Raw genomic sequence first — 922,746 nt, forward strand, 5'->3', positions numbered from 1 at the left:
GGGCATATCACTGTCACCTGCTTTTCCATATGGAAATGGGCATGTTCCGTGAAGTACGGGTTGATGAGTAAAGGAGACGATCTGTGAGCACATACCGAAATCGTAATTCCCTCGTGGGTTGCCTCTTTGCCGCTGTCCTGCTGGGTGGACTCTCGTCCACGGTGCTGGCAGAGGAAAATGGCAGCGACCATTCAACCACTGTTCCTGTTACAGCAACGGACAAGCCAGCAACGGCAAACGATTCGAAGCTAGATCACGGGGCGATGGACCATAGCCAGATGAGCCATGAGTCGATGGATCATGACCAAAAAACCAAAAAGGCAGATTGAGATCATGACCAGTAAGTTTTTACGCCCAACGCTGATGGCACTTGCAGTCTCTACCGGTCCAGCATTCTTTTTCATGGCTCAAGCCGCTGAAGAGATGGATCCGTCGATGGCGATGCCATCAAGTGCGGACGCAAAGTCTTCAACTGCACAAAAATCCAAACCCGCCAAACCGAAAGATGCCGCGATGGATCACTCCAAGATGGACCACGGCTCAATGGGAGCCATGGACCATAGCAAGATGGGGGCTATGGATCACAGCGATAACGGGCAAATGGACGGTATGGAAAGCATGGATGGAGGGGCGACTACCACAAGCCGAACCCCAATCCCCGTACTTACCGACGCTGACCGGGCCGCCGCTTTTCCAGACTTACCAGGCCATGGTGTGCACGATAAAAAAATTAACTCGTTCATCCTCCTGGATAAATTTGAGTACCAAGACGCTGACAACGGTAGTGCGCTGGCTTGGGATGCAAAAGGGTGGATCGGCGGTGACGTCGATCGCCTATGGTTGCGTTCGGAAGGCGAACGTACCAATGGCGTAACCGAGAACGCTGAACTTCAGGCTCTGTGGGGACACGCCATCGGTCCTTGGTGGGATGTCGTCACCGGCATTCGACAAGACTTCAAACCTGGGTCACCTCAAACATGGGGAGCGCTCGGTATTCAGGGCATGGCCCTCTATAACTTTGAAGCTGAAGCGACTGCTTATATTGGTGAGAACGGTCAAACCGCAGCTCGGTTTGAAGGCGATTACGACATCCTGTTGACCAATCGCCTGATCTTGCAGCCGACCGCCGAAGTAAACTTGTACGGGAAAAATGATCCTCAGCGCGGCATAGGATCTGGATTGGCCAACACCGAACTAGGCCTGCGGTTGCGCTACGAAATTACTCGTCAATTCGCACCCTACATTGGTGTTAGCTGGAATCGCTCATATGGTAAGACGGCTGACCTAGCCAGCGATGAAGGGGAAAAGACAAACGAGGCCCGGTTTGTAGCTGGTATTCGGATGTGGTTCTGAGCGATTTGAGCACTAGCCCTACGAATTCAAATGATCGGGGAGTTGGCTCCCCGACTCTAAAGTAGATCCTTCAATGTAACCTTTGCAGCGGCATGAACGCTTGAGTGGGGTTCTATTGCTTCGTAGAACATCTCGCCGTCTCCAAGGGAAAAGGAAATATTCATGACAGGTAGCTTCCGACTTTCAAGTCGATTTCTGCGTATTGCAACATTCGCTGCGCTGTTCATCGGCTCAACGGCTCAAGCGGCGCAGGCCCTGACCATCGATGTGCATCGAGATGCAAACTGCGGATGCTGCAAAAAATGGATTCAGCATCTTGAGGCCAATGGCTTCACCGTCATTGATCATGTAGAAACCAACATGAGTGCTGTCAAACAAGATCTAGGTGTCGCTCCACGACTCTCGTCTTGTCACACTGCGATGATCAACGGGAAGTTTGTTGAAGGTCATGTGCCAGTTGAGCAAATAATTGCGATGAGTAAGCGTGACGACCTTCTCGGGATCGCTGCTCCTGGAATGCCAGCAGGTTCTCCAGGAATGGAAGTCGACGGAGTACATGAGACCTACCAAATAATCGGCCTGACCAAAGCCGGCGTAGATCAGGTCATTGCTGAATACCCCGCAAACTAATCCCACCTCATCCATTCGGCCACAGCATGGTCCCAGCTCATGGCCATGCAGCGGGACATGCTATGTTGATTTCATTCTCAAGCAATACGCAAAGGACGATCAGCAACAAGCTGTAAAGGCGCGCCTGCGCCGAATCGGATAACCCCGTACCGCTGTCCTCAATAACAATTTGAGATGACGCCATGCTCCGTCTGCTGACAAGCACTGCGCATCTGACCACGATAGTGCTAAGTTCGGGTGGCGTTGCCACTCAGCTTGCCTTTCCGAATCTGGACATCTGTCTCGGCTGAAAGCGTAGAAAAGTTAAATTACAGTGGTTTGAGAGTTCTTTTTTTGCAGGCTTTTCAGACGCAGGGTCGCGCGTTGTACAGCGGCCATTTTTTCTGGACGCTTCATTCGTTTCCATTTTCTGATGTCTTCCTTGGTGCGACCGCAGCTGACGCACAGTTCGCTGTTCAACTGGCAGACAGAAGTACACGGATTCTCGATGTCCTTGGCCATTGGTCAATTCCTCGGCGAACTTATGCGAACTACGGGCTCATTGCTAAGCCTGAACGGCGACCTGATCGGGTGAAACAGCGCCCGGCTTCGTGCGGTACTCAACTGTCAGATGAGTGATCTCATGAACTGTCGCAAGCCGTTCTCGTATGTTTTGTGCATTCACTGCTGGGCTGCCTAGAACACTCACAATAGCGGCGCGGGCTTGCGGCCCTACCTGCCAGACATGAAGATCTATGATCGAAGCATCTCCCTGTCGCTCAACCAGTTCACGAATCTCTTCAGCGACATGATCATCTGTCTGGTCTAGCAATACACTCGCAGTCACCCGCATCAACGACCAAGCCCAGCGTGCGATGACAACTGCACCCACAATCCCCATTGCAGGGTCGAGCCAGACCCAACCAAGGTAACGACCAGCAAGCAGTGCTGCGATGGCCAGAACCGAAGTCAGTGCATCTGCAATGACGTGAATATAAGCAGAGCGCAGATTATTGTCATGATGTGCATGGTGAGATTCATCTTGGCCGTGGTCATGCCCATGGTGATGATTATGACCGCCAGACAGCAAAAGCGCGCTCACCACATTCACTGCTAATCCGACAATTGCGATAAGAGTCGCTGTCCCGAATTGCACTTGAGTCGGTTGAAAGAGACGAAATAGCGACTCTCCGGCAATTCCCAAAGAGACCAGTCCCAAAATCAGAGCAGATGCGAAGCCACCCAAGTCTCCAACCTTGCCAGTTCCAAAACTGTAGCGAGCATTTGAGGCATGTCTTTTTGCGTAACCGTAAGCAGCTGCGGCTATGCCAAGTGCTCCAGCGTGTGTTGCCATGTGAAATCCATCAGCAAGCAACGCCATTGAGCCAGTGAGATAACCTGCGGTGATTTCAGCAACCATCATTACGACGGTCAGAGCCACTACCCACAAGGTTCGCTTGGCGTTTTCTTCATGTGATTTCCCCAGGAACATATGGTCGTGGGAATAGTCGGTGTACGAATTACTCATCTGGGCAAATCCTATTTGGAATAGCGGCGAATGGCTTCGAGAAGCTCATCGACGCCTTTCGCTCTTTCTTCGTTGCTGAGTGTCGGATTCGCAACGTGTTCACGAGCGTGGTCTTCGATAATTTCATCCATCAGCCCATTGATAGCGCCACGGGCAGAAGCGACCAAAAGCAGGGTTTTCGAGCAGTCATCATCAGAGTCGAGTGCTCGCTCAATCGCCTGGACTTGCCCAGCGATTCGCTTTACACGCTTAAGAAGATTGTCTTTGCTTGATCTCATATGACCCATACCATACCCCCCCTACCTATATTGAGAGTATGTTCACACGTTCCAATCAGCCATACAACCCCAGGGACGCTCGCCGCCGGGATGGATATACCAACAGTTTCTTCAATCGTAACCGTCCGGCCAGCACCCTCTCCTGACAGCCCTCCAAATTGGCCAAGATAGTGGACACCATTTTTTAGTGGACACTATCTTGGATACAGTTGCCCCAGCCCGTCGAGCCGGTCGCCGCCCCAACTTTCCGCTGGACTTTAAACGCCAAGTCGTCGAGGCCACCTTCCAGCCTGGCGCCTCCGTGTCATTGATCGCTCGCGAACATGACGTCAATGCCAATCTGGTCTTTCGCTGGCGGCAGCAATACCAAGAAGGGCTATTCGGCCCGGTCAGCCAGAGTGCTTCGTTTTTGCCAGTCCAGGTGATCGAGGCGCCAATGGATCTGCCGCCAGTCTTCCAGCCACAGGCAGAGTGTCATTCCGAGATCGCAGTTGAGGTAGGAAAAGCCAAGTTGCGTATCACCGGAGCACCAGACCCGCAGACGCTGCAACTCGTCTTGCAGCAGTTAGTGCGATGATTGCCCCTCCCGCTGGAACCCGTATCTGGATCGCCGCTGGCGTCACGGACATGCGTCGTGGCTTCGACGGTTTGGCGGCCATGGTGCAGACTCAACTGGAAGCCGATCCCTTCTCCGGTCAGATCTTCGCCTTTCGCGGACGGCGTGGTGACCGGATCAAACTGTTGTGGTGGGATGGCGACGGCTTGTGCCTGTTTTGCAAACGGTTGGAGCAAGGACGCTTTGTCTGGCCGCAAGCAACCAGCGGCAGCGTGTCGCTGACGACCGCGCAGTTGTCGATGCTGTTGGAGGGCATTGATTGGCGCCGGCCAATTCGTACAGCACCCGTCCTCGCGGTCTGACTTGCCGCGCTGAAAAAATCCCCAGTAATATTCGGGCATGACCCTCGTGACCGACTCCCTGCCGAATGATCTTCAAGCCTTGAAGGCGCTGATCGCTGCCCAGCACGCAGAGATTGAGCGCTTGAAGATGATGATCGCCAAGCTGCGTCGTACGCAGTTCGGTCGCAGCTCCGAGCAACTGGAAGCGATGATCGACCAGCTCCAGTTGAGCCTTGATGAGCTGCAAATCAGCCAAGCCGAAATGACACCTCCAGTCGAGCCGGCACCTCGCGCAGTTTCGCGCCGTAAACCATTGCCTGAACACCTACCTCGCGAAACCCACGTTCATCAGCCCGAGTCGCAATGCACTGGCTGCGGTGGGACGCTTCGCCATTTAGGTGAGGATGTGTCCGAAGTGCTGGAGTACGTTCCGGCACGTTTCAAAGTCATTCGCCATGTCCGTCCGAAGTGGGTTTGCCGCTGCTGCGAGCACTTCGCCCAGGTGCCGGCACCGAGTCGCCCGATCGCCCGAGGTCTTGCCGGCCCAGGGTTGTTGGCCCATGTGCTGGTCTCGAAGTTTGTCGATCATTTGCCGTTGTATCGGCAGTCCGAGATCTACGCCCGTGAGGGCGTGGAGCTGGAGCGCTCAACCCTGGCCGACTGGGTTGGCCAGAGCAGTCAGTTGCTGCGACCACTGATCAACGCCCTTGAGCACCACGTCATGAGCGGACACAAAGTCCATGCCGACGACACGCCGATTGGCGTGCTCGCGCCGGGCAACGGCAAGACCAAATCGGCGCGCCTGTGGACGTACGTGCGGGACGACCGACCTACGGGGGACGCGACACCGGCGGCGGTCTGGTTTGCCTACTCGCCGGATCGCAAGGGGCAACATCCCCGCGCGCATCTCAAGCGCTTCAGCGGGATCTTGCAGGCGGACGGCTATGCCGGTTTTGCTCAACTATATGCCACGGGCACCATTGAGGAAGCGGCGTGTTGGGCTCACGCCCGGCGCAAGTTTTACGAGGTCTACAAAGACCTGGCTTCACCACTTGCCGCCGAGGCGCTGCAACGGATTGCGGCCCTGTATGCCATCGAAAGCGAGATTCGAGGGCAACCGCCCAACCTGCGAAAAGTGGTTCGGCAAAGCCGAGCCAGTCCGCTGCTGGAACAACTCCACGCGTGGCTCAACCAGACGCTGACTCAACTGTCGAAAAAATCGGCATTGGGCGGTGCGATTCTCTATGCCCTCAATCGGTGGCAGGCCTTGGTGCGCTATTGCGATGACGGGCGAATTGAGATCGACAACAACGCTGCCGAACGCGCGCTACGTGCTGTCGCGCTAGGCAGAAAAAATTATCTGTTCGTCGGTTCCAACGCCGGCGGCGAACGAGCGGCTGCGATTTACAGCCTGGTGGGTTCAGCCAAACTCAACGACCTGAACCCGCAAGCCTATTTGACACACGTGCTGGAGCGCATCGCCGACCACCCGATCAATCGGGTCGACGAACTGCTGCCCTGGAACGTTTCTCTCGCCTCCACGGAACTCTGCGAGGCCGCCTGATCCATGGTCAAAACTGTTCGCTTGCCAAAACCCGAACCTGATTTGTTGCTACTGCACATTGAATTGAAGTGGATCGAACCTGCCATCTGGCGCCGTGTGGCGGTGCCCGAGAACATCACCTTAGGCAAATTGCACGCGGTGATCCAGATCGCAATGGGCTGGCACGATGACCATCTGCATGAGTTTGAAATAGCTGGTGAGAGTTACGGTATTCCCGACTCCGATGGATGGGGGCCTCCCGTGAACTCGGAGACCCGCAAGACTCTGATCAAAGCGTTGAACGGGAAAAGGACATTCCGCTAGGTCTATGACTTTGGCGATGGCTGGGATCACCGGATCAAAGTCGGAAAGAGAAATCCGATGCCCACTCCGTAGGACATTGAGTCGAAATCCAATCACGATGTTCTCATTGGAAGGGTCTGCAACAGATGTCGATTAAGCTCCTGGCCCACGCCGAACGCCTCTTGGACGCTTACGATAGTCAATCCTTGATGCTTGGAGGCCCAATCTTCTGCCGCTGGGATAGATGCGAAGAAATGCACATGGCAACAGAAGGACTGACGAACGTCGGCCGCCTCCTGCGGCAATACCAGTGACACTGCCACGTCGGCAGGTTCAACAGCCTGTATCTCGCTGGGTGAAACCGTAAGCGAAACGGGTGCTCCAGTTGCAGCGCAATGCGACGAGACGCGAGCTGTACGGCCGATTAACGCCGGGAGCATCAGGGTGTCCAGCGCGCACCAGGCATACAGCCGGCGGTTGTCAATTTCCAAGACATGCGACGTCTCGCGCAAGGTGAGGACATAGCCGATGATGTTCCCATCGTTGTCGTATTCGGTACTGGTGGCTTGTTCGAGCACAGCCGCCACTTGCTCAGCGGGCCAGCCAAGAGTCCTGGCAAGCGTAGTTCGCGAAATCGGGCGTCCCTTGGCAAGTTCACCCAGTAGCGCGACCAAGAACTCCGCAAAACCTTTGGGCCGGTTGGTCGGGGTGAGACGTTCGGCGATCTCGGTAATGTAGCGGGCAAATTTCATGGTGCTCTCCATTCATCCAGCGCAGCAGGACAATTGCTTTACGTCCTTGGTGAAAGTCTGCGCCGCGAGCTTCAGGCCCTCGACCATGGTTAGGTAGGGGAACAACTGGTCGGCCAGCTCCTGCACGGTCATGCGGTTGCGAATAGCCAGCACCGCCGTCTGAATCAGCTCGCCCGCTTCCGGGGCCACCGCCTGCACGCCGAGCAACCGACCAGAACCCGCTTCGGCGACCAGCTTGATGAACCCTCGCGTGTCGAAGTTGGCCAGCGCACGCGGCACGTTGTCCAGGCTCAGCGTGCGACTGTCGGTTTCGAGGCCTGCGCGCTGTGCTTCCGCTTCGCTGTAACCGACGGTGGCCACCTGCGGATCGGTGAACACCACCGCCGGCATGGCATCGAGATTAAGCGTAGCTTCGCCGCCGGTCATGTTGATCGCCGCACGGGTGCCAGCCGCCGCCGCGACGTAGACGAACTGCGGCTGGTTGGTGCAGTCGCCGGCTGCATAGATATCCACTGCGCTACTGCGCATGCCCTGATCGATCTGAATGGCGCCGCGTTCATCCAACAGTACACCCGCCGCTTCCAGGTTCAGGCTTTGGGTGTTGGGCGTGCGGCCGGTGGCGACGAACAGTTGGTCGGCGCGCAGTTCACCGTGGTTGGTGGTCAGTACGAATTCGCCGTTGGCGTGGGTCACCTGACTGGCTTGTGTCTGCTCAAGCACGTCGATGCCCTCCATGCGGAAGGCTGCGGTCAGCGCCTCGCCGATGGCCGGATCTTCGCGGAAGAACAGCGAGTTGCGCGCCAGGATGGTGACGCGGCTACCCAGCCGGGCAAAGGCTTGCGCCAGCTCCAAGGCCACCACGGATGAGCCGATCACGGCGAGCCGTTGCGGAATACTGGCGCTGGCCAGTGCCTCCTCCGAGGTCCAATAGGGGGTGTCTTGCAGCCCGCGAATCGGCGGCACGGCCGCACCGGCGCCGGTAGCGATCAGGCAGCGGTCGAACGCGACTTCGCGCCCGCCCCCCTCGACCAGTTCGACGCTGAGCGTGTGGCCGTCCTGGAAGCGAGCGGTGCCACGCAGCACGGTGATGGCTGGTGTGCTCTCCAGAATGCCTTCGTACTTGGCGTGACGCAGTTCGTCGACAAGGCCTTGCTGTTGCGCGAGCAGCCGCTCGCGCAGGACGGTCGGCGGCGTGGCGGGCATTCCGTCATCGAACGGACTCTCGCGGCGCAAATGAGCCACATGCGCGGCGCGAATCATGATTTTCGACGGCACGCAGCCGACGTTGACGCAAGTGCCGCCGATGGTGCCGCGCTCGATCAGAGTGACGCGGGCGCCGGCTTCCACCGCCTTCAAGGCGGCCGCCATTGCCGCACCGCCGCTGCCTATGACTGCAATGTGTAGCGCGTCGCCGTTTTTGCCGACCTCGGTGTCGCTGCGCAACCAGCCCAGCGCCTTATCGAGCTGGCCGGGGCGCGGTTGTAGCGAGGCGACTTCGAACGACGCTTGATACCCAAGGGCCTCGACGGCGGCTTGCATTTGTTCACGGCTGACAGCCGCGTCGGCCGTCATTTCGGCCTTCCCACCGGCGTAGGAGACGTCCGCCCGGTGCACGCCGGAGATTCCCTCCAGAGCATCTCTGACGCGGTCGGCACAGGAGGCGCAGGTCATACCGTGGATTCGCAGTGTGGTCATAGCGTTTACTTCCTCAAATGGGTCTCTTTGCGGCATTACTGTTTTGGCTGTGGTGGGCAGGCACCCGGGGCGCAACGGGGGTGGGCGGGCGACACGAGATCCCAGATCGAGCCCCCAAGCATGAGGGCCAGACCGATATAGAGCAGCCAACCGCTCCGCCAGCCATAAGCCCGCATCAAAAACACCGCAGCCAAGACCAGGACAGGGCCTATCAGGCCGAGTGCAGTTCGCTGCCACTGCCGATGTTTGAGCCAGCCAAGGGAATTGACGAGCAGCGCCAGGGCCGCAAACAAGGGCAGTAGCGTGGTGATGAACAGGCCTTCCCACTGGCTCAAAAAGCCCAGACCGATTGCAGCGCCTAAGCTAGCCAGAGCAGGAAAACACGCGGCGCAGCCTAGGGCTGAAACCAGCACACCGACGGAACTGGCTTTGTCACCGATCCGCGTGAACAGATTGAGAGGATTTCTCATTGGTATTTCCTCCTATTGCTTGATGGTAGATGGATAGCCGGCATCCTCGGTCGCCTTGGTCAGGGCCTCGGAGTTGGTCTTGGCATCGTCGAAGGTCACGATGGCTTCGCGTTTCTCGAAACTCACCTCGGTCTTGGTCACGCCCTCGACCTGGGTCAGCGCTTTCTTGACCGTGATCGGACAGGCGGCGCAGGTCATGCCCGGTACCGACAGGGTGACGGTTTGGATGGCGGCCCACACCGGGGAAACCACGGCAATGAGCGCGAGAGCGGCAAACAGCTTTTTCATGGGAGACTCCTGCCTGATCAGTAAAACAACGGGAGGATGTAGGGGAAACCGAGCGCGACCAGCACGAGTGCCATCACGAGCCAGAAAATGAACTTGTAGGTAGTTCGTACCTGCGGAATTGCGCAGGTCTCACCGGGTTTGCAGGCTTGAGCCGGGCGGAAAATGCGCCGGTAAGCGAAGAACAGCGCCAACAATGCCGCGCCGATGAAAAACGGGCGGTAGGGCTCCAGAACGGTGAGATTACCGATCCAGGCGCCGCTGAAGCCCAGGGCAATTAGCACCAGCGGGCCCAGGCAGCAGGTGGACGCAAGGATCGCCGCCAGACCTCCAGCGAGGAGTGCACCACGGCCCTTTTGTGATTCAGACATGGGTTCAACCTTTCGAATGTTTGATCGATGGGTTAAGGTTATTTCCGTAGTCAGGTACGGAGTCAAGCGGTATGAAAAACACTGCGGAAAGCCTGACCATTGGCGTCTTTGCCAAGGCAGCCGGGGTTAACGTGGAAACCATTCGGTTCTATCAACGCAAAGGGCTGTTGCCCGAACCGGACAAGCCCTACGGCAGCATTCGTCGCTACGGCGAGGCGGATATTGCACGGGTGAAATTCGTGAAGTCCGCACAACGGCTGGGCTTCAGCCTCGATGAAGTGGCCGGACTGTTGCGGCTCGATGACGGTACGCACTGCAATGATGCGCGTGTGCACGCCGAGCAGAAGCTCGAAGACGTGCGGGGGAAACTTGCGGATCTGCGGCGGATCGAGTTGGTCCTGGCGCAGTTGGTTGATGACTGTTGCGCGAGCCACGGGACGGTTAGCTGCCCGCTGATCGATTCGCTGCATGGAATAGATAGCCACGAAAACTTCGCGCCTTAGCCTACGATTTCCCGTTTCATTGCCCCCCTGTTTGTCGGCTTGAACAGGAAAAGAGCGGCGCTCAATGAGCCCCGTTGACTGGCCAAACCTACGGTCTGCTTTTAGCCACGCTCTTACCCTACAGAGCCGAGAGTCCTGATCACTTCGAATGCAAATGATTGGTCAGTTGCAACGCAAATGGGTGGTCAAGTGGGGTGCAATTTCGCAGTTTTTGAGTGTGAGCGCGTCAATCAGCGGTTAAAGGGGATTAAGGTCTGAGATGCAAGGCGGTGTAGTTCGGACGCTTACCTTCAATCCACAAAAAAAGGCGCCACTAGGGCGCCTAAGCCGTCTCCAAACCAAAGGAGAAACAAGGAGACGGGGTGTATCGGGGATACCGGACAGTTGATGCCGATGGCTAATGCCCGTTAAAGGAGTTGCAGTGGATATTCAACAATCAGTCTGACCTCGTCCAAATCAGATTCGAAATCGGTAGCTCGTGTCGTTGCTTGGCGGACACGTAAAGACATGTCCTTCAGTGAGCCTGACTGGATGACATACTTAGCCTCGATGTCTCGCTCCCAACGCTTTTGGTCCTGCAATGGGGCACCGTCCGCTCCGCGACGCATGTACACGCTGTTTGCGTTGGAATAGTCCGCATCCCAACCCTTAGCGTAGCGGGTCATGAAGCTCAGACCGGGGATGCCGAAAGCCTGCATATCTAGATCGTAGCGCAGCTGCAAGGATTGCTCTTTCGGTGAGTTGAAATCGCTGTACTGAATGGAGTTATCCAAAAAAATTGAGTCGGACTGGCGAAGGTAGTCAAAGTCGTCGTTACCATTATTGCGCTGGTAACCAACGGTCACGGCGTGCGCTCCGAATTTGACCCCGGTCTTGCCGCTCCAGATCTTGTTATCGAAGCTTCCCAGAAGTTTTTCACCCTCATCAACCGCTCGGTAGTAATTAAAGCCGCCAATTAGCGATACGCTTTCTGAGAGTGGATAGCTCAATGTGGTGCCCGCGTAGTATTGGTTCCACACATCCTTGAATTGGCTGGTGTAAAGACTCACACCTACGTGTTCATTGACCGTGTAATCGCCCCCTAGATAAGCGATCCATGGAGCATCTACTACACCGGCGTAAAAAGTTGAAAAGCCGTCACGCATGCTACTGGAATTGGGTTGGCTCATCGCATGCAGCCGGCCCCCCTGAAGGGTCAGGCCTTTGATGCTGGTATTAGTGAACGTTGCACCCCGGAAACTCTCCGGGAGAAGTCGGGAATCCCCATAGGCAACGACAGGCGTCGATGGAAATACGTCGCCTACCTTGACGACTGTATCCAGGAAACGCACTTTTGCGGCCCCGCCTACTTTTGAGTAGGAGTCTTCAGGTTGGCCTTTGCTATTGTGCGGCAAGACATCGACTGAGCTACGGGCTCCCGAGCGACCATCACCTGAATCGAGCTTGAGGCCTTCCATTGCAAACGCATCAATGCCGAAGCCTACGGTACCTTGAGTAAAGCCTGATTCGAATCGGCCAATGATGCCATGAGCCCATTCGGCTGAGTAACCATTGCCCGTGGGGCTTGATTGACCCTTTCGATAATCACGATTGAGATAGAGATTCCGATTGAGAATACTAAAGGTGCTCCCCTCAATGAACCCTTCAGGCTTTTGCTCCACAGCTACTGCAACTTGCCCCATGCTCATGCCAAGGGAAATGAGAGAAAGACCATAAATGCTTTTATTGTTCATTTAACACTCCAGGCTTTAGCTTGGCAGAGTTTCTTTATGAAATATTTTTTATAATTATAAAAGCCACCAGCACGTGAGGATTTCTCCTACGTGCCGGCAGACATAATTTCATACAATAGATAACTCCAGCGTGACCTGAAAATTACTTCTGTGTCAGCGAACAGCAAGCAGGCTCAAAACATACCGAACAACCTTGCGCAGTCAGGGCTAACGCTAATTAACTTCCGTGAGGGCAGTTAGTACCCATAACCTTGTATTCCAAGGTGTTGAGCTTGCCCGCCGAATCTTCATAGGTCATGCGCGAAGGGGCTACGCCACAGGTTTTATTGGCTTGAGTGGTACTGATTACCTTCTGGACATCGAGGTTCATTCCGTATTCATAATGAACAACTTCAGGTGTCGCCTTTCCGTTTTCTAAGGCGTACTGCTCCATCGCCTTCTGGTTCTCTTGCATCATTCGACCATAAACACGGTCACCACCTCCTTCAGCCATGGCCAAAGAAGACATGGTCAAGATGGAAGCGGCAAAAACAACTTTTAATAATTTCATGATTTTCTCCTAGTGCTCACTTACTTCTGACTAGAGGATAACCAGTGATGCCTTTCAGGAAGCTGCCGCGAATATTACATATCTGTAAGGCCTCTCGTAGAGCTCGTGAGTTCAACTATTTAAAGTTTAGCTTTATTGGCAGAGCACGCTGAATGCATCATACGACCATCAGAAATCAACTCGTATCCCACCTGGAGCATCTAGAGATTTTTTATAAAAATGCATATCTTCCTATTATGAAAAGCGGCTTTGACCGCTACAGGCGGATGAATCGTTTGGGCGTAGCTAAATGAGACTACGAACGTGTCACAAAAGCCTCATGGGCTGCGGAAATTAGGCACTACGTAGAGCACCGAAAACGCAATCGGCAGGATGGTCTTTAACAGCAATACGGTCTCGGAGGATAGGTTTTTATCTTATCCTTAACGTCATCGAAGATGACATTGAAGCTGTGCAGCAGGCGCTCCGTTTGCAACATTTGATCGTGAAGGATCTCAAGCAGGACAGCACAAACTACTGCCTGCCCAAGGATAAAGATAAAGCCTTCGAATCTTGAGGTTGTTTTCTCCAGCACGACCAAACCCGCTGACGATATCGGCAGGGCGAGCATTTTGCCGTTGATGTCGCCCGAAGCTTCAATAGAAGTGATTTTTCGTTATGTCGTGGGGCGGTGGCGAGACTCGTCCGACTGGCGTACTGTGGACCATCGGCGGCGATGGGGCCAAGAAGGGTCGCCTCATAAACTTGGCTTGAACTCTTGCTGTGTGGATAGCCAGTTAACTGCGTACTCACTGCGTCGTCAATTTGAGCCGACCAAGTGCCATCTCTAATCCAACCCACACGAATTCGTCGCTCTCAAATACCCAAAGCTTCCAAATTCCTATTTCTTACTGCGCTCAAGACAGCCATCCGGTCTTCTGTACCTGAATCCATATCAGGTACGGTGCCATGCTCCAGATCCTTACCCACATTAGCGAAACGCGGCGCTGGCTGTTTTCACTGCTACTGTTCTTGTCAACTGCGTCCCACGCGGAGACGTGGGTCATTACAAACCGAGCACATCCAGTATCCGCACCTTCTGGCGCTCGCGTCATCTTCCTGGATGATCAGCAGCGCCTTGAAGAACAACTTTCCAACCAACTACCCGCCGATCCACGCCAGGCAGAAGCGGCCATTCAACGCTACCTTGTCAGCCCTGCAGGGAAGCATCTGCAAAACGAGTTGGCCCAAGCCCAGCAGGGCGTCATAGACGCCTGGAGCCTGCGAGTCGAAAAACTCCCAGCCGTGGTCGTAGATCGTCGCTACGTCGTGTACGGCGAGCCTGACGCAGCTAAAGCCGTCGCGTTGATTGAACGAGCACGGAGCCTGTCACGATGAGACGCTCACGTTTTGCGATCCGGCCTTTGTCGCTGGCTATCACTTTCAGCCTGTCATTCAGTGCATCGGCTGCGATCAACTCGGCAGCGATTATTGCCTCGACCCTGTCACCAACCTGCCTGGAGTACAAAGTGGTCGGCATCTGCTATTGGCTGCTCTGCACGCCATTCGGATGCAAAGTCAAAACCTCGACCAAGGTTCGTCACTACGTACCGGACGCTGTGGTGTCTGCATATGCGAATACCGGGATGAACCCTTGGATAGAGATGTCACCTCTTGGCACCCCGAATCCGATGGCCCAAGCGGGCAACGACGGCACTACCAATCACGTTGCAGAGAACAACATCATCAAATTTAAGGAAGCCGATGTCATCGGCCATCCAGGTGGTGCGGCGTTGAGTCAGTTTGCCAGCGCCTCGGGCTATGTATGCAAAGGCGCAACCTTACCGCTTGTGCCTTACTTTCTGAGCACCCTTGACCCCATTGCTTGGCGATACGGCGTCCCGGAATCCGTATACCCCGAAGCACTCATTCCGGGCATGCGCGAAGTCGGTAGCCTGCTCTCAGCAAGCAGCTGGGGGAACGTCTACCCGCGTAGCGGCTTCCTTAACCAGACTGACGACTACAAAACGGGCGCAGTTATTGCGCAGCGTGCCGGCGACGTGGTTACCCGCCCAGGCCAGGTCCATGTCTACTTGCCGATGCTCGCCCTTCCCTACCCCGGTTACTGGCCCGCAGGGCCGCTACGCGAAGGTGACGCCTCCACTGGTAAGTGGCAAGAGCTCACCCCAGTCCTCAACCCGACTTGCGCAACCTTTCCCACCATCGATCCGAACATCGATGCGCAGGATGGCGGCTACGCCTGGGCACTCTGGCGCCCTTATTCGTGTTGCCAGCGTCGAGGACAGACCTTCCTCGGCAGTACGGACTTCCAATGAAACAGCGATCGGAGCAAAGCATGAAACTCACTACCTTGGCGATAGGGCTCGCCTGCAGCCTCAGCAGTGCAATAGCGCTCTCTGCTGATCCAATCAACGTCTCCTCCTCCGGAAGCGTCATTGGGGACAACGTGCTGTATAGCATTGGCGGCGGCAACGCAGTCACCATGGGGAGCGCAGGCAACATGGATAGTATTTCTGTGGGAGGCGGTTGGAATACCAATCTAATCTGCGGAAACATGAGCCTGAGCACAACCCTTGAAAACCAATTGAATGGTGCCACTTCCGGCTTCAAAAACATCATGAGCTCGGTGGTACAGAGCGCCACCAGCGCCGTGGCTTCGCTGCCGGCACTGATTCTTCAACGTGCGAACCCGGCGCTATACAACCTCATCACCAACGGCATTTTGCAGGCCCGCCTGGACTTCGACCGCTCCAAAGGCACCTGCCGCGCCATTGGCGAAAAGATGGCGGATATCGCCGGTAACCAAATGGGCTGGGGCAAGCTTGCTGAAGGTCAGGCTATGAGTCAGGCGCTAACATCCAACACAGACGCAGTGTCGGCGGTGGAACAAGTCGAAAAGAAAGGTGGAAACGATGGCGTCACTTGGGTTGGTGGTGATAGAGCAGGTGGTTCCGGTCAGAAGCCAATTCGTATCGTAGGCGACGTCACCAAGGCGGGCTACAACCTTCTGAACAAGCGCGCGGCCGGCGACACCGCATCCATCAGTAAAGCGAACTGCAACAACGGCATGGTGTGCAATGTCTGGTCATCGCCCCAGGAAGCCACCACCTTTGCCAATCGTGTCCTGGGTGAACAACAACAGCAGACCTGTGACAGTTGCCCTAAAACGGTGACAGCCGCAGGCGTCGGCCTCACGCCGCTGATCCAGGAAACGTACGACACCAAGCTGAAGGCCCTGCAGGAACTGCTGAGCGGAAGCAAAACGCTGTCGCTAGAAAACCTGGAAGCAGCGAGCAGCAACTCGTTACCCATCACCCGAGGCGTTGTAGCAGCACTCAAGGATGAGCGCGACCAGGACGTACTCGCTCGCCGGCTTGCCTCCGAAGTCGCGTTGTCCGATGTGTTGGAGAAAGCTCTGACCCTACAGCGCACCTTGATGGCAGGCAGTCGGGAACCGAACGTCGCGGCTAATGACCTCGCCGTCCAGGCAGTCGGCCAGCAGAGCTCCTCGCTGCAACAGGAGATCGGCAACCTCAAAATGGAACTGGACATGCGTCAGCAGCTCGCGAAGAACTCGCCTCTGACCATCATTGAACGCAGCAAAGCACGGGCAGAAGACTCTCGTGGCGTGTCCCCGGGAGCCCCAGAAACGAATCGATTGGACCAGTTGCAGTCACCCGCCCAGAACAAACAGTGAGAAAGGCCATGACCGAAATACAGGAGCCTGTCGCCGCTCCCAACCGTTCGCTGGTTCGACGAACCGGGAGGAGCATTCTGCTTGTTCTGGGTGTTTTGCTCGCGACTGCCGCCCTCGTAGTCCTACTCAGCGCTGTCCTGATGAACATGTTCGACAGCGCCGAGCAATGGCAAGCCTGGCGCACCGACCACTATTGGCCGCTCTTTACCTGGCGCCTAATGCTTTATATCGCACTGACCGTTGCCTGGTTCAAATTCAAGGTACGGTTATCGAACTCAGAACGCTCGAAACGGCGCAAAGGCCTGTTGAAGATCGAGATAATGGTGATCTTATTATTTCTGATGGTTGAACTGAGCAAGGTGCTGTATCAGGCAGGGGGTGTTCTGTGACGCTCTACACCAATGACTATTTAGAGTACTACCTGACGTTGGTCGGTTGGATCATCAACAATGGTATCTGGGCGATGATTTCAGATACCGGTCTATTCGCCCTCCCCTTCTGCATCATCGTTATTCGAGAGTGGCTGAAAGTCCGTGGTGAGGGGGCCGATGAGGGCAACAAAGGCGTTCTCTCACTGGCACGTATCGAAACCAATATCTACGTTGGCTACATCGTAGTCGCATTCTTCGCTGTACCAGCCGTCAATGTGAGTTTTGATACCTTGGCATTTGACCAGAGTAGAGCTCAGCAATGTCAATACAACTTACCTAAACCCACAGACACAGGCTGGAACACAACATTCAGCTCACTGGCAGGAAAGAGTGCCCAGATGCCCATGTGGTGGGCATTAATGCATGCATTATCAAAGGGATTAACCAATGGCGCTGTAGCAGCAATTCCCTGCGGGACTGATTTACGGCAAGTACGCATGGAAGTTAGCAACACCAAGATCAACAACCCGCTATTGGCTCAGGAAATTGGCGACTTTACGCACGATTGCTATGGACCCTCCCGTGCCAGATTATTCATGCGCCAACCCGAATTGGGAGCGCAAGGGAATGACCCTCGTTTTGCGCAGGAACTCAGCTGGATTGGTTCGCACTATTTATTGAACACCTCGGGTTATTACGACACGGACTACTCCAAAACTCCAAGGGCATCATGGCCCTATAACGCATCTCGTGATGTGGGTTTACCACAAGTGGGTGGAGGTGGGGGCTATCCAACTTGCAAACAATGGTGGTCAGATAGCGGAGTGGGACTGCGGGACCGTATCAAGGCTCAAGTGTCGCCGGACCTCATGACCAAAATGCTCGGCTGGGCAAAGTGGTTGTCCCCGGACGAAGTCACTGACTCGCTTGTCCGGCAACTGGTCTCGCCGTCGAACCAGGTGAAAGGGGATGTTTATACGGACTACGGGGGACAAATCGACGGAACTGTGTGGAATGGTGCAGCCCGGGCAGCGGGGACTCTCGGGGTTGCATTAGGATCTATGGCCTATTTTCCAGCGATGGACATGGTTCGCCAGGCGCTACCGATGGTCATGGCGTTCTTGAAAATGGCGATGGTGATTTGCATTCCCTTGGTGCTAATCGTCGGGGCTTACCAACTAAAAGTGGCCATGACTATGTCCGTTGTTTTTTTCGCTCTGATATTCGTGGACTTTTGGTTTCAACTGGCTAGATGGGTCGATACCACGATATTGGACGCTTTATATGGAGCCGGTTCTCCGCATTTATCATTTGATCCTGTGATGGGTTTGAACACTGCCACCCAGGACGCAATCTTAAACTTCGTGATGGGCTCGATGTTCATCATCCTGCCAGTGTTTTGGATGGGCGCGCTGGGATGGGCAGGGGTGAGCGCAGGAAAAGCATTGGAAGGCCTTACCAGCGGAACAAAAGATGTTCAAAAGGCAGGTCAGGAAGGGGTGAATACTGTCAAACGTAGCGTTATGTAACGTAAGGGTCTCATATCATTGATATGAGACCCTTAATCATCGTCGTCTACACGTTGACCAGCAACATAGTACCCATAGCCATCGGGGCCATAGCATTGACCATACTCTATCTGGTTTCTGCGAGGCGTAGGTCTGTGATTCAACGCCCAGAGCCCTCCACCCAAAACCAAGGTAAATACTGCAACGCTGATAATCCCGCTGAAAATGTCTGCAGAAAAATATAGGAGTACGGCAGCCACAACCAGACGCTTGACCCAACGCAGGGTACGGTTCTGACTGCACCAAACGAGGCGCGCAGCCTGACCCAGGCCATAGCCTAAGCGACTTGCTACTCCCTGAGAGGTCTGTGCGGTCATGGTGCGTCTCCTTCTTACCCGGTCTAGGGGCGATTTGACATTACTTATAATACCGATTTTTCTATGCTGCAAGATCATGAGACAAACGGCCTTTGCCTTCAGCACCAGATGCCCCCCTTTCACAACAAAAATGGCCCAAAAGGTAAAAGGTTTTGTAGAAGCGAATGGAATGGTTCACAAGGGTAAAAGCCTTACCCGAAAGGGCCGCTTTCAGCGGGAAAAAGGTCCAATCTCATCAACGCATCTCGCGAGTCGAATAAACTTCAACTAACTCGTCTTCTGTAAAATTACTAAGCAAAGAAAAGTATTCAGCTCTGGACTCAACCGTCAACGGTTGGATAGAACCTAAATTAATAAGAGTTGAAACAGCCTCGTCAGGAGTCATTTCGCTAGTAAGTGGGGCTCTCTGCCCAGAGTAATAAACCTTGTCAGACGCAATAGCTACATCCAGCAGTTCACGTACTTCACCATAACGAGCGGAACGCGCAGCGGTTAGAAACACTCCATCAAAAATGACCAAGACGCTATCAACGTGAGGAATAATATATTTAGCTAAGGCCACAACCAGAGGAAGGTTGTTGTCCCACCTTGCTTCCTCATCATCAAGATCATTCCCTACACTAGCAAAAAGAATGATCTCATCACACTTATTGTCACGTATCAAATCACAAAGTGCCCAAACATTATCTGAGGTTGATTTCGTAGCGTAGCGAAGTGAAACCATCATTTTTTCCTCACATAGTCGATCTGCGGCCCCGTGCCCTTAGACCGAAACGACGATAATTCTGCATTCCTTTCTCCGTCACCACCATAGAAAGATGGCTCTTCGCCAAAAGAAATACCCGAGGCAACCAGTGATCCTTTCCCCTTGCTCGCCCCCCCTTTGATAGGAGAAAAGCCTGCCCCATGAATCATTTACGGAGCAGGCGATGTTCTCTATTTTCCGCCGCAATAAAGCGCTACCCGCCCAAAGCCCCTCCCCTAACGGTTTTATACAGCCGGCCTCTAGCCAAGCACTACTGGCATCGCCGCGCCGTCAGAAACTACTGGAGAACATTTGGCAGCGCGCATCGTTATCTCGCTCACAGTTTGTCGAGCTCTATAGGCGTCCACTTGAGCGCTACGCGGAGTTGGTCCAGCAGCTCCCTGCTTCGCAAAACCACCATCATGCACACCCTGGCGGCATGCTGGATCACGGGCTTGAAATCGTCGCCTATGCCTTGAAAATTCGACAGAGCTACCTGCTTCCTATAGGCGCACCGCCGGAGTCTCAATCAGCACAGGCTGAGGCCTGGACTGCCGCCGCGGCTTACGGCGCTCTGATACACGACCTCGGCAAGATCGCCGTCGACGTGCACGTCGAGCTGGCAGGAGGTAAAACCTGGCACCCGTGGCACGGCCCAATCGATCGTCCCTATCGATTCCGTTACGTGAAAGGACGCAACTACCAACTTCACGGAGCCGCTGCCGCACTGATCTACGCGCAGATCCTCTCCTCAGAAATCTTAGATTGGCTCAGTAATTTCCCCGAAGTGTGGTCGCAGTTAATCTTCATTTTGGCTGGTCAGTACGAACATGCCGGCATTTTGGGAGAGATCGTGGTCAAGGCCGATCAGGCGTCCGTCGCACAGGAGCTCGGTGGAAATCCAGCCCGCGCGCTGTCCGCGCCCAAACAGTCTTTGCAGCGTCAATTAGCAGATGGGTTGCGTCACCTGGTCCGAGATACATTCAAACTGAATCAACCCGATGGACCGTCAGATGGATGGCTGACACAGGATGCTCTTTGGCTGGTTAGCAAGCCTATTGCTGATCAATTGCGAGCCTATTTGCTGACCAAAGGCGTTGAAGGTGTACCCAGTACGAATGCGCCTTTCTTCAACATGCTGCAAGATCAGGGGGTAATCCAAACCAATGCCCAAGACAAGGCAATCTGGAAAGCCACGATAGACAATGGTCGTGGCTGGCGAAACACCTTCACCCTGCTGAAGCTCTCACCGGCACTGATCTGGAATGATCCAAGTGATCGGCCCACAGCTTACGCTGGGACTCTTGAGGTAGAAGCTGGCAACCCGGTAGAAGACTCTGCAGCTGAAAATACCGTCGCCACACCGGCCAAAAAGTTGCCTTCGGAAATTCAATCCAGCCCTGTGCCGGCGCCTTTAGCACCGGCACAGCCATCACCGTTCGAACTACCTCAGCATTCCTCGAGCAGTACAGATGAATTTGACGAGCTACTGGCGCTCCTTGGTAACATCAATGAGCCATCAGAAGACACCAAAAACAAAGCGGTCTCAGCGGCACATACCGCGCCTCCGAAACTGGATGAAATCCAGCCTTCCCAAACCTCCAATCAAGGAGGTGCGCCTTTAGCAATAATCGAAGAAGTCACTCCGATGCCTAGCAATAACACCGAGATCGGTCAGGGATTTGTTGAATGGCTTAAGAAAGGCATCGCATCCCGGACCATCATTATCAACGATACCAAAGCGCTGGTTCATACCGTAGCAGGGACCGCTATGCTGGTAACGCCTGGAATTTTCAAACGCTACGTCCTTGAATTCCCCCATATCGAACAGCAAGCCAAAGTACAGCAAGTCAGCGCCTGGCAGCTGGTTCAACGTAGTTTCGAGAAACAGAAACTTCATCGAAAAACGCATAAGAGTTTGAATATTTGGACCTGTGACGTTGTTGGACCTCGAAAATCCAAGCAGCTCAAGGGGTACTTACTACTAGACCCGCGAACAATCTTCTCTGAGGTCCCTTTCGACAATATCAGCCTGTCCTTGAAGTCAGAAGCAACGGAGCCGCCACAATGACGACGCCCTCGAATCTGACGGAGGAATACATCTTTGCCCATGATCTGCGGCCTGCCAGTGCAAAGATCTATCGCGCCTCGACCAAAGCACTACTCAAGCATTTCCGAACGGCCTCAGTTGAGGAGATCGATCATCGTGCGGTTCTGACATGGCGAAAAAAAGTCCTTGAGAACGGATTATCCAAACGCAGCTGGAACACCTATTCAAATCACCTTCGAACTGTTTGGGGCTACGCCATAGAACACGGCCTGATGACCCATACCACGATCAACCCATTCAAGAAAACCAGCGTTATCCCACCAAAGCGAGCCAGCAAGACAATCAATGGAGACGCCATCCAACGAGCACGCAACTGGCTCATATCCCTTGTAGGCCAAGAACGTTGTACGCATGAACGTAGCCAGATCACACCTGCCTGGTTCTGGCTCAGCGTCTTCGAGATGTTTTATTACACAGGCATACGTCTGAATGCCCTGCTGTGCCTGCGTTACAAAGATATCGACTGGGACAGCCAGATGATCTTGGTCCGCGGTGAAACAGAGAAGACCCATCGGGAGTTTTTCCTCCCCATTATGGAAGGACTCGCTCCACACTTATCCAGGATCTTGGGGGAGGCCGAGAAAATCGGTTTTTCACCAGACGATCAGCTGTTCAACGTCAACAGATTCTCTCGTCACTTCCATGGCAAGGAAATGAACATCGACCAGGTGGAGTCAATGTACGGCAAGCTCACCGATAAGATCGGCGTGCGCATGACCCCTCACCGCTTCAGGCACACATTAGCAACAGACTTGATGAAGCAGCCTGAGCGAAACATTCATCTCACGAAAAGCCTGCTGAATCATTCGAATCTAGCGACAACGATGAATTACATAGAGGCGGACTACGACCATATGCGTGCTGTTCTACATGAGCGGAGTCGGGCTCAGGGCGCTCTGAGCCGAGTGACACGGGTTGATCCAAGTGGCAAACCCTCTGCCCCCTTACCCGCCAAAATAGGTGTGCATTCACAGGAAACCGCTCAACCAGAGCCCAAGAAGCTGCCAGCTCCACAACAATCTAGCAGCACAGAGGTCAGTATTGATCGGCGGACCAAGTCGACTGGCCGAAGCGCGCTACAGAAGGCTCTCGAGCTCGCATCTGCGCAACTGCATCGCGAGTCAATGACATGCTCTATGGACCCACCAGTAGATCAAGTAGAGCAGAGTCTACTATTGACGCTAATGGCGAGCGGGCTTGGTGTCGGCACATTCAGGAAACGCACCTCAACTGAGCATTCAATGCGAAGCTCATCATTTTCCAGAGCATCGCCCTAGTACGCTCATAATCAAAGCGCACTGGCTATAGGGAATTCTGGTTGGCCAGAGGCTTTCGCATGCCCGGAATAAAGAACCAGGTCGAAATCCGGATTTTTTCCAGACGAACGGTACGACTTTGCTCAAGGCACAAAAAAAGGCGTCATAAAGACGCCTTTTTCATTAAATATGGTCGGGGTAGGGGGATTCGAACTCCCGACATCCTGCTCCCAAAGCAGGCGCGCTACCGGACTGCGCTATACCCCGGAATGCGCATCGCAAAGCCTATGCACATTGACATCATGACGAACCGAAACTACTGTTCGCCTCAGACGGCTGCATGTCTACGGCGATATCTAAGTGCTGTAACACTTTCCAAAACCGTAAAACCGCCTCTATCAGAGCTAGAACCTCTGATTTTAAGATTTGATTCCAGCGTCAACTGGTCTCAAAAATGGTGGGTCGTGTGGGATTCGAACCTACGACCAATTGGTTAAAAGCCAACTGCTCTACCAACTGAGCTAACGACCCAAATATGGTCGGGGTAGGGGGATTCGAACTCCCGACATCCTGCTCCCAAAGCAGGCGCGCTACCGGACTGCGCTATACCCCGGTTTGAAATTGGCTCCGTGACCAGGACTCGAACCTGGGACCCAATGATTAACAGTCATTTGCTCTACCGACTGAGCTATCACGGAACTACATATTTCAAAGTTACTGCTGTGTTGCTTCCTCTTCGACCCTGTCCGTATCGCTACGTTAGCGTCTCTGAGGCGCGCTATTCTACAATCTTAAAAACCCCTGTCAACCCTTTAAATTGCTTTTAAGACAATGATTTGCGCTTCTTTCTGATTTCTTCTTGGGGAGAAGAAACCCGTGGGCTGACGTTGCTGCGGGGCGCACTTTACAAGCCTTTGCCTTACAGTTCAACGCCCTATCGAAAAAAAAGGCCCCGCAATGCGGGGCCTTCTATGGTTGCGCCAAGCGCAGGGCTTAATGGAAGACGATTTCGTCGTCTTTCACCGTCGCCGTGACGCGGGTGCCAGGCATAAAGCTGCCCGACAGAATCAGCTGCGCCAGTGGGTTCTCGATCCAGCGCTGGATTGCACGTTTGAGTGGCCGTGCGCCATACACCGGGTCGTAACCGACCGCGATCAGCTTGTCCAACGCTTCGCCGCTCAGCTCAAGGTCCAGTTCGCGCTCAGCCAGACGGCTACGCAGGCGGCCCAACTGGATCTCGGTGATGCCCGCGATCTGATCCCGCGCCAGAGGCTCGAAGATCACCACTTCATCGACCCGGTTGATGAATTCCGGACGGAAGTGCGTGGTCAACGCGTCCATCACCGCCGCACGCTGAGCTTCACGATCACCCACCAATTCCTGGATCTGTGCCGACCCCAGGTTGGAAGTCATCACGATCACCGTATTGCGGAAGTCCACCGTACGCCCGTGGCTGTCCGTCAAGCGACCATCCTCCAGCACCTGCAGCAAGATGTTGAACACATCCGGGTGCGCCTTCTCGACCTCATCCAGCAGGATCACCGAGTAAGGCTTGCGCCGCACGGCTTCGGTCAGATAACCGCCCTCTTCATAGCCTACATAGCCTGGCGGTGCGCCGATAAGGCGAGCCACCGAGTGTTTCTCCATGAATTCGGACATATCGATCCGCACCATGGCCTCTTCAGTATCAAAGAGGAACTCGGCCAGGGCCTTGCACAACTCGGTCTTACCCACACCGGTCGGGCCGAGGAACATGAACGAGCCGCTTGGACGGTTCGGGTCGGACAAACCTGCCCGGGAACGCCGTACCGCGTTGGACACCGCCACCACGGCCTCTTCCTGGCCGATGACGCGCTGATGCAACAGGCTTTCCATCTTCAGCAACTTGTCGCGCTCGCCTTCGAGCATCTTAGACACAGGAATACCGGTCCACTTGGAGACTACTTCGGCAATTTCTTCCTCCGTCACCTTGCTGCGCAGCAACTGGTTTTCAGGCTTGCCGTGCTGGTCGACCATCTGCAGGCTGCGTTCCAGGTCCGGGATCACCCCATACTGCAACTCGGCCATGCGGTTCAGGTCGCCTTTGCGGCGCGCCGCTTCAAGTTCCTGGCGGGACTGCTCGATCTTTTGCTGGATCTGCGCCGAACCCTGTACTTCGGCTTTTTCCGAGGTCCAGATTTCTTCGAGGTCCGAATACTCACGTTCCAGGCGGACAATTTCTTCCTGGAGTTTTTCCAGGCGCTTCTTGGCCGCTTCGTCTTCTTCTTTCTTCAACGCCTGGGATTCGACTTTCAGTTGAATCAGGCGCCGATCCAGGCGATCCAGCACTTCCGGCTTGGAATCGATCTCCATACGGATGCGGCTTGCCGCTTCGTCGATCAGGTCGATAGCCTTGTCCGGCAACTGGCGATCGGTGATATAGCGGTGGCTCAATTTGGCCGCCGCAATGATCGCACCGTCGGTGATCGCCACCTTATGGTGGACCTCATAGCGCTCTTTCAGGCCACGCAGGATCGCGATGGTGTCTTCTTCGCTCGGTTCTTCCACCAGCACTTTCTGGAAGCGACGCTCAAGGGCTGCGTCCTTTTCGATGTACTGACGGTATTCGTTGAGCGTAGTAGCGCCGACGCAGTGCAACTCACCGCGCGCCAAGGCGGGCTTGAGCATGTTGCCGGCGTCCATGGAGCCTTCGCCTTTACCGGCACCGACCATGGTGTGCAATTCGTCGATAAACAGAATGATCTGCCCTTCCTGCTTCGACAATTCGTTAAGCAAGGATTTGAGGCGCTCTTCGAACTCACCCCGGAACTTGGCACCGGCAATCAGCGAGCCCATATCCAGAGACAGCAGGCGCTTGCCTTTGAGGCCGTCTGGCACTTCACCATTAATGATGCGCTGGGCCAGGCCCTCGGCAATCGCGGTTTTACCCACGCCAGGTTCACCGATCAACACCGGGTTGTTCTTGGTGCGACGTTGCAACACCTGGATGGTGCGACGAATCTCGTCGTCACGGCCGATCACCGGGTCCAGCTTGCCTTCTTCGGCACGCTTGGTCAGGTCGACGGTGTATTTGTCCAAGGCCTGGCGCGACTCCTCATGGTTAGGGTCGTTCACCGCCTCGCCGCCACGCAGGTTGTTGATGGCGTTTTCCAGGGCTTTCTTGCTCACGCCCTGGCCCAGCAACAATTTGCCGAGCTTGCTGTTGTCGTCCATGGCGGCGAGCAGCACCAGTTCGCTGGAGATGAACTGGTCACCTTTCTGCTGGGCCAGGCGGTCGGCCTGGTTGAGCAGGCGCGCCAGATCCTGGGACATATTCACGTCACCGGTGGGATTCTGGATTTTCGGCAGTTGGTCGAGCTCTTTGCTCAACTCCTTGCGCAGGCTGTTAACGTCAAAGCCCACCTGCATCAGCAAGGGTTTGATAGAACCACCTTGCTGTTCCAGGAGTGCCTGCATCAAGTGCGCAGGTTCAATGGCCGGGTGGTCGAGGCCCACCGCCAAGGATTGAGAGTCGGACAAGGCCAACTGTAATTTGCTGGTTAAACGATCAATACGCATTAGTCACCTTCCTTTTGAGCAGGCCGGAGCTATGAACAAACACATCCTGAATGAAGAAACCTGCCAGATACCCTTATAGATGGGGTGGATTCTGGGCGTTTCAAGCGGCGGACGGTTGATACAGGTCAGGACAGTCTAGCGTTCAAGCCAGATAAGGGAGGCGAATCGGCCTGTACGCGGGCTGCGGCGATAAGAAAAGAAACGCGGGTCGGTCACAGTGCACAAACCGCCACCATACACAGCGGAAACACCGCGCACTCCCAGACGCAGACGCGCCAGCTGGTAGATGTCGGCCATGAACTTGCCAGCGTTGTGGCTGGGAACAAAGGCTTCAGCGGTGGCCGGCAGTTGCTGCATGAACACTTCACGCACCTCCGGGCCAACTTCGAAGGCTTGCGGGCCAATGGCAGGGCCGAGCCAGACCAGAACGTCTGCGGGAGCGCTATCCAGGCTTTCGAACGCGGCCTCCAGCACCCCAGCGGCCAAGCCACGCCAACCGGCATGGGCTGCAGCAACGCGGGTGCCCGCTCGATTACAGAACAGCGCAGGCAGGCAATCGGCGGTCATGGATGTGCAGGCGATGCCAGCGGTGCTGGTCCAACTGCCGTCTGCCTCGACAGTACGGCCCGGATCGGCCTCAACCACCTGAGTGCCATGGACTTGACGCAACCAGGCAGGCTGGATATCGAAGGCGTCACTCAGGCGACGACGATTTTCAAGGACGGCCTCAAGGCTGTCCTCGACATGATCGCCCAGGTTGAGGCTGTCGAACGGCGCCAAGCTGACGCCGCCCGCACGGGTGGTGACGCAGGCTTTTACCCGAGCCGGCGCGGGCCAGTCAGGTATCAGCCAGTCATTCATCCGACAAACGCCTCGCGATCCTGCTTGAGCAGCGAAAGCAGCCAGACCAGATCGTCTGGAAGTGGCGATTCCCAGCTCATGCGCTTACCGCTCGTCGGATGATCCAGTTCCAGGAAGCGTGCATGCAGTGCCTGGCGCGGGAACGTCTTGAGCGACTCAACCATGGTCTGGCTGGCCGCCGGCGGAATACGGAAGCGGCCACCGTAGGCTGGGTCGCCGACCAACGGAAAGTTGATGTGCGCCATGTGCACGCGAATCTGGTGGGTACGCCCGGTTTCCAGCTTGACCCGCACATGAGTGTGGGAGCGGAAACGCTCCAGCACACGGTAGTGGCTGACGGCCTGCTTGCCGCCCTCCATCACCGCCATACGCTGGCGCTGCTGGCCGTGACGGCCAATGGGTGCGTTGATCTTGCCACCGGCCACAACGACGCCGATCACAATGCACTCATAGATGCGGCTGACGCTACGGCTCTGCAATTGCGTAACCAGTTGCGTCTGCGCCTGAATGGTCTTGGCTACCACCATAAGGCCGGTGGTGTCCTTGTCCAGACGGTGCACGATGCCGCAGCGCGGCACATTGATGATGTCCGGCACGTGGTGCAACAGGGCATTGAGCAAGGTGCCATCAGCGTGCCCGGCGGCCGGGTGAACCACCAGGCCCGCGGGTTTGTTGATGACCAGGATGTCATCGTCTTCATAGACGATATCCAGCTCGATGTCCTGGGCAACCCATTCTCCCTGGGCTTCCTGCTCGGCAGTCAGCTCAAGAATCGCACCGCCATGGACTATGTCTCGCGGGCGGATAACCGCTCCATCCACAGTCAGGCGGCCGTCTTTGATCCAGGCGGAAAGGCGCGAGCGCGAGTGCTCAGCGAATAATTGTGCGGCGACTTGATCGAGGCGTTGGCCGCCCAATTCGGACGGCACCTCTGCGCGAAGTTCAATTTTATCGGACATGCTCAGACTAGGCGTGGCGTAGCCTTTGGTTTCGGCTGCGCGCTTGTGGTTAAATACGGCGTCTTTTGCCCCGAGGCTTTCAACGGGGCGCTCATCATAACAGGACGGCCCCGCCCAAGACAGCGGCCGTCATAGGGACGCAAGCCGCCATGCAAGTGAAACACCTGCTGCTGATCGCCATCCTCGCCATGACTGCTGCTTGCTCGTCAACAAAGGACGTCGTCGACGAAAACCTGAGCGAAGTCGAGCTGTACCAGCAAGCTCAGACAGACTTGGACAATAATAGCTTCACCAGCGCCACAGCGAAGCTGAAGGCATTGGAGTCGCGTTACCCGTTCGGCCGCTATGCCGACCAGGCCCAGCTTGAGCTGATCTACGCCAACTACAAGAACGCCGAGCCGGAAGCTGCCAAGTCCGCTGCCGAGCGTTTCATCCGCCTGCACCCGCAGCACCCGAACGTGGACTACGCCTACTACATGAAGGGCCTGACCTCGTTCGACCAGGATGTTGGCCTGCTGGCGCGCTTCCTGCCGCTGGACATGACCAAGCGCGACCCGGGTGCTGCCCGCGACTCCTATAACGAGTTCGCCCAGCTGACCAGCCGCTACCCCAACAGCCGCTATGCGCCGGACGCCAAGCAGCGCATGATCTACCTGCGCAACCTGCTGGCTTCGTACGAGATCCACGTGGCCCACTACTACCTGACCCGTCAGGCTTATGTGGCCGCAGCCAACCGTGGCCGCTACGTGGTGGAAAACTTCCAGGAAACCCCGTCCGTGGGTGACGGCCTGGCCGTGATGACCGAGGCTTACCAGCGTCTGCACCTGGACACCCTCGCGACTACCAGCCTGGAAACCCTGAAGCTCAACTACCCTGACCACCCTAGCCTGAAAGACGGCCAGTTCGTGCCTCAGGTTGACGAAGCGGACAACCGTTCGTGGCTGAGCAAGTACACCCTAGGCCTGATCGAGTCCCGTCCACCGCTGCCGCCGGGTGAAACCCGCGCCAACCAGGACGTGATCAAGCAGTACCAGGACGCCAAGGACGCCATTCCTTCGGAGCTCAAGCCGCACGACGAGAACGGCGATGTGATCGAAGAAGAAGAGCCGCAAGCCCTGGGCGACAACCAGGACCGTTCGTGGTTCAGCTACATGACCTTCGGTGTGTTCGACTGATTGTTCGACGCAACGCAAAAGGGAGCTCTGAAGGAGCTCCCTTTTTTATGAGCGAGTATTTATTGCCCTGTGCGCCCGTGACCACCTTGGCTAAACTGGCGCATTCCTTGTCGAGAAACTGCCCATCATGCTTCGTCTACTGTTCTGGATTGCCGTCATTGCTGCCGCGGTATGGTTCTGGCGCAAATTCAAAAACCCTGCCTCCCGTCAGCAACGGCCTGCCGAGCCGGATGCAGCCCTGATGGTGCGTTGCGCTCACTGTGGCGTGCACCTGCCGCAGGACCGCGCACTGAGCTCACGTCAGGAATGGTACTGCACCCAGGCGCACCTGGAACAAGGGCCAAAGTCTATCCAGCGTTGAGGCGACCTGCGGGGGCGTAAGGCGCTGGATCGATGATCGGAGCCCGCGCCAGCAGCAAATCGGTGAACAACTGGCAAGATGCCGGTGCGAGTACCAGACCATTGCGGTAATGCCCACAATTGAGCCACAGCCCCCTGAAGCCAGGGACCTCACCGATAAACGGTATACCTTCGGGTGAGCCAGGCCGCAAACCGGCCCAATGCCCGACCACTTCGGCGTCCGTCAAGGCGGGAATCAGTTCCTGCGCAGATGCCTTGAGGCTTTCAAGCGCGGTGTCGGTCGGCGTCTTGTCGAATCCCTCATACTCCAACGTGCTGCCGATCAGGATGTGCCCATCCCGCCGCGGGATCGCATAACGCCCCTTGGCCAGGACCATGCTGGATAAAAAATCGGACGCGCATTTGTACAGGATCATCTGGCCTTTAACCGGCTCCACGGGTAGCCCCAAGCCCAGCGTATCCAGCAGTTGCCCGCTCCAGGCGCCGGCCGCGAGCACCACGTGACCCCCCAAAACGTGGCCCGTAGCGGTATTCACACCCACCACCCTGCCGCCGCCGAGTACAAAGCCCGACACATCGCATTGCTCGCGAATCGTCACGTTCGGCAACGCCAGCAGCGCCGCCTTCAATGACTTGACCAGGCGCGGGTTGCGAACATTGGCTACGTTGGCCATGTAGATCGCCTGGGAGTAGCCGCCCCCCAGCACCGGCACCGCGTCATGGGCCGCAGATACGTCCACTTTGCTCAACGGTCGCCCTTCACGGGCAGCCCAGGCCAGCGCTTGCGCTTCGTCATCCAGGTCGAGCCAATACAACCCCGTAATATGCACCTCTGGATCGACGCCGGTAGCAGCAAACAGCCGTTGCGCCAGTTGGGGGTAAAAATCCTGGGACCAATGGGCCAAGGCAGTGACCGCCTGGCTATAGCGCCACGGGTACAACGGCGAGACAATCCCACCGCCCGCCCAGGAAGACTCTTGCCCAAGCCCACCGCGCTCCAGCAGCGTGACCGCCTGGCCCTCACTGGCGAGGTTGTACGCCGTCAACAGCCCGATTACTCCGCCGCCGACAATCACCACTTGCTGTTGCTTAGCCATCATTTGATCCAGCCGATAAACAGGGAAAGGCGCGCCCGGCGCCCACGCTTCAAGTACGCTCATCCTTGCCCCCAGCAGACCTTGGACGACATTTCAGGCCCTGCTCCCGGGTTGCCGCGCATACCGGTGCTGGTCAAGCTGAATGCTGCGCACGCGTCGTTCGCCATGACCGAGTCCGCAGCGGGTGTGGCGAGCAGGTCAAAATCCTGAGGGTTGAGGACGGCACTGATTCTATAATGATCATTGCCCGCGCTGACGTCGCCTGCATCAATAAAAGTGCCATTCCTCGTATAAGAACGCTCCAGTTGCTGGGCCTGTTCGCTCAACAACGCGACGATCTGCGCCCGATACGCCTTCTTCACCTGGCTGAGGTACCCGGGATACGCAATCCCGGCCAGCAACGCGATGATCGCCACGACGATCAGTAACTCAATCAGGGTAAAACCCTGGCTCTCCTTGCCCATCCGATTGCTCCTTATTGAAGTTGCCGCCATAAGACCCGTCGAAACCTGACGCGGCCGCCCTCCTCTACACGGGCATAGACCGTCTCCAGCACCGTGCGCGATTGCCCCGCGAGACCGACCGAAGTGACTCGAAAAAGCGTGGCCAGGGAATGGGACGGCAAATGAGCCAGCCCTTTACCCTCGCCGAGGGATTGAATGCCATAAAACCCATTCTTCAAGGCAAGCCAGGTGATCGCCGAGACAGGGTTCGTCCCGGCCGCCGTCAAGGAAAACGCTTCAGCAGGCGGCGCACAACGGGTGATCGAGTGGCAGACAGGCATCGCCTGGCCAACCTTTTGCACGGCCGATTCCCCCAACCTCAGGCCGCTTTCGGCAGATTGAAACGATTGATTGCGATGCCAGAGGCTGCTCGCGACTTTTTGCTGGGAGACCGCAGCCTGTATCGAGGACAGCCCCACCTGCGACAGCACCAACAGGAACACCAGACTGATCAGCAGCACCGTCCCGGCCTGCCGCATTTGGATACCGCCCTGCATGGTCATTGCCCCTACCCCAGCCGATTTCGCAGTGCCGCCACGACACTGTAGGTCTGGTCCTTCACCCGCCCAGCGGGATCTTGAAGGGTCATGAGAATGCGCACGCTGCGTATCAGCGACTCATCGGCCGGATGGCTGTCATAGCGCACCACAACTGTCGATACCGAGGTGGCCGCCATGCCGAAGCTGACGTCGAATGCCCGCACGTTATCCATCAATACTGCCTTGGCCGGTGCTGCCGGGGTACTGATCTTCAACTGACCCGATTCGTAGGTGTAGGTAAGTTGGCGTATGCCAAAGCGAAGTTGGCCGGATTCGGCTCCGGGTGGTGTGCCTGCATAAGCCCTGGCCGCCTCCTTGCAGTCGGACAACACTGTCCAGTCAGTCTTGCCGACGCCATCGGCGACATTCGCGGTCACCAGCGTCAGTGACTTCGCACTCCCCGCCGCTTCCCAGCTTATCGGCCGATCAAAGGCAGCCGGAGCATTGTCGATAGCGGCCACGGCCAAACACCCCAGCATGCCTGCCTGGCGAATATCCTGGGTGATCTTGCTCAGCACAAACCGCGCATCATCCTGCAGCAGCATGGCGGCCTGCTGGCTGGCATGGGTCAACCGCGAACTGATCAGTATCTGGCTCGCCCCCAGTATCAAGACCAACCCGATGGCAAGCGCCAGCAACACTTCCACCAGACTAAAACCTCGCCCAAGACGCCTCATTGCGACACTCCCTGTTCATTACTGATTCGACTGGTCAGGGTGAAGGTTTCCCGCGCCCCTGGGCGGTTTGCTGCTCGGGCATCCGCCCAACTGATGCTGATGGTGACCTCTTGCCCGTTCACCACCACTGAACCTTTGGCATCCTCGCCGGCAAAACCCGTGATATTGGCCTCGAAATCGTGCAGGTCGAGGTCACGCACGCTGGCGGTGGCAGTGTTGGGCGGCGCCAGCTCCGCCCTGCCCCATGTGTAATCGGCGCCAGCATTGGTGCGAATGCGGTCGAGCATGTCATAGGCAATAAAACTGGCTTGGCTGGTCATCCTGGCGCTGTTGGTGTACTTGAGCGCGTTGAGTTGCAGCACCGCAGCGCCCATCAGGCCGATCGCCAAAATCAACAGCGCTACCAGCACCTCGACCAGCGTCATGCCGGATTGGCGCGAGTGCGCAACGCGCAGGAATCGGTTCTGGCAGGCTGGCATTTGCGTCGTCATCCATGTCGAAGGCCGGTGAAAAAAAGCAGGCAAGACCTGCTGTGCGACCCAAGACTAGCGTCGGTTTTCGAGCGGCGCTGCTCCCGGAACAAAGGGAAATACTTTGGACATAAAGGCCATCATCCAGCGCCAACGACCAAGCGCTATACCTAAAAAACCTACTCGTGCCCAAGGAGGGAACGCACATGAAACAAGAAGGTTTCACCCTGATTGAGATGTTGCTGGGGCTGATCGTCACCAGTTTCCTCGCGCAACTGGCCGTACCCGGTTTCAAGGGTTTACATGAATCGCAGCAACGACAAAACGTGGCCCAAGCACTTGCCTCCGGGCTGCGCTACGCACGCACCGAGGCCATCGCGCGTAACCGGGCGGTGGTCATTCATGCAAAGGACGAGGACTGGAGCCTGGGATGGCGCGTGATACTGGATGTGAGTGGGCGCGGCCACCTGGATGACGACAATCCGGTATTGCTGGAGCGCGAGAGCAATGGGCGCGTGCCGGTCGCCGGTAATGGCCCGGTTACGAGCCAGGTGCGCTTCAGCGGCCTGGGGGAGCCAGTGTTCGCCGGCGGGGGATTTCGTGCCGGCACCGTGCATGTGTGTGGCAAGGACCATGCACAGAGCGTGTATCAGATCGTGCTGGCCCCCAGCGGGCGCGTCAGCCTGCGCAATGACAAGACCGAACAGGCATTATGCCGAGGCTATTCCAGCACCCTGGCCGTCAGAGCAACGAGCGGACCCGCAGTTCCTTGGGCATCGAGAACGTGATGTTTTCTTCACGACCCGCCAGCTCATCGGCGCCGGTAGCACCCCAGGCTTGCAACTGTTGGATCACACCGCGCACCAGCACTTCCGGAGCGGAGGCACCCGCCGTGATGCCGATACGCTCAACGCCATCGAACCAGCTGCGCTGCATGTCTTCGGCACCGTCGATCAAGTACGCCGGCGTGGCCATGCGTTCGGCCAGCTCACGCAAGCGGTTGGAGTTGGAACTGTTAGGGCTGCCGACCACCAGCACAACATCACACTCATTCGCCAGTTGCTTGACCGCATCCTGACGGTTTTGCGTGGCGTAGCAGATGTCATCCTTGCGTGGGCCGCCAATGGCCGGGAAACGCGTGCGCAGGGCATCGATGACGCGGCTGGTATCGTCCATGGACAAGGTGGTCTGGGTAACGAAAGCCAGGCGGTCGGGATTGTGCACCTGCAAGTTGGCGACGTCTTTTTCGTCTTCAACCAGGTAGATGGCGCCGCCGTTGCTGGCGTCGTACTGGCCCATGGTGCCTTCGACTTCCGGGTGACCGGCATGGCCGATCAGGATGCATTCGCGACCGTCGCGGCTATAACGCGCCACTTCGATGTGCACCTTGGTTACCAGCGGGCAAGTGGCATCGAACACTTTTAGGCCACGGCCGGCCGCTTCGGTACGTACGGCCTGGGACACGCCATGGGCACTGAAGATGACGATAACGTCGTCGGGTACCTGGTCGAGTTCTTCGACAAAGATCGCACCGCGTGCGCGCAGGTCTTCGACCACGAACTTGTTATGCACGACTTCGTGGCGCACATAAATCGGCGGCCCGAAGACTTCCAGGGCGCGGTTGACGATTTCGATCGCCCGGTCCACGCCAGCGCAGAAGCCACGGGGGTTGGCGAGTTTGATTTGCATGCTGTGCCTCGTGCCTTGCAGGCCAAGAAATTGGATCAACTCAGCTCTATAGAATAAGCGTCTGTATGAGCGGGCTTGCCCGCGATGCAAACGTCTCGATGTATCAGGTACACCGAGGTGATGCTATCGCAGGCAAGCCAGCTCCCACACAAGCCAGCCCCACAGGAACCGGTTTCGTCAGTTAGAGCGCTTTAACGTCGATGATTTCAACATCAAACGTCAAGGTTTTACCGGCCAACGGATGGTTGAAGTCGATGGTCACTTGCGTGTCATCGAAAGCTTTTACCACGCCGGGCAGTTCAGTATTCGCCGCATCATTGAAGATCACCAGCAAACCTTCCGACAGGTCCATACCCTCGAACTGCGAACGCGGGATGATCTGCACGTTTTGCGGGTTGGGTTGGCCGAAGGCGTTTTCCGGCAGGATCTGCAGGTTGCGCTTGTCGCCCGCCTTGAACCCGAACAATGCCGCTTCAAAACCAGGCAGCAGGTTACCGTCACCAACCTTGAAGGTCGCCGGGGCTTTGTCGAAGGTGCTGTCTACCGTGTCGCCATTCTCCAGGCGCAATGCGAAATGCAAAGTGACTTCCGTGTTCTGGCCGATGCGTTGCTCAGCCAATACCTGATCAGTCATTGACGGTTTCTCCGGTTTTCTTGCTCTTGAACATATCCAGCGCCAGCATGATTGCACCAACGGTGATGGCGCTGTCGGCAAAGTTGAACGCCGGGAAGTAGTGGCGGTTCTGCCAGTGCACCAGGATGAAGTCGATCACATGGCCCAGGGCGATGCGGTCATACAGGTTACCCAGCGCGCCGCCCAACACCAGGGCCAGCGCGATAGCCAGCCAGGTGTCGTCGCGACCCAGGCGCTTTAGCCACACCACCAGCACGGCACTGACCACCACGGCGATCACCGCGAACAGCCAGCGCTGCCAGCCGCCGCCGTCAGCGAGGAAGCTGAAGGCGGCGCCAGTGTTGTAGGCCAGGGTCCAGCTGAAGTAATCCGGAATCACCACGATTTGCTGGAACATTTCCAGGGAGCCCTCGAAGTGAGCCTTGCTGACCTGGTCAATAACCAGCACCAGCAGGCTCAGTACGAGCCAGCCCAGACGTCCGAAACGACTGGCTGCATTAGGCATAGTGGCGAACCTCGCCTTCACCGCTGATGTTATCGACACAACGACCGCAGATTTCCGGGTGCTCAGGGTTCACACCGACATCTTCACGGCAGTGCCAGCAACGGGCGCATTTAGGGAAGGCCGATTTCACCACCTTGAGCTTCAGGCCCGGTACCTCGGTGACCACGGCATCTGCCGGGGCCTGGGCGAAAGGTGCCAGGCTCGCGGTGGAGGTGATCAGTACGAAGCGCAGTTCGTTGCTCAGCTTGGCCAGGTCGGCAGTCAGGCCATCCTCGGCAAACAGGGTGACTTCGGCTTGCAGGTTGCCACCCACGGCCTTGGCCGCACGCTGGACTTCCAGTTCCTTGTTCACCGCAACCTTGACGGCCATGACGCCCGCCCAGTACTCGCGGCCCAGTTCGAAGTCGGCCGGCAGTTCGGTCAAGCCTTCGTACCAGGTGTTGAGCATGACGGACTCGTTACGCTCGCCCGGCAGGTATTCCCACAGCTCGTCGGCGGTGAACGCCAGGATCGGTGCGATCCAGCGCACCAGCGCTTCGCTGATGTGGTACAGCGCGGTCTGCGCCGAACGGCGAGCTTTGCTGTTGGCGCCGGTGGTGTACTGGCGGTCCTTGATGATGTCGAGGTAGAAACCGCCCAGCTCCTGCACGCAGAAGTTGTGGATCTTGGAGTAGACATTCCAGAAGCGATATTCGCCGTAGTGCTCTTGCAACTCACGCTGCAGCAACAGGGTACGGTCCACGGCCCAACGGTCCAGCGCGAGCATGTCTTCGGCCGGCAGCAGGTCGGTGGCCGGGTTGAAACCGGTCAGGTTCGACAGCATGAAGCGCGCGGTATTGCGGATACGACGATAGGCGTCGGCGCTGCGTTGCAGGATCTGCTCCGAAACAGCCATCTCACCCGAATAGTCAGTCGAGGCCACCCACAGACGCATGATGTCGGCGCCCAGGGTGTCATTGACCTTTTGCGGCGCAATCACGTTGCCCAGGGATTTGGACATCTTGCGGCCGTTCTCGTCGACGGTGAAACCGTGGGTCAGCAGTTCGCGGTACGGTGCGTGGTCGTCGATGGCGCAACCGGTCAGCAGCGACGAGTGGAACCAGCCACGGTGTTGGTCCGAACCTTCCAGGTACAGGTCGGCGCGCGGGCCGGTCTCGTGACCCATCGGATGCGAGCCACGCAGCACGTGCCAGTGAGTGGTGCCCGAATCGAACCACACGTCGAGGGTGTCGCTGATCTTGTCGTACAGCGGCGCTTCATCGCCCAACAGCTCGGCGGCGTCCAGCTTGAACCAGGCTTCGATACCTTCCTGCTCAACGCGCTGGGCCACAAACTCCATCAGTTCGACGGTGCGAGGATGCAGCTCGCCGCTTTCCTTGTTCAGGAAGAACGGAATCGGCACGCCCCAGTTACGTTGGCGGGAGATGCACCAGTCCGGACGATTGGCGATCATCGAATGCAGGCGCGCCTGGCCCCAGGCCGGAACGAACGTGGTGTCTTCGATGGCCTTGATCGCGCGGTTACGCAGGGTATCGCCGCTGGTCGGCTCTTTGTCCATACCGATAAACCACTGCGCAGTGGCGCGGTAGATCAGCGGGGTCTTGTGGCGCCAGCAGTGCATGTAGCTGTGCTTGATGGTTTCGGTGTGCAACAGCGCGCCGACTTCCGAGAGCTTGTCGATGATCGGCTGGTTGGCCTTGAAGATGAACTGGCCGCCGAAGAACTCCAGGGACGGCGCGTACACGCCATTGCTTTGCACTGGATTCAGAATGTCGTCGTTGACCATGCCATAGGCTTTGCAGGTCACGAAGTCGTCTACGCCATAGGCGGGCGCAGAGTGAACAATGCCAGTGCCGGCGCCCAGCTCCACGTAGTCCGCCAGGTACACCGGCGACAGACGGTCATAGAACGGGTGACGGAAGTTGATCAGTTCCAGCGCAGACCCTGTGGTGGTGGCGATCACAGAACCTTGCAGCTCGTAACGCGCCAGGCACGACTCGACCATTTCTTCGGCCAGCACCAACAGGCGATCACCAACGTCCACCAGGGCGTAGGTGAATTCCGGGTGCACGTTCAGCGCCTGGTTGGCCGGGATGGTCCACGGGGTGGTGGTCCAGATCACGATGGCCGCTGGCTTGCTCAGGCTTGCCAGGCCGAAAGCCTCGGCCAGCTTGGCGTCGTCGGCGATCGGGAAGGCTACGTCGATGGTCGAGGACTTCTTGTCTTCGTACTCCACTTCCGCTTCGGCCAGGGCCGAACCGCAGTCGAAGCACCAGTTCACGGGCTTGAGGCCCTTGAACACGAAACCGCCTTTGACGATTTCGGCCAAGGCGCGGATTTCACCGGCCTCGTTCTTGAAGTTCATGGTCTTGTAGGGGTTGTCCCACTCGCCGAGCACACCCAGGCGGATGAATTCAGACTTCTGCCCTTCGATCTGCTCGGCGGCGTAGGCACGGCACAGTTCGCGGGTCTTGTCCGCGCCCAGGTTCTTGCCGTAAGTCACTTCGACTTTGTGCTCGATCGGCAGGCCGTGGCAGTCCCAACCCGGGACATACGGCGCGTCGAAGCCCGACAGGGTCTTGGAGCGCAGGATCATGTCCTTGAGAATCTTGTTCAGCGCGTGACCGATGTGAATCGTGCCGTTGGCATAAGGAGGGCCGTCGTGCAGGACGAACTTCGGACGATCCTTGCCAATTTCGCGCAACTTTCCGTACAGGCCAATACTGTCCCAGCGCTGCAGGATCTGCGGTTCGCGCTGTGGCAGGCCGGCCTTCATTGGGAAGGCGGTGTCCGGAAGGTTTAGCGTGGCTTTATAGTCGGTCATTTAAGGCTCTTCGGTTAGCGATGGGCGCTAGGTGCGGCTAGTGCACGGGCGGCGGCGACATCCGCATTGATCGCCGTTTTCAACGCCTCCAGGGAGGCGAAACGCTGCTCTTCACGCAGCTTCTGGTGGAAAACCACCGTCAAACGCCGGTCGTATAAATCACCGGCAAAATCCAAAAGGTGAACTTCCAGGTGGGCCTTGCCATCACCTGCAACCGTGGGTCTGACGCCTATATTGGCGACTCCCGGCCACGATTGGCCATCGATGTCGACACTTACCAGGTAAACCCCGGTCAGCGGCACACGACGGCGCTTGAGTTGCACGTTTGCGGTTGGCGTGCCCAATTGGCGCGCCAGCTTCTGGCCGTGCAATACCCGTCCGGCAATGCGGAACGGGCGGCCGAGCAAACGCTCGGCCAGGTCGAAGTCGGCGGCGGCCAGGGCGTTACGCACCTGGGTGCTGCTCACGCGCAGGCCGTCCAGTTCGACGGTTTGCGCGGCCTCGACAGTGAAACCCTGATTCACACCGGCATGTTGCAGGAAATCGAAATCCCCGACCCGGTCACAACCGAAATGGAAGTCGTCGCCGACCTCCAGGTGCTGCACACCCAAGCCGTCCACCAGGATGCGGTCGACGAACTCGGCGGCGCTGAGGCTGCGCAAACGCTGGTTGAATGCCAGGCAGAGGACACGGTCCACGCCCTCCTCCGCCAACAGCTGCAACTTGTCCCGCAAGCGCGCCAAGCGTGCCGGCGCCGTTTCCGGGGTAAAGAACTCCCGCGGTTGTGGCTCAAAAATCACCACGCAGCTGGGCACGCCCAACTCGACCGCACGCTCGCGCAGCCGAGCCAGGATAGCCTGGTGGCCACGGTGAACACCGTCAAAGTTGCCAATAGTGGCGACGCAGCCCCGATGCTCGGGGCGCAGGTTGTGGAGACCTCGAACCAGCTGCATAACGCGCTTCTTGCTCATAAAGTGGTCGATTATAACCACACCCAGCCCCGGACGACAGGCAACAGCGCAGGCCAAATGGGTCGAATCGATAAAACAACTGTTTTATCGCGGCAAACTCGCTATCCCAGCGACTTGCGATTGAAATCGCGCAGGCGGAAGCCCTGCAACAGCAACATCCCGAAGTACACCACCACGCCCGCCACTACCAACGCGCCCAGGCGCATGAAGCGCTCCAGCATATCGCCATCACCCCAGGCCGGCATCACCTGCATCAGCCCCACCAGCACCGCGGACATTGCGGCCACCGCCACAAGCAACTTGAGCGTGAACATTCCCCAACCCGGCTGCGGCTGGTACATCTGCTGCTTGCGCAGCTGATAAAACAACAGGCCGGCATTGATACAGGCACCGGCACTGATCGCCAGCGCCAGCCCGGCATGGGCCAACGGACCGATAAACAGCAGGTTGAGCAACTGTGTGACGATCAGCGTGAAAATCGCGATCTTCACCGGCGTGCGGATGTTTTGCTGTGCGTAGAAGCCCGGCGCCAGCACCTTGATCACGATAATACCGAGCAGGCCGACAGAGTAGGCAACCAGCGCGTGCTGAGTCATCAAGGCGTCATGTGCATCGAATTGCCCGTATTGAAACAGCGAGACCGTCAGCGGTTCGGCGAGGATTCCCAAGGCCAGCGCGCATGGCAACACCAATAGAAAGCACAGACGCAGGCCCCAATCGAGAATGCGCGAATACTCCTGACGATCCTTGCTGGCATAGGTGCGCGCCAGGGTCGGCAGCAGGATCGTGCCCAATGCCACGCCAAGCACACCGGATGGCAACTCCATCAGACGGTCGGCGTAATACATCCACGATACCGACCCGGACACCAGCAACGAGGCAAACGCGGTGTTGATGATCAGCGAAATCTGACTGACCGACACCCCGAGGATCGCCGGCAGCATATTGCGCATCACGCGCCAGACGCCGGTGTCCTTGAGGTTCAGGCGCGGCAGTACGAGCATGCCGATTTTTTTCAGGTGCGGCAGTTGGTACAACAACTGCGCCAGGCCGCCGGCCAGCACCGCCCAACCCAGGGCCATGACCGGAGGGTCGAAATACGGCGTGAGGAACAGCGCAAAAATAATCATGCTGACGTTCAGCAAGGTCGGCACAAAGGCCGGTACCGAGAAACGATTCCAGGTATTGAGGATCGCCCCGGCGAGCGAAGACAGGGAAATCAGCAATATATAAGGAAAGGTCACCCGCAGCAGATCAGTGGTCAGCGCGAACTTTTCCGGCGTGTTGGCAAAACCGGGCGCCGTGGCCCAGATCACCCAGGGAGCGGCGAGCATCCCGACGATGGTTACCAGCATCAGCACCAGCGTCAGCAAACCCGAGACGTAGGCGATGAACGTACGAGTCGCCTCCTCGCCATGCTGGGTCTTGTATTCGGCCAGAATCGGCACGAACGCCTGGGAAAACGCGCCTTCGGCAAAGATCCGCCGCAACAGGTTGGGCAGTTTAAAGGCAATAAAGAACGCATCCGTGGCCATGCTGGCGCCAAAGATGCGGGCCAGCAGGGTGTCGCGCACGAACCCCAATACCCGGGAAATCATCGTGATAGAGCTGACGGCAGCCAACGATTTGAGCAGATTCATTGAAAGAGTTTGCGCCTATAGATAAAGAGCAGGCGAACTACGCGCCCACTTATGCGATACTGCGCGCCTGCAACAGCACAGAGCCAAAGCTCGCGAGTTTACAGGTCAAGCGCCGGAAATAAATCACCCGCCTCTTCAGATCGACCACTCAGCAGTTCGCATCAGCCGCCCTTGACAACCCGTCAAGTCATCGGCATGATTCGCGGCCTATTTTGTTTGCTATTTCCTAAAAAGTCTTTCGAGGAGCTCGACGGTGGCCAACACACCTTCCGCCAAAAAACGTGCAAAACAGGCTGAGAAGCGTCGCAGCCACAACGCCAGCCTGCGTTCCATGGTTCGCACCTACATCAAGAATGTAGTCAAAGCCATCGACACCAAAGACGCTGAAAAAGCTCAAGCAGCTTACGTTCTGGCTGTGCCTGTTATCGACCGTATGGCCGATAAAGGCATCATCCACAAGAACAAGGCCGCTCGCCATAAGAGCCGCCTGAATGGCCACATCAAGGCTCTGAGCGTTCCTGCTGCAGCCTAAGTGGTAACAACTGCAACGCAGCCCAGGCTGTGTAACAGTTAAGAAATGCCCCGTACCGAAAGGTCCGGGGCATTTTTGTTTGCCCCTGAAAACTGTAGGAGCGAGCTTGCTCGCGAAGATCGTTAACGATGACGCGGGAAGCCTGGCGCCCGGCGGGGCTCTCAGGTTTTTCGCGAGCAAGCTCGCTCCTACAGAAAGTTGACCGGGAATATTCTCAAGGCAAAAAAAACGCCCCGAACCAGTCGGGGCGTTTTTGCTACCACCTGATCAAAACATCAATCAATGGTGATGACCGCCTTCACCGTGGACGTGGCCGTGAGCCACTTCTTCCTGGGAAGCGTCGCGGATGGCCACGATCTTCACTTGGAAGTTCAGGCGCTGGCCAGCCAGAGGGTGGTTGCCGTCAACGGTAACGTCGTCGCCGTCCAGGTCGCGGATGGTGACGATCTGCATTTGGCCGTCCGGCGCGGAAGCGTGGAACTGCATGCCCACTTCCAGCTCATCGACACCTTCGAACATGCTGCGGCTCAAGGTGCTGACCAGTTCGGCGGAGTATTCGCCGTAGGCATCTTCAGGTTCTACGGCGACAGTCAGTTCGTCACCGACGTTCTTGCCTTCCAGAGCCTTTTCCAGGCCTGGGATGATGTTACCTGCGCCTTGCAGGTAAACCAGCGGCGCGCCGCCGGCGGAGCTGTCGATGACCTCACCAGCGTCGTTGGTCAGGGTATAGTCGATGGAGACAGCCTTGTTAGCGGCGATCGTCATGGGGCGAGACCTTTTGCATAAGAATGAAGAACGGACAAGTCTAAACAAGGATTTGCCCGAAAGCGAACGGAACCCGGACGGACGGGGCCGATCAACGGTCACGATCACAGGTTTTCATCAGGACGACGATGGGCACTGGGTGGCCGAGCTGTCTTGCGGCCACACCCAGCACCTGCGCCACCAGCCGCCCTGGCAGTCACGCGCCTGGGTGCTCGACCCCGCGCAACGCCTTGAAAAAATAGGCCAGGCCTTTGCGTGCGGCTGGTGTGCGCAAGGGCACGAATAACGATAACCTTGGCGTCTGATTCGCGGTAGGCACTCACCCATAGAGCGCCACCCAAGCCATGCACCTCCAGAGAATTCGCATGCAGACTTTTTTTATCGCGCCCACCGATTTTGGTGTGGGTCTGACCTCCATCAGCCTTGGGCTGGTGCGCACACTGGAAAGGGCCGGCCTGAAAGTCGGCTTTTTCAAACCCATTGCCCAGCCACACCCTGGCGATACCGGGCCGGAACGCTCTACCGAGCTGGTGGCGCGCACCCACGGCCTGAAACCGCCGCAGCCCCTGGGCCTGGCTCACGTAGAGCGCATGCTCGGCGACGGCCAGCTCGATGAGTTGCTCGAAGAGATCATCACCCTTTACCAACAGGCAGCCGTAGGCAAAGACGTGCTGATCGTCGAAGGGATGGTGCCGACCCGCAGCGCCAGCTACGCGGCACGGGTCAACCTGCACCTGGCCAAGAGCCTGGACGCGGAAGTGATCCTGGTCTCGGCGCCGGAAAATGAAGTGCTCACCGAGCTTTCCGGCCGTGTGGAATTGCAGGCCCAACTGTTTGGCGGCCCCAAAGACCCGAAAGTGCTGGGCGTAATTCTCAACAAGGTACGCACCGACGAAAGCATGGAAGCCTTCTCGGCGCGCCTCAAAGAGCATTCGCCGCTGTTGCGCAGCGGTGATTTCCGGCTGCTCGGCTGCATCCCCTACCAACCCGAGCTGAATGCCCCGCGCACCCGCGACGTGGCCGACCTGATGGGCGCGCAGATCCTCAACGCCGGCGACTACGAAAGCCGGCGCATGACCAAGATCATCATTTGCGCGCGCACCATGCGTAACACCGTCGAGCTGCTCAAGCCCGGTGTGTTGGTGGTAACCCCGGGAGATCGCGATGACATCATCCTCGCCGTCAGCCTGGCCGCCATCAATGGCGTGCCGCTGGCCGGGCTGCTGCTGACCAGCGACACCCTGCCCGACCCACGCATCATGGATCTGTGCCGAGGCGCCTTCCAGGCCGGGTTGCCGGTGTTGTCGGTGAGCACCGGCTCCTATGACACCGCCAACCAGCTCAATAGCCTCAACAAGGAAATCCCTATCGATGACCGCGAGCGTGCGGAAATCATCACCGACTTCGTCGCCAGCCACCTCGATGCGCGCTGGCTGCACCAGCGCTGCGGCACGCCAAGGGAGATGCGCCTGTCGCCGGCAGTGTTCCGTTACCAGTTGATCCAACGCGCCCAGGCCGCCAACAAACGCATCGTGTTGCCCGAAGGTAGCGAGCCGCTGACCGTACAGGCCGCCGCGATCTGCCAGGCCCGCGGCATTGCCCGTTGCGTGCTGTTGGCCAAGCCTGCGGATGTGGAGGCAGTCGCCCGCGCCCAAGGTATCGACCTGCCCGAAGGCCTGGAGATTCTCGACCCCGACCTGATTCGCCAACGCTACGTGGAGCCAATGGTCGCCTTGCGCAAGAGCAAAAGCCTCAACGCGCCCATGGCCGAGCAGCAACTGGAAGACACCGTGGTGATCGCCACCATGATGCTCGCCCTCGACGAAGTGGATGGCCTGGTCTCCGGCGTGATTCACTCCACCGCCAACACCATTCGCCCGGCGCTGCAGCTGATCAAGACCGCGCCGGGCTGCACCCTGGTGTCGTCGGTGTTCTTCATGCTGTTCCCCGAGCAGGTACTGGTGTACGGCGACTGCGTGATGAACCCGCACCCAAGCGCTGCGGAACTGGCGGAAATCGCCCTGCAAAGCGCCGACTCGGCGGCGGCGTTCGGCATCACGCCACGGGTGGCGATGATCAGCTACTCCAGCGGTGACTCGGCCAGCGGCGAGGAGGTGGAAAAAGTCCGCGAAGCCACCCTGCTCGCCCACGAACAACAAAGTTCGTTGCTGATCGACGGCCCGTTGCAATACGACGCCGCCGCCAACGAAAACGTCGCCCGACAACTGGCGCCCAACAGCCAGGTGGCGGGCAAGGCCACCGTCTTTGTATTCCCGGACCTGAACACCGGCAACACCACCCACAAAGCCGTACAACGCAGCGCCGATTGCGTGAGCCTGGGGCCGATGCTTCAGGGCCTGCGCAAACCGGTCAATGACCTGCCACGTGGCGCCCAGGTGGACGACATCGTGTACACCATCGCCCTGACGGCGATCCAAGCCGCCAACCGACCCATGGATATCTAAATGCTGGATTTTCTACCTGCCGCCGTGCGCGGGGTGATCGCTTCGCTGTTGCTGGCGCTGAACACGATCCTGCTGTGTTCGTTCCTGTTTATCGTGGCGCTGTTCAAGGCGCTGCCGTTCGCCAAGCGCCTGAGCGAATGGCTGATGAACCACACCCACGAAGCCTGGGTTACCAACAACAAGGGCTGGATGAACCTGGTGCGCCGTACGCGCTGGCACCTGACTGGCCTTGAGGGCCTGGACTACCAACACTCGTACCTGGTGACCAGCAACCATCAGAGCTGGGTCGACATCATGGTGTTGCAGTACGTGCTCAATCGGCGCATTCGCCCCCTGAAGTTCTTCCTCAAGCAAGAGCTGATATGGGTACCGGTGATTGGCCTGGCGTGGTGGGCGCTGGGTTTTCCCTTCATGAAGCGCTACAGCAAGGCTTATTTGGAGAAGCACCCGGAGAAGAAAGGCAAAGACCTGGAAACCACGCGCAAGACCTGTGCGAAGTTTCGCGACAATCCCGTGGGGATTTTCAACTTTGCCGAAGGCACACGCTTTACGCCGGGCAAGCATGCGCAGCAGCAGTCACCGTTTCGCTACCTGCTTAAACCCAAGGCGGGCGGAATTGCGTTTGTGTTGGATGCCATGGGCGAGCAGCTCAAGTCACTGATCAATGTGACCATCCACTACCCCGCCGGGCGCCCAGGTTATTGGGATTTGCTGTGCGGTAACGTGAAGGACGTGGTGGTGCACTTTGAAGAGGTGCAGATACCGGCCGAATTCATCGGCAAGAATTATGAGCAGGATGGGGAATATCGACTGGCGTTCCAGGGCTGGATCAACCAGTTGTGGCAAGACAAGGATGCATTGTTGGAACAGCTGCACAAAGACTTTCCGGCCAGCCGCTGATCACATGTGGAAGCAAGCCAGCTCCCACATTGACCGAGTCCACATTTGAGAATATGTAAAAAGCCCGCCACCGATCACTCGGTGGCGGGCTTTTTTGTGCGGTTATAAAGCTTAGATCGCGCCGCGCTGACGCAACAGCTCCAGCACTTGCTTGACGCTGTCTTCCAGCGACAACGCCTGGGTGTCGATCACAAGGTCGGCATTCAACGGCACGTCATAGGGGAAGGATTCGCCAGGGATGTTATCCCCACCGGCCGCGTACAAACCTTGCGGGTCACGCTCGGCGCACACCAACGGCGATGCCTGCACGTAGACGGTCAGCAGTCGGTCCGCACCAATCAGCGCCTTGGCCTGTTCACGGCCTTCGGCATCCGGCGCAACGAAAGCCGCCAGGGTCAGCAGGCCGGCTTCGTTGAACTGACGCGCCACATGAGCCGCACGACGCCAGTTCTCGGTACGCCCGGCACGGTCTTGCGGCAACCCTTTGTTCAGATCGTGACGCAGGTTCTGGCCGTCCAGCACGAACACCGCCCGGCCCATGTCGAACAGCTTGCGCTCGACCGCATAGGCCAGAGTGCTCTTGCCAGCGCCCGACAAGCCGCTGAACAACACCGTGGCCGGCTGCTGGCCGAAACGCAGGGCGCGCTCTTCGGTGGCCACATGCGCCAGGCTGCCGTGCTGCGCAGCGCCGCCATGACCCACCGGTGGCGCGATGATCATGCCCGCGGCCACCGTGCCGTTGGTCAAGCGGTCGATCACGATGAACGCGCCAGTGGTGCGGTTGCTGTCGTAACCGTCCAGGGCGATGGCGGCGTCCAGGCTGACCTTGACCCGGCCAATCTCGTTGAGCTGCAGCGAACTCGCCGGGCCTTCGGCCAGGGTGTTTACGTCCACGCGGTGCACGATGCTGGTGATGGAACCCGGCACGTAGCTGGTGGCGCGCTTGATGTCGTATTTCTTGCCCGGCAGCATCGGTTCTTCGCCCATCCACACCAGCATGGCGTCGAAGGCGTCGGTCACTTGCGGCACGTTGTCAGCATGCACCAACAGGTCGCCACGGGAGATGTCGATCTCGTCTTCCATGGTCAAGGTCACGGCCTGGCCTGGGCCTGCGTGTTCCAGCTCACCTTCAAAGGTGACGATGGATTTGACGCGGCTGCTCTTGCCCGACGGCAATACCACCACTTCGTCGCCCTTGTGCACGATGCCACTCGCCAGGGTGCCGGCAAACCCACGGAAGTTCAGGTTCGGGCGGTTGACGTACTGCACCGGGAAACGCAGGTCGGTGTAGTTGCGATCATTGGCGATCTCGACAGTCTCTAAGATCTCCATCAGCGACTGCCCGGTGTACCAGGGCGAACGCTCGCTCTTGTTCACCACGTTGTCGCCCTTGAGCGCCGACATCGGCACAAAGGCCAGGGTGCTTGGCTTGAATGCGATACCTTCGGCGAACTTCAGGTAATCGGCTTTGATCGACTCGAATACGCTTTGGTCAAAGCCGTTGATGTCCATCTTGTTGATGGCCACCACGATGTGTTTGATACCCAGCAACGAAGCGATATAGCTGTGGCGACGGGTCTGGGTCTGCACGCCGTAGCGAGCGTCAATCAAGATGATCGCCAGATCACAGGTGGACGCACCAGTGGCCATGTTGCGGGTGTACTGCTCATGCCCGGGGGTGTCGGCGATGATGAATTTGCGCTTGGCGGTGGAGAAATAGCGATAGGCAACATCAATAGTGATGCCCTGCTCACGCTCGGCCTGCAGGCCATCGACCAGCAATGCCAGGTCGATATCATCACCGGTGGTGCCGGACTTTTTCGAGTCGCGGGTAATGGCTTCCAGGTGATCCTCGTAGATCATCTTGGAGTCGTGCAGCAGGCGCCCGATCAGGGTGCTCTTGCCGTCGTCGACATTGCCACAGGTCAGGAAGCGCAACATTTCTTTGCGCTCGTGCTGGCCCAGGTAGGCGAGGATGTCCTCGCTGATCAAATCAGATTGATGCGACATGACAGCCCCTTAGAAATAGCCTTGACGTTTTTTATCTTCCATCGAGCCTGCACCATCGTGGTCGATGACACGGCCCTGGCGTTCGGAAGTTCGCGTCAGGAGCATTTCCTGAATGATGTCCGTCAGCGTCTCGGCTTCGGACTCCACCGCGCCCGTCAACGGGTAGCAGCCAAGGGTGCGGAAACGTACTTTCTTTTTGACGATGCGGGCTTTGTCTTCGTCGGACAGGTGCTCAAGGATGCGGTCGTCGTCGATCATGATCAACGTGCCGTTCTTCTCGATCACGTCGCGCTCGGCGGCGAAGTACAGCGGCACGATCGGGATGCCTTCCAGGTAGATGTACTGCCAGATGTCCAGCTCGGTCCAGTTGGACAGCGGGAACACGCGGATCGACTCGCCCTTGTTGACGTTGCCGTTGTAGACGTTCCACAGCTCCGGGCGTTGGTTCTTCGGGTCCCAACGGTGCTTGCTGTCGCGGAACGAGTACACGCGCTCTTTGGCACGGGATTTCTCTTCATCGCGACGGGCGCCGCCGAATGCTGCGTCGAAACCATGCTTGTCCAGCGCCTGCTTGAGGCCCTCGGTCTTCATGATATCGGTGTGCTTGGCACTGCCGTGGGTGAACGGGTTGATGTTCTGCGCCACGCCATCGGGGTTGATGTGGGTAATCAGGTCCAGGCCCAGCTCCTCGACCATCTTGTCGCGGAACTTGTACATCTCCTGGAATTTCCAGCGAGTGTCGACGTGCATCACCGGAAATGGCAGTTTGCCCGGGAAGAAGGCCTTGCGTGCCAGGTGCAGCATCACGGCGGAGTCTTTACCGATCGAGTAGAGCATCACCGGGTTATCGAACTCGGCGGCGACCTCGCGGATGATGTGGATGCTTTCCGCCTCCAGCTGTTTCAGATGCGTCAGTTTGTCGACCATGGTTACTCACGGAAAAACGATCTTATGGACGGCCAGCGGGCCGTGTTCGAGCGAGGCATGCTAGCACAGCAACTTCTTCTATTTAGGGCGCCAGCTAGACCGAAACGATATATGAATATGCCGCCCAGTTTGGGCTTCAACACTGTAAGTGTGGGAGCTGGCTTGCCTGCGATGGCCTCACCTCGGTGAGCCTGAATGGCTGCGGTGCCTGTATCGCAGGCAAGCCAGCTCCCACAGTGTTCAATGCTGTGCTTTAGATCGGATTGGGGCAGTCGATGAACAGATGCTCCAGGGCAAAGCGCCGCGCCAGGTAGTCGCCCAAGGCCTGCACGCCGTAGCGTTCGGTGGCGTGATGGCCGGCGGCGATGAAGCTGATGTCGTTTTCCCGGGCGCTGTGGAAGGTCTGTTCGGACGCTTCACCGCTCAGGTACAAATCGACACCCGCGGCAATCGCCTGGTCGATGTAGCCCTGGCCGCCACCGGTACACCAGCCGACGCGGCGAATCATTTCGCTGCCTTCGATCAGCAGCGGTTCGCGGCCCATCACGTCCTGCACGCGACGGGCGAAGTCACGAGGTGACAAGGGCTCGGCCAGGGAGCCGACCAGGCCGACGATTTTTGGGTTGCCCGGGTCCAGCGGGCCTTCGACGGTGATGTCCAGGTGGCGAGCCAGTTGCACGTTGTTGCCGACATCGGCGTGCAGGTCCAAGGGCAAGTGGTAGGCCAGCAGGCTGATGTCATGCTTGAGCAGGGTTTTGAGACGGCGCTGCTTCATGCCGGTGATGCACGGGTTTTCGCCCTTCCAGAAGTAACCGTGGTGCACCAGCACCAGGTCGGCCTTGGCTTCGACGGCGGCGTCCAGCAGGGCTTGGCTGGCGGTCACGCCGCTGACGATGCGCATCACTTGGGGCCGGCCCTCGACCTGCAGGCCATTGGGGCAGTAATCGGCAATTTTGGCGCTGCCGAGGTAGCGGTCGGCTTCCTCGACGAGGGTAGTAAGGGGCACGGCCATAAAAGACTCCTAAATATCCCGTTCGCAGGCGTCACAGCCTCGTATAATGCGCGACATTATGGGCGCTCTCCCGCCCCCTGCAACCTGTCAGGACTTACTTGATGCTCAAGGCACTGCGTTTTTTTGGATGGCCATTGTTGGCTGGCGTGCTGATCGCGATGCTGATTATCCAGCGTTATCCCCAGTGGGTGGGCCTGCCCACACTGGATGTGAACCTGCAACAGGCGCCGCAGACCAACACAGTGGTCCAGGGCCCGGTCACCTATGCCGACGCGGTCACCATCGCGGCCCCTGCGGTGGTCAACCTGTACACCACCAAGGTCATCAACAAGCCCGCGCATCCGTTGTTTGAAGACCCGCAATTTCGCCGCTACTTCGGTGACAACGGCCCCAAGCAGCGCCGCATGGAATCCAGCCTCGGCTCCGGCGTGATCATGAGCCCCGAGGGCTACATCCTCACCAACAACCATGTGACCACGGGCGCCGACCAGATCGTGGTGGCCCTGCGTGACGGCCGCGAAACCCTGGCCCGCGTGGTGGGCAGCGACCCGGAAACTGATCTTGCGGTACTCAAAATTGATCTGAAGAACCTGCCGGCCATCACCCTCGGCCGCTCCGACGGTTTGCGCGTGGGCGATGTAGCGCTGGCCATCGGCAACCCGTTCGGGGTGGGGCAAACGGTGACCATGGGCATCATCAGCGCCACCGGGCGTAACCAGTTGGGCCTTAACAGCTACGAAGATTTCATCCAGACCGACGCCGCGATCAACCCCGGCAACTCGGGCGGTGCGCTGGTGGACGCCAATGGCAACCTGACGGGCATCAACACCGCGATTTTTTCCAAGTCCGGCGGCTCACAGGGCATTGGGTTTGCGATCCCGGTGAAGCTGGCGATGGAAGTGATGAAGTCGATCATCGAGCACGGCCAGGTGATTCGCGGCTGGCTGGGCATTGAGGTACAGCCCTTGACCAAGGAACTGGCCGAGTCATTTGGCCTGACCGGGCGTCCAGGCATCGTGGTAGCGGGGATCTTCCGCGACGGCCCGGCGCAGAAAGCCGGCCTGCAACTGGGCGATGTGATCCTCAGCATCGACGGCGCCCCGGCGGGTGATGGCCGCAAGTCGATGAACCAAGTGGCGCGGATCAAGCCGACCGACAAGGTGGCGATCCTGGTGATGCGCAACGGCAAGGAGATCAAACTGTCGGCGGAAATCGGACTGCGCCCACCACCGGCGACCGCGCCAGTGAAAGAAGAGCAATAACCGTCGCGATCCTAGCGCCCGTTCGCGGGCGCTGGTAAGGCTACATTTCTTAGCGATTCATTCTCATTAGGCATGTTATATTGTTTCAATATCGCTATTGGAACGCTCTATCATGCCGTCTCGAAAGTTTGTGCCCTTGGCCGGCCTGGCCCTGAGTTTGCTGCTCGACCCTGCCTACGCCGAAGAAAACACCCTGGAACTGGACACCATCAGCGTCACTTCCGACGCCTATGAATCCGCCACCGGCCCGGTCGACGGCTACCGCGCCACCCGCTCTGCCAGTGCGACCAAGACCGACACGGCCTTGCGCGACATCCCGCAATCGATCAGCGTGATTCCTGCCACGGTACTCAAAGACCTGGGCAGTACCAGCGTGGAGCGCGCCCTGGAATTCGCTGGCGGCGTATCCAAGCAAAACAACTTCGGCGGCCTGACCCTCTACGAATACAGCGTGCGCGGCTTCACCACGTCCGAGTTCTACCAGGATGGTTTCAGCGCCAACCGTGGTTACCCCAGTACCCCGGACGCGGCGAATATCGAGCGCATTGAAGTGCTCAAGGGCCCCGCCGCCAGCCTGTATGGGCGTGGCGATCCCGGCGGCACGGTAAATATCGTCACCAAGAAACCCCAGCCCGAGGCCTTCACCACGCTGCAGACCAGCGCAGGCAGTTGGGACCGCTACCGCACGGCGCTGGATGTGAATACGCCGCTGGACAGCGAGGGGCGCGTGCTGACGCGAGTGAACCTGGCCGTTGAAGACAACCACAGCTTTCGCGATCACGTGGACGCCAAGCGTGTGTTTGTCGCGCCCTCCTTCAGTTGGCAACTGGACCCGGACACCACCCTGCTGGTGGAAAGTGAGTTCGTGCGCCACAGCTCCACCTTCGACCGAGGCATCGTCGCCAATACCGGCATGTCCCATTCCACCTTCCTCGGCGAGCCCAACGACGGCAATATCCGCAACCACAACAACCGCATTCAGGCGGCGTTGGAACACCACCTCAACGACGCCTGGAAACTGCGCCTGGCCAGCCATTACAAGCAAGGCAGCCTGTGGGGCGATGCTTCGGAAAGCCGAGCGTTGAACGCAGACGGCCACAGCGTCAATCGCCGCTACCGTGAACGCTCCACCGGTTGGCATGACAGCATCACCCAGCTGGAACTGCGTGGGGTGTTCGATATGGGCAGTTGGCAACATGAACTGTTGATCGGTACCGAGTACGAGGATTACCGTAAGAAAGAGCGTGTGACGGCGATCGCTGGCGACTATCCCATCGACATCTACAAGCCGGTGTACGGCCAGCCCAAACCCAACGGCAAACGCTCCGGTACCGACTTCTTCGAACAGACCAAAAGCCACGCACTCAACCTGCAAGACCAGATCATCTTCACCGACCGCCTGCGCGGTATGATCGGTGCGCGCTTCGAACACTTCGAACAAAGCACCGACGACTTCACCCGCAACCACGCCAAGGGCCGCCAAACCCACGACGCCTTCACTCAGCGCGCCGGCCTGCTCTACCAGCTCACGCCAGAAGTCGGCGTGTTTGCCAACGCCTCCACGTCGTTCAAGCCCAATAGCGGCCTGGATGCCGCTGGCAAGTCCTTCAAGCCCGAAGAAGGCGTGGGTTATGAGGTGGGGGTCAAGAGCGAGCTGTTTGACGACCGCCTCAGCGCTACCCTGGCGGCCTTTCATATCGAAAAGGAAAACGTGCTGACCCTGGACCCGGCGACCAACCTCAACCGCGCCATGGGCAAGGCCCGCAGCCAGGGGTTCGACCTGCAAGTAACCGGGCAAGTGACCGACGCAGTCCGCGTAATCGGCGCCTTGGCCTACATCGACGCTGAAGTGACCAAGGGCGACAAAACCATTCCTACGGGCAGCCGCATTCTGGGCGTGGCCAAGCGCAGTGGCAGTGTGTTGGGCGTGTATGAGTTCCAGGAAGGCGCGTTGCGTGGCTCAGACCTGGGCGCAGCGTTCACCTATGTAGGTGACCGCTCAGGCGAAGCCGGCACGGGTTTCGAACTGCCCGCCTACCACACCGTGGATTTGCTGGCACATTACAAGGCTACGCAGAATGTGACGGTGGGGCTGAACCTTAACAACCTGTTCAATGAAAAGTACTACGAGCGGTCCTACAGCAACTATTGGGTCAACCCGGGTGAGCCGCGCAACTTCACAGTTAGCCTGACCCTCAACCTCTGACAAACATAGGACTAAATGTGGGAGGGGGCTTGCCCCCTCCCACATTTTGATCTTAATCCGGCCCGGGTTACAGCGTCGTCGGCGCTCGTTCGCACAGGGTATTAAGCGCTGCCGCCCACTGCGGCTCGTCATTCAGGCAAGGCACCAACACCAGCTCCTCGCCCCCCGCTTCACGAAATTGCTCGCGACCGCGATCGCCAATTTCCTCCAACGTTTCAATACAGTCGGCGACGAACGCCGGGCACATCACCAGCAGCTTCTTCACGCCTTGCTGGGCCAATGCCTCAAGGCGTGCCTCGGTGTAGGGTTCGATCCACTTGGCCCGGCCCAGGCGGGACTGGAACGCCACCGACCATTTGCCCTCCGGTAAACCCAGCCGCTCGGCCACATCCCGCGCCACGCTGAAGCACTGCGCGCGGTAACAGGTGGCAAGCACTTCAGGGGATGCGTTCTTGCAGCAGTCGGCATCCTTGAAGCAGTGCTGGCCCGTGGGGTCGAGCTTGGTCAGATGACGCTCAGGCAAGCCATGGAAACTGAGCAGCAAGTGATCGTAATCCTGCTCCACATAAGAGCGCACACTCGCCGCCAGCGCATCGAGGTACTCAGGCTGATCGTAGAACGGTTGCAGGATCGAAAACTGCACATTCAGTTGCTTGTCGCGCACCACTCGCTTGGCTTCCTCTATCACCGTGGTGACGGTGCTGTCGGCAAACTGCGGGTACAACGGCGCCAGTGTGATTTTTTGAATACCCTGGGCGGCCAGGCGTGTCAGGACCGTTTCCAGGGACGGCTCGCCGTAACGCATCGCCAATTCCACCGGGCCCTGGGTCCACTGCGCGGTCATCTGCTGCTGCAGGCGGCGGCTCAGCACCACCAACGGAGAACCCTCGTCCCACCAGATCGACGCATAGGCATGGGCCGATTGCTCGGGGCGCTTGATCAGGATCAGCGATACCAGCAAGCGCCGCACCGGCCACGGCAAGTCGATCACATAAGGGTCCATCAGGAACTGATTGAGGTAGCTGCGCACATCGGCCACTGAAGTGGACTTTGGCGAACCCAGGTTGACCAGTAACAACGCGTGATCGGTCATGCAACATCCTATCTTTAGAGGCGGCTGGACAAGTCGTCCAGAGCCGCACGCAACTCAGTGAACTGGAAAGTGAAACCTGCGGCCTGCAGCCGTTCAGGCAAAGCCTTTTGCCCGCCCAGCAACAAGCCGGACAACTCACCCAGGCCAACCTTCAACGCAAATGCCGGCATCGGCATGAACGCCGGGCGGTGCAGCACCTGGCCCAGGGTCTTGGCAAATTCGCGGTTGCGCACCGGGTGCGGCGCGCAGGCATTATAAGGACCGTTGGCGTCTTGCTTGTGCAGAAGAAAATCAATCAGGGCGATTTGATCCTTGATATGCACCCAGGGCATCCACTGCCGTCCATTGCCAATCGGCCCGCCCAGCGCCAGTTTGAACGGCAGCAGCAGGCGCGACAAAAAGCCGCCCTCGGCAGACAGCACCAACCCCGTACGCACCAGCACCACGCGAATGCCCAAGGCTTCGGCACGCTGGGCGGTTTCCTCCCAGGCGATACACAACTGGCTGGGGAAGTCATCCAGCACCGGGCCGCTGGCTTCGGTCAGTTCGCGCTCGCCGCCGTCGCCGTACCAACCCACCGCAGAGCCGGAGATCAGCACCGCCGGTTTTTGTTCCAGGCTTTCCATCCAGGCCAGCAAGGTTTCGGTGAGGTGAATGCGACTGTTCCACAGCAATGCCTTGCGCTTATGGGTCCAAGGCCGGTCCGCGATAGGCGCGCCTGCCAGGTTGACCACCGCGTCCACCGTGCCAATCACCTCTTGTAGGCGAGCCACTCCGAGCACCTGCGCACCGCACACCCGGGCGACCGTTTCCGGTTGCCGGCTCCACACCGTCAGGCGGTGGCCTTGCGCGAGCCAGTGCTTGCAGAGTTGACGGCCGATCAAGCCGGTACCGCCGGTCAGCAAAATATGCATGGGACTCTCCTCATGTAACGTTCGCCGCCGCTCACTGGTCTATTTTATAAGCAGGGATCAATTTGATAATTGAGCGTGACGGGGGTTCAAGCCTTAGCTTAACCATAGGTCACGCCACACAATCAGGCACGCCAAAACTTATACCAAAAAACAATATTGTACAGCTATTGGTGTCGGCGTAGTCTGTACCCAACGGTAAAACGAGGCCTCCCATGACTGTTCCCATCGCGATCATTGGTACCGGCATCGCCGGTCTCTCCGCCGCCCGAGCGTTACAAGACGCTGGGCATGCAGTGCATCTCTTCGATAAAAGCCGCGGCAGCGGTGGCCGCATGTCCAGCAAGCGCAGCGACGCCGGCGCGCTGGATATGGGCGCGCAATACTTCACCGCTCGCGACCGGCGCTTCGTCAACGAAGTGCAGCGCTGGCAAAGCAACGGCTGGGCCGAGCAGTGGAAGCCCCAGTTGTATAACTTCAAGTCCGGGCAATTGACGCCCTCCCCCGATGAGCAGATCCGCTGGGTGGGCACGCCGCGCATGAGCGCCATCACTCGCGCCCTGCTCGACGACTTGCCGGTGGAGTTCGGTTGCCGCATCACCGAAGTCTTCCAGGGCACGCAGCACTGGAACCTGCTCGACGCGGACGGCGGCAATCACGGCCCTTTCAGTCACGTGATCATTGCCACGCCGGCGCCCCAAGCCACCGCCCTGCTGGCCGCCGCGCCCAAGCTGGCGAGCGCCGCCGCCGGGGTAAAAATGGACCCGACCTGGGCCATCGCCCTGGCGTTCGACAAGCCCCTGGATACGCCGATGGAGGGCTGCTTCGTGCAAGACAGCCCCCTCGACTGGCTGGCGCGCAACCGCAGCAAGCCCGGGCGCGATACCACCCTCGACACCTGGGTGCTGCACGCCACCAGCGCCTGGAGCAAGGCCCACCTGGACCTGCCCAAGGAAGCGGTGATCGAACACCTGCACGGCGCCTTTGCCGAATTGCTGCACAGCGCCATGCCTGCGCCGTCGTTCAGCCTGGCGCACCGTTGGCTCTACGCGCGCCCATCGAGCAGCCATGAATTCGGCGTGCTGGCCGACGCCGACCTGGGCCTGTTCGTCTGTGGTGACTGGTGCCTCTCCGGCCGGGTGGAAGGTGCCTGGTTGAGTGGCCAGGAAGCGGCGCGACGCTTGATCGAGCACTTGCAATGAACCGCATCAACCCCGCCAAACTGCTGCTGTCAAAATGGACGGCAGCTCATCCCCGCCACAAGGAAAAACACTTCCTGGTCACCGAATTGTTCCGTGACGACGAGGGCACGGTGCTGGACATCGAACTGCAGGCCATCCTTACTCGGCGCGCCGAACGCCTGCCCTGGCAGACCCTGAAAAACGCTGAGGACTGGACAATCGGCTGGAAATAAAGCGGCGGCACAACCCTGTACAAAATATTTGACTTGTACAACATCGAGCCTATGATGAGATTTAGTTGTACAAGATTTGTAGCTTGTACAGGATTCTTGCAGAGGTTTGCTTATGTCCAGCCGTGTGAAACCGAAGATCGCCATCAGCGCCTGCCTTCTGGGTGAGAACGTGCGCTTCAATGGCGGTCATAAACAGTCCCTGCTATGCAGTCAGACCCTCAGTGACTATTTCGATTTCGTCCCGTTGTGCCCTGAAGTTGCCATCGGCCTGGGCATTCCTCGGCAAGCGATCCGCCTGGTCGGGGACCCCAACCACCCGCAGGCCGTGGGCAGCGTAAACCCTGCGCTCAATGTCACTCAGCCACTGGATGATTACGGCCAGCAAATGGCCCGGGAACATACCGACCTGTGCGGCTACATCTTCATGCAAAAGTCACCGTCCTGCGGCCTGGAGCGGGTCAAGGTGTACCGCGACAACGGCACGCCCGTCGACGGTGGCGGGCGCGGCATTTACGCCCAGGCGTTTTGTGCTCGACACCCCAACCTGCCGGTGGAGGAAGACGGTCGCCTGAACGACCCGGTGCTGCGGGAAAACTTCCTCACCCGCGTATTCGTGTACGCCAGTTGGCAGCAACTGTTGGCCGACGGCCTTACCCGTCACCGCTTGCTGACGTTTCACTCGCGCTACAAGTACCTGCTGATGGCCCACAGCCCGGCGCATTACAAAAGCCTGGGCCACTTGCTCGGCAGCATGGGCAAGGGCATTGACCTGCAAGCTTTGGCCGACGGCTATTTCAGCGAACTGATGGCGGGCCTGAAAAAATGCGCGACTCGCGGTACCCATACCAATGTGCTGCAACACATCAGTGGCTATCTCAAGCAAGCCATCAGTGCCGATGACAAACAGGAAATGCAGACCGTCATCGGCCAATACCGCCACGGCATCGTGCCACTGGTGGTGCCGCTGACCCTGCTCAAACACCACTTTCGCCAACATCCGGACCGCTACATCGCGCAGCAGGCCTACCTGCAACCGCACCCGGAAAACCTCAGCCTGCGTAATGCGATCTAACCCATGAAACCTGCCCTGCTCGACGAACCCGGCGAAGACCTCGCCCTGGCCCTGGAAAACGGCTGGCTGCCGATCCGCGAGGTGGCGCGCCAGACCGGCGTGAATGCGGTGACGCTGCGCGCGTGGGAGCGCCGCTACGGCCTCATCGTGCCCCAGCGCACGCCCAAAGGGCATCGGTTGTTCAGCGCCGAACATGTGCAACGCATCCAGGCCATCCTCACCTGGCTCAATCGCGGCGTGCCGGTCAGCCAGGTCAAAGGGCTGATCGACTCCGCCCAAGGTAGCCCGGAGCCGATGGAAAACGAGTGGCAGAGCCTGCGCCAGCATTTGGTGAGTGCCATCAGTGAACTGGCCGAGCGCCGGGTCGATGACGCCTTCAACCAGGCCATGGCGCTTTACCCGCCACGCACCTTGTGCGAGCAATTGATGCTACCGCTGCTCAACGAGCTGGAACAACGCTGGCAGGGCCAGTTCGGCGCGCAGATGGAGCGGGTGTTCTTCCTGTCCTGGCTGCGCAGCAAGTTTGGCGCACGGATCTATCACAACAATCGTCAACTCCACGGCGCGCCCCTGTTGCTGGTCAATCATTCCGACCTGCCCCTGGAACCGCACCTGTGGCTCAGCGCCTGGCTGGCCAGCAGTGCCGATTGCCCGGTGGAAGTATTCGATTGGCCACTGCCTGTCGGCGAACTGGCCCTGGCGGTGGAACACCTGCAACCCCGTGCGGTGCTGCTGTACTCAAGCAAGGCGTTGCAAGTGTCGGCACTCAGCAAACTGCTGGGCGGCATCCATTGCCCAACGGTGATTGCCGGACCAACGGTGTGCATCCACCACGCCGAGTTGGGCGTATTAACCCAGGACATCCCTGAGTTGTTCGTGGCCGAGGACCTGTTGGCGGCCCATCAATTATTGATCCAGCGTGGAATTGTCTAAATGCATCTGATCTGGCTGCGCACCGACTTGCGCCTGCACGACAACACTGCCCTGGCGGCCGCGTGCCAGCGCGGCCCCGTCGCGGCTGTTTACCTGATCACGCCCGAGCAATGGCAGGCGCATGATGACGCGCCGTGCAAAGTCGATTTCTGGCTGCGCAACTTGCAGCACCTGAGCCAGGCACTGGGCAACCTCAACATTCCGCTGTTAATCCGCCACGCCGCGACCTGGGACCAGGCGCCGACGGTACTGAGCCAACTGTGCCGCGAGCTGTCGGTGGAGTCGGTACACGTCAACGAGGAATATGGCGTTCACGAGAGCCGCCGCGACCGCGCCGTGGCCCAGGCCCTGGAAGCTGACGGCGTGACCTTCCACAGCTACCTGGACCAACTGTTTTTCCAGCCGGGTAGTGTGCTGACCAAGACCGGCACCTACTTCCAGGTGTTCAGCCAGTTCCGCAAGGTCTGCTACAGCCGCCTGCACAGCGCCCTGCCCCGCGTGGTGCCGACGCCAAAGGCCCAGGCCGAGCCTGGCGTGAAAAGCGACCCTGTGCCAACGGCAGTCGAAGGGTTCCCGACACCCAGCGAAACCTTGCGTGCCCTCTGGCCCGCTGGCGAAGACGAGGCGCGCCGTCGCCTCGATGCCTTCGCTGATCAGCAGATCAGCTATTACAAGGACGAACGCGACTTCCCGGCCAAGCCCGGCACCAGTCAGCTTTCTGCCTACCTGGCCGCCGGAGTGGTTTCGCCGCGCCAGTGCTTGCACGCCGCGCTGCAAACCAACCAGGGCGAGTTCGAAAGCGGCGACATCGGCGCCATCACCTGGATCAACGAGCTGCTGTGGCGCGAGTTCTACAAGCACATCCTGGTCGGCTACCCACGGGTTTCCCGCCACCGCGCGTTTCGCCCGGAAACCGAAGCGCTGGCCTGGCGCAAGGCGCCCGAAGACCTGGCCGCCTGGCAACAGGCGCGCACCGGCTTGCCGATCATCGACGCGGCCATGCGCCAACTGCTGGAAACCGGCTGGATGCACAACCGCCTGCGCATGGTGGTGGCGATGTTCCTGACCAAAAACCTGCTGATCGACTGGCGCGAGGGCGAGCGCTTCTTTATGCGCCACCTGATCGACGGTGATCTGGCGGCCAACAACGGCGGCTGGCAATGGAGTTCGTCCACGGGCACCGACTCGGCGCCGTATTTCCGGATATTCAGCCCGCTGAGCCAATCGGAAAAATTCGACGGTGACGGCGTGTTCATCAAACGCTGGCTCCCGGAACTGGCCGCGCTGAATAAAAAACAAGTGCACAACCCCGAAGCGGCTGGGGGCCTGTTCGGCGTGGCGGATTACCCGCGTGCCATCGTCGATTTGAAACAGTCTCGCGAGCGCGCCTTGGCCGCATTTCGCCGGCTGCCTTCGCGTCAGGAGATGGCCGAACATGAGTGACTTCCTGCACCAGTTTGCCCACACCTTCGCCACGCTGGACAAGCACAACCTGCACCTGCTCGGCCGCCTGTACAGCGAGGACACCGCCTTTGCCGACCCCCTGCATGAAGTCCAGGGCCTGCCAGCGTTGCGGCGTTACTTTGCCGACTTGTACAGCAACGTCAGCGAGCTGCATTTTGACTTCCACGGCTTCGATACCGTGGCCGAAGGCGAGGGCTACCTGCGCTGGACTATGCGTTTTCGTCACCCACGCCTGGCCGGTGGGCAGGTGATCGAGGTGCCAGGCTGTTCCCATTTGTTGTGGCACGACAAGGTTTACCGCCATCGCGACTATTTCGATGCCGGCGCCCTGCTCTATGAACATGTCCCCCTACTGGGTCGCGTTATTCGTTGGCTGAAAAGGAGAATGGGATGAGCCTTACACCGCCCCGTCGTTATTGGCTGACCGGCGCCAGCAGTGGTATCGGTGCGGCGCTGGCCGTGGAGTTGCTCGAGAGCGGCGCCCAAGTGGCCCTGAGTTCCCGCACCCAAGGCCCGCTGGATGCCCTCGCCCTTCGATATCCAGGCCAGGTTCTGGTGGTGGCCGGCGACCTGACCAACAGCCAGACCGTGCGCGAGATCGGCGAGCGTATCAGCGAGGTCTGGGGTTCGCTGGACACGGTGATCCTCAACGCCGGCACTTGTGAATACGTCGACGCCCGGCAATTTGACGCCTCGATCATCGAGCACGTGGTGCGTACCAATCTGCTGGCCAGCAGTTATTGCATCGAGGCCGCGCTGCCACTGTTGCGCGCAGGGCGCACCCCGCACCTGGTGGGCGTGGCCAGTGCCGTGACCTACCTGCCCATGCCCCGCGCCGAAGCCTACGGCGCGTCCAAGGCCGGCCTGCGTTACTTGTTCGAATCCCTGCGTATCGGCCTATCGCCGGAAAACATCGATGTCACGGTGATCAGCCCAGGCTTCGTCGACACGCCGCTGACCGAGCGCAATGATTTCCCGATGCCCCTGAGCTGGCCGGCCGACAAAGCCGCGAAACACATTTTCGCCAAGCTGGAAAAACGCCCGCTGGAAATCGCCTTTCCGGCCCTGTTCATTGCCACCTTGTGGCCGCTGTCGAAGCTGCCCAACCGCGCGCAACTGATCATCGGCAAACGCATGCTGCGCAGCCCGCCACCGAAGAAGGACGACCTGTGAAGATCGCCATTATCGGCAGCGGCATCGCCGGGCTGACCAGCGCCTACCTGCTTAGCCGTCGCCACGACATTACGCTGTTCGAGGCCAATGACTGCATTGGCGGGCATACACACACGGCCAACGTGACGGTCGACGGCAAAAACTATGCGGTGGACACGGGCTTCATTGTGTTCAACGACTGGACCTACCCGAACTTCATCCGTCTGCTGGAGCAGATCGGGGTCAGGTTCAAACCCACCGAGATGAGTTTTTCGGTGTGCGACCAAAGCACAGGCTTCGAGTACAACGGCAACAACCTCAACAGCCTGTTTGCCCAGCGCCGCAATATTCTGTCGCCGGGGTTCTGGGGCATGTTGCGCGATATCCTGCGCTTCAATCGCCAGGCGCCCCTGGACTTGCAAGAGCAGCGCATCAGCGCCGACATGACCCTGGGCGATTACCTCACCGCTGGCGGCTATGGCCCCAGGTTTATCCGGCATTACATCGTGCCGATGGGCGCTGCCATCTGGTCGATGTCCCTGGCCGATATGCTCAAGTTTCCGCTGCAGTTTTTTGTGCGCTTCTTCAAGAACCACGGCTTGCTCTCGGTGAGCAACCGCCCGCAATGGTGCGTGATCGAAGGCGGTTCCAGCTGTTATATCGAGCCGCTGACCCGCAGCTTTCGCGAACAGATACGGCTCAACTGCCCTGTGCATAAGGTGCAACGCAGCGACGAAGGTGTAGTTATCCACAGCCCGGCCGGCAGCGAAACCTTCGACCGCGTGGTATTCGCCTGCCACAGCGATCAGGCCCTGGCCTTGCTCGATGACCCCAGCCAGGCCGAACAGCAGATCCTCGGCGCCCTGCCCTACGCCGAAAACGACGTGGTGCTGCACACCGACACACGCCTGCTGCCCGACCGCAAACTGGCCTGGGCCAGCTGGAACTATCGGCTGACGGGCAACGTGCAACAACAGGCCGCCGTCACCTATGACATGAACATCCTGCAAGGCATCGACAGCGCCACTACCTTTTGCGTCAGCCTCAATCAGACGCCGATGATCAACCCGCTGAAGATCCTGGCGCGCTACACCTACGCCCATCCGCAATACAGCCTGGCCGCAGTCGCCGCACAGGCACGCTGGGAAGAATTGAACGGCGTGCGCAATACCTTTTACTGCGGGGCCTACTGGGCCAACGGCTTTCACGAAGACGGCGTGGTCAGCGCTCTGCGCGTAGCCCAGGCGTTTGGGGAAACCCTGTGAACAGCGCCTTGTACAGCGGCTGGATCGCCCATCGCCGGTTTACGCCCAAAGCCCACGCCTTTCGCTACCGCATCGGCCTGTTGTACCTGGACCTCAGTGAAGAGGATGAAGTACTGGGGCTCTCGCCGCTGGCCGGCACGGGTCGCCTGGCGCCTTTCGGTTTCCGCCAGCAGGATTACCTGCGTGAATTCACGCGCCACGGCATGAGCCTGAGCGATGCCGTGCGCCAGGAAGTCGGCAAGGCCCTGGGGCAAACACCCCAGGGCGCTATCTGCCTGCTGACCCAGGCCCGCAGTTGGGGCCTGGCTTTTAACCCGGTGAGTTTCTTCTACTGCTTCGAGGCTGACGGGCAACTGGCCGCGATCCTGTGTGAAGTGACCAACACCCCATGGCGCGAGCGCTATCACTACGTGCTGCCCGCCCAGGCACTGGGCGCCGATGAGCACCAGCATTTCGCCGTGGCCAAGGCCTTCCATGTGTCGCCGTTTTTGCCTCGCGAGCTGGAATACCGCATGAGTTTCAGCCCGCCCGCCGCCAGGCTCGGCGTGCACATGGCCGATTGGCAGGGCACGCAAAAAGTCTTCGACGCCACCTTGAGCCTGGAAAAACAGGCACTGAGCCGCGCCAGCCTGCATCGCTATTTGCGGCGCTTTCCCTGGATGACCGCCAAGACCGGCCTTGCGATCTACTGGCAAGCCTTGCGCCTGCTGCTCAAACGCACTCCGATTTTTTCCCACCAGGCCGCCGATGGCGCCTCTCGCACCGCAGTCGGGTATACCAAGGATCGCCACCATGAAATCCCCTAGCTTATCGGTCAAGGCTAACCGCCTGAACGTCAACGGCATGACCGCTGCGCTATTGCGCAAAGGCGTGTTGCGCCAGCTCAGCCAATTGCGCCATGGCCAGTTGGTCATCATCGAGGATGGCGAGCGGCAAGTCTTCGGCGCACGGGAAGCGCACCTGCTGGGCGAGATCCAGATTCTCGACGCGGCAGTATGGGGGCTGGTGGCGGCCAATGGCTCGATCGGCGCCGGCGAAGCGTTTATCCATGGTTACTGGACCAGCCCCGACCTCACCGCCGTCGTGCGGGTGATGGTCAGCAACCTGGAGGTGCTCGACGCCATGGAAGGTGGCCTGGCACGCCTGGCGCGGCCGTTCACTCAGGGCCTGCACTGGCTCAACCGCAACACACGCAAAGGCTCGCAAAAAAACATCGCCGCCCATTACGACTTGGGCAACGACCTGTTCGAAGAATTTCTCGACCCCACCATGATGTACTCGGCCGCGCAATTCCTGACCCCCGATGACACCCTGGAACAGGCACAACTGAACAAATTAGCGCGCATCTGCCAGAAACTGGCGCTCAAGCCCAGCGACCATCTGCTGGAAATCGGTACCGGCTGGGGCAGCATGGCGTTGTATGCGGCGCAGCATTACGGCTGCCGGGTCACCACCACGACCCTGTCCAAGGAACAGTTCGCCTACACCGCGCAGCGTATCCAGGCGGCGGGCCTGCAAGATCGTGTGACCGTGCTGCTGAGCGATTACCGCGACCTCACCGGTGAGTACGACAAGCTGGTGTCGATCGAAATGATTGAAGCGGTGGGCCATCGTTTCCTGCCCACCTATTTCAAACAATGTGCCCAGCTGCTCAAGCCCGACGGCCTGATGCTGCTGCAAGCCATCACTATTCGTGAACAACGCTTTGAGCAGGCCAAACGCAGCGTCGACTTTATCCAGCGCTACATCTTCCCTGGTGGCGCGCTGCCCTGTGTACAAAACATGCTGCAGATCGTCAGCCGTGACACCGACATGAACCTGCTGCACATGGAAGACTTCGGCCTGCACTACGCCCGCACCCTGCGCCTGTGGCATGAAAACTTTCGCCGCGCCCATGGCCGTCTTGCCGAACTCGGTTATGACGAATACTTCCTGCGCCTGTGGGAGTTTTACCTGTGCTACTGCGAAGGTGGCTTTATGGAGCGCACCATCGGCACCGCGCAGTTGCTGCTGGCCAAACCGGCGGCCATCAATCCGCCGCTGCTTGGGCGTTTCAGTGCTTAAATCCCTGGCCAACACCGTGCTGTTTCAGTGCGGCTGGTTTGCCTGCGTGCTCGGCGGCGATAGCCGTTGGCTGCTGATCGGCATCGCGGTACTGGGCGCACACTTGCTGTGGATAAGCTCTTGGGCAAGAGAGGGGCAAGTGATTCTGGCCGTGACGGTGCTGGGAACACTGGTCGATACGGCACTGCGTGGGCTCGGCGTGTTTGAGTTCAATACGCCGGGGCCACTGATTCCGCTGTGGCTGATACTGTTATGGGCCTTGCTGGCCACCACCTTGCGCCATTGCCTGGCCTGGAGCGCACGGCCCTGGTGGCTCGCCAGCCTGCTAGGCGCGGTGGGCGGGCCGTTGTCTTATTACGCCGGCAGTCAATTGGCAGGCGTGAGTTTTGCGTACGGCACCGCCCCAACACTGATCGGCCTGGCGCTGTTATGGGCCATGCTCTTTCCGCTGTTACACGGGGTTGCGCAGAGGCTGGAACACTGACGCCCGTCCGAGCATTCATACGCATCTGACGCACTTGCCTTACACTGCGCGCCTATGACCAACATCCCTCACATTCAAATCACCGAACCCGTCACGTGCTCGACGTGCGCGGCTTGTTGCTGCCAGCTGGAAGTCATGCTGATCACCGACACCGGCGTACCACAACGCTTTATCGATACCGACGATTGGGGGGGCGAGGTGATGCTGCGCCTGGACGACGGCTGGTGCGCAGCGCTGGACCGCGACACGATGATGTGCACGATCTATGAGCTTCGGCCGTTGATTTGCCGGGAGTTCGAGATGGGGGCGCCGGAATGCCTTGAAGAGCGTGAAGGCATTACCACGGCCTACCGCTGATTCTGTAGGAGCGAGCTTGCTCGCGAAAACCTGAGAACGCCGCGTTAAACCTGATTCGCTGCGTTATCGTTGAGGTTCTTCGCGAGCAAGCTCGCTCCTACAGTGCATTACAGCGGCATGGTGTAGTGCAGCGAGTAACTCTCTACACCATCGTTATTGCTGCTAATGCCGGCGTTGGAATAATGCGTGGCACGAATGCCCACTTCATGCCCGCCGTTGAACCGCAGGCCGAAACCCAGGCGGTCTTCGAACTGGAAGGACTGGCCGATGTTGTTGTCTTCCAGCCGAGTGCGAGAGAACAACGCCACGCCGATACCGGCTTCGATGTAGGGTTTGACCGACTCGCCGGCAAACTCATACACAAACACCGGCGAGAACGACAGGCTGCTGGCGCCCGCACGATCATCCCCTTCCCAATAGGTATAGGCGCCGCTCCAGTAGCCGGTCAGTCGGCCGACATTGCTCTGCATCCAGCTCTTGTCCCAATCGGAGGTCAGGCCCAGGCGGTAGGTCAGCGTCGAATCGCTGGTGCTCCCCAAGCCGAACTCCAGGCCGGCGGCCTGGGCTGAAACAGAGTGTCCCAACATAGCGGCCGCAATCGCAGCCAAACAGAACAAGCGCTTCATGTGAAACATCCTTTGCAAACGGAATAATTGGGTTGTGTACAGGCTAACGGGCTATAGAAGCCGACGCATAGCCAGAAGTTCAGCTTTTTTCAGGCTGATTTCACGAAATTTTCACGAGCCAAAGCTTCGCACAACTCCAGGATGTTTCCAAAGTGTCGGTAGGATGTTTCTTAGGTGACACAGATCGCCGCTGGTCCAGAACTGTGCAGGTTCAGGTTCGCCAATGGCCAGCAGGTCGCGCTCACCCAGCAAGCGCTTGAGCTGGCGCGCCACGGCGGCGCCGGTATCAATGAGGATGATGCTGGGGGGCAGCATCTGCGCCAGGAGTGGCTTGAGGAAGGGATAATGAGTGCAACCCAGGATGATGGTGTCGCAACCGGCGCTAAGCAGCGGCTCAATATAGCCTTGCAGCAGGGAGTGCAAGGCGGGGCTGTTGAGGTCGCCGGCTTCAATCAGCTCCACCAGGCCCGGGCACGGCTGGGTAATCACCCGCACATCGGTGGCAAAACGGTCGAGCAAGGCGGCGAACTTGGCGCTTTGCAGTGTGCCCGTAGTGGCGAGCACACCCACCACACCACTGCGCGTGGCCGCGGCAGCAGGTTTGACCGCAGGCTCCATGCCTACCAGCGGCCAGTCGGGGTAGTCCTGGCGCAAATCGGCCACCGCGGCGACCGTCGCCGTGTTGCAGGCAATCACAAAGGCCTTGGCGCCCCGCTCGCGGAAAAACTCAGCGACCGAGCGAGAACGTTCAAGAATGAACGCCGGCGTTTTCTCACCATAGGGAATGTGCCCGCAGTCCGCCACGTACAGCAGTGACTCGTGGGGCAACAACTGCTGGATTTCTTCCAGCACCGTCAAGCCGCCGATACCGGAATCGAACACACCAACAGGCGCGCCCTTAACCATGCTTTGCCCCGCAGACGCTGCAGCCTGGGTCACGCTTGACGCGCAACTCGCGAAAACGCGTGGTCAGCGCATCGATCAACAACAGGCGCCCTACCAACGACTCACCAAAACCGGCCAGCAGCTTCAAGGCTTCCAGCGCTTGCAGGCTGCCAACCACACCGACCAACGGCCCGACAACGCCGGCTTCGCTGCAGGTCAGTTCAGTGTCGCTGCCGTGCCCATACAAACAGTGGTAGCAGGGACTGTCAGCGCGGCGGGGGTCGAATACCGACAATTGCCCCTCAAGGCGAATGGCCGCGCCACTGACCAACGGTTTGCCGGCGGCAACGCAGGCTACGTTGACCGCCTCGCGGGTAGAGAAGTTATCGCTGCAATCGAGCACCAGATCCACTGCGTTGACCGCAGCAGCCAGCGAGTCGGCATCCAGCGCAGCACGATGGGCGACCAGGGCGACTTCAGGGTTGATCGCTCTCAGGCGCCCCATGGCCGAATCGACCTTGGTCTGCCCCACGCTGTTAGTGTCATGGATGATCTGGCGTTGCAGGTTGGTCAAATCGACCGTATCGAAATCCGCCAGGTGCAATTCGCCCACCCCAGCAGCGGCCAGGTAAAGCGCCACCGGAGCGCCCAGGCCACCCAGGCCGACGATCAACGCGCGGCTCTGTTTCAGGCGTAATTGACCATCAATGTCGACATGCTGCAACAGAATCTGCCGGCTATAGCGCAACAGCTCCTGATCGGTCAGCACGGGCGGCGCCCCAAGGTGATGCGTTCGTGACCGCCAAGGTCGATGCGACTGTGTACGCCGTCAAAGCCTTGGTTGAGTAACAAATCGCGCACGACCTGGGCCTGGTCGTAACCGTGTTCGAGCAACAGCCAGCCTCCGTCGTTCAGGTGGCCGGGAGACTCTTGGATGATCAGGCGCAAGTCGTCCAGGCCATCGTGCCCCGCCACCAGCGCACTGGCCGGTTCGAAGCGCACATCGCCGGCCACCAGGTGCGGGTCATTGTCGGCAATGTAGGGCGGGTTGCTGATGATCAGGTCGAAGCGCTGGCCTTGCAGGGCGCTGAACCAGTGGCTGTTGAGCACCGTGGCGTTAGTGAGGTGCAGGCGTTGACGATTGCGCTCGGCCAGGGCCACGGCCTCCAGCACACGGTCGACCGCCGTGACCTGCCAGGCCGGACGTTCGCTGGCCAAGGCCAAGGCGATGGCGCCGCTACCGGTGCCCAGGTCCAGGACCTGGGCGGGCGTGGCGGGCAGCAATTCCAGGGCAGCTTCCACCAGCAACTCAGTTTCCGGGCGGGGGATCAAAGTGTGCGGTGCCACTTCCAGGTCGAGTTTCCAGAAGCCTTGCTGGCCGAGGATATAGGCCACCGGCTCGCCGCTGCGGCGGCGCTGCAGGTAGCCGGAAAAGGTCAGCGCGTCTTCGCTGCTGACGATCTTTTCCGGCCAGGTATGCAGATAGCTGCGTGATTTGCCCAGGGCAGCGGCCAGCAGCAACTCCACGTCCAGGCGCGCCGTCGGCGAGTCGGGCAGGTCAGCGGCGCGCAGCAGGCTGGCGATGATGGTCATTTAGTCACCTATCGCCGCCAGTTGGTCGGCCTGGTATTCGGCGAGCAACGGCTCGATCACCGCATCCACGCCCCCGGCGAGAATTTCGTCGAGGGAATACAGGGTGAGGTTGACCCGATGGTCCGTGACCCGGCCCTGGGCAAAGTTGTAGGTACGGATACGCTCGGAGCGGTCGCCGGAGCCCACCAGCAGCTTGCGTTCGCTGGCAATTGCGTTGGCCGCGGCGCTGGTCTGCTGGTCGTTCAACTTGGCCGACAACCAGGACATGGCCCGCGCACGGTTCTTGTGCTGGGAACGTTCTTCCTGGCACTCCACCACAATGCCCGACGGCAAGTGTGTGATACGGATCGCCGAGTCGGTCTTGTTAACGTGCTGGCCACCCGCGCCGGATGAGCGGTAAGTGTCGACACGCAAATCCGCCGGGTTGATCTCGATGGCTTCCTGTTCGTCCGGCTCAGGCAACACCGCGACGGTGCACGCCGAGGTGTGGATACGGCCTTGGGATTCGGTCGCAGGCACCCGTTGCACGCGGTGCGCCCCGGATTCGAACTTCAGCTTGCCGTAGACGTTGTCGCCTTCAACCCGGGCGATGACTTCTTTATAGCCACCGTGCTCGCCCTCGTTCTCGGAGAGGATCTCCACGCGCCAGCCGCGACGCTCGGCATAGCGCGAATACATGCGGAACAGGTCACCGGAAAAAATCGCCGCCTCGTCGCCACCGGTACCAGCGCGGATTTCGAGGAAAACGTTGCGTCCGTCGTTAGGGTCCTTGGGCAGCAGCATGCGTTGCAGGTCACCCTCAAGCTCAGCGAGTTTTTCCTTGGCTTCGCGGACTTCTTCCACGGCCATTTCGCGCATGTCCGGGTCGCTGTCCTTGAGCAGGGCCTGGGCGCCTTCGAGGTCGGCCTGGACTTTCAGCAGGTGTTTATAAGTGGCCACAATGGGCTCAACTTCGGCGTATTCCTTGGAATAAGCACGGAATTTGGTTTGATCGGAAATGACCTCGCCATCGCCGAGCAAGGCGGTCAGTTCTTCGAAACGGTCCTGGAGCACATCCAGTTTATTGAGCAGTGACGCTTTCATTGCGGTTTTTTATCCGAAGAGCTGTCTGACGCGCCCTCACCGAGGGCAAAGAGTTCCTGGGCCATGGCCAGCGCATCGAGGCGGCCTTCGGCGGTAAGCTTTTTCAACTGGACACTAGGAGCGTGGAGCAGTTTGTTGGTCAGGCCACGGGCCAATTGCATCAGCACTTCTTCGGCGCCGCTGCCGTTGGCCAGCATGCGCTGGGCCTTGAGCAACTCTTCATCACGCAGGCGTTCGCCCTGCTGACGATACGCCTTGAGCACATCCACTGCCGCCAGTTCACGCAGGCGCACCATGAAATCTTCAGCGCCGGTGCTGACCATTTCCTCGGCGGCCTGGGCGGCACCCTGACGACTCTTGAGGTTTTCAGCGACCACTTCATGCAGATCATCGACGCTATAAAGGTAAACGTCGTCCAACTCGCCGACTTCGGGCTCGATATCCCGTGGAACGGCGATATCTACCATGAAGATCGGCTTGTGCTTGCGCAGCTTCAACGCGCTCTCGACCGCGCCCTTGCCCAGAATCGGCAATTGGCTGGCGGTGGAACTGATGACGATATCACTGCGCACCAGTTCAGCGGGAATGTCCGACAGCAGCACCGCATGGGCACCGAACTGCTCGGCCAGAATGCTGGCGCGCTCCAAGGTGCGGTTGGCGACCACGATGCGCTTCACGCCAAGATCGTGCAGGTGACGGGCCACCAGGGTGATGGTTTCACCAGCGCCGATCAGCAGGGCCTGGCTGCGCTGCAAGTCGCTGAAAATCTGCTTGGCCAGGCTCACAGCGGCAAAGGCCACGGACACCGGGTTTTCGCCGATGGCCGTATCGGTACGCACTTGCTTGGCGGAATTAAAGGTGGCCTGGAACAGGCGGCCCAGCAATGGGCCGACGGTGCCAGCCTCACGCGCCACGGCGTAGGCAGACTTCATCTGGCCGAGAATCTGCGGTTCACCCAACACCAGCGAGTCGAGACCGGCCGCCACGCGCATCATGTGACGAACTGCCGCATCCTCTTCATGCACATAAGCGCTGGCACGCAGGTCATCGAGGCTCAAATGGTGATAATCGGCCAGCCAGCGCAGCACCACATCCGCCGAGAGATGTTCCTGCTCTATATAGAGCTCGCTGCGATTGCAGGTCGAAAGGATCGCAGCTTCGCGGCTGTCGGTAAGCCGGCAGAGCTGCTGCAAGGCCTCAACCAACTGCTCTGGCGTAAACGCCACGCGCTCGCGCACGTCTACGGAGGCAGTCTTGTGGTTAATACCGAGTGCGAGGAAGGCCATTCAATATCGCTGATGATGTCGGGAAGCCGACAATTGTCCTACTTCGAAAGATTCAGAACAACCACCGTCGTCTATTGTCCCTATACCTTATGCCTATCAATGCACTTTTGCAGGAGCGAGCTTGCTCGCGAAAATCGTCAACGATAACGCGGCAAGCCGGGCGCCCAGCGGCGCTCTCAGGTTTTTCGCCAGCAAGCTCGCTCCTACAAAGGAAAGGCAAAAGGCAGCAATAGTCGTATTCCGAGTGCCCCGGTTATGTTTGGCCGAAGGCTTGTGTCATGATGATCCGACCGCAGGTTAGTCGTCCTCTTCCTATATGAATAGATCTTCCGCGTTGCTCCTCGCTTTTGTCTTCCTCAGCGGCTGCCAGGCCATGGCACCCGTGTCGCCGGACGCTACGTCGCCGGTGGAAGACAGCACTCCCGCCCCTGAAAAACCCAAGGTTTATTCCTCGTTCAGTGAAGAAACGATCTACAGCCTGCTGACAGCTGAGCTGGCCGGCCAACGCAATCGCTTTGATATTGCGCTGGATAATTACGTGACCCAGGCCATCAACACCCAGGACCCGGGGATTTCCGAGCGAGCGTTTCGCATCGCCGAATACCTGGGCGCCGACCAGGCAGCGCTGGACACCTCGCTGATCTGGGCCAAAAATGCCCCGGATGATCTGGAAGCCCAGCGCGCCGCAGCCGTGCAACTGGCGCGTGCCGGGCGCTATGACGACTCCATGGTTTATATGGAGAAGGTCCTGCAGGGCAAAGGCGACACACATTTTGACTTTCTTGCGCTGTCGGCCGCCGACACCGACCAGGACACGCGCAACGGCCTGATGAAGAGTTTCGATCGCCTGCTGCAAAAGCACCCGAAGAACAGCCAGTTGATTTTCGGCAAGGCCCTGCTGCTGCAACAGGACGATGAAGCCGACGCCGCGCTCAAGCTGCTGGAGCAGAACCCGCCGGAAGAAGGTGAAATCGCGCCCATCCTGTTGCGTGCACGCCTGCTGCAAAGCCTTAACCGCGGCAAGGAAGCGATTCCGCTGCTGGAAAAAAGCATCAAGAAATACCCCGGCGACAAGCGCCTGCTCCTGACCTATGCACGTATGCTGGTTGAGCAGGACCGTATGGAAGACGCCAAAGTGCAGTTCGCCAACCTGGTCCAGCAATACCCGGACGACGACGAACTGCGTTATTCCCTGGCATTGGTGTGCCTGGAAGCCAAAGCCTGGGACGAGGCCAAGGGCTACCTGCAAGAGCTGATCGAACGTGACAGCCACGTGGACTCGGCGCACCTGAACCTGGGCCGCATCGCTGAAGAGCGCAACGACCCTCAAGCGGCCCTGCTTGAATACGCCCAGGTCGGCCCCGGCAATGATTATCTGCCAGCGCAGTTGCGCCAGGCCGATATCCTGATGAGCAACGGCCGCACCGACGAAGCGGAAAAACGCCTGGCCGCGGCCCGCGATGCCGAACCGGACTACGCCATCCAGCTGTACCTGATCCAGGCCGAGACCTTATCGGCCAACAAACAGGGCGAACGCGCCTGGAAACTGTTGCAACAGGCGTTGCTGCAATACCCCGACGATTTGAACCTGCTGTACACCCGCGCCATGCAGGCAGAAAAACGCAATGACCTGGCGCAGTTGGAAAAAGACCTGCGGCTGATCATCAAGCGCGACCCGGACAACGCCATGGCACTTAACGCCCTGGGCTACACCTTGTCCGACCGCACCACGCGCTACGCCGAAGCCAAGGCGCTGATTGAACAAGCCCATGCGCTCAACCCGGAAGACCCTGCCGTGCTCGACAGTCTGGGCTGGGTGAATTACCGCCTGGGCAACCTCGACGAGGCCGAGCGCTTGCTGCGCCAGGCCCTGGAGCGTTTCCCGGACCAGGAAGTTGCCGCACACTTGGGCGAAGTGCTCTGGGCCAATGGCAAGCAGCGCGAAGCCCGACAAATCTGGGAAAAATTCCTCAAGGAACAACCCGACAGCCCCATCCTGCGCAGCACCATCAAGCGCCTGACCGGATCCGAGACCCTTTAAGCTTATGTTCTTGCGCCACGTTATCGTTTTCAGCTTCATCGCCCTGCTCGCCGGTTGCGCGGGCATCGGCAGCCGTGAATCCGTTGAAGGCCAGGGCAACCCGGCACAATGGAAACAACACAAGGACCAACTCAGCAGCATTGATGGCTGGCAGATCGAGGGCAAGGTCGGGGTGCGTGCGCCGAAAGACTCTGGCAGCGGCACGCTGTTCTGGCTGCAGCGCCAGGACTATTACGACATTCGCCTCTCGGGGCCCCTGGGCCGTGGCGCGGCCCGCCTGACTGGCAGGCCAGGGCAAGTGAGCCTGGAAGTGGCCAATCAGGGCCGCTACGAGGCAACCTCCCCGGAAGAACTGCTGGAGCAGCAGATTGGCTGGAAGTTGCCCGTCTCGCATCTGGTCTGGTGGGTGCGCGGCTTGCCGGCACCTGACAGCAAGAGCCGTCTGAGCCTCAATGGCGACAGCCGCCTCGCCACCTTGGAGCAGGATGGCTGGCAGGTCGAATATTTGAGCTACGTGGAGCAAAGCGGGTATTGGCTGCCCGAACGTATCAAGCTGCATGGCACCGACCTTGATGTCACGCTGGTGATCAAGGACTGGCAACCGCGCAAGCTGGGGCAATAACGTGTCCGTACAAAAATTGACCCTGCCCTCCCCGGCCAAGCTCAACCTGATGCTGCACATCCTTGGCCGCCGTGAAGATGGCTACCACGAGTTGCAGACGCTGTTTCAGTTTCTCGACTACGGCGATGAGCTCAGCTTTGCCGTGCGTGACGATGGCGTAGTGCAGTTGCACACCGAATTCGACGGTGTGCCCCACGACAGCAATCTGATTGTGCGGGCGGCCAAAAAACTTCAGGAACAATCCGGCTGCCCACTTGGCATTGATATCTGGATCGACAAAATCCTGCCCATGGGCGGTGGTATCGGTGGCGGCAGCTCAAATGCCGCGACCACTTTGTTGGGCCTCAATCACTTATGGCAACTGGGCTGGGACCACGATCGCCTTGCTGCGCTGGGCCTCACGCTGGGCGCCGACGTCCCGGTTTTCGTGCGGGGGCACGCCGCATTTGCTGAAGGCGTCGGGGAAAAACTCACCCCTGTAGAGCCCGAAGAACCTTGGTATGTCGTGCTGGTGCCGCAAGTATCTGTAAGTACAGCAGAAATTTTTTCAGATCCGTTGTTGACACGTAACTCTTCTCCCATTAAAGTGCGCCCCGTTCCCAAGGGAAACAGTCGAAATGACTGCTTACCGGTTGTAGCAAGGCGTTATCCAGAGGTACGTAACGCTTTGAATTTGTTAGGTAAATTTACCGAAGCAAAATTAACCGGAACTGGAAGTTGTGTGTTTGGGGGCTTCCCAAGCAAAGCTGAAGCTGATAAAGTCTCGGCCCTTCTTACAGAGACCCTTACAGGGTTTGTAGCAAAAGGAAGCAACGTTTCGATGTTGCATCGCAAGCTGCAAAGTCTGCTCTAAAAGGAACCGAGTGTTAGGCACTCGTTGCAACAGATACAGGGGCGTCGCCAAGCGGTAAGGCAGCAGGTTTTGATCCTGCCATGCGTTGGTTCGAATCCAGCCGCCCCTGCCATTTTCTAATACTCATCCAGGTTACCCTCAGCCTCTAGGTACTGCGCGTGTCCAAGATGATGGTCTTTACGGGGAATGCCAACCCCGATCTGGCTCGACGTGTCGTACGTCAGCTGCATATCCCTCTCGGTGACATCTCTGTCGGTAAATTCTCCGACGGCGAAATTACAGCCGAGATCAATGAAAATGTCCGCGGTAAAGACGTCTTCATTATTCAGCCGACCTGCGCTCCGACCAACGATAACCTGATGGAACTCGTCGTGATGGCTGATGCCTTCCGCCGCTCCTCAGCGACTCGAATCACAGCTGTAATCCCTTACTTTGGTTATGCCCGTCAGGATCGCCGTCCGCGCTCCGCACGTGTAGCTATCAGCGCGAAAGTCGTTGCTGACATGCTGACCGTGGTAGGTATCGACCGTGTGCTCACGGTTGACCTGCACGCTGACCAAATCCAGGGGTTCTTCGATATTCCAGTAGATAACATCTACGGCTCCCCCGTCCTGGTGGATGACATCGAAGACCAGCGCTTTGAAAACCTGATGATCGTGTCCCCGGACATTGGTGGCGTCGTGCGTGCACGGGCTGTTGCCAAATCCCTGGGCGTGGACCTCGGGATCATCGACAAACGCCGTGAGAAAGCCAATCACTCTGAAGTGATGCATATCATCGGTGATGTCGAAGGGCGCACCTGTATTCTGGTTGATGACATGGTCGACACCGCCGGCACCCTGTGCCACGCGGCGAAAGCCTTGAAAGAGCACGGTGCAGCAAAAGTCTTCGCCTACTGCACACACCCTGTGCTGTCGGGCCGAGCGATCGAGAACATCGAGAACTCCGTGCTGGACGAACTGGTGGTGACCAACACCATCCCGTTGTCCGCCGCAGCTCAAGCCTGTGCACGTATCCGCCAACTGGATATTGCACCGGTCGTTGCCGAAGCGGTTCGCCGCATCAGCAATGAAGAATCGATCAGCGCGATGTTCCGTTAAGGGTCAAACCAACGGATCACCTCACTGACGAAAAGCGCCCCGCCCCAGCATTCCGCTGGGGCGGGGCTTTTTTGCCCATATCGAGTTCGGCGCTGGTCGCAAACGCCCCTCGATGATGGCTATTTTGGAGATACAACATGAACGAATTTACTCTGAACGCCCAAGCGCGTACTGACCTGGGGAAAGGTGCGAGCCGCCGCCTGCGTCACGCCGCCAACATCCCAGCCGTTGTCTACGGTGGTAACAAGCCTGCTGAATCCGTGACCATCCTGGCCAAGGAAATCGCCAAGCTGTTCGAAAACGAAGCTGCCTACAGCCACGTTATCGAGCTGAACGTCGACGGCGCCAAGCAGAACGTCATCGTTAAAGCAATGCAGCGTCACCCTTCCAAGCAGTTCATCATGCACGCTGACTTCGTTCGCGTTGTAGCTGGCCAGAAACTGACCGCCATCGTGCCTGTGCACTTTGTGGGTGAAGAAGCTCCGGTCAAGAAAGGCGGCGAGATCTCTCACGTCCTGAACGAAATCGAAGTGACCTGCCTGCCGAAAGACCTGCCTGAGTTCATCGAAGTCGACCTGTCGGCTCTGGAAATCGGCGCCATCGTTCACCTGTCCGACCTCAAGGCCCCTAAAGGCGTTGAGTTTGTTGCACTGGCTCACGGTGATGACAAAGCTGTTGCCAACGTTCACGCTCCACGCGTTGCTCCAGAAGAAGCTGAAGAAGGCGCTGCAGAGTAATTCACTCTGTATTGCCGGAGCTTGAGGAAACATCGCGGACCGAAACGTAGCGAGAAAGCGGGCGATAACGCGGCGTTTACTCTTGAGTAAATGATGTAGTGTCGTCCACTTTCGCCGCACCTGGGTACGGCGATGTTATCCACAACTCCAAAGGAAGGGCCCCCGTCGTGACTGCCATTAAACTGATCGTTGGCCTGGGAAATCCAGGCGCCGAATACGAACAGACCCGGCATAACGCGGGGGCCCTTTTTGTTGAGCGTATCGCCCACGCCCAAGGCATCAATCTGGTGGCCGATCGCAAATATTTTGGCCTGACAGGGCGCTTCTCGCATCAGGGTCAGGATGTTCGTCTGTTGATTCCCACCACCTACATGAACCGCAGCGGCCAGGCTGTCGCGGCGCTTGCGGGCTTCTTCCGGATCAAACCCGAAGAAATCCTGGTGGCCCATGACGAACTGGACCTGCCACCCGGCGTAGCCAAGCTCAAGCTCGGCGGCGGGCATGGTGGGCACAATGGCCTGCGTGACATCATCGCGCAGTTGGGCAATCAGAATAATTTTTACCGTCTGCGGCTCGGCATTGGCCACCCAGGCGTTGCCAGTATGGTTTCAAATTTCGTCCTGGGTCGTGCGCCACGCGCCGAACAGGAAAAACTCGATGCCAGCATCGATTTTGCCCTCGGCGTGCTGCCGGATATCTTCGCCGGTGAATGGAACCGTGCGATGAAAAACCTGCACAGCCAGAAGGCTTGACTCTTATCCGAGGGGAAACACCATGGGATTCAATTGCGGCATCGTCGGCCTGCCCAACGTCGGCAAGTCCACCCTGTTCAACGCCCTGACCAAGTCCGGTATTGCGGCGGAGAACTTCCCCTTCTGCACCATCGAACCCAACAGCGGCATCGTACCAATGCCGGACCCGCGTCTTGACGCACTGGCGGCCATCGTCAATCCCAAGCGCATCCTGCCGACCACCATGGAGTTCGTCGACATCGCGGGCCTCGTCGCCGGCGCCTCGAAAGGTGAAGGCCTGGGCAACAAGTTCCTGGCCAACATCCGCGAAACCGATGCTATCGCCCACGTGGTCCGCTGCTTTGAAGACGAGAATGTGATTCACGTCTCCAACAGCGTAGACCCCAAGCGCGACATCGAGATCATCGACCTGGAACTGATCTTCGCCGACCTCGACAGCTGCGAAAAGCAACTGCAGAAAGTCGCGCGTAACGCCAAGGGCGGCGACAAGGATGCAGTGGTCCAGAAGGGCCTGCTGGAGCAGTTGATCGCGCACTTTACCGAAGGCAAACCGGCGCGCAGCCTGATGAAGAATATGGGGGCCGATGAGAAGGCCGTGATCAAGGGCTTCCACCTGCTGACCACCAAGCCTGTGATGTACATCGCCAACGTTGCCGAAGACGGCTTCGAGAACAACCCGCTGCTCGACGTGGTCAAGGCCATTGCCGACGAAGAAGGCGCCATCGTTGTTCCGGTATGCAACAAGATCGAAGCGGAAATCGCCGAGCTCGATGACGGCGAAGAAAAGGACATGTTCCTCGAGGCCCTGGGCCTGGAAGAGCCTGGCCTGAACCGCGTAATCCGCGCCGGCTACGAAATGCTCAACCTGCAGACCTACTTCACCGCCGGTGTCGAAGAAGTCCGCGCCTGGACCGTCAAGGTCGGTGCTACCGCGCCACAGGCGGCAGGCGTGATCCACACCGACTTTGAGAAAGGCTTTATCCGCGCTGAGGTGATCGCTTACAACGACTTCATCCAGTTCAAGGGTGAAGCCGGTGCCAAGGAAGCCGGTAAGTGGCGCCTGGAAGGTAAGGATTACATTGTCAAAGATGGCGATGTGATGCACTTCCGTTTCAACGTGTAAGCGTTAGCTGAACCTCTGCCCGATACAAAAAAACCGACGCATTGCGTCGGTTTTTTATTGCCTCCTGTTTCTACCTGCCACCCAACTAAAAGCCCCACACATAGAAAACTTAATCACTCATAACCCTTGATCGATTTAAACGATGAATCCTTCAAGCCTTAAGTCTTCTCCTACACTAAAGATTCAACAACCATCAAGAATGCACTTGAACAATACAGCGCCCTGACATAGTTAATATTTGACACGCTCTCGCGCAGTATTTTCATACTAATAAGCACGATGACATTTTTGATTATTTGCGCTCTACTGACCGCACGCCAACAGCGTTCTATCAACAGTGAAGTGATAGCGATAGTGGAGCACCCTGACTATGTCAGCCTCTTACAAGACAACAAATGAGACATACTTCCCTTCTGTTGAAACCTTGGATATCGAACGTACGCTCAAGAGTACCGCAGCGCTCGATATCGATATTTTGTTGTTGGGGGAGACGGGTACTGGCAAGGATACCCTGGCCCAACGAATCCATCGTTTGTCGAGGCGACGAGGTCATTTTGTCGCAGTGAACTGCGCCGCCATCCCGGAAAGCCTCGCAGAGAGCCAACTGTTCGGCGTCAACAGCGGCGCCTATACAGGAGCAGTGCAATCACGTGCGGGTTTTATCGAAACCGCACACCTGGGCACCTTGTATCTGGATGAAATCGACAGCATGCCGCTTTCCATGCAGGCCAAACTGCTACGTGTGCTGGAGTCACGTGGCGTCGAGCGCCTGGGCTCAACCCGGTTTATCCCGGTGGACATGCGAGTCATCGCCTCTGCGCAACAATCCCTGCATGAGATGGTCGAGCAGGGAAAGTTCAGGCGCGACCTGTATTTCCGCCTGAACGTCGTAAATATCAATCTGCCTGCGCTGCGCAATCGCCGTGACCGAATCGTCCCGTTGTTCCTGAGTATGATTCAAGAGGAAGCCGAGCACTATAAGTGTCTCGCCCCAAACCCTTGCAGTGAGCTAGTCCAACAGTTGCTGTGCCATCCATGGCTGGGGAATGTGCGTGAACTGCGCTCGACTGCCAAACGTTTCGTGCTGGGTCTGGCGCCATTATCAAGCTCGCCCTCGAACGCTACAAACCAACCCACCAACCTGAAAGAACGCCTGCAACAAATCGAGAAAGCTCTGATTGAAGAGTCGCTGCGGCGTCATACCTACTGTGTGGACGAGGTGGCTGTAGAGTTGGGCATGGCAAAGAGAACGCTTTACTACCGAATGAAACAACTAGATATACAGTAGCCCGCTGCTCAGCCCACACCGAAGACACCTTCAGACACACCCTTTAAGTAAAAGCGGGAACCATATTCGAGCCTGAACCACACAAGGATGAGCCTGATATATTTAGTGCCTATCGGCAGCAACACTATTGCAACTACGCATCAAGGCTCAAATGTCATTTCTTAGATAGCGGAGCATCACTATGAGTATTTCTGGCATCAACCCGCAAAGCTACCACCCCCCGGTCACCGGTGGCGAAAACGCAGACCTTAAGGCAGAAAGGAAGCAACTGCTTCGCGAATCCATGAAAGAAAGCAATGAGGCGTTCAGGATCAGTGAGCAGAAAAAGAACAACGACGCGCTGCGTTAAATAGCTTCACCGCCCTTGGTCATCAAAGGGCGGGTTTCCCCTTAGAGGTCCATATGCAAATAGAAGAAGTCGACGTATTACGCGAATATCAAAACGGCCTTACAGCCCACAGGTCCCCTACCCAACCTACGCACCACAGCGAAGATGCGAGCTTTTTCAGCGCGTTATTGGCCCCCTCGATGCAACGGGTTACCGCCACGCCATCCGCGAACGCACTGACCGACGCTTTGCAGTATTTGGACAAGGCTAAAAGTGGTATGAGTCGAGGTCTCAAGGACTTCAACAATGAGTTCAAAGAAAAAAATCGGCTCAACTACACCCCCAATCTTTCAGACTCCATTCTACTGACCCAAACCCTGGTGAAGTGCGTCGGCAAGGGCGCGCAATGCCTAGAAAAAATCAGCAACCTGCAGTAGGAAAAAATGACTCGTTTTCTATCCGTCGGATTAGTTTTCTCGCTGGCGCTGATGCTGGGCGGCTGCGGCGAAAGTGTCGAACTGCATCGCCAACTCTCCGAGCAGGATGCCAATGAGGTCATCGCGGAACTGGCTGACAAACACATACGCGCACAAAAAGTGCCTGCCAAGGACGGCGTCGTGGTGCGTGTCAATGCAGCCGATATCAGCCGCGCCGTTCGCACACTGGAAGCGGTCGGATTGCCCAAGGTCGCCCGTGCCACGATGGGGGACACCTTCCGCAAGGAGGGCGTCATCTCTACGCCACTGGAAGAGCGTGCCCGGTATATCTATGCCCTGTCCCAGGAGTTGGAGGCGACCCTGTCAAACATCGATGGGGTCATCGTCGCTCGTGTGCACGTGGTGCTGCCCGAACGCGTGGCTCCCGGTGAGCCCGTCCAACCCGCCTCCGCCTCAGTGTTCATCAAACATGACCCACGACTGGAGCCCGACAGCATCCGCGCGCGCGTACGCAGGATGGTATCCAGTAGTATTCCTGGCATGACCACTGCACTGGATAACGCGCAGAAGCTCACGGTGGTTTTTGTACCGGCAACGGCTTACCAGGAACAACAACGCCTGAGCTACTTCGGTCCGTTCCTGATCCCTGAGGAAGACGTCGGTTTTTGGCGTACCGCTATGAGCGCTCTGGTTATCGGCGCGATACTGACACTCGCCTTGGCGCTGTTCTGGCGCATACGAAGCCAACGATCCAGGCAGGAACCTGTAGCCTCAGCGCCTCTAGCGAATGAGTGATCATCTGGCCTGGGCCCAATGGTGGGCCAGTCCGTGGCAGTTTTCGCACCCGGACGCGACCAGCGCTCACGCCTACCACGCAGTACCCGCCTTGTGCCGCAGCCAACCCGCGCTGGCGTGCGCAGCGTTGGGCATCGAGCCATGCCTGCCTCCCCCTCCCTGTGCAACGGTGCTTGGTTTGGCCCTGGCTTCACGGGAGCAGTTCGATCTGGCGATGGCACTGCTGGAGCTTACGTGCCATCCCAACCTCGACAGCCCCTTGTGCGATGAACACCGCAAGTGGTGTGAGCGCCTTGCCAAGGCGCTACACCCTGACGCCCTGTTGCAGCCGGAGGATGATCCAATGCAATTGCTGAGGGCCTGGGTCGAGCCTGCTGTCTGGCAACGCCTTCGTCTGCGCTTGCCGCCTGACCGGGTGCAGGCACTTGAAACCACACACCTGCCATTTGACGATGCGCATGGCCGGCTCAATACGCTGTGGCAGGCGATTGTCTGGCGTATCGACGCAACGGGTAGTGAAACAACTCGTCGTTAACGGCAACACACCAGAGCATTGTCTATGTTGACCCAACGCAAAATCGAATTGCACGACGGCGCTTCCGGGCAGCCAAAAGTACTGATTACCCGGGAGATGCTCGCCGATTGCTTTCAGTCCGCGCAGTTGCTAGATAGCGCACGGGCCCAAGCTGAAGAGCTGCTGCGCCAGGCGGTTGAGCATCGTGAAGAAATGCTTGAGCAGGCCCGCCTCGACTTCTGGTCACGCGCCCACGCGCAACTCAGTGCGTGGGAGCGCCAACGCAAGGCGATGTGTGACAACCTCGAACACTACGCAACATCCATCGCCAACCGAGCCTTCCACTGCCTGTTGGAGGAAGTGCCTCCCCCAAAGCGCCTTTCGGCATTGGTCAAACAGTTGGTAACGACGCAAATTCCACCTATGAAGGCCACCTTGGTTTGCAACCCGCTCGAGCATGAGCAGATAGCCCAAGCCTTGGTCCAGCTGGGCTCTACACCTTGGAAGCTTCGCCCCGATGACCAGGTCAAACCTCAATCGCTGCTACTGGAAACAGATGAGGGCGATTTTCGGATCGACTGGGCCTCGATGCGAGAAATATTGTTTACAAACGTGTAGGGACATAGCGGTAGAGGCAGGCGATATCTTTAAAAAAATTTCTTCCGATGGAACTGGTGGCAAACAACCCGCCACACAGTTCAGACACATCTGGAGTAAAAATCATGGACTTTCACGGAAACCTGAAAAACCATTTATTGAGGCAAGTTCAGGCTGATATCAAGCGGGTGAATACGGCCTATAAAGATCCGGAAGCGCTCGATGCAGATATCGATTACTTCAGCAACCTCATGAAACAACAGAAGCTCTCAGTCATCGCGTTCAACGAACACACGCGCTCCAGACATACACTGCTCAAAACAGCGCTGGATGGCGTGCAATAAGTTGCAAGCACTCCTTGCCGGTTGGCTGAATGGCCACGAAGAGCAGCTCACCTTGTTTGAGAGCGACGACGAAATCATCTTTCAACGCGTTTCGAACAGACTGCTGGTAAAGGTCCAGTTGACCCAGGCGGGCGATCACAAAGCCCAGTTGCGCACCTGGATGCGCCTGGGAGGCCCTAGCCTGAGCTATTTTCACGGTGCAGTTGCATTGGCGCCGACCACCGGTGCGCTTTGGCTTATTCAATGCGTGGAGAGGGGGCACGGCGAAGCGCTGGCGAAGTGTCTCGAGTCCCTCCTCAACCAACGCGACACCTGGCGCGCCGTCGTCGCGCGCCAGGCGCGGCCTGTACGCACATTCATATCCACGTCGCTGCGCTCGACACCGTACTAACCAGAGACTTTCCCATGCCTGATAAAAACGACAAGCACAAACGCTTGCGCCCTCACGTACCTGCTTTTACTCCCCGCGCCGCCTGGTGTTGGCTCATTATGCTGCCTGGGTGGCTACTACCACTGGATAGCGCGCTGGCCGCAATACCTCCTGAGTGGAAGAACACGGCCTACGCTTATGAAGCCCAGCACAAGCCAGTGCGCGAAGTGCTGGAGGATTTTGCCCAGACATTTGGTACTCAGCTCCAGGTCGAGGGCCTGCTCGAAGGTAACGTCAACGGCAAGATACGCGCAAATACGCCGCAATCATTGCTCGACCGGTTGGGGGTCGAACACCGTTTCCAATGGTATATGTATAACAACACCCTCTATATCAGCACCCTGGACCAGCAAGAATCCGCGCGCCTGGAAGTCTCCTCCGAGACCATCGCGGACCTCAAACAAGCGCTGACCGATATAGGCTTGCTCGACAGTCGTTTCGGCTGGGGCGAGTTGCCGGAAGACGGTGTTGTGCTGGTCTCCGGCCCGAAGGTTTATATCGAACAGATCAAGCGCTTCAGCAGCCAGCGCCGTTCTACGGATGAAAAACAGAGCGTGCTGAGCTATCCACTGAAATTCGCCAGCGCGGCGGATCGCCAAATGGAATATCGCAACGAAAAAATCATCATCCCCGGTGTAGCCACCATGCTAAGAGGGCTCCTGGAACCGCGCTCACCCTCATCGTCTTCGGCGCAGTCTCAACGCTCCATCACCCAGCCCCCGTTCATCACACCGGTGGTGCCACGCTTGAGCAACCCGTTGCTGGGGCAAATGCTCGGCTCCACGCCGACAACCGGGTTGAACGACTCGACCGATACGGGCATGTCAATCACCCGGCGGGTCCCCCTCAGCCCTGCCCGTATCCGCGTCGAAGCCGACTTGCGCAATAACGCCATCCTGATTTATGACGTGCCGGAACGGCAGGCAATGTATCGCGAACTGATCACCCAGCTCGACGTGGCACGCAAACTGGTGGAAATCGATGCCATCATCCTCGACATCGAGCGCACGCAACTGCGCGAATTCGGGGTGAGATGGGGCTTTCAGAACAGTCGCTTCAGTGGCGCAGCCAACATGATTTCCGGCAACGCTCAGCTGACAATTGAAAACCGCGGTCGTTTCGACGCGGAGATACGCGCGCTGGAAGCCAAGGGCCTGGCAACCATGGTGTCCAATCCGTCAGTCCTGACACTGGAAAACCAGCCAGCGGTAATTGATTTCAACCGGACCCAATACCTGACTCGCGGTCGGCAGAACGCTACGATTTTACCGATCACCGTGGGTACCAGCTTCCAGGTCGTGCCCCGCGTCATCACGAGCCGTGGTGGCCATCAGATTCAGCTGTTGGTAGATATCGAGGACGGTAACTTCGAAGAGGCCAACCCTACTCCCGGTAGCTTCGATGTACGCCGAGGCAAAGTCAGCACCCAAGCCATCATGGCCGAAAAACGTTCGCTCGTGGTCGGTGGTTTCCACGTCACCGAAAGCACCGACAAGCACAGCAAAGTACCCCTGCTGGGGGATATTCCGCTGTTGGGCAAGGCGTTGTTTTCCTCCACTGAACGACAGAACAATCGGCGCGAACGTCTATTTATCCTCACGCCACGCGTTATCGGCGACCAGACCGACCCGTCACGCTACCTGCCCCAGGCAGACCAGGTCGAATTGCAAGCCGCTCTCACCCCCCTGGCCAGGCGCTACGACCCTCACCAGCCAGTGATCAAGCGCAGCGACATTATCAGTACCCTGGCGCACCTGGTCACCGGGCAAGTGCCCAAAGCCTTCAAGGTAGCGCCGATGCCCCTGGGGCTGAACACCTTGTGCAGTACCCGCAACTTGCTGGCGCTGAACACCGAGCGCAGCCAGTGGTACGCCGGCCCGCAGTACAACGTAGCCGTGGTGGTGCTGCGCAACCAGTTCAATCGCAATGTGCGCATCGACGAAAAGGAATGCAGTACTTCGCAAACCCTGGCCGTGAGTGTCTGGCCCCGCGCCTGGCTCAAGCCGGGCGAGGAAGCAGAAGTGTTTATCGCCATGCGCCCGGTGGTCAAGGATGAACACATCAGCGTGCCCCGTCCCTCCCTGATCACTCCAACTCAAAAGGCCAAGCCATGAAACATCGCTCGCTGTACGTCACCCTGATCGGCGCGGCGCTGCTCGTCGCCGGTTGTACGCCCACCTGCAAGGGCGACTCCTGCTCACGTCCGCAATCGTCCAAGGACAAGCTGGTGATTTGGTGGCCTTCACAAACGCGCGTCGAACCCGGCCCTGCCGGAGAGCGTCCGGACTATCAGACGGTGTCGCTGGAACGATGAGCGCCCAGGGAACCCCGGCCGATGAACGCCAGGTCTTCCTCGACAGCCTGGTGGGCGGCTCTGCCGCCCACCTGACGCTTGGCCCGGGGGTAACAGCCAGCAACATGCAAGCCGGAACCCGTCAGGGTCTGGCCCTGCACGTGGCTCGCGAGGCGCTGCAAGCCTCACAATTGCAGAACGCGCTGGAGCGGCGTTTCGAGCAGGCCGTGGCATTCGATGGCTGCTTTATCTACATTGACGCCCAGGACGCGCTGGTGATCTGGCATGCACTGCCCCCACAGCCCAACCTGCTCGACAGGCTCCTCAGCCGAATGTTGTCGTTGGCCAACCTTGAAACCCTGGATGCGCGTACCCGGCGCTGATCAACGCAGATCAAGCTCCGGCAATTCCAGGGTTTCACGCTTGGCCTCATCATCAAGCTCGCGCAGGGTGCGGTAGATCAATGCCACGGCCTGCAGGGTTTCACGAGGAATTGTCGCCCCCAGCTTGTTCGTATACAGCGTACGGGCCAGCCACACGCACTGGATCACCGGTACATCAGCCGCTTTGGCGCGAGCGATCAACGCACGGGCGTCATCATCAGTCCCTTTGCTCACCAGCAGGGGCAGCGGCGTTTTGCCGGGGCGGTAATACAAGGCCACGGCAAAGTGCGTCGGGTTGACCACCAGCATATCGGACTCCTCCAGCTTGGGCAGCTTGACCTTCGGCTCCTCCTGGGCCAATTGCTGCGCCAGGGCGCGGCGCTGCCCCTTCACGTGGGGATCGCCCTCCATGTCCTTGTACTCTTTCATGACCTCGACCTGGGTCATGCGCATGCGCTTGGCAAAAAAGTATTTCTGCATTGCGAGGTCGATAAGCGCCAGCACCAGCAATAACCCGAGACAGGCATGCAGCAGATAGCGGAACAGGGCGATCAATCCCAGGAGGTAGCTTTGCAGATCGCTGGTGGCCATATTGATCAACGCCCCCAGGGAAGGCCAGATCACCACGTACAGGATCAGGCCCAGCAGTGTTGCCTTGACGATGCTCATCAACAGGTTCATTACCGACTGGGCAGAAAACATTTGCTTGAGTTGGCTGAGCGGGTTGAGACGATTGAAGTCGAGCTTCAAGGCGTCCGGCGCGAACAGAATCCCGAACTGCATCCAACTGCTGACCAGCTTCGTGATAATCGCCACCGCGGCCATCAACAGGGCGAAGGAGAAAAACAACATCAAACCTTCGACCATCACTTCTTCCAGCGCCTGCGGGAAAGGCAAGGACAGACGCGTGATCGGCAGCAGCATCAACTGCTGGAAACGTTGCAGGCTGCTCTCGGCGGTGAACAAGGCGATTTCGCTGATAGCTGTCAGCACCAGTAGCTTACCCACATCCTGGCTTTGGGCGACTTGGCCTTTCTTACGCTGATCACGCAGCTTCTTGGCTGATGCGGGGTGCTTCTTTTCCCCCGAATCACTCATGACAGCGAGACCTTGAAGAACACGCCCAGGGAGTGCTTGAGGTCTTTAAGCAAGCCCATGCGCCCGACGATCAGGTCCTGCAGCAACGCAAAATACAACAACAGCACACCGATACCCGCCAGGCTCTTGAGGGGCGGCGCCAGCGTACTCACTTGCAATTGCTGACTGTAGACCCCCAGCAGCGCGATGCCGAACTCCAGCAACAGCAGCACCGCAATAAAGGGGGCAGCGTAGAGCATCATGTGCGTGAAGGTATCGCCAAGCAGGCCGACAAATACATCGAACCCATCGGCAGCGGGCAGTGGAAACCACACCGTCGGTGGCCAGAGCAGATAGCTGTCCCAGATCACCTGCGTCAACGCCCCGAGGCCCATACTGGCCATCAGCAAAAAAATCGCCAATTGTTTGAACAGATGCCCGGCCGGCGTCGCGTCTGGCCCAAGCGAGGGGTTGAGCTGACCACCGGCCAAAGCGCCCCGCTGGTTATCCAGCAACGCCCCGACCGACTCGAACAGCCAGAACGGCATCGACAGCAACACGCCCAGCAATAACCCCAGGGCCAACTCTTTGAGGACCAGCCCTCCGAGCATCAGCGCCGAGTGTTCCTGGCCCTCCAGCAAGACATGAATGGCAGGTGCAGGCAGCAGTGCCATGACCACCACAATGGTGTGCCGCAGCATGCCGCGTATATGTTGAAAACAGAATGCCGCCACGAGGAAAGCGCAGGGGTATATACGCGCCATGGCGACCAGCAGGGAGGGCAAATATTCAAGATATAACAGCACAGGCAGACCTCAGTGCAGGGCCGATCGACCGATCATGTCAAAGGTCAAGTTCATCAACTGGATCAACTCCACACCGATCCAGCGACCGGTCATGATCAGGGTGATCCCCACTGCCACCAGCTTGATACCGAAGGGCAACGTCTGGTCCTGGACCTGCATCAGTGCCTGCACCAGGGAGGTCATGACCCCCACCACCACCGCCACGATCAGCGGCGGCGCCGTTAGCATGACTACCAGCAACATGCCCTGCTTGAACAGTACGATGGGTTCCATAGGTCACTCAGAGATAGGAAAAGAACAGGCTGTCGAGCAACCGCGACCACCCGGAGACCATCACGAACAAGAGCAATTTGAGCGGCAGGGAAATGGTCATGGGCGAGACCATTTGCATACCCAAAGCCAAGAGGAGATTGGAAACGATCAGGTCAATCACGATGAAAGGGATATAGATCAGAAAGCCGATTTCGAACCCCGCCTGCAACTGTGACAGCACAAAGGCCGGCGCCAGCAGGATCAGGTCCTCACGTTGGACCTCCTGCGCCATCTGCGCCGGCCACATGCGCATGGCATTTTCCAACAGGTGGGTAAGAATATCCGGGTCACTGTTGCGCAGCATGAAGGTGCGCAATGGTTTGATCGCCTCCATTCCCGTCTGTTGGAGTGCGCCTACGCTGGTCAGGTCCAGGGGCGACACCTTGACGATCTCGGCCATCTCATAGCCTACAGGCGCCATGATGAACAGGGTTGCCGCCAGGGCAATACCATTGATGGCCATGCCCGGAGGCACCTGCTGCACACCGATGGCATTGCGGGTGATCATCAGCACAATCACGATCTTCAGGAACGCCGTGCAGACGACCAACAGCATGGGCATCAACGACAGTGCCCCAAGAAATATTGCCAGGACGACCGGATCTATTCCCTGGAAACTATTCATCGAGAAAAGATCACGCGAGACATCTGCAGCCCCAGCCGCCCGTCCACTTCAACCAACTGGCCCAGGCCGAGGGGGCGGTCGCCGTAATAGAGACCGGCAGTGCCGGGGGCATAGCCGGCAACCCCCAACACCGCGCCGGGCGCAAGGTTGCGTAATTCGCCGAGGGTCAGGTTCAGCGTACCGCACCGTACATTGAGCGCCATGCTCAGCTCGTCGAATGGTTCATGCCCGAACACATCCATCACCGCTGTTTCATCCTCATGCTCTGAGTAGGGCTGTGTTGCAAAATCCTCATCCACAAACATATCCTCGATAGAAGTAAGGGTCAGGCGCATCGGCCCGGACTCAGCGTCGATCCAGCCCACCAGGCGCTGTTTGCCAACCTGCACGTGGCCGGCTCCCGACGCACTGAAAAAGGCTCGCTCAAGCACCAGCACGTCACCAGCCCGCAAGCCGCGCAGTTGGTGCATGGACAACCGCAGGTGCCCAAGCGTTACGTCAACCGCCAGCCGAAACTGCGCCGGCATCGGCTCAGCCCTGGATCGCCACGGCCCCGCCTTGCATAGCGCCAGAAAGCTCTCGACAGACAGCCACAGATAGCCCGCCACGCGAGAGGCCCCAAGCGTCACGCAGAGTCGACAACCAAAGTTCATGGGGCGAGCGCCTGGCAGCAAACGCAGGTACCCAAACAACGCCTGCACCTGAGGGCTCAGATGATGCTGGAACAACTCCCAGAACCAGGCGTCCGGATCATTCCCGGCCTGCTCGAGCGTCACGGGGCATTCACCCATCAAGCTGAACTGTGGTCCTGGCTCACTGAAGGCCAAGACGCCACAGGCGGTTTCGAAGCAGAGCGGCTGGATGCCCACAGGAGCAGTACCAGGCTCCATTCTCAACTCGCCACTCGACCCAGCGACCTCGAACGGCATACACAACCCTTGCCCCAAGCGCTGCCGGGCAACCGCAATATCGGTTTTGAATCTGGGAAGTATCAAAGGTGGCAGCATCATGCCTACGTCGATTTTGCCAGATACAAACTGACAGGCTGGCGCAGGCTCTGCGCCAACCGTTGCTCACATTGTTGGCGTACACCACTGAGCCAGTGCACCGTATTGTCTTGCTCTGCATGCAGCTCGACGTTCCAGCCCCCCTGCTCCCGGCGGATACTGGCGTTGATCCGCCCCAGGCGGCCCAGGTGAAAAACAGCCATCAACGGCCATTGCGAACCAACGAGCATTCGCGGCGCCAACTGCTCGGTCAGTGCCCCGATCATGGCGACATCGCCCGAGGCTTTGATTCCGTTCAGAGACGCTCCATACCCCCCGCTGTCCTGGCCCCCATCGTCAAACAACCGGGCGAACAATCGCCCTTGCTCCCAAGGCACCAGGGTACCGAATTCAGGTGCACGATCATCGCGAGACTCGCGCGGACGCTGACGTTCAGGCGGACTAACTGAAACCTGTTTCATATCGGCTCCTGCCTCAGTAACTCAGATAACTCTTGTATTTTTTCTACCTGGCGCAAGCACAAGGTGACGTGTTTCTGCGCCTGGCCGACCCGTGCAGCCCGCTCTTGCTGCTGCTCTTGGAGTTGCAACAATTGGCCTTCTTCACGCCGGGTACCCGCCGATAATTGCCGCTCCTTGGCACTCCAGTTTTTCAGCGCCTTGAACGTCACCACCTGCCCCTGGTGCTGACTCAACAGCTGCGCGCATTGCCGGGCCTCTTCCAGGCGGGTTTGCTCGAGGATTTCCTGCGCCTCCCGGATATGCGCGACCAGCGCTTGCTGCGCCCTTTTTGCCTCACGCAGCGCACGCTCGGCGCGGTCTGCACGGTGTCGGCGCAAACGTCGCAGGGTATCGATTTCAGCCGGTAACACTTCAGAATGGGACATGGGCGGTCAGCTCAGCCAATTGGTCCATGGTGGCGGCAAGCGGCGAAGGTTCGCGCAAGTCCTGGCGCAGAAAGCCATCTACCGCCTGCCGACTGTCAACAGCCAGGTCGGTGAGTGCATCGTTGCCGGGCTGATACTCCCCCAACTTGAGCATCAGCTCGATCTGCTGGTAAGCCGACAGCAAGCGTCGTAGCGCCGTGCCGGCACGGATATGCACGGGCTCGGCAACATTGCTTAGAATCCGCGAAAGGCTGGCCAGGACATCGACCGCCGGGTAATGGCCGCGCTCGGCCAGCTTGCGCGACAGGACGATATGACCGTCGAGCAGAGAGCGCACCTCATCCGCTACCGGATCGTTCATGGAGTCCTGTTCGATCAACACTGTATAGATGGCCGTGATCACGCCTTCACGGGTCAAGCCGGCACGCTCCACCAGACGTGGCAGCAAACTGTAGACCGACGGCGGCAGACCACCGCGCCCCAAGGGTTCACCGGCAGCCAGGCCGATTTCACGTTGGGCCCTGGCAAAACGGGTCAGAGAGTCGATCAGCAACAGCACCCGCTGGCCCTTGCGCCGGAAACCTTCGGCCAGCGCAGTTGCCGTGAACGCGGCACGCGCGCGCTCCATGCTTGAGCGGTCGGAGGTTGCACACACCAACACGGCCTTGGCACGCAACTGCTCATCCAGTTCATGATCGAGAAACTCGCGCAGTTCCCGGCCCCGCTCCCCGATGAGACCGAATACGATCACATCGCACTCCACGTTACGGGCGATTTCGGCCAACAAGGTGGTCTTGCCACAACCGGCTCCGGCAAACAGCCCGACACGCTGGCCCTCCCCCAGGGTCATCAGGCCATCAATCGAGCGCACCCCCGTAGCCAGTGCGCGGTTGATCCGCGGCCGTTCGGTAGGAAGAGGCGCCTCGCATAACACTGTGGTCGCCCCAGGGGTGTCCGCTTCCACGAACGCGCTCACACCATCGCCCGCAATCGGGCGGCCAAAACCATCCAGCACCTGCCCCAACAACTCATCACCGACCCGGACCTGATGCGGAACCCCCAACCGCTCGACGCTGGCGCCTACACGCACGCCTTCAAGGTTGCCCAGGGCACTGAGCACCGCATCGCGCTGATCGAACCCGATGATCTCGGCGAGCATGTAGTCGCCCGGCCCTTTTTCGACTTTGCATAGGTCACCAATACGTGCCTGCGGCAACCGGCACTGCAGCAGCATGCCGTTCACGCGCTGGATACGACCGAGCATTGTCACCGGCGCGAAACTGCTCAACGCCTGTGACTGGTTCAGTTGCCAGGCCTCCAGACGCTCCTGCAGCGCCCCCTTCACCAGCCCACCTCATAGCGTTGCTCGCCGTCAAAAACCACTTTGCTGTTATCGATCAAAACCAGGCGCAGGCCATCCACTTCATCACCCACGAATAAGCGGCTTCCTTCCTCCAGCACCACGTGGCCATTCGGGCCACCCACTATCTGCGAGATCTTGAACGGTAGCCTGCCTTCGCGTACCCGTACGCGACTGAGCACCGGCACCACAGTGTCGAATTGCTCGGCAAAACGGTCGAGCATGCGCGCAATCAGTTCCACTTCATCCTGGGAAACAACACCATTGAGGGCAATCTGACCATTGACGATCTGCAAGCTGACGCGCTGGAGCAATTCACGTTCGTTGAGCATCTTCATGAGTTGCTGACGCACCTCAGCGGGTGAGTCCAACCCGGGTTTCTGAATGACCGCCGGCATCAGCGATGCCTGGGCCTCACGCTCACCGCTGAAGATAATGCCGACCGCAGCGATGATCACGGCGCATAGCAGAACCAGGCTGACCAAGCGTTTTTGCTGCAACAAGGGAATGGAAGACAGCGTCAGCGGCAATGGCGCCTGGGGCAAGGGCTCCGTTGCCGGCCGGGGCGGCTTGAGCACCGATGCCTGCCGCCAAGGATGATCGGCAGGGCAGACACACAAGCTGACGGGGCCAATCATAAACGGCGTGTTGAGTGCCAGATCGCCGATCTGCGCCAACATTTGCCCATCGCCGTTTTTCAGCAGCCCCGCTTCAGCCTGCACCGACCAGCGCCCTTCGAGCAATAGCAGGCGCGCGTGGTGCTCGGCGATACCGGGATCATCCAGCAAGAGATCAGCGTCCGCGTTGGCGCCAAGGCTCCACTGCTCACCAAACAGAGGCAGCGCGGCCCCTTGATGCAAACCATCCAACACTCGGAGTTCGAACATCAGTACGTCCCCCCGTACTCTGCAAGTAGCGCTGTGTTCATGCCAATGTCCCGTGCATCAACTCATCCTGGCCAAGGTCAAAACGCCCCAGCACCTTGACCTTGGAAGTGCTTCCCAGCTCGGCGAAAGACAACACCGGCACATGGTTGAACTCCTCAAGCAACAAGGTGCGCAAGGGGCTGCGCAAGTCTTGCGCCACCAACAACACACTTTTTATTTTTGCCCGTGCACTGAAGGCCTGGTTGAGCAGGTTGACCAGCGCAGCGCTATTATCGCCGTCGAGTGCAAAGAACACCCCGGTCTGGGTCTGGCGCAGCGCCTCGCGCAGGATGTTTTCGGTATGCGGTGACAACAGCCAGGCATGCAGCCCATCGGCCTCGCTGTACTGGTGGTAGATCTGCGACTTGAGGGCAATGCGCGCATAGTCAGCCAGTGCTTCCGGCTCGCGTTCGTGCTGGCCATATTCGATCAGCGATTCGACAATCAACCTCACGGCGCGCAGCGGAACCCCTTCGCTGGCCAGGCGTTGCAGCACCGCCGAAAAGCGCGAGATCGGCATGATGCGTTGCAGTTCCTGCACCAGCTCGGGTTGGTTGTTCTCAAGCCAACTGAGGATCGACTTGCTCTCTTGAATCCCCAGGAACTGCGGCCCACTGAGCATCATCGCCTTCTTCATGCGGTCGACGATCAGGCTCGTCGCCGTGAAGCGCTCCAACTGCGCGTCATTGAGCAGTGGGTCGTCGGGTGGCAGCCAGAGCCAATCCTGCTCATTGCGCTCGGCCAATCCCGGTACGCCATGCTCAGGCTCAACCGTCAGGGCGCTGCGCTCCACGGCAACGTGCTGGACCACCGACGCCTTGACCATGGGTACCTCATGGACGCAGAAGCGCATTTCATCATCGTCCAGCGAGTCATCGATCTCGACTTCAAACGGCGGCAACGTCAGGCCAATATTGGCAACCAGGGAATTTCGAACCTGACGGATTCCGTGAATAAGATCGGTCACCTCAGGCGTGCCGCGCAAAGCCGAGGGAAACTGCAGCAGATAGGGCCGGGACGGATCAAACCCGCGCAGATCCTCTTTGCCATTTTCTTCAGGCCGCACGGCTTCGACGGCTTCGGCTTCTGGCTGCGCTTCACGTCGGCGCCGACGGTCGAGGTAATAACCCAAGGCGCCGGTCATCATCGCCAGCAGAATAAACACCAGGGTCGGCATGCCAGGCACGATCGCAAACACAAGCATGGCCACCGAGGCGATCATCCAGCTCTTGGGCTCACTGGTCATCTGGCGTGCGATCTCGGCGCCCATGTTCGTGATGCCCTTGCGCCCTTCCGGTGCCACGCGGGTAATGATCATGCCGGCGGTGAGAGAGATCAACAGCGCCGGTATCTGCGCAATCAGACCATCGCCAATCGTCAGCACCGAATACAGCGCCATTGAGTCGGCGGCGCTCAAGCCATGTTGGAACATACCTGTGGAGAAGCCGCCCAACAGGTTGACCACAACGATGATCAACCCCGCGATGGCATCCCCCTTGACGAATTTCATGGCACCATCCATGGCCCCGAACAGCTGACTCTCGCGGGACAACTGCTCACGCTTGTCCCGCGCTTGCACGCCGTCAATCAAGCCGGCACGCAAGTCACTGTCGATGGACATCTGCTTGCCCGGCATTGCGTCCAGGCTGAAGCGCGCCGCCACTTCGGCAACCCGCTCAGAGCCCTTGGTGATCACCAGAAAGTTGACCAGGGTCAGGATTAGAAAGATCACCATCCCAACAGCCAGGTTGCCGCCCACTACGAAATTGCCGAAGGCCTCAACGATATCGCCGGCGTCCTGTTCGAGCAGGATCAAGCGCGTCGTTGCGATCGACAACGCCAGGCGGAACATGGTGGTCAGCAACAAAATCGACGGGAAGGAAGAGAACGCCAAAGGCCCGGGCAAGTAAAGCGCGAGCATGATCAACAGGCAGGCAATACAGATATTCAGCGCAATCAGAATGTCCACCAGCCAGGTAGGCAGCGGCACGATGAAAATGAACACAATGGCCATGATCACCACCGCGCCCAAGACCTCGGCACGCTGCGCCACCTTGAGCAGTACACCGTTGAGGGTGGACAGCACGCTCACGCCAGGATAGTCGAATTAGGAAAACCAGGGCGTATGCGTTCGAGGCGAGCAAGCTCGTCCATCACCAGCAGAAAATTGTGCAGCGCCTCTTGGCGTGATTTGCTATCCGGCCACAAGGCCTCGGGCAACTTTTGAAACAGCTTATAAAGCGCATTGAGAGACACGAGTTTTGATGTGCTGGCCCCCATATCTTCAGCCAGGCGCATGACTTCATTTGTCACGATGCCGGTGTCTGCATAACCCAGCATGCGTCGCAGCAGGCTTACCGCATGCATTTCGATTGCAAGGTTCTGAATCAGCTCACGACAGCTGCATAACACCCCGCTCAATGCGCCACATTTGCCCAGTCCTGTCAGCAAGGTGCGCAACATTGCCGTAGGGACGGAGGACACATGGGCGGCAATGTCGGCCGTCAGGGCGCTGGACATCATTTTCAACCCATGTGCAAAACGGTCGTCACTGTAGATGCCGAGCAGCGCGTGCATCATGGTCGCCAGGGATTGCCGTGTCACCACACTGGCGTAATAGAGCGCGCGCAGCGCCTGGAGCTCTTCTGGATCGCCACTCTTCTTATGCAAGGCCATGGCAATATTCAGGCCCGCCTGGATCTCCCCTTTGAAGCGGATCTCCAGCTTGGCAATTGCATCCCGCGCCAGGTCGGCTTCGGAGTTGCGCACGTCGGCCTCGGCCTGCCCGCACACCGCCTTGAGTACCACGAAGGTGCGCGCCGGATCACCGCCAGTGAGCTCCAGCAATGTATCGATGCTGGGTTGCGTGAGTAATTTCTGCCTGATTCGACGTACTACCGCGGCAAAGCTTTCCTGGGCCGGATGCCCCAACTGCTCATAGAGCTGCGCGAGCACCTGGACAGGAGGCACACGCACGTCAATTACACGCTTATCCAACGTACGACTGCTGGATTCCACCTCCTGACTGAAGTGCAGAGAAAGATCATCGACACCTTGGCCTGGCTCAGGTTTGGCGGCCGGGCTAGCGGTGGGGAGTTCCACCCGCGGGATCATTGGCACTTCGTTGGTAGATTCGACTTTCATGGGCAGGCCAGTACAGGAAGAGAGTGTCCATATGTGGTCAGGCCCGCCCAGATGGTTCCACTGAAACTCACTCATCCAACAAGATGAAAAAACCCGCACAGGTCCCTGGTGCCTTTTGCAAATTACTGCACAAAACCACCACGACCATAACGTATTTATTTATATAAATCATATGGTTACACAATGATTCTCCTTTGGCACAGGCAGTGCAAAAGAGGTAACCGCCGAAACTATTTCGACTGCGTCTACCTTAAGGAAAAATCATGAATATCCCTATTGAAGCCCTCGTTCACCTTGGTGGCAGTTCGCCTCAATTCATGCTCCATCTGACAGACGATCAACAGAAAAAACTTCGCCGTTTCATTCACAAACGGGTCCTGAACCCGGAAGACGCGGATGATCTTTTGCAATTGACTTACCTGGAGGCCTGGCGCAATCGCGAACGTTTCAGTGGTACCGCGACACTCAGTACCTGGATGTGCGGCATCGCGCAGAACCTGATCCGCAATCACTTCCGGCGCCTGTATGCCAAGCCTGCACATTGCGAATTCGACGAGTCGCTGTGGCATGGCCATGAAGAAAACCACAGCCTGGACTGGGAGTTCGAAGTCAACCGGCGCTTGGAAAATACCCTGAGTGCGATTGACCACTTGCCGACCGAGATGCGCAGAACACTGTACGCCTCGCTGGAAACCGACGGCAGTTACCAGGACACCGCCGATGTACTGGACATTCCTATCGGCACCGTGCGCTCGCGCTTGTCACGGGCCCGCGAACAGCTCAAGCGCGTCACCCACCCCCCACTGCATCGGTAAGTTGAGTTAGCCAGTCACGTGTTGGGCGACAGGGATATCTGCCCAACATTGTCGGACATGGCCTGCGAGTAAACCTTCGAAGACGCCAAGCGCTTCCACTCCCCTCATCCACAACGCATTCGTCACCGCCCGTCGCCAAAACCAGCGCTTTGGCTTAAACAGTTGAAAGCGTAGAAAAAAATTCTACAAAAACGCTTGACGCATTGCCGTTCCAAGCGAATAATGCGCGCCACTTGGCTACATAGCTCAGTTGGTTAGAGCATAGCATTCATAATGCTGGGGTCCGGGGTTCAAGTCCCTGTGTAGCCACCAAGTACTAAAAACGGCTTACCGAAAGGTAGGCCGTTTTTTTATGCGCGCAAAAAACTCCCTAACTGTATTTTGACGCCCCCCTACCCCACTGTTAGTGTCCAGCCTCCCCTGAACACGGAGTGCCCCCGATGCAACTGGACATCTACCAAGTCGACGCTTTCAGCCACCATCCCTTCGGCGGCAACCCGGCAGCAGTGTGTCCGCTCACCGAGTGGCTGCCCGACGAGCAACTGCAGCAGATTGCGGCCGAGAATAATCTTTCGGAAACCGCGTTCTTTGTACCCCGTGGCGAGTTCTATGAGTTGCGCTGGCTCACGCCGGAAGTTGAGGTGGACCTGTGCGGCCATGCCACGTTGGCAGCCGCGTGGGTATTGATTCACAAGTTGGCGGACGCCCCGCAGGTTCTGCGCTTTGCCACCCGTAGCGGCGAGTTGCGGGTAACGCGCAACGGCGATGAGCTGGCGATGGATTTTCCGGCAAAGAAACCCGAACGCTGCGAGCCGCCCCACGGCATGTTGAGTGCCCTGGGGCTTGAAACCGCCGAGGTGTTTGGCACCGACGACTATATTGTGCTGGTGGAAGATGAAGCGCAGGTAGCGACCCTCGCACCGGACTTTGCGCGACTCAAAGGCCTGCCTAAACGCGGTATTGCGGTGACCGCCAAGAGCACGCGGTTTGATTTTGTCTCGCGCTGGTTCGGCCCGAATGTGGGCGTCAATGAAGACCCGGTTACCGGCTCGGCGCACACCTCGCTGGCACCGTTCTGGGCCGAGCGCCTGGGCAAGTCACAATTGAGCGCCGAACAAGGCGGCCAGCGTAAGGGCCAGTTGCGCTGTGAACTCCAGGGTGACCGGGTGATTATTTCCGGCAAGGCCGTGCTGTACATGCAAGGCACGATTTACCTGTAAAAAACGCAGTAGCCCAAGGACCACAGCACCTTCTCAACATGAACGGAGTTCAGCGCGTGTTTTTGATTTCCCGCCGCAGCCTGACAGTCATCGCCGCAACCCTGGCCCTCGCAGCCTGCCACACGCCCGTCAACGAACAGCCTCCGGCGCCAGAGCTGGGTTCGGGCTATCGCACCGACCTGAGCACCCGCCACGCCGAGCGCCATATGGCCGCCGCCGCCAACCCACTGGCCGCTGAAGCCGGGCGTGAAATGCTGCGTCAAGGCGGCTCAGCCATTGATGCGGCGATTGCCATGCAAGCGGTATTGACTCTGGTGGAACCGCAGTCGTCCGGCATCGGCGGCGGTGCATTCATCATGCTGTGGGATGGACAACAGGTGCAGGCTTATGACGGCCGCGAAACAGCACCGGCCGGGGCGACAGAGCGTCTGTTCCTGAAGGCCGACGGTACGCCGATGGCGTTCACAGACGCGCAGATTGGCGGGCGCTCGGTGGGCACGCCTGGGGTATTGCGCGCCCTGGAGATGGCGCACAAAAAGAGCGGCCACCTGCAATGGGCCAAGCTGTTCGAGCCGGCAATTCGTCTGTCGGAGCAAGGCTTTGCCATTTCCCCACGCTTGCATAGCTTGATCGCCGCTGACCGCTTTATCGCGCAATCACCCGACATGGCGGCGTACTTCCTGAATGCCGACGGCTCGCCAAAAGCCACCGGTACACGATTGAAAAACCCGGCACTGGCCGCGGTGTTCAAGCGCATCGCCAAGGAAGGGCCGGATGCGCTATACCAAGGCCCGATTGCCGATGAAATCGCACGCAAGGTACAGGGCCATCGCAATGCCGGCAGCCTGTCCCAGGCCGACCTCAAGGGCTACACCGCCAAGCAGCGCGCACCGCTGTGCACCGACTACAAACAATGGAAGGTCTGCGGCATGCCACCGCCGTCCTCGGGCGGGATTGCCGTGGCGCAGATCCTGGGGACATTGCAGGCGCTGGAAACCCGCGACCCACGCCTGGCCATCGCCCCCATGACACCGGTCAAGAGTGTTTCGCCGGCCGGGCTTGAGCCGACACCCGAGGCCGTGCACCTGCTCGCCGAAGCCGGGCGCCTGGCCTTTGCCGACCGCGCGCTGTACGTGGCCGATGCAGACTTCACCCCCGTCCCGGTCGCCGGCCTCGTCGCGCCAGGTTACCTGGCACAACGCGCCACGCTGATCGGCGAGCGCAGCATGGGCATCGCCAAGCCCGGCCAACCCGCCGGTATTCAGGTGGCGTACGCACCAGACCGCTCGCCGCTGCGCATCTCCACCTCACAGGTAGTGGCGGTGGACGACCAGGGCGGCGCCGTGTCGATGACCACCACGGTTGAAGCGGCATTCGGCTCTCACGTGATGGTCCAGGGCTTTTTGCTCAACAACCAGATGACCGACTTCTCGTTCATCCCCGCAGAAAACGGCCAGCCTGTGGCCAACCGCGTACAACCGGGTAAACGCCCACGCTCGGCCATGGCGCCGACCCTGGTGTTCGACCGCAAGACAGGCGAACTGCTGGCTACCGTCGGCTCCCCCGGCGGCTCGCAGATCATCGAGTACGTGAGTAAATCCCTGGTGGCCATGCTCGACTGGAAGCTCGACCCGCAGGCGGCCATCAGCCTGCCTAACTTCGGCAGTCGCAATGGTGCTACCGAGTTGGAAGCTGGGCTGTTCAGCCCGGCGCTGAAACAGGTGCTCAAGGACAAGGGCCACGCCCTAAGCGAGATCGAGATGACCAGCGGCGTGCAGGCCATCGTGCGCACACGGGATGCCCAGGGCAAGGTGACGCTCAGTGGTGGCGCTGATCCTCGGCGTGAAGGTGAGGCGTTGGGTGATTAAGGTGTTGATCTATTCGTACAGGCTTTTAAAAAAAGAGCTGCAACCTTACGCCTTAAATCCTACGCAGAGCGCCAGAACTCATAGTGCCATGTCATCTTTTGCGAAAGAAACCTTCTTGAGCAGCCCCTTCTCACCTGCGATTTTCTGGCCCGCCCTTTCTTGCCAGAGGCTACGTCAAAGACGTAGAATTACGCGTGTTCACTCTCATAGAATCCCCTCTCTTCAGCAGGCAATGGCCTGATTATTGGACTGAAGATGAAAAAGGTATCTTCATGGCGTTTCTCGCCAGCCATCCTGATGCTGGAAATGTCATCCCGCGCTCGGGAGGTTGCCGAAAGATACGCTGGAGCCTGGAGGGCCGGGGTAAAAGTGGATCAGTGCGGGTTATCTACACCACACAATTGGAGTGCGGAGCAGTGGTTGCGCTACTGATTTATGGCAAGAGCGCCACGGAGAATATTCCGGCACATGTCCTGTACAAAATCGCAAAGGAAATGAACCATGCCACTCACTGATAAAGAACTGAAGGAACGTGACGCCAAACGCAATATAGGCGAAGAACTACTGACAGCCATTCAGGATGTCAAAGCGGGACGTTACGGTGCAGTGCAGCACGTTGAGGTCACTCAGGCTGCCGAAGCAAGAAGCAAGACAGGGCTCTCACAACCCAAATTTGCCGAGCTTCTGGGCGTGTCAGTAAGAACCCTTCAAGAATGGGAGCAAGGGCGTCGCGCACCTTCCGGAGCAGCACGTTCGCTACTGCATATTGCGGCCATAAGGCCGGACGTTTTTCGCGAAGTACTCAGTAACGCCTGATCGCGTTACTGCTTCGGGCCAATCACTGGCGGTTGATCTTCAAGCCCTTGCGCCCCGCATGCCGCTCCAGCGCCAGCTCGATCAACCGGCTCACCAGCTCGCTGTAGCTCATGCCTGCCGCCTGCCACAGCTTGGGGTACATGCTGATGCGGGTAAAACCGGGCAGTGAGTTGATCTCGTTGATCAGCACTTCGCCGTCCTGCGTCAGGAACACATCCACCCGCGCCAACCCGGCGCAGCCCAACACTTCAAACGCCTCAATGGCCAGGCTGCGGATCCGCTCGCTGGCGTCATGACTGATCGCCGCCGGCACCACCACCTGGGCGGCCTGGCCATCGATGTATTTGCTGTCGTAGGAATAGAAACCACTGCTCACCACGATCTCGCCACAACCACTGGCGATGGGCTCGTCATTGCCCAGCACGGCGCATTCGATCTCACGGCCCTGGACGGCGGACTCCACCAGCAACTTCTCATCAAACCCCAACGCCAGTTCAACGGCAGCGCGGTACTCGGCTTCGCTGCCGACTTTGCTTACCCCCACCGACGAACCCTGGTTGGCGGGCTTGACGAACATCGGCACACCGAGCTTGCCAGCGGCCGTTTCAAATGAGGTGCGCGCCGCATTAGCTCGCGTAAGGGTGATGAACGGCGTGACCGCAATACCCGCGTCGCGCAGCAAGCGCTTGCTGATGTCTTTGTCCATGCACACAGCCGAGCCGAGCACGTCGGAACCGACGAAGGGCAAGTCCGCCATGCGCAGCAAGCCTTGCAGGCAACCGTCTTCACCGAGGGTGCCGTGAACAATCGGGAAGATCACGTCGATGTGTTCCAGCATGCCCTGCCCGGAGGTTTCCACCACTTGCTGGTTGGCCTTGCCGGGCACCACGGCCAATTCACGGTTGGACTGGTTGAGGGCGATGAGCACAGGGTTTTCCTGGTTGAGCAGGAAATTGGAGGTGTCATTGAGGTGCCAGTGACCGGCCTTGTCGATACCGATCAAAACCGGCTCGAAGCGTGAGCGATCAAGGGCATCGACAATGTTGCGCGCCGATTGCAGCGAGACCTCATGCTCAGCCGAACGGCCACCAAAAATAATCCCTACCCGCACCTTGCTCATGACCCGGCCTCACTGTTGAAAGTAAGGCTTCTTACCATGGGTGGTTAGCGATTCGCTACCCGATGTGCATTGCCCCACACCTGCACAATCGTACAAGACCCCAGCAGACAACCGGTGCAGACTCAGTTAACGTGTTTCCACTTCCTTTTGTGACAAGTCACCATGGGCAACCCCATCCACTCCCTCGACTGGCTGCACCGCGCGCCCCACGCCAGTGGCCTTGACCGTATCGAGGCGTACTTTGCCGGCTTCGCCTTCGACCCTCATCGCCATGACACGTACGCCATAGGGCGCACGTTGTTCGGCGTACAGAGTTTTCATTATCGCGGCGGCACAACCCACAGCCTGCCCGGCACCACCATGGTGATCCACCCCGATGAAACCCATGACGGCCGTGCCGGCAGCGATGAAGGCTTCAAGTACCGGATGATCTATGTGGAGCCGGCGCTGATCCAGCAGATCCTCGGTGGGCAGCCGTTGCCGTTTATCCCCGGCGGCTTGTCCACCGACCCACGGCTGCACCGCGCCAGCGAAGTGTTGCTGCAAAGCCTGGATTGCCCGATAGACCCGATGCAAGAGCAAGATGCCCTGTTCGACCTGGCCCACGCGCTGAGCGCTGCGTCCGGGGCCATCATCCGCCGTAAATCCTTTGACTACTTTGCGGCCGAACGCGCCCGTGAATTCATCCACAGCGCCCTGGGCCGCAGCATCACCCTGGATGAAATTGCCGACCACGCCGGCCGCGACCGGTGGGCGTTATCGCGGGATTTTCGTTTGTTATTCGGCACCAGCCCCTACCGCTACCTGACCATGCGCCGACTGGACCTGGTGCGCCACTTGTTGGCCCAGGGCCAATCGTTGGTGGATGCGGCGATGACCGCAGGCTTCACCGACCAAAGCCACATGACCCGCCAATTTCGCAGCACCTACGGCATGCCGCCATCGCGTTGGGTGAAAATGCTCGGACGCTGAGTACTGGGTTGGAATACGTTCAAACTGTGGGAGCTGGCTTGCCTGCGATGCAGACACCTCGGTACATCAGATACACCGAGGTGATGCCATCGCAGGCAAGCCAGCTCCCACAGTTGATCTTCGTGGCTTTGCGCCTCTGTCAGAGCTGGCGCCCGACAATCGGTTGGCCAATGGCCAGGAAATTCCCGCCCGCCACATGGTGCAACGTGCGCAGTTCATCATGCCCGTCAAAATGCCAGCGGCCCTCGCTGAATACCCGCTCATCAGCATAGGCCGCGACCACTTCGCCCAGGAACAGGTCATAGGTCTGCTGATTATGCGGCTCGGGCAGCAGGCGGCATTCCAGCCAAGCCACGCAGCCTTCCAGCATCGGCGCCTCGGTGTGCTCACCGCTGAAAGTGTGCAGGCCGTAGGCTGCGAATTTGTCGGTTTCAACGCCGCGGGTATTGCCCACCGTCTGCACCAGATCAGCCTGCACAACACAAGGCACCTGCAGCACAAAAGTGCCGGCGCCTTCAAGTAGCTGGCGGGTCCAGGTGGCCTTGTCGAGCACCACCGCGACTTTCGGTGGTTCGAAATCCAACGGCATGGCCCAGGCAGCGGCCATGATATTGCGCTGGCCGTTGTGGGCTGCACTCACCAACACGGTCGGCCCGTGGTTGAGCAAACGGTAAGCCTTGGACAATGGGACGGGGCGACGGAACGTAGGGCTCATGGTCGATCAGCTCTGCAAGCGAGAAAAGACCTACGATACCTCAAGCACAAGCCCGACAGGTCAGCTCGACAGCTGATTGGCAAACTGCCCGACCGCACTCACTACTTTTTGCGCACCGTCCTGAATCTCGACGATCACGGTACCCGCCTCCGCCGCCAGGGCCAGGCCCTGCTCGGCTTGCGCACGACCGTCGGCCATCAAGGCCACCGCGTCGCGGGCCATGTCCTGGTTCTGGCGCACCACACCAACAATTTCCTCGGTGGCTTTGCTGGTACGTGACGCCAATTGCCGTACTTCATCGGCCACCACCGCAAAGCCACGCCCCTGCTCACCGGCACGCGCCGCTTCGATGGCGGCGTTGAGCGCCAGCAGGTTGGTTTGCTCGGCAATGCCGCTGATGGTCTTGACGATGCTGCCGATCACTTGGGACTGGGCATTCAACGCCTCGATGCCTTCACCGGCCTGTTGCATGTGCTGGGCCAGGTCGCGCATAACGTCCACGGCCTGGGTGACCACGGTGGTGCCGCGCTGGGCGCTGTCGTCGGTTTGCAAAGAGGTGCTGTAGGCAATATTGGCGGCCTCGGCCACTGCCTGCTCGCGGTTGACCTGGTCGGTAATGACCGTGGCGAACTTGACCACTTTGTACAGCCGCTCATTGGCGTCCAGCACCGGGTTGTAGGTGGCCTCCAACCACACCAGGCGGCCGTGGCTGTCCACACGTTTGAAGCGCGCGGCGACGAACTCACCGGCGTTCAGGCGCTTCCAGAACTGTTGGTATTCGGCACTGTTGTATTCCTGTGGCTCACAGAACATACGGTGATGCTTGCCTTCGATCTGCGCCAGGCTGTATCCCATGGCGCCGAGGAAGCGGTCATTGGCGGTGAGTACATGCCCCTCCAGGTCGAACTCGATCAACGCGGTGGAACGCATCAGTGCAGTGATCAGGTTTTCATGTTCACGCGAGCTCTCGATGGTGCGGGTAAGGTCGCTGGAAAAAATCGAAAACTGCTTGATGCGCCCCTCTGAACTGCGCACCGGCTGCACGATTGAGCGCAACCAGGCTTCCTTGCCATTGCCGCGCATCAGGCGTACGGCGCCGGCAAAGTGTTCGCCGCGGGCCAGCGCGTGCTTGAAGCGCAGTTGGAACTCGTCCTGGCGCACATGTGCCGGCACCAGGTCTTCGATAGCACGCCCGACAATCTCGCCCAGCGAATAAGCCAGTTCCTGCAGGAAGTTGGCATTGGCCCACTCCACACGGCCTTCAGGGTCCAGTGTCAGGCAGAGCATTTCGCTTTCCAGGCTCTCTTTCACCTGGAGCAAGCTCGACAATTCTTCGCGCAGAGCGGTCAGCTCCTGCTTCAGGCGGGTATTGAACATGGGGCACCGTTAGGCAAGTGAGGTAGGTGTACTCACTTGCATCGGCGCTGCCGGGGTTTTCTGAAGAGCGCTTGAGCCCTGGGCCGAACTATATTTTCAACCGCCATTGTTACGGCATACGCCCATGACCTGATATTCCAGGGTATTGAGCTTGCCGCTGGAGTCTTCGTAGGTCATGCGCGACGGTACGGCGTTGCACGAGCGGATCGGCGGCGTCACGTTGACGACCTTGGCAATGTCCAGGTCCATGCCATAGCGGTACGCCTGGACCTCAGGCACCGGCTTGCCTTTTTTGATGGCGTACGCGGCCATGGCTTTCTCATTGCGCTCCATCATCAGGGCAAAGGTGCGGTCCCCACCCCCTTCGGCCAGTGCGCCAAATGACAACACAGCCGTTAATACAGCCAAACCTGCTTTATAAAAGTTCATCGCGGTTTCCTCGACTGAAAAGTTCAGTGTCGAGATTAACCAACCCACCCTGACGGCAGGTTCACCAGAACATTACTTATTTGTTAGATGGTCGTTAGTTTCCAGAATTGTAATGTGCAAGCCATGCAGTTGTTATCCGCCATTTGCAACTATCAGCCAGGGCCAGATCAATAAAAACGCCCGCCTCTATAAGAAGCCGATAACTGCCATCACCGAGGAGCGCATCATGAGCATTCGTCATTACACCCTTCCCTTTTCACTGATGGCTGCACTGCCCATGGCCGCCATGGCAGTGGAGGACAAGCCCGAGGGTTTTATAGAGGGCAGCCGCATCAACGTGCTGGCACGCAACTTCTACTTCAACCGCGATGACCGCAAAGGCCAGTCCAGCCCCACTGGCAATGGTTACTCCGAAGCCTGGGCCCAGGGCTTTATTGGCAAATTCGAATCCGGTTTTACCCAGGGCACCGTGGGTTTTGGCCTGGACGCATTCGCCATGTACGGCCTCACACTTGACTCGGGCAGCGGCCGCAGCGGCGGCAAAGGCTCGTTCGGCGTGCTGCCGGTGAACAGCGACAACCAGCCGGAAAACAGCTACAGCAAAATCGGCGGCGCGGCGAAACTGCGCGTGCTGGACACCGTGATCAAGGCCGGCGACGTGTTCCCACTCACGCCGGTGGTGGCCTACGGCGACTCTCGCCTGTTGCCCGAGAGCTTTCGCGGCGTCACCCTGCAAAACACCAGCCTGGAAGGCTTGAGCCTGCAAGGCGGGCGCCTGAGCGGCATGAGCCAGCCCAGTGAAAGCGGCATGAACAAAGGCTTCGCCACCTTCTATGCGGGAAAGGTCGACTCGCCCTGGATCGCCTATTTCGGCGGTGACTACCAGCTCAACAGCCATCTGGGCTTTAGCCTGTACAGCAGCCGCTTGAAGGACGCCTGGGACCAGTACTACTTCGGCAGCAATGCCAATTACGCATTGACCGACGACGTGTCATTGTTCGGCGACTTTAACTACTACAAGGCCGTGGACGAAGGCCAGAAACGGCTCGGCGAGTTCGACAACAACATCTGGAGCGCCAGGCTCGGGGTCAAGGTCGGTGCCCACAGCGTGGCCGTGTCGCACCAGCGTAACAACGGCGACGATGACTTCGACTACCTGCGCCAATCAGACTCGATCTTCCTCAATAACTCCATCCAGTACAGCGACTTCAACGCGCCCAAGGAGCGCTCATGGATGGTGCGCTACGACCTGGACATGCAAGCGTTCGGCATTCCCGGCCTGTCGTTCATGACCCGCTACGGCAAAGGCACCGGCGCCGACTATAGCAACGCCAATGCCGTGTATATGCGCCGCGATGCAGCGGGTAACCCCTTGACCGATCAACGCCGCTGGGAACGGGATATCGAGGCCAAATACGTGGTGCAAAGTGGGCGTTTGAAGGATTTGTCCCTGCGCTTGCGCCAGGCCACCGTGCGCTCCAGTGCGTTTGAATCAGACCTGGAAGAAGTTCGTCTGATTGCCGAATACCCATTGGTCGTGCTGTAGCCCTTACATTCGCTCGCGATTAACTAACATCTGTTCACAAATAGCCAGTTATCAAAATTGTAATATTGGCCTCAGCTTCTCGTTAAGTGGAACTTTCTATACTCGCTTCAACTTATTCACCCGAGCACATTCATCTCTGAAGCTTTTGTGTAGCTCCTTTGGAAAGAGATGAATTTTTAACGCCCCGCTTGGGGCGTTTTTTTTGCCTGCGACACATGCGACCGACGGTCGCAGTTGACCCTAAAGCTACTTTAGCCTTCAGACTTTTCCCACTTCCGAACCCGCCGCCATAGGGACATGGGCGCCTTCTCTCCCCTAATTCAAGAGGTAACCCCCATGCGTATTCTTGTGGTTGAAGACGAGCAGAAAACCGCCGACTACCTGCAACAGGGCCTGAACGAAAGTGGCTACGTGGTCGACTGCGCCGCCAATGGCGTCGACGGCCTGCACCTGGCCGGGCAACACGCCTATGAACTGGTGATTCTGGACGTGAACCTGCCGGGCAAGGATGGCTGGCAAGTACTGGAAGAATTGCGCCGCAACGGCACCCAGCGCGTGATGATGCTCACCGCCCGTGGCCGGCTGGCTGACAAGATCAAGGGCCTGGACATGGGCGCCGACGATTATCTGGTCAAGCCGTTCGAGTTTCCCGAACTGCTGGCCCGCGTGCGCACCCTGATGCGTCGCAGCGAGCACATTCCACAGCCGGAAGTGTTCCGCGTCTCGGACCTGGAACTGGACCCGCGCCGCCACCGCGCTTATCGCGGCACCCGGCGCATCGACCTGACCACCAAGGAGTTCGCACTGTTGCAAGTGCTCATGCGCCAGGCCGGCGAAGTGCTGACCCGCACACAGATTATTTCCCTGGTGTGGGACATGAATTTCGACTGCGACACCAACGTGGTCGAAGTCTCCATCAGCCGCCTGCGCGCCAAGGTGGATGACCAGAGCGAGGTCAAGCTGATCCACACTATTCGCGGCGTAGGCTACGTGCTGGAAGCGCGCCCATGAAGACCGGCAGCCTGTCGATGCGCCTGGGCCTGACGGTCAGCCTGATGGGCGCGGGTCTGGTGTTGCTGCTGGCGACCCTGGCCTACCTGGCCCTCACCCATGAGCTGGAAAAACTCGCGCGAAAAAACCTGGAAAGCAAGATGGAACAGATCCAGCACAGCCTGGCCCTGGGCCTGGACGCCCATGGTATTCGCGCCCGCCCGCACTCGCTGATGGACCTGGTGATCGGCCACGACAATTTCCACCTGACCATCGTCGGCACCGCGCCCGATAACAGCGTGCTGCTGAACGTCGGCAGCAAGCCCCAGGAACCACTGCTCACCGACTTCAAGCCACGGGAAACCCTGGGCTACCTCAATTGGGTCGACAGCTACGGCAACCAGGTACTCAGTGCCTCCAGCTTGATGCGCCTGGCCAACGGTGAACGTGTGCGGGTGCTGCTGTCCCTGGACCGCATGGACGACCAGGCATTGCTCAGTGCCTACCTGCGCGCCACGCTGATTGCGCTGCCGCTACTGCTGATACTGATTGGCATGGGCGCCTGGTGGCTGGTGCAACGGGGCCTGGCACCGTTGAAGCAGTTCAGCCAGGTGGCGGCGAAAGTCACCACCCAAGACCTCACCCATCGCTTGTCCGTGGACAACCTGCCCCACGAACTGGGTGAACTCGCCCACGGCATCAACGTGATGCTCGACCGCCTGGATGCCGGTGTGCAGCAACTCTCGCAATTCTCCGATGACCTGGCCCACGAACTGCGCGCACCCTTGACCAACCTCATGGGCAAGGCCCAGTTGACCCTGTCGCGCCAGCGCCCGCCGCAGGAATACAAGGCGGTGCTGGAATCCAACACCGAAGAACTCGAACGCCTGGCGCGGATTGTCAGCGACATGCTGTTTCTGGCGCAGGTCAGCCACCCGGCGGCGCGGGCCTCATTCACCGAGGTGTCCCTAGCGCAGGAAGCCCAGCGCGTGATGGAGTTGTTTGCCCTGAGTGCCGAAGATAAAGGCGTCACCCTGAGCCTGCGCGGCGATGCCTGGGTGACCGGCGACCGCCTGATGATCCAGCGGGCGATTTCCAATTTGCTCTCCAATGCCATTCGCCACACACCCGAGGCCTCTACCGTGTTGCTGTTGGTGGAGACCTACGAGCAGAGCGTATCGCTGTCGGTGGGCAACCCGGGGCGAGGCATTGAAGCGCACCACCTGCCGCACCTGTTCGAACGTTTCTACCGCGCCGATAGCAGTCGTACCCGCGCCGAGGGCGGCACCGGGTTGGGGTTGGCCATTGTGAAGTCGATCATGCATTTGCATCAGGGCCATGCGCATGTCACCAGCCAGCTTGGGCGTTTTACGCGGTTCAGCCTGGTGTTTCCTTCAAAGCCAGCCTAGGCCCAATGTAGGAGCGAGCTTGCTCGCGAAAAACGTCAACGATAACGCGTGTTTCCTGAATAGACGCGGCGCCTGTGGGTTTTTCGCGAGCAAGCTCGCTCCGACAGAGGGTAAGCCCGCACATTGCGGCGTTTTCACGGTTGTCAGGCGGTCTCTTCATCGCGGCGATGAGCCCATTGGTACAACGCCGGCAGCACCAGCAAGGTCAGCAAAGTCGAAGAAATAATCCCGCCAATCACCACCGTCGCCAATGGACGCTGCACTTCGGCGCCGGTGCCGGTGGCGAGTGCCATGGGGATAAACCCGAGGGACGCCACCAGCGCGGTCATCAGTACCGGGCGCAAGCGGGTCAACGCGCCTTCGTGGATCGCCACCGATAACGAGCGGCCTTCCTCGCGCAGGTTTCGGATGAACGCGATCATCACCAGGCCATTAAGCACCGCCACGCCCGACAAGGCGATAAAGCCCACACCCGCTGAAATCGACAGCGGAATATCGCGCAGCCACAAGGCCATGATCCCGCCGGTAAGCGCGAAGGGGATGCCGGTAAACACCAGCAGGCCGTCCTTGAGGTTGTTGAACATCATGAACAGCAACCCGAACACCAACAGCAACGCTACCGGCACCACGATGCGCAAGCGTTCGGACGCCTCCTTCAACTGTTCGAACTGGCCGCCCCAGGTGGTCCAGTAACCGGCAGGGACTTTCACCTGGGTAGTGATGGCGGCTTCGGCCTCCTCGACAAACGAGCCGATATCGCGCCCGCGCACGTTGGCGCTGACGATCACCAGGCGCTTGCCGTTCTCGCGGCTGATCTGGTTGGGGCCCAGCACCAGGTCGAGGCTGGCAACCTGGGACAAGGCGATAAAGCCCAACTGCCCCGAGGTACTACTCGCCAGCGCCGGCACCGGGATCAACAGCCGTGACAAGCCGTCGATATCGGTGCGCAACGTGTCGGACAAGCGCACCACCATGTCAAAACGCCGATCACCCTCGTACAGCGTACCGGCCTGGCGCCCACCGACAGCGACGGCGATGGTGTCCTGCACATCACCCACATTCAGGCCGAAGCGAGCGGCCTTGTCGCGGTCGATATTGATGGTCAGCACCGGCAGGCCGGAGGTCTGTTCCACCTTCACTTCCGAGGCGCCGTGGAGCTTCTGCAAGGTCTCGGCGATTTCCCCGGCAGTCTGGTTGAGCACCGCCATATCATCGCCGAACACCTTCACCGCCACATCGCTGCGCACTCCGGAAATCAGCTCGTTGAAGCGCAACTGGATCGGCTGCGAGAGCTCATACACGCTGCCCGGCACAATCGCGCTGGCCCGTTGGATATCGGCGATGATTGCCTCGCGGGACTTCTTCGGGTTCGGCCATTGGTCCTTGGGTTTGAGCATCACGTAGCTGTCGGAAATATTCGGCGGCATCGGGTCGGAGGCGATTTCCGCCGTACCGGTGCGCGCAAACACCCGCTCGATTTCCGGCACTTGGGCCAGTAAGGTTTTTTCCAGTTGCTGCTGCATCTGCACTGATTGGGTCAGGCTGGTGCCAGGCACACGCAGCGCCTGTTGGGCAAAGTCGCCTTCGCTGAGGCTGGGGATAAATTCACTGCCCATGCGGCTGGCGACCAACCCCGACACGACGATGGTCAGTGCGGCCAGGCCGAACACCAGGGGCCGACGCACCATCACCCAGTTGAGCACCGGGTCATACACCCGACGCGCACTGCGCATGACGAAGTTTTCTTCTTCCTTGACCTTGCCGGTGACGAACAACGCAATCGCCGCCGGTACGAAGGTCACCGACAGAATCATCGCGCCGAGCAAGGCAATCACCACGGTGAATGCCATGGGGTGGAACATCTTCCCGGCCACGCCCGTGAGAGCGAAGATCGGCAGGTACACCACCATGATGATCAACTGCCCGAAGATCAGCGCGCGTCGTGCCTCCTTGGCCGCGGCGAACACTTCGTGCAGGCGTTCACTGCGGGTCAGCAACCGGCCGTGGCGCTGCTGTGCGTGGGCCAGACGGCGGATGGCGTTCTCGACGATCACCACCGCACCGTCAACGATAATGCCGAAGTCCAGCGCGCCCAGGCTCATCAGGTTGGCGCTGACTTTGTTGGTGAACATGCCGGTGAAGGTGAACAGCATCGCCAGCGGAATCACCATTGCCGTGATCAGCGCCGCACGGATGTTGCCCAGAAACAGAAACAACACCGCCACCACCAGCAACGCACCTTCGAAGAGGTTTTTCTTCACCGTGGCGATGGCTTTTTCCACCAGGTTGGTGCGGTCGTAAACAGTGACCGCCACCACGCCTTCGGGCAGCGAGCGGTTGATCTCCTCAAGCTTTTTCGCCACCGCCTGGGACACGCTGCGGCTGTTCTCGCCGATCAACATGAACACCGTGCCCAGCACCACCTCACGGCCATTTTCGGTGGCGGCGCCGGTACGCAGCTCACGACCAATGTCGACCTGGGCCACATTGCGCACGCGGATCGGTGTGCCGTCCGAGGTGGTGATGACAATGTTGGCGATGTCGTCGATAGACGCCACCTGGCCAGGCGCGCGGATCAACAACTGTTCGCCGCTGCGCTCGATATAGCCGGCGCCGACGTTGGCGTTGTTGCGCTCCAGCGCCGTGACCAAATCGTTGAGGGTCAGGTTGTAAGCGGCCAGGCGCTTGGGGTCTGGCGCAATCTGATATTCCTTGGCGAAGCCGCCGATGGTATTGATCTCGGCCACGCCTGGCACGTTGCGCAGTTGCGGTTTGATGATCCAGTCCTGGATCACCCGCAGGTCGGTGGGGGTGTAAGGCGTACCGTCCTCTTTGCGCACACCGTCCTCGGCTTCGACGGTCCACAGGAAAATTTCCCCAAGGCCAGTGGAAATCGGCCCCATGGCGGTTTCGATGCCGTCAGGCAATTGCTCACGGGCCACTTGCAGGCGTTCGTTGACCAATTGGCGGGCGAAGAACAGGTCGGTGCCGTCCTTGAAAATCACCGTGACCTGGGACAAACCGGAACGCGACAGCGATCGTGTCTGCTGCAGGCCCGGTAGGCCGGCCATGGCGGTTTCGATGGGAAAGGTGACGCGCTGCTCGGTTTCCAGCGGCGAAAAACCGGCCGCCGCCGAGTTGATCTGCACCTGTACGTTGGTGATGTCAGGCACTGCGTCGATGGGCAGTTTCTGATAGCTGGCGATGCCGACACCGGCCATCAACAGCACCGCCAGCAACACGATGATGCGCTGCTCGATGGCGAATTGGATAAGGCGCTCAAACATGGGGAATCACTCGCAGGATCAATGGGCGTGTTCGGCCGAGCCTTTGCCCAGTTCGGACTTGAGGATGAAGCTGCCAGCCGTCGCCACCTGCGCGCCGGCCTCCAGGCCTTTGCGCACTTCGACGTAACCGTTTTCACTGACGCCCAGTTCAAGATGGCGGGTGATAAAGCCGTCCGCGGTACGCACAAACACCGAGGGTTTGTCCTCGACGGTCTGGACAGCGGTTTGCGGCACGGTGACCTTGGCCTGGTAGGTATCGGTGGCCACTTGCACGGCCACAAACAAGCCCGGGCGCCAGGCGTCGTCAGGGTTGGGGACCGTCACGCGCACGGTGGCGGTGCGCGTCTGCTCACCGAGCAAGTTGCCCACATAGGCCACGGTGCCCAGCACTTCGGTGCCCATTTCCGTCGAGCTGACTTTCACCGGTTTGCCCACGCGAACCTTGTTCAAGTCCTTGGGAAATACGCCGAAGGTGACCCACACCTGGGACAGATCCGAGAGGGTAAAGGCATTGCTGGTTTCACTGACCACCTCGCCCACCCCCAGGTGTTTTTCCACCACCACACCGGCGAAGGGCGCACGCAGTTCATAACGATTGCCGCCGGCCAGTACCGCGCTGCCGCTGAGCGCAGTCATTTTTTGCCGCGCATTGTTCAGGGCGATTTCGGCTTCTTGCAGAGTTTGCCGCGCCAGCAGGTAATCCTGTTCGGCAGAAATTTTGTCCTGCCACAACTGACGCTCGCGCTGGAAGGTGGTGCGCGCCAGTTCGACTCGGCGCTCGCTGGCGGCCAATTCGCTGCGCTGGTCGGAAATCTGCTGGCTGGCGATCACCGCCAACAGCTCACCCTTCTTCACCGACTGGCCCAGGTTGACCTTCACCGCCTCCACCACGCCTGCCGCACGGGGCACGATATGGGAGGTACGGTCTTCATCAAAACGCACTTCGCCCGGCAGCGTCAGCACGGTGCTGATGGCACGCGGTTGCGCCTGGGCCAACTGGATGCCGGCGGCTTGAATCTGCTGCTCGGTGAGTTCGAGCTTGCCTTCTTCTTCCTCGGCGTGGGCGAAGCCGGAAAGCATCAGGCCCAGGGCGACGGCGAGCGCCATGCCATGTTTTTTGTTCATCAGGAGACTCCAGGAAAAATCAAAAGCGGGCGAGGTCGCCGTAAATGCGTTCGATGCGTACCCAGGCCTCGGTGGCCTGGGCGGTGGCCGCAAGGTATTGGGTGCGGGCCGCGATCAAGGTGCGCTGGGCGTCGAGCACGTCGAGGAAGTTGAACTTGCCCATCTCGAAGCCACGGGTGGCGCTGTCTACCGCACTTTGTGCGGCGGGCAGGATCTGCTGGTTGAACGCGCGCACTTCGGTATTTGCCGTTTGCCATAGGTCCAGGGCCTGGCGGGTTTCGGTGCGCAGGCGCAGCTCGGCGGCGTTGCGCAGGTCGCGGGCCTGGTCGGCGCGTCGGGTGGCCGCGAGAATGTTGCCCTGGTTGCGGTTGAACAGCGGGATCGGCATCGACACGCCCACCAGGTTCACCCGTTCGCGCACACTGGCGTCGTATTGGCTGCCGATCGACACGTCCAGGTCAGGAATGCGCTGGGCTTTTTCCAGGCCCACGCTGGCTTCGTTCTGCACAATGCTGAGTTCGGCCAGGCGCAATTCGGCAGTTTGCTCAAGGCGTGCCAGCAATGGCGCGGCGGCGGGTAACGCCGGTACCGAGGTGCTTGGCGTGGCGACGGCCTGGAAGTCGGTGGCGGCGCTGCCGGTACTGGTGGCGAGGCGACGGTAGGCGTCAGTGAGGCCAATCTGTGCGCGGTTCAATTCCAGACGGATTTGCGACACCTGCACCTGGGCGCGAGTGGCTTCCACCGGCGACGACTTGCCAGCGGTGACGCGCCCATTGGCGACCACCAGGCCGCGCTCGGCAAGCGTCATGGAGCGTTGCGCCAGGTCAAGGCGTTCCTGGGCGCGCAGGGCGCCGTAGTAGCTGTCGATGACCTCGGCACGCAACTGGTTGCGACGCTGCTCCAGGGTCAGCGCGGCGGCATCCTGGGCGCGGGTGGCCACCTCGATGCGTGCACCGCGCTTGCCGCCCAGTTCAAGGGTCTGGCTGAGTTTGATGCTGGTGGTGCGGCTGTTGCGGCGGGTGTCTTCGGCGTCCCAGGAGGCCACCGGGTTGGGGATCAGGCCGGCCTGTTGCCGGCCGCCTTGGGCGATGTCGATTTCCCATTGTGCGGCCGCCAGGTCCGGGTTGTTGGCGAAGGCGGTTTGCAAGGCTGCATCGAGGGTGAGGGGTTGTGCCTGGGCGGCGTTTGCGGATATCCACACTACCAGTGCCGCCGCCCCCAACAGTGTTCTAACGAAAATTGCCATAACGAGAGTTCCACGCCCATGAAGTCGCTGAGGTTTCCCAGCGGGGGCAATGTAGCTTTCGGTACTTATCAGGGCCGTGGGCGAAAGATTACAAATCCGTTAGCCAGGCTCAGGCATGCACTTCGTCGTGATCGTCATGTTGAAAACCCTCGCCCTCGACCTGGATCGTGGCGTGGGAAATATCGAACTGTTCGTGCAGTAACTCCGTCACTCGGCTGAGGATCTGTTGCTCAGTGCCCTGGGACGCATCCGCGACCAGATGCGTACTCAGCACGTTCTTGCCACTGGTGAGGGCCCAGATATGCAGGTCGTGCACGTCCCTGACCCCCGGCACGCTGCGGATGGCCTGCTCCACCTGCTCGATGTCCACACCCTCCGGCACACCTTGCAGCAGGATGTTCATGCTCGCCTTAAGCAACGTCCAGGTGCGCGGCAATACCCAAAAGCCGATGGCGGCCGCGACCACGGAGTCAACCCAACCCCAGCCAGTGAACATGATCACCAGCGCGGCAATGATCACGCCGACGGAGCCCAGCATGTCGCTCCAGACTTCCAGGTAGGCGCCCTTGACGTTAAGGCTCTCGCCACTGGCAGCGCTGAGCAGGCGCATGGAGATCAGGTTGACCACCAGCCCCAGCAGCGCAATCACCAGCATGCCGGTGGACTGGATTTCGGCGGGCGCCTGCAGCCGCTGGTAAGCCTCGTACAAGATGTAGAACGCCACGGCGAACAGCAGTAATGCATTGAAGGCGGCCGCCAGGATCTCGAACCGCGCATAACCGAAGGTGCGCTTGCGATCTGCCGGGCGCTTGGCGACTTGGATCGCCACCAGGGAAATCGCCAGGGCCAGGGCGTCGGTCATCATGTGCGCCGCGTCCGACAACAGCGCGAGGCTGCCGGTGATAAAAGCGCCGATGACTTCGGCCAGCATGAAGCTGCCGGTCAGCCCCAGGGCGATCCATAACTTGCGTTCGTGGCCGGCGCGTACTTGGGCGTGGCTGTGTCCTGCGCTCATGAAATGTCCTCGTGGGTTGGGATGGGGCGGATCATAGAGCTATAGGCCAGATCCACTGGCATGGTTTGCAAAATTGTCATCTGAGCGCCAGAGGGTCGTTAGCTTCGGGCGCACCAAAATCGTTCATGCACGCGTTGGGGAAGATGTATCAGGTATGCTTTTCGGGCCGAAACAAAAAGAAACATATTAGCCAACCTGCTCGATAAGGAGTCCCGTCTTGGAGTTATCGACTGCCGCGTGGATGGTTCACGACACCCGCCTCATGCTCTGCGTGCTGTTGGCGATCGCCAGCATCATTGTGCTAATCAGCGCGACCAAACTGCCGCCCTTCCTGTCGATTTTGATCGGCACCTTTATCGCCGGGGTCGGCGCTGGCCTGCCGCCGGAAGAAGTGGCAAAGGCGTTCAGTAAAGGCGCCGGGGCGATTCTCGGCGAAGCCGGGATCATCATTGCCCTGGGTGCGATGCTCGGCGCGCTGATGGCCGAATCCGGCGCGGCCGACCGTATTGCCACCACGTTGCTCGGGCTGGGCAAAGGCAAGTCATTGCCCTGGGTGATGGCGTTGGTCGCCATGGTGATCGGCCTGCCGCTGTTCTTCGAAGTGGGCCTGGTGATGATGGTGCCGATCATCTTTGTGATGGCCAAGCGTTCGAACCAGCCGTTGCTGAAGATCGCCATCCCTGCACTGGCGGGCATGACCACCTTGCATGCCTTGATGCCACCTCACCCTGGGCCGCTGATTGCCGTAGGCGCATTGCACGCCGACCTGGGCCTGACCATGTTGCTGGGCTTTTGCCTGGCGGTGCCGGCAGTGATCCTGGCCGGGCCGCTGTATGGCAACTGGCTGTCCAAGCGCCTGCACGTGGATGAGCCGGCCGATATCGGCGCCTTGTTCAGCGCACCGCCCAAGGCCCCGCGCCAGCCGAGCTTCGGTGTGTCGCTGCTGATCATTCTGTTGCCGGTAATCCTGATGCTCGGCAGCACCTTGGCTAAAGTCGCGTTGGCGCCGGAAAGCACCCTCGCCCTGACCTTGAAATTCCTCGGTGAACCGCTGGTCGCCCTCGGCCTGGCCGTAATCGCCGCGGTCGTCTGCCTGGGTTGGGCGGCGGGCATGCCACGCGCCGACGTCGGCAACACCCTGCGCAAAGCCCTGGCGCCCATCGCCGTACTACTGCTGACTATCGGCGCCGGCGGCGGCCTCAAGCAAACCCTGCTGGACGCCGGCGTCAGCCAGACCATCAGCAAAGTCGCCGAAGGCGCGCACATGCCCTACCTGCTGCTGGCCTGGCTGATCGCCGTGGCCCTGCGCCAGGCCACCGGCTCGGCCACCGTCGCCACCACCACAACCGCCGGCATCCTCGCGCCGATGATGGCCGGGTTGGCGGCAACGCAAAGCTCATTGGTCGCCCTGGCCATCGGCGCCGGCTCGGTGTTCTTCTGCCACGTCAATGACGCCGGGTTCTGGATGGTGCGTGAGTACTTTGGCTTGCAGTTGAAACAGACGATCTGGGTGTGGTCGGTGTTGCAGACGATTGTTTCGGTGGTCGGGTTGGTGGGCACTTTGTTGCTCTGGCACTTCCTGACCTGATCCTCAGGCGGCCAGGCTGTGGCGTTTGCCAAACAACGCCACACTCGCCACCCCCACCGCCCCCATCACCACGCAATACCCCACGCAGATCCACGGGCTGGTCGGCATCAGCGCGATCAATAACAACGGTGTAGTACTTGCCCAGAGTGCATAGGCAATGTTGTAGGTGAAGGAAATGCCCGACACCCGCACCTGCGCCGGAAACAGCCCGACCATCACCGACGGCACCGCGCCCACCACGCCGCAACTCAGGCCCGCCACGGCATACGCCGCGCCGAGCCACACACCGCCGGCGATCAGGCTGGCGTACAGCAGCGCAATGCCCACCGGCAGCAACAGGCTGTAGACCAATACCGCGCGCCATGCGCCGATGCGGTCCACCAGCAGGCCGGCGAGCACGCAGCCAATATTCAGGAAGACGATGCCCAGGGCGCTGAGGGCGAAGGTGTGGCTGGGGCTCATGCCGAAGGTTTTCTGCATCATGGTCGGGGTAATGACCACCAGCACTACCACGGCAGACGTCAGCACGCAGGTAAGGATCATCGCCGGCAGCAGCACGGCGCGATGGTCGCGCAGCACGGTGCGCAAGGGCATTTCGGCGGCGGCCTGGCGACGCGCCTGCATCTCCAGGAATACCGGGGTTTCACTGAGCCAGCGGCGCAGCCATACGCCGATCACGCCGAATACGCCGCCGAGCAGGAAGGGGAAGCGCCAGGCGTAGTCGAGGATTTCGGCGGGGCTGAAGACTTGCGCCAGCAAGGTGGCGGTCAGCGCCCCCAGCAGGTAACCGAAGGTCAGGCCGGCCTGCAAAAAACCCAAGGCATAGCCACGATGGTGACGCGGCGCGTGCTCGGCGACGAAGGTCCAGGCGCTGGGCACTTCGCCGCCCACCGCTGCGCCTTGCAGCACGCGCAGCGCCAGCAGGATCAGCGGGGCGAAATAGCCGATTTGCGCATAGGTCGGCATGACGCCGATCAGCAGGCAGGGCAAGGCCATCATGAGAATGCTCAGGCTGAAGACGCGCTTGCGTCCCAGGTGGTCGGCAAAGTGCGCCATCAGGATGCCGCCCAATGGACGGGCGAGGTAGCCGGTGACGAAAATGCCGAAACTTTGCAACAGGCGCAGCCACTCGGGCATTTCCGGCGGGAAGAACAGTTGGCTGAGGGTCAGCGCAAAGAACACGAAGATAATGAAGTCGTAGATTTCCAGGGCGCCGCCGAGGGCGGCCAGGCCCAGGGTTTTGTAGTCGGAGCGGGAAAAACGCTGCGCCCGTGGGGAAAAGGTGGCAGTCATGTGCAGGCTCGGCAGACAAACAAAATGGCGTGCAGGTTATGAGCTGAGCCCATTGATGGCAATCGTGACGGATATATTTGTTTTACTCATTGATCGTTGAAGATAACAACATTCCCAAATCAATGGCCGTAGAGGAACATGCCGTAAAACTGCCAAACCCCATAATAACTACAAGAGGAAAGACTCGTGGCCGATGCTATCGAAGACAGCCGCTATGCCCGATTTGCCCTGCGTTGCTCCAACTTCGCCGAGCGCTGGTTTCCTGACTCCTGGGTGTTTGCCGCCCTCGCCGTGATTATCGTCGCCGTCGCGACCCTGGGCATGGGCGCCGCACCGGCCGAAGCGGCCAAGGCATTTGGCGATGGGTTTTGGAGCCTGATCCCGTTCACCATGCAGATGGCCTTTGTGGTGATCGGCGGTTACGTGGTCGCCAGTTCACCGCCGGCAGTGAAGTTGATCGACCGCCTGGCGCGCATTCCCAAGAATGGCCGTTCGGCTGTGGCCTGGGTGGCGTTGATTTCCATGGTGGCGTCGTTGCTTAACTGGGGCCTGTCCCTGGTGTTCGGCGGTTTGCTGGTGCGGGCATTGGCCCGGCGCACGGATTTGCGCATGGACTACCGTGCCGCTGGCGCTGCAGCGTACCTGGGCCTGGGGGCCGTATGGGCGCTGGGGCTGTCGTCGTCGGCCGCGCAGTTGCAGGCCAACCCGGCCAGCTTGCCGCCGTCGATTCTGTCGATCACCGGCATGATCCCGTTCACCGAGACTATTTTTTTGTGGCAATCCGGCGTGCTGTTGCTGGCGCTGATCGTAGTGTCGCTGATCATCGCCTACGCCACCGCGCCTGGCCCCAACAGCGCCCGGGATGCCAAGGCCTGCGGCATTGACCCGGCCTTCAACCTGCCCAAGCCGCAGGCGCCGACGCGCCCCGGTGAATGGCTGGAACACAGCCCGTTGCTGACGATTCTGCTGGCGTTGCTGGCGGCCGGCTGGCTGTTCCATGAGTTCTCGACCAAGCCGGCGATCAGCGCCATCTCGGGGCTCAATACCTATAACTTCCTGTTCATCATGGTGGGCGCGCTGCTGCACTGGCGCCCGCGCAGCTTCCTCGATGCCGTGGCCCGTGCGGTGCCGACCACCACCGGCGTGCTGATCCAGTTCCCGCTGTACGGCTCGATTGCCGCACTGATGACGGTGGTCAAGGGCGGCGACGGCCAGACTCTGGCGCACCATATCTCGACGTTCTTCACCTCCATCGCCTCCCACGACACCTACGCCCTGCTGATGGGCGTTTACTCAGCAGTGCTGGGCTTCTTCATCCCCTCAGGTGGCGGCAAGTGGATCATCGAAGCGCCGTATGTGATGCAAGTGGCCAATGATCTGCAATACCACCTGGGCTGGGCGGTGCAGATCTACAACGCCGCCGAGGCGCTGCCGAACTTGATCAACCCGTTTTATATGTTGCCGTTGCTGGGTGTGCTGGGGCTGAAGGCGCGGGATTTGATCGGGTTTTCGTTTGTGCAGTTGCTGGTGCACACGCCGCTGGTGTTGTTTTTGCTGTGGGCGTTGGGGACGACGCTGAAGTATCTGCCGCCTGTGATGCCCTGAATAACGAGTGACCGCAACTGTTGGTAGAACAGTTGCGGTCAAGGATTTACAGGAAGGCGTGCCAATAGATCAGGTAATGCACTCTGTATCGTGTCCCAAACAACATCCAAGTTGATATCGAAGTAACCATGAGCGATTCGGTTGCGCATCGCTCGCATATTGCGCCAAGGAATATGTGAATGGCGTGCCGCGAAGTCCGGATGCTGATCCATGATTTTCGTCGACGCTTCACCAATGATGATCAGGCTCATGACCACAGCTTGTTGTGTTCGCCGGTCTTCCAAAAACTCTTCTTTGCTCAAGCCCTCTACAAAAGTGATCGCGTCAGTGGCAGCTTGCCTTATGTGCTCCAGATAATCCCCTAGCCGACTTTCCGTCATACTGGCCGGGCCTCCGCTAGCACTTTATCGCGAAACTTCAAAGGCAAGTCGCCAGGCGTAAGCAGGTCGACATTAACGCCGAGCAAGTCCTCAAGCTCGACCTGCAACCCACCGAGATCAAAGAGCGTTGTGCCCGGCGGCGCGTCTACCAGCAAATCAAGATCACTGCCTTCTTGGTCAGTCCCCATCAGTACCGACCCAAATACTCTGGGATTGGAAATACGGAAACGTCCGACCACTTCTCGTACAGCCGTTCGTTGCAGATCAAGTGCAGTTGAAGGTCTCACGACTCACCTCAGTGATGTGCATTAGAAGGGCAGTCTAGCAGCGCTTGAGCCGTGTAGACACGCCCCGCCCATCACACGCCTGTCTTTGTTCCGTCACATTCCATTGCTACCGTCCTGCGAAATATCTTGCAACATCTCGCCAAGGATTCCTCGCAATGAGTGACGAGCACAACGACCACCCTGCCCACGACTGCGCCCCCAAAACGCCGGTAGACACCAGCCGTCGGCGCTTCCTCGGCGGTGCGGCGGTGTTGGGGGTGGGGGCGACCTTGAGTGCCTGCGGCAATACCAGCGAAGCACCGAACCCACCCGTGGCGCGGCCGCTCACGCCCCAGGAACTGGACAAGGCGCTGCGCGAGCAGGTGAAAACCGTGGTGGTGATTTATGCCGAGAACCGCAGCTTCAACAACCTGTTCGCAGATTTCCCCGGGGTGGAGAAACCGCTGTCGGCGTTAACCGCCAAGGACTTCCAGCAGCGCGACCGCGATGGCAGCGTATTGCCTGCCCTGCCACCGAGCTGGGGCGGTGTGTTGCAGGTCGGCCCACAAACGGTGGACGGGGTGACTTACCCCAGCGAAGTGCAATTCCAGCAAAACCTGCCCAACGCGCCGTTCGCCCTCAAAGGCCCGCAGGGCGAAGACCTGCCATTGAGCCTGGTGACCCGCGACCTATGGCACGTGTTCTACCAGAACCAGATGCAGATCAACGGCGGCAAGAATGATGGTTTTGTCGCCTGGGGCGATTCCGGTGGGCTGGTGATGGGCCATTACGCCCAAAGCCGTTATGCCCTGCGCCTGTGGGACGTGGCCAAGGAGTTTGTGCTGTGCGATAACTTCTTCCAGGGCGCGTTTGGTGGCTCGTTCCTTAACCACCAGTACCTGATCAGCGCCACCGCGCCGTTTTATCCCAATGCCGCGCAGTCGGTGGCCAAGGCGCAGATCGCCACGCTGCAAAGCGATGACCCCAGCGGCACGCGCCTAAAGCCCTTGGACACGTCACCGGCCAGCGCCATGACCGGCCCACCACAATTCGGCCCCAGCGCATTGACACCCGATGGTTACGGCGTAAACACCCTGGCCCCACCCTACTGGCCCACCTGGATCCGCGACCCGCAAAACCCGGATTATTCCAAGCCAGACCTGCCCAATGTGCTGGTGCCGCAAACCCACGAGCATATTGGCGACAAGCTGTCGAAGAAGAACATCGACTGGGCCTGGTACGCCGGTGCGTGGCAAGCCACCCTGGAGCAGTTCAAGGACTCCGGCGGCATCCCCAAGATTCCGAATTTCCAGTACCACCACCAGCCGTTCAATTACTTCAAGCAGCAAGGGCCGCAGAACCCGGCAGAACGTGCCAGGCGCCTGCGCGACGGCGGTTTGGGCGATGAGTCAAGCACCAACCGGTTCTTCGCCGACGCCCAGGCCGGCAAGCTGCCCGCCGTGAGTTTCTACAAGCCCCAGGGCAACCTGAACATGCACGCCGGTTATGCCGATGTGGCCTCGGGCGATCGCCATATCGCCCGCGCCTTGAAGGTGCTGCAAGAAAGCCCGCAGTGGAAAAACATGGTGGTGGTGGTGACCGTGGATGAAAACGGCGGCTGGTGGGACCACGTGGCGCCGCCCCAGGGTGACCGCTGGGGCCCGGGCTCGCGGGTTCCGGCGCTGGTGGTGTCGCCGTTTGCCCGCAAAGGCACGGTGGACCATACGGTGTACGACACGGCATCGATCCTGCGTTTGATCACCCGGGTGTTCCAGTTGGAAACCCTGGACGGCCTCAAGCAGCGCGATGACGCGATGATCGCGCGCGGCCAGAAACCCATGGGCGATCTGAGCAATGCCTTGCAGTTCAGCCTGTAGGGGCTTATCCAATAACGACATGCCGGGCGATTTAACACGCGATTTTCCCGGTCAGCCGCTACTGTGTGCAGGTGGGCTTCCATCCCGCGCAGACGGGCTTCGCTGACAAGGAATCGACTATGTTTAAACCGACCAGGCTGTCCTTCACCCTCGCCGCACTACTGGCGAGTGCGGTCGTACAGGCCGACATCGAGGTGCCACTGGGCAGCACGCAGCGCGTCACCCAGTTGTTCGCGTACCCCAACAACTGCAATGTGATCTGCTTCCGGCCATGGTCACTGGAGCAGACCGCCGAACACTATTTGAACCAGAGCCTGCAACGTGACGGTTACAGCCGGGCCAAGGTCAGTGTGAAGACCCACGACGGTCAGGTCACGGCGACCTTCAGCGGCGTGCCCGACAGTTACGGCCAGCCACTGACCACGCTGCTCAATACCGCCGACCTGGCTTACCAAGGCGCCAGCCAGCTCAACAGCGATGGCAAATGGGCCTACAACTGGTACCTGTTCCTGCCGTTGGGCATGGCCCTGGAAAACCGCAAAAGCATCGAGCTGTTGCACTTCCCTCCGGATTACTCGCTGACCCAGGCCCAGGATTACCTGGAATCGGCCACCACCGACCGCTGGGCCACCTTGTTAAGCGAAAATGGCGTACCGGCCACGGAAACGCCGGCGTACCAGACCATCATCGATATCGCGCCCATCGCTGCGCCGTCCAATGCCGGCAAAGACCTGGAAACCGTCTACGGGTATTTCACCGACTACCAGACCCGCATGGTCAAGGAACTGAGCCTGCGCCCTGGCGGCGCATTACCCATGGTGGCCTTCGGCGCGCCAGTGCGTAGCTGGATCAAGCAACAATACGGGCAAACCGTGGGCGTGCTGAGCCTGGCGCAGATCAGCCCGGAGCCTGGCAAAACCGTCGCGGTATTGGGCGCCAACCACCCAAGTTACATTTGGTATGCGGCCAGCCCCGACAGCTATGACGGTGATGAACAAAAGGCTGATGACGCCGGTTTGAAAGTGATGGGCCAGGACTTGAGCGCCGCCTGCTGGCAAGCAGGCATGGGCCAGAAACCCGCCAGCGATGCGAACGTATTGCTCAAGGCCTGCCTGAACACTTGGCAAGTCACGCGCAAGGAGCAGACGTGTGAATTGTTCTACACCTCGGTGCGCCACCTGACGCCCGAGCAGGCCAACGCCAAGTGCGCCACAGCGCCTATCAAAGCGCAGTTGAAACTGTTGAGAAATGCCGCTCCCACGCCCACCGTCATAGCCCCCGCGCTTTAAGGCGAAGAAACCGTTTCTACTGTCAACTTTGACAGTAGAAACCGGATCCCACTTCGGCGAATCTAGGGCCGCGCCCATTTGCTGCAAGACTGGCCGTCAGACCCGCAGGTCCATGCAGCCCCGCTCAGGAGAGTGATGAAAACTCGAGCCATGGATAAGGCTGAAACGGCTGTGAATGACTGCCTCTATCCCTTCAAGACGCTGCTCGTGGAACAGGGTTACCCCTCGACCGAGCACTTTGAGGTCAAGCAAGAGGCTGAAGGGGTTGCGGCCAGGGTCACGGCGCGCGTGGCCTTTGAGAGTCGCACGCGCATTGCTAAGGTTTCCGGTTATGCCGTGAGCGAACGGCGCCCGTACACGCTGCAACTGTCACCCCGCATCCACTTGTACGATTGTTGGCTCTGCGGCCTGTTACAGCACTCCTGCAACCCGAACGTGTTTCTAGACACGACGTACCTGGAGCTATGGACGGTGCAACCCATCGGCGCCGGCAGCTTGCTGACGCTGGATTACGCCACCACCGAAGACACACTGGCCCGGCAGTTCGCTTGCCATTGCGGCGAGCTGAACTGCCGGGGCTGGATCACCGGCAGCAAGGAGCCGCTGAACGCCGAAGGCCAGGCCTTCATGGCCTGGTGGCGTGAGCACAAACGACCTTAGGCTTCGCCCAACGGACGCAGGCGGTATTGCGGCGGCAGTTGCTCGAAGCCACTGATGGTGGTGTTCAAACTCTTCCAGCGACCGTCCTTGATGCCATAGATGCAGCCATGGATCGACAGGCTCTGCCCACGATGCCAGGCATTTTGCACAATGCTGGTGTGGCCGACGTTGGCCACCTGCTGGATCACGTTGAGCTCGCACATGCGGTCCACACGCTCTTCTTCGGTCGGCAACTGGGCCAGCACATCGCGGTTTTCGTAGTAAAGGTCGCGAATGGTGCGTAGCCAGCCGTCGATCAGGCCGAACTGACGGTCCTGCATCGACGCACGCACGCCGCCACAGCCGTAGTGACCGGTGACGAGGATGTGTTTGACCTTGAGCACGTCCACCGCGTACTGGATCACCGACAGGCAGTTGAGGTCAGTGTGCAGCACCACGTTGGCCACGTTGCGATGCACAAACAGATCACCGGGCAACATGCCGACGATCTCGTTGGCCGGTACACGGGCATCGGAGCAGCCGATCCACAGGTATTCCGGGGTCTGCTGGCGGGCGAGCTTGGCGAAGAATTCGGGATCTTCCTGTTTGATCGCGTCCGCCCAGCGTTCGTTGTTATCAAGCAGGTCTTGTAGTTCGTTCATCAGGGAAGCCTCAGGAATGATGCGCAGGTTTGTGACTGACAAGCCCTCGTCCGGGTCACGCCAGGCGCTAATTAGCTTGAATTTTTTGGCTGCCATGCCTGTCCACACACTATAAGCCCCACAGTATGAGGATTGGCCATGACTGAATCACGACGTCCCTACGGCGCAACGCAGCCGGAACCGATCGATGACAACGAAGACCGCATGGGTGAGATGCGCGAGCTGGATTTTGACGAGCAGGACCAGACTGCGGAAATCGGCGACGAGCTGCCCCGCCGTGAGCGCGACCATCTGATGCCCGACGAACGGGTGCGCGAAGCCGGGCTGACCGGCGCATCGACGGATGATCATGAAGCCACCGATGACGATATGAGCCCGGAGACGCTGATCCGTGAGGACGGCGCGCGGGATGCGCAGGAGGAAGGCGAAGACAATGCCGCCGACTATGACTTGAGCGTCGTGGGAGAGAATGACATTGGTGGCGGGAATGGGTTGGATGAGGCGGAACTGGCTGATCTGGACCCGCTGAACCGCAAGCGCTGATCGATCATCACCCTATGTAAGTGTAGGAGCGAGCTTGCTCGCGAAAAACCCACCGGCGCCGCGGTCATCCAGGAAGCATGCGTTATCGTTGACGTTTTTCGCGAGCAAGCTCGCTCCTACAGCTCACGGTTGTTCAGTCGACTAGGGTGCAGGCCATCACGACTGCATCTTCGCGGCCACCCACCGCCGGGTAGTAATCCCGGCGACGGCCGATCTCGTTGAAGCCATAACGCTCATACAGGCGAAACGCGCCGGTATTGCTGTCGCGCACTTCCAGGAAGCACTCCCGGGCATTGGCCGCATAGGCACGGGACATCAGGTGTTCCAGCAAAGCAAGGCCCAAACCACGGCCCTGGTTTTCCGGCTTCACAGTAATGTTCAGCAAGTGCGCTTCATCGAGAATGATCTGCACCACCCCGTGCCCCACTTGCTGCTCGCCTTCGAACATCAGCCAGATCTGGTACTTGCCCAGCCCGTCGAGAAAAATCCCGCGGGTCCAGGGGTGGCTGAACGCCGCGTATTCGATTTTCAGCACGGCGTCGAGGTCGGCCTCGGTCATCGGGCGAAAGGATAAAGCCTCACTCATCAGTTGTTTTCCAGCGCGCCATCAGCCGGCGCATGGCTTGCCAGACATCAGCCTTACGCTGTGGCTCTTCCATTAATAATTCCAGGCCCGGCAGGGCCCATACCGAACCCAGGCCTTCAACCTGCAGCTCGCGGTACCAGGCCTCGGCGTTGGCTTCACCGGCAAACCGCACAGCGGGCAGGCCGATCAGCCACAGGCACACGCAAGGCTCGTCTTCCAGGCGTGCCGAGACAAACCCCTGGACGAAATCTCGTGCGGCCTCGGGGCCCTGGTCCATGGTGCCGCGCACCAGCAGCGGCCAGCGCACCGGCTCACCGACGATTTGCGGGCTGTCGGGCAGGCCGGCGGCGCGCAGCATGTCCTTGAGCAAAAGGTAGGCCGGGTCGCGGGACTGGAAACGTTCGCCGGTCGGCAGTTCCACCAGCAACAGGCAACGCCCGGCCCGCAGCAATTGCAGGGCAAAGCGTGGCGGCGGCACGACCGGCGCCTTGGCCACCGGCGCAGCCTCCTCCACCACCTTGGCAGCTTTGGTCACCGGCGCAGGGCGCGGCACTTCGATCTTGGCCCGTTCGACCACCGGGCGCGTCTCAGGGGTGGGCTTGACCACCGCCACGGGCGCGGCCGCTTCTTCCCCCGACGACTCGAACGCCTCATAAGGCTCAAGCGCCTGCAACAACTCGGGCCGCGACGGCGCGGCAAACGGCAGTTCGGTGCGGGGCAGCCAGTTGACCACCTGCATGGCGGTCAAGTAAGCGCGACGTCGGGACTCGATAAGCACAGTTCGGCCACTTGTGGATAAGTAAAGAGCGGGGATTCTACCGCTGTTCGGCAACAATCGCCCACTGCGCACTGACCGGCTGTGGATAAATCCCGCGCCTGATGCAGTACAATCGCGACTTTTAATCGCCAACCAGCCGGCCATTCCCATGATCGAACCCAAGCGCGTCCTGCGCGCCCTCGCCGAACACTGGGCCTTACTTGAGCCTCTGTGCGAACACTTCGACCAAGGCACCCTGAGCCTGGCCGAGCTGCGCGCACAGTTGGCCGCCCAACAACTGGACAGCACGCCCCAGGACATCACCAGCCTACTGGACGTGTGGATTCGCCTGGATATCCTGGTACCTGTCGCCAAGAGCCCGAACCGTTTCGAGCTCAACGCGCAGATCCACGACTTCCTCGCCTATCTTCGCAAGGAGCACCGGCTTGGCCTGTGCCTGGAAATCGAAGCCTACCTGCGCCACCTGGAGCGTCTGGCCGGTTACATCCAGGACGCCTTCGACATCCGTGACGGCCACGACCTGGCCCGGCAACTGCGCCTGCTGGATATGCGCGTGCGCGATGTGCTCAAAAAACTCGCCAACGACGAACAGGCCCTCGCCGCCGTGGCCGACCGCGCCAAGACCAGCGACCGCCAGATCCCGTTGCGCCAGCGTTACGCCGAGGTATTGGCGACCTGGGACGAATACGTCGAGCCGATGATCCAACTGGTGAACGCCGACGGCGCCTTCGAGCAAGGCGTACGCAAGGTGGAAAACGTGCTGCTGCGCATGCTCACCGAGCAACAGCGTCTTGGCCACCTGGTAGATGACGACATGCTGCTGCGCACCCATGCGCGCATCCTCGAGATGCAAACCAGCGCCCAGCTGACCTTGCGCCATGCGCGGGAGTTGCTGCTGCCGCTGCGTGAAGAAGCACGCCGGCATAACGCCGTGACTCGCGGTGCGGCGCTGGCCCTGTCGGCGATTCGCCGCAAAGGCCTGGACGCGGTGCCGCAAGCGGCGATGCCGATGTTCACCCGGCCGCAAAGTACCTTTTTGGGCAGTGCGAGCCAGGTCGAGGCCTATGTGTATGCCCTGGCCAATTTCGAGCCCAAGCCGGCGCGTTTCCCCAAGGCGCACAAGTCCCACAAAGGCGAAGCCCCGCGCGCACCGCGTACGGTCAAGGAAATGCTCGAACGCTGCGAAGACGCGCTGCCGATGCCCGACCTGATGACCTGGCTGCTGGAGCAGGAACCGGACGGCGCCACCGATGAATTGCTGTACTGGTTCTCGCGCCTGTCCCGGGAAAAACGCTTCAAGCGCGAGCGCCTGGAACGTCGCGATTACCACACCCACGAGCACCAGGTCAGCCTGCGCTCCTTCGCCCTGCTCCCGGCCGGCGTCGATGCCACCGAGAATTCTGCGAGCACGCCTTATGCATCTTGATCTATCCGAACTGTCCCAGCTGGCGCCGATCTTTCGCGAGCTGTTCAAGGGTTACCACGTCAGCCGTCGCGACCCGGAGCTGTACGCGCAATTGTCGAACTTCCAGGACCAGTACCGCACGCTGTTCAAGGCCCTGGGCTTTGAGCTGGTGTGCGATACCCGCGGCTTCTATTACTTCGTGCCGGACACTGCCGTGGCTGCCGCGCAGGTGAACAAAACCGCCCAGCGCCTGGCCCTGTTCACCTTCATCATCGTCGAACACCTGGCCGACCAGGGTCGCGACCCGATTGCGGTGCTCGACGGCGGCAGCCTGGGCCGCGATGAATTGCCTTCGTTGCTGGAGAAATACCGTGACCTGTTTATCCAGGCCGAGGTACAGACCCAGGAAGAGCTCGAAGAAAAAATCATGCGCCGCATGACCCAACTGGGTTTTGCCAGCGAAGACAACGGTATCTACCGCTTCCTGCCGCCGATGCACCGCTTCCTGGATGTGTGCCTGTCGGTGCAGCAGGACCGCGACCTTGCCGCCAGCGTACACAGCGTACTGCCGCTGCCGGCACCGGTGATATTCGACGAAGACAGCGACGAGAAACTGCTGAAGACCGATGACCCGCTGGATCTGAGCGCCTTCACCGAAGAAAGCGAAGAAGATGCCCTGGCCCGTGCCATTGCCGAAGAACAGGAGACCGACGCATGAGTAAGGAACGCTACGGCATCCGCCGCTTCGCCCTATTGAACACCGCCGGTTACAGCCTGGGCTTGTTCCCGCTGGAAGAACCGCTGTCGGTGTACGGCGCCAACAACCTGGGTAAATCCGCCTCGATCAACGCCTTGCAATTCCCGATCCTGGCACGCATGTCGGACATGAGCTTCGGCAAGTACACCCTGGAACAATCGCGGCGTTTCTACTTTGCCACCGACACCAGCTACATCCTGGTAGAAGTCTCTCTGCCCCACGGCCCGCACGTTATCGGCGTGGTCGGCCGCGGCCCGGGCGGCGGCTTTGGTCACCAGTTCTTTGCCTACGCCGGCAAGCTGGACCTGGCCCACTACCAGAAAAACGACACCTGCCTGCGTCAGAAAGAGCTGTTCACCAACCTTGAGCGCGAGGGCCTGAAAGCCTACGAGCTCAAGCCCGATGAACTGCGGCGCTTGCTGGTGGGCGGGCATACGTCGGTCCCGCTGGACCTGACGCTGATTCCGCTGCGCTCCACCAGCGAGCAGAGCCTGAAGACGTTCCGCGCGCTGTTTATCAACCTGCTGCACATGCGCGAAATCACCGCGGCCAAGCTCAAGCAACTGTTCCTTGATGCCTTCGAACACAGCCTGCGTTCGGGCAGTGTCGACTACATCGCGGCCTGTGAAGAAGCCTTCCGTGATGTGCGACGCATGGAGCAGGACTACAACTCGCTGGTGGCTGCCGGCCCCTTGGTTGAAGCCCTGGCCAATGGCGTGAAACAGCGCGACGCCCTGCGCGGCAAACTGCATCGCCTGTCACCGCTGCTGGATTCGTTGCTGGGCACCTGGTCGGACTACGCCAGTGCGCGCAAGGAAGAGCTGACCATCCAGGCCGAACACTACCGCAACGAGCAGGACGCGCTGCAAAACGACCAGCGCGGCGGCACACAGGAGCTGATGCGCCTGGAGCGGGAAATCAGTGGCATCCAGCGTTGGTTGGGCGAGTTGTCGGTGCTCAAGCACCGCTTTGCCCTGGTGGATGACGTCAAGATGCTGGAGCAGCAATTGCTCGCCGCCAAGGATGCCCACGATGAACTGGCGGGCGCCTTGGCGCAGTCGCGACAGTTCAGCGCCGAGGACTTGGAAGAACGCCTGCGCGACCTGGAAAAGCGCTTGAAGTCGGTCAAGCAGCAGCTCGATCACGCGGACAACAACAGCTACGCCAAGCTGCGCGAAGAATTTTCGCAGCAGGATGTCGAGCGCCTGATGCGCCTGTTCAACAGCTCGCTGTTCAGCTTGCCGCTGGGCGAACATGGCATCACGCTGGACGAGGACGGCCAGTGGGTCAAATCCCTGGAGCAGATTCTCGATGGCTTCAAGGGCGAGCGCTTTGAGGTGCCGGGGCTGTCCATCGACATCTCGCACATCGAGCCGCCGGCACTGCAAGCCCTGGCGGATCGCGCCGCGTTGCGTGACCAGAAAGAGCGCCTGGAAAAAGAGCTCAAGCAACTGAAAACCCAGCAGGCCGTGGCGTCCGACCGCGCCGCAAGCAAGACCCAGACCGAAGCGCTGTACCAGCAGGTACTGGATGCCCAAAAGGCCCTGGAAGACTTCCGCCGCACCCAGACCCTGAGCGCCGAAGAAGGCGAGAAGCTGGAAAACCTGGCGCAGATGGAAGCGGCCCAGGACGAGTTGAAGCGTTCCAGCGATGCCTTTACCGAGCGCGTCCAGCAACTGTCGGCCAAGCTGCAACTGGTCGGCCGTCAGATCGGCGATATGGAAGCCAAGCAACGCACGCTGGATGACGCGTTGCGCCGTCGTCAGCTGTTGCCGGCGGATCTGCCGTTCGGTACGCCGTTCATGGACCCGGTCGACGACTCCATGGACAACCTGCTGCCGCTGCTCAATGACTATCAGGACAGCTGGCAGGGTTTGCTGCGCGCCGATGGCCAGATCGAAGCGCTGTACGCCCAGGTGCGTCTCAAGGGCGTGGCCAAGTTCGACAGTGAGGATGATGTCGAGCGTCGTCTGCAACTGCTGATCAACGCCTATGCGCACCGTACCGACGAGGCGCTGACCCTCGGCAAGGCGCGCCGTGCAGCGGTCACCGACATCGCCCGTACCCTGCGCAACATCCGTAGTGACTACGACAGCCTGGAACACCAGTTGGCGTTGTTCAACCGCGAGATCAACAAGCGCCAGGTCTCCAACCTGCAAAGCTTCCGCATCGTACTGGCGCCGAACAAGGAAGCGCTCAAGCATATCGACCAGATCATCCACAGTGCCGGTCAGTATGAAGAAGGCGAGACCCTCTCGGTGTTCGACCTCAGCCAGAGCGCCGAACAGGACAACAAGAACGAAGAAGCCAAGGAATACCTGGCTCGCCTGGTAGCCGCCAACCATAACCAGTTGGGCCTCAAGGACTTGTTCGAATTGGCGTTCGAGATCACCAAGGTCAACGGCCAGCCGGTGATCCATACCGACATCGACGGCGCTGCGTCCAATGGCACCACCATGACCATCAAGGCGCTGACCAACATGTACCTGTTGCTGCACTTGATGGACCGCGACCAGGCCGGCCGTGTGCGCTTGCCGTACTACCTCGATGAGGCGGCGGACATCGATGAGAAGAACCAGGCCGCCTTGCTGGAAACCAGCTTGCAGCTGGGCTTCGTGCCGATCCTGGCGAGTGTAAAGCCGCAGGTCTCTGCCCAGGTGGCTATCGACCTGGAAGGCGGCAGCGGGCCGAACGGGATCTACATCGATGAGGCGGACTGGAAGTACATCCGTCGCCATGATGTGGTGAAGGCGACGATGAATGTACAGGCGGACGAGCCGGAGCTGGATGAAGTCTGACGGGTTGTACTGAAAGGCAAAAAGGCCGCGATCCTTTGGATCGCGGCCTTTTTTTCGGTTTGGGATTTGCGGTGTGTTTGTGGGCCTCATCGCGGGCAAGCTCGGCTCCCGCAGGGATATGCATTTTCAGCAAGTATGCATTCCAACTGTGGGAGCCGGGCTTGCCCGCGATAGCCGCGCCTCGGTTTATTTACCGAGTGGAATCTTAGGCGCCCAGGTCAGCCATTCATCCTCAAACTTGTCGAACAACGGGAACGTCTGCTGCGGCCGTGCCGGGTTACCCATGCGCTCGCCATCCGGGGTGGCAAAGGCGATGCCGCCGGCCACCAGCGTTTCAAGGGACTCGGTACGCACGGTCGCGCCCTTGAACAAGCCGAAGTCGAGGCCAAAGCCGCTGGTGTTCCAGAAGCGGCTGCCACTGCGTACCAGAGGTGCGTACTTGGGCTCGATCAGGATGTGCACCAACACACGGTCGGCGGTCTGGCCCAGCTCATAGCCGGTGACTTTGCCGACCGTCACTTCACGGTAGGTCACCGGTACCCCTTCCTTCAACGAACCACGGCGGGCGGCGCTGAGTGTGAGGCTCAGGCCAGCTTCCTGATGCACGGTTTCAGGCGGCTGGGTCAGGGCGACAAAGCTCTTCTGCGGGCCGGCGTTTTTCGCGGCCGGTTGCACTTCGATGTATTGGCCGGTGACCAGGGTCTCCAGGTTAGCCGTCTTCATCAGCCCCAGTTCCGGCTTGACCACCCAGAACTGGCTGCCCGTACGCGCAATACGGTCCGCAACCTGAGTGATACGCGCCTTGAGCAGCACCGATTGCATGTCGGCACTGAGGTCGACACTCTCGATCTTGCCCACATCCAGCCCCTTGAAGCGCACCGGTGTGCCGGCGCTCAGGCCGTCGGCTCGGTCGACTTTGATGGTCACCAGAGTGCCGTGCTGGTTGGCGGCATCACGGTCGGCATACAGGCGAAAGCGCGGGATGCGATGTTTCAATGGCACGTTCGGTTCCGGCGTTTCGAAGGCGATACCGCCCGCCATCAGGCTGGCCAGGGATTCGCTTTTGACCTGGATACCGCCGGTGAGCCCGCCCGTAAGGGTGACGCCGCTGGCATTCCAGAAGCGCGTCGAGCCGTTGACCAGGCTTTCGTATTCCTTCTCGATATGAACGCCGATCACCAGTTGTTTTTTCTTGCGTGAAAACTGGTAACTCTGCACCGAACCGACTTTGACCTGTTTGTACAGAATCGGGCTGCCGACATCCAACGAGCCCAGGCTGTCGGTGAGCAACACCATGTGCAGGCCCGGGGAACGCAGGTCCAAAGGTGGCGCCTTGGCGCGGGCTACGTATTCGCGTTGTGGCGGGGTGCCTTTGTCGCCTGGGCGAATCGCGATGTAGTTGCCCTTGACCAAGGCCTCCAGGCCGGTGATGCCCGCCAGGGAGATGGACGGTTTGACCACCCAGAATTGCGTGTCTTCGACCAGGTAGTCTTCAGCCAATGGATCGAGGGTCAGCTCGGCACTGGCGCTGGACAGGTCCGGGTCGATCTTCAGGGTTTTCAGGCTACCGACCTGGATGCCTTTGTACATGACCGGCGTACGCCCGGCCTGCAGGCCTTCAAAGTCGGTGAGCTTGACCTTGACCTTGATCCCCGCTGCGGCGGCATCGAAATCTTCGTATAGGCGGAAAGGCAGGCTCGGGTCGGTGGGCGGGCTGTCTTTGCGGTTTTCAGGAGTGGCGAAGGCGATACCTCCGGCGACAATGCTGGAGAGGGATTCGCTGCGCACTTTCAAGCCGGAAAGGTTGGCGTCGATACTGATGCCGCTGGCATTCCAGAAACGCGTGTGTTTGCGCACCAGGTTGGCATAGGTCGGCTCGATATAGACCTTGACCTCGACGGTGCTCTGGTCTTCAGACAGCAGATAGCTTTTGACCTGACCGACCTGAATCTGCTTGTAGAACACCGGACTGCCACGGTTCAACGAGCCCAGGCGATCGGCCTTGAGGGTCAGGTGCAAGCCGGGCTTGGCGTCGGATAACGGCGGCTCTTCGGAGAGCGCCTTGAACTTGCGCGTGGGCTCGCCATCACCGGGGCTGGCGGCGATGTAGTTACCTGAAACCAGGGTTTCCAGGCCGGTGATACCGGCAAGGCTGACGCTGGGCTTGACCAACCAGAAGCGGGTGTTGGTCTTGAGGTACTGCTCCACGTCCTTGTTCATCTCGATGGTGGCGATCACCCCGCGATTGCTGCCTTCGTCATCCAGGGCCAGGGTTTTGACCTTGCCCACGGTCATGCCTTTGTAGACCACTTCGGTCTTGTTGACCTGAATACCTTCGCCGCTTTCAAAGCGAACTTGAATCTCGATACCTTGCTGGGAATAGGCACGCCACCCCAGCCAGCCACCGATGATCAGGGCAATCAGGGGCAGCACCCAAATGGCCGACCAGTTAGAGGCTGGGCGGGTTTTAGCTTTAGGCAAATCACTCATGGTCGTCGTCCGACTCCGTGTTATCCCAAATCAGTCGGGGATCGAAAGTTACTGCGGCAAACATCGTCAAGATCACCACACTGGCGAACGCCGCAGCGCCGAGGTTGGCCTCGATACTGGCTAGCCGCCCAAAGTTAACGAGCGCCACCAGGATGGCGATCACGAAGATATCCAGCATGGACCAACGCCCAATGAACTCGATAAAGCGATACATCACAATGCGTTGTTGCGCGGACAGCGGTTGGTGACGCTGCACCGAGAACAGCAGCAGGCCAATGCCGACCAACTTGAAGGTCGGTACCAGGATACTGGCGATGAACACCACGGCAGCGATAGGAAACATCCCGTGCTGCACCAGCTGGATGACACCCGACATGATGGTGCTGGGGTCGCCTTGGCCGAGGGAGCTGACCGTCATGATGGGTAACAGGTTAGCGGGGATATACAGGATCGCCGCGGTGATCAACAGCGCCCAGGTACGTGTAAGGCTATTGGGGCGACGGGCATGGATCAACGCGCCACAACGGGTGCAGAGTTGCTCCTCGCTATCCGCTTCCTGCTTGTTCAACTCATGGCATTCTGTACAAATCAGAATACCTGCATCAATCGCCCGCATGGTCATCCTCTCCTGACAGCGCTTGCCAGATCTGATGGGGCGACATCACCACCTCAAGCAGAACTTGAACCATTAATAGACTCACGAAGCAGACCAGACCCAGGCCAATTGTGATGGAGGCCATGTCGGCGAGCTTTACGATCGCCACCAGCACACCCATCAAGTAGACCTCCAACATCCCCCAGTCCTTCATGTGGTGGTAGATGCGATATAGCAGCAGCCCGTAATTGCGCCCGATGTTCCAGCGAATACTGAGCAGCACTGCCAACTGGCACAGAAGCTTGAGCAAGGGGATGCCCATGCTGCACAGGAACACCACGGCGGCAACGCCTTGCATGCCCGTATCGAACAGGCCAACGACGCCGCTCCACACGGTGTCCTCCGAAGACTGCCCGAGTAGATTGAGCTGCATGATGGGCAAAAAGTTCGCGGGGACGTACAGCAGCAGGGCTGCCAGTACCAAGGCGAGACTGCGCTCGACCACATTGTGACGGTGAGCGTATAGCTCGTAGCCGCAGCGTGGGCATTGGGCTTTTTCGCCGAGGGCGAGCGTTGGTTTGCGCATCAGCAAGTCGCACTCATGGCATGCCACCAGATCGTCTAGCGGTAAATCCGATACCTCGTGGGCATCAACCGGATCGGGCATAGATAGGGCTCTGACTCTAAAAATGATTAGGTGGCTATTCTAGTGGTGTCGCTCAGAAATAACTGTGCAAATTTGTCGGGGCAGTCAGGTCGGAGGTTGGGGCGCACAGGTGTACGGGGACAAGGTGGACACTTTTCGAGCGCCCAAAACAAAACCCCAACTGCTTTCGCAATTGGGGTTTCGGAATTTAATCTTGACGATGACCTACTCTCACATGGGGAAACCCCACACTACCATCGGCGATGCATCGTTTCACTGCTGAGTTCGGGATGGGATCAGGTGGTTCCAATGCTCTATGGTCGTCAAGAAATTCGGGTACTGAGTCGTGACCAAGTGGCCTCGCTTCAGCAAATTGGGTATGTGATAGATCGTGGTGTTTTGTGAGCGTCGAACTTTCGGTTCATTGCGTCTTCACACACCGCAATCTGGCCTTTCGACTCAAATTGCTTGGGTGTTATATGGTCAAGCCTCACGGGCAATTAGTATTGGTTAGCTCAACGCCTCACAGCGCTTACACACCCAACCTATCAACGTCGTAGTCTTCGACGGCCCTTCAGGGAACTCAAGGTTCCAGTGAGATCTCATCTTGAGGCTAGTTTCCCGCTTAGATGCTTTCAGCGGTTATCTATTCCGAACATAGCTACCCGGCAATGCCACTGGCGTGACAACCGGAACACCAGAGGTTCGTCCACTCCGGTCCTCTCGTACTAGGAGCAGCCCCTCTCAAATCTCAAACGTCCACGGCAGATAGGGACCGAACTGTCTCACGACGTTCTAAACCCAGCTCGCGTACCACTTTAAATGGCGAACAGCCATACCCTTGGGACCGGCTTCAGCCCCAGGATGTGATGAGCCGACATCGAGGTGCCAAACACCGCCGTCGATATGAACTCTTGGGCGGTATCAGCCTGTTATCCCCGGAGTACCTTTTATCCGTTGAGCGATGGCCCTTCCATACAGAACCACCGGATCACTAAGACCTACTTTCGTACCTGCTCGACGTGTCTGTCTCGCAGTCAAGCGCGCTTTTGCCTTTATACTCTACGACCGATTTCCGACCGGTCTGAGCGCACCTTCGTACTCCTCCGTTACTCTTTAGGAGGAGACCGCCCCAGTCAAACTACCCACCATACACTGTCCTCGATCCGGATAACGGACCTGAGTTAGAACCTCAAAGTTGCCAGGGTGGTATTTCAAGGATGGCTCCACGCAGACTGGCGTCCACGCTTCAAAGCCTCCCACCTATCCTACACAAGCAAATTCAAAGTCCAGTGCAAAGCTATAGTAAAGGTTCACGGGGTCTTTCCGTCTAGCCGCGGATACACTGCATCTTCACAGCGATTTCAATTTCACTGAGTCTCGGGTGGAGACAGCGCCGCCATCGTTACGCCATTCGTGCAGGTCGGAACTTACCCGACAAGGAATTTCGCTACCTTAGGACCGTTATAGTTACGGCCGCCGTTTACCGGGGCTTCGATCAAGAGCTTCGCGTTAGCTAACCCCATCAATTAACCTTCCGGCACCGGGCAGGCGTCACACCCTATACGTCCACTTTCGTGTTTGCAGAGTGCTGTGTTTTTAATAAACAGTCGCAGCGGCCTGGTATCTTCGACCGGCATGAGCTTACGGAGCAAGTCCTTCACCCTCACCGGCGCACCTTCTCCCGAAGTTACGGTGCCATTTTGCCTAGTTCCTTCACCCGAGTTCTCTCAAGCGCCTTGGTATTCTCTACCCAACCACCTGTGTCGGTTTGGGGTACGGTTCCTGGTTACCTGAAGCTTAGAAGCTTTTCTTGGAAGCATGGCATCAACCACTTCGTTAACTAAAAGTTAACTCGTCATCAGCTCTCGGCCTTGAAATCCCGGATTTACCTAAGATTCCAGCCTACCACCTTAAACTTGGACAACCAACGCCAAGCTGGCCTAGCCTTCTCCGTCCCTCCATCGCAATAACCAGAAGTACAGGAATATTAACCTGTTTTCCATCGACTACGCTTTTCAGCCTCGCCTTAGGGACCGACTAACCCTGCGTCGATTAACGTTGCGCAGGAAACCTTGGTCTTTCGGCGTGGGTGTTTTTCACACCCATTATCGTTACTCATGTCAGCATTCGCACTTCTGATACCTCCAGCAAGCTTCTCAACTCACCTTCACAGGCTTACAGAACGCTCCTCTACCGCATCACTTACGTGATACCCGTAGCTTCGGTGTATGGTTTGAGCCCCGTTACATCTTCCGCGCAGGCCGACTCGACTAGTGAGCTATTACGCTTTCTTTAAAGGGTGGCTGCTTCTAAGCCAACCTCCTAGCTGTCTAAGCCTTCCCACATCGTTTCCCACTTAACCATAACTTTGGGACCTTAGCTGACGGTCTGGGTTGTTTCCCTTTTCACGACGGACGTTAGCACCCGCCGTGTGTCTCCCATGCTCGGCACTTGTAGGTATTCGGAGTTTGCATCGGTTTGGTAAGTCGGGATGACCCCCTAGCCGAAACAGTGCTCTACCCCCTACAGTGATACATGAGGCGCTACCTAAATAGCTTTCGAGGAGAACCAGCTATCTCCGAGCTTGATTAGCCTTTCACTCCGATCCACAGGTCATCCGCTAACTTTTCAACGGTAGTCGGTTCGGTCCTCCAGTTAGTGTTACCCAACCTTCAACCTGCCCATGGATAGATCGCCCGGTTTCGGGTCTATTCCCAGCGACTAGACGCCCTATTAAGACTCGCTTTCGCTACGCCTCCCCTATTCGGTTAAGCTCGCCACTGAAAATAAGTCGCTGACCCATTATACAAAAGGTACGCAGTCACCCAACAAAGTGGGCTCCCACTGCTTGTACGCATACGGTTTCAGGATCTATTTCACTCCCCTCTCCGGGGTTCTTTTCGCCTTTCCCTCACGGTACTAGTTCACTATCGGTCAGTCAGTAGTATTTAGCCTTGGAGGATGGTCCCCCCATATTCAGACAAAGTTTCTCGTGCTCCGTCCTACTCAATTTCATGACTAAGAGATTTTCGCGTACAGGGCTATCACCCACTATGGCCGCACTTTCCAGAGCGTTCCGCTAATCTCAAAGCCACTTAAGGGCTAGTCCCCGTTCGCTCGCCACTACTAAGGGAATCTCGGTTGATTTCTTTTCCTCAGGGTACTTAGATGTTTCAGTTCCCCTGGTTCGCTTCTTGCACCTATGTATTCAGTACAAGATAACCATCTTATGATGGCTGGGTTCCCCCATTCAGACATCTCCGGATCAAAGTCTGTTTGCCGACTCCCCGAAGCTTTTCGCAGGCTACCACGTCTTTCATCGCCTCTGACTGCCAAGGCATCCACCGTATGCGCTTCTTCACTTGACCATATAACCCCAAGCAATCTGGTTATACTGTGAAGACGACATTCGCCGAAAATTCGAATTTCTCAGTTAAGAGAACTCACAAATTTTACCTTAGCCTGATCCGTTACCAGTGAAAGTAACGTTCAGTCTATCTTTCTATCACATACCCAAATTTTTAAAGAACGAACTAGTCAAAGACTAGAAATCAACATTCACCATCACAACGATGGAATGCTCATTTCTAAGCTTTATACAAACAGAAGCAGTAGTGGTGGAGCCAAACGGGATCGAACCGTTGACCTCCTGCGTGCAAGGCAGGCGCTCTCCCAGCTGAGCTATGGCCCCGTATTTCTACAGGCGTTTCCCACACAAAATTGGTGGGTCTGGGCAGATTCGAACTGCCGACCTCACCCTTATCAGGGGTGCGCTCTAACCAACTGAGCTACAGACCCAATTTCGGGCTGCTTCTTTCGTCTTCTTCAATGAATCAAGCAATTCGTGTGGGAACTTATGGAGCAGCTGATGTCGTCGATTAAGGAGGTGATCCAGCCGCAGGTTCCCCTACGGCTACCTTGTTACGACTTCACCCCAGTCATGAATCACACCGTGGTAACCGTCCTCCCGAAGGTTAGACTAGCTACTTCTGGTGCAACCCACTCCCATGGTGTGACGGGCGGTGTGTACAAGGCCCGGGAACGTATTCACCGCGACATTCTGATTCGCGATTACTAGCGATTCCGACTTCACGCAGTCGAGTTGCAGACTGCGATCCGGACTACGATCGGTTTTATGGGATTAGCTCCACCTCGCGGCTTGGCAACCCTCTGTACCGACCATTGTAGCACGTGTGTAGCCCAGGCCGTAAGGGCCATGATGACTTGACGTCATCCCCACCTTCCTCCGGTTTGTCACCGGCAGTCTCCTTAGAGTGCCCACCATTACGTGCTGGTAACTAAGGACAAGGGTTGCGCTCGTTACGGGACTTAACCCAACATCTCACGACACGAGCTGACGACAGCCATGCAGCACCTGTCTCAATGTTCCCGAAGGCACCAATCCATCTCTGGAAAGTTCATTGGATGTCAAGGCCTGGTAAGGTTCTTCGCGTTGCTTCGAATTAAACCACATGCTCCACCGCTTGTGCGGGCCCCCGTCAATTCATTTGAGTTTTAACCTTGCGGCCGTACTCCCCAGGCGGTCAACTTAATGCGTTAGCTGCGCCACTAAAAGCTCAAGGCTTCCAACGGCTAGTTGACATCGTTTACGGCGTGGACTACCAGGGTATCTAATCCTGTTTGCTCCCCACGCTTTCGCACCTCAGTGTCAGTATTAGTCCAGGTGGTCGCCTTCGCCACTGGTGTTCCTTCCTATATCTACGCATTTCACCGCTACACAGGAAATTCCACCACCCTCTACCATACTCTAGTCAGTCAGTTTTGAATGCAGTTCCCAGGTTGAGCCCGGGGATTTCACATCCAACTTAACAAACCACCTACGCGCGCTTTACGCCCAGTAATTCCGATTAACGCTTGCACCCTCTGTATTACCGCGGCTGCTGGCACAGAGTTAGCCGGTGCTTATTCTGTCGGTAACGTCAAAATTGCAGAGTATTAATCTACAACCCTTCCTCCCAACTTAAAGTGCTTTACAATCCGAAGACCTTCTTCACACACGCGGCATGGCTGGATCAGGCTTTCGCCCATTGTCCAATATTCCCCACTGCTGCCTCCCGTAGGAGTCTGGACCGTGTCTCAGTTCCAGTGTGACTGATCATCCTCTCAGACCAGTTACGGATCGTCGCCTTGGTGAGCCATTACCCCACCAACTAGCTAATCCGACCTAGGCTCATCTGATAGCGCAAGGCCCGAAGGTCCCCTGCTTTCTCCCGTAGGACGTATGCGGTATTAGCGTCCGTTTCCGAACGTTATCCCCCACTACCAGGCAGATTCCTAGGCATTACTCACCCGTCCGCCGCTCTCAAGAGAAGCAAGCTTCTCTCTACCGCTCGACTTGCATGTGTTAGGCCTGCCGCCAGCGTTCAATCTGAGCCATGATCAAACTCTTCAGTTCAAACATCTTTGGGTTTTTAAGAAACCCTAAACTTGGCTCAGCAATCGTTGGTTACATCTTTGATTTCTCGCGGAGTAACTTGTGATGCTGATAATCTTGTTGACTATCAGTCTGACTCCACAAGCACCCACACGAATTGCTTGATTCAGTTGTTAAAGAGCGGTTGGTTAAGATCTTTCATCTCAACCGAGGCGCGCATTCTACAGCAGCCTCATTTGCTGTCAAGTGGTTATTTTCAGAAGTTTTCGAAGATTTCTTCAACAACTTCAACCACTTGCGCTTGCGATCTCTCGTAAGCGGGAGGCGAATTCTACAGCGTTACACGCTGCTGTCAACACCTCTTTTTCAACTTCCTTTTGGCTTCGATGAACTGAAGCAACTTGCTGCCGAAAACTGCGTAACTCATTGTTTACCAAGGAGTTTTCCGTTTCGACTGCGCCGGAAGTGGGGCGAATTATAGGCTTCCAGAATCTGCCGTCAACCTTCTTTTTCACATTTCTGTCATATAAGTCAAAAAAGCCCCAATAATGCAAAGGCCGGCCCCAAGGGGCCGGCCTTTTACCTACCGAGCCTTACAGGCTAGGGAAGGCGAATTGCGACGCTTCATGGCTGGCCCGTTGCGGCCAACGCTGGGTGATTGCCTTGCGACGGGTATAGAAACGCACCCCGTCCGGCCCATAGGCATGCAAGTCGCCAAACAGCGAACGCTTCCAGCCACCAAAGCTGTGATACGCAACCGGCACCGGCAGCGGCACGTTCACCCCCACCATGCCGACTTCAATCTCATCACAGAACAGGCGCGCCGCTTCACCGTCACGGGTGAAGATACAAGTACCGTTGCCGTATTCATGATCGTTGATCAGCTGCATCGCCGCTTCCAGGCTATCCACCCGCACTACGCACAGCACCGGCCCAAAGATCTCTTCTTTATAGATACGCATCTCAGGGGTGACGCGGTCAAACAAGCTGCCACCGAGGAAAAAACCTTGCTCATGCCCTGCAACACTCAAGCCACGGCCGTCAACGACCAGCTCAGCCCCCGCCGACACACCGTCCTCTATATAGCCACTGACTTTATCTCGCGCCTGCCCCGTCACCAACGGGCCCATATCCAGCCCGCAAGAAGTGCCCGCACCAATCTTCAACGCCTTGACCTGAGGCGCCAGCTTGGCGATCAACGCATCCGCTACCTGGTCGCCCACGCACACAGCCACCGAGATCGCCATGCAACGCTCACCGCAGGAACCATAAGCCGCGCCCATCAGGGCACTCACAGCGTTATCCAGGTCTGCATCCGGCATCAGCACCGCGTGATTCTTCGCCCCACCCAGCGCCTGCACGCGCTTGCCGCGTTTGGTCGCTTCGGAATAGATGTACTCGGCAATCGGCGTCGAACCTACAAAGCTCAAGGCTTTGACTTCCGGCGCTTCGATCAATGCGTCCACCGCGCCCTTGTCGCCATGCACCACGCTGAGCACGCCTTTGGGCAATCCGGCTTCCTGCAACAGCTGCGCGATCAACAGCGTCGAACTCGGGTCGCGCTCTGAAGGTTTAAGGATGAAACAGTTACCGCAGACAATCGCCAGCGGGTACATCCACAACGGCACCATCGCCGGGAAGTTGAACGGGGTGATACCCGCCACTACGCCCAACGGCTGGAAGTCCGACCACGCATCAATGTTCGGCCCTACGTTGCGGCTGTATTCACCCTTGAGAATCTCCGGCGCCGAGCACGCGTACTCCACGTTCTCGATCCCACGCTTGAGTTCACCCGCGGCGTCTTCCAGGGTCTTGCCATGTTCTTCGCTGATCAACTGCGAGATCCGTGCTTCGTTCTGCTCCAGCAGTTGCTTGAAACGAAACATCACTTGGGCACGCTTGGCCGGCGGCGTATTGCGCCAAGCCGGAAACGCCGCCTTGGCTGAGTCAATCGCCTGTTGAATGGTTTCACGACTGGCCAAAGGCACCTGGTGAATCACCTGCCCGGTAGACGGGTTATAGACGTCGGCACTACGACCGCTGTCGTTGACCAGTTCACCGTTGATCAAATGCTGGATAAGGCTCATGCAGGGCTCCTGAAAAATTGTTCTATATAGAAGGAGAAATCAGTCGATCTTGTTCAGCACTTCGCCGACCGCGTCAAACAGACGGTCCAGGTCCTGCGGCTTGCTGTTGAAGGTTGGCCCGAACTGCAGGGTGTCGCCGCCAAAACGCACATAGAAACCGGCCTTCCACAACGCCATGCCGGCCTCGAATGGACGCACGATGGCATCTCCATCACGTGGGGAAATCTGAATCGCACCGGCCAGGCCGTAGTTGCGAATGTCGATCACATTCTTGCTGCCCTTCAAACCGTGCAGCGCATTCTCAAAGTGCGGCGCGACTTCGGCTACGCTCTGCACCAGGTTTTCTTTCTGCAACAGGTCCAATGCCGCCAAGCCCGCCGCGCAAGCTACCGGGTGCGCCGAGTAGGTGTAGCCGTGGGGGAATTCCACTGCGTATTCCGGCGTCGCCTGGTTCATGAAGGTCTGGTAGATCTCGCTGCTGGCAATCACCGCGCCCATCGGAATCGCGCCGTTGGTGACTTGCTTGGCAATGCACATCAGGTCCGGGGTCACGCCGAAGCTGTCGGCACCGAACATCGAGCCGGTGCGGCCAAAGCCCGTGATCACTTCGTCGAACACCAACAGGATATTGTGCTGGTCGCAAATTTCGCGCAGACGCTTGAGATACCCCTGCGGTGGCACCAATACCCCAGCGGAACCGGCCATAGGCTCGACAAATACGGCCGCAATGTTCGACGCGTCATGCAGCTCGATCAGCTTGAGCAACTCATCGGCCAAGGCAATACCGCCCTGCTCCGGCATGCCCCGGGAGAAAGCGTTGCTGGCCAGCAAGGTGTGAGGCAGATGGTCAACATCCATCATCGCCTGGCCAAACAGCTTACGGTTACCGTTCACACCGCCCAGGCTGGTACCGGCAATGTTCACGCCGTGGTAACCACGGGCGCGACCAATCATCTTGGTCTTCGTGGCCTGACCTTTCAGGCGCCAGTAGGCCCGCACCATCTTCACCGCCGTATCGGCACATTCAGAGCCCGAATCGGTGAAGAACACATGATTCAGGTTGCCTGGGGTCAGCTCGGTGATTTTTTCCGCCAACTGGAAGGACAACGGATGACCGTACTGGAAGCCTGGAGAGTAGTCCAAGGTGCCCAATTGCTTGGCGACCGCTTCCTGGATTTCCTTGCGCGTATGCCCGGCGCCACAGGTCCAAAGGCCCGACAACGAATCATAGACCTTGCGCCCCTTGTCATCGGTCAACCAGCTACCTTCGGCGGCCACGATCAGGCGTGGATCGCGCTGGAAGTTGCGGTTGGCGGTGTAAGGCATCCAGTGCGCATCCAGCTTCAATTGGCTGGCCAGGGACGATGGGGCGTTTTCGGGCATGTTCATCAGCAAAACCTCGCAGGGCAAAAGGCAGCGTCGGGATTGAAAAAGCGTTGTTGCAGCTAAATTGCCACGGGGATAAAGTCGGTGAAATCCAACTCTTCTAACCTTCAGTCAGGACTTCACTAAACTATGAGCAGCCGTCGTCCCGACCCTTTGGCCCAAGTCAGTGACTTCGATATTCGCCTGCTGCGCATCTTTCGCAGCGTAGTGGAGTGCGGCGGCTTCTCGGCAGCGGAAACCGTTCTCGGCATCGGGCGCTCGGCCATCAGCCAGCAGATGAGCGACCTTGAGCAACGACTCGGGCTACGACTCTGCCAACGCGGCCGCGCCGGTTTTTCCCTGACGGAAGAAGGCCGCGAGGTCTATCAATCTGCCCTGCAACTGCTGAGTGCCCTGGAAAGTTTTCGCACCGAGGTCAACGGCCTGCACCAACATTTGCGCGGCGAGTTGATCATTGGCCTCACCGATAACCTTGTCACTCTGCCCCATATGCGCATCACCCACGCATTGGCGCAGTTGAAAGAACGCGGCCCGGACGTGCAGATCCAGATCCGCATGATCGCCCCCAATGAAGTGGAGCAAGGCGTACTCGACGGTCGCCTGCACGTCGGTGTGGTGCCCCAGGCCAGCGCACTGTCGGGCCTGGAATACCAGCCGTTGTACAGCGAACGTTCCTTGCTCTATTGCGCGGTCGGCCACCCGCTGTTTTACGCCGACAACAAGCAACTCGACGACGAGCGCGTCGACAGCCAGGACGCCATCGCCCCCACCTTCCGCTTACCCGCGGAAATCCAGGCCCATTACCAGGCGCTCAACTGCACCGCCAGTGCCTCAGACCGTGAAGGCATGGCGTTCCTGATTCTCACCGGGCGTTATATCGGCTACTTGCCCGATCACTACGCCAGCCTATGGGTACAACAAGGCCGACTGCGTGCGCTGAAACCGGCTACACGTTTTTACGATTTGAGCCTGGCATCGGTCACGCGCAAGGGCCGTCGCCCTCATTTGGTGCTGGAAAGTTTCCTGGAAAGCCTGGCCGCCACCCGCTGATTCGGGCGTCGCACAAAAAGCTGAGCACTTGGACAGCTTTTTGCAAGGACTCAAGGACCTTGAACCGTCCGCCTTGAGTTGACCCGCCATGCCCCCAGAATCCTCCAGCCCCAGCGACCTCATCTACGGCCTCAACGACCGGCCGAAACCACTGCCGGCTCTGCTCGCGGCGCTGCAACATGTGCTGGCGGCGTTCGTCGGCATTATCACGCCGCCTCTGATTATTGGCTCCACCCTCGGCCTCACCGCCCACTTGCCCTACCTGATCAGTATGGCGTTGATGGTTTCCGGCGTAGGCACCTTCATCCAGGCACGCAGGCCGTTTGGTATCGGTGCCGGCATGATCTGCCTGCAAGGCACCAGCTTTGCGTTTCTCGGCGCGGTGTTGTCTGCAGGCTTTCTGGTGAAACAACGCGGCGGCAGCCCGGAAGACATTCTGGCGATGATTTTCGGCGTGTGCTTCTTCGGCGCGGCGGTACAGATTGTATTGAGCCGCTTTATCGGCCAGCTGCGCCGCGTGATCACACCGCTGGTGACCGGCATTGTGATTACGCTGATCGGCATCAGCCTGATCAAAGTGGGTATCACCGACCTCGGCGGCGGTTTCAATGCACCGGACTTCGGCGCCCCCGCCAACTTGGCGCTGGGCCTGTTCGTGGTTTTGACGATCATCCTGCTCAACCGCTCGAACACTCCCTGGGTGCGCCTGTCGGCCATCATCATCGGCCTGGCCCTGGGCAGCCTCGCGGCGTGGTTCAGCGGTAAACTTGTTCCCCAGGCTTTGCCTGACCTGCCATTGGTCAGCCTGCCTACACCATTCCGCTTTGGTTTCAACTTCGACTGGAGCGCCTTCCTGCCGATTGCGCTGATTTATCTGATCAGCAGCATCGAAACCGTCGGCGATCTCACCGCCAATTGCATGATTGCCCGCCAGCCCATCAGCGGCCCTTCTTATATCAGCCGGCTCAAGGGCGGCGTCCTCGGCGATGGGGTGAGTTGCATGATCGCCGCAACCTTCAGCGCCTTCCCCAACACCACGTTTGCGCAGAACAATGGCGTGATCCAACTCACCGGCGTGGCCAGTCGCTACGTCGGTTTGTACATCGGTGTGTTGTTGTTCTGTCTGGGCCTGTTTCCGCTGATCGGCGCCGTGCTGCAGCAAATCCCCAAGCCAGTGCTGGGCGGCGCGACCCTGGTGATGTTCGGCAGTGTGGCCGCAGCCGGCGTGCGCATTCTCGCCCAGGCACCGCTGGATCGACGCAGCATGCTGATTATCGCCACCTCGTTCGGTGTTGGCCTGGGTATCGCCGCGCAACCTAACCTGCTGCACCTGATGCCGACACTGGTGCAGAACCTGTTCGACTCCGCCATCACCAGCGGCGGTATCACCGCCATCCTCCTGTGCCTGTTACTGCCGGAGGCCAAGGCAAGTACCACCGCCGCAAACCACACCCCGGAACGCGACAGCCTGGAACCGCTTTGACGGTTTTATTGCATCAGGACTTGTCTGAGGCTTGAGGGTGGGTTATCTGTGCACACGTCGTCTCTATCGATCAGCACGGAAACCTCCATGAGCCTCGAAGTTCCTGCCCACAGCAACCACGGCGGTAAACCCGCCAGCCGCATTCGGCAAAAGAATGAACAAGCGATTCTCCAGGCTGCTGAAGATGAATTCGCGCGCCATGGCTACAAAGGCACCAGCATGAACACCATCGCTGCCAGCGCCGGGCTGCCCAAGGCCAACTTGCACTATTACTTCACCAACAAGCTGGGCCTGTACATCGCAGTGCTGAGCAACATCCTCGAACTCTGGGACAGCACCTTCAACGCGCTGACCGCCGAGGATGACCCAGCCGTGGCGCTCGCTCGTTACATCCGCACCAAGATGGAATTCTCGCGCCGCCAACCCCAAGCCTCGCGGATCTTCGCCATGGAGATCATCAGCGGTGGCGAATGCCTCACGGAATATTTCGGCCAGGACTATCGGGCCTGGTTCAGTGGCCGTGCCGCAGTGTTCCAGGCGTGGATCGACGCCGGCAAAATGGACCCCGTCGACCCCGTGCATCTGATCTTCCTGCTGTGGGGCAGCACCCAGCACTACGCTGACTTCGCCACCCAGATCTGCCGCGTCACCGGTCGCACCAAGCTGACCAAGCAGGACATGCAAGATGCCGGCACCAACCTGATCCATATCATTCTCAAAGGCTGCGGCATCAAGCCAGCCCTATAAACGAAGCGATTTATGTCTTTTACGCTCACCGGTTTTTGCGAGTTTCGTGAAGAAATACGCAAGAGCCGCTTTATCACCTTGGCGGCGCCGATTACCAGCCCGCAGGACGCCCAAGCGTTTTTCGAGCAACACAGCGACCTGAACGCCACGCACAACTGCTGGGCCTGGAAGCTGGGCGATCAATACCGCAGCAGCGATGACGGCGAACCCGGTGGCACCGCCGGGCGCCCGATCCTTGCGGCCATCGAGGCCCAGGGCTTTGATCAGGTGGCCGTATTGGTGATCCGCTGGTACGGCGGCATTCAACTGGGCACTGGTGGCTTGGCCCGTGCCTATGGCGGCGGGGCCAATAAATGCCTGCAAAATGCCGAGCGCATCGAGCTGATCAGCCGCATACCTCTGAGCTGCGCCTGTGGCTTCTCCGAGCTGAACCTGGTGAAGCTGCGCGTCGCTGAACTCGGCGGGATTGTGGTGGAAGAAACCTTCACCGCCAACGGTGTAGAGCTGCAACTCGCCCTGGGGGAGGCGCACATCGACACCCTGCAAACCCAGCTCGCCGACCTGAGCCGTGGGCGCATCCTGCTCGAACGCTGAAACTGCTACTGTTATGCGCTGAACTCCCTGAACCGCGATTTCAAAGGAAGCCTTTCATGTCTACGCCAAAAACCGCACTGATCATCGGCGCCTCGCGCGGGCTGGGCCTTGGCCTGGTCAAGCAACTGCTCCAGGACGGCTGGGACGTGACCGCCACCGTGCGCGATCCGAACAAGGCTGATGCCCTGAAAGCCGTGGGGCCGGTGCAGATCGAGAAGTTGGATATGGACGACCAGCAAGCCGTGATCGCCCTGGCCCAACGCCTGAAAGACCGCACCTTCGACCTGCTGTTCGTCAACGCCGGCGTCAAGGGCCCGGCCAACCAGGAGCCCGGCCACGCGACCCTGGCGGAAGTCGGCCAGTTGTTCTTCACCAACGCCGTGGCGCCAATCAACCTGGCCCAGCGCTTTGTCGGGCAGATCCGCAAAGACACCGGCGTGCTGGCCTTCATGAGTTCGGTACTGGGCAGCGTGACCATTCCCGACGGCTCGGACCTGGCGCTGTACAAGGCCAGCAAGGCCGCCCTCAATTCGATGACCAATAGCTTTATCACGCAACTGGGCGAGCCCAAGCCGACGGTGCTGTCGCTGCATCCAGGTTGGGTGAAGACCGACATGGGCGGCGAAAATGCCCACATCGACGTCGAGACCAGCGTGCGCGGCCTGGTGGACCAGGTAAATGCCTACACCGGCAAAGGCGGCCATCACTTCGTCGACTACAAGGGCGACACCATCACCTGGTAACCACCCTCAACTGTAGGAGCGAGCTTGCTCGCGAAGAACGCCCAAGCACTGCGTTAAACCAGACTGCCCGCGTCATCATTGATGATTTTCGCGAGCAAGCTCGCTCCCACAGAGGTAAACTGCCCACCTCGCCCTCCCCGGCGACCCTGGATCAGCAGACAGGGCAACACTGAGCTGGCAAACCTGAACCCATCATTCAGAGGAGCCGGCCAATGCCTGCGACCCGTATCTGGTTAAAAAACCCCCTCGCGATTTTCACTGCCAATGGCCTCGATGCCCGTGGCGGCCTGGTGCTGCAAGACGGTGTCATCACCGAAGTGCTGGCCCAAGGGCAAGCGCCTGCACAACCCTGCGCACAAGTGTTCGATGCCCGCGAGCATGTGGTGCTGCCTGGACTGATCAATACCCACCACCACTTCTATCAAACCCTGACCCGCGCCTGGGGCCCAGTGGTCAACCAGCCGCTGTTTCCCTGGCTGAAAACCCTGTACCCGGTATGGGCGCGGCTCACCCCGGAAAAACTCGCCCTGGCCAGCAAAGTCGCCCTGGCCGAATTGCTGCTCTCGGGCTGCACCACGGCGGCCGATCACCACTACCTGTTCCCCGATGGTTTGGAAAACGCCATTGATGTGCAGGTAGGCAGCGTGCGTGAACTGGGGATGCGCGCCATGCTCACCCGCGGTTCCATGAGCCTGGGCGAAGCCGATGGCGGCCTGCCGCCGCAGCAAACGGTGCAGCAAGGCCAGGTGATTCTCGAAGACAGCCAGCGCCTGATCCGCGAATATCACCAGCGCGGTGACGGTGCGCAGATCCAGATCGCCCTGGCGCCGTGCTCGCCGTTTTCCGTCACCCCCGAAATCATGCAAGCCAGCGCCGAGCTGGCCAACCAGCTGGACGTGCGCCTGCACACCCATTTGGCGGAAACTCTGGATGAGGAAGATTTCTGCCTGCAACGCTTCGGGCTGCGTACCGTTGATTACCTCGACAGCGTCGGCTGGCTCGGCCCGCGCACCTGGCTGGCCCACGGCATTCACTTCAACCCGGACGAAATCGAGCGCCTGGGCGCAGCCGGCACCGGCATCTGCCATTGCCCAAGCTCGAATATGCGCCTGGCCTCCGGCATCTGCCCCACCCTGGACCTGCTTGCCGCCGGCGCCCCGATCGGCTTGGGCGTGGACGGCTCGGCCTCCAACGACGCTTCGAACATGATCCTTGAAGCCCGCCAGGCCCTGTACATCCAGCGCCTGCGCTACGGCGCGGAAAAGATCACCCCCGAAAGCGTATTGGGCTGGGCCACCAAGGGCTCGGCGCAGTTGCTGGGGCGCACAGACATTGGCGAGTTGGCCGTCGGCAAGCAGGCGGACCTGGCACTGTTCAAGCTCGATGAGCTGCGCTTCTCCGGCAGCCATGACCCCATTTCCGCACTGCTGCTGTGCGGTGCGGACCGTGCAGACCGGGTGATGATCGCGGGTCAATGGCGGGTGATCGATGGTCAAGTCGAAGGCCTGGACCTCAAGGGCTTGATCGCCGATCACAGCCAGGCCGCGCGGCAGTTGATCGCGGGCACCTAAGCCAGGCACCAATCAAAATGTGGGAGCGGGCTTCTGTGGCGAGGGAGCTTGCTCCCGCTGGGGTGCGTAGCGCCCCCAAAAACCGGCTCCCACATTGGGTCTGCGGCGCCTTTCAAATCGGGTTACAGCCCCAACAGCGACAGCATGATAAAGGTCGCAAACAACACAAAATGCGTCATCCCTTCTATCGCATTGGTTTCACCATCGTTGAGGTTGATCGCGCTGACGATCAGCGTGATAAACACCATCACCGTTTGCACCGGCGTCATCGCCATCTGGAACGGCTGCCCGGTGTAGAGCGCCATGGCTTCCATCACCGGCACCGTCAGGATCACCGTGGACAACGAAGCCCCCAGCGCGATGTTGACCACCGATTGCATGCGGTTGGCCAACGCGGCGCGCAATGCCGTGAGGATTTCCGGAGCGGCCGAGATAGCCGCCACCACAATCGCGGTAATCACTGGTGGTGCGCCTGTGCCTTCCAGGCCCAGGTCGAGGGTCTTGGACATCACCTCGGCCAGCGCGCCAATCACGATCACCCCAAACACCAGGGTCGCAATGGAAAACGTCAGGCTGACAGACGGCGCGTGCTCGTCTTCCGGCTGTTTCTTACGGCGTTTCTCCGGGTAGCTGTAGCTGAAGAAATAACTGTGCGGCCCCACCTGCATGCGCAGGAACAAGGTGTAAAGCACCACCATCGCGCCAATGGTGAAAGCCGAGTAAATTTTCCAGTCCGCTTCGGGGATAAATTCCGGTACCACCATCGACACCCCCATGGCGGTAAGAATCATCACACTGTAGGTGCGCGCCGAGTCATCGTTGTAGGACTGTTCGCCATGCTTGATGCCGCCCATCAGCGCGGCCAGGCCGAGGATACCGTTGATATCGAGCATCACCGCTGAGTAGATGGTGTCGCGCACCAGGGTGGGCGATGGCTCGTTACTCATCATGATCGCCAGGATCACCACTTCCACCAATACCGCGGCGAGGGTCAGGATCATGGTGCCGTAGGGGTCGCCGACTTTTTCCGCCAACTGTTCGGCGTGATGGGCCACGCGCATCGACGCCATCACGATAAACGCGATCAGCGCAAAGCCGGCCAGCAACGCAACCAGTTGGCCGCTGTGGAGCATCCAGTGCTCCAGCGGGTAGGCGGCGATGGCGGCAATCAGCGCCAGCAGCATGAATTTTTCTTGCTTGAGGGATGTGAGCATTCCGGGCCTTTTCGTACAGCGAATCAGTCATTGATGGGGTACAGACTGCGCCGAGCCGCTAACGTTTCGTTACACCTTAGTTCAGGCCGCCCTTGCGTGAGTGACGGAAATACTCTCCTGCTGGTCAGGTTTTGCCGATTATTTCAGCCATGGCCTGTAGAATGCCGCCATTGCACCTGATGAGATTTTAAAAATGTACGATTGGCTCAACGCCCTGCCCAAGGCTGAATTGCACCTGCACCTGGAAGGCTCGCTGGAGCCTGAGTTGCTGTTCGCCCTGGCCGCGCGCAACAAGATTGCGCTGCCATGGAACGACGTCGAAACCCTGCGCAAAGCCTACGCCTTCAACAACCTGCAAGAGTTTCTCGACCTGTATTACAAGGGCGCCGATGTGCTGCGCACGTCCCAGGACTTCTACGACCTGACCTGGGCTTACCTGCTGCGCTGCAAAGCCCAGAACGTGATCCACACCGAACCCTTCTTCGACCCGCAAACCCACACCGACCGTGGCGTGCCGTTCGAAGTGGTGCTCAACGGCATCGCCGCTGCGCTTAAAGACGGCGAGCAGCAACTGGGCATCACCAGCGGTTTGATCCTCAGCTTCCTGCGCCACCTGAGCGAAGACGAAGCGCAGAAAACCCTCGACCAGGCGCTGCCGTTCCGTGACGCGTTCGTGGCCGTCGGCCTGGACAGCTCGGAAATGGGCCACCCACCGAGCAAGTTTCAGCGCGTGTTCGACCGTGCCCGTCACGAAGGCTTCCTGACCGTGGCCCACGCCGGTGAAGAAGGCCCGCCCGAGTACATCTGGGAAGCCATCGACCTGCTGAAAATCCAGCGCATCGACCACGGCGTGCGAGCCATTGAAGATGAACGCCTGATGCAGCGCATCATCGACGAACAGATCCCGCTGACGGTATGCCCGCTGTCCAACACCAAGCTCTGCGTGTTCGACGACATGGCCCAGCACAACATCCTCGACATGCTCGAGCGTGGTGTAAAAGTCACCGTGAACTCGGACGACCCTGCCTACTTCGGCGGTTATGTCACCGAGAACTTCCACGCGCTGCACACCTCCCTGGGCATGACCCAGGACCAGGCCAAACGCCTGGCGCAGAACAGCCTGGATGCGCGGCTCGTGAAACCGTAACTGAATAGACTTGGACTCAACCTGTGGGAGCTGGCTTGCCTGCGATAGCGGTGTATCAGCCAGCCTCTTATTGCCTGACCTACCGCTATCGCGGGCAAGCCCGGCTCCCACATGGCCCCATCAGCTTCAAGCCTGGGTGAGTTCTTCCAGGGTCTTGCCCTTGGTCTCCATCCCGAACAGCCACACCACCAGCGCCGCCACCGCAAAGCACAGCGCGCCCAAGGCAAATACACCGCCCTGCCCGGTTATCGGGAACACCAACCCGGTCACCAACGGCCCCAGCAACGAACCAACCCGCCCAATCGCCGACGCAAACCCCGAGCCGGTTGCACGTGCCGAGGTGGGATACAACTCCGGCGTGTAGGTGTACAGCACCGCCCACATGCCAAACAGGAAGAACTGCATCAACAACCCCGAGGTGATCAGCAGGCCCACGTTGCCGCCAAACACTGCGCTCTGCCCATACAGAAACGCCATCACCCCGCCGCCCAGCAGGGTCACCACGCACACAGGCTTGCGTCCCCAGCGCTCCACCAACCACGCGGCCATCAAAAAACCTGGGATTCCGCCCAGGGAAATGATCACCGTGTAATACACCGACTGAGTCACGGCAAAACCCGATTGCTGCAACAACGCACTCAACCACGACGTCAGCCCGTAGAACCCAAGCAGGGCGAAGAACCACACACTCCAGATCATCATCGTGCGTTGGCGGTACTGCGCCGACCACAGCTGCTGGAACGCGGAGAAAAACGTCCCCGGCGCACTCTCGATCCGTGGCAGGGCAATCGGCTCCGGCAAGTCGGCGCCGCCCAGGGAATCGCGCACCTTCTGCTCGATGCCAAGCAAGACCTTGTCCGCCGCCTCATGGCGCCCAGCCTGTTCCAGCCAACGCGGCGACTCCGGGATAAAGAAACGGATGGCCAGCACGAACACCGCCGGTACCGCCAGCACCAGGAAGATGTCGCGCCAGCCAATCACCGGCAACAAGAAGTAAGACAATACGCCCGCAGCCACAAAGCCCAACGGCCAGAAACCATCCATCAAGGCGATATAGCGCCCGCGTCTTTTGGCGGGGATCAGCTCCGACAGCATCGACTGGGCAATGGGAAACTCCATGCCCATGCCAATGCCCAGCAGGATCCGAAACAACGTCAGCGTCTCCACCGTCTGGGCCGTGGAACACAAGTAGCTCGCCAACCCCCAGAGGACGATGCTCCACTGAAACACCGGTTTGCGACCGAATCGATCAGCAAGCATCCCGGACAGCGAAGCGCCCACCACCATGCCGAAAAAACTCGAACTGGCCAGCAACCCGGCCTGGGCCGTGCTCAGGCCAAACTCGGTTTTGATCGAGCCCAACAGGAAGGTCATCATCGCCAGGTCCATGGAGTCAAAGAAAAACGCCAGGGCGATGATGATGAAAATGATTCGGTGGTAACCGCTGATGGGCAACCGTTCCAGGCGTTCCGCCGCGCTATAACCCTGCCTACCCATGCCACACCCCTCGTATGAAAAATCCCCCTTGCGAGTGTGCGGCATCGTTTGCGCCGGCTATTGCTGGATGCGACCTGACGACAGCTGAGAACGACGCCAGCGCCTGTAGGAGCGAGCTCGCTCGCGAAGATCGTCAACGATAACGCGGGGTTTCTGGATAAAACGCGGCGCACTCGAGTTTTTCGCGAGCAAGCTCGCTCCTACAGTTTGGCGATGCGGGCTATGTGCTCAAGTCCCACATCAGTAACAGACAAGGCCCGTGACTCGTTGATCACGCTGATCCAGTTCGCCTGCAGAAACAGTTGCATCAAGCCCGCCCCCAACGCACCGCCCAGGTGGGGTTGTTGCTGGCTCCAGTCGAAACAGTCGCAGGCCAGCGGCGATGCCAATGCCTGGGTAAAAATGCCCAACTGCGCCAACGCCTGCACGCCATTGGGCGTCACCTCTGTACGCGGCTCATGGCGCTCGATCCACCCGGCCTCAAGCATCCGTTGATACAACTGCGCCGCCAGCTCGCCGCCGAGGTGGCCATGGCACCAGCGGGCACGGCGCAGCAATGGCGGTGCGCGCAGCGCCGCTGGCAAAACATCAGGTGTGCTGCGGGCCGCGCTGGCCATAGTGGTGCTGGCCAGCGCTTCAATGGCGGCACTGACATCGGCCGCCGCTACACGAAACAGGCGCTGGCCCCGCCGCGCCTCGATCCGCAACAGGCCGCTGCCGGACAGCCGCGCCAAATGTGCATTGGCTGACGCCGGCGACAGCCCGGCCAGCGTCGCCAGCTCTTCGGAAGTCTTCGCCGAACCGTCCATCAAGGCCCAGAGCATGGCCGTGCGTTTAGGCTCGGCGAGCAAGCTGGCGATCTGACTGATGCAAGGTGCTGCTCCCATGTATTCACTCCCTGTTAAACCATTTTTCTGCTGCGGTTGACGCCCAAGTATAGGTGCGCAGGCAGTAGGTTCCCCGGTGTCTGACGGTGCAAATCAGGACAAGATATGAGTGAAACTTCCGAGCGTGGCGCAGGCTATTGACGAGAAGCCATTCGTCCCGGTCGCTGGGCCGTCAATGTCGCACAACGGGACACGAGCATGTCCCGCAGCAGATTGATGGGTTTACTCAATTGCGCACGGTGGGCGCACAGCAGGTTGAGCGGGGTGCGCTCACCCTGCAGTTCCGGCAGGATCAGACGCAAGCGCCCGGCCAGCACATCGGTGCTCACATCCAGCCAGGACTTGTAGGCGATGCCCATGCCCGCCACCGCCCAGCGGCGCACCACATCGGCGTCATCGCTGAAGCGATCGCCGCTGACCGTCAGGCCCACATGGCGCTTGCCATCGTAAAAACCCCAGTGGTCGTGGACGCGGCTGCCGAGCATGTACAGCAGGCAATTGTGCTGGGCCAATTGCTCCAGATGGCGCGGCTCGCCATGCCGGGCGAGGTAACTGGGGGCGGCGCAGAGTACGCGAATATTGTCCGGAGCAATGGGCAGCGCAATCAGGCTGGAGTCTTCGGGTTCGCCGTAACGCAGGGCAATGTCCACGGGCTGGCGGAACAGGTCGGCGATGCGATCACCGAGCAACAGGCGCACGTTCAGTTGCGGATGCTCCTGCTGGAACGCATCCAGCCACGGCAACAGTTGGTTGCGGCCGAAATCCGAGGGTGCCGACAATTGCAGCACACCACTGACATGATCCTGGCCACTGGCCAATAGGCGCCGCCCTTCATCCAGCGCGCTCAGTGACGCCCGCGCGTACGCAAGGAAGCCCTCGCCTTCGGCTGTCAGGCGCAGGCTGCGGGTGGAGCGCGCCAGCAAGCGCGTACCCAGTTGCTGTTCGATACGCTTGAGCGCGGCACTGGCCACCGCCGGTGACAGGTCCATGACCCGCGCCGCAGCCGACAGGCTACCCAAGTCGGCGGCCCGCACAAACAACTGCAAATCATCAAAACGCAGCATGCATTTCCGTTCATTATCAATATTTGGTTGAAACAGCCTGCTGTTTTAGCCGCTTTTATCGGCGTGGGAAATAGCCAATCATCTGCCCATCCCGTTAGCCCGTGCCCGGAGTCGACTATGTCCACCGCTTTTAATGTCATCGCCACGCTGATCGCCAAACCCGGCCAGCACGCCACCCTGGAAACCCTGCTGCGCGGCCTGCTGGAACCGACCCGCCTGGAAGCCGGTTGCGAGCAGTACGACCTGCACCAGGACCTGCAGCACCCCGAGACTTTCTACATGCTCGAGCGCTGGAGCGACGACGCTGCACTGGCCGACCACGACCAGAGCGCGCATATCCAGAGCTTTCGCGCCAAGGCCGCCGATGTGATCGAACACTTCGAACTCAAGCGCCTGAAATTTCTCGCCTGATCCCGCCTTTTTGTAGGAGCGAGCTTGTTCGCGAAAACCCAAGGACGGCGCGCGAAACCAGAAACACCGCGTCATCGTTAACGATCTTCGCGAGCAAGCTCGCTCCTACCTTGACCGTATTCACTTGGAGTCATCATGAAAGCCATTGCCTACTACGCCTCACTGCCGATCAACGATCCAGAATCCCTGCAAGACATCGAACTACCAGCCCCCGTGGCCGGCCCCCGTGACCTGTTGGTGGAAGTCAAAGCCATCTCGGTCAACCCGGTGGACACCAAGGTGCGCCAGAACGTCGCCCCGGAAAATGGCGCCGCCAAGGTGCTGGGTTGGGACGTGGCGGGTGTGGTCAAGGCGGTCGGCAGTGACGTGACGTTGTTCAAGGCCGGCGACAAGGTGTACTACGCCGGTTCCCTGGTACGCCCAGGCGGCAACAGCGAATTGCACACAGTTGATGAGCGCATCGTCGGCCATATGCCCCAAAGCCTGGGGTTTGCCGAAGCGGCCGCATTGCCATTGACCGCTATCACTGCGTGGGAGCTGTTGTTCGAACGTTTGCAGGTCGCTGAAGGCAAAGACGATCAAGGCCAGAGTCTGCTGATCGTCGGCGCTGCCGGTGGTGTGGGGTCGATCCTGACTCAGTTGGCCAACCAGCTCACCGCGTTGAAGGTCATCGGCACCGCCTCGCGCCCCGAGACTCACGCATGGGCCAAGGCCCTGGGAGCACACGTGGTGATCGACCACAGCCAGCCGCTGAGCGAAGTGTTGAAACAGGCCGGGCACGGGCAAGTGACCCACGTCGCCAGCCTGACCCAGACCGAGCAACACTTGGACCAACTGGTCGAAGCACTGCAACCCCAAGGCAAGCTGGCGTTGATCGACGATCCCAAGGCCCTCGATGTGAGCAAGCTCAAGCGCAAGAGCCTGTCGCTGCACTGGGAGTTCATGTACACCCGTTCGATGTTCGAAACGCCAGACATGATCGAGCAGCACAACCTGCTCAATCGCGTAGCCGAACTGATCGACGCCGGCACCCTGAAAACCACGGTGGGCGAGCACTTCGGCGTGATCAATGCGGCGAACCTGCGCCGCGCCCACGCTCTACTGGAAAGCGGCAAGGCCAAGGGCAAGATCGTGCTGGAAGGGTTCTGAAAAAACGGCTGTCAGTGTCGTCTGTTATCCACGTAGGTAACGGACGACACCATTAGTCCGAGAGTTGATCCTTGTCATATTTATGCGCCCGTTCAGGTTTATATTGGCCGCCTTTGCCACGATTCTTTTACGTGAGGAAGTCAGCAATGAAAATCCTGATAAAAGCGTTAGCAAAATCCCCAGGCAGCCAATGGCAAGTTCGTCTCGACGGCGAGGCCATCACCTTTCGCAGTGAAGCCGAGGCCCGCGCCTTCGCCGACACGCTGCAGGCCCGGATCCAGGCGCCCCATCGCTTCCCTCTCAACCAGCAACGTTCCGCTGGCTAAACCGAACTTCAGACCTGCGCCTGTACGGCCCTTGCCCGTTGCAGGCGCTGGGTCGCCATGGCAATGGTCACCGCCAGCACCCCGCAGAGGCTGATGACCATGGCCATCGGCATCGCCGTGCCGTCGTGCAACACACCGACCAACGACGCCGCCCCTGCAGCCACACCGAACTGAATGCAACCGAGCAACGCCGATGCGCTGCCGGCCCGAGCCCCCTGCCCGCTCATGGCACAGGCCGAGGTATTCGGCAAAATGCAGCCCAGACTGGCGATACAGATAAACAGCGGCACCAATAACGGCCATAGTGCCTCAGTGCGCAACGCGGCAATTCCCAACAGCGTCAACGCCGCCGCCACGTACACCCACACGGTACGCGACAACAAAAACGCCGGGCCGCGCTTGGCGAGCAATCTTGCGTTCAGTTGCGCCACCAGGATAAAGCCCGCGGCGTTGGAGCCAAACAACCAGCCGTAATGCTCGGCCGGTACGCCATAGAGCTTGATAAACACGAAGGGGGAACCGGCGATGTAGGCAAACATCCCGGCAATCGAGATGCCGCCGGTCAAGGCATAGCCAAGGTACACCCGGTCTGACAGTAGCGAGCCGTAGCGGCGCAACGAGCCCGACAACGGCTGGCGCGGCTGATTGGCCGGGAAGGTTTCCGGCAACCCGACCGCCACGGCGATGGCCGCCATCACGCTGAACAACGACAACGCCAGGAAAATCGACTGCCAGCCCCACACGCCGACCATCAGGCCACCGGCCAACGGCGCCAGGATCGGGGCCAGGCCGGTCACCAGCATCAGTTGCGAATACACCTTGGCCGAACCCACGGCATCGCATTTGTCACTGACCACCGCCCGGGAAATCACCATGCCCGCACACCCGCCAAGGGCCTGCACGAAGCGTGCACCGATCAGCCATTCCAGGGACGGCGCATACGCACAAGCGAAAGACGCGAGGGTAAACAGGGTGACGCCGCTGAGCAGCGGCACGCGCCGGCCAAAGCGGTCGGCCAGCGGCCCGTAGATCAATTGGCCAATAGCCAGGCCCGCGAAATACACCGCCAGGGTCAGCTGGATATGTTTTTCGTCAGTGGCGAAGGCTGAGGCCATTGCCGGAAAGCCCGGCAGGTAAAAGTCGATCGCCAACGGCGCGAAGGCGCTCAAGGCGCCCAGAATCAGGATTATGCGAAGGTTCATCAGACACCCAAGTGAGTCGGCAGCTCAACAGTCTAGCCGCGCTTGGGTGCCATGAACATTACGTTAGGTGGCTAACGATCAGAAAATCACGCCAACTTGACGCTGTAGCCTTCCTCGGCAATCAGGTCGATCACTTGGTCAGAGGACAGACTGCTTGCCACCCGCACTTCTTTAGCCTTCAAGTCGACCTCCACACTTGCTGCCGAATCCTTGCTCTGTACCGCCTGGGTCACCGCTTTAACGCAATGGCCGCAGGTCATTCCTTCAACGCTGAATATTTGCATGACATGACTCCTTTGATGAGGTTGAGCCCAGTGTCGAGCTTGCCATGATGGCAAGGTCAAGTTCTCAGTATTTCTGCCGGGCTGGTATTCGGCGGCGGCGTCGTCCAAGCTTCAACCTCCCTAGCTGTGAACCATGGAGCATTCGCCATGCGCTGGTCGTTTTTTGCCCTTGCCGGCCTGATGAGCTTGCCTGCCGCTGCGCCCCAGGCCCTGGCAGCTGAAGATTATGCGGTGCTGATTATTTCCCGCGAACGCCTGGAAGTGCCGACCCACTGCGAGATCGGCCTGTATATCCAGGACCAACTGGCCGGGCGTCTGTTCCAGGAACAGGCCACCTCCTTCAACCTTCCGCCCGGCGATGTGTCGCTGCGCCTGAAAGTGTTGCCGAGTCAGGCCCCCGGCTGTCTGCCAGGCATGCTCGCGCCTCCCGCGCAGAACATCACCTTGAAAGCCGGGGATGTACGCAAATTACGCATTGCACTGGGCCCGGACGGCATGTACCTCAAAGCGGCGAAACTGGAATACTGAGTAACCCCACGATCGTTCCCACGCTCTGCGTGAGAACGCCTCATCGGACGCGCTGCGTCCAGGGTACAAGGCACTGCTTCAACGCCAGGGTGACGCGGAGCGTCACGGGCTGCATTCCCACGCAGAGCGTGGGAACGATCGGCGCAGAGCGTGGGAACGATCGGGCTTGACCTTCCCTACAGGTTAAGGTTGATCCTAGTGGCAACTTCTTCTGGAGGACTGCCCCATGAATGGATCCACCACCTTTGACCTGCCCATCGGCGGCATGACCTGTGCCAGCTGTGCCGGGCGGGTCGAACGCGCGCTGGGCAAAGTGCCTGGCGTGCAACGTGTCAGCGTCAACCTGGCCAATGAGCGCGCGCACATCGAAGTACAGGGCCAGATGGACCCCAGCGTGTTGATCGCCGCCGTCGACAAAGCCGGCTACACCGCCAGCCTGCCCCAAAGCGAAACCGCTACCGACGCCGATCAGGCCCGGCGCCTGCGCCGCGAGCGCTGGTCGCTGGTGGCGGGCATTCTGCTGGCGCTGCCCTTGGTGCTGCCGATGCTGGTAGAACCCTTCGGCCTGCACTGGATGCTCCCCGCCTGGATACAGTTTGCCCTGGCCACGCCGGTGCAATTCATCCTGGGTGCGCGCTTCTATGTCGCCGCGTGGAAAGCCGTGCGCGCCGGCGCCGGCAATATGGACCTGCTGGTGGCGATCGGTACCAGTGCCGGCTACGGCTTGAGTATCTATGAATGGCTCACCGCCGCCCCAGGCGTGACGCCGCACCTGTACTTCGAAGCCTCGGCGGTGGTGATCGCCCTGGTGCTGCTGGGCAAATACTTGGAAAGCCGCGCCAAGCGCCAGACCGCCAGCGCCATCCGCGCCCTTGAAGCCTTGCGTCCGGAACGTGCGATTCGCGTGCAGGACGGCCGTGAAGAAGACGTCGCCATCAGTGCGTTGAAGCACGGCGACCTGGTGCTGGTCAAACCCGGCGAACGCTTCCCGGTGGACGGTGAGGTGGTGGAAGGCCAGAGCCATGCCGATGAAGCCCTGATCAGCGGCGAAAGCCTGCCGGTGCCCAAACAACCCGGCGACGCGGTCACCGGTGGCGCCATCAACGGTGAAGGCCGCCTGCTGGTGCGCACCCTGGCCCTGGGCGCGGAAAGCGTGCTGGCGCGCATCATCCGCCTGGTCGAAGACGCCCAGGCCGCCAAGGCACCGATTCAGAAACTGGTGGATAAAGTCAGCCAGGTGTTCGTGCCGGCCGTGCTGGTATTGGCGCTGATTACCGTAGTGGGCTGGTGGCTGTATGGCGCATCCCTGGAAACCGCCATCATCAATGCGGTGGCCGTATTGGTGATCGCCTGCCCTTGTGCCCTGGGCCTGGCCACACCGACCGCGATCATGGCCGGCACTGGCGTCGCCGCACGCCACGGCATCCTGATCAAGGACGCCGAAGCCCTGGAGCGCGCCCATGCCGTGAGCGCCGTAGTGTTCGACAAGACCGGCACCCTCACCTCCGGCGCGCCCAACATTGCGCATTTGGCGGCCGTGGATGGCGATGAAGCCCTGTTATTGCAACAGGCCGGCGCCCTGCAGCGCGGCAGTGAGCACCCACTGGCCAAGGCCGTGCTGGATGCTTGTCGCGACAGAGGCTTGGACGTGGCCGATGTGAGCGCCAGCCAATCCCTGACCGGGCGCGGCATTGCCGGTACGCTCGACGGTCGGCCATTGGCGCTGGGTAATCGCCGCTTGCTGGAAGAGACCGGCCTGGACGCAGGCGATTTAGGCCCGCGAGCCAAGAAATGGGAAGCCGAAGGCCGCACCTTGTCCTGGCTGATCGAACAAGGCGCGCAACCCCGTGTGCTGGGGCTGTTTGCCTTTGGCGACACGCTCAAGCCCGGCGCGTTGCAAGCCGTGCAACAACTCAAGGCGCAGCACATCAGCAGCCACCTGATCACCGGCGATAACCACGGCAGTGCACGGGTGGTGGCCGAGGCCTTGGGCATCGACGATGTGCATGCCGAAGTACTGCCCGCCTATAAAGCCGCTGCCGTGGCCGAGCTGAAAAAAACCGGCGTGGTGGCCATGGTCGGCGACGGTATCAACGATGCACCAGCCCTGGCCGCTGCCGATATCGGCATCGCCATGGGCGGCGGCACCGACGTGGCCATGCACGCCGCCGGTATCACCTTGATGCGTGGCGACCCGCGCCTAGTGCCGGCCGCCCTGGAGATCAGCCGCAAGACCTACGCGAAAATTCGACAGAATCTGTTCTGGGCCTTTGTGTATAACTTGATCGGCATTCCCCTGGCCGCCTTCGGCCTGCTCAACCCGGTACTGGCTGGCGCCGCCATGGCCTTGTCCAGCGTCAGCGTGGTGAGTAATGCCCTGTTGTTGAAAACCTGGAAACCCAAGGAATTGGAGGATCAACGCCCATGAACATCGGCCAAGCCGCCCGCACCAGCGGGCTAAGCGCGAAGATGATTCGCTACTACGAATCCATTGGCCTGCTGAAAACCGCCCACCGCACCGACAGCGGCTACCGGGTGTACGGCCACGACGACCTGCACACCCTGACGTTCATCAAGCGCTCGCGAGACCTGGGGTTTTCACTGGAAGAAGTCGGCAAGTTGCTGACCCTGTGGGAGGACCGGCAGCGGGCCAGCGCCGACGTAAAAGCCCTGGCGCGCCAGCACATCGACGAGCTGAACCACAAGATTCGCGAGCTGGGGCAACTGCGCGATACCTTGCAGGACCTGATGGAGCACTGCCAGGGCGATCACCGGCCCGATTGCCCGATCCTCAAGGAGTTGGCAGCGGGCAACTGCTGCGCCTGACAGACAGCACAATGATCGTTCCCACGCTCCGCGTGGGAATGCCGCTTTCGACGCTCCGCGTCACGCTTTAGGACGCAGAGCGTCCAGGGATGCATTCCCACGCAGAGCGTGGGAACGATCAGCGTCGCTGTAAGTTACTGCATCCAAGGCGGCGGCGGTGGCTCGTCCGGCACTTTGCTTGGTGGCGCATCATCCGCCGCGCGAATCGCCTGGCGACGCTCTTCATCCAGCCGCGCCGCTTCGATTTCGCGGATCACACCGCCCACATCCGCCAGTTCTTCCGGTTCGTCGAACTCACCGGTCAATACACTGGCCGGGTGCAAGGTGCCGGCTTCATACAGCGCCCACATTTCCTTGGCGTACTTGGTTTTCTTCAACTCCGGGGCAAAACGCCCGAAGTAGGAAGCCATGTTGCCAACGTCGCGCTCCAGCATGCTGAACGCGTGGTTGTTACCCGCCGCATCCACCGCCTGGGGCAGGTCGATGATCACCGGGCCCGTAGGCGTGAGCAGTACGTTGAACTCGGAAAGGTCACCGTGCACCAGGCCGGTGCACAGCATCAGCACGATCTGGGAGATCAGGAAAGCGTGGTATTCGCGCGCCTGGTCCGGCTCCAGCACTACGTCATTCAGACGCGGCGCCGCATCGCCGTATTCGTCGGCCACCAGTTCCATCAACAGTACGCCTTCGAGAAAGTCGAACGGCTGGGGCACACGAACGCCCGCACCGGCCAGGCGAAACAGCGCCGCCACTTCCGCGTTCTGCCAGGCATCTTCGGTTTCTTTCTTGCCGAACTTGGAGCCCTTGGCCATGGCTCGTGCCTGGCGGCTGTTACGGACCTTACGGCCTTCCTGGTATTCGGATGCCTGACGAAAACTTCGTTTATTCGCCTCCTTGTAAACCTTGGCGCAACGCAATTCATTGCCGCAGCGCACCACATAAACAGCTGCTTCTTTACCACTCATCAGAGGGCGCAGCACTTCGTCGACCAGACCGTCTTCGATCAGGGGTTCAATGCGTTTAGGAGTCTTCATCAGCTTTTATTGTGGGTCCTGTATTACCAAACACGCGTGTGGCACTCGTTATACGGCAATCGGCTCGCCGGGGGGAGAGGCTACTGACCTCTGACCCCTTGAGAATGCATTCAATGGGCCAATTTTGTCGGCAATCAGCGTTCGATAATCGCCGTCACGCCTTGGCCACCGGCGGCACAAATGGAAATCAGCCCACGGCCCTTGCCCGCCGCATCCAACAATTTAGCCAAGTTGGCGACGATCCGCCCACCGGTGGCGGCAAACGGATGGCCCGCCGCCAGGGAACTGCCCTTGACGTTGAGCCGGCTGCGGTCGATCGACCCCAGCGGTGCGTCCTGGCCCAGGCGGGTCTTGCAATAGTCGGCGTCTTCCCAGGCCTTGAGCGTGCACAGCACTTGGGCGGCGAAGGCCTCGTGGATCTCGTAGTAATCAAAGTCCTGCAAGGTCAGGCCGTTGCGCGCCAGCAAGCGTGGCACCGCATACACCGGCGCCATCAACAGGCCCTCGGCGCCGTGGACGAAATCCACCGCCGCTGCTTCGCCATCGCGCAGGTAAGCCAGGATCGGCAGGCCGCGCTCCTTGGCCCACGCCTCGCTGCCCAGCAGCACCAGAGAGGCACCATCGGTCAGCGGCGTGGAGTTACCGGCGGTGAGCGTGCCCTTTTCGCTGCGCTCGAAGGCCGGCTTGAGGCTGGCGAGTTTTTCCAGGGTCAGGTCGGGGCGCAGGTTGTTGTCGCGGGTGAGGCCGAGAAAGGGCGTGAGCAAATCGTTGTGCCAGCCTTCGGCGTAGGCCGCCGCCATCTTCTGGTGGCTCTCCAGCGCAAGCTGGTCCTGCTCGGCACGAGGGATCTGCCAAGTCTGGGCCATCAGTTCGCAGTGCTGGCCCATGGACAGACCGGTACGCGGTTCGCCGTTGCGCGGCAGTTCCGGCTTGAGGTGATGAGGACGAAGTTGTAACAGGAGTTTTAATTTATCTGCCAGGGATTTGCTGCGGTTGGCTTGCAGCAGGATCTTGCGCAGCCCTTCATTCACACCAATCGGTGCATCCGAGGTGGTGTCCACCCCGCCGGCAATGCCGCATTCGATCTGGCCCAGGGCAATTTTATTGGCCACCAGCAGCGCCGCCTCAAGCCCCGTGCCGCAAGCTTGCTGAATGTCGTACGCAGGGGTTTGCGGTGACAGGCGCGAACCGAGCACGCATTCACGCGTCAGGTTGAAATCACGGGAATGCTTGAGCACCGCGCCGGCGGCCACTTCGCCCATGCGCAGGCCGTGCAGGTTGTAGCGCTCGATCAGGCCCTCCAGCGCGGCAGTCAGCATCGCCTGGTTGCTCGCCGTGGCGTAGGGGCCATTGGATCGGGCGAAAGGAATGCGATTACCGCCAATGATCGCTACACGGCGCAATTGAGTCATGGAAAGCTCCCTTGTGGTGGTGGGTGGAATCATCAAGCCTAGCCTAGGCTCAATCGAACGACTGCCACCCCAGGGTGGTCAACCTTTGAACCCCAGCCTTCGGAGAGCGTTCCATGTCTGACCGTTATATCGACTTCGCCAACTCAAGCCTCGGCCATCGCCTGGTCGCCGCCATTGGCCTGCCGTCACCGGTACGCCTGGAACGCTGGCAAGCCGGGCGCCTGCGCCCGGTCGAAGGTGCGCTGCTGCTGGGCGGTGGCGCATTGGCTACCCAGGTGCTGGCATTTGCCAACCGACTCACCGACGCCGTCTACAGCTACGGCGCCGAAGCCTCGACAGCACCCGCGTGGATTCCAGGACACGGCCCCAAGCTCAAGGCGGTGGTGTTCGATGCCAGCGGTTTGCAGCACACCGACCAGCTCAAGCAGCTGCGCGAATTCTTCCAACCACTGCTTAAAAACCTCGACCACAGTGCCCACTTGGTGATCCTTGGCCGGGCGCCGGAAAGCCTCAGCGATCCGTTCGCCGCCAGCGCCCAGCGCGCCCTGGAAGGGTTCAGCCGCTCTTTGGCCAAGGAGTTGCGCAGCGGTGGCGTGCTGCAGTTGCTGTACGTGGGCGACGGTGCCGAAGGCCAGTTGGAGGGCGCGCTGCGGTTTTTTCTCTCGCCCAAAAGCGCTTATATATCGGGCCAGGTGATTCGCCTGTCAGCTTGCGACACACCGGTGCAAGACTGGACGCGCCCCTTGGCCGGGCGCAAGGCGTTGGTGACCGGCGCCGCTCGAGGCATCGGTGCCTCCATCGCCGAAACCCTGGCCCGCGACGGCGCCGAGGTCATTCTGCTCGATGTGCCCCAGGCCAAGGCCGACCTTGAAGCCCTGGCCGCACGCCTGAATGCACGCACGGTGGCCCTGGATATCTGCGCCGAAGATGCCGCACGCCAACTGATCGAGCACCTGCCAGACGGGCTCGACATCCTGGTGCACAACGCCGGCATCACCCGCGACAAAACCCTGGCCAACATGACCCCGGAATACTGGGACGCAGTGCTGGCGGTCAACCTCAAGGCTGCGCAAGTGCTGACCAAGGCCCTGCTCGACAGCGGCACCCTGCAGGACAATGCACGGGTGGTGTTGCTGGCTTCCATCAGTGGCATCGCCGGCAATCGTGGGCAAACCAACTATGCCGCAAGCAAGGCCGGGTTGATCGGCCTGGCTCAAGCCTGGGCGCCGCTGTTGAAGGAGCGTGGGATCAGCATCAACGCCGTCGCGCCAGGGTTTATCGAAACCCAGATGACCGCGCATATTCCCTTCGCCCTGCGCGAGGCCGGGCGCCGCATGAGTTCCCTGGGCCAAGGTGGCTTGCCCCAGGACGTGGCCGAAGCCGTCGCCTGGCTGAGCCAGCCGGGTTCCGGTGCGGTCAGCGGCCAAGCGCTGCGGGTGTGTGGGCAAAGTCTTCTGGGAGCGTAAGCATGCAATGGCAAACGTTGGACAGCACCCCGCCCCTACTGCCGCTGTATTGGCGTGCGGCGCTCAAGCGCAAGATCACCGGCAGCTCACTGCCCGAATGTGGGTTGCGCTGCCGGATGAGTATCAACCCCAGCGCCGTTGCCGCGTACCGCAAGGTGTGCGGTTTTGCTGACAGCCCGATGCTGCCGGCGACTTATCCGCATATCCTCGCGTTCGGCCTGCAACTGCAACTGCTGACGGACAAGAGCTTTCCGTTTCCGTTGCTGGGGTTGATCCACCTGCGCAATCGCATCCGTATTCATCGCCCGTTGGGTGGCGTGGGTGACGTGAGTGTCGGTGTCTACGCACGCAATCTCAGCACCCATCCCAAGGGGGCCACCTTTGACATCGTGACGGTTGTCGAGGATGCCCTTGGGCTCTTGTGGGAGGGCGAAAGCCAAATGCTATGTCGGGGCGTAAAGGTTGAAGGCGAAGCTGCGGACAGCGGATCGCAGACTCCAGGAACGCTTACCGAACTGACGCGCTGGAAAGCCCCCCCTGATATTGGCCGACGCTACGCCCGAGTGTCTGGCGACTACAACCCCATCCACCTCAGTACCCCGACCGCGAAGTTGTTCGGTTTTCCCCAGGCCATCGCCCACGGGTTATGGAACAAGGCGCGCACTCTCGCGGCGCTGGCAGAACACTTACCGGCCGCCAATATTGAAATCGACGTCGCGTTCATGAAGCCGGTGCGCCTGCCCAGTGAAGTGATATTGATGAGCAGCGCGGCCGGTTCCAGCGGGACGTTGGAACTCAAAGGCGCTGGGGATATACAACATATGTTGGGGCAGTGGCAGCCGACTGCCTGAAAACCCTGATTAATTGTATATATACACCCTAAGTTATAGCGGACCTTACGAGGTCCGTCTTTATTTACAACACTTTGATTTTACTAATATAAAAATCCTGAAACACCCTTCCATTACACCTTTGGTATTAGTCATTAAGCCGACGATGGCCGGATGTATATAAATCGTTAATACCAAGTTGAGCGTTGCGTGAAAGAGTGCCCTCGCCTGAGATAGCCACACGGACAAACCTATCGTTATCCGAAGAAGTAACGAAGGTTTGAAACAACCAAGGTTGTACCAGGTGCAAGGAACTCAATCATGAAAACTCAAGTCGTGTTTTGGAAAGCAAGTACCGCGCTGGCCCTGATTCTGGCAATGAGCCTGGGCGGCTGCAGCAGCGGTGGTGGCGGGCATAAATCCAGCGTGGCGGCGTCATCGCCGGATGCAGGTGCAGGTGCCGGAGGCGGTACTGGTGGCGGTGATGGCGGTACAGGCGGTGGTACCGGTGGTGGCACAGGCGGCGGTGACGGCGGTACTGGCGGCGGAACCGGTGGTGGCACAGGCGGCGGTGACGGCGGTACTGGCGGTGGAACCGGTGGTGGCACAGACGGCGGTGACGGCGGTACTGGTGGCGGTACTGGTGGCGGAACCGGCGGTGGCACGGGCGGTGGTGACGGCGGAACTGGCGGTGGTACTGGCGGCGGCACCGGCGGCGGCACCGGCGGCGGCACCGGCGGCGGCACCGGCGGCGGCACCGGCGGCGGCACTGGCGGCGGCACCGGCGGCGGCACTGGCGGCGGAACAGGTGGCGGAACAGGTTCGACAACCACCCCACTGGTCACCGGCCAGATTGCCGGCACCCTTGGCACCACTGTGGGCAATGTCGGTACAGCGGTCGGTAACCTGGGTTCGACGTTGAATGGCGTACCCATCGTCGGCGCAACCGCTGGCGGCCTGGTCACCTCGGCAGGCACCGCCGTTAACAGCATCGGCACTGGCGTAACCGCCGGCTTGGGCTCACTGGGCACCAACACCAACTCCTTGGGCACCACGGTGGCAGGCGTAGGTAACGGCGTGGCCGACCTGGGCGGCGGCCTCTCGACCACCGGCCAAACACTGTCAACCACTCTCGGCGGAATACCTGTGGTCGGCGGCGCGACAGGCGGAGTGGGCACTGCGGTAGGTGGCGTCGTGGATAAAGTCGGCACCACCGTCACCATGCTTGGCGATACCCTCAGTACGGCCAGCACCACCGGCCCGCTGGGTTCGTTGACCAACACCTTGGGCAGCAAAGTCGTGGTGCCTGTGGTGTCGCTGGTGGAAAACACCACCGGCAACCTGGGTAACGCAACCGGCCTGGGCACTCCACTCAATGGCGTACTGGATAAGGTCGGCTCGACCGTCACCAGCTTGGGTACTCAAGTCGCCAGCACGGGCGGCACGGGCAACCCGGTCACCGGCGTTGTCGGCACCGTACTCACTGGCGTCGGTGGCACACTGGATAAATCAGGTGGTTATGTCGCCCCAACCGGTGGCACCTCGGCTCCCGGCATTCCGGAACTGGTGGGTGGCCTGGTGGCTAACGTGGGTACCGGCCTGAACGTGGGCAATACCAACGGCACAGTCAGTGCAACGGGTGTGACCGGTGGTGCAGTCGGCGGCACCGTTGCGTCGCTGGGCACTGCGCTGGGTGGCACAGGTGTAGCAAACACCGCAGCTACCGCACCGGTCGCCACCGTAGCGGCCAATGTCGGCGCAGCGCTCAACCCTGTGACCAGCGGCGTCACCAACCTGACCCAAACCATCGGCACCACTACCGGTGTGGGTGCTCCGGTCAATGGTCTGGTGACTCAAGTCGGCGGCGCTGTGAGCAGCGTGGGCACTAACTTGACGGCAGCCAATGCCAACCCGATCACCAACGCGGTAGGCACCACCGTCACAGCGGTCGGCGGCACCGTCGCCTCGGTGGGTGGCCTGGTAACCGGCGGCGCGACTGGCGGCACCAGCGGTGGTTTGCTCGGCGGCCTGAATATCGGCACCACCGCCACAGCAACCGGCACTGCCACCACCACGGGCGGCACTACGGCCACAGGCGGTCTGGGCGGTTTGTTGAATGGCCTGACCGGCAAATAGAAATGCACCTGGCCGATTAGACGGCCTCCCCTACAGCGCCTACGCTTGGTTGAGACGAGAGACCTTTAATAAGTCTCTCGTCTTTTTTATGGGCAGCGACACCTGTGAACAGTCGCCGCCCTCCCGAACCGCGTCCCAGAACCCGGCGGGCCCGAAGCGCTGCTGCAGTTGACCATGGAGTGTCCTATGCGCGTGTTGACCCCGTTGTTATTGCTCACCCTCAGTGCTTACGCCCAGGCCGAGACCCTTCCCAGCTTTCTCAACAGCAACGACACTGTCCGCACCCTGCCGGTACCCAACCTGCCCGCGGACGCCTACCGACCACCCACGTCGAAAACCCAAGTACCCGAGGCGCCGCCGACTGCAGGCCAGCCGCTGTTGATGGACACCAAGGTCACTATTCGAAAGTTGCAGATCGAAGGCGGAACGGTCTACCCGCTCGCCGAGACGGCGCAGGTGTATGCGCCGTTGATTGGACGTGAAACCAACCTTGCGCAACTGATTGAAGCGACCCGTGGCATCACCCGCCGTTATCAGGAGGATGGCTACCTGCTGTCCTACGCCTTCCTGCCGCAACAGAACTTCGAAAATGGCCTGGTCCGCGTGGTACTGGTGGAAGGCTACATCAAGGACTATCAACAAACCGGCGACATTGGTTCGGTGTCGGCCTACGTCGATAAACTCGCGCAAAAGCTCCTGGCCGAACGCCCACTGACTCGCAAGACCTTCGAGCGCTATACCACGCTGATGAGCCGCATCCCCGGCCTCAGCGTACAAGCGCAAGTACCGCCGCCAGGCACCACCGATGGCGCCACGCACATGCAGATCCAGGCCAGCCGCAAACCTTTCACCACCAGCATGAGCCTGGTGCAGAAAAGCCGTGGCGGCACGCAAGCGTTGCTGAGCGCCACCAGCAATTCCCAGACGTCCATGGGCGAGCAGCTCAGCGTCAGCGGCCTGTTCCCACCCGGCGAGGACAAAGAGCATTACTACCGCGTGGACTACAACCAATTCATCAATGCCGAAGGCACCCAACTGGCGCTCGCCGCCGAGCGCTATCGCGCCGACCCCAGCAGCAGCGTGCAACTGGACGGCGGTTTCGAACTCAAGCCGCACCAGTCCATCGACCGCTACTCCATCGGCCTGAGCCACCCGTTCATTGCCTCCCCGACCGAGTCCTTCACCCTGGGCACACGCCTGTACGCGGTCGACCAGACCACGCGCTATAAACTGGTGGGTTACCCGTTGCGTTTCGACATCGAATCCAACCTGCGCGCCCTGGCCTTCGAAGGTGATTGGCGCAAAGCCGACGCGCGACGCCTACGCATCATCAGCGGTGGCCTGTACCAGGGCATCGATGGCCTGGGCGCCAAGGCCCGCAGTGACCTGGACGTGGCTAAACCCGACCTCGACTTCTTCCGCCTGCGCCTCTCCGGCGTGCAAAGCGACAAGTTCTTCGACAACTGGCAAGGCGTACTTTCCGGCGCGCTGTACTGGAGCAACAACACCCTGCCCGACAGCGAACGCGCCACCTTCGGTGGGCAAAATTTCGGCCGTGGCTACCCGGACGACCAAGGCTCGGGCGACAAGGGCTGGGGGGTGGCGTACGAGGTCAACTACAGCTTCAACCGCGCCGGCAACTGGGTGAAAATCCTGCAACCCTACGTCGTAGTCGATCGCGCCAAATCCTGGTTCAACGACCTGCCGGTCAAGGCCAACGACATGTCGTCGGCGGCGGTAGGTTTACGCTTTGGCGACAACAAGTATTACAACATCGCGCTGGAAGCGGCCAAGCCAATGTCGGATATCGCCCTCGACAGCTTTAACCGCAGGCCGCGGTATACGCTGAGCTTCAGTTATCAACTGTGACGAGGGCACCTGTAATCAATGTGGGAGCGGGCTTGCCTGCGATGGCACTCTTCGGGTCGACCCTACAATTGGGTTGGAATGAGTACATATCTCGGTTACCTGCCATACCGCCTTCGCGAGCAACCCCGCTCCCACAGTTGGGTTTCGGAGTGTCAGGCAGTTAGTCGTTGACTGTTCGGCCATCATCGCAGGCAAGCCAGCTCCCACATTTTTTAATGGCGCGCGAACATTACCGGTCAGGTTTGGTGAGGGGAAACAGGCTGTTGAGGGTATCGAGCAAGCGCACCAGGTAGATCGGCTTGCGAAACAAGTCCAGCACCTGCAAGCGCAGCATATCGCTGACATCGTCCATTTCTGCATGGCCAGACATCACGATCACAGGCAAATGCGAGCGTGAGGTATGTTCGCGCAGGTGCTTGATCAAGGAGATACCACTTTCCTCGGGCATGCGCAGATCGGTGATGACCAGGGCGATATCAGGGTGAAGTGTCAATTCTTGCAAGGCAAAGGTGACGGAGGTCGCGGTGAAACAGACGAACCCCTCGTTTTCGAGGGATTCGGCCAACTCCACCAGCGCATCCTCCTCGTCGTCCACCAATAGGATTTGTTGGCGGGATGACGAAGGGTGGGTCATGGGCGGTACCTGATAAAAAGAATCACCGGAACGAAAGAATACCGCAATGACGGCTAAGTCGCCGCTGGCAGCGCATCGGACACTTGCTCGAAGATGCCTTTTATCTTATCGCCAAGCCCAGTACCAATACCGACGATCACCAACGCAACTATCGCGACGATAATCACATATTCAATAGCCGACGCCCCATCTCTGCGGCGCAGGAATAACTGAGCGTGAACATAAAATTTCAAGAACAGGTCAAGGATCATGTTGAGATCTCCTTCATGCGCCACAAAGCGCCGATACAGCTGGCCCGCACAATGATTGCCGTGTGCCACTAGAGCATTGTCAACAAATTTAACACTCACAACTGTAAGAATGAATTAATCATAAAGTATTAGTGGCTCCATGCGCCCTGCAAGTCCGTTGTTTAAAGGCCCGATTCTAAAAACATCGATAAATTTTTCGTTCGGTAATGGCATTTCGTCCTAGCTGAGCTACCTTCAAATAGCCAAATCGTTAGTTGTTCATCACAGCCCAGTTGCGAATTTAACTCGTTTGGATTAACGGGAATAAAAGTAGTGCAACAGGATAGGGAGCGCCGTCATGAACAGTCGCATCAGCATGGTCCTGGCTGGCTTGCTGCTTATCGGAGCCCTGGTGGCAGGGTATTGGGGCCTGGTGCTCAGCCGTCCACCGGCACCTGCCGTAGCACCCTCGCCACAACCTGTCATTTCCGTGGAAAAAACCGTTGCAGTCGTGGAAGACCAGACCCGCCAGCCCGTCGTGGTACTGGTGCACGCGGTTGCGCCTTTTGTGCCCCTCACCGCTGCCGATGTAGCCGTGGAAAAACTGCGCACCGTGCCGGCAGGCAGCCTGACCAGCGTTGACCAGGCCATCGGTCGTACGCCTTTGCGGGCCCTGGGTGCCGGCACCTGGCTCAATGATGAAAGCTTCACCGCCGGCGGCCCCCTGGCCCGCATGATTCGTGCGGATGAACGCGCGCTCGCCGTCGCCGTCGACGAGGTTATCGGTGCCGGTGGCCAGTTGAGCCCCGGCGACTACGTGGATGTCTTGTTGTTCTTGCGCCAGGACAATGCCAATGCCGAGCAATCGGCGCAGGTGGTCATCCCGGCGATTCGCCTGCTCAGCGTCGGCGACCAACTGGGTTTGGCCAACGACGGCAGCCCGGCAGTACCGCCACCCGCCACCGCCGAAGAACGCGCCCAGGCGGCTCAACGTCGCACCGCCGCGCGCAGTGTGGTGCTGGCGGTGCCCGAACAATTGCTGAGTCGGTTGATGCTCGCTTCCCAAGCCGGCACGCTGCGCCTGGCCGTGCGCAGTGCCGACGAACAATTGCTCAGCCGCTACTGGGCCGGTGAAAGCGACACCCCGGACAAGGTGCAAAGCGCCAACCGCGACCTCTACCAATTCACCCAATTGGCCCTCAGCGGCCCGCCGAAAAAAATCACCCCTGCGGTGGCCGTCACCGGCCAGCGTCGGGGTATCGAAGTGATTCGCGGCGCGGCGGCAGCACAACCTACCCCCTGATTGAACAAGGATGCCTTGAATGAGCCAACGCTACGCTCAATTGGCCTTGGCCTTGATGCTGCCGTGCCTGCCCCTGGGCATGGCGATGGGCGCATCGGGCAGCTGCAACGCCCTGGGCCAATTGCCCGCCGTGATCGAGGTAGGCGAAGGCTTGCAGACCGAGCTGCAGTCGCCGGTAGCGATTACGCGCCTGGCTATCGGCGACCCGAAAATTGCCGATGTGCGGGTCAACGGCGACCGCCATTTCCTGCTCACTGGCGTCGGCAGCGGCGCTACCAGCCTGATGGTGTGGACCGGCTGCTCGACCACGCCGCGCCAGAGCATGGTGTTCGTCAAGGGCAAGGCTACTTCGGCGCTGACCAGCCAATCGCTGTCGCCCTCCGAAGACCCGACGCTACCCAGCCAGGTGCAGACCGATATTCGCTTCGTCGAGGTCAGCCGCACCAAGCTCAAGGAAGCCAGCACCAAGATCCTGGGCATGGGTAAAAACTTCTTCCTCGGCAGCCCCGACTTGCTGTCCCCGTCAGAGGGCATTTTCAAATTGCCGGTGAGTGCCGACAACTTCAACATCGGGTTTGGCGGTGGCCGGGTCAAGGCACTGATCAACGCCCTGGAAAGCAGCGGCTTCGCCTATACCCTGGCGCGCCCGAGCCTGGTGGCCATGAGCGGCCAGAGCGCGACCTTCCTGGCCGGCGGCGAAGTGCCGATTCCGGTGCCCAGTGCCGGCAGCGACACCATCACCATCGAATACAAGGAGTTCGGTATTCGCCTGACCCTCACGCCCACGGTCATCGACCACAACCGCATCGCCCTGAAAGTCGCCCCGGAAGTCAGCGAGCTGGATTACAGCAACGCGATCCGAATCCAGAATATCCAGGTGCCGGCCCTGACCGTCCGGCGCACCGACACCAGTGTGTCACTGGCCGACGGTGAAAGCTTTGTGATCAGCGGCCTGATCAGCAGCACCAACCGCTCCACCATCGCCAAGCTCCCGGGCCTGGGCGATATCCCGATCCTTGGTGCGTTTTTCCGCGACTCCAATATCCAGAGCGAAGAAAAAGAACTGCTGATGATTGTCACGCCGCATCTGGTCCAGCCACTGGCTGCCAATGCGCAGTTGCCGTCGCTGCCCGGCGAAAAACTGCGCACCTATGACCCGAACTGGTTCCGCCTGTTCTTCCTGGAAAACGGCAACTTCGACCGTCGCAGTGGACTTTCCCAATGAGCGATAGCCTGAGCCAGACCTTCCTGGCAATCACCCGTAACAGCACCGACCTGGAATGGCTCCAGGGTGCCCTCGCCCCTCTTGGCCAAGTGATCAACGTGGGCGGCGGCAGCCTGGATGAATTGCTGGCACTGGTGGACGTGACCTTCGCCAACCTGGTGTTCGTGGGCCTGGACCGCGAGCACCTGGTAGCCCAGAGCGCCTTGATCGAAGGCGCCCTGGAAGCCAAGCCGATGTTGGCGGTGGTGGCCTTGGGCGACGGCATGGACAACCAGTTGGTACTCAACGCCATGCGTGCCGGTGCGCGGGATTTTGTCGCCTATGGTTCACGCTCCAGCGAAGTGGCCGGGCTGGTGCGGCGCCTGAGCAAGCGCTTGCCGCCCAGCGCGCCGAACGCCCATCTGGGCGGCCTCACCGTGCTCTACGGTGCCCAGGGCAATACCGATGGCGCCCTGCTGGCGAGCCACCTGGCGATGGTGGTGCAAAAGAGCGGCCAGCAGACGCTGATGCTCGACCTCGGCCTGCCCAGGGGCGACAGCCTGGCGCTGCTGGGCCTGGACAGCACCTTCAATTTCGGTGACGCCTTGCGCCACCTGCGACGCCTGGACGCCACCCTGATCAACAGCGCGTTCACCAGCACCGACGACGGCCTGCGGATCCTCGCCTACGCCGCCAGCGATGACCCGTTGGAAATGACCAGCGCCGCCGAGCTGTACATGCTGCTCAGCGCCTTGCGTCAGCACTTCCAGCACATCGTAGTCAACCTCACCGGGCAAGCGGACAGCGAAGCCCTGCGCACCTTTGTCAGCCACTGCGACAAGCTGTTGTGGTGCACCGACCAGTGCGTACTCGACTGTCGGCGTAACCTGGCGATGCTGAACCTGTGGCGCGAAAAAGGCATGAAGCTCGACCATGCCAAGCTGCTCGTCGATCGCTACGTCAAAGGCTGCGCCCCCGGCACCGAAGCCCTGGAAAAAAGCTTCGGCCTGGAGTGCATCGCCGTGCTGCCCCTGAGCCCCGAAGTGCGCCTGAACGCCAAGAACCAGGGGCAAAGCCTGTTCACCCTGGCCCCCCGCGAAGCGTTGACCCAAGCCCTGCGCCACCTGGGCGAGCGCCTGGCCAAACGCACCGAAGGACTGGATAAACCTTCGACGCGCTGGTTCGAACGCCTGCTGGGAGCGAGTCGATGAACGGCGAAAAACTCTTCGGCGCACCGGCCCGTGGAAGTGCCGCGCACAACGACCACGACGGCCTGAAACTGGTGCTGCATCGCTACATCATCGATGCCATCGAAGAGTCGGGCCAGAACCTGCTGGAAGGCTCGCGCCAATCCCTGGCGCAATTTGTCATCGACAAAGTGGCCGAATACATCACGCGCATGCACCTGGCGATTTCGCGCTATGAGATGGAGCGCCTGGCCGAGGAAATCGTCGATGAGCTGACCGGCTTCGGCCCGCTGGAAGTACTGCTGCGCGATGTGTCGATCACCGAGATCCTGGTCAACGGCCCGCACAGGGTGTTTATCGAGCGTGACGGAGTACTCCACCAGAGCGACCTGCGCTTTATCGACGCGCACCATGTAGAACGCGTGATGCAGCGCATTCTCGCGCCCCTTGGAAGGCGCCTGGATGAGTCGTCGCCGATGGTCGATGCGCGCTTGCCGGATGGCAGCCGGGTCAATGCGATCATCCCGCCGATTGCCCTGGACGGCCCGTGCCTGTCGATCCGTAAATTTCGCAAGGACATGCTCAAGAGCAGCGACCTGGTGGCGATGCAAACCATCGACCACAACATCTTCGAGTTCTTCCAGGAGGCGGTGGGCAAGCGCTGCAATATCCTGATCAGTGGCGGCACCGGCACCGGCAAGACCACGCTGCTCAATATCCTCAGCCAATTGATCAACCCCCACGAACGCCTGGTCACCATCGAAGACGTCGCCGAGCTGCAACTGGGCCACCCCCACGTGGTGCGCCTGGAAACCCGTCCGCCCAATGCCGAGGGGCATGGCGAGGTCAAGGCCAGCGACCTGATTCGCAACGCCCTGCGGATGCGCCCGGACCGCATCATCCTTGGCGAGATCCGTGGCGTCGAAGTGCTCGACGTGATGACGGCCATGAACACCGGCCATGACGGTTCCATGAGCACCGTGCACGCCAACAATGCCCAGGACGCGTTGCTGCGCCTGGAAACCCTGGTGGGCCTGACCGGCCGGGTGGTGGCGGAGAAAACCCTGCGGCAGATGATCTGTGCCGCACTGGATGTGGTGGTGCAACTGACGCGCCTGCCCGATGGGCGCCGTTGCGTCAGCGAGGTGGTGGAAGTGGTGGGGGTGCGCGACGACGTGTATGTCACCAACACCCTGTTCCGCCTCGACCGCCGTACCGGTTTCGGCTTTCTGCGCGAAGCGCTCAACCCGGCCGGCGACAAGTTGCGGCGCGAATCGGCATTGCCGTTGTAGAGAGGGCTCATGACCGGACTTGTCTTGCTGCTCATTTGCATCCTGCTGATCAGCCTGTCCGTCTGGCTGTTCCAGCGAGGGTTGCGCCAGGCCGGCACCGACCGGGTGCTGGAGCGGCTCAGCGACGGCCAGCCGGTGCCCCAGGAGCCGAACGGCAGCTGGGTCGCGCTGGAGCGCATGTTCCAGCGCGCCGGCCTGGGCAAGCCCACCGACCGCCTGGGTTTGTGGCTGAGCGGCTGGGCGCTGGGCATGTTGCTGGGCTATCTGCTGGCCGGCGGGCTGGGACTGTTGGCCATGCTGATCCTGCCGCCGCTGCTGCTGCGGGTGTATATCGCCTGGCGCTACCAACGGCGAGTGCAGCGCATGGTCGAACAATTACCGCAGCTGCTGGACCACAGCGTGCGCAGCCTCAAGTCTGGGCGCACCCTGGCGGACGCTGTGCTGGGCGCGATCGACAGCACCGAAGCGCCGCTCAAGCAGGCCATGAGCCGCATCCAGCGCAACGTGCAAATGGGCGTGAGCCTGCCGGAGTCGGTCAGCGACTTTGCCGAGTTTTACGAGCGCGATGAATTCCGCCTGTTTGCTCTTGGCCTGAAGGTCAACCACCGCTACGGCGGCAACGCCAGCGAGCTGCTGGAAAACCTGATCAAGATGATCCGCGAGCGCGAACAGGGTGCGCGCCAACTCAAGGCCATGACTGGCGAAACGCGCATGACCGCCTATGTGCTGGCGGGTTTGCCTATCGTCATGGTCGGCTACTTCCTGATGGTCAACCCGGGCTACCTGATGAGCATGTGGAATGACGGAACCGGGCGCCACCTGCTGCTGGCCGCGGTGGCGCTCGACATCACGGGCACCTTCGTCATGTGGCGCATGTTGCGGAGTATTTGAGATGGCCATCCTGATTTGCATCCTGTTGTCGCTCGCCGCCGTCGCCTTGATCGTCGGCAACCTGCTAGAGCAAAGGCGCCGACAACGCCTGGTCAGCCAACGCCTGCAAGGCCAACTGACCCGCGAGGACAAACTCGGCAGCCTGATGCGCCAGTTGGGCGCCAGCACCGTGGCCCAGCGCTCGGTCAGCCTGGACAACGAAACCCAGACCCTGCTCAACCGAGTCGGTTGGCGTAAAGCCAACCAGCGCTCCATGTTTGCCGCTTTCCAGATCGGCGTGCCCATCGTGTTGCTGGGCTTGACCCTGCTCGGCCAACAGCTGCTGTTTCCCCATGCCGGCTCACCCTGGATTGCCCCGGCGATTGCCCTAGGCATCGGTTACTTGCTGCCCAAACGCATCCTCGCCCTCAGTGCGAAATACCGCCAGGAGCGTATCGCTCGGGAAATCTCCACCTTCATTCCGTTACTGCGCATCCTGTTCGAATCCGGCATGGCAGTTGAGCAATCGCTGCGGGTGTTGAGCACCGAAGCCCAGCGCTTGCTGCCAGACCTGACCCATGAACTGCGCCTGATCCTGGCAAGGGTCGACTCGGGCCTGGAACTGTCCGAAGAGCTGGGCAAGACCGCACGCCTGTTGGCCGTGGATGAGTTCACCGACACCTGCATCATCCTTCAGCAGTTGATCCACCAGGGCGGCGGCGCGATGAAATCCTTGCTGGCCCTCAAGCAGTTGCTTGACGACCGCCGCCTGACCCGCCTGCAGGAATACATCTCGAAGATGTCAGCGAAGATGTCCGTGGTGATGATGGTGTTCCTGTTTCCCGCCTTGCTGATCGTGCTGGGGGGGCCGGCCATGATCGCCATCTCCCGAGCCTTGAATAACTTTTGAGGAGCCTGCCATGAAACCACTGATCGTCGCCTTGAGCCTGCTGATGCTGGGCGGCTGTGCCAGCAACGGCCAGGTTCCGTGGGCCGGGTTGCTGGCGCCGGGCAGTTGCCCCAAGCCCAGCTCGGACCAGGAGCTGTCGCTGAACCTGGCCGATGACATGGCCAACGAAGGCAAGCTGCACGCCAGCCTTGCCAACCTGCAGAACCTGCCCAGCGCCCTGCCCCAGGTTCGTCAGCGCCAGGCCCGTGCCTATCGCTTGCTAGGCCGTCCCGACGCCGAGCCGTTGTACCGCAGCCTGCTGGGCACCTGCCTGGCCGCCGACGGTGAGCACGGCCTGGGGCAACTGGCGTCGGCCAAGGGCGACAACGGCCAGGCCATGGCTCACCTGCAACGCGCAGCACGGCTGGCGCCCACCGACGAAAAAATCCGCAACGACCTCGGCGTGGTGTACCTCGATCAACGGCGCCTTGAAGACGCGCGCTTTGAATTCATGACCGCCATCGAACTCAAGCAGAGCGATCAATTAGCGGCGGTCAACCTGGTGACCTTGCTGATCTATCAGGACAACTGGGAGCAAGCCGCGAAAGTGGTCGGCCAACTCGGGTTGAGCCCTGATCAGGTGACCCGAGCCCAGGCACGGGCGCAACACCTCAAGGACGCTGGCACGGCACCGCAGCGTCCAGTCAAAGATCAGGTAGCGGCGGTCAGCGATACGCTGCCGGCCTCTGTGAAATAAGGAGTCGATGATGAAATTCCAATACCTCGCCGGCCTTGCATGCCTGGCCCTGCCCCTCCTCGCTTCGGCCATCGAAGCGGGGCCGTCTTCACCCCGGCAGGCCGAAACGGAAAACTGGATGGCACTGCAACTGAGCGGGCGCGCAGCCTCGGCCAACCCCCAGAAAACCACGCCGGCAGAACGCGAACAGGCGCTCAAGCGCTGGCTGGACAGCAACAAGCACCCGATTCCGGAGTTCTTTGATCAGAAAATAGGCGGCACTGCGCAAAGTGGAAGCAAGTAAAGCTACTGTGGCGAGCAAGCTTGCTTGCGCTGGGGAGCGAAGCGCCCCCAAGAAAAGCCGACTCCAGCTGCGCTGTCGAGCGGGAGCAAGCTCCCTCGCCACAGAAAGATGGCTCCTGCAAGGTTTGCTTGGGCCTTTAGTGCGCAGTCACCCGCTGGCGCATCGCCGAGTTGCTCGGTGACAACGCCAGCGCCAACTGCGTGCGGTTGTGCATATGGGTCAGGCGCAGCACCTGGGACACGTACAGCTTCACCGTGTTCTCGGTAATCCCCAATTCACAGGCAATCTGATAGTTGGTCTGGCCCTTGCCCACCAGGCGAGCCACATCCAGCTGGCGCGGTGACAGCTGATTGAAAATCGCCGGGATCTCCAACGGCCCGGCTTCATCGGCCGATGGGTCCCCATCATGGTCCTGGAGCGTCGGGTTGCGACGCACTTTGTCCAAGTCCATATACAAGTCATTGATCGATTCGGACAGGTACTGCAACTTCTGGTTGAGCGTGCCCAGCTGCAGGTCTTTTTGCCGTTCCTCCAACGCCGCTTCCTGGCGCTTGAGGCCTTCGAGCAATTCATCGAGGTTGATCGGCTTCTGGTAGTAATCGGCGATGCCCGCACGCAGGGCTTTGATCACATCCTGTTTGTCGGCACGACCGGTGAGCATGATCGCTTCGAACGCACGATGTTTGCCGGCGATCCGTTGCAGCGCCTGGACCAGTTCGATGCCGTCCATGTCCGGCATGTGCAGGTCACACAGCACTAAACCAATCTGAAGGTCTTCGCCAAAACGCTGGACCGCTTGCTGGCTGGACTCGCACGGGACACAACGGTACCCGCTGCTTTCAAGAAATTCACAGAGTTCCTCCACTATCAATGGTTGATCGTCGACAACGAGCACTTTTACTGCAGACGTAAGCTTGTTCACGCGCTACTCCATGCCTGGCAAGCCAAATGATGACCTATCCTTTCTGACGAAAACTCCTACACAACTACTCATTAAACGTAGACGTACTTTCCGACTATGTACATAGCATTAATCAACTCGTGCGACTGATGGATCCAAAACCAGCTGCCGGCAAAACCTGTCAAAACGAAGGGCGCAAAGGGCTGTTTTGTTGACGCTTGCCCTGCCCGCTCAACGCGATTTGAGCTAAGCCATTGATGCATAAGTGTCCAGGCCACCATGACGATGCCGGCACCGATCAACGCCCCCAACAGGTAGTCGATATTGGAGGCCAGCCCCAAGGCGGCTAGCAACTTCACATCCCCCGCGCCAAAGCGGCCCAACGCATAGCCCGGCAAGGTCAGTACCAGTGCCAAAGCCAAGGCCAGGCCGCCCTCGCTGCGGGGTGCGCCCAGCCAGGTCGACCCCGCCCACAGCAGGTAGATCAACGCCAGCAGGCCTACGCCCAGGGTCAGCGTATTGGAAATTTGGCGCTGGCGAATATCCTGCACAGCACATACGCCCAACCACAGCACAATCACTAGCGTCTGGATCACGTAAAAAACATCCCTTTTGGCTGAATGATTCTATGCTGATATCAAGTACTCGACTCAGGGTAGACGCAGTCATGAAATCGAGCCTCCCGAGAAAGCAAAAAGGCGCTGCGGCGATCGAGTTTGCCTTGGTCTTCGTGATTTTCTTTGCAGTGTTCTACGGCATGCTCAGCTACAGCTTGCCGCTGCTGTTGATGCAGTCATTTCACCAAGCGGCAGCCGAAGGGGTACGCCGCAGTGTGTCCCTGGACCCCAGCACCGCAGGCTATTCGGCCCTGGTGGTGCAACGCGCCAAGGATGCCGCCCAGGCCCAATTGAACTGGATCCCCGGCTCATTGAAATTCTTGCCCGGCTATATCACCGCCACCTACACCAATAATTTGCTGACAGTGAAGATCACCTACCCCTCGGCCAATATCAAAGCGGTCTTGCCGGCCCTGGTATTGCCCGGGGTGGGCACCGTACCCAACCTGCCCACCAACCTCACTGCTACCTCGAGCCTTCAGTTTTGACGACGGGGGATAAATTGTTCGCACGCCTGCGCGGGCGCACCAGCGCCCTGGCCTTGGACGCGCCAGCAGCACCCGCGTCGGGCCTGCAAGTGCAACTGGACAACCTGGGTGGGGTGCTGAACATCTCGGGCACCTTGAAGCCTTTACTTGCCCAGCATCTTGCCAACGCGCCCAACCCCCCCTTGCAGACCTTGCTGTGTGCCGACAGCGCGCGGAGTGTCGAGGGCACGCCGCAGGAGTGGCAACGACACGGCCTGGACCTCGACTTCCAGGGCGCTGCTGGCCAGGTCCTGCATACCCGCGGCTGGATCGAGCCGGAGGGCGACGGCTGGGCCCTGCACCTGCTGGACATCACTGACCTGCTGGCCGACCGAGTACGGGTGCAGCAACGCGAACAGAACCACCAACTCGCCGCCCTGATGAGCGAACAGCTGCGCGTGTGCAGCCCCAACCGCCTGCCCGAGGTGTTCAGCGAACACCTGCGCAGCGTGGCCCAGCGTTGGCGCATCCCCTGCGTCGCCATGGCACTGCTCGACGAAGATGATCAAGGCTGGCGCATCTACAGTCACTACGCCGCTCACGACGCCCCGGCCTTGTGGCAGACCGGGCAACACCTGGGCACCAGCCTGGACAGCATCAACGGCAACACACCACTTAGCCTGGACATTGCCCAGGGGCGCAGCGACAACCCGCGCCTGCACAGTGTATTTGGCAATGCCGACGGCTTCCTGGTGCCGTACCGCGACAGCCATGGCGCCGCCGCGTGGCTGCTGTGTGGCTTCTATAACGGCCAGGCACACCACACCGGCGAGCGTGACTGGCTGAACCTGTGCGCAGCACTCGCCGCGCCGCTGCTGGGCCGTCTGCGCGCACAGCGTCACCACCAGCAACTGGAACGGGTAGAAGCCCTGCAAGGCCTGCTCGGCACTGGCTGGTGGGAACTGTTGCCCGCTACCCAGGAAATCCAACTGGCGCCACAATTGCTGCGCAACCTGAGCCTGGACGACGGCCCCACCCGCCAACCCCTCGGTACCTGGCTCGAGCTCATCCACCCCGCCGACCGTCAGGCCCTCGACAGCCGCCTGCAAGACCTGCAAGCCCTGGGCAAGCCACTGCTGACCAACGTGCGCCTGCAACGCACCGAGTCCGAGCAGTCGCCCCTGTGGTACCGCATACAAGGCCAAGTGCTGGGAGCCGGCAATGAACGGCGCTGGGTCGGCTTCATGCTCGACATCAGCGACATTCAGAACCAGCAACTGCAAGCCGCCGCCGCCCATGCGCGCCTGGACAACCTGATCGCCAGCTCACCGGCCGTCATCTATGTGCAGCGCTACGTCAACGGCGCGCTGCACCCAGCGTTTTTCAGCGCCAGCCTGTTGCCGCTGCTGGGCTGGACCTTGGCCGATTGCAACCACGACACCCTGGCGGCGCTGATCCACCCCGACGACCGAGAACACTACTTCGAACGCACCCGCCAGCTGCTGCGCGAAGGCAACGTGCGCAGCCGCTACCGCCTGCGCGACAAGCAAGGCAACTACCACTGGCTGCTCGACGAAGCCAAGCTTTTGCGCGACGACCTCGGCTTGCCGGTGGAAGCCGTGGGCCTTTGGCTGGACGTCACAGAGGCGACCCTGGCCGCCGAGCAGGTGCGCCAAAGTGAAGAGCGCTACCGCATCCTGGTGGAAGACTCGCCAGCGATGATCTGTCGCTACCGTCCCGACCTGATCCTCACCTTCGGCAACACGCCGCTGGCCAATTACCTGGAATCCCGGCCCGACCAATTGCCAGGCATCGACTTGGGCCAGTGGCTGTCGGATGAACAGCGCGCCGCCTTTATGCAACGCATTCAGCAACTGACCCCGGAATTCCCGGTGAGCACCGCGGAAATCAGCCTGCAACTGCCGGGGCGCGAACATGCCTGGTGGGTGTGGTCGGACCGTGGCGTCTTCGATGAACAAGGCGCTCTGATCGAAGTGCAGGCCGTGGGCCGCGACAACACCGAAGTACGCCGCTCCCAGCAGCAACTGACCCAAAGCGCGAAAATGGCCACCCTCGGCGAAATGGCCACCGGCCTGGCCCATGAGATCAACCAGCCGCTGAACGTGATGCACATGGCCATCACCAATGTGCTCAAGCGCCTGGGCAATGGCGATGTGCAAATCGACTACCTCACGGAAAAACTGCAGCGTATCGACGCCCAGGTGCAACGCGCGGCACGGGTGGTCGACCATATGCGCGTGTTCGGCCGCCGCTCGGAAATCGAGCAGCAACCGTTCGACCCCGCGCAGGCGCTGGAGGGCACCCTGTCCCTGCTCAGCGAAGGCCTGCGCGGCAAAGGTGTAGACGTGCGCATCAGCCCTGCGGACTTCTCGGTGCAGGTCAAAGGCTATGTCGACCAGCTGGAACAGGTGCTGATCAACCTGATGGTCAATGCCCGCGACGCATTACTCAGCCGGCGAGAAAAAGACCCCGCCCTGCGCCCCTGGATTGCCCTGCACAGCGAGCACGACAGCCGCCATGTGCGTATCTGGGTCGAAGACAACGCCGGCGGGATCGACCCGCGCCTGTTGGAGCGGATTTTCGAACCGTTCTTTACCACCAAGCCGATAGGCGTCGGCACCGGATTGGGGCTCTCGGTGAGCTATGGGATTGTGGAAAACATGGGTGGGCGCCTGAGCGTCACCAACGGCGAGGCCGGCGCGAAATTCTGCGTCGAGTTACCCATCGCGCAAAACTCAATCAGCTAACCACGATGCGAAGCGAGCCGCTCTTGCTCTTGCTCTTGCTCTTGCTCTTGCTCTTGCTCTTGCTCTTGCTCTTGCTCTGCTTTTGATCTTAGGCGCCCCGTCAAACCACGCTGGCCGGAATTCGACAGGGATTTGGGGGGTAAACCGGCAGGGATGCCGGTTTAGCCGCCCCGCGCCATGGATGGCGCGTGGCGGCGGCCCCCCAAATCACTGGCGGATTGCGGGCACACCGAGCCTAGGCGAGGTGCCGAGTGGTGGGGCAAGAGCCTTTTGCTTACTTTTGGGCTCTTTTCAAAAGTGAGCCGCTGTAAAAGCGGAACCCTAAGTGGCCGTTACCGCAGGAATGGATATGTACACGTTCCAACTGTGTTGACTGCCAGGCCGCCTTCGCGAGCAAGCCCGCTCCCACAGTTGGATCGCGGGGGGTCAGGTAGATAGGCGTCGGCTGGCAGGCCGCCATCGCAGGCACGCCAGCTCCCACATTTGGAACTCGGGGAGTCAGCTAAATCACCAGATAAGCCCGGCCCATATGGCAAGAGAGATTGGCACCGACTTCGGCATTGCCCAGGTTGATGCCCAAGGCGCTGAGCAAGGTGTTGACGACAGGGTCGAGAATCGGTGACAGCACATTCTGGATCAGCCCCACCACCGCCGTGGTAATGGTCGCCAACAGCCCGGCAACCCCAGCCAACGCGCCACTGGAGACACTGCCGCTGGGCGGTGCGTAAGTCACCTGCAAGCCATTAAGGGTCGCCGCCAGGCTGCCGACGATATTGGCGGTGCCCGGCGCGAACTTGTAGGTGGGCGGCGCATTCATCTCGGCCACCGGCGCAAACACCATCGTGCTGGTTTGCGCGGCAATGGTGGAGTTGGCTTTCAACAGCAAACCACCCCCCACATTGGGTGTACGGTTGGGGCTGCACAGCAGCGTCAGGACCACACAGTAGCGCTGGCCAAAATCGATCAGCCTGACCGGCTGCACATCGACTGCTGCGGAGGAAGAAAAAGCCGCCACCGGATCCACTGTACCGACCGCCAGGGTCGCCAGGGACGTAGTGGCTTTCACCGTCAAGGATTTGGAGGCCGGCGAGTCGCAATTGAAATCCGTGACATTGGTTTGCGCACTGCCGGCTTCGATGTAAATGGCCAGCGATGTGGTGACATCGACGTCAGCCACATTACAGGCCACCAGGCACAACACACCGCCAACCACCGCCGGCAGGTTGAGGTTCAACAAGCCCTTGACCACCTGGGACACCGGCGTGCCCAGGCCCGTCAATATGGACGCCACGCCAGAGACCGCCTTGATGATCGGCGCCTGCACGGTCACCAACGTGCGCACTTGCGCGGTGCGTACAAAAATCTGATCGGTCGGCGGGGTATTCTGCAAGCCCTTCTTGGCCAGCATAGGATTGCCAATGGCCGACAGCTGCGGCGGTTCGATGACCTTGGTCTGGATCGACACATTGCCCACCAGCGGAATCGCGACCTGCGCCGCCGCACTCACCGCATTCTTGCTGCTGGACAACTGCGCCACCGCTTCCAACAGTTGAAACAATTGCACGTTGCTATTCAGCGCCGCCGTCGGCGTGCCGGTGGCGATGTCAATCAGGTCACCCACGGTCAACAGCTTGCTGTTGGGCGCAATGGCTTGAATCGAAATCACGTCATTGACGACCGCTGTGACCGCCGCACCGTTTTTCTGCAAAACCTTCACAGCAGCGTCGATCAGTTGAGTAGCCGAGACTGCGGTACTGAGCAAGGCATCGTAGTCACCGGCCTTCACGTTCAGGTTAATCGCCAGTTGGTCCAAATAACTGAGCAGGTTGACGTTGGTCTGCAGCAAGCCGTTCCAACCCGCCGCCGTGAGCGAAAGGTTGCCGCCGAGCAGGTTGCCGATGACCAGGTTGAGCAGCGGGGATTTGCCTGAATCGACGCTGGCCAGGCTGCTGCGGATCGACAGCTGCGCCACGGGCGGTGGTGTCGCCGCGACGGCGGTGGCGCTCAAGTTGATTTGCGGGGTAATCGGCGCACCACTGAACAGGTTCCACAGCCCATTGGCAACGCTGGTCATCACAGTGCGGGAAGCCACCACGCGGATAGCGTCGCTCTTGGTGGCATCAGCGGTAAACACACGGGTGTTCAGAGCATTGGTCGCCAGGGTGCCGCATGTCACCGCCAGGGTGCTGCCATTACCGACCACAAAACCGTTGCGCGCCGCATTTTGCGTGGCATAGGCGTTTGCGGTGGTGTTGGTACCGCATTGGCCACCGAGACTGGCTGCCTCCAACGCCGAGGTATCGGCGACGGATTGCAGCTTGCGCTTTTCCAAATACAAGCGCCCGCTGTCGACCGCCAGCAACGTAAACACCAAGGCCAAGGCCAAAGTGCCTGCCGCCATCAAGCCAATTGCACCACGCTGTCTGGAGCCGAATCGGGGAGACATCGAAGCACTCCTGCGCTAACTCTCCGTTGCACTGGAGTGTAGACAAGGCTTCGGCAGGTTGCTGGCAACTCGCCACATTGGCGACTGGCGGAGATGCCCTGATACGCCCTGATACTGTAGGAGCGAGCTTGCTCGCGAAAAACCTACAGACGCCGCGTTGATTCAGGAAGTACGCGTTATCGTTGACGTTTTTCGCGAGCAAGCTCGCTCCTACAGTGAGCGATCAGCGCGGGGGGTAGTTGGAAAGGATCTTGGTCACGGTGCTGCGGATGGCTTTGTTGCGTTCCTCGGGGTTCGGCGTGCTGGCCATCATCTGTTCGTCGCTGCCGCGCCACACCAGCTTGCCGTCCTTGCCGTCGAGCAGGTCGATCTGGATGGTCGCGACCTTGTAGGTGATATTGCGGGTTTCGTTGTACATCGGCGCGCCCCAGTAACCATTCCACGGGCCGCCCCAGGCACCGCCATAGTTGGTGGTGACTTGCTGCTGGCGGTCTTCGACGATCAGGTAGGCCTGTACATTCAGGTCAGCCTTGGTGCCCGCCGCCGCAGGACGCAAACCGCGCTGATCCAGCTGTTCGCCCACGGCCTGGCGGATGCGTTGCTCGGTGAGGTCGCTCTTGATCCTCGGGTCATCGGGACGGTACTGCAACGCTGGGTCTTTCCAGGCCCAATTGCGGTAGGCGCCGAAGTCTCGGCTGGCGTCGAAATCGTGGTTGACCTGGTTGCTCTGGCAACCGCCCAGCAACATGACAACAGCAAGCGCAGCGATGCGACGAAGCATGGTGTTCTCCAAAAACAACGTGGGCATGTAATGAGAATAGCTGCTAACTGGGCGGATAGGCAGCCATTGCCTTCTGCATCGCCTTGCGCAAGCTATCGGCGCGTTCGCTCAGGCTGCCCTGGCTAGTGGTTTCGGCACTGGTGCTCCACACCGGCTGGCGGGTGCGCGCATCGAACAGGCTGATACGCGCCACGGCCACTGTCACTTCATAGGTGCGCACCACGGGCACGCTGTTGTACATGCCGTAACCGTTGCCATAGCGGTTATAGCCGCCGTAGCCGTAACCATAATCGTCCTGGACCTGGCGCAGGCGTTTTTCCAGGCGTACATCGGCGCTCACAAGCAGGTCGGGCGCACGCTTGTCATGCAAGGGGCGCAAGCCGCGCTGATCGAGGGCGCCGCTGACCGCCTCGGCAATCTGTGCCGAATCGGCCCAGGCCGTGCCCGCCGGCAACTGACCGTTGAGCCAACCCCAGCTGCGGTAGGCGCCATAGTCGCGCACCGGCGCGGGGTAGGCGCTGGCATCAAAGGTAGTGGCCGCCTGGGCGGGCGCCGGCGGCATCGGTGCCGAACTGGCCACGTAAGGATTGGGGCTCGAGCAGGCCCCAAGGCCTAGAGACAACAGGATTAAACCGAGACGACGCATGTCGACCTCCCACGCTGGGCCGCTTAAACCGGGCGGCAGATCCAGTGCAAATATCGCCCAAGCCCGGCAAAGCTTGGGTGACGACGGTGAGCGAGCTCCATCTCCAACAAGTCCTGCAGGTTGGCGCGAGCCTGGAATTCCACCGGCATATAGTCGTGGAACACCCGCACGCCACTTTGGCTTTCGACCTGCCACAGCCCTTCGAGTTGCGCCGCCAACTCCCGTGGGTCCAGGGGTTGTTGCGGCGTCAGGCTCTGCTTTTCGCCGGCCATGTCGTTCTTGCGCATTTTGCGGAAGTGGCCTTTGAGCAGATTGCGGTAGATCAACGCATCACGGTTGTAGAACGCCAGGGACAACCAGCCACCCGGCAGCGTCAGTTGGTGCAGTACCGGCAGGATGGCGTGGGGCTCGGCCAACCACTCCAGCACGGCATGACACAGCACCAGATCGTAAGGCTCGGTGAGTTGGCCGAGCAAGTCCTGCCACGGTGCATGAATAAAGGTCGCGGTCTGGCCGGCGTCAACAAAGCGCTGACGCGCCCCTTCAAGCATCGGCGCCGCGGGTTCGGCCAGGGTTACCTCGTGGCCCTGCTCGGCCAGCCACAGCGACATGTGCCCAAGGCCTGCACCGATATCCAGCACGCGCAATGGGCGTTGCGGCAAGGTTTCTAACAGGTCGGCCTGGAGCACCGCCAAGCGAATCGCGCCCTTGGCACCGCCGTAGATTTTTTCGGCAAAGCGCGTGGCCAACTGGTCGAAATGACGATCACTCATGGGCAAACCGCCGTTCGCTATCGGCCAGCTTGGCGCGCACCACTTCGTTCATATCCAGCCCCAGCTCACTGCACAGCAACAGCAGGTACAGGACAATATCGCCGACCTCCTGGCCCGCATGGGCGAGTTTATCGGCGGGCAGTTGGCGGGATTGGTCTTCGGTGAGCCATTGGAAGATTTCCACCAGCTCGGCCATTTCCACGCTGGCAGCCATGGCCAGGTTTTTCGGGCTGTGGAACTGCTTCCAGTCGTTGGTATCGCGGATGCGGTGCAGGCGTTCGGTGAGGTGTTCGAGGTTCATGCGGGGGCTCCTGAATGGGTATAGCTTACCCCATGACGGGACGCGGAGCGTCCCAGGCGGCGTTCCCACGCAGAGCGTGGGAACGATCAGCGATCAGTCGACAACGCTGAACTCGAGCCTGGCGGTTTGGCCGGCTTCATCCAATACGCTGAGCTGATAGCGCCCCAGCCGTTCAAAACTGGCGTTGATGCTGTCCTGATTGGCGCTGTCCCCCAACGGCGCGCCATTGAGGAACCACCAACGCCGGCCACTGCCGCCCAGGGCGGAGATGTTCAGGCGCAAGGCTTGCTGACTGGCGGCGGGCAAACGTAATTGATCGCCCTCGCGCACGCCCACGATGGACAACGGCGACGCCGCAGCCAGCGCCGGTGGAGGGCAATCCGGGTCAGGCGCAGGAATGCGCGCTTCCCGGCGTTCAATCCTTGGCAACCAGGGCTCCAGCGGCGCCGGCCACAGCGCGATGTTTTTGGGGGTTGCGCCAGGGCAATGGGCATCGACCCTCAAACCCTTGGGGTTAACCCAGATGCTTTCCATCAAGCCCACGCTCAAGGGTTGATCCAATGCCTGCAAGGTCGGCGGCGTGGTGTTGTCCAGGGTCCAGGCAAAACGCTGGCGGCGGCAATTGGGGTCGCTGCGGCTCATGGGCTGGCCCAGCGGCCAACAAATCGCTGCCACGCCGATATTGGCAGGCACCGATTTGACTGGCGCACTGATGCCGCGCTGGCTGTCGCGGTTGGTCAGCACGTCATGCACCTGCAACATCAATGGTGCTGCCGACGCCAGGCCGAACTGCCCCGGTACCGGCGTGCCATCGGGCCGGCCGATCCATACGCCAATCAGGTAACGCGGGCCCACGCCAATCGCCCAGGCATCGCGAAAGCCATAACTGGTGCCGGTTTTCCATGCCAGCACCGGCCGTTGGACCAGCTCGGCACGCGGGTCGCGGTCGGGCCGCGCTTGGCCGCTGAGGATGCGCCGCACAATCCATGCGGCGCCGGGCGACAGCAACGGCCGCTCCCTGAGCGTATCGTCCGGCTGTAACCGCAGGCTGGCGCTCTTGCCATCGCGGGCCAGGGCGCTGTAACCACTCACCAGATCTTCCAGACGACTGCCCGCACCGCCGAGGATCAGCGCCAGGTTCGGCTCGGCCAATGCCGGCAACGCCAACGGCATGCCACCGATGCGCATCTGTGCGGCAAAGCGCTTGGGCCCGTAGGCTTCCAGCAGTTGCACCGCAGGCAGGTTCAACGAACTGGACAACGCGGTGCTCGCCGGCACCGCGCCAGTAAAACCCATGGAAAAGTTGCCTGGACGGTAATCGCCATAGCGCCGAGGCACGTCCTGCAACAGCGATTCGGAGTGAATCAGGCCGTCATCCAACGCCATCCCGTAGAGAAAAGGCTTCAAGGTGGAACCGGGCGAACGCAGCGCGCTGATCATGTCCACATGGCCAAAGCGCTTGGTGTCATTGATATCCACCGACCCCAGGTAGGCGCGCACCGCCATGCTTTCTTCTTCCACCACCAGGATGGCCGCGGAGGTGTGCTCCGGCAGGCGTGCGCGCCAGCCCAACAGCAGGTCTTCGAGACGGCGTTGCAAGGTGGCATCCAGCGTGGTGCGAATCAGTGGCGGGCTGTCGGGGCGATTCAGGCGACGTGCGAGCAAGGGCGCCAGGCTCGGTTCCAGGCGTGGGGCGAGCAACAGGGGTTCTTCCAAGGCTTCATCCACCGCCGATTGCGGCCATACCTGAAACTCGGCCAGGCGGCGCAGCACTTTGTCCCGGGCCTGCTGCGCGCGCTGCGGATGACGGTCCGGGCGCAAACGGCTCGGCGCCTGGGGCAATACCGCGAGCAACGCGGCTTCGGCGTGAGTCAGTTGTGAAGGCGACTTGCCCAGGTACGCCCAACTCGCCGCCGCCACGCCCTGCAGCGTGCCGCCGAAAGGCGCACGGTTCAGGTATAGGTTGAGGATTTCGTCCTTGGACAGGTGCCACTCCAACTGCGCGGTACGCCACAGCTGGCGTAACTTGCCGTGCAGGGTGCGTGAGTGCGGGTCGAGCAGGCGCGCCACTTGCATCGACAAGGTACTGCCGCCGGAGACCACCCGCGCGCCGCTCAGGTTTTGCCAGGTCGCACGCACCAGCGCCAACGGGTTTACGCCGGGGTGGTGGTAGAACCAGCGGTCTTCATAGGTGAGCAGCGCGTCGAGGTAATAGGGTGAGACTTCGCGGGTTTGTACCGGGTAGCGCCATACGCCATTGGCATCGGCAAATCGCCACAGCGGCGTGCCATCTTCGGCCAGCACTACCCGGGCCAGGTCGTCCTGGGGCAGGGGCAAAGGCCAGATGCGATCGGCCAGCCATAGCAGGGCAACCACCAACACCACACAACCCAAAGCCCAGCGCAATAACTGTGGGAGCGGGCTTGCTCGCAAAAGCGGTGGGTCAGTTGGCAGAGATGTCACAGGCACGCCGCCTTCGCGAGCAAGCCCGCTCCCACATTGGGCGGAGTACATCCAGGTGTGATTAAACTAAAACTCAAACGGGCAAACCTCTATGCTTGCAGGGAACTCGCCTGCGTTATCGACAACCAAAGGCACAGTTACGCCCACCTTCTCATCAGGACACGCACATGCAGGTAGAAAGCTTTTTCGAATGGTTGGGCCAGGCGCTCGGTTCCGTCATCCGTTTTATCGTCGACGGGCTCAGCGGTTTGTTCGGGGCCTTGACCCACGCCGGCGGCAACTTTATCGACGGCCTGTCACGCACCTTGGGCATGGACACCTCGATCATCAGCATCATCACTCTGATCGTCGGGTTGCTCTTCCTGTACTCGGCGGTACGCGCCTTTATGCGGGCCTCGATTATCGTGGGAATCATCTGGCTGATGCTGGGGCTTTGGTTGCTGAGCTGGGTCGTACACTGATATTTCGATCCTCTCCTGTAGGAGCGAGCTTGCTCGCGAAAAACTCACAGACGCCGCGTTGATTCAGGAAGCACGCGTTATCGTTGACGTTTTTCGCGAGCAAGCTCGCTCCTACAGTGTCTTTCAGCGGCCCTTGATCACCATATCCACCGGCGTCTCGCCCACCGCCTGCCAGTTCGGCCGATACATCGACTCTACCTGCGGCGGCGGCACGCGGTAGGTTCCCGGTGTCACCGCACGCGCCAGGTACAACAAGTGCGTGGTGCCATAGCCATCCAGATTCATCGCCGCCACATAGCGATCATCCCTGAACTCCTGGTGCTTGAGCGAGGCATTCTGCATCGACTCGCGCCACTCCTTGACCTGGCTACTGGCGTTCTCCAGGCTCGCTGCGCTTTGTGCCAGGTTCTGGTTTTCCAGTTCCAGGCCGGCGGGCAGCAAGTCCACCACCAGGGCATCCGGCACCCGTTGCTTGGCACTGACGGCCAGGTGCACCAGCACCAGGTCACCGCTGTTGAGGCTGCGCAGATTCAACGGCTGGCCATTCATGCCCAGGTATTCGCGGCGAATACTCAGGTTCTCGCCACCCGGGGCAGGCGGCACTTGTGGGTAACCCGAGATTGTCAGTTGCTGGTAGACCGGCACACCGCTTTGATTGGTCAGGCTCAAATTGCCGGAAAGCAGCTTGCCTTCCAGGTTGAGCGTCGACTGTTGGTTGTTCAGCTCATGCTCCCCGTCGCTGCCATCCAAGAGCACCTTCCACGCCGATTCTGGCTGGGCGAAACCCAGCCGCCCGGCCAGGAACAGCGAGTTGCGCTCCTGGGTCGACAGATAGGGGCTGGCCGCCAACTGGTCCGACAAGGTAAACAGGCGCTCTTCACGCGTGCCCTTGGCCAAGTCATTTTCCTCCAGCAACGCCAGAATCATCGCCTGATCGCGCAACGGGCTGCCGTAGTCGGCCAGCCACTCCTTGGCACTGCGCTGCGCCGCCAACCCGGCCAACAACGCCTGATCCGCACGCGGCTGGTCACCCATTTTCTGCAGGGCAATGGCCAACTGCACCAGCGGCAAGCCGGAGCGTGCGTCGCTGCGCCGTTCGAACAGACTGCGCAACGCACCCAACGGCGCCTGCTGACTGCGCGCCAGCACCATACCGGCGTAGGCCTGTACGGCAAACCGGGTGTGTTCGGCGTTGTCGCTGTAGTCCACCTCGATCAGGTTACGTTCCTGCACATACCGCAACAGGCGCTCGCTGGCCTTCTTCAAGGCTTCAGGCGGTACTGCAAAACCCTGGTCGCGGGCGCGCAGCAGGAAGTCGGTGACATACGCAGTCAGCCAATATTCTTCCTCGCCATCAGCGCCCCACAAACCGAAGCTGCCGTTGTAGCGCTGCATGCCCAGCAGGCGCTCGATGCCCAACTCGATCTTGCGCTTGCGCTCGGCATCCGGCTCGCCCTTGATGCTCAGGCGCTTGAGCAGCGCGTCGTCGGCGTACAGCGACGGGTACAAGCCACTGGCGGTTTGTTCCAGGCAGCCATAGGGGTACGCCTTGAGCGCACTGATCTGCGCGCCCAGGTTCAACGGCGGCCGGCTCGACAGGCTCAACAGCGCCTCACGCCCCGAGGCATCGAACTGATCCAGCGCACCCGCCGGCAAGCTCCACGGCTGATCCTTGATCACGGCGCGGTAATGCTTGAGCAAGGCCGGGTACGCCGGGCGTACGCCCAGGGTCCACTCACGGCTGAACGGCGGCAGGTTTTCCCCCGGCAGGTCCAGGCCATTGACCGTAACCTTGACCCTGCCCTGACCGAAACCGCCCCAGGCTTTTACCGGAATGCGCAGGGTGGTGCGCTGGCCTTGCTTGAGTTCAACCGATTGCGTGTCGCTGTTGACCAGTTCCAACGGCCCTTGCGTCGTTAATTGCACATCGAGTTTCTGCGCCTTGCCCGACAGGTTTGAGAGGTCCAGGGCCAGGGTGGTCTGGTCGCCCCCGGCCAGGAAGCGCGGCGCCGACAACTCGGCAATCAGCGGGGCGGCGATCACCGTCTTGCCTTCGGCCATGCCGTAGCGATCATCGCTCCAGGCTTGGGCCATCAGGCGCAGTTCGCCGTTGAAGTCGGGGATATTGACGCTGACTTCGCCCTCGCCTTTGTCGTTCAGCGTCACCGGGGCGCTTTGCAGGGCGACGATGGTTACGCTGGTGTCCGGGCGTTTGCCGCCTTTGGCCAACGCCGCGTCGCCACCAAATGCCAGGCTGGCCAGGCGCCCTTGGCCGGCTTCAATCAACTGGCCGTAGATGTCGAATTGGTCGACGCCATAGGCTTTGCGGCCAAACAGGCTGGCGTACGGATCGGGCGTTGGGAATTCGGTGATATTGAGGATGCCCACGTCCACCGCCGCGAGCAGTACGTGCACCTGTTGGGGCACGCTGCCATCGGCGTTCCTGGCGGCGATCTTCACCGTCAGCGGTTGTTTGGGGCGCATTTTTTCAGGTGCAGTGAGGGTCAGGCCGAGTTTGCGCTGGGTGCGATCCAGCGGCAGGTGCAGCAAGCCCACGGCGCGTTTAGGCGTGATATTGGCTTTGCGCTCGCCGGGACGAATCACCAGGGCGCTCACATACAGATCGTGGCGCGACCATTTCGGGTCGAGCTTCACCGCAAAGCTTTTGCCTTCGGCCGGCACGTCGATTTCCTGCCACCACAGCGGGCCTTCGGCAGACTCCACCAACAGGTAGCCTTTACCGGCAGCCGGTGGCGTGACGGTGACATTGGCGGTGTCGCCATCGCCATAGGCGGGTTTGTCCAACGCCAGCTTGACCTGGTCGGGGCGCACGGCGCCGCCTTCGGTGTTGTCCTGGGCCTGGTAGCCGGCCCAGAAACGCAGGCTGCTGACCAACCCGGTGTGCGGGTCTTCAACCTCCACACGGTAAGGGCCCCACTCCACCTGGAAACTGACCTTGGCGGTGTCACCCGCCTTGATGTTCAGGCTCTGCTCATCGAGGTTGAGGAATTTCTCGTTGAAGTGGTAGCTCCAGCCGTCATTCTCCGAGTAGTTCCAGTAGTAGTCGCGGCGCTCACGCACCAGGCGCACCTTGAGGTCTTGCGCGGCCAGTTTCTGACCGTCCTGGTTGGCCACCAGCACTTCGAATTCCACCGGGCCATCGCCGTTGGTTTCCTTGCCGTCAAACAGGCCACGCAGGCCCGGCAATTGCTCGGCCGGCCAGATAGGCTGCACCAGGCGCCGGGTGATCGGCCGACCGCCGGACTCCTGCAGGCTGGCTTGCACAATCAGTTGCAACGGCGACTTGGCCTCGGCCCACTTGCTTTCCAGGGTCAGCGCTTGCTCGCCATTGGCGTCGAGTACGCTTTCGTCCAGTTCGAAATCCTGGCTCAGCTCTTCTTCAGTGACGGAACCGAACTGGTAGCCCGGCAGGGATTTGACCGCCTCACGCAGTGGCCGCACGTACACCTGGCCACTGACGCGGTTACCGGAGGCGGGCGCGCCGTAGAGGTAACGACCGTTGACCTGGATGACCGGGTTATCCGCCGGGCTCAACGCCGTGTCACTGCCCTTGAGTTCCAGCGCCAGGCGTTCGGGCAGGAAGTCTTCGACGAGAAATTCATAGAGTTGCGGCTTGCCGTCACCGAGGTCGAACACCAACTGCCAGCGCCCGGTCGGCGCCTCGCCAGCCAGCTGCAACGGGTATTGATACAGGCCCGACGCGTCGGCCTCCCACACGAACTTGCGGCTCACCTGTTCATCCGGGCGCCGCACTTCGACGCTCACCGGCTGAGGCTTCACCGCCTTGCCATCCTTGTCACGCAACAGCGCGTTGAGCAGCACGGTTTCGCCGGGGCGATACAAATCACGCGGGCCGAACACAAAGAACTGCAACGGGTGGGACGGTTGCCCGCCGATATCGAACTCCGCCAAATCCAGCGCGGCGCTGTCCAGGCGCAGCAGGCTGGTTTGCTCGCCCTGCTTGGCCAGTAACACCTGGGCTTTTTTCGGCAGCGGCAACTCGGCGTGGCCAACGTCTTCGGTCTTGCCCTGGCCGAGCACGCGGCCTTCGGCATCGAGGATTTCCAGTTCGACGCCGTTGAGTGCCTTGCCGCCTTCCAGGGCCTGGGTAAACACATCCAGGCGATTGGCGTAGCGGTGCACCGACAGGCCGATATCACTCAAGGTGAACAGGGTGGCCGGTTGCGAATAGTTGTAGGTGCCCGAAGCGCGCATCACCGCGAGGTACACGCCCGGCTGCTGCAACTGCTTGAGGCCGGCAATCGGTAGCAACAGGGTTTCGCGGGTATTGCGCGCCGGGTTCAGGTCGAAACGCCCGCCGTACACCAGTTCGGCCATTGGCAGCAGTTCACGGGACTCATAGCTTTGCAGGCTGGTATTACGCCCCCACTGCGCCAGGAACGACGGCAGGGATTCGGGTTTGATCCGAAAGAATTCCACGTCGATCTTGTCGACATTCAACGCGATCACCGGCAGGCCCTCGGCCAGGCGCGTCGGCAACAGGGTGCCACGGCTGGCGAAGCCGACGGTGGCTTGCAGGTCGCGGGTTTCCAGGCGGGCGCTGTATTCGGCGGCGAGGGTGTTGCCGTTGACCGCCTTCACCCCTGCGTCCACGGTCAGCACCAGTTTGCGCTGCGGTTCAAGGTGGCGCAGGCGCAATTCCATCAGGTTATCGGACAGTTCCCAGGCGCCATCGACCTTGCCGGACTTGCTGTCTACCAGGTGCAGCTTGTCGGCGAATTTCTGATCGGGGTCCAGCGGAATGGAAAAACTCACCGACAGCGTGCTGGCCCCATCCAACTGCACCTCGGACACATCCACCACGCTCAGCTCACGCCCGGCATAGCGTTGCTTCAACACTGCCACGTCCACCGCCGCTTTCACCGGCTTCGGCGCTGCCGCCACGGTGGGCGCAGGCGGTGCAGCGGGTTTATCGGAAGAATCGCAAGCGCTCAGCAGGGCCAGCGCGCAGGCCAGGAACAGTCCTTTGTTAAGCATGGGGCACTCATAGTCAGAGGGAACCGAGGGGTGAACTATATATCAGCGCCGACCAAGCTGCTGCGGCGCCGGTCACATTGACCGACGGAGGGGCGGTTGGTTCTAGGTGGGCATGAAGCCAAGCCAAATCCCACAGCCACTGGAGATCAAACGGTGGGAGCTGGCTTGCCTGCGATAGCGGTCTTTCAGCCGATATCTTCACTGGCTGACCCACTGCTATCGCAGGCAAGCCAGCTCCCACATTGGTTCTGCTGTGTGGCGGGTTGACGGTTACAATGCCGCTCTACCAAGGAGCCTTCATGACCGCCCTGCTGACCGACTGGCGCCACCGCCCCACCCATCGCCGCGTCTGGGCCCTGGCCGCGCCGATGATCCTGTCGAATATCTCGGTGCCCTTGGTGGCTCTGGTGGACAGCATGGTCATCGGCCACCTGCCCCACGCCCACCAACTGGGTGCCGTGGCTGTCGGCGCCAGCCTGTATACCTTCCTCGCCTGGGCCATGGGTTTCCTGCGCATGGGCTCCACCGGGTTCGCCGCCCAGGCCGCCGGGCGTAACGATGGTGCAGCGTTGCGGCAAATCCTGTTGCAAGGCTTGCTGTTGGCGCTGGGGCTGGCGATTTTACTGGGTACCGTGGGCATTCCCCTGAGCCATCTGGCCCTGGAATGGATGCAGCCCTCGCCCGAACTGAACCAACTTACCCGCGAGTTTTTCCACACCCGCCTGTTCGGCCTGCCCGCCGCTCTCGCCAGTTATGCACTGGTCGGCTGGTTCCTCGGCACCCAGAATGCACGAGCGCCATTGGCGATTTTGCTGACCACCAACCTGGTCAACATCGCGCTTAACCTATGGTTCGTCCTCGGGCTGGACTGGGGCGTGGTCGGCTCCGCCCGAGCCTCGGTGATCGCAGAGTGGACCGGCGCCCTGCTCGGCCTGGCGCTTACGCAAAAAGCCCTGCGCGCCTATCCTGGGCATATCGCTTGGGCCGCCTTGAAATTGTGGCAAAGCTGGCGCCCGTTGCTGGCGGTCAACCGCGACATTTTTATCCGCAGCCTGGCGTTGCAGTCGGTGTTTTTCATGATCACGGTGCAAGGCGCAAGGCTGGGAGATGCCACAGTTGCAGCCAATGCCTTGCTGCTCAATGGGCTGTTACTGACGGCACATGCCCTGGATGGCCTGGCTCACGCGGTCGAGGCTCTGTGCGGCCACGCCATCGGCGCACGTGACCGGCAAGCGTTACGGCAGTCATTGGTGGTTGCCTGTGGTTGGTCGCTGATCGCCAGCGTGGGTTTCGCCCTGCTGTTCACCTTCGGCGGCCATCTGTTCATCGCCATGCAAACCGATATCCCCAGCGTGCGCGAAACCGCCGCTATCTACCTGCCCTACCTCGCGGTATTGCCGTTGATTGCGGTGTGGAGTTATTTGCTCGATGGGCTGTTTATCGGTGCAACGCGGGCGCGGGAAATGCGCGATGGGATGTTGCTGACGGTGATGCTGGTACTGCCGATTGCCTGGGCCTTGCAGGGCTTGGGCAACCACGGACTGTGGATAACTTTTTTGCTATTCATGGCGGTACGCAGCTTGATCCTGGGGGCGATTGCCTGGTGGCTGAGCACGCAGAATCGCTGGCTGAGCGATACCCGCTGACACGAGCCCCTACCTGTTACTTCTGACAGGTTACAAGCCGATTTTTCAAGCGTTGAATAGCGGTGGGCAACCTCCCCTGCTTACGCCAAGGAAAATCGCTATGAATATCAAACGACAAACAGGCATCGTCACCCTTTGGGTAATCGCCACGCTGACTACCGCAGGCTGCACGGCGCCATCGAACTCAACAGCGCAGCCGGCCGGGACACTGCGGGTGGAGAACCAAATGGCCGGTGAGTACACACTCGTGGTGATACATGGGACTGAACAGCACAGAATCACCAAAGGCGAATCAAAGGACCTGACAATCGATGGAAAAGAGGTGCTCCTGTCGCGCCTCAACAGTCAGGGCACAATAACGCAGATAGCCCTCAACGTTCACTCAGAGAGCAAATGCCCAGTGACGCAATGCTTGCTCGTAAGGTGACTTGATCAACGTCGTGCCAATGCGGCCGGCCTCACAGGAACTAAACGAACACTCGCTCAGTTCCGGTGAGGCCGCACGACTCAAGAAGACAAGTAAGAAGAACGAGTCAACCCAAGACGCAACGCATCCAGGAACTGGGTACGCTCGGACGCCGAGATCTTCGCGCTCGCGCACTTGTCGCGGTAGTGCGTCATCAACTCTTCCGGCGACAAGTGCACATAGCGCAGCATGTCTTCGATGGTGTCGTGAGTCTCGATCCCGGCGCTGTACACCGAACCGTCTTCACGCTGGTAGATGTTCACCGAGTCGGTGTCACCGAACAGGTTGTGCATGTCGCCCAGGATTTCCTGATAGGCGCCGACCAGGAAGATACCCAGCAGGTAGTCCTCGCCTTCGTTCAAGCCGTGAACCGGCAGGCTGGTTTCGATGCTCTGCTCGTCGACGTATTGCTTGATCTTGCCGTCGGAGTCGCAGGTCAGGTCTTGCAGCACGGCGCGGCGCAGCGGCTCTTCGTCGAGGCGGTGCAGCGGCAGGATCGGCAAGACCTGGCCGATGGCCCACGTATCCGGCAAGCTCTGGAATACCGAGAAGTTGCAGATGTATTTGTCGGCCAGCTTGTCGTTGAGTTCGTCCAACACCTGGCGGTGCGAGCGCTGGCGGGCTTTCAACGAGTTGTGCAGGCGACGGCACACCGCGAAGTAGCACTGTTCGGCCAGGGCTTTTTCGGCCAGGGTCAGCTTGCCATCGGCGTACTGGGTGGCCACGTCGCTCATGTAGTGGGTGGCGCGCCAGTAGGTTTCGGTGACCATCTCGATGTCGGTCGGGCCCAGCAGGTCCACCAGCCATTGCACGGTTTCCGGCAGGCTTTCCTTGTTTTCGATGGTCGGGATTTCGTCGTTGTGCTTCTCGACGTCCGTCACCTGCACCACCAGCATGGCGTGGTGAGCGGTCAGGGAGCGGCCGCTTTCGGAGAAGATGTTCGGGTGCGGCAGGCTCTGCGCGTCGCAGAATTCCTTGAGCATGCCCACTACCACGCCGGCGTAGTCGTCCATGTCGTAGTTGATCGAACTGGCGTTGCGCGAGTGCGTGCCGTCGTAGTCCACGCCCAGGCCACCGCCGACGTCGATGTGGTCCACCGGCAGGCCGAGGTTGCGCAGTTCGCCGTAGTAACGAATGGCTTCCTTGAACCCGTGCTGGTAGTCGGCCAGGTTGGCAATCTGCGAGCCCATATGGAAGTGCAGCAGGCGGATGCCCTGGTCCAGGCCGGCTGCGCGGAAGCGCTCGACCACTGACAGCAACTGGGCTGCCGACAGACCGAATTTGGATTTCTCGCCACCGGTGTCCGCCCACTTGCTCGATGCCAGGGACGACAGGCGCACACGCAGGCCCACCTGCGGCTTGACCTTGAGGCTCGCCGCCTCTTCGATCACCAGCCCCACCTCGGACTCTTTCTCGATCACGATGAACACGTTGTGGCCGAGCTTCTGGCCCATCAGCGCCAGGCGGATGAACTCACGGTCTTTATAACCGTTGCAGACGATGGTGCCGCCCTTCGGCGCCAGGGCCAGCACGGCCAGCAGCTCAGGCTTGGAGCCGGCTTCCAGGCCGATGGAAACGTTCTGGGTGGCAATGATGTTCTCGATCACCGCTTCCTGCTGGTTCACCTTGATCGGGTACAGCGCGGTGTACTTGCTCTGGTATTCCAGGCGCTCGATGTTGGCATCGAAGGCACCGGTCAATTGGCGCACGCGGTCTTGCAGGATATCGGGGAAGCGCACCAGCAGCGGCAACGACAGGCCGCTTTTGCGCAACTCATCGACTTGCTCGTACAGGTCGACGGGCGTGCTGTTCGGGCCGTTCGGACGGACTTCTACGCGACCGGCTTCATTGATCGCGAAATACCCGGCCCCCCAATGGCGAATCCCGTAAACACTGCGGCTGTCCGCAACTGTCCATTGGCTGCCATCGTCTTTGCGTGTGCGTCGTACGGACATCGAAGTCCCCTATTAATGAAGGCGAAGGCGCCACCTCTCGCGGAGGCTGGCGCAGTCTAAAGAATGAAAATGACGATTTGCCTGCAAGGGAAGTAGACCCCACTGGCAGGACAGAGTTTAGCCACAGGTTGGGAAGAGGCTTTCAGCCGCCGGACTTCTTGGCCTTGTACCCGAGCTTGATCAGCTCGGCCAACAGCAACTCGACGTGATCGCCCTGAATCTCGATAACCCCGTCTTTCAACGCGCCACCGGTGCCACAGCGCTTTTTCAGCGAGGTGGCCAATTCCTTCAGGGCTTCTTCAGCCAGGGGCACGCCGGTGATAGTGGTCACCGTCTTGCCGCCACGGCCTTTGCTCTCGCGACGCACGCGGGCAATACCGTCGCCTTCGGGGATCAGGGTCTGTTTGCAGGTGCACGAATCCACGGGCTGACGACAGTCCGGGCAGTGTCGACCTGCGTCGGTGGAAAATACCAGGCCACCAAGGGCGGCGAAGGATGCGGCTTTTTTGGCCACCGGCAATCCTCTTGGGAGGATGAAGACTGATCGGCGCCGCACAAGGCGGTGACCGACCGCGAAGCCCCACTCAGGCAGGGGCAGCGCTACCGAACCGTCAAGGCCACCACCATTGTAGGAGCGAGCTTGCTCGCGAAGATCGTCAACGATAACGCGGGCATTCAGCCAGCACGCGGTGTCTTGGCGTTTTTCGCGAGCAAGCTCGCTCCTACAGGGTGAAACAATAGCGGTTCGGGTGAAAAGGCGCGCAGTGTAACGGCAAAAGGCCAAGTTGCTAAGAGCCAAATGGCGCCAATTTATACAACTTTAGCGACGTGAGGCGAGATACCGCCGCAAGCCCTCTTGGGCGTCCGGGCAATAAGACTTTTGCTCGGCCTCTGCAAGCACCGTTTCAATGGATAGAAAACGCGCTTCCATGACCTCTTCAGGCTGCAAACACAGTGGGCCGTCCCATACAGCAGAGTAGGACGTACACCACAGGCGGCTGTCGCCATCTTCAAAGTAAAAATGATCGTGCTCGACCAACTCCACGCCACTCACGCCCAGCTCTTCCGCCAATTCCCGCTGTGCCGACAGGGCATAGCTTTCTCCCGCCGCCACCATCCCGCCCGCCGCCGTATCCCAGAACCCCGGGTACAGGGCTTTGCTCAGCGTGCGCCGGTGCACACACAGCTCGCCTTTGGAATTGAACAGGAAGATAAACGTGCAACGGCCGATCAAGCCGCGCTGGCGCAGGTCGGACCTGACCAGGTGACCGAGCAGGTGGTCCTGCTCGTCGACCCAGCAGATCAGTTCAGCGTCGGAGGCTGCTCGGTGTGCGGCCTCCTTTTGAGTAGCGTCCATCATCAACCCTGGTTGAGGAGCTGACGCAAGTCGATCACTGCAGCGTTTGCCCGGGAAATATAGTTGGCCATCACCAGCGAATGGTTCGCCAGTACGCCGAAGCCACTGCCGTTAAGAATCATAGGACTCCATACCGGTTCTTGCGAGGCCTCTAGCTCCCGAATGATCTGGCGCACGCTGACGGTGGCATTTTTCTTGGCCAGTACGTCGGCAAAATCGACTTCGATGGCACGCAGCAGATGGGACAGCGCCCATGCCTGGCCGCGCGCTTCGTAGAACACGTTGTCGATCTGCATCCATGGGGTTTCCACCACTTCTTCATCGACCTGCGGCACTTCACCCGGCGCCAGCGCCTCGGTTTTCAGCGCAGTGTTCAACTTGACCCGGCCCACGCTGGCGGACAGACGCTGGGACAGCGAGCCCAAACGTGTGGCCACATCGCCCAGCCAGTTGTTGAGGTTGTCGGCACGCGCATAAAACAGCGCGCCGCGCTGGTTCGGGTCAGACAGGCGCGCTTCGTAGCGGCTCAGGGAATTGATGCCTTCCTGGTATTCCGACTCACTGGATGGCAGCACCCAACTCTTGTTGTCGAAGTTGAAGCGCGGCTCGGCCTTGGCCAAGTCAGCGTCTTCAGCCGACTGCGACTGGGAGCGGGCGAAGTCTTTACGCAGGGCACGGGTGAGGTCACGCACCTGCACCAGCACGCCGTATTCCCAGCTCGGCATGTTGTCCATCCACAAGCCTGGCGGGAAACGGTCGTTGGAGATGTAGCCGCCTGGCTTGTTCAGCAAGGTGCCAACCACGGTCTTGAGGGTTTCGACGGTGGTGTAACCCACCACCATCTGCTTGCCTTCCTTCTCGGCGGCAAGCTGGGCATTTTGCTGCACCGGAAACAGCGCCGGCTCTTGGCTCCAGTACCAACCCAGGCCACCGGTGACCAGCAGGTACAAGCCGATGATGCTGAGCAACGCCCGGCTCATCAGCAGGTTGCGAAAATAGCTGCGGTTGGCCGACTTGGGCTCAGGGGCGGGGCCTTTGGCACTGCCTTCGCGGTTTTTCCAGTCCAGCATGGCGATATCCTTTCAATCACTTGAGTTCATGCACGTCAATTGTCCGGGTGCGTTCAGACATTCCGACCACAACCCTACCCCATCGTGCCCATCGGTGCGGGGCTTTTACACGAAAGTGGCGCACCAGCGCGCTTGGACTATAAAGGATGCACGCGATTTACGCTGCGCGACCCACTGGTCAATAACTGAATGGCAGGCACGCAGACTTAATTGACGTATGACACTCATCTATCAGAAAAGAGGTGCTAGCATAGAGCCATCAGTCGACCTCAGCATGCACCCTCACAGTAGTCAGGATATGACCGAGTCAGAAGACCCCAGCCGCGAGCGTCTCAAGCAGCACTTTGCCCAGCGGGTAATTCATCAGGCACGTCAAATTCTTGAGATCTGGCAGCGCCTGCAACGCAGCGAGTGGTCGAACGCCGACTTTTCCGAACTCAGCGAAGCCAACCTGCGCCTGCAACGCTTCGCCGAACGCTTCGAACAGCCCGAACACACACAACTGGCACGGCATATCAGTCAATCCTTGCAGGCTGTGGACGAGAACCGTGGCCGTCTGAGCAGCCAACTGATCACCGAGCTCAACCGCTTGATGCAACGCCTGTCCCGCACCGGCCTGCGCCAGGGCGATCAGCTGGAGCAAACCTTCCTGCCGCCGATGCGCAAGCCGATCTATGTGATGCTGGCCGACCATGACCGCGCCGAACGCCTGGCCAAGCAGTTGGAGTTCTTCGGCATGGGCGCCCACGCCCTGGACAGCGTCGCCGCCTTTCGCGCGTCCATGGCCGAGCGTTTGCCGTCAGCGATCGTGATGGACGTGGACTTCTGCGGCACGGGCCTGGGCCTGAAGCTCGCGGCAGAGGCCCAGGAGGGCCTGGAGCAAAAGCTGCCGCTGTTGTTTTTCAGCCTGCACGAAACCGACACCCCGACACGCCTGGCCGCCGTACGCGCCGGCGGCGAAGAGTTCCTGACCGGCACCCTGGAGGCCTCAAGCCTGCTGGAAAAGATCGAAGTGCTAACCTGCGCGGCCCAGTACGAACCGTACAAAGTGCTGATCATCGACGACTCGCGGGCCCAGGCGCTGCACACCGAACGCCTGCTCAACAGTGCCGGCATTGTCACTCGCACATTGACCGAACCGATCCAGGCCATGGCCGAGCTGGCGGATTTCCAGCCCGACCTGATCATCCTCGACATGTACATGCCTGCCTGTACCGGCACCGAACTGGCCAAGGTGATTCGCCACAACGACCGCTACGTCAGTGTGCCGATCATTTACCTGTCGGCTGAGGACGACCTGGATAAACAGCTGGATGCGATGAGCGAGGGCGGTGACGATTTCCTCACCAAACCGATCAAGCCGCGTCACCTGATCACCACCGTGCGCAACCGTGCGTCGCGTGCACGCAACCTGAAGGCACGGATGGTGCGCGACAGCCTGACCGGGCTGTACAACCACACGCATATCCTGCAACTGCTCGAAGATTGCAGCTTCCGCGCACGCCGTGAGAACAAGCCGTTGAGCTTTGCCATGCTCGATATCGACCACTTCAAGCGCGTCAATGACAGCCACGGCCACCCCATGGGCGACCGGGTGATCAAGAGCCTGGCACTGTTTCTCAAGCAGCGTTTGCGCAAGACCGATTACATCGGCCGCTACGGCGGTGAAGAGTTCGCCATCGTGATGCCCGACACCGACCTGGAATCGGCCTGCAAGGTGCTGGACGACATTCGTCGGCGCTTTGCAGAAATCCACTACCCCGCCCAACCGCAGGATTTGTGGTGCACCTTCAGCGCCGGCCTGGTGGAGCTGTGCGACGGTTCCGACAGCTTGATGATGGCCGCCCAGGCTGACGAAGCGCTGTACCGCGCCAAAGACGCCGGACGTAATCGCGTGCAAGCCGCTCGTACATCAAAGCAAAGTGCCATCTTTTCACCAGAATCCACCGATTCGGTCATAACGCTGTAATACAAACGCAATAAATTCAGGCGCTTATCTCTTGCCGTCGGTTGAAACCCCGCATGCGCCTGAAGCTGCTGACCAATCTCAATACCCTTCTGCTGGTGGCTGTGTGCCTGGCCCTCGGGGCGACACTGTGGTGGTCGCAACGGGCGCTGGAGCGTCCGTACTTGTTGATGGAGCGCTACCTCGGGTTGTCCCAGGTCTTTCAAAACCAGGCTGCCCGTAACATCGAGGACTACTTGGCCAGCGGCGATGCCCTGCGGCTGAGCAGTGCCACCCAGAGCCTGGAAAGCCTGCAGCTTCAGCTGGGCGAACTGCCGCCCGACTTGGCGCAAAACCTGCGCCCCAGCCTCATGGACCTGGAGACTTTCAGCAAGACCGACCTGTTGGCCGCCGGTAAATTGGCTGGCGACCCGCAAGCCCTGTTGCTGCAAGCCGAGCGTGAACTGGGCGCGAACCTGGAACAATTGAGCCAGTACGCCAGCGGTGTCAATTCCGCGGAGGCTGCGCATTATATGTCGCCATTGCTCGCAGCCTCACAGCACCTGGGCAAACTGTCCCTGGCCCGCGACAAGCTAGTCAGCAGCGGGCGCGCCGAGTTGGCCGCGGATGTCGAGCGGGAAGTGACCAACCTGCGCACTCAGGCCGACCTGCTTGCGCAGTTGCCCTTATTGGGAATAAAGGCCAGCGCTGAATCAAACACCGATGATTTTTCCGCGTTGATGGGCCTGGAAAATACCGAAAAAACCGAAGCCCAGGACACCGGCGTCGACCTCAAGCGCGAACTCAACAGCCTGTTGACCCGCTACCCCGCCGAACTCCAACGCACCCGTGAACAGATCCAGCAACGCGCCGATCTCGCCGCCAGCACCCACCTTAAAATCACCAACGTACAACAGGCCATCGCCGGCCTGGAACCCGTGGTGCGCGCGCAACACGCGAAGATTCAGGGTGAAGTGCGTGTGATGCAGGGGGTGATGATTGGTCTGATCCTGCTGATCGCATTGCTGATCGATACCCTGCAACGCCGCCTGGCGCGCGTGCTGACCAACCTGGCACCCGCCTTGTCGACCTGGGCCGAAGGCGACTTCAGCCAACCGATTGCCCTGGGCAAGACCAACCGTGAACTGCACGATATCGAGGCCTCCCTTAACCGCCTGCGCGCCTACCTGGTGGATCTGGTCGGCACCATCCGTGGCAATGCCGAAGAAGTGGCAGGCAGCAGCCGCGCCCTGGCCGAACTGAGCAGCGGCCTGCACGACGGAGCCGAGCGCCAGGCCGGCGACACCGCGCAAATCCGTGATTCCCTGGGCGAGCTGGAAGCCACCATCCAGCAAGTCGCCGGGGATGCCAGCCAGGCCGCCGGGGCCAGTCGCAGTGCAGGCCAAGCCGTGGAGCAAGGCCAGCGCGTTATCGGCCTGAGCCTCACCGGGCTGCATGCGCTGGTAGGCGAAGTGCAGCAAAACGCGCAGATGATCGAGAAACTTGCCGAAGAGTCCGCCACCATCGGCGGCGTGCTCACGGTGATTCGCTCGATTGCCGACCAGACCAACCTGCTGGCGCTCAACGCCGCTATCGAAGCCGCCCGCGCCGGTGAAGCCGGACGTGGTTTCGCCGTGGTAGCCGACGAAGTGCGCTCCCTGGCCCAGCGTACTGCCGGCGCCACCGCCGAAATCCAGGGCCTGATCGCCGGCCTGCAAAGCGCCGCGCACCAGTCGGTAGAAGGCATGCGCGCCCAGGTCGAACACGCCGAAGCCACCGCCCAGCAGGCCCAGGCGGCGGATGGCGCGCTGGATGAAATCGTCGGGGCGATCCAGACCATCTCGGATACCGCCGTACGCATTGCCGATGTGACCGCGCAGCAGAGTGGCGCCGTGAGCGAGATACGCGACAACAGTGAGCGGATTCATCAATTGGGTGAGGATAATTTGCTGCGTATTGGCCAGGGCCGTAGCCAGGGCGAGCACCTGCTGGTACTGGGTGGGCAACTGACTACCGCCGTGCAAGCCTTCCGCGTCTAACCCGATCCGGCCCTCTATGAAGACCGCAATGTGGCTGATCGTTCCCACGCTCCGCGTGGGAATGTCGCCCCAGACGCTCCGCGTCCCGCTTTAAAGCCGTGACGCAGAGCGTCACTGGATGCGTGCCCACGCGGAGCGTGGGTGCGATCAGCTCCCACACTGACCAAATGCCGTCTCCCAGTCACAAATTTTGCGCAATCCTCGCTAATCGTGCCGGCTACTGCATAGAACTGGACAGTCACAAAGGCTTTGCGGCATAGTCGCCGGGTTCTGACGCACCCACACCAATAACAAGGAACAGCCAATGGCGACCTTACTGGTTCTTCACGGACCCAACCTGAACCTGCTTGGCACCCGCGAACCGGGCGTCTACGGGGCAGTGACCCTGGACCAGATCAACCTCGACCTGGAAAAGCGGGCCCGTGAAGCCGGCCACCATTTGCTCTACCTGCAAAGCAATGCCGAGTATGAATTGATTGATCGCATCCATGCCGCGCGCGGCGAAGGCGTGGACTTTATTCTGATCAATCCCGCCGCTTTTACGCACACAAGCGTTGCATTACGTGACGCGCTGCTGGCGGTGAGCATCCCATTCATCGAAGTGCATTTATCGAACGTGCACAAACGCGAAGCTTTCCGCCATCACTCTTACTTCTCCGACGTAGCGGTAGGAGTGATCTGCGGCCTTGGCGCCAGCGGTTACCGACTGGCCCTGGAGGCCGCCCTGGAACACATTGAAGAACAGGCTAAACGCCCCTGACCGACCCTTGGGAGTTGATGATTCATGGATATCCGTAAAGTTAAGAAACTGATCGAACTGCTGGAAGAATCCGGTATCGACGAGCTGGAAATCAAGGAAGGCGAAGAGTCCGTACGGATCAGCCGTCACAGCAAGACCCCGGCCCAACAGTTCTACGCGCCACAGATGCAAGCACCGGCTCCAGCCGCTGCAGCTCCGGCTGCCGCACCTGCCGCCGCCGCTGCACCTGCCGCCCCAGCCGCTCCTGCGCTGAACGGCTTCGTGGTCAAGTCGCCAATGGTCGGTACTTTCTACCGCACCCCGGCACCGACCTCGCCAGCCTTCGTTGAAGTGGGCAAGACCGTGAAAGTGGGCGACACCATCTGCATCGTTGAAGCGATGAAAATGATGAACCACATCACCGCGGAAAAAGCCGGCGTCATTGAATCCATCCTGGTAGAAAACGGTCAGCCGGTTGAGTACGACCAGCCGCTGTTCACCATCGTTTGAACCGCGGAGCGCCTTCGATGTTGAAACCTGCGAAGAAACTGCAAAAAGTCCTGATCGCCAACCGCGGCGAGATCGCGCTGCGTATCCTGCGCGCCTGTAAGGAAGAGGGCATCAAGACCGTCGCTGTTTACTCGACGGCCGATACCGAATTGATGCACGTGAAACTGGCGGACGAAAGCATCTGCATCGGCCCGCCACTGGCCACGAACTCGTACCTGAAAGTCTCGAATATCATCGCCGCGGCAGAAGTGACCGGCGCCGATGGCATCCACCCGGGCTACGGCTTCCTCGCGGAAAACGCCGACTTCGCCGAACAAGTGGAAAAATCCGGGTTTGCCTTCATCGGCCCGAAAGCCGAAACCATTCGCCTGATGGGCGACAAGGTCTCGGCCAAGGACGCCATGATCGCGGCCGGTGTGCCCACCGTTCCAGGCTCCGACGGCCCACTGCCTGAAGACGAGGAAACCGCTCTGCGCATTGGTCGCGAAGTCGGCTACCCGGTGATCATCAAGGCCGCCGGTGGCGGTGGTGGTCGCGGCATGCGCGTGGTGCACAAGGAAGAAGACCTGATCGAAGCCGCCAAGCAGACCCGCTCCGAAGCGGGCGCCTGGTTCGGCAACCCGATGGTCTACCTGGAGAAGTACCTGACCAACCCACGTCACGTGGAGGTCCAGGTACTGTCCGACGGCCAGGGCCACGCCATCCACCTGGGTGATCGCGATTGCTCGCTGCAACGTCGCCACCAGAAGGTATTGGAAGAAGCCCCGGCACCGGGCCTGGACGAGAAAGCCCGCCAGGAAGTACTGGCGCGTTGCGTCAAGGCGTGCATCGACATCAACTACCGTGGCGCCGGTACCTTCGAGTTCCTCTACGAAAACGGCCGCTTCTACTTCATCGAGATGAACACTCGTGTGCAGGTAGAGCACCCGGTATCGGAGATGGTCACCGGTATCGACATCGTCAAGGAGATGCTGAGCATCGCAGCCGGTAACGTGCTGTCCTTCACCCAGGACGACGTGAAGATGCACGGCCACTCCCTGGAGTGCCGCATCAACGCCGAAGACCCGAAAACCTTTATCCCAAGCCCTGGCCTGGTCAAGCATTTCCACGCGCCCGGCGGCAACGGCGTACGTGTGGATTCGCACCTGTACAGCGGCTACAAGGTTCCGTCCAACTACGACTCGCTGATCGGCAAGCTGATCACCTGGGGCGCCACTCGCGACGAGGCCATGGCCCGTATGCGCAACGCCCTGGACGAAATCGTGGTCGACGGCATCAAGACCAACATCCCGCTGCATCGGGATCTGGTTCGTGATGAAGGCTTCTGCGAAGGTGGTGTGAACATTCACTACCTGGAACACAAGCTGGCCAACCAGTAAGTGCTCCACCCAACAAAACCGCCTTCGGGCGGTTTTGTTGTTTATGGGCCACCGCCCCCTGATCGTTCCCACGCGTGGGAACGCCTCTTGTGGCGCTCCGCACCACGCCTTAACAACGGGACGCGGAGCGTCCGAGGCGGCATTCCCACGCCGAGCGCGGGAACGATCGTCGGCGCAGTCGTCTTCTGGCTTGCTCTCGCGTAAACTTGCGCGCTTTCGCGGCCTGCCCGCCGCACATTCATTTTTTTCAAAGGTGCCCGCCATGCCTTGGCTGCAAGTCCGTCTCGCCATCAGCCCAGAACAAGCCGAAACCTACGAAGACGCGTTCCTCGAAGTGGGCGCCGTGTCGGTGACCTTCATGGACGCCGAAGACCAGCCGATTTTCGAGCCGGAACTCAACACCACGCCGCTGTGGTCCCACACCCACTTGCTGGCCCTGTTCGAGGACGGCACCGACGCCGCCGCCGTGCTGGCCCATATGGAACTGCTCACCGGCGGCCCGCTGCCCGAGCATCACAGCGAAGTCATCGAAGACCAGGACTGGGAACGCAGCTGGATGGACAACTTCCAGCCCATGCGTTTCGGCCAGCGCCTGTGGATCGTGCCAAGCTGGCACGCCGCGCCCGAGCCAGACGCCGTCAACCTGCTGCTGGACCCGGGCCTTGCGTTCGGTACCGGCACGCACCCGACCACCGCCCTGTGCCTGGAATGGCTGGACGGCCAGGACCTGACCGATAGCAACGTACTGGACTTCGGTTGCGGCTCGGGGATCCTGGCCATCGCCGCCCTGCTGTTGGGCGCCAAGGAGGCCGTGGGCACCGATATCGACGTGCAGGCCCTGGAAGCCTCCCGCGATAACGCCGGGCGCAACAACATTGCCGAAGGCAAATTCCCACTCTACCTGCCTGAGGACCTGCCCCAGGTTCAAGCCGATGTGCTGGTGGCCAATATCCTCGCCGGGCCACTGGTGTCGCTGGCGCCGCAACTGTCGAGCCTGGTCAAGCCGGGCGGGCGCCTGGCGCTGTCGGGCATCCTCGCCGAGCAAGGTGAAGACGTGGCTGCGGCCTACGCCAAAGACTTCGAGCTGGACCCGATCGCCAACCGTGATGGCTGGGTACGCATCAGCGGTCGTCGGCGCTAGAATGAGCGCTTGCCTGAATCGGATGGCCGCATGACCGACAGTTTCGTCACCCAGTGCCCACATTGCCAATCGCGCTTTCGCGTCAACCACGCTCAATTGAGCGTGGCCCGCGGCGTGGTGCGTTGCGGCTCGTGCCTGCAAGTGTTCAACGCCGCTCGCCAGTTGCTGGAGCAACGTGCCCAGGCGTCTGCGCCGGAACCTGAAGCGCCGACAACCCCCGAACCGATTGGCGAAGCACCTCCCGAGCCACCACGGGCCATCAGCCAGAAACAGTGGACGGCCGAAGAGCTGGACCTGGATAACCTGGACAAGGAACTGGCCAAGCTGGAACGTCGCGAGATCCAACATACCCAGGCCTTGGGTGCGGAACGTCGCCAGCCAGGTGCCGACCGCCGGCAAAAGGAAGAGTCCTTCAGCGCCAGCCGCGATACGGTCAAGGCCGAGGAAGAAAAGTGGGCGGCCAGCCTGTTCAGTGAGCCACCCGAAGAGCGCGCCCAGGCACCAGAAGAAGAGCCCGAGCCGGTTAAGGCACCTGCGTCCAAACAGCGCACCGAACCGTCCATGTCGGCCCACGTCGACGAACTCGATGACGAACCAGCTCTGCACGCCACTACCGTGGATGACGACCTCGACCCGCCGCTGATACCCACCCGCGACGAGCACGATGAACCTGAACCCGAAGACCGCGCACAGCCGCGCCCCAAGCGCGCGCGAACGGAGGCTGGTGTACACGACGAGTTACTCCAGGACCTGGAAGACGACCCCCTGCACCTGTATGCGCAGAAGCGTCCGTCAAGCTGGGGTCGCCGTCTGGTCTGGATATTGTTGGTGGTACTCGCCGCTGCCGGTCTGGCCGGCCAGTACATCGCCTACCAATTCGACGACCTGGCCCGCCAGGACGCCTACCGTCCCTGGTTCCAGGCGTTATGCCCGAAACTGGGGTGCACCGTGCCATCGCGGGTCGACATTACTCACATAAAGAGCAGCAATCTGGTGGTGCGCAGCCACCCCGAATTCGCCGGGGCGCTGGTGGTCGATGCCATCATCTATAACCGTGCGACCTTCTCCCAGCCCTTCCCGCTGCTGGAGTTGCGCTTTGCGGACTTGAACGGCAGCCTGATTGCCAGTCGTCGCTTCAAGCCCGCCGAATACCTCAGCGGCGAGTTGGCTGGCGTCAGCGAAATGCCCTCGCAGACGCCTATCCACATCTCCCTGGACATTCTTGATCCGGGCAATAGAGCCGTGAACTACAGCCTGAGCTTCCACTCGCCCGAGTAAAACGGCGTGCCCACCGAGGTTTGACGGCGGATTATTGACTTGACCGCCGTCAACCAAACCGATGGCGATAAAAAAGTAACTGTTCAGATTTTATCCAATTCAGCCTTTAACCAGTCATCGAGAGCGGGTATCATGCCAACCCTTTTTCGAACTCTAATGATCCGGCCCCACAACAGGGAAGTCCTATGTCGGCGGTACGCATCGGCCCATACACATTGCAAAACGGCTTGATCCTCGCCCCGATGGCGGGTGTCACCGACCAGCCCTTTCGTCAGCTGTGCAAGCGTCTGGGCGCGGGTCTAGTAGTCTCTGAAATGGTTACCAGCGACATGAGTCTGTGGAACACCCGCAAGTCGCGGATGCGCATGATCCACGAAGGTGATCCCGAGCCACGCTCGGTGCAGATCGCCGGGGGCGATGCGCAGATGCTGGCGGATGCCGCACGGGCCAATGTGGAGCTGGGTGCACAGATCATCGATATCAACATGGGCTGCCCGGCCAAGAAGGTCTGCAACAAGGCCGCCGGTTCCGCACTGTTGAAAGATGAGCAGTTGGTCGCCGAGATCCTGCAGGCCGTTGTCGGCGCAGTGGATGTACCGGTGACCCTGAAGATTCGTACCGGTTGGGACCGGGACAACAAGAATGGCCTGACGGTGGCGAAGATCGCTGAACAGGCAGGCATTACAGCGCTGGCGGTGCATGGCCGTACCCGCGCCGACCTTTATACCGGTGAAGCCGAGTACGACACCATTGCCGCGATCAAGCAGGCCGTGTCGATGCCCGTCTTTGCCAATGGCGACATCGACAGTGCCGAGAAAGCCCGGCGCGTGCTGCACGCGACCGGTGCCGATGGCTTGTTGATTGGCCGGGCCGCCCAGGGGCGGCCGTGGATTTTTCGTGAAATCGAGCATTTCCTGCGTACCGGTGAAGTCTTGCCGGCACCAGAGTTGGTCGAGGTGGAACGTATTCTGCTAGAGCATCTGGCCGCCCTGCACGCCTTTTATGGGGACGTGATGGGAGTACGCATTGCTCGCAAGCATGTCGGCTGGTATCTCGCCACCTTGCCGGGCGCCAAGGAATTCCGCGCTCAGTTCAATCGTTTGGATGAAACGCAGGCACAGGTCGCCACCGTTCGTGAGTTCTTCGCCGGACGCGACAAGAGCCTGGGAACAGGGGATGGAGAAGGGGTGGCCGCATGACGATGATGACCGAGACTTTAGTGAGTGGAACAACACCCGTGAGCGACAATGTCAATTTGAAACAGCACCTCAACACGCCCAGCGAAGAAGGCCAGACCCTTCGCGGGAGTGTCGAGAAGGCGCTGCACAATTATTTCGCCCACCTTGAGGGCGCTTCCGTCACGGATGTGTACAACCTGGTGCTCTCCGAAGTCGAGGCGCCCTTGCTCGAAAGCGTGATGAACTACGTCAAGGGCAACCAGACCAAAGCCAGTGAGCTGCTGGGCCTCAACCGTGGCACGTTGCGCAAAAAGCTCAAGCAGTACGATTTGCTGTAAGCATTCAATCAAACCAGAAAGGCGCCCGCGTAAAACCGGTCGCCTTTTTTGCTGACTTCCTTTGCTTTTGATGGAAATTGAGATGACCGACCAGACCACCCGCCTGCCGATCCGCCGTGCCTTGATCAGTGTTTCCGACAAGACCGGGATCCTTGAATTTGCCCGGGAGCTGGAAGCCCTGGGTGTGGAAATCCTCTCCACGGGCGGGACCTTCAAACTGCTGCAGGACAACGGCGTGGCCGCAGTGGAAGTCGCGGACTACACCGGTTTCGCAGAGATGATGGACGGTCGCGTCAAGACCCTGCACCCGAAAATTCACGGCGGCATCCTTGGCCGTCGCGGCATCGACGACGCCATCATGACCGAGCACGGCATCAAGCCGATCGACCTGGTGGCCGTTAACCTCTACCCGTTCGAAGCCACCATCAACAAGCCAGGTTGCGACCTGCCGACCGCCATCGAAAACATCGATATCGGCGGCCCGACCATGGTGCGCTCGGCGGCCAAGAACCATAAGGACGTGGCCATCGTGGTCAATGCCGGCGACTACGCCAACGTCCTGGAAAACCTCAAGGCCGGTGGCCTGACCTACGCCCAGCGCTTCGACCTGATGCTCAAGGCGTTCGAACACACCGCCGCCTATGACGGCATGATCGCCAACTACATGGGCACCGTGAACCAAGCGGCTGACACCCTGAGCACAGAAGGTCGCAGCCAGTTCCCGCGCACCTTCAACAGCCAGTTCATCAAGGCCCAGGAAATGCGCTACGGCGAGAACCCGCACCAGAGTGCGGCGTTCTACGTGGAAGCCAAGCCGGCCGAAGTGGGCATCGCCACCGCCACTCAACTGCAAGGCAAAGAACTCTCCTACAACAACGTGGCCGACACTGACGCCGCGCTGGAATGCGTAAAGAGCTTCGTCAAGCCGGCCTGCGTGATCGTCAAGCACGCCAACCCGTGCGGCGTGGCAGTCAGCCCGGACGCTGAAGGCGGTATCCGCCAGGCGTACGAACTGGCCTACGCCACCGACACCGAATCCGCATTCGGCGGCATCATTGCCTTCAACCGCGAACTGGATGCCGAGACCGCCAAGGCCATCGTCGAGCGTCAGTTCGTCGAAGTGATCATCGCCCCAAGCGTCAGCGAAGAAGCCCGCGCCATCGTCGCCGCCAAAACCAACGTGCGCCTGCTGGCCTGTGGCGAGTGGTCGGCAGACCGCGCCGCGGCCTGGGACTACAAGCGCGTCAATGGCGGCCTGCTGGTACAGAGCCGCGACATCGGCATGATCGGCAGCGATGACCTGAAAGTCGTGACCAAGCGCGCGCCGACCGAGCAAGAGATCAACGACCTGATCTTCGCCTGGAAAGTGGCCAAATACGTCAAGTCCAACGCCATCGTCTACGCCAAGAACCGCCAGACCATCGGTGTCGGCGCCGGCCAGATGAGCCGCGTGAACTCGGCACGTATCGCCGCGATCAAGGCTGAACATGCCGGTTTGCAGGTGGTGGGTTCGGTGATGGCTTCCGATGCGTTCTTCCCGTTCCGTGACGGCCTGGACAACGCCGCGAAAGCTGGCGTGACCGCCGTGATCCAACCGGGCGGTTCGATGCGTGATGCAGAAGTCATCGCCGCTGCTGATGAAGCTGGCATTGCGATGGTCTTCACCGGCATGCGCCACTTCCGCCACTGATTGATCGTTCCCACGCTCCGCGTGGGAACGCAGCCAGGGACGCTCCGCGTCCCTCGGACGCAGAGCGTCCGTAGAGGCATTCCCACGCAGAGCGTGGGAACGATCATCCTAACGAGGTTTTTGAAATGAATGTTTTGATCATTGGCAGCGGTGGCCGTGAACACGCCCTGGCCTGGAAAGTAGCCCAGGACCCACGCGTGCAGAAAGTCTTCGTTGCTCCCGGCAACGCCGGCACCGCCATCGAAGCCAAGTGTGAAAACGTCGCCATCGACGTGCTGGCCCTGGAGCAGTTGGCGGATTTTGCCGAGAAGAATGTTTCCCTGACCATCGTCGGCCCGGAAGTGCCACTGGTAGCAGGCGTCGTCGATCTGTTCCGCAGCCGTGGCCTGGATTGCTTTGGCCCTACCGCTGGCGCCGCCCAGCTGGAAGGCTCGAAAGCCTTTACCAAGGACTTCCTGGCTCGCCACAAGATCCCGACGGCCGACTACCAGAACTTCACCGAGATCGAACCGGCCCTGGCTTACCTGCGTGAGAAAGGCGCACCGATCGTGATCAAGGCCGATGGCCTGGCTGCCGGCAAAGGCGTGATCGTCGCCATGACCCTGCAGGAAGCCGAAGACGCCGTGCGCGACATGCTCGCCGGCAATGCCTTTGGTGACGCCGGTTCACGCGTAGTCATCGAGGAGTTCCTCGACGGCGAGGAAGCCAGTTTTATCGTGATGGTCGACGGCAAGAACGTATTGCCGATGGCCACCAGCCAGGACCACAAGCGCGTCGGCAACGGCGACAGTGGCCCGAACACCGGCGGCATGGGTGCCTACTCCCCGGCGCCCGTTGTCACCGCCGACGTCCACCAGCGCGTCATGGACCTGGTGATCTGGCCAACCGTGCGCGGCATGGCGGATGAAGGCAACGTGTACACCGGTTTCCTCTATGCCGGCCTGATGATCGACAAAGCCGGTAACCCCAAAGTCATCGAGTTCAACTGCCGCTTCGGCGATCCGGAAACCCAACCGGTGATGCTGCGCCTGCAATCGAGCCTGGTGCTGCTGGTGGAAGCCGCCCTCGCCCAGGCCCTGGACAAGGTCGAAGCGCAGTGGGACCCACGACCTAGCGTTGGGATTGTGCTGGCGGCCGGTGGCTACCCCGCCGACTACGCCAAGGGCGATGTGATCGAAGGCCTCGACGCCGCCGCTGCGCTGGAAGGCAAGGTGTTCCATGCAGGCACCGCGCTCAAGGACGGCAAAGTTGTAACCGCCGGTGGCCGCGTGTTGTGCGCCACCGCGATGGGTGCCAGTGTCGATGCCGCGCAACAACAGGCATACAAACTGGCGGCGAAAATCGACTGGAAGGGCTGCTTCTACCGCACCGACATTGGCTACCGTGCCATTGCCCGCGAACGCGGTGAGAACAACTGAGCAGCTACACTTGCAGTAGCTATCCGTTCGGTTAGGTAAGGGCCTTTGGCCCTTGCCGTACCCTGTTGCCCCGCGCATAGTTAACCCGTGCATCCACCTACCGAAGGGATTTCGCCGTGCGCTGGCTCAGGATCGCCATAGGTTTCACAATCAGTCTGCTGACCCTGCTCTGCTTGCTACCGGCCCAGGCCGCTGCGCAAGGCAGTGGCTGGGCAGTATTGCTTGATGAACAGGCCGACCTGCAACTGAGCGATATCCGTTCCGCCCGCTATACCAATCAATTCAGCCCCATCGAACTGGACCGGATCACCGCCGCGCAGCCGGACGGTGCGTTGTGGGTGCGTTTCAGGTTGCAGCCCGGCAAGCACGAACAAGTGCTGCGGGTGTTCGCCCCGGACCTCTCCAGCCTGAGCCTGTATGTGCTGGACGGCGACACCCTGGTGGAGCAACAAACCACCGGCACACGCCAACCCCAGGCTGAGCGCTCGTTGCCCAGCAGTGACTTCATGCTGCCGATGCCTCAGAGCCAACGGCCACTGGAGGTATACCTGCGCCTGGTCTCGGAACACGAGCTGCGCCCTTACATCACCCTGGAACCAGCGGTGCTGGCCGCCGCCAACCAGAACCAGACGCTGATCTACGGCCTGCTGTTCGGCGTGCTGTCGATGCTGATCCTGCACAACCTCACGCGCTTCGCCTACCACCGCTCGCGCAGCAGCCTGTGGCTGGCCGCGTGCGAGTTCCTGTTGATGCTCAGCCTGGCGCTGTTGCTCAACCTGGTGGGGCCATGGCTGCCGAACTGGCACGCAATCCAGACCCCCGGTGCCTACCTGGCCCTGCTGCTGACCGCACCCTGTGGGCTGATGTTCGCCTACCGCTTCTTCATGCCCCTGGGCCCGCACCCGCTGAACAAAGTGTTGATGGCCGACATCCTGCTGATCATCCTGTGCGGCCTGCTCCTGTTGTTCGTCAACACCTTGCCGCTGAACATCATCACCTATGCCCTGGTCGCGCTGGCGGGCCTGAGCATGCTGTTTGTCTCGGCCTATCACTGGCAAAAAGGCTACCGCCCGGCGCGCTTGTTCGTGGCGGCCATGGTGGTATTCAACATCGGCACGTTGATCATTCTGCCCGCACTGCTCGGCCTTACCCTGGTGGCGCCACAGGGGCTGATCGTCACCCTGTTGAGCTTTATCTGCCTCAGTGGCCTGCTGATGAGCCTGGCCCTCGGCGAGCGCCAGCGCGCCATTGTCGAAACCCGTTTCAGCCTGAGCCGCGACCTGGCGGCCAGCAATGCCGAAATCGCCGCCAAAGCCGAGTTCCTGGCGAAGATCAGCCACGAAATCCGCACGCCCATGAACGGTGTGCTGGGCATGACCGAGTTGCTGCTGGGCACGCCGTTGTCGGTGAAGCAACGCGACTATGTGCAGACCATCCACAGCGCCGGTAATGAGTTGCTCACCCTGATCAACGAGATTCTCGACATTTCCAAGCTCGAATCCGGGCAGATCGAACTCGATGATGTGCAGTTCGATCTCAATGCATTGATCGACGACTGCCTGAGCATCTTCCGCGCCAAGGCCGAGCAACAGAATGTCGAGCTGATCAGCTTCATCCAACCCCAGGTACCACGAGTGATCAGCGGTGACCCGACGCGACTGCGCCAGGCTTTACTGAGCCTTCTGGAAAACGCCCTGCACAAAACCGATGAAGGCGAAGTGCTGATCGTTGTCGCCCTGGATGAGCGCAGCACCAAGCCACGCCTGCGCATTGCCGTGCAAGACAGCGGCGTGCCCATGGAAGCTGCCGAACGCGACGCCCTGTTGCACAGCGAACTGCACAGCAAGAACTTCCTTTCGGCGACGCGCTTGAGCGGCCACTTGGGCTTGGTCATCGCACGCCAGCTGATCTTGTTGATGAACGGCGAGTTCGGCGTCAAGAGTGGGAGCCACCAGGGCAGTACCCTGTGGCTGACCCTGCCGCTGGACCCGGAACGCCTGGAACACCCGACCAGCGACCTCGACGGCCCGCTCAAGGACGCCCGCGTGCTGGTGGTGGACGACAACGACACCTGCCGCAAAGTCCTGGTGCAACAATGCACGGCCTGGGGCCTGAACGTCAGCGCCGTGCCTTCGGGCAAGGAGGCCCTGGCGCTGCTGCGCACCAAGGCGCACCTGCGTGATTATTTCGACGTGGTACTGCTGGACCAGAACATGCCCGGCATGACCGGCATGCAACTGGCGGCGAAAATCAAGGAAGACCCGAGCCTGAACCACGACATCCTGCTGATCATGCTCACCGGAATCAGTAACGCACCGAGCAAGATCATTGCGCGCAACTGCGGGATCAAGCGCATCCTCGCCAAACCGGTGGCTGGCTACACCCTCAAGACCACCCTGGCCGATGAACTGGCCCAGCGCAGCAAAGGCGCCCCCGTGGCACGCCCGGCCCCCAGCGCACCGGCAGCCATGACCGTGCCCAGCGATTTCCGCATCCTGGTAGCCGAAGACAACAGCATCTCCACCAAAGTGATTCGTGGCATGCTCGGCAAGCTCAATCTCGACCCGGACACCGCCAGCAACGGCGAAGAAGCGCTGCAAGCGATGAAAGCCCAGCGCTATGACCTGGTATTGATGGACTGCGAAATGCCGATTCTCGATGGCTTCTCCGCCACACAGCAACTGCGGGCATGGGAAGTCAGCCACCAACGCGTGCGCACGCCAGTGGTGGCGCTCACCGCGCATATCCTGTCGGAACACAAAGAACGCGCACGCCAGGCAGGCATGGACGGGCATATGGCCAAGCCGGTGGAACTGTCGCAGCTGCGCGAGCTGGTGGACTACTGGGTCGCGCAGCGCCAACAGCGCCCTGAGCACAGCACCCTTTCCTGATGATCGTTCCCACGCGTGGGAATGCCGCCCGGGACGCTCCGCGTCCTGCTTGAACGCGACGCAGAGCGTCACTGGATGCATTCCCACGCAGAGCGTGGGAACGATCACACCCACCACTATCGCAGGCAAGCCAGCTCTCACATTTGATCTGTGTCGGATAGACTCCTCCACACTTTCCCCGCCCGCGAGCCGCCCCCATGCTCCATGTGTTATTCAGCGTTTACCTGAAGATACTGGTGCTCTACAGCCCGTGATGATCGTTCCCACGCTCCGCGTGGGAATGCCGCCCGGGACGCTCCGCGTCCTGCTTGAACGCGACGCAGGGCGTCACTGGATGTATTCCCACGCAGAGCGTGGGAACGATCACACCCACCGCTATCGCAGGCAAGCCAGCTCCCACATTTGATCTGTGTCGGATAGACTCCTCCACACTTTCCCCGCCCGCGAGCCGCCCCCATGCTCCATGTGTTATTCAGCGTTTACCTGAAGATGCTGGTGCTCTACAGCCCGTTCTTTGTGCTGTCCTGCTTTATCAGCCTGACCCGTGGCTACTCCAGCAAGGAGCGTCGGCGCCTGGCGTGGAAAGTTGCACTGGCCACCCTGGTATCGAGCGTGCTGCTCTACCTGTTTGGCCGGGTGATTTTCAGTGTGTTCGGCATTACCGTCGACGCGTTCCGTATCGGCGCCGGCAGTGTGTTGTTTATCTCCGCCCTGGGCATGGCCCAGGGCAAGTCGGCGGTGCAGACCGACAACGTGCAGCAGGACGTGACCATCGTGCCGCTGACCATCCCTCTCACCGTCGGCCCCGGCACCATCGGCGCCTTGCTGGTGATGGGCGTCAGCCAACCACACTGGGACGACAAGCTTACCGCCATCCTCAGTATTGCCCTGGCCAGCCTGACGGTGGGCGTGGTGCTGTACCTGTCCAACCGTATCGAACGCATTCTCGGCGACCAGGGCTTGCAGATTGTCAGCCGGTTGATGGGCCTGTTCGTCTGCGCCCTGGCCGCGCAAATCATTTTTACCGGGGTACGCGGCTACCTGGTGCCCTAGATCCGGTATTTGGCGATAGCCATTTCCACTTTGTCACCGGCGCTTTCGCGCATCAGTTGGATGGTTTTCTCGTTGACCATAGAGGTATTGAGCACCAGGCAAGTCTGCCCGCTGAAGGCCTCGAACGAGGAGCTATCCCACTCCAGGAAGGGCAGGCCCACCTGTTTATCCACACCATGGGTGCTGTAGGTCACCAGCACCATGATCAACTCGCCGTCTGTTTCAGCGCAGGAGGCCAGGCCGAAATCGCCGCCCTCATGCACCGCGCAATTGCGCTTGAACAGCTCGAAAGACGCTGGCTGACGCTTCAATGCATCCAGCGCATCGGCGGCCAGCTTGGGCAAGGCGCTAAGCAGTGGCCCGAACAGCGCCGTCGACGTCAGCATCGAGGCGATGATATTCAGCGCCGCCAGTTGCACCGTCAGGCCATTGCCCGCACGCGAGACCCGTTCAAAGCGACTGCGCAGCGGCAGCCACCCCAGGCTGACCATCACCTTGATAAATTCCTCGTACCACGCCTCGCTGCCCCGCTGGACCTTCAGCACATCGCTCACATAACTGCTGGCCAGCAGATAGCTTTTGCGTACGTATTCGCGATTCAACGCCGACAAGCCTTCGGCAAATGAAATCACCCCGTTGTTGACCACGGCCGCATTGCAATCATCGTCGCTATCCAGCGCGCAAGCGGCCTGCCTGGCAGGTGCGCCCGGCAATTTGTAGGCGGCAATCAACTTGCGCCTTTTTTTACTGTTGATCCTTCTGTGACGTCGCTCCATTTTCTGTTCTCCACAAGCACCCCACGTGGGGCTTGCTTCCACCCTAGTCCAGAGAGCAGCGGGGTTTCCATGCGATAAACATCCCTTGGACTGCCCCGCCCAAAACCAGCGTCCAGCAATGACAAGGCGCGGCGGGCAGGCGTGCGGTTTTCATCGCATAAAAAAGAAAAAGCCCCGAACAACGCCAGGGGAATCCCTGGGTTATTCGGAGCTTTCCGGCAGCCAACCGGGCTGTTTTCAGGAGTTGGGTTTGTCGCCATACCAACGTGGTGTGTACACCCACTCGCCGCCACCCGCGCGCGGGAACACACAGGTGGTGGATGAACCGATCAGCACCATGGTGCGCATGTCCACCTGCTCGGGCGTCAGTTGCCCCAAGGTAGTGACGCGTAGCGTCTGGCCTGGACGACCGATGTCACGGCCCAGCACCACCGGCGTCTGCGGCGTGCGATGCAGCGCGACGATCTCCAGGGCGCGTCCCAGTTGCCAAGGCCGCGACCTGGAGATCGGGTTGTAGAACGCCAAGGCCAGGTCGGCCTGGGAAGCCAAGTCCAGGCGTTTTTCGATGATCGCCCAGGGCTTGAGATTATCCGACAGCGACATCACACAGAAATCATGCCCCAGCGGCGCGCCCGCCTGGGCAGCGGTGGCCAGCGAAGCGGAAACCCCCGGCAGGATTTCCAGGTCGACCTGATGCCAGGCCGGCTCGCTGGACTCGTGCAGCGCCTCGATCACCGCTGCGGCCATGGCGAATACACCCGGATCACCAGAGGACACCACCACCACCGAGCGGCCTTGCGCGGCTAGCTCGAAGGCGTGGCGGGCGCGCTGCATTTCTTCGCGGTTGTCAGTGCAGTGTTGCACTTGGTCGTCCCGGAACGGCCCGGCCATGCGCACGTAGGTTTCATACCCCAGCACATCGGTGCAACGCGCCAGTTCCGCCTTCACCGCCGGCACCATCAATTCAGCAGCGCCGGGGCCCAGGCCAATCACCGCCAGACGCCCGCGGGGGCGCCCAACCTGTGACAGATCCAAGGGCTGCTCGGCCACGGTGATACTGATGTCCGCAACGGGTTCCAGTACGGCAAAACGCAGCGGTACACCCAAGGCCGACGCGGCTTCATGCAAGGACGCGTCAGCCATCTGCAGGTCGCTGGCCAGCAGGCAGGCCAGGGATTGCACGGCCACGCCCGCCTCCTGCAACGCCGAGCGCACACGCTCGGCCAACTGCACACCCGGCCGACAGGTGACGTAGACATTCTGCGGGTAAATCAGCAACTCGTTGGCTGCCGGTGTGCGCTCGGCACTGCCCACATGAATCGCCAGGCGCGCCTGTTGATCCTGAGGCAGGTTAGCGTCCTCCAGCCATGGCGCCGCGCCTTCAATGCGCACGCTTTCGCCGGCCAGAAGGTCGCAGACAAAGCGTTTGCCCAGCTCGATGTCGGCCAGTTGATAGCCCGCCGGCGGGTTGAGCAGGCAGGTGCCAAAACGCAACTCGCCGCTGGTGGTGATGGCGGCGGACACGCCGAGCGCTGCCGCAATATCGCGCGCCATGAGGTTTACGCCCCCCAGGCCACCGAGCAACGGCACCACAGCGCTGCCGTCTTCAGCCACGGCCAGCACGGCGGGTTCTTCGCCCTTTTCCAGCAGCAACGGTGCCAGGGTGCGAATCACAATGCCCGCGGCGCACAGGGCAATCAGTGGCGTGCCCTGCTGATAGAGCTGACGCAAGGTCGCGCCGAATTCGCTGTAGGTACGGTCTGCCCCCTCAACCCGTGTGGCCAAACCGTGGATCAACGCGCCGGGGTAAACCTGTTGGAGCTTGCGCGCAGTCGCCAGGCTGCCTTGGCCCAGAATCACAATCGCCGGGGTCATCAACCTTGCCACCTTTCACCGGGCACGATGATCAGCGAGAAATACGGCGACGACATCGGCTCCACCTGATCCAGCGGCACGATCTTCTGGTTGGCCATGGTCGCGCGTTCCACGTACAACGCCCGCTCGGCCAGACCCAGTTCTTCCAACACCTGGCGCACTTTCGGAAAGTTGCGCCCCAGCTTCATGATCACTGCGGCATCGGCATCCGCCAGGCGGCGCTTGAGATCCTCATGGGGCAATACGCCCGAGAGCACCGACAAGCTCTGGTTGCGATACACCAACGGCGCGCCGAGTACCGAGGCACCACCGAGCATCGAGCACACACCTGGAATCACTTGGGCCTCGTAGCGCTCGGCCAGGCGGTCATGCAGGTACATGTAGGAGCCGTAGAAAAACGGGTCACCTTCGCAGATCACCGCCACGTCGCGGCCCGCGTCCAGGTGCGCGGCCACGTCGAGGCTGGCATTGTCGTAGAAGTCGCTGATCACCTGCTCGTAGGACAGCGGCGCCGGCAGCACTTCGGTGGTCACCGGGTACACCAGCGGCATCAGGGTCTGTTGCGGCACCAGGTGGTCCTCGATGATGCCGAAGGCGTTGCCCTTCTTGCCTTTGGCCACGAAGTACGCCACCACCGGCGATTCACGCAGCAGGCGCAGGGCTTTGAGGGTAATCAGTTCCGGATCACCGGGGCCGACGCCCAGGCCGATCAAACGTCCGCGCACCTGCATTATTCGACCTCCGTGGCCAGGGCATTGACGGCGGCGGCAGCCATGGCGCTGCCGCCCAGGCGACCTTGCATGATCACGAACGGCACCCCACGACTATCAGCCGCGAGCATGGCCTTGGATTCGGCGGCGCCGACAAAGCCCACCGGAAAACCCAGGATCAACGCCGGTTTCGGCGCGCCGGCGTCGAGCATTTCCAACAGGTAGAACAACGCGGTCGGCGCGTTGCCGATCACCACCACACTGCCTTCCAGATGCGGGCGCCACAGTTCAAGGGCGGCGGCGGAACGGGTATTGCCCAGTTCCCGCGCCAGCTCCGGCACGCTGTCGTCGCGCAGGGTGCAGATCACCTGGTTATTGGCTGGCAGGCGTGCGCGGGTCACGCCTTCGGACACCATCCGCGCATCGCACAGAATCGGCGCACCAGCGGCCAGCGCATCGCGCCCGGCCTTGCCCGCACCTTCGGAAAACTGCAGACCGTCGATGGCCTCGACCATGCCGCACGCATGGATCACCCGCACCGCGAGTTTTTCCAAATCGGCCGGGATGCGGTCCAACTTGGCTTCCGCGCGAATAATGGCGAAGGAGTTGCGATAGATCTCCTGACCGTCGCGGATGTAATCAATCATCGGTGTTGCTCCGTGGACGAGCGCGCAACAGGGCGCCCGCCGCTTCAATGGAAAGAGTGCGCGCGTGAAGCCGGCCAAAACCAGGCTGGGCTGCATCGCGAAAATAGAGGTCGTAGTGGCCGGGGCTCACCGCCAGCAAGGTGACTGGCGCGGTGTGCGCGGCAGCGCAGGAGCGCGGGCAGCCGGACAGATGCACCTCAACGCCCGATTGCAGAGCGGCCAGTTGCACGGCGTCGGCCTTGGTGTCGGCCAGGCCTTTTGCGCAGCCGCTGGAACCGGTGCAGGCAATCATGCGCGCCAGCGGGTGGCCGAGCGAGCAGATAAAGCCCAGTTGCGCCAGGCGCTCGGTCAAGGCGTGAGGCTTTTCGACGTTGGGCACCAGCACGCCTTGCCAGGGGGTAAAGCGCAAGGTGCCGTCCCCATAGTCACTGGCCAGTTGGGCGGCGCCCTTGAGCATCGCCGGGTTCAGGCGGCCCAATGGCGCGAGGGCGGCGACGTAGAACTGATTCTTTTGCACTTGTGGATAAGTGCCCACCTGGAGCGACGCGTCGCTGGGCGGGCGTATGAAGCCGTCGGCTGGCAGCAACGGCAAGCGCAAATGGTTCAGCACGTTATCCACAGGCAAATGGCGCATGCGCGTTTGTTCTGGGGTGGCGAGGTCCAGAAACGCTTCCAGCACGGCCACGACCAACCCATGCCCCTGGTTCAAAGGCACGGCGGCCAGGGGCGCATCCAGGCCCGGACAGCCGGCCAGGCCGAACGCGAGCAGGGTTTCGCCATGGCGTACGAAGGCCGACAACCACAGGTCGTGGTGATGCTCGAGCATCGCCAGGTCTTCGCCGCCATCGAGTTGCACCGCGAACTTGGCCGACAGTTCATGGAAACGCGGATGGTTCTCCAGGGTGGCGAGGATCTGCGCGGCCAGTGGGCGGGTGTCGAACAGCATCTGCGGGTCAATGCCGGCGCTGGGGCTGAGCATCAGGTTGCGCACGTCGTCACCGCCCGCGTTGCTGGGGCCCAGGCCCGCCGCCAGTAGTCGGGCGATCAACGCCTCCTGCTCGGCGCCGATGCCGCGGATCTGCAGGTTGGCGCGGTTGGTCGCCTCAATCACCCCGCCCGCATACGCCTGGGCCGCGTCCGCCACGGCGTGGGCCTGGGCGGCAGTGATCGCGCCGCCCGCTAATTTGACTCGGCAAATGCCACCGTCCAACGCCTGGACAATACGCAGCAACCCCGGACAAGCCGAGGGGCGCAAGGTATTCACAGCGGGCGTTGGGTTCACGGGGCTACCGGTTGACGGGTAAAGGCGCGGTATTATGCCTGCTTTGTCCGGCGGCATGAAAAGCCTGCCCGTCGGATGTCGTTCAAGGAATTGATATGTCGCCCTGGCTGACGGTTGTAGGCATCGGTGAAGACGGCTTCAAAGGCCTGGGCAGAAATGCCCGGCATGCCCTGTTGCGCGCCACGCGGATTATAGGCGGCCAACGCCAGTTGGACCTGTTGCCGGTGTGTATTCGTGGCGAACGCCAGGTGTGGCCGAGCCCGTTTTCCCTGGAGCCAGTGTTGTCGCGGCGCGGGGAGCCTGTGTGCGTTCTGGCCAGTGGCGATCCGATGTTCTATGGCGTCGGCGCCAGCCTGGCGCGGCAAGTGCCAGCTGAAGAGTTGTTGATTTTGCCCGCGCCATCGTCGGTATCCCTGGCGGCGGCGCGCCTGGGCTGGCCGTTGCAGGAGGTGGTGACGTTATCCGTGGTGGCCCGTCCGGTGGCGGCACTTAATGCGCATCTGGCCAGTGGCGTGCGCTTGTTGGTGTTGAGCAATGACGGCAACAGCCCCGCGTTGATTGCGGCGTTGTTGGCCGAGCGCGGCTTTGGCCCCAGTCGGATAACTGTGTTTGAACACTTGGGCGGCCCGGCTGAGCGGCGTATCGACGGGCATGCGCAAGCGTGGGAGCACATGGCGGTTGCCGATTTGAACCTGATCGCCATCGACTGCCTGGCGGATGCGAACGCACCGCGTCTGTCGCGTCTTGCAGGCTTGCCCGACGCAGCTTTCAAGCACGACGGCCAGCTGACCAAACGCGATGTGCGCGCCATGACCCTCGCCCGCCTCGCGCCCATGCCGGGCGAACTGTTATGGGACGTGGGCGCGGGCAGTGGCTCCATCGGTATTGAATGGATGCGCACCCATCCCAGCTGTCGCGCCTTCGCGATCGAAGCCGACGCAGGCCGACAAAGCCTGATCGAACACAACCGCGACGCCCTCGGCGTGCCCGGCCTGCAATTGATTCGCGGCAAGGCGCCGGAGGCGTTAAGCGGCCTGGAAACGCCGGACGCCATCTTTATCGGCGGCGGCGTCACCCGCGACGGCGTGCTCGACACCTGCTGGCAACACCTGCGCCCCGGTGGCCGCCTGGTTGCCAATGCCGTGACCCTGCAAAGCGAAATGACCTTGATGAACTGGCGCGCCGAGCATGGCGGTGAACTGACCCGCATCCACGTGGCCCAGGCGCAGCCCCTGGGCGAGTTCGATACCTGGCGCCAGGCGCTGCCGATCACGTTGCTGGAAGTGATCAAGCCGCTATGAAAAGGATTCTATTACTGGGCGGCGTCACGGAAGCGCTGGCCATCGCCCGTACCTTGGGGCCGGAACACGTCTACAGCCTGGCCGGTGTGGGCCGCGTACCAACCGACCTGAACTGCAAGGTTCGTGTCGGGGGTTACGGAGGCGCTGAAGGATTAGCGCAGTTTATTCGTGACGAACGTATCAGCCTGATCCTTGACGCCACCCATCCGTATGCAGCGCAGATCAGCCAAAACGCGGCCCAAGCGGCGCGATTGAGCGATGTGCCTTGCTGGGCATTGCGACGCCCGGCGTGGCAGCCGCAGCCGGGGGATGATTGGCGCGAGGTCGCTGACTGGGCCGAGTTGGTCGAAGCGCTCAAACCCTTCAAGCGCCCGCTGTTCACCTTGGGTCGCGAACCCTTGCAGCACCTCGACGAAATCCCCGCCGAGCAGTTCTGGACCTTGCGCGCGCTGGATGTGTATCCCGGCAACGAGCGCTGTGAGGTGATCGGCGCACGCGGACCGTTCATCATCAAGGACGAACGGGCGTTGTTCGAAGAACGGCGAATTGATGTGCTGATCAGCAAGAACAGCGGCAGCACCGCCACAGAGCCGAAGCTGGAAGTGGCGCGTGAGCGTGGGGTGCCGGTGCTGGTGTTGAAGCGGCCGGTGTTGGCTGCCGTAGATCGAGAGTTCACAGCAGTGCCGGCGTTGCTACAAGCAATCACTCTTTTCTAAACACCACCTATCCAATGTGGGAGCGTGCTTGCTCGCGAAGGCAGTGTGTCGGCCAAAACATCCAGCGACTGACACACCGCTTTCGCGAGCAAGCCCGCTCCCACACTTTGGAATTGCGTTATCAAATGACGGTAGTAGATCAGCCAGCCAAGGCGCTAGCTCAATCAACTGCGCAACCATTGGCTGGAAAAAGCCCTATACCTGACTTGATCGTTCCCACGCTCCGCGTGGGAACGCATCCTGTGACGCTCCGCGTCACGGCTTTAAAAGCGGACGCAGAGCGTCCAACGCGGCATTCCCACGCAGAGCGTGGGAACGATCAGCCCGCCTGGTGCGCCGCGTCCTTTCTGCAAAATTGGCAAGCGGCCGTTCTCGTCTATCCTCAAACCCAACACTGCGACACCAAACCACACCCGCCCTTTTTACTTATCCCCCCCGATCAGGCTAAATACCCGCCTGATCGTTTAACCCTACGGATTATCCGCCATGGCCCGTCAACGCTTTGCAATTGCCTGGATCGCCTGCCTTGCAGTGCTGTTCAATGCGTTTGCCATGCCGTTGGCCAGTGCAATGCAGCAGACCGATGACCCGGTCAAGCGTCTGATGTGGGGCGGGTTCTGTTCGTCCAATGGCGCGAGCCTCAAGGCGATTGCCCTGGGCAAGCTGGAAATTCCCGCACCGCCGGACGATCACTCTGCCATGCAGCATTGCTGGTGTTGCTCGGGCTCTGCGCCGTTGGTGGCGTTGCCGGGGCATGTGCCGCAGTTGTATGTGACGCGCTTCGAGGCGGTGCAGAACTTGCCGCCGCGCTTATTGCGCAATCCAACCCCGCGCCAGCAATGGCCGAGCCTTAACCCCCGCGCCTCTCCAACGGTCTGAGCTTCTTCGCAAGTGAACTGCGTTTAGAACTGTTCTGGAGAACTGCCATGCTTAAATCTTCCCTGCTTCTGGCCGCGTTCCTGCTGCCGGTGTTCAGTGCTGCCAATGCCGAGGACTACCAGGCCGGTGACCTGTTGGTGAGCGATCCCTGGTCTCAGGAACTGCCACCGAATGCGCCTACCGTCGCCGCCTACTTCGTAATTCATAACACCGGGGCGGCCCCGGATCGCCTGCTCAGCGTTGAAACCAGCGTTGCCGAAAAAGCCGAGCTGCATGAGCACGTGATGCAAGGCGATTTGATGAAGATGCAACAAGTGCTCAGCGTTGCCGTACCGGCCAAGGGTGAACTGACCTTCGCGCCGATGGCCTATCACGTCATGCTGCTTGGCCTCAAAGACCGCAGCCTGCTGGCCGACGGCAAGCAATTCCCGCTGACCCTGACCTTCGAAAACGCCGGCAAGGTCCAGGTGCAAGTGTCGGTGCACAAAGCGCCGCCAATGGCCGGCCACGAGCATCTGCACGCCCAGTAAGCCAAACCCGATGGGCGCCCCTCGCGCCAGGTTGTCTCTCCACCGCCGCCTGATGCGCGGCAGTTGGATCAGCCTGTTCGCCATGCTGATGATTTTTATCGGTCCGCTGATTTCCCAAGCGATGCCGATGGATCATCACGCCAGCATGTCCATGACCATGGACATGCCCAACTGCCATGGTGAACCTGCGCAGCACAGCAAAGCCCCCGACGAGCATCATGTTCTCTGGGAAAAATGCGGCTATTGCAGCTTGCTGTTCAGTTGCCCGGCCCTGCCCGGCAGCGTCTCCTACGTAACCCTCGGCACCCCGCCGCCCGCCAACGCCCTCACCCCCGCCACGCGCCTGGGCCATGCCCGGCAGAGCATCTTCCCCGGAGCCCGCAGCCGCGCGCCGCCCATCGTTTCGTAAGCCCTTCACCGCGTTACTTCACCCCGGCCGACTTTAGACAGACAGCCGCAGGCTGCTGGCCGTGTTGTTTACGATTGATTGATGGAATTTGTCATGTCCAGGTTTTCTGCTGACACCCGTTTGGGAAGTACTGCCCTGCTCACCGCCTTATGCGGCGCACTATTGGCTGCCCACGCTCACGCCGACGAGCATGAGCTGAGCCCCACCGTCATCACCGCGATCGCCCCCAGCTCACCGCTGACCGTGGTCACCAACCCCAAAGACCCTCGCCAACCGGTGCCCGCCAGCGATGGCGGCGACTACCTCAAGACCATCCCCGGCTTCGCCCTGGTGCGCAACGGCGGCACCAACGGCGACCCGGTGCTGCGCGGCATGTTCGGCTCGCGCCTGAATATCCTCACCAACGGCGGCATGATGCTCGGCGCCTGCCCGGGGCGCATGGATGCGCCAACTTCGTATATTTCGCCGGAAACCTACGACAAGCTCACCGTGATCAAAGGCCCGCAAACCGTGCTCTGGGGCCCGGGAGCGTCGGCGGGCACCATCCTGTTCGAGCGTGAGCCGGAGCAATTCGGCGAGCTGGGCACGCGGGTCAACGCCAGCGTATTGGCCGGTTCCAACGGGCGTTTCGACAAGGTCATCGATGCCGCTGCAGGCGGCCCATTGGGCTATGTGCGCGTGATCGGCAACCAGGCCCATGCCGACGACTACAAGGACGGCAACAACGACACCGTCGCCTCGCGCTATGACAAGTGGAACGGTGACGTGGCTGTGGGCTTCACGCCCGACGCCGACACCCTGCTGGAACTCACCGCCGGGCGTGGCGATGGTGAAGCGCGCTACGCCGGTCGCGGCATGGACGGCTCGCAGTTCCTGCGCGAAAGCCTGGGGCTGCGTTTCGAGAAATCCAATATCGGCGAGGTGCTGGATAAGGTCGAGGCCCAGGTCTACTACAACTACGCCGACCATGTGATGGACAACTACAGCCTGCGTGTCCCTTCGGGCACCGGCATGATGGCGGGACCCATGGCGTCCAACGTCGACCGCCGCACCCTTGGCGCACGCATCAAGGCCACCTGGCGCTGGGCGGATGTGCAATTGATCAGCGGCCTGGATGCACAGACCAATGAACACCGTGCGCGCAGCAGCATGGGCATCGACACGTATAAGGATCTGCCGCGCAACAAGGACGCCAATTTCCACAACTACGGTGTGTTCGGCGAACTGACCTGGTACGCCGCCGACAACGATCGCCTGATCACCGGCGCACGCCTGGACCGCGCCTCGGCCAAGGACTTCCGTCAACGCACCGGCTCGGGAATGATGTCACGCCCGAACCCGACCGCCGGCGACACCCGCGCCGATACATTGCCCTCGGGCTTTGTGCGTTATGAACACGACCTGGCGGACAGCCCCACCACGCTGTATGCCGGCCTGGGCCACGCGGAACGTTTCCCGGATTACTGGGAGCTGTTTTCCCCCAACACCGGCGCGGCCGGTTCGGTGAATGCCTTCGACGGCGTGAAGCCCGAGAAAACCACCCAGCTCGACTTCGGTGCCCAGTACAAGAGCGCCGACCTGGAAGCCTGGGTGTCGGGCTATGTCGGCCAGGTGCGCGACTTCATCCTGTTTGACTACAGGCCCGGCATGATGGGCACCACCTCCCAGGCGCGCAATGTGGACGCACGTATCATGGGCGGCGAAGTGGGCGCAGCGTACAAGCTGAGCCAACACTGGAAAGCCGACGCCAGCCTCGCCTATGCCTGGGGCAAGAACAGCAGCGACGGCAAGGCCCTGCCACAAATGCCACCGCTGGACACGCGCCTGGGCCTGACCTACAGCGAAGACGATTGGAGCGCTGGTGCGTTGTGGAGGGTGGTTGCAGCGCAACACCGTATCGACCCGAACAAAGGCAACGTGGTCGGCAAGGACTACGACAAGAGTGGCGGCTTCGGCGTGTTCTCGCTGAACGCGGCATACCGCGTCAACAAGCACTTCAAGGTCAGCACCGGGGTCGACAACCTGTTCGGCAAGGCTTATGCCGAGCATCTGAATCTGGCCGGTAACGCAGGCTTCGGTTACCCAGCCAACGACCCGCAGGCCATCAAGGAGCCGGGGCGTACGCTCTGGACCAAGGTGGACATGAGCTTCTAAAAGCGTCGCAGGCAAGCCTGCGCCCACAGGTGGATTACAGTCCCCTGTGGGAGCTGGCTTGCCTGCGATGGCGGTGTAACAGACCAAGAAAAATCAAAAGCCTTATGCGGAGCACCCGATGACCACACAAAAAATTTCCTTCTATAACCTGGCCTGGCGCTGGCACTTTTACGCCGGCCTCTTCGTCGCCCCCTTCATGGTGCTGCTGGCCCTCACCGGCATCATCTACCTGTTCAAACCCCAGCTCGACCCGCTGATGTACGGCCACCTGCTCACCGTGCCCGCCGCCGAACACGCGCTGAGCGCCGACGAGCAACTGCAGCGCGCCCAAGCCGCCTACCCCCACGCCGCGATCAGCAAATACCTGCCCCCTGCCGATGCCACTCGCAGCGCGCAGTTCGTGATGCGCAACGACGCCCACGAAGTGACGGTGTTCATCGACCCCTATCGCGGCACCGTCCTCGGTGAGCAGGACGCAAACAACAACCTGCAAGCCATCGTCCGCGCCCTGCACGGCGAACTGATGATCGGCACCGTCGGCGATCGCCTGATCGAACTCGCCGCCGGCTGGGGCGTGATGCTGGTGGTGTCCGGCCTGTACCTGTGGTGGCCGCGGGGCAAGTCATCTGCAGGCATTCTGTGGCCTCGCTTCAATACCCGTGGTCGGGTGTTCTGGCGTGACCTGCACGCAGTCGCCGGGTTCTGGGGCGCAGCGTTCCTGCTGGTGATGCTGCTCAGCGGCATGACCTGGACCGGCTTCTGGGGCAAGCAATACGCCGACCTGTGGAACACCTTCCCAGCCGCGATGTGGAACAGCGTGCCGCAGTCCGACCAGCAGGCCCGTGTGCTCAACACCGCCACCCAGCAGACCGTGCCCTGGGCCCTGGAAAACACGCCGATGCCAATGTCCGGCGACCACGCCGAGCATATGAATCACGGCGCAATGCACGCAGGCCCGGCCGCACCCACGGTGCGTCTTCAACAGGTGGTCGACCTGGCCAACGCACGCAAGGTCGAGCCCGGCTACAGCATTACCTTCCCCACCACCGCCACTGGTGTATTCACCGTCGCGGTGTTCGCCGACGACCCGCGCAACGACGCCACCCTGCACGTGGACCAGTACACCGGCAAGGTCCTGGCCGATGTACGTTGGGATCATTACAACCTGGTCGCACGCGCCACCGAAACCGGCGTGATGCTGCACGAGGGCAAGATGTTCGGCTGGGTCAACCAACTGATCGTGCTGGTGATCTGCCTGATGATTCTGCTCAGCGCGGTCAGCGGCGTGGTGATCTGGTGGAAGCGCCGGCCACAAGGCGGGCTGGGTGTGCCGCCGCTGCGCCATGACCTGCCCAAGTGGAAAACCGCGATGGCGATCATGCTCGGGCTGGCGATCATTTTCCCGTTGGTAGGGGCTTCGTTGGTCCTGGTGTGGGCGCTGGATCGCTTGTTGCTGTCACGCATCAGCGCAACCGCCTGAAGCATTGTCGCGCAACGCCCTCTTTTGAAGCCTGCCGTGCACTCAACGGCCTCCGTGGCGCCAACCTGGTGCGCCACGGAGCGGCTTTACCTCCCGAACCCGCCGGTAAACCGTGTCTGGCGTAGCAGGCACAGCCTTTGCAAAGCCCTGTGTATCTGCCCCACAACAATTATCGGTACACGGAGATCGCACCATGAAGCGTCGCAGCTTGATCAAGGCTTTCACTTTGTCGGCATCTATTGCCGCCATGGGTTTGACCTGGACCGTCCAGGCCGCCGAGACCATCAAGGTCGGCATCCTGCACTCGCTGTCCGGGACCATGGCGATCTCCGAAACCTCGCTCAAAGACATGGCGCTGATGACCATCGACGAGATCAACGCCAAGGGCGGGGTGAACGGCAAGATGCTCGAACCGGTGGTGGTGGACCCGGCGTCCAACTGGCCGCTGTTCGCCGAGAAAGGTCGGCAACTGTTGACCCAGGACAAGGTGGCCGTGGTGTTCGGCTGCTGGACCTCGGTGTCGCGTAAATCCGTACTGCCGGTGTTCGAAGAACTCAACGGCTTGCTGTTCTATCCGGTGCAGTACGAAGGCGAAGAGATGTCGCCCAACGTGTTCTATACCGGTGCGGCCCCGAACCAGCAGGCGATCCCGGCGGTGGAATACCTGATGAGCGAAGAAGGCGGCAGCGCCAAGCGTTTCTTCCTGCTCGGCACCGACTACGTGTACCCGCGCACCACCAACAAGATCCTGCGCTCGTTCCTGCATTCCAAAGGCGTGGCGGATAAAGACATCGAGGAGGTCTACACCCCGTTCGGCCACGCCGATTACCAGACCATCGTCGCCAACATCAAGAAGTTCTCCGCCGGTGGCAAGACCGCGGTGGTCTCCACCGTGAACGGCGACTCCAACGTGCCCTTCTACAAAGAACTGGCCAACCAGGGCTTGAAAGCCACCGAGGTACCGGTGGTGGCGTTCTCGGTGGGTGAAGAAGAACTGCGCGGCATCGACACCAAGCCGCTGGTGGGCAACCTCGCGGCCTGGAACTACTTCCAGTCGGTGGAAAACCCGGTGAACCAGAAGTTCGTGGCCGACTGGAAAGCCTACGCCAAGAAACACAACCTGCCGGGCGCCGACAAAGCCGTGACCAACGACCCGATGGAAGCCACCTATGTGGGCATCCATATGTGGGCGCAGGCGGCGGAAAAAGCCAAGTCCACCGACGTCGACAAGGTGCGTGAAGCCCTGGGCGGCCAGACCTTCGCTGCGCCGTCGGGCTTCACCCTGACCATGGACAAGACCAACCACCACCTGCACAAGCCGGTGATGATCGGTGAGATCCAGGCCGACGGGCAGTTCTCGGTGGTGTGGCAGACCGAAGCGCCGATTCGTGCACAGCCGTGGAGCCCTTACATTCCGGGCAATGACAAAAAACCGGACTATGCCGTGAAGAGCAACTAACGCCCCCACAGCTCGAATGTGGGACATGGTCACTGTGGGAGCTGGCTTGCCTGCGATGCAAACAACTCGGTGTGCCTGACACACCGCAGCGATGCCATCGCAGGCAAGCCAGCTCTTACACACAGCCTGCTCCCACACTGTCCCCGCATGACCAGGACATTTTTATATGCCCACTGCCCTCCACCGCCTCATCCTCGCCCTGCTGTTGTTGCTGCCCTTTGGCGCACACGCCAGCGACGCCGAAGACTTCCTTGCCGCCAACCCGGTGCAGCAAGCCAAACTCCTGCAGGACTGGGCCGCCCAACCCGACCCAACGCGTATCGAGTTGGTGGATGCCCTTGAGCAAGGCCAACTCACACTCAACGGTGAAACCAAGACCGTGCGCCTGAACAACCGCCTGCGCGGTTTGATCAATAACGTGCAAGCCAGCCAGCAACTGCTCGCCGCCGACCCCAAGGTGCGCCTGGACGCAGCGCGCACCCTGCAAAAAAGCGCGGTGCCTGCACAACTTAAATTCCTCGACCAGCAGGTCGCCGCCGAGACGGATGAGCAGGTGCACAGCGCCCTCAGCCTGGCCCTGGCCAACCTGCAACTGGTCGACCCCGACCCGGTGGTGCGCCTGGCGGCCGTGCGCTTGCTCGGCAGCACCGGCGACCCGCTGGCCCGCACGCGCCTAGAGGCGCTGCTGGCGCCAGGCGTGGAAGCCGACGCCGCCGTACACACCGCCGCTGAGACCAGCCTGGCCCAGGTCAAACGCAAACTGATGATGGGTGAGATCCTCGGCCAGGCGTTCAGCGGCATGTCCCTGGGCTCGATCCTGCTGCTGGCGGCCCTGGGCCTGGCGATCACCTTCGGCCTGCTCGGCGTGATCAACATGGCCCACGGCGAGATGCTGATGCTCGGCGCCTACTCCACCTATGTGGTGCAATTGATGATGCAGCGCTATGTGCCCCAGGCCATCGAGTTCTACCCGTTGATCGCGTTGCCGGTGGCGTTTTTTGTCACCGCGGCCATCGGCATGGCGCTGGAACGTACGGTGATTCGCCACCTGTATGGCCGCCCCCTGGAAACTCTGCTCGCCACCTGGGGCATCAGCCTGATGCTGATCCAGCTGGTGCGTCTGGTATTCGGCGCGCAGAACGTCGAAGTGTCTAACCCGGCCTGGCTGTCTGGCGGCATTCAGGTACTGCCCAACCTGGTGCTGCCTTACAACCGCATCGTGATCATTGCCTTTGCGCTGTTCGTGGTGGTGCTCACTTGGCTGCTACTGAACAAGACGCGCCTGGGTCTGAACGTGCGCGCCGTCACCCAGAACCGCAACATGGCCGCCTGCTGCGGCGTGCCCACCGGGCGCGTGGACATGCTCGCCTTTGGCCTCGGCTCCGGTATCGCGGGTTTGGGCGGCGTGGCGCTGAGCCAGATCGGCAACGTCGGCCCGGACCTGGGCCAGAGCTACATCATCGACTCGTTCCTGGTGGTGGTGCTTGGCGGCGTCGGCCAGTTGGCCGGCAGTGTCATGGCCGCCTTTGGCTTAGGGATCGCCAACAAAATCCTCGAACCCCAGATCGGCGCCGTGCTCGGCAAGATCCTGATCCTCGCGCTGATCATTCTGTTTATCCAGAAACGCCCGCAAGGACTCTTCGCACTGAAAGGACGGGTGATCGACTGATGAACCAGCCATTGATGCTTACGGTCACGCAAAAAGCCGGCCCCAAAGTCACGATTGCAGTCGGTGCAGTCATCCTGCTCCTGCTGCTGGCGTTGCCCCTGTGTTCGTTATTGTCTGCGGACAACCCGCTGCATGTGTCGGCCTACACCTTGACCCTGGTGGGCAAGATTCTCTGTTACGCCATCGTCGCCCTGGCGCTGGACCTGGTGTGGGGTTACGCGGGGATGTTGTCCCTGGGCCACGGTTTGTTCTTCGCCCTGGGCGGCTACGCCATGGGCATGTACTTGATGCGCCAGGCGGCAGGCAGCGAGTTGCCGGCGTTCATGACCTTTTTGTCCTGGACCGAATTGCCCTGGTACTGGGCCGGCACCGACCACTTCCTGTGGGCGTTGTGCCTGGTGGTACTGGCCCCCGGTGTGCTGGCCTTGGTGTTCGGTTTCTTCGCGTTCCGCTCGCGGATCAAGGGCGTGTATTTCTCGATCATGACCCAGGCCCTGACGTTCGCGGGGATGCTGTTGTTCTTTCGCAACGAGACCGGGTTCGGCGGCAACAACGGCTTTACCAACTTCCGCAGCATCTTAGGTTTTGGCATCACTGAACCTGGCACCCGGGCGGTGTTGTTTTTCGCCACGGTGCTGTTGCTGGTGGCCAGCCTCTACATCGGCTGGCGCCTGGCGAAAAGCAAGTTCGGCCGAGTGCTCACCGCCCTGCGGGATGCCGAGAACCGCCTGATGTTCTGCGGCTACGACCCACGCGGTTTCAAACTGTTCGTGTGGGTGTTGAGCGCAGTGTTGTGCGGCCTTGCCGGTGCGCTGTATGTGCCGCAGGTGGGCATCATCAACCCCAGCGAAATGTCACCGACCAACTCCATCGAAGCCGCTGTGTGGGTAGCGCTGGGCGGGCGTGGCACGTTGATCGGGCCGTTGCTCGGCGCTGGTGTGGTCAATGGCATGAAGAGCTGGTTTACCGTGGCCTTCCCCGAGTACTGGCTGTTCTTCCTGGGCGCGCTGTTCATCATCGTCACCCTGTACCTGCCCAAGGGCGTTATCGGCCTGCTGAAGAAATGAGGAACGTCATGCTTGAACCAATTTTCGACGCAGGCAGCGGCCGCGATGCGATTGGCATCGGCCAGGTCGCGGGCAAAGGGCTCAACACCCGGCACGGCACCATTCTGACCCTGGAAGATATCAGCGTCAGCTTCGACGGTTTCAAGGCCCTCAACGACCTGAACCTGTACATCGGCGTGGGCGAGTTGCGCTGCATTATCGGGCCCAACGGCGCGGGCAAGACCACGCTGATGGACGTGATCACCGGCAAGACCCGGCCCAGCCACGGCAAGGCCTGGTTTGGCGAAACCCTGGACCTGACCCGCATGAGCGAAGTGCAGATCGCCCAGGCCGGCATCGGGCGCAAGTTCCAGAAGCCCACGGTGTTCGAAGCCCTCAGCGTGTTCGAAAACCTCGAGCTGGCGCAGAAGACCGACAAGTCGGTGTGGGCCAGCCTGCGTGCGCGCCTGAACGGGGAACAGAAGCACCGCATCGAGGAAGTGCTCGACACCATCCGCCTCACCGCCTCCGTGCATCGCCCCGCCGGTTTGCTGTCCCACGGCCAGAAGCAGTTTCTGGAAATCGGCATGTTGCTGATGCAAGACCCGCAACTGTTGCTGCTGGATGAACCGGTAGCAGGCATGACCGATGCCGAAACCGAATTCACCGCCGAGCTGTTCAAGCGCCTGGCCGGCAAGCACTCGTTGATGGTGGTGGAACATGACATGGGGTTTGTCGGCTCGATTGCCGACCACGTGACGGTGTTGCACCAGGGCAGCGTGCTGGCCGAAGGGTCGCTGGAACAGGTGCAGGAAAACGAGCGGGTGATCGAGGTTTACCTCGGCCGCTAACGCTGACACGAACGGCTGATCGTTCCCACGCTCCGCGTGGGAATGCCAAGTTGGACGCTCCGCGTCCCGCTGAGCAACGGTGACGCAGAGCGTCACGGGAAGCATTCCCACGCAGAGCGTGGGAACGATCATTGAGGAGAATCGAACATGCTGCAAGTCGACAAGCTGCACCAGTACTACGGCGGTAGCCACATCCTGCGTGGGCTGTCTTTTGACGTGAAGATCGGTGAAGTCACCTGCCTGCTGGGCCGCAACGGCGTGGGCAAGACCACCCTGCTCAAGTGCCTGATGGGCCTGCTGCCGGCCAAGGAGGGCGCAGTGAACTGGGAAGGCAAGGCCATCACCGGCTTCAAGCCGCACCAGCGCGTACATGCCGGCATCGCCTACGTGCCCCAGGGCCGGGAGATATTCGGGCGGCTGACCGTAGAAGAAAACCTGCTGATGGGACTGTCACGTTTTCCCGGCTCCGAAGCCAAAGAGGTGCCGGCCTTCATCTACGAGCTTTTCCCGGTGTTGCTGCAAATGAAGCATCGACGTGGCGGTGACTTGTCCGGCGGGCAGCAGCAACAGTTGGCGATTGGCCGTGCCCTGGCGAGCCGCCCGCGCCTGTTGATTCTCGATGAGCCCACCGAAGGCATCCAGCCGTCGGTGATCAAGGAAATCGGCGCGGTGATCAAGAAGCTCGCGGAGCGCGGCGATATGGCGATCCTGTTGGTGGAGCAGTTCTATGACTTTGCCGCTGAACTGGCTGACCAGTACCTGGTGATGTCCCGTGGCGAAATCATGCAGCAGGGCCGTGGTGAAAATATGGAACGCGAAGGTGTGCGCGGGCTGGTAACCATCTAATCTGTAGCCTCCTAACGATAAGCACACGCCATGAACCTGCCCGTTACCCCTGCCCTGTTCACGCCCAGCTGGCACGCCGAGCTGGAACTCGGCTACGCGCGTGTCAATGACACCACGCGCCCGGTGCTGCGCCGCCACCTTGGCCCGCTGCGGGTGCAAAAACACCTGTACGCCGAAGGCCCCGAGGTATGCCAGCACATCATCGTGCATCCGCCCGGCGGGATTGCCGGTGGCGATCGCCTGGACATCAGCGCCCATGTGGGCACGGGTGCCTGGGCACAACTGACCAGCCCCGGCGCCGCCAAGTGGTACCGCGCCAGCGGCCCGGCGTTTCAACACGTCAAGTTGACCGTCGAGGCCGGCGCGACGCTGGAATGGCTGCCCCAGGAAACCATCGTATTCAGCGCCGCCCAGGCCGAACTGACCACGCGAGTGGAGCTGTCGGGCGATGCGCGGTTGTTCTACTGGGATGTGGTCGCTCTGGGCCGCCCGGCCAGTGGCGAACGGTTCGACCTTGGCCACTTTCAATCGCACCTGGACATTCGCCGCGACGGCCAGTTGCTCTGGCATGAGCGCCAGCGCATTGTGGGCGCCGATGGATTGCTGGATTCGCCTATCGGGCTGGATGGGCAACCGGTGTTTGCCACGTTGCTGGTGACAGGCGAGATCGACCCTGAACTGCTTGAGCAATGCCGCTCACTGCCCCATGCGGTGCGCGGGGATTTGACCCAATTGCCTGGCTTACTGGTGGCGCGTTGTTTGGCCAGTGAAGCGCTGCTGGCGCGGGGGTGGTTGATTGATTTATGGCGGCTTTTGCGACCGGCCGTACTCGGCAGGGAAGCGATATCACCAAGAATCTGGAGCACATGAAGATCAAACTGTGGAGCCAGCTCCCACATAAATCAGCTTCACATGGGATCTTCTATGTATTTAAGAATGAATTTTATGAAGGACCCTGAACCATGGACCTGACCCCTCGGGAAAAAGACAAACTGCTGATCTTCACCGCAGGCCTGGTCGCCGAACGGCGCCTGGCACGCGGAGTGAAGCTCAACTACCCGGAGACCATCGCCTATATCTCCGCCGCCCTGATGGAAGGCGCCCGCGATGGCCGCACGGTGGCCGACCTGATGCACTACGGCACCACCCTGCTCAGCCGCGAACAGGTTATGGAAGGCATCCCGGAAATGATCCCGGATATCCAGGTGGAAGCCACGTTCCCCGACGGCACCAAGCTGGTCACCGTCCACCAGCCCATTGCCTGAGGCGCAGCCATGATTCGTGATGCAACCGAACACGACCTGCCGGCAATCCGCGCCATTTACAACGACGCGGTGTTGAACACCACGGCGATCTGGAACGAGCAACCGGTGGACCTGGCCAACCGCCAGGCCTGGTTCAGTGCGCGCCAGGCGCAGCAATACCCGATCCTGGTGGCGGTGGACAACGACGAAGTCACCGGCTACGCCTCATTCGGCGACTGGCGCCCCTTCGAAGGCTTCCGCTACAGCGTCGAACACTCGGTATACGTGCGCAGTGACCAGCGTGGCAAAGGCCTCGGCCCACACCTGATGCAGGCCCTGATCGAGCGCGCCCGCAGCTGCGGCAAGCACGTCATGGTCGCCGCCATCGAAAGCGGCAACCTGGCCTCGATCCGCCTGCATGAGCGCCTGGGCTTCGTGACTACCGGGCAAATGCCGCAAGTGGGCATCAAGTTCGGCCGCTGGCTGGACCTGACCTTTATGCAACTGACGTTGAATCCGGGCGCCGAACCGCCCCAGGAGTGAGATCGATGAGCGCTGCACAACTGCGTCGAGTCAATGCTGAAAGCTTTGCCCATTACCGCCGGGGCTTGATCGAGCTGTTGCTGGACGCGGTGCAGCACGGCGCTTCGGTGGGCTTCATGGCCGACTTCGATGAGGCCCAGGCCCGGGACTACCTGACCGGCGTGCAAGCCGGCGTCGAGGACACCAGCCTGCTGCTGTGGGTAGTGGTGCGCGACGAGCAGGTGATCGCCAGCGTGCAATTGGCGTTGTGCCAGAAAGCCAACGGCCTGAACCGCGCCGAGGTGCAAAAGTTGCTGGTGCACAGCAGCGCCCGTCGCCATGGCCTGGGCCAGCAATTGATGAATACCCTGGAACTCGCCGCGCGCCAGCACAAGCGTGGCCTGCTGTACCTGGACACCGAGGCCGGCTCCGGCGCCGAAGCCTTTTATCAGTCGCTGCGCTACACCAAGCTCGGTGAGCTGCCCGACTACTGCCAAAGCCCGGACGGGCGCTACAGCCCGACCGCCATCTACTACAAGACCCTGGGGCAACCTGCATGATTCCTGGTGAATATCAGATCCAGCCTGGCGAGATCGAACTGAATGTCGGCCGCCGCACCCTCATCCTCGGCGTAGCCAACAGCGGCGACCGGCCGATCCAGGTGGGCTCGCATTACCACTTTTTCGAGACCAATGACGCGCTGGAATTCGACCGCGCGGCCAGCCGTGGCATGCGCCTTAATATTCCGGCGGGCACGGCGGTGCGGTTTGAGCCGGGGCAACGTCGGGAGGTGGAGTTGGTGGAGTTGAGTGGTGCAAGGCGGGTATTTGGGTTTGCAGGGCGAGTCATGGGCGACCTTTAGGGCCTCATCGCAGGCGAGCCAGCTCCCACCGTTGGAATGCAATTAGATCGTTTAGATCGTTCCCACGCTCCGCGTGGGAACGCCGCCAGGGACGCTCTGCGTCCGCTCTTTACGTCGTGACGCAAAGCGTCACAGGATGCATTCCCACGCAGAACGTGGGAACGATCGAGGACACACCCATGAAGATATCCAGACAAGCCTACGCCGACATGTACGGCCCCACCGTCGGTGACAAGGTGCGCCTGGCCGACACCGAACTGTTCGTCGAAGTCGAGCAGGACTTCACCGTCTACGGCGAAGAGGTCAAATTCGGCGGCGGCAAGGTTATCCGTGACGGCCAGGGCCAGAGCCAATTGCTCGCCCATGAAGTAGTCGACACGCTGATCACCAACGCATTGATCATCGACCACTGGGGCATCGTCAAGGCCGACGTCGGCTTGAAGAATGGCCGCATCCACGCGATTGGCAAAGCCGGCAACCCGGACATCCAGCCCGGCGTGACCATGGCCATCGGCGCCAGCACCGAAGTGATCGCCGGGGAAGGCATGATCCTCACCGCCGGCGGCATCGACTCCCACGTGCATTTCATTTGCCCACAGCAGATCGAAGAGGCCCTGACCAGCGGCGTCACCACCATGATCGGCGGCGGCACGGGGCCGGCTACCGGCACCAACGCCACCACCTGCACCTCCGGCCCGTGGCACCTTGCGCGGATGCTGCAGGCCAGCGATTCGTTCCCGATGAACATTGGCTTTACCGGCAAGGGCAACGCCAGTTTGCCCGAGCCGCTGATCGAGCAGGTCAAGGCCGGTGCTATCGGTTTGAAGCTACATGAAGACTGGGGCACCACGCCCGCCAGCATCGACAACTGCCTGAGCGTCGCCGATGCCTACGACGTGCAGGTGGCGATCCACAGTGACACCCTCAATGAGTCGGGCTTTGTCGAAACCACCCTCGCCGCGCTCAAGGGCCGCACCATCCACACGTACCACACCGAAGGTGCCGGTGGCGGCCATGCACCGGACATCATCAAGGCCTGCGGCTTCCCCAATGTGCTGCCCAGCTCCACCAACCCGACGCGGCCGTTCACGCGTAATACCATCGACGAACACCTGGACATGTTGATGGTGTGTCACCACCTGGACCCAAGCATTGCCGAAGACGTGGCCTTCGCCGAAAGCCGCATCCGCCGCGAAACCATCGCCGCCGAAGACATCCTGCACGACCTCGGCGCGTTCTCGATGATCAGCTCCGACAGCCAGGCCATGGGCCGTGTCGGCGAAGTGATCACACGCACCTGGCAGACCGCCGACAAGATGAAAAAACAGCGTGGCCCCCTGCCGGGCGACGGCGTGGGCAACGATAACTTCCGCGCCAAGCGCTACATTGCCAAGTACACCATCAACCCGGCGATCACCCACGGTATCAGCCATATCGTCGGTTCCATCGAAGTCGGAAAATGGGCCGACCTGGTGCTGTGGCGCCCGGCGTTTTTCGGCATCAAGCCCACGCTGATCCTCAAGGGCGGCGCCATTGCTTCGAGCCTGATGGGCGACGCCAACGCCTCGATCCCGACGCCGCAGCCGGTGCATTACCGCCCCATGTTCGCCAGCTTCGGCAGCTCCCTGCACGCCACCAGCCTGACGTTTATCAGCCAGGCCGCGCAGGCGGCCGGACTGCCCGAGGCCCTGGGCCTGAAGAAGCAGATCGCGGTGGTCAAGGGTTGCCGCGACGTGCAGAAAACCGACCTGATCCACAACGATTACCTGCCGGATATCGAGGTGGACCCACAGACCTATCAGGTCAAGGCTGACGGTCAGTTGCTGTGGTGCGAACCGGCCGAGGTGTTGCCGATGGCCCAGCGGTACTTCCTGTTCTAGAGGATGGCGCGGATCGCTTGATCGGTCAGTGTCTGGTTCAAGGTGATCAGTTCGCCATTGATGCGACCAAAGGTGTCGTCGTAGTCTTGCTGGGACATCAGTTGCCCCGGCTCACTTTCCGAAGCCGGTCGGCCCAGGCGCTGAGCCGACCGGCTGATGGTTTGGCGCAGGGCCTGCCTCGCGCTCTCAGGGAGGTTGGCTGCGGCGGCCCATTGTTCCTGCGCGGCCTGATAGTCAATCAGTGCATCGAATTTTGCGGCAATCGACGCGTAGTCAGCTGGATGAGCCCGCTGCAGAAAGTCGGTCCACATCGGTTGCTCCAGCAGGTTGCCACGCAGCAGCTCGCCTTGGTCCAGTAGCTGTACGCGGTTGAATGCCTCCTCGACCATGGGCGCCGTCACATAATCCTCGCGGAACATCATGCTCCGCGATTGCCAGGGCAGGTCCAGACGGGTTGCCAATGGCGTTGTGTACGCCAGGTAGATCTCGACTTCGTCGATATCAGCGATCAAATTGCCGCGGGCATCGTAATGATCGATGCGTGCGCCTTTGGCGTCGTACTCCGGAAACTTGACGCCGTCATCCTGCAGTTGGGACACGCGCTCATGGGCGATACGGCCCAACTCATCGAGCCGCCACTTGCCCCTGGCCAGGTTGAAGACAGTTTTGCGCACGGAGGCCACGTCCTCGCTGAAGTACGCCGACCAATGCAGCACGGCAACGCCCATCGCATTGAACATCTGGGCTCCGGCGTCCACGCAGGCTGCAGGGTCCCGGGCCATCAGGAACAACTGCTCGCGCAATTCGGCGTCTTCGCCCATCGCCTCGAGTATGCGCCAGACCTTGGCGGTCAGTTCCGGCAACCATACGCCGCCCCTGAGTGTCGAGTCCCCGGAGTTTCTGACGGCACGAAGAACATTGAAAAAGCCCTCAGAGCCAAACGAACCTTCAAGCATGTCCCATAACACTTGCCTGGAGGGCCATTCCTGCGCCGAATAACCGGTTTTCCACTGCTCGCTGTCGCGCGCGCCCCTTTTCGGCAATTGGCGATCCGGATCCCGGCCGGCAGCCTCGATGTACCGCTTGAATTGAGCAAGCAGTTCAGGCGTCAGCGTTTCACGGGTGAGGAAGGTTTTCGCCACAATCAATGCCTTATCCGAGCCCGGCGCGAACTCGGGAATCCGCGCTATCGGGTTCTGCCGCATATCCAGAATGAAGTCTTCCGGCCTGGGCACACGGAACACACTGCTAGGCCACTCCACCAGGCTTGTTTCATTGAGCAGCAAGGTATGTAAGCGCGGCATGCGCCCGACATCGGGTGGCAAGCCGAGTGGGTTCATTTCCAAAAATAACTCTTTGAGATGCACCCGATCTTTCAAGCGCAAGACGTCTTCAGGCGTAAGGACAATACTGTTACCGCCCAAATGCAACCGCTGCAAATGCGGCATCTGTTCGATGGCTGACGGCAGGCGTGTCAGTTGAGCGGCCTCGATCCCTAATTGACGCAGACCGCGAAAGTTAGCGAGCAGTGGCCGCACATCCGCATCCGTCAGCTGCGAGCCTTCGGTTCCCACAATGCCCAAGTAGCTGACATGGTCGAAGTTTGCAGTCAGTGCGGGCAAGGTTCGGAGCTGCTGCGCCAGGTCCTCTTCCAACCATTCGATTTTCTGCCCCAAGAGGCGCCCATTTCGATCGTAGTGCCGTGGGCCAACCTTTCTCCAGGCGTCATCCAGCGCCGTATAAATCTTGCGCCTGGCCCTCAGCACCTGACGTTGCTGGTCACCGAACGGTTCCATGCCCTGGGGCGGTGTGCTCAGCCAGTTGTGCAAGGTGGCCTGCAGGGTCTTGTACTCTTGCTCCAACGCACGCAGCCAGCTCAGATCCAGCGCGCCGCGCTCGTTGATCAGGGCGAGCATTTCGTCCCGGGTGATTTCCGGGTACAGGCTGCGGACCCGCTCGCGTGTGATTTTTTCCCACTCAGTGCCACCGCGCCCGCTCAATGGATAGCCGCGACGCTCGCCCGGCAACACGCTCGGCGGTCGAAAAAACGGCAGCTTTTCCGGCGACATGCCCAAGGCTTTGCGCAACGGTGCTCGGCCTAATGCATGTTGCTGGATCAACCCCTTCAATTGCTCACCCTGGCCGACATGGGGCAGGCCAATCGCGTTGCGATGGGCGTCGGTCAACGCGTGCTGCAAGGCGCCATAGAAACCATTGAGGCCATGCAGATCCTGACCGCGCTCATCAAAGGCTTGATAACGTCCATCCTCCGTACGTGCCAGGACCTTGCGATTGCTCGCCTCCTGAGGGCCAAAACTGGCACGCAATGGGCCTTCAAACCGACCCTCGCGCACTTCCAGGCGCAGATTGTCCGACCAGCCGGGCAGCGCCGGCAGTGTGTGGAGGGCCAGGGTTTCGGTGTCTGGGCCGGCCAACGCATCGAGGTACAAGCCTTCATACGCGAGGGTCAGGCGCATTTGCTGCTGCGCCCGGCGCGCCTTTTCAGCGAGGCGCAGGGGAATGCGCTTGGCGCGGCTCATCGTGTCGCGCTCGGTCGGCGTCGCGTCCGCCAGCACTTCGCGCGCCAAAATCGTCGGCACACCGCTGAAGTCACGCTGGATCAGCATAATCGAGGTGTCTGAAGGTGGCTGCTGCTCGACGTAAATACTCTTCATCAACCGCTCGCGCACCTCGATGGCCCTTTGTTCGAGTTTCAATTGCAGGGCCTCGGTTCTCGCCTCGGGTGTGCGGGCGGTGTAACTGCCCACCAGAGCATCGCGCTGAGGTTCGCTGAACGCTTCGATAATGCGTATGGGCAACTGGCCGCTCATCAATTCGGCGCGGTGGACCTGCACGGTGTCCGCCGCCGCAGCCTGCTGATTACCGTATTTGATCGACGGCCCGCTCAACTCGGTGCCGGAAAATGCCTCGATCGCCTTGCTCGCTGGCCATCCCGGCAACTCCACCGCCAGGGATGCGGCATAGCTGCACAGTGCGCTGCTGAGCGAGCCCTGGCGAATACCCTCGGCGACGCTCACCGCATCGCGATACGCCCTGAACTGGCGCAGGGTGTCGAGCAGGATCGCCGGTACCGGCTCGCCTTCCACATGCACGCGGCGCAGCACGTCCTCACTCACCGCCGCAACGCTGCGCACCTGCTCCAACTCGGCATCACTGAAGCCCTCCGTCACCGGGCCCAATCGCCGCATCAACGTGGCGCCTTCCCAGGTGTGCGGGCGTTCCACTTCATGGTTCCAGAGGCCAGCGCCGTTGCTCTTCAATATCGGTTGATAGGCCTCGGCGCGCGTGGGATGGAGGATGCGGTATTGCTCGGTCAGCGGGTCTTGTTGCACGGCATAGCGTTTACCCTCCAATGGCAGCACGGTCTGGCCGTTGTGCCGGTGCAGGCCTTGCTCATCCGCCGCCACTGAAGGTAGGGACGCGGTGTGCTCATAGGTCGACAAGTCGGGTTTCCACAGCCGAGTCTTGCCACTGGGGAGAGTGACGGCCTTGAGCTGCTCGATAAACGGCGACACGGTGAAGTGCACCACGGCTGCCTGCACCGCCAGCGTCGCCAGGTTTTCCACCACGTCGGTGATGTGCGCCCAGCCCTCTTCGCGATCGCCTTCGCTCAGCTCGATGACACCTTCGATGACTTCGTAGAGCATTTGCCCGGCCATCGCCACGGCCATCAGCACGCCAAGCGGTGGCACCGCCATGGCCACCAGGTTGAGACCGAACAGGCCAATGCTCATGTAATGCGCGGCGCGCAGTGAGCGCGAGGCCTCATCGACATCGGCGGTGCTCACCGCACGATGCCGCGCATTCTCGAACAGGCGGGCACGCAGGCTGCCCAGGCGATAGGTCCACAGGTCCGGAACTTGCCAAAGGTCAACGAGGGTATGAGCGCGAATGTTGAATTCAGGGGCAGTGGCATGCACGCGCACGTAGGGATGTGGTTCGCCCAGTGTCGAAGGCGTGGCAAAGGACGGAGAAGTGAGCAGGCGCCCCCATTCGGATCGCAAGGCCTGTGCGCCAAACGGCTGGGGAGGTGCGTCCAGCACCAGTTCGGTCAGCCGTTTGTAGTAGTAGGCGCGGTCTTTGTCGGCAACGAACCGGGCAAAAAAATGCTGGTTCGGCGTAGCCCTCCAGCCTTGAGAGCGGTCAGCTTGCTGGGTGGTTTTCGCGCTCAGGCGCTCGGTCAATGCAGTGCTGAAGTCATTGAAGGTGTCATAACGCTTGATGGGATGGTCGGGGTCATCGGGAATATAAACGATGACCCAGCAGGTGTAGCCAGGCTTGGCGCAAGCGTCGATGACCAGGCAATCATGCAGGTGCAGGTTCATCAGGCTCAGGCTGCGATACACGATGGGCTTGCCGTCGCTGAGAATGTGTTTTTCCCCGGCCGCCACACGCATCAGCAAGGCGTGGTCGCTGTCACCAATGTCGCCCTTGAGCAACGCCAGGTACGCTGCCGCCTTGAAGGCGGCTTTCTGGTGCCGGACATAACGCTCGCGCAGTTCGGCCTGGGACTCGGCGTGGTCAGGTTTCAACTGCGCCTTGAGGTGAGCCTGGTACTGCTTGCCCAGGTCCAGGTCTCGGCACAGCTGGGTGAACGCATGAATCTTCAGGGTCGTGGTGTGGCGCTCGAAATGATCGCGCACGTCCGGTTGGGTGATGAAACCTGAGGCACTGTCGAAATAGCCCTCTCGAGTCTCGCGTTGCTCAAAGTTGCCAAGGGCAGCGTGCAGCAGGGAGAACGTTTTGACCCTGAAGCCACTGGTCTTTACGCCAAAGGCATCTTCCACCGGTACATACAGGCGCAACCAGGTTTGATTGACGTCCAGCTCGTGGCCGATAGCCTTTAGCTTGGCTTCCAACAAGGGTTGGGCAAACGCTTGCTCCGAGTGTATGTGACTGAAGGTTTTCTCCAGTTCGTTGAGCGAATCGCAACGGGCGTCCAGCAACACGTTGAGCTGATCTTTGTGTGCCTGGGAAGCAGCGTCATACCAGCGGGGAATGGCTGGCGGCGTGTCTTTTAGGGCCTTGCGACGGGAGGGCGAACTGTTGACCAGGCAAGTGGGGATCGCCTGTTTGATCAGCTCGTAATGTTGGCCCTGCTCACCGGGAAGCGGCGTGGCGGGGTCGGTGACCTGAAAGTCCGGCATGGGATGACAACCTTTTTCTTGGAAGAGGTTGTCATCCTAGGCACGCCGTTTTTGCGGCTGGCGCTAACTAAATCAATGACCCGTTCAAAACTGCTCGCGCGGGTTGAACGCAGCCTTTTGCGCCAGGGCCTCCCACAATGCCTTGACCTCATCATCCGCCGCCTTGGGCATGACGGCCTTGAGCTGGATGAACAGATAGCCGCGTTGCCCGGCCTTGTTCAGCAAACCATGGCCCTTGGCACGCATGCGCTGGCCGTTCTGGCTACCGGCAGGCACCTTGAGGTTGATCTTGCCGGTGAGGGTCGGCACGGCCACTTCCGTGCCCAGCGCCAACTCCCAGGGTGCCAGCGGCAGGTTGATGATCAGGTTTTCGCCGTCCACCTCGAACCTGGGATGGGGCGCAAACTTGATGATCAGGTACAAATCACCATTGGCCCCGCCGCCAATGCCAGGCGCGCCCTGGGCCTTGAGGCGAATGCGCTCGCCATCGGCCACACCGGCCGGGATCTTCACGTTCAGGCTTTTGGTGGTGTTGCTCACATGCCGACCGGAGGCATCGTATTGCGGCACCTGGAAGCTGATCTGCTTGGACTCAGTGGACAGGGTTTCCTCCAGGGAGACCGTGAGCTGCATCTCCACATCCTGGCCCTTGCGCCCGGTAGGACGGCGCTGGCCGCCACCGAAAGCATCACCACGCGAGCCGAAGATCGAACTGAAAAAATCCGAAAAGTCGCCCGCGTCCTGGCCACCACCAAAGCCGCCACGGCTCTGCCAGCCCGGTGGACCCTGGAACGGCTGGCCATGCTGGCCGTACTTGCGCAGTTCGTCGTATTCGGCGCGCTTGTCGGCGCTTTTAAGCGCTTCATAGGCCTCGGACGCATCCTTGAACTTGGCTTCGGCGTCCTTTTCCTTGCTGACGTCCGGGTGATATTTGCGCGCCAGCTTGCGATAAGCCGACTTGATCTCTTTGTCATCAGCCGTGGGCTCGACACCGAGAATCTTGTAGTAGTCTTTGAAATCCATGGGGGCATCACCATCCGTTATCGATATCGCGCAGCCCGCCACACGGCACGCCATGGCTGGCAGCCTGGGAATTGATGTCAGGGCGCGTCATAAGTTAATCGGCGGCACACAGGGTCAGTGCAATCACTGTGTACCGCCTGGATATGCCCACAAGATTGGGGCAAAACCCGCCCTTTCAAGATGGGATATGGCTATTTACGACGACAGACCCGTTACTTACTCGGGTAGGATCAAGCGAACAGGTTTTTTATTGCCCCCTCAGTGTACTGATAATCCATGCGCAGCTCGGCGCCCGCTGAAATGTCTTCAGTGGCAAATACCGCCGTCAGTATCAAATTCTCGCGTTTGGTTCGCGCACCCTCCCCTACCCCCATCCACCTGTCTGCCTCGACATTGAAGCCCACCGCTTCAACGTTGTAGCCACTGGGGGCCTGGCGCAACGGTTTGCCCTGGGCGTCATACTCGAAGAGGGTATTGATTCTGGAAATAATATTATCCCCCGACAGGTGGATCGGCTCCTCTACCAGGGTATTGCCCCGCGCGACCTCCTTGCTTCCTACCCTCATGGTGTACGTCTGCCCGCTGGGTCCGAAGATCCCCATGGGCAATACCGTTCCGCCGTACACGCCGACGATCTCGCCCTTGGCGATACGCCGGTTGGCAACCACCGTGGCCTGGCCTATCAACGCGCTTTCACCGGGCGCTTTCATGTCCTGGGCCGTAAACGAACGTAGCTGGAGTTTCTCTTCATAGCGTGCGCCCACCTGCTCATAGCCCTGAAATTGAATGTAGGGCTTGATCTGCTCCGAGGTGTAGCGCACACCGGGATCTATCGTGACCGCTTGCTCCAATTCGCGAATGCGGATCGCCCGGCCTTGATAGTCCCTGAGCGGGTATTTGCCGTTATTGGCACGGTTATAACTGCCGATGCGATTGGGGCTGGCCGTAAAGTGGATATCGCGACGCATATGGCGCAGTTCCTCCGCCGTGTAGGGCGTTACCGGCATGGACTCCGACGCGTCGAAAAACTCATCGTCGGAGCCCTGCGGCTTCATCCCACCCGCCAACCCCCTGCGCTTCCAGACCCCATGGATATCGGGCTTGGCTACCACCCCACTGCTGACCAGCGCCAACGGGTTCTGGGGTGCCTGCACCCGCAAGATGTAATGCTCGCCATCGCCCGCATCCGGCATGCTCGCGACAAAATACTGTTTGCCGTTGAAATCGATGGCTTTAGCCTCAGACAGTTGCAGCTCCTGACCCACAGGCTCCACCAACACTTCAAGGCTCGCAGTGGGCATCAACGCTTGCGCCACTTCATCGCGGGACAGGGTTTGAATCAGCTGTGCTTCTTCGATTGCAAACTGCCCCTGCAGTGCTTCGGCCTCACCGTCGAACACCGCCTTGGAGATTGCACCGGACTCGAAATCGCGCAACAACGCATTCATTTGTTCGTGATGGGGTTGGTTCTGCGCCTCGAACCGCGAGCGGTATTTGTTCGCGATGTAGTCTTGCCAGAATTCCCTGGCGAGCATGGCTTGAAACTCATGCACCGAATTATCCAGGCCGATCACCTTATCGTACGCAGCATCCAGCATCGCCTGGCTGACGTTGCCGAAACGAATGAATCTGGTCTGCTGCGCCTGGCCAGGCAAGTCAAGCCGCTCTTTGAGGCCGTAACGATAGGCCAGCCTGATTTCCACTTCTTCCAGAGCCCTTAGAGCGTCAGCCTTCTGCGTCGCCGTCAGGTCTTCGCGGCTATTGATCGCAGTCCGGCGCTGGTCGATATCCGTAAGGGCGATCTTTTCCACTTCCTCCAGACGGAACAAGCCCCTGGATAGCTTCACCAGCGCGGCGCCCTGAGTCGAATCCAACGCCTGGGCCTTGGCATTGCTGGTCATCAGCAGGATTTCCAGATTACCGAAGGTCAACGCGGCACGGTCGCAACACGTCGCCTGGCCCGCCCATTCGAACATCTCCTTGCGCAGCTGCTCCGACTCGGCGCTGTGGCTGGCAATCGCGTCGATCACCTCCCACACCCGCTGCTGCACATCCTCATATTCAGCGGGCGCCACGTTCAGGTCTCTGAGCATGTCGAAAAAACCGTCCGAGCCTGGCAGTGCACGCAGGGTGGACCATTGGCTTTGGCGCTGGGCAAGCTGCTGCGTTGACAACCCTCTGGCCCAGCGCTGAAACGGCGCTGAGTCGCCAGTAACGGCCTGCGGCACAGCCACCTCCAGAGTGCTGCGCACCAACCTGTTGGCCGCTCGCTCCGGGTCGGTAAGCCGACGGTTGTAATCGGCGATTCGCGCCTGAGTTTCGGCGGACAAGGGGTTCAGGCCCAGATCAGTGACGCTGGTTACCCGCAGGGATTGCGCCAACGCCTCGTCCGAGGGGGCAATCAGCGCATCGGGCAGCGTTGAAATCCGACTGCCCCTCAGGTACACCGCATCCAGGCTAGGCTGCGCCCCCAGCCCGGTGGGAAAGGTTTCAATATGGGTGTTGCCCATCCCCAGCGAACGCAAATCCGTCATCTGGCTGAAATCCGGCGCGATATCAAGGGGGTTTGAATTGAGGATCAAGGCTCTGAGGGTGCTGCGCGACGCCAGCATCGCAGCCGACTCCGGGTTCAGGCGTATCTGGTTATTTTGCAACGACAGCCGGGTCAGGCCATGCATCTGCCCCAGCGCCGGCGGCAACTCGCGCAACTGGTTGCGCGACATGTCCAGCCAGCGTACGCCCTGATGGCGAGCGAGGAACCCCTCAGGCGAAGTACTGAGGTTCATGTTGCTCAGCTTGAGTGAGCCTACGTGGCTGAAGTCCGCATCCAGGTCGGGCAGGCTTGGCAGCGTCAGGCCGCTGAGGTCCAGCTCCAGGCCGAAGGGCTCGCCGTCGTTGGTGAGCTGTTGCGGGGTTTCACGGCGCCAGCAGCGCATGATGCGGTTGTGCGCCAGGTTGCGATCACGCAGTGACGCAGCATCGGTGGCGCGCTCCCCCACGCGCACATAGCGCTGGCGCTCGCCGCCGCCTGAAAATGCCCACGCGTTCAACTGCCTGAGCAGCACAGAAAACTCCTGCCAGCGCCGGTCCAGCTCGGTATCGGCGCCTTCGCCCCAGCTCCAGACAAGCTCCCGGGCCTTTTGCAGGGAATACTCGGGGTACATGTGCTGCACCATTTCCAGGCGTGGGTTTCTGCTGTCAAAGGCGCCATCGAGAGCGCCTGACACAAGGTCGGGGCGTGACTGGTTCACGTCCTGCCAATACTTATCGAATGTTTCCCAGTAATCGTGTGGGAAGCGATTGCCATCAAGCAAGGTGACGTTATTGATCCGCACGATCGTTTCCAGTTGATCTGCCGGCGGAACAAGATTGTCCTGCGGTACCTGCAGCAGTCGATTGTGACGTAAGTCGACGCGCTCCAGCCCAGTCTGCGTCCTCAACCCCGAAGGCCAACGCTCGATTCGGGTGAAAGATAGATTCAGCGCTCTCAAATGCGGCATACCGCCGAAATCAGGCAATGTACCCAGCGGATTTTCCGAAAGATCCAGCACTTGCAAGGCATCCAGAGCGCTCAAGCTTGCCGCGCTACGCTCGCTCAGTTTCAGTTCATTGGAGGGCAGTTTCAACGACGTGAGCTGCTTCATATCGCCGATCACCGCCGGCAACTCGACCAACTCGGCGCCAGTCATGCTCAGGCTCTTGATATGCGTGAAATTTTCGAGGAACAACGAGCTGGAGTGCCCCTTCCATGTGAGCCCCGATAACGCCACTTCCTGGACATGACTGAAGTCGGCCTTCAGCGGCGGCAAATCCACCCAACGAATCTCGTCTTTTGAACGACGGATATTCAACTGGCTTCCGGTCTCGCGACGCCAGCAGCGTTTGATTGCATCACTCACACGCCATTCGGCGCTGTAGTACGCCAGGGCATGTGGCCCTCTGGAGCGAGCCCACGCTTTCAAGGATTTTTTCAGGTGGTGGTATTCCAGCTCACGACTGGCCAACCCGCCTGGGACATCTTCGCCCAGCGACTGAATAAACGCTGTGACTTGCTCCTCAGTGAATGATGGATACAACCGGCGTACCCGCTCTGCTGGAGAGCGCAGCACATTAGCCGCCACCCTTGCCATATGCCGAAAGCCCGGAGCGCCGCCCATCAAGCGGACCATCGGATCGTACTCGGGCTTGCGCAGCGGTTGGTCCTCCAGCACCGTGCGCAACGCCTGGCGCGAAAGAGGGCTGCGTTGAATCGCCTGCTTCAATTCGACCGCGCTGCCCAACCCGAGACGCTGACGCTCATCGGGCGCGAGTTGCTCCCAGATGGCGCTGTAGAAATCGCCGGGCATGGTTGCCTGGAACTCACCGCTGTCCAGCAGTATCAGGCTGCGCTTGTGCGGGAAGTCGGGGGAGCCGATGGCGTCCATCAGCGTGCCCTCCGCCGAGTACTGACGCAACTCCACCCGCGAGCCACGGTGCCAGCCCGGCAGGGTTTCCAGGGTGCGCAAGGCCAGGCGCTGACTGTCGAGGTGGGTCTGAGTGTCTAGGTGCAGCCCTTCGTAGGCGCGCGCCACGCGGGTTTCCTGCGCGCACCATTTAGCCTGCGTGGCCAACCGGTCAGGCAGGCGCCCGCTGCTGCGAAAAGCGGTCAGCTCATCCACAGCAGCGCCTTGCAGCAAGCGTTCGGCGGCCAGCGTCGGCAAGGCCGGGTAGGTATCCAGCACGCGTTGCACATCGGCGTCAGGCGTTGGGTTCAACGTACGATAACGCTCCTCCAGCAGCGGTCCTTTGAGGCTATCAACGGCATCGCCAAGGTACTGGCGCAGCTTGGCGGCGCGAACGTCCAGTGACTCTTCGGGGCTGCCGGGGAATTCCTTGAGCTGCGGGTCGACGCCTTGCAAGGTGTACAGCAACTCCCTGAGTAAACGGCCCTGGGCCATGGCGGTCTCGGTCAACACCATCACGCGCTTGGGCAATAAGGGCGACGCATCGGCGCTTTCCCACACGACCTCGCCCGTTGGGCCGATGACTTTCAGCGCTACGCCATCAGGCAGCAGGCCACGGCGTTGAAGCAGGTCAAATTGCAGTGCCGGCTCGGCCTTCTGGTAGACCAGCGGGTCGCTGCTTTTGATTTGCTCGACAAAGGTGGTCAATTGCTGATGCAGCTCGAAGCGCTTGATGGTGTCGTCAAGCAACAGCGGCAAGGGTTCATGATCGACCGCAACCTGGCGCAGAGTGTCAGTTTCGACGCCGCTGATACGCAACGGATCCGCCTGCTCGACCAGCCCGAGGCGCTTGATCAAGGTGGGCTCGTCCCAGGTCAGCGGTTCTTCCAGCTCATGGGTCCACACCCCGTTATGGTTGTGTTCCAATTCCGGCGCGTAGGCGTCGGGGCGAGTCGGGTGCTGAATACGGTACTGGCCGCTCGGGTCTTGCTTGACCTGGTAATGCGTATCCTCGAACGACACCCATTGCTGACCGGCATGATCGTACAGGCCCAACGTATTGGGCTTGACCTCTGGCGCCGGTTTGGTGGTAGAGGCATAGGGCCTGAGGTCGGGGTTCCACAGTACCTGCTTGCCCGTGGGCAGCGTCACCGGTTTGAGGTGATCCACTGCGCTTTGCCATTTGACGGCGGGCAGCACCTTGGACCCGGTGGCGATGAACGCTACATTCAGGGCTACCGATGCAAAATGCGCCCACATCTGGCGGGGCTCGCCTTGATCGTAGGCCTCGATGCCTTCAAATACTTCGTAGCACATCTGCGATGCGCCCACGGCCAACATGATCGGGCCGAGCCCCGGCACCACGAACGCGGCGAGATTGAATACGCTGACGGCCGCCTCGAAAAAGCCTTCCAGGCGTTCAAGCCGGGCCTTGCGGTCCTCGTCTTCGGTGGGCACGGCCACTGCGCGTGCATCGCTCAGGATCTTGCTGATATGCGCCTGGCGACTGCGCTGCCACAGCTCACCGGCAAGGGCGAACTCTTGCATAGGCAAGCGCGCCAACGGCGTGCGCAACGGGTAGTCCGCGCCGCCATTGCCGTTACTGGCAGGCTGGTACAGACGGTTGAACCGGGTGAAGAACCCGCCTTGTTCGCGCACCGGCACAAAGCGGCTGAAGAAGCGCCGGTACGATGCGCTGTGCAGACGGGTACGCAAGTCGGCCATGAATTCGCCACTGGACGCATACTCCTTGAGGGGCTGTTGCGGGTCGCCGGGGATGTACACCACCAGAGGCTCGGGGCGGTTGGTGTTTTGCCGATCAGGGCCGATCAGCAGCGGCCCCACCAATACGCTGTCGAACACGTTGAGCGCGGTGTATGTCACTGGCTTCCCGGCCAGTTTCGGCGTGGCGGAGCCCGTGACCACATTCTGGAGCATCTGGCAGGCGTCGGCACTGAGCGGTCCGGTGCTTTGCAACCGGGCAATATCGATGCACAGTGCCAACTGCTCGCGTTGATGCTCTTCCAACAGCTGTTCAAGCGCCTGGCGTTCATCCGCGTCCTGGGGCTCTACAATGGCCTTGATATGCGCCTGATAAAGCGCGCCAAGGTCCAATGTGCGGCAAAGCCTGGCGAAAGCATGGGGCGTGATCGCCACCGCCTGTGCATGGACGGCCGCGAAGGTCGCAATGATGTGGGGGTTTTCTAGGTTGAAGGTGGTGATCAGTTGGCAATCGGTGCACGACGACGGCTGCTCTTCATCGGCCTCGAAATTGGCCAGGGCCGCTTCCAACAGGGAAATGCCGCGATACCTGTAGCTCAGTGACGGGTCGTTTTGCTGCTCGAAAACAAAGGCACCGTAGAAGTCATCGCGAGCACCTTTTGAGCCGTATTTGCGCACGAAAAATACATTGCGCACATCCAGTTCCAGGTTGAACTCTTTCTTGATCGCCTCTTTGAGCGGCTGTTCGGCGAAGGCCAGGACGTCTTCGATCTGGCCCAGGTGCTCTTCAATCGCATTGAGCGTTTCGCGAAAGCGCGTGTGCCGGGCAGCCAGAGTGGTTTTGTCTTGGTGAGTGGCGGCCAGGTACCAGGCAGGAATATCCATCTCGTGCGTGCCTAGCTCTTGCTGGCGTTGCGGCGTGCCTTCCATGAACCAGTTCGGCACGCGTTGTTTGAGAAAGTCGTAATGCACGCCGCGCAGGTCGGCGTTGAAGGTTGCATCAGGCATAGCGATTCGTCCGTGAGGGCAGTAAAACCCGAGCCTAACCAAGCCCCTGCCGGTTCAAGACGTAGCTATATAGCGCGATTACGCGCCAATTTACGGATCACCGGTCTACGCATCCGCTCGCGAGTGACATACACTGCGCGGCCGTTTTTTGACCGGAACCTGTAAGACATGAAAAACGAATCTCCAGCCCGTGCCTGCGGCATTGACTTCGGCACGTCCAACTCCACCGTCGGCTGGATTCGCCCCGGCGAGGAGACGCTGATCGCGCTGGAGGACGACAAGATCACCCTGCCGTCAGTGGTGTTCTTCAACTTCGAGGAGCGCCGCCCGGTATATGGTCGCCTGGCGCTGCACGAATACCTGGAGAACTACGAAGGCCGCCTGATGCGCTCGCTCAAGAGCCTGCTGGGTTCCAAGCTGATCAAGCACGACACCAGCGTGCTCGGCACTGCCATGCCCTTCACCGACCTGCTGGCACTGTTTATCGGCCAACTCAAGAGCCGCGCCGAAGCCAACGCCGGTCGTGAATTCGAAGAAGTGGTACTGGGCCGCCCGGTATTCTTCGTCGATGACGACCCGATGGCCGACCAGGAAGCGGAAAACACCCTGGTGGATGTGGCGCGCAAAATCGGCTTCAAGGACATCTCGTTCCAGTACGAACCGATTGCAGCGGCGTTCGACTATGAGTCGACCATCGAGAAAGAAGAGCTGGTGTTGATCGTCGATATCGGCGGTGGTACCTCCGACTTCTCCCTGGTGCGCCTGTCGCCGGATCGTCGTCACAACGACAATCGCCAGAGCGACATCCTCGCCACCGGCGGCGTGCACATCGGCGGTACCGACTTCGACAAACAGCTCAGCCTGCAAGGCATGATGCCGCTGTTCGGCTACGGCAGCCGCATGAAGAGCGGCGCCTACATGCCCACCAGCCACCACATGAACCTGGCCACCTGGCACACCATCAACTCGGTGTACTCGCAAAAATCCCAGCTGGCCCTGGGCAGCATGCGCTACGACATCGAAGACACCGGCGGCATCGACCGTCTGTTCAAACTGATCGAACAGCGCGCCGGGCACTGGCTTGCCATGGAAGTGGAAGAAACCAAGATCCAGCTCACCCATCAAGACAGCCGCCACGTGCCGCTGGACCGCATCGAAGCGGGCCTGAGCGTAGACCTGAGCCGCGCACTGTTCGAGTCGTCCATCGACAGCTTGCTGGAACGTGTACGCGGCAGCGTCACGCAGTTGCTCAACGACGCCTCGGTGAGCGTGGCGCAGGTGGACACGGTGTTCTTTACCGGCGGTTCCAGCGGCATCCCGGCGCTGCGCCACAGCATCTCTGCAATGCTGCCGAATGCGCGGCATGTGGAAGGCAATATCTTCGGCAGTATTGGCAGTGGTTTGGCGATTGAGGCGAGCAAGCGTTACGGTTGCTGAGTTGTAGCTGACACCGTGGCGCGCCCACTTGACGGTAACCACGATGCGAAGCGAGCCGCTTTTGATCTTGATCTGCTTTTGATCTTAGGCGCCCCGTTAAACCACGCTGGCCGGAATTCGACAGGGATTTGGGGGGTAAACCGGCAGGGATGCCGGTTTAGCCGCCCCGCGCCATGGATGGCGCGTGGCGGCGGCCCCCCAAATCACTGGCGAATTACGGGCACACCGAGCCCAAGCGAGGTGCCGAGTGGTGGGGCAAGAGCGTTTTGCTTACTTTTGCGCTTCTCAAAAGTGAGACGCCGTCAGGGCGTAACCCTAAGCGGCCGTTACCTAAATAACGGATATGTACGCGGTCAAATCCAACATCCCGGTCGGCTGTCAGGCCGCCTTCGCGAGCAAGCCCGCTCCCACAGTTTGATCGCGGGGCGTCAGATAGATAGGGGCCGGCTGTGAGGCCGTCATCGCAGGCAAGCCAGCTCCCACAGATGATCGCATTTCAATGTAGGAGCGGGCTTGCCCGCGATGGCGTCAGCCCAGGCGACACAAGGCTTAAACCATCCCACCCAGCTTCAGCTCGCTCTTCAGATAGGCATAGTAAATCGGCCCCGCCACCACCCCCGGCAGGCCGAACGCTGCCTCAAACACCAGCATCGCCAACAACAACTCCCATGACTTGGCACTGATCTGCCCGCCGACGATTCGCGCGTTGAGGAAGTACTCGACCTTGTGGATCACGATCAAATACCCCAGTGCCGCCACCGCCACCCAGATCGACAGCGACAGCGCCACGATGGTGATCAGGGTGTTGGAGATCAGGTTGCCAATCACTGGCAGCAGACCGAGCAGGAAGGTCAGCACGATCAGGGTCTTGGTCAACGGCAGGTGAATGCCGCATAACGGCAGCACCACTGCCAGGAACACCGCGGTGAAGGCGGTGTTGAGCGCGGCGATCTTGATCTGGGCGAACACGATATTGCGAAACGCCTGGACCAGCAGGTGCAGGCGGTCGAACAGCGCGGCGGCCAAGGGTTTGCGCTTGGTCAGGTCGGGCACGCGCTGCAAGGCGATGATCGCACCCAGCACCATGCCGATCAGCAAGGTGACGAACATGTGGGCGGCGTCTTTGCCGACCAGTTGCAGTTCGCTCAAGTGCTTGCTTAGCCAATCGCCAATGGCCACGCGAAACTCCGCGGCGCTGGCGGGCAAATAGGCGTCGATGGACGGCGGTAATTGACCGCGCGCGCGGTCGACCACGCCCATGAATTTGTCCAGGGAAGCCCCCGGGTTTTCCGCTTCGTGGAGCAGGAAGCTGATGGCGCCAGCGAAGATCAAGGCCAACACGCTGACGATCAAGGTGCCCAGCAAGGCCACCGCCAGCCAACGCGCGCGCCGGCCTTCGATCAGGCGTTGCAGTTGAGGGGTGAGCATGTTGACCAGTTCATAGACCAACAGGCCGGCCAGCAGGCTGGGCAGCAATTTCAGCGGCAGTACCAGCAGCAACCCGCCGAAAATGATGATGTAGCTGGACAGCAACAACACATGACGCTGAGAAAACGTTGGCATACAGCCTCAAAACAAACGGCGTTGAAGGATGTTGTAGGAGCGAGCTTACTGTGGCGAGGGAGCTTGCTCCCGCTGGGCTGCGAAGCAGCCCCAAACCATTGAGCCGGTGTGCACCAGGCATACTCGTCTGTTCGGTTTGGGAGCGCTTCGCGCTCCAGCGGGAGCAAGCTCCCTCGCCACACTTGCTCGCTCCTACAAAGGGGCTGTGTGCGAGTGTCGCAGCCTTCTATGGCCCGGGGCTATTATTTCTTCAGGCAAGTGCTCATGAAGGTTTTGCGCGCATCACCGGCCAAGGCTTGGGTTTTCGCCGACGCATTGCAGTCTTTCATCTTCTGCTGCTGCGGGGTCAGGGTCTTGGCGTCGTTGGCGGCAGGTGCCGACAGGCAGGTCTTCATGAAGGCCTTACGGTCATCGCCCTTGAGCGTCTTGGTGGTGGCCTCGGCATTGCAGGTGGTCATTTTGTTCTGCTGGGCAGTGGCGGCAAAACCCTGAGCACACATCAGCAGGCCCATCATCAACAACGGAATACGCAGCATCTTCATGGAGTTTTCTCCCTGTTACCGTGCCGACGGGCACGACCTACAGCGCAGTGTAGTCAAAACCTGTTACAACTTCACCGGCCACGAATATTCGCCCGCCGGTATTGCTCCGGCGTGCAGCCGGCGTGGCGTTGGAACATGGCGATAAACGCCGAGGCGGTGCTGTAGCCCAGATCAAACGCCACGTGTTGCACACTGCGGTCGCTGTCCAGTGCCTCGATGGCCGCCAGGTAGCGCAGGCGCTGGCGCCATTCGCCAAAGCTCATGCCCAGCTCGCGCACAAACTGGCGCGCCAGGGTGCGCTCGCTCACATGCACCTGCTCGGCCCATTGCGCCAGAGGGCGGTTGTCTCCCGGCTCTGCCTGCATGCCCTCCAAGACCCCAAGCAATCCCGGGTGGCGGGCGTAGGGCAGGAAGCAGTCGTGGACCGGCGCCTGCCTGAGCTGGTCCACCAGCACCTGGGCCAGGCGGATGTCGGCGTCGGTGCGCGGTGCATTGACATCGCGCAGGGCGAAATCCTTGAGGATCGCCTTGAGAATGTCGCTGATCGCCAGCGTGCAAGGCTGCTGCGGCAACTGCTCGCACAGCTGCGGCGCCAGCCCTACGGAGTGGTAGACAATCGCCTCGGCATTGTAGGAGCTGTGCTCAGTATGCGGCGGCACCCACACCGCGTATTGCGGTGGCGACATGAAGCGATTGCCCGCCACTTCCATGCGCATCACACCGCTGGCCGAGTAATCCAGCGAGCCCCAGGTGTGCTGGTGCGGGGTGCATTCGGTGTCCGGGGCAAAATCGGAATACCGAAAGTACACCGGGCTTGGCAGGCGGGCAAAATCGGGCAGGCGCACGGTATGTCGGGACATATTGTCTGGATTCAGCGCTCAGTTGTCTGGATCGCAGTATAGGCTTCGATCCAGACAGAGGATAATCCTGCCTCGTCAACACACTGGATTTCTTTTCAATGCAATACGCGTATCCGCTGCTGGCTATCTTTATCTGGGCCGGCAACACCGTGGTCAACAAATTGGCCGTGGGCTCGATCTTCCCGGCTGAAATCGGCTTTTACCGCTGGCTGTTCGCTGCGTTGCTGTTCACGCCGTTCATGCTCAAGCCGGTGATCGCCCACTGGCCGCAGATCCGCCCCAACCTGGGCAAGATCTTTATCCTCGGCGTACTCGGCATGGCGGTGTATCAAAGCCTGGCCTACTACGCCGCAACGCTGACCAGTGCCACCAACATGGGCATCATCCTCTCGCTGATGCCACTGATGGCGTTGACCGCCGCGATTATCAGCCTCGGCCAACGCCTGACCTTTGGCGCGCTGACCGGCGCGGTGCTGTCGTTCGCAGGCGTGGTAGTGGTGGTGTCGGCCGGCAGCCTGGGCGCCTTGCTGCAACATGGGGTCAACCTGGGCGACGGCATGATGCTGGTGGCGACCCTGGCTTATGCGGTCTACAGCACCCTGCTGAAAAAATGGCAACTGCGCCTGCCGCCCTTGGTGCTGCTGTATTTGCAGGTGCTGGTCGCGGTGGTGGTGCTGCTGCCGCTGTATCTGTTCTCGGCCAAGGCCGGTTTGGGCTGGGCGAATATTCCGCTGGTGCTATATGCCTGCCTGCTGGCTTCGATGCTGGCACCGCTGGCGTGGATGCACTCGGTCAAGACCCTGGGGCCAAGCCGTACCACACTGTTTTTCAACCTGCTGCCGTTGATTACCGCGCTGATTGCAGCCGTGGTGCTGAAGGAGGAGTTGGCGCTGTATCACCTGGTGGGGGGCTTGCTGACCCTGGGTGGAGTAATTCTGTCAGAGCGTTGGACCACACCGGTCAGACGCCCTCAGGACACATCCTGTTAAATCCGATAAAACTTTTCGCCTGGCCCGGGACTCACAACCAATAGCGATCACGCCGGCAGAGCGTGGCGTACAACCGGATTAGCCCCAGGAGATTGAAATGACTGAAGCACGATTGACTGACGTTGCAACCCTGCGCAGCCGCGCCCGCCAGAACGTCGAAAACGGCGCCGTGACCGAAGGCTATGACGCCGACCGCGAAGAAATCATCCGCCTGCTCAACGAGTCGCTGGCCACCGAACTGGTCTGCGTGTTGCGCTACAAGCGTCACTACTTCATGGCCAACGGCCTCAAGGCCAGCGTGGCTGCTGATGAGTTCCTGGAACATGCGACCCAGGAAGCCGAGCACGCTGACAAACTGGCCGAGCGTATCGTGCAACTGGGCGGCGAGCCGGAGTTCAACCCCGACCTGCTGTCGAAAAACTCCCATGCGCAATACGTGGCGGGCAACACCTTGAAGGAAATGGTCTACGAAGACCTGGTGGCCGAGCGGATCGCGGTAGACAGCTACCGCGAGATCATCCAGTACATCGGTGACAAAGACCCGACTACCCGTCGCATCTTCGAAGACATCCTGGCTCAGGAAGAAGAACACGCCGACGATATGGCGGATATTCTGCAGGATCTGTAATAACTAACACCGCAACATCCCCCTGTGGGAGCGGGCTTGCTCGCGATAGCGTTGGATCAGTTGATAAATCATTGACTGATACTCCGCTATCGCGAGCAAGCCCGCTCCCACAGTTACTTCACGGTCTTGGGCGCCTTGCCTTCCTTCATCTGTTGCAGCAACGGTGCGCACTCATTGGGCTCGCCACCGCTTGGGGCAACCAAGGCGAGCAAGCCAGCAGCAGGCCCGGCGATCACGCCGAGGGCGACCATGCCCGCACCGCGTAGCGCCAACGGAATGGCTTTCACGCCAGCATTGGGCTTGATGAAAGGTCCATTGACGTAGAGCGGTGAACGCAGGGAGAACAGGCGAAAGCCCTTGGATTCCGGCGTGATGGTCAGGTCCAACTGCTCGGTGGCCATATTCGCGGTGCCGTCGATGTAGATGATCGCGTTCTCGGTATCGAACACAAACAGCCGCGTGGTCGCCAGGCCAGTCTTGATGCCGAAGTCCGCCGCTGCGCAGTTGATCTTCACTTCCTCGTCGCCGAACAGGCGGCCGACCACGTAGTTGCCCACGTTGAGCCCGGCGATTTCCATCAGGCTTCGGCTGATGGCGCCATCGTTGATGAGCATCTTCAGGTCACCGTTGGACGTGCCCAACAGTGCCGCCACCGAGTTGCCGCGCCCGGAAATATCGGCATCGCCGTTGAGTTCACCGAAGCTGGTTTTCATCGGTTCGAAAGTCGGGAACAGCTGCTTGAGCTTGAAGTTGCGCGCCGTCAGCTTGGCGCGGCCCTCCATCGGCGTAGTGCGGCCGTTCAAGCGAATCTGCGCATCAAGCTTCCCACCGGCCACGCCAAAGCGCAGGGGTTCAAGGCTCAGTTGGCCGTCGTTGAGCACCAGGTGGGTGTAGAGGTCGGTAAAGGGCAAGTCGGCACTGTGCACGATACGCTTGCCGGTGAACTCCACATCGGCATCCATCTCGCGCCAGCGTTCGGTGCGGAACTCTTCAACCGGCAGCACTTTGGTCGCCGGTTGCTTGCTTTCACCGCCACGGGCTTTTTGCTCGGCATTGGAATCTGCGCCAATCAGCGGCGCCAGGTCATCCATCAGCAGTTGGTTGGACACCAGCGCGCCGCTGAGCTTGGGCCGTGGCTGGCTGGCAACATAGGCCAGGTCGCCGTGGATGTCGCTGTTGCCAATCTTGCCGTTGAAATTCTCGTAGCGAAAGGAGGCGCCGCTGGCCTCATGCAGTTTGGCGATCAGGTGGCCGTCGGTGGAATAGGCCGGCGAATCCGGCAGGGTCACGCCGGTCAGCGGATACAGGTTGCCCAGGCTGCTGCCCGACAGTTTCAGGCGCAGGTCCAGGGCACCGAGGTTCAGCGGGTCGGTCAGGGTGCCGGCCAGGGCGATGCTGGTGTCCGCGATCTTGACTTGGGCTTGCAGCGGGAACGGCTTGGCCGCGTCCTGCAAGGCCAGCAAGCCACCGATCTTGCCAGTGCCCGCGAGTTTCTGGCCGTGGTACTGGCCTTTGACCTTGAGGCCGAACGCGTAGTCCTGGGGCGCCGAGCCTTTTTCCAGGGCTTTTTTGGCATCGGCATCGCCGACGATTTCACCGAAGGGAATCGGCTTGCCCAGCGGGTCGATGATCACATCCAACTGGGTCTTGAGGCTTTGATCGTCAAGGGTCACATGGCCTTTGTCAAAGCCGATGGCGCCAATATCCACCACCCAATTGGACGGTTCGGCGTTGGGGTCCTTGGGGTCGAACTTGAACGTCCAGTTGGCGCGGCCATCAGCCAGGCGCTGCAACTGGGCACTGGGTTCGGTGAGGTCGATGCGCGGGATCACCACACGCTGCACCAGCAAGGCCAGGGGCGAAATGCGCAGCTCAACCTTCTTGAGCGTGACCATCTGCGGTTGTTTCGACCAATCGGGGTTCCCCAGAGTCAGGTCTTCGGCAATCACATGGGGCCACGGCACCCAGCCGCGCCAGCCGCCTTCATCGGGCTCACGCTGCCACACCACGGCGAGGTTGCCGTTGATGGCGAACGGACGATGCAGTTCTTCGGAGACCTTGGCATTGAGGGGCGGCTTGATGCGGTTCCAGTCGAAGAACACCAACACCAGTACCACGATGGCAATCAACAGAACGAAGCTGGCGCAGCTCCAAGCGAGAATTTTACGAGTGCGCGTCATTGCACAGGTCTCCTGAATACGACTGGCTGGGCAACAGCCTTTTAAACAGCTTATAGGACTACGACTGGCAAAGTGCCTGGGGGTTTAACGCAACCGCGGATTTAACCGAAAAAAGCGATTTTCCTGATCAACCAGACAATTTTCCCCATCGACGACGCACCATTGTTACCCAGGTTCGTGTCGAAAATACCCACATCGGTGCAAAGCCGCGGGCTTGAGAGGCTCGATCTAGAGCCTCCGGCGAGAACAATCAATTCTGTTGATTATTACCATTGTGTTTATGAACTTTTATATCGACTTATCAAGGGTAACATTAGCCCTGTACCCACTTTATCGCCCTCCCTAGGAGCAACCATCATGAAACGCCAATTACTCGCTACCGTTCTGTTATCTGTCCTGGCTTCCAGCGCTTTTGCCCTGCCAGCTGCCGAACAGGCCACCCCGCAGAACAAAGCTCAAGCCGTGCAAACCAGCCAAACCGTGGCTCGCAGCGGTTCGCAAGAAGACGAAAACCGTGATTACGCCAAAGGCGCCGTAGCTGAAAATGGCTACAACCGCTTGCAAGAGAAAGGTCTGGTCGAAGGCGGTGCTGAACAAGCCAACAAACGCGCCTACACCGAAGGCGTTGCTGAAGGCGGTGCCGACCGTCTGCAAGAACTGCATCAAGCACAGAGCTAAGCCTGTGGTGGCCCAGAAAAAAGCCCGATCTGCCGATCGGGCTTTTGCTTTTATATAGAACGCGTCACGCCCCGCCCCTGCCAAGTTCGACGCCGGCAAAGCGCTTTTGCTAGAGTGCGTCGCTGTACTTGCCGACAAAGCTCATCCGCTCATGCTGCCCCGCGCCGAACAGAAGCAACAGACCCGCCTCGCCCTGATGGACGCAGCCCGCCATCTGATGGAGTGTGGCCGCGGGTTTGGCAGCCTGAGTTTGCGCGAAGTCGCCAAGACTGCGGGTATCGTGCCCACCGGTTTCTATCGCCATTTCGCCGACATGGACCAACTTGGGCTGGTACTGGTAAGCGAGGTCGGCCAGACCTTTCGCGCCACGATCCGCCTGGTGCGCCACAATGAATTCGTGATGGGCGGCATCATTGATGCCTCGGTGCGCATCTTTCTCGATGTGGTTTCGGCTAACCGCTCTCAGTTCCTGTTCCTGGCTCGCGAACAGTACGGCGGCTGCCTGGCCGTGCGCCAAGCCATCGCCGCCCTGCGCGAAGACATCACTCGCGACCTGGCCGCCGACCTGACACTGATGCCCAAACTTCAGCACTTGGATGCCGAAGGTTTGCACGTGATGGCCGACCTGATCGTCAAGAGTGTGTTCGCCACCCTGCCCGATATCATCGACCCACCGGCCCACGCCTTGCCGGCCCACCTTACGCCCCAGGCGAAAATCACCCAGCAACTGCGCTTTATCTTTATCGGCCTTAAACATTGGCAAGGGCTGGGCAGTACCGAGTAAGTCAATCAACCCGCCGTGTGGAACCGTTTGGCGGTGGTGTAGTGCTTGTTCCAGTAGCTATTGCTCAATGAATCGATACGGATGGTTTTGCCGGTACGCGGCGAATGGATGAATTTGCCCTGGCCGATATAAAGGCCGACATGGCTGACCTGGCCCCGCCCGTTGCCTTTGAAAAACACTGCATCCCCTGGCTTTAAAGCACTGCGTTTGATGGTTGTCGCCGATGAACGGTGCATGGCGGCAGTGGTGCGGGGTAGCTGGATATTGGCTTGGGTCTTGAACAAGTACACCAGGAAGCTACTGCAATCGAAGCCCTGCTCTGCCGATGTGCCGCCCCACTTATAGGGCGTACCCAGCAACTCATGGGCGCGGTCAATGACATCGTCGATAGAGGCCGGCTTGATGCTTTGCAGCGAAGAGCTGAAGGTGGCGCGGGGTTGGAAATTGGCCTTTGCCGATGAAATAAAGCAGGTCAGGCTGACAAGGCATACACAAAAAATTGATCGAAGCATGATGAACGTCGCGGTGGAATTAAACAGGCCGCATAGCCTAAAGAACCCGCAGGTAATCTCATGAGCTCCAAATCCTGATGACCCGTAGGAAAAATCCTAAAAAACACCTACAAAGAAAAAGATGAAAGAAACTTCATCAAACTGAGCGGCGCCATCAACGCAGAATGCCCTTCCCCGGTGCTATAAACCTCGGCACGCACCAAATTGATACACGCGCGGAAATCATCCGACGCCCTATTGAGCAGCATGCCTGCCTGACTACAGGGAATTCCTACTCGATTCCGTGATTGGCAAGCACCTTGCTCTAGGTCTTTCATCGCTCACAGTTGGAAGCTCTCTGATGCTGGTGATACACCGTCGAATCGCCCCCCAAGCCCTCTGGGCCGCCGAGTTGCTGCTCAACTTCGAAGCCCGCAGCAAAAGCCGCCTGCGCTGTTTCAGTGCCGACGGTGAAGACGTCGGCCTGTTTTTGGAGCGGGGCCAGCCGCCCTTGCACGATGGTGAATTCCTGCAGGCAGAAGACGGACGCGTCGTACGGGTATGCGCCCGCCCTGAACAACTGCTGCACGTCACCTGCCGCAACGCCTTCGAGCTCACCCGTGCCGCGTATCATCTGGGCAACCGCCATGTGGCCCTGCAAGTCGGTGACGGCTGGCTGCGCCTGCTCGATGACTACGTGCTCAAGGCCATGCTCGAGCAACTGGGTGCCGATGCGCAGACCCTCGAGGCGCCGTTTCAACCCGAGCACGGCGCCTATGGCGGCGGCCATCATCATTCACGGCATGGTGATGAAGACTTCAACTACGCGCCCAAGCTGCATCAGTTCGGCGTGCGTCTATGAACCCAGCCTGGGCGCTGCTGCGCCTGGCCAGTCCGCAACTGCCGATTGGCGGCTACAGCTATTCCCAAGGCCTGGAAATGGCGGTGGACAACGGCCGCGTGCAGGATGCCGCGAGCGCCCGGCGCTGGATCAGTGACCAGTTGCTGCTCAACCTGGCGCGTTTCGAAGCCCCGCTGCTGCTCGCCCACTGCCGCGCAGCCGGCGAACAGGACTGGGCCCAATTGGCGCAGTGGTGCGACGAGCATCGCGCCAGCCGTGAGACCCGGGAGCTGTATCAGGAGAGTCGTCAGATGGGCTATTCCCTGCAACAACTGCTCAACGGCTTGCCGGAACTGGACGACAGCGCCCGTGATTTTCTTGCACAACGCGACGAACCGCATCTGGCCCTGGGCTGGGCCTTGGCCGCGCGCGCCTGGCACATCAACCCCGGCGATGCTCTTGCCGCCTGGCTATGGAGCTGGCTGGAAAACCAACTGGCGGTACTGATGAAAACCCTGCCATTGGGCCAGCAAGCGGCCCAGCGGTTGACCAGCGAACTGCTGCCGCTGCTGCAACAAGCACAGCAGGATGCCGAACGCATTAACCCTAACCATTTGGGCAGCGCCGCTTTTGGCCTGTCCCTGGCGTGCATGGCCCACGAGCGCCAGTACAGCCGCCTGTTCCGTTCCTGATTCTGGAGAAGCACATGAACACACACCCCCTGCGCGTCGGTATCGGCGGCCCGGTAGGCTCGGGCAAGACCGCCCTGACCCTGGCCCTGTGCCTGGCGCTGCGCGATCGCTACAACCTGGCGGTGGTCACCAACGACATCTACACCCGTGAAGACGCCGACTTCCTGGTGCGTAACCAGGCCCTGGCGCCGGAGCGCATCATCGGCGTGGAAACCGGTGGCTGCCCACACACGGCGATTCGCGAAGATGCCTCGATCAACCTGGAGGCCGTGGACCAACTCAACCGCCGCTTTCCCGGCCTGGACCTGATTCTGGTGGAGTCCGGGGGCGACAACCTGTCGGCCACCTTCAGCCCGGAACTGTCGGACCTGACCATCTATGTGATTGATGTCTCTGCGGGCGACAAACTGCCGCGCAAGGGCGGGCCCGGTATTTGCAAATCCGACCTGCTGGTGATCAACAAGATTGACCTGGCCCCGCTGGTGGGTGCCTCGCTGGAACTGATGAACAGCGACACCCAGCGCATGCGCAACGGCAAACCCTTTGTGTTCAGCAACCAGAAGACCGGGGTCGGCCTGGACGACATCGTCGCCTTCATCGAGCGCCAGGGCCTGCTGACCGCCGCCTGATCAACCCATAAGGAACCTGTCCATGAGACTCAACAGACTTTTCGCCGCCGCCGCGCTGCTGCTCGCCCCTGCCTTGGCCTTCGCCCATCCGGGCCATGGCGACAATGGCCTGGTGGCCGGTATCAGCCACCCCTTGGGCGGCCTCGATCACTTGCTGGCCATGCTTGCGGTGGGCCTCTGGGCGGCCCAGCAAAAAGGCGCCGCGCGCTGGGCGCTGCCGTGCACCTTTGTCGGCACCATGCTGATCGGCGGGGTGTTGGGTTTCGAAGGGCTGCAATTGCCGGCGCTGGAAAGCGGGATTGCTGCATCGGTGCTGGCCTTGGGCCTGGCGGTAGCGTTGGCGGTCCGGCCGCCGCTGTTCGTGGCCGTGGGCGCCACGGCGTTGTTTGCGCTGTTTCACGGCGTGGCCCATGGCCTGGAACTGCCGGATATGACCAGCCCTTGGGCGTATGCGGCTGGGTTCGTGGGGGCAACAGCCGTGTTGCACGCTGCGGGTTATGCAGTGGTGCGCTTTTTGCCGGCAGCTGCGGCACCCTTGGTGCGAGTGGCCGGGGCTGCTTCGGCGGCGACTGGGATGTGGTTGCTGGCGGGCTGAGGAAAAGATCGTTCCCACGCAGAGCGTGGGAACGATCAGCCTGCTACCATGCGCGCCTACACCCCTGCCGTGACGACGCCAGCCAATGCCCATCGCTTCCCCCTCTTCCCTGACGCCTGTGCTCACGCACTTCCATGACCTGATCGTGCCCCTCTGGCAAGGCCCGGGCTGGAATGCCGACCTGGCACTGCCCTTTGAGGCACTGGATGCCGATCACCAGCCACTGCCCCCACAGCGCTATCGCGCCATGGCTTGCGCCCGGCAGTTGTACCTGTTCGCCAGCCTGATTGGCGAACCCGGCGCGGCTTTCGCCGAAGAACGTGCGGCTGCGCTGTTTCGCTCCCTGCAACGGCACTTTCATGATGCCGAACACGGTGGCTGGTTCTACAGCATCGACCCCGCCGGCCAGCCGCTGGACGAGCGCAAAGACCTCTACACCCACGCCTTCATTATCTTTGCCTGCGCCCATTACTGGGCCAAGGTGCGTGAGCCGTTGGTCGAGTCGGTGCTCAACGCTGCCCTGGAAGTCGTCGCCCAACGCTTTGCCACCGGTGACGGCTTGTACGAGGCCGTACTGGAGCGCAACTGGGCCTCGCTCGACTCCGGCCCGTTGCAAAACCCGTTGATGCACCTGGCTGAAGGATTCCTCGCCACCCTCGCGGTGCGTGAGGACGCCCAGGTACAAGCGGCACTGCTGGCACTGGCGACGGCCATGCAGCAACGCTTCATCGACCGCGAGCACGGCGTGATGATGGAGAAACCTTTGGGCGCTGTGGATAACTGGTTTGAGCCGGGGCACCAGTTCGAATGGTTCTTTTTGCTGGAATCTTCAGCTGTGCTGCGCGGCACTGCACTGCATGAGTCGCTGACACGGGCATTTGCCTATGCCGAGCAAAAGGGTGTGGATAAGTTAAGCGGTGCGGTCAGCGGCATGCTGGCGCTGGATGGCACGGTGCGCGACGGTACCCAACGGATCTGGGCTCAGGCGGAGTACCTGCGGGCACTGACTTTGCGGCCAGGCAGCGAGGCGATGCTGCAGCGTCAGTTGCAGGCGCTGCAACAGCGCTTTTTGCATGCCAAGGGTTGGCATGAATGCCTGGATGCCGAGGGTAAGGTGAGCCGGCGGGATATGCCTTCGACTACGCCCTATCATTTGGCGACTTGCTATCAGGGTTTGGTCCAGCATCTGGGCTGACCTGCAGGGCTCCATCGCAGGCAAGCCAGCTCCCACAGTTGATTGTGTTCGCACATTTAAATGTGGGAGCTGGCTTGCCTGCGATAGCCTCACCTCGCTCTAACAGACTTTAGGCAATCCACTTGCGGTCGCCCGTAAAACTGATCGTCAACCACCGCGCCGCATCCGCCGCCCCCAGCCCTGTGGATATCTCTTCACGCAGCCCATCGAGGGTGGCGACGTTATCCACCGGGTAATCCGCTGGCAGCACCACATGAATCTCGATAAACCGCGCCCGCCCGTGCTTCTGCACATAGGACACGTAGTCGTCGAAACCATGCTTGGCCTGCGCCGCGTCCATCACCTCGCGGACCTTGTCGTCCAAGTGATCCGGCGCGATCCCCAACACTTCGCGCAGCGCCGGGCGCAGGATCTTGAACGCCGGCGCCAGCATGCTCAGGGCCAGCAGGATCAGGATCAACGGGTCCACGTAGACCGCCCACTCGCCATAGCCCTGGGACTTGAGCAACAGCGCCGCCAGGAAGCTGATCAGCAAGCCCACCGACAGCATCGCGTCCACCAGCCAGCTGATGTTGTCGAACTGGATCAATGACGATTTGAGTGTGCGATTGCGGTAGCGCACATAGAAGAAGTACGCGAACTCCACGACGGTAAATACCGCCGCATAAATGATCACCAGCCCCAACTCGATTTCGCGCCCGCCATTGATAATGCCGAACACGCCATTGAGGAACGCATAAATGGCGATCAACAGCAGGAAACTGCCTTCTATCAGCAGCACCATCGGCTCCAGGTGCCAATAGCCGAACTGGAAACGCTCGTTGCTTTTCTTGGCGATCAGCTTGGCCGTGATCAGCATCAGCACCTTGATGGCGGTGGCGATCAGCGAGAAAAAGCCGTCGAACAGAATGGATTGGGCGCCGGATATCACACCCGTGACAATCCCTGCGATCGCGACTGCGAACATCAGGATAGTCGATTGTTTGAGCAGTGCCTGCTCACCTCGGTTACTCACATTGCCTCCTGTCAAAACCTTTAAACCGCTGGGTGCGGTGGGGTTTTCAGGCGGGCAGTGTACCTTATGCCGCATTTTGACCGATTTGCCGCCACTGATCGTTCCCACGCTCCGCGTGGGAATGCATCGCGTGACGCTCTGCGTCACCAGCAGAAAGCGGGGCGCAGAGCGCCCCCGGCGGCATTACCACGCGGAGCGTGGGAACGATCAGCGTGTGTCGCGCAGGCGCTTAGCCCTTGGCCCCACGCTCAATCGCAAACCCCGCCCAAGTCTGGCTCACCGGCATCAACTCCAGGCGGTTGATGTTCACGTGCGCCGGAGTGTTCATCACCCAGAAAATCGTATCGGCAATGTCCTGCGGCTGGATCGGCTCCGCACCTGCGTAGGTGGCGTCATAACGCGCCTGGTCACCGCCGAAGCGCACCAGGGAGAACTCGCTTTCACACAAGCCCGGCTCGATATTGGTCACGCGCACGCCGGTGCCTTGCAAGTCGCAGCGCAGGTTCAGCGAAAACTGCTTCACGAACGCCTTGGAACCGCCGTATACGTGGCTGCCCGGGTACGGGTAGTTACCGGCGATGGAACCCAGGTTGATGATCCCGGCACCGCGGCCATGGGCAATCAGGCGCGGCAACAGCAGGTTAGTGGTGGTCAGCAGGCCCTTGATGTTGGTATCGACCATGGTTTCCCAATCGTCGAGGTCGCACTTGGGCGCAGGGTCGGTGCCCACGGCCAGGCCGGCGTTGTTGATCAGGCCGCGCAGCGTGGCGAACGACGCCGGCAGGTTGGCGATGGCCTCCTCCATGCCTTTGCGGTCGCGCACATCCACCACCAGGCCATGCACTTCGGTCTGCTTGGAAAGCTCTTCGACCAAGGCGTTCAAGCGCTCGGCACGACGACCAGTGAGCACCAGTTTCCAACCGGCCTCGGCAAAGCGACGGGCACAGGCTTCGCCGAAACCTGAAGTAGCGCCAGTGATAAACAGCGTGTCGGACATGGTGTTCTCCTTGCGGGCATCGGGGAAAAAAACAGCCAGCAGAATGCCCTTACGCCGCGTTTGCGGCAACCGCTGTGCACACACACGCATGCCTGGCTGATCATTTTTTAACCAATCCTCGCAAAGCCGTATAAACCTTAGCTTGCAGCCATATACACGCAGGTTATCCACAACTGCGCCCACAGTCTTTGGGGGCAAGTGCAAACGGCTCAAAGCCGCTGTGTACAAGGGTTGCAGGCGGTTTTATAAAGTTTTTTGCTTGACCTGGGCGAGCGCCTATGTAGCCGCTGACAAATGCAGAAAAACACAACGATGGCTCCAGGCCAGTCATTCCGGCCCCTGCGCAAGTCTTTCCAGAGTTTAGTCACAGACTTATCCACAGGCTGGAAGGACTTATTTCGTTCATATACCTGTGTCTTTAAACAGGTTGACAAACCCTTGAGACGGTCGCGAAAAATACCCTGATCGAAAAACAACCAACACGCTACAAGCCACGTGGTTAAAGGCTTTCAGCCAGCTACTCCCACGTTACCCACAGCCGGTTCCACAGTGGATGGGGACAAGTCAAAACTGTGACAAAACAGGGATTTGCGGCGGCTATATGTCGCGCTTTTGAGGTGGGCTGGATTTGTTTTCCACAATTTGGTGGAGGGCTTGTTGACACCGCAAAAACAAATGTGGGAACCGGCTTTGGGTGGGCGCTGGCTTGCCTGCGATGCGGCCACCTCGGTATGTCAGCTAAACCGAGGTGATGCTATCGCGGGCAAGCCCGGCTCCCACATAAGGCCCGGTTCCCACAGGGTTGATGCGCCTGGATCTTGGGTCAGTGACCGCCCAGGTAGGCGTTGCGCACTTCCTCGTTCACCAGCAACTCCTTGCCGGTGCCTGTCAGGCGAATCTCACCATTGACCATCACATACGCCCGGTCCGACAGGCGCAGCGCATGGTTGGCGTTCTGTTCCACCAGGAAAATGGTCATCCCGGTGGACGCCAGCTCGCGCAGGGTGGAAAAGATCTGCTTCACCACAATCGGCGCCAACCCCAGGCTTGGCTCATCGAGCAGCAACAGCTTGGGCCGGCTCATCAGCGCACGGGCGATGGCGAGCATTTGTTGCTCACCACCGGACATGGTCATCGCCCGCTGGTTGCGTCGCTCCTTGAGCCTGGGGAACAGCTCGAACATGCGTTGCATGTCCTCGCTGGCGAACTTGTCGCCAATGGGGATGGTGCCCATCAGCAGGTTTTCCTCGACGGTCATGTCGGGGAACACCCGCCGCCCTTCCGGCGACTGCGCAATGCCGTTGGAAGCGATGTAGTGGGACGACTTGTGAGTAATGTCGACGCCGTTGTAGAGGATCTGCCCCGACTCGGCCCGAGGCTGACCGAAGATCGACATCAGCAACGTGGACTTACCCGCGCCATTGGAGCCGATCAGGCTGACGGTTTCGCCTTCGTTGATGTGCAGCGAGACTTTTTTCAGGGCCTGGATCGGGCCGTAGAACACGTCCAGGTCCTTCATTTCGAGGATAGGTGCGCTCATACCAGCTCCTCTTCGTCCGCGCCCAGGTAGGCGGCGATCACTTTCGGGTCGTTGCGGATCGCATCCGGGCCGCCTTCGGCGATCACGTTGCCGTGGTCCAGCACCACAATGTGGTCGGAAATACTCATCACCATGCCCATGTCGTGTTCGATCAGCACCACCGTAAGGTCGTGTTCGTCGCGCAGCAGGCGAATCATCGCGCTGAGGGCTTCGGTTTCCTGCGGGTTGAGGCCCGCTGCCGGTTCGTCCAGGCAGATGATCTGCGGCCGCGTGCACATGGCGCGGGCGATCTCCAGGCGGCGCTGCTGGCCGTAGGAGAGCTCGCCGGCCAGACGGTTGGCGCAGTCCACCAGGTCGACCACTTCCAGCCAGTAGAACGCGCAGTCCAGCGCATCGCTTTCGGCCTTGCGGTAGCCCTTGGTGTTGAGGATGCCGGCAAGCATGTTGCGGTTGACCCACATGTGCTGGGCCACCAGCAGGTTTTCCAGCACCGACATTTCCTTGAACAGGCGAATGTTCTGGAAGGTGCGCGCCAGGCCGGCACGGTTCACCAGGTGGGTGCCGCCGAACATCTTGTAGTAAACGCGGCTGAGGAAGCTTTTGGGCGACACGAAGTCGGTGGCCTCAAAGCGCTCGCCGAGCAGTTGGATCACGTTGGTTTGCTTGCCGCGCACGTTGAGCTCGATCTTGCCGCCACTGGCTTTGTAGAAGCCGGTGAGGCAGTTGAACACCGTGGTCTTGCCGGCGCCGTTGGGGCCGATCAGGGCGAAGATCGAGTTGCGTTCAACCTTGAGGCTTACATCGCTCAAGGCTTTGATACCACCGAAGTGCATCATCAGGTGTTCGACAGACAGCACGACTTCCTTGCTCATGGCGCTACCCCTTTGCGTGGCGTCACACCGGTACGGCTAATCCGAATCAAGCCACGCGGTCGCCAGATCATCATCACCACCATCAACACCCCAAACAGCAGCACGCGGTACTCGGAAAAACTACGCAGCAGTTCCGGCGCCACGGTCAACACGAACGCTGCGATCACCACGCCAACCGTCGAGCCCATGCCGCCCAACACCACAATGGCGAGGATCAACGCCGACTCGAAGAAGGTAAACGACGACGGGTTGACGAAGCCCTGGTAGCTGGCAAAGAACACCCCGGCCAAACCGGCGGTGGACGCGCCGATGGTGAAGGCTGAGAGTTTGACCAGCACATGGTTCAGGCCCATGGAACGGCAGGCGATTTCATCTTCGCGCAGGGCTTCCCAGGCGCGGCCGACCGGCATGCGCGTCAGGCGATGCTTGATGTACAGCACGGCCAGCACCACCAGAAACAGCACGATGTAGATGAACATGAACTTGATGTTGGGGTTGTAATCGATGCCGAAAAACTCGTGAAACGGAATGCCGCCATCCTTCGCACGCTTGCCGAACTCCAGGCCCAGAAAGGTCGGTGACGGCACGGGCATACCGTTGGGGCCACCGGTGAACGACAGCCAGTTGTTGAGCACCAGGCGAATGATTTCACCAAAACCCAGGGTCACGATGGCCAGGTAGTCACCGTGCATTCGCAGCACCGGGAAGCCGAGTATGCAACCCGCCAACGCCGCCGCGATGGCCGCCAGTGGCAGCACCGTCCAGAAGCCCAGGCCCAGGTATTGATAACCCAGCGCCAGGCCGTAGGCACCGATGGCGTAGAAGGCCACGTAACCCAGGTCGAGCAGGCCCGCCAGGCCCACCACGATGTTCAGGCCCAGGCCGAGCAACACGTAGATAAGCCCGAGGATCACCACGGTGAGCAGGTATTTGTTGGCGAAGATCGGAAACACGATGGCGATCACGATCAGCGCCGGGATGATCCAGCGCAGCCGCGACTTGTAATCCGGTGGCAGCACGTGCACGCCGGAGCCGCTGCTCTCGAACCCCTGCAGGATCTTCACGCCCTTGGGGGTTTGCAGGAACAGGCTGAGGGCAAAGCGCCCGGCCATCACGATGGCGACCAGCACGGCAACCCGCGCAGGTTCCAGGTTGAAGCTGTAGCCGTCGAGCACCACGCCGACAATCGGGCCGAACACGATCAGCGAAATCAGCCCCGCGAGTACCGTATCGACCACACTTTTCTTGATATCAATGGATTTGGCAGCAGACATGTTTACACCTTCGCCACGAGTGGGCGACCAAGCAGGCCCTGGGGACGGAAAATCAGAATCACCACCAGCAGGGAGAAACTGAACACGTCTTTGTAGTCAGAGTTGATCAACCCCGAGAACAGCGACTCGGAGATACCGAGGATGATCCCGCCCAGCATCGCCCCAGGCAGGGAGCCGATGCCGCCGAGTACCGCCGCGGTAAACGCCTTGATGCCGATGATGAAGCCGGCATAGAAGTCGAAGGTGCCGTAATTGAGGGTGATGAGCACGCCGGCCAGGGCGGCCATGGCGGCACCGATGACAAACACGTAGGAGATCACGCGGTCGGTGTTGATGCCCAGGATCGAGGCCATCTTGCGGTCTTGCTGGGTAGCGCGGCACATGCGGCCGAGCTTGGTGTATTTGATGATGTAGGTGAGCAAGGCCATGCCGGCAAAAGCGGCGACCAGGATGAACACTTTGGTGTAGGTCAGTTGCACGAACCCGGTGCCGATATCGACGCGCCAGGCGCCGGCCAGCAGGGTGGGAATGCCTTGTTGCTTGGCGCCCTGGGCGATCTGCGCGTAGTTCTGCAGGATCAGGGAGATACCGATGGCGCTGATCAGCGGTGCCAGGCGGGTGGAGTTACGCAGGGGTTTGTAGGCGACACGCTCAATCACCCAACCGTACACGCCGGTGACGACCACTGTGAAGATCAAGGTACCGAGAATGAGCAGCGGGAAGGATTCGATGCCGAAGTAAGCCAGCAGTGCCAGACTGATCGCCGCGAGGTAAGCGGAAATCATATAAACCTCGCCGTGGGCGAAGTTGATCATGCCAATGATGCCATAGACCATTGTGTAGCCGATGGCGATCAGGCCATAGACCGACCCAAGGGTCAGGCCGTTGACCAGTTGCTGCAGGAAAATACCATCCATAACGCAATCTCACGCGGTGAGCACCTGCACACCGAGGGGTGTGCGGCGCTTCTGGAGGAAAAGACAGGTTTGTTGCAATGGAGCAGGCAACCACGCCCTCTGTGGGAGCTGGCTTATGTGGCGAGGGAGCTTGCTCCCGCTGGGCTGCGAAGCAGCCCCAAACTGGGCAATCGAGATACATCAGATGTATTTCGGTAAGCGGTTGGGAGTGCTACGCACTCCAGCGGGAGCAAGCTCCCTCGCCACAGCAAGCCCCCCTAACCTTAGGCCCGTGGTGCTTGTACTTACTTCTGCTTTTCCAACTGATGGTATTTGCCGTCTTTGTCCCACTGGTAAACCACGTAGTCAGAGACTTTCAGGTCGCCCTTGGTATCCCAGGCTTTTTCGCCCATGACGGTTTTAACCGGGTTGGCCTTGAGCCACTTGGCAGCGTCTTCGCCCTTGTTGGACTTGGCACCGTTGAAGCCGGCGGCCAGGGCCTGGATCGAAGCGTAGGCGTACAGGGTGTAGCCTTCAGGCTCGGTGCCGTTCTTGCGGAACTCTTCCACCACGGTCTTGCTGTCTGGCAGCAGGCGCGGGTCGGCGCCGAAGGTCATGTACACGCCATCGACGTACTGCGCACCACCTGCGGTGGACACCAGCTCGTCGGTGACCACGCCGTCATCGGACATGAACTTGACGTCTTTCAAGCCCGCTTCGCGGATCTGGCGCACCAGTGGGCCGGCTTCCGGATGCAGGCCGCCGAAGTACACGACGTCGGCGCCCAGGGAGCGGATCTTGGTGACCAGGGCGCTGAAGTCTTTCTCACCTCGGGTCAGGCCCTCTTCCAGCACCGGCTTGACGCCGCGCTTGGTCAACTGGGCGGCGGTGGCGTCGGCCAGGCCTTTGCCGTAGGTGTCCTTGTCGTTGATCACCGCGACTTTCTTGCCCTTGAGCACATCGACGATGTAGTCGCCGGCGACGATGCCTTGCTGGTCGTCACGCCCGCACATGCGGAACATGGCGCCCAGGCCGCGTTCGGTCACTTGTGGGTTGGTGGAGCCTGGGGTGATGGCGATGATGCCTGCTTCGTCGTAAACCTCAGACGCCGGGATGGTATTGGATGAGCAGAAGTGCCCGACCACACCGATCACTTTGTCCTGGTCGGCCAGGCGGTTGGCCACGGCCACGGCCTGCTTGGGCTCGCAGGCGTCATCGCCCGCCACCAGCTTGATCTGCTCACCGTTGATGCCGCCGGCCTTGTTGATAACGTCGGCTGCCGCCTGGGCACCCTTCATGTACTGCTCACCGAAAGCGGCGTTGGCACCCGTCATCGGGCCCGCCACACCAATTTTCACATCAGCTTGAACAAACGTAGAAACACCCAGCGCCGCAGCAACGGCGAGGGCCAGAAAACCTTTCTTGTAAAACGTCTGGGACATGAGTGGTGCTCCGATATTTTTGATTTGGCACGACAACTTGCATTCAAACCTTTCACCGAAAGCTCAGAGCAAGCCGCGTGCCATTACTTTTTTATTCTTCAAAAAGACACGGTGTCATTGTTATTACAGGCGTTTCGACGCCTTTTGCCAGGACGTGCAACCGTCTAGCGTCTATAGGTGCAACCAACACTTCAAAAAAGTACAACCCTGGCAGGTCGCACCTGCAACCACAGGCATAAACGACAGTTCCTGCAGCTGTAACAATGTGCGTAACGGAACTGCACATTTACAGTGCGTGATTGCTACGACTTGCACCAATACAGATGGGTAGCCTGCTAAGAAAACGCAGGCTTTTGAAGGGTATTTCGCTGATCAGATCACGATCCTCAGGCATTGCCCGGCGTGATAGAGCGAGAAGCCGGCTTCATACAGGCAGCTGCGCAAGCCCACCGCGGCCAAGGGTTGCATGGGCGTAAAAGGGATCGGCAAGGCTTGGGTGTCCTGGTGACACAGGTAGTCGGCAAACGCCTTGCCCACCACGCTGCCGGTGGTCACCCCGCGTCCGTTATAACCGGTAACCGCCACCAGGCCGGGGGCCGGTTCGAACAGGCGCATCAAGTGGTCGGGAGTGAATGCGATGCAGCCGGTCCAGGTGTATTCCCACTGCACCGGTTTGAGGTACGGGAAGTAGTGTTGCTGCACCCGATCGGCCCACGCCTTGAGGAACCACGCCGGTTTCTGGTTGCCGTTACCCAGGCTGCCCAGCAACAGGCGGCCATCGGCATCGCGGCGAATGCTGCTCAGGACCTGGCGCGTGTCCCACGAACCCTGGCCGCCGGGGAGGATCTGCTTGGCCGCGTCATCGGTCAGCGGCGCCGAGGCCACCTGATAGTAATAGCCGGGGAAGAAGTTACGCCGCAGTTCGGTCCATTCGCCTTCGGTGTAGGCGTTGGAGGCGATCACCACCTGCGCGGCCTGCACCGCGCCCTCAGCGGTCTGCACCGACCAATCGGCGCCTTGGCGTTCAAGCTGGGTGACCGGGGAATGATCGAACAACTGCCCGCCCAACGCTGCGGCGGCATTCGCCAACCCAGTGGTGTAGGCCATGGGGTTCAAGGTGCCGGCGCGCCGATCCAGCAACGCGGCGGCGATTTTCCGGGTACCGGTGGCTTGCTCGCAGGCCTGGCCGGTGAGTAACTCAACCGGTGCGCCCCGGCGTTTCCATTGCTCCTCACGGCTGCGCAAATCCGCCTCGCCACGGGCGTTGTGCGCCATGTGCAAGGTGCCTTCACGGCGCAATTGGCAGTCGATGTTGTACTTGTCGATCAGGCTGAACACCAGGGACGGCGCCGCACCCAACATGCGGTTGAGCTGGCTGCCCACCGCCGTGCCGAAACCGGCCTCGATCTCGTCCGGTGGAATCCACAGGCCGGCGTTGACCAGCCCGACGTTGCGCCCCGAACCACCGTGGCCGGTGCGATGGGCCTCGAGTACGGCGACGCTTTTACCCTGTTCCAGCAAATGAATGGCCGCCGACAAACCGGTGATGCCAGCGCCGATCACGCACACATCCACCTTGACCGCGCCCTTGAGCGCGGCTCGGTCGGGGCGGCCTGGAGTGAGGTGTTCCCATAAACATGTTTCGCGCAGTGCCATTGCCAGACTCCGGGATGAATTCACCACCGCTCGTTCCCGCGCTCTGCGTGGGAATGTAGCCTTGGACGCTCCGCGTCCGCATTGTCGTGACGCAGAGCGTCACAGGATGCGTTCCCACGCAGAGCGTGGGAACGATCAGTATCACCTGTGGGGGCTGGCTTGCCTGCTCCCACATTGATCTCACTCCGACCTGAGGCTCAGTCGAACGTGATGCCTTGTGCCAGAGGCAGCTCCAGCGAGTAGTTCACGGTATTGGTCTGCCTGCGCATATACCCGCGCCACGCATCCGAGCCCGATTCACGCCCGCCGCCGGTTTCTTTTTCACCCCCGAACGCGCCACCGATCTCTGCGCCGCTCGGGCCGATGTTGACGTTGGCAATGCCACAGTCGCTGCCCACCGCCGACATGAACTGCTCGGCTTCACGCACGTCAGTGGTGAAGATGCAGGATGACAAGCCTTGTGGCACGGCGTTGTTCAGGCGCAGGGCTTCGGCGAAGTCGGTGTAGCCGACCACGTAAAGAATCGGCGCGAAGGTTTCGCTGCACACTACGTCGCTTTGCTCGGGCATTTCCACGATGGCCGGCGATACGTAGTAGGCGTTGGGGAATTTGTCTTGCAGTTGGCGCTTGCCGCCGAACACCTTGCCGCCTTCGCTCAAGGCTTGCTCAAGGGCGTCCTGCATGTTGTCGAAACTGTGCTTGTCGATCAGCGGGCCGATCAGGTTGCCTTCCAGTGGGTGGCCGATGCGCACTTTGGAATAGGCGGCCTTGAGGCGGGTGACGATTTCTTCCTTGACCGACTCATGGGCGATCAGCCGGCGCAGGGTGGTGCAGCGTTGGCCGGCTGTGCCCACTGCGCTGAACAGGATAGCGCGCACGGCCATGTCCAGGTCGGCGCTTGGGCCGAGGATCATCGCGTTGTTGCCGCCCAGCTCAAGGATGCTGCGGGCGAAACGCGCGGCGACTTTGGGTGCCACTTCACGGCCCATACGCGTGCTGCCGGTGGCGCTGATCAGGGCAACGCGCGGGTCATCCACCAGCGCAGCGCCGGCGTCGCGGCCGCCGATGATCACTTGGCTGAGGTACTCGGGGGCACCGTCGAATTTTTTCAGTACGCGCTCGAACAAGGCCTGGCAGGCCAGTGCAGTGAGCGGGGTCTTTTCCGACGGTTTCCAGATCACCGCGTTGCCGCACACCAAGGCCAGCGCGGTGTTCCACGCCCACACGGCCACGGGGAAGTTGAAGGCGCTGATCACGCCGACCACGCCCAGCGGGTGCCAGGTTTCACGCATATGGTGGCCGGGGCGCTCGGAGGCGATGGTCAAGCCGTACAACTGGCGCGACAGGCCGACGGCGAAGTCGCAGATGTCGATCATTTCCTGCACTTCACCCAAACCTTCCTGGGTGATCTTGCCGGCCTCCCAGGAAACGAGTTCGCCCAGGTCGGCCTTGTACTCGCGCAATACGTCGCCGAACTGGCGCACCAGCTCGCCACGTCGCGGCGCCGGCACTTTGCGCCAGGCTTCGAATGCATGCTCGGCGCGACTGACCTGTTGCTCCACCTCGGCGGCACCTTCCCAATGGACACTGCCGATACGGCTGCCATCAATCGGTGAATGCACAGGTTGTTTCCCAGCCTGGTACAGCGCCGGGTTTACCCCGAGACGATCAAGCAATGCGGCAACCATGGGTCACTCCTTCAAATCTGCGTAGAAAAATCGCGCCGCTGCTTGCACGGCGATCCTGAGCCTATTTGTAGCTGGCCCAAGACTTGCCAACAAACGACGATTAGGCGAGATATCATTCCCTTTATTCATGCAAAGAATAAAAAGAGGCATGCCGTGCTGAACAAAAGATATTTGCCCTCGATCACCGCCCTGCAGTGTTTCGAAGCGGCCACCCGCCACCTGAGCTTCACCCGCGCCGCCGAGGAACTGAACCTCACCCAAAGCGCGGTGAGCAAACAAGTAGCGCAGTTGGAAGAGCTGTTACAACACTTGCTGTTTCGCCGCGTGCGCCGCCGCTTGCAGATGACCCCGGCGGGCGACCTGTACCTGGTGGAAGTGCGCAAGATCCTCACCCAAGTGGAAATGTCCACCCACTACCTGCGCTCCTACGGCGGTGAAACCGAAGTGCTGCGCGTGTCCACGCCCTACACTTTTGGCGCACGCTGGCTGGTACCGCGCCTCAAGGGTTGGCGTTTGCGCCACCCGCAGATCCACCTGGACCTGTGCAACGAACAGGACCCGGACGAGTTACTGCAAGGCAAGGCCGACATGGCGTTCTATTTCGGCCAGGGCGCACGCCCCGGCACCGAGAGCCTGAAATTGTTCAGTGAAGAGCTGGTACCGGTGTGTTCGCCCGACAGCCTGCCCGCCCAGCCCTTCACCGACCCCACACAACTGAGCGAGCTGGTGCTGCTGCAAAACGCGTCACGGCCCCAAGGCTGGCATGACTGGTTCGCCAGCCAGGGTTTCCATACCGAGCACAGCTACCATGGGCCGCGGTTCGACACGTTTTATATGTGTATTCGTGCGGCGCAGGTGGGATGCGGCGTGGCGCTGTTGCCGCGTTTTCTGGTGGAGGAGGAATTGGCCGAGGGCAAGTTGGTGATCCCCTGGCAACATGCGATGCCAAGCCAGGATGCTTACTACCTGGCGTATCCTGAGCATTCGGCGGAGGTGCCCAAGGTACGCGAGTTTGTGAAGTGGATGATGGAGCAGGTGCTTTAGCGCCTGGAGAATCGCCATCGCAGGCAAGCCAGCTCCCACCGTTTGGAATGCACTCCAAATGTGGGAGCTGGCTTGCCTGCGATGGCGCCAGTGGCCTTACTGAAAAAATCACTGGCAAAACCCCACAAGTCTATGCGCCACTAACCCCCTTCCTCAATTGTGCGTAAAGGCCGGCCTCCATCGCCGACCCGTCTGGAGATTCCCGTTATGAGCGAGAGTGTGTTTGCCGATCGCATCGTGCAGAACCTGCTCGACACCGACTTCTACAAGCTGACCATGATGCAGGCGGTGCTGCACAACTACCCGAACGTGGAAGTTGAATGGGAGTTTCGTTGCCGTAACAGTGAAGACCTGCGCCCTTACCTGGCGGAGATTCGTTACCAGATCGAGCGCCTCGCCGAGCTGAGCCTGAGCCCCGATCAATTGGGTTTCCTGGAACGCATCAGTTTTATGAAACCGGATTTTCTGCGCTTCCTCGGGCTGTTTCGCTTCAACCTGCGGTATGTGCAAACCGGCATCGAGAACGGCGAGTTGTTTATCCGCCTGCGCGGACCGTGGCTGCATGTGATCCTGTTTGAAGTGCCAATGCTGGCCATCGTCAGCGAGGTGCGTAACCGCTACCGCTACCAGACCGTGATCCTTGAACAGGCCCGCGAGCAGCTGTATCGCAAGTTCGACTGGTTGACCGCCAACGCCAGCAGCGATGAGCTGTCGGAGCTGCAAGTGGCAGACTTCGGCACGCGCCGGCGTTTTTCCTACCGGGTACAGGAGGAAGTGGTCAGCGTGCTCAAGCACGATTTCCCTGGGCGCTTTGTCGGCACCAGCAACGTGCACCTGGCGCGCGAATTCGATATGAAGCCGCTGGGCACCATGGCCCACGAGTGGATCATGGCCCACCAGCAACTCGGCCCGCGCCTGATCGACAGCCAGATCGCCGCCCTTGATTGCTGGGTGCGCGAGTACCGGGGCCTGTTGGGTATCGCCCTCACCGATTGCATCACTACCGACGCGTTCCTCGGCGACTTCGACTTGTACTTCGCCAAGCTGTTCGACGGCCTGCGCCATGACTCCGGTGATCCGATCCAGTGGGCAGAAAAAGCCATCGCTCACTACCACAAGCTGGGCATCGAACCGATGAGCAAGACCCTGGTGTTCTCCGACAGTCTGACATTGCCCAAAGCCTTGGAAATATTCCGGGCGTTGCGCGGTCGCATTAATGTGAGCTTTGGCATCGGCACCAACCTGACCTGTGATATTCCAGGGGTGGAACCGATGAGCATCGTGCTTAAAATGACCGCCTGCAATGGCCAGCCCGTCGCGAAGATCTCCGATGAAGCGGGCAAGACCCATTGCACCGACCCGAATTTTGTCGCCTATTTGCGTCACGTTTTCAAAGTACCTGCCCTATCCAGCAAGGAGTGAATCATGCAAGCCGTACAGCGTGAGATTGCACAACAGCTCAAGGTGCAAGCCCCGTTCAAGGACCAGGCCGCACTCGAAGCCGAGGTTGCCCGGCGCGTGGCCTTTATCCAGGACTGCCTGCGCAATTCCGGGCTCAAGACCCTGGTGCTCGGCATCAGTGGTGGTGTCGACTCCCTGACCGCAGGCCTCTTGGCCCAACGTGCGGTGCAGGAACTGCGCGCCAGCACCGGCGATGAGGCGTACCGCTTTATCGCCGTGCGCCTGCCCTACGAAACCCAGTTCGACGAGCACGACGCCCAGGCCTCTGTGGACTTTATCGAGCCGGATGAACGTCACACCGTGAACATCGGCCCGGCGGTTAAAGCCCTGGCCAATGAAGTGGCCGCCTTTGAAGGCAAGGCCGCGGCGTCCCGTGACTTCGTGCTGGGCAACACCAAGGCGCGCATGCGTATGGTGGCGCAGTACACCATCGCTGGCGCGGCCGGTGGGCTGGTGATCGGCACCGACCATGCGGCGGAGGCGGTGATGGGCTTCTACACCAAGTTCGGTGATGGCGCGTGCGATCTGGCACCGTTGAGCGGGCTGGTGAAACATCAGGTGCGGGCCATTGCCCGCCACTTTGGTGCGCCGGAATCGCTGGTGGAGAAGGTGCCGACCGCCGACCTCGAAGACCTGTCGCCGGGCAAGCCGGACGAGGCGTCACATGGCGTGACCTATGCCGAGATCGATGCGTTCCTGCAGGGGGAGCCGGTGCGTGAGGAGGCGTTCAGGATTATCTGCGAGACCTATCGCAAGACCGAGCACAAGCGGGTGATGCCGTTTGCGCCTTGAGGTGAACCCGATCGTTTTGCATTGATTGTCAGATCGCCATCGCAGGCAAGCCAGCTCCCACACTTGACCGGATTCCAACATGGGAATGCGGTCGAATGTGGGAGCTGGCTTGCCTGCGATGAACGGTAACGCGGTCTTACTTCAGGACCACAGCACCTTTCATCATCGAGATGTGGCCTGGGAACGAGCAGAAGAAGCTGTATTTCTCATCGGCCTTCAGCTTGGAGACGTCGAAGGTCACCGAGTCTTTCTCGCCGGCACCGATGATCTTGGTGTGGGCGATGATGCGCTCATCACCGGCTTTCAGGTAATCCTTGTCGATCCCCGCAGCCATGCCGTCGGTTGCCACCGGTTGCATATTGGCTTCGGTAGTCAGCACCCAGTTATGGCCCATCACGTTCTTGGGCAGGTTACCCGAGTGAGTCAGCTCAACGGTGAACTGCTTGCAGCTCTTGTCGATGGTGATTTCTTTAGTGTTGAACGACATTTGGTCGGTGGAGTCGACAGTGACCTTGCACTCTGCAGCAAGCAACTGGCCGCTCGCCAGAGTCAGCAGGGAAACAGCAACGAGTTTGGCAAACATGTGAATCTCCAAGGCAGGGTTTTAAAAACGCGGATTGCGGTAAGGGTGCCTCAATCAGGCTTGAGTTCTTATGATCTGAATCAACAGATTGTATACAACTTTAGGCTATCAGCTTCATCAACACAATCAACCAGCCAAACTGCCGCACCCTGATTATGATCGGCCCATCACTCACGGGAGTTCATGCCATGCACCTCAATCACCTGTTCAACGGCCTCCTGGCTGCCTACGCCTGCGGTAAGTGAAAGCAAACGCCCCCCCGAAGCTGCTACCATGACGACCCGAGGCAGCTGCGCGCCGCCCACCCTCACCTTCGACCCTAGAGGATCGCCCATGGCCAAACCTAATTACTCCTTCGCCAAACGTCAGAGAGACTTGGCCAAGGAACAGAAGAAAGAGGAAAAGCTGCAACGCAAGAAAGCCGCTGCAGAGGAAGAAGCCGGCGCGCTGAACCCGGATGCCGAAGGTGAAGCGGCAACTGACGAGACCGAAACCCCGAAAGACCCAGCTGAATGATCGTTCCCACGCTCCGCGTGGGAATGCAGCCCCGGACGCTCCGCGTCCCGCACCAGGCTTGAAGCCAGCGCAAGGGTGACGCAGAGCGTCACAGCAGGCATTCCCACGCAGAGCGTGGGAATGATCGTTTTTCATTCCAGCGGCATCACCGTCACCCGCACCTCCGGGTCATGGCTGCCTCCCCCCAGAATCACCCCCCGCAATGGCGACACATCAGAAAAGTCCCGGCCCCAGGCCAGGGTGATGTGCTCCAGCGCCGGCTGCACATTGTTGGTCGGGTCAAAATCCACCCAGCCTGATACCGGGCAAAACACCGAAACCCACGCATGGGAAGCATCCGCGCCAATCAGCCGTGGCTGGCCGGGCGGTGGCTGGGTGAGCAGGTAGCCGCTGATATAGCGCGCCGCCAGGCCACGGGAACGCAGGCAGGCAAGCATCAGGTGAGCGAAGTCCTGGCACACGCCGCGACGGCGCTCCAGCACTTCAACCAGCGGCGTGGCGACCTGGGTGGCTTCGGCATCGAAGGTAAATTCGCTGAAGATCTTCTCCATCAATGCCTGCGTGCCCAGCAGTAAAGGCTCGCCGGGCGGGAAGCAGCTTTCGGAGAACTCGACGAAGGTTTTCTTCAGATGGACATAGGGCGACTCGAAGCGATAGCGGCAGGCTTCGATCAGCTCGGCGCTCAAAGCCTGGCTGCTGTAGGTCAGGCTGTCGCGGGTGTGGTCCCAGGGCGGCGACCGCTGGAAGTCCAGAGCGGGTCGCGCCAGCACTTCCACGGTGAGCCCGGCGTTCACCAGCAATTCATCATGGGGCCGTTCGAACGCCAGGCGAGTGATCGGGTTGCCGAATACGTCCAGTTCGTCGCGGCGCGAGGTGGGTTCCGGGCTGATATCCAACTGCTGCCAGGTGCACTTCTGCCAGGCGCACGGCCTTGGCCACAGGTGCGCCAGTTGCTGGGCCAGGGACACCGGGCTGTCATAGTGGTAATGGGTATCGTGGAAAATCTGGTAGCGCGCGCTCATTACACCGACACCGTTTGCTGGCTGACATCATCCACGTGGGCAAAATGGCGCAGCGCCAGGCGATCCGACACCTGCCCGCTTTCATCGGCCACCGCTTGCAGCAAGTCGGCCAGGCCGTCCAGCGCGGCACGCACGCTGGTTTCGCCAAACAGGCCGTCCTCCAGGCAGCCCAGGTCAAAACGCGCCAGGCGCTCGACCAACGGCGCCAGCCCGGTTTCACGGGGCACGCCAAAATCATCATTGAGACGGCGCAGGGTTCGGCTCACCAACTTGAGCTGGAACAGCACCGCATGGGGGTTCTGCTCGTCGAGCAGCAGCAAGTCGAGCACCGGGATCAACTGCGGCACCGCCAGGTAGCGCGAGCGGTAGGTGATGCTGCTGTTGCCCAGCTCCAGCAACCATTCCAGCCCGGCCTGATCGAACACCGCCACGCCACGCAGGAACGCCGCAAGGCTGCTGCTCAGAAACTGCAGACGCTCGATACGCCGGCCCATCATCAAGAAGCGCCAGCCCTCATCGCGGGTCATGTCGTCCAGGGCAAACCCGGACAGTGCCGCCAGGGACATCACCAGGCGGTTGAGAAAGTCGAGCAGCTCGCCAAAGTCTGCAGTGTCGCTTTCCAGTTCCATGGCTTCGCGTTGCAGCTCCACCAGGGCCTGCCAGTTTTCCCTGGACAACTTGCCGCGCACCTGGGACGCCGCCCACTGCAAGCGCTGCAAATTGGCGCGCAGGCTTGAAGGCCAGTCATCACCCAGCAAGGCGGCGAGCAGGCGCTCAGGCAGCTCGCCCTCCTCCGGCAACAGGCGCAGGCTTTCGCCGAGTTCGACGGCGGCCTGCAACGCCAGCGGATCGTCGCCATCGACATACCGCGCCAGCACAATGCGCAGCCAGCGCGCACTGTCGTCGCAGCGCTCGCAGTAACGACCGAACCAGAACAGGTTTTCCACCACGCGCGAGGGCAGATAGGGATCGCGGCGCACTAGGTCATAGGCGCCAATGGTGCGTTGGGCGCGCCACTGCTCGCCACCCGGCACACGTTCGCCGAGTACCCAGGTGTCCTTGCTCGCCCCGCCGCGCTGCATCGACACCACCTCGGCATCGGCGTCGGCCGCCACGCGAGTCAGGCCACCGGGCAGTACCCGATAACCGTCTTCACTGGCCACGGCGTAGACACGCATACCAATGGCACGGTGTTGCAGGTGGTCATCCACGGTGTGCCATACCGGCGCCTGAGACAGTTGCGCCAGCTCTTGGGCGACATAGGCATAGGGCCGCGCACGCATGCGTTCAGCCAGGGCCTGGCGCTGTTCGTCGTCAAGGTCGCGACCAAACACCGGGGCGAAACTTTGTGAGGGAAATGCCGGCTTGATCAGCAGCTCCGGGAGTTTTTCCAGGGCTTCGGCAAGCACCGGCGCTTCGCCGCACCACCAGGTGGCAATCGACGGCAGGATCAAGGCTTCACCGAACAAAAACTCGTTGATCTTGGGCAAAAAGCCCAGCAACCCCGGGGACTCCAGCACGCCGCTGCCCAAGGCATTGGCCACCAGCACATTGCCTTGGCGTACGGCGTCGAGCAGGCCCGGCACGCCGAGCGCGGAGTCGGTGCGCAGCTCCAGCGGGTCGCAGAAATCATCATCAAGGCGACGCATGATCGCGTGCACCCGGCGCAGGCCGCTAAGGGTTTTCAGGAACACGGTGCTGTCGCGCACGGTGAGGTCGCCGCCCTCTACCAAGGGGTAGCCGAGCTGGCGCGCCAGGTACAGGTGTTCGAAATAGCTTTCGTTGAAACGCCCCGGCGTGAGCAGCACGATCAGTGGCGGCTGGTCATCGCCAGGGGCCTGGCGCGCCAGGGTTTCCTGCAGCGTGCGAAAGAAACCGGTGAGGTGCTGCACCTGCATATCCCGGTACAGGTCCGGGAAGGCGCGGGACACGATGGTGCGGTTTTCCAGGGCGTAGCCGGCGCCCGATGGGGCTTGGGTACGGTCGGCGGTGACCCACCAGCGGCCGTCCGGCGTGCGCGCCAGGTCGACCGCGTACAGATGCAGGAACGCACCGTCGGGCGGCTGGATGCCCTGGCACGGCCACAGAAAATTGTTATGCCCGAACACCAGTTCGGCCGGCAGCAAGCCTTCCTTGATCAGTCGCTGAGGGCCATACAGGTCGGCCAGCACCGCATTGAGCAGGCGCGCACGCTGGGCGATACCGGCCGACAGTTGCTGCCACTCCTCGGCCGCCAGCACATGAGGCAGCAGGTCCAGTTCCCAGGGACGGTCGGCGCCCTTGGGGTCGGCGTAGACGTTATAGGTGACGCCGTTTTCCTGGATCTGGCGCGTCAACAACGCCTGGCGCTGGGCCAGTTGTGCGGGCGTGCTGCGTTGCAGGTGATCGAACAAGCGTCGCCAATGGGCACGCACCGCGCCGCTGGCGTCCAGCAGTTCGTGATAGGTGCCCGCGGTGAGCGGGTAACGGTCGAGCAAGTCGGACATGGAACGCTCGGCAGAGGCAAGGGAAGTCAGGTTAACTCAAATTCACTACGATCCAATGTGGGAGCTGGCTTGTTGTGGCGAGGGAGCTTGCTCCCGCTCGACTGCGCAGCAGTCGCCTGCTATTGGGGGCGCTTCGCACCCCAGCGGGAGCAAGCTCCCTCGCCACAAAAGCCCTCCCACACTTGGATCATGTTCATTCCTTATTTTTTGTGAAACGCCGCAAATCCAGGGTCATTGGCAACTCATCGTTTACCGTTACAGTCGGCACTGGCAGCTTGCCCGGGCTATGCCCCAAGCGGAAAAACCGCGCCATGCGCCGGCTCTCCGCCTCATTGGCATTCACCGGCAGGCTGTCGTAATTGCGCCCGCCCGGGTGCGCTACATGGTATTGGCAGCCACCCAACGAACGCTGCATCCAGGTGTCGAGCAGGTCAAATACCAGCGGCGCATGCACGGGGATGGTCGGTTGCAGGCAGTTGGCCGGTTGCCAGGCGCGGTAACGCACGCCCGCCACGAACTCGCCGACGCGGCCGGTTGGTTGCAGCGGCACCGGCACGCCATTGCAGGTCAGCAGGTAGCGTTGCGGTGGCAACCCGCTCAACTTCACTTGCAGGCGCTCCAGGGACGAATCCACATACCGCACCGTGCCACCCACTGCGCCCTCCTCGCCCAGCACGTGCCAGGGTTCCAAGGCCTGGCGCAGTTCCAGTTCGATACCGCTGACGGCGTAGTCGCCCACCTTGGGGAAACGAAACTCCAGATGCGCCGCGAACCATTCGGCACGCAGCGGGTAGCCGGCCGCGTTCAGCTCGACGATCACGTCGGCAAAGTCCTGCTCGATAAAGTGCGGCAACAGGAAACGGTCATGCAGTTCAGTGCCCCAGCGCGCCAGCTTCGGCGGCGCATAGGGCTCGCGCCAGAACCGCGCGACCAGCGCCCGCAGCAACAACTGCTGGGTCAGGCTCATGCGCGCATGGGGGGGCATTTCAAAGGCGCGCAGTTCCAGCAGCCCCAGGCGGCCAGTGGCGCCGTCGGGTGAGTAAAGTTTGTCGATACAGAATTCGGCGCGATGGGTATTACCCGTCACGTCGATCAGCAGGTTGCGCAACAGGCGATCCACCAACCATGGCGGGCAGTCCTCGCCCTGTGCCGGCATCTGCGCGAAGGCGATTTCCAGTTCATACAGCGCATCGTTGCGCGCCTCATCCACCCGGGGTGCCTGGGAGGTGGGGCCGATAAACAGGCCGGAGAACAAATAGGACAACGACGGGTGGTTATGCCAGTAGCTGATCAGGCTGCGCAGCAGGTCCGGTCGGCGCAGGAAGGGCGAATCCTTGGGCGTCGCACCGCCCAGTACGAAGTGGTTACCGCCACCGGTGCCGGTATGGCGCCCATCGATCATGAACTTCTCGGTGGTCAGGCGGGTTTGCCGGGCCTCTTCGTAGAGGAATTCGGTGCGTTCTACCAACTCGTCCCAGGTGGCGGACGGCTGTACGTTGACCTCGATGACACCGGGATCTGGCGTGACCCGGAAATTGCTCAGGCGCGTATCCGCTGGCGGCTCGTAGCCCTCCAGCAGTACCGGGCAATGCAGCTCTTCGGCGGTGGCCTCAATGGCAGTCACCAGCTCCAGGTAATCCTCGATGCGCTCCAGCGGCGGCATAAACAGGTACAGGCGGCCTTCCCGTGCTTCGGCGCACAGCGCGGTACGGGTCAGCCAGTCGGCGGACTCGTCGACCTTGGGCACACGCTCGTCGTCCGGGGCCGGCTCGCCATGGCTGCGCAATTGCGCCGCAGTGGGAAGCTCGGGCTGGTCCTGGTTCGGGTCGGTGGGGTGTATGAACGGATACTCAGCCGCCGTCACCCAGGGCTGGGAAGCCAAGGGCAGCCGGTAACCCAGCGGCGAATCACCCGGCACCAACCGGCAATGGTTGTCGCGCAGGTACCAACGCCCACTCTGCCAGCGGTCATTGGCCGCAGTACGTGCCAGCGGCAGCACCTGGCCGATGACTTTATCCAGGCCCTGGCTGAACACTTTGCGCAGGCGCTCACGCTCCAGGTCGTCGCTCAGGCGCGGGTCCTGGGCGGTGACGTTCTGGGGCAGCGCCCCTTCGCGCCACAGGTAGTAGAAATTGTCCTCGAACGCCGGGAACACAAAGCGCGCCGGCAGTTTCAGGCGCTCGGCGACGCTGGCCAGGAAACGCCCGGCCATCACCCCATCGGCGCCGTAGTCTTCTTGCTCATCGGCGATCAGTGCGCTGTTGTGCCAGATCGGCACGCCGTCGCGGCGCCAGTAGCAATTGAGCGACCAGCGCGGCAGTTGCTCGCCGGGGTACCACTTGCCTTGGCCGAAATGCACCAGGCCCTTGGGCGCATAGTGCTGGCGCAGGCGCTGGAACAGCTCGGCCGACAGGCGACGCTTGTCCGGGCCCAGGGCTGCGGTGTTCCATTCGGCGCCGTCTGGGTCGTCGATAGAGACGAAGGTCGGCTCGCCGCCCATGGTCAGGCGTACGTCGTCCTTGAGCAGGTCGCCGTCGATCTGCCGGCCCAGGGCCTGGATCGCCAACCATTGTTCTTCGGTGTAGGGCTTGGTCACCCGTGGCGCTTCCCAGATGCGCTCCACCGACATCTCATGGGTGAACTCGCATTCGCACGGCTCAACCAACCCACTGATGGGCGCGGCAGACGATGGATCGGGGCTGCAGGCCAAGGGGATATGCCCTTCACCGGCGAACAACCCGGACGTGGCATCCAGGCCAATCCAGCCAGCGCCGGGCAGATACACTTCGCACCAGGCGTGCAGGTCGGTGAAGTCCACCTCGGTACCGGACGGGCCGTCGAGGGCTTTGACGTCGGCGGTCAGTTGAATCAGATAACCAGAGACAAATCGCGCCGCCAACCCGAGGTTGCGCAGCAATTGCACCAACAACCAGGCCGAGTCGCGGCAGGAGCCGGACGCGTTTTCCAGGGTAAATTCCGGGGTTTGCACACCCGGCTCCATGCGAATCAGGTAACCGATATCGGCGGCCAGGCGCTGGTTGAGGCCGACCAGGAAATCCACAGCAGGCAGCGGCGTGCGATCGATACCGGCCAGGTAAGCGGCAAACCTTGGCGTCAGCGGCAGGGTTTCCAAGTACGGCGCCAGCTCGCGCTGCTCATCGGCGGCGTAGCTGAACGGGATTTTTTCGGCGTACGGCTCGAGGAAAAAATCGAACGGATTGAACACCGCCATCTCGGCGACCAGGTCGACCTCAATGCGCAACTCGTCAGTCTTTTCCGGGAACACCAGGCGCGCCAGATAATTGCCCTGGGGGTCTTGCTGCCAGTTGATGAAATGCTGCTCGGGCAACACCTTCAGCGCGTAGGACAGTATTCGCGTACGGCTATGGGCTGCCGGGCGTAGCCGAACGATCTGTGGGCCGAGTTCGACAGCACGGTCGTAGCGGTAATGCGTAACGTGGTGCAACGCGACATGAATCGACACGGCGGCCTCCTGCGAGCCAGGGCATAAGCACAACGCGCGCAAGACTTATGCCACAGCAGCAGTCATTGCACTAAAACGTCAGGCCCGGTGCAGTACAGCACCAAAACGGCGCCAACGTTGTGGCTATGGTGCAGGCGCTGCACACATTTGTAGCGCCGGGCTGAGGGCAGGTGGTGAATCTACCCAATCAATGGTGTTTGTGTTGGGCAATCATGGCCTGGCGCAGGCAGCGGACTTCAACCAGTTTCTGGCGCATTTCACGGTGGCGTTTGCTGTTGAACAGCAATAGCCCAATTAATGGAAACATCAGGCTCAAGGCATATACCACCCCGTTCGGTTGATCATTGAGTGTTGGCAATACACCCAGAAAGCATACCCCCAGCAGCAACACTAGCGGCCAAATCCATTGGGGACGCCCGCGTGCGATCATGAAATTGCAGTGCACAATGACTAGCGTGAGTGCGATACCCGCCAGGAAGGAGTATTTGGCATTATCTGCCATGGACAGGCTTGGCATATAGCTATCGAAGAACACCGGAACCGCAAACACGAGGGTGAAAATGCAGACGAATATCGCCCCCATAAAGACGGGGAAATACGTCGACAGAAAACTGCGAATGCTAGGCAGCTCGTTCATTGTTCGGCCTCCTCATACAGACCTATGGCAATTGTGCGTACGTTCCCTGACACCGCACTACCGGTAAAACCGATGGCTGCGCCCAACGCGTCCTTGATCTGCGTGACCGTTGCATGCTTGACCTCGGTGGGCGTGAACCGCTTAGGCAACTCGCCCGACAACTGCTTTAACTTGATCATCTTGGACGTCAAGCGTGGGTCGTTGATGCTCAGCAGCTCTTTGGTCAACTTGGCGCGCTCCTGTCGATTCAGGCCCCTGAGCACCTCTCTCACACTTTTCCCGGTAGAGGCCTTATTCAGCCGCACCAGCTTGACCGTTGCCAATGCCGATGAACCCACCCCAACCAACGACGCCGCATCCAGGGCAATCATGGTGTATTGGTACCACTCCTCACTGTCGAGCTGATCATTGCGCGCGGGGTTGCGGATCTCATTGACGGTGCGATAGCCGCTGGCAAAGCACTGCACAGAACTGGCTGCCGCGGCCGTATAGCCGAGCGCCACGACCACCGAACTGGCCCCCGCCGAAAACGGAACTGCGACGGAACCACTGAGCACCACGATCCAACCGATAACCGCGCCGGCACACGATAGCGTGGTATTGACCGCTTCGCCCACCAAGCGGGACTCACGCGGATTGTCTTGCACCTGCTGAGCGAATTGCGTTGGCGCGATGTACTTCTGCGCCTCACGCAGGATCAAACGCTTGGGTGCGATGCTGCAGATGGGCTGAAATTCGCGCAGGGTGACAACGTTGAAATCGGCATCGATATACACAACACCTGCACCGACAATGGCGGGGTCTGCATCGATGGCGGCGAACAGCCGTGGCAGGTTGATCAGGCTCTCGATACGCTGGCGCGCCATAAATTGAGAGCGGTTGGAATCCATGCCGATGTTGAACAAGGAGCTGCCCATAAGTGTTCTTCCTTGAAATTGAAAGTGCCCAGACCGGCCTCATCGCAGGCAAGCCAGCGCCCACACTTGAAATGCATTCCCCTGTGGGAGCTGGCTTGCCTGCGATAGCAATCTGATGAGCGCCCCCCTAACAAACAGGCCACCTACCGCCAATAAACCTATCTAATCAACGGGTCTTGCGTTGCGCAATCGCCGCCCGACGCAGGTGACGTATTTCGAGTAATCGCTGACGCATTTCACGATGGCGCTTGCTGTTGAGCAGCAACAAACCCAGCAGCGGAAACAGCACCGCCGAACCGTACACCAGGGTATTGAGGCCGTATTGAATCATCGGCAAAACGAACAGCAGGCAACACACCAGATAGCCCGCCACCAGCCGGGTCGCCCAGGGGTACCCGCGTGCAATCATCACATTACCAAACACCAGTACCGCTACCAGCACCAGTATTGCAGCCCCGGAGTAGTTGGCCTTGAGCGCCGGTTCAACCCCGCGCAAATAGGTTACGCCCGCCGTGGAGACAGCCACCGAACCAGAGAAAATCGCCATGAAGATGGTGCCCATGAACACCGGAAAATAACGCGCAAGGAAACTGCGCCTATCGGGAAACCCCTTCATTCCGTCAGTTCCTCATACAGGCCAATGGCAAGCGTCGACGCCGAGCCAACGTGACCGGTTCGATAGCTGCCCCAGATACCCAACATGCCGCCCAAGGCGTCCTTGAGCTGGGTGAGCGTGGCATGACGAATTTCCGTGGAGCTGTAGCGCTTGGGCAACGTGCCGGCGCGCTGCTGCAACTTGAGCAACTTGGGGGTCAGGCTTGGGTCTTTGAGACTGAGCAATTCCTGGGTCAACTTCTTGCGCTCCTGGCGATTCAAGCCCTTGAGCAATTCATACCAGCTCTTGCCCAACGCAGCGGCTTTTTTGGCCTTGAGCAGCCTTAATGTGGTGAAAGCTCCCGTTCCGATCCCGACCAACGACGCGGCATCGAGAATCGGTGACACCGCGCCATACCACTGGGCGTCGTCCATGCGGTCGTTGGCATCTGGGTCAAGGATCTCGTTATAGGTCCGGGCCACGCCAAACCCGCACTGAGCGCTGCTGGCCAGCGCCGCCGTGACACCGATACCCACCACAAAAGCACTGGCACCGGCGGTGAACGGTACGGCGACGCTGCCACTGAACACCACGATCCAGCCGATCACCGCCGCCCCACAGGAAAGCCCCATGTCAAAGGCCTCCTTCTGGAGGCGCCCTTCACGGGGGTCGGTCTTCACCTGCTCGACAAACTGCGCCGGCGAGATGTACTTCTGCGCCTCGCGCAAAATGACGCGCTTGGGTTTGATGCTGCAGATGGGTTTGAATTCGCGCAGGGTGATCACGTTGAAGTCGGCGTCGATGTACACCACGCCAGCGCCGACGATGCTGGGGTCGGCGTCAATGACGGCGAACAGCCGCGGCAGGTTGATCTGGCTCTCAATGCGCTGGCGCGCCATGAATTGGGAGCGGTTGGAGTCCATGCCGATGTTGAGCAAGGGGTTGCCCATAAGTGTTCTTCCTTGAAATCGAGAGTGCCCAGACCGGCCTCATCGCAGGCAAGCCAGCTCCCACGCTTGAAATACATTCTCCTGTGGGAGCTGGCTTGCCTGCGATAGAAATCTAATGGGCGCCACCTTACCAAACAGACTCACCACCGACCAGAAAGCAAAACGCCAGCACGAGGCTGGCGTTTTGCATTTCAGGCGTCGATCACCGCGGTACAACCGGCTTGCGCGTAGGCTTGCCGCCCTTGCCCTTGGCCGCATCGCTGCGCTCTTTGGCCGCCTGCTTATTGCGCGCCTGGGCCGCAGCCTTGGCTTGCTCGCGCTTGTCCCACGGGTTGCTGCCGTCGCTGCCACGGGGTGGCAGGCCGGTGTGCTGGGTGAGAATCCTGGTGGTGGTTTCCTTGGCGACCTTATGGCTGCCGGCCGGCGTCGAGTTCTTGCGCCGGGCGCTCTGGTAGCTGTCGGTGGACGGCTGGTGCAGCGGGATCAACTGGTCCTTGCCCGACCCGATCAGGTCGGCACGGCCCATGCGGGTCAATGCTTCACGCAGCATCGGCCAGCCCTTCGGGTCGTGGTAACGCAGGAACGCCTTGTGCAGGCGGCGCTGCTCCTCGCTCTTGACGATGGTCACCGCGTCGCTCTTGTAGGTGACCTTGCGCAACGGGTTTTTGCCCGAGTGGTACATCGCGGTGGCGGTGGCCATCGGCGACGGGTAGAACGCCTGCACCTGGTCGGCACGGAAGCCGTTGCCCTTGAGCCACAGGGCCAGGTTCATCATGTCTTCATCGGTGGTACCCGGGTGGGCGGCGATGAAGTACGGGATCAGGTACTGCTCCTTGCCCGCTTCCTTGGTGTACTTCTCGAACATGCGCTTGAACTTGTCATAGCTGCCAATGCCCGGCTTCATCATCTGGTTGAGCGGACCTTCCTCGGTGTGTTCCGGGGCGATCTTGAGGTAACCACCGACGTGGTGGGTGACCAGCTCTTTGACGTATTCCGGCGACTCGACGGCCAGGTCGTAGCGCAGGCCGGAAGCGATCAGGATCTTCTTCACACCCGGCAACGCACGGGCGCTGCGGTACAGCTGGATCAACGACGAGTGGTCGGTGTTCAGGTTAGGGCAGATGCCAGGGAACACGCACGACGGCTTGCGGCACGCGGATTCGATTTCCGGGCTCTTGCAGGCGATGCGGTACATGTTCGCCGTCGGGCCGCCGAGGTCGGAGATCACGCCGGTGAAGCCCGGCACTTTGTCGCGGATCTCTTCGATCTCGCGAATGATCGACTCTTCGGAACGGTTCTGGATGATGCGGCCTTCGTGCTCGGTGATCGAGCAGAAGGTGCAGCCGCCGAAGCAGCCACGCATGATATTCACCGAGAAACGGATCATGTCGTAGGCCGGGATCTTCTCCTTGCCATACGCCGGGTGCGGTACGCGGGCATAAGGCATGCCGAACACGTAGTCCATTTCTTCGGTAGTCATCGGAATGGGCGGCGGGTTGAACCACACGTCAACTTCACCGTGCTTCTGCACCAGGGCGCGGGCGTTGCCTGGGTTGGTTTCCAGGTGCAACACGCGGTTGGCGTGGGCATAGAGCACCGCGTCGCCGCGGACTTTTTCCACCGATGGCAGGCGGATCACGGTCTTGTCACGGGTCATGCGCGGGCTGGCCAGGATCTGCACAACCTTGGCTTCTTCCGGATCATCCACCGGCCCCTTTTCCTGCTCGATGGCGCAGGCCTGGGTGTCCTGGGTGTTGACGTACGGGTTGATGATCTTGTCGATCTTGCCCGGACGGTCGATGCGCGTGGAATCCACTTCGTACCAACCGGCCGGCGTATCACGGCGGATGAACGCGGTACCGCGCACATCGGTGATGTCTTCGATCTTGTGGCCCCACGACAAACGCTGGGCAACTTCGACGATGGCCCGCTCGGCGTTGCCGTACAGCAGGATATCGGCGGTGGCGTCGATCAGGATCGAGTTGCGCACGCGGTCCTGCCAGTAGTCGTAGTGGGCGATACGACGCAGGGAAGCTTCGATGCCGCCAAGCACGATCGGCACGTTCTTGTAGGCTTCCTTGCAACGCTGGCTGTACACCAGGCTCGCACGGTCGGGGCGTTTGCCAGCCATGCCGCCAGGGGTATAGGCGTCGTCGGAGCGGATTTTCTTGTCGGCGGTGTAGCGGTTGATCATCGAGTCCATGTTGCCGGCCGCGACGCCGAAGAACAGGTTCGGCTCGCCGAGCTTCATGAAGTCGTCTTTGGACTGCCAGTTCGGTTGCGCGATGATCCCGACGCGAAAGCCCTGGGACTCCAGCAGCCGGCCGATGATCGCCATGCCGAACGATGGGTGGTCAACATAGGCATCACCGGTGACGATGATGATGTCGCACGAATCCCAGCCAAGCTGATCCATCTCCTCCCTGCTCATCGGCAGGAATGGCGCAGGACCGAAACATTCGGCCCAGTACTTGGGATAGTCAAATAACGGCTTGGCTGTTTGCATGACGGTGACCGGTGTGAAGATGAAAAATCGCGGGCGCGGAATATAGCACAAATTTTGACCAATTCCGACGGTAGTAGTCGGAATTGTGGCTTGCCTGCGATGAGGCCCTTACAGGCGCTTGAAACTACTCGTCGTCGTCGAAGTTGTAGCTACCCGGCGCCAGGTTCTCGAAACGCGTGTACTTGCCGATGAACGCCAACCGGATAAACCCGATCGGGCCGTTCCGCTGCTTGCCGATGATGATTTCGGCAATGCCCTTGTGTTCCGTCTCGGGGTGGTACACCTCGTCGCGGTACACGAACATGATCACGTCGGCGTCCTGCTCGATCGCTCCGGATTCCCGCAAGTCGGAGTTCACCGGACGCTTGTTGGGACGTTGTTCCAGGGAACGGTTGAGCTGGGACAACGCCACCACCGGGCAGTTGAATTCCTTGGCCAGGGCCTTCAAGGAACGAGAGATTTCAGAAATCTCGTTGGTACGGTTGTCGCCACTGGAACCGGGGATCTGCATCAACTGCAGGTAGTCGATCATGATCAGGGCGATGTCGCCATGCTCACGCACCAGGCGCCGGGTACGCGCGCGCATTTCGGACGGGCTGATACCCGCAGTGTCATCAATGAATAGCTTGCGGTCGTTGAGCAGGTTGACCGCTGAGGTCAGGCGCGGCCAGTCGTCGTCTTCAAGCTGGCCGGAACGCACCTTGGTCTGGTCGATACGGCCAAGCGACGAGAGCATACGCATGATCAACGATTCGCCTGGCATCTCGAGGGAGTACACCAGCACCGCCTTGTCGCTGCGTAACACGGCGTTTTCCACCAGGTTCATCGCGAAGGTGGTCTTACCCATGGACGGACGACCGGCGACGATGATCAAGTCGGACGGCTGCAGGCCGCTGGTCTTTTCGTCGAGGTCGGTGTAACCGGTGGAAATACCGGTAATCGCGGCATCGGTGTTGAACAGGGTGTCGATGCGGTCGATGGCTTTGGTCAGCAGGTCGTTGACGCTGACCGGGCCGCCGGTTTTCGGGCGGGCCTCGGCGATCTGGAAGATCTGGCGCTCGGCTTCGTCAAGGATCTCGGCAGCGGTGCGGCCTTCGGGGTTGAAGGCGCTGTCGGCGATTTCGGTGCTGATGCCGATCAACTGGCGCAACGTGGCGCGCTCGCGGACGATCTGGGCATAGGCCTTGATGTTGGCGACGGACGGCGTGTTTTTTGCCAGCTCACCGAGGTAGCCCAGACCACCCACTTGGGAGGTCTGGCCTTCCTTGTCCAACTGCTCGGCCAGGGTTACCACGTCGATCGGTGAGTTCTGGTCGGCCAGCTTGGCGATGGCGCGGAAGATCAGGCGGTGGTCATGACGATAGAAGTCACCGTCCGAGACTTGATCCAGCACGCGTTCCCAGGCGTTGTTGTCCAGCATCAAGCCACCGAGCACGGCCTGTTCGGCCTCGATGGAATGCGGCGGCACCTTCAGGGCAGCGGTTTGCAGATCGTATTGCTCAGGAGCAGAGATTTCGTTCATGGCCACTTGGAATTTGGGGTGTGTAGAAAAACAAAAGGCACGACCTGTAAACAGGATCGTGCCCGATGTTAACCGGCTGGCACGCGAGGTGCCAGTCAGTTAGGTGCGACTTAAGCTGCTACCACGACAACGCGTACGGTGGCTTCAACTTCGGCGTGCAGGTGCACGGCTACGTCGAATTCGCCTACGTTGCGGATGGTGCCGTTCGGCAGACGAACTTCGCTCTTCTGCACTTCAACGCCGGAGGCGGTCAGTGCATCAGCGATGTCGTGGGTACCGATCGAACCGAACAGCTTGCCTTCGTCACCAGCGGTGGCAGTGATAGTCACTTCCAGCTCAGCCAGTTGGGCAGCGCGAGTTTCGGCCGACGCTTTTTTGTCTGCTGCGGCTTTTTCCAGCTCAGCACGACGCTCTTCAAACGCAGCCAGGTTGGCAGCGGTTGCAGCGGTGGCTTTGCCGTATGGCAGCAGGTAGTTACGACCGTAGCCGGCCTTAACGTTCACTTTGTCGCCCAGGTTGCCCAGGTTGGCGACTTTTTCCAGAAGGATCAGTTGCATGTGAAAATCCTCTAACTTTTAACCTTCACCGTTCGCGTTATCGGCGTCTTTCGACGCCAGACGACCGCGAAAATCAATCAGGCTGTCAACAATGGCCAAGACCACGAGTAACGGATAGATCAGCTGCATGAACAGCAACAGCGTGACGTACAACCCCACCAGCCAAAACCTGGCCAGTCGCTTTTGCGCGGCAAGCCCATGAATCAGGGCCAGCCCGGCAAACACCAGCGGTACGCTGCAAATCGGCGCCAGCAAGGCCATCTGTGGGCCGAAGTTCGGCCCGACAACCATGCACGCCAGCAGCAACATCGCCGGCCCCGCTGGGATTCTGATACTGCGAAACTCGCGACCAAAACCACCCGGGTTGTACAACAACGCCTGCCAATAACGCCCAAGAATCAGGCTCAGCACGCTGACGACCTGCAACAAAGCCGCAATCAGGCCGGTCAGGACCGGGGCAATCAGTGACGCAAACCGCGCTCGCTCATCTACCGACAAATGCTGGTAGAGATCCCCGAGGGCCAACGGCAGGATCTTGACGATCTCCTGCGCCAGCGCCTCGATCTGCGGGCGGAAAGCCGCGCCAAGCATCACTGAGTACACCAACCCCAATGCCACGCTGACCAGCAGCGTGCGGACCCAGGACTCACTTGCGCGCAAAACCAACGCAAGGCTCGATGACCCCAGCAGTACCAGAAGTACCCGTGGATCACCCATTTGCAGCCACCAGATCAAGGCCGGCAACAAACCCAGGGCAAGAACGCCAAGGGCGTCCTTCAAACCGCGCCGCAGTAGCACAAGGCAACCTGCGGCAGCACCCAACCAATAAAGCAACGGCAATGCCGCACATCCAGCCACTACCAGAGTGGCCTGCACGCGACCGCGCATGATGAACTCAGCTAAGGCGCGCATGCATTCAATCCCTTACTACTTGTCGACTGCCCGGTCTCAGCGGCCGTGGCTGTCGGTGTAGGCCAGCAGGGCCAGGAAGCGGGCGCGCTTGATAGCGGTGGCCAGCTGACGCTGATAACGTGCTTTGGTACCGGTGATACGGCTTGGAACGATTTTGCCGGTCTCGGATACGTAGGCTTTCAGAGTGTTGAGATCTTTGTAATCGATCTCTTTCACGTCTTCAGCGGTGAAGCGGCAGAATTTACGACGACGGAAGAAACGTGCCATTTGATAGGCTCCTTAAAAGGTCCGTGGATTACTCGTCAGCGTTATCGCTGTTGTCGCTGTCATCACTATCAGCGCTATCAGCGCCTTCGTGCTCAGGACGGTCGCGACGCTCACGGCGCTCACTGCGGTTTTCTTCAGCCTTGAGCATCTCGGATTGGCCAGTAACGGCTTCTTCGCGACGGATGACCAGGTTACGGATCACAGCATCGTTGTAGCGGAAGTTGTCTTCCAGCTCGGCCAGGGCCTTGCCAGTGCACTCAACGTTCAGCATCACGTAGTGAGCCTTGTGAACATTGTTGATTGCGTAGGCCAGTTGACGACGGCCCCAATCTTCCAGACGGTGGATTTTGCCGCCGTCTTCTTCGATCAGCTTGGTGTAACGCTCAACCATGCCGCCGACTTGCTCGCTTTGATCCGGGTGGACCAAAAAGATGATTTCGTAATGACGCATGAATGCTCCTTACGGGTTGTAGCCTGCCGCTCAAAAACGGTCAGACAAGGAGTGAATGACACTTATGGATCTTGCCGCAGGGGAGGCACATCGGTGCCTGCCAGGAAGGCAAGGGGCGCAATTGTAGAGAAGGGGGAGAAGCGGCGCAAGGCAATTGGTGATTATTTGAACAACCCCAAGCACCACAAACACAAATGTAGGAGCGAGCTTGCTCGCGAAAAACTCACAGACACCGCGCTCATTCAGGAAGCCCGCGTTATCGTTGACGTTTTTCGCGAGCAAGCTCGCTCCTACATCAGGATTGGGGCAAGCCCCACATGGTGATTACTTCTTGGGCTTGGCCTTAGCCTTGGCACCACGCTGACGCTGGGCTTCAAACAGGCACACGCCCGTCGCCACCGAAACATTGAGGCTGCTGACACTACCGGCCATCGGCAGGTGCACCAGATAATCGCAATGCTCACGGGTCAGGCGGCGCATGCCTTTGCCTTCGGCGCCCATGATCAGGATGGTAGGGCCGGTAAGGTCCTGGTCATAAATGCTGACCTCAGCCTCCCCCGCCGTGCCCACGACCCACAGGCCGCGCTGCTGGAGCTTCTCCAGGGTACGCGCCAGGTTGGTCACGGCCACCAGCGGAATCACTTCCGCCGCACCGCAGGCGACCTTGCGCACCACCGGCGTCAGGGTCGCGGACTTGTCCTTGGGCACGATCACTGCCAGCGCACCGGCAGCATCCGCCGAACGCAGGCAGGCGCCGAGGTTGTGCGGGTCGGTCACGCCGTCCAGCACCAAGAGCAACGGTGCACCTTCGGTACGGTCTAGCAGCTCGTCGAGCATCGCCTCGCCCCACACCTGGCTCGGACTGACGTCAGCCACCACACCTTGGTGAACGCCTTCGACCCACACGTCCATTTCACGACGCTCGGCCTGGCCGATGGCAACCTTATTCTGCGTAGCCAACTCGACCAGCGCCTGTACGCGCGGCTCGCTGCGACCTTCGGCCAACCACACCTGCTTGACGCGCTTGGGATGGTGACGCAGCAGTGCTTCTACGGCGTGCACGCCGTAGATTTTTTCCAGACTCATGACTTGGCCTTAGGTTTGCGCGACCCGCCGCTTTTTGCGGGAGCCGAACCCGCTTTTGGCGGGCCTTTACGGTGTTTACTTGGCTTGCTAGACGGCTTTTCCGCCCCGTGGGACTTTCCCCCAGACGCCGCTTTACCACCGCTTTTGGCTTCGTTGAGCAACTGCTGCTTCAACTCGCGGCTCTTGCGCAGCTCGGCGTTTTTCGCCGCCGCGTCGCTTGGGCGGTAGGCTTCAGGGGCCTTGTCCTTGGCGGAAGAACGACGACCAGCCTTGGCAGGTGCAGGCTCGGCCGTGGTTTTTGGGGTGGCCGCTTTGCCTTTGGACGCAGGCGCCGTGGTTTCACCACGTTTTTTACGACCCGCAGGCTCTGCCGGCTTGTCAGGCATGCCGAAGTCGATCTTGCGCTCGTCGAGATCGACACGCATGACCTGCACTTCAACGGTATCGCCCAAGCGGAAGCTGCGACCGGTGCGCTCGCCCGCCAGGCGGTGATGCACAGGATCGAAGTGGTAGTAATCACCCGGCAAGGCGGTGACGTGCACCAGGCCCTCGACGTAGATGTCGGTCAGCTCGACGAACAGGCCAAAGCCGGTCACGGCGGTGATGACACCCGGGAACGACTCGCCCACGCGATCCTTCATGAACTCGCACTTGAGCCAGTTCACCACGTCGCGGGTGGCTTCGTCAGCGCGGCGCTCGCTCATGGAGCACTGCTCGCCAAGTTGTTCCAGGGCCGCTTCGTCGTACGGGTAGATCCGTGCTTTCGGAATGGTCATGGCACCGGCGCGCTTGACGTGCGGGGTGTTCTGCTTGGAATGTATCACGCTGCGGATCGCCCGGTGCGTGAGCAAGTCCGGGTAACGCCGAATTGGCGAAGTGAAGTGGGTGTACGCCTCGTAATTCAGGCCGAAGTGGCCCTGGTTATCGGCGCTGTACACCGCCTGGCTCAGCGAGCGCAGCATCACGGTCTGGATTACGTGGTAATCCGGACGGTCCTTGATGCTGGCCAGCAGGGCCTGGTAATCCTTCGGCGTCGGGCCGTCCTTGCCTTTGTGCAGGGACAGCCCGAGTTCGCCGAGGAAGGCGCGAAGTTTTTCCAGGCGCTCCGGCGGCGGGCCGTCGTGCACACGGTACAACGCAGGAATTTCGTGCTTCTTGAGGAACTCGGCAGTGGCCACGTTGGCCGCCAGCATGCACTCCTCGATCAGCTTGTGCGCGTCGTTACGGGTGGTCGGGGTGATCGCCGCAATCTTGCGCTCGGAGCCGAAGACAATGCGGGTTTCCTGGGTTTCGAAATCGATCGCGCCACGGGTATGACGGGCACCCAGCAACACCTTGTACAGCGAGTACAGCTGCTTGAGGTGCGGCACCACGCCAGCGTACTCGGTACGCAGGGCCTTGGCTTCGCTGGTCTTCGGCGTTTCCAGGATGGTGCTGACCTTGTTGTAGGTCAGGCGTGCCTGGGAGTGGATCACCGCTTCGTAGAACTGGTAGTCGGTCATTTCGCCGGTTTTGGAGATGGTCATCTCGCACACCATGGCCAAACGGTCGACTTTCGGGTTCAGGGAGCACAGGCCGTTGGACAGTTGCTCGGGCAGCATCGGGATCACGCGCTCTGGGAAGTACACGGAGTTGCCGCGCACCTGGGCTTCGTTATCCAGGGCCGAACCGATCTTCACGTAGCTGGACACGTCGGCAATCGCGACGTACAACTTCCAGCCGCCGGAGAACAGGCGCAGCTTGCCAGGCTTGGCTTCGCAGTAGACCGCATCGTCGAAGTCGCGGGCATCTTCACCGTCAATCGTGACAAACGGCAGATGACGCAGGTCGATGCGTTTTTCTTTGTCTTTCTCTTCGACTTCCGGCTTGAGCTTGGCGGCTTCCTTGAGCACGGCCTCAGGCCAGACGTGAGGGATATCGTAGGTGCGCAAGGCAACGTCGATTTCCATGCCCGGCGCCATGTAGTTGCCGACCACTTCAACGATATCGCCCTGGGGCTGGAAGCGCGCAGTAGGCCAGTGGGTGATTTTCACCTCGACGAACTGGCCGACCTTCGCGGCGCCATTGCGGCCCGGGGTGATCAGCACTTCCTGCTGGACCTTCGGGTTATCCGGCACAACGAAGCCGATGCCGCCTTCTTCGAAGTAACGGCCGACGATGGATTCGTGGGCGCGGGACACCACTTCGACGATCACGCCTTCACGACGACCACGGCGGTCGAGGCCAGAAACCCGCGCCAGGGCACGGTCGCCATCGAACACCAGACGCATTTGCGCCGGGCTCATGAACAAGTCGTCGCTGCCATCGTCCGGGATCAGGAAGCCGAAGCCGTCACGGTGGCCGGCAATGCGACCCAGGATCAGGTCCAGCTTGTCGACCGGCGCGTAAGTGCCACGACGGGTGTAGATCAATTGAGCATCGCGCTCCATCGCACGCAGACGGCGGCGCAGGGCTTCGAGCTGGTCTTCGGTGGTCAGACCGAATTCTTCAACCAGTTGCTCACGGCTAGCAGGCGAACCACGATCGGCGAGGTGCGCCAGGATCAGTTCGCGGCTAGGAATAGGGTTTTCATATTTTTCCGCTTCACGAGCGGCCTCGGGATCGAGGGACTGCCAATCGGCCATTAGAGAGTTTTCACCTTGTCTATATGCGGGTTAGTTTGGCATACGCGTATTGAAACGGGAAATTTCAGGTATCAACAAGCGTTTAAAAGCCCTTTGCGACCCCCGGCGCGCACCTTGCACGACCACTGGCGAAATTTTCCAGGCTTTTTTCATGGCAGGGGTTTACAGCTCAAATATCGCTCCGTATAGTGCGCGCCATCGACGACGGCAACGTTGTTGATGCTGCCCAGGTGGTGAAATTGGTAGACACGCCAGCTTCAGGTGCTGGTGATCGCAAGGTCGTGGAAGTTCGAGTCTTCTCCTGGGCACCAAATTCAGATCAAACCCGCGAAAGCGGGTTTTTTCGTTTCAGGCCTCTGATTTTTAACGGAAAAATTGATTTATATTTTTCGAATCAGGGGTTTACAGATCAAAAGCCCCGCCGTATAGTTCGCCCCATCAACAGCGGCAACGTTGTTAGATAATGCCCAGGTGGTGAAATTGGTAGACACGCCAGCTTCAGGTGCTGGTGATCGCAAGGTCGTGGAAGTTCGAGTCTTCTCCTGGGCACCAAATTCAGATCAAACCCGCGAAAGCGGGTTTTTTCGTTTCCGAGGTTTGAAAACTTCCCCCATGATTTCCCCCTCATCCGCACTTGAGAAGATTTATCGTTTATCCTTGCAATGATTTGTTGCATATAAGCGAGGAACACTTCGGATGATGATCCGTGACAACCGACTCAAGACATCCCTTCTGCGCGGCCTGACCCTCACTCTACTCAGCCTGACCCTGCTCTCGCCCGCCGCCCACTCTGCCGACAAGGTCTCCCTGACCTTATACAACGGCCAACACAAAGAAGTCGGCGATGAACTCGCCAAGGCCTTCGAAGCCAAGACCGGCATCCACGTCAACGTGCGCAAAGGTAGCAGCAACCAGCTGGCCAGCCAGGTCGTCGAAGAAGGTGAGCGCTCCCCTGCCGACGTCATCTACACCGAAGAATCACCGCCCCTCAACAAACTCGGCGAGCAAGGCCTGTTGGCAAAAATCGATGCCAGCACCCTCGATGTCCTGCCCAAGGATTACGTGGGCAAAAACGGCGACTGGATGGGCGTGACCGCACGCACCCGCGTCGTAGCCTTCAACCCCAAACTGATTGCCGAAAAAGACCTGCCCAAGTCGGTACTGGATTTTGCCGGCCCCGAGTGGCAAGGCAAAGTCGGCTTCGTCCCCACCAGCGGCGCGTTTCAGGAGCAAGCCGTGGCGATCATCAAGCTGCACGGTCGCGAAGCCGCAGAAGAATGGCTGACCGGCCTGCGCGCCTTCGGCAAGGTGTACAGCAACAATATGGTCGCCCTCAAGGCCGTGGAAAAAGGCGAAGTGGCCACCGTGCTGGTGAATAACTACTACTGGTTTGCCCTGAAAAAGGAAAAAACCAATCTGGATTCCCAACTGCACTACTTCACCGATGGTGATGCTGGCGGCCTGATCACCGTATCCTCCGCTGCCGCACTCAAATCCAGCAAGCATCCCAAAGAAGCTCAGCAATTGCTGGCATTCATGGCCAGCGAAGAAGGCCAGCGCGTGATCACCAACACGTCGGCCGAGTACCCGCTGCGCAAGGGCATGGAATCGAACCGCGGCCTCAAGCCATTCAGCGAGTTGCAGCCGCCGAAAGTCACCCCCGCAGACCTGGGCAACGCCGAAGAAGCCCTGGAACTGGAACGTGACGTTGGCTTGAACTGATGAACCCATCGCTTTCCGTCGCGGGGTTCACCCCCCGTCGCAAACGCCCGTCGATCTGGCTGCTGCTACCTGTGATGTTGCTGGTTGGCCTGAGCCTGTTGCCGCTCGCCTACGTCGGGCTCAAAGCCTGGCAGGCGGGCTGGACGGAGGCGGTGCATCTACTGTGGCGGCCTTATGTGTTCGGACTGCTGCGCAACACCCTGGCGCTGATGGTCGGCGTGACCCTGACCTGCGGCGTGATCGGCCTGTCCCTGGCCTGGCTGCTGGAACGCAGCAACCTGCCAGGGCGGCGCATCTGGGGTGTGATCCTGTGCCTGCCGTTTGCGGTGCCGGCGTTCGTCAGCAGTTTTACCTGGGTGTCGCTGAGCGCCCAGTTCGAGGGGCTTGGCGGCGCGATCCTGGTGATGAGCCTGTCCAAATACCCGCTGGTATTTCTGCCGGTGGCGGCAACGCTACGCAATCTTGACCCCTCCCTGGAAGAATCGGCCCGCACGCTGGGGCTCAACCGCTGGGGCGTGTTCTTTCGCATCACCTTGCCGCTGCTGTGGCCATCGCTGCTGGCCGGCTCACTATTGATCGCACTGCACATGCTGGTGGAATTCGGCGCGCTGTCGATCATTGGCCTGCAGACCTTCACCACCGCGATCTACCAGCAGTTCGAACTGGAATTCAGCAATGCCAATGCGGCAATGCTCTCGGCAGTGCTGCTGGCGATGTGCCTGACCCTGCTATGGCTGGAACTGCGCGTACGCGGAAAAGGCCGGCACGTGCGCATCGGCCAGGGCGCGGCGCGGCACGCCGAGCAGGTTCGACTGGGCAAGTGGACGCCATTGGGCCAGGTGTATTGCCTGGCGCTAGCGATCATCGGCAGCGGCATCCCACTGGGAATGCTCGGGTATTGGTTGGCAGTCGGTTCGTCGGCAGCGTTTCCGATGGCCGAGATCGGTGAGGCGCTGCTGTCTTCCCTGGCGCTCTCGCTGGGCGGCGCCGCACTGTGCCTGGTACTGGCAGTACCGGTTGGTTTGCTAGTGGTGCGCTACAAAGGGCAACTGGCAATATGGGCCGAACGCTTGCCGTACTTGCTGCATGCCCTGCCCGGTCTGGTCATTGCGTTGACCCTGGTGTATTTCGCCCTGCATTACGTGCCGGCGCTGTACCAGACCTCGGCATTGCTGCTGATTGCTTATGCGCTGCTGTTTTTGCCATTGGCGCAGGCGCCGATTCGTACAGCGCTGAACAAGGCGGCGCCACAGTTGGAAGAGGCTGCGCGCACGTTAGGCGCATCGTCCTTCAGTGCGTTTTGCCGGGTGACGTTGCCAATTATCTTTCCGGCGCTGGGGGCGGCGTTTGCCTTGGTGTTCCTGGATGCGATGAAGGAATTGACGGCGACATTGCTGCTGAGCCCGACCGGGCTGAATACCTTGGCGACGGCCGTCTGGGCGCATACCTCGAATGTGGAATTTGCGGCGGCGGCACCGTATGCGGCGTTGTTGATATTGGTGTCGGGGTTGCCGGTGTATCTGCTCACGACTCGGATGTATCTGAGTCGCTGAAACAGTTATCGCAGGCAAGCCAGCTCCCACAGTGACCGAGTTCCAACTTTGGAATGCAGTTGAACGTGGGAGCTGGCTTGCCTGCGATGAGGCCCGTCCAGACAACCTCAAGCCCTGAACTGCCCCAAGCTCGCCTTCAACTGCGCCGCCAACCCATCCAGCACCTTGCCACTGGCCGTCGTCTCCACCACCGCTTGCGCCGCACGCTCGGCCTGGGCATGGATCACCTCCACGCGCCCACGCACCGCATGCGCGCCCTGGGCTTGATGCTCGGCCGCACGCGTCGCCAGGCCAATCGCCGCATGCACCTGCTCCACAGAAGCCTGCACCGTCTGCTGCAAGCGCACGCTGTCGCGCAGCACCAGCAAGCCCTCACTGGCCTGGCGCCCCGCCTTGCCGATGGTTTCTACGGCCTCACGCGCGCCCTGCTGCAACGCAACAATATGCGCCTGGATATCGCCAGTGGAGCTTTGAGTCTTGCTGGCCAGCGCACGCACTTCATCGGCCACCACCGCAAAGCCGCGCCCAGTCTCGCCAGCCCGTGCCGCTTCGATGGCCGCGTTGAGAGCGAGCAGGTTGGTTTGCTCGGCGATACCGTGAATCACGGTCAACACCACTTCAATTTGTTCGCTTTGCTGCGCCAGCCGTTCGATCACCTGGGAACCGGCCTGTACCTGCCCCGCCAACGCCTCGATCAAGCTGCCAACTTCGGCCGAGGTCCGTGAGTTCTCATCCGTGGCCTGGCGAATATCCACCACCTGCTGCAGGGCCGCCTGCATGGCGTGGCTTTCGGCCTGGGCCTCATCGGCCATTTGCGACAAAGCGCGCAAACTCTCGGCCACTTCATCACGCTGCAAGCCCGCCGCCGCATCGGCGCCAGCATTGCGCAACGTCATGGCGCCGATTTCCACGCCAGTACGCCGGGCCACGTCGCCTGCCTCCCGCACGATGGGCTGCAACTTATCCACAAAGCGATTGACCGCCGAGGCCATATCGCCGATTTCATCCTTGCTGTTGATCTGCACGCGCTTGGTGAGGTCGCCCTCGCCGGCCGCCAGATCATCCATCGCGGCAATCAGCAACTTCAGGCGATTGACCACGCGTCGCCCCAGCACAATGGCGATCAGCAGCAATACCCCAAGCCCCACCAGTGCCAGCCCCATGCCGATGCGCCAGCGCAGGGTGCCCGCCGCGTCTTGCACGGCGCTGGCGGTATTGGCCGTCATTTGCGTGGCAGTGGCTTGCGCCGATTGCAGCCGGGCGCCCATGGCGTTGGCGCTGTCAGCGGCGGCTCCCTTGAGGCTGTCACCCACCAGTTGATCACCGCTGGCGATCAGCGCGGCAAAGCGCTTATCCAAGGCTTGCAGGTCGGCTTCAACCGTCGCGGTCGACACGCCCATGCGCACCTTGCCGATTTCCACACCGTTGGGGCTGATGGAGGCTTCGACGTAATACACGGAGGGGTCTGTCTTGGCCGCGTCCAGCACCTTGTCCAGGGCACGTTCCCCTGCGCCCTTTGCCAGCAGGGCCTGGTTGATCGGGTTTTCGCGGTTCAGGTATCGGGTCAGGTGCTCGCCTGCGGCGTCGTCATACACCACAAACAGCACATTGGGGTTGCGCTGGGCCCGGCGGGCAAACTCAGAAAGGGTCGGCACGTCACTGTCCCACATGGCACGGGGCGCGACCGAGGCCAGCAGTTGCGCCATGTCATTGGCGGAGTCCTGCAGGTCTTTTTCCAGCGTCGCACGCAACTGCTTTTGCTCTTCCTGCAAGCGCGTGGAAAGCCCAGTTGTCAGTCGCTGGCGCGTGCTGGCGGACAGGCTGTCCAGGCTGGACGTGACTTCCTTGCCAGCTTGGGCCAGTTCGCCAGACAACTTCTGGCTATCAATGCCCAGGCGATTGCCCAAATCGGCTTCCAGCGCCGTCACCGTGCTCCGCGTCAGCGCGACGGCCACCAGCACTTGCACCAAAAGAGCGATACCAAGGGTAACGAACACAGGCCGCAACAGACGGCTTTGTAACAACGAGAGAACGGCAGACACTGGAAATCCCTCCACCACGGGTGCCACTAATTTGATAGCACCTCGAAAGAGGGAAACACAGCAAGGGTCGTGCCGCTTGCCAGGCAGAAACGACAAAGGGCTCCCGAAGGAGCCCTTTGCTTTTCACATCAACAGCTTATTACGCGAACGGGTGACGCAGAACGATGGTCTCGTTGCGGTCCGGGCCCGTCGAAATAATGTCGATCGGCGCACCGATCAGCTCTTCCACACGCTTGATGTAGGCGCGGGCGTTGGCTGGCAGCTCTTCCAGGGTCTTGGCCCCCACGGTCGATTCGGTCCAGCCTGGCACTTCTTCGTACACAGGCTGCAGGCCCACGTAGCTGTCAGCGTCAGTCGGGGCAACATCGTTGCCTTGGGCGTCTTTGTAGCCGACGCAGATGTTGATGGCTTCCAGACCGTCGAGTACGTCCAGCTTGGTCAGGCAGATGCCCGAGATGCTGTTCACATCGATAGCGCGACGCAGGATAACGGCATCGAACCAGCCGCAACGACGAGCACGGCCAGTGGTGGCGCCGAATTCGTGGCCTTGCTTGGCCAGGTGCGCGCCGACGTCGTCGAACAGCTCAGTCGGGAACGGGCCCGAACCTACACGGGTGGTGTAAGCCTTGGTGATGCCCAGGATGTAGTCCAGGAACATCGGGCCAACGCCCGAGCCGGTGGCAACGCCGCCAGCAGTAGTGTTGGAGCTGGTCACGTACGGGTAGGTACCGTGGTCGATGTCCAGCAACGAACCCTGGGCACCTTCGAACATGATGTCCTTGCCAGCGCGACGCAGGTCGTGCAGCTCGGCCGTCACGTCCAGCATCAGCGGCTTGAGCAGCTCAGCGTATTCCTTGCACTCGGCCAGGGTCTTTTCAAACTCGATGGCTGGCTCTTTGTAGTAACCGACCAGCATGAAGTTGTGGTAATCCACAAGTTCACGCAGCTTGTCTTCAAAGCGCGGCATGTTGAGCAGGTCGCCCACACGCAGGCCACGACGTGCAACCTTGTCTTCGTAGGCCGGGCCGATGCCGCGACCGGTGGTGCCGATCTTCAGCTCGCCACGCGCCTTTTCACGGGCCTGGTCCAGCGCAACGTGGAAGGACAGGATCAGCGGGCAGGACGGGCTGATACGCAGGCGCTCGCGCACCGGTACGCCTTTCTCCTCCAGCTTGGTGATCTCGCGCAGCAGAGCGTCAGGTGCAACCACCACGCCGTTGCCGATCAGGCACTGCACGCCTTCGCGCAGGACACCCGACGGGATCAGGTGCAAGACAGTTTTTTCGCCATCGATGACCAGGGTGTGGCCAGCGTTGTGGCCACCTTGGTAGCGCACTACGGCGGCAGCATGTTCGGTCAGCAGATCAACGATCTTGCCTTTGCCCTCATCACCCCATTGGGTGCCCAGGACTACGACATTCTTACCCATAACACTTGTCCTCATTCGCGCAAACTTGGTGCCGGCGATGGCCGGCAGGAAAACTCAAGAAGCCAGTGGCGATACTTGCCAAAGCCCGTTCTGCTGAATCAATTGCCGGTCGCAGTCCGCTTCACGGGCGGCGGCCAATGGCTGCCCAGGCAAGGCCTGGACTACACGCTGACCCTCACGGCGTAACTGGCAAACCTGCTGCCAGAGCGCTGCGTCCGTACTGTCGGGCATCCAGATGCCACCAGACGGCAGCTCGACCTCAGCACGCCCCAGGGTCACCAGGGTTTTCAAATCGGTGGAAAAACCAGTGGCCGGACGCGCACGACCGAAGTCGGCGCCGATATCGTCATAGCGACCACCTTGGGCGATGGCCTGGCCAACACCCGGGACGAATACCGCGAACACCACACCGGTGTGGTAGTGGTAGCCGCGCAATTCACCCAGATCAAAATACAGCGGCAGCTCCGGGAACCGCGCCGACAGGCGCTCGGCAATTGCCAGCACATCGTCCAGTGCTGCCAATACCGGTGCCGGCGCATTGGCCAGGCGCTCACGCGCAGCCACCAGCACTTCACGGCCGCCGCACAGGTCTACCAGCGCCCGCAGCATGCCAGCCAGTTCAGCAGGCACACCCTCGGTGAGAGCGATCACTTCATCGATCGCCTTGCGCTGCAGGGCATCGAACAACTGTTGCTCCACTTCACCGGACAACCCGGCAGCACGCGCCAGGCCACGGTAGATACCGACGTGGCCCAGGTCCATGTGCACGTCCGGCACATCCGCCAGTTGCAGCATGGCCAGCATCAGGCTGATCACTTCCACATCGCTGCTCGGGCTGGCGTCGCCGTACAACTCGGCGCCCAACTGGATCGGGCTACGGGAAGACGACAAGGCGCGCGGCTGGGCATGCAGTACGCTGCCGGCGTAGCACAGGCGGCTCGGGCCTTCGCGACGCAGGGTGTGCGCATCGATGCGCGCCACTTGCGGCGTGATGTCGGCACGGAACCCCATTTGCCGGCCCGATTGCGGGTCGATGACCTTGAAGGTGCGCAGATCCAGGTCCTGGCCCGCGCCGGTCAGCAGGGATTCCAGGTACTCGATATGGGGAGTCACGACAAACTCGTAACCCCAGCTCTGGAACAGATCCAACACCTGGCGACGCGCTACTTCAATGCGCGCAGCTTCTGGTGGCAGTACTTCTTCGATGCCATCTGGCAGCAGCCAGCGGTCTACCGTTGCCATTACGCCATTCCCCTTTGATCCGGGCGGCCAGCCCTCGGCCGAGCCTTGAGTGAAGCAGAAAATACCCGCCCCTTGCATAAACCACGCGCAAGAGCGACGTGACGAACGGCCTGCAAACGGCCTCGTCGGGCACTTTCCTCGAAAAACCTGTCACGCCTGCCGAATCAAACATGCAGACGCAAAAAAGCCGGGAATTTCCCGGCTGCCGCATCATACACCCGTTTTCTGAAAGGATCACCCCGCCAGGCATTTTAGCCGCCCGACGGAGTGCGCCTTACAGAATCACGGGCTGGTTACTTGGACTTTTCCAGGTAGCGGAAGAAGTCGCTGCTTGGGTCCAACACCAGTACGTCGGTTTTGTTCGCGAAGCTTTCACGGTAAGCGCGCAGGCTACGGTAGAACGCGTAGAACTCCTGGTCCTGGCCGTAGGCCTTGGCGTAGATCGCCGCGGCTTGAGCATCGCCGTCACCACGAGCCTCTTCAGACTCACGATAGGCTTCTGCCAGCAGTACACGACGCTGACGGTCGGCATCGGCACGGATACCTTCAGCCAACTCGTTACCCTTGGCGCGGTGCTCACGCGCTTCACGCTCACGCTCGGTGCTCATACGCTCGAACACGCTGCGGTTCACTTCCTTGGGCAGGTCAATGGCCTTGACGCGAACGTCGACCACTTCAATACCCAGCTCTTTTTCCGCCATGGTGTTCAGCGAACGGGTGATGTCAGCCATCAGCGCATCACGTTCACCGGATACCACCTCGTGCAGGGTGCGCTTACCAAACTGGTCACGCAGGCCCGATTCCAGACGACGGGACAAACGCTCGTCGGCAATCTGCTTGAGGCCGGAAGTCGCAGTGTAGAAGCGCTCGGCATCCTTGACGCGCCACTTGGCGTAGGCGTCAACCATCACGGCTTTCTTTTCCAGGGTCAGGAAGCGCTGTGTCGGTGCATCCAGGGTCATCAGGCGGGCGTCGAACTTGCGCACCTGGTTGACGTAGGGGACTTTCACATGCAGGCCCGGCTGGACATCCGCCTGGACCACGCGACCGAATTGCAGCAGCACCGCACGCTCGGTCTGAGCGACGATGTAGAAGCAGTTCCAGGCAGCGATGACCACGACGACGCCCACAATCAGGGCGGTCAGCGATTTATTGCTCATCAACGGCTCTCCCTGGTACGTGTTTGCTGTTGCAGCAAGTCAGCGGCCGCACGGGCGCTCGCTTCGTTGGCAGCGGCATTCGAACCGGTGGACGGTGCACTGGCGCCGCTACGACCACCTTCGATCATCTTGTCCAGCGGCAGGTACAGCAGGTTGTTCTGCCCACCTTTGCTGCCGGTCACGAGAACCTTGCTGGTGTTGCTGAAGACTTCCTGCATGGTGTCCAGATACAGACGCTCGCGGGTCACTTCAGGAGCCTTGCGGTACTCGGCGACCAGCTTGGTGAAACGATCTGCCTCACCCTTGGCGCGGGAGACCACTTCATCGCGGTAACCGTTGGCATCTTCAAGGATGCGCTGGGCCTGACCACGGGCTTCCGGCACAACGCCGTTGGCATAGGTTTCAGCCTGGTTGCGCGAACGCTGCTCGTCTTCACGTGCACGGATCACGTCGTCAAAGGCTTCCTGCACTTCACGCGGTGCCGCTGCGCTCTGTACGTTCACCTGGGTAACGGTGATACCGGTGCGGTAAGTGTCGAGGAAGCGTTGCAGACGCTCCTTGATTTCGCTGGCCATCAACTCACGACCTTCGGTGAGCACCTGGTCCATGGCGGTGGAACCCACCACGTGGCGCAGGGCACTTTCGGTTGCGTGTTGCAGGCTGATTTCCGGCTGATCAACGTTCAGCACGAAGTCTTGCAGGTTGCTGATCTTGTACTGCACGGTCAGCGGCACTTCGACGATGTTCTCGTCTTCGGTCAGCATCTGGCCCTGCTTGGTGTACGCACGCTCACGCGTCACGTTCTCCATGTACTTCTTGTCGATCGGCGGGAAATAGATGTTCAGGCCTGGCCCGACAGTCTCGTAGTACTTGCCGAAGCGCAGCACCACGGCTTGCTCCTGCTCGTCCACCACGTAGACCGCGCTGTACAGCCATACGGCCGCGAGCACGACAAGACCCAGGCCCAGCAGGCCATAGCCACCGCCCTTGCTTGTGCGACCGCCGTCGTCACCACCACGTTTTTTTCCACCACCGAACAACCCATTCAGGCTTTCCTGCAGCTTTCGGAAGGCCTCGTCGAGATCCGGTGGCCCCTTGCGGTCGCCATTATTGCGGCGCTTACCACCCCAAGGATCCTGATTATTCGAGTTGCCACCCGGCTCATTCCAAGCCATAGCGCTCTCCATCTGATAAAGCAAAGACGCACCCACGGCGCGCCGACCAATGCTACAGAATGCCTGCTACTGCGGCACAACCGCTTTCTCAGGCTTTTATTGCAAAGTGTGTTGTTCGATGAACTCTGCCGGTACAACACCCTCTCGGCTGACCAGCCGATTGAGTTCCGAGCGTGGCAATCGAACGGCCAGCAAGCTGACACCTTCTTCGTCGTGTTCTTCTTTCTGTACCGCGCCCAACTCGAAAAACTGTGCACGCAGTCGAGCAAAACGCTGCGGCAAGCGCAAGGTGCCGACGAACAAATCGCTGCCGAGCAATTCGGCAATGGCTTGTTCCAGCAACTCCAAGCCACTGCCATCTCGCGCCGACAACCAGACCCGCTGGGGCTTGCCGTTCTCGTCGCGCTGGATCTGTGGCTCAACGCCTTCAAGCAAATCGAGTTTGTTATAGACCTCGAGGATCGGCAAGTCCTGGGCACCAATCTCGCCCAGCACCACCATGACCTGTTCAATCTGCAACATACGATCCGGTTCGGCCGCATCGATCACGTGCAACAGCAGGTCGGAATTGCTCGACTCTTCGAGCGTAGACCGAAATGCCTCGACGAGCTTGTGGGGCAGGTGACGAATGAAACCCACAGTATCGGCCAGCACAATCGGCCCCAGGTCGTCGATGTCCAGACGCCGCAGGGTCGGGTCGAGGGTGGCGAACAGTTGGTCGGCCGCGTACACATCCGACTTGGTCACGTTATTGAACAACGTGGACTTGCCGGCGTTGGTGTACCCCACCAGGGACACGGTCGGGATATCCGCACGGGAACGGCCACGTCGCGACTGTTCACGCTGGCTGCGCACTTTTTCCAGGCGGCCCTTGATCTGACGCAGGCGAACCCGTAGCAGACGCCGGTCGGTTTCCAACTGGGTTTCACCCGGGCCACGCATGCCGATACCGCCACCCTGACGCTCAAGGTGAGTCCAGCCGCGAACCAGGCGGGTGCTCATGTGGTCAAGCTGGGCCAGTTCAACCTGGAGCTTGCCTTCATGGGTGCGGGCGCGCTGGGCGAAAATATCGAGAATCAGACCGGTACGGTCGATCACGCGACACTCGAAAACACGTTCGAGGTTACGTTCCTGACTGGGCGTGAGGGTGTGATTGAAGATCACCAGATCGGCTTCTTCGGCATGAACCAGGTCGCGCAGTTCCTCGACCTTGCCGCTGCCAATCAGGTATTTGGCGGTTGGCCGATGACGCGGTACGTTAAAAAACGCAACGGTCTCGGCGCCGGCCGAATTTGCCAACTCCTGAAACTCCTGCGGATCTTCGCGCGCCTCAGGGTCCTGTCCATCCAAGTGAACGAGGATTACTCGCTCACCACCACCGTGGCGCTCAAAGAACAAAGGAGACTCCTATCAGGCGTTACCTGGCTCAGCGTCACCCTGTTCGTCACCTGCTGCGCTAGGCAGACGGATTGGACGAACTGGAACGACTGTCGAGATAGCGTGCTTGTAAACCATCTGGCTGACGGTGTTTTTCAGCAGGATAACGAATTGGTCGAACGACTCGATCGTACCTTGCAGCTTGATGCCGTTGACCAGATAGATGGAAACCCCAACTTTCTCTTTACGTAAAGTATTCAAGTAAGGGTCTTGTAGCGAATGCCCTTTTGACATGTGCCGCACTCCTTTAAGGATCAATAATAAAAAATCGGAAAATAGATAGCTTATGGCCGTCACACCCCCAAGGATAGACGGCAATTGCAAGGACTCAGCTCAATATGGAGACCGTTCCCAAGTATTTCAAGGCGCGTGACAGATTGTCGCTGTCCAGGCTGTCCAACCAGTGCAAATCGCTCCAGCTGCGCAGCCAGGTGAACTGGCGCTTCGCCAATTGGCGCGTGGCAATGATGCCGCGCTCCTGCATTTCGGCGGACGTCAGCTTGCCATCCAGATGATCCCAGACTTGGCGGTAGCCTACAGCACGTATCGAAGGCAGCCCTGCATGCAGGTCGCCTCTTGAACGCAATGCTACGACCTCGTCCACAAACCCCTGTTCCAACATTATTGTGAATCTTTGTGCAATTCGTTCATGCAACACCTGGCGGCTTGCCGGAGCGATGGCCAGATTCGCCACAGTATAGGGCAATTGTGACTGTCCAGATGCGCCTGCATCAGTACTTTGCGCAGTTTGTTTCAGGCGATGTTCAGTCATGGTCTGACCACTGACACGCCATACTTCCAGGGCGCGTGTGAGCCGCTGGGGGTCATTGGGGTGAATACGTGCCGCAGAAACCGGGTCTACCGCCGCCAACTGGTCGTGAAGGGCCTGCCAGCCAAGGCGCGCAGCCTCATCTTCAAGTTCGGCGCGCACCTGGGCATCGGCAGGCGGCATATCGGCCAAGCCTTCCTGCAACGCCTTGTAATAGAGCATGGTGCCGCCCACCAGCAGCGGGATATTGCCGCGCGCGGTGATCTCGGCCATGGCCGCCAGGGCGTCGGTGCGAAAGTCCGCCGCCGAATAGCTCTGCGCGGGGTCGATGATGTCGATCAACTTGTGCGGATATTGGGCCAACAGCGCCTTCGACGGCTTGGCCGTACCGATATCCATGTCCCGGTAAACCAGGGCAGAGTCGACGCTGATCAACTCACAGGGCAGCACCTTGGTCAGCTCGATGGCCAGGTCGGTCTTGCCGGCGGCCGTGGGGCCCATCAGGAAAATGGCGGGGGGCAAGGCACTCATCAGCGGCCGCGCAAGAACAGTTTGTCCAGATCATCCAGGCCCATCTGGGTCCAGGTCGGTCGGCCATGGTTGCATTGGCCGCTGCGCTCGGTGTTTTCCATGTCGCGCAGCAGGCCGTTCATTTCCGGCAGGGCCAGGCGGCGGTTGGCGCGGATGGCGCCGTGGCAGGCCATGGTGCCGAGCAATTCGTTGATATGCGCCTGGATACGGTCGCTGGTGCCGTACTCCATCAGGTCTGCCAACACGTCGGCCACCAGGCGGTTGGCCTCGGCCTGCTTGAGCAGCGCGGGAATCTGGCGGATCGCCAGGGTTTCCGGGCCCAGGCGTTGCAGCTCGAAGCCCAGCCTCTGGAACACACCGTGATGTTCTTCTGCGCAGTCGGCTTCACGCTGGCTCACCGCCAGGGATTCGGGCACCAGCAGCGGCTGGCCGCTGAGGCCTTCGCTGGCCATGGCGATCTTCAGGCGCTCGTACATGATCCGCTCATGGGCAGCGTGCATGTCCACCAGCACCAGGCCATGGGCGTTTTCGGCGAGGATATAAATGCCTTTGAGCTGCGCCAGGGCATAACCCAGCGGCGGAATATCACCGCCGCCTTCGGGCAACGCCACAGCAGCACCCGACTCGGCACCCGGCAGCGGCGCGAAAAACTCACGGTACGCCGCCTGGGCCTCGGCCACCGGCACCGTCGATTGCGGGCGCGGTGTGTATTGATACTGATAACCCGCACCGGCACCCGAATTCGGCGCCGTGTAGGCTGGCTGCGCCTGCGGCGATTGCAGCAGGTTGGCCGCCAGGCTCATTTCACCTTGCGGCCCGAACTCACCGGCCTCGGGACCGCTCGGGCGCACCACCGCGGTGACGATCGGCGCCGACAATTGATCATCCGGGCGCACATCACCCAGGGCACGGTGCAGCGTGCCATACAGGAAGTCATGCACCATGCGCCCGTCACGGAAGCGCACCTCATGCTTGGTCGGGTGCACATTGACGTCGACCACCGAAGGGTCAACCTCAAAGAACAGCACAAAGGTCGGGTGTCGCCCGTTGAACAGCACATCGCGATAAGCCTGGCGCACCGCGTGGGCCACCAGCTTGTCGCGGACCGCCCGGCCGTTCACAAAGAAATACTGCAAGTCGGCCTGGCTGCGGGAGAACGTCGGCAACCCGACCCAGCCCCACAACCTCAAGCCATTGCGCTCGATCTCAATCGGCAGCGCCTGTTCCAGGAACCCGCTGCCACACACCGCTGCCACCCGCCGAGCACGCGCGGCGTCGTCGTTGGCTTCGTGCAGGCTGAGGATGGTCTTGCCATTGTGGCGCAGGTGAAACGCCACATCGAAACGCGCCAAGGCCAGGCGCTTGATGACTTCTTGCAGGTGATCGAATTCGGTTTTCTCGGCCTTGAGGAACTTGCGCCGCGCCGGGGTATTGAAGAACAGGTCGCGCACTTCCACCGAGGTGCCCACCGGATGCGCCGCCGGCTGGACCCGAGGCGCCATGTCGCGGCCTTCGGTTTCCACCTGCCAGGCCTGCTCGGCGCTGCGGGTGCGGGAGGTCAGGGTCAGACGGGCCACGGAGCTGATGGAGGCCAGGGCCTCGCCTCGAAAGCCCAGGCTCATGACCCGCTCCAGGTCTTCCAGGTCGCGGATCTTGCTGGTGGCGTGACGGGCCAGGGCCAGGGGCAGGTCATCCGAAGAGATGCCGCTGCCATCGTCACGTACCCGCAGCAGCTTGACGCCGCCCTGCTCCACATCGACATCAATGCGTTTGGCACCGGAGTCGATGCTGTTTTCCAGCAACTCCTTGATGACCGACGCCGGGCGTTCAACCACCTCACCCGCGGCGATCTGGTTGGCAAGGCGCGGGCTGAGCAATTCAATGCGCGAGCCGCTGTTCAAGGTGGATTCGCTCATCACTGCGCCGCCAATGAAGTGCCGGGGATGGTCAACACCTGGCCGATCTTCAACTCGTCGGTTTTCAGGTTATTGGCGCTGCGCAAGGCTGCAGGCGTGACCTGGAAACGGACCGCCAGCATGGCCACGGTATCACCGGGTTGCACACGATGGTCACGCGGGCCCTGGGCGATTTTGCCGGAGTCGCGCAACCAGGCGATATAGGTGCCCGGCGGCGGGTTTTGCTGGAAGAACTGCCGCACACCGGCGCTGATCGAGCGCGCCAGCGCTTGCTGGTGGCTGGCGCTGGCCAGTTTCGACGCTTCGTTGGCGTTGGAGATAAACCCGGTTTCCACCAGGATCGACGGGATGTCCGGCGACTTCAACACCATGAACCCGGCTTGTTCCACACGCTGTTTATGCAGCGACGTCACGCGACCGATATTGCTCAGCACTTTCTGCCCGACGTTAAGACTGGAAGTCAGCGAGGCCGTCATCGACAGGTCGAGCAGCACCCCGGCAAGCATCTTGTCCTTGTCATCAAGGGAAACGTTGCCGGCCCCGCCGATCAAGTCTGAACGGTTTTCACTGTCGGCCAGCCAGCGCGCAGTCTCGGAGGTGGCGCCGCGATCCGACAGGGCAAATACCGAGGCGCCAAAGGCAGCGGTTGAAGGCGCGGCGTCGGCGTGAATGGACACAAACAGATCCGCGCCCTTCTTACGGGCAATTTCAGTACGGCCACGCAGCGGAATGAAGTAGTCACCGGTACGGGTCAGCTCGGCGCGGTAGCCTTTCATGCCATTGACCTGGCGTTGCAGCTCACGAGCGATGGCCAGTACCACGTCCTTCTCGTGCTGGCCGCGTGAGCCGGAAGCCCCCGGGTCTTCGCCACCGTGGCCGGCGTCGATCACCACGATAATGTCGCGCTTGCCTGCCGGTGCAGGCGGCGGCGGTGGCAGCTTGACTTGGGGTTGCGAAGGGTTGACCGGCACCGCAGGCACCGTCGCCACGCTTGGCGTTGGCGCAGGCGGCGGTGCGGCGTCGGCGGGGTTGTCGAACAGGTCGACCACCAGGCGGTTGCCGTACTGGGCGTTGGGGGCCAGGGAGAAGCTTTTGGGGGTCACGGCCTTTTTCAGGTCAATGACCACACGCAGGTCGGTCGGCGTACGCTGGGCAGAGCGCATGGCGGTGATGGGCGTGTTGGCGGTGGAGACTTTCAGCGGCGCGGCCAGGCTGGCACCGTTGATATCGATCACCAGGCGATCAGGCGCCGTCAAGGTAAAGACGCTGTGCTGGACCGGGCCAGACAGGTCGAACACCAGTCGCGTGTTATCCGGCGCTCGCCACAGGCGAACACTTTTCACCTGTGAAGCAGCCAGAGCATTGACAGTCATTGCCGCAAGCAACACCCCCACGACAGCAACCAACGCGCGAAAGCGCATACCTAACCCCACCAATTATTTGAATTCCAATGCCAGAGCAGCACACCACGACTCAGCGCGTGGGCTCTGGGGCAACAACTTCAGCTGACGTCCGTGCTCATGCGGCGTAATGGTAATGGTCAGGTCCGGCTTTGGCAAAAAGCCTGTGCCTTTATTTGGCCACTCGATCAGGCACAGCGCATCATCGTCGAAGTAATCACGGATGCCCATGAACTCCAACTCTTCCGGATCGACCAGGCGATAGAGGTCGAAGTGGAAAGCACGCACGTCGCCGATCTCGTAGGGCTCGACCAACGTGAAGGTCGGGCTTTTTACCGCGCCGGTATGGCCAAGGCCGCGAATAATCCCTCGGGACAGTGTGGTTTTGCCTGCGCCCAGGTCACCCTCGAGAAAGATCAACCCGGCCCCTTGCGTGACCTGTGAAATACGCTGGCCCAACGCGACCATGGCCTCTTCATCTGCCAGGAAAAGAATTACTTCAGGCACGGCGACTGCTCCTCCAGCAATTGACGAATGGCGGGGATCAGGTCGCTGGCAGCCAAGCCGCGACCAAAACTACCCTGGCGGTCTCCGGCGGTCGCGTGCAACCACACGGCCAGGCAGCTCGCTTCGTACGCGGGCATCCCCTGAGCCAATAGTGCCCCGACCAGACCGGCCAAGACATCACCGAGCCCCGCCGTCGCCATCGCCGGATGGCCTTGATCACAACGGGCAAGCCGTCCATCCGGACTTGCAATCAAACTGCCAGCACCCTTGAGGATAGCCACTGCATTGAATTTCTGACTCAACGCGCGCGCCACCTTAAGGCGATCTGCCTGAACCTCGGCTGTCGATAGCCCCAACAAACGCGCAGCTTCGCCCGGATGAGGGGTAATCACACAGTTGGCCGGCAGCTCGACGCTGCCAGTGGCCAGTTGATTGAGCGCGTCGGCATCCCACACCTGCGGCACGCTGGCATTGGCCGCGACCGACAACAGGCTCTTGCCCCAGGCGTCATCGCCCAGGCCTGGGCCAATGACGATCACCGAGATTTTTTCCAGCAGGCCCATCAACTGGTTGGCCGAGCTCACGCCGACGGCCATGACCTCCGGCAGCCGAGCCAGAGCGGCCGGCACGTGTTCCGGCCGCGTCGCCAGCGAGACCATGCCGGCGCCGCTGCGCAGGGCACTTTCGCTGCTCAGCAACGCTGCGCCGCCAAAGCCACGGTCACCACCGATGACCAACAGGTGGCCGAACTGGCCCTTATGGGCGTCCGGGGAACGCGCAGCCAGTTGCGGCAAATGGCCGGGCAACAACAGCTGAACGTCGGTAATTGGGTGTTTTGTCTGAGGCATGCGTCTTCAAGCTCCGATGTCTGGCAGAATTATACGCATCTAACCTGTGGTTTCCCCTGTCTCATGCCTGCTATTACCTCCGATCTGCCCGCCCTCGCCCAATCGATCAAAGACTGGGGTCGCGAGCTGGGCTTTCAACAAGTGGGCATCAGCGGCCTCGACCTGGCTGAGCATGAACAGCACCTGCAACGCTGGCTCGACGCGGGTTACCACGGCGAGATGGAATACATGGGCGCCCACGGCAGCAAACGCTCCCACCCCGAAGAGCTGGTGCCCGGCACCCTGCGCGTGGTTTCACTGCGCATGGACTACCTACCTGGCGACACCCAGATGGCGCAATTGCTGGCCCAACCAGAAAAAGCCTACATCTCGCGCTACGCCCTGGGCCGCGATTACCACAAGCTGATCCGCAAGCGCGTGCAGCAACTGGCCGACCGCATCCAGGCGCAGATCGGGCCGTTCGGCTTTCGCGCCTTCGTCGACAGCGCGCCCGTCCTGGAAAAAGCCATTGCCGAGCAAGCGGGCCTGGGCTGGATCGGTAAAAACACCCTGGTTCTCAACCGCAAGGCCGGCAGTTATTTCTTCCTGAGCGAACTGTTTGTCGATCTACCGTTGCCGGTAGACCCACCCCACACCACCGAGCACTGCGGCCGCTGCACGGCGTGTCTGGACATCTGCCCCACCAACGCCTTCGTCGGCCCTTACGTGCTGGACGCGCGACGCTGCATTTCGTACCTGACCATCGAACTCAAGAGCGCTATCCCCGAAGACCTGCGCCCACTGATTGGTAACCGGGTATTTGGCTGCGATGACTGTCAGATCGTTTGCCCGTGGAATCGTTTCGCTCGACCTACCGCCGAAAGCGATTTCAAGCCACGGCACAATCTGGATAACGCAGAACTGGCCGAATTGTTTATGTGGGACGAGGATAAATTCCTCAGCAGCACCGAGGGCTCGCCCCTGCGTCGCGCCGGTTACGAGCGCTGGTTACGCAACCTGGCGGTGGGCCTGGGTAATGCGCCCTCCAGCATTCCAGTGCTGGAAGCCTTGAAGGCGCGGCGGGACTACCCGTCGGAGTTGGTACGCGAACACGTGGAATGGGCGCTGGAGCAACACGCTGCGCGCTAGTGCACATCGTCGTTGTAGACGAACTTGGGCATTTCCCAGTGAAAACGGATCGCCAGCAGGCGCAACAGGAAACCACTGAACAGCGTCAGCAGAATCGCTTGCTCGCTGGGCAGCTCCAGGTACAGGCACAGCAGGTAGAACCACGCTGCCAGGAAAGACACGCTGGCATACAACTCGCGGCGGAAGATCAGCGGGATGTCGTTACAGAAGATATCCCGCAGGATGCCGCCGAATACCCCGGTGATGACCCCGCTGACCGACGCCACCAACATACCGTGGCCCATTTCCAGGGCGGTCATGCAGCCGATCAGGGTGAACGCCACCAACCCCACTGCATCCAGCGCCAGGAACAGCGAGCGCAGGTGGCGCATCAAGGGCGCGATAAAGATCGTCACCAATGCTGCAACAGAGGTCAGCACCAAGTATTCCGGGTGTTTGACCCAGGTCAGCGGGTAGTGGCCGAGCAACACATCGCGCACCGAACCGCCGCCCAGGGCTGTCACGCAAGCGATCAGCACCACGCCAAACCAGTCCATGCCACGCCGACCCGCGGACAGGGCGCCAGTCATGGCTTCGGCGGTGATGGCGACGAGGTAGAGCATCAGCAACATGATTGCGATCCTGACAGAGAGGCCGGCAGTCTAATCATTTGCCGAGGGCACCAAAAGGGGGCGCTTGGCGATAAACCGCGTCGCCTGTATCGCAGGCAAGCCAGCTCCCACACTTTGAATTTGCGAATGCAGTCAAATGTGGGAGCTGGCTTGCCTGCGATAGCGCACTCACTGGCGCCGCAGAATCAAGCCTTGATGAAATGCTTGCGATAATGCTGCAACTCGGCAATCGACTCACGAATATCGTCCAGCGCCAGGTGCGTGCTGCCTTTATGGAAGCTGTCTTTGACTTCCGGCGCCCAACGCGCAGCCAGTTCCTTCAAGGTCGACACGTCCAGGTTGCGGTAGTGGAAGTAACTTTCCAGCCCCTTCATGTGCGTATAAAGGAAGCGACGATCCTGGCAGATGCTATTGCCGCAGATTGGCGACTTGCCCTTGGGCACCCATTTTTCCAGGAAGGCGATAGTTTCGGCCTCGGCTTCGGCCATGCTGATGCGGCTGTCGCGCACGCGCTGGGTCAGCCCGGAGTTACCGTGGGTGCGGGTGTTCCACTCGTCCATGGTGGCGAGTACGGCGTCGCTGTGGTGGATGGCGATCACCGGGCCTTCGGCCAAGGTGTTGAGGTTGCTGTCGGTGACAATGGTCGCCATCTCGATGATGACGTCGGTGTCGGGGTTCAGACCGGTCATTTCCAGATCGATCCAAATCAGGTTCTGTGGGTTTTGCATGGCTTGATTCTCTTGGCACCTTGGCGTAGCCGGGCAGTTTAGCAGGCGGGGGCGTGCTAGACTCGCGACCGTTTTACCCAACTTTTGCATTATCGACACGGAACACCAATGGCCAAACGCCAGCTCAACCGTCGCCAAAACTGGCGCATCGAAAAGATTCAAGGTGAACGCGCCGCCCGCGCCGCCAAACGTGAATCCTCCGCCGTGGAAGCGCTCGAGGGCGGCGACCTGGGCCCCGAACAAACGGGCCTGGTGATCGCGCACTTTGGTGTGCAGGTCGAAGTCGAGGCGCTCGAAGGCGAACTCGCAGGCCAGGTGTTCCGTTGCCACTTGCGCGCCAACCTGCCCGCGCTGGTCACCGGCGACAAGGTGGTGTGGCGTGCCGGCAACCAAGGCATCGGCGTCATCGTCGCCCAGTTGCCACGCAGCACCGAACTGCGCCGCCCCGACAGCCGTGGGCAGCTCAAGCCGGTGGCGGCCAACGTCGACATGATCGTGATCGTGTTCGCGCCACTGCCCGAGCCCCATGCCAACCTGATCGACCGTTACCTGGTCGCGGCTGAGCATGCTGGCATCCGCCCGTTGCTGCTGCTGAACAAATTCGACCTGATCGACGAGCAGAACGCCCCGGCGCTCAACGCATTGCTGGCGGTCTACCGCACCCTGGGCTACCCGGTGCTGGAAGTGTCGGCTCACCACGGCAACGGCATGGAACAGCTGCAACAGCAGTTGGACGGGCGGATCAGCGTGTTCGTCGGCCAGTCTGGCGTGGGCAAGTCGTCGCTGGTCAACAGCCTGTTGCCGGAAGTCGAAACCCGCGTGGGCCCGCTGTCGGAGCTGTCCGGCCAAGGCACCCACACCACCACCACCGCACGGCTGTTCCACTTCCCGGGCGGCGGCGAGTTGATCGACTCGCCGGGTATCCGTGAATTTGGCTTGGGCCACGTCAGCCGTAGCGATGTGGAAGCCGGCTTTATTGAGTTCAACGACCTGATCGGCACCTGCCGCTTCCGCGACTGCAAACACGACCGCGAGCCGGGCTGTGCGCTGCTCAAGGCACTGGAAGATGGGCGCGTGCAGCAGCAGCGGATGAACAGCTATCGGTCGATTATTGCGAGCTTGCCCGAGAGCAGCTACTAAGCAGCCCCCACCTCTGTAGGAGCGAGCTTGCTCGCGAAGACCTCAAGCGCAACGCGGGCATCCTGGATACACGCGTTATCGTTGACGTTTTTCGCGAGCAAGCTCGCTCCTACAATGCAGCATCGGTATCGGTGGCCGTTACCGCAGGAATGGATATGTACATCGGCAAATCGCCATCGCAGGCAAGCCAGCTCCCACATTTGGATTGAGGGCGTCAGGTAGATAGGCGCCGGCTGTCAGGCCGTCACGGGAGCAAGCTCCCTCGCCACAGGCCCAGCGTCGCCCCAAAATTGTGTAGATATCTATGACAGCGCAGATACAACAAGGCCGCGATTATCGCGGCCTCGTTGTATCTGGAACTTACGGCTTCGGCGCAGGCGTCGTAGGATCCTTGACGCCCCCATCATCAAACAGGTTCAGCTTCTGGCGCAGCTCATGGGCTGGCAGCGGTTCCTGCTCCGGCGGTAGCGCGTTGGGGTCGGCCGGCACTTCGCCTGGCGCACCGTCGCCCTGGGTCGGTGCCGGTGGCGGGGGTTGATCGCCTTCAATCGCACGCTGGGCTTTTTTGGTCAGCACCACGATGTCGATACGGCGGTTGACCGGGTTGAACGGGTCTTTGGGATCAAACAGTTGCGAGGAGGCAAAACCCACTACCCGCGCCACTTGCGGGTCCGGGTAGCTGCCGGCCACCAGCGCACGCCGGGCAGCATTGGCGCGGTTGGCCGAGAGTTCCCAGTTGCCGAAATCACCCTGGCCCGCGTAGGGCTTGGCGTCGGTATGCCCGCTGATGCTGATCTTGTTCGGCACCGCCTTGATGGTGTCAGCCATGGCCAGCAGGATGTCTTCAAAGTACGGCTTCAACCGCGCACTGCCAGAGTCGAACATCGGCCGGTTGGCCGCATCGGTAATCTGGATGCGCAGCCCCTCGGGGGTGATCTCGAAGGAAATCTGGTCCTTGAACTTCAGCAACTGTGGGTTTTCTTCAACCTTGTTCTGCAATTCCTGCAGCAACAGTTCCAGTCGCTCCTGTTCGACCTGCTCGGCCATGGATTCGACAGTGTCGCGCTCAATCGGGATTTTTTCCTGAGGCGATTCAGTTTGCACTTCCGGGTTGATGGTGCGCTCGGGCGCCAGTTCCGGCGAGCCGCCCAGGTCAATGACAAACGGCGTACCGCTTTCCGAAAAGCCAATCGGGTCCTTGAAGTAGCCGGCGATGGCGATTTTCTGTTCTGGCGTAGCGGTGGACATCAGCCACAACACCAGGAAGAACGCCATCATCGCCGTGGCAAAGTCGGCGAAGGCGATTTTCCAGGCGCCGCCATGGTGCCCCGCAGCGAAGCGCTTGACGCGCTTGATGATGATCGGCTGGTTGTTTTCCATGGCTTAGCGACCGCGAACCGCTTGTTCCAGCTCGGAGAAACTTGGGCGGTGTTTGGGGTACAACACCTTGCGCCCGAACTCCACGGCCAGCGACGGCGGCATGCCCGACGCCGATGCCACCAGGCACGCCTTGATCGCTTCGTAGAGGTTGATCTCTTCCTTGGCATCGTGGGCCAGGGAGGTGGCGAGCGGGCCGAAGAAACCATAGGCGGCGAGAATACCGAAGAAGGTGCCCACCAGCGCCGCACCTACGTGCATGCCGATGGCCGCCTGATCGCCCTCGCCCAGGGACGCCATGGTCACCACGATCCCCAGTACCGCCGCGACAATACCAAAACCGGGCATGCCGTCGGCAATGCCGGTCACGGCGTGGGAAGGATGCTCCAGCTCTTCCTTGAGGCTGAACAACTCCATGTCGAACAGGCCTTCCAGCTCGTGAGGCGCCATGTTGCCGGAGGACATGATGCGCAGGTAATCACAGATATACGCGGTCATGCGCTCGTCTTTGAGCACGGCCGGGTACTTGGCAAAAATCGGGCTGGCCGCGGCGTCTTCGATATCGCCTTCGATCGCCATCATGCCTTCGCGGCGGCTTTTGTTGAGGATCTCGTAGATCAGCCCCAGCACTTCCAGATAAAACGTGTGGGAGAAGCGCGAACTGAACATGCCCAGGGACTTCTTGACCACGTGCATGGTCATATAGCCTGGGTTGGCCTGCAAAAATGCGCCGAACGCGGCACCGCCGATAATCAGCACTTCGAAAGGCTGGATCAGTGCTGCGATTTTACCGTGGGAGAGGACGTACCCTCCGAGCACACTTGCGATGACGACAATGATGCCGATAATTTTAGCCATAGGAGAGGGGTACTTGCGCCGTCGGGTTCATGGACATATGGGGTGCAGCAGAAAACTCTTGTTCTACTTATCGGCAAAACTGCGCCAGACTATAGCCCGTTAAGGCGAAAAGCCAATTCGGCCCGTTCCGGGCGTGTTGAACGCAAGTGATGATCGCGCCCCAATCATGGCAATTGAAACGACAGTCCCAACAAACCGCCCCACTACCCTCGCCGCTTGGATCAAGTGCCTGGACGACGTGCTGCTGCCCGTGCCCCAGGCCAGCCATGAACGCGTGTGCAAAGCTATTCGCGATAGCCGCAGTTCATTGCGAGATATTGCTGAGTTGATGCAAAACAGTCCGGCCCTGGTGCTGAGTGTGATGCGCGAAGCCAACAGCCAAGCCCACGGCAGCCTGGCCGAACCTGCGGAAAACCTTGAAGTCGCACTTAACCGTCTTGGCCTCAAACGTGCCGAAGAGCTGTTGGCGCGCCTGCCTTCGGTACCCGCCCAGGAAATCCCCGTGGCCTTGCGTCAGCTGTTGCTGATCAGCCAGCACGCATCCCAGCAAGCTAACGGTTTGTTCGGCAGTCGCCTGGCGCGGTTGTGGCAGGACATCCACTGGGGCAGCCTGCTGTTTTTGTCGCCACTGTGGCCGATGGCCGTCGCCTACCCCAAGCTTTTGGAAGAGTGGGAGTTGCGGGTGATCCATAAAGGCCAATCGGCACGCCAGGTCGAGCAACAGCTATTCGGCGTGCGCTTGCTCGACCTGTGCCTGGGCCTGACCGAAGCCTGGCACCTGCCGATCTGGGTTTCACAGGGCTACAAGTTGCTGTTGGCCGAGCAACGCCTGCTGGTCAAGGCGCTGCACATTGCCCGTCAAGACGATGCCCTGCGTCACCAGCAATTGCTCGATGCCGAGCCCAACCTGCGACGCTGGCTGAACCAGCCGGCCAATACCGTGTTGCTGGCCAACGGCCTGGCGATGTCGGCCCAGGAATCCTGGACCTGCCCGCACACAGAGCGCTGGCAATACCTGACGGCGCTGTACCTGCAAACGCCATTGAGCGATGTGCAACAGCAAGCCCACCAGCAAGCGGTGACCAGCGCTCGCACCACCTTGATGCCCGACCTCTGGCACCCGGCGCTGTCGCTGATCTGGCCGTGGCATGTGCACAAAGTCCATCGCGGCTTGCTGCCTGCACCACCGCCCACGGCCGAAGCCTTGGCCGCGTGGCGCACGCGCTGCACCGAGTTGCTGGTGGAGCCGAGCCGCTTTGCCAACGCCATGCACCTGACCACTTGCGCCAAGGAAGCCCTGGTCGCCAGTGGCATGCAGCGGGTACTGATATTCATGGCAGATCGCGCCTTGAGCACCTTGCGTGTACACCAGGCCGACGGCCTGCCCAAGGACGCGGCTCACCTGAGCCTGGATGTGGTGAACAGCACACTGCTGCAACGCCTGCTGGAAAAGTCCGCCCAGGTACGCCTGAACCCCGACAACCATGCGCAGTTTTCCGCATTGCTGCCACCGATCCTGCGTCGTCTGTTTATTGGCGAGCATCTGCTACTGCGCTCACTGAGCTGCAACGGCCGTGTGGTCATGCTGATCGTGGCGGACCAGGGCGGCGGGCCGCTCTCGGAAACCACCGTGCAAGCGTTCGGCAAAACCGCCCAATGCATCGAGAAAGCCCTGCACAGCTTTACCAACCGCAGCGCCTGATGCTTGCGCTACAATCACCGGCCTTTATCGCCAACATTTGTGCCCAGGAGACCTCACATGCCTGACTTCTCTGGCTTGCCGCTGGTGATCGAATCCGCCGACCTGTTGGGTCGCCTCGATTCCAAGCACTTGATACTGGTAGACCTCACCAGTGTCGCCCGCTACGCCGAAGGGCATATCCCCGGCGCGCATTTCGTTGACCCCAAGCGCACCCAACTGGGACAGCCACCGGCACCCGGCCTGCTACCAAGCAAGGCCGACCTGGAAAAACTGTTCGGCGAACTGGGCCACACCCCGGACGCCACCTATGTGGTCTACGACGACGAAGGCGGCGGTTGGGCCGGGCGTTTTATCTGGATGCTCGACGTGATCGGCCACCAGAAATATCACTACCTCGACGGTGGCCTGCTGGCTTGGCTGGAGGAAGGGCACCCGCTTTCCACCGATGTGCCCCCAGCAGCCGGCGGCCCGGTCAGCCTTACGCTGCACGACGGCCCTACCGCCACCCGTGAATACCTGCAAAGCCGTCTCGGCGCGGCCGACCTGGGGATCTGGGACGCTCGTGGCCCGCTGGAGTATTCCGGCGAGAAAGTGCTCGCAGCCAAGGGCGGCCACATTCCCGGCGCGGTGAACTTCGAATGGACCGCCGGCATGGACAAGGCGCGCAACCTGCGTATCCGCCGTGACATGCCGCAAATCCTCGAAGACCTCGGGCTGACCAAAGACAAAGAAATCATCACCCACTGCCAGACTCACCACCGCTCTGGCTTCACCTACCTGGTGGCCAAGGCGCTCGGTTATCCGCGAGTCAAAGGTTATGCCGGTTCCTGGGGCGAATGGGGCAACCACCCCGACACCCCCGTTGAGATTTAAGGTTTAAGGACAGTTATGAAAAAGCAGTTGTTTATCCTCAGCCAGTACTTGCTGCCGCACCACTTGCTGTCGCGCCTGGCCGGCTGTATCGCCGAGTGCCGCGTGCGCTGGTTCAAGAACGCCTTCACTGCCTGGTTCGCCAAGCGCTACCAGGTGGACATGTCCCAGGCCCTGGTGGAAGACCTGACCGCCTACGAGCACTTCAACGCCTTCTTCACCCGCGCGCTGAAAGACGGCGCCCGTCCGTTGGATCCAACCCCAGGCGCAGTGCTGAGCCCTGCCGATGGCGCGGTCAGCCAGCTAGGCCCGATCGAACATGGTCGTATCTTCCAGGCCAAGGGCCACAGCTTCAGCGTGCTGGAACTGCTCGGTGGCGATGCGGCAATGGCTGCGCCGTTCATGGGCGGGGACTTCGCGACTATTTACCTGTCGCCCAAGGACTACCACCGGGTGCACATGCCACTGGCCGGTACCCTGCGCGAGATGGTGTATGTGCCAGGGCGGATTTTCTCGGTCAACCAGACCACCGCCGAAAACGTGCCGGAGCTGTTCGCCCGTAACGAGCGCGTTGTCTGCTTGTTCGACACCGAACGCGGCCCGATGGCCGTGGTGTTGGTAGGTGCGATGATCGTTGCGTCGATTGAAACCGTGTGGGCCGGTTTGGTAACGCCGCCGAAACGCGAGCTGAAAACCTTCCGCTACGACGAAGCGGCCCGCGCGCCGATTTATCTGGAGAAAGGTGCGGAGCTGGGTCGCTTCAAACTGGGATCGACCGCCATCGTGTTGTTCGGCCCGGACCAGGTGAAGTGGGCTGAAGAACTGGCAGCGGGTACGCCGGTGCAGATGGGCCAGGGCATCGCCGCTGCTAAAGCCTGATATTGCAGTTGATCGCTCCCACGCTCCGCGTGGGAATGCAGCCCGAGGCGCTCTGCGCCCAAAGCGTGACGCAGAGCGTCACTGGAGGCGCTCCCACGCGGAGCGTGGGAACGATCAGTGACAGTGAGATCGGCTTATAGCTGACCGTCTCGGTCACGCAGGCCCAGCAGATACAACACGCCATCCAACCCCAAGGTCGAAATCGCCTGCTTGGCTGACTGCTTGACCAACGGTTTGGCGCGAAAGGCCACGCCCAACCCGGCAATCGCCAGCATCGGCAAGTCATTGGCGCCGTCGCCGACCGCAATGGTCTGCTCCAGGCGCAAGCCTTCCTTATGGGCCAATTCCTTGAGCAGGTCGGCCTTGCGCTGGGCGTCGACAATCGGCTCCACCGCGACGCCAGTCACTTTGCCATCCACCACTTCCAGCTCGTTGGCGAATACATAGTCAATGCCCAGCTTGGCCTGCAACTGCTTGGCAAAGTAAGTGAAGCCGCCGGACAGGATGGCGGTCTTGTAGCCCAGGCGCTTGAGTTCGGCGAACAGGGTTTCGGCGCCTTCAGTCAGGCGCAGCGACGCGCCGATCGAATCCAGCACGCCAACGTCCAAGCCTTTGAGCAGCGCCAGACGCTCCTTGAAGCTGGCACGAAAATCCAGCTCGCCGGCCATCGCGCGCTCGGTAATCTCCGAGACTTGCTCGCCCACACCGGCCGCCTTGGCCAGCTCGTCGATGACTTCGGCTTCGATCAAGGTGGAGTCCATGTCGAACACCGCCAAGCGGCGATTGCGACGGAACAGGGAGTCTTCCTGGAAGGCGATATCGACATTCAGTTCCTGGGCCACGCTCAGGAAATCGGCGCGTAGCGCTTGCGCGTCAGCCGGTTCACCGCGCACGGAGAACTCGATGCAGCCCTTGCCTTTGTCAGCCGGAGTGTCCAAGGGCATGCGACCCGACAGACGGTCGATATGGTCGATATTCAATCCGTATTGCGCGGTGATCGAACTGACGCGCTGCAACTGCTCAGCCGTTACCTTGCGGGTCAACAGGGTGACGATATGGCGCTTTTTACCCTGGCCTTCGACCCAGTGCTGGTAGTCAGCTTCGGACACCGGGGTGAAACGTACCTGTTGATCGAGCTTATACGCCGTAAACAGGATGTCCTTGAGTACCGAGGAGGCCTGTTCGGTGCTGGGGATCTCCACCAGGATGCCGAACGACAAGGTGTCGTGGATCACTGCCTGGCCGATGTCGAGAATGTTCACACCACCCTGGGCCAGGACGCCGGTAATGGCTGCGGTGAGACCCGGTCGGTCTTCACCCGTGATGTTGATCAGGACAATTTCGCGCAAAGCGCACCCCCAGGCTGGAAAAAAACCGCATTCTACCCACTTTCAGTGACCATCGGGCACAGCCAGCGCTTTGCCGGCCAGGGGCCTGTCGCTATACTGCGCGTCAACTTCACGGACCAAGAGCCGAGCGCAAGTGAACCGGCCCACGCCAGTAAAAACCGATAACTTCTTCCTGCTGATCTTCCGGGCACTGCGCCATCGCCGTGTACCGATTGCATTGCGCATCGCCAGCCATAACGTGATCCTGGTCGCTCTGGCCCTGGTGATCTACGCCTGCGTGATGGGTTTGCAGTTCAAGCAGGCCATGCACGAGCAAGCTGACGCCCTGGGCGCGAGCCTGACAACCCAGACTGCCACTTCGGCGACTGAGTTGCTGGTGTCCAACGACATCCTCAGCCTCAACGTATTGCTCAACAACCTGACCAAGAACCCGCTGGTGGCCCACGCCGCCATCTATAGCGTGGACAACCGGATCATGGCCGAGGCCGGGCAGCGCCCGAAAAACGGCCTGCTCGGTGAGGCCGAAGGCCTGTATCAGAGCAATATCACGTTCCAGGACGTGAAGGCCGGCCAACTGCGTATCAGCCTTGATATGCAACAGTTCCAGCAGCCGATGACCATCAGCCTGCAAAGCATGGGCATTCTGAGCGCGATCCTACTGGCCTTGGCCCTGGCCTTGAGCCTGCGCCTGGGCCGGCATATCTCCACGCCGTTGATGCAACTGCGCATCTGGCTGCGGGATATCGACGAACACACCCCGGCCACCGATCGCCAGGACGAAATCGGCGACCTCGCGCGTCAGCTCCACGCCAGCTTTGCCCCGGAGCCAAAAGCGCCTGAAGTCGAGCCCGAGCCTGAGTACGACGACACCGAGGACTACAATGACGAGCCTGAGTTTGAAGTGCGCGACCTGCGCGACCCAGGCTTCGACGAAAGCGCCCCGGTGGCCGGCCTCAAGCCTGCGCCGCGCCATGTGATCAAGGCCGAGGAAGACGAGCTGGACGACGAAGACCCGTTCGCCGACCTGCGCGACACCTCGGCAGCCGCCCCAGTCGCTGCGCCCAAACCCGTTGCGGTCAAGAACGCCGAGCCACAGCACAGTGCCGTACTCGCCGTGCAACTGGGCGCCCAGGAGCAACTGCGCCGCCTGCCCCGTGCCCGCCTGACCGAACTGCTCGAACGCTACCGCGACTGCCTCGACCAGGCCGCTTCGCTCTACCAGAGCGAACTGCACACCCTGAACGATGGCAGCACGCTGATGCTGTTCCACAGCGAAGACAGCGGCGAGGACTACCTGACCAATGCCATCTGCTGCGGCGAGCTGTTGCGCGCCCTGGGCCATGCCCTGCAGATCGAAGTGGCCGACAGCGGCATTACGCTGCAACTGCAGCTGGGTCTAACCGTGGGTGACGACCTGTTTGGCATCAGCCAGATCGACCTGCTGCTGACCGAAATCGCCCAGGATGCCCTGGCCTTGTCCCAGCACAGCCGTAACCTGCTGTTGGTGGAGCGCAAGATCAGTGAGGACACGTTGATCCGCCAACGCGCACGTATCCGCCCGATTGCCAGCCCTGAAGGGGCCAGCTGTGTGGAGCGCTTGATGGAGCCGTATCCGTCGATGCTGGAGCGGCAATTGGCGCGGATGCATGAGACCCGCAACAAGGGTCGACTCCAAGACTAATGCATTGATGATCACAAGCCCGCAGAGAACGAACACCTGCGGGCTTTTTAGTACTATTTGATTTTCTTGCTATCCACGACATTAATGGTTCGGCGTGGAATCCAGCCTGACCTGACCTGGTCCAAAAGCTGATACCCACTCATTTTAAAGTTGGACCCGACGGGTAGCGGCCTTTCTATCTGGACAGACCATTGTCCAAAACCATCGACAACCGCGTACCCAAGTGGAATTCCGGGCCTGTTCTCCTGATTCAACTCAACCACGGCCCCCACAACGCCACTGCCTTTTACAAGAGGCTGGCGGCCAACGGTCTGGTTTTCGGCAGGGGTTTCGATAACCGGAGCATCGGGAACCTGCACTACCTGGAAGGTCCTATTCGCCAACCAGCGGGCGATTTTACCGTCAAGCTGCTGATAGCCCGTCATGACAAAGGAGTTTGTGACCGGCAGAGGCTGATCAACCTGCACCGACCAGCGTCCATAGCCATCGACAGTGGTGGTCGCCAAGGCGTTATACGGGTCACCCGATTTGAGCAACACGACGGTCGCGCCCGCAATACCACTACCTGACACAACTGGCCGACGTCCTGTTTTCACACCTTGTGCAGGGGTTTCGATAATCGCCAGATCGGGAGCATCGACAACCTGGATAGTTCTATTGGCCAACCAACCGGATCTTTTCCCCTCAATCGACTGATATCCAGTCATGGTAAAGGCTGGTGGGCTTATCGGCAGCGGATTATCAACCTGCGTGGCCCATCGCCCATAACCATCGACGGTAGTAGTGGCTAAAATATTTTCAGGTTTGTACGACTGCATCAACACAACAGTAGCACCTGCTACACCCGTACCTGTCACAAAAGGCCGGCGGCCCGTTCTGACGCTTTGGGCCGGCGTTTGGATAATCGCCGGATCAGGTACATTAACAACCTTGAGTGTCCTGTTCGCCAGCCAACCCGAACGTTTTCCATCAAGGGTTTGATAGCCGGTCATGGTAAAGGCGGGTGGACTTATCGGTAGAGGGCGCTCTATGCGCACTGACCAGCGGCCATAGCCATCGACCCTAGTAGTGGCCAGCGGATTGTAAGGGTCGTAGGATTTAAGCAACACCACAGTAGCACCAGGGACACCGGTACCTGACACTTGCGGCAGGCGGCCAACTTCGACATTTTGGGCGGGGGTCTCGATTATTGCCGCAGGCACGCTCAGTTCAGCCACCTTGAAGCTGCGATTGCCAGATAACACCGAGGTTCTTCCCCCAAAAGTTTGTCGAGCGGTATAGGAATAACTGCCAACATCATGCACTGACAGCGAGTACACCGACCAGTTGCCGTTGCCATCGGCAATGGCAGTGCCCTCGACTTCCGCGGGCTTGGAAGCATTTACTATTTCAATACGTGCGCCAGGCCAGGCAGTGCCGGCAAACACTGGCTGTTTACCGGTGCTGGCCCCCTCGAGGGGGACCGCAATGACGGGAGCGGGGACCGTGGTTGTACAGTAAGGAAAACCCGCCCCATCAAGCGCGACCGCGACTATCGCCTCGTCCGGCCCGGCGCTGCACACAAGCACTTTAACCTTGCCGGAAGAGTCCTCAAATGTCTGCCCCGTAAGTAAGGTAGGATCGTTGGTTCTTGGCGTCTCTGGCGTGGCATCAATCTGCACATTCTGCACGCCTTGCTCCCTCGCATAACGCATCCACACGCCATTGACCCGGTTGTCATTCTCCGGAAAGTTATCAAAGACCGTAGGTTTCCTGTATTCGAGCGACAACAACGGGTAGTAGGCCCCACCGGGCGAATGGGTTTCAGGGATCTTGATCAGGTACAGCTGCGGGCCTTCGCGTCCCAACACCTTCAAACTGTAAAGGCCGGTGCGCGTGATAGTCGTCGCCTGGCCATCATCCAGCCAGCCGGCATAGCGGCGGCTGACCGCAGGATAAAGCGTGCCACCACCTGACACTGAGTCACCAGTGTCTCCATACTCAACGTAAGTGCAATCAACAGGCGCACTCACAGACGCGCCATTGCGGGGGCAGCCTATGAGGCTTCCCCCATGACGAAAGCCTAAATTATGACCAAGCTCGTGCTTGTAAACATGCGGTGAGCCTGCCTTGCCAAACACTCCAACATGCCTACCGGGGGTAAAGGCCAAGGCGCCACCGCCACAGTTAACGATGTTAATTTCATAGTCGAAATCATCGGGATTAAGGCCATTCTTTTCGGCAGTCTTGCGACCCTCCGCGATAGACGTGGACATAGAGCATCCCTCAGGCTTCGGTCCAGACGTCGCCTCCACTACCCGCCCCTCCAACTTCAGCTTTCCACCGGACGCAGCCAGAATATAAGAGCGTAATGAATTAGGATCAGTAGACAGCGTATGCAACTCCACCTGATCCCTGTCCAACACTCGCTCTCCCTGCCAATGGGTTACCGTGACCAGCATCCTCTTGGTGCCCGTCACAGGGCGGATTATCTGACTCAAGCTTGACAGTTCACCTTCGGCGGGCGGAAGTTCATCATTTTCAAGGCCGCCAAATTCACGATTAACTTCATGGCTACAGCCCATGAGAGCAACACTTAATGCACTACAAAAAAACCAAGCGAGGAAGATCGATATTTTTTTCATGAGTTCAGTACCTTAAGAGATAGGACTGAAATCACACTAGAGACCTTATGCGCAGCTGGATACTGTCAGAATTAACAGGTACGCAGAATTAGGCGCTGGCGTTTTACAGCAGGCATGAAAAAGCCCGCGGGCTTGGCGGGCTTTTTCAAAAATAAATTTCAGATCAGAACCTGAACACTTCCAGATCCGTACGAATCGGCGTGGCCATCGGCATCTTCGGCTTTTCCGGGGCCGCAGGCTTGGCCTGGGCGGGGGCCTGTTTACGCGGCTGCGCTTCGGCAATCGGCGGCTGGTTGGCCAGTGGTTTGAGCGCCACCGACAACTGCTGTGCCAAGTGCTGCAACAGCACACCCTGGGCCTGGACCTGGGACGCAGTGGTGCCGGCGTGTTCTTCCTGCAGGTGCACAATGCGGTTGTCCCGCACCTGCCCGCGACGGTCGATCAGGCGCCACTGTGCATCCAGGATCGCCGGTTGCGACTTGCCGGAATCCAGCCGCGTAATGGTCAGCAACACCTGTACATCCGGGGTGAACCCGGAGGGTCCCGGCGCCAGGACTACTCGCTGGCTGTCTAACTGGCCGGCGACCTGACGCAACATCAACTGGTTGATATCCGACGACAGGCTACCGGCCCAACGACCATCTGTGGAACCTTGCAGGCTGCCGTCGTTCTGACGTTGAAGCAGGGTTTCGCGTTGCAGGTAATCGGCAACGACTACCGGCCCCAGCAATACTGCCATGCCAGCGGTTTGGGCTGGCTGAGCCGGACTTCCGCTGTCCAGCTGGTACAGCGACACCGGTTGATGTGTGCTGCAACCCGCCAACCCCAAAAGGCCAGCGAGCATCAAAAATAGAGGAAGGCGTGGAGCAGTCATCATCCCATCCAAGTGGCTGCCACAAGGCGAACCACAATGTAATACTAAAAATAACCTGAACACGCTCGGCCACGCCGGCGCTGGAAAGGCCATATCATCCGTGAATATGCGCCATGACTCCAGCGCGAAAGCATCGATCTACGCGTTAAATCGTAGATCGAGGCCTCTAGTACCGCTTAAACCGGCGTTTCGACCAGCAAGGCATCCACTCGCTGGAAGCCTCGTGGCAGTTTGTTACCTCGCCGGCCACGCTCACCCTTGTAGTGTTCAAGGTCGTCAGGGCGCAATGACAACGTGCGCTTGCCGGCCTGGAGCACCAGGGTAGAGCCTTCCGGGACCACGGCGATGTCAGTCACATACTCCTCGCGACTGGCCACCCGGTCACCGGGAATCCCGATGATCTTGTTGCCTTTACCCTTGCCCAACTGCGGCAAGTCGCTGATCTTGAACACCAGCAAGCGCCCTTCGGTGGTCACCGACGCCAGCCAGTTGCTTTCACGATCCTCCACCGGCCTTGGCAGGATCACCTTGGCATTGTTCGGCAGGCTCAACAGCGCCTTGCCCGCCTTGTTCTTGGCCTGCAGGTCTTCACCCTTGACCACGAAACCGTAACCGGCGTCGGAGGCGATGACATACAGCGAATCATCGTCCGGCAACAGCACGCACTCGAAATTCGCCCCCGGCGGCGGCGTGAGGCGCCCGGTCAACGGCTCGCCCTGCCCCCGTGCAGACGGCAGGGTATGGGCCGGCACCGAATAACTGCGCCCGGTCGAGTCGATAAACACCGCAAACTGATTGGAACGCCCGGCGGCAGCGGTCTTGAAGCCATCACCGGCTTTGTACGAAAGGCCGGTGGCGTCAATATCATGCCCTTTGGCGGAGCGAACCCAACCCTTTTCCGACAGAACGACGGTAATTTTCTCGTTGGGCAACAGTTCGGTTTCGGTCAGGGCCTTGGCTTCAGCGCGCTCGACGATAGGCGAGCGACGGTCATCGCCATAGGTTTCGGCGTCTTTGATCAGTTCGCTACGCACCAGCTTCTTGAGCTTGGCTTCGCTGCCCAGCAGGGCTTGCAGCTTGGCTTGCTCCTTGAGCAGTGCATCCTGCTCGTCGCGCAGCTTCATTTCTTCCAGGCGTGCCAACTGGCGCAAGCGGGTGTCGAGGATGTAGTCCGCCTGGATTTCGCTCAGCTCGAAACGCGCGATCAGCTCGGCCTTCGGATGCTCGGCGGTACGGATGATATGGATCACTTCATCCAGGTTGAGGTAGGCGATCAGCAAACCGTCCAACAGATGCAAGCGGCGCTCAACCTTGTCGAGGCGGAATTGCAGGCGGCGGCGCACGGTTTGTACACGGAACTCCAGCCATTCCACCAGCAGATTGCGCAGGTTCTTCAACTGCGGCTTGCCGTCCAGGCCGATGATATTGACGTTGACCCGATAGCTGGACTCCAGGTCGGTGCTGGCAAACAAATGCTGCATCAACACTTCATGATCCACCCGGCTGTTGGTCGGGATGATCACGATACGGCACGGGTTCTCATGGTCGGACTCGTCACGCAGGTCGGCCACTTGCGGTAATTTCGACGGCTTGGCCTGCATCAACGCGGCGATCTGCTCCAGCACCTTGGCACCCGATACCTGGTGCGGAAGCGCCGTCACAATAATGTCGCCGTCCTCAATGTGGTACACGGCACGCATACGCACCGAGCCCTTGCCCGTTTCGTACATCTTCAGCAGGTCGGCGCGCGGCGTGATGATCTCTGCTTCGGTCGGGTAATCCGGGCCCTGGATATGCTCGCAGAGCTGCTCGACCGTAGCCTTGGGCTCATCGAGCAAGCGCACGCAGGCGGTGGCGACTTCGCGCAGGTTGTGCGGCGGCACGTCGGTGGCCATGCCGACCGCGATACCGGTGGTGCCATTGAGCAGGATATTCGGCAAACGCGCCGGCAACACCAGGGGTTCGTCAAGGGTGCCGTCAAAGTTCGGCCCCCAGTCGGCAGTGCCCTGGCCCAGCTCGCTGAGCAGCACTTCGGAATAACGCGACAACCGCGCCTCGGTGTAACGCATGGCGGCGAAGGATTTGGGGTCATCCGGTGCCCCCCAGTTACCCTGGCCGTCCACCAGGGTATAGCGGTAGCTGAACGGCTGGGCCATCAGCACCATCGCTTCATAGCACGCCGAATCGCCGTGGGGGTGGAACTTACCGAGCACGTCACCGACGGTACGCGCCGACTTCTTGTGCTTGGAATCGGCGTCCAGGCCCAACTCACTCATGGCGTAGATGATGCGCCGTTGCACGGGCTTCAGGCCGTCGCCGATATGCGGCAAGGCACGGTCCATGATCACGTACATGGAGTAATTGAGGTAGGCATTTTCGGTGAATTCAGCCAGCGACCGGCGTTCTACGCCATCTAAGCTGTCTGCGAGGATGTCACTCATGCGGGCCTCATCATGGGGTAAGGCGCAGCGGAACTGCCGCTGCGCTGATTCAATTCAAAAAAATCTCGACTCATGGCTGGGCACTCCAGCCGCCATCCGGAGCGGCAAAACGATAGACCATCGGACGTTTTTCACCATCGGCACGCGGGCCGAAATTGTTATCAATCCCGACCCAGGCACCGTCGGCATCCACCAACAGGGCTTCAGCCAGGCCATACGACTGTGGGTAACGTCGCTGCGGCGTCAGGGTTTCGTCGGCAAACGACCAGCACAGCTCAACCTTGGCCGTGAGCGGGTCGCGCCGGCAGATCTGGAACGCATTGCGCTCCAGGGTAAACAGCTTGCCGTTGAACAGCGACAAGTCGGCAAAGTCCTTGGACACGGCCTTGGCGTTGGGGAACTGCGCCGGCTGCACTTCCTGGCCGGCCTCGCTCAACAATACACAACGGCCATCACAATCCCATACGCTCTGCCCACGCTTGATCGAGACCAGGCCACGGCGTTCACGCTCGGCAGCCAGCCAGATCTGATTGCCTTCAGGGTTTACCGCCAAGCCTTCGAACAAGGCATTAAAGTGCAACAACATGCCACTGGCCCTGGCTTCACGCACCATGCCCGGCGCGATTTTCAACCACTCCGGCGCGCCCATCGCGGGCACCTGCAACACCGCGGCATGGGCTTCGCTGACAATGTAACGGTTGCCTGCGGCATCACAGCTGATGCCTTCAAAGTCCAGGTCACCACCACGTATGAACGAAGCGGCCTTGGTGCGCGAACGCAAGCCCCAAGGCAGGCCGGACTCGGGCACGGGAGGCACGTCGATCTTCAGCGCTTGCGCGCTCCACGTCGGCGCACGGGTATCCAGGCGGTAAATCTGGTCGTCATCGCGGTCCGAAACCGTCCACAGCTCGTTGCCACACAACGCCAGGCCCGACAGGTTCCCACCGCGCATGCCGTCAACCGGGTGTTCCGAGACCAGCTTGAGCTCTGCCACGCTGGCTGCGGCCACCTGGGTGACCGCCAGCCCGCTCAACATCAGGATCGCCAGGGCGAAGCCTGTGCGCATCAGCCCAGAACCTCGGCCAGGTTGCCTTTGGATTCAAGCCAGGTCTTGCGGTCGCCAGCGCGTTTCTTAGCCAGCAGCATGTCCATCATTTCCGAGGTAGCGGCGAAGTCTTCCAGGGTCAACTGCACCAGGCGCCGGGTGTTCGGGTCCATGGTGGTTTCGCGCAGTTGCGGCGGGTTCATCTCACCCAGGCCCTTGAATCGCGTGACCTGTGGCTTGCCGCGTTTCTTCTCGGCCACCAGGCGGTCGAGGATGCCATCGCGCTCGGCTTCGTCCAGAGCGTAGAAAATCTCCTTGCCCAGGTCGATGCGGTACAGCGGCGGCATGGCGACGTAGACGTGACCGGCATCCACCAACGGGCGGAAATGCTGAACGAACAACGCGCACAGCAAGGTAGCAATGTGCAGGCCGTCAGAGTCGGCGTCGGCGAGGATACAGATCTTGCCATAGCGCAGCTGGCTCATGTCCGCTGCACCCGGGTCGACCCCGATGGCCACGGCGATGTTGTGCACTTCCTGGCTGGCCAGCACTTCGCTGCCGTCGACTTCCCAGGTGTTGAGGATCTTGCCGCGCAACGGCAGGATCGCCTGGAACTCCTTGTCCCGCGCTTGCTTGGCGGAACCGCCGGCGGAGTCACCTTCCACCAGGAACAGCTCGGAACGCATCGGGTCTTGCCCGGCGCAATCGGCCAGTTTGCCCGGCAGTGCCGGGCCCTGGGTGATGCGCTTGCGCTCGACCTTTTTGCTCGCCTTCAAGCGCCGGCCGGCGTTGTTGATCGCCAGCTCCGCCAGGGCCAGGCCCAGCTCGGGATGCTCGTTGAGCCACAGGCTGAAGGCGTCCTTGACCACGCCAGAGACAAACGCCGCTGCCTCGCGGGACGACAGGCGCTCCTTGGTCTGCCCGGAGAATTGCGGTTCCTGCATCTTCATCGACAGCACGAACGCGATGCGCTCCCACACGTCTTCCGGCGCCAGTTTGACGCCGCGCGGCAACAGGCTGCGGTATTCGCAGAACTCACGCATGGCATCCAGCAAGCCTTGGCGCAAACCGTTGACGTGGGTGCCGCCCTGGGCCGTGGGGATCAGGTTGACGTAGCTTTCCTGCACGCTGTCGCCACCTTCGGGCAACCACAGCAGCGCCCAGTCCACCGCTTCTTTATTACCCGACAGGCTGCCGCAGAACGGCTCGTTGGGCAGGCGTTCGAAGTCGCTGACCGAGTCTTCCAGGTAGGAACGCAGGCCGTCTTCGTAGTGCCACTCGACCTTCTCGCCGGTGCCTTTGTCTTCAAAGCTGACCAGCAGGCCCGGGCACAACACAGCCTTGGCCTTGAGCACGTGCTTGAGGCGGCTGATGGAGAATTTGGGCGAATCGAAATACTTGGGGTCCGGCGCAAAGTACACGCTGGTGCCGGTGTTGCGCTTGCCAACGGTACCGATCACTTCCAGGTCGGTGGCTTTGTAGCCATCGGCGAAGGTCATCTGGTACTCGTTGCCGTCGCGCTTGACCTTGACCCGCACCAGGGTCGACAGCGCGTTGACCACGGAAATACCCACACCGTGCAAACCGCCGGAGAACTGGTAGTTCTTGTTGGAGAACTTGCCGCCGGCATGGAGCTTGGTAAGGATCAGCTCGACGCCCGGCACACCCTCTTCGGGGTGAATGTCCACCGGCATGCCACGACCATCGTCGGACACTTCCAGGGAATGGTCGGCGTGAAGGATGACTTGCACCGACTTGGCGTGCCCGGCCAAGGCTTCGTCGACGCTGTTGTCGATGACTTCCTGGGCAAGGTGGTTCGGCCGACTGGTGTCGGTATACATGCCGGGGCGTTTGCGCACCGGGTCGAGGCCCGAGAGGACTTCGATGGCGTCGGCGTTATAAGAGCTAGCGCTGGGAGTGGCCATGGGGTCTCGTCGTGAGTCGTTCGATTAAAAAGTGACCTGCGATTTTTTACAGTGACGAAAAATCGAAGGATTGAAACTGATCTGCGCCAATGCCGGCAAAACACAACAGTGCCGGCAATTGCTGGGCGAACCCCTGGTAGCCATGGTCGCCACCGGCCTGGATGCGCAAGGCGCAGGCCCGGTAATACTGTTGGGCCAGGCGATAATCCAGGGTTTCGTCCCCGGTCTGCAACCACACCTGATAACGCGCCGCATCCTGGGGCGCCGGTACTTCCAGCTCGGCCAGGGCCGTGACGTGGTCCTGTGTCAATTCCCAGGTCTCATCGGTGTAGAGGTTCTTCTGGGTGCCCAGGTAACCGTCGAACATCCGATGGGGACTGACCGCCGGGTTGACCAGCAACGCCTTGAGACCATGGCGTTCTGCAAGATGGGTTGCATAGTAGCCGCCGAGTGAGCTGCCGACCAGCAGTGGCCGGCCCAGTTGCGCAATCGCTTGCTCCAATTGAAGAATCGCCTGACGAGGGTGGTGATGCAACGCCGGTACACGTAGCTGGTCGGACAGGCCGAGGGTGCCCATCACAGTGGTCAACTGGCTGGCCTTGTTGGAAGCCGGCGCACTGTTGAAACCGTGGATATACAGGATCGAAGCGGACATGCCGGGCTCTCCGTGCTGGGGCCAAAGAGGCGCAGTTTACAGGGAATGCAGGCAGAAGCGGACCCAATGTGGGAGCTGGCTTGCCTGCGATGGCGGCGATTCAGTCAACGAGTCAGCGCCAGGTACACCGCCATCGCAGGCAAGCCAGCTCCCACCCTTTGATCAGTGTTTGCAGGTCTTAATAGCCGTTGCTGCCGTAATCGACGGTGAATGCGAAGCCCACCAAACGCTCCACCCCCGTCTCCAACCGTCCGTCGCCATGCAAGCGCAACCAGCGATAACCCGGCGCCTGCTCGCTGACCTGGAAATCCTCACTTCCCGGCGAGAACTGGATACAGGTGGACGGCGAAGCCAGCAACCGCAAACCATTGCGGTCGCCGTCGATCTCCTGATGCACGTGGCCCCAAAGCAATGCCTTGGTCTGCGGGAAGCGCTCAAGCACGGCAAACAGCGCCTCGGGGTTGCGCAGGCCGATAGGCTCCATCCACGCACAACCGATGGGCACCGGATGATGGTGGAAACACACCAGGTGATGGCGGTCCGGCGCTTCGCTCAAGGCCTGCGCCAGCCGTTGCAGTTGCTCGTCTTGCAAGTAGCCCGGCACCGAACCGGGTACCGCCGAATCCAGCAGGGTGATACGCCAGTTGCCGATATCCACCACCGGTTCGAGCAAATCACTGTGCATGGCAGCCTGGGCCATGACCTGCGGTTCGTCGTGGTTGCCGGGAATCCAGCGCGCCGGGGCGCCAAGGGGAGCGGTCAAATCGCGAAACTGCTGATAGGACGCCAGCGTGCCGTCCTGAGACAAGTCGCCGGTCGCCAGTATCAGGTCGATGGCCGGCTGTTGCGCACGCACCAGCTCGACCACCCGCTGCAGGCTTTCACGGGTATTCATGCCCAGCAACGTGGCGTCAGCGTCGGCGAACAGGTGGCTGTCGGACAACTGCACCAGCAACACGGCATCAGGATTCACGGCGGATACGCTCGGCAAGGCGCTCTCCCTGGCAACTACAGGAATGGACATTTGGCGCGATTATGCTGGGGCAGGACACAAAGAGGAAACCCAAGGAAGCAGGCACAGTTCACATCTACCGCACCACTTCAAACTCATGGCCCAAGGCCAGGCAGTGGCTGAGCCATTCGCCGAGGAACACATTGAGCTGTGCTTTCTCATCGGGCTGGTGCATGAACACATTCGGGTAAGGATAGATGCTGCGAAAGCGTCGTGCGTGCTCGGCACTGATCACTTCGGCCATACGCGCGTCGTGGTACACCTGTACTTCCAGTTGCGGCACCGGCAACCACGGCAGGCTGTGTTCCTGGCGTACCCGCAGGGTGGTGGTGTAGGGGCAGGTGAGAATGACTTCCAGGGTCAGCACACCGAGCATCTGGTCGCCATGGGTGACAGCAATGCGCCGCGCCTGGGGGGCGTGGCGCATGTCGGGGAGCAGGCGCATCAGCCGCGCATAGTTGGCCTCGCAGGCCGCTTGCAGCCCGATCAGGTCAACTCGATAACGTTCCCGTGCCTTTACTGCCATAACCCCCTCACTTCCGCGCGATTAAGCGCAAGCCATTGCAGGGCGATAATGCTGGCTGCGTTGGAAATCTTGCCATCGCGCACCGCCTGCAAGGCATCTTCGAATGCCCAGACGGTGACGCGGATGTCTTCTGCTTCTTCTTCCAATCCATGGACACCACCCGCGCCCGAGCTGTCGCATCGGCCCAGGTACAGGTGGACAAATTCAGTACTGCCGCCCGGCGACGGGAAATACTTGGTGATCGGCCACAGCGCGGAGAATGTCAGCCCAGCTTCCTCCTCGGCCTCGCGGTGTGCAACCTCCTCGGGTTGCTCATCCTTGTCAATCAGGCCAGCGACCATCTCCACCAGCCAGGGGTTGTCGGCGCGGCCCATGGCGCCGACGCGGAACTGTTCGATCAACACCACCTCATCGCGCAGCGGGTCGTAGGGCAGCACGCACACGGCGTCGTGACGCACGAACACCTCGCGGTTGATCACCCGGCTCATGCCGCCGTCAAATTTTTCGTGGCGCAGTTGCACGCGATCGAGCTTGTAGAAGCCTTTATAGGCATTGTCACGCTGAACAATCTCGATCTTGTTCGGCGTCGACTTCGCGATGTCCGTCATGGTGTCCCTCGTTAAGCTCGTGCAATGGGCGCCATCCTAACGCGCCGACGCCCGTTGATGCAGCCCCTTTGCGGTTGCCGGGAGAGGCGGCGAGCGTCAAACTCGCTGCAATCAGTTTAGTGGCGAACTGGCGGCCACGTTGGCAGTCCAAGCGCTACTCTTTTCGCTTTCCATCGATTTACGAAGGACACACATGTCGCTTTTAAAAATCGCCTCCGTGGCCTGTATTGCCTTGACCCTGGGTGCTTGCCAGAGCCTGTTCCAACCGGCCTATCTCAAGCCGCTGGACGTTACCACCGACAAATCGGAGCAGATCAAGCCCGGCTGTGACAGCCCGGCCTGCCCGCTGGTGAACATCGACACCGTGCATTTCCCCACCGAGCCACAACTCGACAGCCTGGTGGAACAGCGTTTGCTGCAAATGACCCGCACCACGCCTGGCGCCAGCGTCCCGGCGAGCCTGAACGCCTACCGGAACACCTTCCTGCGTGAGTCGCCGGACCGCCATGGCATGTACTTGCAAGCCAAGGTACGTGACCAGCATGACGGACTGGTGATCGTTGAAGTGTCCAGTTACCTGGACACCGGCGTCGCCCACGGCGAGCCAGGCCGCGGGTTTATCAACTATTCACGGATTCTGCATAAGGAACTGACCCTGGCCGACATGCTGTTGCCCGGCCAGGAGCAGGCCTTCTGGAATACCGCTAAAGTTGCCCACAACAGCTGGTTGATCAGCACCAAGATGGATCGCGATCCGGAGTTCGTGAAGAGCTGGCCGTTCCAGAAAACCCCGAACGTGGCCCTGACCAGCGGCGGCGTGGTGCTCAAGTACAACGTCAGCACCATCGCCCCTTACGCACAGGGGCTGATCGAAATCACCCTGCCCTATACGCGCCTAACCGGCGTGATCAAGCCTGAGCTGGTGCCGGCACGCCGCTGATCGGTTGTTATTGCAGGGAGAGATTGGGTGTTTGTCAGATCGCTATCGCGGGCAAGCCCGACTCCCACAGGGGACCGGCTGTGAACACAAAATCTGTGTCCACTTAGGCCAACTGTGGGAGCCGGGCTTGCCCGCGATGACGGCGGTGCAGACACCGCCGCCTAGGGATCAGACCTTCTTGTAGAGCTGGCTACCTTCCTGCTTGAACCGCTCAGCCTGCTCGGCCAAGCCCTTGGCTACATCCACATCCACCGCATCGATGCGCTGGTTGGCCGCGTACTCACGCACCTCATGGGTGACCTTCATCGAGCAGAATTTAGGCCCACACATGGAGCAGAAATGCGCGACCTTGGCAGATTCCTTGGGCAACGTCTCGTCGTGGAATGCCCGTGCGGTATCCGGGTCCAGGCCGAGGTTGAACTGGTCTTCCCAGCGGAATTCGAAGCGCGCCTTGCTCAGGGCGTTATCGCGAATCTGCGCGCCAGGGTGGCCTTTGGCAAGGTCGGCCGCGTGGGCCGCGATCTTGTAGGTGATGATCCCGGTCTTCACGTCATCCTTGTTCGGCAGGCCCAAGTGCTCCTTGGGGGTGACGTAGCAGAGCATGGCGCAACCGAACCAGCCGATCATCGCCGCGCCAATGCCTGAGGTGATGTGGTCGTAGCCCGGCGCAATATCAGTGGTCAGCGGGCCGAGGGTGTAGAACGGCGCCTCGTCGCAGCACTCCAACTGCTTGTCCATGTTCTCTTTGATCAGTTGCATCGGCACATGGCCGGGGCCTTCGATCATGGTTTGTACGTCGTGCTTCCAGGCGATCTTGGTCAGCTCGCCCAGAGTCTCCAGTTCACCGAATTGCGCAGCGTCGTTGGCATCGGCCACCGACCCCGGACGCAGACCATCCCCCAGGGAGAAGCTGACGTCATAGGCCTTCATGATTTCGCAGATCTCTTCGAAGTGCGTGTAGGCGAAGTTTTCCTTGTGATGGGCCAAGCACCACTTGGCCATGATCGCGCCGCCACGGCTGACAATGCCGGTGACGCGATTGGCGGTCAGCGGCACGTAGCGCAGCAATACGCCGGCGTGAATGGTGAAGTAGTCCACGCCTTGCTCGGCCTGTTCGATCAGGGTGTCGCGGAACAGCTCCCAGGTCAGGTCTTCGGCAACGCCGTCGACTTTTTCCAGGGCCTGGTAGATAGGCACGGTGCCGATCGGCACGGGCGAATTACGGATAATCCACTCGCGGGTTTCATGAATATGCTTGCCAGTGGACAGGTCCATGATGTTGTCCGAGCCCCAGCGAATGCCCCAGGTCATCTTCGCCACTTCTTCTTCAATGGACGAACCCAGGGCGCTGTTGCCGATGTTGCCGTTGATCTTCACCAGGAAGTTACGGCCGATAATCATCGGTTCCAGCTCGGTGTGGTTGATGTTGGCCGGGATGATTGCGCGGCCGCGAGCGATTTCTTCGCGCACGAACTCGGGCGTGATGATTTTCGGAATACTGGCGCCGAAGCTGTGCCCGGCATGTTGTTGCTTGAGCAGGCCGCTGGCGCGAGCTTCCTCAAGCTTCATGTTTTCGCGGATGGCCACGTATTCCATTTCTGGCGTGATGATGCCTTTGCGCGCGTAGTACATCTGGCTGACGTTGGCGCCGGCCTTGGCCCGACGCGGGTTTTGCAGGTGGGCAAAGCGCAGGTAGGCCAGGTCGGGGTTATCCAGACGTTCCTGGCCGTAGCGTGAACTCAAGCAGGCCAGCCGCTCGGTGTCGCCACGCTCTTCGATCCACGGCGAGCGCACATCGGCCAAGCCTTTGCGCACGTCGATGATGACATTGGGGTCGGTATAGGGGCCGGAGGTATCGTAGACCACTACAGGGGCGTTGATTTCGCCACCAAACTCAGTGGGGGTCACGTCCAGGCTGATTTCACGCATCGGCACGCGAATATCCGGGCGGGAGCCCTGCACGTAGATTTTTTGCGAGCGGGTAAATGGCTGCACGGAGCCGGAGTCGACCTTGGCCGATTCACTCAGGTGCACGGTATTTTTTAGTTTTGTACTCATCACAGGCTCTCCAACTTATCCAGGCGGTGGATTTTTGTCGGAGCGAACCTGTGACGGACGGACGCACTGGAACCAGTGCTGTGCTTGGCGCACGAGGGCTGTTCGATTGTCGAACAACATCCCGGACGAAGCACAAGAGGACTCGCCGGGTGACGAGAAATCTTGTTCCCTACGCAGGCGCTAACCTGATCAGGTTCAACGGGATCCGGTATTTACCGATCTCAGCCTTCCAACAAGGCACCCCGACAAGAACGCTGCCAGTCTAGACCATGGCGTGGGCAAATTGCCAATAGCGGTGCATTCAGCGTGATGAATGGCGTGATCGTGGGATTGTTGTGTGACGGTACGGCCACTACACTCGGGCACGGCCTCAAGGCTTGACGCCAGGCATGGCCAGCCTTAGCCTTGGGCGCTGAATTATCACCGTAATATTCTTACTAGGGATCGCCTCATGCTGCGCAAACTCTCACTGGCTGTTGCCGTGTCTTGTGCGACCAACGGACTGGTCTGGGCAGCTGAAGCGCCCTTGTCCGCCAATACCGACCTGGTCAGCGTCTATCAGGAAGCGGCGAACAACAACGCCGACCTGGCCGCTGCCCGTGCGCAGTACGGCGCGCAAAAAGAAGTAGTGCCCCAGGCCCGCGCAGGTTTGCTGCCGAATCTGTCGGCCGGCGCCGACAGCAATAACGTACGTACCCAGATCGACCAACCGGCCGCCACGGCCAACCGTGACGCCCACTCCTGGCGGGCCACCCTGAGCCAGCCGCTGTTCCGTGCCGACCGCTGGTTCCAGCTGCAAGCCGCCCAAGCCGTTAACGAGCAAGCCTCGCTGCAACTGTCGGCCTCCGAGCAGAACCTGATTTTGCAAAGTGCCGAGAGCTACTTCGCCGTGCTGCGCGCCCAGGACAACCTGGCGTCGACCAAGGCCGAAGAAAATGCCTTCAAGCGCCAGCTCGACCAGTCCAACGAACGCTTCGATGTGGGCCTGTCGGACAAGACCGATGTGCTGCAATCCCAGGCCAGCTACGACACTGCCCGGGCCAACCGCATCCTGGCCCAGCGTCAGGTGGACGACGCTTTCGAAGCGCTGATCACCCTGACCAACCGCCAATACAACTCGATTCAGGGTATCGTCCACACGCTGCCGGTGCTGCCGCCGGCACCGAACGACGCCAAGGCCTGGGTCGAAACTGCCGGGCGTCAGAACCTTAACCTGCTCGCCAGCAATTACGCGGTAACCGCCGCTGAAGAAACCCTTCGGCAGCGCAAAGCCGGCCACTTGCCGACGCTCGATGCGGTTGCGCAATACGAAAAAGGCGACAACGACGCCCTGGGTTTCAGCAACCCGAATCAGTTGCCTATCCCGTACGGCGGCGATGTGTCGCAACGCACCGTCGGCCTGCGCTTGAACATCCCCATCTACAGCGGCGGCCTCACCAGTTCGCAAGTGCGCGAATCTTATTCGCGCCTCGACCAGACCGAACAACAGCGCGAAGGCCTGCGCCGCCAGGTAGTGGAAAACACCCGCAACCTGCACCGTGCAGTCAACACCGATGTGGAGCAGGTACAGGCACGCCGTCAGTCGATCATCTCCAACCAGAGCGCGGTGGAAGCCACGGAAATCGGCTATCAGGTGGGTACGCGCAACATCGTCGACGTGCTGGACTCACAGCGCCAGCTGTACGCGTCAGTGCGCAACTACAACAACAGCCGCTACGACTACATCCTCGATAACCTGCGCTTGAAGCAGGCGGCAGGCACGCTCAACCCGGGGGATTTGCAGGATCTGGCGCGCTATCTCAAGGCCGACTACAACCCGGACAAAGACTTCCTGCCGCCGGACCTGGCCAAAGCCGCTGCCGAACAGCTCAAGGCCCGCCCCGGCTATTAAGCGCACCGCCGAACCCATGTGGGAGCTGGCTTGCCTGCGATGCAGACACCTCGGTATATCTGGTACACCGAGGTGATGCTATCGCAGGCAAGCCAGCTCCCACATTGGGTTGGTGTTGTCAGTGTTTGATCAGTTTGTCCAAACCGTCCAGTAAACGCTTGAGCGCGCCCTGATTGGCCTGCATCACCTTGAGCCCCGCCTGCGCCATTTTGCGTGCGTCCTGGGGCAATTCGAACAACTGTCGCACCGCCTCGGCCAGCCCATCGGCATCGTCCACCTCTCGCAACGCCCCGGCGTCGCGCATCATCGCGGTGATGTCGAGGAAATTGAAGACATGCGGGCCCATGATCACTGGCTTACCCAGCGCCGCCGGTTCCAGCGGGTTGTGCCCGCCGGTCGGCACCAGGCTGCCACCGACAAATGCGCTGTCGGCCAGGGCGTAAAGAAACAGCAATTCGCCCATGGTGTCGCCAAGCAGCACCGCGGTTTGCTCGGTGACCGGCTCACCGCTGGAGCGACGCACGGTGGCAAACCCTTGCTGCACGCAGCGCTCAAACGTCGGGCCAAAGCGCTCCTGATGACGGGGCACCAGAATCAGCAGTGCATTGGGATAGTTCGCCAGCAACTGGCGATGAGCTGCCAGCACCACGTCGTCTTCACCTTCGTGGGTACTGGCGGCGATCCAGACCGGACGCTCGCTGGCGCCCCATTGTTCACGCAGGGCGGCGGCGCGGGCCGTCAACTGAGAGTCGATGCTCAGGTCGAACTTGATCGAGCCGGTCACTTCCACGGTTTCAGGCCGTGCGCCCAGGCCGCGAAAACGTTCGGCCTCTGTCTCGGTCTGTACCGCGAACAAGCTCATTTCTGCCAGCATCGGCGCCGTCAGCTTGGCAAATCGCGCATACCCCTTGGCCGAACGCGCCGACAGCCGCGCATTGGCCAGCGCCACCGGGATACCGCGCTGGGCGCAGGCATGGATATGGTTGGGCCACAGCTCGGTTTCCATGATCACCGCCAGCGTAGGCTGCACGCGGTCGAGAAAACGCTTGGCGGCGCAGGGCAAGTCGTACGGCAAATAGCAGTGCTGGATGCGCGGTTCGTTGGCAAATAGCGCCTGGATACGCTCGGAACCTGTGGGTGTCATGCAGGTGACAGTCATCGGCAGCTGTGGATAACGCTCCAATAAGCCGCGAATCATCGGGGCGGCGGCAATGCTTTCGCCGACCGACACCGCGTGCACCCAGATCCCGCCGGGCCGCATCACCGGCAAGCCATAGGAAAACCGCTCGCCCACCCGCTTGGCATAGGCCGGCGCTTTGCGCGCACGCAACCACAAGCGTAAAGCCACCAACGGCAGCGCCAGGTAAAACAGACAGCTGTAGAGAGTTCTATTCATGGCGGCGGAGTTTATCGGCTTTTTCAGTCGATCGCCTGCAAGCACTCGGCAAAACGTTTGGCCAAGAAGCGAGCGGCGGGCCCCAGGTGCTCGTCGCGGCGCCACACCAGTTCCACCACCAGGGCGGGCGGGGTCCATTCGCTGGCCAATTCGACCATCTGTTGCTGATAGGTCGGGTATTGCACGATATGCCGAGGCAGCCAGGCCCAGCCCAGGCCACTCATCAGCCATTCGGCCAATACGTAGAAGCTGTCGGCACGCCATACCAAGGGGCTGGCCGCCTCGCTGCCGGGGTAGACGCTGGTCTGGGTCGACATCAGCAACTGCCGAAACTGGGCCAGGTGTTGGCACGTCACGTACTGCTCCTTGGCCAACGGGTGATTGACTCCGCACACCGTGACCATTTCCACACTGCCCACCACCCTTCGCTCCAGGGCTTCGGGAATCTGGTCGTGATAGAACAACAGCCCCAGGTCCGCCTTGCGCTCCACCAGCTTGCGCGCCACATCGCCCTGAGCCGCGCTGGACAACTGCACCTCCAAAAGCGGGTAGTGCACCGCCAGCGCCTCCAGGCTGTCGAGCACAGGCTGGAACAACATCGCCTCATCCTGAGCCAGGCGCAGGCAGGCTTCCTCGCCGCGGGTCAACGACAACGCCCGGCCCGTGAGGCGCTCACACTGGCGCAGCACCTCACGCGCTTCCTCCAGCAACACACTGCCGGCCTCGGTCAGGCGCGGTTGCCGGCCGCTGCTACGTTCGAACAGGACAACGCCCAAGTCCGCCTCCAGCAGGGCAATGCCACTGCTGACCGCCGATTGCGCCTTGCGCTGCCCACGGGCCACGGCAGAAAACGAACGCTGCTCGGCGACGCTGACAAACAGCCGCATCTGCTCCAGATCCCATTGCACGCTCATGGCTCAACCCATCTCAATTCCAGATAGGTAATGACTTTACCCCATCTGGCGAACCTCTAGAATGCCGACCTTATCAAATGCGCATCACGTCGAGGATTGCCCCATGAATGCCGCCTACTACTACTTGGCCATCGCCATCTGCTCGGAAGTGATCGCCACCGTTTCCATGAAAGCCATCAAAGGCTGGAGCACCCCTATCCCGTTGCTGCTGGTGATCGTCGGTTACGGCGTGGCGTTCTGGATGCTGACCCTAGTGGTACGCACCGTGCCGGTCGGCGTGGCATACGCGGTATGGGCCGGGATGGGCATCGTGATGGTCAGCATCGCGGCGTTGTTCATCTATGGGCAGAAGCTGGATGTACCGGCGATGCTGGGGATGGGCCTGATTGTGCTGGGCGTGGTGGTGATTCAGCTGTTCTCGAAAACCGCCGGGCACTGACCGCCACTCAACAGCCTGTATACTGCGCCTCTTGTCTTGAACACTGAGGTCGCCGATGCCATCCGTTATTTCCACCGACGTTCTGATTGTCGGCGCCGGGGTTGCCGGCCTCTGGCTCAATGCGCGCCTGCGCGGCCAGGGGTTTTCCACGGTACTGGTGGAAAGCGCCACCCTGGGCGGCGGGCAAAGCCTGAAGTCCCAGGGGATCATTCACGGCGGTGCGAAATACGCCCTGCATGGCGCCCTCACCGGCGCCTCCGAAGCCATTGCCGATATGCCGCGCCGCTGGCGTGAAGCCCTGGCCGGCAGCGGCGAGCTGGACCTGTCCGGTGTGCGCGTGCTGTCCCAGGCGCATTACTTGTGGTCGCCCGGCACGATTGCCGGCAACCTCACCAGCTTTTTTGCCAGCAAGGCCGTGCGTGGCCGCGTCGATCAGGTCAAGGGCGACGAACTGCCCTTGGCGCTGCAGGACCGTCGCTTCAAAGGCAAGGTCTATCGCCTGGCCGAGCTGGTGGTGGACGTGCCCAGCCTGATCAACCGCCTGGCGCAATTGGCCGGTGACGGTCTGCTTGCTGGTCAGCACATCGAACCGTTGCTGGAGGGTGGCACCCTGGTGGGCTTGAAGGTCGATGGCCGTGAAATCCGCGCCCAACGCATAGTCCTGAGCGCTGGCGGCGGCACGGCAGACTTGCTCGCCGCCCTGGGCCATAGCCAGCCGGCCATGCAAAAACGCCCGCTGCACATGATCATCGCCAAAGGCCCCGGCCTCAAGCCGCTGTACGCCCACTGCCTGGGCGGCGGCACCAAGCCGCGGATCACCGTAACCACCCACCCGGCCGCCGACGGCAACTGGGTGTGGTACATGGGCGGCGATATCGCCGAGGCTGACGGTGTGGCGCGTACGCCGCAAGAACAGATCGCCACCGCGCAAAAAGAGCTGGCGCAACTGCTGCCCTGGATCGACATGAGCCAGACTCAGTGGGCCACCCTGCGGGTGGATCGCGCCGAGCCGCTGCAATCGGGGCTGAGCCGTCCCGATAACGCGTTCCTTGCCGAAGACGGCCGTCTGCTGGTGGGCTGGCCCACCAAACTGGCCCTGGCGCCGGACTTCGCCGACCGCGTACTCCACGCCCTGGAGCGCGACGGCATACGCCCCAGCGCCAGCGCCCCTCTGCCCGAACTGCCAACCCCGGCAATCGGCCAACCCGCCTGGGAGCAACTGTTGCCATGAGCCTGCCAACCCTGCACGACCTGCATCGCCCCCTGGGCAGCACCGGCCTGCTGGTGTCGCCCCTCGGCCTGGGCACCGTCAAGTTGGGCCGCGACCAAGGGGTGAAATATCCCAACGGCTTTCAGATCCCTGGCGACGACGACGCCCGCATGTTGTTGCGCCAGGCCCGCGAGCTGGGCATCAACCTGATCGACACCGCGCCGGCCTACGGCATGAGCGAAGAGCGCCTGGGGCCGCTGCTGCGTGACCAGCGCAAGGACTGGGTAATCGTCAGCAAGGTTGGCGAAGAGTTTGCCAATGGCGTGTCCCACCACGATTTCAGCGCGGCCCATACGCGAATGTCGATTGAACGCAGCCTGAAACGACTTGAAACGGATTTTATCGACCTGGTGCTGGTGCACTCCGACGGCAACGACTTGCATATCCTCAATGATTGCGAGGTTTACCAGACCCTGGCGCAGCTGAAGAAAGACGGCAAGATCCGCGGTTTCGGCTTCTCCGGCAAAACCGTCGAAGGCGGGGTGAAAGCGCTGGAGCAGGGCGACTGTGCGATGGTCACCTACAACCTCAACGAACAGGCTGAGAAGGCCGTGATCGACTATGCGGCCGCCCACGGCAAGGGCATCCTGGTGAAAAAGGCGCTGGCCAGCGGCCACGTATGCCTGGAACCGGGAATGGATCCAATTCAGGCCAGTTTCACCTCGTTGTTCGCGCAAACGGGCGTCGCCAGTGCTATTGTCGGGACCATTAATCCGCTGCACCTGGCCCATAACGTAGCAACTGCTGCCCGGGTCATTCGTCAACTCTGATGCCGCCCACGCGGCCGACCCCGTCGCAAGAAGGAGCCGACATGCCGCGTACGCTCATAAGAAAGAACCCCAGCAACTTCAAGACACTGCCGCTGCACGTCGAAGCCACCCCCGAAGGCCTGAGCTACCAGAGCGTCGGCATGCCGCTCAACTTCGCCCAGACCCTGCAACGGCGCAAGCCGGTCGAGGTACCAGATGCCGAACGCTTCGCCCTGGAACTGGCGAACCTCGGCGTCTCGGTACGCCTGACCCTGCACTGGCAAAACAAGGACTACTGGGTGCTGGTGCGCCAACGCCGCCAGGACCGTGGCGATGTGGTGCTCAAGCTGATCTCCGGCTACGTCCCGGCCCATGAACTGAACCTGCCGCTGCACACCGCCATCCAGGAAATTGCCGAAGAGTGTCTGCTCGAAACCCCAGAAGGCTGGCTCGGCGGGCGCTTCAACGACACCTGGCTGCCGGCGCCCTACTCCGCCGCCCTGCATTACCGCGAGGCCCTACCGTTTCGGCTCAGCCCCTTGTCCGGCGCCGCACGCCCGGTACGCTGCGCCACCATGCAACTGATCGAGCGCCCACGGGCCTATGTGCACCTGCCGACCGCCTCGCTGCAATTGATTTATGACCTGCGCCTGGAAGTGCCGAAGGAAGCCAAGTCCCTCAGCTTGTTTCATGTGGATGAGCGTTTGGAGGGTGACCAACTGGTGGCGCGCCTGGACCGTCAGCGCCCGGACTTGTACTTGATGCCGCTCAAAGATGGCGAGCCACTGGCAGAGTTGTACACGGTCAAGAAAGACCAACTGTACCCGGCCAGCACGCGCGGCCTCTATCTGGCGGAAAGTTTTGCCCAGCAAGAAGGCTGGCTGGTGCGCGATGAGCGGATTCGCTGGAAGGATTGGCTCAGGCAGCAGGGCCTGGCAGAACCGGAAAAAGACTCCAAGCTCAAGCGCTTGACCGGCAAGGCACGGCAGATGCTGCGCAAGATCGTGCCGAAGAAAAAAGTCAGAAGCTGATGCGTTAACCCTTTCATTGAGGCGCGAGGCGGACGGTTTTGTCCACCTCGACTCATGCAGGTCCAGCAGTCAGCCGTTCAACAGCTGCTCCAGCCCCACTTTCAACGGGGTAGGCTCGGGCGGCGTGAAACTGGCCAATAACCTTTGGTTGTTCGCCCTGGAGTGCCGAATATCGCCAGAGCGCGCCAGTTCATACGTCACAGCAGGAAGCGAGCCGAGTGCCTCTTCCAACGCCCGCAGAACCTGCCTCAGGGTGGTGGTACGGTTCCAACCGACATTAATAGCACCCAAGGGTGCATCTGGCACCTCAACGGCCTGTACCAGCAGATCAACCAAATCTCCCACATACATGAAATCGCGGGTCTGCTCACCATCGCCGAACACGGCGATAGGCAAGCCGCGCTGAGCACGCTCGCTAAAGATGCTGATCACGCCAGAGTATGGCGATGACGGATCCTGACGGGGTCCGAAAATATTGAAGAAGCGGAAAATCACCGGTTCCAGGCCATGCTGGCGACGGTAGAAATCAAAATAATATTCGCCAGCCAACTTGTCTGACGCATAGGGCGTCAATGGAGCTTTAGCCGTCTCCTCGTCAATCGAAGCACCTTCACCATTGTTGCCATATACAGCTGCACTGGAGGCATATACCACACGCTTCACGCCAGCCTTGCGCATAGCCTCGCAGAGATTCAAGGTGCCGACGAAATTGCTCTGATGAGTGCCGACGGGATCATCCACCGATGCTTGAACAGAGGCTACTGCCGCCAAGTGCACCACCGCCGTCATACCAACAACGGCTCGCGCCACCTCTTCAGCATTGGCGACGTCACCTTCAAGTAATTCGAATCGCTCGTTATCAAGCGGCAAATTGCTTCGCTTACCGGTGGAGAGGTTATCCAGCACACGGACCCAATAGCCTCCAGCAAGTAGCGCATCGACCAAATGCGAGCCGATGAACCCAGCCCCGCCAGTGATCAGAATCCATTTTTTAGTATCAATCATTATTACGGATCTTCTCCACGATTGCGGTGGTTGAACTGTTTTCCACTAGACCCAACACTTTGACCGTGCCGCCATACGCACTGACGATGTCCGCACCGACTACCTGATCGACAGTGTAGTCACCACCCTTGACCAGCACGTCGGGCTTGACCTGGGCCAACAGGTTTTCCGGGGTGCCTTCGGAGAAGCTGATCACCCAGTCCACCGCGCCCAGGCCCGCGAGTACCGCCATGCGCCGGTCAACACTGTTGATCGGGCGGCCAGGACCTTTCAAGCGGCTGACCGAAGCGTCATCGTTGACCGCAACGATCAAGCGATCGCCTTGGGCGCTTGCCTGCTCCAGGTACGTCACATGCCCGGCGTGCAGGATGTCAAAGCAGCCGTTGGTGAACACAATGCTTTCGTTGTGAGCTCGAGCATCGTCAATTGCCAGCAGCAACTGCTCCAGGCCCAGCACACCGCGCTCCGAGCCTTCGGAACGCTGGATCGCACGGCGCAACTCAGGTGCGCTGATGGCTGCAGTACCCAGCTTGCCCACCACAATGCCCGCGGCCAGGTTAGCCAAGGCCACGGCGTGGGGCAGTTCCTCGCCAGCCGCGATAGACGCAGCCAGAGTAGAGATTACCGTGTCACCGGCGCCCGTAACGTCAAACACTTCACGGGCACGCGCCGGCAGGTGCATCGCCGGGTGACCCGGACGCAACAGGGTCATACCGTGCTCGCCACGGGTCACCAGCAAGGCGCCCAGGTCGAGATCGGCCATCAGCGCCGCGCCCTTGCTCACCAGTTCGTGCTCATCAGCGCAACCGCCGACGATGGTTTCGAACTCACTGAGGTTGGGCGTGAGCAGGCTGGCGCCTCGGTAAACCGAGAAGTCCTTGCCCTTGGGATCGGCCAACACCGGAATGTTGCGAGCCTTGGCGGCCTGGATCAACACCTGGTGATTCTGCAAGGCGCCTTTGCCGTAGTCGGACAACACCAGCACCTTGATACCGTCGAGCAGCGCGTCGACCTGGTCGCCGAGGGCCAGGGCGTCGGTGGCGAAGGGTTCTTCGAAATCGATACGCAGCAACTGCTGGTGACGGCTCATGACCCGCAGCTTGACGATCGTCGGCTGATGGGCGATGCGCTGGAACAACGCATGCACGCCGGCACCCTGCAGGCTGTTGGCCAGACTTTCGGCCGCTTCGTCGTCGCCGGTCACCCCCACCAGGCAGGCCGGGGCGCCGAGGGCGGCAATATTGAGCGCGACGTTGGCAGCGCCACCTGGGCGGTCTTCGATTTGCTCGACCTTGACGACCGGTACCGGAGCCTCAGGGGAAATCCGTGAGGTACCACCATGCCAGTAACGGTCGAGCATGACATCGCCGACCACCAAGACAGCGGCTTGATTGAATCGCGGCATGGACAACTTCATGGAGCAACCCACATACAAAATGAACAGGGGCGCGATATTAGCACAGGGTTTGCGATGGCTTGCGACCACCGCAGGGCAAATGTGGGAGGGGATTTGCTCTCTGTAGGAGCGAGCTTGCTCGCGAAAAACTCACAGACGCCGCGTTTATTCAGGAAGCGCGGTTTATCGTTGAGGTTTTTCGCGAGCGAGCTCGCTCCTACATTTCCTTTACACCGTGATGCCGGTTGGATCAGGTGATATCAGCCTGCACCGGTGCATCCAGACCCATGGCATGCAGGCGGGCGTAGTAACCGTTCTGCGCCAACAACTCGCCATGGGTACCACGCTCGACAATCCGCCCGTCGTCCATCACCAGGATCAGGTCAGCCTTCTCGATGGTGGACAAACGGTGCGCGATCACCAGGGTCGTGCGGCCTTGCATGACCTTATCGAGTGCCGCCTGGATATGCCGCTCGGACTCGGTATCGAGGGCCGAGGTGGCCTCGTCGAGGATCAGCAACGGCGCGTTCTTGAGCAATGCACGGGCAATCGCCAAGCGCTGGCGCTGGCCGCCGGACAACAGCACACCGTTCTCACCCACCTGGGTATCGAAGCCCTTGGGCAACTGATCGATGAAGTCCTTCGCATTGGCATCCGCTGCCGCCGCTTCCACATCGGCACGAGGTGCACCGGCCAGGTCGCCGTAGGCGATGTTGTTGGTCACAGTGTCGCTGAACAGGGTCACATGCTGGGTGACCTGGGCAATGTGTTTGCGCAGGTTGAGCAACTTGTAGTCTTCAATCTCGATGCCATCGAGCAGGATTTCACCGCTTTCATGATGGTAAAAGCGCGGGATCAGGCTGGCCAGGGTCGACTTGCCACTGCCCGAGCGCCCCACCAGCGCAATCATCTGCCCAGGCTCGGCGGTGAAGCTGATGTCCTTGAGCACATGGCGATCGGTGCCAGGGTAGGTGAAGTTCAGGTGACGAACTTCCAGGCGACCGCTGACCTTGTCGCGTTCGAGAGTGCCGTGGTCGACCTCCACGTCTTCGTCCAGCTGTTCGAAGATACTTTCGGCGCCCGCCACACCTTTCTGAATAGTCGAGCTGACCTCCGAGAGCTGGCGGATCGGCTTGGGCAACAAGCCCGCCAGAGTGATGTAGGCCACCATGTCACCCGCCGAGGCGTCGCCACGCAGGTACAGCACCAGGAACATCAGCACGGCCATGGCGGAGTAGATCACCAATTGCAGCGCCGGGGTGTAGATCGCCCCGGTGCGGGTCATGCGCAGTTGCTTGTTGGTGTTGCTCTGGCTGGCCTTGAAAAAGCGCTTCTGTTCGTAGATTTCACCGCCGAAGCTGCGCACCACGCGGTAGCCCTGGATGGTCTCCGAGGCCACGTGGGTCACGTCGCCCATGGCCACCTGGATCTTCTTGCTCTGCTTACGGAATTTCTTGCTGGCGGTACTGACCATCACGGCAATCAACGGCAGGATCGCGATCATTACCAATGTGAGGCGCCAGTTCATGTACAGCAAGGAGGCGAACAGGAAGATCACCGTCATGCCTTCGCGGATCACCACCTTGATGGCATCGGTCGCGGCCCCCGTGACCATGGTCACATTGAAGGTGATGCGGGAAATCAGATGCCCGGAGTTGTGATTATCGAAGTAGCGGTTGGGCAGCGTCAGCAGGTTGTTGAACAGTTGCACCCGCAAGTCGTGGACCAGACCCAGGGAGACCTTGGCCAACAGGTAGTTGCCCAGGAACGAACCAAGGCCCTGCCAGGCCGCGATCAGGATGATCAGCAGCGGCACTGCCTGCAGCAATTGCAGGTCGCGCAAAAAGGGCACGGTCGGGAACAGCACAGCTTCCGGATTGGAGAGACCGTCGACAAAGTACTTGAGGATGTAACCCAGCATCGGTTGGGTCGACGCGAAAATCAGAAATCCAAGGATACTCAACGCGAACAAGCCCATATAGGGCTTAACGTAACTGAGCAGGCGGAAGTATATTTTCAAGCTCGAAGGGCTTGCGCTCGGACTGGAGTCGGTCATATCACGCGGCGTTTTGAAAAAGGAGGCTGACTTTAGCACAGCTTCTCTGTTGTACTTGCACCCGGCGTAAGCCGCGGCCCGGTTGGATCCTACCGGCGACATTACTTAGCCACTAGCTTAAGATGGTTGGCTTTCTATTTCTGGAATGGCTCTACTGTATGCACTCCAAGCGCCTTATCTATGGCTCAAATCGCGTTTTCGACTTCCTGGTCCTGTGGATTTTACCTGTTGGCTTGTTGCTGCTCCTGAGTGCACTGTTCTTCGTCGGCAATCGTAATGTACTGCATCGGATCGTATACATCCTGTTCAGCGTACCGACCTTGTTTCTGCTGCTCATGCGTCCCCGGGAACTCAAGGATCTGTTAAGAGAGCCCCTGGCTATTGCGTTTCTATCCTTCTCCGTTTGGGCTCTGACCAGCCTGCTCTGGAGCCCTGAGCCCAGTTCCGATACCGACCTGTTCAAGCGGCCGCTGAACACCTTCATGCTGTTTGGTGGCTGTGGCCTCCTGCTGCATTATCGCAATGAGCTGTTCAAGCCTATCTTCTTTAGCGCTGCTATCATTGCGCTGGTGGTGAGTCTGGGTAACGTTGTGGCGTTTGCAAAAGTCTTTCAGCCCGGCATGCGCATGATCGGTGGCCTTGGCGCCCTAGATAACCCGCTGCTCAGCTCGCACCTTTTTGGCTTTTTCACTGTGTATTGGCTGTACGTCTGCATGACCACCCAGCGCCTGAAGGTGTTGTGGTTCAGCGTACCAGCGCTGGCAATCATGACTGCGGCCGTGCTGGCAACCGGCTCACGTACGCCTTTGGTGGCGTTGACGCTGTCCATCCTGTGGATGAGTTTTGTCAGCCGCAACCGTCGCTCGGCTTTACTTCTCAGCGGCATGGTCCTGGGTGCTGCCGCGCTCCTGTTGCTATACCCCGAATCGATTACTGAACGAGGCAGCTCATTCCGCCTGGAACTGTGGAGCATGTCGTTGCGGCTTATCTCCGAACATCCGTGGATCGGTCATAGTTACGACTCCGAGCTGTTTCTGACTCTGCCAGATGGAGACCAACTGCGCGAACCTCACAGCTTTGCCCTCGGGGTGCTCTACTACGTCGGTATCATTGGTTTTATCCCGTGGATATTCATGCTCGGTTGGGGCCTGTACAAAGGCCTGCAGCAACGCGCCCAGCCGCTGTTCATCCTGGCTTCGTCACTGCTGGCCTACGGCATCGGTGCGGGCCTGACCGAAGGCGGCGGCATTCTGTCGCGCCCTAAGGAGCACTGGTTCCTGCTGTGGATTCCGTTGGCAATTATCACCGGCCTGAGCATCGCCCAGCGCCATCGCAGCCTGCTGCGCATGCCGGTGCAGAACCTCAAGCCCGCAGCGTTTGAACAACTTTGCAGCAACGCCCACGTGATTGAGGCCGATGGCCTGGGTCCCAAAGTCCTGCGCCTGGAGGACGGCAGTTTCCTCAAGCTGTTCCGCCCACGCCGCTGGTACACCTCCGGCAGCTTCAACCCGTACTCCGAGCGCTTTGCCAGCAACAGCGAGCAACTGCGCACCCTGGGCATTCCTACCCCGCACATCCTCGGGCTCTACCGCCTGAGCGACGCCAGCAGCGCGGTGCGCTACACGCCGTTGCCCGGCCTGACGTTGCGCCAAGCGCTGCAAAGCCTGGACAGCAGCCTGCGTGAATCACTGGTTGAGCGCTTTGGACGGTTCATGGCGCAACTGCACGAGCGCGGCGTGTACTTCCGTTCGCTGCACTTGGGTAACGTGTTGTTGATGGACGACGGTGAGTTCGCCCTGATCGACGTGGCTGACCTGCGCATCTACCCGTCTTCACTGCGTTACGCCTTGCGCCAACGCAACCTGCGCCACATGCAACGTTATCCTCAGGATCGCAACTGGCTGTTCGAAACGCACTTCGAACAATTGGTCAAAGGTTACGCCTCGGAGGCGAGCCCAGCGGCCACTGCGAAAATCCGCGAGCAGGTCCAGAGCCTGTAAACACCTGTAGGAGCGAGCTTGCTCGCTCCTACAGGTGGCGGCGTCGGTTCAGTTCTTGAGCGGCGCCAGATACAACCGCACTAGCCCGCGCAAGGTCTTGCGCCCCCAGAACTTCAAAGGGATCTGCTTGAGCACCTCCCGCGCCAACGGGCGGTCGCGGTCGGCGGTCTTGAGAAACATCGAGTTCAGGAAGTTGTAGCGAACCGCGTCATAGGCCGGGTGCTCGCTGAACTTGGCGTAGGTCTTGAGGATGTTCTGGATCATGTAGCGGTGGTTCTTGTACGTGTTGCTGGCGTGCTGGCGATACTTGGCCATCACCACGTCAAGGGCGTCGATGGTGTAGCCCGCCGCCGTGATCTTCAGTTGGATCAGCAAGTCTTCCAGGGGAATCTGCGGGTCGAAACCACCGACCTCCTCCAGCACTTCGCGACGAATCAGCATGGTCGGCGCCGGTGGAAACGGCTTGCGGTCCAGGAACAGGTCATCGAAGTCCAGACGTCGAAACGGCACGTCGCGACGCTGTTTCTTCTCCGGGTGCAGGTTGCCATCCCCGTCGATCAGCTCGATATTGCCAGCACACATGCCCACCTTCGGCTTGCCGTCCATATACGCCACCTGGGTGGCAATACGGTCCGGCAACATGATGTCATCCGAGCCGAACGGTGCGATGAGGCTACCCTTGGCGCGAGCAATCGCACCGTTCAAGGTCGCGCTGAGCCCTTGGTTCTGCTGCACCTGGAAATCAAAGCCGTGCTCGGCCTGCAAGCGCTGGATGCGTTCGACGCTGTCATCCTTGGAGCCGTCGTCGACTACCAACAGCTCGATATTGGGGTAGGTCTGCCCCAGCACGCTAAGAATGCTTTGCTCGATGTACTGGCCATGGTTGTAGGAAGCGATGATCACCGAGACCAGAGGTTGTGGCTGATTCATGCTCTACCTACTTCACGCAAACCGGTTTCAATCAGGGTCAGGTACTTGTGCTTGAACTCATCGAGGGTGTGGTTGGCCTCCAGATAGCGGAACACCTCCTCACCCTTGGCGCGCAATTGTTCATCGCTCATGGCCAGGTAAGTGTCCAGGGCCGCAGCCAATTGTTCGACGTTGCCCGGATCATGGGACAAGCCGCCCGCGCCCTGCACCAGTGGCAGCATCGCCGGGCCGTTGGAGGCAATCACCGGCAGATGGCCGCTCATGCCTTCCAGCAAGGCCAGGCCCAGACCTTCGAACAGCGACGGCATGGTCCAGATATCGAAGCCACGCACGTACTTCATGCCGTCTTCGCGAAAGCCCAGCAAGTGCGCACGGCCGGTCAGGCCCAGGCGCTCGATGTCGGCACGCAGGTCGGCTTCGGCACGGCCGGAACCAATAATCCCCACCTGCGCCTCAGGGTATTTGTCCTTGAGCGTGGCGAAGGCTTGCAGCAGGTGGGTATGGCCCTTGATCGGCACGAGGCGGCCCAGGGCGCCGATCATCCGTGCATCCGTTGGCAGGCCCAGGGCCTTGCGCGCGTCCTCACGAGACAGCTGCAAAGCCTCGGCCTGGGGAATGTCGATAGCGTTGGTGACGTAGGTGGTGTTCTCACGGGTGAAGCCGCAGTTGAGGTCTACCAGGTAGTCCTTGACCGCTTCGGACACCCCGACAAAGCGCCACGCCGGGCTGACCCAGCGCTGGGTCTGACGCCGACGGTAACCACGGGCGTACTCGCCAAAGCCGTGGGAGATGCCGATGCACAGCGGGATCTTCAACCAGCGGTTGAGCGACAGCATCATGTTCACCGACTTGAAGCGGTTACAGATGACCACGTCGAACTTCTGCTCGCGGCAGTACTTGTAGATCTGCCACATGGCGCCAAAGCGAATGCCCTTGAGGGACTTTTCCGGCAGCTCGAAATAATGGGAGTGCTCGGCCACGCTCAGGGGCTGGCCGGGCAGCGGGCGCCCACTGAGAAATCCGGAGGTCACCTCGAAGCGCTCAGCCGGCAGGGATTTGACGATTTGCTCACCCAAGTCCGCGAAGTCATGGGTCTTGACGTTGTAGTCCGGCTGTAACTGCAAAACCTTGAAACGAGGCTTCATAACTCTCCATGCAGCGATCTGGCTACGGGCACGCAGCCCGGTAAAAAGGGCGACAGGCGCATAACGGCCTGCCTTCAATCGGCTCTCAGTCCTGCTTCAGGACCCACAACAGCTCGTGACGGCGCACGGCCTTGCGGAAGAATTCGTTCTCGCCATAGGGCGATGGACTACGGCCCGCCAGCAGTTGCTGCAACCACCTACGCACCCGACGCTTGAACGGCGCTGGCGGCTGCAGGTCGTGCATCATGCCCAGGGCCATGGCCTTGTCCTGCTGCTGGCTCAAGGCGAGGGCGAAACTGCACGGCACCAGTTCCACAGCACCATCGAAACGTGGCGGAAGCGCCACGCCAGCGCCGGAATCGCCCATGGGCCAGCGGTCGTTATCATGCAGGTGATTGGCGTAGCCGAGCAATGTGTCGGGCTGCCACTCCAGGCCCTGCAAGGCTTCCAGCACTGCCGCGTGGGCGCAGATATGGTCGGCGTGAGGGTCCAGCAACGGCGTGGGCAAGACGATGACCTGGGGTTGCGCCTTGAGCAGCAGCGCCCGCAGGTCGGCGATCAGGTTATGCCAGGTCGGCGCGCCATCAGCATCGCCAGGCAGGGCAAAACCATTGAACTGGCGAAACAGCCGCGTATCGGCCAAATCGGCTTCGCGGGAGGCTTGAGGCTGATCTGGCGCGGCCTGCATGGCTTGCAACTGCATGCAGAAGTACCCCAACTGCACGCACTGCGCCTCGGGCACGCCCGCCCAGCGGGGCACGGCGACGCTGTCCCACGCTCGCAAACGGCCCTTGAGGCGCGCAGCTTCAGCCTTGGGCAGGCCCATGTGCTGATAATGCTCGGCTTCGATTTCACCGGCCGTCAGCGTGACGATCCAGCTTTCAGTCGCCTGGCTGTAAAGGCTGAATGCAGCCAGCTCGGCATCGTCGGCATGGGGCGCGATCACCATCACACGTTGCTGGCGATAGTCCGGCTGGCGAAAGCGCCACAGCGTCGGCTGCCCCTTGATCCGGCAAAAACGCCCGCGCAATTCGAGCTTGCCCGCGGCCAAGGCTTCGGCGGCGCCGGTCAGGTTCAGATAACGCCGCCCAGCGACGCCGCGTTCGAAGGCTTGCCGGTCCGGGCTTTGCAGGCCCAACAGGTCCACCGCAGGATCGAAGAAACGCCCCAGCCAGGTACTTTTCAACTCAACGCCGACGATCAGGGTTTCATCCGCCGCCAACGGCGTATCCAGCAGCAGCCGGCCCGCCTCCAGGCGCAAGCCGGGCTGTTCGCTGCCAGCCGGGAAGGCATACTCATAGCTGTCTTTGGGCGAGTAAAACAGGTGATCGGCAAACCAGGCTTCATGGGCGGCCCACAGCAGCCCTGCAAGGATCAGCGGCAACCACCAGGCGACCAGTACGCCGGTGGCGACCAACACCAGCACGCCGATCAATAGCGCAATACGTTTGTTACGCCGATGGCGCTTGAGCAGTTGCTGTTTACGGCTCATATGCTGAACACCGGCACCGGGTTGCACCAGCGCTCCTTGTATTCACGGTCGGAACGCCCGAAGGAGAAGCGCAGCGACTTGTTCGCCGCCCGCGCCTGCTCCCAGGCACTTTGGGTATTGAGAAAACTCAGCACGCTGCCGGGGCTGAATGCACGGGTTTCAGGGTCGACGCCGCCATTGACATACTCGGCACTGAACCACTCGTTGGACTGCACCTGATACACCAATTGCACTGCAATCGGCGCGTCGTTCAGAAACAGCACCGAGCCGAACAGGAATTCCTTGAGCAACTCCAGCACCTCGGCCAGACGCGCCGCGCCCGCCGCCGGGAAGCCCCAACGACGCTGGAACAGGTCGCAATAGATCGCCGCCAGTTCTACGCTGGAAAACTCACTGACCGCCCTTACCAAGCCGCCCGCCTCTTCCAACAGGCGCAGTTCACGCCGCTGGTTGTAGCGAAACTTCTTCGACAGGTCTTCGGGAGTACGCGCCATGGCCAATTGCTCGGCCTGGGGCTTGAGGGTGCTCACGCGCCCTTGATTGAGCGTCGACAGGTAGCGCGCACGATGACGCAACGGCAGCTGCGCATCGGCAGCAATCGGCAGGATGATCTCGGCGTTGCCCAGGTCAAACAGGCCTTTCTTGCCGCTGCGCTTGAGCACATCCTTGGACAGCGCCAGGTCGCGTCCCCAGGTGGCGATTGCCCCCTTGAGTTCACCACCGTGCTCCCAGCCCAGGTAGCGCACAGGTATCTGCGCCAGCCCGGCCAACCGCTCAATCACCTGGGGATGGGTCGCCACACTGCCGCCGTAACGCTGCCAGGCCTGGGCGTAAACCTCGGCCTCGACAGGCGCCCAGCCACGTTCACGCCAGCCCTGGAAGCGGTTCAGCATTTAAACCACGGCGTCATAAGGGTCCACGCCGTCCTTGACCACCAGGATGTCTTCCATGATCAGGTACTGCAGGTCCGAGCCGAAGAACATGTTCAGCGCGTCGGTCGGCGAGCAGATCATCGCTTCGCCACGACGGTTGAGCGAGGTGTTCAGGGACACGCCGTTACCGGTCAGCACTTCCAGCTCTTTCATCATGTCGTAGTAGCGCGGGTTGTACTCGCGCTTGAGCACCTGGGCGCGGGAAGTACCGTCTTCGTGCACCACTTCCGGTACACGGGTCTTCCACTCTTCGGCGACTTCGAAGGTGAAGGTCATGAACGGCGCCGGATGATCGACCTTGATCATCTGTGGGGCCACGGTGTCGAGCATCGACGGGCAGAAAGGCCTCCAACGCTCGCGGAACTTGATCTGGTGGTTGATGCGATCCGCCACGCCGGTCGCACTCGGGCAACCGATGATCGAACGACCGCCCAAGGCACGCGGGCCAAACTCCATGCGGCCCTGGAACCAGGCTACCGGATTGCCGTCGACCATGATCTTGGCAATGCGCTTGGGCATGTTCTCGATCTTGCGCCAGTTCGGCTTGCTCTCGTGCTTGGCGCACGCGGCGATCACGTCTTCGTTGCTGTAGGACGGGCCGAGGTAGACGTGTTCCATCTTCTCGACCGGTACGCCACGAGCATGGGACACGTAGGCCGCCGCACCGACGGCGGTGCCGGCATCGCCGGAAGCCGGCTGTACGAACAGCTCTTTGACGTCGTCACGGGCAATGATTTTCTGGTTCAGCTTGACGTTCAGCGCACAGCCGCCGGCGAAGGCCAGCTTGCCGGTGTCCTTGAGGATGTCGCCCAGGTAGTGGTCGATCATCTGCAAGGCCAGTTTTTCGAACAGCGCCTGCATGCTGGCTGCATAGTGGATGTACGGTTCGTCGGCGATGTCGCCTTCGCGTTTCGGCCCCAGCCACTCGATCAGTTTTGGCGAGAAGTAGAAACCCTTGCCCTTCTCTTTGTAGCGGCGCAGGCCGATGACGTTGGCGTAGTCGGTGTTGATCACCAGTTCGCCGTTTTCAAAGGAGGCCAGGCGCGAGAAGTCGTATTTGCTGGCATCGCCGTACGGCGCCATGCCCATGACCTTGAACTCACCGTCGAGCATTTCGAAACCGAGGAACTCGGTGATTGCGCCGTACAGGCCGCCGAGGGAGTCCGGATCGTAGAATTCCTTGATCTTGTGGATCTTGCCGTTTTCGCCGTAACCAAAGAAGGTAGTGGCGTACTCGCCCTTGCCGTCAATCCCCAGGATCGCGGTTTTTTCCTGGAAGCCCGAGCAGTGGTAGGCGCTGGATGCGTGAGCCAGGTGGTGTTCTACCGGTTCAATCTTGATTTTCTTCGGATCGAAGCCCAGTTGCTCCAGGCACCAGACGATCTTGTTGCGATAGCGCTTGTAGCGACGGTTGCCCATCAGGATCGCGTCAAGGGCGCGGTCCGGGGCGTACCAGTAACGCTTGGCGTAGTGCCAGCGCGCCTCGCCGAACAGGCTGATCGGGGCGAACGGGATCGCCACCACGTCAACGTCCGAAGGCTTGATGCCAGCCTGCTCCAGGCAGAACTTCGCCGACTCGTAGGGCATGCGGTTCTTTGCATGTTTGTCGCGTACGAAGCGCTCTTCTTCGGCGGCCGCAATCAGCTTGCCGTCGATATACAGGGCTGCGGAAGGATCATGGCTAAGGGCGCCGGACAGGCCAAGAATCGTCAATGCCACTGGGGTCTAGCCTCTTTTAGTCTGCATGCAGGCGCATCGCGCCTGAAAAAAGTGTGTTTCCCGCCGGGGCGGGAAACAGCTAAAGGGCGGGATTATAGCTTAAAAGCAGTAGGAAGCTGTTAGCGCAGCTCGATGCTGCCGTCCGCGCTTTGGCGGTAGATCGTGTAGGGCAGGACGAGCGTGTCCAGGACAGCAGAAACGGGCACATCAAGAATGCCCCAGGGAATACCATTCAGCGAGAGATCACTTGCGGAGTTCGGCGGTCCATGCAAGACACACAAGTCATAAACCACGCCGCTATAAACACGCGGAACAGAGTTGCAGTACGTTTTCTTCCTCTTGAGGTTCAGAACAGTGACGTCATCGCCACGCAGTACCGTGGTCGTAGTGCCGCAGCCGCCCATGAGCAACGATATTCCCAGCAATACCAGCAACCTCAGAATAGGAGTCCGCATAGTTGATTCTTCTTGTTTGTTAATAAAGACCGAAAACCTAACACCACAGAACCAAGGCTTCAGGCTTACGCAGTCGACGCTAAGCGTAGGATGCATCCCATTGCGCCCAGCGGTAAGGATTTCGGCAAATCAGAGGGCGAGTCGTTAAACTTGTAACATTTTCGCCTACGCCCCTCACTTGCGCGCTACCAACCGGCCTTTTCATGACTCCTTCTGCCCCAACCTGCCTTGCCTTACTGCTGGGCCTGTGTAACACCGCCCAGGCCGACAATACGCCCCTGATCCTGGACCCCAGCGTGGTCACCGGCTCGCGCAGCGCCAGCCCGACGTTCGATTTGCCCTATTCCGTGGACGGCATCAACCGCGAGCAGATCAGTGACGGCCAGCTCGGCATCAACGCCTCCGAAGCCCTGTCCCGCGTGCCCGGCCTGGTGGTGCAGAACCGTCAGAATTACGCGCAAGACCTGCAGATCTCGTCCCGAGGCTTCGGCGCCCGTTCAGCATTCGGCGTGCGCGGCATCAAGCTGATCGCCGACGGCATCCCCGCCAGTACCCCGGATGGCCAGGGCCAGGCCGCGACGTTCAACCTCGACACGGCCGAGCGCATCGAAGTGCTGCGCGGCCCGGCGGCGACGCTGTATGGCAGCAACGCCGGGGGCGTGATCCAGATGTTCTCCCGCGACGGTGAAGGCCCGCCGCGTATCGGCGCCGAAACCCTGGTGGGCAGCGACGGCCTGAACAAGAACCACCTCAGCGCCGAGGGCGCGGCGAATGGCGCCGGGTTTGTGCTCGACGCCTCGCGCATGGACACCAACGGCTACCGCGATCACAGCAGCGCGCGCCGCGACCAGACCTTCGCCAAGCTCAATGTCGAGCCCGATGACGACAGCAAGCTGGCATTGATCTACAGCAGCCTGGAGCAGAACGGTACGCAAGATCCACTGGGGCAAACCTGGGCAGCGTACAAGGCAGACCCGCGCTCGGTAAGCGCCAATGCGCTGAACTACAACACGCGTAAAAGTATCGATCACCAGCAATTGGGGATGAATTACGAGCGGTATTTCGGTGGCGCGACCTTGCAGGTCAATACCTACACCGGGAGGCGCAGTGTGATTCAGTACCTGTCGATCCCCAAGGGCACGCCCGCCAACGAACGCGGCGGTGGCGTAGTGCAATTTGATCGAAAGTTCTACGGCGGCAGCGTGCGCTGGCTGCAGCCCATCGAAAGCGCGCCTGGCGAGCTGACGATCATTACCGGCCTGGACTTCGACCAAAGCGAAGACAGCCGCCATGGCTATCAGAACTACAGCGGCAACACCCTCGGCGTGAAAGGCCAACTACGCCGCGACGAAATCGACACGGCTCGCAGCCTCGACCCGTATATCCAAGCCAACTGGGCCCTCGACCGCTGGACCCTGCAAGCCGGCGTGCGCCACAGCACGATGCAAATGGACGTTGACGATCAGTTCCTGAGCAATGGCGACGCCAGCGGCAACAAGACCTACCAGAAAAACACCCCTTCGATGAGCGTGATGTACGCGTTCACCCCCGACTTGCACGCCTACATCAGCGCAGGCAAAGGCTTTGAAACCCCGACTCAGGCCGAGCTGGCCTATGCACCGGGCAACGCCGAGGGCTTCAACTTCGGCTTGAAGCCGTCTGAAAGCACGCAATATGAAATGGGCGTGAAAGCGCAACTGAACAACACGCGGATCAACGCCGCCATTTTCCAGATCACCACCGAGGACGAACTGGTGGTGCAGCAATCCATCGGTGGCCGTACCAGCTACCAGAACGCCGGTCGCACGTTGCGCCGCGGCTTCGAACTGGGTGTTGAAAGCCAGCTGAGCGACCACTGGAGCACCAGCCTCGCCTACACCCGCCTGCACGCAACCTACGACAGCGACTTTACCAGCGGCGCCAACACCATCGACAAAGGCAACTACCTCCCCGGCGTGCCACAAACCACCCTGTTCGCCGAACTGAACTGGAAACCACGGGACTGGGTCAGCACCGCCATCGAAGGCATGTACCGCAGCAAGGTCTACGTAGAAGACACCAACCAACAACACGCCGCGCCGGCCTACAGCGTCTTCAACTGGCGCGCACGGTTTGAGCAGAAGGTAGAGCACTGGACCTTTCACCAGACCCTGCGCCTGGATAATCTGCTGGATCGTCAGTACGTGGGGTCGGTGATTGTGGGGGATGGCAATAACCGCTACTACGAAGCGGCGCCGGGGCGCTCGTGGTATGCGGGGGCTGGGGCGCAGTACCAGTTCTGAATGCAGCGCCTGGACGGGCGCCATCGCGGGCAAGCCCGCTCCCACATTTTGACCGCGTTCACAGATCAAGTGTGGGAGCGGGCTTGCCCGCGATAGGTTTAACTGCCGACACCCGCCTCTTTGGGCAAGCGCTGGTCAATCACCTGGTACAGCGCACTGCCCTGCGGCCAGTTACGCATAAACCTTGCACGGTCTTTGGCATAGGCCGGCGCAAAGCTGGCAGCGGAAGAGTGCTGGCACATCGCATCCAGGTCAATCATCGCCCAGCGCCCGTCATTCCAGAACAGGTTATGGCCCTTGAAATCCCCATGGCTGATGCGCTCGCGGATCAAGTCGGCAAACAGCTGGTCCAGCGCCTGCAACTCGCTCTCGGGCGCCTCGCCGCTCTCCACATACGGCGCAAAGCGCTCGATGATGTCCGGCCCAGGCAGGTATTCGGTGACCAGATAGGCGCGGCTGCGCAACCACAGGAACCGTTTCTCCAGCACCGCCAGCGGCTTGGGTGTGGCGAAGCCCAGGAAGGCCAGGCGGTTGCCTTCGCGCCAGGAGTGCCAGGCGCGGCTCGGGCGCCAGAAGCGCTTGAGCCAATGGGCAAAACCCTTGATGTTGTAGCGCTTGATCACCAGCGGCCGGCCGGCCACGTCGACCTTGGCCACGCTCGCCGCGCCACCGGTCTTGTACAGGTGACCCTGGTCGAGCAACGCATCGGCTTGCTCAAGCACCGGCACCATCGCAGCTTCCTCTTCGCGGCGGATCGCACGCAAGCCAAAAGCGCCGCGCACCACACTGAACAGCGTGCATTCGCGGCCGGTCTTGTCCAGGTAGTCTCTCAAGCGCCAGGCGCTGACTTTACGCACCTGTTTTTCCAGGGCTTGCATTGGCAAGGCGTGTTCGCCGTTGGCCAGCAAGTAATACACCAGCAACTCTTCGGTAAAAGGTTCGAGGTTTTTCGGCAGTTGGGCGAAGAACACACCGAGGTTCTCCAGCACTCGATTGCGCGACAGCGCCTTGCCCGCCTCTTCGACACGAATGCCGGCGCCATCGATCAGATACAGCTTGCCATCCTTGCGCAACAAGTTGTCCAGGTGCAGGTCTTCTTGCCACAGGCCCTTGGCATGCATCTGGGCGATCGCGCCCAGCGCTTCGGCGAGCACAGCGGTTTGTTCGTCCGCCAACGGCGGCAGGTTTTCGACGGCGAGCCAAGCGTCGGACAGGCTTTGGGCCCCCTCGATAAATTCAAACAGCAGCCAACCACCCTCGCCGTCCTGCAAGCCATCGGCCAGCAGCAACGGCGTGGTCAGGCCTTGCTCAGCCAACAGACGCACACCCGTGAGCTCACGCTGAAAATGCCGCGCCGCCTTGCTGCCCACCAACAACTTGGCCAACACCGGGCGACCGCGCCACACGGCGGCACCCACGTAGCGCTGCCCCGGCAACACCCGCAGCAGGCTCAGCAATTGCAATTGCCCAGGGCCGGCGGCATCCGCCAGGTCAAGGGTCAGTGGCAGGCTGGGGGTACGCCCAGCCGATTTCAGCTCGGATAAACGCATCAGCGGTTCTCCTTGTGGCTGCGGCGCGCGGTCAGGCGCTGGTGCCAAGTGGACACCAGGGCACCGTCCTCGGGCTGCTCAAGGTACGCCGCCAGCAGTTGGCGCACCTGCGCATCCGACCATTGCGGCGCGCGGCGCAGCAAAGGTTCCAGGTCCTTGACCCGGTCACGCCAGCCAAACAACAGCGGGCGGGTTTTCTCCAGGTCGATCAACTGTGCGGCATACCCCTCACCGGCAGGCTGCAGGAAAATATGCTTGGGGTAAAAACAGCCATGCACCTGCCCGACGCTGTGCAGATGACGCGCCAGCTTGCCGCAGGCCAACAGGATCGCACTGTGCTGTGCTGCGCTCAATTGCGCCCACTGCTCCAGCAACGAATCCAGGTCATTCCAGCCATCCAGCGCACGGGTGAGCAGCATCGCCCGGCGCTCGCCCTTGACCTTGCGCTCACCGAAGAACGCCGCTTGCAGGGCCGGGATGCCGAGCTTTCGATACAGGCTGATGTTGCGAAACTCGCGGGCAAAACTCGGCTCGCCAAACGGCCGGTGCAAGGTGCGTGTGAGGTAGTTGCTCTGGCGTTTGAGGTAGTAGCCCTGCCCCTCAAGCTCCAGGCGATACACACTGCTCCAACCGTCGCCGCTGGTGTTCGGCTCGTCCACCGCATCCAGTTGCTTGGCCCACAGGGCGTCGAAGGTCGCCAGGCCGTTGCGCTCAAGCAGAGCGCGGTCTTCAGCCGCCAGGAAGTCACTCATTCGCGTCCCTCGAAAAACTTCACCACATGGCGAATTCGCTGTTTGTCCGACGCGGTCAGGTGCGCGCGCTGGCGATATTGCAGGTAGAAACGCAGGCGCTGGGTGGCCGACAAGTGATACTTGGCGACTTTGTCCAGGCAGGCCAAGTCCTTGGTGATGCGGTACTTGAGCCAGAAGCCGCGCCAGAAATCACCGTTGGGGCAGTCGATCAGGTACAGGGTGCGCTGGTCGTCCACCAGCAGGTTGCGCCACTTCAAGTCGTTATGGGTGAAGCGGTGATCGTGCATGGTGCGCGTGTATTCGGCGAGCTGGCGGCTGATGCCATCGACCCACCGGGGGTCTTTGAGGCGCTCATCGTGACGCTCGGCCAGCACCGACAGATCTTCGGTCTTGGGCAGTTCACGGGTGATCATGGCGCCACGGTTATAGGCCAGGCCCTTGCGGTCCAGGCCCCAGGCCACCACGTCGGCGGTGGGGATGCCCCACTTGGCGAAACGCTTGAGGTTCTGCCATTCGGACTTCACCCGCGGCCGACCCAGGTAACGACGCAGGCCCTTGCCGGCACCTACGTAGCGCTTGACGTAATAATTGACCCCGCCACGCTCCACCCGAATCACTTCCGACAACGGGTCGCGGGTCAGCCGCTCGCCTTGCAAGGCGAACACCGCGTCCAGGCTTCCAAAGTCATCCGCCAGGGCGGCGTAGGCAGGTTCCAGATTCCAACCCGCCATCAGATCGCATCCCCGTATCGTTGTTTACGCGCATACAGCTTTGCTGCCATGCGTTCCAGCGCAGACAACAGCGCGGTTTGCTCCGCCAGGATCTGGCGCAGCGGCTGCTGGAAATAGGCCTTGATAAAACGCAGCTTGTCGCGCTGGGTCAAGCCGATCTCCAACGCGGAGTAATACAGGCCGGCCAAGTCTTTGTTGCGCCAGCGCACGGGGATCGTCACACGCACCTGGGCACGGTGCAGGTCGATCACCGACAGCTTGAGGTTGTCGACACTGATGGGCCGGTCGGTGTGCAGCAGGAAATGGCAGAGGTAGCAGTCACGGTGGTTGACGCCACCGCGGTGCATCGCGCCCACGGTACGCGCCAGTTCAAGGGTCAAGGCATGCTTGATCTCCGGCACGGGCGGTTGCTTGACCCAGTCGAGGGTCAGGTCTTCCAGGCTGATGATGGGGGTCAGTTCCTGGGTGATGATGAACGAGTGCTGGTCGGCCGGGTTGCTGCCTTTTTCACCGAACGCCACGGCGGTCATGGTCGGTACACCAAGCGCCTGCAAGCGCTGGATCGCCACCCACTCCTGGCCCGCGCCCAACACCGGTAATTTGGCAGTAACCAGGTTCTTGAGGATTTCGCCCCAGCCGATCCCACGGTGGATCTTCACAAAATAAGGCTGGCCCTCGACCACCGTACGCAACGTACGGCGAGCGGCCAGCTCGCGGAACACCTGGCCTTCCAGCTTCTCGACCTCGGCGAACGCATCGCGTCCGGCCCACAGGGTCTTGAAGGGTTCGGCTAGAATCAACTTCATCGGTTTGGCTCCGCCAGAATCAGGTCCGCAGCGTACTGCGGCATGCTAAAGAGGTCGGCCGTCTCGGCGAAGGCCAGACCATTGCGACTCCAGGTCGCACGCGCTTGTGGGTCGTCGAGCATATCGACCAGATACTGGTTGAGCTGGGTTTGCTCGAACGGCTCGTCCAACACCCGGCCGCTCTGGGCCTTGTCGATGTAGAACGCATAGCCGCACACCTGGCTCACCAGTACCGGGAGGCCGGCGACCACCGCTTCGACCAGCACCATGCCGGCCGCCTCGTTGTACGCAGGGTGAATCAACAGGTCCGCCCCCAGCAGGAAACGCGGAATATCATTGCGGCCCTTGAAGAACTGCACCTGGTCGCCCAGGCCCAGCGCCGCGCTCTGCAATTGGAATACTTTGGGGTCGTCCTGGCCAATTACAAATAGCCGGGTGCGTTTCTTCAGGCGCGAAGGCAGAGCGGCCAGCGCCTTGAGGCTGCGGTCGACGCCCTTGGTCTTGAACCCCGAACCGATCTGCACCAACAGCAGATCATCCTCGGCCAAGCCGAATTCAGCGCGGAACTCGGCGCGGATCTCGGCAGCGTTCGGCGGCGCGCGGCGGTCGCGGGCAATACCCGGTGGCAACAGGTGAAAACGCTCGGCCTGGGTGCCGTAATACTGGGTAAACAGCTGTTGCTGATGCTCGGACAACACCATGATCTGCGTCTTGGCGTTTTTATCGAACACGGCGCGCTCGTATTCGGCAAAGTGCTTGTAGCGCCCGAACCAGCGATACATCGGGTTGCGCAGGGTCTGGGCCTTGTCCTCGAACACACCGTCGGCGGCAAAATACAGGTCCAACCCCGGCATCTTGTTGAAGCCCACCACGCGGTCCACTGGGCGCTTGGCCAGGTCGGCCTGGATCCAGGCGTAGAGCTTTTCGTTGCGGCGGTGGTTGACCAAGGCCTTGACCGGCGCCACCAGCACCTCAAAGCCTGGCGGGATATCGCCTTCCCAGATCAGGGTGTACACCCGAATGCTGTGGCCGCGCTGCTGGCATTCCAGGGCGATGCGCATGAAGTCGCGCTGCAGGCCACCGAAAGGAAAGTACTTGTACAGAACAAAAGCCAGTTGCATCAGTGCTGCTCCTCGGCCAGTAACAACGTGCTCAGCCGGCTTGCGACACGCTCAGGGTTCAAGCGCGTGAAGCACAGGGGCGACTCGCGGGCGATGTCGAACCGCCGCAGGTCGTCGGCAGTGGGTTGATAAGTGCACTGTTTTTGCAGGCAAGGCGCACACGGCCAGTCGCTGGCCAAGTGAATCTGGCCCTTGCCGTAGGCACCGGTGAGGCCTGGGTTGGTGGGGCCGAACAGGGAAATGGTCGGCACGTCCAATGCCGCCGCCAAGTGGCCAAGGCCGGTGTCGACGGCCACGCAGGCACGGGCGCTCGCCAAGACACGGGCAACGCCCGCCAGGTTGAGCTTGGGCAACACTTCGGCGTTGGGCAGGCCGAGGGCCAGGCGTTCGGCCCGCGCCTTTTCGGCGGCGTTGCCCCACGGCAGCTTTACATCGACGCCCAAACGGCCCATGCGTTCGGCCAGCTCGCGCCAATAGGCTTCGGGCCAGTGCTTGGTGTCCCAGGTAGTACCGTGCAGCAGCAATACGAACGGTTTTTTCGGCGGCAGGCCAAGCAGCTTTTCAACGCTCAGGCCGTAGTCGCCCAGGCGTTGGGGCAGGTCGTAGCCCAGCGCCACGGCGAACAGCTGGCGCAAGCGCTCCACCGCATGCTGCCCACGGGCCACGGCCAGGCGCCGCGAATAAAAGCGCGCAGCCAGGGGTTCACGCGCAGAATCTTTGTCGAAGCCGGCGATGGGCGCCCGCACATAGCGGGTCAGCCAGGCGCTTTTGAGCAAGCCCTGGGCATCGATCACCAGGTCATATTTGGTCGACTGCACCGCCTGCTTGAACCGCCGCCATTCACCGCTCTTGATGGTTTGCCAGAGGTTCTTGCGCCAGCGGCGAATCGCTACCGGGATGACCTTGTCGACCGCCGGGTGCCAGGTTGGGATTTCGGCAAAGCCTTCTTCCACCACCCAGTCGAACCGAATGCCGGGAATCGCCCGTGCTGCATCAGTGAGGGCCGGCAAGGCATGGATCACGTCGCCCAGGGATGAGGTCTTGATTACCAGAACCCGCAACTCAGTGAACCTCGACCACGTCGCCCTGCAAACGCTGCAAGGCATCGGTTACCGGCTGGGGCAGCAACTGGCGCAGGCAGTTGTAGTGGCCGAAGCGGCAGGTGCGGTCAAAACACGGACTGCAATCCAGACCCAGGCGCACCACTTCGACCTTGTCGGCCAACGGCGGAGTGAAGCCTGGGGATGTGGAGCCGTACACGGCCACCAGCGGACGGTTCAGCGCCGCCGCCACATGCATCAGGCCGGAATCGTTGGACACCACCGAGTCGGCGCACGACAACAGGTCGATGGCCTCAGCCAGGGACGTGTCGCCACTGAGGTTCACCGCTTCTTCACGCAGGCCGGGTATAAGGCGCTGGCGAATGTCTTCGCCCACCGAATGATCGTTCTTGGAACCGAACAACCACACCTGCCAGCCTTCGCGGATCTTGGTATCAGCGACTTTGGCGTAATGCTCCGACGGCCAGCGCTTGGACTCGCCAAACTCGGCGCCAGGGCACAAGGCCAATACGGGCCGATCCAGGGTGAGGCCGAACTTGGCCAGCGCCGCGTCGCGGGTCACCGGGTCGATCTGCAAGCTGGGGCGTGGGTACGGCTTGGGCAGTTCAGCACCCGGCTCGTAGGCCAAAGCCATAAAGCGTTCGATCATCAACGGGTAACGGGCTTTATCCAGGGTGCGCACGTCGTTGAGCAGCACATAGCGAAACTCGCCGCGCCAGCCGGTGCGCTTGGGGATACCGGCAAAGTACGGCACCAGCGCCGACTTCAGCGAGTTAGGCAGCAGGATCGCCTGGTCGTACTGGCCGGCCATGGACTTGCCGATGCGTCGGCGGGTCGCCAACTCAAGGGCGCCGTGGCCGAGCGGGAAGCTCAAGGCCTTGCGCACCTCGGGCATGCGCTCAAGGATCGGCCGGCTCCACTCAGGGGCGAGCACGTCGATCTGGCAGTCTGGATAGCGCAGGCGCAGGCACTGAAACAGTGTCTGTGCCATCACCATGTCACCGACCCAACTGGGCCCAACGATCAGAATATTCATGTAGTTTCCACAAACGATGCGGGGAGGCCTATGCCTCCCCGCCTCGATAATGACTGTAGATCGCGGTGCGCCAGGGAGCATCTTTATGTGGGAGCTGGCTTGCCTGCGATCGCATCACCTCGCTATCCCTGATAAACCGAGGCGCCTGCATCGCGGGCAAGCCCGGCTCCCACATCAATCCGCATCCCATATAAAAATTGGCGACGCCAATCAGTCGAGTTTCAATTTAAGCCCAGCGCCTGCCAGATTCGCATCACCTGTCGCCGCTCGTCGGCGAACTGGTCCCCGGCTACCGTACCGGCCTCGTTCTGCAAAGCCTGGCGGTGCGCGGCTGAGCGGTAAGCCTTGTACACTTCACGCAGCAAATGGGCATCGGCGGCGGGCATGAGCCCGACCTGCTCCAGGCCCTCCAGAATGCGGATATTGTCGGTGTAGCGCAGCAACGATGGATGTTGCGCAGACCACGCCAAAGCCGCGTATTGCACCATAAATTCAATATCGACGATACCTCCGGCGTCCTGCTTGAGGTCGAACAGCGCCGTGGCCTCGAAGGCATTGGCGCCCCTGCCGGCCGTCGTGGCCTTGGTGCCCAGGTTGTCACGCATCTTGGCACGCATCTCGCTGACCTCCTGGCGCAGCTTCTCCAAGTCCCGCTCACGCCCCAACACGTTAGCCCGTACCTGCTCGAACGCCTGGCCCACATCCTGGCTGCCCACCAGTACCCGCGCGCGGATCAGGGCCTGATGCTCCCAGGTCCAGGCTTCATTTTGTTGATACCGATCAAACGCCCCCAGGGAACTCACCAACAAGCCGGATGCGCCGGAAGGTCGCAGGCGCATGTCCACTTCATACAGCTGGCCGGAGTTGGTCTGGGTGGTCAGCAGGTGAATGATGCGCTGGCCCAGGCGTGTGAAGAATTGCGCGCCATCGATCGGCTTGGCACCGTCCGTCTCGGCCTGGGGGTCGCCGTCATGGATAAACACCAGGTCCAGGTCCGAACCATGCCCCAGTTCGATGCCGCCCACTTTTCCATAACCGACAATGATGAACCCAGGATCGCACAGGGTGCCGTCCAGTCGCTGCGGCGAGCCGTGACGGGCGACCGTCTGGCGCCAGGCCAGGGCCAGCACTTGTTCAAGAATCGCTTCGGCCAGCCAGGTGAGGTAGTCGCTGACCTTCATCAACGGCAGGCTGCCGGCGATTTCGGAAGCGGCCACCCGCAGGCGGTGCGCCAGTTTGAAATGGCGCAAGGCTTCCATTTGCTGCTCAAGGTCATCTTCGGGAATGCGCGTGAGGCGCTCGCGCAACTCAGCGGCCAGCTCCGGCGCCAGCGGCGGCTTGAACAAGCGGCCTTCGTTGAGCAATTCGTCCAGCAACAGCGGAAAACGGGTGATCTGCTCGGCGATCCACGGGCTGGCCGCGCACAATGTCAGCAGGCGACGCAGGGCGTCGGGGTTCTCAGTCAGCAACACCAGGTAGGCCGAACGCCGGGCAACGGCTTCCACCAGCGGCAACACGCGCTCCAGGACCAGGTCCGGGTTGGCATGTTCAACGGCCTGGGCCAGCAGGCGCGGGATGAACGCATCCAGGCGCTCGCGCCCCAGGCGCTGCATGGCGCGCAACTGCGGGCTGGCGCGCAGGCTGGCCAAGGCCTTGAGGGCCTTGGGGGCATCGGTGAAACCGCCTTCACTCAGTTGGCGACACGCGGCGTCGTCATCCTGGGACTCCTCCCACAGCGGCAGCCATTCACCACCGACCACCAATTCGCTTTCTTCGCCCTCTTCTTCATCAGGGTCGGCAATCACCTGGCGAAAGTGCCAATCCACACGGCCACGCCAGTACATCAGTCGCTCATGGAACGCGCCCCAGTCACTGAAGCCCAACATAAAGGCAATGCGTGCCTGGTCTTCGGGGCTGTCCGGCAGCATTTGCGTCTGGCGGTCGGCAATCGCCTGGATCGCATGCTCGGTGTAGCGCAGGAACTCGTAACCGCTGCGCAGCTCGCTGATCACCGCCGCGGGCAAATACCCCTGGCCTTCCAGCGTGCCCAGCACGTTCAACAGCGGGCGTTGCTGCAGGCTGAGGTCGCGGCCGCCATGGATCAGTTGGAATGCCTGCGCGATAAATTCCACCTCACGAATGCCGCCCGCGCCCAGCTTGATATTGTCGGCCATGCCCTTTCGCCGCACTTCCTGCTGGATCAGTTGCTTCATGGTGCGCAGCGCTTCGATGGCCGAGAAGTCCAGATAACGGCGAAAGACAAACGGGCGCAGCATGTCGAGCAGTTGCGCGCCAGCCACCTGGTCGCCGGCCACCACCCGCGCCTTGATCATGGCGTAGCGCTCCCAGTCCCGACCCTGGTCCTGGTAGTACTGCTCCAGCGCGTTGAAGCTCAGCACCAGGGCGCCGGCCGAACCGTAGGGGCGCAGGCGCATGTCGACGCGGAAGACAAAACCATCGACGGTCATCGGGTCCAGGGCCTTGATCAGTTTTTGACCCAGGCGAATAAAGAACTCCTGATTATCCAGGGCGCGCTTCACGCCCACCGTTTCACCACCTTCGGGATAAGCGAAGATCAAGTCGATATCCGACGACAGGTTCAGCTCCACTGCACCGAGCTTGCCCATGCCGAGGATGACCATGTGCTGTGCCTCGCCGCTGCGTGCGCCGGTCGGCGTGCCGAACTGGGCGCAGTGGCGCTGGTACAGCCATTGATAGGCCTGGTCGATGCAGGCGTCGGCCATGTCGGACAGATCGCGACAGGTTTGCACCAGGTCGGCCTGGCGTGTGAGGTCGCGCCAGATGATGCGCACCTGCTGGCGCGTGCGTTGGCGGCGCAGCACGCGGCCCAGTTCATCTTCTGTTTCGGCCTGTTGCACGGCACCGGCTATCTGGCTGCATAGCTCGCCGGGCGCGAAACCGCGGTCCAGCTCGCCCCAGGCCACCAGCTCCAGCAACATCAAAGGGTCACGAACACTCTGTTCAATGACGAAATCACTGGCGGCGCACACGCGGGCGAAGTCGGCCCACCGTTGCGGCGCCCACGCAGAAAGGCCATGATCGTCATCCAGCGCGGCCACCGCGTCACGAAATGACTGTTCGGCCCGGTTGGCGTAAGGCAACAGAATGGCCGGCAGTTCGGCCAGCGTTGGAAGGCTCATGGTCTATCCTTGATCGGCGTGTAAATGGCGTGTAGTTGTGAAGGCAAGAGCCATGCTCGGTGAAGGACTGTCGAACAAAGGTTAGAAATAGCTGAAATTAAATTAATCTTGGCAGGCAATATCAAAGTTTCACCTTTTCTTGTTCGCAATAGACCAACAATAACGATTATGCTCACCAGCAAGACCGAGCCATACGCTCAGTCTTGTGTAGTTTTACTACTCGTATATACATTCGAAAGGCTGAAATGGCCGACGATTTGTAGTAAAACTACAGGACGCCGAAGCAACCTTCGGCCATCCAAGAATTTATGTCGTCTGCCCACAAGGCCAGTCGCAAACTTCAGGCAACCGATTCTGGTAGCCTTTCCGCCCTGGAGCAAGCCATGCAAGACCTCGATCCCGTCGAAACCCAGGAATGGCTGGACGCCCTGGAATCGGTTCTCGACAAAGAAGGCGAAGACCGTGCTCACTACCTGATGACCCGTATGGGCGAACTCGCGACCCGCAGCGGCTCGCAACTGCCTTACGCCATCACTACGCCATACCGCAACACCATCCCCGTTACCCACGAAGCACGCATGCCTGGCGACCTGTTCATGGAACGCCGCATTCGCTCGCTGGTACGTTGGAACGCCATGGCGATGGTAATGCGCACGAACTTGAAAGATTCGGACCTGGGCGGTCACATCTCCAGCTTCGCTTCCAGCGCAACCCTGTATGACATCGGCTTCAACTACTTCTTCCAGGCCCCGACCGACGAACACGGCGGCGACCTGATCTACTTCCAGGGCCACACCTCGCCAGGCGTCTACGCCCGTGCGTTCATGGAAGGTCGCATCAGCGAAGAACAAATGAACAACTTCCGCCAGGAAGTCGACGGTCAGGGCCTGTCGTCCTACCCTCACCCTTGGCTGATGCCTGACTTCTGGCAGTTCCCGACCGTTTCCATGGGCCTTGGCCCGATCCAGGCGATCTACCAGGCACGCTTCATGAAGTACCTGGAAGCCCGTGGGTTCATCCCGGAAGGCAAGCAGAAAGTCTGGTGCTTCCTGGGCGACGGCGAGTGCGACGAACCGGAATCCCTGGGCGCCATCTCCCTGGCCGGCCGCGAGAAGCTCGACAACCTGATCTTCGTCATCAACTGCAACCTGCAGCGCCTCGACGGCCCGGTTCGCGGCAATGGCAAGATCATCCAGGAACTCGAAGGCGTGTTCCGCGGTGCTCAGTGGAACGTGACCAAAGTCATCTGGGGCCGTTTCTGGGACCCACTGCTGGCCAAGGACGTCGACGGTATCCTGCAACGTCGCATGGACGAAGTCATCGACGGCGAGTACCAGAACTACAAGGCCAAAGACGGCGCGTTCGTTCGCGAGCACTTTTTCAACACGCCTGAACTCAAGGCCATGGTTGCCGACCTGTCCGACGACGAAATCTGGAAGCTCAACCGTGGCGGCCACGACCCGTACAAGGTCTACGCGGCGTACCACGAAGCGGTCAACCACAAAGAACAACCCACCGTCATCCTGGCCAAGACCATCAAGGGTTATGGCACCGGTGCCGGCGAAGCGAAGAACACCGCGCACAACACCAAGAAAGTCGATGTCGACAGCCTGAAGTTGTTCCGCGACCGCTTCGACATCCCGGTCAAGGACGAAGAGCTGGAGAACCTGCCGTTCTTCAAGCCAGAGCCAAACAGCGCCGAAGCCCGCTACCTGAGCGAGCGTCGCAGCGCACTGGGCGGTTTCGTACCACAGCGCCGCGCCAACAGCTTCAGCGTACCGACGCCAGACCTGAGCACCCTCAAGGCTATCCTTGACGGCTCGGGCGACCGTGAAATCTCCACCACCATGGCCTTCGTGCGCATCCTGGCGCAGCTGGTCAAGGACAAGGACATCGGCCCGCGCATCGTCCCGATCATCCCGGACGAAGCCCGTACCTTCGGTATGGAAGGCATGTTCCGTCAGTTGGGCATCTACTCCTCCGTCGGCCAGCTCTACGAGCCAGTCGATAAAGACCAGGTGATGTTCTACAAGGAAGACAAGAAGGGCCAGATCCTCGAAGAAGGCATCAACGAAGCGGGCGCCATGAGCTCCTTCATCGCTGCCGGTACTTCGTACTCCAGCCACAACCAGCCAATGCTGCCGTTCTACATCTTCTACTCGATGTTCGGCTTCCAGCGTATCGGCGACCTGGCTTGGGCCGCTGGCGACAGCCGCACCCGTGGCTTCCTGATCGGCGGCACCGCCGGCCGCACCACGCTGAACGGCGAAGGCCTGCAACACGAAGACGGTCACAGCCACATCCTGGCTGCCACCATCCCGAACTGCCGCACCTTTGATCCAACCTACGGCTATGAGCTGGCGGTGATCATCCAGGACGGCATGAAGAAGATGACCGAAGAGCAGCAGGACGTTTTCTACTACATCACCGTGATGAACGAGTCCTACCAGCAGCCAGCCATGCCGGCCGGTGTGGAAGAAGGCATCATCAAGGGCATGTACCTGCTCGAAGAAGACACCAAGGAAGCGGCGCACCACGTACAGCTGATGGGCTCCGGCACCATCCTGCGTGAAGTGCGTGAAGCGGCGAAGATCCTGCGCGACGAGTTCAACGTCGGTGCCGACGTGTGGAGCGTTACCAGCTTCAACGAACTGCGCCGCGACGGCCTGGCCGTGGAGCGCAGCAACCGCCTGCACCCTGGCCAGAAGCCAGCCAAGAGCTACGTCGAAGAGTGCCTGGCCGGCCGTAAGGGTCCAGTCATTGCCTCTACCGACTACATGAAACTGTTTGCTGAACAAATTCGCCAGTGGGTCCCGTCCAAGGAATTCAAAGTCTTGGGCACCGATGGTTTCGGCCGCAGTGACAGCCGCAAGAAGCTGCGTCACTTCTTCGAAGTCGACCGTCACTTCGTGGTGTTGGCAGCCCTGGAAGCCTTGGCTGACCGTGGTGAGATCGAACCCAAGGTGGTGGCTGACGCTATCGTCAAGTTCGGGATCAACCCGGAAAAACGCAACCCACTGGACTGCTGAGGAGATTTTTTGTGAGCGAACTCATTCGCGTACCTGACATCGGCAGCGGTGAAGGTGAAGTAATCGAGCTGTTTGTGAAGGTCGGCGACACCGTCGAAGCCGACCAGAGCATCCTGACCCTCGAGTCGGACAAGGCGAGCATGGAAATCCCTGCTCCCAAGGCCGGCGTGGTCAAAAGCCTGAAAGTGAAGCTGGGCGACCGTCTGAAGGAAGGCGACGAACTGCTGGAGCTGGAAATCGAAGGCGCTGCTGATGCAGCCCCTGCGGCCGCTGCTCCGGCCGCCGCTGCACCTGCACCTGCTGCTGAAAAGCCTGCCGCTGCCGAGGCTGCTCCAGCCCCGGCCGCTGCACCGGCCGCCGCGACCGTCCAGGACATTCACGTCCCGGACATCGGTTCGTCGGGCAAGGCCAAGATCATCGAGCTGCTGGTCAAGGTCGGCGACACCGTCGAAGCCGACCAGTCGCTGATCACCCTGGAGTCCGACAAGGCTTCCATGGAAATCCCGTCGCCGGCTGCCGGCGTGGTGGAAAGCATCGCGGTCAAGCTGGAAGACGAAGTCGGCACCGGTGACTTCATCCTCAAGCTTAAAGTACAAGGTGCTGCGCCAGCCGCCGCACCAGCACCGGCTGCTGCTCCGGCTGCCAAGGCTGAAGCGGCACCTGCCGCTGCTGCCCCTGCTCCGGCCGCAAAAGCCGAAGCTGCACCAGCCCCTGCGGCTGCTGCGCCTGCGCCAAGCGGTGCCAAGGTTCACGCCGGCCCAGCCGTGCGTCAGCTGGCCCGTGAATTTGGCGTCGAGCTGAGCGCTGTTGCAGCCAGCGGCCCTCACGGCCGTGTGCTGAAGGAAGACGTGCAGGTTTACGTCAAAGCCATGATGCAAAAAGCCAAGGAAGCTCCGGCTGCCGGCGGCGCTACCGGTGGTTCGGGCATTCCGCCGATCCGTACCGTGGATTTCAGCCGCTTCGGCGAAATCGAAGAAGTGCCGATGACCCGCCTGATGCAAATCGGCGCGGCAGGCCTGCATGCCAGCTGGTTGAACATCCCGCACGTGACCCAATTCGACCAGGCCGATATCACCGACCTGGAAGCGTTCCGCGTTGCGCAGAAAGCCGTGGCCGAGAAGGCCGGCGTGAAGCTGACCGTGCTGCCACTGCTGCTCAAGGCCTGTGCACACCTGCTCAAGGAACTGCCGGACTTCAACAGCTCGCTGGCGCCAAGCGGCAAGGCGATCATTCGCAAGAAGTACGTGCACATCGGCTTTGCGGTCGACACCCCGGATGGCCTGCTGGTACCGGTCATCAAGAATGTCGACCAGAAGAGCCTGCTGCAACTCGCTGGCGAAGCGGCTGCGCTGGCTGCCAAGGCCCGCGACAAGAAGCTCACCCCGGACGACATGCAGGGCGCTTGCTTCACCATCTCCAGCCTCGGCCACATTGGCGGCACTGGCTTCACGCCAATCGTCAACGCGCCGGAAGTGGCGATCCTGGGTGTGTCCAAGGCCACCATCCAGCCTGTGTGGGACGGTAAAGCGTTCCAACCCAAGCTGATGCTGCCACTGTCGCTGTCCTACGATCACCGTGTGATCAACGGTGCTGCGGCTGCGCGCTTCACCCAGCGCCTGAGCCAGCTGCTGAACGATATCCGCACCATCCTGCTGTAAGCCGCAGGGCCTTCCCTTAACGGGGAAGGCCCTTGCCGCACCGATTTCCGAGCGCCACGCTCGTACCTCAACCCCGCCACTTGGCGGGGCTTTTTTTGCCTGTATTTTGTAGGAGCGAGCTTGCTGTGGCGAGGGAGCTTGCTCCCGCTGGAGTGCGAAGCGCTCCCAAGATTTTGGGGCCGCTGCGCAGCCCAGCGCAAGCAAGCTTGCTCGCCACACGCAAGCACCCTACCTGCGTCAACGCACCACCGATCACCCCAATTACAGAAATCCCTCGCGCGGCCGATAACAGGCTTATAGCACTTAGCCTTCATCCTCTCTTGTCACTGCGTCCTGCATGATGCAACCTTGCCGCAGTCGACAGTCAAGAGGGCGTGAGCCCAGCGCAGTGCGCATTTTCCCAAGCGAGTTTCCCCATGAAAAGCCAACCCGATGTCGCCCGTATGGCGGCCGAGGTAGTGACGCAATTACCGGTGCCTTCGCGCCTCGGTATGCTGCGTTTCGAGCGGCTTAATGAGGCAAGCTGGGCCTTGCTCTACCTCGATCCCAACTGCGAACGCCAGTTCGGCCTGCCGGCGGTTGAACTCTGCGCCTTGATCGGCACGCCCTACGCCAGCCTGATGGAACCCCAGGCGCGCTACCAGTTGCACGATGCGATCCAGCAGCAACTGGCCCACAGCCCCCATTATCTGGTGCGCTACAACCTGCACACCCATGACGGCCCGCTGAGCGTGCTGGAGATGGGCGAGGCCTACAAACAACATAACCGCCACCTGGTGCGCGGCTACCTGATGGTGGTCGAGGGGCTGTTCAGCGAGACCAGCGCACCCGCCCCGACGGTCGACCTGGAAAACCAGAACAGCCGCCTGCAAATCGCCCTGGAGCTCAACCAGCGAGCGCAGCAGGAGCAGTTGCAACACCTGGAGCGAGTGCGCGCCCAGCAAGAACTGATCCTGCTGCTGGCGCGCCAACGCTACACAACGCCAAATTCCCTGCAAGAAGCCGCTGAACTCATCACGCGCAGCGCCTGCGACATTTACCAGATCGACTGCGCCAGCATCTGGAACCTCGAAGGCCATCATCTGGTACCGATCTCCGCCTATCACCGCGCCGATCAACAACACCATCTGCCTGAAGCCATCGATGCCAGCGGCTTCCCGGATTACCTGGAAGCCCTGCACTCCAGCCGCGCGATCGACGCCACCCACGCCCTGCGCGACCCACGCACCCGGGAAATGGCTGAAAGCCTGCGCGCCAAGGACATCCACGCGATGCTCGACGCCAGCATCCGCGTCGACGGCCAGGTCGTCGGCGTGCTGTGCCTGGAGCAAGGTGGCAGCCCACGCGCCTGGCAGTCCGATGAAATCGCGTTCGCCGGCGAGCTGGCAGACCAGTTCGCCCAAGTCATCAACAACCACAACCGCCGCACTGCCACCAGCGCCCTGCACCTGTTCCAGCGCGCCGTGGAGCAAAGCGCCAACGCGTTTTTGCTGGTCAATTGCGACGGCGTGGTGGAGTACGTCAACCCCAGCTTCACCGCGATTACCCAATACAGCGCCGAAGAAGTCCACGGCCATCGCCTGGCCCAACTGCCCGCCCTGGAAAACCTCAGCGAATTGCTGTTCGACGCGCCTTCGGCCCTGGCCAAAAGCAACAGCTGGCAAGGCGAGTTCAAGAGCCGCCGCAAGAACCTGGAACCGTACTGGGGCCAGCTGTCGATTTCCAAGGTGTATGGCGACAACCGCGAGCTGACCCACTACATCGGCATCTACGAAGACATCACCCAGACCAAGCTGGCGCAACAGCGCATCGAACGCCTGGCCTACACCGACAACCTGACCAACCTGGGCAATCGCCCCGCGTTCATTCGCAACCTCGACGAGCGCTTTGCCCGCGACAGCGACAGCCCGATCAGCCTGCTGTTGGTGGACATCGACAACTTCAAGCGCATCAACGACAGCCTCGGCCACCAGACTGGCGACAAGTTGCTGATCAGCCTGGCGCGCCGCCTGCGCAACAGCTTGAGCAGCGGCGGCAGCCTGGCGCGTTTTGCCAGTAACGAATTCGCGGTGCTGTTGGACGATGCCGACCTTGAGACCGGCCAGCAGGTGGCCAGCCAGTTGCTGACCACCCTCGACAAGCCGATGTTCGTCGACAACCAGTTGATCAGCGTAACCGGTTCCGTGGGCCTGGCCTGCGCGCCGCTGCATGGCCGCGACCCGCAGACCCTGATGCGCAACGCCGGCCTGGCCCTGCACAAGGCCAAAGCCAACGGTAAGCACCAGGTGCAAGTGTTTACCGAAGCGCTGAATGCCGAGGCCAGCTACAAGCTGTTCGTGGAAAACAACCTGCGTCGTGCCCTGACCCAGAACGAGCTGGACGTGTTCTACCAGCCCAAGCTATGCCTGCGCAGCGGTCGCCTGCTGGGCATGGAAGCACTGTTGCGCTGGAACCACCCGGAAAAAGGCATGATCCGCCCCGACCAGTTCATCAGCGTGGCTGAAGAAACCGGGCTGATTATCCCCATCGGCAAATGGATCGCGCGCCAGGCCTGCCGCATGAGCCGGCAATTGACGGCCGCAGGCCTGGGCAACTTGCAGGTGGCCATCAACCTGTCGCCCAAGCAATTTTCCGACCCGGACCTGGTGGCCTCGATTGCCACCATCCTCAAGGAGGAACAGCTGCCGGCCAACCTGCTGGAGCTGGAGCTGACCGAAGGCTTGCTGCTGGAAGCCACTGAAGATACGCGCCTGCAACTGGACCAGCTCAAGAGCTTCGGCCTGACCCTGGCGATGGACGACTTCGGTACCGGTTACTCGTCGCTGAGCTACTTGAAAAAATTCCCCATCGACATCATTAAGATTGATCGCAGCTTTATCCATGAAATCCCGGACAACCAGGACGACATGGAAATCACCTCGGCGGTGATCGCCATGGCCCACAACCTCAAACTCAAGGTCGTGGCCGAAGGCATCGAAACCGCTGAGCAGTTGGCGTTCCTGCGCCGGCACCGTTGCGACGTGGGCCAGGGCTACCTGTTCGACCGCCCGATCCCGGGTGCCGAGCTGATGCAGAGGCTTAAACGCTACCCGCGCGGGCCAATCGCCTGACAGCGCTGTAACACTCGGGCACACTGGCTGTCTGACAATTTACTGTTACTCAACCTGACGAGAGGACTGATCATGGTCTTGCGCTCGGAAATTCTGGTGAACAAAAACGTGCTGCCTACTCAAGAACAAGCGTTGCCTGGTCGTGAAACCCCGATGAAGTTACCGGAAACGCACTTCGTCAACGGCAACCCACTGCTGGGCCCGTTCCTGGATGACGTCGGCTTTGCGATCTTCGGCCTGGGCTGCTTCTGGGGCGCAGAACGCAAGTTCTGGCAGCGCGACGGCGTGGTCAGCACCGTGGTCGGCTACGCCGGCGGCTTCACGCCTAACCCGACTTACGAAGAAGTCTGCTCGGGCCTGACCGGCCACAGCGAAGTGGTGCTGGTGGTGTATGACCAGGCCAAGGTGAAATACGAAGACCTGCTGAAGATGTTCTGGGAACTGCACAACCCGACCCAGGGCATGCGCCAGGGCAACGACATCGGCAGCCAGTACCGCTCGGTGATCTACGCCACCACGCCGGAGCAATTGGCGGCGGCCAAAGCCAGTGCTGATGCTTATCAGCAAGAGCTGAGCAAGGCCGGCCTGGGTGAGATCACCACGGAAATCGAAGAGGCCCCGACGGTGTACTTCGCCGAGGCGTATCACCAGCAGTACCTGGCGAAGAACCCCCAGGGTTACTGCGGGATCGGCGGCACAGGCGTGACCTGCCCGATCTGACCCTTGTGCCATGATCATTCCCACGCTCCGCGTGGGAATGCCGTACTGGACGCTCCGCGTCCGCTTTTAACATCGTGACGCGGAGCGTCACAGGCTGCGTTACCACGCGGAGCGCGGGAACGATCGGTTACTCGGCGATCAGCCAATCCATCTGCCAGCCACCCTGGGTCTGGCCCAGTTGCCTGGACAACCATGGCAGCAACTCACGCAATTCCTCTTCCAGGCCCCACGGCGGGTTGGCAATCGCCAGGCCCGAGCCGGTGAGGGTATTGGGCGTGTCCAGCGGATGCACCAGCAACTCCACACGCAGCAGCTTCGGTGCACCGGTACCGGCCAGGTCCTGGTAGAAACGGCGCAACATGCGCTGGTCTTTCACCGGGTACCAGATCGCCGCCACCGTCTGGCGCATACGGCTAACAGCCTCCTTGAGGGACGCGGCGCAACGCTGCATTTCGTCGAGTTTTTCAAACGGCGGGTCGATCAGCATCAGCGCGCGCTTTTCCGGCACTGGCAGCAAGGCCCGTGGCACGTGCCAGCCTTCGCCCAGGTGCACTTTGACGCGGCGATCACCCTTCATGTTGTCCTTGAGCAGCACGCCATCTTCAGGGTGCTTCTCGTTGAGCAACACACGGTCCTGGGGCCGCGTGAGGCGGCGCGCCAGTTCCGGCGAGCCCGGGTAGTAGCGTAACTGGCCATCCGGGTTCATCTCGTGCAACACGCGCATGTAGTCGGCGGTCAGCGGCGGCAGGTCGCTTGCGCCCCACAGGCGGGCGATGCCTTCCAGGTACTCACCGGTGCGGTTGGCCTGGTCGCCCTGCAAGTCATACAAGCCAATGCCTGCGTGAGTGTCGAGGTAGGCGAACGGCTGTTCCTTGCGCGACATCAGGGCGATGAGGCGGGTCAAGGTCAGGTGTTTGAAGACATCGGCATGGTTGCCGGCGTGAAAGGCGTGACGATAATTCATGGTTGCTCCTGCGCAGGGGGCGAAGTTTACCTTCTACCGGTGCAAAGGTGCAGGGCCGCATGGCGGGCGGCACGGAAGTGACGCTATCGCCAGGGGCTCAACTGAGCTGCGAGGCAAGGTAATCAGCCAGTGCACCATGGCTGATTTGCGGCCTGCGTGCGAAGTAGGCGACTTTATGCTGCAAGGTTGCTGGCGTAAACGCGGTATAGAGGTCAGGACGCTGCTCTTGGAGCCATTGCAGCAGGTTGTCGACCAGCACCTGCGGTGACTGCTGCGCCATATGCTTGAGCAACGATTCCGGCACCTGCCACCAGGGGCTGGCTGGGGCCGCAGTGACTGGTTTGGCCGCCACCGACAGCGGCTGGCCGTTGATCAAGTAGCGCTGGAACACTGGCAACACGCGCCCGGCCTCGTCGCCTAATGACTGCAACATCGGCAAAAGGTGCGCGCCATCCCAGAAACGCAAAAACACCGGCTGGTTTTCAGAGAGGTACACCTGGGTCAAACCCTTAAAATGCGCGATCACCACCTCCAGCGGGCTGGACGAGACCGCCAGCCAGCCCCAATCCGACGCTTGGGTGGTGGCTATCCAATCGAGAAAGGCACTGCTCGGCTCAACGACGCCAACGTAGGGCATGACCTCATCCCAGTCAGCGTAGGCCGTGCCCGCCCAGATCGGTCGCGGCATCTTTGCAGCGGCCGTGGCTTGCCAGGCGGCGAGCGGCTTGGCGTCGCTGGCATTGCCCAGCACGGCGTACAGCTGTTCATCAGGCTGCAACGGGTATTGCGCCAGCCAGGCATTGGGCGTCAAGAGCGCGGGCATCAGGACGCACTCCGTGTATGGGCGTCGATGTCGCATTGGCCGTTCTTGCAGCGCTCGCATTCTTCGCAGAACGGCGCGCTGCGTTTGAGGCTGAACACTTGTGCACGGCTTAACGGCGCGGGAACCGCTGCCAATACAGCCTCTTTCAACCCAGGCATTAACGGCGCCGGCGTCGGGGCAGGCGCGCTGCCGAGCTGGATCGGCACACTGCTGAAAATCCCGCCCGCTGACAATGTGATCGACTGCCCGCCCGCCTGGATCGTCACGCTGGCACCCGCATCAATGATGATGCTTTGCCCGGCCCCCAGCGCAATGATTTGCCCGGCACGCATGTGCTGCGAACCGCCAACCACCAGATGGTCATCCTGCTTGAGCTCGGTCAAACGGTTGCCGTGGGTGATGCGCTGCTCCTGGCCCTGCAACTCATGGCGCGACTCGCCGCCCACCTGCACGCGACGCTGGTTATCGACCTGTACCTGTTGGTCGTGCAACACATGCTGGGTCCAGTCCCGCTGGGCGCGCAGGTAGATTTCCTCGGCACCCTTGCGGTCCTCGATACGCAGTTCGTTGTAGCCACCACCGCCAGGGCTGCTCTGGCTACGCCAGAGACTACGGGTCTTGTCCGCGGGCAGGTCGAGGGGCACAGGCGTGGCGGCGTTGGGCAGGCACCCCACCACCAGCGGCATATCCATGTCGCCATTGACGAACCCCACCAGCACTTCCATGCCAACCCGGGGTATCAGCACCACGCCATAACGGTCATGGGCCCAGCCACTGGCGACCCGCAGCCAGCAACTGGAATGGTCGTTGTGCTCGCCGACACGATCCCAGGCCAGTTGCACCTTGACCCGGCCGTATTCGTCACAGTGAACCTCACTGTCAACCGGGCCGGTGACCACTGCACTTTGATATCCCGATACCGTCGGGCGCGGCTGCTCCGGCAAGGGCGGACGAAACACCGCATCCCATGGCGCGGCGACAAATGCGTTGCGATACCCTTGGCGCAGTTCCCCTCCGTCCTCCTCGGTGACCGCTTCCTCCAGCACCTGAGGCTGCTTGCCTTCATGGCGCACCTGCGTCACCAGCCACAGGTCGTTCCAGTCCTCACGGGGGTGCTCACGCAACTGCAGAAACCGGCCACTGGCCAACGCCGGCTCATCGCCCTGGCCATGGGCACTACGATAGTCGCTGCGGTACCGCTCCAGGCCACGCTGGGCGAGGCATCTGCCTTGGGCTCGGTCGGAAAACTTGCCGGGGTAGTGCTGCGCTTCAAGCTTGGGCAATGACTTGTCGACGGCTGCGCTTTCCAGCTCGACATGGGGTTTGCGAAAGTCGTAATCGCGAAGATTCAACGCCGTGGTGCAGGTCGCCAATTGCAAGGTGAAGCGCTTGATCGCAGGGTTAGCGGCGACCATTCCCGAACCAGGCCGGTACGGCGTGGGCTGATCTGCCTGGGCAAATACGGTCTGGTCATCGCCAAACACCAGCAGATGCCCTGCGGGGGAATGCTGGAAGTGATAGTGAATACCCAGCTCGGCACACAGGCGCTGGATGAACGCCAGGTCGCTCTCGCCGAACTGCACGCAATATTCACGCTCCGGGTAATCACCGCTCAACCGGAACTCAAAGCGATCACTGTGAATCCCCTGCCCTGCCAGCACCTGAGCAACAATCTGCGGCACCGTCTTATGCTGAAAAATGCGCTGGTGGCTGCTGTGTGCCAGGTACGCCAGATGCGGCGCAAGGCTGAGCTGGTAACGCGTCAGGCGCCGGCCCGAGTCGCCCTGGGCAACCCGATACACCAGGCCGTGAACGCCATGCCCCTGATCGTCGAAGCCCAAGTACACCTGGCGATGCAGCAAGCCCTCCAGGTCGATATCCGGCTGCTCGCTGACCAGCTCAAGTTCAAAACGATAGGGCTGGCTGATGGCCTCGGTGCCGTCGAACGCGAACACCTCGAAATCACTCGGCGCCCCATCCAGGGCCAGGGTAAATGCAGGTTGGTTGGCAGGAGCGAACATCCGGTGTTTCTCTGCGAAGGGTGGGCGGTCGATTCTGCACCAGCCGTTCGCCTTGCCGAGCGCTGCCTCGGCAAATAAGTAAGGTCCTACGTGAGCACCGCTGGAACCCACGAGCATCGACGGCAATTGCACCAATCAGCCCACACAAAAAAAGGCCCAGTGTCCTTCGGACGTGGGCCTTTCTTGTTCGTTCAGCAGGCGTTAAACGCCCAGCGAATTACTTGTTCAAGTTGTAATCTTTTTCCGCAGCATCAAAACGCTCGACCATGCCCACCGTCGGTGCGCCCATCTTGCTCACGAAGTAGATCGCCAGGCTGGCGAAGATGAAGCCTGGGATGATTTCGTACAGGCCCAGCAATTCGAAGTGCTTCCACACGATCACGGTGATCGCGCCGACCAGGATGCCGGCCAGGGCGCCGTTGCGGGTCATGTGTTTCCAGATGACCGAGATCAGTACCACGGGGCCGAAGGCTGCACCGAAACCGGCCCAGGCGTAGCTGACCAGGCCCAGTACGCGGTTTTCCGGGTTGGCGGCCATGGCGATGGCGATCAAGGCCACTACCAGCACCATGATGCGACCGACCCATACCAGCTCAAGCTGGGAAGCGCCTTTGCGCAGGAACGCCTTGTAGAAGTCTTCCGTCAGGGCGCTGGAGCACACCAGCAGTTGGCAGCTCAGGGTGCTCATCACAGCCGCCAGAATGGCCGACAGCAACACACCGGCAACCCATGGGTTGAACAGGATTTTGGCCAGCTCGATAAACACACGCTCTGGGTTTTCAGTCACCGGGCCCGCCACTTCCGGGTGCGCCGAGAAGTAAGCGATACCGAAGAAGCCCACCGCCACGGTGCCGCCCAAGCACAGGATCATCCAGGTCATGGAGATGCGACGCGCCTTGGCGATCGACTTAACCGAGTCCGCCGCCATGAAACGCGCGAGGATGTGCGGCTGGCCGAAGTAGCCCAGGCCCCAGCCCATCAACGAGATAACGCCGATGAAGGTGGTGTTTTTCAGCATGTCGAAGCTGGTCGGGTCCTTGGCCTCAATGGCCAGGAAGGTGGTGTCTACGCCGCCGGTGGCCAGCAGCACGATAATCGGCGTGAGGATCAGCGCGAAGATCATCAGCGTGGCTTGTACGGTGTCGGTCCAGCTGACTGCCAGGAAACCACCGATGAAGGTGTAGGCAATAGTCGCTGCAGCACCGGCCCACAGCGCGGTCTCGTAGGACATGCCGAAGGTGCTTTCGAACAGGCGGGCGCCGGCGACGATGCCGGAGGCGCAGTAGATGGTGAAGAACACCAGGATCACCACGGCGGAGATGATCCGCAGCAGGCCGCTTTTATCTTCGAAGCGGCTGGAGAAGTAATCCGGCAGGGTCAGGGCGTCGCCGTTGTGTTCGGTCTGCACGCGCAGGCGGCCGGCCACGAACAACCAGTTGAGGTAGGCACCGACGATCAGGCCGATGGCAATCCAGCTTTCCGACAGACCGGACATGTAGATCGCGCCCGGCAAGCCCATCAACAGCCAGCCGCTCATGTCGGAAGCACCGGCGGACAAGGCTGTCACCACGCTACCGAGGCTGCGACCGCCCAGGATGTAATCGGAAAGGTTGTTGGTGGAGCGATAGGCCATCAGGCCGATCAGCACCATTGCTGCGATGTAGATCACGAACGTGATCAGGGTTGGATTACTAACGCTCATAGGAGTGACGCCCTGGCTTTGTTTTTATGTAGCGACGGTCATGGGGACGGCCACCCGTGGATAACCGGATAGACGAACCTGCATGCCGCGCATTTATGACTGGCGTTTCCCCAGGAAAGCCGCCAGCCGATGAACCCACCCAGAGGGTTGGTTGCACCTTGGTGCGCGAATGCTATTCAACAAAGCAAATAAGGTGCAACCAGTTTCTGCCGTTTAAGTTGCACCCAAGTATGTTTTAGGACAAACGCGCTTTTTTTGCTCCTTTTCGGAGCAAGAACAGCTGATCTCAGAAGCAAATGCACCAGCGCGAAGCGGATTCGGTCGCGTGTTTATTTTTTTCCGATCAAGCGTCGAATATTTAACCAACAAAAGGGTTGCACCCGGTTGCACCTCAGGATGGGCAAAGCTAATCTTGCCGCCAGCAGATGCCACTCGGTAGTGGCACCCATGAGGATAAAAAAATGGCAACGACCACCCTTGGGGTCAAACTCGACGACCCGACCCGCGAACGCCTGAAGGCCGCCGCGACCTCCATTGATCGCACGCCGCACTGGCTGATCAAGCAGGCGATTTTCAATTACCTGGAGAAACTCGAGGGTGGTGCAACCCTGTCCGAGCTCAATGGCTTGAGCACCAAGGAGGCCGATGATGCCGGCGAGGTCCAGGCCGACCACGCCCACCAGTGCTTCCTTGAGTTCGCCGAGAGCATCCTGCCGCAATCGGTATTGCGTGCCGCAATCACCGCCGCTTACCGCCGCCCCGAGCCGGAAGTGGTACCGATGCTGATCGAACAGGCGCGCCTGCCGGCACCGATGGCCGAAGCCACCAACAAGCTGGCCGCGAGCATTGCCGAAAAACTGCGCAATCAGAAGAGTGCCGGCGGCCGTGCCGGTATTGTTCAGGGCCTGCTGCAAGAATTCTCCTTGTCGTCCCAGGAAGGCGTGGCGCTGATGTGCCTGGCCGAAGCGCTGCTGCGTATCCCGGACAAAGGCACCCGCGATGCGCTGATCCGCGACAAGATCAGCACCGGCAACTGGCAGCCCCACCTGGGCAACAGCCCATCGCTATTCGTCAACGCCGCTACCTGGGGCCTGCTGCTGACTGGCAAGCTGGTGTCCACCCACAACGAAGCAGGCCTGACCTCGTCCCTGAGCCGCATCATCGGCAAGAGCGGCGAGCCGATGATCCGCAAGGGCGTCGACATGGCCATGCGCCTGATGGGTGAGCAGTTCGTCACCGGCGAAACCATCGCCGAAGCCTTGGCCAATGCGAGCAAATTCGAAGCCAAGGGCTTCCGCTATTCCTACGACATGCTCGGTGAAGCCGCACTCACCGAACACGACGCCCAGAAGTACCTGGCCTCGTACGAACAAGCCATTCATTCCATCGGCAAAGCCTCCCATGGCCGTGGGATCTATGAAGGCCCGGGCATCTCCATCAAACTCTCCGCCCTGCACCCGCGCTACAGCCGTGCGCAGTACGAGCGTGTGATGGATGAGCTGTACCCGCGCCTGCTGTCGCTGACTTTGCTGGCCAAGCAGTACGACATCGGCCTGAACATCGACGCCGAAGAAGCCGACCGCCTGGAGCTGTCCCTGGACCTGCTCGAACGCCTGTGCTTCGAGCCGCAATTGACCGGCTGGAACGGCATCGGCTTTGTGATCCAGGCGTACCAGAAGCGTTGCCCATATGTGATCGACTACGTCATCGACCTGGCCCGCCGCAGCCGCCATCGCCTGATGATCCGCCTGGTAAAAGGCGCGTACTGGGACAGCGAAATCAAGCGCGCCCAGGTCGAAGGCCTGGAAGGCTACCCGGTGTACACCCGTAAGGTGTACACCGACGTTTCCTACATTGCCTGCGCGCGCAAACTGCTGTCGGTGCCGGAAGTCATCTACCCGCAGTTCGCCACGCACAACGCCCACACCCTGTCGGCTATCTACCACATCGCCGGTCAGAACTATTACCCCGGCCAGTACGAGTTCCAGTGTTTGCACGGCATGGGTGAACCGCTGTACGAACAGGTTGTAGGCAAGGTTTCCGAAGGCAAGCTGAACCGTCCGTGCCGTGTATACGCGCCGGTTGGTACCCACGAAACACTGCTGGCCTATCTGGTACGCCGCCTACTGGAAAACGGCGCCAACACCTCGTTCGTCAACCGTATCGCTGACCAGTCCATCTCGATCCAGGAACTGGTAGCCGACCCGGTGGCCAGCATCGAGCAAATGGCAACCCAGGAAGGCGGTTTCGGCCTGCCACACCCGCGCATCCCTTTGCCGCGTGACCTGTACGGCAGCGACCGCGCCAACTCGGCCGGTATCGACCTGGCCAACGAACATCGTCTGGCCTCGCTGTCCTGCGCCCTGCTGGCCACCGCTCACAACAACTGGAAGGCCGCGCCGATGCTCGGTTGCGCCGCCAGCAATGAAGCGGCTCAACCGGTGCTGAACCCGTCCGACCTGCGTGATGTGGTCGGCCAGGTACAGGAAGCCACCGTCGAAGACGTCGACAACGCCATCCAGTGCGCCATCAGCGCCGCGCCGATCTGGCAGGCCACCCCGCCCGCCGAACGCGCTGCCATCCTGGAACGCGCCGCCGACCTGATGGAAGGCGAGATCCAGCCGCTGATGGGCCTGCTGGCCCGCGAAGCAGGCAAGACCTTCGCCAACGCCATCGCCGAAGTGCGTGAAGCCGTGGACTTCCTGCGTTACTACGCAGTGCAGGCGCGCAACGACTTTACCAATGACGCCCACCGCCCATTGGGCCCAGTGGTGTGCATCAGCCCGTGGAACTTCCCGCTCGCCATCTTCAGCGGCCAAGTAGCTGCAGCGCTGGCTGCCGGTAACCCGGTGCTGGCCAAGCCTGCCGAGCAGACGCCCTTGGTGGCAGCCCAGGCCGTACGCATCCTGCTTGAAGCTGGCATTCCGGAAGGTGTGCTGCAATTGCTGCCAGGCCAGGGCGAAAGCGTCGGTGCCCGTCTGGTGGGTGATGATCGCGTCAAAGGCGTGATGTTCACCGGTTCCACCGAAGTGGCGCGCCTGCTGCAACGCAATGTCGCCGGTCGCCTGGATGCCCAGGGTCGCCCGATTCCACTGATCGCCGAGACTGGTGGCCAGAACGCGATGATCGTCGATTCCTCGGCACTGACCGAACAAGTGGTGATCGACGTCGTATCGTCGGCCTTCGACAGCGCCGGTCAACGTTGCTCGGCCCTGCGCGTACTGTGCCTGCAGGAAGATTCGGCAGACCGTGTGGTCGAAATGCTCAAGGGTGCCATGGCTGAATGCCGCCTGGGTAACCCGGAACGCCTGTCGGTCGACATTGGCCCGGTGATCGACGCCGAAGCCAAGGCCGGTATCGAGAAACACATCCAGGCCATGCGTGACAAAGGCCGCAACGTTTACCAGGTGGCGATTGCCGACGGTGAAGAGATCAAGCGCGGCACCTTCGTGATGCCGACCCTGATCGAGCTGGAAAGCTTCGACGAACTGCAACGCGAGATCTTCGGCCCGGTGCTGCACGTAGTGCGCTACAAGCGCAAAGAGATCGACCAGCTCATCGGCCAGATCAACGCTTCCGGCTACGGCCTGACCCTGGGCGTGCACACGCGCATTGACGAGACCATCGCCAAGGTGATCGACAACGTCAATGCCGGTAACGTCTACGTCAACCGCAACATTGTTGGCGCCGTGGTCGGCGTGCAGCCGTTCGGCGGTGAAGGCCTGTCCGGCACAGGCCCGAAAGCCGGTGGCCCGCTGTACCTGTACCGCTTGCTGTCGACTCGTCCTACCGATGCGATCGAGCAATCCTTCGTACGGGGCGACAAGCTGGCCGCGCCGGATGTGCGCCTGCGTGATGCCATGAGCCAATCGCTGACCGCCCTGAAAACCTGGGCCGACGGCAATAAGTTCAGTGAACTGAGCGCCCTGTGCACGCAGTTCGCAGCGCAATCGCAAAGCGGTATCACCCGCCAACTGGCCGGCCCGACCGGCGAGCGCAACAGCTACGCCATCCTGCCGCGCGAACACGTACTGTGCCTGGCCGAAGTGGAAGGCGACCTGCTGACCCAACTGGCGGCGGTATTGGCCGTCGGCGGTTCGGCGGTATGGCCGGAAACCGAGCTGACCAAGGCCTTGTTCCCACGCCTGCCTAAAGAGATTCAGGCGAAGATCAAGCGCGTGGCCGACTGGTCCAAGGACGACGTGGTGTTTGACGCTGTGCTGCATCACGGTGATTCCGACCAACTGCGTGCGGTGTGCCAGCAAGTGGCGCAGCGCGGTGGGGCGATTGTTGGGGTGCATGGCATGTCGCAAGGCGAAACGGCGATTGCGCTGGAGCGTCTGGTGATCGAGCGTGCGTTGAGCGTCAACACTGCTGCAGCGGGTGGTAACGCCAGCCTGATGACCATCGGCTAACTGACACAACGCGGCTGATCGCGGCTGATCGTTCCCACGCTCCGCGTGGGAATGCAGCTCAAGGACGCTCTGCGTCCAGAAGCGTGACGCGGAGCGTCAAAAGAGGCGTTCCCACGCAGAGCGTGGGAACGATCTCGATGCCTCGCCAGCGTTCTGCCCTTCTATCACTTAAATCAATCTTGCTATCCACCCTCCATTCGCGGACTTAGACTCAGGCCAATTCCTTCAAAGGTACGCCGCCATGTCCGAGACGCTGCTCAGTTCCCGCAATCTGGCTTTCGAGCTGTACGAAGTCCTCGATGCCGAGGGCCTGACCCAGCGCGAGCGGTTTGCCGAACACAACCGCGAAACCTTCAATGCCGCGATCAGCACGGCGCGCAACATCGCAGAAAAGTACTTCGCCCCTCACAACCGCAAGAACGACGAAAACGAACCGCGCTATGAAAACGGCCAGGCGATCCTGATCCCGGAGGTCAAACCCGCCGTGGACGCCTTCCTTGAAGCCGGCTTCCTCAACGCAGCACGTAGCTTTGAAGCAGGCGGCATGCAACTGCCGACCCTGTTGTCCCAGGCTTGTTTCGCGCACTTCCAATCGGCCAACGCCGCCTCGACGTCCTACCCGTTCCTGACCATGGGCGCCGCCAACCTCATTGAGAGCTTCGGCACCGAGGAGCAGAAACAACGCTTCCTGCAGCCAATGATCGACGGGCGCTTCTTCGGCACCATGGCCCTGACCGAGCCCCATGCCGGTTCCTCCCTGTCGGACATTCGGACCCGTGCAGAACCCGCGGCTGACGGCAGTTATCGGCTCAAGGGCAACAAGATCTTTATCTCCGGTGGCGACCATTCGCTGTCGGAAAACATCGTGCACATGGTGCTGGCCAAATTGCCGGACGCTCCCGCAGGCGTGAAGGGCATTTCGCTGTTTATCGTGCCCAAGTTCCTGGTCAACGATGACGGCAGCCTGGGCGCTCGCAACGATGTGCTGCTGGCGGGGCTGTTCCACAAGATGGGCTGGCGCGGCACCACGTCCACGGCGCTTAACTTTGGCGATAACGGCAACTGTGTCGGCTACCTGGTGGGCAAGCCGCACCAGGGGCTGAGCTGCATGTTCCAGATGATGAACGAGGCACGCATCGGCGTGGGCATGGGCGCGGTGATGCTCGGTTACGCCGGCTACCTCTACTCCCTGGACTACGCCCGCGAACGGCCCCAGGGGCGCCTGCCTGATAGCAAAGACCCGAGCACCGCACCGGTGGCGATCATCCAGCACGCCGACATCAAGCGCATGCTACTGACCCAGAAAGCCTATGTGGAAGGCGCCTTTGACCTCGGCCTGTACGCGGCGCGGGTATTCGACGACACCACCACCCTGGCAACCGACACTGAGCGCAAACAAGCCCACGAACTGCTGGACCTGCTTACGCCCATCGTCAAATCCTGGCCGTCGGAGTTCTGCCTCAAGGCCAACGAGCTGGCGATCCAGATTCTCGGCGGCCACGGCTACACCCGCGAATACCCGGTGGAGCAGTACTACCGCGACAACCGTCTGAACCCCATCCATGAAGGCACCCACGGCATCCAGTCCCTGGACCTGCTCGGGCGCAAATTGGCGCAGAACGGCGGCGCCGGCTTAAAGCAATTGATCCGCCTGATCGCCGAAACTGGAGCCCGGGCGCAAAAGCACCCTTCACTCACGGCACTGCGAGAGCCTCTGGAGCAACTGGTAAACCGGCTGCAAAGCGTCACGATTGGCCTGCTGACCGATCTCGCCCAAGGCAAGGTCAACAGCAGCCTGGCGAACTCGGCGCTGTACTTGAAAGTGTTCGGGCACACGGTGATTGGCTGGCGCTGGCTGGAACAGGCGATCCGCGCCGAAGAAGGGCTGGCCAAGGGTGACGCGGCTGACGCGGCCTTTTATAAGGGCAAGCTCCAGGCCGCCCGGTACTTCCTGACCTGGGAAGTACCGAGCTGCCATCATGAACTGGCGATTCTGGAAGCACGCGACGATACGTGCCTGGGCATGCAAGACGAGTGGTTCTAAGGCTGACCGATCACCTTGGAGATCACATCGACCGTGGCGCTGACTTGCTCTTGGTAACGGTCGAGTTCCTGCTGGTGAGCCTGTTGCATTTCAATCTGCTCGGCGCACAAGTTCAGCGCGGCCAGTACCAATAGTTTGTCACCGATCAGGGTCGGGTACTTTTTCTTGGTAACCGCCAGGGAGGCCTTGAGCATGGTCACGGCATGCATCAGGGTCTGATCTTCGCCGGCCGGTGCCTTGATCGAGTAATCCTCTCCGAGAATCGAAACGACCTTTATGCCCTCACTCATGCGCTGACAGGCCCTGCACTTACACGCTCAACCAGCGCCTGAATGCGGGCGGCGGTGGCGCCGTGCTTTTCTTCCTGTTCCATCAGGTTCAGTTGCAGGCTGTCGTTTTCGTCCTTGGCGCGGGCCAGCTCGGCCTTGAGGGATTCGTTGCTGCCCAGCAATTCTTGATTCTGCTGTACGAGGTCGCTGACCAGTTGTTCCAATTGGCTGAGGGATGCTTCTAACATTTTGATTTCTCGGGCTTTTAAAAAGGGCGGTGACGATAAAGAAAATTCACCTCGGATGCCAGGGTTATCCCTGGCCGCGCAGCCCGATGATGCAAGGCCGGGCCGCACTTTCGAGCCTTAGTGACTGCATTTACCCGATCTGGTTCCTGAACTCACCCAACCCCTGGTCCGATGCGACAAAAGCGCGCGCCCCCTTAAGACTTTAGTCGCATGGCCGATAAGGCGGGCACACCTCGTCTCATGGCCGCATGGATAGCGCCTCCCCCAGGACTCCAGCATGTCTCTTCGTAATATGAATATCGCCCCGAGGGCCTTCCTCGGCTTCGCGTTTATTGGCGCCTTGATGTTGTTGCTCGGTGTGTTCGCCCTGAACCAGATGAGCAAAATTCGTGCAGCCACCGAAGACATCACCTCGGCCAGCGTGCCCAGCATTCGCGCCCTGGATGAATTCACCCAACTGACCCTGCGCCTGCGCGTGCTGTCGTACCGCTTGCTGACCAACCGCGAGCCGGATGTACAGCAAAAGACCCTGGAAGCCTTCGAACTGCGCAATCAACAGATTCGCACAGCCCAGGACATCTACGAAAAACTGATCACCAGCACCGAAGAGCGCAACGCTTACAACGAGTACGTGCGCCTGCTGGGCCAGTACCGCCAGATTGAAGAGCGCATGAAGAGCCTGTCTCGCGCCAATCAGGTCAACGAGCTGCGCAGCCTGCTCAACACCGAGTTGCTGGACAACTCCGAGCAGGTCAATGCGGTCTTGACCCGCTTGCTGGATATCAATAACGACGACGCCAACGCCACCAACCAGCGCGCCAAAGACCAATACGACATGGCCTTTGACCTGGTGGTAGGCCTGCTGGTGATTGCCACGGCGCTGACCTTGCTGTTTGCCTGGTTGCTGACCCGCAGCATCACCCTGCCCATCGCCCAGGCGCTAGAAGCCGCCGAAGAAGTGGCCGAAGGCAACCTGACGCGCCCGATCAGTGTGGACGGCAACGACGAAGCCGGGCGCCTGCTCGCGGCCATGGCCAAGATGCAACACAAACTGCGCGACACCCTGCAACGTATCGCCGGCTCCGCTACCCAGCTGGCGTCTGCCGCTGAAGAGCTGAATGCGGTCACCGACGAAAGCGCCCGTGGCCTGACCCAGCAGAACAACGAAATCGAACAGGCCGCCACTGCCGTCAACGAGATGACCAGTGCGGTGGAAGAAGTCGCACGCAACGCGGTGAGCACCTCCGAAGCCTCGCGCAATGCCACCACCTCTGCCGGTGACGGTCGCGACCTGGTGCAGGAAACCGTTAGCGCTATCGAACGCATGAGTACCGACGTGCAGGCCACCGCCTCCCTGATTGGCGACCTGGCCAATGAATCGAGGGATATCGGTAAAGTGCTGGACGTGATCCGTGGCCTGGCTGACCAGACCAACCTGCTGGCCCTGAACGCCGCGATCGAAGCAGCTCGAGCCGGGGAAGCCGGGCGTGGTTTCGCCGTGGTGGCCGATGAAGTGCGGGCGCTGGCCCATCGCACCCAGCAGTCCACCAGCGAAATCGAGCGCATGATCGGCAGCATCCAGACAGGCACTGAACACGCGGTGGATTCGATGCGCAACAGCACCGAGCGCGCCGAATCGACACTCAACATCGCCCGAGGCGCGGGCCTGTCGCTGGACACTATCAACACGGCGATTGTGGAGATCAACGAGCGCAACCTGGTGATCGCCAGTGCGGCGGAAGAACAGGCCCAGGTGGCGCGGGAAGTGGACCGCAACCTGGTGAATATCCGTGACCTGTCGGTGCAATCGGCAACCGGCGCCAGCCAGACCAGCGCGGCGAGCGGTGAGTTGTCGCGCTTGGCGGTGGATCTGAATGGGATGGTCGGAAGGTTCCGCCTCTGAAATAAGCCTTTGCTCACACCGCATACCTTGTGGGAGCTGGCTTGCCTGCGATAGCAATCTGTCAGCTGACGCCCATGGCGCCTGGCACACCGCAATCGCAGGCAAGCCAGCTCCCACATTTGAGCGATGTGCAGCCACAAAAGCTTTTTGACAGCGCAGCAATTCAACAGGTTAGAATCCCTGGCACGCAGACTGCATGGTCAGTTTGCGCCCTGTCTTCCCCCTGCCCTGGAGTACTGCCTTTGAATGCGACGACCATCAACAGCCTGTTCTTGATCGGCGCGTTGCTGGTGACTGCGAGCATTCTGGTGAGTTCGCTTTCGTCACGCCTGGGTATCCCTATCCTGGTGATTATCCTGGCCGTGGGCATGACCGCCGGGGTCGATGGCGGTGGCATCATTTTCGATAACTACCCCACCGCCTATCTGGTGGGCAACCTCGCCCTCGCCGTGATCCTGCTCGACGGCGGTTTGCGCACCCGGGTGGCGAGTTTCCGCGTGGCGCTGTGGCCGGCCTTGTCCCTGGCCACGGTGGGGGTGTTGATTACCACCGGCCTCACGGGCATGGCGGCGGCCTGGCTGTTCGACCTCAACATCATCCAAGGCTTGCTGATCGGCGCCATCGTCGGCTCCACGGACGCCGCGGCGGTATTCTCGCTGCTGGGCGGCAAGGGCCTCAACGAGCGGGTCAGCGCCAGCCTGGAAATCGAATCCGGCAGCAACGACCCGATGGCGGTGTTCCTCACCGTCACCCTGATCGACATGCTCGCCAGCGGCCAGACCGGCCTGCACTGGAGCCTGCTCACGCACCTGATCCGCGAATTCGGCATCGGTGGCCTGGTAGGCCTGGGCGGCGGCTGGCTGATGTTGCAACTGGTCAACCGCATCAACCTGGCCAACGGCCTGTACCCGATCCTTGTGATCGCGGGCGGCCTATTCGTATTCGCCCTGACCAACGCCCTGCACGGCAGCGGCTTCCTCGCCGTGTACCTGTGCGGCTTGGTCATCGGCAACCGCCCGGTGCGCAGCCGGCATGGCATTTTGCATATGCTCGACGGCATGGCCTGGCTGGCGCAGATCGGGATGTTCTTGGTGCTGGGCCTGCTGGTCACGCCTCACGATTTGCTGCCCATCGCCCTGCCCGCCCTGGGCCTGGCGCTGTGGATGATCCTGTTTGCCCGGCCGCTGTCGGTGATGGTTGGCCTGCTGCCATTCAAGGCGTTCCACGGGCGCGAAAAAGCCTTTATAGCCTGGGTGGGCCTGCGCGGCGCGGTACCGATCATCCTCGCGGTGTTCCCGCTGATGGCCGGCCTGCCCCATGCGCAGCTGTACTTCAACCTGGCATTCTTTATCGTGCTGGTCTCGCTGTTGGTGCAGGGCACCAGCCTGCCGTGGGTGGCCAAGTTGCTCAAAGTCACCGTACCGCCAGACCCGGCGCCGATCTCCCGCGCGGCCCTGGAAGTGCACGTTACCAGCGAGTGGGAGCTGTTCGTCTACCGCCTGGGCGCCGAAAAATGGTGCATCGGCGCGGCCCTGCGCGAGCTGAAAATGCCCGAAGGCACGCGCATCGCCGCGCTGTTTCGTGGCCAGCAACTGCTCCATCCGTCGGGTAGTACGGTGCTGGAAGTCGGCGATTTGCTCTGTGTGATCGGCCACGAACACAACCTGCCGGCCCTGGGCAAATTGTTCAGCCAGGCGCCGCAACGGGGCCTCGATTTGCGCTTCTTCGGTGACTTCGTACTCGAAGGCGACGCCCAGCTGGGCGCGGTTTCCGCCTTGTACGGGCTCAAGCTTGAAGGTATCGACCCGGACATGCCATTGAGCCGCTTCATTACCCAGAAGGTTGGCGGTGCACCGGTAGTCGGCGACCAGGTGGAGTGGAACAACACCATCTGGACCGTCGCCGTCATGGACGGGAACAAGATTGGCAAAGTCGGCGTCAGATTCCCCGAAGGAAGTCGCCCGGGCCCCGGACTCTTCCTCTAAACTGCGGGACAACGACGCCCCGATTCTTCACTTTGCAAGACCGGTCTCTATGCCAACCCTGCGTACTTTTCTCGCCACTGCCCTGCTGGGCCTGACCCTTTGTGTTGGCAGCGTATACGCCGCCGACCCGCCCAGCGCCGAAGCCGTCCAGCAAAGCCTGGATAAACTGCCCGACCGCAAGCTGCCTGACGCCGACATGAAGGCGCTGCAGGCGACCCTGCAACAGACCCTGACCTACCTGGGCAATCAGCAGGACTACGAGCAGCGCCTGGCCGACCTCAAGCGCCAGCTGGAAGAGGCCCCGCGCCAGACCAATGAGAACCAGCGTGAGCTGGCGCGCCTCAAGGCCACCAAAATCATTCCGGTGGCCCAACGCTACGCCAGCCTGCCGGTGCCGCAGCTTGAGCAGTTATTGGTGCAACGCAGCACCCAGCAAGGCGACCTGCAAAAAGAACTGGCCGACGCCAACAGCCTGACCATCGCCGCCCAGACCCGCCCTGAGCGCGCCCAGACCGAGATCAGCAGCAGTCAGACGCGCATCCAGCAAATCAACGCGACGCTCAAGCTTGGCAAAGACAATGGCAAACCTCTCAGCGGCGACCAGCGCAACCAGCTCAACGCCGAACTGGCGGCCCTGAATGCCTTGATTCCCCTGCGCCGCCAGGAATTGGCCGGCAACAGCCAGCTGCAAGACCTGGGCAACAGCCAGCACGACCTGATTCAGGAAAAAACCGCACGCCTGGAGCAAGAAATCCAGGACCTGCAAACCCTGATCAACCAGAAACGCCTGGCCCAGTCCCAGCAGACGGTGACCCAACAGTCCATCGAAGCGCAGAAAGCCGGCGGCAGTAGCATCCTTGCCAAGGAAAGCGCAGACAACCTGAAGCTGTCCGACTACCTGCTCAAAAGCACCGACCGCCTCAACGACCTGACCCAGAAAAACCTGCAGACCAAGCAGCAACTGGACACCGTGACCCAAAGCGATTCGGCCCTGGACGAGCAGATCAACGTGCTCAAGGGCAGCCTGCTGCTGTCCAAGATTCTCTATAAACAAAAGCAGGCCCTGCCGCGTCTCACCGTGGACAAAGACCTGGCCGACGACATCGCCAACATTCGCCTGTATCAGTTCGAGGTCAACCAACAGCGTGAGCTGATCAGTTCCCCAAGCGCCTATGTGGACAACCTGCTGGCGAACCAGCCACCGGATGAGGTCACCCCGCAACTGCGCCGCACCTTGCTGGAAGTGGCGATCACCCGCAGCGACCTGTTGGAGCGTCTGAGCCGCGAGCTGAGTGCACTGCTCAACGAATCCATCACCCTGCAACTGAACCAGAAACAACTGCTCAGCACCGCCAGCACCCTGCGGGCCACGCTCGACGAGCAAATGTTCTGGATCCCCAGCAACAAGCCGCTGGACACTGAATGGCTGGAAACCGTACCGGCGCATCTGAGCAAACAGGTCACCACCCTGCCTTGGGCGTCCAGCGTCAGTGAGCTGTATGACGGCCTGACCCAACGCCCACTGCTGTTCCTGCCGTTGCTGTTGCTGATCGGCGCGCTGTTGTGGCGACGCAATGCGCTGTATGTGCGCCTGAAAAAGGTTCACCAGGACATCGGCCACTTCAAGCGCGACAGCCAGTGGCATACGCCGCAGGCCATCCTGATCAACATCCTGCTGGCGATGCCCGTGGCCCTGGGCCTGGCGCTGTGCGGCTACGCGTTGCAGATCGACGCCCGCGGGCAAAACGCCAACCTGGGCGCGGCCTTGCTGCAGATCGCCCAAGCCTGGCTGGTGTTCTACACCGCCTACCGCATCCTCGCGCCGGGCGGCGTGGCGGAGCTGCACTTTCGCTGGGAAAGGCCGCAGGTCGAATTCCTGCAAGGCTGGATACGCAAGCTCGGGCTGGTGGTACTGGCGCTGGTGGCCGTGGTCGCAATTGCCGAACATCAACCGGCGGCGCTGGCTGACGACGTGTTGGGTATCGCCGTGGTACTGACCTGCTACGGGCTGATGGCCTGGCTGCTGGGCCGCCTGCTGCTGAACAGCCCAACCCACGAAAAGGCCTCGTTGTTTCGCAAAGCTATCGGGGTGGTGTTCACCGCGCTGCCCATCGCTCTGTTTATTGCCGTGTGCTTTGGCTATTACTACACCGCGCTGAAACTCAGCGACCGGCTGATCAATACCCTGTACCTGCTGATGTTCTGGCTGGTGATCGAGGCCACCTTCGTGCGCGGCCTGGGTGTTGCCGCAAGGCGCCTGGCCTACGCCCGGGCCCTGGCCAAACGCCAGGCAGCCAAGGAGGCCGGTGACGGCGAAGCGGTGATCGAAGAGCCGACCCTGGACATCGAGCAGGTCAACGAACAGTCCATGCGCCTGATCCGCCTGGCCCTGCTCGGCGGCTTTATCGCGGCGCTGTACTGGGTGTGGTCGGACCTGATCTCGGTATTTTCCTACCTGGACAACGTCACCCTGTACGAATACACCAGCGGCACAGGTGCAAATATCAGCATGGTGCCCATCAGCATCGGCGACCTGCTGGGCGCGTCGATCATCATCGGTATCACCTTCGCCCTGGCGCGCAACCTGCCCGGCCTGCTCGAAGTCCTGGTGCTGTCCAAGCTCGACCTGGCCCAAGGCAGCGCCTACGCCACCACCACCTTGCTGTCCTACATCATTGCCGGCGTGGGCTTTGTCACCACCCTTTCCACCCTCGGTGTGAGCTGGGACAAGCTGCAATGGCTGGTGGCCGCGCTGTCGGTGGGCCTGGGTTTCGGCATGCAGGAGATCTTCGCCAACTTCATCTCCGGCATCATGATTTTGTTCGAACGCCCGGTGCGCATCGGCGACACCATTACCATCGGCAACCTGTCGGGTACGGTAAGCAAGATCCGCATTCGTGCCACCACCATCACCGACTTCGACAACAAGGACATCATCGTCCCCAACAAGACCTTCATCACCGGGCAACTGATCAACTGGTCGCTGACCGACACCATCACCCGTGTCACCCTGAAACTGGGCGTGGACTATGGCTCCGACCTGGACCTGGTGAAGGAATTGCTACTCAAGGCGGCGCGAGAAAACCCACGGGTACTCAAAGAGCCGGAACCCCACGTGTATTTCCTCAACTTCGGCGAAAGCACCCTCGACCACGAACTGCGCATGCATGTTCGCGACCTGGGCGATCGCAACCCGGTGTTGGACGAGGTCAACCGCTACATCAATCGTGAGTTCAAGAAACAGCACATCAACATCTCGTTCCGGCAGATGGAAATCTACCTGAAGAATCTTCACGGCCAGGAATACAAATTGGTGCCGGCCGAAGACGAGCGCAAGACCATTGCCGAGCCGCTCGACAAGCCCGACGCCCCCGAGCCTCCTGCAGGCAAAGTCGTGGATGCGCCGGAGCCGCCACCCAGCAAACTCGACTAAACGCCCTATCCCCAGCAGAATGCTCGGAAATTCTGCTGGAGATGGCCGGTGAAAGCCCTCGACGAACTGACCTTCGACAACCGCTTCGCACGCCTGGGCGACGCATTTTCGACCCACGTACTGCCAGAGCCCCTCGATGAGCCGCGCCTGGTCGTCGCGAGCAAGGCCGCCATGGCCCTGCTTGACCTCGACCCGGCCGTGGCCGAAACCCCGGTATTTGCCGAGCTGTTCGGCGGCCACAAGCTGTGGGCCGAGGCAGAACCACGGGCGATGGTGTATTCCGGGCATCAATTCGGCGGCTACACCCCGCAGTTGGGCGATGGCCGCGGGTTATTGCTGGGCGAGGTCTATAACGAGGCCGGCGAGCATTGGGATTTACACCTCAAGGGCGCCGGGATGACGCCTTACTCGCGCATGGGCGACGGGCGTGCCGTGTTGCGCTCTTCGATTCGTGAATTCCTCGCCTCCGAGGCCCTGCATGCGCTAGGCATCCCCACCAGCCGCGCCCTGTGCGTGATCGGTTCCAGCACGCCGGTATGGCGGGAGAAACAGGAACGCGGGGCGATGGTTTTACGCCTGGCCCACAGCCATATTCGCTTCGGACACTTCGAATATTTCTACTACACCAAGAAGCCTGAGCAGCAGGCCGAACTCGCCGAGCACGTGCTGAACCTGCACTACCCCGAATGCCGCGAGCAACCCGAGCCTTACCTGGCGATGTTCCGCGAGATCGTCGAGCGCAACGCCGAAATGATCGCCAAATGGCAGGCTTATGGTTTTTGCCACGGCGTGATGAACACCGACAACATGTCGATCCTGGGCATTACCTTCGACTTCGGGCCCTTCGCGTTTCTCGATGATTTTGACGCGCACTTCATCTGCAATCATTCCGACCATGAAGGGCGCTACTCCTTCAGCAACCAGGTGCCGATCGGGCAGTGGAACCTCAGCGCCTTGGCCCAGGCGCTTACACCGTTCATCAGCGTTGACGCACTGAAAGAAGCCCTCGGCCTGTACCTGCCGCTGTATCAAGCGCACTACCTGGACCTGATGCGCCGCCGGCTGGGGCTGACCACCGCCGAAGAGGACGACCAGACGCTGGTGGAGGGTTTGCTCAAGCTGATGCAGAACAGCGGTGTGGACTACACGCTGTTCTTCCGCCGCCTGGGCGACGAATCGGCGACGTTAGCCGTGGCGCGGTTGCGTGATGACTTTGTCGACATGGCCGGGTTTGATGCCTGGGCCGAGCGGTACAAGGCCCGTGTTGCACGGGATGGGGATTACACCCAGGAACAGCGCCGTGAGCGCATGCACGCGGTCAACCCGCTGTACATCCTGCGCAACTACCTGGCCCAAAACGCCATCACCGCCGCCGAATCAGGCGACTACAGCGAAGTGCGGCGGCTGCATGACGTGCTGACCAGGCCGTTTGAGGAACAAGCTGGCATGGAGCAGTACGCGCAACGGCCGCCGGATTGGGGCAAGCATTTGGAGATTAGTTGTTCGTCGTGACCCCTTAGATAAAGGTCTCCACCGACACCCCGAAACGCTCGGCCAGCCAACGAATCTGGCGCACGTTGAGCTGGCGTTTTCCGCTCAGTATCTCCGAGACAACCGATTGCGCCCCAACGCCAGGAAGGTCACTCTGGGTAAGATTGTGCTCGCGCATCATGTAGCGCAGCACATCGACCCCGATGGCGACGGGCATTGGGCGATGCTCACGATCATAAGCTTCGATCCAGTCGCTCAGAATGTCGACCAGGCTCATCAGCGGGCTGTCCTCGTCTTCACCCACCAGACTCAATAGCTCATCCAAACCGCATACCAATGCGTCGTAGTCTGCCTCGTTTTCCGGCTTGCGCAGCACAGGCGAAACGAACTGCCAGTGCTCTGCCGCCACTCGCATAAGTGCGCTCATCTGATTTTTTCCTTCCATTTGTTTTTCTCATAATCACGGTGGTCAAGCAGGCGTTTGATGTAAACGCGCTGCATTCGATACTGCACCGACGCAATCAACCTCAGCTTGTTACCGCCAATATCAAATACATGAAATTCACCTACCTTGTCGGTGGCGGGAAACATGGCTTTCATTGCGGCAAAGTCCTTGGGGGCGTTGCGCTTGATCACGCGATACCACTGATCCAGAGCTGTTGCAGAGCGCGGCCATTTTCCTTTTGCTTCCCAGATCCTGCTTTCACTGATGACTCGCATGCAACGTCCTTATCGCATCTTGCTATGAAGGTTAAACCTGAATTCGAACTATCGCAATTTGCTATAGCCGCAAACAGACCGGTGGTGCACAACAAAAAGCCTAGCCACACCGTTCACGCTGGCGAGGACGAAAATGTGAGCGAATAAGTATCTATATCCTTGATAAACCTCTGTCTCGACACCAAATACCCAACTGGCCAAACCCCAGGAGCCTCCGATGTCCGAACCTCTTGTCATCCCCTGCCCTCATTGCAACGGCCTCAACCGTATACCCGGCGAACGCCTGGGTGACGCGCCCAAGTGCGGGCGTTGCAAGCAGCCGGTGTTGCTGAACAAACCCTTTGATTTGAAACAGGGCGACTATGCCAGCCAGATCAAGGGCGACCTGCCGCTTTTGGTCGATGTGTGGGCCGACTGGTGTGGGCCGTGCAAGTCGTTTGCGCCGGTATTCGAACAGGCAGCCGGGCAGTTGGAAGGCAAGTGCCGGCTGGCGAAGCTGGACAGCGAAGCTAACCAGCAGTTGTCGGCGCAGTTGGGGATTCGCTCGATTCCCAGTTTGATTCTGTTCAAGAACGGCCGCGAAGTGGCGCGCCAGAGCGGGGCATTCCCGTTGCCGCAGTTGATGAGTTGGTTGAGCAGCCAGGGGGTGTAAACATCCCCCTCAATCAACTCGGTCAATGTGGGAGCTGGCTTGCCTGCGATGCAGTCAACTCGGTGATTCAGGCACACCGAGTCGATATCTTCGCAGGCAAGCCAGCTCCCACATTTGGATCGCGGTGCCTCATCTCGATCAGCGTGGGCTGTCAGGCCGTAACCGGCAAGCCCGGCTCCCACCGTGTTCGGTGTTGCCTGTTGGGTCAGGCGTTTTCCAGCAGGTTGTGCAGGTCTACGAACTGCTGCGTCAGCTTATGCCGTGGGTCCAGGTGGATCAGCGGCTTGCTCTCCTGGTGCGACTCGCGCATACGCACGGAGCTGGCCAGGTACACCGGCAGTACCGGCAGCCCTTCGGCAATCAACTCATCGAGAATCTGTTGCGGCAGGCTCGCCCGTGCCTGGAATTGGTTGACCACGATGCCTTCCACTTCCAGGCCTTCGTTATGGTCGTCCTTCAATTCTTCGATCTCAGCCAGCAGGCCATACAGGGCCTGGCGGGAAAAGCTGTCGCAATCGAAAGGGATCAGTACGCGATCGGCGGCAATCAGCGCTGAAACCGCGTAAAAATTCAGCGCTGGAGGCGTATCCAGGTAGATTCGGTCGTAATCTTCGCTCAGTTCATCCAGCAGCTTTCGCAACTTGTTGATCTTGTGCTTGGCCTCAAGCTTGGGCTGCAGGTCGGCCAGTTCCGGGGTGGCGGTGATCACATGCAGGTTATCGAACGGGGTTTCGTAGATATCTACCCTGTTTTTCTTCGAAAACGGCCCCGTCGACAGGGTTTGCTTGAAAAAATCCGCGATTCCCATGGGGATGTCGTCGCCCGTCAGCCCGGTGAGGTACTGGGTTGAGTTGGCCTGTGCATCGAGGTCCACCAACAGGGTTCGATAACCTTCGCTGGCGCTGACCGCCGCCAGGTTGCAGGCGATGCTGGACTTGCCCACACCGCCTTTTTGATTGAACACCACGCGCCGCATGGAAAAACCTCCGTGTATCAATGAATCCCCCGAGTGTAGAGCGCAAAAGCGCCGGTTAGCTACCTCGTTCATCCTTACGCGCTGTCTGGCTCACAAATGAATGGAAACCGCGCACCGATCGAGTCCGGCCTTCGCTCGCCGATAATCTGTAAATTCTTCCAACTTATTTGTGATCAATAGTGAACAAACTTTCACCACTATTTGCTAGAACCCCACGGCACCGGGATAATGCGCGCCATACGGCCATTGCTCCCTGTCCCGGAATCCGGGGCCATTGGCCGCACATGGAAGCCCGCAGGGGCGGGATAACTTCTCAGTGATCAACTTCAACATCGCCCAATGGCGCGCCTGGGCTCCTGGCCTTGCGAGTGCGGACGACTGGTACGCCTGGTGCCGGGACCCGGTGTTGCCGCCTGTCAGCGAAGCGTCCCCCGATGTGTCATTTTTGCCAGCCATGCAGCGCCGTCGTCTGAGCCGGCTGGCGCGCATGGCATTCAGCGTCGGCTGGCCGCTGGCCGAGGGCCTTGAAGACCTGCCACTGGTGTTTATTTCCCGCCACGGCGAAACCCCGCGTACGCTGGACATCCTCAGCGACCTGGCCAACGAGCAGCCGCTGTCGCCGACTCAGTTCAGCCTGTCGGTGCATAACGCGGTAATTGGCCTGTGGTCGATCCTGCGCAATGAAACCAGCGAGATGACCGCCCTCGCCGCCGCCGGCGATGGCCTCGAACATGGCCTGCTCGAAGCCGCCGCTCTGCTCAACGAAGACGCCGCTGCCGTATTGCTGGTGATCACTGAAGAACAACCGCCCCACGCCTACGCCAGCTGGATTACGGATGTGCCGTTCCCCTATGCCCTCGGCCTGTTGCTCACGCCGGGCGACGAGTGGCAACTGGAACTCACCACCGGCACTGTCCAACTCACTCAAACCCAGTGGCCCCACGCCCTGAACCTGCTGCGCACCCTGCTGACCGAACAGGGCGCCTGCCAACATGCCTGGAAGAACCGAGTATGGAACTGGCAACGCAAGCCCTGACCCACAAGCCACGGCAGGCCTATTACTGGCGCCTGTTCGCCACGGCCCTCAGCTTTTGCCTGTTTGGCATCGGCGGGCTGTGCCTGCGTTTGCTGGTGTTTCCGCTGCTCAGTTGCCTGCCGGGCGATGCCAGCCAGCATCAACGGCGCGCACGCCACACCATCAGTTGCCTGTTCTGGTTTTTCATTCGCTTGATGAAGGGCCTGGGCATTCTCACCTACAGCGTCGAGGGAGCCGAAAAGCTTGGCCGCCCTGGCCAGATGATCGTCGCCAACCACCCGTCGCTGATCGACGTGGTGTTCCTGATCGGCCTGATGCGCCAGACCAACTGCGTGGTCAAGCAGAGCCTGTTCCAGAACCCGTTCACCCGCAGCCCGGTACGCGATGCCGGCTATATCAGCAACGACGGCAGTGCCGATATGCTCGATGCCGCAGCCGATGCCCTGCGCGCCGGCCAGACGCTGATCATCTTTCCCGAAGGCACCCGCACCACGCCGGGCGCGGCGCCGGCCTTTCATCGCGGCGGTGCGGCCATTGCGCTGCGCGGTGCGACAATCATCACGCCAGTGGTGATCACGGTCAGCCCCACCACCCTGACCAAGGCCGAACCCTGGTATCGCATCCCCCACCGTCGATTTCACTTCAGTTTGCGCGTGGGCGCCGATATAGAGCCACAAGCGTTTGCCGCAGTCGGGCCCGCGCCCCAGGCTTCACGCAAGCTCAACGATCACCTGCATCACTATTTCATTAAGGAGCTCGCCGAAGATGAGCGACCAACACCGCCTTGAGCACGACATAAAGACGCTGATCATCGAGGCCCTGGGCCTGGAAGACATCAGCCCCGACGATATTGGCAGCGACCAGACCCTGTTTGGCGAAGGCCTGGGCCTGGATTCGGTCGATGCGCTGGAATTGGGCCTGGCGATCCAGAAAAAATACGGCATCAAAATCGATGCCGACGCCAAGGACACCCGCAATCACTTCACCAACGTGGCCAGCCTTGCGGCGTTCGTCACGGCCCGACAGGCAGCTTGAGACCGTACCATGCAAACTCGTGACGATATCTTCAACACCCTGCGCGACGCCTTGGTGGAACTGTTTGAACTGCCCCCGGAACGCGTCACCCTCGACGCCAACCTGTACCAGGACCTGGAAATCGACAGCATCGACGCCGTGGACCTGATCGACCACATCAAGCGCCAGACCGGCAAGAAAATCGCCGCCGAAGAGTTCAAGGCGGTACGCACGGTGAACGACGTGGTAGAGGCGGTGTACCGTCTGGTCCAGCCCGCCGCATGAGCCGGTTGATCGGCCTTGGCCTGTTATTGGCGGGGCTGCTGTACCCCTTCGCGGTGTATTACGGCACCGAGCATTTTGCACCTTGGCAGTTCGGCTTGCTGCTGGGCAGCCTGTGGCTGTTGCGCGCGTTCACCGCTGCGCGGCGCCCGGGCAGCCGTTGGATGGCGGTGGTGGTGATCGTGTTTTGCCTGGCACTGGCATGGTTCGATAACCCCCAGTGGCTGCGCTGGTACCCGAGCCTGGTCAGCGGATTCATGCTGGCGCTGTTCGGCCTGAGCCTGAAGTACGGCCCGCCGATAGTCGAGCGCCTGGCACGCATGACCGACCCGCACCTGCCGCCCCACGCGGTGGTGTATACCCGCCGGGTCACCCTGGTGTGGAGTGTGTTTTTTCTCTGTAATGGCCTGCTCGCCGCCGCGCTCACCCTGTGGGCGCCGCTGAGCTGGTGGACGTTGTACAACGGCCTGATCGCCTACGGGTTGATGGGCTTGTTGTTTGCCGTGGAATGGCTGGTACGACAAAGGGTTCGAGGCCGCGTATGAAAGGGTTGAAACTTGAGCACTTGCTGCTTGAGCCACTGCAAGATCGCGGGGTGACCGCCGAGCCCCTCATGAATCACGCGCAACTGTGCGAGCACTCCCTGAGCCTCGCCGCAGGCCTCAAGGCCCGGGGTATCCGGCGCCTGGCCGTGCACCTGGAAGACGCCGGCCTGCTGGCGATTGCGCTGCTGGGCGCCTGGCGGGCCGGTGCGAGCGTACTGCTGCCCGCCGACCTGCAACCCCAGACGCGCCAGCGCTGGGCCGACGCCGTGGATGCCTGGCTGGTCGAAGCCAGCGACCTGGACGCGCTGTATCAAGCGCCCTTGAGTGCCGCCGCCCTCGATCTGGACAACTGCCAACTGAGCCTGTGCACCTCCGGCTCCAGCGGCGAGCCCAAGCGCATCGACAAGTCCCTGCGCCAGTTGGCCAATGAAGTAGAGGCGCTGGAAGCCCTGTGGGGCAAAGATCTCAAGGACGCCTGCATCATCGGCAGCGTCGCTACCCAGCATATCTACGGCTTGCTGTTTCGCGTGTTGTGGCCGCTGTGTGCCGGCCGCACCTTTGTACGCAAGCAACTGGCGTTCCCCGAAGACATGCAGCGCGCCAGCCGTGAGCACCCGCAATTTGCCTGGGTGGCCAGCCCGGCGCTGCTCAAGCGCATGGGCGACAACCTCGACTGGCCGGCACTGAGCCAGGTTGCACGGGTATTTTCCTCCGGTGGCGCGTTGCCGGTTGATGCGGCCGGCAGCCTCTACAACCGTTTACAGCAATGGCCCACAGAAATCCTCGGCAGCTCGGAAACCGGCGGCATCGCCTGGCGCCAGGGTGCGCAACCCTGGCAGCCGTTTGCCGACGTGCAACTGAGCCAGGATGCCGACGGCGCTTTACGCATCGCCTCAAAGTACTTGCCCGAAGGGCATGTCGAACAGACAGCCGACGCCGTTCGCCTGCATGCCGATGGGCGCTTCGAACTGCTGGGCCGCCTGGACCGTATCGTCAAGCTGGAAGAAAAACGCATCTCCCTGCCGATGTTGGAACAAGCGCTGATCGCCCATGAATGGGTGGCCGACACCCGCCTGGGCGTGGTGCAGGAAAACCGTGCGTCCCTGGGTGCCGTGGTGGTGCTCACCGACGCGGGGCTGCATGCCCTGCGCAACCAGGGACGCCGCACGCTCACCCAGACCCTGCGCCAGCACCTGAGCCAACATTGCGAAGCCCTGGCCTTGCCACGCCGCTGGCGCTTGTTGCGCCAACTGCCGCTGAACAGCCAGGGCAAATTGCCCCAGGCCGATATCGAAGCCTTGTTGCTGGCGCCTCGCCCCAAGGGGCCTGAGGTGTTGGCACAAATCGAAACCGAAGGTGAATGGACCTTGCAACTGAGCATCCCACCGGACCTGGCCTATTTCAGCGGGCACTTCCCGGTCACCCCGGTATTGCCGGGGGTGGTGCAGGTGGAATGGGCGTTCAACCTGGGCCAACAATTGCTCGACCTGCCAACCCGGTTCGCCGGCATGGAAGTGCTCAAGTTCCAGCAACTGGTGCGCCCGGGCGATCACATCGAATTGCATCTGCGCTTTGATCGGGAGCGTAGCAAACTGTACTTCGCCTATCGCAATGGGGTTGCAGCGTGCTCAAGCGGGCGGATCGTGCTGGAGGCCGCGTATGCATAACCTGTTCTTGTGGCGAGGGAGCTTGCTCCCGCTGGAGTGCGAAGCGCTCCCAACCCAGGCATCACCCACTCCCAGGATGATCTCGGTCGCCTCCATTGGGGCTGCTTCGCAGCCCAGCGGGAGCAAGCTCCCTCGCCACGGGGTTTGCGCAGGCTTTGAATATGCATAACCCCTGCGCTTTGATCCCGGTATACAACCACGAAGCCGCCGTGCCGGCCGTGGTCCACAGTGTGCTGAAGAGCGGCCTGCCCTGCCTCTTGGTGGACGATGGCAGCAGCGCCGCGTGCGCAGCCGTGCTGGCGCAGTTGGCGACGCTGGATAACGTCACCCTGCTGACCCTGCCCAGCAACCAGGGCAAGGGCGCCGCCGTGATGGCCGGTTTTCGCGAAGCCGCGCGCCTGGGCTATACCCACGCTCTGCAAGTGGACGCCGATGGCCAGCACGACCTGCGCGAAGTCCAGACCTTTATCCACACCTCACGCCAGCACCCCGACGCCGTCATCTGCGGCTACCCTGAATACGACGACAGCGTGCCCAAGGGTCGCCTGTACGCACGTTACCTGACCCACGTGTGGGTGTGGATCAATACCCTGTCGCTTGAGATTCGCGACTCGATGTGCGGCTTTCGCGTGTACCCACTGGCGCCGACCCTGGCGCTGATGGACTCGGCCTACATTGGCACGCACATGGATTTCGACTCGGACATCCTGGTACGCCTGGCCTGGCGCAACCAGCCGATGCGCTGGCTGCCCACCCAGGTGCACTACCCCACCGACGGCCTGTCGCACTTTCGCTTGTTGCGTGACAACCTGCGCATCAGCGCCATGCACACGCGGTTGTTCTTCGGCATGCTCGTGCGCGCGCCGATGATCCTGTGGCGACGGTGGCAAGCATGAACGACAGCACCAAGCATTGGGCCGACCGCGAGGAGCGCGGCAGCTTCTGGCTGATGAAATTCACCGCGGTCGCGGTCAAAGTCCTCGGCCGTCGCCTATTGAGCCCGTTGCTCTACAGCATCGTCTTTTACTTCTTCCTGTTCGGCCGCACCGCACGCCACAGCGCCTGGCAATACCAGCAGCGGCTGGCGCAATGGAGCGGGCGCGATGACTTGCTGCCGAGCCACCGCACAGTCTTTGCCCAGTTCATGGCCTTCGCCGATTCGCTGCTCGACAAGCTGGACGTGTGGAACGGCAAGCTGCGCCTGGAGCAAATCGAAATCAACGACCCGGCACAGTTACGCAGCCAACTGCGTGGCGAGCGCGGGCAAATGCTGGTGGGCGCGCACCTGGGTAACCTGGAAGTGTGCCGCGCCCTCGCGGAGATTGGTGAGCAGGTCACCATGAATGTGCTGGTGCACACCAAGCACGCCGAGCGTTTCAACCGTCTGCTGGGCGAGGCCGGCGCGACCCATTTGCGCCTGATCCAGGTCAGCGAACTGGACCCGGCCACCATGCTGCTGCTCAGCCAGCGCCTGGACGATGGCGAGTGGCTGGCGATTGCCGGCGACCGCATCCCGCTGCACGGCGGGCGTACGGTGCGCGTGGACTTCCTCGGCCATACGGCGGCATTTCCCCAAGGCCCATGGCTGCTGGCGGGCTTGCTCAAATGCCCGGTCAATCTGCTGATGTGTCTCAAGCACCAGGGCCGCTATCGCCTGACTATCGAGCCCTTTGCCGATTTGATCGAGTGGAAGCGCAGTACCCGCGAGCAGGTCATCGCCCTGTGGACCGCCCGCTACGCCGCACGCCTGGGCCAGTTCTGCCTGCAAGCGCCCCAACAATGGTTCAACTTTTACCCTTTCTGGAAGACCGATGACGACGCCTCTTGAGCCCATCACCTTTGGTGAACGCCCCCTGCGCATCGAAGACGTGCTGGCCCTGGCCAACCGCCAGGTACCCACTCGCCTGCAGGACGATGCCGCGTACCGCCAACGCATCGCCAAGGGCGCGCAGTTCCTCGACTCGCTGCTGGACAAGGAAGGTGTGATCTACGGCGTGACCACCGGCTACGGCGACTCCTGCGTGGTAGCGGTGCCGCTGGAACATGTCGAAGCCTTGCCGCGTCATCTGTACACCTTTCACGGTTGCGGCCTGGGCAAGTTGCTCGACGCCCAAGCCACCCGCGCCGTGCTGGCGGCGCGTTTGCAGTCGCTGTGCCATGGCGTGTCCGGGGTGCGTGTGGAACTGCTGGAACGCCTGCATGCCTTCCTCGAAAACGATGTGCTGCCACTGATCCCGGAAGAAGGCTCGGTGGGCGCCAGTGGTGATCTGACGCCGCTGTCCTACGTGGCCGCGACCTTGTCCGGCGAGCGCGAGGTGCTATTCCGTGGCGAACGCCGTCCGTCGGCCGACGTGCACCGCGAGCTGGGCTGGCAGCCGCTGGTACTGCGGCCCAAGGAAGCCCTGGCACTGATGAACGGCACCGCGGTGATGACCGGCCTGGCCTGCCTGGCCTTTGCCCGCGCCGACTATCTGTTGCAACTGGCCACGCGCATCACCGCGCTCAACGTGGTGGCGCTGCAAGGCAACCCGGAACACTTCGACGAGCGCCTGTTCGCCGCCAAACCACACCCTGGGCAGATGCAAGTCGCCGCGTGGCTGCGCAAGGATCTGGCCATCGACGCGCCCACCGCCCCCCTGCATCGCCTGCAAGACCGTTATTCGCTGCGCTGCGCGCCCCACGTGCTCGGCGTATTGGCTGACAGCCTGAACTGGCTGCGCTCGTTCATCGAGATCGAACTGAACAGCGCCAACGACAACCCGATCATCGACGCCGAAGAAGAACGTGTGCTGCATGGCGGGCACTTCTACGGCGGGCATATCGCCTTCGCCATGGACAGCCTCAAAACCCTGGTGGCCAACGTTGCCGACCTGCTCGACCGCCAGCTCGCACTGTTGGTGGACGTACGCTACAACCATGGCCTGCCGAGCAACCTCTCAGGCGCCCCGGCTGACCGCGCCATGATCAACCACGGCTTCAAGGCCGTGCAGATCGGCACCAGCGCCTGGACCGCCGAAGCGCTGAAAAACACCATGCCGGCCAGCGTGTTCTCGCGCTCCACCGAGTGCCATAACCAGGACAAGGTGAGCATGGGCACCATCGCTGCCCGCGATGCGATCCGCGTGCTGGAGTTGACCGAACAGGTCGCCGCCGCGACCTTGCTCGCCGCCAACCAAGGCGTGTGGCTGCGCGCCCAGGCCGAGGCCCGCCCACTGCCACCGGCACTGGCCGCGATGCACGCCGAACTGGCCCAGGACTTTGCGCCGGTCATCGAAGACCGCGCCCTGGAAGGCGAACTGCGCCTGTGCCTGCAACGTATCGCCGCGCAACACTGGAGGCTGCATGCGTAGCCCTGGCGTGTTGCACAGCGACACTGAAATCCTTGTGCCTTTTTTCGACATCGACACCATGAACGTGGTGTGGCACGGGCATTACGTGAAGTACCTGGAAGTGGCGCGCTGTGCGTTGCTGGACAAGATCGGCCATAACTATACGGCGATGCTCGAAGCCGGCTACGCCTGGCCAGTGATCGACATGCAGCTACGCTATGTACGCGGCGCGACCTTCGGCCAGACCATCAACGTGCGCGCCAGCCTGGTGGAATGGGAGAACCGTTTGAAGGTGAACTATCTGATTACCGACCTGGCCAGCGGCGAGCGCTTGACCCGCGCCAGCACCGTGCAAGTAGCGGTGGAAATCGCCAGCCGCGAAATGCAGCTGGCCTCGCCCAAAGTCTTCACCGACGCCGTCGAAAGGGCCCTGCAATGCTGACCCCTGTGGAAGCGGGCTTGCCCGCGAAGATCCTGAGAGCCCTGCTGAGTGTCAGGCAACGCGCGTTATCGTTAACGTCCTTCGCGGGCAAGCCCGCTCCCACAGGATTCCTGCTCATCCTGTTGTTATGCATTCCCAACCTGGCGAATGCCTTCGACCTGCAACAGCTCAGCGATCAGCTTGCCAAACCCTCCGTGATCCACGGCAACTTCACCCAGGAAAAACACCTGCGCGCCCTGCCCCAGCCATTGGTGAGCAAAGGCACCTTCGTGCTCGCCAAGGATCACGGCCTGCTGTGGCTGTTGAAAACTCCGCTGCAACAGGACTACCGCATCACCTCCCAAGGCATTGCCCGCCGTGACGCCAATGGCTGGCAACTACTACCAAACAAGAGTGCCGGCGCCGAACAGAATCGTTTGTTCCTGGCGGTACTGCAGGGCGACAGCAGTGGCCTGCAGCGCGACTTCGACCTGCAACTGCAAGGCGAGGCCCAACAATGGAAGCTCACGCTGACCCCGCGTTCGCTGCTGCTCAAGCAAGTGTTCACCCAGATCAATATCGACGGTGGCGCACTGGTGCGCACCATTGAACTGCTGGAAACCCAAGGCGACAGCACGCTGTTGCGCATGCAGGACAGTACCGCCGACCAGCCGTTGAGCAATGCGGAGCAACACGACTTTGCCCAGTGAGCGCCTGCTGCCGCGCCTGTTCCTGACCTTGCTGGTGGCCGTGCTGGCCCTGGCAGGCTGGCAGTGGCGTGACGGCGCGCCGTTGTCGGCCAACCTGATGGAACTGGTGCCCGGCAGCACGCCGGACGCCTTGGAACTGCAAGCCGAACAGCGCATGCAAGAGCCGCTCAACCGCGAAATGCTGGTACTGGTGGGGCATGCCGACCGCCAGCAAGCGGTGGCCGTGGCGCAGCAACTGGGTGAGCGTTGGCAGGCCAGCGGCCTGTTTGAAAAGGTGCAGTGGAACCTGCAAGCCGACTTGCCAGCGTTGCGCGAACAACTGCTGCGTGGGCGTTTGTCGATGCTCTCGTCCAAGGACCGCGAACAACTGATCCAGCAGCCTGAGGCGTTCATCCAGCAACGCGTGCAATCGCTGTTCGACCCCTTCACCGGTTTCAGCCTGGTGCCAAGCCAGGACGATTGGCTCGGCCTCACCGGGCGTATCCAGAACAGCAAACCGCAACACGGTGCGGTGCAAATGGACATCGGCAGCGGCGCCTTGATCGCCGATGCCGACGGCAAAAGCTGGGTGCTGCTGCGGGCCCGCACTACCGGCAACGCCTTCGACATGAAGTTGCCGCTGCAAGTGGCGGACTTGCTGAAGGCCAGCCGCGAGCAAGCCAGCGCACACGGCGCGCAACTGCTCGCCGCCAGCGGTTTGCTCTATGCGGCCAACGGGCAACAGCAGGCCACTCGGGAAATGACCTGGGTCGGCGGCGGCGCCACCCTGGGCATCCTGTTATTGCTGCTGCTGGCGTTCCGACGCTGGCGAGTGTTGCTGGCATTCGTGCCGGTACTGGTGGGCATGCTGTTTGGCGCGGTGGCATGTGTGGCGCTGTTTGGGCATATGCATGTGATGACCCTGGTGCTGGGTTCCAGCCTGATCGGCGTGGCAGTGGATTACCCGCTGCATTACCTGTCCAAAAGCTGGAGCCTGCAGCCGTGGCGCAGTTGGCCGGCGTTGCGCCTGACCCTGCCAGGGCTGAGCCTGAGCCTGGCCACCAGCGCTATCGGCTACCTGGCTCTGGCCTGGACGCCGTTCCCGGCGCTGACCCAGATTGCGGTGTTTTCGGCTGCCGGTTTGGTCGGTGCCTATTTGTGTGCCGTGTGCCTGTTGCCCGCGCTGCTCAAGGGCGTGGAACTGCGCCCGGCGCAATGGCCGCTGCGTGTCGCCCAAAGCCTATGGCAGCTGCGCACGGCCTTGCTCAAACGCGTGCCCAGTTCGGTACTGCTGGTGGGGGTGCTGCTGTTCTGCGCGGCGGGCCTGTGGCAACTGAACACTAAAAACGATATCCGCCAATGGATCGGTGCGCCGCCGCAGTTGCTGCACGAAGCCCAGGCCGTGGCGCGCATCACCGGGTTCCAGCCCACCAGCCAGTTTTTCCTGGTGCGAGCGGACAATCAGCAGCAGTTGCTGGAGCGCCAGGCCGCCCTGGGCAAACGCTTGGACCAGTTGGTGCAGATGGACAAGCTCCAGGGCTACCTGGCGCTCAATCAACTGGTCAACCTCCCCGCCGAACAACAACAGTTGCGCGAGGCGCTGAACAACCTGGCGCCGCACTGGCAACCGCTACTGGACCTCGGCGTGCCCCTCAGCGCCCTGCAAGCCGAAGTGGCGCAGTTGCAGGCGCTGCCCACCGCAGACATCGGCGCCGCATTGCAAGGCCCGCTGGCCGAGCCTTGGCGCACGCTGTGGCTCGGCCCGGTGGACGGTGGCGTGGCGGCCATGGTCAGCCTGCAAGGCTTGAACAACCCGGCGCTGCTGCGGGTGCAGGCACTGGACTTGCCAGGCGTGCAGTTGGTGGACCGCTTGGGTGACTTGAACCGGGTGTTTGCCGACACGCAGATCAGCGCTGCCGAATTGAAGTTGCTGTCTTGCGTGCTGATCGTGCTATTGCTGATTGCGCCCTTCGGCTTTGGCGGCGCCTTGCGTATCGTTGCCTTGCCGCTGCTGGCTGCGTTGTGCAGCCTGGCCAGCCTCGGTTGGCTGGGCCAGCCGCTGACTTTGTTCAGCCTGTTTGGCCTGCTGCTGGTCACGGCCATCAGCGTCGACTATGCGATTTTAATGCGCGAGCAGATCGGCGGCCCTGCCGTCAGCCTGTTGGGAACGCTGCTGGCGGCGCTGACGACCTGGTTGTCGTTCGGCCTGCTGGCCGTCTCCAGTACACCGGCCGTGAGCAATTTCGGCTTGTCGGTCAGCCTGGGCCTGGCGTTCAGCTTTATGCTGGCACCCTGGGCCAGCCGCCAGAAACACGCCTTATGAATGTGATTAGCGCCCATGCGGCAAGGAGCCCTCGTGCCCACAGTTGAAATGGAACGTCGCCAGGTGGTGGTGATCGGTGCCGGGCCTTCCGGTGCCATCGCGGCCGCGCTGTTAAAGCGCAAAGGGCATGATGTATTGATCATCGAGCGCGAGCATTTCCCGCGTTTCTCGATTGGCGAAAGCCTGCTGTCGCACTGCATCGACTTCATCGAAGAAGCCGGCATGCTCGACGCTGTGCAAGCTGCAGGCTTCCAGGTAAAAACCGGCGCCGCATTCGCTTGGGGCGAGCGCTACAGTGCCTTTGATTTCAGCGACACCTTCAGCAACGGCAAGCCCACCACCTTCCAGGTGCAGCGCGGCGAGTTCGACAAATTGCTGGCCGACCAGGCGGCGTTGCAAGGCGTGGAAATCCGCTACGGCCAAACCATTGTCGGCGTGGATTTTTCTGCCGAGAGCCGGTATTTGCATGTGCGCCGCCAGAATGGCAGCGAGTACCACCTCAAGGCCAGGTTCGTGCTCGATGCCAGCGGCTACGGCCGTGTGTTGCCACGCCTGCTGGACCTGGAAGCACCGTCGAATTTCCCGCAGCGCCAGGCCGTATTCACCCACGTCGAAGACCGTATCGAACACCCAGGCTTTGACCGCAGCAAAATCCTGGTGACCACTCACCCGACCAAGCGCGATATCTGGTTCTGGACCATCCCGTTCAGTAACGGCCGTTGCTCGGTAGGCGTGGTCGCAGCCAAAGAGCATTTCGAGGGTGCCGACAGCGACCTCGACGCCTGCCTGCGCGGCTTTATCGAGCAAACCCCAAGCCTGTCCGGCGTGCTGCAAAATGCCGTCTGGGATACCCCGGCGCGCACCATCGGCGGCTACTCGGCCAACGTCAAAACCCTGCACGGCCCAGGCTTTGCGCTACTGGGCAATGCGGCGGAATTCCTCGACCCGGTGTTCTCTTCCGGCGTGACCATTGCCATGCGTTCGGCCAGCATGGCCGCAGGAGTGCTGCACCGCCAATTGAGCGGAGAAACGGTGGACTGGCAAACCGAGTTCGCCGAACCGCTCAAGCGCGGTGTCGATACCTTCCGTTGCTACGTCGAGGGCTGGTACGCGGGCACGTTCCAGGACGTGATTTTCCATCCTGGCAGTTCACCGGAGATTCGCCGCATGATCAGCTCTATCCTGGCCGGTTACGCCTGGGATGAACACAACCCGTTTGTCAGCGAGCCGAAGCGGCGCTTGCGGATGTTGTCGGATATTTGTGCGAGTGAAGCGGTATGAGCAGCCCTGGCGTCGAAAAAAACTACCTGAGTCAAAACTACGTCGAAGAAACCCGCTTCGGCTTCTGGTTCCTGCGCAGCCATACCTGGCAGCATCACGTATTGCGCGTGGCGATCAATGACCTGCGCAGCCTGTTCAGCGAACCGCTGCCGGTGGCGCCGGTGTTGCTGGATGCCGGTTGCGGCCAGGGCAAATCCTTCCAGTTGCTGCATCAGGTGTTCGCGCCTTCGCGCCTGATCGGCCTGGATGCCGACCCTCACAGCCTGGCACTGAGCCGCGAAGAAGCCGCGCGCCTGGGCCTGGACGTCGAGCTGATCGGCAGCGACTGCGCGACCCTCAACCTAGCGGATGCCAGCGTCGATATCCTGTTCTGCCACCAGACCTTCCATCATCTGGTGGAACAACATCGCGCACTCAAGGAGTTCTATCGGGTGCTCAAGCCGGGCGGCTATCTGCTGTTTGCCGAATCCACCGAAGCCTACATCGACACCTGGGTGATTCGCTGGCTGTTCCGCCACCCGATGCATGTGCAGAAAAGCGCCGAAGAGTACCTGGAGATGCTGCGCGAGCAGGGCTTTGAGTTCGCTGCTCAGAACATTTCGTACCCTTACTTGTGGTGGAGCCGTTCCAGTGACTTCGGCCTGCTGGAACGTTGGGGCCTGCGCAAGGCACCGCCGGTGGGTCAGCGCGAGGAAACCCTGGTCAACTGCGTGGCCCGTAAACCTGTGGAGAATGCGGCCCCATGATGCGCCTGCTGTTGATAAGTTGCCTGTTGCTGCTCAGCGCCTGTGCCAGCCAGGCGCCGCTGCCGGAAAAAATGCCGGCCCTGGCCTTGCCGATGCAATTGCATGTGCAGCGCCTGGCAGACGGCCAGAGCCAGGACTGGCTGCTGGTGATCCAGCGCGAAGGCCGCGCGATTCGCTGGTCGATGATGGACCCGCTGGGCATTCCGCTGGCCCGGCAAAAACTGCTTGATGGGCAGTGGCAGGCAGACGGCTTGCTGCCGCCCAACCCCCAGGCGCGCACGCTATTTGCCGCGCTGCTGTTTGCCCTGACCGCGCCTGGTGACGTACCAGCGTTGTATCCCACTGCCCAGGCCATGGACCTGACGCGCACGCTGCCGGGCCACTGGCAGATCGTCTACCAGTCTTCGGAGGTGTTCAGCGTGAACATGGCCGACCCGCCGCTGAGTTACCGCATCAGCCCGCTGAGTGTGAGCCGATGACCGCCTACCTCAATGCCCTTGGCGTGATCTGCGCCCTTGGCCGTGGCCAGGCGCAAGTCAGCCGCAAGCTGTTTGCCGGCGACTGTTCGGGCATGCGTGCCGAAAGCGGCTGGGTGCCGGAACGCGTAGTGCCGGTGGCCGCCGTACACGGCGAACTGGCGAGCCTGCCCCCGGAACTGGCCCAGCAAAGCAGTCGCAATAACCAGTTGCTGCTGGAAGCGGCGCTGCAAATTGAAGATCAGATTCGTCTGGCCATCCAAACCTATGGCCCTGACCGGGTCGGGGTTGTGCTGGGCACCAGCACCTCGGGCATTGACGAAGCCAGCCGTGGCATTGCCCATTACCTGCAGAACACGCAGTTCCCCGCTGACTACGATTACCAGCAACAGGAACTCAGCGCCCCGGCCAACTTCCTCGCCGACTGGTTGAAAGTAAGCGGCCCGGCCTATGTGATTTCCACCGCCTGCACCTCCAGCGCCCGAGCATTGATGAGCGCCCAGCGCCTGTTGGACCTGGGGGTGTGCGATGCGGTGATCTGCGGCGGCGTGGACAGCCTGTGCAAGCTGACGCTGAACGGGTTTACCGCGCTGGAAGCAGTGTCTGCCGAGCGCTGTAATCCGTTCTCGGTGAACCGCAACGGCATCAATATCGGTGAAGCGGCGGTGCTGTTCCTGATGAGCCGCGAGCCGGCCCCCATCGCCTTGCTGGGCAGCGGCGCCAGTTGCGACGCGCACCATATCTCTGCGCCCGAGCCCAGTGGCAAGGGCGCGTTGCTGGCCATGCGCAAGGCCTTAGCCTGCGCGAAGCTTTCGCCCGAGCAGATCGGCTACCTGAACCTGCACGGCACCGCGACCCAACACAACGACGCCATGGAAAGCCTGGCGGTCGCCAGCCTGTTTCCCGGCGGCGTCGCCTGCTCATCGACCAAGCCCATGACCGGCCACACCCTCGGCGCTGCCGGGGCACTGGAAGCCGCGTTCTGCTGGCTGAGCCTGACCCATCGCCTGCTGCCACCCCACGTATGGGACGGCCATCCCGACCCGGCGCTGCCCGCGTTGCAATGGGTGCGCAGCGGCGACAGCTTGAAAAAAACCTGCCTGATGAGCAACTCGTTTGCCTTCGGCGGTAACAATGTCAGCCTGATAATCGCAGAGGCCCCATGATCGATTGGCCACTTGCTGAACTGCTGCCCCATGCGGGCGACATGATCCTGATCGACCAGGTGCTGTCGTTCGATGAAGAGCAGATCCACACCCGCGTCACCGTCAAGCCCGGCGGCCTGTTCAACCGTGCTGACGGTAGCCTGCCAGCCTGGGTCGGCATCGAGCTGATGGCGCAAAGCGTCGCCGCGTATGCCGGTTGCCATGCACGCCAGCAAGGCAAGGCCGTGGAACTCGGTTTCCTGTTGGGCACACGTAAGTTCGAGTGCAACGTGGAGCACTTCCCGGCCGGTGCCGAGCTGAATATCCACGGCCTGCGCTCCCTGGAAGACGACAACGGCATGGGTGTGTTCGAATGCCACCTCACCGGCGACGGTATCCAGGCCAGCGCGCGCCTAAACGTATTTCGACCGCCCCAGGCGGCCAACTATTTAGATGAATCGAAGGACGATACGCCATGACTGAATCCGTACTGGTCACCGGCTCCAGCCGTGGTATCGGCCGCGCCATTGCCCTGCGCCTGGCCCAGGCCGGCCATGACATTGTGCTGCATTGCCGCAGCGGTCGTGCCGAAGCCGACGCGGTACAGCTCGAGGTCCAAGCCCTGGGGCGCGAGGCACGCGTGCTGCAGTTCGACGTGGCGGATCGCGCTGCGTGCAAAGAGATCCTTGAGGCCGATGTGGAGCGGCATGGCGCCTATTACGGCGTGGTGCTCAATGCCGGCCTGACCCGCGACGGCGCCTTTCCTGCTCTGTCGGAAGACGATTGGGATGTGGTGATGCGCACCAACCTGGATGGTTTCTACAACGTGCTGCACCCGGTGATGATGCCGATGATTCGGCGCCGCGCCGCCGGGCGTATCGTGTGCATCACCTCGGTGTCCGGGCTGATCGGCAACCGCGGCCAGGTCAACTACAGCGCCTCCAAAGCCGGCTTGATCGGCGCGGCCAAGGCGCTGGCCATCGAGCTGGGCAAGCGCAAGATCACCGTCAACTGCGTGGCGCCGGGCCTGATCGACACCGCGATGCTGGATGAAAACGTGCCGGTAGAAGAACTGATGAAAATGATCCCGGCCCAACGCATGGGCACGCCGGAAGAAGTCGCCGGCGCCGTGAACTTCCTGATGTCGGCCGAAGCCGGCTACATCACGCGCCAGGTGCTGGCCGTGAACGGGGGCCTGTGCTGATGAAGCGCGTTGTCGTCACCGGCATGGCCGGCGTGACCTCCCTGGGCAGCGACTGGGACACCATCGCCGCGAACTTTCGCGCCAACCGCAGCGGCATTCGGCGCATGGATGAGTGGGACCGTTTCACCGAACTGAACACCCGCCTGGCCGGCCCTATCGACGATTTCGTCGTGCCCGCTCACTGGACGCGCAAACAACTGCGCAGCATGGGCCGCGTCTCGCGCCTGGCGGTGTGGGCGGCGGAGCAGGCGTTGCGGGACGCCGGCTTGCTGGGTGACGAGTCGATCAAGGACGGGCGCATGGGCGTGGCCTGTGGCTCGTCCACCGGCAGCACCGATGAGATCAAGGCGTTCGGCAATATGCTGCTCAACTCGGTGGCCGAGGGGCTCAATGCCAACTCCTATGTGCGCATGATGCCGCACACCACGGCGGCAAATATCAGCATCTTCTTTGGCCTCACGGGCCGGCTGATTCCTACCTCCAGCGCCTGCACCAGCGGCAGCCAGGGCATCGGCTACGCCTATGAGGCAATCAAGTTCGGGCGCCTGCCGTTGATGCTTGCGGGCGGCGCAGAAGAACTGTGCCCCACCGAAGCCATGGTGTTTGATGCGCTGTACGCCACCAGCTTGAAAAACGATGCGCCGCAAACCAGCCCTCGTCCCTACGACAGCGGCCGCGACGGCCTGGTGATCGGTGAAGGTGGCGGCATGTTGGTGCTCGAAGAGTTGGAACACGCACTCGCGCGAGGCGCGCATATTCATGCGGAGCTGGTCGGCTTCGGCAGCAACGCCGACGGCCAGCACACCACCCGCCCGGAACAGAAAACCATGCGCCGCGCCATGGAGCTGGCCCTGGAAGACGCAGGTCTTGAACCGTCCGCCATCGGCTACGTGAACGGCCATGGCACGGCTACCGATCAGGGCGACATCGCCGAAACCCTGGCCACCAGCAGCCTGTTTGGCAGCCGTATGCCGATCAGTTCGCAGAAAAGTTTCCTGGGGCACACCCTGGGCGCGTGCGGGGCGTTGGAATCGTGGTTCAGCATCGAGATGATGAACCGCGACCAGTACGTGCACACCTTCAACCTGGACGCGGTCGACCCGCAATGCGGCGAGCTGGACTACCTGCAAGGTGGCTTTCGCCAGATGCACAACGACTACGTGATGAACAACAACTTTGCCTTCGGCGGGGTCAACACCTCGTTGATCTTCCGCCGCTGGGCCTGACTTTTTAATCGATTGGAGAAAACGGAATGTCTTCCCTGCTACGCGCTGCCCTGATCACCCTGGCCCTGCTGACCACGGCTGGCTGCACCAGCAAACCCGTGCTCAACACCCAGCATGAGTTACCGGCCACAAGCCAGGTCAGCGAAGAAAAAATGAAGCAAGTGATCGTCGCCGCCCTGCAAAAACGCGAGTGGACGGTACAACGCCTGAGCCCGCAACTGGTGCAGGCCGAGATCACCGTGCGCGGCCAGTTCTACGCCGCCATCGACATCCGCTACACCCGCAACAGCTACGCCATCACCTACCGCGACAGCCGCGACCTGGGCTACAAGGACGGGAAGATCCATCGCAACTACAACCGTTGGGTGAGCATGCTGGATCGGGATATTCTGGCGGGGTTGCGTACTTACAGCGTGAATGAAGCAAATACTTCGCCCCAAAACTGACCCCCTTGTGGCGAGGGAGCTTGCTCCCGCTGGACTGCGCAGCAGGCCCATTTTTTAGGGCCGCTACGCGACCCAGCGGGAGCAAGCTCCCTCGCCACAGGTTATTGAGCGGCCTTACGCGTCAACAACTCCACAAACCCTTTCGCCATTGGCGTTTGCGCGCCCTTGCGCTGCACCAGCCACACCGCCGTCACTGCCTGCGGGTCGAGCAAGGTGCGATAGACCACGCCATCAATGCGGATGCGCTGGTAAGACGCCGGCAGCACCGACACCCCCAACCCCGCCGCCACCAGGCCGATGATGGTCATTGCTTCCCCTGCTTCCTGAGCAAAGTGCGGGCTGAACCCGGCGTCACGAGCGAGGTTGAGCAACTGCGCGTACAAGCCGCTGCCGTAACTGCGCGGGAAGAACACGAAAGGCTCCTCGGCCAATTGCTCCAGATGCAAGCCGCGCTCGCTGCCTTGCGCCAACGGGTGGCCGGCGCTCAATACCGCGACCAAGGGTTCGCGCATCAACTCGATCACGTTCAGTGAGTCGGGCAAGGGCAAAGGCCGCATCAACCCAACCTGAATCGACTCGTCCACCAGCGACTCGGCCACTTGGGTGCTGCTCATTTCTTGCAGGTTCAGATGCACCGCCGGGAATGCCTGGCGGAAGGCAAAGATCGCCTGGGGAATGCTGGCGTTGAACGGCGCAGACGAGGTGAAGCCGATCTTCAATTCACCCAGTTCCCCCAACTGCGCACGCCGCGCCACATCTGCCGCCTTGTCGACCTGGGCCAGCACCAGCCGTGCCTCTTGCAAGAACAAGCGCCCGGCCTCGCTCAGCTCGACCCGACGATTGGTACGCTCGAACAAGCGTGCGCCCAGCTCGTGTTCCAGCGCCTGGATCTGCTGGCTCAGGGGCGGCTGCGAGATGCCCAGCACCTGCGCGGCGCGGCCGAAGTGCAGTTCTTCGGCAACGGCGATGAAGTAGCGCAAATGGCGAAATTCCATGCAAGCCTCATTAGGTTGTAAAAGCTATCAAACAGGTCGAACAATATATTGGAAAGAATCATTAGCCAGCTATATGCTTTTTCGTATTGTCAGTCCTGGCAGACTTTCCTCCCCGAGGTCCCTCGTGAATCCTGCTGTTGCTCCACTTGCCCAACACACCCCGCCCTCAGCCCTTGATGACGTGGTGGCGCAGCTCAACGACGCGTACATCGAAAAAGGCACGCCGATGTTCATGCGCACCGTGCTGGCGCTGTTCTCCGGCGGCTTCGCCACCTTTGCGCTGTTGTATTGCGTGCAGCCGATGATGCCGGCGCTGTCCCACGAGTTTTCCATCAATGCGGCGCAAAGCAGCCTGATTTTGTCCGTCGCGACCGCCATGCTCGCCTGCGGCCTGCTGATCACCGGGCCGATATCCGACAGGCTGGGGCGCAAGCCGGTGATGGTCGCTGCGTTGTTCTGTGCGGCGCTGGCCACCATCGCCAGCGGCTTGATGCCGAGCTGGGAGGGCATCCTGTTGATGCGTGCACTGGTGGGCTTGTCCTTGAGCGGCCTGGCCGCCGTGGCCATGACCTACCTCAGCGAAGAGATCCACCCGCAGCACATCGGCCTGGCCATGGGCCTGTACATCGGCGGCAACGCGATTGGGGGCATGAGCGGGCGCCTGATCATCGGCGTGTTGATCGACTTCGTCAGCTGGCACACCGCAATGCTGATCATCGGCGCCCTGGCGTTGATCGCTGCCACGGTGTTCTGGAAGATCCTCCCCGAATCGCGCAACTTCCGCGCCAGCAGCCTCAAGCCACGCAGCCTGGTGGACGGCTTTGTCATGCACTTCAAGGACGCCGGCCTGCCGTGGCTGTTCCTTGAAGCCTTCCTGCTGATGGGCGCGTTCGTGACGATGTTCAACTACATCGGCTATCGCCTGCTGGCCTCCCCCTACGAGTTGAGCCAGGCGGTGGTCGGTTTGCTGTCAGTGGTGTACCTCTCGGGCATCTACAGCTCGGCGAAAATCGGCTCCCTGGCCGACCGCCTCGGCCGCCGCCGCGTACTATGGGGCACCATCGTGCTGATGCTCGCCGGCATGGCCCTGACGCTGTTCACGCCTTTGTGGCTGGTGGTACCGGGCATGCTGGTGTTCACCTTCGGCTTCTTCGGCGCCCACTCGGTCGCCAGCAGCTGGATCGGCCGCCGCGCAGTGAAAGCCAAGGGGCAGGCGTCGTCGCTGTACCTGTTCTGCTATTACGTCGGGTCGAGCATTGCCGGGACGGCGGGTGGGTTTTTCTGGCACTTTGCCGGGTGGAACGGGATTGGCGCGTTCATCGTCGCTCTGTTGGTTGGCGCGTTGCTGGTAGCGTTGAAGCTGGCGAAGTTGCCGCCACTGGGACAGCTCCAAAGCTAGTAACACCTACGCCCCTGGCGGTTCTGACGGGCCAAGGTACACTGTTGGCATTCGTCAGTCTTGGTAAAGGAAAGCCAGAATGCGCCTGGACCAGCTTCATATTCAGAATTTTCGTTGTTACGAGGATGCCACTTTTGACTTTCAGCCGGGATTTAACCTGGTGGTGGGAGTTAATGGGAGTGGAAAAACTTCATTATTGCAGGCAGTTGCGTCTAGCCTCTATAACTTTTCCACAGCAATGGGAAATAGAGACGCTCAAATTACTGATCAAGATGTTCGATTTACCATCCAGCAGTACGATGATCGCTACAGATTCGAGCATTTATACCCTTTAAAACTTAATGCCAAAGGCTCAGCTTTCGGCCTTGACAATTGGGAAATATTTAAAGAGCGAAAAGACCAAGGGCAATCTTACAATCACGTAGTCCATACAACTGTATCTACGCAGCTCGACAATTTAGACTCCAAAGGTCAAATGGACCTTCCCATAATAGCTTTTTATCGTGCCAACCGCCGTTGGGCTTCTCCGAATGTGACCGCTGAGTTCGCGGCCACACAAAAGTCATCACGTCTGGATGCCTACGCAAACTGGTCCGATGCCGCAATAAATCTTACAAATTTTGAAAGTTGGTTTATTGGAAAAACGCTGGAGCGCCTACAACGGATGTCGCGATCAGAAGCTAAAAACTCTTTCGACGATGAGTTGCTCTGGGTCAATCTGGCACTTAAATCCGTATTACCCGATTCAAAAGGTATCGAATACGACCTCGGACTGCGCACTCTGCTAGTTCAACTAAATCAAAACAAAACCCTGCCATTTTCAAGTTTGAGTGATGGGCAGCGTGGTTTATTTTCTTTGATCGCCGACATTGCACGCCGAATGTGTCTTATTAACCCCCACATGGGTAGCAAAGTCTTAGAGAAGACTAACGGCATCATCGTAATTGACGAATTGGACATTCATTTACACCCAGGTTGGCAGCGCAGTATCGTTTCGACGTTAAAAAAAGCTTTTCCAAAGATACAGTTCATAGCTGCAAGTCACTCTCCACAGATAATCGGTGGTTTGATGCCAAATGAAATCATGCTTCTGAACGACGGAGATGCTTCACACCCACGCGTATCCTACGGACTAGATTCCAGCCGAGTGCTCGAGGAGATCATGGGCGTATCCGAGCGCGAGCCAGAAGTGGAAACGCTCCTCAGCGAACTATTCAGCACCATTGAAGACAACAACCTGGTAGAAGCCAAAGCCCAGCTCAAAGCGCTCAGGAAAGTTGCGCCCGATCTTCCTGAGTTCGCAGGAGCACAAGCGTTGATCCGTCGCAAGGAGATCCTCGGAAAATGAAACAAATATTCAAAGGATCCGAGCCAGCGTCATTTACCCAATGGAAGGCGTCAACCAACGAAGAGTGGGAGCCTACCTATTCCACTCTTCAGAACCCTCAGAAACGCGACCTGCACAATAGCCTACTACTGGAGCAAGGTTATTTCTGTTGCTACTGTGGCCGAGACATTGATGCGACATCCAGTCATATCGAGCACTTTCGACCACAAGAAACTTTTGACGACCTCGCTCTGGCATACCAAAACCTTCATGCTTCTTGTATCAGGGAAACCAAACCCGGCGCCCCATTACACTGTGGGCACGCGAAAGAAAACTGGTTCGACGAAGCCGAACATATTTCTCCCTTAGAGGAAAATTGTGAACAGCGCTTTCGATATCTTCTGACAGGACAAATACAGGCGGCGAGCACCTCTGATTCAGCAGCGACTAAAATGATCGAAGTTCTCGCCCTAGATATCGCCTATTTAAACAACAGACGCCAAGATGCAATTGAACGCGTCTTTGACCCCTCATTCATTGAGGCAGCCAATGTAGAAGACTTCAAGACTCTCATGGCGGTTTTGCGTTATACACCCTTAGGTGAACAACAAGCATTCGACCATGTAATAGCTCGGTTTGCAGAACAATTAATAGACACATGATCCAAATGTAAAAACGCCCGGCATAAACCGGGCGTTTTTTATTTGGTGGCGTTCATTCGTGGTACTGCGCCGACAGTTCGTGCACTGCGCGCAAGAACGCACCCGCGTGCTCCGGGTTCACTTCCGGTGTGATGCCGTGGCCAAGGTTGAACACGTGGCCACTGCCCTTGCCATAGCTGGCCAGGATGCGTCCGACTTCGGCGCGGATCGCTTCTGGCTTGGCGTACAGCACGGTCGGGTCCATGTTGCCTTGCAGGGCAACCTGGTTGCCGACGCGACGGCGCGCTTCGCCGAGGTCGCAGGTCCAGTCCAGGCCCAATGCATCGGCGCCCGCGTCAGCGATGCTTTCCAGCCACAGGCCGCCGCCTTTGGTGAACATGATCACCGGAACCTTGCGGCCTTCGTGCTCACGGATCAGGCCGCTGACGATCTTGCGCATGTAGGCCAGGGAGAACTCCTGGTACGCCGCCGCCGACAGGTTGCCACCCCAGGTGTCGAAAATCTGTACCGCTTGGGCACCCGCCATGATCTGGCCGTTGAGGTAGGACGTGACCGACTGCGCCAGCTTGTCCAGCAACAGGTGCATGGCTTGCGGGTTGTCGTAGAGCATGGCTTTGGTCTTGCGGAAGTCTTTCGACGAGCCGCCTTCAACCATGTAGGTGGCCAGGGTCCAGGGGCTGCCGGAGAAACCGATCAGCGGCACGCGGCCGTTGAGCTCGCGGCGGATGGTGCTCACAGCATCCATCACGTAGCCCAGGTCTTTGTGTGGGTCAGGGATCGGCAGGGCTTCGATATCGGCCAGGGTGCTGACGACTTTCTTGAAGCGCGGGCCTTCGCCGGTTTCGAAGTACAGGCCTTGGCCCATGGCGTCCGGGATGGTGAGGATATCGGAGAAGAGGATGGCCGCATCCAGTTGTGGGTAGCGGTCCAGCGGCTGCATCGTGACTTCGCAGGCGAACTCCGGGTTCATGCACAGGCTCATGAAATCACCGGCGTTGGCGCGACTGGCGCGGTATTCCGGCAGATAGCGACCGGCTTGACGCATCATCCACACCGGGGTGACGTCTACGGGTTGCTTGAGCAGGGCACGAAGGAAACGGTCGTTCTTGAGGGCAGTCATGTCGGCATCCGCAAAAAAAGTGCGGGCATTTTCTCAGAGCGCGACGCAAAAGGCACGGAATGCACCGTGCCTTTTGTCTATCGGGTCAATTTGTCGCGGCAATGCCGCCGCAGGATCGCTCCCACGCTCCGCGTCATGCTGTTCGGGACGCGGAGCGTCCTGGCGGCATTCCCACGCAGAGCGTGGGAACGATCATCAGACTTGCAGGTAGTCCAGGATGCCTTCGGCGGCGTTACGGCCTTCGAAGATCGCGGTGACCACAAGGTCCGACCCACGCACCATGTCGCCACCGGCGAAGATCTTCGGGTTGCTGGTCTGGTGCTTGTACTGGCCTTGTTCCGGGGCCACGACGCGGCCCTGGCTGTCGGTCTGGATTTCGAACTGCTCGAACCACGACGCCGGGCTTGGGCGGAAACCGAAGGCGATGACCACGGCGTCGGCCGGGATGATTTCTTCGGAACCCGGGATCGGCTCGGGGCTGCGACGGCCACGGGCGTCCGGTTCGCCGAGACGGGTCTCGACCACCTTCACACCTTCCACACGGTCTTCACCGACGATGGCGATCGGCTGGCGGTTGTAGAGGAATTTCACGCCTTCTTCCTTGGCGTTCTTCACCTCTTTGCGCGAGCCGGGCATGTTGGCTTCGTCACGGCGATAAGCGCAGGTCACCGACTTGGCGCCCTGGCGGATCGAGGTGCGGTTGCAGTCCATCGCGGTGTCACCACCGCCCAGCACCACGACCTTCTTGCCCTTCATGTCGACGAAATCTTCCGGCGACTTTTCAAAGCCCAGGTTGCGGTTGACGTTGGCGATCAGGAAGTCGAGCGCGTCATACACGCCGGGCAAGTCCTCACCGGCAAAGCCGCCCTTCATGTAGGTGTAGGTGCCCATGCCCATGAACACCGCATCGTATTCGGCGAGCAGTTGCTCCATGGTGATGTCTTTGCCGATTTCGGTATTGAGGCGGAACTCGATACCCATGCCATTGAACACTTCACGACGGTGGCTGAGTACGGTTTTTTCCAGCTTGAATTCAGGGATACCGAAGGTCAGCAGGCCACCGATTTCTGGGTTCTTGTCGAACACCACCGGAGTCACGCCGCCACGCACCAGCACGTCGGCACACCCCAGGCCAGCAGGGCCCGCGCCGATGATCGCGACGCGCTTGCCGGTCGGCTTGACTTTGGACATGTCCGGACGCCAGCCCATGGCGAACGCGGTGTCGGTGATGTACTTCTCCACCGAACCGATGGTCACCGCGCCGAAGCCGTCGTTGAGGGTGCAGGCACCTTCACACAGACGGTCTTGCGGACACACCCGGCCGCAGACTTCCGGCAGGGTGTTGGTCTGGTGCGACAGCTCGGCGGCGGCGAGGATATTGCCCTCAGCCACCAGTTTGAGCCAGTTGGGAATGAAATTGTGCACCGGGCACTTCCATTCGCAATACGGGTTACCGCACCCCAGGCAACGGTGGGCCTGGTCGGCCGAGTGCTGGGGTTTGAAGGGTTCGTAGATTTCCACGAACTCTTTCTTGCGTTGACGCAACAGTTTCTTCTTCGGATCTTTGCGCCCGACATCGATGAACTGGAAGTCGTTATTCAGACGTTCAGCCATGTTAAAACCTCATCAAACTGTTCAGGCGCATATCACTGCGGGTTGGCACGGATGCTGGAAAGCAACGATTTCAGGTTGGCAGCCTTGGGCTTGACCAGCCAGAAACGACGCAGGTAATCATCGAGGTTTTCGGCGAGGTTACGACCCCATTCGCTGCCGGTTTCCTCGACGTACTCGTCCAGCACGTGCTGCAAGTGGTTCCGGTAGGATTCCATGGCTTCGCCGCTGATGCGCTGGATCTCGACCAACTCGTGGTTGACCTTGTCGACGAAGGTGTTGTCCTGGTCGAGCACGTAGGCGAAACCGCCGGTCATGCCCGAACCGAAGTTGTAACCGGTCTTGCCCAGTACCGCGACAAAGCCTCCGGTCATGTACTCGCAGCAGTGATCGCCAGTGCCTTCCACCACGGTGTGAGCACCGGAGTTACGCACGGCGAAACGCTCACCGGCAGTACCTGCGGCAAACAGCTTGCCACCGGTGGCGCCGTACAGGCAGGTGTTGCCGATGATGGCACTGTCCTGGGTCTTGTACACACTGCCAGCCGGCGGAACGATGACCAGTTTGCCGCCAGTCATGCCCTTGCCCACGTAGTCGTTGGCGTCGCCTTCCAGGTACATGTGCAGGCCGCCGGCGTTCCACACGCCGAAGCTCTGGCCCGCAGTGCCCTTGAAGCGGAAGGTGATCGGCGCTTTCGCCATGCCCTGGTTGCCGTGCTTGCGTGCGATTTCGCCGGAGATGCGTGCGCCGATGGAACGGTCGCAGTTGCAAATATCCAGGGCGAATTCGCCACCGCTGGCGTCGTTGATCGAGGAGCCGGCCATTTCGACCATTTTCTCGGCCAGCAGGCCTTTGTCGAACGGTGGGTTGCGGTCCACCTGGCAGAATTGTGGCTTGTCTGCCGGGATGTGATCGCTGCCCAACAGCGGCGTGAGGTCCAGATGTTGTTGCTTGGCGGTCTGGCCTTCGAGGATGTCCAACAGGTCGGTGCGACCGATCAGCTCTTCCAGCGAACGCACGCCCAATTTGGCCAGCCACTCACGGGTTTCTTCGGCGACGTAGGTGAAGAAATTCACCACCATGTCGACGGTGCCGATGTAGTGATCCTTGCGCAGTTTCTCGTTCTGAGTCGCCACGCCGGTGGCGCAGTTGTTCAGGTGGCAGATGCGCAGGTATTTGCAGCCCAGGGCGATCATGGGCGCAGTACCGAAGCCGAAACTTTCGGCGCCGAGGATCGCGGCCTTGATCACATCGAGGCCGGTTTTCAGGCCGCCGTCGGTCTGTACTCGCACCTTGCCGCGCAGGTCGTTGCCGCGCAGGGTCTGGTGGGTTTCGGCCAGGCCGAGTTCCCACGGTGCACCGGCGTACTTGATCGAGGTCAGCGGCGAAGCGCCGGTGCCGCCGTCGTAGCCGGAGATGGTGATCAGGTCGGCATAGGCCTTGGCCACACCGGCGGCGATGGTGCCGACGCCGGCTTCTGCCACCAGTTTCACCGAGACCAGGGCCTGGGGGTTGACTTGTTTCAAGTCGAAAATCAGCTGCGACAAGTCTTCAATCGAGTAAATGTCGTGGTGCGGCGGTGGCGAGATCAACGTCACGCCCGGCACCGCATAGCGCAGCTTGGCGATCAAACCGTTGACCTTACCGCCTGGCAATTGACCACCCTCACCCGGCTTGGCGCCTTGGGCCACCTTGATCTGCAGCACCTCGGCATTCACCAGGTACTCCGGGGTCACCCCGAAACGGCCGGTGGCCACCTGCTTGATCTTCGAGCTTTTGAGCGTGCCGTAGCGCGCCGGGTCTTCACCGCCTTCGCCGGAGTTGGAACGCGCACCCAGGCGGTTCATGGCTTCGGCCAGGGCTTCGTGAGCCTCGGGCGACAGGGCGCCCAGGGAAATACCGGCGGAGTCGAAGCGCTTGAGGATCGACTCCAGCGGCTCGACTTCGGCGATGTCCATCGGCGTGTCCAGAGTTTTCACCTTGAACAGATCGCGGATCATCGACACCGGGCGGTTGTCCACCAGGCTCGTGTATTCCTTGAACTTGGCGTAGTCGCCCTGCTGCACAGCGGCTTGCAGGGTGTTGACCACGTCCGGGTTGTAGGCATGGTATTCGCCACCGTGCACGAACTTGAGCAGGCCACCTTGCTGGATCGGCTTGCGCGCGCTCCAGGCTTCGCCGGCCAGGGCTTTTTGCTCGGCTTCGATGTCGACGAAACGCGCACCCTTGATGCGGCTCGGTACGCCACGGAAACTCAGCTCGCAGACTTCTTCGGACAGACCGATGGCTTCGAACAACTGAGCACCACGGTACGAGGTGACCGTGGAGATACCCATCTTCGACAGAATCTTCAGCAAGCCCTTGGTGATGCCCTTGCGGTAGTTCTTGAACACCTCATAGAGGTCGCCCAGCACTTCACCGGTACGGATCAGGTCACCCAGCACTTCGTACGCGAGGAACGGGTAAACCGCCGAAGCGCCGAAACCGATCAGCACCGCAAAGTGATGCGGGTCGCGGGCAGTGGCGGTTTCCACGAGGATGTTGGAGTCGCAGCGCAGGCCTTTTTCGGTCAGGCGGTGGTGCACCGCACCGGTCGCCAGGGACGCGTGGATCGGCAACTTGCCAGGCGCAATGTGACGGTCGGTCAGTACGATCTGGGTACGACCGGCACGCACGGCTTCTTCAGCCTGGTCAGCAACGTTACGCACTGCGGCTTCAAGGCCCAGGCTCTCGTCGTAGTTCAGGTCGATGATCTGACGATCGAAGCCCGGACGCTCCAGGGTCATCAGCGAGCGCCATTTGGCCGGGGAAATGACCGGCGAGCTGAGGATCACGCGGGAGGCATGCTCAGGCGATTCCTGGAAGATGTTGCGCTCGGCGCCGAGGCACACTTCCAAGGACATCACGATGGCTTCACGCAGCGGGTCGATCGGCGGGTTGGTCACCTGGGCGAACTGCTGGCGGAAGTAGTCGTACGGCGTGCGTACGCGCTGGGACAGCACGGCCATTGGCGTGTCATCGCCCATGGAGCCGACGGCCTCGTAGCCTTGCTCACCGAGCGGACGCAGCACCTGGTCGCGCTCTTCGAACGTGACCTGGTACATCTTCATGTACTGCTTGAGCTGGTCCACGTCATAGAAAGCCGAACCGTGGTCGTTGTCTTCCATGGTCGCCTGGATGCGCAGGGCGTTCTTGCGCAGCCATTGCTTGTACGGGTGACGGGACTTCAAGCGGTTGTCGATGGCGTCGGTGTCGAGGATCTGCCCGGTCTCGGTGTCCACGGCCAGGATCTGGCCAGGGCCCACACGGCCTTTGGCGATCACGTCTTCAGGCTTGTAGTCCCACACGCCGATTTCCGAGGCGAGGGTGATGAAACCGTTGGTGGTGGTCACCCAACGCGCCGGGCGCAGGCCGTTACGGTCGAGCAGGCACACCGCATAGCGGCCGTCGGTCATGACCACGCCGGCCGGGCCGTCCCACGGTTCCATGTGCATCGAGTTGTACTCGTAGAACGCACGCAGGTCCGGGTCCATCGTCTCGACGTTCTGCCACGCTGGCGGAATGATCATGCGCACGCCACGGAACAGGTCGATGCCGCCGGTGACCATCAGTTCGAGCATGTTGTCCATGCTGGAGGAGTCGGAACCCACGCGATTGACCAGCGGGCCGAGCTCTTCGAGGTCCATCAAATCGTTGGCGAACTTGGTGCGACGGGCCTGGGCCCAGTTGCGGTTGCCAGTGATGGTATTGATCTCGCCGTTGTGGGCGAGGAAGCGGAATGGCTGGGCCAGCGGCCATTTCGGCAGGGTATTGGTGGAAAAGCGCTGGTGGAACACGCAGATTGCGGTTTGCAGGCGCTCATCGCTAAGGTCTGGATAGAAGGCGGTGAGGTCCGCCGGCATCATCAGGCCTTTATAAATGATGGTCTTGTGGGAAAAGCTGCAGATGTAATGGTCGGTGTCGGCGGCGTTGAGCACCGACGAACGACGACGGGACGTGAACAGCTTGATCGCCATGTCCTGGTCGCTCAGGCCATCGCCTGCGATGAATACTTGTTCGATCTGCGGCAGGCGCTCCAGGGCCAGGCGGCCGAGTACGCTGGTGTCGATGGGCACTTTGCGCCATCCGACAATTTGCAGGCCGGCGGCGGCGATCTCGCGGTTCATGTTCTCGCGAGCGGCTTCGGCTTTTACCGGGTCCTGGTTGAAAAACACCATGCCCACGGCGTACTGCTTGGGCAGTTCGACCGCGAATTGCTCTTTGGCGACAGCGCGCAGGAACTGGTCGGGCTTTTGAATCAGCAAGCCACAGCCGTCACCGGTCTTGCCGTCGGCGTTGATCCCACCGCGGTGGGTCATGCAGGTCAGGGCCTCGATGGCCGTTTGCAAAAGGGTATGACTGGGTTCGCCCTGCATGTGGGCTATCAGGCCGAAACCGCAGTTATCCTTGAATTCATCGGGTTGGTACAGACCTGCTTTCATAGACACTTTCTCACCAGGCTGCCTCTTTTACCGAGGCAAATTTCTTTTCAATTCAACCGGTTACCTTCCACGCCGAACGTACGCCGGCTTAGCGGGGGCAAAAGGGAGGTCATTGTACACACCGACACAGACGCTCACAAATTTAGCGACGAAATGTCGCAAATCTATGTCGCATTTATGAAAGGTTTAAAGCGATATGCTGTGCTAGTCAAAACTTTTTTAATTCTGACCGCTACGACTCAAAAGCCACTGTGACGCAGACACCACAAAGCGCGCGGTCTCGGGAGACTGCACGCACTTGCGGATTTTTTTGAGGTGCCGGGAGGGCGGCCTGGGTAAGGCCGCCGGATCTTCAGCGAGTTGCTGCCAGTTCTTGTTGAACGCTGGCAACAGTGCGAGGCCAAGGTTTACCAGCCTGAACCTTCGCTGGCAAGGCCTTGATGGCAGAATCGGCTGCGGCGCGGCTTGGGAAGCTGCCGTAGGTGATCACGTAGAGAGGCTTGCCGTTGAGCACTTTCTTGAAATAACGGTACTGGCCGCCCTGCTCTTTGACGAACGCCTGGGCGTTGGCTTCGGAGCTGGTGCCGAGGATTTGCACCACAAAGTTACCGGTAGGCTGGCTGCTGTACCAGCTGCTGCCAGCAGCGCCGGCCTTGGCAACGGTGGCGGCTGGTTTTTCCGCAGGCTTGGCGGCCGGGGCTGGTTTGGCGGCTGGCGCTGGTGCGACAGGCTTGGTCACCGGAGCAGGCTTGGCGGTAGCAACGGTGGGCGCCGGCGTCGGAGTCGGCTTGGCGACCGGAGCAACCGGTGTCGCTGGCACACCGGCCGGTACGCCTGCAGGTGGCGCGGTGGTGGTCACGGTCGGCGGCGTGGCGCTGGAGCCTTCCACCGGCACACCGTCGTCACCTTCGGAGATGCCACCGGCTTCTTCGGCCAGAGGGCCGCGCATCACAGGTTGGCCGACCATCGGCAGGTTGGTCGGTTGGCCGGAGTTGGCAAATTCGACGTTTGGCGTGGGCTTGCCCAGTGGCAACTGCGCCTGTTCGGTTGGCGCGCCAGTGGTTGTCGGTGCTTTGTTGCGGCCCGGGATCAACCAGGCGGCGGCAACAGCGACCACGACAACGGCGGAAATAGCCAATACGTGCTTCTTAGGCATAGTGAACCCCATCTTTGGACGCTTGACCGCAGAGCGGCTGGCAATCATGGCTTCGATCATGGCATCGCGGGCAACCTGGTTGATATTTCCAGGCCAGCCATCGGAGCTTTCGTGAATATCAGAGATCTGCGCAGCGGTGAAAAGTTCGATACCCGCCCCTGCGCCTTCAAGACGTTGTGCAAGGTATTCGCGGGTTTCTTCCTCTTCGTACGGCTGCAACTCGATGACGTGAAACAGCTCCTGCTCACCGCTGATCTGCTCCAGATCGGCGATCAACGACGACTCACCGAACAGGAACACATGCGGGCGACCTTCCGGCGTACCCGCTGCCAGCGCCAGCAAGGCTTCCAGGGCCGATTCGTCGAGCTGCTCGGCGTCGTCTACCAACAGGTAGACTTCCTGGCCGGTCAGGCCCAATTGCACCACCTGCTTGAGAATCGCGTTCGGCTCGGCGTTGGAGACGTTCAACGCTTGCGCCACCTCGCGCAGTACGCCAGCCGCATCACCGGCACCGCGGGCAGATACCACCACGCTCTGCACCGATTGTTTGTTGGTGCTGGCCACCAGCGCCTGGCGCAGCAAGGTCTTGCCGCTGCCCAGAGGGCCGGTCACCACCAGCAGCAACTGGCTGTAGCGCGCAAGGTGATGCAACTGCCCAAGTACCGGCTTGCGCTGGGCGGGGAAGAACTTGAAACCCGGCACCCGTGGTGCGAAGGGGTCGTGGCTCAAGTGATAATGGCCGAGGAACGCCTCGTCGGCATGCAAACTAGTCATCGGGTCTTATTAACCTTTGAGCTGGGCCAGGGCGCGGTAATCCGCTCCCAGCGTGGCCTGTAGAATCTCTTTTGGATAATCGTCGGTCACCACGGCATCGCCGATGTGGCGCAGCAGTACCAGTCGAAGTCGACCGTCGATCACTTTCTTGTCTATCGCCATATGTTCAAGGAAATCCGCCTCGGTCATCTCCGTGGGCGGAACAACCGGCAAACCGGCACGCTGGAACAGGCGGATACCGCGATCGCGCTCTTGGGCGCTGATCCAGCCCAGGCGCTGCGACATATCCAATGCCATCACGGTGCCAGCCGCTACGGCTTCCCCATGCAACCACACACCATAGCCCATGTGAGTTTCGATCGCATGGCCGAAGGTGTGGCCCAGGTTCAGCGTGGCCCGCACGCCGGACTCACGCTCGTCGGCGTTGACCACCAGCGCCTTGGCCGCGCAGGAGCGGGAAATCGCTTCGGTCAGGGCTACCTGATCGAGGGCGCGCAAGGCGTCCATGTGTTCTTCCAGCCAGGTCAGGAACGGCTCATCGCAAATCAGGCCGTACTTGATGACTTCCGCCAGACCCGCCGACAGCTCGCGCGGCGGCAAGGTGTTGAGGGTAGCGGTGTCGATCAGCACAGCCTGAGGCTGGTAGAACGCGCCGACCATGTTCTTGCCCAGCGGGTGGTTGATGCCGGTCTTGCCGCCCACCGACGAATCGACCTGGGACAGCAAGGTGGTCGGCACCTGGATGAAATCCACGCCGCGCTGGTAGCAGGCCGCGGCAAACCCGGCCATGTCGCCAATCACACCGCCGCCCAGGGCGACCACAGTGGTTCGACGGTCATGGCGCGCAGTCAGCAGGCCATCAAAGATCAGTTGCAGGGTTTCCCAGTTTTTGTGGGCTTCGCCGTCAGGCAACACCACGGAGATCACCGAGTACGCCGCCAGGCTGCGGCTCAGACGCTCAAGGTACAGCGGCGCGACCGTTTCGTTGGAGATGATTGCCACCTGTCGGCCGGCAATATGCGGCGCAAGCAGTTCGGGCTGGTCCAACAGACCTGCGCCAATGTGGATCGGGTAGCTGCGCTCGCCTAGATCGACCTTAAGTGTCTGCATGTGTCCCCGCGTTGAAGATGTATTAACGACCGGCACTGTCGACATCTCGACACCGCCTGGTGGCTCTACGCCATACCTTACAAGGTCATGGCGCGCCGCCGAGAATAGCGCATTTCGGGCCAGGCTTTAACGGGGTGGCAACCGTTGCAGGCGCTCAAGGATGTCAAGTACGACCATCCGAGGTGGCCGTTCATCGGTTTCCACCACCAGATCGGCGATTTCCCGATACAGCGGATCGCGCAGCGCCAGCAGGTCCCGCAGGGTTTTCGCCGGGTCGGCGGTGCGCAGCAACGGGCGATTGCGATCACGGGCGGTACGGCCCACCTGCTGTTCGACCGACGCGTGCAGATACACCACCCGACCACCGGCATGCAGCGCCCGACGGTTTTCATCGCGCATGACGGCGCCACCGCCGGTCGCCAATACCACGCCATCGCAGCCGCACAGCTCGGCAATCATCGCCTGCTCGCGGTCACGAAAGCCCAGCTCGCCTTCTTTATCGAAGATCCATGGGATATTGGCACCCGTGCGCAATTCAATTTCCTTGTCGGAATCTTTGAACGGCAGGCGCAGCTCTTTGGCCAGCAAACGGCCGATGGTGCTTTTTCCAGCCCCCATCGGCCCTACAAGAATCAAATTTCGCACAGAATCAACGACTCACAGCAATCGCCTGGTTATTCATGATACGCGGAGTCAGGAATACCAGCAGCTCGGATTTTTTCTCCGCCAGCACATCGCGCCGGAAAAGGCGGCCAAGATACGGCACATCGCCCAAAAATGGCACTTTATCTACCACTTTGCTTTGGGTGTTGGAGAAAACCCCGCCAATGACGATGGTCTCGCCATCCCTGACCAGAACCTTGGCGTTGACCTCGTTTTTCTTGATCGGCGGCACGTCATTGAGTCGGTTCAGGTAGTCGGGCTCATCCTTGGTGACCTTGACCGCCATGATCACATGGTCGTCGGGAGTGATTTGCGGCGTGACTTCAAGCGACAGCGAGGCCTCTTTGAACGACACCGAGGTGGCACCCTGGGAGGTGGATTCCTGATAAGGAATCTCGGTGCCTTTGAGGATGCGTGCAGTCTCTTTGTCGGAGGTGACGACCTTGGGCTGCGAGACGATCTCACCGTTGCCGGTTTTTTCCATGGCGGTCAGCTCAAGGTCCAGCAACAGGTTGTCGGTGATATAGGCGATCCCCAGGCCCGAGGTTCCGGCCAGCGACCCCAAGTCGACAAAGGGTGAACTGGGTGGGTTTTGCGGCGGCTCGGCACCCTCCGCCAGCGGCTTGCCAATACCGCCAACGCCGCTGTTGCCGCGGGTGAGCCGCCCACCCCAGCGCACACCCAGGCTTTTGTCGTAGTCGACATTGGCCTCCACAATCCGCGCCTCGATCATGACCTGGCGTACCGGGATATCCAGTTGCGCCACGATGCGCCGCAGCTCTTCGAGCCGCTCGCCAGTCTGGTAGGCGATGATGTTGTTGGTGCGGTCATCCACCGCCACCGAACCGCGCTCATCGGTGGAGCCCTCAAAGCCGGTCACCGACTGAAACAGCTTGGCCAGGTCGGCGGCCTTGGCGTAATTGACCTGCAGCAGCTCCCGACGCAAGGGAGCCAGCTCGGCCATCTGCTTGCGCGACTCCAGCATCAACAGCTCGCGAGCAGCCAATTCATCGGCGGGCGCCACCAGCAACACGCCCGCCTTGACTCGCTTGTCCAAGCCCTTGGTTTGCAGTACCAGGTCCAGAGCCTGGTCCCAGGGCACATCCTTGAGCCGCAGGGTGATCGAGCCCTGCACATCATCGCTGGTCACCAGGTTGAGCCCGGCGACATCGGCAATTTGCTGCAAGACCGCGCGCAGGTCGATGTCCTGGAAATTCAGGGTCAGCTTGGCGCCTGTATAGCTGAACGGCTGGGCACTGTCGGGCGGCGGCAGTTGGATAAGGTCCAGGCGATTGGGCACAGCAGCAGCCATCGGTGCCGTCAACGCTATCCATAGCGCCACACCGAAGGACGAGAAGGTCCTTTTCATTGTTTGATTCCGTTATGAGTTGACGTTCAGCACAAGGGTTCGCGGGCGTTCCAGCCAGGCGCCCTGTCCATCGGGAAACAGCTCCACCAGCTCGACAGCAGCGTCTTGAATGGCCGTGACCTGGCCATGGTCCGGCCCCAGGTAATCACCCACCGCCAGCCGATACACCCTGGCCCCAGCCCGCAACAAGGCAAAGGCCTGCGCACCACGGGACAACGTACCGACCATTTCGAACTGATCGAGGCGCATACCCTCCAACAGTCCCCGTGGCCGGGTGAAATCCGGGGCAAGGGCCGGGCGGCCCGGAACGTGCGGTGCCTGCAAGGCGGGCGGCGTGAACGGGTCGCGCAAGGACGAGGGCTCGTAGACAAATTGCGGCCCTGGGTCGAGCACCTGACGGGCCTTGCCGGTTTGCAGGATGCTGCGATAGGTCTTGGCGAGCATGTTCAGACGTAACAAGGCGCCCTGATGCCCGAGCGCAATATCCTGCACGGTAACGACCCGCGGCAACCCACCCAAGGCACTGACAAACGTCGCCAGGTCGTGGTAAACCCCGGACGCGCTTATCTGCATGGGTTGTTCGATATAAAGCTGCCGAGGCGCTTCATCCAGCACGGTGATGCCTTCGACCCACACCCCATGAACAGCCGCCAGCCGGGCGATGTCTTCCAGCACGGCAGGCAGCTCGGACTCGCCGGGCAATTGCCCTAGAAGGCCGGCAAGGTTGTCTTCCATGCTCCGGACTTGCCGGGTGCGCAGCTCAAGGCTCGCGGCCAGGCCGGTCTTTTCTGTGAGTTGCTGCTGCAGCGCCTGCTCCCGCGCCTCAAGCCCGTGCAATCGCTCCCGCTGCGGCCCCCCATGCGAAACCTCGCCTAGCACCAGCACTAGGCCGGCCAGCGCACAGCCAAGCAGCACCTTGCCCGGCAGGGACCATTTGGCAGCGCTGTAAGAGAGCGTGGAAAAATCGAGCCTGGGCAGGCTCATGGTTGCGCCTCGCTGGACTCTCCCTGGCGCACCATCAGCTGGAATTCACTTTCGCCGCGTGCACCTTCGGATTGCACGCGCTGCAGACGGGTCGAACTGGAGCCGTGGATTGGCTTGAGCTGCTGCATCAAACGGGCGATATCCTGGTTGCTTTCTGCCGTGCCGCGAATGCTGATGGTGTCGCCGTTCGCAACCACCTCATGCAGATGGACACCTTCAGGCACCGAGCGAGCCAATTGCTCGAACAATCGAGCACCGGAAGAGCGGGCATCGTGCAGGTCCTGAACCACCTTCATGCGTTCGGCCAGTTGCTGGCTTCGCTCCTGCAAGTCGTCGATGGTCCTGATCCGCGAGTCCTGGGTAGCGATGTGCTCTTCCAGGCGGCTGTTGCGGCTTACCTGCCGGTCTATCGCCTGGTCGATCACTTGATCAGCCAACCACAGTGCCGCGAGCGCCACGCAGGCAAACGCCAGCAATAGCACCAACAGGTATTTGCGCCTGCGCTCCGCGAGGGCCTGGCGCCAAGGCAAAAGATTGATTCGTGTCATCCAGCGAAACTCCTCAGGGCCAGCCCGCAAGCCACTCCCATCCCTTGGGCATCCAAGGCCCATTGTGCACCATCGACTCTATGACCCGGCGTGAAGCTGGCAAAATCCTGAAGGCAAGCGCGCTCCAATGCAAACCCTTCTACATCGACCACCCGCGGCACCAGCCCCGCCAGGGCCAAAACCGCCTCGCGCGCTTCGACCTGCTCACGCAGGCAAGCCGCCAACATCACCTCTACCCACTGCGGGCCTTGAGCCGATGGCCCTTGAACCTGAAAGTCGATGGCCACCTCGTCCAATGGATAGGGGATGAACTGGTCGGCCTCCATCTGGATCTTCCAGGCCATTTCCTCATCACTGAGGCCGGCGTCCATGTCAATCAGCCGGGTAATTACCGACGGGCCCGCGACCGCCGCGGCAGCGTACCGGGCCGAGGTACCCAGCCTCGACAGTGCCTGTTGCAGCACACGGCCCACACCCTCAAGGTCCAGCAAGGTGCCGTCCACCACCGCCTGGGGCGGCAGCATTTGCATAACGTAGCCCTGGACGCTGAAACCGGCTGATGAGCGGCCCAGTTCGATCAGCTTGATGCCGCTGTCATTGATATCGACCCCCAACACCGTGTCGACTTTTCGCCTGAAAAATCCCTTTCCCATAAAACTCCCCAAAACTTTCCCTGTCATACCGGCTGTCATCTCGCCTGATTGCTGCCAGGCACCTTGCATTCGGTCGGCTTGTTCAAGGCTCGCGAATGACGCCCCAAGCCGAAAAATGCTTTAATGCCCAGCGTTTTTTCCCGCTTTTTATCTGCTGCCCGGGTCGATCCATCGTTTGCCATGCATGCCCCGACGCGTAACTCTTTCTTTTCTCTGGAAATCCAAAAGCCTTGATTCGTCTGCTGAAGTTTTTCGGGTACTCCATTGTCGCCATCGTCTGCGGGCTGCTGCTCGTATTCAGCGGGGCCTACCTCTACCTTAGTCCGGGTTTGCCCTCCGTAGAGGCCCTCAAAAGTATCCAGTTGCAGATTCCTTTGCGGGTCTACAGCAGCGATGACAAGTTGATCGCGGAGTTCGGCGAAATGCGCCGCACACCGATCCGTTTCGCCGATATTCCACCCAATTTCATCAGCGCATTGCTGTCCGCCGAAGACGATAATTTCGCCAACCACTACGGCGTAGACCCCAGCAGCCTGGTGCGTGCAGCCACACAACTGGTAAAAAGCGGACATATTCAATCGGGCGGCAGCACCATCACCATGCAGGTGGCGAAGAACTTCTTCCTCACCAGCGAGCGCAGCTTTTCCCGCAAGGCCACCGAAATCCTGCTGGCGCTGCAGATCGAACGCCAGTTGACCAAGGATGAAATCCTCGAGCTGTACGTCAACAAGATCTACTTGGGCAACCGCGCCTACGGCATCGAGGCCGCGTCCCAGGTCTACTATGGCAAGTCGATTCGTGACGCCAGCCTGGCGCAAATGGCGATGATCGCCGGCCTGCCCAAGGCACCGTCGCGCTTCAACCCGCTGGCCAACCCGGCGCGCAGCAAAGAACGCCGTGACTGGATCCTGGGCCGCATGTACAAGCTGGGCAAGATCGACCAGGCCGCTTATGAAAGCGCCGTGGCCGAGCCGCTGAATGCCAGCTATCACGTGCCGACGCCCGAAGTGAATGCACCCTATATCGCTGAAATGGCCCGCGCCGAGATGGTTGGCCGTTATGGCAGCGAGGCCTACACCGAAGGTTTCCGCGTCACCACGACGGTGCCGAGCAACTTGCAGGAAATCGCCAACCATTCGGTACATGAAGGCCTGATCACTTATGACCAGCGTCACGGCTACCGCGGTCCCGAGTCGCGCCTGCCGGGCAAGACCCTGAGTGCCTGGACCACCGAATTGGGCAAACAGCGTTCGATCAGCGGCCTGGACCCGGCCATCGTCACCCAGGTAACCAAGGACGGCATACAAGTGCTGACCCGCTCTGGCGAAGCCCATGTAGCCTGGGACAGCATGAAGTGGGCACGCCCGTTCCTGAACACCAACAGCATGGGCCCGATGCCCAAGCAGCCATCCGACGTGGCCCAAGTGGGTGATCTGATCCGCGTGCAACGCCAGAAGGATGACAGCCTCAAATTCAGCCAGGTGCCACTCGCCCAGGGCGCCCTGGTGTCCCTGGACCCGCAGAACGGTGCGATCCGCGCACTGGTCGGCGGCTTTGCCTTCGAGCAGAGCAACTACAACCGCGCTACCCAGGCCAAGCGCCAGCCGGGCTCCAGTTTCAAGCCGTTTGTCTACAGTGCCGCGCTGGACAACGGCTACACCGCCGCCAGCCTGGTCAACGACGCGCCAATCGTGTTCGTCGATGAATATCTGGACAAGGTCTGGCGCCCGAAGAATGACACCAACACGTTCCTCGGCCCGATCCGTATCCGCGAGGCGCTGTACAAGTCACGCAACCTGGTGTCGATCCGCCTGTTGCAGGCGATGGGCGTAGGCAAGACCATCGACTACATGACGCGCTTTGGCTTCGCCAAGTCGGACCTGCCGCCAAACCTGTCCCTGGCCCTGGGTACCGCGACCCTCACGCCGATGGAAATCGCCACCGGCTGGAGCACCTTTGCCAACGGCGGCTACAAGATCGCGCCTTACCTGATCGACAAGATCGAAAGCCGCAATGGCGACACCCTGTTCACCGCCAACCCTCCACGGGTACCAGGCGACGTGGTCAATGGTGTGGCCGCGACCGACGGGCTTGCGGTCCCGAGCAACGGCGGTATCACCATCGAGCCGACGCCAGGCACACCGTCGGCCGCAAATGCCGGCGCACCGGCCGAACCGCAAGCGCCAGCGGTTGCCGAGCGCATCGTGGATGGCCGCACTACCTACATCCTCAACAGCATCCTGCAAGACGTGATCAAGAAGGGCACCGGCCGCCGCGCACTGGCCCTGGGCCGCGCGGATATCGCTGGCAAGACCGGTACCACCAACGAGTCCAAGGACGCGTGGTTCTCCGGCTACAACGGCGACTACGTGACCACCGTGTGGACCGGCTATGACCAACCTGAAAGCCTGGGCCGCCGCGAGTTTGGTGGCACCGTCGCCCTGCCGATCTGGATGAGCTACATGGGCGCAGCGCTCAAGGACAAGCCGCTGCACACCCAGCCAGAGCCAGAAGGCATCCTCAGCCTGCGCATTGACCCGATCAGTGGCCGCGCAGCTTCACCGAGCACGCCGAATGCGTACTTCGAGCTGTTCAAGAGCGAAGACACACCGCCATCGGTCAACGAACTGGGCAACGGCGTAGTGCCGGGCAGCCCGCTGCCGGCGGATGAAGGCGCGCCGATCGATTTGTTCTGACCTGATCACGCTGATCGGCCGATCGTTCCCACGCTCCGCGTGGGAATGCATCCTGTGACGCTCTGCGTCACGACCTTAAAAGCAGACGCGGAGCGTCCAGGTGGGCGCTCCCACGCAGAGCGTGGGAACGATCAGCCACGGGACAATCAGCCACAAAAAAGCCCCGACTGATCACTCAGTCGGGGCTTTTTTTGCGGGTGTGTCTACAACGGCTTAGCCGTTGAACACATCATCCACGCTTTGCAGCGGGTAGTTCTTTGGATACGGCAGGGTAGCCACACCAGTCTCGATAGCGGCCTTGGCCACGGCATCGGAGATCAGGGTGATCAGGCGCTTGTCCATTGGTTTCGGAATGATGTACTCACGACCGAATTCCAGCTTGGCACCACCGTAGGCGTCGCACACGTCCTGAGGTACCGGCAGTTTGGCCAGTTCACGCAGGGCGTTGGCAGCGGCCACTTTCATTTCTTCGTTGATGCGCTTGGCGCGAACGTCCAGGGCACCACGGAAGATGAACGGGAAGCCCAATACGTTGTTGACCTGGTTCGGGTAGTCCGAACGGCCGGTGGCCATGATCACGTCGCTGCGAGTGGCGTGGGCCAGCTCAGGAGAGATTTCCGGATCCGGGTTGGAGCAGGCGAACACGATAGGGTTCGGCGCCATGGATTTGAGGCCTTCAGCGCTCAGCAGGTTCGGGCCGGACAGGCCAACGAACACGTCAGCACCGTCGAGAGCGTCAGCCAGGGTGCGCTTGGAGGACGGATGGGCAAACATCGCCTTGTACTGGTTCAGGTCGGTACGCTCGGACTGAATCACGCCCTTGCTGTCGACCATGTAGATGTTTTCCAGCTTGGCGCCCATGCTGATGATCAGCTTCATGCAGGAAATGGCCGCGGCACCGGCGCCCAGGCAGACGATTTTCGCCTCGCCCAGGGTTTTGCCAGCAATTTCCAGAGCGTTGATCATGCCGGCTGCGGTAACGATCGCGGTACCGTGCTGGTCATCGTGGAATACCGGAATGTCGCACTGCTCGATCAGGGCCTTTTCGATCTCGAAGCACTCAGGTGCCTTGATGTCTTCCAGGTTGATGCCACCGAACGTGATGGAAATGCGCTTGACGGTGTCGATGAACGCCTGCGGGCTTTCGGAATCGACTTCGATGTCGAAAACGTCGATGCCGGCAAAGCGCTTGAACAGCACGCCCTTGCCTTCCATGACTGGCTTGGAAGCCAATGGGCCGAGGTTACCCAGGCCCAGAATCGCGGTGCCATCGGAAATCACTGCAACCAGGTTGCCTTTGCCGGTGTACTTGTACGCCAGCTCTGGGTCACGGGCGATTTCACGTACGGGTTCGGCAACACCAGGGCTGTAGGCCAGCGACAGGTCGCGGGCAGTGGCAGTGGCTTTGGTGAGCTCTACACTCAGCTTTCCTGGACGAGGATTGGCATGGTATTCGAGAGCGGCAGTTTTCAAATCAGACATATCGGCATTCCGCTTTTACTGTTGGTCGACGGACCGCCGAGGATACGCGTGTCGTAAAGTCCCTACAAGACTGGGCAGTCACAGGTGTCAAGGGCCCTGCGCTACGACTTTTGGCCAAGAGCCACGGGATACAAGGGCTCAACTGTTCACAATCGAAATAAAAAATGTCTACAATTTTTTATTCAAAGCGCCGATTTCAGCATGCCGGGGTCGGTTATTGGCAACAGCCAGCGCGCTTGGCCTTTTTTCAGGCCGCCACGGCGGGCTCGATCCTGCACCCAACCGCGCGCCTCAATGGTGCGGCCTTGCAGACCATCGAGCATGGCCGTATCGAACTGGCTGATCAGCTCGGGCGCAATACGCAATACCAGTGAGCCCTGCAGCTCAATCCAGATTCCACCGCGATTACGCTCGATCTTGCTGACCCGACCGGCCACCAGCGCAAACCCGGAGCGCTTGAGATTCGCCACGCTGTGCACCGGCGATTGGCGCCACAGGCCAAGCCGTGCCTGGCGGGCGCTGTTTTCGGCCGCCTGCTGGCAGGCAACCAGGTCCACATTCGGCGCCACGCCCACTTGGTACCCCAGGCCCTCGGCCAGCAGTTGCGCCTCCAGATTCTCGCCATTGGCGCCGTAGAGGTGAGCTAGGGTGCGCCCGTAATGGTCTTTGGGTTCGCGCCCCGGCACCAGGCCGACACGCCCATCGCTGGCCTTGACCAACGCCTGCAGGCGCTGGCGGGCGGCGACAGCGAATGGCTCGTCAGGGCGGCCCTTCTTGCCGGTTTCCGGCGCGTTGAGGCCGATCATGCGCACGCTGCGACCGTCCTTGAGGCGTACCGTGTCGCCATCCACCACACGCTGTACCTCCACACGCACGATGGCCGCCGGGGCGGGGCAGAAGGGGTTGGCCTGAGCGGTCGCCAGCCAAATCCCAGGCACAAAAAAGGCGCCCACAAGGGACGCCTTTTTCAACAGCGGGTAAAAGCCCATAAGGCTCTTGAACCTTACTCTGCTGGAGTAGCAGCAGGCTTCTTGCCGAAAGCACCAAAGCGATCTGCGAAGCGCTGTACGCGGCCGCCGGTGTCCAGAGTTTTCTGCTTACCGGTGTAGAACGGGTGGCACTCGTTGCATACGTCAGTACCCAGTGGCTTGCACAGGTTCGAACGAGTTTCGAACTTGTTGCCGCAGCTGCAGGTGACTTCGATGGTTTCGTACGCTGGATGGATATCGGCTTTCATGGCACTTCCTCGGGCTAGCGTGCCGCCACTCGACACTATTGTCGAATACCGCACGTAATTAGGCCGCGGATTCTACCAGACCTTTTTAATCACGCAAGCGGCGGGAATGGTCGAAAACTTCCTTTCATCAGATATTCCTCACACACCGCCGTCAATGTGGGAGCCGGGCTTGCCCGCGAAGGCGGTGTGTCAGTCACTGCATCTGTTACTGCACTAGCGCTTTCGCAGGCAAGCCAGCTCCCACAAGATCCGATTCCAGTACTGGAGACGGGACACCCCCGGTCTGCTAGGCTCGCGCCCCTGCGCCACCGCTTGCCTTTATTGATGAGAATCCTCGCGTGCCCGACGCCATTTTGCGCCTAGCCCTGCCCTCGCCCCTGCGCCGCCTGTTCGATTACCGGGCCCCGCCCGGCGTGTCGCGTGCGCAGTTGCAACCGGGCATGCGCGTGCGCGTGCCGTTCGGGCGCCGGGAAATGATCGGCATTCTGGTGGAAGTCACCGACCACAGCGAAGTGCCTGCCGAAAAGCTCAAGCCGGCAATTGCCCTGCTCGACGCCACACCACCGCTGCCGCCCGCGCTGTTCAAGCTGTGCCTGTGGACCGCGCAGTATTACCAACACAGCCTGGGCGATACCTTGAGCTGGGCGCTGCCGGTGCTGCTGCGCCAGGGCGAACTGGCCGAAGCGCGCCAGGAGCGTTTCTGGTCGATGGTGCCCGGCGCACGCCTCGACGACCCGCGCATCGCCCGCGCTCCGCGCCAGCGTGAGGCCCTGGCCACCTTGGCACAACACCCACACGGCGTGGCCCATCAGCTATTAAGCAAGCTGATGCTGAGCAAAGACAGCCTCGACCTGCTGCTGGCCAAGGGCCTGGTGCAGGTGGAAATCCGCAAACACGCCCCGGACCCGCGCCACGAACACTGGCTGGCCCAGCCGGAGTTGCCGCTGAACCCCGAGCAACGCGCCGCGTATGAGGCGATTCGCGCCGGTTTCGACAGTTTCCATGCATTCCTGCTGGCCGGCGTCACCGGCAGCGGCAAGACCGAAGTCTATTTGCAACTGATCCGCGAAACCCTGCAGGCGGGCAAGCAGGCACTGGTGCTGATCCCCGAGATCAACCTGGGCCCGCAGACCGTGGCGCGTTTCGAGCAACGCTTCAATGCCCGGATCGCCCTGGTGCACTCAGCGGTCAATGACCGTGAACGCCTGGAGTCGTGGCTAGCGGCGCGGGACGGCGAGGCCGACATTATTATCGGCACGCGCTCAGCACTGTTCACGCCGATGAAAAACCCCGGGCTGATCATCGTCGACGAGGAGCACGATGGCTCCTATAAACAGCAGGAAGGTTTGCGCTACCACGCCCGCGACCTCGCGCTGGTACGCGCCCGCCAGGAAGACATCCCGATTGTGCTGGGCTCGGCCACGCCGTCCCTGGAAAGCCTGCACAACGCCTACACCGGCCGTTACGGGCTGCTGCGCCTGAACGAGCGTGCTGGCGGCGCCAAACAACCGCGCTTCCTGCGCCTGGACGTGAAAAGCCGTCCGCTGGACAGCGGTATTTCCGGCCCGATGCAACAGGCCATTGGCCAGACCCTGGCCGCCGGCCAGCAAGTATTGGTATTTCTCAACCGCCGCGGCTTCGCCCCGACGCTGCTGTGCCATGACTGCGGCTGGATGTCCGGGTGCGAGCGCTGCGATGCGCGCATGACGGTGCACCAGCGCCACGGCGAGTTACGCTGCCATCACTGCGGCCATGTGGAACGGGTACCGCGCCATTGCCCGCAGTGCGGCAAGGTGGACCTGCGGCCCGTGGGCGCCGGCACCGAGCGCGCCGAAGAACGCCTCGGCATTCTGTTCCCGGACTACCCGGTGCTAAGGGTGGACCGCGACAGCACATCGCGCAAAGACGCCATGAACCAACTGTTCACCACCATCCACAAAGGCCAACCGTGCATCCTGGTGGGCACGCAGATGCTTGCCAAAGGGCATCACTTCCCACGGGTGACCCTGGTGTCGATCCTGGATGCCGATGGAGGGCTGTTCTCCGGGGATTTTCGCGCCAGCGAGCGCATGGCGCAGTTGATCGTGCAGGTGGCAGGACGCGCCGGGCGGGCCGAAGAGCCAGGCAGGGTGATTATCCAGACGCACCTGGCCGACCACCCGCTGCTGATTCAACTGACGGAACAAGGCTACTTTGCCTTCGCCGAACAGGCCTTGAGCGAACGCCGCGCCGCCGGCCTCCCGCCCTTTGCGCACCTGGCGCTGCTGCGTGCCGAAGCTCACAAACCCGGGCAGGCCGAAGGCTTTCTTGATGAGGCCTGCAGCGCCGCTGAGCGTTTATTGGGCGAACTGGCCCTCAGTGGCATCGAACTACTCGGCCCGGTGCCAGCGCCCATGGAGCGGCGCGCCGGACGTTATCGCGCTCAGCTACTCTTGCAGGCAACCTCCCGCGCCCCGCTGCATCGGCTATTAAGTCGCTGGATGCTTGAGCTGGAGCAACTGCCCAGCGGTCGGCAGGTGCGATGGTCGTTGGATGTAGACCCGGTAGATTTGTATTGAGGGTAATTACGTCACCGCAGGCAAGCCAGCTCCCACATTATGAAATATAAACCCCCTTAAATGTGGGAGCGGGCTTGCCCGCGAAGAGGCCCGCAGGTCCGCCATATAGTCTGAACGGTTGGCAAGCCCGCCCTCGCCACGGATAATGCCCAGTTTTTCCACCTGCGCATCGCGCGCCGCCGCTTGCGGTCGAAAGAGAACACCATGAAAGACACCATTCGCCAGCTGATCCAACAAGCCCTCACCCAACTCGTCCACGAAGGTGTGTTGCCTGAAGGCCTGTCGCCGGCGATCCAGGTGGAGAACACCCGCGACAAGACCCATGGCGACTTCGCCAGCAACATCGCGATGATGCTGTCCAAGCCGGCCGGCATGAAGCCGCGTGACCTGGCAGAAAAAATCATCGCAGCCCTGCCGGCTGACGCCAGTGTCACCAAGGCCGAAATCGCCGGCCCTGGCTTTATCAACTTCTTTCAGAACACCCAGGCCCTGGCGTCACGCCTGGATGCCGCCCTGGCCGATGCCCGCATCGGTGCGCGCAAGGCCGGCGACAGCCAGCGCGTGGTCATTGACCTGTCGGCACCGAACCTGGCCAAGGAAATGCACGTGGGCCACCTGCGCTCCACCATCATTGGCGACGGCGTGGCACGGGTGCTGGAATTCCTCGGCGACACCGTGATCCGCCAGAATCACGTGGGCGACTGGGGTACCCAGTTCGGCATGCTGATGGCCTACCTGCAGGAAAACCCGATCACCAGCAACGAGCTGGCCGACCTGGAAAACTTCTACCGCGCCGCCAAAAAGCGGTTTGACGAGTCTGAAGAGTTCGCCGACCGCGCACGGGGCCTGGTGGTCAAGCTGCAAGCCGGCGACGAAGAGTGCCTGGCGCTGTGGAACCGCTTCCGTGAAATATCCCTGTCCCATTGCCAGGAAATCTACGAGCTGCTCAACGTGAAACTGACCATGGCCGACGTGATGGGCGAAAGCGCCTATAACGACGACCTGATCAACGTGGTCAACGACCTCAAGGCCAAAGGCCTGCTGGTCGAAAGCAACGGCGCCCAGTGCGTGTTCCTCGAAGAATTCAAGACCGCCGACGGCGAGCCGCTGCCGGTGATCATCGTCAAGGCCGATGGCGGCTACCTCTACGCCACCACTGACCTGGCCGCCGTGCGTTACCGCAGTGGCGTGCTCAAGGCTGACCGTGCGCTGTACTTCGTCGACCAGCGCCAGGCCCTGCACTTCCAGCAGGTGTTCGAAGTGGCGCGTCGCGCCGGTTTCGTCACCCACCCGATGCACATGGAGCACATGGGCTTTGGCACCATGAACGGCGCCGATGGCCGCCCCTTCAAGACCCGCGACGGCGGCACCGTGAAGCTGATCGACCTGCTGACCGAAGCCCAGGAACGTGCCTACAACCTGGTGAAGGAAAAGAACCCGGAGCTGGCCGAGGCCGACCTGCGCAACATCGCCCGCGTGGTGGGCATTGGCGCGGTGAAATACGCCGATCTGTCCAAGCACCGCACCAGCGACTACAGCTTCAACTTCGACCTGATGCTCAACTTCGAAGGCAACACCGCACCGTACCTGCTGTACGCCTACACCCGCGTGGCCGGGGTGTTCCGCAAGCTGGGCAAGGACTTCAGCGAAGTCGAAGGCCAGATCGCGCTGGACGCCGTCCATGAACAGGAACTGGCGGCCAAGCTCGCGCAATTTGGCGAGGTGCTCAACAGCGTTGGCGAAAAAGGCACGCCGCACATCCTGTGCACCTATTTGTACGAAGTGGCCGGCCTGTTCTCCAGTTTCTACGAGAACTGCCCGATCCTGACCGCCGACGACGAAGCCCAGAAACAAAGTCGCCTGCGCCTTGCCGCATTGGCTGGACGCACCCTCAAGCAAGGCCTGGAACTCTTGGGCCTGGAAACTCTGGAGCGTATGTAAGTTGGCTGCCAAGAAAAAACCTGCACCCAAGCGCGGCGCCAGCCGCTACCAGGCCCCGGCGAAGCAACCGATTCCGGGTTGGCTGTGGATGGCCATCGGCCTTACGGTCGGCGCATTTATCGTGTTTCTGATGAAGCTGGAGCCCGGCCAGGGCGATGACGTCAAGCGCGTCAAACAGGAGCAGCAAAAGGCCACGAAAATCGCCGAAGCCAACAAGACCGCGCCAAGCCCGACCGCACCGGTAAAGCCCAAGTACGACTTCTACACGCTGCTGCCGGAATCGGAAGTGATCGTGCCGCCTGACGCCGTGCCGGAAAAAACCCTGCCGACGCCACAAGTGCCGACCACGCCGGTAACCCCAGCGGAAGCGGCAAAAATCGACACGGCGCGCGCCCAGGCCGCGCTGGCCGGTATCACGCCGCCGCCAGCACCGCCAGTGGCAGCCACCAAGGCTGCGCCGGTGACCAAGTTCTTCCTGCAAGCGGGCTCGTTCCCGAAACAGGCGGATGCGGACCGTGTACGCGCACAGATCATTCTGTTGGGCCAATCGGTATCGGTTGAGTCCGGCACGGTGAAGGACGCGACCTGGTATCGCGTATTGGTGGGGCCGTTCAGCAACCGCGAACAGCTGACCGTGGCGCAAAAGCAATTGGCCGGCGCCGGGTTTAGCAACCTGTTGTTACAACAACGCCAGAGCCGCTGACTCATACTCACTGATCGTTCCCACGCTCCGCGTGGGAACGTGTCCCTTGACGCTCTGCGTCACAGAGCAGGCGCAGAGCGTCAAGGCGGCATTACCACGCGGAGCGTGGGAACGATCACCACTCGTCTGCCCTGCCTTCCTACGGTTGAAATCCCCCTCGCCACCCCCATATGAGTTTCCATCAGGGCATTTTCGCCCCGCTGCGTGGAGACTCTCCCCTTGACCACCATCGTTTCAGTACGTCGCCACGGCAAAGTTGTCATGGGCGGCGACGGCCAGGTTTCCCTGGGCAACACCGTGATGAAAGGCAACGCCAAGAAAGTGCGCCGCCTGTACCACGGCCAGGTACTTGCCGGCTTCGCAGGCGCAACCGCCGACGCCTTTACCCTGTTCGAGCGTTTCGAAGGCCAGCTTGAGAAACACCAGGGCCACCTGGTGCGCGCCGCTGTGGAACTTGCCAAAGAATGGCGCACCGACCGCTCCCTCAGCCGCCTGGAGGCCATGCTCGCGGTTGCGAACAAAGACGCTTCCCTGATCATCACCGGCAACGGCGATGTGGTTGAACCCGAGCATGGCCTGATCGCCATGGGTTCAGGTGGCGGCTACGCCCAGGCTGCGGCCAGCGCGCTGCTGAAGAAAACCGACCTGTCGGCCCGTGAAATCGTCGAGACCGCCCTGGGTATCGCTGGCGATATCTGCGTGTTCACCAACCACAATCAGACCATTGAGGAGCAGGACCTCGCCGAATAAGCCCTGGGCTTATTCAGGCTTGAGGCCGCCAAACACTATGTCCATGACTCCCCGCGAAATCGTCCATGAACTCAACCGCCATATCATCGGCCAGGACGATGCCAAGCGCGCCGTTGCCATTGCGCTGCGTAACCGCTGGCGCCGGATGCAACTGCCGGAAGAACTGCGCGTTGAAGTAACGCCCAAGAACATCCTGATGATCGGCCCTACCGGCGTCGGCAAAACCGAGATCGCCCGACGCCTGGCCAAATTGGCCAATGCACCGTTCATCAAGGTCGAAGCGACCAAATTCACCGAAGTCGGTTATGTGGGCCGCGATGTCGAGTCGATCATTCGCGACCTGGCTGACGCCGCCCTGAAGATGCTGCGCGAACAGGAAGTGACCAAGGTCAGCCATCGCGCGGAAGACGCCGCTGAAGAGCGCATCCTCGACGCCCTGCTGCCACCGGCACGCATGGGTTTCAACGAAGACGCCGCACCTTCGTCGGATTCCAACACCCGTCAGCTGTTCCGCAAGCGCCTGCGTGAAGGCCAGTTGGATGACAAGGAAATCGAGATCGAAGTGGCCGAAGTGTCCGGCGTGGATATCTCTGCCCCGCCTGGCATGGAAGAAATGACCAGCCAGTTGCAAAACCTGTTCGCCAACATGGGCAAGGGCAAGAAGAAAAGCCGCAAGCTCAAGGTCAAGGATGCGCTCAAGCTGGTGCGCGACGAAGAAGCCGGGCGCCTGGTCAATGAGGAAGAACTCAAGGCCAAGGCCCTGGAAGCGGTCGAGCAACATGGCATTGTGTTTATCGATGAGATCGACAAGGTGGCCAAGCGTGGCAACTCCGGCGGCGTGGATGTCTCCCGCGAAGGCGTGCAGCGCGATCTGCTGCCGCTGATCGAAGGGTGCACGGTCAACACCAAGCTGGGCATGGTCAAGACTGACCACATCCTGTTTATCGCCTCCGGTGCCTTCCACCTGAGCAAGCCCAGCGACCTGGTGCCCGAGCTGCAAGGCCGCCTGCCGATTCGGGTGGAGCTCAAGGCACTGACGCCGGGCGACTTCGAGCGCATCCTCAGCGAACCGCATGCCTCGCTCACCGAGCAGTACCGCGAGCTGCTGAAAACCGAAGGGCTGGGTATCGAATTCCAGGCTGACGGTATCAAGCGCCTGGCGGAGATCGCCTGGCAGGTCAACGAGAAGACCGAGAACATCGGTGCCCGTCGCCTGCATACCTTGCTTGAGCGCCTGCTTGAGGAAGTGTCTTTCAGCGCCGGCGACATGGCCGGTGCGCAGAATGGCGAAGCGATCAAGATCGATGCCGAGTATGTGAACGGTCACCTGGGCGAATTGGCGCAGAACGAAGACTTGTCTCGTTATATCCTGTAAGCCTCACTCAATGTGGGAGTGGCTTGTGTGGGAGCTGGCTTGCCTGCGATAGCATCACTTCAGTGTTCCTGAAACACCGAGGTGCCTGCATCGCGGGCAAGCCCGGCTCCCACGTTGGTCCCTTCCACATTTTGGGCCGGTTCCTTCAGGGTTATCTCCAATGTCGAAATTTCCTACCGCAGTAAACCTGCACAAAACCTCCAACACCCTCGGCCTGACCTACGGGCCGGACGAAACCTACCAGTTGCCCGCCGAATTCCTGCGGGTGCACTCCCCTTCTGCCGAGGTCCAGGGCCACGGCAAACCCATCCTGCAATTCGGCAAGCTCAACGTCCGGTTGATCAAGCTGGAACCCGCCGGCCAGTACGCACTGAAATTGACCTTCGACGACGGTCATGACAGCGGACTGTTCACCTGGGACTATCTCTATCAGCTGGCCGTACGTCAGGACGCTCTATGGGCCAACTACCTGGACGAGCTCAAAGCCGCTGGAAAAACCCGCGATCCGAGTGAGTCGGTCGTGCGGCTGATGCTCTAGCACAGGGGTCTTGCTGTTTAGAGCGCATTTTCTAATTTCATCTGCTTGAATGCCCTGTCGCGTGGCCAACGATTGGCCTGCTTGCGAAAAAAAATAAACTCGGGTAACCAATGGAGCTGGCAAGTTCCCTGCATTTGACGATGCGGTATCAACGGTCACCCGAGTCGCAGTACCAGGCTGGTGTCGTGTATCGAAATTGGGTGCGCAGCAATCGCCGGTACTCGTCTTTCGGACAATGGAGCGTCGTAGATGAGTAACAAGAATAACGATGACTTGAAACGCCAGGCCTCGGAAAACACCCTGGGGTTGAACCCGATCATCGCGTTACGCAAAAAGGATTTATTGGCCTCGGCCAAGATGGTGCTGACCCAAGCCATCAAGCAACCGTTGCACAGCGTCAAGCACGTCGCCCACTTTGGCGTTGAATTGAAGAATGTGATGTTCGGCAAATCCGCGCTGGTGCCCGAGGGCGACGACCGTCGCTTCAACGACCCAGCCTGGAGCCAGAACCCGCTCTACAAACGTTATTTGCAGACTTACCTGGCGTGGCGCAAGGAGCTTCACGACTGGATCGACGACAGCAACCTGTCGGCACAAGACATCAGCCGCGGCCACTTCGTGATCAACCTGATGACCGAAGCCATGGCCCCCACCAACAGCGCGGCCAACCCGGCGGCGGTCAAACGCTTCTTTGAAACCGGCGGCAAAAGCCTGCTCGACGGCCTTTCCCACCTGGCCAAGGACATGGTGCACAACGGCGGTATGCCCAGCCAGGTCAACATGGGCGCCTTTGAAGTCGGCAAGACCCTGGGCACCAGCGAAGGCGCGGTGGTGTTTCGCAACGATGTGCTGGAGCTGATCCAGTACAAGCCCATTACCGAGCAGGTGCATGAGCGCCCGCTGCTGGTGGTGCCGCCGCAGATCAACAAATTCTACGTCTTCGACCTGTGCCCGGATAAAAGCCTGGCGCGCTTCTGCCTGCGCAATGGCCAGCAGACCTTTATCGTCAGTTGGCGCAACCCCACCAAGGCCCAACGCGAATGGGGCCTGTCGACTTATATCGAGGCGCTCAAGGAAGCAGTGGATGTGGTCACGGCGATTACGGGCAGCAAGGATGTGAATATGCTCGGTGCCTGCTCCGGCGGCATCACCTGCACCGCACTGTTGGGCCACTACGCGGCGCTGGGCGAGAAGAAAGTCAACGCCCTGACGCTGCTGGTGAGCGTGCTGGATACCACCCTGGACACCCAGGTGGCGCTGTTTGTCGACGAGCAGACTCTGGAAGCGGCCAAGCGTCACTCCTATCAGGCCGGCGTGCTGGAAGGCCGCGACATGGCCAAGGTCTTTGCCTGGATGCGCCCCAACGATCTGATCTGGAACTATTGGGTCAACAACTACCTGCTGGGCAACGAGCCGCCGGTGTTCGACATCCTGTTCTGGAACAACGACACCACACGCTTGCCGGCCGCGTTCCATGGCGACCTGATCGAACTGTTCAAGAACAACCCACTGGTACGCGCCAACGCCCTGGAAGTGTGCGGCACGCCCATCGACCTCAAGCAGGTCACCGCCGATATCTATTCCCTGGCCGGCACCAACGACCACATCACGCCGTGGCAGTCCTGCTACAAATCAGCGCAGTTGTTCGGCGGCAAGGTCGAGTTTGTGCTGTCCAGCAGTGGGCATATCCAGAGCATCCTCAACCCGCCGGGCAACCCCAAGGCACGCTACCAGACCAGTGAGGGCCTGGCCGGCAGTGCGTTGGAGTGGCAGGAGAATGCGACCAAGCACACCGATTCGTGGTGGCTGCACTGGCAGGTGTGGCAGGCGGAGCGGGCGGGAAAACTGAAAAAAGCCCCGACGACATTAGGCAATAAAACCTATGCAGCCGCTGAAGCGGCGCCGGGTACCTATGTACATGAACGCTAGGCATTCTTGTGATTGAAATGAGATCAGATGTGGGAGCTGGCTTGCCTGCGATAGCGATGGGCCTGCTCACTAATCGCGGCCTGAAAGAATGCCATCGCAGGCAAGCCAGCTCCCACACTGACCGAGTTCCTACAGACCAATAGCACCACTTCACAGGGCTTGAGCATGGCGCAACCGTTCATCTTCCGCACCATCGACCTGGATGGCCAGACCATCCGCACGGCGGTACGCCCGGGCAAGCCGCACTTGACCCCGCTGCTGATCTTCAACGGCATCGGCGCCAACCTTGAGCTGGTGTTTCCGTTCGTCCAGGCCCTGGACCCGGACCTGGAAGTGATCGCCTTCGACGTGCCCGGCGTGGGCGGCTCCTCGACGCCGAACCGACCCTATCGCTTCCCCGGTCTGGCCAAACTCACCGCGCGTATGCTCGATTACCTCGACTATGGCCAAGTGAACGCCGTGGGCGTGTCCTGGGGCGGAGCGCTGGCCCAGCAATTTGCGTATGACTACCCCGAGCGCTGCAAGAAATTGATCCTCGCGGCCACCGCGGCCGGGGCCTTCATGGTGCCGGGCAAACCGAAGGTCTTGTGGCTGATGGCAAGCCCCAGGCGTTATATCCAGCCGTCCCACGTGGTGCGCATTGCACCGATGATTTATGGCGGTTCGTTCCGCCGTGATTCCAAACTGGCCGCCGAGCACGCCAGCAAAGTGCGCTCGGCCGGCAAGCTGGGCTACTACTGGCAACTGTTTGCCGGGCTGGGCTGGACCAGCATTCATTGGCTGCACAAGATCCGCCAGCCCACCCTGGTGCTGGCCGGGGACGATGACCCGCTGATCCCGCTGGTCAACATGCGCATGCTCGCCTGGCGCATCCCCAATGCACAGTTGCACATCATCGATGACGGCCACCTGTTCCTGATCACCCGGGCCGAAGCCGTGGCGCCGATCATCATGAAGTTTCTGGAGGAGGAGCGCCTGCGCGCCGTGATACATCCGCGACCGGCGGTGTGAAGGAACACACCACCGCGCAACTTGCCAGGAACCTACTATGGTTCTGGATTGGCGTGCCTGCTTGATGACTTGACGAAGGAGTGTTGGCTCATGCGAGAAAGACCCGTGACGAACCCGGCGCCCACCCCCGCTGCGTTCATCAACGCGCAAAATGCGATCACCGGCCTGCGCGGCCGGGACTTGCTGTCGACCCTGCGTACCGTCGCCGCGCACGGCCTGCGCAACCCGGTGCACACCGCCCGCCACGCCCTGGCCCTGGGCGGCCAGCTGGGCCGCGTGCTGCTGGGTGAGACCGTGCACGAACCCAACCCCAGGGACCATCGCTTCAGCGACCCCACCTGGAAGCTCAACCCACTGTACCGGCGCAGCTTGCAAGCCTATCTGAGCTGGCAAAAACAGACACGGCAGTGGATCGACGACAGCACCCTCAGTGACGATGATCGCGCCCGCGCGCAGTTCGCCTTCGCCCTACTCAACGATGCTGTCTCCCCTTCCAACACCCTGCTCAACCCGCTGGCGATCAAGGAGCTGCTCAACTCTGGCGGCAACAGCGTGGTGCGCGGCGTGAGCAACTTGTTCGAAGACCTGCTGCACAACAACGGTTTGCCGCGCCAGGTCAGCAATCACGCCTTTGAAGTGGGCAAGACCGTGGCGACCACGCCCGGTTCGGTGGTGTTTCGCAACGAACTGCTGGAGCTGATCCAGTACAAGCCCATGAGCGAAAAACAATACGCCAAGCCGCTGCTGGTAGTGCCGCCGCAAATCAACAAGTACTACATCTTCGACCTGAGCCCGGCCAACAGCTTTGTGCAATACGCACTGAAAAACGGCCTGCAGACCTTTATGGTCAGCTGGCGCAACCCGGACGTGCGGCATCGCGAATGGGGCCTGTCCACCTACGTCGCGGCGCTGGAAGAAGCGCTCAACGTATGCCGGGCCATCACTGGCGCCCGCGAGGTCAACCTGATGGGCGCCTGCGCCGGCGGCCTGACCATCGCCGCGCTGCAAGGCCACCTGCAAGCCAAGCGCCAGTTGCGGCGCATCTCCAGCGCCAGTTACCTGGTAAGCCTGCTGGACAGCCAGATCGACAGCCCCGCAACATTGTTCGCTGATGAACAAACCCTGGAAGCCGCCAAGCGCCGCTCCTACCAGCAAGGCGTGCTGGATGGCCGCGACATGGCCAAGATATTTGCCTGGATGCGCCCCAACGACCTGATCTGGAATTACTGGATCAATAATTACCTGCTGGGCAAGGAACCGCCGGCGTTCGACATCCTGTACTGGAACAACGACAACACGCGTCTGCCCGCCGCCCTGCACGGCGACCTGCTGGACTTCTTCAAGCACAACCCCCTGAGCCATCCCGGTGGCCTGGAGGTATGCGGCACGCCCATCGACTTGCGCAAGGTCTCGGTGGACAGCTTCAGCGTGGCCGGCATCAATGACCACATCACGCCGTGGGACGCGGTGTACCGCTCCACGCAACTGCTGGGTGGCGAGCGGCGCTTTGTGCTCTCCAACAGCGGGCATATCCAGAGCATCCTCAACCCACCGGGCAACCCCAAGGCCAACTACGTCGAGAACCTCAAGCTGAGCAGCGACCCGCGCGCCTGGTATTACGACGCCCAGCACGTCGAAGGCAGTTGGTGGCCACAATGGCTGGAGTGGGTACAAAAACGCTCCGGCGTACAACGCGAAACCATCACCGCCCTGGGCAACCAGAATTACCCACCGATGGAAGCGGCGCCGGGTACTTACGTGCGCGTGCGCTGAGCTCAGCAATCAACTTTAAGAAGACTGGATGAAGACCCGCGACCGTATCCTTGAATGCGCCCTGCAGTTGTTCAACCACAAGGGCGAACCGAACGTATCGACCATGGAGGTGGCCAATGAGATGGGGATCAGCCCCGGCAACCTCTACTACCACTTCCATGGCAAGGAGCCGTTGGTGCTGGGGCTGTTCGAGCGCTTTCAGTGTGAGCTGGCGCCACTGCTGGACCCTCCTGCGGATGCGCAACTGGAAGCTGAGGACTACTGGCTGTTTTTGCACCTGATTGTCGAGCGCATGGCCCACTATCGGTTCCTGTTCCAGGACTTGTCGAACCTGGCGGGGCGCTTGCCCAAGCTGGCCAAGGGGATCCGTCACCTGCTCACGGCGCTCAAGCGCACCTTGGCGTCATTGCTTGCGCGGCTGAAGGCGGCAGGGCAACTGGTTAGCGATACCCAGGCGTTGGGGCAACTGGTGGAGCAGATCACCCTGACATTGCTGTTTTCGTTGGATTACCAACGGATTCTGGACCGTGAAGGTGAGGTACGGGTGGTGGTGTACCAGATCATGATGCTGGTGGCGCCGCATCTGCTGCCAACGGCGCGGCAGGCGACCGAGCGGTTCGCCTTGAAGTACCTGGATGACACCGATTAAACATGTAGGAGCGAGCTTGCTCGCGAAAAACGTCAACGATAACGAGTGCCTCCTGAATAAACGCGGCGTCTTTGAGTTTTTCGCGAGCAAGCTCGCTCCTACAAAATGGGGAATGCGGCGTTTTTGAGGCTTGCATAAAAAACGCCCAATCTTCGCAGACCGGGCGTTTTATGTGTCCCGTAAAAATCAGGACTGACTGGATGGCGTCGGGGTAACCGGCGTTGCAGTCGGGGTAGCAGCCGCATGCGTCGGCGCGGACACCGAATTGGCGGTAGAAGCAGCCGGTGCTGGTGCCGTGGCTGGCTTGGCCGCCGCGGCAGGCTTTGCGGCTGCCGGTTTTTTCGCTACCGCAGGCTTTTTGGCCGCTGCAGGCTTGGCAGCTTGTTTCGCAGCGGCGGGCTTGGCAGCAGGTTTAGCGGCAGCGGTTTTAGCCGCAGGTTTGGCAGCCGGTTTAGCCGCAGGTTTCGCGGCGGCTTTAGCGGCCACTGGCTTAGCGGCAGGCTTGGTAGCCGGTTTGGCGGCAGCAGTTTTAGCCGCTGGCTTGGCCGCAGGTTTCGCCGCGGCTTTGGCCGGCGCTTTGGCAGCGGGTTTGGCAGCTGGCTTGGCGGCGGCTTTAACCAGAGGCTTGGCGGCAGTTTTGGCGGCGGGTTTTGCAGCGGCGGTTTTAGCTGCTGGTTTGGCCGCCGGTTTTGCTGCAGGCTTGGCGGCGGCGGTCTTGGCGGGAGCCGCTTTGGCGCCGGTGAGTTTTTCGATTTGCTTGGTCAAGGTATCAACCTTGCTATGCAGCGCCTTCAACTCAGCCTTGCTCGGTACGCCCAGTCGCGAAATAGCACTGTTGAGGCGCTTGTCGAACGTTTCTTCCAACTTGCCCCAGGTATCCGAAATACTCGATTTGGCGGAACCCGCACTCGCCTTGGCAGCGTCGACTTTTTTACCGACCGTGCTCTTGGTCAACTTCTCGGCCTTCTCGCCGTCTTTGACCAAGGTCTCGAAGAGTTTGCTGCCGTCACTGTCGATCTTCGAGTACACGCCTAAACCAGCGAGCCAGATTTTGCGGGAATATTCTTCAACTTTCCCGACCCACGAGCTGCCTTCTTTCTGAGTAGTCTTTTTAACAGCCATCCCGATGTCTCCTTAGTGTTTACGCGCGACACGTTCGAGCAATGCCGTCAGCTCTTCGAGCTTAGCAGAGAGTGTCTCCACGTCATGTTTAGACGCAATGCCGATCCGATTCAAGGCACTGCCGACACGAGTATCAAAAGCTTTTTCAACTTTATCCAGTTGAACTTCGACCAGGCCTTTGACGCCGGAGACGTTACTCTTTACTTGGTCAATCTGACTGTTGGCGGCATCAAGTTGTTCAACTACAACTTTTTTACCTTTACTTTCAACACGTTGACCGCTTCTAACGAGTTCCTTGAAGTACTCGCCGCCTTCGCTGCCGACCTTGGCATAGGCGCCAAGACCCGCCAGCCAGATCTTGCGGGCGTAGCTTTTAACCTCACTCAGGGGGGTGGTCTGAACGTCGATTTTTTTCTTCAAAATAACTTTGGCCATGGTGCACCTCACACAGAATTGGGTGGCGGACGGCCCGCAAGAGTTGAGGGCTTGGGCACAAAGTAAGGTTTAAAATTAGAATCGGCACCCTAAGCACAGCCGTATCAAGCCAGGGCCTTATCCAGGGCTTTTTCGATTTCGGACTTGATCGTGCCACTCATGGCCGACATCAGCAGGCCAAGTTCCACATCAATGCGCAGCGAATCATCGGCCACCAATACCGTGCCTTTAACCCCGGAGCGCTTGAGCTTCAGGGTGTCGCCAGCCCACGAAGACTCCACCCCATATTTATCCTCGAGTTTGCGCGCCAATTGCTCCGCCTTGGCCCGCGCCTGTTCTTTTCCCAGGGTATGTTCACGCTCAACGGTAATACGGGCCATTGCAATGACTCCTCTTTATAACGACTCAGAACACCCGCCATGCGGCAAAAGGTCTCGATGAGCGTCTATCTTACCTGCAGCCTTGCCAAGACAAAGCAGGCCTTGGGGATTATCATGTCCCGCATTCTCTTTTGGTGACAGCGATATGACTGATCAGCGCAAAGGCAGCGATGCCGAACCCACCACTCACTTCGGCTTCAAGAACGTCCCGGAAAGCCAAAAGGCGGAAAAAGTCGCTGAGGTGTTCCACTCCGTGGCAGCCAAGTACGACCTGATGAACGACGTGCTCTCCGGCGGCATGCACCGCCTGTGGAAGCGCTTCACCATCGAGTTGTCGGGCGTACGCACCGGCAACCGGGTGCTGGACATCGCCGGTGGCACAGGCGACCTGGCGGCCAAGTTCTCCAAGCTGGTTGGCCCCACCGGCCAGGTGGTATTGGCCGATATCAACGGCTCGATGCTCAAGGTTGGCCGCGACCGACTGCTCGACAAAGGCGTGGCCGGCAATATCGAGTTCGTCCAGGCCGATGCCGAGAAGCTGCCGTTCCCCGACAACCATTTCGACTGCGTGACCATCGCGTTCGGCCTGCGTAACGTGACTCACAAGGAAGACGCGATCCGCTCGATGCTGCGCGTACTCAAGCCGGGTGGCCGCCTGCTGGTGCTGGAATTCTCCAAGCCGACCAACGCGCTGATGTCCAAGGTCTACGACACCTATTCGTTCGCCTTCATGCCACTGATGGGCAAGCTGATCACCAACGACGCCGAGAGCTACCGCTACCTGGCCGAGTCGATCCGCATGCACCCGGATCAGGAAACCCTGAAGTCGATGATGGTGGAGGCTGGTTTCGACCGCGTGACCTACCACAACATGACGTCCGGCATCGTCGCCCTACACCGCGGCATCAAGCCCTGATGCTGCTGCAAGGTCTTCTCGCCAGCGTTGAGCACGGTCTCAACCGTGTACTGCGCCTGGACAGCACCGCCCTGGCGCGGCTCGCGCACCTGACCGGCAAAGTCATTGCCGTTGATTGCCGCAGCCCCGCCGTGCAGCTGTTTATCCTGCCCAGCGATGAAGGCCTGCTGCTCGCCACCCAATGGGCCGCTGAAGCCGACTGCACCTTGCGTGCGCCGGCCTCCAGCCTGTTGCACCTGGCGCTGAGCCGCAACAAGACCGCCATCCTCCACAGCCCCGAGGTGGAGCTGGAAGGCGACAGTGCGGTGCTGATGGACTTGGCCGCCGTGCTGCAAGACCTGGAGCTGGACTGGGAATATGAACTGTCGCGCTGGATCGGCCCCGTCGCCACCCAGTTGATCAGCGGGCACCTGCGCAGCCGCTCGCGCTGGTACCAGCAAGGGTTCGCCAGCCTCAACCAGAACCTTGCCGAATACCTGAGCGAAGAATCGCGCACCCTGGTCGGGCAACGGGAAGCGCAAGCGCGTTTTCGCGAGCTCGACAAGGCCAAAATCGACCTGGAACGCCTCGAGGCCCGCTTCGAGCGCTTGAGCCGTTCCCTTGATCCAAGCGATAACGCATGAAGCTGCTCGCCGTCCGCCGTTTGTTTCGTATCCAGCGCGTCGTAATCCGCTACCGTCTCGATGACCTGCTGTTTGCCCTGCCCTTGCCGTGGTTCCTGCTAGCGGTGCGTTATGTGCTGCCGTGGCGCTGGTTGCCCCGCAAGCCGTCGCCGTTGAGCCGTGGCGCCAGCCTGCGCTTGGCGTTGCAGGATTTGGGGCCTATCTTCATCAAGTTCGGGCAGATCCTCTCCACCCGCCGCGACCTGTTGCCCGAAGACATCGCCGACGAGCTGATGCTGCTGCAGGACCGCGTGCCGCCGTTCGATTCGCAGCAGTCGATGGCGCTGATCGAAGAACAGCTGGGCCAGAAGATCAGCGAGGTGTTCAGCCGCTTCGACGTCGAGCCCCTGGCCTCGGCCTCGGTCGCGCAGGTTCACGCCGCGCAGCTCAAGACCGGCGAAGAAGTGGTGGTGAAAGTCATTCGCCCAGGCCTCAAGCCGATCATCGGCCAGGACCTGGCATGGCTGTTTATCCTCGCCCGCGCCGCCGAACGCTTCTCCGCCGATGCGCGCCTGCTGCACCCGGTGGACGTGGTCGCCGACTACGAAAAAACCATCTACGACGAACTCGACCTGCTGCGCGAAGCGGCCAATGCCAGCCAATTGCGACGCAACTTCGAAGGCTCGCAACTGCTGTATGTGCCGCAGGTGTATTGGGACTGGTGCCGGCCAAAAGTGCTGGTGATGGAGCGCATCTACGGCGTGCAGGTTACCGACCTCGCGACCCTGGCCGACCAGCGCACCGACATGAAGATGTTGGCAGAACGCGGTGTGGAGATTTTCTTCACCCAAGTGTTCCGCGACAGTTTCTTCCACGCCGACATGCACCCGGGCAACATCTTCGTCAGCACCGTCAACCCGTGGAGCCCGCAGTACATCGCCATCGACTGCGGTATCGTCGGCAGCCTCACCCCGGAAGACCAGGATTACCTGGCGCGCAACCTGTTTGCCTTCTTCAAGCGCGACTATCGCCGTGTGGCGCAGTTGCACATTGATTCGGGTTGGGTGCCAGCGGAAACCAAACTCAACGAATTCGAAGCGGCGATCCGCACCGTGTGCGAGCCGATCTTCGAAAAACCGTTAAAGGATATTTCGTTCGGCCAAGTGCTGATGCGCCTGTTCCAGACCGCGCGGCGCTTCAATATGGAAGTGCAGCCGCAACTGGTGCTGTTGCAGAAGACCCTGCTGAACATCGAAGGCCTGGGCCGCCAGCTCTACCCGGACCTCGACTTGTGGAACACTGCGCAACCCTTCCTGGAACGCTGGATGCGCGAGCGCATGAGCCCGAAAACCATGCTGGGCAACCTGCACAGCCAGTTCGAGCAACTGCCGCACCTGGCCAACATGACCCGCGACCTGCTGGAGCGCATGTCCCAGCCCCATGCCAAGGACCCTGAGCCACCGTGGCGCAAGCGCAAGGACGACTGGTTCCTGCGCCTGCTCGGCGCCGCGCACCTGGTGGGCGGCGTGATGCTGGCGATTGGTGGGCCATTGAACCAACTAGGCCACTGGCCAGCGGGCATCATGGTCGCCGTGGGCGTTTATCTGATCGTGCGTCGATAGCCCATCCGGTTATACACTGTCGCAAATTGCCGGAGCCGAACATGAAAGACTGGCTGGATGAGATCAAATGGGACAGTGACGGCCTGGTGCCGGCCATTGCCCAGGACTACAAGACCGGGCGCGTGCTGATGATGGCCTGGATGAACCGCGAGGCCCTGAGCCTCACCGCCGCCGAGCAGCGCGCCATCTACTGGTCACGTTCGCGTGGCAAACTGTGGCGCAAGGGCGAAGAATCCGGGCACGTGCAGACCCTGCACGAGCTGCGCCTGGACTGCGATGCCGACGTGGTAATCCTCAAGGTCGAGCAGATCGGCGGCATTGCCTGCCACACTGGCCGCCACAGTTGCTTCTATCGCGTGTTCGAGAATGGCGAATGGAAGGTTGTGGAGCCGGTGCTCAAAGACCCGCACGCCATCTACCCAGCAGGACACTGAACATGAGCGATACCCTGAACCGTGTGGCCCAGGTGCTGGAAGACCGCAAAGGCGCGGATGCCGACAGCTCCTACGTCGCCAGCCTGTACCACAAGGGCCTGAACAAGATTCTGGAAAAACTCGGCGAAGAATCCGTCGAGACCATCATTGCGGCCAAGGACGCGCAAATCAGCGGTGATTACAGCGATGTAATCTATGAGACCGCAGACTTGTGGTTCCATAGCCTGGTGATGCTCGCCCAACTGGGGCAGCACCCACAGGCCGTGCTGGATGAACTGGACCGTCGCTTCGGCTTGTCCGGGCACGCCGAGAAGGCCTCGCGCCCGTCCGCCTGAATAACTGAGACTTGAGGATTTGAAGCATGGGCATTTTTGACTGGAAACACTGGATCGTCATTCTGGTGGTGGTGGTATTGGTGTTCGGCACCAAGAAGCTCAAGAACCTGGGCACCGATGTGGGCGAGTCGATCAAGGGCTTTCGCAAAGCCATGAACGATGATGAAAAGCCGGCCGAGCCAAGCGCCAACCCGGTGCCACCGGCCCAGCCTGTTCACCCGCAGGCCACCCAGCCGATCACCGAGCGCCGTACCTTCGACGTGCAGGCTGAAAAGGTCCAAGAGCCGACCCGCAAAGACTCGTGAGCACTGACTAATGTTTGGTATCAGCTTCTCTGAACTGCTGCTCGTCGGCCTGGTGGCCCTGCTGGTACTGGGGCCGGAACGCCTGCCCGGTGCCGCACGCACCGCCGGCTTGTGGATCGGGCGCCTCAAGCGCAGTTTCAACGCGATCAAACAGGAAGTTGAACGGGAAATCGGTGCCGACGAAATCCGTCGGCAATTGCACAACGAGCACATCCTCTCGTTGGAGCAGGAAGCCCGCAAGATTCTTTCCCCGGTGCAAGAGCCGGCCAAGCCGGTAACGCCGGTGGCCGAGCACAGCATCGCGCCAGCCCCTGTGGCCGACGCCACACCGGCAGCGCCCGCCCCACCGACGCCTGCGCCGACGCCCGTCGCGTCGCCCGCGCCCCATGACCCTACATTGCCGCCGCGAGCCCCATGAGCGCTGATAAACCGGAAAACGACCAGCACATGCCGCTGGTCTCGCACCTCACCGAGTTGCGAACCCGCCTGCTGCGTTGCGTGGCGGCGATCTTCATCATCTTTGCCGGGCTGTTCGCCTTTACCCAGCAGATCTACACCTTCGTCTCGACGCCCCTGCGCCAGTACCTGCCGGCCGGCGCGACGATGATCGCCACCGATGTGTCGTCGCCGTTCCTGACCCCCTTGAAGCTGACCATGATGGTCTCACTGTTCCTGGCGATCCCGGTGATCCTGCATCAGATCTGGGGCTTTATCGCGCCGGGCCTGTACAAGCACGAGAAGCGCATCGCTGTGCCATTGCTGGTGTCGAGCATCTTGCTCTTCTACACCGGCATGGCCTTCGCCTACTTCCTGGTGTTCCCGCTGATCTTCAAGTTCTTCGCTGCCGCCACCCCGGCCGGCGTGGAGATGATGACCGATATCACCAGCTACCTCGATTTCGTGATGACGCTGTTCTTCGCCTTTGGCGTGGCATTCGAAATTCCGGTAGCGGTAGTGTTGCTGGTGTGGATCGGCGTGGTCGACGTCAAGTACCTGAAAAAGATCCGCCCGTACGTGATCATCGGCTGCTTCGTGGTCGGCATGATCCTCACGCCACCGGACATCTTCTCCCAGACCTTGCTGGCCGTGCCGATGTGGATGCTGTTCGAAGTGGGCATCCTGTTCAGCGGCCTGATCAGCAAGCGTGGCGAACACCCGGATGACGCGCCTGCCGACGACGACCAACCGCCAGCGACCCAGCCGTGAACCTGCTGCTGCTCGAAGAGGCCGACTTTATCGCGGCCGACCGCGTAGTGCTGCGTGATCGTCGCCTGGTGCATATGCAGGAGGTTCACCGCGCCGCCGTCGGTGACACCCTGCGTGTGGGCCGCATTGGCGGGCTGATGGGCAATGCCCAACTGCTGCGCCTGGAAGCCACTGAAGCCGAACTGCAAGTGAGCTTCGACCAACCGCCACCGAGCAAACTACCCCTGACCTTGCTGCTGGCCCTGCCCCGCCCGAAGATGCTGCGCCGGGTGCTGCAAACCGTGGCGGCCATGGGCGTGCCCAAGGTGGTACTGGTCAACAGCTACCGCGTGGAAAAAAGCTTCTGGCAAACCCCGTTCCTGGAGCCGGAAGCGGTGCGCGAGCAACTGATTCTCGGCCTGGAACAAGCGCGGGACACGGTGCTGCCCGAGATCATTATCGAGAAACGCTTCAAGCCGTTTGTGGAAGATCGTCTGCCGGCCATGGCGGCTGGCACCTTGGGCCTGATCGGCCATCCGGGCGATTACCCGGCCTGCCCCCGAGCCCTCGAGGAACCGGTGACCCTCGCGATCGGCCCGGAAGGCGGCTGGATTCCCTATGAAGTGGACCTGCTGGCCAAGGCTGGTTTACAGCCGGTGCAACTGGGTGCACGTATTTTACGCGTCGAAACCGCCGTAACGGCCCTGCTCGCCCGTCTGTTCTAACCCCCGACTGATCGTTCCCATGCTCTGCGTGGGAATGCCGCTCAGGACGCTCTGCGTCCGCCCTTGTGACGCAGAGCGTCACGCCATTCATTCCCACGCAGAGCGTGGGAACGATCAAGTATCCCCGTGCGTTGCCGATAGCCTTTGAATAAGTCCAAGCCTTGTTCCAGGGGAGTTCGCAGCATGTATCGTTGGTTAGCCGAGAAGTTGGGGAATGTAAGCGTCAACCGCAAGCTGAGCGTGGGCTTTGGCCTGGTGTTGCTCCTGACGCTGTTGATCACCTTTACCGGCTGGACCGGCCTGGGGGATGTGATCAGTCGCGGCGACAAGCTGGGCTTCATTTCCAGCCTCAATGGCCTGACCAAAGACCTGCGCCTGGCACGCCTGGACTTCGATATGCGCCGTGGCGAGCAAGGCACGGACAAGGTCGACGGCCTGCTCGCCCACCTCGACAGCGGCCTGAAGACCGCCGCCGAGCTGATCGAGCAACCTGACGACAAAGCCCTGGTCGAGCAACAGCAGGAAGCCTTGAACCAATACAAAAAGGCCTTCGCCGCCATGGTCCAGGCGGGCCTCAAACGTGAGGGCGCCCGCAGCAAGCTCGGAGACACCGCCGACAATGCCGTCGCCAAGATCAACGAAATCGAAAAAGCCCTGCTGCAAGGTGACAGCCTCGCCCAGTTCAACAGCGTGGTCGAGCAGAGCAAGCTGATCCAGCAATCGCGCTTCCAGGTACGCGGCTACACCTACAGCGGCAAGGTCGAAGCCGAGCAACCGGCCCTGGATGCCATCGACAACGCCCTGAAAAAAATCACCGAACTGCAAGGCCAGTTGCCTGCGCAATACCAGGCCAACCTGCAAGAAGCCGGGGCTTCACTGCAAGCCTACCGCGCTGCCGTCAGCCAGTATCGCGATTCCCAGGTCGCCAGCGCAGCAGCGCTGAAAACCATGATCGCCCAAGGCGACATCCTGCTGGGCCACAGTGAAAAACTCACCGTCTCCCAGACCGCCGTGCGTGACGCAGATGCCGCGCAGGCCAAATACCTGTTGCTGCTTGCCACCGTACTGGCGCTGATCGTCGGCGTCTTCGCGGCCTGGGCCATCACCCGCCAGATCGTCATCCCGCTGAACCAGACCCTCGAAGTCGCCGAGCGTGTGGCCTCCGGCGATCTGAGCCACAACCTGGAATCGGGCCGCCAGGACGAACTGGGTCAATTACAGCGTGCCATGCAAAGCATGACCGTGGGCCTGCGCGAGTTGATCGGCGGGATCAGCGACGGGGTCACCCAGATCGCCAGCGCCGCTGAGCAGTTGTCAGCCGTGACCGAACAAACCAGCGCCGGGGTCAACAGCCAGAAGGTCGAGACCGATCAGGTGGCCACCGCCATGAACGAAATGGCGGCCACCGTGCAGGAAGTGGCGCGCAATGCCGAAGAGGCCTCGGAAGCCGCCGTGGCTGCCGACCAGCAAGCCCGTGAAGGCGACCAGGTGGTGGGTGAAGCCATCGCCCAGATCGAGCGCTTGGCCACCGAAGTGGGTAATTCCACGGTGGCCATGGGTGAACTCAAGCGCGAAAGCGACAAGATCGGCAGTGTGCTCGACGTGATCAAATCCGTGGCCCAGCAAACCAACCTGCTGGCCCTTAACGCCGCCATTGAGGCGGCGCGTGCCGGTGAGGCCGGGCGCGGCTTTGCCGTGGTGGCCGACGAGGTGCGCAGCCTGGCCCAGCGCACGCAGAAGTCCACTGAAGAGATCGAAGAGCTGATCGTCGGCCTGCAAAGTGGTACCCAGCAGGTGGCAACCATCATGGACAACAGCCGCGGGCTGACCGAGAGCAGTGTTGAGCTGACGCGCCGGGCCGGCCACGCGCTGGGCAATATCACCCGTACCGTCTCGACCATCCAGGCCATGAACTCACAGATCGCCACCGCCGCCGAGCAGCAAAGCGCCGTGGCTGAAGAGATCAACCGCAGCGTGCTGAATGTGCGCGACATCTCCGAGCAAACCTCGTCGGCCAGCGAAGAAACTGCGTCCTCCAGTGCCGAACTGGCGCGCCTGGGGATCTACCTGCAGACCCTCGTCGGGCGCTTCCGAGTCTGAATTACCCTACACGGCGGCTTACCAAAGCCGCCGCAACTTGTGAAATCTCCTACACAGTTATCAGCCCTCCACGGTCCCGAATCGAATTAGCGTTTCATGTGTCGCGAAACGCTTTCTCTGATTCGGAGGTTCACCATGTTTCTTCGGCTGACCCGCATGCTGGTCAATGCCAGCGTCCGCCTCAAGCTAGCCCTGGGTTTTGGCCAAGTGCTGATCCTCAGTTTCCTGATCGCAGCCACCGGCTGGCAAGCCTTGAGCGCCGTGCTTTACCGATCCGACAGCCTGACGGTCCTGGGCCATCTGGCTGTCGAAGCCGAGGCCATGCGCGCCGACCGCATCGTGTACCGCACGCTGATGGACAGCAACAGCCTGGACAAGATGAACCAAAGGATTGAACAGATCGACCAGTATCTGACCGGCCTTTCGAGCCGCTTGCGAGCCGCCACCGACCGACAATGGCTGGAAGAAGCGGCTCTGTTGGTGTCGGGCTCGAAAGCCGCGCTCGTACAGTTGCCACCGTTGCTGGCCGCGCGCGAGCAGATCCGTCCAGCGCTCAAGAAGTCCGCCCTGCAGGCCAGTGACACCCTCGCTCAACTGGCCAGTGACTTGCCCGATCAAAATGACGAGAAGGCCCTCGACGCCATCGAGAACCTGCGCCAGGCCATGGAGCAAGCCGAAGATCGAGCGCAGAGCCCCGCCTGGGCGGCCGTTACCTTAAAGGCCTACGCCAATGCGTTCGACCAGTCGCTTGATGAACTGCAGGCCGCGCTGGCTTCCATCACCGCGCTCCCGGTGGACTCGACGCTGCTCAAGACCGATTTGGCCAACTACCGTGAACAACTGCTAAAGCTCGAGCAAGCCCAGCTCGATACCGAAACCGTGCAAAACAGCCTCGAACAGCAACTCAACGAGCTGCGGGACAAGAGCAATCTGCTGAGCCAGAGCCAGAACGCCAGGCGCAACAACGAGGCGGACCAAACCCGTACGTTGCTGATCAGCGTGACAGTGGCCGCCCTGGCACTGGGCACGCTGGCCGCCTGGTGGATCGCCCGGCAGATTGCGGCGCCACTGCGAGAAATTCTCGGCGCCGCCCACCGTGTTGCCAAGGGCGACCTCAGCCATGACATGGCGGTCGACCGTCGCGACGAACTCGGCCAGTTGCAGCAAAGCATCGGGCAAATGACCGGCAGCCTGCGTAGCCTGATCAGTAGTATCGGTGACAGCGCCCGGCAGATCGCCGGAGCGGCCACGCAGTTATCCACCGTCACCGAGCAGACCCGCAGCGGGCTCAACGAGCAGAAAGATGAAACCGACCAGGTGGCGACGGCAATGAATGAAATGCTCGCCACTGCCCAGGAAGTGGCGCGCCACGCCGAACGCGCCTCGGTGGCGGCCCAAGAAGCCGACCATCAGGCCGGCGCCGGTGAGCAGGTGGTCACCCAGGCCGTGGAGCAGATTGGCAACCTGGCCAGTGAAATGGCGCTGTCAGGCCGTGCGATGCTCGCGCTGCAACAGGAGAGCCAGAAGATCGCCAGTGTGCTGGACGTGATCAAGTCTGTTTCTCAGCAGACCAACCTGCTGGCCCTGAACGCCGCCATTGAAGCGGCACGTGCGGGCACTGCCGGCCAAGGCTTTGCGGTGGTCGCCGACGAAGTGCGCAGCCTGGCCCAACGCACTCAGGAATCGGCCGAGGAGATCGAAGGGCTGATCCTCGGCCTGCACAATGGCACTCAGCAGGTGGCAGACATCATGGACAGCAGCCGCAACCTGACCGACAACAGCGTCGCCCTGACCCGCGACGCCGGCGACGCTCTGAGCGCCATTGCCCGCACGGTGTCGATCATCCAGGAAATGAACCCGCAGATCGCCGCCGCAGCGGAACAGCAAAGCGCTGTGGCCGAGGAGATCAACCGCAGTGTGTTGAAGGTGCGGGACGTGTCGGAACAAACCGCCGCCGCCAGCGAGGAAACGGCGGCCGCGAGTGTTCAGTTGACAAGGTTGAGCCTGGACTTGCAGACGCTGGTCGACAAATTCAAGCTTTGACCTGTGGCGAGGGAGCTTGCTCCCGCTGGGCTGCGCAGCGGCCCCAAAATCTTGGGAGCGCTTCGCACTCCAGCGCGAGCAAGCTCGCTCGCCACAGAGGCAAATATTTCTACAGGACTTGGCGCAGGAAGGCCTGGGCACGCGGGTCTTTTGGCGCATTGAAGAACTCGGCCGGGGCGGCGTCTTCCAGCAGTTTGCCGTGATCGAAAAACAACACCCGGTCTGCCACTTCCCGGGCAAAGCCCATCTCGTGGGTGACGCACACCATGGTCATGCCTTCCAGGGCCAGGGTCTTCATCACGTCGAGCACTTCACCGACCATTTCCGGGTCGAGGGCCGAGGTGGGCTCGTCAAACAGCATCACCTTGGGCTCCATGGCCAGGGCTCGGGCAATGGCGACTCGCTGCTGCTGGCCGCCTGACAGGCGCGATGGAAACTCGTGGGCCTTCTGCGCAATACCGACCTTTTCCAACAGCGCCAGGGCCTTGGCCTCGCGCTCTTGCTTGCCGCGCTTGCGCACGACCTTTTGCGCCAGGCACAGGTTTTCCAGCACGGTCATGTGGGGGAACAGGTTGAAGTGCTGGAACACCATGCCGACTTCACGGCGGTAGGCATTCACGTCGGTCTTAGGGTCGGCCAGTTGCAGGCCGTCGATGCTCACCGAACCCGAATCGAACGCCTCCAACCCATTCAGGCAGCGCAAGAAGGTGGACTTGCCGGAACCCGAAGGTCCGATCACCACCAGCACCTCGCCCTTGGCCACTTGGGTGGTGACGTGATCCACCGCGCGCACCAGTTGCCCACGGGTATCGAAGACTTTTACCAGATCGCGTACTTCAATCACTTTGGGCAAGCCTCCGCTCAAGCCGGCTGGCCATCTTCGACAGCGGCAGGTTGATCAGCAGGTACAAGCCCGCCACACAAAACAGGATTTCAAACGGCGAGAAGGAGGTGGTGATCACTTCGCGGCCGCTCTTGAGCAACTCGGTAATCGCGATCACCGACACCAGGGACGTGTCCTTGACCAGGCTGATAAATTGCCCGGCCAGGGGCGGCAGCACACGCTTGAAGGCCTGCGGCAGTACCACGTGGCGCATCGACTGGCTGGCGCTCAAGCCCAGGGAACGCGCCGCTTCATCCTGGCCACGGGTGATGGACTGCACGCCGGCGCGCACGATTTCGGCCACGTAGGCACCCGTGAACAACGACAGCGCGGCAATCCCGGCAAACTCCCGGGACAGGTTGAGCACCGTGCCGATAAAGAAATAGAAAATGAAGATCTGCACCAGCAGCGGCGTGCCCCGCACCAGCTCGACATAGATTGTCGACAGATCGCGCAAGGTGGGATTTTTCGACAGCCTGCACAGCCCGGTCGCCAAGCCAATCGCCAAACCCAGGATGCCGGACACCACCGACAGCCACAGCGTGGTCCACAAGCCCCACATCAATGGTCCCAATGCCCATTGCCGGGTCACGCCGACCACATCGCCTTCAGCCACATCGTCGCCGCGCGCCACTTGCAGACTGTTATCGGCGACTGTGAGCTTTTGCTCGACTCCGACGTCGTTGCGCAGGGTGACTTCGGCCGTATCGCCTTTGCGCACCAACTCGACCACGGTGGAAATATCCGCGGCGCGCTGGGAGGTCTCGGCTTGATAGGCGAAGTATTGGGGGACGCGATTCCAGCGCCATTCGTAAGACATCAACGACGTGGCGTAGTACAAGGCACCCGCCAGGCCGACCAGCACGACCACCGTCAGCAGGTGCCAGGGCCATTGGGCTTTTTTCTGTTTCATTTCACTTTCCGCATAGGTGTCGCCTGATAGGCCGCCATCGCGGGCAAGCCCGCTCCCACAGGTTGATGTGTGAATAAGTCAAATGTGGGAGCTGGCTTGCCTGCGATACAGGCAACTCGGTGTCAGGCCTTATTCCATGTCCTTGAGCCACTCGGAGCTCTTGAACCACTTGTCATGGATGCGATCGTAGGTGCCGTCGTTACGGATCTGGTGCAGGAAGTTGTTGATGAAGTTGATGCTGTCGTAATCGCCTTTCTTCAAACCGAACGCTAGGGGCTCAAAGGTGAAGGGTTCTTCCAGGAACACCAGTTTGCCGTTACCGACTTTCTTCTCGGCCACCACGTTGTACGGTGCGTCGTAGACGAACGCGTCAGCCTTGCCGTTGACCACGTCGAGCACGCCTTCCTGCTCGTTGTCGTAGCCGTGGTACTTGGCTTTGGAGATCAGCTTCTTGGCGACCATCTCACCGGTGGTGCCGAGCTTGGAGGTCAGGCGGTATTTCTCATCGTTCAGGTCTTTGTAGGATTTGATGGTGCCTTCCAGTTCCTTGCGGATCAGCAACGTCTGGCCGACCACGATGAAGGGTTCGCTGAAATTCAGGCGCAGGTTGCGTTCCTGGGTCAGGGTCATGCCGCTGCCGATCATATCGAACTTGCCGGTCAGGAAGGCCGGGATGATGCCGTCGTAACCGGTGGACACCAGCTCCAGCTTGACGCCCATGGACTTGGCCATAGCCTTGAGGATGTCGACTTCGAAACCGATGATTTCACCGCGCTTGTCGGTCATTTCGAACGGCATGTAGGTGGGGTCCATGCCAACTTTCAACGTGCCGCGCTTGACAGCCTCATCAATGGCGCCGGCCTGGGCCGCAGTGGCAGCGACCAGCGCAGTGACGCCGAGCATCAGCATCGAAAGATACTTTTTCATCATCAAGACCCCTGAACGATTCTTATAAGGTTGGCGCACAAGAGGGCTGCGCCATTTCGGGGTGCGATCCTAACCCACTCGTTGTCCGCCACAAAGGTTTCACCGGTAAATGTTATCGGCGTGTGTCGGAAAACCCTGACAGCGACCCGGCCAAACACAGGCGCAGACGCTTCAGCGCGGCCTCTCGATCAGGGATTGATGTGTAAGCAGTTATGACGATCAGTCGATCTCGGCTATCCAGGCCGTATCCCTGAACCACTTGTCATGCAGGCGATCGTAGGTGCCGTCCTGGGCGATCTGGTTGAGAAAATGGTTGATCCAATTGAGGCTGTCGTAATCGCCTTTTTTCAGGCCGAACGCCAAGGGCTCAAAGGTGAAGGGTTGCTCAAGTGCCAACAATGCACTGTTCTGTGGCCGACTCATCGCGATCAGGTTGTAGGGCGCATCATGGATAAAAGCATCGGCCTTGCCTTCAACGACCTGCCGCACGCCTTCTTCCGGGTTGGGCACACTGCTGAGCCGCGCTGATATGAGAAAGCGTTGTGCTGCGGCTTCACCGGTGGTGCCTTGGGTGGTAACCACGTGGTAACTGGCGTCGTCCAGTTCTTCAATACTGGAGACCTTCCCCGCCATGCGTGGGTGCAGCAGCACCGTCTGGCCCACCACGACAAACGAGTCACTGAAGTTGAGTTTGAGGTTGCGCTCTTGAGTGACCGTCATGCCGCTGCCAATCAGATCAAACTTGTTCGTCGTCAGCCCCGGCAACAGATCCGTGTAAGGCACTGCCACCAATTCAAGCTCTACGCCAAGTGCGCGGCTCATGGTATGGAGCAAGTCAATTTCAAAGCCGACGATGCGCCCCTGCTTATCTAGCATTTCGAAAGGGACGTTATTGGGGGTTGTACCGACCTTAAGCACGCCACGGCGCACAGCGTTGTCCAGCGCGCCCGCGTAAAGCAAGCCTGCGTGCCCCCCCAGGAAAAAGCCCATCAGCAATGCCAAACAATACCTTTTGATCATGAATGCCCCCGTGGCGAGTCCAATTTTGGGGGCGATCCTAACCCAGCCGCGGGCACGGCAATACGCCTCGATCAAAGGTCTTTTGTTTCGAAATAACAAGGAGTTAGCGATAAAAAGGAAGAAGCGAAAAACGCTGTAGGACCAACGTTTGAAACACCCCCGAAGTGAGCCTTCGGGGGTGCCTGAATCAGGCCGGTTGGGCCTGGGACGACTGTGGTTGCAGGGGCAGCAACGGCGCGTGCGGATCGGCCTTGATCGAGGCACGCCAAGCGCCTAGCCACTCGGCGTGGCCTTCGCTCCACACCTGCTCATGCAGGCGAGCCAGGGCCACCGGGTCGCTGAGCAAGGCCAGGCGTTCGCTGTTGTTGAGGCCGGCCGGGCCGACTTTCAACGCGTGGCGAACCCGTTCCATGCGCAGGTATTCGATGGGCTCGGCCTCACGGTGCCGCGAGGTCGCCAAGGCGCAGGCCAGGGCGTTCTGCTGCGGGTCTACCACCGAACGCACAAAGCCGTCGTTGAGGGCGTGCCAACGGTTTTCGTGGGTGTACTTCTCGGTCGAGAGCAAGGCTTGCGGCGGGTTGTATTCCTCAGGGATCAGGAACAGGCTCTCGTCGCGGGACTTGAGGCCCAGCTTGACCCGGCTGGAAATCACCGACACCGGGATCGACAGCATCAGCGAACCGACGATCGGCACCAACCACCACAGGAAGCTCGGGTTCAGCCACACCACCAGCAGGGCCCACAGGAAGCCCAGCAGGGTTTGCGGACCATGACGCTTGACCGCTTCGCTCCAGGGCGTGGAGTCATCGTCACGTTGCGGCGAGTTCCAGGTTGCGGCCCAACCGAGGAACGCGGCGAGGACGAAACGGGTGTGGAAGATCATCCGCACCGGCGCCAGCAGCATGGAGAACAACATCTCCAGCAGCATCGACAGGGTCACCTTGAACTTGCCACCGAACTCTTTGGCGCCCTTGGCCCAGATCAAGATGATGCTGAGCAGTTTAGGCAGGAACAACAGCACGATGGTGGTGGAGAACAGCGCCACCGCCTTGTCCGGGTGCCATTGTGGCCACAGCGGGTACAACTGGCGCGGCGCCATGAAGTATTGCGGTTCCATCAGGGTGTTCACCGCCAGCAAGGCCGTGGACAACACCAGGAAGAAGAACCACAACGGCGCCGACAGGTAGGACATCACGCCGGTGAGGAACACCGCACGGTGCACCGGGTGCATGCCTTTGACCAGGAACAGGCGGAAGTTCATCAGGTTACCGTGGCACCAGCGACGGTCACGCTTGAGTTCGTCCAGCAGGTTCGGCGGCAGTTCTTCGTAGCTGCCCGGCAGGTCGTAGGCAATCCACACGCCCCAGCCGGCACGGCGCATCAGCGCGGCTTCAACGAAGTCGTGGGAGAGGATCGCACCGGCAAACGCGCCTTTACCGGGCAGCGGCGCCAGGGCGCAGTGCTCGATAAACGGCTTCATACGGATAATGGCGTTGTGGCCCCAGTAGTGGGATTCACCCAACTGCCAGAAGTGCAGGCCGGCGGTAAACAACGGGCCATAGACGCGAGTGGCGAACTGCTGCATACGCGCATACAGGGTGTCCATGCCCGACGCACGCGGCGCGGTCTGGATAATCCCGGCATCCGGCGTGGCTTCCATCAGGCGCACCAGGCTGGTCAGGCACTCGCCGCTCATCACAGAGTCAGCGTCAAGAACGACCATGTACTTGTAGTCACCGCCCCAACGACGGCAGAAGTCGTCGAGGTTGCCGCTCTTGCGCTTTACGCGACGGCGACGACGGCGATAGAAGATCTTGCCGAAACCACCCGCTTCGCGGCATACGTCGAGCCAGGCTTGCTGTTCGGCGATGCAGATGTCGGCGTCGTTACTGTCGCTGAGCACGAAGAAATCGAAGCGGTCCAGGTCACCGGTTGCGGCCACCGATTCGAACGTCGCACGCAAACCGGCGAATACACGCGGCACGTCTTCGTTACAGATCGGCATCACCAGGGCGGTGCGCGCATCCTTTGGAATCGGCTCGTCACCGGCGCTTTTACCGGAGATACGGTATTTATCGTGACCGGTCAGCAGCTCCAGGAAGCCCATGAGCGCAGTCCAGAAACCGGCCGACACCCAGCAGAACAGAATCCCGAACATGATCAGGATGCTGGTTTGCAGCGCGTAAGGCAGTACTTGGGTAGCGGTTTGCAGCAGGGTCTGGTTGCGGATCTCGTCGAAGTCGACCAGCGACCAGCCTTGGTACGGCATGATGCCTTTCATGTACCAGCCGGCCACGATGGTCTGGCCCAGCATCAGCACCAACAGGATGTAACGACGGATCGAGCCCACGGTACGCCAGCGCGCAGCCGGCAGTACCCGCTCGTCTTTCGGTGGCTTGGGCGGGTTGGTGCGCCCGGTCATCCGGCGCCAACCGCGCACCAGGATGTTGGTGCGCCAAGGCTCGGGCACCACTTTGGTCCGACGGATCGGCGGCGTGGCCTTTAGGCACACACGACCGCTGGCATCGAGCGCCAGCATCTCGGCGTCTTGCAGCTCTTCGGCGCTGTTGAGGGTCAAGCGGCGGCCAACCGACGCTTGGGCAGCGTCGGTCGGTGCGTCGAAGGTCTTGGACGACAGACGTTCGTGCAGCTCGCTGAAGGACTTGCAGCCCGCCAGCTCGGCGCGCTGCTCAGCCGTCATGGGTAGATGCGCCAGATACTCGGACAGAGTCTCTGGCTTGACTTGAGAATTACTCATCGGCAGGCAACTGATAGCTCCAGGTTTCGGTCAGGACTTGCTCGGTCTTGATCGGCTCCGGCGTGGCTGGGGCAGCCTCAGGCTGTTTGGCTTCCTTGTCCTTGGCGTCTTTCTTGGCCTGTTTCTCATGCTGCTTGGCCAAGACTTTATCGGCCTTGAGCACATGGTTGGAAACCGACTCAGCCTCAGGCTGCACGATATCCTGCACCAGTGCCGCGCGCATTTCGGTCGGCTTGCTTGAGTCCTTGATCTTCATACGCAGGGTCAGGCGCCAGCCTTTGGTGTGTTCGTTGTAGCGCACGCTGTTTTCAACCAGTTCAGCGTTATCACCCACACTCACCTGGCTACGCACCGGGGCGTCCGGCAGCAGTTTCTTCAGGGACGGGCCCTCGAAGTCCACCAGGTAGGCCACGCTGCCATCCGGCTGACGGATCAGGTTCGATTGCTTCACATCACCCGTGGAGCGCAGGGTCTGCTTGACCCAGGCACTGTCCGGCGAATGGAAGGCCGCGTCGTCCAGTGTCCAGTGCAGGCGGTAGGCCACGTCCAGCGGCTTGCCGACTTCCGGCAGTTCGGCCGGGCTCCAGAACGCCACGATGTTGTCGTTGGTTTCATCGGCGGTCGGGATCTCGACCAGGTCGACAGAGCCTTTGCCCCAGTCACCTTCAGGCTCGATCCAGGCGCTTGGGCGCTTGTCGTAGTTGTCGTCCAGGTCTTCGTAGTGGCTGAAGTTGCGGCCACGTTGCAGCAGGCCGAACCCACGCGGGTTCTCGACGCTGAAGTTGCTGACCGACAGGTGTTTAGGGTTGTTCAGCGGACGCCAGATCCACTCGCCATTGCCGGCGTGAATCGACAGGCCGCTGGAATCGTGGAGCTCGCGGCGGTAGTTGAGGACCTTGGACGGCTGGTTGGCGCCGAACAGGAACATCGAGGTCAACGGCGCAACGCCCAGCTTGCTGACCTTGTCACGCAGGAACATCTGGGATTTGACGTCCACTACGGTGTCGGTGCCAGGACGCAGGATCAGGCGATAAGCGCCAGTGGCGCGTGGCGAATCCAGCAGCGCGAAAATCACCAGGTGCTTGTCACCCGGCTTTGGACGCTCGATCCAGAACTCGGTGAAACGCGGGAATTCTTCGCCAGACGGCAACGCGGTGTCGATCGCCATGCCACGGGCAGACAAGCCGTACACCTGATCCTTGCCCACGACGCGGAAATAGCTGGCGCCGAGCATGGTCATGATTTCGTCTTGCTTGTCGGCCTTGTTGATCGGGAAAAGCACACGGAAACCGGCGTAACCCAGCTGTTCGGTGGCTTTAGGATCAAATTTCACGTCGCCGAAATCGAAACGCGTCGGGTCGTACTTGATTTCATGCACGCTGTCGGCGGTGACTTCGTTGATTTTCACCGGGGTGTCGAAATGCATCCCCTGGTGATAGAAGGACAGCTTGAACGGGGTGTTCTGATCGGCCCACTCGGCTTTTTCATTGCGGAAACGAATCTTCTGGTAGTCAGCGAATTTCATTTCGCGGAATTCGTTCGGCAAATTGCTGCGCGGAGCTTCGTATTTCTGCCCAGCCAGCTCTTTTGCCTTGGCCGACACATCATCCAGACTGAACGCCCACAGTTGACCCGCGCCGAACAGGCAAAACAGGGCAGAGCCCGTCACCAGTGCGTTTCGTAACCGTTTGGCAGACAATTTTGGTGCATTACAGGGACTAACAATCACGAGCAACCCTCGCCGAAAACAGATCAAAAAACCAACGGCCAGCTATCTATATGCCAGGTTGGCGAGCAATGTTCCGACTCCTCTGGGGCGAAATGATTCCCCATGCGGTTGTCGGACAAGGCTCTACCTAAGTCAAAAATGGACCAAACAACGCTGATCCCCGTAGCGCGCGATTATCTAGTAGCCCGCGAGACAACGCATCAGGGACAGTGAAGTATTTGTAGCGAAACCCTGCGTTTTTAGGCATTAACGTCGTTTTTCATACATTCATGTCTGTAAGAGGAAGGTCACAGGGCCATCATTGACCAAGTGCACCTGCATATCCGCGCCAAAACGCCCCGACGCCACCTTGCCATGCAATTGTTGCGCTTGTAACAACAAGTGCTCAAAAAGCGCCGCTCCCAGGGCCGGAGGAGCCGCTGTGGAGAAGCTGGGCCGTAGCCCGCTTTTGGTATCCGCCGCCAGGGTGAACTGCGACACCAGCAGCAAACCGCCGCCGATGTCCTTGAGGGACAGGTTCATCTTGCCCTCCTCGTCACTGAACACCCGATAGTTAAGCAGCTTGTGCAGCAGTTTGTCGGCGCTTTCGGGCGTATCTGAAGGCTCGACGGCCACCAGCACCAGCAAACCCTGGTCAATCGAGCCTATCACCTCCCCTGCGACCTCAACCCGGGCGCCACGCACCCGCTGCAACAAGCCCTTCATGCTTCTTCAGGCGGCAGGTCGAGCAGGCGCCGGGCCATTTCGCCGGTCGCACGCACCAGTGCGTCGGTGATGCCCGGCTCGGACGCCGCGTGCCCTGCTTCGCGAATCACCTGCAACTCGCTGTTGGGCCAGGCCTGATGCAGCTCCCAAGCGTTATCCAGCGTGCAGATCATATCGTAGCGGCCATGGATGATGACGCCAGGCAGATGGGCGATCTTGTGCATATCGCGAATCAGCTGGTTGGGTTCCAGGAAGGAGTTGTTGGTGAAGTAATGGCATTCGATACGTGCGATGGACAAGGCGCGCTGCGGCTCGGAAAACCGTTCCACATGCTGCGGGCTCGGGCACAGGCCCAACATACGGCCTTCCCAGCCCGACCAGGCTTTGGCCGCATGCATCTGGGCGATCTGGTCGTTGCCGGTCAGGCGCTTGTGGTAAGCGGCAATCATATCGTGGCGCTCTTCCACCGGGATGGGTGCCACATAGTCCTGCCAGTAGTCCGGGAACAGGCGGCTCGCGCCCTCCTGGTAGAACCAGCGAATATCCTGCGGGCGGGCGAGGAAGATGCCGCGCACGATCAGGCCATGCACGCGCTCGGGGTGGGTTTGCGCGTAGGCCAGGGCCAGGGTCGAACCCCAGGAACCGCCGAACAGCACCCATTTGTCGATGCCCAGGTGCTCGCGGATGCGCTCAAGGTCGGCGACCAGATCCCAGGTGGTGTTGTTCTCGAGACTGGCCCTTGGCGTAGAGCGGCCGCAGCCACGCTGGTCGAAGGTGACAATATGGTAGAGGTTCGGGTCGAAATAGCAGCGGCTCTGGGCGTCGCAACCGGAGCCGGGGCCTCCATGGATGAACACGACAGGCAAGCCTTCGGGGGAGCCACTTTCATCGACGTACAGGGTGTGGGTGTCATCGACAGCCAGATCGTGCCGGGCGTAGGGTTTGATCTGCGGGTACCAAGTCTGCATTGCGTGCTCCGTAGGGTGTCGGGTTCATCCCTGGGGGGACGTCTATTATTTTGCCGTCTGGCATCATAAACCCGAATTGTGCAATGAGCATGTCCTTGAGCACTTAGACCTGTGTCAGCAGTTCGCGCCTCAGGTAACCAAGCAGATAGTCATACAGCCGATCCACCTCCGGCACCTGGCCGCGTGCCCGCAAACAACCGTGGGCCAGCCCTTTGCCGGAATGGCGGTGTGTCAGTTGATAAAAGTGTTGCTGAACCCCCGTTGTCGCAGGCAAGCCAGCTCCCACATTTCGAGCGCATTCTCATGATAGAGCGCGGTCAAGCGGGCTTGCTCGCGAAAGCTATTGCAGCAGCACCAACAATTACCGGTAGTGCTTCTGCCCCCAAGCCAACAGCCCTTCCAGCAACTGCCTCAACACCACCTGCGTCGGCTCGGCCAAATCATGGCGATAACGGAACGGCTCGAACTCTTCCATATAGGTGCTCTGGCATAACTCCAGCTGCACCGCATGAATATCCTGCGCCGGGTTGCCGTAGTGACGGGTGATATGGCCGCCCTTGAAGCGCCCGTTCAGCACATGGGTATATTGCGGATGCTGAGCGCAGATGGCTTCCAACTGGCTTGCCAGCTGCGGGTCGCATGCAGCGCCGTTGAAGGTGCCCAGATTGAAGTCCGGCAATTTGCCGTCGAACAGGTGCGGGATCAACGAGCGGATCGAGTGCGCATCGAACAGCAACGCATAACCGAACTCGGCCTTGAGGCGTGCCAGTTCTTCTTGCAGTTGGCGGTGGTACGGCCCCCAGATTTTTTGCAGGTAGCTGGCCCGCTCTTCGTCGGAGGGCGTTTGCCCTTCACGGAACAACGGCACGCCATCGAACAGCGTCTCTGGGTACAGGCCGGTAGTAGCACCGGCATACAGCGGCGCGTTGTCGGAGGGCCGGTTGAGGTCGATGACAAACCGCGAGTACTCCGCCGCCAGGGTGCTGGCGCCCAGCTCTTCGGCAAAGTCATACAACAGCGGGATATGCCAATCGGTATCCGGCAGGCTTTGCGCCTCGGGGATCAACCCGGCCTCGACCGCAGGGGTGAGCCGCAGGCCGGCGTGGGGCATGCTGATCAGCAGCGGCACGCGGCCTTGTTTGAATGTCAGAACCTTATCCACAACTGCATCCTCTCAAACAGTGACGTCGACGCCGTGGCGCACGACGCGTTTATCCAGTTCGCCACCCAGCCAGTAGGCCAGGTCGGCGGGGCGATCGATCTGCCAGGCGACAAAATCCGCGACCTTGCCCACTTCCAGGGAACCATGGGTATCGCCCAGGCCCAACGCGGTGGCCGCGTGTTGCGTGGCGCCGGCCAGGGCTTCTTCCGGGGTCATGCGGAACAGGGTGCAGGCCATGTTCAGCATCAGCCGCACCGACAGCGCCGGTGATGTGCCGGGGTTGAGGTCGCTGGCGATGGCGATCTTCACGCCGTGTTTGCGCAGGGCGTCCATGGGCGGCAACTGGGTTTCACGCAGGAAGTAGAACGCGCCCGGCAATAGCACGGCGACGGTACCGGCCGCAGCCATGGCGATGGCGTCTTCTTCAGTCATGAATTCCAGGTGGTCGGCCGACAACGCGTGGTAGCGCGCCGCCAAGCTTGAGCCATGCAACGACGAGAGTTGCTCGGCGTGCAGCTTCACCGGCAAGCCAAGTTGCTGGGCGACCTTGAATACCCGCTCAACCTGCTCGGGGGAAAATGCCAGGTATTCACAGAAGGCATCGACCGCATCCACCAACCCCTCGGCGGCCAGGGCCGGCAGCATCTGGCTGCAGATGTGCTCGATGTAATCGTCGGCGCGGTCCTTGTACTCCGGCGGCAACGCGTGGGCGGCCAGGCACGTGGCGCGCACGCTGACCGGCAGCGCTTCACCCAGGCGCCGAGCCACGCGCAACATCTTGCGTTCGTTGGCCAGGTCCAGGCCGTAGCCGGACTTGATCTCCACCGTGGTCACGCCGTCACGCAGCAAACTGCGCAGGCGCTTTTCAGCGCTCAAGAACAGCTCATCTTCGCTCGCCGCACGGGTTGCGCGCACAGTGCTGGCAATGCCGCCGCCCTTGGCCGCGATCTCGGCGTAGCTGACACCTTCGAGGCGCTGCTCGAATTCGCCGCTGCGATTGCCACCGAACACCGTATGGGTGTGGCAATCGATCAGCCCGGGGGTGACCCACGCGCCTTGCAGGTCATGCACCTGGGCGTAATCCGCGGTTGGCGCCTGGCTGCGGGGGCCGACCCACTCGATGAGCGAGCCGGCAGTCACCATGGCGGCATCCTCGATGATCGAGTATTTGCCGTTGGCCATGGTTGCGACGTGGCAGTGTTGCCAAAGCGTTTTCATCAACGCCTCCCTAAGTTATCGATGAGACAAAACCGGGTCGTAATCGACCTTGGCCGTTTGCCCGGCGGCAGGCTTGACCCACAGCCAGTAGGCGATGATCAGCAGCACGATCCACACGGCGCCTACCATCAACGCCGCCTGGGTATCCGGGAAGTAACCGAGTACACCAAACACAAACAGCATGAACACAATGGCCGCCGCCGGCGCATAAGGCCAGAACGGCACCGGGAATTTCAGTTCGGCGATCTGCGCCTTGGTCATCGAGCGGCGCATGGCGACCTGGGTAAACAGGATCATCAGCCATACCCACACGGTGGCGAAGGTGGCAATCGAGGCGATCAGCAAGAACACGTTTTCCGGGATCAGGTAGTTGAGCACCACACCGCCGAGCAAGGCGGCGCCCATGACCACCACGGTCATCCATGGCACGCCTTGTTTGGACAATTGCGCGAAGCCCTTGGGCGCCTGCCCTTGTTGAGCCAGGCCGTACATCATGCGCCCGGCGCCGAAAATGTCGCTGTTGATCGCCGACACCGCCGCCGAGATCACCACGATGTTGAGGATGGTCGCCGCCGAGCCAATCCCCAGGTTGCTGAAGATCTGCACGAACGGGCTGCCCTGGCTGCCGATCTGCGGCCACGGGTAGATGGCCATCAACACGAACAGGGTGAGCACGTAGAACAGCAGGATACGCAGCGGCACAGCGTTGATCGCCTTGGGGATCACCCGCTGTGGGTCCTTGGCTTCACCGGCGGTGATGCCGATGATTTCGATGCCACCAAAGGCAAACATCACCACCGCAAACGAGGCGATCAGCCCACCGATGCCGTTGGGCATGAAGCCGCCGTGGGCCCACAGATTGCTCAAGCCACTGGCCTGGGTTTCGCCTGCCGAGTGAATACCAAACAGCATGATGCCAAAACCGCCGAGGATCATCGCCACAATGGCACCGACCTTGAGCAACGACAGCCAGAACTCCATCTCGCCAAAGACTTTGACGTTGCACAGGTTCAGGCCGCCGATCAGGAATACGATGCCCAGCACCCAGACCCAACGGGCCACTTCGGGAAACCAGAAGCCCATGTAGATGCCGAACGCGGTGACGTCGGCGAGGCAGACGATGATCATTTCAAAGGCGTAGGTCCAGCCGAGGATAAACCCGGCCATGGGCCCCAGGTAGGTGCTGGCGTAGTGGCCGAATGAGCCAGACACCGGGTTGTGCACGGCCATCTCACCGAGGGCGCGCATCACCATGAATACAGCAGCGCCGCCGATCAGGTAGGCCAGCAGCACGGCAGGACCGGCCATTTGGATGGCGGAGGCAGAGCCATAGAACAGCCCGGTGCCGATCGCGGAACCGAGGGCCATGAAGCGAATATGTCGGGCGTTGAGCCCGCGTTTCAAACCTTTTTCTGGCTGGTGCATTTCTCGTCCCTAATTATTCTTATGAGGAGAAGATCGTTCCCACGCTCGGCGTGGGAACTCCGACCTGGACGCTCCGCGTCTGCTTTTAGAGCGGTGACGCAGAGCGTCACAGGATGCATTCCCACGCGGAGCGTGGGAATGATCAGGCACAGACCGAGTCGCGGTCAGAGGCTTGGCAGCAACTTGGCCGGCACCAGCTCATTCAGGCAGCGGCTGGCGAGCAGTTCGCTGGCGGCGTTGATGTCCGGGGCGAAGAAGCGGTCCTTGTCATAGAACGCCACCTTGTCGCGCAGGATGCCACGGGCTTTTTCCAGCTTGGGCGAGGTCTTCAGGCCGTCGCGCAGGTCCAGGCCCTGGCACGCCGCGAGCCATTCCACCGCGAGGATGCCCCGGGTGTTTTCGGCCATTTCCCACAAACGCTTGCCCGCAGCCGGTGCCATGGACACGTGGTCTTCCTGGTTGGCCGAAGTCGGCAAGCTGTCGACGCTATGGGGATGGGCCAGCGCCTTGTTCTCGCTGGCGAGCGCGGCAGCGGTCACCTGGGCGATCATGAAGCCGGAGTTCACCCCGCCATTGCCCACCAGAAACGGCGGCAGTTGCGACATGTGCTTGTCCATCATCAACGAGATCCGACGCTCGCTCAGGGAGCCGATTTCGGCAATGGCCAGCGCCATGTTATCGGCGGCCATGGCCACGGGTTCGGCGTGGAAGTTGCCACCGGAAATCACATCGCCTTCGGCGGCAAAGACCAACGGGTTATCCGACACTGCGTTGGCTTCTACCACCAGCACCTCGGCGGCCTGGCGCAATTGAGTCAGGCATGCACCCATGACCTGCGGCTGGCAACGCAGGGAATACGGGTCTTGCACCTTGTCGCAGTTCTGGTGCGATTGGGACACCTGGCTGCTCTCACCGAGCAGGTCACGATAGGCCGCTGCCGAGTCGATCTGGCCACGCTGGCCACGCGCCGCATGAATACGCGCATCGAACGGCGAACGCGAACCCAGTACCGCTTCCACAGTGAGGCCGCCGCAAGCGAGGGCAGCGGCGAACAGGTCTTCGCCTTCGAACAGGCCACGCAGGGCATAGGCCGTGGACACCTGGGTGCCGTTGAGCAGCGCCAGGCCTTCTTTGGCGGCCAGGGTCAGCGGCGTGAGGCCGGCGATTTTCAGTGCCTCGGTGGCTTCCAGCCATTCGCCCTTGTAACGCGCCTTGCCTTCGCCAAGCAGTACCAGGGACATGTGCGCCAGCGGCGCCAGGTCACCGGAAGCACCCACTGACCCCTTGAGCGGAATGTGCGGGTACACCTCGGCGTTGATCAGCGCGATCAGCGCGTCGATCACCTGGCGACGAATCCCGGAGAAGCCACGGCTCAGGCTGTTGACCTTGAGCACCATGACCAGTCGCACCAGTGCATCGCTGATCGGCTCACCGACGCCGGCGGCGTGGGACAGCACCAGGGAACGCTGGAGGTTTTCCAGGTCTTCGCTGGCGATGCGGGTCGATGCCAACAGGCCAAAACCGGTGTTGATGCCGTAGGCGGTGCGGTTCTCGGCGAGAATCTGCTCCACGCAGGCAACGCTGGCTTCGATCTGGGCCGAGGCGCTGTCATCCAGGCTGAGGGTTACTGGCTGCTGGTAGATGGCACGCAGTTGGGCGAGGCTCAGTTGGCCTGGAATCAGGTTTAGCGCAGTCACATTCATACTCCTTGTGAATTGTTCTTAGGTGTTCAGTGCAAATTCGGTAAAGCAGTGTCTTTAAGCAATTGGGCAGCGGCGGCAATATCCGGCACCAGCCAGCGGTCCTGTTCATAAGCAGGGACCACTTCGCGCAGCAAACGCCAGGCGCGGTCGGTACCGGCGCCGAAGCGCTGGTCCTTGAGAAACTCGAAAGCCTGGGCCGCCAGCAGGTACTCGATAGCGAGAATCTGGGTGACGTTGGCCAGCACCTGGTGCAACTTGAGCGCGGCGTTGGTGCCCATGCTCAAGTGGTCTTCCTGCAGGCCTGAGGTGACGAAATTGTCGAGCACCGCCGGTTGCGCCAACTGGCGGTTCTGCCCGCACAAGGACGCGGCGACGTACTGCACGATCATCATTCCGGAGTTGACGCCCGGGTTGCTCACCAGGAAGGCTGGCAGGCCGCTGACATGCGGGTTGACCAGGCGATCCAGGCGACGCTCGGCCACCGAACCGATCTCGGCCATGGCGATGGCGAGCATGTCGGCCGCCAACGCGACGGACTGCCCGTGAGGGTTGGCCTGGGACACCACGCGGTAATTATCCGGCGTGCCCAGCACCAGCGGGTTGTCGGTGGCGCTGTTGAGTTCGGTCTCGATCTGGCGCGTGGCGTGTTCTACCTGGTCGCGGGCCGCGCCGTGAATCTGCGGAATCGAGCGAATGCTCAAGGCGTCCTGGGTGCGAATACCTTTGCTGCTGGCAATCACCTCACTGCCGTCGAGCAGGGCACGCAGGTTGATACCTACGTGCTGCATGCCCGGGTGCGGCTTGAGGGCGATGATGGCTTCGTCAAAGGCGTCAATCTGGCCGCGCTGGGCTTCGAAGCTCATGGCACCGATCACGTCGGCCCACTGCAGCAAGTGATGCGCGTCGGCCAGGGCCAGGCAGCTCAGGCCGGTCATGCACGGCGTGCCATTGACCAGGCACAGGCCGTCTTTGGCGCCGAGCACCACCGGCTGCAAGCCTTCAGCCTGCAACGCGTGTTGCGCCGTGACGATCTGGCCGCGATAACTCACATTACCAACGCCCAGCAGGGCCACGCCGATATGGGCCATGTGGGTCAGATACCCCACCGAGCCTTGGGACGGTACTTGCGGGGTGATGCCGTGGTTGAGCAGCGCCAGCAGCGCGTGCACCACCTGCGGATGCAGGCCGGATTTGCCGTGGCTGTAGTTGATGATCGCCGCGCAGATGATCGCACGGGTTTGCTCATCGCTGAGCACCGGGCCGACGCCGCAGGCGTGGCTCAACAGCGTATTGCGCGACAGTTGGCTCAGTTGCTCGGTCTTGAGCGAGACGTTGCACAACGCGCCCAGGCCGGTGTTGACACCATAGGCACGCTCGCCGCTGGTGACGATGCGCTGCACGATGGCCTGGGCATTGTCGATACGCGCCCAGGCGTGGCCCGACAGTTCGAGCATGGCGCCGTGGCGGGCGACGGCGGTGACGTCCTGCCAGCGCATGGGGGTGTCGGCGATGATGATTTTGGTTGCCTGGGACATCTTCATACCTTCTTCAATTCTTAGGCAGCATTGATCGTTCCCACGCTCTGCGTGGGTACGCCGCCTGGGACGCTCTGCGTCCCCCCAAGTGACGCGGAGCGTCACGAAATGCGTTCCCACGCGGAGCGTGAGAACGTTCAAGCCCGGATCAGACCACCGCCGCCCGCCGCTGAACAAAGCGGTCCACATACTCATCCGCCGGCGAGTGCAGAATCTCTCGCGGCGTGCCGACCTGGATCAGCTTGCCGTCCTTGAGGATCGCAATGCGGTTGCCGATGCGCACGGCCTCGTCGAGATCGTGGGTGATGAACACGATGGTCTTGTGCAGGGTCTTTTGCAGCTCGAGCAATTGGTCCTGCATCTCGGCGCGGATCAACGGGTCGAGGGCGCTGAAGGCTTCGTCCATCAGGATGATGTCGGTGTCGGCCGCCAGGGCGCGGGCCAGGCCCACGCGCTGGCGCATGCCACCGGAAAGCTGGTGGGGGTATTTGTTTTCATAGCCTTTGAGGCCCACGGTTTCGATCCAGTGCAACGCACGTTCGGCGCAGACTTGCCTGGTCTCGCCACGCACTTTCAGGCCGTAGGCAACGTTGTCGAGCACGCTCTTGTGCGGCAGCAGGCCGAAGCTCTGGAACACCATGCTGATCTTGTGCCGACGGAATTGGCGCAGGGCTTCCATGTCCAGTTGCAGGATGTCTTCGCCGTCCACCAGGATCGCGCCGCTGGTGGGGTCGATCAGGCGGTTGAAGTGGCGCACCAGGGTGGATTTGCCCGAACCCGACAAGCCCATGATCACAAAGATCTCACCGGTGCCGATGCTCAGGGACAGGTCATTGACGCCGACCACGCAACCGGTCTCGGCCAGTACCTGGTCCTTGGTCTTGCCCTGGCCGACCATGGCCAGCGCATCCTTGGCGCGTGCGCCGAAAATTTTGAAGACGTTTTTGACTTCGATTTTGCTGACAGTCGTCATTTGCTCGCCTCATGCCGTGGGCGGCCATAAGCCTGGGTAATGCGGTCGATGACCACTGCGAGAATCACGATCGCCAGCCCGGCTTCAAGGCCGCGGCCGACGTTGAGGGTCTGGATGCCGACGAGCACGTCTTCACCCAAGCCACGGGCACCGATCATCGAGGCGATCACCACCATCGACAGCGCCATCATGGTGGTCTGGTTAATCCCGGCCATAATGCTCGGCAACGCCAGCGGCAATTGCACGCCGAACAGTTGCTGCCAGCGGTTGGCGCCGAAGGCGTTGATGGCTTCCATGACTTCGCCATCGACCTGGCGAATACCCAGGTCTGTCAGGCGAATCAGCGGCGGCGCGGCGTAGATCACCGTAGCGAAAATCGCCGGGACCTTGCCCAGGCCGAATAGCATCAGCACCGGGATCAGGTACACGAAGCTGGGCATGGTTTGCATGATGTCCAGCAGCGGCATCAGCACCGAACGCAGGCGATTACTGCGCGCCGACAAGATACCCAGGGGGATGCCGATCAACACCGAAATCACCGTGGCCACCATCATCAATGCCAGGGTTTGCATCAGCTTGTCCCACAGGCCAACGGCGCCCACCAGGAACAGCAAACCGACGATCACCGCCGTGGTCACCACCTTGCGTGTGGCGTGCCAGGCGATGCCCCCGACGATGGCCAGCATCAGCCACCAGGGCGCTGCGCGCAGCAGGCCTTCCAGGTTGACGATGGCCCACAGCAGCGTATCGGAGATGTGCCGGAACACATCGCCGTAGTTGGTGACCAGTGCGTCCACCCAACCGTTGACCCAGTCGGCGATGGAAAAGGTAAAGCTCTCAGGAAACATATCGTGCTCTCGATCCAGTGGGTTGTGGCCAGCCGCCCGGCCACCCTTGAGGGTAGCCGTGCACACTTGACCTACAAGGCCGCGTCGATTTTCTTGGCTGCGTCTTCGCTCACCCAGGCGTGCCAGACTTCAGGATGTTCCTTGAGGAATATTTTCGCCAGTTTCGGCGACTCGATCCGCTCCTTGGCCATGCGGCCCAGGTTCTGGTTCAGCAGGTCGATGGGCAGGTTGACCTTTTCCAGCACGGCCACCAGCTCCGGGGCTTGTTCGTGGAAAGTCTTGGAGAGGCCGACCTTGATGCTCACGGTTTTGTCCACGCCGGGCTTCTCTTCCAACTTGACCAGGTCGACCTGGCCCATCAGCGGTGTGGGTGACCAGTAGTAGAACAGGATCGGCTCGCCGCGCTTGTAGCTCGACAGCACCGCCGCATCCAGCGCCGGGCCGGTGCCCGGGCGGAAGTTGGTGTAGGTGCTTTCCAGGCCGTAGCTCTTGAGCATTTCGCTGTTGTCCAGCTCGCAGGTCCAGCCGGCCGGGCAGTTGTAGAAGCGGCCTTTGGACGGCTCTTCCTGGTCCTTGAACACCGAGGCGTATTTGGCCAGGTCGGCGATGCTTTTCAGGTCCGGGGCCTTGGCTTCCAGCTTGCGCTTGGCGTCGCCTTCGATCACATAGCGCGGCACGTACCAACCTTCGACCGCGCCCACCACCGGAGCCCCGACGCCCACGACTTTGCCGGCCTTCTCGGCTTTGTTCCAGACCTCGCTGCGACCTACCCACTCCTCGGCGAACACTTGGATGTCGTTACTGCCCAGGGCGTTTTCCATGGTGATGGAATTGCCCGGCAAGCTGTCGGTTTTGCAGTCGTAGCCTTTTTCCAGCACGGTTTGCAGGATGTCGGTGAGCAACATGCCGCTTTCCCAATTCAGGCCGGCGAATTTCACCGGTTTACCCGACTCGCACCAACCGGCCGCCTGGGCGCCGGCACTTGCCAGCACGCCAGCCGCGAACAAAGTAGCCAGCAAGGTCTTATTCATAGTCATTGTTGTGACGCTCCCAATCATGAAATGGATTACGGCAGTCAGTAGGCGTCCTGCCCTGTCCACGTCCCATCAGGCTTGTGCAGCCAGCTCGTTTGTTATGGGTGAAGCGCCCTGCTCTTTTGGCAGGATCAGGTGATCGGGTACCGTGCCGTGCCATTTTTTTGCACACACGTAATACAGGGCCGCCGGCAGTACCAGGCCGATGATCCAGGAGATATCCACATCCCCCAGCGCGGCCACCAGGGGGCCGGTGTAGAACTTGGTGGAGATGAACGGCAACTGCACCAGCACGCCGAACACATAGACGCTGATGCCCAGCAGGTTCCAGCGGCCGTAACGACCGTTCGGGTCGGCCAGCGCCGGCACGTCATAACGCTCGCGGGTGATGCAGTAGTAATCCACCAGGTTGATCGCGCTCCAGGGCGTAAAGAACGCCAACAGGAACAGGATGAACGACTTGAATGCACCGAGGAACGAATGCTGGCCGAGCAACGCGATCAGCGTGGCCGTGCCGACGATCATCAACACGAATACCAGACGCTGCAGACGCGTGACCTCCAGACGCCCACGAAAGCCGCTGATGATAGTGGCGATGCACATGAAGCTGCCGTAGGAATTGAGCGTCGAGATGGTGACCTTGCCGAACGCGATGCTGAAATACAGCAACGCAGCGGTGGCCCCCGTGCCGCTCAAGCCAACGATGTACGCCACCTCGTGACCGGCAAACTGCCCGTTGGACATGGCCGCGGCAAACACGCCGAGGACCATCGCCACTTGGGCCCCGATGACTGAGCCTGCGCCAGCAGCGAGAAAGGTTTTAACCGATGACGTGTGGCTCGGCAGGTAACGCGAGTAATCCGCCACGTAAGGGCCGAACGCAATCTGCCAAGAGGCCGCCAGCGACACGGCCAGCAGGAAACTGCTCCAGCTGAAGTGGCGGATCTGCAGGAGCGCGCCAACGTCGGTCTGGCTCATCAGGCGGCTGAACAGGTACACAAAGGCAACCACGCCAATCAGGCTGGCAACCCGGCCGATGAAGTGGATCACTCGGTAACCCAGCACCGTGACCAGCACGATGACACTGGCGAAGATCAGGATGCCGACGCTGTCGCTGACCCCGAACAACTGGCCCAGCGCCTGGCCCGACAACACGGTACCGGTGGCGGTGAAACCCAAGTACATCAAGCACACCAGCACAATCGGAATGGCCGCGCCATACACGCCGAACTGCACCCGGCTGGAAATCATCTGCGGCAGGCCAAGCTTGGGCCCTTGCGCCGCATGCAGCGCCATGACGCCACCGCCGATCAATTGACCGATGAGCAAGCCGATCAACGACCAGAACACATCACCGCCCAGCACCACGGCCAACGCCCCGGTGACAATCGCAGTGATCTGCAGGTTGGCACCCATCCACAGGGTGAATTGACTGAATAGACGACCATGTCTTTCCGCTTCCGGGATGTAGTCGATCGAACGTTTCTCGATCAACGGGGTGGTGTCGTTTGCAGCCATGTTGTTCAACCTCTGATGGATTGTTTTGTATGCATCTTGCTCTTGTGGGAGCTGGCTTGCTGTGGCGAGGGAGCTTGCTCCCGTTCGACAGCGAAGCTGGAGCCGGCTTTTTGGGGCTGCTTCGCACCCCAGCGCAAGCGAGCTTGCTCGCCACACAAGCCCACCCCACATTGAGTTACTTGATCATCGGCAGGTTCAGGCCTTGTTCCTTGGCGCAGTCGACAGCGATCTGGTAACCCGCATCCGCATGACGCATCACCCCGGTCGCCGGGTCGTTGTGCAGCACGCGGGCAATCCGCTCGGCCGCTTCGTCAGTACCGTCGCAGACAATCACCATCCCCGAGTGCTGGGAGAAGCCCATGCCCACGCCGCCACCGTGGTGCAGCGAGACCCAGGTGGCGCCGCTCGCGGTGTTGAGCAAGGCGTTGAGCAGTGGCCAGTCGGACACAGCGTCGGAGCCGTCCTGCATGGCTTCGGTTTCGCGGTTCGGGCTGGCGACCGAGCCGGAGTCCAGGTGATCACGGCCGATCACGACCGGCGCGGACAGCTCGCCGCTGCGCACCATTTCGTTGAACGCCAGGCCCAACTTGGCACGCTGGCCCAGGCCGACCCAGCAGATACGTGCCGGCAGGCCCTGGAAGCTGATGCGCTCGCGGGCCATGTCCAGCCAGTTGTGCAGGTGGGCATCGTCCGGGATCAGTTCTTTGACTTTGGCGTCGGTCTTGTAGATGTCTTGCGGGTCGCCGGACAGCGCCGCCCAACGGAACGGGCCGATGCCACGGCAGAACAGTGGGCGGATGTAAGCCGGTACGAAACCTGGGAAGTCGAACGCGTTTTCCACGCCCTCTTCCTGGGCCATCTGGCGGATGTTGTTGCCGTAGTCGAAGGTCGGGATGCCTTGCTTCTGGAATTCGAGCATGGCTTTGACGTGGACGGCCATCGACTGCTTGGCGGCCTTGATCACGGCGGCCGGCTCGGTCTTGGCGCGAGCGCGGTATTCGTCCCAGGTCCAGCCGGCCGGCAGGTAGCCGTTGAGTGGGTCGTGGGCACTGGTCTGGTCGGTGACCATGTCCGGGCGCACGCCGCGCTTGACCAGTTCCGGCAGGATCTCGGCGGCGTTGCCCAGCAGGGCGATGGAGATGGCCTTGCCTTCCTTGGTGTACTTGGCGATACGCGCCAGGGCGTCGTCGAGGTCGGTGGCCTGCTCGTCGACGTAGCGGCTGTTCAGGCGGAAGTCGATGCTGACTTGCTGGCACTCGATGTTCAGCGAGCAGGCGCCGGCCAGGGTCGCGGCCAGTGGCTGCGCGCCGCCCATGCCGCCGAGGCCGGCGGTGAGTACCCAACGGCCGGTGAGGTCACTGTTGTAATGCTGGCGACCGGCTTCGACGAAGGTTTCGTAGGTGCCTTGGACAATGCCTTGGCTGCCGATGTAGATCCAGCTGCCGGCGGTCATCTGGCCGTACATGGCCAGGCCCTTGGCATCCAGTTCGTTGAAATGCTCCCAACTGGCCCAGTGCGGTACCAGGTTGGAGTTGGCAATCAGCACGCGCGGGGCGTTGCTGTGGGTCTTGAACACGCCGACCGGCTTACCGGATTGCACCAGCAGGGTTTCGTCGTCGTTCAGATTGGTGAGGCTCTCGACGATCTGGTCGTAGCACTCCCAGTTGCGCGCCGCACGGCCGATACCGCCGTACACCACCAGTTCTTTGGGGTTCTCGGCCACTTGTGGGTCGAGGTTGTTCATCAGCATGCGCAGCGGCGCTTCGGTCAGCCAGCTTTTGGCGGTGAGCTTGTTACCGCGGGCGGCGCGGATTTCGACGTCACGGTATTTTGTAGGCTTGGTCACAGCTAGGACTCCTCGGCGATCGATGCGCGAACATGGATGGTGCGAAGTCTTACGCACACATCTTTACTTGTATGTACAAGCATATGCAATCGAGCGGCCAACTTTTGAAATGAGCCTCGCAGATTTTTTCCAAAGGCGCGCGCAAGCCTTGATAATCAAGGCTTGGAGGTTTGATGAAATTTCTTACGGAGGCGTTTTACAGCAAAGAGGATTTGTCACGACAGCGTGGCTTTGCGTCACGCTGGGGCGTTCGGTAACAAATTGGTGCGCGGTCTTGGGAACAGCGCACAAACAAATATGGGAGCTGACTTGCCTGCGATAGCGGTGTGTCAGTCAGCACATCCTAGCCTGATACACCGCTATCGCAGGCAAGCCAGCTCCCACAGTTTTTAACCGCGTGCGGTCAGTTCGATGATGCAGCAGCGGCCTGTGACCGATATTTCCAGCAGTTCAGTGTTACCGTCCACTTGCAGGCAATCGTGGTGGCCGAGCTTCTCGCCCAGCACCTTCACTTCGTCCGCCACGCTGAACACCAGCACCGTCTGCGCAGTACTGAAAAACTGCTGCACGCCATCCATCCACTGCAAGCGTGCATGGTAACGCTCGGGCGAATAGATAAGATTGAAGTCGCGGATCGGCCCGGTGATCAAACGGCATGACACCTGGCTTTCGCCCTTGAACGCGAACGGCTGCAACGGTAACAACCCGCGCTGCTCCTCACCGTCTACGGTCAGCACCATGCCGGCGCCTTTGATCACCGTAATCACGCGCTGGTAACCGGCGAAGGTGGAGAACCCACCCGACTCGGCGATATCGGCAATCGACAAACGCCAGCCAAATCCATCCAGGCCGGTGCCGGCGTCGCGACTGACTTCTTCGGTACTGCCGCCGCCGTTCTTCCACGGCATGCGTACGTAGTCGGCGGCGCGCCAGACGTTGATCTCACTCATTTACTGAAGCGTCCTTCGAGGCTGTGACGGGAACCGGGGTGGATCAACCGCGCCGCAGTCACCGGCTGGCGACCCGACCAGGTGCGTCGGCGAATCAACAGGCACGGCTCGCTCGGCTCGATCTGCAACAACTTGCACTCGGCGGCATCGGCGAGAATCGCCTCAACCACATGCTCACCCTCAGTCAACGGCGCGACCTGGTTCAAATAGGCATACGGGGTTTGCTGGGTGAAGTCCTGCTGCAGGTATTCCGGCGCGACCAGAGCGTTGACGAAACGGTCTTCGATTTGCACAGGAATGTCGTTCTCGTAATGCACGATCAACGAGTGGAACACCCGCCCGCCTTCGCGCATTTCCAAGGCGACGGCGCGCTCGGAACCAGCAGCTTCTTCGCCCAGGGTGATGACCTGGCAAGTGTGCCGATGCCCGCGGGAGGCGATTTCATCGGCGATGTTGTGCACTTCAAACAGGGCCGACTGGCTTTTCGGCTCGGCAACAAACGTACCCACACCCTGCATACGCACCAACAAGCCTTCGGCGGTCAGCTCGCGCAGGGCACGGTTGATGGTCATGCGGCTGAAGCCCAACTCGCTGACCAGCTCGCTTTCCGACGGCACGCGGTAATGGGGCGGCCAGTTGCCGTTGAGGATCTGCTGGCTGATCATCTGTTTGACGCGGGCATACAAGGGCGCCGGACTTTCGTCCATGTGGGCAGCCAGCGAAGAGTTGGCGGGCGGAGTCGGCACAGGGAATCCTTGCAGGGGAAAAAGATGCATAGATTGCCGGAGTTTACCGAGCAGGCAAACGTCTGTATATGTATATACAAATAAACACACGACCGGGGTGCCTTGATCATGTCCGCTTTCTTTGCCGAACGCGCACTGCTGCCTAATGGATGGGCCAATGATGTACGTCTTGAAGTCGGCGCCGATGGCCTGCTGACAAAGGTTGAGCCCAATGCCAGTGCAGAAGGCGCGGAACGGCTCAGGGGCCCGGTGTTGGCGGGCATGCCGAACCTGCACTCCCATGCCTTCCAACGCGCCATGGCGGGCTTGGCCGAAGTGGCCGGCAACCCCAACGACAGTTTCTGGACCTGGCGCGACTTGATGTACCGCATGGTCGGCAAGATCAACCCCGAGCAGTTACAGGTCATCGCCCGTCAGCTGTATATCGAAATGCTCAAGGCCGGCTACACCTCGGTAGCCGAGTTTCATTACGTGCACCACGATCTCAGCGGCCAGCCCTATGCCGACCGTACGGAGCTGTCCCGCCAGATCAGCCAGGCGGCCGCCAGCAGCGGGATCGGCCTGACCTTGCTGCCGGTGCTCTACACCCATGCGGGTTTTGGTGGCCAAGCGCCGAATGAAGGCCAGCGACGGTTTATCAACAGCACGGAACACTACCTGGACCTGCAAGCACGCCTGCAGCCCATTCTGGCGGCACAACCGGCGCAGCAACTGGGCCTGTGCTTCCACTCCCTGCGCGCCGTAACCCCCGAACAAATCCATACCGTGCTGGGCGCCAGTGACAAAAACTGCCCCGTGCATATCCACATCGCCGAACAGCAAAAAGAAGTCGACGACTGCCTGGCCTGGAGCGGCAAGCGCCCGTTGCAGTGGCTGTATGACAATGTCGAGGTGGATGATCGCTGGTGCCTGGTGCATGCCACCCATGCCGATGCCGACGAAGTCACGCGCATGGCCAACAGCCGAGCGATTGCCGGTTTGTGCCTGACCACCGAAGCCAACCTGGGCGATGGGATTTTTCCGGCGGTGGACTTCCTCGCTCAGGGCGGCCGCATGGGCATCGGTTCCGACAGCCATGTGTCACTGAGCGTGGTGGAAGAACTGCGTTGGCTGGAATACGGCCAGCGCCTGCGCGATCAACGGCGCAACCGCCTGTATCGCAGCGATCAGCCGATGGTGGGTCGCACGCTGTTCGATGCTGCGCTGGACGGTGGCGCACAAGCGCTGGGCCAGCCGATTGGTCGACTGCAAGTGGGCAAGCGTGCGGACTGGATAGTGCTGGACGGTAGCGACCCGTACTTGGCGACGGCCAGTGAGGATGGAATTCTCAACCGCTGGCTATTTGCCGGTGGTGATCGGCAAGTGCGCGATGTACTGGTCAATGGCAAATGGGTGGTGCGAGATGGGCATCATGCTGGCGAAGAAGACAGCAGTCGGGCATTCACCCAGGTCCTGAAGGACTTGCTGAACTGACGACCAACCCATAACAACTGTGGGAGCTGGCTTGCCTGCGATACAGACACCTCGGCGCTTCAGTTACACCGGGTTGATGCTATCGCAGGCAAGCCAGCTCCCACATTTGATTGAGGGGCCGCAAATTACTGAGACGTCTTCGCCATCTGCTTATCCGACGTGCGCCAGATCAACCGCGTGGTGTCATAGCCTTGCTGTCGCGCCCTGCTCAGCAGGTCTTCGCGGGTATCGGCACTCACCGTCGGCGTGCGCGACAGGATCCACATATAGCGACGGCTCGGGCTGCCGACGATGGCGGTCTTGTAGTCATCGCTGACATACAGCACCCAGTAGTCGCCCTTGGCAACGCCCGGCAACAGCGATGTAAACCAGTTATTGAATTCCACCCACAGTTTGTCGGTCTTGCCTGGCACCTGCGGCGTTGCCGTGCCTTTGGCCTCTTGCCACTTCCACTCAGGCGTCAGGCAGCGGTTGAAAACCGACATGTCACCATCAGGCAGCAAGGTGTAGCGGGCTTCGGATTGCGCACAGTTGCGCTGGAAGTACATCGGCAACCGGGCCAACTCATACCAGGTGCCCTGGTAACGCTTGAGGTTGACGTTGCTCGCAGTCTTGGGTTGCAGATCATCGCCAGAATGGCTGGCGCAGCCCGCCAAAAACAGGCTGGCGCAAAGGAACAAAACAAAACGCATCATTCTTCTTCTCCCGCAGGCTCGCGCCCCGGTTTACTTCAGGCCTTGCCCGGAAAACATCAGAACTTTGTCACCGGCGTACTGCACGCTGATAAAGCTGTTTTTATCGCCCCAGGTGCAGCTGGACATGCCCAGTGCGCCGGAACAATCGGTTGGCTTACCCAGCAACGACTCCACCTCGGCCTTGGCCATGCCGGCCGAGAGCTTTTGGTAGTTTTCTTGGGTGACCTTGCTGCAAGCGGCTAAGAGCACGCAAAAAGCCAGCAGGGCGAGACGGCGTATAGACATGGAAAAGCTCCTGGAGAGACAAAGCAGCTGGGGTATCTGCCAGAAGCTTAGAAGGGAAAAGGGGTGTCTGGTTCCCGACGAGCGAAAACAAAAAAGCCCCGAAAACGCTGAAACGTTTCGGGGCTTCTTTAACGGTGATCCATCTCACAATACAGCGGCTCACCGCTCGTTACGGCTTACTTCTTGTGATAGGCCGTCACGCGCTCAACTTCTTCCTTCGAACCCAGGAATACCGCCACACGCTGGTGCAGGCCTTCAGGCTGAATGTCGAGGATGCGCTGGTGGCCGTCGGTGGACGCACCGCCTGCCTGTTCAACCAAAAACGACATCGGGTTGGCTTCGTACATCAGGCGCAGCTTGCCTGGCTTGGACGGCTCGCGGCTGTCGCGTGGGTACATGAACAGCCCACCACGGGTCAGGATGCGGTGTACGTCGGCAACCATCGCGGCCACCCAGCGCATGTTGAAATTCTTCTTCAGCGGGCCTTCTTCGCCTTCCATCAGCTCGTTGACGTAGCGCTTCACCGGTTCTTCCCAGTGGCGCTGGTTGGACATGTTGATGGCAAATTCCTGGGTAGAAGCAGGAATCGAAATGTCTTCGTGGGTGAGTACGAAGCTGCCCATTTCACGGTCCAGGGTGAAGCCTTTGACGCCATCGCCCAGGGTCAGCACCAGCATGGTCTGTGGGCCGTAGATCGCGTAGCCGGCAGCAACCTGCTCGGTGCCTGGTTGCAGGAAGGCCTTTTCGTTCAGGGCTTCGTTCTGGCTCAGGTATTCGTTGGGGCAACGCAGTACCGAGAAGATGGTGCCGACCGGTGCGTTGATGTCGATGTTGGACGAACCGTCCAGTGGGTCGAACACCAGCAGGTATGCGCCCTTCGGGTATTTGCCTGGGATCTGGTAGGCATTGTCCATTTCTTCGGACGCCATGCCGGCCAGGTGGCCGCCCCATTCGTTGGCTTCGAGCAGGATTTCGTTGGACAGAACGTCCAGTTTCTTCTGCACTTCGCCCTGCACGTTTTCAGTGCCCATGCTGCCCAGGACACCGCCCAGTGCGCCTTTGGAAACGGCGTGGCTGATTTCCTTGCAAGCACGCGCCACCACTTCGATAAGGAAGCGCAGATCGGCAGGCGTGTTGTTGCTGCGGGTCTGCTCGATCAAATAGCGACTCAAGGTAACGCGGGACATGGACGGCTCCGGAGAATGGGGGGCTAAAAACCCGCGCAGTTTAGCGCGAGTCGGGGCTGATTTCCTCTAATCAGAGGATTTAACGCCAATAGAGTTCACGACCCAACGCAATAGCCCTCTGTAGGAGCGAGCTTGCTCGCGAAAAACTCACACGCGCCGCGTTCATTCAGCAAGCACGCGTTATCGTTGGAGCTCTTCGCGAGCAAGCTCGCTCCTACAGGGGTATCAGTTAGTCGAGGGCTTTCCAGATCTCGGTGGCGTACTCGCGGATGGTGCGGTCAGAGCTGAACCACCCCATGCGCGCCGTGTTGAGCACCGCCGAGCGCCACCAGGCCTTGGAGTCGTGCCAATGCGCCTCGACCCGCGCCTGCGCGTCCCAGTAGGCGTCAAAGTCGGCACACACCAGGAAGCGATCGTAGTCGATCAGCCCATCGATCAGGCCCACATAGCGGCCCGGGTCATCCGGCGAAAATACCCCACCACGGATCGCTTGCAGCACGTCGTTCAAGCGATGGGACGCGGCGATGTCCGGCCCGGCGCTGAACTCGCCGGCGTGCTTGCGGGCTTCTACCTGCTGGGCGCTGAGGCCAAAGATAAACATGTGCTCGGCGCCGACCCGCTCGTGCATCTCCACGTTGGCGCCGTCCATGGTGCCAATGGTCAGCGCGCCGTTGAGGCCGAACTTCATGTTGCTGGTACCCGACGCCTCAAAGCCGGCCGTGGAAATCTGCTCCGACAAATCCGCTGCCGGAATGATGCTTTCCGCCAGGCTGACGTTGTAGTTGGGCAGGAACACCACCTTGAGCAGGCCGCGTACGGTCGGGTCGTTGTTGACGGTGCGGGCGATGTCGTTGGTCAGCTTGATGATCAGCTTGGCCTGGTGATAACTGGCCGCTGCCTTACCCGCGAAGATCTTCACCCGCGGCACCCAATCGATGCCCGGCTCGGCACGGATCGCCTGGTACAGCGCCACAGTGTGCAGCAGGTTGAGCAGTTGGCGCTTGTATTCATGGATGCGCTTGACCTGCACGTCGAACATCGCCGCCGGGTTGATCGCAATGCCCAGGCGCTCATGGATGATCTGCGCCAGTGCGCGCTTGCTGTGCAGGCGCTGTTCAGCGAACGCTTTGCGGAAGGCCGGTTTCTCGGCAAAGGGTTCCAACTCGATAAGACGCTGCTCGGGCTGGTCCAGAATATCCGGGCCCAGGGCTTCCACCAGCATATCGGTCAACTTGGGGTTGGCCTGGTACAACCAGCGACGGAAGGTAATGCCGTTGGTTTTGTTGTTGATGCGCTCGGGGTAGAGCTTGTGCAGTTCGGAGAACACCGTGCTGCGCATTAGCTGGGTATGCAAACCGGACACGCCGTTGACGCTATGGGAGCCCAGGAATGCCAGGTTGCCCATGCGCACGCGGCGGCCGTTGTCTTCTTCGATCAGCGACACAGCGCGCAAGACATCAAAGTCGTGGATGCCTTTGGCACGCAGCGAGTCGATGTGCTGGGCGTTGATCAGGTAGATGATCTGCATGTGCCGCGGCAGCATGCGCTCCATCAAACCGACAGGCCAGGTTTCCAGGGCCTCGGGCAGCAAGGTGTGGTTGGTGTACGAAAGGGTCTCGACGGTGACATCCCACGCGGCTTCCCACGGTACATCGTGCAGGTCGACCAGTTGGCGCATCAACTCGGCCACGGCGATGGACGGGTGGGTGTCGTTGAGCTGGATGGCGGCGTGCTCGCCCAGGCTGAGCACCGAACCGTGCATGTTCTTGTGGCGGCGCAGCAAATCCTGCAGGGACGCGGAGACGAAGAAATATTCCTGGCGCAGGCGCAGTTCCTGCCCTGCTTCGGTGCTGTCGGCCGGGTAAAGCACTCGGGAGATGCTTTCGGCACGGGCCACCTCGGCGACGGCGCCCAAGTGGTCACCGGCGTTGAAGCGCTCCAGATGCAGGTCTTCTACAGCCCGCGCACGCCATAGGCGCAGGGTGTTGACGCTGGCGCCGCGCCAACCGACGACCGGCGTGTCATAGGCAACAGCACGTACGGTTTCGTTGGGCGACCATACCTGGATCATCTTGCCGGAGGCGTCCGCAACGGTTTCGACGCTGCCGCCAAAGCCAATCGGGTAAATCACTTCGGCGCGCTCGAATTCCCAAGGGTTACCGAAATCCAGCCAGCGTTCGGTCTGTTCCTGCTGCCAACCGTCGACAATGGCCTGGCGGAACAGGCCGTGTTCATAACGAATGCCATAGCCGTGGCCAGCAATGCCGAGGGTCGACATGCTTTCCATAAAGCACGCCGCCAGCCGGCCCAGGCCACCGTTGCCGAGCGCCGCGTCGGGCTCCAGCAGGCGGATGCGTTCCAGATCCACGCCCAGCTCCGACAGCGCTTCGCGAGCGATCTCCAGCACACCCAGGTTGCTCAGGCTGTCGTAGAGCAACCGGCCAATGAGAAATTCCAGGGACAGGTAATAAACGCGCTTCTGGCCTTTGCGATAAATACGTCGCGTGTGGTCCATCCAGTGATCGACCATCTGGTCGCGGGCGGCCAGCGCAATGGCTTCGAACCAATCATGGTCGAAGGCGTGATCCGGGTCCTTGCCCACCGCGTAGGTGAGTTTGGTCAAGACAGCATCGCGGAATGCGGCTACCTCTGCTTCTCGTGCAAGCGGTTCCTGAGACATCGGTGCGACCTCGGGCGAGATTGAAGGAGTTGCTAGAGCCTAGTCGGTCTGACAGACGGTAGACGTGCTGGTTCGGCAGTTTTTTAACTCATTCGCCATGGGCTGAATTTGATGCAGGGGTCGTGCCCGATCAGACCGTGGCTAAACCTTTGAGCTGAAACCTGCAAAATATTGTTCAAAAAACCACCAATCCCGGTATGATCGCGCGCCCGGATAACGCCCCACCTTGGAACCTTGATGAAGCCTCAACTGATCGCCGCCGCGGAACTCGACCGTCTAGAGACCTGGCAGAAATATTCCGCCCATATGTGCGGCGGCTGCGTGTCCAGCTGCTGCACGCTGCCGGTGGAGGTGAAGATCAAGGACCTGATCCGCATTGGCATCGTCGATGAGTTCGAGCGCGGCGATCCGCCGAAGAACATCGCCAAGCGTTTGCAGAAAGAAGGCATCGTCGAGCGGTACAACAACAAGTCCGAAATTTTTACCCTGCAGCGCATGAGCAACAACGACTGCCTGTACCTGGATCGTAAGACGCGCTTTTGCACTATTTATGACAAGCGCCCGGATACGTGCCGCAACCACCCGAAAATCGGGCCGCGGCCGGGGTATTGCGCGTATAAGCCCAAGGAAGTGGTGCGCGAGACCAACTTCAAGACCCTCGACAAGTTCTAAGTTTTTGATCGTTCCCACGCTCCGCGTGGGAATGCAGCTGTGGACGCTCTGCGTCCGCTCTTGAAAGCAGGACGCGGAGCGTCCCAAGCGGCGTTCCCACGCGGAGCGTGGGAACGATCACACGATCACAACACACAAACTGCAGGCATAAAAAAACGCCCCCGGCCTTTCGACCGGGGGCGTTTTTCATTCAGCCTGAGTTAACTCAGTTCTTGGCTTTCTTGGCAGCGCGGGTACGCTCGCCTTCGTCCAGGATCTTCTTACGCAGGCGGATCGACTTAGGCGTGACTTCGCACAGCTCGTCGTCCTGGATGAATTCCAGGGCCTGTTCCAGGGTGAAGCGAACAGGTGGAACCAGAGCGATGGTTTCGTCTTTGCCCGAAGCACGCATGTTGTCGAGCTTCTTGCCTTTGGTTGGGTTCACGCCCATGTCGTTGTCGCGGCTGTTCAGACCAACGATCTGGCCGTTGTAGATCTCTTGACCGTGTTCAACGAACAGCTTGCCACGCGCCTGGAGGGTTTCCAGGGAGTAGGTCAGCGCCTTGCCGGTTTCTACCGATACCAGAACACCGTTCTGACGGCCGGACATGTCGCCGGACTTCATGGTGTCGTAGCGATCGAAGATCGAGGTCAGGATGCCAGCACCGTTGGTCAGGGTCAGGAACTGGTTACGGAAACCGATCAGACCACGAGCAGGGATGTTGTATTCCAGACGTACACGGCCTTTGCCATCCGGCACCATGTTGGTCAGGTCGCCCTTACGCAGGCCCATCTCTTCCATGACCTTGCCCTGGGATTCTTCAGGGGTGTCGATGGTGACGTTTTCGAACGGTTCCTGCTTCACGCCGTCAACTTGACGGATGATCACTTCCGGACGACCAACACCCATTTCGAAGCCTTCGCGACGCATGGTTTCGATCAGTACCGAGAGGTGCAGCTCACCACGGCCGGAGACCTTGAACTTGTCAGCCGAGTCGCCTTCTTCAACGCGCAGAGCAACGTTGTACAGCAGCTCCTTGTCCAGACGCTCCTTGATGTTACGGGAGGTCACGAACTTGCCTTCTTTACCGCAGAAAGGCGAGTCGTTTACCTGGAAGGTCATGGAAACGGTTGGCTCGTCAACGGTCAGAGGCTTCATCGCCTCGACGTTGTCCGGCTGGCACAGGGTGTCGGAGATGAACAGCGAGTCCATACCGCTCACGCATACGATGTCGCCAGCGAAAGCTTCTTCAACGTCGATGCGGTGCAGGCCGTGGTGACCCATCAGCTTCAGGATACGACCGTTACGCTTCTTGCCGTCAGCGCCGATAGCGACAACCGGGGTGTTCGGCTTGACGCTACCACGAGCGATACGGCCAACGCCGATAACACCCAGGAAGCTGTTGTAGTCCAGTGCCGAGATTTGCATCTGGAACGGGCCTTCACGGTCGACTTTCGGTGCTGGTACGTTGTCGACGATCGACTGGTACAGCGGAGTCATGTCTTCAGCCATGTCGGTGTGGTCAAGACCAGCAATACCGTTCAGGGCCGAAGCGTAGATGACTTGGAAGTCCAGCTGTTCTTCGGTGGCACCCAGGTTGTCGAACAGGTCGAAGATCTGGTCCAGAACCCAGTCCGGACGTGCGCCTGGACGGTCAACCTTGTTGATGCACACGATCGGACGCAGGCCGGCTTCGAAAGCCTTCTTGGTCACGAAACGGGTTTGCGGCATAGGGCCGTCTTGAGCGTCAACCAGCAGCAGAACGGAGTCAACCATCGACATTACGCGCTCTACTTCGCCGCCGAAGTCGGCGTGGCCCGGGGTATCCACGATGTTGATGTGGTAGCCGTTCCAGTTGATAGCGGTGTTTTTTGCCAGGATGGTAATACCGCGCTCTTTTTCCTGGTCGTTGGAGTCCATCACGCGCTCGTCGTTGAGCTCGTTGCGCTCCAGGGTGCCGGATTGACGCAGGAGTTTGTCTACCAGGGTGGTTTTACCATGGTCAACGTGAGCAATGATGGCGATGTTACGTAGATTTTCGATCACTTGTGTATCTCGATCAGAGGATTCGGTGTGCTGACAGGTCGTGGCAGCGATTAACAGTAGAGTCAGGCCTTGCCGTTACAGCTTGACGGCAGAGTCGGGGGGCCGGTGACGCAGGCCACAGGCAAACAGCCCCGGGCTCTTAGCTCGGTCGATAAACGCGCACATTGGCATGCCCCTCACTGAGCAAATGGTGGGCATGCAGGCGACTCATCACGCCTTTGTCGCAATACAACAGGTACTGACGGCTGTTATCCAGTTCCTTGAAACGCGCGTTCAGTGCGTAGAACGGCAGCGTTTGCACGTCGATGCCAGCGATTTCCAGCGGCTCGTCTTCGGCGGCATCCGGATGACGGATGTCGACGACGATCTGGCCCGCCAGGGCTTCGCTGACTTCTTCGATCTGCACATCCTGGCCCAATTCGTCGATCACTCGATCGATTGGCACCAGCTTGGCGTTCTCGAGCGCACGCTCCAGAATCGCCATGTCGAATTCTTTTTCTTCATGCTCCACGCGGTGACGCTTGGCGTGGGTCTTGGGGTTCACCGAAATGACCCCGCAGTATTCAGGCATATGCTTGGCAAAGTCGGCGGTGCCGATTTGCTCTGCCAGGTCGATGATGTCCTGCTTGTGGCTGGCGATCAGCGGGCGTAGCACCAGCTTCTCGGTCACGCAGTCAATGATCGACAGGTTAGGCAGCGTCTGGCTGGAAACCTGGGAAATCGCTTCGCCGGTCACCAGGGCGTCGATCTGCAATTGATCGGCGATTCGGGACGCAGCGCGCAACATCATACGCTTCAATACTACGCCCATATGACTGTTATCGACTTTGCCGAGAATTTCGCCCAGCACTTCCTCGAACGGTACGCTTACAAATAGCACGCGTTGGGAGCTGCCGTATTTCTTCCAGATAAAGTGCGCAACTTCCATCACGCCCAATTCATGTGCACGCCCGCCCAGGTTGAAGAAGCAGAAGTGGCTCATCAGGCCGCGACGCATGATCTGGTAGGCCGCAACCGTGGAATCGAAACCGCCGGACATCAATACCAGGGTCTGTTCCAGGGCACCCAGCGGGTAGCCGCCGATGCTGTTGTGCTGGCTGTGGATCACGAACAACCGTTGGTCGCGAATTTCCATGCGCACTTCAATTTGTGGCGCTTTGAGGGAAATTCCAGCGGCGCCGCACTCACGACGCAGCTTGCTGCCGACGTATTTCTCGACGTCCATGGAGCTGAACGGATGCTTGCCGGCACGCTTGCAGCGCACCGAAAAAATCTTGCCTTCAAGCGCACTACCGTAGTGCTGCTTGCACTTTTCGGTGATGTCGTCGAAGTCGCCCAGCGGGTACTCATCCACCTGCAGGAAATGCGCGATGCCCGGCATGCAGCTCAGGCGCTCGGTCATGTCCTTCAAGGCTTTGGCGTCGGTAATGCGGGTTTCCAGCTCGAGGTTGTCCCACACGCCGTTCACCACCACAGCCGGGTCCAGGTCACGGAGCACGGCACGGATGTTCTTGGCCAACTGACGGATGAAACGCGTCCGTACCGGTCGGCTTTTGATGGTGATCTCGGGGAAGACTTTAACGATTAATTTCATGGAAACAGCGCGCGCCGGGCCTGCTGAAAAAGGGGGGCGCGGATTATAGCGGAAATCGCTCAAGGTTTAACCAGTTAATATGCATTGCATACGCAATGCACCAAAACGGGTCATTTACACAAATAAACGCTACATTGCAGTGCGCGATTTATGCCGTTTTTGCCGATTGCACCGTTATAGGGGCCATTTTGAGGCAAAACGGCCATGTTGGCGCACTGGCATGCAATTTGCTCTCTTGTGAGGCAGGTTGCCTTGGCGGAGTATCCGCGCCGGCATCACCCAAATTTCAAGGGCTAACTCCACTACCCAAGCCCGAAGCCACCCGGAGGACACCATGTCGAAGTCGGTTCAACTCATCAAAGATCATGACGTTAAATGGATTGATCTGCGCTTCACGGACACAAAAGGCACTCAGCACCACGTGACCATGCCGGCTCGCGATGCGCTGGAAGATGACTTCTTCGAAGTCGGCAAGATGTTCGACGGTTCCTCCATCGCCGGCTGGAAAGGCATCGAAGCCTCCGACATGATCCTGCTGCCAGACGACAGCACCGCCGTACTCGACCCATTCACCGAAGAGCCGACCCTGATCCTGGTGTGCGACATCATCGAACCTTCGACCATGCAAGGCTATGACCGCGACCCACGCGCCATCGCCCACCGTGCCGAGGAATACCTGAAGTCCACCGGTATCGGCGACACCGCATTCTTCGGCCCTGAGCCAGAGTTCTTCATCTTCGACTCGGTGAAGTTCAAGTCCGACATCTCCGGCTCCATGTTCAAGATTTTCTCCGAGCAAGGCTCGTGGATGTCCGACCAGGACGTGGAAGGCGGCAACAAAGGCCACCGTCCAGGCGTGAAAGGCGGTTACTTCCCAGTACCACCGTTCGACTTCGACCATGAAATCCGTACTTCCATGTGCAACGCACTGGAAGAAATGGGCCAGACCGTTGAAGTTCACCACCACGAAGTGGCGACTGCCGGCCAGAACGAAATCGGCGTGAAATTCAACACGCTGGTGAAGAAGGCTGACGAAGTTCAAACCCTGAAATACTGCGTGCACAACGTTGCCGATGCCTATGGCCGCACCGCTACCTTCATGCCTAAGCCGCTGTACGGCGATAACGGCTCGGGCATGCACGTTCACGTATCGATTTCCAAAGACGGCAAGAACACCTTCGCCGGCGAAGGCTATGCCGGCCTGTCCGACACCGCTCTGTACTTCATCGGCGGCATCATCAAGCACGGCAAGGCCCTGAACGGCTTCACCAACCCGTCGACCAACTCCTACAAGCGTCTGGTCCCAGGTTTTGAAGCGCCGGTGATGCTGGCCTACTCGGCACGCAACCGCTCCGCTTCGATCCGTATTCCTTACGTCAACAGCCCTAAAGGCCGTCGTATCGAAGCGCGCTTCCCAGACCCGGCTGCCAACCCTTACCTGGCCTTCGCCGCCCTGATGATGGCCGGCCTGGACGGTATCCAGAACAAGATCCACCCTGGCGACGCCGCCGACAAAAACTTGTACGACCTGCCGCCTGAAGAGGCCAAAGAGATCCCACAAGTATGCGGCAGCCTGAAAGAAGCCCTGGAAGAGCTGGACAAGGGCCGTGCGTTCCTGACCAAAGGCGGCGTTTTCAGCGACGACTTCATCGATGCTTACATCGCCCTGAAAAGCGAAGAAGAAATCAAAGTACGCACCTTCGTACACCCACTGGAATACGAGCTGTACTACAGCTGCTGATCCGGTAGCGCTGCTTGAGGTAGCGTGATGAGAAAGACCTCCTTCGGGAGGTCTTTTTTTTTGCCTGAGATTATTTACGTCCCCCTCCTGTAGGAGCGAGCTTGCTCGCGAAAAACGCAAAGACACCGCATTTTTTCAACATTGGCGCGTTATCGTTAGCGACCTTCGCGAGCAAGCTCGCTCCTACAGAGGATCGCCCTTGAAACATCGACTTGTATTTGCCCTGCTGTTCATCAGTGCCAGTGCGAGCGCAGCGCCGCCTACGCTGGAACCCCTGCTCAACAGCATCGCCGAACGCCTGGAGATTGCCGACCAGGTAGCACTGAGCAAATGGGACAGCCACAAACCCGTGGAGGACAAGAAGCGCGAGCAAGAGGTGATCGCCAGCGTCACTGCCCAGGCGCCGCGCTACAAGCTGGACCCGGCCGCTGCCGAGCAGTTCTTCGCCGCCCAGATCGAAGCCAACAAACTGGTGCAATACACCCATCTGTCCGATTGGCAGTTCCAGGGCAAAGCGCCCGACGACCCGCGCCCGGACCTGGTCCAGCAGATCCGCCCGCAACTGGACGATCTGCAAAAAAGGCTGCTGCAGCAGTTGGCCGACTTCACCCCCCTGCGCACAGACCCCAAATGCCCCCAATGGCTGGCCGAGGCCGTGCACGAACCGCTGAATGATCCGCTGCGCCAACTGGCGATGATCCGCGCCACCGCCGAGCTGTGCATCTACAAAGGCGAGTGACTGCAACCCCATTCAAACATGTGGGAGCTGGCTTGCCTGCGATAGCGTTGTTGAATGCACCACCGCTATCGCAGGCAAGCCAGCTCCCACACTGACTGCGATTCGCCTTAAATCTTCAGTTGCTGAACAACCTTCACAAAACCGCACTATATTGGTGCGATAGCCTGCACCCTTCTCAATTGCCCAGCCCATTTTGGTTCGAAACTTCCCGTTGAGGCTGGCAGAACGCCACAGTTTCGCGCCTGAAACCCTTATTTCAGGGCATTAGCGCTTCTTTTCGGAGCCTTGGTTTGGTTTTTGCATTTTCCTTGTATCAGCGTGTGCCTCAAGCCCACGCCTTGCTCCAAAAGAGGTCCCGATGACCATCAGCGATGCACTGCACCGTTTGTTACTCGACAACCTGACCACCGCGACCATCCTGCTCAATGCCGACCTGCGCCTTGAGTACATGAACCCGGCGGCGGAGATGCTCCTGGCCATCAGCGGCCAGCGCAGCCATGGGCAGTTCATCAGCGAATTGTTCACCGAGTCGGCCGAAGCCTTGAGTTCGTTGCGCCAGGCCGTGGAGCAGGCACACCCGTTCACCAAGCGCGAAGCGATGCTCACCGCGCTCACCGGGCAAACGTTGACCGTCGACTACGCCGTGACCCCGATCCTGAGCAATGGCGCGACCCTGCTGCTGCTCGAAGTCCACCCCCGCGACCGCCTGCTGCGCATCACCAAGGAGGAAGCACAGCTGTCCAAGCAGGAAACCAGCAAGATGCTGGTGCGCGGTCTCGCCCATGAGATCAAGAACCCGTTGGGCGGTATTCGCGGCGCGGCACAGTTGTTGTCCCGCGAGCTGCCGGACGAGCACCTCAAGGACTACACCAACGTCATCATCGAAGAAGCCGACCGCCTGCGTAACCTGGTGGACCGCATGCTGGGCTCCAACAAGCTGCCGTCCCTGGCAATGACCAACGTGCATGAGGTGCTGGAGCGCGTCTGCCAATTGGTCGAGGCCGAAAGCCAAGGCTGCATCACCTTGGTGCGCGACTACGACCCAAGTATTCCCGACGTGTTGATCGACCGCGAACAGATGATCCAGGCGGTGCTCAACATCGTGCGCAACGCCATGCAGGCCATCAGCAGCCAGAATGAGCTACGCCTGGGCCGCATCAGCCTGCGCACCCGCGCCCTGCGCCAGTTCACCATCGGCCATGTGCGCCACCGCCTGGTGACCAAGGTGGAGATCATCGACAACGGCCCCGGCATTCCTGCGGAGCTGCAGGAAACCATCTTCTTTCCCATGGTCAGCGGCCGCCCGGACGGTACCGGGCTGGGCCTGGCCATCACCCAGAACATCATCAGCCAGCACCAGGGCCTGATCGAATGTGAGAGCCACCCTGGCCACACCACGTTCTCGATCTTCCTGCCATTGGAACAAGGAGCCCCCACGACATGAGCCGTAGTGAAACTGTCTGGATCGTCGACGACGACCGTTCTATCCGCTGGGTCCTCGAGAAAGCCTTGCAACAAGAAGGCATGACCACCCAGAGCTTCGACAGCGCCGATGGGGTGATGAGCCGCCTGGCACGTCAGCAGCCGGACGTGATCATTTCCGATATCCGCATGCCTGGCGCCAGTGGCCTGGACTTGCTGGCGCGCATTCGCGAGCAGCACCCGCGCCTGCCGGTGATCATCATGACCGCCCACTCGGACCTGGACAGCGCTGTCGCGTCCTACCAGGGCGGCGCCTTTGAATACCTGCCCAAGCCATTCGATGTGGATGAGGCGGTGGCGCTGGTCAAGCGCGCCAACCAGCACGCCCAGGAACAACAGAACCAGGAAGCGCCGCCGACCCTGACCCGCACCCCGGAAATCATCGGGGAAGCGCCGGCGATGCAGGAAGTGTTTCGCGCCATCGGGCGCTTGAGCCATTCCAACATCACCGTGCTGATCAATGGCGAATCGGGGACCGGTAAAGAACTGGTGGCCCACGCCCTGCACCGCCACAGCCCACGGGCGGCTTCGCCGTTTATCGCGCTGAATATGGCGGCGATTCCCAAGGATTTGATGGAGTCCGAGCTGTTCGGCCATGAAAAAGGCGCGTTCACCGGGGCAGCCAACCTGCGTCGCGGACGCTTTGAACAGGCGGACGGCGGCACACTGTTCCTCGATGAGATCGGCGACATGCCGGCCGATACTCAGACTCGCTTGCTGCGGGTGCTGGCTGACGGCGAGTTCTACCGTGTGGGCGGGCATACGCCGGTGAAGGTGGATGTGCGCATCATCGCGGCCACCCACCAGAACCTGGAAACACTGGTGCATGCGGGTAAGTTCCGTGAGGACTTGTTCCACCGCCTCAACGTGATCCGCATCCACATCCCGCGCATGTCGGACCGCCGCGAAGATATCCCTACCCTCGCCCGCCATTTCCTCAGCCGCGCTGCCCTGGAGCTGGCCGTCGAGCCCAAGCTGCTCAAAAGCGAGACCGAGGAATACCTCAAGAATCTGCCGTGGCCCGGCAACGTGCGCCAGCTGGAGAACACCTGCCGCTGGATCACCGTAATGGCCTCCGGGCGCGAAGTGCACATCAGCGACCTGCCGCCGGAGCTGCTGAGCCTGCCTCAGGACTCGGCTCCCGTGACCAACTGGGAACAGGCGCTGCGCCAATGGGCCGACCAGGCCTTGGCACGCGGCCAGTCGAACCTGCTGGACAGCGCCGTGCCAGCGTTCGAGCGGATCATGATCGAGACCGCGCTCAAACACACCGCCGGCCGCCGCCGTGATGCCGCCGTGCTGCTGGGTTGGGGGCGCAATACCCTGACGCGCAAGATCAAGGAATTGGGGATGAAGGTGGATGGAGGGGATGATGATGAGGGTGATGAGGCCTGAACCCCAAGACCGCTGAAGGCCCCGTGTGGGAGCCGGGCTTGCCCGCGATGACGGTGTGTCAGTCACCCGGTATAGGGCTGACACGCCGTCATCGCAGGCAAGCCAGCTCCCACATTGGTTTTGTGCCTGCAGACTGTGCACCGCTTCAATGCACGATGAACCGGCATTGAGCACAGACCAAAAAACTCGCATATCGCTTTCGCTACAAATTTCTTGGCAGTAGAAACAAACAAAGCCCCGTATTCCGGGGCTTTGCGCTTTTTGGCATTTTTTTCCAGCAGCAATTGCAAGTTTTGGCACGCCCCCTGCAATAACCCCAGTACTACCCAGTTTCGGGGACCTTGGTACAGGCAGGCCGAGAATCCCCTCTTTAACACCGAAGCCTTAGGCTTCACCCCGTTTTGGGAGCCCTGGTACAGGCAGGCCGGGAACTCCCTCTTTTATTGCTCTTGGAGATGGATCTCCAGCCGCCAGCGGCCATCGACCTCTGCACCGCTCCACTCCCCACGCAATGGCCGAGCCGCCACCAGATTCAGCAGCAGGCCAGCGTCGGTCTTGCGGATGCGCCAATTCACGTCCTTGTCATTGACCTTGAGCTGCCCGCTGGCAGCCTTGCCCTGGGCGTCAAACAGCAACGCCACGGTGCCGTCGATATGCTCGCCGTGCAGCTTGGGTTCGTCGTTGAACCACACCACCAAACCATCCGCCGCAGGTTCTACCTGTTGCAGCTCAAGCGGCTCGGGGGTGGTCAAGCGACCGATCATCAAGCCAATCATCAAGCCGACAATCGCCAATGAGCCCAACACCCTCGGCAATAGCTTCGGTCTCGGGTCGTCTTCGGGGGTAGAATGCAGCGCATCTTTGCCTTCGGAGCCGTGCATGTTTCACGTCATCCTTTTTCAACCAGAAATTCCGCCGAATACCGGCAACGTTATCAGGCTGTGCGCCAACAGTGGCTGCCACCTGCATTTGATCGAGCCGTTGGGCTTTGACATGGACGACAAGCGCCTGCGCCGTGCCGGGCTGGACTACCACGAGTACGCCACCCTCAAGCGCCATGCCGACCTCGCCAGTTGCCTGGAGAGCCTGGGCCACCCTCGGCTGTTCGCGTTCACCACCAAGGGCTCGCGGCCGTTTCATGATGCCAGCTTTGCCGAGGGCGACGCGTTCCTGTTCGGCCCGGAGAGCCGAGGCCTGCCGGCCGAGGTGCTTGACGCATTGCCCGATGGCCATCGCCTGCGCTTGCCGATGCGTGAAGGCTGCCGCAGCCTGAACCTGTCGAACACCGTAGCCGTTGCCGTCTATGAAGGCTGGCGCCAACTGGGCTTTAAATAACACCGCATAACAAATGTGGGAGCGGGCTTGTGTGGGAGCCGGGCTTGCCCGCGATGCAGGCACCTCGGTGTGTCAGTCACACCGCAGTGATGCTATCGCAGGCAAGCCAGCTCCCACACAAGCCCGCTCCCACATTTTAGAACGGCATCGCTCAGCAAATTACTGAACGGTTGGCGCGCCTTCCTGTTGCATGCGCTGCAGCTCTTGGGCGTACAGGGCATCGAAGTTCACCGGGGCCAGCATCAGGGCCGGGAACGAACCACGGGTGACCAGGCTGTCCAAGGTCTCACGGGCATACGGGAACAGGATGTTCGGGCAGAACGCGCCCAGGGTGTGGCTCATGGACGCCTCGTCCAGGCCCTGGATCAGGAAGATACCGGCCTGTTGCACTTCAGCGATGAAAGCGACTTCTTCACCATTCTTGACGGTGACCGACAGGGTCAGCACGACTTCGTGGAAGTCACCTTCCAGGGATTTCTGACGGGTGTTCAGGTCCAGCGCAACGCTTGGGGTCCACTCCTGACGGAAGATGGCCGGGCTTTTTGGCGCTTCGAACGACAGGTCGCGCACGTAGATCCGCTGCAGCGAGAACTGTGGGCCTTGAGCTTCTGCTGCTTCGGTGTTCTGTTGATCAGTCATCGCAGATCCTTCTTTATCTTGGGTTCTTGAGGGTTTAGGCGTCAGGCGGACAGCAGCGCATCAAGTTTACCGGCGCGCTCCAGAGCGAACAGGTCGTCGCAACCACCGATATGCCGGGTGCCGATCCAGATCTGCGGGACCGACGTGCGGCCAGCCTTCTGGGCCATTTCGGCGCGCACCTGGGGCTTGCCATCGACCTTGATCTCTTCAAAGGCAACACCCTTTTTCTCAAGCAAGGCCTTGGCCCGCATGCAATAAGGGCAATAATCGCTGGAATACACGACAACCTGGCTCATATCACTTCACCAACGGCAGGTTATCGCCACGCCAGCTGCTGATACCACCCGACAGCTTGGCGGCGGTGAAGCCGGACTTGAGCATCTCACGGGCGTGGGTGCCGGAGTGCTGGCCCTGGGCATCGACCAGGATGATGGTCTTGGCCTTGTGCTTTTCCAGTTCGCCCAGACGCGCAATCAGCTTGTCCTGGGGAATGTTCAGGGCGCCAACGATATGGCCGGCGGCATAATCCTTGGCCGGGCGAATATCGACGACGACGGCCTCATCCTTGTTGACCAGCGCGGTCAGCTCCGACGTGCTCAGGCTGCGACCACCGCGGCTCAGTTCGTGAGCGATCAGCAGCGCCAGCAGGATGACGAAGGCGCCCACAAGCAGGTAGTGGGCAGTGGCAAATGCAATCAGGTGATCAACCATCAAGGAGGTTCCAGGGCGTTAAAATGGCGGTAAGTATACACAGCCGCCAGGGGGGGCCAACCCCCGTAAAGCGGTGACGTGGTTGGAACTTCGCTTTAAACTGCCACTCCCTTTTCAATTGTCTTCCTTTATTAGCGCCGCGAGAGGATCTATGACTACCACGCCTAAACCTTTGGTCCTGATAATTCTCGATGGCTTCGGACACAGTGAAAGCCACCACGACAACGCGGTGTACTCGGCCAACAAGCCGGTACTGGACCGCCTGACCGCCACCGTGCCCAACGGCCTGATCTCAGGTTCCGGCATGGACGTGGGCCTGCCGGACGGCCAGATGGGCAACTCGGAAGTCGGCCACATGAACCTCGGTGCCGGACGAGTGGTGTACCAGGACTTCACTCGTGTCACCAAGGCGATCCGCGATGGCGAGTTCTTCGAGAACCCGACCATCTGCGCCGCGGTCGATAAAGCCGTTGCCGCGGGCAAGGCCGTGCACTTCATGGGCCTGTTGTCGGACGGCGGCGTACACAGCCATCAGGATCACTTGGTCGCCATGGCCGAACTGGCGTTCAAGCGCGGCGCTGACAAAATCTATCTGCACGCCTTCCTCGACGGCCGCGACACGCCGCCTAAAAGCGCGCAATCCTCCATCGAACTGCTGGATACCACCTTCGCCGCTCTGGGCAAGGGCCGTATTGCCAGCCTGGTGGGCCGTTACTTCGCCATGGACCGCGACAACCGCTGGGACCGTGTCGCCCAGGCCTACAACCTGATCGTCGACGGCCAGGCCGAATTCAACGCGGCCACCGCCCAGGAAGGTCTGGAAGCGGCCTACGCCCGTGGTGAAAGCGATGAATTCGTCAAAGCCACCACCATCGGCGAGCCGGTGAAAGTCGAAGACGGCGACGCCGTGGTGTTCATGAACTTCCGCGCCGACCGCGCCCGTGAACTGAGCCATGTGTTCGTCGATGAAGGCTTCAAGGACTTCGAACGCGCGCGCCAGCCGAAGGTCGAGTTCGTCATGCTCACCCAATACGCCGCCAACATCCCGGCCCCGTCGGCATTCGCCCCGGGCAGCCTGGAGAACGTGCTGGGCGACTACCTGGCCAAGAACGGCAAGACCCAACTGCGCATCGCCGAAACCGAGAAATACGCCCACGTGACGTTCTTCTTCTCCGGTGGCCGCGAAGAGCCGTTCCCCGGCGAAGAGCGCATCCTGATCCCGTCGCCAAAAGTCGCTACCTACGACTTGCAGCCGGAAATGAGCGCACCGGAAGTCACCGACAAGATCGTCGACGCCATTGATCACCAGCGTTATGACGTGATCGTCGTCAACTACGCCAACGGCGACATGGTTGGCCACAGCGGCAACCTGGAAGCGGCGGTCAAGGCCGTGGAATGCCTGGATAAATGTGTTGGCCGCATCGTCGACGCGCTGGAAAAAGTCGGCGGCGAAGCGCTGATCACCGCCGACCACGGCAACTGCGAACAGATGTCCGACGAATCCACCGGCCAGGCGCACACCGCGCACACCACCGAACCGGTACCGTTCATCTATGTCGGCAAACGTGACCTGAAAGTGCGTGAAGGTGGCGTGCTGGCGGATGTGGCGCCGACCATGCTCAAGCTGATGGGGCTGGAGCAGCCGAAGGAGATGACCGGGACCTCGATCCTGGTCTGATCCAAAGTACGCCACAAAACAGTGTGGGAGCGGGCTTGCCCGCGATAGCGGCTAATCAGTCGACATCTATGTCGCTGACCCACCGCAATCGCGGGCAAGCCCGCTCCCACATTGGTTTGCGGCGCTTTGAGAGATATCTTTTTGCCATACCAGCACCACTCGGCACCTATCTTGCCCACCAGCCCCAATTGGGCGTTTTTTTTGCAGCGCTTGGCGGGCATACTAGGCCGTCCTTTTCCCCTGGTGTCGCCCGCCTCTATGCTTCGCGCCTTGATAACCCTTGCTCTTGTCTGCCTGCTCCAACCGGCGTTTGCCGATGAGCGCGCACAAACCCAACAACAGTTGGACGCTACGCGTCAGGACATTACCGAGCTGAAAAAGCTGCTCGGCAAGCTCCAGGAAGAAAAATCCGGGGTGCAGAAAGACCTGCGCGGCACGGAAACCGAAATGGGCAAGCTGGAGAAGCAGGTCCAGGAGCTACAAAAAGAACTAAAGAAGAGCGAGTCGGAACTGGAGCGACTCGACGCTGAGAAAAAAAAACTCCAGAGCGCACGCGTTGAACAGCAACGCCTGATCGCGATCCAGGCCCGTGCCGCGTACCAGAGCGGCCGCCAGGAGTACCTCAAGCTGCTGCTCAACCAGCAGAACCCGGAAAAATTCGCCCGTACCCTCACCTATTACGACTACCTGAGCCAGGCGCGCCTGGCGCAATTGAAGGGGTTTAACGAAACCCTGCGCCAATTGGCCAATGTCGAACAGGAAATCGCCGACCAGCAATCGCAGCTGCTCGACCAGAAAACTGCCCTCGACACCCAGCGCGACCAGCTCGATAAAGTACGCAAGGAACGCCAGCAGGCCCTGGCCAAGCTCAACAGCGACGTAAAAGCCCGCGACGCCAAGTTGCAGGCCCGCGAGCAAGACCAGGCCGACCTGGCCAAAGTCCTCAAGACCATTGAAGAAACCCTGGCCCGCCAGGCACGCGAGGCCGAAGAAGCGCGGCAAAAAGCGCTGATCGCCCAGCAGGAAGCCGAAAAAAAGCGTCAGCGTGAGGCCGAACTGGCTGCCACCACCGACGCTCCGGCCCCGCGCAAACCGGCGCGTGCAGCGCCTGGCCCGTTGGTTTCCAGCAGCGGCGAGTCGTTCGGCGGCCCTTTTGCTTCAGCACGAGGCAAACTTCCATGGCCGGTTGATGGTCGATTACTGGCACGCTTTGGGGAAACCCGTGGCGATGACACCCGCGCCAAGTGGGATGGCGTGATGATCAGCGCCTCTGCCGGCAGCCAGGTCCACGCGGTGCACGGTGGGCGCGTGGTGTTCGCCGATTGGTTGCGGGGCGCCGGCTTGCTGGTGATTCTTGACCACGGTAATGGCTATTTGAGCCTTTACGGCCACAATCAGACACTACTCAAGTCGGCAGGTGATGTTGTAAAAGCCGGTGAATCCATCTCCACTGTCGGTAACAGTGGCGGCCAGGACACCCCGGCGCTGTACTTCGCTATTCGTCAGCAGGGCCGCCCGAGCGACCCTGCACAATGGTGCCGGTCCCAAGGATAGGGTCGCATCTACATTAGGAGTTCGTTCGACATGCTGCATTTGTCCCGCCTCACTTCGCTGGCCCTGACGATCGCCCTGGTGATCGGCGCGCCTCTGGCTTTTGCCGACCAGGCCGCACCGGCTGCACCTGCCATGGCTGCGACGACCAAGGCGCCATTGCCGCTGGACGAGCTGCGCACCTTTGCCGAGGTCATGGACCGGATCAAGGCAGCGTATGTCGAACCCGTAGACGACAAGGCCCTGCTGGAAAATGCCATCAAGGGCATGCTCAGCAACCTCGACCCGCACTCCGCTTACCTGGGCCCGGAAGATTTCGCCGAGCTGCAGGAAAGCACCAGCGGTGAGTTCGGCGGCCTGGGCATCGAAGTGGGCTCCGAAGACGGCCAGATAAAAGTGGTCTCGCCTATCGACGACACCCCGGCGTCCAAGGCCGGCATCCAGGCCGGCGACCTGATCGTGAAGATCAACGGCCAGCCGACCCGTGGCCAGACCATGACCGAAGCCGTCGACAAGATGCGCGGCAAGCTCGGCCAGAAGATCACCCTGACCCTGGTACGCGACGGCGGCAACCCGTTTGACGTGACCCTGGCCCGTGCGACCATCACGGTCAAGAGCGTGAAAAGCCAGCTGCTGGAGTCGGGCTACGGCTATATCCGTATCACCCAGTTCCAGGTCAAGACCGGCGACGAAGTGGCCAAGGCCCTGGCCAAGCTGCGCAAGGACAACGGCAAGAAGCTCAACGGCATCGTGCTTGACCTGCGCAACAACCCAGGCGGCGTGTTGCAGTCGGCGGTCGAGGTGGTCGACCACTTCGTCACCAAGGGCCTGATCGTCTACACCAAGGGCCGTATCGCCAACTCCGAGTTGCGCTTCTCGGCCACCGGCAACGACCTCAGCGAGAACGTGCCACTGGCGGTATTGATCAACGGCGGCAGCGCCTCGGCCTCGGAAATCGTCGCCGGCGCCCTGCAAGACCTCAAGCGCGGTGTGCTGATGGGCACCACCAGCTTCGGCAAAGGCTCGGTGCAGACCGTATTGCCGCTGAACAACGACCGTGCACTGAAGATCACCACGGCGCTGTATTACACGCCGAACGGCCGCTCGATCCAGGCCCAGGGCATTGTGCCGGACATCGAAGTACGCCGCGCCAAGATCACCAACGAGATCGATGGCGAATACTACAAAGAGGCCGACCTGCAAGGCCACCTGGGCAATGGCAACGGCGGTGCCGACCAGCCAACCGGCAGCCGCGCCAAGGCCAAGCCGATGCCGCAGGACGATGACTACCAACTGGCCCAGGCGCTCAGCCTGCTCAAGGGCTTGAGCATCACCCGCAGCCGTTGATCATGCGTCTTGCCCTGATCTTCGCTGTGCTGTGCAGCCTGGCGGGGGTCGCTCAAGCGGCCACTGCCAGCGAACCGCACAAAGCCTACCTGACGCTTATCATCGACGACCTGGGGCAAAACCTGCCTCGGGATCGTCGCGTGCTTGCGCTACCCGGCCCGGTGACCGCCGCCATCATGCCGGACACGCCCCACGCCGCCGAATTTGCCCGTGAGGCCCACAAGGCTGGCAAGATCGTGATCCTGCACATGCCCATGGACCCGGCCACCGGCCCATTCGCCTGGCACCCGGAGCTGTCCATCGAAGAACTGGGCAAGCGCCTGGACGCGGCATTTGAAGCCGTGCCCTGCACCGCCGGCATCAACAACCACATGGGCAGCCGCATGACCGCACAACCGGCAGCGATGGCCTGGCTGATGGGTGAGTTGCAACGGCGTCACAAGTTCTTCGTCGACAGCCGCACCAGTGCGCAAACCGTCGCCGCCGCCGAGGCGCAGAAGATCGGTTTGGCCCATGTGTCGCGGGATGTATTTCTCGATGACGAACGCACCGAGGCGGCGATTACCACGCAACTGCAGACCGCGATCAAACTGGCGCACAAGCAGGGTTCGGCAGTCATGATCGGGCATCCTTACCCACAGACGCTGGCGGTGCTGGAGCGCGAGTTGCCCAAGCTCAAGGCGCAGGGCGTGGAGTGGATCGATATCAAGTTGATGATCAGCGTGCGCAGTAATCGGGCGATGGCCGGGCATGGCAAGAACGGCATCTATCGCTGACAGTCACTGTGGCGAGGGAGCTTGCTCCCGCTGGAGTGCGAAGCGCTCCCACGATTTTAGGGCCGCTACGCAGCCCAGCGGGAGCAAGCTCCCTCGCCACAACAGCTCACTTACAGATATTGCGCCATGATTTCGTCTATACGGCCGCTGTTGCGTAACTCATCCAGCGCGGCCTGGAGCCTGGCCACCAGCTCATCCGGCACGTCCTTGTTCAACGCCAGGTAAAGCTGCGCGCTGTTGAAGCGCAATACCGTCTTGAGCCCGTTCACCCCCACCTGCCGCGCCAGGTAACGCCCAGCAGGGTCGCCTGTGGCCCAGAGGTCGATCTGGCCTTCCATAAGCTTTTGCGCATTATCCTGGTCACGCAGGGCGACTATCGGCTTGAGCCCCTGCTTGTCCAGGCTTTCGGCAATGGCATCGCCTTTGTAGGCGCCAATCTTGTAGCGGCGCGCTTGCTCCAGATTTTCCAACTCAATCTTGCTGTCTGCCTTGGCCAGCAACACCCAATCGTCCGGGCCGATAGGGCCGACCCATTTGAACAAGACTTCACGATCTGGCAACCGCGCCATCACAAACACGCCGTAACCTGGCTGTTCCAGGGCGAGCTTGTAGATTCGCTCCCAAGGAAAACGCAGAGTGAGGTTGTAGGAAATGCCAGCGCGCGTGAAGGTTTCGCGCACGATGTCCACGGCAATGCCTTCGATGTTCTCGTCCTTGGCGAAGTTCTTGCCGTTTTTCGCCATGTTGTAGGGCGGGAAATTTTCCGTCAGCAACACCAGGGAGGCGTCAGACGGTTGTTCGGCGTGTGCCGTAGCCACCATGAACATGGAGGAACTGGCGAGGGCGAGCAGCAGGTGTTTGAACATGAAGGCTACCGGAATCCATGGCAAGCGCAGAGAGTGCCGCGAGCCTGCCATGGTGTCCAGCAGCGTTTAGCGCACGACGATACCGCGCGCTGCCATGTAGGCCTTGGCCTCGGGCACGGTGTATTCGCCAAAGTGGAAAATACTCGCCGCCAGCACCGCGCTGGCGTGGCCTTCAAGCACGCCATCGGCCAGGTGTTGCAGGTTGCCGACGCCGCCCGACGCGATCACCGGGATGCCCAGTGCATCGCTGATGGCGCGGGTGACGCCCAGGTCGAAACCGTTTTTCATGCCGTCCTGGTCCATGCTGGTCAGCAGGATCTCACCGGCGCCCAGGCCTTCCATCTTCATCGCCCACTCCACCGCGTCCAGCCCGGTAGGCTTGCGCCCGCCGTGGGTGAAGATCTCCCAGCGCGGGGTTTCGCCCGGGCCGGAGACCTTCTTGGCGTCGATAGCCACCACGATGCATTGCGAACCGAAGTGCTGCGCGGCTTCGCCGACAAACTCGGGGTTGAACACCGCGGCGGTGTTGATCGAGACCTTGTCCGCACCGGCATTGAGCAGGTTGCGGATGTCTTGCACTGTGCGCACGCCGCCGCCCACGGTCAGCGGGATAAACACCTGGCTGGCCATGCGCTCGACGGTATGCAGCGTGGTATCGCGGCCATCGACGCTGGCGGTGATGTCGAGAAAGGTAATCTCGTCGGCACCTTGCTCATCGTAGCGACGGGCAATTTCCACCGGGTCGCCGGCGTCACGGATGTTCTCGAACTTGACGCCCTTGACCACGCGACCGTTGTCGACGTCCAGGCAAGGGATGATGCGTTTGGCCAGCGCCATGGTCAGTCCTCAGCCGTTGTAGGCGTCGCAGTAAGCCTGGGCTTCGGCGACGTCCAGAGTGCCTTCATAGATCGCACGGCCGGTGATGGCGCCGATGATCCCAGGCGCCTTGGCGTCCAGCAGCGACTTGATGTCGCCCAGGTTGTGGATGCCGCCGGAAGCGATCACCGGAATCTTGGTGGCCGCTGCCAGGGCTGCGGTGAAGGGTACGTTGCAGCCCTGCATCATGCCGTCTTTGGCGATGTCGGTATAAACGATGGCGGACACGCCGTCGGCTTCGAACTGCTTGGCCAGGTCGATCACTTGCACGGTGCTGATTTCAGCCCAGCCGTCGGTGGCGACGAAGCCGTCCTTGGCATCCAGGCCGACGATCACCTTGCCCGGGAAAGCGCGGCAGGCTTCGGCGACGAAGGCTGGGTCTTTCACGGCCTTGGTGCCGATGATCACGTAGCTCACGCCCGCTTTCACGTAGTGCTCGATGGTCTCCAGGGAGCGGATACCGCCGCCGATCTGGATCGGCAGGGTCGGGTAGCGCTTGGCGATGGCGGTGACCACCTCGCCATTGACCGGCTGGCCTTCGAAGGCGCCGTTCAGGTCCACCAGATGCAGACGACGGCAGCCCCCTTCTACCCATTTGGCAGCCATGCTCACCGGGTCATCGGAGAACACGGTGGAATCTTCCATGCGGCCTTGGCGCAGGCGGACACAAGCGCCGTCCTTGAGATCGATAGCGGGGATAATCAGCATCTGGCAAACCTTATTCGATATTCAGCAATGCTTGGGAAATCAGGGTTTCTCAAGCGACCACAAGTCGCTTTCGATGCTTTCGAACCTTTCTTTAAGGAGCGTCTGCGTGTCGAAAATCGCCCTGTTGTAATAATGCGGCGCCACTTCGGTGGTGAACAGCTCAAGAATTTCGGCGACCTCGAACGAGCCCAGCTTGAGCTCGAAGCGGTCTTCCATGAACTGCTTGATCTTGTCGGTAGCCTCACGCTCCTGCTCGGGCGCGAGGTTCAAGATCGGCGGCTTCGGCTTCCTGGCCATTTACCAGCGACCATCCCACGCGGCGAAGTTCTGCAGCAATTGCAGGCCATGGGTATGGCTTTTCTCCGGGTGAAACTGCACGGCAAAGCGCGAACCATCGGCCAGTGCGGCGGCAAAATCGACGCCGTAATGCCCGCCACCCACCACCTGGCGCGGGTTACCGGCGGCGATGTAGTAGCTGTGCACGAAGTAGAAACGCGCCATGTCCGGGATGTCATGCCACAGCGGATGGTCGACGGTGCGGCGCACTTCGTTCCAGCCCATGTGCGGGACTTTGAGGTGCTCGCCATCTTCATGCAGGTCTTTGCCGAAGAACTTCACCTGCCCTGGAAACAGGCCAATGCAGTCGACACCGCCGTTCTCTTCACTGCTGTCGAGCAAGGCTTGCATGCCCACGCAGATACCGAGGAAGGGGCGGTCCTGGCTGACTTCGCGCACCAGGCTATCAAAGCCCAGGCGACGGATCTCGGCCATGCAATCGCGAATCGCGCCGACGCCGGGGAACACCACACGGTCGGCTTCGCGAATCACGTTGGCATCGCTGGTGATCAGCACCTTGCCAGCGCCTACATGCTCAAGGGCCTTGGCCACCGAGTGCAGGTTACCCATGCCGTAATCGATAACCGCGACCGTCTGCATTACAGGACGCCCTTGGTCGACGGCATTTGCCCGCCCATGCGCTCATCGACTTCCACGGCCATGCGCAGTGCGCGGCCGAAAGCCTTGAACACGGTTTCGATCTGGTGGTGAGTGTTGGTGCCGCGCAGGTTGTCGATGTGCAGGCTGACCAGTGCGTGGTTGACAAAGCCCTGGAAGAATTCCTGGAACAGGTCGACGTCAAAGCCACGGCCCACGTTAGCGCGGGTGTACGGCACGTGCATCTGCAAACCCGGGCGACCGGAGAAGTCGATGACCACACGGGACAGCGCTTCATCCAACGGGACATAGGCATGGCCGTAGCGACGGATGCCTTTTTTGTCGCCGATAGCCTTGGCAAACGCCTGGCCGAGAGTGATGCCCACGTCTTCCACCATGTGGTGGTCGTCGATATGCAGGTCGCCTTTGCCGACGATATCCAGGTCGATCAGCCCGTGACGGGCGATCTGGTCCAGCATGTGCTCAAGAAAAGGTACACCGATATCAAATCGGGCCTTTCCGGTGCCATCCAGGTTGATCGAGGCTTTGATCTGGGTTTCCAGAGTGTCGCGCTCGACAGATGCCTTACGTTCGGCCATCACCAGCTCCGCAAAATCATTGGGCGAAAAAGGCAGCCATTATAGGGGCGCAGGCGCTAAACAGAAACAACGAAGGGGATAAGACTGACGAGTTGGAGCGAGGAATGTCGGGGATAGACATGTGCATACATGTGAGCATGGGCTTATGTGGGAGCTCCCACACAAGCCCGGCCCCACAGGAGCCGGGCCCACCCTTATTGCGGTGTCAGTGGAACAGTACCGCCGTCTTCTGCAGGGTCACCCACACACCCCACGCCAACGGAATACCCACTACCAGCCACGCAGCAATCGCCAGCGGCTTGCTGGCGGCGGAGGCCTTCCATTCCAGCACAGTGCTCGCATCAGCACCTTTGTCATGGCCCAGCGCCTGTTCGGCGGCAAGTTCTGCGTCGGTCATGAAGTACTTGTCGGCCACCGGGCGCACCAGCAGGTTGCAGATGAAGCCCAGCACCAGCAGGCCGGCGAGGATGTACAAGGTGATGTCGTAGGCCGCGGCGCGTTCAACGCCGATGCTCAACTGGTATTCACGCAGGTAGTTCACCAGCACCGGGCCCAATACGCCCGCAGCGGCCCAGGCGGTCAACAGGCGACCGTGGATCGCGCCAACCATCTGAGTGCCGAACAAGTCCGCCAGGTAGGCCGGAACCGTGGCAAAACCACCGCCGTACATCGACAGAATGATGCAGAACGCGGCCACGAACAGCGCCACGTTACCCAGGTGCCCCAGGTTCGGGATCAGCGCGTACAGGGCAAAGCCCAGGGCGAAGAACACAAAATAGGTGTTTTTACGCCCCAGGTAGTCGGAGAACGACGCCCAGAAGAACCGGCCACCGATGTTGAACAGGCTCAACAGGCCGGTAAAACCAGCGGCAATGGCTGCAATGGAGGCCAACTGGCCCGCATCCAATTGACCAAATGGCACATCAACACCCAGCAACTTGCCGCCGAACACTTCCTGCAGCAGTGGCGAAGCCATGCCCAGGATGCCGATACCGGCCGACACGTTCAGGCACAGCACCAGCCATACCAGGCGGAACTGCGGGGTTTTCCACGCGACATTCACATGCACATGGCGGTGAGTGATCATCGCATTGCTGGCTTTTTTCGCCGGAGCAGTCCAACCCTCAGGCTTCCAGCCGGTTGGCGGCACGCGATACAGCAGTGCGCCACCGATCATGAACACGAAGTAAATCGCCGCCATGACCACAAAGCTCTGCCATACACCGACGCTGGTCGGTGAAGAGAAATGGCCCATCAGCGCCGCGGCCAAAGGTGCACCCACCATCGCGCCGCCGCCAAAGCCCATGATCGCCATGCCGGTCGCCATGCCGCGTTTGTCCGGGAACCACTTGATCAAGGTCGAAACGGGCGAGATATAGCCCAGGCCCAGGCCAATACCGCCAATGACCCCGGAGCCGATCCACATCAGCCAGATCTGGTGGGTATAGATACCCAAGGCGGAGATCAGCAGGCCACCACACCAGCACAGCGCCGAGACAACACCAGCCTTACGCGGCCCGGCGTGTTCCAGCCAGCCGCCCCAGATTGCTGCGGAGCAGCCCAGGAAGATGAAGAACAGGGTATAGATCCAGCCCAGCATGGAGATGGGCCAGTCGCATTGGGACGAAAAGACTTGGGCGATAAAGCTCATGTCCGGCGCGCAGGCCACAGGTGCGGTGATGCCCAGCGCCTTGGACAAGGGCAGCCAGAACACCGAGAAGCCGTAGGCCATGCCGATGCACAAGTGGATGGCCAGTGCGGCCGGTGGAACCAGCCAGCGGTTGAAGCCCGGCTTGGCGATGATGCGCTCCTTGGACAGGAACGCAGGCTGTGCGGCGGCATTGCCGGCCACAGTGCTAGTGCTCATTGGTGTTTCCCCCAGTTATTGGTATGCGTCCGTCAGGCGCTCTCTCCCTCGGCCTTGCACGCAAAGCGTGGCCGTTTTGTTGAGTGAAGCTCCCTTTTAGGCGCGACGTTAAGTCGCAGAAGGCGGACGAACGTGCAGAGATTAGCACCAGTGGATGACGGAAAAATCAAACTGCCACTACCTTTTTTCGATTATCTGTATTTTCTTGACGTCAAAATCCCATTTCCGCACCGGTGGATACAATGTAACGATCCGTGAACTGACGCCGGCCTTCGGGCGTTATACTCTGCGGCTAAATTTTGAAATCGACATACAAGGACTCGCCCATGAAAGCGTTCGGCAAAATCCTGGGTCTGGTACTTCTCGGGCTGTTGCTGATCATTGTGGCGCTCGGCTTTGCCCTGACCCACCTTTTCGATCCCAACGACTACAAAGAAGAAATTCGCCAGATAGCCCGCGACAAGGCCCACATCGAGCTGACGCTCAATGGCGATATCGGCTGGAGCCTGTTCCCCTGGCTGGGCCTGGAGCTTCATGAAGCCAGCGTCGCAACCCTGACCGCACCGACTCAACCGTTTGCCGACTTGCAGATGCTCGGCCTCTCGGTGCGCGTACTGCCACTGCTGCGCCGCGAAGTACAAATGAGCGATGTGCGTGTCGAGGGCTTGAACCTGCGCCTGAACCGCGATAAGCAAGGCCACGGCAACTGGGAAGACATCGGCAAGAACCTGCCCGACGAAACCGCCGGTGCCCCCGCTCCCGCGCCGGTCGAACCGGTGGCTGAAACCAAGCCGGAAAAACCGCCGCAGCCGATCCGCCTGGACATCGACAGCCTGACCATCAACAACGCCCGCGTCGAATACACCGATGAACAGACCGGCAAGCAATTGAGTGCCGAAAGTATCCAGTTGAGTGCCGGTGCCATCCACGAAGGCGCCAGCATCCCGCTGAAACTCACGGCGTTCCTGGGTAGCAACCAGCCGCTGATGCGGGTCAAGACTGAGCTGAACGGCAACTTGCGCATCCAGCGCGCGCTCAAGCGTTATCAGTTCGAAGACATGCGCTTGAGTGGCGAAGCCACCGGTGAGCCGTTGCAAGGCAAGACCGTGAGCTTCTCCACCCAGGGCCAACTGCTGGTGGACTTGGCGGCCAACGTCGCCGAATGGACCAACCTGAAACTGGCGGCCAACCAACTGCGCGCCCTGGGGGAACTGAAGGCCAATGACCTGGACAAAACCCCGCAGATCAGCGGCGCCCTGTCGGTTGCCCAGTTTGACCTGGCCAAGTTTCTTGAGAGCGTCGGCCACCCACTGCCTGCCATGGCCCCAGGCAGCCTGAGCAAGGTCGAACTGGTGAGCCGCCTCAAGGGCACGCCCACCAGCGTCGCCCTGGAAGACTTGAACCTGAAGCTCGATGCCAGCACCTTCACCGGCCGCGTCGCCGTGGATGACTTCGCCAAGCAGTCACTGCGTGTGCAGCTCAAGGGCGATACCTTCAATGCCGACAATTACCTGCCGGCCAAATCCGAAGCCGCCAAAGGCGCAACCGCCGCACGCCAGGCCGAAGTACAGAGCAGCGAAGCCGGCGCCATGGCGGCAGGCGGCAGTACACCATTGCCGGAGGCGCCAACCAAAGGTGCCTGGAGCAACGACAAACTGCTGCCGCTGACGCGCCTGCGCAGCCTGGACGTGAATGCAGACCTGGCCTTTGGCGAACTGACCCTGAGCCAGTTGCCCATTCAGAACGCGGTGCTCAAAGCCTCCGGCATTGACGGGCAACTCAAGCTCGACACCCTTAGCGGCGGTCTCTACAACGGCACGTTCCAGGCCAACGGCACACTCGACGTACGCCAGGACACGCCAGTGCTGGCCCTGCAAAGCCACATCAAGCAGGTGCCCGTTGAGCGCATCCTGCAGGCCCAAGGGAAAAACCCGCCGGTCAAAGGCCAGCTCACCCTCGACAGTAACCTCACCGGCCGCGGCAACAGCCAGAAGGCCTTGATCGACAGCCTCAACGGCACCACCAGCATCGTGATCAACAACGGTGTGCTGCTCAATGCCAACATCGAGCAGCAACTGTGTACCGGCATCGCCCTGCTCAACCGCAAGACCCTGAGCGCCACACCAGGCGGCAAGGACACGCCCTTCCAGGAACTGCGCGGCAACCTCACGTTCCGTAACGGCGTGGCCAGCAACCCCGACCTGAAAGTACGCATTCCTGGCCTGACGCTCAACGGCAACGGTGATGTGGATTTACGCGTGCTGGGCATGGACTACCGCGTCGGCATCATCGTCGAAGGCGACAAGCGCGACGTGCCGGACCCGGCCTGCCAGGTCGGCGCCAACTTCCAGGGCATTGAGGTGCCACTGCGCTGCCGAGGCCCGCTTGAGCTTGGCGCCAAGGCCTGCCGCCTGGACAAGGACGGCCTGGGCCAGGTCGCCCTCAAGGCTGCCGGCAACCGCCTCAACGAGAAGCTGGAAGAGAAACTCGACAAGGTTAACCCCAAGCTCAAAGACGCATTGAAAGGCTTGTTCAACCGATGAGAACCGAGCAGTTTTCACAAGCGGTGCTGGACTGGTACGACCGCCATGGCCGCCACGACCTGCCTTGGCAACAGGGCATCACCCCTTACCGGGTGTGGGTGTCGGAGATCATGCTGCAACAGACACAGGTCAGCACCGTGCTCAACTACTTCGACCGCTTCATGGCCTCCCTGCCAACCGTCGAAGCCCTGGCCGCTGCGCCGGAAGATGAAGTGCTGCACCTGTGGACGGGCCTGGGCTACTACACCCGGGCGCGCAACCTGCAGAAGACCGCCAGGATCGTGGTGGCCGAACACGGCGGCGAATTCCCCCGCGACGTGGAAAAGCTCACCGAGCTGCCGGGCATCGGCCTGTCCACCGCTGGCGCGATTGCCAGCCTGAGCATGGGCCTGCGCGCGCCGATCCTCGACGGCAACGTCAAACGCGTGCTGGCGCGCTTTACCGCGCAAGAGGGTTACCCGGGCGAGCCCAAGGTCGCCAAACAGCTGTGGGCCACCGCAGAGCGCTTCACACCCTTTGAGCGCGTCAACGCCTACACCCAGGCCATGATGGACATGGGCGCCACCCTGTGCACCCGCAGCAAACCCAGTTGCCTGCTGTGCCCGCTGGAAAAAGGCTGCGAAGCTCACATGCTGGGCCTGGAAACACGCTACCCGATCCCGAAGCCGCGCAAGACCATCCCGCAAAAGCGCACGCTGATGCCCATGCTGGCCAACGCCGAGGGCGCGATCCTGCTTTACCGTCGCCCGTCTACGGGCTTGTGGGGCGGCTTGTGGAGCTTGCCGGAGCTGGACGACCTGCAAGACCTGGATCACCTCGCCAACCAGCACGCGCTGGCGCTGGGCAAGCATCAGGAACTGCCCGGGCTGGTCCACACCTTCAGCCACTTCCAGCTGGCCATCGAACCCTGGCTGGTCCAGGTCGAGGAAACCGCCCATCACGTGGCCGAGGCCGACTGGCTCTGGTATAACCTCGCCACCCCGCCGCGCCTGGGCCTTGCCGCCCCGGTGAAAAAACTGCTGAAGCGCGCGGCCGACGTATTGAACGCAGGAGTTTCGTCATGACCCGCACCATCATGTGCCGCAAGTACAAAGAAGAACTGCCAGCCCTGGAGCGCCCTCCGTACCCAGGTGCCAAGGGCCAGGACATCTACGAGCACGTCTCCGCCAAAGCCTGGGGCGACTGGTTGAAACACCAGACCCTGCTGATCAACGAAAAACGCCTGAACATGATGAACGCCGAAGACCGTAAATACCTGGCCGGCGAAATGGACAAGTTCTTTTCCGGCGAGGAATACGCCAAGGCCGACGGCTACGTGCCGCCTGCTCAATAATTGATCAAAAACCAGGGTCTGCACGTAAGCGACGGTAATAATTAAATATTTTTTGAAAACTTGCTTGACGACCCCCTGAAAAACCCGTTTAATGCGCCCCGTTGCCCAGATAGCTCAGTCGGTAGAGCAGGGGATTGAAAATCCCCGTGTCGGCGGTTCGATTCCGTCTCTGGGCACCAAAATACCGAGAAACCCCAAGGAACAATGCGTTCCTTGGGGTTTTTTATTGCCTGCGATTTAATGCGACTCACGCATTTACGGACACGATGTCGCAGCAGGACGATTGAGGGTTATTTTTGGCTGGACTCAATCGTTCAGCCTTTACCCAAATCTCAGTTGTAAGGTTTTTTCATGACCCGCTTCTTGCTTTGCACCCTGTTACTACTGACCGCCCTGCTCAGTGGGTGTGCCACGCAGCTGGACGTAGCGATCAACGCGACGCCTGATCCCGACTATCACTTCGACCGGCAGGCAACCGTGCTGGTGACCTCCACTGGCGGAAGTGATGAAAACTCACTCAATGCTCGCTACTACCTGCGTGACATGGTCCGCGCCATGCAGGACCAGGGCTTTCGCAATGTCTTCACCGACACCACCCTGCCCAAGAACCACGCGCCGATCAAAATGACCGTCACCCTGGACGTCGACAGCAAGCAGGTGACGTATCGCTATACCGCCACCGAATACGGGCAGGTGGCAAAAAGCACCACCACTCAATGCAAGAAGAACAAGAAAAAGACCGACCAACTGACCTGCACCAGCACTCCAAACACCTCCTACGGCCCGGTAGGGACCTCGGAGCGCACCGGCTACACCACGCTCACCACCTTCCGGGTCACCGCTCGTGATGAAGTGAGCAGGCGCGCTGTCTACCTGCTAAGGGCGTCGTCCTATAACGACGACTGCCAAGCCGCCAAGGTCGAAGCCTTCCTGGTACAGCAGGGTTTGCAGAATCTGAATTTCCAGGACCGCGTGCAGCGCAATTACACGGTCACGATGCCTGAAAGCTTCCGCTGCAAATAATCATCTGCTCGACAGGCCCTTGGCTCAAGGGCCTCCTTACTTGAGCAAGAACACCATCAACGGGTTGTCATTCAAGCGCCCTTGATAGCTCGGCGCCAAGTTCTCCACCGGCGACCCCTTCAACAGCGCGGTCTCCTTGCGCGACACGATCACCCAGGAGGGCCGGGGCAGCGCCGCCAACTTCTCAAGCTCGTGACGCCCGACAAACAGCGGCTGTTCATCGTGATCCAGGTTCATCATGTAGCGCACCGCCCAGGTATCCCGGGCCAGATCGACAAACACCAAGGGACCTGGCTGCGCCTGGCGCAACGCCTCCACCTGGCTGACAAACCGCCGGGTGTCGAATTGCAGGTCCTTGGCCGGCTCTATCACTGTCACAAGCAACAGCCATTGCGCCACCAGCGCGATCAGACTGAGCCACACCAACCGCCATGCTCGCCGCCAGGCAATCAACGCTGCGGCTTGCAGCACCACCAGCACGCCGATCATCAACGGCAAGGAAATCTCCGGCCAGTAGCCCTGTTTCTGCCAGGCGTGTCGACACACAAACAACACAACCACGCACAACGCCGGCAGCGCCGCGACCAGCCATTCATAGCAACGGCGCACACCCACCAGCCAGCCTTGCGCGTGAAGCAGCCCATAGGCAGCGACAGCCGCAAACATCGGCACCATCGGCAGAATGTAATAAGCGCGCTTGAAATGCGGTACCGACAGGCCGAGCAGAATCATCAAGCCGCAGCCCCCGAACCGCACCAGCAATTGCAGGTGCTCATTGGCCCAACGCTCGGGCCAGCGATGGCGCAACGCAAACAGGGTCGCAAACGCCAGCGGCACCACCGGGAAGTAGCGGTACAAGCTCAGTTGGAAATAAAAGTAAAACGGCTCACCCGACTCATCCAGACGCCCGCCGACTTGCATCTTGAAGACTTCATCGGCAAACGCATCGCCACCACTGAACCGCGCAAGCTTCATCAGCAGCCACCAGCACGCGGCGAGCAACACCAGGCCGACAATGCCGTGGATCAACACCTGCCGGACACGCTCCCCCGGCTTGCTCAGTGCCCAATACACACACACCACCGCGCAGACTTCAATCAACCCCAGCGGCCCACGTATGGCGAAACCCAGGATGAACAGCGGGAACACCGCCAGTTGCCTCAGCCGCGACCCAAGGCGTTCGCCGGTGTGCAGCAGGTAGAAACTGCCCACGCATAACAATGCAACCATCTGGTCCAGGCACACCGAGCGCGACTTCTCGAGCAACTGGGCGGTGAGCAGCGTGAGCAGCACCGTCAGCAGCGACCAGGCACGGCTGTAGGGCGCCAGCAGGCGATACATCAGCGCGATCACCCCCGCCGACGCGAGCGCTGTGGGCAGCACATTCGCCAAGTGGTTCGGCGCGTCAAACAAGCGCGCGAATAGATAACTGAAGAAGGTCGCGGTGCCGGGGTAATCCGCATAGGGCTGGCCGTAGGTGGTGGGGAAAAGACTCGCGCCATGGCGATACATTTCCTGCAGGAACAGCGCCCAACGCCCGTCAAAACCCTGGGGCTGCTGATCCCAGATACCTACTGTGAACAACAAGAGAGCGACCAGGAAAATACCCAGTGACTCCAGGCGAAAACGGTTGCGGTGATCCATCGGGTGACCTGTCAGGTGGGAAGCGCTGGCGTATGGTGCCGAACGCGCCCCTGAATGGCGCCTGAACAGACCTGAACATTCACGCGGTTACCGACTGGTGGGCCACACCACTGCCGGGATCAGGCGAACGTAGAGCAGTTCGGCAACCAGCTCGATCAGGGTCTGCAGGATCACCACCGTTGCGGCCAAACCGCGCACATCCTCCGGCAGGGCCAGCGCCAATGGCAAAACCACCAGCGAATTACGCGTCGACGCACTGAACGTCACCGCCCGCGCCGTCACCGCTGGCAGTGCGAACAGCCGCGCAGCCCCAATGCCCATCAACGGTGCCAACAGTACAAATGCCACGTAGATTGGAATGACCGGCAACAACAAGTTGATATCTCGCACCACCGCAGTGATGTGCGAAGCGAGCACGACAAACAACACCAGCGCCATCGCCGGCACCGGCAACCACGCCCAGGCGCTGCTCCAAAGACCGATAGCGCTCGAACGCCGCGCAAGCGCGCTGGTGAGGACAGCCAGAAGCATCGGCACCACAATCAACCCCACGAACGCCTCTACAAATGGCCCCGCCGCTACCACCACGCTGGATTGCTCGCCCAACATCAGCCCCAGGTATACCGGCAACAGCAGCAGTTGCAGCAAAAGCAACAGCGGGGTTGCCGCCAGCATCGAACGCGAATCGCCCTTGCCGATATGGGTAAACACCACCACGTAGTCGATACAGGGCGTCAGCAACACCAGCAGAGCGCCCACCAGCAACGCCGGACGCTCCACCAGGCCGCGGGTCAACCCCCACACCAGCAAAGGCACCAGAATGAAATTGGCCAGCAGCAAGGCCGCCATGAATCGCTTGTTGCCCAAGCCTTGGCGCAGCTCAAGAAAGGGTATCTGCAAAAACATCGCATACATCAGCACGGCGATGGCAGGTGTCACCCAAAGGCTGAAGCCCTGCGCCGACAAGGGCCAGAACAGGCCAAACGTGACGGCCACAAAGACGGCAACAAAGTAGATCGGGACCTGATGGTGTTCCAGGGTGTCACGGGTCATGGGCGGGCTCTGGTGGGTCAATAGACTGTCAGCCTAAGTACCCGCGCAGATAAGGTCGAGCACTACAGCAATCATTGCCGCCCGAGAAACCCTTGGGATTTACCCCAACCTGCGCTTCAATACACCCTCCAGACCAGACCCCCAAGGACGTTGAGCCCATGGCCTCGCCAAACAAGCAGCAAAAACGCGCCCACCGGGCAAAAGCCAAGGCCAAGCAAAACCGCACCCAGCGCGCCGTGGCGCACAAGCCGGATGCTTTTGCTGGCGACGACAGCCGCATCGACCTTGAGTCGGTGGATTTGACTGAACTGTTCGTCGAAATGCGTGCCGCTGGCGAGATCAGCCAGCAGGCGCTGTGTGCGGTGTTCCTGGCGCACCCGTTGCTGGCGCTGGTGCTGGAGCAGGAAGGCGAAGAAGAAGCGACCGACTTTATCCTGGCGGCGCTGATCGAGTATCGGCAGTGGGCGACGGACAGCGATGACGAAGCCGCGGCGTTAGCGTGGATTGAGTCGCCGCAGTTCCAGGCCGATTATGTGGCGGCGTCCCAGGCGCTGGCCAACGCCCCCGACTGACACAAAATAAAAAGTGTGGGAGCGGGCTTGCCCTAATGCCAGTCAGTTAAGAGCTCAAGCAGACAACCAGTGACTTGTGGCGAGGGAGCTTGCTCCCGCTGGACTGCGTAGCAGTCCCATTTTTGGGGCCGCTTCGCGCCCCAGCGGGAGCAAGCTCCCTCGCCACAGTTACCGATTCTGTCTTAACTGACTGGCAAGCCCGGCTCCCACATTGTTGCGCGGTGCACTACCACCGTCTCTCGTCAGCTAAGCGCCGCAGCCCCCACTCTTTGGGCCTTGCGACGGCTCGCCACCACCAACCCCGCCAATACCACCAGCAAGCTCAGAACCCCGGTGGCGATGATCTCGACCCGGTGCGCTTCCTGGAACAGCATGATGGTCAACGTACCGACGATAAACACCATTACCGCGTACGTCAGGCCTGGGAACAGCCACATCTTGAAGACGATCTTCTCGCCCGCTGCCGCACGCTTCTGGCGCATGCGCAGTTGCGACACGGCAATCACCAGGTACACCAGCAACGCAATGGCGCCGGAGCTGGCCAGCAGGAATTCGAACACCGCCGCCGGAGCGACGTAGTTGGCGAATACCGCCAGGAACGCGGCGCCGGTAGACAGCAACACCGCCCAGTAAGGTGTGCCGCTCTTGTTGGTGCGCTTGGCCAAGGCCGGTGCGTCACCGCGACGGCCCAGGGAGAACAGCATGCGCGACGCGGTGTACAGCGCCGAGTTGAGGCAGCTGGTCACGGCAACCAGCACCACCAGGTCGACAATCAGCTTGGCGTTCGGAATGCCCATGCGCTCCAGCACGGTCTGGTAGGAGCCTACGGCAGCCAGGGTCGGATCGTTCCAAGGCACCAGGGACACCACGATGAAGATCGACAACAGGTAGAACAAACCAATCCGCCAGATCACCGAGTTGGTGGCCTTGGTGATTTGCTGGCCCGGGTTCTTCGATTCGGCTGCGGCGATGGTGACAATCTCGGTGCCCATGAACGAGAACATGGTGGTCAGGATCGCCGCCAATACGGCACCCATGCCGTTGGGCATGAACCCTTGGGTATCGAACAGGTGCGAAACACCGCTGACCTGGCTGGTGGGCAAGAAGCCGAAGATCGCGGCCAGGCCGAGGATCACAAAGCCCACGATCGCTACGACCTTGATCAGCGCAAACCAGAACTCGAACTCGCCGTAGTTCTTCACGCTGAACAAGTTGGTTGCGGTGAGCAGCAAGGTAATGACCAGGGTGAACACCCAGATCGCCACGTCGGGGAACCAGGCGTGCAGGATGGTCGCCGCCGCGTTGGCTTCCAGCGGAATCACCAGCACCCAGAACCACCAGTAGAGCCAGCCAATGGTGAAACCGGCCCAGTGGCCGATTGCCCGGTCGGCATAGGTAGAGAACGAACCGGTATCCGGTGACGCAACGGCCATCTCGGCCAGCATGCGCATCACCAGGACTACCAGCGTACCGGCGGCTGCATAGGCCAACAGCACAGCCGGGCCGGCAGCAGCGATCGCATGGCCGGAGCCGACAAACAAACCGGCGCCGATGACACCGGCAATCGACAGCATGGTGACGTGACGCGGTTTGAGCCCCTGTTCGAGGTCATTGGAGCTTTGCGTACTACTCATTGACACACCTTTGCGAGGAATTGCGAAAACGGTTCGCCCGGCTTGCAGCCTTTCTCGTGAAAAGAATCCAACAGAGCGTTCTTTATTTTTTACGCAAGATTTGCGCCAAAATATTTCAGAACCACAGTTGGCGGGGGCTGTAGGACAATTCACTACTCATCGCAAGTCATTGAGAACAATGGCATTCCGCTATAGCGTTACCGTGCGACTCACATTCGTGGCATTGCGACGCACCAAAAACACACACAAAAAGTACGTGACGCCCCATAACCGGGCTGATATGGACCGTTTGCCCGGTTAACCCTTCCAACACCCGGCCAAAGCTGGCACCATCGCGCCCTTTTTTACGCGAAGCCTGTGGATCTTTCCGGGTCAAACGTCTGTAGGTTGTTGATGGCGCGACACACTGCTGCGCCGATGCGACACCCTGCCGCAGACCACCGGTTAACCGTCCGCAGCGCTGTTGGCTGTCATCCAAACGCTATGCTAGCTTGGCGCCTCGCCAGGAAGGCGGCCCAACAGCGAAGATCGCAACGAACACAATGAGGACCGCACATGGCCGAGGCCACGCCCGCGCTTGAAATCCGCAACTTGCATAAACGCTATGGTGAGCTTGAGGTACTCAAAGGTATCTCGCTGACCGCTCGCGACGGCGATGTGATCTCGATCCTGGGTTCCTCCGGTTCCGGCAAGTCCACCTTCCTGCGCTGCATCAACCTGCTGGAAAACCCGCACCAGGGCCAGATCCTGGTGGCCGGCGAAGAACTCAAGCTAAAGGCCGCGAAAAACGGCGAACTGATGGCCGCCGACGGCAAGCAGATCAACCGCCTGCGCAGCGAAATCGGGTTTGTGTTTCAAAACTTTAACCTGTGGCCGCACATGAGCATCCTCGACAACATCATCGAGGCTCCTCGGCGCGTGCTCGGCCAGAGCAAGGCCGAAGCGATAGAAGTGGCCGAGGCCCTGTTGGCCAAGGTTGGTATCGCCGACAAGCGCCACGCCTACCCTGCGCAACTCTCTGGCGGCCAACAACAACGCGCAGCGATTGCGCGTACCCTGGCGATGCAGCCTAAAGTCATCCTGTTCGACGAACCGACGTCGGCGCTTGACCCGGAAATGGTCCAGGAAGTACTTAATGTGATCCGCGCGCTGGCCGAAGAAGGCCGCACCATGCTGCTGGTCACCCACGAAATGGGCTTCGCCCGCCAGGTATCCAGCGAAGTGGTGTTTTTGCACCAGGGCCTGGTCGAAGAGCAAGGATCGCCACAGCAGGTATTTGAAAACCCGCTTTCGGCGCGCTGCAAACAATTCATGTCCAGCAACCGCTAACGGAGCAACATGCATGCAGACCTATAAGAAATTCCTTCTGGCCGCGGCCGTCTCGATGGCATTCAGCGCCACGGCCATGGCAGAAACCTTGAAGATGGGGATCGAAGCGGCCTACCCGCCGTTCAACAATAAAGACGCCAGCGGCAACGTTGTCGGCTTCGACAAGGACATCGGCGACGCCCTGTGCGCCAAGATGAAAGTCGAGAAGTGCGAAGTGTATGTGTCCGACTGGGACGGCATCATCCCTGCCCTGAACGCCAAGAAGTTCGACTTCCTGGTGTCCTCGCTGTCGATCACCGACGAGCGCAAGCAGGCGGTTGACTTCACCGACCCGTACTACTCCAACAAGCTGCAGTTCATTGCGCCCAAAGCCACTGCGGACTTCAAGACCGACGCCACTTACCTCAAAGGCAAGGTGATCGGTGCACAGCGCGCAACGCTGGCCGGTACCTACCTGGAAGACAAGCTGCCGGACACCGAAGCCAAGCTCTACGACACGCAGGAAAACGCCTACCTCGACCTGACCTCCGGTCGCCTCGACGGCATCCTGGCTGACAAGTACGTGCAGTACGAATGGCTCAAGAGCAAAGACGGTTCGGCCTATGAATTCAAAGGCGACCCGGTGGTAGAAAGCGACAAGATTGGTATCGCCGTACGCAAAGGCGACCCGCTGCGCGAGCGCCTGAACAAAGCCCTGGCAGAGATCAAGGCAGACGGCACCTACAAGAAGATCAACGACAAGTACTTCCCGTTCAGCATCGAATGATCTGAACGGCCTGCCCGGCGCGCTCCTGCGAGCGCGCTGGCTTTTAGCAATGCCTGCCGCGATATGAAAACACCATGAATTTCGATCTCTACGGATTCGGCCCGGCCCTTGCCGCCGGCGCGCTGATGACCGTCAAACTGGCGCTCACGGCCCTGTGCCTGGGGCTGGTGCTCGGCCTTGCCGGCGCCTTGGCCAAGACCTCCCCGTACAAGCCACTGCAATGGCTGGGCGGTGCGTATTCGACCATCGTTCGCGGTATTCCCGAATTACTGTGGGTGCTGCTGATTTACTTTGGCACCGTCAACCTGATGCGTGCGCTCGGTGAGTTCTTCGGCAACCCCGACCTGTCGCTGAGTGCCTTCGCCGCCGGCGTCATCGCCCTGGGCCTGTGCTTCGGCGCCTATGCAACGGAAGTGTTCCGCGGCGCGATCCTCGCCATTCCCAAGGGCCACCGCGAAGCCGGTGTGGCGTTGGGGCTGTCGAAGTTTCGGATTTTCACCCGGCTGATCATGCCGCAGATGTGGCGCATCGCCCTGCCGGGCCTGGGTAACCTGTTCATGATCCTGATGAAAGACACCGCGCTGGTGTCGGTGATCGGCCTGGAAGAAATCATGCGCCACGCGCAGATCGGCGTGACCGTGACCAAGCAACCCTTCACCTTCTTCATGGTCGCCGCCTTCATGTACCTGGGCCTGACCGTACTGGCGATGACCAGCATGCACTTCCTGGAAAAACGCGCCGCCCGCGGCTTTGCAAGGAGCACCCAATGAGCGGCGACTACAGCTGGCTATCGCACTTTGACCTGGGCCTGAACTGGGCAGTGATCATCAAGTGGCTGCCGAAGTTGGCCCAGGGCGCAACCCTGACCCTGGAGCTGGTGGCAATCGCCGTGATCGCCGGCCTGCTGCTGGCGATCCCTCTGGGCATCGCCCGCTCTTCGCGCCGCTGGTACGTGAGCGCCCTGCCCTACGGCTATATTTTCTTCTTCCGTGGCACGCCGCTGCTGGTGCAGTTGTTCCTGGTGTATTACGGCCTGGCGCAGTTCGACGCCGTGCGCAACAGCTTCATGTGGCCGTACCTGCGAGACCCGTTCTGGTGCGCCACCGCCACCATGACCCTGCACACCGCCGCCTACATTGCCGAGATCCTGCGCGGTGCGATCCAGGCCATTCCGCCGGGCGAAATCGAAGCAGCGCGGGCCCTGGGCATGTCCAAGCCCAAGACGCTGTTCTACATTATCCTGCCACGCGCCTCGCGCATCGGCCTGCCGGCCTACAGCAACGAAGTGATCCTGATGCTCAAGGCCAGCGCCCTGGCCAGTACCGTGACCCTGCTGGAACTGACCGGCATGGCGCGCACCATCATTGCTCGCACTTACCTGCCGGTGGAGATTTTCTTCGCTGCAGGGTTGTTCTACCTGCTGATGGCCTACGTGCTGGTGCGCGGCTTCAAACTGCTGGAAAAATGGCTGCGCGTCGATGCATGCCAAGGACGTTGAGGCACGCTTCCAGGCACTGGATGCGTTCCTGACCGAACACCAAGGGCTGTGGCGACCACGGCCCTTTACTCAGTTGCAGTTGCCCTGGGAAACCGAGCATCCCGAGTTATCCCAGTGGCTGCGCAAGCGTTCGCTGGCCGAAGCTGAAGCCAGTCACAACCAACCCCACGACCTGCCCGCGCCCACACCTTTTCCACAGCTGGCCGCTCACGCGCTGCGCCTCGCTACTGTGGATAAGTTCCCCACGCACACCCTTGAGCCCGCTCGCCATCGTTTGAATGTCGACGTGCCAGGGCGCAAATGGCAACAGATCGAAGCCTTCGGCGCCGCACTGACTTTTACCCAAACGCCTGCCCACTGGCTGGACTGGTGCGCCGGCAAAGGCCACCTAGGCCGCCGCCTGCTGCAACCCGGCCAACGGTTGACTTGCCTGGAATATGACCCCGCCCTGATCGCCTCCGGCCAAGCCTTGAGTGATCGCCACGACCTGCCCGCAATCCATCATCTGCAAGACGTGATGGCGGATGTCGCGATCCAGCCCGAACACACGCCGGTCGCCCTGCATGCCTGCGGCGACCTGCATGTGCGCCTGCTGCAACTGGCCAGCGCCGCCGGCTGCAAACAACTGGCCCTGGCGCCCTGCTGCTACAACCGCATCACCGCCGACCGTTATCAAGCCCTCTCCGCCGCCGGGCGTGCCTCCTTGCTGCAACTGTCGATTGAGGACCTGGGCCTGCCACTGAGCGAAACCGTCACCGCCGGCAACCGTGTACGCCAACAACGGGACACATCCATGGCCCGCCGCCTGGGCTTTGACCAACTGCAACGGCAACTGCGTGGCTGCGACGACTACCTGCCAACACCTTCCCTGCCTGCCAGTTGGCTGGATAAACCCTTTGCCGACTATTGCCAGGAACTGGCAAGCCTCAAGGGCTTATCCACAGGCGAGCAGAACTGGCCAGCCCTGGAAGCCCACGGCTGGCAACGCCTGGCAGAGGTGCGCAACCTTGAGTTAGTGAGAGGCTTGTTTCGACGCCCATTGGAACTGTGGTTGGTATTGGACCGGGCACTGTTCATGGTGGAACAGGGCTACAACGTCGAGGTCGGCAGCTTCTGCGAACCATCGTTGACCCCTCGCAACCTGATGGTGCTGGCCGAGCGCGAATAAAGGGCAAAAAATCCTACAAACGCCCTGTGGATAACTCTGTTGATGAATACTTTGCAGAGGCCCTAGATATCGGCACTTCACACCCAAAGCTGGCCTGGTTATTTTTTGTTCACAAAATAAAGTGCACACAAAACAGGCAGTTGCCGCGTGCTGAGAACTGCTGCACAAAATGGCTGTTTCGTGACACCCGTTACCAACCGATTGTGCATAAGCATCTGGCGCCACGCGAATAACGGGCGCTTTATGCGGTCTGTTTTGGCGCCTTCAGCCACAGGCAAACCTCGTTGATATCATCACTGGCCAGCCGTTTCGCCACGTTATCCAGTGGGTCGGATGAGTAGGCCAACGCCTCATTGATGGCCATATCGCGATGAACTTCCAACGGCTCTTTGCCCAAGCGATGCTTGAACGCCTCGACCATGTCCAGGCTGAAGGGGTTGCTCTCATCCACCTGGTTAATCACCACCTGCACAACCGGCGGGCGCTCGCCCTCAAGGTGCGGAGCGAGCAGCAGGTCCAGATGATCCAGGGTCCCAAGGCAAGCAGCGTCCGCCTGCACGATGACCAGCACCACATCGGCAACGCTCAACGCTTGATGGAAATAGACGTTATTACCCGCGGGCGTATCGATGATCACCGTGTGCCGCTCGCTGAGCCCCAGGCACCCAAGACGCTGCGCCAGCCAACCGGGCTCCTGCTTGAGCCAGCGCTCGAGGCTTTCCTGCTGCTGGATATCGATATCGCCGAACGTCATCACCTGGCAACCGGCAAAGCCCAACTGCTGCAAGGGCGCCCATTGCCCATGCTCCAGACTGGTGCGGCCGATTCCGGGCAAGGTGGAACTGACCCCAAAGTGATGATGCAAGGCATTCTGCGGGTCCAGGTCCAGCGCCACCACCGACTCGCCCAGGCGCTGCAACCCACTGCTCAAGGCCGTGACCAGCGTGCTGCGGCCCACACCGCCATTGATAGACACCAACGCCACTATTTTAGGGCGCAGCTCCGGGGCATTGAGGGGCTGTTGGTAAATACTTTCGTCAGGAACACTGCCGAAAAAGTGCATTCTTGCATTGATGCCGTCGGCATCATGGGTAACGTCTTTGCCAAACAACGCCAGAATTTCTTTGCTTAGGCTCATAGCCTGCTCCTCACGACGCAGCTTAAAGACGTGAAGGTCAGCAAGTGCGGGCACTTGCCGCAGGTCTTTTTATAGGCGCCCTTGTTGGGGGCATTCTGTGACAAAGGATTGAAAGTGTCATTATTTTGCTGTTTTTATGCTCGATTTTTTAGATGGACGGTAGATAGTCAATTTAATGGCTTTTCAGCGTGTGTTTTTCCACAGGCTTGCAACCTGTGAAAACGAGCCCAAGACAGCCTAATCGCAAGAAACCTCCGACTTTGCAAAAATAGTCAGAATTCAGGGGTTTACAGAACCTTTCCAATCGCTATAATCGTCGCCCTAACACGCCGGTATAGCTCAGTTGGTAGAGCAACTGACTTGTAATCAGTAGGTCCCGGGTTCGACTCCTGGTGCCGGCACCATACAAGGTTCCAAAGAAAGCTTTCAAAATCTCTGGAACCCCCGAAAAACCCGCCTTCTGGCGGGTTTTTTCGTTTTGACATTCCGTCGGATTCCGCCAAAATCTTATGGATACCAGCCGAAAACCACCTCGATTTTCACGGGCAATCGTCCGCCCTGCCCGCCCATCCTTCATCAGCAGGCCTGCACACAAATCAGCGACGAACTGGGGCATGGTCGTCTCGACGTGGTATCGGCTTATAACGATGATCGAGCACGAGCAAAACATTCGACATGGCGCTGTTCCTGGCGGATCTTCTCACCGGCTAGCATGCCATTCGCGAACGTCACCTACGCCAAGCAAAGACCATTCAAGCGGAGATCTCTAATCGCTTGCACAAAGATAATCCATGGACCTGGCAGCGAAAGCATCTCGCATGGTTTCTAAACCGTCACGTGAACCAGCACGCTGAATCGACGCGCTATTACTGGCTACTGACCGCGCATTTGCTCACTCTTCGCTTAGGAAAATTCAACCTATAGATGAAGGTCAAAAACCGGTCAGAAGCAGGCTGATGGTGTAAATGGCTCAATTGACGTGTGAGGTTGTTTGGCTACTCGCTCGAAGTCATTGAACGAGTAGGGCTGTGTAAAAAATCAGACATCCACTGGCCACGTTCCGCGCCGCACCATTTCCCGCACCCGATCAGCACCATTGGCGCGTACCAGCAATTCCATACGGGCTTTTTCGATGTCCTCGGCACTCCATTGCTCGGTGGCCATGGTGGCTTTTTCGTGAGACCAGCCATTGTCGTAGTGACGGACCACATACTGCTGTTGGTATGCCCACATCTCGGTGCCCGGAATCGGGGTCACGATAAACGGGTTGGCGTAGGCCATGCCTGCGCCCATAAGGCTGACGGCATAATCAATGGTATTACCGATTTGCCCCAGGCTTTCGATGAACGGCTGTTCGGCAGCCGAGGCCGGCGGGTTGACGAAGCCGAGCATGAAGCCGCCCGTCACCTGAATTCCGCACTCGGTAAACATCTGGATGATCTCAAAGGTTGCCTGCTGAATCGCGTTGAAACGCGACTTGTTGGAGTTCACCAGGCTCTCTTCGTTGGCGCTCTCCACCGCAAGGTAAATGTTGTAGCAACCGTTGTCGGCGATTGAACGGATAAACGTCTTCGCCGTGAGACCGCCGCGAATGGCAGCGATGACGTTGCGGTAGTGCGGGCTTTTGAGTTCCTGCTCATCAAGTTCCGCCAGAAATCGCTCGCCCTTGTGCAGCAGCACCAGATTGAACAGGCTCAGCCCACCTTCCTCGACCCACGGCAAATGGTGTTTCTTCAACAGCTTGCCGACCTCCATAGCGTACAGCGGGTCATGCATCAAGTGATCGTCTTCGATCAACACTTCGGTCACGCCTTGTTTGACCAAATCCGCCAGATGCAGGTCGAACCAGTCCAGCCCCAATGCCCGCCAGGGGCCGTTGATTTTGGGGATATAGCAGAAGTTGCAATTGACGTTGCAGCCTATGGTGGAAAAGATCTGCGCCCAGGCGCCGGTCTTGCGCACCCGCGCACCGGAGGAATGATAGGGCTGCAAGTAGTTGTTCATGTTCAGGAAACTGAAATCCGGCAACGGCATGACGCCCAGCCGCTCATCCAGATCCTGCCGGGCCGGGACAATGCTCAAGTAGCTGGATTTGCGCGTCGGTCGAACTAGTTGGCCACTGTAGCTGCGATAGGCGATGCCCGGCACCGCGTCGACATTGCCGCCTTCATGGGTGACCGCGTCGAGCAGCAGCGTGAAGGCGCGATCCGCTTCGTTGATCAGGGTGAAATCGAAAGGCGAGTCCAGCAAGGCATTCTGCCAGTCACCGCTGGAATGGGCACCGCCCGTCACCAGCAGCAAATTTGGATCGATGGATTTCACCAGGTCGGCCAGCGCCCGGGCATTGCCCCATTGCACGGTGTAGTTGCACTGGATGCCGACGATGTCCGGTTGTGCATCTTCGATGATCTTGCGCATTTGCACATCGGTGAGGCCATAGCGGACCAAATGGCCCTGATCGACGTTCACCAGAGTGTTTTCCTGGGACCAGCCGGCGAATGGCGCGTCGACGATCTGCACCTCGTAGCCGGCGCGCTTGGCCACCGTGGCGATGCGCAACAGGCCAATGGGCGTGCCGGCGCGTTTCATTACTTCGAACGTGTCGATGCCGATGTCGGCAAATGCGCTGCCCAGCGGTACCGGCTCAATCAGCCGCGTGTAAGGCGGCACGAACAGCAACACACGTGGCGCTTCGCCATTTGCGCGGCGGCGAATGCCGCTGCGGCTGGACTTCAATGACGGTAGTCCCAGATGCTGGAGCGCAGGACGAGTGGGCGCCACGCTGAACCGTGGCAGGTCGCGTTCAATTCTTGTGGCGCCTTCAGAGGCAATCAGGTCCATCTCAAAGCTCCTTTACAACAGTGATGTCGGCGTTGGGCTGGCCTGTTTTCGAGGTGGCGATAACAGCGCCAACGATAATCAGCAGTGTGGGAATAATCAGGATCGGGCTGGCATGGCTTTGCCCTATGGCCACCAGCAGCAGGGTCGAGATCAGGGGGGCCAGATAGGAGAGAGCGCCGAGCATCGCCAGGCTGCCGTGCTTGGTGGCGTGGTCCCAGGCGAAAAACGCCAGGCCCACCGGCCCCAGGCCAAGGCCGACGATGGCCGCCCATTGCCCGGCGCTTGGAATGACCGCGGTTTCAAACGCCAGATGGCAGACCAGGCCGGCCACTGCGACGAGGCCACAGATGCCACCAATGATGCTGCTTGGCACGTCACTGAAACGGCGGTTGATCACCGAATAGGACGACCAGACCAGCGCGCAGGCGAAGGCGGCCAGGTAGCCGGCTACCGGCATGGCGGCGGCTTCATCCGAGGCGCGCTGTTGCATGATGAACGCCGTACCGGCCAACCCCAGCAGCGCGCCGAGTAACTGGCGTTTGCGCAGCCGTTCCCCCGCGCTGAAGGCCGAGAGCAGCACAATCAACAGTGGCCACAGGTAGGCAATCAGGCTCGCCTCGGCAACCGGGGCAGCCTTGAGGGCGAAAAAATACAGCGCGTGGTAGGCGAATATCCCTAGAAAACCGACCGCCCATACCGACCAGGGCTGACGCCAGCTGCGAAACCCCGCCATGCCGTTGCGGCCAAGGATGCACAGGCTCGCTACAAACGCGACGGCAAAACTCAGGGTCAGCAGTTGGAAGGGTGGAATGCCTTCGGTGAGGCTGGTCAGCAACGCCAGGCATGACCACAGGAACACCGCGATCACGCCGATGGCGGTGGCCGAGGCTGCGGCTCTGACAGACACCTGTGTTTTGGCAATGCGCGTCACTTCGGTCATCTACGCCCCGTCTGATTTATCCTTGTCGGTGGGGCAATCATAGAAAGGTCCGGCCGGGCGGGTATTGATGAGCACTGCTGAAGATTTGTTCAGGCCTGCCGGATTCACCTTACCCGCGAACTTCGTCGCACCGTGGCCGGCGTCAGGTCGCGGTTCTTTTTCAGGGCGTGGGTGAGTGCACTTTGATCGGCATAACCGACGCGGTGGGCGATCTCGGTGATCGACAGCGCGGTTTCGCACAGCAAGTCGATGGCACGGTTGAGACGCAAGGTGGCGATATGCGCAAAAGGCGTGCTATTCAAATGGCGAGCGAACAGCACGTAGAGTTGCCGCTCGCTGGTGCCTGCCACCCGTGCAATCTCGGTGGCGCTAAGCCGGCTGTCCAGATGGCTTTCGATGTAAGCGAGTGCCCGTGCCAGGGTGAACTGACCATGCTCAGGGATGATTCCGGGCGGCAGCGTCAGCGAAGACAGCAGCAAAGTACTCCAGGACTCCGCCACCTGAGGTGAACTGGTCAGCAAGGGCGCGCTGCGGCTGGCGTATTCAAGTAAATGGCGGATTTCCGGGCCTACTGGGAAAAAGCGTTTGTCGGCCTGGAGTCTGGTCGACAGGTCGAGATTCTTGGGCCCGCCGAACGTCGTGGCCGGCACGTCGAGTACCAGAAAGATATTGGCTTTTTGCGCCAGAAACGCATGGCGAGCACCGGCAGGAATTACCACGCCCTGACTCCAGTCGACCTTGCCGGCCCGACCGTCGACTTCGATGTCCATGGAGCCGGACTGCGGCAGCACGAGCTGATGAAAGTCGTGATCGTGCAATTCGACTTGGCCCGAATACGAACGAAGGGCCAGTGAAACCGCTGGGTTATCGTGACTGCCCATAGCGCCTCTCCGTTGGCTCAGGTTCACATCATGCCTGAGTCAGAGAACCCGGTGCCACTCCCGCGAGCGCTCAGGGGAGATGCGACGAGTCATCGACAAGAACTCGTGCGGGACGCGGGCTGATTTCATCGCGGGCAAGCCCGGCGCCCACAGCGCAAAGCCCTGGCCTGGATAGGCCAGGGCTTTTTACGAATGACAACCCATGCGCCCATAGCGACATGGCACATAGCCACTTTTCCAATTGACACCCCCTCCCCACTCCGTTAAAAACCCCGCCTTGCTTGCGTTTTTATCGAGACATGGATGTTGTCCAAACCCCCGCTGTTCAAATACCGCCGCTATTGGCTGGCGGTCATCATCGTGTTGCTGGCGATTCTTGATCCTTTCGGCCTGGCCAGTTCCAGCGACAAGGCGTCGGCGCAGTGGCTCAATCGTATGTTCGCCAGTCACTACCCGAGCCTTGGGCAGCAGCGGGTGGCGGTGGTGTTGATCGATGATGCCTACCTGATGCGCAATAACAGTTCGTGGCCCATGCCCTATGGCGAGCAGAGCAAGTTGTTCAAGCGCTTGCTGGCGTACAAGCCCCAGGCGGTGTTTGTGGATTTGCTTTATAGCCACGACCACTCGTTTGGCGACCCGACGCGGGGCAGCCAGTTGCTGGCGAATGTGTTTGAGCGTTATCAACGCCAACGCATCCCGTTGTGGCTGGCCAATACTGGGTTGACTCGGGCAGAGGCGGGCCAGGCGAATACGCTGGCGCCGTTCATGCAGGTGAGCCAGCCGGCGCTGGTTGTATGGGAAGGGGTGGATGACAAGTATCCACTGGCGATGCGCACACATGCAGGGCTGATGGAAACTCCCGCCCTGTCGCTGTATCGAGTGTTCTGTGCCACGCAGCACTGCAAGCAGCCGCCGGTGGATGTGCAAGCCGCTGCGCAGCGCCAGCCCATCGCGGTGCAGTGGGGGCTGAAGCTGGCGCCCGAACAGGCACGTATTGCCGATATCCGCCACTGCGCGCCGGCACGGCATTTTTTGCTGGACGGGGTGGCGCAGTTATTTCAGGCGGTGTTCTGGAAGCTCGACGACTCGGCCCAGGCGCGCTGCCCTTATACGCTGACGTTGTCGGCCAGTGACCTGGAGGTCAGCGACCCCGATGACCAGGCACTGGTCGCCGACTTACTGCGCGACCGCCTGGTGTTGGTGGGCGCCAATATCGCGTCTACAGGGGACCTGGTGGAGTCGCCGGTACACGGCCAACTCCCTGGCGTTTACCTGCACGCCATGGCGCTGGACAACCTGATCAATGCGGGCATGGACTACGACCATGAACCTGCCAATTTCCCCCACTTGCCGTTCAATTGGCTGGACCTGCTGGAGCTCGGGCTGCTGGCGTTGATCGCCGTGCTCAAGGCGCTGCACGCACGTCGCCTGGCGGGCCATCGCACCTGGAGCCGGTGGCGGCGCCAGGAAATCTGGTTCTTTACCTCGCCGTGCCCGTCGTGGCTGTTGGTGATGTCGATGTTGGCGGGGGTCAGTGTGTTGCTGAGCCTCAATGACATCACCCCGGTCAACGTACTGGGCATTGTGTTGCTGTCGTTGGTGCTGTTCAGCGAGCGGATCGAAGCCTTCTTCGACCGCGATCGCTGAGTGCACCGCTCTGCTATCTGACTCAAGGAAACCAAGGATGAACAGAAGCCTCATCGTCTTGCTCGCCGCCCTCTTCACCCAGGGCGCCTGGGCAGAAACCCACAGTATCAAGGCGTTCCTCGCCGACCCGGTGACAGTGCTGGACGAGCAGGGCAAGCAACAACGTGAGCTGGCGAAAAAGGACGCGCCCACCCAGCCCCTGCCGGTATTGCAGTACAACCAGGCACTGGACCTGGTGCAGGTAGAACTGGCAGGCCAGAAGGTGTGGCTGGACACCATGGATTTGCGCATCGAGCCCCCGCTGAACGTCGTCGACCTGCCCTGCCAGGGCCTGACCAAAAGCCAGGCCAAGGACAGCCGCAACAACTCCACCATCGGTTTTGGTGCCGGCTGCAATCAATAAAAGGAGCGTTGCGGTGAAGGGATATCTAGTAGCAGCCAGCCTGTTGGCCAGTTCGGTGCTCAGTGGTTGCGCCACCATGAAAGGCGCAGACCAGGCGTTTATGAACCTGGTGGGGCCCTCGACCCAGTCCCGGGTTCAGGGCCATTACGTGGATAACAGCGACGTACGCCAGTATTACAAGCTCGACCCACAGCGCCAGAGCCAGCAGCGTTTGAGCTACGACGGGCGTGCGGTACCGGCCGCTGAAGCGCGCCAGCAGAACCTGGTGGATATCCCGATGCTGCAAGGCTACTTGCAGGGCATCGTCACGCGCTTGTCCAAGGGCTGGCCGGGGGAGTTGCCGCCGCTGCAGGTGAAGATCACCGACAGCTATGGCTTCGGGCCGTCGGCAGACCCCTACGGCAACCTGTTCGTGCCGCTGGGCATGCTGGACAACGTCGCCAGCGAAGACGAAATCGCCGCGATGCTGGGCCATGAAATGAGCCACGTATTGCTGCATCACCATGACCGCATGGCCGCTTTCCAGCAACAGAAAGACATGTTCACCACCGTCGCCTCCACGGTCGCCTTGGCCACCATGGCTGCCGATACGGGCGTGGACCGCAGCTCCGGTACGATGAAACTGTTCAGTAAAGACCCAGCCGGCACCCAGAAGACCATCGGCAACACCGTGCTGTACACCGCTCTGGCCAATACCTTTTCCGATCAGGTATGGAGCACCGCCTGGGGCCGCAGCCAGGAAGACCAGGCCGACTTGCTGGGCACCGACTTGATGATCCGTGCCGGTTACGCGCCGCGAGCCGCCACCCATAGTCTGGAGCGCCTCAACGACTTCCAGGGCAAGCAGAAGCCCTTGCTCACGGGGTTCCTCACGGCGCGCAAGAATGCCATGCAGGATTCGCTGCAGCAGTTCAATCTCAACCAATTCACCAAAGAGCTGGACGTGCTGGTCAAGGATGGCTTGACCACCGGCATCACCGCGACCAGCCAATACTTCAACCGCTCACATATGTCGGCGATGGACCGCGACACCGAGCTGCGCCAGTACTTGCAACGCGAGTATCGCCAGGAACGCCGCGCCCGGGTCAACCCGCAAAGCTGGTCGAAAATGAAGAATACGCCCCAGGTGGCGAAGGCTTTGCAGGGCTATAAAGACGCGTACTTCGCAATTGATGCCCTGGAGAAAAACAAGGTGCCGCAGGCTGACGCTTTCATCCGCAAGGCTCTGGCCTCGCCGGTAAAAGACCAGCCGAGCATTCGGCGCACCGCCTATACCGTGCGCCTGGCCCAAGGCAAAAACAGCGAAGCGGTGAAAGAGTTGCAGGCGATCAAGGACTGGTCCCTGGCAGGGCCTTCCACCTATGACTTGATGATCAGCTACCACCTCAAGCGCGGTGACGGGCAATCGGCCCTGGCGATGATCGACAAGGCGGAACGCAACCTGGGCTCGGAAGAACTGTTTATTACCGAGAAGCTGTTGGCCAACCAGCAACTGCAGAATGCGCAGCAGGTGCAAAGCGTACTGCGCAAATGCGAGCAGTACCCGACGCGCAAAGAGAACTGCAAAAAGCTCGCACCGGTCAAAGCCTGACGCCCCCGCGAGCGGACAATAAAAAACCCCGAACCAGTCGGGGTTTTTTATCGCCTGGCATCAGGCACGACATTCGATCAATTAGAAAACGTTGATCGGGTAGTCGGCGAACAGACGGATTTCGTTACCGCCTACGTTGTAGTTGCTGGCGTTGTTGGAAACGCGCAACCACGAGGCACGGGCACGCAGGCTCAGGTCTTTGGCTGGGCCGCTCTGTACCACGTACTTGAACTGGTTCCAGATTTCACGCTCGGTGCCATCGCCACGGCCAGTGCCGTCGTCGATGTTGGTGCCGCGCACGTAGGCAATGTTGTAGGTCAGGCCCGGTACGCCGAAGGTGGCGAAGTCGATGCCATAACCTGCTTGCCAGGAGCGCTCGTCCTTGCCGTTGAAGTCGGACCAGTAGGAGTTGGCCAGCAGGATGGTATTGCCGCCGTCGCCAATGCCGCCAGCGTTGCGGTAGCCACCGTACAGGTAGCCGGTGTCACCGGTGCTGCGCTGGTGAGCGAGGGTGAAGCTGTGCGCGCCAACGGCCCAGGTAGCGCCCAGGCTCCAGATCTTGTTGTCGCGAGCGTCCGCATCACCTTGGTTTTCCAGGGCGAAGCTGCGGTCCAGCTTGGTTTTGTAGCCGTTGAAGTCAAATGTCAGCGACTGTTGTTCTGGCAGGGCCAGCACGTAGTTGACGTTGACGTATTGCTTCTTCAGCACGTCCTGCATGTCGGAGGCGTACAAAGCAGCCGACAGGCTTTCGGTGAATTTGTAGCTACCACCGATGTAGTTGATGCTCTTCAAGCGGCCGCTGTCGCTGCCCTCGGCGCTCTTGCGAGCTTCCTTGGTGAAGTGACCAGCATCCAGTTGCAGGCCGGCGATCTCTTTGGAAACGATCGAGGTGCCCTCGTAGGTTTCCGATAGCAGACGCGAGTTGTCGTATTGCAGGACCGGCACGGCTGGCATCTGCTGACCGTATTTGATCACGGTGTTGGAGATACGCGCCTTGACGGCTGCGCCGCCTTTGGCCAGGTCGTTGGCGGCTTCTCCGCTGTCACCTTGCTTGAAGAAGTCGATACCGCCAGCGCCACTGCGACCTTTACCACCATCCAGGCGGATAGCGTATTGGCCAATCACATCCACACCCACACCGACGGTGCCTTGGGTGAAGCCGGACTCGAACTTGCCGATGAAGCCTTGGCCCCATTCAGCTTTGTCCTGCTTGCCGTTTTTGTAGTCACGGCTGATGTAGGCGTTACGTGCTGCGATGTTCAGGTGGCTGTCTTCAACGAAACCCTTGGATTGCTCCTGGTCGTTTGCCATTGCTGTCGATGCGCTCAAAATCCCCAGAGCGATCAGACTCATCCGTTGCTTCAACATTTTCTTATATTCCTTATTACGGGTTGAGTACGCGCTGTGACACCAGGCTCCTGTTGCTTTTCTGGTGTCGACCTTGCCAGCAAAAAGAAGGCCCGCGGACGACTGAACTGCCGCGGGCCTTTTTTTATTGGATTTAGTCATGGTGGTTAGCCACAGGCGTTGGGCGCAATCCTATGCGGGCGTTGAACTATGTGTCAATTTCGTGAATCGTCTGTATTTAGGCGATATTCGTCTAAGCAGCGGGCTAAAGCGGCGGGATGAAAGCCTTGAAAACACCTTGATCAGCCCTTGTAAACACATTAAGTAACAAATCCGCATGCAATGCGTTAGGGAATAGATAACGCGCGCAAATGCAAAGCATTACCATTCGCGCACAATTTTCCTGCCACATCATTTGGATACACTCCCATGCCTGCCCCTCGCCTGACGCCCCTCTCCCTTGGGCTCTCTGTCCTGCTGTCTGCTGGTTTTGCCGGTGCGGCCACGGTCCTGCCCGAAACCTCGATCAGCGTGGAAGCAGACGAAGACGACCCACGGGTCAAAGAGACCAGCACGGCCACACGCACCGCGACGGCTGTTCGCTATGTGCCCCAGGCGATCGACTCAGTCAAAACCGAAAGCCTGCGCTCCTATGGCACCAACGACCTGGGCCAGGCATTGAGCGGTATCCCCAACGTCAGCAGCGGCGCCGATACACGCTTCGACAGCCTGCGCATACGCGGCTTCGACGCCAGCAATGACTTCTATCTGGATGGCATTCGCGACGACAGCCAGTACGTACGTGACCTGCATAACATCGAGCGTATCGAAGTGCTCAAGGGACCGGCCGCCGTGCTTTACGGGCGAGGCGGCCAGGGCGGGATCGTCAACCGGGTGAGCAAACTGCCAAGCCCAGGGCAAAAGTCCAGCATCGAAGCCCAAGGCGGCAGCAACGATCTGCGCAGCCTGTATGCCGACCTGAGTACCGACCCCACCGATAACATCAGCCTGCGCCTGAACATGGGCAACCAGGACAACAACAGCTTTCGCGATGGCGTCAGCGGCAACCGCCAGTTGTTCGCGCCGTCAATGAGCTGGCAGCTCACTCCAGAGCTGAACTGGCTGGTGCAATACGAATACAGCCGTTACAACCGCACCCCAGACCGTGGCATTCCGGGCGTCAACGGGCGCCCGGCGGATGTGAGCCGCAGCACCACTTACTTTGATCACGGCGATTACATCGACGATAAATCCCAGTCCCTGCGTTCCAAACTCGCCTACGAGCTCAACGCCGACTGGCAACTGCGCCACACCCTCGGCGTGTTCAAGCTCGACAGTGATTTCGACAATACCTACCAGACCGGCTATGAGCCGAAAACCAACAGCGTCACCCGCCAACACTGGCAGCAGGACCTGACCACCCGCAACGTGTTCAACAACCTGGAGCTGGAAGGCGGTTTCGACACCTTCGGCCTGGAACACCGCCTGCTCACCGGTATTGAGCTGGGCAGCCAGCGCCGCGATCCGAAGCTGTACTCCGCTCGGGATGGCAGAACAGTGCCGAGCCTGGACCTCAACCAACCCAATCGTCGCCTGAGCCACACCGGGAGCATGCGACTGTCGAGTAACAACCACACCGAAGTCGAAAGCCGCGCCCTGTATGTGCAGGACCAACTGCGCCTGAACGACCAGTGGCAACTGCTGGGCGGGCTGCGTTACGACCGTTTCGAAGTGGACACCACCAACAAGCTGCTCGACATCCAACAGAACGTGAAAAGCCACAGCACCAGCCCGCGCGTCGGCCTGGTGTGGACGCCCCTGGAACACCACTCGTTCTATGCTTCGTGGAGCAAGACCTTCACACCAGCCGGCGGCGGCCTGATCGGCATCACGCCGAACGCCACCGGCAACGTCAACGACCTGAGCCCGGAGTTGACCAAGCAAAAAGAAGTCGGCGTGAAGAGCGACTGGTTCGATGAGCGCCTGAGCACCACCCTGGCTGTGTACGAGCTGGAACTCTACAACCGCCGCACCAGCGACCCGCTGGACCGTACCATTACCCTGCTCACCGGCGAACAACGCTCACGCGGCGTGGAGCTGACCGCCACCGGCAAGATCTTCGACAACTGGTATGTGCGCGGCGGCGTAGGCCTGCAGGATGCCAAGGTCGAGAAGGACAACAACGGCTTTGAGGGCAAACGGATCAGCGACGTGGCCAAGCGCAACGCCAGCCTGTTCATCACCTGGAAGCCGGAGATGGGCTGGTACGCGGAAACCGGTTTGACCCTGGTGGGCGATCGTTACGCCGACAACCTCAACACCGTGGTGTTGCCTGGTTATGGTCGCTGGGACGCGCTGGCCGGGTTCCGTCAGAAAGAATGGGACGTGCGGGCAGCACTGAACAATATCGCTGATAAAAACTACTACGCCTCGGCGACCAGTGCGGCGCAGATTCAACCAGGCGAGCCGCGAAGCCTGGTGGTCACCGGTACCTACAGCTTCTGACACACCTCATGGGAACCAAAGCCTGTTCCCACACTGGTTAGGCATTGCCCACAACATCAGCGCCTGGCGCAGATCCCTGTGGGAGCGGGCTTGCTCGCGATAGCGGTGTGCCAGTCAGCCAATCTTCAACTGAACCACCGCCATCGCAGGCAAGCCAGCTCCCACACTGGTTAGGTATTGCCCACAACATCAGCGCCTGGCGCAGATCCCTGTGGGAGCGGGCTTGCCCGCGAAAGCGGTGTGCCAGTCCCCCAATCTTCAACTGAACCACCGCCATCGCAGGCAAGCCAGCTCCCACAGTCGGTTTCAGGTGTGTTCTTTAGTTGCTCATCAACTCGCACAACGCCTGCACTTCGTCCTCCGTGAACAACCCAACCGGGTAGCGCTCACTCATCACGCTGCGCAAATCAGGCAATTGCCTGACCTGTGGCGAGCCGTTCGCCTTCAACCAAAGGGCCAACGCATGGATGGCGTCTGCGTCGACACGCAAAGGGTGGAACGTACGCGTGTTCATCAGGTGGACATCGGCATTCATTTCAGCGCTCTCTCCTGCTGCGTGAGCGGCTAACTTACTCAAGGTTTGTGACAGAACTGCACGGTCATCCCCCTTGGGCCACTGTAACCACAGCGATACAAGAGCTATGCCAATGTGCCCTGTTCACCGGCATGCAGGCATGAAAAAGCCCGCGACCGGGCTGGGTCGCGGGCTTGCGGGGAACACTGCAAACGCGCGGTGCTCGTGCGCCATCAAGGCGCTGTTACAACTGCACTCACTTTCGCTGCGGGGCTGGCTGCTGTTGGGTCAGGCAATGGATATTGCCCCCACCCAGTAACAATTCGCGGCCCGGCACCATCACCACTTCATGTTGTGGGAACAGGTTCTGCAGGATTTGCTTGGCCTGATCGTCCAACGGGTCATCGAAACTCGGCGCGATGATGCCGCCATTGACGATCAGGAAGTTGACGTAGGAACCGGCCAACCGCACGGTCGGATTACGCTCCTGGCTACCGTCAACCAGGTCTACCCCGGCGCATTCCTCCTCAGTGGCATACAGCGGACCCGGGATCGGCATTTTATGCACGATGAACGAGCGGCCCTGGGCATCGGTGCTGCTTTGCAGCACGTCCATGGCTGCGTGGCAGCGTGGGTAGTTCGGGTCTTGCGGGTCATTGGTCCAGGCCAACAGCACTTCGCCCGGGCGCACGTAGCAGCAGAAGTTATCCACATGGCCGTCGGTTTCGTCGTTGAACAACCCATCCGGCAACCAGATGATCTTGTCTACCGCCAGGTTATCGCTGAGTACCGCCTCAATGGCCGCACGATCAAAGTGCGGGTTGCGGTTGCGGTTCAACAGGCATTCTTCGGTGGTGATCAGGGTGCCTTCGCCGTCGACATGAATCGAACCGCCTTCAAGCACAAAGCCTTCAGTGCGGTAACGCGGTGCGCGCTCCATCTCGAGGATCTTGCCTCCCACCTGGGAATCGCGGTTCCACGGTGCATACAGGCCGCCGTCAAAACCACCCCAGGCGTTGAAGTCCCAGTTCACACCCCGTACTTCTCCACTGCCGTTGATAACGAAAGTGGGGCCAGTGTCGCGAACCCACGCGTCGTCATTGGACATTTCCACCAGGCGGATATTGGGTACGTCCAGGCGGGCACGGGCGTTTTCGTACTGGCTGGCGGAGACCGCGACGGTCACCGGCTCAAAACGTGCGATAGCCTTGGCCACCGCCACATGGGCCGCCTGAGCAGGCTTACCGCCCAGGCGCCAGTTGTCTGGGCGCTCGGGCCAGATCATCCAGGTCTGGGTCTGGGGCGCCCATTCGGCAGGCATGTGAAAGCCATCGGCGCGAGGTGTGCTGTGCAAGGTGGTCATGGCGATCAGGGCTCCGAATGGGGTCAAGGGCAACTTTATAATGGATAAAAATCGGCTTTAACAGACTAAAAACATGATAGATGCTCGGGTCTGCAAAAAATAGCCGATAACAATCGATAAATCACAGTTGCTCATCCAGCACTTTCGACAGCATGTCCACAAAGAAGTCCACACTGCGTCTGGACGTCACCATCGGCGGCTTGATTTTGAGGATATTCAGATAATCACCGGTAGGCTGCATGAAAATCCCCAGTTCCCGCAGCCGGTCACACAACAAGGCGGTTTCTGCAGTCGCAGGTTCGAGGGTCTGGCGATCGCGCACCAGTTCAAGGCCCAGATAGAAGCCCGAACCGTGCACGGCACCGACGAGCGGATGGCGATCGATCAATTCCTCCAACCGTGCCTTGAAATGCCCACCTACCAGTTGGGCGTTTTCCCACAGCTTTTCCTCTTCCATCACATCCAGCACCGCCATGCCGATCCGGCAACTGACCGGACTGCCTCCTGATGAGGAGAAGAAGTAACCCTCGGCTTCCAGCGCCTCGGCAATTTCTCGGCGGGTGATCACTGCACCCAACGGCTGGCCGTTGCCCATGCCTTTGGCCATGGTGATGATGTCAGGCACCACACCTTGCTGTTCAAACCCCCAGAAGAAATGCCCCATGCGGCCGTAACCCACCTGCACTTCATCGGCGATGCACACGCCTCCCTGGGCACGGACCAGGCCATACACCTGTTGCAGGTAACCCGGTGGCAGGGAGATGCCGCCGGCATTGCCGTACACCGGCTCACAGATGAACCCGGCTAATTGACGCTGGCTCGCGGCGATTTTCGCCAGGTTATGCTCCACGCTTCGTACATAGTCCGGCGCGCTGTCCGGCCCGCGGAATTCACCGCGGTAGGTATTGGGCGCGGTCACCGGGTGTACCCAATCCGGGCGGCTGCTCAAGGCCTGGGGGTTATCGGCAATCGACGTGGACACGGCATCCGCCGCCACCGACCAGCCGTGATAGGCCTCCAGCACACTGAGCATGTCGCGCCCGCCGCTGTAGGCCCAGGCCAAACGAATCGCCAGGTCATTGGCCTCGGTGCCGCTGTTGACCAGGAACACCCGGTCCATGCCCTCCGGCGCCAACGCCAGCAGGCGCTCGGAGAACTCGGCAACCGCCGCGTAGTGAAACCGCGAGTTGGTGTTGAGCAACGACCACTGCCGAGCCGCCACTTCAGCCATGCGCGGGTGGCCATGGCCCAGCACGGCCACGTTGTTGAGCATGTCGAGGTACGATCGGCCCTGCATATCGATCAGGTGGTTACGCCAGCCGCGCTCGATACGCGGTGGGTCGGCGTAGTAGTGCTTCTGGGAGCGGGCAAAGCTGGCATCACGCCGGGCCAGCAGGGCTTCTGGGTCCAGTTCCGGCTCCGCATCACAGGCCAGGCCCAATAGAGCTGCGGGTGACGGGCACAACGCCTGCCACGCCAACGCCCGGGAAGGTGTGCAGAACAGCGGTGGCTCAAGGTCGGCGCGGCACAACTGCACAGTCAACGGCGCATGAACCTCGCCCAGCACCTGCCCTTTGACCAAGGTTGCGCCCGGCTTGAGTGATGTGCGCACGCCCCACAAGCGCAGGCTCAGGCCGCTGTCGTGCAAACACAGCAAGCCGTCGGTACCTTCACGCAGCATTCCCGCAAAGGGTGCTTCCAACACTGTGCCGTGGGGCAGATGCAGTTCGACATGCAGGGGGAACGTCTCGGGCTCTAGCGCACTGTCGGGGCGGGTGCGCGACAAGCGGTATTGCCCATAACGACTGGCCGCCAGCCCATGCACCGTCGCCGCTTGATCCAGCAAGCGCCGATCGATGCCGGGAGTCTCCCAATTGCCAGCCTCGAAATGCGGGCTGAGTACGCCCAGGTCGATCAGCGCAAACTCGCGGCCCACCAAGCCTGGCAATAAAGGCGCGAAGTCTTGGTTGGCGACGGGCGGTAATGTTTTGCCGACGCTGCGCAGAATAGCCGCTTGCATGAGTTCGAAGGGCACCGACGTGGCGATATGGAAGATTTCCCACTCGTGTTCGGCGTTTTTCTTTAGATAAACGTTGTCCGGGTCCAGGCGTTGCTGCTGCTCACTGCTGAGCACCAACACCGCCGCGCGAGCGACGATCAACGGCCACAACACCTCCAGCTCTTCGCGCTGCAACGGCGTGACCGCGTGGCAGGCCTGGATCGCCGGCAAGAGAGCAAATGGATCACCGTCGGCATGGTGCAACAGCGCCGCGCAGGTCACCGACAGATCGGCAATTCGCCAGGTGTGCACCAGATCGCCGAAATCGATCACGCCTTGTATACGCCAGTGCCGCTGGGCATCACGCTGCCACATCACGTTGTCGTCGGTGATGTCCATGTGCACCGCTTGCCAAGGCAGGTGTGCCGCCAACGGCTGGACATGCGCCTCGACCTGCCTGGCTGCCTGCTCCAAAGCAGCACGCTGCGGCAGGTCTGGCAAGGTTGCCAGCAGGTGGGTGATCAATGCTTGCGCGTGGCGCGGGTCCCATTGCAGGGTGCGCGCAAGGCCAGGGTGCTCGAAACCTGCCAGCGCGAGGCTCATCTGCCCGCACAGCTCACCAAAGCCTTCGATCACGGTGCGGCTCAGGTGGGGTAAATGCGTCAGGGGCTGGCCGTCGATGTAGTCCAGTAGCCGCAGGTGCAGGGTTTGGTCATCGACGTTGACCGTCAGCAACTCCTCACCCGCCAAGGTCTGGATGACCTTGGGAACACGCAGGCCGGCATGCGCGCCCAGGCTGTTGAGCGCTGCGTGTTGGGCTTGAAGTTCAACCGCGGCGTAGTCACCCCGGCAGATTTTCAAAACGAAGCGGCCCCGTGTGCTGTCAATTCGATAGTTGAGGTCTTGCTGACTGCCCAACGAGTGTAATTTGCCCGCCATACCATAGTGCCGCTCGAGCAGGCATGCTGCTTGCTCGGGGGTTACTTGTGGGCAAGGCAAGCTGGCACGGTGGGTCAACGTGGCTAACGACATTGTGACGACCTTTGTTTTTTCAGGCGTCTATATCGCCATTGTTCAGGGGCACAAGGCAACCCCCCAGTAATACAGCGCTTGCACCACCCGGCTCGCACCACTCAAGCTATGCTTCATCCGCATAATGTCTATCAAAGGAAAGGGCCCTCCGATATGCGCATTCTCGTTACTGGCGGCGCTGGCTTTATCGGCTCAGCCCTGATCCGCCACCTGATCCAGCACACCGAGCACGAGGTGCTCAACCTGGACAAGCTGACTTACGCCGGCAACCTCGAGTCGCTGACCAGCATCGCGTCCAACAGCCGCTATGAGTTTGTCCAGGCCGATATCATCGACCAGGTCACCGTCAGCGCCTTGCTCGCACGCTTCGAACCCGATGCGATCATGCACTTGGCGGCCGAGTCCCATGTCGACCGCTCCATTGACGGCCCGTCGGATTTTATCCAGACCAACATCGTTGGCACCTACAGCCTGCTGGAAGCCACGCGAGCCTATTGGCAGAAGCTGGCAGAGCCGGCAAAAAGCGCATTCCGTTTCCACCACATCTCCACTGATGAGGTGTATGGCGACCTGCACGGCGTGGACGACCTCTTCACCGAGACCACGCCTTACGCACCGAGCTCGCCGTATTCCGCGAGCAAGGCAGCGTCCGACCACCTGGTACGCGCCTGGCAGCGCACCTATGGCCTGCCGGTGCTATTGACCAACTGCTCGAACAATTACGGGCCGTTCCATTTCCCCGAAAAATTGATCCCGCTGGTGATTCTAAACGCCCTGGCGGGCAAGCCACTGCCGGTGTATGGCGATGGTCTGCAGGTGCGTGACTGGCTGTTCGTCGAGGATCATGCCCGTGCGCTGCTCACAGTGGTCACCACTGGGGTTGTGGGCGAAACCTACAATATCGGCGGCCACAACGAACAGAAGAACATCGACGTGGTACGTGGCATCTGCGCCCTGCTGGAAGAACTGGCGCCGCAACGCCCAGCCGGTGTGGAGAAATTCACTGACCTGATCACCTTCGTCAAGGATCGCCCAGGCCACGACCAACGCTACGCCATCGACGCCAGCAAGATCGAACGCGAACTGGGCTGGGTCCCGGAAGAAACCTTCGAGACCGGCCTGCGCAAAACCGTACAGTGGTACCTCGATAATCTGGAATGGTGCAGCAGGGTCCAGGACGGCAGTTATCAGGGAGAACGATTGGGCAACACCGACTTGAAGGATCTAATCGCATGATGAAGGGAATTGTATTGGCTGGCGGCTCCGGCACTCGCCTACACCCCATTACGTTGGGAGTGTCCAAACAGCTGTTGCCGGTGTATGACAAGCCGATGATCTACTACCCGATATCCGTGCTGATGCTCGCAGGCATCAAGGACATTCTGGTGATCTCCACTCCGGTAGACCTACCGCAGTACCGAAACCTGCTGGGAGACGGCAGCCAGTTTGGCGTGCGTTTCACGTATGCCGAACAGCCTTCCCCGGACGGGCTGGCTCAAGCATTTATCATTGGCGAAGAGTTCATCGGTGATGACGCGGTGTGCCTGATTCTGGGGGACAACATCTTCCACGGCCAGCATTTTGGCGATCAGTTACGCACCGCAGCCGAGCGCTCCTCGGGCGCTACTGTTTTCGGCTATTGGGTGAAAGACCCGGAGCGCTTCGGTGTGATTGATTTCGATAAAGAGGGCCGCGCCCTTTCCATCGAAGAAAAACCGGCAAAGCCCAAGTCACCGTATGCCGTGACCGGCCTGTACTTCTACGACAACGACGTGATCAAGATCGCCAAGGCGGTCAAGCCTTCGCCACGCGGCGAGCTGGAGATCACCGACGTCAACAATGCCTACCTTCAGCGTGGCGATCTTCACGTTGAACGCTTCGGCCGTGGGTTCGCCTGGCTCGACACCGGCACCCATGACAGCCTGCTGGAAGCCTCGACCTACGTTCAGACCATCGAGCACCGCCAGGGCTTGAAAGTGGCCTGCCTGGAAGAGATCGCCTATGAAAATGGCTGGATCGATCGTGATTATCTGCTGGAGCGCGCCAAGTACTTTGGCAAGACCGGCTACGGCCAATACCTCTACTCGCTTGCCGGAGAGACCCAGTGAATGTAGTTGAAACCACACTACCCGGCGTACTGATCCTCGAGCCAAAGGTATTCGGCGACGAACGCGGTTTCTTCTACGAAAGCTTCAATGCGCGCGCCTTTGAAGCAGCCACCGGGCTCAAGCGTAATTTCGTGCAGGACAATCACTCACGCTCGCAAAAAGGCGTGCTGCGAGGTTTGCACTATCAGCTTGAACACACTCAGGGCAAGCTGGTACGTGTTACCTACGGTGAAGTGTTGGACGTAGCGGTCGACATCCGTCGCAGCTCACCCAACTTTGGCCAGTGGGTGGGTGTCCGCCTGTCGGCACAGAACCATCGCCAACTCTGGGTGCCGGAAGGCTTCGCCCATGGTTTCGTGGTGTTGAGTGAGTACGCAGAGTTCCTGTACAAAACCACCGACTACTACCAGCCAAGCGCCGAGCGCAGCATTCTCTGGAATGATCCGACGCTGGCCATCGACTGGGAGCTGGCCGAACCGCCGCAACTCTCCGCCAAGGATCAGGTCGGCAAACTGCTGATGGAAGCTGACTTGTTCCCATGAAAATCCTCATCACCGGCCAACACGGCCAAGTCTCCCAGGAGCTGCAACAGCGGCTCAAGGGCCTGGGCGAACTCCTCGTCATGGGCCGCGACCAGCTTGACCTGACAGACGCAGACCTTATCCGCCGGCAAGTGCGCGCCCATCGCCCTGGACTGATCATCAACGCTGCGGCCCACACCGCCGTCGATCTGGCCGAGAGCGAGCCGGACGCTGCGTTCGCCATCAATGCCATCGCCCCCGGAATCCTCGCCGAAGAGGCCAAGGCGTTGGGTATCCCGCTGATTCACTACTCGACCGACTACGTGTTCGACGGCACCAAACCTGCCCCGTACACCGAAAGCGACACGCCGAACCCATTGGGTGTCTACGGCCAGAGCAAGCTGGCGGGTGAGCAGGCGATTGCGGCTGCAGGCGGCGAGTACCTGATCTTGCGCACCAGTTGGGTCTATTCCAGCCACGGCAAGAACTTCCTGCTGACCATGCAGCGCCTCCTGCAGGAAAAACCGCAGATGCGCATCGTGGCCGACCAGATCGGTGCACCGACCTGGGCCGGGACTATCGCCAACAGCACCCGCGTGCTGATCGAGCAGTGGCAGGCCGGTAAGGCAGGGGATTGGGGTGTTTACCACCTCACTGCCCAGGGTGAGACTTCATGGTTCGGCTTTGCCCAAACCATTGGCGAGCAACTGCGCGCCGAGGGCAAGGCCTGCGCCGAGCTGGAGCCGATCCCTTCCAGCGCCTACCCGACCCCCGCCAAGCGCCCGCTGAACTCGCGCCTGGACTGCACTCGCCTGCAACAGCAATGGCACGTCAGCCAGCCACAGTGGCAAGACGCATTGCACGAGTGTCTTGCACAGCAGCACTAGGCATAATGCGCCTGTACCCACAGGCGCGACTTCCATGACCCCACCCCTTCCGCGAAGACCCCGCTGGCGCAGCCTCGCCCTGCTGGCTCTGTGCCTGGCACCGCTGTTGTGGCCGCTGGAGCATTTGGCCGAGCGCTATTACCGCAGCGAGCTGGCCGGGCAAAACCGCCAGACCCTCGACCTCTACGTCGCCAACTTGCTGGGCACCCTGCACCGCTACGAAATACTGCCGCAGATCCTCGGGGACTTACCGGCCCTGCGCACTGCATTGGGCGCGCCCCACGTCAGCACCCACCTGGTCAATGCCAACCAGTTGCTCAAGGACGTCGCCGCCCAGGCCGGGGTAGAGGTGATGTATTTGATGGACACCACCGGCAAGACCCTCGCCGCTTCCAACTGGGACAAGCAAGACAGCTTTGTGGGGCGCAACTTTTCCTTCCGTCCGTATTTCAGCGAAGCCATGGCCGGGCGCCTCGGACGGTTCTTCGGCCTGGGCACCACCTCGGCCAAGCGCGGCTACTTCTTCGCCGCCGCGGTGCGTGACGGCGATACCATCATCGGCGTGCTGGTGGTGAAGGTCGACCTGGACCACACCGAAAGCCTGTGGGGCAATACCCCGGAACAATTGCTGGTCACCGACCACAACGGCGTGGTGATCCTCACTTCGCGACCGCAATGGCGATTCCGCGCCACGCGGCCACTGACCGCCGAAGAACGCCAGGCCATCATTGCTATCCAGCCCTACCCCACCCGCGACCCGCAGCCGTTGAGCCTCAGCAGCAGCGCTTGGCTGCGCCAGTCCACGGCTATCGCCGAGACCGGCTGGAACGTGGAAATCCTCGCGCCGCGCTCGCTGATCAACCGCCCGGTGCGCACGGTCGTCGCCGTGGGCGGTGCCACGTTGTTGGTGCTGATGCTGTTGCTGGGGTTGCTGATGCAGCGCCGCCGGCACTATCTGGAACGCATCGCCTTCGAAGCCAAGGCCCGCCGCGAGTTGGAAATGCGCGTGGCCGAGCGTACCAGCGACCTGGAGGGCCTTAACCGGCGCCTTAAACAGGAAGTGCTGGAGCGCGAGCATGCCCAGCAAGAACTGGTGCGCGCCCAGGATGATCTGGTTCAGGCCGGTAAACTCTCGGCGCTGGGCACCATGTCGGCGAGTATCAGCCATGAACTGAATCAGCCACTGGCGGCGATTCGCAGCTATGCCGAAAACGCCGAGATCCTGCTCGACCATGAGCGCACCAACGATGCCCGCGGCAACCTCAAGCTGATCAGTGAATTGACCGGGCGCATGGCCTCGATCATCGCCCACTTGCGTGCCTTCGCCCGCCGTGACCGTCACGCGCCGGAGAGCGTGGCCCTGCAACCGGCACTGGATGACGCCCTGGCATTACTGGCCAAGCGTCGGCGTTCGATGGAGGTGGAGTTGATTCGCGACTTGCCAGAGGCGACCTTGTGGGTGCAGGCCGGTGAAACCCGTCTGCGCCAGGTGCTGGGTAACTTGCTGGCCAATGCTCTGGACGCCCTCACCGAAAAAGGCCCGCCACGCAGACTCTGGCTGAGTGCCGAAACCACGCCCCTGGGCGTCAACCTGTACATTCGCGACAATGGCCCGGGCTTTTGCATGGAAGCCCTGGGCCGCGCCAGCGAGCCGTTCTACACCACCAAGACGCGCACCCAGGGCCTGGGCCTGGGCCTGGCGATCTGCGACACCCTGATGCGCGCCTTCGGCGGTGAACTGTTGTTCGCCAACCACAAGGAGGGCGGCGCGCTGTTAACCTTGAAATTGCGCGCCGGCTCGCCGGGCGTCAGTCTGCAACCGTCCGAGGACCGCAGTGTATGAGTATCGACAACTCGATTCAGGTGGTATTGATCGACGACGATCCACACCTGCGTCAGGCCCTGTGCCAGACCCTGGACCTGGCCGGCCTGAAAGTCCTGCCCCTGGGAGAAGCCAACGGGCTCACCGCACGCCTGTCCCGCGACTGGCCGGGCGTGGTAGTCAGCGACATTCGCATGCCCGGCATGGACGGCCTGGAACTGCTGGCTGAACTGCACGGCCAGGACCCCGACCTGCCGGTGCTGCTGATCACCGGCCACGGCGACGTACCGCTGGCGGTACAAGCCATGCGTGCCGGCGCCTATGACTTCCTGGAAAAACCCTTCGCCAGCGACGCGCTGCTCGACAGCGTGCGCCGTGCCCTGGCCCTGCGCCGGCTGGTGCTGGACAACCGCAGCCTGCGCCTGGCTCTCAGCGACCGCCAGCAACTCAGTACGCGCCTGGTAGGGCACTCGCCACAGATGTTGCGCCTGCGCGAGCAAATCGGTGCACTGGCCGCGACCAAGGCCGATGTGCTGATCCTCGGCGAAACCGGGGCAGGCAAGGAGGTCGTCGCCCGCGCCCTGCACGACCTCTCAAGCCGACGCAGCGGCCCGTTTGTGGCGATCAATGCCGGAGCACTGGCGGAATCGGTGGTGGAAAGCGAACTGTTCGGTCATGAACCCGGCGCGTTTACCGGCGCGCAAAAGCGCCGCATCGGCAAGTTCGAGTTTGCCAATGGCGGCACGCTGTTTCTGGATGAAATTGAAAGCATGAGCCTGGATGTACAGGTCAAGTTGCTGCGCCTTTTACAGGAGCGCGTCGTGGAACGCCTGGGTGGCAATCAGTTGATCCCGCTGGATATCCGCATTATCGCCGCCACCAAGGAAGACCTGCGCCAGGCCGCCGACCAGGGCCGTTTCCGTGCCGACTTGTATTACCGCCTCAATGTGGCGCCGCTGCGCATTCCCCCGCTACGGGAACGGGGTGAAGATGCGCTGATGCTGTTCCAGCACTTCGCCGACGAGGCCAGCAGCCGCCACGGCCTGCCCTTGCACGAACTGCAACCGGGCCAGCGCGCGCTGTTGCTGCGCCACAGCTGGCCGGGCAATGTGCGGGAACTGCAAAACGCCGCGGAGCGTTTCGCCCTCGGCCTGGAATTGGCCCTGGATAACACCCAGGACCACCCCGCCGCCGGTGTGCTGACCTCCACGCCCGGAGGCCTGAGCGAGCAAGTCGAACAGTTCGAAAAAAGCCTGATCGCCGCCGAACTGACCCGCCCCCACAGCTCTGTGCGCAGCCTCGCCGAAGCCCTGGGCGTACCGCGCAAAACCTTGCACGACAAACTGCGCAAACACGGCCTGAACTTCGCCGACAGTGCCGGCCAGAGCGCCGATGACGAATGACATCGTCCACCTACAAAGAGGCCGCCATGAGCCGTGATAGCCGTTACCTGGAATCCATCCTTCACCACGACATCCCACTCACCCGGGAAATGGGCCTCAGGGTGCTCGACTGGCAACACGACCAACTGCAACTGCACCTGCCCTTGCAAGCCAATATCAACCACAAGAGCACCATGTTTGGCGGCAGCCTCTACTGCGGCGCCGTGCTGGCGGGTTGGGGTTGGCTGCACCTGAAGCTGCGTGAAGCCGGGATTGAAGACGGGCACATCGTGATTCAGGAAGGGCAGATCAGCTACCCGCTGCCGGTGACCCAGGACGCGACAGCCATTTGCGCGGCGCCGGATGAAAAGATTTGGAAGCGCTTTGTGGCGACCTATCAGCGCTATGGGCGGGCGCGGTTGGCGCTGGAGACGTGGATTGTGAATGAAGGCAGTGCGGAGCGTGCCGTCGTCTTTACCGGCCAATACGTCCTGCATCGCTAGCAGCCATGACAAAAAACAACTGTGGGAGCGGGCTTGCCTGCGATAGCGGTGGATCAGCCAATAGCTGTATGACTGACACTCCGCCATCGCGGGAAAGCCCGCTCCCACATTTTGCTCTGCAGTGGCCTTAAGATCTGGCCAGGGTCAACAGCCGCTCACGCCACGCCGCCTTGGCCGGCAACGCCAGAAAGAACGGGTTCAGCAACGACTCCCGCGCCGGGTAACTGAACGGTTTGCCATTCAACTCCAATACTTCACCCCCAGCTCCTTCCAATACACCCTGGGCCGCTGCGGTATCCCACTGCGAGGTCGGCGCCAGGCGCGGATAACAATCGGCACTGCCCTCGGCTAATAAGCAAAACTTCAAGGAGCTGCCGATATTCGCCAGTTTCAACTCGCCCAAGCCTTCACTGAGGCCATTGAGCAGGCGCTCCTGCTCAGGGCTGGTATGACGACGGCTGGCCACCACCGTAAAGGCCTCACCCGAGGCCGGGGCCTGGCGTACTTGAATCTGCTTGGGCGCTGCATTGACGTCCGACCGCCAAGCCCCCAGGCCCGCGCCGCCGAAGTAGCAACGGCCAGTGGTCGGTATCGACACCACGCCGAACACCACGCGGCCCTGTTCGATCAATGCAATATTGACGGTGAACTCTTCACTGCCAGAAATGAATTCCTTGGTGCCATCCAGAGGGTCCACCAACCACCAACGCTGCCAGCCGGCACGCACGCTCTGATCGATATCGGCGTCCTCTTCAGACAGCACTGGAATGCTTGGGTCCAGCGCGGTGAGGCCTGCGAGAATGAGATGATGGGCAGCCAGGTCGGCAGCCGTCACGGGAGAATCATCCGCCTTGGACGTCACGGCTACCTCGGCACGCCAGTACGGCAGGATGGCTTCACCCGCCTGCCGAGCCAGTTCAATGACCGGTGCGATAAACGGGTGGCCTAAAAACAGTTCGCTCATGCGGTGAACGCTCCACGCTGGGTCAACAGGTCTCTCACCAGATACAGCGCAGCCAGGGCGCGACCTTCGCTGAACTGCTCGTTTTGCGCCAGCGCCGACAGCTCACGCAGGTTGACCCGGTCTACCCGCATTGGTTCAGGCTCATCACCTTCAAGACGCTCTTCGTAGAGATCGGTAGCCAACACCACCTGGATCTTCTGGCTCATATAGCCGGGCGACAATGACAGCTCGGTGATGTGCTCCAACTGCCGTGCACCGTAGCCGGCCTCTTCCTTGAGTTCGCGGTCTGCCGCTGCAAGCACGTCTTCGCCGGGCTCGATCAGGCCTTTGGGCAACGACAATTCATATTCGTCAGTGCCGCCGCAGTATTCCTCCACCAGCACTGCATGATCTTCATCGATCATCGCCACAATCATCACGGCGCCATAGCCCGTGCCACGCCCGACAAGACGCTCATAGGTCCGCTCAACGCCATTGGAAAAGCGCAATTGCACTTCCTCCACGCGGAACAAACGGCTACTGGCGACTATTTCGCGGGCGAGGACAGTGGGTTTCTGGCGCATAAACGGCTCCTTGGCGTGATCGGGTTACTATACCGTGGCTTTTCCGATTGTCTGTGTCGGATATTTTTACTTACATGAGACCCCACCATGCCCTCTCTGCCCTGGCACGCCATCGACACCGTCCTGCTGGACATGGACGGCACCCTGCTCGACCTGCATTACGACAACCACTTCTGGATGGAACACCTGCCGCAACGCTATGCCGAACTGCACGGCGTAAGCCGAGCCATGGCCGAGATGGAGTTGCAGCCACTGTTCGAGCGTAACGCCGGACAGTTGCAATGGTATTGCCTGGATTTCTGGAGCGCCGAGCTCAAGATCCCGGTGCGCGAACTCAAGTTGGAAACCGCCCACCTGATTGCCCTGCGTCCGGATGCCGATACCTTCCTGGCGGCGATCAAACAGGCCGGCAAGCGCGTGATCATGATCACCAACGCTCATCGTGATTCGCTGTCATTGAAGTTGGAGCGCATTGAACTGGCGCCGTATTTCGAGCGATTGATCAGCTCTCACGACTACGGTTTCCCCAAGGAAAACCCGCAATTCTGGGAGGCCTTACAAGCGGATATCCACTTTGACCCGGCCCGTAGCCTGTTTATAGATGACACTTTGCCGATCCTGCGCAGTGCCCGGGATTTCGGCGTGGGACATTTACTGGCAGTGAAAGAACCTGATAGCAAAAAAGGCTCAAAGGACACCGCGGAATTTGCGGCCGTCGGGGATTATCGAGAACTCATTACCGGGCTTATGTAGGAGCGAGCTTGCTCGCGAAAAACGTCAACGATAACGCGTGCTTCCTGGATAAACGCGGTGCCCGTGAGTTTTTCGCGAGCAAGCTCGCTCCTACAAAAGGGCGAGCTTGCTCATTTTATCCTGCGTATTACTCAGGGATGCGCAGTGTCTGGCCCGGGTAGATCTTGTCCGGGTGCGACAACAGTGGCTTGTTAGCCTCGAAAATCTTGTTGTACTTATTCGCGTCGCCATAGACCGTTTTAGAGATTGCGCTGAGAGTGTCACCGCTTTTCACAACAACAAAGCGTGAAGCCACCACGACTGGACCACTGACAGTAATCTGGTCATCCACACTTGCCACGCCGGCAATGTTGCCCAGCGCCAACAGGATCTTTTCTTTCTCTTCCTGCGTGGCCACTTCACCGGTCACCGTGACCTTGTCGCCATCCACCGTGGTCTGCACGTTTGGATTACCCAGGCCCACCTTGCTAACATGCTCCTTCAACTGCTCACTGGCGTTCGCATTACCCGGCGTCAACAGGTCGACAATCTTTTCGCCGGCTTCTTTGATAAAGCTAAAAATACTCATGGTGCGCTCTCCTTGGGATTTAATTTCCAGATGCCCAAGACTAGACCAGTCCTGCCGACTTGGGTTCCAGACTGGCTAAAGACTCAAAAGTATCGCAATCACCCCTGCCTGGAATAAGCCCGACGAAAACGCGGGTGAACCTTGATCGACGCCCTCTATCAATAGATCAATACAGGCGATTAGACGCGACCCTTTGTCGCGCCTAGTCTAATCACTGATCAATCCGCCGGTGGTACTGCCCCATGAACGCCAAGCGCCCTCACTGCGCGGCGCCCGCTCTCGAATCGACCGCGCCCGTCGCCAGCCAGAGCTATCACTATTGCAATCTTGAACACACTGAAGTCGCCAGCACTGCGCTGGCCGAAGAGGTGGCGTTGGCGATTGCCTACAACGATATCAGCCAGGCGGTGATGCTGGTGACGCCTACGGACCTGGAAGACTTCATTGTAGGTTTCAGCCTCGGCAGCGGCATTATCACCGACGTTAACGATATTTATGACCTGAAAATCAGCGGTTCGGGCGCAGCCCAGTACGCCCAGGTTCAGGTGTCCAGCCGTGCGTTCTGGAACCTCAAGCAGCAACGCCGCCAATTGGCGGGCACCAGCGGCTGCGGCCTGTGTGGCGTGGAAGCGGTAGAGCAAGCATTGCCCGACCTCCAGGTACTGCCCGGCGCGCCCTTGCCGCCGGCGCAGTGGCTCGACGGCCTGCGCCAGCGTATCAGCGCGTTCCAACCCCTGGGCCAGCACAGCGGCGCCGTGCACGCGGCGGTTTTTATGAACAGCCAGGGGGAATTGCTGATGGGTCGCGAAGACATCGGCCGGCATAACGCCCTGGATAAATTGATTGGCGCGTTGATCCGCCAAAAGATTCCGACCGACGGCGGCCTGGCGATTGTTACCAGCCGCTGCAGCCTCGAATTGATTCAGAAAGTCTTGCGCGCGGGTATCCAGACCCTGGTCAGCCTGTCGTCGCCCACCGGCCTGGCCCTGCAATGGGCACGCCGGCACAACCTCAACCTCATCCACCTGCCGCAAAAAAGCGCGCCACGGGTCTATAGCCCTGCGATGGAGCACCAGCCATGAGCCTTCACCACCAAGCCGACCAGACCCCCACCCCACGCTACAAGCCCTATAAAGGCCCAGCCGGTGGCTGGGGCGCCCTGATCAGTGTGGCGCAAGCCTGGCTGACCAGTGACAACGCCCTCAAAAACCTGCGCATGATGCTCAAGACAAATCAGAACGGCGGCTTCGACTGCCCGGGCTGCGCCTGGGGCGACTCGCCGGAAAGCGGCATGGTCAAGTTCTGCGAAAACGGCGCCAAGGCGGTCAACTGGGAAGCCACCAAGCGCCGCGTCGATGCGGCCTTCTTCGCCAAGCACAGCGTCACGGCGTTGCTGGAGCAAAGCGACTACTGGCTGGAGTACCAGGGCCGCCTGACGGAGCCAATGCGCTATGACGCCGAGACCGATCGCTACCTGCCCATCAGTTGGGATGCGGCGTTCGACCTGATCGGCAAGCACCTCAACGCGCTGCCCAGCCCGAACATGGCCGAGTTCTACACCTCGGGCCGCGCCAGCAACGAAGCCGCCTACCTGTACCAGTTGTTCGTACGCGCCTTTGGCACCAACAACTTCCCGGACTGCTCGAACATGTGCCACGAAGCCAGCGGCGTAGCCCTGGCGCAGAGTGTCGGGGTGGGCAAAGGTACCGTAACCTTTGATGACTTCGAACATGCCGATGCCATTTTCGTCTGGGGCCAGAACCCCGGCACCAACCACCCACGCATGCTCGAGCCGCTGCGCGAAGCGGTGAAACGCGGCGCTCAGGTGGTGTGTATCAACCCCCTGAAAGAGCGCGGCCTGGAGCGCTTCCAGCACCCGCAACATCCGCTGGAAATGCTCACCAACGGCGACAAGCCGACCAACACCGCCTACTTCCGCCCGGCGCTGGGTGGCGATATGGCTATCTTGCGTGGCATGGCCAAGTTCCTGCTGCTGTGGGAACGCCAAGCCCTGGCCGAAGGCAAGGAAGCGGTGTTCGACCACGACTTCCTCAATGAGCACACTGCCAACGTCCTGGAATACCTGGGTCAGATCGACGATACCTCGTGGGAGGAGATCGTCGAGCAGTCCGGCCTGACCCTGGTGGAGATCGAGCAAGCGGCACGCATGTACGCCAAAGGCAAGAGTGTAATCATGTGCTGGGCGATGGGGATTACCCAGCACCGCCACTCGGTGCCGACCATCCAGGAAATCGCCAACCTGATGCTGCTGCGCGGCAATATCGGCCGCCCAGGTGCCGGGCTGTGCCCGGTGCGTGGCCACAGTAACGTACAGGGCGACCGCACCATGGGCATCAACGAACGCCCACCGGTGGCGTTTCTGGACGGGCTGGAGCGTCGTTTCCAGTTCCAGGTGCCTCGCGACAATGGCCATAACGTGGTGGAAGCGATTCACGCCATGCTTGAAGGCCGCTCCAAAGTCTTTATCGGCCTGGGCGGCAACTTTGCCCAAGCCACGCCAGACAGCACGCGTACCTTTGAAGCGCTGCGAAATTGCGACCTGACCGTGCAGATCAGCACCAAGCTCAACCGCAGCCACCTGATGCACGGTAAAGATGCGTTGATCCTGCCGTGCCTGGGCCGCACCGACATCGACATCCAGGCCGACGGCCCGCAAGCGGTGACGGTGGAAGACTCGTTCAGCATGGTCCACGGCTCCAACGGCCAACTGCAACCGCTGTCGAAACTGATGAAGTCCGAGCCGGCGATCCTGGCGGGCATTGCTGCCGCCACTCTGGGCAGCAAGCCCGTGGATTGGAACTGGCTGGTGGCCGACTATGGGCGCATCCGCGACCTGATCGCCGACACCATCCCAGGCTTCAAGGACTTCAACGAGAAGATCAAGCATCCAGGCGGTTTCTATCTGGGCAACTCCGCCGGCGCACGGCGCTGGAACACTCCGTCAGGTCGCGCCAACTTCCGCCCGAACATCTTGCCCAAAGACCTGATCCACGAGCGCACCCACGCCACGGGCCGGGTGCCGGACCTGATCATGCAGTCAATGCGCTCCCATGATCAGTACAACACCACCATCTACGGCCTGGACGACCGTTATCGCGGGGTCAAAGGCCAGCGTGACGTGCTGTTCGTCAACGAAGCCGACATCATCCGCCTGGGCTTCAAGCCGGGGCAGAAGGCAGACATCGTGTCGCTGTGGGAAGACGGTCGTGAGCGCCGCGTGAAGGGCTTTACGCTGCTGGCATTTGATATTCCGGCGGGGCAGGCGGCGGCTTACTACCCCGAAGTGAACCCGTTGGTGCCGTTGGAAAGCACTGGCGACGGTAGCCATACGCCAACGTCCAAGTTTGTTGCGATTCGCTTGGAAGCGGCGAGTGACAGTGGGTTGATCATGGCGCGCTCGGCCTGACTCGATCCGAGATATGTGTTGCTTGAACTAACGCTTTCGCGGGCAAGCCCGCTCCCACACTGGGATGGGTTCACCATTGAGACTGTGTGGACCGATCTGATGTGGGAGCGGGCTTGCCCGCGAAGAGGCCAGCACAAGCACCGCACATTCTGCAGGCACAAAAAAAGGCCGCTTTTGCATAAAAACGGCCGTTCCGAAGTAGCTAAAGACCCGTAAAAACGACTTAAGTTCCCCATACAAAACAGCAACTTAGCAAATTGTATACAACCTCTGCCGCCGGTCGGATTTCGATTGTCAGCGCCTCGATACAACCTCAGGATCGCGCCGTCATCCCTTGAGGTTTCCCTGAATGAAGTTCTCCTCGATTCTCTTGTTGTCCCTTGGCCTGGTCAGTGGCGCAGCCATGGCAGGCGGCACCACCGAAGCCGGTGTAGGCGGCGCATTGGGTGGGGTACTAGGTTCTGTTGTCGGCCAGCAGTTGGGCGGCAACACCGGTTCGACCATTGGCGCGGCCCTGGGCGGCGCAGGCGGTAGTGCAGTCGGCGCCGACAAACGTAGCCGTGGCGAAGCCGCCATTGGTGGCGCACTGGGCGCAGCCGGCGGTAACGTCGTAGGGCGCAGCGTTGGCGGCAGCACCGGTGCACTGATCGGCTCCGCAGCCGGCGGTGGCGCGGGCGGCGCGCTAGGCAACTACATGGGTAACGAAAGTGATCGCGACAGCCGCCATTACCGCGATCGCGACCGTGATGATCGTCGCTACTACCGCGATGGCCACCCAGGTCGCGGCCATGCCTATGGGCATCGCAAGAACAAGCATCGTTATCGCGACTGATAAACCCGCGCTCTGACGAACACATCCGATGTGGGAGCCGGGCTTGCCCGCGATAGCAGTGAATCAGGTTTAGACGTACTGCCTGATACTGCGCCATCGCGGGCAAGCCCGGCTCCCACATTTGGTCTGTATTGCTTGTAGGTGCGTCAAACCAGCAGCCGCTGCATCGCTTCGCGCAACATTCCCGGAATCGGCACTGGCTGGTTCGAGGCTCGGTCCACAAACACATGGACAAAGCGCCCCGCCGCACGCGCCTCCTCCTCACCCGCCTTGAATACCGCCAGCTCATACTGCACCGAGCTATTGCCCAGCTTGCCCACCCGCAGACCGACCTCAATGCACTCGGGAAAAGCGATCGAGGCGAAGTAATCGCAGGCCGAACTCACCACAAACCCCACCACTTCACCGTCATGAATATCCAACCCGCCCTGTTCGATCAGGTAGGTATTAACGGCTGTATCGAAGAAGCTGTAGTAAGTGACGTTATTCACATGGCCGTAGGCATCGTTGTCGTGCCAACGCGTGGTGATCGGTTGGAAGTGGCGGTAATCGTCGCGCACAGGCGTTGAGTCAGGCATCGGCAAGTCTCATCAAAGTTGATCCAATTGAGCATGGGCCCAGTCGCGCACCTCGGCGTAGGGGTAGTCTTCCAGCGCAGCAAAACCGGGAATGCCTCGCGCCTTCAACTTGGTAAACAACGGTACGCTGATACCGCCAAGGAAACGCGTCAAACGCTCCGCATTCGGCAAGTGCCCCGTGTGCTCATGATGCCTGTGGATAAAATCACCGCACAGCCCCATGAAGTTTTTATCCACAAGCGGCGGCAAGCTCGGCGGCGCCGGCAGATGGGCGACCTGGCCGTGGCATACCGAACAATGCCCGCAACGCCGGGGCGCATTATCATCACCAAAGTAGTGCGCCAGACGTTGCCCCAGGCAGTGGTCGGTGGCTAACAGGTCGAGCATGGCGTGAATCCGCGCGACCTCCGTCACCTCATGCTGCTTGAAGCCTGTGTATAACTCGGCGCTTAACGCGTGGGGGTCGAAATGGGTGTCGAGCAAACTGTAGACCTCAGTCATCTGCTTGCTTTCGAGCTCGATCAGGCCCTGCTCCTGAAAATAATCCAGTGCCTTCACCACCCGACTACGCTCGGCATTGTGCTGTTGATAAAGCGCATCGAAATCGACCGTCGCCCAGGTTTTAGCGCGCTTGCACACCTGGATGATCGCCGCGACAAACTGCTGCCGCTCGCCGGAAAAACGCGCCAGCAAGGCTTCGGGTTCGATCAGGTATTTGAAACGGTATTCCGCATAAAACGCATAGCGCGGCGCGATCACGCCCTTGAGCTCCAACTGCACCAGGAGCGTCTTGAGCGGCAACTCGCGAATATTGCTGTGGTCCGACAGCGACCTGAGCAGGAACTCCCACTGCCCTTCACTACGCGCGGCCTGCAATTCCTCCAGTACGCGCAAAATGCCGTCCTGCTCCGGCGTATCACCGTACACGAAGTTTTCCAGCACATTGAGGCTGTCGCGGTTGGCCAACACCAGGCAATCCGACGGCTGCCCGTCACGCCCTGCGCGGCCGATTTCCTGGCTGTAGTTCTCGATTGACTTGGGCAGGTCGAAGTGCACGACATTGCGGATGTCACTCTTGTCGATGCCCATGCCAAACGCGATAGTTGCGACAATGCAATTGGAACGCCCGCCCATGAAACGCTGCTGGATACCTTCGCGTTTTTCATGGGGCAGCCCCGCGTGATAAGTCTCGGCCTGAATACCGTGGCGGTTCAGATGCTCGGAAATCTGTTCGGCGGTTTTCTGCAAGGTGACGTAGACAATACTCGGCTGGTTGGCCCGCGCTTTCATCCATTCCAGCAGCCTGCGGCGTTTGTCGTGGCCGCTGACCGGTTCCACCAGCAGGTTGAGGTTGGGGCGATAGAAGCCCGTGGTCACTACATCTTCGGCAGCAATGGCGAACTTGGCCTGCATGTCGGCGATCACCTGGGGCGTGGCCGTGGCCGTCAGCAACAGCGCCTGAGGGATGTTGAACTGGCGCTGGTAGTCCGGCAGCTTCAAATAATCCGGGCGGAAGTTGTGGCCCCATTCGGAGATACAGTGCGCCTCGTCTACCACCAGCAACGAGATCTGCACGCTGTTCAGGAAATTACGGAAACGCTCGTTCTTCAAACGCTCCACGGAAATCATCAGAATCTTGAGCTCGCCCGATCGCGCACGGGCCATTACATCATTGGCCTCATCACGGCTCTGGGCCGAGTCGATACTGCCCGCCGAAATGCCGTGGCGCTGCAGGAAACCCAACTGGTCCTGCATCAACGCCAGCAACGGCGACACCACCAGCGTCAGGTGCGGCAGCAACACGGCCGACAGCTGGTAACACAAGGATTTGCCCGACCCCGTAGGGAAAATGGCGGCGGCAGATCGCCCAGCCAGCACGGCGCTGACCGTCTCTTCCTGGCCCAAGCGAAAGTGTGGGTAACCAAAGACCTGCTGGAGGGTGTCGTGCATAAGGCTGTCACTCCATTGACCGCTGAGTTGGCTCAAAAACATAGCCCGGGATTCTCAGCGAATCGAGAAAGGTCGCGAGGAAAAAAGAGACAGGATGATACACAGAGGGAAGGATGGCTCAGGGCCGAAGTGGGACTTTTCCGAGAAAGTAACAAGACGCAGCAGATACAAATGTGGGAGCTGGCTAGCCCTCTCCCACATTTTAAAACCGTGCTACTGCTGAATCAGCGGTTTTGCACCCGCTCGATCGCCGTGTCATACACCGGGTTGGCCTTTTGCTCCTTGGCCAACTGGTAATGACGCAGCGCATCCGGGAACTGCCCGGCCGCTTCGTAGATGCGTGCAATGTTGTAGTAGGCACCGGCGCGCACAGTCGCGGCATTGGTACCGGTGGCCAGGGCGATAGCCTTGCGGTTGGCCCAGATCGACTCCGCGGTATTGCCGGCTTTCTGATACGCCAGGCCCAGGTTGCCGTAAGCCTTGCCGAAGCTGTTATCCAGCTCGATGGCTTGACGGAAGAAGTCGATGGCCTGGTCCAGGTTACCGGCCTGGTAGGCCGCTTCGCCCTTGAGGTTCAGCCTCTTCGCATCGGCCTGTACCGACGAGCTCACCGTCACGGCGGTGGCGGCAACGCTGTCGTCCAGCAACGGCTTGACCTCGTTGAGTACATCTTCGGCGCCGACTCTCACGCCGGTGAAGGTGTTGATGTCCTGGAAGTCGCCACTGCCGGTCATGCGGAACACGGTCCACAGGTTGCCCGTGCGGTTCTGCGGCACATAGTAAGTGCGTACCAGGGATTGCCCCATGTACACGAACACCTTGGCCTCACTGTTGGACAACTCGCTGGAAGTGGGAGAGCCGCTGTTGGAATAGTCGTGCACGGCATAGACGTAGCTTTCGCCGTAATGCTTTTTCTGCAGGGTGATGGTCTCCGGGCCATAGCTATCGGTGTCATCCACGTCCAGTTCGGCGTCGGTGCCCTTTTTATTGTTGAAGAAGATGTTATTGCCGGGGAAGATCATATGGGAGTCGAGGTCGCGCGGAGCCTTGCCCCAGGTCAACACTACACGCAGGCCGTCGAGATTTTCCATCACCGGGCTGATGGCATAGGTCATGCCTTTGCACGGGCACTTCACCACCAGGTTGGAATAGCCAGGCTTCTTGATGATCAGCAGGTTGCTGGCATCGTCAGCCGCTTCACTGGTCAGCGTTACCTGGCCTTGCGCGTTGGTACGGCCCACCACGTTCTGCGCGCCATTACGTTGCAGCAGCACCTCGGCATCGGCGATTTTCTGGTCCTTGACCACCGCGCTCAGCACTTCAATCGGCAACTGCTCGGCCTGGGCAGAAAACGCCACCGCACACAAAGACATCGCCGAGGCGACACGAAGCAAACCCATGCTTAACTCCCTTTAAGTAGTGGGCGGAATCGCCCTACAAGATTTTGCGGTGAAACATACGCTGAAATGAGCTCGCTGGCAGATTTTTTATACAAGTTGTGACGGGCGTTTTATCCCGCCTACCGAGCTACGCATTGCGCTACATTCAAGCCTTGCTTTCCAAGAGGACGCAGCAATGAGCGAACTGACGTTTGAGCAAAAACAGGATCACTATCACAAGATCCGGCGTTCCAATTACTTGGCCAGCCTGCGCCTGGAAGGGTTCGATACCCAACCGACCGACGTCGACAAACCCCTGCCGACACGCGAAGCCGTCCTTGCCAAGTACCGCAACACCTCTAGCTGATGCTCGACAAATACGGGGTGGGCCAGGCCCCATACTGCTACCCCGGTAGCAGCACTCTGCGCAACCGCCTCCATTTGCTCGATGAGGCACGCCTGCACCAGGCCGAGCGGGAATTATCCGAAATCGCCGTAGGCAACCTTCCACTCTTTCCGCCGCCCTACGACCTTGATCGCCTGTCACCCGCTTCTCATCGACACTCAAGCATCAGCCAAAGACATCCAATCCGCCGCCCACCAGCGTATCCGCGCCGCCAGCGACTGATTGGAAACTTTCTCTTGCCTGACCTTCGAACACGCTGACCTCAAAGACATTTCCCACATCATTAATGCGCTGTACCTGCTCGTTCAGGACGGCTGTGATTTGTTGGAAGCCGCGCAACACGTTCAGCTGCAACCTGAACAAGCGCAAGTCTAAGCAACACCTGTGTAGGAGCGAGCTTGCTCGTGAAAATCGCCAACGATGACGCGGTAAATCAGAAAAAACGCGGCGCCCTTGAGTTTTTCGCGAGCAAGCTCGCTCCTACAACTGATCAGCTTTACCCATCACATCGTTGCAAGCCATAAATGCCGGAGGCTTTTGTAAGATACTGCCAAACGTCACGCCATCCGTTTCCCAAACTGCTTCAAATACCCGTTCAACCCTCTATACCAGTTACGCGTAGCCGACTGAACATAACCTCCTATCAACTGTCTCGGAAAAAACCGTGAACATCGAAAGGACTCAATATATCGGCCACTATGGCATCACTTTCACGGTAATTCGACTCACCGTGATGCCAAGCAATCGACAAGAGCTAGCCACACTTTGCTTGCTGGAAGCAAAAGCTTCAGCGATAGAGGTCCGCTTGCGGCTTCAGAAGTTGTACGAAAGGATGCTCGCCCGAGATCTACCCTGCGTCATGACAGTGGCCGTCTCAAAGCCACTGACCAGGAAGCACGCAGATAGCTTGAACAATCGGAACAACCTCATAAAAGAAATCATTTCTGGCGCAGTTGCAGCCCCTGTCGGGATCATATCCAGCAAAGCAGAATCGATAGTCGAGAACGCTATCAGCGATTTGATTTCTCGCAGGATCCGCAACTTTCACAGCGCAGACATCGTCATCGGCCTGGATGCTCAGGTCAGCGGTGGCATAGGCCCGCAGCGCTCAAGTGTCACAATGCATGTGCACTCCAGATGAACTTTAGTCAATGGCTTTACCTACAAACAGCGCTATTGTTCGCTCTCCATCTGCTGCTGTATTACAAAATCACTGACGGCACGTTAAGAACGCGTTTCGCCGTTACCTTCATCGTAACGGGACTGCTTCTGTTGTTCTGGCTACCCTACATCGCCATTGTCCTGAACATTCAACTTCTTCCCCTGGCCTTGTTCTTGATAGGCTTGGTTCTCTTCATCACGCGAAACAAATACCGCCTGCAACGTGACAGGCCCCCTCACCCACTCCTGCGTGCCCCCACCATGAACCTGGCCCCCAACTTCCCAGAAGACCCTGCCATGCAGCAACTTGTGCAATTGCTGCATGAAGAAATCGGCTTGCCAACACACAAGACCATTGGCTTGCACACCTCACTGAACTTCGACCTCGGGTGCGATGGTGCTGAGGCCAAGCAATTCATGGAGGCGCTGGAGCAGGATTTTGGTGTCGACCTGAGCGACTACGACGCTTATCGTTACTTCCAGCCGCCGGTGTTCGACGTGTTCCTGAAGCGTCGCGCCAAAGGCCGTGGTGACAAGATTCCGCTGACCATCGGCATGCTCTACCTGGCGATCAAGACCCACCGCTGGGACACGCAGACGCTGGAAAACCTGAGCTGAATCCAATGAAGGATTTTTTGTAGGAGCGAGCTTGCTCGCGAAAAACTCACAGGCGCCGCGTTCATTCAGCAAGCACGCGTTATCGTTGACGTTTTTCGCGAGCAAGCTCGCTCCTACAGTATTAGGGCAAGCCTGCTCCCACACTGGATCTGCGCTAATCTGGCGAGCCGTATAAATAACAAGGACCTTACATGGACGTAACAATGGGCCTGCTGGCCGCCCTGCTCTGGGGCGGCACGGACTTTCTGGTGGGCCTCAACGCCCGAGCCGTTGGCGTAAAACGCGCGGTGTATTTCGGCCAAGCCCTCGGTTTTTTGATCATGACCCTCCTGCTGGTCATTTTCCCAGCCTTCCTTTTCAAATCCCTTGATGCACCGTTAAGCGTTTGGCTCCTGGGCGTCGCCGCCGCTCTGCTGACGGTGTCCGGCGCCCTTGCGCTGTCCAAAGCCTTTGCCTTGGGCAAAGCGGCCATCGTCGCGCCATTGGTGACGTCCTATGGGGTCGTGACCACCTTGCTGTCCTGGGCCAGCGGTGAACACATCAGCCTGATACAACTGGGCTGCATCGCCCTGTGCGTGATCGGCGTTGTGCTGTCCAGCATTCACAAGGACAACGGTACGCCTCACAACAACCCGCGCCTGTCCATTGCCTACGCCATGTCCGCCGCAACCCTGTACGGCACCAGTTTCTGGCTGCAAGGTCGCTACACACTGCCAGCGCTGGGGCCAATCACCATGTTGTGGCTGGGTTACCTGGTGGGCTTGTGCGTGCTGGTGGTGATGGTGCTGAAGATCAAGGATGGCTTGAAGATCCCGCCGCTGAAAAATTGCGCGACGTTGACCGGTGCGAGCTTGATGAACCTCGGCGGGTTCTCGGCATTTTCGTGGGGCGCGATGGCCGGCTCGGTGTCGGTGGTGACGGTGATCAGTACGCTCTCTGGAGGGATCGCGGCGATCCTGGGGTTTGTATTTTTCAAGGAGCGTTTGTCAGCGGTGCAGGTCGCAGGCGTTGTACTGGTGCTGGTCGGTGCAGTGGTACTGCACATCGCCGACTAATCGCCCATAAAAAAGCCGCCTAAGAGGCGGCTTTTTTACAACGGCGAATCTTACAACTTAGGACCCGCCGCCTTGATCGCATCGCTGACTTCAAACTTCTTGAAGTTTTCGATGAACAGGCCAGCCAGAGCTTTCGCTGCTTCGTCGTAGGCAGCCTTGTCAGCCCAGGTGTTGCGTGGGTTCAACAGGCCGGTTTCAACGCCCGGTACGGCCAATGGCACGTCGAGGTTGATGGTGTCCAGGTGTTCGGTTTGCGCACCGATCAACGCACCGCTCTGGATCGCTGCAATCACGCCGCGAGTGGTCGGGATGTTGAAGCGTTTGCCGACGCCGTAGCCGCCGCCGGTCCAGCCGGTGTTGACCAGGTAGACCTTTGAGCCGAAACCACGGATACGCTTGATCAGAAGCTCTGCGTATTCGCCAGCCGGGCGTGGGAAGAACGGCGCGCCGAAGCAGGTGGAGAAGGTCGACTTGATGCCGCTGCCCGAACCCATTTCGGTCGAGCCCACCAGAGCGGTGTAGCCGGACAGGAAGTGGTAGGCCGCTTGTTCTTCGCTGAGGATCGACACAGGCGGCAGTACGCCGGTCAGGTCGCAGGTCAGGAAGATCACCGCGTTTGGCTCGCCGCCCAGGTTCTTCTCGGAACGCTTGGCAACGTGCTCCAGCGGGTAGGCGGCACGGCTGTTCTGGGTCAGGCTGACGTCGGCGTAGTCGGCGTGCTTGGCCTCGTCGATCACGACGTTTTCCAGCACAGCGCCGTGCTTGATAGCTTTCCAGATAACCGGCTCGTTCTTCTCGGACAGGTCGATGCACTTGGCATAGCAACCGCCTTCGATATTGAACACCACGCCTTCGCCCCAGCCGTGCTCGTCGTCACCGATCAGGTAACGGCTTTCGTCGGCGGACAGGGTGGTCTTGCCAGTGCCGGACAGGCCGAAGAACAGGGTCACATCGCCTGCTTCGCCAATGTTGGCGGCGCAGTGCATCGGCAGCACGTCGGCAGCCGGCAGCAGGAAGTTCTGCACCGAGAACATGGCTTTTTTCATTTCACCGGCGTAACGCATGCCGGCAATCAGTACTTTTTTCTGAGCGAAGTTGAGGATCACGCAACCGTCGGAGTTGGTACCGTCACGCTCTGGTACGCACTCGAAGTTGGCCACGTTGAGCACTTGCCACTCTTCACGACCGGCCGGGTTGTACTGGGCCGGGTTGATGAACAGGCAACGACCGAACAGGTTCTGCCAGGCAGTCTGGGTGGTCATTTTCACGGCCAGGTAGTGGTCTTCTGCAGCCCCTACGTGAACATGGGAAACGAAATGCTCTTGCGCGTTATTGAACGCCTCGACGCGAGCCCACAGGGCATCGAACTTGTCGGCCGGGAACTTGCGGTTGATCGGGCCCCAGGCGATGGCGTCCTGGGTGGAAGGCTCTTCAACGATGAAACGGTCAACCGGCGAACGACCGGTGCGGTGACCGGTTTCTACGACCAGCGCGCCAGTATCGGCAAGCACGCCTTCACCGCGCTGCAGGGCTTCTTTGACCAGATCGTCAACACTCAGATCGGTGTATACGGCGTTATTGGCTTGCGTCATGAGGTTCCCCGTCGGCCTATGGCCGAGTGCTCCAAACGTTTTGTAGTAGAAAGTTGCGCACTACTACCGCGAAAAAAGTGGGCCGGATTATGCCAGAAAAGCCCAAAAAGAGTAGGGCCCTCCCGTCAGAACACCTCTAATCCGGCGTTTGTCAGGTGATTTACCTGTGCTTAAACGTTTTAGTGGCGGGTGTCGGAAGGGGTGTCGCTGCCTGCGCCGGCGAACAATTGCGCTACATCAGCCGCGTCGAACAGGTAGCGCTGGTTGCAGAACTGGCAGTCGATCTCGATATGGCCGCCATGTTCCACCACCAGATTTTGCGCATCTTCCAGGCCCAGGCTGACCAGCGCGTTACCGGAACGCTCGCGCGAGCAACTGCAGTGAAAATGCAGGCCCTGTGCGTCGAACAGGCGCACGGCCTCTTCGTGGTAGAGGCGGTGCAGGATGGTTTCGTTGTCCAGGCCCAGCAGTTCTTCGGCCTTCAAGGTGTCGGCCAAGGCGATGATATGCCGCCAGCTTTCGGCACGATCATCCTCATCCTTGATGCGATCGGCCGGCAGTTGTTGCACCAGCAAACCACGGGCGCGCTTGCCGTCGGCGTTAAGCCAGAACTTGGTGCCCACTTGCTGGGACATAACGAAGTAGTTGGTGAAGCATTCCGACAGGGTCTGGCCGTCGAGGTCGACAATACCCTGGTACCGCTGGCCTTCAGTCGGGTCGACAGTCAGTGCCAGGACGCCGTTGGGCATCAGGTCGGCCAAGGTGGCATCTGCGGCAATCTGGTCAGCCTCGTAACGGGCCAGGCCACGGATCTCGCGCTCGCTCGAGCACTCGATCATCAACATGGGCACTGGCCCTTCGGAACGAGCCTGCAAGATCAGCAAACCGTCGAACTTCATGGTGCCCACCAGCAGCGCCGCGGCGGCCATCAACTCGCCGAGCAATTGCGCGACCGGCTCCGGATAGGCATGTTTGGCAAGGACTTCGGCATAGCTGAGCTCCAACGAAACCATCTCGCCGCGGGCATCGCTCTCATCGAAGATGAAGCGTTGGGTGAAGTCGGTATCCGGTAGATCAGTCATAGGTCTGGGTATCTGAAGTGATGACAAAATGATTACAAGGTTTATAAAATTAAACGCTTTAGCACCATCTTGGTGCGACTTCTCCTGAATTCAAGGAGCTGAATAGAGCGATGAGGGACAGTTTATGAACAATCCGGGTTTGTTCCAAGCCAACTGGAACCTCCGGCGATGGGCTCTTTGCAATCTACTCGCTATCGGACTGCTGTGTTTTTGGCTGTGGCCCACGGGCCAGATGCTCTGTGTGATTTTCGACGAGTGGCTGTTTCATCTGCTCAATGGCCCATTGGCCACGAACTCGACCTGGCTACATGTGTGGGCCGTGGCCAGCCTGCGGCCGTTTGATGCAGTGGTCGGCGTGATTTTGCTGGCGCTGTTGATCCGCGGCGACTGGGTGTTCAAGGCCGTACAGGTGCGCCAGGCGTTTTTTGGCTTCCTCGGCATTCTGCTGCTATTGCTTTTTATCCGCATGCTGTTCTCCAAACTCGCGGCGCACATGGGCTGGCAGCACAGTAGCCCGTCGATGGTCATCAGCGGCGCGATTCAAATGAGCGACTTTTTCCCAGGGCTGGAGAAAACCTGGGAATTGAAGGACCGCTCGAGCCAGAGCTTCCCCGGCGACCATGCTTCGGTGCTATTGATCTGGGCGATGTTCATGAGCGTGTTCGCCCGGCGCATCGGCCAGGTGCTGGTGATCTGGGGCCTGGCGCTGCTGTTCATGATGCCGCGGCTGGTAGCCGGCGCGCACTGGGGCCAGGACGATTATATCGGTGGCGTACTGCTGGCGCTGTTGGCGCTGGGGTGGGGGTATTACACGCCGTTTGCGGCGAAGGTGTCGGGCGCTTTGTTGCGAATGACGGCGCCGCTTTTCGGGCTACTGAGCAAGTTGCCCGTTATTGGGCGGTTGAGTGTCATGCGCACAACTCCGTAACCCCCCAGGGCTAAAAGTGGGAGCGGGCTTGCTCGCGAACGCGGGGTGTCAATCAATGCATCTGTGCCTGACCCACCGTATTCGCGGGCAAGCCCGCTTCCACATTTGATCGAGTTTGCATGGGCGACTCGTGCAATCAATCGTCATTGCCGCTGCCGCGAAACTTGAACAGATCGCGGCGCTGCTTCTTGCTCGGCTTGCCGTCAGTGGTCAGGCCTGAAGCCCCTGCCTTGCGCATGGCCGCAGCGTTTTCGCGCTTGGCGATGCTGGCTTCGGTCTCGGCATACAGTGCCTGCGCTTCAGGCGCGCCCCGGCGGACGATGGAAAGCGCCTGTACTACGATGGTTTTTTCATCAAAGCCTGTACGAATCTGAAACTCGTCGCCGACGCGCGGCTCCTTTCCCGGCTTGCAGCGCTCGCCGCGATGATGCACCTTGCCGCTCTCGATAGCGGCCTTGGCCAGAGCGCGGGTCTTGTAGAACCGCGCTGCCCACAACCACTTGTCCAGCCGGACCTTCTCTTCCTCTTCCTGCTTTTGAGCCACTTGAATTCCTCGCTCTGAAAAATGTCGCAACTTTACCGTTGAAACCCTTCGACGCATAAACCCCAAGGCTCACCTAAGATACGCCAGGTAGCACCCTGTTTTCGCGAGGATACGCCGTGACCGACTTTCCCCTCTCACTCACCTCGCCCAACCAGCGGTGCGTGGGTTGCCAGCAAAGCGAGCCTCTGGGGTTCGATTTCGCGTTCGCCTACCAGCCTATCGTAGACCTGCGTGACCATTCGATCTTCGCCAACGAAGCCTTGGTGCGCGGTCCCCAGGGAGAAGGCGCGCTGTCGGTGCTGGCTCAGGTCAACGAAACCAATCGCTACCGCTTCGACCAGCGCTGCCGGACCAAGGCCATCGCCGGTGCCGCAGCCCTGGGCATGCAGACTCACCTTTCCATCAACTTCATGCCCAATGCTGTATATCGTCCGGAACTGTGTATCCGCAGCACTCTGGAGGCCGCCCGGGCGCACAATTTCCCGCTGGACCGGCTGATTTTCGAGACCCTGGAAAGCGAGCACGTAGATAACTATCGCCATTTGACGAATATTCTGCGTGAATACCGCGAATTCGGCTTCAAGACCGCCATCGACGATTTCGGCGCGGGCTATTCGGGGCTGAACCTGCTGGCCGATTTCCAACCTGACTTGATCAAGCTCGACATGGCGCTGATTCGCGATGTCGACCAGGATCGTGTCCGTCAGGTGATCGTCCGGGGGATTGTCACAATCTGTGAGCAGTTGGGGGTTACTGTCATCGCCGAGGGCATCGAAAGTGCCGGCGAGCGCGACTTCCTGTCCGACTGCGGAATATTTCTGATGCAGGGCTTCTGGTTCGCCAAGCCTGCATTCAAAGCGTTGGCTGAGGTATCTCCTCAAGCCTGGGCGAATTGACCGGTTAACCATATTGAAGACATTTGACCATTTGACCGTTGTGGGTCTGCGTGAGTGGGTGGCACTTCCCGACTTGGGAGTGGCGGGCCTGCGGGCGAAGATCGACACCGGTGCCAGTACCTCAAGCCTGCACGCCACCGATATCGAGCCCTTTGAGCGCGACGGTGAAAAGTGGGTGCGTTTTACCGCGCACCTGGGCAGCGTGGTGCAACTACGTCACCGCCGCTGTGAAGCGCCCCTGGTGACGATGAAAACCATCAAGAGCTCCAACGGCCATGCACAGGTGCGCTACGTGATCAGCACTACCCTGGCCCTGGGTGATCGGGTATGGCGGGTGGAGTTCACCCTCGCCTGTCGCAAAGCCATGCGTTACCGCCTGCTGCTGGGCTCCAAGGCGCTGATTGACGGCCAGTTGGTGGTCAATCCAGGCCTCAAGTACGTTCAAGACAAGCCGGTGTTCCCGGTCTCCACTATTTCTGCCCCAGGTGCTGCATGAAGATTGCTGTGCTGTCGCGAAACCCGCGTCTGTATTCCACCCGTCGCCTGGTCGAGGCCGGCACTGAACGTGGCCATGAAATGGTGGTGATCGACACGTTGCGTGCCTACATGAACATTGCCAGCCACAAGCCGCAGATCCACTACCGGGGCAAACCCCTGGAAGGCTTTGATGCGGTAATCCCGCGTATCGGCGCTTCGGTGACGTTCTATGGCTGCGCGGTATTGCGCCAGTTTGAAATGATGGGGGTGTTTCCGCTGAATGAATCCGTGGCCATTGCGCGCTCGCGGGACAAGCTGCGCTCCCTGCAACTGCTGTCGCGCCGGGGTATCGGTTTGCCGGTCACCGGTTTTGCCCACTCTCCGGACGACATTCCCGACCTGATCGAGATGGTCAATGGCGCACCGCTGGTGATCAAGGTACTGGAAGGCACCCAGGGCATCGGGGTGGTGCTGTGTGAAACAGCAACGGCGGCGGAGTCGGTGATTGAGGCGTTCATGGGCCTCAAGCAGAACATCATGGTGCAGGAGTACATCAAGGAAGCGGGCGGCGCGGACATTCGCTGCTTCGTGGTGGGCGACAAGGTGATCGCAGCCATGAAGCGCCAGGCCAAGCCCGGTGAGTTCCGCTCCAACCTGCACCGTGGCGGCAGCGCCAGCCTGATCAAGATCACCCCGGAAGAGCGCATGACCGCGCTACGGGCGGCCAAGGTGATGGGGCTGAGCGTGGCGGGTGTGGACATCCTGCGCTCCAACCATGGCCCCCTGGTGATGGAAGTAAACTCATCGCCTGGCCTGGAAGGGATCGAAACCACCACCGGTAAGGATGTGGCGGGGATCATCATTCAGCATCTGGAAAAGAATGGCGGGCCGAATATGACTCGGACCAAGGGAAAGGGCTGAATACCCACACCTGCCACACGCCGCAAACCACTGTGGGAGCTGGCTTGCCTACGATGACGCCGGTACATTCAACATCGTCGTTGAATGAACTACCGCTATCGCAGGCAAGCCAGCTCCCACATTTGCATTCATATTGCTTGTTAGACAGCGTCTCGAGGCAGCATCAACCCCAGCGGCAGCCGCACCCGCGCTTCCAACCCACCGCCTTCCCGGTTGCGCAGCTCGACATTGCCGCCATGCATCGACGCGATCCGCCGCACAATCGCCAGCCCCAACCCGGTACCCTTGCCTCCTCGGGCGCGGTCGCCACGGGTGAAGGGGTTGAAGATACCCTCCAGCTCAGCCGGGTCGATTCCTGTGCCACGGTCCATCACGCTCAGCACCACGTAAGGCGCGGCACTGTCGCCAGAAACGTACGCCGCCACTTCCACATCGGAACCGGCATGGTGCAAGGCGTTGCCAATCAAGTTGTTCAGCAGGCGCTTCATCGACACCCGGCGTAATGCGAACGGCTGGATCGGCTCCAGGCGCGTGCGCACCTGCTCACCATTCTGGTTATAGGGCGCAACCACCTCACGCACGAGGTCGGTGAGGTCGACCTCCTCGACCACTTCATCCCGCCCGTCACGGATGAACGCCAGGAACTGGTCCAGAATAGCGTCCATGTCCTCGATGTCGCGCACCATGTCATCGGTGAGGTCGGTATGGTCCCCCATCAACTCCAGGGACAACCGTAATCGCGTCAGCGGCGTGCGCAAGTCATGGGACACCCCCGCCAGCATCAACTCGCGTTCGCGCCCAGCCTGTTCGACATCTTCTGCCATCTGGTTGAAGGCGCCGTACACCTCGGTCATCTCACTGGGCGTGTCGCTGACCGGCAAGCGCACACTGCGCCCCTGGCCCAGTTGGCGAGCGGCAAACACCAGGCGCTTGAGGGGTTGGTTGAGCTGGCGGACGAAAATCCACGCGGACGCCGTTGAAAGCAAGCCAATGGCCAGGAACCAGCCCAACACGTTCCAGATTTTTTGCCCCCGCAGCGGGTGCGGATAAAGCGGAACCTTGATCCAGGCATCCCCCAGGCTTGGCGCTCGCACCCACAGCGCAGGCGAAACATGCATACGCAGCCGCACCTCGGTGTCGGCACCCAACTCGGCCTGCATCTGGCGCTGGTAGATCTCGCTGTAAGGCCAATGCTGCTCGCCTTCAGGCACACCAGCGCCGTCAACCCGCGTCAGCGTCGACGCCTTGGCTACTTTTTCGCGGTTCTCAGGGTCTACCGCCCAATAGCCACGCAACGTCAGGGCGACACCATGGCTGTACTGCCGGTCCACCAGCACGTCTTCGTTCATCAACAGATAAACCAGCGTGAGCGCCTTGGAAAACAGAACGACAATAAGCACCAGCCAGAGGGTGCGGGAGAAGAAACTTTGTGGGAACCACAGCGGGGTTTTCATAGATGAAAGCTGCACACCTTGCAGGAACGAGCGGCGCTCGCAGAATTGCAGACGCCGGGCATCCCGTCGACCCTCATGGAGTCAAACGCCAGGATACCCGCCCCTGCAAATCATCGGTCACTTGGTTGCGGTGCCATCCGGCACAAACACATAACCCACACCCCACACCGTCTGGATATACCGCGGCTTGGACGGGTCTGGCTCGATCATCCGGCGCAATCGGGAAATCTGCACGTCGATGGAGCGCTCGAGGGCGTCCCATTCCCGGCCACGGGCCAGGTTCATCAGCTTGTCACGGGTCAGCGGCTGGCGAGCGTTCATCACCAGGGCCTTGAGCACTGCGAATTCGCCGGTGGTGAGCATGTGCACTTCTTCACCGCGCTTGAGCTCACGGGTGGCCAGCGAAAGTTCGTAATCGCCAAAGGTGACGCTTTCGTCTTCGCTGCCCGGTGCACCCGGTACCGCCGGTGCCTGGCGACGCAACACGGCCTTGACCCGCGCCATCAGCTCATCGGGATTGAACGGCTTGGCCAGGTAGTCATCAGCGCCCAGCTCCAGCCCCTTGATGCGGCTCAGTTCATCGCCCTTGGCGGTGAGCATGATGATCGGGATCTGATTGTTCGCACCGCGCAGGCGCTTGCAGGCGGTGAGGCCGTCTTCACCGGGCAACATCAGGTCGAGTACGACCAGGTTGAAAACTTCACGCCCTAACAGACGATCCATCTGTTCGGTGTTCGGCACCGCGCGGGCACGATAGCCCTTGGAGTTGAAAAAACGCTCCAGCAGGCTGCTCAGCCCCGGATCGTCATCAACGATGAGAATTTTTTCGCCTTCAGCAGTTTGTGCGGTGCTGCTCATTGGATGCTCCTCTTATCTCGGCGCGCATTATGGCGTAGCTGCCGTTATACGCACCGTGTGCATTGTTAGCAGATTTTTCATCTACTGCCAGCGAACCCGCGCCCTACAAGCTGCGGCGCAGTAGCCCCCAAGGGCGGAACGCTGGTTATAATGCGGCGCCTCCGTGCAGGGCAACGTCAGATCGTTACCGTTTGCTGCCGGGCTTTTTTTACCCGCTTGTCGTGACTTTTTCGATTTCGAGGGTCAATAGCCAGCCTCTTGACCCAGGCAGCGGCGCCAGTCGGGCCGCTCAACCAGCCTCGCCGAGCCTTGTTTTTACGGGCCGGCGCGCTGATTTTAAGAATTTCAGGTGGTTTTATGGACAGCATCAACAGCCGCATCGCCGAGGAACTCGGCGTACGCCCACAACAGGTCGAAGCGGCCGTCGCTCTACTGGATGAAGGCTCCACGGTGCCCTTCATCGCCCGTTACCGAAAAGAAGTGACCGGCAGCCTCGACGACACCCAACTGCGGCACCTGGAAGAGCGCCTGCGCTACCTGCGAGAACTCGACGAACGGCGTATCAGCATCCTCGCCAGCATCGAGGAACAGGGCAAGTTGACCCCGCAACTGGAACGCGACATCAAGCTCGCCGACACCAAAACCCGCCTCGAAGACCTTTACCTGCCGTACAAACAGAAACGTCGTACAAAGGGCCAGATCGCCCTGGAAGCCGGCCTGGGTGACTTGGCCGATGGCCTGTTCAACGACCCCTCGCTGACGCCAGAAGCCGAAGCCGCCCGTTTTATCGACGCGGAAAAAGGCGTCGCCGACGTCAAGGCCGCCCTCGAAGGCGCCAAGTACATCCTGATGGAGCGCTTCGCCGAAAACGCCAGCCTCCTGGAAAAACTGCGTACCTACCTCAAGCAGGAAGCCATCCTCAGCGCCCGCGTCATCGCCGGCAAAGAGGAAGAAGGCGCCAAGTTCCGCGACTACTTCGAACACGACGAGCCGCTCAAAAGCATGCCGTCCCACCGCGCCCTGGCGATTTTCCGCGGCCGTAACGAAGGCATTCTCAGCTCCGCGCTGAAAGTCGGTGACGAGCTGCCGGGCACCATGCACCCCTGCGAAGGCATGATCGGTCAACAATTCGGCATCCAGAACCAGAACCGCCCGGCAGACAAGTGGCTCGGCGAAGTGGTGCGCTGGACCTGGAAGGTCAAGCTCTACACTCACCTGGAAACCGACCTGCTGGGCGAGTTGCGCGACGGCGCCGAAACCGAAGCGATCAACGTGTTCGCCCATAACCTGCACGACCTGCTGTTGGCCGCACCGGCTGGCCCGCGTGCCACCCTGGGCCTCGACCCGGGCCTGCGCACTGGTTGCAAGGTCGCGGTGGTCGACGCCACCGGCAAGCTGCTGGACCACGCCACCGTGTACCCACACGTACCGCACAATAAGTGGGACCAGACCCTCGCGATCCTGGCCGCCCTGTGCGCCAAGCACGCGGTGGACCTGATCGCCATCGGCAACGGCACCGCCAGCCGCGAAACCGACAAGCTGGCCGCCGAGCTGATCAAAAAATACCCAGCCATGAAGATGACCAAGGTCATGGTCTCCGAAGCAGGCGCTTCGGTGTACTCGGCTTCGGAGCTGGCCTCCAAGGAATTCCCGGACCTCGACGTGTCGATCCGTGGCGCAGTGTCCATCGCTCGTCGCCTGCAAGACCCGCTGGCCGAACTGGTGAAGATCGACCCTAAATCCATCGGCGTCGGCCAGTACCAGCACGACGTGTCGCAACTGAAGCTGGCACGCGGCCTGGATGCGGTGGTGGAAGACTGCGTAAACGCCGTGGGCGTGGATGTGAACACCGCATCCGTGGCCCTGCTGGCGCGAATCTCCGGCCTCAACGCCACCCTGGCGCAGAACATCGTCAGCCATCGCGACGAAAACGGCGCGTTCAAAACCCGCGCCGCACTGAAGAAGGTCGCACGCCTGGGTGAAAAAACCTTTGAACAGGCTGCTGGTTTCCTACGCGTAATGAACGGCGACAACCCGCTGGACGCCTCTGCGGTTCACCCGGAAGCCTACCCGCTGGTGCAACGCATTGCCGCCGAAACCGACCGCGATATTCGTTCGTTGATTGGTGATGCCGCGTTCCTCAAGCGCCTGGACCCGAAGAAGTACACCGACGAAACCTTCGGTGTGCCGACCATCACCGATATCCTGCAAGAACTGGAGAAACCGGGTCGCGACCCGCGCCCGGAGTTCAAGACCGCCGAGTTCCAGGACGGTGTCGAAGACCTCAAGGACCTGCAACCGGGCATGATCCTCGAAGGCGTGGTGACCAACGTGACCAACTTCGGCGCGTTCGTGGACATCGGCGTGCATCAGGACGGTTTGGTGCATATCTCCGCGCTTTCGGAGAAGTTCATCAAGGACCCACGTGAAGCGGTGAAAGCCGGTGACGTGGTCAAGGTCAAGGTCATGGAAGTCGACATCCCACGCAAACGCGTCGGCCTGTCGATGCGCATGAGCGATACCCCCGGCGAGAAAATCGACGGTGCCCGTGGCGCTCGCCCCGGTTCGGCGCCGCGCCAGTCGCAGAGCAACGCCCCGCGCAAGGAAACCACCACCGCCGCGCCAAGCAACAACGCCATGGCGTCGCTGTTTGCCAACGCTAAACAGTTGAAGAAGCGCTGATGGAAATTCCGGCCGGTTTGACCCAGAGCGCATTCAGCGAACTGATCGGCTGCCGCCTGCAACGCCTGGAAGAGGGCGTTGCCGAGGTGGCCCTGACCCTGGAGCCGCACCTGCGCAACCGCGCGGGCAAGCTCCATGGCGGGGCGATTTTCAGCCTGGTGGATATAACCATGGGCCTGGCCTGTTCCAGCGCCCATGGTTTCGACCAGCAGAGCGCCACCATCGAATGCAAGATCAACTATATCCGCGCCGTGGAAGACGGTGAGGTGTTGTGCACCAGCCGGGTGATCCACGCCGGTCGCCGCACCCTGGTGGTCGAGGCCGACGTGTATCAGAGCGAAAGACTTGTCGCAAAAGCACAGGGCACGTTCGCTGTCCTATAGCTCCCCACCCCCGATTTGAGTTAATTTCGGCGCTGCGATAACAGCGTCGGAATTTTCTCGCTGCGCTGTAGCCCAATTCATGGAGTGAAGTCGGCAAATTCAGAGCGGGTCAAATCGACTCAAAACCAGGCGATCACGCCAGTTTCAACTTCACCCTTGTAGACCGTCCTGCCCACCCCCATATTGGGGCGACTGACGCGTGAAGGAATCCAACTTGAGCGAACTTCTCAACCGCCGCCTGGCCCTGCTCGGCAAGCGCGAACACCTCTCCCTGCTAGAGCAATGCTTGCACGGCATCGAGCGCGAATGTCTGCGCGTCACCAACGAAGGTCGACTGGCGCAAACGCCGCACCCCGAAGCCCTGGGCGCCGCGCTGACCAATGAACAGATCACCACCGACTACTCGGAATCGCTGCTGGAGTTCATCACCCCTGCCCTGCCGAACCCGGCCGATACTCTGAGCAGCCTGGACAAGATCCATCGCTTTGCCTACACCAAGCTGGGCAGCGAATACCTGTGGAGCCCCTCGATGCCGTGCCCGTTGCCGGCCGAGGAAGATATTCCGATTGCCTACTACGGCACCTCCAACATCGGCCAGCTCAAGTACGTGTACCGCAAGGGCCTGGCCCTGCGTTACGGCAAGACCATGCAGTGCATCGCCGGCATCCACTACAACTTTTCCCTGCCGGAAGCGTTATGGCCGTTGCTCAAGGAAACAGAAGGGTTTGTCGGCACCGACCGTGACTATCAATCCACGGCCTACATCGCGCTGATCCGTAATTTCCGTCGCTACAGCTGGCTGTTGATGTACCTGTTCGGTGCCTCGCCAGCCCTGGATGCCGGCTTCCTGCGCGGACGCTCGCATCAGCTTGAAGTCCTCGACGCCGACACGCTGTACCTGCCCTACGCCACCAGCCTGCGCATGAGCGACCTGGGGTACCAGAGCAACGCCCAGGCCGGCCTGACGCCGTGCTACAACGATTTGGCCAGCTACACCGACAGCCTGCGCGAAGCGGTGGCAACACCCTACGCGCCCTATGTCGAAGTCGGCACGCACAAGGATGGCGAGTGGGTGCAGCTCAATACCAACATCCTGCAGATCGAAAACGAGTACTACTCCAACATCCGTCCCAAGCGCGTGACCTACACCGGCGAGCGGCCGATCCAGGCGTTGATGGCGCGCGGCATCCAGTACATCGAAGTACGCTGCCTGGACATCAACCCGTTCCTGCCGATGGGTATCGACCTGCCAGAGTCGCGGTTCCTCGACGCATTCCTGCTGTACTGCGCGCTGAACGACAGCCCACTGTTTGCCAACAACGAGTGCGGCAACGCCACCTCCAACTTCCTCAGCGTGGTCAAGGAAGGCCGCCGTCCGGGCCTGCAATTGCAGCGTGACGGCCAGCCGGTGGACATGAAGGAGTGGGCGGCCGAGTTGCTGGAGAAGATTGCCCCGCTGGCCGCCCTGCTCGATCAGAGCCATGGCATCACCGAGCACAGCGAGGCATTGGACGCCCAGTTGGCCAAGGTCAAGGACCCGTCCCTGACGCCGTCGGCGCAGGTGTTGGCAGCCATGGCTGAGCGCAAGGAAAGCTTTGCGCAGTTCTCCCTGCATCAAAGCGAAGTCCATGCCGAATACTTCCGCAAAGAACCTTTGGCGCCTGAGGAACAAGCGCATTTTGAAGAACTGGCCCGTGCGTCGCTGGCGCAACAGGCAGAGCTGGAGCAGAACGAAGTAGGCGATTTCGATGTGTTTGTCGGTTCGTACCAGGCAAGCATCCTCGCCATCAGCAACTAACCTCAGGCTCGCTCCCCTGTGGGAGCTGGCTTGTGTGGGAGCTGGCTTGCCTGCGATAGCGGTGGGTCAGCAACCCACCTGTTGACTGATACACCGCTATCGCAGGCAAGCCAGCTCCCACATTATTCTGCCAGCCTGAAAACAGGCTTCGCCATTTACCCTCATAAGCTAATTCGAAAAAGTTATTTATTTTCGAATTCTTAGATCATTTAGTCTCCTCTCACGCCGACCCTCGGCCGCCTGATTGAGGAGCTTCCCTTTGAAACTGCTGACCCCTCTGCGCCTGTTGGCCGCATTGTCCCTGGCCGGTGCGAGCCTGTTTGCCCAGGCGGCGGACGTGACCATTGCGTATCAGACCACCGTGGACCCGGCCAAAGTCGCCCAAGCCGACGGCGCCTATGAAAAAGCCACTAACGCCAAGATCGACTGGCGCAAATTCGACAATGGCGCCGACATCATCGCCGCCATCGCGTCCGGCGACGTGCAGATCGGCTACCTCGGTTCCAGCCCGCTCACCGCCGCGATAACCCGTAAAGTCCCGGTGCAAACCTTCCTCGTCGCCACCCAGATCGGCGGCGCCGAAGCCCTGGTGGCGCGTAACGGTTCGGGGATCAACAGCCCTCAGGACCTGGTCGGCAAAAAAATCGCCGTGCCCTTCGTTTCCACCGGCCACTACAGCCTGCTCGCCGCGCTGAAGCACTGGAACATCGACCCGGCCAAAGTCACCATTCTCAACCTCGCCCCACCGGCCATCATTGCCGCCTGGAAGCGCGGTGATATCGACGCCACCTATGTCTGGGACCCAGCCCTGGGCGTGGCCAAGGAAACCGGCAAGGTGCTGATCACCTCCGGGGAGCTGGCCAAGTTCGGCGCGCCGACGTTCGATGCCTGGATCGTGCGCAAGGACTTCGCCGAGAAGCACCCAGAGATCGTCACCGCCTTCGCCAAGGTCACTCTGGATGCCTACGCCGCCTACCGCAAAGACCCACAAGCCTGGCTCGCCGATTCCGGCAACGTCGACAAACTGGTGAAACTCTCCGGCGCCAAGGCCAGCGATATCCCGTTGCTGCTGCAAGGCAACGTCTACCCGTTGGCCGCCGACCAGGTAACGCTGCTGGGCGCACCGACCACCAAGGCCGTCACCGACACCGCTGCGTTCCTCAAGGAGCAAGGCAAGGTCGAGGCCGTGCTGCCCGACTACGCCCCTTATGTCAGCGCCAAGTTCATTACCAACTGACCCAGGAGTTCACTGCGATGGCCTTGCTACAACTGGAGCGCATCAGCGCACAGTACCCAGGCGCCCCGGAACCGGTACTGTCCGATATTTCACTGGAGCTTGGGCCCCAGCAATTGCTGGTCGCCCTGGGCCCGTCCGGCAGCGGCAAGACCTCGTTGTTGAACCTGATTGCCGGCTTCGTCGAACCGTCTGCCGGGCGTATCACCCTCGATGGCGTGCCGGTCAAAGGCCCCAGCGCCGAGCGCGGCGTGGTGTTCCAGGACGATGCCCTGCTGCCCTGGCAGGACGTGCTGGCCAATGTGGCTTTCGGCCTGGAACTGGCCGGCGTGCCCAAGGCGCAGCGCGACGTGCGGGCGCGTGAAATGCTCGCGCTGGTGGACCTGGCCGGTTTCGACAACCGCCGCATCTGGCAACTCTCCGGTGGCCAGAAGCAACGCGTCGGCCTGGCGCGTGCGCTGGCGGCCGACCCGCGCGTACTGCTGATGGACGAACCCTTCGGCGCCCTGGATGCCTTCACCCGTGAACAGATGCAGGAGTTGCTGCTGCAAGTGTGGCGGCGCACGGCCAAGCCGGTATTTCTGATTACCCACGACATCGAAGAAGCGGTGTTTCTGGCCACGGACCTGATCCTGCTCGCGCCCAACCCCGGCCAGATCGTCGAACGCTTGCAGCTGGATTTCGGCCAACGTTACGCCGCCGGCGAATCAGCCCGCGCAATCAAGTCCGACCCGCGCTTTATCGAAACCCGTGAACATGTGCTGGGCAAAGTGTTCTCCCAACGGCAGGTGTACGCATGAGCAGTTACGAACTTCCCGCCACGGCCACCGAGCCTGCGACACATCCCGTGATCCCGCTGCGCCGTCGCCTGAGCACGCGCTGGATCAGCCTGCTGACCCTGGCGGCCTTGCTGGCCCTGTGGTGGGCGGTGACCGCCACCGGTTTGATCGAACCTTTGTTCCTGCCACCACCGTCCGCCGTGTTGCAAAAAGGCTGGCTGCTGGCAACCACCGGCTACATGGATTCCACTTTGTGGCAGCACCTGGGCGCGAGCCTCAGTCGCATCGGCCTGGGCCTGGGCTTTGCAGTACTGACCGCCGTGCCGGTGGGGATCGCCATCGGTGCCAACCGTATTGCCCGTGGCATTCTCGATCCGCTGATCGAGTTCTACCGGCCGATTCCGCCCCTGGCCTACCTGCCGTTGATCGTGATCTGGTGCGGCATTGGCGAGCTGTCCAAGGTGCTGCTGATCTACCTCGCTATCTTCGCCCCGATTGCCATCGCCACCGCCACTGGGGTGCGCACCGTCGACCCGGCAAAATTACGCGCTGCGCAGTCGTTGGGCGCTAGCCGCGCGCAACTGATTCGCCATGTGATCCTGCCCAGCGCCCTGCCCGATATCCTCACCGGTGTGCGCATCGGCCTGGGCGTGGGCTGGTCGACCTTGGTGGCGGCCGAGTTGATTGCCGCCACCAGCGGCCTGGGCTTTATGGTGCAGTCGGCGGCGCAGTTTCTGGTCACTGATGTGGTGGTGCTGGGCATCCTGGTCATCGCCCTGATCGCCTTCGCCATGGAAATGGGCCTGCGCGCCCTGCAGCGTAAATTAGTGCCCTGGCATGGCCAGGCACACTGAGTGAAGAACCCACAATGAGCAGCCTGACCATTACCCCATTAAGCTCCGCCCTGGGCGCCCAGATCGGCGGCGTCGATATCACCCAGCCGCTGAATCCCGAACAGCGCGACGCCATTGAACAGGCGTTGCTCGACTATTCGGTGCTGTTCTTCCGTGACCAGCCGATCACCCCTGCGCAACAGGCACGGTTCGCGGCAAACTTTGGCGACCTGCACATCCACCCGATCTACCCCAACGTGCCGGAACAGCCCGAAGTGCTGATCCTCGACACCGCCGTCACGGATGTGCGTGATAACGCGGTGTGGCATACCGACGTGACGTTCCTGCCCACGCCTGCTCTGGGCGCAGTGCTCAGCGCCAAGCTGTTGCCCGCATTCGGCGGCGATACCTTGTGGGCCAGTGGGATTGCGGCGTATGAAGCACTGTCTGAACCGCTAAAGCGCTTGCTCGATGGCCTCACCGCCACACACGACTTCACCAAGTCGTTCCCGCTGGAGCGCTTTGGCAACACCGCCGAGGACCTTGTGCGCTGGGAAGCAACCCGCAAGAAAAACCCGCCGCTATCGCACCCAGTCGTGCGCACGCATCCGGTGAGTGGACGTAAATCGCTGTTCGTCAGCGACGGCTTCACCACCCGAATAAATGAACTGGAACCGGCCGAAAGCGAGGCCATTCTCAAGCTGCTGTTCGCCCACGCCACCCGCCCGGAATTCACCATCCGCTGGCGCTGGCAGGAAAATGACGTCGCGTTCTGGGATAACCGCGTCACCCAGCATTACGCTGTGGATGACTACCGGCCGCAGCGGCGGGTGATGCATCGGGCGACGATTCTTGGGGATGTGCCGTTCTGACGCTTGGCGACAGATCGTTCCCACGCTCTGCGTGGGAATGCCTCCTGTGATGCTCTGCGTCACGACTTTAGAGCGGACGCCGAGCCTCCGGGCTGCATTCCCACGCAGAGCGTGGGAACGATCACCCAGTGGTGTAAGGTTATTCAGCGGTGGATGGCTTTTCCCACAGGTTGATCCCACCTTCCTGCGCAAACCTATCAATCTCCGCCAGTTCTTCTGCACTGAAGCTCAAGTTCTTCAACGCCCCGACGTTCTCGATAATCTGCTCCGGCCGGCTTGCGCCGATCAGCGCACTGGTTACCCGTGGATCACGTAACGTCCACGCCAGCGCCAACTGGGCCAGGCTCTGGCCACGGCGTTTGGCGATTTCGTTCAGGCCGCGTACATGGGCGATGTTGGCTTCGGACAGGTGCTGGGCCTGCAACGAGCCACCACCCGGACGATTGACCCGCGCATCGGCCGGTACCCCGTTGAGGTATTTATCGGTCAACAAACCCTGGGCCAGCGGCGTGAAGGCGATCACCCCGGCGCCGAGTTCTTCAGTGGTGTCCAGTAGGTCTTTTTCCACCCAACGGTTGAGCAGGTTGTAGGCCGGCTGGTGGATCAACAACGGCACTTTCCACTCGTTGAGCAACGCTGCGATTTCGCGGGTTTTAACCCCGGAGTAAGACGAGATACCGATGTACAACGCCTTGCCCTGCTGCACGGCGGTGGCCAGGGCGCTGGCGGTCTCTTCCAGGGGCGTGTCGGGGTCGAAGCGGTGCGAGTAGAAAATATCCACATAATCGACGCCCAGGCGTTGCAGGCTCTGGTCCAGGCTCGCCAATACGTATTTACGCGAGCCGCCACCCTGGCCGTAAGGGCCGGGCCACATGTCCCACCCGGCTTTGCTGGAGATGATCAACTCGTCGCGATAGTGCTTGAAGTCTTCGCGCAGCAACCGACCGAAGTTGATCTCGGCGCTGCCGTAGGGCGGGCCGTAGTTGTTGGCCAGGTCGAAGTGGTTGATACCCAGGTCGAACGCCGTGCGCAGCAATGCGCGCTGGGTGTCGATCGGGGTGCTGTCACCAAAGTTGTGCCACAACCCCAGGGACAGTGCCGGCAGCACCAATCCACTACGGCCTACGCGGCGATAAGGAATAGATTCATAGCGGTTTTCGGCAGCAATGTACGTCATCGAATCCTCTCTTGATCTAGGGCAAATAAGGCCCGGGAATAGGCATATTCCCGGGCCTTTTAAGCAGCTGAATCGCTTAAGTCTGCCTCTTCCTTTTACAGCAAAGACCTACTTGAGAGGAACGCTATCAGCGCACCATGTGCAAGAACTGCAGATGGCGCTCGTACTGGTCGAGGATGTCATTGATGATCTGCTCCTTGGTGTAGCCCACCAGGTCATAGTCCTGGCTGCCCTCACTCAAGTGCACTTCGGCCCGATAGTAGCGGCGGTTGTTGATCTCTTTCTTGCCAATGCCGCCCAAGGCGAACGACGGTGTGAAATAGCCACGCATCTGCACCTGGTAGATGAACGGACGTTCTTCACCATGGCCGATTTCGAGGCTGACGCTGTCGTTGGACGGGTCGGGCTGGGTCACCACCGTAAGGCCCTTCTCGACAAACACTGCGGTCACTTCTTCAATCGCCGGGCGCACCGTGGTGTCGAGGAAACGGTATACCTCATCGCGGGATGGGAAATGCACCGCCTGGCTCAAACGCTGGCGCCAGCCACCTCGGCCTTTGCGCGAAGCGGAGATCGGTGCCAGGGAATGCAACTGCGCGATCTGCTTTTGCGACTCCAGGTAGAACGCCTTGTGCAGCCCCCACATCATCAGCAGCAGGATCAGCGAGAACGGCAGCGAGGTCAGTACCACCGCAGACTTGAGCGAGTCGATACTGCCGGCGAACAGCAAGGCACTGGTGACCAGGGCGGTCATCGCGCCCCAGAACACACGCAGCCACTTCGGCCCGTCTTCATCCGCGTTGCCGCCTTTGGACGAGAGAGTGGACAGCACCACAGTGCCGGAGTCAGCCGAGGTCACGAAGAACACAAAGCTGATGAACACCGTGACCGCGATCACCGTCTTGCTCCACGGGTAGGTTTCCAGCAGCAGGTAGAGGCTCATCGATGGGTCATCGATCGCCGACTGGCCCAGTGCAGCCATGCCATGGTTGAGCACCTGGTCGATGGCGCTGTTACCGAAGATCGACATCCACGCCAGGGTGAAGCCCAGTGGAATCAGCAGCACGCCAAACACGAACTCGCGGATGGTACGACCACGGGAAATACGCGCGATAAACAGGCCCACGAACGGCGACCATGCGATCCACCAGGCCCAGTAGAACACCGTCCAGCCGCCCAGCCAGTCGCTCGGCTCGTTGTAGGCGTACACATCAAAACTCTTGGTGGGCAGCGCCCCCAGATAGTCACCGATGTTCTGGATCAAGGTGTTGAGCAGGTGCTGGGTAGGCCCGGCGAACAACACGAACAGCAGCAGCGCACAGGCCAGCAGCATGTTGATGTCGGACATCACCCGCACGCCCTTGTCGACGCCGGCCACGGCCACGATGATCGCCGCGCCCATCATCAGGGTGATCAGGCCCACCTGGATCCACTGGGTATGGGCAATGCCAAACAGGTAGTCCAGGCCAGAGTTGAGGTGCAGTACGCCAAAGCCCATGTCGGCGCCCAGGCCGAACACCGTGGCAATGATGCCAAAGCCATCCACCGCGTAACCGATAGGGCCATTGATGCGCTTGCCGATCAGCGGGTACAGCGCCGAGCGCAACGCCAGCGGCAGGTTATGCCGGTAGGCGAAATACGCCAGGGCCATGCCGACAAACGCGAACACGCCCCAGCCATGCAGGCCCCAGTGCAGGAACAACACCTGCATGGCCTGGCGCGCCGCATCGGCGTTCATTGCTTCGCCCTGGGGCGGCTGCACCAGGTGCGTCAGCGGCTCCGAGACGCAAAAGAAAAACAGCGTGATGCTGATCCCGGCGGCGAACAACATGCCAGCCCAGGACAGGTAACTGAATTCGGGCTCGTCGTGGTCGGCACCGAGTTTTATCTTGCCGTAGCCCGATAGCGCGGTGACCACCACGAAGACCAGATACAGCGTCATCGCCAGCATGTAGTACCAGCCGACCGTATTGGCCGCCCAGTTTTGCGCCGCCAGCAGCCAGGCACCGGCCTGTTGCGGGATAGCGATGACCGTGATGCCGAACAGCAGGATGACGGTCGCGGCAAAATAGAAAACGGGCGCATTCATGCGCACCATGCCGCTGGAAGGGGTGGACGATGCACTCATGAACGATGCACCTCAAGGTTGCGGGATATGGCTGTAAAAAACGGACTCAGCAAAGGTAAGCCTCCTGTTGTGAGCGGGCAGCGAACCACCGGTTTAACTTGAACGAACGTTCAAGTTAAACATGAATAGGCGGTCTGGGACTAATCGCAGGGCTGAGTGGTAGGTGTTTCCTACACTAGCTCAGGGATTGGTATGACGCGTGAAGGAGACGAATCGTTCAGCAACCCGACGGTGAAATACATACGAAATGTGGGAGCTGGCTTGCGTGCGATAGCGCTGGGTCAGCCACCCATCTGTTGACTGATACACCGCTATCGCAGGCAAGCCAGCTCCCACACTGACCGGCGTTTGACTCAGGTATTACTTCTGCGCCCCATCATCATGCTGCAAATTCGCCTGGGTGATATTCGCCCCGGCCGGCACGCTGCGGGTCAGCCACACATTGCCGCCGATGGTCGAACCCTGGCCAATGGTGATCCGCCCCAGGATCGTCGCCCCGGCGTAAATCACCACATCATCTTCAACAATAGGGTGACGCGGGTGGCCTTTCTGCAATTGCCCATCTTCATCCGCCGGAAAGCGTTTGGCGCCCAGTGTCACGGCCTGGTAGATGCGCACCCGCTCGCCGATGATCGCGGTCTCGCCAATCACCACGCCTGTGCCGTGGTCGATAAAGAAACTCGGGCCGATCTGTGCGCCGGGGTGGATATCAATGCCGGTGGCCGAGTGGGCGATTTCCGCACTGATCCGCGCCAGCAACGGCAGGCCGGCGCGGTACAGGTGGTGGGCCAGGCGGTGGTGGATCACCGCCAGGATGCCCGGGTAGCACAACAGCACCTCATCCACACTGCGTGCGGCCGGGTCGCCGTGGTAGGCGGCCAGTACGTCGGTGTCCAGCAGGCTGCGCAAGGATGGCAACGCCAGGGCGAAATCCTGGATCAGGCGAATGGCGTGGGCGTTGACTTCGCTGTCGTCCTCACCGCTCTGGCGCGCGGCATAGCGCAACTCCAGGCGCGCCTGGGCGAGCAAGGCGTTGAGCGCGACGTCGAGGGTATGGCCCACGTAGAAGTCTTCGCTTTCTTCGCGCAGGTCCGCCGGGCCCAGGCGCATCGGAAACAGGGCGCCGCACAAGGCCTCAAGAATCTGTGCCACCGCCTCGCGGGACGGCAACTCGCGGCCACCATGCTCGCCACTCAAGCGCCCATTGCGCGTTCGCCACTGGTCGCGGGCGCCGCGCAGCTGGCTGACGATGGTCTGCAATTGCCAATGACTGGAACGCTCACTCACGGTATTCACTCCTGACGAAATGGCCATCACTTTACGGTATGCACCCAGGCAGCTCTTAAGAACCAATGGTGTGGAGCTAAGAACCTTTAGTCATAAGCGATTGGCGGTTGCCCGATGAAAAGTGCCTGCCTATAGTCCCCCAATCACTCAGCCACCGTGCGTAACCATGATCAAACAACAGCTCGACCGTTTTAACCGTCTGGAACTACTGGGCAGTGCCACGGCCCTGGAAAAACTCGAGCGGCTGTCGGCTTGGCTGGGCAGGGACATCTACGTCAAACGCGATGACACCACGCCGCTGGCCATGGGCGGCAACAAGCTGCGCAAACTCGAATACCTGGCCGCCGACGCCATCGCCCAGGGCGCCGACACCCTGGTCACCGCCGGCGCGATCCAGTCCAACCATGTGCGCCAGACCGCCGCGCTCGCCGCCAGGCTTGGCCTGGGCTGTGTTGCCCTGCTGGAAAACCCTACCGGCACCGACGACCCCAACTACCTGGGCAACGGCAATCGCCTGCTGCTGGAGCTGTTCGACGCCAAAGTGGAGCTGGTGGAAAACCTCGACAACGCCGACGACCAACTCAACGCCCTCGCCGACCGCCTGCGCAGTAACGGCAAGAAGCCGTACCTGGTGCCTATTGGCGGTTCCAATGCACTCGGCGCGCTGGGCTACGTGCGCGCCGGGCTGGAGTTGGCCGCGCAAATTGAAGACAGCGGCATTCAATTCGCCGCCGTGGTGCTCGCCTCTGGCAGTGCGGGTACCCACAGCGGCCTGGCCCTGGCCTTGAGCGAAGCACTGCCGCAGCTGCCAGTGATCGGCATCACCGTGTCGCGCTCCGAGCAAGCGCAATGCCCGAAAGTGCAGGGCCTGGCCGAACGCACTGCCGAGTTGCTCGGTGTGGCTATCCCCGACGCCTTCAAGGTCACCCTGTGGGACGAGTATTTCGGGCCGCGGTATGGCGAGCCAAACGCTGGCACCCTCTCGGCGATCAAACTTTTGGCCAGCCAGGAAGGTCTGTTGCTGGACCCGGTGTATACCGGCAAGGCCATGGCCGGTTTGCTCGACGGCATCGGGCGCCAGCGCTTTGAAGAGGGGCCGATCATTTTCCTGCATACCGGTGGCGCGCCGGCATTGTTTGCCTATGACTCAGTATTCAACTGATTGAATACTGTCGATGTGGGAGCTGTACATATTTCTAAAAAGAATATGAAATGGTATTTTTATTATTTTCAAGACTTAAAACCCACCTTATCATCGCGCCGAAGGCGAAGACGCGCTTCGCGCTTTAGGGCAGGATACGACTACCGCGTCACCTGCTTCGCTCACCATAAAAAACACAGGGGCTCTCCATGACTATTTCTGCATTTCGTCGCACGCTGTTGGTTGGCACTTTGGGCCTCGCGCTTGGCGCTGGCTGGTTGGGCCAGGCGGTTGCCGGCGAGCAATTGAACACCATCAAGAAGGCCGGCGAGATCAAGATCGGCCTGGAAGGCACCTACCCGCCGTTCAGCTTTGTCGATGAAAGCGGCAAGCTCAGCGGTTTCGAAGTGGAACTGTCCGAGGCGCTGGCCAAGGAGCTGGGTGTCAAGGTCAAGCTGCAAGCCACCCCTTGGGACGGCATCCTCGCCGCGCTGGAATCCAAGCGCCTGGACGCCGTGGTCAACCAGGTGACCATCTCCGAAGAGCGCAAGAAAAAGTATGACTTCTCCAAGCCTTACACCGTGTCCGGCATCCAGGCGCTGGTGCTGAAAAAGAACGTCGACTCGATCAAGAAAGCCGACGACCTGGCCGGCAAGAAAGTCGGTGTGGGCCTGGGCACCAACTACGAACAATGGCTCAAGGACAACCAACCAAAAGCCATTATCAAGACCTACAACGACGACCCGACCAAGTTCCAGGACCTGCGCATCGGCCGTATCGACGCCATCCTGATCGACCGCCTGGCCGCCCTGGAATACGCCAAGAAAGCCCCCGACACCGCCGCTGCCGGCGACGCCTTCTCCCGTCAGGAATCCGGTATCGCCCTGCGCAAAGGTGAGCCCGAGCTGCTCGATGCGGTGAACAAGGCTCTGGACAAACTGCGCGCCGACGGCACGTTGAAGACGCTGTCCGAGAAGTACTTCAACGCTGACGTCACGCAATAATGGAAGCAGGTTTCCAACTCGCGCTGGACTCCGCGCCCTTTCTGCTCAAGGGCGCGTACTACACGGTAATCCTCAGCCTGGGCGGGATGTTTTTCGGCCTGCTGCTGGGCTTCGGCCTGGCCTTGATGCGCCTGTCGCGCTTCAAGCTCTTGAGCTGGACCGCCCGGGTCTACGTGTCGTTCTTTCGCGGCACGCCGTTACTGGTGCAGCTGTTCCTGATCTACTACGGCTTGCCACAAGTGGGCATCGAGCTGGACCCGATCCCGGCCGCCATGATCGGCTTTTCGCTGAACATGGCTGCCTATGCGTGTGAAATCCTGCGGGCCGCCATCGCCTCCATCGAGCGTGGCCAGTGGGAAGCCGCTGCCAGTATCGGCATGACCCGTGCGCAGACGTTGCGCCGGGCCATCCTGCCCCAGGCGATGCGCACGGCGTTGCCACCTTTGGGCAACAGTTTTATTTCGCTGGTCAAAGACACGGCGCTGGCCGCCACCATCCAAGTGCCGGAGCTGTTCCGCCAGGCCCAACTGGTGTCGGCACGTACCTTTGAAATTTTCACCATGTATCTGTCCGCGGCCCTGATCTACTGGATCCTGGCGAGCATCCTGGCGCATCTGCAAAATCGTCTGGAAGACCGGGTCAACCGGCATGACCTGGAGTCTTGAAGCATGATCGTGGTTGAAAAACTGACCAAACAATTCAACGGCCAGGTGGTGCTCAACGGCATCGACCTGGAGGTCAAGGAAGGCGAAGTGGTCGCCATCATCGGTCCCAGCGGTTCTGGCAAAACCACCTTCCTGCGCTGCCTGAACTTCCTCGAAGAACCCACCAGCGGCCGTATCAAGGTGGGTGACATCGAGATCGACAGCAGCAGGCCGCTCAACCAGCAACAGGGCCTGGTGCGGCGCCTGCGCCAGCATGTGGGCTTTGTGTTCCAGAACTTCAACCTGTTTCCCCACCGCACCGCGCTGGAAAACGTCATCGAAGGCCCCATCGTGGTCAAGAAGATGCCACGGGAAGCGGCGGCCGAACTGGGGCGCAAGCTGTTGGCAAGGGTCGGCCTGGCGGGCAAGGAAGCGTCGTACCCGCGGCGCCTGTCCGGCGGCCAGCAACAGCGTGTGGCGATTGCCCGCGCATTGGCCATGGAGCCGGAGGTGATCCTGTTCGACGAACCCACCTCGGCCCTCGACCCGGAACTGGTGGGCGAAGTCCTGGCGACCATTCGCAGCCTGGCCGAAGAAAACCGCACCATGGTCATCGTCACCCACGAGATGAGCTTTGCCCGTGATGTGGCCAACCGGGTGATCTTTTTCGACAAGGGCGTGATCGTCGAACAGGGCGAAGCCAAGGCGCTGTTTGCCAACCCCAGGGAAGAACGTACCAAGCAGTTCCTGAGCAAATTCCTCGCCCACTGACGTTCTGTGTGGGAGCTGGCTTGCCTGCGATGCAAGCGCCTCGGTGTAGCAGTCAAAATGGGGAGATGCTATCGCAGGCAAGCCAGCTCCCACATAAGCCAGGCCCTACAGGGAGTCGCCATTCCAACCCGTAAAAGACCCTGCCGCCTGCCTCTTGAAATCCCCCGCCCCGTCAGACCCGTCTGAATCTCGCCAAACCCGCCGTTTAGCCCTTTGCCTCCATTGACGCTCCTTGGCCAACCCTCTTATCTAGCGCCTTGAGGATTGGATCCTATCCCGGCTACTGACTGAATCGTGCCTTTCGAACCCCCTTGCGCCTGTGCGTCCAGGTTTCGGAACGATTGCTGCTGGCTGCATCAAGGAGATTACTTATGACACACACTCAAACCCCGGCCACGCTCAGTGCCCCAAGGCTTCCCCAGGCTATTGGAAACGGCATCAGCGCCCTGGCCTCCGCCCACTTGCAGGTCGATATTTCACCCTACCCGAGCATGGAAGAAGGCGACCTGATCGAACTGTTCTGGAACAACTGCTTCGCCGCCTCGCGCAAGGTGACGGCCTGCAGGATCGGCACGTGTACCCACTTATGCGTACCGCAGAGCTTTGTGCAGGACGGACCGGCACGCGTCCATTACCAGGTCTTGCAGATCGGCCATGGCCCGATGCGCTCGGCGGTGACGCTGGTGCGGGTCAAGACCAGCTATCCGGGCGGTCAGCCTTCGCCGCGCCTGAACCCTGAAGGCGACACTGAAAACCAGAATCTGGCGCCCGTGAACTTGCCCGAGACGATTCGCCGCCACGGCGTCAACAGCAGCCAGGTAAGGCGCGGCATTCCGCTGACCATCGAGCCTTACCTGAACATGAGCACGGGCGATGCCATTACGTTGCGCTGGGGCGATGTACGCTTGGACCTGCCCCGCATCCAAGCCAACAGCGTCGGCCTGGCGGTGCAGGTGTGGGTGCCGCCCCACGTGATTGTCGAAGCCGGCGACGACTGCCGGTTGGAAGTCACCTACTGCATTCTCGACCGCGTGGGTAACAACTCCCGCTGGGCGCCCGCCCGCACGCTGCGCATCGCCGCCTGCACACCGCCCCGCCCTGCCTCGCCCGCACCGGGCTATCAACCGCGTCGCTTCGGTTCACCCTGTGAACCGGGGTGACAGCCCTTCTATGCATATTCCTAAAAGTTAGTTTATTTAAATAATTAACACGCTTAGGGTATATGCACCGGACCACCGGACATTCCTGATTTTTCTGTTTATTTCATTGAATGCGAGGTCGGTATGGTCAGAATTACCCCGGTGCGCAACGCCAGGGCATTGCGTGCAGCCAAGGAGCGGCGCTGATGTCTAACTTGGCTCTAACACCCCCCCAGAGTGATCTGGACGTAGCCCCCCTGCTGTTGCCCGCCACGGTGTTGCGCAACGACGCCCAGGCACTGAGTGCAGCCCACGAACTGGCCCAGGCTGCACGCCTGCACGCCGCCCAGCGCGACCAGCAACGCAAACTGCCCTGGGCGCAGCTCGAACAGTTCACCCGCAGCGGCTTGGGCAGTATTTCCATTCCCCGTGAATACGGCGGCCCACAGGTGTCGTTTGTGACCCTGGCCGAAGTCTTCGCGATCATCAGCGCAGCCGACCCGGCACTCGGGCAGATCCCGCAGAACCATTTCGGCATCTTGTACGTATTGCAGGGCACCGCGACCGAGCGTCAGAAAAAGCAGCTGTTCCAGAGCGTGCTCGACGGCTGGCGCATCGGCAACGGCGGCCCGGAACGCGGCACCAAAAATACCCTGGAGCTCAAGGCACGCATTACGGCCGAAGGTGATGGGTACGTGGTCAGCGGCCAGAAGTTCTACTCCACCGGCGCACTGTTTGCTCACTGGGTCGCCATAAAAGCGTTGAACGATGACGGCAAGCAAGTCATGGCCTTCGTGCGGCGCGGCAGCGAGGGGCTGCGCATCGTCGATGACTGGTCGGGCTTTGGCCAACGCACCACCGCCAGCGGTACCGTCTTGCTTGATCGCGTGGCCGTGGAGCCGGAACTGGTCATCGACAACTGGCGCCTGGGCGAAAGCCCGAATATCCAGGGGGCCGTGTCGCAACTGATCCAGGCCGCCATCGACGCTGGCATCGCCCGAGGCGCCCTCGACGATGCCATTGCCTTCGTGCGTGAACGCTCACGCCCGTGGATCGACGCCAAGGTCGAACGGGCCAGCGACGACCTGTATGTGATCGCTGATATCGGCAAGTTGAAGATCGAACTGCACGCCGCCGAAGCCCTGCTGCGCAAGGCCGGCCAGGTGCTTGACCAGGTCAGCGCCGCACCGATCACCGCGCAGTCCGCCGCCCACGCCTCGATTGCCGTGGCCGAGGCCAAGGTGCTGACCACCGAAGTGGCGTTACAAGTCACCGAGAAGCTCTTTGAACTGGCCGGCAGCCGCGCCACCCTGGCCGAATTCAACCTTGACCGTCACTGGCGCAACGCCCGGGTGCACACCCTGCACGACCCGGTGCGCTGGAAGTACCACGCCATCGGCGCCTATCGGCTCAACGGCACCTTGCCGGCTCGTCATTCCTGGATTTAACCAACCAGAACACTTTTCCACGAGCTTCTGGAGAAACTCATGACCCTTTCTCACCCCGTCGCGGTCATCACCAGCGACGAACAAGCGCTTATTGTCGCCAGCGATCTTGCTGAAGACTTGCGCCGCGACAGCGCCCAGCGCGACCGCGAACGCCGCCTGCCATTGCCCGAACTGGACGTGTTTTCCCGCTCTGGCCTGTGGGGCATCAGCGTGCCCAAGGCCTACGGTGGCGCGGGCGTGTCCAACGTCACCCTGGCCAAGGTCATCGCACTGATCGCCCAGGCCGATGGCTCGTTGGGCCAGATTCCGCAAAACCATTTCTATGCCCTCGAAGTACTGCGCGTGAACGGCAGCCCCGAACAGCAGCAACGCCTGTACGCCGAGGTGTTGGCCGGTCAACGCTTTGGCAACGCCTTGGCGGAGCTGGGCACCAAGACCGCCCACGACCGCATTACCAGCCTCACCCGCGACGGCGACGGTTTTCGCATCAACGGGCGCAAGTTCTACGCCACCGGCGCGATCTATGCCCAACGCATCCCCACCTCGGTGGTGGATGCAAATGGCGTGCAGCAACTGGCCTTCGTACCGCGTGACAGCGAGGGACTGACGGTGATCGACGACTGGAGCGGCTTCGGCCAGCGCACTACCGGCAGCGGCTCGGTAGTGTTCGACAACGTGTGGGTCGCGGCGCAAGACGTGGTGCCGTTCCAGAGCGCTTTCGAACGCCCGACCACCGTCGGCCCGCTGGCGCAGATCCTCCACGCAGCCATCGACACCGGCATCGCCCGCGCGGCCTTTGAGGACGCCTTGCATTTTGTACGCACCAAGACCCGCCCGTGGATCGACGCCGGCAACGACAAGGCCACCGAAGACCCGCTGACACTCAAGAGTTTCGGCCACCTGAGCAGCCGGCTGCACGCCGCCGAAGCCTTGCTGGAACGCTCGGGTGAATTCCTCGACCGCGCCCAGGCCGACAGCAATGCCCAGACCGTCGCCGCAGCCTCCATCGCCGTTGCCGAAGTACGCGCTCTGAGCACCGAGATCTCCCTGGCGGCCGGCAGCACGCTGTTCGAACTGGCTGGCAGCCAGGCGACCCTGGCCGAACACGGCCTGGACCGCCACTGGCGCAACGCCCGGGTGCACACCCTGCACGACCCGGTGCGTTGGAAATACCATGCGGTCGGCAACTACTACCTCAACGATGAAAACCCGCCGCTGCGGGGGACCATCTGATGAGCAAAAAGAAAATCCTGCTCAATGCCTTCAACATGAACTGCATCGGGCACATCAATCACGGTTTGTGGGCTCATCCACGAGACAACTCGACCGAGTACAAGACCCTCGAATACTGGACTGAACTGGCGAAGATCCTTGAACGCGGGTTGTTCGACGGTTTGTTCATCGCTGATATCGTCGGCGTGTATGACGTCTATCAGGACTCCATTGACGTGCCCCTCAAGGAGTCGATCCAGCTACCGGTCAACGACCCGCTGCTGCTGGTGTCGGCCATGGCCGCCGTCACCCAGCACCTTGGCTTCGGCCTTACCGCCAACCTCACCTATGAGCCGCCGTACCTGTTCGCACGGCGCATGTCGACGCTGGATCACCTGAGCCGTGGCCGGGTGGGTTGGAACATTGTCACCGGCTACCTCGACAGCGCCGCCAAGGCCATGGGCCTTACCGAACAGGTCGAGCATGACCAGCGCTACGACCAGGCCGATGAATACCTGCAGGTGTTGTACAAGCTCTGGGAAGGCAGCTGGGAAGACGACGCGGTGCGCAACGATCGCCAAGCGCGGGTGTATGCGCAACCGGGCAAGGTGCACAAGGTAGAGCACCACGGCGAGTTCTATCAGGTGGAGGGTTACCACCTGTGCGAGCCCTCGCCGCAGCGCACGCCGGTGCTGTTCCAGGCCGGCAGTTCCGAGCGCGGCTTGCTGTTCGCCGGGCGGCATGCCGAGTGCGTGTTTATCAGCGGGCAAAACAAAGCAGCGACCAAACGCCAGGTGGACAAGGTGCGCGCCAGCGCAGTGGAGGCTGGGCGCAACCCGGACGACATCAAGGTGTTCATGGGCCTTAACGTCATCGTTGGCGCCACTGAAGCGTTGGCCTGGAACAAGCACGCCGAGTACCTCAGCTACGCCAGCGCGGAAGCCGGCGTGGCGCACTTCTCGGCCTCGACCGGGATTGATTTTGCCCAGTACGCGTTGGACGAACCGATCCAGTACGTCAAAAGCAACGCGATCCAGTCGGCCACCCAGAACCTGCAGAACAACGACTGGACCCGGCGCAAATTGCTTGAACAGCACGCCTTGGGCGGGCGCTATATCACCCTGGTGGGCTCGCCTGAACAGGTGGCCGATGAGCTGGAATCCTGGATCAGCGAAACCGGGCTGGATGGTTTCAACCTGACGCGCATTGTGACGCCGGAGAGCTATGTGGATTTCATTGAGCTGGTGATACCGGAGCTACAACGACGGGGCTCGTACAAGACGGAATATGCGCAGGGAACGCTGCGGGAAAAAGTCTTCCACGACACGGCTCGCTTACCCAGCCAACACACCGGCTCTACCTACCGCCACATTGTTTGATCGTTCCCACGCTCCGCGTGGGAATGCCTCTTGGACGCTCTGCGTTCGCTTGTGGGACGCGGAGCGTCCCTGGCTGCATTACCACGCGGAGCGTGGGAACGATCTCGCTACCTAAGACCTTATGACTGGAAAACCATTATGAAAAAGACATTCCTAAACCACCCAGTCAAAGCACTGGCCCTGGCCTTCGGCTTATTCAGCTCGGCGGTATTTGCCGCCGACGCCCCGTTGAAAATCGGCACCACCGCTGCCTTCGCTATTCCGCTGGAAGCCGCCGTAGAAGAGGCCGGCAAGCAGGGCCTGAAGGTCGAACTGGTGGAGTTCACCGACTGGATCGCGCCCAACGTCAGCCTCGCCGCCGGCGATATCGACGTGAACTACTTTCAGCACATCCCCTTCCTTGAAAACGCCAAGGCCGCCGCCGGGTTTGACCTGGTGCCGTATGCGCCAGGCATCATCAATAACGTCGGGCTGTATTCGAAAAAGTACAAAAACTTCAACGAACTGCCCGCAGGCGCCAGCGTGGCGATTGCCAACGACCCGATCAACAGCGGTCGCGGCCTGCAACTGCTGGCCAAGGCCGGGCTGATCACCCTCAAGCCGGGCGTGGGCTACAAAGCCACCGAAGAAGACATCGTCGCCAACCCGAAAAACATCAAGATCCTGCAAGTGGAAGCGGTGCAACTGGTGCGCGCCTATGACGACGCTGATCTGGTCCAGGGCTACCCGGCGTACATCCGCCTGTCCAAGACCTTCGATGCCGAGTCGGCGCTGCTGTTCGACGGCCTCGACCACCCGGAATACGTGATTCAGTTCGTCATCCAGCCCAAGAGCAAAACCGACCCACGGGTGATCAAGTTCGTCGATATCTACCAACACTCGCCGGTGGTGCGTGCGGCCTTGGACAAGTCCCTCGGCAAGCTCTACCAGGTCGGTTGGGAAGCTAAACCATGAGTGCCGCCAACGCCCGATTGCACGATCTGGCCCCTGCGCCCAGCCACGCCGAACAGACTGAACTGCACCCGGACTTGAACCGCGCCCATGTGCGGTTCATCAACCTGGGCAAAACCTATGACGGCACGGTGCATGCGCTGCAAGGCATTGACCTGGCGATCCAGCGTGGCGAAGTGTTCGGCATCATCGGCCGCAGCGGCGCCGGCAAGTCATCGCTGATCCGCACCATCAACCGCCTGGAACAACCCAGCAGCGGACGGGTGCTGATCGACCAGGTGGACATCGGCAGCTTCGATGAAGACCACCTGGTGGCGCTGCGGCGACGCATCGGCATGATCTTCCAGCACTTCAACCTGATGTCGGCCAAGACTGTGTGGCAGAACGTCGAGTTGCCGCTCAAGGTCGCCGGCGTACCCCAGGCACAACGCGCACGAAAGGTGCATGAACTGCTGGAGCTGGTAGGCCTGCAAGACAAACACAAGGCGTACCCGGCGCAGCTGTCCGGCGGGCAGAAACAGCGCGTCGGCATCGCCCGCGCGCTGGTGCACGACCCCGAGATTCTGCTGTGCGACGAAGCCACCTCGGCCCTCGACCCGGAAACCACCCAGTCGATCCTCGGCCTGCTGCGCGAGATCAACCAGCGCCTGGGCCTGACCATCGTGCTGATTACCCATGAGATGGCGGTGATCCGCGACATCTGCGACCGCGTGGTGGTGCTGGAGCACGGGCGTATCGTCGAGCAAGGCCCGGTGTGGCAGGTGTTTGGCGATCCGCAACATGAGGTCAGCAAGACCCTGCTCGCACCGCTGCAACACGGCTTGCCGCCAGAGTTGCAAAGCCGCCTGCAACCCACGCCAGCCTCGGCCGACGCCGCACTGGTACTGCGCCTGCAGTTCACCGGCAGCGACACCCTGGAGCCAGACCTCGCGGCACTGTTCAGTGCGCTCGGCGGCCGTGTGCGTTTACTGCAAGGCGGCGTGGAACGCATCCAGGGGCATGCCTTGGGGCAACTGCTGCTGGCGGTGAATGGATCGCCGCACAACGCCGAAGAACTGCGCAAACGCGCGGCCAATTGGGCACAACAGGTGGAGGTGCTGGGCTATGTGGTTTGATCGTTTAGTGCAGGGCGCCATCGACACCTTGTTGATGGTGGGGGTGTCATCGCTGATCGCGCTGCTGGTGGGCATTCCGCTGGCGGTCTTCCTGGTCACCAGTGACAAGGGCGGCATCTACCAGGCACCGGCCCTTAACCGCGTGCTGGGAGCATTCGTGAATCTGTTCCGCTCCATTCCGTTTCTGATCCTGATGGTGGCTCTCATCCCGTTCACGCGCCTGATCGTCGGCACCACCTATGGCGTCTGGGCGGCAGTGGTACCGCTGACCATCGCCGCCACGCCGTTCTTTGCACGCATCGCTGAAGTGAGCCTGCGCGAGGTCGACCATGGCCTGATCGAAGCCGCGCAGGCCATGGGTTGCCGCCGCTGGCACATCATCTGGCATGTGCTGTTGCCAGAGGCGTTACCCGGCATCGTCGGCGGCTTCACCATCACCCTGGTGACCATGATCAACTCATCGGCCATGGCCGGGGCGATCGGCGCCGGTGGCCTGGGCGATATTGCCTACCGCTATGGCTACCAGCGCTTCGATACGCAGATCATGCTCACGGTGATTGTGCTGCTGGTGGTGCTGGTAGCGGTGATCCAGCTGAGCGGGGACCGATTGGCGCGGGTATTGAACAAGCGCTGACGTCACGGGCACTCATCCAATTGGGCAACGCTGGCACGGGGCACGAAGGTGATGGTTTTTTCCTTGGCCTGCCAGGGCCGCACGATGTAGCTGCCATCCGAGTCGGCCATCACTCGCAGTTTTACGCTGCGCTTGGGGTTGTCGGCGTCTACCAGCGCGCCGGGGACCTTGGCCTCTGCCGCCCAGGTCATCAACGTACAAACGCGCCCTCCCGAGGCGGAGCCTTGCAGCGGCAGGCCACCCAACTTGGCCCCGCTCGCCGGGATCAGCCCGAGTAAAACGATGAGCGCAAAGGCCGCCATCGAGGCGAACGCAACCGGGTTTTTTTGATCGCGCATGCGCGCCACCAGACAGGCGGCGCTCCCCTGGATCAAGACCAGCACGCCCAGTTCGGCGGCCATGAACGGCGCAAAGAACACGGCGCTATCGGAGTACTCGCTGAAGGCGCGGGAGACCGGCACCGTCACCATCAGAATGACCACCATTTGAACGACCCCGGCGCCAGCACTGGCCAGCCAGAACTCGCCGGTCAGCTCACGCAGGGCAACATCGGCGGGCCGGGCACGAATGATGATGCCGACATAGGCCACTATCGCCGCCATGAATGCGACGATCCAGCTGAAGGTCAGCCAAAACCCACTTTCGGCGTTCACAGACAGGTATACAGCGGACATCCAGAAAACACCCATTACGACCAGACTGACAGTCCAATGCCCCAATAAGCGCCTATGCTGGGCCGTCTCTTGGGGCGACTGCGGGCGGAGATTGAGTTGATCACTCAGGCGCACACCGGTGCCGTTCAGGCGCGTGAACAAGATGAACGTGGGCACCAGGATCGACGCGCCCATCATGCCGATCACAAATACCAACATGGCGAACATGGCCGGCAGGGCAGTGAACGCCGACGCCGACAAGATACTCAGCGGCACCTTTTCCACCTGGATGTACTGGTACAGGTACAGGCCCGCCACCGAGAGAACCCCCACCGTCAGCGGCCAGGCACGCTCATTGAGCCAGAACAGCCCATTGCTCAATCTCGTGGCGTATTGGTCGACCTTGTTCGGTGCGGTGTCGTTGCCAACGGGTGAACATTTTTCCTCTTCCATGGATGTGTAGCCCTCTGCAAATGAGGGCCAAATCTTACCCATAATTTCCCGTGGCGGTCTGTCGGATGCGCGCATTGCGACTGCCGTGAAGTGCCCTACAGCGGATACACGGTTTTCAACTCAAGAGTGGGCCGGGGTATAGTCCCGCTACCTCAGCCGCAGCCGTGCGCCATGCCATGAAACTTGCTCCCGACGACCTCAACCAGATCACCTCCACCACCCTGGGCCATTACAACAAGGTGGCCGAAGACTTCCGTGAAGGCACTCGCGATCACGATGTGAGCCAGAACATCGACGCGCTGTTGCGGCATATCCAGGGCACGCCGCCGTTCACCGTGCTGGATTTCGGCTGTGGGCCAGGGCGGGATTTGCAGACGTTTACGCGCATGGGGCATATCGCCGTGGGCCTGGATGGCTCCGAGCGTTTTGCGCAGATGGCCCGCGAAGACAGTGGCTGTGAGGTGTTGCAGCAGGACTTTCTCAAGCTGGACCTGCCCGCCGAACGCTTCGATGGGGTGTTTGCCAATGCGGTGCTGTTTCATATTCCCAAGCAGGAGTTGCCCCGAGTGCTCAAAGAGCTGCACGGCGCGTTGAAGCCTGGGGGCGTGCTGTTCAGCTCCAACCCTCGGGGTGAGAACCAAGAGGGCTGGAATGGGCCGCGGTATGGCTCTTATCACGACCTGCAGGCGTGGCAGGCCTTGCTGACCGCGGCAGGGTTTGAAGAGTTGGAGCATTACTACCGGCCGGCCGGGTTGCCGCGGGAACAGCAGCCTTGGTTGGCGAGTGTGTGGCGTAAACTTTAGTACTGCATCGCCTGTACCTGCCTCATCGCAGGCAAGCCAGCTCCCACCTTTGGAATGCATTCCCCTGTGGGAGCGGGCTTGCCCGCGATGGCGCCGTAACGGGCAGCGTTATTTCACCTGATACACCACCGGCTCCTCCCCCGCCACAAGCACCGTCACACTGCGCCCGGCATACCCCTGTTTTTCCACCGCCGAGAAATTCGCCACCAGCCGCGTCCCATCGGCGAAGGTGGTTTGCTGCAGCTGTTTGTCCACCGTCAGCCAACGGAAACCAGTCATTTCCTGGGTCGCCAAGCGCTGGTGCAACGGCCGGAAGAAGCGGTCCTGGCGCTGAATAATCGGCAGCCGCGCCTTGAGCGTCGCAGCACTGAGGTGGTACAGCGGCGGCACGTTGTAGAGCAGTTGGGTCAGTTCATTGTCGCCCTGCACATTGCTCAGTTTGAGGCTGTCGAACAGCCAATGATGGGTGGTGATCACCGAGCCGTGGAACACCGCCTGATACAACGGCAGGCGCATCGTCGGTTCGAAATACAGCGTGCGAAACGGCTCCTTCAACGGCACCGATTTGAAGAACACCGCCGGTTGCTCCGTGGGGTACCAGTTGCCTACGAAGTACGGCGACTGCGGGTCATGGGTCATCTCGCGGTCACCCCAGCCGATCACCGGGGTCTGCATGCCGTGGGCAAACAGGATGCCCTGGGCGGTGATCGCGTTACCGTCTTCAGAGCCTGTGACCAGCTTCGGCACGGTGTTGATCCAGCGGGAGGCGTCGATATTGCCTTCGGCGTTTTGTGCCTGGGTCATGCTGGCGTTGCTGCGATAGCTGTCGAACAGCATGCTGGTGGCGTAAGCATCGAGAAACCAGGCATTGAAGCCAGCCTTGGCGTGTACCGCCTTCACCCGCGCCTCCAGCAGCGGCCGGACACACCGCGGGTCGGTGTAATGGCCGGACTTCTGGAAACCGGTTTTCAGCTTGCCGTCTTTCAACACGATCGCGCAGTCGCGATAGGCCTTGGCGCCCAAGTGGGCAGTGGTCCAATCGGGGTTTTCGGTGGCGGACAGGGCCGTTTCATAGGAGTCGTAAGGCGCCATCAGAAAACCGGCTTCCACCCCCGCGCGAATCGCTTCGGGATGCCAGAGGCCACCCTCCCAACCTTCGCCCAAGGTCAGCAGAAGACGCTGCAGCCCGGCGTCGCGCAGGGTTTGAATCGTGCTACTGCCCCAGGTTTGCGGGCTGTCACTCAAGGCCCCCGCAAAGTCCACGGCCAGTTCACTGCGCAGCTCACCATAGCGGGCGGCAAGGCGGGTCATGTCGGGCTCTTCCACCTGCCAGGCCTGCCGGGCCTTGGTGTTGATCGCCGCGTTGAGACCGCGCAGCAGCACGGTTTGCTCATAGCGATTCAATGGAGTGGGCTGCGCCAGCAGCTGTGCGCTCTCTTTGTCCATCAGCGTCTTGAGTTCATGGCTGCGCAGCCGTTTGATCAGTTTGGCCCAATCACGCACATCGCCCATAGCCAGCAGGCCGTTGTCCCAGAGGTACACATGGCTGGCGCCCAGCAGCTTCTGGGCTTCAGGTGTTTGCCGCAGCTTGTCCGCCAACGGTTCATAGCGGCCCTGCTCCACCAGCCACTGGCGGTAGCGCTTGGCGCCAGCCAATGGGTCGGCATCGCCCAGGTACAGCCGCAGCGTCATCGGCGCATCAGGCGCCAGCGAGGTGAATTCATGGGCCGCGGAGAGGGCCAGGCCGTTGCCGTCGGCTTGCCATTGCAGGCGGTTGTTGTAGGGGTTGGTCAACAGCCAGTTCAACGTGAAGCCACCGTGATCCACGCCCCACAGCGGCAGGCTCAGGTCCTGGGTGGTATTGAGCTCACCCCGCTCCAGCAGAAACGCCTTCCAGATCGCATTGCCGGCAGGCACGTAATGCCCCTCGGCCAAGGGCCAGATCAACCCTCGCCCCATGGCCTCGGCAGGCTGGCGCAGCAGGGCCAGCTCACCGGGCGCGCGGGCCTTGATGGTCAGGACTAAATCGCGCTGCTCCATGCGGACGCTCAGGCGATAGGCGCCGTTGTCCCATTGCCAAGTGGCTTGGTCAGGCGTGTTTTGCAATTGGCTGACGGCATGCGCGGCCACACCGCTGGATGCCTGCACCGAAGTCTGGCCTGCGGGTGTCACGCGCAGCGCCAGGGTGGCGGGGTCGAGTTCGACGCGCCACAAGGCGTTTTCCAGTACGGTGGCGGCGAAGGCAGGCGGTGCAAGGAGCAACGCGCAAAACAGCAAGGTGATACGCAGGCACTGCATGAGGACCGACCTGGGTTTGGAATGAGGACCAGAGGGTACAACATGCAAGGGTCAGCCAGGATGACGTCGGGATTTTTCAGAAGCTTCACACAGCCTCAGTCAGTTAAGGCTCTTTTGTAGGAGCGAGCTTGCTCGCGAAAAACTCACAGGCGCCGCGTTTACTCAGGAAGCACGCGTTATCGTTGACGTTTTTCGCGAGCAAGCTCGCTCCTACAGAATTAATCCTGTTGTGGCTGATGTTCCTGTTTCGGCTCGCGAATCTTGTACCAGGCCACATACAGCGCCGGCAGAAACAGCAACGTCAGCAACGTCGCAATGATGATCCCGCCGATCATCGCGTAGGCCATCGGCCCCCAGAACACCTCTCGTGCAATCGGGATCATGCCCAGGCTCGCCGCCGCAGCCGTTAGCAGAATCGGCCGGCGCCTGTGCTCTGTGGCTTCCACCACCGCATCCCACGGCGTGTAGCCGGCCTCTTCGTACTCGTGGATCTGTGTGACCAGAATCACCGAGTTGCGGATGATGATGCCGATCAGCGCCAGGATACCCAGGATCGCCACAAAGCCCATGGGCGTTCCCGTGGGGATCAACGCCAGCACCACGCCGATCAGCCCCAGTGGCGCGACGCTGGCTACCAGGAACATCTTCTGCACGCTGTGCAACTGGATCATCAGGAAGGTGGCCATCAGGAACAGCATCAACGGCACCACCTTGGCGATAGGTCCCTGAGCCTTGCCACTTTCTTCCACAGTGCCACCGGTGGCGACTTTGTAGCCCACCGGCAAGCCTTCGCTGAATTTCTCGATGGTCGGCGCCAATTGCTTGACCAGGTCGGTCGGCTGCATCTCATCGCGCACCGCGGCCTTGATGGTAATCGTCGGCTTGCGGTCACGGCGCCAGACCAGCGGCTGCTCCAGTTCGTAACGCACCGTAGCAAAGGCCAGCAATGGAATCGAGGTGCCGTTGGGCGTAACGATCTGCAGGTTCTGCAAGGTTTCCGGCGTACCGCGCTCGGCATCCTCGGCGCGGCCGACCACGTTGATCAGGTAGATATCGTCGTGCACCTGGGTCACCGCCGCGCCGCTGACCACGCTGTTCATCAACTGCGCCACGTCTTCCGACGAAAGCCCCAGTTGCCGCGCCTTGTCTTGGGCGATGTCGACGCGCAGCACTTTGCCCGGCTCGTTCCAGTCGTAGATGATCTCGCCCAGGTGGGTGTTCTGATCCAGCAAGGTCGCCAGTTCAATGGCGTGTTTGCGCACCTGGTCGATGTCTTTGCCGGACACGCGGTACTGGATCGGCCGCCCTACCGGCGGGCCCATTTCCAGCGGCTGCACGTAGCTGCCGATACCGACAAAATCATCGCGCAAGCGTTGTTGCAGGCGGGCGATCAGGGCGCCACGCTCTTCCAGGCCCTTGCTCACAATCACCAGTTGCGCGTAGTAGGGGTTTTCCAACTGCTGGTCCAGCGGCAGGTAGAAACGGATCGCGCCCTGGCCGATGTAGGTGCTCCAACGGGCGATATCGGGGTCGTCCTTGATGATCGCTTCGAGGCGGTCTACCGCCTTGCGCGTCTCGTTGATCGAGGCGTTTTGCGGCAGGTTCAGGTCGACGAGGATTTCCGGACGGTCCGACGACGGGAAGAACTGGTTCTGCACAAATTGCATGGAAAACACCGAGGCCACGAACAGCGCCACGGTGATACCAATCGCCCACCAACGGTTGCGCATGGCCCACAGCATGCCGCCATTGAAGGCCCGGCCAATGCGCCCTGGCTCGGCGTTGTGCGGTTTCACATTGGCGCTGAGGATATGCACGCCGATCACCGGCGCAAACAGCACCGCCACCACCCACGACACCAGCATCGCCACGGCAATCACCGCGAACAAGGTAAAGGTGTACTCGCCCGCCGAACTGGCGTTGAGGCCAATCGGCACGAAGCCGGCCACGGTCACCAGCGTGCCGGTGAGCATCGGGAAGGCCGTGGAGGTATAGGCGTATGTCGCCGCCTGTTCCTTGGTTTCGCCTTTTTCCAGGCGCGTGATCATCATCTCCACGGTGATCATCGCGTCATCCACCAGCAGGCCGAGGGCGATGATCAATGCGCCCAGCGACACGCGCTGCATGGTGATGCCGCTGTATTCCATGAACACGAACACCAGCGCCAGCACCAACGGAATCGAGCACGCCACCACCAACCCGGCGCGCATGCCGAGGCTGATAAAGCTCACCACCAGCACGATGATCACCGCCTCGAACAACGCGCTGGTAAACCCGCCGACGGCTTCTTCCACCACTTCGGCCTGGTCGGACACCTTGTGCACGCCGACGCCCACCGGCAGGTCGGCGGTCAGCTCGTCCATGCGCCCGTGCAGGGCCTTGCCGAACGACTGGATATTGCCGCCCTTCTGCATGGCGATGGCCAAGCCAATCGCCGGTTTGCCGTTGAAGCGGAACATCGGCCGCGCCGGGTCCACATAGCCACGGCTGATGTCGGCAATATCCGCCAGCCGGTAGAAACGGTCATTGAGGCGCAGGTTGACGTTGGCCAGGTCTTTCTCCGAGGCGAACTGCCCGGAGGTGCGCACCGAAATCCGCTCCGGCCCAGCCTCGATTACCCCGGCCGGCGTTACCGCATTCTGCGATTGCAGGCTTTGCACGACCTGGCGCTGATCAATCCCCAGTGCCGCGAGTTTGCGCGTGGAGAAATTCAGGTAGATCACTTCGTCCTGCTGGCCGATCATTTCGACCTTGCCCAGCCCCGGTACCGAACGGATTTCGGCGCGCACCTGCTCCACGTAATCACGCAGCTGACGCATCGACAGGCCATCGCCGGTAAAGGCATACACCGAGCCGAACACGTCACCGAATTCATCGTTGAACGACGGCCCCTGCAAACCCTGGGGGAAGGTGCCGCGGATATCATCGATCTTCTTGCGAACCTGGTACCAGATCTCCGGGATGGCCTTGGCACTGGTGGTGTCCTTGAGGAACACGAACACCGTGGACTCGCCCGGCCGGGTGTAGCTTTTCACGTAGTCGAGGGAGTCGAGTTCCTCGAGTTTTTTCTCGATGCGGTCGGTGACCTGCTTGAGGGTTTCTTCCTGGGTCGCGCCCGGCCAGCGGGTCTGGATCACCATGGTCTTGATGGTGAACGACGGGTCTTCTTCACGGCCCAGGTTCATGTACGAGAACACGCCCATCAGCAGCGCGACGAACATGAGGTACCAGACGAAGGACTGATGCTTGAGGGCCCAGTCGGATAAGTTGAAGCTCCCTTTCATCGCGGGCTGTCCTCGTCGATTTTGACTTTTTGCCCAGGTTTCAGGCTGTTCACGCCGGCGGTGACAATGTGCTCGCCGGGTTTGACGCTGCCATTGAGCAAGGCGCTGTGAGCATCACGGCTGATAACCGTGACCTCGCGGGGTTGCACGGTCTGGCTCTGGGTGTCGAGCAGCCAGATACGGGTCTTGCCGTCGACTTCCTGCAAGGCGCTCAGGGGCAGTTCGATACGCGGGGCGATGGCGGTGCTCAAAGTCACGCTGATTGCCGTGCCCAGGCGGAACGCCGGCGGGGTTTCGGCCAGGCTCAGGCGTGCGCGACGGGTGCGCGTGGCACTTTGGGCCTGAGGCTCGATCTCACGCACCACGGCAGTGGTGTGCACGCTGGGGTCCAGTTGGCCGGCGACGAGGAACACCACATCGGCAGGCAAGCGTTCAGCCAGGCCGGCGGGCAGGTCGATCACCGCTTCCTTGATGTCCGGACGGGCCAGGGTCACCACTTGCTGGCCGGCGCTGACTACTTGGCCGGCCTCGGCATTCCAGGCGGTGACGATGCCGGCATGGTCGGTGCGCAGTTCGGCGTAGTTGAGCTGATCCTTGGCCTGGTTGACCGAAGCACGGGCCTGGTCGAGGGTCGCCTGGGTGGTTTTCAGGTCGGTCTGGGCCACATCCAGCTGGGCCTGGGCGCCGACGCCACGGTTGAACAGCTCCTGTTGCCGCCGAGCGTTGGCCTGGGCGTTGATGAACTGCGCCTGTACGCGCGCCAGGTCGCCCTGGGCAGCGCGCAATTGGTTCTGCTGGTCGGTGGGGTCAAGCACGGCGAGCAGGGCGCCCTTCTCCACTTCGGCGCCGACATCCACAGCGCGACGGGCGATGCGGCCCGGCACACGGAAACCCAGGTTGCTTTCATAGCGGGCCTGGATGGTGCCGGCGAAACGGCCCAGGTTTTCCTGGTCTTCAGCCTTCACTTCCATGGACAGCACCGGGCGTATGGGTTCGGGCGGCGCCTCTTCCTTGGAGCAGGCCATCAGCAACAGGCTGGCGGCGACAATGAGCGTCAATTGCTTCATGGCTGCGCTCCGGGTTGGGCGATCTCGACGACCATGCCGGGGTGCAGCAATTGCCCACCGGCTATCACGACTTTTTCACCGCCTTTGAGGCCCTCGCCGATGATCACTTTGCCGGTGAGGTAGCGCGCCACGGTGACCTTGTGCAACTGCGCCTTGCCTTCGCCGTCCACCAGCCACAAGGCTGGCTCGTTGAGGTCTTTGGTCAGCGCTGACCAAGGCAGCTCGATGCTCGCCTTGGCCGGGCCATTGGCGGTGGCGCTGACCACCGACCCCAGTTCCATGCCCTTGGGCAGGCTTTGCAGGGCGATCTTCACTTGGACGGTGCCGGTATTGGCGGCCACGGCGGGCGTGACTTCGCGGACTTTGCCCACGGCCTTGATGCTCGGGTTGTCCAGCAGGCTCACCGTAATCGGCGCGTCGGGCGGCGGCTCCACCAGCAAGGACTCATACACGTTGAACACGGCGTCACGTTCGCCATCGCGGGCGAGGCTGAAGATCGGCACGGTGGCCTGTACCACTTGGCCGACTTCGGCCTGGCGCGCCGTGATGATCCCCGGGGCATCGGCGATCAACGCGGTGTAGCCCAATTGTTCGCGGGCATTGGCCAACTGCGCCTGGGCAGCGGCCAGGGCACTTTGGCTGCTGCGCAGCGCGGCCTGGGCGGCGTCATATTCGCTGCGGCTGGTATAGCCTTTGGGCAAGAGTTTTTCCTGGCGCACAAAGGCGGCGGCGGTCTGCTTGACCCGCGCCTGTTCGGCCACGACCTGGGCCTGGGCCGAATCGACGTTGGTTTGCAGGTCCTTGGGGTCGAGCTTGGCCAGGACTTGCCTGGCTGTGACGCGGTCGCCCACGTCGACCATGCGCTGGATGATCTTGCCGCCCACGCGAAAGGACAGATCGGTTTGCACCCGCGCCTGGATATCACCGGTCAGCGTCACCGCCGCGGCAAAATCCGCCGACTGCACGGTTTGCACGAACACCCGCGAATGCTGCTTGGGCTCGGCTTTGTCCTGGCCACAGCCGCTGAGCAGCGCCAGGAGGCCAAGGCTGAAAATAAATGTCGAGGTGCGACCGCCCATGCAGGCTCCTTTTGCGTGATGCCGACGTTCAAGTGTGTATGCGACTGTGAGCTTAGATCAGGGTTCCTTATCTGCATGGAGGATCCCATACTCCAATGGTTCCCATGCTGACTAAATACACATGCTTAAAACCCTCGCGGTGGCCAATTACCGCTCGATCAACAAATTGGTGGTGCCCCTGGACCGGCTGAACCTGGTGACAGGGCCCAATGGCAGCGGCAAGTCCAACCTGTATCGCGCCCTGCGCCTGCTGGCCGAAACTGCCCAGGGCGGGGTGATCAATGCGCTGGCCCGCGAAGGCGGGCTGGATTCCACATTCTGGGCCGGGCCGGAAACCATCACCCGGCGTATGCGCAGCGGCGAAGTACCGGTGGAGGCCGTGGTCGCCCAAGGCGTCAAACGCTTGCGCCTGGGCTTTGCCGGAGAGGACTTCAGCTACGCCATCTCCCTGGGCATGCCCATCCCGGTTCCCGGCAGCGAGTTCAAACTGGACCCGGAGATTAAAAAGGAATGTATCTGGGCCGGCCCTCTCTACCGTCCGGCCAGCCTGCTGGTTCAGCGCTCGGGGCCGATGGTACGCGCCCGTGATGGCCGCGCCTGGGACGTGCTGGCCCAACACACGCCCAACTATCACAGCCTGTTCGATCAGGTCGGCAGCCTGCGCGGTTCGCCGGAAGTGTTGCTGCTGCGCGAAAGCATCCGTGGCTGGCGCTTTTATGATCACTTTCGCAGCGATGTGGATGCGCCGGTACGCCAGCCGCAATTAGGCACGCGCACGCCGGTGCTGCATCACGACGGTCGGGATTTGGCGGCCGCGTTACAGACGATTCGCGAAGTGGGCGATGTCGAGGCGTTGCAGCACGCGGTCAGTGATGCCTTCCCCGGCGCACGGTTGCATATCGAACCGTTGCAGGGCGGACGCTTTGCCATTGAGTTCTATCAGGAAGGCTTACTGCGCCCATTGTCGGCGGCGGAGCTGTCGGACGGCACCCTGCGTTACCTGCTGCTGATCGCAGCACTGCTGACCCCACGCCCGCCGACCATGATGGTGCTGAACGAGCCGGAGACCAGCCTGCATCCCGACCTGTTGCCGGCACTGGCGCGCTTGATTATCCAGGCGTCGAAGCAGTGCCAGGTGTGGGTGGTGTCCCATGCCAGCCGCTTGATTGCGGCCTTGCAGCAGGATGAGGGGTGTAATTCGATTGTGTTGGAGAAGGTGATGGGGGAAACGCGGATTGTAGGGCAGGGCATTTTGGATGCGCCGGCGTGGCATTGGCCGGAGTAGGAGCGAGCTTGCTCGCGAAAAACGTCAACGATAACGCAGCGCTATCTGGTAGCCCGCGTTGCCTGTGCGTTCTTCGCGAGCAAGCTCGCTCCTACAAGGACGGGGTGATCAATCAGCCCTGCCACTTACCGCCTTCAACAATCACACTTTCAGGCTTGGTGTCATCGCTCAGCTCTTTGCGCACATATTGGTCATAAAGCTTGAGCAGAAACTTCTCCTCGCCCAACTTCGCCAACTCCGCATTCACCCAGTCACGCAGCTCGGTATTGCCCTTCTTCACCGCCGGGGCAATCGGCGCTTCATCACCCAGCTTCTCTTCCAGCACGCGGTAACCCGGGTTCTGCTTGGCCCAGCTGAACAGCACCAGGTTGTCCTGGGCATAGGCATCACCACGGCCGGCCGACAGAGCTTGCAGCGACTCGGAGTTCTTCTCGAACTTGAGCAGCTTCCAGTCCGGATGGTTCTTGGTCAGCCAGATATCCGCCGTGGTGCCGGTGGTGACGATGGTCGTGCGGGTTGCCAGGTCATCCAGGCTTTTGACGGCGCTGTCATTCGGCACCAGAGCCTGCACCGCGACTTTCAGGTTGGGGTTGGTGAAGTCCACCGCGTCCTTGCGTTCAGGCGTCACGGTCATGTTGGCGAGAATCAGGTCGACCTTGTCGCTTTGCAGGAACGGAATGCGGCTGGCCGGTTCCACGGCGACAAATTCCACCTTGTTTTCGTCGCCCAACAGGTCCTTGGCGAATTGACGGCCGATGTCGGTATCGAAGCCGACATAACGACCCGCTTCGTCCACAAAACCGAATGGCGGCTTGTCGGTAAACACGCCGACAATCAGCTTGTCCCGCGCTTTGATTTTGTCGATGTAGCTCACAGCCGCGGGTTTTACCGGCTCTTCGGCCTTTTTATCGCAGCCGGCCAGCAAGGCGACGGCAAACAGTGGCAGCAGTAACTTTTTCATATCAGCTCCAGTTCCTTGATCTTTTTGGGCAGTGTTGAAACAAAGGAGAACTTCTCCAGGAACTGCTGCGCGCGCGCGGTCTGCGGGTTCGTAAAGAATGCCTCGGGGGTGTTGTGTTCGAGGATGCGACCGGCCTCCATGAACACCACGCGGTCGGCGACGGCGCGGGCGAAGGCCATTTCGTGGGTAACGATCAGCAGGGTCATGCCATCGCGGGCCAGGTCCTGGATCACTTCCAGCACTTCCTTGACCATCTCCGGGTCGAGGGCCGCGGTGACTTCGTCAAACAGCATGACCTGGGGGTTCATGCACAACGAGCGGACGATGGCGATGCGTTGCTGCTGGCCGCCGGAAAGCTGGCGTGGGAAGGCGTCGCGCTTGTCGGCAAGGCCCACGCGCTCCAGCAATTTTTCCGCCTGCTCACGGGCCTCCCGGGGGTCGCGCTTTTGCACTTTGAGCGGGCCGAGCAGGATGTTGTCGAGCACGCTCATGTGCGGGAACAGGTGGTAGCTCTGGAACACCATGCCGATGTCCTGGCGTACCTGGCGCCAGTCGGTGGTTTTATCCAGCAGCTCTTTGCCGGCGAACCGCAGACTGCCGCTGTGTGCCACTTCCAACCCGTTCAAACAACGCAGCAAGGTGCTTTTGCCACAGCCGCTGGGGCCGAGGATCACCACCACTTCGCCGCGTTGCACGCTCAGGTCGATACCCTTGAGCACCTGCGCCTCGCCGAAGAATTTGTTGAAACCCTGGAACTCGATCAATGCGCTCATGCTTGGGCCCAGCGCCGTTCCAGCACCTTGGAGGCGGCTGACAACGGGTAGCAGATAAAGAAGAAAAACAGGAACAGCGCACCGTAGATCAATACCGACTCATAGGTGCGCTCGATGATTTGCTGGCCGACCTTGATCACATCCACCACGCCGATCAGCACCGCCAGGGAGCTAGTCTTGATGATGCGCGTGTACACATTGATGGTCGGCGGCGTCATGCGCTTGAGGGCCTGGGGCAGCAGTACATAGCCGTACAACTGTGGGCCGGACAGGCCAATCGACAAGCCTGCTTCGCGCTGGCCACGGGGCAGCGAATGCAACGCGCCACGCACCACTTCGCCCACCTCGCTGGCGCCCCACAACGACAGCACCAGCACCGCGCACCAGAAACTGGGGATGCTCAGGCCGAAGAAGATCGGCACGCCAAAAAACAGCAGGTACAACCACACCAGTACCGGAATGGCGCGGAACAGTTCCAGGTAGACCCGCAGCACGCCGTTGATCGCTTTGTTATTCAAAGTGCGCAGCACGCCGTAGAGCACGCCGCCAACCGTACTGAAGGCGATGCTCAAAAACGAAATCGACAGGGTTTGCGCAGCGCCCTTGCCCAGTTGCGGCAACGACACCCAGAGCAACTCAAGACCCGAACTGGCCATGTTGGAGCCTCCTTTCCAGGCGGCTGAGCAACAGCGACAACGGCAAGAACAACAGCACGCAAATCAGCGTCAGCACAGCGAGCATTTCGTAGGTTTTGTAGTAGAGGGCGATGTAGCTCTTGGTGGTGTAGAGAATTTCCGGCACCGCCACGGCGGAAACCACCGTGGTTTCCTTGAGCAGAAAGATGAAATTGGCGAACAGCGCCGGTAGGCTGAGGATGCCGGCCTGGGGCAGGATCACATGGCGCAACAGCTGCCAATCGGACAGGCCAATGGACTTGCCCGACTCGATTTGCGCCAGCGGCACCGCTTCCACACCAGCGCGCAGCACCTCGGTGAGATAGGCGCCGCCCAGAAAGGTCATGGTGATGATCGCCGCCCAGAACCCGGAAATATTGAAACCCAGGGCCGGCAGCGCGAAGTAGACGAAGAACAGTTGGATCAACAGCGGCGTGTTACGTGCCAGCTCCACATAGAGCGCCACCAGGCGCGACAGGTAAGGCGTACGAAACACCAGCAGCGCAGCGTTGATCAGCGCCACCAGCAAGGACGTGGCAATGGCGATCAGGCCGACTTGCAGCGTCACACCCACGGCCTTGAGAAACGCCGGCAGGGTGCTGAGGATAAAAGCGAAATCGAAGGTCATGTGCAGTCCATATCGCCGCATGGGTAATGCCGCGAGCGCAGTCCGTGCCGACGTGGATAACGTCAGCTAGCGCGAACTTTAAAGGTATAAAAATCAAAGTTTAAATACCGAAATAGCATATTGATATCACCCAAAAACCTAACCTCTGTGGGAGCTGTCGATCGTTCCCACGCTCTGCGTGGGAATGCAGCCCCAGGACGCTCTGCGTCCGCTCTAAAGTCGTGACGCAGAGCGTCACAGGAGACGTTCCCACGCGGAGCGTGGGAACGAGCAATCGCACAGTTTTGACTGTATTTCAGATAAAAAAACGCCGACGCTGTAGTAGCCGTCGGCGTTGAAACCTTGAAGGGGGTTTTGGCTTACATCAGAACGCTGGCACCACCGCGCCGTTGTACTTCTTCTCGATGAAAGCTTTGACTTCCGGGCTGGTCAGGGCCTTGGCCAACTTCTGGATAGCATCGCTGTCCTTGTTGTCCGGGCGGGCCACCAGGAAGTTTACGTAAGGTGATTTGGCGTCTTCGATGATCAACGCGTCCTTGGCCGGGTTCAGGCCAGCTTCCAGGGCGTAGTTGGTGTTGATCAGGTCGAGGTCAACCTGGTCCAGCACCCGTGGCAGCAGGGCCGATTCCAGCTCTTTGAACTTCAGGTTCTTCGGGTTGCTGGCGATGTCTTTCGGCGTGGCCAGGGCGTTGGTCGGGTCTTTGAGGGTGATCACACCGGCCTTTTGCAGCAGCAACAGGGCGCGGCCGCTGTTGGAGCCTTCGTTCGGAATCGCCACGGTGGCGCCGTCTTTCAGATCTTCGATTTTCTTGATCTTTTTCGAGTAGCCGCCGAAGGGTTCAACGTGCACGCCCACCACGGTAATCAGATTGGTGCCTTTACCCTTGTTGAAGTTTTCCAGGTACGGCAGGGTCTGGAAATAGTTGGCATCCAGGCGTTTCTCAGCGACTTGCACGTTGGGCTGTACGTAGTCGGTAAAGACTTTGATCTGCAGGTCCACACCTTCCTTGGCCAGGGTCGGCTTGATCAGCTCGAGGATTTCGGCGTGGGGAATCGGCGTAGCAGCCACCACCAGTTTCTCGCTGGCCTGGGCAAAGCCAGCAGTCAGGGCAGCCGCCAGAGCGGTAAACAACAGAACCTTTTTCATGCAATGTCCTTCTAACGACCGTTTTTATGTGAGGTGCCAGCGAAGTGCTATCGCGGCGTGGAGAGGACAATACCTAGATTTTTTATTCCCGAACAATATCTTTTATTCACGTTGATATTCCATTTTGCTCATACAGGAATTTACGCACCGATTCCTGCTCGGCCGGGCTGGCGCTGGCCAAAATTCGTCGCACTTGCTCCAGCGGCGAACCCGCCGCTGGCAAGTTCAAATGCTCGGGCAAGATTTCATCGCCGCTGCTCACCAGCAAGGCAAAGTGAATGACGTTTTCCAGTTCGCGGGTATTACCCGGCCAAGTGTGGTGTTCCAGCACCTGCTGGGCGGCGTCGCTGATCAGTGGCACCGGCAGGTCCAGGCGCTGGCTGTAGATGCCGAGGAAATATTCGGCCAGGGACAAGATATCCCCCACCCGCTCGCGCAACGCCGGCAGGTCCAACCGGCCCTCACTCAAATAATGGAACAGACGCTCGTGAAACTTGCCCACGGCCACGGCCTGGGCCAGGTCGATACTGGTGGCGGCCACCAGGCGCACATCCACCGGGCTGGGCTGGTGGGCACCAACGCGGGTGACTTCGTGGTTTTCCAAAGCCGCGAGCAATTTCACCTGGATCGGCAGCGGCAAGTCGCCGATCTCATCCAGGTACAAGGTGCCGCCATTGGCCGAGCCGAACCAACCCGCCCGGCTGCTCGCCGCGCCACTGTGACTGCCGGCGGCATAGCCGAACAACTCGGCATCCGCATAGGTGGGGCTGATGGCGCCACAGTTGACCGAGACAAACAGGCCAGTACGGTCACTACCACGGTGGATGTGCCGCGCCAGCAACTCTTTACCGCTGCCGGTTTCTCCTCGAATCAATACGGGTAAGGCGCGCGGCGCAAGGCTTTCCAACTCTTCACGCAGTTGGCGTGAGCGTGGGTCGACGAACACCAGCGCCTTGGCGCGGATGCTCAACGGGCTTTTTTCAGCATCGGGAAAGGTCAGCAGCGGCTGGCCGAAGGTTTCATGCAGACTCATGGCAGGCTCCCGCCCCAATCCACACAGGGACGGGGCGTTGAAAAATATTAGGCGCTGCGCCGAGCGTGGTGCTCGAGGCGATGTTGCAGGCGATAGAGGTAAGCAAACCCTTGCTCCCAGCGCCGGTGGCCGGACTTCACATTGATATGCCCGGCGCCCGACAAGATGCCGGCTTCGGCGCCCCACTGACGCGCCAGTTCCAGAGCCCTGGGGGCGCTTACGGCACTGTCGTTGTCGGAGCTGACCACCTGGCTGGGAAATGGCAGCAGGTCAGTTGGAATAGGGGCGAAATTGCGCAGTGCAGGGGCACACGCAGGACGCTCGACATCCGCCGGTGCCACCAGCAATGCGCCGCGTACCTGCCGCAAGAACTGCACGGGGGCAGTGGCGGCCCAGTGGGCCACGGTGATGCAACCCAGGCTATGAGCGATCAGGATGACCGGCGTGCTGTCGGCAGCGATGGCCTCGGCCAGTGCGGCGACCCAATCCTCGCGACGCGGCGTCAGCCAATCGGCCTGTTCCACCCGTGCGCTGTTGGGCAAGCTGTTTTGCCAATGGGTTTGCCAATGATCTTCTGGCGATCCTTGCCAGCCCGGCACGATCAGATAACGAATCGACTCGCTGTGCATGGGTGTGCCCTCCTGCAGCGTTTAACGTTGCTGGTCAGTATAGGGTGAGGCTCACGCACCAATAAGGAATAAAAAAGAATTTATTAATAACCAAAAGGAATTTACGCCCTTTTCAGAACTTGCTTTACCAAGCCCTTCATTAAAACCGGCCATTGCGTCCCTGCCACCGCGGCGCAATGACCGGGCCAACCTCAGCGAGAATGATGCATAGAGTGTTCCGAGCCGATAGCAACTCCGAACTTATGGTTCATCGCCATATAATAATCACGCACTTGTGTAAGTTTTTCCGCATACGCTTGCGGAAGTAAAATACGCGCTTCCAACAGTTCCGTCAGTTCCTCAACTTCTGAAAAAAACCCATATTCTTTTTGCGCCAATACATCACCAAACATTCTCGGCCCAGTGATCTCGAAAATTTTCTTTACATACTCGTTATAAATTTGCCGCTCTGCGGCTGTCGAGTTTTCCTTCAGAAAGGGACGATTAGCGTTCAGCCATTCTTCGTTTGCCTTGTATCGCTCATACGCCGTCTCCAGAATCTCGTCAAATACAGGGTTGTCTGGATGACTGGCAAAATTACTGGTGTTGAAGCCATTGAAGTCCGTAGGTTCGTAAGTAACCGGCACGTTCATCAAGATATCATTAGGCGTGGCTTTCAATGTGACCTCGCCCACATTAAAGGTCAGCGCATCATCCGTATCCAGATAGATGCCACCGTACTTTTTCATTAGCACAGCGCGCATGACGTCCGATGACGCCGCTAAATTCTGCCCACGCCCTGAACGGAAAAACTGATACATCTCGCCGTATTGACCTGCATTCAGAGCCTGAAAACTTTCATCGGCCTTTAAATCATGAACTTCAAGCCCACCCACTTTATGATCCAATGCTGAATGTATTTTCTGAAAAGTATCTGCGTTATTGGCATCGACGTGAACAATCGACTTATACCCGGGGCTTTTCCGGGAATTTTCCATAATATTATTGAGTAGATTTTCCGGCATTTCATTGCCGGCCCAAAAATAGTGGATCACTTTCGGCACGTCTGTAGCACCGGACGGCAGTACCGGCATTCTCGGTAGTTTCAGTACTTTGGTTGTCATCGAAGCAGGCGCATTTTTACTGGCCTCAATCGCTTCGGCTTGAGTGCCACCCAGCCACCGTCCTTGACCTTTACGCCAATAAAAGATGTCGTTCACCTGACCATTGGCCTGGAGCCCGCGCCAAAGACCCGCTTCGACGTCATACGTAACTTTGGTACCGTATTGACCGACATAAACCATATAGTCTTTCCCGATCATGCGCCTCACGTCATCCATGGGAACCCTGACCTCCTCAAGGATCACTGGAGGTGAGACGGGCCCCATCGGGTATCCGATATGCCCATTGACACGTTGTGGTGGCCTGAAGAATGGGCGCGCTTGTTCAGTCACTTGGGTGGGTGTGCGGGTTGCAGCATCAACCCCTGCTGCAACGCCACCGCCGGACACCCTCTCTGTCAGCGCTTTCGCCAGTGGTGCCCCGGCGTGAGTGGCCAACGGCGGTACGGCGTTCAACACGCCAAACACAATGCGGTCGGAAGCCGTTGCTTTTCCCTGGACGGCATCATCAATACCGATACCTGTCTGGGCAGCCCCGGCGGCCAGGAAGAAAACATCCAGCCCTATAGCGACTTCGGGCATCACCAGCGCCAGCGGCGTCATGAACATGGCGACCTTGGTAGCCTCTTCCACGACATGCAGCACCTGGTTCTTGGTGTAGTCCCCGTCACTGACAATCGCATTGTCGGCGTCCGAATAGGACCGTGCTTTTTGCCGAACCTTGACCGCTTCGAAAGGATCACCGTGCAACTGCTCAACAGCGATGAAACGATCCGGCACCCAACCGTTGAGGCTCGCAAGGAAAGCATTGCCTGATGCCTGCGCATCGGACCAGTTTCCCATCCCCTGCAGGGTCTGACGTACGCCGTCTGAAAACGTTCTGTCAGCTTGATCCTTGAGGGAAAAGTGCGTCAACAAGGACGCGCGCTTTACGGGGTCCGAGGCTTGCCCGGCCAGCCACGTTGTCATTTGCTGAGGATTATCGAAGCGATGTATTGGCGAGGAGTTGCCAGGGATGTAAAGCAACGTCAACTGGGTTTTCCGATCGGTCACACACATCAAGTCGGTCGACTCAAACCCATTGATGCTCAGCAGGCCGATGTCCAGATCCGGGTCCTTCACGGCAGGCCCTTCAAAATCCTGGACCGTCAGCTTGGACCAATCCTTTTGCGCAACAGGCCCCAACGCTCGCTGGGCGAGTGCCGTCTCGGCAGGGCCAAGGCTCCCTTCCAGGCGCTGCAGATTGATGGCTTTGACAAACGAGATTTTACTCAATGCCGTATAAGATTCGCTGTGCTTGTCCCAAAACCCATCAAGGGTCTTCTTATACAGTTGGGTCCGGTCTGTATCCCAGACTAATGCCTTGAAGTCATCCACCGGTATGGAAACGCGGGTGTCGGCGTTATAGGGGGCATCGCCCGGCGCATTGGGCTCCCGATAAATACCTTGTCGAGTGTTTGCTTCCTGCACCCAACCGTCAATCTGGTTGTAAATATATATCGCTGGCGAAAAGTACTTGCCAATTTTTACAAACCAGCTTTCATCATTCTTAATTGTTACATCTTGCCTGTTTTTCAATGCCGCTTGTGTCAGGGTGATTTTTTCTACCACCTCTTTTTCATCCTCACTGTCATCTTTAAATGTTACTAGATAGGTTTTATCTGGATCAATATCCACACCCCATTGCTGCTTTATCTTTGCAGATAAAATAGTGGAAATTTCTTTTTCGGGCGTTACAAAGTCGGCGGTTTGCTTGCTGATATAAGATTCTAAACGAGCATTTTTTTTGAATGCCGAGTTGCTCCCGCCTCTTGGCGTAGGGCTTGCTTCAGCACCCTGCAGTAAACTCTGTTTTCTCTTATAGTCAGCCAGCGTGGGCAAAATACAGGCTGATGGATGTCTCATGCCGGCCATGCGATCGTTCGAAGATGCCATTACCGCAGGCTTTTCTTCAGGCTTTTCAACCGTTAAATGGGGATTAACGAACGTATTCACGACTTGGACAGGAACGCGTATAGACATGCAATTACTCCATTAATTAAATCACTCTATGCGCCGACCAGAATAAGCATGCAGCCGAAAATTGCACGCTCGGATACATGTAAATTCTTTTCCTGTGCAACATCTGTAAACATGCAATGCTTAGATAAAAAAAGGGCCGCACCCTGCCAAGGAAAGCGGCCCAAAAACTGTCGAGACTTTTTGAAACTAACGTGCAGTGATCACCGACAACTTGGTGATGCCCGCACGCTCAATCGACGCCATGGCTCGTGCCACTTCGCCGTAGTTCACTCCATCGTCAGCCTGCAGTTGCACCCGCACATCGGGGTCCTTGGCCTTCGCCGCCTGCAGGTTGAACTCCAGCAGATCCGGCTGGATTTCGTCCTTGTTGATAAACAATTTGCCGGCGCCGTCGATGCTCACCACCAGCGGGTCCTTTTGCTCAACCGGCGCCACGGCCTGGGTCTTGGGCAGGTTGATCGGGATCGAGTTGGTCAACAGCGGCGCGGTGACGATAAACACCACCAGCAGCACCAGCATCACGTCCACCAGCGGCGTGACGTTGATCTCGCTCAGCACCTCATCACTGTCTTGCGTGGAGAAGGCCATGTCAGGACGCCTCCTTCACTTTCTGCGGGCTACCGGCGCCGGCCTTGGTCAGCGCCGGGTGCAGCAGCACGCGGAACGCGTTTTTCTGCGCCAGGCTGTAGAAGTCGTGGGCAAAGTCATCCAGGTCTGCCGCCGTCAGCTTCAGGCGGCGCAAAAAGTAGTTGTAGACCAGCACCGCAGGCACCGCGACGGCGATCCCCACGCCGGTCGCCACCAGTGCCGCGCCGATGGGCCCGGCCACGGTTTCCAGGCTGGCGGACCCGGCAGCACTGATCCCTTTCAGCGCTTCCATGATCCCCCACACGGTGCCAAACAGGCCGATAAACGGCGAGGTGCTGCCGATACTGGCGACTACAGCCAGACCGGTTTCCAGGGAGCGGCGCTCACGCACAATTTGCTGGCGCAGAGCGCGTTCGAGGCGGTCCTGGTGATTGATCGCCTGGCTCAAATCCGCAGCGTGGGTGGTATCGCCCACCTGGATCGCGGCATAACCGGCCTGGGCTACACGGGCGGCGGCGCCAGGCTGGGTTTCGGCGAGTTCGGCGGCCGAGTCGAGGCTCGATGCCGCCCAGAACTGTTTGTGAAACTTGCGATCCTGGGCCTTGAGGCGACCGAACTGCACGCCCTTGAGCAAGGCCAGGCCCCAAGTGGCGACCGAAAAGGCCACCAGCAGCCAGATCACCGTGCTTTCGATGGATTCAAGTGGAGATGCCAATGCCATGATGTTTCCCTCTGCGCCGCTGAATAATTAATGAATCTTGAAATCGATGGGCACGCTCACCCAGCCGTTCTGGGCCACATCGCCCTGCTTGGCAGGCACGAAACTCCAGCGCCTCACCGCCGCCAATGCCGCGTCATCCAACTGCTGGCGACCACTGCTTTTTTGCACCTGGATCTCACCCGGTTTACCGCTGGCCAGCACCTGCACCCGCAGCAACACCGTGCCTTCCCAACCGCGACGCTGAGCCAGTGACGGGTATTCCGGCGCCGGGTTTTTCAGGTACGCGGCGTTGGCCGAAGCAGGCGTCACCGGCGCTGGCGCCGCAGGTGCGGGCGGTGCAGGTAGCGCTGGCGTCGGTGGTGCAGGTGGTTGCTCGACGGCCTTGGGGGCCGGCTTGGGCTCAGGTTTAGGCACGGGCTTGGGCTTGGGTTTCGCAATGGGTTTGGGCGGCGCCGGCTTGGCCGCCAACTCATCCACCAGCGGCGGCGGGGGCTCGACCACAGGCGGAGGCGGTGGTGGCGGTACAGGCGGTGGCGGCTCAACCACCGGCGGCGCCGGCTGGGAAAATTCGATGGTCATCGGTGGAATTTCCGGCGGCACAATCGGCAGCACCGGCGTGGGTTTCTGGCTCACCCAATAGATCACTGCACCGTGCAGCGCCAACACCAGCAACCCGAGCAAAACCCCTTCGCGGCGGCTGGAAAAACGCTTCGGGGTTTTCTGCAGGCGCAATTGACCCAACGGCGCGCGATGCGGCCGGCCAAGGTCGACCAACTCACCACTCGGTGCCTGACGCCACTGCGCCTCAGGTGCACTGGCGGCGGTCTGGACATTGCCCATTGATTCACTCCCTGCGGTTTTGAAAAACCGACGGGCCAGCGTGAAGGCCCGTCGAGGGCTGAATCATCGGTGCCAGACACTTATCTCTTAAAGTAATCTTTAAAGTTATAGATAGAACAAAAACGCATAAACAAAACAGCCGATCACACCAAAGCCACGGGGTCCGTGGCCTGGCTTCAAGCCGTTGTTTTTCAATGCCTTAAAGGCATACAAAATATTCGGCAAAGGTATGAGCTCAGTGCGGGTTTCCACTGCACAAGGCCAGCAATTCACCCAGCAAACTCTGGCCCGCTGCGCCCAAACCACTGCGGCCATACAGGGCCAACCGCACGCCATGAACAGGTAGCAAGCCACTCTCTGGGCCGAGTATGCGATGGCCCGGTTGCAACACCCGTTCTGGCAATAAACTGATGCCCAAGCCTGCCGCCACCGCCGAGCACACACTGGCCAGGCTGGCGCTGGAATAGCCGATGCGCCAACGCCAGCCGGCCCGTTCCAGATGGTGCAGCATGTCGTTGCGATACAGGCCGCCCACGGGGAAAGCCACCAGCGGCAGCGGGTCGCGGCCCAGGGCCGGGGTGCTCAGGCTGTCGACCCAATACAAGGGCTCGGGCCACGACGCCACACAGTCGTCGCTGTCGCCCATCTGCTTGACCAGCAACACATCGAACTCGCCGCCCCGGTACTGGCGCTGCAATTCGGGGCCCAGACCGCTGGTGACTTCCAGCCGCACCCGTGGGTACGCCACCACAAACGCCGAAAGCAGCGGCATCAGGCGCTCGGCGGCGAAATCCTCCGGCACGCCGAGGCGCAACACACCGTCGCTTTGCTGGTTGATCAGCACGTCGGCGGCTTCTTCGTGCAACGCGAGAATACGGCGCGCATACGCGAGCAGACGCTCACCCTCGGCGGTGGCCACTACCCGGCGCTGATCGCGGTCCAATAACTGACAGGCCACTGCGTCTTCCAGACGGCGGATCTGCTGGCTGACGGTGGATTGAGTCAAATGCAGGCGCTCGGCCGCCCGGGTGAAATTGCCGCAGTCCACCACGGCGACAAAGCTGCGCAACAACACGGGATCGAACAACGTCATCACCATTGCGTTTGCCACTGATTGGCATGTTTATATTTAATTTCAGCATACCTTGCTGGCTGACCATACTTCACCTTTCATCGCACCCCGGGGCCTTGTATGACCAACGATCAACCACACCTGCAACGCGCTATTGCGTTGGCCCGCGCCAACGTCGCCCAAGGTGGCCGCCCCTTCGGTGCGGTGCTGACGCGCAACGATGAGATGTTGGTGGAAGCCGTGAATGAGATCCACCTGACCCAGGACCCCACCGCCCACGCCGAGCTGCTGGCAATTCGCGCAGCGAGCCGGCAGTTGGGTGCACGCCTGGAGGGGTGCGTGATCTACGCCAGCGGCCAGCCTTGCCCGATGTGCCTGAGCGCCATGTACCTGTGCGGCGTCGAGCGCGTAGTGTTTGCCGCCAGCAACGAAATGGCCGAGCCGTTCGGCCTGTCGACCGCAGCCATCAGCCAACAGGTTGGCTTGCCCATCGACGCGCAACGCCTGCCCATTCAGCACCTGCCCGATGCCGCAATGACTGCGCTGTATCACCAGTGGAAAACCCTGCATGACCCTGAATAAATCCCTCGCCGGCTGGGGCCTGCTGGTGGTGCTCGGCCTGAATCTGCGCCCGATCCTCAGTTCCATCAGCCCACTGCTCGGCGAGATTCGCCAGGCCACCGGCCTGAGCTTTCAGAGCAGTGCCCTGCTCACCAGCCTGCCGGTGATCTGCATGGGGTTGGTGGCACTGGTGGGCGTGCGCGTGGAGGCTCGCTTGGGCGAGCGTCGCGGCATCGCCCTGGGCTTGTTGATGATTCTGCTGGCGTGCCTGGCGCGCTGGTTGATAGGCGAAGCCTCGGCACTGCTGGTTACCGCGCTGCTTGGCGGTGCGGGTGTTGCGCTGATCCAGGCGCTGGTGCCGGCAATGATCAAGCGTGAATTCCATCACCGTGTGCCCGTAGCGATGGGGGTGTACTCGGCGTCGCTGATGGCCGGCGGTGGGCTGGCGGCGCTGCTCAGCCCGGTGATAGCCACGCATTTCCAGCAATGGCAGGCAGGCCTGGGTGTGTGGTTATTGCCGGCGCTGGGGGCATTGCTGCTGTGGGCCTGGCTACCGCTGGGCGCCGCGCGCAATCCACTGCAGGCGCCTGCGTTCAAAGGGTTGCGCAACCGCCGCGCCTGGCTGCTGGCGCTGTATTTCGGCCTGGTCAATTGCGGCTACATGAGCATGGTCGCGTGGCTGCCGGCCTACTATCAGCAACTGGGCTGGGGCGTGCTGCCCAGCGGGTCGTTGCTGGCATTCATGACGATTTTTCAGGTGGCGGCCGCCCTGCTGATGCCGGTGCTGGCGCAACGCGGTATCGACCGCCGCCCATTGCTCAGCATCAGCCTGCTGGCCCAAACCATCGGCTACCTCGGCCTGATCATTGCGCCGCAGGAATATCCCCACCTGTGGGTGGCCTTGTGCGGCCTCGGGTTAGGGGCGTGCTTTGCCCTGAGCCTGCTGCTGACCCTCGACCACCATCGCGACCCACGCCAAGCGGGGCAACTGGCGGCGTTCGTGCAAGGCGTAGGCTTTTTGATCAATGCGATTTCGCCGTGGCTGACCGGCTGGCTGCGCGAGCTTACCGGCAACTTTGTCAGTGCATGGGTGGTGCTGACGGTGACGGTGGTGGCGATGCTGCTGGTGACGCGGGTGTTCAGCCCGGCCACCTATCGCACCGACCTAGAAGTCGTAGCGCCCAGTCACGCCTAGGGTGCGCGGCGTGCCCAGCAGGCCCTCGTAACCGCCGTTACCACCGGTCCACAGGGTGGTGTAGTAGGTTTTGTCGAAAGCGTTTTTCAGCCACAGCGACACATCCCACTGCCCCTGGTCATAGTCGCCGCGCAAACCGGTAGACAGGTTGACCACCGCATACGCCGGGATCTGCCCGTAGTCGGAATCCTCCACCGTGCCCACCGCCTTGGAACGAAACGCGTAGCTGGCGGTGACGTAGGGTTCGAAGCCGTTCGCCAGGTTCCACTTGTACTCGCCGTTGGCGTTGGCGATCCACTTGGACGCGCCCACCACCTGGTGGCCGCTCAAGTCGCAGGACGCCGGCGCACCGGGACGCAGGCTGGTTTCCGGCGGGCATGGCGCATCCTTGTAAGACAGGTACGTCACGTCATTGAAGGAGCCGTTGATGTTCAGGGTCAGGCCCTTGATCGGCACCAGGGTGCTTTCCACTTCCACGCCCCGCGAGCGCACCGAGCCGGCGTTGGTCAGGTACTGCACGCGGTTGTCCTGGTCGTAGGCGTTGGTCTGGTAGCCGTTGACCTGGGTCCAGAACAGGTTGGCATTGAGTTGCAGGCGGCGGTCCCACAGCGTGCTCTTGAAGCCCAGCTCGGCGTTGTTGGCGCGCTCGGTGCCGATCAACAACGAGTCGGCTCCGGCTGTCGGCGCAGACCCCACCGCCAGGTTCACACCGCCGGACTTCTCGCCATGGGACAGTGTCGCGTAGCCCAGCAGGTTTTCATTGAAGTGATAACTGAGATTAAGCAGCCCCGACGGCGTGGCGCTGTATTGCGACAGGTCGCCCGAGTCATAGGCCCCGGTACGCCCACGCCGCGCCATGGCGGCGGCCCCGCTGACCGCCGCGCCACCGAAGGGCGCATTGCGCGTGACCCAGGCGCTTTTTTCTTCGTAGGTGCCGCGTACACCGGCGGTGAAATCCAGGCGCTCGGTCAGGTGCCAGGTGCCTTGGGCGAACAGCGCGAAACTGTCGGTGCGGATATGCCCGTTGCCCACACTGCTCACATTGCTCAACGCACCGGCGGGCGTGCCGTTCCAGATATCGGCCTTGGGCCCGTAGTAGGCAAAGGATTTGTTATCCAGGTCGGAGCCGAAGTAGTAGGCGCCGAGCACGTAATCGAAGAAACCACCGCTGGGCGACGCCAAGCGGAATTCCTGGGACCACTGCTTATCTTCCACCGAAACCCCAGCGTTATACGACGCCGGTACGTTGAGGCCATCATCGTTGCGCGGGGTGAAATTCCACCAGCGGTAAGCACTCACCGAGGTCAGGGTGAAGTCGCTGGGCAGCGTCCAATTGGCTTCCAGCGAGGTACCGCCCTGGAACACCGTGACGTGCTGGTCGTTGTCCAGGTTGACCTTGCGATGGGTGCCGTCCACCAGGGTGGCGCCTGCCGCGTTGGCCCGGGATTGATACAGGTTGGTGCCATTGATGGTCGGCCCGGTGCTGTACAGCACGCGGGTGCCGGCGCTGGAGTCTTCTTCGTTGTAGTCGCCGATCCAGCGCAGGTTGAACGCTTCGTTGGGCTTGTACAGCAGTTGCCCGCGAAAGCCCTGACGTGAACCGCCGTTCAGATCATGGCCATCGTGTTCATTCTTGATGTCGCCGTCGCTGCGGGTGCGATAGGCCGAGAAACGCCCTGCCAGGTCATCGGTCAGGGGGCCGGAAATCGTGCCCTTGGTCTGGAAATAACCGTCCTCGCCCAAGGAGGTTTCGATGCTGCGCTCCGGGGTAAAGCTCGGTGCGCGGGTGCTGATGTTGATGACCCCGGCAGTGGTGTTCTTGCCGAACAACGTGCCCTGGGGGCCGCGCAAAACTTCAAGCTGCTCAATGTCCATCAGGTCGAACACCGCCATGCCCGGGCGCCCGAGGTAGACATTGTCGATATACAGCCCCACGCTGCCTTCCAGGCCATCGCTGGCCGGGTTGTTGCCCAGGCCGCGGATCGACACGCTGGACTGGCGCGCATGCATATAGGCGACGTTGACGCTGGGCACCAGTTGCTGCAAATCCTGGATGCGGTACACCCGCTGGGTTTCCAGGGCCTGGCCGCCGACCACGCTCATGGGCGTCGGCACGGCCTGGGCACTTTCGGTACGCCGCCGGGCAGTGACCGTGACAGTTTCCAGTTGGCCACTGGCGCTTTCGCCCTTGCCGGCAGGCGCGGGTGTTTCAGCGGCCTGGGCCGGCGACCAACTGCTGCTACCGGCCACTAGAACAGCCAGGGGCAAGGACTTGAACAAACTCATAAGCGGCTCCAGAACCCCGGAATACTCGTCGCCTCATATTCCTAAAGGTTATTTATTTATGTTTTTACGAACATTTACTGCATAAGAGATAGCCTTTATAAGGAGTCGACGTAATGCATAGCCAATGCATTTCCCGGATATTTTTGATGTGAAAAATGCATATCGACTTGCGCCAGCTTCGCCACTTCATCGCCCTCGCCGAACAGCGCAGTTTCGTCGCGGCAGCCGCAGCGGTGAACCTGTCGCAGTCGGCGTTCAGCCGTAGCATCCAGGCCCTGGAACACAGTGCCGGTTGCCAACTGGTGGACCGTGGACGCAAAGACCTGGCCCCCACCAAACAAGGCCTGGTGCTGCTCGAACATGCACGGCGCCTGGTCAGTGGCGCACAACAACTGGCCAACGAAATCAGCCAGTTCAATGGCCTGGAAGCCGGTGAACTGCGCTTCGGTTGCGGCCCCGCGCCGGCCGGTGGGTTAGTCCCGCGTGCCATTGGCAGTTTTATCGGGCGCTACCCCAAGGCCCGCGTGCAGTTCCAGGTGGATGACTGGCAAAGCCTGGGCAAGCGCCTGCTCAGCGAAGAGTTCGAATTCTTCGTCGCCGACACCCGCCACTTCGAAGCCAACCCCGACTACCACACCCACCGCCTGCGCCCGCGCCGTTGGCACTTCTGCTGCCGCGCCGGGCACCCCCTGGCCGCGCGTAACAGCGTCAGCGCCGCCGAACTGATGAGCTACCCACTGGCAGTGACCATCCGCCCGCCGAACCTGCGCAAAGTCATCGTCGACCTCAGCGGCCGGCCGGATTACCAGCCCAATGTGGAATGCGAAAACGGCTATAGCCTGATGGGCGTGGTGCTGCGCTCGGACGCCATCGGCATCGTCAGCGCCAACAGTGACGTGCTGCACATGGCCCGCGGTGAACTGGTGTGTTTGCAGATTGAGGGATTGGACGAAAACCTGGAGGAGCGCTACACCCGCTACGGGATCGTCAGCCGTGCAGGGTATCGGTTGTCGCCGCTGGCGCAGGCGATGATTGAGCAGATCAAGGAGATTGATGAGAGAGACGAGGATGCTTATGCGTTGGAAAATATTGCGGTCTGACCAAGCGGTGAACAGCGGCCCGCAACGTCAGTGAAGTCATCATTAGATAACAAAGATCACCTACAAGAGGGTCTATAACCTTTTGACCCGCACGAGGAAGCGCATTTGATGGACTGTATCTTTTGCAGCATTGCCCGCGGTACTGCACCCTCCCACCTCCTGTGGGAAGACCAGACCCACATGGCCTTTCTCTCCATATTTCCCAATACGCCGGGGTTCAGTGTGGTTATCCCCAAAACCCATCACGGCAGCTATGCGTTTGCCGAACCGGACACCGTGCTGTGTGACTTGATCATCGCAGCCAAGAAGACGGCGAAGCTTTTGGACAAAGCGCTAAAAGGTGTGGCTAGAACGGGCATGATTCTGGAGGGTTATGGCGTCGATCATCTGCACGCCAAATTATTCCCGATGCATGGGACCGGGGAAGATAGCGCCTTCAAAAAAATCAGTTCGACCCAGGACAAATACTTTGAGCGTTATGAAGGCTATGTCTCCTCCCATGACGCTTCCAGGGCAGATGATAAAGCGCTGGCAGGACTGGCCGCTCACATCAGGTCCTTCGCCGGGTAAGCCTGCTCCCACCATTTGATCGCGGGGTGGCAGGTAGATATGTATCTGCTGTCAGGCCGTCATCGCAGGCAAGCCAGCTCCCACAGGGAAATGCATTTCAACTGTGGGAGCTGGCTAGCCTGCGATGACGCCAGCAGCCACACCCATGCACTCAATGCATAGAACCCAGTCCCCAAATGCACTTGCCAGAGCGCCCCTCGAACGGCGAAAAAACCCACCTGTCCTCCGTTCGGTAAATTCCTATGTCTGACCCCAAACCCGTGCGCAACGTGCTCTACATCATGTGCGACCAACTGCGCCGCGACTACCTGTCCTGCTACGGCCATGCCCATTTGCACACGCCGAATATCGACCGCCTGGCCGACGCTGGCGTGCGCTTCAGTCGGGCCTATACACAGGGCACCATCTGCGGCCCGTCGCGCATGTCGGCCTACACCGGGCGCTATGTCAGCAGCCATCAGGTGGCGTGGAACGCAGTGCCGCTGCCGCTCGAGGAGCTGACGATCGGCGACTACCTGCGCCCCCACGGCATCCGCACCGCCCTGGTGGGCAAGACCCACGCCACGCCGAACCTTGAGGCCTTGCAGCGCCTGCAGATAGACCCCGACAGTGCCCAGGCCGAGCCACTCAATGAGGTCGGTTTCGATGCGTATCTTCGTCACGACGGCATCTATCCCGACAGCCCGCTGTTCGAGGATAAGCGCGAATCCGCGCCCTACACCCAATACTTGCGTGATCACGGCTACCACGGCAGCAACCCTTGGCACGAATGGGCCAACGCCGCCGAAGGTGAGAACGGCGAAGTGCTTAGCGGCTGGCATATGCGCAACGCCGGCAAACCCGCACGGGTGGCCGAAGAACATTCGGAGACCGTCTACACCACCGACCGCGCCATCGATTTTATCGACGAACAAGGTGAACAGCCCTGGTGCCTGCACCTGTCGTATATCAAGCCGCACTGGCCCTACATCGCGCCGGCGCCGTATCACGCGCTGTACGGAACCGAGCATGTGCAGGCGCCGATTCAACCTGAACACACCAGCGATCACCCGGTGTACCAGGCATTTCGCCAACACCAGGAGAGCCAGAATTTCTCCCGTGACGAGGTGCGCCTCACGGTGATTCCGACCTACATGGGCCTGATCAAACAGATTGACGATCAACTCGGGCGGCTGTTTGATTTTCTGCAAAGCACTGGCCGTTGGGATGACACGCTGATCGTGTTCACCAGCGACCACGGCGACTTCCTCGGCGATCACTTCCTTGGCGAAAAAGAGTTTTTGCTGGAGCCTGCGGTGGGCATTCCGTTGATCGTGCGCGACCCGCGTGCCGGCGCCGATGTCAGCCGCGGCACCGTAGACGAGCGCCTGGTGGAAACCATCGACGCCCTGCCCACCTTCCTCGACGCCTTGGGCTTGCCCGCCGCCGACCATCGCCTGGAAGGCCGCTCATTGATTCCATTGCTGCAGGGCGCGCAACCCACCTGGCGCCGCTATGCCATTGCCGAATACGACTACGCCTTCCAGGCTCCCGCTCGTGAGCGCCTGGAGCAACCCATCGACCGTTGCCGCATGACCATGGTGCGCAGCGAGCGCTGGAAGTACCTGGCCTACGACGGCTTTCGCCCGCAACTGTTCGACCTGGAAAACGACCCGCAAGAACTGCACGACCTGGGGAGCGATCCCGCCTATGCCGAGGTACGCGAGACGCACCTGGGTTATCTGTTCGACTGGCTGCGCGGGTTGAAGCGGCGCACCACCATCAGCCACACGGAGGTTGAGGTGCGCGGGCAATGGTTTCGTTATGGTGAGCCAGAGGCAGAGAAAGTGGTGAAGATCGGAGTCTGGTAAACACCACAAATCCAAATGTGGGAGCAAGCCCGCTCCCACACTTTTAATCCTCACCCGGCTTAAAGACCTTTAGTGGTTTTGCTTGATTGCCCCTGCACCCCCACCGGCACATCCCCCTTGAGCGTAACCCGGCGTACGATGCGCTCCTGGGTGCCGTAGTCGTCCACCGCGTAATGCTGGGTGGCGCGGTTATCCCAGATCGCCACGTCACCGGTGTTCCAGCGCCAGCGCACGGTGTTTTCCAGGCGGGTGACGTGGCCTTGCAGCAGGTTGAACAACTGCGCCGACTCTGCCTGGGAGTAGCCTTTCAGGCGTTTGACGAAGTGCCCCAACAGCAGGGTTTTCTCACCGCTGACCGGGTGCACGCGCACCACCGGGTGTTCGGTTTCATACACCGTGGAAGTGAATACTTTGCGGTATTCCTCCAGCTTCTCCACCGCCACATCCGGCTTGCGTGCGGCGTAGTCGTATTCGTTGCTGTGCACCGCCCACAGGTGATCAGCCAGTGCGCGCAGTTCCACGCTGAGGTCGTTGTAGGCAGCGGCTGTGTTGGCCCATACGGTATCGCCGCCGGAAGCAGGCGCCAGCACCGAACGCAGGATCGAGGCCTTAGGGTAGGCATCCACAAAGGTCACGTCGGTGTGCCAGGAATTGGCGCGCTGGCCACGGGTGCCATCCAACTCCATCAAGAACCGCGTGCCGTCCCGCACCGGCACCGTCGGGTGGGCAATCGGCTCGCCGAGCAGGTGAGCAAAGGCTTCCTGGCTCTGGTCATCGAGGTGGGTCTGCTCGCGAAAGAAAATCACCTTGTACTGCACCAGCGCCTGCTGGATGGCCTCGACGGTGGCGACATCCAGCTCACCGGACAATTTGATGCCACGGATTTCGGCGCCGATCCGCCCGGCTACCGGGTGAATATCAAGTGGTTGGGCGATGGGTTGAACGGCTAATGCGGCGTTGCTCATTGTGATGACCCTCATGTGCCTGCGAAACGGTGGGGGGACGCTTCCAGCAACGCTCTATCCATATGCAATTTAGATCTAGCAAATGAATGAATGCTTCGTTGACGGAATAAGAGCTTGCATTTAAAACCTGAGCTTGCTCGGTCGCAAATGCCTTCGACCTATTTTTAAAATGCCGGGAAAGCATATGGATCTTCGCCAACTGCGCTACTTCATCGCCCTCAACGAACACCGCAGTTTCGTGCGCGCCGCGGACGCCATGGGCATCACCCAACCAGCGTTCAGCCGCAGCATCCAGGGGCTGGAACAGGAGTTTGGTTGCGTGTTGGTAGACCGCGGTCACAAGGACTTGCGCCCCACGCCGGAAGGCCAGGTGGTGTTGCAGCACGCCCTGAGCCTGGTGCATGGCGCAGCGCTGCTGAGCAGTGAAGTGACGCGCATGACCAAGCTCGACGCCGGCGACCTGCGCTTCGGCTGCGGCCCGGCGCCAGCCGTGAAACTGGTGCCGGATGCGGTGGCGCGGTTTATCAACGCCCACCCGAAAATCCGCACCACGTTTCAGGTGGATAACTGGGAAACCCTCAGCCGCCGCCTGAGCCGTGAAGAGATCGAATTCTTTATCGCCGACATCCGCCAGTTCGAAGCCGACCCGAATTTCCAGACCCGCGCACTCACCCCCAAACGCGGGGTGTTTTTCTGCCGCCCTGGGCATCCTTTGCTGGCCAAGGACAGCCTGTCCACCAACGATATGTTCGATTACCCGCTGGCGGCGCCGCTGATCTCCCAAGGCATTCGCAAACTGCTGGCGAACCTGAGTGGGCGCATGGATTTTTCACCGAGCATCCAGACCGAGCACTTCCCGGCACTGGTGAGCATCGTGCTGCAAACCAATGCCATCGGCGTCGGCACTGAAGAAGCCTTTGCCGAGGACATTGCCAGGGGGGCGCTGGTGCTGCTGCACTGGCGCAACTTGCCGCAGCACATGGATACCCTGAGCGCACGCTGCGGGATCGTCAGCCGCACGGGGTCGCGGTTGTCGCCGGCGGCGAAGGCGATGATCGAGATGTTGGTGGAGGTGGATAGTCAGCAGGTCAGTGTGGCGGTTTGAAGGGCCTCATCGCAGGCAAGCCAGCTCCCACATTGAGCGGTGAATACGTTCAAGTGTGGGAGCTGGCTTGCCTGCGATGGCGATAGCCCAGGCACCGACAAGCTCAGAGCCCCGCCGCCACCAGCCCAGGCGCCACCCAATCGCTCACCTGAAACGACTTGCGAATCAACTTCTCCCTGGACGCCAGGTCCACCGCATCCTGCAATTTGCCCAGGAACACCGGGTCTAGGGTCGAGGGGAAAACTTCGCTGAGTTTCTGGTCTTTCAAATCATTGGTGAGGATCACCGGCGGGTAACTGGCCAGCCCTGATACCAGCGCTATGTACGCCTGTTTGTTGTTGTCATCGGTCAACCACTGCACCGCTTGCTGCTGGGCCTTGAGCAACGTGGCCACGGCGTCTGGGTGTTCATCGACGAATTTGGAGCTGCCCACCAGCACGGCCTGGATGCTGCCGGCATCGCCCAGGTCCTTGGTGGTCAGCGGTATTTCTGCCAAACCTTTGGCCTGCAACGCCGTCAGGGTGGACCCGCCCCAGGTGGCGTCAATCTGCTTGGCCGCCAGGGCGGCAGCGGCCGCGTTGAAGTCCAGGTTGATCACCTTAAGGTCCTTCTCGCTCAAGCCCTGGCTGGCCAATGCGCTGTCGAACGACAACTGGCTGGCCGTGCCACGGAACACCGCCACGCGCTTGCCCTTGAGGTCTTGCAGGGTCTTGATGCCGGAGCCCGGCACCACGCCGAGGTAGTGTTTCACTCCCCGTGCAGAGGCGCTGAGCAGCCGCGTGTCAAGGCCATTGGAGCGGCCGATGATCGCTGCCAGGTCGCCCAGATAGGCCAGGTCCACCTGGCCGTTGGCGAACGCTTCATTGATCACCGGGCCGGCGCCCTTGAAGTAATTCCATTGGATTTTGATGCCTTGGTCGGCAAAGGCTTTTTCAAAGATCTGCTGTTCACGCAACACGTCGGTGATGCCACCACCGCTGTGCTGGCTGCCGGCACTGAGGTCGGGCACCGCGATGCGGATTTCCTTGAGGTCGGCGGCATGCACCAACCCGGCCAGGGCGGTGCCGGCGAACAGGCTGATCAGACGTTTAAAGGGCAGTTTCATAAGCGCAGCTCCTGGTGGGCGACGGTCGCCTGGTGAGCAAAAAGTAGGCACAGACTGAACAAAACTTTAAATACTATAAATTCACAATTTAATAGCTTTTAGAAATATGCAAGCTAACCCGCAGCCTCCAGAGGCATATGCATAAACAGCATCGAAAATATTCTTCGAATGCATTGGATGCGTGGCGGCGTGAGGCTTTAAATGACTTTTCTTATCTCACAATCATCTTGATCACGCTTTTGTAAGATCGAAATCACATAACGCATTCGGAGGTCTTCCATGGCCCGGATTTCACTTCTGAGCCTGCCGCTGGCGGCCCCGCCCAAAGGCATCGCGCCGCGCTGGCCGCAGTTGGGCCAGCGTTTATTGCCGTGGCTGCTGCCGCTCACGCTGTTTGCTTTATGGTGGCTGGCCAGCCGCAATCATTGGATGAGCGAGCAGATTCTGCCCACTCCCGCCCTGGTGTGGAGCAGCGCGGTGGAATTGGCCGGCGGCGAGTTATGGAGCCATCTGGCCATCAGCTTGCAGCGCTTGTTCTGGGGCCTGCTGGCCGGTGTCAGTGCCGGCGCGATACTGGGCGCGTTCCTGGGTTTCAGTGCGCGCGCCGAGCGCTTGGTGTTCCCGACGTTCAGCGCGCTGGCGCAAGTGCCGACCCTCGCCTGGATCCCGCTGTTCATGGTGTTTTTCGGGATTGGCGAAACCCTCAAGCTGGTGGTGCTGGTCAAGGCCATCGTGGTGCCCGTGACCCTGCATACCCTGGTAGGCGTTCGCGACGCCCAGCCCAACCTGCGCGAAGCCGCCCGTGTACTGCGCCTGCCTGGCCACTTGCTGATCCGCCGTCTGGTCCTGCCCGCCGCACTGCCTGCGTTCATGGCCGGTGTACGCCTGGCCCTGGCGGCGGGCTGGACCTCCCTGCTGGCCGTGGAGCTGCTGGCCTCCAGCGAAGGCATCGGTTACCTGATGGTGTGGGCGCGCCAGTTGTTCATGCTCGATATCGTCTTCGTGTGCATCGTGGTCATTGGCGTGCTGGGTGTGGTGATGGACCGCGGCATCGGCTGGCTGGACCGCAAGTGGGTGCACTGGCCCCATCCGGCCACTGCGCAGATTCGACGCGGGCCACGCTACGAAGGCTGGCAGCGCTTGCAACCCTGGCTGTTGCCGCTGCTGCTATTGGCGTTATGGCAAGTAGCGACTCAGCAGGATTGGGTCGATCCAAACATTCTGGTCAGCCCCTGGGCGGTGCTGCAAACCAGCGTGGCGGGCGTGCTGGATGGCAGCCTGACTACGGCGCTGGGCAAAAGCCTTGGCCGGGCCCTGGGCGGGTTGCTGCTGGGCGGTAGCCTGGGCTTTGCCATGGGCCTGTGGCTGGGGCTGTCGCGGCGCAGTGAGCGGCTACTTGGCCCCACTTTGTCCGCGCTGCGCCAGATCGCGATTTTCGCCTGGGTGCCGCTGCTCACCGCCTGGTTCGGCCTGGGTGAACTGGCCAAGTGGGTGTTTATCGCCCTCGCCGCTTTCTTCCCGTTGTTTATTGCCACCCAGCGCAGCGTGCTCAACTTGTCGCCCCAGCTGCGCGAAGCCGCGCAGGTGCTGCGCCTGAACCTCTGGCAACGCTTGCGCCGCCTGGTACTGCCGGGCGCCGCGTCGGGGATTTTCGCCGGCCTGCGCCTGAGCCTGATCTACGCCTGGATGGGCACCCTCGGCGCCGAATATTTCATGCCCTCAGATGGCGGCATCGGCAGTCTGATGATCGGCGCCCAACAGTTGCTGCGCATGGATTTGATCATGAGCGGCATGCTGCTGGTCGGCCTCACCGGCGCCGCTCTGAACCTGATCGGCCAACGCATCGAAACCCGTGCCACCCGCTGGAGACACGCATGAACGCACCGATTGTCAGCTTCAACCACGTGGGTAAGTCCTTCGACGTCGATGGCTTCGAACTGGAAGCCATCCGTGAATTCAACCTGGAGGTGGCCGAAGGGGAATTTGTTGCGATTGTCGGCTCCAGCGGTTGCGGGAAATCCACACTGCTGCGCTTGCTGGTGGGCTTGGATACGCAGTTTCGCGGCGAGATCCAGGTCGATGGCAAAGCCGTCAGCGGGATCGGCGGCGAACGCGGCATTGTGTTCCAGGAGCACCGCCTGTTCCCGTGGCTGACCGTGGCGCAAAACATCGGCCTGGGCCTGGTCAACGAGCCCCTGAACGAGGCCGAGCGCAACCGGCGCATCAGCGACTTTATCGAACTGGTGGGCCTCACCGATTTCACTCGCGCCTACCCCCACCAACTCTCCGGCGGCATGGCGCAACGGGTGGCGATTGCCCGCGGCCTGGTGGCCAGCCCGCGCATCCTGTTGCTGGACGAACCCTTCGGCGCCCTGGATGCACTGACGCGCCAGCAGATGCAGGACGAACTGCTGGCGATTCGTGCCCGCGCCAGGATCACCACGGTACTGGTGACCCACGATGTGGAAGAGGCGATTTTCCTCGCCGATCGCGTGGTGGTGATGGAGCCGCGTCCGGGGCGAATCAAGCAGGTCGTCGAGATCGCCCTGCCTCATCCGCGCCAGCGCAGCAGTTTTGAATTCCACCAGCTACGCGAAGAGCTGTTGCACGAATTAACCAGCGACGACCATTACCAACCGCCGGTGCGCGAACAGATCCGCGACCTGCCATTGGCGTTCATTGCTTGCTGAAAGAGAGCTCAGTGCGCGGGTGTTCCTGGGGCTCCAGGCGATTGGCTCGCGCAAACGTGCCCAAATCATTGAAGCGCACCCCCATCTCGGCCATGACCTTGTGCGCCACCTTGGCGGTCATCTGGCGGATGTAGAACGGTTCTTTCACCACAAAGTGATGGATGCCGTGGGTGCTGCCGAAGTTGAAGCAGAACGCCTGCAACGGCCACAGCCACCAAGGGTTCAGCACTTGGGTTTGCTGCATCACATTGCCCAGTTCCACATCGCCGTAGTAGTGCATGTTGGAGCTGACAAAGTGCAGGCAGAAGGTGCGCAACACGTTCGGGCCGATGATCACCACCGCAGCGATATCGATCACCTGCATCACCTGCAAGGTACTGGCTGACCACTGAATGGGCGCGCCCATCAAACTGGCAATCCCATTGGCGGCATGAAAGCCCAGGAAGACGTACCACGCGCCCCAATGCAGCAAGGCCAGCGGTGCGTACACCAGCAGCACGCGCTTGAGGATGCTGAACCTGTGCGGCCAGGTCTTGGCGCGCAACAGGCGGATCAAGGCCGACATCATGTTGTCCCCCACCATCAGCAACCGTGCGATGCCCCAGGGTTCGCCATTGGTGATCGCGCGCTCTTCCATGTCGGCTTCGGTGCCCGAGACCTTGTGATGGTTGAGGTGCAGGCGCCGGCGTATCCATGGGTTGATGGTGCTTGGCCGCGCCAGCCATACCAGGCCCATCATCAGGTTGTGGGGCACGCGTTGCTTGCGAAAGTACATGCTGTGGATCAGGTCGTGTTCCAACTCATGAGTGAGCGAGGCGAGGAAGGCATTGAGCAGCAGACACACCCACCAGGCCATATGACCGCTGATATAGAGCGCTGCCGAGCCGAACATGCCCAGCAGGGCAAAGGCCAGGATGCCTGCGCCCAGCGCGTCCTGATGCAACAACCAGGGGTGCCGCTGGCGCAAGCGCACGCCTTCGGCCATCACCACCTCGCGGATATGCGCCGAACGCTGTTGTGCGTTCAACGGCTGGGGGCTTGCAGAAGTACCGTCCATGCTTCCATTCTCTTGTGAAGTGATGCCTGCATCCTGCACCCAACCCTAGCGCAGGACGCTAGCCGCGCACGCCAATCTGTTGACCACAAGCGCCAATTGCCATGACCGAACCCACTTCCCTCGCTAGCTGGACCCGTGCCCTGCGCAAGCAGCTCGACGCCCTGGGCCTCGACAGCGCCGCGCTGTGCGCCGAAGCCGGGCTCGACCCGCAGCAGATGGACGACCCCAACGCCCGCTACCGGTTGTCGGCCACCACGCGCCTATGGGCGCTGGCGGTACAGGCCAGTGGCGACCCGGCGATTGGGCTGCGGGTGTCGCGGTTTGTCAGCCCCACCACCTTTCATGCGCTGGGTTACGCATTGGTGGCCAGCGGCAGCTTGCGCGAGGTGTTCGAGCGCATCGTGCGCTATCACCAGGTGGTCAGTGATGCCTTGGACCTGGAGCTGAGCCGCCACGGCGACGTCTACCGTTTTCGCCTGCTCCAACCCCCAGGCAGCCCTGCGCCCGCGCCGGAAGCGATTGATGCCTTTGCGGCGATCTACGTGCGCACGTGTCGCAACCGCCTGGGTCGCGACTATGCGCCGTTGGCCGTTTACCTGCGGCGCCCGGAACCCGCCGACCCCGAGCCGTGGCACAGGGTATTTCGCGCGCCGGTACGGTTTGCCGCCGACGAAGACCGCCTGGAATTCGCCGCCAGCGACTTCGACAGCCATCTGGACGACGCCAACCCGGAGCTGGCCGAACACAACGAAACCGTGCTCAAGCGCACCCTCGCCCAACTGCAACCGCTGACCTGGGAACGCAAGGTGCGCGCCGCCATCGAGGCGCAATTGCCAGACGGCGAGCCAAGCGCCGAACACATTGCTCAAGCGCTGCATTTGAGCCTGCGCAGCTTGCAGCGGCATCTGGCCGATGAAGGGTGTCGGTTTGACGCATTGCTCAATGAGTGCCGGCAAAACCTGGCGTTATTGCACCTGCGCGACCCGCAGTGCTCATTGGCCGAGATCAGCCATTTGCTGGGGTTTGCCGATACCAGCAGTTTCAATCGTGCGTTCAAGCGCTGGACGGGGATGACGCCGGGGCAGTTTCGCGACGGGTTGCAGTAGGAAGGGCCTCATCGCAGGCAAACTGAACTGGCCTAATGCTCCCGGACACCTCTTAAGGGCGATATGATTCGCCCAATCAGGAGGTTTCCATGCAAGAGCGAAAGACCTACACCCGCGAGTTCAAGCAACGTGCTGCAAGCATGGTTCTTGATGATAATTGCTCAGTTCCCGACGTATGTGCATCGATGGAAGTTGGCCCTACGGCTCTGCGCCGCTGGGTTGATCAGGTTCGTAAAGAACGCCTGAAAGGGCAGCCAGTGGTTGGTACCAAGGCAATCAGCGAAGAACAGCGAGAGCTGCAGCAGCTGCGAGCCAAGATCAAGCGTCTGGAGACCGAGGCTGAAATCTTAAAAAAGGCTACGGCTCTCTTGATGTCGGATCCCGATCGTTTTTCCTGATCGAGGAACTGAGAGAGTCGAGTTCATATCCGACCTGCCTGCTTTGCAGTGCGCTGGGCGTTTCCCGTAGCGCGTTTTATGACTGGCTTAAGCGTCGCTCAGCGCCGAATACCAAGCGTGACGCACTCAGAGCAAAAGTCGTGCAACTGCATGACGAAAGCCGGGGAAGTTCAGGCGCGCGGATGATCTCTCAGCACTTGAAGGCCCAGCAGATCAAGGTGGGACGGCATCTGGCCGGAAAACTCATGGCGGAGGCAAATCTGGCCAGCAGGCAGCGCCGCCGCCATCAGTATCGCTCTAGAGGAGTCGAAGCATTTGTGGCCAAGAACTTGCTCGAGCGTAACTTCGAGCCAGCCGCAATTAATCAGGTCTGGTGCGGCGACGTTACCAGCCTGATGGTTGGTAAACGCTGGTATCACTTGGCAGCGGTCATTGATCTGTTCGCCCGCCGAATCATTGGCTGGGCGTTTTCCCTGATCAATGACGCCGACCTGGTTAGCAAGGCGCTGAGAATGGCGGTGGAGGTTCGAGGCAAACATGCAGGCTTGATCTTTCATTCGGATCAAGGCTGCCAATACACCAGCCAGCGCTTTCAGTCTGAGCTGCTGGAACATGGGATAACGCAAAGCATGAGCCGCAGGGGGCAGTGCTGGGACAACGCGCCAACAGAGCGTTTCTTCGGGACGCTCAAGTCAGAGTGGGTGCCCACCAAGGGTTATACGACAGTTGAAGAAGCCAGGCAGGATATGACCAGCTTCTTCATGCGATACAATCGAATCAGGCTCCACAGCTACAACAACTACCTGTCGCCAATAGCCATGGAGCAAAAAGCGGCATAAACACCGTAATCGGTGTCCGGGATTACTTGACCAGTTCAAACCAGCTCCCACAGGAGAATGGGTTCACATCATGTGGGAGCTGGCTTGCCTGCGATGAGGCCAGTACAACCACCACAAATCCCTGAGTTTGATTACAAACCTGTCATCCAATTGTGCGGCTTTTGTCCGCGTCCGCTGGTTACCGTGACGGCCTGCTTTCTGGAGCCCTCACTATGTACCGCACTGCCTTGTTCCTGAGCCTCGCCGTGGCCACCGTCGCCCAGGCGGCGCCACAATTACCACGCCATGCCGAGCTGGATCTGCACACCGCTCGCCAACTGGCCGACGCCAGCCTGGCCCACTGCACCGCTGCGCTGACCGTACTCGACCGCGGTGGCAACCTGTTGCTGGGCCTGCGCGCTGACGGTGTCGGCCCACACAACAGCCTCGCCAGCCAACGCAAGGCGTACACGGCGCTGTCGACAAAAACCCCGACCCGGCTGTTTGCCGAACGGGCGCGTAATAACCCCGAAGCCGCCAACCTCAACAGCTTGCCCGAGCTGCTGTTGCTCGGCGGTGGCGTGCCGCTGTTTGCCGACGCCGAACTGGTCGGTGCCCTAGGCATCGCCGGTGCCGGTGGCGCCGCGCAGGATGAAGCCTGCGCCGTACAGGCCGCCGAGCAACTGGGCCTGAAAATCACCCCTTGATTCCACTTCCCTCAAAAGGACTTCGCGATGAAAACCTTGAGCATGACCCTCGCCGTACTGAGCCTGAGCGGCCTGTGCAACCTGGCCCTGGCCGACGGCAACCCCCTGAGCGTGCACGTACTCAACCTGGAAAACGGCCTGCCAAGCGCCGGGGTCAATGTCACCCTTGAACAGCATGTGGGCGATAAGTGGCAGTCGCTGTCTGAAGGTGTGACCAACCAGCAAGGCCGCATCGCCGAGCTGTTCCCGGCCAACCGCAGCATGCAGCCGGGCGAGTACCGCGTGGTGTTCAAGACCGGCGATTACTACAAGAAGGCTAACCGCGAGACGTTTTTCCCTGAGGTACCGGTGATATTCCAGGTCAAGCAGGCCGACCAGCACTACCACATCCCGCTGTTGCTCAGCCCTTACGGCTTCTCTACCTATCGCGGTTCATAGGCCCGCGGCCAGCCGCAGCCCATTGAGGTCGCGTATCTCGATGGCACCGTAACTCAAGCCGATAATGCCCTGTTGCTCCAGCGCCTTGAGCAGACTGTTGATGGTCTGGCGCGACAGGCCCAGCATCGCCGCCAGATCCTCCTGGGGCAGTTGCAGCACGCGGCGCGCCTGATCCACTTCGCCGTAGCCTTGGGCAATCATCAACAACCGATGGGCCAGCCGCTCTGAGGCGGGCATCAGGCTTATCTGTTCGATATTGATCAACGACAGCCGCAGTTTATGGCTCATCAACAGCGCCATCTCCCGCCAGAACAGCGGATGCCGTTCGAGAATGCCGAGCATCGCCGCCTGCGGCACCTGCAGCAGCCTGCAAGCACCCGTGGCCAAGGCATCGTGGGTGCGCGGCAAGTTGTCGAACAGGCAGATCTCGCCGAACCAGTAGGGCGTTTCCACCAGGCTCAATACCGCTTCCTTGCCTTGGGCACTGACCGCACTGATGCGCACCGTGCCTTCCAGCACCGCATACACGCCGCACGGCGGGTCACCGCGCTTGAACAGGTACTGCCCCGCCATCAGCACACGCAACCGCGCCGCCTCCAGCAGGCTACGCTGCAAGTCAGGCGGCAAATGGCTGAACCAATGACCGCGAGCCAATTGCGCGTGCCATGTCCCTGTGTCCATGCGAACTCCGAAGATTGTCGCCCAGTTGACAGTTAGGCACCGACTGACAGGGCATGATCAAACATCCTACAGGAGGAACAACAATGAAAAGCCTCGTCGACCACCTCAGTCAATACGCCGCGTACCACCGCGACCCACGCAACATCGCCAGCCACTTCATCGGTATTCCGTTGATTGTGGTGGCGGTGGCCGTGCTGCTGTCGCGCCCCGAATGGTCGGTGGGCGGGCTGTGGCTATCACCTGCGGTGCTGTTGGCGCTGTTTTCGGCGTGGTTTTATCTGCGCCTGGAACTGGCCCTGGGGGTGCTGATGACGGTACTAATGGGCTTGTCGGTGTGGGCCGGGCATGTGCTGGCGGCGCAAAGCACGGCGGTGTGGCTGAGCAGCGGCGTGGGGATGTTTGTGGTGGGCTGGGTGATTCAGTTCATCGGGCATTACTACGAAGGCAGGAAGCCTGCGTTTGTGGACGATGTGTCTGGGCTGATCGTGGGGCCGTTGTTTGTGGTGGCGGAGTTGGCGTTTTTGCTGGGGTTGCGGCAGGACCTCAAGCGCCAGATTGAAGCGCGCTCTGGGCCGGTGGCGCGGCGCGGTCTTGATCGGTCCCATGCTCTGCGTGGGAATGCAGGCCAGGACGCTCCGCGTCCAAAAGCGTGACGCAGAGCGTCACCAGAGGCGTTCCCACGCAGAGCGTGGGAACGATCACGTGAGGCTCAGGTTTTGGGTTTGAAGAACAGGGTCTCGCCCCGCGCCAGGCCGGTGAGGCTGTCATGGTCTTTCACCACTTCGGCCTCGATCAATTCACTCTGGCCTTCAACCTTCAAGGTCACGCGAGTGGTCGCGCCCAACGGCCGAATATCCCGCACTTGCGCCGCATGGTGATCTTCCAGTTCATGGCGTGACAACGACACTTCGTGGGGGCGGAACAGCAGGTGCTTGTCTTCGCCCAAATGCAGGCGGTTGGAGTCACCCAGGAAGTGGTACACAAAATCGCTGGCCGGGTTTTCGTAGACGTCGCCCGGTGAACCGATCTGCTCGATCACGCCCTTGTTCATCACCACGATACGGTCGGCGACTTCCATGGCCTCCTCCTGGTCGTGGGTCACGAAGACCGAGGTCAGGTTGATGTCTTCGTGCAGGCGCGCCAGCCAGCGGCGCAGTTCTTTACGCACCTTGGCATCAAGGGCGCCGAAGGGTTCGTCGAGCAGCAACACCTTGGGCTCCACCGCCAGGGCGCGGGCCAGGGCGATACGCTGGCGCTGGCCACCGGAGAGTTGTTCCGGGTAACGGTCCGACAACCAATCAAGCTGCACCATGTTCAGCAGCTCGTGAACCTTGCTGGCAATCTGGCTTTCGGTGGGGCGTTGGTTTTTCGGCTTCATGCGCAGGCCGAAAGCGACGTTGTCGAACACGGTCATGTGGCGGAACAGCGCGTAGTGCTGGAATACAAAGCCCACGTTGCGATCACGCACATCGTGGCCGGAGACGTCTTCGCCGTGGAACACAATACTGCCGGTATCCGGGGTTTCCAGGCCGGCGATGATGCGCAGCAGCGTGGTCTTGCCGCAGCCGGACGGGCCCAGCAACGCCACCAGCTCGCCACTCTGGATATCCAGGTTGATGCTGTCCAGGGCCTTGAAGGCGTTGAAGTTCTTGCTGACATTACGGACTTCGATCGACATGACTTATTCCTCACCCGCGCTGTTGCGCAGGCGGTTGATTCGGTTCTCGCTCCACTGCTTGAGCAGCAGGATGAAGAGCGCCAGGATCAGCAACAGGCTGGCCACCGCAAACGCGGCAACGTGGTTGTATTCGTTGTAGAGAATCTCGACATGCAGCGGCAGCGTGTTGGTGACGCCGCGAATGTGGCCGGACACCACCGACACTGCGCCGAACTCACCCATGGCTCGCGCCGTACACAGCACCACGCCGTAGATCAGGCCCCACTTGATGTTCGGCACGGTGACATGCCAGAACATCTGCCAGCCATTGGCGCCCAGCAGGCGTGCGGCTTCTTCTTCCTGGGTGCCCTGCTCCTGCATCAGCGGGATCAGCTCACGGGCCACGAACGGCACGGTGACGAAGATGGTCGCCAGCACGATGCCCGGCAGGGCGAACACGATCTGGATGTCGTGGTCTTGCAGCCACGGCCCGAAGAAGCCCTGGGCGCCGAACATCAACACATATACCAGGCCTGCGATCACCGGCGACACCGAGAACGGCAGGTCGATCAGCGTGACCAGGATGCTCTTGCCACGGAACGAGTACTTGCTCACGCACCAGGCAGCACTGACGCCGAACACCAGGTTGAGCGGCACCGAAATCAGCACGGCGACCACCGTGAGTTTCAGCGCCGACAGCGCGTCGGGTTCAAGGATTGCGCTGAAGAACGTGCCGAGGCCGTTTTTCAAGCCCTGGGACACCACCACCAGCAACGGCAGCAGCAGGAACAGCGCGAATACCAGCCAGCCAAGGCCGATCAGGATACGTCGCGAGGTCGCGCTGCCACGGCGGGCGGCGTTGGCCGAGGACGCGGCAGAAATAGACGATTGGGACATGTTCCGCGCCTCCTTATGGACGTTCGATGCGCCGCTGCAACAGGTTGATCAGCAGCAGCAAGACGAAGGACACCACCAGCATCAGCACACCAATGGAGGTGGCGCCGCGGTAGTCGTATTGGTCGAGCTTGACCATGATCAGCAATGGCAGGATTTCGGTTTTCATCGGCATATTGCCGGCGATGAAGATCACCGAACCGTACTCACCCATGCCTCGGGCAAAGGCCAGGGCGAAGCCGGTCAGCCAGGCGGGCAGCAATGCCGGCACTAGGATGTAGCGGAACACTTGCAACGGCTTGGCGCCGAGGCAGGCCGCGGCCTCTTCGATTTCCCGGGGGATATCGGCCAGTACCGGCTGCACCGTGCGCACCACGAAGGGCAACGTGACGAAGGTCAGCGCCAGGGTGATACCCAGGGGGGTGTAGGCGATCTTGAAGCCCAGGTCGGTGGCAAACTGGCCGACCAGGCCGTTGGGCGCGTACAGCGCCGTCAGCGCGATACCGGCGACGGCGGTGGGCAGGGCGAACGGCAGGTCGATCATCGCGTCGATGACCTTGCGCCCGGGGAAGGTGTAGCGCACCAGCACCCAGGCCAGCAAAGTGCCAATCACACCGTTGATGAGTGCGGCGTACAGCGCGGTGCTGAAGCTCAGCTTCAAGGCCGCCAGTACACGAGGTGCGGAAATGATGTTCCAGAACTGATCCCAGGTGAGTTGAGCGGCGTGTACAAACATCGCCGCCAGCGGGATGAGCACGATCAGGCTGAGGTACACGACGGTGTAGCCCAGCGTCAGCCCGAAGCCGGGTATGACGGGGGAGATACGACGCGACATAAGAGTCCTTGGTTAGCGGAACGGATATGCGTACGGCCCACTGTGGCGAGGGAGCTTGCTCCCGCTGGGCTGCGAAGCGGCCCCAGAACCAGGCAACCACGATGTACCGTGAGTACCGGTTTTGGGAGTGCTTCGCACTCCAGCGGGAGCAAGCTCCCTCGCCACAACAAGCCCCGCGCAATAGTCGGTGTTGATTATTGCGCCGTGTAGATCTGGTCGAACACACCACCATCATTGAAGAATTTCGGTTGGGCAGTTTTCCAGCCGCCGAAGTCTTTGTCGATAGTCACCAGGTCCAGTTTCGGGAACTGCTGGGCGTATTTGGCGGCGACTTTTTCATCCCGTGGACGGTAGAAGTTCTTCGCCGCAATCTCCTGGCCCGCCGGGCTGTACAGGTGGTTGAGGTACGCCGTGGCGATCTCGGTGTTGCCCTTTTTCTCGGCGTTCTTGTCGACCACGGCCACCGGCGGTTCCGCCAGGATCGACAGGGACGGCACGACGATGTCGAACTTGTCGGCGCCGCCGTCTTCCTTCAAGGCCAGGAACGCCTCGTTTTCCCACGCCAGCAGCACGTCACCCTGGCCGTTGTTGACGAAGGTAATGGTAGAACCGCGTGCGCCGGTGTCCAGTATCGGCACGTGCTTGAACAGCTCTTTGACGTATTCCTGGGCCTTGGCTTCGCTGCCGCCTGCCTTGAGGCCGTAGGCCCAGGCGGCGAGGAAGTTCCAGCGTGCACCGCCGGAGGTTTTCGGGTTGGGCGTGATCACTGAAACGTCTTTCTTGATCAGGTCGCCCCAGTCCTTGATGCCCTTGGGATTGCCCTTGCGCACCAGGAACACAATGGTGGAGGTGTAGGGCGTGCTGGCGTCCGGCAGGCGGGTCTGCCAGTTCTCCGGCAGGGTCTTGCCCAGCTTGGCGATTTCGTCGATGTCACCGGCCAGGGCCAGGGTGACGACGTCGGCGCGCAGCCCATCGATCACCGCCCGGCCTTGCTTGCCCGAGCCACCGTGGGACTGCTGGATCTTGACGTTGTCGCCGGGGTGGGACTGTTTCCAGAAGCTGGTGAATTCAGCGTTGTAATCCTGGTACAGCTCACGGGTGGGGTCGTACGAGACGTTGAGCAACTCGTAGTCCTTGGCAACGGCGGAACCGGCAAACACGGCACTGGCCAATGCGGCCAAGGCATAACGGCGAATCGACGACATAGAAGCTCCTGAAATTCTTGAGTGTTGGCTTTTCTTGTAATTGCGGGTCTATCGCCGTTCTTGCTCAGCTCGGTTTGTTACCGGGGTTCTGCAGACGGAATTTTTCCTTGCGTTCGATCTGTACCACTTGGGCGTTGTGTACGGTGATTTCCACCGCGCCAAACCGCAGATCGCGCAGGGCGCTCTGGATTTCACGCAAAATGGCTGCTTCGTCCTGGCCGTCAACGCTACGTAGAGATGCGCTCATGGTCTCGCTCCTGAAAATGAGTAGTGCCTGGCAGTGGCGGCACTGCTTGCGGGGTGAGGGCGATAGTAGATAAGCGCGGATATTCTTAAAAATACTATTTAAGAATGTTTATATAACCAGAAAGAATTTTCTGATAGGGCATGGGGTTGCAAGGGTTTCGGCAGAAAAAACGCTCACACACAGGCGCCGCAGAACCCCTGTGGGAGCTGGCTTGCCTGCGAAAGCGGTGGTGCAGTTACAGATACAGTGACTGACACGCCGCCTTCGCGGGCAAGCCCGGCTCCCACATTGGCCGAGTCAGTCCTGACGAATCAGAGGGGCTCGGGTCCAGTCGATTTCATCAGCCGGCATCGGCCGTCCAAACCAGTACCCCTGGCCCATGTCGCATTCCTGATCCAGCAGGAACCGCGCCTGTTCCACCTGCTCGATCCCTTCGGCGTGCACCTGCATGCCCATGCTTTTGGCCAGGGCGATCACCACGCGCACAATCGCGGCGTCGTCTTCGTCCCACGGCAAGCCCGCCACAAAGCCCTGGTCGATCTTGAGCTTCTGCACCGGCAGGCGTTTGAGGCGCAACAACGAGGAATAGCCGGTGCCAAAGTCGTCGATCGCCAGACGCAGGCCCAGTTCGCGCAGGCGGTGCAGTTGCTCCAACGCGACTTCCGGGTCGTCCATCACGGCGCTCTCGGTGACTTCCAGCTCCAGGAAGGCCGGATCCAGCCCAGTGGCGTGCAGCACTTGGGCCACTTGCTCATACAGCTCGCGCCGGGCAAACAGGCGGCTGGAGACATTGATTGCGATAAAGCTCAGCGGCGCGCCGTCGGCCAGCCACTGGCACATCTGGCGGCAGGCCTGGTCCATCACCCACGCATCGATGTCGGCAATCAACCCGGTGCGCTCGGCGATGGGGATGAACTCGCCCGGGGGTACCAGGCCGCGTTCCGGGTGCTGCCAGCGCACCAGTGCTTCAACGCCGACCAGACGGCTGTCGTGCAGGTCGTGCACCGGCTGGTAATAGACGCGCAGCTCATATTGGTCGAGGGCGCGACGCAGCTCGCCAGCGATTTCCACCCGATGCTGGGCGTGGGCGGTCAGCTCTTCGGTATACAACGCGTAGCCTTCGCGCCCGGCGCTCTTGGCCTTGAACAACGCGGAATCGGCGTTGCGCAGCAGTTGCTCGGCGCTCAGGGCGTCACTGGGAAACAGGCTGATACCGATACTGGCGCTGATAAACAGCTGGTTGCCATCAAAAATGAACGGGGCCTTCATGGCATTGAGCATGCGCTGCGCCAAGGCCGCCGCTTGCACCACCTGCGGGCAGCTTTCTGCCAGCACGGCAAATTCGTCGCCCCCCAGGCGCGCCAGGGTAACCCCCGGCCCAAACAGGCCGCTCAGGCGTTCGGCCACCAGTTTGAGCAACTGATCGCCAACGTTATGGCCGAGGCTGTCGTTGATGATCTTGAAGTGGTCCAGGTCCATCAACAGCAGAGCGCAGCCACGCTTATGCACCTGCGCGGAAGCCAGGGCCTGCTCGGCGCGATCGGTGAACAGCAGGCGGTTGGGCAGGTCGGTGAGCGGGTCGTGATGGGCAAGGTGCGCCAATTCGTGCTCGGAGTTCTTCATGGCGCTGATGTCCGAAAACACCGCCACGTAGTGGCTGACCTGGCCCTGGTCGTCGTGAATCACCCGGATGGTTTGCCACTGGGGGTAAACCTCGCCGCTTTTACGGCGGTTCCAGATTTCCCCGCTCCATTCGCCGGTGCTTTCCAGGGCCTGGAACATTTGCTGGTAGAAATGCGCCGAGTGGCGCCCGGACTTGAACAGGCTTGGCCGTTGGCCCATGACGTCTTCGCACTGGTAGCCGGTGATCTCCATGAAAGCGCGGTTAACGTGCACGATCAGCCCTTGGGTATCGGTGACCAGCACCCCTTCGCGGGTGCAATCGAAAACCGCAGCGGCCTGGCGCAGGCGCTCGCGGTTCTCTTTCAGGGGTTGTTGCAACGCATGGGCACGGGCAAAACGCCGGCCTATCCAGTAGATGAGCAAGGCGCTGAGGCTGACCCACACATAACCACGCGCTTGCAGCCAACGTCCCAGCTCCAGGGGTTCATCGATAAAGTTGATTAATAGGTAATGGCTGAGCTGGAGCCAAAGGATGGAAACCAGCAGGTACACCAACCCCGCACGTAGGGCACCTCGGTATGAAAACAGCATATGCTTAGTAATCCTTACTAAATAACCAGAATCGCCCTACAAAGGATCAGGATTATAGAGTAGGAAACACTTTGTAAGTCTTATCTGAAACGGTGACTGGTTTTATCTGCAAAGGAAGTGATAATGCGGGTGCTGTTTTTTTCTTTATCTGAGGGCCATACAGCCTATGTGGTACAACGGTTTTCTTGATCTGTCCGCCTGGCAACTGGTGGCAGTCACGCTGTTGATGACCCACGTGACCATTATTGGGGTCACTGTCTATCTGCACCGTTATTCGGCCCATCGCTCGCTCGAGCTCAATGCCGGCCTTAAACACTTCTTCCGCTTCTGGCTGTGGCTGACCACGGCGCAGAACACCCGCGAATGGACCGCCATCCACCGCAAGCACCACGCCAAGTGCGAAACCGTCGATGACCCGCACAGCCCGGTGATCAAGGGCTTGTCCACCGTGCTGCGCAAAGGTGCCGAGCTGTACCGCGCCGAGGCGGAAAACCCCGAGACCCTGCGTATCTACGGCAAAAACTGCCCGGACGACTGGATCGAACGCAAGCTTTACACGCGCTACCCGCTGCTGGGCGTGGCGCTCATGGGCGTAATCGACCTGCTGCTGTTCGGCACCATCGGTATCACCATCTGGGCGATCCAGATGATGTGGATTCCGTTCTGGGCCGCAGGCGTGATCAATGGCCTGGGGCATGCCGTGGGCTATCGCAACTTCGAATGCCGTGACGCCGCCACCAACCTGGTGCCGTGGGGCATCATCGTCGGCGGCGAAGAGCTGCACAACAACCACCACACTTACCCCAACTCCGCCAAGCTGTCGGTGAAGAAGTGGGAGTTCGACCTGGGTTGGGCCTGGATAAAAGTGTTCAGCTTCCTGCGCCTGGCCAAGGTGCAGCGCGTGGCCCCCATCGCCCACCGCGTCGAAGGCAAGGGCAGCCTGGACATGGACACCGCCATGGCGATCCTCAACAACCGCTTCCAGATCATGGCCCAATACCGCAAGTTGGTGATTGGCCCGCTGGTCAAGCAGGAGCTGGAGAAGGTCGATCATTCGGTGCGCCACCAGTTCCACCGCGCCAAGCGCCTGCTGTCGCGGGAAACCAGCTTGCTGGAAGACCGCCACCACTTGCGCATCCAGAGCATGCTGGAACACAGCCATGCCCTCACGGTGATCTACGAGAAGCGCCTGGCGCTGCAGCAGATCTGGCTCAAGACCAGTTCCAACGGCCACGACATGCTGGCTGCGATCAAGGAATGGGTGCATGAAGCCGAGGCCAGTGGCATCCAATCCCTGCGCGATTTTGCCCACCAGTTGAAGACTTACTCGTTGCGTCCTACAGCGGCGTGAGGGCGCCGTGGGAGGGTTCGCCCTCCCACGCACTGGCTTTTTGGCGCCATTTTCCGGGCACCGTCAATGCATGCTGATCACGGAACTTCACCGCAATTCCCCTCTCTCAAAGAACACTTCGCCATCATGGTGACCCCTTGTAGTGACCGCTTTTGCACCCTGCGGCGCGCCCAGAGAGAGTTGTACCGATGGTTCACGAAAAGCCCAGCCTGCCCGATGTGCCCACCGCAGAGCCGCCGCGCCCGGCCGCGGCGGCGACCCTGTTGGCGCTTATGCATGCTCAAGGTGAAGTCGAGCGGCTGAGTGAGCGTGAGCAACTGCTCAGTTCCCTGCTGGTCAGCGTGAACGCCGTGCTGTGGGCCATCGATTGGGAAACACGCCGCGTGCTGTATGTAAGCCCGGCGTACGAGCGCCTGTTTGGCCGCTCCGCCGGCCTGCTGCTGGCCGACCACCGTGAATGGCGCAACAGCGTCCACCCCGAAGACCTCGACTACGCCGAACACAGCCTGGCCCGTGTGCTGGAACAGGGCGCCGTGGAGGACCGCGAGTACCGCATCATCACCGCTGACGGTCAGATCCGCTGGTTGAGTGACAAGTGCTACATCAACCAGCAGGTGGTGCCCGGTGAAGCGCTGATCGTGGTGGGCATCGCCGAAGACATCACCGAAAAGAAGCAACTTGAGCTGGAACTCCATCGCCTCGCCACCACCGACGTACTGACCCAAAGCAGCAACCGCCGACACTTCTTCGAACTCGCCAACCAGGCCTTCGACAACGCCTGCGTGCAGGGCACCCCGCTGGCGTTCCTGTTGCTGGACATTGATGATTTCAAAGACATCAACGATACCTACGGCCACTTGGAGGGCGACCAGGTGCTGCGGCGCATCGCGGAAAGCGGTCGCGGGGTACTGCGCCGTGGCGACCTGTTCGGGCGCATTGGCGGCGAAGAATTCGCCGCCGTCCTGCCGGGTTGCCCACCGGAGATGGCCCTGCAGGTGGCCGAGCGGTTGGGCAAGGAAATCCAGGCGTTGGTGTTCAGCTACGAAGGGCATGAATTCAATGTGACCGTCAGCCAGGGCCTGGCCGGCCTGCGTGAAGATGATTCCACCCTCGACAGCCTGTTCGCTCGGGCGGATGCGGCAATGTACGAGGCAAAACGCCAAGGCAAGAACCGCGTTATAGCCGGTTAATACTGATCAACTGTGGGAGCTGGCTTGCCTGCGATGGCGTCTTGGCTGCCCCACCGCTATCGCAGGCAAGCCAGCTCCCACAATTGATCGGTGTGTGTTTCAGGTTTTGCGCACTCGGGTCAGTTCCGACAAGCCGACCTTGAGCAGCCGCGCGGTCTTGCTGGCGGCTAGTTCTTCAAGCCCTTCGTGCTCGGTCAGCCGCGCCATTTGCACCGCCAGGTTCACCACCAGGGCTTCGCGCGAATACACCCCGCCTTCCAGTGAATAGATCCCTGCGATCAACTGCCGCAACTCCAGCGGCAAGCGCCAACGCGTGCGCAACGCCGAACCGTAGGCGGCGCCAAAGGCGTCGAGGGATTCGCCGATGGCTTCATCATCCAGGGCGCCGCCGCCCTGGCGCCAGTCTTCCAGGCAGCGCAACAAGGCCAGGTCGCCCAAGCGATGCAGGATGCAGGCGCTGTAGCAGCGCTGGTGGTCGAGCTCCAGCATGCGCGCCAGGCGCCGGGCGTAGTCGGCGCTGTCCTGGGACAATTGCCAGTGCCGCTCGGCGTAGGCCACCAGCCCAGGGTCGCCCAACACCACGTTGTGCTTGAGCGCCAGGCCCAGGATGAGGTTCATGCTCTGGCCGGGCACCAACTTATGCAGGGCCTCTGACAGGGTCTGCACTGGCGTGCCGTGGTAGCCGGCGCTGTTGGCGGCGGCGATCAGTACGGCGGTGATTTGCGGGTCGCTGTGCACCTGGTCTTCCAACTGCTTGAGGTCCAGGCCTTCGGGCCCCAGGCTGCGTTGCACGGCGGTTTTCACATCCACGCGCAGCGGCGCGCCATCGCAGACCTCGCGGCGTCGCTCCAGAAAGGCTGGCAAGGTCATACCCGGCGTCAGCGGTGGGATTTCGCAGTACACGCTTTCGCCTTCGTTGAGCAGCAGGTCTTGCAAGCGCTGGGTCAGGCTTTCCATGTTCAGCGGGCGGGTCAGGTAGGCGGTGGGCGCCAGGGGCAAGGCTTCGCGCACGCTGGCGCTGTCGTTGCGACTGCTCAGCAAGATAAACGGCAGCGAACGGCGCTTCTGGCGCACGCTGCGCAGCAGGCTCAGGCCATCCACGCTCGGCAGCTCCCAATCCGCCAGGATCAGGTCATAGGTTTTTTCTCCCAACAGCGTAGCGGCGTGCTGCCCATCGGCGCACACATCCAGCCGTGCGTCACAGCGCACATTCAACAGCACTTGCTTGAGCAGGTCCCGCGACCAAGGGTCTGCTTCGGCGATTAACACTCGGGGTACAGCGGGTAAATCAACAGCAGTCATCCAGCACGCTCCATCGGCAATGCTTGCACCTTAGACAATGCAGGCGCGTGCGTACAATGAAGCAGGCACAAAAAAACCGCCGAAGCGGTTTTTTTGTACGGGCTGTAACCTGTGGCGAGGGAGCTTGCTCCCGCTGGACTGCGCAGCAGTCCCAAATCAAAGAGCGGGGCCGCTTCGCGCCCCAGCGGGAGCAAGCTCCCTCGCCACAGTGACTAAGGTTGGTCAGAGTTCGGAGAAGCACTCTTCGATGATCGCCAGGCCTTTGTCCAACTGCTCGTCCGGCGAGGTGAGCGGCACCAGTACGCGCAACACGTTGCCGTAGGTGCCGCAGGACAGCAGGATCAGGCCCTTGTCACGTGCCTTGGCTACCACGGAGGCAACAGCGGCAGCGTTTGGCTTGTGGGTGTCGCCGTCTTCGAACAGCTCGACCGCGATCATCGCGCCCAGGGCACGCACTTCGCCGATCACCGGGTACTTGGCCTGGATGGCCTTGAGACCAGTCACCAGGCGCTCGCCCACGGCCTTGCAGCGGTCTAGCAGGTGCTCTTCTTCGAACACTTCCATCACGGCCAGGGCTGCTGCGCAGGCAATCGGGCTACCGGCATAGGTGCCGCCCAGGCCGCCTGGGGCGATGGCGTCCATGTACTCGGCCTTGCCGCACACACCGGCCAGCGGGAAGCCGCCCGCGATGGATTTGGCGAAGGTGGTCAGGTCGGCGGCAACGCCCATCTGTTCCATGGCGAAGAAGGTACCGGTACGGCCGGCACCGGTTTGCACTTCGTCGGCGATCAGCAGGATGCCGTGCTTGTCGCACAGTTCGCGCAGGCGCTTCATGAAGGCTTTCGGCGCGACGTAGAAGCCGCCCTCGCCCTGCACCGGCTCGATGATGATGGCGGCGATATCACGCGGCTCGGCATCGTTCTTGAAGATGCGCTCGATGCTGGCGATGGAGTCGTCGACGCTCACACCGTGCAGTTCGTTCGGGTACAGCGCACGGAACACGCCGCCCGGCATCAAGCCCATGCCGGCCGAGTAAGGCACGACCTTACCGGTGAGGCCCAGGGTCATCATGGTGCGGCCGTGGTAGGCGCCGGTGAAGGCGATCACACCGGCACGGCCCGTGGCGGCGCGGGCGATCTTCACGGCGTTCTCCACCGCTTCGGAACCGGTGGTGACCAGCAGGGTTTTCTTGGCGAAATCACCCGGCACCTTGGCGGCGACTTTTTCGCACACTTCTACGTAGGGCTCGTAGGCCAATACCTGGAAGCAGGTGTGGGTCAGCTTGTTGAGTTGCTCGGTCACGGCCGCGATGATTTTCGGGTGTACGTGGCCGGTGTTCAGCACGGCGATACCGCCGGCGAAGTCGATGAACTCGCGACCTTCAACGTCGGTCACGGTGGCGTTCTTCGCGGAGTCGGCGAAGATCGGGTGAATCTGGCCAACACCGCGCGGTACAGCGGCTTCGCGGCGTTTCATCAGGGATGCGTTGGTCTTGCTCATAAAGTCCTCATTCGCCGCTCATCGGGCGGCGTGGCTTAAGGATAGGTGGCGGGGAGGCAACTACGGCAGCATGCGATGATCGACTGCCACAGCTTTCCCGGCCACTGCGAATAACCATGTGAAACACGCAAAGGGGCAGCGCTCTCGTGCCCTCTGCGTTTACTGCAATCCCGTGCCTTAGATACCCAGGCAGAGGTATTTGATTTCCAGGTAGTCCTCGATCCCGTACTTGGAGCCTTCACGGCCCAGGCCCGAGGCCTTGATGCCGCCGAACGGCGCCACTTCGTTGGAGATCAACCCGGTGTTGACGCCGACCATGCCGTATTCCAGGGCTTCAGCCACGCGGAACACTCGGCCCAGGTCGCGGGCATAGAAGTAGGAGGCCAGGCCGAACTCGGTGTCGTTGGACATGGCGATCACTTCGGCTTCGTCTTTGAAGCGGAACAGTGGCGCCAGCGGGCCGAAGGTTTCTTCCTTGGCCACGGCGGCGTTTTTCGGCACGTCGACCAGGATGGTCGGTTCGAAAAAGTTGCCTTCCATCACCTTGCCACCGGCCAACAACTTGGCGCCTTTGCTCAGGGCATCAGCGATATGTTCCTGCACCTTGGCCACGGCTTTTTCGTCGATCAGCGGGCCGGTGGTGGTGCCGTCTTCCAGACCGTTACCGATCTTCAATTTGGTCACCGCCACCTTGAGCTTTTCAGCGAAGGCTTCGTACACCGAATCCTGGATGTACAGGCGGTTGGCGCAGACGCAGGTCTGGCCGTTGTTGCGGTACTTGGAGATGATCGCGCCTTCGACGGCCTTATCCAGGTCAGCGTCGTCGAACACGATGAACGGTGCGTTACCGCCCAGCTCCAGGGAGACTTTCTTGATGTCCTTGGCGCATTCGGCCATCAGCTGGCGACCAATTTCGGTCGAGCCGGTGAAGGACAATTTACGCACAATGGGGTTGCTGGTCAGCTCGCCGCCGATGTCGCCAGCACTGCCGGTGACTACGCTGAGCACGCCTTTGGGGATACCGGCGCGGTGCGCCAGCTCAACCAGGGCCAGGGCCGAGAACGGGGTTTGCGAGGCCGGCTTGATCACCATGGTGCAACCGGCAGCCAGGGCCGGGCCGGCTTTGCGGGTGATCATCGCCGCCGGGAAGTTCCACGGGGTGATGGCTGCGGTCACGCCGATGGGCTGCTTGATCACGATCAGGCGCTTGTCGGGCTGGTGGCCGGGGATCACGTCACCGTAAATGCGCTTGGCTTCTTCAGCGAACCACTCGATAAAGGAGGCGGCGTAGACGATTTCGCCCTTGGCTTCGGCCAGCGGCTTGCCTTGTTCGAGGGTCATCAGGCGGCCGAGGTCGTCCTGGTTTTCGATCAGCAGTTCGAACCAGCGGCGCAGCTTGTTGGCGCGCTCCTTGGCGGTGAGTGCACGCCAGGCTGGCAGGGCCTTGTCGGCGGCTTCGATGGCGCGGCGGGTTTCCGCGGCGCCCATCTTCGGCACGGTGCCGAGAATCTCGCCCGTGGCCGGGTTGTTGACCTTGATGGTTTGACCATTGTCCGCATCGACCCAAGCGCCATCGATAAAGGCTTGCTGGCGGAACAACTGGGTGTCTTTAAGCTGCATGTCGGCTTTCCTTAACAGCACCGCGCGCACGCGGAGCGAATTAGAGTTGTTGAAAGGCGCCTTGTGGGCTGCCGTCAGGGAAATCAGCCCCAGCGCGCAGAAAAAATGAAAGAGCGCACGGGAGACAGAGCGTTTGAAATCTCAAACGAATCCTAGGATCAATGGGGGTACAGGGCAATAGGATGTTCGAAAAAAAGAACGAATATGGCGCATCCGATTCATCTTTCGGATCAAACGCACACACGACAACAGCCCCGGAGCCTTGTGGGCGCCGGGGCTGTTGGGGGCCTTGCAGCTTAAGGTTGGAACGACTTGAGCACGGCCAGCAGGCTGGTCAAGTTGTCGGCCACGCCGCCCTGGGCGACTTTCTCGGTGGCGGCGGCGCCAGCGGTGGTGTCGACGCTGTAGATCTGCATTACGCCCTGGTTGGTGGCCGCCTGAGCCAGGGTGTTTTGTTGCTGTTGGGCCGAGACCGAGTTCTGGAACAGGATTGCCGTGGCCTGGCCCATGGATTGGTAAATGGTGCTCATGGCCATCGCGGGTGATTCGGCAACCACCTTGACGTTGGTCTGAGTGACGGCATCGGTGATTTGCGGGCTGACTGTACTCATGGTTGAAACTCCTGGGTTGAGAAAGAACAACATCCGTTATTGCTCAGTGCTTACGGCTGGAACGACTTGAGCACGGTCAACAGGCTGGTGAGGTTATCCGACACGCCGCCCTGGGCGACTTTCTCGGTAGCCGCCGCACCTGCGGTGGTATCGACGCTGTAGATCTGCATCACGCCCTGGTTGGTGGCCGCCTGGGCCAGGGTGTTTTGCTGCTGCTGGGCCGACACGGCGTTCTGGAACAGAATCGCCGTGGCCTGCGCCATGGATTGATAGATAGTGCTCATCGCCATCGCAGGCGATTCGGCCACCACTTTGACGTTGGTCTGGGTGACCGCGTCGGTAATTTGCTCGTTGACTAATGGCATGATCAATTTCCTTATTTAGTACACGGTGCATTCCGTGTTCATCAATGAACGTTGCGGAACAGGCGCTGTGAAACGCAGGGTCAAGGTTTTGCAGTGGGGCCCAGCGCCGCTTCAATCTGGGCGATCAACCCCTGGATCAGTGCCTGCACTTCCTTGCGTTGCGCATCCTGGTCGGGAGCTGCGCCGTCCAACACCTGGCGCAGCGCCGCTTCACGTTGCAGGGCAGCGGTCTTGAGCGCTTGTTCGTTGGCCTTCGATTGCGCAAGCACTTCGGTAGCGCGCTTGAGGGTTTCGTCGACGGTGGCCTGGGGCGTTCCGGCGAAGATCTGCGGGTTGCGCAGCATCGCTTCGAGCCGCTGGCGGTCATCGGCAGACAGGACCGAGGGTGTGGAAGGGGGTGCCATGTCGATCTCCTTGGGTTTTACGTCGCCTGCAAAAGGGCCGCTAAAGCCGCACCTCCCTGCCGTCTTCCCAGAAACCGGCAAAGAAAAAACGCGGCGACGCAGCACAGAACGTCGCGAGCTCTGCCGGTGTCATCGCTGAGGGTTGCCGATTGAAGATGGCCGGCGGTGGCGGAACCAGATTGGCCGCGTTGTAGAGGTTGCCGACCTCATAAGCGTTGGCCGCGAATTGTGAGCAAAAGGAACCGCTGCCTATCGCTATCGACTCATTGATCCGAGCCTGCAGGGTGTCGTTGGCCTTCCAGTTCTTGAATGCAGAAAGCATCGCGTTCCACGCGCTATAACTGCCGTCGATTTCATCGCCGAGCCTGTCGAAATAGAACTGCTTGGCCGCCAGCGCCGCCGCAAACCCCAGCTCAGTGTCACGGCAGGAAAACACCATGGCGGTGCGAGGGGGTTTTTCCAGGCTCACGTCAGTCAACGCCAGGCCAGTGCCGACGCTTTCGATCACCATGGTCTTGCTCACCGCAATTGCCGGGTGGACCACATTCAGATACGTCGTGTCCTGTGAGAACACCTTGGCTTTGACCAACTGACCGGCTTTGATGAAAGCCCGCGTCGTACTGTCATCTTCTTGCTTCACCGAAAAAATAAGATCTCCAACGTCCATGATGTCGCTCCTCACTCAAGAAAAGTTGCTTTCAAGTTGCTGTTGCACCGCCCCAGCAGAACGCCGAAGCGCTGTGCTCGGTTCAGGCCGCTGGCGCGGCCCGGTTGGCCAAGGTGTCGGCGTACTTGGCGATGCTCTGGTCGATCTTGTCGATGGCCACGCTGGCGGCTTCGGCTTCCATCGCACCGGCAGCGGCAGCCACGGCGGCAGCGGCGCCTACCAGCAGGTCGGTGGCCAAGGCGCCCAAGGCGTCTTCGGCAGCGGCCGGCAGGTTGTCCTTGACGATGTTCTCGGTCATTTGCTGGAGCAGCACGGCCTGGGCCGCCAACGCGATCTTGCTGACCCCATCGAAGTACCCCGCCGCCGCTTGCGCCACCAGCCCGGCCGCCTGGCTGATCATCATGTCGGCCGGCACCGCGATCTGCGCCGGCGCATAGGCAAAGTTCTGCGCGTTGGTGAACTGCACCGCCTGCACGATCTGGCTATTGAGCGCCGCCGTGCTGTCGGATGACGGCGTGCTCACCTGGTTGAGCAGGTGCTCGTTCATGCGCGCCATGATCGAGCGCGAGGCCGGTGCGGCGGGCGCCGACGCAGGTGGGTCGGCGGCGGGCGTTGCTTGGGAGGCGGCGGGTTTCTTTCTGCTGAACCACGACATAATCAATCTCCCGAGGGCTCAGCCCTTCTCGCCAATCTGCATGATCAGCGCCACGGCCTTGGAGATCACCGCGTTGGAAATCTGATTCATCGCCTGCTGGCTGTTGACCGCGTTCTGCAACGACAGGCCCGCCGCGCTGCTGGCCACCTGGTACAGGGACGCGATGGCCTGGGCTGGCGCCTCGGCCACCACCTTGACGTTGGTTTGAGTGACCGCGTCGGTGATCTGGCTGTTGACCTCTGTCATACATCTCTCCTTGATGGCATTCACCCAGGTTTGGGTGTGGATAGCGGCGGCGTGCTGCGCTCATACCACTAGAACGCCCCACGCCAACGTCTGTGAATCGCCTTCAGCGCAAGGCACTGCGCAGCAGTTGCACACGCTTGCGCACCAGCGGCAGCTTCACGTGCAGCTCGGCGGCGATTTGTGGGTAAGGCAGGTCATCGACAAAACGCATCTCGAACAAGCGCTGCTGCAACAGCGGTAACCGTGCGACGTGCGCCTCGATCTGCTCCAGACGCTCATAACATTCCACCCGCTCCAGCACCGAGGCGCAGGGCGCGGCGAGCGCGGCAAGGTGATCGTGCTCAAGGTCCACCGAATCATCGAACAGCCGCCCCTCGCGCTTGCTGCGCCGCAGGCTGTCGAGAAACACATGATCGAGCACCAGAAACAGAAACCCCTCGGGGTCACGAATGCGCTCCGGCGAGCGCCGAAAAAACAACAGGGCCTTGATCGCCGTGGCCGCCAACCACTCCTGGCCCTGATCCAGATTGCCCTTGGCCCTCCGCAACGCCCGGCGCCTGAGCTCGCCGTGCACAGCGCGCCAACTCGCTTCGAACAAACGGTCATCGGCGGCCCATTGATCCTTGAACTGAACAGTCATCCCCATCGCCAGCACTCCTGTGCATCCTTGATGAAGGGCCAGTCTGCGAGGGCTCGACGGGGGTACGCTGTTACCTGGGGAACACCGCCACAACTAATTCAGCGCAAAAGCCTTGCGCCGCAAATGCTCGACATCGTTGATCACCATGCGCTCCAGATCGCCGCTGATCACGCCACTGCGCCGCCACACTTGCAGCTGCACATTCAACTTGGGGCGACTGGTATTCAGCATCGACGCCAACACCCCTTGGCTTGCGGGCAACGACACACTGGGCAAGGCCAACGCCAGGTCGATCTCGCCCAGGTTCGCCAATAAAAACCGCGCCAACCGCGACTCCAGCCGATGCAGGCACACCAACTCCAGCAACTCGATGGCGTGCAGCAACCTCAGCATCATCAACATCAACAAACGCCGCAGAAACGCCGGCTCCTCAAACAGCACACCAAAATGCCGGCTACCCAACTGCAACAACCGCGTGGGCCCGCTGGCAAAGGTAGAAGACTCGCGCCCATGATCCTTGATCAACGCCGTCTCCCCCACCACCTGCCCGGCCCCAGTACTGCCGATAATCTGCTCGCGCCCATCCGGCCCATGCACCACCGAATAAATCCGGCCCTCCACTACCAACGCAATGAATTCGAGGGTGTCATCCTTGAAATACAACAGCTCACGATCATCCAGCGTGCGCTCCACCATATGGGTGGCGACGTAGCGCAACAGATGCTCCGGCATACCTCGAAACAAATCGGAGCGAGCCAGCAGGGTTTGTCTGAGCGGGAGATCGAGCATCACGGTTCCTTTGGAATGCATGCGTTCACCTGAGGAATTGCGGCGTGGAAGCGGGGTTAAAGCCACAAGAGCAAAGCAAACAAAGGGACGTGCGGCGCGGGGAGTTGTGAATGAGGGTGGCGATTAGCCATTTTTTGGCGGAAATGGACGACAGGGGGCGGGGGGAATGCCGGAATGGACGCATCAGGTCGACATGGGTATGATGTCGCCCGCACAAGCATCCGTAGCTCAGCTGGATAGAGTACTGCCCTCCGAAGGCAGGGGTCGTGGGTTCGAATCCCGCCGGGTGCACCAGATGTTGAATGGAAGAGCCTCAGGTTGAAAGATCTGGGGCTTTTTTGTGGGTGGTGATTTAGTGCTTATGCAACACCTCAAACCGCGCTGATAAACCTAGTTCGGAAAGCGCTTATGCGGCACCAGCAACGTCTCATTTGTCGACGAGGTGTTTCCCTCCTTACGCGGCTTCACGACGGTTTGAAAATAAATCTGTCCCCTTTTTGGTCATAGCATCTCTTCCTAGGGGGGCCGACGGAAAAGTAGGACTTACAATATTGGCACCTTTCACAAATCCGTTAGTAAATCCATTAGGATACGGTCCATAGCGCTTTTCCATCTCAGCTAAAATATGAGTCCACTTCACCCACATCTCAACATTCATATTTTTCCCAGTAAGCACACTCAGTCGGCCGGCCGAGTCCAAAACAGAGATAAGGTTTAAAACATCCTTAGCCCGATCTTCTAGCTCAGCACTGTATAAATGACTCAAGTATGGATTGAGAAGATAATCATTACGCCATTTCTGTGAACGTGTAATCATTTGCTAAAGTCCCTTATAGCTGCATGTAATACTATAGCTTAAATTCCAAGCCTGCCGACAACGCAATATTCAGACATCCGAGATAATCTGATGAAGCTGCTGACTCGGATAGAAGACAAACTAGCAACAGAATACTATTTTGCCCTTCGCGTACGTACTAAAACCTTCAGGTCAATACGCGCTACTGTGAAAACTGCTAAACAACCGGCATCAAGCCACATTTTCGATTTTGGCAGTCAAGGGCCCTTAGTCAACAGGAATCGTAGCGGGACCAGCCATTCAGAACATCTCCATGTCATGTAACACAAGTTAAGATTATTACACTACTTATTTTTCGCAACTCCAAGACGTGTACAAAATAAAAAACCTTATAAAACATGAGCATAAGAAATTGTTACACGAGTAATACCTGCAACACCAATTTTCAGAGCCCCCTCGCCCCAGAGGTGAATTAACCTCCAGCGACATAGGTCGCAACCATGTCAGTCTTCTTCAAGGGAGTCTCTAAGCGATCTGACTGGTTACGTTTGGGACACTGCATGATCGTTTCAGCATGAAAAGTGTACAGCTTACTGTTTGGTAATCATGTGAACCAGATAGACATCCACAAATGTATTTGTACGTGGAATCGGAAAGTCGCTTGGGACCCTAGGAATTTCGGAAAGACGCGGGGTAGGAAACCCGCGGGATCGTGCTAGCGGAAAGTCACCCAGCTTAGTGAACAGGTGAACCTGGTGAACTCCAGTTCACCTGTGCATCTGCCCTACCCCGTAAGCCATTTGAGAGCACCGTTACCGATACGGTAACGATGCCCTCTTTTCTTCAAAATCCTTTCAATTTCAACGATTGAAATTTCAGTAACTTTCAACGCCTCCCACTAACTCGATCCCGCGGGTTTCACGCCCCGTACCACCTTAATACTCCCAGGGGCCCCGCCAGTTTTTGGCACCAGGCTAGCTTCCGTCGCCGAAAATTCGAATAGCTGCATGCCACTCTGTAACGACAGCGAGACCGTGGGTTGAATAGAGGGTGCGGCTTAATGGCATTTCCCAATTCCCCAGCTACTCTCCAAGCCGCTAGGTGCAGAACGCTTGCCCCGCAGCAGACGTGCGCTGACTTTCTGCGTTACACGCAGGGGCAGCGTTACATCGGATGTACGCTAGACATCTAAACTGTGTAACGGCCCTAAAAGCCAATGAAAACAGGCGCTTGGCGATAGGCGTTACACGAGTAACACGCGTTACACCGGTTTTAGAGGGGGCTGTGTAGGTGCTCTCATACTACCGCTCCAAACTGGCCCTCACGACCAGGTGAACGCTGTACCGCTGTTGGTCGGTTAAAAATAAAAATGACGCAGCCAAGGAGACAGCCAATGCCAAGATTTATCATCAACAAGAACGCCCAGGCGAATGGTGATCATGAAGTCCATGATGCGACCAACGGATGCCGGTTCATGCCTTCCCTTGAAAACCAGGTCGAAGTTGGCACCTATCCCACTTGTCATGGAGCCGTAGCCGCAGCTAAACAAAAATGGTCGGATAGCCGGATTAACGGCTGCTACTACTGTTCCAACCAGTGTCACACCAGCTAGTAACCCAAAATAGATGGCAGCATTGCATAGGGCATTAATGGGCCAGGCGAGCTGGCCGTGTATGCCCACATGTATGCCTAACCGAAAACTTGTCTGCCAGCCTCGGTAAATACTGGGGCTTCATAGCCCAGTTCAAACGACGCCGGGGCACCAGATTTGGAATGAAAAAGCCTCAGGTCGGGAGATCTGGGGCTTTTTTGTGCGTTTGGTGGGTGGTGAGAGAGTGTTGAGTCGCGTCGGGATAGTAGAGGTGAAAATAAATCCCCTTTTCCCCTCCCTTTTTCCCAAGCAGTTTTCCAGCTCTACGATCATTACGATTTCACCGTCTTGAGCGCCGGTCTCAAGCAAAGAAGAAACGCCTACACAGGAACCTCCGCCCTGATCAGCGTACCGCCTTCGGCCAGATTGCGGGCAGTAATGGTACCGCCATGGGCGTGGCAGATCGCACGGGCGATGGACAAGCCTAGCCCGCTCCCCCCCGAGTAACGTGCCCTGGAGCGCTCTGCACGCCAGAAGCGGTCGAACACGCTGTCCAGATGCTGGGCTTCGATACCTGGCCCTCGGTCACCGACTTCAATCACCACCGAACCGTGAACCCGGCGCGCCGTTACATTCAACTCGCCTCCCCCGGCCGCATAACGCAGCAAGTTATCGACCAGAATGTTGATCACCTGGCCCAGGCGATCACGATCGGCATGCATACGAAGCCCATCAGCAATACTGACCTGCGTCAGCACGCAAGCCTCATCCAACTGCGGCTGGAACCACGCCAACCGCTCCGCCACCAGAGCTACCAGAGAAAACTCGCTGCGCTCCAGCACCAGCCGGCCAGCACGAGCCATCGACAACAGGTGCAAATCATCCACCAGCTTTCTGAGTTGATCGAGCTGACGCTTGACCATGCCCAACTGCATGGCATCGCTGGGGAATACCTCATCGAGCATACCCTGCACGCGCCCCATGGCGGCGTTCAAGGGTGTGCGCAGTTCGTGGGCAATGACCGCGCTGGATTCACGCACATCGCGCTCATAGCGCTCCAGTTGCGTGGTCATGCTGTTGAAGTCGCTGACCAGCCGTTGCAGCTCGTCGGGCGCGTCGCGGTGCACCGGCAGGCGAGTCAGGAAATCACCGCCGGCGACTCGCCGGGCGCCCTGGGCAATTGCCGAGAACTGGCTGGACAAGGGCCGCGAAAACCACAGGCCGAAGCCAATGATGATAGGGATCGCGGCCAGCACCAGGCCGATCAGTATCAGCCAGTCGCGATTGGCGATAGCCGGCTGGAAATAGTCCAGCGGATAGTACTGGGCAACCACTTGACGCAAGCGTGCCTCATTGAGCTCTGGCTCGGCGCGCAACGCCAGCAGCTCCTCACGCGGCCCAGGCGGCAGATGCTGCACAAAATACCAGTCCGACAGTGTGACGTTGATCCACATGCACACCGAGATCACCACCACCGCGCCGATCGCCAGCAGGCTCATGCGCAGGCCGATCCAGCGCCACATGGGTTTGTCGTTGACCCGCGGTTGCTCAAGCATGTGCGTTACCTGAATCGATAGCCAATGGAGCGCACCGTGACCAGAACGCCGGTGATGCCGTGGTTTTCCAGCTTGCGGCGCAGGTTGTGCACGTGGGTGTCGACGACGCGGGCCAGGGCTTCGCTTTCCGGTAGGCAGATTTCCAGCAACTCATCACGAGTGAAGGCCTTGGACGGCGTCTTGAGCAACGTCACCAGCAGCTTAAATTCCGTTGGGGTCAGGTCCAGCCATTGCGGTGGTGCTTCGCCCTGCTCAATGGCCGCGGTAAACGCAACAAGATCCACCCGCAGGTTTTCATGGCGCAGCAGGTGTTCGACCGGTTGGTTGCCGGTGGTGCGCCGCAACACCGCGTGCACCCGCGCCACCACTTCGCGCGGGCTGTAAGGCTTGACCACATAGTCGTCCGCGCCATAACGCAAGGCACCGAGTTTTTCCGGTTCGTCGCCCATGGCCGTGACCATGATGACCGGCGTGTCACTGCTACGGCGCACGGCGGATAACACCTCGGTGCCGCTCAAGCGCGGAAGCATCACGTCGAGCAGGATCAGGTCGGGCTGCCAGCTTTTGTACAGGTCCAGACCGCGCTGGCCGTCTTCGGCCAGGGCCACCTCATAGCCATCCCGGAGCAAGTAGGCTTCGAGAATGTTGGCGCTGTCGGCGTCGTCTTCGACGATGAGGATACGTTTTCCTGACACAAAGAAGCCTCTTGATGAAACCTTGATAATTTACGAACGGTTTATTGAAAGTGCGCTGCCAGTATTGCCCTACGCCCGCTTTCGCGAGCCGATCCTATGCCGACCACTGCATCGCTGTCCAAGCCTATCAACGGGCCTGAACAGCTCGATCAGAGGGAGGTGTTGTGTCGCGCGTCGGCGGGCGCACTGCTGTCTTCTTTTGCACATAGGGCTTGACCATGAACTTCACCACCTCCCCTACCCACAACGTTCTGTTGGGCGCCGTCACGCTGCTGTGCTGCGCGCTCGCGCCCCAGGCTCAGGCGACCGACGCCAGCCCGACAGCCGAAGAAACCACCGTTACCCTGGGCCTTGGCATGGGTGTCACGCCTCGCTACATGGGTGCTGACCGCTACCGTCCGCTCGTACTGCCGATGCTCAGCATCCAGCACGGAGCGTTGTTCGCCGACACCACTCGCGGCGTGGGCCTGCAATTTCAATCCGAAAGTGGTTTTAGCGCCAGCGCAGCGATCAACTACGACCTGGGCCGCAAAGAGAAGGACAGCATCACCAGCCCGGGCGGCGACGAGCTCAGAGGTATGGGCGATATCAACGGCGCAACCGTCGCCGACTTTACCCTCAGCCAACAACTGCTTGACTGGCTGTCGGTCAACGGCGAAGCCGAACTGCGCATGGCCGGCGAGCACCGAGGCAACCGTTACCGCTTTGGCCTGGAAGGCATCTTGTTGCACACAGACCGCGACACCCTGAGCCTGGCCATCGACGCCCATGCCGGCGATAGCCGCTACAACCAGACGTTCTTCGGCGTCACCCAGGCTCAGAGCCAACGCTCGATCTACAGCAAGTACACCGCCGACGCCGGGATCTATGCCTACTCCGCTGCCTTGAACTGGCAGCACACCTTCGACGCGCACTGGTCAACGCTGGCCAGCCTGACGCTGACTCAATACGCTGACCAGGCCAGCGACAGCCCGCTGGTAAGGCGCGAAACCGCAGGCTTGGGCCTGTTTGCAATCAACTACACGTTCTGACAACAAGCCCCGGGTATGCAGGCTTCATCTGAACTATCCCTGGGGCAGATTCCAGTCCTGTGCGAATGGCTTTTCAGACCGCGCAAGGTTCTCCCCATCAGGGCGTACACACGATGATCCGTTTGAAGTACCTGTCCAAAAGAGCCGTGCTGCTCTATGCGCTATTGATGAGTATCGGCAGTCAAGCCTCCCCCACCCTGCATACCGAAGCGTTCGTGCATCCTGGCCTGCTCCAGACCCGGGAGGACTTCACGCGGATACGCGAGAAGCTGGCCAACTATAACCAGCCGTGGCTGGCCGGCTGGCAGAAGCTGATCGCCAACCCCCATGCCTCATTAGCCTGGCAGCCCAACCCGATGCCGGTGGTGTACCCCACTTCAGGCGGCCCGAATAACGACAGTGTTCTGTTCAACGACGCAGCCGCCGCGTATGCACTGGCCCTGCGCTGGCAGATCTCCAACAACCCGGCGTATGCCGACAAGGCCGTGAGTATTTTGAACCAGTGGGCCTTGACCCTCACCGCGATCAAAGACAAGCCCGGCAGAGCTTTGGTGGCAGGCTTGTACGGCTACCAACTGGCCAACGCGGCCGAACTGCTGCGCAGCTACCCAAAGTGGCGGGCGGAAGATTTCCAGCGTTTTCAAGGCATGATGCTCACTGTGTTCTACCCCATCAATCATGACTTCCTGGTGAACCACGACGGCGCCCGGCCTGATCATCATGGGGCCAGCTGGGACCTAGCCAACATGAACTCGATGCTGGCCATCGGCGTACTGACCGACCGCCGCGATCTCTACAACGAGGCCGTCGACTACTTCAAGCACGGCACCGGTAACGGCGCCATCGCCCACGCGGTGTGGAAGCTCTACGGCGATGGCCTTGGTCAAGTCCAGGAAAGCGGACGTGATCAGTCACACGCAATGCTCGACATAGCCCTGCTCGGCAGTTTCTGCCAAATGGCCTGGAGCCAGGGCAACGACCTGTTCGGCTACCAGAACAACCGCGTGCTGCAGGGCGCCGAGTATGTGGCCAAGTACAACCTTGGCCAGGAGGTGCCGTTTACCCCCATCCCCAACAGCAGCTTCAAACAGACCGTCATCTCGGCCGATCATCGCGGCGAAACCCGTCCGATATGGGAACTGCTCTACAACCACTACGCCGTGCGAAAGGGCCTCAGCGCACCGAATGTGCAGGCCATGGCAAATAACGTCCAAGTGGAAGGTGGTGGCGGGGATTATGGTGCTGACAGGGTTGGCTACGTCCAGCTGGGGTATGGGACGTTGCTGTATTCGTTGGGGGAATACGGTTTGTCGCAGATGCAGTTAATGCCTTAGAGGTATATCACCGAAGCTGCGCTGCGCATTACAAATGCGTCCTTTCTACCTGTCAAATTCGAGGAATGGCAAGAACGCATTGGTGTGTTGGAAATGTCAAAGGACGCCAGCACCATCGCCGCAGAAGTGTGGAGCCAGATATGAATGAAACACCCGAGGTCTTTAGACCCGGGGCTTTTTTGTGAGCCACTTGCACGCGCAACTCGATGTTGCTACGAGTGGCTAAGCGCCTACATCCCGATGGGTTGAGTATTACGAAGGCCTTGATGAATTCCCGGAATGCTGCTTTTCCAGGCTTGAAATTTCACCGCGCAACACCCCCTCCAACACCCCAAAAAAACCCTGAATATGCCCCTGCTTCAACGCCTGTGGCCGCGTAACCAAATAAACCTCCATCGCCGGCAGTTCTATCTCCGGAAAAACCTCACTCAACCCCGTCGCCAATATACGCGGCAACACTGCCACCCCCATCCCCCGCCTCACCGATTCAAGCTGCACCGCAAACGAACTCACCCTGATCGGCGCATGGTCCAGCCCCGCAGCTTTCGCGGCGCGCATTTGCGGGAGCAGATCCAGCGGTGGCAGCAAGGCAATACTGGCGGCAGTGGCTGGCGTTAGCGCAGGAAAACGTTGCAGGTATTCGGCGGTGGCGAACACGCCGTAGTCCAGTTTGCCGAGCCCTCGGTAGATCAGGGAAGGTTCGCCCAGGTGTACGGTGCGTATGGCAATGTCGGCCACGCCTCGTACGATTTTGTGAAAGTCGGTGGTGACCTGCAGTTCTACCGAGCAGCCTGGGTGCTGCGCGGTGAAACGGCTGACGGCCTCGAGCACGCTGGCAGAGAAGCCTTCGCCGGCGCTCACCAGCACGGTGCCGCTGAGGGTTTTGGGCGTGCCATCGGCGGGGGCCTGACGTCGCAGGCCGGATTCGGCTGCCAGGGCGACGTCTACCAGGGCTTGGCCTCGGGAGGTGAGCCGGCAGCCTTCCACGCCGCGTTCCACCAGTGGCTCGCCCAGGGCGGTTTCCAGTTGGGTGAGGCGGCGGGAGACGGTAGAGGCCGCGATACCCAGTAATTGGCCTGCCTGTAAAAAGCTGCCGCGCCGTGAGACTGCCAGCAGCAGTCGAAGATCGTCCCAATTTGCCTGCAATGCCATATCTCCGCGCTTCCCTGGTGTGCAGATGTGCAAAGCCATTATGCCGCAGGCACTGTTTTTACGGCGCGGGCTGACCGGTATATCTACTGGCCTTCTCAACAAATGGAATGGCCTGTATGAACACGAACCCCAATCGCTTGCGCAGCACCTTTGTGACCGGTGCCACCGGCTTGCTGGGCAATAACCTGGTACGGGAGCTGGTCGCACGGGGTTATGCGGTGAAGGCGCTGGTGCGCTCGGCGGCCAAGGGTGCGCAGCAGTTCGGCGATTTGCCGGATGTGGAACAGGTGGTGGGAGACATGGCGGATGTGGATGCCTTCGCGGCGGCGTTGCAAGGCTGCGATACGGTGTTTCACTGCGCGGCGTTCTTTCGGGATAACTACAAGGGCGGCAGCCATTGGGAGGAACTGGAGAAGATCAATGTCGTCGGTACCCGAGCCCTGCTGCAACAGGCGTATGACGCCGGTGTGCGACGGTTTGTGCATACCTCGTCGATTGCCGTGCTCGACGGTGCCCCCGGTACGCCGATCGACGAGACGTGCCTACGGGCCGAAGCCGATGCGGACGACTACTACCGCAGCAAGATCCTGGCTGAGCGGGAGGTGTTGAGGTTTCTTGAAAGCCATCCGCAGATGTACGCCTGCATGGTTTTGCCCGGTTGGATGTGGGGGCCGGGTGACCGTGGGCCGACGTCTTCGGGGCAGTTGGTCCGGGACGTGATCAACGGCAAGTTGCCGGGGCTGATTCCTGGCACCTTTTCGCTGGTCGATGCCCGCGATGTGGCCTGGGCGCACATTGCTGCTGCCCAAAGCGGGCGACGGGGCGAGCGTTATCTCGCGGCCGGTCGCAACTTGACCATGCGCCAGCTGATTCCGGCGCTGGGGCGTATTGCCGGGGTCAAGGTGCCCTCCCGCCAACTGCCGCTGCCCGCGCTGTACCTGTTGGCAGCGATGCAAGAGGCCTACGCCTACCTGACCGGCAAGCCCATCTTGCTGAGCATGGCGACGTTGCGGCTGTTGATACGCGAGGAGCACCGTACCCGCTTTGATCCTCGCAAAAGTGAAGAGGAACTGGGGCTGAGCTTTCGTGTGCTGGAGCAGACCCTCACGGACACGGTGGCGTGGTCCCGGGCCTACGGCGGGTTGTAATAAAAAGCCCCAGGTTGACGGACCTGGGGCTTTGTTGTGGCGGCAGGTTTAACGCGTTTGCAGTGCTTCTAAGCGTGCCGGCAAGTCCTCCTGGGGGAAGCGTTGGTACAGCGCCAGCAGTTTCTCGTCCGCCGCCTTGGTTTCCCCCGCTCGACGCAGGTTCACAATCTCCTGCAGGCCTTCTTCCAACGTAGGCAGTGTCCGTTTGCTGAGTTTTGCCGCTGGCTGATCCGCCAATGCGCTTTCGGCTTGAGCAGGCGCGCTTTCAACCCTAGGCGCTACGGCCATGCGGGCCATTGGCGCGGGTGCGGAAAACGCTTGCGGCGCCGGGTGAGCCGCTTCTTCGTGGCGCGGCGCGGAGAATGTCGCGGTGGAGATTTCGGGCTGCGGCACGGGGGAGCGCATGACCACGCCGATCATCAGTGCCAACCCGGCGACGGTGGCAAATGCCATTTGCCAGCGCGGGCGTTGGCAGGCTTGCAGCCAGCGTTGCCACAGGCTGGGTTGCGGCTGCGGGGCTTCGCGGCGGGCGGCGTTGAGGATGAAGGCGTCGAGGGACGCGGGCGGTTCGCCCGTGCTGTGTTGACGGTAGTGCTGGAGCAGCGCGTCGTCCGGGGTGTGTCGGGAGTCAGTCATACAGGTACCTCCTCGGCCAGCAGGCGCCGCAATTTTTGCAGGGCGTAGCGCAAGCGGCTTTTTACGGTTTCCAGCGGGGCGCCGGTGAGGGTGGCGATTTGCGGTACTTCGAGCTCGCCGTGCAGGCGCAGCAGAAACACTTCGCGCTGGTCTTCGGGCAACGCTTGCAGGGCCGCGTCGAGGCGCGCCTGGTCGCGGCTGAGGGTCAGTTGTTGCTCGGGGCCGTCGCTGTCATCGGCCTGGGCGTGGAGCTGTTCATCGTAGCTGTCGTGCAGGGGGTTGTGGATGCCGTGCTTGCGCCAGTGGTCGATCAGGCGGTTGCGGGCGATCTGGAACAACCAGGTGCGAAAACTCGCCCGGCCTTGTGGCTGGGTGGTGCTGCGGATCAGGCTGAGCCAGGTGTCCTGGTAGATTTCTTCGGCCAGTTCGGCTTTGTTGCACAGGGACACGAGAAAGCGGTACAGGCCCTGGCGGTGGCGCGTGTACAAGGCTTCGAAGGCGGCAGCGTCACCGGTTCGGTAGCGGGCCAGCAGCGATTCGTCGCTGGGTGAGTCGTCTGGAACGGCCATGTAATGGGCGAACTCCTTTTTGTCAGCCGAAGCAGGATTACTGTAGGAGCGAGCTTGCTCGCGAAGAACGTCAACGATAACGGGTGCTTCCTGGATAAACGCGGTGCCTGTGAGTTTTTCGCGAGCAAGCTCGCTCCTACAAAAAGCTTTAGCAGCAAGCCCCCTCCCACATTTGATCTCGGTTGTGAGCGAGGTCAGGGCTTGAGGCTTTGGGCCAGCTCCACCAGTTGCACGAATTCGTTGCGCAGCCCGAACGGGTCATCGCCGCGGGCCGAGCGCGCCAGTTTGGCGGTGTCTTGCACACTCATGATGCCAGTGTAGCGGCCATCGCCCTTGAGCTGTTGAGCGAAGGCGGCCACGGCAGACGCGAAGCGCAGATCATCGCTGGCCGGGGTGGTTTGGTTGGCGATGGGGCGTTCGATCAACTGACTGTTACCGCCCGCAGCGAGTTTGTAGCGCACCCGAAGCATCGCAAGCTCTGCGGATTGGCCTGCGTCCGCAGGCGCAGCGGCATAGCGCAAAGGCTCCAACCAGCCCTTCTCGCCCTTGGGCACGATTTCATACAACGCCGTCACTGTGTGCCCTGCGCCAATCTCACCGGCATCGACCTTGTCGTTGTTGAAATCCTCACGCTTCAGGGCGCGGTTTTCATAGCCCAGCAGGCGGTATTCGCTGACCTGGGCCGGGTTGAATTCCACCTGCAATTTCACATCCCGCGCCACCACGGCCAGGGTGGAACTGAGTTGCTCCACCAGCACCTTGCGCGCTTCGCGCAGGTTGTCGATGTAGGCGTAGTTGCCGTCGCCCGCGTCGGCCAGTTGTTCCATCAGGTGTTCGTTGTAGTTGTCCACACCAAAGCCGAGGGTGGTCAGCGATACGCCGCTTTTGCGCTGGGCCACCGCCATCTGCTTGAGGCTGTCAAAATCGCTGATGCCCACGTTGAAGTCGCCGTCGGTGGCCAGCAGGATGCGGTTGATGCCTTGGTCGATAAAGCCTTCGCGGGCCATCTGATAGGCTAGTTCGATGCCGGACGCGCCGGCGGTGGAGCCGCCGGCGGTGAGTTGGTCGATGGCGTTGCGGATCTTGGCTTTTTCACTGCCCGAGGTGGGTTTGAGCACCACGCGGGACTCACCGGCGTAGACCACCAGTGACACGCGGTCCTGATCACGCAGTTGATCCACCAGTAACTTCAGCGTGCTTTTGACCAGCGGCAAGCCTTCGCGGCGGTCCATGGAGCCGGACACGTCCACCAGGAACACCAGGTTGGCGGGGGCCAGTGCGGCCACGGATTTATCGGAGGCCTTGATGCCAATGCGCAGCAGTTTTGTGCGCGGGTTCCACGGTGTGGCGGCCACTTCGGTGGTGACGCCAAAGGGTGAGCCGTCGGTGGGCAGTGCGTAGTCATAGGGAAAGTAATTGACCATTTCCTCCAACCGAACCGCGCCTTCGGGCGGCAGGCGGCCTTGGTTGAGGAAGCGCCGTACGTTGGCGTAGCTGCCGGTGTCGACATCCACGCTGAAGGTGGAGACGGGGGTTTCGGTAACGCGGTGCACAGGGTTGTCGGGCAGGTTGGCGTATTGCTCTCGGGGTTCGCTGCGGTCATTCATCATCGCCATTTCACGCACCGCCATCGGTGCCGGCATGGCCATGCGTTTGACCACTGCATTCTGGATCGGCGCGCTGTGCAGCTCGGCGAGAGGCGCCGGTTCAACCGGTTTGGAGACTTCGGGGGACGATGACAGCCCACACCCAGCCAGCGCCACCAGCAGGGTAACGGTGAAGCCTTGGGCAGCGGGACGCAGGTAAAGCAGAGGGCGGGACATGGGGCTGAACCTCGTGAATGAATGAGCCGTTCACAAGGTCAGACGCGAGGTAGGTTGGGTTCGGGTTAAACCCTCGAAATTCACCTCGATCAATGTGGGAGCTGGCTTGCCTGCGATAGCGGTGTGTCAGGCAGCCTTTCCAGCACTGGCCCACCGCTATCGCAGGCAAGCCAGCTCCCACAGTTGTATGGCGGTGTTCTCTTAGTCCGTGCCGTATTTCGGGTTACGCGGGCCGTACAAAATCCCGGTGCGCTGCCCCGCCGACAGCAACCGTGCGCTGGTGATACCGGCAATCGGATGCGCCGCATCGGTAGAGCTGTTGATCACCTGCTTGACCGCAGCCGTGATCAACATGCCCACCAGGCCGCCACCGTTGTTGTTGCCTTCTTCGCTCGACGCCCGCGCCGAACCGGTCCACAGGGTGGTGCCGGTGCGCAGGTCCACCAGTTTGGCCGAGGCCGTCACCGAGGTGTCGCTGGAGATCAGCATGTACTGGGTGCCGTACTCGCTGATGGTGATGTAAAGCGCCGCGTCCGCGCCAAAGATGTCATGCAGCTTGGCCGGTTGTACGGCCTGGATATCGTTGGCGGTGGTCAGGCCGTTCTGGCGGAAGGTTTCGTCCACCAGGGCAATCGGCAACACGTAGTAGCCGGCTTCGGCCAGCGGGTAGGTGACTTGCGACACCAGGCTGTAGGACGCCTGCACTTCCGGCGATTCGTTGATCGGCGGCAATACCAGGATCGACTTGGGCCGCGCCTGTTTGTACGCCGAATAATCAACCGTCTTGTGTGCGGCGCAACCGCCGAGCAACGCCAGGGCCAGCAAGGCGCCGGTGATTTTTAACAGGCTCATTTAGTGGCGACTCCGGTCTTGGCGTTTTTCAACAGAAAGTCCATGTACGCAGCAGACTCAGGGAACAGGGCCTTCTCGGTGCGAAACTCCTGCACCATCTGGTCATCCTTGCCCATGTTCATGTACAGCATGCCCAGGTGCGCGTGGTAGCCCGGCGGCGCCTTGCGGCCACTGGCGTTGATCTTCTGCAGATCGCGTTCCAGTGCTTCCACCTGCGCTTCCTTGGGCTCGCCCTTGAAGTACTCGTAAACCTGCGGCTGGTAGCTCTCCCATTGATACAGGGGCTGGGGCGCCGTCTGGCACCCGGCTACCGTTGCGATTGCTGCCAGCGTCAGCGCCAACTTCACTGCCTTGCTCATCCGTGTACTGCTCCTTGTGGTGTGGCTGATCAGTTACGCGGGTTCCAGGCGCCGGCGTTGATGCCGTCGACCAGGCGGTTGATCGCTTCGCGCATGGCCAGGTCGAGCACCTTGCCATTGAGGGTGGAGTCATAGCTGGCGGTGCCGCCGAAGCCGATCACTTCACGGTTGGACAGCGCGTACTCACCGGCGCCCTGGGTGGAATACACCACTTCGGAGGTATTGATGTTGACGATATTCAACGCAACTTTGGCGTAGGCCACTTGGGTCTTGCCACGGCCGAGGATGCCGAACAGCTGGCGGTCGCCGGTCTCTTTGCGGCCGAACTCGGTCACATCGCCAGTCACCACATAGTCAGCGCCCTTGAGCTTCTGCACGGTGCCTTTGATTTTGGCTTCCTGGGAGATCTCGCCCATGTTGTCGCGGTCCAGCACGCTGAAGCGGTTGGTCTGCTGCAAGTGGGTGATAAGGATGGTCTTGGCCTGGCCGCCGAGACGGTCAACGCCATCGGAGAAGATGCCGCGCATGTAGCTGGAGCGGTTATCGAACTTACCCACGGCAATCGGCACACGCACGCCGGAATAGGCCACGTGGGCGCTGGCGACTTGCTCCACCGGCATCGCGCGGTTGCTCTCGGTGGCGCAACCGGCCACGGTCAACAGCGCCGCGGCGGTGAGGCCCGACAGCAGGATTTTGGACAGTGTCTTCACAGGGTGCTCCTTGGGTGAGGAAATCAGCGTTGCTGGGTTTTCCAAGGAGAAAGGCAGCTTGAAAACGCGCTGGCCTGGATTCTTCCCTGAAAGACGGTGATGCAACGGCTGCGGCATTTTACGGGGTTGAGAGCGGTTCTCAAGTTGTTTCGGCCATAGGTGGGGGGGCTTAGCCTACTGCCGACCGCAATACTCAAAGCAACAAAGATCAAATGTGGGAGCTGGCTTGCCTGCGAAAACGGTAGTGCAGCAACAGATGCAGCGACTGACACAACGCCTTCGCGGGCAAGCCCAATGCCGATCAATTAAACGAACGCAATGCCCAAAGCAACGAAGATCCAATGTGGGAGCTGGCTTGCCTGCGAAAGCGATAGTGCAGCAACAGATGCAGCGACTGACACACCGCCTTCGCGGGCAAGCCCGCTCCCACAGGGGAACTGCGCTTAACCCTGACTGGCATTAGCCCAAGCCCGCCCATCAACAGCCGCCAGCCTTCGCACAGCCCTACTTGAGCTCCTTCACCAGATACTGCGCAGAAATCTGCGTAATCCCGGTCAACGCCCGGCGCAAAGCTTCAGGGTCCGTGCGGTAGGTTAACGGTGTATAGCCATAAACGTTCTGACCATTGAACGGCGTGACCGCTTCAAAGGTGCGCCAGACCATCTCATCGCCGCGATCCATCTGAGCTAACACGTTAAGGGTCGGATAAATCACGCTGCTGAAACCCTGGGTCAGGCGAAAGCCCCACTCGGACACGGTCAGCTGAATCTGCGCATCAGCGGGCTCATCGTCGCCGACCACCTTGAGCGTCGAAGTCTTGCCCAACTCATCGACAAAGCCCTGCTTGAGCAACACGCCTACATCGAGTTTTTCCGCCTCCATCACCGTCAGAATAGCCACCGGCGTCGGCATCTCGGCCAACTGCCCGAGCTTCATGCCGCCGGCAAACCCGGCGCCACTCAACGCCGCAGTACCCAGCTTGGACGCTCCGCTGGCCATGCCAACACCCGCACCAACCCCGGCCCCCAGGGCCGCGCCCCAGGCCTGTTCGCGGCCGAAGTACACCATGTTCTTTTCCCACTTCACGGGCAGGACTTTGACGGTCTTGATCTGCGCGCGGTTTTCGGGGGTGAGAGGGTGGCTGACGCAGCCGCCGAGGATGAGGGTGGTGAAGAGAATGAGGAGGAGGTTTTTCACATTGGTCCTTTAATGTTTGGGGTGAGGCTTCGGATTTGCGTATTCGTAGTGCGTTTGTTCGTGGGCAGTATGTCGGCAATGGATAGCAAGATGTTAGCCGCTGCGGGCACGCTCCGAAGCAGCGGCATTTTGATGCCTTGCGCGGGCTTGGCGGTGCGGCTTATAGTCCGGCCGTCGCTCAAAAAGCGACCGGGTTTGGCGACCCGAAGAACGAGCCCTCAATAATCCAGAGAGCTTAATGATGAATCGATACATTCCCCTAACCGGCCACGACTGCACCGTCCCAGCCCTGATCATCGACACCCAGGCACCTCTCGACGTCCTTCACGACGCCGCCGTGCACCGCATTCGGGCCGTCACCCAACTGCTGGAAAACCTGGCCTTCCGCGAACAACTCAGCAGCGATGCCGTCGTGCTTTCAGACTTCGCCCATTTGCTGGCCATTCCGCTGCGCGATGGGTGTGACTTGCTGGATGTCATCAGTCGCAGGCTGAATGCCGATCCGTCCTGAGTGAAAATCGGGCGGCCTTAGTGTCGCCCCCTTTATGCGTGAGCAATTCAACTTAATAAACCAGTCCACTTTTTTCGTCATTTCACGCAGCAAACCTGATCATCCGAAAGATAATAAAGTCCCTCCAGCTTTCCGCAAATGGAAGGAAGACCGAAAACCGATTCTGAGGCATAAGAAATAGGCAGCTCGGTTCTAATCGAACAGGCAAACTCCGAACTTTCCCACGTTGGAGTGACTATACCGCTCCAAAAACTTACTGCGTCTCCCTTATCAGACAATATAACAGGCTTTACGTATTCAATTGCGGCATTGGAGTCCCAATATAAATAACCGCGATACACAGCGCCACTTTCACCAAGAAAATCAGTTAGAACGATAATCTGAAAATCTGAGCACGTTTCCTGTTCGGCGAGGGGGCGTACAGTTGACTCATCCTCCACTGTTTCGTCCATCGGAAAAAACCAAACGCTATAGCTATCAAGATCATCAATCGTTAGCTCATATACTTGTTTGTCCGACACAAATCGCCCCCTATGTAATTAAATACAACAAAAGGGGACAGAATTACTTAATAGGCTCTCAATTCTAATTTAAATAAATCTGTCCCTTTTCTACCCATTTCTCCGAATTTTTATCCTGCTGGAACCGCATCGATATCAAACTCACCTTGCTCGTCAATTTCGGCGTCTGCTCTCAACACCTCAAAATCGCAGCCCCCTAAATTCAAATGGACATTTATTTCATACGCTCCACTTGAGGAGGGTCTTATAAATTCGACCTGAAGAGAATAATCTCCTTCAGGCAGTTCTAGAGGAACCGTACTCGAAATACTACCAAGCTCAACATTTCTATCTTTCACCGTGAAGGGAACTTTAAGAGCCCGAACCACGTCTGCGCTAATAGCGGGCACTTGCTCGTTAATGAAAACGCTAATTATATGATCCCCTTCGTCGATCAAAGCTCTAAAAGAGGCACTTCCTAACCTCCACGCAAATCCTTGCGCATAACTACGATCACTCCAATCATTATACGGCTGATCAAGCGAGCTTAAAAACACGCAAAATTGCGAATAAGACAAATATATACTTTCTCTAAACCCAGCCATTAGCCCACCACCTTAATTCAACAAAAGGGGACAGATTTACTCAATAGCCTTTGTACTACCACCACGAATTAAGTAAATTCGCCGCCCTCACAACTACCTGACTAACTAGGCAACGGTTTCTTGATCGCCATTAACAGAATCAAACAGTACGCCGACAACACCAGCCGCCATAAATCGCCGTTTCACTTCTTCACTTACTATGACCGCACCCAAATATTTTTTAAGTCTAAATATATGACTTGATCCGACCCTGCCCGGGTCAACCACTAAATTGTAGAAAGCACGATAGTTGCCGGCCATATCTGGCCTAACAGGATCATCTACCTCAAACTTTTTATAGCGAGAGCGCTTTTCATCCACGCAATCAATTTGCGTTTCAATAATCATCAAAAAATAGCTCTGGCAAACCACTTTATTGTTTATCTTCACCGGCTCAAAAACGACATGCTGATAAAGTTCGTCTGTCTCTGGCAAACCGGCGAGCGAATTTTTTGCCCTCTCGCTTAAAACAGGAATACTGGCGTATCCAGCGAGGGAATAATCAACTTCTTTACCGTCGAACCTTACATCGAGGGTATATGTGCCTGGCTCCATAAAATTAACTGGAGGATCACTGAAATGCCAGTTATCTACATGATGTACATCTCCGAGCACCCACCTATCGCAGACAGTTACATCTTGTCGCATTAAGTAATATCTCATTTCAGTCCCTCGTAAGCCATTTATTAACTTCACTACCCACGATTACTGCTTCTGACTTAATCCCTTCCAATATTTTTGTCACGAATCAACGAAAAAAGGGGACTGTCTAGTCCTGAAATAGGTTTACACCTGCTTCAGGACTAGACAGCCTTTAAACTCTAGTCTAGATAAATCTGCCCTCTTTTCTTGTCCCTTTTCTTCAGTCCCCTTTTCTTCAACTTATTCATCATCCCATAACTGCCCCGGCGGCGCATAGTTACCATCTTCCAAGATGCTGCACCATCCAAAAAGCCTATAAAACATTTCAAGATCCAATATTTGGTAGATATCAATATCAACTTTTTTTAACGACACCCGACCGTGTGCATAGTGAGAGTATTGCCCACCTACCCCACCTATCGCTCTTTTTTCAAGTTCTGCACGATCCCACTCCAGAACGGTTCCTGCAGCTTCTGGCAAAGGGTCCAAAAATTCAATTTCAAACTCCGTTGCAATTTTGCAAATGCAAGGAATCAGCCTTTGCTCGAGCAGGCTGTGGGTTAACAAATTCTCGGGAAACTTAATGCTTAATTTCATTTCAGAGCATCCTTTGGAACAACAACATAACCTGAAAAATTCTTTTCAAAAGTAGTCGCGGGGCTAAAGTACTGCTTACCATGAGGATCACTGCAAAAGGGGACAGATTTATTTAATGCGCCTTTAAACTCTAATATTAAATAAATCTGTCCCCTTTTCTCGTGAGATTAAAAGGTGGTACCTACCCATCCATCTTTACTGGATACCCACGCAGACCGTGACGGCGCGCAACCCACAATCAGAAATACAACTACCATTATTACGCTAATTTTTTTCACGTTTTCTCTCCGTGAAAATGTGAAAAATGGGACATATTTATTTAATACGTTTTTCAACTCTAATTCTAAATAAGCCTTTCCCTTTTCTCACTTTTTTATTCATCTCCGCTCTGGCACCGACTCAACTTTTTCCATTTATATGATTTCGCCACGGCACGAGCAGTCCCTCCAACAAGACTCGATCAACAACACCATCATCAATGGCGCCGACAAAAGTTGTATCCAACTGAAACTCAAAGGAAATATCTTCCTTTTCCGATAACTTTTTTACGGCACAGACTATTTCTTCCACTTCATCTAGATTTTTTGAATCCATATCAACAGACAGTATATTCGGTTGCAGTGCTGAATAAATATCCAACATTCCACCCACCACTTCCGCGCCCCCTTCGTCTATCGCGTCAATAAAGGTTGGCGGGGCAATGCTCCATATTCTTGACGCAGCGAGCTCATTCACGAGCTGCTGCACATTAGATCTAATAGACTGATCTAAGTCTTGAGCCACGTAGAAAATCAACTTTTGCTTCTCATGTTCTAGCGGTACGGAATGCATTATTCAGCTCCTTTTTTTGGAGGGTATGCCGGGAGAGCCGACCCTGGACCGCCTGGATTATATCTAAACCCTCCTGGCATATGCGCATCCAAATGCCGTGTATCAGGCAGTGGCACAGTAAGTGGCGAACCCTGAACATAACAAAAGGGGACAGATTTATTTAATATGCTTTTCAACTCTAATTTAAATAAATCTGTCCCCTTTCTCATAACCTCTTTCTGAGGAGACATATTCAAAACCCTCACTTTCAAACTCCACGTGAGGAGTACCATCTTCGGGGGAGCTCTCTCTAACCAACAGCATAGACTTAGGCGCTCCCAACTTAGCGCCTATCAAACTCACGGTTTTCTGCAGCTCACCGAAATTGGAAACCATACTAATTCGTTCTTCTCAACAAAAGGGGACTGATTTATTTAATGCACCTTTAAACTCTAATTTAAATAAATCCGCCCCCTTTTCTCTCTTTTCTTTACCCTTAAAACAGCAGTTAAACGACATAACATCCTTTTACGTTAGAAGTTTCGTATCTCCATGACTTTATTAGCCGATCCGCAGCGACAAAAACCGAATATCGGCAATCCCTAATCCAAGTTATGTAATACCGCCTGCCTCCGTTTTCATCAACAACCTTATCAAAGGTCTTATTTTTATTTACAGGCGACCAATATGAGTCGCCACATCCTCGAGTGCAGTCTTTGTAAAGGTGGGAATCGAAATGAGTACCTACCCATAGATTCATTCCATTTTCCCAATTGGAATGGGAAGGTGCGCAGCCAGCCAAGGCCGACAATAATACTACTAAAAGCCATTTATTAATTTTCACGCTTTTTCTCCGGCTCAATTGCTGGGCGGTACTTATCGTACAGTGCTCCATAATTTACAAGCAGAGCAGGCGGCACGAACAAAAGGGGACAGATTTATTTAATAGGGCTTTACCGCCATCTCGAATTAAAATAAATCTGTCCCCTTTTACTGTCCCCTTTTACTCTTTTATTACATTTTTATTATTTCTATGCACTCAAGACGAACGAACTCACATCACCAAAATTCAAAAACTCTTGAAAACAAGAAGTAACGACACCTATATCTCTAGTTATGAAACTCGCCGGGTAATAGTCGCCCAAAATCTCAACTGAACTTGTCCCCATCGACGTATTATTAAGAGTACGCACGACGTGCTCACCATCTTCAAGGTATTGATTTAGCATCAAAAGATAATTTCCAGAATCAGCGTAAAGATTGATTTCATACGGTCCATATTCAGGCGTCGGTGAAATAGACAACGAAGCGACACCGTCAAATTTTCTATACTTGCTTATAATGGACTTCACATCTTCCAGGGACGGTTGGCGAACAAGAGGGATTTGCAATCTACCGTGTTCAGGATTAAGTGTATACCCTCCAATTATCATCTATTTTTCTCCTTAATGGACTTCATGCCTGACTCCCAGTAATAGTTTTTCGGAAGTCCCGTTTTATCATCTATAGCTTTCACGGTGAGCGATTTCAACTCAGCTTTTTCTGCGGCAGCAGCAATGTCACCTTTGCAGAAACCGCATACATCTTTTCCTGCGACCGTCATGGACATGTCCGCCCCCGCAGTTTTACCAGAGCTATATGCTTGCTGAATCACACCTATTTCTGCGTGGGCATCTTTCATATTTCCGTTTGGATAAAGCTTGCCAGGATTCGTAGCAGCTTTATCTGCAATCCTATCCGTGATCAACGAAGGTATTTTCGGGTCTGCCTCGTTGAGCGGACGAGAGGTCTGATTGACGTCTTGGAAGGTTTGTCCACCTACCTTTCCCTCTGCAGCTACTTTCGGAGCCGCGCCCTTAGCCGCCCCTTCTATAACATTCCTCTCGGCCAGTGCAGCGGTTTCGGAATCCGTAAACATGCTTGTTGCGTTTGCATTCTTAGACGCAGCGCCTTTGGCTGCTCCTAACTCTGCTCCTTCAACGACTCGCCCAGCAACCTTACCTGCCCCTCCTAACCCACCGCCGAACATCATGCCAACCATTTCGGCATGATCACCCTTCATAGTTTGCTGCACCGCGAGGCGCGTGTCGTCCTGATTCTTATCTTGGAAGCCCCGAACGATAGACTGTTCTGCTTTGTTGAGCCCGCCGCTCTGATCATATTTATCCAGCGCTGCATTACCCGCCTCCACGTCTAGGCGCTGCGCATTACAACTCGTAGGATCATCACACTTCAGCAGCGTAATGCCAGTTTTCTTATCGCTGATTCCTGCGTACTTAGTAGCCACATCGCTACGGCAGGATGAAGGGCTGGCTGCCCCACGGCACCCTTTCAAATCCTTAACTAAATCATCAACTTCATGGTGATTTAGGTAGTTATAGGCCGTGGCATTTTTCGCGATTTCAGCACCTTTCTGCACGTCACCGTCAGTCGCACCAGCGGCCGCAATTCCGACCAATTGCGAAGCGGCTAGCAACAACGCTGGATCGCCATCTACCACTTTCGCCAGTGAGGTTACCAGTGCTTCGTTAGCTCCAGCAGCGAGAGCGCCCGTAGCAAAACTGCCGCCGCCAGCTTCACTCAAAAGCCCGCCAACCAAAGCATGCAGAGCGATTTTTTGAGGCCCTGATTCTGACCATTTTTGGCCTTTCGAGTAATCGCCTACAGCGTTAAAGGCGACCGCTTGCAACGTGCTCTGCAACTGCGACCGTAGGGAACTACCGAGATTGTCTCCAAAACTACCGCCTTGAATAGCAGTGTTTAAACTTGCTTGGGCAACTCCTTGCGCCCCCGAATAGACGGCAAACCTACCGATGTCAGACGCGGAACTGAGGTCAAACCCTTTTGTAATGTGATTGACGTTGTCGCCAGTTACACCAAACGCAGGATCAAGCACGCCAGCGGTAAAACCTGCAGCTAACGCCCCAGTTGCATACCCCTTCAAGGCTTTGCTTGACGTAATGTCTTGAAAAGTTGCACCGATGTTTCCGCCGTTATTGATGAAGCTGACGGTGCTTCCACTGGCAACTGAAGTTAACGCAGCAGTTGCCATAACGTTGCCCCAACCGGCTGCTGCGGTCCCAACCGCCGTACCAGCTGAGACCATAGCCGAACTGCCTGCCGCAGCCATTGCCGTACCAGACCCGGCACTGGCACCCGCAGCAGCGCCCGCGACGCTACTTGCGGCCCCAGCCGTCAAAACTGTCACTACGATGATGATCGCCAGCATGGCTCCTTGGCCTAAGCTGGAATGGCTGTACTTGAACGAATCATGCAGTTCCTGCACTTGCCGCCAATCCACATCCCCACGCTTCTCGGCTTCTTTCAACCAAGCCAACTGTGGGTCTGCTTTGACCATCACATCAATCGTCTGGCTAACCGTGTTCTGATCAATCTGTTTAATGTCGATCTTCAGCCCGTTAACCGCCTTGATCGCCAACTCACCCTGTGCCTTCAACTCACTTTGGCGCAACGTCTCGTCGGTATTCCCCTTGCCCTTCGCGCTGGTCCACGCCAGGTCACTCTTGCTCTTCTCGTGGCTCTCCTGGTGCAGGTCTTTGACCGCCTCGAAGGTCACCGCGCCGCCACTGGTGATGGCCAGGTCCTTACCGCTCTCAAGCTTGGCCCGCTGATACAACTGATCACCGCCACTGACCAGCGACAGATCACCACCAGTCTTGATCTCAGTCCCCACATTCGTGACGTGGGTCACCTCATCACGCTTGGTCTTCTTCGCGCCCCAGCCCCCCTTCTCCTTCATGTCGTAAAGGCTGTAGGTGCTGTTCTGCGCCGCCAGCAGGTTCAACTTATCCCCGCTATACAGATAAGCCTCATTCCCCGCACTGATCCTGCTCGCCACAATCGTGGTATCACGCCCCGCCTGGCTGACGAAATCCCCACCCGCAGTCAGCACGCTTGCCACTTGAGTAGTCTGGTCGTCCGAAGTCTTGATGCGTTTTTTGCCGTCCTTTTCCTTGCCCTCGACGTTGTGCATGTCGCTGACCGAGGCGACGTTGAGGTCGCGGCCGGCGGCGATGTTGAGGTCTTTGCCGGCGGTGGCGGTGCTGCCAATGATGTTGACGTCTTGCCCGGCCTGCATGTTGAGGTTGCCGCCCGCCGTGACGCTGGCGGCGAGGTTTTTGACGTCAGTGGTGATGCTCGATTTTTCGCCGCCGTCGCGGGTCTCGTGTTTGACGCGGGTGTCGCTGGCGGCTATGAGGTTGAGGTCGCGGCCGGCGGTGAGGTTGGCGTCGTTGCCCGCTACGAGTGCGCCTCGGTTGGTGAGGTCGCGCCCGGCGTCGATGGCGAGGTTTTCGCGGGCGACGATGGTGCCGGCGCTGGTGTCGGTGAGGGTGCGCATGCCGGCGCCGTCACGTACCTGGATGGCGGTGGTTTCGTTGGTGATGTCGCCTTTGAGCGCCGTGAGGCTGACTTGCTTGCCGCGGATTTCGCCGGCCATGGCGTTGCGGATGCTGTCCTGGGCCAGCAGGTTGAGGTTGTTGCCGGCTTCGACCAGACCGCCGGTGTAGATGCTGCCGCTGCTGATGGCGGAGAGGTTGTTGCTGGCGCGCAGGGTGCCGACGTTGATCAGGTCGCCGCCGGTGACCAGGTTGAGGTCGCGGCCCTGGATCAGGCTGTTGCCGCGCACGTTGCGCGAGTCGGCCTGGGCCAGGTACAGCACCGGTACGAGCACGGTCTGGCCGTCGATGACGCGGTTTTCCATCCACACGATGTCGTGGGTCAGGGCGCCGACTTGCTGGTCGGTGAGGGCCACGCCCAGGCTCAGGCGCAGGGCGTCTTTGCTGGCGAGGCCGTTGTCCATCAGGTAGCGGAACTGCTCGGCGTCGCTGTACAGGCCGCCGGCGAGGAAGCGCTGGCCGGTTTGCGCGAGGACGGCGTCGCGGATCAAGCGGGTTTCGTACTGGCCGTCACCGAGGCGGCGCCAGGCGTTGTCGGCGTTGAAGCCGAGCTTGCCGAGCAGGTAGTCGGAGCTGAGGAAGCCCGATACGGAAGTGAACTCGGGGTTGGTTTCGATCAGGTAGTGGCTGGCGGGGTCGGCGTTTTTGACGAACAGGCCGTACTCGCCCTTGGGAAGTTGGAAGGTGGGCGAGGTGGTGGGGTCGACCGGGGCAAACGCGGTGCCGGTGTAGTCCACGGGCACGAAGCCGCCACCAGGGGCCACGCCTACCACGGGCAATACGCTGCCGGGCGCCTGGGCGCTCGGGTCGTTGGCGTGTTTGCTCAGGTTGATGTTGATGCCGCCGACGGGGATGCCGGTCTGGTCGTCGCCGAGGGTGCCGGTCAACTGGGCCAGGGTGTTGTTGTGCAGCGTGCCGTTTTGCAGGGTGCGGGCGACGTTGAGGTTGACCGTGCCGCCCGCTTGCAGGGTGGCGTCGTAGCCGGGGCCGCTGTTGTTGGTCCAGGTGGTCACGTCACTTGCGTAGGCGAACGGCAGGCTGTTGGGTGAGCGGCTTTTGAGTTCTTCGAAGCGCGCCTTATCAAAATTCCCGGCCGCCGTGGCCGCATTGAACGCGGGCACGTCGACGTATTGCATGCGTTCAAACAAATCGTCGGAGACGTGACCTGGCGTGCCGATGACAAGCTTGCGCTGGCCCGTGCGCGTGGCGGCGCCCTGGTTGAGCAGGTCACCGGCAGTGATGCTCAGGTCGCCATTGGCGGCCATCAGGCTGTAGCGGTTCTGCACGTTGTCGCCTTGCAGCAGCATGTTTTTGCCCGCCACCAGGCGCGCCGCTACCGAGTCCTTGGTCGCCGCCTCGAGGTACGTTTCGTAGATGGTGATCTCGCCGCGTTCCCAGTTGTCGCTCTCGCCGCAGTGCTGGCCACAGATCCAACTCAAGCTGCCGGTGGTCAGCGTTTGCCCGAGTTCGAATTCATCTTTGGCGTTTTCGATAAAGCCCGCATTGATGGCGATCGAGCCTTCGCTTTCCACGGTGCCGGAGCGGTTGCTGAACAGCACGGCACGCCCGCCATCGCGGGCGGCGAAGCTCAGGTTGCCTTTGCTGTAGACATCGCCATAGCTGTTGCTGAAGCCATTGCTGCGCAAGGTCATGTCGCCGCCGCTGAACAGCAGCGTGTCGGCGGCATTGGTGATGCCGTTGACTGCGGTGAGGTTCACTGCACCCTGGGCACCGAGGGTGCCACGGTTGTTGATTTGCGCGGCGGCGATGTCCAGTTGCTGGCGGGCGGTGAGGAAGCCGAGGTTGTCCAGGGTGCCGCCCAGGGTCAGGCGCGCATGGGTGGCTGCCAGGCGGCCGCCGTTCTGGTTGAGGTTGTTGGCGACGAGGGTGAGTGTTTGCAGGGCCGAGACGCGGCCGCTGTTGGTGATATCGCCGGTGGTGATGCTGATGTCGCCGTCGCTGAGCAGTTCGCCGCCGTTGTCCAGGCTGGCCACGTTGAGGATCAAGCCCTTGGCGCTGGCCATGCGGTCGCCGGCCTTGAGGGCCAGCCCTTGGTCGCTCTTGTAGGTGAGCACGTCGTTAAGTTGCACGCGGCCCAGGCCGTCGACCTTGCCGAATGCCCAGTCGGCGCTGCCCATGCCCTGGATATTGCCCTGGCTGCCTGCGAGGCTGGCGGTGTTGAGGTGGAACAGGCCGGTGCCGGCGTGTTGCAGCATGCCGTTCTGGTTGTTGAGGCTGGCGGCGTCAAGGCTGAAGGCCTGGCTGCCGAATTCGAGGGTGCCGTTCTGGTTGTTCAACGCACCGCTGAGGTTGAGTTTGCTGCTGGCGCCGCCCAGGGCACGCAGTTGGCCGTTGGCGCTGTTGTCCAGGTTGCCGCCGGTGAGGGCGAGGCCCTGGTTGGCTTCGATCAGGCCGCCCTGGTTGGTGAGGGTGTCGCGTGAGGTCAGGTTGATCTGATTGCCGCTGACCTGGCCGCCCGCGCTGTTGTCGAGGGTGGCGCCGCTGACGGTCACTTGTTCTTTGCCGAACAGTTTGCCGCCACGGTTGGCCAGGGCTTCTACGGTCAGTTGCAGGTTACCGACCAGGCTGGCCATCAGGCCGCCGCTGGCGTTGTCGACGCTGTTGGCGGTGACGCTCAGGCTGTCGCCCTGCACGGTGCCGCCCTGGTTATCCAGGCGGGTGGTGTTCAGTTCGGTGAGGGCGCCGCCGCTGAGGATCAGGCCTTTGCGGTTGCTTACATCCTGGCCGCTGTAGCTCAGGCCTTCGGCGCCGGCCAGCAGTTGGCCGTTGTCGTTGTTCAGGTGCTGGGCGGCGATGTCCAGGCGCTTGCCGCGCAGGGTGCCGCCGTCGTTGTTGAGGGTGGTGAGCTGCTTGACCAGCACGCTGCGTTCGCCTGCGTCGATCTGGCCGCCGACGTTGGTGAGCAGGTCGCTGACCTTGAGCACCACATCACCGCCATCGCTGACCAGCGCGCCTTTGTTGCTGTTGGTGAAGGTCTGCGCGGTGACGTCGACGGTCTGGCCCAGCAGGATGCCGGCGCTGTTGTCGAAGCGCTCGCCTTGCAGTTGCAGCAGGCCCTCGCTCTGGATGCGGCCCTGGGCGTTGAGCAACTGGCCCGGGCCTTTGAGCAGCAGGCTTACGCCCTGGGCGCCACCGGCCAGCAGGCCGGCGTTGCGGTTGTCGAGGCCCGAGGCGCGCACGTCGAGGTGGTCACCCAACACGCGCCCGGCGCGGTTGTCGATATCGCCGCCGGCCACGTCGAGCAGCAGTTGCTTGCCGACGATGGTGCCGCCCTGGTTATCCAGGTTGGCGGCGTGCAGTTCGATATCGCCCTGCCCGGCCTGCAAGCGGCCCTGGGCGTTGTTGAGCTGTTGCGCGGCGGTGAGGGTGAGCTTGCCGGTGTCGGCGCTCAGTACGCCGCCTGCGTTGCTGCTGAGGGTGCCGGCCGTAACGTTCAGATCGGTGCTGGCCTGGGCGAAACCCTGGTTGTTGTTAAAGGTGTTGGACACGGCGAGGTTGAGCGCGCCGCCGTCGGCCTGGATCAGGCCCTTGAGGCTGTTGTCGAGGTTGCTGGCAGTGACGGTCGCGGTCTTGGCCACCAGCACGCCGTTCTGGTTGTTCAGGCTGCCGGCGTTGACGGTCAGGTCGTTGGCGATGACTTGCCCACCGCTGTTGTTCAGGTCGGCGCTGGTGAGCACCAGGCTGCCGCCGGCCATTTCGATACGGCCCTGGCGGTTGTCCAGGGAGGCGCTGTTGAGCGTGGCGGCCTGGCCTTCGCCGAAGCGGATCAGGCCGCCGAGGTTGACGATGGCCGGCGAGTTGATCGCCAGGGTTTGTTCGCCAAACAGACGTGCGCTGGCGCCCTGGTTGGTGAGTTTGGCGCTGCTGACCTCGACGGTCTTGGCCTGGATGATCGCGCCCTGGTTGGTCAGCGCTTGCGCGGCGGTAATCGCCAGTGCGCGGCTGGCCAACAGGTTGCCGCTGGTGGTGACGGTTTGCGCGTTTACCACCAGATCGCCGGTGGTGTTGCGGCTGTTATCGGCGGCGACGCCGGCTTCGATGATGCCGGGGTTGTTCACGCTGGCCGCGTTGATGTCGATGCGCTGGCCGGCGGCGATGCTTTTGCGGTTGACCAGGGCCTGGGCGCTGGTGACCTGCACGTTGCCGTTGGCGTAGACCTTGTCGGTGAGGTCGACGTTTTGCGCGGTGACCTTGACGTTACCGGTGGCCGCCGCCTGCGCCATGCTCAGGCGCCCGTTGGCGTCGAGCTGAATATCGCCGCCACTGGCGGCCAGGGTGCCGTCGAGCTTCACGCCCACACCTGCCTCGGTGCCCACCAGTTTGATCGCGCCGGCATACATGCCGCCCAGGGCCGACGAGTCGATCGCCAGCTCCGGCTTGGCGCTGCCGTCATCGGCGCGGGCGGTGGTTTTCAGGCTTTGCGCATCGACGTCGTTGCGCCCGGCGATCACGTTGAGTTCGCGGGCGTTGATTTGTGCGTTGATCTTGGCCGAGCGGGTGATGATGTCGAAACGTTCGACGTTGCTGGCGTTCAAGCCTTCGCCGTCGATGGTCACGGCGCCGCCATCCACTTCATAGCGCTGCAATTGGCCGCTGGCGTCGAGCACCGGTTTGCCGGTGGTGAGGGTGACGTTGGGGGTGTTGATAAAGCCGCAACCGCTGCACGTCACGCCGTACGGGTTGGCGACAATGACCTTGGCCGACTGCCCCGCCACTTCGGTGTAGCCGCGCAACTGGCTGGGGCTGCCGCCGTTGACTTCGTTGAGGATGACGTTCGCCGCGCCGCCCTTGAGGTTGGGGTTGCCGACAATGATCCCGCCCAGTTGGGTGTTGACCATGGCGGTGTTGCCGTTGTTGAGAATCACGCCGTTGGGGCCGACGTTGTAGTCCTTGAACTGGTTATGGGACAAGCCCGCGCCATTGGGGGTAGCGATGTTTACCACCGGCACGCCATTGCCCGCCGCGCCCACGGTGGTGCCCGGCGCACTGACCACAATGCCCTCGGCCTGGGCCAGCAGCGGCTGCCAGAACAGTGCGTTGGCAAGGATCAACGCCAGCCCGCGCTTGGGCAGGCCGAAGAACGCGTCCCGGCGCTTCAGGGCGGCAGAAGGTTGGCGGGCCAGGAAGGCGAATTGGCGAACATCCATTGTCAGGCTCTCATGCAGCGGGGCGTTGAATTACAGGAAAAAATCCATGCGGAAGTAGATCGGCGCTTCGCGCTCGGTAACCACACCGGGTCTTTCTAACGAATGAGCAAAGGTCACGCTGGTGCTGACGTGTTTGCCACGGGCGAACAGCTCCAGGGAGTTGCTGGACACCCGGCCATGAACGTTGTCGTTGTAGCGGTCGTTGCGGATCACGCCCTGGTCGTAGCCGACACTGGCGCCGTACTCGGCGAAGGCCGGGCGCATCCAGTCGAGGGTCACCGGGCGCGCCCAGCGCACTTCGTTGCGCCAGTAGCCGCCGCTGTCGCCGGTCAGCAACTGGTCCTTGAAACCGCGCACCGACGCCGAGCCGCCGAGGCTCATGCGCTGGGGCGAAAACAGAATGTCTTCGCTGCGTTGGCCGGTGGCCAAACTGCTGAAGCTGAACGACTCGCCCCACAGGCTGAACGGTTGCAGGTAGCTGACGGTGGCGGTGTATTTGCGGTAGCGCGAATTGGGCTGACGCCGACCGAGCGGGTCACGCTCGTCTTGAGACTGGGCGTCGAGCAGGCCGATGCCGCTTTGCATGCCCAGGTCCAGGTTGACGAAGGCACTGCCGATGCGCCGACCGTGGTTGACGCCCAGTTGCAGTTCGCTGAGGCGGTTGCTGCTGGCCTCGGTGCGTGTGTCGAGGATGTAGTTGTTGGTACGCAGGCGCGCCAGGCCGACGTTGACCGAGGTCTTGCTCACGTCGTCGCGATGGATCACCCGCTCGGCGCGCAGTTGGTGGTTCTGGTTGTCGCCGTCCTGCTTGAATTTGAAGCCGTCGGTCACGCCGTAGGTGCGGTAGTCGCTCTCGCTGTAGGTGTAGCTGAAGTTCCACCAGCCCCAGGGCAGGTTGTAGTAGAGCATGGTGTTTTTCGAGGTTTTCTGGTGGTCGCTGATGGCGTCGTGGCCGCCGCGCAGCATCAGTTGGTCACCCAGGCCCAGTGGGCTGTCCCACTCAAGGCCAGCGCCCCATTGCTGTTCGCCGGTGCTTTTCTGCCCATCGTTGTTGCGCGACAGGCTGGCGCGCCAGGGCTTTTGCGCGGTGTTCTTGACCACCACGTCGCTGCCGCCGATTTGCTTGCCGGGGGTGAGTTCCATCTGCGCCTGTTTGGACGGCAGGCGGTTGAGCTGGTCCACCAGTTGCTCGATTTCACGCAGGTTAAGTGCTTCGCCGACTTTGCCGGGAAAGGCCATGGCCAGTTCGCGGTCGGTCACCGTGCTGCCTTCGGCGCTGCGCAACGCTTCGAGTTTGCCTTCCACCACCAGCACTTGCAGATGGCCGGTGGAGAGGTCTTGCTGCGGCAGGTAGGCACGGCTGGTGACGCGGCCTTTGCCGAGGTAGTAGTCGGTGATGGTTTTGAGCAGGTCGTTCAGCTGGGACACGCCCAGGCACTGGCCGATGTAGGGCTTGAGCAGGCGCTCGCGGTCGGGCGCCGGCAGGCTGTCGGCGCCTTTGAGTTCGATGGTTTTGATCGGGAAGCAACGGGTGTCGGCCGGGGTTGCCGGGGCTTGGGGCTTGTCCGCTTTGCCGGGCAGGTCCTGCAGCTCCTGGAGGCGCCGCTGTTGCTCTTCAAGCAAGCGGTTCTGCCGGTCGCGGATCAAGTCTTGATCGCCAGGCGTGGGGGCGGCGGATGCACTGTTCAGGCCCATGCAGGTGAGCAGGAGGGTGCAGAGCAGTAACCGGGTCCGTGGCAATAACGAAGACATGTTCGATCCATCGAAAATCAAGGGCCGCGAAACTAACATCGAACTTCCAGCCCGCCTAGAAACGGGCGACGTGGGGCCGTTCGACTGATTAGTTTTCTAACCTGTTGATTATTAATGATAATTTTTCATCAAAAGAGTTTAAGTCGGGCACTTACGGTGATTATTCCGACAAGCGGCAACTGTTTTGATGGTGATTCGACGAATGACTTTCCGATTGCCATTACTTAGCCATCAGGTGTTCGTCGAGTTAGGTTAGTACCGGAGAAGGGGGAAAAGTTCGCGGGGGTTTTGTGAATTGGATCCCATTTATCGGAATTCCAACAAGAGGAGTGAACCACTGCAAGCCATGGGTGGAAATACTACCTGTAGGAGCGGGCTTGCTCGCGAAGGCGGTGTGTCAGTCACTGCAACTGTTACTGCACTATCGCTTTCGCAGGCAAGCCAGCTCCCACATTGGGTCTTCATTGCTTTGGGCATTGCGTTCGCTTAGGTCTAGCCAATGCCCTTGTCTTTGTCGGGTACCAGGGTCAGGCCGGGGCGTTCGACGTCGCGGGAGACGTGGGACTTCACTTCTTCGACGCCGCCCTCTTCATCGTTGTGAATCACCAGCACGCCGGGGCGGCGCAGTTGTTCGAGGTCGCCGTCGCCCAAGTTGAAACTTTCACTCAGGTGCTGGTCGCTCAGCGCATTGGCCTCGGCGCGGCGCTGGGCGAATTTGCGCCCGCGATGCTGCTGATAACGTGCCCAGCTGATCAGGATCACCGCATTGAACAGCGCGATCCACAGGTAAACCTGCAAGGTGTTGAGCGCAGCAAAGATAGGCGCCTCGATACGTGGGCCGCCGTGGGTTTCAAGCATGGCGCTGATGCCTCGCGCCAGCAGCCAGATCAACCCACCCCAGGCCAGCAGGGTCAGCAGCACATCGACGATCCACATCAGTGTGTTTTGGCGAGTTCTGACCAGTTTCATGATCACGCCTCCTCTTGTGCAGGTTTGATACCGCGGTCCGGGCTGACCCAGCGTGCGCGTTTCTGATGCTGGTTGAACAACACCTTGGGAAAGCTGACCAGGGTGGTGAGCAGGCTCACCAGCCAGAACACCATCGGGTACCACACGGTCCAGAACAGGGTTTTCCACAGGTCTTTTTCGTAGCGCCGGTCGATCAGGATGCTCACCGCAAACTGCAGCAGGCACACCATCGCCAGCACCAGGCCGGTGAACGCGGGCGGCACCAACGAGCTCACGGTGATCGCCGCCGGCAGCGTGACGAATTTACCCACGGCCCAGAAGATCACCGACAGCAGGAAGGTGAAGGCCCAACCGGTAGACAGGCAGTACTCGAACAGCAGCGGCCACAGGTAGCGGTGGCGCCATTGCCAGATGCCACGGATGTTCTTGAACAGCACTTCAGCGCCGCCCTGGGCCCAACGCAGGCGTTGTTTCCACAGGCCGCCGACGGTTTCGGGCATGAGGATCCAGCACAGCGCGCGCGGCTCGTAGAAGATCGCCCAGTGATCGAGTTGCAGCTTCCAACTGACATCGATGTCCTCGGTGATCATGTCGGTGCTCCAGTAGTCGATGCGGTCCAGGGCCTTCTTGCGAAACGCCACCACCACACCGGAGACCGTGAAGATCCGACCGAATACCCGCTGGGTACGCTTGATCAAACCGATGATCGAGGAGAACTCGCCCACCTGCACCCGGCCGATCAGGGTCGAGCGGGTACGAATGCGCGGGTTGCCGGTGACGGCCCCCAGGCGCGGGTTGTCGAGCATCGGCGCGACCATGTAGGCGGCCGCGTTTTTGTCGAGCAAGGCATCGCCGTCGATGCACACCAGGTATTCGCTGCGGGCGGCCACGGCGCCCATGCGCAGGGCCACGGCTTTGCCCTGGTTCTGCGCCAGGTGCAGCACGCGCAAGCGCGGGTGTTGCAACGCCAGGGCATCGAGAACTGCGGCGGTGTTGTCGCTGGAGCCGTCGTTGACCGCGATCACTTCGATGTTCGGGTACAACTGGCCGAGGGCCGCGCCAATGGTGTCAGCGACGTTATCGCCCTCGTTGTAGCAAGGGATGATGATCGAGATCAGCGGCTCGCCGGCCAGGGTCGGCGCCGGCGTGTCTTCTTTCCACGGCCAGTGGCGTTCCCAATGCAGCCAGAAGTAAAGGCCACCGGCTATCCATAGTGCCGACATGAACAACGGGTAGAAGAACACGAAGTCCATCAGGAACTGCCCGGTCACCAGGAAGATCAGGCCCAGGGGCAAGCCCAGTACCAGTGCCAACACGAATAGAGCCAGGATTCTGTCAACCATGATCAAGGGTTCCATTGGTTGGAGAGGGCCGGACGAATAGTTTTCAAGTCCGGGGAGTTTTCCAGGAAGTTGTCCGGGTAGTAGCCGAAACTGGTGACGCCCTGGCGTTTGAGTACACCCATCCACTCTGCCAATCGCTCAGCGCTGATATCCGGTGCGGCCTGGGTGCGCCAGTCTTTGGCTTGCAATTCGAAGATGGTTTTTTCCATGGCGCCGGGGCGCGCCTTGACCGTGGCGATGAGTTTTTCCAGCCAGGCGTTGGAGGTCTTCACTTCCTGGCCTTCCATCAACGGCATGGCCATCGGCGCGGTCCAGTCGTAGGCCTGGAGGAAGTCATCAAGGTTCTGCGCGAACCAGGTTTCGCTGCCAGGGTTGAGCATCGGCTCGGCGAAGATATTGCGCGCGGTGAGTACCTGCGGCCCACGGATAGCGCGGACCTTGGCGGTGAGCTCATGGGTGAAGTCGATCAGGTAGCGGCTTTTGAAACGGGTCCAGCGCTGCATCACGGCCGGGTCGGCACGCAGGGCGGCGATGGTGTCCGGCAGGCCTTGGGCCGCATAGGCCTTGAGCGCTGCGGGGCTGGCGTCTTCGAAGTCGTTGAACACCGCATCATCGTGATAAAGGATGCCGTCAATCGGCCCTACACGCGCCAGGTCTTGGTAGATCTCACCGATGACCTGCCGCACCTTGGGATCAAACGGCGACAGGCGTTTGTATTGATCCGGGTCGGGGCCGACCTGGCCGGTTTTCGGGTCCCAGCGGGTGACACGCGGCAGCTTGGGGTCCAGGGCAAAACTCAGCACCGGCATCCAAGCGTACACACTGGCATGGGCACGGGTATGCAATTGCCAGGCAACCCGGTTGAACAGGTCGGCCCGCATCGGCAGGTGGCGGTTGGGGAAGTACAGCGAATGCACCAGGCCGTCGCCCTTGGGGTCGGCAAAGGCTTGCAGGAAGACGGTGCCAGCACCCATGTCCACCACGCGCTGAACCAGCACGTCGAGGTTGCGTGCCTGCTGGGCCGGGTCGGGGTCGTACACGTTGTCCAGGTCTACGTGCAGCACGCGCATCGGCGCTTTGGTCTGCACGGCGACCATGCTGTTGGCAAAATGCTCGCCGTCCGGGTCTGAGGCCACCAGAAAGCGTGGGCTGTTCATCAGGTTGCCGAGGTCGTCGAGCCCGTCTTCCAGGGTCAGCGCCATCTCGTAGCCGTGCTCGCCGACCACCGCCAACGAGGTGCCATCGGCGGCCCCGTACGGCCACACCCATACACGGGGCGCCTTGCCGGTGACGGTTCGGATTTTGTTCGAAATCGCGGCGACGTCAGCCCGCATACGCGCCTGGAACTGCGCTTCGCTTTCGTAGCCGTTGGTTTTGGGGTCAAAGCTTCGCGTGGTGGCGGCCGGTTCCAGGTTGCCCTGGGGGTTGGCCAGGATGCCTTTGTGATTGGCGTCGGTGTGGGCGGCGATTTCCACCAGGCCAGACTGCGACACCTCGCGAATCTGCTGCCACGTCAGGAACTCTCCCCGTGGTCGTGGCGTACCGGCAAAATCCACCGGTTTGTTCAACGGCGTGTCGATCCAAGACCCCACCGGTGCCAGCAATGCAGGCCAGTGGTAGGCACGCAGAATCGGCATCACGCGGGTGTAGAAGCTGGAATAACCGTCATCGAAGCTGAGCATCACCGCCTTGGGCGGCAATGCCGGGCCGCCGCGCCGGGCTGCCAGGATCTGGTCGACGCTGACCGCCTGATAGCCGTTTTCACGCAGCCACGCCAGCTGCTCGATCAAACGCTCGGTGCGCACCGCCACCACGGCTTGATCGGGGTCGCGATCTTCTACGTCGTGATAGGCAATGCCCAAAAAGTGGTTCTTCGGCCACGGCGCTTCGTTGGGCGCTATCGGCCGTTCGGCGGGTGGAGTGTAGGGCGCGGGTTGTTGGGCGCAGGCGGCGGCCAGCATTACACCCAGGACCAACAAGCAACGGCTGAGGACGGTCATGGTCAGGCTCTTTTAGAAACGGTAAGTGAGGTCGACGAGCAGGCGCAGATCGCGTTCGCGATCACCGTCATAAGGTCGGCTGATCAGGCTGAGGTTGGCGCCCATTTCCAGTACGTCATTCCAGCGATAGCGTTGGCCGTAGCCAATCAGGCCAATACCGCCGGTGGAGTAGTCACGCTGGCTGTAGGTACCCGCGCCGATTTGGAACTGCTGACTCCACTGGGTTTCGTAGCGGTGATAGAGCACGTGATTGACGTTGATCATGGGCAACACCGTGAAGTCCGACTTCGGGTTGAAGTACACGGTGTCTTCCTTGCTGTTGCGGCTGGCGCCCACTTCCAGGCCCAGGTCCACTTGCACATGGGGCGAGCTGTAGAGGCCCTCGCGGCCGGTGAGCAATGCTTCGAAGCGGTCGTTGCCGTCGCTGAAATGGGACGGGCTGAGGGTCAGTTTCCACTCGCGGCTTTCGTTGGCGCGCCAGCGGATAAAACCGCTGCCGCCGTTGGCTGTGACACCGTCATTCAGGGCCCGCAACGGCGTGGTGCTGAGCAAATAGCCAAGGCTGCCGCCGTATTGCCAGTGGTCGTTGATGTCGCGGGCAATCGACACGCTGGCGCCTTGCTTGGAACCGTCGCCATAGGAATGGTTGGACACTTCGGCTTCGATGGTCATGTCACGGGTGCGACGCTCCACGCCCACGCGCTGCCAGCGATGTTGGCCAGTGCCCTCCTGGAAGTCGGCGGTGGCATAGCCGGCACCGGCGAACAGGCGCCAGTCTTCGTCGATGGGAGGCGTGTAGATCACGCTTTCAATGCCCCAGTCTCGGCTGCCGGAGACGGCACCAGCGTCGTTGTTATTGCCGCCACCGTAGCTCTTGCCGGTGTAGGCCTCGACACGCAACTCGGCCATGTCGTGCACATCGCGCAGGCGGCTCAGGCGCTGCACCTGACGGTTGTCCGGGTTACGGGCGAGCACGTCGTCGGTGAGCGCGTCCATCTGCCGCCATTCTTGCAAGTCCATGGCGGTATAGGCCTGGGAGACTTCCAGGCCGATATCGCGGGGAGCCTGGGTTTCAGTTTCCTTGAGCGTGCCTTCGGCGCGACGCGGCCAGTCGCGGGCGCGGTACATGTCGGCCTGGGCCAGGCGCAGGCCCACATTGCCCGGTGCCTTGGCCACCAGGGCTTCCAGGCTGGCTTCGCTGCCGGGCAGGTCACCGCCATAGGTACCGGCCTGGGCGGATAATTGTTGGGCGTCCATCCAGTTGTCATTGGGGTTACCAATGGGCAAGCCCTTGAGCTCAACGCGGGGGTTTTGCTCCTTGGCCAGGTTGTTGGCGACCTGGCGAGCCTCTTCGACCTTGTCGCTTTCCAACAAGGCGTAGAACAGCGCCGTGCTGTCATCGACCCGATAGCTGGCATCGGTGTCGGGGGCGGTGAGTACCTGGCGGTACAACGGCTCGGCCTTTTCCGGCTGGCGCTGTTCCAGGTAAGAGCCGGCAACCCAACGCAACGCGTAGGTAGGCAGTTGCACGCCTTCGCCAGTGAGGGTCTGGTAATCGCGGATCACCTCGGCATGCCGTGCTCGCGCTTTGAGCGCGCCCAGGCGGTCAATGCGCCAGCGGATGACGTCGTCCTTGGCTGTGGCGTCCGGCGCCCAGCGACTGATCAGTTTGTCGTAGTCCTGCAGGGCACGGTCTGCGATGACGTAGCGTTCCTTCTCGCTGCGTGTGGCGAACTCAGCCAAGCGCACACGCTCGGCGGCAAGGTCACCTTCGAGGCGGCGCTGGGTGACTGCGTCCACCAGCCCCGGGCGCTTGGCCGAGAGGCGCAGTGCCGGCTCCGGCAGCCGCGCCTTTTGCAGGGCAACGATGTATTCACGCGCCACTTCGGGTTTATCGCCCGCCCGGATAAAGGCTTGGTCGAATTCGAACAGCGCGTCGTAGTTCAGGCCGGCACGTGTCAGCGCATATCCCAGGGCCATGCGGCGATTGGGGTCATTGGGTTGCGCCGCCACCAGCGTGCGCAGGCGTTGTACCGCTTCGTTGGCTTTGCCGCCATCGGCCTGGGTGAGGGCCTGGCCCAGTTGCAGGTCGACGTTATTGGGTTCACGCAGCAGCGCCTGGCGATAGACCGCTTCGGCCTGAGCCCACTGCTTTTGATTGCGATAAGTGCGCGCCACCGTGGCGAGTGCCTGGGTGGTGAGGTTGCGATGCTTGCCTTGCGTCTCGTAAACCTTGAGCACTTCAGCATCTTGCCCGGCCCAGCCGGCGATCACCAGGTGGTCGCTGACCTGGCCTGGGGTCTGGCGTTCGGCGGAGAGTTGGCGAAGTTGGGTCAGCGCCGGCGTGAAGTGACCGTTGCGGGCCTGAATGATCAAGGCATCGTAGGCGGGGTCGGCAAACGCAAGGCCTGGGACCAGCAATTGGCTGCACAGTGCGGCTCCGATAAGCAGACGCAACCGGCCTGAGGCACTGTAGGGGTGGTTTCGCAGCATGTCGTGAGCTTCCTTACACACGGAAAGCTCTAACGATAGATGGTCCTGAGCGAAACGCTTCAGGGTGTCGGCGTCTCGGGACCCGACCTAGCTTTCCTGTAGGAACTATCCCTTAGGGAAGTAGGGGGAAGCACAATTCAGAACAATTGTTCAGAATTGTACGACCGCGATTTTTTGCCCTCACACAAAACAAAAGTGGGAGCCGGGTTTGTGTGGGAGCCGGGCTTGCCCGCGATGCAGGCACCTCGGTCGTCCAGCCAGACCGGGGCGATGCTATCGCAGGCAAGCCAGCTCCCACACAAGCCAGCTCCCACATTTTTTTTATCGCATTTCAGGTTTATTGGGCGCCGCTGACCGCACCGGCTTTGGACATCACAAAGCTGAGGAACTGCTCAACGGTCATCTTCTGGCCGTTGAAGGTCACCTCGTTGTTGGCGTAGTGCAGCTTGGAAACCACGTCGGTGCCCACCAGGGTCGCCAGTTGAGTACCGACCGCCATGCTGCTGACCATCTCGGCCGCCATCTGCGATTGCTGTTCGATGGCTTGCGGGTCGGTCACGCCGCCCACTTGGGCTTGCAGGGCCGCCACGTCGCTGATCATCGGCTTGGACAGGGTCAGGTTGGCATCCAGCAGCGAGACCATTTGCTTGCCCAGTTCAACCGGCGGCAGCTCCATGGACGTTGGCTTGGCCAGGTCCACCACCAGGTTGAACTTGCTTTCGCCACGGGTGGTTTTGAGCGACAGGTTTTCCACGGCCAGTTGCGGCTTGGCGGCCAGCACCTGGTTGACGTTGGCTTCCGCCAGGGCTTGCTCGGCTTCGGTCATTTGCAGCTCCGGCACCGGTTGACCGGCAGCAGCGGCAGCTTGCACCGGTTGCATCTTGTCCTGGTAGAGCTTGGTCAGCACCAGCATCGCCGGAATGTCGACGTTCTTCATGCTCACGGCCATGGCGGCCGAACCGACTGCTTTGCCCTGGTAGCCGATCTCGTCGATCTTGTAGTCGACGCGGCCAGCCAGGTTGTTGTCCTTGGTTTCGCTGGAGTCTTTCTGCTCGAAACCCTTGAGGGTCAGCACGGCTTTCTGCGGGCCGAAGGTGACCTTGGTGTCGGTCAGCTCCACGGTGTTCTGGCCGGTGTAGAAACCGAAGGTGGTTTTTTCCAGGTTGCTGGCGACGGTCAGGCCGGCCAGCTCCGCTTCGAACGGTGCGCCTTCGGCGTCCACTGCGGCAACCTTGAGGCTGTTCATGAAGCCTTCGGCCTTGACCTTCTGGCCTTCGGCGCTGCTGTCGAAGTTGAGGTTGGCGCCGGAGAAGCTCACCGAGGAAGTGGCGTCCTTGAACTCCAGGGGCAGCAATTCGATGTTGCCGCTGACCGAACGGCTATAGCCGATATTCGCCACGCCTTTGAGCGGCGACACGTCTTTGCTGGCGGCGAACCATTTTTCGGTGGTGGGGTTCTTTTCCAGTTCGTAGTGACTGGTGGCCATGACCGGCAACCACTTGAGGGTCACCAGGCGCGAGAACGGCAGCGGGCCGTGTTCGATATGGTCGACGAACAGCAATTCGGGGTTCGGGTTGTCTTCGCCGAACACGCTGCCTTGGCCCTTGAGGCGATAGTGCGCGGTGCTGCTGAACACGCCACGGTCCAGGGACACCAGCTCCAGGGTCACGCTGCCATCGACGCCGGCCATGGAGGTCTGCAGTTCTTTATTGGCGCTCTGGATAGCGGTTTGCAGGACCGGCTCCAGTTGTTTACCGGTGTACCAGGCACCGCCCGCACTGACGGCGCCGACGGCGACAACAAAACCCAAGAAAACAACGGCTGGCTTATTCATGAAGTGACCTGATCAAATCCTGTGAGAAGTGGGCTGTCTTCCTTGAACCCTGTAGGGGTTCCTGTAGGAGCGAGCGTGCTCGCGAACAACGCATAGGCATCGCGTTCATTCAGAATGCACGCGTTATCGTTGGCGTCTTTCGCGAGCAAGCTCGCTCCTACAGTCGTGGCCCGTGTGGCCAAAGGCTGGGGAAGATTAGCACTGGCGGGCGTAAACGGCCCAACCTTTCAGAGGGATCAGTTCAGCAGGAGTTCAGGAGTACTCCTGCTCGACTTCATCCAATTGGTGATCAAAACTCTTCAAGCGTGCGGTCCAGGTGTACACCAGCACCTCGAACTCGCGATGTATCACGGCATTGCCGGGGGTGTCGGCCTTGGGGTCGCAAAAGTCCAGCTGGTAGCGCTCCCGGGCCATTTGCGTGGCCACGTCGGACAATTCCCGCGCGTTATTGAGCCAGTGCCTACCGTCGGCAACCTGCCGATCCAGCAGCACACATTGTTTTTTCAGGACTTCGAGGCTTTTTTCCAGCGGCGTGCCGGTGAGGTCGCCCATGACTTCCTGGAACGTGCGCCCCGGCTGCCAGTAACTGCCCCAGAAATAGCGATCGAACACGGTTTCGACACGGCGCAGGGCGACCTTGGTGTCCCAGATCGCCACGCGGGTCTTGCCCTGTTCGAGGAGTTTTTTCTTCACGCGCTGGTTTTGATACGACGCCCAGGCCACTACGCCGATGGACAAGGTGCCGATCACCAGGCAGGCGCTGTCGAGGAACACCATGGCCTTGTCGAGTTGATGGGCGAGCATGACGCCGTAAAAATACGCGGCCGATAACAAAACCAGTGCGAAGAGCACGCACCAGAAAGCGGGAGCATAAGGGTTTTTCATTCTTGGAATCCCCATGAGCAAACGCGAGCTTTGTCGGGTGAGGCGCCAGCGGGCCTCACCCAAGAAAGCATAGCAATCACCTCACGGTTTGCCGGGTTTTTCCCCTTGCGTTCGTCCGCTTTCCCAACCGCCGCCCAGGGCCAGGAACAGGTCGATCTGGCTCATGGCAACCTGGGTGTTGGCCGCCGCCAGTTGCGCACGCATATCGGTGTAGGTGCGCGTGGCTTGCAGGTCGGCCAGGAAGGATTCGCGGCCGGCCTGGAAGAAGCGATGGGTCTGGCCGGCGGCTTCTCGCGCCGACTGTTCGGCGTCGGCCAGGGCGTCGCGGCGTTGCAACACGGCGGTGTATTGGGCCAGGCCGGTCTGGGTTTCGCGGATGGCGTTGAGCACCACGCCGTCGAAGTGGGCCAGGGCACCCTGGGTCGCGGCTTCAGCTTCATGCACGCGGGCGCGAGCGCCGTTGGTCGGTACAGTCCAGCTGATCATCGGGCCAAAGCCCCAGCGGTTGGTGGCAGGCGTGCCGAGGTTCTCCAACAAGCCGACGGTGCCGACCGTGGCGCCGATGCTGATATCCGGGTACAACGCGCCGGTCGCCACGCCAATACGCGCCGTGGCGGCGGCCAGCTGGCGTTCGGCCTGGCGCACATCAGGGCGGCGCTTGAGCAGCGTGGCGCCATCGCCTACCGGCAGCAGTTGAGCAATATGTGGCAGCTCGGCACAGGTGCCCGTGCCGGCTGGCAGTTGGTCGACAGGTTTGGCCAGCAACATCGACAGCCGGAACAGCGCCGCCTGACGCGAAGCTTCATAGCGCGGTATGTCGGCGCGCAGGGATTTGTATTGGGTTTGCGAACGAGTCACCTGGGTCTCATCGCCACGCCCGGCATCTCGCAAGCGCTGGGTCAGTTTGGTGCTCTGGGCTTGCAGGTCGAGGGACTCGTTGGCAATCGCCAGTTCTTCGTTGGCCGCGCACACCTGGGTATAGGAGCGCACCACATCGGCCACCAGGGTGATGCGGGCGATATCCGCCGCGGCCTGGGTGGCATCGGCGCTGGCCTGGGCGCTTTCGATGCCGCGCTGCAAGGTGCCGAACAGGTCGAATTGATAGGACGTGGTAATCCCGACGCTACCGATATTGCCTACCGGGACTTTGTCCGGCAGCAAGAAGGCCTCGCCAGACTCCTGTAAACGCTGGGCCTCGGCCTTGACGCCGGCACTCCAGCCGCCAGCGGATTCGGCCTGCTGCACCTGATAACGCGAGCGCTGCAGGTTGGCGGCGGCCACGCGCAGGTCGGTGTTGGAGGCCATGGCCTGGCGTACCAGTTCGTCCAGGCGCGGGTCTTTGTACAGCTTCCACCAATCCGCCGGCACCGGTGCCGACACCACGTTTTTGCCTTCACCCATGATCGGCCCTTGCAGGTCGCCACGGTTGACTGCGGCCTGTTCCGGCAGTTTGTAATCCGGGCCTACAACTTGGCAGGCCGACAGCAACAACCCCAGGGAAGCGGTTGCCAGAAGCCGCTTCATGGTTTGTCCCCGTCTTTAACTTTGTCGTCAATGATCGACACCGTCGCCGTGCGCCCGGCGATCATGCGAAAGTCCGCCGGCACGTCATCGAAGGCAATGCGCACCGGGATCCGCTGGGCCAGGCGCACCCAGCTGAAAGCAGGGTTGACGTTGGGCAACAGGTTGGAGCCGCTGCTGCGGTCGCGGTCTTCGATACCGGCGACGATGCTCTGCACGTGGCCATGCAGGCGCGCGTTGTCGCCGATCACACGGATATCCACGCCCATGCCGACGTGGATACCGTCGAGTTTGGTCTCTTCGAAATAGCCGTCGATGTGGAAGGAGTTGCTGTCTACCACCGACAGCACCGGGCGCCCGGCGGTGACGAACTCCTGGGTACGCGGTGCGCGGTCGTTGACGTAGCCGTCCACAGGGCTGCGGATCACCGAGCGGTCGAGGTTGAGTTGGGCGGAGTCCACCGTCACTTGCGCTTCGGCCAGTGCCGATTGGGCGCGGGCGACGCGGGACTGGCTCTCTTCCAGTTGCTCGCTGGGCACCAGGTTGCCCAGGCCACGGTTACGCTTGTACTCGCGCTGGGCCTGGGCCAGGGTTTCCTGGCGGTCGGCCACGGCGGCCTGGGCTTGGCGTAGGGCCAGCTTGAAGCGGTCCTGGTCGACGGCGAAGAGCACCTGGCCCTTGGTCACCAACTGGTTGTCGCGCACGTCAACGCGCTGGATCAGCCCGGAAACGTCCGGGGCGATCTGCACGATGTCGGCACGGATGTGGCCGTCACGGGTCCAGGGCGCAAACATGTAGTACATGACCATGCGCCACACAACGACGACCGCGAAACTCACGATCAACAACGTCAGGACGACACGGCCGATAGTCAAAAAAGGTTTTTTCATGTCATCAAATATCGACTGAGTGAGTCCACCGCGCCCAGCAACAGCGCGTAGAGCCCCACATTGAACAATGCCCGGTGCCAGACCAGGCGATAGAAGTGCATGCGCGTCAACAGCCCGTGCACCACCAGAAACAACACATAAGTAATGCCCATCAGTACCAGCAGCGTAGGCAGGAACACCCCACTGATATCCAGGTCACCGATCATAAAGGCGCTCCATCAGGTAACGGCGCTTCCATCTCTGTACCGCCAATGAACTCCACACCGGGCAACAGCGCCAGACGCAGGCCGGCCAAGGCGTGCAGCAGATGCAGGCGCGTGTCGTCTTCGTCTTGCAGGCCCTGGCCATTGAGGGCGCGACGCGTGCGGTCCAGGGTCATCAGCAGACCGCTGGGCGCGGGCAAGCGTTCACCCGCCTTGAGGCAGGCCTTGAAGTAACCGCCCACGCCTTCCACCACCTGGTTGAGCAACACCCGTGGCACACCGAGGATGCGTGGCGAGTAGGCCAGCAGGTCGAGCAGGTTCAGCGCCACGCGCAGGTCGCGCAGAGCGATGCCAGTGTCCTGGCCGGTGAGGGCCAGGCGCGGCAGGTGTTGCATCAGGCGGTCGAGCATTTGTACGGCCATGTGCCGGTGCTCGGCCAGGGTGGCGGGCTCGGTGAGGCTGACGATGTCGCGCCAGCTGAAACGGGTGAGGCGCTTGGCCGCCAATTCAGCGCCGAAGGGTCGGGCGATCAACGTCCACACGAACGCGAACAGCAGGCCCACGGGCCCGGCCAGGTTGACGTTGGCGAAGTTGAGAAAGTCCGCGTCATAGGCGCCCTGGATGCTGATGAACGACGAGGTGTTCACCAGCGTCAGCAACATGCCCAGGTAGAAGCGTGGCTGAACCGTAAGGGTGCCGATGCAGATAAACGGCACGGCGAAGGCCAGCACCAGCATGGGGAAGTCATGCAGGTTGGGCAGCACCAGAAACAGATACAAGCTGGCGAACAGCACCGACATGGCGGTCCAGAAAAAGAACCGGTAGATCTGCGGTGCCGGATCGTCCATCGAGGCGAAAAAGCTGCAGGCGACGGCGGCAAGGATCACCGCGCTGCCGCCGTCGGTCCAGCCCAGCAGAATCCACAGCACCGAGGCGACGATGATCGCGGTCACGGTGGAGAACGCCGAGTAGAACATCAGCCCACGGTCGAGGAACGGCGTGAGCCGTCCCAGGCGCCAGTGGCGGTAGACGGCGCGCCAGGTGTCCTGGCTTTCACACTGGATGGCGGCTTGCAGGCTACGACAGTCTTGCCACAGGTCGACCCATTCGCCCAGGCGGTACAGGGCGTTGGAGAACAGCAACGTATGACGGTCATCCAGCGCTTCGCCCTGGGGTTGAGCGGCGTCGATCTTGTCGCGCAGCACGCGCCAGCTTTCCAGTGGCGCGGCTTCGGTGGTGCTTTGCAGCCAGGCGCTGGCATCTTCCAGCAGCGGCGTGAGCTGATCGAGAAACTCTGGCGCACGGTGCTCAATGGCGTACACCGCATCGTCCAAAGCGTCGATCACTGGCAGCAGGTGAATCATGCGCCCGCGCAGTTCCTTGGTGTTGCGTACCGTCTGCGGGCGTGCGCCTTCGTGGGGCAGCTGGCCGATCATCAATTCAAGGGTGTTGAAGGTGGCGACCATGCCGCCGCGCAGGTTACTGACTTCTTCTGGGTCTACCTGACGGGTGAGGAAGCGCTGGCTATAGACCTGGGCGTCGCTGAACCACTTGGCCACCGAGCCATCGAACACCGGCATCAGGCGCCGAGGCCAGAACATCGCGCCCACCACCGCTGCGACCGCGATGCCGAGGAAGATTTCTTCGGTACGCGCCTCCGCCACATCCCAGACCGCCAAGGGGTTATCCACCACCGGCAAGGCAATCAGCGGCAAGGTGTAGCCGGCCAGCATCAGGGCGTAGTTATTGGCGGTGCGCAGGTGCATGGACAGAAACAGCAAGGTGCCGGTCCACAACGCAATCACCACCACCAGAATGTAGGGTGACTGCACGAACATCGGCACAAACAGCACCGCCGCCGCCGCGCCCATCAAGGTGCCGATGGCGCGGTACAGGGCTTTGGAACTGGTAGGGCCGACAAACGGGCTGGAGACGATATACACCGTGGCCATCGCCCAGTACGGACGCGGCATTTGCATGAGCATGGCGATGTACAGCGCGATCATCGACGCGGCGAAGGTACGCACCCCGTAGAACCAATCGCGGGCAGGCGGGAAGCCGGTAAAAAATCCGTTCAAGGCGACACAGCCTCGGCCGCTTCGAAGGCGCGCAATACACGCAGTGCCGCTTGCAGATCGTCGGGGGCGATATCCGCCAACACGTCCTTGCGCAGGCGCACCAGTTGCGCCTCCACCGCCTGCACCAGCTCACGGCCACGCTCGGTAAGGCTCAAGGCCTTGGCGCGGCGGTCGTGGATGTCTTCGGTGCGGCAGACGTAACCGTCACCGCACAGCCGGTCGAGCAGGCGCACCAGTGATGGGCTTTCCATACCGGAAGCCTGGGCTACTTTGACCTGGTGCACACCGTCGCCCAAGCGACCGATCATCAACAACGGCACGGCGCAGGCTTCGGAGATGCCATAGCTGACCAGCGTGGTCTGGCAGATTTTGCGCCAATTACGGGCGCCCACCACCATGCTGCTGCTGAGGCTCATCTGGAGTTGTTCGAGGGATTGAGGCACTGGATAGTTCGCATACAGTTAGTTTGCTAACTATCAATATGGTCGATGCATGAAGCATCGTCAAGTTTTGAAACAATTTCGCAGATGAGTGGTGGGATGTGGCTTGAGTAAAGCGGGTTTTAGGGTAGGCATCAGCAAATCGCTGATATTCACCATACGACAAACAAAATGTGGGAGCTGGCTTGCCTGCGAAAGCGGTGGTTCAGTTGAATATTCAGTGACTGACACGCCGCCTTCGCGGGCAAGCCCGCTCCCACATTAGGTCAGCGTCAGCATTTTTTGCTCCATCGCCACACGCTCCAGACTTTTAAAATCTCCGACGCACCGATCAATCCAGCCATTGCCAGTACGTTGTAATGCGGGAAAACTCGAGCGCCAATCAACAGGAGCGAAACGGACGGAATAATGTGCACAAGTCGTAAGGGGGTTTGAAAAAAGACAAGCCACCTGACTGATTTTTTCTGAAGAAAAAACATGGCACAGGATGCGAAAATTGAGGCCTGTAAAACCAACCAACGCCCCCATAAACATGACAATTTGCACATCACTGTGCTCTCGCAAAACATCTGAGGCGCTTATCACATCACTCAGATACGGAATTCCTTTTTTTCAGACGCCTCATCTGGCGTGACTGGATGACCTCTTACTCGCCCATCAACCTCAAGCTCTCCTCCTCAATAAACCCAAACACCTCTTCCGCCACACTGTACTGAAACTGCTTACGCCGATGCTTGGAAAGCTTCCCACCGTTATCCAGGCACATCATCACCAGCTTCGACAGATCGCTGCCGCGCACGTCGTAGCGTTGGTTCACCGCTTTGATCACTTGGTCATAACGGTCGAGGAATTCGGTTTCTTCGCGCAGTTCCACTTCCAGTGCGCGGCGGGCCATTTGCAGGGTGAATTCGACGCAGCGGGTCGCATCCCAGTAGCGATAGATCGAGGGGTGGCCGATGAAGTCGAACGCCATGTGGTCGGCGTCCAGCCAGGTGACGTTCCAGAATTCCCGAGTCGGCTGGGAGAAGGTCTTGAGTGCCTCCAGATAGGCTTGTTCCTCGTGCTTCATGGCGACAGAGACCGGTAGCAGCAAGCCATTTTCCAGTGCGCCGTAGTGGCAGAGCGTCTGGTGAATCAGGAAGCGAGACAGGCGCCCATTCCCGTCCATGAACGGGTGCAGGAAGACGAAACCAAAAGCGGTGACCGCGGCCGCCACTAAAGGATCGACGTCTCGCACGGGCTGGTTGGCGAAGGCCATCAGCTCTTCCATCAATTCCTGGCAAAGCGCGGGAGCTGGCGGCACGTAGCTCACACCGGCTGCGCCGCGTAGCCCGTTGTGCAGATGGTTCTGTTCGTGGCGAAACGCGACGGCTTTGTCAAACGGATTGGAGATGGTGCTGTTTTGCAGCTCGACCAAGTAGTCCTCGGTGAGCAACCGGCCTTCGTGGGCCTGGCGCAGGAGTTGGACGAAGCGGCGGGATTTTTCTTCGCTGGGTTGTTCTTTTTCGATGGCAAATGAGTCGCGGGTTTCGTGCAGGTATGCCCACTGGATGGCGCGGTCCATCATTTCCGGAGGGAGGGTGGCCATGAAGGATTTGGCACGAGCCAATACATCAAGCGCCAACAACGCTTCCAGCTCAGGCGTTCGCTCTACGGTGGCGCAATAATGCAAAGAGCCCAAACCGTTGAAATCCACTCGCCAACGACTGTTGCGAATGCTCGGGCCGGTTACATAGCGCTGGGGATCGAACAAGGGAACAACGCGACCACGAACAGGAAGGGTGTGATCCAGCATTTTCCCGGTAAAGCCTTCCCACAGAAAACAGGCTTTTCGGATAAACGCACCGTTAGGCGAGTCGGCCAGCGCGTCCAAAAACGGTTCTGGGCCGAGCTGTTCAAACACCTGGGCAAGTATCGCCAGGTTTACGCCTTCATGCTTAAGCGCAAATAACACATGCTCAAACAGCGCATGTTGGGCGGGCGCCACCGAATGGGGAACTGCCAGGCAGTCGCCGATCAAGGTAATCCTGGTCACCGGCTTGATCATCGCAGTCCTCAAGGGTGCGATAACCTTTAGATCCAGCGCCTCACACAGATGAGCGTATCCGACTGTTGGCATGGCGATGCTTTCCAGAAAAAATTCACTTAGGCGATTAAAGCCCAGTTTTTTTTACCGCTCACCATTTTTTTTTACATACTCGCCCTTATTTGGATATTTTTTTACACCCCTCGTCCACCCCGCAACATCAGATTCAACTCATCCACCACCACCGCCCAATCCGCATCATCCAGAATCTCTTCACGCAAAAATGCCTTCTGGGCGTCGCTCCAAAAAAACGCATCCGCCAGTTTCAACTCCGGCTTGAGCGGCGAATGAGAGGCGACAAATTGCTCGATACTGACCGGGTCGTGCGGCAAGCCAAGCTGTTTGAACAAAGCCGGTAGGCTGTGCACTGGCGATTCCATGGAGGGTTCCTCATAAGTAGGTTGAAGTGAGTCTAGCGGCAGCCTTCAGGTTGCGGCGCCGGTGCGTTGCATAGCACGAACAACCGCGCCCTGGCGCCACCGCCGTCCTGGCGACTGAGTTCGTGCCAACTGGTGGGCAGCGGCGCGAATTCATCCGGGGCTTCGTTGCTGCTGATCAACCATACCCGTCGCGTTTGAGCAGGCAGTGCTGAGAGGCGGTCCAGATAGATGCGGCCACCGTCCTGGTCCACCAGTGTGCCGAAACCATAGGCGTTCGGGCGAGTGGCAGTCCCGTCGGGTTTGGGGGGGGTGTAGAGCTGAAGTTGCGCGTCGGTCTGGTCGTAATACACGTAGCTGAGGTACCACATCATGTCGCTGAGGACGATGCGGTCGCCTTCCTGGTAGTTGCGATTGACGAACTCCACCGGCACGTTGAACTGGTCGTGTTCATCCACCTCGAAGTTGTTTTTTAACCCCAGCAGTTCTACGCCAACAAACAGTGCGAACAACGCCACGCCCAGCCAGGACAAACGGGACGGCAAACGGTCGATGGCAAGCGCCAGGACTATCGGCAGGCCTAACGCATACACCGTGAGGTAGCGCTCGATAAACACGGGCGAGATAAAGGACACGCCATAGACCAGCAGCAGCGGTAGTAGGCAAAACAGTGCCGGTAGGCGCGCCGCGTTATTGCGCCAGGCCGTCGATACAACCACCACGGCCAGCAGCAGGGGTAACAGCCAGAACAGCGGCGGCCACAGGCCGAGACCGTCATCCTGCAACAGGAACTGCCAGACCATCGACGGTAGCGACAGCAGATTGACCGGCTCTTCCCAACCAATGTCGCCGCCGACTTTGAGCTGTTCGACGTGCTGCACCAGGTCCAGCAGGTTGGGCAGCCAGGGTAGATACAGCAACACTATCGCCACGTTGGCGACCCACCAGGCAGGTCGCGTGATCAAGCGCTGACCCGGCGCCTGCAACCCCAGGTACGCCCAATGCACCAGCACGCACAGCGCAGTGAAGTAGTGGGTATAGAAGCCGGCGCTCATCAGCAGCACATACACAGCCAAATAGCGCGCGCGTTCGGGCTGCCTCACCCAGTACACCAGCGCCAGCGTGGCGCCCAGTAGCCACACGCCGAGCAGCGAATACATACGCACTTCCTGGCTGTAGCGCACCGCAGTGGGCAGTAGAACCAGCAGGATCCCCGCCAGCACGGCTGCGCGTCGGGTGGACAGTTGCCGTGTCAGCCAGATGCCCAGGCCCACGACGGCCACGCCGGGGATCGCACTCAGGCTGCGAATTGAGCCGATGCTGTCGCCGAACACCTCGATCCAACCGCGCAGCAGCAAGAAGTACAGCGGCGGGTGCACATCATGGGCCGCGTGAAACCACAGGTCGGCCAGGGCGTATTCGCTGAGCAACAGGCTGGAGCCTTCGTCGCCCCAGATCGCCGCCGAGGTGAGGTGGTAAAACCGCAGGGCCATGGCCAGCGCCAGGATCGGTACCCACCATAAACGGCTGAGCCAGCCGGCGCCCTCCCAGCTCAAGCGATGAAAGGCAGGCAATGCCTCGACTTTTTCGTGTTGCTCTACCACAGACCGACGCATATCGACTCCGCTACTACTGCCCTCTTACAGGACAAACACTGCGCATGCGCAAACACCGCCACTCTAGGCCAAAAGCCCTGGCCTCGCTGCTGGAATCGGACAAATCAGCAATTTGTGTAGGCCTTCACCGAAGCACTCGCCGGATCAGGCTATTATTGCCCCTTCTCCAAGGACTCAGGATCAAGGAAACGTTATGCGCATCGGTTTGTTGTCACCTCTGGCCCTGGCCCTGCTGGCCGGTTTTTCCCTACCGGCCCAGGCCAGTTCTGACGACTCGTGCTACCCCGACTGGCGGGTATCGCGTGACAGCTACGAGCCTTGCAGCAACCAGCCCTTTCTCAGCCCGGGCAACGACAGCCGAGTGAACCTGCGCCTGTTGCTGGCCGACAAGAAAGCAGCGCCCCTGGCCCCCAATGCCTTGGGCGAAGACGATTTGGCGCAAGGGTTCGGCCCGGTGCCGTTTCCGGTGTACCGCCTGGTGCCGGCTCCGGCCACGAATGAGGAGCCTGACAACAAGGCTGACGATTCACGCACAGCCGAACTCGACACTTTGCTCCAGCCCCTGGGTATCAAGCGCGAGGAGTACAAGACCGCAGGCCAGGCCTTCCTGAATGGCGAAGGCAGCCGTTGCCGCAGCAATGACGATGACAGCGCCACGGCGTTTATCAGCCAGGTGATCAAGGCCCAGATGCCGCCCGCCGAGCGCGATGTGTTGGTCAAAGCACGCCTGCAATTACTGAGCACCTGTGACTGGAGCCGCCAGGTCGTGGACGCGCAGTTGACCCCCTCGGCCAACGCCCAGTTGTTTCGCACCTACTTGCAGGCCGCCGGCGATTTCTACAGCGGGCGCTTCGATTACGCCGAGCGCGGGTTCGCCGCCGCCGCCACCAGCGATGTGCCATGGCTGAAGGAAACGGCGCTGTACATGACTGCGCGTACGTCGCTGAATCAGGCCCAGGCCGAAGCCTTCGACGAATACGGCATGCCGCAACGCGAGCATGTGGATAAGTCGGCCCTGAGCGATGCCGAGCAAGGCTTTCTCGGTTACCTGAAAACTTACCCACAGGGCGATTACGTCGCCTCCGCCCGTGGGCTCTTGCGCCGTGTGCACTGGCTGGCGAACGACGATGCCAAGCTTGCCGAAGACTTCACCTGGCAATTCACCGAGGCCACCGACGCCCAGCGCAATGTGAGCGTGGACGAACTGGTGGAAGAGGCCGACCTCAAGTTACTGATGGTCGGCAACAAAGCCGCGAACAGCCCGATGCTGCAAGTGGTCAGCGACCTGATGGCGATGCGGGCCCACACCCCGCCGCTGTTGAGCCGCGAAGACCTGGATAAGCAAAAGAGCACCTTCGCCACTGAGCCCGCGCTGTTTGACTTCCTGCAAGCCAGCTATGCCCTGTACGTCGAGCACCAACCCGACACGGCCTTGAAGCACCTGCCTGCGGATGTGCCATCGAGCCTGGATTACTTCGCCTTCAGCCAACAGACCCTGCGCGCCCTCGCCCTGGAGGCCAAGCAGGACTGGAAAGGCGCCGAAGCCCTGTGGCTGCAACTGCTGCCGCTGGCCAAGCAACCGCTGCAACGTGACCAGCTGGAGCTGGCATTGGCCATGAACTACGAGCGCAGCGGCCAACTGGCCAAGGTGTTCGCCGCCGACTCACCGATCAGCGCCAAGCAAGTGCGCTACATCCTGCTGCGCAACGTCGCCGGCCCCGACCTGCTACGCCAGCAGATCGCCAACGCCAGCGACCCGATCGAGCGTCAGAGCGCGCAATTCGTGCTCCTCTACAAAGACCTGCTGCGCGGCCAGTACGCCAACTTCGCCGATGACCTCAAGCAGGCCTCGCTCTCTGACGACAAACTCGGCACCAGCCTGGGCTACACCTATACCAGCGGCCAGACCTTGAAGCTGTTCCAATGGAACGGCGACAAGGCCGAATCTGGGTACGCGTGCCCAAGCATCGCGCAAACCGCGGCGACCCTGCAGAACGAGGCCAAAAACCCGCACGCGTTGAACTGCTTCGGTGAATTCATCCTGCGCAACGGCCTGGACGGCATGCCGTTGGAACAACCCCGCGCCGCCGGCAGCCTGGGCAGCACCGCCTCGCAGTTCAAGGGGGAAACCTTCTCGCGTCTGGACGGCTACAAGCAGGTCATCGCCAACGCCAAGGCGCCGAAAACCGACAAGGCGTATGCGCTGTTTCGCGCCATCAACTGCTACGCGCCAGCCGGCTATAACAGTTGCGGTGGTGAAGACGTTGCGCCAGCGGTGCGCAAAGCCTGGTTCCGCCAACTCAAGACCGGTTTTGCCGACACCCAGTGGGGCAAATCGCTGCAGTACTACTGGTGAAGTCGCTGTGGCTGGGCTTGCTGTTGCTGGCAAGCCCGGCTTTTGGTGCCGTCGACGCCCGCGACTATGACGCCTTCTGGCTGTGGAGTGGCGTCGAGCCTCAGCCGGTGATCAAGCAGGCAAAAACCCTGTACATCCTGCAAGGCCAGATCAACTCCACCCGCCGCGCGCCCCAGCGCGGCGTGCAATTGATCGCCCAGGGCATCAGTGTGCCCCGCATTACCCAAGGCGAAATCTGGGTGGTCTATCGCGCCCACACCTTGCACTGGCCGGAACAGGTCTACACCCAAGTGCTCGGCCAGGTGCAACGCTGGCGCGACACGGGTAACCCAGTGATCGGTATCCAGATCGACTTCGATGCTCGCACCCAATACCTGCACGAATACGCCGATTTTCTGCGCGACCTGCGCCAGCGCCTGCCTGCCGACCTGCGGTTGAGCATCACCGGCCTGATGGACTGGAGCAGCAACGCCGACCCGGCCGCCATCGCCCAGCTCAAGGGCGTGGTGGATGAAGTGGTGGTGCAGACCTATCAAGGGCGTCACAGCATCCCGGATTTCGCGGCGTATTTGCCGCGGATGAATCGGCTGGGGGTGCCGTTCAAGATTGGCTTGATTCAGGGCGGAGAGTGGCAAGAGCCGGGGTATCTGCGGGGCAATGAGTGGTTTCGGGGGTATGTGGTGTTTTTGCAGAATCTTTGAAGTTTGGTAACACCTGTAGGAGCGAGCTTGCTCGCGAAAAACGTCAACGACAACGCGTGTTTCCTGATTGAACGCGGCGCCTGTGAGTTTTTCGCGAGCAAGCTCGCTCCTACAAAAAGCCTTGGCATCGAGCCGATTTTTTGCAGGTAGCCCTAGAGACTTGGATGATATAAGTTACCTCTACTGTTTTAAAGAGTGATATATCATGCAAGAAACAGCGAAGCCCTACCCCCACAAAGGGTACATCTCAGAGAGAAGCGCTGAACTGATGAGAGGTATCGGCAACGGTATCGAAATAGCCCGCATTCGTCGTCGGTTGAAAATCTCCACCATATGCAGCCGGGCGGGCATTACACGGCAGACGTATCAGCGGCTGAGACAGGGCGAGGCCGGCGTATCCCTCGGCGTGCTGATGAACGTGCTGAGCGCGATGGACTTGGAAGAAAGCATGGCGAGCATCGCGTCACCAGAGCTTGACCAGGTTGGGATTACCATGAGCCTCGCCCGTGAGCCTGAGCGAATTCGCACTGAAGGAGAACACGATGTCCTGGAAGCCGATTGGTAATGCCTTTGTTTTTTCAGCTCACTTAGTCGGTGACCCGGTCCCTGTTGGCGAAGTGGCCATGCATGGGAATGGATTCGTTTTTCGCTACGCCAACAGTTGGCTCGCACGGCCCGACGCATTTGCGATTGACCCGCTGAGTTTGCCACTGACCCCTAACCAGTATTCCTCGACGCGCATGTTTGGTGTGCTCGACGATGCAACGCCCGATAATTGGGGTCGGCGTGTTCTGCTGGCGACCCACAAACAGCATCCACAAAACGAAGTTGAATGGCTGCTTGCCTCGCGGGGAGCAGGAGTGGGTTGCCTGCTGTTCAGTGCGTCAAGAAGTCAGCTGCCAACCCTGCACCAACCCCCGCAATTTGAAGACCTTGAGAAAATCATGGTGGGCCTTGATCGAGTCGAGAAGGGTGACGTCGACCTGCCTGCGGAAATCGCACGGTTATTCGAGTTTGGGAGTTCCATGGGCGGCGCCAGGCCGAAGGTCACCGTGACCCATGAAGGCAAGGAATGGATAGCTAAACTCGGCCGTAGCGACGATGTGTTCGACCAGCCACGGGCGGAATTCGCCAGCCTTCAAATGGCGGATGCAGCAGGTCTACCCGCAGCCAAGCACAAGTTGGTAGAGGTCGCCGGCAAACCGGTGTTGATGGTCGAGCGTTTTGACCGACATGAAGCCGCTGGTCGCGAGCACTATGTCAGCTGCAACTCTCTGGTAAGCACTGAGAAGCCGAGAATGCGGGTTGATGCGGCTGACGGTGCCGTTTCCTACTCCAGGATCGCCGACGTATTGAAGAAGGTCAGCGACGATGCCACCTTTGACATGCGTGAGCTTTACAAGCGTATGGCTTTCAATGTGCTCATCGGCAATAGCGACGACCACCTGAAACAAACCGGGCTACTGCTGACCAGCGCCTCGGGCTATTCCCTTGCGCCAGTATTTGACGTGTTGCCCCACCCTACCCAACTAGGCTTGCAGGCGCTCATCATCGGCAATGAAGGCCGGTTATCGTCTGTCAGTAATTTGCTGAGTACGCCTGAACGCTTTGGGTTGGGGGCCGATGAAGCAAGGTCCATCGTCACGGATATGTATGCCGTCGTGCGAGAAGCCTCCGGTTTTTTCGAAGCAGCAGGCTGCAGCGGTGCCGAGGTGCGCATGCTTTCCAATGTGTGTACACGATTTGCAGCGGACCTGGTGTAGGGCGGCAACAGAGCGCACCCTTGAAGGGTGCGCGCCGCAGCAAATATCACCTAAACGCTAAGTTACCAATCGTAGGTCAGGCTCGACACCACCGTGCGTCCTTCCCCGTAGTAGCAATCCAGATCACTGGTGCACTGCGAGACGTAGGTCTTGTTGCTGAGGTTCTGCACGTTCATCGCCAGCTTCACGCCCTTGAGCTTGAGCGGCGAGGCGCCCAGGTCGTAGCTTAGGCTTGCATCGTAGACACTGTAGGACGGCACGTTGAAGGCGCCTTCGTAGTAGTCGCCCAGGCTTTGACGGGCGTAACGCACGCCAAGCCCTGCACCCAGCCCCGCCAAGGGCGTGTCGCCGAGCACGGTGTAGTTGACCCACATCGAGGCGGTGAGTGGGGAGATGCCGGCCGGGTGGCGACCTTGGCGGCCATCGTTGTCCTTGGTGTATTTGACGTCATTGCGCGCAGCCGAGGCGACCACGTCCCAGGCATCACTCAAGACGGCCTTGGCTTCCAGTTCAACACCTCGCGAGCGCAGGGCGCCGCTTTGGGTGCTGAAGGTGGTGTCCACCGGGTTGGTGGTCAGCACGTTTTCCTGATCCAGTTGATAAACAGAGGCCTGGATGAAGCTCTTCTGGCCCGGCGGCTGGAACTTCACGCCGACTTCGTACTGTTTGCCGGTGGAGGGTTCGAAGGATTTTCGGTTCGCATCAGTGCCGGCCAGCGGCAGGAAGGATTCCGAATAGCTGACGAAGGGCGACACGCCGTTATCGAACAGGTACACCAGGCCCGCACGGCCGGTGAATGCCTGGTCTTTGCTGGCAAAGCGGGTGTCCTGTATCGGCTCCTTGTTCACCACATTCGCCCAGTCATAGCGGCCACCGAGTACCAGCACCCATTTATCCAGCTTGATCTGGTCCTGCAGATACAGGCCGGTCTGGGTAATGGTGCGGTCCCAGCGGTACGGTTGGCCGAAGTTCAAGGGCTGGCCGTACACCGGTTTGAACAGGTCGATGATCGGCGGGTTGCGGTCATACAGGCCATGGAACTGCGAGTTGGAATGGTAGTAGTCCAGGCCAACGATGAAGGTGTGGGACAGTGCGCCCGTGTCGAATTCAGCCTGGGCGATGCTGTCCACGCCGAACACTTTGTTGGTCTGCGACCAGTCCACGCCGAAGCGTTGCAGGTAGCGTTGGTCCTGCACGCCGGTGTTGGGGTTGGCGACAAAGCGGTAGCCGTGCAAGGGCGCGGTGTAGCGGTCGTCGACCTCGGCGTAACGGGCGTTTTGCTTAAGGGTCCAGATGTCGTTGAGGCGATGGGAAACTTCGTAACCCAGCACGTATTGCTCGCGGTTGTACTGGTTGACGCCCGGCTCGCCGATAAACACATCGCGCTTGATCTTGCCGTTGGGGTTGTCCCACAGCGTGCCGGACGCCGGCAGGCCTTGGGCTTCGGGCACGCCTTTGTCTTTCTGGTACTGGGCGAACAGGGCCAGGCTGGTGTCGTCGTTGGGGCGCCAGGTGAGGCTGGGGGCGATGAACTGGCGCTTGTTTTCGACGTAGTTGATTTCGTCTTGCGCGTCATTCGCCAGGCCGGTCAGGCGGTAGAGAAACTGCCCCTCCTCGTCCAACGGGCCGCTCAGGTCGATGGCCGCGCTTTTGTGTTCGTAGGTGCCGGCTTCCAGTACCACTTGATGTATCGGCGTTTCGCTGGGGCGCTTGCTGACCATATTGACGATACCGCCCGGCTGGTTCTGGCCGTAAAGCACGGACGCCGGGCCTTTGAGCACTTCGATGCGTTCCAGGGAATACGGTTCGATCTGCAACGCGCCCCCGGTGCTGCCACCGCCATAAGGCAGGTGCAGACCGTCCAGGTACAGCGGCGTGGGCGAGAAGCCGCGTGACGTCGGCTCGTCGAACAGTTTGACTCGGTCGGCAAAGCCGCCGGCCGTCATGCCGGGGGTATAGAGCAACGCCTGGGTGACACTCTGGGCGCCACGTGCCTTGATCTCGGCGGCGGTGATCACGTTGATCGTCTGGGGAATTTCCACCAGCGCCGAGTCGGTCTTGCTGCCAGAGGCGCTGCGCTTGGCGACAATACCGTCCACCGGGCCCCAGGCGCTTTCCTGCTCCTGCCGGCCACTTATCTGGGTCGCGCCCAACTGCAAGGCTCCGTCGCCGGAAAGGGCCTGCAACGACCAACCGCCCTGGGATTGCACCGCCGCCAAACCGCTGCCCGCCAGCAAGCGCTGCAACCCCGAACCTACGCCGTAACGCCCTTTCAAGCCGGCGCTGCGCTTGCCGTCGGTGAGCGATGCGTCAACCGACAGCAAGATGCCTGAGGCACTGGCGAAACGGTTCAACGCCTGGTCGAGGCTGCCCGCGGGAATGTCATAGCTGCGCAGCGCTTCGGTGCTTTCTTCGGCTTGAACCATGCTCGGCAGTACAGGCGCCGTTGCCAGCAGGCCGGCAAACAGGCCACGACGCAGCGCGCGGGCCAAAGGTTGGATTGGGTGGTGCGACATGGCAGGACTCCCCGTGAGAACGCTTCTTGATTGGCTTTCAAGAGGTATCCCGAACGGGCCGCAGAAACCGACAAGCCCTGTACAAAGTATTTTCAGACCCGCGCCTTGATCGTTACCCAGTAACGGGTCACCGCCTGCACGTGCACGGGCAATGAACGCTCCAAGGCCGCCAGGATCGCGTCGGTGTCGTTCAGCGGGAACACGCCGGTCAACAGCAGCTTCGACACCGCCTGATCACAGCGCAACAGGCCCGGGCGGTAGCGGCTCAGTTGCGCCACGAACTCACCCAACGGCTGGCGCTCGGCAACCAGACGGTGCTCGGTCCAACTGCCGGCATTGGCGCTCACTGCCGGCAACGCGGTGCTTTGACGCGCGTTGAACCACAGGCTGTCCCCTGCCTGCATATGCACCGGCGTACCCTGCAACGGCGTGACCCGCAGGCGACCTTCGTACAAATCCACGCGGCTGCCGTCGGGCAGTTCACGCACCGCAAAGCGCGTGCCCAACGCCTGCACATCACCGGCTGGCGTTTCGACGATCAACGGGCGCGAGGCGTCGTGGCCGCTGGTCAGCAGGACCTCGCCTCGGATCAGCCGAATACGCCGCTCGGTAGCACTGAAACGCAGGTCTACGGCGCTGTCACTGTTAAGGTCCAGTTGCGTGCCGTCGCTCAAGGTCATATGGCGAATTTCGCCCGTGGCGGTACGCAGCTCTGCAAAGGCCGCTTGCCAGGTTTCACTGCGTTGCACCAGGTAGCCGCTGCCACCGGCCACCAACAGCAGGCCGAGCAGTTTGAGCGCGGCCCGGCGTTGGGTATCCGGGGTGTCGCGCAATACTGCGCGAGCGCTGTCGGCAGGTACGCCGCCCAGGGTGTGTTGCAGCTGCTGCAAGCGCTGCCAGGCGCGGCGGTGTTCCGGGTCTGCGGCCTGCCAGCGGGCAAACGCCTGGCGCTGCTCGCCCTTGAGCTCGCCGCCCCATTGCAGCATCAACCACTCGCTGGCTTGCTCGACAATCGCGGGGGCGATAGGCGCGTCGTGTTTCATTCTTCGTACACCACCTGGTAGCAGGCGACAATGGCGCGGGTCATGTACTTCTGCACCGAGCTGACGGTGACGCCCAGGCGTTCGGCGATTTGCGCATAGCTCAAGCCTTCGAACTGCGAAAGTAAAAACGCACGGCGTACATTGTCGGGCATGCGGTCGAGCATGGCGTCGATCTGCATCAGGGTTTCGAGGATCAGCGCGCGGGTTTCCAGGGAAGGCGACTCGGGCTCGGGCAGGTGCGCGATGCTTTCCAGGTACGCACGCTCGATGCGCAGGCGGCGCCATTGGTCGATCACCAGGTTGCGGGCGATCTGCGCCAAGTAGCTGCGGCTTTCTTTGTCACCCGGGAAGCGCCCGGCCACCAGCAGGCGCAGGAAGGTGTCCTGCGCCACATCGGCGGCCTGTTCGCGGTCGCCCAGGCGCTTGCGCAACCAGCCTTGCAGCCAGCCATGATGGTCGCGGTACAGGATGTGAAGCTGTTGCTGGCCGTCAGTCGCGATGCCCATGAAAAGCTCAGACGTGTTATTGAGAGCAATTATCATTACATCTTATTTGGCGACTGACAAAAACTCTTTCTCGCTCAGCGCACAGCGGTCTGCAACGGGTACACCGACTCCCACCCTCCTCCCAGCGCTTTGTACAGCCCGACCATGGCCAACGACACGCCGGTGGAGCTTTCCACCCACTGCTCCTGCGTCGCCAGCAATGCGCTTTGCACGGTGAGTACGTTGACGAAATCCGCCACGCCTTCGACGTACTGATGTTGCGCAGTGGTCAGTGCGATCTGGTTCTGGCGCACCGCTTCGGCCAGGCTGTCGCGACGCAGTTGGCTGGCGTTGTAGCGGGACAGTTGATCATCGATTTCATGCCAGGCGCGTAGCACGGTTTGCTGGTAGGCCAGCGCCGCTTCCTGTTGCTGGGCTTCACGCAAATCGACCATGCCTTGCAGGCGCCCGCCGTTGAACAGCGGCAGGCTCAATTGCGGGCCGAAGGCAAAGGCACGGGAACCCCAGGAACCGAGGTCCGACAGTTGCAGGGCTTGGGAGCCGAGGCTGCCGGACAGGGTAATGCGCGGGTAGAAATCGCCCTTGGCCACGCCGATGCTGGCAGTGGCGGCGTGCAAGCGAGCTTCTGCCTGACGGATGTCTGGGCGCCGTTCAGCCAGCTCCGATGGCAAGCCGATCGCGACCTGGCGCTGGGTTTGCGGCACAGCTGCATCCTTGGACAGCTGCGCGTGCAGGGCCTGGGGCGGCTCGCCCATCAGCAGGCTAAGGGCGTTGATCAATTGGTCCTGGCGCTGTTGTAAATCCGGCAGGCGCGCCTCGATAGCCGCGACTTGAGCGGCGGCTTCGGCCACGTCCAGGTCGGTCGCGACGCCGTCGGCCAGACGCAGTTGCGAGAGCTTGAGGCTGTGGCGCGCGACGTCGAGGTTTTGCTCGGTCACGGCGCGGGTATTTTGTACGCCGCGCAGTTGGATGTAATCCTGGGCGGTCTCGGCCAGTACCGACAACAGCACGGCGCGACGGTCGTTTTCGGCGACTTCCAGGGTGGCGTCGGCGGCTTCGGTTTCGCGCTTGACCCGGCCCCAGAAGTCCAGTTCCCAAGAAGCGGAGAAGCCCATGTCCCATTGGTTGAAGGCTGCGCGGCCATTCTCGCCGGAAGGGTCGTTCAAACCTTTGCCACTGTTACGTTTGCGCTGGTAGCCGCCACCGGCATCCACATTGGGGTAACGCTCGGCGGTGGTCACCTGGCGTACGGCGCGGCTCTGTTGCAGGCGGCTGCTGGCCAGTTTCAAGTCGAGGTTATCGCTAAGGGCGCGGCGTGTCAGGGCGGAAAGCTGCGCGTCGTGGAACACGTCCCACCAGCGTTCCTGCAAGGGGTCGCTGACGGCGCGGCTGGCGGCCTGGCGGCCCTGGGGTTCGCTCCACTGATTGATCTGCGGGCTCTCGGGCCGCTGGAAGTCGGGACCGACCGTGCAGGCACTCAGGCTGATCAGGCTCAAGGTGAGCCAAGCGAGGTGTTTCATTGCTGGGCCACCTCACGCTGTTGCGCGACCGGCCGGGTGTCGACGCTGGCTTCCACCGACATGCCGACGCGCAAACGCTCGGTCAGTGGCTGGTTCGGTTCGAGGACGATCTTCACCGGAATACGCTGCACCACCTTGGTGAAGTTGCCGGTGGCGTTGTCGGGCTTGACCGAGGCGAAGGTCACCCCGGTGGCAGGCGCCAGGCTTTCCAGATGGCCTTTGAGCAGTTCGCCGTCAAGGCTGTCGACGCTGACTTGCACCGCTTGCCCCGCGTGCATATGCGACAGTTGGGTCTCTTGGAAATTGGCCACCACGTAGGCTTCGGCCAGTGGCACCACCGCGAGGATCTTGCTGCCCGGTGTCACATAGGCGCCGACCCGCACCGCACGCTCACCGACCATGCCATCCACCGGTGCGACAATGCGCGTGTAAGACAGCTGATAACTGGCCATTTCCAGCGCGGCCTGGGCGCGTTTGAGCCCACCTTCGGCGGCGTCGCGCTGGGCGGTGAGGATTTCCACCTGCTTGCGTTCGGCGGCCAGCACGGCGGTGGATTTGGCCAGGCGCGCGGTAGCCTGGTCGATGCGGGTCTTGGCTTGCTGGGCGTTCTGCACGGTGCCCGCACCAACGCCAGCGAGGTGGTTGTAGCGATTCAGTTCATGCTCGGCAAACGCCACTTCTGCGCGATCTGCTGCCACGGTGGCCTGGGCCTGGGCGATCACCGAGCTTTGGCGCTCCAGGGTCGCGCTGGCGTTTTTCAGCTGGGCCTGGGCGACCAGGGTGTCGGCATCGGCGGCCTGGGCGGCGGCGCGAAAATCGCGGTCGTCGATCAACGCCAACAGTTGGCCAGCCTTGACGCGCTGGTTGTCTTCTACCAGCACTTCCTTGATGAAGCCTGCCACCCGCGGCGCCACCAGAGTGAAGTCGGCGGCGACAAAGGCGTCGTTGGTGGTCTGGTGCTTGCTGCCCAGTACGCCCGGCGCAATCAGGTAAACCAGCACGCCGACGGCAAATACAGCAATAACGGAGACGGCAATTTTGTCTTTGCGTTTCATGGAAAGTCCTTGAGGTCAGGCCGGAGCGCGAGGCGGATAGATCCGCGTGGGCATCCAGAAAATCAGCAGGATCAACGCCACCGCGACACCGGCCATGACGACGTAAAGATCCGAAGAGGTCAGCACCACGGTCTGCTCGTGCAAGCGGTGGGCGAGGCCCGGCGCGTCAGCGTCGGCCAGGGGCGAATTGCCCAGGCGGTCCACCAACATGGTTGAATGGAAATGCCCGCGCTGGGTGGTCAATGTATCCAGCACCGCAGTGGCGATCACAGCAGCCAGGCCTTTGACGGTATTGAACCAGGCCGAGGCAAACGGCCCTTCGATGGGCTGGATACTGCCGGTGGACAGCATCAGCAGCGGCAGCACGGCCATCGGCTGACCGAAAATCTGCAGCAGGTACCAGCCGTAAAAGTCGTCACGAATCCACGCCGAAGTCAGGTGAGAACTGCCGATGCAGCACAGCACCAACATGCTCAGGCCAATGCCCAGCACCCAGCGGCAATCGACCCAGCGCAGGTTGCACAGCGCCGCCACCAGCGGCAGTGCAATCAACTGTGGCAGCGCCATCAGCAGCATCACCGGCGCAGTTTGCAGCGGCCGGTAACCCTGGACCTGGGCGAGGAAACTGGACGGGATGATGATCACCGAGGTCAGCACCATCAGCACGCCGGCCAGCACGATCAGGGCGAAGGCCAGGTTGCGCAGGCCGAGCATCTGCAGGTTGAAGAAGGGCAGCGGCTGTGACCATTCGTTGAGCATGAACAGCACCAGCAACACTGTGCCGCCACACAGCAGGAAGGTAATCAGGCCCGACTCGAACCAGTCCAGGCGATTGCCTTGCAACAGGCCGATCACCAGCATGCAAATCGCCGGAAAGCCCAATAGCAGGCCACGCCAGTTGAACTGCTTGAAGCGCTCCAGGCGCAGCGGGTCTTGTGGCAAACCGTAGGCCACGGCCGCCATGGCCAGCAGGCACGGCGCGACGATCTGCCAGAACGCCCACTGCCAGCCGACGTATTCGGTCCACAACGCCGCCAGCGGCGTGCCCAGGCTGGGCCCGAAGGTGGCGGTCAGTGCGTAACCGGCCAACCCGTACAACTTGACGTTGGCCGGCAAAAAACGCAGCGCCACGGTCATCAGCATCGGCGGCAGCGCGCCACCGGCCAGGCCTTGCACGGTACGCAGCAGCAGCAGGCTTTCGTAGTTCGGCGCAAACGGGCAAAGGATGCCCAGCACGGTGAACAAACCGATAGCGCACAGGGTGAAGCGACGCAGGGAAAACGTCACCGAACACCACGGCGCGAAGGCCATGGCTGCCACGGAGGTGGCGGTATAGGCGGCGACCAACCACGTGCCTTCATCAAAACCGATGTACAGCGCGCCACGGATATCGGCGAGAGCAACCTTGGTGACCATCTCGTTGAGACCGGAGACCAGCACCGCCAGCAACACGCCGAGCAAGCCGATGATGATGCGCGGGCCGAACACGGGTGGGCTCGGGGCCGTAGGTTTGGCTGCGGCCTGGAGGACGGGGGCAGCGAGGGACGTCATGAACAGGTAACTCGGAATGAGAAATACCCGAGCAGTTTAATCAGGCACTCTCATGACAAAAAGTTACTTGTTGGCAGGTTATAAGTGCGCCAGGCGCAACTTTGAACATCAACACTGAACCCTGTGGGAGCTGGCTTGCCTGCGATAGCGCCAGTTCAGTAAGAGATTCAGTGACTGACACGCCGCCTTCGCAGGCAAGCCAGCTCCCACATTCATCCGCGTTCGCTTTATACCGGCTGGGCTTCTAGCCAGGTGGCATGACAGCTTTCGCGCATGGTTTCACGCAGCCATTTGTGCGCCGGGTCTTTGTCGAAACGTGGGTGCCAGGATTGGGCCAGGACCAGGGTTGGCAGTGGAATCGGCAAGGCAAATGCACGCAGTGGCAGGTTCAGACGCTTGGCGCTCAGGAGGGCTTCCTTGGGCACCGGCAGCAGCAGGTCGGAATCGGGCAGCATGAACATCGCACCGTGAAAGCCTGGGGCGATCATGGCCACACGGCGCTCCAGGCCTTGGGCATTCAACGCGGTATCGATGGGCCCACGGGCGATGCCGCGCCGGGAGATGCTGATGTGGGAGTAGCTGGCAAAGCGTGCCGCCGTGATTTCTTCGTCGAACAGCGGGTGGTCTTGTCGTGCCAGGCCGACAAAGGTGGTGGAGAACAGGTTCTGCACCTTCACTTCCGGGCTGGCAGGCATGGTGTTGCTCACCCGCAAGTCCAACCGCCCTTCGCGCAGGGCTTCATCGTCAGTGTCGCCTTCGGGCACAAAGCGCAGCTCACACAACGGCGCCACACGCTCCATGGTGTCGAACAGTCGCCCGCCATACACGCCGATGAAAAAGTCATTGGCGCGCACGCTGAAGCGGCGGCGCAAGGTGCTCAAATCGACTTGGTCCGCCGAACGGAACAGCAACGCAGCCTGCTCCACCACATTGCGCACCTGGCCTTGCAGCTCGAGCGCCTTGGGCGTCGGCACCAGGCCACGGCCGGCACGCACCAGGATCGGGTCACCGACCGCTTCACGGATACGCGTGAGGGTGCGGCTCATGGCGGCCGGGCTGAGGTTCATCCGCCGCGCGGCGCCCACCACACTGCCCTCGTCGAGCAACGCGTCGAGGGCGACCAGCAGGTTCATGTCTGGTAGTTGCATGCCAAGCACTCGTGGTCCGTTGGGAGTGAACTGGGCGCAATCCTAGCAGGCTTTATCGGGTTAGAACGGCGCGTCACCCTGAATCGTGGTGCGGTACAACTTGCGGCGCAGATGGCTTGGGCACCCGGCGGCCAGGTGGATCAGCGAGCGGTTGTCCCAGAACACCAGGTCGTGGGGCTGCCACTGATGACGGTAGATATTTTCCGGCAGCACGCTGTAGGCATAGAGCTGGGCCAGCAGGTCACGGCTTTCGTCATCGGGCAAGCCGACGATACGGGTGGTGAAGCCCTCGCTGACGAACAGCGCCTTACGGCCGTTTTCCGGGTGGGTGCGCACAACGGGGTGCACCACTTCGGCAACCTGGGCGAGCTGTTCGGGGGTAAGGGTTGGGCGCCAGTTGCCTTCGAATTTGGTCTCGCTGTAGCGCGCCGTGTAGGAATGCGCGGCGCTGCGGCCTTCGACCGCGTTGCGCAGGTGACCTGGCAAGTGCTCCCAGGCTTTGTGCATATCGGCGAACAGAGTGTCGCCGCCTTCAGATGGCAGTTCCTGGGCATGCAGCATCGAACCCAGGCTGGGCAGTTCTTTGTATGACAGGTCCGAATGCCAGAACTTGCCTGCATCCCCCAGGCCGATGGATTGGCCGTTCTCGATGATGTTGGAAACGATCAGGATCTCGGGGTGGTTGGCCAACAGGAACTGCTTGAGCACATGGATCTGCAACACGCCGAAACGGCGGCTGAAGGCGATCTGTTGTTCGGGGGTGATGCGTTGGTCGCGGAACACGATGACGTGGTAGTCCAAGTGTGCGCGATGGATGCGGGCGAAGTCCTGCTCGTTGACTGGGCGGGACAAGTCCAGGCCGATGATCTCGGCGCCGACACTGCCGGGGAAGGGGTGGATGTCGAAGGTTTGGAGGGCGGTGGTGGCAGACATTTGATTCATTCCCGGCGGACAGGGGAGTGAATTTATAGGCATAAGGATGGAAGCTTAAATACCGTTAGCGCATATGGATATGGCGTTTGGTTTGAGCTGTAGCGTGATGCTGACGGCTCACCGGGGGCAAGCCCCTCCCACATTCTGATTGGTGAACGCATTCAAATGTGGGAGCTGGCTTGCCTGCGATAAGGTCGGACAGGCGCTGAAGATCAACGCTCGTGCAACGCCTCGGCCCGCGCCTTGATGATCGGCTTGAGCAGGTAGCTGAGGATGCTTTTCTTGCCGGTGATGATATCCACCGAAGCAACCATGCCGGGGATGATCAGCAGCGGCTTCTCATCGGTGCCCAAGTGGCTGCGGTCGGTGCGCAGAGTGATCATGTAGTAGGTGGTCTTCTTGTCTTCATCAGTGATGGTGTCGGCGCCGATGCGTTCGAGCTTGGCCTTCAGGCCACCGTAGACCGTGTAGTCGTAAGCGGTGAACTTGACCACCGCTTCCTGCCCTGGGTGCAGGAAGGCGATGTCTTGCGGGCGGATCTTGGCCTCTACCAGTAGGGTGTCGTCCAGCGGCACGATTTCGACCATGTCGCTGCCCGGCTGGATCACACCCCCAACGGTGTTGACCAGCAACTGCTTGACGATCCCGCGCACTGGCGAGGTGACCAGGGTGCGGCTGACCCGGTCTTCCAGCGCGCGGCCGGTGGACTCGGCCTTGTTCAGTTCAGTACGGGCTTCGTTGAGTTGGGTCAGGGCTTCGCTGCGGAATTTGCCGCGGGTTTCATCGATCTTGCGTTGCACTTCCTTGATCGCCGATTCAGCACGCGGGATCGCCAGGGTGGTGGCGTCCAACTGCCCGCGGGTTTCCATTTCGGCGCGCTTGAGGCGCAGCACTTCTACCGGCGACACCGCGCCCTGGGCCACCAGCGGCTCGGACATGTTGATTTCCTGGCGTTGCAGGGACAACTGGCTGCGGTATTGGCCCTGCTTGGAGGTGAACTCGCGCAGTTCCTGTTGGCGTTGCACGAGTTGCTCCTGCAAGCCGCCGACTTCGTCTTTCAACTGCTGGCGGCGGCTTTCATACAAGGAGCGCTCGTTGGCGGCCTGGCTCGGCGCGGCCTTGAGCACCTCGTCAGGGATGTTCAGCGGGCGGTCATCCACCTGGGCGCTCAAACGCTCGACACGCAGTTGCATGGCCAGGCGCAGGGCTTCGGTTTCCCCGGCGTTGGAGACAAACCGCGTGTCGTCGAGACGAATCAACGGCGCGCCAGCCTCTACGATCTGGCCTTCCTTGACGTACAGCTCGGCGACGATGCCGCCTTCAAGGTTCTGGATTTTCTGCAGCTTGGACGACGGAATCGCCTTGCCGTCGCCACGGGTCACTTCGTCGATCTGGGAGAAACCGGCCCACACCATCAGAAATACAAAGAACGCGATGATTGCCCAGATGGTCAGGCGGATGACCCGTGGCGCATCTTCGATCAGCGCCTTGTTGACCTCGGGCAGCGGCTGGCCCTGCAGCGAATCGGAGCCTTTGAAGTAGCGGCCGACCGCACTCTTGATGGAGTTAAGCAACACTGATCTGCCCCTTCTTCAACGCTTCCATGACCACGGCTTTCGGGCCGTCCGCGAGAATCTGCCCACGGTCGACCACCAGCAGGCGATCAACCAGGGAGAGCAGTGAGGCTCGGTGCGTGACCAGCACCACGGTCTTGTTTTGCACCACGGCTTGCAGGCGTTGCTTCAAGCGTTCTTCACCGGTGTTGTCCATGGCGCTGGTGGGTTCATCCAGCAACAGCATGGGCGGGTTGAGCAGCAGCGCACGGGCCAGTGCAACGTTCTGGCGCTGGCCGCCGGACAGGTTCTGCCCACGCTCGCCGACTTGCAGTTCGTAGCCTTGGGGATGCAGCCGGGCAAATTCGTGCACACCAGCCAGTTCGGCGGCTTGCAGGACCATTTCATCCTCGACGTAGCGCGCACCGCTGACCAGGTTGTCGCGCAGGGTCCCGGCCAGCAATTGAATGTCTTGGGCGACATAGCCGATGTTGTGGCGCAGTTCGCTCACGTCGATCTGGCGCACGTCCACGCCGTCCACCAGCAAGGAGCCGGAGTCGGGTTGGTAAAGGCCGACGATCAGCTTGGCCAGGGAGCTTTTGCCCGAGCCGCTGCGGCCGATGATGCCGATTTTTTCCCCTGGCTTGATCACCAGGTTGATGTTTTTCAGCGCCAGGTTCTGCTGGTTCGGGTAGGTGAAGTTCAGGCCCCGGCACTCGATGGCGCCTTGCAGGGTGCGCCGGCTCATGGGGCGCTCTTCGAAATTACGCTCCTGGGGCAGCTCCATCATCTGGTCCACCGAGGTCATGGTGACCTTGGCTTGCTGATAGCGAGTCAGCAGGCCCGACAGCGAGGCCAACGGGCTCAAGGCACGGCCACTGAGCATGTAGCAGGCAATCAGGCCGCCCATGCTGAGGTTGCCGTCGATGATCTGGTACACGCCGAACACGATCATGATCACGCCGGCCAGTTGCTGGATCAGCAGGGTCATGTTCATCGACAGGCCCGACAGCAACTTTACCCGCAGCTCAAGCCGGCTCAGGGTACCGATGGTCTGTTCCCAGCCGTACTGACGCTCGCTCTCGGCATTGTTGACCTTGACCGCATCAAGCCCGGCGAGGGTTTCGATCAGGCTCGACTGGCGCTCGGCGGCCAGCGCCATGGTGCGTTCCATGGTCGCGACCAAGGGCTTTTGCAAGGCGTAGCCGATGCCCAGGGCCAGTGGGAACGCCAGCACCGGGATCCACACCAGGTGCCCGCCGAGAATGGCGATGACCAGGAAGATCAGCAGCGTAAACGGCAAGTCGATCAGGCTGGTGAGGGTCAGCGACGCGAGGAAGTCGCGCAGGCTTTGAAACTCATGGATGTTCTGCGCGAAGCTGCCGACCCGCGCCGGGCGGTATTTCATGGACATGCCGACGATGCGCTCGAACAGCGTGGCCGAGATGATCAGGTCGGTCTTTTTACCGGCCAGGTCCAGGCACAGGCTGCGCAGGCTTTTGAGGATCAGGTCGAACAGGTAGGCACCGCAGATGCCCACGGCCAGCACCCACAGGGTGGCGGTGGCCTGGTTCGGCACAACGCGGTCGTACACGTTCATCACGAACAGCGGCGCGGCCATGGCGATGATGTTGATCAGGAAGCTGGCGGCGATGGCGTCGGTGTAGAGCCAGCGTGAACGCATGAGGGTGTCACGGAACCACGAGCGTGCCCGCGGAATCAGGCTGCCGTGGTTGACGTCGAACTTGTGCTGCGGCTGTGCAAAGAAGACTTTGCCGATGTAGTCGTCGGCCAGTGCTTCGCGCTTGATCAGCACTTCACCGCCGTCGCTTTCGCTGAGCAGGATCCGCGCTTCATCTTCGCCCTCCCAGCCCACCAGCACGGTACTGCGACCGTCCTTGAGCAACAGCAGCGCCGGCAGTGCAATGGTCGGGATCTGTTCCAACTTGCGTTGCAGCAGCCGGCCTTGCAACCCGGCCCGCGCAGCGGCACGCGGTAGCAGTTCGGCACTCAAGCGTTGCGAAGGCAGCGGCAGGCCGGTGGTGAGCATGGCCGCACTGGCCGGTTTTTGATGCAGGGCGCAGAGCGCCAACAACCCGTCAAGTAACGGGTCGTCGTGCAGTGCGCGTGGATCATGACTGAGATGAACTCGACTGACTTCAGGTTCCACGCGGGGCACTCTCGACTAACAGATGGGGCTATTGGGGTGGCTCAATTCATCCCAGGCAGTTGGACTTTAGGTTTCACGTCGTTCTGCACGACGGAGGCCATTGGTGCAACCACTCCCTGGCTCTTGAGCAATTCGCCCATGGTCGCCTTGATTCGGTACTGAGTAAATAACTGAATGTTCTTGATTTCTTCCAGGCGGCGGGAAGCGGTGAACAATTCATTTTCGCTGTCGAGCAAATCCAACAGCGTACGTTGACCAAGGCTGAACTGTTGCTGGTAGGACGTGCGTACGCGGGTGCTGTGATCCACGTACTGCTGGGCGACCGGCAATTGCGCATTGGCGTTGTTCAGGGCGTTCCAGGCCAAGCCTAGTTCTTCATTGAGTTGGCGCAAGGCATTGTTACGGATGTCCAGCGCCTGGTTGGCCTGGTAGGACTTCGATTGCAGGTCGGCCTTGTTGCTACCACCGGCGAACAGGTTGAAGCGCATGCGCACCATGGCTTCCCAACCATTGCTGTGGTTGGGATCACCGGAGACGTTGTTGTCGGCGTTGGTACCCAATTCAGCGTCAAAACGCGGATAGAAGTTGGACTTGGCGGCGTCGTACTGCTTCTCGGCGGCTGAGATATCCGACTCGGCCGAACGCAGGATCGGGCTGTTGTCGAGCATCTGGCGACGCGCTTCATTCAGGTCTGCCGGCAGCATGGCCATGAATGGGGCCGGACGCTCGAGTTCGTCGGGCATCTGGCCGACGGCGCTGAGATAGTTGACCTGCGCATCGGCCAGGTTGGTCTGCTCGGTGATCAAGTTGTTACGGGCCTGGGCCAGGCGCGCTTCGGCCTGGTCCTGGTCGGCACCGTTGCCGACGCCGCGCTCGGTGCGCAACTTGATCTGGTCGTAGATGCGTTCGTGGTTGCGCAGGTTATCTTCGGCCAGGCGTACGAACTCACGACGGGTCAATACTTCCAGGTAAACCTGGGCAACGGTCAGCGCGGTGCGCTCGGAAGTCCCGAGCAAAGAGTAAGCGCGGGAATTAACGTTGGCTTGTTGACGCCCGACTTCGCTGGAGGTGGCGAAACCGTCAAAAATCATTTGCTGCAGGCGCAGGCTGGATTCACCGCGGTTGAGCGTGTCCCAGTGATTGCCGCCAGGGTTGTTGGCGCGGGTGGTGGCGTTGTCGGTTCCTTGGCGGCCGTAACCGGCGTTCAGGTCGACACGCGGCAGGTAGCCGCCTTGTGCGGCGCGCAATTGGTAATCGGCAGCGATGCGGCTGTTAACACCTGCCTGGATTTCCGGGTGTACATCCAATGCCTGTTGCATGGCTTGGGGCAGTGTCTGGGCTTGTACGAAACTGGCGGCGAGAACGAACGGTATTGCCTTGAACAGGTGCAGACGCATTTAAAATTCCCTAGGACTTCTTGTCTCAAATCACAGCGATTGGCACCGCTGCGTCGGATAATGGCTACCGTAATGACCGTACGTCGGAAAGTTCAAAAAGCGGAACTGCTTCACACACATGTAGGACGGTTCGCCGCATAAATATCAATGTGACATTACGGGGCCGATTGTTTAGGATGGCGGCCCTAAGGTCAATAGTTTGGCACTAACTAGATAGCTAAAAAATCTAGCCAATTATTTGACGTCAATGCATATATAGACTACGCCCTCCCAATTGGCAGCCCTAATAGCGCGCTGCGAAATGGAATTTGTCGAAACGGATCGCCGGAGAAAATTTTAATGAGCAGTGTTGTTGCCATCGTCAAAAGCATTGTTGGTCAAGTTTTCGTTATTTCTCCGGAAGGTGCTCGGCGCGTCCTCGTTGAAGGTGATCGCTTGTTCGCGGGCGACCAGATCGACACCGGTATGTCGGGCGCCGTGAGCCTGGAGCTGGCCGACGGTCGCATTCTGGACCTGGGCCGTGACACCCAGTGGAGCGCCGACCTGCCGGACTCCAGCCTCGACCTCGCCGCTGCCAGCGAGCAAGCCGCGCCATCGGTTGCCGAGCTGCAACAAGCCATCGCCGCTGGCGCCGACCCGACCACCGACCTGGAAGCCACCGCCGCCGGCGCAAACGCTGCCGGTAACGGCGCAGCCGGGGGTGGCCACAGCTTCGTGGTGCTGGACGCGACCGCCGGCCGTGTCGATCCGACCATCGGCTTCCCCACCGGTACGCTTGGTCAGGGCACTTCGGCTCTCAACGCGCTGACCGGTGCCCCAGGCTCCGCTGACGCAGGCAACCTGGTGCTACAGCCTTCGACCCTGTCCCTGAGCGCAACCCCCACCATCACCGAAGCCGGTGGTGTGCTGACCTACACCGCGACCGTGACGCGGCCATCCAGCAGCGACCTTACCGTCACCTTGTCCAATGGCGCGGTGATTACTATCCCGTCAGGCCAACTGACCGGTACGGTCAACGTACCCCTGGCGCCCAACGACACCCCGTACAACGACCCGAGCCAGATCAGCGTGGGCGTTACGGGCACCACCGGTGGCGGCAACCTGGTATTGACCATCGACCCTAACCCGGCCGTGACGCAGATCACCGACACCATCGACACCACCACGGTCACTCTAACGGCTGGTTCGACCGTGACCGAAGGCGGTCAAATCACCTACACCGCCACCTTGACCAACCCGGCGCAGACGCCGGTGAATGTCACCTTGAGCAATGGCTCGGTGATCACCATCAAGGCCGGTGAGTCGACAGGCAGCGTTGTCGTGGATACGCCGGCTAACGACGTCTACAACAATGGTTCGACGGTCAGCACCACAATCACGGGCGCAACGGGCGGTAACTTCGAGAACCTGGTACCGAATACAACTCCAGCGGTCACCACCATTACCGATTCGATCGACACCACCACGGTCACCCTGACCGCGGGTTCGACCGTGACCGAAGGCGGTCAGATCACCTACACCGCCACCTTGACCAACCCGGCGCAGACGCCGGTGAATGTCACCTTGAGCAATGGCTCGGTGATCACCATCAAGGCGGGCGAATCGACGGGTACCGTTGTGGTCGATACACCGGTCAACGACGTCTACAACAATGGTTCGACGGTCAGCACCACGATCACGGGCGCAACGGGCGGTAACTTCGAGAACCTGGTACCGAATACCACGCCAGCGGTCACCACCATTACCGATTCGATCGACACCACCACGGTCACCCTGACCGCGGGTTCGACCGTAACCGAAGGCGGCCAGATCACCTACACCGCCACCTTGACCAACCCGGCGCAGACGCCTGTGAATGTCACCTTGAGCAATGGCTCGGTGATCACCATCAAGGCCGGTGAGTCGACGGGTACCGTTGTGGTCGATACGCCGGCCAACGACGTTTACAACAATGGCTCTACCGTCAGCACCACCATCACGGGCGCAACGGGCGGTAACTTCGAGAACCTGGTACCGAATACCACGCCAGCGGTCACCACCATTACCGATTCGATCGACACCACCACGGTCACCCTGACCGCTGGTTCGACCGTGACCGAAGGCGGTCAGATCACCTACACCGCCACCTTGACCAACCCGGCGCAGACGCCTGTGAATGTCACCTTGAGCAATGGCTCGGTGATCACCATCAAGGCCGGTGAGTCGACAGGCAGCGTTGTCGTTGATACGCCAGCTAATGACGTCTACGTCAACGGCAGCACCGTCAGTACGACGATTACGGGCGCGACTGGCGGCAATTTCGAGAGCCTGGTGCCGAGCACCACGCCAGCGGTTACCACCATTACCGATTCGATCGACACCACCACTGTGACGCTGACAGCCCCAACCGAGGCGAACGAAGGTGGTCAGGTGACGTATACCGCCACGCTTTCCAATAAAGCGGGCACTGATGTCACGTTGAAGTTGGACAACGGCTCAAGCATCACCATCAAAGCTGGCGAAACCGTTGGCACCGTGACCGTGCCCGCCCCTACCGATGACGTGTTCATCGACAAAAGCACCCAAACGGTCAAGATCACCGAAACCACCGGCGGCAACTTCGAAAAACTGGAAGTTGCAGGTAACGGCGCGACCACCACGATCAACGACACCATCGACAAAGTTGATGTGGTTCTGACCGCTACCACCACCGTTGGCGAAGGCGGCAACATCGTCTACACCGCCAGCCTTGTGGATAAAAACGGCGCACCGGTGACTAACATCACTAACCCGTTGACCGTCACTTTGGATAACGGTCAGACCATTACTATCGGTGTTAACCAATCCAGCGGCACCGTTACCACCGTGGCGCCAGACGATATTTATAAAGGCGATCAGACCGTCACCGCTGCTATCAAGGGTGTGACCGGCGGCGAGCATTTTGAAAATCTGGTTCCAGGTACTACCCCAGTTAACACGACCGTTACCGATACACCGGGCACCGATAACACCACTACCGTGACACTGACGGCTCCGACCGAGGCGAATGAGGGTGGCGAGATCACTTACACCGCCACGCTTTCCAACAAAGCGGGCACTGACGTCACGCTGAAGTTGGATAACGGCTCAAGCATCACCATCAAAGCTGGCGAAACCGTTGGCACCGTGACCGTCCCTGCGCCTACCGATGACGTGTTCATCGACAAGAGCACGCAGACCGTTCAGATCACCGAGGCCACTGGCGGCAACTTCGAAAAACTCGAAGTGGCAGGCAACGGCGCGACCACCACGATCAACGACACCATCGACAAGGTCGATGTAGTTCTGACGGCCACTACCACTGTCGGCGAAGGCGGCAACATCGTCTACACCGCCAGCCTTGTGGATAAAAACGGCGCACCGGTGACTAACATCACTAACCCGCTGACCGTGACCTTGGATAACGGCAAGACAATCACCATCGGTGTGAACCAGTCGAGTGGCTCTGTCACCACTATCGCGCCGGATGACGTTTATAAAGGCGACCAGACCGTCACTACCGCTATCAAAGGCGTCACTGGTGGCGAGCACTTCGAAAATCTGGTTCCAGGTACTACCCCGGTTAACACCACCGTTACTGATACACCGGGCACCGATAACACCACTACCGTAACGCTGACAGCTCCGACCGAGGCGAATGAGGGTGGCCAGATCACTTATACCGCCACGCTTTCCAACAAAGCGGGCACTGACGTCACGCTGAAGTTGGACAACGGCTCGTCGATCACCATCAAGGCTGGCGAAACTGTTGGGACCGTCACCGTGCCCGCCCCTACCGATGACGTGTTCATCGACAAGAGCACACAGACCGTCAAGATCACCGAGACCACTGGCGGCAACTTCGAGAAGTTAGAAGTCGCAGGCAACGGCGCGACCACCACGATCAACGACACCATCGACAAAGTCGACGTAGTCCTGACCGCCACCACCACCGTCGGTGAAGGCGGCAATATCGTCTACACCGCCAGCCTTGTGGATAAAAACGGCGCGCCGGTGACCAACATCACCAACCCGCTGACCGTTACCTTGGACAACGGTAAAACCATCACCATCGGCGTAAACCAATCGAGCGGTAGCGTTTCGGTTGTTGCTCCTGATGATGTGTACAAGGGCGACCAAACCGTCACCACCGCCATCAAAGGCGTGACCGGCGGCGAGCACTTCGAAAATCTGGTTCCAGGTACTACCCCGGTTAACACCACCGTTACTGATACACCGGGCACCGATAACACCACTACCGTAACGCTGACAGCTCCGACCGAGGCGAATGAGGGTGGCCAGATCACTTATACCGCCACGCTTTCCAACAAAGCGGGCACTGACGTCACGCTGAAGTTGGACAACGGCTCGTCGATCACCATCAAGGCTGGCGAAACTGTTGGGACCGTCACCGTGCCCGCCCCTACCGATGACGTGTTCATCGACAAGAGCACGCAGACCGTCAAGATAACCGAGACCACTGGCGGCAACTTCGAGAAGTTAGAAGTCGCAGGCAACGGCGCAACCACCACGATCAACGACACCATCGACAAGGTCGATGTAGTTCTGACGGCCACTACCACTGTCGGCGAAGGCGGCAACATCGTCTACACCGCCAGCCTTGTGGATAAAAACGGCGCGCCGGTGACCAACATCAACAATCCGCTGACTGTGACTTTGGATAACGGCCAGACCATCACTATTGGCGTAAACCAATCGAGCGGTAGCGTTTCGGTTCTAGCTCCTGATGATGTGTACAAAGGCGACCAGACCGTTACCACTGCTATCAAAGGCGTCACTGGCGGCGAGCACTTTGAAAATCTGGCTCCAGGTACTACCCCGGTTAACACCACCGTTACTGATACACCAGGTACAGACAACATCACTACTGTGACGCTGACAGCGCCTAACGCTGTTAACGAAGGTGGACAGATTACGTACACCGCCACGCTTTCCAACAAAGCGGGCACTGACGTAACACTGAAACTCGACAACGGTTCAAGCATCACCATCAAGGCCGGCGACACTGTTGGCACTGTGACCGTGCCCGCCCCTACCGATGACGTGTTCATCGATAAGAGCACCCAGACCGTCAAGATCACCGAAACCAGTGGTGGCAACTTCGAAAAGCTCGAAGTGGCAGGCAGCGGCGCGACCACTACGATCAACGACACCATCGACAAGGTTGATGTAGTTCTGACCGCCACTACCACTGTTGGTGAAGGCGGCAATATCGTCTACACCGCTAGCCTCGTGGATAAAAACGGCGCACCGGTGACCAACATCACCAATCCGCTGACCGTCACCCTCGATAACGGCAAGACCATCACCATTGGCGTAAACCAATCGAGCGGTAGCGTTTCGGTTATTGCTCCTGATGATGTGTATAAGGGCGACCAAACCGTCACCACGGCTATCAAAGGCGTGACTGGCGGCGAGCATTTTGAAAACCTGGTCCCAGGTACAGATAACGTCACTACAACTGTGACTGATACACCGGGTACCGACAACACCACTACCGTGACGCTGACGGCTCCGACCGAGGCGAGCGAAGGTGGTCAGATTACCTATACCGCGACCTTGAGCAACAAGGCTGGCACTGACGTCACCCTGAAGCTGGATAACGGCTCGTCGATCATGATCAAGGCTGGCGACACTGTTGGCACCGTGACTGTCCCTGCGCCTACCGATGACGTGTTCATCGACAAGAGCACGCAGACGGTCAAGATCACCGAAACCACCGGCGGCAATTTCGAAAAACTCGAAGTGGCAGGCGACGGCGCAACCACCACCATCAATGACACCATCGACAAGGTAGATGTGGTCCTGACCGCTACTACCACCGTCGGCGAAGGCGGCAATATCGTCTACACCGCCAGCCTTGTGGATAAAAACGGCGCACCGGTGACCAACATCACCAATCCGCTGACCGTGACCCTGGATAACGGCAAGACCATCACTATTGGCGTAAACCAGTCGAGCGGTTCTATCACCACCATCGCGCCGGATGACGTGTACAAAGGCGACCAGACCGTCACTACCGCCATCAAAGGCGTGACCGGCGGCGAGCACTTTGAAAATCTGGTTCCAGGTACTACCCCGGTTAACACCACCGTTACTGATACACCGGGCACCGATAACACCACTACCGTAACGCTGACAGCTCCGACCGAAGCGAATGAGGGTGGCCAGATCACCTATACCGCGACCTTGAGCAATAAGGCCGGTACCGACGTCACGCTGAAGTTGGATAACGGCTCTTCGATCACCATCAAGGCTGGCGACACGGTTGGCACCGTGACTGTCCCTGCGCCTACCGATGACGTGTTCATCGACAAGAGCACGCAGACGGTCAAGATCACCGAAACCACCGGCGGCAACTTCGAAAAACTGGAAGTTGCAGGCAGCGGCGCAACGACCACGATCAACGACACGATCGACAAAGTTGATGTGGTTCTGACCGCTACCGCCACCGTTGGTGAAGGCGGCAACATCGTCTACACCGCCAGCCTTGTGGATAAAAACGGCGCACCGGTGACTAACATCACCAATCCGCTGACCGTCACCCTCGATAACGGCAAGACCATTACCATTGGTGTGAATCAGTCGAGTGGCTCTATCACCACCATCGCGCCGGATGATGTGTACAAAGGCGACCAAACTGTCACTACCGCCATCAAAAGCGTGACCGGCGGCGAGCACTTCGAAAACCTGGTCCCTGGCACGACGGCAGTGAACACTACTGTCACCGATAACCCTGGCACCGATAACACCACCACCGTTACGTTGACGGCTCCGGCTGAGGCAAACGAAGGTGGTCAGATTACGTACACCGCGACCTTGAACAACAAGGCCGGTACTGACGTCATCTTGAAGCTGGATAACGGCTCTTCGATCACCATCAAGGCTGGCGACACGGTTGGCACCGTAACCGTGCCCGCGCCGACCGATGACGTGTTCATCGATAAGAGCACTCAGACCGTCAAGATCACCGACGCTTCCGGCGGCAACTTCGAAAAACTGGAAGTTGCAGGTAACGGCGCGACCACCACGATCAACGACACCATCGACAAAGTTGATGTGGTCCTGACGGCCACCACCACCGTTGGTGAAGGCGGCAACATCGTCTACACCGCTAGCCTTGTGGATAAAAACGGTGCGCCGGTGACTAACATCACCAATCCGTTGACCGTCACCTTGGATAATGGCCAGACCATCACCATCGGCGTAAACCAATCGAGCGGTAGCGTTTCGGTTATTGCTCCTGATGATGTGTATAAGGGCGACCAAACCGTCACCACGGCTATCAAAAGCGTGACTGGCGGCGAGCACTTCGAAAACCTGGTCCCTGGCACTACGGCAGTGAACACCACTGTCACCGATACCCCCGGTACCGACAACACAACGACTGTCACCCTGACTGCGCCAAGTGCGGTTAACGAAGGTGGTCAGATTACCTACACCGCGACCTTGAGCAATAAGGCTGGCACTGACGTCACCCTGAAGCTGGATAACGGCTCGTCGATCACCATCAAGGCTGGCGACACTGTTGGCACCGTCACTGTCCCTGCGCCTACCGATGACATGTTCATCGACAAGAGCACGCAGACGGTCAAGATCACCGAAACCACCGGCGGCAACTTCGAAAAACTCGAAGTGGCAGGCAACGGCGCAACGACCACGATCAACGACACCATCGACAAAGTTGATGTGGTCCTGACGGCCACCACCACCGTTGGCGAAGGCGGCAACATCGTCTACACCGCCAGCCTTGTGGATAAAAACGGTGCGCCGGTGACTAACATCACCAACCCGTTGACCGTCACCTTGGATAATGGCCAGACCATCACCATCGGCGTAAACCAGACTAGCGGTAGCGTTTCGGTTCTTGCTCCTGATGATGTCTATAAAGGCGATCAAACCGTCACCACCGCTATCAAGGGTGTTACCGGCGGCGAGCACTTCGAAAATCTGGTTCCAGGTACTACCCCGGTTAACACCACCGTTACTGATACACCGGGCACCGATAACACCACTACCGTAACGCTGACAGCTCCGACCGAAGCGAATGAGGGTGGCCAGATCACCTATACCGCGACCTTGAGCAATAAGGCCGGTACCGACGTCACGCTGAAGTTGGATAACGGCTCTTCGATCACCATCAAGGCTGGCGACACGGTTGGCACTGTGACCGTGCCCGCTCCTAGCGATGACGTGTTCATCGATAAGAGCACTCAGACCGTCAAGATCACCGACGCTTCCGGCGGCAACTTCGAAAAACTGGAAGTTGCAGGCAGCGGCGCAACGACCACGATCAACGACACGATCGACAAAGTTGATGTGGTTCTGACCGCTACCGCCACCGTTGGTGAAGGCGGCAACATCGTCTACACCGCCAGCCTTGTGGATAAAAACGGCGCACCGGTGACTAACATCACCAATCCGCTGACCGTCACCCTCGATAACGGCAAGACCATTACCATTGGTGTGAATCAGTCGAGTGGCTCTATCACCACCATCGCGCCGGATGATGTGTACAAAGGCGACCAAACTGTCACTACCGCCATCAAAAGCGTGACCGGCGGCGAGCACTTCGAAAACCTGGTCCCTGGCACGACGGCAGTGAACACTACTGTCACCGATAACCCTGGCACCGATAACACCACCACCGTTACGTTGACGGCTCCGGCTGAGGCAAACGAAGGTGGTCAGATTACGTACACCGCGACCTTGAACAACAAGGCCGGTACTGACGTCATCTTGAAGCTGGATAACGGCTCTTCGATCACCATCAAGGCTGGCGACACGGTTGGCACCGTAACCGTGCCCGCGCCGACCGATGACGTGTTCATCGATAAGAGCACTCAGACCGTCAAGATCACCGACGCTTCCGGCGGCAACTTCGAAAAACTGGAAGTTGCAGGTAACGGCGCGACCACCACGATCAACGACACCATCGACAAAGTTGATGTGGTCCTGACGGCCACCACCACCGTTGGTGAAGGCGGCAACATCGTCTACACCGCTAGCCTTGTGGATAAAAACGGTGCGCCGGTGACTAACATCACCAATCCGTTGACCGTCACCTTGGATAATGGCCAGACCATCACCATCGGCGTAAACCAATCGAGCGGTAGCGTTTCGGTTATTGCTCCTGATGATGTGTATAAGGGCGACCAAACCGTCACCACGGCTATCAAAAGCGTGACTGGCGGCGAGCACTTCGAAAACCTGGTCCCTGGCACTACGGCAGTGAACACCACTGTCACCGATACCCCCGGTACCGACAACACAACGACTGTCACCCTGACTGCGCCAAGTGCGGTTAACGAAGGTGGTCAGATTACCTACACCGCGACCTTGAGCAATAAGGCTGGCACTGACGTCACCCTGAAGCTGGATAACGGCTCGTCGATCACCATCAAGGCTGGCGACACTGTTGGCACCGTCACTGTCCCTGCGCCTACCGATGACATGTTCATCGACAAGAGCACGCAGACGGTCAAGATCACCGAAACCACCGGCGGCAACTTCGAAAAACTCGAAGTGGCAGGCAACGGCGCAACGACCACGATCAACGACACCATCGACAAAGTTGATGTGGTCCTGACGGCCACCACCACCGTTGGCGAAGGCGGCAACATCGTCTACACCGCCAGCCTTGTGGATAAAAACGGTGCGCCGGTGACTAACATCACCAACCCGTTGACCGTCACCTTGGATAATGGCCAGACCATCACCATCGGCGTAAACCAGACTAGCGGTAGCGTTTCGGTTCTTGCTCCTGATGATGTCTATAAAGGCGATCAAACCGTCACCACCGCTATCAAGGGTGTTACCGGCGGCGAGCACTTCGAAAATCTGGTTCCAGGTACTACCCCGGTTAACACCACCGTTACTGATACACCGGGCACCGATAACACCACTACCGTAACGCTGACAGCTCCGACCGAAGCGAATGAGGGTGGCCAGATCACCTATACCGCGACCTTGAGCAATAAGGCCGGTACCGACGTCACGCTGAAGTTGGATAACGGCTCTTCGATCACCATCAAGGCTGGCGACACGGTTGGCACTGTGACCGTGCCTGCGCCTAGCGATGACGTGTTCATCGACAAGAGCACCCAGACCGTACAGATCACCGAAACCACTGGCGGCAACTTCGAAAAACTCGAAGTTGCAGGCAGCGGCGCAACCACCACCATCAACGACACCATCGACAAAGTCGATGTGGTTCTGACCGCCACTACCACCGTTGGAGAGGGCGGCAATATCGTCTACACCGCCAGCCTTGTGGATAAAAACGGCGCGCTGGTGATTAACATCACCAATCCGTTGACCGTCACCTTGGATAATGGCCAGACCATCACCATCGGCGTAAACCAGACTAGCGGTAGCGTTTCGGTTCTTGCTCCTGATGATGTCTATAAAGGCGATCAAACCGTCACCACCGCTATCAAAGGCGTAACCGGCGGCGAGCATTTCGAGAACCTGGTGCCGGGCACTACCGCGGTGAACACCACCGTTACGGACACACCGGGTACCGACAACACCACTACTGTGACGCTGACAGCGCCAAGTGCCGTTAACGAAGGTGGTCAGATCACCTACACCGCGACCTTGAGCAATAAGGCCGGCACCGACGTCACGCTGAAACTCGACAATGGTTCAAGCATCACCATTAAGGCTGGCGAAACCGTAGGCACCGTCACTGTCCCTGCGCCTACCGATGACGTGTTTATCGATAAAAGCACCCAGACCGTTAAGATCGCCGAGACCACCGGCGGCAATTTCGAAAAACTCGAAGTGGCAGGCGACGGCGCAACCACCACCATCAATGACACCATCGACAAGGTAGATGTGGTCCTGACCGCTACTACCACCGTCGGCGAAGGCGGCAATATCGTCTACACCGCCAGCCTTGTGGGTAAAAACGGCGCACCGGTGACCAACATCACCAACCCGTTGACCGTTACCTTGGACAACGGCAAGACCATCACCATCGGCGTAAACCAATCAAGCGGTAGCGTTTCGGTTGTTGCTCCTGATGACGTGTACAAGGGCGACCAGACCGTCACCACTGCTATCAAAGGCGTGACCGGCGGCGAGCATTTCGAGAATCTGGTCCCTGGCACTACCGCGGTGAACACCACCGTTACGGACACTCCGGGTACCGACAACACCACTACTGTGACGCTGACAGCGCCTAACGCTGTTAACGAAGGTGGACAGATTACGTACACCGCCACGCTGTCCAACAAGGCGGGGACCGACGTCACGCTGAAACTCGACAACGGCTCGTCGATCACCATCAAGGCTGGCGAAACTGTTGGGACCGTCACTGTCCCTGCGCCTACCGATGACGTGTTCATCGACAAGAGCACTCAGACCGTCAAGATCACCGACGCTTCCGGCGGCAACTTCGAAAAACTCGAAGTCGCAGGTAACGGCGCAACCACCACGATCAACGACACCATCGACAAGGTGGATGTAGTTCTGACCGCCACCACTACCGTCGGCGAAGGCGGCAATATCGTCTATACCGCCAGCCTTGTGGATAAGAACGGCGCGCCGGTGACCAACATCACCAACCCGCTCACCGTTACCTTGGACAACGGCAAGACCATCACCATCGGCGTAAACCAATCGAGCGGTAGCGTTTCGGTTCTTGCTCCTGATGATGTGTACAAGGGCGACCAAACTGTCACCACCGCTATCAAAGGCGTGACCGGCGGCGAGCATTTCGAGAACCTGGTGCCGGGCACTACCGCGGTGAACACCACCGTTACGGACACTCCGGGTACCGACAACACCACTACTGTGACGCTGACAGCGCCTAACGCTGTTAACGAAGGCGGACAGATTACGTACACCGCCACGCTGTCCAACAAGGCGGGCACTGACGTAACGCTGAAACTCGACAACGGTTCTTCGATCACCATCAAGGCTGGCGACACTGTTGGCACTGTGACCGTGCCCGCTCCTAGCGATGACGTGTTCATCGACAAGAGCAGCCAGACCGTCAAGATTACTGACGCTTCCGGCGGCAACTTCGAAAAACTCGAAGTCGCAGGTAACGGCGCAACCACCACGATCAACGACACCATCGACAAGGTGGATGTAGTTCTAACTGCTACAACTACCGTCGGCGAAGGCGGCAATATCGTCTACACCGCCAGTCTTGTGGATAAAAACGGCGCACCGGTGACCAACATCACCAACCCGTTGACCGTTACCTTGGACAACGGCAAGACCATCACCATTGGTGTGAATCAGTCGAGTGGCTCTATTACAACCATCGCGCCGGATGATGTGTACAAAGGCGATCAAACTGTCACTACCGCCATCAAAGGCGTGACCGGCGGCGAGCACTTTGAAAATCTGGTTCCAGGTACTACCCCAGTTAACACGACCGTTACCGATACACCGGGTACCGACAACACCACGACTGTCACCTTGACTGCGCCAAGTGCTGTTAACGAAGGTGGCCAGATCACGTACACCGCCACGCTGTCCAACAAAGCGGGCACTGACGTCACCCTGAAGCTGGATAACGGTTCGTCGATCACGATCAAGGCTGGCGACACTGTTGGCACCGTAACCGTGCCTGCCCCTACCGATGACGTGTTTATCGATAAGAGCACGCAGACCGTCAAGATCACCGACGCCTCCGGCGGCAACTTCGAAAAACTGGAAGTTGCAGGCAGCGGCGCAACCACCACGATCAACGACACCATCGACAAGGTGGATGTAGTTCTGACCGCCACCACTACCGTGGGTGAAGGCGGCAACATCGTCTACACGGCCAGCCTTGTGGATAAAAATGGCGCACCGGTGACCAACATCACCAATCCGCTGACCGTGACCCTGGATAACGGCAAAACCATCACCATCGGCGTAAACCAATCGAGCGGTAGCGTTTCGGTTGTTGCTCCTGATGACGTGTACAAGGGCGACCAGACCGTCACCACTGCTATCAAAGGCGTGACCGGCGGCGAGCACTTCGAAAATCTGGTTCCAGGTACTACCCCGGTTAACACCACCGTTACTGATACACCGGGCACCGATAACACCACGACTGTCACCTTGACTGCGCCAAGTGCTGTTAACGAAGGTGGCCAGATCACGTACACCGCCACGCTGTCCAACAAAGCGGGCACTGACGTCACGCTGAAACTCGACAACGGTTCAAGCATCACCATCAAGGCTGGCGAAACTGTTGGTACCGTAACCGTGCCTGCGCCGACCGATGACGTGTTTATCGATAAGAGCACGCAGACCGTCAAAATCACTGACGCTTCCGGCGGCAACTTCGAAAAACTGGAAGTTGCAGGCAACGGCGCCACCACCACGATCAACGACACCATCGACAAAGTCGATGTGGTCCTGACCGCCACCACCACCGTTGGCGAAGGCGGCAACATCGTTTACACCGCCAGCCTTGTGGATAAGAACGGCGCGCCGGTGACCAACATCACCAATCCGCTGACCGTGACCCTGGATAACGGCAAAACCATCACCATCGGCGTAAACCAATCGAGCGGTAGCGTTTCGGTTGTTGCTCCTGATGACGTGTACAAAGGCGACCAAACTGTCACCACCGCCATCAAAGGCGTAACCGGTGGCGAGCACTTTGAAAATTTAGTGCCTGGCACGACGGCGGTGAATACCACCGTCACGGACACACCGGGTACCGACAACACCACTACTGTGACGCTGACAGCGCCTAACGCTGTTAACGAAGGTGGCCAGATTACGTACACCGCCACGCTGTCCAACAAGGCGGGGACCGACGTCACGCTGAAGTTGGACAACGGCTCGTCGATCACAATCAAGGCTGGCGAGACCGTGGGCACCGTAACTGTGCCTGCGCCTACCGATGACGTGTTCATCGACAAGAGCACTCAGACCGTCAAGATCACCGACGCTTCCGGCGGCAACTTCGAAAAACTGGAAGTGGCAGGCAACGGCGCAACCACCACGATCAACGACACCATCGACAAGGTGGATGTAGTTCTGACCGCCACCACCACCGTTGGCGAAGGCGGCAACATCGTCTACACCGCCAGCCTTGTGGATAAAAACGGCGCAGCGGTGACCAACATCACCAATCCGCTGACCGTCACCTTGGACAATGGCAAAACCATCACCATCGGTGTGAATCAGTCGAGCGGTTCCATCACCACCGTAGCGCCAAACGACGTCTACAAAGGCGACCAAACCGTCACCACCGCCATCAAAGGCGTGACCGGTGGCGAGCATTTCGAGAACCTCGTGCCGGGCACGACGGCGGTGAACACCACCGTCACCGACACACCAGGCTCCACCGACCTGACCACCGTCACCTTGACTGCCCCGACCGCGGTCAACGAAGGCGGCCAGATCACCTACACCGCCACCTTGAGCAACAAGGCCGGCAGCGACATGCTGGTCCAGCTCGACAACGGTTCGAGCATCACCATCAAGCAAGGTGAGACCATGGGCACGGTGACCGTCCCGGCGCCTACCGATGACGTGTTCATCGACAAGAGCACCCAGACCGTCAAGATCACCGGCACCACCGGCGGCAATTTCGAGGGGGTGACCATCACACCTGCGGGCGCCACGACCACCATCAACGACACCATCGACGACGTGACCGTGGTACTCAAGGCCACCGGTTCGGTCAGCGAAGGCGGGCAGATCGTCTACACCGCGTCCCTGGTCGACAAGAACGGCGCGGCCGTGAACAACGTGGGCTCCGACTTGGTGGTAAGGCTGGATAACGGCTCGACCATCACCATCGGCAGTGGCAAGTCCACCAGCTTCACGACAGCTACCGCACCGAACGATGCCTATGTCGGCGCCAATGATGTCAGCGCCAAGATCACCGGCGTGGTCAGCGGTGGCGACAAGTACGAGCATCTGATTGTTGACGCCAGCCCCGCGGTCACCAAGGTCACGGATGTAGTGACGGATACCAAAATCAGCATAACGGGCGATGGCTCGGTCACTGAAGGTGGCACAGCCCACTACACCCTGACCTTGACCAACCCGCCGCAAACCGACGTAACCGTGACGCTCAAATACAGCGGCACCGCCACTGACGGTTCGGACTTCACCGGCGTGTACACCGTGAAGATCCCGGCAGGCTCCAGCAGCGTGCCGTTTGATATCCGCACGCTCGACGACAAGATCACCGAGCCTACGGAACAGATCGTTATCACCATCGACAAGGTCACCGGAGGCAACTTCGAGAACCTGGTGATCGACAAAGGCACCGTCACCACCAACATCCTCGACAACGATGCGCCGCCGGTGATCGACCTGGATGCCAACAACTCCAGCGGCGCCACGGGTGCCGATTACAAGACGACATTTACCGAGGGTACCGCCGGGCCGGGCGTGTCGATCGCCGATACGGATATCAAGATCACTGACCCAGACAGCACACTGCTGACGGGCGCGACGGTCACGCTGACCAACGCACAGGCCGGTGATGCCCTGAACCTGGGCAATAGCGTGAATGGCATCAGCGTCAGCACCAACAACCAGACGGGCACTATTACCCTGACGTTGTCCGGCAGCGCAACGCTGGCTGACTACATGCAACGTATCCAGAACATCACGTTCACCAACAACAGCCACGACCCGAGCACCACACCGCGCACCATCACCGTGACGGTGACCGATGGCGGCAACTACTCCAACGTGGCCACCACCACCGTCAACGTGGTAGCGGTCAACGATGCACCAGTGGCCACTGGCGGTGCTGTGACCGGTACGGAAGACACGGCGCTGGCCCTGACCTGGGCCAACTTCGGCGTGAGCGATGTGGACTCGCCACAAGCCAGCCTCGGGGTGAAAATCACCGACCTGCCAGTAGCCGGCAAGCTGCAATACCTTGCGGCGGACGGCAGCACCTGGACCAACGTGACCAGCGGCCAGACCTTTACCAAGGCCCAGATCGATGGCGGCCAACTGCGCTTTATGCCGAACGCCAACGAGTCCGGCGCCGACGGTTACGGCGGCACTGGCGTGGGTAACAAGCAGGCGGATTACGCGCAGTTCAAGTTCCAGCCAACCGATGGCAAGGACCTGGGCACCAGCGCTACGGTGAAAGTCGATATCACCCCAGTGGCCGACGCACCGACCCTGAGCGTGGCCGACAACAACGTTGCCTCGACCGGCCTGGTCAAACAGGGCTGGAACAGCATCGCCGGCCTCGGCAACAACGGCAACGGTGCTGCACCGGACGTGCTGAAAAAAGCCATCGATAACGCGGGCACACCCAACAGCACCTCTGTGGTGACCAACGTCGAGTCCGTCGACAACGTGGCCGCTGGCTCTGGTTCCAAGATCTCCGGCCTGATCTACATGGAAGCGGGCAAGAGCTACACCTTCAGCGGTATCGCGGATGACAGCGTGGTGGTCAACGTTGGCGGTAAAGACGTTGCGAGCGGTTTGTGGGGTACCAACAGCGGCAAGTTCAGCGGCTCGTTCACGCCAACGACCACTGGTTACTACAGCCTTGAGATCTACCAGGCCAACCAAGCGGGGCCTGGCAGCTTTGACGTCAACCTGTCGGTCAACGGCGGGGCGGTGCAGAACCTGAGCACCAGCACCGTGCCGCTGTACACCGGCCTTACCGACCTGACCAACGCCGGCGTCACCGTATCCGACCTGCATGGCAGCAACGGTGACGGTTACTACGTGGGCTACAAGCTCAACGAAGGCCAGGAAAACGGCACGGTCAAATTGTCCAAGGTCACCACCGCGCTGACCGACACCGACGGCTCCGAAACCCTGAGCGTGAAGATCAGCGGCATTCCGGCAGGCTCGGTGCTCACTGACGCGTCGGGGCACACCTTTACTGCGGGTAAAACCGTGGGCGAAGTGAATGTCACGGGCTGGGACCTGAACACCCTGACCATCAAGCCGCCGACCTACTACAGCGGTCAGTTCAACCTGACGGTCACTTCGACGTCCACCGAGAGCATCGGCGGTTCAGCGACCACCACCGCGCAATTGCCCGTCACGGTGCACCCAGCGACCTACAATTCGGTCACCGGCACCTCGGGCAGCGACACCATCAATGGCAGCGATGGCAACGACATTGTCGTGGCCGACGTCGCCGGCTTGAACGTGGTGCAGGGCAAGAACTACAACATCGCGTTCATGATCGATACATCGGGCAGTATGGGTGCGGACTCGATAGCAGCGGCAAAAACCTCGCTGACCACCACGTTCAACTCGCTGAAAAACAGTATCGGCGCCAGCACTTCTGGCACTGTGAATATCTTCCTGGCGGATTTCAGCGACCAGGTCAATCGCACGGTGACAGTCAACCTGAAAGACCCAGGTGCATTGGACTCGCTGCAGAAAGTCCTGGATTCCATGGTGTCTACCGGCGGGACCAACTACGAAGACGTGTTCAAGGCCGCGGCCAACTTCTTCAAGAGTGCCCAGGCGACTGGCAACACTGGCGCTATCAATACAACGTACTTCATCACCGATGGTCAGCCGACGTTTTACCAAGCGTCCGAGCAGACCAACCCATACTTGTACGGCAATGTCAGGCTCGATGATGTCGTCACCATGAACAACTACACCATAGGTACCGCCACCCGGATCAACATCGATTCGAATAACTACCTTGATATCAACTCTGCCGGCAAGGTAACCCTCTGGTCTTACGGCTGGGGGTACAACAAGGGAATCATCCACGCCCAAGGGGATGGCACCTATGAAATATCGGTGCAAGGCGGCCTCGGCTACGATACCGACTACTCCACCACCCTCAACTCCAACAGCGCGTTCGCACTGCTTAAAGGTCTGTCCACAGGTGGCGTAGAAGCCATCGGCCTCAACAGTGGGGTCAGCCTGAATCAGTTGGCACCGTACGACAGCGATGGCAAGCCACAGGCCAACATCGATCCGAAGGACCTGGCCAACGCTATCCTCGGCCACACAGAGGCGACGTTGCCGGGCGCGGACACCGTCAGCGGTGGCGACGGCAACGACATCCTCTTCGGCGACCTGGTGAGCTTCAGCGGGATCAATGGCGAGGGTTACAACGCGCTGCAGGCCTTTGTCGCACAGAAGACCGGCGTGGCTGTCTCGGCAGTGACTGCCTCTAACGTTCACCAGTACGTCACCGAGCACTATGTGGACTTCGACGTCTCCGGCGCCAAAGATGCCGGCGATACACTGTTGGGCGGGGCTGGCGATGACATCCTGTTCGGCCAGGGCGGCAACGACCTTCTGGACGGCGGCAAAGGCAATGACATCCTGCTGGGTGGCACGGGTAACGACACGTTGATTGGCGGCCAGGGCAACGACATCCTGATCGGTGGCTCGGGGGCCGACACCTTCGTGTGGAAGGCGGGCGACATCGGCAACGATGTGATCAAGGACTTCAAGGCGTCCGAAGGCGACCGCATTGACCTGCGCGATTTGTTGAAAGGTGAAACCGACAGCACCATCGACAATTACCTCAAGATCACCACGGTAGAAGGTGTGTCGACCCTGCAAGTGAGCAGTGAAGGCAAGCTCAACGCCGCCGGTGGCCTGGCCAATGCTGATGTGACGATCAAACTGGAAGGCAACGATTGGTCCCACACCAGCATCAACTCGCTGATCAGTGGTGCCGACCCGACCATCAAGATCGATCACACCTAAGACGCGATTGATCGGCCGCCCTTCCAGGCGGCCGATTTTTTGGCCTACGGGTCGCTGGCCCTGGCGGACGGCGCATCGCATACTCACGCCCATACACGCAGCGTTGACCTATGCTGTTGAACGCCTGTGGCGCATTTTCGAGGGGTTGTTATGTTTTACGTGCAACGTGATGCACAGGGCGCGCTGGTTCGCGTAGAGGCCGCTGCCTTTACCGAATCCACTGAAACCCTGCCGGCCGATCACCATGAGATACAGGCCTGGTACGCCAACGAAGTGGTGGAAACCAGCCTGGCCCAGCTCAAGCAGAGCGACTTTGAGATGATCCGGGTGCTGGATGACTTGATCCAGGTGCTGACCCGCAAGGGGGTGATCAGCGTGACCGACCTGCCGCCGGCAGCCCAGGCCAAGTTGATGGACCGTAACCAGGCGAGGGAAGCGTTGGGTGGGTTGAGCCAGTTGATCGATGATGACGAGAAAGGATTGATTTAATCCAACCGCTCCTACCCCTGTAGGAGCGAGCTTGCTCGCGAAAAACTGAAATCGCCACGGGGCATCAGGTTTTGCGCGTTATTGTTGGCGATCTTCGCGAGCAAGCTCGCTCCTACAGGTGAATTATTTCCAGGGCGCGGGCTCGCCAAACAGTTGGCCCTGCACGCCGAAAATCCCCATCTCACGAATCACCTTCAGTTCGCCCTCGGTCTCTACACGTTCGGCAATCAACGGCAGGTCGATGCTATGGGCCGCTCGCTGGATGGCCTCGATAAACAGGCGCTTGTCGCTTTCCTGGTCGATGGCGCGAATGTAGCTGCCGTCGATCTTCAGGTACGCCAGGCCCAGGCGCGCCAGGTTGCCGATCATGCTGAACCGCCCACCGAAACGTTGCAGGCTGAGGGAGAAGCCCAGTTCGCGCAGGCGCTGGGTCATCTGTTCCAGCACGGGCTGCTCAGGCAGTTGCTCCTCACCAATCTCCAGGGTGAGGCGCGGGCCCAGGTTGCTGTGCTGGCGTAGCAGGTCATAAACGCGGTTCAGGGCCTGGGTATCTTGCAAGGTCGCGGCCGAAAGATTCAGCGCCAGGTTCTCGGTGTGGCTGGCCATCTGCTTGAGCACCTGCTCCAGCATCAGGCGGTCCAGGCGGGCTGACCAACCAAAGCGCTCAAGCCACGGCAGGAAGCGCCCGGCCGGTATGGTGTGGCCGTCTTCGTCCTGCAAGCGCGACAGTACTTTGTAATGCAAGACCAATTGCGGGTCCTGGCTGGCGACAACCGGCTGGAAGTACAGCTGGAAGCGCTGCTGGGTCAGGGCCTGGTCCAACAAGGTGTGCCAGGCATGGTGATCGTCTCCCACGCTGGCGGCGGCGCTGCGGTCCAGGCACACCCAACTGGTGTCGCCCTGCGCTTGGGCCTGGGCCAGGGCCTGATCGGCCAGGGTCAGCAGGGCTTGGGGCGCGTCGCCATGGCTGAACGGCGCCAGGCCGATATAGGCGACCGGCTTAACGTCACTGGCGCCGGTCGCTTGCAGGCTGAGCAAAGTGCTTTCCAGGTTTTGCGCCAGCTGCATCGCTTCTTCACGCATCAACCCCGGCGCCAGCACGGCGAACTCACCGCCACGAATACGGGTGACGAGGTTATGGGTTTCCGGGTACGGCGCGCACTGGCGCAGTAGTTGTTCGCCAACCGCTTGCAGTAACTGGTCGGTGCGCTGGCCACCCAGGCGCTGGTTGAGGCCGGCCAGGTCCTTGACCCGCAGCAGCAGAAGGTAGCCGGAGTTGGTCTCTTCCGGGTTACTGACGCGGGCGTTGAGCTGCATCTCGAAATAACGGCGGTTGGCGAGGCCGGTGAGGTTGTCCTGATAGGATTCGGTGCGCAGTTTTTCGCTACGCTCGGCCTGCTCCTGGAACAGCGCCTTGAGCTTTTCCACCATCTGGTTCATGGCCTGCACCACCCGCCGCAGTTCAGGCGTGCGGGGCAAGTCAGGCAGGCTGAGGAACTCACGGCGGGCAATGGCGTGGGACTGTTTGACCATATAGTCCAACGGCTTCAATTGCCGGCGCAGCAGCAGCCCACCGAGCACCACGCTGACCGCACCGCACAAGAGCAACCAGCCCAGGCTACCCAGGGCGCTTTGCCAGAGCTTGGCCAGGGCGAACATCGGATGGCTGACCACTTCTACCCGTGCGGCCTGTTCCCAGCCACGGCTGACCAGGGCATCACCGCCCGCCGGCTCCAGTCCGATCAGCTTGACGAACCAGTTGGGCACGCCGTTGTTGTCGGGAATACCGCTACGCTCGACGATGGTTTTGTCGGTGGCCAGGTCCACGACGCGGATGCTGGCATAGTAACCGCTGTCGAAGATCGAGCTGACCAACAGCTCCACCATGGCTGGGTCATCGATATTCGGGGTGAGCGACAGCGCCAATGCCGTCGCGGCATCCTGGGCGTGGGAGCGCAATTGGTTGACGTATTGGGTGCGCGAGCTTTCCAGGCTGACCATGAAGCTGCCGCTGAAGGCGACCACCAGGAACAGACAGATTGCGATCAATAGCTGTTTGAACAGAGACATCCGATCAGTTACTCCTAGTTGGCAGGCTCGGCTGGGAAGCCTTCCGCACGCATTTTTCTCAACACATCCTGCCAGCGCGACAAGCGTTTGGTATCACCGACTTTTTTGTTGCCTTTGGCACCAGGCAAGTACAACCCCTCGGCGTTGAATGAGTACACCGGGACCAGGTCGGTGCGACGGGTAGCCGGCAGGATCTCATCCATCAGGCTGTCGAGCACCAGTGGGACGGCGTCGGGGCTCGAATAATAAGTCAGGACCATGTGCGCCCGATTCTGCCGCAGGGCCTTGACGTAGGTAATGCGCAACTTGTCGCTGGACACGCCCAGGTGACGCAAACTGAAATATTTTGCGATGGCGTAGTCTTCACAGTCACCAGCACCTTTCCAGAGTGCCTCGACGGGCGTCTCCCAGTAATCCACAACGTGCCAGAGATCGATGTCTTCCACGTAGGTCATTTGCTTGTTGAAGAACAAATTGACGACCTTGAGCTGCTCCTGCTCGCTGACCTGTTTTTCGCTCACCAATAACCGCTGCCAGGCGTCGATACGCTGCTGGCCTTGACCCAAAGGCCCGTAGACGGCGGTAGCCTTGCGGCTGATTTGCGAGAAATCCCAATCGGCACGCAGCCCGCCGAGCATCAGGCCGGCCAGTAAAGTTGCTGATAAAAGCCAGCAAAGCAGTCGATAGGGATTAAAACTTACCGCCAAAATGTTCAGTCCGTGAAAGAGACGGAATTTCCAGGGATGGTGAAGCCTGGCCCTACAAAAAACAATCGCACAGTGCAATCATCGCAGGAGGCGGCGTTTTTATAACCGCCCTTGTGAGAGACACAAAGTATGCTGTGTAAGCACTTACAAACGGAAACTTTGGCTATTTGACAAGCACCTGGCCCATCTTTAGTGTTCTTTGGATCCAATTAGCCAGACTATTATTCAAGAAAGGAGGATAGCGCAACCGTGACGCAGAAGCCGAACCCATTAAGCAGCATCAAAATCAGCGGGCCTATTCCCGCCCATCTTGCGCGCTCCGTTATCGAAGAAACGTTGCGTAATGCCATCCTTGATGGGCGATTGCCCTGTGGCACCGCCATGCGCCAGCAAGAACTGGCCAGCCTGTTCGGCGTCAGTCGCATGCCGGTACGCGAAGCGTTGCGCCAGCTGGAGGCGCAATCCTTGTTGCATGTGGTGACTCACAAGGGTGCCGTCGTTGCTCCCTTGATCGAGGACAATTCGGCCGAGACCTATGCCCTGCGCATGTTGCTGGAGTCCGAGGCCCTGCGCCTGTCGATTCCGTTGCTCACCGACGCGGACCTTGCTCAAGCCGAGGCCTGTATCAACGCACTGGAAAGCGAGAAAGACTACACCGAGATTGGTCGGCTCAATCGCCTGTTTCACATGGTGTTGTACGGCAAGGCGCCCAACCAGCGGCTGCTCACTTTGGTCGAGCACGGATTGAATGAGGAGGAGCGCTTCCTGCGCTTCAACCTTGAGGCGATGGGGCTGGGGGAGACTTCCCAGGAGGATCACCGCGAACTGCTGAGCCTGGTAGCGCAGAAGAAGGTCGAGGAGAGCATCCTGACGCTGCGTAACCACTTGATGCGAGGCATGGAGGTGATCGCGACCTACCTCAGCGGCCTTGAGAGCGCCGAAAAAAACCCCACTCAGTAGGTTTTTTCGCTTTTGCCCTTGATCCTTAGGTGATGTAGCAACTTTCTTATCAGGGATTGTTGCTCCATCAGAAAAAACAAAGAACCAAATCATAATTAAAGCCGACTCAGCGCGCAGCAAAATCCCACGTATAGCTGGGCAATCACCACACACATAAATATCGGGAAAAACATCTAATACATTTGTATACCGGTTCAAACATTCAACCAGCTTATTATCTTTTCCCAGCAAGACACACCTTTCCATCCACTGCGTCTGCCTAGTGCAAGGGCCTCGCCGTGCGCGTGGGCGTGGGCGCGCTCAAGTTACTCTCGCACTCACAACTATAATATTTCAACACTGCTTTTAGAGCACTCGCAACAACTCATAGGCGTCAACCATGTACCCACATTCACTCGCGCAAAAAAAACGACAACTTTTTGATCATCCGTTATTTATAGAAATAACCAGCCTCGGCAAGTTACAACACTTCATGAAACACCATGTATTTGCTGTCTGGGATTTCATGAGCCTGACCAAACGCCTGCAAAAGGACCTCACTTGCATGCAGTTGCCCTGGCTCCCCTCCACTGACCCGCACGCTGCCCGCCTGATTAATGAAATCGTGCTGGCGGAAGAGTCGGACGAGCACCCGACGCGGGGCTATTGCAGCCACTTCGAGCTGTACTTGGACGCAATGACGGAAGTGGGCGCCAGCACGGTCGCAATCACTCGCTTTATCGACCTGCAAAGCCAGGGAGTGGAGGTAAGCGCAGCCTTGCAGATGATCGATGCGCCCCAGGGCGTGGCCCGCTTCGTCGACAGCACCTTACAAATTGCCCTGAGCGCTCCGACCCACTGTGTGGCGGCGGCGTTCCTGCATGGCCGAGAGTGTGTGATTCCGTCAATGTTCGAAAGGCTTTTGCATAGCCATGCTTTCATAGGTCGGCAGGCCCCTACGCTATGTCACTACCTCAGCCGCCATATCGAAATAGACAGCGATGATCACGAGCCTGCGGCGCAACAGTTGCTACAGCGCCTGGTCGACGCAGACCCCAGTCGCCAGCAACAGGCCGATAACGCCGCCCTGGGCGCCGTGCAGAGTCGTATTACCCTCTGGGACGACGTACTGGCCTCGATGCAAGAGGTACGTCCGTGAACGCCGCTCATTACCAATCCTTTGCCGACGACTGGGAGCGTCGCGCAACCATCCGCACACGCCCCCGGCGGATGTTGGAAGACGACGACAAACTCATCTTCCCGCTGTGCCGTCAGCCTCTGGTGCTGAGTGCAACCTTTCTCAAGCACTGCCCGCAATGGCGCGACTTCGTGCTGGTACAAAGCTTCTATAAATTCATCAATGACGTGGTGATTTTCGAAACCGAGATCGTCGACAAGACCGCGCGCAGCATCGCTAAAAATCGCTTCTCCCTGCCCTTCCCGCTCGCCTGCCGCTACGATGCGATGACGGTCGTTGTCGACGAGGATTACCACGCGCTGGTCGCGCTGGATTTCCTGCAGCAAGCCGTGCAGATGACCGGAATCCAACCGCTCGATCTACCCGGGCAAATTGAATTGGGCCGCGCGCTGCCGGCAGCCCAGGCACAGGTACCGGCATACTTGCACGATGCCGTAGAGTTGATCGGCGTCGCCATCGCTGAGAACACCGTCACCCATGACGTCGCAGCGTTTTCCAAAGATGGCAGCGTCAAATCCTCTGTCCGCGGCCTGATGGCCGATCATCTGTTTGATGAAGGGCGGCATGCGCGGTTCTGGACACAGTTGGTGCGCCTCTACTGGCAATCGGCAAGCTCTGAAGATCGCGACCACATTGCTCAAGCCCTGCCCGTGTTCCTGACGCACTACCTGACCAACGACCTACAGAAAGACTTCGATCTGCAACTGATCGAACACTTGGCTATCAGTGCCGATACGCGCCGGGCACTGCGCGACGAAATCCAGGCGCTGGACTTTCCCATCACCCATCAACATCCGCTGCTGGCCAATATCATGGGCCTCCTGCACCACAGCGGCGTACTGCAAACCCCCAGCGTGGCAAGAGCCCTGCGCGACTACCTGCCCGTATCGAGGAGGTTGGCATGAGGCGCTTGCAGATCGAGTGGCGTGGTACCGGTAACGCTCTGGCGGCGCTCAGGCAGGAGCTGGAGCAATATGGGCATGTGGCAGGAACGGGGTCTGTGGATCTGGTTATTGAAGACGGGAGTCAGCCGCTGCCGCCCTCGCCCGCCAGTGCGCCATGGTTAAGCTTGCGCGTGGGTATCGGCCCGCTCTGCGAACACGGGCTGCCCTCATTACAGTTACGCTGCTACGACCGGGAGCGGCGCCTGCTGACGGTGCACGACGTTGCCCGGGAGCCCAGCGGCAATGGGCAGCGGTTGCGTCAGCAGGCAACGAATGCAGTGGTGGAGTGGGCTGCTTTGTTGGTCTGCGGTTTTTCAAGAGACCCCGCTTATTTCTCGGCAACGGCCGCTGCTAACGCCTGGCCTGAACAGGGCCTGCAAGAGCTGGATGCCTTGGCTTTCATGCACCGGTTCAACCACACGGCGGCCCCTGCCTTACTGCACGCGGCCCGAACGCCCATGATCGAACGGCTGCAGGCCAGCCTCAATACCTTCGCGCATCGAACAGTGCTGAACATCGCCGGTCATGCGCTGACTTATCGGCAGCTCCAGCAACAAGCCATGGCTATTCAACAACGCCTGCTTCCCTTGCTGGAGGATGCCGAGGCTCCACAAGTGGTCGGCGTATGCCTGGAGAAATCTGCCGAGTTGTACGCCAGTATTCTCGCGGTGCTTGGCTGTGGCGCCGTGTATTTGCCGCTGGTGCCTGACCACCCGGAGCAACGCCAGCACTGCATGCTGACCAGCCTCAAGGCCTGTGTGCTGCTGGAGAATGGCCAGCACCCATTGCGAGAGCGTTTCGTTTCACTTGATGTGAGCCAGGTGGCCGCGCACAGCGCCGACATGACGCAACCGCTGATGCACCGTCACCCCCGTGCCGACGAGCCGTGCGTGGCACTGTTCACCTCGGGTACGACGGGCCAGCCCAAGGGGGTACTGCTGAGCCAATACAACCTGGCGCATTTCACGGCCTGGCTCGTCAGTTGCGTGGCGTTGGATCAACACAGTCGCGTCCTGCAATTTTCGCCACTGGGCTTCGATTCTTCACTGATCGATATTTTCCCTGCATTGATCGCCGGCGCCGAGTTGATTGTGCCCAGCCCAGACCAGCGTCACGACCCTCAGCAACTGGTAGAACTGATTCGCAAGCAACGCGTCACTCATGGGTTTGTGCCACCGGCACTGCTCAGCATCCTGCCGCTGGATCAGCCGTTGGGCATGACTCATTTACTGACCGGAGGTGATTTCTGCGAGCCCTGCGTGATCGAACAACTGGCCGGTCAATGCCAGTTGCATAACCTCTATGGGCCGACCGAGGCCACTGTGTTGGCGACCCATCGGGTATTCCAACGAGGTGACAGCCATCGCAATATCGGCCTCCCCATCGCTAACAGCCAGGTGCTGATTCTCGACGAGAACCTGCAGCCCGTGGATGAACAGGTAATGGGCGACTTGTACATTGTCGGTCCCGGAGTAAGCCTGGGTTATTCGAATACACTCTCGCGGGCCGACAATCCGTTCGTGACGCTGACACTGCCAAATGGCCAAGTGCTACAGGCTTATCGCAGCGGCGACTTGGCAAAATGGACGCAAGAAGGCATCGAACTGGGCGGCCGCAGGGATGAGCAAGTCAAGATCCGCGGGTTTCGAGTTCATCCTCAGGATATTGAACAGTGCTTGCGCGATAGTCGCTTGTTTCGCCAAGTGGCAGTGGTGATCGATACGGCACACAGAGTCATCGGCTTTGCCGCCCAGCCGGAATCTGGCGCTACGCTGGCAAGCCTGAAGGAACATGCTCGGCAATGGTTGCCCGTGCATATGCAGCCCAGCGCTTGGAGCGAACTGGCATGCATGCCCCGTTCGAATAACGGCAAGATCGATCGCAAGGCCTTGCTGGCCATGCCAATACCCATACCCATCGGGATGGATCGCTGTCGCATACAAGACCCTTTGCAGGCACAACTGGCTGACGTGTGGGGTGAGCTGCTGGGATTACCCGCAGGCGAACTCTCGATTGATGAGAGTTTTTTCAACCTCGGTGGCCACTCCATTCTGTTGTCGACCCTGTTGCTACGCCTGCGCGAGCAGTTTGGCCGCAGCTTCTGCCTGAGCCCCTTTTTTGAGACGCCGACCATCCGCACATTGGCCGCACTCATGGATGGCAGTGCACTGCCGGATACACCATCCAACCAGATGGAACAAGATGCGACGCGAGCACTGGAGGTCGAGATGCTGCCCGAGACCCTTGCGGGAGACTCGCGCAAAGCCATCGTCACCGGCGCGAACAGCTTTGTCGGGGTTCATATTGTCCAGGCACTGCTGACTGGCGGGGCGCAGGACGTGGCGTGCCTGGTGCGCGAGTTGCCCGGCCATTCGGCAGCGACAAGGTTCGCCCAGGCATTGCGTGAATACCGCTTGGAACATCTGGACCTGAGCCGAGTACAGGTATACGCCGCCGATATTCGTAAACCTCGCCTGGGCTTGGCCGACGACGTGTACGAGCACCTCGCCCGTCATTACGGCGTGGTGGTGCATAACGCCGCGCAGGTCAATCATGTGATGGATTACGCCTCACTCGCCAAGGACAACGTCGAGCCGGTGCTGGAATGCCTGCGCCTTTGCGAGACCCATTGCAAGAAGGTCCTCAATTTCATCTCGACGCTGTCAGCCTGCAGCAGCGTGGACGTCGACGGGTCCGTGCTTGAAGCGCCTGCCCGACGCGCACTGCCGCTCTATGTGAAAAATGGCTACAACCTCTCCAAGTGGGTAGCCGAGCGGCTATTAGGACGGGCAGTCGAGCAAGGGGCCTGGGTCAATATTCATCGGCCGGGAAATATCAGCTTCAACAGCCAGAACGGCGTTTGCCAGCCACAGAAAAACCGCTTGATGTTGATGCTCAAGGGGTCTCTGCAATTAGGGATGGTCCCGCGACTGGACGTCAATTTCGATCTGATGCCGGTGGACTTCCTGGCGCGTTTCATCGCCTACCACAGCGTGCGCTTTGACCCTGGGCGAAACGTGTTCAACCTGCACAACCCACTGCCCTTGAGTTGGGACCAGTATCTCGACGCCTTCAGCGAGGCTGGGCACGCTTTTGACCGAGTAAGCATTGAACACTGGCAACGGGCGCTGCGCAAAGTGAGCCGCAATAACGCGTTGTTCGGAGTGCTGGGCTTTTACCTGGACGGACTGGGCGAGGACATCGGTGACACATCGATGATCCGTTACGACAATGCCCGGTGGGGCGTGGAAAAAATGGGCATGTGCTATCCACCCAAGAGCCAGGCGCTGTTACGCAAAGGCTGCGACTATCTGAGCGCTATCAGTTTCCTCTGAATAGCACCCTGGACGTGAGACCAAGCGATCGGAGCGAGAGGCCTCGCTCCGATGCGGTCAGGATCAGATCTTGAAGCTATCGACCAATTGCTTCAGTCGGCTGGCCTGCTGGGACAGCGCATCGCAGTCCTTGAGCGTCTCGTTGAGGTTGGCCACACCCTGCTGGTTCAGCAAGTTGATCTGGTTGATATCGACGTTGAGGGTTTCAACCACGGCGGTCTGCTCTTCAGTGGCGGCCGCGACGGATTGGTTCATGCCATCGATCTCAACGATACGTTGCGTCACGCTGACCAGACGCTCACCTGCCTGGTTGGCGACTTCGACGCTTTCTTCGCTGGAAGCCTGGCTGGCGTTCATGGTGGTCACGGCTTCGCGCGAACCCACTTGCAGCGAAGTGATCATCTTGTGGATTTCTTCTGCCGACTCCTGGGTACGGTGCGCCAAATTGCGCACTTCATCCGCCACGACGGCAAAACCACGCCCTGCTTCGCCAGCACGGGCCGCTTCGATCGCCGCGTTTAGGGCGAGCAAGTTGGTTTGCTGGGAAATGCCTTTGATCACATCCAGGATGTGTCCGATGTTATCGGTACTGGCATTAAGGGTTTCGATCTGAGTGCAGGACAGGCTGATCTTTTGCGAAAGCTCCGACATCGCCTGAATGGTTTGCTCCACCACTTTACGACCATCGTCAGCTTGTTCGCTGGCACCACTGGCATGCTGGGACGCGTCAGCAGCGTTGCGCGCGATTTCCTGGGTGGCGGCCCCTAGCTCGTTGATGGCTGCGGCCACGCTGTTGGTACGCGCGCTCTGTTCGTCAGAACCGATGATCGACGCATTGGATGAAGCCATCACACGCTGGGACAAATCGTGCACCTGGCGCGTTGCCGAAGACACTTCGGAAATCGACGCGTGAATTCGCTCGACGAACTGGTTGAATGCGCTGCCGACTTCGCCGAACTCGTCTTTGCTGGTCACGTCGAGACGTCGGGTCAAATCACCTTCGCCTTGGGCAATGTCCTGCATGGCCACGCCCATGGTGGTCAACGGGCGCAACAGTACTTGAATCAACAGGCTCAGGAGCACCGCAATAGCCACAACGGCAATCAACATCGCAATCAAGGCCGAAGTACGGAATTTGCCCAGCGGGGCATAGGCTTTTTCTTTGTCGATCGAAAGGCCGATGTACCAGTCAGCGCCAGGCAAGCCGCTGATAGGCGTGAAGGAAAGGATGCGATCCTGACCGTTGAGGACAACGTCCTGATTGAGCTTCTCAATGCGCACGTTGGTGCCGGGATAGATGTCCTTGAGATTCTTCATCACTTGGTCCTGGTCCGGACTGACGATGACCTGGCCATCACCGCTGACCAGGAACGCATGGCCGATACCACCGAAGTCTACCGAGTTGATGATCTTCACCAGTGTCTGCAGGCTCAGGTCACCACCGACAACACCCAACAACTCGCCATTCTTTTTCACCGGCATGGCAATTGTCACGATCTGACCGCCCACAGCCGCCATATAAGGCGGAGTAAGCATGGTTTTGTCCGCCACTACTGCTTGCTTGTACCAAGGGCGCTGACGGGGGTCGTAGTCGTCAGGCATCTTCGCGTCAGGGCGCTGTGTGAATACCCCATTGGTTTGACCTACATAGGTGAACTGGAAATTGGTGGTGAATGCTGGCTGATCGACCAAACCTGGGAGGTCGGCGGCGCTGCCCTGGTGGGCAACGTTCTGCGCCAGGTTCTCGAGGACCAGGATGCGACCACTGAGCCAGTTCTGCACACTGCTGGCGGTGAGCTCGCCGGATTGCTGGATGGACGACGTAAGGTTTTGCCTGATGGTGCTGCGCTGCAGGTAGTCGTTGTAGAGGGTAAATAACGCGAAGGCTAAAACCACGACGCCTGACGCGGCCAACAGAATTTTATGACTGAACTTGAGATTCATTTCATCGACTTCTTTTGCCAAAGGGGGGTGAGCGTGCCGAGTGGAACATTCCATGTATCGGGATAGGCGGACTCTGCGGTCGCTCTATTTCGGTGCACGCATGGCTCGTCAGGCTTTCGGCCAAACTTCGACAAATCTTAGGAATTTGTGAGAAGCATCTTCTTTTAACGTAGGAAACCGACAGGCGGTAGCCGTAAGGCAGATTTGCTGCGGTGGGCCGCCCTAAACGACAAAACCCCTGTCTGCGTTAGCAGACAGGGGTTTCGGAATTCAATCTTGACGATGACCTACTCTCACATGGGGAAACCCCACACTACCATCGGCGATGCATCGTTTCACTGCTGAGTTCGGGATGGGATCAGGTGGTTCCAATGCTCTATGGTCGTCAAGAAATTCTGTGTACCAGACCGTTGCGTTGGCAACGTGCCGGTGAAATTCATGAGCTTCTACATAAACAAAACCCCAACTGCTTTCGCAATTGGGGTTTCGGAATTTAATCTTGACGATGACCTACTCTCACATGGGGAAACCCCACACTACCATCGGCGATGCATCGTTTCACTGCTGAGTTCGGGATGGGATCAGGTGGTTCCAATGCTCTATGGTCGTCAAGAAATTCGGGTACTGAGTCGCGGCCAGCTGGCCTCGCTTCAGCAAATTGGGTATGTGATAGATCGTGGTGTTTTGTGAGCGTCGAACTTTCGGTTCATTGCGTCTTCACACACCGCAATCTGGCCTTTCGACTCAAATTGCTTGGGTGTTATATGGTCAAGCCTCACGGGCAATTAGTATTGGTTAGCTCAACGCCTCACAGCGCTTACACACCCAACCTATCAACGTCGTAGTCTTCGACGGCCCTTCAGGGAACTCAAGGTTCCAGTGAGATCTCATCTTGAGGCTAGTTTCCCGCTTAGATGCTTTCAGCGGTTATCTATTCCGAACATAGCTACCCGGCAATGCCACTGGCGTGACAACCGGAACACCAGAGGTTCGTCCACTCCGGTCCTCTCGTACTAGGAGCAGCCCCTCTCAAATCTCAAACGTCCACGGCAGATAGGGACCGAACTGTCTCACGACGTTCTAAACCCAGCTCGCGTACCACTTTAAATGGCGAACAGCCATACCCTTGGGACCGGCTTCAGCCCCAGGATGTGATGAGCCGACATCGAGGTGCCAAACACCGCCGTCGATATGAACTCTTGGGCGGTATCAGCCTGTTATCCCCGGAGTACCTTTTATCCGTTGAGCGATGGCCCTTCCATACAGAACCACCGGATCACTAAGACCTACTTTCGTACCTGCTCGACGTGTCTGTCTCGCAGTCAAGCGCGCTTTTGCCTTTATACTCTACGACCGATTTCCGACCGGTCTGAGCGCACCTTCGTACTCCTCCGTTACTCTTTAGGAGGAGACCGCCCCAGTCAAACTACCCACCATACACTGTCCTCGATCCGGATAACGGACCTGAGTTAGAACCTCAAAGTTGCCAGGGTGGTATTTCAAGGATGGCTCCACGCAGACTGGCGTCCACGCTTCAAAGCCTCCCACCTATCCTACACAAGCAAATTCAAAGTCCAGTGCAAAGCTATAGTAAAGGTTCACGGGGTCTTTCCGTCTAGCCGCGGATACACTGCATCTTCACAGCGATTTCAATTTCACTGAGTCTCGGGTGGAGACAGCGCCGCCATCGTTACGCCATTCGTGCAGGTCGGAACTTACCCGACAAGGAATTTCGCTACCTTAGGACCGTTATAGTTACGGCCGCCGTTTACCGGGGCTTCGATCAAGAGCTTCGCGTTAGCTAACCCCATCAATTAACCTTCCGGCACCGGGCAGGCGTCACACCCTATACGTCCACTTTCGTGTTTGCAGAGTGCTGTGTTTTTAATAAACAGTCGCAGCGGCCTGGTATCTTCGACCGGCATGAGCTTACGGAGCAAGTCCTTCACCCTCACCGGCGCACCTTCTCCCGAAGTTACGGTGCCATTTTGCCTAGTTCCTTCACCCGAGTTCTCTCAAGCGCCTTGGTATTCTCTACCCAACCACCTGTGTCGGTTTGGGGTACGGTTCCTGGTTACCTGAAGCTTAGAAGCTTTTCTTGGAAGCATGGCATCAACCACTTCGTTACCTGAAAGGTAACTCGTCATCAGCTCTCGGCCTTGAAATCCCGGATTTACCTAAGATTCCAGCCTACCACCTTAAACTTGGACAACCAACGCCAAGCTGGCCTAGCCTTCTCCGTCCCTCCATCGCAATAACCAGAAGTACAGGAATATTAACCTGTTTTCCATCGACTACGCTTTTCAGCCTCGCCTTAGGGACCGACTAACCCTGCGTCGATTAACGTTGCGCAGGAAACCTTGGTCTTTCGGCGTGGGTGTTTTTCACACCCATTATCGTTACTCATGTCAGCATTCGCACTTCTGATACCTCCAGCAAGCTTCTCAACTCACCTTCACAGGCTTACAGAACGCTCCTCTACCGCATCACTTACGTGATACCCGTAGCTTCGGTGTATGGTTTGAGCCCCGTTACATCTTCCGCGCAGGCCGACTCGACTAGTGAGCTATTACGCTTTCTTTAAAGGGTGGCTGCTTCTAAGCCAACCTCCTAGCTGTCTAAGCCTTCCCACATCGTTTCCCACTTAACCATAACTTTGGGACCTTAGCTGACGGTCTGGGTTGTTTCCCTTTTCACGACGGACGTTAGCACCCGCCGTGTGTCTCCCATGCTCGGCACTTGTAGGTATTCGGAGTTTGCATCGGTTTGGTAAGTCGGGATGACCCCCTAGCCGAAACAGTGCTCTACCCCCTACAGTGATACATGAGGCGCTACCTAAATAGCTTTCGAGGAGAACCAGCTATCTCCGAGCTTGATTAGCCTTTCACTCCGATCCACAGGTCATCCGCTAACTTTTCAACGGTAGTCGGTTCGGTCCTCCAGTTAGTGTTACCCAACCTTCAACCTGCCCATGGATAGATCGCCCGGTTTCGGGTCTATTCCCAGCGACTAGACGCCCTATTAAGACTCGCTTTCGCTACGCCTCCCCTATTCGGTTAAGCTCGCCACTGAAAATAAGTCGCTGACCCATTATACAAAAGGTACGCAGTCACCCAACAAAGTGGGCTCCCACTGCTTGTACGCATACGGTTTCAGGATCTATTTCACTCCCCTCTCCGGGGTTCTTTTCGCCTTTCCCTCACGGTACTAGTTCACTATCGGTCAGTCAGTAGTATTTAGCCTTGGAGGATGGTCCCCCCATATTCAGACAAAGTTTCTCGTGCTCCGTCCTACTCGATTTCATGACTAAGAGATTTTCGCGTACAGGGCTATCACCCACTATGGCCGCACTTTCCAGAGCGTTCCGCTAATCTCAAAGCCACTTAAGGGCTAGTCCCCGTTCGCTCGCCACTACTAAGGGAATCTCGGTTGATTTCTTTTCCTCAGGGTACTTAGATGTTTCAGTTCCCCTGGTTCGCCTCTTGCACCTATGTATTCAGTACAAGATAACCATCTTATGATGGCTGGGTTCCCCCATTCAGACATCTCCGGATCAAAGTCTGTTTGCCGACTCCCCGAAGCTTTTCGCAGGCTACCACGTCTTTCATCGCCTCTGACTGCCAAGGCATCCACCGTATGCGCTTCTTCACTTGACCATATAACCCCAAGCAATCTGGTTATACTGTGAAGACGACATTCGCCGAAAATTCGAATTTCTCAATTAAGAGAACTCACAAATTTTACCTTAGCCTGATCCGTTACCAGTGAAAGTAACGTTCAGTCTATCTTTCTATCACATACCCAAATTTTTAAAGAACGAACTAGTCAAAGACTAGAAATCAACATTCACCATCACAACGATGGAATGCTCATTTCTAAGCTTTATACAAACAGAAGCAGTAGTGGTGGAGCCAAACGGGATCGAACCGTTGACCTCCTGCGTGCAAGGCAGGCGCTCTCCCAGCTGAGCTATGGCCCCGTATTTCTACAGGCGTTTCCCACACAAAATTGGTGGGTCTGGGCAGATTCGAACTGCCGACCTCACCCTTATCAGGGGTGCGCTCTAACCAACTGAGCTACAGACCCAATTTCGGGCTGCTTCTTTCGTCTTCTTCAATGAATCAAGCAATTCGTGTGGGAACTTATGGAGCAGCTGATGTCGTCGATTAAGGAGGTGATCCAGCCGCAGGTTCCCCTACGGCTACCTTGTTACGACTTCACCCCAGTCATGAATCACACCGTGGTAACCGTCCTCCCGAAGGTTAGACTAGCTACTTCTGGTGCAACCCACTCCCATGGTGTGACGGGCGGTGTGTACAAGGCCCGGGAACGTATTCACCGCGACATTCTGATTCGCGATTACTAGCGATTCCGACTTCACGCAGTCGAGTTGCAGACTGCGATCCGGACTACGATCGGTTTTATGGGATTAGCTCCACCTCGCGGCTTGGCAACCCTCTGTACCGACCATTGTAGCACGTGTGTAGCCCAGGCCGTAAGGGCCATGATGACTTGACGTCATCCCCACCTTCCTCCGGTTTGTCACCGGCAGTCTCCTTAGAGTGCCCACCATTACGTGCTGGTAACTAAGGACAAGGGTTGCGCTCGTTACGGGACTTAACCCAACATCTCACGACACGAGCTGACGACAGCCATGCAGCACCTGTCTCAATGTTCCCGAAGGCACCAATCCATCTCTGGAAAGTTCATTGGATGTCAAGGCCTGGTAAGGTTCTTCGCGTTGCTTCGAATTAAACCACATGCTCCACCGCTTGTGCGGGCCCCCGTCAATTCATTTGAGTTTTAACCTTGCGGCCGTACTCCCCAGGCGGTCAACTTAATGCGTTAGCTGCGCCACTAAAAGCTCAAGGCTTCCAACGGCTAGTTGACATCGTTTACGGCGTGGACTACCAGGGTATCTAATCCTGTTTGCTCCCCACGCTTTCGCACCTCAGTGTCAGTATTAGTCCAGGTGGTCGCCTTCGCCACTGGTGTTCCTTCCTATATCTACGCATTTCACCGCTACACAGGAAATTCCACCACCCTCTACCATACTCTAGTCAGTCAGTTTTGAATGCAGTTCCCAGGTTGAGCCCGGGGATTTCACATCCAACTTAACAAACCACCTACGCGCGCTTTACGCCCAGTAATTCCGATTAACGCTTGCACCCTCTGTATTACCGCGGCTGCTGGCACAGAGTTAGCCGGTGCTTATTCTGTCGGTAACGTCAAAATTGCAGAGTATTAATCTACAACCCTTCCTCCCAACTTAAAGTGCTTTACAATCCGAAGACCTTCTTCACACACGCGGCATGGCTGGATCAGGCTTTCGCCCATTGTCCAATATTCCCCACTGCTGCCTCCCGTAGGAGTCTGGACCGTGTCTCAGTTCCAGTGTGACTGATCATCCTCTCAGACCAGTTACGGATCGTCGCCTTGGTGAGCCATTACCCCACCAACTAGCTAATCCGACCTAGGCTCATCTGATAGCGCAAGGCCCGAAGGTCCCCTGCTTTCTCCCGTAGGACGTATGCGGTATTAGCGTCCGTTTCCGAACGTTATCCCCCACTACCAGGCAGATTCCTAGGCATTACTCACCCGTCCGCCGCTCTCAAGAGAAGCAAGCTTCTCTCTACCGCTCGACTTGCATGTGTTAGGCCTGCCGCCAGCGTTCAATCTGAGCCATGATCAAACTCTTCAGTTCAAACATCTTTGGGTTTTTAAGAAACCCTAAACTTGGCTCAGCAATCGTTGGTTACATCTTTGATTTCTCGCGGAGTAACTTGTGATGCTGATAATCTTGTTGACTATCAGTCTGACTCCACAAGCACCCACACGAATTGCTTGATTCAGTTGTTAAAGAGCGGTTGGTTAAGATCTTTCGTCTCAACCGAGGCGCGCATTCTACAGCAGCCTCATTTGCTGTCAAGTGGTTATTTTCAGAAGTTTTCGAAGATTTCTTCAACAACTTCAACCACTTGCGCTTGCGATCTCTCGTAAGCGGGAGGCGAATTCTACAGCGTTACACGCTGCTGTCAACACCTCTTTTTCAACTTCCTTTTGGCTTCGATGAACTGAAGCAACTTGCTGCCGAAAACTGCGTAACTCATTGTTTACCAAGGAGTTTTCCGTTTCGACTGCGCCGGAAGTGGGGCGAATTATAGACAGATATAATTCGCCGTCAACTCTTAATTCTGCTTTTCTATCAATAAGTTAGCTTCGGCTAAAAAACAACCAGCTCTCCACTGGACTTCTATCTATATAGAAGGAAAAGCTTAAATAACACCTGCTTCCTTCAATGCAGCCACATGAGCAGCTCCCAGCCCCAGAACGCCTTGCAGCACCTGAAGCGTGTGCTCGCCCAGTAGAGGAGGCGCACTCCGGTACTCTACAGGCGTCTTGGATAAGCGTATCGGGCTCGCAACCTGAGGCACCATCCCCGCCAATGCATGAGGCAACTCCACCGCCAAGCCACGCGCCTTGACCTGAGGATCGGAAAACACCTGCGCCAGATCATTAATCGGCCCACACGGCACGCCCACTCGCTCCAGCTGCGACACCCACTCAGCGGTAGTCTTGAAGACCGTCGCCTGGCGAATCAAGGGAATCAGCTCCGCGCGATTAGCCACCCGTGCGCGATTGGTGGCGAAACGCACGTCATCCGCCCATTGTGGTTGCCCAGCGACTTCAGCGAATTTACGGAACTGCCCGTCATTGCCTACGGTGAGAATGAAATCTCCATCGGCAGTGGGGAAATCCTGATAGGGCACAATATTAGGGTGAGCGTTGCCCAGGCGCTTGGGCGGCGTCCCGGTGGTCAGGTAATTCATCGCCTGATTCGCCAGGCAAGCCACCTGCACATCCAGCAACGCCATGTCGATATGCTGCCCACCACCATCGTGATCGCGATGAGCTAGCGCAGCCAAAATCGCCACGGTCGAATAGAGCCCGGTCAAGATATCGGTCAAGGCTACGCCAACCTTTACCGGCCCGGCGCCTTCATCCCCTTCAGACCGCCCCGTCAGGCTCATGAGCCCACCCAAACCCTGGATCATGAAGTCGTAACCGGCGCGCATCGCATAGGGGCCCGTCTGGCCAAACCCCGTGATGGAGCAGTAAATCAGCTCCGGGTTAACCTCTTTGAGGGACTCGTAGTCCAGCCCATACGCCGCAAGGCCACCCACCTTGAAGTTTTCGATCAGGATGTCCGACTTGGCAGCCAGGTCGCGTACCAGTTTCTGGCCTTCAGGTCGCGTAAAGTCGATGGTCACCGACTCTTTATTACGGTTGGCCGACAGGTAGTACGCCGCCTCACTGGTGTTCTCGCCATCCGCATCCTTAAGGAAGGGAGGGCCCCAAGCGCGCGTGTCATCGCCGCTGCCCGGCCTTTCGACTTTGATCACCTCGGCCCCAAGGTCTGCAAGAATCTGCCCGGACCAAGGGCCCGCGAGTACTCTCGACAAATCCAGCACTCGCAGATGCGAAAGCGCGCCCATGCCCATGCTCCTATTAATAGAACGCTTGAAGACCGGTTTGCGCGCGCCCCAGGATCAAGGCATGCACGTCATGGGTCCCTTCATAGGTGTTGACCACTTCCAGGTTGACCAGGTGGCGTGCCACCCCGAACTCGTCAGAGATGCCGTTACCGCCCAGCATGTCCCGGGCCATGCGTGCGATGTCCAATGACTTGCCACACGAGTTACGCTTCATGATCGAAGTGATCTCCACCGCCGCCGTACCCTCATCCTTCATCCGCCCCAGGCGCAGGCAACCTTGCAGGGCCAAGGTAATCTCGGTCTGCATGTCTGCCAGCTTCTTCTGGATCAGCTGAGTGGCAGCCAATGGGCGACCAAACTGCTGGCGATCGAGTGTGTACTGGCGCGCGGTATGCCAGCAGAACTCAGCAGCCCCCAGCGCACCCCAGGAGATCCCGTACCGTGCCGAGTTAAGGCAGGTAAACGGCCCTTTCAAACCACGTACATCCGGGAAGATATTTTCTTCCGGCACAAATACGTTATCCATGACGATCTCACCGGTAATGGAAGCCCGCAACCCCACCTTGCCGTGGATAGCCGGAGCGCTCAGACCTTTCCAGCCTTTTTCCAGGACAAAGCCACGGATATCTCCCGCATCGTCTTTACCCCACACCACAAACACATCCGCAATCGGACTGTTGGTGATCCACATCTTCGCGCCGGTCAGGCTGTAGCCGCCATCCACTTTGCGTGCACGGGTAATCATCGCGCCCGGATCGGAACCATGGTTGGGCTCGGTCAGCCCAAAGCAACCGATCCATTCACCAGAGGCCAGTTTGGGCAAATACTTCTGTTTTTGCGCCTCGGTACCAAACTCATTGATCGGCACCATGACCAGGGAAGACTGCACACTCATCATCGAGCGATAGCCGGAGTCGACACGCTCCACCTCACGAGCAATCAAACCGTAGCTGACGTAGTTCAACCCGCTGCCGCCGTATTGCTCGGGGATCATTGCCCCCAGCAAACCGGTTTCGCCCATCTCACGGAAAATAGCGGGGTCTGTCTTTTCATGGCGGAAGGCTTCGAGCACACGAGGAGCCAGCTTGTCCTGCGCAAATTGCTCGGCGCTGTCACGCACCATGCGCTCTTCTTCGGTGAGCTGTTGATCCAGCAGCAGTGGATCGATCCAGTTGAAGCTTGCCTTGCCAGCCATGAATAAGTCCTCGCGAAAAAATCAGAAGTCGTGGATCCAGACTAGGCGCGGTCTGCGCAGAGGGCAAACGAGGTTTTTGCATAGGCTTGTGCTAATTTCTCACTTCGTAACACTCAAAAAGCCCATAAATGCGCTTTATCTGTGAGGGCAATGTACATGCGCCGGAAAATCCCCAGTACCACCGCACTCATCAGCTTTGAGGCAGCAGCCCGCCATGAGAGCTTCACCAAGGCAGCAATGGAGCTTTCCATCACCCAAGGCGCGATTTGCCGACAGATCGCCAGCCTGGAGGAGTTTTTGAGTGTCGAGCTGTTTCGCCGCTCACGCCGCGGCGTGAAGCTGACGGAGGCGGGGCTGTCTTATAGCCGTAGGGTTGCAACACAGCTGGACGCCGTGGAGCGCGACACCTTGTCGGTAATGGGCCAGCAAGGCGCCAATGTGATCGAACTGGCGGTGGTGCCCACCTTCGGCACGCAGTGGCTGATCCCACGCCTGAAGGACTTTCAACATCAGCACCCGGAAGTCACGGTGAACCTGACGAACCGCACACGCCCCTTCCTGTTCGCCGATACCGAGTTCGATGCGGCGATCTACTTCGGAGATGCCGATTGGTCGGGTACGCAATCCCACAGGCTGATGGGCGAAAACCCAGTACCGGTCTGCAGCCCGCGCTTACTCGGCGACCGCACGCACTTCACCCCTCAACAGATCGCCGAGCTGCCACTGCTGCAGCAGACCACACGCCCCTACGCCTGGCGCCAATGGTTCAACGCCCAACAACTGAGCATCCCTCGCGACATGACAGGCCCTCGATACGAGCTATTCTCGATGCTGTCTCAAGCGGCCATACATGACATGGGCATCGCACTGATCCCTCCTTTCCTCATCCAGCAGGAGCTGAAGGAGCAACAATTGGTAATCGCCAGCACTGAAGCACTGACCAGCGAAAAGGCTTATTACCTGATGATTCCTGACAGAAAGGTCGAATCGGCCTCTCTGCATGCATTCAGGGACTGGCTGGTCGACCAGTCAAGACGCTACAACCCAAGTAAATGAAGGACAAAGCGCAATTACTGACTTTGTAGTCAAATAAATTAAGAGCCTACAGATGTACGTATATGTCGCATTTAAACAGACTGTACTTGTCAGCCAAAAATAAGGCTAAAAGCCATGTATTTCATGGCTCGTAGCGACTCTTACCGGTCAATGCACGACTATTCACACTGGCAATGGAAAAACGCACCGAAAACGCCTGAACGCCTTTAAAGACCTGTATTTAAAGAGGTTATTTCAGCCTGTTGCGACAATCAGTCACAGGGTGACTTGTAGTTAATTTTTCGTCACCCGTCATAATCCCTTGATGGCCGTAAAGTTCGCCTGCAAAATGCCGCGCCCCGCTGTCATTTCAGCGGGATCGTGCTGATCGGCCGCCCCAGTTGCGCCACTCGCGGTGCACTGGCCTTTTTACAAAAAGATCAAAAGCAAAAAGATCATGCAGGAGATTTGACGTGCACATTGGTGTTCCTCTCGAAACCCAGACCGGTGAAACGCGGGTGGCTGCCACCCCGGAAACCATCAAGAAGCTGATCGGCCAGGGCCATAAGGTCACTGTACAAAGCGGCGCAGGCATCAATGCCAGCATCGTCGACAGTGCCTATGAAACGGCAGGCGCTACCATTGGCAGCGCCAACGACGCATTTGGCGCCGAGCTGATTCTCAAAGTGGTTGCCCCCAGCGACAGCGAACTTGCGCTGATCAAAAGTGGCACCGTATTGGTGGGCATGCTCAATCCGTTCAGCAACGAAACCATCGCCAAGCTCGCCGAGCGCGGCATCACCGCCTTCGCCCTGGAAGCCGCGCCGCGCACGTCACGCGCTCAAAGCCTTGATGTGCTGTCTTCGCAAGCCAACATCGCCGGTTACAAGGCCGTGTTGCTGGCCGCTCATCACTACCCGCGCTTCATGCCGATGCTGATGACTGCTGCCGGCACTGTAAAAGCCGCACGCGTACTGATCCTTGGCGCCGGTGTGGCGGGCCTGCAAGCCATCGCCACGGCCAAGCGCCTGGGCGCGGTGATCGAAGCGTCCGACGTACGCCCGGCGGTTAAGGAGCAGATCGAATCCCTGGGCGCCAAGTTTGTCGACGTTCCCTACGAAACCGATGAAGAGCGTGAATGCGCCGTCGGTGTCGGGGGCTACGCACGCCCGATGCCCACCAGTTGGATGCAGCGCCAGGCCCTGGCCGTGCACGAACGCGCCAAACAGGCCGATATCGTCATCACCACCGCCCTCATCCCGGGCCGCAAGGCGCCGACCCTGCTCAGCGCCGATACCGTGGCGCAGATGAAACCCGGCTCGGTGGTCATCGACCTCGCTGCAGCCCAAGGTGGCAACTGCCCGCTGACGGTGGCCGACCAGGTCGTGGTGGAAAACGGCGTGATCATCTGCGGCCCGACCAACCTGGCGGGCGCTGTCGCCGCCGATGCGTCGGCCTTGTATGCGCGCAACCTGCTGGACTTCCTGAAGCTGGTCTTCACCAAGGAAGGGCAGTTTGAAATCAACCTCGAAGACGACATCGTCGCCGCGTGCCTGATGTGCCGCGACGGCCAAGTCATCCGCAAAAACGCCTAAGCAGGGATTCAGACGATGGAAGAGCTTATCTCCCCCGGTATCTACAACCTGATCATCTTTGTGCTGGCGATTTATGTCGGTTATCACGTGGTCTGGAACGTAACACCCGCATTGCACACGCCGCTGATGGCCGTGACCAACGCCATTTCCGCGATTGTCATCGTCGGCGCCATGCTGGCTGCCGCGCTGACCGTCACCCCGTTGGGCAAGACTATGGGCACACTGGCCGTGGCCTTGGCGGCGGTGAATGTTTTCGGTGGCTTTCTGGTCACCCGCAGAATGCTTGAAATGTTCAAGAAGAAAGCCCCAAAAGTAAAAGAAGAGGCGCCCAAGTAATGAGCATGAACCTCGTGACGACGCTCTACCTGATCGCGTCGATCTGTTTCATCCAGGCCCTCAAAGGCCTCTCGCACCCGACCACTTCGCGGCGCGGCAACCTGTTCGGCATGCTCGGCATGGCGCTGGCGGTACTCACTACCGTCGGCCTCATCTATAAGCTGGGGGCTGAACTGGCGACTGCCGGTATCGGCTACGTCATAGTTGGCCTATTGGTTGGCGGTACCGCCGGCTCGATCATGGCCAAGCGTGTTGAAATGACCAAGATGCCCGAGCTGGTCGCGTTCATGCACAGCATGATCGGCCTGGCAGCGGTGTTCATCGCCATTGCCGCCGTGGTCGAGCCGCAGTCCCTGGGCATCGTCAAGCACTTGGGCGATTCGATACCGGCCGGTAACCGCCTGGAACTGTTCCTCGGTGCCGCTATCGGTGCAATCACCTTCTCCGGCTCGGTGATCGCATTCGGCAAGCTGTCGGGCAAGTACAAGTTCCGCCTGTTCCAGGGCGCACCGGTACAGTTCGGCGGCCAACACAAACTGAACCTGGTGCTCGGCCTCGCAACCCTGGGCCTGGGCCTGGCGTTCATGTTCACCGGCAACCTCACTGCGTTCGCGCTGATGCTGGCCTTGGCCTTCGTGCTGGGTGTGCTGATCATCATCCCGATTGGCGGCGCCGACATGCCCGTGGTGGTGTCGATGCTCAACAGCTACTCCGGCTGGGCAGCGGCGGGCATCGGTTTCTCGCTGAACAACTCGATGCTGATCATCGCCGGTTCCCTGGTGGGCTCCAGCGGCGCGATCCTGTCGTACATCATGTGCAAAGCGATGAACCGCTCCTTCTTTAATGTGCTGTTGGGCGGTTTCGGCAATGCGCCGGATGCTGGCGCTGCGACGGGCTCCAAAGAAGCACGCCCGGTGAAGTCCGGCTCCGCTGATGACGCCACCTTCCTGCTGACCAACGCGGACACCGTGATTATCGTCCCAGGCTACGGCCTTGCGGTCGCGCGGGCACAACACGCGCTCAAGGAGCTGACCGAGAAGCTGACCCACCACGGCGTCACCGTAAAGTACGCGATCCACCCGGTGGCGGGCCGTATGCCAGGGCACATGAACGTATTGCTGGCCGAGGCCGAAGTGCCTTACGACCAGGTGTTCGAGATGGAAGACATCAACTCCGAGTTCGGCCAGGCCGACGTGGTGCTGGTATTGGGCGCCAACGACGTGGTCAACCCGGCCGCCAAGAACGACCCGAACTCACCCATCGCCGGCATGCCGATCCTCGAGGCGTTCAAGGCCAAGACCATCATCGTCAACAAGCGCTCGATGGCCAGCGGCTATGCGGGCCTGGATAACGAGTTGTTCTACCTGGACAAGACCATGATGGTGTTCGGTGATGCCAAGAAGGTCATCGAAGACATGGTCAAAGCCGTCGAGTAACACTGCGCCAGCGCAATACCCGAAACCCTGGCCTCACGTAGGCTGGGGTTTTTTTATGGTTCCCCCGTTCTGCGTGGAAACGGGGTGTTCCGCGTCCCGCTTTGCACACACATGAAACCCGACCAAAGGCTCTAAATCGCGACCTGGCATTCGACCATGGTAGCGGGCCGAAACTTTTTGAAATCACTACACTGCCCACCTTGCTTTCCGTAGCCAGAGATAACAATTCATGTACCGTGATCGTATCCGCTTGCCTTCGTTGTTGAACAAGGTCATGAGCGCGGCAGACGCCGCTGCACTGATCGAGGACGGCATGACCGTCGGCATGAGCGGCTTCACCCGTGCCGGTGAAGCCAAGGCCGTCCCCCACGCCCTGGCCGAACGCGCCAAGACTTCGCCGCTCAAAATTACCCTGATGACCGGCGCCAGCCTGGGCAATGACCTGGACAAGCAGTTGACCGAAGCCGGCGTACTGTCACGACGCATGCCCTTTCAAGTCGACAGCACCCTGCGCAAGGCGATCAATGCCGGCGAGGTGATGTTTATCGACCAGCACCTGTCGGAAACCGTCGAGCAACTCCGCAACAATCAGCTCAAATTGCCAGACATCGCCGTGATCGAAGCCGTCGCGATCACTGAGCAGGGGCATATCGTGCCCACCACTTCCGTAGGCAACTCGGCCAGCTTCGCGATTTTTGCCAAACAGGTGATCGTCGAGATCAACCTGGCGCACAACCCGAACCTGGAAGGGCTGCACGACATCTACATCCCGACCTACCGGCCGACGCGCACGCCGATCCCGCTGGTGAAAGTCGACGACCGTATCGGCAGCACCGCGATTCCGATCCCGCCCGAGAAAATCGTCGCCATCGTCATCACCAACCAGGCGGACTCCGCCTCCACGGTAACGCCGCCTGACAGCGACACCCAAGGCATCGCCAATCACCTGATCAACTTCCTCAAGCAAGAAGTCGATGCCGGGCGCATGACCAACAAGCTCGGCCCGCTGCAAGCCGGCATCGGTAATATTGCCAACGCGGTGATGTGCGGATTGATCGAGTCGCCGTTCGAAGACCTGACCATGTACTCGGAAGTGTTGCAGGATTCGACCTTCGACCTGATCGACGCCGGCAAGCTGAGCTTTGCCTCCGGCAGTTCGATTACCTTGTCGGAGCGACGCAATGCCGATGTGTTCGGCAACCTGGAGCACTACAAGGACAAATTGGTGCTGCGCCCGCAGGAAATTTCCAACCACCCTGAAGTGGTACGGCGCCTGGGCATCATCGGTATCAATACCGCGCTGGAGTTCGATATCTACGGCAACGTCAACTCCACCCACGTCTGCGGCACGCGGATGATGAACGGCATCGGCGGCTCCGGGGATTTCGCCCGCAATGCGCACCTGGCGATCTTCGTCACCAAGTCCATTGCCAAGGGCGGCGCAATTTCCAGCGTGGTACCGATGGTCAGCCATGTGGACCACACCGAACATGACGTGGACATTCTCGTCACCGAAGTAGGCCTTGCCGATCTGCGGGGCCTGGCGCCACGGGAGCGCGCTCGGGTGATCATCGATAACTGCGTGCACCCAGCCTACCGCGATGCCCTCAACACTTACTTCGATGCCGCCTGCGCCATCGGTGGGCATACGCCGCACATCTTGCGCGAAGCACTGAGTTGGCACATTAACCTGGAAGAAACCGGGCACATGCTCAAGGCTTGATGAATACAGATCCGGGCTGATGCAAATACAGTTTCATCAGCTCGGTGAACCCACCCGCACTTATGGAAAAAACTGTACTGCTGTACTGGTCATTTCCTACCGAAATATCCCACACACCAACTCAAAAATGCCTATTTCGCACCTTTTAAGTGCGCACAGGTACAGTTGCCCCAATTTCGTACCGTACAGCCTCGCTAAACAGTTAACTGGCCTCTCACAATACAGGTGAACTGTATCTAGAGAGTCTTGCCTCGGAGGAGGATCATTGGCATCAGTTAAACCACTACCTAATCCCGCCACAAGCGGAAGGATGTCATCATGGAACGTACACTCAGTTCCGAACTGTTCTTCGAAGAAAAAGCTGTAAACACCCAGGCTTCCCTGCCTTTGCGCGTTCTCGCCAACCTGATGTTGTGGCAGCGCCGCATCTCCAGCCGCCACCAGTTGGCTCGCCTGGATTCGCGTCTGCTGGCTGACGCCGGTATCAGCGAAGCTCAACGCTACGAAGAGCTGAGCAAGCCGTTCTGGCGCTAAGTGGCGCCCGCTGGCCCTGACCTGACGGGTCCACTGCCAGCACCCTGATTTGTCAAAGCAAAGCCCGCCCCGGGTAACCGGAGGCGGGCTTTGTTGTATCTGCGACAGCGCATTGGAATGGCTCAATCCAAACCTACAGATACAGTTTAAAATTAGCAAAATATGACAGGTACAGTTTAATTGCAGGCTTCCGAATAGCCCGGCACACGCCTAATATCCACTCACCACGTGGCGAACCCTGTAGAGCGTGCGTCTGATGCTCGACAGTCCCAGTCCGTTTCATTGTGGCCGTTTCGCGCCACCTTATTATCCGTCTACAGGAGTTACCCCATGTCCCGTCTTCGCCTGCTGTGCACTGCCGCTGTGCTGACCCTGGCTGCCAATGCCAACGCGAGCAGCCTGATCATGACGACCGACTCGATCGTCGGCGCTCTGAAGGCAACCTCCGATGCCACGTCTGATGCCACTTCATCCCTGCGCGACAACAAGGTCGTACAAGCAGCCCGTGACGACGCCGCCAGCTTTGTCGCCAGCGAAGGCGCCATCCGTGGCGTGAAACTGGAAAGCGCCCTGGCCCAGATCCGCCAACAAGCGCCGCAATTGAATACCGCTACCGATGCACAGCTGGCACAGGCCATCCTGGCTATCTGATCCACGGCAACCAGACGGGGCGCCCGCCGCTCCCGTCTGGCTCGGTGCTGGCTCTCGCCCGGCCGTTGCGCTAGCCTTGGCGCTCGCTTTCAGTTGTCGAGTCCCATGGCTTTTTCATACCGTTCATTGATTGTTCCTGTACTGTTTTGCGCCTGCTGGTCACCCATGGCTTGCGCGTTGGATGTGTCCACCCAGAGCACTGTTGTCAGCGTGTATGCCACCAGCAAAGTGACCTCTGCGCCGTTCGACAATAAGTTGGTCATGGCCGCTCGGGATGATGCTGCCGCTTTCATTGCCACTGACGGCCAATGGCGGGGCGCACGCCTGGAGTCCGCGCTGGACTATCTACGCCGCGCCCAGCCAAAACTTCATGCAAGCGACCTTGAACTGGCGCAGGCAATTCTCGTCCAATAATCATCGTTGTATTTCTATCTTTGTCATTGGAGTCACCCCATGCGTAGCCCGCTGATCGTCGCCGCCCTCGGCCTGCTGTTTTTGGCCGATGTCGCCCAGGCGCAAACCTTGAAGGCCACCAGCAACATCGTCGTGCGCGCCTCGGCGCGCACCATTGATTTCACCTCGGACACCACCACCTCCATCCGCGACTCCAAGATCGTGCGCGAAGCCCACGATGACGCCGCCAGTTTCGTCGCCACCAATGGCGAGATCCGTGGCGCCCAGCTGGAAGCCGCGTTCGATACCCTTCGCACCCGCGTGCCAGAAGCCCGTGATGCCAGCGACCAGACCCTCGCCGAAGCTATCCTCGCTCTGTGAGGCGTCTCAAAACCTGGCTCCTGGCCGGGGCCGTGCTGCTGTGTGCAAGTACAGCCCAGGCCGGCCTGCAACTGCGGCTCAAGACCCAAGGCTTGAGCCCAGCCGAACAGCAGGCCAGCCAGGCATTGCTCGATGAAGCACTGCGTTCCTTGCCACCGCGCTTTGTCGAGCAGCTGGATCGACGTATCGATGTCGGCTGGACCGACAAGATGCCTGAAAACGCCTACGGCCAGGCATCCCTGGTGTCCGAGCTGGACCTCAACCAGAACCTGCTCGCCAGCCTGACTGACGGCAGCGCCGCCACCCAGAAAACCAATCGCCCCCACGGTACCGTGCGCCGGGAGATGCTCGCCACCGTGCTGCATGAACTGACCCACATCTATGACCGTGCGCGCCTGTGGTCCAAGGACGAGCGCACGCTGATCCAGCGCTGCAGCCGCCAGAACAACATCACCGGCTTGATCGGCTTGCCCGACCAGTGCCGTGGCCAGAACGACCGCCGCTTTACCCTCAGTGACGACCCGCGCCTGCTGGACCTCGCCGGCTGGCCACAATATGTCGGTCGCCGCGGCGAGCGTGAGCAGCACAACCATCAGGTGGTGCGCAGCCCGGACATCTACGAAACCACCAGCCCACTGGAATTCGTAGCGGTCAACATGGAGTACTTCCTCCTGGACCCCAGCTACGCTTGTCGCCGCCCCGCGCTGTTCCGATATTACAAGGATCACTTCGGCTGGGCACCGCCCGTACAGGACACCTGCGCCAGCACCTATGCCTTCCTGAACGCGGGCAACGATTTCGCCAAGACGCCCCTGGGCCAGATCGATCCGGAGCGCGTGTATGAAATCGACTATCTGCTGGCCGAAGCCAACCAGAACCTGGTGAGCCGTTGGGGCCATAGCATGTTGCGCCTGGTGATTTGCGCTCCAGGCCGCCCGCGTGGCCCGGATTGCCGGCTGGATCTGGACCGGCATCTGGTGCTGTCTTACCGTGCCTTCGTCGGTGACGTCCAGCTGTCCAGCTGGGATGGCCTGGTGGGCAAATACCCGTCGCGGCTGTTCGTACTGCCGCTGGCCCAGGTCATTGATGAGTACACCAAGACCGAACTGCGTGGCCTGGCGTCGGTGCCGCTGAAGCTCAGCCGCCAGGAAATCAACGACACCGTCGAACATGCGGCTGAGATGCACTGGAGCTATGACGGTAACTACTTCTTTATCTCCAACAACTGTGCGGTCGAAAGCCTGAAACTGTTGCGCAGCGGCAGCGCCAACCCGCAATTGACCGGCCTGGACAACATCACCCCCAACGGCTTGCTGGAAGTGCTCAGCGCCCGCGGCCTGGCCGATACCAGCGTATTGAATGACAAGCGCGAGGCACTGCGGCTGGGGTATCACTTCGACTCGTTCCGCGAGCGCTACCAGGCCATGTTCGATGTGCTGCGCAAGCAACTGCCGATCAAGCAGACCCAGGTCGAAGACTGGTTGTCCCTGGATGCGCAAGCGCGTCGCCAATGGTTCAGCCAGGCCGACCTGCGTACCAGCGCCGCGCTGTTGCTGCTGGAGCAGGCCAGCTATCGCAAACAACTGATGCTCGCCCAGGATGAGGTCAAACAACGCTATCTCAATGCCCGCGAGCTGAAATACGGCGGCATGGAGAAAGCCAACAACACGCTGCAGCAAATTCTCGCCAACAGCGGCTTCCTGAGTCGCCCGGCCGAGTTGCTGGACAGTGGAGGTTATGGCCTGCCGCAACCCTCAGAAGCCAAACGCCTGGAATCGGAGAGCGCCGAACGCCAGAAGCAGTTGCAGTCGTTGACCGGCGAGCTGGATAAAGAGGTGAGGGCGCTGCTCGATCCATCCCGCGCCGCCGAGATTGCCGCCTGTGAAGCCAACCTCAAACAAGTAGGTGAACACCTACGAGCGCTGCATAAAGCCGCCGGTGGCCTCGAGCTGCCCTGAACACCACTGTGTAAGCTGGCTTGCCCTTGTAGGAGCGAGCTTGCTCGCGAAAAACTAACAGGCGCCGCGTTTCTATAGGAAGCGCGCGTTAACGTTGACGTTTTTCGCGAGCAAGCTCGCTCCTACAAAAGCAAGCCAGCCACATTTTGTTCTGCGTCAACCTGAAGAACGAGTGCCTGCCCTTCATCAGCTGTTTTCTCAGCGAAAGCTGGCTGAAAGCTTCCCCGTCTAGGATCGCCCTCACTGCCGGCAACAGACCGGCTGTTAACAACAACAATGGTGATTCCCGATGTCCGCTCGTACCCGCCTGTTCGCTCCAACTCCACCCGTACGCCTCGTGCCTTTCGTTCTGCGCTGACCGCCACTCGGTCCGCCATTCCCTAGCCGCGCTACGCCTGGAGTATTCCTATGCTGACTTTCCTTGGCTTTGCCATGGTCATCACGTTCATGTTCCTGATCATGACCAAGCGCCTGTCCGCGCTGATCGCCTTGATCATCGTGCCGATCCTGTTCGCGCTGTTCGGCGGTTTCGCACCGAAGATCGGCCCGATGATGCTCGAAGGCATCACCAAGCTCGCGCCGACCGGCGTGATGCTGATGTTCGCCATTCTCTATTTTGCCTTGATGATCGACTCCGGCCTGTTCGACCCGGCCGTGCGCAAGATCCTCAAGATGGTCAAGGGCGACCCGCTCAAGGTGTCGGTCGGCACCGCGGTACTGGCCCTGGTGGTATCCCTGGACGGTGACGGTGCCACCACCTACATGATCTGCGTCGCGGCCATGCTGCCGCTGTACCAGCGCATCGGCATGAGCCCAAGGATCATGGCGGGCCTGATCATTCTCGCCGGTGGCGTCATGAACATGACCCCCTGGGGCGGCCCGACGGCACGCGCCGCCAGTGCGCTGCATGTAGACCCGTCGGACATCTTCGTACCGATGATCCCGGCCATGGCCGCCGGTGTGGTGGCGATCCTGGTGATTGCCTACATGTACGGCAAACGCGAACGTGCGCGCCTGGGTGAATTGCACCTGCAAGGCGACGAGATCGACCACAGCGAAATCAGCGTGTCGCAATTCCCCGACGCCCGCCGTCCGAAATTGATCTGGTTTAACGGCGCCCTGACCCTGGCGTTGATGTGCACCCTGATTGCCGGCCTGTTGCCGCTGCCGGTGCTGTTCATGGTGGCGTTCAGTATCGCCATGATCGTCAACTACCCATGCCTGCAGCAGCAAAAAGACCGCGTCGCGGCTCACGCCGGTAGCGTATTGGCGGTGGTGGGCTTGATCTTCGCCGCCGGTATCTTCACAGGCATCCTATCGGGCACCGGCATGGTTGACGCCATGTCCAAGAGCCTGTTGGCGGTCATCCCAGAAGCGATGGGCCCTTACCTGGCGGTGATCACCGCGCTGGTAAGCATGCCGTTCACCTTCTTTATGTCCAACGACGCGTTCTACTACGGCGTACTGCCGGTACTGGCCGAAGCTGCCAGCCATTACGGCATCACCGCGGTGGAAATGGCGCGGGCGTCGATCGTCGGGCAACCCGTGCATTTGCTCAGCCCACTGGTACCCTCGACGTACTTGCTGGTTGCTCTGGCGGGTATCGAATTCGGCGATCACCAACGCTTCACACTCAAGTGGGCAGTGTTGGTGTGCCTGTGCATAATGTTCGCCGCATTGCTGATGGGGATTTTTCCGCTGTTCAGCACTCTATAATCGTACCGACTCACTCACCGCGCGGCGCTACAGCTTGCGCGGTTAACACTTGCTCAAAGGAATACACATGGAATGGCTGACCAATCCGGAAATCTGGATTGCCTTCTTCACCCTGACGGCCCTTGAGATCGTCCTGGGCATCGATAACATCATCATGATTTCGATCCTGGTCAGCCGCATGCCCAAGCATATGCAGGCACGCACTCGGATCTTCGGCCTGGCGTTGGCCATGGTCACGCGCATCCTGTTGCTGCTGTCGATCACCTGGGTCATGCAACTGACCGCCGACCTGTTCGTGGTGTTTGGCCAGGGCATCTCCGGTCGTGACCTGATCCTGTTCTTCGGTGGCCTGTTCCTGCTGTGGAAAAGCTCCCAGGAGATGTACCACGCGCTGGAAGGGGAAGATGAAACCCAAGACGAGCCCAAAGGCGCCGGTGGCAAGTTCATCTACACCATTATCCAGATCGCCATCATCGACATCGTGTTCTCCCTGGACTCGGTGATTACCGCCGTCGGCATGGTTTCCCACGTGCCGGTGATGGTTGCCGCCATCGTCGTTGCGGTATTGGTGATGATGCTGGCTGCCGGCACTATCAGCGAGTTCATCGACAAGCACCCGTCGCTGAAAATGCTGGCGCTGTCGTTCCTGCTGGTCGTGGGTACCGTGCTGATCGCTGAATCCTTCGACGTACACGTGCCAAAAGGCTACGTCTACTTCGCCATGGCGTTCTCGCTGGCGGTGGAAGCGGTGAATATCAAGATGCGTACCGCCATCGCGAAAAAGAAGAAACAGCAGGACCCAGTGAAACTGCGCAAGGACATTCCGGGTCAGTAGATTTGACCCGCGAGTGATCGTTCCCACGCTCCGCGTGGGAATGCCCTCTCGGACGCTCCGCGTCCGCAAAGTGACGCAGAGCGCCACAGGATGCGTTCCCACGCCGAGCGTGGGGAACGATCTTCATGACAGTTTTGTTTCAATCCCGAGTTTAGCTATGCGATGCTGGCGCAGAGCCCATTCGCCAACTACAGCTTAGGTACAAGACGTAGAGCGGCACGCGGTAACTTTCCTTCGCTCCTGCTGGAGCGCACCCACACGGGGGGCCGAGCATGCTGACCTTGCTCAATCTGCTTTCCGCCGTGACCCTGCTTATCTGGGGCACGCATATCGTCCGAACCGGCATCCTGCGGGTCTACGGTTCCAATTTGCGCCAAGTCATCGGGCAGAACATGTCCAAGCGCTGGCTGGCATTTGTCGCCGGTATCCTGGTGACGGCCATGGTGCAAAGTAGTAACGCCACCGCGATGCTGGTGACTTCGTTCGTCGGCCAGGGGCTGATGAGCCTCACGCCGGCCTTGGCCACCATGCTTGGCGCCGACGTCGGTACGGCCTTGATGGCGCGGGTGCTGACGTTCGATTTGTCCTGGCTGTCGCCGCTGCTGATATTCCTCGGGGTGATTTTCTTCCTGTCGCGCAAGCAGACGCGGGCAGGGCAGTTGGGCCGGGTCGGGATCGGCCTGGGCCTGATCATCCTCGCGCTGCAACTGATCGTCGAAGCCGCCGGGCCAATTACCCATGCCCAGGGCGTCAAAGTCATCTTCGCTTCGCTGACCGGCGATATCTTGCTGGACGCCCTGGTCGGCGCGCTGTTCGCCATGATTTCCTACTCCAGCCTTGCTGCGGTGTTGCTCACGGCCACCCTGGCCGGTGCCGGCGTGATCGGCTTGCACGTGGCCATCGGCTTGGTGATCGGCGCCAACATCGGCAGCGGTGTACTGGCTTTTCTCAGCACCAGCATGCAAAACACTGCCGGTCGTCAAGTGGCCCTGGGCAGCCTGTTGTACAAATTGATCGGTCTGTTGCTGATCATTCCGGTGCTCGACCCGCTCGTAGGCTGGATGGACGGCCTGGACTACAGCGTCCAGGGCATGGTCATCACCTTCCACCTGCTCTACAACGTCAGCCGCTGCCTGATCCTGTTACCCACCATCGGGCCCATGGCACGCCTGTGCGAATGGCTGCTGCCGGAACGCCCCGAAACCAATGGCAAGGCCAAGCCACGCCATCTGGACCTGGCCTCATTGAATACCCCAAGCCTGGCCCTGGCGAACGCCGCCCGCGAAACCCTGCGCCTGGGTGACTTGATCGACAATATGCTCACTTCGATGCAGGAAGTGCTGCGCGGCAATCAAACCGCCGTTACCCAAGAAATGCGCAGCCTGAGCGATGACGTCGAAGCGCTCTACAGCGCGATCAAACTCTACCTGGCGCAAATGCCCCGTGAAGACCTGAGTGAACAGGACAACCGCCGCTGGGCCGAAATCATCGAGCTGTCGATCAACTTGAAATTGGCCGGTGACCTGATCGAACGCATGCTGCGCAAGGTCCAGCAACAGAAGACCTCGCAGCGCCGGCAATTTTCCGAAGTGGGCCTGGAAGAACTCAGCGGGCTGCACAGCCAGTTGATCGCCAACCTGCGCCTGGGCCTGTCGGTGTTTCTCAGCGGCGACCCGGAAAGCGCCCGCCAATTACTGCGCGAAAAGCGCCGCTTCCGCGCCCAGGAACGCCGCCTGGCCCACGCCCATGTCAGCCGCCTGCAGCGCAAGATCGTGCAGAGTCTGGAAACCAGTTCCCTGCACTTGGAACTGATTGCCGACATGAAACGCTTGAACTCGTTGTTTTGCAGCAGTGCTTATGTAGTGTTGGAAACGTCCGACACTGGCGCGCTCTCGGCTGAAAGTATTGCCGACATTACCCATTCGCCCTGAACGTACGCCCGCGAGCGAAGTCAGTTAACAGTGGACCTCATTCGCCAGGAAGCTTGTTATGCGTCGCCTGTTACTCGCCTGCCTGCTCTTGGGCTCGGTACACGCCTTTGCCTTTGACCGCCTGCAAGTCGAGGGCTACACCTTGCCCAACGGCCTGCAACTGCTGCTCAAACCGGGCACCGAGCGTGGGCATGTCGCTATTCGCCTGGTGGTTGGTGTGGGCCTGGACGACTTCGGTTGCGAAGAAAAAGAGCTGCCGCACTTGTTCGAGCACTTGCTGTTCAGCGGTATCGACGGCGGCGGCGAAGGCGACCTCGAAGACCGCATGCAAGCCCTGGGCGGCGAGTGGAACGCCTACACCAGCAACGCCGACACCACCTTCGTGATCGAGGCGCCCGCGCAGAACCAACGCAAGGTGCTGGACCTGCTGCTGGCAATCCTCACGCGCACGCAACTGACCGACGCCCATATCAATGCCGCCAAGCAAGTGGTGGAGCGCGAAGACGGTGGCCATTATTCACACTTGCAACGCCTGCTGGATCGCCAGGACCTCGGTCACAGCGCCAGCAACCAACTGGCCGTGGAGTTGGGCCTCAAGTGCGCCGAACGCGCCGAGGTCAGCCACCTGACCCGCGACCAGTTGGAGAAGCTGCGCAAAGAATGGTACGCGCCGAACAACATGACCCTGATCGTCGTCGGCGATCTCGACAAACTGCTGCCCGCCTACCTGGAACGCACCTATGGTCAACTCGACCCAGTGGAGCCGAGCGAACATCGCCCCCTCCCGGAAATCCAGCATACCGCCGCCAGCCACCGCGACCTGATCCGCGGCTGGGTGGGCGATGGCGCCAAGCTGCACTGGCTGTTCCCAGAGCCTGTGCTGGACGACCAGCACGATGAAACCTACAACCTGCTCAAGGACTACCTCGACTGGGCGCTGTACCGGCAACTGCGCCTCAAGCACGGTTTGTCCTACGGCCCATGGGTGGAACGCGAAGTGCTCGGCGGCGTTGGGTTCCTCAGCCTGAATGCCGACCTTGAGCGAGAAAACCTTCCTGAAGCCGAGCAGGTCTTGCAAGACCTCAAGGCCCAGTTGCTCAAGGATGGCCTCGACCCAACGGTATTCACACGCCTGCAACAAGCCGCCATTGCCCGCCAAGCGTGGGCAGTGCAAGGCAACAGCGCACTGGCCGACTATTACTGGAGTGCGGCCGGCGACTACTCCAATGGACGTTTCAGCGACCCGGTCAAACGCATCAAGACCGTGAGCCTGGCACAAACCAACCAGGCCATGCGCGAAGCGTTCCAGCAGCCGGGCTACTGGCGCATCGAAAAACCGCTGTTGAGTTATGACGCCTTGACCTGGATCGGTGCGGGCGTACTGGGCCTGATCATCCTTGGTTTGATCGGCCTGAGGCTTTATCGCAAACCTGTTGAGTAATGAGGCACAGAATATCGGGCCAAGGCGTTATTCTGTCTGAGATTTTTCCCACAACCAGTGAACCGCCCATGCCGAACTTGCCTCCCCTCATCCAGCGCGTTATAGAACTGATCAAGCGCTACCCAGGGGTGATCGCACTCGGCGGTTTCATCTCGGGGGTGGGCAGCTTCATCCTGGTAGACCGCCAGCAGGGCATGGCCAGCTGGATTGCGGTGATCATGCTGGTGAGCTGGTTGTGGCTGATGCTGGAGAACAGTTTTACGCAACTGTTCACCAAGGTCTTCAATCGCGAGATCCCTGAACCGCTGCTGCGCTACGCCACCCAGATGATCCACCAGGAAAGTCTGTTTTTCGTCCTGCCGTTCTTTTTCGTCACCACCGCCTGGAACAGCGGCCAATCGCTGTTCACTGGCCTGCTGGGTGCGGCGGCGCTGGTGTCGATCATCGACCCGCTGTATTACAAATGGCTGGCGCCCAAACGCTCGCTGTTCCTGGCCCTGCACACCCTGACCCTATTCGCCGCGTTGCTGACCGCGCTGCCGATCATCATGCACCTGACCACCGCCCAGAGTTACAAACTGGCGTTGGGCGTGGCCATGGTCCTGTCGATCCCGAGCCTGGCCGTCAGCCTGCCGCTGCGTAGCCTCAAGGGCTGGGCGATGCTGCTGGGGGTAACGGCCGCCATCGGCTGCGCCGGCTGGTTCCTGCGCAGCTGGGTACCGCCCGCCACCCTGTGGATGACCGAAGTCGCCATCAGCACCCAACTGCAAGACCGCACGCCGGGCGACGACCTCAAGCAAGTCACCGCCGCCCAATTGCGCAGTGGTGGGCTGTATGCGTACACCGCGATCAACGCGCCACGCGGGCTTGATGAGCGGATCTACCATGTGTGGAAATTCAACGGCCAGGAAGTCGACCGCATTGCCCTGGACATCCATGGTGGGCGCAAGGAGGGCTATCGCGCCTGGACCCACAAGCAGAATTTCCCGGGTGATGCCGTGGGGCGCTGGCAGGTGCAGGTGCTCACCGAAGACGGCCAGGTCATCGGCGTTCTGCGCTTCAAGGTGATAGACACAGCACAAGCGGACAACCCAAAGTAAGCCGGATCGTGCTATTACGTAGCAATTGTGGATAGCCAAACAAGCTCGGAGCTTATGACCACTCGCACGACGGCCGGCGCGGCCCATCTTGATACGTCCAGCACCCCGCCTTCGCTACGGATTACCGGCGACTGGACGCTGGCCCACTACGCCCACCTGAAGAAGCTGTCGGCCACACTCGACGGCCAATACGACGCCGGCGCCCGCATTGACCTCAACGGCCTCGGTGCGCTGGATACCGCCGGCGCCTCGCTGCTGGTGGAGCTGCTGGGCCCTGCGCGCATCGAACATTCTGCCGAACAAACTGACTGCACCCTGGCAGCCGCCGACCGTGCACTGCTCAAGACCGTCTACCGCTCCCTGAATGACTTTTGCGTACCGGTCAAAGAGCCGGAAGAGGCCGCCGGCATTCAAGTGTTGGCCCGCATCGGCCGCGCAGTAGACACGGTCTGGCAAGACGCAATGAAGCTGTTGGGCTTTATCGGCCTGATCCTCGAAACCTTCGCCCGCGGTATTTGGCGGCCCAAGCGCTGGCGCCTGACGCCTATGGTCGCCCACATCGAACAGACGGGCCTGGATGCGGCGCCTATCGTCGCGCTGCTGACCTTTCTGGTAGGCGCCGTCGTGGCCTTTCTCGGCGCCACCGTGCTCAAGAGCTTCGGCGCGACGATCTTTACCGTGGACCTGGTGGCCTTCTCCTTCCTGCGCGAATTCGGCGTGTTGCTTACCGCAATCCTCATCGCCGGCCGTACCGCCAGTGCATTCACCGCGCAAATCGGCTCCATGAAAGCCAACGAAGAAATCGACGCCATCCGTACCCTGGGCCTGGACCCCATGGAGCTGTTGGTATTGCCGCGCGTGCTGGCGCTACTGGTGGCGTTGCCGATGCTGACCTTCCTGGCGATGCTCTCGGGGATCGTCGGCGGTGGCGTGGTGTGTGCGGTGGCCCTGGATATTTCGCCGGCGATGTTTCTTTCGCTGCTGCAATCGGACATTGGCGTGCAGCACTTTCTGGTGGGCATGGTGAAGGCGCCGATCTTTGCGTTTTTGATCGCGGCCATTGGTTGCCTGGAAGGTTTTAAAGTCAGCGGCAGTGCCGAGTCGGTCGGCGCGCACACCACATCGAGCGTGGTGCAATCGATCTTTGTAGTGATCGTGCTGGATGCGGTCGCGGCGATGTTTTTCATGGAGATGGGCTGGTGAGTCGTCTACACCGTGCGCCCACTGAGGCGGTGATTGAAGTGCGTGGCTTGTGCAATCGCTTTGGCAGCCAAAGCGTGCATGAGAACCTCGACCTGGATTTGTACAAAGGCGAGATCCTGGCGGTGGTGGGGGGCTCTGGCAGCGGTAAATCCGTGTTGTTGCGCAGCATCGTTGGCCTGCGGCGCCCCAGCGAAGGCGAAGTACGGGTGTTCGGCAAAAACCTGCCGAGCCTACCTGAACATGAACGCTCACTGGTAGAACGCCGCTTTGGCGTACTGTTCCAGAAGGGCGCGCTGTTTTCCTCGCTGACGGTGACCGAGAACGTGGCCCTGCCATTGATCGAGCACGCCGGCCTCAGCCGCGCCGATGCCGAGCACTTGGCGGCGGTCAAGCTGGCCCTGGCGGGGTTGCCGCTGTCGGCGGCCGATAAATACCCGGCCTCGTTATCCGGCGGCATGATCAAACGTGCCGCCCTGGCCCGCGCACTGGCCTTGGACCCGGACATCCTGTTCCTGGACGAACCCACCGCCGGTCTCGACCCCATTGGCGCGGCGCAATTCGACCAACTGATCCTCACCCTGCGTGATGCGTTGGGCTTGAGTGTGTTCCTGGTCACCCACGACCTCGACACGCTGTACACCATCACCGACCGTGTGGCGGTGCTGGCGCAGAAGAAAGTGCTGGTGGCCGACGCCATCGATGTCGTTTCGGAAACGGACGACGCCTGGATTCACGAATATTTCCACGGCCCCCGGGGCCGCGCGGCATTGGATGCCGCTCAATCGCTCAACGAGGTATGACATGGAAACCCGAGCCCATCATGTGATGATCGGACTGTTCAGCGTAATTGTGGTGGTCGGGGCGATGCTGTTTGGCCTGTGGCTGGCCAAGTCCAGCGTCGATACCGCCTTCCAGGATTACGAAGTGATCTTCAACGAAGCGGTCAGCGGCCTGTCCCAAGGCAGTGCGGTTCAGTACAGCGGCATCAAGGTGGGCGATGTCATCAGCCTGCGTCTGGACCCCAAAGACCCACGCCGCGTCCTGGCGCGCATCCGCCTGGCCGGGCAAACGCCAATCAAGGAAGACACCCAGGCCAAACTGGCCCTGACCGGTATCACCGGCACCTCGATCATCCAGCTCAGTGGGGGCACCCCGCAGAGCCCGGAGCTCAAGGGCAAGGACGGCAACCTGCCGGAAATCATCGCGTCGCCATCGCCTATCGCACGCCTGCTCAATAACAGCAACGACCTGATGACCAGCGTCAACCTGCTGCTGCACAACGCCAACCACCTGTTCTCGCGGGAAAACGTCGAACGCCTGAGCAACACCTTGGATAACCTGCAACAAACCACCGGCGCCATTGCCGAGCAACGCGGCGACATCAAGGTGGTGATGCAGCAATTGATGCAGGTGAGCAAACAGGCGGGCGCGGCGCTGGAGCAAACCACCGTGCTGATGCGCAGCGCCAATGGTTTGCTCAGTGAACAAGGCAAGCAAGCCTTCGGCAGCGCCGAGCAGGCGATGAAATCCCTGGAGCAAAGCACCGCCACCATCAATACCTTGCTGACCAATAACCAGGACTCGGTGAACAGCGGCATGCAGGGCCTCAACGAACTGGCGCCAGCCGTGCGCGAGTTGCGTGAAACCCTCGGCTCGCTGCGCGCCATCTCCCGCCGTCTGGAAGCCAACCCCAGCGGTTACCTGCTGGGCAGCGACAAGAACAAGGAGTTCACGCCATGAAGCGTGCGTATCACATGATCGTCCCCATGGCCCTGGCACTGGTCAGCGCGTGTTCGATCCTACCCAAGCCGGACCCTTCGGACGTGTACCGCCTGGCGTCCACCCAGCCGGCCAGCCAAGGCACGCCGGTGAGTTGGTCGCTGCGCGTGACCAAGCCGCAGACCAGCGAGTTTCTCGATAGCCCGCGCATCGCCGTAGTGCCAGATGGCAACTTGATCAGCAACTACGCGAATTCACGCTGGAGCGACCCGGCGCCTGTGCTGCTGCGTAATCGCCTGCTGGATGGCTTCCAGCGCGACGGGCGCGTGACGTTGTTGAGTACCGACGAGACCAACCTGCAAGCCGACTATGAACTGGGCGGGCAGTTGCAGGCGTTTCAGAGTGAGTATCGAGGCAAATCGGTGGAGGTGGTGATTCGCCTCGACGCGCGATTGGTGCGTGGGCGTGATCACAGGATTATCGCCAGCCGCCGGTTTGAAGTGAGGCAGCCGGTGAGTGACGCCAAGGTGCCAGCGGTGGTGGCTGCTTTTGGCCAGGCTGGGGATCAGTTGAATAAGCAGGTGGTGGATTGGGTAGTCAGCCAGGGCAATACCGCTCTGAAACCTTGAAGGCCTCATCGCAGGCAAGCCAGCTCCCACATTTTACTGCGTTCACACATCAAACTGTGGGAGCTGGCTTGCCTGCGATAACGATTGTGGCCTTAACCAAAAAACCAGTAGCACACCGAAATAGCCGCGACCACACCAGCAAACTCCGCGAACAACGCACATCCCACCGCATGCCGCGCCCGCTGGATGCCTACCGAGCCGAAGTACACGGCCAGCACATAAAACGTGGTTTCAGTACTGCCCTGTATCGTCGCCGCCACCAACGCCGCAAAGCTGTCCACACCCTGGGTCTGCATGGTCTCGATCAGCATCGCCCGTGCCGCACTGCCGGAGAACGGCTTGACCATTGCGGTCGGCAGAGCGTCGACAAAGCGCGTATCCAGGCCCGTCCAGGCCACCACATGGCGAATCCCTTCCAGGCCGAACTCCAAGGCGCCCGAGGCACGCAACACGCCAACCGCACACAGCATCGCCACCAGATAGGGCAGTAGGTTCTTGGCTACGTCGAAGCCTTCCTTGGCGCCTTCGACGAATGCCTCGTACACCTTGACCTTGCGCAACGCGCCGATCACCAGAAACAGCATGATCAAGCCAAACAGCGTGAGGTTGCCCAGGATCGACGACAAACCGGCCAGCGCTGTGGCAGACAGGGTCGCCAGCAGCGCCATGAAGCCGCCCAGTACCAGCGCGCCGGGGATCAGATAGGCCAGCACCACCGGGTCCCACAAACGCAGGCGCTGCATCACCGCCACCGACAGCAGGCCCACCAGCGTCGAGGCGCTGGTGGCCAGCAGGATCGGCAGGAACACCAGCGTCGGGTCCGCAGCGCCTTGCTGGGCGCGGTACATGAAGATGGTCACCGGCAACAGCGTCAGCGAGGACGCGTTGAGCACCAGGAACAGGATCTGAGCGTTGGTCGCCGTATTGGGGATGGGGTTGAGCTCTTGCAGCGCCTTCATGGCTTTCAGGCCGATGGGCGTGGCGGCGTTGTCCAGGCCCAGGCCGTTGGCGGCAAAGTTGAGGGTGATCAAACCGATCGCGGGGTGCCCGGCGGGCACTTCCGGCATCAGGCGGCGAAACAGCGGGCCGAGGGCCTTGGCCAGCCAATCGACGATCCCGGCTTTTTCCGCAATCCGCAGAAAGCCCAGCCATAACGTCAGGGTACCGAACAGCAGCACCATGACCTCCACCGACAATTTGGCCATGGCGAAAATGCTTTCGACCATCGCCGCGAAGATCCCGGCGTTACCGCCCACCAGCCATTGCGCCAGTGCTGACACCATTGCCACGACAAAGAAGCCAAGCCACAGGCCATTGAGCATCAGATAAGTCCCCCGAAAGATGGGGCGAATGATAACGGGGCTGGCAGAAACGACAAACCCCGGAATTTTCCGGGGTTTGTTTTCGATCAATCTGCAATCAGCTACGGGTGGCTTGTGCCGTAGCCAGGGCTTCCTTGCTGCGCCAGTGCGGCAGGGAATTCCAGTAGCGCTCGCCCTTGGCGTCGTCGTACATGCCTTCCCAACGGGAGATAACCAGTACGGCCAAGGCATTGCCGATCACGTTCAGGGCGGTACGCGCCATGTCCATCACACGGTCGACACCGGCGATAAACGCCAAGCCTTCCAGTGGGATGCCCACGCTGCCCAGCGTCGCCAACAACACCACGAAGGACACGCCCGGCACGCCGGCGATACCTTTGGAGGTCACCATCAGGGTCAGTACCAGCATCAGTTGCTGGCCGATCGACAGGTCGATGCCATACAGCTGGGCAATGAAGATGGCCGCGATGCTCTGGTACAGGGTCGAACCGTCGAGGTTGAACGAATAGCCGGTCGGCACCACGAAGCTGCAGATCGCTTTCGGCGCGCCGTAGGCTTCCATCTTCTCGATCACACGCGGCAGCACGGTTTCGGAGCTGGCGGTGGAGTAAGCCAATACCAACTCATCTTTGAAGATGCGGATCAGCTTGAGGATCGAGAAGCCAAACAGGCGTGCGATCAAACCCAGGACCGCGAAGGCGAAGAACAGGATCGCGACGTAAACCAGGATCACCAGCTTGGCCAGCGGCAGCAGCGAGGCGAAGCCGAAGTTGGCGACCGTCACCGCGATCAGTGCAAATACACCGATAGGGGCGTACTTCATGATCATGTGGGTGACTTTGAACATGCTCTCGGACACGCCCTGGAACATGGTCACCAGCGGTTCGCGCAGTTCAGGCTTGAGACTCGACAGGCCCAGGCCGAACAACACCGAGAAGAAGATGATCGGCAGCATCTCGCCACGGGCAACAGCGGCGAAGATATTCGAGGGGATCAAGTTGAGGATGGTCTCGATGAACGCATGTTCATGCTGCACTTCGGCGGCAGTCGCCTGGTACTTGGAGATATCGACGGTACCCAGGGTACTCATGTCGATGCCAGCGCCTGGGTGGAACAGGTTGGCGAGCAACAGGCCCACCACGATGGCGATGGTGGTGACGATTTCGAAGTAGAGGATGGTTTTGACGCCGATACGACCGAGCTTTTTCGCGTCGCCTACACCGGCAATGCCGACGATCAGCGAAGAAATCACAATCGGGATCACGATCATCTTGATCAGGCGGATAAAGATATCGCCCGCCGGCTGCAACACATTGCTGATCCACCAGGCCTTTTCAGCACTGAAATGGTTGAGCACGGCACCGATTGCAATGCCCAGTACCAAACCGATGAGGATCTGCCAGGCGAGGCTTAGCTTTGCCTTCTTCATGTCATTACCCTTGCTTCAAGTGGACTTACGGCAAATGCGCCAGCTGCAACGCTCGAAAGCGAAAAAGTGTGTGCATCTGCCTCCATGGAAGGTCACCGCAGCGTGGCCGAAATGGCTTACTGGCAGGCGAAAAAAGGCGCAACTATTCCCATGCAAGGGAGCGACGTCTAATGCCGTAAACGCCTACCCTATGCCGAATCGGCATGGCTTTTTTTGAAAATATTTGTCCAAACGGTCAGTTCGTATCCGCCATTCGAGCGGGTGAATATGCCGTTAAGCAGCCAAATCAGGCTCGCGCAGAGATACTGGACGACTTCGATTGGCTGGCAGAAATGTCTGAGAAATCCATTACCTAGGATCGGAAAGATCCTATAGCGCGATTGAAAAATTCTCGATAGATGGTCACACCGACATATCCGGTAATGGTTGGCCAGACGCAAAAAACAAAACTGCGGCTATAGGCGGCATGAAACGCGGGAATGAGAGTCGTAAGCCCGCCGCAAGTTCAGCAAGCTTGAGGTCTTGTGAACTTGCGTCGCAGCTTTTCGCCTGACCCGGCCCTTGCGCAGGTACTCCCTGTACCCGTAGGTCACGCCGATCCTGATCGATCAGAGCAACCCGGCCCCCTGGTCATGCATCACTCAAGGAACGATGCAAACAGAAAGAAGCACAAGGGCTTCCTTCTATGGACGCCGGCTCCGTCAGACGGAACCTAGTACCAATTCGGATCTTTCTTGAGCTGTTCCATCAGCAGCTTTTGCATACCCTCGTCCGGCTTACCGAGGAAACGGTAATCGGCGTGCCGTGTCGGGGACTTGTCCGCTGGCAAACCCGCCGGGACTTCCACCAACATGGCGTAGGCATCTTCCTTGTCGAGGCTGAAGGCAACGATCAGGCGCTTGTTCAGGCAGGTGTCTGCGGTTTCACAAAGCGGCCCGACCAAGTACTTGTCGCCATCTTCCTCAACGGCATTCATTTGCTCGGCCGTGCCCGACAGGTTCATCACCCATTCGGGCAGGCGTTCCTCTTTCTTCACCACGTCTTGCCAGGTTTCACGGTACTGCGGATCCGCGCTGAGCAATTCGTTAGCCCGGGATTGGCCGTCGTTGGCGGCCATGGCCAGGCCGCTGCCGCCAAACAGCAGGGCGGCAGCAAGGGCTTTAAAAGGCAGGCTGACCATATTCAACCTCGGCCTTTGCGACCAAAGAAGAACGAAGCGATAAACATCACCAGGAAGACCACAAACAGGATCTTGGCGATGCCGGTGGCGGTGCCAGCGATACCACCGAAGCCCAGGACTGCGGCCACAATGGCGATGATCAGAAATGTGATTGCCCAACTCAACATGGTGATTCTCCTTATGCTTCTATAGGGGTAACAGCGGTGATACCGTGCAGCCGCTCAACACGAGCGACATTTTTTACCTAGAACACCCAACGGTCATGGGCCGGCAGTTCGTCCAGAGTGGAACCCTGGTCTACCAGGCTCAATTGCGGGGCAGTCACATCGGCGCTGGCGCTGCCAATGGAACGAAAATGGGTCTGGGTCATGACAGGACGTTCAAATTGCGGGGCTGGCTGCGCACGCTCCTGCCAATGCTGCAACTGCTGGCCGGCAATCAACGTGACCATCAAGGCCAGGCTGGCGAACAGGCCCTGCTGCAAGCGCAGCGGCGATACACGCAATTGGCTGAGGCTTTGGCGAGTCATGCTGCATTACTCCCGCATTCTGATTATTCGTTCATGACGCTCTTGGGGGAGATATTGCAGAGTGCATGCCAGCTTTATTGCAAAATAAAACACAATAAAATCAAGCACTTACACTTGCTCGATAGATTCGTCGCCTAGCATCCTGCACGATGCCTCCTTGCAGGCCGTGCGAAATGCACGATGACCAGTGGGCGGAACCAGACACCTGGCGCGCACATCGAAGGATCGAAGAGCAACAAGTCCTGAAAATGTCCGCAAACCACGTCTGTAGGAAGGCGCGCAGATAGCTGCACGAAGAAGCCTTTTATGAATCAGAATAAACCATGCAACTTGCCCGATTATTCCGGGACTAAACACCATCACATTTATAGTTAAGGAGTGCGGGACAGATGGATTCAGCCAAGGAACTTCAAGGCCGCATTCTTTTAGTGGATGACGAATCCGCGATCCTGCGCACCTTCCGCTATTGCCTGGAAGATGAGGGCTACACCGTCGCCACCGCGAACAGCGCCGCCCAGGCCGATGCCCTGATGCAGCGTCAGGTGTTCGACCTGTGCTTCCTCGACCTGCGCCTGGGCGAGGACAATGGCCTGGACGTGCTGGCCCAGATGCGCGTGCAGGCTCCGTGGATGCGCGTGGTGATTGTGACCGCCCATTCGGCCGTGGATACCGCCGTGGACGCCATCCAGGCTGGCGCCGCCGACTATCTGGTCAAGCCTTGCAGCCCTGACCAACTGCGCCTGGCCACGGCCAAACAGCTGGAGGTACGTCAGCTCTCTGCGCGGCTGGAAGCGCTGGAAGGCGAGGTGCGCCAGCCCAAAGACGGCCTGGACTCCCATAGCCCGGCAATGATGGTGGTGCTGGAAACCGCGCGGCAGGTGGCCGGGACGGACGCCAATATCTTGATTCTCGGCGAGTCCGGCACCGGTAAAGGTGAGTTGGCTCGGGCGATACACGGTTGGAGCAAGCGCTCGAAGAAGTCCTGCGTGACCATCAACTGCCCATCACTGACCGCCGAACTGATGGAAAGCGAACTGTTCGGCCATAGCCGCGGCGCATTCACCGGCGCCAGTGAAAGCACCCTGGGCCGAGTGAACCAGGCGGACGGCGGTACGCTGTTTCTCGACGAGATCGGCGATTTCCCCCTCACGTTGCAACCCAAGTTGCTGCGGTTTATACAAGACAAAGAGTATGAGCGCGTGGGCGACCCAGTCACCCGCCGCGCTGACGTGCGCATCCTCGCAGCCACCAACCTGAACCTGGAAGACATGGTGCGCGATGGCCGTTTCCGTGAAGACTTGCTCTACCGCCTGAATGTCATCACCTTGCACCTGCCCCCGCTGCGCGAACGCAGTGAAGACATCCTGACCCTGGCTGACCGCTTCCTTGCCCGCTTCGTCAAGGAATACGCACGCCCGGCGCGCGGCTTCAGCGATAATGCCCGCGAAGCGCTACTGAACTACCGCTGGCCCGGCAATATTCGTGAACTGCGCAACGTAGTGGAACGCGCCAGCATCATCTGCCCCCAGGAGAAGGTTGAGATCAGCCACCTGGGGATGGCTGAGCAACCGGCCAACAATGCACCGCGTATCGGGTCGGCTTTGAGCCTTGACGAGCTGGAGAAAGCCCATATCGGCGCCGTACTTGCGACCAGCGACACACTGGACCAAGCGGCCCGCACACTCGGCATCGATGCGTCGACGCTGTACCGCAAACGCAAGCAGTACAACCTTTGAACAGGACCTTATGAAGCTCGCGATGAAACTGCGCACCCGGTTATTCCTGAGCATCTCAGCCTTGATTACCGTGGCTTTGCTGGGGTTGGTCCTGGGCTTGGTCAGCGTCATGCAAATGGCCAAGACCCAGGAATCGCTGATCCGCAGTAATTTCATCACCCTGGACCTGGGGCTCAAATTGCGTCAGAGCCTGGGCGACCAGTTGATCATGATGCTGGAGAAGCGTCCCGACCCAGACGCCCTGCAAGCCTCCAAGCAGCATTATTTCGATCTGTTGGATCAGGGCATCGCCCATGAGCAGGTCGACGGCAAAAACCATGGTTTCAGCCAGGCACGCTCGGATTACCAGAATCTGCTCAAGGCGTTTGACCAATCCCAGCAGACATCACCGCCTGCGGGCAGCAAGGAAAAGCTCACCGAGACCTTCAACATACTGCGCAACGGCTTGATCGCCGACCACAAGCGGGCCCTGGAAAATATCAGTACCAGTGAGCATAAATCCCGTGAGCGCGCCCTGTTGATAGCGGGCCTGCTCGGGCTGGTAGGGCTCGCGGTGCTGATCATCGGTTTCGTCACGGCCCATGGCATCGCCCGGCGTTTCGGTGGTCCCATCGAGGCCCTGGCCAAGGCCGCCGACAAGATCGGGCAGGGCGACTTTGAAGTCACGCTGCCGATCTCCTCCGCAGCGGAAATGAACCTGCTGACCCGCCGTTTCGGCATCATGGCCGAAGCGTTGCGCCAACATCAGGCCACTAACATCGATGAACTGCTGGCCGGCCAACAGCGCCTGCAAGCGGTGCTCGACAGTATCGATGACGGCCTGTTGATGATTGATCGCCAAGGCTGCCTGGAGCACCTCAACCCTGTAGCGCAGCGCCAATTGGGCTGGGATGAGGAGCGGCTGGGTCAAGGCCTTGGCGAAGCCATGGGTCGTGCGGAAATGGATGAACAGCTGCAACTGGTGCTGCGCGGCGGCAACCTGGAGCGGGCCCCGGACGATCTGGAGGTGGAAGTCGAGGGTGAGTTGCGCCTGCTGACCTACAGCCTGACCCCGGTTAGCCATACACAGGGGCACATTCTCGGGGCCGTGATGGTGCTGCATGATGTGACTGAACAGCGCGCCTTCGAACGGGTGCGCAGCGAGTTCGTATTGCGCGCCTCCCATGAGCTGCGCACGCCGGTTACCGGCATGCACATGGCCTTCGGCTTGTTCCGAGAGCGGGCCAAGTTCCCACCGGACTCCCGCGAGGCGGACCTGCTGGATACGGTGAATGAAGAAATGCAGCGCCTGATGCAGTTGATCAACGACCTGCTCAACTTCTCGCGTTACCAGAACGGCCTGCAAAAACTCACCCTGGGTACGTGCGATGTCACCGACTTGCTGGAGCACGCACGGGCTCGATTTGCTGAGCCTGCGAACGCCCAGCACATTGAATTGCTGGTGGAGGCCCAACCTGAGTTGCCACGGCTATATGCCGACCAAGTGCAACTGGAGCGGGTGCTCGACAACCTGTTGGGCAATGCCCTGCGCCACACCGCCGAAGGCGGGCAGATTCGCCTGCAGGCACGACGGCATGGCGAGCGGGTGATTATCAGCGTCGAGGACAACGGCGAAGGCATTGCCTACGGCCAGCAAGGGCGGATCTTCGAACCCTTTGTACAGGTGGGCCGCAAGAAGGGCGGTGCGGGCCTGGGCTTGGCACTGTGCAAGGAAATCGTGCAATTGCACGGCGGCCGCATGGGTGTGTACTCACGACCGGGGCAGGGTACGCAGTTCTATATGGCATTGCCCCTGTAGGAGCGAGAACCCTATAGCGAGCAAGCTTGCTTGCGCTGGGGTGCGAAGCGCCCCTCAAAAAAGCCGGCTCCAGCTTCGCTGTCGAACGGGAGCAAGCTCCCTCGCCACAGCAAGCTCGCTCCAACATTGTTACACCATCAGCGGTGATTCAAGGCCTTCAGGATCGCGGCGCTTTCAGCGTCTGGGGTGCCGTCAAACAATGACGGGCGAAAGCGCATCTGGAACGCAGCGATGACGTGCCTTGTGGCCACATCCAGCTCACCGGTCTGCGGCGTCTGGTAGCCCAGGCGCGCCAGCTCTTCCTGGAACCAGGTAATGCTCGGCAACTGCGCGGCGTACTGCACCTGGAACCGGGCCACTGCCTGGGCATCCGGCCACACGGCCAGACCTTCTGCCGCCAAGCGTTTCCAAGGGAACAACGGGCCTGGGTCCAGCTTACGCAGTGGGGCAATGTCGCTGTGCCCGATGATGTTCTTGGGGTCGATGCCATTGCGCTTGCTGATGTCCTTGAGCAGCACGATCAGCGACTGCACCTGCGCTTCGGAATACGGGTACCACACACGCCCCGTCGGCGTATCACTGAACCCTGGGTTGACGATCTCGATGCCGATGGAGCTGGAATTGAGCCAGGTGCGCCCCATCCACTCGCTTTGCCCGGCGTGCCAGGCGCGCTGGCTTTCATCCACCAGCTTGTAGATGGTGCCGGAGGCGTCGTCGCCGATCAGGTAATGGCTGCTGACCTGGCCATGGGTCAACAGCGCCAGGGAACGTTCAAGGTTGGTCGAGGTGTAATGCACCACAACGAACTGCACGCGGTTGTCGTGGTTGACCGAAGGATGGCTGGTGTTCAGGCGCGGGCCGCTGGCGCAGCCGGCAAGCAGAAGAAACGCTAAAGCGATATACAAGGATTTCATGGCGAGAGGCATTACACTGAAAGACGATAATGCAACAGTGTAACGTAAGGTTCATGGCTAGGCGGTCAAATCACAAAATGGAACATCTTTTATGCCGCCTGCACCTGATTACGTCCCGCAGCCTTTGCCCTGTAGAGCGCCTCGTCGGCACGCTTGAGCGCCAGGTCACTGCGCTCGCCGGCCTGAAACTGCGCCACGCCCATGGACACCGTGATCGTTACCGGCTCGCCCTTGAAGTGGAACGGGCACGCTGCAATGGCCTCACGCAATACTTCACCTACGGCCAGGGCATCCGCCAAAGCTGAGTCGGGCATGAGCAGCACAAACTCTTCACCACCAAACCGCGCGATGAAGTCAGTCGGCCGCAGGCGTTTGCTCAGCACGTTGGCGATGATCTTCAAGACCTTGTCCCCTGCCAGGTGACCGTAACCGTCGTTGATGCGCTTGAAGTGGTCCAGGTCGAGCATGGCCAGCGACAGGCTGTTACCGCGCTGATGCCAGGCGTTGACCTCGTAATCGAGGCGTTCGCTCCACTCCGCACGGTTGGGCAGCCCGGTGAGCGGATCGATCAAGGCCTTCTGGCGCTGCACCTCCAGGTGCTCGCGGTATCCCTGGGCCTCCTGCTCCATATGGGCCACGCGTTCAGCCAGGCCTTTGAGGCGTGCGGCCACTTCCTGTTCCCGCAGGTCACGCTGTTGCTGGTGTTCATCCATGGTGCCGAGCAAGCCTTCAAGGTGGCTTTCGAGCACCTGCTTGAGGCTGTCCAGGTCGGCGGCGTCCTGCACGCTGCTTTGCAGGCCGTCCACCTGCTCGCGAATCTGTGTGTCCAACTCCCGCGCGGCCAGGCTGCTGTCGGCGTGGCCGTCGCTGGCGACCTGCAAATGCCCCTGGAATGCCTCGAGACGCTCGTTGAGCTGCTTGAGATAGGCCTCGAACTCATGCTGGCCACTGTCGGTGACCGCCAGCATCAGCACGGCCAGGTCATCCAGGATCGGCAGCAGTTCGTACCAATTCAAACCATGGGCGAGACGCTCACGCATCGCCTCGGCCTGGGGCTGGTGACGTTCGGGCAGGGAAAGGTCTTCCAGCAGGCCGAGCAAAGTGCCTTCAATGTGCTTGGCCACCGAGCTGTAGGACGGTTCAGGCGAATCGGGCAGGGCGTAGGTGCCGTCCGGTTGCAGCTCGTCAGGCTCGGGGCTTTCCAGCACGGGGGGCAGCGACAGGCTGCCGATGGTGGTCTCATCCGGCGTTTCGACTGGAGCCGGCGGCGGTTCGATAAAGGCAGCGAGTGCGCTTTCGTGAGCAGGCTCCGCAACCGGTGGCGCCTGCACGTCGGGCTCCGGTAATTGCGCAGGCGCAATCGACGGCAGCTCTGGAGCGTCGAATACCGGCGTTTCTCTGGCGACCTCTTGCCCTTCGGCCGCGGCAACAGGCGCAGCCTTCAAGGCCACGGGTGTGGGTGACAGCGGTGCAAAGGCACGCAAGGCTTGGGTCAGCTCTTCCGATTGCGCAGGTTCTTCCGGTTCGGGTGCGGGTTTGGGCGCTGCAGGCTTTGGCGCTGCCAATTGCATTGCCGGCAGTGGCTCAGCGTCAACCGGCAATGCTTCACTGGCGGCCTCCTTACTACCGAACAGGCGTTGCAACAGGCCCGGGCCTGGGCGTGCGGTATCGCCTTCAGGCTCCAGATTATTCAGCGCCTGCCCCTGCAGGCTGCTCAGCTCACTGAGTAGCAGGGGTATCTCCCGCGCTTGTGCCACGCGACCATCGAGTTGCTTGGCGAAGGTTTTCAGCGGGCGAGCCACCTCGCGGGGCAACGGCAGCTTTTGCAACTGGGTGACCAAGGCGGTGAGCGCGGTGCTGATCTGGTCGACACGGGTTTCGCGGCGCTGCTCCGAATCCAGCACGGCCTTTTCCAGGCGTGGCAGTAAAGCGGCGAGGGCAGCGTCCATGTCGTCCGTGCGCACGACATCGCGCATTTCCTTCATGCATTGATCGACGGCGCGGTCGGTGCCTTCAGCGGCCAGCGTGCTGCGCACCAGCCCGCGGCGCAGCAAATCGAGGCGGGCAGCCCAGCGGCGTTCGAGTTTGTCTTGTTGCTCGATGCTCTGGAGGTATTTCTCTTTCCAGCGCTGGGCGTCGTCGCTCATGCAAGGGGTCCGCGAGGGCCTGGGCTCAACGCGGGTAATGCATCAGCCGTGAGCGAACCCGGCAGACGAATCTCTACCGCGACCGGCAGGTGATCGGAAATGGGCTGCGCTAGCACCTGCACACTTTCCAGTGTGAGGCTTGGGCTGAGCAGGATATGGTCAAGACAGCGCTGCGGGCGCCAGCTGGGAAACGTGGCTTCGACTTGCGGGGCCAGTAACCCCAGGTCGCGCAGCGGAGAATTCTGCAGCAGGTCGTTGGCATGGGTGTTCATGTCACCCATGAGCACCTGGTGCTTGTAGTTACCAATCAATTCACGCACGTAGGCCAGTTGCAGGTTGCGCGTACGCCCCCCGAGGGCCAGGTGCATCATCACCACCACCAAGGCTTCCGGGCCTTCGCCAAAACGCACAAGGATCGCCCCGCGCCCTTTGGGGCCTGGCAAGGGATGATCTTCAATAGCCGTGGGTTTGAGGCGGCTGAGTACGCCATTGCTGTGCTGCGCCAGGCGCCCCAGGTTGCGGTTGAGTTGCTGATACCAGTACGGGAAGGCGCCCAGCTGAGCCAGGTGTTCCACCTGGTTGATATAGCCGGAGCGCAGGCTGCCGCCGTCGGCTTCCTGCAGGGCGACCAAGTCGAAGTCGCTGAGCAGGTCGCCGATTTTCTGCAGGTTACCGGTACGCCCCTTGTGGGGCAGCAGGTGCTGCCAGCCACGCGTGAGGTAGTGCCGATACTTCTCGGTACTGTTGCCCACCTGGATATTGAAGCTGAGCAGGCGCAAGCGGCTGTCTGCCGGCAGGCCTGTGGACTCCAGGTGATGCTCGTTGACCTGCGGTTCATGCAGGCCAACGACACGCTCGGTACCCCAGCGGCGCATGGCGAGCCCCTTACTTGGCAGCGCGTTCTTTGGCAATCAGTTGGTCAGCAACGTTCAGGGTCGCTTCAGGACCACCGGTGCTGCCCAGGTCGAAACGGTATTTGCCGTTGACGATCAGAGTTGGAACGCCTTGCACGCCGTACTTCTGCGCGAGTTCCTTGGCCTGTTTGATCTGGCCCTGGATAGCGAAGGAGTTAAAGGTCGCGAGGAACTTGTCCTTGTCGACACCTTGAGTAGCAACGAAGTCAGCCATTTCGTCCGGCTTGGTCAGGCGCTTGCCTTGTTTCTGGATCGCTTCGAAGACAGCGTTGTGGACCTTGTGCTCAACACCCATGGCTTCCAGGGTCAGGAACAGTTGGCCGTGGGCGTCCCATGGGCCACCGAACATGGCAGGAATGCGACGGAAGTTAACGTCCTTGGGCAGCTTTTCAGCCCATGGGTTGATAGTCGGCTCGAAGGCGTAGCAATGCGGGCAGCCGTACCAGAACAGCTCCACCACCTCGATCTTGCCGGGTACCGCAACCGGAACCGGGTTAGCCAGTTCAACATAGGTTTTACCGGCTTCAAGCGGCACATCGGCAGCTTGAGCGGTCATGCCGAAGAGGCTGGCAGTGACGAGAGCGGCGCTGAGGATCAGATTACGCATGCTTTACTCCTGGACAAATAAAGTCGCCTCACGCGACCTTTGTTGTGACAGGTCTACGCGGACATGAGTTCGTTAGTGTAACGGCAGCGGCCACAAAAAAGGGCGGCCTGAGCCACCCTTTTTATGCTTGCATCGCGGGATTAATCGAGCGTTAACGCCCAGCCCCGTCAGTGCAGGCCCTGGATATAACTGGAGAGGGCTGCGATGTCTTCGTCGCTCAGCTTGCGAGCGATGGTGCGCATGGTCATGGCGTCCCCATCGTTGGCCCGGCCGGCTTCTTCTTTGCGGAAGTCGGTCAACTGTTTGGCGATGTAGGTGGCATGCTGGCCGCTCAGGTGCGGGAAGCCTGCGGCAGCGTTGCCTGCGCCATTGGGCGAGTGGCAACCGGTGCAGGCGGGCAAGCCTTTTTCCAGGTTACCGCCACGGAACAACTGCTCTCCGCGGGCGACCAATTTAGGATCGGCAGCTCCCACGCTACCCTTCTGGCTGGCAAAATACGCCGCGAGGTCCGCCAGGTCCTGATCGTTGAGATTGGTCAGCAGGCCGGTCATTTCCAGCACCGTGCGCTTGCCGTCCTTGATGTCATGCATCTGCTTGCTCAGGTAGCGTTCACCCTGGCCGGCCAGTTTGGGGAAGTTCGGCGCCGGGCTGTTACCATCCGGCCCGTGGCAGGCACCACACACGGCGGCCTTCGCTTGACCGGCAGTGGCATCACCTTTGACGGGGCCCTCTGCAGCGACGGCAGCGCCTGTGATGCCCAAGGTCAACAGCAGACTCACGATCAGTTTGTTCATCAGCTAATCCAACTACGGCTAAGGGTTTAAGAGTTATCTACCGGGTTTACTCACCATCAAATCAATGACGGCCTGGTAATCCTCAGTACTGCAGTCCATGCACAAACCACGCGGCGGCATTGCCTTGAAACCCTGGGTCACGCACTGCTTCAGCCTGACCATGCAAACTCGGTTGATCCTGTGTAGCCTGAGCGCCGTAAAGCGGAATCAGGGCAGCAGAAGCGAGCAACCGTCGGTCCATACATCGACCTATTCAGGGTTTGAGAGCGTTTTGCGTTCTAATGCGCAATAAAGGTCTTTCGCTCCCGTGAACCTCATCCTTCGCTGGGACAAAGCACACACAAAATCTGCGGCATTATATACTGGCGCTACTGAAACGGAAACGACACCGCTTGCCGCACCCTTTCTCGGCACCGCCCACATCGGAAATCTCATGCAACTCAAGAACCCCATCCTCGGCCTGTGCCAACAGTCCACCTTCATGCTCAGCGCCGCCAAAGTGGACCAATGCCCCGATGACGAGGGCTTTGAAGTCGCCTTTGCCGGCCGTTCCAACGCCGGTAAATCCAGCGCACTGAACACCCTGACTCACGCCAGCCTGGCGCGCACCTCGAAAACCCCGGGCCGCACGCAACTACTCAATTTCTTCAAGCTAGACGATGATCGGCGTCTGGTCGACCTGCCGGGCTACGGTTATGCAAAAGTACCTATCCCGCTGAAGCTGCACTGGCAGCGTCACCTTGAGGCTTACCTGGGCGGTCGCGAGAGTTTGAAGGGTTTGATCCTGATGATGGACATCCGCCATCCAATGACCGACTTCGACTTGCTGATGCTCGACTGGGCTGTCGCCAGCGGCATGCCGATGCACATTTTGCTGACCAAGGCCGACAAGCTCACCTACGGCGCAGCCAAGAACACCCTGCTCAAAGTGCAGTCCGAAATCCGTAAGGGCTGGGGCGATACCATCACGATTCAGCTGTTCTCCGCCCCCAAGCGCATGGGCCTTGAAGAGGCCTACACCGTACTGGCCGGCTGGATGGAATTGGCGGACAAGGGCGCAGAAATCGCCGAGTAACTTTTCTACGGGCAAAAAAAACCCCGGACTTCTTTTGGGGAGGGGAAGTTCGGGGTTCAAGTTCCGGACCGCTAGGGCGGGGTCTGGAATTATCTGCCAACACTTAACACAACATAGGAGCATTGAAGGGCTTCACCACCCATTCAGTAACTCTGAGTGGCAGTTCACAGGTTAAGTTCCGACAGGCTCAAAAAACTATTGGAAATAACTGACGACGGTTTCCGATCTAAACCGCTTCGCCACCACTAACGGTGATGGCAAAGCCGCGGAATCAGTGCGCCTCGTCCCAGTTATCGCCTACGCCTACGTCCACCACCAAAGGCACGTCCAACTGAGCCGCCGCGCTCATATGCTCGCGAATCTTCTCGCTGACCTGCGCGACCAGGTCTTCACGCACCTCCAGCACCAATTCGTCGTGCACTTGAAGGATGACCTTGGCATCCAGGCCCGACTCGGTCAGCCAGTTATCCACCTGCACCATGGCTTTCTTGATGATGTCCGCCGCCGTACCCTGCATCGGCGCGTTGATCGCTGTGCGCTCGGCCGCCGCGCGCTCCTGGGGCTTGTTGGAGTTGATATCCGGCAAGTACAGGCGCCGCCCGAAGAAGGTTTCGACGTACCCCTGATCCGCCGCCTGGGCGCGGGTTCGCTCCATATATTCGCGCACCCCTGGATAGCGAGCGAAGTACACATCGATGTAAGCCTTGGCGGTCTTGGTATCGACGCCGATGTCCTTGCCCAGCTTCTGGGCGCCCATGCCGTAAATCAGGCCAAAGTTGATCGCCTTGGCGCTGCGGCGCTGGTTGGACGTGACCTCATTCAACTCGACCTTGAACACTTCGGCCGCCGTGGCCGTGTGCACGTCCAGGTCATTGCGGAAGGCGTTCATCAGGCCTTCGTCCTTGGACAAATGCGCCATGATCCGCAGCTCGATCTGCGAATAGTCCGCCGCCAGCAGTTTGTAGCCCTTGGGCGCGACAAACGCCTGGCGAATGCGCCGCCCCTCGGCGGTGCGCACCGGGATGTTCTGCAGGTTCGGATCGCTGGAGGACAAGCGCCCGGTCGCCGCGACGGCCTGGTGGTAAGACGTATGAATACGCCCGGTACGCGGGTTGATCTGTTCCGGCAGGCGGTCGGTATAGGTACTTTTGAGCTTGCTCATGCTGCGGTACTGCATCAGTACCTTGGGCAACGGAAAATCATCTTCGGCCAGTTTGGCCAACACTTCCTCAGCGGTGGATGCCTGGCCCTTGCCGGTTTTTTTCAGCACCGGCATGCCGAGCTTCTCGTACAGGATCGCCCCGAGCTGCTTGGGCGAGCCCAGGTTGAATTCTTCACCGGCGATCTCGTACGCCTGGCGCTCCAGCTCGACCATCTTGTTACCCAGCTCGATGCTCTGAATGCCGAGCAGGTCCTTGTCTACCAGTGCGCCCTGGCGCTCGATGCGTGCCAGCACCGGCACCAGCGGGATCTCGATGTCCGTCAGCACACTGGCCAGGCTCGGGATCGCCGCCAGTTGCGCGTACAAGTGCTGATGCAGGCGCAAGGTCACGTCGGCATCTTCGGCCGCATAGGGGCCGGCTTGCTCAAGGGCGATCTGATCGAACGTGAGTTGCTTGGCCCCTTTGCCGGCGATGTCCTGGAAGCTGACCGTGTCGTGGTCCAGGTACTTCTTCGCCAGACTGTCCATATCGTGCCGGGTCGCGGTGGAATTGAGCACGTAGGATTCGAGCATGGTGTCGAAGGCGATGCCGCGCACGGTAATGCCCTGGGCAGGGTCGCCGCCAATGGCGCAGTTGGCCAGGATGTTCATATCGAACTTGGCGTGCTGGCCCACCTTGAGTTTGGTCGGGTCTTCCAACAGCGGTTTCAGGGCCAGCAGCACGGTGTCGCGGTCCAACTGATCCGGCGCGCCGATATAGGAATGGGTCAGCGGGATGTAGGCGGCTTCATGGGGCTGCACAGCAAACGAGACCCCGACCAATTGCGCCTGCTGGGCGTCGATGCCGGTGGTTTCGGTGTCGAAAGCAAACAACGGCGCATCGTGGAGTTTTTTCAGCCACACGTCGAAGGTAGCCTGGTCCAGAATGGTGGTGTAAACCGCCTCTACCGGTACCGATATAACAGCCTCGACCGGCATTTCGGCGGCCGGCGCAACCTCGCTCGCCGATTTGAGCTCGACACGCTTGGCATCGCGCTGAATCTCGTCGTGCCAGCTCTTGAACTCAAGCAGCGTGTACAGCTCCAGCAGCTTTTCGCGATCCGGTTCGATCAGGTGCAAATCATCCAACCCGATATCCAGCGGCACATCGATCTTGATCGTCGCCAACTGATAGGACAGGAATGCCATCTCCTTGTGCTCCTCCAGCTTGGCCGGCAGGGTCTTGGCCCCACGGATAGGCAGGGTCGGCACAATATCCAGCTGCTCATAAAGCTCTTTGAGGCCGCCATTGACTCCCACCAGCAAGCCGGAGGCGGTCTTGGGGCCAATGCCCGGAACGCCGGGAATGTTGTCGGACGAATCCCCCATCAACGCCAGATAGTCGATGATCTGCTCCGGAGCGACGCCGAATTTCTCCTTAACGCCCTCGATGTCCATCGAGCTACCGGTCATGGTGTTGACCAAGGTAATGTGGCCGTCCACCAGCTGCGCCATGTCTTTGTCACCGGTCGAGATCACCACCGGGCGGCTGGCGGCCGCGCTGCTGCGAGCCAGGGTGCCGATCACGTCATCGGCCTCGACGCCCTCGACGCACAGCAACGGGAAGCCAAGAGCGATCACGCTTTGATGCAGCGGCTCGATCTGCAGGCGCATGTCATCAGGCATGCTCGGGCGGTTGGCTTTGTATTCGGCGTACATCTCATCGCGAAACGTCCCACCCTTGGCGTCGAAAACCACCGCAAATGGGCTGTCCGGGTACTGCTTGCGCAGGCTTTTGAGCATGTTCAACACGCCCTTGACCGCACCGGTGGGCAGGCCTTTGGAGGTGGTCAGCGGTGGCAGCGCGTGGAAGGCGCGATACAGATAAGAAGAACCGTCCACCAGGACGAGGGGCGCTTGGCTCATGAGCAGGATCAACCTTTTCGGCGGGTCAGGCGCTAGAATAGCCGGACCAATGAAAACAAAGGGACAAGGTTATCATGCGTACATTCAATCGCCTGCTGTTGACCGGTTTGATTGCACTCGCTCCGATGGCTGCCATGGCGGCAGACAATGCCCCTGGAGGTGATCCGGAAGTTACCATTCGCACGGAAGGCGACAAAACCATCCAGGAATACCGCCAAAACGGCTTTCTGTACGCGATCAAGGTCACCCCGAAGGGCGCACCACCGTACTTTCTGGTACGTGCGGACGGCACCGACGCGAACTTCATCCGCTCTGACCAGCCGGATATGCTGATCCCGTCATGGAAGATCTTCGAATGGAAATGATTTCTTAATTTTAACCGGCGCTGCCCACCGCAGCGCCCGTAACGGCAGTTTTAACCATGTCTGTGTTCACCCCCCTGGCTCGGCCTGAGCTGGAAACCTTTCTCGCCCCTTATGGGCTCGGCCGCCTGCTTGATTTCCAGGGGATTGCCGCCGGCAGCGAAAACACCAATTTCTTTATCAGCCTGGAGCAGGGCGAGTTCGTCCTGACCCTGGTTGAGCGTGGCCCGGTGGCAGAAATGCCGTTCTTCATCGAACTGCTCGACGTGCTCCACGACGCCGACCTGCCTGTGCCGTACGCCCTGCGTACCACCGACGGCATCGCTTTGCGCGAACTCAAGGGCAAACCGGCCTTGCTGCAACCGCGCCTGGCGGGCAAGCACATCAAGGAGGCCAATGCACAGCATTGCACCCAGGTTGGCGAATTGCTCGGCCACCTGCACTTGGCCACCCAGGGCGAAAAGGTACTTGAACGCAAGACCGACCGCGGCCTGGATTGGATGCTCTGCGAGGGCGCGCAACTCATTTCGCACCTCAACGAGGCCCAGCAACGCCTGTTGCGCGATGCGCTGGCCGAGATAGACGCCCACAAGGCCGACATCCTCGGCCTGCCGCGGGCGAATGTGCACGCCGATCTGTTTCGCGATAACGCGATGTTTGAAGGCACGCACCTGACAGGCCTGATCGACTTCTACAACGCCTGTTCGGGGCCGATGCTCTACGACGTGGCCATCGCCTTGAATGATTGGTGCTCGGATGCCGATGGCGTGATTGACGGTCACCGTGCCCGGGCGCTGCTGGGCGCTTACGCGGGGCTACGGGCGTTTACCGCGAAGGAAGCCGAGCTATGGCCGACCATGCTGCGCGTGGCGTGCGTACGGTTCTGGCTGTCCCGGCTGATCGCGGCCGAATCATTTGCAGGGCAGGATGTGTTGATTCATGACCCGGCTGAGTTCGAGCACCGCTTGGCGCAGCGTCAACAGGTCACGGTCCACCTGCCGTTCGCACTTTAAAAGACCGACTCGGCCAATGTGGGAGCTGGCTTGCCTGCAATAGCAGTATCGACTGATACTGCGCTATCGCGGGCAAGCCCACTCCCACAGGGGTTTTGTGTTGCGTGTTAGAGCGACTCCAGGCAACCGGCCAAGTCATTGCCGAGCCTTTCCAGTACCTGCTCATAACCCTGCGCGGTAGCTGGCGTATAGCCACCCAACGCATCCAATTCCGCCAACTTCACCGGCAACCCGGCCACCAGGGTTTCGGCCAAGCGAGGTCGCAACGGCGGCTCGCTGAACACGCAAGTCTTGCCCACTTCCTGCAAACGCGCGCGCATCGCCGCTACGTGCTGCGCGCCCGGCTGCACTTCGGCGGCCACGCTGAACACGCCAGCATGCTTCAAACCGTACGCCTCTTCGAAGTAATCAAAGGCTTCGTGGAACACGAAATAAGGTTTGCCATCAACGCCCGCCAAACGCTGCTTCAGGCGCGCATCCAGCGCGTTCAGGCGTTCTTCGAAGGCCTTCGCATTGCTCTGATAACGCTCGGCATTGGCTGGGTCGGCAACGCTCAGATCGGCCGCCATCCGAGCGGCGATCACACGTGCATTGACCGTGGACAGCCACAGGTGCGCATCCACACTGCCTGGGCGGTGATCGTGATCATGTTCGTCGGCTTCATCGGCATGAGAGTGGCTATCTTCGCCGAAGACGCGCAGTTTCATGCCTGGCAGGTCCTGCACGGCCACCGTTGCCGCTGTACGGCTTTTAAGCACACGCGGCAAAAACGTTTCCATGTCTGGCCCAATCCAGTACAGCAGGTCGACCGACTGCACGCGCCGTACGTCGGATGGGCGCAAAGCAAAGTTATGCGGCGACGCCCCCGGCGGCAGCAATACCTCTGGAACAGCCACGCCGTCCTGCACGGCAGCGGCAATCAGTTGCAAGGGCTTGATGCTCGTCAGCACCTTGACCTCGGCCTGAGCGGCACCCGCAACGAATAAACTGGTGACAAATACGACAAAAACGGGAAAAAGTCGGGACACGATGACCACTCGATGGCGTAGGAACGGGTAACATAATAACGTCTCTATCAAATATCTGTCGCCGCTCATGCCTAAAACACCGCTTGCCAGCCGTCCCCACGACCACTCTCACTGCGTGCACACCGCATTGTCAGAGGCCGACACCCTGTGCGCAAAGAAAGGCTTGCGCCTGACCGCCTTGCGTCGCCGGGTGCTGGAGCTGGTGTGGCAGAGCCACAAGCCTTTGGGCGCGTACGACATTCTCGGCGTCCTCAGCGAGCAGGACGGCCGCCGCGCCGCGCCGCCCACCGTTTACCGTGCGTTGGATTTCCTGCTGGAAAACGGCCTGGTGCACCGTATCGCCTCGCTTAACGCCTTTGTCGGCTGCAACCACCCGGAGCACGCGCATCAGGGCCAGTTCCTGATCTGCCGCGAGTGCCACGCCGCCATTGAGCTTGAACAAAAAAGCATCAGCGACGCCATTATCAAAAGCTCTGCCGACGTCGGCTTCAAGGTCGAAGGGCAAACGGTCGAAGTGGTCGGCCTGTGCGCAGGCTGCCAGGGGGTTTGATGAGCAATGCGTTAATCCGCCTGGAGCAGGTCGGGGTCACGTTCGCCGGGCAAAACGTGCTGGAGAACATCGCACTGAGCGTGGAACCGGGGCAAATCGTCACCCTGATCGGCCCCAACGGCGCTGGCAAGACCACCTTGGTGCGCGCCGTGCTCGGGCTGCTCAAGCCCCACAGCGGCACGGTTTGGCGCAAGCCCAAGCTGCGCGTGGGCTATATGCCGCAAAAGCTGCATGTGGACCCGACATTGCCGCTCTCCGTATTGCGCTTCCTGCGCTTGGTGCCTGGCGTAGACCGCGCCCGCGCCCAGGCCGCGCTTAAGGAAGTCGGCGCCGAACACGTCATCGACAACCCGGTGCAAAGCATCTCCGGTGGCGAAATGCAGCGCGTGCTGCTGGCCCGCGCCTTGCTGCGCGAGCCCGAGCTGCTGGTACTCGATGAGCCCGTGCAAGGCGTCGATGTCGCCGGCCAGGCCGAGCTGTACAGCCTGATCACCCGCCTGCGCGACCGCCATGGTTGCGGCGTACTGATGGTCTCCCACGACTTGCACCTGGTCATGAGCACCACCGACCAAGTGGTCTGTCTCAACCGCCACGTGTGCTGCTCCGGCCACCCGGAACAGGTCAGTGGCGACCCGGCGTTCGTGGAGCTGTTCGGCAAGAACGCCCAGAGCCTGGCGATCTACCATCACCACCATGACCACGCCCATGACCTGCATGGCGCCGTCGTCGATACCCCCCACGTTCATGGAGATAGCTGCAAGCATGGCTGATTTTCTGCTCTACGCCCTGCTGGCAGGCTTGGCTTTGGCACTGGTGGCGGGCCCATTGGGCTCGTTCGTGGTCTGGCGACGCATGGCCTATTTCGGCGACACCTTGTCCCATGCCGCCTTGCTGGGCGTGGCCATGGGCTTTCTGCTGGATGTAAGCCCGGCCATCGCCGTAACCGTCGGCTGCCTGCTGCTAGCCGTGCTGCTGGTGACCCTGCAGCAACGCCAGCCACTGGCCTCCGACACCCTGCTGGGCATCCTCGCACCCAGCACCTTGTCCCTGGGCCTGGTGGTGCTGAGCTTCATGCATGAAGTGCGCATCGACCTGATGGCCTACCTGTTCGGTGACCTGCTGGCGATCAGCCCGACCGACCTGGCCTGGATCCTCGGCGGCAGCGCTGCGGTGCTGGTGTTGCTGGTGGCCCTGTGGCGCCCGTTGCTGGCGATCACCGTGCATGAAGAACTGGCCAAGGTAGAAGGCTTGCCCGTCGCAGGCCTGCGTATGGCCTTGATGTTGCTCATCGCCGTGGTGATTGCTGTCGCGATGAAGATTGTCGGCGTATTGTTGATCACGTCGCTGCTGATCATTCCAGCCGCCGCTGCCCAGCGCCACGCTCGCTCTCCGGAGCAGATGGCAATTGGCGCCAGCCTCCTGGGGATGCTTGCAGTGTGTGGTGGCCTGGCGCTGTCCTGGTTCAAGGACACACCGGCCGGGCCGTCGATTGTGGTTACGGCGGCCGCCCTGTTTCTGCTGAGTTTTGTCCTGCCCCGTCGAGGGGTGTAGACTTGCTCGCTTTTTGCGCAAATAGAGAGTCGCAGGAATGAAGCCGTTCACCTCCCGTTATCTGCTCCTTGCCGCATTTTCACTGCTGCTGGGCGCCTGCCAAAGTACGCCGCCCGCTGCCCCCCAGGCTCCGGATCCGCGGGCTGCGGCCATCGCGCAGCTGGAACAAAACCTGGCCAGCAGCGAATTGGCCACCGCCGAAGACCAACTGGCTGCATTGCAGGCCCAATCGCCCAACGACCCGGCACTTGAGGCCTACCAGCGTCAATTGGCCGAAGCCTACCTGCAGCGCAGCCAGATCGTGCTGCAAAAAGGCGACGTCAACGCGGCCGCCACGGCCCTGAGCCGTGCCCGCGCTTTGATGCCCAAGGCCCCTGCGCTGACCGGTGGCGTCAACAGCGCCATCAGCCATGCGCGCAAAGCCGAATTGGACCAGGCAGAAGCTGCGTTGAAAGCCGCTGAGGCCAAGCCTGCCGCCAAGGTCATCGACCCGGCAGCGCCGAGCACCACCGTGGCGCTGAACCTTGCGGATGTTGAAGACATGCGCCATCAGTTGGACGCCATCGCCACCGATGTGGTGAATTACCAGTGCGACGTCAGCATCCAGGTGCCACGCACCCAGGATTACCCGTGGCTGGCCACGTTACTGACCAAGCGGGTCAAGCGGATTGATTCGGGGTATGACCTGAAGATTCACCGGCAAATCCTGAAACAAATTCCGGCGCAGGTTGTGCTGATTCCGCGCAAGGCGGACTAAAAGCATCGCAGGCAAGCCAGCTCGCACATTTGAACAGTGTGAGAGCTGGCTTGCCTACGATGACGATCTAACAAACAACCGATAAGTTAAGCCGGAATCGCCTTGGATTTCGGCTCACGCGCCCACACTCGATGCTGGGCAATCGCCGCAAAGAAGGCCTTGAACGCCTTGGCATCCGCGCCCACGATCAACCCCGCATCCTCCTCCAGTTTCAGCAGGTCCAGCAACGGCTTCACATCGCTGGCTACCGCAATCGCCTTCAGGTGTTTGTAGGCTTCCAGTACGTAATGCAACGCCACGCCATCACCGCTCAGCGCCTTCACGGACTCTTTGCCACCCGGGATAAACACTGCGTCGAAGGCAATGGACGGCATGCCTTCCATCGAGGCGTCGACCGGCAGCGTCTTGCCCTGCGCGGTGGTCACCGGCGCCGAAGTAGGCCCCAGCAACTTGGCATGGGCGCCTTCAGCTTCAAGCGCGGCTTTTAACGCGTCAATGGCCGCACCATCAACGCCGTTGGCTGCCAGAATCGCCACTTTGCGCGTTTTGATATCGCCCGACAGCAAGTTCACCTGGCTCAAGGCTGGCGATTCTTTCAACGACGTTTCACGGGCAGGCACGGTGCCCTTGGTCGGCGCCGGCAAGCCCAGGTTCTGCGCAACGCGCTTGGCCAGCTCCAGGTCGATATTGGCCAGGATCTCGTTGACCTGGCGCGCACGGATGAACTCGCGCTCCACCTTGCCCAGCTCAAAACTGTAGGCCGCGATAATGTGCTCTTTCTCGTGGTGGCTCATGCTGTTGTAGAACAGCGTCGCCTGGGAGAAATGGTCACCGAAGGATTCGCTGCGCTCACGTACTTTGTTGGCATCGACGCGCTCGTAGTAGGACTCAAAGCCACCATCGGTAGGACCAGCAGGGGTTTCTTTCGGCCAACCACCATCAATAGAGTTTGGCTCGTAGGACGCACGACCCTTATCAATCACGGTGCGATGCTGAGCGTCGCGCTGGCCGTTATGAAAAGGCACGACAGGCCGGTTGATTGGAATCTCATGAAAGTTCGGCCCGCCCAGTCGGCTGATCTGGGTATCGGTGTAGGAAAACAGACGGCCCTGCAGCAATGGGTCGTTGGTGAAGTCGATGCCCGGCACGATGTGACCCGGGCAGAACGCAACCTGCTCGACTTCAGCGAAGAAGTTGTCCGGGTTACGGTTGAGCACCATTTTGCCCAGCGGCGTGATCGGTACCAGTTCTTCTGGAATGATCTTGGTCGGGTCGAGCAAGTCGAAATCAAACTTGTGCTCGTCTTCTTCGGCCACGATCTGTACGCCCAGCTCCCACTCAGGGTAATCGCCGCTTTCAATCGCTTCCCACAGGTCACGACGGTGGTAGTCCGTATCTTTACCGGCCAGCTTTTGCGCCTCATCCCATACCAGCGAGCAGGTGCCGACTGTTGGACGCCAGTGGAACTTCACGAAGCTGGACTTACCTTCGGTATTGATCAAACGGAAGGTGTGTACCCCAAAGCCCTGCATGGCGCGCAGGCTTTTTGGAATGGCGCGGTCGGACATGGCCCAGATCACCATGTGCGCGGATTCCGGTTGCAGCGAAACAAAGTCCCAGAACGTATCGTGGGCCGAACCGCCGGTAGGAATCTCGTTATGAGGCTCGGGTTTCACCGCGTGGACGAAGTCAGGAAATTTGATCGCATCCTGGATGAAGAACACCGGCATGTTGTTGCCCACCAGGTCGAAGTTGCCTTCGTCGGTGAAGAACTTCACGGCAAAACCGCGCACGTCACGCACGGTGTCGCCGGAACCACGCGGGCCCTGCACCGTGGAAAAACGTGCGAACACCGGGGTTTTATGCTCAGGCGTGCGCAGGAAACCTGCCTTGGTCAGCGCCGAATGGTCGCCGTAACTCTGGAAATAGCCATGGGCCCCCGTACCACGGGCATGCACGATGCGCTCGGGGATACGCTCATGGTCAAAGTGCGTGATCTTTTCACGCATGATGAAGTCTTCCAGCAGCGAAGGGCCGCGGGCGCCGACTTTCAGGCTGTTTTGGTTGTCGGAAATCTTCACGCCCTGGTTGGTGCGCAGGGCCTGGCCGGTCGCGTCGGAACGGAATTCTTCCAACGCCTGCAGCTTGGCGTTGGTGTTGCCACGGTCCAGGGTATCAGTGCCCGCGAGTTCACTCTTCGGCGGGGTGGCTGGCTTCTTGGTACTCATCAGTCAAAACTCCTTATTCAAAGTGGCCAGAGCGGTCCCCGGCTCGTTTGAGCAAAACCCCAGGCACGGCACCTGGGAAATCGAGTTGCTTAAGTAGTGACTGACTTGGTTTTGCACCGTTCCTTTTTTATGACCTTTGATCGCGTTATTGCCAAATGACTGGATGAATACGAAATAAATGCTAAGAAACGCTATACGGACAGGCTAAAATGCGCGCCCGGCTAACCGCTGATCCCTTTTCAATGCGCCCCACAAGGTTCGCTACGTGATCGAGTTTCAAAACGTCCATAAAACCTACCGCGTCGCCGGTAAGGATATCCCCGCCCTGCACCCCACCAGCCTGCGCGTCGAGAACGGCCAGGTGTTTGGCCTGATTGGCCATTCGGGTGCCGGTAAAAGCACCCTGTTGCGCCTGATCAACCGTCTGGAAGAGCCCAGTGGCGGCCAGATCAAGGTGGATGGCGAAGAAGTCACTGCGCTGGACGCCAACGGCCTGCGGCGCTTTCGCCAGCAGGTCGGGATGATCTTCCAGCACTTCAACTTGCTGGCGTCCAAGACCGTGGCCGACAACGTCGCGCTGCCGCTGACGCTCGCCGGTGAACTGTCGCGCAAGGAAATCGACCAGCGTGTGGCTGAGCTGCTCGCCCGCGTCGGCTTGTCGGACCACGCCAAGAAGTACCCGGCGCAGTTGTCCGGCGGCCAGAAACAGCGCGTCGGCATCGCCCGAGCCCTGGCGACCAAGCCAAAAATCCTGCTTTGTGACGAAGCCACCAGCGCCCTCGACCCGCAAACCACGGCGTCGGTCCTGCAACTGCTGGCCGAGATCAACCGCGAGTTGAACCTGACCATCGTGTTGATCACCCATGAAATGGACGTGATCCGCCGCGTATGCGACCAGGTCGCCGTCATGGACGCCGGGGTAATCGTCGAGCAAGGCTCGGTGGCCGACGTGTTCCTGCACCCCAAGCACCCGACCACCAAGCGCTTCGTACAAGAAGCCGAACAGGTGGACGAAGGCGAGCAGCGCGACGACTTTGCCCATGTGCCAGGCCGTATCGTGCGCCTGACGTTCCAAGGGGACGCGACCTACGCGCCACTGCTGGGTACCGTCGCACGGGAAACCGGTGTGGACTACAGCATTCTTGCCGGTCGTATCGACCGCATCAAAGACATCCCTTACGGGCAACTGACCCTCGCCGTCACCGGCGGTGACATGGAAGCCGCGTTCGCACGCTTCACCGCCGCCGACGTTCACATGGAGGTCCTGCGCTGATGGACGTTTTCCTGAGTTTCTTCGCCAATATCGACTGGTCTGAAATCTGGCTCGCCACCGGCGACACTATGACCATGCTGTTCGGCTCGCTGTTCTTCACCGTGCTGCTGGGCCTGCCTCTGGGCGTGCTGTTGTTCCTGACCAGCCCGCGCCAGCTGTTCGAACAAAAAGGCCTGTACGCGCTGTTGTCGCTGATCGTGAATATCTTGCGCTCGCTGCCGTTCATCATTCTGTTGATCGTGATGATTCCGTTCACGGTACTGATCACCGGCACGTCGCTGGGTGTCGCCGGCGCGATCCCACCACTGGTCGTCGGTGCCACGCCATTCTTTGCTCGCCTGGTGGAAACCGCCCTGCGCGAAGTGGACCGTGGCATCATCGAAGCCACCCAGGCCATGGGCGCCACCACCCGCCAGATCATCACCAATGCCCTATTGCCCGAGGCCCGCCCTGGCATCTTCGCGGCGATTACGGTGACGGCGATTACACTGGTTTCCTACACCGCGATGGCTGGTGTGGTCGGTGCTGGCGGCCTGGGCGACCTGGCAATCCGTTTTGGCTACCAGCGCTTCCAGACCGATGTGATGGTGGTCACTGTGGTGATGCTGTTGATCCTGGTGCAAATTCTGCAAACCGTCGGCGACCGGCTGGTGGTGCATTTTTCTCGTAAATAACGGCCATTGCCGGCGTGCAGCCGGCAGATGCCCGAACAAGGAGCTTGCTGGATGAAAAAACTACTGGTTGCTTTCGCCGCCGTGGCTGCGTTTTCCGCCCACGCCGAGACTATTACGGTCGCTGCTTCGCCGGTGCCTCACGCCGAAATCCTCGAATTCGTGAAGCCTGCCCTGGCCAAAGAAGGCGTGGACCTGAAGGTCAAAGTCTTCACCGACTATGTGCAGCCGAACGTACAGGTGGCTGAAAAGCGCCTGGATGCCAACTTCTTCCAGCACCAGCCGTACCTGGATGAATTCAACAAAGCCAAAGGCACTCACCTAGTGAGCGTCGGCGCTGTGCACCTGGAACCTCTGGGCGCTTACTCCAGCAAGTACAAAAAACTGGCCGACCTGCCTGACGGCGCCAACGTGGTGATCCCGAACGACGCCACCAACGGCGGCCGTGCGCTGTTGCTGCTGGCCAAGAACGGCCTGATCATCCTGAAGGACCCGACCAACATCCTGTCGACCATCAAGGACATCACCGGCAACGATAAAAACCTGAAATTCCGCGAACTGGAAGCCGCCACCTTGCCGCGCGTGCTGACCCAGGTCGATCTGGCGCTGATCAACACCAACTACGCCCTGGAAGCCAAGCTGGACCCATCCAAGGATGCCCTGGTGATCGAAGGCAGCGATTCGCCTTACGTGAACATCCTGGTAACCCGCGAAGACAACAAGGATGCGGACGCGGTGAAGAAGCTGGTCGCAGCTCTGCACACGCCTGAAGTGAAGAAATTCATCGAAGAGAAGTACAAAGGCGCGATCAAACCGGCGTTCTGATTTCTCCTGATCTGATCGTTCCCACGCTCCGCGTGGGAACGCCTCTTGTGACGCTCTGCGTCACGCTTGGGGACGCAGAGCGTCCCTAACTGCATTCCCACGCAGAGCGTTGGAACGATCATCAGGTGCTCACTTGCGCTGAAGCAACCCCGGCAACTGCGCCACCAGCTTCTGGTTGTTCAATGGCGCACGAATAAACCCACGCTGAGTACCATCCGGGCCGATCAGTGCCAGGTTACCGCTGTGGTCGACGGTGTAGTTCGGCTTGCTGGTATCCGCCGGAATGAAGGGAATGCTCACCGCATTCGAAACCTTCTGTACATCCTCCACATTCGCGCCAGTCAGGCCTTGGAACTGTGGGTCGAAGTAACCCAGGTACTGCTTGAGCTGCGCCGGGGTATCGCGGTTCGGATCGACGCTCACCAGGATCACCTGCAACTTATCCACAGCCTCTTTGGGCAGTTCGCTCTTGATCTGGCGAAGCTGGGCGAGGGTGGTCGGGCAGATATCCGGGCAGAAGGTGTAACCGAAAAACAGCAGGCTCCACTTGCCCTTCAACTCATTGACCACCACCGGCTGGCCTTCCTGGTCGGTCATGGCCACCGCTGGCAACTGGCGGCTTTGCGGCAGCAGAATGATGCCAGCGTCGATCAGCGCAGTGGGATCGCCCTGGCCTTTGCCCGAGAGCACTTTGTTGACGGTCAGGCCCATAATCAACGCCACCAGGGCCACGAGGATGAAGACGGTTTTTTGAGTTCGAGTCATAGGTTCAACAATAAGTAGTGGTCTACGAGCAGGGCGATAAACAGCAGCAGCAAGTACCAGATAGAGTACTTGAACGTGTTGATCGCCGCGTGCGGCTGGCTGCCACGGTACAACACCCAGGCCCATTGCAGAAAGCGCGCACCCAATACCAGCGCAAAGCCCAAGTAGAGCAGCCCGCTCATGTGGATAACGTAGGGCATCAGGCTCACCGCCAGCAGGGCGAAGGTGTATAGCAGGATATGCACCTTGGTGTAGTGCTCGCCATGGGTGACCGGCAGCATCGGGATGTCGGCCATGGCGTATTCCTCTTTGCGGTGAATAGCCAGGGCCCAGAAGTGTGGCGGAGTCCAGGCGAAGATGATCAGCACCAGCAGCAAGGGCTCGGCACTCACATGCCCAGTGACAGCCACCCAACCCAGCAGCGGCGGCGCCGCACCGGCCAGACCGCCGATGACAATATTCTGCGGCGTCGCTCGCTTGAGAAAGCCGGTATAGATCACCGCATAACCCAGCAGCGAAGCCAAGGTCAGCCACGCCGCCAGCGGGTTGGTGAACGCCAGCAGCAGGGCCAACCCTGCAATCGCCAGGAACAACGCAAACGCTAACGCCGCCATCGGCGAGACACGCCCCTCAGCCATCGGCCGCTTGTGAGTGCGCGCCATCACGGCATCAATCCGTCGATCGACCACATGATTGACCGCCGCCGCGCCGCCTGCACACAAGGCAATGCCGAGGTTGCCGAACACCAGCACTGTCCAGGGCACCCCGGCGCGGGTGGCGAGGAACATGCCCACCAGCGAAGTAATCAGCATCAGCACCACTACTTTGGGCTTGGTCAGCTCCAGATAGTCACGCCAGATCGCCCGGTCGCGACGTGCGCCGATCACGGTCGCCATGGCAGTTCTCCTTTAAGGGTGATAAGGCCCGACACCTGTTTGCGCGGGATAAAACGCCAGCCGAACAGGCGCGGGTGACGCACCCGAACCAGGCTGGTGCGCGCGTGATAATTGACCAGCACCAGCGTCATCAGCAACGTTGCCCCGCCAGCGTTGTGCGCGACCGCCACCGGCAGCGGCAGGCCGAACGCCACATTGCTCACCCCCAGGCAGATCTGCGCAGCCAGGGCGATCAACAGCAGGCCGGCCAGGCGCGTCATCCCTACTGCTCGCAGTTGCCAGGCCAAACCGAGCAGCACGAGCGTGACCAGCACGGCGCCGATGCGATGCGTCAGGTGGATGGCAGTGCGCGCTTCGCTGTCGAGCTGGCCCCCCAGATAATTGGGGCCGATGTGCTGGGTCAGGTGAAAACCATTGGCGAAGTCTGCCGTCGGCCACCATTGGCCATGACAGGTGGGCAAATCGATACAGGCCACCGCTGCGTAGTTGGAACTGACCCAGCCGCCCAGGGCGATCTGCCCGATCACCAGCACCAGGCCCGCCGTCGCCCAATATTGCAGGCGCTTGGGCACGACCAGCGCCGGTAGTACGCCGGACAGCCGCAGGGTCAGCAGAAACAGGAGGCTCAAGGTCGCAAAGCCGCCCAAAAGGTGCCCTGTGACCACTTGCGGCCAGAGCTTCAAGGTCACGGTCCACATGCCAAACGCCGCTTGGGCGAACACCACCGCCAGTAGGAACAGCGGCAGCTTCACGGGCTGGCCCGGATCACGTCGATGACGCCACGAACGCGCCGCCAGCAGCGCGATCAACAGGCCCAGGCTGCCCGCGAAGTAGCGATGGGTCATCTCTGCCCAGCCTTTGTCGGCCTCCACCGGCGTGTCGGGAAAGTGCAACTCGGCATGGGCCAGTTGGGCTTCGCTTTGCGGCACGCTGATAAAGCCATAGCAGCCCGGCCAGTCCGGGCAGCCGAGACCGGCGTGAGTCAGGCGGGTATAGGCGCCGAGCAGCACGACAAACAACGCCAGAAGCGTGGCAAACAGCGCGAGGCGAAATCCAGGCTTGGCCATGAGGGTGCCCTTATCCGATGTTCGACAGTTTCAGCAGCAAGCGCAGGTCGTGGAGCAAGTCCTTGCCCTTGACCTTGGCGTCGTAGCGCAGCACCAGATTGCCGTGGGGGTCGACGATCCACAGTTGCGCATCGCCGGGCGCAGCAGCGTTCCTGGTAAAGGTCGACACATCCAGCGGGTAGCGCTGCAGCTGTGGATATTCGGCCTTGAGCTTGGCCTCGTATTCGCTGCTCAACGGTTGCGCGCCGGCCAGGGCATGGCTGGCACGGGATGCATCCCGGCCAAGGCTGATCTGCAGCTGGCGCGCCAGGTACACCAGTTGCTGGCAATCAGCGGCACAGGCGGCGGGAGCGGTGACCAGCAGTTGCCAGCGCTGTTCATCGGCCTGCACGCCAATGTCGGCGCGGGTTTGGCCGTTGCCGATCAGTTCGCCGTGATAGCTGCGGCTGTCCGGCACCCAGAACTGCAATTTGTACATGAAGGTGGCCAGCGCCATCGGGCCGATCACCATCATCAAGATCAAAATCAGCTGCCAGCGCCCCTTGCGCCGATCAGGCGTGTCAGATGTGCTGGGTGGATTCATGGCCGCTCCCATGGGGCTTCTCCTTTTTGTTATGCCATCCGAGGTAGAGGTAAAGCGCCAGCAACGCCATGGCCATGGCGAACCATTGCACAGCGTAGGCCAGGTGTTTTTCCGGGCCCATGGCGACGACGGGCCAGGTGGTTTCGTAGGTACCGGGGCCCGCTTCGGCACGCAGTTCATAGTCAAAACCGCTGCGCCCCAGTTCGTCCCACAGCGCGGCGGGGTGCAGTGCGGTAAGCAGGCGCGGCCATTGCGTGCTGGCCGGGTCGGCATGCAGTTGGAAGGTCTCGCCGGGGGCGACGTACACCCAGGCGTCGAGGTTCAGCGTCTGTTCAGGAGTAGTAAAGGCGGGCGCGATACGCCTGTCCGGCCAGGGCAGCCAGCCGCGATTGAGCAACAGCCACAGGCCGCTGGCCTGGTCATGAAAGGGTTGCAGCAACTCGACACCGGCCTTGCCGTCACGCATGCGGTTATCCAGCAATACGCTGTGTTCACCATCCAGTTGCCCGCGAAGGTGAACACGACGGAAGGCTGGATCAGCCATGTCATTGAGCTGCGCACTGCTGACCGGCTCGGCGGCGCGGCGCTCGGCATAACGGTCTACCAACAGTTGCTTTTCATGCCCGCGGGACAATTGCCAAAACCCCAGGCCCACCATCAATGGCAGCAACACCAGTACCACCAGCGTCGGCGCGATGCCCGGACGAAAGCGTTGCATGGCACTGGCTATACTCGATCTCATCGCCCCTCCCCAATTAGCCCGGAGCCAGACCATGCTCAAAGCCGCCATTGCCCTGATGCTGATCGCGACCGTCGTGAGCCTGTTCAGTGGCTTGTTCTTCTTGGTCAAGGACGAGGGCAACTCCAACCGCCTCGTCACTGCCTTGACCGTGCGTGTCACGCTGGCCGTGATCACCGTGGGCTTGATCGCCTGGGGCTTTTTCAGCGGCCAATTGGTCTCTCATGCGCCGTGGTAAGCGGCGTCACAGCACATAGACAAAGAAAAACAGCCCGATCCACACCACGTCCACAAAGTGCCAATACCAACTGGCCGCCTCGAAACCGAACTGGTGCTCGGCATTGAAATGCCCGCGCAGGATGCGCATCAGCATCACAAACAGAATGATGGTGCCGATGGTCACGTGGGCGCCGTGAAAGCCCGTGAGCATGAAGAACGTCGCGCCGTACACGCCTGAACCCAGGGTTAGGCCCAACTCTTTGTAGGCGTGGATGTATTCCTCGGCCTGGAATCCAAGAAACGCCAAGCCCAGCAGCACGGTGATCGCCAGCCAGAGTTTCAGTGCACCACGATGGCCTTTGCGCAGGGCATGGTGGGCAATGGTGATGGTCACGCTGGAACTCACCAGCAGGATGGTATTGACCAATGGCAGGCCCCAGGGGCTGATGGTGCCTTTGGGCGCAGGGTAGAGCTTGGGGTCGGGGTTGTTCAGCAGGGGCCAGGCAAACTCGAAGTTCGGCCACAGCATGTGCGCAATGCCCTTGGGCCCCTCGCCCGCCAACCAAGGCCCAGCCCAGACGCGCACGTAGAACAGCGCACCAAAAAAGGCGATGAAGAACATCACCTCCGAAAAGATGAACCAGGTCATGCCCCAGCGGAACGAGCGGTCCATCTGGGCGCTGTACAGCCCAGCACGACTTTCCTTGATCACCGCGCCAAACCAGCCAAACAGCATGTAGGCCAGCAGCAAACCGCCGACGAAAAAGATCCACGGCCCGTGGGATTCAGGGCGCGCGGCCTTCAAGTCGTTGAACCACACGGCCAGGCCATACACGGTGACCAGCAGGCCAATCGTGGCAATTATTGGCCATTTGCTTTGCGCTGGTACGTAGTACGTATCATGAGTCGACATGTATTCGCTCTCCTGATTGAGGGGGCAAACAGTAGCTAGCCCCCGGTCCTGACGGCCACGGGCGGCTGGCGCGCAGTGATATCGAACAGCGTGTACGCCAGGGTCAAATGCTTCACATCCGTGGGCATCGCTCGGTCGACGATGAAACGTACGGGCATCTCAATGCGCTCACCGGGCTGCAACACTTGCTGGGTGAAGCAAAAGCATTCGGTCTTGTGGAAGTACATCGCCGCTTCGGCCGGGGAAATACTGGGTATCGCCTGGGCGGTCATCGGCTTATCAGTGGGGTTGTAGGCCACGAACAGCATCTCGTTGACTGCTCCGGGGTTGACCACAATCTCATCGGCCTTGGAGTGAAATTCCCAGACCATGTCGATGGCGTTGGTGGACAGAAACTGCACCCGCACTTGGCGCGAGGGGTCAACCATTTGCTCACCCTCGTACTGCCCGGCGGTCTTGCCGTTGATGCCGAACGCCTTGCACATCACGTCGTAGATCGGCACGAGGGCGAAGCCGAAGGCGAACATTGCCAGCACCAGGATCAGCAGGCGGGTGACCAGGCGCTTGAGCGGGACGGAGTCAGCCATGGCGCCCACCTGGCTTTGGACTTTCTGTGGGAGCTGGCTTGCCTGCAATGAGGGCCTGAGGGCTGGTAGATTCAGCGCCTGACCTACCGCCATCGCGGGCAAGCCCGCTCCCACAGGGGGAGTATAGGGAGGGCTTCATTTGACCTCCGGCGGCGTGGTGAAGGTGTGATACGGCGCCGGCGAGGGCACGCTCCACTCCAGGCCTTCGGCGCCATCCCACGGTTTGGCCGGCGCAGGCGGGCCGCCACGGATGCACTTGATGACAATGAACAGGAAGAAGATCTGCGTGGCGCCGAACATGAAGGCACCAATGGACGAGACCATATTGAAGTCAGCGAACTGCAGGTTGTAGTCCGGCACTCGGCGCGGCATACCGGCCAGCCCCACAAAGTGCATGGGGAAGAACGCCATGTTCATGCCCACGAAAGACAACCAGAAGTGCAGCTTGCCCAAGGTTTCGTCGTACATGTGGCCGGTCCATTTAGGCAGCCAGTAGTAGGCCGAAGCGAAGATCCCGAAGATCGCGCCGGGCACCAGTACGTAATGGAAATGCGCCACCACAAAGTAGGTGTCGTGGTACTGGAAGTCCGCCGGGGCAATCGCCAGCATCAGCCCGGAGAAGCCGCCGATGGTGAACAGGATCACAAAGGCCACCGCAAACAACATCGGCGTCTCGAACGTCAGTGAGCCTTGCCACATGGTGCTGACCCAGTTGAACACCTTCACGCCCGTAGGCACGGCGATCAGCAAGGTGGCGTACATGAAGAACAGCTCACCCACCAGCGGAATGCCCACCACAAACATGTGGTGCGCCCACACGATGAACGACAGGAACGCGATGCTCGCGGTGGCGTAGACCATCGAGGTGTAGCCGAACAGCGGCTTGCGCGAGAAGGTGGGGATGATCGAGCTGACCGCGCCAAAGGCCGGCAGGATCATGATGTACACCTCGGGATGCCCGAAGAACCAGAACACATGCTGGAACAGCACGGGATCGCCACCACCGGCCGCGCTGAAGAAGCTGGTGCCGAAGTGGATATCCATCAGCATCATGGTCACGCAGCCCGCCAGTACCGGCATCACCGCGATCAGCAGGAACGCGGTGATCAGCCAGGTCCACACGAACAGCGGCATTTTCATCAGGGTCATGCCCGGCGCACGCAGGTTAAGGATGGTGGCGACCACGTTGATCGCGCCCATGATCGAACTGATGCCCATCAGGTGGATGGCAAAGATAAAGAACGTCACGCTTTCCGGGGCATAGGTGGTCGAGAGCGGGGCGTAGAAGGTCCAACCGAAATTCGGCCCGCCGCCGGGCGTGAACAAGGTGGACACCAGCAGCAGGAACGCCGCCGGCAGCAGCCAGAAGCTGAAATTGTTCATGCGCGGCAGGGCCATGTCCGGCGCGCCGATCATCAACGGGATCATCCAATTGGCCAGGCCGACAAACGCCGGCATCACCGCGCCGAATACCATGATCAGGCCGTGCATGGTGGTCATCTGGTTGAAGAACGCCGGCTGCACGATCTGCAGGCCCGGCTGGAACAACTCGGCGCGGATCACCATGGCGAACGAGCCGCCGAGCAGGAACATGGTGAAGGCGAACCACAGGTACATGGTGCCGATGTCTTTGTGGTTGGTGGTCAGCACCCAGCGCATCAGGCCCTTGGCGGGGCCGTGTGCGTGGTCGGCATGACCATGGTCGATCACGGTGCTCATGGCCGTTCTCCTGCAAGCGAGTGAGCGGGACGATTCAGGGCATTGGCAATGAAAGTCGTCATTTGCTTTCCGCCTGTTTCAGAGCCAGCACGTCTTTGGGCGTGACCATGTCGCCTTTGTTATTGCCCCAGGCGTTACGCTCATAGGTCACCACAGCGGCGATATCCACTTCCGAGAGCTGCTTGCCGAAAGCTGCCATCGCGGTGCCGGGCTTGCCGTGATACACGATGCTCAGATGGTCTTTGGCCGGCCCGGTGGCGATTTTCGAACCCTTGAGCGCCGGGAACATCGGTGGCAAGCCTTGGCCCTCAGCCTGGTGACAGGCCACGCAAGTGGTGTGATAGACCTTGTCGCCACGCGCCACCAGTTCGTCCAGCGTCCACTCCTTGGAGGTCAACTCCTTGAGCTTAGCGGCCTCCTCCTTGCGCTCGCCCAGCCAGGTGTCGTAGTCGGCCTTGGACTTGACCTCCACCACGATGGGCATGAAGCCATGGTCCTTGCCACACAGTTCGGCGCACTGACCACGGTAGATGCCGGGCTTCTCGACGCGGGTCCAGGCTTCGTTGACGAAGCCAGGGATAGCATCGCGCTTGACCGCAAAGGCCGGCACCCACCAGGAGTGGATCACATCGGCGGCGGTCACCAGAAAGCGCACCTTGGCGCCCACCGGCAATACCAGCGGCTGGTCGACTTCCAACAGGTAGTGCTCGCCCTTGGTGGCCTGGTTATGGATCTGCTCGGCGGGTGTGGCCAGGTTGCTGAAGAACTCCACATCCTGGCCCAGGTATTTGTAGTGCCACTTCCACTGATAGCCGGTGACCTGGATATCGATATCCGACTCACTGCTGTCGTAGATGTTGATCAGGGTCTTGGTGGCCGGAATGGCCATGGCCACCAGGATCAGCAAGGGCACCACGGTCCAGAGGATTTCCACGGTGGTACTTTCGTGGAACTTCGCCGCTACCTGGCCCGTAGACCGGCGGTGCAGGATCATCGACCAGAACATCGCGCCAAACACGACGATGCCGATCACCACACAGATCCAGAAAATGGTCATGTGCAGGTCAAACACAGCGTGGCTGACTTCAGTAGCCCCTGGCGCCATATTCGTAGTCCAGGCGGCGTGCGCCTGGCCGAATACCGACCACAACAGGAGGCCCATCCAAACGTGTGGATGTCGCGTCATTGCGGGTTCCCCTTTATGTTTCTTGTTATCCCGCCGGTTTGCACCTGCGGCGAAGGGAGCGGCTTCCATACTGCTTACAACCGCCAAGCCTTGCCTGCGTCATGCAGTTGGGCGTCATCAGCTAATTGCGTACAAAACCGAGTATAGACAGCCGTAGCAACCCCGCAATGTGTGGGGGCAAATCAATAGAAACAGACAGACGGAGCCCGTAAAATGGGCGGCGGAATCGTTTATCCGACGAACGATGGCATTTCGATATAACCCCTGCCTATAACCATGAAATAATTATGACAAATGCGTCTTAGGCGCTCGTATAAACGAACTACCTTATCTTCTCCCTTTTCCTAGGCCTGCTTCACTGGAGCCTTCATGAACACCGCCGCATTGCGCGAGCAGATTTCCCGTGCCCATCAACACGAAGCCAGCACCGGCCAGCTCGTCAGCCAGCTGAAGAAACAAGTGCCGCACCTGCATTCGTCCATCGCCTTGGCTGACGGTGATCGCAATATGGTCATGACCCGTTTTGTGACCGCTTACATCGATCTGGTTCCTGATTTGCTCGACGCCGCCAATGACGTGGCCCGTGAGGCCGGGATTGAAAGCCAGATCAAACCGGTACTGAAAATCGCTGAACATTTTTTCCTGCAGCCGCCAGCGATTCTGGCCGGACACGACGGCCTTGATGGCCTGCTGGATGAGGCCTACCTGGCGCATCGCCTGGTCGAAGAAGTGAACGATCTGTATATCAAGCATTTTGGCCAGCCGCTGATTCCAGCGGATACCACCGTGGCCAACGTGATCGCCCATCAACTGATCGGTGAAGACTTCGCCAACCAATTGGATGAAGCCGTGCACCTGGCGGTGGATGAGATGCTTAACGAGGAAAGCTTTGCGCTGGAATCGGTCGAGGCCTATCGCGAACAGCTCAAGAGCCCGCAGACCGAAGCGTCCTGGAAGCGCTGGCCATGCCTGTCGCGCCAGCTTGGGGTTGAGCTGTCGCTGGATCAACCTGCGTAAATCGTCCGGCTTACAAAGATCAACTGTGGGAGCCGGGCTTGCCCGCGATTGGCGGAGTATCAGCCAACAGATTAGTTGACTGAACCAGCGCCATCGCGGGCAAGCCCGGCTCCCACAGTTTTTTGAGAGGTCAGGCAGGCGCTGAGCCGATCCCCACTGTCGTTCTCACACGACCTTCCAGCCGACGCTTCAAACCGCGAGCCTCGATCACCAACGTCGAGCCCTTGGCCGCATTGGCCCGGCCCCATTCTTCCAGCAACTCCAGGCAAGAGTGGTCGATGTAACTCAAGTTGCTCAACGGCACATGCAGGGTGGTCCCCGCAGGTACCGCCGACAACACTTGAGTCAACGCCGGCACCTTCAGAAAGGTCGCCGCCCCCGTCAAACGCAGCTCCATCTCACCTTCCTGGGGCAGGTCGATCAGACTGACTTTCAGGCGCGACGCCTTGAACGCCAGCTTCACCAATGTAAGCCCAAACCCCACCAGCACACCGGTCAGCAAATCGGTGAAGATGATTGCCAGTGCCGTGGCCGCATAGGTGAACATCGGCATCCGCCCATAGCGGCCTAGCGCCTTGAACGCCTTGATGTCTACCAACTTGATGCCGGTGTACACCAGCACACCCGCCAGGCTCGCGACCGGAATGCTCTGCAGCACGCTCGACAGCAAGAGCACGAAACCCAGCAGCCATAGGCCATGGAACATCGCCGACAGACGCGTGGTTGCCCCGGCCTGGACGTTAGCCGAGCTGCGCACGATCACGCCGGTCATTGGCAAAGCGCCAACCAGACCGCAGAGCATGTTGCCCACCCCTTGGGCCGACAATTCCTTATCGAAATCCGAACGTTGACCACTGTGCATGCGGTCCACCGCTGCGGCAGACAGCAGGGTTTCGGCACTGGCAATAAACGCCACGGCGAATGCCGCGATCAGCAACTGTGGGTCCGCCAGGTTCAGCAAGTCGCTGGGGCGCAGCCAGTCGATAGCGTCCGCAAGGTTTTCCGGGACTTCCACGCGCTTGACCTGCAACGCCAGCACCAGGCTGGCAACAGTCGCCAGGCCCACGCCAAGCAACGCGCCAGGTACAAACCGCAGTTGTTGCGGGCGGAATTTGTCCCACAGGTACATCACCAACATCGTCGACAAACCAAGTACGCCAGCCTGCCAGCCGAGCCCGCCGCCGAAGGTAGGAATTGCTGCAGCCAGCGCTGCCGGGAAGCCGGCCAGGTTATCCAGCCCTGAAGGCTTGGGCGCGCCGTCGAGCATCACATGAACCTGCGACAGCACGATCAACACGCCAATCCCGGCCAACATGCCGTAGACCACCGCCGGCGCGGTGACGCGAAACCAGCAGCCCAGGCGCAAACGCCCGGCAACCAATTGCAGGAAGCCGGCCAGCAACAGGATCGGCCCCAGCATCAGCATGCCGTGCTGGCGCACCAGCTCGAACACCAGCACTGCCAGACCCGCCGCCGGGCCGCTGACTTGCAGCGGCGAGCCGGCCAACCAGCCCACCACCAGGCCGCCGATGATGCCAGTGATCAGGCCCTTGGCCGGCGGCATGCCGGACGCAATCGCGATGCCCATGCACAGTGGCAAGGCGACCAGAAAAACAACCACCGAGGCGAGCAGCTCCCGTGGCAATACAGCTTTCAATTGAGCAGCACGCATGATGACTCTCCCGAGGCATTCGCCGGGCGCGGTAAAGCCTGGCTGCATCCATGGCAGCCACCGCATTACCCGGCAGGGAAGTGTTTTAGAAGCGCGCTTTAGGCGTCGCTGAAGGGATCGGCTCGGTGCCGTTCAGCGGTCGGAACGCCGCTTTGTCCGCATCGTAGGCCCGAATTTCGCTGGTCTCGATGTTGTAGATCCAACCATGGATAAACAAATGACCATTGGCCATGCGCGAAGCCACGGAAGGGTGGGTGCGCAAATGTTGCAGTTGGGCGATGACGTTTTCTTCGGTCAGCACCGCCATGCTCTCGCCTTCGTTGGCGCAGTCGCAGTTGTCATGGACCATGGTCTTGGCGACCTCGGCGTGACGCAACCAGGCCTTGACCGTTGGCATCTTTTCCAGACTGTCGGGGTTGAGCACGGCACGCATGGCGCCGCAGTCCGAATGCCCGCACACGATGATGTGCTGTACGCCAAGGGCGAGCACCGCGTACTCGATAGCGGTGGAAACACCACCGTTCATCTGGCCGTAAGGCGGCACCACGTTACCGACGTTACGGGTCACGAACAGGTCGCCTGGGGAGCTTTGGGTGATCAGCTCGGGCACGATACGCGAGTCGGCGCAGGTGATGAACATCGCCCGTGGGCTCTGGGCGGTGGCGAGTTTCTTGAAGAGTTCTTCCTGCTGGGGGAAGACGTCGTGATGGAAATGCAAAAAGCCGTCAACGATATGCTGCAGCGCTGCATCGGCGGATTCCGCCACCTGAGGGGCTGAAGCCGACGCAGCCAACGGCTGTTTATCCTTGTCACTCATGATTCATCCTCTTGATCAATGCAGGGGAGGGTTCAGGTCAGTTCGACGCCATGGCGGTGAAATAGTTGTAAAACAAGCACCGGCCAGGCCGCCGACTCATCAGTCACTCGCTGAACAAGGTAACCGTCGAAACTTAACTCAAACTGAATGAACCGCTCTAGAACGCGGGTTTCAGTGATGTCAAAACGCGACTATTCCTACAGCAGAGATGCACACCTCTCCATCAGTCTACAACAAAGCCATCTGCCTGCCCGGTGGGCAAAACGCCGTGCAATCAAGGTTGAACCCTTCCCGCCGATTCAGCCCCAGACGCTTGATCGCCTTGCTGAAACGCTGCGCCAGCAAATCGGCAAACGGCCCTTCACCGCGCATACGCACGCCAAACCGGCTGTCATACACCTCACCCCCGCGTACTTGACGCACCAGGCTCATCACATGGGCGGCTCGCTGGGGGTAATGGGCCGCCAGCCACTCCTCGAACAACGGCGCCACCTCCAACGGCAGGCGCAGCATCATATACGTCGCGCTTTGTGCGCCGGCCGCGTGAGCTTCGGTAAGCAGGCTCTCCAGCTCGCTGTCGTTGATCATCGGGATCATTGGCGAGCACAGCACGCCCACCGGGATACCCGCGTCGCGCATTACCCGAATCGCCCGCAGCCGTGCCTTGGGCGCTGCGGTGCGCGGTTCCAGAATGCGCTTGAGCTCATCGTCCAGGCTGGTGAGGCTGATCATCACCGCCACCAGCCGCTGGCGGGCCAACTCGGTCAGCAGGTCGAGGTCGCGCAGGATCAGCGAGCCCTTGGTGATGATAGTCACCGGGTGGCGGTAGCGCAGTAGTACTTCAAGGGTTTGCCGGGTGATCCGGTATTCGCGCTCGATTGGCTGGTACGGATCGGTATTGGAGCCCAGGTTGATCGGCGCACACACGTAGCCCGGCTTCGACAACTGCTGTTCCAGCACATCGGCCGCGTTGCTCTTGGCAATCAATCTGGTTTCAAAGTCCAGCCCGGGCGACATGTCCCAATAGGCATGGCTGGGCCGTGCATAGCAGTAGATGCAACCATGTTCACAACCGCGATACGGATTGATGGACCGATCGAACGGCAAGTCCGGGGAGGTGTTGCGGGTGATGATGGTCTTGGCCGTTTCGATACGCACTTCGGTGCCTTGGGTCGGCGGCACTTCCTGGTACCAACCGTCGTCCTCGGCCACGCTGACGGTGGGTGCAAAGCGATTGTGCAGGTTGGTGGCCGTACCCCGGCCACGGGGCGGCAGCGCAGTAGACATGAAAACGCCTCGATACTGTTTTTATATACAGTATCGAGGCGCGAAACTTCTGACCAGTGCCGTTGGGCGGCCAGCGAACTTATCAGTGCTTTTGCGTCACCTGCCCCAGGTCATCGCCCGAGGTGGTGTGCAGATCGTTTTTGCGCAGATCCGCCACATCGCTCGCCTTGACCGGTGCGCCCTGGTTGCCCCAACTGCCACGGATAAAACTGACCACATCCGCCACTTCCTGGTCCGACAGACGCCAGGCAAACGCCGGCATGGTGAAGGTTGACGGCGCCGCATGGGTGGCCGGCAAGGTGCCGCCGTTCAACACAATGTTGATCAACGACGTGGCATCTGCCGTCTGCAACACCGGGTTGCCCGCCAGCGCCGGGAACACCCGCGTATAGCCATCGCCGTCGGTACGGTGGCAGGCCGCGCAGTTGTCGATGTACACCGACGCACCCGGCTTGCTGTCGTCCCCCTTCCACAATGCTTGCGCTACCTGTTTGTCGTACTGGTGCGGCTGATCCTTGGGATCGACAGCCGGCAGGCTCTTGAGGTAACGAGCGATAGCGGTCAGGTCCTCTTGGGACATGTACTGCATGCTGTGCACGACCACATCACTCATGCCGCCGAACACCGCACTGCGGTCGCTGCGACCGGTCTTGAGGAACTGCACCAACTGCTCCTCGCTCCAGCTGCCGAGACCGTCCTTGTGGTCGCCGCGCAGGCTTTTGGCAATCCAGCCTTCCAATGGCGCACTGCCAGAGAGGAAGGCGCTGCCGTCCGTGGCACTCAGGGCTTTTTCCTGCATGGTCAGGGCACGCGGCGTATGGCAGGCGCCGCAATGTCCGAGACCTTCCACCAGGTAGGCACCGCGATCGATCACCGGGTCGGCAGCGGCTTGCGGCTGATGCGCCTCGACTGCCGGGGCAAACATCCAGCGCCAGGCCGCCAACGGCCAACGCATGCTCAGGGGCCAGGGAATATCGCTGTCCTTGTTTTCCTGGGCAACCGGTTCGACCCCCTTCATGAAGTACGCATACAGCGCTTGCATATCGCTGTCGCTGACACGTGCGTAAGACGGGTAGGGCATCGCCGGGTAAAGCGTACTACCGTTCTTGGCGACGCCATGGCGCACGGCCTTGTCGAAATCCTCGAAGCTGTAGTCGCCCAGACCGGTCTTGTCCGGGGTGATGTTGGTGGAGTAGATCACGCCAATGGGCGTTTCCATCGGCAGGCCGCCAGCGAAGGGCTTTCCACCCTTGGCGGTGTGGCAGGCGACGCAGTCGCCGGCGCGCGCCAGGTATTCACCCTGCTTGATCAGATCGGTTTCGGCGGCGCTGATCGAGCAGCTGCTGAACAGCGCCAGGGAGGCGATAACGAGTGCTTTCATGGTCATCGCTCCTTATGCCTGAACCAGCGGGCCGGGGTTTTTGAGGTACTGCTCGCGAATCGCTCGTGCCGACCAATAGGTCAACGCTGCCACCAGGCCGGTAGGGTTGTAGCCCAAGCCTTGTGGGAAAGCGGAAGCACCAGGGACAAAGACGTTGTGTACATCCCAGCTCTGCAAGTAGCGGTTCAACGCACTGGTTTTCGGGTCGGTGCCCATGATCGCGCCACCGTTGAGGTGGGTGGTCTGGTAGGAGGCGGTATTGAAATGCTCACCGACCTTTTTACCCAGCACGGCGATGGCCTTGGGGTTCATGGCCTGGGCCACTTTGCCCATTTTTTCCATCATGAAGCGGTTCATCTTGATGTCGTTTTCTTGCCAGTCGAAGGTCATGCGCAGCAGCGGCAGGCCGTAGGCATCGCGGTAAACCGGGTCCAGATCCAGGTAGTTGCTCCGGTAGGACTGATGGGCACCGTGGGAATCCATTGAGACTTGATGGGTGTAGTAATCGGCGGTGGCGCGCTTCCAGGCACTGCCCCACGCCGGCGTGCCCGGCGGGTTGGACGTACCGGCAATCGGCCGGCTGCCCGCCTGGTTGACCCACATCGGCGACCCCCCCACAAAGCCATGGGGGCCATGGTCAAAGTTGTCGGCGTTGAAGTCGTCGATGGCCACGCCATTGCCGCCCGCGCCGATAAAGTTGTTGGTGTGGGTGTCCTTGTCGAAGAACGCCTTGATGGTGCCCATGTTCTGGTAGGCGAAGTTGCGGCCTACCACACCCTCGTTGGTAATCGGGTCGTAGGGCTTGCCGATGCCCGACAGCAGCATCAGGCGCACGTTATGGAACTGGAATGCGCCAAGAATCACCAGGTCGGCCGGTTGTTCACATTCGCGGCCCTGGGCGTCGATGTAGGTCACGCCGGTGGCTTTCTTCTTGGTGCTGTCGAGGTTGACCTTGAGCACGTGGGAATTGGGCCGCAGCTCGAAGTTGGGCACCTGGCGCAAGGCCGGCAGGATGTTCACGTTCGGCGAAGCCTTGGAGTACATGTAGCACACGTAGCCACTGCAAAACCCGCAGAAGTTGCACGGGCCCATCTGCGCACCGTAGGGGTTGGTGTACGGCCCCGACGTATTGGCCGAAGGCAGGTTGTAAGGTTTGTAACCTACGTCGGTCGCCGCTTTCTGAAACAGCTGGGCGGAGACGGTATTTTTCTGCGCCTCCAGCGGGAACGGGTTGGAGCGATCCGGCGCGTAGGGGTTGCCGCCACGGCCTTCACCGACCAGTTGGCCCTTGACCGTCCAGGCTTGGCCGGAGGTGCCAAAGACTTTTTCCGCATAGTCGAAAAACGGCTCCAGCTCTTCGTAGCTGACGCCGAAGTCCTGGATGGTCATGTCCTTGGGAATGAAGTTCTTCCCGTAGCGCTCTTCGTAATGGCTGCGCATGCGCAGCTCAATTGGATCAACTCGAAAATGCACGCCCGACCAGTGCAGCCCCGCACCACCAACGCCATTGCCCGGCAAGAACGCGCCCAACTGACGATTGGGCAGGGCGACGTCATTCACGCTGTGGCGAATGGTCACCGTTTCTTTGGAGATGTCCTGGAACAGCTTCTTACGCACGCTGTAGGTCAATTCGTCGATGACCTGGGGATAGTTGCCGTCTGGATAAGTGTCCTGCATCGGGCCGCGCTCCAGCGCTACCACGTTGAGGCCCGCTTCTGTCAGCTCTTTGGCCATGATCGCGCCCGTCCAGCCGAAGCCCACAATCACTGCATCCACTTTCTTCATGATGGTCGCCACGTTTACGCCCTCTCGCCGCGAATGGAAACAGCCGGGAAGGGGTATTGCTCGTTGCGTTCCACCCAATCCATGAAATCGGCGCGGGCGCCGGGAAAGCCGATCATGGTCCAGCCGACCATGCCTTTATTACCGCCGTGGATAGGGTCGCAGAAGAAGCCTTCCTTGGTGTTTTGCAGCAAAAGGTTGAAGAACATCTTGGGCGGCACCGCGTCGAAGTGCGCAGCGACTTCACTGCCGCCAGCCTCCAGACGCCTAAGCATATCGTCTCGGGTAGCGCTGTCTTGCGCAGCAAAAGCCTTACCGTTGAACGCTTTCGACCACGCATCCGTACAAGCAATGCCGAGGCGATAGATCTCCTTGGGTACCAATTTGCTTTGCCAGCCCATCTCCGGCGCCGCATCAGCGTTGAACGGGCCTTGCATGAACCACAGGGCGCCACTGGCGTAAGGGGTGTTCATCTGGCGGTCGATGTATTCCGGCGCGCCAGCTTCCAAGGCACCTGGGCCTTGGGCGTCAGCGGGAATCAAGCGCTCGACGGCGGCGTTGATAAACGCCCATTCCTCGGCCGTGAAATAACTTGGCTCGTAGGCTTTGTCGCTGACCGCGGGTTTGGCCGGCTCGGCTTGGGCCGGTTCCGGCGTGGCCATCAACATCGAACCGCCAAGGCCGCTGCTGGCAACCGTGACCACCGGGATCAAGGTCAAGGATTTGCGTAAAAAGTCACGCCGGGGGTTGTCTTGATCTTGATCAGACATAGGTACACCTCATCATGTGGTCACGGGTTTATCCGCCGCTTCTGGGAGCAGCGTGAAGGCTTTGCCGCTAATTGGATCCAAGCAGACACAGCACAATGGCAAACATTAGTTACAAATGATAGCAGGCTAAGAATTCAGAGGCGTCGATTCGGTGACAAAAACACCGGATCAGATCGCAAGCATCACGATTCTTTGACACGGACCTCACGCCGTATTGACCCGCTTTAAGTGAATCTGCGGCCCATCAGCCACTTCCTAGCTCGGTCACGACGTTCATGTTCAACACACGCTTACTGCTCGTTCTCGGCCTGGCGCTCATGAGCCTGTTCAGCACCGTACAAGCCGATGAGGCTGCGTCGATCCGCTCGCCGGAGTGGGCCCAGCCGGTGGGTAACCAATACAACCTGCACCAGATGACACCCACGCTCTATCGCAGCGCATTGCCGGATGGACGTGCGCTGCCGTTATTGCAAAAACTCAAGATCGTTACGGTCATCAACTTCCTGCCAGAATCTGATACGCAGTGGCTCCAATCCTCTGATATCAAACAGGTGCAGTTGAGCTATCGAACCAACCACGTCGACGATGCCGACGTGCTGGCGGCAATCAGAGCGATTCAGGCAGCAGAGGCCGATGGCCCTGTGTTGATGCATTGCAAGCACGGCGCCGACCGCACCGGCCTGATGGCAGCGATGTATCGGGTGGTGGTTCAAGGGTGGAGCAAGGAGGACGCGCTGAACGAAATGACCTTGGGCGGCTTTGGCAGCAGCAATGGTTTCAAGGATGGCGTTCGCTACATGATGAAAGCCGATGTCGACAAGTTGCGCACAGCTTTGGCGAATGGGGATTGCAGCACCAGCGCCTTTGCGTTGTGCTCAATGAAAGGCTGGATCACCACAACGGGTAAGGAAGAAAAAAAATTGTAGGAGCGAGCTTGCTCGCGAAGAACGTTAACGATAACGCGCGTTTTCCTGGATAAACGCCGCGCTGTTGAGTTCTTCGCGAGCAAGCTCGCTCCTACAGTGAGTGCCGGCTTAGTCTTTTTTCAGCTTCGGGTTCGGGAAGAACTGCACTGCCTGCACCTTAGGATCGGCCGGCGCTTTCAACGCGGTGGTATTGACCCTAGTGCCCAATTCCTTGGGCACCGACAGGCCTTGATCATTCAGCGTATCGGTATACCCGCAGGCCACGCATTCGCGGTGCGGCACGCTGTCTTCGGTCCACATCTTCAACTTGTCCGGCTCGCTGCACGCCGGGCAGACCGCCCCGGCGATAAATTGCTTTTTGGTAATCACAGGCCCTTCACTCATGCTGCCGCGTCCTCACTCAAGCCGCTGTGGCGCAAGAGTGCGTCAATCGACGGCGCGCGTCCGCGGAAATCGACGAACAGCACCATCGGCGCCTGGGAGCCGCCACGGGCCAGGATGGCTTCACGGAAGGCACGCCCGGTCTGGGCGTTGAGCACGCCGTCTTCCTCAAACTTGGAGAACGCGTCCGCCGACAGCACTTCCGCCCATTTGTAGCTGTAGTAACCCGCCGCATAACCGCCGGCGAAGATGTGCGCGAAGCTGTTGGGGAAGCGGTTGTAGGCCGGTGGGCGCATGACCGAGACTTCATCGCGCACGCCTTCAAGTACCTGAGCCACGCTGCGACCATCGCCATGGGTGGCGTGCAGTTCAAAGTCGAACAGCGAGAACTCCAGCTGACGCACCATCATCAGGCCGGACTGGAAATTTTTCGCCGCGAGCATTTTTTCCAGCAGGTCCTGGGGCAGGGGCTCGCCGGTTTCGTAGTGGCCGGAGATCAGCGCCAGGCCTTCAGGCTCCCAGCACCAGTTCTCCATGAATTGGCTCGGCAGTTCCACCGCGTCCCACGCCACACCGTTGATACCGGATACGCCGGCGTGCTCCACGCGGGTGAGCAGGTGATGCAGGCCGTGGCCGAATTCGTGGAACAGGGTGGTGACTTCATCGTGGGTCAGCAGTGCAGGCTTGCCACTGTCTGCCGGGGTGAAGTTGCACACCAGGTTGGCCACGGGGCTTTGCAGCACGCCATCAAGGGTACGGCGGCGGTCACGGGCACCGTCCATCCAGGCTCCGCCACGCTTGTTGGCGCGGGCATACAGGTCGAAGAAGAAGCGTCCGACGTGCTCGCCGTTCTCCTTGATCTCGAACAAGCGCACATCCGGGTGCCAGGTGTCGAAGCCTTTAAGCTCAGCGATCTCGATGCCGTACAGGCGCTGCACAATGGCAAACAGGCCGCCCAGCACTTTGTCGATGGGGAAGTAGGCGCGCAGCGCTTCCTGGGACACGCTGTAGCGCTGCTCACGCAGTTTTTCGCCGTAGAAACCGCTGTCCCAGCTCTGCAGATCAGCGCAGCCTTGCTCGGCGGCGTAGGCCTTGAGTTGCTGCAGGTCCTGGGCGGCGAACGGCTTGCTGCGCTTGGCCAGGTCGCGCAGGAAGCTCAGCACCTGGTCGCTGGATTCGGCCATCTTGGTGGCCAGGCTCAGCTCGGAGAACGACGCATAACCCAACAATTGGGCCAGTTCCTGACGCAGGTCGAGGATCTGCTCCATCACCGGGCCGTTATCGTTCTGACCGGCATTCGGGCCCTGGTCCGACGCACGGGTGCAGTAGGCGGCATAAACCTCTTCACGCAGGGCGCGGTCCTGGGCGTAGGTCATGACGGCGTAGTAGCTGGGGAATTCCAACGTGATCAGCCAGCCGTCGAGGCCCTTGGCCTGGGCGGCGGCAGCCATTTGCGCCTTGGCCGAATCGGTCAGGCCGGCAAGTGTCGCCTCATCAGTGACGTGCTTGGTCCAGGCCTGGGTGGCGTCCAGCAACTGGTTGGAGAATTTGCTGCCCAACTCGGACAGCTTGCTCTGCACCTCGGCGTAGCGTTTTTGCTGCTCCGGCGGCAAATCAATACCCGACAAGCGGAAGTCACGCAGGGAGTGTTCCAGAATGGTTTTTTGCGCCACATCGAAACCGGCAGCTTCCGGGCTGTTGGCCAGGGCTTCGAAGGCCTGGAACAGCTCACGGTTCTGGCCCATTTCGGTGGAGTAGGCGCTCAATGCCGGCAGGCACGCCTCGTAGGCTTCGCGCAGTTCGGCGCTGTTGCACACGGCATTGAGGTGGCTGACCGGGCTCCAGGCCGCGCCAAGGCGATCATTGAGTTCATCCATGGCCAGGACCAGGCCGGCCCACGTCGGATTTTTACCCTGGCTTTGCAGGATCTCTGCGATTGCCACGCGGTTGTCGGCGAGGATCTGTTCGATGGCCGGCTGCACGTGCTCGGCACGGATCGCCGAGAACGGCGGCAGGTCGTAGGACTGCAAAAGAGGGTTGTTCGCGCTCACGGTGGGCACCTTGGCTGAAGAAACATGTAGAACAAAGATGGGGCCATCTTAATTACAATCAACACCCACCGCAGCTATCAGCAGAAGAGAGAGAGGCTATCGTGACCCTTCGCACCTATCAGAACCACACGCCAACCCTCGGCGCCGGGGCGTTTGTCGATATTTCGGCGGTGGTGATCGGCGATGTCGAAATCGGCACTGACAGCTCGGTTTGGCCGCTGACGGTGATTCGCGGCGATATGCACCGCATCCGCATCGGTGCGCGCACCAGCGTGCAAGACGGCTGCGTGCTGCACATTACCCACGCGGGGCCGTTCAATCCTGAGGGTTTCCCGTTGCTGATCGGCGACGATGTAACCATCGCCCATAAGGTCATGCTGCATGGCTGCACCGTGGGTAACCGCGTCCTGATCGGCATGGGCAGTATCGTGATGGATGGCGCCGTGGTCGAAGACGACGTGATCATCGGCGCCGGCAGCCTGGTGCCGCCAGGCAAGAAACTCGACAGTGGTTTTTTGTATGTGGGCAGCCCGGTCAAACAGGTTCGCGCATTGACTGACAAAGAACGCGCCTTTTTCACCTACAGCGCTGCGAACTACGTGAAGCTCAAGGACCTGCACCTGGCTGAAGGATTCGATCAATGACCCTGCATCACCCCACCGTCCTGTTCGACCTGGACGGCACCCTCACCGACCCACGCGAGGGCATTACCCGTTCGATCCAGTACGCCCTGGCCAAACTGGGCATTGATGAGCCCGACCTGACCAAACTCGAACACTTCATCGGCCCGCCCTTGCTGCAGGCGTTCATGCAGTTTTACGCCTTCGACGAGGCCAAGGCATGGGAGGCGGTGAATTTCTACCGTGAGCGCTTCAAGGTCACCGGCCTGTACGAAAACCGCGTGTTCGACGGCGTCATGCCGTTATTGGAAGAGTTGAACAGCCAAGGGCGTCAGCTGTACGTAGCCACCTCCAAACCGTGGGAATTTGCCCGCGAGATTGCGCGGCATTTCGACTTTGCCAAGTACTTCAAGGTGATCTACGGCAGCGAACTGGACGGCACGCGTACCAACAAGGTCGAGTTGATCGCGCATTTGATGCGTGAGGAACGGCTGGACCCGGCCACCACCTTGATGATCGGTGATCGCAAGCATGACCTGATCGGCGCACGCAGTAATGGGCTGGATTCGGCCGCCGTGGGGTATGGGTTTGGTAGTTTTGAAGAGCTGAGTGCCGAGGCACCGACCTGGCATTTCGAGACGCTGGACCAGATGCATCAGGCGTTTTTGCAGAGGTCTTAAGAGCGATTTCGCAGGCAAGCCAGCTCCCACAGTTGACCGCATCCTCATGTTGAAAATCGGTCAACTGTGGGAGCTGGCTTGCCTGCGAAGATGCCCTAACGACCAACCGTCTCCAACTGCCTCAACGCCGCTTTACGCTGCTCCACCGGCAGCCCACCCAACTTCTCCACCGCCGCATAAAACCTCACCCAATCCCCGCCTTCCCGCGCAAACAACGCCGCAAACGCCGGCACCCATTGGTCATACAACCCAAACGGCAAAAGCCGCGCGTTATTCATCGGCTGGTTAATCCAGGCGTCATAACGCTTGTCACCACCCCATTGGCTATCACGCAGGTGCCGGTATTCACTACGCAACTGCTCGAATTGCGCCGCTTTGGCCCGGCGCATCGCGTCCGCTGCCAACGGCTGCGCGTACAACGCCTCCAGGCGTCTACGGGTATCGAGAATCAGCCGGATAAATTGATCGCGTTGCTTCAACGCCGCATCGCCGACAGGCGCCAGGCCCCGCGCCGCACGCCATTGGCGCGTGCCCTCCTGCTCGACAAAACTGGCATAGGACTCGTTGAACTCGGTGTCATCCTTCACGTAGAAGCGCTGGTGGGCCAGCTCATGGAAAATCAGCGTGGCAAGGCGCTCATCGCCCCAGCTCATCATCGAGCTCATGATCGGGTCGTTGAACCAGCCCAGGGTGGAGTAGGCCTCCACGCCGCCGATCGACACATCCATGCCCTGTTGCCGCAACAGCGCCGCCTCGCCCCGGGCCGCACCTTGGTTGTAGTAGCCGCGATAGGCGACGCAACCGGCGATGGGAAAGCAATGGTTCTGGGGTGACAGAGAAAATTCCTGCGTGGCGAAGACATTCCAGACCACATAGGGTCGGCCGATATCGGCATAGAGTCGGTAACTTTGATTGTCCGGCAGGTGCAGATGTTCACTGGCAAAGGTTCGAGCTTTCTGCGATTGAGCCAGATGCTCGCGCAGCAGTGGCGGGCGAGCAGGGTCGGCGATGACCTCGGCAACCGGCTCCCGTGCCCGCAACAGGTGCCACTGGCCACTCGCCAACTGGCTGTAATAACTGACACTGGAGCAGCCGCTGAGCAGCAAAACCATCAGTCCTGGAAGAAAACGCCTGATCATGCACTGACTGCTCCTGGGTGATGGGTTCGCCAGACTATCGCGCTTGCAGGGGATTTTTCCACGGCGTGGCGTGTTTATACTCAAGCCTCTTCTCGTGTTGAGTACTTGCCATGCGCCCGCTCTTGCTTCCCGTCGCCGCTGTATTCCTCAGCGCTTGCGCCTCGACCCCCATCCCCCCCGTGGACCCGCAGCAGGCCTGGGTCGATTTCACCACGCCCACCCCGGGTTCCAAGTTGGTAATGGCTCAGCGCCTGGACGGGAAAAACCTAGACGACGGGCGCTTTTTTCAAATGCCTCCCGGCCCTCACGAGCTGATGGTGCGCTTTGACTTTGAAGTGCCCGCCGGCGGCGGCCTGGGTGGCCTCAGCCAGATGATGTATCGCACCTGCTTCATGACGCTGCAGTACGACCACTTTCAGGCCGGCCAGCGCTATGTGCTGGAAGGGCGCTCACTGGCGTTCACGCCCAACATCCGGCTGTACGACTCAACCCGCCAACTATTGGCCGAAGAGCGCAGCGTGAACTGCATCTGAGTCAGTCGTTGTTCTTTTGATAGATGATGCGCTTGGTGCCGTTTTCGCATGAGCCGACAATCATGGCTTCGTCATGGTTCTTGGCTTCTTCGGCGGTGATGATTTCCAGGGTGTAGGACGGAATCGCCTTGGCCTGGATCTTCACTTCGATTTCTTTCCTGAGCTCTTCACAATCTTTTGGCGCGGCCACGGCCGAAGTGGCCAATACACCGCAGATGATTGCCAAGGCAAAACGTTTCATGTGTGGAGCTCCCTGAATGCGCTGCGCACGAGTGTGCGCCTAGGCTGCATGGGCTATTCGACCACATTTTGCAAACACGAGTTCTAATTTAACGCAGCACCAAAAATGTGAGAGCGGGCTTGCTCGCGAATACGCAGTATCAGTCACCGAAGATATCGGCTGATCCACCGCATTCGCGAGCAAGCCCGCTCCCACATAAGATGACTGCTGTGTCAGTTGACCAGCGTGGCATCCAAGGTGATGGTTGCATTCAGTACCTTGGAGACCGGGCACCCTTCCTTGGCTTTTTTGCTCAGTTCATCGAACTGTGCCTGGCTCGCGCCTGGGATTTTGGCCTTCAGGATCAGGTGCACTGCTGTAATCGCAAAGCCGCCCTCAACCTGGTCCAGAGTCACTTCGGCCTGGGTGTCGATGCTTTCAGCCTTGAGCCCGGCGTCGCCGAGAATCATGGAAAACGCCATGGAGAAACAGCCGGCGTGAGCCGCGCCGATCAATTCTTCAGGGTTGGTACCCTTGCCGCCCTCGAAGCGGGCCTTGAAGCCGTAGGGCGCTTCGCGCAGCACGCCGGTTTCGGTGGAAATGGAGCCCAGGCCAGTCTTCAGGTCGCCTTCCCAATGCGCGGATGCCTTTTTAACGATACTCATAGCTTTCTCCTCGAACGGTGGTTTTGCGTCGGTAAGGGTTCTGAGGATAGACGTCAAAACAAAGTTCATTCGTAAGAGAAACCTAGCAATCTAGTAGGAAATTTCAGAGCTACCTATTGAATCTCGGGTATATGCCCTCATTGCATAGAGCATGCACATGAAGCGGCAGGTTTTGGTTCGTCTAGAAAGCCTGCGCCCCCATTGGAGAAGCAGGCTTATGAAATCGCTGTCCGACGTAAAGTTCTCGACCCTCGACCTGGTGCCCGTACGCGCCAACGGCAGCCCGGCGCAGTCGCTGCGCAATTCCCTGGACCTGGCCCAGCATGTGGAGAAGTTCGGCTACCACCGTTTCTGGGTAGCTGAGCACCACAATATGGACGGCATCGCCAGTTCGGCCACCTCGGTACTGCTCGGTTACCTGGCAGGCGGCACCTCGACCATTCGCGTGGGGTCTGGCGGGGTGATGTTGCCAAACCACGCGCCACTGGTGATCGCCGAGCAGTTCGGTACGCTGGAAAGCCTCTACCCCGGTCGTATTGACCTGGGCCTGGGGCGCGCGCCCGGTTCCGACCAGATGACCGCCCGCGCCCTGCGCCGTGAACGCTCCGGCAGTGCCGATGACTTCCCCGAAGATGTGGCCGAGCTGATGGCCTACCTCGGCCCGCGTACGCCCGACCAACGGGTTATCGCGGTACCGGGCACCGGCACCAATGTGCCGGTGTGGCTGCTGGGTTCAAGCCTGTTCAGCGCACAATTGGCCGGTGAGCGTGGCTTGCCTTACGCCTTCGCCTCCCATTTCGCACCGCGCTTGATGCATGAGGCAATTCGCGTGTATCGCAATCACTTCAAGCCTTCAGCCGTACTGGACAAGCCCTACGTGATGCTCGGCATTCCGCTGGTGGCGGCCGACACCGATGAGCAGGCCGATTACCTGGCCACCTCGGTGTACCAGCGTATTCTCGCGTTGATGCGCGGCCAGAGCCTGGTGCAGCGCCCTCCAGTAAAAACCATGGACGGCCTGTGGTTGCCCCATGAAAAAGATGCGGTCGGTAGCTTCCTCGGCTTGGCCATGGTGGGCAGCCCGGCGAAGATTCGCGGCAAGTTGGAGGTGTTGATCGAGCAGACCGGTGCCGATGAGCTGATTTTTACCAGTGACCTGTATGAGCACGCCGACCGGATTCATTCCTACGAGCTGCTTGCACAAGTAATGAAGGGCTGAATGGTCAAACGATATACCTGTGGCGAGGGAGCTTGCTCCCGCTGGAGTGCGCAGCGCTCCCATTTTTTTGGGGCCGCTACGCAGCCCAGCGGGAGCAAGCTCCCTCGCCACAGGTGCGTCGCTTATACAGCACGGGGTTAGCCGCGCTTGTAGGCAATTTCCTTGGTGCCACCTTCGCAGGTGCCAACTACTTTCTGGTCACTTGGCGTAGCACCTTTGTCCACCACTTCCAGCGAATACCCCGAAGCGCCGTTGGCGTCGATTTTCGCTGCGATTTCGCTTTTCAGCTCTTCACAAGGCTTGCCCGCCGCCATAGCGGTACCCGCAATGCTCAACAACCCTACCGCTAACAGAAACTTCTTCATCCGTTACTTTCCTTGCGCTGATCAAAAAGAGCGTGCCGACGCTCATCGCGTCGGCACCCGTTGTTTGTAGCGCAGGTTATGGCAATCGGCCAGCGGGCAAAGTTCAACTCTGCCGATCAACTACTGGCAATTCGGAATCCCACTTTGAGCGTGACCTGGAAGTGCGCAGCCTTGCCATCTTTGATGTGACCACGGGTTTCGGTCACCTCAAACCACTCCAGATGCTTGATGCTTTTGTTGGCTTCAGCCAGGGCATTGTTGATCGCGTCTTCGATGCTGGTGGTGGAAGAGCCTACCAGTTCGACTTTCTTGTACGTGTGATGATCACTCATGACGTTTCTCCTTTAGGTCGTCAATCAAGACTAGCAGCGAATGTGCGTACTGCTTCAGGCGACCGTTGGGAGGCGAAAGTTCAGAATTACTGCACTTTCTGAAACCGGCGCAGTCGGTATCTACACACGCCACTCAATCACTTCAGGAGATGTCCACATGGCCAACACTTCTTTACGCAAAGCGTCGCTGGAAAGCATGGAAGCCGAGATTTCGAGCCTGCTCAAATCGCTGGAGAGCCTCAAGGACGACGCGTCCGATGAGTCGCGCAAAACGCTGAAGGCCTTGAAAAGCAATGCCGAGAACGCCCTCAAGCACTCTCGCCACCTGATCAGCGACGCCTACGAAGAAAGCAAAGTCAAAATCCGCGAAACCAGCGCTGCCACCCGTGACTACGCACAAGAGCACCCCTGGACGACCGCCGGTGTCGCCGTTGGCGCGCTGGGCCTGCTGGCGGCTTATCTGCTGTGCAAACGCGGTGACTGATTGACCGGTTACATCGGTTGACGCAACAGCTCAGCCTTGAGCCATTGCGCCAACTGCCGGGCGCGCCCGTCTGCGGCGCGCTTGGGTAGCCACAACGCCAGGTGCGCCGGGGTTTCACTGAACCCCCAAGGCGCCACCAGGCGACCCGCTCGCAGGTCCTCTGCCACCAGCGGTTCTGGCGCAATTGCCACTCCCAAGCCGGCAACCGCCGCTTCCAGCAGATAATACAAATGCTCAAACCCCTGGCCGAGTTTCAGCGCGCCGGGCTCTAGGCCGTGTTGCCGTGCCCAACTGGGCCAGGCTTGCGGACGTGAGGTGGTGTGAAGCAAGGGTTGCTCCAGCAGATCCGACGCTGGGGCCTGACGCAGTTGTTCAAAACCGGCGAAGCGGGGGCTCAAGACCGGGCCGATGCGCTCGCTGGCCAGCTCATACACCTGCATATCCGCCGGCCACGGCGGCTCAGCGAATACCAGCAAGGCATCCAGCCCCGGGCGGCGCGGGTCCAGATCGCCTTCGCCTGCCGACAGGTGCAAGCGTAAATCCGGCAAGTCAGCATTCAACCGCCCCAGCCGAGGGATAAACCAACGCGCCAGCAAACTGCCTGAACAACCAAGAACGAAGGGCGCGTCAGCGCCGCGTTGGGTGAGTTCGGCGCACACGTCGCGCAACCGCTCGAAAGCCTCGCTGCTGGCATCTCGTAGCCTGACGCCGGCATCTGTGAGTTTAAGGCCGCGCCCATCCTTGATGAACAGGCTCACGCCCAAGTGCTCCTCCAGCACTTTCAACTGGCGGCTGACCGCACCATGGGTCACGTGCAATAGCTCCGCAGCCTGGCTGACGCTGTTAAGGCGAGCGGTGGCTTCAAAAGCGCGCAGGGCGTTGAGGGGAGGAAGGTCGCGGCTCATCTGTGAGTTTTCCTGACAGGTTGCGGCGATCTTATCGGTTTTCAGGCCAGAGCGTCACGAGTAGAGTGACCGTCATTGCCTTTAAACACATTTTTCCTGGAGCGTCCCATGACTCAGTCCCAGACCGATCTACGCAACGGCCCTGACGCCAACGGCCTGTTTGGTGCGTTCGGCGGCCGCTACGTCGCTGAAACCCTGATGCCGTTGATTCTCGACCTGGCCCGTGAATACGAAGCGGCGAAGGTAGATCCGGCGTTTAACGAAGAATTGGCCTACTTTCAGCGCGATTATGTCGGGCGCCCAAGCCCGCTGTATTTTGCCGAACGCCTGACCGAGTTCTGCGGCGGCGCCAAAATCTACCTCAAGCGCGAAGAGCTCAACCACACCGGCGCGCACAAGATCAACAACTGCATCGGCCAGATCCTGCTGGCCCGGCGCATGGGCAAGAAACGCATCATCGCCGAGACCGGCGCCGGCATGCACGGCGTGGCCACCGCAACCGTGGCAGCGCGCTTTGGCCTGCAATGCGTGATCTACATGGGCACCACCGACATCGAGCGCCAGCAGGCCAACGTGTTCCGCATGAAGCTGCTGGGCGCCGAGGTCATCCCCGTGGTCGCCGGCACCGGCACCCTCAAAGACGCCATGAACGAAGCCCTGCGCGACTGGGTAACCAATGTCGACAGCACCTTCTACCTGATCGGTACCGTGGCCGGGCCACACCCATACCCGGCGATGGTGCGCGACTTCCAGGCCGTGATCGGCAAGGAAACCCGCACCCAGTTGCAAGCCCAGGAAGGCCGCCTGCCGGACAGCCTGGTGGCGTGCATCGGCGGCGGTTCCAACGCCATGGGCCTGTTCCACCCATTCCTGGATGACACCAGCGTCGAGATCATCGGTGTTGAAGCCGCAGGCCATGGCATCGAAACCGGTAAGCACGCTGCCAGTCTCAACGGCGGCGTACCGGGCGTGCTGCACGGCAACCGCACCTTCCTGCTGCAGGACGACGACGGCCAGATCATCGACGCCCACTCGATTTCCGCAGGCCTGGACTACCCCGGCATCGGCCCGGAACACGCCTGGTTGCATGACATCGGCCGCGTCCAGTACACCTCGGTGACTGACGATGAGGCCCTGCAAGCCTTCCACAAATGCTGCCGCCTGGAAGGGATCATTCCGGCACTGGAAAGCGCCCACGCCCTGGCTGAAGTATTCAAGCGCGCGCCAAACTTGCCCAAAGATCACCTGATGGTGGTCAACCTCTCGGGCCGTGGCGACAAAGACATGCAGACCGTGATGCACCATATGGAACAGTCCAAGCAGGAGAAACACTGATGAGCCGCCTGCAAACCCGCTTTGCGCAACTTAAAGAACAAACTCGCGCCGCCCTGGTGACCTTCGTCACCGCTGGCGACCCCGGCTATGACACCTCGCTGGCGATCCTCAAGGGCTTGCCGGCCGCCGGCGCCGATGTGATCGAGCTGGGCATGCCCTTCACCGACCCGATGGCCGATGGCCCGGCCATCCAGCTGGCCAATATCCGCGCACTGGCCGCCAAACAGAACCTGTTGAAAACCCTGCAGATGGTTCGCGAGTTCCGCCAGGACAACGACGACACGCCGCTGGTGTTGATGGGCTATTTCAACCCGATCCACAAATACGGCGTGTCGCAGTTCATTGCCGATGCCAAGGCAGCTGGCGTCGACGGCCTGATCGTGGTGGACATGCCCCCCGAGCATAACGGCGAGCTGTGCGACCCGGCCCAGGCCGCAGGTATCGACTTTATCCGCCTGACCACGCCGACCACCGATGACGTGCGCCTGCCTACTGTGCTCAATGGCAGCTCCGGGTTTGTGTATTACGTGTCGGTCGCCGGTGTCACCGGGGCGGGTGCCGCCACCCTGGAACACGTCGAAGAAGCCGTGGCCCGCCTGCGCCGCCATACCGACCTGCCGATCAGCATCGGCTTTGGTATCCGCACACCCGACCAGGCAGCGGCCATCGCACGCTTGGCGGACGGGGTGGTAGTGGGTTCGGCGCTGATCGATCATATCGCCACGGCCAAGAACGACCAGCAAGCCATTGATGGCGTGCTGACCCTGTGCGCAGCGCTGTCGGAAGGTGTGCGCAACGCACGCAAGTAAGTTGCACGGCGCAACGACCGCAGCTTATACGCTAGGCTTCAAAGGAGGTGGGCATGTCGCCCACCTCCTTTTTTAATGCACTTCGTGCCCTTTGCCGTCTAACCACCTTCGCAAGCCCCGTAGTCCTTGCCCCTCGGTCGTTAAGTTAGCCGCATCAGAAGTCATTCTTGGCTCTTAGGAGTACATCATGGCATTTGATCTCGTCACCGTTTCAGACCGTCGTCACTCAACCCTGCAAAAGGGTTTCAATCTGCGCTGGCCCTTGGGCAATGTGCAGGGCCAGTCTTCGCCCAATGGCGCCAACCTGATTTACCTTTGCCGCAGCCCGCAAGACATCATGGACGCCGCCGCCCAGGCATTGGCCCTGCCCAATGGACGCATCACCGTACGCAGCGGCGGTCATTGCTACGAAGGGTTTGTCGCCAACAAGATGCCCGACAGCCCGAATGAGGTGCTGTCGATCCTGGATATCAGCGCGCTGAACCGAGTGATCTACGATGCCAACGGCCAGATCGGTTCCGAGCTGAACCCCACGCAGCCCTTTCGCTACCGCTTTCGCCTGGAGGCCGGCGGCCAGAACTGGGACGCCTATGGCGCTTTGTACAAGCTGGCCAACAAAACCTTGCCCGGCGGCTCATGCTATAGCGTGGGCCTGGGCGGACACATTTGCGGTGGCGGCTATGGGCTGCTGTCTCGCAAGTATGGACTGGTGTGTGACTGGCTCAGCGGGGTCGATATCCTGGTGCCTGACAGCCAAGGCAAAGGGCTAGAACCGCGCCATGTCAGCAGGGACAGCACCCAAGAGGACGAATTGGACCTGTTCGCCGCGTGCTGCGGTGCGGGGGGTGGTCAATTCGGCATTATCACCAGCTATTACTTCAAGGACCTGCCACCGGCCCCCAAAGAAGTACTGTGGCTGGTGTTGGAATGGGATTGGTCAGTACTGACCCAGGATGCACTTAACAACCTGCTGGTGGCTTACCAGCGATGGTTCGCCAGTCATCAGAGCAACCCGGACACCTGGGGCCTGGCGACCAAACTGGAAATGCGCCACGAGCACACAGGCAATATCACCTTGGGTATCCATTATGTGGACAAGGAGGGGGAGCTGAACGACCGTGCGCCCTTCGATGATTTTGTCGACAAGATGCTCACGGCCATCGGCTTACCTGCCACCGAGTCGCTGGTGCCGTTTCATGTGGTCCATTTGCCGCCCGGCACAGCCGGCGGGCGCCCCATCGACTCAGTCTCATCCGCCCAGGCTGCGGCGCGGCGCCTGGACTGGCTGGTGTGCGAGCAAACATTGAATGGTTCGGGAGACAATCAGCGTGGGCGCTATAAATCGGCCTATCAGAAAGGTGAGTTCAGCCCCCAAGTGCTACAGGCCATCTGGACTACCCTGACCTGGCCGGACCCTGACAACCACCTGACACAAAGCCTGATCCAGATTCAGTCCTTCGGCGGCCAGATCAACGCCGCCAGCGCGCCCGTACGCAAGGAGTCGTCGGCCGCCCAGCGTTCGTCCCTCCTCAAGTGGCAACCCCAGTGTTACTGGCACGGCGACAGCGCGGCCGCGGATCAAGCCCATGCCGACTGGATCCGAGGGCTGTACGTCAATGCGTTTGCCGATGCGCAAGGCGTACCGCTCAACAATGCGTTCGAAGGCTGCTACATCAATTACCCCGACCTCGACATGACCTACACAGGCGGTAATCCGGCCAACGGCAAAAACCCCCAGTGGTACAAAATCTTCTTTCCCGATCTGATGATCGAAAGCCGCTTGCGCCGTACCAAGCAGCGCTGGGACCCGCACAATATATTTCGCAACGAGATGTCGGTGCCGTAGAACGAAAAAAGGGCGACCCGAAGGTCGCCCTTTTTACAGCTCGATCCGCTCGACTTTGCCGACCAGCAATATGTAGGAAAGCGCGCCGAGCAGCGCCAGGACCGCAATGTAGGTAATGGCCGGCGCAAATGACGAGCCACTGGCCAGAAAGCCAATCACGATAGGCGTGGCAATTGCCGCCAGGTTGCCGATGAAGTTGAACACCCCGCCGGTCAGCCCCAACAGACGGGCAGGCGCCAAGGTCGACACCAGCGACCAGGTGATCGACGCCAGGCCATTGCCGAAAAACGCCACCGCCAGAAACGCGATGACCCACCCCGTCGAGTCCACATAGTTGGCCCCGATGATCGCCGTGGAAATCAGCAGCCCACTGATGATCGGCAACTTGCGCGCAAAGCCCACCGATGCCCCACGGCGAATCAGCCAATCGGAAAACACCCCCGAACACAGCACGCCCACAAACGCGGCCAGGAACGGCAAGGAGGCCAGCAAGCCAGACTGGATAAAGTCCATGCCGCGATATTTCACCAGGTACGTCGGGAACCAGGTCAGGAAGAACCACAGCGTGGAGTTCAGGCAAAACTGGCCCAGGTAGATGCCCCACAGCTTGCGTTTGCTCAGCACGATGCCGAGGTCGGTCCAGCTGAAGGGTGCCTTGACGGTTTTAGCCTGCATGTCCACCAGCCCGCCACCGTCGCGGATCAGTTGGATTTCGGCTTCGTTGGCGCCTTTGAAATCTTTGGGCTCGCGGTACACCGCGTACCAGATCGCGGCCCACAGGATGCCGACGCCACCGGTCACCACAAACACCATGTGCCAGCCGTACTGGTGCTGCAGCCACGCCAGTACCGGAGTGAGGAACGCCAGGCCGACGAATTGCCCGGAGGTATAGACGCCGATAGCCGTGGCGCGCTCGCGCTCGGGAAACCAGGTGGTGACCACACGGCTGTTGATGGGATAGGCCGGCGCCTCCAACGCGCCCACGGCCATGCGCAGCACGAACAGCGCGATAAAGCTGGCGGCGAAACCGAGCATCACGGTGGCAATCGACCACAGCAGCAGGGCGGCCGTGTAGAGAATGCGCGGCGGCACCCGGTCTACCAGCCAGCCACCCGGGATTTGCATGGCGGCGTAGGTCCAGCCGAAGGCAGAAAAAATCAGCCCGACTTGCACCGGATCGATCCCCAGCTCGCTGGTCAGCGCGGGCGCAGCAATCGACAGGTTGCTACGGTCGAGGTAGTTGATGACCACGGTGATGAACAGCAGCACCATGATGAAAAAGCGCTTTCTGCTAGGCGTGACTAAAGAAGCCTGCCCGGTGAGGGATTCAGGGTGCATGGGGGTGCCTCTTTTTATATTTGTTGAGGAAGGAACGCGCTCAATGTGGGAGCTGGCTTGCCTGCTCCCACATTTTTTGGCGCGTTTCAATCAGGTGGAAATCACCACTCGGCAAAACTGCCATCGGCATGGCGCCAGATCGGATTGCGCCAGCGATGGCCGATGGCCGCGCGCTCAACCACATACTCCTCGTTGATCTCAATGCCCAGACCTGGGCCGTTGGGGATCTTCACAAAGCCCTGGTCATAGTCGAATACGCCTGGATCACGCACATAGTCGAGCAGATCGTTGCTTTCGTTGTAGTGAATACCCAGGCTCTGCTCCTGGATAAACGCGTTGTAGCAAACCGCATCCAGCTGCAGGCATGCCGCCAAGGCAATCGGGCCCAGCGGACAGTGCAGGGCCAGGGCCACGTCGTAGGCTTCGGCCATGTTGGCGATCTTGCGGGTTTCGGTGATACCACCTGCGTGGGAGGCGTCCGGCTGGATGATGTCGACGTAGCCTTCGCTGAGCACCCGCTTGAAATCCCAGCGCGAGAACAGGCGCTCACCCAAGGCGATCGGCGTACTGGTCAGCGGGGCCAGTTCTTTCAGCGCTTCGTAGTTTTCGCTGAGCACCGGCTCTTCAATGAACATCAGTTTGTACGGGTCGAGCTCTTTCATCAGCACCTTGGCCATCGGCTTGTGCACGCGGCCATGGAAGTCGACGCCAATACCCACGTTAGGGCCGACCGCATCGCGCACAGCAGCGACGTTGGCCAGGGCCAGGTCGACTTTTTCGAAGCTGTCGACAAACTGCAATTCTTCGGTGCCATTCATTTTCACGGCTGTGAAGCCACGGGCCACCGCCTCTTTGGCGGCACGGGCAGTATCGGCGGGGCGGTCACCGCCGATCCATGAGTACACACGGATCTTGTCACGCACCTGGCCGCCCAGCAGATCGCTGACCGATACACCGAGGGCCTTGCCCTTGATGTCCCACAACGCCTGGTCGATGCCGGCGAGGGCGCTCATGTGCACCGCGCCACCTCGGTAGAAGCCGCCGCGATAGAGCACGGTCCAGATATCTTCGATATTGCGTGGGTCTTTGCCGATCAGGTAGTCGGACAGTTCTTCGACAGCGGCAGCCACCGTGTGAGCGCGGCCCTCGACCACAGGCTCACCCCAGCCGGTCACACCCTGGTCGGTTTCGACCTTGAGGAAGCACCAGCGCGGCGGAACGATAAAGGTCGTCAGTTTGGTGATTTTCATCTCTTGTCTCTCTTATAGATGCAGCGCCTGTGGGCGCGGAATATGCTCTCAGCTCAGGGCTTTCCAGGCGGCGACATAAGCCTGGGCACGGCTCGCAACCTGATCCACTGTCATGCCCGGCTTGAACAGCCCGGAACCCAATCCGAAGCCCTTGGCGCCGGCGTCGGTAAACACCTGCATGTTGTCCGGGGTAATGCCGCCCACCGGCAGCAGCAACGTGCCCGCCGGCAATACCGCCAGCCATGCCTTGATCACTGAAGGGCCCATCTGCTCGGCCGGGAACAGCTTCAACACATCGGCGCCTTCGGCCAGTGCGGCAAAGGCTTCGGTAGGCGTGGCTACCCCAGGCGACAAGTACAGGCCCGCCGCTTTGGCGGCACGCAGCACCTTGGCATCGCTGTGGGGCATGACGATCACCTGGCCTCCGGCCGCCTTGACCTGTTCGACCTGCTCAGGCGTCAACACCGTGCCGGCACCGATCAGGCAATCGGCGGGCAAGCTGTCGCGCAGGGTACGGATACTGGTGTAGGGGTCTGGCGAGTTGAGCGGCACTTCGATCACGCGAAAACCCGCGTCGTACAGCACCTGGCCGACCGCCTGGGCTTCGTCGGGGCGTAAGCCGCGCAGGATGGCGATCAAACCGTTTTGTGCGAGTGCTTGCTTGAGCATGTCAGGCCTCCAGTACAGGTCGAATGAGCCCGGCGGCTTGCGCCAGTTGCCACAGGCCACGCTCGGTGGCTTCTTGCGCCAGGCTGACGTGGGCAAATCCGCAATGGGCGAGGGCGCGTTGATAGCGGGCGCAAAGTGCAGCAGCGCCGACCAGGATGATCGGCTGATGTTTGGCCGAATCTGGCAAGCCGGCGAGCTCATGGCCGATGAGCAGGCCAGACAGGTAATCGGGTTGCTGGTCGGGCGCCAGCTGCGCAGTGAGCCCAAGGGTACGGGCACTGAACAGGGTTGAAAGCACGCCACGCTGGCCATCGTTGGACAGCGCCACGCGCACGCCTTGATCAAACGCCTCGGCCTGGAACTGCTCGCTCGCTTGTTGGGTACGCCCCAGGATGCTGTGCTTGCTCAACACCGCAAACACTTCGCCAGTCATGAAGGTATCGAAATGGGTAATGCGGCCTTCCACCACCTCGACCCACTTGGAATGGCTGCCGGGCAGGCCGATCAACACCTGGGGCCCAAGGCCTTGCAGTACGCCGAGCACTTGGGTTTCTTCGCCACGCATGACATTAGGCAGACCCACTTGCTCGATCACCCCCGGCACGATATGCACCTGCACCCCACGCAGGCTGCGTATGCCATGCAACGCCTGGCCGAGACTGGCGACATCCACCGGCGTGCTGCGATAGGCCGCCTCACTCCAACCCTGTGCGCTGCCGACCATGCCGCAAGCGATTACCGGCAGCCCGGGCTGGGCATCAAGCCAATCGCCGCAGGCGCTATCGAACGCCAGTTCAAAGCCGTCAGTGCATAGCACACCGGCTATTTCCCGGGGCTCTGTGGGCAAATGCATGATGCCCCAGGCTTGCGAGCGCTGTTCCAGCACAACGCCCGCGGGACCGAGTTTGTAAGCACGAAGGGAGCTGGTCCCCCAATCGAGCGCGATCAATTGCGCCTGCATCGCTTCACCTGAAATGAGTGGGTGCTGAAAAAAGCAGATGGGCGAATATAAACCTAGGGAGCGGAATATCTCAATATATAAATATCAATCCCATATAATGAGACAAGACAAGATAAATCCTACAACCATTCTTGTTTTTACTTAGGGAAGGCCGCGGATTTATCGGGTAAGGAAGGTTAAAAAATCGACAAGTCCAGCTCGCGCATCGCGCCCATCCAGATGGCGTAATCGGTGTGGTCCTTGAGGTCGTCACCGGTTTCAGGGTGCAGGAACACCACCAGACCATTGCGATGCAGCGCCAGCCACGGCAACACCACACCGATATATTCCGGCTCGAACGCCAGCTGGCAACTCCAATCCGGGTGCGGGCCCACGGGCCGCTCGTGCACACGGCCCATGCGCAGCGGGAACAACTTGGCGGCGTCCTCACAGAGCGTGCGCGCCTGCTCAATCGTGCTGGCGTCGAAGTAGATATGGGCGTGGTAGCCCTTGATACGTTGCATGACTGACTCCGGTTCCACTGTGGGCCGATCCTAGACCGCAATCGACGGCAGGGCCAGCCCGGTCAACGAGTGCGCACTGTTGGCCTGTTCCGCCACAAGCCACTCGACAAAGCGGTCCACCAACTGTCCGCGGCGTTTGCGCTGGGGTTGCACCACGTAATAGCCCAAGCGCGAGATCACCGTGGAGCTGATCGGCCGGCACAGCCAATTCTGCTCCAGCAGGTTATCCACCAGGTGGCGCCAGCCGATGGCGACGCCCTGGCCGGCAATCGCGGCCTGGATCAGCAAGGTGTAGTTGTCGAAGCGCAATTGCCCCGGGGTCGGCGCAGCCGTGATACCCAGTTCGCGGAACACGCCGTTCCAGTCAAACCACTGGCTGTTGTTTTCCTGGCGCAGGTGCAGCAACGGGCAGTCTTGCAAGGTCTGCACCGTCAGGGGCGCGACCTGCTCCTTGAGCCACTGTGGGCTGCACACCGGGAACACTTCCTCATTGAACAACCACAGGCTCTCGCCCTGCTTGAAACGGCCATCGCCGAACAGCACCGCCACATCAATATCGCTGCGCAGGGTGGCCGGGTTGCGCTCACTGGTGACCAGGCTGACATCCACCTGCGGGTTGGCCTGGTGAAAACGATGCAGGCGTGGCATCAGCCAATAGGCGGCGAAGGCAAAGTCGGTGGCGACTTGCAGCACTTCATGCTGGCTTTGTTGAGTGATGGCGCCGAGCCCCTGGTTGATGTTCTGCAGGCCGCCTTGCACATGCTCGAACAGCAGGGCACCGGCGTCAGTCAGTTCGATGCCGCGGTAAATGCGATCAAACAGGCGGATCGCCAGTTGCTCTTCAAGGCGTTTGATTTGCTGGCTGACCGCCGGTTGGGTGGTGCCCAGCTCCATCGCGGCCGCGGTGAAACTGCGATGACGCGCCGCTGCCTCAAAGGCGCGCAGCAAATCGAGAGAGAGGTCACCCAGCGCTTCATACATAAGCTCAACTTATCCTAGTCATTGCTGCTCATGGGCTTTACCCCATAATTCATGGGCCGCATGCTCATTGGCATAAACACTGCCTATGGAATGCCGAGAAACCATGAAGCGCAAGAACATTCTTTTCATCATGGCCGATCAGATGGCCGCGCCGATGCTGCCGTTCTACGGGCCTTCCCCGATCAAGCTGCCCAACCTCAGCCGCCTGGCGGCACAAGGCGTGGTGTTCGACGCCGCCTATTGCAACAGCCCGCTGTGCGCACCGTCGCGCTTCACCTTGGTCAGCGGCCAGTTGCCGAGCAAGATCGGCGCCTACGACAACGCCGCCGATTTCCCCGCCGATGTGCCGACCTATGCCCACTACTTGCGCCGCCTCGGCTACCGCACCGCGCTGTCGGGCAAGATGCACTTCTGCGGCCCCGACCAGTTGCACGGCTATGAGGAGCGCCTGACCAGCGACATCTATCCCGCCGACTACGGCTGGGCAGTGAACTGGGATGAGCCAGACGTACGACCTACCTGGTATCACAACATGTCCTCGGTGCTGCAAGCCGGACCGTGCGTGCGCACCAACCAGCTGGATTTCGACGAAGAGGTGGTGTTCAAAGCCCAGCAATATCTGTTCGACCATATCCGTGAGGAAGGTGACCAGCCATTTTGCCTGACGGTGTCGATGACCCATCCCCACGACCCTTACACCATTCCCAAGCTGTTCTGGGACTTGTACGCAGACACCGACATCCCAATGCCCGCGACGCCGCCCCAGGCCGACCTCGACCCGCATTCCCAGCGGCTGCTCAAGGTTTATGACTTGTGGGACAAACCGCTGCCTGTGGATAAGATCCGCGACGCCCGCCGCGCCTACTTCGGTGCCTGCAGCTACATCGACAGCAACGTCGGCAAGCTGCTGCAGACCCTGGAAGACACCGGCCTGGCCGACGACACCCTGATCATTTTCTCTGGCGACCACGGCGACATGCTTGGCGAGCGCGGCCTCTGGTACAAAATGCACTGGTTTGAAATGGCCGCCCGCGTGCCGCTGCTGATCAGTGCGCCGGGGCAGTTCGCCGCTGGCCGCGTCACCCAGGCCGTGTCGACCGCCGACTTGTTGCCCACCCTGGTGGAATTGGCCGGCGGGGAACTGGACCCGCACTTGCCGCTGGACGGCCGCTCACTGGTCCCGCACTTGCAGGGGCAGGGCGGGCATGACGAAGTGTTTGGCGAATACATGGCCGAAGGCACCGTCAGCCCATTGATGATGATTCGCCGGGGCGCCTACAAATTCATCTACAGCGAGGACGATCCTTGCCTATTGTTCGATGTGCACAACGACCCGAGCGAGCAGGAAAACCTCAGCCAGTCAGCTGAACATCGGCCATTGTTCGAGGCGTTCTTGCGTGAAGCGCGGGCTAAATGGGATATCCCGGCGATCCATCAACAGGTGCTCGCCAGCCAACGCCGTCGCCGCCTGGTGTTTGATGCGCTGACCCATGGCAAGCTCAAGAGCTGGGATCACCAGCCACTGGTAGACGCCAGTCAGCAGTACATGCGCAACCATATCGACCTTGATGACCTGGAGCGCAAAGCACGTTTTCCACAACCCTGCCAAAACCAATAAGTAGACAGAGGGAAGGCCATGCAAAAGTTGAACGTGGTACTGAGTTTGGTGATGCTCAGCAGCGCCCAGGTGTACGCAGACACGCGCTGCGAAACGGTAAAGATGGCCGACCCAGGCTGGAGCGATATTGCCGCCACCAACGCTATCACCAGTTTCTTGCTGACGGGCATGGGCTATCAACCCAAGGTCGACACCTTGGCGGTGCCGATTACCTTCGGCGGGCTCAAGGACGGCCAGGTGGATGTCTTCCTCGGCAACTGGATGCCGGCGCAGCAAGGCTTCTACGACAAGTTCGTGGCCAATGGCGATGTGGTGCAACTGGCGAAGAACCTGGATGGCACCGAGTTCACCCTCGCCGTGCCGGACTATGTGTGGGACGCCGGGGTGCATGACTTTGCCGACCTGAATAAATTTGCCGACAAGTTCGACAAGAAGATCTACGGCATTGGCTCCGGCGCGCCAGCCAATATCTCGCTGCAGGAGATCATCAAGAAGAATGATTTCGACCTTGGGCAGTGGAAGCTGATCGAGTCAAGCGAACAGGCGATGCTCGCAGAGGTCTCGCGAGCGGTGAAAAAACAGCGTTTTATCACCTTTCTCGGCTGGACCCCGCACCCGATGAACGTGCAACTGAAAATGCGCTACCTCAAGGGCGGCGAGCAGTACTTTGGTGCCTCCGGCAGCGTCTATACCTTGACCCGCAAGGGTTACGCACAAGCGTGCCCCAATATCGGAAAACTGCTGACCAACCTGAGTTTTACCCAGCCCATGGAGAACAGCATCATGGCTGACGTGGCCAACAACAAGGTCAGCAATGCGCAGGCGGCGAAGGCGTGGATCAAGGCCAACCCGGCAGTGTTGGACCAGTGGTTGGAGGGCGTGAAAACCCTGGATGGCCAGGAGGCGTTGCCAGCGGTAAAAGCCAAACTCTGACGTTAAAATCGGACGCAGAGCGTCCCGAGCAGCATTCCCACGCAGAGCGTGGGAACGATCCCTCTGACGCTTGCCGGCGACCCTGTGGGAGCTGGCTTGCCTGCGATAGCATCACCCCGGTATGCCTGTCACACCGAGGCGCCAGCATCGCAGGCAAGCCAGCTCCCACAAGTACCCATGCATTGATACTCTTGCCAAAACCCTTTACCCGAGCCTGCGATGCCCCGGCCCAACCGCCATACACTTTTGCCCTTCCTGCGCTGGCTGCCGCGCCAAACCCGCGCCAGCGTCGGCCGGGATGCCATCGTCGGCCTCAGCGGCGCTGTGCTTGCGCTGCCGCAGTCGATTGCCTACGCACTGATCGCCGGTCTCCCTCCCGAATACGGGCTCTACGCCGCCATCATCCCGGTATTGATCGCCTGCCTGTGGGGCTCGTCCTGGCACCTGATCTGCGGGCCCACGGCCGCCATCTCCATCGTGCTTTACGCCAGCATCAGCCCATTGGCCGTGCCAGGCTCCCAGGACTACATCACCCTCATCCTGTTGCTGACCTTCCTCGCCGGGGTGTTCCAGTGGTTGCTCGGCCTGCTGCGCTTCGGCGCGTTGGTGAACTTTGTCTCCCATTCGGTGGTGCTGGGATTCACCCTGGGCGCCGCCGTAGTGATCGCCTTGGGGCAACTGCCCAACCTGCTCGGCTTGGATTTACCGAGCCAGGCCACGGCTATCAATGGCCTGCTGGCGCTGATCGACCACCGTGGCGAGTGGGACCACGCGTCCCTGGCCCTGGGGCTGGGTACGTTGCTGGCAGGTATGCTGCTCAAGTACCTGGTGCCACGCTGGCCGACACTGTTGATCGCCTTGGTGTTGGGCAGCGTGGCGGCATGGCTGTGGCCGGCGATGTTCGGGCATGTGGCACGGGTCAGTTCGTTTATTGGCAAACTGCCGCCGTTCAGCCCGTTGCCGATGGATCTGGGTCTGGTGCTGCGCCTGCTGCCCAGTGCCGTGGCGGTGGGGATGTTGGGGTTGGTGACCAGCCTGTCGATTGCCCGTTCGCTGTCCGCCCGCTCGCAACAACTGCTCGACGCCAACCAGGAAGTACGCGCCCAGGGTTTATCCAACATCGTGGGCGGATTTTTTTCCGGCTACCTGTCAGCCGGATCGTTCACCCGCTCGGGCCTCAGTTATGAGGCGGGTGCCTGTTCGCCATTGGCGGGGGTGTTTTCGGCGCTGTGGGTGGCGTTATTTGCGTTATTTGGCGCAGCGTTGATTGCGCATATTCCGATCCCGAGCATGGCGGCGAGTATCCTGCTGATCTGCTGGGGCCTGGTGGACCACCGCGGCATTCGTGCGCTGTTCCGGGTCAGCCGCGCCGAATTTGTGGTGATGAGCCTGACCTGTGTCGCCACCTTGTTGTTGGAGCTGCAAACGGCGATCTATGCCGGGGTACTGGCGTCGCTGTTTTTCTACCTCAAGCGCACCTCGCAGCCACGGGTGCAACACTGGCGCGACGGTGAAGCGGATGTGTTGCGGGTGGGCGGCTCGATCTTTTTTGGCGCCAGCCATTACCTGCAAGTGCGCCTGCAACGTCTGCAGGGTGAGCGGGTGGTGATCGAGGCGCAGCAGATCAACTTTATCGACTATTCCGGGGTGGAGATGCTGCACCAGGAGGCGCGGCGGTTGGCGGGGTTGGGCCGTAGCTTGACGTTGCGTGGGGCCAGGCCGCAGGTGGTCGAGGAATTGATGAAGCTGGAGGGGCCGGATAACTGCCCCCTCCATTTCGAAGATTAAACCCGATCAACTGTGGGAGCTGGCTTGCCTGCGATAGCGGTGGATCAGCCAGCACATGGGTAACTGACCTATTACTATCGCATGCAAGCCAGCTCCCACATTAAGTGTGCCCACATCAGCGTGTGGGATCAGGCCAATTGCCGGCGCAGTTCGGCCAGTACGGGCGCTGAATCCGGACGCACACCGCGCCACAGCAAGAAGGCTTCCGCCGCTTGTTCCACCAGCATGCCCAGGCCATCCATCGCCACCGCCGCGCCTTGCTCGCTCGCCCAGCGGCAGAATGCGGTGGGTTCCTTGGCGTACATCATGTCGTAGCAGAAGGTCTTGCCCGGCTCGATCAGGCTGCCGGCAATCGGCGGTACATCGCCTGACAGGCTGGCCGACGTGGCATTGATGATCACATCCACCGGCTCCCGCAACCAGTCGAAACCACTGGCAGACACCGGGCCCAGGTCATCGAACAGCTCAGCCAGTCGCTCGGCCTTTTCCACGGTGCGGTTGGCGATGATCAACGACGAGGGTTGCTGCGCCAGCAACGGCTCCAGCGCACCGCGTACCGCGCCACCGGCGCCCAACAACAGGATGCGTTTGCCTTGCAGGCTCAGCCCGGCATTGACCGTCAAGTCGCGCACCAGGCCCGCGCCGTCGGTGTTGTCGCCCAACAACGTGCCGTCAGCCAATTTGCTCAAAGTGTTTACGGCGCCGGCGCGCTGCGCCCGTTCGGTCAGGGTATTGGCCAAGCGATAGGCCTCTTCCTTGAACGGCACGGTCACGTTGGCGCCACGGCCGTGTTGGAAGAACTCACGGGCACAGGCGGTGAAGTCCTCCAACGGCGCGAGCATCGTGCTGTAGTGCAGTTGTTCGCCGGTCTGGGCAGCGAACAGACGATGAATCAGCGGCGATTTGCTATGGCCGATGGGGTTGCCGAACACAACATAACGGTCCATCACACCGCCGCCTTGGGCGCGGCAACGCCGAGCCAGTCACGGTCTTGCAGGAAGTAGTCGGTGAGGCGCGCCTCTTCGCTGCCGGCTTCGGCCTTCCAGTCGTAGCTCCAGCGTACCTGAGGTGGCAGCGACATCAGGATCGACTCCGTACGCCCGCCCGATTGCAGGCCGAACAGGGTGCCACGGTCATAGACCAGGTTGAACTCAACGTAGCGGCCCCGGCGGAACTCCTGGAACTGGCGTTGTTGCTCGGTGTACGCCATGGCCTTGCGACGCTGCACAATCGGCAGGTAGGCATCGATGTAGGCATCGCCGATGGCGCGGATGAAGGCGAAGCAGGTGTCAAAGCCCCACTCGTTCAAGTCATCGAAGAACAGGCCACCGATGCCACGGGGCTCGTTGCGGTGCTTGATGTGGAAGTAGGTGTCACACCAGGCCTTGTAGCGTGAGTACACGTCCGGGCCAAACGGTGCACAGGCCTGCTCGGCCACGCGGTGCCAGTGAATGCAGTCTTCTTCATTGCCGTAATACGGGGTGAGATCGAAGCCACCACCGAACCACCACACCGGTTCTTCGCCTTCTTTTTCAGCGATGAAAAACCGCACATTGGCGTGGGAAGTCGGTACATGCGGGTTATGCGGATGGATCACCAGCGACACACCCAGGGCCTCAAACCCACGGCCCGCCAGTTCAGGGCGATGGGCACTGGCAGACGGTGGCAGACCGCTGCCAAACACGTGGGAAAAGTTGACACCGCCTTTTTCGATCACCGAACCGTTTTCCATCACACGGGTACGACCGCCACCGCCGGCTGGCCGGGTCCAGGCGTCTTCGATAAAGCGAGTGTCCGTCTCGAAGGTTTCCAGGGCGCTGCAAATGCGGTCTTGCAGGTCAAGCAGGTAGGCTTTAACGGCCTCGGTGCGGGTAGTCATGGCATCACCTTGAATCGGGCAAAGCTACGCGAGGCCCATGGGGCGTCGGCGGCAAATGGGCGCACAGGATACCACTGCGCCTACATGCCACTGCACTTAGGTGCGCAGCAGTTGACGAGGATCAAGCTTAGGAGTCCGATAGGGGGCTACGCAGATTCGAACCCAAGGAGAAGTGCAGATGGCCAAACGTATCCAGTTCAGCGCCCATGGCGGCCCCGAAGTACTTGAATATGTGGACTACACGCCAGCGGAGCCTGGCCCACAGCAGGTTCGGGTGCGCAACGAGGCCATCGGCCTGAACTTCATCGACACCTACTTCCGCAGTGGCCTCTACGCGCCGCCCGCGCTGCCATCGGGCCTTGGTGCGGAAGGCGCTGGCGTGGTGGACGCGGTGGGCAGTGAAGTCAGCCAATTCAAAGTTGGCGACCGCGTGGCCTACGGCAGCGGCCCGCTGGGTGCCTACAGCGAGCTGCATGTGTTGCCTGCGGCCAACCTGGTGCACCTGCCGGATGAGATCAGCTTCGAACAGGCCGCCGGTGCCATGCTCAAAGGCCTGACCGTGCAATACCTGTTGCGCCAGACCTATGAGCTCAAAGGCGGTGAAACCATTTTGTTCCACGCCGCTGCGGGGGGCGTGGGTTCCCTGGCCTGCCAATGGGCCAAGGCCCTGGGGGTAAAGTTGATCGGCACGGTCAGTTCCCCGGAAAAAGCCGCCCTGGCCAAATCGCTAGGCGCTTGGGAAACCATCGACTACAGCAAGGAAGATGTCGCACAACGCGTACTGGAACTGACTGACGGCAAGAAGTGCCCGGTGGTGTACGACGGCGTCGGCAAGGACACCTGGCTGACCTCACTGGACAGCGTGGCGCCACGGGGTTTGGTGGTGAGCTTCGGCAATGCGTCGGGTGCGGTGGATGGGGTGAACCTAGGGATTCTGTCGGCGAAGGGTTCGCTGTACGTAACCCGGCCAACGTTGGCGACCTACGCCAACAGTGCGGCAAACTTGCAGGCGATGGCGGACGATCTGTTTTCGATGATCAAGAGCGGCAAGGTGCGCATTGATATCAACCAGCGCTACCCGCTGGCGGAGGCGGCCAAAGCGCAGACGGAGTTGTCGGCGCGGCGCACGACTGGCTCAACCATTCTGCTGCCTTAAGATCGTTCCCACGCTCTGCATGGGAATGCATACCGTGACGCTCTGCGTCACAAGCGGACGCAGAGCGTCCAATGCGGCGTTCCCACGCAGAGCGTGGGAACGAGCTGCACCTTACGAGGGGCGCACCACATCACCCGTCACCAGGTCCCGAATCAGGCTCGGGTTCTTGCGCCCACCCAGGGCGCCGCCCAACACCAAGTCCACTTGCCCGCGAAAATACTGCTCTACGCGAAGCCGCGTGCGGGCCGCCGGGCGGCCCTGAGGGTTGGCCGAGGTGGAAATCAACGGGCCGACCTGGGCGCACAAATCTCTCACCAACGGATGATCACTGACCCGCAGCGCTACGGTGTCATGCACACCCGTGACCCATTCAGGCAGCAAGTCTTGATGGGGCACCAGCCAGGTATTCGGCCCTGGCCAAGTGCTGGCCATGCGTTCGATCCACGTTTGCGGGAAATCTTCAAACAGAAAGTCGAACTGACGAATATTATCCGCCACCAGGATCAGGCCTTTGTCGACCGAGCGGTTCTTGATCGCCAACAGTCGATCCACTGCTTCTTCGTTCCACGGGTCGCAGCCCAGGCCCCAAACCGCTTCGGTCGGATAGGCGATCACTGCGCCTGCGCGAATTTCCCGTGCGGCTTCCAGCACACGCCACCTGTTGACCATTGTTTACTCTCCGGACTAAAGCTCTGGGCAGTTTACCGATCTTCGTTACAAAACCTAGCGCCAAAAACGGGCCATTACAAAAGCGGGCACCGCGCCAGCCAGCGCCCGCTTTCGCAAATCACTTGGCCCTCCAACTCCAGTTCCGTCAGGGTGGCCAGTACTTGGGACAACGGCCGACCGCTGGCAATCGCCAAGGCTTCGCTGCTAAGCGGTGCCGCGTGCAGCAGCGCCACCAACGGATGGATCACGGGCACCGGCGCAGCATGGGACAACCGCTGCCAACCGCGCAGGCTTTCAAGAATGTGCTCGATGGTTTCCACAAGCACCGCGCCATCACGGATCAGCTGATGACAGCCCTTGGCGGCGGGGTGGTGGATGGAACCCGGAATCGCGTACACCTCGCGCCCTTGCTCCGCCGCCAGGCGTGCGGTGATCAGCGAGCCGCTGGCCATACTGGCCTCCACCACCAGCACGCCTAACGACAGCCCGCTGATAATCCGGTTGCGCCTTGGGAAATTACCGGCCTGGGGCGCTGCATCCAGCGGAAACTCGGAAACCACGGCGCTGCCTTGGGCAATCATCGCCGCGGCGAGCCTGCGATGGCGCTGTGGATAAAAATTTTCCAGGCCAGTGCCGAGCACGCCTATGGTATGGCCGCCTACGTCCAATGCCGCCTGGTGCGCCGCGCCGTCAATGCCCACCGCCAGCCCACTGGTGATGACAAAACCGGCGCTCGCCAGGCTACGGGAAAAGGCCGCTGCCGTGTCCATGCCCGGGCGAGAGGCACGCCGACTTCCCACCATGGCCAACTGTGGTTTTTCCAGAATACCGGGGTCGCCCGCCACGAATAACAACGGCGGCGCATCGTCGATCTGCGCGAGCAACGCCGGGTAATCAGGTTGGTCCCACATCAGCAAATGCTGGGCCGGGCGCCCCAGCCAGGCCAACGCTTCACTGGCACCGTCACGGACTTTGGGGCTACGTCGGGCCTCGGCACTGACGGCGGGCAAACCGAGGGAATGCCAGGCGCTGGCGGGAGCACTCAGGGCCTTGGAAGCGCAACCAAAGGCTTCGATCAATACGTGAAAACGCTTGGGCCCCAGTTCTGGCAGCCTGTGCAAGCGTAGCCGGGCTTCCAGCTCTGCCGGGGAAATATCGCTACTGTTTATCGGATTCATATGATCATCCTTGACCGGAACAAGCTGTGGATAACTCTGTTGGTAACTTATTTAGCAGGCTATTTATTGCGCTTGATCAGCCGTCTCGAAACGGTCTTGCACGGCTAGCGACCGTGAAGCACTGAGCACCAGGGCATAGCTGAGCTTTTCATAGGTACGAAACACCAGAAGGGTGCCGGCTCGCTCATCCGGGAGTGGCGTGGGCGTGCCGGTGAGGGCGTCTCGCACGGTGGCGCCAGCCTTGATCACCGTCAGCAGTTGGCCCTCCACCAGGCCATCGCGGCGGCCCTTGTTCAGGGTCACAGCGTCGAGCACGCCAATCTGCGTGACGCCCTTGGGGATGTCGATGATATGCCCTGTAATCAAGGGTGCAGGTTTGCACGGCTCCAGGTTCGCCAAAGCAACGGGAGGCTCGGCGCGCAACAAGCGGTCGCCTGGGCGGATTTCCTGGGTCACCCGTTGCACTGCGAGGGTGGTGAGGCTGTCGGCAAGCACAAAGCGCGCAGTGCCGATGTCGTCGGCATTGATGCCGAGTAACTCCTGGGTAACGGGGTCGGTGTAGGCCTTGCCTCGCCGAAAGATCCCGTAGCTCGGCTGGGCCGGGTCCAGACGCCCGCGCGCATGCACACGCTCGTCGTTGGCACCCAGCACGCGCCCGCCTTGCGCCGCAATAATATAAGGCGCGTTATCCAGGTCCTCGGGCGAGTCAAAAATACGGTTGTGCAGTAAAAAATGCTGGATGGCCTGTTGCGCTGCCTGATCCAGGCGCTCAGTGGGTTGCGCAATCAACGCCGTGGCGAACGGGGCCCACAGCAGCAAGACGAGTAGCGATTTCCTCATGGGGTGAATCTCCTTTATTATGTGCGTTCGCGTGAAATGCCATGGCCTTCGCGGCTTCCGAGCGTTTCACACCGGCCGTATGGGTCCATCCCACCGCCGATTTGTCTCTTCCTCACATGTGCAGCAATTACGCTTATGGCTATTTTGAACATCCTCGAATTTCCCGACTCGCGCCTGCGCACGATCGCCAAGCCGGTGGCCGTAGTGGACGACAAGGTTCGTCAGTTGGTCGATGACATGTTTGAAACAATGTATGAAGCCCCGGGCATCGGCCTCGCCGCTACCCAGGTCAACGTGCATCTGCGTGTCGTGGTCATGGACCTGTCGGAAGATCGCAGCGAACCTCGGGTGTACATCAACCCTGAGTTCGAACCGCTGACCGAAGAGATGGGCGAATACCAGGAAGGCTGCCTGTCGGTACCGGAGTTCTACGAAAATGTGGAACGCCCGCTGCGCGTGAAGATCAAGGCGCTGGACCGTGACGGCAAGCCTTTCGAACTGGTTGCCGAAGGCCTGCTGGCGGTGTGTATCCAGCATGAATGCGACCACCTCAACGGCAAGCTGTTTGTCGATTACCTGTCCACGCTCAAGCGTGACCGCATCAAGAAGAAGCTGGAAAAAAAGCATCGCCAGCAAGCTTGATGCCCTTCTTCCAAAGGCTTGCTGCGGCAAGCCTTTTTCTTTTGTGACCGCTTTTAACCGAGAACTCCCATGACCGAGCCATTGCGAATTGTTTTTGCCGGCACTCCTGAATTTGCCGCCGAACACCTCAAGGCGCTGCTTGCCAGCCCTTATGACATCGTCGCGGTGTACACCCAGCCGGATCGCCCGGCCGGTCGCGGGCAAAAACTGATGCCGAGTCCGGTCAAGCAGTTGGCGCTGGAGCACAACATTCCTGTGCTGCAGCCGCCGACCCTGCGTAACGCCGACGCCCAGGCCGAACTGGCCGCGCTGAAGCCGGACCTGCTGGTGGTGGTGGCTTACGGTTTGATCCTGCCTCAGGCTGTGCTGGATATACCGCGCCTGGGTTGCATCAACAGTCATGCTTCACTGCTGCCACGCTGGCGCGGTGCGGCGCCGATTCAGCGCGCCGTTGAAGCGGGCGATCAAGAGAGCGGCGTGACCGTGATGCGCATGGAAGCCGGCCTGGATACCGGGCCGATGCTGCTCAAAGTCACCACCCGGATCTCCGCCCAAGACACCGGCGGCAGCCTGCACGACCGCCTGGCTGAGCTGGGGCCGCCCGCCGTGATCCAGGCCATCGCTGGCCTGGCTGCCGGCACCCTGCAAGGTGAAATCCAAGACGACAGCCTGGCCACCTACGCCCACAAGCTGAACAAGGACGAAGCGCGCATCGACTGGAGCCGCCCAGCCGTGGAACTGGAGCGCCTGGTACGTGCCTTCAACCCATGGCCGATCTGCCACAGCACCCTGAACGGCGAAGCCTTGAAAGTGTTGGCCGCGACCCTGGCTGATGGCGCAGGTGCTCCCGGCGAGATCATCGGCGCCAGCAAAGACGGCCTGTTGGTGGCTTGCGGTGAACAGGCGCTGTGCCTGACGCGTCTGCAATTGCCCGGCGGCAAGGCGCTGAACTTCAGCGATCTGTTCAACAGTCGTCGTGAGAAATTCGCCCTGGGCACCACGCTTGGAGTGGTCACTCAATGAACCCACGTCTGGCCGCCGCCAAGGCTCTCGCCGCTGTGCTCAATGGCAAGGCTTCGCTGAACAGCTCCCTGCCGACGCAGTTGGATAAGGTTGAAGACCGCGACCGCGGGTTTACCCAGGACCTGGCCTTTGGCACCGCCCGTTGGCAGCCACGGTTGTCTGCGTTGGCCGCCAAGCTGCTGCAAAAACCGTTCAAAGCGGTGGACGCGGATGTCGAGGCGCTGTTGCTGGTGGGCCTCTACCAGTTGCTCTACACCCGCGTGCCGGCCCACGCCGCTATCGGTGAAACCGTCGGTTGCGCCGACAAGCTGAAAAAGCCCTGGGCCAAGGCCCTGCTCAATGCCGTGCTGCGCCGCGCCCAGCGTGAAAGCGAAACGCTGTTGGCCGAGCTGGAACATGATCCGGTGGTGCGCACCGCCCACCCGCGCTGGCTGCAAAAATCCCTGAAGGCCTTTTGGCCCGAGCAATGGGAGGCTATCTGCGCGGCCAACAACGCGCACCCGCCGATGATCCTGCGGGTCAACCGTCGCCACCACAGCCGGGATGCATACCTGCAATTACTAGCCGGCGCGGCCATCAACGCCACCCCGTGCGTGTACAGCACGGACGGTATCGTGCTGGAAGTCGCCGCCGATGTACGCAGCCTGCCGGGCTTTGCCGAAGGCTGGATCAGCGTGCAGGACGAGGCCGCGCAATTGGCTGCCGATCTGCTCGATTTGGCCCCAGGCCAGCGCGTACTCGACGCCTGCTGCGCGCCAGGCGGTAAGACGTGTCACATCCTTGAGGTTGAAAAAGACCTGGCCGGTGTGGTGGCTGTGGACCTTGAGGCCAAGCGCCTGGTGCGCGTGCGGGAAAACCTTGCACGCCTGGGCCTCAACGCCGACCTGATCGCCGCCGACGGCCGCGACACCGCCACCTGGTGGGACGGCAAGCCATTCCAGCGCATCCTGCTGGACGCTCCTTGCTCCGCCACCGGCGTGATCCGACGTCATCCGGACATCAAGCTGACCCGCCAGCCCGACGACATCGCCGCCCTGGCGGTGTTGCAAGGCGAACTGCTCGACGCGCTGTGGCCAACCCTGGAAGTCGGCGGCATCCTGCTTTACGCCACCTGCTCCACGCTGCCCACCGAAAATACCGAGGTCATCCAAGCTTTCCTCGCCCGCACCAGCGGCGCGCGCGAACTGGACCTCGCCACTAGCGCCGGTATCAAGCAGCCCCACGGTCGCCAACTGCTCGCGCAGGAAGGCGGGCACGATGGCTTCTACTACGCCAAACTGATCAAGATCGCTGCCGCGCGCGGCTGAATGGTTTTAAGGGAGTGACCGGATGAAAATCATCATCCTTGGAGCAGGGCAGGTTGGTGGCACGCTGGCCGAACATTTGGCCGGTGAAGCCAACGACATCACCGTGGTCGACACCGATGCCGAGCGCCTGCGCAACCTGGGCGACCGCCTGGACATTCGTACGGTGCAAGGTCGCGCGTCGTTTCCGACGGTGCTGCGTCAGGCCGGTGCCGACGATGCCGACATGCTGGTGGCTGTGACCAACAGCGACGAGACCAACATGGTCGCCTGCCAGGTCGCCCACACCCTGTTCCATACCCCGACCAAGATCGCTCGGGTGCGGGAAGCGGCTTACCTGACCCGCGCCGGGTTGTTCGACAACGACGCCATTCCGGTGGACGTACTGATCAGCCCGGAACAGGTGGTGACCCACTACATCAAGCGCCTGATCGAAATTCCAGGTGCGTTGCAAGTCATCGACTTCGCCGAAGGCAAAGCGCAACTGGTGGCAGTGAAGGCCTATTACGGCGGGCCGTTGGTGGGCCAGCAACTGCGCCAGCTGCGTGAGCACATGCCAAACGTGGAAACCCGCGTCGCCGCGATTTTCCGCCGTGACCGGCCGATCCTGCCCCAGGGCGACACGGTGATCGAGGCTGACGACGAAGTGTTTTTCATCGCCGCCAAGGCGAACATTCGTGCGGTCATGAGCGAAATGCGCAGGCTCGACGAGAGCTACAAACGCATCGTCATCGCCGGCGGTGGGCAGATTGGCGAGCGTTTGGCCGAAGCCATCGAAAGCCGCTATCAGGTGAAGATCATCGAGATGAGCCCGACGCGGTGTCGGCATTTGTCCGACACCCTCGACAGCACTGTCGTACTGCAAGGCAGCGCCTCGGACCGTGATCTCCTGATGGAAGAGAACATCGCCGACGCGGATATCTTCCTGGCCCTGACCAACGATGACGAAGCCAATATCATGTCGTCCTTGCTGGCCAAGCGGCTGGGGGCGAAGAAGGTGATGACCATCATCAACAACCCGGCCTATGTGGACCTGATCCAGGGCGGCGATATCGACATTGCCATCAGCCCGCAGTTGGCGACCATCGGTACCTTGCTCGCCCACGTGCGCCGTGGCGACATTGTCAGCGTGCACTCGTTGCGCCGTGGCGCAGCGGAAGCCATCGAGGCGATTGCCCACGGTGACTCCAAGTCCAGCAAAGTGATTGGCAAGGCGATCCGCGATATCGGCCTGCCGCCCGGTACCACCATTGGCGCGATCATTCGCGATGAAGAAGTGATCATTGCCCATGACGATACGGTGATCGCCACCGGAGACCACGTGATTTTGTTCCTTGTGGATAAAAAATATATTCGCGATGTTGAGAAGCTGTTCCACGTGGGGCTGAGTTTTTTCTGATTAAAAAATTGTGTGAGCCTGCCGCCGCCATCGCGGGCAAGCCCGCTCCCACATGTGATCGCGCTCCAAGTGTGGGAGCGGGCTTGCCCGCGATGACGATATCGAAACCGCTATGTAGCTAAAGGATGCACAGCCATGCTCGAATCCCTGGAAAAAATGCTCGCCAAGGGTGTGGATAATTCATTGCTGCGCTTTGGCCTGGGCAAGGGTTATCTGGACCTGAAGGACAACGCAAAGGCGGCCGAGCATTTGCAGCGATGCGTCGAGTTCGATCCGAAGTATTCGGCGGCGTGGAAGTTGTTGGGCAAGGCGCACCAGGCTCAGGGTGACAGTGCCTCAGCACGACAGGCGTGGGAAAAAGGCATTGAAGCGGCCCAGGCCCACGGCGACAAGCAGGCCGAAAAAGAGATGGCAGTGTTCCTGAAGAAACTCGACCGCCAGGCTTGATTGGAAGGGGGCTTGCCTACTACCTGTAGGAGCGAGCGTGCTCGCGAAAAACCAATAGGCGCCGCGTTTATTCAGGAAACACGCGTTATCGCTGAAGTTTTTCGCGAGCAAGCTCGCTCCTACAGGCATTAGGGCTTGCCCGCTCCCACATTGGTTTCGCAGCGAATTTAAGTCAGTAGTGAATCAATACCACCGCGCCTCACCCGGCGGGCGTTTCTTGAAGCGCTTCATGCTCCACATGTACTGGCTTGGGTAAGCACCTACATAGCGCTCAACTACCTTGCTCATCGCCGCACAGGACGTCGCGGTATCGGTGCTGTACATGTCCTCCGGCGCCGCTTCCAGGATCACCTTGTAGCCCGAGCCGTCCGGCAGGCGCAGGGCGTGCAGGAATACGCCAACGGCCTTGTGGCCCGCGAGCATGTTCGGCACGAATTTACTGGTGAGCGCCTGGGTGGCAAAAAACGGTACGAAGATCCCGGCGGACTCAGCCGGCTCCGGGTCGGCAGGAATACCCACCTGGCCGCCTTTGCGCACTTCCTTGATCACACTGAGAATGCCTTCCTTGGTGGAAGCCGCCACGCGGTTGCCCAACTGCACGCGCTGCTTGCGCAGCAACTCGTCCACGGCCTTGAGCTTGGGCGGGCGATAGAAAATGATCGGTTTGCACTGGCTGCAGTAGAAGTGGTTCAACACTTCCCAGTTGCCCAGGTGGCTGGTGATGCCCACCACGCCTTTGCCAGAAGCCAGGGCCTCGTGCAGCACTTCCAGGCCCTCGACTTCGCGGACCAGGTCGATGGAGCGCTGCGCCGGCCAGATCCACGCGCAGGCGCTTTCGGTGAGGGACTTGCCGATGTCCATCAGGCTGCGGCCCACCAGGCGCTCGCGCTCTGCCGGGTCCATGTCCGGGAAGCATTTGGAGAGGTTGATCCGCACCGTATCGCGGGAACGGTTGGGGGTTTTCCACATGATCCAGCCGATCCCTGTGCCGACGGCTTGTACAGCGCGCCAGGGCAGCAGGGCAAACAACCGAAGAGCGCCTACCAGCAAGGCGCCTTTAAACTTTTCCACAGGTCACTCCTGATCGTGTGTGGTGCGCAAAGCCGGCATTCTAACCGGCGTTGACCAAGTCCGCGTAACGGTCGCAGTCCTGGGTGTGGTCCATGACCATGCCCGAGGCCTGCATGAAGGCGTAGCAGATGGTCGGCCCGACGAAAGTGAAGCCGGCCTTTTTCAAGGCTTTGCTCATGGCTTCGGCTTCGGGCGTGATCGCCGGGACGTCGCTGCGATCCTTGAAGTGATTGACCTTGGGTTTGCCGCCGACAAACGACCACAGCAACCCCACCGGGTCTTCCAGCGCCAGCCAGGCCGCGGCGTTGCGCCGGGTAGCGTTGAGCTTCAAGCGATTGCGCACGATGCCCGGGTCCTGCATCAGCACCTCGATTTCTTCATCGCTCAATTGCGCCAGACGCTGCGCGTCAAAGCCGAACAACACCTTTCGATAATGCTCGCGTTTGCGTAAAACGGTGATCCAGGACAGGCCTGCCTGGAACCCTTCGAGCAAAAGCAACTCGAACAAACCCTGCGCATCGCGCAGCGGCGTTCCCCACTCTTGATCGTGATAAGCCATGTACAGCGGATCTTCAGAACACCAAAAGCAGCGTGGCATAAGGCTCCAGGGAGTGGTGGCGGGGCCGAATCGGGTATACTCCCGCTCTTTAAATCGCAGCCCAAGTAACAGGTGAATTTCGTGAGCCAGCCTACGCCAGCCGTGCGTACCTTCCAAGACTTGATCCTCGCCCTCCAGCAATACTGGGCCGAGCAAGGTTGTGTGGTACTTCAGCCCTACGATATGGAAGTAGGCGCCGGCACTTTCCACACCGCTACATTCCTGCGGGCCATCGGCCCGGAAACCTGGAACGCCGCTTATGTGCAGCCCAGTCGCCGCCCGACTGACGGCCGCTACGGCGAAAACCCGAACCGTCTGCAGCACTACTACCAGTTCCAGGTGGTATTGAAGCCCAACCCGGACAACTTCCAGGAGCTGTACCTGGGCTCGCTCAAGCATGTGGGCCTGGACCCACTGGTGCACGACATTCGTTTCGTCGAAGACAACTGGGAATCGCCAACCCTGGGCGCGTGGGGCCTGGGCTGGGAAGTCTGGCTCAATGGCATGGAAGTGACGCAGTTCACTTACTTCCAGCAAGCGGGCGGCATCGAGTGCTACCCGGTCACTGGCGAGATCACCTATGGCCTTGAGCGCCTGGCCATGTACCTGCAAGGCGTGGACTCGGTCTACGACCTGGTATGGGCTGACGGCCCGTTCGGCAAGGTGACCTACGGCGATGTGTTCCATCAGAACGAGGTGGAGCAGTCCACCTACAACTTCGAACACGCCAACGTCGACAAGCTGTTCGAACTGTTCGACTTCTATGAAAGCGAAGCCAAGCGCCTGATCGAACTCGACCAGCCGCTGCCGTTGCCAAGCTATGAAATGGTGTTGAAGGCGTCCCATACCTTCAACCTGCTGGACGCGCGCCGTGCCATCTCGGTAACCGCACGCCAGCAATACATCCTGCGTGTACGCACTCTGGCGCGTTCCGTCGCTCAAGCCTACCTGCTGGCTCGCGCCAAGCTGGGCTTCCCGATGGCCACCCCGGACCTGCGTGATGAAGTGTTGGCTAAGCTGGAGGCTGCACAATGAGTGCTCAAGATTTCCTGGTTGAACTGGGCACCGAAGAGCTGCCACCCAAGGCACTCAATACCCTGGCCGATGCGTTCCTGGCCGGTATCGAAAAAGGCCTGCAGACTGCCGGCCTGAAGTTTGAAGCCAAAAAAGTCTACGCCGCGCCGCGCCGTCTGGCTGTGCTGCTGACCGCGCTGGAAACCCAGCAGCCGGACCGCAACATCAACCTGGACGGCCCACCGCGTCAGGCAGCTTTCGATGCCGACGGCAACCCGACCCAGGCCGCCCTTGGCTTTGCCAAGAAGTGTGGCGTAGAGCTGAGCGAGATCGACCAAAGTGGCCCGAAACTGCGTTTCAGCCAGGTCATCACCGGCAAGCCGACCGCCAGCCTGTTGCCGACCATCGTTGAAGACTCCCTGAACGACCTGCCTATCCCCAAGCGCATGCGCTGGGGTGCGCGCAAGGAAGAGTTCGTGCGTCCGACCCAATGGCTGGTGATGCTGCTCGGTGACCAGGTCATCGATTGCACCATCCTCGCCCAGAAGGCCGGTCGTGAGTCCCGTGGTCACCGCTTCCATCATCCAGAAAGCGTGCGTATCACTTCGCCGGCCAACTACCTCAACGACCTGCGCGCTGCTTATGTGCTGGCCGACGCCAATGAGCGTCGCGAGCTGATCAGCAAGCGCACCGAAGAATTGGCCCGCCTGCAGGAAGGCACCGCCATCGTGCCGCCAAGCCTGCTGGACGAAGTGACCGCCCTGGTGGAATGGCCGGTGCCGCTGGTGTGCTCGTTCGAAGAGCGTTTCCTCGATGTGCCGCAAGAAGCCTTGATCACCACCATGCAGGACAACCAGAAATACTTCTGCCTGCTGGATGTGGACGGTAAGTTGTTGCCGCGTTTTATCACCGTCGCCAACATCGAAAGCAAAGACCCGCAGCAGATCATCGCCGGTAACGAAAAAGTCGTGCGCCCGCGCCTGACCGACGCCGAGTTCTTCTTCAAGCAAGACAAGAAGCAGAAGCTGGAAGACTTCAACCTGCGCCTGCAAAACGTGGTGTTCCAGGAAAAACTCGGCAGCGTCTACGACAAGGCCGTGCGTGTGTCCAAGCTGGCGGCCTACATTGCCCCACGTATTGGCGGTGATGCCGCATGGGCTGCGCGTGCCGGCTTGCTGTCCAAGTGCGATCTGGCCACCGAAATGGTCGGCGAGTTCCCTGAGATGCAAGGTGTTGCCGGTTACTACTACGCCCTCAACGACGGCGAGCCGGACGATGTCGCCCTGGCCCTGAACGAGCAGTACATGCCACGCGGTGCCGGTGCAGAACTGCCGACCACCCTGACGGGTGCGGCTGTGGCGATTGCCGACAAGCTCGATACGCTGGTGGGTATCTTCGGTATCGGCATGCTGCCCACCGGCAGCAAAGACCCGTATGCCCTGCGCCGTGCGGCATTGGGCGTGCTGCGTATCCTGATCGACAAGAAGCTGGACCTCGACCTGACCCAGGCCGTGGTATTCGCCGTCGGCCAGTTCGGCACCAAGGTCAAGCAAGCCGGCCTGGCCGAGCAAGTGCTGGAGTTCGTGTTCGACCGCCTGCGTGCGCGTTACGAAGACGAAGGCGTGGACGTTTCCGTCTACCTGTCGGTACGTGCCCTGCAACCGGGTTCGGCACTGGACTTCGACCAGCGTGTACAAGCCGTGCAAGCGTTCCGCAAGCTGCCGGAAGCCGATGCCCTGGCCGCCGTGAACAAGCGCGTGTCGAACCTGCTGAGCAAGGCCGATAACCTCGGCAGTGCCGAAGTCGACCCTGGCCTGTTTGCCGACGCCAAGGAGTTCTCGCTGAACTCGGCCATCGCCAAGGCAGAGAACGCCGTGAAGCCGCTGATCGCCGAGCGTGACTACGCGCAAGCGTTGGCGCGCCTGGCGTCTCTGCGTGAACCGGTAGACGCGTTCTTCGAAGCGGTGATGATCAATGCCGACGATGCCGGCGTACGGAAAAACCGCTACGCGATGCTCGCGCGTCTGCGTGGCCTGTTCATCAATATCGCCGACATTTCCGTACTGGGCTGATCATGTTGAAACTGCTGATTCTCGATCGGGACGGGGTGATCAACTACGACTCCGACGCTTACATCAAGTCGGTGGAGGAGTGGATCCCGCTGCCCGGTTCGATCGAGGCCATCGCGCAGTTGAGCAAAGCCGGCTGGACAGTGGCCATCGCCACCAACCAGTCCGGCATCGCCCGCGGTTACTACGACATCGCCACCCTGGACGCCATGCACGCGCGGTTGCGCACGTTAGTGACCGAGCAGGGCGGTGAGGTGGGGCTGGTGGTCTACTGCCCCCACGGGCCGGACGAAGGCTGCGATTGCCGCAAGCCCAAGCCTGGCATGTTGAAAATTATTGCAGAACATTACAAGGTGCCCTTGGCTGGGATATGGTTCGTCGGGGACAGCCTCGGTGACCTGGAGGCGGCCAAAGCCGTCGACTCTCAGCCAGTTTTGGTTAAAACCGGAAAAGGCGAAAAGACCCAGGCTAAAAACCTGCCGGTAGGCACCTTGATTTTTCACGATCTGGCGGCCGTTGCCGCAGAACTTATCAACAACTAGCCGCCCTCGACTTCCTGACCAAGGACTGTTCGGGAGTGCGCTTTTAACAGGCGGGCCGTGTCCCGCAACGGTAAATGCCGCCATGTCGATCTTGCAGGCCATCAGAACCTTTTTCTTTTACCTGCTGCTGGGCACCAGTTCGTTTCTCTGGTGCACCCTGAGCTTTTTTATTGCACCCTTCCTGCCCTTCAAGGCGCGCTATCGCTTTATCAACGTCTACTGGTGCCGCTGCGCGTTGTGGCTGAGCAAGGTGTTCCTGAATATTCGTTTCGAGGTCAAGGGCGCTGAAAACGTTCCTGATCAGCCGTGCGTGATTCTCTCGAACCACCAGAGCACTTGGGAGACGTTCTTCCTCTCTGCGTATTTCTCGCCGTTGAGCCAGGTGCTCAAGCGCGAGTTGCTGTATGTGCCATTCTTCGGCTGGGCCATGGCCATGTTGCGTCCGATCGCCATCGACCGGGACAACCCCAAGGCTGCGCTCAAGCATGTCGCCAAGAAGGGCGATGAGTTGCTCAAGGACGGCGTCTGGGTGCTGATCTTCCCTGAGGGCACGCGGGTCCCCTACGGCACAGTGGGTAAGTTCTCACGGGGTGGTACCGCCCTGGCGGTCAACGCCAACCTGCCTGTGCTGCCAATTGCGCATAACGCCGGCAAGTTCTGGCCCAAGACTGGCTGGGCTAAACGCCCAGGCACTATCACTGTAGTGATCGGCGAACCGATGTACGCAGAAGGCGAAGGACCACGTGCCATCGCCGCCCTGAACGACCGGGCTGCGGCGTGGAATGAGGCGCAGCAACGGGCCATGGGCTCCCTGCCTCCGGAACCGGTGGTGGTGGAGACGCCGGCCGTTTGAGCATCTGTGGATAACCTGTGTACGCTTTGTTGGCGAATTGGCTTTTTTGCTTCATAACAAGCTGATTTACTTACATATTTCTGAAGCTCATAAAATTCACAAAAACGTGCATAAGTTTTTTCTTCATAAAAAACCGGTCCTTGTGACCGGTTTTTTATGCACAGCAAAAAAGCCGCTTTTTCAGTCCTCCAATAGCGGCAGCAGCAGGATAAACGTCGAGCCCTTGCCTAGCTCACTTTCGCACACGATCCGCCCTCCATGCCGTTCTACTACCGCCTTGACCATGGTCAGGCCCAACCCAAGACCTTCACTGCCCTGGGCCGAATCGAAACGTCGGTATTGGTTGAACAACTCCGGTAGATCCTTCGGCGCAATCCCCGGTCCCTGATCACTTATCCCGCATTCCAACCAGCCTTGCGCACTGCCATGCCTTAACCTGACGGTGGTGCCAGATGGGGAGTATTTGATCGCATTCTCCAGCACGTTGAACAATGCCCGGGTGAGCAGCGATTGGTCGGCATAGACCATGGCTTCATCCGCCTCATCCAGGTCGTGGACCAAATGGATGCCCTTCAACTGCGCAATCACCGCCACTTGATCAAAAGCGTCCATCACCAGCATGGCAAACAGGGTGGGCTGGAACTGGTAACCGTCCGCTTCAGCCTTGGCCAATTGCACAAAGGATTCGGTCAGACTCAAGGCTCGCCGTACCTGCTGTTCGATCTGAGTAAACACCGGGGACTCCCCGTTGTGCACGTCCAGCAGGGCGAGGATCGCTGAATGCGGCGCACGCAGGTCGTGGGAAAGGAAACGCAGCATGGTCTCGCGATGCTGCTGGGCTTCACGCTCCTTGCTCAGGTCCGTCAGGCTCAACAACCAGCCGAGGGCGAAATCCCCTTCGGCAGGCAGCAAAGGGGCCAGTTCCATGCGCAAACTGCGTTGGTGGATATCGCGAAACTCGACCAGCTCCAGCGCCGAGAGGGCAGGGCGTACACCATTATGCAGCGGGGGATAACCCAGATCGGCGAGCTGTTCGACGAGGTTTTCGCCGACCAGGTCATTGCCGAATACTTCACGGGCCACGCGGTTGGCCAACAGGATACTGCCCTGGGGATCGGTAATCAGGGTCGCTACCGGCAGGCACTCCAAGCCATCAGCCATAAAGCGCCGCGTATCGCGGGTACGGCTGACGGCTTGTTCAAGGGCAAAGATCCGCCCTTGCAGCACATCGCCCTTACTGGCGGGCGCGCGACGACGTTCCGGAAGCACCTTGGGCTCGTTATCCAGGCGTGCCAGTTCCCAGCCAAAGTAGGCGAGGATCACGCTCAGACGTCGCCAATTCCAGATCAGGTAACTCAGCAACAAACCGATCAGGCACGCTGCGGGGCTCCACCAGTGGCCCAGGCGCAATAAGGCCCATGAGCCCAGCAAAGCCACGGCCATGCCTGCCAAGGTCATCCACAGGGCGTAGCGTGGGCGCACAAGCAGAAGGCCCAACAGCAGGGCCACCAGGGACGTTGCCAGCAACGCCGCCAGCCAGCCGGGCAAATCGACGATGCTGCGGCCCTGCAATAAACCATTCAGTACGTCCGCCTGGATCTCAACGCCCGCTGTAGTACCTACGGTGGAAGAGAGCGGCGTCACGAAACGATCGGCCATGCCATAGGCTGAGGCGCCGATCAGAACCAGGCGACCACGCAGCGACTCGGGAGGTACCTCGCCGCGCAATACGCTGACGTAGGACACACTGGGAAAATGGTCTGGTTCCGAAGTGAACGGCACACGGATTTCATGTTCCTGGTGCCAGTGACCTCCAGTAGGCTCTTGCGGCAGGCCCGGCATCGTCTCGGCGTGCTCGCTCATGGCGAATGCCAGCCACGCCAACTGAGGAAGTGTGCTTCCCGGAGGGCCTTCACGTAGATACACGCTGCGCACCACTCCGTCGTTATCCGCTTCGACGTTGATGTGCCCGACGCCCTTGGCGCACTTGAGCAGTGGCGACAACGGCGTTACCTGGGCCTTGGGGCTGACGCTGCTGTCCCCGGCGATGGGCAGCAATACATTGCCGGCTTTGCAGACGGCATCGGCCAGTTGTTGGTCGTCATTATTGTCGCCGGGCTCACTGAAGATCACGTCAAACAAAATGCCCGCTGGCCGTGCGGCGTTCAGGCGTTCAATCAGCTCGGCATGCACGCTGCGCGGCCAGGGCCACGGGCCGAGTGCTTCCAGGCTGGGCGTATCAATGGTCACCAGAACGATCCGTGGATTTGCCGGTAACGGCGTCAGGCGGCGCAGGCTGTCATAGAGCGGATTGTTGAGTGCCAGCCCCGCGCTCAAGGATAAGTACGCGGTGAAGGGCAGGAGCACCAAACCGATCAACAGCCATTCACGAACCAGCCCATGAAACAAAAGCTGCGCCTGAGTAGGTTGGCGTTTCTCGGTTTTGCGCCATAGGTTCACAGGGCTACCGCCAAAAGGTTGCCAAGGAGTCGATGGTCATTGAGTAAAGATTTCATAAGCCCAGGATCCCTCTCCATGGGGTTGCGATGAAGTGCATACGGTGTTCTGAAACCAGTGAAGCTTATTTGGGTCTCATTGGAGGAGTTCCCGCGGCCGCGCAATGAACGATACCGCACATTCAAGCAGGCATTACGCACCAGCGAGGCGATCGGCACCGACCCTTTTCCTGACCGACTGGAGCCGGTATCTTTCTTTGAGGACGTAGTGGGTGGCGTTTACGGCGCTTTCAGCGTATCGAGAGATACGAGCACCGTAAAATCCGCCCATAATTATTCAGATTCAGAGGCCGGCATTTGTACAGCATGTGCCCCTATCCAAATCCAAGCTCTCGTTTTTTGTAGGAAGGACCCCACCCATGCGTGTCGCAATACTGGATGACGAACCCGCGGAGTTGCGACGGGTGGAACAGACACTGCGACAGATTCCCGGCCCGGCTGAACAGCCTTGGTCGCTGCATTTTTTCGAACGTGGTGAAGACCTGCTGCGCCAGCTACGCCGGGAAACCTTTGACCTGCTGATTCTTGACTGGCAACTGCCGGACATCTCCGGGATCGCGTTATTGCGCTGGACTCGCGAGCACATGGAATCGCCCCCTGCCGTCATCATGCTCACCAGTCGCGATGCCGAGAGTGACATCGTCACGGCGTTGAATAGCGGGGCGGATGATTATGTCAGCAAGCCGTTTCGGCCCAACGAACTCAAAGCCCGAGTCAGCGCCGTCCTGCGGCGCCACGGTTTGCAAAAGTCGGCTACCCAGGAAGTGCAGAGCTTTAACGATCTGACGTTCGACGATGCCGAACTGACCGTCACCCGAGCGGGCAAACCCATCAACCTGACAGAACGAGAATACCGTTTGGCAAGTTGTCTATTTGCCAACCTGGCCCGACCGTTGTCTCGCGAGTACCTGTATGAGCGGTTCTGGAGCCACGAAGAAATGGTGTCGTCGCGGCCGTTGGACACGCATATCTACCGCCTGCGTAACAAGCTAGGGCTGACAGCTGATCGCGGTTGGCAGCTGTTGACGATCTATGGGTACGGGTATCGGTTGGAGAGTGTGACACCCGCCGCGCAAAATTGAGTACGCCGATGTTCCACGTGGAGCATTTAAGAATTCGAGTCTGCAGACCAATAAAAAAGGCCAACGCTAAGCGTTGGCCTTTTGTTTTTAGCTGATGTGCCTGATCAGAAGTCCAGGTTAGACACCGCCAAGGCATTGCTCTCAATGAAGTCACGACGAGGCTCGACCGCATCACCCATCAGGGTGTTGAAGATCTGGTCTGCGCCAATGGCGTCTTCGATGGTCACGCGCAGCATGCGACGTTGAGCAGGGTCCATGGTGGTTTCCCACAGCTGATCAGGGTTCATCTCGCCCAGACCTTTATAGCGCTGGATGGTATGACGCTTGGTGCTTTCCGCCATCAACCAGTCCAAGGCTTCCTTGAACTCCTTGACCTGCTTCTTGCGTTCGCCACGCTGAATGTAAGCACCGTCGTCCAGCAGGGTGCTCAGTTGAGCACCGAGGGTGACTACGGTCTTGTAGTCGTTGCTGCCGAAGAAGTCGCGGTTGAAGGTGACGTAGTTGGACAGGCCGTGGGAGATCAGCTCGACCTCTGGCAGCCATACGTTACGTTCACGGTCTTCACGCAGGCTGGCTTTGTATACCAGGCCAGACTTCTCCACAGTACGCAGGCGCACTTCGTACTGGGCCAGCCAATCTTGCATGGCGGCGTGATCGCCCAACTGCTCCAGGCTCACGGCTGGCAGGTAGATGAAGTGCTCGGTCAGCTCCTGAGGGTACAGGCGCGACAAACGCTTGAGCGTCTTCATGACCATACGGAAGTCGTTGACCAGGCGCTCCAGCGACTCACCCGAGATGCCCGGCGCTTCGTCATTCAGGTGCAGGCTCGCATCTTCAAGGGCCGATTGCGTCATGTACTCTTCCATGGCGTCGTCGTCTTTGATGTATTGCTCTTGCTTGCCCTTTTTCACTTTGTACAACGGCGGCTGGGCGATGTAGATATAGCCACGCTCAATCAGCTCCGGCAACTGACGGAAGAAGAAGGTCAGCAGCAGGGTACGGATGTGGGAACCGTCGACGTCAGCATCGGTCATGATGATGATGTTGTGGTAACGCAGCTTGTCGATGTTGTACTCATCGCGGCCAATACCGCAGCCCAATGCGGTGATCAAGGTGCCGACTTCCTGGGAGGAAATCATCTTGTCGAAGCGGGCCTTCTCAACGTTGAGGATCTTGCCCTTCAACGGCAGGATGGCCTGGGTGCGACGGTTACGCCCCTGCTTGGCGGAACCGCCTGCAGAGTCACCTTCCACCAGATACAGTTCGGAGAGGGCAGGGTCTTTCTCTTGGCAGTCAGCCAGTTTGCCTGGCAGGCCGGCGATATCCAGCGCACCTTTACGGCGGGTCATCTCACGGGCCTTACGCGCGGCTTCACGAGCGCGGGCAGCATCGATCATCTTGCCGACGACCAGCTTGGCTTCGTTCGGGTTTTCCAACAGGAAGTCGGAGAAGTACTTGCCCATTTCCTGTTCAACCGCGGTCTTCACTTCGGAAGACACCAGCTTGTCTTTGGTCTGGGAGCTGAACTTCGGATCCGGTACCTTGACCGAGATAATCGCCGTCAGGCCTTCACGGGCATCGTCACCGGTGGTGGCGACTTTATGTTTCTTCGCCAAGCCTTCCGCTTCGATGTAGGTGTTCAGGTTACGCGTCAGCGCGGAACGGAAACCCACCAAGTGAGTACCGCCATCGCGTTGTGGAATGTTGTTGGTGAAGCACAACAGGTTCTCGTTGAAGCTGTCGTTCCACTGCAGGGCGATTTCCACGCCGATGCCGTCTTCGCGCTGAATGTTGAAGTGGAACACCTGGTTGACCGCGGTCTTGTTGGTGTTCAGGTATTCAACGAACGCACGCAGGCCGCCCTCGTACTTGAACAGCTCTTCCTTGCCGCTGCGCTCATCCTTGAGGACGATGCCGACACCGGAGTTAAGGAAAGACAGTTCACGAATCCGCTTGGCCAGGATGTCCCAGCTAAAGTGGATGTTCTTGAAGGTTTCTTCCGATGGCTTGAAGTGGATCTGGGTACCGGTGGTTTCACTGTCGCCGACAATTTTCATCGGTTCCTGTGGTACGCCGTGGACGTAAGTCTGCTCCCAAATCTTGCCGCTACGGCGGACAGTGAGGATCAGTTCTTCGGACAGGGCGTTCACTACCGACACACCTACACCGTGCAAACCACCGGATACTTTATAGGAGTTGTCGTCGAACTTACCGCCAGCGTGGAGCACGGTCATGATGACCTCTGCCGCCGAAACGCCTTCTTCTTTGTGCACGTCTACCGGGATGCCACGACCGTTGTCACGCACGGTGATGGATTCATCCGGGTGGATGATAATGCTGATGTCGTCGCAGTGACCGGCCAGAGCTTCGTCGATAGAGTTATCGACCACCTCGAACACCATGTGGTGCAGACCGCTACCATCATCGGTGTCGCCAATGTACATACCGGGACGTTTGCGTACGGCATCCAAACCTTTCAGCACTTTAATGCTGGTCGAGTCGTACGTGTTTTCTTCGCTCATGCCTTCACTCCCGATGGTCGTGGGTCTGGGTGATACGGCCTTGTTCCACGTGGAACAAAGCGACTGGCGTTTCCGTCTGCCAGCCTTCCCTCAATAATTCGTGGTCTACACAGGTGATAAACACCTGGCAGCGTAAGTCTTCCAACAAGCGGCATAGCGAGCGGCGGTGCTGCTCGTCGAGTTCTGACGGCAAGTCATCCACCAAATAAATACACTGACCGCGTCGAGCCTGGCTAACCAAATGGCCCTGCGCGATACGCAATGCACAGACCACCAACTTCTGCTGGCCGCGGGACAAGATATCCGCAGCATTGTGTGCACCTAATCTAAGGCGCAAATCAGCGCGCTGGGGGCCGGCCTGGGTGTGTCCGATTTGCTGATCCCGTTGCAAGGACGTTGCGAGCACTGCACTCAGCTCACGCTCTTTGTCCCAACCCCGGTAATAACTCAGCGTCAGCCCCTCGAGATCCAATAACTCGCTCAAGGTCTGCTCAAAGACTGGTTTCAAGGCTTTGATATAGGCGCGGCGGTATTCATCTATTTCGTCGCTGGCCAGGCACAGTTCACGGTCCCAGGCTGCTTGCGAAGCGGCGTCAAGTGTACCATGCCGCAGCCATGAGTTCCGCTGCCGCAGGGCCTTCTGCAGGCGCTGCCAAGTGGCCATGAAGCGTGGTTCCACGTGGAACACGCCCCAGTCGAGAAACTGCCGACGGATTTTTGGGGCCCCCTCCAACAATCGAAAGCTGTCGGGGTTGATCAGTTGCAACGGCAGGATCTCGGCCAGTTGCGCTGCGCTGCGCGCATTTTGCCCGTCGATTCGGATCTGAAATTCGCCACCGCGATCACGCGATATCCCCAGGCTGCTATGTCCGCCCTCAGCCAGTTCCACTTGGCCAAATACGGTACAGGCCAATTGTTCGTACTGAATCACGGGTAACAAACGGGCACTGCGGAAGGAACGCGCAAGCCCCAGCAGGTGGATGGCTTCCAGCACGCTGGTTTTACCACTGCCGTTGGCGCCATGGAGGATGTTGATGCGGGGGGAAGGGGAGAAGGTCACCGGGTGCAGATTGCGCACCGCGGTGACCGAGACGCGACTAAGGGACATCTAGCTTCTGCTGAGCATGATTACAGGCGCATCGGCATGACAACGTAAGCCGAGTCGTCGTTGTCAGATTCTTGCACCAGGGCGCTGCTGTTGGAGTCCGACAGGATCAGACGAACCTGTTCGGTGGTCATGACACCCAGCACGTCCAACAGGTAGCTCACGTTAAAGCCGATTTCCAGCGATGCGCCGTTGTAGTCGACACCCACTTCTTCTTCCGCCTCTTCCTGTTCCGGGTTGTTGGCCTGGATTTTCAGTTGGCCGTTGGCCAGTTGCAGGCGAATACCACGGTACTTTTCGTTGGAAAGAATCGCAGTACGGCTGAAGGCTTCACGCAGGGCCTGACGATCACCGACCACCAGCTTGTCGCCACCTTTAGGCAACACACGCTCGTAGTCCGGGAACTTGCCGTCGACCAGCTTGGAGGTGAAGGTGAACTCGCCGGTGGTGGCACGAATGTGGTGCTGGCCCAACACGATGCTGACGTTGCCGTCCGGCTCGGTGAGCAAACGCGCCAGTTCAAGGATACCTTTGCGTGGAACAATCACCTGGTGACGATCCGGCTGACCGATATCGGCACGCATCGAGCACATTGCCAGACGGTGGCCGTCGGTGGCCACGGCGCGGATGATGCCTTCCGATACTTCCAGCAGCATACCGTTGAGGTAGTAACGCACGTCCTGCTGAGCCATAGCGAAGCTGGTGCGCTCGATCAAACGACGCAGCTTGCTTTGCTCCAGGCTGCACGTCAGCGAGCCCGGGCCTTCTTCTACGGTTGGAAAGTCATTGGCCGGCAAGGTCGACAGGGTGAAACGGCTACGGCCTGCCTTGACCACCAACTTCTGCTCATCCACCTTGATGTCGATCAGCGCATCGTTGGGCAGGCTTTTGCAGATATCCATCAGCTTGCGCGCCGGCACGGTGATCTCGCCCGGTTCGGCGGGCTCTTCGAGCTGGACGCGACCCACCAGTTCGACTTCCAGGTCGGTACCGGTCAAGGACAACTGCTGCCCCTCGACCACCAGTAATACGTTGGAAAGCACCGGCAAGGTCTGTCGGCGCTCGACGACGCCTGCGACCAGTTGCAGGGGTTTCAACAGGGCTTCGCGTTGAATGGTGAAATGCATGGTCTAGTCCCTTGCCTTAATAAGCTGCGCTGGTGTCATCACGTAGTCAGTGTACGCAGCAGGTTCTTGTAGTCCTCGCGAATATCCGCGTCGGATTCCTTAAGTTCATTGATCTTGCGGCATGCGTGCAAGACCGTGGTGTGGTCGCGTCCGCCGAACACATCACCGATTTCCGGCAGGCTGTGGTTGGTCAACTCCTTGGAGAGGGCCATGGCAACCTGGCGTGGACGTGCGACCGAGCGCGAACGGCGCTTGGACAGCAGGTCGGAAATCTTGATCTTGTAGTACTCGGCCACGGTGCGCTGGATGTTATCCACACTCACCAGCTTGTCCTGCAAGGCCAACAAGTCTTTCAAGGACTCGCGAATCAGCTCGATGGTGATATCGCGGCCCATGAAGTGCGAGTGAGCGATGACCCGCTTGAGCGCGCCTTCCAGCTCACGCACGTTGGAACGGATGCGTTGGGCGATGAAGAACGCAGCATCGTGCGGCAGATCGACTTTAGCCTGGTCGGCCTTCTTCATCAGGATGGCAACACGGGTTTCCAGCTCCGGTGGCTCGACTGCAACCGTCAGGCCCCAGCCGAAACGCGACTTCAGACGTTCTTCCAGGCCTTCGATTTCCTTCGGATAACGGTCACTGGTCAAGATGACCTGCTGGCCACCTTCGAGCAGGGCGTTGAAGGTGTGGAAGAACTCCTCTTGGGAACGTTCCTTGCGGGCGAAGAACTGAATGTCATCGATCAACAGGGCATCAACGGAGCGGTAGAAACGTTTGAACTCGTTGATTGCGTTGAGCTGCAAGGCCTTGACCATGTCGGCCACGAAGCGCTCCGAATGCAGGTAAACCACCTTGGCATTCGGGTTCTTCTTTAATAGGTGGTTACCGACGGCGTGCATCAAGTGCGTCTTACCCAAGCCCACGCCGCCATAAAGGAAGAGCGGGTTGTAACCATGCTTGGGATTATCGGCGACCTGCCAGGCGGCCGCTCGGGCCAGTTGGTTGGACTTGCCTTCGACAAAGTTCTCGAAGGTAAAGGTGCGGTTCAGGTAACTGGTGTGCTTGAGCGCGCCTTCTACCTGCACAGTACGTTGCTCGGAGCGCACAGGCGCCTGTTGGGAGCTGGCACCAGCCATCGGGTCGAAGCTGTCGCGGGACGGCTCCTCATTCTCTGGCGCATTTTTGCGCGAAGACGGCTTGGACGGCGCAGATGTCGGTGCAGGTGCTGCGGCGACAGGCGCCACTGCGGCCTGGGCTTGCGACGCAGCGGCGGCCAATGGCGCATTCGGCGCGGCGCGGGGAGCCGAGCTGCGCTTGCTGCCTATTAATAAGGAGAGAGCAGGCGCCAGACCGTTGCCATGTTCATCGAGCAATTCGAGAACGCGGCCCAGGTACTTCTCGTTGACCCAGTCGAGGACAAAACGATTGGGCGCATAGACACGCAACTCGTCGCCTTCGGCTTCGACCTGTAGCGGACGGATCCAGGTGTTGAATTGCTGGGCAGGCAGCTCATCGCGCAAAAGCTCCACGCACTGCTGCCAAAGTTCCACTGACACGGATATCCCCTAAGTTGAAAGCCGGTGAGGCAAAAACAGCCGCCATTGTAGCGGCCAGCCGTCCACTTATCCACATGTAGGTTGCTCACAGGCCACCCAAAATCAATGCTTTAACCGCTAAAAAGGCGACCAGTGGTCTGTGCATAAGCTCTGTGGATAAACCCACCTGAGCTCGTTGCACAAGTGGGGTCAAAAGTCTGTGGGTAACTGGCTTGTGGATAACTACCCGTTCCACACACAGCTTATCCGATAGCGCAGCACAGGCAGAGCACCGCTTCTCCCCCGTGTTGTCATTCTCTGTACACCACGTGGAACAAGGGCTAAAAGCAGTTATCCACAGATGATCGCGCTCCTAGCTTTTATAAGCTTTACAGAAAAGCTTTAAATAACTTCCTTCTTTATTTTTATATCTATCGCCTGCCGGATGGAAGCCAAACGGGCAGAAGGGCGCCAGGACCCCGTCGACATCTAATTAAAGGAAAAGCTGGTTGGAAATTGACCTAGAGGCTTGCTTTCTCTAGAATCGCCGGTCTCTTAAAACGGGGGCCATTCCGGCCCGTTGTGGACGAACCAGGTAACAACGCCATGAAACGTACTTTCCAACCAAGCACCATCAAACGCGCCCGTACTCACGGCTTCCGTGCTCGCATGGCTACCAAGAACGGCCGTGCTGTCCTGTCGCGTCGCCGCGCCAAAGGTCGTGCGCGTCTGGCAGTTTGATAATCCGGTACTGGTGGTGAGTCAGGACTTCAGTCGGGAAAAGCGTCTGCTAACCCCCCGGCATTTCAAGGCAGTCTTTGACTCCCCCACCGGCAAGGTTCCGGGGAAAAATCTCCTGCTCCTTGCGCGTAACAACGATCTTGATCACCCCCGTCTCGGGTTGGTGATCGGCAAGAAGAGCGTAAAGCTCTCCGTTGAGCGCAATCGCCTCAAGCGTCTGATGCGCGAATCGTTTCGCCTCCACCAGGACACTCTGGTTGGTTGGGATATTGTTATCGTCGCGCGCAAAGGCTTGGGTGATGTAGAAAACCCCGAATTGATTCAGCATTTCGGCAAGCTCTGGAAACGTTTGGCGCGTACCCACAAGCCAGCACCAGCAGTCAGCACCGAAACTGTAGGGGTAGACAGCCTTGATGCGTAAACTGGCAATCGTTCCGATCCAGTTTTATCGCTATGCCATTAGTCCTCTGATGGCCAGTCACTGTCGTTTCTACCCCAGTTGTTCCTGCTACGCGTTAGAGGCCATAGAAAATCATGGTCTTCTGCGCGGTGGCTGGCTGACCTTTCGTCGTTTAGGTCGCTGTCATCCGTGGAATCCCGGTGGTTATGACCCGGTTCCACCTATCCCTACCTCCCGTTCTTCTTCGATGGCCGAGTAATCATGGATATTAAACGCACAATCCTGATCGTCGCCCTGGCAATCGTGTCCTATGTCATGGTCCTTAAATGGAACCAGGACTACGGTCAGGCTGCCCTGCCGACTCAGAATGTTGCTACCAATCAGGCTGCGCCGGCTATTCCGGACACCCCGCTGGGTAACAATGCGTCCGCGAGTGCCGATGTACCCAGCGCGAATGGCGAGACAAGTGCCCCGTTAGAAACGCCAGTGGTCACCAACAAAGACCTCATCCACGTGAAAACGGATGTGCTCGAGTTGGCTATCGACCCACAGGGTGGTGATATCGCACAGCTGAAGCTGCCGCTGTATCCACGTCGCCAAGACCATCCGGATGTGCCGTTCCAACTGTTCGATAACGGCGGTGAACGTACTTATCTGGCACAAAGCGGCCTGACTGGTACCAATGGTCCGGATGCACGTGCTACCGGTCGTCCGGTTTATTCGACCGAACAAAAGACTTATCAACTGGCAGACGGCCAGAACCAGTTGAACGTCGACCTGAAATTCAGCCTCGACGGTGTCAACTACATCAAGCGTTTCAGCTTTACCCGCGGTTTGTACGATTTGAAGGTCACTTACCTGATCGACAACACCAGCGACAAAGCCTGGAGTGGCAACCTGTTTGCCCAGCTCAAGCGTGACGCCAGCTCCGATCCGTCTTCCAGCACCGCCACCGGCACCGCCACTTACCTGGGCGCCGCCCTGTGGACAAGTAACGAGCCGTACAAAAAAGTGTCGATGAAAGATATCGACAAGGGCACGCTGAAAGAAACCGTCCAAGGTGGCTGGGTAGCGTGGCTGCAGCACTATTTCGTGACCGCCTGGATTCCGAACAAGGGTGACGCGAACCTGGTTCAAACCCGCAAGGACAGCCAGGGCAATTACATCATTGGCTTCACTGGCCCGGCGTTGACCGTCGCTCCAGGTGCCAAGGCTGAAACCAGCGCTACCCTGTACGCCGGCCCTAAAAGCCAGGCGGTACTGAAAGAGTTGTCCCCAGGTCTGGAATTGACTGTGGACTACGGCTTCCTGTGGTTCATTGCCCAGCCGATCTTCTGGCTGTTGCAACATATCCACAGCATCGTGGGTAACTGGGGCTGGTCGATCATCTTCCTGACCATGCTGATCAAAGGGCTTTTCTTCCCTCTGTCGGCAGCCAGCTACAAGTCGATGGCGCGTATGCGTGCCGTGGCCCCGAAACTGGCCGCGTTGAAAGAACAACATGGTGATGACCGGCAGAAAATGTCGCAAGCCATGATGGAGCTGTACAAGAAAGAGAAGATCAACCCGCTGGGTGGATGCTTGCCGATTCTGGTGCAGATGCCGGTGTTCCTCTCGTTGTACTGGGTACTCCTGGAAAGTGTGGAAATGCGCCAGGCGCCGTTCATGCTGTGGATAACGGACCTGTCGATCAAAGACCCGTTCTTTATCCTGCCGATCATCATGGGCGCGACCATGTTTATCCAGCAGCGTCTGAACCCAACCCCGCCGGATCCGATGCAGGCCAAGGTAATGAAAATGATGCCAATCATCTTCACCTTCTTCTTCCTGTGGTTCCCTGCTGGCTTGGTACTGTACTGGGTGGTCAACAACGTGTTGTCGATCTCTCAACAGTGGTACATCACACGTAAAATCGAAGCGGCTACCAAAAAAGCCGAGGCGTAATTTGCTCTGTGGATAACCACTCAAGACGCCCCCTAGTGGGGCGTTTTGCTTTCCGTCACTTTTGTTCTGGAAACCTGCTGATGAGCGCTCCTCGTGAAACCATCGCTGCTGTCGCTACCGCTCAAGGTCGGGGCGGCGTCGGCATCGTTCGAATTTCCGGGCCATTGGCGGGCGTGGCAGCCAAGGCTATCAGCGGCCGGGAGCTGAAACCTCGTTATGCCCATTACGGCCAGTTCCTGGATGCCGACCACAGCGTATTGGACGAGGGGCTGGCCATCTATTTTCCAGGGCCAAACTCGTTCACCGGTGAGGATGTCCTTGAACTACAAGGGCACGGTGGTCCTGTGGTGTTGGACATGCTGCTGCAGCGCTGCTTGCAATTGGGTTGCCGCCTGGCCAGACCAGGGGAATTCAGCGAACGCGCATTCTTGAACGATAAGCTCGACCTGGCCCAGGCCGAAGCCATCGCCGATTTGATCGAAGCCAGTTCTGCACAGGCTGCACGTAACGCATTGCGTTCATTGCAGGGGGCTTTTTCCCTGCGTGTGCATAACTTGACCGAGCAACTGATCAGCCTGCGCATCTACGTCGAAGCCGCGATTGATTTTCCGGAAGAAGAAATAGACTTCCTGGCGGATGGCCATGTATTGGCGATGCTGGATAAAGTCCGCGATGAGTTATCCACAGTGCTGCGCGAAGCCGGGCAGGGCGCCTTGCTGCGCGATGGTATGACGGTGGTGATTGCCGGCCGGCCCAATGCCGGCAAATCCAGCCTACTCAATGCTCTGGCAGGGCGCGAGGCGGCCATCGTCACCGAGATCGCCGGCACTACCCGGGATATCTTGCGTGAACATATCCACATCGACGGTATGCCGCTGCACGTGGTCGACACCGCAGGTCTGCGCGATACCGACGACGAGGTGGAAAAGATCGGCGTGGAACGTGCGCTCAAGGCGATCAGCGAAGCCGATCGTGTGTTGCTGGTGGTGGATGCCACTGCACCTGAAGCTGTGGATCCTTTTGCCTTGTGGCCGGAATTTCTTGAACAACGGCCAGACCCGGCCAAAGTCACCTTGATTCGTAACAAGGCCGACCTTACGGGTGAAGCCATCGCCCTGGAAACCAGTGAAGATGGCCACGTCACTATCAGCTTGAGCGCGAAATCGGCCGGCGAGGGTCTGGAATTGCTGCGCGAGCACCTTAAAGCATGCATGGGCTACGAACAGACCTCGGAAAGCAGCTTCAGTGCGCGGCGCAGGCACCTGGAAGCGCTGCGTCATGCCAGCGCGGCCCTGGAGCACGGGCGGGCCCAGCTGACCTTGGCGGGGGCTGGGGAGCTGCTGGCTGAAGATTTGCGTCAGGCGCAGCAGCTGCTGGGTGAAATCACCGGAGCTTTCAGCTCGGATGATTTGCTGGGGCGGATTTTCTCCAGCTTTTGCATTGGCAAATAGCCGAGTTATCCACCTCGTCTACCAGTTGTAAGACACCGTACCGAGCAAGGTACGGCTGTCACCCCAATAGCAACGCCCCGCATCGTTGCAACCGGATACATATTCCTTGTCGAACAGGTTCTTGGCGTTCAGGTCCACCGACCAGTGTGGGTTGATCTGATAACCCAGTGCCGCATCCACCAAGGTGACGCTTCCTGCGTCCAGCTTCCCGTAGAGCGTAGGCGGGGTGTAGGAAAAGGTACTGTCGAAATAGCGCACCCCGCCGCCCAGGGAGAAACCCTTGAGTTGGCCGTCGAGAAAGCGATATTTGCCCCACACCGAAGCCTGGTTACGCGGCACGCCTGTCATCTGACGGCCTTCTACCAGCGAAGTGGCCGAATCCTTGGTTATCCGGGCGTCAGTGTAGGTATAGGCCGCCGTCACGTTGAAGTTGGAGCTGATGTTGCTGTTGACCTCGACTTCCACGCCCTTGGCGCGACTTTCACCGACTTGGCGATAGCTGTTGGTGGTGGCATCGAGGTAGGTATCGTCCTGCTTGCGCAGGTCATACACCGACACGGTCATCGCCGTATCCCAGCCGATCGGTTCGTACTTAACGCCCACTTCATATTGGCTGCTGGTGATCGGTTTCAACGGCGAGCCGGCGTTGGAGATCTGCTGCACGGGGACAAACGCGGTGGAATAGCTGACATACGGCGTAAGGCCGTTGTCGAACTGGTACATCACCCCGCCCTGGTAAGTGAATTTACGATCCTGTGAGTTGATATTGCTCGATGGCTTGACCTTGTCTCGGTAATTGCTGTCGACCCAATCCTGGCGGCCTCCGAGCAGAAAGAGCCAATGGTCGTATTTGCTTTGGATCTGTGCATAAACCCCTTTCATCTGCTGTTCAAGCAAAGTGTTTTGCACTGCCAGGGGAGTGAGCGGGTCGCGCAGGTACACCGGGTTATACACATCGATGGTGCCGGCGAAACCCGCATCCCAGTCTTGATTGAACGAGGTTCGGTCATAGCTGGCGCCCAATAGCACTGTGTTTTCCACACTGCCCAACTGGAACTTGCCTTCGAGCTGGTTATCCAGGGAATAGACCATCGATTTGTTGTAGCGGTCATAGGCGTTCATGTTCAGCCGGGTGCCGAAGCCACCGTTATTCAATGATCCAGGCCAGGTTTCGTGCCGGTTGATGCGTGACTGCATATAGCGCGAGTTCTGACGGAACTGCCAGTCATCATTGAAGCTGTGGCTGAACTCATAGCTGGTGCTCCACGCTTCGCGTTCAAATGTGTTCCAGTCCGGATTGCCCAGTAGGGTGTGTTTGGACAGCTTCCCGTTGGGATTTGTAAGCAGCGTACCGGCGGCGGGTAGGCCAAGTTCCAGGTTGGTATGGTCTTTCTGGTAGTTGGCCAGCAGCGTCAGGGTGTTGTAGTCGTCGAAGTTCAGGGTCAGGGATGGCGCGATATATAGACGATCGTCCGGGACGTGATCGGTCTGTGTGTCGGATTTACGCCCCAGCATCACCACCCGGCCCAGAATATTGTCACTGTCGTTGAGCGGGCCCGAGATATCCACACCCAACTGGCGTCGATTATTCGAACCATAATTCACCTGCACCTCGCCTTGCGGGGTTGCAGTCGGGTGTTTACTCACCAGATTAACCAAACCACCGGGTGCGTTTTCACCGTAGAGCAGGGAAGACGGGCCGCGGAAAATCTCGACCCGTTCCAGGCCGTAGGGTTCGCTGGTGGTGTCGTATCGATTGCCTTGAACTCGCAGGCCATCTCGCAGCAGGCCGTAGCCGTAATCCGTGGCATTGAAACCGCGAATGAAAAACAGATCGCCTGCCAAGCCGTCGCCCGCAGCGAACGGTGGGGCGAAGATTCCCGGTACGTAGCCCAACACGTCTGTCAGGGTTTGAGATTTCTGGTCCTTGATACGCTGGCCAGTGACAACGGACACCGAACGCGGAGTCTCGGACAGCGGTGTGCTGGTCTTCGTGCCGATCCGGCTGTTCTGCGCCTTGTAGCCTACATCCCCGGCGATCTCTTGATTGAAGCCGCCCTGTTGATAAGTGCTCACAGTGGTGGGTGCCAACGTGAGTCGGCCAGCAGGGGCCGCCTGTAATACATAGCTGCCGGGAGCTTGTGCGACCGCCTGCAGGTCCGAGTTCTGCAGCAGCAGCGCAAAGCCCTGGTCCACCGAATAGTCACCTTGCAGCCCCGGCGTATTCAAACGCGCGGTTTGCTGGGGGGAGAAGGACAGAATCACATTGGCCCTGGCAGCAAACTGGCTCAACGCATTGTCCAGCGGGCCAGCGGCAATTGCATAGTATTGCGTTGCGCTGGCGGCCGTGACGGCGGTGGCTAACAACACACCGGTGGTAGCGGTGATGAACTGCAGACCGTGGGTCATGCTGTGGCAGGAAAGTCGTTTGCGGAGCGGGGTGGGAAGGCGCATAGGTGAGTAAGCCCTGAAGGTAGCGTCGTGATTACCTGTAGGGCCGCACCAGGTCAAAAAAAGATAACCCTCTGTGGATTATTTTTTCGATCAGCCGATTCGGGTGACCGACACCCAATAGCGCGTAAAGTATTTCACTTGAATCGGCAGGCTCGCTTGCAGGTTAGTGAGGACGGCATCGGTTGAGTCCAGACGGAAGGTCCCGGAAACGCGTAGGCCTGCAGAGGCTGGGTCGCAGTGCAATACGCCCGGCCGATAGCGCGCCAACTCATCGATAACTTCTCCCAGCCGAGCATCGAGCACGATCAGTTGGCCATCGACCCAGGCGGCCTGTACTCCGCCATATCGCTGGGCAGCGCGCACATTGCGCCGATCAAACTCTGCGCTCTCACCCGCGCCAATAGTGCGGCGAAGTTCGGGTTGGTCGCCGGGGGATATCTCAACCCGTTCTTCCAAGACACCAACCCGCGTGGCGTCCGGCAGTTGGCGCACAGTAAACCGAGTGCCCAGCGCCTGGACCCGGCCTTGGCGAGTTTCGACATAAAACGGTAAGTGCCCACCCCGTGTGCCGGTGTGGATAAGCACTTCACCCTCGCGCAGACGGATCAAACGTTGTCGCCCATCAAATGCCACATCGATAGCGGTATGAGTATTGAGATTGATCTGCGTGCCATCCGCCAGCTCGATGCGTCGCCTCTGGCCCACCGACGTGCGGTAATCAGCCCATATGTTGCCCAGCGACGTATGTTGCTGGACGTTCCACCCCAGATAGCCACTGCCGCCGAGCACCAGCATCCACTTGAGGACCTGGCGCCGCTGTTGCGTGGTGGACAACGCGCGGCGTGTGAGGTCAGGGGACAGGGCTCCAAGGCTGCGCTGCAACTGCTCCATCTGGTTCCAAGCCGCCTGGTGGGATGGGTCACGATTAAGCCACTGCTGCCAGGCTTGATGTTGTGCGGGCGTCGGTGGTTGCGACTGAAATTGCACGTACCAACTGGCAGC

The 922,746-nt window shown here is 60.3% G+C and carries 779 protein-coding genes, 15 tRNA genes, 7 rRNA genes, 12 pseudogenes and 1 riboswitch (2 of these 814 running past the window's edge); of the genes and pseudogenes, 386 read left to right on the plus strand and 427 right to left on the minus strand.

What is annotated here, in order from left to right; translation table 11 throughout:
- From FXO12_RS14245 to FXO12_RS14260, 4 genes are all read left to right on the plus strand, one after another.
- A protein-coding gene (locus FXO12_RS14245; RefSeq protein WP_008437439.1) for a copper resistance system multicopper oxidase crosses the window boundary here: on the plus strand, nt 1-71 show its final stretch. The gene continues 1,834 nt to the left of window position 1, outside the view; only the last 71 of its 1,905 coding nucleotides appear in the window; its start codon lies off the left edge, out of view; its stop codon occupies nt 69-71.
- Nucleotides 72-83: 12 nt separating this feature from the next.
- Nucleotides 84-329: a hypothetical protein gene (locus FXO12_RS14250; RefSeq protein WP_024073347.1), complete on the plus strand. Its 246-nt coding sequence runs from the start codon at nt 84-86 to the stop codon at nt 327-329.
- Nucleotides 301-1,353: a copper resistance protein B gene (locus tag FXO12_RS14255; RefSeq protein WP_008437443.1), complete on the plus strand. Its 1,053-nt coding sequence runs from the start codon at nt 301-303 to the stop codon at nt 1,351-1,353. The genes FXO12_RS14250 and FXO12_RS14255 overlap by 29 nt, the downstream gene beginning before the upstream one ends.
- 162 nt (nt 1,354-1,515) lie before the next feature.
- Nucleotides 1,516-1,983: a DUF411 domain-containing protein gene (locus tag FXO12_RS14260; protein ID WP_008437448.1), complete on the plus strand. Its 468-nt coding sequence runs from the start codon at nt 1,516-1,518 to the stop codon at nt 1,981-1,983.
- Between the two features lie 303 nt (nt 1,984-2,286).
- Here the strand turns inward: FXO12_RS14260 and FXO12_RS14265 are convergent, their stop codons facing one another.
- The 3 genes from FXO12_RS14265 to FXO12_RS14275 are packed head-to-tail and all read right to left on the minus strand — an operon-like array spanning nt 2,287 to nt 3,777.
- On the minus strand, nt 2,287-2,484 hold the full coding sequence (locus tag FXO12_RS14265; protein WP_008437450.1) for a DUF1289 domain-containing protein: 198 nt from the start codon (nt 2,482-2,484) through the stop codon (nt 2,287-2,289).
- Between the two features lie 43 nt (nt 2,485-2,527).
- On the minus strand, nt 2,528-3,490 hold the full coding sequence (gene dmeF / locus FXO12_RS14270; protein ID WP_160049707.1) for a CDF family Co(II)/Ni(II) efflux transporter DmeF: 963 nt from the start codon (nt 3,488-3,490) through the stop codon (nt 2,528-2,530).
- An 11-nt stretch (nt 3,491-3,501) separates the two neighbouring features.
- The gene (locus tag FXO12_RS14275) at nt 3,502-3,777 is read right to left on the minus strand and encodes a metal/formaldehyde-sensitive transcriptional repressor (RefSeq protein WP_024073346.1); all 276 of its coding nucleotides are present in this window, start codon (nt 3,775-3,777) and stop codon (nt 3,502-3,504) included.
- A gap of 271 nt (nt 3,778-4,048) precedes the next feature.
- On the opposite strand from FXO12_RS14275, the pseudogene FXO12_RS29015 reads away from it, so the two are divergent.
- The 4 genes and pseudogenes from FXO12_RS29015 to FXO12_RS14295 form a co-directional block, all read left to right on the plus strand.
- A pseudogene (locus tag FXO12_RS29015) lies at nt 4,049-4,145 on the plus strand (transposase); the annotation flags it as partial.
- 196 nt (nt 4,146-4,341) lie between these two features.
- Nucleotides 4,342-4,686, plus strand: a complete 345-nt coding sequence (gene tnpB / locus FXO12_RS14285; protein WP_003425037.1) for an IS66 family insertion sequence element accessory protein TnpB — start codon at nt 4,342-4,344, stop codon at nt 4,684-4,686.
- Nucleotides 4,687-4,723: 37 nt separating this feature from the next.
- Nucleotides 4,724-6,229: an IS66 family transposase gene (locus FXO12_RS14290; protein ID WP_003425038.1), complete on the plus strand. Its 1,506-nt coding sequence runs from the start codon at nt 4,724-4,726 to the stop codon at nt 6,227-6,229.
- A 3-nt stretch (nt 6,230-6,232) separates the two neighbouring features.
- Nucleotides 6,233-6,532, plus strand: a complete 300-nt coding sequence (locus FXO12_RS14295; protein ID WP_003425039.1) for a plasmid pRiA4b ORF-3 family protein — start codon at nt 6,233-6,235, stop codon at nt 6,530-6,532.
- 92 nt (nt 6,533-6,624) lie between these two features.
- Here the strand turns inward: FXO12_RS14295 and merB are convergent, their stop codons facing one another.
- From merB to merT, 5 genes are read right to left on the minus strand one after another with little or no spacing between them, the layout of a single operon-like run.
- The gene (gene merB / locus FXO12_RS14300) at nt 6,625-7,263 is read right to left on the minus strand and encodes an organomercurial lyase MerB (protein ID WP_003425042.1); all 639 of its coding nucleotides are present in this window, start codon (nt 7,261-7,263) and stop codon (nt 6,625-6,627) included.
- Between the two features lie 12 nt (nt 7,264-7,275).
- A complete protein-coding gene (gene merA / locus FXO12_RS14305) occupies nt 7,276-8,958 on the minus strand; it encodes a mercury(II) reductase (protein ID WP_003425044.1) in 1,683 nt (560 codons plus the stop codon).
- Between the two features lie 35 nt (nt 8,959-8,993).
- Nucleotides 8,994-9,428 (minus strand): organomercurial transporter MerC, encoded by a 435-nt coding sequence (merC, locus tag FXO12_RS14310; protein WP_003425046.1) that lies wholly within the window; start codon nt 9,426-9,428, stop codon nt 8,994-8,996.
- 12 nt (nt 9,429-9,440) lie between these two features.
- On the minus strand, nt 9,441-9,716 hold the full coding sequence (merP, locus tag FXO12_RS14315) for a mercury resistance system periplasmic binding protein MerP (protein ID WP_003425048.1): 276 nt from the start codon (nt 9,714-9,716) through the stop codon (nt 9,441-9,443).
- Nucleotides 9,717-9,733: 17 nt separating this feature from the next.
- Nucleotides 9,734-10,084 carry a mercuric ion transporter MerT gene (gene merT, locus FXO12_RS14320; RefSeq protein WP_003425049.1) on the minus strand — a complete coding sequence of 117 codons (351 nt, stop codon included), beginning with the start codon at nt 10,082-10,084 and terminating at the stop codon, nt 9,734-9,736.
- Between the two features lie 71 nt (nt 10,085-10,155).
- On the opposite strand from merT, the gene merR reads away from it, so the two are divergent.
- Complete coding sequence (merR, locus tag FXO12_RS14325; RefSeq protein WP_003425050.1) at nt 10,156-10,587, plus strand: Hg(II)-responsive transcriptional regulator; 432 nt, start codon at nt 10,156-10,158, stop codon at nt 10,585-10,587.
- 407 nt (nt 10,588-10,994) lie between these two features.
- Here the strand turns inward: merR and FXO12_RS14330 are convergent, their stop codons facing one another.
- On the minus strand, nt 10,995-12,320 hold the full coding sequence (locus FXO12_RS14330) for an OprD family porin (protein ID WP_008432871.1): 1,326 nt from the start codon (nt 12,318-12,320) through the stop codon (nt 10,995-10,997).
- Between the two features lie 217 nt (nt 12,321-12,537).
- Nucleotides 12,538-12,870 (minus strand): DUF2790 domain-containing protein, encoded by a 333-nt coding sequence (locus FXO12_RS14335; RefSeq protein WP_008432869.1) that lies wholly within the window; start codon nt 12,868-12,870, stop codon nt 12,538-12,540.
- A gap of 948 nt (nt 12,871-13,818) precedes the next feature.
- On the opposite strand from FXO12_RS14335, the gene FXO12_RS14340 reads away from it, so the two are divergent.
- From FXO12_RS14340 to FXO12_RS14360, 5 genes are read left to right on the plus strand one after another with little or no spacing between them, the layout of a single operon-like run.
- Entirely contained in the window at nt 13,819-14,247 is a 429-nt protein-coding gene (locus FXO12_RS14340; protein WP_008432865.1) for a TIGR03757 family integrating conjugative element protein, read from the plus strand.
- Nucleotides 14,244-15,185 (plus strand): TIGR03756 family integrating conjugative element protein, encoded by a 942-nt coding sequence (locus tag FXO12_RS14345; RefSeq protein ID WP_008432863.1) that lies wholly within the window; start codon nt 14,244-14,246, stop codon nt 15,183-15,185. Before FXO12_RS14340 ends, FXO12_RS14345 begins: the two co-directional genes overlap by 4 nt.
- 20 nt (nt 15,186-15,205) lie before the next feature.
- A complete protein-coding gene (locus FXO12_RS14350; RefSeq protein ID WP_024073345.1) occupies nt 15,206-16,567 on the plus strand; it encodes an integrating conjugative element protein in 1,362 nt (453 codons plus the stop codon).
- Between the two features lie 8 nt (nt 16,568-16,575).
- Entirely contained in the window at nt 16,576-16,956 is a 381-nt protein-coding gene (locus FXO12_RS14355) for a hypothetical protein (RefSeq protein WP_008432858.1), read from the plus strand.
- On the plus strand, nt 16,953-18,467 hold the full coding sequence (locus FXO12_RS14360; RefSeq protein WP_008432856.1) for a conjugal transfer protein TraG N-terminal domain-containing protein: 1,515 nt from the start codon (nt 16,953-16,955) through the stop codon (nt 18,465-18,467). Before FXO12_RS14355 ends, FXO12_RS14360 begins: the two co-directional genes overlap by 4 nt.
- A gap of 32 nt (nt 18,468-18,499) precedes the next feature.
- Here the strand turns inward: FXO12_RS14360 and FXO12_RS14365 are convergent, their stop codons facing one another.
- Both FXO12_RS14365 and FXO12_RS14370 read right to left on the minus strand, forming a co-directional pair.
- Nucleotides 18,500-18,823, minus strand: a complete 324-nt coding sequence (locus tag FXO12_RS14365) for a hypothetical protein (RefSeq protein ID WP_008432855.1) — start codon at nt 18,821-18,823, stop codon at nt 18,500-18,502.
- 235 nt (nt 18,824-19,058) lie between these two features.
- Nucleotides 19,059-19,547 carry a hypothetical protein gene (locus FXO12_RS14370; protein WP_019821334.1) on the minus strand — a complete coding sequence of 163 codons (489 nt, stop codon included), beginning with the start codon at nt 19,545-19,547 and terminating at the stop codon, nt 19,059-19,061.
- Nucleotides 19,548-19,752: 205 nt separating this feature from the next.
- On the opposite strand from FXO12_RS14370, the gene mobH reads away from it, so the two are divergent.
- Both mobH and xerC read left to right on the plus strand, forming a co-directional pair.
- On the plus strand, nt 19,753-21,639 hold the full coding sequence (gene mobH / locus FXO12_RS14375) for a MobH family relaxase (RefSeq protein WP_008432854.1): 1,887 nt from the start codon (nt 19,753-19,755) through the stop codon (nt 21,637-21,639).
- The gene (gene xerC, locus FXO12_RS14380) at nt 21,636-22,955 is read left to right on the plus strand and encodes a tyrosine recombinase XerC (protein ID WP_008432853.1); all 1,320 of its coding nucleotides are present in this window, start codon (nt 21,636-21,638) and stop codon (nt 22,953-22,955) included. The genes mobH and xerC overlap by 4 nt, the downstream gene beginning before the upstream one ends.
- A gap of 169 nt (nt 22,956-23,124) precedes the next feature.
- Here the strand turns inward: xerC and FXO12_RS14385 are convergent.
- The 7 genes from FXO12_RS14385 to rluD all read right to left on the minus strand — a co-directional run bounded on the left by FXO12_RS14385 (nt 23,125) and on the right by rluD (nt 28,312).
- A tRNA-Pro gene (locus tag FXO12_RS14385) sits at nt 23,125-23,201 on the minus strand.
- Between the two features lie 188 nt (nt 23,202-23,389).
- Nucleotides 23,390-23,465 (minus strand) — tRNA-Lys (locus FXO12_RS14390).
- A 5-nt stretch (nt 23,466-23,470) separates the two neighbouring features.
- Nucleotides 23,471-23,547 (minus strand) — tRNA-Pro (locus FXO12_RS14395).
- Between the two features lie 9 nt (nt 23,548-23,556).
- Nucleotides 23,557-23,632 (minus strand) — tRNA-Asn (locus FXO12_RS14400).
- A gap of 295 nt (nt 23,633-23,927) precedes the next feature.
- On the minus strand, nt 23,928-26,492 hold the full coding sequence (clpB, locus tag FXO12_RS14405) for an ATP-dependent chaperone ClpB (RefSeq protein ID WP_003188426.1): 2,565 nt from the start codon (nt 26,490-26,492) through the stop codon (nt 23,928-23,930).
- Between the two features lie 135 nt (nt 26,493-26,627).
- Nucleotides 26,628-27,353 carry a peptidoglycan editing factor PgeF gene (gene pgeF, locus FXO12_RS14410; RefSeq protein WP_034128049.1) on the minus strand — a complete coding sequence of 242 codons (726 nt, stop codon included), beginning with the start codon at nt 27,351-27,353 and terminating at the stop codon, nt 26,628-26,630.
- A complete protein-coding gene (rluD, locus tag FXO12_RS14415) occupies nt 27,350-28,312 on the minus strand; it encodes a 23S rRNA pseudouridine(1911/1915/1917) synthase RluD (RefSeq protein ID WP_003188422.1) in 963 nt (320 codons plus the stop codon). Before rluD ends, pgeF begins: the two co-directional genes overlap by 4 nt.
- 149 nt (nt 28,313-28,461) lie before the next feature.
- Here rluD and FXO12_RS14420 point away from each other — a divergent pair, with 149 nt between their 5' ends.
- Nucleotides 28,462-29,487: an outer membrane protein assembly factor BamD gene (locus FXO12_RS14420; protein ID WP_034128050.1), complete on the plus strand. Its 1,026-nt coding sequence runs from the start codon at nt 28,462-28,464 to the stop codon at nt 29,485-29,487.
- Between the two features lie 127 nt (nt 29,488-29,614).
- The gene (locus FXO12_RS14425; RefSeq protein WP_034128051.1) at nt 29,615-29,848 is read left to right on the plus strand and encodes a PP0621 family protein; all 234 of its coding nucleotides are present in this window, start codon (nt 29,615-29,617) and stop codon (nt 29,846-29,848) included.
- Here FXO12_RS14425 and thiO read toward each other — a convergent pair.
- The 5 genes from thiO to pilV are packed head-to-tail and all read right to left on the minus strand — an operon-like array spanning nt 29,835 to nt 33,142.
- Nucleotides 29,835-30,944 (minus strand): glycine oxidase ThiO, encoded by a 1,110-nt coding sequence (gene thiO, locus FXO12_RS14430; protein WP_160049708.1) that lies wholly within the window; start codon nt 30,942-30,944, stop codon nt 29,835-29,837. The two genes, FXO12_RS14425 and thiO, sit on opposite strands and share 14 nt — an antisense overlap.
- A gap of 59 nt (nt 30,945-31,003) precedes the next feature.
- The gene (locus FXO12_RS14435) at nt 31,004-31,408 is read right to left on the minus strand and encodes a type IV pilin protein (RefSeq protein ID WP_057977370.1); all 405 of its coding nucleotides are present in this window, start codon (nt 31,406-31,408) and stop codon (nt 31,004-31,006) included.
- Nucleotides 31,409-31,419: 11 nt separating this feature from the next.
- Nucleotides 31,420-31,950, minus strand: coding sequence for a PilX N-terminal domain-containing pilus assembly protein (locus tag FXO12_RS14440; protein WP_057977372.1), 531 nt, complete (start codon nt 31,948-31,950; stop codon nt 31,420-31,422).
- 5 nt (nt 31,951-31,955) lie between these two features.
- Nucleotides 31,956-32,663, minus strand: coding sequence for a PilW family protein (locus FXO12_RS14445; RefSeq protein ID WP_057977374.1), 708 nt, complete (start codon nt 32,661-32,663; stop codon nt 31,956-31,958).
- Complete coding sequence (pilV, locus tag FXO12_RS14450) at nt 32,660-33,142, minus strand: type IV pilus modification protein PilV (protein ID WP_034128056.1); 483 nt, start codon at nt 33,140-33,142, stop codon at nt 32,660-32,662. The genes FXO12_RS14445 and pilV overlap by 4 nt, the downstream gene beginning before the upstream one ends.
- Before the next feature lie 197 nt (nt 33,143-33,339).
- Between pilV and FXO12_RS14455 the strand changes: the two genes are divergently transcribed.
- Complete coding sequence (locus FXO12_RS14455; protein ID WP_057977376.1) at nt 33,340-33,921, plus strand: GspH/FimT family pseudopilin; 582 nt, start codon at nt 33,340-33,342, stop codon at nt 33,919-33,921.
- Here FXO12_RS14455 and ispH read toward each other — a convergent pair.
- The 6 genes from ispH to murJ form a co-directional block, all read right to left on the minus strand.
- On the minus strand, nt 33,875-34,822 hold the full coding sequence (gene ispH / locus FXO12_RS14460; RefSeq protein ID WP_032893637.1) for a 4-hydroxy-3-methylbut-2-enyl diphosphate reductase: 948 nt from the start codon (nt 34,820-34,822) through the stop codon (nt 33,875-33,877). The two genes, FXO12_RS14455 and ispH, sit on opposite strands and share 47 nt — an antisense overlap.
- A 181-nt stretch (nt 34,823-35,003) precedes the next feature.
- Nucleotides 35,004-35,441 carry a peptidylprolyl isomerase gene (locus tag FXO12_RS14465; protein WP_169918885.1) on the minus strand — a complete coding sequence of 146 codons (438 nt, stop codon included), beginning with the start codon at nt 35,439-35,441 and terminating at the stop codon, nt 35,004-35,006.
- A gap of 7 nt (nt 35,442-35,448) precedes the next feature.
- Nucleotides 35,449-35,961 carry a signal peptidase II gene (gene lspA, locus FXO12_RS14470; protein WP_003188406.1) on the minus strand — a complete coding sequence of 171 codons (513 nt, stop codon included), beginning with the start codon at nt 35,959-35,961 and terminating at the stop codon, nt 35,449-35,451.
- On the minus strand, nt 35,954-38,785 hold the full coding sequence (ileS, locus tag FXO12_RS14475; protein ID WP_057977378.1) for an isoleucine--tRNA ligase: 2,832 nt from the start codon (nt 38,783-38,785) through the stop codon (nt 35,954-35,956). The genes lspA and ileS overlap by 8 nt, the downstream gene beginning before the upstream one ends.
- 14 nt (nt 38,786-38,799) lie before the next feature.
- On the minus strand, nt 38,800-39,738 hold the full coding sequence (gene ribF, locus FXO12_RS14480) for a bifunctional riboflavin kinase/FAD synthetase (RefSeq protein WP_003188404.1): 939 nt from the start codon (nt 39,736-39,738) through the stop codon (nt 38,800-38,802).
- Between the two features lie 119 nt (nt 39,739-39,857).
- Nucleotides 39,858-41,396, minus strand: coding sequence for a murein biosynthesis integral membrane protein MurJ (gene murJ / locus FXO12_RS14485; RefSeq protein WP_034128060.1), 1,539 nt, complete (start codon nt 41,394-41,396; stop codon nt 39,858-39,860).
- A gap of 253 nt (nt 41,397-41,649) precedes the next feature.
- Between murJ and rpsT the strand changes: the two genes are divergently transcribed.
- Entirely contained in the window at nt 41,650-41,928 is a 279-nt protein-coding gene (gene rpsT, locus FXO12_RS14490) for a 30S ribosomal protein S20 (RefSeq protein WP_003188401.1), read from the plus strand.
- A gap of 279 nt (nt 41,929-42,207) precedes the next feature.
- Here the strand turns inward: rpsT and FXO12_RS14495 are convergent, their stop codons facing one another.
- A complete protein-coding gene (locus FXO12_RS14495) occupies nt 42,208-42,693 on the minus strand; it encodes a peptidylprolyl isomerase (protein WP_003188398.1) in 486 nt (161 codons plus the stop codon).
- On the opposite strand from FXO12_RS14495, the gene FXO12_RS14500 reads away from it, so the two are divergent.
- From FXO12_RS14500 to FXO12_RS14510, 3 genes are all read left to right on the plus strand, one after another.
- Complete coding sequence (locus FXO12_RS14500) at nt 42,692-42,979, plus strand: DUF3565 domain-containing protein (RefSeq protein ID WP_102666761.1); 288 nt, start codon at nt 42,692-42,694, stop codon at nt 42,977-42,979. The two genes, FXO12_RS14495 and FXO12_RS14500, sit on opposite strands and share 2 nt — an antisense overlap.
- A gap of 79 nt (nt 42,980-43,058) precedes the next feature.
- Nucleotides 43,059-45,158 carry a phosphate acetyltransferase gene (gene pta, locus FXO12_RS14505; RefSeq protein WP_003188396.1) on the plus strand — a complete coding sequence of 700 codons (2,100 nt, stop codon included), beginning with the start codon at nt 43,059-43,061 and terminating at the stop codon, nt 45,156-45,158.
- Complete coding sequence (locus FXO12_RS14510) at nt 45,159-46,058, plus strand: acyltransferase (protein WP_014716856.1); 900 nt, start codon at nt 45,159-45,161, stop codon at nt 46,056-46,058.
- A 111-nt stretch (nt 46,059-46,169) separates the two neighbouring features.
- Here the strand turns inward: FXO12_RS14510 and cysN are convergent, their stop codons facing one another.
- The 3 genes from cysN to FXO12_RS14525 form a co-directional block, all read right to left on the minus strand.
- The gene (cysN, locus tag FXO12_RS14515; protein ID WP_054896880.1) at nt 46,170-48,068 is read right to left on the minus strand and encodes a sulfate adenylyltransferase subunit CysN; all 1,899 of its coding nucleotides are present in this window, start codon (nt 48,066-48,068) and stop codon (nt 46,170-46,172) included.
- Between the two features lie 9 nt (nt 48,069-48,077).
- Complete coding sequence (gene cysD, locus FXO12_RS14520) at nt 48,078-48,995, minus strand: sulfate adenylyltransferase subunit CysD (protein WP_003171640.1); 918 nt, start codon at nt 48,993-48,995, stop codon at nt 48,078-48,080.
- Between the two features lie 253 nt (nt 48,996-49,248).
- Nucleotides 49,249-50,007, minus strand: coding sequence for a Nif3-like dinuclear metal center hexameric protein (locus FXO12_RS14525; RefSeq protein WP_020302961.1), 759 nt, complete (start codon nt 50,005-50,007; stop codon nt 49,249-49,251).
- A gap of 101 nt (nt 50,008-50,108) precedes the next feature.
- Here FXO12_RS14525 and algW point away from each other — a divergent pair, with 101 nt between their 5' ends.
- Together algW and FXO12_RS14535 are read left to right on the plus strand one after the other, a co-directional pair.
- Nucleotides 50,109-51,269: a Do family serine endopeptidase AlgW gene (gene algW / locus FXO12_RS14530; RefSeq protein WP_057977380.1), complete on the plus strand. Its 1,161-nt coding sequence runs from the start codon at nt 50,109-50,111 to the stop codon at nt 51,267-51,269.
- A 112-nt stretch (nt 51,270-51,381) separates the two neighbouring features.
- Nucleotides 51,382-53,475, plus strand: a complete 2,094-nt coding sequence (locus tag FXO12_RS14535) for a TonB-dependent siderophore receptor (protein ID WP_057977382.1) — start codon at nt 51,382-51,384, stop codon at nt 53,473-53,475.
- Nucleotides 53,476-53,542: 67 nt separating this feature from the next.
- On the opposite strand, the gene hemH is transcribed toward FXO12_RS14535, so the two are convergent.
- Entirely contained in the window at nt 53,543-54,568 is a 1,026-nt protein-coding gene (hemH, locus tag FXO12_RS14540; RefSeq protein ID WP_057977384.1) for a ferrochelatase, read from the minus strand.
- 14 nt (nt 54,569-54,582) lie between these two features.
- Entirely contained in the window at nt 54,583-55,482 is a 900-nt protein-coding gene (locus FXO12_RS14545) for a TIGR01777 family oxidoreductase (protein WP_054896874.1), read from the minus strand.
- A gap of 212 nt (nt 55,483-55,694) precedes the next feature.
- Here FXO12_RS14545 and FXO12_RS14550 point away from each other — a divergent pair, with 212 nt between their 5' ends.
- The 12 genes from FXO12_RS14550 to FXO12_RS14605 all read left to right on the plus strand — a co-directional run bounded on the left by FXO12_RS14550 (nt 55,695) and on the right by FXO12_RS14605 (nt 65,684).
- Nucleotides 55,695-56,681 carry an NAD(P)/FAD-dependent oxidoreductase gene (locus tag FXO12_RS14550; protein WP_034128068.1) on the plus strand — a complete coding sequence of 329 codons (987 nt, stop codon included), beginning with the start codon at nt 55,695-55,697 and terminating at the stop codon, nt 56,679-56,681.
- The gene (locus tag FXO12_RS14555; protein ID WP_054896873.1) at nt 56,678-56,893 is read left to right on the plus strand and encodes a TIGR02450 family Trp-rich protein; all 216 of its coding nucleotides are present in this window, start codon (nt 56,678-56,680) and stop codon (nt 56,891-56,893) included. Before FXO12_RS14550 ends, FXO12_RS14555 begins: the two co-directional genes overlap by 4 nt.
- Nucleotides 56,894-57,005: 112 nt before the next feature.
- Entirely contained in the window at nt 57,006-57,965 is a 960-nt protein-coding gene (locus tag FXO12_RS14560) for a DUF523 and DUF1722 domain-containing protein (RefSeq protein ID WP_054922531.1), read from the plus strand.
- Between the two features lie 3 nt (nt 57,966-57,968).
- A complete protein-coding gene (locus FXO12_RS14565; protein ID WP_034128070.1) occupies nt 57,969-58,898 on the plus strand; it encodes a MerR family transcriptional regulator in 930 nt (309 codons plus the stop codon).
- Nucleotides 58,899-60,341 (plus strand): deoxyribodipyrimidine photo-lyase, encoded by a 1,443-nt coding sequence (gene phrB / locus FXO12_RS14570; protein ID WP_057977386.1) that lies wholly within the window; start codon nt 58,899-58,901, stop codon nt 60,339-60,341.
- Entirely contained in the window at nt 60,334-60,756 is a 423-nt protein-coding gene (locus FXO12_RS14575; protein ID WP_057977388.1) for a nuclear transport factor 2 family protein, read from the plus strand. The genes phrB and FXO12_RS14575 overlap by 8 nt, the downstream gene beginning before the upstream one ends.
- Entirely contained in the window at nt 60,753-61,535 is a 783-nt protein-coding gene (locus FXO12_RS14580; RefSeq protein ID WP_054922540.1) for an SDR family oxidoreductase, read from the plus strand. The genes FXO12_RS14575 and FXO12_RS14580 overlap by 4 nt, the downstream gene beginning before the upstream one ends.
- Nucleotides 61,532-62,779 carry an NAD(P)/FAD-dependent oxidoreductase gene (locus FXO12_RS14585; RefSeq protein ID WP_054922542.1) on the plus strand — a complete coding sequence of 416 codons (1,248 nt, stop codon included), beginning with the start codon at nt 61,532-61,534 and terminating at the stop codon, nt 62,777-62,779. The genes FXO12_RS14580 and FXO12_RS14585 overlap by 4 nt, the downstream gene beginning before the upstream one ends.
- On the plus strand, nt 62,776-63,585 hold the full coding sequence (locus FXO12_RS14590) for a DUF1365 domain-containing protein (RefSeq protein WP_060772718.1): 810 nt from the start codon (nt 62,776-62,778) through the stop codon (nt 63,583-63,585). The genes FXO12_RS14585 and FXO12_RS14590 overlap by 4 nt, the downstream gene beginning before the upstream one ends.
- Nucleotides 63,572-64,843: a cyclopropane-fatty-acyl-phospholipid synthase family protein gene (locus tag FXO12_RS14595; RefSeq protein ID WP_054896866.1), complete on the plus strand. Its 1,272-nt coding sequence runs from the start codon at nt 63,572-63,574 to the stop codon at nt 64,841-64,843. The genes FXO12_RS14590 and FXO12_RS14595 overlap by 14 nt, the downstream gene beginning before the upstream one ends.
- The gene (locus FXO12_RS14600) at nt 64,836-65,327 is read left to right on the plus strand and encodes a DUF2878 domain-containing protein (protein WP_057977391.1); all 492 of its coding nucleotides are present in this window, start codon (nt 64,836-64,838) and stop codon (nt 65,325-65,327) included. Before FXO12_RS14595 ends, FXO12_RS14600 begins: the two co-directional genes overlap by 8 nt.
- A 54-nt stretch (nt 65,328-65,381) precedes the next feature.
- Nucleotides 65,382-65,684: a YkgJ family cysteine cluster protein gene (locus tag FXO12_RS14605; RefSeq protein WP_003188364.1), complete on the plus strand. Its 303-nt coding sequence runs from the start codon at nt 65,382-65,384 to the stop codon at nt 65,682-65,684.
- Nucleotides 65,685-65,791: 107 nt separating this feature from the next.
- Here FXO12_RS14605 and FXO12_RS14610 read toward each other — a convergent pair whose 3' ends face one another.
- From FXO12_RS14610 to hemA, 6 genes are all read right to left on the minus strand, one after another.
- A complete protein-coding gene (locus FXO12_RS14610) occupies nt 65,792-66,310 on the minus strand; it encodes an acyloxyacyl hydrolase (protein WP_014716838.1) in 519 nt (172 codons plus the stop codon).
- A gap of 111 nt (nt 66,311-66,421) precedes the next feature.
- Nucleotides 66,422-67,216 (minus strand): glutamate racemase, encoded by a 795-nt coding sequence (murI, locus tag FXO12_RS14615; RefSeq protein WP_034128078.1) that lies wholly within the window; start codon nt 67,214-67,216, stop codon nt 66,422-66,424.
- Complete coding sequence (locus FXO12_RS14620) at nt 67,209-67,964, minus strand: molybdopterin-synthase adenylyltransferase MoeB (protein ID WP_034128079.1); 756 nt, start codon at nt 67,962-67,964, stop codon at nt 67,209-67,211. Before FXO12_RS14620 ends, murI begins: the two co-directional genes overlap by 8 nt.
- Nucleotides 67,958-68,788, minus strand: a complete 831-nt coding sequence (prmC, locus tag FXO12_RS14625) for a peptide chain release factor N(5)-glutamine methyltransferase (RefSeq protein ID WP_060772716.1) — start codon at nt 68,786-68,788, stop codon at nt 67,958-67,960. Before prmC ends, FXO12_RS14620 begins: the two co-directional genes overlap by 7 nt.
- Nucleotides 68,789-69,871, minus strand: a complete 1,083-nt coding sequence (gene prfA / locus FXO12_RS14630; protein ID WP_054896862.1) for a peptide chain release factor 1 — start codon at nt 69,869-69,871, stop codon at nt 68,789-68,791.
- A complete protein-coding gene (gene hemA, locus FXO12_RS14635) occupies nt 69,868-71,157 on the minus strand; it encodes a glutamyl-tRNA reductase (protein ID WP_003188356.1) in 1,290 nt (429 codons plus the stop codon). Before hemA ends, prfA begins: the two co-directional genes overlap by 4 nt.
- Nucleotides 71,158-71,473: 316 nt before the next feature.
- On the opposite strand from hemA, the gene FXO12_RS14640 reads away from it, so the two are divergent.
- From FXO12_RS14640 to FXO12_RS14730, 19 genes are all read left to right on the plus strand, one after another.
- Nucleotides 71,474-73,198 (plus strand): tetratricopeptide repeat protein, encoded by a 1,725-nt coding sequence (locus FXO12_RS14640; protein ID WP_034128082.1) that lies wholly within the window; start codon nt 71,474-71,476, stop codon nt 73,196-73,198.
- Between the two features lie 4 nt (nt 73,199-73,202).
- Entirely contained in the window at nt 73,203-73,820 is a 618-nt protein-coding gene (gene lolB / locus FXO12_RS14645) for a lipoprotein insertase outer membrane protein LolB (protein ID WP_032893661.1), read from the plus strand.
- 1 nt (nt 73,821) lies between these two features.
- On the plus strand, nt 73,822-74,673 hold the full coding sequence (ispE, locus tag FXO12_RS14650; protein ID WP_057977393.1) for a 4-(cytidine 5'-diphospho)-2-C-methyl-D-erythritol kinase: 852 nt from the start codon (nt 73,822-73,824) through the stop codon (nt 74,671-74,673).
- A 37-nt stretch (nt 74,674-74,710) separates the two neighbouring features.
- Nucleotides 74,711-74,785, plus strand: a tRNA-Gln gene (locus FXO12_RS14655).
- 46 nt (nt 74,786-74,831) lie between these two features.
- Nucleotides 74,832-75,773: a ribose-phosphate pyrophosphokinase gene (locus FXO12_RS14660; RefSeq protein WP_003171603.1), complete on the plus strand. Its 942-nt coding sequence runs from the start codon at nt 74,832-74,834 to the stop codon at nt 75,771-75,773.
- A 137-nt stretch (nt 75,774-75,910) separates the two neighbouring features.
- Nucleotides 75,911-76,510, plus strand: coding sequence for a 50S ribosomal protein L25/general stress protein Ctc (locus FXO12_RS14665; RefSeq protein WP_003188351.1), 600 nt, complete (start codon nt 75,911-75,913; stop codon nt 76,508-76,510).
- Nucleotides 76,511-76,677: 167 nt separating this feature from the next.
- Entirely contained in the window at nt 76,678-77,262 is a 585-nt protein-coding gene (pth, locus tag FXO12_RS14670; RefSeq protein WP_003188350.1) for an aminoacyl-tRNA hydrolase, read from the plus strand.
- Between the two features lie 22 nt (nt 77,263-77,284).
- Entirely contained in the window at nt 77,285-78,385 is a 1,101-nt protein-coding gene (gene ychF / locus FXO12_RS14675; protein ID WP_014716830.1) for a redox-regulated ATPase YchF, read from the plus strand.
- A 370-nt stretch (nt 78,386-78,755) separates the two neighbouring features.
- A complete protein-coding gene (locus FXO12_RS14680; protein WP_054921811.1) occupies nt 78,756-79,673 on the plus strand; it encodes a sigma 54-interacting transcriptional regulator in 918 nt (305 codons plus the stop codon).
- 181 nt (nt 79,674-79,854) lie between these two features.
- Complete coding sequence (locus FXO12_RS14685; RefSeq protein WP_034128085.1) at nt 79,855-80,022, plus strand: hypothetical protein; 168 nt, start codon at nt 79,855-79,857, stop codon at nt 80,020-80,022.
- Nucleotides 80,023-80,075: 53 nt separating this feature from the next.
- Nucleotides 80,076-80,438: a hypothetical protein gene (locus FXO12_RS28785; RefSeq protein WP_057977397.1), complete on the plus strand. Its 363-nt coding sequence runs from the start codon at nt 80,076-80,078 to the stop codon at nt 80,436-80,438.
- A 6-nt stretch (nt 80,439-80,444) separates the two neighbouring features.
- Nucleotides 80,445-81,233, plus strand: coding sequence for a type III secretion system inner membrane ring lipoprotein SctJ (gene sctJ / locus FXO12_RS14695; RefSeq protein WP_057977398.1), 789 nt, complete (start codon nt 80,445-80,447; stop codon nt 81,231-81,233).
- Between the two features lie 169 nt (nt 81,234-81,402).
- Nucleotides 81,403-81,768 (plus strand): type III secretion protein, encoded by a 366-nt coding sequence (locus FXO12_RS14700; RefSeq protein ID WP_372241996.1) that lies wholly within the window; start codon nt 81,403-81,405, stop codon nt 81,766-81,768.
- Between the two features lie 24 nt (nt 81,769-81,792).
- The gene (gene sctL, locus FXO12_RS14705) at nt 81,793-82,365 is read left to right on the plus strand and encodes a type III secretion system stator protein SctL (RefSeq protein WP_034128089.1); all 573 of its coding nucleotides are present in this window, start codon (nt 81,793-81,795) and stop codon (nt 82,363-82,365) included.
- Between the two features lie 104 nt (nt 82,366-82,469).
- Nucleotides 82,470-82,688, plus strand: a complete 219-nt coding sequence (locus FXO12_RS14710) for a hypothetical protein (RefSeq protein WP_034128090.1) — start codon at nt 82,470-82,472, stop codon at nt 82,686-82,688.
- A gap of 1 nt (nt 82,689) precedes the next feature.
- Nucleotides 82,690-83,079, plus strand: a complete 390-nt coding sequence (locus tag FXO12_RS14715) for a type III secretion system chaperone (protein ID WP_034128091.1) — start codon at nt 82,690-82,692, stop codon at nt 83,077-83,079.
- 14 nt (nt 83,080-83,093) lie between these two features.
- The gene (gene sctC / locus FXO12_RS14720) at nt 83,094-85,232 is read left to right on the plus strand and encodes a type III secretion system outer membrane ring subunit SctC (RefSeq protein WP_054921807.1); all 2,139 of its coding nucleotides are present in this window, start codon (nt 83,094-83,096) and stop codon (nt 85,230-85,232) included.
- Complete coding sequence (gene hrpT / locus FXO12_RS14725) at nt 85,229-85,432, plus strand: HrpT family type III secretion system protein (protein ID WP_054897139.1); 204 nt, start codon at nt 85,229-85,231, stop codon at nt 85,430-85,432. The genes sctC and hrpT overlap by 4 nt, the downstream gene beginning before the upstream one ends.
- Nucleotides 85,429-85,794 carry a hypothetical protein gene (locus FXO12_RS14730; RefSeq protein WP_034128094.1) on the plus strand — a complete coding sequence of 122 codons (366 nt, stop codon included), beginning with the start codon at nt 85,429-85,431 and terminating at the stop codon, nt 85,792-85,794. The genes hrpT and FXO12_RS14730 overlap by 4 nt, the downstream gene beginning before the upstream one ends.
- Here FXO12_RS14730 and sctU read toward each other — a convergent pair whose 3' ends face one another.
- From sctU to FXO12_RS14785, 11 genes are read right to left on the minus strand one after another with little or no spacing between them, the layout of a single operon-like run.
- Complete coding sequence (gene sctU / locus FXO12_RS14735) at nt 85,795-86,892, minus strand: type III secretion system export apparatus subunit SctU (protein ID WP_034128095.1); 1,098 nt, start codon at nt 86,890-86,892, stop codon at nt 85,795-85,797. It abuts the gene before it with no gap.
- Nucleotides 86,889-87,677: a type III secretion system export apparatus subunit SctT gene (sctT, locus tag FXO12_RS14740; protein ID WP_057977401.1), complete on the minus strand. Its 789-nt coding sequence runs from the start codon at nt 87,675-87,677 to the stop codon at nt 86,889-86,891. The genes sctU and sctT overlap by 4 nt, the downstream gene beginning before the upstream one ends.
- Before the next feature lie 9 nt (nt 87,678-87,686).
- Nucleotides 87,687-87,950: a type III secretion system export apparatus subunit SctS gene (sctS, locus tag FXO12_RS14745; RefSeq protein WP_034128097.1), complete on the minus strand. Its 264-nt coding sequence runs from the start codon at nt 87,948-87,950 to the stop codon at nt 87,687-87,689.
- Nucleotides 87,951-87,957: 7 nt separating this feature from the next.
- Nucleotides 87,958-88,614, minus strand: a complete 657-nt coding sequence (sctR, locus tag FXO12_RS14750; protein WP_034128098.1) for a type III secretion system export apparatus subunit SctR — start codon at nt 88,612-88,614, stop codon at nt 87,958-87,960.
- Nucleotides 88,611-89,624 carry a FliM/FliN family flagellar motor switch protein gene (locus tag FXO12_RS14755; protein WP_057977403.1) on the minus strand — a complete coding sequence of 338 codons (1,014 nt, stop codon included), beginning with the start codon at nt 89,622-89,624 and terminating at the stop codon, nt 88,611-88,613. Before FXO12_RS14755 ends, sctR begins: the two co-directional genes overlap by 4 nt.
- A gap of 2 nt (nt 89,625-89,626) precedes the next feature.
- On the minus strand, nt 89,627-90,082 hold the full coding sequence (locus FXO12_RS14760; protein WP_054897141.1) for a type III secretion system HrpP C-terminal domain-containing protein: 456 nt from the start codon (nt 90,080-90,082) through the stop codon (nt 89,627-89,629).
- Entirely contained in the window at nt 90,079-90,507 is a 429-nt protein-coding gene (locus FXO12_RS14765) for a YscO family type III secretion system apparatus protein (protein ID WP_054921802.1), read from the minus strand. The genes FXO12_RS14760 and FXO12_RS14765 overlap by 4 nt, the downstream gene beginning before the upstream one ends.
- On the minus strand, nt 90,494-91,852 hold the full coding sequence (locus FXO12_RS14770; protein ID WP_057977405.1) for a FliI/YscN family ATPase: 1,359 nt from the start codon (nt 91,850-91,852) through the stop codon (nt 90,494-90,496). The genes FXO12_RS14765 and FXO12_RS14770 overlap by 14 nt, the downstream gene beginning before the upstream one ends.
- Nucleotides 91,849-92,754 (minus strand): FHA domain-containing protein, encoded by a 906-nt coding sequence (locus FXO12_RS14775; RefSeq protein WP_034128103.1) that lies wholly within the window; start codon nt 92,752-92,754, stop codon nt 91,849-91,851. The genes FXO12_RS14770 and FXO12_RS14775 overlap by 4 nt, the downstream gene beginning before the upstream one ends.
- Nucleotides 92,755-92,791: 37 nt before the next feature.
- Nucleotides 92,792-94,885 (minus strand): type III secretion system export apparatus subunit SctV, encoded by a 2,094-nt coding sequence (sctV, locus tag FXO12_RS14780; RefSeq protein ID WP_054921797.1) that lies wholly within the window; start codon nt 94,883-94,885, stop codon nt 92,792-92,794.
- Nucleotides 94,882-95,937, minus strand: coding sequence for a TyeA family type III secretion system gatekeeper subunit (locus FXO12_RS14785; protein WP_057977408.1), 1,056 nt, complete (start codon nt 95,935-95,937; stop codon nt 94,882-94,884). Before FXO12_RS14785 ends, sctV begins: the two co-directional genes overlap by 4 nt.
- A gap of 263 nt (nt 95,938-96,200) precedes the next feature.
- Between FXO12_RS14785 and FXO12_RS14790 the strand changes: the two genes are divergently transcribed.
- From FXO12_RS14790 to FXO12_RS14815, 6 genes are all read left to right on the plus strand, one after another.
- Nucleotides 96,201-96,752, plus strand: a complete 552-nt coding sequence (locus FXO12_RS14790) for an RNA polymerase sigma factor (protein WP_054897146.1) — start codon at nt 96,201-96,203, stop codon at nt 96,750-96,752.
- A 235-nt stretch (nt 96,753-96,987) separates the two neighbouring features.
- Nucleotides 96,988-97,064 (plus strand) — tRNA-Met (locus tag FXO12_RS14795).
- Between the two features lie 128 nt (nt 97,065-97,192).
- Nucleotides 97,193-97,972 carry a PhzF family phenazine biosynthesis protein gene (locus FXO12_RS14800; RefSeq protein WP_054921791.1) on the plus strand — a complete coding sequence of 260 codons (780 nt, stop codon included), beginning with the start codon at nt 97,193-97,195 and terminating at the stop codon, nt 97,970-97,972.
- A gap of 38 nt (nt 97,973-98,010) precedes the next feature.
- Nucleotides 98,011-99,840 carry a gamma-glutamyltransferase gene (gene ggt, locus FXO12_RS14805; RefSeq protein WP_057977410.1) on the plus strand — a complete coding sequence of 610 codons (1,830 nt, stop codon included), beginning with the start codon at nt 98,011-98,013 and terminating at the stop codon, nt 99,838-99,840.
- 194 nt (nt 99,841-100,034) lie between these two features.
- A complete protein-coding gene (locus FXO12_RS14810) occupies nt 100,035-100,355 on the plus strand; it encodes a transcriptional regulator (RefSeq protein WP_082631563.1) in 321 nt (106 codons plus the stop codon).
- Nucleotides 100,342-100,656, plus strand: a complete 315-nt coding sequence (locus FXO12_RS14815) for a DNA-binding transcriptional regulator (RefSeq protein ID WP_019817027.1) — start codon at nt 100,342-100,344, stop codon at nt 100,654-100,656. The genes FXO12_RS14810 and FXO12_RS14815 overlap by 14 nt, the downstream gene beginning before the upstream one ends.
- Before the next feature lie 22 nt (nt 100,657-100,678).
- Here FXO12_RS14815 and ddlA read toward each other — a convergent pair whose 3' ends face one another.
- On the minus strand, nt 100,679-101,776 hold the full coding sequence (ddlA, locus tag FXO12_RS14820) for a D-alanine--D-alanine ligase (protein WP_057977412.1): 1,098 nt from the start codon (nt 101,774-101,776) through the stop codon (nt 100,679-100,681).
- Nucleotides 101,777-101,938: 162 nt separating this feature from the next.
- On the opposite strand from ddlA, the gene FXO12_RS14825 reads away from it, so the two are divergent.
- On the plus strand, nt 101,939-102,748 hold the full coding sequence (locus FXO12_RS14825) for an AraC family transcriptional regulator (RefSeq protein ID WP_057977416.1): 810 nt from the start codon (nt 101,939-101,941) through the stop codon (nt 102,746-102,748).
- A gap of 139 nt (nt 102,749-102,887) precedes the next feature.
- On the opposite strand, the gene FXO12_RS14830 is transcribed toward FXO12_RS14825, so the two are convergent.
- The 4 genes and pseudogenes from FXO12_RS14830 to FXO12_RS14840 form a co-directional block, all read right to left on the minus strand.
- The gene (locus tag FXO12_RS14830; RefSeq protein ID WP_057977418.1) at nt 102,888-103,463 is read right to left on the minus strand and encodes a flavin reductase family protein; all 576 of its coding nucleotides are present in this window, start codon (nt 103,461-103,463) and stop codon (nt 102,888-102,890) included.
- A gap of 60 nt (nt 103,464-103,523) precedes the next feature.
- Nucleotides 103,524-103,955: a methyl-accepting chemotaxis protein gene (locus FXO12_RS29410; protein ID WP_370712620.1), complete on the minus strand. Its 432-nt coding sequence runs from the start codon at nt 103,953-103,955 to the stop codon at nt 103,524-103,526.
- 156 nt (nt 103,956-104,111) lie between these two features.
- Nucleotides 104,112-104,840 (minus strand): annotated as a pseudogene (locus FXO12_RS29415) (PAS domain-containing protein); the annotation flags it as partial.
- 96 nt (nt 104,841-104,936) lie between these two features.
- Nucleotides 104,937-105,269 carry a DUF2790 domain-containing protein gene (locus FXO12_RS14840; RefSeq protein WP_014716799.1) on the minus strand — a complete coding sequence of 111 codons (333 nt, stop codon included), beginning with the start codon at nt 105,267-105,269 and terminating at the stop codon, nt 104,937-104,939.
- 226 nt (nt 105,270-105,495) lie between these two features.
- Between FXO12_RS14840 and FXO12_RS14845 the strand changes: the two genes are divergently transcribed.
- From FXO12_RS14845 to FXO12_RS14855, 3 genes are all read left to right on the plus strand, one after another.
- Nucleotides 105,496-106,815 carry an OprD family porin gene (locus tag FXO12_RS14845; RefSeq protein WP_054921782.1) on the plus strand — a complete coding sequence of 440 codons (1,320 nt, stop codon included), beginning with the start codon at nt 105,496-105,498 and terminating at the stop codon, nt 106,813-106,815.
- Nucleotides 106,816-107,151: 336 nt separating this feature from the next.
- Nucleotides 107,152-107,826: a heavy metal response regulator transcription factor gene (locus FXO12_RS14850; protein ID WP_014716797.1), complete on the plus strand. Its 675-nt coding sequence runs from the start codon at nt 107,152-107,154 to the stop codon at nt 107,824-107,826.
- The gene (locus FXO12_RS14855) at nt 107,823-109,214 is read left to right on the plus strand and encodes a heavy metal sensor histidine kinase (RefSeq protein WP_057977420.1); all 1,392 of its coding nucleotides are present in this window, start codon (nt 107,823-107,825) and stop codon (nt 109,212-109,214) included. The genes FXO12_RS14850 and FXO12_RS14855 overlap by 4 nt, the downstream gene beginning before the upstream one ends.
- Nucleotides 109,215-109,357: 143 nt before the next feature.
- On the opposite strand, the gene FXO12_RS14860 is transcribed toward FXO12_RS14855, so the two are convergent.
- From FXO12_RS14860 to FXO12_RS14875, 4 genes are all read right to left on the minus strand, one after another.
- Entirely contained in the window at nt 109,358-112,501 is a 3,144-nt protein-coding gene (locus FXO12_RS14860; protein ID WP_057977422.1) for a CusA/CzcA family heavy metal efflux RND transporter, read from the minus strand.
- 18 nt (nt 112,502-112,519) lie between these two features.
- Nucleotides 112,520-113,626, minus strand: coding sequence for an efflux RND transporter periplasmic adaptor subunit (locus FXO12_RS14865; protein WP_054921776.1), 1,107 nt, complete (start codon nt 113,624-113,626; stop codon nt 112,520-112,522).
- Nucleotides 113,627-113,645: 19 nt separating this feature from the next.
- Complete coding sequence (locus tag FXO12_RS14870; RefSeq protein WP_054897169.1) at nt 113,646-114,872, minus strand: TolC family protein; 1,227 nt, start codon at nt 114,870-114,872, stop codon at nt 113,646-113,648.
- 109 nt (nt 114,873-114,981) lie between these two features.
- Nucleotides 114,982-115,887 carry a cation diffusion facilitator family transporter gene (locus FXO12_RS14875; protein ID WP_057977424.1) on the minus strand — a complete coding sequence of 302 codons (906 nt, stop codon included), beginning with the start codon at nt 115,885-115,887 and terminating at the stop codon, nt 114,982-114,984.
- 217 nt (nt 115,888-116,104) lie between these two features.
- Between FXO12_RS14875 and FXO12_RS14880 the strand changes: the two genes are divergently transcribed.
- Nucleotides 116,105-117,475, plus strand: a complete 1,371-nt coding sequence (locus FXO12_RS14880) for a gluconate:H+ symporter (protein ID WP_054921773.1) — start codon at nt 116,105-116,107, stop codon at nt 117,473-117,475.
- Between the two features lie 3 nt (nt 117,476-117,478).
- Here FXO12_RS14880 and FXO12_RS14885 read toward each other — a convergent pair whose 3' ends face one another.
- Nucleotides 117,479-118,768 (minus strand): MFS transporter, encoded by a 1,290-nt coding sequence (locus tag FXO12_RS14885; RefSeq protein WP_057977425.1) that lies wholly within the window; start codon nt 118,766-118,768, stop codon nt 117,479-117,481.
- Nucleotides 118,769-118,954: 186 nt separating this feature from the next.
- On the opposite strand from FXO12_RS14885, the gene FXO12_RS14890 reads away from it, so the two are divergent.
- A complete protein-coding gene (locus tag FXO12_RS14890) occupies nt 118,955-120,373 on the plus strand; it encodes a short-chain fatty acid transporter (protein WP_003188294.1) in 1,419 nt (472 codons plus the stop codon).
- A gap of 38 nt (nt 120,374-120,411) precedes the next feature.
- Here FXO12_RS14890 and FXO12_RS14895 read toward each other — a convergent pair whose 3' ends face one another.
- Complete coding sequence (locus FXO12_RS14895) at nt 120,412-120,753, minus strand: DUF86 domain-containing protein (protein WP_057977427.1); 342 nt, start codon at nt 120,751-120,753, stop codon at nt 120,412-120,414.
- Nucleotides 120,750-121,040 (minus strand): nucleotidyltransferase family protein, encoded by a 291-nt coding sequence (locus FXO12_RS14900; RefSeq protein WP_032893707.1) that lies wholly within the window; start codon nt 121,038-121,040, stop codon nt 120,750-120,752. The genes FXO12_RS14895 and FXO12_RS14900 overlap by 4 nt, the downstream gene beginning before the upstream one ends.
- A gap of 155 nt (nt 121,041-121,195) precedes the next feature.
- Between FXO12_RS14900 and acpA the strand changes: the two genes are divergently transcribed.
- The 3 genes from acpA to FXO12_RS14915 all read left to right on the plus strand — a co-directional run bounded on the left by acpA (nt 121,196) and on the right by FXO12_RS14915 (nt 124,845).
- Nucleotides 121,196-122,896 carry an acid phosphatase gene (gene acpA, locus FXO12_RS14905; RefSeq protein ID WP_057977429.1) on the plus strand — a complete coding sequence of 567 codons (1,701 nt, stop codon included), beginning with the start codon at nt 121,196-121,198 and terminating at the stop codon, nt 122,894-122,896.
- Nucleotides 122,897-123,015: 119 nt separating this feature from the next.
- Entirely contained in the window at nt 123,016-124,185 is a 1,170-nt protein-coding gene (locus tag FXO12_RS14910; protein ID WP_034128123.1) for a hypothetical protein, read from the plus strand.
- Between the two features lie 135 nt (nt 124,186-124,320).
- Nucleotides 124,321-124,845 (plus strand): hypothetical protein, encoded by a 525-nt coding sequence (locus tag FXO12_RS14915; RefSeq protein WP_034128124.1) that lies wholly within the window; start codon nt 124,321-124,323, stop codon nt 124,843-124,845.
- Here the strand turns inward: FXO12_RS14915 and can are convergent.
- Complete coding sequence (gene can / locus FXO12_RS14920; RefSeq protein ID WP_003188288.1) at nt 124,842-125,486, minus strand: carbonate dehydratase; 645 nt, start codon at nt 125,484-125,486, stop codon at nt 124,842-124,844. The two genes, FXO12_RS14915 and can, sit on opposite strands and share 4 nt — an antisense overlap.
- Nucleotides 125,487-125,624: 138 nt before the next feature.
- Between can and FXO12_RS14925 the strand changes: the two genes are divergently transcribed.
- On the plus strand, nt 125,625-126,029 hold the full coding sequence (locus FXO12_RS14925; RefSeq protein WP_057977433.1) for a hypothetical protein: 405 nt from the start codon (nt 125,625-125,627) through the stop codon (nt 126,027-126,029).
- 133 nt (nt 126,030-126,162) lie between these two features.
- Here FXO12_RS14925 and rimI read toward each other — a convergent pair whose 3' ends face one another.
- Both rimI and FXO12_RS14935 read right to left on the minus strand, forming a co-directional pair.
- Nucleotides 126,163-126,615 (minus strand): ribosomal protein S18-alanine N-acetyltransferase, encoded by a 453-nt coding sequence (rimI, locus tag FXO12_RS14930; protein ID WP_003188286.1) that lies wholly within the window; start codon nt 126,613-126,615, stop codon nt 126,163-126,165.
- On the minus strand, nt 126,608-127,354 hold the full coding sequence (locus FXO12_RS14935; protein ID WP_054897178.1) for a hypothetical protein: 747 nt from the start codon (nt 127,352-127,354) through the stop codon (nt 126,608-126,610). Before FXO12_RS14935 ends, rimI begins: the two co-directional genes overlap by 8 nt.
- 187 nt (nt 127,355-127,541) lie before the next feature.
- Between FXO12_RS14935 and mksB the strand changes: the two genes are divergently transcribed.
- From mksB to mksF, 3 genes are read left to right on the plus strand one after another with little or no spacing between them, the layout of a single operon-like run.
- Entirely contained in the window at nt 127,542-128,819 is a 1,278-nt protein-coding gene (gene mksB / locus FXO12_RS14940; protein ID WP_003188283.1) for an Mks condensin complex protein MksB, read from the plus strand.
- A complete protein-coding gene (gene mksE, locus FXO12_RS14945) occupies nt 128,809-129,516 on the plus strand; it encodes an Mks condensin complex protein MksE (RefSeq protein ID WP_054921767.1) in 708 nt (235 codons plus the stop codon). Before mksB ends, mksE begins: the two co-directional genes overlap by 11 nt.
- On the plus strand, nt 129,513-132,353 hold the full coding sequence (gene mksF / locus FXO12_RS14950) for an Mks condensin complex protein MksF (protein WP_057977435.1): 2,841 nt from the start codon (nt 129,513-129,515) through the stop codon (nt 132,351-132,353). The genes mksE and mksF overlap by 4 nt, the downstream gene beginning before the upstream one ends.
- A gap of 186 nt (nt 132,354-132,539) precedes the next feature.
- On the opposite strand, the gene FXO12_RS14955 is transcribed toward mksF, so the two are convergent.
- The 10 genes from FXO12_RS14955 to FXO12_RS15000 all read right to left on the minus strand — a co-directional run bounded on the left by FXO12_RS14955 (nt 132,540) and on the right by FXO12_RS15000 (nt 144,958).
- Nucleotides 132,540-134,843 carry a PqiB family protein gene (locus FXO12_RS14955; RefSeq protein WP_054921763.1) on the minus strand — a complete coding sequence of 768 codons (2,304 nt, stop codon included), beginning with the start codon at nt 134,841-134,843 and terminating at the stop codon, nt 132,540-132,542.
- Complete coding sequence (locus FXO12_RS14960; RefSeq protein ID WP_054897181.1) at nt 134,836-135,459, minus strand: paraquat-inducible protein A; 624 nt, start codon at nt 135,457-135,459, stop codon at nt 134,836-134,838. Before FXO12_RS14960 ends, FXO12_RS14955 begins: the two co-directional genes overlap by 8 nt.
- Nucleotides 135,446-136,105 carry a paraquat-inducible protein A gene (locus FXO12_RS14965; RefSeq protein WP_034128130.1) on the minus strand — a complete coding sequence of 220 codons (660 nt, stop codon included), beginning with the start codon at nt 136,103-136,105 and terminating at the stop codon, nt 135,446-135,448. The genes FXO12_RS14960 and FXO12_RS14965 overlap by 14 nt, the downstream gene beginning before the upstream one ends.
- Before the next feature lie 191 nt (nt 136,106-136,296).
- Nucleotides 136,297-136,412 (minus strand): 5S ribosomal RNA (gene rrf, locus FXO12_RS14970).
- Between the two features lie 151 nt (nt 136,413-136,563).
- Nucleotides 136,564-139,455, minus strand: a 23S ribosomal RNA gene (locus FXO12_RS14975).
- Between the two features lie 247 nt (nt 139,456-139,702).
- A tRNA-Ala gene (locus FXO12_RS14980) sits at nt 139,703-139,778 on the minus strand.
- Nucleotides 139,779-139,808: 30 nt separating this feature from the next.
- Nucleotides 139,809-139,885: transfer RNA gene (locus FXO12_RS14985), tRNA-Ile, on the minus strand.
- 81 nt (nt 139,886-139,966) lie between these two features.
- Nucleotides 139,967-141,503, minus strand: a 16S ribosomal RNA gene (locus FXO12_RS14990).
- Together the 16S, 23S and 5S rRNA genes with 2 tRNA genes alongside form the textbook arrangement of a ribosomal RNA operon.
- 572 nt (nt 141,504-142,075) lie before the next feature.
- Nucleotides 142,076-143,569 (minus strand): CoA-acylating methylmalonate-semialdehyde dehydrogenase, encoded by a 1,494-nt coding sequence (locus tag FXO12_RS14995; protein WP_034125914.1) that lies wholly within the window; start codon nt 143,567-143,569, stop codon nt 142,076-142,078.
- Between the two features lie 39 nt (nt 143,570-143,608).
- Nucleotides 143,609-144,958, minus strand: a complete 1,350-nt coding sequence (locus FXO12_RS15000) for an aspartate aminotransferase family protein (protein ID WP_054896425.1) — start codon at nt 144,956-144,958, stop codon at nt 143,609-143,611.
- Nucleotides 144,959-145,084: 126 nt separating this feature from the next.
- Between FXO12_RS15000 and FXO12_RS15005 the strand changes: the two genes are divergently transcribed.
- The 6 genes from FXO12_RS15005 to FXO12_RS15030 all read left to right on the plus strand — a co-directional run bounded on the left by FXO12_RS15005 (nt 145,085) and on the right by FXO12_RS15030 (nt 151,143).
- The gene (locus FXO12_RS15005) at nt 145,085-146,005 is read left to right on the plus strand and encodes a LysR family transcriptional regulator (RefSeq protein WP_034125912.1); all 921 of its coding nucleotides are present in this window, start codon (nt 145,085-145,087) and stop codon (nt 146,003-146,005) included.
- An 88-nt stretch (nt 146,006-146,093) separates the two neighbouring features.
- Complete coding sequence (locus tag FXO12_RS15010; protein WP_054896424.1) at nt 146,094-147,488, plus strand: uracil-xanthine permease family protein; 1,395 nt, start codon at nt 146,094-146,096, stop codon at nt 147,486-147,488.
- 87 nt (nt 147,489-147,575) lie between these two features.
- Nucleotides 147,576-148,235, plus strand: a complete 660-nt coding sequence (locus FXO12_RS15015; RefSeq protein ID WP_057977723.1) for a TetR/AcrR family transcriptional regulator — start codon at nt 147,576-147,578, stop codon at nt 148,233-148,235.
- Nucleotides 148,236-148,247: 12 nt separating this feature from the next.
- Entirely contained in the window at nt 148,248-148,829 is a 582-nt protein-coding gene (locus FXO12_RS15020; protein WP_057977725.1) for a YigZ family protein, read from the plus strand.
- Between the two features lie 56 nt (nt 148,830-148,885).
- Nucleotides 148,886-149,572, plus strand: a complete 687-nt coding sequence (locus tag FXO12_RS15025) for an SDR family oxidoreductase (protein WP_047712496.1) — start codon at nt 148,886-148,888, stop codon at nt 149,570-149,572.
- A gap of 212 nt (nt 149,573-149,784) precedes the next feature.
- Entirely contained in the window at nt 149,785-151,143 is a 1,359-nt protein-coding gene (locus FXO12_RS15030) for an 8-oxoguanine deaminase (protein ID WP_057977727.1), read from the plus strand.
- A gap of 122 nt (nt 151,144-151,265) precedes the next feature.
- Here the strand turns inward: FXO12_RS15030 and FXO12_RS15035 are convergent, their stop codons facing one another.
- Nucleotides 151,266-152,357, minus strand: coding sequence for a calcium:proton antiporter (locus FXO12_RS15035; protein ID WP_003188263.1), 1,092 nt, complete (start codon nt 152,355-152,357; stop codon nt 151,266-151,268).
- Between the two features lie 193 nt (nt 152,358-152,550).
- Between FXO12_RS15035 and FXO12_RS15040 the strand changes: the two genes are divergently transcribed.
- Nucleotides 152,551-153,504, plus strand: coding sequence for an adenosine deaminase (locus FXO12_RS15040; protein ID WP_057977729.1), 954 nt, complete (start codon nt 152,551-152,553; stop codon nt 153,502-153,504).
- A 126-nt stretch (nt 153,505-153,630) separates the two neighbouring features.
- Here FXO12_RS15040 and FXO12_RS15045 read toward each other — a convergent pair whose 3' ends face one another.
- The 3 genes from FXO12_RS15045 to FXO12_RS15055 all read right to left on the minus strand — a co-directional run bounded on the left by FXO12_RS15045 (nt 153,631) and on the right by FXO12_RS15055 (nt 156,952).
- Nucleotides 153,631-155,001: an MFS transporter gene (locus FXO12_RS15045; RefSeq protein ID WP_057977730.1), complete on the minus strand. Its 1,371-nt coding sequence runs from the start codon at nt 154,999-155,001 to the stop codon at nt 153,631-153,633.
- Between the two features lie 200 nt (nt 155,002-155,201).
- Nucleotides 155,202-155,888, minus strand: a complete 687-nt coding sequence (locus FXO12_RS15050) for a helix-turn-helix transcriptional regulator (RefSeq protein WP_057977732.1) — start codon at nt 155,886-155,888, stop codon at nt 155,202-155,204.
- 134 nt (nt 155,889-156,022) lie between these two features.
- The gene (locus FXO12_RS15055; RefSeq protein WP_034125904.1) at nt 156,023-156,952 is read right to left on the minus strand and encodes a LysR family transcriptional regulator; all 930 of its coding nucleotides are present in this window, start codon (nt 156,950-156,952) and stop codon (nt 156,023-156,025) included.
- 117 nt (nt 156,953-157,069) lie between these two features.
- On the opposite strand from FXO12_RS15055, the gene FXO12_RS15060 reads away from it, so the two are divergent.
- The 3 genes from FXO12_RS15060 to FXO12_RS15070 all read left to right on the plus strand — a co-directional run bounded on the left by FXO12_RS15060 (nt 157,070) and on the right by FXO12_RS15070 (nt 158,838).
- A complete protein-coding gene (locus tag FXO12_RS15060; RefSeq protein ID WP_003188253.1) occupies nt 157,070-157,363 on the plus strand; it encodes a putative quinol monooxygenase in 294 nt (97 codons plus the stop codon).
- A 135-nt stretch (nt 157,364-157,498) separates the two neighbouring features.
- Nucleotides 157,499-158,512: a zinc-binding alcohol dehydrogenase family protein gene (locus tag FXO12_RS15065; RefSeq protein WP_054896419.1), complete on the plus strand. Its 1,014-nt coding sequence runs from the start codon at nt 157,499-157,501 to the stop codon at nt 158,510-158,512.
- Nucleotides 158,513-158,658: 146 nt separating this feature from the next.
- A complete protein-coding gene (locus tag FXO12_RS15070; protein ID WP_014716767.1) occupies nt 158,659-158,838 on the plus strand; it encodes a hypothetical protein in 180 nt (59 codons plus the stop codon).
- 8 nt (nt 158,839-158,846) lie between these two features.
- Here FXO12_RS15070 and FXO12_RS15075 read toward each other — a convergent pair whose 3' ends face one another.
- Nucleotides 158,847-160,040, minus strand: a complete 1,194-nt coding sequence (locus tag FXO12_RS15075) for a multidrug effflux MFS transporter (RefSeq protein WP_057977734.1) — start codon at nt 160,038-160,040, stop codon at nt 158,847-158,849.
- A gap of 86 nt (nt 160,041-160,126) precedes the next feature.
- The gene (locus FXO12_RS15080) at nt 160,127-160,324 is read right to left on the minus strand and encodes a heavy-metal-associated domain-containing protein (RefSeq protein WP_054896417.1); all 198 of its coding nucleotides are present in this window, start codon (nt 160,322-160,324) and stop codon (nt 160,127-160,129) included.
- A 147-nt stretch (nt 160,325-160,471) separates the two neighbouring features.
- Between FXO12_RS15080 and FXO12_RS15085 the strand changes: the two genes are divergently transcribed.
- From FXO12_RS15085 to cueR, 3 genes are all read left to right on the plus strand, one after another.
- Complete coding sequence (locus tag FXO12_RS15085; RefSeq protein ID WP_034125899.1) at nt 160,472-160,852, plus strand: hypothetical protein; 381 nt, start codon at nt 160,472-160,474, stop codon at nt 160,850-160,852.
- 226 nt (nt 160,853-161,078) lie between these two features.
- On the plus strand, nt 161,079-163,280 hold the full coding sequence (locus FXO12_RS15090) for a cation-translocating P-type ATPase (RefSeq protein WP_160049709.1): 2,202 nt from the start codon (nt 161,079-161,081) through the stop codon (nt 163,278-163,280).
- Entirely contained in the window at nt 163,277-163,678 is a 402-nt protein-coding gene (cueR, locus tag FXO12_RS15095) for a Cu(I)-responsive transcriptional regulator (protein WP_003188242.1), read from the plus strand. Before FXO12_RS15090 ends, cueR begins: the two co-directional genes overlap by 4 nt.
- 134 nt (nt 163,679-163,812) lie before the next feature.
- Here cueR and FXO12_RS15100 read toward each other — a convergent pair whose 3' ends face one another.
- Together FXO12_RS15100 and FXO12_RS15105 are read right to left on the minus strand one after the other, a co-directional pair.
- Nucleotides 163,813-164,712 carry a PA4780 family RIO1-like protein kinase gene (locus tag FXO12_RS15100; RefSeq protein ID WP_014716761.1) on the minus strand — a complete coding sequence of 300 codons (900 nt, stop codon included), beginning with the start codon at nt 164,710-164,712 and terminating at the stop codon, nt 163,813-163,815.
- Nucleotides 164,713-164,846: 134 nt separating this feature from the next.
- On the minus strand, nt 164,847-166,124 hold the full coding sequence (locus FXO12_RS15105; RefSeq protein WP_054896415.1) for an acetyl-CoA C-acetyltransferase: 1,278 nt from the start codon (nt 166,122-166,124) through the stop codon (nt 164,847-164,849).
- Between the two features lie 113 nt (nt 166,125-166,237).
- Between FXO12_RS15105 and FXO12_RS15110 the strand changes: the two genes are divergently transcribed.
- From FXO12_RS15110 to FXO12_RS15125, 4 genes are all read left to right on the plus strand, one after another.
- Entirely contained in the window at nt 166,238-167,590 is a 1,353-nt protein-coding gene (locus FXO12_RS15110) for a 3-oxoacyl-ACP reductase (RefSeq protein WP_054896414.1), read from the plus strand.
- 2 nt (nt 167,591-167,592) lie between these two features.
- Complete coding sequence (locus FXO12_RS15115) at nt 167,593-168,441, plus strand: MaoC/PaaZ C-terminal domain-containing protein (RefSeq protein ID WP_057977739.1); 849 nt, start codon at nt 167,593-167,595, stop codon at nt 168,439-168,441.
- Between the two features lie 300 nt (nt 168,442-168,741).
- A complete protein-coding gene (locus FXO12_RS15120) occupies nt 168,742-170,556 on the plus strand; it encodes a collagen-like triple helix repeat-containing protein (protein WP_087715853.1) in 1,815 nt (604 codons plus the stop codon).
- 186 nt (nt 170,557-170,742) lie between these two features.
- The gene (locus FXO12_RS15125; protein ID WP_034125892.1) at nt 170,743-172,425 is read left to right on the plus strand and encodes a ShlB/FhaC/HecB family hemolysin secretion/activation protein; all 1,683 of its coding nucleotides are present in this window, start codon (nt 170,743-170,745) and stop codon (nt 172,423-172,425) included.
- Nucleotides 172,426-172,654: 229 nt separating this feature from the next.
- Here FXO12_RS15125 and FXO12_RS15130 read toward each other — a convergent pair whose 3' ends face one another.
- Nucleotides 172,655-173,059, minus strand: coding sequence for a response regulator (locus FXO12_RS15130; protein WP_160049710.1), 405 nt, complete (start codon nt 173,057-173,059; stop codon nt 172,655-172,657).
- A 53-nt stretch (nt 173,060-173,112) separates the two neighbouring features.
- Nucleotides 173,113-173,310: a Flp family type IVb pilin gene (locus tag FXO12_RS15135; RefSeq protein WP_034125890.1), complete on the minus strand. Its 198-nt coding sequence runs from the start codon at nt 173,308-173,310 to the stop codon at nt 173,113-173,115.
- A gap of 337 nt (nt 173,311-173,647) precedes the next feature.
- On the opposite strand from FXO12_RS15135, the gene cpaB reads away from it, so the two are divergent.
- Genes cpaB through FXO12_RS15175 form a run of 8 tightly spaced genes read left to right on the plus strand, consistent with a single transcriptional unit; the run spans nt 173,648 to nt 181,074 of the window.
- Nucleotides 173,648-174,592, plus strand: a complete 945-nt coding sequence (gene cpaB / locus FXO12_RS15140; RefSeq protein ID WP_054896412.1) for a Flp pilus assembly protein CpaB — start codon at nt 173,648-173,650, stop codon at nt 174,590-174,592.
- Nucleotides 174,593-174,611: 19 nt separating this feature from the next.
- Nucleotides 174,612-175,817, plus strand: a complete 1,206-nt coding sequence (locus FXO12_RS15145; RefSeq protein WP_034125888.1) for a type II and III secretion system protein family protein — start codon at nt 174,612-174,614, stop codon at nt 175,815-175,817.
- The gene (locus FXO12_RS15150) at nt 175,814-177,007 is read left to right on the plus strand and encodes a pilus assembly protein (protein ID WP_034125887.1); all 1,194 of its coding nucleotides are present in this window, start codon (nt 175,814-175,816) and stop codon (nt 177,005-177,007) included. The genes FXO12_RS15145 and FXO12_RS15150 overlap by 4 nt, the downstream gene beginning before the upstream one ends.
- A complete protein-coding gene (locus FXO12_RS15155) occupies nt 177,004-178,275 on the plus strand; it encodes a CpaF family protein (protein ID WP_054896410.1) in 1,272 nt (423 codons plus the stop codon). The genes FXO12_RS15150 and FXO12_RS15155 overlap by 4 nt, the downstream gene beginning before the upstream one ends.
- 9 nt (nt 178,276-178,284) lie before the next feature.
- Entirely contained in the window at nt 178,285-179,166 is an 882-nt protein-coding gene (locus tag FXO12_RS15160) for a type II secretion system F family protein (protein WP_034125885.1), read from the plus strand.
- Between the two features lies 1 nt (nt 179,167).
- Nucleotides 179,168-180,055 carry a type II secretion system F family protein gene (locus FXO12_RS15165; protein ID WP_054896408.1) on the plus strand — a complete coding sequence of 296 codons (888 nt, stop codon included), beginning with the start codon at nt 179,168-179,170 and terminating at the stop codon, nt 180,053-180,055.
- Nucleotides 180,056-180,065: 10 nt separating this feature from the next.
- Entirely contained in the window at nt 180,066-180,791 is a 726-nt protein-coding gene (locus tag FXO12_RS15170) for a tetratricopeptide repeat protein (protein WP_034125883.1), read from the plus strand.
- Between the two features lie 10 nt (nt 180,792-180,801).
- Nucleotides 180,802-181,074 carry a DUF3613 domain-containing protein gene (locus tag FXO12_RS15175; protein ID WP_034125882.1) on the plus strand — a complete coding sequence of 91 codons (273 nt, stop codon included), beginning with the start codon at nt 180,802-180,804 and terminating at the stop codon, nt 181,072-181,074.
- Nucleotides 181,075-181,210: 136 nt separating this feature from the next.
- Here FXO12_RS15175 and FXO12_RS15180 read toward each other — a convergent pair whose 3' ends face one another.
- Complete coding sequence (locus FXO12_RS15180) at nt 181,211-181,996, minus strand: response regulator transcription factor (protein WP_034125881.1); 786 nt, start codon at nt 181,994-181,996, stop codon at nt 181,211-181,213.
- Nucleotides 181,997-182,067: 71 nt separating this feature from the next.
- Nucleotides 182,068-182,571 carry a prepilin peptidase gene (locus tag FXO12_RS15185; RefSeq protein WP_054896406.1) on the minus strand — a complete coding sequence of 168 codons (504 nt, stop codon included), beginning with the start codon at nt 182,569-182,571 and terminating at the stop codon, nt 182,068-182,070.
- Between the two features lie 71 nt (nt 182,572-182,642).
- On the opposite strand from FXO12_RS15185, the gene FXO12_RS15190 reads away from it, so the two are divergent.
- Both FXO12_RS15190 and FXO12_RS15195 read left to right on the plus strand, forming a co-directional pair.
- On the plus strand, nt 182,643-183,080 hold the full coding sequence (locus FXO12_RS15190) for a TadE/TadG family type IV pilus assembly protein (RefSeq protein ID WP_003188217.1): 438 nt from the start codon (nt 182,643-182,645) through the stop codon (nt 183,078-183,080).
- Nucleotides 183,077-185,827 (plus strand): PAS domain-containing sensor histidine kinase, encoded by a 2,751-nt coding sequence (locus FXO12_RS15195; RefSeq protein ID WP_160049711.1) that lies wholly within the window; start codon nt 183,077-183,079, stop codon nt 185,825-185,827. Before FXO12_RS15190 ends, FXO12_RS15195 begins: the two co-directional genes overlap by 4 nt.
- Nucleotides 185,828-186,329: 502 nt before the next feature.
- Here FXO12_RS15195 and FXO12_RS15200 read toward each other — a convergent pair.
- The 6 genes from FXO12_RS15200 to pbpC form a co-directional block, all read right to left on the minus strand.
- The gene (locus FXO12_RS15200; RefSeq protein WP_057977749.1) at nt 186,330-188,273 is read right to left on the minus strand and encodes a pilus assembly protein TadG-related protein; all 1,944 of its coding nucleotides are present in this window, start codon (nt 188,271-188,273) and stop codon (nt 186,330-186,332) included.
- Between the two features lie 223 nt (nt 188,274-188,496).
- Nucleotides 188,497-189,054, minus strand: a complete 558-nt coding sequence (locus FXO12_RS15205) for a DUF4136 domain-containing protein (protein WP_034126431.1) — start codon at nt 189,052-189,054, stop codon at nt 188,497-188,499.
- Between the two features lie 43 nt (nt 189,055-189,097).
- A complete protein-coding gene (locus FXO12_RS15210; RefSeq protein ID WP_003188213.1) occupies nt 189,098-189,700 on the minus strand; it encodes a DUF4136 domain-containing protein in 603 nt (200 codons plus the stop codon).
- A 23-nt stretch (nt 189,701-189,723) separates the two neighbouring features.
- On the minus strand, nt 189,724-190,473 hold the full coding sequence (locus tag FXO12_RS15215) for a methyltransferase domain-containing protein (RefSeq protein ID WP_057977750.1): 750 nt from the start codon (nt 190,471-190,473) through the stop codon (nt 189,724-189,726).
- Nucleotides 190,466-190,774 carry a MazG-like family protein gene (locus tag FXO12_RS15220; RefSeq protein WP_003188211.1) on the minus strand — a complete coding sequence of 103 codons (309 nt, stop codon included), beginning with the start codon at nt 190,772-190,774 and terminating at the stop codon, nt 190,466-190,468. Before FXO12_RS15220 ends, FXO12_RS15215 begins: the two co-directional genes overlap by 8 nt.
- Nucleotides 190,775-190,867: 93 nt before the next feature.
- Complete coding sequence (gene pbpC / locus FXO12_RS15225) at nt 190,868-193,159, minus strand: peptidoglycan glycosyltransferase PbpC (protein WP_057977785.1); 2,292 nt, start codon at nt 193,157-193,159, stop codon at nt 190,868-190,870.
- A 245-nt stretch (nt 193,160-193,404) separates the two neighbouring features.
- Between pbpC and FXO12_RS15230 the strand changes: the two genes are divergently transcribed.
- Nucleotides 193,405-193,698: a hypothetical protein gene (locus tag FXO12_RS15230; RefSeq protein WP_003188208.1), complete on the plus strand. Its 294-nt coding sequence runs from the start codon at nt 193,405-193,407 to the stop codon at nt 193,696-193,698.
- 123 nt (nt 193,699-193,821) lie between these two features.
- On the opposite strand, the gene FXO12_RS15235 is transcribed toward FXO12_RS15230, so the two are convergent.
- Nucleotides 193,822-198,717, minus strand: coding sequence for an alpha-2-macroglobulin (locus tag FXO12_RS15235; protein WP_060772856.1), 4,896 nt, complete (start codon nt 198,715-198,717; stop codon nt 193,822-193,824).
- 299 nt (nt 198,718-199,016) lie between these two features.
- On the opposite strand from FXO12_RS15235, the gene FXO12_RS15240 reads away from it, so the two are divergent.
- Nucleotides 199,017-200,363, plus strand: coding sequence for an MATE family efflux transporter (locus tag FXO12_RS15240; protein WP_057977754.1), 1,347 nt, complete (start codon nt 199,017-199,019; stop codon nt 200,361-200,363).
- A 100-nt stretch (nt 200,364-200,463) separates the two neighbouring features.
- Entirely contained in the window at nt 200,464-200,790 is a 327-nt protein-coding gene (locus FXO12_RS15245) for a hypothetical protein (protein WP_054896399.1), read from the plus strand.
- Between the two features lie 80 nt (nt 200,791-200,870).
- Here the strand turns inward: FXO12_RS15245 and speA are convergent, their stop codons facing one another.
- The 4 genes from speA to FXO12_RS15265 form a co-directional block, all read right to left on the minus strand.
- Nucleotides 200,871-202,784, minus strand: a complete 1,914-nt coding sequence (gene speA / locus FXO12_RS15250; RefSeq protein WP_034126423.1) for an arginine decarboxylase — start codon at nt 202,782-202,784, stop codon at nt 200,871-200,873.
- 142 nt (nt 202,785-202,926) lie between these two features.
- The gene (locus FXO12_RS15255) at nt 202,927-203,298 is read right to left on the minus strand and encodes a translation initiation factor Sui1 (RefSeq protein WP_003188201.1); all 372 of its coding nucleotides are present in this window, start codon (nt 203,296-203,298) and stop codon (nt 202,927-202,929) included.
- Nucleotides 203,299-203,604: 306 nt separating this feature from the next.
- Nucleotides 203,605-204,141 (minus strand): NUDIX hydrolase, encoded by a 537-nt coding sequence (locus tag FXO12_RS15260; protein WP_034126422.1) that lies wholly within the window; start codon nt 204,139-204,141, stop codon nt 203,605-203,607.
- Nucleotides 204,142-204,143: 2 nt separating this feature from the next.
- Nucleotides 204,144-205,211, minus strand: a complete 1,068-nt coding sequence (locus tag FXO12_RS15265) for a DUF2333 family protein (protein ID WP_003188197.1) — start codon at nt 205,209-205,211, stop codon at nt 204,144-204,146.
- Between the two features lie 298 nt (nt 205,212-205,509).
- On the opposite strand from FXO12_RS15265, the gene FXO12_RS15270 reads away from it, so the two are divergent.
- From FXO12_RS15270 to FXO12_RS15330, 13 genes and pseudogenes are all read left to right on the plus strand, one after another.
- Nucleotides 205,510-207,180: a PleD family two-component system response regulator gene (locus tag FXO12_RS15270; RefSeq protein WP_034126420.1), complete on the plus strand. Its 1,671-nt coding sequence runs from the start codon at nt 205,510-205,512 to the stop codon at nt 207,178-207,180.
- 1,499 nt (nt 207,181-208,679) lie between these two features.
- A pseudogene (locus FXO12_RS29420) lies at nt 208,680-209,195 on the plus strand (methyl-accepting chemotaxis protein); the annotation flags it as partial.
- A 304-nt stretch (nt 209,196-209,499) separates the two neighbouring features.
- Nucleotides 209,500-209,955 carry a type II 3-dehydroquinate dehydratase gene (aroQ, locus tag FXO12_RS15280; protein WP_003188192.1) on the plus strand — a complete coding sequence of 152 codons (456 nt, stop codon included), beginning with the start codon at nt 209,500-209,502 and terminating at the stop codon, nt 209,953-209,955.
- Nucleotides 209,956-209,979: 24 nt separating this feature from the next.
- Nucleotides 209,980-210,444 carry an acetyl-CoA carboxylase biotin carboxyl carrier protein gene (gene accB, locus FXO12_RS15285; RefSeq protein ID WP_003188191.1) on the plus strand — a complete coding sequence of 155 codons (465 nt, stop codon included), beginning with the start codon at nt 209,980-209,982 and terminating at the stop codon, nt 210,442-210,444.
- A gap of 17 nt (nt 210,445-210,461) precedes the next feature.
- Nucleotides 210,462-211,823 carry an acetyl-CoA carboxylase biotin carboxylase subunit gene (gene accC, locus FXO12_RS15290; RefSeq protein ID WP_003188188.1) on the plus strand — a complete coding sequence of 454 codons (1,362 nt, stop codon included), beginning with the start codon at nt 210,462-210,464 and terminating at the stop codon, nt 211,821-211,823.
- Between the two features lie 262 nt (nt 211,824-212,085).
- Nucleotides 212,086-212,964 (plus strand): 50S ribosomal protein L11 methyltransferase, encoded by an 879-nt coding sequence (prmA, locus tag FXO12_RS15295; protein ID WP_034134793.1) that lies wholly within the window; start codon nt 212,086-212,088, stop codon nt 212,962-212,964.
- A gap of 30 nt (nt 212,965-212,994) precedes the next feature.
- The gene (locus tag FXO12_RS15300; protein ID WP_054896397.1) at nt 212,995-214,242 is read left to right on the plus strand and encodes a DUF3426 domain-containing protein; all 1,248 of its coding nucleotides are present in this window, start codon (nt 212,995-212,997) and stop codon (nt 214,240-214,242) included.
- 185 nt (nt 214,243-214,427) lie between these two features.
- Nucleotides 214,428-215,441, plus strand: coding sequence for a tRNA dihydrouridine synthase DusB (gene dusB / locus FXO12_RS15305; protein ID WP_034126416.1), 1,014 nt, complete (start codon nt 214,428-214,430; stop codon nt 215,439-215,441).
- Complete coding sequence (gene fis, locus FXO12_RS15310; protein WP_002555375.1) at nt 215,438-215,758, plus strand: DNA-binding transcriptional regulator Fis; 321 nt, start codon at nt 215,438-215,440, stop codon at nt 215,756-215,758. Before dusB ends, fis begins: the two co-directional genes overlap by 4 nt.
- A gap of 82 nt (nt 215,759-215,840) precedes the next feature.
- Nucleotides 215,841-217,448 (plus strand): bifunctional phosphoribosylaminoimidazolecarboxamide formyltransferase/IMP cyclohydrolase, encoded by a 1,608-nt coding sequence (gene purH / locus FXO12_RS15315; RefSeq protein ID WP_057977756.1) that lies wholly within the window; start codon nt 215,841-215,843, stop codon nt 217,446-217,448.
- Between the two features lie 125 nt (nt 217,449-217,573).
- Nucleotides 217,574-218,866: a phosphoribosylamine--glycine ligase gene (purD, locus tag FXO12_RS15320; protein ID WP_014716727.1), complete on the plus strand. Its 1,293-nt coding sequence runs from the start codon at nt 217,574-217,576 to the stop codon at nt 218,864-218,866.
- Between the two features lie 116 nt (nt 218,867-218,982).
- Nucleotides 218,983-221,757 carry a hybrid sensor histidine kinase/response regulator gene (locus FXO12_RS15325; RefSeq protein WP_034126413.1) on the plus strand — a complete coding sequence of 925 codons (2,775 nt, stop codon included), beginning with the start codon at nt 218,983-218,985 and terminating at the stop codon, nt 221,755-221,757.
- 456 nt (nt 221,758-222,213) lie between these two features.
- Entirely contained in the window at nt 222,214-222,810 is a 597-nt protein-coding gene (locus FXO12_RS15330; RefSeq protein ID WP_003171467.1) for a MarC family protein, read from the plus strand.
- Here the strand turns inward: FXO12_RS15330 and FXO12_RS15335 are convergent.
- The 5 genes from FXO12_RS15335 to cobG form a co-directional block, all read right to left on the minus strand.
- Nucleotides 222,807-223,586 (minus strand): hypothetical protein, encoded by a 780-nt coding sequence (locus FXO12_RS15335; protein WP_054896395.1) that lies wholly within the window; start codon nt 223,584-223,586, stop codon nt 222,807-222,809. The two genes, FXO12_RS15330 and FXO12_RS15335, sit on opposite strands and share 4 nt — an antisense overlap.
- Nucleotides 223,587-223,823: 237 nt before the next feature.
- Complete coding sequence (gene cobJ / locus FXO12_RS15340; RefSeq protein WP_057977758.1) at nt 223,824-225,461, minus strand: precorrin-3B C(17)-methyltransferase; 1,638 nt, start codon at nt 225,459-225,461, stop codon at nt 223,824-223,826.
- The gene (locus tag FXO12_RS15345) at nt 225,461-226,192 is read right to left on the minus strand and encodes a precorrin-2 C(20)-methyltransferase (RefSeq protein ID WP_003188163.1); all 732 of its coding nucleotides are present in this window, start codon (nt 226,190-226,192) and stop codon (nt 225,461-225,463) included. Before FXO12_RS15345 ends, cobJ begins: the two co-directional genes overlap by 1 nt.
- Nucleotides 226,192-226,818, minus strand: a complete 627-nt coding sequence (locus FXO12_RS15350; RefSeq protein WP_003188162.1) for a precorrin-8X methylmutase — start codon at nt 226,816-226,818, stop codon at nt 226,192-226,194. Before FXO12_RS15350 ends, FXO12_RS15345 begins: the two co-directional genes overlap by 1 nt.
- Nucleotides 226,811-228,157: a precorrin-3B synthase gene (cobG, locus tag FXO12_RS15355; RefSeq protein WP_057977759.1), complete on the minus strand. Its 1,347-nt coding sequence runs from the start codon at nt 228,155-228,157 to the stop codon at nt 226,811-226,813. Before cobG ends, FXO12_RS15350 begins: the two co-directional genes overlap by 8 nt.
- A 38-nt stretch (nt 228,158-228,195) precedes the next feature.
- Between cobG and FXO12_RS15360 the strand changes: the two genes are divergently transcribed.
- From FXO12_RS15360 to ureC, 18 genes are all read left to right on the plus strand, one after another.
- Nucleotides 228,196-229,401, plus strand: a complete 1,206-nt coding sequence (locus FXO12_RS15360) for a bifunctional cobalt-precorrin-7 (C(5))-methyltransferase/cobalt-precorrin-6B (C(15))-methyltransferase (RefSeq protein ID WP_057977761.1) — start codon at nt 228,196-228,198, stop codon at nt 229,399-229,401.
- Nucleotides 229,398-230,117 (plus strand): cobalt-precorrin-6A reductase, encoded by a 720-nt coding sequence (locus tag FXO12_RS15365; protein ID WP_057977762.1) that lies wholly within the window; start codon nt 229,398-229,400, stop codon nt 230,115-230,117. Before FXO12_RS15360 ends, FXO12_RS15365 begins: the two co-directional genes overlap by 4 nt.
- A gap of 486 nt (nt 230,118-230,603) precedes the next feature.
- Complete coding sequence (locus FXO12_RS15375; protein WP_034126406.1) at nt 230,604-230,996, plus strand: DUF2946 domain-containing protein; 393 nt, start codon at nt 230,604-230,606, stop codon at nt 230,994-230,996.
- Between the two features lie 47 nt (nt 230,997-231,043).
- Nucleotides 231,044-231,526: a copper chaperone PCu(A)C gene (locus FXO12_RS15380; RefSeq protein WP_160049712.1), complete on the plus strand. Its 483-nt coding sequence runs from the start codon at nt 231,044-231,046 to the stop codon at nt 231,524-231,526.
- Nucleotides 231,527-231,536: 10 nt separating this feature from the next.
- The gene (locus FXO12_RS15385) at nt 231,537-231,935 is read left to right on the plus strand and encodes a DUF2946 domain-containing protein (RefSeq protein WP_082631572.1); all 399 of its coding nucleotides are present in this window, start codon (nt 231,537-231,539) and stop codon (nt 231,933-231,935) included.
- Nucleotides 231,936-232,028: 93 nt separating this feature from the next.
- The gene (locus FXO12_RS15390) at nt 232,029-234,089 is read left to right on the plus strand and encodes a TonB-dependent copper receptor (RefSeq protein WP_057977766.1); all 2,061 of its coding nucleotides are present in this window, start codon (nt 232,029-232,031) and stop codon (nt 234,087-234,089) included.
- A 118-nt stretch (nt 234,090-234,207) separates the two neighbouring features.
- Nucleotides 234,208-235,569 carry a PepSY domain-containing protein gene (locus tag FXO12_RS15395; protein WP_057977768.1) on the plus strand — a complete coding sequence of 454 codons (1,362 nt, stop codon included), beginning with the start codon at nt 234,208-234,210 and terminating at the stop codon, nt 235,567-235,569.
- Between the two features lie 193 nt (nt 235,570-235,762).
- Nucleotides 235,763-237,028, plus strand: a complete 1,266-nt coding sequence (gene urtA, locus FXO12_RS15400) for an urea ABC transporter substrate-binding protein (RefSeq protein WP_003188149.1) — start codon at nt 235,763-235,765, stop codon at nt 237,026-237,028.
- 166 nt (nt 237,029-237,194) lie between these two features.
- Nucleotides 237,195-238,697 carry an urea ABC transporter permease subunit UrtB gene (gene urtB, locus FXO12_RS15405; RefSeq protein WP_054896384.1) on the plus strand — a complete coding sequence of 501 codons (1,503 nt, stop codon included), beginning with the start codon at nt 237,195-237,197 and terminating at the stop codon, nt 238,695-238,697.
- A complete protein-coding gene (urtC, locus tag FXO12_RS15410; protein ID WP_057977770.1) occupies nt 238,697-239,764 on the plus strand; it encodes an urea ABC transporter permease subunit UrtC in 1,068 nt (355 codons plus the stop codon). The genes urtB and urtC overlap by 1 nt, the downstream gene beginning before the upstream one ends.
- The gene (gene urtD / locus FXO12_RS15415; protein ID WP_161975077.1) at nt 239,761-240,594 is read left to right on the plus strand and encodes an urea ABC transporter ATP-binding protein UrtD; all 834 of its coding nucleotides are present in this window, start codon (nt 239,761-239,763) and stop codon (nt 240,592-240,594) included. Before urtC ends, urtD begins: the two co-directional genes overlap by 4 nt.
- 147 nt (nt 240,595-240,741) lie before the next feature.
- Nucleotides 240,742-241,440 carry an urea ABC transporter ATP-binding subunit UrtE gene (urtE, locus tag FXO12_RS15425; RefSeq protein ID WP_034126399.1) on the plus strand — a complete coding sequence of 233 codons (699 nt, stop codon included), beginning with the start codon at nt 240,742-240,744 and terminating at the stop codon, nt 241,438-241,440.
- 30 nt (nt 241,441-241,470) lie between these two features.
- Nucleotides 241,471-242,310 carry an urease accessory protein UreD gene (locus FXO12_RS15430; RefSeq protein WP_057977772.1) on the plus strand — a complete coding sequence of 280 codons (840 nt, stop codon included), beginning with the start codon at nt 241,471-241,473 and terminating at the stop codon, nt 242,308-242,310.
- Nucleotides 242,311-242,402: 92 nt separating this feature from the next.
- Nucleotides 242,403-242,705, plus strand: coding sequence for an urease subunit gamma (ureA, locus tag FXO12_RS15435; protein WP_003171437.1), 303 nt, complete (start codon nt 242,403-242,405; stop codon nt 242,703-242,705).
- Nucleotides 242,706-242,714: 9 nt separating this feature from the next.
- On the plus strand, nt 242,715-243,227 hold the full coding sequence (locus FXO12_RS15440; RefSeq protein ID WP_057977774.1) for a GNAT family N-acetyltransferase: 513 nt from the start codon (nt 242,715-242,717) through the stop codon (nt 243,225-243,227).
- A gap of 5 nt (nt 243,228-243,232) precedes the next feature.
- On the plus strand, nt 243,233-243,766 hold the full coding sequence (locus tag FXO12_RS15445) for a GNAT family N-acetyltransferase (RefSeq protein WP_054896380.1): 534 nt from the start codon (nt 243,233-243,235) through the stop codon (nt 243,764-243,766).
- Complete coding sequence (locus FXO12_RS15450; RefSeq protein WP_054896379.1) at nt 243,763-244,068, plus strand: urease subunit beta; 306 nt, start codon at nt 243,763-243,765, stop codon at nt 244,066-244,068. The genes FXO12_RS15445 and FXO12_RS15450 overlap by 4 nt, the downstream gene beginning before the upstream one ends.
- Nucleotides 244,069-244,247: 179 nt before the next feature.
- Nucleotides 244,248-245,948, plus strand: coding sequence for an urease subunit alpha (gene ureC, locus FXO12_RS15455; protein ID WP_054896378.1), 1,701 nt, complete (start codon nt 244,248-244,250; stop codon nt 245,946-245,948).
- On the opposite strand, the gene FXO12_RS15460 is transcribed toward ureC, so the two are convergent.
- The 3 genes from FXO12_RS15460 to FXO12_RS15470 form a co-directional block, all read right to left on the minus strand.
- Entirely contained in the window at nt 245,945-251,116 is a 5,172-nt protein-coding gene (locus FXO12_RS15460) for a dermonecrotic toxin domain-containing protein (RefSeq protein WP_057977776.1), read from the minus strand. The two genes, ureC and FXO12_RS15460, sit on opposite strands and share 4 nt — an antisense overlap.
- A gap of 84 nt (nt 251,117-251,200) precedes the next feature.
- The gene (locus tag FXO12_RS15465; protein ID WP_034126393.1) at nt 251,201-252,139 is read right to left on the minus strand and encodes a DnaJ C-terminal domain-containing protein; all 939 of its coding nucleotides are present in this window, start codon (nt 252,137-252,139) and stop codon (nt 251,201-251,203) included.
- Between the two features lie 230 nt (nt 252,140-252,369).
- The gene (locus FXO12_RS15470) at nt 252,370-259,311 is read right to left on the minus strand and encodes a dermonecrotic toxin domain-containing protein (RefSeq protein WP_057977778.1); all 6,942 of its coding nucleotides are present in this window, start codon (nt 259,309-259,311) and stop codon (nt 252,370-252,372) included.
- A 168-nt stretch (nt 259,312-259,479) separates the two neighbouring features.
- Here FXO12_RS15470 and FXO12_RS15475 point away from each other — a divergent pair, with 168 nt between their 5' ends.
- On the plus strand, nt 259,480-260,748 hold the full coding sequence (locus FXO12_RS15475; RefSeq protein ID WP_054896375.1) for an Hsp70 family protein: 1,269 nt from the start codon (nt 259,480-259,482) through the stop codon (nt 260,746-260,748).
- Nucleotides 260,749-261,297: 549 nt separating this feature from the next.
- On the opposite strand, the gene FXO12_RS15480 is transcribed toward FXO12_RS15475, so the two are convergent.
- The 3 genes from FXO12_RS15480 to FXO12_RS15490 form a co-directional block, all read right to left on the minus strand.
- Nucleotides 261,298-262,311 (minus strand): AI-2E family transporter, encoded by a 1,014-nt coding sequence (locus tag FXO12_RS15480; protein ID WP_003188124.1) that lies wholly within the window; start codon nt 262,309-262,311, stop codon nt 261,298-261,300.
- Between the two features lie 242 nt (nt 262,312-262,553).
- Nucleotides 262,554-262,853, minus strand: a complete 300-nt coding sequence (locus tag FXO12_RS15485) for a PsiF family protein (protein ID WP_003188123.1) — start codon at nt 262,851-262,853, stop codon at nt 262,554-262,556.
- 71 nt (nt 262,854-262,924) lie between these two features.
- Nucleotides 262,925-263,713 (minus strand): helix-turn-helix transcriptional regulator, encoded by a 789-nt coding sequence (locus FXO12_RS15490; RefSeq protein WP_034125676.1) that lies wholly within the window; start codon nt 263,711-263,713, stop codon nt 262,925-262,927.
- Between the two features lie 98 nt (nt 263,714-263,811).
- On the opposite strand from FXO12_RS15490, the gene FXO12_RS15495 reads away from it, so the two are divergent.
- Nucleotides 263,812-264,702, plus strand: a complete 891-nt coding sequence (locus tag FXO12_RS15495; RefSeq protein ID WP_034125675.1) for a DMT family transporter — start codon at nt 263,812-263,814, stop codon at nt 264,700-264,702.
- Between the two features lie 97 nt (nt 264,703-264,799).
- Entirely contained in the window at nt 264,800-265,330 is a 531-nt protein-coding gene (locus FXO12_RS15500; RefSeq protein ID WP_034125674.1) for a bacterioferritin, read from the plus strand.
- Nucleotides 265,331-265,443: 113 nt separating this feature from the next.
- Here FXO12_RS15500 and FXO12_RS15505 read toward each other — a convergent pair whose 3' ends face one another.
- Entirely contained in the window at nt 265,444-267,510 is a 2,067-nt protein-coding gene (locus tag FXO12_RS15505; RefSeq protein ID WP_054896373.1) for an AsmA family protein, read from the minus strand.
- Between the two features lie 357 nt (nt 267,511-267,867).
- Between FXO12_RS15505 and FXO12_RS15510 the strand changes: the two genes are divergently transcribed.
- Together FXO12_RS15510 and FXO12_RS15515 are read left to right on the plus strand one after the other, a co-directional pair.
- Entirely contained in the window at nt 267,868-268,188 is a 321-nt protein-coding gene (locus FXO12_RS15510; protein WP_003188116.1) for a hypothetical protein, read from the plus strand.
- 151 nt (nt 268,189-268,339) lie between these two features.
- Nucleotides 268,340-268,972: a TetR family transcriptional regulator gene (locus FXO12_RS15515; protein WP_003188114.1), complete on the plus strand. Its 633-nt coding sequence runs from the start codon at nt 268,340-268,342 to the stop codon at nt 268,970-268,972.
- A gap of 5 nt (nt 268,973-268,977) precedes the next feature.
- On the opposite strand, the gene FXO12_RS15520 is transcribed toward FXO12_RS15515, so the two are convergent.
- On the minus strand, nt 268,978-269,484 hold the full coding sequence (locus FXO12_RS15520; protein ID WP_034125672.1) for a C40 family peptidase: 507 nt from the start codon (nt 269,482-269,484) through the stop codon (nt 268,978-268,980).
- Nucleotides 269,485-269,824: 340 nt separating this feature from the next.
- Here FXO12_RS15520 and ureE point away from each other — a divergent pair, with 340 nt between their 5' ends.
- The 5 genes from ureE to FXO12_RS15545 all read left to right on the plus strand — a co-directional run bounded on the left by ureE (nt 269,825) and on the right by FXO12_RS15545 (nt 273,415).
- Complete coding sequence (gene ureE / locus FXO12_RS15525; protein WP_054896372.1) at nt 269,825-270,325, plus strand: urease accessory protein UreE; 501 nt, start codon at nt 269,825-269,827, stop codon at nt 270,323-270,325.
- The gene (locus tag FXO12_RS15530) at nt 270,322-270,996 is read left to right on the plus strand and encodes an urease accessory protein UreF (protein ID WP_057977780.1); all 675 of its coding nucleotides are present in this window, start codon (nt 270,322-270,324) and stop codon (nt 270,994-270,996) included. Before ureE ends, FXO12_RS15530 begins: the two co-directional genes overlap by 4 nt.
- A gap of 14 nt (nt 270,997-271,010) precedes the next feature.
- On the plus strand, nt 271,011-271,625 hold the full coding sequence (gene ureG / locus FXO12_RS15535) for an urease accessory protein UreG (protein WP_057977781.1): 615 nt from the start codon (nt 271,011-271,013) through the stop codon (nt 271,623-271,625).
- Nucleotides 271,626-271,647: 22 nt separating this feature from the next.
- Nucleotides 271,648-272,220 (plus strand): HupE/UreJ family protein, encoded by a 573-nt coding sequence (locus FXO12_RS15540; RefSeq protein ID WP_057977783.1) that lies wholly within the window; start codon nt 271,648-271,650, stop codon nt 272,218-272,220.
- Between the two features lie 85 nt (nt 272,221-272,305).
- Nucleotides 272,306-273,415: an AGE family epimerase/isomerase gene (locus FXO12_RS15545; RefSeq protein WP_054918835.1), complete on the plus strand. Its 1,110-nt coding sequence runs from the start codon at nt 272,306-272,308 to the stop codon at nt 273,413-273,415.
- 109 nt (nt 273,416-273,524) lie between these two features.
- On the opposite strand, the gene FXO12_RS15550 is transcribed toward FXO12_RS15545, so the two are convergent.
- The 9 genes from FXO12_RS15550 to FXO12_RS15590 form a co-directional block, all read right to left on the minus strand.
- A complete protein-coding gene (locus tag FXO12_RS15550; protein ID WP_003188105.1) occupies nt 273,525-274,430 on the minus strand; it encodes a cation diffusion facilitator family transporter in 906 nt (301 codons plus the stop codon).
- A gap of 229 nt (nt 274,431-274,659) precedes the next feature.
- Nucleotides 274,660-275,427: an SDR family oxidoreductase gene (locus FXO12_RS15555; RefSeq protein WP_034125868.1), complete on the minus strand. Its 768-nt coding sequence runs from the start codon at nt 275,425-275,427 to the stop codon at nt 274,660-274,662.
- 823 nt (nt 275,428-276,250) lie between these two features.
- Nucleotides 276,251-276,967, minus strand: a complete 717-nt coding sequence (locus FXO12_RS15560) for an ABC transporter ATP-binding protein (protein ID WP_005784287.1) — start codon at nt 276,965-276,967, stop codon at nt 276,251-276,253.
- A complete protein-coding gene (locus tag FXO12_RS15565; RefSeq protein WP_005784285.1) occupies nt 276,964-277,839 on the minus strand; it encodes an ABC transporter ATP-binding protein in 876 nt (291 codons plus the stop codon). The genes FXO12_RS15560 and FXO12_RS15565 overlap by 4 nt, the downstream gene beginning before the upstream one ends.
- Complete coding sequence (gene livM / locus FXO12_RS15570; RefSeq protein ID WP_003188100.1) at nt 277,836-279,113, minus strand: high-affinity branched-chain amino acid ABC transporter permease LivM; 1,278 nt, start codon at nt 279,111-279,113, stop codon at nt 277,836-277,838. Before livM ends, FXO12_RS15565 begins: the two co-directional genes overlap by 4 nt.
- Nucleotides 279,114-279,115: 2 nt before the next feature.
- On the minus strand, nt 279,116-280,030 hold the full coding sequence (locus FXO12_RS15575) for a branched-chain amino acid ABC transporter permease (protein ID WP_003188099.1): 915 nt from the start codon (nt 280,028-280,030) through the stop codon (nt 279,116-279,118).
- 284 nt (nt 280,031-280,314) lie between these two features.
- Nucleotides 280,315-281,451 carry a branched-chain amino acid ABC transporter substrate-binding protein gene (locus tag FXO12_RS15580; RefSeq protein WP_034125665.1) on the minus strand — a complete coding sequence of 379 codons (1,137 nt, stop codon included), beginning with the start codon at nt 281,449-281,451 and terminating at the stop codon, nt 280,315-280,317.
- 372 nt (nt 281,452-281,823) lie between these two features.
- Nucleotides 281,824-283,107, minus strand: a complete 1,284-nt coding sequence (locus FXO12_RS15585) for an FAD-binding oxidoreductase (RefSeq protein WP_057975446.1) — start codon at nt 283,105-283,107, stop codon at nt 281,824-281,826.
- 197 nt (nt 283,108-283,304) lie between these two features.
- Entirely contained in the window at nt 283,305-284,795 is a 1,491-nt protein-coding gene (locus FXO12_RS15590; RefSeq protein WP_019818294.1) for an aldehyde dehydrogenase family protein, read from the minus strand.
- A 153-nt stretch (nt 284,796-284,948) separates the two neighbouring features.
- Here FXO12_RS15590 and FXO12_RS15595 point away from each other — a divergent pair, with 153 nt between their 5' ends.
- From FXO12_RS15595 to nadE, 3 genes are all read left to right on the plus strand, one after another.
- Nucleotides 284,949-285,839, plus strand: a complete 891-nt coding sequence (locus FXO12_RS15595; RefSeq protein ID WP_034125663.1) for a LysR family transcriptional regulator — start codon at nt 284,949-284,951, stop codon at nt 285,837-285,839.
- A gap of 207 nt (nt 285,840-286,046) precedes the next feature.
- Complete coding sequence (pncB, locus tag FXO12_RS15600; protein ID WP_003188094.1) at nt 286,047-287,261, plus strand: nicotinate phosphoribosyltransferase; 1,215 nt, start codon at nt 286,047-286,049, stop codon at nt 287,259-287,261.
- 3 nt (nt 287,262-287,264) lie between these two features.
- On the plus strand, nt 287,265-288,092 hold the full coding sequence (gene nadE, locus FXO12_RS15605) for an ammonia-dependent NAD(+) synthetase (RefSeq protein ID WP_014716685.1): 828 nt from the start codon (nt 287,265-287,267) through the stop codon (nt 288,090-288,092).
- A gap of 136 nt (nt 288,093-288,228) precedes the next feature.
- On the opposite strand, the gene azu is transcribed toward nadE, so the two are convergent.
- Nucleotides 288,229-288,675, minus strand: coding sequence for an azurin (gene azu, locus FXO12_RS15610; protein ID WP_003188091.1), 447 nt, complete (start codon nt 288,673-288,675; stop codon nt 288,229-288,231).
- A gap of 333 nt (nt 288,676-289,008) precedes the next feature.
- Here azu and FXO12_RS15615 point away from each other — a divergent pair, with 333 nt between their 5' ends.
- The gene (locus tag FXO12_RS15615; protein ID WP_014716683.1) at nt 289,009-289,191 is read left to right on the plus strand and encodes a hypothetical protein; all 183 of its coding nucleotides are present in this window, start codon (nt 289,009-289,011) and stop codon (nt 289,189-289,191) included.
- Nucleotides 289,192-289,322: 131 nt separating this feature from the next.
- On the opposite strand, the gene FXO12_RS15625 is transcribed toward FXO12_RS15615, so the two are convergent.
- The 15 genes from FXO12_RS15625 to rnr all read right to left on the minus strand — a co-directional run bounded on the left by FXO12_RS15625 (nt 289,323) and on the right by rnr (nt 309,207).
- Nucleotides 289,323-290,213 (minus strand): transglutaminase family protein, encoded by an 891-nt coding sequence (locus tag FXO12_RS15625; RefSeq protein WP_020301622.1) that lies wholly within the window; start codon nt 290,211-290,213, stop codon nt 289,323-289,325.
- The gene (locus tag FXO12_RS15630) at nt 290,213-292,699 is read right to left on the minus strand and encodes a circularly permuted type 2 ATP-grasp protein (protein ID WP_057975445.1); all 2,487 of its coding nucleotides are present in this window, start codon (nt 292,697-292,699) and stop codon (nt 290,213-290,215) included. Before FXO12_RS15630 ends, FXO12_RS15625 begins: the two co-directional genes overlap by 1 nt.
- Nucleotides 292,700-292,892: 193 nt before the next feature.
- Entirely contained in the window at nt 292,893-296,183 is a 3,291-nt protein-coding gene (locus tag FXO12_RS15635) for a DUF2126 domain-containing protein (protein ID WP_057975444.1), read from the minus strand.
- A gap of 187 nt (nt 296,184-296,370) precedes the next feature.
- A complete protein-coding gene (locus tag FXO12_RS15640) occupies nt 296,371-296,820 on the minus strand; it encodes a hypothetical protein (RefSeq protein ID WP_057975443.1) in 450 nt (149 codons plus the stop codon).
- The gene (locus tag FXO12_RS15645) at nt 296,817-297,737 is read right to left on the minus strand and encodes a hypothetical protein (RefSeq protein ID WP_034125657.1); all 921 of its coding nucleotides are present in this window, start codon (nt 297,735-297,737) and stop codon (nt 296,817-296,819) included. Before FXO12_RS15645 ends, FXO12_RS15640 begins: the two co-directional genes overlap by 4 nt.
- Nucleotides 297,738-297,903: 166 nt before the next feature.
- Entirely contained in the window at nt 297,904-298,353 is a 450-nt protein-coding gene (locus FXO12_RS15650; RefSeq protein WP_034125656.1) for a hypothetical protein, read from the minus strand.
- On the minus strand, nt 298,350-299,282 hold the full coding sequence (locus FXO12_RS15655) for a hypothetical protein (RefSeq protein WP_014716676.1): 933 nt from the start codon (nt 299,280-299,282) through the stop codon (nt 298,350-298,352). Before FXO12_RS15655 ends, FXO12_RS15650 begins: the two co-directional genes overlap by 4 nt.
- Before the next feature lie 202 nt (nt 299,283-299,484).
- Complete coding sequence (locus FXO12_RS15660; RefSeq protein ID WP_034125867.1) at nt 299,485-301,788, minus strand: YgiQ family radical SAM protein; 2,304 nt, start codon at nt 301,786-301,788, stop codon at nt 299,485-299,487.
- Between the two features lie 124 nt (nt 301,789-301,912).
- Nucleotides 301,913-303,310, minus strand: coding sequence for a replicative DNA helicase (gene dnaB, locus FXO12_RS15665; RefSeq protein ID WP_003188079.1), 1,398 nt, complete (start codon nt 303,308-303,310; stop codon nt 301,913-301,915).
- A gap of 110 nt (nt 303,311-303,420) precedes the next feature.
- Nucleotides 303,421-303,867 carry a 50S ribosomal protein L9 gene (gene rplI, locus FXO12_RS15670; RefSeq protein ID WP_003171376.1) on the minus strand — a complete coding sequence of 149 codons (447 nt, stop codon included), beginning with the start codon at nt 303,865-303,867 and terminating at the stop codon, nt 303,421-303,423.
- Between the two features lie 18 nt (nt 303,868-303,885).
- On the minus strand, nt 303,886-304,779 hold the full coding sequence (locus FXO12_RS15675) for a hypothetical protein (protein ID WP_034125655.1): 894 nt from the start codon (nt 304,777-304,779) through the stop codon (nt 303,886-303,888).
- A 36-nt stretch (nt 304,780-304,815) separates the two neighbouring features.
- Nucleotides 304,816-305,046, minus strand: a complete 231-nt coding sequence (gene rpsR, locus FXO12_RS15680) for a 30S ribosomal protein S18 (RefSeq protein ID WP_002551829.1) — start codon at nt 305,044-305,046, stop codon at nt 304,816-304,818.
- 28 nt (nt 305,047-305,074) lie between these two features.
- Nucleotides 305,075-305,497 (minus strand): 30S ribosomal protein S6, encoded by a 423-nt coding sequence (gene rpsF, locus FXO12_RS15685; RefSeq protein WP_003236224.1) that lies wholly within the window; start codon nt 305,495-305,497, stop codon nt 305,075-305,077.
- Nucleotides 305,498-305,821: 324 nt separating this feature from the next.
- The gene (rlmB, locus tag FXO12_RS15690) at nt 305,822-306,583 is read right to left on the minus strand and encodes a 23S rRNA (guanosine(2251)-2'-O)-methyltransferase RlmB (protein ID WP_003188074.1); all 762 of its coding nucleotides are present in this window, start codon (nt 306,581-306,583) and stop codon (nt 305,822-305,824) included.
- Complete coding sequence (gene rnr, locus FXO12_RS15695) at nt 306,580-309,207, minus strand: ribonuclease R (RefSeq protein WP_054896269.1); 2,628 nt, start codon at nt 309,205-309,207, stop codon at nt 306,580-306,582. The genes rlmB and rnr overlap by 4 nt, the downstream gene beginning before the upstream one ends.
- 224 nt (nt 309,208-309,431) lie before the next feature.
- Here rnr and FXO12_RS15700 point away from each other — a divergent pair.
- The 4 genes from FXO12_RS15700 (at nt 309,432) to FXO12_RS15715 (ending at nt 312,482) form a co-directional block, all read left to right on the plus strand.
- A tRNA-Leu gene (locus FXO12_RS15700) sits at nt 309,432-309,518 on the plus strand.
- Nucleotides 309,519-309,672: 154 nt separating this feature from the next.
- Nucleotides 309,673-309,759, plus strand: a tRNA-Leu gene (locus FXO12_RS15705).
- A 144-nt stretch (nt 309,760-309,903) separates the two neighbouring features.
- Nucleotides 309,904-310,929, plus strand: a complete 1,026-nt coding sequence (locus FXO12_RS15710; protein WP_034125652.1) for an extracellular solute-binding protein — start codon at nt 309,904-309,906, stop codon at nt 310,927-310,929.
- On the plus strand, nt 310,929-312,482 hold the full coding sequence (locus FXO12_RS15715) for an iron ABC transporter permease (RefSeq protein WP_057975441.1): 1,554 nt from the start codon (nt 310,929-310,931) through the stop codon (nt 312,480-312,482). The genes FXO12_RS15710 and FXO12_RS15715 overlap by 1 nt, the downstream gene beginning before the upstream one ends.
- Before the next feature lie 107 nt (nt 312,483-312,589).
- Here the strand turns inward: FXO12_RS15715 and FXO12_RS15720 are convergent, their stop codons facing one another.
- The 12 genes from FXO12_RS15720 to FXO12_RS15775 form a co-directional block, all read right to left on the minus strand.
- The gene (locus FXO12_RS15720; RefSeq protein ID WP_060772853.1) at nt 312,590-314,524 is read right to left on the minus strand and encodes a methyl-accepting chemotaxis protein; all 1,935 of its coding nucleotides are present in this window, start codon (nt 314,522-314,524) and stop codon (nt 312,590-312,592) included.
- Between the two features lie 139 nt (nt 314,525-314,663).
- Nucleotides 314,664-315,953: an adenylosuccinate synthase gene (locus FXO12_RS15725; protein WP_014716669.1), complete on the minus strand. Its 1,290-nt coding sequence runs from the start codon at nt 315,951-315,953 to the stop codon at nt 314,664-314,666.
- 54 nt (nt 315,954-316,007) lie between these two features.
- A complete protein-coding gene (locus tag FXO12_RS15730; protein ID WP_003188066.1) occupies nt 316,008-317,195 on the minus strand; it encodes an ATP phosphoribosyltransferase regulatory subunit in 1,188 nt (395 codons plus the stop codon).
- A gap of 293 nt (nt 317,196-317,488) precedes the next feature.
- Entirely contained in the window at nt 317,489-318,355 is an 867-nt protein-coding gene (gene hflC / locus FXO12_RS15735) for a protease modulator HflC (RefSeq protein ID WP_003188064.1), read from the minus strand.
- Complete coding sequence (gene hflK / locus FXO12_RS15740; RefSeq protein WP_003188062.1) at nt 318,355-319,530, minus strand: FtsH protease activity modulator HflK; 1,176 nt, start codon at nt 319,528-319,530, stop codon at nt 318,355-318,357. Before hflK ends, hflC begins: the two co-directional genes overlap by 1 nt.
- A gap of 96 nt (nt 319,531-319,626) precedes the next feature.
- Nucleotides 319,627-320,928 (minus strand): ribosome rescue GTPase HflX, encoded by a 1,302-nt coding sequence (gene hflX, locus FXO12_RS15745; protein ID WP_003188061.1) that lies wholly within the window; start codon nt 320,926-320,928, stop codon nt 319,627-319,629.
- Between the two features lie 12 nt (nt 320,929-320,940).
- Nucleotides 320,941-321,201, minus strand: a complete 261-nt coding sequence (gene hfq, locus FXO12_RS15750) for an RNA chaperone Hfq (RefSeq protein ID WP_003188059.1) — start codon at nt 321,199-321,201, stop codon at nt 320,941-320,943.
- A 94-nt stretch (nt 321,202-321,295) separates the two neighbouring features.
- Nucleotides 321,296-322,267, minus strand: a complete 972-nt coding sequence (gene miaA / locus FXO12_RS15755) for a tRNA (adenosine(37)-N6)-dimethylallyltransferase MiaA (protein ID WP_057975439.1) — start codon at nt 322,265-322,267, stop codon at nt 321,296-321,298.
- A complete protein-coding gene (gene mutL / locus FXO12_RS15760) occupies nt 322,267-324,183 on the minus strand; it encodes a DNA mismatch repair endonuclease MutL (RefSeq protein WP_057975438.1) in 1,917 nt (638 codons plus the stop codon). The genes miaA and mutL overlap by 1 nt, the downstream gene beginning before the upstream one ends.
- On the minus strand, nt 324,183-325,604 hold the full coding sequence (locus FXO12_RS15765) for an N-acetylmuramoyl-L-alanine amidase (protein ID WP_003188054.1): 1,422 nt from the start codon (nt 325,602-325,604) through the stop codon (nt 324,183-324,185). Before FXO12_RS15765 ends, mutL begins: the two co-directional genes overlap by 1 nt.
- A 15-nt stretch (nt 325,605-325,619) precedes the next feature.
- Nucleotides 325,620-326,090, minus strand: a complete 471-nt coding sequence (gene tsaE, locus FXO12_RS15770) for a tRNA (adenosine(37)-N6)-threonylcarbamoyltransferase complex ATPase subunit type 1 TsaE (protein WP_014716665.1) — start codon at nt 326,088-326,090, stop codon at nt 325,620-325,622.
- Complete coding sequence (locus FXO12_RS15775; protein ID WP_054896264.1) at nt 326,078-326,938, minus strand: NAD(P)H-hydrate dehydratase; 861 nt, start codon at nt 326,936-326,938, stop codon at nt 326,078-326,080. Before FXO12_RS15775 ends, tsaE begins: the two co-directional genes overlap by 13 nt.
- Nucleotides 326,939-327,001: 63 nt before the next feature.
- On the opposite strand from FXO12_RS15775, the gene queG reads away from it, so the two are divergent.
- A complete protein-coding gene (gene queG / locus FXO12_RS15780) occupies nt 327,002-328,066 on the plus strand; it encodes a tRNA epoxyqueuosine(34) reductase QueG (protein WP_057975437.1) in 1,065 nt (354 codons plus the stop codon).
- On the opposite strand, the gene FXO12_RS15785 is transcribed toward queG, so the two are convergent.
- Together FXO12_RS15785 and orn are read right to left on the minus strand one after the other, a co-directional pair.
- Nucleotides 328,063-328,680: a trimeric intracellular cation channel family protein gene (locus FXO12_RS15785; protein ID WP_169913170.1), complete on the minus strand. Its 618-nt coding sequence runs from the start codon at nt 328,678-328,680 to the stop codon at nt 328,063-328,065. The two genes, queG and FXO12_RS15785, sit on opposite strands and share 4 nt — an antisense overlap.
- A gap of 182 nt (nt 328,681-328,862) precedes the next feature.
- A complete protein-coding gene (gene orn, locus FXO12_RS15790; RefSeq protein ID WP_003171343.1) occupies nt 328,863-329,405 on the minus strand; it encodes an oligoribonuclease in 543 nt (180 codons plus the stop codon).
- Between the two features lie 108 nt (nt 329,406-329,513).
- On the opposite strand from orn, the gene rsgA reads away from it, so the two are divergent.
- The gene (gene rsgA / locus FXO12_RS15795; RefSeq protein WP_003188044.1) at nt 329,514-330,545 is read left to right on the plus strand and encodes a small ribosomal subunit biogenesis GTPase RsgA; all 1,032 of its coding nucleotides are present in this window, start codon (nt 329,514-329,516) and stop codon (nt 330,543-330,545) included.
- Between the two features lie 360 nt (nt 330,546-330,905).
- Here the strand turns inward: rsgA and motB are convergent, their stop codons facing one another.
- Together motB and motA are read right to left on the minus strand one after the other, a co-directional pair.
- Complete coding sequence (gene motB / locus FXO12_RS15800; protein ID WP_054896262.1) at nt 330,906-331,925, minus strand: flagellar motor protein MotB; 1,020 nt, start codon at nt 331,923-331,925, stop codon at nt 330,906-330,908.
- Nucleotides 331,926-331,928: 3 nt separating this feature from the next.
- Nucleotides 331,929-332,780, minus strand: coding sequence for a flagellar motor stator protein MotA (gene motA / locus FXO12_RS15805; protein ID WP_003188041.1), 852 nt, complete (start codon nt 332,778-332,780; stop codon nt 331,929-331,931).
- Between the two features lie 166 nt (nt 332,781-332,946).
- On the opposite strand from motA, the gene FXO12_RS15810 reads away from it, so the two are divergent.
- From FXO12_RS15810 to asd, 3 genes are read left to right on the plus strand one after another with little or no spacing between them, the layout of a single operon-like run.
- Nucleotides 332,947-334,482, plus strand: coding sequence for an HDOD domain-containing protein (locus FXO12_RS15810; RefSeq protein WP_057975436.1), 1,536 nt, complete (start codon nt 332,947-332,949; stop codon nt 334,480-334,482).
- Between the two features lie 57 nt (nt 334,483-334,539).
- Nucleotides 334,540-335,355: a rhodanese-like domain-containing protein gene (locus tag FXO12_RS15815; protein ID WP_014716657.1), complete on the plus strand. Its 816-nt coding sequence runs from the start codon at nt 334,540-334,542 to the stop codon at nt 335,353-335,355.
- A gap of 15 nt (nt 335,356-335,370) precedes the next feature.
- Entirely contained in the window at nt 335,371-336,231 is an 861-nt protein-coding gene (asd, locus tag FXO12_RS15820) for an archaetidylserine decarboxylase (RefSeq protein ID WP_057975435.1), read from the plus strand.
- A 134-nt stretch (nt 336,232-336,365) separates the two neighbouring features.
- On the opposite strand, the gene serB is transcribed toward asd, so the two are convergent.
- A complete protein-coding gene (gene serB, locus FXO12_RS15825; RefSeq protein ID WP_003188034.1) occupies nt 336,366-337,580 on the minus strand; it encodes a phosphoserine phosphatase SerB in 1,215 nt (404 codons plus the stop codon).
- Between the two features lie 133 nt (nt 337,581-337,713).
- Here serB and FXO12_RS15830 point away from each other — a divergent pair, with 133 nt between their 5' ends.
- Nucleotides 337,714-339,261, plus strand: coding sequence for a HAMP domain-containing protein (locus tag FXO12_RS15830; RefSeq protein WP_034125640.1), 1,548 nt, complete (start codon nt 337,714-337,716; stop codon nt 339,259-339,261).
- A gap of 53 nt (nt 339,262-339,314) precedes the next feature.
- Here the strand turns inward: FXO12_RS15830 and FXO12_RS15835 are convergent, their stop codons facing one another.
- The 9 genes from FXO12_RS15835 to FXO12_RS15875 form a co-directional block, all read right to left on the minus strand.
- A complete protein-coding gene (locus FXO12_RS15835) occupies nt 339,315-341,885 on the minus strand; it encodes a hypothetical protein (RefSeq protein WP_057975434.1) in 2,571 nt (856 codons plus the stop codon).
- Between the two features lie 163 nt (nt 341,886-342,048).
- A complete protein-coding gene (locus tag FXO12_RS15840) occupies nt 342,049-342,762 on the minus strand; it encodes a membrane integrity-associated transporter subunit PqiC (protein ID WP_032873461.1) in 714 nt (237 codons plus the stop codon).
- 173 nt (nt 342,763-342,935) lie between these two features.
- Complete coding sequence (gene parC, locus FXO12_RS15845; protein WP_020301636.1) at nt 342,936-345,200, minus strand: DNA topoisomerase IV subunit A; 2,265 nt, start codon at nt 345,198-345,200, stop codon at nt 342,936-342,938.
- Nucleotides 345,201-345,270: 70 nt separating this feature from the next.
- Nucleotides 345,271-346,266, minus strand: coding sequence for an esterase-like activity of phytase family protein (locus FXO12_RS15850; RefSeq protein ID WP_057975433.1), 996 nt, complete (start codon nt 346,264-346,266; stop codon nt 345,271-345,273).
- The gene (gene parE, locus FXO12_RS15855) at nt 346,266-348,170 is read right to left on the minus strand and encodes a DNA topoisomerase IV subunit B (protein ID WP_003188026.1); all 1,905 of its coding nucleotides are present in this window, start codon (nt 348,168-348,170) and stop codon (nt 346,266-346,268) included. The genes FXO12_RS15850 and parE overlap by 1 nt, the downstream gene beginning before the upstream one ends.
- 46 nt (nt 348,171-348,216) lie before the next feature.
- A complete protein-coding gene (locus FXO12_RS15860) occupies nt 348,217-348,825 on the minus strand; it encodes a YqiA/YcfP family alpha/beta fold hydrolase (RefSeq protein ID WP_014716651.1) in 609 nt (202 codons plus the stop codon).
- Nucleotides 348,826-349,003: 178 nt separating this feature from the next.
- Entirely contained in the window at nt 349,004-349,816 is an 813-nt protein-coding gene (gene cpdA, locus FXO12_RS15865; protein ID WP_057975432.1) for a 3',5'-cyclic-AMP phosphodiesterase, read from the minus strand.
- 97 nt (nt 349,817-349,913) lie between these two features.
- On the minus strand, nt 349,914-350,363 hold the full coding sequence (locus tag FXO12_RS15870) for a DUF1249 domain-containing protein (protein ID WP_003188022.1): 450 nt from the start codon (nt 350,361-350,363) through the stop codon (nt 349,914-349,916).
- Complete coding sequence (locus FXO12_RS15875) at nt 350,354-350,971, minus strand: NUDIX domain-containing protein (RefSeq protein WP_034125636.1); 618 nt, start codon at nt 350,969-350,971, stop codon at nt 350,354-350,356. Before FXO12_RS15875 ends, FXO12_RS15870 begins: the two co-directional genes overlap by 10 nt.
- Nucleotides 350,972-351,164: 193 nt before the next feature.
- Here FXO12_RS15875 and FXO12_RS15880 point away from each other — a divergent pair, with 193 nt between their 5' ends.
- On the plus strand, nt 351,165-351,911 hold the full coding sequence (locus FXO12_RS15880) for an RsiV family protein (RefSeq protein WP_054896254.1): 747 nt from the start codon (nt 351,165-351,167) through the stop codon (nt 351,909-351,911).
- Between the two features lie 168 nt (nt 351,912-352,079).
- On the opposite strand, the gene thiC is transcribed toward FXO12_RS15880, so the two are convergent.
- A complete protein-coding gene (gene thiC / locus FXO12_RS15885; RefSeq protein WP_057975431.1) occupies nt 352,080-353,969 on the minus strand; it encodes a phosphomethylpyrimidine synthase ThiC in 1,890 nt (629 codons plus the stop codon).
- Nucleotides 353,970-354,118: 149 nt separating this feature from the next.
- A riboswitch (TPP riboswitch) is annotated at nt 354,119-354,224 on the minus strand.
- A 196-nt stretch (nt 354,225-354,420) separates the two neighbouring features.
- Here thiC and FXO12_RS15890 point away from each other — a divergent pair.
- Nucleotides 354,421-355,860, plus strand: a complete 1,440-nt coding sequence (locus FXO12_RS15890) for a TolC family outer membrane protein (RefSeq protein WP_032893875.1) — start codon at nt 354,421-354,423, stop codon at nt 355,858-355,860.
- A 118-nt stretch (nt 355,861-355,978) separates the two neighbouring features.
- Here FXO12_RS15890 and waaA read toward each other — a convergent pair whose 3' ends face one another.
- On the minus strand, nt 355,979-357,256 hold the full coding sequence (waaA, locus tag FXO12_RS15895; protein WP_057975430.1) for a lipid IV(A) 3-deoxy-D-manno-octulosonic acid transferase: 1,278 nt from the start codon (nt 357,254-357,256) through the stop codon (nt 355,979-355,981).
- 23 nt (nt 357,257-357,279) lie between these two features.
- Entirely contained in the window at nt 357,280-358,170 is an 891-nt protein-coding gene (locus tag FXO12_RS15900) for a LysR family transcriptional regulator (RefSeq protein WP_014716644.1), read from the minus strand.
- A gap of 103 nt (nt 358,171-358,273) precedes the next feature.
- Here FXO12_RS15900 and FXO12_RS15905 point away from each other — a divergent pair, with 103 nt between their 5' ends.
- The 4 genes from FXO12_RS15905 to FXO12_RS15920 are packed head-to-tail and all read left to right on the plus strand — an operon-like array spanning nt 358,274 to nt 361,659.
- Nucleotides 358,274-358,609 (plus strand): multidrug efflux SMR transporter, encoded by a 336-nt coding sequence (locus FXO12_RS15905; RefSeq protein WP_003188013.1) that lies wholly within the window; start codon nt 358,274-358,276, stop codon nt 358,607-358,609.
- Between the two features lie 55 nt (nt 358,610-358,664).
- A complete protein-coding gene (locus FXO12_RS15910; RefSeq protein WP_057975429.1) occupies nt 358,665-359,840 on the plus strand; it encodes an FAD-binding oxidoreductase in 1,176 nt (391 codons plus the stop codon).
- On the plus strand, nt 359,837-360,649 hold the full coding sequence (locus FXO12_RS15915) for an aldo/keto reductase (protein WP_057975428.1): 813 nt from the start codon (nt 359,837-359,839) through the stop codon (nt 360,647-360,649). The genes FXO12_RS15910 and FXO12_RS15915 overlap by 4 nt, the downstream gene beginning before the upstream one ends.
- A 41-nt stretch (nt 360,650-360,690) precedes the next feature.
- Nucleotides 360,691-361,659, plus strand: coding sequence for a hypothetical protein (locus FXO12_RS15920; protein WP_056782735.1), 969 nt, complete (start codon nt 360,691-360,693; stop codon nt 361,657-361,659).
- A 69-nt stretch (nt 361,660-361,728) separates the two neighbouring features.
- Here the strand turns inward: FXO12_RS15920 and FXO12_RS15925 are convergent, their stop codons facing one another.
- From FXO12_RS15925 to msbA, 3 genes are all read right to left on the minus strand, one after another.
- Nucleotides 361,729-362,664, minus strand: coding sequence for an NAD-dependent epimerase/dehydratase family protein (locus tag FXO12_RS15925; protein ID WP_054896249.1), 936 nt, complete (start codon nt 362,662-362,664; stop codon nt 361,729-361,731).
- A complete protein-coding gene (hldE, locus tag FXO12_RS15930) occupies nt 362,657-364,081 on the minus strand; it encodes a bifunctional D-glycero-beta-D-manno-heptose-7-phosphate kinase/D-glycero-beta-D-manno-heptose 1-phosphate adenylyltransferase HldE (protein WP_054896276.1) in 1,425 nt (474 codons plus the stop codon). Before hldE ends, FXO12_RS15925 begins: the two co-directional genes overlap by 8 nt.
- A gap of 229 nt (nt 364,082-364,310) precedes the next feature.
- A complete protein-coding gene (gene msbA, locus FXO12_RS15935) occupies nt 364,311-366,116 on the minus strand; it encodes a lipid A export permease/ATP-binding protein MsbA (protein ID WP_054918872.1) in 1,806 nt (601 codons plus the stop codon).
- A gap of 158 nt (nt 366,117-366,274) precedes the next feature.
- On the opposite strand from msbA, the gene FXO12_RS15940 reads away from it, so the two are divergent.
- Complete coding sequence (locus FXO12_RS15940) at nt 366,275-368,116, plus strand: bifunctional O-antigen ligase/aminoglycoside phosphotransferase family protein (RefSeq protein WP_054896248.1); 1,842 nt, start codon at nt 366,275-366,277, stop codon at nt 368,114-368,116.
- Nucleotides 368,117-368,164: 48 nt separating this feature from the next.
- Here the strand turns inward: FXO12_RS15940 and FXO12_RS15945 are convergent, their stop codons facing one another.
- From FXO12_RS15945 to FXO12_RS15970, 6 genes are all read right to left on the minus strand, one after another.
- The gene (locus FXO12_RS15945) at nt 368,165-369,046 is read right to left on the minus strand and encodes a glycosyltransferase (protein WP_054896247.1); all 882 of its coding nucleotides are present in this window, start codon (nt 369,044-369,046) and stop codon (nt 368,165-368,167) included.
- The gene (locus FXO12_RS15950) at nt 369,043-370,191 is read right to left on the minus strand and encodes a glycosyltransferase family 4 protein (RefSeq protein WP_057975427.1); all 1,149 of its coding nucleotides are present in this window, start codon (nt 370,189-370,191) and stop codon (nt 369,043-369,045) included. Before FXO12_RS15950 ends, FXO12_RS15945 begins: the two co-directional genes overlap by 4 nt.
- Nucleotides 370,192-370,276: 85 nt before the next feature.
- Nucleotides 370,277-371,683: a PIG-L family deacetylase gene (locus FXO12_RS15955; RefSeq protein WP_057975426.1), complete on the minus strand. Its 1,407-nt coding sequence runs from the start codon at nt 371,681-371,683 to the stop codon at nt 370,277-370,279.
- Nucleotides 371,680-372,576: a GNAT family N-acetyltransferase gene (locus FXO12_RS15960; RefSeq protein ID WP_057975425.1), complete on the minus strand. Its 897-nt coding sequence runs from the start codon at nt 372,574-372,576 to the stop codon at nt 371,680-371,682. Before FXO12_RS15960 ends, FXO12_RS15955 begins: the two co-directional genes overlap by 4 nt.
- Nucleotides 372,577-374,334 (minus strand): carbamoyltransferase, encoded by a 1,758-nt coding sequence (locus tag FXO12_RS15965; RefSeq protein WP_014716634.1) that lies wholly within the window; start codon nt 374,332-374,334, stop codon nt 372,577-372,579.
- 119 nt (nt 374,335-374,453) lie between these two features.
- Nucleotides 374,454-374,789 carry a YceK/YidQ family lipoprotein gene (locus FXO12_RS15970; RefSeq protein ID WP_054896243.1) on the minus strand — a complete coding sequence of 112 codons (336 nt, stop codon included), beginning with the start codon at nt 374,787-374,789 and terminating at the stop codon, nt 374,454-374,456.
- 203 nt (nt 374,790-374,992) lie between these two features.
- Here FXO12_RS15970 and FXO12_RS15975 point away from each other — a divergent pair, with 203 nt between their 5' ends.
- The gene (locus FXO12_RS15975; RefSeq protein ID WP_054896242.1) at nt 374,993-377,071 is read left to right on the plus strand and encodes a TonB-dependent receptor; all 2,079 of its coding nucleotides are present in this window, start codon (nt 374,993-374,995) and stop codon (nt 377,069-377,071) included.
- Nucleotides 377,072-377,169: 98 nt separating this feature from the next.
- Here the strand turns inward: FXO12_RS15975 and FXO12_RS15980 are convergent, their stop codons facing one another.
- From FXO12_RS15980 to glnE, 8 genes are all read right to left on the minus strand, one after another.
- Nucleotides 377,170-378,621: a lipopolysaccharide kinase InaA family protein gene (locus FXO12_RS15980; protein ID WP_057975424.1), complete on the minus strand. Its 1,452-nt coding sequence runs from the start codon at nt 378,619-378,621 to the stop codon at nt 377,170-377,172.
- The gene (locus tag FXO12_RS15985; RefSeq protein WP_034125618.1) at nt 378,621-379,373 is read right to left on the minus strand and encodes a lipopolysaccharide kinase InaA family protein; all 753 of its coding nucleotides are present in this window, start codon (nt 379,371-379,373) and stop codon (nt 378,621-378,623) included. Before FXO12_RS15985 ends, FXO12_RS15980 begins: the two co-directional genes overlap by 1 nt.
- Nucleotides 379,370-380,104 carry a lipopolysaccharide kinase InaA family protein gene (locus FXO12_RS15990; RefSeq protein ID WP_003187993.1) on the minus strand — a complete coding sequence of 245 codons (735 nt, stop codon included), beginning with the start codon at nt 380,102-380,104 and terminating at the stop codon, nt 379,370-379,372. The genes FXO12_RS15985 and FXO12_RS15990 overlap by 4 nt, the downstream gene beginning before the upstream one ends.
- Nucleotides 380,104-380,910 carry a lipopolysaccharide core heptose(I) kinase RfaP gene (gene rfaP / locus FXO12_RS15995; protein WP_160049713.1) on the minus strand — a complete coding sequence of 269 codons (807 nt, stop codon included), beginning with the start codon at nt 380,908-380,910 and terminating at the stop codon, nt 380,104-380,106. The genes FXO12_RS15990 and rfaP overlap by 1 nt, the downstream gene beginning before the upstream one ends.
- Nucleotides 380,907-382,031, minus strand: coding sequence for a glycosyltransferase family 4 protein (locus FXO12_RS16000; protein ID WP_014716627.1), 1,125 nt, complete (start codon nt 382,029-382,031; stop codon nt 380,907-380,909). The genes rfaP and FXO12_RS16000 overlap by 4 nt, the downstream gene beginning before the upstream one ends.
- A complete protein-coding gene (gene waaC, locus FXO12_RS16005; RefSeq protein ID WP_054896238.1) occupies nt 382,031-383,092 on the minus strand; it encodes a lipopolysaccharide heptosyltransferase I in 1,062 nt (353 codons plus the stop codon). The genes FXO12_RS16000 and waaC overlap by 1 nt, the downstream gene beginning before the upstream one ends.
- A gap of 1 nt (nt 383,093) precedes the next feature.
- Complete coding sequence (gene waaF, locus FXO12_RS16010) at nt 383,094-384,128, minus strand: lipopolysaccharide heptosyltransferase II (protein ID WP_054918888.1); 1,035 nt, start codon at nt 384,126-384,128, stop codon at nt 383,094-383,096.
- A 221-nt stretch (nt 384,129-384,349) separates the two neighbouring features.
- On the minus strand, nt 384,350-387,289 hold the full coding sequence (gene glnE / locus FXO12_RS16015) for a bifunctional [glutamate--ammonia ligase]-adenylyl-L-tyrosine phosphorylase/[glutamate--ammonia-ligase] adenylyltransferase (protein ID WP_057975422.1): 2,940 nt from the start codon (nt 387,287-387,289) through the stop codon (nt 384,350-384,352).
- Between the two features lie 383 nt (nt 387,290-387,672).
- On the opposite strand from glnE, the gene aceE reads away from it, so the two are divergent.
- The 4 genes from aceE (at nt 387,673) to msrA (ending at nt 395,806) form a co-directional block, all read left to right on the plus strand.
- Entirely contained in the window at nt 387,673-390,318 is a 2,646-nt protein-coding gene (aceE, locus tag FXO12_RS16020) for a pyruvate dehydrogenase (acetyl-transferring), homodimeric type (protein ID WP_003187985.1), read from the plus strand.
- An 11-nt stretch (nt 390,319-390,329) separates the two neighbouring features.
- On the plus strand, nt 390,330-391,976 hold the full coding sequence (gene aceF / locus FXO12_RS16025; RefSeq protein WP_054918893.1) for a dihydrolipoyllysine-residue acetyltransferase: 1,647 nt from the start codon (nt 390,330-390,332) through the stop codon (nt 391,974-391,976).
- A gap of 416 nt (nt 391,977-392,392) precedes the next feature.
- Nucleotides 392,393-395,086: a bifunctional diguanylate cyclase/phosphodiesterase gene (locus tag FXO12_RS16030; RefSeq protein WP_034125612.1), complete on the plus strand. Its 2,694-nt coding sequence runs from the start codon at nt 392,393-392,395 to the stop codon at nt 395,084-395,086.
- Nucleotides 395,087-395,158: 72 nt separating this feature from the next.
- The gene (msrA, locus tag FXO12_RS16035; RefSeq protein ID WP_057975421.1) at nt 395,159-395,806 is read left to right on the plus strand and encodes a peptide-methionine (S)-S-oxide reductase MsrA; all 648 of its coding nucleotides are present in this window, start codon (nt 395,159-395,161) and stop codon (nt 395,804-395,806) included.
- A 127-nt stretch (nt 395,807-395,933) separates the two neighbouring features.
- Here the strand turns inward: msrA and FXO12_RS16040 are convergent, their stop codons facing one another.
- From FXO12_RS16040 to putP, 4 genes are all read right to left on the minus strand, one after another.
- Complete coding sequence (locus FXO12_RS16040) at nt 395,934-396,770, minus strand: 23S rRNA (adenine(2030)-N(6))-methyltransferase RlmJ (protein WP_057975420.1); 837 nt, start codon at nt 396,768-396,770, stop codon at nt 395,934-395,936.
- Between the two features lie 97 nt (nt 396,771-396,867).
- Entirely contained in the window at nt 396,868-397,593 is a 726-nt protein-coding gene (locus FXO12_RS16045) for a DUF4123 domain-containing protein (protein ID WP_057975419.1), read from the minus strand.
- Entirely contained in the window at nt 397,593-399,614 is a 2,022-nt protein-coding gene (locus tag FXO12_RS16050; protein ID WP_057975418.1) for a type VI secretion system tip protein VgrG, read from the minus strand. The genes FXO12_RS16045 and FXO12_RS16050 overlap by 1 nt, the downstream gene beginning before the upstream one ends.
- A 217-nt stretch (nt 399,615-399,831) precedes the next feature.
- Nucleotides 399,832-401,316: a sodium/proline symporter PutP gene (gene putP / locus FXO12_RS16055; RefSeq protein WP_034125609.1), complete on the minus strand. Its 1,485-nt coding sequence runs from the start codon at nt 401,314-401,316 to the stop codon at nt 399,832-399,834.
- Nucleotides 401,317-401,777: 461 nt separating this feature from the next.
- On the opposite strand from putP, the gene putA reads away from it, so the two are divergent.
- Together putA and FXO12_RS16065 are read left to right on the plus strand one after the other, a co-directional pair.
- Entirely contained in the window at nt 401,778-405,731 is a 3,954-nt protein-coding gene (putA, locus tag FXO12_RS16060) for a trifunctional transcriptional regulator/proline dehydrogenase/L-glutamate gamma-semialdehyde dehydrogenase (RefSeq protein WP_054896231.1), read from the plus strand.
- A gap of 241 nt (nt 405,732-405,972) precedes the next feature.
- Entirely contained in the window at nt 405,973-407,775 is a 1,803-nt protein-coding gene (locus FXO12_RS16065) for an acyl-CoA dehydrogenase (protein ID WP_057975417.1), read from the plus strand.
- Here FXO12_RS16065 and FXO12_RS16070 read toward each other — a convergent pair.
- Nucleotides 407,772-408,065, minus strand: a complete 294-nt coding sequence (locus tag FXO12_RS16070) for a cell division protein ZapA (RefSeq protein WP_003187971.1) — start codon at nt 408,063-408,065, stop codon at nt 407,772-407,774. The genes FXO12_RS16065 and FXO12_RS16070 overlap by 4 nt on opposite strands.
- Nucleotides 408,062-408,292 (minus strand): hypothetical protein, encoded by a 231-nt coding sequence (locus FXO12_RS16075; protein WP_003187970.1) that lies wholly within the window; start codon nt 408,290-408,292, stop codon nt 408,062-408,064. Before FXO12_RS16075 ends, FXO12_RS16070 begins: the two co-directional genes overlap by 4 nt.
- 343 nt (nt 408,293-408,635) lie before the next feature.
- Between FXO12_RS16075 and FXO12_RS29425 the strand changes: the two are divergent.
- The 5 genes and pseudogenes from FXO12_RS29425 to selO form a co-directional block, all read left to right on the plus strand.
- Nucleotides 408,636-409,292 (plus strand): annotated as a pseudogene (locus FXO12_RS29425) (MCP four helix bundle domain-containing protein); the annotation flags it as partial.
- A 303-nt stretch (nt 409,293-409,595) separates the two neighbouring features.
- A pseudogene (locus tag FXO12_RS29430) lies at nt 409,596-410,195 on the plus strand (methyl-accepting chemotaxis protein); the annotation flags it as partial.
- Nucleotides 410,196-410,437: 242 nt separating this feature from the next.
- Entirely contained in the window at nt 410,438-412,180 is a 1,743-nt protein-coding gene (locus tag FXO12_RS16085) for a potassium/proton antiporter (RefSeq protein WP_057975415.1), read from the plus strand.
- A gap of 49 nt (nt 412,181-412,229) precedes the next feature.
- Complete coding sequence (gene mscK / locus FXO12_RS16090) at nt 412,230-415,613, plus strand: mechanosensitive channel MscK (RefSeq protein ID WP_054896228.1); 3,384 nt, start codon at nt 412,230-412,232, stop codon at nt 415,611-415,613.
- A gap of 48 nt (nt 415,614-415,661) precedes the next feature.
- Nucleotides 415,662-417,125: a protein adenylyltransferase SelO gene (selO, locus tag FXO12_RS16095; protein WP_054918905.1), complete on the plus strand. Its 1,464-nt coding sequence runs from the start codon at nt 415,662-415,664 to the stop codon at nt 417,123-417,125.
- Nucleotides 417,126-417,129: 4 nt separating this feature from the next.
- On the opposite strand, the gene FXO12_RS16100 is transcribed toward selO, so the two are convergent.
- Both FXO12_RS16100 and FXO12_RS16105 read right to left on the minus strand, forming a co-directional pair.
- Entirely contained in the window at nt 417,130-417,531 is a 402-nt protein-coding gene (locus tag FXO12_RS16100; RefSeq protein ID WP_057975414.1) for a type II toxin-antitoxin system HigA family antitoxin, read from the minus strand.
- Nucleotides 417,528-417,824, minus strand: a complete 297-nt coding sequence (locus FXO12_RS16105; protein ID WP_057975413.1) for a type II toxin-antitoxin system HigB family toxin — start codon at nt 417,822-417,824, stop codon at nt 417,528-417,530. The genes FXO12_RS16100 and FXO12_RS16105 overlap by 4 nt, the downstream gene beginning before the upstream one ends.
- Before the next feature lie 217 nt (nt 417,825-418,041).
- On the opposite strand from FXO12_RS16105, the gene trxC reads away from it, so the two are divergent.
- A complete protein-coding gene (gene trxC, locus FXO12_RS16110; protein WP_054896225.1) occupies nt 418,042-418,476 on the plus strand; it encodes a thioredoxin TrxC in 435 nt (144 codons plus the stop codon).
- A 205-nt stretch (nt 418,477-418,681) separates the two neighbouring features.
- On the opposite strand, the gene FXO12_RS16115 is transcribed toward trxC, so the two are convergent.
- The gene (locus FXO12_RS16115) at nt 418,682-419,452 is read right to left on the minus strand and encodes a ParA family protein (RefSeq protein WP_034125599.1); all 771 of its coding nucleotides are present in this window, start codon (nt 419,450-419,452) and stop codon (nt 418,682-418,684) included.
- Nucleotides 419,453-419,768: 316 nt separating this feature from the next.
- Here FXO12_RS16115 and FXO12_RS16120 point away from each other — a divergent pair, with 316 nt between their 5' ends.
- From FXO12_RS16120 to FXO12_RS16215, 20 genes are all read left to right on the plus strand, one after another.
- Nucleotides 419,769-420,488 carry a beta-ketoacyl synthase chain length factor gene (locus FXO12_RS16120; protein ID WP_057975410.1) on the plus strand — a complete coding sequence of 240 codons (720 nt, stop codon included), beginning with the start codon at nt 419,769-419,771 and terminating at the stop codon, nt 420,486-420,488.
- Complete coding sequence (locus FXO12_RS16125; RefSeq protein ID WP_060772850.1) at nt 420,464-421,276, plus strand: 1-acyl-sn-glycerol-3-phosphate acyltransferase; 813 nt, start codon at nt 420,464-420,466, stop codon at nt 421,274-421,276. Before FXO12_RS16120 ends, FXO12_RS16125 begins: the two co-directional genes overlap by 25 nt.
- Nucleotides 421,254-421,523 carry a phosphopantetheine-binding protein gene (locus FXO12_RS16130; RefSeq protein ID WP_034125597.1) on the plus strand — a complete coding sequence of 90 codons (270 nt, stop codon included), beginning with the start codon at nt 421,254-421,256 and terminating at the stop codon, nt 421,521-421,523. The genes FXO12_RS16125 and FXO12_RS16130 overlap by 23 nt, the downstream gene beginning before the upstream one ends.
- A gap of 9 nt (nt 421,524-421,532) precedes the next feature.
- Nucleotides 421,533-421,787, plus strand: coding sequence for an acyl carrier protein (locus tag FXO12_RS16135; protein WP_003187949.1), 255 nt, complete (start codon nt 421,533-421,535; stop codon nt 421,785-421,787).
- Entirely contained in the window at nt 421,784-422,329 is a 546-nt protein-coding gene (locus FXO12_RS16140) for a hypothetical protein (RefSeq protein ID WP_057975408.1), read from the plus strand. Before FXO12_RS16135 ends, FXO12_RS16140 begins: the two co-directional genes overlap by 4 nt.
- A complete protein-coding gene (locus FXO12_RS16145; RefSeq protein ID WP_057975407.1) occupies nt 422,326-423,996 on the plus strand; it encodes an AMP-binding protein in 1,671 nt (556 codons plus the stop codon). Before FXO12_RS16140 ends, FXO12_RS16145 begins: the two co-directional genes overlap by 4 nt.
- Nucleotides 423,997-424,157: 161 nt before the next feature.
- Nucleotides 424,158-424,892 (plus strand): glycosyltransferase family 2 protein, encoded by a 735-nt coding sequence (locus tag FXO12_RS16150; protein WP_054919420.1) that lies wholly within the window; start codon nt 424,158-424,160, stop codon nt 424,890-424,892.
- Nucleotides 424,889-425,824, plus strand: a complete 936-nt coding sequence (locus tag FXO12_RS16155) for a glycosyl transferase (protein WP_014716599.1) — start codon at nt 424,889-424,891, stop codon at nt 425,822-425,824. Before FXO12_RS16150 ends, FXO12_RS16155 begins: the two co-directional genes overlap by 4 nt.
- Nucleotides 425,808-427,346 carry a histidine ammonia-lyase gene (gene hutH / locus FXO12_RS16160; protein ID WP_057975406.1) on the plus strand — a complete coding sequence of 513 codons (1,539 nt, stop codon included), beginning with the start codon at nt 425,808-425,810 and terminating at the stop codon, nt 427,344-427,346. The genes FXO12_RS16155 and hutH (FXO12_RS16160) overlap by 17 nt, the downstream gene beginning before the upstream one ends.
- On the plus strand, nt 427,339-427,767 hold the full coding sequence (locus tag FXO12_RS16165; protein ID WP_057975405.1) for a thioesterase family protein: 429 nt from the start codon (nt 427,339-427,341) through the stop codon (nt 427,765-427,767). Before hutH (FXO12_RS16160) ends, FXO12_RS16165 begins: the two co-directional genes overlap by 8 nt.
- Nucleotides 427,761-428,456 carry an outer membrane lipoprotein carrier protein LolA gene (locus FXO12_RS16170; protein ID WP_082631501.1) on the plus strand — a complete coding sequence of 232 codons (696 nt, stop codon included), beginning with the start codon at nt 427,761-427,763 and terminating at the stop codon, nt 428,454-428,456. The genes FXO12_RS16165 and FXO12_RS16170 overlap by 7 nt, the downstream gene beginning before the upstream one ends.
- Nucleotides 428,428-430,758 (plus strand): MMPL family transporter, encoded by a 2,331-nt coding sequence (locus FXO12_RS16175; RefSeq protein WP_057975404.1) that lies wholly within the window; start codon nt 428,428-428,430, stop codon nt 430,756-430,758. Before FXO12_RS16170 ends, FXO12_RS16175 begins: the two co-directional genes overlap by 29 nt.
- 33 nt (nt 430,759-430,791) lie before the next feature.
- Nucleotides 430,792-432,039: an NAD(P)/FAD-dependent oxidoreductase gene (locus FXO12_RS16180; protein WP_057975403.1), complete on the plus strand. Its 1,248-nt coding sequence runs from the start codon at nt 430,792-430,794 to the stop codon at nt 432,037-432,039.
- Nucleotides 432,036-432,785, plus strand: coding sequence for a class I SAM-dependent methyltransferase (locus FXO12_RS16185; RefSeq protein ID WP_054896214.1), 750 nt, complete (start codon nt 432,036-432,038; stop codon nt 432,783-432,785). Before FXO12_RS16180 ends, FXO12_RS16185 begins: the two co-directional genes overlap by 4 nt.
- Nucleotides 432,782-433,264 carry a hypothetical protein gene (locus FXO12_RS16190; protein WP_057975402.1) on the plus strand — a complete coding sequence of 161 codons (483 nt, stop codon included), beginning with the start codon at nt 432,782-432,784 and terminating at the stop codon, nt 433,262-433,264. The genes FXO12_RS16185 and FXO12_RS16190 overlap by 4 nt, the downstream gene beginning before the upstream one ends.
- Nucleotides 433,261-434,427 carry a beta-ketoacyl-[acyl-carrier-protein] synthase family protein gene (locus FXO12_RS16195; RefSeq protein ID WP_054919432.1) on the plus strand — a complete coding sequence of 389 codons (1,167 nt, stop codon included), beginning with the start codon at nt 433,261-433,263 and terminating at the stop codon, nt 434,425-434,427. Before FXO12_RS16190 ends, FXO12_RS16195 begins: the two co-directional genes overlap by 4 nt.
- A complete protein-coding gene (locus FXO12_RS16200) occupies nt 434,424-434,885 on the plus strand; it encodes a hotdog family protein (protein WP_054919435.1) in 462 nt (153 codons plus the stop codon). Before FXO12_RS16195 ends, FXO12_RS16200 begins: the two co-directional genes overlap by 4 nt.
- Complete coding sequence (fabG, locus tag FXO12_RS16205) at nt 434,882-435,610, plus strand: 3-oxoacyl-ACP reductase FabG (RefSeq protein WP_057975401.1); 729 nt, start codon at nt 434,882-434,884, stop codon at nt 435,608-435,610. Before FXO12_RS16200 ends, fabG begins: the two co-directional genes overlap by 4 nt.
- Nucleotides 435,610-436,836 (plus strand): beta-ketoacyl-ACP synthase, encoded by a 1,227-nt coding sequence (locus tag FXO12_RS16210; RefSeq protein WP_014716588.1) that lies wholly within the window; start codon nt 435,610-435,612, stop codon nt 436,834-436,836. The genes fabG and FXO12_RS16210 overlap by 1 nt, the downstream gene beginning before the upstream one ends.
- Before the next feature lie 26 nt (nt 436,837-436,862).
- Nucleotides 436,863-437,282, plus strand: coding sequence for a hypothetical protein (locus tag FXO12_RS16215; protein ID WP_020301670.1), 420 nt, complete (start codon nt 436,863-436,865; stop codon nt 437,280-437,282).
- 101 nt (nt 437,283-437,383) lie between these two features.
- Here the strand turns inward: FXO12_RS16215 and FXO12_RS16220 are convergent, their stop codons facing one another.
- Nucleotides 437,384-438,277, minus strand: coding sequence for a LysR family transcriptional regulator (locus FXO12_RS16220; RefSeq protein WP_034125583.1), 894 nt, complete (start codon nt 438,275-438,277; stop codon nt 437,384-437,386).
- Nucleotides 438,278-438,401: 124 nt separating this feature from the next.
- Here FXO12_RS16220 and FXO12_RS16225 point away from each other — a divergent pair, with 124 nt between their 5' ends.
- The 3 genes from FXO12_RS16225 to FXO12_RS16235 all read left to right on the plus strand — a co-directional run bounded on the left by FXO12_RS16225 (nt 438,402) and on the right by FXO12_RS16235 (nt 441,665).
- Entirely contained in the window at nt 438,402-439,676 is a 1,275-nt protein-coding gene (locus FXO12_RS16225) for an MFS transporter (protein ID WP_057975400.1), read from the plus strand.
- Nucleotides 439,677-439,755: 79 nt separating this feature from the next.
- The gene (locus FXO12_RS16230; protein ID WP_054896208.1) at nt 439,756-441,024 is read left to right on the plus strand and encodes an AAA family ATPase; all 1,269 of its coding nucleotides are present in this window, start codon (nt 439,756-439,758) and stop codon (nt 441,022-441,024) included.
- Entirely contained in the window at nt 441,021-441,665 is a 645-nt protein-coding gene (locus FXO12_RS16235; RefSeq protein WP_054896207.1) for a retron system putative HNH endonuclease, read from the plus strand. Before FXO12_RS16230 ends, FXO12_RS16235 begins: the two co-directional genes overlap by 4 nt.
- Before the next feature lie 52 nt (nt 441,666-441,717).
- On the opposite strand, the gene hemE is transcribed toward FXO12_RS16235, so the two are convergent.
- From hemE to pilM, 10 genes and pseudogenes are all read right to left on the minus strand, one after another.
- Nucleotides 441,718-442,785, minus strand: coding sequence for a uroporphyrinogen decarboxylase (gene hemE / locus FXO12_RS16240; protein WP_003187922.1), 1,068 nt, complete (start codon nt 442,783-442,785; stop codon nt 441,718-441,720).
- A gap of 195 nt (nt 442,786-442,980) precedes the next feature.
- Nucleotides 442,981-444,399, minus strand: a complete 1,419-nt coding sequence (locus FXO12_RS16245; RefSeq protein ID WP_057975399.1) for an FAD-dependent oxidoreductase — start codon at nt 444,397-444,399, stop codon at nt 442,981-442,983.
- Between the two features lie 32 nt (nt 444,400-444,431).
- Nucleotides 444,432-448,877 (minus strand): glutamate synthase large subunit, encoded by a 4,446-nt coding sequence (gltB, locus tag FXO12_RS16250; protein ID WP_057975398.1) that lies wholly within the window; start codon nt 448,875-448,877, stop codon nt 444,432-444,434.
- A 352-nt stretch (nt 448,878-449,229) separates the two neighbouring features.
- Complete coding sequence (locus FXO12_RS16255; RefSeq protein ID WP_054896205.1) at nt 449,230-450,807, minus strand: SPOR domain-containing protein; 1,578 nt, start codon at nt 450,805-450,807, stop codon at nt 449,230-449,232.
- A 9-nt stretch (nt 450,808-450,816) separates the two neighbouring features.
- The gene (gene aroB / locus FXO12_RS16260; RefSeq protein ID WP_054919444.1) at nt 450,817-451,917 is read right to left on the minus strand and encodes a 3-dehydroquinate synthase; all 1,101 of its coding nucleotides are present in this window, start codon (nt 451,915-451,917) and stop codon (nt 450,817-450,819) included.
- Between the two features lie 126 nt (nt 451,918-452,043).
- Entirely contained in the window at nt 452,044-452,562 is a 519-nt protein-coding gene (aroK, locus tag FXO12_RS16265) for a shikimate kinase AroK (RefSeq protein WP_003187914.1), read from the minus strand.
- 4 nt (nt 452,563-452,566) lie between these two features.
- Nucleotides 452,567-453,826 (minus strand): annotated as a pseudogene (locus FXO12_RS16270) (type IV pilus secretin PilQ); the annotation flags it as partial.
- A 135-nt stretch (nt 453,827-453,961) separates the two neighbouring features.
- Nucleotides 453,962-454,933 carry a pilus assembly protein PilP gene (locus tag FXO12_RS16275; protein ID WP_057975397.1) on the minus strand — a complete coding sequence of 324 codons (972 nt, stop codon included), beginning with the start codon at nt 454,931-454,933 and terminating at the stop codon, nt 453,962-453,964.
- On the minus strand, nt 454,930-455,481 hold the full coding sequence (locus FXO12_RS16280) for a PilN domain-containing protein (protein ID WP_057975396.1): 552 nt from the start codon (nt 455,479-455,481) through the stop codon (nt 454,930-454,932). Before FXO12_RS16280 ends, FXO12_RS16275 begins: the two co-directional genes overlap by 4 nt.
- Entirely contained in the window at nt 455,478-456,134 is a 657-nt protein-coding gene (gene pilM / locus FXO12_RS16285) for a type IV pilus assembly protein PilM (protein ID WP_057975452.1), read from the minus strand. The genes FXO12_RS16280 and pilM overlap by 4 nt, the downstream gene beginning before the upstream one ends.
- A 233-nt stretch (nt 456,135-456,367) precedes the next feature.
- Between pilM and FXO12_RS16290 the strand changes: the two genes are divergently transcribed.
- Nucleotides 456,368-458,830 (plus strand): penicillin-binding protein 1A, encoded by a 2,463-nt coding sequence (locus tag FXO12_RS16290; protein WP_372241997.1) that lies wholly within the window; start codon nt 456,368-456,370, stop codon nt 458,828-458,830.
- Nucleotides 458,831-459,043: 213 nt separating this feature from the next.
- Here the strand turns inward: FXO12_RS16290 and FXO12_RS16295 are convergent, their stop codons facing one another.
- From FXO12_RS16295 to rpmE, 3 genes are all read right to left on the minus strand, one after another.
- Complete coding sequence (locus tag FXO12_RS16295; RefSeq protein WP_014716577.1) at nt 459,044-460,312, minus strand: malic enzyme-like NAD(P)-binding protein; 1,269 nt, start codon at nt 460,310-460,312, stop codon at nt 459,044-459,046.
- 182 nt (nt 460,313-460,494) lie between these two features.
- Nucleotides 460,495-461,301, minus strand: coding sequence for a thermonuclease family protein (locus FXO12_RS16300; protein ID WP_057975394.1), 807 nt, complete (start codon nt 461,299-461,301; stop codon nt 460,495-460,497).
- A gap of 14 nt (nt 461,302-461,315) precedes the next feature.
- Complete coding sequence (gene rpmE / locus FXO12_RS16305; protein WP_005784030.1) at nt 461,316-461,549, minus strand: 50S ribosomal protein L31; 234 nt, start codon at nt 461,547-461,549, stop codon at nt 461,316-461,318.
- 338 nt (nt 461,550-461,887) lie between these two features.
- Here rpmE and FXO12_RS16310 point away from each other — a divergent pair, with 338 nt between their 5' ends.
- The 10 genes from FXO12_RS16310 to FXO12_RS16355 all read left to right on the plus strand — a co-directional run bounded on the left by FXO12_RS16310 (nt 461,888) and on the right by FXO12_RS16355 (nt 474,776).
- Nucleotides 461,888-464,107: a primosomal protein N' gene (locus tag FXO12_RS16310; protein WP_057975393.1), complete on the plus strand. Its 2,220-nt coding sequence runs from the start codon at nt 461,888-461,890 to the stop codon at nt 464,105-464,107.
- Nucleotides 464,108-464,311: 204 nt separating this feature from the next.
- Nucleotides 464,312-466,048, plus strand: a complete 1,737-nt coding sequence (argS, locus tag FXO12_RS16315) for an arginine--tRNA ligase (RefSeq protein WP_057975392.1) — start codon at nt 464,312-464,314, stop codon at nt 466,046-466,048.
- Between the two features lies 1 nt (nt 466,049).
- Nucleotides 466,050-466,751, plus strand: a complete 702-nt coding sequence (locus tag FXO12_RS16320) for an SPOR domain-containing protein (protein WP_003187899.1) — start codon at nt 466,050-466,052, stop codon at nt 466,749-466,751.
- A 219-nt stretch (nt 466,752-466,970) separates the two neighbouring features.
- On the plus strand, nt 466,971-467,501 hold the full coding sequence (gene hslV, locus FXO12_RS16325) for an ATP-dependent protease subunit HslV (RefSeq protein ID WP_003171209.1): 531 nt from the start codon (nt 466,971-466,973) through the stop codon (nt 467,499-467,501).
- A gap of 37 nt (nt 467,502-467,538) precedes the next feature.
- Complete coding sequence (gene hslU / locus FXO12_RS16330) at nt 467,539-468,876, plus strand: ATP-dependent protease ATPase subunit HslU (protein ID WP_034125569.1); 1,338 nt, start codon at nt 467,539-467,541, stop codon at nt 468,874-468,876.
- Between the two features lie 160 nt (nt 468,877-469,036).
- Nucleotides 469,037-469,414, plus strand: coding sequence for a gamma-butyrobetaine hydroxylase-like domain-containing protein (locus FXO12_RS16335; protein WP_057975391.1), 378 nt, complete (start codon nt 469,037-469,039; stop codon nt 469,412-469,414).
- 249 nt (nt 469,415-469,663) lie between these two features.
- A complete protein-coding gene (gene phaC / locus FXO12_RS16340; RefSeq protein WP_054896198.1) occupies nt 469,664-471,343 on the plus strand; it encodes a class II poly(R)-hydroxyalkanoic acid synthase in 1,680 nt (559 codons plus the stop codon).
- A 165-nt stretch (nt 471,344-471,508) separates the two neighbouring features.
- On the plus strand, nt 471,509-472,354 hold the full coding sequence (phaZ, locus tag FXO12_RS16345) for a poly(3-hydroxyalkanoate) depolymerase (protein WP_019820034.1): 846 nt from the start codon (nt 471,509-471,511) through the stop codon (nt 472,352-472,354).
- Between the two features lie 90 nt (nt 472,355-472,444).
- On the plus strand, nt 472,445-474,127 hold the full coding sequence (phaC, locus tag FXO12_RS16350) for a class II poly(R)-hydroxyalkanoic acid synthase (RefSeq protein WP_057975390.1): 1,683 nt from the start codon (nt 472,445-472,447) through the stop codon (nt 474,125-474,127).
- A gap of 28 nt (nt 474,128-474,155) precedes the next feature.
- Nucleotides 474,156-474,776, plus strand: coding sequence for a TetR/AcrR family transcriptional regulator (locus FXO12_RS16355; protein ID WP_054919462.1), 621 nt, complete (start codon nt 474,156-474,158; stop codon nt 474,774-474,776).
- A 186-nt stretch (nt 474,777-474,962) separates the two neighbouring features.
- Here the strand turns inward: FXO12_RS16355 and FXO12_RS16360 are convergent, their stop codons facing one another.
- The 3 genes from FXO12_RS16360 to FXO12_RS16370 all read right to left on the minus strand — a co-directional run bounded on the left by FXO12_RS16360 (nt 474,963) and on the right by FXO12_RS16370 (nt 476,713).
- Nucleotides 474,963-475,898, minus strand: a complete 936-nt coding sequence (locus FXO12_RS16360) for a phasin family protein (protein WP_057975389.1) — start codon at nt 475,896-475,898, stop codon at nt 474,963-474,965.
- A 12-nt stretch (nt 475,899-475,910) separates the two neighbouring features.
- On the minus strand, nt 475,911-476,333 hold the full coding sequence (locus FXO12_RS16365; protein WP_034125563.1) for a phasin family protein: 423 nt from the start codon (nt 476,331-476,333) through the stop codon (nt 475,911-475,913).
- Between the two features lie 104 nt (nt 476,334-476,437).
- Nucleotides 476,438-476,713, minus strand: coding sequence for a polyhydroxyalkanoic acid system family protein (locus tag FXO12_RS16370; RefSeq protein ID WP_034125562.1), 276 nt, complete (start codon nt 476,711-476,713; stop codon nt 476,438-476,440).
- Between the two features lie 145 nt (nt 476,714-476,858).
- Here FXO12_RS16370 and ubiE point away from each other — a divergent pair, with 145 nt between their 5' ends.
- From ubiE to FXO12_RS16425, 12 genes and pseudogenes are all read left to right on the plus strand, one after another.
- On the plus strand, nt 476,859-477,629 hold the full coding sequence (gene ubiE / locus FXO12_RS16375; RefSeq protein WP_003171186.1) for a bifunctional demethylmenaquinone methyltransferase/2-methoxy-6-polyprenyl-1,4-benzoquinol methylase UbiE: 771 nt from the start codon (nt 476,859-476,861) through the stop codon (nt 477,627-477,629).
- Complete coding sequence (locus tag FXO12_RS16380; RefSeq protein WP_034125561.1) at nt 477,629-478,252, plus strand: SCP2 domain-containing protein; 624 nt, start codon at nt 477,629-477,631, stop codon at nt 478,250-478,252. The genes ubiE and FXO12_RS16380 overlap by 1 nt, the downstream gene beginning before the upstream one ends.
- Nucleotides 478,249-479,853: a ubiquinone biosynthesis regulatory protein kinase UbiB gene (ubiB, locus tag FXO12_RS16385; protein WP_019820016.1), complete on the plus strand. Its 1,605-nt coding sequence runs from the start codon at nt 478,249-478,251 to the stop codon at nt 479,851-479,853. Before FXO12_RS16380 ends, ubiB begins: the two co-directional genes overlap by 4 nt.
- A gap of 41 nt (nt 479,854-479,894) precedes the next feature.
- Nucleotides 479,895-480,287 (plus strand): phosphoribosyl-AMP cyclohydrolase, encoded by a 393-nt coding sequence (hisI, locus tag FXO12_RS16390; protein WP_003187884.1) that lies wholly within the window; start codon nt 479,895-479,897, stop codon nt 480,285-480,287.
- Nucleotides 480,288-480,289: 2 nt separating this feature from the next.
- Nucleotides 480,290-480,622 carry a phosphoribosyl-ATP diphosphatase gene (locus tag FXO12_RS16395; RefSeq protein ID WP_003187881.1) on the plus strand — a complete coding sequence of 111 codons (333 nt, stop codon included), beginning with the start codon at nt 480,290-480,292 and terminating at the stop codon, nt 480,620-480,622.
- Between the two features lie 26 nt (nt 480,623-480,648).
- The gene (locus FXO12_RS16400; protein WP_003187877.1) at nt 480,649-480,927 is read left to right on the plus strand and encodes a twin-arginine translocase TatA/TatE family subunit; all 279 of its coding nucleotides are present in this window, start codon (nt 480,649-480,651) and stop codon (nt 480,925-480,927) included.
- A gap of 10 nt (nt 480,928-480,937) precedes the next feature.
- Nucleotides 480,938-481,345, plus strand: a complete 408-nt coding sequence (gene tatB / locus FXO12_RS16405; protein WP_054897529.1) for a Sec-independent protein translocase protein TatB — start codon at nt 480,938-480,940, stop codon at nt 481,343-481,345.
- Complete coding sequence (gene tatC / locus FXO12_RS16410; RefSeq protein WP_034125559.1) at nt 481,342-482,133, plus strand: twin-arginine translocase subunit TatC; 792 nt, start codon at nt 481,342-481,344, stop codon at nt 482,131-482,133. The genes tatB and tatC overlap by 4 nt, the downstream gene beginning before the upstream one ends.
- Entirely contained in the window at nt 482,130-482,837 is a 708-nt protein-coding gene (locus FXO12_RS16415; protein WP_054897530.1) for a 16S rRNA (uracil(1498)-N(3))-methyltransferase, read from the plus strand. Before tatC ends, FXO12_RS16415 begins: the two co-directional genes overlap by 4 nt.
- A 183-nt stretch (nt 482,838-483,020) precedes the next feature.
- Nucleotides 483,021-484,031 (plus strand): annotated as a pseudogene (locus tag FXO12_RS29435) (methyl-accepting chemotaxis protein); the annotation flags it as partial.
- 201 nt (nt 484,032-484,232) lie between these two features.
- Nucleotides 484,233-484,937 carry a methyl-accepting chemotaxis protein gene (locus FXO12_RS29440; protein ID WP_371861811.1) on the plus strand — a complete coding sequence of 235 codons (705 nt, stop codon included), beginning with the start codon at nt 484,233-484,235 and terminating at the stop codon, nt 484,935-484,937.
- A 135-nt stretch (nt 484,938-485,072) separates the two neighbouring features.
- Nucleotides 485,073-486,980: a methyl-accepting chemotaxis protein gene (locus tag FXO12_RS16425; protein ID WP_057975387.1), complete on the plus strand. Its 1,908-nt coding sequence runs from the start codon at nt 485,073-485,075 to the stop codon at nt 486,978-486,980.
- Between the two features lie 109 nt (nt 486,981-487,089).
- Here the strand turns inward: FXO12_RS16425 and FXO12_RS16430 are convergent, their stop codons facing one another.
- The 21 genes and pseudogenes from FXO12_RS16430 to hutC all read right to left on the minus strand — a co-directional run bounded on the left by FXO12_RS16430 (nt 487,090) and on the right by hutC (nt 511,802).
- Nucleotides 487,090-487,824 carry an amino acid ABC transporter ATP-binding protein gene (locus FXO12_RS16430; RefSeq protein ID WP_034125863.1) on the minus strand — a complete coding sequence of 245 codons (735 nt, stop codon included), beginning with the start codon at nt 487,822-487,824 and terminating at the stop codon, nt 487,090-487,092.
- The gene (locus tag FXO12_RS16435) at nt 487,817-488,776 is read right to left on the minus strand and encodes an amino acid ABC transporter permease (protein ID WP_057975386.1); all 960 of its coding nucleotides are present in this window, start codon (nt 488,774-488,776) and stop codon (nt 487,817-487,819) included. Before FXO12_RS16435 ends, FXO12_RS16430 begins: the two co-directional genes overlap by 8 nt.
- 129 nt (nt 488,777-488,905) lie before the next feature.
- Nucleotides 488,906-489,703: a transporter substrate-binding domain-containing protein gene (locus FXO12_RS16440; protein WP_032901820.1), complete on the minus strand. Its 798-nt coding sequence runs from the start codon at nt 489,701-489,703 to the stop codon at nt 488,906-488,908.
- Nucleotides 489,704-489,922: 219 nt separating this feature from the next.
- Nucleotides 489,923-490,723, minus strand: a complete 801-nt coding sequence (locus FXO12_RS16445) for a transporter substrate-binding domain-containing protein (RefSeq protein ID WP_057975385.1) — start codon at nt 490,721-490,723, stop codon at nt 489,923-489,925.
- Between the two features lie 179 nt (nt 490,724-490,902).
- A pseudogene (gene mdoH / locus FXO12_RS16450) lies at nt 490,903-493,481 on the minus strand (glucans biosynthesis glucosyltransferase MdoH); the annotation flags it as partial.
- Entirely contained in the window at nt 493,474-495,210 is a 1,737-nt protein-coding gene (locus FXO12_RS16455; RefSeq protein WP_057975451.1) for a glucan biosynthesis protein G, read from the minus strand. The gene FXO12_RS16455 and the pseudogene mdoH, both read right to left, overlap by 8 nt.
- Nucleotides 495,211-495,477: 267 nt before the next feature.
- On the minus strand, nt 495,478-495,915 hold the full coding sequence (gene dtd / locus FXO12_RS16460; protein ID WP_034125553.1) for a D-aminoacyl-tRNA deacylase: 438 nt from the start codon (nt 495,913-495,915) through the stop codon (nt 495,478-495,480).
- Complete coding sequence (pip, locus tag FXO12_RS16465; RefSeq protein WP_034125552.1) at nt 495,912-496,883, minus strand: prolyl aminopeptidase; 972 nt, start codon at nt 496,881-496,883, stop codon at nt 495,912-495,914. The genes dtd and pip overlap by 4 nt, the downstream gene beginning before the upstream one ends.
- Nucleotides 496,884-496,986: 103 nt before the next feature.
- Nucleotides 496,987-497,100: pseudogene (locus FXO12_RS29030) on the minus strand (alpha/beta hydrolase); the annotation flags it as partial.
- Between the two features lie 144 nt (nt 497,101-497,244).
- Nucleotides 497,245-498,045 (minus strand): N-formylglutamate deformylase, encoded by an 801-nt coding sequence (gene hutG, locus FXO12_RS16470; RefSeq protein ID WP_054897534.1) that lies wholly within the window; start codon nt 498,043-498,045, stop codon nt 497,245-497,247.
- Between the two features lie 12 nt (nt 498,046-498,057).
- Nucleotides 498,058-499,263 carry an imidazolonepropionase gene (hutI, locus tag FXO12_RS16475; protein ID WP_057975383.1) on the minus strand — a complete coding sequence of 402 codons (1,206 nt, stop codon included), beginning with the start codon at nt 499,261-499,263 and terminating at the stop codon, nt 498,058-498,060.
- 15 nt (nt 499,264-499,278) lie between these two features.
- Complete coding sequence (locus FXO12_RS16480) at nt 499,279-500,688, minus strand: amino acid permease (RefSeq protein ID WP_034125549.1); 1,410 nt, start codon at nt 500,686-500,688, stop codon at nt 499,279-499,281.
- Nucleotides 500,689-500,852: 164 nt separating this feature from the next.
- Nucleotides 500,853-502,391 carry a histidine ammonia-lyase gene (hutH, locus tag FXO12_RS16485; RefSeq protein WP_089042090.1) on the minus strand — a complete coding sequence of 513 codons (1,539 nt, stop codon included), beginning with the start codon at nt 502,389-502,391 and terminating at the stop codon, nt 500,853-500,855.
- A 26-nt stretch (nt 502,392-502,417) separates the two neighbouring features.
- Nucleotides 502,418-503,926 (minus strand): histidine ammonia-lyase, encoded by a 1,509-nt coding sequence (gene hutH / locus FXO12_RS16490; RefSeq protein ID WP_057975449.1) that lies wholly within the window; start codon nt 503,924-503,926, stop codon nt 502,418-502,420.
- 148 nt (nt 503,927-504,074) lie between these two features.
- A complete protein-coding gene (locus FXO12_RS16495) occupies nt 504,075-504,899 on the minus strand; it encodes a glycine betaine/L-proline ABC transporter ATP-binding protein (protein WP_057975382.1) in 825 nt (274 codons plus the stop codon).
- A complete protein-coding gene (locus FXO12_RS16500) occupies nt 504,896-505,747 on the minus strand; it encodes a proline/glycine betaine ABC transporter permease (RefSeq protein WP_003187838.1) in 852 nt (283 codons plus the stop codon). Before FXO12_RS16500 ends, FXO12_RS16495 begins: the two co-directional genes overlap by 4 nt.
- Before the next feature lie 71 nt (nt 505,748-505,818).
- Nucleotides 505,819-506,784 (minus strand): ABC transporter substrate-binding protein, encoded by a 966-nt coding sequence (locus FXO12_RS16505; RefSeq protein WP_032893997.1) that lies wholly within the window; start codon nt 506,782-506,784, stop codon nt 505,819-505,821.
- 69 nt (nt 506,785-506,853) lie between these two features.
- Nucleotides 506,854-508,299, minus strand: coding sequence for a cytosine permease (locus FXO12_RS16510; RefSeq protein ID WP_034125547.1), 1,446 nt, complete (start codon nt 508,297-508,299; stop codon nt 506,854-506,856).
- Nucleotides 508,300-508,474: 175 nt separating this feature from the next.
- Nucleotides 508,475-510,145 (minus strand): urocanate hydratase, encoded by a 1,671-nt coding sequence (gene hutU, locus FXO12_RS16515; protein ID WP_034125546.1) that lies wholly within the window; start codon nt 510,143-510,145, stop codon nt 508,475-508,477.
- Between the two features lie 389 nt (nt 510,146-510,534).
- Entirely contained in the window at nt 510,535-511,095 is a 561-nt protein-coding gene (locus FXO12_RS16520) for a HutD family protein (RefSeq protein ID WP_057975381.1), read from the minus strand.
- Nucleotides 511,092-511,802, minus strand: a complete 711-nt coding sequence (gene hutC / locus FXO12_RS16525) for a histidine utilization repressor (RefSeq protein WP_230182974.1) — start codon at nt 511,800-511,802, stop codon at nt 511,092-511,094. The genes FXO12_RS16520 and hutC overlap by 4 nt, the downstream gene beginning before the upstream one ends.
- Nucleotides 511,803-511,949: 147 nt before the next feature.
- Here hutC and FXO12_RS16530 point away from each other — a divergent pair, with 147 nt between their 5' ends.
- Complete coding sequence (locus tag FXO12_RS16530) at nt 511,950-513,314, plus strand: formimidoylglutamate deiminase (protein ID WP_057975380.1); 1,365 nt, start codon at nt 511,950-511,952, stop codon at nt 513,312-513,314.
- A gap of 125 nt (nt 513,315-513,439) precedes the next feature.
- On the opposite strand, the gene FXO12_RS16535 is transcribed toward FXO12_RS16530, so the two are convergent.
- From FXO12_RS16535 to FXO12_RS16550, 4 genes are all read right to left on the minus strand, one after another.
- Entirely contained in the window at nt 513,440-514,009 is a 570-nt protein-coding gene (locus FXO12_RS16535) for a lipocalin family protein (protein ID WP_034117302.1), read from the minus strand.
- Between the two features lie 30 nt (nt 514,010-514,039).
- The gene (locus FXO12_RS16540) at nt 514,040-514,294 is read right to left on the minus strand and encodes a hypothetical protein (protein WP_003187823.1); all 255 of its coding nucleotides are present in this window, start codon (nt 514,292-514,294) and stop codon (nt 514,040-514,042) included.
- A 176-nt stretch (nt 514,295-514,470) separates the two neighbouring features.
- Nucleotides 514,471-515,481, minus strand: coding sequence for a class 1 fructose-bisphosphatase (locus FXO12_RS16545; protein ID WP_003187818.1), 1,011 nt, complete (start codon nt 515,479-515,481; stop codon nt 514,471-514,473).
- Between the two features lie 229 nt (nt 515,482-515,710).
- Nucleotides 515,711-518,161 carry a glycogen/starch/alpha-glucan phosphorylase gene (locus FXO12_RS16550; protein WP_034125542.1) on the minus strand — a complete coding sequence of 817 codons (2,451 nt, stop codon included), beginning with the start codon at nt 518,159-518,161 and terminating at the stop codon, nt 515,711-515,713.
- Nucleotides 518,162-518,398: 237 nt separating this feature from the next.
- Between FXO12_RS16550 and FXO12_RS16555 the strand changes: the two genes are divergently transcribed.
- On the plus strand, nt 518,399-518,833 hold the full coding sequence (locus FXO12_RS16555; protein ID WP_003187815.1) for a YkgJ family cysteine cluster protein: 435 nt from the start codon (nt 518,399-518,401) through the stop codon (nt 518,831-518,833).
- Nucleotides 518,834-519,038: 205 nt separating this feature from the next.
- Here the strand turns inward: FXO12_RS16555 and typA are convergent, their stop codons facing one another.
- Nucleotides 519,039-520,859 (minus strand): translational GTPase TypA, encoded by a 1,821-nt coding sequence (typA, locus tag FXO12_RS16565; RefSeq protein WP_014716526.1) that lies wholly within the window; start codon nt 520,857-520,859, stop codon nt 519,039-519,041.
- Between the two features lie 139 nt (nt 520,860-520,998).
- The gene (gene thiI, locus FXO12_RS16570; RefSeq protein ID WP_034125541.1) at nt 520,999-522,453 is read right to left on the minus strand and encodes a tRNA uracil 4-sulfurtransferase ThiI; all 1,455 of its coding nucleotides are present in this window, start codon (nt 522,451-522,453) and stop codon (nt 520,999-521,001) included.
- Between the two features lie 334 nt (nt 522,454-522,787).
- Between thiI and glnA the strand changes: the two genes are divergently transcribed.
- The 4 genes from glnA to ntrC all read left to right on the plus strand — a co-directional run bounded on the left by glnA (nt 522,788) and on the right by ntrC (nt 527,810).
- A complete protein-coding gene (gene glnA, locus FXO12_RS16575) occupies nt 522,788-524,194 on the plus strand; it encodes a type I glutamate--ammonia ligase (protein ID WP_003187811.1) in 1,407 nt (468 codons plus the stop codon).
- A 199-nt stretch (nt 524,195-524,393) separates the two neighbouring features.
- The gene (locus FXO12_RS16580) at nt 524,394-524,933 is read left to right on the plus strand and encodes a chorismate mutase (protein WP_057975379.1); all 540 of its coding nucleotides are present in this window, start codon (nt 524,394-524,396) and stop codon (nt 524,931-524,933) included.
- A 358-nt stretch (nt 524,934-525,291) separates the two neighbouring features.
- A complete protein-coding gene (glnL, locus tag FXO12_RS16585) occupies nt 525,292-526,377 on the plus strand; it encodes a nitrogen regulation protein NR(II) (RefSeq protein WP_014716523.1) in 1,086 nt (361 codons plus the stop codon).
- The gene (ntrC, locus tag FXO12_RS16590; RefSeq protein ID WP_003187806.1) at nt 526,374-527,810 is read left to right on the plus strand and encodes a nitrogen regulation protein NR(I); all 1,437 of its coding nucleotides are present in this window, start codon (nt 526,374-526,376) and stop codon (nt 527,808-527,810) included. Before glnL ends, ntrC begins: the two co-directional genes overlap by 4 nt.
- A 440-nt stretch (nt 527,811-528,250) precedes the next feature.
- On the opposite strand, the gene FXO12_RS16595 is transcribed toward ntrC, so the two are convergent.
- Nucleotides 528,251-528,691: a hypothetical protein gene (locus FXO12_RS16595; RefSeq protein ID WP_019819992.1), complete on the minus strand. Its 441-nt coding sequence runs from the start codon at nt 528,689-528,691 to the stop codon at nt 528,251-528,253.
- On the opposite strand from FXO12_RS16595, the gene FXO12_RS16600 reads away from it, so the two are divergent.
- Nucleotides 528,690-529,145 carry a tRNA (cytidine(34)-2'-O)-methyltransferase gene (locus tag FXO12_RS16600; RefSeq protein WP_003171120.1) on the plus strand — a complete coding sequence of 152 codons (456 nt, stop codon included), beginning with the start codon at nt 528,690-528,692 and terminating at the stop codon, nt 529,143-529,145. The genes FXO12_RS16595 and FXO12_RS16600 overlap by 2 nt on opposite strands.
- A 159-nt stretch (nt 529,146-529,304) precedes the next feature.
- Here the strand turns inward: FXO12_RS16600 and secB are convergent, their stop codons facing one another.
- The 3 genes from secB to FXO12_RS16615 are packed head-to-tail and all read right to left on the minus strand — an operon-like array spanning nt 529,305 to nt 530,495.
- On the minus strand, nt 529,305-529,784 hold the full coding sequence (gene secB, locus FXO12_RS16605) for a protein-export chaperone SecB (protein ID WP_032894017.1): 480 nt from the start codon (nt 529,782-529,784) through the stop codon (nt 529,305-529,307).
- A gap of 41 nt (nt 529,785-529,825) precedes the next feature.
- The gene (grxC, locus tag FXO12_RS16610) at nt 529,826-530,080 is read right to left on the minus strand and encodes a glutaredoxin 3 (RefSeq protein WP_032901812.1); all 255 of its coding nucleotides are present in this window, start codon (nt 530,078-530,080) and stop codon (nt 529,826-529,828) included.
- 1 nt (nt 530,081) lies between these two features.
- The gene (locus FXO12_RS16615) at nt 530,082-530,495 is read right to left on the minus strand and encodes a rhodanese-like domain-containing protein (protein WP_032901811.1); all 414 of its coding nucleotides are present in this window, start codon (nt 530,493-530,495) and stop codon (nt 530,082-530,084) included.
- A 151-nt stretch (nt 530,496-530,646) separates the two neighbouring features.
- Between FXO12_RS16615 and gpmI the strand changes: the two genes are divergently transcribed.
- From gpmI to FXO12_RS16635, 4 genes are all read left to right on the plus strand, one after another.
- On the plus strand, nt 530,647-532,173 hold the full coding sequence (gene gpmI, locus FXO12_RS16620) for a 2,3-bisphosphoglycerate-independent phosphoglycerate mutase (protein ID WP_054897547.1): 1,527 nt from the start codon (nt 530,647-530,649) through the stop codon (nt 532,171-532,173).
- Between the two features lie 258 nt (nt 532,174-532,431).
- The gene (locus tag FXO12_RS16625; protein WP_003187792.1) at nt 532,432-533,727 is read left to right on the plus strand and encodes a murein hydrolase activator EnvC; all 1,296 of its coding nucleotides are present in this window, start codon (nt 532,432-532,434) and stop codon (nt 533,725-533,727) included.
- Nucleotides 533,728-533,757: 30 nt separating this feature from the next.
- The gene (locus tag FXO12_RS16630) at nt 533,758-535,071 is read left to right on the plus strand and encodes a S41 family peptidase (RefSeq protein ID WP_034125537.1); all 1,314 of its coding nucleotides are present in this window, start codon (nt 533,758-533,760) and stop codon (nt 535,069-535,071) included.
- A 2-nt stretch (nt 535,072-535,073) separates the two neighbouring features.
- Nucleotides 535,074-535,847: a divergent polysaccharide deacetylase family protein gene (locus FXO12_RS16635; RefSeq protein ID WP_054919501.1), complete on the plus strand. Its 774-nt coding sequence runs from the start codon at nt 535,074-535,076 to the stop codon at nt 535,845-535,847.
- Nucleotides 535,848-535,957: 110 nt separating this feature from the next.
- On the opposite strand, the gene FXO12_RS16640 is transcribed toward FXO12_RS16635, so the two are convergent.
- From FXO12_RS16640 to FXO12_RS16670, 7 genes are all read right to left on the minus strand, one after another.
- A complete protein-coding gene (locus FXO12_RS16640; RefSeq protein ID WP_057975377.1) occupies nt 535,958-536,713 on the minus strand; it encodes an ABC transporter substrate-binding protein in 756 nt (251 codons plus the stop codon).
- A 66-nt stretch (nt 536,714-536,779) separates the two neighbouring features.
- A complete protein-coding gene (gene hisF / locus FXO12_RS16645; RefSeq protein ID WP_003187786.1) occupies nt 536,780-537,550 on the minus strand; it encodes an imidazole glycerol phosphate synthase subunit HisF in 771 nt (256 codons plus the stop codon).
- 9 nt (nt 537,551-537,559) lie between these two features.
- On the minus strand, nt 537,560-538,297 hold the full coding sequence (gene hisA, locus FXO12_RS16650) for a 1-(5-phosphoribosyl)-5-[(5-phosphoribosylamino)methylideneamino]imidazole-4-carboxamide isomerase (RefSeq protein ID WP_032894030.1): 738 nt from the start codon (nt 538,295-538,297) through the stop codon (nt 537,560-537,562).
- A 39-nt stretch (nt 538,298-538,336) separates the two neighbouring features.
- Nucleotides 538,337-538,594 carry a DUF2164 domain-containing protein gene (locus FXO12_RS16655; RefSeq protein WP_057975376.1) on the minus strand — a complete coding sequence of 86 codons (258 nt, stop codon included), beginning with the start codon at nt 538,592-538,594 and terminating at the stop codon, nt 538,337-538,339.
- On the minus strand, nt 538,595-539,233 hold the full coding sequence (hisH, locus tag FXO12_RS16660; protein WP_054897551.1) for an imidazole glycerol phosphate synthase subunit HisH: 639 nt from the start codon (nt 539,231-539,233) through the stop codon (nt 538,595-538,597).
- On the minus strand, nt 539,233-539,829 hold the full coding sequence (gene hisB, locus FXO12_RS16665) for an imidazoleglycerol-phosphate dehydratase HisB (protein ID WP_003187781.1): 597 nt from the start codon (nt 539,827-539,829) through the stop codon (nt 539,233-539,235). The genes hisH and hisB overlap by 1 nt, the downstream gene beginning before the upstream one ends.
- A gap of 205 nt (nt 539,830-540,034) precedes the next feature.
- Nucleotides 540,035-541,696 carry an OFA family MFS transporter gene (locus FXO12_RS16670; RefSeq protein ID WP_054897552.1) on the minus strand — a complete coding sequence of 554 codons (1,662 nt, stop codon included), beginning with the start codon at nt 541,694-541,696 and terminating at the stop codon, nt 540,035-540,037.
- A gap of 326 nt (nt 541,697-542,022) precedes the next feature.
- Here FXO12_RS16670 and FXO12_RS16675 point away from each other — a divergent pair, with 326 nt between their 5' ends.
- The 5 genes from FXO12_RS16675 (at nt 542,023) to FXO12_RS16695 (ending at nt 546,595) form a co-directional block, all read left to right on the plus strand.
- Nucleotides 542,023-544,239 (plus strand): AsmA family protein, encoded by a 2,217-nt coding sequence (locus FXO12_RS16675; protein ID WP_057975375.1) that lies wholly within the window; start codon nt 542,023-542,025, stop codon nt 544,237-544,239.
- The gene (gene mutY / locus FXO12_RS16680; protein ID WP_054897554.1) at nt 544,236-545,303 is read left to right on the plus strand and encodes an A/G-specific adenine glycosylase; all 1,068 of its coding nucleotides are present in this window, start codon (nt 544,236-544,238) and stop codon (nt 545,301-545,303) included. The genes FXO12_RS16675 and mutY overlap by 4 nt, the downstream gene beginning before the upstream one ends.
- Nucleotides 545,300-545,572 (plus strand): oxidative damage protection protein, encoded by a 273-nt coding sequence (locus FXO12_RS16685; RefSeq protein WP_034125530.1) that lies wholly within the window; start codon nt 545,300-545,302, stop codon nt 545,570-545,572. Before mutY ends, FXO12_RS16685 begins: the two co-directional genes overlap by 4 nt.
- A 103-nt stretch (nt 545,573-545,675) precedes the next feature.
- Nucleotides 545,676-545,751 (plus strand) — tRNA-Phe (locus FXO12_RS16690).
- A 172-nt stretch (nt 545,752-545,923) separates the two neighbouring features.
- Nucleotides 545,924-546,595, plus strand: coding sequence for a hypothetical protein (locus FXO12_RS16695; RefSeq protein ID WP_034125529.1), 672 nt, complete (start codon nt 545,924-545,926; stop codon nt 546,593-546,595).
- 36 nt (nt 546,596-546,631) lie between these two features.
- Here FXO12_RS16695 and FXO12_RS16700 read toward each other — a convergent pair whose 3' ends face one another.
- Nucleotides 546,632-548,239: a glycosyltransferase family 39 protein gene (locus FXO12_RS16700; RefSeq protein ID WP_057975374.1), complete on the minus strand. Its 1,608-nt coding sequence runs from the start codon at nt 548,237-548,239 to the stop codon at nt 546,632-546,634.
- An 87-nt stretch (nt 548,240-548,326) separates the two neighbouring features.
- A complete protein-coding gene (locus FXO12_RS16705; RefSeq protein WP_057975373.1) occupies nt 548,327-549,292 on the minus strand; it encodes an arsenic resistance protein in 966 nt (321 codons plus the stop codon).
- 158 nt (nt 549,293-549,450) lie between these two features.
- Between FXO12_RS16705 and FXO12_RS16710 the strand changes: the two genes are divergently transcribed.
- Entirely contained in the window at nt 549,451-549,864 is a 414-nt protein-coding gene (locus FXO12_RS16710) for a hypothetical protein (protein WP_034125526.1), read from the plus strand.
- Between the two features lie 242 nt (nt 549,865-550,106).
- Here the strand turns inward: FXO12_RS16710 and gabP are convergent, their stop codons facing one another.
- Complete coding sequence (gene gabP / locus FXO12_RS16715) at nt 550,107-551,498, minus strand: GABA permease (protein ID WP_057975372.1); 1,392 nt, start codon at nt 551,496-551,498, stop codon at nt 550,107-550,109.
- Nucleotides 551,499-552,053: 555 nt separating this feature from the next.
- On the opposite strand from gabP, the gene FXO12_RS16720 reads away from it, so the two are divergent.
- From FXO12_RS16720 to FXO12_RS16740, 5 genes are all read left to right on the plus strand, one after another.
- Nucleotides 552,054-552,827, plus strand: coding sequence for an ABC transporter ATP-binding protein (locus tag FXO12_RS16720; protein WP_010213906.1), 774 nt, complete (start codon nt 552,054-552,056; stop codon nt 552,825-552,827).
- 13 nt (nt 552,828-552,840) lie between these two features.
- A complete protein-coding gene (locus tag FXO12_RS16725; RefSeq protein WP_014716503.1) occupies nt 552,841-553,593 on the plus strand; it encodes an ABC transporter substrate-binding protein in 753 nt (250 codons plus the stop codon).
- A 74-nt stretch (nt 553,594-553,667) separates the two neighbouring features.
- Nucleotides 553,668-554,363, plus strand: coding sequence for an ABC transporter permease (locus FXO12_RS16730; RefSeq protein ID WP_005783890.1), 696 nt, complete (start codon nt 553,668-553,670; stop codon nt 554,361-554,363).
- Nucleotides 554,364-554,401: 38 nt separating this feature from the next.
- Nucleotides 554,402-555,091 (plus strand): ABC transporter permease, encoded by a 690-nt coding sequence (locus tag FXO12_RS16735; RefSeq protein WP_032803763.1) that lies wholly within the window; start codon nt 554,402-554,404, stop codon nt 555,089-555,091.
- Nucleotides 555,072-556,259 carry a methyltransferase gene (locus FXO12_RS16740; protein ID WP_054919527.1) on the plus strand — a complete coding sequence of 396 codons (1,188 nt, stop codon included), beginning with the start codon at nt 555,072-555,074 and terminating at the stop codon, nt 556,257-556,259. The genes FXO12_RS16735 and FXO12_RS16740 overlap by 20 nt, the downstream gene beginning before the upstream one ends.
- A gap of 241 nt (nt 556,260-556,500) precedes the next feature.
- Here the strand turns inward: FXO12_RS16740 and bcsQ are convergent, their stop codons facing one another.
- The gene (gene bcsQ / locus FXO12_RS16745; protein ID WP_054896622.1) at nt 556,501-557,397 is read right to left on the minus strand and encodes a cellulose biosynthesis protein BcsQ; all 897 of its coding nucleotides are present in this window, start codon (nt 557,395-557,397) and stop codon (nt 556,501-556,503) included.
- Nucleotides 557,398-557,725: 328 nt separating this feature from the next.
- Between bcsQ and FXO12_RS16750 the strand changes: the two genes are divergently transcribed.
- Nucleotides 557,726-557,801, plus strand: a tRNA-Thr gene (locus FXO12_RS16750).
- Nucleotides 557,802-558,435: 634 nt separating this feature from the next.
- Here FXO12_RS16750 and FXO12_RS16755 read toward each other — a convergent pair.
- The 3 genes from FXO12_RS16755 to FXO12_RS16765 all read right to left on the minus strand — a co-directional run bounded on the left by FXO12_RS16755 (nt 558,436) and on the right by FXO12_RS16765 (nt 562,059).
- Nucleotides 558,436-560,238, minus strand: a complete 1,803-nt coding sequence (locus FXO12_RS16755) for a B12-binding domain-containing radical SAM protein (protein WP_057975371.1) — start codon at nt 560,236-560,238, stop codon at nt 558,436-558,438.
- A 1-nt stretch (nt 560,239) separates the two neighbouring features.
- The gene (locus tag FXO12_RS16760) at nt 560,240-561,178 is read right to left on the minus strand and encodes a DMT family transporter (RefSeq protein ID WP_034125522.1); all 939 of its coding nucleotides are present in this window, start codon (nt 561,176-561,178) and stop codon (nt 560,240-560,242) included.
- Nucleotides 561,179-561,282: 104 nt separating this feature from the next.
- Nucleotides 561,283-562,059: an AraC family transcriptional regulator gene (locus FXO12_RS16765; RefSeq protein WP_054896634.1), complete on the minus strand. Its 777-nt coding sequence runs from the start codon at nt 562,057-562,059 to the stop codon at nt 561,283-561,285.
- A gap of 303 nt (nt 562,060-562,362) precedes the next feature.
- Here FXO12_RS16765 and FXO12_RS16770 point away from each other — a divergent pair, with 303 nt between their 5' ends.
- The 3 genes from FXO12_RS16770 to FXO12_RS16780 are packed head-to-tail and all read left to right on the plus strand — an operon-like array spanning nt 562,363 to nt 565,700.
- Nucleotides 562,363-563,706 carry a CHASE2 domain-containing protein gene (locus FXO12_RS16770; RefSeq protein ID WP_057975370.1) on the plus strand — a complete coding sequence of 448 codons (1,344 nt, stop codon included), beginning with the start codon at nt 562,363-562,365 and terminating at the stop codon, nt 563,704-563,706.
- A 37-nt stretch (nt 563,707-563,743) separates the two neighbouring features.
- The gene (locus FXO12_RS16775; RefSeq protein WP_014716500.1) at nt 563,744-564,109 is read left to right on the plus strand and encodes a hypothetical protein; all 366 of its coding nucleotides are present in this window, start codon (nt 563,744-563,746) and stop codon (nt 564,107-564,109) included.
- Nucleotides 564,110-564,122: 13 nt separating this feature from the next.
- Entirely contained in the window at nt 564,123-565,700 is a 1,578-nt protein-coding gene (locus FXO12_RS16780) for a M48 family metallopeptidase (RefSeq protein WP_057975369.1), read from the plus strand.
- An 81-nt stretch (nt 565,701-565,781) separates the two neighbouring features.
- On the opposite strand, the gene FXO12_RS16785 is transcribed toward FXO12_RS16780, so the two are convergent.
- Nucleotides 565,782-567,068 carry an OprD family porin gene (locus FXO12_RS16785; RefSeq protein WP_034125518.1) on the minus strand — a complete coding sequence of 429 codons (1,287 nt, stop codon included), beginning with the start codon at nt 567,066-567,068 and terminating at the stop codon, nt 565,782-565,784.
- 408 nt (nt 567,069-567,476) lie between these two features.
- Here FXO12_RS16785 and FXO12_RS16790 point away from each other — a divergent pair, with 408 nt between their 5' ends.
- Nucleotides 567,477-569,552 carry a TonB-dependent siderophore receptor gene (locus FXO12_RS16790; protein ID WP_057975368.1) on the plus strand — a complete coding sequence of 692 codons (2,076 nt, stop codon included), beginning with the start codon at nt 567,477-567,479 and terminating at the stop codon, nt 569,550-569,552.
- A 319-nt stretch (nt 569,553-569,871) separates the two neighbouring features.
- Here FXO12_RS16790 and FXO12_RS16795 read toward each other — a convergent pair whose 3' ends face one another.
- The 3 genes from FXO12_RS16795 to FXO12_RS16805 form a co-directional block, all read right to left on the minus strand.
- Nucleotides 569,872-570,087, minus strand: coding sequence for a hypothetical protein (locus tag FXO12_RS16795; protein WP_054922627.1), 216 nt, complete (start codon nt 570,085-570,087; stop codon nt 569,872-569,874).
- A 235-nt stretch (nt 570,088-570,322) separates the two neighbouring features.
- On the minus strand, nt 570,323-571,429 hold the full coding sequence (gene aguA, locus FXO12_RS16800) for an agmatine deiminase (RefSeq protein ID WP_057975367.1): 1,107 nt from the start codon (nt 571,427-571,429) through the stop codon (nt 570,323-570,325).
- A gap of 121 nt (nt 571,430-571,550) precedes the next feature.
- Entirely contained in the window at nt 571,551-574,460 is a 2,910-nt protein-coding gene (locus FXO12_RS16805; RefSeq protein WP_057975366.1) for an aminotransferase, read from the minus strand.
- A 153-nt stretch (nt 574,461-574,613) separates the two neighbouring features.
- On the opposite strand from FXO12_RS16805, the gene rfbB reads away from it, so the two are divergent.
- Genes rfbB through FXO12_RS16840 form a run of 7 tightly spaced genes read left to right on the plus strand, consistent with a single transcriptional unit; the run spans nt 574,614 to nt 581,683 of the window.
- Nucleotides 574,614-575,696 (plus strand): dTDP-glucose 4,6-dehydratase, encoded by a 1,083-nt coding sequence (rfbB, locus tag FXO12_RS16810; RefSeq protein ID WP_057975365.1) that lies wholly within the window; start codon nt 574,614-574,616, stop codon nt 575,694-575,696.
- Nucleotides 575,693-576,568, plus strand: a complete 876-nt coding sequence (gene rfbA, locus FXO12_RS16815; RefSeq protein WP_003187717.1) for a glucose-1-phosphate thymidylyltransferase RfbA — start codon at nt 575,693-575,695, stop codon at nt 576,566-576,568. The genes rfbB and rfbA overlap by 4 nt, the downstream gene beginning before the upstream one ends.
- The gene (rfbC, locus tag FXO12_RS16820) at nt 576,565-577,110 is read left to right on the plus strand and encodes a dTDP-4-dehydrorhamnose 3,5-epimerase (RefSeq protein WP_047712353.1); all 546 of its coding nucleotides are present in this window, start codon (nt 576,565-576,567) and stop codon (nt 577,108-577,110) included. The genes rfbA and rfbC overlap by 4 nt, the downstream gene beginning before the upstream one ends.
- Nucleotides 577,107-577,976 (plus strand): dTDP-4-dehydrorhamnose reductase, encoded by an 870-nt coding sequence (rfbD, locus tag FXO12_RS16825; RefSeq protein ID WP_057975364.1) that lies wholly within the window; start codon nt 577,107-577,109, stop codon nt 577,974-577,976. The genes rfbC and rfbD overlap by 4 nt, the downstream gene beginning before the upstream one ends.
- Before the next feature lie 34 nt (nt 577,977-578,010).
- Complete coding sequence (locus FXO12_RS16830) at nt 578,011-579,819, plus strand: ATP-binding protein (RefSeq protein WP_057975363.1); 1,809 nt, start codon at nt 578,011-578,013, stop codon at nt 579,817-579,819.
- Nucleotides 579,816-581,201: a sigma-54 dependent transcriptional regulator gene (locus tag FXO12_RS16835; RefSeq protein WP_034125509.1), complete on the plus strand. Its 1,386-nt coding sequence runs from the start codon at nt 579,816-579,818 to the stop codon at nt 581,199-581,201. Before FXO12_RS16830 ends, FXO12_RS16835 begins: the two co-directional genes overlap by 4 nt.
- A gap of 26 nt (nt 581,202-581,227) precedes the next feature.
- Nucleotides 581,228-581,683 carry a thioesterase domain-containing protein gene (locus tag FXO12_RS16840; RefSeq protein ID WP_034125508.1) on the plus strand — a complete coding sequence of 152 codons (456 nt, stop codon included), beginning with the start codon at nt 581,228-581,230 and terminating at the stop codon, nt 581,681-581,683.
- A gap of 127 nt (nt 581,684-581,810) precedes the next feature.
- Here the strand turns inward: FXO12_RS16840 and cysQ are convergent, their stop codons facing one another.
- Together cysQ and nudE are read right to left on the minus strand one after the other, a co-directional pair.
- The gene (gene cysQ, locus FXO12_RS16845) at nt 581,811-582,647 is read right to left on the minus strand and encodes a 3'(2'),5'-bisphosphate nucleotidase CysQ (RefSeq protein ID WP_034125507.1); all 837 of its coding nucleotides are present in this window, start codon (nt 582,645-582,647) and stop codon (nt 581,811-581,813) included.
- Nucleotides 582,644-583,210 (minus strand): ADP compounds hydrolase NudE, encoded by a 567-nt coding sequence (gene nudE / locus FXO12_RS16850; protein WP_014716485.1) that lies wholly within the window; start codon nt 583,208-583,210, stop codon nt 582,644-582,646. The genes cysQ and nudE overlap by 4 nt, the downstream gene beginning before the upstream one ends.
- Before the next feature lie 87 nt (nt 583,211-583,297).
- On the opposite strand from nudE, the gene yrfG reads away from it, so the two are divergent.
- The gene (gene yrfG / locus FXO12_RS16855) at nt 583,298-583,963 is read left to right on the plus strand and encodes a GMP/IMP nucleotidase (protein ID WP_057975362.1); all 666 of its coding nucleotides are present in this window, start codon (nt 583,298-583,300) and stop codon (nt 583,961-583,963) included.
- A 127-nt stretch (nt 583,964-584,090) separates the two neighbouring features.
- Here the strand turns inward: yrfG and lysM are convergent, their stop codons facing one another.
- Complete coding sequence (gene lysM, locus FXO12_RS16860) at nt 584,091-584,531, minus strand: peptidoglycan-binding protein LysM (protein ID WP_032894105.1); 441 nt, start codon at nt 584,529-584,531, stop codon at nt 584,091-584,093.
- A 242-nt stretch (nt 584,532-584,773) separates the two neighbouring features.
- Here lysM and fdhD point away from each other — a divergent pair, with 242 nt between their 5' ends.
- The 3 genes from fdhD to FXO12_RS16875 all read left to right on the plus strand — a co-directional run bounded on the left by fdhD (nt 584,774) and on the right by FXO12_RS16875 (nt 588,790).
- Nucleotides 584,774-585,613, plus strand: a complete 840-nt coding sequence (fdhD, locus tag FXO12_RS16865; protein WP_003187702.1) for a formate dehydrogenase accessory sulfurtransferase FdhD — start codon at nt 584,774-584,776, stop codon at nt 585,611-585,613.
- A complete protein-coding gene (locus FXO12_RS16870) occupies nt 585,610-587,958 on the plus strand; it encodes an FdhF/YdeP family oxidoreductase (protein WP_057975361.1) in 2,349 nt (782 codons plus the stop codon). Before fdhD ends, FXO12_RS16870 begins: the two co-directional genes overlap by 4 nt.
- 349 nt (nt 587,959-588,307) lie before the next feature.
- Nucleotides 588,308-588,790 carry a glycine zipper domain-containing protein gene (locus tag FXO12_RS16875; protein WP_034125502.1) on the plus strand — a complete coding sequence of 161 codons (483 nt, stop codon included), beginning with the start codon at nt 588,308-588,310 and terminating at the stop codon, nt 588,788-588,790.
- Between the two features lie 146 nt (nt 588,791-588,936).
- Here FXO12_RS16875 and FXO12_RS16880 read toward each other — a convergent pair whose 3' ends face one another.
- The 3 genes from FXO12_RS16880 to FXO12_RS16890 form a co-directional block, all read right to left on the minus strand.
- Entirely contained in the window at nt 588,937-589,368 is a 432-nt protein-coding gene (locus FXO12_RS16880) for a thioesterase family protein (RefSeq protein ID WP_054896645.1), read from the minus strand.
- Nucleotides 589,369-589,380: 12 nt separating this feature from the next.
- Nucleotides 589,381-591,318 carry an ATP-dependent DNA helicase RecQ gene (locus FXO12_RS16885; protein WP_057975360.1) on the minus strand — a complete coding sequence of 646 codons (1,938 nt, stop codon included), beginning with the start codon at nt 591,316-591,318 and terminating at the stop codon, nt 589,381-589,383.
- A 224-nt stretch (nt 591,319-591,542) separates the two neighbouring features.
- Nucleotides 591,543-592,718, minus strand: a complete 1,176-nt coding sequence (locus FXO12_RS16890; protein WP_057975359.1) for a tetratricopeptide repeat protein — start codon at nt 592,716-592,718, stop codon at nt 591,543-591,545.
- Between the two features lie 175 nt (nt 592,719-592,893).
- On the opposite strand from FXO12_RS16890, the gene FXO12_RS16895 reads away from it, so the two are divergent.
- The 6 genes and pseudogenes from FXO12_RS16895 (at nt 592,894) to FXO12_RS16915 (ending at nt 595,937) form a co-directional block, all read left to right on the plus strand.
- Nucleotides 592,894-593,064 (plus strand): YhfG family protein, encoded by a 171-nt coding sequence (locus FXO12_RS16895; protein ID WP_087149535.1) that lies wholly within the window; start codon nt 592,894-592,896, stop codon nt 593,062-593,064.
- A pseudogene (locus FXO12_RS29040) lies at nt 593,064-593,255 on the plus strand (cell filamentation protein Fic); the annotation flags it as partial. The gene FXO12_RS16895 and the pseudogene FXO12_RS29040, both read left to right, overlap by 1 nt.
- Nucleotides 593,230-593,478, plus strand: a pseudogene (locus FXO12_RS29045) (hypothetical protein). The pseudogenes FXO12_RS29040 and FXO12_RS29045, both read left to right, overlap by 26 nt.
- A 289-nt stretch (nt 593,479-593,767) precedes the next feature.
- Nucleotides 593,768-594,244 carry a hypothetical protein gene (locus tag FXO12_RS16905; protein WP_057975358.1) on the plus strand — a complete coding sequence of 159 codons (477 nt, stop codon included), beginning with the start codon at nt 593,768-593,770 and terminating at the stop codon, nt 594,242-594,244.
- 281 nt (nt 594,245-594,525) lie between these two features.
- Complete coding sequence (locus FXO12_RS16910; RefSeq protein WP_034125858.1) at nt 594,526-594,882, plus strand: DUF1493 family protein; 357 nt, start codon at nt 594,526-594,528, stop codon at nt 594,880-594,882.
- A gap of 191 nt (nt 594,883-595,073) precedes the next feature.
- Entirely contained in the window at nt 595,074-595,937 is an 864-nt protein-coding gene (locus FXO12_RS16915; protein ID WP_229999887.1) for a DMT family transporter, read from the plus strand.
- A gap of 50 nt (nt 595,938-595,987) precedes the next feature.
- Here the strand turns inward: FXO12_RS16915 and FXO12_RS16920 are convergent, their stop codons facing one another.
- The gene (locus FXO12_RS16920; RefSeq protein WP_005783824.1) at nt 595,988-597,529 is read right to left on the minus strand and encodes a phosphoenolpyruvate carboxykinase; all 1,542 of its coding nucleotides are present in this window, start codon (nt 597,527-597,529) and stop codon (nt 595,988-595,990) included.
- A gap of 179 nt (nt 597,530-597,708) precedes the next feature.
- Complete coding sequence (hslO, locus tag FXO12_RS16925; RefSeq protein ID WP_054920269.1) at nt 597,709-598,611, minus strand: Hsp33 family molecular chaperone HslO; 903 nt, start codon at nt 598,609-598,611, stop codon at nt 597,709-597,711.
- A gap of 124 nt (nt 598,612-598,735) precedes the next feature.
- Here hslO and FXO12_RS16930 point away from each other — a divergent pair, with 124 nt between their 5' ends.
- Nucleotides 598,736-599,539: a phosphatase PAP2 family protein gene (locus tag FXO12_RS16930; RefSeq protein WP_034125497.1), complete on the plus strand. Its 804-nt coding sequence runs from the start codon at nt 598,736-598,738 to the stop codon at nt 599,537-599,539.
- 136 nt (nt 599,540-599,675) lie between these two features.
- On the opposite strand, the gene FXO12_RS16935 is transcribed toward FXO12_RS16930, so the two are convergent.
- Nucleotides 599,676-600,083 carry an RNA-binding S4 domain-containing protein gene (locus tag FXO12_RS16935; protein WP_003236026.1) on the minus strand — a complete coding sequence of 136 codons (408 nt, stop codon included), beginning with the start codon at nt 600,081-600,083 and terminating at the stop codon, nt 599,676-599,678.
- Between the two features lie 116 nt (nt 600,084-600,199).
- On the opposite strand from FXO12_RS16935, the gene FXO12_RS16940 reads away from it, so the two are divergent.
- From FXO12_RS16940 to rimK, 3 genes are all read left to right on the plus strand, one after another.
- A complete protein-coding gene (locus FXO12_RS16940) occupies nt 600,200-600,979 on the plus strand; it encodes an EAL domain-containing protein (protein WP_054896652.1) in 780 nt (259 codons plus the stop codon).
- A 79-nt stretch (nt 600,980-601,058) separates the two neighbouring features.
- Nucleotides 601,059-601,475 (plus strand): ATP-dependent zinc protease, encoded by a 417-nt coding sequence (locus FXO12_RS16945; RefSeq protein ID WP_229999889.1) that lies wholly within the window; start codon nt 601,059-601,061, stop codon nt 601,473-601,475.
- Nucleotides 601,472-602,377: a 30S ribosomal protein S6--L-glutamate ligase gene (gene rimK / locus FXO12_RS16950; RefSeq protein WP_003187674.1), complete on the plus strand. Its 906-nt coding sequence runs from the start codon at nt 601,472-601,474 to the stop codon at nt 602,375-602,377. Before FXO12_RS16945 ends, rimK begins: the two co-directional genes overlap by 4 nt.
- 140 nt (nt 602,378-602,517) lie before the next feature.
- Here the strand turns inward: rimK and FXO12_RS16955 are convergent, their stop codons facing one another.
- Complete coding sequence (locus FXO12_RS16955) at nt 602,518-603,831, minus strand: ATP-binding protein (protein WP_003187671.1); 1,314 nt, start codon at nt 603,829-603,831, stop codon at nt 602,518-602,520.
- A 117-nt stretch (nt 603,832-603,948) separates the two neighbouring features.
- Nucleotides 603,949-604,689 carry a two-component system response regulator OmpR gene (ompR, locus tag FXO12_RS16960; RefSeq protein WP_003187669.1) on the minus strand — a complete coding sequence of 247 codons (741 nt, stop codon included), beginning with the start codon at nt 604,687-604,689 and terminating at the stop codon, nt 603,949-603,951.
- Nucleotides 604,690-605,046: 357 nt separating this feature from the next.
- Here ompR and FXO12_RS16965 point away from each other — a divergent pair, with 357 nt between their 5' ends.
- The 7 genes from FXO12_RS16965 (at nt 605,047) to tauD (ending at nt 613,270) form a co-directional block, all read left to right on the plus strand.
- Nucleotides 605,047-607,371 (plus strand): Tex family protein, encoded by a 2,325-nt coding sequence (locus tag FXO12_RS16965; RefSeq protein ID WP_057975357.1) that lies wholly within the window; start codon nt 605,047-605,049, stop codon nt 607,369-607,371.
- Nucleotides 607,371-607,754 (plus strand): PaaI family thioesterase, encoded by a 384-nt coding sequence (locus FXO12_RS16970; protein WP_052199927.1) that lies wholly within the window; start codon nt 607,371-607,373, stop codon nt 607,752-607,754. The genes FXO12_RS16965 and FXO12_RS16970 overlap by 1 nt, the downstream gene beginning before the upstream one ends.
- Before the next feature lie 214 nt (nt 607,755-607,968).
- Nucleotides 607,969-609,552: a glutamate--cysteine ligase gene (gene gshA / locus FXO12_RS16975; protein ID WP_054920278.1), complete on the plus strand. Its 1,584-nt coding sequence runs from the start codon at nt 607,969-607,971 to the stop codon at nt 609,550-609,552.
- Nucleotides 609,553-609,811: 259 nt separating this feature from the next.
- Nucleotides 609,812-610,789 (plus strand): taurine ABC transporter substrate-binding protein, encoded by a 978-nt coding sequence (gene tauA, locus FXO12_RS16980; protein ID WP_034125493.1) that lies wholly within the window; start codon nt 609,812-609,814, stop codon nt 610,787-610,789.
- Nucleotides 610,790-610,806: 17 nt separating this feature from the next.
- The gene (gene tauB / locus FXO12_RS16985; protein ID WP_054896655.1) at nt 610,807-611,586 is read left to right on the plus strand and encodes a taurine ABC transporter ATP-binding subunit; all 780 of its coding nucleotides are present in this window, start codon (nt 610,807-610,809) and stop codon (nt 611,584-611,586) included.
- Nucleotides 611,583-612,419: a taurine ABC transporter permease TauC gene (gene tauC / locus FXO12_RS16990; protein ID WP_057975356.1), complete on the plus strand. Its 837-nt coding sequence runs from the start codon at nt 611,583-611,585 to the stop codon at nt 612,417-612,419. The genes tauB and tauC overlap by 4 nt, the downstream gene beginning before the upstream one ends.
- A 14-nt stretch (nt 612,420-612,433) precedes the next feature.
- On the plus strand, nt 612,434-613,270 hold the full coding sequence (tauD, locus tag FXO12_RS16995) for a taurine dioxygenase (RefSeq protein ID WP_057975355.1): 837 nt from the start codon (nt 612,434-612,436) through the stop codon (nt 613,268-613,270).
- A gap of 139 nt (nt 613,271-613,409) precedes the next feature.
- Here tauD and mgrA read toward each other — a convergent pair whose 3' ends face one another.
- The 3 genes from mgrA to epsC form a co-directional block, all read right to left on the minus strand.
- Nucleotides 613,410-614,447, minus strand: coding sequence for an L-glyceraldehyde 3-phosphate reductase (mgrA, locus tag FXO12_RS17000; RefSeq protein ID WP_034125489.1), 1,038 nt, complete (start codon nt 614,445-614,447; stop codon nt 613,410-613,412).
- Nucleotides 614,448-614,574: 127 nt separating this feature from the next.
- Entirely contained in the window at nt 614,575-616,536 is a 1,962-nt protein-coding gene (gene betT / locus FXO12_RS17005; protein ID WP_169856569.1) for a choline transporter BetT, read from the minus strand.
- A 399-nt stretch (nt 616,537-616,935) separates the two neighbouring features.
- A complete protein-coding gene (gene epsC, locus FXO12_RS17010; RefSeq protein ID WP_014716464.1) occupies nt 616,936-617,862 on the minus strand; it encodes a serine O-acetyltransferase EpsC in 927 nt (308 codons plus the stop codon).
- Between the two features lie 166 nt (nt 617,863-618,028).
- On the opposite strand from epsC, the gene FXO12_RS17015 reads away from it, so the two are divergent.
- From FXO12_RS17015 to FXO12_RS17065, 11 genes are all read left to right on the plus strand, one after another.
- The gene (locus FXO12_RS17015) at nt 618,029-619,024 is read left to right on the plus strand and encodes a D-cysteine desulfhydrase (protein ID WP_057975354.1); all 996 of its coding nucleotides are present in this window, start codon (nt 618,029-618,031) and stop codon (nt 619,022-619,024) included.
- Nucleotides 619,025-619,212: 188 nt separating this feature from the next.
- On the plus strand, nt 619,213-620,007 hold the full coding sequence (gene tcyJ, locus FXO12_RS17020; protein WP_014716462.1) for a cystine ABC transporter substrate-binding protein: 795 nt from the start codon (nt 619,213-619,215) through the stop codon (nt 620,005-620,007).
- Nucleotides 620,007-620,672: a cystine ABC transporter permease gene (tcyL, locus tag FXO12_RS17025; RefSeq protein ID WP_003187646.1), complete on the plus strand. Its 666-nt coding sequence runs from the start codon at nt 620,007-620,009 to the stop codon at nt 620,670-620,672. The genes tcyJ and tcyL overlap by 1 nt, the downstream gene beginning before the upstream one ends.
- A 3-nt stretch (nt 620,673-620,675) precedes the next feature.
- On the plus strand, nt 620,676-621,422 hold the full coding sequence (gene tcyN, locus FXO12_RS17030) for an L-cystine ABC transporter ATP-binding protein TcyN (protein ID WP_014716461.1): 747 nt from the start codon (nt 620,676-620,678) through the stop codon (nt 621,420-621,422).
- Between the two features lie 371 nt (nt 621,423-621,793).
- Entirely contained in the window at nt 621,794-622,582 is a 789-nt protein-coding gene (locus FXO12_RS17035) for a hypothetical protein (RefSeq protein WP_054896661.1), read from the plus strand.
- A 185-nt stretch (nt 622,583-622,767) separates the two neighbouring features.
- Nucleotides 622,768-624,009, plus strand: coding sequence for an SfnB family sulfur acquisition oxidoreductase (locus FXO12_RS17040; protein ID WP_054920297.1), 1,242 nt, complete (start codon nt 622,768-622,770; stop codon nt 624,007-624,009).
- 39 nt (nt 624,010-624,048) lie between these two features.
- A complete protein-coding gene (locus FXO12_RS17045; RefSeq protein ID WP_057975352.1) occupies nt 624,049-625,242 on the plus strand; it encodes an SfnB family sulfur acquisition oxidoreductase in 1,194 nt (397 codons plus the stop codon).
- Nucleotides 625,242-626,600: an LLM class flavin-dependent oxidoreductase gene (locus tag FXO12_RS17050; protein ID WP_057975351.1), complete on the plus strand. Its 1,359-nt coding sequence runs from the start codon at nt 625,242-625,244 to the stop codon at nt 626,598-626,600. The genes FXO12_RS17045 and FXO12_RS17050 overlap by 1 nt, the downstream gene beginning before the upstream one ends.
- Nucleotides 626,601-626,738: 138 nt before the next feature.
- A complete protein-coding gene (locus FXO12_RS17055) occupies nt 626,739-627,554 on the plus strand; it encodes a MetQ/NlpA family ABC transporter substrate-binding protein (protein WP_054896665.1) in 816 nt (271 codons plus the stop codon).
- On the plus strand, nt 627,551-628,666 hold the full coding sequence (locus FXO12_RS17060) for a methionine ABC transporter ATP-binding protein (RefSeq protein WP_060772800.1): 1,116 nt from the start codon (nt 627,551-627,553) through the stop codon (nt 628,664-628,666). Before FXO12_RS17055 ends, FXO12_RS17060 begins: the two co-directional genes overlap by 4 nt.
- Nucleotides 628,656-629,300, plus strand: a complete 645-nt coding sequence (locus FXO12_RS17065; protein ID WP_003187635.1) for a methionine ABC transporter permease — start codon at nt 628,656-628,658, stop codon at nt 629,298-629,300. The genes FXO12_RS17060 and FXO12_RS17065 overlap by 11 nt, the downstream gene beginning before the upstream one ends.
- 2 nt (nt 629,301-629,302) lie before the next feature.
- Here the strand turns inward: FXO12_RS17065 and FXO12_RS17070 are convergent, their stop codons facing one another.
- Entirely contained in the window at nt 629,303-630,406 is a 1,104-nt protein-coding gene (locus FXO12_RS17070; RefSeq protein WP_057975349.1) for a hypothetical protein, read from the minus strand.
- 176 nt (nt 630,407-630,582) lie between these two features.
- On the opposite strand from FXO12_RS17070, the gene FXO12_RS17075 reads away from it, so the two are divergent.
- Nucleotides 630,583-631,209, plus strand: a complete 627-nt coding sequence (locus FXO12_RS17075) for a bifunctional 2-polyprenyl-6-hydroxyphenol methylase/3-demethylubiquinol 3-O-methyltransferase UbiG (RefSeq protein ID WP_060772801.1) — start codon at nt 630,583-630,585, stop codon at nt 631,207-631,209.
- 108 nt (nt 631,210-631,317) lie between these two features.
- On the opposite strand, the gene FXO12_RS17080 is transcribed toward FXO12_RS17075, so the two are convergent.
- From FXO12_RS17080 to FXO12_RS17095, 4 genes are all read right to left on the minus strand, one after another.
- Nucleotides 631,318-633,507: a glycoside hydrolase gene (locus FXO12_RS17080; RefSeq protein ID WP_057975347.1), complete on the minus strand. Its 2,190-nt coding sequence runs from the start codon at nt 633,505-633,507 to the stop codon at nt 631,318-631,320.
- 218 nt (nt 633,508-633,725) lie between these two features.
- Nucleotides 633,726-636,791 carry an efflux RND transporter permease subunit gene (locus tag FXO12_RS17085; protein ID WP_032894148.1) on the minus strand — a complete coding sequence of 1,022 codons (3,066 nt, stop codon included), beginning with the start codon at nt 636,789-636,791 and terminating at the stop codon, nt 633,726-633,728.
- Entirely contained in the window at nt 636,788-637,858 is a 1,071-nt protein-coding gene (locus FXO12_RS17090; RefSeq protein WP_054920307.1) for an efflux RND transporter periplasmic adaptor subunit, read from the minus strand. Before FXO12_RS17090 ends, FXO12_RS17085 begins: the two co-directional genes overlap by 4 nt.
- A complete protein-coding gene (locus FXO12_RS17095) occupies nt 637,855-638,937 on the minus strand; it encodes an efflux RND transporter periplasmic adaptor subunit (protein WP_057975346.1) in 1,083 nt (360 codons plus the stop codon). The genes FXO12_RS17090 and FXO12_RS17095 overlap by 4 nt, the downstream gene beginning before the upstream one ends.
- A gap of 121 nt (nt 638,938-639,058) precedes the next feature.
- Here FXO12_RS17095 and FXO12_RS17100 point away from each other — a divergent pair, with 121 nt between their 5' ends.
- Nucleotides 639,059-640,222 carry an AAA family ATPase gene (locus FXO12_RS17100; protein WP_054896671.1) on the plus strand — a complete coding sequence of 388 codons (1,164 nt, stop codon included), beginning with the start codon at nt 639,059-639,061 and terminating at the stop codon, nt 640,220-640,222.
- A gap of 112 nt (nt 640,223-640,334) precedes the next feature.
- Here the strand turns inward: FXO12_RS17100 and FXO12_RS17105 are convergent, their stop codons facing one another.
- The 12 genes from FXO12_RS17105 to FXO12_RS17160 all read right to left on the minus strand — a co-directional run bounded on the left by FXO12_RS17105 (nt 640,335) and on the right by FXO12_RS17160 (nt 652,425).
- The gene (locus FXO12_RS17105) at nt 640,335-641,183 is read right to left on the minus strand and encodes a transporter substrate-binding domain-containing protein (RefSeq protein WP_034125473.1); all 849 of its coding nucleotides are present in this window, start codon (nt 641,181-641,183) and stop codon (nt 640,335-640,337) included.
- Nucleotides 641,180-641,956: an amino acid ABC transporter ATP-binding protein gene (locus FXO12_RS17110; protein WP_034125472.1), complete on the minus strand. Its 777-nt coding sequence runs from the start codon at nt 641,954-641,956 to the stop codon at nt 641,180-641,182. Before FXO12_RS17110 ends, FXO12_RS17105 begins: the two co-directional genes overlap by 4 nt.
- Nucleotides 641,953-642,612, minus strand: a complete 660-nt coding sequence (locus tag FXO12_RS17115; RefSeq protein ID WP_034125471.1) for an amino acid ABC transporter permease — start codon at nt 642,610-642,612, stop codon at nt 641,953-641,955. The genes FXO12_RS17110 and FXO12_RS17115 overlap by 4 nt, the downstream gene beginning before the upstream one ends.
- The gene (locus FXO12_RS17120) at nt 642,593-643,258 is read right to left on the minus strand and encodes an amino acid ABC transporter permease (RefSeq protein WP_003187615.1); all 666 of its coding nucleotides are present in this window, start codon (nt 643,256-643,258) and stop codon (nt 642,593-642,595) included. The genes FXO12_RS17115 and FXO12_RS17120 overlap by 20 nt, the downstream gene beginning before the upstream one ends.
- Before the next feature lie 364 nt (nt 643,259-643,622).
- Nucleotides 643,623-644,405 (minus strand): MetQ/NlpA family ABC transporter substrate-binding protein, encoded by a 783-nt coding sequence (locus FXO12_RS17125; protein WP_034125470.1) that lies wholly within the window; start codon nt 644,403-644,405, stop codon nt 643,623-643,625.
- A gap of 106 nt (nt 644,406-644,511) precedes the next feature.
- The gene (locus FXO12_RS17130) at nt 644,512-645,438 is read right to left on the minus strand and encodes a sigma 54-interacting transcriptional regulator (protein ID WP_054920316.1); all 927 of its coding nucleotides are present in this window, start codon (nt 645,436-645,438) and stop codon (nt 644,512-644,514) included.
- Between the two features lie 47 nt (nt 645,439-645,485).
- The gene (locus FXO12_RS17135) at nt 645,486-646,067 is read right to left on the minus strand and encodes an alpha/beta hydrolase (protein WP_034134614.1); all 582 of its coding nucleotides are present in this window, start codon (nt 646,065-646,067) and stop codon (nt 645,486-645,488) included.
- A gap of 191 nt (nt 646,068-646,258) precedes the next feature.
- Entirely contained in the window at nt 646,259-649,189 is a 2,931-nt protein-coding gene (locus FXO12_RS17140) for a glycosyltransferase family 32 protein (protein ID WP_125919838.1), read from the minus strand.
- A gap of 186 nt (nt 649,190-649,375) precedes the next feature.
- Nucleotides 649,376-649,777 (minus strand): biopolymer transporter ExbD, encoded by a 402-nt coding sequence (locus FXO12_RS17145; protein ID WP_034125467.1) that lies wholly within the window; start codon nt 649,775-649,777, stop codon nt 649,376-649,378.
- Nucleotide 649,778: 1 nt separating this feature from the next.
- Nucleotides 649,779-650,501 carry a MotA/TolQ/ExbB proton channel family protein gene (locus FXO12_RS17150; RefSeq protein WP_087149534.1) on the minus strand — a complete coding sequence of 241 codons (723 nt, stop codon included), beginning with the start codon at nt 650,499-650,501 and terminating at the stop codon, nt 649,779-649,781.
- A gap of 24 nt (nt 650,502-650,525) precedes the next feature.
- Nucleotides 650,526-651,338, minus strand: coding sequence for an energy transducer TonB (locus FXO12_RS17155; RefSeq protein WP_057975345.1), 813 nt, complete (start codon nt 651,336-651,338; stop codon nt 650,526-650,528).
- A 235-nt stretch (nt 651,339-651,573) separates the two neighbouring features.
- Entirely contained in the window at nt 651,574-652,425 is an 852-nt protein-coding gene (locus FXO12_RS17160) for a LysR family transcriptional regulator (protein WP_057975447.1), read from the minus strand.
- Nucleotides 652,426-652,530: 105 nt separating this feature from the next.
- Between FXO12_RS17160 and FXO12_RS17165 the strand changes: the two genes are divergently transcribed.
- Both FXO12_RS17165 and FXO12_RS17170 read left to right on the plus strand, forming a co-directional pair.
- Nucleotides 652,531-652,992, plus strand: coding sequence for a nucleoside deaminase (locus FXO12_RS17165; protein WP_057975344.1), 462 nt, complete (start codon nt 652,531-652,533; stop codon nt 652,990-652,992).
- Nucleotides 652,979-654,166: a CynX/NimT family MFS transporter gene (locus FXO12_RS17170; RefSeq protein WP_057975343.1), complete on the plus strand. Its 1,188-nt coding sequence runs from the start codon at nt 652,979-652,981 to the stop codon at nt 654,164-654,166. The genes FXO12_RS17165 and FXO12_RS17170 overlap by 14 nt, the downstream gene beginning before the upstream one ends.
- Here the strand turns inward: FXO12_RS17170 and FXO12_RS17175 are convergent.
- Nucleotides 654,137-656,452 (minus strand): TonB-dependent receptor, encoded by a 2,316-nt coding sequence (locus tag FXO12_RS17175; protein WP_054920328.1) that lies wholly within the window; start codon nt 656,450-656,452, stop codon nt 654,137-654,139. The genes FXO12_RS17170 and FXO12_RS17175 overlap by 30 nt on opposite strands.
- Nucleotides 656,453-656,607: 155 nt before the next feature.
- On the opposite strand from FXO12_RS17175, the gene FXO12_RS17180 reads away from it, so the two are divergent.
- The 3 genes from FXO12_RS17180 to FXO12_RS17190 all read left to right on the plus strand — a co-directional run bounded on the left by FXO12_RS17180 (nt 656,608) and on the right by FXO12_RS17190 (nt 659,972).
- Entirely contained in the window at nt 656,608-657,552 is a 945-nt protein-coding gene (locus tag FXO12_RS17180) for a LysR family transcriptional regulator (protein WP_057975342.1), read from the plus strand.
- A 108-nt stretch (nt 657,553-657,660) separates the two neighbouring features.
- The gene (locus FXO12_RS17185) at nt 657,661-658,122 is read left to right on the plus strand and encodes an HIT family protein (RefSeq protein WP_054896680.1); all 462 of its coding nucleotides are present in this window, start codon (nt 657,661-657,663) and stop codon (nt 658,120-658,122) included.
- A gap of 242 nt (nt 658,123-658,364) precedes the next feature.
- Entirely contained in the window at nt 658,365-659,972 is a 1,608-nt protein-coding gene (locus FXO12_RS17190; protein ID WP_057975341.1) for an alkaline phosphatase family protein, read from the plus strand.
- 59 nt (nt 659,973-660,031) lie between these two features.
- On the opposite strand, the gene FXO12_RS17195 is transcribed toward FXO12_RS17190, so the two are convergent.
- Nucleotides 660,032-660,937, minus strand: a complete 906-nt coding sequence (locus tag FXO12_RS17195) for a TauD/TfdA family dioxygenase (RefSeq protein WP_057975340.1) — start codon at nt 660,935-660,937, stop codon at nt 660,032-660,034.
- A gap of 184 nt (nt 660,938-661,121) precedes the next feature.
- Between FXO12_RS17195 and FXO12_RS17200 the strand changes: the two genes are divergently transcribed.
- Nucleotides 661,122-662,042: a LysR family transcriptional regulator gene (locus tag FXO12_RS17200; RefSeq protein ID WP_054896683.1), complete on the plus strand. Its 921-nt coding sequence runs from the start codon at nt 661,122-661,124 to the stop codon at nt 662,040-662,042.
- Nucleotides 662,043-662,145: 103 nt separating this feature from the next.
- Here FXO12_RS17200 and FXO12_RS17205 read toward each other — a convergent pair whose 3' ends face one another.
- Nucleotides 662,146-663,147 (minus strand): ABC transporter substrate-binding protein, encoded by a 1,002-nt coding sequence (locus tag FXO12_RS17205; RefSeq protein ID WP_020302215.1) that lies wholly within the window; start codon nt 663,145-663,147, stop codon nt 662,146-662,148.
- 279 nt (nt 663,148-663,426) lie between these two features.
- Here FXO12_RS17205 and FXO12_RS17210 point away from each other — a divergent pair, with 279 nt between their 5' ends.
- Together FXO12_RS17210 and FXO12_RS17215 are read left to right on the plus strand one after the other, a co-directional pair.
- Complete coding sequence (locus FXO12_RS17210) at nt 663,427-665,025, plus strand: ABC transporter permease (RefSeq protein ID WP_034125457.1); 1,599 nt, start codon at nt 663,427-663,429, stop codon at nt 665,023-665,025.
- Nucleotides 665,022-665,837 (plus strand): ABC transporter ATP-binding protein, encoded by an 816-nt coding sequence (locus tag FXO12_RS17215; protein WP_057975339.1) that lies wholly within the window; start codon nt 665,022-665,024, stop codon nt 665,835-665,837. Before FXO12_RS17210 ends, FXO12_RS17215 begins: the two co-directional genes overlap by 4 nt.
- On the opposite strand, the gene FXO12_RS17220 is transcribed toward FXO12_RS17215, so the two are convergent.
- Nucleotides 665,824-666,894 (minus strand): fatty acid desaturase, encoded by a 1,071-nt coding sequence (locus FXO12_RS17220; RefSeq protein ID WP_057975338.1) that lies wholly within the window; start codon nt 666,892-666,894, stop codon nt 665,824-665,826. The genes FXO12_RS17215 and FXO12_RS17220 overlap by 14 nt on opposite strands.
- A 101-nt stretch (nt 666,895-666,995) precedes the next feature.
- Here FXO12_RS17220 and FXO12_RS17225 point away from each other — a divergent pair, with 101 nt between their 5' ends.
- The 5 genes from FXO12_RS17225 (at nt 666,996) to uraH (ending at nt 670,361) form a co-directional block, all read left to right on the plus strand.
- Nucleotides 666,996-668,000 (plus strand): AraC family transcriptional regulator, encoded by a 1,005-nt coding sequence (locus FXO12_RS17225; RefSeq protein WP_034125454.1) that lies wholly within the window; start codon nt 666,996-666,998, stop codon nt 667,998-668,000.
- Between the two features lie 89 nt (nt 668,001-668,089).
- On the plus strand, nt 668,090-668,398 hold the full coding sequence (locus tag FXO12_RS29050) for a transposase (protein ID WP_057978987.1): 309 nt from the start codon (nt 668,090-668,092) through the stop codon (nt 668,396-668,398).
- A gap of 8 nt (nt 668,399-668,406) precedes the next feature.
- Nucleotides 668,407-669,237, plus strand: a complete 831-nt coding sequence (locus tag FXO12_RS17230) for an IS3 family transposase (RefSeq protein ID WP_232458742.1) — start codon at nt 668,407-668,409, stop codon at nt 669,235-669,237.
- A 212-nt stretch (nt 669,238-669,449) separates the two neighbouring features.
- A complete protein-coding gene (locus FXO12_RS17235) occupies nt 669,450-669,923 on the plus strand; it encodes a heme-binding protein (protein WP_034125453.1) in 474 nt (157 codons plus the stop codon).
- 27 nt (nt 669,924-669,950) lie between these two features.
- Nucleotides 669,951-670,361, plus strand: coding sequence for a hydroxyisourate hydrolase (gene uraH / locus FXO12_RS17240; protein WP_057978448.1), 411 nt, complete (start codon nt 669,951-669,953; stop codon nt 670,359-670,361).
- Here the strand turns inward: uraH and FXO12_RS17245 are convergent.
- On the minus strand, nt 670,356-671,042 hold the full coding sequence (locus FXO12_RS17245) for a Crp/Fnr family transcriptional regulator (RefSeq protein ID WP_057978446.1): 687 nt from the start codon (nt 671,040-671,042) through the stop codon (nt 670,356-670,358). The genes uraH and FXO12_RS17245 overlap by 6 nt on opposite strands.
- Nucleotides 671,043-671,125: 83 nt before the next feature.
- On the opposite strand from FXO12_RS17245, the gene FXO12_RS17250 reads away from it, so the two are divergent.
- On the plus strand, nt 671,126-671,695 hold the full coding sequence (locus tag FXO12_RS17250) for a DUF962 domain-containing protein (RefSeq protein ID WP_057978444.1): 570 nt from the start codon (nt 671,126-671,128) through the stop codon (nt 671,693-671,695).
- A 56-nt stretch (nt 671,696-671,751) separates the two neighbouring features.
- Here the strand turns inward: FXO12_RS17250 and FXO12_RS17255 are convergent, their stop codons facing one another.
- The 6 genes from FXO12_RS17255 to dibA form a co-directional block, all read right to left on the minus strand.
- Nucleotides 671,752-672,720: a sulfate/molybdate ABC transporter ATP-binding protein gene (locus tag FXO12_RS17255; protein WP_034125451.1), complete on the minus strand. Its 969-nt coding sequence runs from the start codon at nt 672,718-672,720 to the stop codon at nt 671,752-671,754.
- A gap of 3 nt (nt 672,721-672,723) precedes the next feature.
- Entirely contained in the window at nt 672,724-673,596 is an 873-nt protein-coding gene (gene cysW / locus FXO12_RS17260; RefSeq protein ID WP_057978442.1) for a sulfate ABC transporter permease subunit CysW, read from the minus strand.
- Nucleotides 673,597-673,609: 13 nt separating this feature from the next.
- Complete coding sequence (gene cysT, locus FXO12_RS17265; RefSeq protein ID WP_057978440.1) at nt 673,610-674,428, minus strand: sulfate ABC transporter permease subunit CysT; 819 nt, start codon at nt 674,426-674,428, stop codon at nt 673,610-673,612.
- A gap of 194 nt (nt 674,429-674,622) precedes the next feature.
- Nucleotides 674,623-675,633, minus strand: coding sequence for a sulfate ABC transporter substrate-binding protein (locus FXO12_RS17270; protein ID WP_003187562.1), 1,011 nt, complete (start codon nt 675,631-675,633; stop codon nt 674,623-674,625).
- Between the two features lie 64 nt (nt 675,634-675,697).
- Nucleotides 675,698-675,880, minus strand: coding sequence for a sulfur starvation response protein OscA (gene oscA, locus FXO12_RS17275; RefSeq protein WP_003170956.1), 183 nt, complete (start codon nt 675,878-675,880; stop codon nt 675,698-675,700).
- 297 nt (nt 675,881-676,177) lie between these two features.
- Nucleotides 676,178-678,094: a phosphodiesterase DibA gene (gene dibA, locus FXO12_RS17280; RefSeq protein WP_060772799.1), complete on the minus strand. Its 1,917-nt coding sequence runs from the start codon at nt 678,092-678,094 to the stop codon at nt 676,178-676,180.
- Between the two features lie 166 nt (nt 678,095-678,260).
- Between dibA and desA the strand changes: the two genes are divergently transcribed.
- Both desA and FXO12_RS17290 read left to right on the plus strand, forming a co-directional pair.
- A complete protein-coding gene (gene desA / locus FXO12_RS17285; RefSeq protein WP_032894197.1) occupies nt 678,261-679,445 on the plus strand; it encodes a delta-9 fatty acid desaturase DesA in 1,185 nt (394 codons plus the stop codon).
- A gap of 188 nt (nt 679,446-679,633) precedes the next feature.
- On the plus strand, nt 679,634-680,635 hold the full coding sequence (locus FXO12_RS17290) for a sensor domain-containing diguanylate cyclase (protein ID WP_034125448.1): 1,002 nt from the start codon (nt 679,634-679,636) through the stop codon (nt 680,633-680,635).
- A gap of 99 nt (nt 680,636-680,734) precedes the next feature.
- On the opposite strand, the gene FXO12_RS17295 is transcribed toward FXO12_RS17290, so the two are convergent.
- The 11 genes from FXO12_RS17295 to FXO12_RS17345 form a co-directional block, all read right to left on the minus strand.
- Complete coding sequence (locus FXO12_RS17295) at nt 680,735-681,937, minus strand: HDOD domain-containing protein (RefSeq protein WP_057978436.1); 1,203 nt, start codon at nt 681,935-681,937, stop codon at nt 680,735-680,737.
- A gap of 222 nt (nt 681,938-682,159) precedes the next feature.
- Entirely contained in the window at nt 682,160-683,437 is a 1,278-nt protein-coding gene (gene gabT / locus FXO12_RS17300; protein ID WP_014716416.1) for a 4-aminobutyrate--2-oxoglutarate transaminase, read from the minus strand.
- Between the two features lie 177 nt (nt 683,438-683,614).
- Nucleotides 683,615-685,057 carry an NADP-dependent succinate-semialdehyde dehydrogenase gene (gene gabD / locus FXO12_RS17305; protein WP_057978435.1) on the minus strand — a complete coding sequence of 481 codons (1,443 nt, stop codon included), beginning with the start codon at nt 685,055-685,057 and terminating at the stop codon, nt 683,615-683,617.
- A gap of 296 nt (nt 685,058-685,353) precedes the next feature.
- Entirely contained in the window at nt 685,354-685,668 is a 315-nt protein-coding gene (locus FXO12_RS17310; RefSeq protein WP_003187551.1) for a RebB family R body protein, read from the minus strand.
- Between the two features lie 50 nt (nt 685,669-685,718).
- A complete protein-coding gene (locus FXO12_RS17315; protein WP_003187550.1) occupies nt 685,719-686,033 on the minus strand; it encodes a RebB family R body protein in 315 nt (104 codons plus the stop codon).
- Nucleotides 686,034-686,113: 80 nt separating this feature from the next.
- Nucleotides 686,114-686,437 (minus strand): hypothetical protein, encoded by a 324-nt coding sequence (locus FXO12_RS17320; protein WP_057978433.1) that lies wholly within the window; start codon nt 686,435-686,437, stop codon nt 686,114-686,116.
- 40 nt (nt 686,438-686,477) lie between these two features.
- A complete protein-coding gene (locus tag FXO12_RS17325) occupies nt 686,478-687,104 on the minus strand; it encodes a hypothetical protein (protein WP_057978431.1) in 627 nt (208 codons plus the stop codon).
- A gap of 82 nt (nt 687,105-687,186) precedes the next feature.
- Nucleotides 687,187-687,759, minus strand: a complete 573-nt coding sequence (locus FXO12_RS17330; RefSeq protein ID WP_057978429.1) for a hypothetical protein — start codon at nt 687,757-687,759, stop codon at nt 687,187-687,189.
- An 18-nt stretch (nt 687,760-687,777) separates the two neighbouring features.
- The gene (locus FXO12_RS17335; RefSeq protein WP_003187543.1) at nt 687,778-688,005 is read right to left on the minus strand and encodes a RebB family R body protein; all 228 of its coding nucleotides are present in this window, start codon (nt 688,003-688,005) and stop codon (nt 687,778-687,780) included.
- Nucleotides 688,006-688,108: 103 nt separating this feature from the next.
- Nucleotides 688,109-688,651, minus strand: a complete 543-nt coding sequence (locus tag FXO12_RS17340; protein WP_172415492.1) for an RNA polymerase sigma factor — start codon at nt 688,649-688,651, stop codon at nt 688,109-688,111.
- A gap of 87 nt (nt 688,652-688,738) precedes the next feature.
- Nucleotides 688,739-689,455, minus strand: coding sequence for a Crp/Fnr family transcriptional regulator (locus FXO12_RS17345; protein ID WP_034125442.1), 717 nt, complete (start codon nt 689,453-689,455; stop codon nt 688,739-688,741).
- Nucleotides 689,456-689,651: 196 nt separating this feature from the next.
- Between FXO12_RS17345 and FXO12_RS17350 the strand changes: the two genes are divergently transcribed.
- Nucleotides 689,652-689,728, plus strand: a tRNA-Arg gene (locus FXO12_RS17350).
- A gap of 160 nt (nt 689,729-689,888) precedes the next feature.
- Here FXO12_RS17350 and FXO12_RS17355 read toward each other — a convergent pair.
- The 4 genes from FXO12_RS17355 to FXO12_RS17370 form a co-directional block, all read right to left on the minus strand.
- A complete protein-coding gene (locus FXO12_RS17355) occupies nt 689,889-690,251 on the minus strand; it encodes a hypothetical protein (RefSeq protein ID WP_125919910.1) in 363 nt (120 codons plus the stop codon).
- Nucleotides 690,252-691,587: 1,336 nt separating this feature from the next.
- Nucleotides 691,588-691,911: a hypothetical protein gene (locus tag FXO12_RS17360; RefSeq protein WP_157717969.1), complete on the minus strand. Its 324-nt coding sequence runs from the start codon at nt 691,909-691,911 to the stop codon at nt 691,588-691,590.
- Between the two features lie 290 nt (nt 691,912-692,201).
- A complete protein-coding gene (locus tag FXO12_RS17365; protein WP_054896825.1) occupies nt 692,202-693,377 on the minus strand; it encodes a cell wall metabolism sensor histidine kinase WalK in 1,176 nt (391 codons plus the stop codon).
- 5 nt (nt 693,378-693,382) lie between these two features.
- A complete protein-coding gene (locus FXO12_RS17370) occupies nt 693,383-694,072 on the minus strand; it encodes a response regulator (protein WP_003187519.1) in 690 nt (229 codons plus the stop codon).
- 218 nt (nt 694,073-694,290) lie between these two features.
- Between FXO12_RS17370 and FXO12_RS17375 the strand changes: the two genes are divergently transcribed.
- Both FXO12_RS17375 and FXO12_RS17380 read left to right on the plus strand, forming a co-directional pair.
- The gene (locus tag FXO12_RS17375; RefSeq protein ID WP_057978425.1) at nt 694,291-695,103 is read left to right on the plus strand and encodes a MipA/OmpV family protein; all 813 of its coding nucleotides are present in this window, start codon (nt 694,291-694,293) and stop codon (nt 695,101-695,103) included.
- A 113-nt stretch (nt 695,104-695,216) separates the two neighbouring features.
- Nucleotides 695,217-696,437, plus strand: coding sequence for an alginate lyase family protein (locus FXO12_RS17380; RefSeq protein WP_057978423.1), 1,221 nt, complete (start codon nt 695,217-695,219; stop codon nt 696,435-696,437).
- A 252-nt stretch (nt 696,438-696,689) separates the two neighbouring features.
- Here the strand turns inward: FXO12_RS17380 and FXO12_RS17385 are convergent, their stop codons facing one another.
- Nucleotides 696,690-697,589, minus strand: a complete 900-nt coding sequence (locus FXO12_RS17385) for a LysR family transcriptional regulator (protein ID WP_057978421.1) — start codon at nt 697,587-697,589, stop codon at nt 696,690-696,692.
- Nucleotides 697,590-697,705: 116 nt separating this feature from the next.
- Here FXO12_RS17385 and FXO12_RS17390 point away from each other — a divergent pair, with 116 nt between their 5' ends.
- Nucleotides 697,706-698,737: an SDR family oxidoreductase gene (locus tag FXO12_RS17390; RefSeq protein WP_057978419.1), complete on the plus strand. Its 1,032-nt coding sequence runs from the start codon at nt 697,706-697,708 to the stop codon at nt 698,735-698,737.
- Nucleotides 698,738-698,785: 48 nt separating this feature from the next.
- Here FXO12_RS17390 and FXO12_RS17395 read toward each other — a convergent pair whose 3' ends face one another.
- From FXO12_RS17395 to FXO12_RS17425, 7 genes are all read right to left on the minus strand, one after another.
- Entirely contained in the window at nt 698,786-699,373 is a 588-nt protein-coding gene (locus FXO12_RS17395) for a hypothetical protein (RefSeq protein ID WP_014716404.1), read from the minus strand.
- On the minus strand, nt 699,370-699,942 hold the full coding sequence (locus FXO12_RS17400; RefSeq protein ID WP_020302195.1) for an RNA polymerase sigma factor: 573 nt from the start codon (nt 699,940-699,942) through the stop codon (nt 699,370-699,372). Before FXO12_RS17400 ends, FXO12_RS17395 begins: the two co-directional genes overlap by 4 nt.
- Before the next feature lie 194 nt (nt 699,943-700,136).
- A complete protein-coding gene (locus FXO12_RS17405) occupies nt 700,137-701,765 on the minus strand; it encodes a VWA domain-containing protein (RefSeq protein WP_057978417.1) in 1,629 nt (542 codons plus the stop codon).
- Nucleotides 701,766-701,966: 201 nt separating this feature from the next.
- A complete protein-coding gene (locus tag FXO12_RS17410; RefSeq protein ID WP_160049715.1) occupies nt 701,967-702,617 on the minus strand; it encodes a DUF799 domain-containing protein in 651 nt (216 codons plus the stop codon).
- Nucleotides 702,614-702,976, minus strand: coding sequence for a DUF4810 domain-containing protein (locus tag FXO12_RS17415; RefSeq protein WP_054896834.1), 363 nt, complete (start codon nt 702,974-702,976; stop codon nt 702,614-702,616). The genes FXO12_RS17410 and FXO12_RS17415 overlap by 4 nt, the downstream gene beginning before the upstream one ends.
- Before the next feature lie 29 nt (nt 702,977-703,005).
- The gene (locus tag FXO12_RS17420) at nt 703,006-703,686 is read right to left on the minus strand and encodes a CsgG/HfaB family protein (RefSeq protein WP_005783620.1); all 681 of its coding nucleotides are present in this window, start codon (nt 703,684-703,686) and stop codon (nt 703,006-703,008) included.
- A 504-nt stretch (nt 703,687-704,190) separates the two neighbouring features.
- Nucleotides 704,191-704,883, minus strand: coding sequence for a hypothetical protein (locus tag FXO12_RS17425; RefSeq protein WP_054896835.1), 693 nt, complete (start codon nt 704,881-704,883; stop codon nt 704,191-704,193).
- 253 nt (nt 704,884-705,136) lie between these two features.
- Between FXO12_RS17425 and FXO12_RS17430 the strand changes: the two genes are divergently transcribed.
- Nucleotides 705,137-705,394 (plus strand): hypothetical protein, encoded by a 258-nt coding sequence (locus FXO12_RS17430; RefSeq protein ID WP_005783616.1) that lies wholly within the window; start codon nt 705,137-705,139, stop codon nt 705,392-705,394.
- A gap of 77 nt (nt 705,395-705,471) precedes the next feature.
- On the opposite strand, the gene FXO12_RS17435 is transcribed toward FXO12_RS17430, so the two are convergent.
- From FXO12_RS17435 to FXO12_RS17545, 23 genes are all read right to left on the minus strand, one after another.
- Nucleotides 705,472-705,915, minus strand: a complete 444-nt coding sequence (locus FXO12_RS17435; protein WP_072445732.1) for a hypothetical protein — start codon at nt 705,913-705,915, stop codon at nt 705,472-705,474.
- Between the two features lie 110 nt (nt 705,916-706,025).
- Nucleotides 706,026-706,499: a competence protein ComJ gene (gene comJ, locus FXO12_RS17440; RefSeq protein WP_072445731.1), complete on the minus strand. Its 474-nt coding sequence runs from the start codon at nt 706,497-706,499 to the stop codon at nt 706,026-706,028.
- A 105-nt stretch (nt 706,500-706,604) separates the two neighbouring features.
- Nucleotides 706,605-707,186 carry an imm11 family protein gene (locus FXO12_RS17445; RefSeq protein ID WP_229999312.1) on the minus strand — a complete coding sequence of 194 codons (582 nt, stop codon included), beginning with the start codon at nt 707,184-707,186 and terminating at the stop codon, nt 706,605-706,607.
- A 234-nt stretch (nt 707,187-707,420) separates the two neighbouring features.
- Nucleotides 707,421-707,777, minus strand: a complete 357-nt coding sequence (locus tag FXO12_RS17450) for a hypothetical protein (protein WP_054896836.1) — start codon at nt 707,775-707,777, stop codon at nt 707,421-707,423.
- 399 nt (nt 707,778-708,176) lie between these two features.
- Complete coding sequence (locus tag FXO12_RS17455) at nt 708,177-708,608, minus strand: hypothetical protein (protein WP_057978413.1); 432 nt, start codon at nt 708,606-708,608, stop codon at nt 708,177-708,179.
- Nucleotides 708,609-709,618: 1,010 nt separating this feature from the next.
- Nucleotides 709,619-710,020 carry a hypothetical protein gene (locus FXO12_RS17460; RefSeq protein WP_054896839.1) on the minus strand — a complete coding sequence of 134 codons (402 nt, stop codon included), beginning with the start codon at nt 710,018-710,020 and terminating at the stop codon, nt 709,619-709,621.
- Nucleotides 710,017-718,173: a DUF637 domain-containing protein gene (locus tag FXO12_RS17465; protein ID WP_081089469.1), complete on the minus strand. Its 8,157-nt coding sequence runs from the start codon at nt 718,171-718,173 to the stop codon at nt 710,017-710,019. Before FXO12_RS17465 ends, FXO12_RS17460 begins: the two co-directional genes overlap by 4 nt.
- Before the next feature lie 30 nt (nt 718,174-718,203).
- A complete protein-coding gene (locus FXO12_RS17470) occupies nt 718,204-719,925 on the minus strand; it encodes a ShlB/FhaC/HecB family hemolysin secretion/activation protein (RefSeq protein ID WP_057978411.1) in 1,722 nt (573 codons plus the stop codon).
- A 492-nt stretch (nt 719,926-720,417) separates the two neighbouring features.
- Nucleotides 720,418-720,894 (minus strand): poly-beta-1,6-N-acetyl-D-glucosamine biosynthesis protein PgaD, encoded by a 477-nt coding sequence (gene pgaD, locus FXO12_RS17475; RefSeq protein WP_003187480.1) that lies wholly within the window; start codon nt 720,892-720,894, stop codon nt 720,418-720,420.
- Nucleotides 720,895-720,896: 2 nt separating this feature from the next.
- Nucleotides 720,897-722,237 (minus strand): poly-beta-1,6-N-acetyl-D-glucosamine synthase, encoded by a 1,341-nt coding sequence (gene pgaC, locus FXO12_RS17480; RefSeq protein ID WP_054896841.1) that lies wholly within the window; start codon nt 722,235-722,237, stop codon nt 720,897-720,899.
- A gap of 2 nt (nt 722,238-722,239) precedes the next feature.
- Nucleotides 722,240-724,237, minus strand: coding sequence for a poly-beta-1,6-N-acetyl-D-glucosamine N-deacetylase PgaB (pgaB, locus tag FXO12_RS17485; protein WP_057978408.1), 1,998 nt, complete (start codon nt 724,235-724,237; stop codon nt 722,240-722,242).
- A 12-nt stretch (nt 724,238-724,249) separates the two neighbouring features.
- Nucleotides 724,250-726,730: a poly-beta-1,6 N-acetyl-D-glucosamine export porin PgaA gene (gene pgaA, locus FXO12_RS17490; RefSeq protein WP_057978407.1), complete on the minus strand. Its 2,481-nt coding sequence runs from the start codon at nt 726,728-726,730 to the stop codon at nt 724,250-724,252.
- A gap of 337 nt (nt 726,731-727,067) precedes the next feature.
- A complete protein-coding gene (locus FXO12_RS17495) occupies nt 727,068-728,564 on the minus strand; it encodes a YdgA family protein (RefSeq protein ID WP_034125427.1) in 1,497 nt (498 codons plus the stop codon).
- Nucleotides 728,565-728,816: 252 nt separating this feature from the next.
- Nucleotides 728,817-729,449: a hypothetical protein gene (locus FXO12_RS17500; protein ID WP_057977822.1), complete on the minus strand. Its 633-nt coding sequence runs from the start codon at nt 729,447-729,449 to the stop codon at nt 728,817-728,819.
- Between the two features lie 81 nt (nt 729,450-729,530).
- Nucleotides 729,531-730,973, minus strand: coding sequence for an efflux transporter outer membrane subunit (locus tag FXO12_RS17505; RefSeq protein ID WP_057977820.1), 1,443 nt, complete (start codon nt 730,971-730,973; stop codon nt 729,531-729,533).
- Entirely contained in the window at nt 730,970-731,860 is an 891-nt protein-coding gene (locus FXO12_RS17510) for an efflux RND transporter periplasmic adaptor subunit (protein WP_032878498.1), read from the minus strand. Before FXO12_RS17510 ends, FXO12_RS17505 begins: the two co-directional genes overlap by 4 nt.
- Nucleotides 731,857-732,066, minus strand: coding sequence for a DUF1656 domain-containing protein (locus FXO12_RS17515; RefSeq protein ID WP_003187469.1), 210 nt, complete (start codon nt 732,064-732,066; stop codon nt 731,857-731,859). Before FXO12_RS17515 ends, FXO12_RS17510 begins: the two co-directional genes overlap by 4 nt.
- The gene (locus FXO12_RS17520) at nt 732,063-734,141 is read right to left on the minus strand and encodes an FUSC family protein (RefSeq protein WP_057977818.1); all 2,079 of its coding nucleotides are present in this window, start codon (nt 734,139-734,141) and stop codon (nt 732,063-732,065) included. Before FXO12_RS17520 ends, FXO12_RS17515 begins: the two co-directional genes overlap by 4 nt.
- Nucleotides 734,138-734,557 (minus strand): MarR family winged helix-turn-helix transcriptional regulator, encoded by a 420-nt coding sequence (locus FXO12_RS17525; RefSeq protein ID WP_034125424.1) that lies wholly within the window; start codon nt 734,555-734,557, stop codon nt 734,138-734,140. The genes FXO12_RS17520 and FXO12_RS17525 overlap by 4 nt, the downstream gene beginning before the upstream one ends.
- 285 nt (nt 734,558-734,842) lie before the next feature.
- Complete coding sequence (locus tag FXO12_RS17530; protein ID WP_125919887.1) at nt 734,843-735,127, minus strand: hypothetical protein; 285 nt, start codon at nt 735,125-735,127, stop codon at nt 734,843-734,845.
- 100 nt (nt 735,128-735,227) lie between these two features.
- Nucleotides 735,228-736,700: a Fic family protein gene (locus FXO12_RS17535; RefSeq protein WP_057977815.1), complete on the minus strand. Its 1,473-nt coding sequence runs from the start codon at nt 736,698-736,700 to the stop codon at nt 735,228-735,230.
- Nucleotides 736,701-736,801: 101 nt separating this feature from the next.
- On the minus strand, nt 736,802-737,047 hold the full coding sequence (locus tag FXO12_RS17540; protein ID WP_057977813.1) for a DUF2789 domain-containing protein: 246 nt from the start codon (nt 737,045-737,047) through the stop codon (nt 736,802-736,804).
- Nucleotides 737,048-737,079: 32 nt separating this feature from the next.
- Complete coding sequence (locus tag FXO12_RS17545) at nt 737,080-738,660, minus strand: glycosyltransferase family 39 protein (RefSeq protein WP_057977812.1); 1,581 nt, start codon at nt 738,658-738,660, stop codon at nt 737,080-737,082.
- A gap of 193 nt (nt 738,661-738,853) precedes the next feature.
- Between FXO12_RS17545 and FXO12_RS17550 the strand changes: the two genes are divergently transcribed.
- From FXO12_RS17550 to FXO12_RS17565, 4 genes are all read left to right on the plus strand, one after another.
- On the plus strand, nt 738,854-741,016 hold the full coding sequence (locus FXO12_RS17550; RefSeq protein WP_057977810.1) for a hypothetical protein: 2,163 nt from the start codon (nt 738,854-738,856) through the stop codon (nt 741,014-741,016).
- Entirely contained in the window at nt 741,013-741,717 is a 705-nt protein-coding gene (locus FXO12_RS17555) for a DUF3142 domain-containing protein (protein WP_057977808.1), read from the plus strand. Before FXO12_RS17550 ends, FXO12_RS17555 begins: the two co-directional genes overlap by 4 nt.
- A 205-nt stretch (nt 741,718-741,922) precedes the next feature.
- Entirely contained in the window at nt 741,923-742,282 is a 360-nt protein-coding gene (locus FXO12_RS17560; RefSeq protein ID WP_047712283.1) for a helix-turn-helix transcriptional regulator, read from the plus strand.
- Nucleotides 742,224-743,480 (plus strand): type II toxin-antitoxin system HipA family toxin, encoded by a 1,257-nt coding sequence (locus FXO12_RS17565; protein WP_230182965.1) that lies wholly within the window; start codon nt 742,224-742,226, stop codon nt 743,478-743,480. Before FXO12_RS17560 ends, FXO12_RS17565 begins: the two co-directional genes overlap by 59 nt.
- A gap of 62 nt (nt 743,481-743,542) precedes the next feature.
- On the opposite strand, the gene FXO12_RS17570 is transcribed toward FXO12_RS17565, so the two are convergent.
- The 11 genes from FXO12_RS17570 to FXO12_RS17620 form a co-directional block, all read right to left on the minus strand.
- Nucleotides 743,543-745,996 (minus strand): TonB-dependent siderophore receptor, encoded by a 2,454-nt coding sequence (locus FXO12_RS17570; protein WP_160049716.1) that lies wholly within the window; start codon nt 745,994-745,996, stop codon nt 743,543-743,545.
- 92 nt (nt 745,997-746,088) lie between these two features.
- A complete protein-coding gene (locus tag FXO12_RS17575) occupies nt 746,089-747,039 on the minus strand; it encodes a FecR domain-containing protein (protein ID WP_057977804.1) in 951 nt (316 codons plus the stop codon).
- A complete protein-coding gene (locus FXO12_RS17580) occupies nt 747,036-747,545 on the minus strand; it encodes a sigma-70 family RNA polymerase sigma factor (RefSeq protein ID WP_019819531.1) in 510 nt (169 codons plus the stop codon). The genes FXO12_RS17575 and FXO12_RS17580 overlap by 4 nt, the downstream gene beginning before the upstream one ends.
- Before the next feature lie 74 nt (nt 747,546-747,619).
- Nucleotides 747,620-749,065, minus strand: a complete 1,446-nt coding sequence (locus FXO12_RS17585) for an efflux transporter outer membrane subunit (RefSeq protein ID WP_057977802.1) — start codon at nt 749,063-749,065, stop codon at nt 747,620-747,622.
- The gene (locus tag FXO12_RS17590) at nt 749,062-750,120 is read right to left on the minus strand and encodes an HlyD family secretion protein (RefSeq protein ID WP_057977800.1); all 1,059 of its coding nucleotides are present in this window, start codon (nt 750,118-750,120) and stop codon (nt 749,062-749,064) included. Before FXO12_RS17590 ends, FXO12_RS17585 begins: the two co-directional genes overlap by 4 nt.
- A 15-nt stretch (nt 750,121-750,135) precedes the next feature.
- Nucleotides 750,136-751,671, minus strand: a complete 1,536-nt coding sequence (locus FXO12_RS17595; protein WP_034125415.1) for an MFS transporter — start codon at nt 751,669-751,671, stop codon at nt 750,136-750,138.
- A gap of 227 nt (nt 751,672-751,898) precedes the next feature.
- A complete protein-coding gene (locus FXO12_RS17600) occupies nt 751,899-752,819 on the minus strand; it encodes a LysR family transcriptional regulator (protein ID WP_034125414.1) in 921 nt (306 codons plus the stop codon).
- Nucleotides 752,820-752,879: 60 nt separating this feature from the next.
- Nucleotides 752,880-753,752: a TauD/TfdA family dioxygenase gene (locus FXO12_RS17605; RefSeq protein WP_087149556.1), complete on the minus strand. Its 873-nt coding sequence runs from the start codon at nt 753,750-753,752 to the stop codon at nt 752,880-752,882.
- A 212-nt stretch (nt 753,753-753,964) separates the two neighbouring features.
- A complete protein-coding gene (locus FXO12_RS17610) occupies nt 753,965-755,329 on the minus strand; it encodes an HlyD family type I secretion periplasmic adaptor subunit (RefSeq protein WP_057977796.1) in 1,365 nt (454 codons plus the stop codon).
- On the minus strand, nt 755,319-757,475 hold the full coding sequence (locus FXO12_RS17615; RefSeq protein ID WP_034125412.1) for a type I secretion system permease/ATPase: 2,157 nt from the start codon (nt 757,473-757,475) through the stop codon (nt 755,319-755,321). The genes FXO12_RS17610 and FXO12_RS17615 overlap by 11 nt, the downstream gene beginning before the upstream one ends.
- 41 nt (nt 757,476-757,516) lie before the next feature.
- Nucleotides 757,517-758,872 (minus strand): TolC family outer membrane protein, encoded by a 1,356-nt coding sequence (locus FXO12_RS17620; protein WP_034125411.1) that lies wholly within the window; start codon nt 758,870-758,872, stop codon nt 757,517-757,519.
- A 339-nt stretch (nt 758,873-759,211) separates the two neighbouring features.
- On the opposite strand from FXO12_RS17620, the gene FXO12_RS17625 reads away from it, so the two are divergent.
- Both FXO12_RS17625 and FXO12_RS17630 read left to right on the plus strand, forming a co-directional pair.
- A complete protein-coding gene (locus tag FXO12_RS17625) occupies nt 759,212-777,529 on the plus strand; it encodes a retention module-containing protein (RefSeq protein WP_160049717.1) in 18,318 nt (6,105 codons plus the stop codon).
- Nucleotides 777,530-777,679: 150 nt separating this feature from the next.
- Nucleotides 777,680-778,018, plus strand: a complete 339-nt coding sequence (locus FXO12_RS17630) for a hypothetical protein (protein WP_054896857.1) — start codon at nt 777,680-777,682, stop codon at nt 778,016-778,018.
- 123 nt (nt 778,019-778,141) lie between these two features.
- Here the strand turns inward: FXO12_RS17630 and lapD are convergent, their stop codons facing one another.
- Together lapD and lapG are read right to left on the minus strand one after the other, a co-directional pair.
- A complete protein-coding gene (gene lapD / locus FXO12_RS17635; protein WP_057977791.1) occupies nt 778,142-780,088 on the minus strand; it encodes a cyclic di-GMP receptor LapD in 1,947 nt (648 codons plus the stop codon).
- A gap of 14 nt (nt 780,089-780,102) precedes the next feature.
- A complete protein-coding gene (gene lapG, locus FXO12_RS17640; RefSeq protein ID WP_371264164.1) occupies nt 780,103-780,726 on the minus strand; it encodes a cysteine protease LapG in 624 nt (207 codons plus the stop codon).
- Nucleotides 780,727-781,044: 318 nt separating this feature from the next.
- Between lapG and FXO12_RS17645 the strand changes: the two genes are divergently transcribed.
- The 4 genes from FXO12_RS17645 (at nt 781,045) to FXO12_RS17660 (ending at nt 787,211) form a co-directional block, all read left to right on the plus strand.
- Nucleotides 781,045-781,755 carry a GntR family transcriptional regulator gene (locus FXO12_RS17645; protein ID WP_034125400.1) on the plus strand — a complete coding sequence of 237 codons (711 nt, stop codon included), beginning with the start codon at nt 781,045-781,047 and terminating at the stop codon, nt 781,753-781,755.
- 379 nt (nt 781,756-782,134) lie between these two features.
- Nucleotides 782,135-782,893, plus strand: a complete 759-nt coding sequence (locus tag FXO12_RS17650; RefSeq protein WP_057977789.1) for a DUF3050 domain-containing protein — start codon at nt 782,135-782,137, stop codon at nt 782,891-782,893.
- Nucleotides 782,890-783,837, plus strand: a complete 948-nt coding sequence (locus FXO12_RS17655) for a diiron oxygenase (RefSeq protein ID WP_057977787.1) — start codon at nt 782,890-782,892, stop codon at nt 783,835-783,837. Before FXO12_RS17650 ends, FXO12_RS17655 begins: the two co-directional genes overlap by 4 nt.
- Nucleotides 783,834-787,211 (plus strand): amino acid adenylation domain-containing protein, encoded by a 3,378-nt coding sequence (locus tag FXO12_RS17660; RefSeq protein ID WP_060772794.1) that lies wholly within the window; start codon nt 783,834-783,836, stop codon nt 787,209-787,211. The genes FXO12_RS17655 and FXO12_RS17660 overlap by 4 nt, the downstream gene beginning before the upstream one ends.
- 63 nt (nt 787,212-787,274) lie before the next feature.
- Here the strand turns inward: FXO12_RS17660 and FXO12_RS17665 are convergent, their stop codons facing one another.
- From FXO12_RS17665 to FXO12_RS17705, 9 genes are all read right to left on the minus strand, one after another.
- Nucleotides 787,275-789,155, minus strand: coding sequence for a methyl-accepting chemotaxis protein (locus tag FXO12_RS17665; protein WP_034125396.1), 1,881 nt, complete (start codon nt 789,153-789,155; stop codon nt 787,275-787,277).
- 274 nt (nt 789,156-789,429) lie between these two features.
- Nucleotides 789,430-789,545 (minus strand): 5S ribosomal RNA (rrf, locus tag FXO12_RS17670).
- Nucleotides 789,546-789,652: 107 nt separating this feature from the next.
- A 5S ribosomal RNA gene (gene rrf / locus FXO12_RS17675) occupies nt 789,653-789,768 on the minus strand.
- Nucleotides 789,769-789,919: 151 nt separating this feature from the next.
- Nucleotides 789,920-792,811, minus strand: a 23S ribosomal RNA gene (locus FXO12_RS17680).
- A 247-nt stretch (nt 792,812-793,058) separates the two neighbouring features.
- Nucleotides 793,059-793,134: transfer RNA gene (locus tag FXO12_RS17685), tRNA-Ala, on the minus strand.
- Between the two features lie 30 nt (nt 793,135-793,164).
- Nucleotides 793,165-793,241 (minus strand) — tRNA-Ile (locus tag FXO12_RS17690).
- A gap of 81 nt (nt 793,242-793,322) precedes the next feature.
- Nucleotides 793,323-794,859 (minus strand): 16S ribosomal RNA (locus FXO12_RS17695).
- A 571-nt stretch (nt 794,860-795,430) separates the two neighbouring features.
- Nucleotides 795,431-796,651, minus strand: coding sequence for a CaiB/BaiF CoA-transferase family protein (locus FXO12_RS17700; RefSeq protein ID WP_057975166.1), 1,221 nt, complete (start codon nt 796,649-796,651; stop codon nt 795,431-795,433).
- Between the two features lie 13 nt (nt 796,652-796,664).
- Nucleotides 796,665-797,846, minus strand: a complete 1,182-nt coding sequence (locus tag FXO12_RS17705; protein ID WP_003187423.1) for an acyl-CoA dehydrogenase — start codon at nt 797,844-797,846, stop codon at nt 796,665-796,667.
- 156 nt (nt 797,847-798,002) lie between these two features.
- Here FXO12_RS17705 and FXO12_RS17710 point away from each other — a divergent pair, with 156 nt between their 5' ends.
- The 19 genes from FXO12_RS17710 (at nt 798,003) to lptE (ending at nt 818,462) form a co-directional block, all read left to right on the plus strand.
- The gene (locus tag FXO12_RS17710; protein WP_034129262.1) at nt 798,003-798,902 is read left to right on the plus strand and encodes a LysR family transcriptional regulator; all 900 of its coding nucleotides are present in this window, start codon (nt 798,003-798,005) and stop codon (nt 798,900-798,902) included.
- Between the two features lie 452 nt (nt 798,903-799,354).
- The gene (locus tag FXO12_RS17715) at nt 799,355-800,476 is read left to right on the plus strand and encodes a Re/Si-specific NAD(P)(+) transhydrogenase subunit alpha (protein WP_034129252.1); all 1,122 of its coding nucleotides are present in this window, start codon (nt 799,355-799,357) and stop codon (nt 800,474-800,476) included.
- Nucleotides 800,477-800,491: 15 nt separating this feature from the next.
- Complete coding sequence (locus FXO12_RS17720) at nt 800,492-800,812, plus strand: NAD(P) transhydrogenase subunit alpha (RefSeq protein WP_003187417.1); 321 nt, start codon at nt 800,492-800,494, stop codon at nt 800,810-800,812.
- Nucleotides 800,812-802,248: an NAD(P)(+) transhydrogenase (Re/Si-specific) subunit beta gene (locus FXO12_RS17725; protein WP_054920888.1), complete on the plus strand. Its 1,437-nt coding sequence runs from the start codon at nt 800,812-800,814 to the stop codon at nt 802,246-802,248. Before FXO12_RS17720 ends, FXO12_RS17725 begins: the two co-directional genes overlap by 1 nt.
- A 229-nt stretch (nt 802,249-802,477) precedes the next feature.
- The gene (locus tag FXO12_RS17730; RefSeq protein ID WP_003187414.1) at nt 802,478-803,971 is read left to right on the plus strand and encodes an acetyl-CoA hydrolase/transferase family protein; all 1,494 of its coding nucleotides are present in this window, start codon (nt 802,478-802,480) and stop codon (nt 803,969-803,971) included.
- Between the two features lie 318 nt (nt 803,972-804,289).
- On the plus strand, nt 804,290-804,505 hold the full coding sequence (locus FXO12_RS17735) for a DUF1127 domain-containing protein (RefSeq protein WP_003187413.1): 216 nt from the start codon (nt 804,290-804,292) through the stop codon (nt 804,503-804,505).
- A 330-nt stretch (nt 804,506-804,835) separates the two neighbouring features.
- Nucleotides 804,836-805,156, plus strand: coding sequence for a DUF2388 domain-containing protein (locus tag FXO12_RS17740; protein WP_034136006.1), 321 nt, complete (start codon nt 804,836-804,838; stop codon nt 805,154-805,156).
- 105 nt (nt 805,157-805,261) lie between these two features.
- A complete protein-coding gene (locus tag FXO12_RS17745; RefSeq protein WP_057975167.1) occupies nt 805,262-805,570 on the plus strand; it encodes a DUF2388 domain-containing protein in 309 nt (102 codons plus the stop codon).
- 39 nt (nt 805,571-805,609) lie between these two features.
- Nucleotides 805,610-805,930, plus strand: coding sequence for a DUF2388 domain-containing protein (locus FXO12_RS17750; RefSeq protein WP_003187408.1), 321 nt, complete (start codon nt 805,610-805,612; stop codon nt 805,928-805,930).
- Nucleotides 805,927-807,888: a DUF4105 domain-containing protein gene (locus tag FXO12_RS17755; RefSeq protein ID WP_057975168.1), complete on the plus strand. Its 1,962-nt coding sequence runs from the start codon at nt 805,927-805,929 to the stop codon at nt 807,886-807,888. Before FXO12_RS17750 ends, FXO12_RS17755 begins: the two co-directional genes overlap by 4 nt.
- Before the next feature lie 408 nt (nt 807,889-808,296).
- The gene (locus FXO12_RS17760) at nt 808,297-809,604 is read left to right on the plus strand and encodes a CitMHS family transporter (protein ID WP_003187405.1); all 1,308 of its coding nucleotides are present in this window, start codon (nt 808,297-808,299) and stop codon (nt 809,602-809,604) included.
- Between the two features lie 67 nt (nt 809,605-809,671).
- Nucleotides 809,672-810,439, plus strand: coding sequence for a TerC family protein (locus FXO12_RS17765; protein WP_003187403.1), 768 nt, complete (start codon nt 809,672-809,674; stop codon nt 810,437-810,439).
- A gap of 272 nt (nt 810,440-810,711) precedes the next feature.
- Nucleotides 810,712-812,370, plus strand: coding sequence for a Na/Pi cotransporter family protein (locus FXO12_RS17770; protein WP_003187402.1), 1,659 nt, complete (start codon nt 810,712-810,714; stop codon nt 812,368-812,370).
- 58 nt (nt 812,371-812,428) lie between these two features.
- Nucleotides 812,429-813,811 (plus strand): pitrilysin family protein, encoded by a 1,383-nt coding sequence (locus FXO12_RS17775; protein ID WP_057975170.1) that lies wholly within the window; start codon nt 812,429-812,431, stop codon nt 813,809-813,811.
- Between the two features lie 68 nt (nt 813,812-813,879).
- Entirely contained in the window at nt 813,880-814,911 is a 1,032-nt protein-coding gene (locus FXO12_RS17780; RefSeq protein ID WP_003187399.1) for a DUF5924 family protein, read from the plus strand.
- A gap of 54 nt (nt 814,912-814,965) precedes the next feature.
- A complete protein-coding gene (locus FXO12_RS17785; protein ID WP_060772785.1) occupies nt 814,966-816,114 on the plus strand; it encodes an ABC transporter permease in 1,149 nt (382 codons plus the stop codon).
- Nucleotides 816,111-816,914 (plus strand): ABC transporter ATP-binding protein, encoded by an 804-nt coding sequence (locus FXO12_RS17790; protein WP_014716351.1) that lies wholly within the window; start codon nt 816,111-816,113, stop codon nt 816,912-816,914. The genes FXO12_RS17785 and FXO12_RS17790 overlap by 4 nt, the downstream gene beginning before the upstream one ends.
- 1 nt (nt 816,915) lies before the next feature.
- The gene (locus FXO12_RS17795) at nt 816,916-817,854 is read left to right on the plus strand and encodes an MlaD family protein (protein ID WP_003187394.1); all 939 of its coding nucleotides are present in this window, start codon (nt 816,916-816,918) and stop codon (nt 817,852-817,854) included.
- A complete protein-coding gene (lptE, locus tag FXO12_RS17800) occupies nt 817,851-818,462 on the plus strand; it encodes an LPS assembly lipoprotein LptE (protein ID WP_057975172.1) in 612 nt (203 codons plus the stop codon). The genes FXO12_RS17795 and lptE overlap by 4 nt, the downstream gene beginning before the upstream one ends.
- Before the next feature lie 92 nt (nt 818,463-818,554).
- On the opposite strand, the gene FXO12_RS17805 is transcribed toward lptE, so the two are convergent.
- From FXO12_RS17805 to FXO12_RS17825, 5 genes are all read right to left on the minus strand, one after another.
- The gene (locus FXO12_RS17805) at nt 818,555-819,784 is read right to left on the minus strand and encodes a nucleoside recognition domain-containing protein (RefSeq protein ID WP_054897227.1); all 1,230 of its coding nucleotides are present in this window, start codon (nt 819,782-819,784) and stop codon (nt 818,555-818,557) included.
- A gap of 97 nt (nt 819,785-819,881) precedes the next feature.
- Nucleotides 819,882-821,213 (minus strand): glutamate/aspartate:proton symporter GltP, encoded by a 1,332-nt coding sequence (gltP, locus tag FXO12_RS17810; RefSeq protein ID WP_057975173.1) that lies wholly within the window; start codon nt 821,211-821,213, stop codon nt 819,882-819,884.
- A 712-nt stretch (nt 821,214-821,925) separates the two neighbouring features.
- Complete coding sequence (locus tag FXO12_RS17815; protein WP_054897228.1) at nt 821,926-822,393, minus strand: inhibitor of vertebrate lysozyme family protein; 468 nt, start codon at nt 822,391-822,393, stop codon at nt 821,926-821,928.
- Nucleotides 822,394-822,395: 2 nt separating this feature from the next.
- The gene (locus FXO12_RS17820; protein ID WP_003187386.1) at nt 822,396-822,560 is read right to left on the minus strand and encodes a DUF1328 domain-containing protein; all 165 of its coding nucleotides are present in this window, start codon (nt 822,558-822,560) and stop codon (nt 822,396-822,398) included.
- A 77-nt stretch (nt 822,561-822,637) separates the two neighbouring features.
- Nucleotides 822,638-822,922 carry a hypothetical protein gene (locus FXO12_RS17825; protein WP_020301400.1) on the minus strand — a complete coding sequence of 95 codons (285 nt, stop codon included), beginning with the start codon at nt 822,920-822,922 and terminating at the stop codon, nt 822,638-822,640.
- A gap of 389 nt (nt 822,923-823,311) precedes the next feature.
- Between FXO12_RS17825 and algB the strand changes: the two genes are divergently transcribed.
- Both algB and FXO12_RS17835 read left to right on the plus strand, forming a co-directional pair.
- A complete protein-coding gene (algB, locus tag FXO12_RS17830; RefSeq protein ID WP_034129241.1) occupies nt 823,312-824,658 on the plus strand; it encodes a sigma-54-dependent response regulator transcription factor AlgB in 1,347 nt (448 codons plus the stop codon).
- Nucleotides 824,659-824,668: 10 nt separating this feature from the next.
- Nucleotides 824,669-826,456: an ATP-binding protein gene (locus FXO12_RS17835; RefSeq protein WP_054897229.1), complete on the plus strand. Its 1,788-nt coding sequence runs from the start codon at nt 824,669-824,671 to the stop codon at nt 826,454-826,456.
- Nucleotides 826,457-826,593: 137 nt separating this feature from the next.
- On the opposite strand, the gene FXO12_RS17840 is transcribed toward FXO12_RS17835, so the two are convergent.
- The 6 genes and pseudogenes from FXO12_RS17840 to FXO12_RS29070 form a co-directional block, all read right to left on the minus strand.
- Nucleotides 826,594-827,370 (minus strand): N-acetylmuramoyl-L-alanine amidase, encoded by a 777-nt coding sequence (locus FXO12_RS17840; RefSeq protein WP_054897230.1) that lies wholly within the window; start codon nt 827,368-827,370, stop codon nt 826,594-826,596.
- 89 nt (nt 827,371-827,459) lie between these two features.
- Nucleotides 827,460-829,517, minus strand: coding sequence for a GGDEF domain-containing protein (locus FXO12_RS17845; protein WP_057975174.1), 2,058 nt, complete (start codon nt 829,515-829,517; stop codon nt 827,460-827,462).
- Nucleotides 829,514-830,392: an endonuclease/exonuclease/phosphatase family protein gene (locus FXO12_RS17850; protein ID WP_003187377.1), complete on the minus strand. Its 879-nt coding sequence runs from the start codon at nt 830,390-830,392 to the stop codon at nt 829,514-829,516. Before FXO12_RS17850 ends, FXO12_RS17845 begins: the two co-directional genes overlap by 4 nt.
- Nucleotides 830,393-830,402: 10 nt before the next feature.
- Nucleotides 830,403-831,038: a thiol:disulfide interchange protein DsbA gene (gene dsbA / locus FXO12_RS17855; protein WP_003187375.1), complete on the minus strand. Its 636-nt coding sequence runs from the start codon at nt 831,036-831,038 to the stop codon at nt 830,403-830,405.
- A 167-nt stretch (nt 831,039-831,205) separates the two neighbouring features.
- A complete protein-coding gene (locus FXO12_RS17860) occupies nt 831,206-831,832 on the minus strand; it encodes a cytochrome c4 (protein WP_014716340.1) in 627 nt (208 codons plus the stop codon).
- A 33-nt stretch (nt 831,833-831,865) separates the two neighbouring features.
- Nucleotides 831,866-832,073, minus strand: a pseudogene (locus FXO12_RS29070) (cytochrome).
- A 192-nt stretch (nt 832,074-832,265) separates the two neighbouring features.
- Between FXO12_RS29070 and yihA the strand changes: the two are divergent.
- On the plus strand, nt 832,266-832,907 hold the full coding sequence (gene yihA / locus FXO12_RS17865) for a ribosome biogenesis GTP-binding protein YihA/YsxC (RefSeq protein WP_003187369.1): 642 nt from the start codon (nt 832,266-832,268) through the stop codon (nt 832,905-832,907).
- Nucleotides 832,908-833,178: 271 nt separating this feature from the next.
- On the opposite strand, the gene polA is transcribed toward yihA, so the two are convergent.
- The gene (gene polA / locus FXO12_RS17870) at nt 833,179-835,974 is read right to left on the minus strand and encodes a DNA polymerase I (protein WP_057975175.1); all 2,796 of its coding nucleotides are present in this window, start codon (nt 835,972-835,974) and stop codon (nt 833,179-833,181) included.
- 74 nt (nt 835,975-836,048) lie between these two features.
- Between polA and FXO12_RS17875 the strand changes: the two genes are divergently transcribed.
- Both FXO12_RS17875 and FXO12_RS17880 read left to right on the plus strand, forming a co-directional pair.
- Nucleotides 836,049-836,339, plus strand: coding sequence for a DUF2782 domain-containing protein (locus FXO12_RS17875; RefSeq protein ID WP_054920914.1), 291 nt, complete (start codon nt 836,049-836,051; stop codon nt 836,337-836,339).
- A 56-nt stretch (nt 836,340-836,395) separates the two neighbouring features.
- On the plus strand, nt 836,396-837,349 hold the full coding sequence (locus tag FXO12_RS17880) for a homoserine kinase (protein ID WP_054920916.1): 954 nt from the start codon (nt 836,396-836,398) through the stop codon (nt 837,347-837,349).
- Nucleotides 837,350-837,456: 107 nt separating this feature from the next.
- Here the strand turns inward: FXO12_RS17880 and FXO12_RS17885 are convergent, their stop codons facing one another.
- Nucleotides 837,457-838,386 (minus strand): zinc ABC transporter substrate-binding protein, encoded by a 930-nt coding sequence (locus FXO12_RS17885; protein ID WP_054920919.1) that lies wholly within the window; start codon nt 838,384-838,386, stop codon nt 837,457-837,459.
- 58 nt (nt 838,387-838,444) lie between these two features.
- Here FXO12_RS17885 and zur point away from each other — a divergent pair, with 58 nt between their 5' ends.
- Genes zur through FXO12_RS17905 form a run of 4 tightly spaced genes read left to right on the plus strand, consistent with a single transcriptional unit; the run spans nt 838,445 to nt 841,235 of the window.
- Nucleotides 838,445-838,927 carry a zinc uptake transcriptional repressor Zur gene (zur, locus tag FXO12_RS17890; protein WP_014716336.1) on the plus strand — a complete coding sequence of 161 codons (483 nt, stop codon included), beginning with the start codon at nt 838,445-838,447 and terminating at the stop codon, nt 838,925-838,927.
- Nucleotides 838,927-839,697 carry a zinc ABC transporter ATP-binding protein ZnuC gene (znuC, locus tag FXO12_RS17895; RefSeq protein WP_003187361.1) on the plus strand — a complete coding sequence of 257 codons (771 nt, stop codon included), beginning with the start codon at nt 838,927-838,929 and terminating at the stop codon, nt 839,695-839,697. Before zur ends, znuC begins: the two co-directional genes overlap by 1 nt.
- Nucleotides 839,690-840,478 carry a zinc ABC transporter permease subunit ZnuB gene (gene znuB / locus FXO12_RS17900; RefSeq protein WP_034129232.1) on the plus strand — a complete coding sequence of 263 codons (789 nt, stop codon included), beginning with the start codon at nt 839,690-839,692 and terminating at the stop codon, nt 840,476-840,478. The genes znuC and znuB overlap by 8 nt, the downstream gene beginning before the upstream one ends.
- 37 nt (nt 840,479-840,515) lie before the next feature.
- Nucleotides 840,516-841,235 (plus strand): PA5502 family lipoprotein, encoded by a 720-nt coding sequence (locus tag FXO12_RS17905; protein WP_057975177.1) that lies wholly within the window; start codon nt 840,516-840,518, stop codon nt 841,233-841,235.
- An 86-nt stretch (nt 841,236-841,321) separates the two neighbouring features.
- On the opposite strand, the gene katE is transcribed toward FXO12_RS17905, so the two are convergent.
- Complete coding sequence (katE, locus tag FXO12_RS17910) at nt 841,322-843,463, minus strand: catalase HPII (RefSeq protein ID WP_054897236.1); 2,142 nt, start codon at nt 843,461-843,463, stop codon at nt 841,322-841,324.
- 265 nt (nt 843,464-843,728) lie between these two features.
- Here katE and FXO12_RS17915 point away from each other — a divergent pair, with 265 nt between their 5' ends.
- Genes FXO12_RS17915 through FXO12_RS17925 form a run of 3 tightly spaced genes read left to right on the plus strand, consistent with a single transcriptional unit; the run spans nt 843,729 to nt 846,232 of the window.
- Nucleotides 843,729-844,736 carry a methionine ABC transporter ATP-binding protein gene (locus FXO12_RS17915; protein ID WP_034129230.1) on the plus strand — a complete coding sequence of 336 codons (1,008 nt, stop codon included), beginning with the start codon at nt 843,729-843,731 and terminating at the stop codon, nt 844,734-844,736.
- Nucleotides 844,736-845,410 carry a methionine ABC transporter permease gene (locus FXO12_RS17920; protein ID WP_003187354.1) on the plus strand — a complete coding sequence of 225 codons (675 nt, stop codon included), beginning with the start codon at nt 844,736-844,738 and terminating at the stop codon, nt 845,408-845,410. Before FXO12_RS17915 ends, FXO12_RS17920 begins: the two co-directional genes overlap by 1 nt.
- 51 nt (nt 845,411-845,461) lie before the next feature.
- A complete protein-coding gene (locus FXO12_RS17925) occupies nt 845,462-846,232 on the plus strand; it encodes a MetQ/NlpA family ABC transporter substrate-binding protein (protein ID WP_057975178.1) in 771 nt (256 codons plus the stop codon).
- 129 nt (nt 846,233-846,361) lie between these two features.
- On the opposite strand, the gene FXO12_RS17930 is transcribed toward FXO12_RS17925, so the two are convergent.
- Genes FXO12_RS17930 through FXO12_RS17950 form a run of 5 tightly spaced genes read right to left on the minus strand, consistent with a single transcriptional unit; the run spans nt 846,362 to nt 850,285 of the window.
- A complete protein-coding gene (locus tag FXO12_RS17930) occupies nt 846,362-846,997 on the minus strand; it encodes an SCO family protein (protein ID WP_034129228.1) in 636 nt (211 codons plus the stop codon).
- Nucleotides 846,994-847,893, minus strand: coding sequence for a heme o synthase (gene cyoE, locus FXO12_RS17935; protein WP_034129227.1), 900 nt, complete (start codon nt 847,891-847,893; stop codon nt 846,994-846,996). Before cyoE ends, FXO12_RS17930 begins: the two co-directional genes overlap by 4 nt.
- The gene (locus FXO12_RS17940) at nt 847,881-848,960 is read right to left on the minus strand and encodes a heme A synthase (protein WP_057975179.1); all 1,080 of its coding nucleotides are present in this window, start codon (nt 848,958-848,960) and stop codon (nt 847,881-847,883) included. The genes cyoE and FXO12_RS17940 overlap by 13 nt, the downstream gene beginning before the upstream one ends.
- Before the next feature lie 10 nt (nt 848,961-848,970).
- Nucleotides 848,971-849,555, minus strand: a complete 585-nt coding sequence (locus FXO12_RS17945; protein ID WP_057975180.1) for a hypothetical protein — start codon at nt 849,553-849,555, stop codon at nt 848,971-848,973.
- Complete coding sequence (locus FXO12_RS17950) at nt 849,521-850,285, minus strand: SURF1 family protein (protein WP_054897241.1); 765 nt, start codon at nt 850,283-850,285, stop codon at nt 849,521-849,523. Before FXO12_RS17950 ends, FXO12_RS17945 begins: the two co-directional genes overlap by 35 nt.
- Nucleotides 850,286-850,316: 31 nt before the next feature.
- Between FXO12_RS17950 and FXO12_RS17955 the strand changes: the two genes are divergently transcribed.
- Nucleotides 850,317-850,520, plus strand: a complete 204-nt coding sequence (locus tag FXO12_RS17955; protein ID WP_003187345.1) for a twin transmembrane helix small protein — start codon at nt 850,317-850,319, stop codon at nt 850,518-850,520.
- 6 nt (nt 850,521-850,526) lie between these two features.
- On the opposite strand, the gene FXO12_RS17960 is transcribed toward FXO12_RS17955, so the two are convergent.
- The 4 genes from FXO12_RS17960 to coxB form a co-directional block, all read right to left on the minus strand.
- On the minus strand, nt 850,527-851,414 hold the full coding sequence (locus FXO12_RS17960; RefSeq protein WP_003187344.1) for a cytochrome c oxidase subunit 3: 888 nt from the start codon (nt 851,412-851,414) through the stop codon (nt 850,527-850,529).
- A 35-nt stretch (nt 851,415-851,449) separates the two neighbouring features.
- Complete coding sequence (locus FXO12_RS17965; protein WP_054920935.1) at nt 851,450-852,001, minus strand: cytochrome c oxidase assembly protein; 552 nt, start codon at nt 851,999-852,001, stop codon at nt 851,450-851,452.
- A gap of 135 nt (nt 852,002-852,136) precedes the next feature.
- Nucleotides 852,137-853,720, minus strand: coding sequence for a cytochrome c oxidase subunit I (gene ctaD / locus FXO12_RS17970; RefSeq protein ID WP_003187339.1), 1,584 nt, complete (start codon nt 853,718-853,720; stop codon nt 852,137-852,139).
- Nucleotides 853,721-853,778: 58 nt separating this feature from the next.
- On the minus strand, nt 853,779-854,906 hold the full coding sequence (coxB, locus tag FXO12_RS17975) for a cytochrome c oxidase subunit II (RefSeq protein WP_032894328.1): 1,128 nt from the start codon (nt 854,904-854,906) through the stop codon (nt 853,779-853,781).
- A 369-nt stretch (nt 854,907-855,275) separates the two neighbouring features.
- On the opposite strand from coxB, the gene FXO12_RS17980 reads away from it, so the two are divergent.
- The gene (locus FXO12_RS17980; protein WP_003187334.1) at nt 855,276-855,923 is read left to right on the plus strand and encodes a hypothetical protein; all 648 of its coding nucleotides are present in this window, start codon (nt 855,276-855,278) and stop codon (nt 855,921-855,923) included.
- Nucleotides 855,924-856,053: 130 nt separating this feature from the next.
- On the opposite strand, the gene FXO12_RS17985 is transcribed toward FXO12_RS17980, so the two are convergent.
- From FXO12_RS17985 to FXO12_RS18010, 6 genes are all read right to left on the minus strand, one after another.
- The gene (locus FXO12_RS17985; protein ID WP_034129222.1) at nt 856,054-857,595 is read right to left on the minus strand and encodes a SulP family inorganic anion transporter; all 1,542 of its coding nucleotides are present in this window, start codon (nt 857,593-857,595) and stop codon (nt 856,054-856,056) included.
- Between the two features lie 85 nt (nt 857,596-857,680).
- Nucleotides 857,681-858,412: a carbonic anhydrase gene (locus FXO12_RS17990; RefSeq protein ID WP_003187331.1), complete on the minus strand. Its 732-nt coding sequence runs from the start codon at nt 858,410-858,412 to the stop codon at nt 857,681-857,683.
- Between the two features lie 228 nt (nt 858,413-858,640).
- Nucleotides 858,641-859,699: a PA0069 family radical SAM protein gene (locus FXO12_RS17995; RefSeq protein WP_057975181.1), complete on the minus strand. Its 1,059-nt coding sequence runs from the start codon at nt 859,697-859,699 to the stop codon at nt 858,641-858,643.
- Nucleotides 859,700-859,781: 82 nt separating this feature from the next.
- Nucleotides 859,782-861,080, minus strand: coding sequence for a cytochrome c (locus tag FXO12_RS18000; RefSeq protein ID WP_057975182.1), 1,299 nt, complete (start codon nt 861,078-861,080; stop codon nt 859,782-859,784).
- A 12-nt stretch (nt 861,081-861,092) separates the two neighbouring features.
- The gene (locus FXO12_RS18005; protein WP_032894333.1) at nt 861,093-862,877 is read right to left on the minus strand and encodes a GMC family oxidoreductase; all 1,785 of its coding nucleotides are present in this window, start codon (nt 862,875-862,877) and stop codon (nt 861,093-861,095) included.
- A 2-nt stretch (nt 862,878-862,879) separates the two neighbouring features.
- A complete protein-coding gene (locus FXO12_RS18010) occupies nt 862,880-863,632 on the minus strand; it encodes a gluconate 2-dehydrogenase subunit 3 family protein (protein ID WP_057975183.1) in 753 nt (250 codons plus the stop codon).
- 275 nt (nt 863,633-863,907) lie between these two features.
- On the opposite strand from FXO12_RS18010, the gene FXO12_RS18015 reads away from it, so the two are divergent.
- Nucleotides 863,908-864,558 carry a dual specificity protein phosphatase family protein gene (locus tag FXO12_RS18015; RefSeq protein WP_057975184.1) on the plus strand — a complete coding sequence of 217 codons (651 nt, stop codon included), beginning with the start codon at nt 863,908-863,910 and terminating at the stop codon, nt 864,556-864,558.
- Between the two features lie 108 nt (nt 864,559-864,666).
- Here the strand turns inward: FXO12_RS18015 and FXO12_RS18020 are convergent, their stop codons facing one another.
- Entirely contained in the window at nt 864,667-864,942 is a 276-nt protein-coding gene (locus FXO12_RS18020) for a YheV family putative zinc ribbon protein (RefSeq protein WP_020301415.1), read from the minus strand.
- Nucleotides 864,939-866,990: an oligopeptidase A gene (prlC, locus tag FXO12_RS18025; protein WP_054897247.1), complete on the minus strand. Its 2,052-nt coding sequence runs from the start codon at nt 866,988-866,990 to the stop codon at nt 864,939-864,941. The genes FXO12_RS18020 and prlC overlap by 4 nt, the downstream gene beginning before the upstream one ends.
- A gap of 101 nt (nt 866,991-867,091) precedes the next feature.
- Between prlC and FXO12_RS18030 the strand changes: the two genes are divergently transcribed.
- Nucleotides 867,092-867,634, plus strand: a complete 543-nt coding sequence (locus FXO12_RS18030; protein ID WP_057975185.1) for a gamma carbonic anhydrase family protein — start codon at nt 867,092-867,094, stop codon at nt 867,632-867,634.
- Complete coding sequence (locus FXO12_RS18035; protein WP_057975186.1) at nt 867,631-868,290, plus strand: HAD family hydrolase; 660 nt, start codon at nt 867,631-867,633, stop codon at nt 868,288-868,290. The genes FXO12_RS18030 and FXO12_RS18035 overlap by 4 nt, the downstream gene beginning before the upstream one ends.
- Before the next feature lie 95 nt (nt 868,291-868,385).
- Here the strand turns inward: FXO12_RS18035 and FXO12_RS18040 are convergent, their stop codons facing one another.
- Complete coding sequence (locus FXO12_RS18040) at nt 868,386-869,429, minus strand: aminopeptidase (RefSeq protein ID WP_057975187.1); 1,044 nt, start codon at nt 869,427-869,429, stop codon at nt 868,386-868,388.
- 110 nt (nt 869,430-869,539) lie between these two features.
- On the opposite strand from FXO12_RS18040, the gene FXO12_RS18045 reads away from it, so the two are divergent.
- Nucleotides 869,540-869,962, plus strand: coding sequence for a hypothetical protein (locus FXO12_RS18045; protein ID WP_057975188.1), 423 nt, complete (start codon nt 869,540-869,542; stop codon nt 869,960-869,962).
- A 1-nt stretch (nt 869,963) separates the two neighbouring features.
- On the opposite strand, the gene FXO12_RS18050 is transcribed toward FXO12_RS18045, so the two are convergent.
- Entirely contained in the window at nt 869,964-870,203 is a 240-nt protein-coding gene (locus FXO12_RS18050; protein WP_003187312.1) for a DUF1161 domain-containing protein, read from the minus strand.
- A gap of 212 nt (nt 870,204-870,415) precedes the next feature.
- Complete coding sequence (locus FXO12_RS18055) at nt 870,416-870,847, minus strand: OsmC family protein (protein ID WP_034129212.1); 432 nt, start codon at nt 870,845-870,847, stop codon at nt 870,416-870,418.
- Between the two features lie 217 nt (nt 870,848-871,064).
- Between FXO12_RS18055 and FXO12_RS18060 the strand changes: the two genes are divergently transcribed.
- Nucleotides 871,065-872,066 carry an LLM class flavin-dependent oxidoreductase gene (locus tag FXO12_RS18060; RefSeq protein ID WP_034129211.1) on the plus strand — a complete coding sequence of 334 codons (1,002 nt, stop codon included), beginning with the start codon at nt 871,065-871,067 and terminating at the stop codon, nt 872,064-872,066.
- Nucleotides 872,067-872,203: 137 nt separating this feature from the next.
- Here FXO12_RS18060 and FXO12_RS18065 read toward each other — a convergent pair whose 3' ends face one another.
- Nucleotides 872,204-872,431, minus strand: a complete 228-nt coding sequence (locus FXO12_RS18065; RefSeq protein ID WP_034129210.1) for a DUF1161 domain-containing protein — start codon at nt 872,429-872,431, stop codon at nt 872,204-872,206.
- 116 nt (nt 872,432-872,547) lie between these two features.
- Entirely contained in the window at nt 872,548-872,763 is a 216-nt protein-coding gene (locus FXO12_RS18070) for a dodecin (protein WP_005783406.1), read from the minus strand.
- A 157-nt stretch (nt 872,764-872,920) separates the two neighbouring features.
- Here FXO12_RS18070 and FXO12_RS18075 point away from each other — a divergent pair, with 157 nt between their 5' ends.
- Nucleotides 872,921-873,247, plus strand: a complete 327-nt coding sequence (locus tag FXO12_RS18075; protein WP_003187304.1) for a YqjD family protein — start codon at nt 872,921-872,923, stop codon at nt 873,245-873,247.
- A gap of 8 nt (nt 873,248-873,255) precedes the next feature.
- Here FXO12_RS18075 and FXO12_RS18080 read toward each other — a convergent pair whose 3' ends face one another.
- On the minus strand, nt 873,256-874,152 hold the full coding sequence (locus FXO12_RS18080) for a LysR family transcriptional regulator (protein ID WP_057975189.1): 897 nt from the start codon (nt 874,150-874,152) through the stop codon (nt 873,256-873,258).
- A 108-nt stretch (nt 874,153-874,260) separates the two neighbouring features.
- On the opposite strand from FXO12_RS18080, the gene trpB reads away from it, so the two are divergent.
- From trpB to FXO12_RS18095, 3 genes are all read left to right on the plus strand, one after another.
- A complete protein-coding gene (gene trpB, locus FXO12_RS18085; RefSeq protein WP_003187301.1) occupies nt 874,261-875,487 on the plus strand; it encodes a tryptophan synthase subunit beta in 1,227 nt (408 codons plus the stop codon).
- A complete protein-coding gene (trpA, locus tag FXO12_RS18090) occupies nt 875,487-876,296 on the plus strand; it encodes a tryptophan synthase subunit alpha (RefSeq protein ID WP_160049718.1) in 810 nt (269 codons plus the stop codon). The genes trpB and trpA overlap by 1 nt, the downstream gene beginning before the upstream one ends.
- A gap of 187 nt (nt 876,297-876,483) precedes the next feature.
- Nucleotides 876,484-878,142, plus strand: coding sequence for a BBE domain-containing protein (locus FXO12_RS18095; protein WP_057975190.1), 1,659 nt, complete (start codon nt 876,484-876,486; stop codon nt 878,140-878,142).
- Nucleotides 878,143-878,175: 33 nt separating this feature from the next.
- Here FXO12_RS18095 and FXO12_RS18100 read toward each other — a convergent pair whose 3' ends face one another.
- The 6 genes from FXO12_RS18100 to FXO12_RS18125 form a co-directional block, all read right to left on the minus strand.
- On the minus strand, nt 878,176-879,480 hold the full coding sequence (locus FXO12_RS18100; protein ID WP_032894350.1) for an MFS transporter: 1,305 nt from the start codon (nt 879,478-879,480) through the stop codon (nt 878,176-878,178).
- A gap of 101 nt (nt 879,481-879,581) precedes the next feature.
- Nucleotides 879,582-880,730: a galactonate dehydratase gene (gene dgoD / locus FXO12_RS18105; RefSeq protein ID WP_003187297.1), complete on the minus strand. Its 1,149-nt coding sequence runs from the start codon at nt 880,728-880,730 to the stop codon at nt 879,582-879,584.
- A 48-nt stretch (nt 880,731-880,778) separates the two neighbouring features.
- Nucleotides 880,779-881,399, minus strand: coding sequence for a 2-dehydro-3-deoxy-6-phosphogalactonate aldolase (locus FXO12_RS18110; RefSeq protein WP_057975191.1), 621 nt, complete (start codon nt 881,397-881,399; stop codon nt 880,779-880,781).
- A 1-nt stretch (nt 881,400) separates the two neighbouring features.
- Nucleotides 881,401-882,360: a 2-dehydro-3-deoxygalactonokinase gene (locus FXO12_RS18115; protein ID WP_057975192.1), complete on the minus strand. Its 960-nt coding sequence runs from the start codon at nt 882,358-882,360 to the stop codon at nt 881,401-881,403.
- 176 nt (nt 882,361-882,536) lie between these two features.
- Nucleotides 882,537-882,863, minus strand: a complete 327-nt coding sequence (locus FXO12_RS18120; RefSeq protein ID WP_014716300.1) for a DOPA 4,5-dioxygenase family protein — start codon at nt 882,861-882,863, stop codon at nt 882,537-882,539.
- Between the two features lie 30 nt (nt 882,864-882,893).
- A complete protein-coding gene (locus FXO12_RS18125; protein ID WP_034129203.1) occupies nt 882,894-883,844 on the minus strand; it encodes a LysR family transcriptional regulator in 951 nt (316 codons plus the stop codon).
- Nucleotides 883,845-883,947: 103 nt separating this feature from the next.
- Between FXO12_RS18125 and betC the strand changes: the two genes are divergently transcribed.
- The 3 genes from betC to FXO12_RS18140 all read left to right on the plus strand — a co-directional run bounded on the left by betC (nt 883,948) and on the right by FXO12_RS18140 (nt 888,183).
- Nucleotides 883,948-885,462 (plus strand): choline-sulfatase, encoded by a 1,515-nt coding sequence (gene betC / locus FXO12_RS18130; protein WP_057975193.1) that lies wholly within the window; start codon nt 883,948-883,950, stop codon nt 885,460-885,462.
- A gap of 18 nt (nt 885,463-885,480) precedes the next feature.
- Nucleotides 885,481-886,395, plus strand: coding sequence for a choline ABC transporter substrate-binding protein (gene choX / locus FXO12_RS18135; protein ID WP_057975194.1), 915 nt, complete (start codon nt 885,481-885,483; stop codon nt 886,393-886,395).
- A 219-nt stretch (nt 886,396-886,614) separates the two neighbouring features.
- Complete coding sequence (locus tag FXO12_RS18140; RefSeq protein WP_060772788.1) at nt 886,615-888,183, plus strand: SulP family inorganic anion transporter; 1,569 nt, start codon at nt 886,615-886,617, stop codon at nt 888,181-888,183.
- 128 nt (nt 888,184-888,311) lie between these two features.
- Here FXO12_RS18140 and aroE read toward each other — a convergent pair whose 3' ends face one another.
- Complete coding sequence (gene aroE / locus FXO12_RS18145) at nt 888,312-889,130, minus strand: shikimate dehydrogenase (protein WP_057975195.1); 819 nt, start codon at nt 889,128-889,130, stop codon at nt 888,312-888,314.
- Nucleotides 889,130-890,062 carry an oxygen-dependent coproporphyrinogen oxidase gene (hemF, locus tag FXO12_RS18150; RefSeq protein WP_014716294.1) on the minus strand — a complete coding sequence of 311 codons (933 nt, stop codon included), beginning with the start codon at nt 890,060-890,062 and terminating at the stop codon, nt 889,130-889,132. Before hemF ends, aroE begins: the two co-directional genes overlap by 1 nt.
- A gap of 178 nt (nt 890,063-890,240) precedes the next feature.
- Here hemF and FXO12_RS18155 point away from each other — a divergent pair, with 178 nt between their 5' ends.
- Entirely contained in the window at nt 890,241-891,218 is a 978-nt protein-coding gene (locus FXO12_RS18155) for a quinone oxidoreductase (protein ID WP_034129198.1), read from the plus strand.
- Between the two features lie 111 nt (nt 891,219-891,329).
- On the opposite strand, the gene FXO12_RS18160 is transcribed toward FXO12_RS18155, so the two are convergent.
- The 3 genes from FXO12_RS18160 to FXO12_RS18170 all read right to left on the minus strand — a co-directional run bounded on the left by FXO12_RS18160 (nt 891,330) and on the right by FXO12_RS18170 (nt 893,905).
- Complete coding sequence (locus FXO12_RS18160) at nt 891,330-891,887, minus strand: L-threonylcarbamoyladenylate synthase (RefSeq protein WP_034129197.1); 558 nt, start codon at nt 891,885-891,887, stop codon at nt 891,330-891,332.
- A 74-nt stretch (nt 891,888-891,961) separates the two neighbouring features.
- Nucleotides 891,962-893,065, minus strand: coding sequence for a DNA-processing protein DprA (gene dprA, locus FXO12_RS18165; protein WP_054898864.1), 1,104 nt, complete (start codon nt 893,063-893,065; stop codon nt 891,962-891,964).
- 63 nt (nt 893,066-893,128) lie between these two features.
- Nucleotides 893,129-893,905 carry a hypothetical protein gene (locus FXO12_RS18170; protein WP_034129195.1) on the minus strand — a complete coding sequence of 259 codons (777 nt, stop codon included), beginning with the start codon at nt 893,903-893,905 and terminating at the stop codon, nt 893,129-893,131.
- Nucleotides 893,906-894,040: 135 nt separating this feature from the next.
- Here FXO12_RS18170 and def point away from each other — a divergent pair, with 135 nt between their 5' ends.
- From def to FXO12_RS18195, 5 genes are all read left to right on the plus strand, one after another.
- Nucleotides 894,041-894,547, plus strand: a complete 507-nt coding sequence (gene def, locus FXO12_RS18175; RefSeq protein ID WP_020301426.1) for a peptide deformylase — start codon at nt 894,041-894,043, stop codon at nt 894,545-894,547.
- Between the two features lie 69 nt (nt 894,548-894,616).
- The gene (gene fmt, locus FXO12_RS18180) at nt 894,617-895,570 is read left to right on the plus strand and encodes a methionyl-tRNA formyltransferase (RefSeq protein ID WP_057975196.1); all 954 of its coding nucleotides are present in this window, start codon (nt 894,617-894,619) and stop codon (nt 895,568-895,570) included.
- The gene (gene rsmB / locus FXO12_RS18185; RefSeq protein WP_057975197.1) at nt 895,567-896,877 is read left to right on the plus strand and encodes a 16S rRNA (cytosine(967)-C(5))-methyltransferase RsmB; all 1,311 of its coding nucleotides are present in this window, start codon (nt 895,567-895,569) and stop codon (nt 896,875-896,877) included. The genes fmt and rsmB overlap by 4 nt, the downstream gene beginning before the upstream one ends.
- Before the next feature lie 22 nt (nt 896,878-896,899).
- Complete coding sequence (trkA, locus tag FXO12_RS18190) at nt 896,900-898,273, plus strand: Trk system potassium transporter TrkA (RefSeq protein ID WP_054898867.1); 1,374 nt, start codon at nt 896,900-896,902, stop codon at nt 898,271-898,273.
- 135 nt (nt 898,274-898,408) lie between these two features.
- A complete protein-coding gene (locus FXO12_RS18195; protein ID WP_034129192.1) occupies nt 898,409-898,720 on the plus strand; it encodes a lipopolysaccharide assembly protein LapB in 312 nt (103 codons plus the stop codon).
- Nucleotides 898,721-898,903: 183 nt separating this feature from the next.
- Here FXO12_RS18195 and FXO12_RS18200 read toward each other — a convergent pair whose 3' ends face one another.
- Both FXO12_RS18200 and FXO12_RS18205 read right to left on the minus strand, forming a co-directional pair.
- The gene (locus FXO12_RS18200; protein ID WP_014716285.1) at nt 898,904-899,791 is read right to left on the minus strand and encodes a lysophospholipid acyltransferase; all 888 of its coding nucleotides are present in this window, start codon (nt 899,789-899,791) and stop codon (nt 898,904-898,906) included.
- Between the two features lie 40 nt (nt 899,792-899,831).
- The gene (locus tag FXO12_RS18205) at nt 899,832-900,389 is read right to left on the minus strand and encodes a DNA-3-methyladenine glycosylase I (RefSeq protein WP_003187266.1); all 558 of its coding nucleotides are present in this window, start codon (nt 900,387-900,389) and stop codon (nt 899,832-899,834) included.
- Between the two features lie 81 nt (nt 900,390-900,470).
- On the opposite strand from FXO12_RS18205, the gene glyQ reads away from it, so the two are divergent.
- From glyQ to FXO12_RS18225, 4 genes are all read left to right on the plus strand, one after another.
- On the plus strand, nt 900,471-901,424 hold the full coding sequence (gene glyQ, locus FXO12_RS18210; RefSeq protein WP_003187265.1) for a glycine--tRNA ligase subunit alpha: 954 nt from the start codon (nt 900,471-900,473) through the stop codon (nt 901,422-901,424).
- On the plus strand, nt 901,421-903,475 hold the full coding sequence (gene glyS / locus FXO12_RS18215; RefSeq protein WP_057975198.1) for a glycine--tRNA ligase subunit beta: 2,055 nt from the start codon (nt 901,421-901,423) through the stop codon (nt 903,473-903,475). The genes glyQ and glyS overlap by 4 nt, the downstream gene beginning before the upstream one ends.
- Complete coding sequence (gene gmhB, locus FXO12_RS18220; protein WP_173647460.1) at nt 903,475-904,014, plus strand: D-glycero-beta-D-manno-heptose 1,7-bisphosphate 7-phosphatase; 540 nt, start codon at nt 903,475-903,477, stop codon at nt 904,012-904,014. The genes glyS and gmhB overlap by 1 nt, the downstream gene beginning before the upstream one ends.
- An 82-nt stretch (nt 904,015-904,096) precedes the next feature.
- On the plus strand, nt 904,097-904,867 hold the full coding sequence (locus tag FXO12_RS18225) for a 1-acyl-sn-glycerol-3-phosphate acyltransferase (protein WP_003187258.1): 771 nt from the start codon (nt 904,097-904,099) through the stop codon (nt 904,865-904,867).
- Nucleotides 904,868-905,047: 180 nt separating this feature from the next.
- On the opposite strand, the gene FXO12_RS18230 is transcribed toward FXO12_RS18225, so the two are convergent.
- Entirely contained in the window at nt 905,048-907,327 is a 2,280-nt protein-coding gene (locus FXO12_RS18230) for a CHASE2 domain-containing protein (protein ID WP_057975199.1), read from the minus strand.
- A 415-nt stretch (nt 907,328-907,742) separates the two neighbouring features.
- Between FXO12_RS18230 and FXO12_RS18235 the strand changes: the two genes are divergently transcribed.
- The gene (locus FXO12_RS18235) at nt 907,743-908,465 is read left to right on the plus strand and encodes a response regulator transcription factor (protein ID WP_057975200.1); all 723 of its coding nucleotides are present in this window, start codon (nt 907,743-907,745) and stop codon (nt 908,463-908,465) included.
- Nucleotides 908,466-908,569: 104 nt separating this feature from the next.
- On the opposite strand, the gene gyrB is transcribed toward FXO12_RS18235, so the two are convergent.
- From gyrB to dnaA, 4 genes are read right to left on the minus strand one after another with little or no spacing between them, the layout of a single operon-like run.
- Nucleotides 908,570-910,987 (minus strand): DNA topoisomerase (ATP-hydrolyzing) subunit B, encoded by a 2,418-nt coding sequence (gene gyrB / locus FXO12_RS18240; RefSeq protein ID WP_003187253.1) that lies wholly within the window; start codon nt 910,985-910,987, stop codon nt 908,570-908,572.
- A 4-nt stretch (nt 910,988-910,991) separates the two neighbouring features.
- A complete protein-coding gene (gene recF / locus FXO12_RS18245; protein ID WP_003187251.1) occupies nt 910,992-912,095 on the minus strand; it encodes a DNA replication/repair protein RecF in 1,104 nt (367 codons plus the stop codon).
- Between the two features lie 20 nt (nt 912,096-912,115).
- On the minus strand, nt 912,116-913,219 hold the full coding sequence (gene dnaN, locus FXO12_RS18250) for a DNA polymerase III subunit beta (protein WP_003187250.1): 1,104 nt from the start codon (nt 913,217-913,219) through the stop codon (nt 912,116-912,118).
- A gap of 38 nt (nt 913,220-913,257) precedes the next feature.
- Nucleotides 913,258-914,775, minus strand: a complete 1,518-nt coding sequence (dnaA, locus tag FXO12_RS18255; RefSeq protein ID WP_003187249.1) for a chromosomal replication initiator protein DnaA — start codon at nt 914,773-914,775, stop codon at nt 913,258-913,260.
- Nucleotides 914,776-915,360: 585 nt separating this feature from the next.
- Between dnaA and rpmH the strand changes: the two genes are divergently transcribed.
- The 5 genes from rpmH (at nt 915,361) to mnmE (ending at nt 919,290) form a co-directional block, all read left to right on the plus strand.
- On the plus strand, nt 915,361-915,495 hold the full coding sequence (gene rpmH, locus FXO12_RS18260) for a 50S ribosomal protein L34 (protein WP_003213577.1): 135 nt from the start codon (nt 915,361-915,363) through the stop codon (nt 915,493-915,495).
- Between the two features lie 13 nt (nt 915,496-915,508).
- On the plus strand, nt 915,509-915,916 hold the full coding sequence (rnpA, locus tag FXO12_RS18265) for a ribonuclease P protein component (RefSeq protein ID WP_020302575.1): 408 nt from the start codon (nt 915,509-915,511) through the stop codon (nt 915,914-915,916).
- Entirely contained in the window at nt 915,909-916,154 is a 246-nt protein-coding gene (yidD, locus tag FXO12_RS18270; protein ID WP_019816912.1) for a membrane protein insertion efficiency factor YidD, read from the plus strand. The genes rnpA and yidD overlap by 8 nt, the downstream gene beginning before the upstream one ends.
- Before the next feature lie 2 nt (nt 916,155-916,156).
- Complete coding sequence (yidC, locus tag FXO12_RS18275) at nt 916,157-917,839, plus strand: membrane protein insertase YidC (protein WP_054898311.1); 1,683 nt, start codon at nt 916,157-916,159, stop codon at nt 917,837-917,839.
- Nucleotides 917,840-917,919: 80 nt separating this feature from the next.
- Complete coding sequence (gene mnmE / locus FXO12_RS18280) at nt 917,920-919,290, plus strand: tRNA uridine-5-carboxymethylaminomethyl(34) synthesis GTPase MnmE (protein WP_054917006.1); 1,371 nt, start codon at nt 917,920-917,922, stop codon at nt 919,288-919,290.
- Between the two features lie 18 nt (nt 919,291-919,308).
- On the opposite strand, the gene FXO12_RS18285 is transcribed toward mnmE, so the two are convergent.
- Together FXO12_RS18285 and FXO12_RS18290 are read right to left on the minus strand one after the other, a co-directional pair.
- Nucleotides 919,309-921,699 carry a TonB-dependent siderophore receptor gene (locus FXO12_RS18285; RefSeq protein ID WP_372241953.1) on the minus strand — a complete coding sequence of 797 codons (2,391 nt, stop codon included), beginning with the start codon at nt 921,697-921,699 and terminating at the stop codon, nt 919,309-919,311.
- 135 nt (nt 921,700-921,834) lie between these two features.
- Nucleotides 921,835-922,746: the 3' portion of a FecR domain-containing protein gene (locus FXO12_RS18290; protein ID WP_057975202.1), read on the minus strand. It continues 33 nt past the right edge of the window; 912 of the gene's 945 nt are visible here — the last part of the coding sequence; the start codon falls outside the window, past its right edge; the stop codon is at nt 921,835-921,837.

This window comes from Pseudomonas sp. J380 (assembly GCF_009827115.1).
GTDB lineage: Bacteria > Pseudomonadota > Gammaproteobacteria > Pseudomonadales > Pseudomonadaceae > Aquipseudomonas > Aquipseudomonas paracarnis.

What these genes read in the sequence shown, in the direction of transcription:
- ddlA (WP_057977412.1), bottom strand. Translation starts at nt 101,776, where the DNA reads ATGAGCAAGGTGCGGGTAGGGATTATTTTTGGTGGCCGTTCGGCTGAG.
- FXO12_RS16245 (WP_057975399.1), bottom strand. Translation starts at nt 444,399, where the DNA reads ATGGCTGAACGTCTGAATAACGACTTCCAGTTCATCGATGTCGGGCGC.
- FXO12_RS17455 (WP_057978413.1), bottom strand. Translation starts at nt 708,608, where the DNA reads ATGCATTCCGTACCGCTAGAACATGAGAAGCAAAAGTTGATTTTCTAC.
- pgeF (WP_034128049.1), bottom strand. Translation starts at nt 27,353, where the DNA reads ATGAATGACTGGCTGATACCTGACTGGCCCGCGCCGGCTCGGGTAAAA.
- FXO12_RS18080 (WP_057975189.1), bottom strand. Translation starts at nt 874,152, where the DNA reads ATGAGCCGCGACCTTCCTCCCCTCAACGCCCTGCGCGCTTTTGAAGCC.
- FXO12_RS15910 (WP_057975429.1), top strand. Translation starts at nt 358,665, where the DNA reads ATGCCATCCGTTATTTCCACCGACGTTCTGATTGTCGGCGCCGGGGTT.
- dsbA (WP_003187375.1), bottom strand. Translation starts at nt 831,038, where the DNA reads ATGCGTAATCTGATCCTCAGCGCCGCTCTCGTCACTGCCAGCCTCTTC.
- FXO12_RS14495 (WP_003188398.1), bottom strand. Translation starts at nt 42,693, where the DNA reads ATGACGATCGCCGCTAACAAGGCTGTCTCCATCGACTATACCCTGACC.
- FXO12_RS15835 (WP_057975434.1), bottom strand. Translation starts at nt 341,885, where the DNA reads ATGAAAAAAATATCGATCTTCCTCGCTTGGTTTTTTTGTAGTGCATTA.
- FXO12_RS17060 (WP_060772800.1), top strand. Translation starts at nt 627,551, where the DNA reads ATGAGTGCCGCCAACGCCCGATTGCACGATCTGGCCCCTGCGCCCAGC.
- FXO12_RS17365 (WP_054896825.1), bottom strand. Translation starts at nt 693,377, where the DNA reads ATGCTTGAGCAACCGCGGGTCAACGACAAACCCATGTGGCGCTGGATC.
- FXO12_RS17500 (WP_057977822.1), bottom strand. Translation starts at nt 729,449, where the DNA reads ATGAAAAACCCTTATGCTCCCGCTTTCTGGTGCGTGCTCTTCGCACTG.
- FXO12_RS14885 (WP_057977425.1), bottom strand. Translation starts at nt 118,768, where the DNA reads ATGACTGCCACCTTTTCCCCACGGGCGCAGCGTTTTTCCCGCTCCGAC.
- FXO12_RS14785 (WP_057977408.1), bottom strand. Translation starts at nt 95,937, where the DNA reads ATGAAAGTCGAATCTACCAACGAAGTGCCAATGATCCCGCGGGTGGAA.
- FXO12_RS18285 (WP_372241953.1), bottom strand. Translation starts at nt 921,699, where the DNA reads ATGACCCACGGTCTGCAGTTCATCACCGCTACCACCGGTGTGTTGTTA.
- FXO12_RS14365 (WP_008432855.1), bottom strand. Translation starts at nt 18,823, where the DNA reads ATGACCGCACAGACCTCTCAGGGAGTAGCAAGTCGCTTAGGCTATGGC.
- fmt (WP_057975196.1), top strand. Translation starts at nt 894,617, where the DNA reads ATGACCGAGCCATTGCGAATTGTTTTTGCCGGCACTCCTGAATTTGCC.
- FXO12_RS15015 (WP_057977723.1), top strand. Translation starts at nt 147,576, where the DNA reads ATGAGCCTCGAAGTTCCTGCCCACAGCAACCACGGCGGTAAACCCGCC.
- pilM (WP_057975452.1), bottom strand. Translation starts at nt 456,134, where the DNA reads ATGGGAAAGGGATTTTTCAGGCGAAAAGTCGACACGGTGTTGGGGGTC.
- FXO12_RS17035 (WP_054896661.1), top strand. Translation starts at nt 621,794, where the DNA reads ATGACACACACTCAAACCCCGGCCACGCTCAGTGCCCCAAGGCTTCCC.
- FXO12_RS14610 (WP_014716838.1), bottom strand. Translation starts at nt 66,310, where the DNA reads ATGAAGCGCTTGTTCTGTTTGGCTGCGATTGCGGCCGCTATGTTGGGA.
- prmC (WP_060772716.1), bottom strand. Translation starts at nt 68,788, where the DNA reads ATGACCATCATCGCCAGCCTGCTGCGCGCCGCTGACCTGCCCGACTCG.
- FXO12_RS16765 (WP_054896634.1), bottom strand. Translation starts at nt 562,059, where the DNA reads ATGGGCAGTCACGATAACCCAGCGGTTTCACTGGCCCTTCGTTCGTAT.
- FXO12_RS15260 (WP_034126422.1), bottom strand. Translation starts at nt 204,141, where the DNA reads ATGGACGCTACTCAAAAGGAGGCCGCACACCGAGCAGCCTCCGACGCT.
- FXO12_RS16785 (WP_034125518.1), bottom strand. Translation starts at nt 567,068, where the DNA reads ATGTTGAAGCAACGGATGAGTCTGATCGCTCTGGGGATTTTGAGCGCA.
- FXO12_RS14640 (WP_034128082.1), top strand. Translation starts at nt 71,474, where the DNA reads ATGAATAGATCTTCCGCGTTGCTCCTCGCTTTTGTCTTCCTCAGCGGC.
- FXO12_RS16965 (WP_057975357.1), top strand. Translation starts at nt 605,047, where the DNA reads ATGGACAGCATCAACAGCCGCATCGCCGAGGAACTCGGCGTACGCCCA.
- katE (WP_054897236.1), bottom strand. Translation starts at nt 843,463, where the DNA reads ATGAGTACCAAGAAGCCAGCCACCCCGCCGAAGAGTGAACTCGCGGGC.
- FXO12_RS17445 (WP_229999312.1), bottom strand. Translation starts at nt 707,186, where the DNA reads ATGCGACAAGATGTAACTGTCTGCGATAGGTGGGTGCTCGGAGATGTA.
- FXO12_RS15900 (WP_014716644.1), bottom strand. Translation starts at nt 358,170, where the DNA reads ATGAGCGTGCAATGGGATCTGGAGCAGATGCGGCTGTTTGTCAGCGTC.
- FXO12_RS16790 (WP_057975368.1), top strand. Translation starts at nt 567,477, where the DNA reads ATGCCTGCCCCTCGCCTGACGCCCCTCTCCCTTGGGCTCTCTGTCCTG.
- FXO12_RS15150 (WP_034125887.1), top strand. Translation starts at nt 175,814, where the DNA reads ATGAGCGATAGCCTGAGCCAGACCTTCCTGGCAATCACCCGTAACAGC.
- FXO12_RS15510 (WP_003188116.1), top strand. Translation starts at nt 267,868, where the DNA reads ATGAAACGCCAATTACTCGCTACCGTTCTGTTATCTGTCCTGGCTTCC.
- FXO12_RS17180 (WP_057975342.1), top strand. Translation starts at nt 656,608, where the DNA reads ATGCATATCGACTTGCGCCAGCTTCGCCACTTCATCGCCCTCGCCGAA.
- orn (WP_003171343.1), bottom strand. Translation starts at nt 329,405, where the DNA reads ATGCAAAACCCACAGAACCTGATTTGGATCGATCTGGAAATGACCGGT.
- lptE (WP_057975172.1), top strand. Translation starts at nt 817,851, where the DNA reads ATGAAGCGTGCGTATCACATGATCGTCCCCATGGCCCTGGCACTGGTC.
- FXO12_RS17190 (WP_057975341.1), top strand. Translation starts at nt 658,365, where the DNA reads ATGTCTGACCCCAAACCCGTGCGCAACGTGCTCTACATCATGTGCGAC.
- FXO12_RS15345 (WP_003188163.1), bottom strand. Translation starts at nt 226,192, where the DNA reads ATGCAGGTGCGCGGACGTTTGATCGGCCTGGGCGTCGGCCCCGGTGAT.
- motB (WP_054896262.1), bottom strand. Translation starts at nt 331,925, where the DNA reads ATGGAAAACAACCAGCCGATCATCATCAAGCGCGTCAAGCGCTTCGCT.
- FXO12_RS17730 (WP_003187414.1), top strand. Translation starts at nt 802,478, where the DNA reads ATGTACCGTGATCGTATCCGCTTGCCTTCGTTGTTGAACAAGGTCATG.
- znuB (WP_034129232.1), top strand. Translation starts at nt 839,690, where the DNA reads ATGGCTGATTTTCTGCTCTACGCCCTGCTGGCAGGCTTGGCTTTGGCA.
- FXO12_RS14870 (WP_054897169.1), bottom strand. Translation starts at nt 114,872, where the DNA reads ATGGCAATTTTCGTTAGAACACTGTTGGGGGCGGCGGCACTGGTAGTG.
- FXO12_RS17070 (WP_057975349.1), bottom strand. Translation starts at nt 630,406, where the DNA reads ATGGAAGAGGAAAAATGTTCACCCGTTGGCAACGACACCGCACCGAAC.
- murI (WP_034128078.1), bottom strand. Translation starts at nt 67,216, where the DNA reads ATGGTTAAGGGCGCGCCTGTTGGTGTGTTCGATTCCGGTATCGGCGGC.
- FXO12_RS16130 (WP_034125597.1), top strand. Translation starts at nt 421,254, where the DNA reads ATGAGCGACCAACACCGCCTTGAGCACGACATAAAGACGCTGATCATC.
- FXO12_RS15130 (WP_160049710.1), bottom strand. Translation starts at nt 173,059, where the DNA reads ATGACCCACCCTTCGTCATCCCGCCAACAAATCCTATTGGTGGACGAC.
- FXO12_RS17130 (WP_054920316.1), bottom strand. Translation starts at nt 645,438, where the DNA reads ATGAGTCTGCATGAAACCTTCGGCCAGCCGCTGCTGACCTTTCCCGAT.
- FXO12_RS15135 (WP_034125890.1), bottom strand. Translation starts at nt 173,310, where the DNA reads ATGATCCTTGACCTGTTCTTGAAATTTTATGTTCACGCTCAGTTATTC.
- recF (WP_003187251.1), bottom strand. Translation starts at nt 912,095, where the DNA reads ATGTCCCTTAGTCGCGTCTCGGTCACCGCGGTGCGCAATCTGCACCCG.
- pilV (WP_034128056.1), bottom strand. Translation starts at nt 33,142, where the DNA reads ATGCCAGCCTGCCAGAACCGATTCCTGCGCGTTGCGCACTCGCGCCAA.
- tnpB (WP_003425037.1), top strand. Translation starts at nt 4,342, where the DNA reads ATGATTGCCCCTCCCGCTGGAACCCGTATCTGGATCGCCGCTGGCGTC.
- FXO12_RS15385 (WP_082631572.1), top strand. Translation starts at nt 231,537, where the DNA reads ATGGGCGCCCCTCGCGCCAGGTTGTCTCTCCACCGCCGCCTGATGCGC.
- FXO12_RS15035 (WP_003188263.1), bottom strand. Translation starts at nt 152,357, where the DNA reads ATGCTCACATCCCTCAAGCAAGAAAAATTCATGCTGCTGGCGCTGATT.
- FXO12_RS17100 (WP_054896671.1), top strand. Translation starts at nt 639,059, where the DNA reads ATGCTTAAAACCCTCGCGGTGGCCAATTACCGCTCGATCAACAAATTG.
- FXO12_RS16615 (WP_032901811.1), bottom strand. Translation starts at nt 530,495, where the DNA reads ATGGTTGATCACCTGATTGCATTTGCCACTGCCCACTACCTGCTTGTG.
- betC (WP_057975193.1), top strand. Translation starts at nt 883,948, where the DNA reads ATGAAGCGCAAGAACATTCTTTTCATCATGGCCGATCAGATGGCCGCG.
- FXO12_RS15650 (WP_034125656.1), bottom strand. Translation starts at nt 298,353, where the DNA reads ATGAAGGGGTTTCCCGATAGGCGCAGTTTCCTTGCGCGTTATTTTCCG.
- FXO12_RS16870 (WP_057975361.1), top strand. Translation starts at nt 585,610, where the DNA reads ATGAGCCTTCACCACCAAGCCGACCAGACCCCCACCCCACGCTACAAG.
- FXO12_RS14565 (WP_034128070.1), top strand. Translation starts at nt 57,969, where the DNA reads ATGAAACCTGCCCTGCTCGACGAACCCGGCGAAGACCTCGCCCTGGCC.
- FXO12_RS16425 (WP_057975387.1), top strand. Translation starts at nt 485,073, where the DNA reads ATGTTTCTTCGGCTGACCCGCATGCTGGTCAATGCCAGCGTCCGCCTC.
- yrfG (WP_057975362.1), top strand. Translation starts at nt 583,298, where the DNA reads ATGCCCTCTCTGCCCTGGCACGCCATCGACACCGTCCTGCTGGACATG.
- merC (WP_003425046.1), bottom strand. Translation starts at nt 9,428, where the DNA reads ATGAGAAATCCTCTCAATCTGTTCACGCGGATCGGTGACAAAGCCAGT.
- FXO12_RS16830 (WP_057975363.1), top strand. Translation starts at nt 578,011, where the DNA reads ATGACCCCACCCCTTCCGCGAAGACCCCGCTGGCGCAGCCTCGCCCTG.
- FXO12_RS16440 (WP_032901820.1), bottom strand. Translation starts at nt 489,703, where the DNA reads ATGAAAAAGTATCTTTCGATGCTGATGCTCGGCGTCACTGCGCTGGTC.
- FXO12_RS16135 (WP_003187949.1), top strand. Translation starts at nt 421,533, where the DNA reads ATGCAAACTCGTGACGATATCTTCAACACCCTGCGCGACGCCTTGGTG.
- FXO12_RS17110 (WP_034125472.1), bottom strand. Translation starts at nt 641,956, where the DNA reads ATGAGCGCATTGATCGAGTTCCAGGGTTTCAACAAATTCTTCGGCGAG.
- FXO12_RS16030 (WP_034125612.1), top strand. Translation starts at nt 392,393, where the DNA reads ATGAAAAGCCAACCCGATGTCGCCCGTATGGCGGCCGAGGTAGTGACG.
- FXO12_RS15940 (WP_054896248.1), top strand. Translation starts at nt 366,275, where the DNA reads ATGCACTCCAAGCGCCTTATCTATGGCTCAAATCGCGTTTTCGACTTC.
- FXO12_RS16770 (WP_057975370.1), top strand. Translation starts at nt 562,363, where the DNA reads ATGTTGTCCAAACCCCCGCTGTTCAAATACCGCCGCTATTGGCTGGCG.
- FXO12_RS17775 (WP_057975170.1), top strand. Translation starts at nt 812,429, where the DNA reads ATGCGTCGCCTGTTACTCGCCTGCCTGCTCTTGGGCTCGGTACACGCC.
- FXO12_RS15390 (WP_057977766.1), top strand. Translation starts at nt 232,029, where the DNA reads ATGTCCAGGTTTTCTGCTGACACCCGTTTGGGAAGTACTGCCCTGCTC.
- FXO12_RS15945 (WP_054896247.1), bottom strand. Translation starts at nt 369,046, where the DNA reads ATGAATCAGCCACAACCTCTGGTCTCGGTGATCATCGCTTCCTACAAC.
- FXO12_RS15475 (WP_054896375.1), top strand. Translation starts at nt 259,480, where the DNA reads ATGAAAAACGAATCTCCAGCCCGTGCCTGCGGCATTGACTTCGGCACG.
- FXO12_RS17325 (WP_057978431.1), bottom strand. Translation starts at nt 687,104, where the DNA reads ATGGACGTTGGAGATCTTATTTTTTCGGTGAAGCAAGAAGATGACAGT.
- tauC (WP_057975356.1), top strand. Translation starts at nt 611,583, where the DNA reads ATGAGCAGTTACGAACTTCCCGCCACGGCCACCGAGCCTGCGACACAT.
- uraH (WP_057978448.1), top strand. Translation starts at nt 669,951, where the DNA reads ATGAAAACCTTGAGCATGACCCTCGCCGTACTGAGCCTGAGCGGCCTG.
- FXO12_RS15660 (WP_034125867.1), bottom strand. Translation starts at nt 301,788, where the DNA reads ATGCAAACAGCCAAGCCGTTATTTGACTATCCCAAGTACTGGGCCGAA.
- rpsF (WP_003236224.1), bottom strand. Translation starts at nt 305,497, where the DNA reads ATGCGTCATTACGAAATCATCTTTTTGGTCCACCCGGATCAAAGCGAG.
- FXO12_RS18120 (WP_014716300.1), bottom strand. Translation starts at nt 882,863, where the DNA reads ATGCAACGTATCAAGGGCTACCACGCCCATATCTACTTCGACGCCAGC.
- hutH (WP_089042090.1), bottom strand. Translation starts at nt 502,391, where the DNA reads ATGAATGTGACTGCGCTAAACCTGATTCCAGGCCAACTGAGCCTCGCC.
- FXO12_RS15155 (WP_054896410.1), top strand. Translation starts at nt 177,004, where the DNA reads ATGAACGGCGAAAAACTCTTCGGCGCACCGGCCCGTGGAAGTGCCGCG.
- FXO12_RS17200 (WP_054896683.1), top strand. Translation starts at nt 661,122, where the DNA reads ATGGATCTTCGCCAACTGCGCTACTTCATCGCCCTCAACGAACACCGC.
- FXO12_RS17515 (WP_003187469.1), bottom strand. Translation starts at nt 732,066, where the DNA reads ATGATCGGTGACCTGGATATCAGTGGGGTGTTCCTGCCTACGCTGCTG.
- FXO12_RS15230 (WP_003188208.1), top strand. Translation starts at nt 193,405, where the DNA reads ATGCAGGTAGAAAGCTTTTTCGAATGGTTGGGCCAGGCGCTCGGTTCC.
- pgaC (WP_054896841.1), bottom strand. Translation starts at nt 722,237, where the DNA reads ATGGTTGACAGAATCCTGGCTCTATTCGTGTTGGCACTGGTACTGGGC.
- FXO12_RS16835 (WP_034125509.1), top strand. Translation starts at nt 579,816, where the DNA reads ATGAGTATCGACAACTCGATTCAGGTGGTATTGATCGACGACGATCCA.
- queG (WP_057975437.1), top strand. Translation starts at nt 327,002, where the DNA reads ATGCCTGCTATTACCTCCGATCTGCCCGCCCTCGCCCAATCGATCAAA.
- FXO12_RS15860 (WP_014716651.1), bottom strand. Translation starts at nt 348,825, where the DNA reads ATGTCCGCTTCGATCCTGTATATCCACGGTTTCAACAGTGCGCCGGCT.
- FXO12_RS14550 (WP_034128068.1), top strand. Translation starts at nt 55,695, where the DNA reads ATGACTGTTCCCATCGCGATCATTGGTACCGGCATCGCCGGTCTCTCC.
- FXO12_RS15300 (WP_054896397.1), top strand. Translation starts at nt 212,995, where the DNA reads ATGACCGACAGTTTCGTCACCCAGTGCCCACATTGCCAATCGCGCTTT.
- FXO12_RS15925 (WP_054896249.1), bottom strand. Translation starts at nt 362,664, where the DNA reads ATGATTGATACTAAAAAATGGATTCTGATCACTGGCGGGGCTGGGTTC.
- FXO12_RS17985 (WP_034129222.1), bottom strand. Translation starts at nt 857,595, where the DNA reads ATGCGTGCTGCTCAATTGAAAGCTGTATTGCCACGGGAGCTGCTCGCC.
- FXO12_RS14825 (WP_057977416.1), top strand. Translation starts at nt 101,939, where the DNA reads ATGGGCAACCCCATCCACTCCCTCGACTGGCTGCACCGCGCGCCCCAC.
- FXO12_RS16880 (WP_054896645.1), bottom strand. Translation starts at nt 589,368, where the DNA reads ATGCCTGACTCAACGCCTGTGCGCGACGATTACCGCCACTTCCAACCG.
- FXO12_RS15470 (WP_057977778.1), bottom strand. Translation starts at nt 259,311, where the DNA reads ATGCCTGATGCAACCTTCAACGCCGACCTGCGCGGCGTGCATTACGAC.
- FXO12_RS14500 (WP_102666761.1), top strand. Translation starts at nt 42,692, where the DNA reads ATGGGGCGAGACCTTTTGCATAAGAATGAAGAACGGACAAGTCTAAAC.
- FXO12_RS16480 (WP_034125549.1), bottom strand. Translation starts at nt 500,688, where the DNA reads ATGCACCAGCCAGAAAAAGGTTTGAAACGCGGGCTCAACGCCCGACAT.
- FXO12_RS14535 (WP_057977382.1), top strand. Translation starts at nt 51,382, where the DNA reads ATGCCGTCTCGAAAGTTTGTGCCCTTGGCCGGCCTGGCCCTGAGTTTG.
- FXO12_RS14560 (WP_054922531.1), top strand. Translation starts at nt 57,006, where the DNA reads ATGTCCAGCCGTGTGAAACCGAAGATCGCCATCAGCGCCTGCCTTCTG.
- FXO12_RS15110 (WP_054896414.1), top strand. Translation starts at nt 166,238, where the DNA reads ATGTCTGACCGTTATATCGACTTCGCCAACTCAAGCCTCGGCCATCGC.
- hrpT (WP_054897139.1), top strand. Translation starts at nt 85,229, where the DNA reads ATGAAACATCGCTCGCTGTACGTCACCCTGATCGGCGCGGCGCTGCTC.
- FXO12_RS18060 (WP_034129211.1), top strand. Translation starts at nt 871,065, where the DNA reads ATGAAATCGCTGTCCGACGTAAAGTTCTCGACCCTCGACCTGGTGCCC.
- FXO12_RS14545 (WP_054896874.1), bottom strand. Translation starts at nt 55,482, where the DNA reads ATGCATATTTTGCTGACCGGCGGTACCGGCTTGATCGGCCGTCAACTC.
- FXO12_RS17165 (WP_057975344.1), top strand. Translation starts at nt 652,531, where the DNA reads ATGACCAACGATCAACCACACCTGCAACGCGCTATTGCGTTGGCCCGC.
- FXO12_RS15165 (WP_054896408.1), top strand. Translation starts at nt 179,168, where the DNA reads ATGGCCATCCTGATTTGCATCCTGTTGTCGCTCGCCGCCGTCGCCTTG.
- FXO12_RS17120 (WP_003187615.1), bottom strand. Translation starts at nt 643,258, where the DNA reads ATGACCTTCGATTTCGCTTTTATCCTCAGCACCCTGCCGGCGTTTCTC.
- FXO12_RS15330 (WP_003171467.1), top strand. Translation starts at nt 222,214, where the DNA reads ATGCTCCATGTGTTATTCAGCGTTTACCTGAAGATGCTGGTGCTCTAC.
- FXO12_RS15810 (WP_057975436.1), top strand. Translation starts at nt 332,947, where the DNA reads ATGGCAATTGAAACGACAGTCCCAACAAACCGCCCCACTACCCTCGCC.
- parE (WP_003188026.1), bottom strand. Translation starts at nt 348,170, where the DNA reads ATGGCCACTCCCAGCGCTAGCTCTTATAACGCCGACGCCATCGAAGTC.
- FXO12_RS15520 (WP_034125672.1), bottom strand. Translation starts at nt 269,484, where the DNA reads ATGCTTCGATCAATTTTTTGTGTATGCCTTGTCAGCCTGACCTGCTTT.
- FXO12_RS17650 (WP_057977789.1), top strand. Translation starts at nt 782,135, where the DNA reads ATGTACCCACATTCACTCGCGCAAAAAAAACGACAACTTTTTGATCAT.
- ribF (WP_003188404.1), bottom strand. Translation starts at nt 39,738, where the DNA reads ATGCAGCTGGTTCGAGGTCTCCACAACCTGCGCCCCGAGCATCGGGGC.
- FXO12_RS17780 (WP_003187399.1), top strand. Translation starts at nt 813,880, where the DNA reads ATGCCGAACTTGCCTCCCCTCATCCAGCGCGTTATAGAACTGATCAAG.
- FXO12_RS17375 (WP_057978425.1), top strand. Translation starts at nt 694,291, where the DNA reads ATGAACTTCACCACCTCCCCTACCCACAACGTTCTGTTGGGCGCCGTC.
- FXO12_RS15120 (WP_087715853.1), top strand. Translation starts at nt 168,742, where the DNA reads ATGAAAACTCAAGTCGTGTTTTGGAAAGCAAGTACCGCGCTGGCCCTG.
- cyoE (WP_034129227.1), bottom strand. Translation starts at nt 847,893, where the DNA reads ATGGCGACCGTGATCGGCGCACGTCGCGACCGGGCGATCTGGCGTGAC.
- FXO12_RS17080 (WP_057975347.1), bottom strand. Translation starts at nt 633,507, where the DNA reads ATGCAGTGCCTGCGTATCACCTTGCTGTTTTGCGCGTTGCTCCTTGCA.
- FXO12_RS18235 (WP_057975200.1), top strand. Translation starts at nt 907,743, where the DNA reads ATGCGTGTCGCAATACTGGATGACGAACCCGCGGAGTTGCGACGGGTG.
- FXO12_RS17745 (WP_057975167.1), top strand. Translation starts at nt 805,262, where the DNA reads ATGGCTTTTTCATACCGTTCATTGATTGTTCCTGTACTGTTTTGCGCC.
- aceE (WP_003187985.1), top strand. Translation starts at nt 387,673, where the DNA reads ATGCAAGACCTCGATCCCGTCGAAACCCAGGAATGGCTGGACGCCCTG.
- FXO12_RS15190 (WP_003188217.1), top strand. Translation starts at nt 182,643, where the DNA reads ATGAAATCGAGCCTCCCGAGAAAGCAAAAAGGCGCTGCGGCGATCGAG.
- FXO12_RS15575 (WP_003188099.1), bottom strand. Translation starts at nt 280,030, where the DNA reads ATGGATGGTATTTTCCTGCAGCAACTGGTCAACGGCCTGACCCTTGGG.
- ispH (WP_032893637.1), bottom strand. Translation starts at nt 34,822, where the DNA reads ATGCAAATCAAACTCGCCAACCCCCGTGGCTTCTGCGCTGGCGTGGAC.
- rnr (WP_054896269.1), bottom strand. Translation starts at nt 309,207, where the DNA reads ATGGCCGATTGGCAGTCCCTCGATCCCGAGGCCGCTCGTGAAGCGGAA.
- FXO12_RS18045 (WP_057975188.1), top strand. Translation starts at nt 869,540, where the DNA reads ATGCGCCCGCTCTTGCTTCCCGTCGCCGCTGTATTCCTCAGCGCTTGC.
- cobG (WP_057977759.1), bottom strand. Translation starts at nt 228,157, where the DNA reads ATGCCGCCGGACAAAGCAGGCATAATACCGCGCCTTTACCCGTCAACC.
- FXO12_RS17580 (WP_019819531.1), bottom strand. Translation starts at nt 747,545, where the DNA reads ATGGGCATCGCGACTGACGGCCAGCAACAGCTTCACATCCTGTACCGC.
- FXO12_RS16520 (WP_057975381.1), bottom strand. Translation starts at nt 511,095, where the DNA reads ATGAGTGAGATCAACGTCTGGCGCGCCGCCGACTACGTACGCATGCCG.
- FXO12_RS17560 (WP_047712283.1), top strand. Translation starts at nt 741,923, where the DNA reads ATGCAAGAAACAGCGAAGCCCTACCCCCACAAAGGGTACATCTCAGAG.
- comJ (WP_072445731.1), bottom strand. Translation starts at nt 706,499, where the DNA reads ATGGCTGGGTTTAGAGAAAGTATATATTTGTCTTATTCGCAATTTTGC.
- FXO12_RS15010 (WP_054896424.1), top strand. Translation starts at nt 146,094, where the DNA reads ATGCCCCCAGAATCCTCCAGCCCCAGCGACCTCATCTACGGCCTCAAC.
- cysT (WP_057978440.1), bottom strand. Translation starts at nt 674,428, where the DNA reads ATGTCGCGTCGTATCTCCCCCGTCATACCCGGCTTCGGGCTGACGCTG.
- polA (WP_057975175.1), bottom strand. Translation starts at nt 835,974, where the DNA reads ATGAGCCAAGCGCCCCTCGTCCTGGTGGACGGTTCTTCTTATCTGTAT.
- FXO12_RS17845 (WP_057975174.1), bottom strand. Translation starts at nt 829,517, where the DNA reads ATGAGCGACGACGCCCAGCGCTGGAAAGAGAAATACCTCCAGAGCATC.
- FXO12_RS16185 (WP_054896214.1), top strand. Translation starts at nt 432,036, where the DNA reads ATGAGCAGCCCTGGCGTCGAAAAAAACTACCTGAGTCAAAACTACGTC.
- FXO12_RS14440 (WP_057977372.1), bottom strand. Translation starts at nt 31,950, where the DNA reads ATGACCATGCAGGGCGGTATCCAAATGCGGCAGGCCGGGACGGTGCTG.
- FXO12_RS14710 (WP_034128090.1), top strand. Translation starts at nt 82,470, where the DNA reads ATGGACTTTCACGGAAACCTGAAAAACCATTTATTGAGGCAAGTTCAG.
- FXO12_RS17835 (WP_054897229.1), top strand. Translation starts at nt 824,669, where the DNA reads ATGAAGCTCGCGATGAAACTGCGCACCCGGTTATTCCTGAGCATCTCA.
- mscK (WP_054896228.1), top strand. Translation starts at nt 412,230, where the DNA reads ATGCCAACCCTGCGTACTTTTCTCGCCACTGCCCTGCTGGGCCTGACC.
- FXO12_RS16175 (WP_057975404.1), top strand. Translation starts at nt 428,428, where the DNA reads ATGCGGAGCAACACGACTTTGCCCAGTGAGCGCCTGCTGCCGCGCCTG.
- FXO12_RS18000 (WP_057975182.1), bottom strand. Translation starts at nt 861,080, where the DNA reads ATGAAAGCACTCGTTATCGCCTCCCTGGCGCTGTTCAGCAGCTGCTCG.
- ggt (WP_057977410.1), top strand. Translation starts at nt 98,011, where the DNA reads ATGAACGGAGTTCAGCGCGTGTTTTTGATTTCCCGCCGCAGCCTGACA.
- FXO12_RS17415 (WP_054896834.1), bottom strand. Translation starts at nt 702,976, where the DNA reads ATGAGCAAGGCAGTGAAGTTGGCGCTGACGCTGGCAGCAATCGCAACG.
- FXO12_RS18020 (WP_020301415.1), bottom strand. Translation starts at nt 864,942, where the DNA reads ATGAGTGAAGGGCCTGTGATTACCAAAAAGCAATTTATCGCCGGGGCG.
- FXO12_RS15050 (WP_057977732.1), bottom strand. Translation starts at nt 155,888, where the DNA reads ATGGGAGCAGCACCTTGCATCAGTCAGATCGCCAGCTTGCTCGCCGAG.
- FXO12_RS16150 (WP_054919420.1), top strand. Translation starts at nt 424,158, where the DNA reads ATGCATAACCCCTGCGCTTTGATCCCGGTATACAACCACGAAGCCGCC.
- merP (WP_003425048.1), bottom strand. Translation starts at nt 9,716, where the DNA reads ATGAAAAAGCTGTTTGCCGCTCTCGCGCTCATTGCCGTGGTTTCCCCG.
- hisF (WP_003187786.1), bottom strand. Translation starts at nt 537,550, where the DNA reads ATGGCGCTGGCCAAACGCATCATCCCTTGCCTGGACGTCGACAACGGT.
- FXO12_RS18155 (WP_034129198.1), top strand. Translation starts at nt 890,241, where the DNA reads ATGGCCAAACGTATCCAGTTCAGCGCCCATGGCGGCCCCGAAGTACTT.
- FXO12_RS17700 (WP_057975166.1), bottom strand. Translation starts at nt 796,651, where the DNA reads ATGGGCGCGCTTTCGCATCTGCGAGTGCTGGATTTGTCGAGAGTACTC.
- betT (WP_169856569.1), bottom strand. Translation starts at nt 616,536, where the DNA reads ATGAATGCGCCCGTTTTCTATTTTGCCGCGACCGTCATCCTGCTGTTC.
- FXO12_RS15580 (WP_034125665.1), bottom strand. Translation starts at nt 281,451, where the DNA reads ATGTCCCAGACGTTTTACAAGAAAGGTTTTCTGGCCCTCGCCGTTGCT.
- FXO12_RS17015 (WP_057975354.1), top strand. Translation starts at nt 618,029, where the DNA reads ATGATCAAACAACAGCTCGACCGTTTTAACCGTCTGGAACTACTGGGC.
- purH (WP_057977756.1), top strand. Translation starts at nt 215,841, where the DNA reads ATGACCGACCAGACCACCCGCCTGCCGATCCGCCGTGCCTTGATCAGT.
- FXO12_RS15880 (WP_054896254.1), top strand. Translation starts at nt 351,165, where the DNA reads ATGTCGCTTTTAAAAATCGCCTCCGTGGCCTGTATTGCCTTGACCCTG.
- FXO12_RS15080 (WP_054896417.1), bottom strand. Translation starts at nt 160,324, where the DNA reads ATGCAAATATTCAGCGTTGAAGGAATGACCTGCGGCCATTGCGTTAAA.
- ureG (WP_057977781.1), top strand. Translation starts at nt 271,011, where the DNA reads ATGAACACACACCCCCTGCGCGTCGGTATCGGCGGCCCGGTAGGCTCG.
- FXO12_RS17710 (WP_034129262.1), top strand. Translation starts at nt 798,003, where the DNA reads ATGCGCCGGAAAATCCCCAGTACCACCGCACTCATCAGCTTTGAGGCA.
- FXO12_RS17135 (WP_034134614.1), bottom strand. Translation starts at nt 646,067, where the DNA reads ATGCACAGCGAGTCGATTCGTTATCTGATCGTGCCGGGCTGGCAAGGA.
- FXO12_RS16640 (WP_057975377.1), bottom strand. Translation starts at nt 536,713, where the DNA reads ATGTTCAAACACCTGCTGCTCGCCCTCGCCAGTTCCTCCATGTTCATG.
- FXO12_RS17540 (WP_057977813.1), bottom strand. Translation starts at nt 737,047, where the DNA reads ATGGAATCGCCAGTGCACAGCCTACCGGCTTTGTTCAAACAGCTTGGC.
- FXO12_RS15970 (WP_054896243.1), bottom strand. Translation starts at nt 374,789, where the DNA reads ATGCGGACTCCTATTCTGAGGTTGCTGGTATTGCTGGGAATATCGTTG.
- mksB (WP_003188283.1), top strand. Translation starts at nt 127,542, where the DNA reads ATGATCGAACCCAAGCGCGTCCTGCGCGCCCTCGCCGAACACTGGGCC.
- FXO12_RS14345 (WP_008432863.1), top strand. Translation starts at nt 14,244, where the DNA reads ATGAGACGCTCACGTTTTGCGATCCGGCCTTTGTCGCTGGCTATCACT.
- FXO12_RS16200 (WP_054919435.1), top strand. Translation starts at nt 434,424, where the DNA reads ATGATCGATTGGCCACTTGCTGAACTGCTGCCCCATGCGGGCGACATG.
- FXO12_RS15850 (WP_057975433.1), bottom strand. Translation starts at nt 346,266, where the DNA reads ATGCGCACAGGCTTCGCCCTGGCGATCCTGATGTTGAGCGGGCTGGCG.
- tauD (WP_057975355.1), top strand. Translation starts at nt 612,434, where the DNA reads ATGAGCAGCCTGACCATTACCCCATTAAGCTCCGCCCTGGGCGCCCAG.
- hutH (WP_057975449.1), bottom strand. Translation starts at nt 503,926, where the DNA reads ATGTCCCAGGCAACCAAAATCATCATCGCCGACACCCCCATGCGCTGG.
- FXO12_RS16875 (WP_034125502.1), top strand. Translation starts at nt 588,308, where the DNA reads ATGAAGTTCTCCTCGATTCTCTTGTTGTCCCTTGGCCTGGTCAGTGGC.
- FXO12_RS18015 (WP_057975184.1), top strand. Translation starts at nt 863,908, where the DNA reads ATGTTCAACACACGCTTACTGCTCGTTCTCGGCCTGGCGCTCATGAGC.
- FXO12_RS16300 (WP_057975394.1), bottom strand. Translation starts at nt 461,301, where the DNA reads ATGGGCTTTTACCCGCTGTTGAAAAAGGCGTCCCTTGTGGGCGCCTTT.
- gabT (WP_014716416.1), bottom strand. Translation starts at nt 683,437, where the DNA reads ATGAGCAAGACCAACGCATCCCTGATGAAACGCCGCGAAGCCGCTGTA.
- FXO12_RS18055 (WP_034129212.1), bottom strand. Translation starts at nt 870,847, where the DNA reads ATGAGTATCGTTAAAAAGGCATCCGCGCATTGGGAAGGCGACCTGAAG.
- FXO12_RS17205 (WP_020302215.1), bottom strand. Translation starts at nt 663,147, where the DNA reads ATGAAACTGCCCTTTAAACGTCTGATCAGCCTGTTCGCCGGCACCGCC.
- FXO12_RS18035 (WP_057975186.1), top strand. Translation starts at nt 867,631, where the DNA reads ATGACCCTGCATCACCCCACCGTCCTGTTCGACCTGGACGGCACCCTC.
- secB (WP_032894017.1), bottom strand. Translation starts at nt 529,784, where the DNA reads ATGACTGATCAACAGAACACCGAAGCAGCAGAAGCTCAAGGCCCACAG.
- hisA (WP_032894030.1), bottom strand. Translation starts at nt 538,297, where the DNA reads ATGCTGATTATCCCCGCTATCGATCTCAAGGACGGCGCTTGTGTCCGC.
- FXO12_RS17155 (WP_057975345.1), bottom strand. Translation starts at nt 651,338, where the DNA reads ATGGGCAATGTCCAGACCGCCGCCAGTGCACCTGAGGCGCAGTGGCGT.
- urtA (WP_003188149.1), top strand. Translation starts at nt 235,763, where the DNA reads ATGAAGCGTCGCAGCTTGATCAAGGCTTTCACTTTGTCGGCATCTATT.
- FXO12_RS17045 (WP_057975352.1), top strand. Translation starts at nt 624,049, where the DNA reads ATGACCCTTTCTCACCCCGTCGCGGTCATCACCAGCGACGAACAAGCG.
- FXO12_RS17290 (WP_034125448.1), top strand. Translation starts at nt 679,634, where the DNA reads ATGGTTCACGAAAAGCCCAGCCTGCCCGATGTGCCCACCGCAGAGCCG.
- FXO12_RS18205 (WP_003187266.1), bottom strand. Translation starts at nt 900,389, where the DNA reads ATGCCACGCTGCTTTTGGTGTTCTGAAGATCCGCTGTACATGGCTTAT.
- FXO12_RS14860 (WP_057977422.1), bottom strand. Translation starts at nt 112,501, where the DNA reads ATGTTTGAGCGCCTTATCCAATTCGCCATCGAGCAGCGCATCATCGTG.
- FXO12_RS15030 (WP_057977727.1), top strand. Translation starts at nt 149,785, where the DNA reads ATGCCTGCGACCCGTATCTGGTTAAAAAACCCCCTCGCGATTTTCACT.
- FXO12_RS17075 (WP_060772801.1), top strand. Translation starts at nt 630,583, where the DNA reads ATGAAACTTGCTCCCGACGACCTCAACCAGATCACCTCCACCACCCTG.
- FXO12_RS15980 (WP_057975424.1), bottom strand. Translation starts at nt 378,621, where the DNA reads ATGCGTTTATCCGAGCTGAAATCGGCTGGGCGTACCCCCAGCCTGCCA.
- FXO12_RS16220 (WP_034125583.1), bottom strand. Translation starts at nt 438,277, where the DNA reads ATGGAATTTCGCCATTTGCGCTACTTCATCGCCGTTGCCGAAGAACTG.
- FXO12_RS14815 (WP_019817027.1), top strand. Translation starts at nt 100,342, where the DNA reads ATGCCACTCACTGATAAAGAACTGAAGGAACGTGACGCCAAACGCAAT.
- FXO12_RS17195 (WP_057975340.1), bottom strand. Translation starts at nt 660,937, where the DNA reads ATGAGCAACGCCGCATTAGCCGTTCAACCCATCGCCCAACCACTTGAT.
- FXO12_RS15085 (WP_034125899.1), top strand. Translation starts at nt 160,472, where the DNA reads ATGCGCTGGTCGTTTTTTGCCCTTGCCGGCCTGATGAGCTTGCCTGCC.
- FXO12_RS15515 (WP_003188114.1), top strand. Translation starts at nt 268,340, where the DNA reads ATGCTGCCCCGCGCCGAACAGAAGCAACAGACCCGCCTCGCCCTGATG.
- FXO12_RS14275 (WP_024073346.1), bottom strand. Translation starts at nt 3,777, where the DNA reads ATGGGTCATATGAGATCAAGCAAAGACAATCTTCTTAAGCGTGTAAAG.
- FXO12_RS15530 (WP_057977780.1), top strand. Translation starts at nt 270,322, where the DNA reads ATGAACCCAGCCTGGGCGCTGCTGCGCCTGGCCAGTCCGCAACTGCCG.
- FXO12_RS15505 (WP_054896373.1), bottom strand. Translation starts at nt 267,510, where the DNA reads ATGACGCGCACTCGTAAAATTCTCGCTTGGAGCTGCGCCAGCTTCGTT.
- FXO12_RS15715 (WP_057975441.1), top strand. Translation starts at nt 310,929, where the DNA reads ATGAACCCATCGCTTTCCGTCGCGGGGTTCACCCCCCGTCGCAAACGC.
- purD (WP_014716727.1), top strand. Translation starts at nt 217,574, where the DNA reads ATGAATGTTTTGATCATTGGCAGCGGTGGCCGTGAACACGCCCTGGCC.
- lysM (WP_032894105.1), bottom strand. Translation starts at nt 584,531, where the DNA reads ATGAGTATTTTTAGCTTTATCAAAGAAGCCGGCGAAAAGATTGTCGAC.
- hflC (WP_003188064.1), bottom strand. Translation starts at nt 318,355, where the DNA reads ATGAGCAATAAATCGCTGACCGCCCTGATTGTGGGCGTCGTCGTGGTC.
- grxC (WP_032901812.1), bottom strand. Translation starts at nt 530,080, where the DNA reads ATGAGCCAGGTTGTCGTGTATTCCAGCGATTATTGCCCTTATTGCATG.
- FXO12_RS17605 (WP_087149556.1), bottom strand. Translation starts at nt 753,752, where the DNA reads ATGTCTGCCACCACCGCCCTCCAAACCTTCGACATCCACCCCTTCCCC.
- FXO12_RS15240 (WP_057977754.1), top strand. Translation starts at nt 199,017, where the DNA reads ATGACCGCCCTGCTGACCGACTGGCGCCACCGCCCCACCCATCGCCGC.
- algW (WP_057977380.1), top strand. Translation starts at nt 50,109, where the DNA reads ATGCTCAAGGCACTGCGTTTTTTTGGATGGCCATTGTTGGCTGGCGTG.
- FXO12_RS16140 (WP_057975408.1), top strand. Translation starts at nt 421,784, where the DNA reads ATGAGCCGGTTGATCGGCCTTGGCCTGTTATTGGCGGGGCTGCTGTAC.
- FXO12_RS14555 (WP_054896873.1), top strand. Translation starts at nt 56,678, where the DNA reads ATGAACCGCATCAACCCCGCCAAACTGCTGCTGTCAAAATGGACGGCA.
- hemA (WP_003188356.1), bottom strand. Translation starts at nt 71,157, where the DNA reads ATGGCCTTCCTCGCACTCGGTATTAACCACAAGACTGCCTCCGTAGAC.
- FXO12_RS16930 (WP_034125497.1), top strand. Translation starts at nt 598,736, where the DNA reads ATGAACAATCCGGGTTTGTTCCAAGCCAACTGGAACCTCCGGCGATGG.
- FXO12_RS15955 (WP_057975426.1), bottom strand. Translation starts at nt 371,683, where the DNA reads ATGAGCCGTAAACAGCAACTGCTCAAGCGCCATCGGCGTAACAAACGT.
- FXO12_RS17940 (WP_057975179.1), bottom strand. Translation starts at nt 848,960, where the DNA reads ATGGCCAAGCCTGGATTTCGCCTCGCGCTGTTTGCCACGCTTCTGGCG.
- motA (WP_003188041.1), bottom strand. Translation starts at nt 332,780, where the DNA reads ATGGCTAAAATTATCGGCATCATTGTCGTCATCGCAAGTGTGCTCGGA.
- FXO12_RS16040 (WP_057975420.1), bottom strand. Translation starts at nt 396,770, where the DNA reads ATGAATTATCGTCACGCCTTTCACGCCGGCAACCATGCCGATGTCTTC.
- FXO12_RS18070 (WP_005783406.1), bottom strand. Translation starts at nt 872,763, where the DNA reads ATGAGTGATCATCACACGTACAAGAAAGTCGAACTGGTAGGCTCTTCC.
- FXO12_RS17310 (WP_003187551.1), bottom strand. Translation starts at nt 685,668, where the DNA reads ATGAGTACAGTCAGCCCGCAAATCACCGATGCCGTCACTCAGACCAAC.
- FXO12_RS16100 (WP_057975414.1), bottom strand. Translation starts at nt 417,531, where the DNA reads ATGAGCGCACTTATGCGAGTGGCGGCAGAGCACTGGCAGTTCGTTTCG.
- FXO12_RS16540 (WP_003187823.1), bottom strand. Translation starts at nt 514,294, where the DNA reads ATGTCTATACGCCGTCTCGCCCTGCTGGCTTTTTGCGTGCTCTTAGCC.
- FXO12_RS16395 (WP_003187881.1), top strand. Translation starts at nt 480,290, where the DNA reads ATGAGCGATACCCTGAACCGTGTGGCCCAGGTGCTGGAAGACCGCAAA.
- mutL (WP_057975438.1), bottom strand. Translation starts at nt 324,183, where the DNA reads ATGAGCGAATCCACCTTGAACAGCGGCTCGCGCATTGAATTGCTCAGC.
- FXO12_RS17585 (WP_057977802.1), bottom strand. Translation starts at nt 749,065, where the DNA reads ATGAAACACCTCGCTTGGCTCACCTTGAGCCTGATCAGCCTGAGTGCC.
- FXO12_RS15335 (WP_054896395.1), bottom strand. Translation starts at nt 223,586, where the DNA reads ATGGAGCGACGTCACAGAAGGATCAACAGTAAAAAAAGGCGCAAGTTG.
- FXO12_RS15440 (WP_057977774.1), top strand. Translation starts at nt 242,715, where the DNA reads ATGATTCGTGATGCAACCGAACACGACCTGCCGGCAATCCGCGCCATT.
- FXO12_RS16725 (WP_014716503.1), top strand. Translation starts at nt 552,841, where the DNA reads ATGCAGACCTATAAGAAATTCCTTCTGGCCGCGGCCGTCTCGATGGCA.
- FXO12_RS15725 (WP_014716669.1), bottom strand. Translation starts at nt 315,953, where the DNA reads ATGGGTAAGAATGTCGTAGTCCTGGGCACCCAATGGGGTGATGAGGGC.
- FXO12_RS17385 (WP_057978421.1), bottom strand. Translation starts at nt 697,589, where the DNA reads ATGGCATTGCAGGCAAATTGGGACGATCTTCGACTGCTGCTGGCAGTC.
- FXO12_RS18170 (WP_034129195.1), bottom strand. Translation starts at nt 893,905, where the DNA reads ATGAGGAAATCGCTACTCGTCTTGCTGCTGTGGGCCCCGTTCGCCACG.
- FXO12_RS15840 (WP_032873461.1), bottom strand. Translation starts at nt 342,762, where the DNA reads ATGATGACTGCTCCACGCCTTCCTCTATTTTTGATGCTCGCTGGCCTT.
- FXO12_RS16895 (WP_087149535.1), top strand. Translation starts at nt 592,894, where the DNA reads ATGAGCGAACTGACGTTTGAGCAAAAACAGGATCACTATCACAAGATC.
- FXO12_RS16190 (WP_057975402.1), top strand. Translation starts at nt 432,782, where the DNA reads ATGATGCGCCTGCTGTTGATAAGTTGCCTGTTGCTGCTCAGCGCCTGT.
- glyS (WP_057975198.1), top strand. Translation starts at nt 901,421, where the DNA reads ATGAGTGCTCAAGATTTCCTGGTTGAACTGGGCACCGAAGAGCTGCCA.
- FXO12_RS15045 (WP_057977730.1), bottom strand. Translation starts at nt 155,001, where the DNA reads ATGGGTAGGCAGGGTTATAGCGCGGCGGAACGCCTGGAACGGTTGCCC.
- xerC (WP_008432853.1), top strand. Translation starts at nt 21,636, where the DNA reads ATGACGACGCCCTCGAATCTGACGGAGGAATACATCTTTGCCCATGAT.
- FXO12_RS15000 (WP_054896425.1), bottom strand. Translation starts at nt 144,958, where the DNA reads ATGAACATGCCCGAAAACGCCCCATCGTCCCTGGCCAGCCAATTGAAG.
- FXO12_RS17770 (WP_003187402.1), top strand. Translation starts at nt 810,712, where the DNA reads ATGCTGACCTTGCTCAATCTGCTTTCCGCCGTGACCCTGCTTATCTGG.
- FXO12_RS18100 (WP_032894350.1), bottom strand. Translation starts at nt 879,480, where the DNA reads ATGCACCCTGAATCCCTCACCGGGCAGGCTTCTTTAGTCACGCCTAGC.
- FXO12_RS14830 (WP_057977418.1), bottom strand. Translation starts at nt 103,463, where the DNA reads ATGAGCCCTACGTTCCGTCGCCCCGTCCCATTGTCCAAGGCTTACCGT.
- FXO12_RS17225 (WP_034125454.1), top strand. Translation starts at nt 666,996, where the DNA reads ATGACCGAACCCACTTCCCTCGCTAGCTGGACCCGTGCCCTGCGCAAG.
- nadE (WP_014716685.1), top strand. Translation starts at nt 287,265, where the DNA reads ATGCAAGCCGTACAGCGTGAGATTGCACAACAGCTCAAGGTGCAAGCC.
- FXO12_RS14755 (WP_057977403.1), bottom strand. Translation starts at nt 89,624, where the DNA reads ATGATGCTGCCACCTTTGATACTTCCCAGATTCAAAACCGATATTGCG.
- hutH (WP_057975406.1), top strand. Translation starts at nt 425,808, where the DNA reads ATGACGACGCCTCTTGAGCCCATCACCTTTGGTGAACGCCCCCTGCGC.
- FXO12_RS17185 (WP_054896680.1), top strand. Translation starts at nt 657,661, where the DNA reads ATGGACTGTATCTTTTGCAGCATTGCCCGCGGTACTGCACCCTCCCAC.
- tatC (WP_034125559.1), top strand. Translation starts at nt 481,342, where the DNA reads ATGAGCGCTGATAAACCGGAAAACGACCAGCACATGCCGCTGGTCTCG.
- FXO12_RS17090 (WP_054920307.1), bottom strand. Translation starts at nt 637,858, where the DNA reads ATGAAGCAATTGACGCTCATTGTCGCCGCCAGCCTGTTGCTGATGGCC.
- FXO12_RS16045 (WP_057975419.1), bottom strand. Translation starts at nt 397,593, where the DNA reads ATGCCCGCGCTCTTGACGCCCAATGCCTGGCTGGCGCAATACCCGTTG.
- pta (WP_003188396.1), top strand. Translation starts at nt 43,059, where the DNA reads ATGCAGACTTTTTTTATCGCGCCCACCGATTTTGGTGTGGGTCTGACC.
- FXO12_RS15730 (WP_003188066.1), bottom strand. Translation starts at nt 317,195, where the DNA reads ATGGCAACGGTAGACCGCTGGCTGCTGCCAGATGGCATCGAAGAAGTA.
- FXO12_RS16630 (WP_034125537.1), top strand. Translation starts at nt 533,758, where the DNA reads ATGCTGCATTTGTCCCGCCTCACTTCGCTGGCCCTGACGATCGCCCTG.
- lspA (WP_003188406.1), bottom strand. Translation starts at nt 35,961, where the DNA reads ATGCCTAATGCAGCCAGTCGTTTCGGACGTCTGGGCTGGCTCGTACTG.
- FXO12_RS14595 (WP_054896866.1), top strand. Translation starts at nt 63,572, where the DNA reads ATGAAATCCCCTAGCTTATCGGTCAAGGCTAACCGCCTGAACGTCAAC.
- FXO12_RS15105 (WP_054896415.1), bottom strand. Translation starts at nt 166,124, where the DNA reads ATGACTCAATTGCGCCGTGTAGCGATCATTGGCGGTAATCGCATTCCT.
- FXO12_RS16065 (WP_057975417.1), top strand. Translation starts at nt 405,973, where the DNA reads ATGTCCGAGACGCTGCTCAGTTCCCGCAATCTGGCTTTCGAGCTGTAC.
- thiC (WP_057975431.1), bottom strand. Translation starts at nt 353,969, where the DNA reads ATGAGTACAAAACTAAAAAATACCGTGCACCTGAGTGAATCGGCCAAG.
- cysD (WP_003171640.1), bottom strand. Translation starts at nt 48,995, where the DNA reads ATGGTCGACAAACTGACGCATCTGAAACAGCTGGAGGCGGAAAGCATC.
- FXO12_RS16955 (WP_003187671.1), bottom strand. Translation starts at nt 603,831, where the DNA reads ATGAAAACCCCGCTGTGGTTCCCACAAAGTTTCTTCTCCCGCACCCTC.
- FXO12_RS16500 (WP_003187838.1), bottom strand. Translation starts at nt 505,747, where the DNA reads ATGTTTCCTGAGAGCTTTACCTTTTCCATCGCCGACTGGGTCAACGGT.
- FXO12_RS14335 (WP_008432869.1), bottom strand. Translation starts at nt 12,870, where the DNA reads ATGAAATTATTAAAAGTTGTTTTTGCCGCTTCCATCTTGACCATGTCT.
- sctS (WP_034128097.1), bottom strand. Translation starts at nt 87,950, where the DNA reads ATGGAACCCATCGTACTGTTCAAGCAGGGCATGTTGCTGGTAGTCATG.
- FXO12_RS16625 (WP_003187792.1), top strand. Translation starts at nt 532,432, where the DNA reads ATGCTTCGCGCCTTGATAACCCTTGCTCTTGTCTGCCTGCTCCAACCG.
- FXO12_RS16920 (WP_005783824.1), bottom strand. Translation starts at nt 597,529, where the DNA reads ATGACGCAAGCCAATAACGCCGTATACACCGATCTGAGTGTTGACGAT.
- FXO12_RS15090 (WP_160049709.1), top strand. Translation starts at nt 161,079, where the DNA reads ATGAATGGATCCACCACCTTTGACCTGCCCATCGGCGGCATGACCTGT.
- FXO12_RS15640 (WP_057975443.1), bottom strand. Translation starts at nt 296,820, where the DNA reads ATGAACGAGCTGCCTAGCATTCGCAGTTTTCTGTCGACGTATTTCCCC.
- gabP (WP_057975372.1), bottom strand. Translation starts at nt 551,498, where the DNA reads ATGAGTAGTACGCAAAGCTCCAATGACCTCGAACAGGGGCTCAAACCG.
- FXO12_RS17295 (WP_057978436.1), bottom strand. Translation starts at nt 681,937, where the DNA reads ATGACTGCTGTTGATTTACCCGCTGTACCCCGAGTGTTAATCGCCGAA.
- hemH (WP_057977384.1), bottom strand. Translation starts at nt 54,568, where the DNA reads ATGACCGATCACGCGTTGTTACTGGTCAACCTGGGTTCGCCAAAGTCC.
- FXO12_RS18065 (WP_034129210.1), bottom strand. Translation starts at nt 872,431, where the DNA reads ATGAAGAAGTTTCTGTTAGCGGTAGGGTTGTTGAGCATTGCGGGTACC.
- FXO12_RS16550 (WP_034125542.1), bottom strand. Translation starts at nt 518,161, where the DNA reads ATGTCTCAGGAACCGCTTGCACGAGAAGCAGAGGTAGCCGCATTCCGC.
- FXO12_RS18110 (WP_057975191.1), bottom strand. Translation starts at nt 881,399, where the DNA reads ATGCTCAAGCAAGCACTCGCACAAAACGGTTTGATCGCCATCCTGCGC.
- algB (WP_034129241.1), top strand. Translation starts at nt 823,312, where the DNA reads ATGGATTCAGCCAAGGAACTTCAAGGCCGCATTCTTTTAGTGGATGAC.
- FXO12_RS15960 (WP_057975425.1), bottom strand. Translation starts at nt 372,576, where the DNA reads ATGCTGAACCGCTTCCAGGGCTGGCGTGAACGTGGCTGGGCGCCTGTC.
- clpB (WP_003188426.1), bottom strand. Translation starts at nt 26,492, where the DNA reads ATGCGTATTGATCGTTTAACCAGCAAATTACAGTTGGCCTTGTCCGAC.
- cueR (WP_003188242.1), top strand. Translation starts at nt 163,277, where the DNA reads ATGAACATCGGCCAAGCCGCCCGCACCAGCGGGCTAAGCGCGAAGATG.
- FXO12_RS15065 (WP_054896419.1), top strand. Translation starts at nt 157,499, where the DNA reads ATGAAAGCCATTGCCTACTACGCCTCACTGCCGATCAACGATCCAGAA.
- fdhD (WP_003187702.1), top strand. Translation starts at nt 584,774, where the DNA reads ATGAACGCCAAGCGCCCTCACTGCGCGGCGCCCGCTCTCGAATCGACC.
- FXO12_RS17380 (WP_057978423.1), top strand. Translation starts at nt 695,217, where the DNA reads ATGATCCGTTTGAAGTACCTGTCCAAAAGAGCCGTGCTGCTCTATGCG.
- pgaA (WP_057978407.1), bottom strand. Translation starts at nt 726,730, where the DNA reads ATGCTGCGAAACCACCCCTACAGTGCCTCAGGCCGGTTGCGTCTGCTT.
- tcyL (WP_003187646.1), top strand. Translation starts at nt 620,007, where the DNA reads ATGGAAGCAGGTTTCCAACTCGCGCTGGACTCCGCGCCCTTTCTGCTC.
- trpB (WP_003187301.1), top strand. Translation starts at nt 874,261, where the DNA reads ATGACTCAGTCCCAGACCGATCTACGCAACGGCCCTGACGCCAACGGC.
- FXO12_RS14935 (WP_054897178.1), bottom strand. Translation starts at nt 127,354, where the DNA reads ATGCAGGTGGTCAACTGGCTGCCCCGCACCGAACTGCCGTTTGCCGCG.
- mgrA (WP_034125489.1), bottom strand. Translation starts at nt 614,447, where the DNA reads ATGACGTACATTGCTGCCGAAAACCGCTATGAATCTATTCCTTATCGC.
- FXO12_RS17925 (WP_057975178.1), top strand. Translation starts at nt 845,462, where the DNA reads ATGAAAAAACTACTGGTTGCTTTCGCCGCCGTGGCTGCGTTTTCCGCC.
- FXO12_RS17905 (WP_057975177.1), top strand. Translation starts at nt 840,516, where the DNA reads ATGAAGCCGTTCACCTCCCGTTATCTGCTCCTTGCCGCATTTTCACTG.
- FXO12_RS16145 (WP_057975407.1), top strand. Translation starts at nt 422,326, where the DNA reads ATGAAAGGGTTGAAACTTGAGCACTTGCTGCTTGAGCCACTGCAAGAT.
- FXO12_RS17270 (WP_003187562.1), bottom strand. Translation starts at nt 675,633, where the DNA reads ATGTCGTCGATTCGCCGTTATGCCTTGGCCGCATTGGCCAGTGCCGTG.
- hemE (WP_003187922.1), bottom strand. Translation starts at nt 442,785, where the DNA reads ATGACTGCCCTCAAGAACGACCGTTTCCTTCGTGCCCTGCTCAAGCAA.
- ureE (WP_054896372.1), top strand. Translation starts at nt 269,825, where the DNA reads ATGCTGGTGATACACCGTCGAATCGCCCCCCAAGCCCTCTGGGCCGCC.
- rpsR (WP_002551829.1), bottom strand. Translation starts at nt 305,046, where the DNA reads ATGGCACGTTTCTTCCGTCGTCGTAAATTCTGCCGCTTCACCGCTGAA.
- FXO12_RS17040 (WP_054920297.1), top strand. Translation starts at nt 622,768, where the DNA reads ATGTCTAACTTGGCTCTAACACCCCCCCAGAGTGATCTGGACGTAGCC.
- FXO12_RS16795 (WP_054922627.1), bottom strand. Translation starts at nt 570,087, where the DNA reads ATGAATGCCGATGTCCACCTGATGAACACGCGTACGTTCCACCCTTTG.
- FXO12_RS16400 (WP_003187877.1), top strand. Translation starts at nt 480,649, where the DNA reads ATGGGCATTTTTGACTGGAAACACTGGATCGTCATTCTGGTGGTGGTG.
- dusB (WP_034126416.1), top strand. Translation starts at nt 214,428, where the DNA reads ATGTCGGCGGTACGCATCGGCCCATACACATTGCAAAACGGCTTGATC.
- FXO12_RS16685 (WP_034125530.1), top strand. Translation starts at nt 545,300, where the DNA reads ATGACCCGCACCATCATGTGCCGCAAGTACAAAGAAGAACTGCCAGCC.
- FXO12_RS16050 (WP_057975418.1), bottom strand. Translation starts at nt 399,614, where the DNA reads ATGTTCGCTCCTGCCAACCAACCTGCATTTACCCTGGCCCTGGATGGG.
- FXO12_RS16755 (WP_057975371.1), bottom strand. Translation starts at nt 560,238, where the DNA reads ATGGACCTGATTGCCTCTGAAGGCGCCACAAGAATTGAACGCGACCTG.
- FXO12_RS15060 (WP_003188253.1), top strand. Translation starts at nt 157,070, where the DNA reads ATGTCCACCGCTTTTAATGTCATCGCCACGCTGATCGCCAAACCCGGC.
- FXO12_RS16760 (WP_034125522.1), bottom strand. Translation starts at nt 561,178, where the DNA reads ATGACCGAAGTGACGCGCATTGCCAAAACACAGGTGTCTGTCAGAGCC.
- FXO12_RS17460 (WP_054896839.1), bottom strand. Translation starts at nt 710,020, where the DNA reads ATGATAATTGGAGGGTATACACTTAATCCTGAACACGGTAGATTGCAA.
- FXO12_RS17140 (WP_125919838.1), bottom strand. Translation starts at nt 649,189, where the DNA reads ATGTCTATACGCGTTCCTGTCCAAGTCGTGAATACGTTCGTTAATCCC.
- mksF (WP_057977435.1), top strand. Translation starts at nt 129,513, where the DNA reads ATGAGTAAGGAACGCTACGGCATCCGCCGCTTCGCCCTATTGAACACC.
- FXO12_RS15920 (WP_056782735.1), top strand. Translation starts at nt 360,691, where the DNA reads ATGCCGCGTACGCTCATAAGAAAGAACCCCAGCAACTTCAAGACACTG.
- aguA (WP_057975367.1), bottom strand. Translation starts at nt 571,429, where the DNA reads ATGACCACCTTGCACAGCACACCTCGCGCCGATGGCTTTCACATGCCT.
- urtE (WP_034126399.1), top strand. Translation starts at nt 240,742, where the DNA reads ATGCTGCAAGTCGACAAGCTGCACCAGTACTACGGCGGTAGCCACATC.
- FXO12_RS17960 (WP_003187344.1), bottom strand. Translation starts at nt 851,414, where the DNA reads ATGTCGACTCATGATACGTACTACGTACCAGCGCAAAGCAAATGGCCA.
- FXO12_RS16275 (WP_057975397.1), bottom strand. Translation starts at nt 454,933, where the DNA reads ATGAGCCTGCCCAGGCTCGATTTTTCCACGCTCTCTTACAGCGCTGCC.
- hisI (WP_003187884.1), top strand. Translation starts at nt 479,895, where the DNA reads ATGAAAGACTGGCTGGATGAGATCAAATGGGACAGTGACGGCCTGGTG.
- FXO12_RS16445 (WP_057975385.1), bottom strand. Translation starts at nt 490,723, where the DNA reads ATGATCAAAAGGTATTGTTTGGCATTGCTGATGGGCTTTTTCCTGGGG.
- FXO12_RS15220 (WP_003188211.1), bottom strand. Translation starts at nt 190,774, where the DNA reads ATGAACCTCGAACACCTCACCGAACGCCTGCACCGCATCCGCGATACC.
- msrA (WP_057975421.1), top strand. Translation starts at nt 395,159, where the DNA reads ATGGTCTTGCGCTCGGAAATTCTGGTGAACAAAAACGTGCTGCCTACT.
- FXO12_RS15375 (WP_034126406.1), top strand. Translation starts at nt 230,604, where the DNA reads ATGGCCCGTCAACGCTTTGCAATTGCCTGGATCGCCTGCCTTGCAGTG.
- FXO12_RS15445 (WP_054896380.1), top strand. Translation starts at nt 243,233, where the DNA reads ATGAGCGCTGCACAACTGCGTCGAGTCAATGCTGAAAGCTTTGCCCAT.
- cysN (WP_054896880.1), bottom strand. Translation starts at nt 48,068, where the DNA reads ATGTCGCATCAATCTGATTTGATCAGCGAGGACATCCTCGCCTACCTG.
- waaA (WP_057975430.1), bottom strand. Translation starts at nt 357,256, where the DNA reads ATGAATAGAACTCTCTACAGCTGTCTGTTTTACCTGGCGCTGCCGTTG.
- yidC (WP_054898311.1), top strand. Translation starts at nt 916,157, where the DNA reads ATGGATATTAAACGCACAATCCTGATCGTCGCCCTGGCAATCGTGTCC.
- hutI (WP_057975383.1), bottom strand. Translation starts at nt 499,263, where the DNA reads ATGAAAACGCTTTGGCAACACTGCCACGTCGCAACCATGGCCAACGGC.
- cobJ (WP_057977758.1), bottom strand. Translation starts at nt 225,461, where the DNA reads ATGACCCCGGCGATTGTGATTCTGGGCCAAGGCAGCCTGGCGACTGCG.
- rplI (WP_003171376.1), bottom strand. Translation starts at nt 303,867, where the DNA reads ATGCAACTGATCCTTCTGGAAAAAGTCGCCAACCTGGGCAACCTGGGC.
- FXO12_RS17995 (WP_057975181.1), bottom strand. Translation starts at nt 859,699, where the DNA reads ATGTCTACTGCGCTGCCGCCCCGTGGCCGGGGTACGGCCACCAACCTG.
- FXO12_RS17825 (WP_020301400.1), bottom strand. Translation starts at nt 822,922, where the DNA reads ATGACTCGCCAAAGCCTCAGCCAATTGCGTGTATCGCCGCTGCGCTTG.
- can (WP_003188288.1), bottom strand. Translation starts at nt 125,486, where the DNA reads ATGAACGAACTACAAGACCTGCTTGATAACAACGAACGCTGGGCGGAC.
- FXO12_RS14355 (WP_008432858.1), top strand. Translation starts at nt 16,576, where the DNA reads ATGACCGAAATACAGGAGCCTGTCGCCGCTCCCAACCGTTCGCTGGTT.
- pgaB (WP_057978408.1), bottom strand. Translation starts at nt 724,237, where the DNA reads ATGACCGTCCTCAGCCGTTGCTTGTTGGTCCTGGGTGTAATGCTGGCC.
- FXO12_RS15500 (WP_034125674.1), top strand. Translation starts at nt 264,800, where the DNA reads ATGACTGAAGCACGATTGACTGACGTTGCAACCCTGCGCAGCCGCGCC.
- FXO12_RS15205 (WP_034126431.1), bottom strand. Translation starts at nt 189,054, where the DNA reads ATGCTTCGTCGCATCGCTGCGCTTGCTGTTGTCATGTTGCTGGGCGGT.
- ureA (WP_003171437.1), top strand. Translation starts at nt 242,403, where the DNA reads ATGGACCTGACCCCTCGGGAAAAAGACAAACTGCTGATCTTCACCGCA.
- rpmH (WP_003213577.1), top strand. Translation starts at nt 915,361, where the DNA reads ATGAAACGTACTTTCCAACCAAGCACCATCAAACGCGCCCGTACTCAC.
- FXO12_RS15005 (WP_034125912.1), top strand. Translation starts at nt 145,085, where the DNA reads ATGAGCAGCCGTCGTCCCGACCCTTTGGCCCAAGTCAGTGACTTCGAT.
- FXO12_RS15990 (WP_003187993.1), bottom strand. Translation starts at nt 380,104, where the DNA reads ATGGCGGGTTGGAATCTGGAACCTGCCTACGCCGCCCTGGCGGATGAC.
- FXO12_RS14760 (WP_054897141.1), bottom strand. Translation starts at nt 90,082, where the DNA reads ATGAAACAGGTTTCAGTTAGTCCGCCTGAACGTCAGCGTCCGCGCGAG.
- asd (WP_057975435.1), top strand. Translation starts at nt 335,371, where the DNA reads ATGAAAAAGCAGTTGTTTATCCTCAGCCAGTACTTGCTGCCGCACCAC.
- FXO12_RS16295 (WP_014716577.1), bottom strand. Translation starts at nt 460,312, where the DNA reads ATGTCTGATTTGAAAACTGCCGCTCTCGAATACCATGCCAATCCTCGT.
- merT (WP_003425049.1), bottom strand. Translation starts at nt 10,084, where the DNA reads ATGTCTGAATCACAAAAGGGCCGTGGTGCACTCCTCGCTGGAGGTCTG.
- livM (WP_003188100.1), bottom strand. Translation starts at nt 279,113, where the DNA reads ATGTCTGCTGCCAAATCCATTGATATCAAGAAAAGTGTGGTCGATACG.
- FXO12_RS17720 (WP_003187417.1), top strand. Translation starts at nt 800,492, where the DNA reads ATGGAAGAGCTTATCTCCCCCGGTATCTACAACCTGATCATCTTTGTG.
- FXO12_RS16595 (WP_019819992.1), bottom strand. Translation starts at nt 528,691, where the DNA reads ATGCACGGCTCCGAAGGCAAAGATGCGCTGCATTCTACCCCCGAAGAC.
- merB (WP_003425042.1), bottom strand. Translation starts at nt 7,263, where the DNA reads ATGAAATTTGCCCGCTACATTACCGAGATCGCCGAACGTCTCACCCCG.
- FXO12_RS17495 (WP_034125427.1), bottom strand. Translation starts at nt 728,564, where the DNA reads ATGAATAAGCCAGCCGTTGTTTTCTTGGGTTTTGTTGTCGCCGTCGGC.
- FXO12_RS18010 (WP_057975183.1), bottom strand. Translation starts at nt 863,632, where the DNA reads ATGTCTGATCAAGATCAAGACAACCCCCGGCGTGACTTTTTACGCAAA.
- FXO12_RS15465 (WP_034126393.1), bottom strand. Translation starts at nt 252,139, where the DNA reads ATGGATTTCAAAGACTACTACAAGATTCTCGGTGTCGAGCCCACGGCT.
- FXO12_RS14925 (WP_057977433.1), top strand. Translation starts at nt 125,625, where the DNA reads ATGACTGAATCACGACGTCCCTACGGCGCAACGCAGCCGGAACCGATC.
- nudE (WP_014716485.1), bottom strand. Translation starts at nt 583,210, where the DNA reads ATGCGCCAGAAACCCACTGTCCTCGCCCGCGAAATAGTCGCCAGTAGC.
- mnmE (WP_054917006.1), top strand. Translation starts at nt 917,920, where the DNA reads ATGAGCGCTCCTCGTGAAACCATCGCTGCTGTCGCTACCGCTCAAGGT.
- FXO12_RS17145 (WP_034125467.1), bottom strand. Translation starts at nt 649,777, where the DNA reads ATGGCCTTCTCCACGCAAGACAGTGATGAGGTGCTGAGCGAGATCAAC.
- FXO12_RS17105 (WP_034125473.1), bottom strand. Translation starts at nt 641,183, where the DNA reads ATGAAAAAGTTACTGCTGCCACTGTTTGCCGTCGCCTTGCTGGCCGGC.
- rsmB (WP_057975197.1), top strand. Translation starts at nt 895,567, where the DNA reads ATGAACCCACGTCTGGCCGCCGCCAAGGCTCTCGCCGCTGTGCTCAAT.
- FXO12_RS15380 (WP_160049712.1), top strand. Translation starts at nt 231,044, where the DNA reads ATGCTTAAATCTTCCCTGCTTCTGGCCGCGTTCCTGCTGCCGGTGTTC.
- FXO12_RS16115 (WP_034125599.1), bottom strand. Translation starts at nt 419,452, where the DNA reads ATGCGGCGCGTGGTGTTCAATCAAAAAGGCGGTGTGGGCAAGTCCAGC.
- FXO12_RS14765 (WP_054921802.1), bottom strand. Translation starts at nt 90,507, where the DNA reads ATGTCCCATTCTGAAGTGTTACCGGCTGAAATCGATACCCTGCGACGT.
- ubiB (WP_019820016.1), top strand. Translation starts at nt 478,249, where the DNA reads ATGAAGCTGCTCGCCGTCCGCCGTTTGTTTCGTATCCAGCGCGTCGTA.
- FXO12_RS17550 (WP_057977810.1), top strand. Translation starts at nt 738,854, where the DNA reads ATGCGCATCGGTTTGTTGTCACCTCTGGCCCTGGCCCTGCTGGCCGGT.
- FXO12_RS14775 (WP_034128103.1), bottom strand. Translation starts at nt 92,754, where the DNA reads ATGTTCGAACTCCGAGTGTTGGATGGTTTGCATCAAGGGGCCGCGCTG.
- gltB (WP_057975398.1), bottom strand. Translation starts at nt 448,877, where the DNA reads ATGAAAGCAGGTCTGTACCAACCCGATGAATTCAAGGATAACTGCGGT.
- FXO12_RS18125 (WP_034129203.1), bottom strand. Translation starts at nt 883,844, where the DNA reads ATGTATGAAGCGCTGGGTGACCTCTCTCTCGATTTGCTGCGCGCCTTT.
- FXO12_RS14510 (WP_014716856.1), top strand. Translation starts at nt 45,159, where the DNA reads ATGCTGGATTTTCTACCTGCCGCCGTGCGCGGGGTGATCGCTTCGCTG.
- argS (WP_057975392.1), top strand. Translation starts at nt 464,312, where the DNA reads ATGAAAGACACCATTCGCCAGCTGATCCAACAAGCCCTCACCCAACTC.
- FXO12_RS15270 (WP_034126420.1), top strand. Translation starts at nt 205,510, where the DNA reads ATGACCGAGTCAGAAGACCCCAGCCGCGAGCGTCTCAAGCAGCACTTT.
- FXO12_RS15430 (WP_057977772.1), top strand. Translation starts at nt 241,471, where the DNA reads ATGAACCTGCCCGTTACCCCTGCCCTGTTCACGCCCAGCTGGCACGCC.
- FXO12_RS17535 (WP_057977815.1), bottom strand. Translation starts at nt 736,700, where the DNA reads ATGCCAACAGTCGGATACGCTCATCTGTGTGAGGCGCTGGATCTAAAG.
- FXO12_RS15905 (WP_003188013.1), top strand. Translation starts at nt 358,274, where the DNA reads ATGAATGCCGCCTACTACTACTTGGCCATCGCCATCTGCTCGGAAGTG.
- FXO12_RS16700 (WP_057975374.1), bottom strand. Translation starts at nt 548,239, where the DNA reads ATGGATCACCGCAACCGTTTTCGCCTGGAGTCACTGGGTATTTTCCTG.
- waaF (WP_054918888.1), bottom strand. Translation starts at nt 384,128, where the DNA reads ATGAATATTCTGATCGTTGGGCCCAGTTGGGTCGGTGACATGGTGATG.
- FXO12_RS15950 (WP_057975427.1), bottom strand. Translation starts at nt 370,191, where the DNA reads ATGAAGCCTCGTTTCAAGGTTTTGCAGTTACAGCCGGACTACAACGTC.
- FXO12_RS28785 (WP_057977397.1), top strand. Translation starts at nt 80,076, where the DNA reads ATGCAAATAGAAGAAGTCGACGTATTACGCGAATATCAAAACGGCCTT.
- FXO12_RS14730 (WP_034128094.1), top strand. Translation starts at nt 85,429, where the DNA reads ATGAGCGCCCAGGGAACCCCGGCCGATGAACGCCAGGTCTTCCTCGAC.
- glnE (WP_057975422.1), bottom strand. Translation starts at nt 387,289, where the DNA reads ATGAGCCTTCCAACGCTGGCCGAACTGCCGGCCATTCTGTTGCCTTAC.
- gpmI (WP_054897547.1), top strand. Translation starts at nt 530,647, where the DNA reads ATGACTACCACGCCTAAACCTTTGGTCCTGATAATTCTCGATGGCTTC.
- fabG (WP_057975401.1), top strand. Translation starts at nt 434,882, where the DNA reads ATGACTGAATCCGTACTGGTCACCGGCTCCAGCCGTGGTATCGGCCGC.
- hslO (WP_054920269.1), bottom strand. Translation starts at nt 598,611, where the DNA reads ATGACTGATCTACCGGATACCGACTTCACCCAACGCTTCATCTTCGAT.
- pncB (WP_003188094.1), top strand. Translation starts at nt 286,047, where the DNA reads ATGAGCGAGAGTGTGTTTGCCGATCGCATCGTGCAGAACCTGCTCGAC.
- FXO12_RS16530 (WP_057975380.1), top strand. Translation starts at nt 511,950, where the DNA reads ATGTCCGCTTTCTTTGCCGAACGCGCACTGCTGCCTAATGGATGGGCC.
- FXO12_RS29050 (WP_057978987.1), top strand. Translation starts at nt 668,090, where the DNA reads ATGCAAGAGCGAAAGACCTACACCCGCGAGTTCAAGCAACGTGCTGCA.
- FXO12_RS18040 (WP_057975187.1), bottom strand. Translation starts at nt 869,429, where the DNA reads ATGATCAGGCGTTTTCTTCCAGGACTGATGGTTTTGCTGCTCAGCGGC.
- FXO12_RS16280 (WP_057975396.1), bottom strand. Translation starts at nt 455,481, where the DNA reads ATGACACGAATCAATCTTTTGCCTTGGCGCCAGGCCCTCGCGGAGCGC.
- zur (WP_014716336.1), top strand. Translation starts at nt 838,445, where the DNA reads ATGCCTAAAACACCGCTTGCCAGCCGTCCCCACGACCACTCTCACTGC.
- FXO12_RS15070 (WP_014716767.1), top strand. Translation starts at nt 158,659, where the DNA reads ATGAAAATCCTGATAAAAGCGTTAGCAAAATCCCCAGGCAGCCAATGG.
- FXO12_RS14840 (WP_014716799.1), bottom strand. Translation starts at nt 105,269, where the DNA reads ATGAACTTTTATAAAGCAGGTTTGGCTGTATTAACGGCTGTGTTGTCA.
- FXO12_RS18195 (WP_034129192.1), top strand. Translation starts at nt 898,409, where the DNA reads ATGCTCGAATCCCTGGAAAAAATGCTCGCCAAGGGTGTGGATAATTCA.
- FXO12_RS15675 (WP_034125655.1), bottom strand. Translation starts at nt 304,779, where the DNA reads ATGCGCGCCTTAGCTGAGTTCATCATGCGCGGTCGCGTGCAGGCCACT.
- aroQ (WP_003188192.1), top strand. Translation starts at nt 209,500, where the DNA reads ATGGCGACCTTACTGGTTCTTCACGGACCCAACCTGAACCTGCTTGGC.
- thiO (WP_160049708.1), bottom strand. Translation starts at nt 30,944, where the DNA reads ATGGCTAAGCAACAGCAAGTGGTGATTGTCGGCGGCGGAGTAATCGGG.
- def (WP_020301426.1), top strand. Translation starts at nt 894,041, where the DNA reads ATGGCTATTTTGAACATCCTCGAATTTCCCGACTCGCGCCTGCGCACG.
- FXO12_RS15200 (WP_057977749.1), bottom strand. Translation starts at nt 188,273, where the DNA reads ATGTCTCCCCGATTCGGCTCCAGACAGCGTGGTGCAATTGGCTTGATG.
- FXO12_RS16600 (WP_003171120.1), top strand. Translation starts at nt 528,690, where the DNA reads ATGTTTCACGTCATCCTTTTTCAACCAGAAATTCCGCCGAATACCGGC.
- oscA (WP_003170956.1), bottom strand. Translation starts at nt 675,880, where the DNA reads ATGAGCGCATCTCTACGTAGCGTTGACGGCCAGGACGAAGCAGCCATT.
- FXO12_RS15450 (WP_054896379.1), top strand. Translation starts at nt 243,763, where the DNA reads ATGATTCCTGGTGAATATCAGATCCAGCCTGGCGAGATCGAACTGAAT.
- lapD (WP_057977791.1), bottom strand. Translation starts at nt 780,088, where the DNA reads ATGTCTCTGTTCAAACAGCTATTGATCGCAATCTGTCTGTTCCTGGTG.
- FXO12_RS15645 (WP_034125657.1), bottom strand. Translation starts at nt 297,737, where the DNA reads ATGGGCAGCTCCTTGTTCAACATCGGCATGGATTCCAACCGCTCTCAA.
- FXO12_RS15985 (WP_034125618.1), bottom strand. Translation starts at nt 379,373, where the DNA reads ATGAGTGACTTCCTGGCGGCTGAAGACCGCGCTCTGCTTGAGCGCAAC.
- prmA (WP_034134793.1), top strand. Translation starts at nt 212,086, where the DNA reads ATGCCTTGGCTGCAAGTCCGTCTCGCCATCAGCCCAGAACAAGCCGAA.
- murJ (WP_034128060.1), bottom strand. Translation starts at nt 41,396, where the DNA reads ATGAATCTGCTCAAATCGTTGGCTGCCGTCAGCTCTATCACGATGATT.
- FXO12_RS14680 (WP_054921811.1), top strand. Translation starts at nt 78,756, where the DNA reads ATGTCAGCCTCTTACAAGACAACAAATGAGACATACTTCCCTTCTGTT.
- phrB (WP_057977386.1), top strand. Translation starts at nt 58,899, where the DNA reads ATGCATCTGATCTGGCTGCGCACCGACTTGCGCCTGCACGACAACACT.
- FXO12_RS14910 (WP_034128123.1), top strand. Translation starts at nt 123,016, where the DNA reads ATGTTTAAACCGACCAGGCTGTCCTTCACCCTCGCCGCACTACTGGCG.
- FXO12_RS16230 (WP_054896208.1), top strand. Translation starts at nt 439,756, where the DNA reads ATGCGCCTGGACCAGCTTCATATTCAGAATTTTCGTTGTTACGAGGAT.
- ctaD (WP_003187339.1), bottom strand. Translation starts at nt 853,720, where the DNA reads ATGAGCACCGTGATCGACCATGGTCATGCCGACCACGCACACGGCCCC.
- dibA (WP_060772799.1), bottom strand. Translation starts at nt 678,094, where the DNA reads ATGCTGTTTTCATACCGAGGTGCCCTACGTGCGGGGTTGGTGTACCTG.
- FXO12_RS15815 (WP_014716657.1), top strand. Translation starts at nt 334,540, where the DNA reads ATGCCTGACTTCTCTGGCTTGCCGCTGGTGATCGAATCCGCCGACCTG.
- hflK (WP_003188062.1), bottom strand. Translation starts at nt 319,530, where the DNA reads ATGGCTTGGAATGAGCCGGGTGGCAACTCGAATAATCAGGATCCTTGG.
- FXO12_RS17210 (WP_034125457.1), top strand. Translation starts at nt 663,427, where the DNA reads ATGGCCCGGATTTCACTTCTGAGCCTGCCGCTGGCGGCCCCGCCCAAA.
- FXO12_RS16805 (WP_057975366.1), bottom strand. Translation starts at nt 574,460, where the DNA reads ATGTCGTTAGCCACGTTGACCCACCGTGCCAGCTTGCCTTGCCCACAA.
- FXO12_RS17085 (WP_032894148.1), bottom strand. Translation starts at nt 636,791, where the DNA reads ATGAAAGGGAGCTTCAACTTATCCGACTGGGCCCTCAAGCATCAGTCC.
- merA (WP_003425044.1), bottom strand. Translation starts at nt 8,958, where the DNA reads ATGACCACACTGCGAATCCACGGTATGACCTGCGCCTCCTGTGCCGAC.
- FXO12_RS15075 (WP_057977734.1), bottom strand. Translation starts at nt 160,040, where the DNA reads ATGAACCTTCGCATAATCCTGATTCTGGGCGCCTTGAGCGCCTTCGCG.
- FXO12_RS17815 (WP_054897228.1), bottom strand. Translation starts at nt 822,393, where the DNA reads ATGGTCAGCCTGCCTTTTAAAGCCCTTGCTGCCGCCCTGCTGTTTGGC.
- FXO12_RS15360 (WP_057977761.1), top strand. Translation starts at nt 228,196, where the DNA reads ATGTCGCCCTGGCTGACGGTTGTAGGCATCGGTGAAGACGGCTTCAAA.
- dmeF (WP_160049707.1), bottom strand. Translation starts at nt 3,490, where the DNA reads ATGAGTAATTCGTACACCGACTATTCCCACGACCATATGTTCCTGGGG.
- FXO12_RS15890 (WP_032893875.1), top strand. Translation starts at nt 354,421, where the DNA reads ATGCTGCGCAAACTCTCACTGGCTGTTGCCGTGTCTTGTGCGACCAAC.
- putP (WP_034125609.1), bottom strand. Translation starts at nt 401,316, where the DNA reads ATGAGCGTTAGTAATCCAACCCTGATCACGTTCGTGATCTACATCGCA.
- FXO12_RS17980 (WP_003187334.1), top strand. Translation starts at nt 855,276, where the DNA reads ATGAACACCGCCGCATTGCGCGAGCAGATTTCCCGTGCCCATCAACAC.
- FXO12_RS15545 (WP_054918835.1), top strand. Translation starts at nt 272,306, where the DNA reads ATGCCCATCGCTTCCCCCTCTTCCCTGACGCCTGTGCTCACGCACTTC.
- FXO12_RS16165 (WP_057975405.1), top strand. Translation starts at nt 427,339, where the DNA reads ATGCGTAGCCCTGGCGTGTTGCACAGCGACACTGAAATCCTTGTGCCT.
- FXO12_RS14665 (WP_003188351.1), top strand. Translation starts at nt 75,911, where the DNA reads ATGAACGAATTTACTCTGAACGCCCAAGCGCGTACTGACCTGGGGAAA.
- FXO12_RS17630 (WP_054896857.1), top strand. Translation starts at nt 777,680, where the DNA reads ATGTTTTACGTGCAACGTGATGCACAGGGCGCGCTGGTTCGCGTAGAG.
- FXO12_RS17750 (WP_003187408.1), top strand. Translation starts at nt 805,610, where the DNA reads ATGCGTAGCCCGCTGATCGTCGCCGCCCTCGGCCTGCTGTTTTTGGCC.
- FXO12_RS16370 (WP_034125562.1), bottom strand. Translation starts at nt 476,713, where the DNA reads ATGGCCCGTATTACCGTTGAGCGTGAACATACCCTGGGAAAAGAACAG.
- FXO12_RS14525 (WP_020302961.1), bottom strand. Translation starts at nt 50,007, where the DNA reads ATGGCCGTGCCCCTTACTACCCTCGTCGAGGAAGCCGACCGCTACCTC.
- FXO12_RS16635 (WP_054919501.1), top strand. Translation starts at nt 535,074, where the DNA reads ATGCGTCTTGCCCTGATCTTCGCTGTGCTGTGCAGCCTGGCGGGGGTC.
- FXO12_RS29440 (WP_371861811.1), top strand. Translation starts at nt 484,233, where the DNA reads ATGGCGGCCACCGTGCAGGAAGTGGCGCGCAATGCCGAAGAGGCCTCG.
- FXO12_RS16655 (WP_057975376.1), bottom strand. Translation starts at nt 538,594, where the DNA reads ATGGCCAGGAAGCCGAAGCCGCCGATCTTGAACCTCGCGCCCGAGCAG.
- FXO12_RS17505 (WP_057977820.1), bottom strand. Translation starts at nt 730,973, where the DNA reads ATGAAGCGGCTTCTGGCAACCGCTTCCCTGGGGTTGTTGCTGTCGGCC.
- sctR (WP_034128098.1), bottom strand. Translation starts at nt 88,614, where the DNA reads ATGAATAGTTTCCAGGGAATAGATCCGGTCGTCCTGGCAATATTTCTT.
- FXO12_RS16000 (WP_014716627.1), bottom strand. Translation starts at nt 382,031, where the DNA reads ATGCAACTGGCTTTTGTTCTGTACAAGTACTTTCCTTTCGGTGGCCTG.
- FXO12_RS14575 (WP_057977388.1), top strand. Translation starts at nt 60,334, where the DNA reads ATGAGTGACTTCCTGCACCAGTTTGCCCACACCTTCGCCACGCTGGAC.
- FXO12_RS14330 (WP_008432871.1), bottom strand. Translation starts at nt 12,320, where the DNA reads ATGAACAATAAAAGCATTTATGGTCTTTCTCTCATTTCCCTTGGCATG.
- FXO12_RS17990 (WP_003187331.1), bottom strand. Translation starts at nt 858,412, where the DNA reads ATGAGTGACAAGGATAAACAGCCGTTGGCTGCGTCGGCTTCAGCCCCT.
- urtB (WP_054896384.1), top strand. Translation starts at nt 237,195, where the DNA reads ATGCCCACTGCCCTCCACCGCCTCATCCTCGCCCTGCTGTTGTTGCTG.
- FXO12_RS14445 (WP_057977374.1), bottom strand. Translation starts at nt 32,663, where the DNA reads ATGAGGCGTCTTGGGCGAGGTTTTAGTCTGGTGGAAGTGTTGCTGGCG.
- trxC (WP_054896225.1), top strand. Translation starts at nt 418,042, where the DNA reads ATGTCCGAACCTCTTGTCATCCCCTGCCCTCATTGCAACGGCCTCAAC.
- FXO12_RS16915 (WP_229999887.1), top strand. Translation starts at nt 595,074, where the DNA reads ATGGACGTAACAATGGGCCTGCTGGCCGCCCTGCTCTGGGGCGGCACG.
- FXO12_RS14685 (WP_034128085.1), top strand. Translation starts at nt 79,855, where the DNA reads ATGAGTATTTCTGGCATCAACCCGCAAAGCTACCACCCCCCGGTCACC.
- FXO12_RS17330 (WP_057978429.1), bottom strand. Translation starts at nt 687,759, where the DNA reads ATGTCGTGGTTCAGCAGAAAGAAACCCGCCGCCTCCCAAGCAACGCCC.
- FXO12_RS15490 (WP_034125676.1), bottom strand. Translation starts at nt 263,713, where the DNA reads ATGTCCCGACATACCGTGCGCCTGCCCGATTTTGCCCGCCTGCCAAGC.
- FXO12_RS15485 (WP_003188123.1), bottom strand. Translation starts at nt 262,853, where the DNA reads ATGAAGATGCTGCGTATTCCGTTGTTGATGATGGGCCTGCTGATGTGT.
- FXO12_RS17215 (WP_057975339.1), top strand. Translation starts at nt 665,022, where the DNA reads ATGAACGCACCGATTGTCAGCTTCAACCACGTGGGTAAGTCCTTCGAC.
- FXO12_RS17335 (WP_003187543.1), bottom strand. Translation starts at nt 688,005, where the DNA reads ATGACAGAGGTCAACAGCCAGATCACCGACGCGGTCACTCAAACCAAC.
- rsgA (WP_003188044.1), top strand. Translation starts at nt 329,514, where the DNA reads ATGGCCAAACGCCAGCTCAACCGTCGCCAAAACTGGCGCATCGAAAAG.
- gltP (WP_057975173.1), bottom strand. Translation starts at nt 821,213, where the DNA reads ATGAAGAAGGCAAAGCTAAGCCTCGCCTGGCAGATCCTCATCGGTTTG.
- msbA (WP_054918872.1), bottom strand. Translation starts at nt 366,116, where the DNA reads ATGACCGACTCCAGTCCGAGCGCAAGCCCTTCGAGCTTGAAAATATAC.
- bcsQ (WP_054896622.1), bottom strand. Translation starts at nt 557,397, where the DNA reads ATGAGCCTAAGCAAAGAAATTCTGGCGTTGTTTGGCAAAGACGTTACC.
- FXO12_RS14420 (WP_034128050.1), top strand. Translation starts at nt 28,462, where the DNA reads ATGCAAGTGAAACACCTGCTGCTGATCGCCATCCTCGCCATGACTGCT.
- FXO12_RS14845 (WP_054921782.1), top strand. Translation starts at nt 105,496, where the DNA reads ATGAGCATTCGTCATTACACCCTTCCCTTTTCACTGATGGCTGCACTG.
- FXO12_RS17955 (WP_003187345.1), top strand. Translation starts at nt 850,317, where the DNA reads ATGCTCAAAGCCGCCATTGCCCTGATGCTGATCGCGACCGTCGTGAGC.
- FXO12_RS14340 (WP_008432865.1), top strand. Translation starts at nt 13,819, where the DNA reads ATGCTCCAGATCCTTACCCACATTAGCGAAACGCGGCGCTGGCTGTTT.
- tauB (WP_054896655.1), top strand. Translation starts at nt 610,807, where the DNA reads ATGGCCTTGCTACAACTGGAGCGCATCAGCGCACAGTACCCAGGCGCC.
- FXO12_RS15775 (WP_054896264.1), bottom strand. Translation starts at nt 326,938, where the DNA reads ATGCCTCAGACAAAACACCCAATTACCGACGTTCAGCTGTTGTTGCCC.
- FXO12_RS16195 (WP_054919432.1), top strand. Translation starts at nt 433,261, where the DNA reads ATGACCGCCTACCTCAATGCCCTTGGCGTGATCTGCGCCCTTGGCCGT.
- FXO12_RS16355 (WP_054919462.1), top strand. Translation starts at nt 474,156, where the DNA reads ATGAAGACCCGCGACCGTATCCTTGAATGCGCCCTGCAGTTGTTCAAC.
- FXO12_RS16545 (WP_003187818.1), bottom strand. Translation starts at nt 515,481, where the DNA reads ATGTCCCGCGTTACCTTGAGTCGCTATTTGATCGAGCAGACCCGCAGC.
- FXO12_RS16075 (WP_003187970.1), bottom strand. Translation starts at nt 408,292, where the DNA reads ATGTTAGAAGCATCCCTCAGCCAATTGGAACAACTGGTCAGCGACCTC.
- FXO12_RS15350 (WP_003188162.1), bottom strand. Translation starts at nt 226,818, where the DNA reads ATGATTGATTACATCCGCGACGGTCAGGAGATCTATCGCAACTCCTTC.
- putA (WP_054896231.1), top strand. Translation starts at nt 401,778, where the DNA reads ATGGCAACGACCACCCTTGGGGTCAAACTCGACGACCCGACCCGCGAA.
- FXO12_RS15460 (WP_057977776.1), bottom strand. Translation starts at nt 251,116, where the DNA reads ATGCCGGACTTTCAGGTCACCGACCCCGCCACGCCGCTTCCCGGTGAG.
- FXO12_RS17235 (WP_034125453.1), top strand. Translation starts at nt 669,450, where the DNA reads ATGTACCGCACTGCCTTGTTCCTGAGCCTCGCCGTGGCCACCGTCGCC.
- FXO12_RS17590 (WP_057977800.1), bottom strand. Translation starts at nt 750,120, where the DNA reads ATGAAACGCAAAGACAAAATTGCCGTCTCCGTTATTGCTGTATTTGCC.
- FXO12_RS16380 (WP_034125561.1), top strand. Translation starts at nt 477,629, where the DNA reads ATGCTGCTGCAAGGTCTTCTCGCCAGCGTTGAGCACGGTCTCAACCGT.
- FXO12_RS15615 (WP_014716683.1), top strand. Translation starts at nt 289,009, where the DNA reads ATGGCCAAACCTAATTACTCCTTCGCCAAACGTCAGAGAGACTTGGCC.
- FXO12_RS17545 (WP_057977812.1), bottom strand. Translation starts at nt 738,660, where the DNA reads ATGCGTCGGTCTGTGGTAGAGCAACACGAAAAAGTCGAGGCATTGCCT.
- FXO12_RS16675 (WP_057975375.1), top strand. Translation starts at nt 542,023, where the DNA reads ATGAAAGCGTTCGGCAAAATCCTGGGTCTGGTACTTCTCGGGCTGTTG.
- FXO12_RS15765 (WP_003188054.1), bottom strand. Translation starts at nt 325,604, where the DNA reads ATGCGCTTTCGCGCGTTGGTTGCTGTCGTGGGGGTGTTGCTTGCGGCA.
- FXO12_RS15160 (WP_034125885.1), top strand. Translation starts at nt 178,285, where the DNA reads ATGACCGGACTTGTCTTGCTGCTCATTTGCATCCTGCTGATCAGCCTG.
- FXO12_RS14260 (WP_008437448.1), top strand. Translation starts at nt 1,516, where the DNA reads ATGACAGGTAGCTTCCGACTTTCAAGTCGATTTCTGCGTATTGCAACA.
- FXO12_RS15175 (WP_034125882.1), top strand. Translation starts at nt 180,802, where the DNA reads ATGAAATTCCAATACCTCGCCGGCCTTGCATGCCTGGCCCTGCCCCTC.
- rfbA (WP_003187717.1), top strand. Translation starts at nt 575,693, where the DNA reads ATGATGAAGGGAATTGTATTGGCTGGCGGCTCCGGCACTCGCCTACAC.
- FXO12_RS14965 (WP_034128130.1), bottom strand. Translation starts at nt 136,105, where the DNA reads ATGCCCGATCCGGTTGATGCCCACGAGGTATCGGATTTACCGCTAGAC.
- mobH (WP_008432854.1), top strand. Translation starts at nt 19,753, where the DNA reads ATGTTCTCTATTTTCCGCCGCAATAAAGCGCTACCCGCCCAAAGCCCC.
- FXO12_RS17765 (WP_003187403.1), top strand. Translation starts at nt 809,672, where the DNA reads ATGGAATGGCTGACCAATCCGGAAATCTGGATTGCCTTCTTCACCCTG.
- FXO12_RS14435 (WP_057977370.1), bottom strand. Translation starts at nt 31,408, where the DNA reads ATGGGCAAGGAGAGCCAGGGTTTTACCCTGATTGAGTTACTGATCGTC.
- FXO12_RS16710 (WP_034125526.1), top strand. Translation starts at nt 549,451, where the DNA reads ATGGCCTCGCCAAACAAGCAGCAAAAACGCGCCCACCGGGCAAAAGCC.
- FXO12_RS18160 (WP_034129197.1), bottom strand. Translation starts at nt 891,887, where the DNA reads ATGGTCAACAGGTGGCGTGTGCTGGAAGCCGCACGGGAAATTCGCGCA.
- FXO12_RS16910 (WP_034125858.1), top strand. Translation starts at nt 594,526, where the DNA reads ATGAACCTGGCCCCCAACTTCCCAGAAGACCCTGCCATGCAGCAACTT.
- FXO12_RS16170 (WP_082631501.1), top strand. Translation starts at nt 427,761, where the DNA reads ATGCTGACCCCTGTGGAAGCGGGCTTGCCCGCGAAGATCCTGAGAGCC.
- miaA (WP_057975439.1), bottom strand. Translation starts at nt 322,267, where the DNA reads ATGAGTGCCTTGCCCCCCGCCATTTTCCTGATGGGCCCCACGGCCGCC.
- FXO12_RS17785 (WP_060772785.1), top strand. Translation starts at nt 814,966, where the DNA reads ATGACCACTCGCACGACGGCCGGCGCGGCCCATCTTGATACGTCCAGC.
- rlmB (WP_003188074.1), bottom strand. Translation starts at nt 306,583, where the DNA reads ATGAGTCTGGAAAAAATCTACGGCGTGCACGCCGTAGAAGCACTGCTG.
- FXO12_RS17050 (WP_057975351.1), top strand. Translation starts at nt 625,242, where the DNA reads ATGAGCAAAAAGAAAATCCTGCTCAATGCCTTCAACATGAACTGCATC.
- tcyJ (WP_014716462.1), top strand. Translation starts at nt 619,213, where the DNA reads ATGACTATTTCTGCATTTCGTCGCACGCTGTTGGTTGGCACTTTGGGC.
- rpmE (WP_005784030.1), bottom strand. Translation starts at nt 461,549, where the DNA reads ATGAAAGCCGATATCCATCCAGCGTACGAAACCATCGAAGTCACCTGC.
- FXO12_RS17820 (WP_003187386.1), bottom strand. Translation starts at nt 822,560, where the DNA reads ATGTTGAGTTGGGCAATCACATTTCTGATCATCGCCATTGTGGCCGCA.
- FXO12_RS18140 (WP_060772788.1), top strand. Translation starts at nt 886,615, where the DNA reads ATGCCCCGGCCCAACCGCCATACACTTTTGCCCTTCCTGCGCTGGCTG.
- desA (WP_032894197.1), top strand. Translation starts at nt 678,261, where the DNA reads ATGTGGTACAACGGTTTTCTTGATCTGTCCGCCTGGCAACTGGTGGCA.
- FXO12_RS15115 (WP_057977739.1), top strand. Translation starts at nt 167,593, where the DNA reads ATGCAATGGCAAACGTTGGACAGCACCCCGCCCCTACTGCCGCTGTAT.
- FXO12_RS17390 (WP_057978419.1), top strand. Translation starts at nt 697,706, where the DNA reads ATGAACACGAACCCCAATCGCTTGCGCAGCACCTTTGTGACCGGTGCC.
- FXO12_RS16740 (WP_054919527.1), top strand. Translation starts at nt 555,072, where the DNA reads ATGCATGCCAAGGACGTTGAGGCACGCTTCCAGGCACTGGATGCGTTC.
- FXO12_RS15170 (WP_034125883.1), top strand. Translation starts at nt 180,066, where the DNA reads ATGAAACCACTGATCGTCGCCTTGAGCCTGCTGATGCTGGGCGGCTGT.
- sctL (WP_034128089.1), top strand. Translation starts at nt 81,793, where the DNA reads ATGTTGACCCAACGCAAAATCGAATTGCACGACGGCGCTTCCGGGCAG.
- FXO12_RS17625 (WP_160049717.1), top strand. Translation starts at nt 759,212, where the DNA reads ATGAGCAGTGTTGTTGCCATCGTCAAAAGCATTGTTGGTCAAGTTTTC.
- FXO12_RS17665 (WP_034125396.1), bottom strand. Translation starts at nt 789,155, where the DNA reads ATGAATCTCAAGTTCAGTCATAAAATTCTGTTGGCCGCGTCAGGCGTC.
- FXO12_RS16505 (WP_032893997.1), bottom strand. Translation starts at nt 506,784, where the DNA reads ATGACTATGAATAAGACCTTGCTGGCTACTTTGTTCGCGGCTGGCGTG.
- FXO12_RS14265 (WP_008437450.1), bottom strand. Translation starts at nt 2,484, where the DNA reads ATGGCCAAGGACATCGAGAATCCGTGTACTTCTGTCTGCCAGTTGAAC.
- FXO12_RS17405 (WP_057978417.1), bottom strand. Translation starts at nt 701,765, where the DNA reads ATGTCCCGCCCTCTGCTTTACCTGCGTCCCGCTGCCCAAGGCTTCACC.
- FXO12_RS17055 (WP_054896665.1), top strand. Translation starts at nt 626,739, where the DNA reads ATGAAAAAGACATTCCTAAACCACCCAGTCAAAGCACTGGCCCTGGCC.
- speA (WP_034126423.1), bottom strand. Translation starts at nt 202,784, where the DNA reads ATGTCCGTACGACGCACACGCAAAGACGATGGCAGCCAATGGACAGTT.
- FXO12_RS17930 (WP_034129228.1), bottom strand. Translation starts at nt 846,997, where the DNA reads ATGACTCGAACTCAAAAAACCGTCTTCATCCTCGTGGCCCTGGTGGCG.
- FXO12_RS15020 (WP_057977725.1), top strand. Translation starts at nt 148,248, where the DNA reads ATGTCTTTTACGCTCACCGGTTTTTGCGAGTTTCGTGAAGAAATACGC.
- FXO12_RS18115 (WP_057975192.1), bottom strand. Translation starts at nt 882,360, where the DNA reads ATGCAGGCGCAATTGATCGCGCTCGATTGGGGGACCAGCTCCCTTCGT.
- FXO12_RS14290 (WP_003425038.1), top strand. Translation starts at nt 4,724, where the DNA reads ATGACCCTCGTGACCGACTCCCTGCCGAATGATCTTCAAGCCTTGAAG.
- FXO12_RS15655 (WP_014716676.1), bottom strand. Translation starts at nt 299,282, where the DNA reads ATGGGCAACCCCTTGCTCAACATCGGCATGGACTCCAACCGCTCCCAA.
- FXO12_RS16235 (WP_054896207.1), top strand. Translation starts at nt 441,021, where the DNA reads ATGAAACAAATATTCAAAGGATCCGAGCCAGCGTCATTTACCCAATGG.
- FXO12_RS15125 (WP_034125892.1), top strand. Translation starts at nt 170,743, where the DNA reads ATGCGCGTGTTGACCCCGTTGTTATTGCTCACCCTCAGTGCTTACGCC.
- FXO12_RS17510 (WP_032878498.1), bottom strand. Translation starts at nt 731,860, where the DNA reads ATGAAAAAACCTTTTTTGACTATCGGCCGTGTCGTCCTGACGTTGTTG.
- FXO12_RS16215 (WP_020301670.1), top strand. Translation starts at nt 436,863, where the DNA reads ATGTCTTCCCTGCTACGCGCTGCCCTGATCACCCTGGCCCTGCTGACC.
- FXO12_RS14790 (WP_054897146.1), top strand. Translation starts at nt 96,201, where the DNA reads ATGAATATCCCTATTGAAGCCCTCGTTCACCTTGGTGGCAGTTCGCCT.
- FXO12_RS15215 (WP_057977750.1), bottom strand. Translation starts at nt 190,473, where the DNA reads ATGAGTGATCGTCATTTCGACCAGTTGGCCACGCGCTTTGCCGAAAAA.
- FXO12_RS16775 (WP_014716500.1), top strand. Translation starts at nt 563,744, where the DNA reads ATGAACAGAAGCCTCATCGTCTTGCTCGCCGCCCTCTTCACCCAGGGC.
- FXO12_RS17705 (WP_003187423.1), bottom strand. Translation starts at nt 797,846, where the DNA reads ATGGCTGGCAAGGCAAGCTTCAACTGGATCGATCCACTGCTGCTGGAT.
- FXO12_RS17760 (WP_003187405.1), top strand. Translation starts at nt 808,297, where the DNA reads ATGCTGACTTTCCTTGGCTTTGCCATGGTCATCACGTTCATGTTCCTG.
- trpA (WP_160049718.1), top strand. Translation starts at nt 875,487, where the DNA reads ATGAGCCGCCTGCAAACCCGCTTTGCGCAACTTAAAGAACAAACTCGC.
- FXO12_RS17250 (WP_057978444.1), top strand. Translation starts at nt 671,126, where the DNA reads ATGAAAAGCCTCGTCGACCACCTCAGTCAATACGCCGCGTACCACCGC.
- sctJ (WP_057977398.1), top strand. Translation starts at nt 80,445, where the DNA reads ATGACTCGTTTTCTATCCGTCGGATTAGTTTTCTCGCTGGCGCTGATG.
- cysW (WP_057978442.1), bottom strand. Translation starts at nt 673,596, where the DNA reads ATGTCCCAATCGTCTATTTCTGCCGCGTCCTCGGCCAACGCCGCCCGC.
- FXO12_RS15975 (WP_054896242.1), top strand. Translation starts at nt 374,993, where the DNA reads ATGACTCCTTCTGCCCCAACCTGCCTTGCCTTACTGCTGGGCCTGTGT.
- merR (WP_003425050.1), top strand. Translation starts at nt 10,156, where the DNA reads ATGAAAAACACTGCGGAAAGCCTGACCATTGGCGTCTTTGCCAAGGCA.
- FXO12_RS16840 (WP_034125508.1), top strand. Translation starts at nt 581,228, where the DNA reads ATGAGCCGTGATAGCCGTTACCTGGAATCCATCCTTCACCACGACATC.
- FXO12_RS15560 (WP_005784287.1), bottom strand. Translation starts at nt 276,967, where the DNA reads ATGAGCGCACCTATCCTCGAAATGAAGGACCTGGACGTGTTCTACGGC.
- FXO12_RS15025 (WP_047712496.1), top strand. Translation starts at nt 148,886, where the DNA reads ATGTCTACGCCAAAAACCGCACTGATCATCGGCGCCTCGCGCGGGCTG.
- dnaB (WP_003188079.1), bottom strand. Translation starts at nt 303,310, where the DNA reads ATGAACGAAATCTCTGCTCCTGAGCAATACGATCTGCAAACCGCTGCC.
- FXO12_RS17065 (WP_003187635.1), top strand. Translation starts at nt 628,656, where the DNA reads ATGTGGTTTGATCGTTTAGTGCAGGGCGCCATCGACACCTTGTTGATG.
- FXO12_RS15395 (WP_057977768.1), top strand. Translation starts at nt 234,208, where the DNA reads ATGACCACACAAAAAATTTCCTTCTATAACCTGGCCTGGCGCTGGCAC.
- FXO12_RS15040 (WP_057977729.1), top strand. Translation starts at nt 152,551, where the DNA reads ATGTACGATTGGCTCAACGCCCTGCCCAAGGCTGAATTGCACCTGCAC.
- hisB (WP_003187781.1), bottom strand. Translation starts at nt 539,829, where the DNA reads ATGGCCGAACGTAAGGCATCTGTCGAGCGCGACACTCTGGAAACCCAG.
- FXO12_RS17965 (WP_054920935.1), bottom strand. Translation starts at nt 852,001, where the DNA reads ATGGCTGACTCCGTCCCGCTCAAGCGCCTGGTCACCCGCCTGCTGATC.
- FXO12_RS17725 (WP_054920888.1), top strand. Translation starts at nt 800,812, where the DNA reads ATGAGCATGAACCTCGTGACGACGCTCTACCTGATCGCGTCGATCTGT.
- FXO12_RS15055 (WP_034125904.1), bottom strand. Translation starts at nt 156,952, where the DNA reads ATGCTGCGTTTTGATGATTTGCAGTTGTTTGTGCGGGCCGCCGACTTG.
- aroB (WP_054919444.1), bottom strand. Translation starts at nt 451,917, where the DNA reads ATGCAGACACTTAAGGTCGATCTAGGCGAGCGCAGCTACCCGATCCAC.
- FXO12_RS14425 (WP_034128051.1), top strand. Translation starts at nt 29,615, where the DNA reads ATGCTTCGTCTACTGTTCTGGATTGCCGTCATTGCTGCCGCGGTATGG.
- phaZ (WP_019820034.1), top strand. Translation starts at nt 471,509, where the DNA reads ATGGCGCAACCGTTCATCTTCCGCACCATCGACCTGGATGGCCAGACC.
- FXO12_RS16435 (WP_057975386.1), bottom strand. Translation starts at nt 488,776, where the DNA reads ATGAAACAGAAAAAAGCCCAATGGCCCTGGCACCTGCTGACGGTGGTC.
- FXO12_RS17575 (WP_057977804.1), bottom strand. Translation starts at nt 747,039, where the DNA reads ATGAAACACGACGCGCCTATCGCCCCCGCGATTGTCGAGCAAGCCAGC.
- pgaD (WP_003187480.1), bottom strand. Translation starts at nt 720,894, where the DNA reads ATGAAACTGGTCAGAACTCGCCAAAACACACTGATGTGGATCGTCGAT.
- FXO12_RS17175 (WP_054920328.1), bottom strand. Translation starts at nt 656,452, where the DNA reads ATGAGTTTGTTCAAGTCCTTGCCCCTGGCTGTTCTAGTGGCCGGTAGC.
- FXO12_RS14455 (WP_057977376.1), top strand. Translation starts at nt 33,340, where the DNA reads ATGAAACAAGAAGGTTTCACCCTGATTGAGATGTTGCTGGGGCTGATC.
- FXO12_RS16360 (WP_057975389.1), bottom strand. Translation starts at nt 475,898, where the DNA reads ATGGCTGTTAAAAAGACTACTCAGAAAGAAGGCAGCTCGTGGGTCGGG.
- FXO12_RS15915 (WP_057975428.1), top strand. Translation starts at nt 359,837, where the DNA reads ATGAGCCTGCCAACCCTGCACGACCTGCATCGCCCCCTGGGCAGCACC.
- FXO12_RS16970 (WP_052199927.1), top strand. Translation starts at nt 607,371, where the DNA reads ATGGAAATTCCGGCCGGTTTGACCCAGAGCGCATTCAGCGAACTGATC.
- glnL (WP_014716523.1), top strand. Translation starts at nt 525,292, where the DNA reads ATGACCATCAGCGATGCACTGCACCGTTTGTTACTCGACAACCTGACC.
- FXO12_RS17875 (WP_054920914.1), top strand. Translation starts at nt 836,049, where the DNA reads ATGCGTACATTCAATCGCCTGCTGTTGACCGGTTTGATTGCACTCGCT.
- FXO12_RS15265 (WP_003188197.1), bottom strand. Translation starts at nt 205,211, where the DNA reads ATGCTGGACTGGAAAAACCGCGAAGGCAGTGCCAAAGGCCCCGCCCCT.
- FXO12_RS16335 (WP_057975391.1), top strand. Translation starts at nt 469,037, where the DNA reads ATGTCGAAATTTCCTACCGCAGTAAACCTGCACAAAACCTCCAACACC.
- FXO12_RS14255 (WP_008437443.1), top strand. Translation starts at nt 301, where the DNA reads ATGACCAAAAAACCAAAAAGGCAGATTGAGATCATGACCAGTAAGTTT.
- prfA (WP_054896862.1), bottom strand. Translation starts at nt 69,871, where the DNA reads ATGAAAGCGTCACTGCTCAATAAACTGGATGTGCTCCAGGACCGTTTC.
- FXO12_RS15870 (WP_003188022.1), bottom strand. Translation starts at nt 350,363, where the DNA reads ATGGCAGTAAAGGCACGGGAACGTTATCGAGTTGACCTGATCGGGCTG.
- FXO12_RS17245 (WP_057978446.1), bottom strand. Translation starts at nt 671,042, where the DNA reads ATGGACACAGGGACATGGCACGCGCAATTGGCTCGCGGTCATTGGTTC.
- cpaB (WP_054896412.1), top strand. Translation starts at nt 173,648, where the DNA reads ATGAACAGTCGCATCAGCATGGTCCTGGCTGGCTTGCTGCTTATCGGA.
- ompR (WP_003187669.1), bottom strand. Translation starts at nt 604,689, where the DNA reads ATGAGCAGCACCGCACAAACTGCTGAAGGCGAAAAAATTCTCATCGTT.
- tcyN (WP_014716461.1), top strand. Translation starts at nt 620,676, where the DNA reads ATGATCGTGGTTGAAAAACTGACCAAACAATTCAACGGCCAGGTGGTG.
- FXO12_RS14800 (WP_054921791.1), top strand. Translation starts at nt 97,193, where the DNA reads ATGCAACTGGACATCTACCAAGTCGACGCTTTCAGCCACCATCCCTTC.
- lapG (WP_371264164.1), bottom strand. Translation starts at nt 780,726, where the DNA reads ATGCTCGGCGGGCTGCGTGCCGATTGGGATTTCTCGCAAATCAGCCGC.
- FXO12_RS14895 (WP_057977427.1), bottom strand. Translation starts at nt 120,753, where the DNA reads ATGACGGAAAGTCGGCTAGGGGATTATCTGGAGCACATAAGGCAAGCT.
- ychF (WP_014716830.1), top strand. Translation starts at nt 77,285, where the DNA reads ATGGGATTCAATTGCGGCATCGTCGGCCTGCCCAACGTCGGCAAGTCC.
- FXO12_RS17850 (WP_003187377.1), bottom strand. Translation starts at nt 830,392, where the DNA reads ATGCGCCGCTGGGGTACCGAGCGTGTCGTTGGCCTGCATGAACCGCAG.
- FXO12_RS17255 (WP_034125451.1), bottom strand. Translation starts at nt 672,720, where the DNA reads ATGTCGATCGAAGTCCGTAATGTCAGCAAGAACTTCAACGCCTTCAAG.
- FXO12_RS15540 (WP_057977783.1), top strand. Translation starts at nt 271,648, where the DNA reads ATGAGACTCAACAGACTTTTCGCCGCCGCCGCGCTGCTGCTCGCCCCT.
- FXO12_RS17950 (WP_054897241.1), bottom strand. Translation starts at nt 850,285, where the DNA reads ATGAGATCGAGTATAGCCAGTGCCATGCAACGCTTTCGTCCGGGCATC.
- FXO12_RS15365 (WP_057977762.1), top strand. Translation starts at nt 229,398, where the DNA reads ATGAAAAGGATTCTATTACTGGGCGGCGTCACGGAAGCGCTGGCCATC.
- dnaN (WP_003187250.1), bottom strand. Translation starts at nt 913,219, where the DNA reads ATGCATTTCACCATTCAACGCGAAGCCCTGTTGAAACCCCTGCAACTG.
- FXO12_RS16210 (WP_014716588.1), top strand. Translation starts at nt 435,610, where the DNA reads ATGAAGCGCGTTGTCGTCACCGGCATGGCCGGCGTGACCTCCCTGGGC.
- FXO12_RS16695 (WP_034125529.1), top strand. Translation starts at nt 545,924, where the DNA reads ATGACCCGCTTCTTGCTTTGCACCCTGTTACTACTGACCGCCCTGCTC.
- phaC (WP_057975390.1), top strand. Translation starts at nt 472,445, where the DNA reads ATGCGAGAAAGACCCGTGACGAACCCGGCGCCCACCCCCGCTGCGTTC.
- FXO12_RS16720 (WP_010213906.1), top strand. Translation starts at nt 552,054, where the DNA reads ATGGCCGAGGCCACGCCCGCGCTTGAAATCCGCAACTTGCATAAACGC.
- FXO12_RS17600 (WP_034125414.1), bottom strand. Translation starts at nt 752,819, where the DNA reads ATGCAACTACCAGACATGAACCTGCTGGTCGCCCTCGACGCGTTGCTC.
- FXO12_RS15590 (WP_019818294.1), bottom strand. Translation starts at nt 284,795, where the DNA reads ATGGTTGCCGCATTGCTTGATCGTCTCGGGGTAAACCCGGCGCTGTAC.
- FXO12_RS14855 (WP_057977420.1), top strand. Translation starts at nt 107,823, where the DNA reads ATGAAGACCGGCAGCCTGTCGATGCGCCTGGGCCTGACGGTCAGCCTG.
- FXO12_RS17115 (WP_034125471.1), bottom strand. Translation starts at nt 642,612, where the DNA reads ATGGCCAGTTCGGGTCTTGAGTTGCTCTGGGTGTCGTTGCCGCAACTG.
- FXO12_RS16495 (WP_057975382.1), bottom strand. Translation starts at nt 504,899, where the DNA reads ATGACGACTGTCAGCAAAATCGAAGTCAAAAACGTCTTCAAAATTTTC.
- FXO12_RS17880 (WP_054920916.1), top strand. Translation starts at nt 836,396, where the DNA reads ATGTCTGTGTTCACCCCCCTGGCTCGGCCTGAGCTGGAAACCTTTCTC.
- dprA (WP_054898864.1), bottom strand. Translation starts at nt 893,065, where the DNA reads ATGAATCCGATAAACAGTAGCGATATTTCCCCGGCAGAGCTGGAAGCC.
- FXO12_RS17095 (WP_057975346.1), bottom strand. Translation starts at nt 638,937, where the DNA reads ATGGGCGGTCGCACCTCGACATTTATTTTCAGCCTTGGCCTCCTGGCG.
- FXO12_RS16890 (WP_057975359.1), bottom strand. Translation starts at nt 592,718, where the DNA reads ATGGGTTTGCTTCGTGTCGCCTCGGCGATGTCTTTGTGTGCGGTGGCG.
- FXO12_RS16070 (WP_003187971.1), bottom strand. Translation starts at nt 408,065, where the DNA reads ATGAGTGAGGGCATAAAGGTCGTTTCGATTCTCGGAGAGGATTACTCG.
- FXO12_RS17620 (WP_034125411.1), bottom strand. Translation starts at nt 758,872, where the DNA reads ATGCGTCTGCACCTGTTCAAGGCAATACCGTTCGTTCTCGCCGCCAGT.
- FXO12_RS18050 (WP_003187312.1), bottom strand. Translation starts at nt 870,203, where the DNA reads ATGAAACGTTTTGCCTTGGCAATCATCTGCGGTGTATTGGCCACTTCG.
- FXO12_RS14370 (WP_019821334.1), bottom strand. Translation starts at nt 19,547, where the DNA reads ATGGTTTCACTTCGCTACGCTACGAAATCAACCTCAGATAATGTTTGG.
- phaC (WP_054896198.1), top strand. Translation starts at nt 469,664, where the DNA reads ATGAGTAACAAGAATAACGATGACTTGAAACGCCAGGCCTCGGAAAAC.
- FXO12_RS17860 (WP_014716340.1), bottom strand. Translation starts at nt 831,832, where the DNA reads ATGAACAAACTGATCGTGAGTCTGCTGTTGACCTTGGGCATCACAGGC.
- FXO12_RS14580 (WP_054922540.1), top strand. Translation starts at nt 60,753, where the DNA reads ATGAGCCTTACACCGCCCCGTCGTTATTGGCTGACCGGCGCCAGCAGT.
- FXO12_RS16730 (WP_005783890.1), top strand. Translation starts at nt 553,668, where the DNA reads ATGAATTTCGATCTCTACGGATTCGGCCCGGCCCTTGCCGCCGGCGCG.
- mutY (WP_054897554.1), top strand. Translation starts at nt 544,236, where the DNA reads ATGAGAACCGAGCAGTTTTCACAAGCGGTGCTGGACTGGTACGACCGC.
- FXO12_RS15625 (WP_020301622.1), bottom strand. Translation starts at nt 290,213, where the DNA reads ATGAGCGCGCGCTACCAGATTTTCCACGATACCCATTACCACTATGAC.
- accB (WP_003188191.1), top strand. Translation starts at nt 209,980, where the DNA reads ATGGATATCCGTAAAGTTAAGAAACTGATCGAACTGCTGGAAGAATCC.
- FXO12_RS15235 (WP_060772856.1), bottom strand. Translation starts at nt 198,717, where the DNA reads ATGCTTAACAAAGGACTGTTCCTGGCCTGCGCGCTGGCCCTGCTGAGC.
- parC (WP_020301636.1), bottom strand. Translation starts at nt 345,200, where the DNA reads ATGAGTGACATCCTCGCAGACAGCTTAGATGGCGTAGAACGCCGGTCG.
- hfq (WP_003188059.1), bottom strand. Translation starts at nt 321,201, where the DNA reads ATGTCAAAAGGGCATTCGCTACAAGACCCTTACTTGAATACTTTACGT.
- rfbD (WP_057975364.1), top strand. Translation starts at nt 577,107, where the DNA reads ATGAAAATCCTCATCACCGGCCAACACGGCCAAGTCTCCCAGGAGCTG.
- mksE (WP_054921767.1), top strand. Translation starts at nt 128,809, where the DNA reads ATGCATCTTGATCTATCCGAACTGTCCCAGCTGGCGCCGATCTTTCGC.
- hldE (WP_054896276.1), bottom strand. Translation starts at nt 364,081, where the DNA reads ATGAAGTTGTCCATGCCGCGATTCAATCAAGCCGCTGTCTTGGTGGTC.
- glnA (WP_003187811.1), top strand. Translation starts at nt 522,788, where the DNA reads ATGTCGAAGTCGGTTCAACTCATCAAAGATCATGACGTTAAATGGATT.
- FXO12_RS15585 (WP_057975446.1), bottom strand. Translation starts at nt 283,107, where the DNA reads ATGGCACTGCGCGAAACATGTTTATGGGAACACCTCACTCCAGGCCGC.
- FXO12_RS17840 (WP_054897230.1), bottom strand. Translation starts at nt 827,370, where the DNA reads ATGAAATCCTTGTATATCGCTTTAGCGTTTCTTCTGCTTGCCGGCTGC.
- FXO12_RS17740 (WP_034136006.1), top strand. Translation starts at nt 804,836, where the DNA reads ATGTCCCGTCTTCGCCTGCTGTGCACTGCCGCTGTGCTGACCCTGGCT.
- aroE (WP_057975195.1), bottom strand. Translation starts at nt 889,130, where the DNA reads ATGGACCGTTATGTTGTGTTCGGCAACCCCATCGGCCATAGCAAATCG.
- ileS (WP_057977378.1), bottom strand. Translation starts at nt 38,785, where the DNA reads ATGACCGACTATAAAGCCACGCTAAACCTTCCGGACACCGCCTTCCCA.
- cysQ (WP_034125507.1), bottom strand. Translation starts at nt 582,647, where the DNA reads ATGAGCGAACTGTTTTTAGGCCACCCGTTTATCGCACCGGTCATTGAA.
- yidD (WP_019816912.1), top strand. Translation starts at nt 915,909, where the DNA reads ATGCGTAAACTGGCAATCGTTCCGATCCAGTTTTATCGCTATGCCATT.
- rfbB (WP_057975365.1), top strand. Translation starts at nt 574,614, where the DNA reads ATGCGCATTCTCGTTACTGGCGGCGCTGGCTTTATCGGCTCAGCCCTG.
- FXO12_RS29410 (WP_370712620.1), bottom strand. Translation starts at nt 103,955, where the DNA reads ATGCGCGACCTGGCCCAGCACATGCAACAGGCCGGTGAAGGCATCGAG.
- trkA (WP_054898867.1), top strand. Translation starts at nt 896,900, where the DNA reads ATGAAAATCATCATCCTTGGAGCAGGGCAGGTTGGTGGCACGCTGGCC.
- FXO12_RS16510 (WP_034125547.1), bottom strand. Translation starts at nt 508,299, where the DNA reads ATGGCTGCAAACGACACCACCCCGTTGATCGAGAAACGTTCGATCGAC.
- FXO12_RS15245 (WP_054896399.1), top strand. Translation starts at nt 200,464, where the DNA reads ATGAATATCAAACGACAAACAGGCATCGTCACCCTTTGGGTAATCGCC.
- FXO12_RS14605 (WP_003188364.1), top strand. Translation starts at nt 65,382, where the DNA reads ATGACCAACATCCCTCACATTCAAATCACCGAACCCGTCACGTGCTCG.
- FXO12_RS15495 (WP_034125675.1), top strand. Translation starts at nt 263,812, where the DNA reads ATGCAATACGCGTATCCGCTGCTGGCTATCTTTATCTGGGCCGGCAAC.
- FXO12_RS14295 (WP_003425039.1), top strand. Translation starts at nt 6,233, where the DNA reads ATGGTCAAAACTGTTCGCTTGCCAAAACCCGAACCTGATTTGTTGCTA.
- FXO12_RS17395 (WP_014716404.1), bottom strand. Translation starts at nt 699,373, where the DNA reads ATGACTGACTCCCGACACACCCCGGACGACGCGCTGCTCCAGCACTAC.
- FXO12_RS17805 (WP_054897227.1), bottom strand. Translation starts at nt 819,784, where the DNA reads ATGCTCAATGGCCTGTGGCTTGGCTTCTTTGTCGTGGCAATGGTGTCA.
- choX (WP_057975194.1), top strand. Translation starts at nt 885,481, where the DNA reads ATGCAAAAGTTGAACGTGGTACTGAGTTTGGTGATGCTCAGCAGCGCC.
- hemF (WP_014716294.1), bottom strand. Translation starts at nt 890,062, where the DNA reads ATGACTACCCGCACCGAGGCCGTTAAAGCCTACCTGCTTGACCTGCAA.
- FXO12_RS14850 (WP_014716797.1), top strand. Translation starts at nt 107,152, where the DNA reads ATGCGTATTCTTGTGGTTGAAGACGAGCAGAAAACCGCCGACTACCTG.
- FXO12_RS17410 (WP_160049715.1), bottom strand. Translation starts at nt 702,617, where the DNA reads ATGAGCCTGTTAAAAATCACCGGCGCCTTGCTGGCCCTGGCGTTGCTC.
- FXO12_RS14875 (WP_057977424.1), bottom strand. Translation starts at nt 115,887, where the DNA reads ATGAGCGCAGGACACAGCCACGCCCAAGTACGCGCCGGCCACGAACGC.
- FXO12_RS17355 (WP_125919910.1), bottom strand. Translation starts at nt 690,251, where the DNA reads ATGATTACACGTTCACAGAAATGGCGTAATGATTATCTTCTCAATCCA.
- FXO12_RS17795 (WP_003187394.1), top strand. Translation starts at nt 816,916, where the DNA reads ATGGAAACCCGAGCCCATCATGTGATGATCGGACTGTTCAGCGTAATT.
- znuC (WP_003187361.1), top strand. Translation starts at nt 838,927, where the DNA reads ATGAGCAATGCGTTAATCCGCCTGGAGCAGGTCGGGGTCACGTTCGCC.
- FXO12_RS14350 (WP_024073345.1), top strand. Translation starts at nt 15,206, where the DNA reads ATGAAACTCACTACCTTGGCGATAGGGCTCGCCTGCAGCCTCAGCAGT.
- pip (WP_034125552.1), bottom strand. Translation starts at nt 496,883, where the DNA reads ATGCAGACTTGGTACCCGCAGATCAAACCCTACGCCCGGCACGATCTG.
- FXO12_RS14960 (WP_054897181.1), bottom strand. Translation starts at nt 135,459, where the DNA reads ATGCGGGCGATTGATGCAGGTATTCTGATTTGTACAGAATGCCATGAG.
- FXO12_RS17315 (WP_003187550.1), bottom strand. Translation starts at nt 686,033, where the DNA reads ATGCCATTAGTCAACGAGCAAATTACCGACGCGGTCACCCAGACCAAC.
- accC (WP_003188188.1), top strand. Translation starts at nt 210,462, where the DNA reads ATGTTGAAACCTGCGAAGAAACTGCAAAAAGTCCTGATCGCCAACCGC.
- FXO12_RS16105 (WP_057975413.1), bottom strand. Translation starts at nt 417,824, where the DNA reads ATGCGAGTCATCAGTGAAAGCAGGATCTGGGAAGCAAAAGGAAAATGG.
- FXO12_RS15875 (WP_034125636.1), bottom strand. Translation starts at nt 350,971, where the DNA reads ATGACGGACATCGCGAAGTCGACGCCGAACAAGATCGAGATTGTTCAG.
- gyrB (WP_003187253.1), bottom strand. Translation starts at nt 910,987, where the DNA reads ATGAGCGAAGAAAACACGTACGACTCGACCAGCATTAAAGTGCTGAAA.
- FXO12_RS17525 (WP_034125424.1), bottom strand. Translation starts at nt 734,557, where the DNA reads ATGAGCCTCAGCAGCAGCATGGTGGTGGGCGCCCGTAATTGGCGCAAA.
- hutC (WP_230182974.1), bottom strand. Translation starts at nt 511,802, where the DNA reads ATGGACGAAAGTCCGGCGCCCTTGTATGCCCGCGTCAAACAGATGATC.
- hisH (WP_054897551.1), bottom strand. Translation starts at nt 539,233, where the DNA reads ATGCAGACGGTCGCGGTTATCGATTACGGCATGGGTAACCTGCACTCG.
- yihA (WP_003187369.1), top strand. Translation starts at nt 832,266, where the DNA reads ATGCAACTCAAGAACCCCATCCTCGGCCTGTGCCAACAGTCCACCTTC.
- FXO12_RS17735 (WP_003187413.1), top strand. Translation starts at nt 804,290, where the DNA reads ATGGAACGTACACTCAGTTCCGAACTGTTCTTCGAAGAAAAAGCTGTA.
- urtC (WP_057977770.1), top strand. Translation starts at nt 238,697, where the DNA reads ATGAACCAGCCATTGATGCTTACGGTCACGCAAAAAGCCGGCCCCAAA.
- FXO12_RS16255 (WP_054896205.1), bottom strand. Translation starts at nt 450,807, where the DNA reads ATGACTAGTTTGCATGCCGACGAGGCGTTCCTCGGCCATTATCACTTG.
- sctU (WP_034128095.1), bottom strand. Translation starts at nt 86,892, where the DNA reads ATGAGTGATTCGGGGGAAAAGAAGCACCCCGCATCAGCCAAGAAGCTG.
- lolB (WP_032893661.1), top strand. Translation starts at nt 73,203, where the DNA reads ATGTTCTTGCGCCACGTTATCGTTTTCAGCTTCATCGCCCTGCTCGCC.
- FXO12_RS14915 (WP_034128124.1), top strand. Translation starts at nt 124,321, where the DNA reads ATGAAAACTCGAGCCATGGATAAGGCTGAAACGGCTGTGAATGACTGC.
- urtD (WP_161975077.1), top strand. Translation starts at nt 239,761, where the DNA reads ATGAGGAACGTCATGCTTGAACCAATTTTCGACGCAGGCAGCGGCCGC.
- FXO12_RS17660 (WP_060772794.1), top strand. Translation starts at nt 783,834, where the DNA reads ATGAGGCGCTTGCAGATCGAGTGGCGTGGTACCGGTAACGCTCTGGCG.
- FXO12_RS15565 (WP_005784285.1), bottom strand. Translation starts at nt 277,839, where the DNA reads ATGAGCAAGGAAGTCGTGCTGTCTGTCGAACACCTGATGATGCACTTC.
- FXO12_RS15480 (WP_003188124.1), bottom strand. Translation starts at nt 262,311, where the DNA reads ATGCCAACGTTTTCTCAGCGTCATGTGTTGTTGCTGTCCAGCTACATC.
- FXO12_RS17320 (WP_057978433.1), bottom strand. Translation starts at nt 686,437, where the DNA reads ATGGCACCCCCTTCCACACCCTCGGTCCTGTCTGCCGATGACCGCCAG.
- FXO12_RS17945 (WP_057975180.1), bottom strand. Translation starts at nt 849,555, where the DNA reads ATGGGAGCGGCCATGAATCCACCCAGCACATCTGACACGCCTGATCGG.
- FXO12_RS16535 (WP_034117302.1), bottom strand. Translation starts at nt 514,009, where the DNA reads ATGATGCGTTTTGTTTTGTTCCTTTGCGCCAGCCTGTTTTTGGCGGGC.
- ntrC (WP_003187806.1), top strand. Translation starts at nt 526,374, where the DNA reads ATGAGCCGTAGTGAAACTGTCTGGATCGTCGACGACGACCGTTCTATC.
- ureC (WP_054896378.1), top strand. Translation starts at nt 244,248, where the DNA reads ATGAAGATATCCAGACAAGCCTACGCCGACATGTACGGCCCCACCGTC.
- FXO12_RS15100 (WP_014716761.1), bottom strand. Translation starts at nt 164,712, where the DNA reads ATGAAGACTCCTAAACGCATTGAACCCCTGATCGAAGACGGTCTGGTC.
- FXO12_RS16155 (WP_014716599.1), top strand. Translation starts at nt 424,889, where the DNA reads ATGAACGACAGCACCAAGCATTGGGCCGACCGCGAGGAGCGCGGCAGC.
- FXO12_RS14865 (WP_054921776.1), bottom strand. Translation starts at nt 113,626, where the DNA reads ATGAACAAAAAACATGGCATGGCGCTCGCCGTCGCCCTGGGCCTGATG.
- FXO12_RS17470 (WP_057978411.1), bottom strand. Translation starts at nt 719,925, where the DNA reads ATGTCTTCGTTATTGCCACGGACCCGGTTACTGCTCTGCACCCTCCTG.
- FXO12_RS16705 (WP_057975373.1), bottom strand. Translation starts at nt 549,292, where the DNA reads ATGACCCGTGACACCCTGGAACACCATCAGGTCCCGATCTACTTTGTT.
- rluD (WP_003188422.1), bottom strand. Translation starts at nt 28,312, where the DNA reads ATGTCCGATAAAATTGAACTTCGCGCAGAGGTGCCGTCCGAATTGGGC.
- FXO12_RS18095 (WP_057975190.1), top strand. Translation starts at nt 876,484, where the DNA reads ATGGCATTTGATCTCGTCACCGTTTCAGACCGTCGTCACTCAACCCTG.
- FXO12_RS16555 (WP_003187815.1), top strand. Translation starts at nt 518,399, where the DNA reads ATGAAGCCTCAACTGATCGCCGCCGCGGAACTCGACCGTCTAGAGACC.
- coxB (WP_032894328.1), bottom strand. Translation starts at nt 854,906, where the DNA reads ATGACGCGACATCCACACGTTTGGATGGGCCTCCTGTTGTGGTCGGTA.
- acpA (WP_057977429.1), top strand. Translation starts at nt 121,196, where the DNA reads ATGAGTGACGAGCACAACGACCACCCTGCCCACGACTGCGCCCCCAAA.
- FXO12_RS17465 (WP_081089469.1), bottom strand. Translation starts at nt 718,173, where the DNA reads ATGGATGTTCGCCAATTCGCCTTCCTGGCCCGCCAACCTTCTGCCGCC.
- FXO12_RS18075 (WP_003187304.1), top strand. Translation starts at nt 872,921, where the DNA reads ATGGCCAACACTTCTTTACGCAAAGCGTCGCTGGAAAGCATGGAAGCC.
- FXO12_RS16125 (WP_060772850.1), top strand. Translation starts at nt 420,464, where the DNA reads ATGGAACTGGCAACGCAAGCCCTGACCCACAAGCCACGGCAGGCCTAT.
- azu (WP_003188091.1), bottom strand. Translation starts at nt 288,675, where the DNA reads ATGTTTGCCAAACTCGTTGCTGTTTCCCTGCTGACTCTGGCGAGCGGC.
- FXO12_RS17340 (WP_172415492.1), bottom strand. Translation starts at nt 688,651, where the DNA reads ATGGGGATGACTGTTCAGTTCAAGGATCAATGGGCCGCCGATGACCGT.
- FXO12_RS16885 (WP_057975360.1), bottom strand. Translation starts at nt 591,318, where the DNA reads ATGCACGACACCCTCCAGCAGGTCTTTGGTTACCCACACTTTCGCTTG.
- FXO12_RS15145 (WP_034125888.1), top strand. Translation starts at nt 174,612, where the DNA reads ATGAGCCAACGCTACGCTCAATTGGCCTTGGCCTTGATGCTGCCGTGC.
- rimI (WP_003188286.1), bottom strand. Translation starts at nt 126,615, where the DNA reads ATGAGTGAGGCTTTATCCTTTCGCCCGATGACCGAGGCCGACCTCGAC.
- gabD (WP_057978435.1), bottom strand. Translation starts at nt 685,057, where the DNA reads ATGCAGCTTAAAGACACCCAGTTGTTCCGCCAGCAAGCCTTTATCGAT.
- FXO12_RS17170 (WP_057975343.1), top strand. Translation starts at nt 652,979, where the DNA reads ATGACCCTGAATAAATCCCTCGCCGGCTGGGGCCTGCTGGTGGTGCTC.
- FXO12_RS16365 (WP_034125563.1), bottom strand. Translation starts at nt 476,333, where the DNA reads ATGGCCAAAGTTATTTTGAAGAAAAAAATCGACGTTCAGACCACCCCC.
- FXO12_RS14995 (WP_034125914.1), bottom strand. Translation starts at nt 143,569, where the DNA reads ATGAGCCTTATCCAGCATTTGATCAACGGTGAACTGGTCAACGACAGC.
- sctC (WP_054921807.1), top strand. Translation starts at nt 83,094, where the DNA reads ATGCCTGATAAAAACGACAAGCACAAACGCTTGCGCCCTCACGTACCT.
- FXO12_RS14955 (WP_054921763.1), bottom strand. Translation starts at nt 134,843, where the DNA reads ATGAGTGATTTGCCTAAAGCTAAAACCCGCCCAGCCTCTAACTGGTCG.
- ubiE (WP_003171186.1), top strand. Translation starts at nt 476,859, where the DNA reads ATGACTGATCAGCGCAAAGGCAGCGATGCCGAACCCACCACTCACTTC.
- FXO12_RS18225 (WP_003187258.1), top strand. Translation starts at nt 904,097, where the DNA reads ATGTCGATCTTGCAGGCCATCAGAACCTTTTTCTTTTACCTGCTGCTG.
- FXO12_RS16670 (WP_054897552.1), bottom strand. Translation starts at nt 541,696, where the DNA reads ATGAGCACTAGCACTGTGGCCGGCAATGCCGCCGCACAGCCTGCGTTC.
- thiI (WP_034125541.1), bottom strand. Translation starts at nt 522,453, where the DNA reads ATGAAATTAATCGTTAAAGTCTTCCCCGAGATCACCATCAAAAGCCGA.
- dgoD (WP_003187297.1), bottom strand. Translation starts at nt 880,730, where the DNA reads ATGAAAATCACCAAACTGACGACCTTTATCGTTCCGCCGCGCTGGTGC.
- FXO12_RS15555 (WP_034125868.1), bottom strand. Translation starts at nt 275,427, where the DNA reads ATGTCCGACACGCTGTTTATCACTGGCGCTACTTCAGGTTTCGGCGAA.
- rimK (WP_003187674.1), top strand. Translation starts at nt 601,472, where the DNA reads ATGAAGATTGCTGTGCTGTCGCGAAACCCGCGTCTGTATTCCACCCGT.
- rfaP (WP_160049713.1), bottom strand. Translation starts at nt 380,910, where the DNA reads ATGAAGTTGATTCTAGCCGAACCCTTCAAGACCCTGTGGGCCGGACGC.
- FXO12_RS17345 (WP_034125442.1), bottom strand. Translation starts at nt 689,455, where the DNA reads ATGCATTCCAAAGGAACCGTGATGCTCGATCTCCCGCTCAGACAAACC.
- FXO12_RS15630 (WP_057975445.1), bottom strand. Translation starts at nt 292,699, where the DNA reads ATGTCCGACTTGCTCGACCGTTACCCGCTCACCGCGGGCACCTATCAC.
- FXO12_RS17220 (WP_057975338.1), bottom strand. Translation starts at nt 666,894, where the DNA reads ATGGACGGTACTTCTGCAAGCCCCCAGCCGTTGAACGCACAACAGCGT.
- FXO12_RS15210 (WP_003188213.1), bottom strand. Translation starts at nt 189,700, where the DNA reads ATGCGTCGTCTCGGTTTAATCCTGTTGTCTCTAGGCCTTGGGGCCTGC.
- FXO12_RS17125 (WP_034125470.1), bottom strand. Translation starts at nt 644,405, where the DNA reads ATGAAAAAGGTTCTGTTGTTTACCGCTCTGGCGGCTGCCCTGACTGCT.
- FXO12_RS17400 (WP_020302195.1), bottom strand. Translation starts at nt 699,942, where the DNA reads ATGGCCGTTCCAGACGACTCACCCAGCGACGAATCGCTGCTGGCCCGC.
- tatB (WP_054897529.1), top strand. Translation starts at nt 480,938, where the DNA reads ATGTTTGGTATCAGCTTCTCTGAACTGCTGCTCGTCGGCCTGGTGGCC.
- FXO12_RS17570 (WP_160049716.1), bottom strand. Translation starts at nt 745,996, where the DNA reads ATGTCGCACCACCCAATCCAACCTTTGGCCCGCGCGCTGCGTCGTGGC.
- FXO12_RS17450 (WP_054896836.1), bottom strand. Translation starts at nt 707,777, where the DNA reads ATGAAATTAAGCATTAAGTTTCCCGAGAATTTGTTAACCCACAGCCTG.
- FXO12_RS15710 (WP_034125652.1), top strand. Translation starts at nt 309,904, where the DNA reads ATGATGATCCGTGACAACCGACTCAAGACATCCCTTCTGCGCGGCCTG.
- dtd (WP_034125553.1), bottom strand. Translation starts at nt 495,915, where the DNA reads ATGAAGGGCTTGTTGCAGCGGGTGCGTGGCGCCCGGGTTGAGGTCGCA.
- fis (WP_002555375.1), top strand. Translation starts at nt 215,438, where the DNA reads ATGACGATGATGACCGAGACTTTAGTGAGTGGAACAACACCCGTGAGC.
- FXO12_RS17920 (WP_003187354.1), top strand. Translation starts at nt 844,736, where the DNA reads ATGGACGTTTTCCTGAGTTTCTTCGCCAATATCGACTGGTCTGAAATC.
- hslU (WP_034125569.1), top strand. Translation starts at nt 467,539, where the DNA reads ATGTCCATGACTCCCCGCGAAATCGTCCATGAACTCAACCGCCATATC.
- FXO12_RS17595 (WP_034125415.1), bottom strand. Translation starts at nt 751,671, where the DNA reads ATGACGTCCCTCGCTGCCCCCGTCCTCCAGGCCGCAGCCAAACCTACG.